The sequence below is a fragment of the Bradyrhizobium sp. USDA 4472 genome, from assembly GCF_054058595.1.
Map to the genome: position 1 here is coordinate 5,273,290 of NZ_JBSSAM010000001.1, position 894,751 is coordinate 6,168,040.

An 894,751-nucleotide genomic window follows, 5' to 3' on the forward strand; every position below is an offset into this window, starting at 1 on the left:
CGTTCTATTGGTCTGCATCATTTTCGTACCAGCGCTGTCAGTTGAGGCTTCGCGACGGTGCCCGTGTTGAATATGTGCCGCGATTTACCAAGGGGACGTCGGTCGGCAGCAGACGAAGTCGCACGAGAGAACTAAACGACCACTACCGACGCTTGTTGAGGCCGCTCTGCCGCCGTCGACCAAATGTGCTGGAAAGTTTGTAGAGACCGGCAGATTGGTGAAGAACGCATAGCCCATGGCACTCTACCACCCAGTCGCTCGTGTCGACTGAATCAGTACATTACAGCTCGCTGGATGGGAATTGGCGATAAATAGGTAACTCGGCCTCCTGCAGAGGAAGCGCGGGGCTCGGTGACAATTATCGTTGGCCGCCGCTCTGATTGGCCGCTTACGCGAGGCGAGAGCCTTGAAAAGCCAAGAGCAGCGTTTTGGTCCGGCCACGCGGCCTCCCGGTCAACGCGACATGACATGCAGGTTCGAGGATGGGCCGAGGCTCGGCGGTGACGGTCGAGATCGAGACCGGCGCACGCAGGATCATCAGCCACCGTCGCCCCCGCTGGGCAAGGTACAAAGCAGCAGGCGCTGCGGGCGCGATAAACAGCGGGCTCCGCAGCCCTGCGCCTGGGCCTCGTCAGCCCGAGGAGAGTGTCCGGCGATCACGCCTGCTACTCGCGCCGGGGTAGCAGGGCAGATCGTGCGAAGCACCCGGTGTCGAGATGTCCACGAACATGTCGCGGCGTTACTTTCGCGCGACGTCAGAGGTTTGAAGACCCCCTGGGCGTTTCAACAACCCTGCATCTACTTGCAGAGCCGTACGGCTGCGGCAGGCGATCGAACTCCGGCCTTGCGAAGTAGGCCGTCGATAGGCGGTACCGCGGCGTGACCAGCGTTGGGAACCAATGGAGCCGGCTCCTCGAGTTGCTTCATTTCGGAGATCACCTCGAGGGTCTTCGCGATTCCTCTGCCCGCATCCACGGCTGAGGGGATGCGACCGTCCATCGCTCGTATCCGCGAGCCATGGTTCATTCCCCAGATCGCCGCTTGTGTCCGGTTCTGGACCCGGATCTTCCGCAGGATCGCCTTGACGTGAACCTTCACGGTTGCCTCGGCGATGTTGATCTTCCTGGCAATGCACTTGTTGGAATCGCCTTCGATGAGGCAGGATAGGATTGCGTTTTCTCGAGGAGAGAGCTGCGGCAAGATCGCGTCCTCCGCAACGGCGAGGATGGCGTGTTCGCATTCGCCGGGCTCCGCCGTTTCGCGTTCGCGACTGGCATCAAGGGCGAATGACAGGAATGCAGGTGGAAAGACGGTCTCGCCCATTGTCACGAGCTCGACCGACTTGATGAAAGCGTCGCATGAATTGACGTTGACAAAGTAGCCGTTGGCGCCTGCTCGAAATGCCGAGGCGAGGTCGACTGGCCGATAATTGTCCGAAACGATCGCAATGCGAGCGTCCGGATAGCGATCTTTCACAAATCCGATTTGCGCTATCGTGAGATTGAACCCGTCGCCCGTATGGACGATAAGGAACATCAATTTCTCTGCTTGAAGTGAGTGCGGCAATTCCTCGGGGCTCGACACCGAGACCGGGATGTGAAAATTCGCCGCGTGCAAGATTTTAGCAATGCCTTCTCTAATCAAAACGTTCTTTCCAATAAGAACGGTCTCGCAAGAATGCCGCCTCCTCATTTTACCCTCCAGCCTACTACGCAATGACACAACAGCGATGGGCGGTTAAACTCAATCTGGTTTCTTTGGTTTCTCGATGGACGAATTAGCCCTTGTTGTTCGTTTGGTCGTTCTCCCTCCGGTTCTGGTCTTCAGAAATATGGAGTTACCTCGATCGCGATGCTCTTTTTTGTTTTGTCCGACCACGTCGGTGGAAATCGAATAATTAATGTTGAGTAAACTTTTTTGAATGTTAGATGCGAATTTCAGATCGCCCTATATATCGTTCGTTATAGGCGGTAGGCATCGTTAACCCGTGCAAGTACGGTGCAGAAAAGCACCTTATGGCGCAGCCTCTGGGTGAATTAGATGACGATGTTCATTTGAAGGTGAAAAACCTGACGATGTTTTTGTTCGTCGATGCGACGTTTGCGCGAACACATCCTGCGAGTGTGTCAAAGGGGGCGCATATCGATCTGGGATAGAGGAATATCGAAGGCCTGCACGGTGACGTTACCGCTGTTGCCCGGACTGGCTCGGCATAAAGGCTGGCGTGCCGCGGCCTGATTGCCGGGTTCTTACGGGCTTTCGAATCGCGAATTGATGGGGCGAGAGTCGGGAAGCGAGCAGAGCAGCGTGCCTGATGACTCTAAGTATTGCCCTGCCACATCGACAATTGTTGTATTAATGGAAATTTCGGGTGAGTCTCCTAAGAGTAGGTGAAATAGCGAAAGGGTGTGCAGAGTTTATGTTTTGGGAGGCGATAGGCTGAGGAGCGCCCAATGCGACGTATTAGTGTAGTCATTGCAGACCGGCATCCGGTCGTCTTGCGCGGAATGAGCAGTGTGCTCGGTGCCGCATCCGATTTCAGCATCGTCGCTTCTTGTAGCGACGCGGCGAGCTGCATCGAGGCGATCCGGGGCCTGGCGCCCGATATCGCGATTGTCGATCCCGCGATGCCTGAGCTTGCCGCCGCGAAAATTCTTTCGACCGTGAATTCAGAAAATCGTTCGACACATGTGGTGTTTTTCGCTGCGAGTGAGGATTGCGAGCTGGTGCTCGCGGCGACGCCGGTGACCTGCAGTATCATCCTCAGAGACTCCGATCCCGAGGCGCTGGTGCAGTCGCTCCGGCTGATCGCCAACGGTCACAACGTGCTGCCGTCCACCCCATCAGAATCGATCGTGTCGCACGAGCAGGGCGCAAATTTGGAGAATGGGCTGACGACGCTGACGGAACGCGAGCGTCAGATCATGCGTCTGGTCTCCGAAGGATTGTCGAACAAGGAAATCGGGCGGCGGCTGAACATTGCCGACGGCACCATCAAGGTGCACCTTCACAACATCTTTCAAAAGCTTGAAATCAGCAATCGGACGGTGCTCGCGGCCCTTGCCATCTCGCAGCATGATCGCGCCACGGCCGCGCGGGAGAAACCTCCGCACTCCGGATTGAGTCCGACGAATGGTGATCGCTGAGAAGGTCTGCATGCACCACCATTCTTCGCCGAAGCTGCGATGGGCGCTATTGGAAGCGCCGGCCCCGGCGGGAAGGGCCCAGGCTCGGCAGCGATGCGGGTGGGCGCGCCGACACGACCGATCCGGGCAATCTGCCGTTTTGGGACGTGATCCTGATACCTGCGCAGTGTCGTAGCCTTCAGATCAGCATCGGCGGGCCAGCGATGCAGCTGTATCCGTCGCCGGCGCCGCCCCCGGTCAGGCTGGACGAGCAGCTTCAGGGGGCCCTGAAGATCAAGCGCTGCTTGATTGGCTAGGCCAATGTCGGGAAAGCTAAATGGGTAGTCCGTCCGGACTGGCGGTTGATCCAGAATTGCAGCCAAGACGGCGGGAAGAAAGTGCAATTATTCGTCATCTGCAGCTCTGGGTTCATGGCGGTTCGTCCGTTGTCAGGTAGAACAAGTCGCGGGTAACCAACGGCATCCAGATGCAGACGTAAAGGTGTGCCGACTGCACTCGGCACATCTGGAGCGGCGGCCCTGGCCCTTTCCTGCCCTGCCCCCCAAGTGGCCAGGGCCGTCTCCGTAGTCGGCCCTGCCAACAGGACTGAGACTCTGTGGTTGAAAGCGAGTGTGCGGACCCATCTTGATGTCCCTTCAGTTTCACCGTGCCGTTGAGGACATGGAAATTTGGAGCGCGGCCCGCGACGGCTTTTCCTTTGTGATCACGTATGAGACCCCTGCTGGTGCCGGCTTTCATGGACGCGCCGGGTATGTGGCGTCGTGGCGGCCGCTCTATCGAGGGAACGGCGCGATCAGGATTGCCGGTTCGGCGTTTGCGACGTTCGCGGAAGCGGAGAAGGCCTGCGCTACGATGCTCGAGTATTTGAACGGGCTGTCGCTGAAATGATCTGCAGGGCCCGGAGTCGAGATCGAGTGGTTTTGAGCCGAGGGGAGGGTCTGCAAAATCGCAACCGGCACCGAGTGGCCGGACGACTCGCAGGATCTGCCAGTTAACGAGCTGTGCTGAATCATGCCCGCCGGCGACACAATGGCGCATCGGAAATCCTGCGATTCTTGGACTCCTGCCCGAGATACGGGCGCAGCGCGATGATGTCAGGCGGGGACATTCTCGTAGGCTCTGACAAACTCTCCGACGGTAGACGGGAAAGCTGCGTCCTCGGCGACTGTGAATGGATCGATACCGAGCTCGTCCTCGAGCCGCGCAACCAGGATGGCGAATGCCAGCGAATCGAACCCGGTTTCGTTCAGCGACAGATCGTCCTCAAGCGGCGGAAGCGTGACCTTCTGTTCGTCGGCGATCAGCGTCATCACGGAGAAGATCTTCGACTTGACTGACATGGTATACCTCACATCTCGGTTTTCCGAGCCGATGCTAGAGCCTGATTTCGCCCGCAATGATGCGCGCGTAGACCGCACGGTCGATCGAACGATAGTCGCCGCTTACCGGATCGCGCAGGAACAGCGGATCGTCCGTCACCGAAGGATCAAACCCCTCGCGGATAAGGCGCTGCTTGTTCTGCTTGAAAGTGTCGGTCGCTTCGAGCGCCCGGCACAACCTGACGAAGGTTGGGACTGCATAGCGCGGGAGCCGATACGAAAGATGTTCTCTGAAGATCCCGAAATCGAAACGGCGGTCCACCACCAGTGCCGCCATGCCGGCGCGGCCATCGACCCCCGACACGGCAACTCCATAGGTCGAGGCATCGAGAACGCCGGGGCAGTCCCTTATTGCGTCGTTCACTTCGCTGGTCGCGACGTTTTCGCCCTTCCAGCGGAAGGTGTCGCCGAGGCGGTCGACGAAGTGGAAATAGCCCTGCTCATCGCGCAGCATCAGATCACCAGTGCGGAACCATGCATCGCCTTCAGCAAAGACGTCGCGCAGAATCTTTTTCGCGGTTTCGGCCTGATCGGTGTAACCTTCGAAAGGTACGCCGTCGCGACCAGCACTGCCGATATGCCCGACAGCCTCGCCGGTCTCGCCAGGGGCGCAGGCGATGCAGAGCCCGGCGTCGCTGCGGAGCGGATTGCCGCTGTCGGCGTCCACCTTGACGATCGCGGCAGGAAAGCGATGCGCCAGCACCGGTGGTATCCGGCCGATCGCACCGGGTTTTCCTTCGACGTTGAACAGGGAAAAATTGCCTTCCGTCGCGGCATAGAATTCGAGGATCTGCGGAATCGCGAACCGGCTGGCGAACACCTCCCAGATGTCGCCGCGCAATCCGTTACCGACAGCCAGTCGCAGTCCGTGTCGCGGGTCTCGCTCGGACGCCGGCGCCTTCAGCAGATAGCGGCAGAGCTCGCCAATATATTGGAAGATGGTGCAGTCGAAACGCTCGATATCGTCCCAAAAGCTGCTTGCGGAAAATTTCTCCGCGATCACGACCGAACCACCAGCGCAGAGCATGCTGCAGGGAGCTGCGACGCCACCAACGGAGTGATGGAGCGGCAGGCTATCGTAGAGACGGTCGTCGGTGGATGCGTCCGTCAGCCCTGCGAACCATCCCCCCCAGGTCAGTATCCGGCGATGACTGACATTCGCCGCTTTCGGTAGTCCCGTGGTGCCAGATGTGTAGATGAGGAGCGCGCGTCCGTCGATCGTGACGTCGCCACGTTCGGCGGAGGTCAGCGGACGTGCCTCGAGGGCGACGAGCGCCTTGTCCAGATCGCTTTCGTCGCCCGTGCCGAGGGTCCAACGTTGCGGCACGCGGTCCAGGTGCGGACGTGCGCTCTCAAACGCATTCACGCAATCGGAAGCCAGAATGAGGTGATCGGCCTGCGCGACGTCGATGCAGTGAGCCAGGGACCGGCCGACCAGTCTCGTATTGATCAGCGCCACGGTTGCTCCGACGCTGCTGATGCCGAGCCAGCAGGCGAGGTAGTCCGGCCGGTTCGGCATCAGCAGACAGACGGTGCGGCCGGCGCGAAGGTCAAGATCCCGCGCCCAGCGAGCATACCGGTTGATCCGGGCGGCGAGTTCGCCATAGGTGAAGGATTGGCCATCCGAGAGCAAGGCAAGTCGGTCGGGCTGACGCTGTGCCCATTCTTCCACGACGTCGGCGAATAACCGATGCGGCTGGTCTTCGAGCCGCGCGGTTAGTGCGATGCCTTGCAGCCAGGTGTTGGCAGTAGAGCGCCTGCGCGGCGGAGCGGCGCCCCCGGTGGCCCGCGGGATCACGGCTGTCTTCACGATGTGATCATGCGGTTTGGTTGGATCGGCGTCCGTGCGCAGCCAAGCTGGTTGAGGATCATCCGCTCCATCGTCTTCACGGATTGAAAATTCTCGGGCGTGATTTCGAGTTGGGGAAGGATGAGATCGAACTCTGCTTCAACCTTGAGCATCAGCTCGACCATGCCCATCGAGCTCAGCCCGATATCCACCAAGCGCGACTCCGGATGGACATCGGCGGTGATTGCGTTCTGCTGGAGGACGCTTCTGACGACGGATAGAACGCGTTTCTGAACGTTGACGACAGAGTCGTGCATTTCACTTGGCCTCTCGCCGTGGTCGAGCGTGATCACAATCGGCAACGACGATACCCAACTGCTCCTCTGGTCAATAGCTCTGCTTCGGAGGTACCTCGCCCGGGAGTGATAGCTCCTTGACACCCACTTCTGCGCCAACGACGCAGCAAGGGAAGTGGGCTAGCAGTTTGGGCGGGATCTGTCCCGACCCGGTTCGCGTCGTCCATCGATGAAAAAGGGAGGCTTTGGCGCATGAGTGTGCAGGAGGTCAAGCGTCGCGATTTCGCAACGGAAGTCGGCCGAGCAGCTTTCTGTCCCGACAGTTCCTCGTTCGGAGAACGGCTCGCGAATGTCGCAGAGGTCGCTGCGACGGAGGCCGAGGCGGTCGATCGCGAGGCGCGCTTCCCGCGGAAGGCGATCGATGCGGCGCGCAGGGAGAGACTTCTCGGCGCTCAGATACCGATCGAGTTCGGTGGGGACGGTGCGTCTATCTCCGAGGTGGCCGATATGTGTTACGGGCTCGGCCGTGCGTGCGCCTCCGCCGGGATGATCTTCGCGATGCATCAGACCAAGATCGCGTGCCTGGTCCGCCACGGCGCGGGCAGCGGCTGGCATGAAAGCCTCATGCGCCGTGTGGCTGCCGAACAGCTGCTGCTGGCATCATCGACCACGGAAGGCCAGAACGGCGGAAACATACGCTTCAGCTCGGCCGCAGTTGAGCGCGCTGATACCGAGATTTCGCTGGTGCGCGACGCGACGGTGATTTCGTACGGGGCCGAGGCGGACGGCATCGTCACTGTTGCGCGCCGCTCCGACTCCTCAGCCGGATCCGATCAGGTGCTGCTCGCCATCACCCGCGACGACTATACGCTGGAGCCCACTCTCGCATGGGAGACGCTTGGCATGCGCGGAACCTGCAGCGCCGGGTTCAAGTTGAATTTCAGGGGCGCCGCCGACCGGATATTCCCCGTGCCATACGAAAGGATTCATGCGCAGACGATGACACCCGTCGCCCACCTGTGCTGGTCCTCGGTCTGGGCGGGCATCGCGGCTGCGGCGGTGGATCGAGCGCAGCTCTTCATCCGCAAGGCCGCCCGCGGGGCGGGCGGCAATATGCCTCCCGGGGCGGCGCATTTCACCGCCGCCAAAATGACACTGACGAAACTGCGCGCCGTCATCACTGCGAATCTCCAGTTCTATGAATCTCGCGAACGGGACGAGCGCGCGCTGTCGTCCGTCGACTTCCAGTCCTCGATCAATCTTCTCAAGGTGGAGGCGTCCGAGCTCGCCGTCGCCGCCGTTATGCACGCAATGCGCGCCTGCGGCCTGTCCGGTTACCGCAACGACACCGACGTAAGTATCGGCCGCCACCTGCGCGACGTGCTGTCCGCCCCGATCATGATCAACAACGATCGCATCCTCGCCAGCATCGGCACCGCCACGCTGATGAGCAGCGTCCCGGAGGCCCTGCGCGATTGAATTTCTCCCAAAGGAATGGACTGATGAACCTGAGCATTGTCGAAGCACCGGCGGACTCCACTCCGTCTCCCGCCGATCCGTTGGACCATCTCGCTGACACGCTGTTCCATGAGATGGGATCCCCCGGCGTCTATGGCCGCACCGCGCTCTATGAAGATGTCGTGGAGCGAATTGGGGCGGTGATCTCGCGGAATCGAGACCAGAACACTGAGGTGATGCGCTTCCCCCCCGTCATGAACCGTGCCCAGCTCGAAAGGTCGGGCTATCTGAAGAGCTTTCCCAACCTCCTCGGCTGCGTCTGCGGTTTGCACGGCACGGCAAGCGAGATCGACGCGGTGCTCAACCGCTTCGATGCCGGCGGCGACTGGACCGCGTCGCTGTCAGCGGCCGATCTCGTTCTGTCGCCGGCCGCATGCTACCCGGTCTATCCGATCGCGGCGAGCCGAGGTCCGGTGCCGGCTGGCGGCTGGAGTTTCGACGTGGCGGCCGATTGTTTCCGTCGCGAGCCCTCCCGCCATCTCGACCGGCTGCAGTCCTTCAGAATGCGCGAATTCGTCTGTATCGGCAGCCCCGATCATGTCTCGTCGTTCCGGGAGCGCTGGATGATACGCGCCCAGGAGATCGCCCGGGATCTCGGACTGACCTTCAAGGTCGACTATGCGAACGACCCCTTCTTCGGCCGTGTCGGTCAGATGATGGCGGTGAGCCAAAAGCAGCAGTCGCTGAAGTTCGAGTTGCTGGTGCCGCTACGCTCCGAGCAGCGACCGACCGCATGCATGAGCTTCAACTACCACCGAGATCATTTCGGCACCGCTTGGGGCATTGTCGATGCAGCCTCCGAGCCGGCCCACACCGCCTGCGTGGCCTTCGGAATGGACCGTCTCGCCGTCGCCATGTTCCATACGCACGGCAAAGACGTTGCCCAGTGGCCGATCGCGGTGCGGGACCTTCTGGGATTCGCGCAGACCCGCCGCGGGGGACCTTCGGTGTCCGGGGAGCTCTGATGCGCGACGGAAGTCGGGAGCTGGCCCGGCAGGGAAAGGCCGAAGGGCAAGCCTTCATGAGAAGAGAGACTCTCGCCGTCCACGGCGGCTTCGAAAATGATCCGGCAACGAAGGCCGTCGCCGTGCCGATCTACCAGACGGCCTCGTATGCATTCGACAGTGCCGACCATGGAGCCGCGCTCTTCAATCTCGAAGCGGACGGATTCCGCTACACCAGGATCGGCAATCCGACCAACGCCGTGCTGGAGAGGCGCGTTGCCGCCCTGGAAGGAGGCATCGAGGCCCTCAGCGTGGCCTGTGGTCAGGCCGCGGTGAACTATGCGGTGGTCAACATCGCGGAGATGGGCACCAATATCGTCTCGGTCCCGCAGCTGTACGGCACCACGCATACGTTGTTCGCGCACATCCTGCCGAGGCAGGGCATTGCGGTGAGGTTTTCGGAGGATGACCGGCCGGAGAGCGTAGAAAGACTGATCGACGACGATACGAGGGCGGTGTTCTGCGAAAGCGTCGGGAATCCGGCCGGAAACGTCTGCGACATTGAAGCGATGGCCGGAGTCGCGCACAAGTACGGCGTCCCGCTGATCGTCGACAACACGGTGCCGACACCGATTCTGCTCCGGCCAATCGAGTATGGCGCAGATATCGTCGTGGAGTCGCTGACGAAATTCATGGGCGGGCACGGCACCACGCTCGGTGGAATTATCATCGACAGCGGCAGGTTCCCATGGGCGGAGCACCGCCGGCGCTTCCCGATGATGAACGAGCCGGAGAAATCCTACCACGGGCTGGTTTTCACCGAGCGCTACGGGGCCGCCGCCTACATTGCGCGTTGCCGCGCCGTCTCCCAGCGGACCACCGGCGCCGTCCTGGCGCCGATGAACGCTTTCCTTCTGCTCCAGGGCATTGAGACAGTCGCGCTCCGCGTCGAGCGGCACGTCGAAAACGGCGAAAAGGTCGCGAGGTTCTTGCGAGACGACCGCCGAGTCGCGTGGGTGAACTATGCGGGCTTTCACGACAGCCCCTATCACGCACTGACGCAGAAGTATCTAGGTGGCCTGGCGTGCTCGTTGCTGACCTTTGGCGTGGCTGGAGGCTTCGAGGCGGGCAAGCGGTTTTACGACGCGCTGAAGCTCAGCAAGCGGCTGGTCAATATCGGCGACGCGAAAACACTCGCCTGTCATCCCGCGTCGACGACGCACCGGCAAATGTCGCCCGGAGAACAGGACAAAGCCGGCGTGCGGCCGGAGATGATCAGGCTCAGCGTCGGAATCGAGCACATCGACGACATCATCGCGGATCTCGATCAGGCCCTCTGTGCTGCGAATTGATGTGTCGTGAACCATGAAGGCATTCGCATGACTGTCTTGATCGACATCGATTCGCACGAACATCACCTCTTCTCGCGAGCGCCGAGTGCAGGCCCCTATGCGACGGCATTACCGGGAAACCGGGTGGAGTGCCTCGACATCGCGGTCATCAACAACATGTCGGATGCTGCCTTGATGTCGACCGAGCGCCAGCTGTTCGATCTCATCAATGCGGCGGCCGGACGGCTTTTCGTCAGGCTGCATTTCTATACGATGGCGGCGACCCCCCGTTCGGAATGGGGCCGCGATTACGTGCGGCGATACTATCGTGGCATCGACGATCTGCTGAACAGGCGCCTCGATGGCGTGATCGTCACCGGCGCGGAACCCAGGGCCGCCAGCCTGACGGAAGAGCCATATTGGGCGACGTTCGCAGCGATCGCCGACTGGGCCGCGGAGAATACCGTGTCGTCGGTGTTTTCCTGCCTGGCCGTGCATGCGGCCGTCCTGCACATGGACGGCGTTGCGCGTCACAAGCTGCCCAATAAATGTTTCGGTGTCTTCGCTCAAACAAAGACGAGACATCATCCGTTGCTGCAGGATGTGCCGAAGACATTCAGAATACCGCATGCCCGGTGGAACGAGGTGGAGGAGGGGGATCTCGCGAACAGCGGATATTCGGTTCTCACCTGGTCGGCCGAGGCCGGGGTCGACTGCTTCGTCAAGCAGCAGAGGAATAGCCTTTTCGTTCATTTCCAGGGTCACCCGGAATACGAAACCCAGAGCCTGTTGGGCGAATATAGGAGAGATATGGGGCGCTTCCTCCGGGAAGAGAATGACGTCTGTCCGACGATACCGAAGGGTTACTTCAGCGATGAAGCGGAAGAGATACAGATCGCCTTCCGACAGAAAGCCCTTTCCGACAGACACCCAGAGCTTTTCGCCGACTTTCCGGTCGATCCAGTGGCCAAGGACCTGATCAACGTCTGGCATCTGCCGGCCAAGCGCCTATACCGCAACTGGTTACTGTACCTGGTCTCGCACCGAGCGGGACGATCAAAGCCGTTGGGAGCGCGAGAAGCAGCTCTCTCAGCAACCGGGAGTCCGGCGCGTCGCCATGGACGCAAGTTGGCTGCCGCCCGATCTGCTCGCCTGGCGCGCTCGTCCAACCTGATGACCAGCAAACGGCTTGGACGTCATGAGTGAGGGGTCGAGCCATGATCCGTCGCTCCCGACGCCAACGGACGCATGAAGGCCCTGGTCGAGCTCTACAGGGAACGCCGTAAACACTTCAAGGGTCCGCATTGCCCCCGGCTTGCCGGATCTGTCGGATTCCGAGCCGGCGATCTGCGGACCATCCCAGGATGGAGGTTTTGTCATGGCTTCCAACACGACGTCCGTCAGCCATTCACGAACATGGACATTCTTTCAAGGCCAGTGGCACGAAGGCAACGTGCCGATCATGGGACCGCGCACCCACGGGCTCTGGCTCGGTTCGACCATCTTCGATGGCGGGCGCGCCTTTGAAGGCGTGACACCCGATCTCGATCGTCATTGCGCCCGCGTCAATCAGTCCGCAGTCTACTTCGGCCTCAAACCGGTCGTCGATCTCGCTACGTGGCTCGGACTGGCGCGTGAAGGCATCGCGCGCTTCCCGTCCGATGCCGAGCTCTACATCCGCCCGATGTACTGGCCGCAGAACGGCGTCGGCGGCGGCGTGCTGTTCGACCCGGAAACGACGGAGTGGTGCCTTTGCATCTACGAAGCGCCGATCCCCAAGCCGGTCGGCAGCGCGATCACGCTGTCGCCGTTCCGCAGACCAACCGCCGAATCCGCGCCTGTTGGTGCCAAGGCCTCCTGCCTCTACCCGAACTGCTCCCGCGCGCTCATCGAGGCCGCCTCGCGCGGCTTCCAAAATTGCCTGATGCTGGACATGCTGGGTAACGTCGCCGAGTTTGGCAATTCCAACGTGTTCATGGCCAAAGATGGCGTCGTCTATACGCCGGCGCCGAACGGCACGTTCCTGAACGGAATCACGCGGCAGCGCGTGATCGAACTCTTGCGTAGCGACGGCGTCACGGTGTTGGAGGCGACGCTGCGCTATTCCGATTTCGTCACTGCAGACGAGATCTTTTCCACCGGCAATTTCGCCAAGGTCGCGCCCGTGATCCGGATCGACGATCGCCAGCTCATGCCCGGGCGCTTTTATGCGCGCGCACGAAAGCTCTATTGGGATTTCGCGCACGGGATGAAGCTTGCGGCGTGAGAGCCGTTGCTGAACCGATCCACCGGGCCGCCGCTCCTCCATCGATGCTTCAGCGCTCGGCCGCTCTCCTCGGCCGGTCAGCGCAATAGTTAACGGTGCAGGGAGTTACCCCTTTTGATCCGCATCACCACTCTATCGAGCACGCGAAAGCGTCGGACCAGACATCTATAAATGCAATGCTGGTTGGCGGCAGGGGTTTGCTTCGCCAACGAACGTTCCGAAGTTTTTCACCTTAAAAGAAGGGGTTTTTCCCATGCTTCGTTTTTACATCAAGACCACGGAAGCCTTGAAGCGTCTTCGCACCGACCAGGACGGCGTGGTGTCGTTCGAGTACATCATCGTCGCGGCCTGCATCATCGGCGCAGTGTCTGCAGCGTTCGGTACCGGCGCTACCGGTGCGATCGGGACGGCGCTGACCGGCGGGATCGGCAAGATCACCGCGGCTTTCACCGCGGCCGTATAATTACGGGCTCCTGGAGGGGGGCATCGGAATATGCCTCCCGCTTGGGGTTAGTCATGGCCGTGCATCTTGCCAGAAGGACGTTTTCCTATGTTGAACCATTACATCAAGACCACCGAAGCCTTGAAGAACCTGCGCACGGATCAGGACGGGGTGGTGTCGTTCGAGTACATCATCGTCGCCGCTTGCATCATCGGCGCAGTGTCCGCGGCGTTCGGTACCGGAGCAGGTGGAGCTATCGCGACGGCGTTGTCGAATGGCATCACCACCATCACCACCGCCTTCACTGCAGCGGTGTAGTGCAGGCATCTGACGCCGGAGCGGGCATCGAAATGTGCCCCTCCGCTTCTCCTCACGCGTGACCATTTTAAATTTTTGATTTGCGCTCGCTTTTGTTGAGGCTGCATTTCGTGAGCTGGATCGTTCCCATAACCTCATCGTTCGAAATCCTGCTGTTGCTGTATGTCGCAACGATTGATGTCGCGACTCGCTTGATCAGAAATGACATCTGTCTGGTGCTGGCGCTCCTCGGGATCGCCGGTCAACTGGACAGTCCGATGCAAATCCTCGAATCCCTGATCGCTGCGGCGATCTTGTTCCTGCTGCTGTTCATGATCTACCAGCGGGGACTGATTGGTGGTGGCGATGTCAAGCTGCTGGTCGCTTTGGCGATCGGCCTCCCGCTTACAGGCGTGATTCAGTTGTTGACCATCACCGCGCTGACCGGTGGTGTTCTTGCCCTGGTGCATCTGGTGATGCGCCTCCTGCCATATCCCAGACTGGCGCCCGCCGGATCGTCGTTCGCACGCCGCGTCTACGCGATCGAACGTTGGCGCCATTTGCGACACGCGCCGCTGCCTTACGGGGTTGCCATAGCGTGCGGTGGTGTCTGGACCATCTTCAGCAAAGGACTTTGACATGTCATCCACTTTGCGCCTCTCGATCATCATGGTTTTTGTTTTCGCAACCGTTGCGCTCGGTCTCATCGCCTACAACATGAACCTGCCGAAACCGCAGGCCCCGACCGCACAGGTCGCCGAGAGCGTTCCGGCGCCTCCCCCCGGTCGGGTACTTTGTCGCGGCACACCCGCTTGCGAGAGGGACGCTGGCCCGCGACGAAGATTTCACGGTACGCACGGTGCCGTCGTCCGATGGTGTTCCTGCAGGCGCGATCCTTGATACGCCCGACTCCAGGATCGGACTTCGCGGATCCCTGGTTCGCAACTTCCTCGACACCGGCAATCCCGTCACGTCCAAGGACATATTGCGCCCGCGCGAACGGGGTTTTCTCGCCAGTGTGCTGGCGCCGGATAGCCGCGCCGTCAGCATCAACGTTGACGCCGCGTCTGGTGTCTCGGGCCTGATCTCGCCCGGTGACTATGTAGATGTGGTGTTGACCCAGCAGCCGACGACGCCGACAGGCGAGAAGCAGGATCTGGATCACCAGCATGGCGCGCTGAGCGAGATCGTCGCCCACAACGTTCGGATTGTCGCGACCGACCAGGAGATCGTGCAGGGTGGCTCGGCCAGCAACTCCACGGCCGGTAAGGTCGCGCGCACCGTCTCGTTGGAGCTCGCGCCCGAGCAGGTCAAGAAAGTCATCATCGCCGCGCAGCTCGGAAAGCTTTCCCTGGCCGTACGGTCCGCGGTCGATCGACAGGACACGGGGGAGACGGACGCGACGGTCGTGATTTACTCGCGCAATAACAGCACGAAATATTCCGTCAGGAAAGATGATGCGGGGATTACGCGCACGGCGCTGATTGGTGACGCGTCGTCCGCAAGTGCTACGTCAACGTCGGTCGCGTCGGCCGTATCGTCAGGTCGGTAAGGGGGAGGCAATGGTGATCGCTAATGTAGCAGTAGTCAGTCCGCCTGAAGAAAGCGCGTCCGTTGTCACGCGCAACCGCATCGTCTGCTTCGTCAATGACGAGCTCAGTGCAGCCGCTCTGCGCAAAGGCCTCGAAGGCAGCAACTTGTCGATCCGGCGTGGCAACATCCGCAATGCCATACGAATGCTCGAAACCGACACCGAACTGTTTGCGTTGGTGACTGATATCAGCGGGATCGACGATCCATTTACCGAGCTGGAAAGATTGGCCGGCGTCTGCCCACCCGACGTTCGGGTGGCTCTGATCGGGGAGAGCAGGGAGATCACCTTCTACCGCGAGCTGATGGAAATCGGCCTGACGGAGTATCTGCCGAGGCCGCTGACGCGCGATATGGTGCTGGACCAGCTCCGCCCGAAGCTGCTCGGCGACGTGGCGCCCGGTCCGACCGATCGTGGCGGGCACGTGATCTCGATCTGCGGTGCGCAAGGGGGCGCCGGAGCAACGAGTATCGCCATCAATCTAGCACTGCAATTGGCCGAAACCACCAAGGCCAAGGTCGCGCTGCTCGACCTGCATCTCCAGGGCGGCGAAACGGCAGTGATGCTGGGCGTTCAGCCCGGGCCAGGGCTGCGCATCGCGCTCGAAAACCCGATGCGGGCAGACACGCTGTTCCTCGAACGCGCGGCAATTGAGGTCAACGAGCGGGTTTGCCTGATTTCCGCCGATGAGGATCTGGATGCGCAGCTGAATATTACCGAAGCGGGGGTGAGGCATGTGCTCGGTTTGCTTCGTCAACGGTTCAATTACATCGTTGTCGATGTGCCGGTGCCGTTTCCGCCATCGATCCATCCGGTGATCACTCTCTCTCGTCACGTGCTGGTGTTGCTGGAGGCCGAAGTCACCGGACTTCGCAATGCCCATGCGCTACGCAACGCCGTCACCAACATCGCCGGCAAGGATCGGGTCTTTACCTTGCTCAACCGCGCCGGCCGCCCCGGCGGCCTTCCCAAAGCCACGGTGGTCAAGGCCTTGGGCGCTGAACCAGACATGGTGATTCCGGATCTCGGCAAGGGGATGACCCAGGCCGTGAATCTCGGAATTCCGGCTCTCAAGCATGTATCAGGACTGCGACGTCACCTCGCCCCGATCGTCCGGGAGATCACGGGTGTGGGCGCTGGGCAGCGGGGATGGCTGAGGAGGCTGCTTCGGCTATGAAAAAGTTTGGTAGGCGAGAAGACGATACGCCCGCTCGTTTGCCTGCATTAATGGCAGGTTTGCCTGCGGCAATGCCGAGCTTACCGGCATCTCCGCCAAGCTTGCCTGCATCTGCAAGGCACGAAGAGCCCGCTAGCCAGGGGCCCGTGATGCCAGCTTCGCTGCGTGAAAGGGTCATCGAGCAGATCGAGCCGTCGGTGGCCGCGACTGTCTCGCGCGATGTGCTTCGACGGCAGATCGAGGAAATCATTCACGGCATCGCCAACGAGGATCGGCTGGAACTGTCAGGCCGCGAACAGTTGCAATTGGCGGACGAGATTGCGGACGACATGACCGGTTACGGGCCTCTGCGTCCGCTTCTGCTGGATCAAACGATCAACGACATCATGGTCAACGGACCGAGTAATGTCTACGTCGAGCGAAACGGCAAGCTCGAACGGATCGCGGTGCGATTCCGCGACAATGATCACATCGCATCGGTGGCGCAGAAAATTGCGGGGCAAGTCGGGCGTCGAATTGACGAATCCAGTCCGATGGTAGACTGCCGTCTGCCGGACGGCAGCCGCGTCAACATCATCTTCCCGCCGCTGGCGATTCATAGTCCCTGCATTTCGATCCGAAAATTTCCGAGCCGCCGCTTGGATACGGCCGGGATGATCGCAAACGGGTCAATGACCGCGCCCATCGGACAATTGTTGGAGATCGCCGCCCGATCCCGGCTCAATGTTCTGGTCTCGGGTGGTACCGGCTCCGGCAAGACGACGCTGCTCAACGCGATGAGCCAGTTCATCGATCACAGTGAGCGCATTGTGACGGTCGAGGATGCAGCGGAGCTGCAGCTTCAACAGCCCCATGTGATCAGCCTCGAGACCCGGCCTCCGAGCCTTGAGGGTACCGGGCAGGTGACGCAACGCGATCTGGTGTGGAATGCGCTGCGCATGCGTCCTGACCGGATCGTCGTGGGCGAGGTCCGCGGCGCTGAAGCGTTCGACATGCTGCAAGCGATGAACACCGGCCATGACGGTTCGATCTCCACGGTGCACGCCAATAGCGCCCGTGACGCAATGACCCGTATCGAAAACATGGTGCAGATGGGACAGCCAAATCTGCCGCTGCGGGCGATCAGGTCTCAGATCGTCGCTGCGCTGGATATCATCGTGCAAGTCGAACGCATGCGGGATGGGCAGCGTCGCGTCATCCAGATTTGCGAGGTGATCGGGCTCGAGGGTGACGTGATCACCACCAACGACATCGCCGCGTTCGAGTACGAACACGAAGATGTTCACGGGCGGTTATCGGGCACCTACAGGTCCACCCCGGCAGTCCCGAAGTTCAAGAGCCGTCTGACCTACTATGGGCTTGATCGAGCCTGGGCCGAGGCTATGAGGCAGCTGTCATGATGGAGTTTTTGACGACCGGTGATCTGGCGCTCCTGGTATGCGCAGCAATCGTGACGCTGTGGCTCGACGCACGACAACGGCGCATCGATCGTCAGGTGGCGATCGCGCTGCCGGCTTCAGATCCGGCGAACCTGCCTTCCATCCGCCGGTCGGAGACCGGATCCCGCTGGGACTTTCTCTTCCGCACGGTCAGTTACAAGCCCGGCATAGCTTACGCATTCCACCCCGCTTATGTGCTATTTGCCGGTCTGATAGGCGCAGTGGCAATCCTTTACGTCAATAGCCTGCTGAAATTTTCATACGTCTACGCCTATCCGGTGGCGGCAATTGTAGCGATCTTGGTGGTGCGCGGTCTGTTCGGATGGCAGCGACACCGTCTCGCCAGCCAGCTTTTTCGGCAACTGCCCGATGCGATCCAGCTGGTGATCAGTACCGTTCGATCCGGGTTGCCCGTGACCGAAGCCTTTCGGACCATCGCGCGCGAGATGCCGCAACCGACGGCCGGCCAGTTTGCCATCGTGTGCAGCGAAGTGAGTGTGGGGAGACCTCCAGAGGAGGCTATCGAAGCCGTCTATCGGCGAACCCAAGTGACGGAGTACGGGATCTTTGCAGTCACGCTTGCAGTCCAGTTGAAGTCCGGTGGCAGCTTGACCGAAACACTGCAAACACTGGGAGATACCGTAAGGCAGCGCGTTGCGCTCGCTGCGCGCGCGAAGGCTCTGGCTGGAGAGGTGATCTTTTCTTCCCGCGCGCTGTCAGTGTCGCCCGTCATCGTCGGTGGGCTGCTCTACGCGATCAATCCGGAAACGGTCGATCTGCTGCTCTATGATCCCACCGGAAACAGGCTGCTGGCTTACGCCGCAGCCTCGGTGATCATCGGGTCCCTTGTGATCCGTTGGATGGTCAGACGGGAGACAGCGCTATGACTTTTGGTCTCGGCGTGGTGGCTCTCGCCATAGCATTTGCGACAGCGGCCTTCGTGTTGATCATCCACGAACTGCACATTCGTACGTTGAACGTACGGGTGTCGAATGCCGTGTTGGGCGTCCCCGGCCGGTCCGCGCCCCTGCAGGACATCACCGGCTGGCTTTCGTCCCTCGGTGCGCGGTATCGGCGCTTCTACTCTGCGGAAAATCTGGATCAGCTCCGAACCATCGTTCAATCGTCGGGCTTGAATCCTCATCGAAGCTTGTCGATCTGGATCGGAGCCAAAACCGTCAGCATGTTCTTGTTCCCGATCGTCGCCTTGCTCGGTGCGCAGCTTCTTGGGAAGCCATTGACCGATGTGTTGGTCTTCAGCCTCATTGGCGTGGTGCTCGGAATCATGGTGCCGCGGCTGGTCCTTTTGGTCCTGACGCGGCGTTTTAACGCCGGCATTCGGCGAGGCACGCCTGACATGATCGACCTGCTGGTCGTCTGTAGCGAAGCGGGTATGGGCCTGGAAAGCGCGCTGGAACGCGTCGCGGAGGAAATGAAGCAGACTGATCCTGCCATGGCCCGGGTCTTGTACGGCCTTCTTGATGATCTCCGGATATTGCCAAATCGCAGCGAGGCCTTCGAGAAATTGGGATCGACGTCGGAAGGGCTTCGCCGGTTCGGCACCATGGTCAGCCAAAGCCTGCAATACGGAACGCCGCTGGGCCAGGCTCTGCGCAGTATCGCAATCGATCTACGGCGGGAACGTATCACCAAGCTGGAAGAACGGGCGCACAAGCTCGGCGCCAAGCTGACCATTCCGATGGTGCTGTTCATGCTTCCGGCCATGTTCATCATCTTGGGTGGAAGTCCGTTTCTGCACCTCGTGCGTACATTCTCCAGCATAGGGGTGAAGTAAGCCATGAGCACGATGGTCCTGTCGAAAGGCCGGTCTTACGAGTGGATCATGCAGCTGCTCGGCAGCATGTGGTTCTTGTTGTTGGGAGTTTGCGTCGCCATCAGAATTGGGTCGTTCGCCGATCCCTGGCCATCGCTTCTGTCGAGTTTCTGCCTTGCCATTTTCTACATTCTCCTGGCGGTGTTGGTCATGAGCAGGTCGCCGGCAAAGGCGCATGCGCATGGACTGATGCCGAGAGTGGCCGCATTTCTCGGCTCCTATCTGCCGTGGACGATCTCCCTCTTCGGCAAGACCGATCAGGCGCTGCCGAACCTCCTGTCCACCGCTTGCGTGCTGATCGGCATGATGATGATGCTTGTCACCATCCGACACCTTGGCCGGTCGTTCAGCCTGGTGCCGCAGGCGCGTTCAGTCGTGCAAACCGGTCCTTATCGCTGGATCAAGCATCCGCTTTATTTTGCGGAAGAGATCGTGATCGTGGGCGCGGTGCTGCAATATCTGACACCGCTCACGGCGATCGTGCTGGTCCTGCATATCGGCGTCCAGGTCTGTCGAATTCTCTACGAGGAAGACCTGCTTCGGCGCACTTGCCCGGAGTATTCCAGTTACGAAGCGTCGCGTTGGAGACTGGTCCCTTATGTTTGGTGAGCGGCTATGCGTGGCCAGATTGTCATGGACATCGTTCAATTTGCTCGTGCCCGGAGTCGGCGTGCGGAAGCGGTAAGTGTCCGTGGGGACGGGCGCGGGAGCCCCCGAAAGTCTTTCATCGCGGATCAACGCGGCGCCGCCGCGCTCGAGATGATGTTCGTTTACATATTCCTGGTGTCGACATTGCTCATGCCGCTCGCCGACATTGCCGCCGCTGGATTTCGATTCGTAGCCGCCTGGGAGGCCATGCGCGCCTTCGGGCAGAAGATCCAGTACAACCCGCCGCCGGACGTGACCTCCTGGGCAAGCTGGAAGTCAGCGCTCCCCACTTCAGTGTCGGGGTATCCCATCAATAACCTCCAGGTCGTTTGCAGCGACACAATGGCTGCTTGCTCCGCTACCAACTCCGGCTCGCCCAAGACCTATACATATACGACGACCGTCACCGTGGCGCCCATCGTGCTGAGATCGGTGATTTGTCAGAGCGGCAACGCCGATCCTTGCTCGTTCACATTGCCTTACGCAGAACGTTTTCAATAGGAGTGGTCCATGCGTGGCTTGCTTCACTCTCGTCGTGGTGCCGCCGCCTTCGCAACCGTTATCGCTCTGATACCGCTGATAGGCGTGGTCGCACTCGGGGGCGAGGCGGGATCGTGGTACGTCACCAGGCAGCACGCGCAAAATGCCGCTGACGCGGCGGCCGTTTCGGGCGCCATGCAGCAATTGTGCTTAAACAACGCCCCCTGTGCGGTTACGCAAACAGTGGACTATCGCGCCAAGCAAGCCGCGGCACAGAATGCGTTTTGCAACGCGGGCGGCACCGCCTATCCCGGCTCCCAATGCGCCACGAGCCTTCCGTCAGGGATATCGCAGACCGTCCAGGTCGCATCGCTCGCTTCATGGAAGGGGACGCCCGGAACTTACGTTCAGGCCACTGCCAGCCAGCAGCAGCCGGCCTACCTGGCACAAGTGCTTGGTTTGACCACGGTCAACATCGGCGCGACAGCCGTGGCCTCGGTGAGGAGTGTGACGTTCCCGCCCTGCGTCCTGTCGTTGACAGGCTCCATCAGCTTCCAGGGTAGTCCGAACATCAATGCACCGAACTGCGGCATCGCCTCGAACGATACGGCGGCCAATGCGCTGAACTTCACCGGCGGCGGGATGACCATGAATGTCGGCTCGCTATCGACCGTCGGCGGCTGCACGGGTGCCGCATCGTTCTGTAACACGGCGCTGACCTATTTGCCGGCGCCCACAGTCAATCCCTTCTCCGCTCTCGATGGCGTGCTCACCACGCTTTGCGGAGCGAACCCGACGCTTCCTGCCACTTGCGGTCTTCAGACAACGGGGGCTTGCAACTCCAGTACGCTCGTCGCGTACACGGCCACCAATCCATGCACGAACAATAACACCCACATTACAAGTAATGGGTCCGAAAATCTGGGTCCCGGCGGGAACACAGGCTGCCCGGCGAGCGCATCAAGCTGCGTATACTTCATTTCGGGTACTCTGAAAATCACAGGAACTCCCACGATCTCGGGTACGGCGACCTTCATTCTTCTGCCAGGGGCAACAATCAACAACCAGGGGAATGCGGTAATCAACATTACTGGACCGACCACTACCTCTTCTCTAGCTCTTCCCGCGGCTCTTCAGTCTCAAGCCACCTTGTTCCAAGGTATGGCCATGTACGTTGCCCCAGTGACGCCGGCAACGTCAGCGCCGCCCATGACCTTCGGTGGCAACACGAACATCAACCTCATGGGAAACATCTACGCGCCCACCGCGGCAGTGACGTTTCAGGGCAATCCGACGATGAGCTTTAGCGGCCAGAACTGTGGTCAGTTGATCGCCGCCTCCGTTTCGTTCAACGGCAATGCCACCTTTGACACCACCGGGTGCCCATCGCAAACCAAGCTGCCTAAAAGCCAGTATGTCCAGTTGGTGCAGTGATGAAAAAGCTCGATCAGCGCGGCGTGGGGGCGATGGAGTTCTGCCTCGTCATCCTGCCGCTTTTCATATTGATGTTCACCATCTTCGATCTGGGGCGTTACGCAATCACCATGCAGTCATTGCGGGCGCTCGCGAATGCCGGTGCCCGGACCTGGATGATCAGCGACTGCTACGTCAGCAACTCGATGGCCAAGACGACACCAACCTGTAGCGGTGACCCCCTGCCGGCGGACGCGGACAAAAAAGCTGCCGCCCCCTTCTTGTACATCAACGGTAGTTCCGCCCCGACAGTCAGCACCGCTTCAGGAGCCTCTGTGCTGACGGTGACAGCCTCTCAGGCCGGCTTCACCATGGTGATGCCGATCTGGGGCACGGCATTGAACGCGCCGAGCGCCTCCACAACGATTCCGTTCTAGGAACGCTGTCCTAGCACCCGGCTTGCCCAAATTCCGGTCATCGGCAGACCCCGCCAAGGGCGGGGACCGCTGGGGTGCACTTTATGCTGCAAGATATTTCCCGTCAGGCCGAAGAGTGGTGCTCGCTGGCAACATTAAGAAACTTTCTCGGGCGCTGCGACAAGGTGGCGAGGGTCTCGCCTTGCAAGGGCGCTGCGCGCAGGAAATGATCTAGAACTTCATTCGCGCCGATTGAATCGGTGAACTGTATTGCGGGGTTAAGTTGTGCCCAACCAGAGAAATTCCGAAGTAACGGATTTGTAGTGGGACCGACGTAAGCTCTTCGGTGTGGTGCGCGGAAGGAGAGTTGTTGGGACGATGAGCACGTAGGTCTACGGGACAGGCCGTGGATTGCGGCGAGGGGGAATCGGAATGGCTGGCGGTCGCATTTCGAAAAGGGCAGGAGCGAGGCTCCTCGCCTTGAGCGCGATGGCTCTTGGCCCGGCGCTTATTCCACTTGATTCAATTGACCGCGCGGCGGCTGCAGAGCGGCGGACGTCGTCCTCCAGCGGCGTCTTCGTCAGCGACATGAACGACGTTCAGCGGGTCAAGGTCACCGTCAACAAGTCGCGTACCTTCAAGGTCGACACGCCTTTTGCAACGATTGTCGCGGGCTCGCCTGACATCGTCGACGTCAAGTCGCTGAGCGACCACATGATCTACGTCCAGGGCAAGCAGACCGGTACCACAAACGTCATATTATTTGACTCTTCGATGAAGCAGATCGGGATCCTCGACGTCGAGGTCGTGATCGATACCGGCAATCTCCAGCAGAACATCCGCTCCAGCACCGGCATGCAGGGCGTTCGCGTCTCGGCCTCCGAGGGGCAGGTGGTGCTCAGCGGAACTGCAACCGACGCGGTCTCGGCCGAGCGGGCGATGGCGATCGCCACCAGCACCGTTGCCAAAGGCGGAGTCGTCGTCAATGCGATGAGCGTCGCTGCGCCGCAGCAGGTGATGCTGGAGGTGCGCTTTCTCGAGGTGAACAGGGACGCCGGTCGCGACCTGGGCGTCAACCTTTATGCGGCGAATGCCAATGGCACCAATGTGGGGAATACCGGGCTGGGCGCGGCGACGGCGAGCCGACAGCCGATCGGTTCGCCTCCGGGGTCAGGCAGCCTTCCGGTGCTCGGAACGATCGGGACGCTCGTCGGCACCGCAGGTGGTCTGGCACCCACGCCATTCGGAAGCTTGTTGACCAGCATCGTTCGAACTTCCAACGGCGGCTCGGTGGATTTGCTGATCTCGGCGCTGGAAACCAAAGGATTGGCTCGCCGCCTGGCGGAGCCGAACTTGACCACGTTGTCCGGCGATTCCGCTCGCTTCCTGGCCGGCGGTGAATTCCCGGTGCCGGTGGCTTCTACCGCGGGGACCGCCGGATTGGTTCCCACGGTGACCATCGAATTCAAGAAATTCGGCGTCGAGCTGGCTTTCGTTCCTACCGTGTTGTCGCGCGGCGTGATCAACCTTCGGGTCGAGCCGTCGGTCAGCGAGCTCGATTTCTCCAATGCGGTGCAGATTGCCGGGACGGTCATTCCGGCGTTGACCCGCCGCGATGCGCGGACCACGGTCGAGCTGCGCGACGGGCAGAGCTTTGCGATCGCCGGCCTGCTCCAGACCCGCAACCGGCAGGACGTTTCGCAATTGCCCTGGATCGGCTCGGTCCCGGTGATCGGAAGCTTGTTCAGCAGCAAGTCGTACCAGCAGCAGGAAACCGATCTGGTCATCATCGTGACGCCGCGCCTGGTCGCGCCGGCGGCACCGGGGCAGCAACTGGCATCTCCGCTCGATTCCCGCCTGCCGGCCAACGACGTCGATTTCTTCCTCAATGGCCAGATGGAAGTCCGCAAGCGGTACAACGATTACGTCAATTCCGGTGGCGACGTGAAGGGTCCGTACGGCCATATCATCGCGCCTGAAGTCCGAGCGCCTGTTCCGGCGCCGGCCGCCGTTGTGACCGACCAGCCGGTCGTCAAGACTCTCAACTGACGGAGCGAGAGATGACCATGAGATATCTGGCTCTGTTCGCACCTCTCCTGCTCGGCGGATGTTACGGCCTTGCCGGCAATGATGAGATGGACCGCTATTTCCAGCGTTCAGATACCATCACCATGACCGCCGGCGATGCCAAGCAGGTGAATGCCGTTACCCACACCATCAATCCCTGGCCGCGATACGTGAGTGATCGCAGGATTGCATACGACGCCCGGCGGGTGGGCGCTGCCGTCACGCGCTATGGCAAAACGCAACAGCCGGTGGATCAGCTTCCTGACATCTCGCCTGCGACGAAACTGATGGGTCAGCAGCCTCCGATTACCCAGAATGTCAACATCGACGGATTGCCGCCTGGATCGAACGCCGGAGTATCGGTGCCGGTCGGCGGAGTCAGCGGAGTAGGAAGCAGGTAAAGAGGCCAAAGAGCCTTCGCTTTGGATAGTTCAACGATGATATTTCAATGCGTCCGCGGAGCCGGGCGGGGACAAGGGTTATGCGGCGCATCATCTTGATATTGAGCTGTTGCTTGTTGGGGACAGTCCTTGCGGGCTGCGAGCAAACATTGAGGGACGCTGCAATCGTGGCTCCCGTGGATCCGCCGGGCGGGGACCCGGTGCAGGAGCCGACCGATGTCAAATATTACCCATCGGACGAACCCGTCCGGCTGGGGCTGGAGCACTACAACCGCGGCAGCTACGGGCTTTCCCAGCGCTACTTCAAGGACGCCGTCGAGAAATCGCCGAAGGATTTGACGGGCTGGATTGGGCTCGCAGCGAGCTATGACAAGTTGCGCCGCTTCGATTTGGCTGATCAGGCCTATGCCCAGGCGATCCGGCTGGGAGGCGAAACTGTACAAATTCTGAACGATCAAGGATACTCGTACATGCTGCGCGGCAATCTAAGCGCGGCGCGGCGAAAGTTTGAGAAGGCTTATTCGCTGGATCCTGGCAATCCGGTCATTGCCAATAACCTCGAGTTGCTGAACGGCAGCCGCAGGTTCATCGAAAGGCCGCCGAATAACCAGCCTTGATCAGTCTTGATTGCGACCGTGCGCGATTGCCCATAGGGCGACGGGAGGCGATTGAGATCGAGTCCTAGTTCGCTCCAAGCACGGCGTCAGCCCGACGACTGTCCTTTTTGAGGATGATGATCGCGCCGTTTCTGATCGCAAACGTCGTGCCGATCAATTTGGGCAGTTTTTCCGTAATAGGAGACGGGAACGGGATCGTCGGCCCGGTGACGGGATCGCCGAGGCTGATGGCTGCCGCGGAAGAACCGGCAACGGGAGCCGGCTTGATGTAGTCGCGAATAAGCTGAATCTCTTCCCGAGAGAAGAGAAGGGGAACCTCTTCAGTGCGACGTTCTCGCGACGACTGAATGTTTTGGTCGCTCGCCTTGTCGGATGCTTCCTTGCTCTTTTCGATCTGGTCCAGCCTGGCTACGCGCTCCCTGAGCGGAGGCAGTTCGCGATGCAGGGCGGCTAGTTCGGATTTCACGGATTTGAGTTGCACGAGGGCGGCTGTCGCGCCGGCGCAACTCACGATTGCGAGCAGGCTCAGCAGCGCCAGCAATACGCGCTCGATATTCGCGCCCGAGCGCCCGGTCGCTTCCGGTGGTTGGCCCTGCTGGAGATGGCGGCGCCAGGTGCCGGTGGCCTGCCGCATCCGCTGCGCCAGCCTGCTCAGGATATTGGAGGCTTGAGATGCGTCCCGCAGCCCGGAGCCGAATTTGGGGTTCAAGAAATCAGAGGCATCCGAAATGACCCCATAGTCACCATCCTCATAGTCACCATGATGTGCGAATGCTTCGGTCCCTGCCACAGCCGGACGACTGTCATTGCTTCCAGCGGGCATACGGGGATCAGCAGGCGGGGAAGTCGTTGGTAGAACTCCCGGGCCTGTCTCATCGTGAGGGGCGATGAGATCTGTGTTCCGGTCAACTGACCGCGATTCAAATTTCTTCAGGAGCGTCTCGGTGCTGATCGATCCACCAATCGAGTTCACCGACAGAGTAAAGGCAAAGTCAGGATCAGGCAACTCTCGCCTCGGGTCAGAGTTCACACGGGAAGCTGCGGGACAGACCTCCGCGGCCGAAGCGCGCGATCGACATAACTGACCGATCGATAGGGCATCCATTTGGGTAAGCCTTTTGCGTCCTCACCTTCTTGCCTTACTCGCTACTAGTGTGAAATCGGTCGCCAGGCCCGACGGGCAAATCGCGGCGGTCAACAACCGAAACCTGCGGGTTATGAGGGTTCGCGTGATATCGGTCTTTTCTCAGCCTTGGTTCGTCGACATCGTGTACAGGAAGGGGCACCGTGCAGCTAAAGCATTTAACAAAGCGGGCAGGCTAGTATGTGTCTTTCCGTACCGCCAAAGAAAGATAATGGGTCTGTTTTCAAAGGTGACGAGTTTAAATGAATGGAGGCGCCTAAGCTCATTTGTGTTTCTCGATAAAGGCATAAGCGATGAAGAGAAACGAGATGCGGTAACCGACATTATAGAGCAGCTTCCTAGATCGATGGCTCATTGCCAATTCATCCTAGATGATGATTCAGGCATCATCCGCGATGCGCTCATCAAAGCTGGGTTTGAATGTATCAAGATGCCCAAGTACATCCGATCACCCAGCAGCGGACAAGTTTACGAGCGGGTTGCGTATGCGCAAGCCAAAGACAATGTGATGAAGACCATTTCAAGGGACGGAAGGGCTAGATACCGAGCCACGCTACAACAAGCGAGAATAGAAAACATCTCAGCATCGGACTTTTGTAAGTTCTACGAGAGCAACCTTGTTCGCAAAGGCGAGCGGAGCTATTCCCCACTGGGCATCGCGGAAACACTCATCGAGAATGGTCTCCGCCGTCAGCAAGCGCTCGCGCTTGCAGCAAAGGATGAAGAGGGCATAGAAGCTGCGGCTATTTTCCTGTTTGATTCGAAAGCTGTCTATGCATGGCTTGCGAGTAGAAAATATCATCCGCAAGTCAAGAGACTTGAGCGCGATCATAAATACAAGAAATTTTGTATCGATATATTGGTCATCGAAGCGATGATCTTCGCAGAGATGCATGGCCTGGTATATGATGCCGAAATCGTTCCTGTTGAACGGAATGGCGTCCCCCAAAGTCGGCACAAAGTTTTTGTCAACGAGAAGATACTTCATCTTACGAGAGAAGAATCCAGATTTCTCTTCGAAAGAAAGGGGTGGTGGTATGACAGGGCATTGCTGGTTTTCCGCGCGGTAAGGGAATTTGCAATGCAAGCGGTTGATACAATCGAACGAGGATCAGACGCGACCCTTCGTCGACTCTGGGCACGATCATTTGGCTCGTAAGCCGTATCTTGAGAACTGTTCCTGACGGTTGCGATCGGCGACTGTGGCGGCCTCTGAACTGGAGATCGTGTTGTCTCTACGATGGACCATCCGCTTATGGCGAGTGCGGCCGCCGACGCGCCGGCTTGAGGTTAAAGCGGGAGCGGGCCGAGGCGCTGACGTCGAGACTGTGATCGGTCTGATCGGTACCGGCCGGGGTGCCTGACCCGGCTTCCTCCACGACGGCTGCGTCGAGATCGACTCCAACGTCGTCGGGCGCGCGATCCGGCCAATCGCCTGAACCGTAAACGCGCTCTTGGCGGGCTCCGATGGCGGCGGCGAGCATTGGGCAGTCATCGCCTCGCTGATCGAGACCTGCACAACTCCTCGGCATCGAACCGCACGCCTACCTCGCCGAGGTCATCACAAGGACCGTCGCGGGATAGGCCTATGGCAGCAGATCGCCGATTTGCCCGTTCGGGTGACCAAAAGAACCTGGCCCGAGAACACCGGTGCTTTGGCTCCCGCCCAATCGGCGGAAGAAAGGGGGCAGAAGGCGATGTGACGCCACCGAAAGGTTTTGACTGTGGCTTGAACGTTACATCCGCGCGCGACGAACTTGCTTATGCTTTGGTGGGTGCCTCGGCGAGTGCCTTGTGTCATGCGGCGAGGTTTGGAGGCTTTTATGAAAAGACTTGCTTTGGCATTATCTGTCCTGGCGGCCAGCGCAATGGGCGCATCCGCTGCCGACATGGCTGTGAAAGCCCCTCAGTATAAAGTGCCCCAAGCAATCGTTTCGACTTGGACGGGCTTTTATGTTGGGGCCTCGCTCGGCGGCGAGCAGACCAACGCCAATTGGGCGACTACGTCGATTGGCGTTGTTGCACCGGGCTTTGTAATTCCTCCACCAACCGTAGACGGTAGTTCGCCTCGACGCTTTAGCCCCTCAGGTGGTCGCTATGGGGGCTTTGCCGGATATGACTATCAGTTCGCGCCTCAGTGGGTTGCAGGTATTATTCTCGATGCAGCCTATTTTGACAGTGCGGTCCAGACTGTTGGAGTGCCCGGCTGCACGTTCAGTTGCATTTTGGGTGTCCCCGGACCCGGAGCCGATGTATCGAGTGTAAAAGCTAGATGGGATGCGGATTTGCGGGGCCGGCTCGGATATCTGATAACTCCCAACGTTTTGCTCTATGGGACCGGCGGTATCGCGTTCCAGAACTTCTCCAACTCCGCAACCTGCCAAACTAGCCTAACTGATCCCGTTTGCGGACCGACTGCCATCCCAGTTTTCGCGACGGTCACGAACAGCACAACCCGATTGGGCTGGACGGCCGGCGTCGGCATCGACGCGAAAATCTTTGAAAACTGGATGCTGCGTGCTGAGTATCGTTACTCGGACTTCGGAACGTGGAGCAATTCGCTGCCGCTGGTGTCCCCCGGCGTTTCAATCGTAACGGTAGCGACGGATTTGAAACTCACTTCTCACATCGCAACGCTAGGAATAGCCTACAAGTTTGGTGGCCCCGTCGTTGCCAGATACTGACCCTCTGCATACTTAAGAGCCTTGTCGTGGCGCTCTAGCTGTGCAAGCGGGAGGGCAAAGGCTCGGCAGCGCCAGCAATACGCGCTCGATATTCGCGTCTGAGCGCCCCGCTCTTTGGGTGGCTGGTCCTGTCCCGCGACGCTTGAACGCGTCGAAAGTCCGGTGTGCCAGATCACTTGTTCACGACCACTAGATACGTGAAGTGAAGAGTAATCGGTGATTTCGACCCGTCCAAGAGGATCCGGAGACTTTCTGGATGATAGCCAATACCAATCACAGTCCCGGTCTTGCCGCTCAGGCGCGGCCCCGCTGAGGACTTTATCTCCACGCGACAACCAATCGCAAATTCGTCTTTGATCGAGGAGGACCTGTTCATCACTGTCTCGGTGAGAGGCGCCTCGCGCTTCCAGATTTGGGAACGGGCACTACAGCTCGTGCTTGTCGGGTAGTGCTCGCGCTGCCAAGCCAACTTCCAGTTCTCTGAGCCGCTCGATCAACAGCTCCACGATTTCCTCGTAGTCAGATGGCGTCAACGAATGCACGCCACGCAATGCGAGCTCGTTCTGGAGGATCGTCGCCATTACCGCTTTAACGCTCATGGGCCCTCCGTCCGAAATCGGTCGCCTCAATTAATCCCGCAGCAGATCTTCCAAGATAATGACCGTGCAATGGCCGCAGCGAACTACCGGGTGCGCGTACCGCGTAGACGTGGGGCGCCGCCGCGACAGCGACGGAAGAAGTAGCTGCGTGTGTAGGTCCGCTGTCAGCCTTGCCGACCCCGAGCTTTGGCTCGACCGGCAGAGAGAGCCTTCAGCGAGAGCTCCAATTCCGCTCGCGAGCTCCGAATGACCCGCCTCCCGTCTCGCAGGAGCCCGGCAGGGCCGCCGCGGCTCGCGAGCCAGAGCTATCCGATCAAAGCTTGGTTCGCACAAGCAGTTTACGCCTGCAATCGAGAAGGAATGACTGTTCAAAAGAGGCAGCTCACCGCCTGTTTTGACCTCCCAGGCCGAGGTACCTCGAAAGGCAGGGCGCTTGCGGGAAAATGGCTCTTCACGCGCTTGCCGGAAGCCTGATGATGCTGTTCCGGAAAGATCGGCAGCGACTGCCGCCGGGATGTTTTGAAGCCGTGATTGCAATCGGCCAGGTGCCGACATCCATTACCTCGGGGGTAATGGATGGGGCGAAATGTGCGTGGTAGGTTTTCGACCATGAACGCACATGCATCCGCGGCACGAGCCGAACCCAGCCAGCCGGCCCATATCGGCGACCATTTGCGCGAGTGGCGGCAGCGCCGCCGCATGAGCCAGCTCGATCTCGCGGGCGAGGCCGAGATATCGGCGCGCCATCTCAGCTTCGTCGAGACCGGCCGCGCCGCGCCCTCGCGCGAGATGGTGCTGCGGCTCGCCGAGCGTCTGGATGTGCCCTTGCGCGAACGCAATGTGCTGCTGGTTGCCGCCGGCTACGCGCCGGCCTTTCCGCAGCGCACGCTGGAGGATCCCGCCTTGAAGTCAGCCCGGCAAGCGATCGACCTCGTCCTCAAGGCCCATGAGCCCAATCCGGCGCTGGCCTATGACCGGCACTGGAACCTGGTCTCCGCCAACCGCATGGTGGCTCCGCTGCTCGCAGGCATTCCGGAACGGCTGCTCGGCCAGCCCGTCAACGTGCTGCGGCTCGCCTTTCACCCCGAAGCACTGGCACCGCGGACGGTCAATCTTGCGGAGTGGTGCGCGCATCTGCTCGAGCGTTTGCACCGGCAATGCGAGGCGACGGCCGATCCTGAATTGATCAAGCTCTACCACGACCTGAAGAGCTATCCGATTCCGGCGCGCGCGGGGCCGCTGTCGGGCGACAATGTCGCGATCCCCTTCAAGCTGCGCCAGGACGGGGAAATACTAAGCTTCTTCTCCACCACCATGGTGTTCGGCACGCCCGTCGACATCACCTTGTCGGAGCTGGCGCTGGAGACGTTCTTTCCGGCGGACGAGCGCACTGCCGAGCGCCTCAGGCAGATGGCCGCAGCCATGTGCTAGCGCACTTGTCTGGGCGGGGGAGCGGCTTATCTTGGGCAAAACCCGCACCGCCGAAGGAGGCGCTCATGAGCACCCTGAAACCGCTCCAGATCGATGTCGTCTCCGACGTGGTGTGTCCGTGGTGCTATATCGGCAAGCACCGGATCGAGAGCGCGCTCGCGCTCGTGCCCGACGTCCCGGTGAAGCTGAATTTCCGCCCTTTCTTCCTCAATCCCTGGGTGCCGCGCGAGGGCATCAGCCGCGAGGAGTATCTCACCACCAAGTTCGGCTCGGTCGAGGCCTATAAGGGCATTGCGGGCCGCGTGGTCGCGGCGGCAAGTGAAGAGGGCCTCGTCTACAGGCCCGAGCTGGTCGCGCGCCAACCCAACACGACCGACTGCCATCGCCTGATCCTCTGGGCCGAAGCAATCGGCAAGGCGCCCGAGATGAAGCAGCGCCTGATGGAGCTGTACTTCCGGGATGGCGGCGATCTCACCGACGTCGACGTGCTGGTGCAGGCGGCCACCGACATCGGTCTCGATGCCGAGGAGGTGCGCAAGCGCCTCGCCACCGACCAGGATGTCGCGCGCGTGTCGGCCGACGCACAGGAGGCTGCCGAGAAGGGTATCTCCGGCGTGCCCACCTATGTGTTCGCGCAGAAATATGCCGTCTCCGGCGCGCAGGATCCGCATATGCTTGCGCGCGCCATCCGCCAGGTCTCGGCGGAGATCAACGCACAGGCGGCGGAGTAGCGCCGGCTTAGTTGCTGAGCAGCTGGATCGCGCGGCGTGCCGTCTCGCGGGCATAGCCACGCGCGACCAGCGCTGCATGGATCAGCCCGACCACCGGATCGTTCCGACGTAGCGGGATCAGCACGTCACCGATCGCAAGGCGGCCGCGCCAGATCGGGTTGATCATGGGATGATCGGCGCTCGCGGTGGAGTCCGCGCTCGCAATGGACGGATCGGCGCAGAGATGGCGGGTCAGGTCGAGCGTAAGCTGTACGCCCGGCGAATATTTGGCGAAGCGCTCGTCGATGCCGAGCTTGAAGAAGAAGGCGCGATCCTGGTGGCGCAGCACGATGCCGGCGGCCACGGACGTCGTGCCGGCGCGCAAGGTGACGATCTCGCATTGAGCGGTCTCCGCGAGCGCGGGAACGGCGCGGCGGATGAAGGCTGCATCGCCGGCGTTCTGGATCAATGCCGTGCCTCGCAGGCCCTTCCAGCCGCTGGCTTCGAGTTGCAGGAAATTTTCGAGTGCCGGCCTGATCTCCTCCGCCTTGGTTGCGACGTCGAAGCTGATCGAGCCATGCTCCGCCAGGCGACGGCGTTGCCGGCGCAGCTCCTTGAGTTTCCTGGTACCGAGCGCGGCGTGCAGTAATCCGTCGCCGTCCTGCGTCGCATCCAGGCTGGCGCGGACATAGCAGTCGAGCACGCGCGGTTTCAGGCCGGCCCGGCCGAGTGCGTCCTTGAGCGAACCCATCGCGGCGCCGTCGAGCGCGACGTCGCGCAGAATCAGCGCATGTGCTCCGGCCTCGCGCGCCCTTTGCAGCAGCCGCGTCGCGGCCTCGATCGAGACGTCGCGGTCGATCAGCGGGCTGCACAGAGTGCCATAGGGATGCGCGCTCACCAGCGCGGGCAGCGGTATCTTCCAGGCCCGCCAAAGCGAGATCACAGGCATCAAGCCGATCAGACGCGTCGCGGAGCCGCCGCAAACCGACAGGGCCGAGGCACCGACACGGCCGCGCGCGCTGGCACTGACGGCCAGTTCCCACGCTGGCAGGTAGTAGCCATTCGGCTCGACGGCCCGCTGCGCCAGCGCGCGCCACTGGCCGGGCTCGACCGCCGTGAGCGGGACAAGCGCGCGCGCTGCATCCTTCACCGATGCCGGTTTCATCGCAGCCTGGTGCGCGATATCGACCACGTCCGTCGTCCCCGTTCACGCTGGGCGTGCGACCAGCGTTACGCGGTCATGCTTAGCGCAAAGATTGGAAAATAGAGTTGGGACGCCACCTCAATTCGAGTGGTATTGTTAACGTCTCATTGAGCATCAGGCAGGTTCCCCGTCCGATGCAGTAGGGGAAGCCCTCGAGCCGGAGGATCAAATGGTCGCCACGCCTTTCACGCCGATTGCCTCGCTGTGCGGGGGCGCGCTGATCGGGCTGTCCGCCGTGCTCCTGATGTGGGCGACGGGGCGGATCGCCGGCATCAGCGGGATCGCGTCGCGGTTGTTTCCACCTTACGAGGATCGCGGATTCGCCGGCCGGCTCGGCTTTGTCGCGGGCCTCATTGCGTCGCCCGTGCTGGTGCGGCTCGTCACGGGCAGCCTGCCGGAGCAGACGATCGCTGCGGGAACACTGGTGCTTGTTGTCGCGGGACTGCTCACAGGATTCGGTTCGGTATGGGGCAGCGGCTGTACCTCAGGCCATGGCGTCTGCGGTCTGTCGCGTTTGTCGCTGCGCTCACTGATCGCGACCGTCACCTTCATGGCGACGGGCGTCGCCACGGTCTACTTGATGCGGCACTGGAGCTGATTGCGATGACCGTTCTCGTCCAATTCGCTATCGGCTTGCTGTTCGGCCTCGGGCTCATCATCTCGGGCATGTCGAATCCGGCAAAGGTGCTGAACTTCCTCGATCTCGGCAGTATCCCGGCAGGGACATGGGACGCCAGCCTCGCCTTCGTGATGGCCGGCGCGGTGGCCGTGACCTTTGCCGGCTTCAGACATGTCCTGAAGCTTGCGCACCCGTTGTTCGCGGATCGCTTCCACGTGCCGACGCGCAGCGACATCGATCCGAAGATCATCGTCGGTCCTGCGATCTTCGGCATCGGCTGGGGACTAGCCGGCTTCTGTCCTGGACCGGCACTGACCGCGCTCGGCTTCGGATCGATCTCGGCCTTTGTCTTTGTCGTCGCGATGTTTGCCGGCATGGTGCTTGCTCGCTTCCTCGCGCAGCTGCCCTCGTCGCCGCGCCTCGCCGCGCCGGTCGATCCGCTTGAGACCTGAAACAGACGGGACCGGGCGAACTGCCTCGTCCGGTCCCGTCCACCGTGATTTGTTGCTTACCAGCGGTCGCCGTCAACTCCGACGCCCACGCTGACACCGGGCGCGCGAATGCCGACGCCGGCGTGCGGACCATCGTCCCAGTCGCGATAGGAACGGCGCTCGTAATAGCGCTCGCGCGGCATCCGCGCATAGGAGTCGCGTACGATCACGCGCGCGCCGCCGTGGGTGCGATAGCAATTGCCGGCGTCATCGCAGACGAGCCGAACTTCCTGAACGAGATCGGGACTGGTGTATTCGCTGGTCGTGTAGAAATCCGCGGCCCTCGCGCTGCTCGCCGCAGCGAGAGCCCCGACACCGGCCAGCAGTGCAATCGTGAACGTCCTCATCCTGTGCTCCTCCGAAACTGCCCTCGGCGGTAACAAGAATGGGAGGCAACGATCGTTCCGGCCGAGTTACAGCTTTTTCCCGGAACCGGATGATCGTTGGTGCGATCCGTCGCTAAATCGGCTCATAGGCTTCCGACCCGCAGATGTCGTCGGCTTCCGCGCGCCGCCGGTCGATGACCTTTCCGCCGTTGATTGTCACGATGTAAGTCTGGATGCCCAACGCAGAGCCGGTGGCGGAGGTGAGTTGCGCGCGGACGCAGGCGGTCCAGCCCGCTCCACGGACCTCGTGATGGGGCAGGGCGACTTGCACGTCGCGCGGATACGACGTGTTGAGGAAGACCACGTCAATCTGCTCGCGGACGACCCGCTTGACGTCGGGCGGCGGTTCGGGAGGCGGTTGCTCGGCTTCCTTGAGGCGCATGAACTCAGGCACCGGCGCACGACTGTCGGCAAAGCCGCACGCGCCGAGCGCGAGCGCGCCGGCAAGCAGCAACACATGAGCAACAATCCGCGACATCCGTGAAGGTCCCCCGCGGGGCAACAAATAGGCTTGAATTCGTCGAGACGAAGTCCCGCCAAATCAATATTTGCTGAAGAAGCGGAGGTCGCCACATTGGCTAACATGGGATTGCACGCTAGTTTGTACCTCAGATCAGGGGGATAGCACCAATGAGGATTTTGGTCATTGCGACCGCGGTGCTGGCGCTGACGGTAGCCGCCGCGCAGGCGCAGATGGGGGGCGGCGGTCGGCGTCATGCCAACGACAGCCGGAAGACGGACAACCAGCCTAAGGTCGACGATAGGGCTTACAAGGCCGCGCTCGAGCGTATTCCGGAGCCGAAGGAAAAGTATGACCCATGGGGCGGGGCGCGTCCGAGCGGGTCGGCGACGAAGCCGAAATAGAACGAGGCGGTGTGGCGGGACGGCTGCAGATCACGCCGGCTTGCGTCCTCGTCCTGCAAACGGCAGTTCGCGGAGGCCCGCAACGACGGCCCGTTCACGCCGCCATCGACGAACGCACGCTGGTGTTTCCGTTCACGCCGAGGCCACCGGATCCAATCCGCCGCCGGGCACAACGATCAGGCAATCATGATCGTGATGTAGATGCGATGCGAACAGTCGTTCACATCGCGTGCGCTACCGCAGGAAAGCGATGCCGATGCGCCTGTCGCACCGCCAAACGGTACGGCAATTCCGCACGAATTTGTCGCGTGCGATGGAGAGCGTGAACGAGTGTGGCAACGTGACAGACGTATCGAGGTCGATCGCCGCGCCGCCGTCCGACATGTTTCGTACGGTGCACGCGATACCGCTATTTTCAAAGCAGATCGTGCCACCTTTGAAGACCCGGTGACGCTGTGCTGCGCGTTTCTCAATCATCTGCGTTCATCCGTAGTGACGATCGTAAACTAGTGCATGGAAATTGCGTTGATCTAAACTCAACCGCGGCGCTACTTGCGCGGCGATTCAGAATTCGTTTACGACGTTGAGACGGCGAGTCATTTTCCGCCGAGTTTACCCGCAAGCCTTTCCTTAATGGCGTTTCGCCCCGGTGGAGATTCCGATCAAGATCACGCTTTCGCTTCTGTTCGCCGCAGCGCTTTCGCTGTCGTCCATGCCCGCCCACGCCACCAAGCTCGATCTCGCGACCATGAGCTGCAAGCAATTCCTCGAGAGCGGGGACGACACCATCAAGATGGTGCTGACCTTGATGGACGGCTGGTACAAGGGCGATGAGGATAACGCGATCATCGACACCGACATGTTTGTCGAAAACGCCAAGAAGTTCGGTGCCTCTTGCGGCACCAACCCGAACGTCAGCATCGTCGCCGCCGCCGACGAAGTCCGCGGCAAGTAATGATCGAAGCGTGCTGACGGAGACGCGATCACGTACCGGTCTATCGCTTCAGTAGGATCGTCATCGAGAGCCGCGGTTTGCTTTTGCGCTCACGCGGCTCTGTTACCTTCGGGCGATCGTCAGCCCGGAAGCATCGCGAATGCACTCGACACCATCGCGACCTGCTTGTTGTCGATGGCGGAGAGCAGGGTGACGCGGCCGAAGCTCATGGTGCGACCAAGGCGCACCACGCGCGCATCCGCCAGCACGTCCGACGAGGACACCGCGCGCATGAAATGCGTGGTCTGGTCCACCGTCGTCATCGGCCGATAGCCGCTGTTGGCGGCGAGGTTTGCGATCACCATTGCGGTGTCGGCCAGCGCCATCAAGGCCTGGCCGCAGACAACGCCGCCATTGCGGCATAGCCGCTCCGAGAATGGCATGCGGAGCAGGGCGCCCGGCTGCCAGTCCGGCGTGTTCGCGGGCGGCGCGTGCTCGATGCGCTCGACGGAGAGGTTGAGATCCTGCACCCAGGGCGCAAAGACCTCGCCGAGGATGCGTCTGGCCTCGATGATCCCGAATTCGGCTTCTGGCTGCGAAGGCATTGCTGTCGTTCTCTCCTGGGTTGCCGGATGTTTCGCCCATTTTGCCCGCTTGCGACCGGCCAAGTCACCGGCCGGCGGTCGGCTTGAAAATGCCCGACTTCGCCCGGTATGATGCCACGCTTGGGAGCGGGTGGACGATGTCGCGTCGATATATCCTGGTATTTTGCCTAGCCGTGCTTGGTCTGGCGCTGAGTGGCTGCACCAAATGCGGCCCGATCTGGGACGACTGGCTCCAGGGGCCGAAATCGTGCAGATCGGATCGGCTCTAGCAAATTGAGGCGCCGCCGGCGCCGAGACGATGAATCAGGAGTGAGTGATGAAGCTTATTCGTTTGGCGGCGGTGCTCGCGCTGGTGGCTGGACCGGCCTTCGCGCAGGATTCGCCCCACATTAATCTGATGGCGGACGGCCCGTCCAAAACTGACGACGAAAAGGCCGCGGATGCCGCACGCGATCAGGCTTACAAGGAAACGCTCAAGAAGATTCCGGACGCCAAGGCGGCCAACGATCCCTGGGGCGGAATGCGCGCCGATGCGCCGAAGCAACCCGCGCCGAAGAAGGCCACGGTCGTCACCAGCACGCCCAAGAAGACCACCAAGGCCGCCAATTGACCCGGCCCCGGGGCGAGTAAACCGACTTTCGGGACTCCCCTTGGCTCGGCCCTGATCCTACATTCTCTGGCAGTATTGCGTTGAGGAGGCTGGATATGGCGGATCGCCCGCGGGACCTCGCCGATCGGATGGCGCGCCGGCGCAAGCAGGCCGTCGCACCGGCTGACAAGGCCGGCGACGGCTATCTGCGCGAGAGTTTCACCCTGCCGCGCGATGCCGCACGGGCGAGAGCGCGGGCCTTCTTCGCGCGCTATCCCAAGGCGGGCTACATGAGCGAGGTCGAGAATTGGCGCGAATTGCCCGGCGGCGACATCGAATTCACCATGCGACGGCTGCCCAGCGCCGATTAGCCCCGGTTCGGCCGCTCTGCCTTGTGCCCGATGGCCTTCAACTCCCGATCGATGCGCAGCTGCACGCGACGGATTGCCAGAAGATCGATCTTCGTCTCGGTCCTGCCCGTCTTGGTCTCATCGCCGATCCGGAATTGCCATTGCCAGACGCCCGGGATCGCCGTCTTCGCAATCGTGAACTCAACGCCCCTGTGATTCATGGTCACCTACACGATTCACCTCTCCGTGTCGGCTAACATGTTGAGCGCGACAATATTCCACAAGAGAAATTTGCCGTTAAGTCGAGGAAAATTCACGAAAATCCCGAAAGCGCGCGCGCTTCGAAACAAGCGAAATCAGATTCCGAAAGGCGGAGCCGATGGACGCGCGCTTTCGGCCAGGAACTCTGTTCATGGCCGGAGAACCACGGGCAGGGATTCCGGGCCGAGCGGGTCCGGCGTTTCGAAGACTTGTCGCGTGATGGCGACCCGGACGAGTCGGACAGACGCCGATGACTCACGAACTCACGCACGCGCGCGCCGCGAGCCCTCACAAGAAAAAACCCCGCCAGGGGAGAGCCGGGCGGGGAGAAGGTTATTGGAGGCTGAGGTGCTGGGCTGCAACACCATAGCCCTGTGACCGTAGCCCGCTCAGCTTACGACAGCCTGACAAGGCAGGATCCGACCCGATGTCGACTTGCGCAGTCAAGCTTCACACCCACGCGCCGAAAACAGAAAACCCCGCTCGGGGCAGAGCGGGGTCGACTGGGTATGGAGACCCGATGTTGGTCGATCGGGTGAAGCAACGCTAGAGCATTCGGCTGACAAACGCCTTACGCAAGCTTGTGCGTGGCTTGCGAAAAGGCCGCGCGTCCCAATTCAGACATCCGGCCGCACAACTTAGGACACATCCGTTGGCGACACTTTGCGGGCACGGCGAAGCCATGGGGGATACGTGGCGCGTCGATAGCGGGGTGGCATCATGGATAAGGTTGAGCGGTCATTTGCCGCCGCGACGGCGGCCGGCTTCGTGGTGTTGGTGATCGGGGTCGTGCTACTGGTGCTGATGTAGCCGCACGGGCGCTTGCGGCGTGTTGCCGGAAGCGGCTTGCCGCAAAACGCGAAAACAACCCCATGCACAGTAGGCATCGACCGGTAAGAAGCGCGGCCTTACTTGCAGCAGTGTACCGGTGTGGACGGACGCGCACGGAACCGTGCCGTAAGAGCAAAACACGCATCAGTCAGCCCAGTCTGCGAATCAACTGGGGCCGCTGGAACGCTTGGCTCATTGCCGAGTTTTCCCGATGCCCTTCCCCAAGGGCGACCCCAAGTGAATGGCCCCGGCTCATGCCCCCCAACCCTGCGAGCCGGGGCTTTTTTGTTCGCCCGCGAGCCAGATTAGGACAGCATTGCGAACGGTAATTGTCCGGAATCCACTTGGCTTTTTGGTAACGCTACGGTGGTTGTTGCCGGGGCTGGATTTCATCCCGAACAAGATTGTAACCGGCAAGGGGTCGCTGAGAAGCGGCCCCTTTCGATTCAGGCACCCGCAGAGGTGAATGCCGGTCCATCCGACGCGCTTCTGCTTCTTGCCGATGGAGTCCCACGTCTCATCAAGCTCGATGCGACGGGACGCTTCTACACCACGCGCAGGGGTCCAGCAGATTCAGCCTGGTAGGACGCTTGGGGCCGAATACGACCGTACCGGTACGATGGCCGAGTTGCGCGAGAAGTTGACGATGTGTCTTGACGCATCAAAGACATGAAAGAGGCCGCCAACTGAAGGCGGCCTTGATCTCTCCCCTTGGAAATTTAAACGGCCCCGATGGGAGGGGCCGCCAACCCGCGTGACGCGGGTTTTCCTCCAGCAGTCGGGGGGCTGTCCTATCTGGCTGGGGGCTCCGAACAGACGCGCGGCGAAAGCCATCGTTCCTGAAAAAAAATGCCAAATTTCTCGGTGGGAGAACGACGGCGTTGGCTGGACGAACTCGCCCAACCGAGGCGGCCTTATTGCCGAGTTTGGTGCTCCAAGATGTAAGCGCGGTGGTCCATGGCAGTCGTTCCCAAAGCCGAGCTACATGGCTGCGGTGCGCCAGGAAGGTACGAGGCAGAGCCTTGTCGCGGCGTGCCAGGTGTATTCGAGTTGGTGCGCTCGCGGCCCCGGCGTCAGATCCTCTCTCCAGTCCCACAAGGTACCCGGAGCCGCTGCACCGCACACGTTGATTAGGATACTCCGAAATGAGTGCTCCTTTGTTTCAAGCACCATTATAGGCGGATGGGCGTACAGTCGGGTGGCCTTCGGGCTCGGATTCCAGCCCCGGAGCTCGTTGAGCAGGCGGCCCCGCCATGTGTATCAGCGTTGGTGGGGCCGCTGCATGTTTGCAGCCTCAGAATTCTGATAATCAGACCAATTGGGCCGTAGCGTAGCCGTAGCTCATGCCGACCTACATGCGTGTGTATCGCGTGATTTTTGCTATGCGCGCACCATGCATTGACGAGCATCTCCCATCGATCGCCTCAACGGGGCAAAGCCCATCGGGTATTCCTCGCCAAGCGGTCCCGCCGATAAGGGTGAAGCCCGGGGACGGAGCGTGCCCGCGACATTTTGCACGCGAATTCAAAAGAGCATCGCACAGCGCGCCTCTTTGATGCGGCCATGCAGCCCGAGCTTCTCCGCGGATTGCGAGATCGATGTGTGGGAATGACGGCGCCGCCGAACGACGGCGTTGCGGCGGTTGGAGACCTGATGCTCGGCAAGCCATCGCTAGTCGCCAGTCACCATGGGTGCGGCCAGGCCGGGGCTCAAATCAGGTTGAGTTCCTTGGATCCGGAGACTGCAAGCCTGTTACCGGAGGCAGGTCCTCCTTTGGGAAGGGCTCCTGGGTCTTGCGTCCGAGAAAGGTGTCTGGCTTTGGCAGTTTCAGCACCTCGCATGCTTGCGCGATCAGCTCCCGTATTCGGGCATTCTGTTCGGCAATCTCCGCAGCAAAATGGCGGACAAAATAGACGGGCTTATCCGTCATGGCGGTGCTCCCTGTTGTGCAGGCGGGAGCGCTCTCGGTCTCTCAGCCACCGACGCCTACGGGCAGAGCCTCGGCCGGTGATGAGGGGCAAACTATCTCACGTCACTTTGGTTCAAAAGTGAACTTAGGACGCTAGCCAGAACAAACTGGGACAATGAGGGTCAAATACGGACAGTACCGATTGCTTGGCGCTGGCCCCCAGTGGCCCAGTTTGGGGCCACCTCGAACGTCTATTCGTCCGGGGAACACGATAGGCTTCAAATCCATTATGGGGACGGAGACCCAATTGAGGGATTGGTGTCATGGGCATCGAGCGTATGCATTCACCCACGTACTTCCGAAATCGAGCGGAAGAGTTCCGCACCAAGGCTGACAATTGCGAGCATGAGGAAGTGAGACAGTCGCTCCGCAAGGTGGCCAAGAACTACGACCAGTTGGCCCAGCGCGCCGCACGCATCCGCACCGTCCAAGACGCCGCAGAGTAAGGCCGCCTCGGTGCGGCCTCTTTCAATTTGCAGGTACCTGCAACTTGGTTGGCGGCGCATCAGTGGCAACCAGAGATTCCGCTCGCGACGTTCGTCAGCGGCAAGACATACATCGTGGAGCGGCAACGGCTGGAGGTTGATCCGTCTGTCGACCGATACAAGCGCGGGATGGCAAACCTATCAGCCGCGCTCTAAATGAAAGAAGGCCCCAACCGAGGCGGCCTGAGTGCATCTTGCGCCGTAGCTTTTGGATGATCTTCCGCAACTCGGCGGCGTACTCCTCAACGCGGCGCCGCGCCTCCTCTAGCCGGGTTGGCTTAGGCGCAGGGCGTTTCTCTGGGGTGGACTCCTCCACAAACTGAGGCTTGAGCCCGGGGGACCATCGGCCATTGAGCCAAACAATGGCCTTACCGTTCCAGCTCCTTCAATATGCGGTCACGGTCGTCAATATGCAGCGACTGCGTTTCCCTCATGGTCGCCAGCACGGCCAGCGCGCCCTCGATATCGTGTTGGTGCCGGTCAAGTTCCGATATCAGCGCCTCCTGCTTGGCAAGAAGCTTCAGGCCATCGGCAATGTGGCGCTCGGCTATCACTAAATGCTCGTGCAGCATGGCGCGGTCCATCCCGCACCTTACAGCGAATTAGGACACTGCGCAGAACAAACTGGGACACTACCTTTTTCCCGGTACAGTCCCAATTCGGACACTGGCAATTTGGGATTAGGACACTCTCGGATTCACATACGTTATAGCCGGAACCCGATACCAGAAGAAAAACTGGCGCGCCGGGGCTGGTGAAGAATTTCAGCTCGGAATTATTGAAACCCGGTAGGGCCACTGTTCCAGAGCGGTGGCCCTTTCGTTTTGACACGCGCAGAGGGGGAATTAGGACGCCCCTGTGGATAGGTCGTAAGCTGGGGAAAGCTTTAGGTTGAGCGCCACGAAATGAGCCACAAGGGCGACCAGTACACGTTCATTGCGCTGGCCTCCTCGGCCAAGGCCATCGTCTCCTGCCGCACAGGCAAGCGCGACAGCGAGAGCGCGGACCTGTTCGTGAAGGACCTCCGCCAGCGCATCCTTGGCGTCCCCGAGATCATCCGGCCAAGAGGAGCCGGGCAGTACGATGACGCCAGCGGCGAAAAATAGGTTTGGTTGGATGAAGGGAGTGGCGGCGAAGAGCGCTGTGGCTGCTATTGGGCATCAGGAGAAGCCCGGCATGTTGCAGGAGGTGTTCAACCCCGACGAGGGGCCAGTTACGCTGACCCTCCCGTCCGACATCTCGGCAGCCAGTTACACCAACCTCAAAGACTATCTTGAACTGTTTCTGCGTAAGGCCAAGCGTCAGGCTGACCGCGCGGCCGCTGAGAGCTATGGGCGCAATCCAGATGAGGAATGAAGAGGCCGTCAAGATGAGGCGGCCTTACTTTGTTCTATGTTGAAATACCTTTGATTTAGGTCAAGGGCCGGGACAGAGGGCGAACGCCAATGAGACGGCATTACTGTCGCGTGTGATGCTTCAATCGGGCGACGTGCCGTTCTCGCCGCCAGATATCTAGGTCGTGCCCGTCGAGCAATTGGGCCGCCTTCTCTTTGGCTTCTTCGTCGTTGGCGCAATCCAGCTCATGCACGCCGGTGATGCGCCCTTCATCGTCTAAGATGTAAGCGCGATAGTCCATGGCACTCGTGCCCCGAATAGAACGATTATACCACCGGCCAAATGGCTGAAAACAACTTAGGACACCATCAAATTCAATTTAGGACACTGCAGGTCAAATACGGAGACTACCTTTTCCCCAAAAGAACATATTGCGAACCTGGAACAAACGGTGTACGTTGTTTTTATCGACGAGCCGCCCCGCCAACCGTTTGTCCCCCGCGCGAATCCTCGCCATAAGGAGCACGACCCAATGTCCACCACTGCCCTGCGTATCGTCGAAGGATCTTCCATGGACAAGAGTAAAGCTCTCGCTGCCGCGCTCTCCCAGATCGAGCGTCAGTTCGGCAAGGGCTCGGTGATGAAGCTCGGCAAGAACGACCGTTCGATGGATATCGAGGCGGTCTCGTCGGGCTCGCTGGGGCTGGATATCGCGCTCGGCATCGGCGGCCTGCCCAAAGGGCGTATCGTCGAGATCTACGGGCCGGAATCCTCGGGCAAGACCACGCTGGCGCTGCACACGGTGGCGGAAGCCCAGAAGAAAGGCGGTATCTGCGCCTTCATCGACGCCGAGCACGCGCTCGACCCGGTCTATGCCCGCAAGCTCGGCGTCAATATCGACGAGCTCCTGATCTCCCAGCCGGATACCGGCGAGCAGGCGCTGGAAATCTGCGACACGCTGGTGCGCTCGGGTGCGGTGGACGTGCTGGTGGTCGATTCGGTCGCGGCGCTGGTGCCGAAGGCCGAGCTCGAAGGCGAGATGGGCGATGCGCTGCCGGGCCTGCAGGCCCGTCTGATGAGCCAGGCGCTGCGCAAGCTCACGGCCTCCATCAACAAGTCCAACACCATGGTGATCTTCATCAACCAGATCCGCATGAAGATCGGGGTGATGTACGGATCGCCGGAGACCACGACCGGCGGCAACGCGCTGAAGTTCTACGCCTCGGTCCGCCTCGACATCCGCCGCATCGGCGCGATCAAGGAGCGCGACGAAGTGGTCGGCAACACGACGCGCGTGAAGGTGGTGAAGAACAAGCTGGCGCCGCCCTTCAAGCAGGTCGAGTTCGACATCATGTACGGCGAGGGCGTCTCCAAGATGGGCGAGATCCTCGATCTCGGCGTCAAGGCCGGCATCGTCGAAAAGTCCGGCGCCTGGTTCTCTTATGACAGCCAGCGCCTCGGTCAGGGTCGCGAGAACTCGAAAGCGTTCTTGAAGTCCAACCCCGACATCACCGCCAAGATCGAGACCGCGATCCGCCAGAACTCCGGCCTGATTTCCGAGCAGATCCTGGCCGGCACGCCCGAGAGCGACGCCGACGGCGAGGAGCCGGCGGACGAGTAGACCGGGTTGTTGTTTTGAGCATGATCTGATCGGAAAACCGCTACACACTTTTCCGGATCATGCTCCAAGAGTTTTCGCGAGGAGCGGGCGCTGAGGACGTTGAGTTGCCGACGTCGGCAGTGCCCGTTTCTTTTTGCGCGTTGTCGTGATCGGCTGGTGTGATGCGAGCAAAGACGAAGCTCATCGTGACGACTGACTCGTCCATCGCCGGCGCCATCCAACAGGCGGGCTGTGCCGACCTCGTGATCGCGATCGAGCGTCGGCTCGTGTGGGGACGATTGCCGTCCGCTGCGGAGCGCGATGCGTTCTTTGCGCCGCGCGCGACGCAGCCTCAAGGGCTTCACTGGCTCGACGATACGCCGTCCTGGCGTCTCGATGAATCGGGCCTGAAGGGTCACGGATTGATCGAGCTGTTGTCAGAATGTGGCTCGGCCGAATTGTGGATCGGGTGGGAGCCGAACGCCCAATTGCTTCTGCTCTGGCTGCTCGATCATTGCAGCAGCGAGGACGCGGCGGTCTCCAAGCTCATGATGCGTCAGCTGGACGGCGCTGCTGGTGCTGCCGATCCAGGGCAATTTGCGCAACTCAACCCGCCGATGGTCAGGCCTACACATGATCACCTCGAACTGGCCGGTCGTCTCTGGCGGGCTTATCGTGAGCCGACGCCGCAGGCTTGGTTCGATCTCCTCAAGGCGGATTTGAGTCTGTTTCCACAACTTGAGCAATCGATCATTGATCTGCTCGAAGAGCTTCCGGGCGTCACATCTGGTCTGGGAGCTACGGAGACGCGGATCCTGGAGCTGGTTGCGCCTGGCGAAGCGCGGCCCTTCGACGTCTTTCCGGGACATCAGAAGCGCAACGAGAGTCGCGTCTTCGACTATTGGGAAGTCGGAGCGCTGCTCGACGGGCTCGTCCGCTCTCCGGTGCCGGCCGTGTCCGGGCTGGAGGAAGGGCCATTTACATTCGACATGCACAACGATGCCCTCCGTCACGCGCGGTACAAGCAATCCCGGTTGTTGCTCACCGAGTTCGGCAAAGCGGTGCTTGGTGGCTACGAGAATTTTCTGCGGCACAACCGGATCGACCGGTGGTGGGGCGGTACCCACCTGACCAGCGAACGGCTGTGGCAGTGGGACCGGGAGGCCTTTTCACTCATCGCTCCTGATTAATGCGTACGCGTCGTCAGAGCGTTGCGTAGCAATTTTGACAGACAATCGTGTCCCATTTGATCTTAGCCACGAATGATCCTGCCGAAGACGTGCTCCGGGGGTCAGGCCTCGCGAACCTCACGCTCGGGTTCTATCTTCGTTTCGTTTGGAGGAAATTGCCTTCCGAAGAACAGCTTTTGATGGGGCTGGAGCGGCGATCAGCCAAGCACTGCAATCCCGGCGACCATTGGCTCGACGGCGTTTGTCGTGGCTCGCTGGAAGGCTTCGGCAGCCGCGATATCGGTTTCTTCGAGCTTTGTGCAAAGTTCGACTCGATTGAAATCTGGGTCGATCCTCTCGCTAACGATCAGCTCGTGCTCGTCTGGCTGCTCGACCTTCTTCGCCCTTACAAGGAGATCACGACGAAGCTGAGCTTCGTGCATACGGACGACATTGTTGCAAATTATGCACCGGAATCGGTCGCAAAATGGAAGCTGCCGGCCTTCAAGGTGACCGACAACCATTTGGCGACGGCGAGCCGCGCCTGGAGAGCCTACCGGGCTGAAACCCCAGAGCCCTGTTTCGATTTGCTGATGACGGATCTGACGATCCTGCCGAGACTTCGATCGGCGCTCATTGCGGTGCTTGAAGAGCTTCCGGACAGCGTGACGGGCCTGGGTGCCAGCGAAATGGACCTGCTGGATTTTGTGGACCAAGGGTACACCGACCCGGGGCGCATCTCCGAGGCGAGGTGGCTTCGCGATGTATTCGACGGATCCGACGCGCAAGATGCCCTGATCGAACTGGGGGGACATTCGGTCCCGCCGGTCCTGTTGGGCGATCCATCGTTCGACAATGAGGATCGCTACTTCGGCAGGAGCGAGTGGAGGTCACGCTGACTGAGCTTGGGCGTTCACTTGTAGCGCGCAAAGACGATATGTGGCGTCACAACCGGATCAAGCGCTGGTGGGGCGGGACCGAGTTGACCAGCGAGCGGCTCTGGCGATGGGATCGCAAAAGCCGATTGTTGGTTGCGCCTTAGAGGCGCGCTCGGCGCCACAGCTGGGCAAAGGCGCGCAAGCGCCGTGCCCACCATCTTTCACACCGGATGCAAAGGTTGTGGGCACGCTTCGCTTTGCCCGCCCTACGAAACCACCGTCGCGTCCTACTCCGCCGCTTCGGCGTAATCGCTCACCGGCGGGCAGGAGCATACCAGATTACGATCGCCGTAGACATTGTCGACGCGCCCCACCGGGCACCAATATTTGTCGGTGCGCGAGACGCCCGCGGGGAAGCAGCCTTCGCTGCGGGCGTAGGCACGCTTCCAATCGTCATCGGCGATGTCGTGCACGGTGTGCGGGGCGTGGCGCAGCGGCGATGCCTCGATCTTGAAGCGACCGGCCTCGACCTCGGCAATCTCCTTCCGGATCGCGATCATGGCATCGCAAAATCGATCCAGCTCGGCCTTGGATTCCGACTCCGTCGGTTCGATCATCAGCGTGCCCGGCACCGGGAAGCTCATGGTCGGCGCATGGAAGCCGTAATCGATCAGGCGCTTTGCGATGTCGTCGACGGTGACGCCTGACGTTGCCTTCAGAGGACGAGGATCGATGATGCACTCATGCGCGACGCGGCCCCTCGTGTTCCTGTAGAGCACCGGGAAGTGCGCATCGAGGCGCGCCGCGATGTAGTTGGCATTGAGGATCGCGATCTCGGTCGCGCGCTTCAGACCTTCGCCGCCCATCATCAGGATGTAGATGTAGGAGATGGTGAGGATCGAAGCCGAGCCGAACGGCGCGGCCGAGACCGGGCCGACTGGAGCATCCGCCTTCGTCGCGGGGTGACCGGGGAGGAACGGCGCAAGATGCGCCTTCACGCCGATCGGGCCCATGCCGGGGCCGCCGCCGCCATGCGGAATGCAGAAGGTCTTGTGCAGATTGAGATGGCTGACATCGGCGCCGTAATCGCCGGGCCTGCTAAGGCCGACCTGCGCATTCAGGTTGGCGCCGTCGAGATACACCTGGCCGCCATGGCCGTGGACGATGTCGCAGATCTCCTTGATATGCTCCTCGAACACGCCATGGGTCGAGGGATAAGTGATCATCACCGCGGCGAGATCGTTCGAATGCTTCTCGGCCTTCGCACGGAGATCGTTGACATCGACGTCGCCGTTCTTCTCGCAAGACACAACCACCACGTCCATGCCGACCATCGCGGCCGAGGCCGGGTTAGTGCCGTGAGCGGAGGAGGGGATCAGGCAGATCTTGCGGTGACTCTCTCCGCGCGCGGCATGATAACCCCGGATAGCCAGAAGTCCGGCATATTCGCCTTGCGCGCCCGAGTTCGGCTGCAGTGAGATGGCGTCATAGCCGGTGATGTCGCAGAGCCATTTTTCAAGCTGCGCGAACAGCGCGTGATAGCCGTTGGCCTGCTCGCGCGGGGCGAACGGGTGCAGGCTGCCGAATTCCGGCCAGGTCAGCGGCATCATTTCAGTCGTCGCGTTCAGCTTCATCGTGCAGGAGCCGAGCGGAATCATCGCGCGGTCGAGCGCGAGGTCGCGATCGCTGAGCTTGCGCATATAGCGCAGCATCTCGGTTTCCGAGCGATGCGCGTGGAACACCGGATGGGTGAGGAAAGAGGTCGTACGCTTCAGCGTGTCCGGCAGCGCCTCGTGCGTCGTGGCATCGATCTCCGCGTAGGACAATTGGCCGCCGAAGGCACGCCAGACCGCTTCCACGGTCGCAGCCGTGGTGGTCTCGTCGAGCGCGATGCGCAAGCCGGTCTCACCGACGCCGAGATTGATCTTCTCGGCCGCCGCGCGCGCGATGATCACGGCGCGCCCTGTGCCGGCATCGACGCTGAGCGTGTCGAAGAAGCTCTCGGACTGCGGTGCGAAGCCGAGCTTGCGCAGGCCGCTCGCGAGCACGGCGGTGCGGCGATGCACGTTGCGTGCGATCTGCGCGAGCCCCTCGGGACCGTGATAGACCGCGTACATTGCGGCGATCACGGCGAGCAGCACCTGCGCGGTGCAGATGTTGGAGGTCGCCTTCTCGCGGCGGATGTGCTGCTCGCGGGTCTGCAGAGCCAGGCGATAGGCAGGCATCCCGCGTGAATCGACGGAAAGGCCGACGATGCGGCCGGGCAGCGAGCGCTTCAGCGCATCGCGCACCGCCATATAGGCCGCGTGCGGGCCGCCATAACCCATCGGCACGCCAAAACGCTGCGCCGAACCGATGGCAATGTCGGCGCCGAGTTCGCCGGGCGAGGCGAGCAGCGTCAGGGCCAGGAGATCGGCGGCAACGATCGCAAGCGCGCCCTTCGCTTTCAGCGCTGCGACCGCAGGCCTGAGGTCGCGCACCGCGCCCGAACTTCCCGGATATTGCAGCAGCGCGCCGAGCACGTCTGCCTTGTCGAGATCGGTGAGCGGATCGCCGACCACCAGATTCCAGCCGAACGGTTCGGCGCGCGTGCGCATCACGGCCAGGGTCTGCGGATGCACGTCCTTGTCGACGAAGAAGGCCTTTGCTTCGACCTTCGAGTGCCGCTCCGCCAGTGCCATGGCTTCGGCCGCGGCGGTTGCCTCATCGAGCAGCGAGGCGTTGGCGACATCGAGCCCGGTGAGGTCGCAGATCATGGTCTGGAAGTTGAACAGCGCTTCGAGCCGGCCCTGGCTGATTTCGGGCTGGTAGGGCGTGTAGGCCGTGTACCAGGCCGGGTTCTCCAGAATGTTGCGCTGGATCACCGCGGGCAGGATCGTTCCTGAATAGCCCTGGCCGATCAGCGAGGTGAAGACCTGGTTCTGACGAGCGAGCTCAGCCATATGCGCGATCGCCTCCGTCTCGCCGAGGGGCTTGCCGAGATCGAGCGGAGTGGCCTGCCGGATCGAGGCCGGCAGCGTTTCCGCCATCAGCGCCTCGACGCTTTTCGTGCCGACAGTCTCGAGCATTGCGGTGACATCGCGCGCCGACGGGCCGATGTGGCGGCGAACGAAAGGGGTGGTCTCGCCGTTGGATTTGCGCTGCGCGGTCATCATGGGTCCTCGCTTCAGGAGTTGTTGTCATGCCCCGCGAAGGCGGGGCATCCAGTAAGCGCAGGCGCTTCGGCCAGAGCCGATGGGCCGCGGCGTACTGGATCGTCCGCCTTCGCGGACGATGACAGTGAGTATGTTGAGACGGTTCGACTCATATCCTCACGCCGTGTGGGCCTTGTAGGCGGCTTCATCCATGAGCCCGCCAAGCTCGCTCTTGTCGGCGATTTTAATCTTGAAGAACCAGGCCGCGGCTTGCGCGTCCGAGTTCACCAGCGCGGGCTCGGCGGCGAGCGCCTCGTTGGTCTCGAGCACCTCGCCGGAGATGGGCGCGTAAACGTCGGAGGCGGCTTTCACCGATTCCACCACGGCGGCGGCTTCGGCCTTCTTCAGGGTGCGGCCGACCTTGGGCAATTCGACGAACACGACGTCGCCGAGCTGGGACTGCGCGTAATCGGTGATCCCGACGGTTGCGACATCGCCGTCGATCGCGAGCCATTCATGGTCGGAAGTGTACAGCGTCGTGGTCATTGTCTTGTCCTCAGCGTTTGTAGGTGTTTTTCACGAAGGGCATGGCGGCGACGATGAGCGGCAGACGCTGCCCACGCACTTCCGCAAAGAGTTTCGTGTCGAGCGCGCTCAAAGCGGTGGGCGCGTAGCCCATCGCCACGGGCGCATTCAGGCTCGGGCCGAAGCCGCCCGAGGTGACCCTTCCAATGGCCTGGCCGCCTTCGTTCCCGGCAAACAGCAGCGCGCCTTCGCGCACCGGTGCGCGGCCTTCGGCACGCAGGCCGACACGGCGGCGGGATGCGCCGTGATTGAAATGCGCGAGAATCTTTTCAGCGCCGGGAAATCCGCCGGCGCGGGCGCCACCGGTGCGGCGGCTTTTCTGCACCGACCATTCCAGCGCGGCTTCGACCGGCGTGGTTTCGGTGTCGATATCGTGGCCGTAGAGGCAGAGCCCGGCTTCCAGCCGCAGGCTGTCGCGGGCACCCAAGCCGATCGGCATCACGTCGGGGTTTTCGAGCAGCGTCTTGGCGAGACGTTCGGCGTCGGCCGCGGGCACCGAAATCTCGAACCCGTCCTCGCCGGTATAGCCCGAGCGCGAGACGAAACAGCCGAGGCCGGCTACCTCATGCGGGCCGGCATCCATGAACTTCATGGTGGGCGCTGCTGCACATAATTTCGCCAGCGCTGACTCGGCTTTCGGGCCTTGCAACGCGATCAGCGCGCGGTCGGCAAGCGAATCGATGATGCAGGTCCCCGACAGGTTCGCGCGCAGATGCGCCTCGTCCTCGGCCTTGCAGGCAGCATTGACCACCAGGAACAGGTGATCGCCGAAATTCGCGACCATCAGATCGTCGAGAATGCCGCCGTCGTCATTGGTGAACTGGGCGTAGCGCTGCCGTCCCGGCGCGATCGCCACGATGTCCTGCGGCACCAGCCGCTCCAGCGCGCGAGCGGCGTCCTCGATCCTGCCGGATTTCGGCCGAAGCGCGATCTGGCCCATATGGGAGACGTCGAACAGGCCGGCGGACGAGCGGGTCTGAAGGTGCTCCTTCAGCACGCCGGCCGGGTACTGCACGGGCATGTCGTAGCCCGCGAACGGCACCATCTTGCCGCCGAGCGACACGTGCAGGTCGTAAAGGGGTGTACGTTTCAGGGAGTTCTTGTCGTCCGACGCAAGCATCACGGGGGCCCTCGGCGGTTCCCCGGGGACGATTCCCCTGGGACACCGGTCGAAGCCCCATCTGTCGCTGTGCCTGAGAGTATTATCCCGTCGGCGGACGCTATCCAGGTCTTAAGCCCGCCAGCGCCTCTTTCCAGATGTCGTCAAAGCCACGCGGTCCTTTTGCCTGAGAGTTTCCGGGGCGGTTGCTCCTTCGGCGCCGGCAGTGAAGCCGGTCTCTCCCGACGTGGCCGTACGATACAAATGGGTACAGACCACAGGCCGGCCAAGCCTGTCAACGCGCGCTTTGCGGCTTTCCAAAGGGGATTACGCGCCTGCGGCAACCCACTGATCTCTTTGCACAGTTTCTGGACAGGGAAGCTGGCCTTGTCTAAAAGCGCTTTGGCCCGCAGATATCCGCCCAAATCGCCAGGTTTGGATCAGGGATAAGCGGGTCCAAGCACACCCGATTGGATGAACATGAGCGGCGTCAACGAGATCAGGTCGACCTTTCTGAACTTCTTTGCCGAGAACGGGCACGAGATCGTGTCGTCCTCGCCATTGGTGCCGCGCAACGATCCGACGTTGATGTTCACCAATGCCGGCATGGTGCAGTTCAAGAACGTCTTCACCGGCGTCGAGAAGCGGCCCTATCAGCGCGCCACCACGTCGCAGAAATGCGTGCGCGCCGGGGGCAAGCACAACGACCTCGACAATGTCGGCTACACCGCGCGCCATCTCACCTTCTTCGAGATGCTCGGCAATTTCTCCTTCGGCGACTATTTCAAGGAGCGCGCGATCGAGCTGGCCTGGAAGCTGATCACGAAGGATTTCGGGCTCGACAAGGACAAGCTGCTCGTCACCGTCTACCACACCGACGACGAGGCGCACGGGCTCTGGAAGAAGATCGCCGGCTTTTCCGACGACCGCATCATCCGCATCCCGACCTCGGACAATTTCTGGGCGATGGGCGACACCGGCCCCTGCGGTCCGTGCTCGGAGATCTTCATCGACCGCGGCGACCACATCTGGGGCGGCCCTCCGGGTTCGCCTGAGGAGGACGGCGACCGCTTCCTCGAATTCTGGAATCTCGTGTTCATGCAATACGAACAGGTGACGAAGGAGGAGCGCGTGGATCTGCCGCGTCCCTCGATCGACACCGGTATGGGCCTTGAGCGTATGGCCTGCATCATGCAGGGCGTCGACAGCGTGTTCGAGACCGATCTGTTCCGTCATTTGATCGATGCGGCCGCGTCCGCGCTCGGCAGCGGGCCGAACGAGCAGACCGTCGCCTCGTTCCGCGTCATCGCCGACCATCTGCGCTCGTCGGCCTTCCTGGTCGCGGATGGCGTGCTGCCCTCGAACGAGGGCCGCGGCTATGTGCTGCGCCGGATCATGCGCCGCGCCATGCGCCATGCGCAGCTGCTGGGCGCCAAGGAGCCGCTGATGCATCGGCTGGTCTGGGCGCTGGTCCGCGAGATGGGCCAGGCCTATCCTGATCTGATGCGCGCGGAAAACCTGATCGAGGAAACGCTGCGGCTGGAAGAGACCCGCTTCCGCAAGACGCTGTCGCGGGGCCTTGCCATCCTCGACGAGAAGAGCGCGTCGTTGAAGAAGGGCGACATGTTCGACGGTGACGTCGCCTTCACGCTGTACGACACCTACGGCTTCCCGCTGGACCTGACGCAGGACGCGCTGAAGTCGCGCGGCATTGGCGTCGACCAGTCTGCGTTCACCGACGCGATGGAGCGGCAGAAGGCCAAGGCGCGCGAGTCCTGGAAGGGATCGGGCGAGGCGGCGAGCGAGGCGATCTGGTTTCCGCTGCGCGAGAAGCTCGGGGCGACGGAATTTTTGGGCTACGAGACCGAGAGCGCTGAAGGCGTGGTCTCGGCGCTGGTCAGGGACGGCAAGGAAGTCGCCCACCTCAAGGCCGGCGACACCGGCGCGATCGTGCTCAACCAGACGCCGTTCTATGCGGAGTCGGGCGGCCAGGTCGGCGACACCGGCGTGCTGACGGGCGAGAGCGGGATCAAATTCCGCGTCACCGACACGCAGAAGAAGCTCGGCGATTTCTTCGTGCATGTCGGCACGGTCGAGAGCGGCGAGCTGAAGGTCGGCACCGCGCTGCAGCTCGAGGTCGATCATTCCAGGCGCTCGTCGATCCGCGCGCATCACTCGGCGACGCATCTCATCCATGAGGCGCTGCGCCAGGTGCTCGGCGATCACATCGCCCAGCGCGGCTCGATGGTGGCGCCGGACCGGCTGCGTTTCGACTTCGTGCATCCGAAGCCGATCACGGCGGAGGAGCTTGCTCGCGTCGAGGACATCGCCAACGACGTGGTGCTGGAGAATGACGAGGTCACGACCCGCGTGATGGGCGTCGACGAGGCTCGCGAGGCCGGCGCGCGCGCGCTGTTCGGCGAGAAGTACGGCGACGAGGTTCGCGTCGTCTCGATGGGCAAGACCGCGCGCGAGCGCGGCGCCAATGCGCTCGGCTGGTCGGTCGAGCTCTGCGGCGGCACGCATGTGCGGCGCACCGGCGATATCGGCCTGATCACGCTGACCGGCGAGAGCGCGGTGGCGTCAGGCGTGCGCCGCATCGAGGCGCTGACCGGCAACTACGCCCGCAAGCATGCCAATGAGACCATGGCGCTGGCGAAGACCGCAGCAAGCGAGCTGCGCACCTCGGTCGACGACATTCCGGCGCGCATCACCGCGCTGATGGAGGAACGCAAGAAGCTCGAGCGCGAGCTGTCCGACGCCCGCAAGAAGCTCGCGATGGGGGGCGGCGCAGCAAGCGGCGGCGGCGGGGCTTCCGGCGTGCGCGAGGTCGGCGGCGTCAAGCTGATGGCGCGCGCGGTCGAGGGCATCGAGATGAAGGATCTCAAGAGCCTCGCCGACGAGGCCAAGAAGCAGATCGGCTCCGGCGTGGTCGCCATCGTGGGCGTCACCGAGGACGGCAAGGCCGGTGTCGTGGTCGGCGTCACCGTCGACCTCACCGCGCGCTTCAACGCCGTGAATTTGGTGCGCGTCGCCTCCGAAGCGCTCGGCGGCAAGGGCGGCGGCGGCCGGCCCGACATGGCCCAGGCCGGTGGCCCCGACGGCGCCAAGGCGACCGAGGCGCTGGCGGCGATCGAAAAAGCGATGGCGGGCGCTTAGGCGTCTGCGTCGCGTTGCTCTAGCCCTGCTTCAGGAACACATATTCGGCCGAGTAGGGCGCGCTTTTGAACTCGCCGGCCTTGTCGCAAGCGCCGTCGAGCTTGCCGCCATGGGTGTTGATGCGCTGAACCGTGGTGACCGGCGTCAGCACGCCACTACCGCGATGGGCGGTGACCTCCAGCTTCAGCCAGGGGATATCGGCCGGCGTGGCGCCCGGCGCGCTGCCTGCGACCTTGCCGGCGACGGCGCTGCCGTCGGCGTGCTGCCAGTTCGGCCCGGCATAGTGGCGGCCGATCGTCTTGCCCTCGGCGAGCAGCGTCGCGATCGGCTCGCGGAACGCCCAGGCGAGCTTGCCGTCGGCGCCGGCCTTGCACTCATAAATCTGCGCGCCCTCGGCGTGGACGCTGAGCACGACGTTCTGGCCCGGTGCGGCGATGGCGTCGGGAAGCGTCCCGGCCGCCCCCGCTGGCGCAGTCACGGCCGCGAGAAGCAGGCAGGGGACGGCAAGCTTGGTGGACATGGTCGGATCTCCGCAAAGGGGGGCTCAAAAAATACGGGCCGCGCTGAAAGACGCGGCCCGTGATGATGTCTAGCCCAGGCGGGTGAAATCCGGACGGCTTACGCCGCCAGCGCCTTCACAAGGTTGTCAGCGACCTTGTCGAGGAAGCCGGTGGTCGAGAGCCAGCGCTGATCGGCGCCGACCAGCAGTGCGAGGTCCTTGGTCATGTAGCCTTGCTCGACGGTGTCGACGCAGACCTTCTCCAGCGTGGTCGCGAACTTCGCGAGCTCGGGATTGTTGTCGAGCTTGGCGCGGTGCGACAGGCCGCGGGTCCAGGCGAAGATCGACGCGATCGAGTTGGTCGAGGTCTCCTTGCCCTTCTGGTGCTCGCGGTAGTGACGGGTCACCGTGCCGTGGGCAGCTTCCGCTTCGACGGTCTTGCCGTCAGGGGTGAGCAGCACCGAGGTCATCAGGCCGAGCGAGCCGTAGCCCTGCGCGACGGTGTCGGACTGCACGTCGCCGTCGTAGTTCTTGCAGGCCCAGACATAGCCGCCGGACCATTTCAGCGCCGAGGCGACCATGTCGTCGATCAGCCGGTGTTCGTAGGTCAGGCCCTTGGCGTCGAACTCCTTCTTGAACTCCTTGTCGAAGATCTCCTGGAAGATGTCCTTGAAGCGGCCGTCATAGACCTTCAGAATCGTGTTCTTGGTCGACAGGTAGACCGGATAGCCGCGCAAGAGGCCGTAGTTGAAGGAGGCGCGGGCGAAGTCGATGATGGAGTCGTCGAGATTGTACATCTCCATGGCGACGCCGGCGCCGGGAGCCTTGAACACTTCCTTCTCGATCACGGTGCCGTCCTCGCCGACGAACTTCAGCGAGAGGGTGCCCTTGCCCGGGAACTTGATGTCGGTGGCGCGGTACTGGTCGCCATAGGCATGGCGGCCGATGATGATCGGCTTGGTCCAGCCGGGAACCAGGCGCGGCACGTTCTTGCAGATGATCGGCTCGCGGAAGATCACGCCGCCGAGGATGTTGCGGATGGTGCCGTTCGGCGACTTCCACATCTGCTTGAGGTTGAACTCCTTCACCCGCGCCTCGTCGGGGGTGATGGTGGCGCACTTCACGCCGACGCCGACCTTCTTGATCGCCTCGGCGGCGTCGATGGTCACCTGATCGTTGGTGTGGTCGCGGTACTCCATGCCCAGGTCGAAATACAGCAGCTCGACATCCAGGAAGGGGTTGATCAGCTTGTCCTTGATGTACTGCCAGATGATCCGGGTCATCTCGTCGCCATCGAGCTCGACGACGGGATTGGATACCTTGATTTTTGCCATGATCGGAGAAGCCTTCTTGGGAACTGGTGGAAATCTCCCGCGCTATAGCACCGCGCGGGGGCGGGCGAAAGCGGAGCGGTTATGCAGTTTCAGCCCATCTTTTCGCCGGGATCAGCCCCTCTAGAAGGCAGCCTGGGTGGCCGTGCCGGCCACGATGTACCAGGTTACGAACAGGCCTGAGATCAGGGCGCCGGGCAGGCTCGATCCGGTCCGTCGCCAGGTGAAGGTGGCGATCACGGCGACGATGGCGAGCAGCGGCACGAACTGGATCGCGACGATGGTCGAGAGCGGCACGAAACCGGGGTCGGGCAGCGGGTTGAACAGCTTTCCGGTCAGCCACAGCGTGCCGTATTGCAGGACCAGCAGCACGACGAAGCCCAACGTCAGCGCCAGGATGTTGGTCAGATAGAGTGCGAGCCGCGGCGCCTCCATGGTCGAGAAATTCCGGTGCAGCACGTGCAGCGCCACCACGAAAAACGCCGTGAATGGAATCAAATAGATCAGGAAGATCAGAACCTGCTTCGGGTTCATCAACTTCAGCGCGACGATCCAGAAGCGGAAGTCGATCTTGAAGGCGAGGTCGGCAAGCCAGAGCGCGGCATAGCCCACTGCGACCGAGGCGACCGCAATCACGAGTGACTGGCCAAGCAGACCGGCCCGGCCCTTGCGCTTCGGGGCCAAGCCCATCAGCGCCAGCGTGATCAGCCCGTTGATGATGGCCCAAACCAGGATCTGGTTGGTGATGCCCTGCGGCAGGAACGCTGACGGCGTCACGAAGCTGCCGCCCAAAGCGAAGGCCGGGTAGTAGGTCAGTGCCGGGATGAACGCGGACAGGATGAACGCGGCGGTCCAGCGCCTGCCGGTGGCGGCGTGATGGGGCGGCATGGTGCCGTCGGGGACAGCGGGAAGGCGCAGACGGGAGAACATCGGCGCCTCGAGCAGGCCATCGAAAGTGCCGATCAACAGCACGACAAAGCCGACGAACGCAATGAGCGTGCCGAGTTCTTTCCGGAACCAGATCTGGTCGTCGGCCGGCCGGGGCGTACCGCCTTGCAACGTCCTAGCGAACCAGTCGAGGCTGTATCCGATCGCTTCATGCGAGATGTGCTCGGCCGGGTGCGTCATCGCGGGGGTGTAGAGCACGCGGGCGGTGCCGGCCGCCGGGTCGCCATAGACCTTGCCCGGCTCGACCGGCCCCTGCGTGCCGAACATCGCCCACAGCTTCGGGCTCTTGGTGACATCGCGGGCAACATCGACGCCCCACATCAGGGTGGAGAATTCCTCATACTGGGCAAACACCAGCGCCGCATTGCGCGGCCAGTTCGGTGTGCCGTCGGCCGCGAATGGCTTGCCGGTGGAGGAGCCCTCCAGCACCATCGACTTGTAGCCGTCGGGCATCGCGGTGGCTGCGGCCAGGACTGTCCAGCCGCCCATCGAGTGACCCTCGAGGCCGATATTGGCCTTGTCCACCATCTCGAGGCTGCGCAGATAGGCGAGGCCGTCAGGGCCGCCGAAGCCGTTGGCGAAGGCGGGCGGGTCGCTGTAGCCGTGGCCGGTCTGGTCCAGTGCCAGCACGACATAGCCGCGGCGGGCGAATTCGATGGCGAAGCCGTCCTGCGTCTCGCGCGAATTGATGTAGCCGTGGACGGCGAGGATGCCGGGTGCCGGGGTCTGCGCAGTGGCATTGGCGGGGATGTAGAGCAGGGCGCTCATGGTGTTGCCCTTGGCGCCCTTGAACCTGACATCCTGGATCCGGATGCCGCCCGAGGTCTGGGTCAGATGGGCGATGAAACCGCCCACTGCGATCAAGACCAACCCCAGAAGCGCCAATTTCCATCGGCTCAGCATCACCATCCCCCCACTCAATTGTTGCTTCAGCTCAGGCCCTTTCGGCTTCGCTTTGGTTGTGCTTGATAGCCTTATCCGAAAGCAAAGCGCGCGCAAGCCGGGCGGTGAAACCGTCCCCAATTGAGGTGCGATTGCAGTTTCGCAAACGCCGCTAACCCTGTTATCTCCGCTCAAGAAATTGCGCCGCACGGAAGGCGGGCGGGTGGCCGCGGATGAAGCTTTGGATCAGCGTCTTCAGACGGAGGTTCGGGGTCTTTCCGAAGCGGAACGAGACGAAAGCTGAAGCAGAAAGTGGAATGAGATGTCCGGCACCGACAAGACCAAGGTTGGGCTCGCCCTCGACGGTCCCATCGTGATCCTGGTCGAGCCGCAGCTCGGCGAAAACATCGGCATGGCCGCACGCGCCATGGGCAACTTTGCCCTGAGCGCCTTGCGCATCGTCAACCCGCGCGACGGCTGGCCCAACATCGCGGCACAGCGCGCCGCCGCCGGCGCCGACCACATTCTGGAAAAGGTCGAACTGTTCGACACGGTCGAGCAGGCGGTCGCCGATCTCGATTTGCTGTTCGCCACCACCGCACGCCCCCACGACCAGGCCAAGCCTGTGGTCGGGCCGGAGGCCGCGGCCGCCGAGATCTCCGGGCATGTTGCGACTGGCGGAAAGGCCGGCATCCTGTTCGGCCGCGAGCGCTGGGGCCTGACCAACGAGGAGGTCGGGCTTTCCAACCGCATCATCACCTTCCCGGTCAATCCGGGCTTTGCCTCGCTCAACCTGGCCCAGGCGGTGCTGCTGGTCGGCTATGAATGGTTCAAGCGGGCGACGGCGGGCGCGCTTCCCCATGCCATGCCGGAACGTTCCGAGCGCGCCTCGCAGCACCAGATGCAGGCCTTCTTCGACAATCTCATCCGCGAGCTCGACCGGGTCGAATTCTTGCGCCCGGCGGAGAAGCGCGACACCATGCTCGTCAACCTGCGCAATATCTTCAGCCGGATGGAGCCGACCAAGCAGGACATGCACACGCTCCACGGGGTGGTGATGGCGATCGCCGAGGGACGCAAGGGCCCGGCCAAAGGCGGCGTGCTCGACGGCGAACAGGCGACGCGCCTGCGCGCGCTCTTGGCCGAGCACGGGCAGGGCGGCGGCGTGCCCGACAGCGGCTCAACGGTGCGTGGGCTGGCCCGCCTGCTCCGCCGCAACCCGACCGATGCCGAGCGCCTGCTGTGGCAGGTACTCACGCGCGACCGCCGCTTCGCAGGTCAGTTCAAGCGCCAGACCCCGGTCGGCCGCCACATCCCTGATTTCGTCTCATTCCCGCACCGGATCGCGATCGAACTGGTCAATCCGGGCGAGGGCGACACCATCGCGGCCGACCGCGCCTCGCGGCGGGCCTGGCTGGAAGCGCGGGATTACCGGGTGATCGATATTCGCGCCGTGGATGTGGAGCGCGCTCTCGAGGCGGAGCTGGTGCGGCTGCAGGGGATGATGGAGCAGACGACCTAGCCCAAGCGCATCGCGGTTTTCGCAACCATGGGCTGTGCAGAGGCTTGATTGGTTGCTATGACAGTGCCCGGAATCCGGTTGGGGACTGCATGTTTGGAGTGACGGGCCGTGCACTCATTGGCGCGGCAGCAGGCGGAAGCGCGTTGGCGATGACGATCGTGTTCGGCATATCAGGCGCTCGCGCCGAAATGCCTTTGAACGCCAAGTGCTACACGCCCGTCAGCATTGCGCTCGATGACCGCATCGCGGGCTGTACCGCCTTGATTCAGGCGGCAACTGCTATGCAGCAAAGCGTTATCATGACGCATTTTCGCCGCGCCATGCTTTACCGGCAAAAAGGTGAGCCCGGCCTTGCGATCGCGGATTACGATCGGATCATCGAGCACGATCCAGGCAATTTGGACGCCCGTCTTCAGCGAGCCTTTGCGCATAGCGAGAGGCGCGAAACCGACGCTGCGCTTGCGGACTACGACAAAGTCGTCGAGCTCGATCCCAAGTCCGTATACGCCCGTCTCGGGCGTGCCCGAATCTATCAATCAAAAGGAGATCTTGAGCGCGCCATCGCTGATCTCGATCAAGCCCTTCTGGTCCATCCCGACAATGTCATCGTCCATGTCGACCGAGGCCTCGCCTATCTCCGCAAGGGCGATTTGGATCGGGCCATGGCCGACTGTGACCGAGCAGCCGAGATCAGCCCGGAAACCGGTGGCGGCCAATTGTGCCGCGGCCGGGTTTACTTCGCCAAGGGCGACAGAGGGCGCGCATTGGCTACGCTCGATCAAACGATGCCGATCAAGCCAAGAAAGGAGTATTTCTACTACTTCCGAGCTGCGTCGTTTTCTCAACTGGGCGAATTCGAACGCGCTATCGCCGACTATGACCGGATCATCGAGCTGAACCCCGGAAGCCGATTTGTCTACGGCTGCCGCGGCGTCGCCTATGCTCAAAAGGGCGACTACGATCACGCCATTGCCGATTACGACCAGGCGATCCAGCTGGCCCATCGGGAGCAGGAAAACCGAGGCGATCGGCAGGCTCAGGTTCAAGGTCAGGACAGTGAGCCCATTTCCCCGTCCGTCGGTGGTGACTCATTGGCACTTGCTTCGGGGGACGGCCCTCTGCTCCGCGCTCGGGGAGCGGCCTACCAGGCGAAAGGCGACCTCGACCGTGCGATCGCAGACTACGATGAAGTGATCCGCCTTAGTCCCAAGGACAAGGATGCACTCGGGCTCCGTGCCAACGCGTACAAGGCCAAAAAGGACTTCGATCGCTCGCTTGCGGACTACGATCAGCTGGTGCAAATCGATCCCAAGGATGCCCGCGCCTATTTCCACCGCGGAAGACTCTATTGGCAGATTGCGTCATTCACAAAATCGCTGGCCGACTTCGATCAGGCGACGCAGCTCGATCCAAAGTTTGCCTATGCCATCCTATGGCGCGAAATCGTTGCAAAGCGCAGTGACCAACCGAGCCAGCTGAGCGAGGCTGCCAGGCAGCTCGACGCGACGAAATGGCCCGCGCCGATCGTCAATCTCTTTCTCGGTACGATGACGCCGGAGCAAGTGCTCGACGCTGCCGACGACGCCGACCCCAGGAAGAAAAAAGGGCAGGTCTGCGAGGCCAATTTCTATAGTGCCGAATTAGCTCTGCAGCGCGGCTCCAGGGACGGGGCGTTGAAGCTGTTCGAACAGGCTGCAGCCGATTGTCCGAAGACCTTTATCGAGAAGCCGGCTGCCGACGTTGAGCTTGCCGCGCTGCGAGCGAGCCGGTGAGTGCAATCAGGCAAGGTCTCACAGGGTGAGCAAGGCGACTTGTTCGAGATGGGGGCCGGCGTGAAGCCCTCTAAGCCTCATTTATTGGCACGTTTCGTGCCTCCCAAGGCGGCAAGGCCCACAATGCCTGCCCAAGGGGAGACCTGACATGAAACGCGACGACCTCACCGAGAAGCTGCTCGACATCAAGCGTGAGAAGGGCTGGAGCTGGAAACATGTCTGCGAAAAGATCGGCGGCTATTCCGAGGTGCTGATCGTTGGCGCGATCATGGGCCAGATGAAACTCACAAAACCACAAGCCGCCAACGCTGCCGAGCTGTTCGGCCTCACCAAGGCCGAGACTGCGATGCTCAACGAGGTGCCGATGCGCGGCACCGGCACGCCGATGCCGCCGACCGATCCGCTGATCTACCGCTTCTACGAGATGGTGATGGTGAATGGTCCGGCCTGGAAGGCGCTGATCGAGGAGGAATTCGGCGACGGCATCATGTCGGCGATCGACTTCGACATGGGCATCGAGCGCGTCGCCAACCCGAAGGGCGACCGCGTCAAGATCACGATGTCCGGCAAATTCCTGCCCTACAAATATTACGGCGCCAGCGGCAATGTGCCGGAGTACGGCTTCAAAGAGGGCGAATAGCGAAGTGCGGGTAGCGAATGGAATCTGCTTTCCATTCGCTACTCCCCATTCGCCTCAAAGGATCGCGCCGGGCGTGTACTTGGCCGCCTCGGGCTTCGCCTTCGCCAGCGCATCGACCTGCTCGGCGAAGTAGTCGACCTGAGCGCCGGCATCACCTGAATTGGCACGGCCGTGCTCGAGCACTTGGCTGAGTTCGGCTTCGCTGAGGCCGAGACGCTGATCGGCGGCGAGGCGCTTGAGCAGGTCGTTCTGCACGATCTTGCCGGTGCGCAGGTCGCGGATGGCCGCGACCGCGTGCTCCTTGATCGCCTCATGCGCGCCTTCGCGGCCAGCGCCCTTCTTCACCGCCTCCATCATGACGGTGGTGGTGAGCAGGAAGGGCAGATACCGATTCAGCTCGGTCGCGACGACGGCATCGAAGATTTCCATCTGGTCGAGCACCGAGAGTAACGTCTCGAGCAGACCGTCCATGGCAAGGAAGGCATCGGGCAGCATGACGCGGCGAACGACCGAGCAGGAGACGTCGCCTTCGTTCCACTGGTCGCCGGCAAGGCCCGCGGCCATCGCGAGATAGCCTTTCAACACGACATGCAGGCCGTTGATGCGTTCGCATGAGCGGCTGTTCATCTTGTGCGGCATCGCGGACGAGCCGACCTGGCCCTTGGCGAAACCTTCGCTGGCGAGCTCATGGCCTGCCATCAGGCGCAACGTCTTGGCGAAATTGCCGGGCCCGCTGGCGAGCTCCGTGAGCACGCTGACGGCGCGGAAGTCGAGACTGCGCGGATAGACCTGGCCGACCGCATCGAAGCTTTGGGGCAGGCCGAGGTGCTTGAGGATCTGCTTTTCGAGCGCGCGCGCCTTGCCGGCGTCGCCGTTGAACAACGTGATCTGGTCCAGCCTTGTGCCGACCGCGCCCTTCAGGCCGCGGGCCGGGTAGGTGTCGAGCACGCCAACCAGGCTCTGATGCGACACCAGCATCTCCTCGCCGAACATGGCGATGCGCTTGCCGAGCGTCGTGACCTGCGCAGCGACGTTGTGCGTGCGCGCCGTGAACGGCATGTCGCGCAATTGCTTGGCGTGTTTGGCGAAGCGAATGAGCGCGGCGATGCTCTTGGTTTCGATCAGCTGCAGACCGCGGTAGACCTGGAGCTGCTCCACGTTCTCGGTGAGGTCGCGGCTGGTCATGCCCTTGTGCAGGTGCTCGTGACCGGCGAGATCGCAGAACTCCTCGATTCGAGCCTTGACGTCGTGCCGGGTGATGCGCTCGCGCCGCATGATGGAGTCGAGGTCGACCTGGTCCTTCACGCGCTCGTAAGCTTCGATCACGCCATTGGGCACCGGAATACCGAGATCGCGCTGGCCTTTCAGCACGGCGATCCAATAGTCGCGTTCGAGGCGAACCTTGCCCTCGCCACTCCAGATGGCGCGCATCGCGGGCGAGGCGTAGCGTTGGGCGAGGACGTTAGAGATGTGATCGTGTGACATGCCGCCCATTTGGCATTGCCAGGAGCCGGCTGCAAGCCCGAGAGGGCGGGCGGCGCGTGGCCATCCGCCGCCCGCTGTGAAGCTTACTTCCCGGCCTTCACCTCCGCAGCCGCGACCGCCATCAGCTCGCTCATCTTGCTCCGAATCGCCTGCTCGGTGAGGGCCACATTCCCAGCAGCGAAATCGGCCGCGAGCTTGCGCAGGACGCCGCCGCTGCCGGCCTCATCGAAATCGGCCGCGACCACCTCCCTGGCGTAGGCGGCGGCGGCATCGCCCGTGATTCCGAGCTTTTCGGCCGCCCACAGCCCCAGCAGCCGGTTGCGGCGAGCCTCCGCCCTGAATTTCTGCTCCTCATCGAGGGCAAATTTCTTCTCAAAGCCTTCTTCGCGCTTGTCGAATTCGCTCATGCGTCTTCCGAGTCCTTCGGTCTCTGGCCGTGGTGGCCCTCGTTGCAAGGGCCCCCACGCATGCCTAGATAGAGGGCAGGATCGGCGAAACAACGAGCCGTAAAGCCGCAGGCAAGGCGGTATAAGTCAGCGTCGGAAGGGCCGGATCGATTGTGCTGGGACAGCCAATCGGATAGGTTGCCTGAAGGCTCGGTTCCCGTTCTGTTTCCTTTGGTTTTCTTTGGAAATTTGATGGGTTCCAGGCCGTTCACGGCAGCTCCGCTGTGGGTCGTAACCTGGTAACCGGAGCACACCAAATACATGGATTTCAACAAAACACGGTACATCCCAATGAGCCGTCGGCGTCGCATTTATGAAGGCAAGGCAAAGGTTCTTTACGAAGGTCCGGAGCCCGGTACCCTGATCCAGCACTTCAAGGACGACGCCACCGCGTTCAATGCGAAGAAGCATCAGGTGATCGAGGGCAAGGGTGTCCTCAACAATCGCATCTCGGAGTACCTGTTTCAGCACCTCAACGACATCGGGGTGCCGACCCATTTCATCCGCCGTCTCAACATGCGCGAGCAGTTGATTCGCGAGGTCGAGATCGTGCCGCTCGAAGTGGTGGTGCGGAACGTTGCCGCCGGCTCGCTGTCGCAGCGCCTTGGCATCGAGGAGGGCACGCAGCTGCCCCGTTCGATCATCGAGTTCTATTACAAGAACGACCAGCTCAACGACCCCATGGTGTCGGAAGAGCACATCACCGCCTTCGGCTGGGCCACGCCCCAGGAGATCGACGACATCATGGCGCTGGCCATCCGCGTCAACGATTTCCTCACCGGCCTTTTCCTCGGCATCGGCATCCGCCTCGTCGACTTCAAGATGGAGTGCGGCCGCCTGTTCGAGAACGAGATGATGCGCATCATCGTCGCTGACGAGATCTCGCCGGACAGCTGCCGTCTGTGGGATATCAAGTCGAACGAGAAGCTCGACAAGGATCGTTTCCGCCGTGACCTTGGAGGCCTGCTCGAGGCTTACACGGAAGTCGCAAAGCGCCTCGGCATCCTCATGGAGAACGAGCGACCGCAGGGCACGGGTCCCGTGCTGGTGAAGAGCTGAAGAGGATTTCGACGTGAAGGCACGTGTTACCGTTACCCTGAAGACGGGCATCCTCGATCCGCAGGGCAAGGCCATCGAAGGCGCGCTGAAATCGCTCGGCGTCGATGGCGTCGCCAGCGTGCGGCAGGGCAAGGTGTTCGACATCGAGCTCGCCGGCGCCGATAGGGCCAAGGCCGAAGCCGCGCTGAAGGATGCCGCGGACAAGCTGCTCGCCAACACCGTGATCGAGAACTATCGGGTCGAGCTGCTCTGATGAAAGCCGCCATCCTCGTCTTTCCCGGAATCAATCGCGAGCGCGACATGGCGCGGGCGTTGAAGCTGATCTCGGGCCACGAGCCCGCGATGGTGTGGCACGCCGAGACGTCGCTGCCTGCGGGCACCGACCTCGTGGTGGTGCCGGGCGGCTTCTCCTATGGCGATTATCTGCGCTGTGGCGCGATCGCGGCGCGGGCGCCTGTGATGGACGCGGTGCGCGACTATGCGGCCAAGGGCGGCCTCGTGCTCGGCGTCTGCAACGGTTTCCAGATTCTCTGCGAATCCGGCCTGCTGCCGGGCGTCTTGATGCGCAATGCGCGGCTGAAATTCATCTGCAAGGACGTGCATCTGCGCGTCGAGCGTTCCGATACGCCGTTCACCCGCGGCTACAATGCCGGTCAGGTGATCCGCGTGCCGGTGGCCCATGGCGAAGGCAATTACGAGGCGGATGAAGAGACCATCAAGCGCATCGAGGGCGAGGGGCGGGTGCTCTATCGCTACTGCTCTGCGGACGGGCTGGTTGATGAAAGCCACAACATCAACGGCGCGGCGCATTCGATCGCCGGCCTCGTCAACGACAAGGGCAACGTGCTCGGCATGATGCCGCATCCCGAGAACCACGTCGAAGACATCATGGGCTGCACCGACGGCCGCGGCCTGTTCGCCGGCCTCACCGCGCATCTGGAAAAGGCGGCGTGATCTCGCGTTGAAGCTATGCGGCGGCCTCAGGCCTTCCGCTTCACCCGCTTGATCGTGCCCGAAAACGTGAACAATTGCCGCGTGCCTGACATCATCTTGCCGCGCAGGAAGATCAGCGAACCGCCGGCGCGGCTGACTTCGCCGGTGCATTCGATCAGCTCGCCCTCCCGGGCCGCATCGAGGAATTCGCAGGCAAAATTGGTCGTCACGGCCCTGCTATCCAGGACATGGGTGGCGATCGCGAACAGGGAGTAGTCCGCGAACGCCATATAGCAGCCGCCATGGACGTTGCCGGAGCCGTTGAGGTGCTTTTTCTCGACCCGGAAGGCGCAGCGGACGCTGCCGTCGGGCTCGATCCGATGCCAGAAGGGGCCGACATGGGATTCAAAACTGTCGCGAATCCAGGTCCGCCAGCCCTCAAATTCCCCCTCGGTGGCGATGTGGAGGTCGGGACGGCGGGGCGGCGGGGCTTTGGTCAGTTCGTGCAAGGAAATAGGCCTTCAATTGCGGGTCTTTGGCCCTTAAATCCGATCCGTCAGCGCCTTGCAATTCCGGATCGCCGCCGACCCCGCTTGCAAAACGTGGGACAGCGGGAAAATGCGCCATAAAGGGCTTTTCGAGAGCCCCCGATGTTCCTAAGAACGGCCAAACGCCGCCGAAAGCCCAAAATCCATGAAGAACGAACCCAAGATCACCCCCGAACTGGTTGCCGCCCACGGGCTCAAGCCCGACGAATATGAGCGCATCCTGAAGCTGATCGGGCGGGAGCCGACCTTTACCGAGCTCGGCATCTTCTCGGCGATGTGGAACGAGCACTGCTCGTACAAATCCTCGCGCATCCATCTCAAGGGCCTGCCGACCAAGGCGCCCTGGGTGATCCAGGGACCGGGCGAGAACGCCGGCGTCATCGACATCGGCGACGGCCAGGCCGTGGTCTTCAAGATGGAGAGCCACAACCACCCGAGCTACATCGAGCCCTATCAGGGTGCGACGACAGGCGTTGGCGGCATCCTGCGCGACGTGTTCACCATGGGCGCGCGCCCGATCGCCTGCCTGAACGCGCTGAGCTTCGGTGCGCCCGAGCATGCCAGGACGCGCCATCTGGTCTCCGGCGTCGTCGCAGGTGTCGGCGGCTACGGCAATTCCTTCGGCGTGCCGACGGTCGGCGGCCAGGTGCGCTTCCACACCCGCTATGACGGCAACATCCTGGTCAACGCCATGGCGGTGGGCCTCGCCGATGCCGACAAGATCTTCTATGCGGCGGCCTCCGGCGTGAACATGCCGATCGTGTATCTCGGCTCCAAGACGGGCCGCGACGGCATCCACGGCGCCTCGATGGCGTCGGCCGAGTTCGACGACAAATCCGAGGAGAAGCGCCCCACCGTGCAGGTCGGCGATCCCTTCGCCGAAAAGCTGCTGTTAGAGGCCTGCCTCGAGATCATGGAGAAGGGTTGCGTCATCGCGATCCAGGACATGGGCGCGGCGGGTCTGACCTGCTCTGCAGTGGAAATGGGCGCCAAGGGCGACCTCGGCGTCGATCTCGATCTCGACGCGGTGCCGACGCGCGAGCCCGGCATGAGCGCCTATGAGATGATGCTCTCGGAGAGCCAGGAGCGCATGCTCATGGTGCTCAAACCCGAGAAGGAAAAGGAAGCCGAGGCGATCTTCAAGAAGTGGGGCCTCGACTTCGCCGTGGTCGGCTACACCACGCCGAGCAAGCGTTTCGTGGTCAAGCATGGCGGCGACGTCATGGCCGATCTGCCGATCAAGGAGCTCGGCGACGAAGCGCCGCTTTATGACCGTCCGCATGTCCCGTCTGCTGCGTTGCCGATCGTGCATGCGCGCGAGGTGCCGGCGCCGATGGCGCTCGGCGCTGCCCTGGAGAAGCTGATCGGAACGCCCGACATGTGCAGCAAGCGCTGGGTCTGGGAGCAGTACGACCACGTCATTCTCGGCAACACCATGCAGCGCCCCGGCGGCGACGCCGCCGTCGTGCGCGTGCAGGACGGGCCGAAGGGCCTGGCGCTGACCGTCGACGTCACGCCGCGTTATTGCGAGGCCGATCCGTTTGAAGGTGGCAAGCAGGCGGTCGCGGAAGCCTGGCGCAACATCACCGCGGTTGGCGGCAAGCCGCTCGCGATCACCGACAATCTCAACTTCGGCAATCCTGAGCGCCCTGAGATCATGGGCCAGTTCGTGGGCTGCCTGAAGGGCATCTCGGAAGCCTGCCGCACACTCGATTTCCCGGTCGTCTCGGGCAACGTCTCGCTCTACAACGAGACCAATGGCCGCGCGATCCTGCCGACACCGTCGATCGGCGGCGTCGGTCTGCTCGACGACTTCACCAAATCGGCGTCGCTCGCCTTCAAGGCGGAGGGCGAAGCGATCCTCCTGGTCGGCGAGACCCATGGCTGGCTCGGTCAGTCCGTCTACTTGCGCGACATCTGCGGTCGCGAGGAGGGCGCGCCGCCGCCGGTCGATCTCGCCGCCGAGAAGCGCAACGGCGATTGCGTGCGCGGCATGATCCATGCGGGCACCGCGACCGCGGTGCACGACCTCTCCGACGGCGGTCTCCTGATCGCACTCGCCGAAATGGCGATCGCGAGCGGCATCGGCGCAAAGCTGCTTGCGGCGCCGACCTCGCTCGTCTCGCAGGCCTATTGGTTCGGCGAGGACCAGGCGCGCTATCTCGTCACCGTGCCGGAAATCGAAGCCGGCCGCGTGCTCGCCAAGATGCGCGGCTGCGAGGTGCCCTGCGTGCGGATCGGCACCACCGGCGGCGATGCCATCGCGATTGCGGGCGAAACGCCGGTTACGATCGAGCGCCTGCGGACATCGCACGAGCGCTTTCTGCCGGAATATATGGGTGGGAAGGCGGCCTGAGCCGCCTTCACACTCACAGGACCTTCTTTGCCCCGGGGATCTGGCGCAAGGCCCGCGTCAGCGCCCAGCTGAACGCGACCGTCAGCACGAATCCAATCGTCGCCTTGATAATCGCCGGCAGCTCATAGTCGAACAGCCAGTATTGCAGCCAAAGCGCGATCGGGTAGTGCACCAGAAACATGCCAAAGGCGTCCGCCTGCATCGGATCGAGGAGCTTGGCCGAGCCCGATTGTCTGAACCTCTGGAAAAAGGCCAGGATCAGAAACATGATGGCCACGCTGAAGACGGCGAAGCAGAGCGCATAGAGCCCCTCATACCAGTTCGGCAGCGGTGACGGATTGCCCAGTATTTCGCGCTTGATGTAGATCAGCACCCAGAGCAGGCAGTACGGAACGATCGCCAAGACCATCCAATCCCAGCTGACCTTCGCCATCCGGCCGTCGGGCGCGAGCAACCCGCGATCCATATTCGCGACGCCGACGCCGGCCCCGAAAAAGAAGTAGCTCGCATAGAGCAGCACGCGGCCGTGCTGAACCGAGAACGGTCCGAACTCGAACCAGCTGCTTGGCCCGAAATACATCAGCCCGGGAACATAGAAGGCTGCAGTGACGGCAAGCATGACCGCGAAGAACGCTGCGGGCCGGCGCCGACCGTGCAGCGAAAGGCGATTGATGGGATCGAGCAGGTTGGGCGATAGTCGATGCAGGATGCAGGCGACTACATCGAAGGCGAGCAGAACCCAGAGAAACCAGATCGGTCCGCTGGGCCACGGGCCCTTCGTGACCATGTTCCACCAGTATTCCGAGAAGCCGATCTCGGGGTTGTGCCGGAGCGAGATGGCGTAATAGGCGAGCGGAATGATCGTGAATGCGCAGATCACGAACGGCAGGCCAAGCCGCAGCAGGCGATCCGCCAAATAGGTTCGTGCTCCCTTGCGGGCGATGCCTGACCACGCAAACAAGCCCGACAGGAAAAAGAACATCGCCATGAAGAAGCTGTCGGTGGCGAGCACGATCATGTCGAAGCCGAAGAAGAACTTCGGGTCGGTATGGCCGAAATAGGTGTAGGGAATCACGACGTGATGCAACAGCACCACCAGCGTCAGGAAGGTGCGGGCGCGGTCGAGCGACAAATTGCGCGCCTTGGCCTTCGGTTCGGCTTGCGCCTCGGCGCCGAGTACCGCGGTCTGTGACATCGTCATCATGGTCGCCCCGATTGCGCTTCCGTACCGGCCGGACTGTGCCGCCGGGAACCCGATTCAGCAAGCGTAGTTTGTGCCGGGACAACCTTCTGTCGTGACCCTAGGAACCCGTTCCGAGCGACGCGGTTACCGTTCCGAAACGGGTAAGAGGCCGCCGATGGCGGTGGCCAATGCTGCGGAGCGGGCGATGACGATCTTGAAATGGGCGCTGATTTTCCTGCTGATCTCGATCGTGGCCGGTGTGCTCGGCTTCACGGGCATCTCGGCGGCTTCGGCCGATGTCGCCCGTTTCCTGTTCTATGTCTTCGTTGTGATCTTCCTGGTGTTACTGATCCTCGGGCTCACGATCTTCAGGGCGTAGGGCGCAAGCAGCCATGAAGGTGGTTGGCCGGGACGGCGCCCGGCCATGATTGTGGCGCTGCAGCGCGAGCCTACCCCACTTCCTCGATCTTCACCTTGTCCGGGTAGAAGGCGAGATGGCCTGATATCTCCGTCATCGCGGGGAAGGGTGTCTCGTAGGTCCAGATCGCGTTGTCGAGCGTCTTGCCGTCGACCTTGATGCTGTAATAGCTGGCGTCGCCCTTGTAGGGGCAATGGGTGGTGCGGTCGGTACGCTCCAGCAGCGCCATGTTGGCATCCTCCCGCGGCAGATATTGCACCGCCGGATATCTGGCCTCCTTCAGCGTCAGCGCCTTGGCGCTCTCGGCAATCACGAGATCGCCCGCCGTGACGCGCACGCGACGGGGGTTTCGGGTGATCGTGATCGGGTGGTCGGGGCCTGGAAGCTTCATGATGTCACGCCTTTTCGATCGATCCGCCGCGCGCGGCACTTTGTCGTGGCTTTATCCTGACGGGATCAGGGATATAGTGCCGCAAGGCGTGACGTAGAAGGCCGTTCACGCTAAGTTTGGCGCTGCCGGCGAGGGGACCCCGGCAAGCGATTCGACGCCGAGGCTGTGAGCCGACGACACAGGAGCAAGACCCGAATGCCCATGGACGCCCACGATATCGAGGCGATGATCAAGGCAGCGATCCCCGATGCCGAGGTGACCATCCGTGACCTAGCCGGCGACGGCGACCATTATGCCGCGACAGTGATTTCGGAATCCTTCCGCGGCAAGTCCCGCGTCCAGCAGCACCAGATCGTCTACCGGTCCCTGCAGGGCCAGATGGGCGGCGTGCTGCATGCGCTGGCGCTGCAAACCGGCGTGCCAAGCCCTTGAACGGATTGCACCTGACCTGATCGCGCGACGGGGACGCTGATGGCTGCGGACAATCCGCGCGGCGCGATGTTTCGCGTGATCGTGCCGAACCAGCCCAGCCGCGTCACCAATGCCGAGCTGTTCTTCGACCTCGTCTTCGTCTTCGCCGTTACGCAAGTTTCGCACACCCTGCTGCACCAGTTCACGCCGCTCGGCGCGGTCGAGGTCACGCTGCTGTTCCTGGCCGTGTGGTGGGTGTGGGTCTACACCGCCTGGGTCACCAACTGGCTCAATCCCGAGCTGACGCCGGTCCGCATCCTGATCTTCCTGATGATGCTCGGCGGCCTTGTGCTGTCGACGACCATCCCGAGCGCGTTTGACGGTCGTGGCCTGTGGTTTGCGATCGCCTATGCGGTCATGCAGGTCGGACGCACCGCGTTCTGGCTGTTCGCAACGCCGCGCCATCGCACCGCCGTGCGGCACAACGCGCTCCGCATCCTGGTCTGGCTCTGCGGCTCCGCGGTGCTTTGGATCCTCGGCGGCTTGGCGCATGGAGAGGAGAGGCTGTGGTTCTGGATCGCGGCGCTCGCGATTGAATATGTCTCGCCCGCCGTGCGCTTCTGGGTGCCGAAGCTCGGCTTCTCCTCGGTCGGGGCCTGGGCCGTCGAGGGCGGCCACATGGCCGAGCGCTGCGCCGGCTTCATCATCATCGCGCTCGGTGAGGCCGTCGTCGTCAACGGCGCGACCTTTGCTGAACTCGACTGGACCGCGGAGAACATTCTGGCCTTCGTCGCCGCGCTGGTCGGCAGCATCGCGATGTGGTGGGTCTATTTCGACAAGGGCGCAGAGGCCGGCTCGGAGCGGATCTCGAAATCAGCCGAATCCGGCCGGCTGGCGCGGCTCGCCTACACCTATCTGCACATGCCGATCGTCGCCGGCATCATCCTGACCGCGGTCTCGGACGAATTGGTGCTGAAGCACCCCTCGGGTCATTCCGACGTCCGAACCATCGTCAGCACGATCGGTGGTCCCCTGGTGTTCCTGGTCGGTACCATCCTGTTCAAGCACTCGATCCGCGGCTTTCTCCAGCTGTCCCACGGCATCGGCATCATCCTGCTGCTGGCGCTGTGGTGGTTCGCCGCCGATCTCTCGCCGCTGTGGCTGACGGTGGCGACCAGCGTGATCATGATCGTCGTCGCGGTGTGGGAATCCGTGTCGCTCGGGTCGCAGCCGGACGAGGCTGAGAGGCATTAAGGCGCCGGAGCCTTACTCCGCCGCCTCCAGCGCGTGCACCGAAAACATCTTCGCTGCATCCGTCCAGCTCTCGCGCACCCGCCAGCCGGCGCCTTGCGCCAGCGCGGCGAAGCGTTCGAGGCTGTATTTGTAGCTGTTTTCGGTGTGGATGCTCTCGCCGGGCCGGAACGAGAAGCTGGTGCCGAGCAGACGCACGGTCTGGCTCTTCCGGCTGATCAGGTGCATCTCGATGCGGTGCCGGTCGTGATTGTAGATCGCGCGATGGGTGAAGGCGGAGAGGTCGAAATTGCCGCCGAGCTCACGGTTGATCCGCACGAGAACATTGAGGTTGAAGCGTGCGGTGACACCGGCCGCATCGTTATAGGCAGCGTGGAGCAGGCGCTCCTCTTTCTCGAGGTCGGCGCCGATGATCATCTGCGCGCCCTTGCCCAGGATCTGGCGGGCGCTCTTCAGGAATGCCTGCGCTTCATGCGGCTCGAAATTGCCGATGGTCGAGCCCGGGAAGAAGCCGACCTTCGGCATCGACGCGACTGCCTTCGGCAGCTCGAACGGCGTGGTGAAGTCGGCGGCCACCGGATAGATGCCGAGCGAGGGGAAATCGCGCTTGAGCCCGTTGGCCTGCGCCTTCAGGAAGTCGCCGGAGATATCGACGGGGACATAGGCCGCGAATTTGGACTGGTTCAGCAGCAGGCGGACTTTCGTCGTTGCGCCGGCGCCGAACTCGACCAGTGCGGCATTCTCGGGAATGATCTTTGCGATCTCGCTGCCGCGCTCCCTCAGGATCGCAAGCTCGGTGCGCGTCGGATAATATTCCGGCAGGCGCGTGATCGCCTCGAACAGCTCCGATCCGGTCGCGTCATAGAAATATTTCGGCGACAGCTTTTTCGGCTGCTGGGAGAGGTCCTCGATGGCCTCACGGGCGAAGGCGGTGGTCTGCTCGTCGGGGAGATGGGCTTCGGCCAAAGCGCTGGCGTGCACATTCATGATACTCTCCTGAACGCGCTGTCCGGCGCGCATTTGTCGTCGGATGAGAACTAGTCGTAGTCAGCGAGCCGCAACCCCGTGAATTGCCAGCGGTGGTGCGGATAGAAGAAGTTGCGATAGGTGACGCGGCTGTGACCATCAGGCGTCGCCAGCGAGGAACCGCGCAGCACCAGCTGATTGACCATGAACTTGCCGTTGTACTCGCCGAGCGCGCCTTCGACGGCGCGATAGCCCGGGTAGGGTGAATACGAACTGCGGGTCCACTGCCAGACGATGCCGAAGGGGTCATTGAGCTGGCCGGCGCGTGCCGCGACCTCCCATTCCATCTCGGTCGGCAGATGCTTTCCCGCCCAGCGCGCGAACGCGTCGGCCTCGTAATAGCTGACGTGGCAGACGGGCGCGTCTGGATCGACCGGCTTGAGGCCGGCGAGCGTCATCACCTGCCATCCGCCGTCGGCCTCGCGCCAATGGCCCGGGGCTTGCCAGTCTTCCTTGGTTGCGGCGGCGAAACCGTCCATCAGCCACAGCGTCGCACGCTGGTAGCCGCCGTCGCGCATGAAGGCGAGCCATTCGCCGTTGGTGACGAGATTGCGCGCGATCTTGACGGGGCCGACGAGCGCGCGATGTGCGGGCTTCTCGTTGTCGAAATGGAAGCTGTCGTCGACATGGCCGACGGTGTGGATGCCTTCGTTGAGCGTCAGCCAGTCGTCCCCGGCGCGCGTTGCGGACGGAAAGCGCCACTCCTTGTCGTAGGCCGGATAGACCGGGTTCTGCGCGAAGGCGTGCAGGATGTCCGTGAACATCAATTCCTGATGCTGCTGCTCGTGGTTCAGCCCGACCTCGACCAGCGGCGCGACGGCGCGGAGCTTGTCCTCGCCGGCCTCCCGGAAGAATTTGACGACGGCGGCATCGACATAGCTGCGATAGGCGCCGACCTCGGTGGCGCTGGGCCGGGTGATGTCGCCGCGATGATTGCGGGCATGGCGCGGCCCCGCGCTGACGTAATAGGAATTGAACAGGAACGCGAAATCAGGGTGAAACGACCGGTAGCCCGGGGCATGCTCGCCGAGCAGAAACTGCTCCCAGAACCAGGTGGTGTGGGCCCGATGCCATTTGACGGGACTGGCATCCGGCATCGACTGGATCTGCTGGTCCTCCGGCGAGAGCGGTGCGGCCCGGCGTTCGGTCTCGTTGCGGACGGCGAGAAAAGCGCTCTCCAGCCTCCGGGCGAGGCCAACAGAAGCGGCCGATTGTGACGAAAGCGGCGGACTGGCCGGTGCGGAGGCTTGTTTCGTCACGTTTTTCTCCAGACAGGACAAGAGAACGTTGTTGGCGATACCAGGTTCCAAAACCCAGGTTCGTCCTAAATGGGGGCTCCGTTACGGTATGAAAGTCCTCCCAGGTGATGATATTCGTGTCATCATGTAATGGCGCCGGGGCTGCCCCAGCCGGATGTCGGGGGCTGCTCTTTGCCATTTTACTTTGGATGCACAACGGTTTGGGCTACATATATACGCAGGTATCGGGTCAGATCGGCTGAGCCGGCCCGAAGCAATTGGTGAGGGCTCTGCCCCAGAAGGACACGGATATGAGCATCGCGGAATTCATCGACAACGAAGTGAAGTCGAACGACGTGGTTCTGTTCATGAAGGGTACGCCGCAATTTCCGCAGTGCGGTTTCTCCGGCCAGGTCGTCCAGATCCTCGACCACATCGGCGTCGGCTATAAGGGCCTCAACGTCCTGGAATCCGCCGAACTGCGCAACGGCATCAAGGAATTCTCGAACTGGCCGACGATTCCCCAGCTTTACGTCAAGGGTGAGTTCATCGGCGGCTGCGACATCGTCCGCGAGATGTTCCAGGCCGGCGAGTTGCAGCAGCTCTTCTCCGAGAAGGGCGTCGTCGTCGCGGCTTGATCCGTGACGGTGCTGACGCGCCGGATCGGCGCTGTCCAGCTTGACGTCATTGTTGCCGACATCACCACGCTGAGCGTTGACGCCATTGTCAACGCGGCCAATTCGTCGCTCCTTGGCGGGGGCGGCGTCGATGGCGCGATCCACGACGCTGCGGGACCCGAACTGCTGGCCGAGTGCCGGACGCTCGGAGGATGCCCGACCGGTGATGCCAAAATCACGAAGGGCTATCGTCTGCCCGCGCGCCATGTGATTCATGCGGTCGGCCCTGTCTGGTATGGCGGGGAGCGCGGTGAGGCCGAGGCGCTCAGTTCCTGCTATCGTCGTGCGCTCGAGCTCTCGCACGCCAATGGGCTGACCTCGCTGGCATTCTCTGCAATCTCCACCGGCGTGTATCGATTTCCGGCCGAGCAGGCCGCGAAGATCGCGGTCCAAGCGACGATCGACGCGCTGCCGGCCGCGCCGACGGTCGGACACGTCATATTTTGTTGTTTCTCGGAGGCGAGTGCCGCGTTCCACAGGGACGCTTTGGCGCGGTACGGCAGCCCTTGTGCCTCATGAGGCGGCAAGTACACTCGGCTCGGCCATGTTCCGGGGAGGGGATATGATTTCAAATACTGGACTACGTGGGCTGGTCTGTGGCGCGCTCATATCATTTGGCACGATGTCGCTTGCGCGCGCGGAAGGCACCTACGAGATTCCGGCCGGAGCGCATTTCAATCAGGACAAGCTCGGCAAGATCAGCGAGTTCTTCAACAACGAGGTCGCGACCGGCAAGATCGCGGGCGCCACCGTGCTGATCAAGCAGCACGGCAAACCGGTCTACCACGAAGCCTTCGGCGTGCAGGACGTGGTCAGCAAAGCGCCAATCACCGACAAGACAATTTTCCGCCTGTTCTCGATGAGCAAGGCGATCACCTCCGTCGCCGCGATGCAGTTGATCGAGGAAGGTAAGATCAAGCTCGACGATCCCGTCTCGAAGTACATTCCGTCCTTTGCCAACGTGAAGGTCGGTGTCGAGAAGAAGGCCGAGGACGGCACCAGATCGCTCGAGCTGGTGCCCCCGAACCGGCCGATGAACGTGCACGATCTGATGACCCATACGTCGGGCATCACCTATGGCTTTTACGGCGACAGTCTCGTTCGCAAGGCTTATCGTGACGCCAACATCTATGCCGGCGATTTCGACCTCGCCGAGTTCGCCGAGCGCATCGCAAAACTGCCGCTGCACAATCAGCCGGGCGCACTCTGGCAATACGGCCATTCCACCGACATTCTGGCGCGTGTCATGGAAGTTGCGGCCGGCAAGCCGTTGCTCGATATCGAGCGGGAGAAGCTGCTCGGCCCGCTCGGCATGGTCGACACCGGCTTCCTCGTCACCGATCCCGAGAAACAAAAGCTTCTGGCGCAGCCGGTGCCGAACGACAGCGATTTCCGGGTCGGCCGGATCAACGATCCGACCGTCGTCAAGAAGATCCAGTTCGCCAGCGGCGGGATGGTGACGACCATGGCCGATTATGAACGCTTTGCGCAAATGCTGCTCAACGGCGGCTCTCTCGACGGCAAGACCATCCTCAAGCCGGAGACGTTCAAGTTGATGGTGACCGACCAGGTCGGGCCAGGCTCCGGCGTCGACCGCGACTACTTCTACTTCCCCGGTGACGGTTTCGGCTTCGGCCTGGGCCTCGCCGTCCGTACCGATCCCGGCAACGCCAAACCGCCGCCGCCCGGCGATCTCGGGGAATTGAAGTGGGACGGCGCCTCCGGCTGCTATTTCGTGATCGACCCCAAGCAGGACATGTTCTTCGTGCTGCTGGAGCAGACCCCGAGCGAGCGCCAGCGTATCCAGCGGACTTTGAAGCAACTGGTCTATGAATCCATGGAGAATTGACATGTTCGGGCGCCGCGCGCTCTTCGCGGCACTCGTTCTTTTGCTGGGTGTGGTCGGTGCGCAGGCGGGCTCCGAGGATCGCGCGCACAGCTTCACGCCCGAGGGTCTGGCCAAAGTCTCCGACTACATCAGGAACGAGATCGCGACCGGCAAGATTCCGGGCGCGATCCTGTTGCTGCAGCAGCACGGCAAGCCGGTCTATTACGAGAATTTCGGCGTCCGCGATGTCGCGACCGAGATCTCGATGAGCGCCGACACGATCTTCCGGCTCTATTCGATGTCGAAGCCGGTCACCTCCGTGCTGGCGATGATGCTGGTCGAGGAGGGCAAGCTCGCGATCAACGATCCCGTCTCCAAATACATTCCGGCCTTTGCCGACATGAAGGTCGGCGTCGAGAAGAAGGCCGAGGACAACAAGGTCTCGCTCGAGCTGGAGCCGCTCAATCGTCCTGTGACGATCGAGGATTTGATGCGCCACACAGCCGGTATCCCCTATGGCTATTATGGCGGAGACCTGGTGAACAAGCTCTATGCCGATGCCGGTCTGTTCGACAACAAGGACAGGACCAACGCCGAATTCGTCGCGAAGATCGCCGCGCTGCCACTCGCCGAACAGCCCGGCACGATCTGGGATTACGGCCATGGCACCGACGTGCTCGGCCGCATCATCGAGGTGATCTCAGGGGAATCGCTCTACCAATTCGCGAAGGAGCGGTTGCTAGATCCGCTCGGGATGAAGGACACCGCGTTCTATGTCGCCGATCCCGCCAAATGGCCGCGGATCGCCGAGCCGATGCCGCAGGACCGCGCGATCAGCCCGATGACTGAGGTTCGCGATATTAGGAAGCCACTGAAATGGGAGTCGGGTGGCGGCGGACTCGTCGGCAGCATCGGCGACTACGCGCGCTTCTCACAGATGCTGCTCAACCGCGGCACGCTTGATGGCCGACGCTACCTCAAGCCCGAGACTATCGCCGTGATGACGTCCGATCACGTCGGTCCTGAAACCCATGTCGAGCGCGACAGGAATTATTATCCCGGCGAGAGCTCGGGCTATGGCCTCGGCGTCGCCGTGCGCACGTCGGTACCACCAGGCACCTCTTGGCCGGTTGGCGAATATCGCTGGGATGGCGTCGGCGGCACCTTCTTCTTCATCGACCCCGAAGACGACCTGTTCGGGATCTTCATGGTGCAGACGCCGTCGCAGCGCGGCCGCATCCAGCTCGCGCTGAAGACGCTGATCTACCAGGCGATGGGGCGGTGATCATGCGCCGCGAACGATCTCTCTGACGTAGCCGATCGTTTCCTCGATCTGGCTCGCATTGACGTCGAGATGGGTGCAGGCGCGGATGCGGCCGTCCATCATCGCGAGGGTCACGCCGCGCTGGCGCAATGCCACGACCATCTTGTCGCCGGGTACGCCGGCGCCGTCGGGCTTGAAGAACACGAGATTGGTCTCCGGCTCCTGCACCTCGATGCCTGAGATCTGCGAGAGCCCGCGGGCCAGTGCGCGCGCATTGGCGTGGTCGTCGGCGAGCCGCTCGACGTGATGATCGAGCGCGTAGATGCAAGCCGCGGCACATACGCCAGCCTGCCGCATCGAACCGCCGAGGCGCTGCTTCCACTGCCAGACGGCGTCGATGAAGGCACGCGTGCCCGCGAGCACGCCGCCGATCGGCGCGCCCAGGCCCTTGGAGAAGTCGATCCATGCCGAATCCCAGCCCGCCGTCATCTCCCGAGGCGAGATGCCGCTCGCGACTGTGGCATTCAGCAGACGCGCGCCGTCCATATGCGTGACGAGGCCATGTTGCTTGGCGATCGCGACGATCTCGTCGAGCGCAGCCTTCTTCCAGATCGAGCCGCCGCCGATATTGGCGGTCTGCTCGACGCTGACGACGCTCTGCGTCGGCTGGTAGCGCGTGCGCGGGTGCAGAGCTTTGCGGAACGTCTCCGGCGTGAACTGGCCGTCGGCGCCTTTGAGCTGCGTCACCTGGAAGCCGCCGATCGCGGCATGCGCACCGCCTTCGCGGGCGATGATGTGCGCGGTTTCATGCGCGAGAATCTCGTCGCCGGGACGGCAATGCACCAGCGTCGCTGTCACGTTGCACATCGTGCCCGAGGGCATGTAGACCGCCGCCTCCTTGCCCATCAGATCAGCGACGCGCTCGCACAGCGCATTCACGGTCGGATCGTCACCCACCTGCTCGTCACCCACTTCAGCCCGCGCCATCGCCTCGCGCATCGCAGCCGTCGGCTTGGTCTGCGTGTCCGAGAGCAGATTGATGCGCACCGGCGGCGCCTTGGGATCGATCGGGGGAGGGGTGTAGAGCATGGACGGCTCCTATGGGCAGTGCGGCCACTGAAATGCGGCTCTTAAGCAAAAAGGCCCCGGCGAACCGGGGCCTTTCGATAGTGAGATCTTAGCGCGAATAGAATTCGACGACCAGATGGGGCTCCATCTGCACCGGGAACGGCACGTCGGAGAGGCCGGGGACGCGCACGTATTTGGCGGTCATCTTGCCGTGGTCGACTTCGAGATAGTCGGGGGTGTCGCGCTCGGGGAGCTGGCTCGCCTCGAGAACGTGGGCGAGCTGCTTGGAGGCTTCCTTGACCTCGATCACGTCGCCCACCTTGATCTGGTAGCTCGAGATGTTGACCTTGCGGCCGTTCACCTTGATGTGGCCGTGGTTGATGAACTGGCGGGCCGCGAAGATCGTCGAGACGAACTTGGCGCGGTACACGACGGCGTCGAGACGACGCTCGAGCAGGCCGATCAGGTTCTCGCCGGTGTCGCCCTTGAGACGGCTGGCCTCGACATAGATGCCGTGGAACTGGCGCTCGCTGATGTTGGCGTAGTAGCCCTTCAACTTCTGCTTGGCGCGCAGCTGCACGCCGAAGTCCGAGAGCTTGCCCTTGCGGCGCTGGCCGTGCTGGCCGGGGCCATATTCGCGGCGGTTCACGGGGCTCTTCGGGCGGCCCCAGATGTTCTGGCCCATACGGCGATCGAGTTTGTACTTCGCCTCACTGCGCTTAGTCATCGCGTCCTCTTGGGTTGCATGGTTTGAGGAAACGCGCCCTCCTGGGTGACGGGCTAGCCCGGCACTGACAGGTCCGATCCCCAAAGCTTAAGGGAAAGGACCACGGGTCGCGAAACGCTTCGCGGGCCGAAATCGGCCCGCGAGCAGGGGGCTTTTAGGGGAGTTTGGGGTTCGCTGTCAATGCGAATGGCCCGGATTCAGGTCCTGACCGCCCGGATCGGCGTGGGGCCGGCCGCACGCAATTCCGCAGCAATTTCAGTGTTCAGGACCTGTTCCAGCCGGGTCAGGACCCGGGCGATGGGAGCCGCATCCGTAACCCGGTGATCCCAGCGGATCACCACATGGATGGTCTGGTCGGATTTGACCAGCCCGTAGCTGACGATGAAGGGGCCTGGTGTGATGGGGTGGAGTTCGCCGCCGCCATAGGCCGAAACCGAGCTCACCGCGAAGCTGCCGAACCAATTGCCGCGCTGGCGGCCGAAATTCAGGCCCACCGTCCAGAATAGCCGCCGCAGCGGCAGGGGCAGCCGGGTGACCCGCATGATCTTGCGGAACATGGGGACGTCGTCGACCGGCGCCGTCTTGGCGCGGCGGATCTCGGCGTCGATCGCAGCCAGCGTGATGGCCTCCGGGGCTGCGATTCGCTGCGGCATCACGCATTCCTCGCCGTTCTCGACCCGGGCAATCGCAACCGACGCCACGCTATTGCGGAACTCGTAGAACGAAGGCCAGGGCCATTTGGCGTAAACGGTTCGCAGGACCGGCTCGTCCCTGGCCACCAGTGCGAAGGCCTTGACGAACATAGCGGCCCAGCCGGCGGGCGCGGCCGCACCAGCGCGCGCCTCCAGCAGGGGGCGGATATCGAGTGAACGCGAGAGCGAGACGAATGGCACGCCCATCGAGGCGCGCATGAGGTCGACAATCAGTCGGCGCGGAAGCGAAATCTTCTTGGGTTGACCGCGCATCGTTCTTCGGTTCCCGCGGGCTGACATCAGGGGCGGCGAGCGGCGGCGACCCTAGCAGCACTGCCGGTCCCGGCAAGCCATAATGGCCGAGTCCACCGTTCAGCGCTTGATCCCGTCGAACGCGGCCATGATGCCGCGCTGGAACAGCGACCAGTCGAAGCCGAGCGCGATCGCACGGTAGCCGCGGTCGATCAGCTGGTTGGCCTGGTCGGCGGTGCGCGCCACGCCGCCGATCGGCACGCCGCTGTTGAGAATGCCGGCTTCGGCACGCGCGATCAGCGCAAGCAATTCCGGATCGTCCATCTGACCGCGCTTGTTGATGGAGGTGGCGAGATCGCCGGGGCCGATGACCGCGACGTCGATGCCCGGCGTCGCCATGATCTCGTCGATGCGGTTGACGGCCTCAACATGCTCGATGGTGATCATGCAGATCATCTCCTCGTCGGCTGACGCCATGTAGTCGGGCATCGACTGGCCCCAGCGGAACGGCGCGTGGAAGGGGCCCCAGAGGCGGTCACCCCGCGGCGGATAGCGCACGCTCCGCACCGCCTTGTCGGCTTCGTCGCGATTGGTGATCATCGGGAAATTGATGCCGAACGCGCCGATGTCCATCGGCGCCTTCGCCAGCCAGGGCTCGTTCGCGGCTATCCGCACCAGCGGCGTGCACGGCGTGCCCGTCGTCGCCGCGATCATCGCATGGGCTTCGGTGAGGCCGATCGGTCCGTGCTCGAGATCGACGATGATCCAGTCGAGCGAGCGCGCCATGATCTGCACCATCTGCACGCTCGGGATCGTTGCGATCGCACCGAAGGCGGGGCGGCCTTCGTTCCACATCTGGCGGAGGCGGTTGAGCGGCTTTGCGGGGACCGGCATGAATGACCTTGCGCGCGATGACGACGGCGCAGCCTAGCAGCGCGCCCTGGCTGAGAAAAGTCAGGCCAGCGCGCGGCCGCCGAAGAACGGCATCAGCGTGGCGCTGAGGCCATGCACGCGGTTCGACGTGAAAATCATCTCGGCGCCCGATTGGGCCATGCCGCCATTGCTCGGGCCAAGCAGGTCGGAGACGCGGCGCGCAATGGCCGGTGCCGGATCGATCCACTCCACCGGCCAGGGCGCCAGCCGCTCCATCCGGTCCAGCAGCAGCGGATAATGAGTGCAGGCGAGCACGATCGTGTCGGTGCGCGCAGTCCTATCCTCGGGGTTTCCGACGAAGCAAGGTTTCAGCTCCGCGAAAATGTCGCCGTCGTCGACGGTGGTGCCGCTGAGCGCAGCCTCGGCGAGCGTGGCGAGTTCGGGCGAGCCGACCAGTGTCACCTCACAGCCTTGGCCGTGATCCCGGATCAGCGCCTGGGTGTACTCGCGTTTGACGGTCGCTTTCGTACCGAGCACCGAGACGCGGCGGGTCTTCGACTGCGCGCAGGCCGGCTTGATCGCCGGCACCGTGCCGACGAACGGCACGCGATAGGCCGCGCGTAAATGGCTCATGACCGAAACGGACATGGTGTTGCATGCGATCACCACCAGGTCGGGCCTATGCGCGGCAATCAGCTCTCCCATCAGCGGCACGACGCGGGCGACGATTTCGTCCTCGCTGTGATGGCCATAGGGGAAAAAGGCGTCGTCGGCGACGTAGGTATAATGCGCATCCGGGCGTGCGGCCACCACCTCACGCAGCACCGTGAGGCCACCAAGGCCGGAATCGAATACCAGGATCGTCGGGGAATGGGTCACGTCGTTACCTTAAGGCCTGATGGTTACCATTCGGTTTTTGGGCGGTTTTGCGGCGGGATCGGCCCGCCGCCCAGTTTGGAACGATTCAATTTCGCGTATCCCGCATGTTCCCGCTATCAGCAGCCGTGCCGCGCTGCGGTGGGATATCCGCAACTGTCCGGGAGCCGACATGATCAGAAATACTGGGAATAGCTGGGGCAGCGTTGCCCGGTGGTTTCACTGGGGCCTGGCACCGGCGATCATCGGCATGATCGGCTTCGGCTGGTGGATGAATCACATTCCGGCGCGCGCCGACAAATTCTTCTACCGCTCGATCCATGCCGACATCGGCTACGTGATCCTGCTGCTCACGGTGCTGCGCCTGGCCTGGCGCGCCATCAACCCGACGCCGGCGCTGCCGGCCGAGTCCTTGCACTGGCAGAGGATTGCGGCCCGCGTCAGCCAGGGCGCGCTCTATCTCGGGGTGATCCTGGTCGCGATGTTGGGCTGGGCGCATTCCGGCGCGCGTGCGACCAACTATTCGGACTTCTTCGGCCTGTTTCACGTGCCGCAATTCACCTCCCCGGACAAGGCGGCAGCGGACGCCTTCGAGGACCGGCACATTTTCTTTGCCTATGTGCTGCTGGCGCTGATCGCCGTCCACTTCGTCGCCGCCCTCTGGCACCACTTCATCCGCCGTGACCGTGTCGTGGCGCGGATGGTGACCAACGAGGTGGGATAGAGCGCGGTCTCTCCACGGGTTAGGATCTGGCGTCAGTTTGCTTCATCTCGTCAGGAGACGCTCATGCTCACCGTCCATCACCTCGGCAGATCGCAATCCGAACGCATCGTCTGGCTCTGCGAGGAACTCGGGATGCCCTACGAGCTGAAGCGCTACGCGCGGGATTCCGTCACCATGCTGGCGCCGCCGGATTACAAGGCGCTGCATCCGATCGGAACTGCGCCGGTCATCACGGACGGCGATCTCGTGCTCGCCGAATCCGGCGCTATCGTCGATTACATCATCGCCAAATACGGCAACGGTCGACTCGTTCTCCGCGCCGATGATCCCGACTTTGCGCAATTCCTGTTCTGGTTTCACTTCGCGAACGGCACCTTGCAGGCCGGCATGGGCCGGCTGATGCTGTTGAACCGGCTCAAGCTCACCGATGACAATCCCATGCTGGCCGCCACGAAGGCGCGGGTCGATCGCGCCTTCGATCTGGTCGATGCGCGCGTGCGCGAGGCCGAATATCTGGCCGGCAGCAGCTTCACGACGGCCGACATCATGATCGGCTTCTCGCTGACGACGATGCGTTATTTCCAGCCCTATGATCTCGCGCGCTGCCCGAATGTGGTCAGATATCTCGGCCGCGTCGGTTCGCGTCCCGCCTACCGGCGCGCGATGGAGAAGGGTGATCCCGGCATGGCGCTGCTGCTGAGCTGAGCGGCGATCAGGCGATCTTGTTCGTGGTCGCTGTCCGGGCTGCCGCCAGCTGCTTCTGCAAGCGATCGATGTTTTGCAGGAGCCGCTGGCTGGTCAGCACCAGGAAGTAATAGCCGAACTGCGGATCCTGAAAGTAGATCTCGAGCAGGCGGTCATAGGTGATCGTCAGCACCTGTCCGTCCTCGATGCATTCGATGGTTCCGGTGCGCCGGTTGTCGGGCGTCAGGAAGCCGAGCTCGCCCATGAGAGCGCCCGGGCCGATCTCGACGTTGATCTCCTTGACCAGGAATTTGCCGGTCACGGTGAGGAGCATCTCCTTGGCCGGGTCGCCCAGCCTGAACAGCGTGTCGCCATGGCGGTACTTGCGCTCGGTCATGAACGGCTTGAGCCACTCGATCGACATGTCTCCTTCGGCCGCATGCCGCGCCTTTTTCACCAGCTTGAGCATTTGCCGCAGGCGAAGAGCGTTGATCGGAAGCAGGAGCAGATACAGCAGGAACGTCGAGACGTTGGCCGAGAGCGCGCCGAAAATGGCGAAGAAAGCGCAACCGACCATGTTGGCGACGCGCAAGGGGACCATCGTCCGCATCAGGAGGGTGGCGACGAAGAAGACGGCGCCGACCGCGGCGAACATGTTGGCCAGCGTGATGTTGTGAACGAAGATCTCCAGCATCCGGTTGAAGATCGCGTCCCAGGTGACGTTGTTGGGGTCGAGGCCCATCTGGACCAGGATCTTCGCGATCCTGAGGTTGTCCGTCGCCGCATCCAGAATGCGGTCGAGGATCAAGGAAATGTCTGCGCTGCCGGACGGCATGGTACTATCCCTGCGTAAGGCCTCTAGTCCTGGTCGGTATCCGCGGCACGTATAGCCGAAATCGAATGACGACCGCTTGAAAGAAACTTTCGGTCGCCCTGCTGCAAGGGACGAATTTTAGCCCGATCGGCGGTTTCGGCAATTGCCCGTTGGTTGCGCGCATGATCCCGGCGCGGCCCGTGATTCGGGTTGGCGCCGCAGGCAGAGCTAGGCATCCGGGGCGGGCGGCGGCGCTAAGAAATGGCCCGGTGGGTGCTATGGCTTGGCGGCGGGCTGGATGACCTGCTGTTCGACGAGGGTCAGATGCCCGGGCAGGGCGCCGGCACGCAACAGCATGGCGACACTGTTGGCCTCTTCGAGAGTGAAATTGCCCGAGATCTGGCCCGAGCCGCCGGCGATCGGTTCGCGGATCACTGGCGCGGAGATCACCTTGTCGTCGAGCACGATGGCCAGGGGCCTGCCGACGTTCTCCGCGGTGACGTGGGCAAAGCGCCGCGTACCGCGCCCATTGAAGCGGAATTGGGCGATCGGATCCTTGGCGCCGTTGATGCCGGTCACAACGCCGGGCGCCGCATAATTGATGTCCTCGCCGTCGAGCGCGCTCTCCTTGGTCACCAGGTAGGGCCGCTTGTCCTTGAAGCCGAGCAGGATCTCGGAGCCTTCGGGCGGGCTGCCGGATTGCGCCTGCTCCGGCGTCATCGAAACATCGACCGGCCGGAAGCTGACCTTGACCTTCCGCGCGAAGATCGCGGTGATACGGTCGGGGTCGGTGACGCCAGGCAGGAAGATGCGGATCCGGTCGGTGCCCTCAGGGGCGACGCTGACAGGCTTTACGCCGGCGTCCTTGAGACGTTGCTCGATCATGGCGATGGAGTCTTCGACGAGGTCGTGCAGCCGCGCGGCGGATGCCGCATCGGTCGGCGTGAGCCTGACTGCTCCGTCGCCGCGATCGGTCACGGATATCAGGCGCGATGGCAGCCGCTCTGCGGCGGAGGCGAGCTTGCGCGCAAGTTGCTCGCGATCTTTGGCGTCGGCGATCTTCAGCTCGACGCCGCCATCGCGGATCGCAAGGTCGGAGAAGGCGATATGCCCGGCATGCAAGGTGCCGTAAACGTCGTCGCGCAAATCCGTGACGACGCTCTCGCGCAAGCCGTCGCCGTCCACGCCGTAGACGATGCGCGACCCGCCCAGCTTTTCCATCTTGTCGCCGACGAAGGCGACGATCTTGGCGCGCATCTTGTCGAACTGGCTGTCCTCTGCGAGCGTTGTACGCGGCAGGGCGATCGCCGATGCCATGGCGAGCGCGAGGGTCAGCCGCGTGGCGCGGTCCCGCAAGGGCGTAGTCATGGTCACCTCAAGTCTTGCGGCAGGACGCTGGCGGACGAGCTCAACTCCAGTTCTTTGGTACCTGGATCGGGCAGGGAGGTTCAAAGCCTCTCAGGCGAGGTTTATCGCCGCAGCCGGCAGGCAATGGACGAACGCCAAATCATCCATCATTGTGGTCCTGCTCGACCGGTCAATCGGTCGCGGCCCCGCCGAACCAAATGTCATAGAGAGGCGGCGAGGGACGACAGCTGGGGGGAGGACGGAATTCCATGGCGGGCATCCACGCGCTCGATCGGCTCATCGGCAACGAATATCCGGAGCTCTTGACGGACGAGGAGGTCCGGGTCTTCGAGCAGGTCCCTTACGCCGATCGCGTTGCGGCCGAGAGCACCTATGATGCCATCAAGCTCGGTGCTGCGCGCAATCCCGACGGCGCGGCGATCCAGTTTCTGCAAAATGCCGATCCGGCCGACGCGCCCGTTGTGGTCAGCTACCGCGACTTGATCGCGCGCGTGACGCAGGCCGCGAACATGTTTCACGCGCTCGGCGTCGAGAAGGGCGACGTCATCTCCTTCATGCTGCCGCTGCTGCCCGATGCCTTCGTGACGCTGTTCGGAGCGGAGGCCGCCGGCATCGCCAGCCCCGTCAACCCGCTGCTCGAGCCGCACCAGATCGCGGAAATCCTGGAAGCGGCGAAGACGAAGATCCTGGTGGCCCTCGGACCGATGCCGGGGACCGATATCTGGCAGAAGGTCGAGCAGATCCGCCCGCAACTCAAGCACCTCAAGGCGATTGTGCAGGTGGCAGGCCACGGTGATCCCGCGAACGGAATTTTCGCGTTCAACGATCTGATCAAGCAGCAACCGTCCGACCGGCTTGTCAGCGGGCGCAACATTCTCGGCAGCGACGTCGCCGCCTATTTCCACACCGGCGGCACCACCGGCACGCCGAAGCTGGTGCGGCACACCCATGCCAACCAGGTCTATCAGGCCTGGGCGCTGAACCTGCTGTTGAAGTCCAAGCCCGGTGGCAACATGCTGTTCGGCATGCCGCTGTTTCACGTTGGCGGATCGCTGACGCAGGTCCTGTTGACACTCTCTGCCGGCGGCTCGCTGGTGGTGCTGTCGCCGAGCGGCTGGCGCAATCCGAACGCGGTGAAGAACATCTGGGCCCTGGTCGAGCGCTTCAGGGTCGAGGCACTGTCGAGCGTGCCGACGGTTCTGGCCGCAGCGCTCGCGGTGCCTCCAGGCAATGCCGACATCTCCAGCCTGAAATATGCGGCCGGCGGAGGCTCGGCGATCCCGGTTGCCGTCGGGTCTGCGATCCAAGAGAAATTGAAGCTGCCGGTGGTCGAGGTCTACGGCATGACCGAGACATCGAGCGTGCACACGCTCGCCTATCCGTCACGACCGATACGGCTCGGCTCGGTCGGCCTTCCCATGCCTTATGCCCGCGTCCGCATCGTGCAGCTCGACGCCGAGGGCAACCTGATCCGCGACTGCAAGCCTGACGAGATCGGCGTCGTCATCATGGCCGGGCCTGGCGTGTTCGGCGGCTATCTCAACGACGCCCACAACAAGGGTGCCTTCGTCGACGACGTCTGGGTCAATTCCGGCGATCTCGGGCGGCTCGATGCCGACGGCTATCTCTGGATCACCGGCCGCGCCAAGGACCTCGTGATCCGCGGCGGCCACAACATCGATCCGGCGCCGATCGAGGAGATCATGTTTCGCCATCCTGCGGTCGGCTTTGCCGCCGTGGTCGGCCAGCCCGATGCCTATGCCGGCGAGCTGCCGGTCGGCTATGTGCAGTTGAAGCCGGGCGCGTCCGTCGAGCCGGGCGAGCTGGAGACCTGGGTGCGCGAGCGCACGCCGGAACGCGCCGCCGTTCCGGTGCAGGTCATTCCGATCGACCCGATGCCGGTCACCGGCGTCGGCAAGGTGTTCAAGCCGCAACTGCGCTGGGACGCGGCGCAGCGCGTGTTCACCAAGGTGCTGATGCCGCTGATCGAGCGCGGCATCGACTGCAAGGTGAAGGTCGGTGCGCATGGCAGCCATGGCTCGATCGCGACCGTGACGCTGACAGGCTTGCCTGCTGATCAGCGCGAGGTCGTCGCCGGCGAAGTGCACGCGCTGCTCGCACCTTTCGTGATGCGGCATGAGATCGTGCACGCGTAGGTGACGGCAGCGCCGGGCTCGCCAGCGCCTCAACTGCCGCGATAGGTCTCGCCGAGCGCCGCGACGAAATCCGCCCTGCTGGCCCGATTGAGGGTGTCGAGGCTGAGTTGTCCCGGCACGAAAATCTCCGTTCAGCGCATCTGCCGGGTCAGTCCGGCGAAGCGTTCGGCAAGCAGCATCAGGATCAGGGTGGCGATCACGATCGCGCCTGAGGCGGCTGCGGTGCGAACGTCGAGATTGGTCTCGATCTGTTGCCAGAGATGAATCGGCAGCATCTCGGTGCGCTCGTCGGCGAGGAACAGCGACACCGGAACGTTGTCGAAGGAGGCCATGAAGGCGAGAAAGGCGCCCGCGCCAATGCCGGGCCCGATCAGCGGCAGGGTGATGCGGCGAAACGTCGTCAGGCGATCGGCGCCGAGACTCTCGGAGGCCTCGAGCAAACTGGCATCGAGCTGCGACAGGGAGGCGAGGGTCGTTCTCAGTACGAAAGGCACGCAGACGATGCCATGGCCGAGCACAAGGAGGGGAATGCTCGGCGAGAGGCCGAGCCTGTTGATGAAGATCAGCGCGGCAAAGCCGAATGACAGCGCAGGCAGGAGCAGCGGTGACATGAACAGCAGGTCGGCTGCGCGCATCATCGGCGAGCGGCTGCGCGCGATCGCGAGCGCTGCGGCCGTGCCGCATATCGTCGACAGCAGCGTGGTCCAGAACGCCACGATCAGACTGTTCAGCCCTGCGCGCTGCATCTGGTCGGCGTCGAGCAGCGCGACATACCAGCGCAATGAGAATCCGGGCGGCGGAAATCGCAGGGATTGCGATGACGTGAGCGAGGTCAGCAGCACGACTGCGGTAGGCAACATCAGGAACAGCAAGGCGATGGCCGCAAGCAACCCGAAGACGAATTTGAGCGACAGGGCTTCCCAGCGGATTCGTCTAAGCCCGGCCATGAATCTCGCTCCTGCGGCCGATAGCGCCGAGCACGCCGACGACGATCATCACCGTGACCATGAAGATGATCGACAGCGCCGCGGCGAACGGCCAGTTATTGGCGCCGACCGCCTGCTGGTAGATATCAAGCGGCATGTAGATCAGCCGCGCCCCGCCGATCAGAGTCTGCGTGACGAAGGCCGTGATGCTCGCGGCGTAGGTCAGGATGCAGCCGGCGATGATGCCGGGCAGCGACAGCGGCAGCGTGATGCGGAAGAAGGTGCGCCATTCGCCGGCCCCGAGCACGCGCGAGGCATCGCCAAGATTCGGGTCGAGCTTCGACAGCACGGTGAGGATCGGCAGCACCATCAGCGGCATCTGCACCTGGGCAAGCACCATCACGACACCAACCTCGGTATAGAGCAGTCGCAGCGGCTCGTTGCTGAGGCCGAGCCCCATGACGATTTGGTTGAGCAGGCCCTGCCGGCCCAAAATCACGATCCAGGAAAAGGTGCGGACCACCACTGAGGTCAGGATCGGAAGGATGACCAGGAACACCAGCACGCTCTGCCAACGTGCGCCGGCGCGTGCGCAGAGCCAGGCGACGGGGTAACCGAACAACAGGCACACTAACGTTGCCTTGACGCCGAGCAGGAGCGTATCGATCAGGATCGAGTAGCTGAAGGGATCGCTGAAGAACTTCGCGTAGTTGCCGAGTGTCCAGCCCTGCATGGCGATGTCGCCATGTAGGGACAGCAGGAGGAGGACCACGAGCGGCGCGACAAAGAATGCCGTGAAGAGGGCGGCAAGCGGCAGGACGAGCCTTGAATCGGCCTCCATCGCCAGGTCTCCCCCTTAAAGCTTGATCTCGCGGTTGAAGCGATCGATCAGCGCGCCGCGCTGCGGGTTGATCTTTTCCCAGTTGATGGTGCGGATCTTGGCGACATCGTCGAGCGTCCTGGCCAGCGATTTGGTGATGGCGCCCCCGAGTTCGACCTTCGCATTGGTCGGAATGACGTCATAGGGCGGCTTCAGCAGCTTCTCCTGAGTCGCTGCGGCCAGATGCAGGTCGATATATCGGACTGCAAGCTCGGGCTCGGCGGCGCCTGCGACGATGTGCAGGCTGGTCGACCAGCCGACCGGGCCGGTCGTCGGGACCATGAATTCGACCGGCACGTCCTTGGCCTTGAGCGTCTGGACGAAGTTGAAATTGTAGGGAGCGATATCGATCTGCTCCTGCTGCCACAGCGTCGCGAACGCGCCGAGATTGGCGCCGATCGCACCGACATTCGGCAAGAGCTGCTTCAGGAACTTGAACGCCGGCTCGAAATCCTCGTCGGTGCCGCCCTTGAGGCGGTTGATCTCGGCAAGGAAGGCGATGCCGAGCTGGCTGTTGAGCGCGGTCAGGCCGACGCGGCCTTTGTATTTTGGATCGAGCAGATCGTCCCAGCTCGTCGGCGGAATCTTGATCTTGTCGGGATTGTAGCCGAGGCCGATCACCTGCATGGTGATCTTCGGGCCCCATTTGTCCTGGGCGGTCGGCAGCAAGTCCTTGTAGTTGGGCGACTGCGCGATGGGATATTCCACGATCAGGCCTTCGCGGACCGCATCGATCACCTGCGGTGCGTCGAAGAACGCAACGTCGAACGGCGGCTTATTGCCCTTGGCGGCAACGAGCCGCGATACCTGGTCGGTGCCGAGGATGATGGATTGCGTAACGGCGGCGCCGGTCAGCTGCTTGAACGCCGGTGCGATGACGTCGCGGTCCGCCTCGTTCCAGGTGCCGGGGAAGGTTGCCGCGATCAGCGTCTTGTTCTGTGCGTGCGCGACGGGCGGCAGGCTCGCCGCGAGCGCGAGGCCGCCGGCGCTGCGCAACAGGCGCCGGCGATCGATCGTAACGGTTCTGAATGATGTCATGGCGGCGTTCTCTCCGGACTCAGGATGCGGGGAATACATGGCAGGCCGCCGGTGAGGCCGGTGCCAGATAAACGGTCGCGCCGACCGGGCGCAGCGCGCCCTCGGCATCGCGGGTCTCCGCGACCTTGAGCGAGGGGCCCGCGGTCAGCGCGACGTCGTAGACGACCTGCGCGCCGAGCGGCAGCACCGTGGTGATGATCGCGGTGAAGGCGCCATCGGACGGAGCTGGTCGGAAGCGCAACTGCTCAGGACGGATCGACACGACGACCGCGTGCCCCTGCTGAAGTGTTTTGTTCGGGCTGATGGGGAGAACGTGGCCGTTCTCGAGCCGAACGGCAGAACCTTCGATGAATTCACCGCGCAGCACGTTGGTGGTTCCGACGAATTCGTTCACGAACAGCGTTTGCGGCGTGTCGTAGATGCCGGTCGGGGTCGAGATCTGCTCGATGCGCCCGCGCGACATCACCGCGATCCGGTCGGCCATCGACAGCGCCTCCTCTTGGTCGTGGGTGACCAGGATGGTGGTGATGCCGGATTGGCGCTGGAGGCGTTTGACCTCGATTTGCATGTCGAGGCGCAAATTCTTGTCGAGGGCTCCGAAGGGCTCGTCGAGCAGCAGGACTTTGGGATCGATGGCGAGGCAGCGGGCCAGCGCCACGCGCTGCTGCTGGCCACCGGACAGTTCTCGCGGCCTGCGGCTGGCGAATTCGCCCATATGGACGAGATCGAGCATCTCGGCGACGCGCTTGGCGATGCGCTCGCGCGGCCATTTGTGCGCCTGGAGGCCGTAAGCGACGTTCTCGCCGACGCTCATGTGCGGAAACAGCGCGTAGTTCTGGAAGACGATGCCGACGCCGCGCTCCGCGGGCGACAGGGCATCGGCTATGCTGTCGTCGAACAGGACGCGGCCTTCGCTCTGCCGGATGAAGCCGGAGATGATCCGCAGCAAGGTCGACTTGCCGCAGCCGGACGGGCCGAGCAGGGCGACGAGCTCGCCGCCGGAGATATCGAGGTTGATATCCCGCACGGCCGTGCTCGCGCCGAACCGGTGCGTGATGGCGTCCAGCCGGAGCCGATGCGAGCGAGACGCAGTCATGAACGTTTTGCCCCAAAACCTGCGACGGGCACCTTGCAGCGGTCGAAGGAAATCACCTCGGCGCACATGTTCGGCTCAATCACCCATTGCCGTCCAGCACAGAATAGGCAATTCTCCATACGCAAAATTAGAATGGGTGCGGGCAGGTGCAGGTCACGTGAGAGGGTCGCTCGTTCCGGCGGCATTGCGCTATGCCGACCAGGTGGCGCGGTCCGGATCGATCCAGAGCGCTGCCCGGGAAATGAATATCGCGGCGTCTGCCATCAACCGCCAGATCCTGCTTCTGGAGCGCGATCTCGGCGTCACCCTGTTCGAGCGCGTGACCGGCGGCATGCGGCTGACGCCGGCGGGCGATGCGCTGGTCGCGCTGACGCGCCGTTGGCGCTCGGACGAGCGGCGGGCCAATGCCGAGTTCAAGCAGCTGCAGGGCGTCAACCAGGGCCATGTGCGTCTCGTTGCGATGGACAGCCATGTCAACGGATTCCTGCCGCGGTTCGTGAGCGAGCTGAACGAGCGCCATCCCCGTATCTCGCTCGAGATTCAGGTCGCCGGCACGGATGATGCGCAGACCGCGCTGCTGTCCGGAGCCGCCGATCTGATTGCCGCCTTCAATCTCAATCCGCACCGTGAGATCCATGTGCTGTGGCGCCGCGAGCTGCCCTTCGGCTGCGTAGTCGCGCCGAACCATCCGCTGGCCCAGCGCAAGACCACCAGCATGCAGGAAGTGGCAGGCTATCCCGTCGTCCTGCAAAACAAGGCATTGGCGATCAGGCGCTACCTCGAGGCACGCCATGGCTGGCTGTTGTCGGAGGGGACGATCGAGACCAATTCGCTGCAACTGGTGAAGCGCCTCGCGGGGAGCGGCAACTACGTTGCTTTCACCTCCGAGCTCGATGCCGCCCCCGAGCTCGTCAGCGGCGCGCTGGTGTTCGTGCCCGTACGCGACAAGGGGGCCGATCCGCAGACCGTGAGTGTGGCCATCGATGCGCGCAAGCCGTTCCCGAAGATCGCGCGAATCGTCGCCGACGGGCTTGCCGCCGGCATGGATGCGGATCTGCAGGACGTGCGTCGCCGCACGTCCTGATGCTCCGCAAATCGGCGTATCTAGCCCGCCGGCATTGCCGTCTCGATCAGGCGCACCCAGAACGAGGCGCCGTGGCCGAGGATGTTGTCGTTGAAGACGTAGGCCGGGTGGTGGCACGCCGGGCTGTCGCCCATGCCGACCAGCACCATCGCGCCGGGGCGCTCCTCCAGCATGAACGAGAAGTCTTCCGCGCCCATCATCGGAATGATGCGGTCGTTGACGCGCTCGCTGCCCACGATGTCACGGGCCACGTCGGCGGCGACAACGGCTTCGCGCGGATGATTCATCGTCACTGGATACATCCGCGAGTATTTCGTCTCGGCAGTGCCGCCATAGGCGCGGGCGACGCTGTCGGCGACTTCGCCGATGCGGCGCTCGACCAGATCGCGCACCTCAGGGTCGAGCGTGCGCACGGTGCCGCTGAGCTCGGCGGTCTCCGGGATGATGTTGAAAGCGGTGCCGGCGTGGAATTGCGTCACCGAGATCACCGCCGATTTCAGCGGATCGACGTTGCGGGCGACGATCGATTGCAGCGCGTTCACGATCTGCGAGCCGATCAAGACGCTGTCGATCGCCTGGTGCGGCGTTGCGCCGGCATGACCGCCCTTGCCGCGGACGGTGATCTGGATGTTGTCGGAAGAGGCGAGCAGCGGCCCTGACGTGGTGGCGAAATGGCCTTCGGGCAGGCCCGGCATGTTGTGCATGCCGTAGACCTGCTCGATGTTCCAGCGCGTCATCAGGCCGTCCTCGACCATGGCCTTGCCGCCGCCACCGCCTTCCTCGGCGGGCTGGAAGATGAGGATTGCGGTGCCATCGAAATTGCGCGTCTCGGCGAGGTACTTTGCGGCGCCGAGCAGCATCGCGGTGTGGCCGTCATGGCCGCAGGCATGCATCTTGCCGGGGACCTTCGAGGCGTAGGGCACATCGGCGGCTTCCATGATCGGCAGCGCATCCATGTCGGCGCGCAGGCCGATCGCCTTCCCGGAGCCGGATTTGCGGCCGCGGATCACCCCGACGACGCCGGTGCGGCCGATGCCCGTCACCACCTCGTCGCAGCCGAACGCGCGCAACTTCTCGGCGACGATGCCGGCGGTCCGATGGACCTCGTAGAGCAACTCAGGGTTCTCGTGAAAGTCATGTCGCCAGGCGGCCATTTCGTCGGAGAGGGCGGCGATGCGGTTGACGATGGGCATGGGGGGTCCGCTTCTTGTGATGAGTTCTTGGGCGGGTGAGCGTAGCGTAAGCCACCGCTGTGTCACAGGCGCTTGTTGATCAGGCCCGCGGGTGGGCGGGAGCCCTCCTGATGGCAAAAGTTAACTTTCAATCACGCATCATTGACTGACAGATATTGAAATCTGTCAGCGAGACGTGTATATCCGTTCCCGGACGCTCCGATTGGGTGTCCCGTGGCCACCTCCGGGGGGAGCCCGACATCCGAAATCCACTCGGATCGAGGGTCGTCATTCAAGGGCGAGGGTCGCGGACGAATGGAGACAAAGACAATGACGATCGAAATCATCAATCTCACCGGCACGATTGGGCACTGGCTCAATCTGCTGGTCGCGCGCCAGATCGCGGCGCAGGCTGCAAAACTGCCTCATTGAGGCGAGAGCTTTCCGAAACGACCAGGTGGGGCGCTTCGGAAGCAGCTCCATCGTCCGGTCAACCCTGAACGGGAACAAGGTGCTGGCATGAACGAAGCCGTTATCCTGACGCCGGAACGGATCCTCGAAGTCACCGAGGACGTCTTGCGGCGCTACGGACTCGCCAAGGCCACCGTGGTCGATGTTGCCCGTGCGCTCGATGTGAGCCACGGCAGCGTCTACCGCCATTTCCCGAGCAAAGCCTCGCTGCGCGAAGCCGTCGCCAAACGTTGGCTCGACCGCATCGACGCGCCGCTTCTGGCAATCGCCAGGGAGCAGGGGCCCGCGGCCGATCGGCTCGACCGCTGGCTGCGCACGCTCTTTGCTGCAAAACGTTCGCGCGTGCTCGACGACCCTGAAATGTTCGAGACTTATCTGACCCTGGCGCGCGAGGCCTGTGCGGCCGTCAGGTGCCACAAGGATACCATGATTGACCAGATCGCGGCGATCCTGTCCGACGGCGTCAAGCAGGGCGTGTTCGCGGTTGACGACGTCAAGGTCACGGCACGCGCACTGTTCGATGCGACCTGTCGCTTCCATCATCCGGCGCATGCCGATGAGTGGAAGGATGCCGAGCTGCCGGCGCGTGTCGATGCGACGCTCGCGCTGGTGCTGCGCGGATTGAAGGCAGGCTAGGTCGCTACGCCCGACTCACCCTCTCGCCTTGTGAAGAGGTCCGTCCGCGCGAACCGCGGGCGAAGCTGCCGCATGCCTGCGCGCGTGGAGCCCGCCGTTGGATGCCGGCACGATCGGCGGACTCTCCGGATAGGCATTGATCGCGATTTCGACAGTGTCCTTCGACCGCTTTCGAAGGTGATAGAATGTCAGCTCCTGATTGAGCATGGGACACCGGAAGCGGACGACGGCGGTATCAGGCAGCCGACAGAGTTCGTCGATGAGCTCGCCTACCGTAATGATCGGAGGATGGGCGGTTTCCTTGTGATGACCCGTACTCATGAGGCCTACTCCTTCGCTCTGCCATTAACCGGAGCTGAACGGTCTTCGTTCCAATCACCTCGTCCCTGCAGCCATCCGAAATGCCGCCCAAGGACGAGCAATAGTCCCCATCGCCCCAGTGGGCGGCTGGTAAAGCGCCTCGCGCAGGCGCATCTTGTTGACTCCCTCGAATTGGCTCTATCAGCCCCCAGTAAGAGTTTGAGGGTGGAGGGTGGAGGGTGCGTGCTTCTCGCTGTCTTCTCGGATATCCATGGCAACCGGCAGGCATTCGAGGCGTGCCTGAAGGCGGCCCGCGCCAGGGGCGCGGAGCGGTTCGTCCTGCTCGGCGATTTCGTGGGCTATGGTGCCGACCCGGAATGGGTCGTGGATACCGTGATGGAGCTGGTCGCCCAGGGCGCCGTTGCCGTCCGCGGCAATCACGACCATGCGGTGAACTCCTCGTCCGAGACCATGAACAATGAAGCGCAGATCGCAATCGAATGGACGCGCGGACGGCTCGACCCCGCGCAGCGCCGGTTTCTCGCCGAACTGCCGATGCTCGTCGAGGACGGCGACCGTCTGTTCGTGCACTCGGAAGCCTCGCAGCCCCAGCGCTGGCACTACATCCGCTCGACGGCGGATGCCGCCAAGAGCCTGATATCGACGACGGCTCACGTGACCTTCTGCGGCCACATCCATCGTCCCGCGCTCTATTCGATGTCGGTGACGGCGAAGATGACGGGCCTCGTGCCCAAGACCGACGTTTCGGTGCCGCTGCTGCGCGGCCGGCAATGGCTCGCCGTGCTCGGTGCCGTGGGCCAGCCGCGCGACGGTGATCCGTCGGCGGCGTTCGCGCTGTTCGATACGGCATTATGCCAAATCACGTATTGTCGCGCGCCCTATGACATCGCGAGCGCGGCGAACCGGATCCGCGGGAACGGCCTGCCGCACTGGCTCGCCGACCGGCTGTCGGAGGGGCGGTAGAGACCGATGCCGATACCTCTCGTCAAGTCAGGCGCCGTCATCGACGGTTACACCATCGGCGAATGCGTGCATGCCGGCGGCATGGCGACGCTCTGGACCGTCACCCATGCCGATATCGACGTGCCGCTATTGATGAAGATCCCAAGGGCGTCCGAAGGCGAAGATCCCGCCGCGATCGTGTCCTTCGAGATGGAGATGATGATCCTGCCGCGGTTGACGGGACCCCATGTACCGCACTGCTACGGCACCGGTGATTTCGCGCATCAGGCCTATGCCGTGATCGAGCGCATTTCGGGAACGACCCTCTACAAGCGGCTGCCCGACCTGCCGCTGCCTTACGACGAAGTGCGGCTGCTCGTCGCAAAAATCGCGACCGCCCTTGCCGATTTGCACCGGCAGAACGTGATCCATCACGATATCAAGCCTAGCAGCATCATGTTCCGCGGGAGTGACGAGAAGGCGCGGGGCGAGGCCGTGCTGATCGACTTCGGCCTGTCTCATCACAATCATCTGCCCGATCTGTTGCAGGCGGAGTTCCGCCTGCCTTACGGCACTGCGCCCTATATGGCGCCGGAACGGCTTCGAGGGGTGCGCGACGATCCGCGCAGTGACCTGTTTTCCCTGGGCGTGCTGCTCTATTTCTTCACCACCGGCGAACGTCCCTTTGGCGAGGGCGAGACGCTGCGCGCGATGCGGCGTCGGCTGTGGCGCGATCCTTATCCGCCGCGCGCGCTGCGCAGCGACTATCCGCCCTGGCTCCAGGAGGTGGTGCTGCGGTGCCTGGAGATCGAGCCGGACTGGCGCTATCCGACGGCAGCTCAGCTGGCCTTCGATCTGACCCATCCGGACCAGGTCAAGCTCACCGCGCGCGCGGAACGCCTGAAGCGCGATCCTCTCAGTGTGGCCTGGCGGCGCCGCTTCAACCCCGACGTCAAGCCGCAGGGCGGGAGATCCGATGTTGCGACGCAAATTGCGATGAGCCCGATCGTCGCAGTCGCGCTGGATACGGCCGAGGGTGAGCCGGAACTGAACGAGTCGCTACGGGTCACCACGGAGCGCATCCTCGCGACCCTGCCGTCGGCACGGCTGGCCTGTGTCAACGTGCTGAAGCTCAACCGCATCGCCATCGACAAGACGCTGGATGAGCAGGGCTCCAACAAGCATATCGACCGCCTCGTCGCGCTCCGGCATTGGGCGACGCCGTTGAAGCTCGACGAAAGCCGGCTATCGGTTCATGTGCTGGAAGCCGTCGATCCTGCCGCCGCCGTGTTGGAATTTGCCGAGGTCAATCAGGTCGACCACGTCATCATCGGTGCCCGGCAAGGCTCGTTCAGGCGCACGTTGCTCGGAAGCGTCTCGGCCAAGGTGGCCGCGGAGGCGACCTGCACCGTCACCGTCGTGCGGCCGCCGCGAATGGCTCTGCCAGAACCGGATGCCGGCGTGGTGTGGGGCTAGGACAGATCAGGCGGCCTGGGCGGCGGGGACGGCACGTTTGCGGCGGATCGGCCAGGAGAACTGGGGAGCGGGTTCGCCGTGATCCACGCTGCCGCCAAAATACTGAATGATCTCGCGGCAGGGTTCGCAGCTGAAGAGGTTGCGCGAGGCGGCTGCCTTGTCCATTTCCTTGAAGCAATTCGGGCAGTGCGGTTTCATGGTTTCAATCCGGAAAAAGGGGCTCAGTGTCGACGCTGTGGGGCGAACGAATGATCGAGGTCGGTATTGTCGGGGCGGGAATCATCGTCGAGCGTACCTTCGGCGCGTTCGAGGCGGCCGAAGAAATAATCGAGGTTCGGATGCGGACGACGCGGGATTCGGCAACGGCGTTTCGGCTGAAGCTTGGTGAGGGCGATCTGCATGGGATCAGGCCCTGTCGCGGCGGATGACAGGCGTGGAACGCGCCGGGACTTTGTCCGGGCCGGCCGATGGGCCAAACACGACGAACGCGCTGAAACCGATCCACAACGCCACGCCAGTCCAAACCAGGGTCGTCGTCATGATGTGCTCCCGTCAAAAGCAGACGGGAGTTAGTAGCGGTGATTTGCGCGAATCAGTGAAGCCCGGATGAGTACGGATCATAGTTGCAATTTTAAGCGATGCCCGCTGTGGCCTCCGTACAAGCCGCAGGTTTTCGGCGCTTTCCGAGCCTCGCTACAGCTCAGATCGCTTCGCCGCGTGCGCCCGCGGCGGCGTTGCGGATCGCCGCGATGTTGGTCTTGTAGGCCTCCTGCGTGCCGCCTCTGAACACGGACGTGCCGGCGACGAAGGCATTGGCGCCGGCCGCTGCGAGCGCGCCCGCGACGTCGGGGCCGACGCCCCCGTCGACCTCGATGTCGACGGGCCGTCCCGCGGTCATCGCGCGGATGTCGCGGATCTTGCCGATCGCGGCGGGAATGAAAGCCTGGCCGCCGAAGCCTGGATTGACCGACATCACCAGCACGAGGTCGACGAGGTCGAGCACGTATTCCAGTACGCTGATCGGCGTGCCCGGATTGAGCGAGACGCCGGCCTTCTTGCCGAGCGCGCGGATCGCCTGCAGCGAGCGGTGCAAATGCGGACCTGCCTCGGCATGCACGGTGATGTGGTCGCAGCCGGCCTTGGCGAAGGCTTCCAGATAGGGGTCGCAGGGCGCGATCATCAGATGCGCATCGAAGATCTTCTTGGTGTGCGGGCGCATCGCCTTGATGACGTCGGGGCCGTAGGAGATGTTCGGCACGAAGTGGCCGTCCATCACGTCGAGATGGATCCAATCGGCGCCGGCCGCGTCCACCGCGCGAACCTCCTCGCCGAGCCTGGAGAAATCCGAAGCCAGGATCGAGGGGGCGATGGCCAGGGGGCGGGGGGCGAAGGCTTGGGTCATGGCGCGGTTTCCCGTGGCAGCGGAAGGACGAACGGCCTCGCCTAACATGGGCCTCCCGGCCCGGCAATGCGCGGAGGATCAGCTTCCTGTGGGCGGAAAATTCTGCCGGTGGCGGCATGAATTGCCGATGTTCCCGGTGCCCATAAAGCGCGGCCGGGCTGGATTACATTGAGCTTTTCGCGCTGGCACGACGCTTGCTGACCTCAACGGCGGAACATTGGCCGCGGCATGCCGCATCGGTTGGAGTTGTGCAATGTTGTTTGCTCTTGGTGCGGTCTCGAGTGCGCTCGATGCCATTCAATCGCTGACGAGCTCGAAATCGTCCGCGACGCCGCAGGCGGGCTCGTCGCAAAATGCGGCGAGCAATCCCTTTGCGATCGACGGCAGCAACAGCGGCACGTCCAGCAGTGCGGCTTCGTCGGTGAATGCGGGCTATTATCCGCAGATCTCGCCGGACACGATGAATGCGTTGTTCGCCGCGCAAAGCCGGTCGACGGACCCGGCCAGCTCGACCTCGACGGACCGCGACGCAGCGCTGAAAGACCTGTTCTCGCAACTCGACGCGAATGGCGATGGCCAGATCAGCAAGTCGGAGTTCGAGAATGCGCTGGGCGCGGGCGGCACCAATCTGGCGCAGGCCGACGACGTGTTCTCCAAGCTGGATACCGATTCCGACGGCAGCGTCAGCCTCGACGAGATGTCGAAGGCGCTGAAGGGCGCCGGCGGCCATCATGGCGGCCACCACCACGCGCAGGCGGCGAGCGGCTCGGGCGATGCGTCGGGCAGCGGCTCGGATTCCAAGTCGTCATCGTCGAGCGGCGGCTCGACCACGACCACCTCGACCAGCGCCGACGGCTCGACCACGACCACCGTCACCTACGCCGACGGTTTCAAGATGACGACGACCGTGCCGGGCGCCTCCAGCTCTTCGAATGGCTCCGGCGCCGGCAATACGCCCTATGACTGGTTTGCGCAGATGATGCAGAGCCAGGGACAGGGATCATCGGCGAACGCGGCCTCCTCCTCGATCTCGATAAGCGTCTGACGCGCTTTTTGAGACCTTAGCCGAACCGGTCCTTCCATGCCGGCTGCGCGCCCGGGAACGGCAGCGCGGTTGCGCTGTATACGCCGCGGGCGATCGCGCGGGCGACCACGTTGGCGGCGACCATGCCGAGCTCGGTCAGGCCGACGACCGGATCGATCGGCTTGACACATGTCGCGGCGGCAAACAAAACGTCACCATCCGTCGGGGCATGAACCGGGTAGATCGCGCGCGCAAAGCCGGTATGCGCGATCATCGCCAGCCGCTTGGCCTGCGGCTTGGTCAACACCGCATCGGTGACGACGACGCCGATCGTGGTGTTCTCGCGCTCGTTTGCGGCGGGGCCGCCCTTGACGCGCATCTTGAGCATGTCGTCCGTGAACGCCTCGGGCAGCCCGCGGCCGCCGAACTCGCCATCGACCTCGAACGGCGCCGCCCAGAACCACGGTCCGTCGCCGACGGTGGCGCTACCGACCGCATTGACGGCGATGAGCGCCGCGACCGTGACCCCATTGCTGGTCACCGCGGAGGCCGAGCCGAGCCCGCCCTTGAATGTCGCGGTGGTGGCGCCCAGGCCGGCGCCGACGCTTCCGATCGCAAAGCCCGTTCCGGCGGCGACCGCCGCGGCGTAGCCGAGATCGCGATAGGGCGCGAAGCGGCCCCAGGCCTTGTCGCCGCCGTTGAGCAGATCGAACAGGATCGCGCCCGGCACGATCGGAATGAGCGCCTCGCGGACGCGGAAGCCGCGGCCCTGCTCGGCGAGCCAGGCCTGCACGCCGCCGCCGGTCTCGATACCGAAGGCGGAGCCGCCCGACAATGCGATCGCGTCGACGCGCTCGACCGTGTTGGCGAGGTCAAGCAACGCATCCTCACGGGTGCCGGGGCCGCCGCCGCGGACGTCGATCGCCGCCACCGCCGGCTGGTCGAACACGACGGCCGTGGCACCAGAGGCGAGCTTCGCGTCATGGGCATGGCCGACGCGAACGCCGGCGACGTCAGTGAGGAGGTTTTTCAAGGGCGGCACTCCATGCGGCTAGCATGGCTTCAGCGATAGCCCACGCCAGCGACAGGCTCAACTCGCCAGCGCCGTCCTGAGCATCCTGGCGAGTTCCGACTTGCGGTAGGGCTTCGCCAGCAGCAGCACGCCGGAATCGAGCCGGCCGTGATGGACGATGGCGTTTTCCGTGTAGCCCGAGGTGAACAGCGTCTTCAGCTCCGGGCGCCGCCGTGCCGCCTCGTCGGCGAGCTGGCGGCCGTTCATGTTGCCGGGCATGATGACGTCGGTGAAGAGCAGGTCGATGTCCTCGTCCGCATCGATGATGTCGAGGGCTTCGGCCGCGTTGGCCGCTTCCAGCGCGGCATAGCCGAGGCTCTTGACCTGGGTCACGACATACTGCCGCACCAGCGCGTCGTCCTCGACGATCAGGATCTTCTCGTTGCCGCCGGCGATGGGCACATTCTGCAGCACCTCGTATTCGGTCTCCTGCACGCCGGTGGAACGCGGCAAATAGATCTTCACGCTCGTGCCGTGGCCTTCCTCGCTGTAGATCTTGATGTGACCGCCGGACTGCTTGACAAAGCCGAACACCATGCTGAGGCCGAGGCCGGTGCCCTTGCCGACCTCCTTGGTGGTGAAGAAAGGATCGAACACCCGATCGAGCAGGGCGGCCGGAATTCCCGATCCCGTGTCGCTGACCGCGATCATCACGTACTTGCCGGCGACGACGTCGACATTCATGCTGGCATAGCCGTCGTCGAGGAAGATGTTGCGGGTTTCAAGCACCAGGGTGCCGCCGTCCGGCATGGCATCGCGTGCGTTCAGCGCGAGATTGAGGATCGCGGTGGAAAGCTGGCCCGGATCGACCAAAGCGGGCCAGGCATCCTCGGTGAGCTGCGGCATGATGGTGATCTGCTCGCCGAGCGTGGGGTGCAGCAGCTTGGTGGCCTCGAGGATCAGCGCATTGACGTCGATCTCGCGCGGCTGCAGCGGCTGCTTGCGGGCGAAGGCGAGCAGATGCTTGGTCAGCTGCGCGCCGCGCTCGGCGGCATCGTCGATCAGCTTGGTGATGGCGGCAAGCTCCGGCCGGTCGGCGACTGCGTCCGCCAGGATACCGATCGTGCCGGTGATGACGGTGAGCACGTTGTTGAAGTCGTGGGCGACGCCGCCCGTCAGATGGCCGATCGAATCCATCTTTTGGACCTGCCGGAGCTGGGCCTCCGCCGCCTGTTTGTCGGTGAGGTCGCGGCCGATGAAGAAATGGCGCTTCACCGGCTCCGACCAGGTGCCCATCCAGTTCAGCGTGACCTCGTGTCCGTCGTAATGATAGTAGCGCGCCTCGAAGCTGCGCTTGATATGACCGCGGCGGGCCGCGCGCATCTCCTCGCGCGTCCTCTCGAGATCGTCGGGGTGGATGAACTCTGTCGCGCTGTGCCCGATCATGTCTTCCGGAGTGAAGCCGAGAATCTCCTTCACGCTCGGGCTGACCTGGATGAAATTGCCGAATCCGTCGGTGACCAGGATCAGGTCCTGCGAGGTCTCGAAGATGCGCTGGCGCTCCTCGATCTCGCGGCGCAGCTTTTCTCGTGATTGCTTCTCCTCGGTGATATCGTGGGCAATCTTGGAGACGCCGATGATCTCACCACTGACTGATTTCAAGGGAGAGATATTGAGCACGAGGTCGATCGGGCGCCCGTCCTTTCGCACACGGACGGTCTCCTGCTGGGCGATCGTTTCGTTGTTGCTGACGCGGTTGAGAATGCTTCTGACCTCTGCCTTGCGATCCTGCGGCACGATCATCTCGATGGACTGGCCGATGGCCTCCGCTGCGGAATAGCCGAGCAGGCGCTCGGCGGCCTTGTTCCAGCCCGTGATGATGCCGTCGAGGGATTGGGTGATGATGGCATCGTTGGAGGACTCGACGACCGCACCGTAGAGTGCGAGGCGCTTGTCGTAGTAGTCGCGCTCCGAAGCCGATTGCTCGCGCAACCGGCCGAGGAGGCCCATCGTGGTGGCCTGGAGACGAACGTTCTCGATCAGGAGCACGGCGAGCACGAAGCTCGCAGCGCCAAGGCCGTAGAGCCGGCCGGCATAGAAGCCGAGATCGTAGCGCGCAACGTTGGCGATCGCCGACAATGCGATGTCGAACAGCCAGGCGCACATGGTGACCATCAGCCAGACGTCGATCACCGTATGCGGCTTGCGGAGCCACAACGTGATCAGCGCCGCGAAGCTCAAGGACCAGACGAATGATACCACCCCGATCATGGTGGTGGTGTAGCGACCGTCCTTCAACAGGACGGGCAGCAGATCGTGCTGCGCCGTGACGACCCAGGCGATGACGATCATCGCGGCGATCACGCCGAGGACGGCGACCACGATCGAGCGCCCGGTCGGTCCCTCGACCTTGGGGCCACCGTCGGCATCCTTCAGCCAGCCATAGGCCAGCACCAGCAATGGGAAACCGCCGTGCCAGATCATGTAGAGCCAGACCGTGGTCTGGGACCCGGCGCCCAGCAGTCCGGTCGGCGCGAACAGCCCTGGGAAGGTCAGGGCGTGGGTTACCGCCGACGCTGCGGTGAACAGATAACCGGTGGACAGCAGCAGCAGTGCGCGGCTGCGCAGCACATAGAATTGCGACAGCAGCAGAACGGCCGTGATGATGTCGCTGACCGTGAGCGCCGATTGATAGCTCGCCACGAAGCCCGGTACCTGGGCCAGCGGCGTGCCCGCGAAGGGCACGGCGATTGCGAACAGGATCGCGGAAACCCCGACGATCGCCAATGCTCCAGCGCGATCGCGCTGCGTGGCCGGCAAGGTCGAAAGGAATGTGCTTCGGTCGTTCTTTGCGTGCACGTCAACCTCTCGCTAGGTCGATGGGTAGTCCACGTGGCTTCGTTGGCCGGCTGCCTTGGATTGTCGGCTCTCGCCTCCATGGTAGCCGGCTCCGGGCGCGTGTCCTGAGGGAACGTGCCCACGACTCAACCGAGGGTTACAGCTTACTTAACTCGGACAGGGAATCGGAATAGGAAGTCGGTAAGGTTGGCTTTACTGGACGGACCCCATACTGGCCGGGCGCCCCCCGCCGTTGAATTGAACCAGTTAATGATACGAATCCGGGAGTTGTTCCCATGCCCCGTGTCCTTGTTGTCGATGATCAAAAGGACGTCCGTGCCATGGTCTCGATTGTTCTTCGGGTCAACCAATACGACGTGGTCGAGGCGGAGAGTGGCGCGGTGGGCCTGAAGGCGTTCGGCGAGAACGTTTTCGATGCAGCGATCGTCGACATTTTCCTGAACGATGCCAGCGGGATCGAGGTCATGGCAGCTATTCGCGAACGGATTCCCGGATTTCCGATCGTGGCGATATCCGGGATGACGGCGCTGGATTTCATGGGCGAGGCACCCGGCCTCGACGGCGTGATATGCCTGCAAAAGCCGTTTCGGCCGAACGACCTGCTGCAGGCGCTCCGGAAGGCGCAGGAAGCGGCGGGCGACGAGCTTTTCGCAGCCGTCTGAGGGCGTGCCGAAACAAAACGCCCCGGCGAGCCGGGGCGTTGACGCTGGTGGAGTTAAAAGGTCAGCAGTCCTGTCTCAAGTGCCGTTGCCCTTGATCTGGGCGTAGCCGCCCTTGGCGTCCCACTTGTAGACGACGTAGTCGAGCTGCTTGATGTCGCCCTTGGCATCATACTCGATCGGGCCGATCACGGTGTCCCACTTGCCGGCCTTCATCGTTTCCATGACCTTCTTGGGATCGGTGGTGCCGGCCTTCTTGGCTGCCTGCGACCAGACCTGCATCGCCGCGTAGGTGTAGAGCGTATAGCCTTCGGGGTCGATATTCTTGGCCTTGAAGGCGTCGACGATCTTCTTCGCGGTCGGCTTCTCGCGCGGATCGGGACCGAAGGTGAACAGCGTGCCTTCGCCGGCGGGGCCGGTGATGGAGGCGTATTCCTTGTCGGCGAGCGCGTCGCCGGCCATCAGGATCGTCTTGAGGCCCTGGTCGCGCATCTGGCGCAGGATCAAGCCGCTTTCCTGGTGGTAACCGCCGACATAGACGAGATCGATGTTGTCCTTCTTCAGGCGCGAGACGATCGCGTTGAAGTCCTTGTCGCCCTTGTTGTAGGACTCGTACATCTTCTCGGTGATGCCGGCCTTGTTGAGCGCCTTCTTGGTCTCATCCGCCAGACCCTTGCCGTAGGTGGTCTTGTCGTTGAGGATCGCGATGTTCTTGCCCTTGAAGTTCTTGGCAATGTATTGCGCGGCGATCAGGCCCTGCTGATCGTCACGGCCGCAGACGCGCGCCACGTTCCAGAGCTTGCGCTCGGTGAACAGCGGGTTGGTCGAGGCAGGCGTGATCTCGAGCACGTTGCCGTCGGCATAGGCTTCGGACGCCGGGATGGACGACGACGAGCAATAGTGCCCGGCGACGAACGGAATCTTCGCGCTTGCAATCTTTTCCGCGACCGAGCGGGCCTGCTTGGGATCGCAGGCGTCGTCCTCGACATCGAGCGCGAGCTTCTTGCCGTTGACGCCGCCGGCGGCGTTGATGTCTGCCACGGCCATGTCGGCGCCGTTCTTCATCTGTCGGCCGAAGGCGGATTCAGTGCCGGTCATCGGACCTGCAACTGCGATGGTGACATCCTGCGCGAATGCCGCGCTCGACAGCGCGACCGACGCGCCGAATGCCAGACCGATGAGTTTCAGTGACTTCATGAGATACCTCGCGGGTGATCGCCTGTGGAAGTTGCCGGGTTGGCCCGGTTCAAACCGGCGCCATTCTTGAATGAATCCCGGGAGAAGTCACCGGCAAAATACGGGCATGAGCGCAGATATTTCGGCGCATTCGGCCGCGCCGAACCCGGCTCCACGAGGAGGCGGGCGGCCTCAGCCGTGGCGGCCACCTTCCAGATAGGCGGCGCGAATCTCGGGGCGCTGCAGCAACTCGGCACCGGTTCCGGCCAACGTGATCAGGCCATTGACCATGACGTAACCGCGGTGGGCGAGCTTGAGCGCATGATTGGCGTTCTGCTCGACGATCAGGACGGTCAGGCCGTCCTGCCGGTTCAGGACGCGGATGGCATCAAAGATCTGTCGGGCGATCAGCGGCGCCAGGCCCAGCGAGGGCTCGTCGAGCAGGAGCAGGCGCGGGCGGCTCATCAGGGCACGGCCGATCGCCAGCATCTGCTGCTCGCCGCCCGAGAGCGTGCCGCCGCGCTGCGCATAGCGCTCTTTCAGGCGCGGAAACAACGTGAACACGCGCTCCAGCGTCGCCTCGCGCTCCGCATCGGTGCACTCCGTGGCGTCCGCGCCCATCTGGAGGTTCTCCGCCACGCTCATGCGCGGGAAGATACGGCGGCCCTCGGGCGACTGCGCGATGCGTAAGTGCGCGATCTCGTGGGTAGGGACGTCGGTGATGTCGCGGCCTTCGTACAGGATCTGCCCGGCGCGGGCACGCGGCCTGCCGAAGATCGTCATCATCAACGTCGATTTGCCGGCGCCGTTGGCGCCGATCAGCGCGACGATCTCGCCGGGATTGATCGCGACATCGACTCCCTTGAGCGCCTCGATCTTACCATAGGCGGCGCGCAGGCTGCGGATCGCGAGCAGGGGGGTGGGAGCGGACGTCACGTGCCGCCCTCCATTACGGCCGCAGCCTCTTCCTCGTCCGTGCCGAGATAGGCCGCGATCACCTTGGCATCGTCGCGCACCTCCCGCGGCGTGCCTTGCGCGATCTTCACACCATGATCCATCACCACGATGTGGTCTGAGATCTCCATCACCACCGACATGTCGTGCTCGATCAGCAGGATCGAGGTACCGTCACTGCGGATCGAGAGCAGCAGCTCGCTGAGCGCGGCGCTCTCGCGTGCGTTGAGGCCGGCGGCGGGCTCGTCCAGGCACAGAAGCGCGGGCTCGGTGCACATCGCGCGCGCGATCTCGAGCCGGCGCTGGTCGCCATAGGCGAGATTGCCGGCGGCGTCGTCGGCGCGATCGAGCAGATTGATGCGCCTGAGCCAGTCGGTGGCGAGCGCGATCGCCCGTTTTTCGGCATCGCGGTAGGTGGGGACGCCGATCAGGCCGAGAAACGTAAAGCCCGACGCGCGCATCAATGCGTTATGCTGGGCCACCATCAGGTTCTCCAGCGCCGTCATGCCGGGAAACAGCCGGATGTTCTGGAAGGTGCGGGCGACCTTGGCGAGCTTGGCGATTCGGAAATCGTTGAGCCGCTCCAGCGCGATTTGCCGGCCATCATCATGGGAGAGGCGGATGGCGCCGCCGGTCGGCTTGTAGAAGCCGGTAATGCAGTTGAAGACGGTGGTCTTGCCGGCGCCGTTCGGTCCGATCAGCGCGGTGATCTTCTTGCGTTCGGCCGCAAACGACAGGTCCTGCACGGCGACGATGCCGCCGAAACGCATGGTGAGCCGGTCGACACTGAGAATTGTATCCTCGCTCATCCGTGCCCCTCCTTGACCAGGTCGGAGGAGATCGTTTGCGCCTTGGTCAGATACACGGTCGGCGCGCGATGGCCGATCAGGCCGCGCGGCCGCCAGATCATGATCAGCACCATGGCGATGCCGAACACCAGCATGCGGTAGGTCTCGAGGCTGCGGAACAGCTCGAAGCCGCCGATCATGGCGAGCGCCGCCAGCGCGACGCCGAGCTGCGAGCCCATGCCGCCGAGCACGACGATGGCGAGCACCAGCGCCGATTCCTGGAAGGTAAAGGATTCCGGGCTGATGAAGCCCTGGCGCGTCGCGAAGAACGCGCCCGCAAAGCCGCCGAACATGGCGCCGGTCGCGAACGCCGTGAGCTTCGTCGTCGTCGTGTTGATGCCGAGCGCGCGGCAGGCGACCTCATCCTCGCGCAACGCTTCCCAGGCGCGTCCGATCGGCAGGCGGCGCAGGCGGATCGTCACCCAGTTGGTCAAAAGCGCCAGCGCCAGGATCAGGTAGAACAGGAAGACGATGCGATGGGTCGGCGAATATTCGATGCCGAGTTTGGCAGCCAGCCCGTCGTCGCTGTTGTCGAGCGGAATGCCGAAGAAGGAGGGACGGGGAATGCCCGAGACGCCGTTGGGCCCGCCGGTGAGATCCTGCCAGTTGATGATGACGAGGCGGATGATCTCGCCGAAGGCGAGCGTCACGATTGCGAGATAGTCGCCGCGCAGGCGCAGCACGGGGAAACCGAGCAGCACGCCCCAGAACGCGGCAAGGATGCCGGCGAGCGGCAGGCAGACCCAGAACGACCAGCCGAAATTGGTGGCGAGCAGCCCGTAGGAATAGGCGCCGACTGCGTAGAAGGCGACGTAGCCGAGATCGAGCAGGCCGGCGAGCCCGACCACGACGTTGAGGCCCCAGCCCAGCATCACATAGGTGAGCACGAGGATCGCGAGGTCGAGGATGTAGCGCTGGTTATAAAAGATGACAGGCACCAGCAGCGTGAAGATCAGGAGCGCGGGCGCAAGGTAGCGGCCGATGAAGGAGACGCCGTTCTGCACCGAAGCGGGCACGAGCTTCTCGGCGCCGGTCGGGCCGATCCATTGCCGCAGCAGCTCGATCACGATCGAGCCGCCGAACACCGCGGCGACGAGCGAAGCGAGGTCGCCGAATCGCGTCCAATAGGTGAGCTGGCCGTCGGAGCCCGCCTCGGTGCGGATACCGACCATCAGCGAGAACAGCACCAGCGCAATCACCGCGTTGATGAATGCGGTCTTCAGCAGGAACGGGATGCCGGCGGTGCGACGTGTGTTGGTGGTCTCGTGCGAGCTGGCTGTCACGCGGGCGGTCCGTCAGACTTTTTCGACTTCGGGACGGCCGAGCAGGCCGGTCGGCATGAAGATCAGCACGACGATCAGGATCGAGAATGCGGCGACGTCCTTGTACTCGACCGAGAAATAGGCCGACCAGAACGTCTCGATCAGGCCGATCGCGAGACCGCCGAGCATGGCGCCGGGTAGCGAACCGATTCCGCCGAGCACGGCGGCGGTAAAGGCCTTGATGCCGGCGACGAAGCCCATGAAGAAATCGACCAGGCCGTAATAAAGCAGGTACATCAGGCCGGCGACCGCGGCGAGCGCGGCCCCGATCACGAAGGTCATGGAGATGGTGCGGTCGACGTCAACACCAAGCAGCGCCGCCATGGTCTGGTCCTGCTCGCAGGCACGCATGTCGCGCCCGAGCCTCGTGCGCGAAACAAGCCAGGTGAAGATGGCCAGCAGCACGATGGTGGTGAGGACCACCATGATCTGGATGTTCGAGAGCTGGATGACGAAGCCGTTGGCGCTCTCATGCAGTGTGTAGCCGCCTTTGATGAAGGGCGGGATCGGCTTGACCCGCGCCCCTTGCGCAACCTGCGAGTAGTTGGTCAGCACGAACGACATGCCGATCGCGGACAGCATCGGCGCAAGGCGGAAGGAGTGGCGTAGCGGCCGATACGCGATGCGCTCGATGGTCCAGCCATAGAGTGCGGTAATTGCCATCGAGACCAGCAGCACCACGAGAAGGATCACCGGGATCGCGGTCAACCCGAGCGAGATCAGGATCAGGAAGGTGATGAGTGCGATGAAGCCGCCGATCATGAAGATGTCGCCATGGGCGAAATTGATCATGCCGACTATGCCGTAGACCATCGTGTAGCCGATCGCGATCAGGCCGTAGATGGAACCAAGCACGAGGCCGTTGATGAGCTGCTGGGCGAAATAATCCATGCGCTGCCGTTACCAACCTGACGCGACTGAAAGGGAAGCCTTCGAGAGAGTGCTTACGCTTCTTCTCGGGCCCCGGCAGCCCCTCGAGCGTTCTTCCCGTTTTGTAACAGGAGGGAACTGGTGCCTGCAACTGCCCGGCCTCGGCATTGAGGGCTTGTACAGAGTCATTTCGGCGCCGGGTGCCAAAATCTGGTTCCCGCAACGAGGAACCGGCTCTGCAGGGCAACCAAATCAGCCCCAGGCCGTTATCCCGAGTGACGTCCAACAAGGGAGTTTCCCCCAATGACGAAGCAGCAGAACCAGAATCCGGGCCAGCAGAACCAGAGCCCTGGTCAGCAGCGCCCAAGTCAGCAACCAGGGCAGCAGCAGGGCGGAGGCCAGAAACCCGGACAGCAGCAGCAGGACCCGATGCGCCAGGGCGACAACAACAAGCCGGGCCGGCAGCAGGGTGGTCAGCAGGACAACAGATTGGATTGAAGGTCGAGGGAGTAGCAGGAAGGGGGCCCGCCGGAAGGCAGGGCCCCTTTTCTTTGGGGAAACGGGCCAGTTAAGGTAAACAAAGGGTTTAAATTGCCGCTACACTCCGATGCGCGTTAGCTCCCGGCAAAGCCTTCTGTCCGAGGGCAATGACGAAACGGGAAGCGGCATGTTCAGGAATTGGCGGATCGGCTCGATCAACGGCGCGCTGCTGGCGGCCTATTTCATTCCGGCCTGGACCATGGTCGCCTTCAACATTTTCGTGGCGCCGGTGCACGGCCTCTACGAGCGGCCGAGCGTTGCCGTGGCGCTGTTCCTCAGCGACGAGCTTCAGATGTCGGGCATGAGCACCGTGCGCGCCGCCTGGCTGCTGGCGCTCGGGCGACTGACCGTCGTGGCGTTCTTCGCGATCTATCTTGCGCTGCTCGCCATTCCCCGCACCCGCAGGAGCGGGAGCAGCGACGAGGCGCTCGGCATCGCGCTTGCGATCGGGAGCCTGATCTCGTTTGCGAGCATGGTGATGGCATCGAAGGTGGGCGAGATGGCCGCGCTCCGGCTGCATGCAACCGAGCTACTGCTGCTGCTGGGTGCCGCGGTCGTGCTGGTGATCGAGCGGCCCGCGCCGGCGCCGAAGACCGTCGACGTCGCGAAGGCCGCGCCGCTAGCTCTCGAGCAAGCCGAGCTCCTGCACAACAGCTGAGGCCTCCTTGACGGCGTGGTTCGCCGCCGGAACACCGCAATAGATCGCCTGCTGCAACAGAATTTCCTTGATGTCGTCGGGGCTGAAGCCACCTTCGGCGAGTGCCGCGCGCACATGCAGGCGGAATTCATCCCATTGTCCGAGCGCGACCATGGTGCCGATCACGAGCACCCGGCGCGTGCGCTCGTCGAAATGCGGTCGCGTCCAGATCTCTCCCCAGGCGTAGCGGGTGATCATGTCCTGGAAGTCGGTGTTGAAGGCATTGCGGTTGGCGATCGATTTGTCGACCCAGGCATCGCCCAGCACCTTGCGGCGTACGGTCATGCCGGCATCGCGGCGCTTCTGGTCGTCCATGATTGTTTCCTCCTTCGTCATTGCGAGCGGAGCGAAGCAATCCAGACTGTCTCTGCGGAAACATTCTGGTGCTTCGCTTCGCTCGCAATGATGGTCTTGGTCAGCGTTGCGTCAAAAATCCCACCACCGCGTCGGTGAACGCATGCGGCTGCTCGACATTGGAAATGTGGGCGGCGTCGATGATGGTCATGCTGGCGCCGGGAATGTTCGAGCGGATCAATTCGCCGGCCGAGATCGGCGTCGCCATGTCGTGGCGGCCGGCGATCACCAGCGTCGGGCTCTTGATCTCAGGCAGCATCGCGCGCTGGTCGAGCGTCGACAGTGCCTCGCAACAGGCGAGATAGCCTTCGACCGGCGTGGACAGCAGCATCGCCTTCATCCTGGCGGTGATGTCGGGCTCGCGCTCACGGAAATCCTGGGTGAGCCAGCCGGCGATCACGCCGTCGGCGACCGCCGCGAGGCCGCCCTTCTTCACGGCGTCGATGCGCTCCAGCCATTTGGTCGGCTCGGCATAGTAGCAGGAGGTGTTGGCGAGGATGAGCTTGCCGAACCGCTCGGGCGCGTTGGCGCCCAGCCATTGCCCGACCATGCCGCCCATCGACAGGCCGCACCAGTGCACCTTCTCGATGTTGAGATCGTCGAGGATTGCCAGCACGTCGCGGCCGAAGCGCTCCATCGTATAGGGCGGGGGCGGTACGCTGGACTTGCCATGGCCGCGCCGGTCATAGCGGATGACGCGGAACACCTGCGTCAGCGCCTTCATCTGCGGCTCCCACATCTGCAGCGTGCAGCCGAGCGAGTTGGAAAGCATCAGGGTCGGCCCGCCATCGCGGCCCTCGACGGAGACGTTGAGCAGGCAACCGTCGGCATCGATCATGGGCATCGTGGCGTCTCCGTTCTATTCGCGCTCAAGGCCGTCGAGCAGGCGATCAATCAGAGCCTGCGAGGCTCCTTGATAGGCCATTGGCTCGAACAATGCCGCAATTTTCTCAGGCGTCAGATGCGCGGTGACCTGCGAATCGGCCGAGAGCACCTCGCGCAGATGCCTCTTCTCGGCAACCGCTCGCTTGCTCGCGGCCTCGATCAGGTGATGCGCATCGCTCTTGCCGATCTTGTCGGCGAGCGCAAACGTGACGGCCTCCGCCATGATCAACCCATGCGTCGCATCGAGATTGCTGCGCATGCGCGCGGCATCGACGTCGAGTCCTTCGGCGATGTCGACGATGGCGGCAAGCGCGCCTGATGTGACCAGCATCAATTGCGGCAGCGTTGGCCATTCCGCGTGCCAGGGGCCGGCGCTGCGCTCGTGGTCCTGCACCTGGGCCGCAAAGATCGTCGCAGCGAGCTGTGGCGCCATGGTTGCGCAGCCGAGCGCGCTTGCGGCTGCGACAGGGTTACGCTTGTGCGGCATCGTCGAGGAGCCGCCGCGGCCTTCGCCGGCGGGCTCGAAGGCTTCGCCGACATCGGTCTGCATCATCAGCGAGACGTCGCGCGCGATCTTGCCGCAGCTGCCCGCGAGAATCGCAAACGCCGAAGCTGCCTCCGCGATGCGGTCGCGATGGGTGTGCCAGGGCGCTTCGGGCAGGGCCAGGTTCAGCTCCTGCGCCAGCCGTTCGGCCACCGCCAGCCCCTTGTCGCCGAGGGCGGCGAGCGTGCCGGCGGCACCGCCGAATTGCAGGGCGAGGCCCTCACGGCGCAGCCGCCGCAGGCGGCAGCGGGCGCGGGCGAGGCTTGCGGCATATCCAGCTGCCTTCAACCCGAACGGCATCGGCAGCGCATGCTGGAGCCAGGTCCGCGCCACCATCGCGCTGTTGCGATGGGTGCGAGCCAGCGCGGCAAACCCCTTGATGGCCCGGCTGAGGTCGGGGTCGAGCGCATCGATTGCTGCGCGCAAGGTCAGCATGGTCGCGGTGTCGATAACGTCCTGGCTCGTTGCGCCCCAATGCACGTAGCGCGCAGCCTCGGCGTCCGTCTTTGCAACATGGGCGGTCAGCATCTTGACCAGGGGGATGGCGAGATTGCCTGACCGGGTCGCGGCCTCGGCCAGGGCGCCGATGTCGAGGCTGTCGGCCCTGCAGGCGGTTTGGATCGGGCCCACCGCGGCTTCCGGAATCACACCCGCCGCAGCCTCGGCCCGGGCCAGGGCTGCCTCGAAATCGAGCATGTTTTGCAGGGTGGCGCGGTCGTCGCAGACGGCGCGCATGGCGGCGCTCGACAGCATCGGCGCAAGCAGGGGAGAGAGGGGTGTACTCATGTTGCGCGGGACCTAACCACCATGACCCGGCTGTGCCAATCCCTGAGTGAGCGTACAAGGCTTTTTGCAGGTGCGAATATGCATTGCAAGTGAGCGGGTGCCGCTCTTTCCTTTGCGGCCTCCCTGCGTTACTTGAGCAATCTTGTTCTGATGCGATCCCCGGGAGGCGCCCATGGCCATGACGATGAACGGCGAAGTCCAGCTTGCGGCGCCGCGCGAGGCTGTGTGGGAAAAGCTCAACGACCCCGCGGTGCTGAAGGCCTGCATCCCCGGCTGCGAGGAGCTGGAGAAGACCGACGACGGCGGCTTTCGCGCCACGGCGAAAATGAAGGTCGGCCCGGTCTCGGCGCGCTTCAGGGGCAAGGTGACGCTCTCCGATCTCGATCCGCCGAACGGCTACAAGATCTCGGGCGAGGGCGAGGGCGGCGTGGCCGGCTTCGCCAAGGGCGGCGCGGCCGTGAAGCTCGCCGAGAAGGATGGCGGCACGCTGCTCTCCTACGAGGTCGAGGCGCAGATCGGCGGCAAGCTTGCGCAGCTCGGCCAGCGCCTGATCAACGGCACTGCCAAGAAGCTGGCCGACGAGTTTTTCGCGAATTTCGCCAAGGCAGTACAGGGCTGAACGCCCCCACTTTCGTCATGGCACCGTGCGCCCGGGGCGATGTTGCCCCCGGCCATAATGGCCCATATGATGGGTTGGAATAATTATAAGAAAGAACCGCTTCGACGGGACCCGTCGGGGCGCTGATAGAGAGTGCTTATGGCAAAAATCTCCCTCATCGTGAACGGCAATCCTGTCAACGGCAATGTCGACCCGCGTACGCTTCTGGTGCAGTTCCTGCGCGAGAATCTGCGGCTGACCGGCACGCATGTCGGCTGCGACACCTCGCAGTGCGGCGCCTGCGTCGTGCATCTCGACGGCAAGGCCGTGAAATCCTGCACCACGCTGGCCGTGATGGCCGACGGCCACGAGGTCAAGACCATCGAGGGACTGGCGGCCGATGGCGCGCCGCTGCATCCGATGCAGGAGGCCTTCCGTGAGCACCATGGCCTGCAGTGCGGCTTCTGCACGCCCGGCATGATCATGACCGCGATCGATATCGTGCATCGCAAGGGCCACGAGCTCGACGACCATACGATCCGGGAAGAACTTGAAGGCAATCTCTGCCGCTGCACCGGCTACCAGAACATCGTCGCCTCGATCGCCGCCGGCGCGAAGGCAATGGCGAAATCCGATCTCGCGTAACCGCGCGCCCTCCGCGATCAGGACATCCAGATGTACGAATTCAAATACCACCGCCCCGGCACCGTCCGGCAGGCCGCCAATCTTCTGGTCAAGAACGAAGACGCAAAGGTCATCGCCGGCGGCCACACGCTGATTCCGGTCATGAAGCAGCGCCTCGCAAGCCCGCCGCATCTGGTCGACCTCTCGCATATCGAGGGTCTCGACACGATCGAGATGAAGGGCCGTTCGCTGGTGATCGGCGCGACCGCCAAGCATGCCGAGGTCGCGACATCAGCCATCGTCGGCGAGGCCATTCCGGCGCTGGCCAGTCTCGCCAGCCAGATCGGCGATCCCGCGGTGCGCCACAAGGGCACGATCGGCGGCTCGCTCGCCAACAACGACCCGACCGCGGATTATCCGGCCGCCGTGCTCGCGCTCGGCGCCACCATCGTCACCAACAAGCGCCGCCTCAAGGCCGAAGAGTTTTTCCAGGGCCTGTTCTCGACCGCGCTCGAAGCCGACGAGATCATCACCAAGGTAATGTTCCCGCTGCCGAAGAAGGCCGCCTACGTCAAGTTCCGCAACCAGGCTTCGCGTTACGCGCTGGTCGGCGTGTTCGTGGCGCGGCGTCCCTCGGACGTGCGCGTCGCCGTTACCGGGGCCGGCTCGGACGGCGTGTTCCGCGTCGAGGCGTTCGAGGAGGCGCTGAAGAAGCGGTTCGCCTCAAAGGCGATCGAAGGCATCGAGGTGCCGGCGGAAGGGCTCAACAGCGACATCCACGGCAGCGCCGAATATCGTGCGCATCTCATCGGCGTACTGACGCGGCGCGCCCTTGATGCGGCTAACGCCAAGGGGTGAGTGAACCTCACGCCTCGGCCAAACTTGTCCCGGGTAGGGGCCTAGCGAGACTGGCTTTTTCATGACTTCAGCGACCCTGCCGGCATCGGTCGATGCGATGCTCGAACTCTTGACGTCGCGCGGCTATCTCGCCGAGCGGTCGCTGGCGACGGTGACGTATCTCTCGCTGCGCATGGGCCGGCCGCTGTTTCTTGAAGGCGAGGCCGGCGTCGGCAAGACCGAGATCGCAAAGGTGCTGTCGGCGGCGCTGGGACGAAAGCTGATTCGCCTGCAGTGCTACGAGGGCCTCGACGTCTCGTCCGCCGTCTACGAGTGGAACAGCGCCGCGCAGATGATCGCGATCCGGATGGCGGAAGCGGCGGGTGACACAGATCGCGAGCAGCTGTCGAGCGACATCTTCGCCGACCGCTATATGATCAAGCGGCCGCTGCTCCAGGCGCTCGAGCCTGACGTGGCAGGTCCCCCGGTGCTGCTGATCGACGAGCTCGACCGCGCCGACGAGGCGTTCGAAGCCTATCTGTTGGAAATCCTCAGCGACTTCCAGGTGACGATCCCCGAATTCGGTACCGTGAAGGCGCCGCATCCGCCGATCGTCATCATCACTTCCAACCGCACCCGTGAGATCCACGACGCGCTGAAGCGGCGCTGCCTTTATCACTGGGTCGATTATCCCGCCGCCGATCGGGAGCTTGCGATCGTGAAGTCGCGCGTGCCCGGCATCTCGGCGAAGCTGTCGCAGCAGGTGGTTCGCTTCGTGCAGGCGCTGCGCAACCAGGACTTCTACAAGTCGCCGGGCGTTGCCGAGACCATCGACTGGGCGACAGCCTTGTCCGAGCTCGATGCCCGCTCCCTGACCCCCCAGGTGGTCGGCGATACGCTGGGCGCGCTGCTCAAATACCAGGACGACATCACGCGGATGCAGGGCGACACCCTGCAAAAGGTGCTGAAGGAAGCGACGAGCGAGAATTGATGTCGCGTCTCCACTGAGCCCGTCATTCGGCGTGCCGCGACGGAATGACGAGCGGGAGTACCCAACCATGGCCGTCAACCACCTTGCACCCGAGCAAACCGAGCAATTCGCCGACAACATCGTCGGCTTTGCCCGCGCGCTCCGCGCGACCGGCATGCCGGTCGGTCCCGGTGCGGTGATCGACGCCATGAATGCGCTTCAGGTGATCGACATCGGCAGCCGCGCCGACGTCTTCACCACGCTGGAATCGATCTTCGTCATGCGCCACGAGCATGCGCAGATCTTCAAGCAGGCCTTCAACCTGTTCTTCCGCGCCTCGGAAGAGTGGAAGCACATGCTGGATTCGGTGCCGCTGCCGGAGCAGGCCAAGAAGAAGCCGCAGGCCGGCGCCCGGCGCGTGCAGGAAGCGATGTCGCAACCGCGGATGACGGAGACGCCGCAGCACCAGGAGCAGGATCTGCGTCTCTCGGTCTCCGACCAGGAGATCCTTCAGAAGAAGGATTTTGCGCAGATGAGCGCAGCCGAGATCGCCGAGGCGCTCCGTGCCATCGAGATGATGCGGCTGCCGCAGGCGGAGCTGCTGACGCGCCGGCATCAGCCTGATGCGCGGGGCTTGCGGCTCGACATGCGCAGAACGCTGCGCGCATCCCTGCGCACCGGCGGCGATATCATCGACATCCATCGCCTCGGGCGGATCGAAAAGCCGGCCCCGATCGTCGCGCTGCTCGACATCTCGGGATCGATGAGCGAGTACACACGTCTGTTCCTTCATTTCCTGCATGCCATCGGCGATGCGCGCAAGCGGGTCTCGGTGTTCCTGTTCGGCACGCGTCTCACCAACGTCACCCGCGCGCTGCGGCAGCGCGATCCGGACGAGGCGCTGGCGAGCTGTTCGGCCGCGGTCGAGGATTGGGCGGGCGGCACGAGGATCTCGGCCTCGCTGCACAACTTCAACAAATTGTGGGCGCGGCGGGTGCTGAGCCAGGGCGCCATCGTGCTCTTGATCTCCGACGGGCTGGAGCGGGAGGCCGATTCCAGGCTCGCCTTCGAGATGGACCGGCTGCACCGCTCATGCCGGCGGCTGATCTGGCTCAACCCCTTGTTGCGGTTCGGCGGCTTCGAGGCCAAGGCCCAGGGCATCAAAATGATGCTCCCGCACGTTGACGAATTCCGGCCCGTGCATAATTTGAGTTCGATCCAGGAGTTGATCACCACGCTGTCCCGGCCGTTGCCGCCGCATCACCGCAGCCTTATCCGCCCCGCAGCCTGAGAGGCCAAGCCCATGCTCGATCGCGACGAGGATATCCTGAAGGCGGCGGAGGACTGGCAAAAGGCCGGCCGTGGCGTCGCGCTGGCCACCGTTGTTGAAACCTGGGGCTCGGCCCCGCGCCCGGCGGGCTCGAGCCTCGTCATCAACGACGAGGGCACGTTTCTTGGCTCCGTCTCGGGCGGCTGCGTCGAGGGGGCCGTGGTCACCGAGGCCATGGACGTGATCGAGAGCGGCAAGCCGAAGATGCTCGAGTTCGGCGTCGCCGACGAGACCGCCTGGAACGTCGGTCTGTCCTGCGGCGGCACCATCCGCGTGTTCGTCGAGAAGGTCGGCTAGCCGTGAAGCTCGCAATCCTGCACGAACTGAACACAGAGCGGGCCGCGCGCCGGCCCGTGATTTTGGTGACCGACACCGAGAGCGGCGAGCAGCGCCTGGTGAAAGCGGCTGACTTCGCCAGGGATCCGCTGCGCGCCGAGCTGGACAAGCAGCTTCGCATGGGCAAGAGCGCCAATGTCGAGTCCGGTGGCAAGAAGCTGTTCCTGAACGTCTACGCGCCGACCGCAAAGCTCGTCATCGTCGGCGCCGTCCATATCAGCCAAGCCCTGGCGCCGTTGGCGCGCTCGCTCGGCTATGACGTCACCGTGGTCGATCCGCGTACGGCGTTCGCGAGCCCCGAGCGCTTTCCCGATGTTCCGCTGGTCGCCGAATGGCCCGATACCGCGCTGCCGCCGCTCAATGTCGATGCCTACACCGCTTTCGTTGCGGTGACGCACGATCCCAAGATCGACGATCCCGCGCTGCTCCATGCCTTCGAGCGCAATTGCTTCTATATCGGTGCGCTCGGCTCGCGGAAGACCCATGCCAAGCGCGGCGACCGGTTGCGGGCGCAGGGCGCGAGGGATAGCGACATCGCGCGCATCCACGCGCCCATTGGGCTCCCGATCGGCGCAGTCTCGCCGTCCGAGATCGCCGTGGCGATCATGGCCGAGATCACGGCGGTGCTTCGGCTGCCACCCAAAGCAAAAGAAGAAGCGGCATGAAGTTTGGACCGGCGAGCCCCAGGGATGCGATCGGCGGGGTGACCGTCCACACCTTGCGCCAGGGTCCGCTGGTGCTGAAGAAGGGCACGACGATCGGGGCCGCCGAGGTCGAAACGCTGGAGCGTGCCGGCATCAAGGACATCGTCGTGGTGCGGATGGAGGAGGGGGACGTTTCCGAGGACGTCGCGGCCGCCAGCATCGCGCTTGCGATCGGCGGCGAGGGCATTCATGTCGAGCGCGCCTTCACCGGCCGCGCCAATTTGTTCGCCGCGCAGCCCGGCGTGCTGGTCATCGACCGCGCCGCCGTCGATCGTATCAACAATATCGACGAGGCCATCACTTTCGCGACCCTCTCGGCTTACAAGCCGGTGGTCGAGGGCGAAATGGTCGGCACCGTCAAGATCATCCCGTTCGGCGTTGAAGGCAGCTTGCGCGATGCCGCGGTGAAGGCGGCCGGCAAAAATGTGCTGAAGGTTGCGCCTTACGTCGTCAAGCGCGTCGGCGTGGTCTCGACGCTGCTGCCGGGCCTTTCTTCCAAGGTCGTCGACAAGACGCTGCGCGTCACCGCCGAGCGCCTCGCGCCGGCGGGCGCCGCGATCATCGCCGAGCGGCGCGTTCAGCATGACGAGCGCGCGTTGTCGGCTGCGATCAAGGAATTGCTCGCGCTTGGCGCCGAGCTCGTGATCGTGTTCGGGGCATCGGCGATCGCCGACCGCCGCGATGTGATTCCGGCTGCGGTTACCGGAATTGGCGGTGAGATCGAGCATTTCGGCATGCCTGTTGATCCCGGCAATCTGCTGCTGATCGCACGCGCCGGCAACGTGCCGGTGCTGGGTGCGCCGGGCTGCGCGCGTTCGCCGGTCGAAAACGGTTTTGACTGGGTGCTGATGCGGCTCCTGGCCGGCATCGAGGTGACGCGCTCCGAGCTGATGGGCATGGGCGTCGGTGGCCTCCTGATGGAAATCGTCACGCGCCCGCAGCCGCGCGCCAAACCCGAGACCGAGGGCAACAGCCAGGTCGCCGCCATCGTGCTCGCAGCGGGGCGCTCCACCCGCATGGGCGGGCCGAACAAGCTCCTCGCCGAGCTCGACGGCAAGAAGCTGGTGCGGATCGCGACCGAGCAGGCGCTGGCTTCGAAAGCATCCGAGGTGATCGTCGTTACCGGCCATCAAACCGAGCTGGTGGAGCAGGCGCTGCAAGGCCTGAAGGTGCGTTTCGTCAAGAACCCGGATTTCGCCGGCGGCATCGCGAGCTCGGTCAAAGCAGGCATCGCCGCGGTGTCCGACGCATGCGACGGCGCCGTGGTTTGCCTTGGCGACATGCCGCTGATCGATGCCGGCCTGATCGATCGCCTGATCGACGGCTTCGCGCCGGATCGTGGCAATCTCATCGTCGTGCCCGTGAGCGAAGGCCGCCGCGGCAATCCCGTGTTGTGGTCGCGCCGTTTCTTCAAGGAGTTGATGACGCTCGACGGCGATGTCGGCGCGCGGCATCTGATCGCCAGGCACACCGAAGCGGTCGCTGAAGTGCCGGTGGACGGTGAGGGCGCGTTCCTCGACATCGACACGCCGCAGGCGCTGGAAGCGGCACGACGCGGATAGGCAGCGCCGTGATGCGATAGGTTGCGCACCACCTTCGCCGCTCGCCTACTTCTTCGTGTTCGACAGCTTCTCGCTGGCGGCCTTCAGGTCGACCCCACTCTTCGTCAGCAGGGCCTTGTCGCCGCTGCTGAACGTGAAGGTATCGGCGCCCGCGCTGATGCCGTTCCATGCGACGGCCTCTCCGAGCGACAGATACCACAGTCCCTGGAATCCAGATGAGTTATTGAGCTGTCCGGTCCAGACGGTGGTCGAGCCGCAGCCGAGGAAATTCACCGAGAAGCTGATCGCGGTGCCGGTGTTGCCGTAGGCCAGCCAGCCCGTCACGCCCTGCGGCTTGCCCTCGTCGCAGCTGCTTGTTGCGTTGTTGGTGTAGGTCCCCCTGATCGCACCCGTGTTCTGGTCGAAGCCAGTGATGGCCAGGATCGAGCCATATTGGTTGGTCCAGGTCCAGTTCACCGCCTGTGCATGCGCGGGCGAAAGTCCGATCAGACAGACCGACGCGATCATTCCCGGCAGCATCGTTTTGATCGGACGCATGGTCGCCTCCTGCGGCTCTGTTTGCAACTTGGCGACCGTAAATAACGCGATTTGAAAATACAACCAGAAAGTGTGTTGCCGAGATCGCTAGTCCCGCATCGCTTTTCAACCACTCGTTCACCAAGTGGAAACGACCGGCGCTTAAAGTCGCCCCACCTGCCTTGGGGGGAGGGGTTTTCCATGGGTTCTGATGTCGTCGCGCGCCGTTGCGCGATGTTTTTCTTTGTGCTGTCGGTTTGTATCGCCGGCGCCCGTTATATTACGCAAGCACATGCGGCCGGTGCTTTTGCCGTCGGCAAGTGCGGAGCCTATGGCCAGGCTTACGATTACGGCGCCGAGCACGAGGCGCGCGCCGCTGCGCAGAAACAGTGCAAGGGCGACTGCACGACCGTGACGATGAAGCGCGCCTGCGCGGCGATGTCGGTCGATATGGCCAATCCCTGTGGCGCCTATGGCTATGCGGTGAAGCCGAAGATCTCGGCGACGCTCAATGCCGCCACCCGCGAATGCTACAAATATGGCGGCAAGGAATGCGTGATCCGCGCCTGGGCGTGCGACGCCAAGGGGTGATCAAGTGTTGGGCTGCGATTAGCGCAGCCATCCCGCGTTGGTTTGCACCAGCTTGATCGGCTGCTCCGGCGCGTCGGTCGACCAGGGCACCTTGGCAACGGTGAATTCCGACCAGGCTTTCAGCAAGCGTGCTTCAACGGCGACTATGGCGTGGGCCTGCCAGCCCGCGATCGCCGCCGCCGCCGTGCCGCTGTCGGTCGTTTTGGCGCCGACCTCGGCTAGCAACGACGACGTTGTCGCCATGTCATTGTAGATTCCAAGCTCCTGTTGAAGGACGGCCAGCCTGCGCGAGAACCGCTTTGCGGATTTGCCGTGCCCGCAGAGCGGGAGCAGGAAGTCGGCGACGTAGCGCAGCTTCTTCGCGGCGAGACGGACGCGGTGACGCTCCTCCGTCGGCAGCGATTTGAACTTGCGGCCGCGCTTCAGCACCTTCGCATGCTGCGCCGACAGGACATTGCGGGCGAAGTTGACCGCCGGCTCGGCCAGTTGCCCCAGGCCTTCGGAAGCGACGTCGCTCCGCCAGCCGCGCGCTTCGATCCAGGCGCCAAGCCCGATCACGAAATACTGGCAGCGCCGGTCGGCGAGCGCGAGATGGGCCTGCTCGTAACAGGCCACGCGGCGTTCGTCGGCGAGCACGCCGAGCGCGTCGAAGCCTGCGACCGACGGGCAGCCATCCGCAACGGTGCGCAACGTGTCCTGCCGGAACACATCCCAGTCACGCGCGCCCGAGAGGCGTCCCGTAAGCCACTTTGCTTCGGCGCGCATCAGGTCGAGCTTGGCCACCGAGACCACCGACCGCATCAGGTCGAGCGCGGAGCGCAGGCGGCGCAGCGCGACGCGAAGCTGGTGCATCCCCTCGGGGTCGCGACCGTCCTCGGCCGCAGGCAACGACTGGAGCAAATGCAGAAAGCAGGATCGCAGGATCTCGGAGAAGGCCTCGTCGAGGGATATCGAGGGGTCCAGCCGAAGCTTCGGCGGCTTCGGCGCCCGTGGCGGCGCGTCGGCCGCGAGGTCAAATCCGCGCGCTGATTTGGTCCGGATCGAAGCTTTCACCTGGTCATGCTCGGCGAGCCGCCGCGCGAGCTCCCAGACGGCGGACGGGCTGCCGCTCTTGAGCTCGAGTTCGATCTCGCTGACGGGCAATGACCGGTCGCCAGACGTCAGTTGGCCCCGGTCGAAGGCAACTTCGACGGTGCCGGACGGCAAATCGACCAGGCGCTGATGCCGGTGGATGTCGCTGCGGAAGACGGCTTCGACCGGGTGGCGCGCCAGCTCGGCGCGCAGCTTGTCCGAAACCAGCGGCATGGCCAGCGCGATATCAGGCGCGATCGAAGGCACTGTTGCCTCCCATTCGCCGCGGCGCAGCGGATCGGTGCTGGGTTCCGTTTTTACGGTCTGCGTGAATCGCGTGCCGCTCTGGCGGACCCTGAAGCTGAATCCGGCACGCCGAAGCGCGCGTTTGGGCGTGTCGTAGTAGACGGCCTTGAGATGCTTGCGGGTTCCATTGTTGCGCGCATTCGCGGCGATGATCGGCGCATCGTTGAAGTCAGCCAGACGATCGGAAGCCACGAGCAGCTTGAGTTCGATTTCGGTCACGTGAGGCGCAACAGCGCTGGGCGAAACGGCTTCAGCTGTCGCCACCCCGGCGGGAGCGACGTCGGCCGGCAGGCCGGCGGATGCGGATTTGCTGTGCGGGAGCTCGTCACCCGAGGTCTCGGAACCAGGTTTTTGTTCCGCGCCGGAAGCCGCAGTGTGCTTGGCCGCAATGTGTTGATTGTTTGACCCGGCGAGACGCCGCACCGGTTCAAGGGCTCGCTTGATGGCGTCGATTTCGGACATCAGCAGCTTTATGACAGTTCAGTGACAGAGCGCCGAGATATATCCGACTTGGCCTGCGGAGAGAAGCGCAGCCGATAGCAACTCTCATTGAATTTCCGCTCTGTGATCGATGGGGCAATCCGCGTTACATTCACGCCGACAGTCCAATGCTTGGAATTTTCTTTTCTTTCCAGGCGCTTGGACGAGTGTGGGAGAATTCATGAAATTCGATACCAAGATCGCCGTTGTCATTCGCAACGACCTCCAGGCTTGGCAGAAACTCAATGTCGCATCGTTCCTGACGAGCGGCGTCGCTGCCGCCTTTCCGGAGTGCATCGGTGATGCCTATGAGGACGCCTCCTCCACGAAATATCTTGCATTGATCGGCCAACCGATCCTGATCTATGGGGCCGACGGTCCGCAATTGTCGCGCGCACTCGATCGTGCGCTGACGCGCAGCGTCACGCCGGCGGTTTATACCGAGGACATGTTCAGGACCACGCATGACGCCGCCAATCGCGAGGCGGTGAGGGCGATTGCGCGTGCCGATCTCAATCTTGTCGGCATCGCGATGCGCGCCGAACGCAAGGTGATCGACAAGATCGTCGATGGATTGAAGTTTCATGGCTAGTGGGTGTGCCCGACGGCTCCCGCATCGTCATTGCGAGCGCAGCAATCCAGAATCTTTTTGCGGAGGCTTTCTGGATAGCTTCGTCGCTTCAGCGCAAAATTGCTTCGCAATTTTGTCGCGGGCTCCTCGCAAGGACCGACTGCCCAGCTACCCCGGCGGCATCCTCTCGAACTTCGTCAAACCAGGATCGAGCTGATCCCAGTCATACGCACGCATCGCGTAAGTGATCGCTTGCGGCTGGTAGCGGGCGGGCTCGTCGAGGCTCGCGGCGCGGATGGTGAAAATGCCGGGCATGGCCTTGAAGGTCATGTAAACACTCACGCCGCATTCGGCGCAGAAGGCGCGCGTCTTCAAATTGCCGCTGTCGCCAACCATGTCCCACGTCTTGGCTTCGCCCGTCACCGTCACGCCGGCGCGCGCGAAGGTGGCGTAGGAGCCATGTCCGGTGCCGCTTTCACGTTGGCAGTCCCGGCACTGGCAATGGTTGGCGAACAGGGGCTCGCCGGCAATCGAATAGCGGATTGCGCCGCAGGCGCAGCCGCCGGTGTAGGGCTTGTCCATCGTGATACGCCTTACTTGCTTTCGCCGCTGATCTCGTCGAGCTGCCGCACGACCTTCTTCCAGCCTCCGCTCATGCCGGTGAAGGCGGTCTCGTTCCTGGGCAGAACGAAGCCGGAATGAACCAGCCGGATTCGCGTGCCGGCTTCGACGGGGGTGAGGGACCACGTCACGATGGTGTCGAGCGGCGCGCCATAGCCGGTGTTGCGTTCGTCGCCGCCCTTCCAGGCGTAGACGAGGCGCCTGTTCGGCATCACCTCCAGCACGCTGCAATGGATGACGCCGTCCCAGTGGCCGCCCGGCGTGGTCTGGAACGTGAAGGCCTTGCCCTCGACAGCCTCGAAACCGGTCGGCTTCATCAGCCAGCGCGCGATCAGCTGCGCACTGGTCAGCACCTTCCAGACAGTCTCGGGCGCATGAGGAAGCACCTCGTCGATGACGATGTCTCTGACGTTTCCTCGGCTCTCGGCTTTCAGCTCGGCTGCACTCACGGGTCGATCTCCTTCAAGAGGTCACGCAGGTTCTGGAGGCGCTCGCGCCAGAAGACGCCGTAATGGTCCATCCAGGTGACCAGCGGCTCGAGTCCTTGGGGTGCAGCGCGGTAATAGACGTTGCGGCCCTCGGCACGCTCGGCGACAAGGCCCGCCTGCTTCAACGATTTCAGATGTTGCGAGATCGCGCCCTGCGTCACGCCGCTGCCGCGCGTCAGTTCGGCGACGCTGATCTCCTTGCCGTCGAAGACGCGCTCGAACACCGCGCGTCGGGTCGGGTCGGCGAGGGCACGCATCACGGCGGTGACGGGATTTGAGACGGCATCGATCATGCGAATAAATTAGTATACGCTAATGCATTAGTCAACACTAATTCGTCTTCATGTCGAGGCTGAGCCCTTGATTGACAATGACTGACTAGTCAGTCATTATGGAGAAATGACGAAGAAGCCCACCAGAGCGGCCGCCGCCAAGGCAGCAAGTCCGAAGCCCCAAGCCGGCGGAGAGATCACCCCGGCGTCGAACCGTGCGACGCGTGCTGCGGAGCGGCGCGATGCGATCGTCGAAGCAGCGATGGAGGAGTTCATCGCGCGCGGCTTTGCCGCGACGCGGCTCGACGACATTGCCAAGCGCGCCGGAGTCGCGAAGGGCACGATCTACCTGCACTTCAAGGACAAGGAATCGATGTTCGAGGAGCTGGTGCGCATCGTGATCGTGCCGGTGGTCGCGCGGCTCACTGCATTGCCGCCGCCGACGGGCTCAGTGCGCGATCTGATCGAGATGTTTGCCGGCAACTTCATCAAGGAGGTCATCGGCACCAAGCGTGGCGATCTCGTCCGCCTGATCGTGGCGGAAGGGCCGCGCTTTCCGGCCGTTGCCGACTTCTATTACCGCGAGGTCGTCTCGCGCGGGATGGCCGGCATGCGCGCGCTGATCGAGCTCGGCATTGCTCGTGGCGAGATCCGCGAGAAGGACCTCGCCCGTTATCCGCAGATCCTGGTCGCGCCCGCGATGATCGCAGTGATCTGGCAGAGCCTGTTTGCGCGCCACGCACCGCTCGACGCGCAGGACATGCTGCGCGTCCATCTCGATTTGATTTTTGGTGAACGGAGGACGACATGAGGTCGTCGCAAAGGATATTTGCAATCGCACTGGCCGTCGTGCTTGCCACCGGACTTGCCGGCTGCAAGGAGAAGCGCGATCCCGGTTTCCAGGGCTGGGTCGAGGCCGACATGATCTATGTCAGCCCGGACGAGGCCGGTCGCGTGACCAAGCTGGATGTCCGCGAGGGCGACGTCGTGAAGGTCGGCGATCCCCTCTATTCCGTCGACGACGATCTCCAGCTTGCCGATCTCAACCAGACCAAGGCGACGCTGGCCAACGCGCAGCAGGTATTTGATCGCGCGGATTCCCTGCGCAAGACCGGCTCGGGCACGCAAGCCGCGCTCGATTCCGCCGTCTCGGATCTGCGCGTCGCACAGGCGCGGGTGGTGACGTCACAGACGCGGTTGGCGCGGCGCAAGGGCTTTGCGCCTGTTGCCGGCACCATCCAGCAGATCTATTTCCGCGAGGGCGAGATGGTGGCGGCGCAGCGGCCGGTGCTCTCGATCATGCCGCCCGGCAACATGAAGCTGCGCTTCTTCGTGCCGGAGACGGAGTTGCCGAAACTGTCTGTTGGCGACGAGGTGCGGGTGGCCTGCGACAATTGCGCCGCCGACCTCACCGCAAAGATCTATTTCATCGCGACCTCTGCGGAATACACCCCGCCCGTGATCTACAGCCTCGATGAGCGCAACAAGCTCGTCTATCTGGTTCAGGCGCGGCCGTCGCGGCCCGATGCCTTGCGGGTGGGCCAACCGATCGACGTCTATCTCAACCCGAAGACCCCGGTGGCGGACAAGCGATGAACGCCGGCGACCACATTGCGATCGATGTCAAGGGCCTGACCAAATCGTTCGGCGGCCGCGAGGTCGTGCACGATCTGTCGATGCAGGTGAAGCGCGGCTCGATCTACGGCTTCCTCGGGCCGAACGGCTCGGGCAAGACCACCACCATCCGCATCCTCTGTGGCCTGCTGACGCCCGATAGCGGCGAGGGCACCTGTCTCGGCTACGACATTTTAACGGACGCCGACAAGATCAAGCGCCAGGTCGGCTATATGACCCAGCGCTTCAGCCTGTATCAGGACCTCTCCGTGCGGGAGAATCTCGAATTCGTCGCGCGGCTCTATGGCCTTGCCGATGCGCGCGGTGCGGCGCGCGACATGATCAAGCGGCTCGGCCTCTCCGGTCGCGAGGCGCAGCTCGCCGGCGAGCTCTCCGGTGGCTGGAAGCAACGGCTGGCGTTGGGCGCCTGCACGCTGCCCAGCCCAAAGCTGTTGTTGCTCGACGAGCCGACGGCCGGAGTCGATCCCAAGGCGCGGCGCGATTTCTGGAACGAGATCCATGCGCTCGCGGCGGAAGGGCTCACCGTGCTGGTTTCTACCCACTACATGGACGAAGCCGAGCGGTGCCACGAGATCGCTTACATCGCCTATGGCCATCTGTTGACCCACGGTACGGTGGAGGAGGTAATCGCGGGATCCAAGCTCACGACCTACACCGTAACGGGCGAGAACTTGAACGACCTCACGGCCGCGCTGTCAGGCAAGCCCGGAATCGACATGGTGGCACCGTTCGGCACCTCCCTGCATGTTTCGGGGCGCGACGTCGCCGCGTTAGAGACCAGCATCGCGCCGTGGCGCGACAACAGCGGTCTTCATTGGCAGAAGGCGGCGCCCTCGCTGGAGGACGTGTTCATCGAGCTGATGGGCCGCTCCAAGGACAATTTTCAGGGATGATTTCCAATGAGCGCCGTCGATCAGCTTGCGCCCGCACATGAGATCAGGGAGCGCTTCGGCTTCTGGAAGCGCTCGTATGCGATGCTGATCAAGGAGTTCATCCAGCTCAGGCGCGACCGCGTTTCGTTCGCGATGATCGTGATGCTGCCGGTGATGCAGCTCCTGCTGTTCGGTTATGCCATCAACACCACGCCGCACAATCTGCCGAGCGCGGTGCTGCTCCAGGAGGATAGCGATCTCGCCCGCTCGGTCCTGAAAGCACTCGAAAACACGGCCTATTTCCACTTCATCTATGAGGTGCATGATGTCGACCAGTTCGACAATCTCCTGAAGTCGGGCAAGGTGTTGTTCGGGGTGGAGATCCCGCGTGGCTTCGAGCGCGCGGTGCGGCGCGGCGACAAGCCGGCGCTGCTGGTTGCGGCCGATGCCACCGATCCGGTCGCCGCGAGCGCGGCGCTCGGCTCGCTCGGTATGATCGTGCAGACCGCACTCGCGCATGATCTTTACATCGGCAATCCCCCGGACCTGCCGTTCGAGATCCGCGCCCATGCCCGTTATAATCCGGCAGCGAATTCCAGCCTCAACATCGTGCCGGGGCTGGTCGGCACCATCCTCACCATGACGATGCTGATCTTCACCGCGTTGTCAGTGACGCGCGAGGTCGAGCGCGGCACCATGGAGGCGCTGTTGTCGATGCCGATCAAGCCGGTCGAGGTCATGTTCGGCAAGATCATCCCTTACGTGCTGGTCGGCTTCGTCCAGGCCTTCCTCATCATCGGCATCGGCGTGGTCCTGTTCGGCGTGCCCGTGCTCGGCAATCTGTTTCTGCTGGCGCTGCTCTCGACCCTGTTCATCACCACCAATCTGGCCATCGGCTACACGATCTCGACGGTCGTGCAGAACCAGCTCCAGGCCATGCAGATGTCGATGATGTTCTTCCTGCCGAGCATCCTGCTGTCAGGCTTCATGTTTCCGTTCGCGGGCATGCCGACCTGGGCGCAATATGTCGGCGAATGCCTGCCCCTGACCCATTATTTGCGCATCGTCCGCGCCATCATGCTGAAGGGCGCGACCATGCAGAATCTGCAGTTCGACGCGCTGGCGCTGACGGCCCTGATGGCGCTTGCCATGGTCATCGCCGTGACGCGCTTCCGCCGCACGCTGGATTGAGGCAGACTGCCCCGGAATCGAGGGGGTGGAATGGTCAGATTTTTGAAAGCCAGGCGGAAAGCCGTCCTGTCGGAGGCGTTCGAACGGGAGCTGACGCGCGAGGTGCTGCGCACCGAGCTGTTGCGGGTGAAGGCGTTGATCGCCACGGGCTGCGTCATCCTGGTCCTGCTCACGGCAACCCTCGTGGTCGATCCTGCCGTCGCAAGCCGGATCTGGCGCGGCACCGACGGCATGGTCCGCGAATATGCTCTCGTGACGGCCTTCATGCTGCTCGAGGTCTGGATCCACGGCCAGATCAGTCGAAATCTCGAGCTCGATCGCGATCTGCCCGTGATCAGGCGCTATGTCGGCGCCTTTATCGAGACGTCGCTGCCGACGCTCATCCTGATCCTCCAGATCCGCAGCATGGGCGCTGGGCCCGCGCTCGGTTTCGTGCTGCCGATGGTCTATTTCATCTTCGTCATTCTTTCGACGCTGCGGCTCGATTTCTGGCTGTCCGCTTTCACCGGATTTGTTGCCGCCGCCGAATTGCTGGCCGTTGCGCTGTATTACAATTCGACCAACGAGACCGGCGAACCTCTGATCTACTTCCACGCGGTACGCAGCATGGTGATCCTGGTCTGCGGCGTGCTGGCGGGCTCCGTCGGCGCGCAGTTGCGGCGGCAATTCGCGGCGAGCATCGCGGCGGCGACCGCGCGCGATCGGGTGACCAACCTGTTCGGCCAGCATGTTTCGCCGCAGGTGGTCGAACGGCTGATGACGCAGGGCACCAGTGCTGCCGGGGATCTCCGCCGCGTCGCCGTGATGTTCGTCGATTTCCGCGGCTTCACCGCCGGTGCGCGGTCGCGTACGCCGCAGGAGGTCGTCGACCGGCTCGACGGCGCGTTCGCGGTGCTGGTCGATATTCTCGATCGCAACGGCGGCATCGTGAACAAGTTTCTCGGCGACGGCTTTCTCGCGCTGTTCGGCGCGCCGCTGGAGGCGTCCGATGCCGCGCATCGATCTGTCGCGGCGGCCCGCGAGATGTTGAGTGCAATGGACCGCATCAATGCGCAGACGAACTGGCCGCTGCGAATCGGCATCGGCATCCATTTCGGCGAGGTCGTCGCCGGCAATATCGGCTCGCCCCGGCGCAAGGAATACACCGTGATCGGGGACACCGTGAACTTCGCCTCGCGGCTCGAGGCGCTCAACAAGGAGTTCGGCTCGCAACTGCTGATCTCCGCATCCGTGCGTGAGGCGCTCGGCGACGACGGCGAGGACGCCGTTGCGCTCGGCGAGGTCACCGTGCGCGGTTACGAGCAGCCGGTCCCGGTGTTTCAGTTGGGGTGAAGGGGTCTGCTCGGGTTCGTTTGAAGATGCGCGCGGACATAGCCCTGCCGCTCTTCGAGCGGTCTTTCGCGGTAACATGGTAGCGCTTGACTTCGTTTTCATCTAGTCATCTATATGACTATATGAATTCCGATCCGCGCGACAGCCGCCTGCCACGCTACCAGCTTCTGCGCGACGACCTCGCCGCGCGGATCAACCGCAATGAATGGCGGCCGGGCGAGCCGATCCCGTCGGAAGCCGAGCTCGGCGCTCATTACGGCGTCGCCATCGGCACCGTGCGCAAGGCGATCGACCAGCTCGTCGCTGATGCCGCGCTGGAGCGCCAGCAGGGGCGCGGCACCTTCGTCCGCCGTGCGCGCTTCAACTCCTCGCTATTCCGCTTTTTCCGCTTCCAGTCCGAAAGCGGCGAGCGGCGCGTGCCGCAGAGCCGCATCCTCAGGCGCAAAAGCGTCCCGGCGACTTCTGCTGTCGCGTCGGCGCTGCGCATTCCCGTTGGCGAGCCCGTGATCAGCCTGTCGCGCCTGCGGCTGATCGACGGCGTGCCGCTGCTCGCCGAGGAAATCTGGCTCCAGCAATCGCGTTTCGCCCAAATCCTCGAGATCGAGACCGCCGAGTTCGGTGACCTCCTGTATCCGCTCTATGAAGAGCGCTGCGGCGAAGTGGTGGTCTCCGCCGAGGAAATCCTGACGGTCGAGAGCGCCAACCAGATGCAGGCGCGGCTGCTGCGGCTCGAGGCGCACGCACCCCTGATCGTGATCGAGCGTCTCGCGCTGGATCTGGAGCGGCGGCCGATCGAATGGCGTCGCTCGCGCGGGCCGGCGGATCGCTTCCGCTACCACGCCGAGATCCGATGACGGCCGTTTTCAACGACATCAAGCAATAACGCGTACAGGGATAGGAAACATGTCGAACTGGTACAGTGAGAGCTCGCCGCTGGAACGGTGCACGTTCTGGGCAAGCTTCGGCGGCTGGGCACTGGATGCGCTCGATGTCCAGATGTTCGGCCTCGCCATTCCCGCGCTCATCGCGGCCTTCGGTATCGGCAAGGCCGACGCCGGTCTGCTCGGCTCCGTCACATTGTTCTTCGGCGCGTTCGGCGGCTGGCTCGGCGGCGCGCTCGGCGACCGCTTCGGTCGCGTCAAGGCGCTTCAGATCACGGTCGCGACCTTTGCGCTCGCGACATTCGCATCAGCGTTTGCGATGAGCTACACCCAGCTTCTGGTACTCAAGGCGATCCAGGGCCTCGGCTTCGGCGCCGAATGGGCCTGCGGCGCAGTGCTGATGGCTGAGATCATCCGACCCCAACATCGCGGCAGGGCGCTCGGCACGGTGCAGAGTGCCTGGGCCGTCGGCTGGGGCGCGGCGGTGCTGCTGTCCGCGCTGGTCTTCACCTACGCGCCGGCGGACATCGCCTGGCGCATCCTGTTTGCGATCGGATTGTTGCCGGCGCTGCTCATCCTCTTTATCAGGCGCGGGCTGAAGGAGCCGCCGCGCGCCGTTGCAAAGGATCGAGATGCGCCGTTCCTCGCCACGCTCTCAGGCATCTTCCACCGCGACGTGCTGCGCTCGACCCTGGTCGGCGGCCTGTTCGGCATCGGCGCCCACGGTGGTTATGCTGCGCTGACGACATTCCTGCCGACCTATTTGCGCCAGGAGCGGCACCTGTCGGTGCTCGGCTCCAGCGGATATCTCGCCGTCATCATCGTCGCCTTCTTCTGCGGCTGCGTCGCGAGCGGGATCATCAGCGACCGCATCGGCCGCCGGGCCAATGTCGCGTTCTTTGCCAGCGCATGCATCGCCACCGTGCTGGTCTACATCTTCGCGCCGCTGACCAACAGCCAGATGCTGGTGCTGGGCTTCCCGCTCGGCTTCTTCTCGGCGGGCATTCCCGCCAGCATGGCGGCGCTGTTCAGCGAGCTCTATCCCGCCGGCGTCCGCGGCACGGGTGTTGGCTTCTGCTACAATTTCGGCCGTGTCGTCTCCGCCGCGTTTCCCTTCCTGGTCGGCTTCCTCGGTGACCGCATCGGCCTCGGTCCCGCGATCGGTATCGATGCGGCCTTTGCCTATGCGCTGGTGCTGATCGCGGTTCTGCTCCTGCCGGAAACCCGCGGCAAGGTGTTCGAGCAAACCGCGGCCACCCACGCCTGACCGAAAATGAGGAGTAACGATCATGACATTGTTCCAGCGCGGCCTGACGCGCCGCAGGTTTGGCGCGGGCCTCGCGTCGCTTGCCACAGTGGTCGCGACCAGAGCCAGGAGTGAGGCGGCCTTGCCTGTGATCGACACCCACGCCCATGTCTTCCATCGCGGGCTGAAACTCGCACCGGGCCGCCGCTATGCGCCCGACTATGATGCGCCGCTCTCGCTCTATCTCGAGCAGCTCGATCAGAATGGCACGAGCAACGGCGTGCTGGTGCAGCCGAGCTTTCTCGGCACCGACAATTCCTACCTCGTCGATTGCCTGAAGCACACCGGCGGTCGCCTGCGTGGCATTGCGGTGGTCGATCCCGCCGTCTCCGCGGACGAGTTGCGTTCGCTCGATCGCGCCGGCGTGGTCGGCATTCGCCTCAATCTCGTCGGCCAGCCTTTGCCCGAGCTTGCTTCGGACGAATGGAAGAGATTGCTCGCAGACGTGAAGGCAATGGGCTGGCAGGTCGAGATCCAGCGCAACGCGGCCGATCTCGCCGTGCTCGTGCCGCACCTGCTCGATCATGGCGTCCCTGTCGTGCTCGATCATTACGCGCTGCCGGATCCCAAGCTCGGCGTCGCCGATCCCGGTTTTCAGTCGGTGCTGAAGCTGGGCGCGACCGGGAATGTGTGGGTCAAAGTCTCGGCGCCATATCGCAACGGGCCGGCCGGTGAGAGCTTTGCCAAGGAAGCGTATCCGCTGCTGCGCAGTGCTTACGGCCTCGATCGCCTGCTCTGGGGCAGCGACTGGCCGCACACGCAGTTCGAGGCAACGCAGACTTACGCCAAGAACCGGCAATTCCTCGACACGCTCCTCGTCGACGGGCGCGAGCGGGCGCAAGTGCTGGCCTCGCCGCGATCTCTCTTCCGTTTCTGACGCGCGTCGCGATTGCTCCGATTGCTCTCTATTTTGGGGCATGACGGGCGATGTTTGGGGCTTGTAGAGTGCTGCGCGAGGCGGTCGGCTTGCGGCCGCCATTTGCGTGAGGACTCGCCATGCAGCGCCGCTATGTCACCATCGATGTGTTCACCGATCGCGCTTTCGGCGGCAACCAGCTTGCCGTGGTGCTCGATGCAGGCGGGCTCTCCACACAGCAGATGCAGGCGATCGCGACCGAGTTCAATTATTCGGAGACGACGTTCGTGCTGCCGCCGCGCGACAAGGGCAACGACGCCGAGGTGCGCATCTTCACGCCGGTACTCGAGATTGCCTTTGCCGGCCACCCCAATGTCGGCACTGCGTTCGTACTTGCGTCAATGGCCAGACAGCCGAAGCCGCGTCTGCTGTTCGAAGAGAAGGCCGGGCTCGTGCCGGTGGAGATCGTTCGAGAGCATGGTCGGGTGATCAGGACGGAGCTTACCGCGCCGCAGCCGCTCCAGCGGTTTGCGCCGCTGTCACCTGCCGAGGCCGCGAGCTGCATTTCGCTGAGTGCGGACGACGTCAAGACCGACAACCATGCGCCGCATGTTGTCACCGTCGGAAACGCGTTTCTGGTGATGGAGCTGCATTCGCGCGAGGCGTTGAAGCGGGCCCGGCCCGATGCTGCGGCCTATGGTAAGCTCCTGCCGCGCGACGGCGCCCGCTCGGTGTGGTTCTATACGCGCGACGTGCCTCCGGAAGAGGCGCCGTGCGAGCGGCAGGCGCGCATGTTCATGCGCGGCGCCAGCGGCCTCACCGAGGATCCCGCCACCGGCAGCGCGACCGTCGCCGCCGCCGCGCTGTTCGCCGACCTCGATTCCGTCAGCGATGGCGAGTTGAGGCTCGCGGTTGGCCAGGGTTTTGATATGGGCCGCCCCAGCATGCTCCAGACGCGCGTCGTCAAGCGCGATGGCAAGATCGTATCGGCCCATGTCGGAGGCGCTTGCGTGCAGATGATGGAGGGGACGTTCAGGTTGGCGGGGGAGGGCTGACAGCTACGCCTGCCGCCCCGCCAAATTCTTCACCGCCACGCCATCGCGCTCCTCGATGAGTTCGGCGATGATCCGGCGGTGGCAATGGGTATGGTCGCGCTCGTAGCAGAGCAGGCAGACGGGCCCGGCTTTCATCACCAGCGCCGAGAGCTCGTCCATCTGCTCCCTGGCCTCCGGCGTCTTCAGATGCTCTAAGAAAATCTTCTCCAGCACGTCGTATTGCCCGCTGCGCGCGGCGAGCCGACCCTCCTTGGGCGTGCCGAGGCCTGCGAGATGAACATAGGCTATGCCGCGTTCGTCGAGACCTGCGGCGAGCTGCTTCTTGGAAAAGCCCGGCCGGCGCGACGACGTCACGGCGCGCACGTCGACCACCAGCTTGACGCCGGCCTGCTCCAGCTCGTCCAGCACGGCCTTGGGCGGCGTCTGCTCATAGCCGATGGTGAAGAGCTTTTTCGCCTTGGCCATCGCTCTCTTTCAGCTGACCCGCGCGATCAGTTCCATGGCGCCATGCGGTGCGCGCACCTTGCCTTCGTGGATCACATAGGCGAACACGTCGCGCGGCTCCTTCTTCGGCTTCGCCTTGTCAACCTTGGGCAGGTCGTCGGGTTCACGTCCCTCGGCCCAGGCGTGGAAGCGCTCAGCCCAGGCGTCGAGTTGCTTCGGCGGATAGCAGGTCTTGATCTCGTCATTACCCTTCTGCAGCCGGGCATAAACGAAGTCGCCGGCGACATCGGCGATGGCGGGGTATTTGCCGTGCTCGGCGAACACGACGGGCGTCCCGAATTCGCGGATCAGCGCGATGAATTCAGGCGCGCAGAAGCTGTCGTGACGCACTTCGACGACGTGACGCAGCGCGCGGCCATCGAGCCTGCGCGGCAATAGTTCCAGAAACTTGCCGAAATCGGCGCCGTCGAATTTCTTTGTCGGCGCGAACTGCCACAGCACCGGCCCGAGATGATCGCCGAGTTCCAGCACGCCGGAATCATAAAAGCGCTTGATGGAATCGCCGGCCTCGGCGAGCACGCGCCTGTTGGTGGCGAAGCGCGGTCCCTTCACCGAGAACACAAAGCCCTCGGGCACTTCGGCTGCCCATTTGCGAAAACTCTCCGGCTTCTGCGAGCCGTAATAGGTGCCGTTGATCTCGATCGAAGTCAGCTTCGAGGCGGCGTAGGAAAGCTCCTTCGCCTGCGTCAGCTTCTCCGGATAGAACACGCCGCGCCACGGCTCGAAGGTCCAGCCGCCGATACCGATGAAGATCTTGCCGGATTTTTTGGTCGCGGTTTTTGCTTTGGCCACGGAGGGATCTCGCATCGGCGGGAAGGGGAGGGCCGCATCCTATTCAAACCGGAAGTGATTGGCCAGTTCTCGCATCCTGTCTAGGCTCGCTGCGCCGTCTGCAAAAAAAGCGAGAAGATGCGGATGCAGTTGCCGGGAGCGGCGCTCGTGATGATGACATCTGCTGCCAGGACCTATTCGGCGATGGCGCAAGACGCCGACGCGAAGGGCGTACAGAAGCTCACCATGCACGGTAGCGACGATTGCTGGCATTGCCTCGCGCGGGAATATTCGCGCGACTCAAATCAGGCCGCCGGTGAAGTAAGAAGTGGCGAATGGCGAGTAGCGAATAGGGACGGCTACCGGCTTGCCGCCATTCGCCATTGACTATTCGCCTCGCGCCCCCTGGCCCTTCCGGCCGTGCGTTCATCCGTGGTATGATCGGACCTATCAGGAACAGGGGCGGGCTGGCATGTCGTCTGAGTCGGTGGGTGGCATTTTTGGCGCTGTTGTCGCGGCGGTGGCGCTGGCGGTTGCCGTCGTCTTTGGGCCGATCGGGCAGTACGGCAAGCCCCCCAAGCCGGCCAAGGTCGAGCCGGCCCCCGCCGTGGCGCCCGCAGCCCCGGCCGCGCCGGCGCCGCGGGGGCCGGTGATCCGGGAAGTCCCGAACCAGTAATGGCCTGAAAATGGGCGGTTTCGGCCTCTTGCGGAGCGGCTTCGCCGTCCCCATCTAGGCTCCAACGGCGACGTCGAGCGAATACTCCGTCGCTGGAACGACCTTGGAATAGCTTGGGCTGCGCCGGATGTACGCGCGGTTCGCCGTTCCGGGGTCGTTGGCATTTTAGGCCCTGCTTTGGGCCGTTCCCCCAAGACCCCGGCTTGGCATCGCAGGACGCGGCGGATATACGCTGCCGTCATGAATGAAGCGATCAGACCGGGCGTCGACTATCAGGCTCAAGAAGGGCCGGAATTGTCGGTTATCGTCCCGACCTTCAACGAACGTGACAACGTTACCGTGCTGTACCGGCGGCTGGAGGCGACGCTTGTCAACGTCGCCTGGGAAGTTGTGTTCGTCGACGACAATTCGCCTGACGGCACCTGGGACGTCGTGCGTGCGCTCGCTCTGAAGGACAGCCGCGTGCGCTGCATCCGCCGAATCGGCCGCCGCGGCCTGTCGGGCGCCTGTATCGAGGGCATCCTGGCTTCGAGCGCGCCTTACGCGGCCGTGATCGATGCCGACCTCCAGCATGACGAGACCCAGCTGCCGAAGATGCTGCTGCTGCTCGCAAGCGACAAGGCCGACCTCGTCGTCGGCAGCCGCTACATCGAGGGCTACAAGAGCGAAGGTTTCAACAAGCAGCGCGCCGGCGCCAGCGCGCTGGCGACCGAGGTCGCCCGGAAGATGCTGCGGGTCGAGATCGCCGATCCCATGAGCGGCTTCTTCATGGTGCGACGCGATCGCTTCGAGCAGCTTGCGCCAAAACTGTCGGTGCACGGCTTCAAGATCCTGCTCGACCTGGTCGCGACCGCGCATGGCGAATTGCGCGCGGTCGAGATTCCCTATACGTTCGGCGCCCGCCAGCATGGCGAGAGCAAGCTCGATTCCATGGTCGCGCTCGACTTCCTCGGCCTCGTGCTTGCGAAGCTGACCAACGACATCGTCTCGCTGCGCTTCATCCTGTTCGCGATGGTCGGCGGCATCGGCCTGGTGGTGCATCTCACCACGCTGTTCGTCGCGCTCGAGCTGATCAAGGTGCCGTTCGCGGAGGCACAGGCCGCCGGCGCCGTCGTCGCCATGACCACCAACTTCGTCATGAACAACTTCCTCACCTATCGCGATCAGCGGCTGAAGGGCTTTGCGATCCTGCGCGGCCTGATCATGTTCTACATCGTCTGCAGCGTCGGCCTGCTCGCCAATGTCGGCGTCGCCTTCTCGGTCTACGACCAGGAACCGATCTGGTGGCTGGCGGGCCTCGCCGGCGCGCTGATGGGCGTGGTGTGGAATTACGCGATGTCCGGACTGTTCGTCTGGCGCAAGAAATAGCGCGCCAAGGATTCAGGTATGGGCGGGGCTGACGCGCGGATCGTCCGCAATACGGCGCTGGCGCTCCTTGCGCTGGTCGCGTTGCGGCTCGTTGCAGCCGCCTTCACGCCGCTTACCTTCGACGAAGCCTATTACTGGATGTGGTCGAAGAGCCTCGCTGGAGGCTATTACGACCATCCGCCGATGGTGGCTTACGTCATCCGCGCCGGCACCATGATCGCGGGCGATACCGAGCTCGGCGTCCGTCTGGTCTCGATCCTGCTCGCGCTGCCGATGAGCTATGCGATCTATCGCACGGCTGCGATCCTGTTCGGCGGGGCGCGGGTGGCCGCGACCAGCGCCATCCTGCTCAACGTGACCATGATGGCTTCGGTCGGCACGCTGATCGTGACGCCGGATGCGCCGCTGCTGGTCGCTTCCAGCTTCGTGCTGTTCTTCCTCGCAAAAGTGCTGGAGACCGGCCGCGGCGCCTGGTGGCTCGCGGTCGGCGCCGCCGTCGGCGCGGCGCTGCTGTCGAAGTACACCGCGATGTTCTTTGGCGCTGCGATCCTGATCTGGCTCGCGGCGGTGCCAAAACTGCGGCGCTGGTTCCTCTCGCCCTGGCCCTATCTCGGCGGCCTCGTCGCGCTTGCGCTGTTCTCGCCGGTGATCCTCTGGAATGCGGATCATCACTGGGTTTCTTTCGTCAAGCAGCTCGGGCGTGCCAAGGTCGAGGATTTCCGCCCGGTCTTCGTCGCGGAGCTGATCCCGACCCAGATCGCATTTGCGACGCCACTGGTGTTCATCCTCGGCGCGATGGGCCTGCACGCACTGACCTGGCGCCGGGCCGGCGCGCTGGCCTCGCGCGTGCTGATCGAGACGATGTTCTGGACCATCGTCGCCTATTTCGTCTGGCATTCGCTGCACGCCCGCGTCGAGGCCAACTGGTTCGCGCCGGTTTATCCGCCCTTCGTCGTCGCCGCAGCAGCCGCGGCCAACCTTGCGCAGTGGAAGCCGCGGGCGCAGCGCCTGGTGGATTTCTGCCTGCGCTGGGCTGCGCCGACCGGAATCGTGATGTTTGCCGCGCTGATCCTGCAAGCCAATACCGGCTGGCTGTCAGGCTATCGCCGCGATGCGACGGTGCGCAGCGTCGGCGTCGGCTGGCGTGAGCTCGCCGCGGCCATCGAAGCGGCGCGCGTCGCCAATGGCGCGAGCTGCGTGCTCGCGCCTGACTACGGCACCACGGGCTGGCTCGCCTTCTATCTGCCGCGCGGCTCCTGCGTGGTGCAGCAGGACCAGCGTATCCGCTGGGTCAACATGCCCGAGCCCGATCCAAAACTGCTCGCAGGCAAGCTGATCTATGTCGACGAGATCAGGCCCGATGGTCATCCCTTCCTCAACCACCTCTTCACGCAGGTGAGGCGCATCGGCGAACTGCAGCGCAAGCGCGGCCCGCTGGTCGTGGAGACCTACGGCATCGATCTGCTCGAGGGCGCCAGGGGCGACGTGCTGGACCGTTCGCCGCCGCCCGAACTTCAGCCCTGAAGATCACGCCGCTCTCCGGCGCGGACTACGCCGTTCCGCGCCACGGAAGTTTGCGGCCTGCAGCTGCTTGACGATCAGCGCCTGGCCAGTGAGCGGCTCTCGGTTGTGAGATCCTGGGCGGGGCGGCGTTCCGTCCACAGTTGCACGCCGATGAACACCGCGACTGGCGGTACGGCAGCCGCAAGCGTGATCGCGGCATCGAGCCAGACGCCGTGCGTGAACGCGAACAGATTGAGCCCGGCCCAGGCCACCATCGCCGCCGCGGCCGCGACGTAGCCGAGCGCGCTGCGTCGCCAGGCGAGCAGGCCGACCAGCAGCATCGGGAGCAGGATCGCGACGAGGCCATCTGCGATGTGAACCCTGCGGTCGCGCAAGATGCCGTCGCCGGCGACCAGATGCGTGATCGCGGTCGAGACCACCTCGACGCCGGGCATCAGGGAATCGAACGGCGTCGGAGCGAAATCGCTGCCGCCGGCAACGGCGGCGCCGATCACGACGATCCGGTTCTCGATCGCCTTGCGGTCGAGCGTGCCGTCGAAAATGCTCTGCGCGCTGACGGTGCGAATGGTGCGGCGCGGGCCGTAATAGGTGATGGGCAGCGAAAAGCCGCTATCGGTCGGCACCGTGCGATCACCGAGCATGAGATGATCGGGCGCGATCGTCAGCGGCTTGTCGAGCGCGCGGCTGGCGACCCGCAGCGGCAACGACAGTTCGATCCTGTCGCCGGTCCGGAACAGCATCGGCTCCGAGAGCGGCGAGCCGGATTGTCCGGTCGCGACGTTGACGATTCCGACATCGGCGTGGTCGGCGAAAGCTGGCAACGGCAGCAGAAAGCGCTCGGCCTGGGGAAGGGTGGCGAGCGGCCCGTCGCCGCCGGATGCCACCGTCTCGCTCGCGGCCGGAAAGATCGCAGCGCCTGCGAGCACCATCGGGCCGGTCGCAAGCGTGTGGGCCAGCGTGGCATCGCCGATCGCGGCGCTGCGGTCGGCCAGCAACAGGTCGATTGCGACGATTTTCGGCTTGAACTGCACGATGGTGTCGACCACGCGGGCGAGGTCGGCGCGCGGCAGCGGATAGCTGCCGCCGCGTTTCACCACGGTGTCGTCGATCGCGACGATGGTGACGAGATCGGGCGGAGCCTGCACGCCACGAACCTGGGTTCGCCAATCGGTCAGCGTCGCCTCGAGCCGATCGAGAAAGAGCAGATGGCCGTTGGCGTGAGCGGCAAAAATGCCGCCGCCCCATAGGGCAGCGAGGACGAGGGCCAACACGATCTCGGTGCGTCTATTCATACCGTCGTACTGCGATCCGGTCTTGGTCCGCGTCGTTTGGCGCGAACCTCGTTTCAATGTCTGCGGACTTCGTGATCCAGCCTTCTTGGCCGGGCCGTGGTGACCCAACCCTGCCATCAGCACACCGACGCGCGGCAAAAGGCCGAGCACGTAGCTATTTTCTCGACCGGGCCATTTCCAGATCGGTGCGATCAATTTTCAGTCAGGGAAAACCGTCTTTCCTCTCCCTTGTCCTCCCTGGAGAGGGAGGAGCCGGGCTGCGCTAGCGTGGCGCAATGGCTTCCCCGCTTTCTTCCGGTAATGGATGACCACGAAAACGACTTGGTTGGTGCGTTTAGAGATGCGGCCGGAGGCCTCGGAATCGGCTGCGGAACCGGCCGAGAATTGTGGTTAACAGCGTGGCCTAAGTCAGTAGTTGTGCGGGCTTTTTTCTCGAAATGGCACAGCGTTAACGGGTTGCCCTGGATCTGCCAGAACTTAATCCGCATTTAACTAAAAGTCGCCTTAATGACGCTCCGACCTTCTGCGAGATGCCATTCCCGGATCGTGACCAGCGGCACTTCGGAGGGGGACTTAGTGACACCGTCCTGGACGCAAGGCGAATGAGTACGAGTATCGCTGCGCAAAGTTACGCGGCACGGAAGCCAAACAATTCTCGGAAGTCTTCCCGGAACATGACCAACCAAAACGTGCTTGGCGCCGCCGTGGCCGGCTGCGTCCTGCTTGCCGGCTGGACCGTCTACAACAACATCTTCGCAGCCAGCGTCTATCCGACCGTCGGCAGTTCCGGCTACGACGAGCCCGTGGTCAAGCGCGCGCCCAAGGTCGCGCTGCGCGAAGCGGGCGAGGCCATCAGGGAAACCTTTGCGCTGCTGCCCGACCGGCTGCAGGTGGCTGCACCGATCTCGCGCGAAATGTTCAATGAGCGCTTCGCCGCGGCAGCGACGCAAGGCGTGGACTCCAACGCCGCGAGCGCCGCGCCCGAGACCAAGGTCGCCGAAGTCAAGGATGCGCCGAAGCCGACCGTCGTCGCGAAGGTCGCGGACGTGCTGAAGAGCCCCGTCAAGGCCGTCGAGAAGATCGCGGATGCCGCCAAGACCAGGCGCTCGGAAGCGCCGGTGCAATTGGCTTCTGCTGATCCGGCCCAGATCGTGCCGGCGCCCGAGGCGAAGCCGAAGTCCTTTGCCGATCGTGCCAAGGCCGCGGTGATGTCGATCACCGGCCCGCGCCAGTCGATGGTGGAGAAGCTCTGGGGCAAGCGCGAGCCCTCCGGCGGCTTGCTCGCTTACGCCTCGGCCGACGCCAGCGTGACCTCGGCGATCGCGCCGAAGGAGCAGAACCCGATGTTCGGCGGTGCGCCGCCCTACGAACGCGACACCGCGGTCTACGACATCACCGCCAAGACGGTCTATCTGCCTGATGGCACCAAGCTCGAGGCGCATTCCGGCCTCGGCTCCAATCTCGACGATCCGCGCTCCTCGAAAGTCCGCATGCGCGGCGTGACCCCGCCGCACATCTACAATCTGAAGCCGCGCGAAGCGCTGTTCCACGGCGTGCCCGCGCTGCGTCTGACACCGATCGGCGGTGAGAACGCAATCTACGGCCGCGATGGCCTGCTCGCGCACACTTTCATGCTCGGGCCGAACGGCGATTCCAACGGCTGCGTGTCGTTCAAGGATTACTACGCGTTTCTCGACGCCTATCGCAACAAGGGCATCCGCAAGCTCGCGGTGCTGGCGCGCGTCGAGTGATCTCAGCCGCCTCCAGACAATAACAAGGGCCGCTTGCAGCGGCCCTTTTTCATTTCGCCGCTTCCGGCTGTGACCTTGTCAGGCCGCGCTGGTTGCCATGGTCTTGCGCAGCGCCATCTCGGTCGCGATCGCCTCCCGCACGGTGGGGCGCGCCTGCAGGCGTTCGAGATAGGCTGCGAGCGGTGGCCATTGCGCGATGTCCACGCCTGCGGGACGAAGCAGCAGCAAGGCCCAGGTGAGATGCGCATCCGCGACGGTGAAGCGGTCAGCCACCAGGAACTCGCGGTCCGCCAGATGTGCCGATGGCACCGACAATGTCTGTCCGATCCGCGCGCGCGGCTTGGCGAGAGAGGCATCATCCTTGTACCAGAAGGTCGGAAACAGAAAGGCCTTGTGGATCTCGGCCCCGACGAAGCTCAGCCATTCCTGCAAGCGGTAGCGATTGACGTCGCCAGGCGGTGGTGCAAGACCGCGCTCGGGCTTCATGTCGGCAATGTATTGCAGCACCGCCGCGTTTTCCGTCAGGCGCTCGCCGTTCTCCAGCACCAGCACCGGCACCGCGCCCTTCGGCGAGATGTCGCGAAAATCGCCGCCGTCGTCCGCAATTTTCTTGGTCTGGAGATGCACCTGATGATAGCGCGCATCCAGACCGGCTTCCATCAGCGCGATGCGGCTCGCAAGCGAGCAGGCCATCGGCGAGAAATACAGCTCCAGCATCGCGTTTCTCCGTTATCTCAGCGCATCGCCGCGCGCGATGATCGCGAAGCGGTCGGAAAGTTCGGCCAGCGCAACCTCGTGAATGGTGCGGGCGTCGAGCGTGCCGCCGCGTCCATCCGGCAGGTCGCGCGTGGCGCAGGCATCGGCATCGACAGTGGTGCGAAGGCCGAGATCGAGTGCGGCCCGCGCGGTGGAGCTGACGCACATATGCGTCATGAAGCCGGCCAGCACGATGTTCTTCCTGCCGGTCTCGTCGAGGCGCGCCTTGAGGCCGGTGCCGGCGAAGGCATTGGGCAGCTCCTTCTCGATCACCAGCTCGCCGGAGCGCGGCTGAAGCTCCGCGACGATGGCGCCGCGCTCGGTGCTGCGATCGAACAGGCCGCCTGCCTTGCCGCGATGGGCGATGTGGAGGATCACAGTTCCCGCTTCGCGCGCCCGCGCCAACAGCGCGGCTGCGCGCGCGATCGCCGGCCGGGCGTCGGGCAAGGCAAGGGGCCCCGCGAGGTATTCGTTCTGGATATCGATCAGCACCAGCGCGGCGTCGCCAAGACGCGGCGGATTGAGGTCGGCGCCGGCGAGCTGGAGCAGGGTCGTTGCAGCAGTCATGGTCGTGGTCATCTCCGAGGGATAGCCGAGGAAGGCCTGCCCAACCATAGCGCGGGGTGGGCCTGCCGATATGCAGGGATATCGCAGCCGCCGGCTGCGATATTGCAGGCGGACCCCGCGCGATGTAGCCTGACGCCATGAACTGGGACGATCTGCGCATCATCGCTGCCGTCAGGGACGAGGGCACCTATGCCGGCGCCAGTGCGCGACTGCGCATCGACGAGACCACGGTCGGGCGCAGATTGTCTCGCGTCGAACGCGCGCTCGGCCTGCGCCTGTTCGAGGCCGCCGACGGCGTCCGCAAGCCAACGCGGCAATGCGAGGCGGTCCTGGCGCATGTCGAAGCGATGGCGGCGCATGCCGCCGAGATCGGCCGCGTCGGCGAGAGCCTGGCAGGTCCGGTGGGACGCCTGCGCATCGCCTCCACCAACACGGTCGCCGAAGAGGTGCTATCGCCGCGCGCGAGCGACTTCCTGCGGGCCAATCCCGGCCTGACATTGCAATTCCTGACCTCGAGCGAGAACGTCAAGTTCTCGCGCTGGGAGGCCGATCTCGCCATCCGACTGCGCAAGCCCGACAAGGGCGACTTTGCGATCTCGAAGCTCGGCGACATCAAGCTTTATTTTTTCGAGCCTGTCGCGGGCGAAGGTGAGGCGATGCTGTGCGCCTATCCGGATGAGCTCGGTGCCATTCCCGAGATGCAATTCCTGCGCACCAGGAAAGTCCGTGCGCGCTGCGTCGCCGACAATGTCCGCGTCATCCGCAACATGATCCGCGCGCATCAGGCCGCCGGCGTGTTGCCGGAATATGTTTGCGCGGATCTGCTCGCCGATCGTCGCCTGCGTGCCGCGCTGTTGCCGAAGCGGCGCGATGCCTGGCTGCTCGTGCAAAATCATCTCAAGCGCGACGCCGCAACGCGCGTGACGATCGATTGGGTGAGGACGTGTTTTCAGGAGATGGCGCGCAGCTGAGGCGATGTCTCGATGTGACGATCCAAAATTGTTATTGCAGCTCTTGGTTGAATGGTTCTCCGTCTGATCCTGACATTCGGTTGTCATTCCGGGGCGGCGCGAAGCGCCGAGCGACGGTGCGCAATTGCGCACTTGCGTCCGGCTTGCGACGACGAGCGCGCGTCCAAACAAAAACCCCGGCATTGCTGCCGGGGTTTCGCATTTGTGGAGCGAGATCCCGGATCTGCGGTGCACCACTTCGCGCTGCACCGCGTCCGGGACGACTTCGTCGCCTTAGAAGTCCATGCCGCCCATGCCGCCGCCCGGGGGCATCGCGGGAGCCGCGCCGCCCTTCTTGGGCAGTTCGGCGACCATGGCTTCCGTGGTGATCAGCAGCGCCGCAACCGAAGCTGCGTTCTGGATCGCGGTACGGACCACCTTGGTCGGGTCGATGATGCCCTTCTTGACGAGGTCGCCATATTCGCCGGTCTGGGAGTCGAAGCCGTAAGCATAGGCCTTGTTCTCCAGGATCTTGCCGACGATCACCGAGCCGTCTTCGCCGGCGTTGATCGCGATCTGGCGAGCGGGCGCCGACAGCGCCTTGCGCACGATCTCGACGCCGGTCTTCTGGTCGTCGTTCTTGGTGCGCAGGCCCTTGAGCTGCTCGGAGGCACGGAGCAGGGCGACGCCGCCGCCCGGGACGATGCCTTCCTCGACAGCCGCGCGGGTCGCATGCATCGCGTCATCAACGCGATCCTTGCGCTCCTTCACCTCGACCTCGGTCGCGCCGCCGACGCGGATCACCGCGACGCCGCCGGCGAGCTTGGCGAGACGCTCCTGGAGCTTCTCACGGTCGTAGTCCGAGGTGGTCTCCTCGATCTGCGCCTTGATCTGGGCCACGCGCGCCTCGATGTCGGCCTTCTTGCCGGCGCCGTTGACGATCGTGGTGTTCTCCTTGTCGATCATCACCTTCTTGGCGCGACCGAGCATGTTGAGCGTGACGTTCTCGAGCTTGATGCCGAGATCTTCCGAGATCGCCTGGCCGCCGGTCAGGATCGCGATGTCCTGCAGCATGGCCTTGCGGCGATCGCCGAAGCCCGGAGCCTTGACGGCCGCGACCTTGAGGCCGCCGCGCAGACGGTTCACGACCAGGGTCGCGAGCGCCTCGCCTTCGACGTCCTCGGCGACGATGACCAGCGGCTTGCCGGTCTGCACCACGGCCTCGAGCAGCGGCAGCAGCTCGTTGAGCGAGGAGAGCTTCTTCTCGTTGATGAGGATGTAGGCGTCGTCCATCTCAACGCGCATCTTGTCGGCGTTGGTGACGAAGTAGGGCGAGATGTAGCCGCGGTCGAACTGCATGCCCTCGACGACGTCGAGCTCGGTCTCGAGCGACTTGGCTTCCTCGACGGTGATGACACCCTCGTTGCCGACCTTCTTCATAGCGTCGGACAGGAACTTGCCGATCTCCTGGTCGCCGTTCGCCGAGATGGTGCCGACCTGGGCGATCTCGTCGTTCGAGGTGACCTTCTTGGAGTTCTTCTGGAGGTCCGCAACGACGGCCTCGACCGCGAGGTCGATACCGCGCTTGAGGTCCATCGGGTTCATGCCGGCGGCAACCGACTTGGCGCCTTCCTTGACGATCGCCTGGGCAAGCACGGTGGCCGTGGTGGTGCCGTCGCCGGCCGCGTCAGCGGACTTCGAGGCGACTTCGCGCACCATCTGCGCGCCCATGTTCTCGAACTTGTCGTCGAGCTCGATCTCCTTGGCGACGGTGACGCCGTCCTTGGTGATGCGGGGAGCGCCGAACGACTTGTCGAGCACGACGTTGCGGCCCTTCGGACCGAGCGTGACCTTCACCGCGTTGGCGAGAACGTCGACGCCGCGCAGCATCTTGTCGCGCGCTTCAACCGAGAATTTGACTTCTTTGGCTGCCATCTGGAGTTTTCCTTGGATATGTTTGACTGGAGGGAGCGAGGGGCCGTTAGGCCGCCTTCTTCTTGGAAGCGGGGACGTCGAGGACGCCCATGATGTCGCTTTCCTTCATGATCAGGAGATCGACGTTGTCGATCTTGACTTCAGTGCCAGACCACTTGCCGAACAGCACGCGGTCGCCGACCTTCAGGTCGATCGGGATCAGCTTGCCGGCTTCGTCGCGGCCACCCGGGCCAACGGCGACGACTTCGCCCTGGGAGGGCTTTTCCTTGGCAGTGTCGGGAATGATGATGCCGCCAGCGGTCTTCTCTTCTGCGTCGATGCGCTTGACCACGACGCGGTCGTGAAGCGGACGGAAATTCATGCAGTCCTCCTAAACATTTGCACGAGTTGAGGTTTTTAGCTTGTTAGCAATCTGTGCCCGCGAGTGCTAGCACAGGCGGGATTGAAATAGGACAGGAATTTTGCGGGAGCAAGGGTTTGTAGCAAAAAAATCAGCAACCGGAAGCGCCGAGTGCCAACTTCGTGCGGCCATCGTTAACCGCGTCGCGAGGGCCTCTCCAGGCTTCCTTGGGGGCCGTATTAGCACGGAGCTGCATCTGCTGCTAACGCATTGAATTTCAACAGCTTGTTAAACTTTTAGGCTTGAGATGGATTGTCAGTTTGCGTCACATTTCTCTCATGTGAGCGCATCTCCACCGGGTGGCGCAACAGTCGCGTACCGGATCAAGCCACCCCCTGAATGCGCTCCTGCAAAGGAGGTTGGCATGGGATTGCGGGTTGGAACCGTTTCCGAGGATTTCCGGAAACAGTTGCTGGGCTACGGGCTGACGACGGCCCAAATTCTCTACAGGATGCCGGATCATCGCTCGCTGCTGCAGACCTATGTCTGGCAGAACTACGACATGTTTCCGAAATTCCCGGCGCTGACCGACTTCCTGGCGTTCTGGCAGGAGAAGCTCGACGGCCCGCTGCATTCGGTGACGGTGGCGCATTCCAAGCTGATCAAGCCGGCCGAGCTGCGCGCCGTGGATGGCGTGTTCCGGCTGCATTGACGGTGTGCAGGGTGGATTAGCCTGCGGCTGGGCGAAGCGCGTCGCTGGCGTAATCCACCTCTTTGCTTTCCACGCGCCGAGAGAGAATCGGTGGATGACGCCTTCGGCTGATCCACCCTACGAGAGCTGTTTTCATGCTAGCCTCCGTCCATGACAACGGGAGGCCGGCCCATGGCCAAGAAAACAAAATCGGAAACAAAATCGGAAACAAAATCGAAAACAAAATCGCGCAGCGCAGCCCAGAGCGCAGTGAAAAAGCGCAGCGGCGCCAAAGCCGCAACCCGCTCCTCGGCGCGCAAGGCGGTGAGGGCGAAGGCGCGCACGACGACGGCAAATGCATCCGTCAAGAAGCCGGCGCGCCCCAGGCAGCGCATCGCCATCAGCCATCACCGCGAGGAAGATTTCAAAGCCGATGGCCTGCGTGCTTACGCAAAATACCGCGACCTCGGCATCGCCGCGGCAAGCCACGGCCTCGCGCAAGCTCACGTCATCCGCCTGCAAGGCCCCTGCGATCCCACTGAGGTCTCGAAGCTGCACTTCCACGACGTCGAGTTCCAGATGGTCTACGTGCTCAAGGGCTGGGTGAAGACCTACATGGACGGGCAGGGCGAGACCATGATGAAAGAAGGCAGCGCCTGGACCCAGCCGCCGAAGATCAAGCACATGATCCTGGACTATTCCGATGACGTGGAATTGCTGGAAGTGATCCTGCCGGCGGAGTTCAGGACGGTGGAATTGAAGGCGTAGGCCGATCTCGTCACTTGTCATTGCGAGCGAAGCGAAGCAATCCAGACCACCTTCGCTGATACATTCCTGGATTGCTTCGCTCCGCTCGCAATGACGGCGGAGAGACCGCGCTACGTCAACACTCCCACGATCGCGCCCATCAGGCAGGTCGTCAGCGTCCCCGACACGATAGACTTCAATCCCAGTGCGTTGATCTCCTCGCGCCGGTCCGGCGCCATCACACCCAGGCCGCCGATCATGATGCCGAGGCTGGCGAAATTGGCGAAGCCGCACATCGCGTAGAGCATGATCAGGCGCGAGCGCGCATCGAGTGTATCGGGTGGCATTTTCGAGAAGTCGACATAGGCGACGAGTTCGTTGAGCACGGTCTTGGTGCCCATCAGGCTGCCGGCGGTGATCGCCTGGTCCCACGGCAGTCCCATCAGCCAGCACACCGGTGCCATGATCAAACCCAGCACGCGCTGCAGCGAGATCGCGGCACCGCCGACGTTTGGCAGCAGCCCAAGCACCGCATTGACGAGATAGACCAGCGCCACCAGCACCAGGAGCATGGCCACGATGTTGATCAGCAGTTCGATCCCCGCACTGGTACCTTTCACGATGGCGTCCATCGTGCCCGAAACCTGCATCTCCGGATCCTCCAGCGCGCCGCCGGTGCGCTTGTCTGACGTCTCGGGGATCATGATCAGGCTGACGAGGATGGCAGCCGGCGCGCCCAGCACGGAGGCGATGACGAAATGCGCGGCCGCGTCGGGGATGAGGGGAGCCAGCAGCGTCGCATAGAGCACCAGCACGGTGCCGGCGATGCCGGCCATGCCGCCGGTCATCACCAGAAACAATTCACTGCGGCTCATCTGCGCCAGATACGGCCGCACGAACAGCGGCGCCTCGACCATCCCGAGGAAGATGTTGGCGGCGGTCGAGAGCCCGACCGCGCCGCCGACCCCTAAGGTGCGCTCCAGCAGCCAGGCCATGCCGCGCACAACAGGCGGCAGCACGCGCCAGTAGAACAGCAGCGTCGTCAGCACGCTCATCACAAGCACGATCGGCAGCGCCTGAAATGCCAGGATGAAATCGGCACCCGGCGCCTTCAGGTCGAACGGCAGGGGGCCACCGCCGACATAGCCGAACACGAAGGAGGAGCCGGCGCGCGAGGCGGCCGAGATGGCCCCGACCGCGTCGTTGATGGCGCCGAAGGCGCGCGCGACAACAGGCACCTTCAGCAGCACGATCGCGGTGACGAAGGTCACGACGAGGCCGATCAGCGCCTGGCGCAACGAGACCGCGCGGCGATTCTCCGCCAGCGCGAAGGCGATCAGCAGCAATGCGAAAACCCCGAGTGTCGATTGCAGCCGCAGCATGATGTCCCCAAACCCCCCGATGATTATGGCTGTGCCTGCGTTGCAAACGCAATGCCGGGAATGTTGCTGGCAGGCCCGCTGTTGACAAGCTCGCCTGCGTCAGTCACGCGGGGAAGATTGACATCAGGGAGCGGCTCCGCATCAATCTCGCCTGCCAGATCCTGATGAGCGACGAGCAGGCCTCCATCGCCGACATCTGCTTCGAGGTCGGCTTCAATAATCTCTGCGACTTCAACCGCCAGTTTTTGGCGAGGAAGGGTATGCCGCCCTCGCGCTTCAGACGATTGCTGGCCAGTGCGCTGATCGCCGGACTGGATATGCGCTCGGACCTGGAGAGCTTGCTGGCTCTCTATCTCGCCGGCCTGTGCGGCCTCGGTTACGGCGCGCGGCAGATCGTGCGCGCCCAGCAGGACAAAGGCATCGCCATCGAGACGATCGTCGTCAGCGGCGGCGCCGCACAAAGCCGTCCCGTGCGGCAGGTGCTCGCAGATGACGATTGTTGAGACAGCGCCACCCCCGCACCAGGCGTCGTTCGACGCCTACCGTGCATGGGGATGTCTTCGCGTTTTGCTTCAGCCGCGTCCGACGAACGGCATCTTGGTGGCCATGACCGTCATCGTCAGCACATTGGCATCGAGCGGCAGGCCGGCCATGTAGGCGACGGCATCGCCGACCGCCTTCGCGTCCATGCGCGGCTCGTGCTTGGTGGTGCCGTCGGGCTGCAGTACGCCGGGGCCGTTGACCATGCGATCGGTCATCGGCGTCGCGGCATTGCCGATGTCGACCTGGCCGACCGCGATGTCGTACATGCGGCCGTCGAGGTTGGAGGCCTTGGTCAGGCCCGTGATGGCGTGCTTGGTCGAGGTGTAGGCCGCCGAGAACGGCCGGGGCGCGTGCGCCGAGATCGAGCCGTTGTTGATGATGCGTCCGCCGCGCGGGCTCTGGTCCTTCATGATGCGGAAGGCGTGCTGGGTGCACAGGAATGGGCCGGTGAGGTTGGTGTTCACCACCGCCTGCCACTGCTCGAGGCTGAGGTCCTCGAAATTCACGGCCGGCGCGCCCATGCCGGCATTGTTGAACAGCACGTCGAGCCGGCCATAGGTCGCCTTCACCTTGTCGAACAGCGCGGCGATGGATTCGGGCTTGGTCATGTCGGCGGTCACGCACAGGCTCTTGCCTGCGGGGCCGAGCTTCGCTGTCTCCTCGAGCATGTCGAGCCGGCGGCCGACCAGCACCACGGTGAAGCCGATGTTCATCAGCGCCAGCGATGCGGCGCGTCCGACCCCGGTGCCGGCGCCCGTCACCACTGCGATTTTTTTCGCTTCACTCATCGTTTCCTGCCTTTTCCTTGAGTTGTCAGATTTTGGGTTCTTTTTCGTTCTTGTAGGGCGGCCGCGGAATGTTCTGATGCGCCGCGCGCAAGGCGGCCGACCAGCGCGAGCGCAGATCGTGGAAATAGGGCTCGCCAGCCTCGATGCGGTGGTTGAGATCGGCCTCGCAGGCGTCGGCCCGCACCACGAGCACGTCGATCGGGAGGCCGACACCGAGGTTGGAGCGCATCGTCGAGTCCATCGAGATCAGGCCGGTCTTCAGCGCCTCGTAGAGCTCGACGTCGTAATGCATGGCGCGGTCGAGCACCGGCTTGCCGTATTTGTGCTCGCCGATCTGCAGGTAGGGCGTGTCGGTGGTGCACTCGATGAAATTGCCCGCGGTGTAGATCATGAACAGGCGCATGCGGGAGCCCTTGATCTGGCCACCGAACAGGAAGGAGACGTCGAAGGACACGTCCTCGGATCTCAGCGCCGGTCCCTCGGTCGCATGCACCGCCCGGATCGCCCGGCCGATGCGCTGGGCGGCCTGGAACATGGTCGGCGCGTTCATCAGCGTCTCGACCTCGCCCGTGTTGGGGTCTTCGAGGCCTTCGGTCAGCGTCGAGAGCACCGACTGGCTGATGGCGAGGTTGCCGGCGCTGGCGATCGCCATGATGCGGTCGCCGGGCTTGGAGAAGATGTGCAGCTTGCGGAAGGTCGAGACGTTGTCGAGACCGGCATTGGTGCGGGTATCGGCGATCATCACGAGCCCGTCCCGAACCAGGATTCCACAACAATAGGTCATTTCCAGTCCCCGAACGCGTTTGCGCGGAATTACTAGCCAATTTCGGAGGCCGCTCCAACCCCGATTCCCAGGGGTGACGCGGGACGACTAGCTCTGCCGCTGCGACTGCGATTGCGACTGGCCACCGCGGCCGGCCTGCTCGACCTTGACCGCAACCGTCAGCGTCTCCGTGCCGCCGCCATAGCGGGTGCCGCGCACGGGAGCCGCGCCGAGATAATCGAGACCGATCGCGACGCGGACATGGGCGTCGGTGGTGCAGATGCTGTTGGCGGGATCGAAACCGACCCAGCCGAGACCATCGACGTAGGCTTCCGCCCAGGCATGCCCGGCATCCTGATGCACCGTGCCGTCGGAGCGCAGGAAATGACCGGAGACGAAGCGCGCCGGCACGCCGCCGATCCGGGCGCAGGCGATGAAGATATGCGCATAGTCCTGGCAGACGCCCCGCTTGAGCGTGAAGGCTTCGGCGGCCGAGGTGCCGCTGTTGGTCGGGTCTTCGTCGAACGTCATGTGATCGCTGATTTGCGACATCAGCGTGTGCAGGAAGCCGAGCGTGTCGTTCTCGGCCTCGCTGCGCAGCTGGCGCGCAACTGCGGTCATCGCCGGATTGGCGGTCGTGAGGTCGGTTGTGCGCAGGAACATGTCGGCGGGAAACCGCTCGTCCGCGCCGCGCAGCACGCCGCCGGTATCATGGGTCTCGATCAGCCCTTCGGCGGTGATCTTGATGTCGCTCAGGGGCCCGCAGGACAGCACATGGGTGACATTGCCGAACGCGTCTTCGTGCATGTCGAGCTTGGTGTCTGTGGAGACGTCGATCTGCCATTCCGCCACATATTGCCCGTCATGGCTGCACGGCGTCATGCGCAGGATCTGGATCACGCTGGTTGCGGCCGGCTCGTAGCGATAGGTCGTGGTGTGCTGGATTCGCAGGCGCATGGTGGACCGTGCCGTTAATGGTTAAGCCCGACTGGCTGGCGTGAAGAAGGTCGTCATGCCCGGGCTTGTCCCGGGCATCCACGATCTTCGTCACCGCGCTGGAACAAGAACGTGTATGGCCGGGACAAGCCCGGCCATGACGAATGTCCCATATCGCCAGTGGGCGGGCATCAGATCAAATACTGCTTCGTGATGATTTCGCCCAGCCTGGAATTGTCAGCGATGAATTCCTGAATGAATTCATGCACGCCATGCTGGAAAATGTCGTTCATGTTGCTGTGTTCCAGCCGGTTGCGGATGCCGCGGGCGTGGCGCTGGGCCGGACCCTGACGGCCATAGGCGACGCCGATCTGGTCGAGGTTGCGCACGAGATTTTCGTAGCAGCTCGCCAGCGAGCGCGGCAGCGTCCCGTTGAGAATGAGCAGATCCGCAACCAGCCAGGGTTTCAGCGTCTCGCGGTAGACCCAATGATAGGCCGTCAGCGCCGATACCGAGCGCAGGATCGAGCTCCACTGATAGAAGTCCAGCGGACCGCCGACATGCTCCTCTTCGGGCAGCAGCACGTGATACTTCACGTCGAGAATGCGTGCCGTGTTGTCGGCGCGCTCCAGATGCAGGCCGAGCCGGGAGAACCAGTAGGCGTCGTTGCGCAGCATGGTCCGGTAGGCCGAGCCGTCGAATCGCAGCGACGTCTCCTGCACGAAGCGCAGGAATTTGGCGAGGTCCTCGCGGGTGGAGGTGCCCTTGCTCCAGACCGCCTGAAGTTCGATCCAGGCCGAATTGATCGTGTCCCACATCTCGCTCGTCAGCGCCGTGCGGACCGAGCGCGAGTTCAGCCGCGCGGCCTCGATGCAGTTCCTGATCGAGGACGGATTGTCGGCGGAGAACGAGAGGTAGTCGACGACATTGTGCTCGTTGGCTTCCTCATGGGTCTGATAGAAGCTTTCCGCGACGCCGGCGGTGAGCAGCGCCGAGGCCCATTCGTTGGTCTTGCCGATATAGGCGGCGGGAAGCGCGGTGACACGCAAGGTCGCATCGATGGTGCGTGCGAGATATTCGGCCCGTTCGACGTAGCGGGCGAGCCAGTAGAGATTTTCGGCGGTACGCGACAGCATCTGACTACTCGTCCAAAATCCAGGTGTCTTTGGTGCCGCCGCCCTGGCTCGAATTCACCACGAGCGAGCCTTCCTTCAGCGCGACGCGCGTCAGCCCGCCCGGCACGATCGTCGTGCTCTTGCTGCCGGTGAGCACGAAGGGCCGCAGGTCGACATGGCGCGGCGCGAGGCCCGAGGCCGTGCAGGTCGGGCAGGTCGAGAGCGCCAGCGTCGGCTGCGCGATGAAGCCTTCCGGCTCCCGCTTGAGCTTTTCGCGGAACGCCTCGATCGTGGCCTTGGTCGCGGCGGGGCCGATCAGCATGCCGTAACCGCCGGAGCCGTGCACCTCCTTGACCACGAGCTCGCCGATATGATCGAGCACATAGGCGAGATCTTTCGGCTCGCGGCAGCGCCAGGTCTGCACGTTCTTCAGGATAGGCTCCTCGCCGAGATAGAATTTCACGATGTCGGGCATGTAGGAGTAGATCGCCTTGTCGTCGGCGATGCCGGTGCCGACGGCGTTGGCGAGGGTGATGTTGCCGGCGGCATAGGCCGACATCAGCCCGGGCACGCCGAGCGCAGAATCGGGACGGAAGGTCAGGGGATCGAGGAAATCATCGTCGACACGGCGGTAGATCACGTCGACACGCTTCACGCCCTCGGTCGTTCGCATGAAGACTTCGTTGTTCTTGACGATGAGGTCGCGCCCCTCGACCAGTTCGATGCCGAGCTTGTCGGCAAGGAAAGAATGTTCGTAGTAGGCGGAATTGTAGACGCCCGGTGTCAACAGGGCGACCGTCGGCTCGCCCGAGGCGCTCTGCGGCGCGACCGAGCGGAGCGCGGCGAGCAACTCGTCCGGATAGCGCTCGACCGGCGCCACCCGGTGCCGGGCGAACAGATCGGGAAACAACCGCATCATGATCTCGCGGTTTTCCAGCATGTAGGACACGCCGGACGGCGTGCGCGCATTGTCCTCCAGCACGATGAAGTCGTTGGCATCGACCCTGATGATATCGATGCCGGCGATGTGCACGTAGACGTCGTGCGGTACCTGCTGGCCGTTCATCTCGGGACGAAAGACCGGGTTCTGGAAGATCAGATCGTCGGGTACGATCTCGGCGCGGAGGATGTCGCGGCCGTGATAGATGTCGCGCAGGAACATGTTCAGCGCCTTGACGCGCTGCTTCAGTCCCTTTTCCAGCACTGTCCATTCCCTGCCGGACATGATCCGCGGGATCACGTCGAACGGGATCAGGCGCTCGGTGGATTCCGAATCCCCATAGACCGCGAAGGTGATGCCGATGCGGCGGAACAGGAGCTCGGCCTCCTGGCGGCGATACTCGAGCGCCTCGGGAGGCGTCTCCTTGAGCCAGCGTGCCAGCTCCTGATAGGCGGGGCGAAGGTCCCCACCGGGAATATTCATTTCATCAAACGCGACTGCCATAGATGCCGACTGTTCTCCGTGGCCATGCGGCAAGAGTGCATGACTTTCATGTGGTAGCAAGGGGCGGGCCAGCGCGATAAGCATGGACCAGCAGCATTTGTCGGGGACGGCTGGCGGCCTGCCTGAAAAAATGGCTGAGGACTGCTTATTTCGGCAGCAAAACCGCGTGACTTCAACGCGTTACCTCGGCAAAGTCGGGACCACAGGTGAGGGACTTAAGGTATGAGCGAGATCGTCACGGCGGGCATTCTGGTCATCGGGGATGAAATCCTGTCCGGCCGGACCAAGGACAAGAATATCGGCTTCATCGCCGAATATTTGACCAATATCGGCATCGACCTGAAGGAGGTCCGGGTCGTCTCCGACGACGAGTCCGACATCATCGCCGCGTTGGATGCACTGCGGCATCGCTACACCTACGTGTTCACCACTGGCGGCATCGGGCCGACCCATGACGACATCACCGCCGACAGCGTGGCCAAGGCGTTCGGCGTCGGCATCGACCATCATCCCGAAGTGGTCGCCCGTTTCAGGGAGCGCTGGAGCGAGCAGGACCTCAACGAGGCCCGCCTGCGCATGGCCCGCATCCCCGATGGCGCCGAGCTGATCCAGAGCGCGACCATCCTCGCACCCGGCTTCAAGATCGGCAATGTCATCGTCATGGCGGGCGTGCCCTCGATCATGCAGGCGATGATGGACATCGTCTCGCCGAAGCTGAAATCGGGCGTGCGCATGCTCTCGGAATCGGTCCGCGCCAATGCGCGGGAGGGCGACATCGGCAGCCCCTTGCGCGCGATCGCCGCCGCCCATCCCGACACCATCATCGGCAGCTATCCTTTCATGGACGAGGAGCAGAAGCCAAACACCAATCTGGTGGTGCGCTCGCGCGACGCGGACAAGCTCGCAGCAGCGATGGCGGCGGTGAAGGACATGCTGGCGGGATTGAACATCACGCGCTAGCAACTAGCTGCCGACAGGCGAAGCAGGAGACGATAATGGCTGGTGAAACACCGCAATTGAGCGCAGAGGAACGGGCAGGCCGGCCCTTTCCTGTGTCGTGGGATCAGTTCCACCGGGATTGCCGGGCGCTGACCTGGCGGCTCAACGAGGTCGGTCCCTTCCATGCGGTGATCGCGATCACCCGCGGCGGCCTGGTGCCGGCCGCGATCGTGGCGCGCGAGCTCGGCGTGCGCGTGATCGATACCGTCTGCATCGCCAGCTACGACCATGACAAGCAGGGCGAGCTTCAGGTCCTCAAGGGCATTTCAGAACAGGCCATGAAGCTGGGCGGCGGCACCGGCAAGGGACTGTTGATCGTCGACGACCTCGTCGACACCGGCAAGACCGGCAAGCTGGTGCGCGAGATGCTGCCTGATGCGCATTTCGCCACCGTCTACGCCAAGCCGAAGGGGCGCCCGCTGGTCGACACGTTCATCACGGAAGTCTCGCAGGACACCTGGATCTTCTTCCCCTGGGACACCGCGCTGTCCTACCACCCGCCGCTGCGCGACGGCGCGGCGTGATCTTGCTTCACCTCGCCCCGCTCGCGGCGAGAGGCCGGAGTGCATCGAAGATGCAATCCGGGTGAGGGGGAGCCTCCGCGAGTCCTTCTCTCACCATATCTGCGGAGGCAGCCCCTCACCAAAACCCTCTCCCGGTAAGAATGGGGAGAGGGAGCAGAACCGCTCCCATGCCCCTGCAAAACCGCGTCACGCCGACTGGCGAGATCATCGCCACACCCTATCGCGGGATGTTCACCGGCAATCGCGGCATCATCCATGATCCCGCGACCAAGACGCTCCTGAAGAAGCGCTGGTCGTCGCCGGCCTGGCTCACCTGCACCTGCGAATTCCGCGGCCGCCGCCGCGAGGTGATGGCGCAGCGGAGCTGGACCGAACTGTTCTTCCTCGACGAGGCCACTGCGCTCGCTGCCGGCCATCGTCCCTGCTTCTATTGCCGCCGTGACGATGCCAATCGCTTCCGCGCCGCGTGGGAGAAGGGCAACCGCGTGCACGATGTCCGCATGCACGACATCGACGTCGTGCTGCATCACGAGCGGCTCGATCACGGCAAGAAGCGGCTGCACGTGATGCCGGTGCCGCTTGACCAGCTGCCCGATGGTGCGATGATTCAGCAGGGCGAGGACAGCTATCTGGTCACGCAGGGGAGAGCGCTAAAGTGGTCGCCGGCGGGATACGCCGCGGCGGAGGAAGTCCCCGGCGAGGCAACGCTGCTCACGCCGCCATCGACGCTCCGCACGCTGAACGCCGGCTATCGACCGGTGCTGCACCCCTCCGCGCCGCCCTAGCGCCGAATCCCCGCCGCTACCCCAGCTTCTCGCGCGCCAGCGCGGCGCCGGCGCCGAGGGCCATCAGCTTGGCCTCGGCGATCTCTCGCCGCATCGGCGCCATGCCGCAATTGGTGGTGGCGATGATGTTGCTTTTGGGTATGAATTTCGAGACAGCGTCGATCACCTGCACGACGTCCTCTGCCGTCTCGACCGTATCGCTGGCGACATCAATGACGCCGGCCTGCACGATTTTATTCTTGAGCAGCGCGAGCAGATCGAGGGGCACCTTCGAATTGCGGCACTCGATCGCGACCTGCTGGATCGGACTGGCGTCGATCGCCGGGAAGATCTGCTCGTATTGCCGCCATTGGGCGCCGAGCGTTTCCTTCCAGTCGGTGTTGGCCTTGATGCCGTAGCCGTAGCAGATGTGCACGGCGGTGGCGCAAGTGAGCCCCTGCGCGGCGCGCTCCAGCGCCTTGATGCCCCAGTCGTTGACCTCGTCCATGTAGACGTTGAAGGCCGGTTCGTCGAACTGCACGAGATCGACGCCGTCGGCCTGCAGCGCCCTGGCTTCCTCGTTCAACAGCTCGGCGAAGGCAAAGGCCATCTTGACGCGGTCGCCATAATGGCGGTCCGCAATCGTATCGATGATGGTCATCGGGCCGGGCAGGGTGAATTTCAGCTTCTTTTTGGTATGCGTGCGCGCCACTTGCGCCTCAAAGGCATGGACGCGGCCCTTCAGCCGGAGCGGAGCGACCACCTGCGGCACCATCGCCTTGTAGCGGTCCTTGCGGATGCCCATCTCGACCTTGTGCGCGAAGTCGATGCCCTCGATCTTCTCGAGAAAGCCGTGGACGAAATGCTGCCGGGCCTGTTCGCCCTCGGTGACGATGTCGAGGCCGGCGTCTTCCTGGATCTTCAGCCAGATCAGCGTCGCATCGCGCTTGGCACGCAGCAGCTCGTCGCCTTCCGACTTCCAGGGTGCCCAGAGCATGTTGGGCTCGGCAAGCCATTCCGGCTTGGGCAAGGAGCCGGCGATCGTCGTTGGAAACAGCATGGGTCCCTCCCGGCGGGTTGTGATTGCGCCTGTGTCTGCCATGTCTTAACGTCGAGGTACAGAACAACAAAAGTCGCCTTGAAACCGGCCATGCCGGAGCGGAAACGCCATGATCGAATTTTTCTTCGACTGCTCCAGTCCCTGGACCTATCTCGCCTTCCACAACATCCAGCCGCTGGCCAGGGAGCTCGGCTCCGAGATCGTCTGGAGGCCGATCCTCGTCGGCGGCATCTTCAACACGGTCAACCCGAGCGTCTACGCGCAGCGCGAGACGCCGGTGCCGCTGAAGGCGCGCTACATGAAGAAGGACCTCGCCGATTGGGCGCGCTCCGCCGGACTCGCCATCAAGATGCCGCCAACGGTGTTTCCGGTGAACAGCGTCAAGGCGATGCGCGGCTGCATCTGGCTCGGCAAGGACATGGTGCCGTTCGCGACATCAGTGTTCGAGGCCTATTGGGGCGGCGACGAGGACATCTCGCAGGATGCGGTGCTCGCGGCGATCTGCAGGAAGGCCGGTATCGACGAGCAGAAATTCTTTGCCGGAATCTCGCAGCAGGCCATCAAGGATCAGCTCAAGGCCAACACGGAGGAGGTTGTCGCGCGCGGCGGGTTCGGCTCACCGACGATTTTCGTCAACAAGACCGACATGTATTTTGGCAATGACCGTCTGCCGCTGATCCGCGAGGCGCTGCTGCGCAGCAAGGCGAGCGCGGCCTGATGGCTCGTGCTGTCGTCTGCCGCGCGCTCGGCGTACCCGAAACGTTGCGGCTGGAAGAGTTGCCGTCGCGTGCCCTGAATCCGGGCGAAGTTCGTGTCGCAATTCGTGCCGCCGGCCTTAATTTTCCTGACGTGCTGATGGCCGCAGGCGAATATCAGCTCAAGCCGGAGTTGCCGTTCACGCCCGGCATGGAAGCTGCCGGTGACGTGACCGAGGTCGGTGCGGAGGCGAGGGGCGTTTCCGTCGGCGACAAGGTCATCGTCAAGATGCGCCACGGCGCCTTCACGGACGAGGCGGTCGTCACGCCGGCGCAGCTGACGCCGTTGCCATCAAACTTCGATTACGCCGAGGGGGCGACCTATCTCGCCGGCCACGGCACCGCCTATCATGCGCTGATCGATCGCGGCCGGGTCGAGCCGGGCGAGGTGCTGCTGGTGCATGGCGCCGGCGGTGGGGTTGGCCTTGCTGCGGTGGAGATCGGCAAGATGCTCGGTGCGAACGTGATCGCGACCGCGTCCAGTGACGAGAAGCTGGCGGTCGCGAAATCACGCGGCGCCGATCATCTCGTGCGTTACGACCGCGAGCCGTTTCGCGATGCCGTCAAGCGCATCACCGACGGCCGCGGCGCCGACGTGGTGTTCGATCCCGTCGGCGGCGAGGTGTTCGAGAACTCGATGCGCTGCATCGCCTGGGGCGCAAGGCTGCTGGTGATCGGCTTCACCGGCGGCATCGGCTCGGCCAAGACCAATCTCTTGCTGATCAAGGGCGCCAGCGTGCTCGGCGTGCGCGCCGGCGAAGCCGTGCGCAAGAATCCCGCGCTTGGCGAGATCAGGCTGAAGGCGCTGCTCACATGGGCGGAAGAGGGCAGGCTGCGGCCGAACATCTCGCACCGGCTGCCGCTGCAAGATTGCGCCAAGGCGATGCGGCTGTTGCTCGACCGCAAGGCGATCGGCCGCGTGGCGTTGGTGATGGAGTGACCTCCATCACGCATCGCCTCACTCGTACTCCCGCTCCGTCCACCACGGAAAATAGTCCGGCATGTCGCTCGACACCTTGTTCTTGAACTGCGCCGGGCGCTTCTCCAGGAACGACACCACGCCTTCCTTCACGTCGTCCGAACGGCCGCGGGCGTAGATGCCGCGGCTGTCGACCTTGTGGGCTTCCATAGGGTCGTCGGCGCCCATCATGCGCCACATCATCTGGCGGATCAGCGCCACCGACACCGGCGCGGTCTTGGTCGCAAACTCCTTGGCGAGGGCGCGCGCGGTCGGCAAGAGATCATCGGGCGCGACGACCCTGCTGACGAGACGGCCGGCGAGCGCCTCCTGCGCCGGAAAGACGCGGCCCGAATAGCACCATTCCAGTGCCTGCGAGATGCCGACGATGCGCGGCAGGAACCAGCTCGAGGCGGCCTCCGGCACGATGCCGCGCTGGGAGAACACGAAGCCGAAGCGCGCGGCATCCGACGCGATGCGGATGTCCATCGCAAGCTGCATGGTGACGCCGATGCCGACGGCGGGGCCGTTCACCGCGGCGATGACGGGCTTGAGGCATTTGAAGATCCGCAAGGTGACCTGGCCGCCGCCGTCGCGCACCTGCGGATCGCTGTAATCGACCTTGCCGTCCGCGAAACGCTTGACGGGCCCGCGCCGCGCGTCGCGATCGAAGGTGTTCGCGCCCGACGACAGATCGGCACCTGCGCAAAACCCGCGCCCTGCACCTGTGACGATGACGGCGCGGACATAGTCGTCCTTGTCGGCGGCGTCGAACGCGTCGATCAATTCGGCCTGCATCTGCGCATTGAAGGCGTTGAGCTTGTCGGGCCGGTTCAGCGTGATGGTGAGGATCTGCTCGGCGACCTCGTATTTGATCGTCTCATACGCCATGGGTGGTTTCCTTCCCTGTCATTCTTGAATCAATTCTGTCATTGCCGGGCTTGACCCGGCAATCCATCTTTTTCTGAAGACGATGGATGCGCGGGTCGAGCCCGCGCATGACGAATTGTGCTGAGGCGCTAGATGCTCGCCTGATGCGCCGGCGGCTTCGGCCAAGGCCGCTGCGCGCCGCGCAGGCCTTCAAACGCCTTGGCGAGGCCGAGCACGCCGATATCATCGAAGCGGCGGCCGACGATCTGCACGCCGATCGGAAAACCTGTGGCATCGAAGCCGCCATTGAGGGAGATGGCCGGGTTCTCCGACATATTCCACGGGACGGTATAGCAGATGTGCTCGAACGGCCTCATCGGATCGTTGGTGGGCGACGCCCATTCCGCCGCAAAATTCACATTCGGGGCGGTCGGCGAGATCACGTAATCGAGCTCGCAGAACAGTTTTGACGCAGCCGCGCGGATCGCCATGGTCTGGTTGAAGCCGCGGATCACGTCGACCCCCGACAGCTTCGCGCCCGATACGCCCCACTTATGAATATAAGGCAGCACCTTGCCCTGTTCGGCCGGCGTCAGCTTCGTCAGATCGTCCCACATCCGCGCGCGCCAGAAATTGTCGAGGCCGTCGAGCATCTCGCGGGTGAGGATGCCGTCGACTTCGGTGACGACGCTGCCTGCGGATTCGAACGCCTTCGCGGCTTTCACCGCGACCTCGCGGACCGGCCTTTCCGCCGGGAGGCCGACGCCGGCATCCAGCATCAGGCCGATCCGCAATTTGCGTGGAGATTTCTCCAACCCCTTCCAATTGAGCGGTTCGGCGGGAAGGCTCATGCCATCGCGCCGGTCAGGCTTCGCGATCACGCTCATCATCAGCGCGCAATCATCGACCGTACGGGTCATGGGGCCGGCGACGCGGCCGACATAGGTGGGGTCGATCGGCACGCGGCCGAAGCTCGGCTTCAGGCCGACGAGGCCGCACCAAGCGGCGGGCAGGCGCACCGAGCCGCCAATGTCCGTGCCGAGATGTAAGGGACCATAGCCGGCCGCCGCAGCAGCGCCAGCACCGGCGCTGGAGCCGCCGGGATTCTTGGAGAGATCCCACGGATTGCGCGCGAGCGCATGGAACGAGGAGAGGCCCGAGGACAGCATGCCGTAATCGGGCATGGTGGTCTTGGCGAAGATGATCGCCCCTGCCTCACGCAGCCGGGCCGCGGGCGGTGCGTCCTTCTCGGCGGGCACGAGCCTGACGCTCGCAGCGCCAAGCGGCACCGGCACGCCCTTGGTCGCGATATTGTCCTTTATCGTGACGGGCACGCCGTCGAGCGGGCCGCAAGGCTCGCCGCCGGACCAGCGCGCGGTCGAGGCCTTGGCGACCTCGCGCGCGCTGTCAGGATCGAAGGCGTAGAGCGCCTTGAGATGCGGCTCCCACGCAGCGACATGCGTGAGCAAATCCTCCAGCACCTCGCTCGGCGAGAACTGTTTTGCCCGATAGCCCGCGATGAGATCGACCGCGGAGAGATCGTGCAGCGAGGTGACTGCATCTTCGACGCTCTGTTTCTGCATTGCTAACCCACCGGCATGCGCGTTTCGATGATCCGGGCGAACATGCTGGCGCCGATCGGCAGGATCTTGTCGTCGAGCACGAAGCCGGGATTGTGCACGGGCACCGAGCCGTCATGACCGACCCAGAAATAGGCGCCGGGAATGGTCTCCAGCATGTCGGCGAAATCCTCGCTGCCCATCTTCGGCTGGGTGCGGGTAATCACCTTGGCGGGATCGACGACGGTGCGCGCGACCTCCTCCACCACCCTGGACTGCTCGACCTGATTGACCAGCACGTTGAACGTGTCGCGGATGTCGACGTCGATCACGCATTGATAGGCGCTGGCGATGCCGGCGCAGATGGTGCGGATGCGCTCGCTGACCAGGGTGCGGACTTCCTTCGAGAAGGTGCGGATGGTGCCGCAAAGATGCGCGTCGCCGGGAATGACGTTGTAGGCGGAGCCCGCATGGATCTGGGTGATCGACACCACGGCTGCCTGCAGCGGCTCGACGTTGCGGCTGACGATGGTCTGGATCGCCTGCGCCAGCGTGGTTGCGATGATCACGGCGTCCTTGGAACGCTCGGGCATCGCGCCATGCGCGCCATAACCGGTGATGCGGAGGTCGAAGAAGTCGGCGCTGGCCATGGCCGGGCCCGGCAGGATGGCGATCTCGCCGTGATTCAAGTCAGGCGCGTTATGCAGGCCGTAAAGCTCGTCGCACGGAAACTTCTCGAACAGGCCGTCCTTGATCATGGCGCGAGCGCCGCCGAGGCCTTCCTCGGCCGGCTGGAAGATCAGGTGCACGGTACCGTCGAAGTTCCGGGTCTCGGCGAGGTAACGTGCAGTGCCGAGCAGCATGGTGGTGTGGCCGTCATGGCCGCAGCCGTGGAAGCGGCCGGGGATCTTCGAACTCCATTTCAGATTGGGTGTTCTCCTCCATCGGCAGCGCGTCCATGTCGGCGCGCAGACCGATGCGCTTGCTGCCGGAACCCTTTCCCTTGATGACGCCGATCACGCCGGTGCCGCCGAGACCGCGATGCACCTCGATGCCCCAGCTCGTCAGCTTGTCGGCGACGATGCCTGACGTGCGGACCTCCTCGAAGCCGATCTCGGGATGGGCGTGCAGGTCGCGCCTGATGGCGGTGAGTTCGTCGGCGTAACCGTCGATGCGGTCGATGGTGGGCATGTGTCCTGTCCTGTTAGCGTGAAGGGGGCGTGAAAACGGGGCCGTTCGGCTTGATGCGGATGCCGGGACGCAGGCGCGTCCAGGGCAGGGACGCGGTATCGGCCGGCATCGCGCCCGGCGCGGCGCAGATCATCAGCTTCTCCGCGATCGGCTCGAAATCGGCGCGGAAGTGCACCGAGCTCTTGTTGACCAGAATTTTTTCTTTCGTCGGCTCGATCCCGACATAGCGATACATCGCCTGGTCGGCGAGCTGGGCCTTGTGCGAACTCACGACCACGCGGACGTCGCCGATGCGCAGGCACGCCGAGGGCCCCATCTCCATCTCGCGTCCGCCAAAATAGGGGCCGGGCGCGATGAACCGGCCGTCCGAGAGTTGTTCGACGACGAAGCTCTCGGTGTAGGGCTCGTCACCGGGAATGCCTGACTTGCCGCCGAGTGAGAGCGTGATCGTCGCGCCGACACCCGCCGCATGCGCGGCCTTGGCCGAGACGGGATCGTAGATCGCGCCGGTCGCCGCGCTCGCCCTGTTGCGCACCAGCGCGCGCAGCATGCCCGTGGTGTCGGAATCGCCGCCTGCACCGGGATTGTCTTGCGTGTCGGCGATGATGATCGGCTTGCTCGCGCTCTTCGCAAGTTCCATGGCGTGGCGCACGCCGTCGTCGGGAGTCCAGATCTTGCCGTCGAAATCGTCCTCGTGGCTTTCGATCAGCTTGACGAGCGCATCAGCGGCGCGGTCGGCGTCGTCCTGCGTCTTGCCATAGGCGAACACGCTCGGTCCGCAGTCGCGGAAATCGGCGGCGGGGAAGCCGGGCGCGAAGGACAACGTCGGAACCGTTTCACTCTCCAGCGCTGCCAATTTTTCGTAGATGCCCTTGGCAGGGAAGTCATTGGTGCATTGCCAGCTGATCGCGATCAGAAATGGCAACTGGCGGAACGATTTTGCGAAGCGTTCCGTCGTCTTCAGGAGCAGCGCGAGGTGCCTTGCCGAGGCGCGGCCGGTCTCGGCCATGTCGACATGCGGATAGGTGCGGTAGGCGATCAAGGCGTCCGCATGGTCCATCATCGCCGGCGTGACGTTGGCGTGCAGGTCGAGGCTCGCGACCAGCGGAATATTCTTGCCGATGATGCGGCGTACCCGCGCCAAAATCTCGCCTTCGCCGTCGTCGAGATGCTCGGTCACCATGGCACCGTGCAGATCGAGATAAACAGCGTCGATCGGGCCGGCGGCTTTGATGCCGTCCACCATCACCTTCACGATGCGCTCGAAGGCGTCCTTGGTGACATGCGCGGACGGGCTCGCGCCGCAGGCGATGGTCGGGACGAGTTCCCAGCCATTGGCTTCGGCGCTGTCGACGAACCCGGCGAGCCCGACATTGATGCGCCGCATCACCTTCAGCACGTCGGGTCCCACGGTCATCGCCGGCCAGCCGCCGCCATGCTGGAAGTCGGCATACGTCGCCTTCGTCGGAGCGAAGGTGTTGGTCTCGTGCAGGAAGCCGCCGACGGCGATACGTGTCATCAATGCTGGTCCCATGAGCTGGCGAGCGCGACGTTACCCGCCTTTGCGACAAGAGCAAGCAAGGCAGACAATCGCGCCGCGCATGGCCTCAAGCCATTTTGGGAATGCTGCGGATAAGTGTTGTCTAGGAAGGCGCTTCAACATTCTCGGCGTCGTCCCGGCGAAGGCCGGGACCCATGACCCCGGGGAGGAGTTTTGCGAAGATCGGTCGTTCGGGACTCCCACTCGCAATCGAGAGATTCCGCGGTGATGGGTCGCGGCCTTCGCCGGGACGACAGCGGAGGATGTCGCTACACCGCGGCCCCCACGCCCTCCGCCACCGGCCGGAAATTCGCAAAGTCCCAGTTGCGCCCCGGTGCCGCATCCAGCAGCGCTTTGGTGTAGGCCTGCTGCGGATGCGTCAGCACTTCGGCGGCCGGTCCCTGTTCGACAACGCGGCCGTGCTGCATCACCACCACCTCGTCGCAGATTTGTGCGGCGACGCGCAGATCGTGGGTGATGAACAGGATGGCGATGCCGAGCCGCTTCTGGATCTCATCGAGCAGTTTCAGCACCTGCGCTTGCACGGAGACATCGAGCGCGGAGACCGCTTCGTCCGCGACCAGCACGTCCGGGTCGAGTGCGAGCGCGCGCGCAATGGCGATGCGCTGGCGCTGGCCGCCGGAGAACTGGTGCGGATAGCGCGACACGGCGTCGGCCGGCAGGCCGACGAGCTCGAGCAGCTCGCGCGCCCGCTTCATCGCAGCAGCGTGCGAGGTGCCGTAGTTGATCGGGCCTTCCGCAATGCTCTCGCCGACGCTGATGCGCGGGTTGAGCGAACGGTAGGGATCCTGGAACACGATCTGGATCTTCTGCCGGTGCGGCTGCAGCAGACGACGCGAGATGTCGGCGATCTCGCGGCCGGCGAGGCGGACACCGCCGGAGGTCGGATCGATCAGACGGACAATGCAGCGCGCGACGGTGGACTTGCCCGAGCCGCTCTCGCCGACGATGCCGAGCGTGCGGCCCTTGCGCAGCGTCAGCGTCACCCTGTCGGCGGCAATGACCTCGCGTCCCTGGCCGAAGAACGTGCGCTCCTTGTAGATCTTGCTGAGGTCGTTGGCCTCGAGCACGACAGGCTCCTTGCTCGCCTGACGCGGTGGCCGCGGCACCAGGCTCGGCACCGAGGCGAGCAGGTTGCGGGTGTATTCCATCGTGGGATTGCGCAACACGGTCTCGAGCGGACCGGTTTCGACCAGCCGGCCCTGTCGCATCACCGCGACCCGGTCGGCGATTTCCGCGACCACGCCCATGTCGTGGGTGATGAACAGCACGGCCGTGCCATGGTCGCGCTGGAGCTCGCGGATCAGCGACAGGATCTGCTTCTGCGTGGTGACGTCGAGCGCGGTGGTTGGCTCATCCGCGATCAAGAGCTTCGGCTCCAGCACCAGGGCCATCGCGATCATGATGCGCTGGCGCTGGCCGCCGGAGAGGCGGTGCGGGTAGGAGGCGAAGATGCGCTCGACCTGGGGCAGATGCACCTGCTCCATCATGTCGAGGATGCGCTTCCTCCGTGCCTTGCCGTCGAGCTTGGTGTGGGCGCGCAGGACCTCGTCGATCTGGCGGCCGACCGGCACCACCGGATTGAGCGCAGTCATCGGCTCCTGGAAGATCATCGCCATCCTGGTTGCGCGCAGCTGGCGTAGGCGGCGGTCGGTCGTGGTGAGGATCTCCTCGCCGACGAGCTTGACGCTGCCGCCTGATGGGACCAGCGTGCCCTTCGGCAAGAGACCCATGGTGGTCAGCGAGGTCACCGATTTGCCCGAGCCGCTTTCGCCGACGAGGCACAGTGTCTCGCCTTCGTGCGCCTGGATCGAGATGCCGTCGATGATCTTTGGCGCGCCCGGCTTGTTGCCGACGGAGACGACGAGGTTGTGGATGTCGAGAACGACGTCCTTGGTCATCACTTGATCGCTCATCACTTGCCCTCCCGCTGCTTCATGCGGGGATCGAGGGCATCGCGAGCGGCGTCGCCGATCAGGTTGATGCTGAGGATGGCGATCGAGAGCAGAAGGCCCGGCCAGAAGATCAGCGTCGGCTTGAGCTGAAAATACTGGCGGCCCTCGGCCATGATGTTGCCCCAGGTCGGCGTCTCCGGCGAGATGCCGGCGCCGAGGAAGGACAGGATCGCCTCGGTGAGGATCGCCGACGCGCAGACATAGGTGCCCTGGACGATCATCGGCGCGATCGTGTTTGGCATCAGGTGCCGCCACATGATTTTTGGCAGGCTGGAGCCGACGGAGATTGCGGCTTCGACGTAAGGCTCCTCGCGCGCGGACAGCACCACCGAGCGCACCAGGCGCGCCACGCGCGGGATTTCAGGAATGGTGATCGCGATCAGCACGGTCCAGATGCTGGCGCCCGACAGCGACACCACGGCGATCGCGAGCAAAATGCTCGGCATGGCCATCAGGCCGTCCATGACGCGCATCAGCACGGAATCGATCAGCTTGAAGAAGCCGGAGACGAGGCCGATCGCGAGGCCAATGACGACCGACAGAACCGCCGAGCCGATGCCGATCAGCAGGGAGATGCGGCCGCCATAGATGACGCGCGACAGCAGGTCACGGCCATAGGCGTCGGTGCCGAGCAGGAACTGCGCCGAGGCTGGCCTCAGCCGTTGCGACGGCGCAAGCTGGATCGGATCATGCGGCGCGATCAGCGGCGCCAGGATCGAGGTCAGCACGATCAGCGCGAGCAGGATCGTGGCCGCCGCGATGATCGGCGTCGAGGTGAGAAAGCCGAAGCGGGGCCGCAGCGGCGACGTGATCGGAATGGAGGATTGGGGGAGGCTGTCGACGGTCATTTTGTTGTTGTCCCTAGCCTCAGTACCTGATCCGGGGATCGAGCAGCGTGTAGGCGACGTCGATCAGCAGATTGACGACGACGTAAATCAGCGAGGTCAAGAGGATCATCGCCTGGATCACCGGATAGTCGCGCGCCAGCACCGCGTCCACGGTGAGACGGCCGATGCCGGGGATGTTGAACACGCTTTCGGTGACGACGACGCCGGAAATCAGCAGCGCAAAGCCGGTGCCGATGACGGTGATCACGGGCACTGCGGCATTGCGCAACGCGTGCCGCATCATCACTGCGACCTCGTTGATGCCTTTGGCGCGCGCCGTCCGGACGTAGTCTTCGCCGAGCACGTCGAGCATCGCCGCGCGGGTCATGCGCGCGATCAGCGCGATATAGATGAAGGAGAGCGCACAGGTCGGCAGGATGATGCGCTCGAGGAAGGGGCCGAAGCCGGCCGAGATGCTCTTGAAGCCCTGCACCGGCACCCAGCGCAGGTCGATCGCAAAGACTTCGATCAGGACATAACCGACCACGAACACCGGCACCGAGAAGCCGAGCACGGAAAGCCCCATGACGAAGCGGTCGATCCAGGTGCCGTGCTTCCAGGCCGCGACGACGCCCAAGGGCACGGCCACGATGACCGCGAGGATGATGGTCGAGAGCGCGATCGAGATCGACGGCTCGACGCGCTGGCCAATCATCTTCATGACCGGCAGGTTGGAGATCAGCGATGTTCCGAGATCGCCATGCAGCAGCTTGTTCACCCAGGTGATGAACTGCACGATCAGGGGCTCGTTGAGGCCGAGCGAGGTGCGGATGCGCTCGAGCCTTTCCGGCGTCGCGTTGTCGCCGGCGAGGATCGCGGCCGGATCGCCCGGCGTCAGCCGCAGCAGCAGGAACACAAACAGCGCGACGACGCCCATCACGGGCACCGCGGCGAAGATTCGGCGAATGAGATATCCGAGCAAGCGGGATCCGTTCAGATGAGAGTCAAATCGTCGACAGCGGTCGTTGTCCGTTCTGCCACCAACCTAACATTTCAGCAATTCCCGTGCCATCCAGCCGGAACTTCGTAAGCCCGTCATGCCCGGGCTTGACCCGGGCATGACGGCGGTGATCGCAGTAGCGTCACTCCAGCGTCGCGAGCAGCCCCGCCATCAGCCGGCCACGCTCAACGAGACTCTCGACCTCGATATACTCTTCCAGCGTGTGAGCATTGGCTCCACGCACGCCCAGGCCGTCGAGCGTCGGAATGCCCATCGCGCCGGTGAAATTGCCGTCTGAGCCGCCTCCGGAGCTCGCATGCGGTAATTCCGCGCCGAGAGATTTGGCGACGCCGCGCGCCTTTTCATACAGCGCCATCGTGCCGGCATCCGGTTCCCACACCGGCCGCGTCACCCCGCGCGTCACCCTGAACGTGATGTCATTGGCAGTGCCCGATAGTGCCAGCATGCGCTCCACGCCTCGGTCGAGATCGGCCTGGCGCTTCGCCATCGAAAGCGCTTCGCCGGTGGCAGTCGTGGCAACGCAGTTGACCCATTGGCCGCCATGCACGATTCCGACGGAGAAGGTGCAGTCCTCCGTCGTCATCGCGTCGATCGCGAGGATTTGCCGCGCCATTTCGCGGATCGCCGAGCGTCCTGCCGACAGCGTTGCGCCCGCGTGACTCGGCCGTCCCGTCGCTTCCAAATTGAATCGCGCGATGGCGTAACGTCCGGTCGTGACGCCGTTGTCCGCGCGGCCAGGCTCCGGCACCAGCACATATTTGTTGCGCGCCGCTTCCGCCTCGATGATGTCGCGTGTCGAGGGCGTGCCGACCTCCTCGTCCGGCGTGAACAGGATGGTGATCGGCAGGGGCGTGGTGAACGACGCCCGCGCAAGTTGCCGGATCGCTTCGAGCGCGAGATAGTTGCCGCCTTTCATGTCGAAGATGCCGGGGCCGTAGCATCTGTTGCCCTCGCGCCGCCATTTCAGCTTCTCGATCGTGCCGACCGGGTGCACGGTATCCATGTGGCCGGCGATCAGGACGCCCGGCTCGCCTTGCCTGGGATGCGGGAAACGCGCGCGGATGACGCCGCCAAAGCCCTGACGGCCGGCGATGCGCTCGATGGTCGCACCCATGATCGCCATATCCCGCGCTGCGATATCGAGCATGCGGTTGACGGCACCTGCGTCCCATGTCGGGCTCTCGCATTCCACCCACTTGCGCAGGCCTTCGAGCATGGCCTCGGAATCGAAGGGAAGATTGGCTGGATTCATCTGAATGTCTCTCAAGCTTGAAGATGGAATGCGCATTGCATGAGCGTCGGCAGGACAAGCGGGAGAAGTTGTAGAGCCAAACCGATCCTTGTGGAGCCCGTGCGTGCGATGCCGGGGCTTGCATTGAAACCGGATTGACGCGCTCAAGACTGTCTGCAAGTCTCGGAAAGACAAAGGCATTGCGTGAGGTTGGTTCGCCCAAAGAACGAACCTCATGCTCAACGAATAACCTGCCTTTGAACAGTTTCACGTCAGGAGAAACTTTCGATGTTGAGCTTGATGCGCCGGGGGCGTCGCGCGTTCGCCTCCACCCTTGCACTGTCGGTGGTCGCGCTCGCAACGGCGATGGCATCGCCGGTGTTCGCAGCGGGCAAAACCGTCACCGCGGTGATGCATTCGGATTTGCGCATCATCGATCCGATCTTCACCACCGCCTACATCACGCGTGATCATGGCTACATGGTGTATGACACGCTGATCGCGACGGATTCGAACTTCAAGATCCAGCCGCAGATGGCCGACTGGAAGATCTCCGACGACAAGCTCACCTATACGTTCACGCTGCGCGACGGCCTGAAGTGGCATGATGGCACGCCCGTGACGGCTGAGGATTGCGTCGCCTCGCTGAAGCGCTGGGCCGCGGTCGACGGCATGGGCCAGCAGATGATGCAGTTCACTGCGAGCATCGAGGCGACCGACGCCAAGACCATCACGCTGAAGCTGAAGGAGCCCTACGGCCTCGTGCTGGACTCCATCGGAAAACCCTCTTCGCGCGTGGCTTTCATGATGCCGAAGCGCCTCGCCGAGACGCCGCCGGACAAGCAGATCCCCGAACAGATCGGCTCGGGCCCGTTCAAGTTCGTGCAGGGCGAATTCCAGCCCGGCGTGAAGGCGGTCTATGAAAAGAACACCGACTACGTGCCGCGCAAGGAGCCGGCGAGCTGGACTGCCGGCGGCAAGGTCGTGAAGGTAGACCGGGTCGAGTGGATCACCATGCCGGACTCGCAGACTGCGGTGAACGCGCTGCAATCCGGCGACATCGACTTCATGGAAGTGCCGCCGTGGGATCTCTTGCCGGTGCTCGAGGGCAATCCCGACCTCAAGGTCGAGACGCTGAACAAGTTCGGTTACCAGACGCTCGGCCGCATGAACTTCCTGTATCCGCCCTTCGATAACCAGAAGATCCGCCGCGCCGCCCTTCTGGCCATGAACCAGAAGGACGTGCTCGATGCGCTCGTCGGCAATCCCAAGTACTACAAGATCTGCGGCGCCTTCTTCATCTGCGACACGCCGTTCGCGACCGACGTCGGCTCCGAATCGCTGGTCAAGGGCAACGGCATGGCGGAAGCCAAGAAGCTGCTCGCCGAGTCCGGCTATGACGGCACGCCCGTTGTCGTCATGGTGCCCGGCGACGTCGTGACGCTGAAGGCGCAGCCGACGGTCGCGGTGCAGCTGCTCCGCGAAGCCGGCTTCAAGGTCGACGCGCAAGCGACCGACTGGCAGACGGTGGTGAGCCGCAGAGCCAGCCAGAAGCCGCCGAAGGAGGGCGGCTGGAATATGTTCTTCACCAACTGGGTCAGCGCCGACGTGTCCAACCCGATCGCCAATCTCTCGATCGGCGGCCAGGGCAAGAAGGGCGGCTGGTTCGGCTGGGCGGAAGACGCCAAGATCGAGAAGCTCAAGGACGACTTCGTGCGCGCGGCCTCGCTCGACGATCAGAAGAAGATCGCGACCGAGATCCAGAAGGAAGCCTATGACCAGGTGATCTACATCCCGCTCGGGCAGTACCTGGCACCGAGCGCGTGGCGGAAGTCGCTCACCGGCGTGCTCGACGGCCCGGCGACCCCGATCTTCTGGAACATCGACAAATCGGAGTAAGGCAAATCGGAGTAAGGCAAGTCGGAGTAAGGAAAGTCGGAGTAAGGAAAGTCGGTCGACGGAACGGTGCGTCTGCACCTTTCGTCTCTGACATCCGCGGCGCCGCTGTCATCAGCGGCGCCGTTTCTCTTGCCGCTGTCTCGTCGGCGGGCAGCCAGGGTTCCAGTTTCCAATCATTGCCATTTGTTTCTGATCTGAAATAGATGGTATGTCCCCGGACATCACTTTCCTCCCGTCGATTTGAAGACGTTGCCACTCGATTTTGCATTCCAGGCGATGGCCGAACGGTCGGATCGCACGCCGGCGCGCTGGCGCCGTCCGCTGTTGCGCTGGCTCGATGGCGTGGAGGCGGGCTGGGCCGTGCCGCTTCTCATTGCGAGCTTCGTCGCGGTGTGGACTCTGTATCTCGCCGTGGCCTATGCCGGTGGCGGCCTGCACCCTGATACGCTCGAGGCCTGGACGCTGGGACGCAATTTCGCCTTCGGCTATCACAAGCACCCGCCGTTGATGGGCTGGGCCGCAGCAAGCTGGACCTTCCTGTTCCCGCTCAGCGATTTCTCGCTGCAACTCATGGCGATGGTGAATGCGGGGCTCGCGCTGTTCTTCGTCGATTGCGTGGCGCGGCAATTCGTCACCGGTCACAAGCGCGTCCTGGTGCTGCTGCTTCTGATGCTGACGCCGGTCTATCAGTTCCACGCCCAGCGATTTAATGCCAACACCGTGCTGCTCGCGGTCTGGCCGCTTGCCACGTGGTGCTTCCTGCGCGCCTTCGAGACTCGCCATGCGGGATGGGCGATTGCGGCCGGATGCACCGCGGCGCTCGCGATGGTCGGAAAATACTACTCGGTCTTCCTGGTCGCGAGCTTTGGATTTGCCGCGCTCGTGCATCCGGCGCGTCGCGCCTATTTCACCTCGGCCTCACCCTGGATTTCGGCCGTCACCGGGCTTGCGGTGCTGTCGCCGCACATCTATTGGCTCGCGACCACGGGCGCGTCGACCTTCAGCTACGCGCTGGCCCATGCCAACAGCGATACCGTGAGCTCGCTCGGCGACGCGAAGAATTTTCTGCTGGGCCTCATTGCGGCGATCAGCGTCCCCGCCGTCATCTGGGGGTTCATCGCGGGCACGCGGCTCAGACAGTTTCCGGCCGACTTCGCGGCTATGAGCCCGGGCCTCTGGCTTCTGTTCTATGTCGCCGTCGGCACCATCGTCCTGCCGATCCTGACATCGCTTGCGATGGGCACGGATCTGCCTTCGCTGTGGGCCTTGCAGGGATTGTTCCTGTTCGTCGTGCTGATCGTTTGCGGCGCGCGCTTTCCGGTGGAGCGCTTCTACACGGTCAACGTCACGGTCATTGCGGCAGGCGTTGCGCTCGTCGCCGTCCTGGTCGCAGCACCCATCCACGCCGTCTATCGCAATGTCCACGGTTACGAGGAGGGGCGGAATTTTTACGCGCAAGCCGCAAGCGAACTCACCCGGCAATGGCACGAACTGACCGGCGAGGCGCTCAGTGCGGTCAGCGGCGACGATTCACTTGCTTTCGCCACGGCCTTCTACAGTCCGGATCATCCGCCTTATGCACGGCCGTTCGCGCATCAACATAATTGGGGACTGCAGCGCAAGGCCGCGGCCGGTCGCGGTTGGGCCGCACTCTGTTTCGAGGGCCAGCACGACTGCAGCCGCTGGATGGAATCCGTGTCCTCACGCGCCGGCAATTGTGTCAGGCGCGAATTTACCGTACAGGCCTCGCTGTGGGGGCGGTCCGGGGTGAGGCGTCATGTAATTGCGCTGATGGTGCCGCCCGACGCATCACCCGAGAGTGCCGCGCAGGACCTCAGTGCCAGCAAGCGCAGCCTGGATTAGAGCCGGTGTCTCAGCAATGGCTGTCGCGGACCTGCTCGAGCCCTTCGCTCGCAAAGGGCGGCTTGACCGCGGCTTGTTCGTCGCGCCTCGCCACACGTTCCGTGCGCTGCGGGTTCGACTCGTAACGTTCGTCGCGCTGTTCCAATTCCATTTGAATCCGCCTCTCGAATTTGCTGCAGGACAACATCGATGGGCGCACGAGGTTCCTCACACGATGGGGCGGTGCCGAGGCTTGAACAGCCGCCCCTTCTCGACCACCAGCACGATCGCGAGCGCGGCAAGCGTCGACAGGAAGAAGCCGACCGAGAACGGCAGCAGCGTGCCGTCGAAGCTCTGGCCGATCGCTGTTCCGACCACGATGCCGATCAGCGTGGTGATCGAACCGTAGAGCGAGGAGGCGGTGCCGGCGATGTGACCCTGCGGCTCCATCGCGAGCGCGGTGAAATTGGCGACCATCATGCCGAACGAGAACATCATCAGGGCCGACAGCACCATGAACAGGGACAACGGCAAGATGCCGAGGATTTCGCTCAGCAGCATTGCGGCCGCGACCAGAGTGTAGAGCGTCAGCGCGCCATGCGAGATCACGCGCATTCCGAGCCGCCCGACCAGCTTTGCATTGATGAAGCCGGCAAGCGCGGTGCCAGCCGCGATCGCGGCAAAGGCGAGCGGGAAATAGTGGCCGAGATGATAGATGCCGGTGAACACCTGCTGCGCCGAGAAGACGAAGGCGAACAGCGCGCCGATGACGCAACCGGCGGCCGTTGCATAGCCGATGGTCTGGCGGTGGGTGACGGTCTGCCGGAAGGCCGAGAACACGTCGGCGGGCGCGAGCGACCGGCGTTCCTGTTCGGGAAGGGTTTCAGGCAGCCGCAGCACGCTCCATGCCAGTGCGAGCAAGCCGTACAGCATCAGCACGACGAAGATGCCGCGCCATTGCGTGACCAGCAGCACCGCCTGTCCGAACGACGGCGCGATCACAGGCACGGCGATGAACACCATCATCGCAAGCGACATCACGCTTGCCATGCGACGTCCGGCATAGCAGTCGCGCACGATCGAGGTCGCGATCACGCGCGTTGCCGAGGTGCCGAGGCCCTGAAGCGCACGGGCGAGCAGCAGGGTTTCGAACGAGGGCGCCGCGACCGCCAGCACGCTTGCGACCACGTAGACTGCCATGCCGCCGAGCAGCACCGGCCGTCGTCCGAACCGGTCCGACAGCGGGCCCATGACGAACTGCCCCGCGCCGAAGCCGATCAGGAAGGTCGACAGCACGAGCTGGAGATGGTTGGCATTGGGAATGTCGAAGGCCGCGCCGATGTTGGGCAGCGCCGGCAGCATCATGTCCATCGCAAGCGGATTCAGCGCCATGATGGACGCGATCACGATGACGAATTCGGGAAACCCCATGGGGCGGTGTCCGGCGGACACCCAATCGTCGGCATTGACGTCGGACAAGCAGCTCACCTCTGATTTCAGAGGGTATATCTAAAGCCCGTGCTGCATCGCACAACCCATGTTTCGGGATGGCTGTCCGGCGGGGCTCCGGACGGACAACAAATGGTGAAGACGCGGTCGATGGAGGCGTTGAGCTCAGCCCAGCTACGGCTTGACGTAAACGCTCACATACTGGCCCGCATAGTCTTCGCGCCAGCCCCGTCTTTCCACCAGGAACTGGCGCAGCTGCTTGTGATCCTTCACCCAGAGCACCGCATCGATCCGATATTTGTCGATGATGGTGTCCCAGGCCGTCTCGTCGATGTCTTCTCGAACCAGCTTGAAATAGTCATGCAGCAGATCGTCGGGATAGGCCGTCGCCGCCCGACCGTCGACGAACAGGGGCACCGCGCCGCGGGTGTAATAGATCAAGAGCCCGCCAGCGTTCCAGTGGTTCAGGAGCCGCGCATGAGGCAGGTGCGCCTTGAGATGGTCGGCATCCTGTTCCGACACCATTTGCGGAAGTTCGAGCTCCGGCGCCACATGCAGGAAGATCATCGGCAGCGCGAGCGCCCCGGTCAGGCCTGCAATCAGCAGTGATTTCTGAATCTCGCGCGCCGGCGGGCTTCCCGGCAGGAACTGATCGATGTGGAGGGCCAGCGGGAGTGCAGAAAACAGGAAGAAGAAGGACATGTACCTGAATTGATAGAAGCCCAGCAGGAGGAAGAGCCAGGCGAGCAGTCTCGACTGCAAGGGAATGGGAGACTGCCGTCCGCGACACACCTCGAGCGCTACAAAGGCCGCCATGTAGATCATGCCGGGGATGCTTCCGGGCATTTCAACATTGTGGGAGTAGGGCAGCCATTCGCCGATGTTGGCCTGCACGAAGTGGCCCATCGTCGCCGTCACGCCGTCATAGATGCGCCAGCCCAGCGGATTGACGAGCACTGCGGCCGCGCAGCCTAGTCCCGCAAGGCCATATCGTTTGCAGCGCGGCCAATCCTGCTGAAGCAGAGCGGTGCCGCAGAACACGCCGATGACGAGGAATCCGATCAGGAAGCCGCCGTGCAAATTCACCCAAAGCACCATCATCGCGGGCAGCAACAGCAACGATTTGGTTCCCGCGAGGCACGCCCTGTAGAAGACCACGCAGAACAGCATCGTCGCGACGTTGGGCGAAGCGGCGAGATAGATGTTGGGGGCCGCCTCATAAGCGGGATAGAGCAGGCCCGCAGCGAAGACGGCGATGCAAACGGAGATCGCCGAAGCTCCGCGGCTCAGACAGGCGGATGCAAGACATCCGACGATCATTCCGCCGCACGCCACCACGAGCAGAACGAGACCCGTCAGGCCGGTCGATTGCACCAGCCGACTGGCGATCACGTCCCAAAGCCAGGAGAGATTGAACCACTGCTTGTCGCCGAGGGTGAACGACCAGGGGTCCTGGAAGGGAATGGCCGCGTGCGCTCGGATCAAGTCGCCGGCGGCGAGGTGCCATCCCAGGTCATAATGACCAAGCAGGAGCGATGCATTGGATAGGTAAAAGGCACAGGCAAAGGTGATCAGGAACGCATAGGTTCCGAAGGTTGACCTGGACTGGACGGTGCCGGAGCTGCCGTCTTGCCTGCTGCTCCAGCTCGCGCGCGCATCCATCTCGGTCCCTTACGGTGGAAACGGACGGTCAAAGGTCCGCGATGCTTTTGGGCCTGCTCGTCCGGAAGCAGACTTGCTACGCTGTAGAGTGCAATAATCTAAGGTTGTGTAAATCGAAGCTGTGACAACGCGGTTCCACGACGGAAAGAAAGGTCGTTGGTTCATGATTTCCGCTGTGCCCCCCAGGTCGGCAACGGTCGATTCACCATAGGAGCAGGACCGCACCCCGGTGAGATGAATCCGCAATTGATCCCGGCCATTGTGCCGGAGGGGCGCCACCCGGAGCGTCGGCGGAAACAGGCCATCAAGGCAAGCATCAAAGTGTCCGATATCACCAGTCCCGCACGATGGATGCGGTCATCCGAGAAGACCGCATGGCGGAAGACCTGGCTTGCCTGTCTCGTCGGCCTGGTCGCGTTCCTGGTGTTCGCCAATCTCGCCGGCGACGCTGCGCTGGATGTCAAATACGGCTGGGATATTCGCGTCAATTGCGCCGCGGTCGATGCGCATGTCGACGGGCTGGATCCGTACTACGTCAAGAATCTGAAGGGCACCAAGCTGTCCTATCCCTACCTGCCGCTGACGCTGGACGTTTTCCGTCCGCTCTGCGCGGGCGGCTTCTTCGTCGGTCACTACAGGAGCCTGTTTCTTGCGCTTGCCGCGCTCTGCGCGTTGCTCTTGCCAGGTCTTGGCCGGACGCGTCTGAGTGCGCGCGAGGTTGCACTCAGGGGGCTCTGCGCGCTCGGCGCATTCATCGGTTACGAATGGGTGCAAGCGACGGGAAATTTCGCGATTCTGAGCGGCCTGCTTACGGCGATCGCGTTGCAGCTTTTGCTTCGTCCCTCTGCTCCTGGAGCGACGCAGGATCCGAGCTATCCCCTGCGGCTCGCCGGCGCTGCGTTGCTCGGTCTCGTGACGTCGTTCAAGCTGGTGTTCTTGCCCGTGTTGGCCGCGCTCTATTTCCTGCCGCTGCGGCGTGGTCCGAAGCTTGCGTTGATCGCGGTGGCCGCTTTCGGTTTCGCATTGCCGATCCTCATCTCGCGGCTGCTGTACCCCGACCTGTTCGCGAGCTGGCAGCTTGCAATGGCGGGACAGATTCCCGACCAGCACGTGGTCGATCTCTTCGAGATCAATCCATCGTTGTTGCTGCTTGCGCGGGACCTCATGGATCATGCCGGCCTTGGCGGCAGCAAGACAGCGGCATTCGCGGTCTACGCGCTGTTTGCATCCGCTCTCGTGCTCGTGCCCTTCGTCGTGTCCGTCCTGCGCCTGGTCGACGGCCAACCGGCGCGGGAAGGCGGATCGCTGCTGGCGCGACTGGATCGCGGGCTGATCGATCATCCCCGCACGGCCATGCGTATCACTGTGCTGGCGATGTTTGCGCTTTATCTCAGCTCGCCGCGCCTGAAGGAATATGCCTATTTCGAGCTCGCGCTTTACGCTGCGATACTCGTCGTCGATCTTCCGGCCCTGGCACTCGCCGCATTTGTCGTCGTCGGCCTCGCCTTTCCGGCAGTGATCTCGCTCTTGGGAATGGCATTCGAGGGCAGCTTCATCCTCCTCATCATTGCCCTCCTTGGCTACTGGATCCTGTTGCTGGATTTCCGCGCCGACCCGAAGCGCCTCGAGACGGAAGGCGCGCAATCGTGACGAATCGCTGGTGCGGGCAGCCGGGGTCGAACCGGCACAGCGCTTGCGCACCGAGGGATTTTAAGTCCCTTGCGTCTACCAATTCCGCCATGCCCGCTTGATCCAACGAGATCAAACACTTAAGTCCCGTCCGGCGATCTGGAATCGAGGCGTTGCGCCGGAGGCGTGTCTTCCTTAAGCGAGCCGGCGGCACAAGGCAAAGCCTCAATCCGGACATCTGGCCCTGCTTTAGGCATTCTCAATTCACGGGGACTATTTTTCTGCCCATGCTTGTTTCGCATTCCTTGTCCCTGCGCCTCGGTTGCGCGGCTGCCGCGCTGGTCGTGGCGGGCTTCGCACTGTCCGGCTGTGCCGGCGTGAGCGAGACGATCGCTCCGGCCTTTGCCGATCCCGCCAGATACGAATTGTACGACTGCAAGCAGCTCGAGGCGGAGCGAAAGTCGCTCGCCAACCGCACCGTGGAATTGCAGAAGCTGATGGACAAGGCCGAGACCGGCACCGGCGGCGCCGTCGTGTCCGAGCTCGCCTATCGCAACGACTACGTCGCGGTGCGCGGTTCGGCGCAAATGGCCGAGGACGCCTGGCGCCGCAACAGGTGCCGGGAGACGCCGCCTGACGCAACGCCTGCTGCCGCGACCCCGCAGCGGCCGGACATCAAGCCCGCTCCGAAACGCTAGGGCGCCAGCCGTAGATCCAGTCCTGCCGGGCCAGCATGCGGTCTGGGCCAAGCGCTCGGATCGCAAGATCGCGCGCGATCGCGAACGGGCCGCCCAGATGATAGATGCGGCCCTGCTGCCGCGCGGTGCGCTGCACCTTCCTGACACGCGCCTGACGCGCCTGACCAAACCGCTTCAGCGCCGCCGTGACGCCGGCCGCATCCTGCGCGTCCTCGAGGCTCAGATGCCGGGCCAGCACCGCGGCATCCTCGATCGCCATGCCCGCGCCTTGGGCGGCGAACGGCAGCATCGCATGCACGGCATCGCCCAGCAGCGCGACCGGGCCCTTGCTCCACGGGCAGCCCTCGGGCACGCCGAACAGCGCCCATTTGCGCCAGCTGTCGACGGCGGCCAGCATCATTCGCGCGGTCGGCGGCCAGCGCGGTGCGGCGAATGCCTCCATCACCTCCAAGGGATCGCCTGCCGCGCTCCAGCCCGGCCTGTTCCAGGTCCCCGGCAGCACCGCCACCACGTTGAGCTGGCGGCCGCCCGCGATCGGATAGGTGACGAGATGGGCGTTCGAGCCCATCCAGAGCTGCACCCGCCGCGCCGTAAACTCCTTCGGCAGCTGCGTGGCATCGAGCGTGCCGCGCCAGGCGATCAGCCCGGAGAAGCGCGGCTGCACCTCGGGAAAGAGATGCTGGCGGAGCGTGGACCAGATGCCATCGGCGCCGATCAGCGCGCTGGCGAGATCGCTGCGGCGGATGGTCCCGCTGCGATGGACCACCGTCAGTCCCTTGGCGTGGGGCGCGACATCTTCGAATGTGGCCCCCAATTTCAAATCGATATCGGGATGGTCTGCGACCGCGCCTGACAGCGCCGATTGCAGGTCGGCCCGATGCATCACCCAATAGGGAGCGCCGGCGCGCGCCGAGGCGGCCTCGCCGAGCGGCATCCGCAGCACTTCGCCGCCGGTGCGCGCACTCATGATCGAGACCGCTTCCGGGACGACCGCGCGCAGCTTCAGCCGCTCCGTCAGGCCGAGTTCGACCAGCACGCGGCTGGCATTGGGGGAGAGTTGCAGGCCGGCGCCGATGTCCTCGAGCCGCTCGGCCTTTTCCAGCACGACGATGCGGAAACCGCGCTGCGCCAGTGCGAGCGCAGCCGTCAGTCCTCCGATACCGGCACCGGCAATGACGATCGTTCGCGGGAGGGCCACCCCTGACCGAAGCGAACGGTCAGGCCACCTTGTCCTTCAAGACGCATTCGGGGGGGCGGGCTTCGCCCGCCTTCAGGTCGGCGGCGAAGCGGTACAGCGTCGAGCAGTACGGGCAGATGATCTCGTTGTCGTTGCCGAGGTCCAGGAACACATGCGGATGATCGAACGGAGGATTGGCGCCGACGCACATGAACTCTTGCGAGCCGATCTCGATGACGGGGACACCGGCATCGTTATGGAAGTGCGGGACGACATGGTCGGACATCGTAGTTCATCCTGGAGTGGCAATGGCGGCAGACACAATCAGCGGTGACGCGGCATATTATTGACGCCGCGGACCATACTGATGGGTGCAGGTGATTGCTAGCCCGGCGGAACCGAAAGGTTCGCAATTGCCCCATGCTCATTTGCTCATGCAAATTCGACACAATCTTGTCGCCTCAGAGAAGCCCTTCTTTCGTCGGGGACGTTGTGTCGCAATTTTGGCATACCATGTCTGTGGACACGCGAAATCGTGACGAAAGACCACCATCGGGCGCAAAGACCCGCGCAAGTGATCCAGCGAATGTCCAGGGCTTTCAGCATGAAGTGGCTGCGAATCAGCTCAGCATTGACGGGCATTGCTGCATGCAGCCTTGTACTCGCCCAAGTAGTGCCGCATGCCCGGCAGGCCGGCGCTGTTCTCGCCGTCCAGGATGATCCGGCGGCCCTGTCCGAACTCAAGCTCGATGCGGCCCTCGCAAACAACGACCGCCTGGTTCAGGACAATATCGAGGCGGCGCTTCACGCCGGTGACGCCGATCTCGCCGACAGCTTTGTCGCGCTCGCACGGGATCGCAACATCGCGCTGCCCGACGATCTTCTGAGCCGGGTCGCCGATGCCGTCAAAGTGGAAAATTCCTCGGCGCATTTCGCCAGGCGCTTTGCCACCGGGCTCGTCACCGGCAATGCCGACGACGTCGCGAGCCTGTCCGGGACGGTGGCCGGCGATCTCTTCGTGATCGGCGATATCAGGGACGTCGTGCGCGAGGGCAAGCATCTCGCCATGGGCGAGGACACCGACCGCCTGGTGCTTGGCCTCGCCACCGCAGGCCTCGCGGTGACAGCCGTGACCTACGTGTCGGCCGGCGGCGCGGCGCCTGTGCGCGCCGGGCTGACGCTGGTGAAGGATGCCCGCAAGGTCGGACGGCTCGGCGAAGGTCTCGCCGCATGGGCCGGCCGCTCCGCGCGCGAGGTGGTCGACGCGCCGATGCTGCAGAACGCCGTCGCCTCCGGTTCGGTGCTGCGGCCGGGAGAGACCATGAGCGCGATCAAGGCCGCGTTCCGCGTCGAGAAAGCCGGCGCGCTGGTCCGGCTCGGCAAGGATGTCACGCGTGTCGCCGAGAAATCAGGTGCGCGCGGCGCAATGGATACGCTGCGGATCGCCGAAGGGCCGAAGGATGTTTCGCGCGCGGCGCGGCTTGCGGAAGCGCAAGGCAGCAAGACGCGCGCGATCATGAAAGTGCTCGGCCGCGGTGCGCTGCTGCTCGTCGGCGGGGCGTTCGATCTCACGCTGTGGCTGTTCGGCGCTGCCCTGACGCTGTTCGGCCTGCTGTCCTCGATCAAGGCGACCGCCGAGCGCCTGACCCAGGCCTGGTGCGATCGCAGGCGGGCGCGGCGGCTCCGCCGGGCCCAGGCTGCGGCCGAGGCCGCTCTGGCCAGTGCGGCCGCAACAGCCTAAGATCAACTCTTCCTCCCAACAATCCGGAACTGCTGATGCCGAGCTTTCACAACGGCGCCGTTGAAATTGCCTATCTCGACGAAGGCGAGGGCGATCCGATCATCCTGGTGCACGGCTTTGCCTCGAGCAAGAACGTGAACTGGGTCTATCCGACCTGGGTCTCGGAGCTGCGCAAGAACGGCCGCCGCGTCATTGCACTGGATAATCGTGGCCATGGCGAGAGCGCAAAGCTTTACGATCCCGCGCAATACTCGATTCCCACCATGGCCGGCGACGTGCTGGCGTTGATGGATCATCTCGCCATCCCGCAGGCCGACATCATGGGCTATTCGATGGGCGGGCGGATGACGGCCTGGCTCGGCCTCAACGAGCCGCAGCGGCTGCGCTCGGCGATTCTCGGCGGCATCGGCATCGGCGGCCTGATCGAGGGCACGGGGCCCGGCGAGAACGTCGCGAAGGCGCTGGAGGCGCCCTCGCTCGGCGACGTCGGCGATCCGGTCGGCCGCACCTTTCGTGCGTTTGCAGACCAAACCCGTTCCGACCGGCGTGCGCTCGCCGCCTGCCTGCGCGGCACGCGCGAGCTCATGACCAGGCAAGAGGCCGCGCGGATCGACGTGCCGGTGCTGATCGCGGTCGGCTCGACCGACGATGTTGCGGGTTCGGCCAGCGCGCTTGGCGCGATCATCCCCGGGTCGGAAGTGCTCGATATACCGGGCCGCGATCACATGCGGGCCGTCGGCGACAAGGTCTACAAATCAGGCGTGCTCGACTTCCTCTCACGCCGCGGCTGATTCGTCGTCCGCTGGTTCACCGCCGATCGATCGAAACAGCGCCATCAGCACCACGAAGGTCGCCACCCACACCATCCGTGCGCCATAGCGGTCGTGCGGGCCCGAGATCACGCCGCAGATGAAGGCATTGCCCAGCAGCGCGAGCGTCACGGACGCCGCGAGCAGCGACAGGTCGTCGAGCCTGCGATGGGCGAGCGCATGTCCGAGCAGCGCGAGCAGTCCCAGCATCGAGACCAGCGCGACCGGGACGTGCAGCCAGTTGACGTAGTCGAAATTGAGGCCCCAATGCTGCTGGCGTGCCGCGCGCATCGGCGCGACCTGCCCCGGGATGTAGCGTTCGATGATGCCATAGGTGTGCGGGATCCAGACGCTGGCGCCTTCGCCGGTCGCCACGTGGAGCAATTGCTGGCCCATCGCCCGCAGCGCCGCGCCGGCCTGCCAGACCGGATAATCGGCGAGCGATCGCACGACGATGGTGCCCATCTCGTCATTGAGCCCGTCGAAGCGGCCGAGCGTGTTGAACATGCTGTTGCCCCACAGGAATTCGTCGGCCGTCGCCGGCAATTCGTTGCGATAGGGACAAAGCTTGAAGTCCTCGCGCGCGCAATGGTCATCGAGGAAACGCGCCACGATACCGTCCTGCATCATGCGGCCGAAGGCGACGCCGTAGCCGCCGGGTGTCCAGGCCCATTTCCCCGACAGAGCGTGGTTGGCCGACAGCAGCATCAGGCTGCCGGCTATGATGGTCATGCTCGCGTAGGCCAGCCCGGCGATCGGGACGCGACGTCCGAGCAACGGCCGCGCCATCCAGCCGGCCACGCAGAGCCCGAGCAGCACGCCGAGCGTGGCGCTGTGGGTTGCGGCGGCAAAGGCGGTGAAGACGAACAGCGAGATCTTTTCGAGCACCGATGTCCGCGGTCCCCCGATGACGAGCAGGAACAGCGACAGGATCGAAAGGCCCGCGAAGATGTCGGTGAGCAGCATGCTGGCGAGCCAGGGCAGGGCCGTCGACAGGATCAGTAACAAGCTGATCGCGACGAAGCGGAACGTCTGCATCATCGAGAGCACGCGCAGCGTCAGCTGCAGCAGCCACAGCGTCGCCAGCGACTGCACCGCGAGGTTGATCCAGAACCCGAAATTCTCGCCATAATGCAGATAAAGGCCGAAGACCGTGGAGCGGCTGGGAACGAGATAACCCTCGTACCAGCGCGCCAGATAGCCGCCGGTATCCCACTGCAGCAGCGGATAACCATTCCAGAACGCCGGTGCGATCATGAGGAGGGGCAGAGCCACCGCCGCCAACCGCAGCGAAAGGGTACCCGCGGCGCGCGCGCGCAATTGATCGGTGGTGATGCTCAAGATTGCTCCGTCCTCGTGCCGACCATGCCCGCAATAGTGGTTGAGGCGAAATTCACCAATAGTTTGACGCCGCCCGGCTTGAATTTGGCGAAACTCTGACCACTTTGAGCCGACCTCGCCGCTCGGGGGCGTTCTGGGAAACCTTTGTGTTTCAAGGCGTTGGCATGCTTCTGCGGGGCAAGGTGCTGTTCACTCTCAGGCAAGCCCGTCAGGACTTTGTCGTCTAGACTATGCTATAGAGCCAGCCAAACGAGCCAATTCGAAAGAGCAGATTCCATGGCAGTGCATCAGGTCAATCCGGGAGGAAAGCTCGCGACGCTCGATCCGATCTGGGATCGGATCCGCGGCGAGGCCGAGGACATCGTCCACCGCGAGCCCGAGCTTGCGACCTTCATCTACTCGACCGTGCTGCATCACAGCCGCCTGGAAGATTCGGTGGTCCATCGGGTCGCCGACCGGCTCGATCACTCCGCGCTGTCGGGCGATCTGGTGCGGCAGACCTTCGACGAAGCCTTGCGCGACGATCCCGATTTGGGCAACGCCTTCCGCGCCGATCTCGTCGCCGTTTACGACCGTGATCCCGCCACCTCGCGCTTCATCGATCCCTTGCTCTATTTCAAGGGCTTTCACGCGCTCCAGACCCATCGCCTGGCGCACTGGCTCTACCTGAAGGGCCGCAAGGATTTCGCGTATTACCTGCAGAGCCGCGCGTCGGCGGTGTTCCAGACCGACATCAATCCGGCCGCGCGCATCGGCCGCGGCGTCTTCCTCGACCACGCCACCGGCTTCGTCTGCGGCGAGACCGCTGTGATCGAGGACGACGTCTCGATCCTGCATGGCGTCACGCTCGGCGGCACCGGCAAGGAGAACGAGGATCGCCATCCCAAGATTCGTCATGGCGTCTTGATCGGCGCCGGCGCAAAGATCCTCGGCAACATCGAGATCGGCCATTGCGCGCGCATCGCGGCCGGCTCGGTCGTGGTGAAGCCGGTGCCGCACAACGTCACGGTCGCCGGCGTGCCGGCCAAGATCGTCGGCGAGGCCGGCTGTGCCGAGCCGTCGCGCACCATGGACCAGATGATCAACGCGATGGGTCTTTGAATTCGTGAGCTCAAGGGCCGGATTCTCCGGCCTTTTCGTCCCCAAATTCTTTGGCAATTCATGCTGGCGGTTCGTCGCGTCTCGTCCTAAAACCCGCCGACCAATTTTGATCGGAGACTTGCCGTGGACGTCAAAGAAGTCAGAAAGTTAGATGCGTATCTGAAGCGCGTATTCGGCAATCCCAAGATCCGCGTCGTGCCCCGGCCGAAGAAGGACGATTCCGCCGAGGTCTATATCGGCGAGGAGTTCATCGGCGTGTTGTTCGTCGACGACGAGGACGATGATCGCTCGTTCCAGTTTCAGATGGCGATCCTGGAAGACGATCTGGTCGATCAGGAGTAGGCCGGCCGGTGACGTGACGCGGAACTCCGCGGTCATCATTTGGTGATTGACGCGGCGGTGTAATCGGTCGCCGCCCGTCCCATATTCCCTTCATGAAATCTGTGCTGATCTCCGGGGCGGGGATCGCGGGGCCGACATTGGCCTATTGGCTGCAGCGTGCCGGCTACGTGCCGACGCTGGTCGAGCGTGCGCCCGCGCTTCGTCGCGGCGGCTACGTCATCGATTTCTGGGGACTGGGTTACGACATTGCAGAACGCATGGGGCTGCTGCCGGCGATCAATCGCGCCGGCTATCACGTGCGCGAGATGCGCATCGTCGACGATGACGGCGGGCGCGTTGCCGGCTTCGGCACACGCGTATTCGACGAACTCACGGGTGGACGTTACGTCACGCTGGCGCGAAGCGATCTGTCGCGCTTGCTGTACGAGGCATCTGCCGATTCCATCGAGGTCCTCTTCGGCGACGAGATCGTCGCGCTCGAGGAGCGGGCCGACGAGGTCAGGGTTCGCCTGCGGCGTGGTGGAGAGCGCCACTTCGATCTCGTGGTCGGCGCCGACGGTCTACATTCACAGGTACGGCGTCTTGCCTTCGGGCCGCAACAGGCTTTCGAACGGCATCTCGGCTACGGTGCCGCCGCATTCGAGACCGACGGTTACGACAGGCGCGACGAGAACACGTACCTCATGTACGCCAAGCCGGGCCGCATGATCGGGCGCTTTACCCTGCGTGATGACCGAACGCTGTTCGTTTGCATTTTCACCGGTGACACCGATCGATGGCCCGCCACGGTTGCCGAGCAGAAGGCGAAGCTGCGTGACGTCTATCGCGCCGCGCGATGGGAGTGGCCGGCGATCGCCGGCGAACTGGATCGTGCGGACGAGTTGTATTTCGATCGTGTCAGCCAGATCGAGATGGACCGCTGGTCGCGAGGGCGCGTTGCCCTGATTGGCGATGCGGCCTTCTGCGTGTCGCTGGTCGCGGGGCAGGGCTCGGCGCTCGCCATGATCTCCGCCTACGTGCTTGCCGGTGAGCTCGCACGCGCTGGCGGCAGCTACTGCGAAGCATTCAGCGCCTACGAGACGCGATTGCGGAGCTATATCTCCAGGAAGCAGCGCGGAGCGAAGCGCTTTGCCGCTGCCTTCGCGCCGAGGACGTCGCGCGGCCTGTGGTTTCGAAACCAGGTCGTCAGGGCGTTCTCGTTGCCCGGTGCGGCCAGACTTGTAGTCGGCCGCGACATCGCGGACAGGCTGGATCTGCCGGACTATCGCTGGGAGGAGCGCGACGAGGGAGCGACTGAACTGCGCGGGGGCCGGGGGATCGTGCGATGATGCCATCGTGCCCCTGTTTTGCCCGACGGGTCAAGTCATAATTCGGTAAATACGAACCGTCGCCGGCCCCGGCTACTGTGCATGGGGTTGTTTTCGACTTTTTGTTATCGAGGCCGCGCTTACGCCTTCGGCCCGCGCAACTGCGCGGTCAGCTTGTCCATGGCGTCCGCGACGTCACGCCATTGCGACAGCCAGCTGCGCGGAAAGCGGAAGGTGAGGTCGGCGCCGTCGACGCGGCGCTCCGACAGGCACATCCCGGGTGTGGCTGCATCGCGCGTGCAGCGCGCAGTCAGCGCGGGGCTGGTGGCGGAATAGAGATCCTCGCTGCCATAGGGCGTGTCGCTGCGGAACGGGCGCATCGTCAATCCATCGGCAGGTGTCGTCACGGACTGGTCGAGATAGTGCGGATAGATGGTCGCGGTGCGTTGCTCGGGCGAAAGCGCATCGTGATGTGCCGCGATCGAGAGGAAGATGCGGTCGATCGGCTGCATGGCCGTGTTGACGGTATCGGCGGTCACATGCGTCGGGCCGCTCGGTGCGTCGAGCGAGGGATAGAGGAAATCGAGATCGATGCGCTCCTGCGGTCCGGAGTGCCGCTGGATCTTCATCCGGATCGCGGAGATCGGCAGGTTGAACAGCGTCCCGCCGACGCTGACGGGCAGCTTGTCCGGAGCATCAACGCCGCCCGGGCTCCAGGTCGGCCACAGCAGATAGGCGACCAGCGCGACCGCACCCGCCGCGAACACGCCCGTGAGCGCGAGCGGGACGAAATGCGCCCGCGGGCGCGTTCTTGCGCTTGCCTTGGGCGAGCGAGGGGAGGTTGCCGAAAACACCGTCATGACGTCACGCAAATGGGCCGGGTCGGCCGCTGGCCGACGAATCACCGGCGAATATGGCACGTGACGGCGATTTCGCGGAACGTTCCGATCCTGCCGGGAACAAGGCGGCTCTGCGTCGGGCGGGGGCGCCGTTAACCTTCGCTTAAGGATAATGTAGCGTTAACCGGCACGATTTGTCACAGGAAGGCTCCTCGCGTTGCGTATGGGCGGACTGTTCCGATGACACCTGAAGCTCTCAACACCTTGTTCGCGATCTGCATCGGCTTCGCGCTCGCGGGCGCGCTCGCCAATGGATACCAGGCGATGTCGCAGCGGCCCGCGGGTTTCGGGCTGTTGCAGGAGGGCGTCGCCCCCCGGACATTTGCAGCGGTGCCGTTCCTGGTGTTTGCCGCGCCCTTCATCATCATGCGCAACACGCTGCGCGGCATGCGGCTGGAAAGCCGCCGCTTCGAATTCGTGATGATGGCGACCGTCATTGCCGGCTTCTGGAGCATGATGAGCGGCACTTTCTTCCTGATGACGCTGCGCGCCACCGGCGTCCTGGGCTGACGTTTGCAGGGGGGCCCGCTGCGGCGACCTTTGCCTCCGCGCCGTCGTTTCGCTATGGCTGGGTTTGACGCGACAGGAGACCTCCATGGCGATCTACGAGCTCGACGGGCAGGCGCCCGATCTTCCCTCTGACGGCGACTATTTCATCGCGGAAACTGCGACCGTGATCGGCCGCGTGCGCTTGAAGCCGGGTGCGAGCGTCTGGTTCGGTGCGGTGCTGCGTGGCGACAATGAGTGGATCGAGATCGGCGAGGGCGCCAATGTGCAGGACGGCTCGACCTGCCACACCGATCTCGGCTTTCCGCTGGTCGTCGGCAGGAACTGCACCGTCGGTCACAACGTCATCCTGCATGGCTGCACCATCGAGGAGGGCGCGCTGATCGGCATGGGCTCGATCGTGATGAACGGCGCGAAGATCGGCCGCAACAGCATCGTCGGCGCCGGCTCCGTGATCACCGAGGGCAAGGAATTTCCCGAACGTTCGCTGATCATCGGCTCGCCCGCGCGCGTGATCCGCACACTCGACGAGCCCCAGGTGCAGAAGATGGGAAGTGCGGCGAGGTTTTACGTCGCCAACGGCCCGCGCTTCAAAAAGGGCCTCAAGCGGATCGGCTGAGGCCATGCCCGGTGATCGGGCCGGGCCCGAGTTGGTGCGGCCAAGCAGTTCGCCGATGGTCCGGTGCGCCGTCACCGTGAACTCGCCGAGGCCGTGGACGAGAACCGCTCGCCGCGGGCTATCTGTTCATGCTTGAGCTCGTCGCGCCGGCTTGAACGTCGTCGTGATGCGGGCCTCGGTGTTGGCCCGCCTGTCCGACATTGTGCAACGAGCGCGACCAGTTCAACGACAAGTACCAGGCCAAGAAGTGGCAGCTCGCCGCCGCGATCAACAGCATGCCGCAGGGCCTGATCATGCTCGACGGCAAGGCCGCCGTGGTCGCAATGAAGGCCAACAAGAGCCGATTGTTCAGCGGCGACGTCGCGAATATGTCGCGGCGGTCCTCGACCGCATCGCCAAGCGCGAGATGTCACCGCGGCTGCTGACGCTCGCGCGGAAGTGAGCCGGCGCGCCTATCATCAATTCCAGAGTGACACTAGCTTGCACCTGTTTTGAAGTGTGGAGCGTGTCCACGCGGAGGGTGAGTTGATGTTACGCAAGATGATCATGGCCGCGCTGGCCGTCGCGGCAGTCGGCCTCGCAGCGCCCGAGGCGGCGCAGGCGCGGGCTGGTTTCGGTGGCGGCGGCCATTGGGGTGGTGGTGGCCATTGGACCGGCGGCTGGGGTCACGGCGGCTGGGGCCACGGCTGGCATGGCGGCGGTTTCTGGCCCGGTGTCGCCCTTGGTGCCGGTATCGCGGGCGCCGGCTATTTTGGTGCCTATGGCTATGGCTACCCGTACTACGGCGACCCCTATTATTACGGCGCGGGATATGACGATGGCGGCTATGGCTCGCAGTGCTACCTCGTGCGGCAGCGGGTCATGACGCAGTGGGGGCTGGCGCGTTCGCCGCGTTCAGGTCTGTGAATAAAGCCGGCCCAGCGAGGCACCAGAATACGGAGCCAAAAAACAAGGCCGTTGACGCAGTATACCGTCAACGACCTTGCCAGCCCCGGATATTGAAATCGGCTCACGCCATCCGGTATGGGTCAGCATCGCGCGGAATCATACGGGCGAATGTGATCCATTTCACATCTGACAAAAATAAAGCCCGTAGCGAGGGATCCAATCAGCCGCTTGCGCGTTTGCGGGCGCTGGCATGGACACGGTGGCGCGCCGGTTTCCTCGGGGTAACTGCGGGCGCGTCAGCCTCGTTGGCGCGAACACTGGCAAAGGATTGCCGCAACCCGTCGATGGCGTCGTTCAGATTGGCCACCTGTTCTGACAGGCGCTTAGTGTCGGCCTGTTGCGAGGCGAGCAGCCGCTTCATGGTCAAAAGCTGGTCCTGAACGACCTGGAGCTGGTCGATCGATTCCTGTTGGGTCGCCTCCAGCCCCTTGGTCTTCTCGACGAGTTGCTCGGAGGCTTGCGCCGCCCGCACCTGGAGCTGCCGCGACGCGACCGCCCGGTCGGTTTCGGGGGCAGCGCCGGTATAAGCCCGCCAGATCGCGATCGAGGTGACCCCGGCGATCAGCAGCAGCAGCGCGGCAGCCGTCAACGCGATCGGCTGGGCGCCGAGGCGGACGAATGGATTGGACGGTGTGTCCTCTGCGAGATCGATCATCGCTGACAAAACCCAAATTGAAACTTGGCGAGTGGCGAAGAGCGGCAGCACGAGAAACAGGGCGGCCGGGACGTCCCGAAAGGGTTACCGTTCAGCAACAAATGGGACGAAAAGGTGGCCGTCGGTGGAAAAAACGCGATTGACCAGAGGGACGGCTCCTGCGACCGAGGTCACTGGCCGAAGAAGAAAACGTGGACCTGTTGCTCTACCAGGTCGCGCGCTCCACGACGTCGGTGGCAAAGACGAGTAGGCCGACGAGGCCGGTGCCGGTCACCGGCGGTCTTCGCCTGACGGACCGTCGGCGGGGCCAGGCTAGGGCTGGAATGGCGCGAATGGACCGGCATAGGGCTTCGGCCTCGGCGCCGCGTACGGGCCGAGCCGCGAGGTCTTCAACCCGAGCCGCACCAGTCCCTCGGCCAGCGTCACCGCAGCCGCGACGCCGTCGACCACGGGCAGGCCGTGTGTGTCGGCGAGTTCGGCGGCAAGATCGGCCATGCCGGCACAGCCGAGCACGATTGCTTCAGCACGATCGTTTCGGATCGCGGCGGTGATCTCCGCGGAGATCTTTCCAAGGGCGTCTGAGTTGCGCTCTTCGAGCGCGAGCACAGGGACCTCGGCGGCGCGGACGCGGGCGCAACGCTCGGCGAGGCCGTACTTCCGCAGATTATGTTCGATCGGCACGATGGAGACACCGAGCGTCGTCACCACGGCAAAGCGTGTGGCGATCAGGCTTGCGATGTGGAAGCCCGCTTCGCCGATACCGATGACAGGCGCTTGTGCCGCCGCGCGCGCGGCATCGAGGCCGGTGTCGTCGAAGCAGGCGATGATGTGGGCATTCGCGCCGTCGCGGTCGGCCTCGCGGATGCAGCCGAGCATGCCCGGGACGGCGAAGGCCTCGTCGTAGAATCCCTCGATCGAGACCGGGCCCATCGCCGGCTGGCGCGCGTCGATCACGGTATCGGGCAGCGCGACCGCCCGTGCCGCTGCGGCGATCTTCGCCGTCATCGACGCGGTGGTGTTGGGATTGACGACGTGAAGCCGCATCGCGATCAGAGGAGTCCTTTGCCGGCGTCCGAGCCCTTGGCCGCCTGGCGCTTGTTGAGCATGTGGATCGTGCCGAGCGCGAGCGCGATCACAGCGAAGGAGACCGCGGAGATGATCGTGCCGAGCGCATAGATGTCCGGGTTCGTCACTGTCGTGGTGAGGCCCTGGAGATCGAGCGGCAATGTATTGACCGCACCGATCGCCTGGCTGGAGCGCGCGAGTTCGTCCCAGGACAGCGTGAAGCCGAACAGACCGATACCGATCACCGACGGCAGGATGATCGGCAGCACGACATGGCGGAACGTTTGCCACGGCGTCGCGCCGAGATCGCGTGCGGCCTCCTCGAGCCGGGGATCGAAGCGGTTGAAGATCGCGAACATGATCAGCAGGCCGAACGGCAGCGTCCAGGTCAGATGCGCACCGAGCCCGGAGGTCAGCAGGCCCATCGATGTCTCGAAATTCTCGTTCCAATGCGCCTTGATCAGATCGTCGATGATACGGAATTCAAGCGAGATCCCGAGCGAGGTGATGATCGAGGGCACGATCAGGCTCGCAATCGCCGAATAGAACAGAATGCTCTGCGCCCTGAACTTCCTGCGGAAGGCCATGCCGGCGGCAATCGACAGCACGACCGTGACAGCCATCACGATGACGCCAAGCAACAGCGAGCGGCGGAAGGACGCGCCGAGATCGATGATGCCGGTGCCCTGGAACAGCTTTGTCAGCCAATAGGTCGACACGCCGTTCATCGGGAAGGTGAGGCCACCTTGGGGCCCCTGGAACGACAACACGTAGATCGCAATCATCGGTCCATAAAGAAACAGCACGTAGGCTGCGAAGAAGATCGCGAGAATATAGAAGCTGCGGGGGCGCCCTTCCTTCATCGCCTAGAGCTCCTTCTTGATGTCGACGATGCGCGACATCATGGTGATGATCAGGAACGTGATGACGAGCAGGATCACGGCGTTGGCGGCTGCGGCCGGGAATTGCAGCGCGTTCACCCGCGTCTCGATGATCTTGCCGGCCGCCGCGATCTGCTGGCCGCCCATCACGCCGATGGTGATGAAGTCGCCCATCACGATGGTGATGACGAAGATCGAGCCGATCACGATTCCGGGCTTCGCCAGGGGAACGATGACGTTGACCAGCGTCTGGAAGCCGGTGGCGCCGGCGTCATAGGCCGCCTCGATCAGCGATTTGTCGATGCGGATCATCGAATTGAAGATCGGCACGACCATGAAGAAGGTGAAGAGGTGCACCAGCGCCAGCACCACCGAGAATTCGGAGAACAGCAGCCACTCCAGCGGCTGGTTGATCAGGCCCGTCTTCATCAGTCCGGAATTCACCAGCCCGTTGCGCCCAAGCAGCGGGATCCAGGCGATCATGCGGATCACGTTGGAGGTCCAGAACGGGATCGTACAGAGCAGCGAGAGTCCCATCTGCCAGGTCTTGGATTTGACGTGGAAGGCGAGGAAATAGGCGACCCAGAAGCCGATGAAGAGCGTGATGGCCCAGACCAGGAAGCACAGCTTCAGCGTCTTCACATAGGTTTTTGCGATGGTGCAGAGATCGGGGAGCTGCGCGATGCAGCCTTCGAACGTGTCGGTGTAGCCGCGGCCCGAGAGCGCCGGCAGCAATTGGTATTCGTTGTAGTCCCAGAAGGAGACAATGACGACGAAGACGAGCGGGATCAGGAAGAAGGCGACAAACACCAGCATCATCGGCCCGGCCTGTAGCCAGGAGACGAAGGAGGGCGACAGGCGCGCGGATTTGGCCGCGCGCCTCGTGTCGGTCCCCCGGACAATGTCCGGGGGCGCCTGTTGCAGGATGTCCTCCGACGTATCCATCACGCGGCGATGAACTCGTTCCACTTGCGGACCATGTAGTCGTTCTCGTCCATCACGGCGTTCCAGCACGCCACCCCGCCCATGCGGTCCTCGTAGGAGCCGCCGTCGCGCACGGAACCTGCCTTCTCCAGCAGCGAGCCGTCGGGCGCCTTGATGTCCTTCTCGGCGGGCTTGCCCTCCATCCAGTAGGCCCACTCGTACGGCTCCATGTTGGCCTTTGCGGTCGAGAGCACGGCCGAGTAGTAGCCTTGGCGATTGAGATAGGCGCCGGCATAGCCTGACAAGAACCAGTTGACGAACTCGTAGGCCCAATCGAGCTTCGGACCGGACACGCCCTTGGAGACGCAGAAGCCCGATGCCCAGGAGCGGTAGCCTTCCTTGAGCGGCTGGAAGGTGCAGGCGATGCCCATCGAACGCACCTTCGTCACCGCCGGCGACCACATCGACTGGATCACGGTCTCACCCGAAGCCATCAGGTTGACGCTTTCGTTGAAGTCCTTCCAGAACGCGCGGAACTGTCCGGCCTTCTTCGCCTCGGTCATCACCTTCATGGTGAGATCGATCTCTTCCTTGGTCATGTTGCCCTTGTCGGCATATTTGTACTTGCCGGTGGCTTCCACGACCATCGCGGCATCCATAATGCCGATCGAGGGGATGTTGAGGATCGAGGCCTTGCCCTTGAACTCGGGGTTGAGCAGCTCAGCCCAGGAGTTGATCGGGCGCTTGATGAGGTCGGGACGGATGCCAAGCGTGTCGGCGTTGTACACGGTCGGGATCAGCGTGACGTACTCGGTCGGCGACGTCGCGAATTTCTTGGAATCCTTGCCCTCGAGATAGAGCACTTTCCACGGCGCGGTGCCCTGGCCGCCGATCTTCTTGCCGCCGGGCGTCTCGCCCTTGGTGAAGACAGGCGTGATGTTGTCGAATTCCTTGATCTTCTTGGCGTCGAGGGCAAGGATGTTGCCCGACGGAACGATCTTCTTCAGCGAGAAATATTCGGTGTCCAGCACGTCGAAGGAGTTCGGCTGGGTCATCACGCGCTTGGTGACGTCGTCGGTGGTCGCGGTGATGTATTCGATCTTGATGCCGGTGTCCTTCAGGCACTGCTTGGAGATGTCGTCGCCCTCGTTCACGGCGGTGCCGAGATAGCGCAGCACCTTCGGCTCGGCCGACATTACGTAGGGGAAGCCGGTGATGGCGCCGGAGCCGGCGGCGAGGCCCGCGAGACCCGCGGTGCCCTTGAGCAGCGTGCGGCGGCTGACGCCCGATGTCTTGGTGGTCTTTGTCATTCCAGTCACTCCTCTGTGTTGCGCATTTTCTGTGATGACGGCGCTATTGCAGACGTTGCGCCTTGGCGGGATCCCAGGTGGCCAGCACGCGATCGCCCGGCCGGAACGGATGGACATCGAAGGTGGCTTCGGGAACGTGGGAGAACAGGGCGGTGCCGTCGTCGAGCGTGAGCGAGACGGCGACATAAGAGCCCTGGTACTCGGTCTGGGTCAGCAGCGCCGGCGCGCCGAACGCGCCGTCAGTGACCGGCTTGATGCCGAGCTGATCGGCGCGCACGGCGATGAGTTTTCCGGCGTCGCTGAGGACGTTGTGACCGCCGATGAAGCGCGCCACGAATTCGGTGCGGGGATGGTGGAAGATGTCGCGGGCCGTGCCCTGCTGCTCGATCTTGCCCTGATTCATCACCACGATGTGGTCGGCAAGCGCCATCGCCTCCTCCTGGCCGTGGGTGACCTGGATGAAGCTGATGCCGAGCTCGCGCTGCAGCCGTTTGAGCTCGCCGCGCATCTTGACGCGCAGGAATGGATCGAGCGCGGACAGCGGCTCGTCGAGGAGGAGGATCTGCGGCTCGGTGATCAGTGCACGCGCGAGTGCGACGCGCTGCTGCTGGCCGCCGGAGAGCTGGGCGGGCAGGCGACCCGCGTAGGGGCTCATCGCCACCAGTTCCAGAAGCTCGCCGGCGCGCTTGTGCCTGGTCGCGCGGTCGATGCCGCGCATTTTCAGGGCAAAAGCAACATTGTCGAGCACGCTCAGATGCGGAAACAGCGCGTAGGACTGAAACATCATCGCCGTGCCGCGGCTGGCGGGCGCCAAATCGGTCACGTTCTGCGGGCCCAGGATGATGTCGCCCTCGCTGACTGCCTCATGGCCGGCAATCATGCGCAGCGTCGAGGTTTTGCCGCAGCCGGACGGGCCGAGCAGGCAGCAATAGGTGCCGGCGGGGATCTTCAGATTGACATTGTCGACCGCCAGCGTGGTGTCATAGCGCTTGGTGACGGCAACCAGTTCGAGAGCGGCGGGAGTGGCCATGGCATGTCCGCGAGAGAGGCGATGTTCTGCCCCTCTCCGCAAGGTCCGTGCCAACAGCGCCAAAATTGCCAAATTGGAAAACTGTGCAGCGAAGTCAGGTCGTTAGATCGAACTTCGGCACATTTGTGCGGCGCAGAGGGCGGGCGGGGTGTGCACACGAAATGGGCGAAGATTGTATAAAGTTTCGCCTGTGATTGGATACAACTCATCGTTTACGATCCGGGACTGACCATCTCCGATCGAGTCCTCAAACCCAGACTTCGAACTAATGGCCGCCAAATCCCGCCCGAGATCCGACGCGCCCGACGTGGGCGATCGCGTTATCCGGATCAGGGAGGGTGTGACCGCGGCAATCCTCGAGCACCGTCTGTTGCCGGGCACCAAGCTCGGCGAGGACGAGATCGGCGAGATCTATGGCGCAAGCCGCACGCTGGTTCGCACCGCGCTCCAGCAGCTCGCGCACGAGGGCATCGTCAACATCGAGAAGAACCGCGGCGCCTTCGTCGCGCGCCCGACGCCGGCTGACGCGCGCGAGGTGTTCGAGGCGCGCCGCCTGATCGAGCCGACCATCGTCGACCACGCCGTCGACGCGGTGTCGCCGACGTGGATCGATCGCCTGCAGCAACACCTCACCGAGGAGCGCGAGGCCGAGGCGCGCGGCGATGCGCGCGCCTCGGTCCGGCTGTCCGGCGATTTTCATCGCCTTATCGCCGAGATGAGCGGCCACAGCATATATCTCGGTTTCCTGAAGGAGCTGATCGCGCGCTCGTCGCTGATCATCCTGCTCTATCGCCGCCACGACACGCCGGCTTGCGGCACCGATCATCATGCCGGGATCGTCACCGCGATCCGCAAGGGCGACGGAGAGACCGCGCGCGCCCAGATGCTGTCGCATCTGAACGAGATCGAGGCCGAGCTGTTCCTGAAAGATCCCGCTGCTGACGAACTGCGGCTCGCGGACGTGCTGGGTGCATAGCGAACCGCGCCGGCCCGCTATGGCAGCGACGATCCGTCGTTCCGCCTGATGACCTTCAGCACAAGCAAAACAGCGCCCGCCGCCAGGAAGAGAACGCCTACGAAAGTCGTTCCACTGGATTCAAAGGTCACGCCGACCGCGGTCAGCAGGCATCCGATGATGATTGCGATGAGTCCGCCGAGCTTCTTGACCAGCAGGATACGTCCGTCACTCGTTTGCGCCACCATGTTACGCCTCGTCGTTCAGGTCTCGCCCCTCGCTTTCAACCCTTGTGCCGCCCATCCCCACGAGATCATGGTGGCGATCGTACTCCCACATGGCGGCGTTGCAACATCTGCTCGATCACTCCTGTCGCGCGAATGCCGGTCATTTGAGTGAGTCGAGTTCGACGCGAGCGCGACAGTCGTGCTTACCTGTCGGAGAAGAACAAGCCCTCTCGCAGGAAATGGCTGAAGTGCGAAAAGTCCTGCGGTTGCAAATTGGCTGGCTGCGGGTTCTGCACGCAAAATGCTCGGAGCGTATCGAGCTCTGGAACGGAGCCGACGTTGAGTTCCCAAGTCATCTTCTGTTGAGATCCGTTCCGCGGAGTGGTGCGATGGCCTCGACCTGCAGTCGCACGGCACCGGCTGGCTCACTCTGGCGTGGCGGTCAAAGGCTGCAATCGCGTAGCGGCTCAAACAAGCTCGGAGTGGTTGGGGAGGCGCGCTCGCCGATCTCCTGCTGGTCGACGGCAATCCGCGCGACGCCATCAGGCTGGTCGAAGATCCCATCAAGGCTGGCAGAACCTACAGGAACAGTCTGGCACCGCTGACCCGACCGCCCCAAAATTGTTGCGGCCAGGCTTTGGGGGAAGCCTGGCCGCGCGCGATCCGGTCTGGGACGGGGAGGGGTGGGGATGTGACCGGTCGCGTAACTCGTTTCTCTCTCAACTACTGATCTCTTGCGCTGGCGGTGGAGACCGCCGGCCTGGTATCGCCGAGCGAGACCCAGACATTGGGATCGGCCTGCGACTGGCGCTTGACGAAGCGGTAGCCGGTCTCCGTCCAGGCGACGACGTTCTCGTTCTGATTGTCGAGAACGAACTCGCCCTTGTCGGTCTTCACCGTCAGCACCGCATGTCCTTCGCCCTTCCTGTCGCGCACGACGGTGATGAGCAGGGCCTCACGCGGCCAACCGGCATCCATCAGCATCTTGCGCTTCAACAACACGTAGTCTTCGCAGTCGCCGTAACCGTCAGTCGGCAGCGACCATTTCTCCACGACGCCCCAGTGGTCCTGGTCGGTCAAAGGCTTGATCGTCTCGTTGACCCAGCGATTGACCTTGGTCAGGTCGCGCCACGCGGTCTGCGACATCACGATGTCGCGCGGCTGCGTCGGCCCGCCCTGACATTCGGCGGCATTCTCGGCACAAAACTCGACCCAGCCGATCGGCGCACGCGTGGTGTCGCCGAGGCTGGCGTAGAGCAGACGGCCTTCGCCGGCCTGCGCTGTCGCGCTGATCCCGAACAGCATGGCAACAAGTGCCAGTGCCTTCCCCTGTCCCGTGAAGTCCAACATTGCGGCCCCCGTTTCTTGTTGGGACCACATCTCGCACGGAGCTTTTGAGTTGCCGCTAAGTCAGTCAAGTCAAGTCGAGACGAATACAAGTAAAAGTCGCGGCCAAATCGATCTATACTTGAAGTGAATTCGACTAAAATTTGAAACGACTGCAATTGATTCAAATTGTAGCAATTAACGCGCGCACGCTGGCGGAACTGGGGTTTCTGCCGGGAGCAGGTCGCACGTTAACCCGCGTGCGGTCGCGTCAAGATACGAAAAAAGGCGGCTTCCGCATCGCGGAGGCCGCCTTTGAGGCTGGAAAAGCCGGGGTTTTGCTGTGCTTTCGCTTTACCGCGCGGTAACGCTCTCTTCGAGAGTCTCGATCGGCTGCGAATGCAGGAACTCGAGTGCGAAGCCGTCTTCGAGGTTTCGGACCACGCGCCCCTGGACCCGGCCGAGCAATACGGTCGATCTCAGCGGTGGGCGGTTCTCCGCGGCAATGGCTGCGCCCGACAGCGACAGGTCGATGATGCGGCAGGTCATCTTGGTACCGTCCTCGAGCGTCAGAACCGCGATCGGGTTGCGCGGCACGATGCGGTCGTGGCGGCGGTCTTCCGGCAGATTGAGGATGTCGCGGTTGGCAAGCCAGGTCAGCTGGGCCGCGAGCTTGTCGCGCTTGCGCGGCGTCGCGCCCACCGTCATGGCGAAGCCGTTGTCGATGATCCTTGTGATCTTGCCCTCGACCCGGCCGATATGGTCGAGATAGGCGACCACGCGATCGCCGACATTGCCGATGCCGGGCGCCAGCAGCGCGAGCCCGCCGGGCGACATGTTGATCACCTGACAGGGGAATTCCCGGCGATCCGGCAGCATGTAACGGCCGAGCAGGTGCACCTTCACCCGCTGGAAACGCCGACGTTCCTCTGCGGCTGGAAGAAATTTTTTGTTCGCCAACGCCATTTTCACAACCCGACCCCCCGCCTGGCGGAGTCCAACACCACCCTAAGCTGCATAGGGTTAATGCCGCGTTATGATCTGGCGCGGCGAATACCGAGCGACACGACGCGTTGAAAAAGCCACATCAGGGGCGGACGGTATCGGGCTGCGCCCTAGGCTTTCCTGGTCGCCCGCCCGTAAAGCAGACACAGCAGCCCCAGCAGCGCGGCGGCCGAGAGTCCCAGCGACCAGTGAATGCCGATCGCCGCGCCAAACACGCCGACGGTGATGCCGCTGAAGGCCCGCATGCCGAGCCCGGCCATATTGTAGAGCCCGACGACGCGGCCGCGGATGTCAGAAGGCGCATTCAGCTGCACCAGCGCCTGCGCCATGGTGTTGAAGGACAGCTCGAAGAAGCCGGCGCCGAACAGCAGCGCGATCGCGACCGGATAGATCCGCACCGCCGCGAACCCGAGCAGGGCCAGGCTCCAGAAGGTCGCGAGCAGGATCGCGGTACGCGGCGTGCCCTTGAGGCGTCCCCAGGATTCCAGCGCAATGCCGGCGAGCAGTGCCCCGGCGGCGTCGGCTGCCAGCAGCACGCTGTAGGACACGCCGGGATCGCCATGGCCGAGATCGCCGGCAAAGCCCGGCATCTGGGCGTGATAGGCGTTGCCGATCATGAAGGAGGTGAGCCCGGCAAGCCATGTCATCGCGGTCAGCACCGGCTGGGTGCCGATGGCGCGGATGGTCAGCAGGATGTCGGCAAGGCCGCGCACCGCGAACCGCCTGACAGCGAGGCTGCTGTCGCGCACCGGCGCCCAGAACAGCCACAGCAGCATCGGCAGATAGAACAGCGTGTTGAAGATGATGCCGTGCGAGGCGCCGAGCGTCAGCATGATGATTCCGCCGACCGCAGGTCCGACCAGGATGCCGAGATAGCGCGCCATCGCGTTCAGCCGGACCGCGCTCGGAAGGTCTGCGGGGCCGACGAGGTCGTAGAGCAGCAGCTGGTTCGGTGTTTGCCAAAGGACACCCGCGCAGCCATGGATCACCAGCAGCAGCATCGCGTGCCACATCTGGATGGTGTCGGTGATGAAGAAGAAGCCCCATCCACTTGATGCCACGATGAACAGCAGCATGCCGCACTGGATGATGCGGCGCGGATCGAACCGGTCGGCCAGCCCGCCGACCGCGACCGAGAGCAGCAGGAAGGGCAGCCAGTGCGACAGCACCGCAAAGCCGCCCAGCGTCGGCGAGTGGAATTTCTGGAACACCACCCAATAGCTGATCACATGCTCGATATTGTCGGCCATCATCGCCAGCACATAGGCGATGAACTGCAGCCGATAAGGCACGGACTTCATCGCCGCGAACGATCCGGACGCGGCCATGGGGTTTTGCGGAAGGGGGTTCAAGCGGGCACCAGGAAAGGACTCTTGGGGCCTTACACGTTCGGTGTGGGCGGCTCAAGACAATTGGGTGTGCTCGAACAGCAGCCATGCACTGCCGCAACACACTCAACCGTCATCCCGCGCAACCGCGAAGCGGTTGTCGCTGGAGGTGCGAGCGAAGCGAGCCTCGAAGGATGACCCGCAAGCGCCCGCAGCCTATCCTTCGAGGCTCTCCTTGCGATGCTGACGCATCGCAAGGAGAGCACCTCAGGATGACGATGGAGCTTGTGGCAGGCGCCGTAGCCCGGATGGAGCGTAGCGCAATCCGGCACAGCGGTCTCCGCCTCGTTCATGCAAGCCCGTCAACTCTCATCGCCGGAGGAAGGTACGTTGCCTCCGCAGGCAATCACCCATAAGCGATCGTGCCCTTTGCCCACGACACCTCCCAGCACCGCCCCCATCGCCAGAGCGCCGCTGGGCTCTGCACGGATGCCATACATCTCTCGCAGAAGTCCCCTTGCCGCCCTCACAAGACCATCGTCGACGGCAGACACATGGACGTTTGATCTTTCAAGCACGTCGAATGCGAGGGCACCGATCTGACGCGATTGCAGCGCATCGCAGATGGTCTCTCCGGAGGGACTGATCGTGATCGGCTCCCCGGCTTCGCGGGCCTTGGCATAGCGCCGGTGCGTTTGCGGTTCGACGACGTAGATGGCTGCGTCGATCGATCGGGATCGCAAGGCAAGGGTGACACCTGCCGCCAGTCCGCCACCGCCACAAGCCACGACGATAGCATCCCTGCCTGCGCCTTTCTCTCGGATGGCGGCCGCGATCTCCGAGCCCAAAGTGTAACTCCCCATGACCATCTCTGTGCTTTCGAAAGCATGCAAGTTGCTCCAGCCCCGATGCTGGGCTTCCAATCGAGCGCGTGCCACGAGATCCGAGCGGTCCGTGAACGCTATCTCGGCTCCTGTTTCTATCACCTGCGCTCTCTTGAAGTCCGGCACGTCGTGGGGGACGACCAGGCATACAGGTTTGTCGAGCGCTCGAGCGGCCAAGCCGACAGCAATCGGAAAGTTGCCGGCTCCCGCTGCCACCACACCATGCGCTGCATTTTTGGCTCCGAGAATCGCCCCCCGAAACTTGAACGATCCTCCGTGTTGAACGGTTTCATCCTTGACGTAGATCGTTCGCCCGATCCGGGCGTCCAACGCAGGAGAAGACCGCATCGGTGTCGCGACCACTCGGCGGGTGGCGAATTCGAGATCGTCTGTAGACAGGTCGAGCACGCAACTGACTCTCTTTCCGGAATTGTGGCTCATGAGCCCAGCCACTATGAGGCGCGCGGAGATTAGCGTCCAATCAGCTCTTGTGACGGCTCGACCAATCCTGTGAACGTCGCCTCCGTCAGCCGCCGCAGCCCGGGCCGCTCCGGCAGATTGTGCGGCGTCCTGACATTCCAGACGAGCCCGACGGCTTCAAGCGCCGGATCAGCCACCAGCCGGGATCGACCTGTCCCGGCAACAGCCCCATCTTCGCCGAGCCCGGATAGGCATGATGGTTGTTGTGCCAGTTCTCGCCCATGCTGATCAGCGCGGCGAGGCGGACAATGTAGCCCCCTGGGCGGCGACGCCATCGATGATCCAGATTTGCTCGCCTCTGGTGTGGGAGAAGTGGCCGACCAGCCAGTGTCCGGTGACGCAGACGCTGACGCGCACGCAGATGCCCCAGACCAGCCAGTCCATGCCGCCGATCGCGAAGAAGAGGAGAGCCCACGGCAATTGCTGCAACATCCATGTGCGTTCGACGAAGGCATAGAACCGGTCACCGGCGAGCCTCGGCTCGAGCCGGAAGTCCGGCGGATGGCGCAACACCAGGCGGCAATGCAATTGCCACCATGCATCGCGCCAGAAGCCGGCGTGATGGCGGGAATAGTCGTGGCACGCGCCCTGGCGCTGCGCCCAGTCGCGAAAGTCGTGCAGGCGGATCATGCCGAACGGGCCGGCCATGCCGACAAGCGTGCCGAGATAGACGAAGAGATGTTCGAGCCAGAGCGGACAGTCGAAGCTCGCATGGATCAGCTTCCGATGCATGCCGACGGAATGCCGGCGCAGAGCGTGATGGCGCTGGCCGCGAGGAAGAGCGTAAATGCCGACCAGGAGAAGCAGACCGGCGCAAGCACGATGGCGGCCATGGTCATGCCCGCCCGCCAGCCACAGCGATTTCTCCGGTGCCCATTGCACATGTCCGTCCAGCGGATCGGTGTCAGGCGCGACAAAGATTCGTTCCGAGCCCGGTCGCGTCTCCATCTGATGATCCCGGCTGAGAGCGGCGCAGGACGCCGCGAAAACCCGAAGCAGGCTTTGCCCCGGTGCACGCAACCTGCGGACACAACCGCGGCGTGTCAACATCTGCGTTGCTGTTTCCAACGTCGCGCGGCTGTCATAGGCTGATCGCGAGCCCGCAACCAATTAACCACAACAAGCGGGCCGCGAGGAAACTGCCATGGACCAGATCCGCGTATGCACCCACGCCGGACCGGGCACCGAGCCCGTGATCAAGACGGTGCCGTGGCCGAAGGTCGGCCGCAAGGGTGCGCTGATCAAGATCGGTGCGTGCGGCGTCTGCGGCACCGATCTGCATATCCTCAAGGGGCATTGGCCGAAACCGCTGCCGTGGCCGTTCACGCTCGGCCACGAGCTCGGCGGTGTCATCGTCGAATGCGGCAACGAGTTCACCGAAGACTTCATGAGCAAGCCGCTCGAGGTCGGATCGAAGGTGATGATCCCGCCGCTGATGCCGTGCGGGCGCTGCCATTACTGCATCCACTATCCGCTGACCGCCAACAAATGCCTGACGCCGGTCTATTACGGCCGCTATCTCGGCTTCGACAAGCCGCCGCACATGTGGGGCGGCTGGGCCGAGTATGTCTATGTCGATCTCGACATGCTGCCGGGCACCAAGATCTACAAGCTGCCCGACGACATGTCGCTGCGGCTCGGCGCATTGTCCGAGCCGCTGACCTCCTGCATCCGTGCCTTCAATCGGGCGACCCGCGCCGGCGGCTTCAGCTGGGCCGACACGGTGGTGATCCAGGGCTCCGGCCCGATCGGCATTCTGGCGGTGGCGGCAGCAAAGGAGATGGGAGCAGGGCGCGTGATCTGCGTCGGTGCGCCGGAAGAGCCGCGGCTCGAGCTCGCCCGTGAGTTCGGCGCGGAAGCGACAGTGAACATCGAGGCGATCAAATCGCCCGAGGCGCGCATCGCACGTGTCCGCGAGATCGTCGGCGGCTTCGGCGCCGACCTCGTCATGGATTGCTCGGGCCATCCGAGCGCCGGCCCCGAAGGCATCGAGATGCTGCGCGACGGCGGCACCTACGTCGAGATGGGCCAGTTCACCGATGCCGGCTCGATCGAGACCTCATGGCACCGCATCTGCACCAAGGACCTCAACGTGCTGGGCTCGTGGGGTTTCACAGGCAATGATCTCCCGCTCGGCGTCGACATGCTCTACCGCACCCGCGACAAATATCCCTGGCTGAAGATGCAGACGATCTATCCGTTCACGGAAGCGGGCGTCTCGCAAGCCGTGAAGGACGCGATGGCGATGAAGACGGTGAAATCGACCATCGTGCCGTGGCCGGATCTGGTGGAGTAGGACTGTAGCCCGGATGCAGCGTGATCTGGGCGGCCGGTCCCGCGAACCGGCGATTGGAACAAAAGGCCACGATGACAAACGGACAACCATCCGGACCCAAGCGTCGCTCTGTCTTCAGCGCCATCCGCGCCATCGACTACACCGTCGTCTTCGTGCGCGATATGGCGGCGATGCGCCGCTTCTATGAAGACGTGCTCGCTCTGTCTGTGCGGCGCGAGCTGTCGCCGAACTGGATCGAGTACGGGCTCGGCAGCAACACGCTCGCGTTGGCGCGACCAAGCCGCACAGCGGCCGACGCGCCGATACCGGCGGGGAGTGCCTCACTGCAACTGGCCTTCAAGGTCTCTCCAGCCGAGGTCGATGCCTGCGCCGACGAGCTCGTGCGGCAGGGCGTGGCGCTGTTGTCGCCGCCGACGAACCAGTCGTTTGGGCATCGGACGCTGTTTTTCCGGGACCCCGACGGCAATCTTCTGGAAATCTATGCCGAGATCTGATCCGGCCGCGCCGAACGCCCCAAAAGTTCCGTCGAAAATCCCCGAGTTATTCACGCCGGGGTGAAACTTAGGCCCGAGTTCCGGCTTTCAGTTCACGGGAGAGGTACCGTGAAGCAAGTCCTGAAACCGGTCACTTACATCCTGGCGGCCATCTACTTCCTGGTGGATGCGGTGTTCATGGCCGTGGCAATGCCAATCTCCCGCTGGATTGCCCGGCATTTCGAATTCAAGCGGCTGCGCGCCTGGATCAGATCGCTGCCGCCATATCCGTCGCTCGCGCTGTTTTCCGTGCCGGTGATCATTCTGGAGCCGATCAAGCCGCTGGCGGCCTATCTCGTCGCAACGGGTCAGTTCCTGAGCGGCGTGGCGGCGTTCGTCGGCTGCGAGCTGCTCAAGCTGGTGCTGGTCGAGCGCCTGTTCCATCTCACCCGCGACAAGCTGATGCGAATTCCGGCGTTCGCATGGTGCTACGGCAAGTTCACCGAGATGAAGGCGTGGCTGGAGGCAACGGAAGCCTGGCGCGCCATCCGCGCCCTAAGCCGCGCCGCGAAGGACTCTCTCGTGCGGGTCAGGGCGCGGTTGGCCGGCAGCTTCAGCAGGCTCGTGACGTCAAGGGATTAGGGCTGCGCCCTCTATGCGAGCTTGCGCGCTGCGGCCGTGGCCTTGTCGCCTGTATTCGGCGTGCCCGTCGGCTCGATCAGCATGAGGTGAACCTCCTCGCGCGCCACCGGGCGATGCTCGACACCCTTCGGCACCACATAGAGCTCGCCCGGTCCGAGCGTGACAGTGCGGTCGCGCAGCTCGATATCCAACTGGCCCTTGAGAACGAGAAAGAAATCGTCCGTATCGTCGTGCTTGTGCCAGGTGAATTCGCCCTTCACCTTCACCACCATCACGTCGCAACCGTTGAAGGTCGTGATCGTGCGCGGCGACCAATAATCAGTGAAGGTAGCTAACTTGTCGGCGAGCGATATGCTGTCGGCCATGTTTGATCCGTATCCGTTTCCGTGAGGCAGAACCTGCGATCGGATGATCGGTGTGGCAAGACACCTATCCGTCAACTGGTCGATCTTGCTCCGCCGACCTCCGAAGTGGCATCAAGCTCACTCGCCCTCACCACCGTCGCGCCCACCACCTTGGTGCCCTCAAGCTCGCGCACGATGCGCTCATCCGGTCCCACGATGCCGAGATCGAATTCGTGCTCCGGCGTGACAAGGATCGTGCGCTGGCCGATGATCACGACAACCGTCATGTCGTTGCGCCCGCCTTCCGCGGCCCAGGCGCGGATCTCGGCTTTGTAGGGCTCCCTACGCCATGCATTGGGAAAGCCGGGGTCGCAGCGGATTTCGACGCCGTCCTCGGACGTGGTCAGGACCAGCTTGGAGCGGCTCGGCTTCCAGCGTTCGTCGAGGAGGCCATTAGCGAGCCAGAGGCAGGCGAACGCCTCGCATTCGGCGGGCCGATCGCCATAGATCGCGCAGCCGCGGCCGGGCTTGCAATGTGTGCACCAGCTGCCCACCGGCTTGGCGAGCGCCTCGATGGCCATCGCCTTGCAGCAAAGCGTGCAGTCGCCGCACCGACGTTCGCCTGATGAGGCCATACGTGCATTCCTGGTCCGTGTGATCGCGCCCAATTTAGGCGACATGGCCGCCAAAATCCGCCGTTCCGCGGCCAAAGCACCCCAAAATGGCCGGCCGAGCATCCCGGGCCTGTTCACCCTGTCGCCAATGCCATGCATCAAAGGCATGGTGATTTCGCCGCTGCTGGCGTAAAGAGCGTCCAAATCAAGATCATCATGGGTGTGACCGGGTCTTCTGCCGCGAGGGCAGCGCCAGGCCCACGGCTTTCCGTTCCGCGCCCGGACCAACCAAGGTTTTCATCCCGTGTCCTTTCCGGCCCTGACCCCGCCGCTCGCCCGTGCCCTGGCTGAGCGCAATTACGATTCTCCGACCCCCGTTCAGCTCGCCGTGCTCGGCGAAGATACTGTCGAACGCGATCTTCTGGTGTCGGCGCAAACAGGCTCCGGCAAAACCGTCGCTTACGGTTTGGCCATGGCCAGGGACCTGCTCGGCGATGCCGAGACGTTCGAACGGGCCGCAGCACCTTTGGCCCTGATCGTCGCGCCGACCCGCGAGCTCGCCTTGCAGGTTCAGCGCGAGCTCACCTGGCTCTATGCTCATGCCAGCGCGCGCGTCGTCTCCTGCGTCGGCGGCATGGACCCGCGCCGGGAGCAGCGCGAGCTGGCCGCTGGCGCCCACATCGTCGTCGGCACGCCCGGCCGCCTGTGCGATCACCTTCGGCGCAACCGCCTCGACATCTCGCAATTGAAGGTCGTCGTGCTCGACGAGGCCGACGAGATGCTCAATCTCGGTTTTCGCGAGGACATGGAGTTCATCCTCGAGACCACGCCGGAGACGCGCCGCACGCTGCTGTTCTCCGCGACCTTTCCACGCGGCATCGTGGCGCTGGCAAAACAATATCAGCAGGATGCGTTTCGCATCGAAGTCGCGGGCGACGAGGGCGGTCACGCCGATATCGAGTATCGTGCCATCCGGGTTGCTCCCGGTGATGTCGAGCATGCGGTCGTCAACGTGCTGCGCTTCTACGAGTCCCCGAGCGCGCTGGTGTTCTGCAACACGCGCGATGCCGTCAGGCACTTGCAGGCCGCGCTGCTGGAGCGTGGTTTCTCCGTGGTCGCATTGTCCGGCGAGCTGACCCAGAACGAGCGGACGCTGGCGCTCCAGTCGCTCCGGGACGGGCGCGCCCGCATTTGCGTCGCGACCGACGTTGCCGCCCGCGGCATCGACCTGCCGAGCCTCGACCTCGTCATTCACGCGGACCTGCCGAATGACCCCGAGGTGATGCAGCATCGCTCGGGCCGCACCGGGCGCGCGGGCCGGAAGGGTGTCAGCGTCCTGCTGGTGCCGCCGGTACGGCGGCGGCGTGCGGAGGTGCTGCTGAGCCTGTCCGGCATCGAGGCGAACTGGGGCATGGCGCCGCAGGCGGACGAGATCCGCAAGCTCGATCATCAGCGCATGAAGGACGTGCTGTTCACCGAGGAGACGACATCAGACGATCTGGAGCTGGCGAAGGCCTTGCTGGCCGAGCGGTCGGCCGAGGATATTGCAGCTGCGCTGGCGCGGCTTTATCGCGCGCGGCTGCCGTCGCCTGAAGACATCATCGATCCCGGCGAGCGCAGCAGCCGGCCACGTGACGATCGCACGCCGCGCGACGATCGCAAGCCGCGCGACGATCGCAAGCCGCGCGGTGATGACCGGTCTGAGCGGCGGCTTCCCGTCAAATCAGGGAAAAAGCACGTCATGGCGGAGCCCACCGTCTGGTTCCGGGCCGCCATCGGGCGTCGCAAGAATGCGGAAGCGCGCTGGCTGTTGCCGATGATCTGCCGCCGCGGCGGCATCGACAAGCGCGACATCGGGGCGATCAAGATTTCGGACACCACCACCGAGTTCGAGATCTCCGAGAGGGTCGCGGAGTCCTTTGCCCTCAGGGTCAAGCGTCCGGACAAGGAAGACAGCATCCGCATCGAGGCGATGACGGGCGCGCCGCTTGAGCAGACGTCGCCGGAGGGGCGCTCTCGTGCGCCACGGCGCGATGAAGGTGACGACGATCGCGTCGTTCGCCGCAGCGACGATCCCTGGAATGCGAACGAGCGAAAGCAGCACGACAGGCCGCGCGGAAAGCCTGAGGCGAGGGACCAGGGCAAGCCGCACGCCAAGTCTGACGTCAAGCCCTACGACGGCGGCAAATTCGGCAAGCCGGCCTTCGGGAAGAAGAACAAGAAGTTCGGCAACAAATCCGGCGACGCCAAACATGCGCCGTCGGTCACTGAATGGCCCGGCGCCTCCGGCAAGAAGGGCAAGAAGAAGCACCGCGGCTGAACAGCCGCGGCTGGCGGCACGCACTTTGGGCCCGTCGATCGGGTTTCCATTCGACGTTGAAGCCGGTAGCCTGCACACCTCACAAGGTTTGCAGGTGTCATGCATACGTCATCCGATCGTCCCGATGTTTCGCTCGCGTCCCTGATCCCCGACATCGACCGGCTCGCCGCGGAAGCGATGGCGGTCTGGAAAGTGCCGGGCGCCGCACTCGCCATCGTGCAGGACGGCGAGGTCGTGCTCACACGCGGCTATGGCCAGCGCGACATCGAAGCGGATCTGCCGGTCACGCCGCAGACGCATTTCGTGATCTGCTCGATCACAAAATCATTCACCGCGACCGCGATCGCGCTGCTCCATAACGAGGGCGTGCTGGACTGGACCAAGCCGGTCCGCGACTACTTGCCGGAGTTTAGCCTTTCCGATCCGGTGGCGGCCGAACGCGTCACCATTCGCGACCTGTTGAGCCATCAGTCGGGGCTGCCGCGGCACGATTGGCTTCACTTGCCGGGAGATCTCTCGCCGGCCGAGATGCTGCCGCTGATGCGCCATCTTGAACTCAGCCGCGATATTCGTGCGGCCTGGCAATACAACAATCTCTGCTACAACGCCGTTGGGCTCCTGATCGAGCGATTGAGCGGGCAGAGCTTTGACGCCTTCGTCCGCGGGCGGCTGACCAGCAGGCTCGGCATGAACGTCAGCTTCGCGCTGGACGAGCTCGAAGCGGGATCCGAGCCGGCGAAACCCTACATGATCAACGTCGACACGCGATTGCCGGCGCTGCGGTTGCCGATCCGCACCACAGCGGCCGGCGCCATCAACGCCTCGGTCGCTGATCTCGCCAACTGGATGCGGCTGCATCTCGGCAAGGGCGAATTTGCCGGCGAGCGCTTGCTGCCTGCGGCACTGGTCGAGCAGCTGCATGCGCCGCTGGCCCACATTCGCAAGTCGGAATTTTCCGAGTTCGGCGATGCGCATTATGGATTGGGTTTTCAGTCGAACACCTATCGCGGGGATCGCCACATCTCGCACGGTGGCGGATGGACCGGGTGGGGTTCGTTCATGACGCTGGTGCCCGATGCCGGCATCGGCGTTGCCGTGCTGACCAACCGCAGCCCGAGCGAAATCCCGCCGATCCTCACATGGTACATCATCGATCGGCTGCGCGGACGCGAGCCGGTCGACTGGCTCGCGCGCTTTCGCAAGATGCGCGACGACTTCATTGCCCACATCCCGGCCGACAAGGAGGCGCGCGAGAAATCGCGTCACAAGGACACCAGGCCGGCGCACGCCTTGTCGGCCTACGCGGGAGACTACGTCCATCCCGCCTACGGCGTGATATCGATCCGCGAGCAGGACGGCGTGCTGCACTGGTCGTGGCGCGGAATGGGGGCGCCGCTGTCGCACCGGCATTTCGAGACCTTCGTGACGCCGGAGATCATCGACAAGCTGCACCCGGACAATCTTCCGATCACGTTCCAGACCGACCGCGAAGGCAAGATCGTGCACCTTTCGGTTCCGCTGGAGCCGATGGTGAAGGACATCGTCTTCGAGCGTCGCGCCGCCGGCGACTGCCTCGATCCCGCATTCCGCGCCCGCTGTGTCGGGCACTTCAGGAGCGGCTCGATCAGCCATCGGATAACGCTGGACGATGAGGGGCGGCTGATCCTGAAGCCGGACTATCAGCCGGCCTATCGCCTGGAGCCTCAGCAGGGTCGTCGGTTTCGCATCATCGAGCTGGAAGGATTTGCCGTCGAGTTTCGCGGGGAGGGCGCGATTGTCGGCCAGATCATCTTCCATCAGCCGAACGGCACGTTCATCGCCGACCGCGTGGCGGAATAGCGCGCAGCATGTAGGTCGCGCCCGCACCATATGACGAGAGCTTGTCGCGAAGCGCCGCATCCGCTGCGGCGGGCCGGAAGCCGAAACGCTGCCACATGGCGCGCGTGCCGTAGACCGAGACCAGCGCAATGGTCGTGATCTCTGACGCACGTGCAACCCCCTCGATCTCTGCAACATACGCGCGCGCCACGCCACCGCGGAAGCCGGGCAGCACGGCGATGTCGTGCAAATAGAGACAGTCCGCCGCCTCCGGCAATCGGATGAGGAAGCCGTCGAGCGGCGGAACGTGTCGCTGCATCCAGGGATGTGCAAGGCCGTAGCCTGCGATCTCGTCGCCAGCGGCGAGCACACGACAACCGTCCGGACAAAGCCGCATCTTCTCCGAGAGCACTTCGGGACGCTCGGGGAGTTCAGGGTGAATCCGCGCTGCGATCGCGCTGATCGCGAGGAGGTCTCCGGCACGCGCGTGGCGCCAATGCGGCTCGGTCATCTCGGCTGCTCCGTATCATCAAGTGCATTTTATTCCGTCGCAATGCGGCGCCCCGCGATAATGCGCGCGCCGGGCATCGCCGCTGCAGGCGTCGCCCGGCGCGCGAACGCCGGTGCTGATCTCAAGTTGGCGCATACGATGGCAGCAACTTTAAAGAGGCGGAATGCGGTCATGCGCCGCCTCGTCGCATGATTCGAATAAAATCAAGCACAGAGTCTGAAAGCGAACCGAAGCGTCCACAGTCTTTGGCCATAGTTGGCTCAGGCAGGGATCGAGACCGGTGCATCCGCAGCGGCATCCCACAACGTGAAAGTAGGAGCACTGGCGTCCCGGTGCGGCAAGCATCCGGACGCCTCGGGGAGTCTTCAATCCATTATCTAGTTTCGCTTGAAAGGATGAAAGCCCGTGAGTGATGCCAATGTGAAAGCCGAAACGAACTCGGCTCCGCTGAATGGAATGCCCAACGGAAGCGCAAAGCTCCAATTCGACGTACCCTTTTTCAACATCCAGACGATCTTCGGCAATCTCACCGAGCCGGCCGCTGCGCGGGCCAAGGCAAATTTCGAGCAGATGAAGGCAACTTCCGAGGAAATCACCGGCGCTCTCTACGAAGCGTGTTCGACCAATGCCAAGCATGCCGCCGAATACGGCACCAAGGTCATCGCAATATCCAACGCCAGGACCACCTCCGCGCTGGATCTCCTCTCCCAGCTCGCTGATGCGAGATCATTTGCGGATCTCGTGAACCTTTCCACCGCCCATGGTCGCAAGACCTTTGAAGCGGCTTCCGCCCAGAACCGGGAGCTTTGGGACCTGGCCCAAAAGGCCGCGATCGAGACGACCGAGCCGATCAAGAAGAGCTTCGACCGGGTTCTGCACAGAACTGCTTGAAAGCTATCGGCCGCGTGAAGCGGCTGGACGAGCGTCTCCGCCAGAAGAGACGCCGTCCAGCCGATGGCGGCCACCCTCGCCGTGAGGTGATGTAAATCTGGAGGAACCAAGATGGGTATGGTGATGATCAAGTGCCCGGAAACGGGAAGGGTCATTTCGACGGGTATCGAGATGGATCGCGAACGATTTAGGTGCAGCGCAGTGTTTTTTTCGCGGACATATTGCCGGATGTGCGCGGCAACGCACGAGTGGTTCGCCAAGGAGGCTTGGGTCTACGACTCGGCCTTGGTGAACGGGAAGTCCGGGGGCATGGAATCGTTCGGCGGCGGCGCGGCGTGAAGGAGCTTCAAGGCATCCTGCGAAACGATCCGATCTATCCTGCGGTGCATCACCTTGTAGCACTCGCATGCAACGGCCTCGAGTCGCTGCCTGTCGATCTCGAGGTGACCGCGCCGACTGGATTTCAGGGCCCTTGACGTTCGAAGTGCGCCTACGACGTGCGTGACCGTCGTGCGGCGGACGCCGAGCAATTCCGATAACGTCTCTTGCGTCAAGGGCAGAACGTCGCCGCCATCCGTCCGATCGTGAATGTGAAGCAGCCAGCGGGCCAGGCGGGCTTCGACGGAGTGCAACGCATTGCAGGCCGCGACGTGCTGGACTTGTGTCATCATCGCCCTGGCGAGAAGCTGAACCAAACTTCTGATAGCGGGACTGCGCTGGAGCGCCGCCTGAAATCTCGCGGGCGGAATTAGCAACGCGGTGCCGGCGACGCGGACAACCGCGGTCATGGGTGAGCGGAGCGGGCCGAGCGCCGTCAAGAGTCCGATGGCGCCGTCGTTGCCGATCACGGAGGTTGCGGCCGTCTGTCCGTTCGGCAGATCCATGATGAGCGCGACCGCGCCGCTGCAGGGAAAGTAGAGTTGATCGATCCGATCGCCCGATCGAACCAGGACTGCGTCGTGCGGGAGCGGTACCGTCCGCAAATGCGGTGCAAGCAAAGCGAAGTCGGCCGGCGGTAACGCAGCTAACAGGCGATTACCAACTCTGGTCGCGTGCTCCATCACGGGTAACCATCCCTCGACGGAAGCGGCCGGGAAACGGCATCGTCTCCAGCCGAGCCGCGTTGCCGTGCAGATACGCGCGCGGCAAACTGGCAAACGTGTTGTAGCAGGTAAGGTTCCGTTAACGGATCGCAAGCCCCAGCCCGGCGTGTCTGATCGCCATCCGATTCAGAAGGCGATGGTCGAGGCCGTTTTCACACCTTGCGCGGACGGCTGCTCTACCTGAGCCCCTCATACACCATCAGCCCGCGTGCGATTTGCAGCTTGCGGATCGCGCGCGGCAGCAATTTCTCGGGCTGGTGCAGATAGCGCCAGGACGTCACGGTGAAGGGCCCGAGCGCGCCGCATTCGTCGTCGAACGGCGCGAGCACGCCTGTCACGCTCACCGGCGTGTGCGGGCGGGCATTGAAGGGCAGCAGCAGCAGCTCGAGATGGGCCTTGCTGCCGTCCTCGCGCTCCGCGATGAGGCCGGCGATGGCCCCCAACGTCTCGTCGGCGACGATGGTGGTGATCTCCTCGATCTCGCGACGGCTTGCTTCCGCGAACAGCGCGGCAAAACCTTGGTCCTTGAGATCGCTGCCGGCAAGCGCGCAGACGCGGGTGCCGGCGACGCGGAACGGAAAGCCTGTTTTCGGCTCGCAGGACAGGACGAAGATATCGCCCAGCAGTTCGCGCACGGCGGCCGGGTCGATATCGGCCCGGTCAGGGGCCCGAGCGCTGCCGCGCTTCTTGTCCCAATACGCAAAGAACGCGCGGCTCGACGGATGTTTCATTGTTGACGCTCACCCCTCGGCGCAACCTCGTGGGACAAACCTGTCCCGCATCAGTGCACCTGAGATCCCTTTGATGTTGTGCAGGAGGGGAATTGCAGCGTCCATGCCGCGAGCGCGTTTTCGGTGCCCCGTGCGCTATCTTTGCGTCGTTAACGTTAAATTAACTATGCACTTTGCATCGGCTGCGCGCCTGCTATGGTGATCGCGGTCGCAAGCCTCGCGGTTTTTCCAGGTTCTCGGCGAGGCCTGTACGCGGGCGTCAAACAGTTTGGTCGCTGATCGCGGGGAGGGGTAGGGATACACCTTGTTCATCCGTCGCGTCGGGAAGGCCGACACGGACAGGCAGGGCTTTCCCAGGGCCCTGCCTTTTCCTTTTGTGCACTTGCGCAAGGCCGGCAAAGGCGACTATCTCCAAGCTGTTGCCTCGATCGCGCCTGAAAGCGAAACCGCCTTGGATTCTCCGCCACAACTCCCGTCGAACCATCAGGTCGTCGTCGAAGAGGCCCCGCGCGAGCCGATCCTGACCTTGCCTTGGCCGCTGACGGTCTATGTCATCCTGCTGGCGTTGATCCATCTGCGGGTGCTGCTGCCGCCGGAGCTGGAGAACTGGACCATCGACGTGTTCGGGTTCATCCCGAAGCGCTACGATTCCTCGCTGGTGAATTTGCAGTTCGAGGGCGGCGCCGGTGCCAAGGTATGGACCTTCGTCACCTATTCGCTGTTGCACGCCAATCTCACCCATCTCGCCTTCAACGTGCTGTGGCTGCTGCCGTTCGGGAGCGCGCTGGCGCGCCGCTTCGGCGCGCTGCGCTTCTTCGTGTTCCTGGCGGTGACGGCGGCGGCCGGCGCGCTCGCCCATCTCGTCACCCACGAGCATGCCGTGGTGCCGATGATCGGTGCCTCGGCCTCGGTGTCGGGGGCGATGGCGGCCGCGATCCGGTTCGCCTTCGTGCGTGGCAGTTTCCTGTCGTTCAGCCGTTCGGATGCCGATACCGCCGCCAGGGTTCCGGCACTGCCACTGTTGCAGGCACTTCGCGACAAGCGGATCGTCGGCTTCCTGGGCGTTTGGTTCGTGCTCAACATCATCTTCGGTGTCGGCGCGATCGGCGTCGAGGGCGACAGCGCAGGCGTCGCATGGGAAGCGCATATCGGCGGCTTCTTCGCAGGCCTGGTGCTGTTCGCGCTGTTCGATCCCGTGCCGCGCGTGCGAAGCGATGATGCTGCGGATGCGTCATCACAGGACATTTCGAGCGGTATTTGAAGCGGCGCTTGCGGCGCGGCCCGAATTCATCCATCATTCCCGAGCAGAATGTTCCGAAGCGACAAGCCCGTACAGGCGATGCTTCGCAAAGCGCCTGAACGCAAAACCGGCGCCAAAACTGTTAGTTGAAGACTCGCGAACAAGTCCGGACCGCGCAAAGCGGACGGGATCCGATTCAGGGAGGCGACAATGACGGTACGTTCGATTCTCAATACCAAGGGCCACCAGATCATGAGCGTCGAGCCCGACGCCAAGCTCGCCGCCGCGGTCAAGCTGCTCGCCGAGAAGAAGATCGGCGCGGTGCTGGTGATGAACCAGAGCCGGCTCGAGGGTATCCTGTCCGAACGCGACATCGTGCGCGTGCTCGGCGAGCGCGGGGCCGGCGTGCTGGACGAGCCGGTCTCTCAGGTCATGACCCGCAAGGTCGTGAGTTGCAAGGAGACCGACACGGTCGCCGAACTGATGGAGATGATGACAACAGGCAAGTTCCGCCATCTGCCCGTCGTCGAGAACGGCAGAGTGGTCGGCCTCATTTCGATCGGCGACATCGTCAAATGGCGGGTGCGCGAATACGAGTCCGAGCAGGAAGCCCTGCGCGACTACATCAAGACGGCCTGAGCCAATCTTATTCGACTGCTTTCGGCACGGCGCCTTCGGGCGCCGGCGCCAGCACGTCGATGGTCTCCTGGATCTGTTCCAGCACGCGTTCGGCGGCGCGAGTGCCGTGCGCGATCAATTCGTCGGCGCGGTGGAAATCGAACCAGCCGAACTGGCCGACCCGAGGCGTGATCAGGAGGTCCGGCGGATCGCCGGCGAGCCGCGCGCGGGTGATGCGGTCCTGCATGATGTTGAACGCATCCACCATCACCGAGGAAATGCCGGGCCGGCCGGCGGTCCCGAAGAACTCGCGCTTGACGGTTTTCTCCGGCGAGAAGATGCGCGGAAAACGCCGCTTGGCCGGGGTTTCCTCGGCGACCGGGGCTGCGACCGGGGTGCGCATGGCGCCGTGTGAATAGATCGTCGTGGAATGCGTGAAGATGTCGGTGGATAGATTGACCGCGATGACGATTTCGGCGCCGAGCGCCCGCGCGGCCGAAACCGGCACCGGGTTCACCAGCGCGCCGTCGACCAGCCAGCGGTCACCGATCATCACAGGCGCGAAGATGCCGGGCAGGGCATAGGAGGCGCGCATCGCCTCGACCAGGCGGCCGTGCGTCAGCCAGATCTCATGGCCGGTCCGGATTTCGGTCGCGACCGAGGCATATTTCATCGGGAGATCCTCGATCATGGTCTGGCCGATCGATTCCTCCAGCCGGCTTGCGAGCTTCGCGCCGCCGATCAGGCCGGAGCCGTTGAGACGAATGTCGAGATAGCCGAGGATGTTGCGCACGCCCTGCAGGCTGCGGGCCCAGTCTTCCAGCGCATCAAGCCGTCCGGCCGCATAGGCGCCGCCGACCGCAGCCCCGATCGAGGTGCCGACCACGACGTCGGGCACGATGCCGTTGGCCAGCAGCGTTCTCATGATACCGATATGGGCAAAGCCGCGCGCCGCGCCGCCTCCGAGGGCGAGGCCCAGGACGGGCCGGCGGATACTGCCAAGACCGACCTTCTCGCTGTTTACGCTCTTCACGCCCCGACCTCTCAACATATCCAGCACCGAAACTCTCCTACTCCGGGCCGTCCTCACTCCAGAGTAGGCACCGCGCTTCCGCTTCACCAGAACGATGGCAAAGCTTGGTTTACAGCGTTCGGGACGCAGGGGGCAGGAGTGTGGCAAGGGCCGCTTGCCTCTAATGTAATCACGCAGGCGTCAACCCGGTTCCAGAGAACCGTATTCCCCGGGGATTTCAGAGGCTTGAATTTGCCGCGTTTTCGGTGAAAAGCAGGTGGCATGACTCGAGGGGGTGACGGCATCATTCGATGGCGGCGCGGCGGGAAGCTGCTGCCGGCGCTGGTCCTGTCCGCATGGGTCGTTCTCCTGGGCCAGACCACTGCGCAGGCGCAGCTTTTCTCCGATCGTCCGCCGCCGGTACCCCCGGCTTCGGTGCCCGATCCCGGTGGCGCGGTCAGCCTGGCGCCGCCCTCCGGTTCAGGCGCCGGCCCTGCCAGCCTGCCGCCGACCCTGACCCAGCCCAATACGCCCAGCATGCCGCCCGCGGTGACCGGCGTCCCGTCGGCCGCGCCGCTCAATGCGGCCGCGCCCGGGCAGGCCGTGCTGTCGTTGATGGCGAAATACGGCAAGGACACGCCTGCGATCACCAGCGGCCTGGTGTGGCGGGTGTTTGCCGACCGGCCCGACGAGAACGGCACCTTCAAGCTGATCCGCGAGGATCGCAGCGCCACGCCCAACATCGTGTTGCCGCCGGGCAATTACGTCGTGCACGTCGCCTTCGGCCTCGTCAGTGCGGTGCGCACCGTCAGCCTGAAGGCCGAGACCGACCGCGAATCCTTCGTGCTGCCGGCCGGCGGCCTGCGCATCGAGGGCCGCGTCGGCACCAGCCGCATTCCTCAGAACCAGATCTCGTTCGCGATCTACAAGGGCAGCCAGTTCGAATCCGGCGAGCGCGCGTCGCTGGTGCCGAACGTCGCCGCCGGCGACGTCGTGCTGCTGCCGGAGGGCACCTACTACATCATCTCCAACTACGGCGACGCCAACTCGGTGGTGCGCTCGGACATCCGCGTCCAGGCCGGCAAGCTCACCGACGTCACCATCACCCACCGCGCCGCCGTGATCACGCTCAAGCTCGTCAGTGACAAGGGCGGCGAGGCGCTCGCCAACACCGCCTGGTCGGTGCTGACGCCCGGCGGCGACGTCATCAAGGAATCGATCGGCGCTTTCCCGCGCGTCGTGCTCTCAGAAGGCGAATACCGCGCCATCGCCAAGAACGAGGGCAAGGTCTACGAGCGCGGCTTCAACGTCGTCAACGGTGTCGATGGCGAAGTCGAAGTCGTCGCGCACTGACGCCGCGCGAGAGCCAGCGCCACTGCGTCAACATCGTCGTTGCGAGTTCAGCACCGGCCGGGAAGAGAGCCTTCCCGTGAAGATCGTACTGCGCTTCTCATCCAGTGCACGAAAGCCAGGCGCCGGTGGAGTCCGGTGAGCGTTTGCTTACCCTCCATTCGTGTCTTGCGTTTCGGTTTCGGAGACCTTTGCGAGCGCTACTAGACTGCGCGCCGGCTACGGAAACACCGGTGCCAGCGGCTAGCGGCTTGTTCGGACCTCAATTGCCGGTGCAAGATACGTAATTCCGATAATCAATTTCATTCGCTTTCCATCCTGCTGGGTTATATGTCGGGCATCTGTCCAATGGGGGACGCCGGCGCAGCCTTGTTGGTCTGCGAGACCGGCAAGGAGCAGGGGACCTAGCGCGTCGGCATGTTCGAAGTGATCCTCACCAGGCGCAAACGGTTCGGTTGGCGGTGGCAGGTCTGCGACCAGTCCGGCAAGATCTTTGCCGGTGGATTCGAGCGCACGCGGCCCTCAGCCAAATATCACGGCGAGCGCGCGCTGTTTTTCCTGCTGTCGCAGGCATACCTGCGCAACCGCTTCACGGCGTCCAGCGAAGACTAATCGCGGCCAGCGATGCACCTACAATCCCTTGCGTTGCCCGGCCGGCAAAACACGCTGGCCGGGGCAATTCGCTTCGTCAAAAATATTCCACTTTGCCGAAATTCAACGGCGCATGTGTCGCAAAGCTCGGGCGAGATGCCGCGAGGATGCGAAGGCGTTTCTACGATAAAGATGCGAATTGAAGGGAGCGGAATCATTGCCGCATACTTCGTCATTGCGAGCGCAGCGAAGCAATCCAGAAATGTATCCGCGGAGGGATTCTGGATTGCTTCGCTGCGCTCGCAATGATGGTGTGGAAAAAGTTGTGCGCCGAAACTCCGCTCTCGTGCCTTGGACGCTGCGCAGCAACGCTCGCGCGCTGCAGCGCGTCCGGGACACGAGGGCAGCGCATTCAACCCACTGTCATAGTCTCTAAGACGCACTAACCATCGCCGGATTTAAAACTGTCATAATCACCGCACGGAACCCGCGCCTGCGTGCTTTTTACATGCCATTAAGCGGGCCGGTCTTTGGATGCAGCGGGATAGTGCGTTGGGGACTGCAATGAGTGCCGCGAAGAAGATGCCGGGCAAACCGGTCACCGAAATGTTTGACGACATCCGGGTGCTTCAGCGCAAATGGCATGCCGCGTTGAAGCCGGGCGACCGGCTGCCGCGCTATGAAGATGTCATGCTCGGGAGCCTGGGACGGCTCGCCGACCACATCGCGTTACTCAAGGACGACGGCACGCTCGAGCTGTCGCGGAGCGGACGCTACGTGCAAAAATGGCTCGGCGAGGAACGCTGGGACATTCCGCTGACGGAATTGCCGCCCGATTGCGCCACCGCGCTGTCGGAAGCAGCGGCGAGTGCGCTCGAGAATGGACGGCCGTACCAGGCCAGCGCCCATTGCGTGCGCGATGGCATGGTCCGGACCTACGATTTGCTGGCGCTGCCGACCGCCTCACGCTGGGGCGCCACGCTGGTCGGCGTCTACGTCAATGAGCGCGGCACCCAATACAATCTTCTCGATGCGATCTTCTCTGCGACCGAAGACGCGGTGGTCTCACTGGCGACGCTGCGCGATGCGAGTGGTCATCCGTCCGATTTCCAAGTCGTGCATCACAACAAGAGCGCCGAGCTGCTGCTGAATGTTGCAAGCGGTGGCCTGTTGTGGCGTCAGATCGGCCAGGGCACTACGTTGCTCGCCAGGACCGACGTCAGGGAGTTCCTGCTGAAAGCGGTGTCGGGCGGCCGCGGCGAGCAGCTCGAGATAGAGACCGATCGCCGCTATCTGCGCATGAGCGCGACGGCGTTCGCCGACGTCATTTCGCTGACCATCTCCGATGTCACCGCGATGAAGCGGCGCGACGCCTCGTTCCGCCTGCTGTTCGACAGCAACCCGATGCCGATGTGGGTGTTCGACGCCGAGACCAAAGAGTTTGTGAGCGTCAACGACGCCGCCGTCCAACATTACGGCTACAGCCGTGCCGCCTTCCTGCGCATGAAGCTTCACGAGATCTGGCCCGAGGACGAGTGGGACAGCCACGACGAGGCGCTCGATCGCGTCGGTGAAACCTACCACTCCTCGCGCAACTGGCGGCACCTGCGCGCCGACGGCAGCGAGATCGAGGTGCTCACCTTCGGCCGCCGCATCACCTTCAACGATCGCGACGGCTATCTGGTTGCGGTCGCCGACATCACCGAGCGGCGTAAGGCCGAGGCGCGGATCGCCTACATGGCGCATCACGACGGGCTCACCGACCTGCCGAACCGCGAACACTTCCAGGACCGCCTCAAGCAAGCGCTCGACCAGGCCGGCGGAAAACGCGTCGGTGTGCTCTATATCGACCTCGACCTGTTCAAGACCATCAACGACTCCTTCGGACATCCGGCGGGCGATCGCCTGCTCAAGGGAGTCGCCCAGCGTCTGACCACTGCGGTCCGGGGCGCCAATCTCGCTGCCCGCCTTGGCGGTGACGAGTTTGCGGTAATCCTCGCATCCGACGTCTCGCCGAACGAGGCGAGCGCCTGCGCGACGCTGCTGATCGACATGCTGAAGGCGCCTTACGAGATCGACGGCCAGGAGATGGTGATCGGCGCCAGCATCGGGATCGCGCTGTCGCCGGGCGACGGCATCACGTCAGAGGAGTTGATGCGCAACGCCGATATGGCACTGTACCGGGCAAAGTCCGACGGCGGCGGCATGCACCATTTCTTCGAGCGCGAGATGGATCTGCAGGCGCAAAAGCGCCGCGATATGGAGCTGGATCTCCGTCGCGCCTTTGCCAATGGCGAGTTCGAACTGCACTATCAGCCGCTGGTGGCGATCGCATCCGATCGCATCTCCGGCTTCGAGTCGCTGTTGCGCTGGCCTCATCCCGAGAAGGGAATGATCTCGCCCGCGGAATTCATTCCGGTCGCGGAAGACATCGGCCTGATCACCCAGCTCGGCGAATGGGTGCTGCGCGAAGCCTGTGCCGAGGCGGTGAAGTGGCCTGACGAAGTCAAAGTCGCGGTCAATCTGTCGCCGGCGCAATTCCGTAGCCGCAGTCTGGTTCAGGTCGTGGTCTCGGCGCTGGCGCAATCCGGCCTCTCGCCGAAGCGGCTCGAGCTCGAGATCACCGAGTCGGTCTTCCTCGCGGAGACGGATGCCAATCTCGCGATCCTGCATCGATTGCGCGACCTCGGCGTGTCCATCTCAATGGATGATTTCGGCACCGGCTATTCCAGTCTCAGCTATCTCCGCAGTTTCCCGTTCGACAAGATCAAGATCGACCGCTCCTTCGTGAAGGATCTGGCGCGGCGGCCCGATTGCGGCGCGATCGTGCGTGCGATTTCGGGCCTTGGCCGCAGCCTCAACATCACCACGACTGCAGAGGGGGTCGAGACCGAGGATCAGCTCGACTGGCTGCGCGCGGAAGGCTGCAACGAAGTGCAGGGCTTCCTGTTCAGCGCCGCGAGGCCCGCCGCCGAGATCGCAAGACTTCTCGCCGATTTCGGCGAGCGTTCCTCACGGGCGGCGTAGCTCTTCCGGGTAGCAGTCGTAGACCAGCGCCTTGAACGCCGGCGTGATGCGGCCGCGCTCGTTCTGGGTCTGCTGCATCAGGACGTAGACCATATCGAGCTTGGGATCGACGCCGAAATAGGTGCCGCTGCCCGAGTCCCACTTCAATTCGCCGAGCGAGCCCGGCGGCGGCGGTTTGGCGTTGCCGGGATCGGTGCGCACCGCAAGGCCATAGCCATAACCGAAACCGTCGCCAGGGAAATAGAAATAGTCGCGATCGACGCCGGAGTCTGGCCCGATCTGGTCCGTCGTCATGTCCTTGAAGGCGGCCGGCGAGAGATAGCGCTTGCCCTCGAGTTCTCCGCCGTTGAGCAGCATCTGCGAAAAGCGCTGATAGTCGATGATGGTCGAGAGCAGGCCGCCACCACCCGATTGCCATTCCGGATGTTCGAGACGCTCGCGCTCGGCATCGAGCAGGATCTGGTCGGTCGGCAGCGGCCGCGCCATCCGCTCGAATTCGTCAGGCGTCGACAGCACGAACTTGGTGCTGGTCATGCCGAGCGGATCGAAGATGCGTTGTTTCAACGCGTCGTACAGCGGCTGCCCCGTGATGATCTCGATGACGCTGCCGAGCACGTCGGTGGAATGGCCGTAGCGCCACAGCGTGCCCGGCTGCCGCGCCAGCGGCAGCCGGGCGATTCGCTCGGCGAACTCCCTGTTGTCGAAATGGCCCTGAAAAATGTTGGCCGCCTTGTAGGCGAGCTCGACCCATTTGCCGCCGATATAGTCGTAGCTGATGCCCGAGGTGTGCCGCATCAAATCCCTGATCGTCACCGGATGGAGCGGCGGCACCAGGTCGAGCGCCAGCGAGCCGTCGGGCTTGGTGATCTCCATTCCGACCTTCGTGCCGGCGAAGACGGGAATGTATTTCGAAACGGGATCGGTCAGCGCGAGCTTGCCCTCGTCGATCAGCATCATCGCAGCCAGGCTGGTGATCGGCTTGCTCATGGAATGGATCGCGAAGATCGTGTCAGGCGTCATCGACAGCCGCGTCCGGACATCGCGCACGCCGAACAGCTTGAAATAGACAGGCTTGCCATGCTGATGGATCAGGACGATGGCTCCCGGCAAGCGGCCGGTGGTGACCTCGTTCTCGAAGAACGAGGTGAGGCGCCTCAGCCCGTCGGCGGAAGGGGCGGGTATGTCGGACGCGCGGCTCCGCGTCATCGTGCCCGCCAGCATCGCGGCCCCGACCAGAAATTCACGACGCTTCATCCGGGCTTCCTCCCTGCACGGGAACAAAGCCGCAAGACATCAGAAGCGTCAACAAGACTTCGATTAAAAGCGCGTCACGATTTCGGAAAGGACCGGTCGCGGTCGATCCTCGCTCGGCCTGGTCGGCTTGCCGATATGAACGAAGCCCGCGAGCTTTTCGTCGGCCTTGAGGCCAAGGCCTTCAAGCACGTCGCGGTCGAAGGAGAACCAGCCGCTCAGCCAGCAGGCACCGTAGCCGAGAGCGGTTGCGGCCGTCACGATGTTCATGGCGCTGGCGGCGGCCGACATCTCCTGCTCCCAGGCCGGCACCTTCGGATGGGGCTTGGTGAAGGAGACGATCCCGATCACCAGCGGCGCATCGGATAGGCGCTTGCGCTCGGTCTCGATATCGGCCGCAGGCGCGCCGGGATTCTTGCGGGCAAAGACCTTCGCGATCACCTCGCCCGCGCGTTGGCGTGCGTCGCCCTCGAAAATGATGAACCGCCAGGGCGCGAGCTTGCCGTGGTCGGGCACGCGCGCGCCGATGGTGAGAATGGTTTCGAGCTCGGCCGGCGAGGGGCCGGGTCCGGTCATCTCGCGCGGCTTGACCGAGCGACGGGTTTTCAGGAGTTCGATGGCGTCGGGCATTGCGATGGCCTCTTCAGATGGGCGACGGGCGTGCCATGCCGAGATAAGCATGCACGCCCGCAACCGAAAGCGAGTTTAGAGCGATTTCAGCGATCAGACCGCGCCGCGCGCGCGCCGGACGTCAGGCGGGGTCGCCTCGTCGACCAGGGCGGCGATGGCCTCCTCGGTCGTCATCACCTTTTGCCCGTCGCTACCCAGCCGGCGAACGGAGACCGAATGCGTCTCGGCCTCCTTCCTGCCGACCACGAGCAGCGCAGGGATCTTGGCCAGCGAGTGCTCGCGGACCTTGTAGTTGATCTTTTCGTTGCGCAGGTCGATCTCGACCCGAAGCCCTGCGCGCCGCGCCTGCTCCAGCACCACCTTGGCGTATTCGTCGCCTTCCGAGGTGATGGTGGTGACCACCGCCTGCACCGGCGCGAGCCAGAGCGGGAAGTTGCCGGCATAGTGCTCGATCAGGATGCCGATATAGCGCTCCATCGAGCCGCAGATCGCGCGATGCACCATGACAGGCGGCTTCTTGCCGCCGTCATGGTCGATGTAGAACGCACCGAACCGCTCCGGCAGGTTGAAGTCGACCTGCGTGGTGCCGCATTGCCAGTCGCGGCCGATGGCGTCGCGCAGCACGTACTCGAACTTCGGCCCGTAGAAGGCGCCTTCGCCTGGATTGATCTCGGTCTTGATGTGATTGTTCTGCGCCTGGATCTCGCGCAGCACCGTGGCCATCACGCGCTCGGCGTGATCCCACATCGCATCGGTGCCGACGCGCTTCTCCGGCCGGGTCGAGAGCTTGACCGTGAGTTCGCCGGTGAAGCCGAAATCCGAATAGGTCGACAGGATCAGTTCGTTGATCTTCAGGCACTCGTCCGCGAGCTGGTCCTCGGTGCAGAAGATATGCGCGTCGTCCTGGGTGAAGCCGCGCACGCGCATCAGGCCGTGCATGGCACCGGACGGCTCGTAGCGATGCACAACGCCGAACTCGGCGAGACGCAAGGGCAGGTCGCGGTAGCTCTTCAGGCCGTGCTTGAAGATCTGCACGTGGCCGGGGCAGTTCATTGGCTTGAGCGCAAACCAGCGCTTGTCCTCGGCTTCGTCGCCGGCCGACTGCGCTGCGAACATGTTTTCGCGATACCAGCCCCAATGGCCCGAGGTCTCCCAGAGGGACTTGTCGAGGATCTGTGGCGCGTTGACCTCGCTGTAATCGCCGGTCAGGCGTCGCCGCATATAGGCGATCAGCTGCTGGAAGATGGTCCAGCCCTTCGGGTGCCAGAACACGACTCCAGGACCTTCCTCCTGGAAGTGGAAGAGGTCGAGCTCGCGTCCGAGCTTGCGATGGTCGCGCTTCTCGGCTTCCTCGATCTGCTTGAGGTAAGCGTCGAGGTCCTCCTGCTTGGCGAAGGCGGTGCCGTAGATGCGGGTCAGCATCGGGTTGTTGCTGTCTCCGCGCCAATAGGCACCGGCCACCTTCATCAGCTTGAAGGCGCCTCCGACCTTGCCGGTCGAGGTCATGTGCGGACCGCGGCACAGATCGAACCAGTCGCCCTGGTAGTAGATCTTGATCGGCTCGTTGCCGGGAATGGCGTCGACCAGCTCGACCTTGAAGGCCTCGCCCTTGTCGCGGAACACCTGTTTTGTCTTTTCCCGGTCCCAGACTTCCTTGGTGAACGGTTTGTCGCGCGCGATGATCTCGCGCATCTTTTTCTCGATGGCGGCGAAATCTTCCGGCGTGAACGGCTCGTTGCGGAAGAAGTCGTAATAGAAACCATTCTCGATCACGGGGCCGATGGTGACCTGCGTGCCCGGCCACAGCGTCTGCACGGCTTCCGCCAGCACGTGCGCGCAGTCGTGGCGGATCAGCTCCAGCGCCTCCGGCTCGTCGCGCGAGATCAGCCTGAGCTTGGCGTCGGCCTCGATGGGATCGTTGAGATCGGTGAGCACGCCGTCGAGCATCATCGCCACGGTGCGCTTGGCGAGCGAGGGCGAGATGCCCTTGGCGATCTCGAGACCGGTGATGTTCTGGTCATATTGGCGCTGGGCGCCGTCGGGGAAGGTGAGGGTGACTTTGGCGGCGGGGGTCACGGGCTTCAGATTGCTGAGGGAATATTGGAAGCCGGATTCGGATTTGGGCTGGTCGGACATTGCTTTTCTCCTGAGGCTCACTCCTGCGAACGAGCGCAGGTAAGCGGGAACGAGCGATATATCAGGCGATTCGGCCTGCGCAATCCGGCATTTCCAAGAAAGTGGCGCGCAAAGCGCGGCCAATCCTCCAACTATTTCGTGTCGCGCCCTTTAACTGGCGGCGGGCCTGCTCTACATGCAATTGCATGGAAAATCCGCGCGCCGGCCGCTTTACCGCAACCGCCCTGATGCTTGGCAATCTCGTCACAGGCTGCTCAGTGCTGGCGCCGGCGGGAATGCTGCCGGAGGTGTCGGCGGGGCTCGGGATCAGCATCAATGCAGCCGGGCTGCTCATCACCTTCGGCGCGATCACGCTGTGCATCGGCTCGCCGCTGACGGCGTGGCTGACCAGCCGCATCGAGCGGCGGATCCTGCTCACGGCCACGCTGGCAGTGCTTGCATCAGGCAATCTCGCGTCGGCCTTTGCGCCCGGCTATGCAAGCCTCCTCGTCATCCGGCTGGTGATGCTCGCTGTCGGCGCGCTGTACACGCCGCAGGCGGCGGGCACCGCCGCGCTGATCGTGCCGCCGGAGCGCCGCGGCAGCACGATCGCCTATATCTTCCTTGGCTGGTCGCTGGCGGCCGCGGTCGGCCTCCCGCTGATCACCTTCATCGCCAGTCGCTACGGTTGGCGCGCCGCCTATGGCGGGATCGGCGCGCTCGGTTGCATCAGCTTCCTGTTGCTGCTGGTGCGCCTGCCGGCCGGATTGAAGGGCACGCCGGTCGATCTGAGGACCTGGAGCGAGGTCGGCCGCAACAAGACGATCCTGCTGCTGCTCGCGATCACGATGCTGCAGATGTCCGGCCAGTTCGTGGTGTTCACCTTCATGGGCCCGCTGCTCAACAAGATGACCGACGCAAGCCCGGACGCGATCGGAATGGTGTTCGCGATCTATGGTGTTTGCGGCTTCCTCGGCGTTGCCGTCGCAACCCGTATCGTCGACACATGGGGCCCGTACCAGACCTCTTTGTTGTTCACGAGCCTGTTATTGGCGGGCATTACCGGTTGGGCGCTCAGCGCGGGCACACTCGTATTAATGGCGATTGCGGTGGCCATGTGGGGGCTGGGCTTTGCCTCGACCAATTCGATGCAGCAGGTGCGGCTGGTCGCGGCAGCACCGCCGCTCGCGCCGGCAACAGTCGCGCTCAATACCTCCGTCCTCTACATCGGCCAGGCCATTGGCTCCGCGGTCGGAGGGGCGCTGTTTGCCCGCGAACTGCTGCACAGTACGGGCTTTGTGGCCGTCGGCTTCGTCGTGCTGGCCGTGGTCCTGGTGGTTGCGAGCCGGCCCCGGCCGGCGGCTGTCGCCCCGGGCTGATGGCCGTGTTTCCCGAACGCAAGACGCTTGGCAAACCGCGCGAGAGAGCGCTAGAAGGCCAGAGATGGGGACCAAAGAGAGTTGACTGAAATGAGGATGATTCTGGCGGTTGCCGCGGTGCTCTATTCAGCCTCCGCATTTGCGCAAACCGACACGCCACCGATGGTGGGGGACAAGCCGCTGGTGCAGGTCAAGCCCAAAGGGACCAAGGCCGGCACCAAGGAAGCAGCAGCCAAACCGGCTGTCGCTGCGCCAAAAGGCAAGCCGCAGTCGATCGCGCTGCGCCTCCAGGCCTGCCTTGATACCGACGACGGCACCAAGGACCGTCTCAATTGCTATGACGCGGTGCTTCCGCCGACGCCGAAGCCCAAGCCGCCGAAGGCCAAAGGTGTCTCCGACTGCCGCTTCCTCAAGGAAGAGGACGAGCGGCTGGCCTGCTTCAACGGCTTTGCCGAGAGCATTCCGAAACTGCCCAAGAGCTGAAACGGCTCGACCGCCCAAGAGTTGGAAGTGAGAGCTGAGTGGCCGGTCGTTGGCGCTCAGCTAGCGGCTCGATGTCGGTGATGCGGTGGCTGCGACGCGCGTCAGTGCGAGTGCCGGCGTTGCCGACATCTTCACCAGCACGTCCTTGAGCGGATATTGCGTCCAGGCGCGATTGACGTAGTCACGGTGGGTGATGCCGTCGCCGGTCTCGACGAACACGACGCTGCCGGGGCGCAGCGGTGCATCCATGTCCTCGGAAACGCCGATGCCCTTCTGCCTGAGCGTGCTCATCAGCTCGTGGTCGCGCCGCGCGGTGTAGTGGGTATAGGAGCTGACGAAGAAGCCAGAGCGGTGGCTCTCGATCCAGGATGCGAACTTGTCCATTTCGCCGTAGACCGCATCGAGCAGCACGACGCCGCGGACGCGATCGCTGATGCCGCCGACCTCGAGGCTCCATGCGGTCGGCAGGAAGCCGCCGCTATAGCCCACGATCACGATCGGCATGGTGGCGAAGGCACGCGCGCTGTTGGGATCGCCGGTCAGCTGCGCGAGGTGATTGGCCGATTCATCTATGAAGCGCTTGAGGCCGCCAGGCTGCCAGAACTTTCCGGCGCTGGAATCGGCGGCATCGACGGCCATCTGCGGCGCGAGCAGCACGGCGTTGGCGCCTGATGCGGTGATCTGCTGCGGCACCAGCTGCCGGTCGCGCACGTCGCGCTCGAGCGTCGCGCCATTGCCGTGGAAGAACACCACGATCACGCCAGGCTTGCGCACGTCGAAATGTTCGGGGACGTGCACCAGCACGCGGCTGTCATTGTAGGTCTCGTCCTGCCAGAAGACGCGCCCGGAATAGCTGCGGTGCCCGCGGCGGTCCCCCCTGGAGATGTTGAGGAAGGGCGCGTCGGAGGCGGGGTTGTTGCCGAAATAAGGGAAGGCCGACGATTTCATGCTGACAAGCGTTGTGAGGTCCTGGCGCGACGGACGCTGGTAAGGGACCTGCGGCGCAAGCGAGGCGACCTTGTAGGGCGCCTGTTCCGGGGGCTGCTGCTGCACGGCGCGCTTGGGCGAGAAGTCCGACATCTGCCGTTGCAGGAAACTCTCGCTCGTCGAAGGGAAGCGCTCCCTGAACTGCGAGGCAGGAAAGCGATCGTCGAACGTGTCGTCGCTTGCGACGTGTTGGTTGGAGACTTGCGGACTTGTCTTCGCAACCACCTGGACATTGGCTTGCGAACTCGCCGCCAGCGCAGCTGGATTGGGCGACTGGCCACATTGAACCAGCGTGAGCGACAACGGCACCAAGCCTGAGATCAGGGCGATCCGAAGTGCACGACGGCGCACGCCGGACGTCCTGGTCCGGTCAGCACGCATGTCTGCTTTCACTTTCGGAACGGCCCCGACCATCCACCCATGACCCCAAGCATGACCCAAGCCACGAACCATCGGCAATTATTAAGACAATTGAACCGACCCGCGTTTAGGCAACGTTAAGTGTCCGGAGAAACTTCCCCACATCCGGAGCGATCAAAAAGACCACGCAATCGTGTCGCGATTGTGGGGAGGCCGGACGCATTTCCGCTGAAGACCACGGGTTTATCGTCTGCAAAGCGGCATCGAAGGTGACCAATTACCTATCTTGGATCGCCTCATTTAACCCTTGTTAACCCTGCTTGAATTGACTGGACCAATCTGCACGAGGCGCGACGCCTGAGGCTCGAGGACCCCGATGACGGCATCAGATGCGGGAACCGCGCCCTGGAGCGGGCGGCTGACCGGAGGCGGTTCCGGGGTTTCCGTTCTGGTCGCGACCGCGATCGTCGTTGCCGACATGATCGGTGTCGGCGTGTTCACGAGCCTTGGCTTCCAGGTCAAGGACATTCCCTCGGGCTTCCCGATCGTGGCGTTGTGGACCGTGGGCGGCATTGTCGCGCTGTGCGGCGTGTTCTCCTACAGCGAGTTGGGGGCGATGTTTCCCCGCTCGAGCGGGGAATACAACTTCCTCGGCCGCGCCTATCATCCCGCTTTCGGCTTTCTCGCCGGATGGGTCTCGGCGACGGTCGGCTTCGCGGCGCCGGTGGCGCTGGCCGCCATGGCCTTCGGCGAATACGCCAAGTCGGTCATTCCCGATCTGCCGCCGATCCCGCTCGCGATTGGCGTGGTGTGGCTGGTCTCGATCGTGCAGTTGACCGGCGTCAGGCAATCGTCGACCTTTCAGTTGATCTCGACCATCCTCAAGGTCGTGCTGATCGTCGCTTTCCTCGCAGCCGGCTTCGTCATCGGCACGCCGCAGCCGATCTCGTTTGCGCCGCAAGCGGGCGATCTCGCCCATGTCGTGAGTGCGCCGTTCGCGATCGGGCTCGTCTTCGTGATGTACTCGTTCTCGGGCTGGAATGCCGCGACCTACATCATCGGCGAAATGAACACGCCGCAGCAGAGCCTGCCGCGCGCGTTGCTCGCGGGCACGCTGATCGTGCTGGTGCTGTATGTCGCGCTCAACGCGGTGTTCCTCTATTCGACGCCGATCAGCGCGCTGGCCGGCCAGCTCGATGTCGCGAGCGTCGCCGGCAGCGCCATCTTCGGACCTCTCGGCGGCCGGATCGTCGGTGCGATGATCTGTGTCGGGCTGATTTCCTCGATCAGTGCGATGATGTGGATCGGCCCGCGCGTGATGATGACGATGGGGGAGGACATCCCGGCGCTGGGCGTGTTCTCGAAGCGGTCGGTGAGCGGCGCGCCGGCTTACGCCATCCTGTTTCAGCTTGCGGTCGCCAATCTCCTGCTGTTCACGCGCAGCTTCGAGGCGGTGCTCGACTTCATCCAGTTCGCGCTGCTGTTCTGCTCGTTCTTCACGGTGGCGGGTGTCATCAAGCTGCGCATCACCGATCCCGATTTGCCAAGGCCGTATCGCGCCTGGGGATACCCGTTCACACCGCTCATTTTCCTGCTCGTGACCGCTTCCATGATGTACTACCTGTTGACCGAGCGGCCCGTGCAGTCGCTGTCGGGGATGCTCGTCATGCTCGCGGGCCTGTTCATTTATGCTGTTTTCCGCAGGCGGCCGGTCGCCGCTGCCACGTCACACCATCGCGAATAGACATGCTTCGACCCATGAGAATTGCGGCCGTCGGTCTCGCCCTTATGGCTGCGGCCATCTCGTCCGTGCGCGCGGCCGAGGTTACTTTCGACGATACCGCGCGCATCCTCGCAGGCATGCAGCCTTCGGCGGACTCGCCGCTGGTGGCGCTCACCAGGGATCCGGCCTGGCAGCATCACGCAAAATTCTTCGACGGCGCCTTCGCCCAGCTCGAGCAGCGGCAGCTATCGAAGATCCGGAGCTGGTCGGACGTCAATCTGGCCGCGCCGCGGCCGACCATGTTCTATTTTTTCAGCGGCCCGGATTTCCTTTACGCCAATGCCTTCTATTCCAAGGCCAGTACCTACGTGCTCGGTGCGCTGGAGCCGGTTGGCGCGGTACCCGATCTGACGAAGCTGTCGCGCGGCTCGGTTGACGCCGCGCTCTACAATGTCGAGCGTTCGCTCGGCTCGATCCTGAGTTTCTCCTTCTTCATCACCAAGCAGATGAAGGTCGACCTGCACAGCAACCAGGTCAACGGCACCTTGCCGATCCTCTACGTCTTCCTGGCGCGCTCCGGCAAAACGATCCGCAATGTCGAGATGGTCGCGCTCGATGACAAGGGCGGGGTGCATACCGGCAACGACAATCCGGGGCCGAACGCCACGCGGGGCGTCCGCATCACCTTCGCAGGTCCCGACGGCGAGTCGCGAACGCTGTATTATTTCTCGACCGATCTTTCCAATTCCGGCGCGCGTGCCGCCGGCTTCCTGAAATTCTGCGACACGCTCGGGCCGGGCAACAGCCTGCTCAAGAGCGCGTCGTATCTCCTGCACGCGGGCAATTTCAGCGTTGCCCGCGACTGGCTGCTCGCCAACAGTGCGACCATCATCCAGGACGATTCCGGCATTCCGCTCGCCAATTACAATTCGCGGCAATGGCGTTTCTTCCCGTTCGGCCGCTATCTGGGACCGATCAACGAATTCCCTGGTCGCTATCAGGATCGTTATGCCGAACTGTTCACGCGCGCTCAGCCAATCGATTTCGGCGTCGGTTATCGCTGGCGAATGCACGAGTCGAATCTGCTGCTGTCGGTGAAAATTCCGGGGAGTGAAGCACCTCCTGCGGAGACGGCCTCGTCCACCGAACCGGCGCCCAGGCCCGCCCGGCCCAGGCGACTGCGTCCGCCCGAGCCGATCCCGCCGCCGCCCGGACGTTTCTTCTGGTTCCGCTAATTTAGCTACCAGTGCACGCTCTGGCTCGGCACGATGAACGCCGTCGTGCTTGGCGGTGTGGCAAGGCTTGAGGCCAGATACCATCCGGAGCCGACGACGAGAACCAGCAGCGCTATGATCGCGAGCATGTCGATCGTCCTGGGATCGTGATCTCTCGGATTAAAACCGAGATGTGCACCAGGCCTGAAGTGAAAATGAGGGCTGATTTTCCAGCGCATTGTTGTTTCCTCCCGCGGGAGCATCACAACAACGCGAGGAGCGGAGTTCCTGTTCCGCTCGGGGCAGCGATGCGCAAAGCACCGCAGCAACCCTAGTCGGCGTCGACGCCGCGCCAGCGCGCATAGCGCCACGGAAGGTACCAGCGCGCGCCCTGCGGTGCGGCAAGTGGCACGTTGTCGATGCCCGAGGTGCCGAACGGGTTGCAGCGCAACAGGCGCGCGAGCGTCATCCAGCCGCCGGCCCAAAGTCCGAACCGTTCGATCGCCTCATCGCCATACACAGAGCACGTTGGCAGATGGCGGCAATTGTAGCCGACCAGCGGTGACAGCGTGTGCCGGTAAAGCCAGATCAACGCGCGACCGAATCTGCGCGGCAGTCGCAGTGCGTCGGCCAGATGAGCGGAACATTGCTCGCAGGTTGAGTGCTTCATAGGCGCTGTGCCGAGATCCTGTGCGAGGTGCTGCACGGTTCCGGCGCAGGGAACAGCAAGCTGTTGTTTTCGCGCCATATTTTGCATGCTTTTTGGGAGCAGTGCAGCAAGTCTCTGTGGACGAGCTGTATTCCCCCGGATACCATTTTTAGGACAGTCATGAAAACATACGCCTGTATGATCGACTCATCGAGCGCGAAGCGGGGATAATCGCGCCAATGGGCTTGGGGAAGGGATCATTTTGAAACTTCTGAAGTCGCTCAATCTTCGCGGCTGGTTGCTGGTTGGAACCGCCGCCTGTGGTGTCGTGCTGGCAAGCGCCGCCGCGACGTTCGGTTCCTCGGCCAACGCCGGCGCCTCGCTCGAAGAGCGCAAGCTGCCGATGAAGTTCGGCTGGGTTGCCTGCGAGCCCAATTGCCGGGGCTGGGTTAGCGCGGTGGGCATCATCACCGCAGATACGCCGAAGGATTTCGACGACTTTGCCCGCGGGCGCCAGCTCGGCGGTGCGACGGTTGTCCTCGACTCCAGCGGCGGTTCCGTCAACGACGCGATCACGCTTGGGCGGCGCTTCCGCAATCTCGGCCTTCTCACCACCGTCGGCATCACGCAGCAGAAGAGTGGGCAGGGCGCCCGTCCCGCGGTCGGCTCGGAAGCCTATTGCGAATCCATGTGCGTGTTCCTGCTGCTGGCCGGCAAGAAGCGCTATGTGCCTGATGCGGCCCATGTCCGCGTCCATCAGATCTGGATGGGGGACCGCGCCGACGACGCCAAGGCAGCGAGCTACAGCGCGCAGGATTTGATGATCGTGGAACGCGATATCGGCCGGCTCGCCAAATACACCTTCGACATGGGCGGAGCGGGAGACCTGTTGTCGCTGGCGCTCAACGTGCCGCCGTGGGAAGATCTGCACGAGCTCGACACTGCTGAGTTGAAGCTGACCAATCTCGTGACGACGGACCTCGTGACTGACGTGTTGCCGCACGTGGATGTCACAGCGCCTGCGATTGCCGAGCTTGCGCCGAAGACGCAGGCGAGGTTCGGCGGAGAGCCGCAGCCGGCAAAGTCCACCCAAACGGCGGAAGCCATGGTCCCGACCGGCGGGGTGGCGGCACCACCTGCGGCGCCGCAGAAGTAAGAGCTTCAGCCTCGCTTTAGTCCTGCGCAGGGGCCGGCTGCTTCGGCTTGGCCTCGATCTGACCGATCGCATCCACCACGGCATCGAAGGTCAGGAGCGTCGAGGCGTGGCGCGCCTTGTAGTCGCGGACCGGCTCGAGGAACTTGATGTCTTCCCATTTGCCTTGAGGAGGCGCACCATTCTCCTTCAGCATCTTGCGAACGGTTTCGCGTAACTCACGGAGTTCGCTCGCAGTCGAGCCGACCACATGACTTGCCATGATGGATGAAGAGGCCTGGCCGAGCGCGCAGGCCTTTACGTCGTGTGCGAAATCGGTGACGGTGTCGCCCTCCATTTTGAGGTCGATCTTCACCGTCGAACCGCACAGCTTGGAGTGGGCGGTGGCGGTGGCATCGGCGTCGGCCAACCGTCCCAGGCGCGGAATATTGCCGGCCAGCTCAATGATCCGCTTGTTATAGATGTCGTTCAGCATGTGATCGCGCCCAGCACTTACCTGTCGGATCGGCCTTGGCGAGGGCCGTCCAGGGTCTTATATAGGTCGGAACTGGCGGAAAAACAGTCCGGCGGTGCGTCGGTGGGTGATCCAGATCTGCGCTGCCGGCGTGGGGATCCCTTTCGCCAAACACTGTTCTCTTCAGGCGCCCGGCGGTTGTCCGCCCCGTCTGCCGGTGACACTCCGGCCGTAAGGCCGTCGAACGGAGTAGACATGGACGCTGCAATCAAATCTATCCGCCCCGGCAAGCCCTCCGACCGGCAGCCCGAGAGCCGCCCGCCCGAGCTCGATCCGTCTGAGTTCCTCGCGGCCGCCGTCCGGGCCGACCAGCCGCGCCCCGCGCGTGCGGAGGCGGAAGCCGCCGTGAAGACGCTGCTCGCTTATATCGGCGAGAACACCGGGCGGGAGGGCCTGCTCGACACGCCGCGCCGCGTGGTCGAGGCTTTCGACGAGCTCTATCAGGGCTACCACCAGTGCCCGGCCGAGGTGCTCGATCGCACCTTCGGCGAGACTGCCGGCTATGATGACTTCGTGCTGGTCCGCGACATCGAATTCACGTCGCAATGCGAGCATCACATGATGCCGTTCTACGGCAAGGCGCACATCGCCTACACGCCGGTCGAACGTGTTGTCGGTCTGTCGAAGCTGGCGCGCCTGACCGACATCTTCGCCCGCCGGCTCCAGACCCAGGAGCATCTGACGGCGCAGATCGCAGCCGCGATCGACGAGATCCTGAAGCCGCGCGGCGTTGCCGTGCTGATCGAGGCCGAGCATACCTGCATGTCGGTACGCGGCGTCGCCAAGCACGGCGCCTCGACCTTCACCAGCCGCTACACCGGCATGTTCCGCGACAATCCCGCGGAGCAGGCCCGTTTCCTGTCCATGGTGCGAGGCATGCCGCGCTGACCTCGCGAACAACCGGCGAGATTTGTGGTGCCCGCCCACTCCCATGAGATCGAGGAAGGCCTCACCTTCCTTCCAAAGTTCGATTCCGGCGGCCTCGTGACCTGTGTGGCGACCGACGTCGTCACCGGGGACGTGCTCATGGTCGCCCACATGAACGACGAGGCGCTCCGCAAGACCATTGCAACCGGCGAAGCCTGGTACTTCAGCCGCTCACGCAACGCCTTGTGGCGAAAAGGTGAGACCTCGGGTCAGACCCAGCGCGTTGTCGAGATACGCACCGATTGCGACCAGGACGCGGTCTGGATTCGCGTCGAGCAGATCGGCGCGGCCTGCCACACCGGCCGCCGGTCCTGTTTCTATCGCAAGGTCGAGGCGGAGGGCGGCGGGTCGAAGCTCGTCTTCGTCGATGCGGACAGGCTGTTCGATCCGACCGCGGTCTACAAGAAATAGTTCGCATCTGCGGCGAGCCCCCGAAATGACGGCGGTCGTCGAGTTAACCCCGCATTAACCATAACTGTCCCACGGTGGGACCATCAGGCGTCCGAATTGCCGGCGCCGCTCATACGCCGCGCGGGCCGGTCACGCCATCATGTCGGTCGACAATTCCAGTGCCTCGCAGACGGCCGCAACCGAAGGTGCGCGGCGTGTTGCCGGCGCGATCAAGCAGGCCTCGAGCCAGACCGGCGTCAGCTTCGAATACATGCTGACCACCGCCAAGATGGAATCGGATTTCGATCCCTCGGCCAGCGCCACCACCTCGTCCGCCCACGGCCTTTATCAGTTCATCGACCAGACCTGGCTCGGCACGGTGAAAGAGGCAGGCACCCAGCTCGGTTATGGCAACTATTCCGACGCGATCACCAGGACGCCGTCAGGTGGTTACACCGTCGACGATCCCTTCATGAGGCGATCGATCATGAAGCTGCGTGATGATCCCGACGCCGCATCCAGCATGGCCGCGGCGCTGACGCAGTCCAACAGCTTCAAGCTCACCGGTCTGCTCGGCCGCAGGCCGTCCGACAGCGAACTCTACATGGCGCATTTCATGGGCGTCGCCGGTGCGGCGAAGCTGATCGCCAACGCGGAGGACAATCCGCAGGCTGTCGGTGCGCGGCTGTTTCCCAACGCCGCGTCCTCCAACCGGTCGATCTTCTACGCCAGGGATGGCCGCGCGCGCAGCGTCTCCGAAGTCTATTCGGTGCTGAATGCGCGCTACGTCAGCGCTGCCAATGGGAAGGCCACGCGCAGCGCCATGGCGATGTATGGCGATACGCCGTCGACAACGCAGGTCGCCGCCGCCAACGGCGTGCAGCCCACCGCGCCGGCGGTGGATAGCGCCGCCTATCTCCAGGCCTTGCCGGATGCACGTGGCGTGGCGGCTGTGAGCGCGACATCGTCCGCAACGGTCGCAGACAATACGCCGGCTGCGCCCGCATTCCGCTCGATCTATCAGCCCGGCGATGCGACCCAGCCGGTCTCGACGACGGTGCAAAAACTGTGGGGCAACAACGCCTCGCTCATGTCCGTTGCCTCGGCGACGCCCGAGGTGCGCCCGCCGCAACCGCTCGATCTCTTCAGCGATCGCAGCGGCACGTTCTCGAGCTAGCGCGTACCGCGCCGTTCGGCAGCTTCCAGCCCTTAACAAATCATCAATAAAACCAGCCAGTTATGGTGAACGCTTTGTTAAGCGTCGTGGTTTATTTTGTATTGCAGGTGACAAGCCGTCACCGCTTCGTTTTTCGTTGCGTAAGCCGGAAGCACCATGATTGTTCGGCAGTTCATTCATTGGATCAGGACCGCGCCAGCAGGTGAGCGGGCGGAGGCAACACGGGCATTGGCCCGGGCCTGGCTGATCTCTGACCTTTCCCACGACGATCGCGTCGCCGCCGAAGGGGCGCTGCTGATGCTGCTCGACGATCCCTCGCCGCTCGTGCGGCAGGCAATGGCCGAGGCTTTTGCGCGCAGCACCGATGCGCCGGCCTCGATCGTGCGGGCGTTGTCGGCGGACCAGCCGACCGTGGCGCTGCCCGTGCTCGAACATTCGCCGCTGCTGATCGATGCCGATCTCGTCGACATCGTCGCGACCGGTAACGACGACGTACAATGTGCGGTCGCCCGGCGCTTCGCGTTGCCGGTCTCGGTCTGCGCCGCCATCGCCGAAGTCGGCTGCGCGGCCGCCGCGCTGGAGCTGATCGAAAATCCCAACGCCGAGCTCGCACCGTTCTCCTGGAATCGCATCGTCGAGCGCCATGGCCATCTGGCGGCCATCCGCGAGGCGATGCTGGTGCTGGACGACATTCCGGCCGCCACGCGTGCCGCGCTGGTGGCAAAGCTCTCCGAGACGCTGGCGCAGTTCGTCGTGGCGCGGAACTGGCTGAGCGCCGACCGTGCCGAGCGCATGACATCAGAGGCGCGCGACCGCTCCACCATCAATATCGCGGCGCGCTCACGCGGCGACGATATGCAGGACCTCGTCAAACATCTGCGTATCACCGGCCAGCTCACCGCAGGCTTGATCCTGCGCGCGTTGCTGTCGAGCAATCTCGACCTGTTCGACGCCGCACTCGCCGAGCTCGCCCACCTGCCGCTCGCGCGTGTCTCCGCGCTGCTGCACGACCGCGGCGGCAACAGCCTGCACGCGCTGCTTCGCCGCGCCGGATTACCCGAGACGACGTTCGCAGCATTCCAGGTCGCGCTCGATGCCTGTCACGAGCAGGGCTTTGTCGACACCGACGATACGGCGGTCCGGCTGCGCCGGCGCATGGTCGAGCGCGTGCTCACCCATTGCGAGACCGATCGCGGCGCGACCGAGCCGCTGATGGTCCTGCTGCGCCGCTTCGCAACCGAGTCCGCGCGTGAAGAGGCGAGGCTGTTCTGCGACGAGCTGGTCGCGGATGACGCGATCGATCCCTTGTATGACGATCGGATTGCGGCGTAGCTCGAGCCGAACCTACAACCTCCGTCATTGCGAGCGCAGCGAAGCAATCCAGAATCTTTCCGCAGAAAGACTCTGGATTGCTTCGCGGCAATTGCTCCTCGCAATGACGGCAAGAGAGGGCAGTCGTTACTCCGTCGGCACGATGCTCGGCGCCATGATCACTTCGAGGTGCTCGGGGCGGTCGCGGTTGACGTCGGCGAGGTAATCGTCGGCGACCTTGCGCAGGCGACGGCTGAGCTCGGCGGAGACGCTGATGCTGTCGAGCTTGGTGTTTTCGTGCACGATGGCGAGGATCGCGGTGATGTGGTGCGTGAACAGCTCGGCAGGCACCTTCTCGATGTCAGGCGCGTGCTCGATGACGCGGCACAGGCTCTCGGCCACACCCGCCGCAGCCGGAAAGCCGAACGTGGCGGCGTCGCCCTTGATGTCGTGTGCGGCGTGAAACAGCTCGTCGCGCCGTGCCTTGGTGAAGCCGTCGTTGCGGATCGCGACATAGGCTGCCGAGAGCCGGTTGACCTCGGTCGCCATCCAGTCCTTGAACTGGCCGGCAAGGCCCGCCAGCGCCTGTTCGGCGCGGCCGACCGGATCGTCCATGTCTTTCGCTTCGACCCGGCGCAAAACTCGACGCAGCGGGTTGGGTTGCGTGATGACATGGTGCGTGGCGAAGGCCCTGACGTCGATGTCTTTCGCGCTGTTCTTCGCCATGATGCCTGCCTCGTCGTTGGAGACGTTGCGCTAGATGGAAGAGCGGGCCTTGTCGAGCAGAGAGGGCTGCTGCAGCACCTCGTGCTTTTCACCGACGCGGCGCTCCGGGCCCATATACGCGGAGTTGGTGTTGCGGCGCCGGTCCGGGCCGAAATAGGTCTTGGTCTTGATGAAGGGCCGGGGACTGGCGACGACGTTGAGGATACGTTGATAGAGGCCCTTGGCCGAGATCGGCTTGGCCAGGAATTCGGTGACACCGGCATCGCGCGCGACGGTGACGCGGCGCTTCTCGGAGTGACCCGTCAGCATGATGATCGGTGCGTAGGGGTTGCCCTTGGATTCCGGCTGCCGGATCATCTGGGCGAGTTCGAGCCCGTCGAAGATCGGCATCGCCCAGTCGGTGATGACGATGTCGGGCACGTAATGGCTGTACATTTCCAGCGCGGTGGCCCCGTCCTCGGCTTCGTAGACTTCGCGCGCGCCGAACGAATGCAGCAGCGTCCGCAGGATGCGGCGCATGTGCGGATTGTCGTCGCAGACGAGAAAGCGCAGCTTGTTGAAGTCGATGCGAAACATGACGCCCGGGCCAAAGCGGTCAACCTTCGTTAACCATATCGTGCCGAGGGTTAACGAAGCGTTGCACCGGGCCTTCGGCAAGGTGCCGGCCGACGGTTCAGGCGCCGAATTGCTCGCGCAGGATTCGCTCTTCCAGGCTGTGGCCTGGATCGAACAGCATCCGCATCGCAATCGTCCGGTCGGCAAGCACCTCGACGCGGCGGACATCGCGCACCTCGTCGTGGTCGGCGACCGCGGCCACCGGGCGCTTGTCGCCTTCCAGCACCTCGATCACGACGTAGGCCGTGTTGGGCAGCAGCGCGCCGCGCCAGCGCCGCGGGCGGAAAGCGCTGATCGGCGTCAGCGCCAGCAATGCGGCGTTGATCGGCAAGATCGGGCCCTGCGCAGACAGATTGTACGCTGTCGAGCCGGCCGGCGTCGCCACCATGATGCCGTCGGCGATCAGCTCGGCCATGCGTTCGCGCTCGTCGATCAGGATACGCAGGCGCGCCGCCTGGTAGGTCTGCCGGAACAGCGCGACCTCGTTGATGGCATGATGCAGATGAACGCGACCTTCGACGTCGGTCGCGCGCATCAGCAGCGGATTGATCTCGGATTCATGCGCAGCTTCGAGCCGGGCGCGCAGGTCGACCGTCGAGTATTCGTTCATGAGGAAGCCGACCGTGCCGCGGTGCATGCCGTAGATCGGCTTTCCCGTATGCATGTGCTGGTGCAGCGTCTGCAGCATCAATCCGTCCCCGCCGAGCGCCACCACGACGTCGGCTTCGTTCGGGGCGCAATTGCCATATTGCTTGGTGAGCTGGCCGAAGGCGGCCTGTGCTTCGCTGCCCGGGCTGGCGACGAAGGCGATCCGGTCGTATCGCGATGGCTTGGTCATGGCTTCCAGCAGGTGTCGCAGGCTCGAGAAAATTCCGCCGAGGTCGTCTATACGACCTTGGCCTGCATTGTCGAGGATCACGGCCCGACAAAGCAAACACTGATGTCGTGGAGGCGGCATGGTTCAGGACAAAAGCCGGGCCCAAGGACACGGGACGCCCGTCCAGGGCCTTCGATCCCCCAAACCGTCGTAATTGGCGGCTAAATCGGCGGCTGACGCGCCGCGAGCGGGGCAAGGGAGAACAGGCATGGCCATGAGGTTGTCTTTGCTGCGCCGGACGAGACTGGTGCTGGCGCTGTCGCTTTTCGCGCTCGCAGGCCCAGCGCGCGCCGACGATCCGCCGCAGTCGCACAGCGAGGCGGCGGCGAACGCGGGACAAAAGGGCGGGCGCGCCGGCAGCGGACAGAATGCGACGCAGGTTTCGGCTTCCGATCGTCGTCTCCCCGGGGATTCGACGACCAAGCAGACCCTCAATCTGCCCGGTCGAACGCTCAACTTCGCCGCGACCGCTGGCTCAATCCGGGTGTTCGACGACAAGGGCGATCCGCTGGCCGACATCGCCACCACGTCTTACGAACTCGAAGGCGCCGATCGCGGCACGCGCCCGGTGACGTTCCTGTTCAACGGCGGGCCCGGCGCCTCGTCGGCGTGGCTTCAGTTCGGCGCTGTCGGGCCGTGGCGGCTGCCGCTGGATGGCGAGGGGCTGGCGCCATCGGCGTCGCCTGAGGTGAAGCCGAACGCGGAGACCTGGCTCGACTTCACCGACCTCGTTTTCATCGATCCCGTCGGCACCGGTTACAGCCGCGTCCTGGCGAGCGGCGAGGATGCGCGAAAACGGTTCTATTCGGTCGATGGTGACGTCAATTCAATCGCGCTCGTGATCCGCCGCTGGCTTGAGAAGCACGACCGGCTGACCTCGCCGAAATACGTTGCCGGCGAGAGCTATGGCGGCATTCGCGGGCCAAAGGTCGTGCGCCAGCTGCAGCTTCAGCATGGCGTCGGCGTCAGGGGATTGATCCTGGTGTCGCCATTGCTTGACTTCCGCGAGTTCACGGGGACGAGCCTCCTGCAATATGTCGCGACACTGCCGAGCTATGTGGCGGTGGCGCGCGAAGCCAAGGAACCGGTCAAGCGCGCGGATCTCGCCGATGTGGAGGCTTATGCGCGCGGCGAATTTTTAGCCGATCTCGTCAAGGGCGAAGCGGACAGGGATGCGACCAATCGCCTGGCCGACAGGGTCGCCGAGCTCACCGGCATCGACAAGGCGGTGAGCCGCAGGCTCGCCGGCCGCTTCGACGTCGGCGAATTCCGCCGCGAACTCGACCGCAAGAACGGCATGGTAACCGGACGCTACGATGCTTCGGTGCGCGGTCTCGATCCCTATCCGGATTCGAGTAGCTCGCGCTTCGGCGATCCGTCGGGCGATGCGTTGCAGGCGCCCCTGACGAGCGCGGCGGTCGATGTTCTGACGCGAAAACTCAACTGGCGGCCCGATGGCTCCTATGAGGTTCTCAACGGCTCCGTCGAGCACAACTGGGATTTCGGCGGCGGCATCAACCCGCCGCAATCGCTGTCGGAGCTGCGCCAGATCCTGGCGACCGACACGAAGCTGAACGTGCTGGTCGCTCACGGGCTATTTGATCTCGCCACGCCCTATTTCGGCACCCAGCGAGCGCTCGACCAACTGCCGGCGTTCGCGACGTCGCGCGTGAAGTTCGTCGTCTATCCCGGCGGTCACATGTTCTATTCGCGCGACGGCTCGCGGCAGGCGTTTCGCAGCGAGGTCGAGGCGTTGATCAGGGAGTAGGGCGTTTCCTGCGTGATCGATAGCGGCGCGCCATCTCGCGCGCCACGACGCTGGCTGGCTTGATGTTGGCGCCGGCAAGCCAGACATCGCTGACCTTGCCGCGCTTGTCGCGGACGCGGCGCACCGGTTCGCCATGGCTGGAATAGCCGGCGGCCCAGGCGAGCTTGCCGGTGTCGCGGCCTGTGACTTCGATTTCGCCGGCATCCATGAAGGGATTGTTGAACTGCGGATTGGCGACCAGCACGCGGTTTCCCGCGGGCACGAGATCAGTCGCGCCCCAGATCGTCCACCAGCGACCGGTCCAGTTGCGGACGCGGCTGTCAGGTGCGCCGCGGGTCTTGAACACGCGCAGGATCTGCATCGCGCCGTCCATCCAGAACGGTGCCGCGCCGTCGATGGAATTGCTGAAAATGCTGATTGATAGCTCGCATTCGGGAATCGAGCAGGTCCGCGAGATGTAGCCCTGGAAGCCGCCGCCATGGCCGAACCAGTCCCAGCCGTCGGTCTTTCCGGCGTTGACGCCGAGACCGTAATAGGCCTCGAAGCTCTGCGGGATGCGCCAATGGTTGCGCGTCATCTCGCGGCGGCTCGCGACCGACAGCACGCTCTTTCTGGCATTAGGCGCGAGCTGTGCGAAGAACCGTGCAGTGTCCGCCGCCGTGGCAACGAAGCCCGCGGCCGACGCCATTGCGTGGGCAGGATTATCGCCTGGGATCACGCAGCGTTCGCCCATCGGCAGCTTGCGCGTATGCCCGCGTGCAAACAATGCCTCCTTGGGAAGCGGGGCGCTCGGCTCTGTCTCGCGCAGGCCTGCAGGTACGATGATCTCGCGCTTGATCCAGGCAGCGTAGGGCTCCGCCGTGATCGCTTCAATGACGAGGCCCATCAGGCCAAAGCCGTGGTTGGAATATTTGAAGCGCGTGCCCGGCTCGATCGCGGTCGGCAGCTTCAACTCGGCGAGCAGCTCTTCGGCGTTGAGATAGGGACGGCTGTCGACGAACTGGCCGGAATCGGCGCCGTCGCGGGTCAGCCCGGCACTATGCGAGAGCACTTGCGCAATCGTCGTCTCGGCGATGCGTGGATGCAGGCCGCCGACATATTGGCCGACGGAATCGTCGAGCCTTAGCTTGCGCTGCTCGCGCAGCTTCATGATGCCGGCTGACGTAAAACTCTTAGAATGCGAGGCGATGCGGAAGCGGTGGCGCGGGGTGAGCTTCTCGCCGGTGTCGAGGTTGGCAAGCCCGAAGGCATGTTCGGCGACGACCTCGCCGCGATGGACGAATGCGACCATGACGCCGGGTTGCTCGAACGTGGTTTGCTGGAATTCAATCCAGGAGCCGATGTAGTCGATCGCGGATCGCAGCCAATTGTCCATTGCGCTACCGGTTGGCGAGGGGGATCGGTGAGCAAGGCTAGCCGAGAAAGCAGAACGGGCACAACCGTTAAGGTTGTGCCCGTTGGCGCCATGCCAAGATCCGGTTGTCTCAGTAGACCAGCGTCGCGCCGGTCGGCTTGTCGAGCGCAGCGGCGAGCGAGCGATACTCGGAGCTGTCGGTGCCGGCGAGCGAGGCGATCTTGTTCAGGTGGTACTGCGCCTGCTCGCGGTTGCCCTGCTCGAGCTGCCAGAGGCCGTAATACTGCCAGGTGCGAACGTGGTTCGGATCGTCCTTCAGCGCGATCTCGTAATAGATCTTCGACGACTGGTAGTCGCCGAGCTTGCGATACGAGTAGCCGATCAGGTTGGCAACGTCAGCGACGTCGTCGCGGTTGAGCGACTTCAGCTGGCCGATCGCGCTGGCATAGTCGTTCTTGTCGTAGATCGTGGTGTAGGCGGTGCGATAAGCCGCCAGGAATTTGGGATCGTTGACGGAGGAGCTCTTCTTCTTGCCCTTCTTGGTCGAGGTGTCCGACTTCGGTGGCGAGGAGGGCTCGTCACTCCCCGCGGCATAGGCGCTGGTCAGGGCCGGCCCGGCCGCCAAGCTCATGGCGACAAGTCCCGGCACAAGAAGCGTTGAGAGTTTGCGCATAAAAGTTCTCCCGTATGGAACGTGGCGATCCTACACGATTGCCCAAAGACCGGAACACCCGGCCGGCAAAAACATTCCCGGCCGTCCCCCGGCCGAATTCCCGGCAAAGATAACAAACTTGTCATCCAGATGAACGGAAGCTGGCCGTGCGCTTCAGAGCGGGTTCAGCACGCGCCATCTAGGCTCTCCTCCATGATCGAAGAGTTGGCGAGAGGGCGCCGCCTCAAGATCCTTCAAGAGGAGACCACCATGTTGAAGACCATTTCCGCAGCCTTGCTCGCAGCTTCCGTCATCGCAGCCCCGGCCTTCGCCGCTGAAGCCGGCAAGACCACGACGACAGCGCCGGTGATCAAGGCGGACCAGACCCAGAGCAAGGTCTCGACCACAGCCGTCAAGCCCGACGCGAAGACCGCCGACATCAAGTCGGGTGCAAAGGCCGATGTGAAGGCTGATGCCAAGCTCGATACCAAGACCAAGGCGATGAACGCGAACGCCGCCGTTACGCCCGACGAGCACAAGATGGTGCGGACGCATCGCCATCACCACAAGCATCTGTCAGTCAAGAAGTCGCTGAAGACGCAGTCGGGTCTCACCAAGCCGGTGACCACCGAGAAGCGCAGCTAACCACTGGTCCTGGCGAGACGGCATCCCTGGCATTGCCCCGTCGTCTCGCCTGGAGTTCAGGCCCGGCCCGTTCGTCATGCCTGGCGCGAAAGCGCGAGGAGCTGGCGGCGGGCCGGTGCGCTGTCTGCAGGCTGGCGGAAGCGAATTCCCTTTGCGCAACCTCGAGGCTAGAACATATTCTGAAGCGGGTGGCCGGAGAGTTTGATTCTTGGGGCGATTGGCGAAACGCGCGGCGATCCTGGTGCTGCCTTTGGCGCTCACCGCCTGTTTCGGCAGTGATGGCGACCGACCGTCCCTGATGGAGGGGACCCAGGCTGGAGGGCCTCAGCCGTTTCCCGACAATTTTCGTGGCGATGCGCTGGCCCTGATGCGCAGCTATCTCAACAATCCCGTCGGTGTGCGCGACGCCAGCATGGCCGATCCGGTGCTGCGGGAAGTCGGTGGCCGGCAGTTCTATGTCAGCTGCCTGCACTTCACGCCCCGCGAGACCGACGGCAGCTACAAGACGATGCGCGAGCGCGCCATCATCTACGTCAATGGCCGGGCCGATCGTGTCATCGAGCGCGCAAGCGAGCTCTGCGCCGGTGCGGTTTACGCGCCCTTTCCGGAACTGGAAAAGATGACGCGATAGTGCAAAGCCCACCTTCATCGGGTGGTGCTAGAACAGCAGCCGCCGGAGCCGCTGCATCACATTTTGGCGAGCTTTGAACGGGCCGCTTTTGCCTCGCGACGAATTGTTACGGCAAGACCCGCGCGGACGAAAATATCTGTCTGCGGTGGGGGCGTGACGGAACAAAATCGCGATGTTGCCGCTCCGTCACAGTCACGAACGATCAACGTTCCGGCATCGCCGCGAAGCAACCCAATTCAAGCCACGTTGTTTCCCGAGTGTCGTAAATGAAAGAACGGGGATAGCCATGAAGACGATTTTGCTCGGTGCAGCAGCTCTGCTCGCGCTGGCCGGACCGGCGGCCGCAGCCGACATGCAGCCGCGCACCTACACCAAGGCTCCGGCCTACACGCCGCCGCAGGTGATCTACAACTGGACCGGCTTCTACATCGGCGGCCATGTCGGCGGCGCCTTCGCCGGCGACACCACCTTCCGATCCAGCGACGCCCGCTTCATGGGCGGCGTGCAGGGCGGCTTCGATTATCAGTTCGCGCCCAATTGGGTCCTGGGTATCGAGGCCCAGTATTCCTGGCTGCCGACCAACAACAACGGTGTCACGTTCCCGCTGGGCACGCAGGTGACCTCCAACACCGACCAGCTCGGCTCGGTGACCGGCCGCATCGGCTACACCTGGGGTCCGACGCTGCTCTACGCCAAGGGCGGCTACGCCTGGCGCAATGGCGGCCTCGGCGTCAATATCGCCGGCGTCCCGCAGACCTTCACCGCCACCGGCAACAGCAAGGACGGCTACACCGTCGGCGCCGGCCTCGAATACATGTTCGCGCCGAACTGGTCGGCCAAGGCCGAATACCAGTATTATAATTTCGGCAGCACCACCTTCACGTCGGGTCCGGCCGACATCGTCGGCGTCCGCGGTCGGGACGACGAGCATACCGTCAAGGTCGGTGTGAACTACCGTTTCGGCTGGGGTGGTCCGGCGGCCTCGCGCTACTGAGCCGACCGGACGAGCACGACAACGATTTGAGAAAGGCCGGCTTCCCGCCGGCCTTTCGTTTGGCCGGGTTGTTTGGATTATGTGAACCATCTGGCGCGTCATTTGCAAGCAAACAGTCCGGCACGCGCTTTCTCACTGGTGTCACGGGGATCGAGTAAAGCAAAAATAATTTTTGCGGCTTACGGAACTCGCGCTCTGGAAAGCGTTATTACTGAATTGCCGGCTGGTGGGACAACGAACATGCGTATGTTGGCGTCGGTGTTGGTGGTCTCATGCTTGATCGCCGTGCCGTGTTCTGCCCAAACAATCCTCAAATCCGAGCCGCTGATGTTGGCACCTTACGAGGTCGCCTTCGTGAAGGACGCCTCCTGTGCGCCCGGCAAGGTGCTGAAGGTGACCGGGGCGATCCGCGGGCTGCACCGCCGCAAGGCCTGTGTCGCGATCGCGGGTGAGCAGGCCTCTCTGGCGATCGCGCCTCTGCCAGACCTTACGAATTGAGCTGAAGCTCCATGCCGGATTCCCGGTCAGCGTCCGCCTTGTTCTGGGCGGGGTCCTCGCCTTGGGCGACCCGGCAGGATTTGATCTCGTAGTCGTTGTCGAGCACCCTTCGCGGACCCGGCCGCTCATCGTCGGTGCCGATGTCCACGACCAGGCCGCTGCGTTGCGCGAGCTTCCAGACGTCGCATTCATCCGGATAGGCTTTGCTGATCTGGCTGTCATTGCAGAACAGGGCGTAGGGCATGATCTCCGCTCCGGAAAGCGCGTTAACGGCTTCATGGGTCGAGCGGTTCCGGTTCGATCACGGGGCCGTGATGGGGCCGGTGATGCGGTTCAGTTTCAGCCGGGCCCTGAGTCCTTAACGAGTCCTGAATCCGGAGAAAAAGAAACTTTGGGACTCATTTGGCGGAATCAGCGGATGTTTCCGCCCATGACGACCGACCTGAAAACCTGCTGCGGGCACATGCTCCTGCCACTGACGCTGGGACTATTCAGCGCCTGCGCGGCCAATCTCTGGCTGGTTTGGTCTTGGCTGTAAGGTCTTGGCTGTAAGGTCTTGGCTGTAAGGTCTTGGCTCTAAGGTCTTGGCTCTAAGGTCTTGGCTCTAAGGTCTTGGCTCTAAGCTCTTTGGGCCGCGAGGCGGCAGCCTCACTTGTCGGCTTCCGGACGGAGAGAAGGGTCGTTGATCGCGGCGCGGACCCTGCTTAGGGTCGCCGCACAATATTCCTCCCGCTCGCGCTCGAAGCGCTCCTGATGCTGTCTGAAGCTGGCGATACGTGCCTGCATCTCGCTGCGGAAATCGCCACCGAGCCGGGGCGGAGGTACAGGATAGGGCTGCGGCGCTGCTTCGGCCTCTTGCGGCTGGACCGTGGCGGTGGCCGGCTCGACGGAGACGAACTTCGCCGCCAGGACCGGCGCAGCCGGAGCGTCATCCCGCTGACGGAGATCGTCCTTCTTGCCGGACACCGATTGGACGAAGGCCAGTGTTTGCGCGATCAGTGCGTCGCGCTCCCTGATCCACTTCATGATCCACCACCCTGTTGGCACTATTTCACCAAAGCCGGGGCCGCGAATCAAGCACGGTGCGCGCCAGGGGGGTTGCATATTTTTCCCGGACGTCTGACATTGCACCGATGGACACCACGGCCGACCCGTCAAACGAAGCGCAGGGCCTGCGGCTCGTGCGCGCCTTTCTGTCACTCCCGCCGGAGAAGCGGGCGCGGGTGATCGCCTTCGTCGAGGATCTGGTGCGCGCTCAAGCCCGGACCGATGACGGCCACGAGGTCTCCCGGGATCGCTAGCGCGGGCGCGAATTGCCGTTTGCGGATGCCGGAGCGCCTTGAAAGTAGGCTCAAGCTTACGCCAGGCTTACTGACGTGCCCCATTGGGTATTTTCCCCTAACGGCATTCACGACATTTTCTATCAAATGTTAATTTTCTTCGGTTCCAATCGCGCAATGGGAGTTCCAGTGCTGGAACCAAGTGTTTGAAGGCGGCTGCGATGAGCATTCTGAATAATTTGAAGATCGTAATGAAAGTTGCGCTGATTGTGACGGTGATGGGCGTTGCCCTGCTTGCGGTTGCCGCGTTTGCCATTCGCGAACTGTCGGCGACGGTCGACGGCTTCAGCGAAGTCACAGCGATGCAGTCTGCTTCCCTCAACCTCATACGCGCCCAGCGCCGCATCGAGACCTATCACGCCGCGCTCTATGCCGTGTTCACCGAGTCGACCGAGGCCGGCAACGCCAATCGCCTCAGAATCGCGGACCAGAACCGCAATGAAATCGGCCAATATCTGACCGCTGCGGAGCAGGACGAGCCGGCGCGCGCGGCCGAAACGAGGAGCGTCGGCGAGCAGTTGAAGGGCGTCTTTGCAGGCTGCGATCCGGTGCTGCGGGCCGGCGCGGCTGCAACCAGCCCGGAGGACAATGCCAAGGCGGCTGATCGTGCTCACAAGGAGTGTGACCCGCTGATCGATGCGGCCCTTGAACGCGTTGCCAAGTTCACGCACACGGCCAAGGCCGTGACCCAGCGCAAGGAAGCCATCGAGGGCGAGGCCAAATCCGCGATCTGGACCGTATTGAGCGTCAGCGCCGGCGGCCTGATCATCGGCATCGCGATCGCGCTCTTCATCGGTCTCGTGGCGATGTCCCGTCCGATTGCACGGCTCAAGCTCGCCATGGAGGGCCTGGCGCGCAATGACCTGAAGACCGAAGTGCCTGAGAAGGACCGCCGCGACGAGATCGGCGAGATGGCCAAGACGGTCGAGGTGTTCAAGACCAACGCGCTCGAGGTCGAGCGGCTCAAGGCGGCGCAGGTGGAAGCCGAGAAGCAGGCCGCCGAGCAGCGCCGCCGCGACATGGTCAACCTCGCCGATGGCTTCGAGCGCGCGGTCGGCGAGATCATCGATACTGTCGGATCTGCCTCCACCGAGCTCGAGGCGTCGTCCTCAACGCTTGCCAGCACCGCGCAGCGCGCCCAGGAGCTGACCTCCGTGGTCGTGGTCGCCTCGGGCGAGGCCACCAGCAACGTCCAGTCGGTTGCGACCGCCACGGAGGAATTGTCGTCCTCGGTCAACGAGATCAGCCGGCAGGTCCAGGAATCCGCGCGAATGGCGAGCGAGGCCGTCAACCAGGCCCGCGCCACCACCGACCGCGTCAGCGAGCTCTCGATTGCGGCGACGCGGATCGGCGACGTCGTTGAGCTGATCAACACCATTGCGGGCCAAACCAATCTGCTCGCCCTGAATGCCACCATCGAGGCGGCGCGCGCCGGTGAGGCCGGCCGCGGCTTTGCCGTCGTCGCCTCCGAGGTGAAGACGCTGGCCGAGCAGACCGCAAAGGCGACCGGCGAGATCAGCCAGCAGATCTCCGGCATCCAGAACGCCACCCAGGAATCGGTGACGGCGATCCGCGACATCTCCGCCACCATCGAGCGGCTGTCGGAGGTGTCCTCGACCATTGCCGCAGCCGTCGAGGAGCAGGGCGCCGCGACCCAGGAAATCTCGCGCAACGTGCAGCAGGCCGCGCACGGCACCCAGCAGGTCTCGACCAACATTACGGACGTCCAGCGCGGTGCGACCGAGACCGGATCGGCGTCCTCGCAGGTGCTGTCGACCGCGAAGATGCTGGCGACGGACAGCACCCGGCTGAAGGACGAAGTCGGCAAATTCCTGCGGACCGTGCGCGCGGCCTGAGCCCGCTCGATGTCCAAAGTCCGGCGGCCTCGCGCCGCCGGGACGCCGCAGATCCTGTTGCGGCAGCAGCGCATGCTACCTCATGTTGTACTCTGATCCAATCTGTGGTCAGTAGCCGTCCCGCGATGCGGGCGGCCAACTCCCGAGGGTAGTGCGATGAGCGAGGATGTCAGCGACGGCTGGAGCGCCTCTGCGTCCGCCTGGATCGTCGAGCAAGGCGAGAATGGTGACTATGGCCGCCGCTGCGTGCTTGATGCGCCGATGCGCGCGCGCGTCGAGGGGCGCGGCTTCCTCCGTGCGTTGGACGTCGGCTGCGGCGAGGGCCGCTTTTGCCGTATCATGCAGCGCGCAGGCATCCGCACCACCGGTATTGATCCGACCGATGCACTGCTCATGCGCGCCAAAGAGCTCGACCCGAATGGCGATTACCGGCTCGGCCGTGCCGAGACCATGGAGGTCGATGCGAATTTCGATCTCGTCGTCAGCTATCTCAGCCTGATCGACATGCCCGATCTCGCGGCCGCGATCGCAAAGATGGCGGCGGCGCTGCGGCCGGGCGGCACATTGCTGATCGCCAACCTGACGAGCTTCAATACCGCAGGCCAGCCCGACGGCTGGACGCGCGACGGTGAAGGCGTCGCACGCTTTTCGATCGATCACTACATGGACGAGCGGCCGATCTGGGTCAGCTGGAGCGGCATCCGTGTCCAGAACTGGCACCGTCCACTCAGCACCTATATGACCCTGCTGCTCGATCAGGGCCTCCAGTTGCGCCTGTTCGTCGAACCACAGCCCACGGCAGGCGATCCCGCGAGGATCGCAAGTCATCGTCGCGTGCCGTATTTTCACATCATGGAGTGGCAGAAGCCGGCTTGAGCCGATCGATTCAGGCAGCGAGTTTGGCTTGGAAGAACCGCGTGACCCGACCGATCGCATCCGCCGTCGCCGGGTCGGTGTCGGCGAAATCGAAGCCGTGGGCCTTGCCGGGATACGGCACGAATTCGGTCTCGGCGCCGGCTGACTTCCCGAGCGCGACGAGTTGCCGACCTTCCTCGATTGGGACGTTCTTGTCCGCTTCGCCGTGCAGCGCGATCAGCGGCGGCATATGGCTGATCTTGGTGGTCATGTCCTGGGGCATGCCGCCATAGAGCACCGCGAGGGCTGCGACCCGGGTGTCGCGCACGGCGGCCTCAGCGGCGATGTAGCTGCCCAGCGAAAAGCCGAGCAGGCCGATGCGTCCCGAACTGTCGGATCGGGCGAGCACCGCCGTCACGGTGGCGGCGACCGTGTCGGCCCAGCCGTCAAACCGCGTCCTCTCATAGGCCTCACGGCTCGCATGGGAGGTGGATATCAATGCAGCCATATCGGCCGGCGTCATGTAGCGCAGAAAGTAAGTGTCGATGCCTCGCGCCGCCAGCGCATCGGCATATCGCTCATAGGCGCGGGCCCTGAGCTCAATGCCGCGGGCGCCGTGCAATGCGATTACGGCGGGACGCTTTCCATCGGCGGTCGCTGCATAGCGCGACACCAGCAAGCTGTCCTGGCCGCTTGTGACCTCGAACTGCTCGCCCGGCGCGCCGCGTGCGGTGGCTGGAGACAAAAGTGCAGCGAAAGCGGCCAGAGCCGCGCGTCGGCTGATCATCTGGGGTTCGCAGGAGAAACGTTGTCCGATGTGATGCATCGCGTCTATATTGCCCTAGCGACGAAATCTTGACGAGAGCCTTCCCCCGATAGTTTCACCGTCGTGACGAGGGAGGCGGCAGGACCAGCACGCCTGTCACGCGTTGTCCGACGACACTCTCGACCTCCTCCTCACACACACGCCCGGACACCAAAGCGCCCGACGTAAGGAGCATGCTCGATGATCGATGCCAGATGCAGTTGTGGCGCCATTGCGCTGTCGCTACCGGGGCCGCCCAACGTGGTCGCGGCCTGTCATTGTCTCGCATGCCAGCGCCGGACCGGCGCGCCATTCGGCGTTGGTGCCTTCTATCCACTCGAAGCCGTCACGATCTCGGGGACGCCGAAGGAGTATGTTCGCTTCGGCGAGAGCGGCGGCAGGGTCCGCTGCTATTTTTGCCCTGATTGCGGCTCGACGGTTTGTTGGGCGCCCGACAAGCTCCCAGGGATGATCGGCGTTGCCGTCGGTGCGATCGCGGACCCGAATTTTCCGGCGCCGATCAAATCGGTGTTCGAGCGGTCGAAACACGCCTGGGTGGAGATTACGGGTCTTGATGTCGAGCATCTGCAACAGGGCAGCCTGCCGAAGGCATCAAGCTGAGCAATGCGCGATCGGGTGCTGGTGCCGGCTGAGGGGATTGAACCCCCGACCTTCGGTTTACAAAACCGCTGCTCTACCGCTGAGCTAAGCCGGCGACGCCTTGAGGAAGCGGGCAGGGGCCGGCCTGCGCCGGGCTGCCCGCCCGGGCGTCGCAATACCAGACTTCATCGGAAAGTGCCAGAACCCGCCCGCTTCCTGCGGGCATGAAACAGGCGGCCCTGGAGGCCGCCTGTTTGGCGTCGCTCGCTTCTGGATCGGCTTACTGGCAGATGTGGCGGCGGCCGTCATCGCCCTTGAACCAGGTCCCGGGCGTGCAGACGAAACCGTTGCGCTGGGCATAGGTGCGGTGATCCCAACCGCGATTGTCCCAGGAATTGTCGTAGGCGTAGCTGTTATCCATGGCGCGGAACGGGGCGGTTGCGATCGCGCCCGCGGTGCCGATTGCGGCGCCGGCCACATCGCCCGCGACGTCCGTCGGCCAGAATCCGGTGTGGGTCCTGTTCCAGTCGTTATTCCAGTCGCGATTAGTTTGTCGGTAGCTTACCCGGTGATGGCGATAGCTGGGGTCGGAGTAACCGAGATTCCTGCAGTTGGCGTTGGGAAATTGGGGATCGCAGCCGCCGGGACTCGCCACGACCGTTTGCGCCATCGCGGCGCCGGTCACCATGGTCGTCGCGATCGCGACTGCGCCGAGGAGCTTCATCTTCGTCATTGTTGTCTCCCTTTGAATTGACGGGGAGCTAAATGTCGGCGAGCGGCGGACGTTCCGAGAGCAGGCCTGAATTGCAGTCAAACCGATGTGAGCGGGTGGAACCAGGCCGCTCGCGGCAGCAGCGCCGTTAACGCTTCGCTAGGACGAGCCGCAGGATTTGAGCGACGCGCGACGCTTACGCGTTAGGCTTACCGGAATTTGGCCGGCTGTCCTTAACCCTCTCGATGTCGCAATCCGATAGCTTGCAATCCGGACAACCCGGATATTTCCATGCGCGCTTTGGCGCTTGCAGCCTTTCTGATCGGACTGCCCGCAACGGCTTTGGCCGGCGGCGGCTTCGACATCGTGGTGCCTGGCCGTCCCGGCGTGCCTATCATCATCAATAATATCGATGCGTCCTACACCGTTGTCGAAGGTGTCTGGGGCCTTGGCAAGAACGTCCAGGTGCAGCCCACGATCTATGGCGGGCGCTACGTGGCCGAGCGGCAGCCCTCAGATGTCGGTCACTACTATCCAAGCATGGGCTTGCAGCCCGGCTATGGCCGCCTCGAAATCGAGCCGCCCGCAAACCGCAAATTGCCGAAGCCGGCCGAGAGCTACCATGAGAGCTTGGGCGTGCAGTCCGCGCCGCTGCCGCCGCAAATGGATGTGCCGGTCAACCCGCCGCCGGTGATCCTCGCGCCAGAGATCAACGACCATCCGCGCCGTGCTCGCCCGCGGCCGCATGCAGGAATACCCGGCAAACCGCCGGGTTGAGAACGCCAGAATCAAACAACACGAAAATCAACAGGAGAGAGTAATGCGTCAGATGATTTCGGGACTGGTCGCGGCGGCTGCCGTGATGTTCGTGGGCAGCGCGCCGGCCATGGCCTGCGGCTTCAATCCGTGCCAGCCGGTTGCGCCGGTGTTCTCCGGCTGCAACACTGGTTGCGGTGGTTATGGCTACGGCGCCGGCTATGGCTATGGTTATGGCTATGAGCGCCTGGCCGAGCCGACGACGCAGTACTACTACGTCAACCAGGGCCCGACCTATACCGGTCCGGGCGCTTTCGCTCCGTATCCGACCTACCAGGAAGACGCGGTCGTCGCGCCCGCCAATTATGGCTACGGCTATGGCTATCGCGCTGCCGCCCATCCCTACTATCACCGCCCGTACTACCGTCCGTATCGCTACGGCTACGGCCCCCGTTACGGCTACCTGCCGCGTCCGCATTACGGCTACGGTCCGCGCTACGGCTACGTCCATCGCTATCAGCCGTATTACGGCGGCCATCGCGTGCTGCGCCGCTATTACTGATCTCTGATCGGTTGAACTGATGAAGCGCCGGTTCGCGTCATGCGGACGGGCGCTTTCTCTTTCTAGCGCTTCATCAGCCCGAGCCTGACAGCGCCGACATAGAGCGAGAGCGCGGCAGCGTTCGAAACATTGAGGCTCTTGATTGCGCCGGGCATGTCGAGCCGCGCCACGACGCTGCACGTCTCGCGCGTCAACTGCCGAAGGCCCTTGCCTTCGGCGCCCAGCACCAGCACGAGCGGCTCGCGCAGGGAGACGTCGGAGAGATCCTCGCTGCCTTCGCTATCGAGGCCGACGGTCTGGAAGCCGCGCTCGTTCAACGCCGTCAGCGCACGCGCGAGGTTTTGCACTGAGACCATCGGCACCAGCTCCAGCGCGCCCGAGGCGGCTTTGGCGAGCACGCCAGTCGCTTCCGGGCTATGGCGCGCAGTGGTGACGATCGCCTTGACCGCGAACGCCGCGGCGGAGCGCAGGATGGCGCCGACATTGTGCGGATCGGTGATCTGGTCGAGCACCAGCACCATGCCTTCCTGCTTCAGCGTCTCGATATCAGGCGAGGGAAGGGGATCGGCTTCGGCCAACAGGCCCTGATGCACGGCGTCGGGGGAGAGCAGGCGATCGATCTCCTGGGGCCGGACGATCTCGGGTGCGATGCGGGTTTCGATGTTTTCGTCGGCCAGGCGCCGAGCGGCGTTCTCGGTCAGCGTCAGCTTGCGGATCCGCCGCTCGGGGTTGGCCAGCGCCATGGTGACGGTGTGCCAGCCATAGAGGATGACGGGGCCGTCGGGGTGCGAATCGCGCTCGCGCCACGCCGGCCGGCCGGCCGATTTTCCTGGTCTGTTGAAAGGCTTAGACCCGCCGCGGGGCCCTTTGGGCACGAATTTTCGATCCTTCATGGCCTCGCTTGTGTCACGGGTCCCGGAATATGGCAATTTGGGTGGCTGCGATCGCGATTTTAGCTGTTCGCCTCGGTTGACTTTGCCCCACCGCTTCGCCCATAAACGCGCCCGGTCGCGCCCCCATCCGGGCTGTCGCGGCCTTCACGTTCCATGGCCGTTTTCGGTCCGCCGGCAAGGTCCGGCCCGATTGTGCTGCCGTCGAGCGGGGGAGTGTCCCGAGTGGCAAAGGGAGCTGACTGTAAATCAGCCGCCTCATGGCTTCGCAGGTTCGAGTCCTGCCTCCCCCACCATCTTGATTTTGCACGATATTAGTGTCCCCGGCCCCCTGCCTTTGATGGCAAAAGAGGCTTCTTATTTTGGCGTGGGTCCGATGGGTCACTACGCTCTTGGTGGTGCCGGAGATCTGTTGCTTGCGTGTGCGTTTTGCATATGTCGGCAGTTGCCGCGCTAACCGATGACGGCCTCCAGCGCGCAATGCGCCCGCGCGAAATCTCGCAGTTGCGCTGCTGCAATATTTTGGATTTCCACGGCACCGGCCGAACGGTCCCGCAAGCTAATCTTGGCCACTCGCCGCAGGATCGACAGGTGGTCTATGGATCAGAGGCTGCAAGCGGTTCTCGCAAAACGCGCTGAGCAGTATCAGTGGTCATAGGGTCTAGCTGATTGCGCAAAGGTTCGATCCCAGCAAGAATGTGAGCTGCTGAGTTCGTTGAGTGGGCAACTCTGTTGCTGCCGAGTGTTTCGGCGCGTGCTCGCTTAGCGTTAGAACCGATGGACTTCTGCGCGAAGGCCAGAGCTGCAGTTCCTTCGATCGACGGAGCGTTGGCCAGGGTTAGACGCTGTGAGCCGGTCACTCGGGCTTGATGGAAGCGACCATGTCGGCAAAGAGGTTGCCTCCGACGATGATGTGAGCGCGCATCGATTGCTGTGCGTCACTTTCGCTCCCTGTTTCAATCGCCCTGACTATCAGAGCGTGCTCGCCGAATGATGCCGCCAGGCGGGCCGGTCGCGACAAGCTCTGATGCCGGAAGAACCGCATCCGAAGGCGGGTTTCAGTCACGAGATCGGCCAACGGCGTGTTGCGCGCGCCAGCGTAGATGGCTTGGTGAAATGCGGTGTTGAGTTCGACGTAGCGCGCCGTGTTGCCGGTGTGCACGGCTTGTGCGCACTGCTCGTGTATCTCACGCAGGCCGGCTCGTTCGGCGACAGTCATTCGGCGCGCCGCCAGACCGGCAGCCTCCGCTTCGAGCGCAGTGAGAATTTCGACCATGCCGATCGCTCGCTGGGGTGTCATGCTCGCGACGGTTGCGCCTTGCCGCGACCTGAACTTGACGAGACCCTCATTGGCCAAGCGAAGCAGCGCTTCCCGCGCTGGCGTCCGCGAGACCGAAAAGCGTCTGGCGAGGCTCTGCTCGTCCAGCTTGTCGCCCGGGAGTAGCCGTCCCTCGGCGATATCGCTTTCGATCCGTCGACAAAGCTCATCGGAGACGCGAACCCGCATTGGCTGCCCTTATGTATACGCTTATGCCTTTATGTATACGTAGACGCCTTGAAAAAATACATATAATCCGGGCCCAGAACGAAGACAACAGGAAACGCCGATGACGACTTCCGTGGATTTGAGCGGCGCCCCTTTGCTGAAGACGGATGGGCCTATCGCGACGATCCAGCTCAATCGCCCGCGGCAGATGAACAAGATCACGGCAGCCGATCTCGCCGTGTTGTCGGGCCACTTCGCCAGCGTCGAGAAGGCAGGTGCGAAAGTTCTCATCCTGACCGGCGAAGGACGCGCGTTCAGCGCCGGATACGACCTCGGAGACATCGCTGCGCGAACCTCGTCTGAGGAAGATGTTCATGTTTCCGGCTTCGACAGCGTCGTCGATCAGCTCGAGGCTCTGGCGATACCGAGCATCTGCAGGCTGAACGGCGGAGTCTATGGCGGCGCGACTGATCTTGCGCTCGCCTGCGATTTCAGGATCGGCGTAGATAGTTGCGAGATGTTCATGCCGGCCGCGCGCCTCGGGCTTCACTATTACAGCAGCGGTCTCATGCGCTTTGCCTCGCGCCTCGGCGTAGCGGCGACAAAGAAGCTGTTCCTCACGGGCCTGAAACTGGACGCGGCCGAGATGCTGCGCATCGGCTATCTGGATGAAGCCGTACCTGCGGGCAGCCTCGATGCGCGCGTGATGGAGCTCGCCTCTGTTCTCGCTGCCAATGCGCCGGCCGCCATGCGTGGCATGAAACGCGCCATCAACGAGATCGCCAGAAACTCCTTCGATCGTGCTGCTGCCGATCAGCGTTACCGTGAGAGCCTCGTGGGCGCCGAGCTGCGCGAGGGCAGCGCGGCTTTCGCCGAAAAGCGACCCCCGCGCTTCGGCGCCGACCTGGAGGGCCGATGACTCGACCTCGCTCACAACCGGCGTCCGCGCTGAAGCCGCGGTCAAAGGGGCCACTCGCTGGACTGATCGTGATCGATCTCACGCGCGTGTTGGCCGGACCCTATTGCACCATGATGCTCGCGGATCTCGGCGCGCGGGTCATAAAGGTCGAGATGCCGGGCATCGGTGACGACGCGCGGCACATCGGCCCCTTCATCTCGAACGCCGATGGCTTGCCGAGTTCAGGCTATTTCTTCTCGATCAATCGAAGCAAGGAATCGATCGCGCTGAACCTCAAGGATGCTGCCGACCGCGCGATATTCGACCGGCTATTGCTGGACGCCGATGTCCTCGCGGAAAATTTTACGCCCGGTACCATGGACCGTTTCGGCTACGGCTGGGAGGCGCTCAGCTCGCGCTTTCCCCGGCTGGTTCTGGCGTCGATATCTGGCTTTGGTCAGACGGGGCCCTACCGCGAACTGCCGGCTTACGACATGGTCGTGCAGGCCATGGGCGGTGTCATGAGCTTGACCGGCGAGGAGGGAGGCCCGCCGACGCGCGTCGGAGTATCGATCGGCGACATCGCCGCGGGCACTCATGCGGTGATCGGCGTTCAGGCGGCGTTGATCGAGCGCGCCCGCACCGGTCGCGGTAAGCATGTCGATATTTCCATGCTAGATACGCAGATCTCTCTGCTCGAGAATGCCCTTGTCCGCTATCAAGTCGAGCAAGTCGTTCCTGGGCCCATCGGCTCCAGGCACCCCTCTATCACGCCATTTGGCGTCTTCAAGAGCAAGGTCGGGCATCTCATCATCGCCGCCGGCAACGACCGGAAGTTCAGAGATCTTTGCGATGTGCTGCAGATGCGGGACGTCAAAGCCGATCCGCGATTCGTCTCCAATTCGTCGCGATGCGAACATCATCGTGCCCTCGCCGAGCGGATCGAAGAGGCGCTGGCAGCCAGAACCGCCGAGGAATGGCTCCCAATCCTGACGCAAGCCGGGATTCCCTGCGGACCGATGAACGACATCGCCGGCGTACTGCGTGATCCGCAGCTCAACGCGCGCGACATGTTCGTCCGGTTGGAGGTTCCGGGGGGCGTGGTGTTGAAAACCGCGGCCTGTCCCATCCGGTTCGCCGGCGAGCAATTCGCAAACTATCGGCCTGCCCCAGAGCTCGATGCCGATCGCAACGCTCTCCTGCAAGAACTCGGACTCGTCTGATCGGCTCCGCGAAGAGGATTTGACAATGAGATACGCCTGCTCCTTGACGTTCGTCGCCTTGAGCGTCGCTTTCCTTTCTTCGGCCGCATCCGCGCAGAAGCAATATGATCCCGGCGCCAGCGATACCGAAATCAAGGTCGGCAACCTGATGCCCTATAGCGGGCCGGGATCGGCTTATTCCGTGATTGGGAAAGTCGAGGCGGCGTACTTCGAGATGATCAACAAGAACGGAGGCATCAACGGTCGAAAGATCAACTTCATCTCGTACGATCATGCCTACAGTCCGCCGAAAGCCGTCGAGCAAGTCCGCAAGCTGGTGGAGAGCGATGAGGTTCTGCTGACCTTCAACATCCTCGGCACGGCACACAATGCCGCTGTGCAGAAGTACCTCAACGGCAAAAAGGTGCCGCAATTGTTCGTGGCCAGTGGTGCGGAGCGATGGAATGACCCGGCGCGCTTTCCCTGGACGATGGGCTGGCAGCCAAGCTACCAAGCCGAAGGACAGATTTATGGCCGGTATGTCGCTCAAACGCTTTCCGATGCAAAGATAGGGATACTTTGGCAGAACGACGACTCCGGACGGGATTACGCCAAGGGTTTCGTCGCGGGGCTGAGCGGCAAATTCGAGCCTGTAACCAGATTGTCCTATGAGATCACGGACCCGACCATCGATCCCCAGATGTCGCAATTGAAGGCATCCGGCGCCAATGTGTTTTTCGACGTGACGTCGCCTAAATTTGCCGCGCAGGCCATTCGCAAGACGGGTGAGCTGCAATGGCGGCCGCTGCATATCCTGAACAACATCTCCACGTCGGTGGCCGCAGTCTTGAAGCCTGCGGGGCTCGACAACGCCAAGGGCGTGATCTCGACCGCATATTTGAAGGATGCGCTCGACCCGGCCTGGAGCGGCGACGAGGGCTACCGGCACTGGCTTACGTTCATGAACGAATACATGCCCGGAGCTGACAAAGCCGATTCCAACACGGTCTATGGATATTCGGTCGCGCAGACCTTGGCGGAGGTGCTCAAGATGTGCGGCGACGATCTCACGCGAGAGAACGTGATGAAGCAAGCTGCCAGCCTCAAGGATCTGAAGCTCGACATGCTTCTTCCGGGAATAACGATCAACACGTCACCGACGGACTTCGCGCCGATCAAACAGGAGCAACTCATTCGGTTCGACGGGGAAAAGTGGGAGCGATTTGGGCCGGCTGCGGAGAATGTGAGGTGATCAAAAAAAAGCGATCTGGGCGACGTCCAGGAAGAACGAAATGACGGATGGCGTTCATGCTCGCCTAATGGTGACAAGAGGCCGCAAAAAGACACCCACCAGCATCCTCGCTTCGCGCTAGGGAAGCCTACAATCGTGATTGTCGCCGAATACGAGGGCGCGACGTTGACCCCGGACCTTGAACTGCGGATCAAGAACAGCCTCCGCGTCATTTGCAGCCCGCGTCAACCTACATTCTGCTGCCAACGCCCAGCCACGGGTGCGATCAAGCTCATCAACGTCTGCAGCAAGCGAGGAGTAGACCGGACAACAACGAATTCCCTACCGTCCTCACGGCGTCAGGCCGGGTGCGCGGTCGACACGAGGGAGGTCTCGCGGTCTTTCGGGGTATCCCGTTCGCAGCGGCGCCCACCGGGGGGAATCGATTCATGGCACCGCGGGCCGCCGAGTGGAGCGTGGATCCTCGGTGAGCGGCTAGGACGCATCCGGGGAAGGCGTCAGATTTGCCAAGCGCACGTCTCTTGATAAGGTGATGGAATTGTCGGGGACGAGGCCGCTCTGCGAATGGTTAAAGGGGTAGACAAGGTCGGGCTCGAGAGCTCGATTCGCGCTGTCGAACGAGAGACTCTCAACGATCGCGTGTACCGCGAACTCCGGACGATGATCATGTCCGGAGGCTTCGCGCCCGGCTCGGAAATGAAGCTCCGAGCTCTGGCGCAAAGCCTACATGTTAGCCCGATGCCGGTTCGAGACGCCATTGGGCGCCTAGTCGTCGAACGTGCACTGAAAATGCTCGCCAACCATCGCGTCATCGTACCTGAAACGACGATCGATGAGTTCTTGGAGATTCGCAGAGTTCGGATTCTTCTGGAGGGCGAGGCCGCCGCCCTGGCATGTCAGCACGTCAGCCCTGACGTCATTGCTTCCCTCAAGCGCATCCATGAGAAGATTAAATCCTTGAGTGGAAATAAGCAGCGTCAATTTTGGGCGCTGAACCAGGAGTTCCATTTTACGGTGTATGAAGCGGCCAAGAGCCCGTTATTACTTTCCATGATCGAGTCGCTGTGGCTCCAGATTGGGCCTGTTTTCAACCATATTCCGATCAACTTGACCTCGGAAGGCGCCCGCGGCCATCATCGAATTATAGCTGCGCTTAGTGCAGGCGATGCCAAGGCAGCAAGGGCAGCGCTAACCGAAGATCTCATGAAGGGTGGCGATCGCATCATCGCGGCCTTAATTCAGGACAAGCAGCCGGCCCACTAGCCGTCTCGTCCTGCACCAAACCCTCGAAATTCAAACACGAAGCTGGGAGTGCTGCGCTGCTGCTGGTTGCGCGTGCGTGCTCGGGCGCGCTCAAGGCTCTTGACTCTCATATTTGATTTGTTATCACAAATCACAATTAACGGGGCGCCCGCGGAGGATCGCTCGCTCGGGAGGAGATTTGCGATGAGGTGGCTAGGCGCGGTTTTCGCAGGTGCGTTGATGTGGGCGAGTTCGGCGCGCGCTGACGACGCACCCATCAAGATCGGCGTCATGAACGACATGTCGTCGGTTTATGCCGTGGCCGGCGGTCGCGAGACCGTTGAAGCCGTTCGCATGGCAATCGACGACGCGGGGCCGGTGCTGGGCAAGAAGGTCGAACTTATCTTTGCCGACCATCAGAACAAGCCGGACGTCGGCTCGGCCATCGCGCGCCGCTGGTATGACGTTGAGGGTGTCGATGCGGTCGTCGACGTACCGAATTCGGCGGTTGCTTTCGCGGTCCAAAGTCTTGCCAAGGAAAAGAAGAAGATTTCGCTATTTGTTGGCGCCCTGAGTTCCGACGTGACCGGCCCCAAATGCGATAATTACACGACGCAATGGGCCGTCGACACGTATTCGCTGGCGCACGTAATGGGAGCCGCTGTTCTCAAGCGGGGCGGCAACCGCTGGTTCTTCCTCGGCGCCGATTATGTATTCGGACGTGCCCTTGTGCGCGATACCAGTGCCGTAATCGAGGCCAACGGGGGCAAGGTCCTCGGCGCCGTCTACGCGCCGCTGAACACTCCCGACTTCTCCTCCTTCCTCTTGCAGGCGCAGCCGACCAATCCGAACGTGATCGGCCTTGCAAATTCCTCGGACGATACGGTCAACTCCATCAAACAGGCCGTCGAATTCGGTCTCACCTCAAACGGTGCGATCTTCGCGGCTTACGTGCTCTTTCTCGAGCATGTCCAAAGCATCACGCTCAAGACCGCCCACGGCTTGCTTCTGGCCAATCCCTTCTATTGGGACCTGAATGACGAGACGCGTGCCTGGTCGAAGCGCTTCGAAGAAAAGATAGGTCATCCGCCGGATTGGGATCCTGCGATGGCGTACAGCGCGGTGTTCCATTATCTCAAGGCAGTCAACGCCGCCGGATCGCGCGATGCGGACGCCGTCGCCGCAAAGATGCGCGAGCTACCGGTCAATGACTTCACAACCAAAAACGGGAAGGTGCGGATCGATGGCCGTGTGTTGCGCAATCTCTATCTTCTCCAAGTCAAGAAGCCCGAGGAGTCCAAAGGAAAGTGGGACCTCTACAACGTAGTGGCTACAGTACCTGGAGATGAAGCGTTCCGTCCGCTCCAAGATGGCGGATGCCCGTTGGTGAAAGCCGGTTCGGCCCAACCCTAATCGACACAGCAAATCTCGCGCGAAGCGGGGCTGCGGTCGTCAATGATCAAAACTGGATCGAGTCAATGGTGATGAAGAGTGGCGGCCAAGCCGTCGTCGACGTTCTCAAGGCGGAAGGCGTGAAGTTCATCTTCGGCATGCCTGGCGGCCATACAATCGGAATTTACGACGCTCTCTACGGACAACAGCAGATCTCCCACATTCTCGTGCGGCACGAGCAGCATGCTGCAAGCATGGCTGCCGGCTATGCGCAGCTTACCGGCGAGCCTGGCGTGTGCTGTGTGACTGCGGGGCCCGGCGCCACAAATCTGGTCACGAGCGTAGCGGAAGCTTATGTCGGTGCGTTGCCGATGATCATCATCGCGGGCCGTGGCGCCACTCGCAACGCACATCGTGGCGCAAGCCAAGAAATCGACCAAGTCAAGATTTTTGGCGCCATCACGAAATGGGGCGTCCGGGTCGATCGACCGGACCTCATTGTCGAATGCCTGCGTCAAGCGTTTACCATTGCCCGCTCGGGCAAGCCGGGTCCCGTGCTTATCGATATCCCCGCGGATATTCTTAGAATGCAGTTTGATGTCGGCGACTATCTTCCAGTCGGCAAACCCGCTGCGGTCCGCGGTGATAGCGATCGTATCAAGACCGCGGCGGCGGCTCTTCTCGCGGCTAGAAAGCCGCTAATTGTCGCCGGTGGCGGCGCCGTAGCCGCAAACGCGACGTCTGAAGTGCGTCAGCTCGCGGAGATGCTGGGTAGCCCCGTCGTCACGACGCTCGCAGGGCGCGGCATTTTGCCTGACGATCATGAACTCACGGCTGGCGGCATCGGTCATCATCGGCAGGAAGTCACAAAGTATCTTCTGCCAAATGCTGACGTTGTCATCGGCATCGGTGCTCGCTTTGAGGAGCAGGAAAACAACTGGAAGCCAGAATATATTCCGGCGCCGGCGGCCACCTATATCCAGATCGATATCGATCCGAACGAACTCGGCCGCTCGGTCGTTGCGACCATCGGCATCACGGGAGATGCGCGCCTGGTCCTCCAGGATCTTCTCACGGAGTTGAAAACAAAGGGTACTGGTCAGCGCACGGCCTCCAAGGAGTGGCTCGCCGAGTTGTCGAACCGGCGCGCTGCGCTCGAAACAGAGCGCGAAAGCATGGCGAGCTCTAATGCCACGCCAATTCATCCGATTCGGATATTCGATCGCATCCAGCGCGTGTTCCCACGCAACGCGACCGTCGCCATCGACGTCGGCGTGCTCGCGCAGGGTATGGGTGGCGCATTCCCGTATTTTAAGATCTTTGAGCCACGCGCGACGATCGTGCCCTCGAGCTTCTATGGAATGGGCTTCGCGGCATCGGCTTTTCCCGTCGCACGCCTCGTCTATCCTGACCGGCCTGCCGTCTGCTTCGTCGGTGATGGATCCTTCCAGATGGTGATGAATATCCTTCCCGTTGCCGCCGAACTCAAGCTCGGTGTCACGTGGTGCATATTCAACGATCACGCCTTGGGCTCGATCCGCGACATCCAAGTGGAAGCGTTCAATGAGCGGTTCATTGGGACCGAATTCGTACTTGATCTCGACTACGCGGGCCTTGCAGTCGCCTCCGGCTGCTACGGCGAGCGTGTCACTGATCCCCACCAGGTCGAGGCCGCCCTAGAACGGGCGTTCGTGGCCAACGAAAGCGGTGAGCCCGCAGTTCTCGACTTCGTGGTCGCCAAGGAGCGCTTGGCGGGTAGTAGGGAGTTTTTTGCACGATGAAGCCACTCTCGTTCGGACAGCCGGTCGGCGGATTGGTGCAGGCAGCCTATACGGTCGAAAACATCGATCACACGATGATGCATCATGTGAAGGCGCTGAATATCGGGCCTTGGTTTGTGAGCGGTCCTTTCGTGCCTGCGAAGGGAGTGTATCGAGGCCAGCCGACCGACATCAGCCTGACTCTCGCCGTCGCCTTTACCGGCCACATGATGATCGAGCTCATTGAGCAGCACGACACCAAGCCGTCGGTCTATCAAGAGACGGTCAAGGTCAAAGGTCACGGTTTCCATCACTGGGCCGTCTGTTCCAAGGACTTCGATGCGGACGTCGCTCGCTACGAGGCTGCCGGCTACCCAGTCGTGTTCTCCGACCTCTCGCCGCGCGGCGTGCGGATCGTCTATGTCGATACCCGCCGCGACTTGCCGGGCATGCTTGAGGTGATCGAGACGACGGAGGCGCTCGAAGGCATCTATCACAGCTACTTCGCAGCGGCGCAGAACTGGGACGGCAAGGATCCCATCCGGCGTTGGTCACTCAAACAAGGTGCCTCGACGTGAAAACCCAGGATCTGTTCGACGTCACCGGCCTTTCTGTCGTTATTACCGGCGGTGCCAAAGGCCTGGGTCGGGCCTTCGCCGAGGCAATGCTCGACAATGATGCACGCGTCGTCTTGCTGGACAAAGACGAGTCTAGCCTCGACCAGGCCGTGTCCGAGCTCAAGGTGCGCGGCGATGTAGCCGGCGTTGCCGTCGATGTTACGGATCGCGATGCAGTCAAGGCCGCTGTCAACAAAGCGGTCGAACGAAACGGCCGTCTCGATGTCGTGTTCGCCAATGCGGGCATCGATGCCGGACCGGGATTTCTGTCGATGGCCGGCGAACGGGATCCGGAGGGGGCGATCGAGGCCGTCCCGGACAGGCTGTGGGACAAGGTCATCGATACGAATTTGACCTCGATCTTTTCGACCATTCGAGCCGCTGTTCCGCACATGAAGCGACAGAACGGCGGACGCATCATCCTGACCTCGTCGATTGCGAGCGTCAGGCCAGGTGCTATCGTCGGTATGCCCTATCAGATATCGAAGGCGGGTGTGTCGCACCTCGCCAAGCAGGCCGCACTTGAGCTCGCCCGCTACAACATTCTGGTCAACGCAATCTTGCCGGGTCCGTTTCTGACCCAGCTCACGACGCCCGACCTCAAGAAGCGCTTCGAAGCTGGCAGCCCTATTCACCGCGTCGGTCGACCCGAGGAGATACAGGGGCTGGCGCTTTTCCTGGCTTCACCAGCGTCGAGCTACGTCACCGGGACCCACATCGTCATCGATGGCGGCGCCTTGCTTGGTCGCGCTGACTAGGGCGTGTACTCATAAATGCGCGGACGTCGGTATCGTGTGGACAAGGAGAATTATGTGATCGACCAGAGGACCGCCGTTGATCAGCCAATGAGGACGTTCGATGAGCGTGCGGTTCGGAATTGCGCCTGGATTGTGTCGGTTGCCTCGAACGCGATGAAGATGCTGCGGGCGCGGGTGTATCATATCGCCTGTGAGTGGTTCGAAACCAGGAATGAGACCTTCTGGATCGTTGTCCCCGCCGTCGCGGTCACGTTGTTAATGGCCACGATAGCATTACTGATTGGAAGCTAAAGGCCGCCTTTGTCGGTAGTTTCGCTGATCTTGTGGCGCTGCTCTGATCTGTGAAAAAATTATGAGTACACGGTCTAAACTGACCGAATGTTAAACGACGAGAGACACGATGAAGGCCGCTGAACTGTTTGACCTGTCCGGACATGTCGCCGTCGTTACAGGCGCTGCGTCTGGCCTTGGTCTCGCGATTGCGCAAGTGATCGCAGCCAATGGAGGGCGGGTCGCAATGCTTGACATCGACGAGGGCAAATTGAAGCAGGCGGCGGCTGCCATCGACGAAGCCGGTGGAGCCGTTGAGACCTTCAGCGTCGACATAGCCGAGGCCGGCAAAGTCGAAGCTGTCGTTGATGCTTACGTCGAAAGATATGGCCGGCTCGATTGTGTGTTTGCGAACGCGGGCGTAAGCGGTGGCCCGGGATACGGCAAGCCCGAAGGCGAGCTCAATGTGGCGTCCATGGAGCTTTGGGACGCCTGCCTTCGGGTCAATCTTGATGGCGCTTTTCGGACAATTCGCGTGGCGGCAAAACACATGAAGCCACGGCGGCAGGGATCGATCGTCGTGACGTCTTCCGTCGCGGCGCTGCGCGCGTCGGCGCTACCGAGTTACGGCTACCACGCGGCAAAGGCCGGCATTGCACAGGTGGTTCGCGTCGCGGCTCTCGAGCTCGGTCCTCACAATGTGCGTGTCAATGCCATCGCGCCGGGCCCTTTTCGCACGAATATCGGCAATGGCCGGATGCATACGCCCGAAGGTGCCGCGGCGTTTGCAGATACCGTGCCCTTAGGGCGACTTGCCGAACTGCATGAGATCAAGGGGCTCGCGCTGCTGTTGGCGTCGCCGGCTTCCACATACATGACGGGCGCGATCATTCCGATCGACGGCGGAACGCAGGCCTGAGGGCCGCGCAATTAGAAGCAGATTGGGAGGAGTTTGTAATGAAAACGACGACGACGCTCGCGCACATGGCGGCATTTGCTGCTCTGGCGGCGAGTTCGGTGCGGGCCGACGAGCTTCCGCCTCGCAGTCACTGACCCTCTTTCCGGGCCCAGCGCGACGACAGGCGAGTGGGACTGAAGAGCTGGCAGTTCCTGGCGGGTGAGATCAGCGAAGCGGGCGGCCTCAAGGTCAGAGAAATAAATGTTTTGAAAATCGGGAGAGTATCGATGGATATCGGATTGATCGTTGACGGTGGTGCGGTTGCGGCCGAGGGAGGCGGCACGTTCGAGCGCAAGGATCCCATGACCGGTAAGGTCGCGACACGCGCGCCGGCTGCGACGCTCGCAGACGTCGAGAAGGTCGTCGCTGCTGCGGCCAAGGCGTTCGAGACCTGGTCAGAGACAGGGCCCTCGCTGCGTCGCGGCCTCCTTCTGAAGGCGGCTGATCTTATGGAGAGCCGTACCAATGACTTTATCAAGTTGATGCTCGAGGAGACCGGGGCGACGGCGCCTTGGGCTGGCTTCAATGTCCATCTCGCCGCCGGCATCTTGCGCGAAGCTGCAGCTCTCACGACCCAAATCACAGGCGAAGTCATTCCATCCGATAAGCCCGGTATCTGGTCGATGGCGGTGCGCCAGCCGGCCGGCGTCGTCCTCGGCATGGCGCCGTGGAACGCCCCGGTCATCCTCGGCACGCGGGCAATCGCGGCGGCGCTCGCCTGCGGCAACACGGTCATCTTGCGTTCGTCAGAAACCTGTCCCGGAACACATCATCTTATCGGCCAAGTTCTGAATGAGGCTGGCTTCCCCAAGGGAGTCGTCAACGTCCTGTCGAATGCACCTCCGGACGCGCCGAAGATCGTCGAGGCGTTGATTTCCAATCCTGCCGTACGCCGGGTCAATTTCACAGGCTCAACCAAAGTCGGTCGCATCATCGCTAAGCTCGCGGCGGAGCATCTCAAGCCTGCCCTGCTGGAACTTGGCGGCAAGGCGCCTTTGGTCGTTCTGGATGACGCCGATCTGGACCAAGCAGTCGATGCTGCGGCCTTCGGCGCTTTCATGAATCAGGGGCAGATCTGCATGTCCACGGAGCGCATTATTGTGGATCACAAGATCGCCGATGCGTTCGTCGCCAAACTCGCGGCCAAGGCCTCGACATTGCCGGCTGGCGATCCGCGTGAGCATGTCGTCCTGGGATCATTGGTCGATCTGGCGCCCGCCGAGCGTATGGATGCGCTCATCAAGGACGCCACCGCAAAGGGAGCGAAGATCGTCGCGGGCGGCAAGCGCAACGGAACGGTCGTCGAAGCCACCTTGCTCGACCACGTGACGTCGGACATGAAAATCTACAACGAGGAATCGTTCGGACCCGTGAAATCGATCATTCGTGTCGCCGGCGTCGACGAGGCCGTGCGCGTCGCCAACGACACTGAATATGGACTGTCCGCCGCGATCTTCGGCCGCGATGTCTCCCGTGCCCTGACGATTGCGAAACGTATCCAGAGCGGTATCTGCCACATCAATGGGCCGACCGTCGCCGATGAGGCTCAGATGCCATTCGGCGGCACAAAGGCCAGCGGGTACGGCCGCTTCGGCGGAAAAGCCGTCATCAACGAATTCACCGAGCTTCGTTGGATAACGATAGAAGGTCCGCAGCACTACCCGTTCTAAGGAAAGACCAGGACGTCCAGCATGTTCATCGGCAAAGCTCTCGACAACATCCGGGTGCTGGACCCGCTTGCACAAGACGATCAACCGTAGAGCGCGCTCCTTGGAGCCCCTCAGTACAAAGATGAGGCAGAGAATGTAGGCGCCTCATGCGGGTAATCGCAGTGCGACGCTGAAGCAGGAAGTGGGTGCACGAGACGGCCGCTCGGACAAAAGACTGAGGATGATTGACGGGGGGTGCTATTGTCGGATCCGGCGCAATCGGGCTGCTGTATGGTGGCTGGTTGCAGTCAGCGGGATTGGATATCGTATTCGTCACCCGGCCGGGTTGGCAAGCCGCTATCACAGGCCGGAACTCCTCGAACTCGCCAAGCAGTCGATCCGCGAAGTTGCAAGCGTGGGCCGAGCCGAAGGCATTGCGATCACCGGCGATGCCGAAGAGGCGACCCTGAGAATCCTTCAGAGCTTGCCGCCGGCGAAGGCGCTGGCGTGCTTGCAGCATCGTGGTTATAATGAATCATTCTTGATCAACACGCGCGCATATTGCGTGGCAGTGGGCCCCGTCAGACGCACGCGGAGCACGAGATGGAAGCCAAGCGCGAGTTTAGAGGCTCCGATACTCACGGTGTTCTGCAACGATTCGGGGCCGACATCCGTGCAACGAGCGAGGGGCATGGGTGGTCGTCGATTTACGCGTCGATCCAAAGGGAGAATCCCTTCGAGGGGCGGTTCGAAGCTATCGCTGACGACCTCATTGTGTTGCACCGTAGCGGCCCCGTGCAGACGACCTTCGCATCCGGCGGGCACGTCACTTCACGTTGCATTCCGAAAGGAAGCATCTTTTTCTTGCCGGCAGGTCATGCGTGCGAGGTGGGATTGCATGGGGCGCTGGATACTCTGCATATTTATCTTCGTGCAAACTTGGTTTCTGTTCAGAACGTCACACCGCTGCTGGTGGAACGGGACGTGGTTATACAGCAACTGGCGCAGGCGGTTGAGCGGGCGGTTTGCGAGAATGTCTCGAATTCAGATCTCTTCATCGATCCGATAGCGCGGGCGCTCGCGGACAGGGTCTCCGCGATTAGCAGGAGTAGGGAACCGTGGCAGGTTCAGACCGCCGGGCTGCCGGACTACGAACTTCGGCGCCTTAACGATTTCATAGAAGCCAATCTTGAGGGTGAGATTACCCTTGCTGCGATGGCCAGCGTGTGCGGCATTGGCACAAAGTCTTTCGTTCGGGCTTTTGCGGCAACGACGGGCAAATCACCATACCAATATGTGATCGCGGCCCGTGTGGAACGGGCCAAGCGATTGATCGAGCAAGACCAGGAAGGCCTCGCTGAGATAGCACTACGGTGTGGCTTCTCCCATCAGGAACACTTGACGCGTGCCTTCCGCAGGCTGACGGGTCAAACGCCCGGTCGGTACCGTCGCAGCGTCAACTGACAAGCAGCTAGGGCCAATGCAGAAACGCTCCGATCCACCATCGCCAGCCGCAGCACGAAATGAGCATACCGTGCAGCCTTTCGACGGAGGCGAGGTCCATTCCGTGCTGCGACAGTTCGCGGTGAAACGCGAGGCGTCCAGTGCGGGGCTCGGCTGGTCGACTATGTTCGCATCGGTTCAGCGGGAAGAGCCGTTCAGCGGCCGCTTCGAAGCCAATGCCAACGCCCTGCTGGTGACTGGAGCTACCGGACCAGTCGATGTTACCTATCGGATCGATGGGCGCGTTGTATCCAGGCACTTGCAGGAGAAGGGAATCTTTTTCCTGCCGCCGCGCCGCGACTGTGAGGTGACGCTGAATACGCCGTTGGATTCGATCCATGTGTACCTGCGTCCTGAACTGTTTTCCGGCTCTGAAGATAAAGCGCAGAACTCCGATTTTGGCCTCTTGCCTTTGTTGGGCGAGCCGGAGCCCCTAACCAGCAATCTGCTTGCAGTGGTGGAAGAAATGGTGCGTGAGGGCGATACCTCGTGCTCCCTCCTGGCCGATTCGATTGCGCAGGCAATAGCCAATCGCCTTGTGGTGCTCAACGCACGGGAGCGGAAAGCGGTGTGTGCTGTGGAACGCCAGCTGAGTACACGTAGCGTCCGCTCGATTCGTGACTTTGTCGAAGCCAATATCGCGGATTGCATCAAGCTGGACGATTTGGCTGCGATCTGCGGCGTGAGTCCCGAGTATTTCATACGGGTGTTCAAGTCTTCGCTGGGCGTGTCTCCTCACCGATACGTTGTCGGGGTACGAATTCATCATGCGAAACTGCTCCTGACGGTTCCAAACATTAGCCTCGCGGAAGTTGCGAGGCGATGCGGGTTTGCGCACCAGCAGCATTTCACGAACACGTTCCGTCGGATGACCGGCTTGTCGCCGGGCGCTTATCGACGGGCGATGAATTAAGAACTCCACGATCAGCCTTTCCGATCTGAACGCTGGCTCGTTTCCCGTAAACGAAGCGGACAGTTTGTGTCGGTTTCCTGCAAACCGGTCCGGTTTGTGCAGGCTTAGCCACCCGGCATGTCCTACTTTCACCTCACGTAGAGGCGCCAGACGCAATCATGGCGCCGACGATAGGGAGAGACGCGCATGGCATTGTTCGATGCCGGGCGAGGGTGCTCGCATATCCGAATTGGCCAGCATTCGCTTGAGGAGCCTTGGACCTCGGGTGATCGTGCTGCGCGGGGAAGTGGGCCGCTGCGATGAAAGACTGGTCACCCCTCGTGGTCGGGCTCGGCGGAACGTTGCGTGACGGATCAACCTCGGAGAGGGCGCTCCGCCTGGCTTTGACGGAAGCCGCACGGCTTGGAGCGAAAACGCAGATCTTCGCCGGGCAATCGTTGAATCTCCCGCACTACGACAGCATTGAACGTACGGAGCGTGCGACGGCGTTGGTCGAAGCACTACGCGCAGCAGACGGGGTCATCATTGCCACCCCGAGCTATCATGGCTCGATCTCCGGCCTGGTCAAGAACGCAATAGACTACACCGAGGACCTCAGCGCCGATGCTCGCAGCTATCTTGCCGGACGCGCGGTCGGCGCCATCGTATGCGCGGGCGGAGCCCAAGCCATGGGCGCGACGCTGGGGACTCTGCGGACCATTGTTCACGCGCTGCGCGGTTGGCCGACTCCATTTTCAGCGGTGATTAACACCGCGCAGCGGCCATTTTCCGGAGATGGCGCGTGCAGCGATCCGATCATAGCGCAACAGCTTGCATTCGTGGCCGAGCAGGTCGTCGAGTTCGCGAGAATGCGGCGGCTATATGAGAGCCGGCGCAATGGACTGGCGCCTCAGGAAATATCAGAAGCCGCGCCGGCGCAATGCGCATAGAACGCGGCCACAAACAACCGTAACGGGAAACACTAGGGAGAAATCATGAACAAGAATCGCATCTTTAGTTATGAAAATCTCGTTGTCGTCTTGATGGGAGCCGCGTTTGGCTTCGTATTCTTCGACCGTCTGGCGCTGAACTTTCTATCTCCATTTCTCGTGCCTGAGCTGCAGCTGAACAACACTCAGCTCGGTGCCCTCGCGGGTGGACTGGCGCTGACCTGGGCAATCGCCGGCTACGCCGTCGGCACTCTTTCGGACTATTTTCAAAATCGTAAAACACTCCTTGTCTGCGCGATACTGATTTTCTCGATCTGCTCGGTAGGATCCGGTCTCGCCAATTCGTTTCTGACGTTGCTTGCCGCTCGCCTCGTTATGGGATTTGCGGAAGGACCTGTACTTCCGATCGCGCAATCGATCATGGCTGCGGAATCGTCGGAGCACCGTCGCGGCTTCAACATGGGCGTTTTGCAGAATTTCTTCAGCGCGCTCCTAAGTAATTTTGCTGCTCCTCTGGTGCTCGTGGCGATTGGGCAGATCTACGGCTGGAGAAGTGCTTTCTACATTGCGGCGGTGCCTGGCTTTGTGGTGGCGGCCCTGATTGTCGCTTTTATCCGTGAACCTTCGTCGGGTGCCGCTCCGATATCGGCTGCGTCAGCGCGCAACACGATTCCGCTTTTGACGATGCTGAAACATCGCAACATCTGGGTTTGCGCGATCGTGAGCTGCCTGATGGTGTCTTGGCTCCTGATTCAGATAACCTTCCTTCCGATCTACCTGGTGCAGGTTCGCGGTCTGTCGCCCAGCGCAATGAGCGTTGCCGTGGCGGCGACCGGTATCGCAACGGCCGCGTCCTCAATCATCGTACCGGCGCTGTCGGATCGCTTTGGCCGCCGTCCGATTCTCATCCTGTCAGGCTTCGTTGCCGTGATTGCTCCGGTGACAACCGTAATGTTCGACGGACCGTTGCCTTTGATGGTGTTGCTCATGGGTGTCGGCAATCTCGCCATTGGCAGCTTCTCGTTGTTCATGGCCACTGTGCCGTCCGAGACAATCCCGCCGACCCATGTTGCTACTGCGCTTGGCTTCATCATGGGGGTTGGCGAGCTCGCGGGCGGCTTCGCGGGCCCGGCCCTCGCCGGGATCGCTTCCGACGTGTTCGGTCCGTCCAGCTCGATGTGGATCGCCGCTACGCTTTGTGTTTGTGCAGGCTTGCTTTGCCTGATGCTGGACGAAACTGCGCCGCGGGTGCTCGAGCGCCACAAAAGAATGATTGTGAGCTCGCCGGCATAAATGCCTATCGCCGGTTAGCTGCGACACGCTCAACGGAATTATCAGGAGATTGAAAATGAACGTTCAGGCCATGCGCAGGAGCCTGCCGGTACCGGAACCTCACCTCACTCCGCAGGATCTGGTGGACCGCGCGGCTTCGATGAGAACGCTGCTGCGGGAATCGCAGGACGAAACCGATGAGCGGGGACATTATTCGGACGAAATCCAGCAGAAGTTCATCGATGCCGGATTCTATCGGATCTTGCAGCCCAAAATGTTTGGTGGCTACGAGTTCGATTACGAAACATTTTTTCGCATCATGGTGGAGATTTCGCGCGGTCATCCGTCCGCGGGGTGGTGCTTGACGTTGGCCGCTTCTCATGCGCCTGTCATAGCCTCGCACTGGTCGGAAGCTGCACAGATCGAAATCTTCGGTTCATCCGGTCATTTCGCGTCACCGCACCGGGCTGCCCCCGGGGGCACGTGCCTGCCGGTCGAGGGCGGCTATATCATCAATGGTGTGTGGCCGTATGCGTCGGGAATACCGCACAGCACGCACTTCCTCGGCGCAACGTTGCTTCAAACTTCGTTCCCGCCGCGAATCCTGAACTTCGTCGTGCCGCGGGGGCAATACACAATTCTGGGCGATTGGGGTGGAGACCGCACCTTGGGCATGCGCGGGTCCGGCTCGAACAGCGTCAAGCTGGACAATGTCTTCGTGCCCGAGCACATGACCGCGTTCTTCGACGCGCTGGGTGCAAAGCAGGATCTCTCCGAGGGCACACCGGGAACGCGGTTGCATGGTAACCCCATGTATCTCGGGGTTCTCATGGGTCCTTATCACGCGTCTCTGACATCGCCTATCATCGGCGCCGCGCGCGCGGCGATCGATGAATATCGCGATATCCTGCTCTCGCAAAACACATTTGTTCCACCTTTCATCAAGCGCGCTTTCGAGACTGATTTCCAGGTCAACTATGGCCGCGCGATAGCGCTGACTGACGCGGCCGAAGGCGTGCTGCTCCAGGGTTTGCGTAAGCACATGGACTACTGCCAGCGGTGGGCGAAGACGGGTTTGCAAGCCTCCGTGGAAGAAAACTTGCGACTGTGGGGAATGCTGCAGACCGGCGCACGTCTTGCCTGTGACGCCATCGAGCTCCTGTTTCAGACCGCCGGGTCGACCGCGGCGCGGAAGGGCTCAAGGATGCTTCGATACTTTGGCGACGCCCAGATGTATCGAGGACACATCTCCTCTCAATACATGACATTCGCGAAGTACATTGGTCGCAGCAATCTTGGGCTGCCGACCGGTTTTCTGGATCTCTGAAGAAAGTCGGAGGGGGACGTGACCCAAACTAAAGCAAAACCTGCTCCGTTGGTGCTGGCAGACCAGGGATCTTTTTGGACCGGTTTGGTCCGCCAGCAGACACCGAATGGCACCATCGCAGCGGGTCAGATGTTCGTGCAGTATCAGATCCCGGAACACATCCGGCATCCATATCCCATCGTGATGGTGCATGGAGGTGGGGGGCAGGGAACGGATTTTCTCGGTACTCCCGATGGACGGCCGGGATGGGCCACTTACTTTCTGAAACAGGGTTACCCGGTCTATGTCGTCGACCGCCCAGGGCATGGTCGCTCACCCCTGCATCCGGAGGCTCTGGGTCCCATGACACCTCCGCTGACATACGAATTTGCCATGACGTTGTTTACGGCGCCCGGCAAGCAGCCGAACAGCTGGCCGAACGCGCAAAAGCACAATCAGTGGCCTGGTTCGGGCGTCGTCGGCGATCCAGTTCTGGACCAATTCATCGCGACCCAAGGTCCATTCCTTGTCTCTTTGGCACAGACGCAGCAGCTTATGCAGCGAGCCGGAGCCGAATTGCTGGATCGCATTGGTCCGGCGATCCTGCTCACCCATTCCATGGGAGCGCCCTTCGGTTGGCTCGTGGCAGATAGTCGACCGCACCTGGTGAAAGGCATCGTCGCGGTTGAGCCAATGGGGCCGCCTTTCGCCCAATTGCCGATGGGGCTGGGCGACCTCTCTTACGGACTCACTGCGATCCCGATGACGTTCGATCCGCCCCTCAAAGGCCCAACTGAACTGCGGCGCGAAATCCGCAAGGCTTCGAAACCTGGGCTGGCGGACTGCTTCGTTCAGAAAGAGCCGGCGAGGCGCCTTCCCAACCTCGCATCGATGCCCGTTGCTGTCGTGACATCGGAGGCGTCGGCCTGGTCCATGCACGACCACGGCACCGTCGACTATCTCGTTCAGGCGGGCGTGCGAGCCGTCCATCTGCGGCTCGAGGACCATGGCCTGCGCGGCAACGGCCACCTGATGATGCAGGAAAGGAACAGCGATGACATCGCTGCTTTCCTGGAAAGATGGATCTCGGAATATGTGGGGTCACGGCCAACATAAATTCGATTCTTCCCGCCGCCGCATCTTGTGGTGAAGCAGCGGCTGGTAGGTGCCAGTGAGTGGTCCGGTTTGTCAGCAGACCGTTAGCGCAGAAGGAGTGCGAGATGGCGAAGAAGGGATATTGGGTTGGTCACATCAACGTCACGAGCCCGGAGCGCTACAAGGACTACATCGCGGCCAACGCCGTGCCATTGAAGAAGTACGGGGCGCGGTTCCTTGTCCGAAACGGCGCATGCGAAGTGCACGGCGACGCACTTCAAGGGCGTCGCCACGTCGTCATCGAGTTTGAAAGCTACGCAATGGCCAAGGCCTGCTACGACTCACCCGAGTATCAGGCGGCGGCCAAGATTCGCGACGAAGCCAGCACCTCCGATTTCGTCATGATCGAGGGCCACGAGGACTAACAGCGATCCGCGGCGGGGTCTGGCAACTTACGATTAAGAGCCTAGCCGGAGGTGGAGACGCTAATTCGTTCCACAGTATGCCGGTCGGTATCCGTGGCCGTAGTGGCGGGGATTGCACTCCACCTTCTCGCTCATGCTCGAGAAGGCGCGATGACGTCGAGGGGCGTGCGCAAGGATTCAGGAGCACCATCAAATGAAAGATATCGAAAATAAGGTCGCGTTCATCACGGGAGGCGCGAGTGGGATCGGGTTCGGAATGGCCCGCGCGTTCCTGCAACATGGGGTGAAGGTCGTTGTCGCGGACGTCCGTCAATCGCATCTCGATGCGGCGGCTTCCGCCCTCGATCGCTCCAACAAGAACTACCATCTGATCCGTCTGGACGTTGCCGACCGCGAGTCAATGGCACGAGCGGCGACGGAGACCGAGAAGGTATTCGGCAGGGTCCACATACTCTGCAACAATGCAGGCGTATCGAGCATGGTGCCCATGGAAGACGCGAGCTTCGCGGATTGGGATTTTGTGATGAACATCAACGTCGGGGGCGTCGTCAACGGCGTCGCGACGTTCGTTCCCCGGATTCGGGCGCATGGAGAAGGTGGTCACATCGTCAACACCTCCTCGATGGCCGGCATCCTCGCTCTTCCCAATCCCGGCGGCATTTACTCGACATCCAAATTCGCGGTGCGCGGCCTGACGGAGTCGTTGCGAATGGCACTCGGACCGCACAACATTGGCGTTTCGCTCCTTTGCCCCGGCCTGGTTCGCAGCAATCTCGTCGACACGACGCTTCACCTCAACACGTTCGGTTCTGCTCAATCGGCGGGCGGCCCGTTCGCGGCCGGCGGTTCGCCGTTGGAAGCCGGAATGGACCCTCTCGCCGTAGGCGAACGGGTGGTCGAAGGAATCGTCGGGAACGAGCCATACATTCTTCCGCACGGCGAATTCAAAGACGAAGTCGCAGAGTCGTTCGGAGAGATACTTCGGTCGTTCCCCACCGATCGAGACGTCGATCCGAAACGGCAACAGTTCGAAGCGATGCGCCGGCAAGCGACGACGGAGGCCAAGCGCTTGGCTGCAAGCATTGGTTAGAACTTCGATCTGGCGCGCGAGGACCGCGCCGATCTCCATTGGACGCCGTCCCGCCCTGCAACGAATCTCAGAGAGCTTCGAACTGTGTTGCCGGTGTTGACATTGCGCTGCAGCAACGATGGAAGCGATTGGATTGAAAATTGAGGGCCATTGGGTTTTACTCCGCGGCACCGAAGCCGCGAGCCCTTGGTCTGTCGGATGCAGGCGACGTCGAATTTTGGGGTGCAGGAGACGCACGGGATCCTGAACCGCTTCCAGGCCGAATTCCGCGGCTCGAGCGAAGGGCTCGGCTGGTCATCGGCGTTTGCCTCGGTCCAGCGCGAACGGCCGTTTGATGGGCACTTCCACGCACTTTCAGACAATCTGATGGTGCTACATCGGGGCGGCCCGGTCGACATCACGTATGTGATGGACGGCAAGTCGGTTGCTCGGCACATCCCGCGCGGTGGCGTTTTCTTCCTGCCGGCGGGCCATGCATGCAACGTGCTCCTGCGCGAGCCGCTGGAATCGACCCACATCTATCTGCGCTCCGACCTTTTCGCCGGCCCTGACGGGGCACCCGGCGTGATCGGCGGTCTCGCGCCGATGCTCGGCGATCAGGACGCTGTGCTCGAGCATCTCGCCGCGGCGATCGGCGATACCATCACCGGCGGCCTGCCGGCCTCGTCGCTGTTCGTCGATCCGATCGCGCAGGCGATTGCCAACCGCTTTGTCGCGATTAATTTCCACAAGCCGAGCGTGGAGGCCGGCAAGCATCCAAACCTGCTCAGCGTCAAGCAGATGGCGCGGATCCGCGAATTCGTTGATGCCAACATCGACAGCGATATCCGGCTCGACCAGCTGGCGCAGCTGTGTGGCCGCAGCACCGAGTATTTCGTGCGGCTTTTCAAGGCGACCAGCGGCGTCTCGCCTTATCAATACGTGCTCAATTTGCGCATAGAGCGCGCCAGGGCGCTGCTTGCCGACGAGACCCTGAGTCTTGCCGAGATCGCGCTGGCTTGCGGCTTCTCCCATCAAGAGCATTTCACGCGGATGTTCCGCCGCTTTACTGGCATAACACCCGGACGATACCGACACAGCCACTAGCTTCCGCTGATCGCGGCCCCGGCCGGTCGAAGGCCCGATTCAGCCCTGCATTATTTTTCCGGTTTTGTGCAGATTTTCTTCGGTTTCGTGCAGGCCCGCCGCGCCAGCCCGCCCCTAGCTTCCTCCCAACGACATGAGATCGCCGGTTCGGCGGCTTGGGAGGATTGCCATGAGCATCGCGCTGGCCGATGCCGGAGCCACGTCCGTTGTGATGGCCGGTGGTGCGGGGAAGGGCGCGTTTGCTTATTGCTCGCAGCAATATCGCGTCCTGTTCGGTACCGGCACCTCGGCGCGACTCGGCGAGGAGGCAGAGCGCCTCGGCATCAAGCGGGCGTTGGTGCTCACCACAAGCGAGCAGCACGACCTCGGGCGACGGCTCGGCACAGGCCTCGGCGACAGGCTCGCCGGACTGTTTACCGGCGCTCGCATGCATACGCCGGTTGAAGTCACCAACGAAGCGCTTCGGATTGTGGAGTCCCGCGACATCGACGGGCTGGTCGCGATCGGCGGCGGCTCGACGGTCGGGACTCGGCAAGGCGCTCTCGCTGCGCACGGGGTTGCCGCATATCGCGATGCCGACCACCTATGCCGGCTCCGAGATGACGCCGATTCTTGGCGAGACCAGCAACGGCATCAAGACCACGCAGCATTCCCAGGATCTGGTGCCTGATACCGTCATCTACGACGTCGATCTCACCGTCAGCCTGCCGCCGCACATCTCCGCTGCCAGCGGCCTGAACGCGATCGCCCACGCCGTCGAGGCGCTTTATGCGCCCGACGCCAATCCCCTGACCTCGCTGATGGCGGAGGATGGCATCGCCGCGCTCGCCCGCGCGCTGCCGCGCATCATGGTGGCGCCCGCCGATCCCGGCGCCCGTCGCGATGCGCTCTATGGTGCCTGGCTGTGCGGCGTCTGCCTCGGCGCGGTCGGCATGTCGCTGCACCACAAGCTCTGCCACGTGCTGGGCGGCATGTTCAACCTGCCGCATGCCGAAACTCACGCGATCGTGCTGCCACACGCCGCCGCCTACAACGCCGCCGCCGCGCCCGAGGCCATGACTCGAGCCGCGCGGGCGCTGCACAGCGCCAATGCTCCGCAGGGCCTGTTTGACCTTGCTCGGAAGCTCGCGCTGCCACGCGCGCTCGCCGACATCGGAATGCCCGAGGACGGCATCGCACGCGCTGCGGAGATGGCGGTGCGCAAGCCATATGCCAATCCAAGACCGATTGATCGCGCCCCGATCGAGCAATTGATCGCGGCAGCTTGGCGCGGCGAAGCGCCCGCGCAGGACTGAACCTCAGGGATCAAGGACAACACGATGGCCAATTTCAACGAGCATGACCTCACTGACGAGGTGGTTCGCAGCTTCGCCAACACGCCGAACAAGCGGCTGAAGTTCCTCATCGAGGAGACGGTGAAATCGCTCCACGATCTGGTGCGCCGCACCGAACTCACCTTCGAGGAATGGAATCAGGCGATCGAGTTCCTGACCCGCACCGGTCGGACCTGCACGCCGCTGCGCCAGGAGTTCATCCTGCTCTCCGACGTGCTCGGCGTCTCGATGCTGGTCGACGCCGTCAATCACCGTGAGCGCGAGGGCGCAACCGAGACCACGGTGCTCGGCCCGTTCTATGTCGGCGAGCACCGCGTGACGCCGCACGGTGGTAATATCTCCGAGGGCATCGACGGTGAGGTGATGTTCGTGCAGAGCCGCGTCACCGACCTCGCCGGCAAGCCGCTTGCCGGTGCCGAGATCGACGTCTGGCATGCCGACGATGACGGCTTCTACGATTCGCAGAAGGCCGATTATGCGGCCCACGGGCCGTCGCTGCGCGCGCGCTTCGTCACCGATGCTGACGGCCGCTTCTCGTTCCGCACAATCTTGCCGTGCAGCTATCCGATCCCGACCGACGGCCCGGTCGGCGATCTCATCACCGCCACGCAGCGTCACCCGATGCGCCCCGCGCATGTGCACTTCCTGGTCAAAGCCGAAGGCTACGAGCCGCTGATCACCCACGTCTTCCTCGATGGCGACCAATATCTGCGCAGCGACGTGGTGTTCGGCGTCAAGGACGAACTCATCGCGCGCGTCGAGCCGCGCAACGAAGCAGCGCTGCCGAACGGCGAGCGGGTCTCCGGCCCGTGGCACCTGATGACCTACGACTTCCAGATGAAGCCCGGCGCAGGTTTGGTGCCCCGGCCGATGATGGCCGCGGAATGACGATCGCAACCAACAACACGACCAAGGAGAGCATGATGACCAGCAAACCTGTTCAGACCGATGTGCTTGTCGTCGGCAGCGGCCCGGCCGGCGCGACGGCGGCGGCCCTGCTCGGCATGTACGGCGTCAAGCACATCTTGGTGACGAAATATGGCTGGCTGGCCGACACGCCGCGCGCCCACATCACCAACCAGCGTGCGATGGAGGTTCTGCGCGATCTCGGCCTCGAGGACAAGGCGGTGGCGCAGGCGGTGCCGCAGCATCTGATGGCCAACAACGTGTTCTGTGAAAGTCTCGCCGGCGAGGAGTTCGGCCGGCTCTATTCCTGGGGCAATCATCCCTCGCGCAAGGCGGATTACGATCTCGCCAGCCCGACCCGGATCTGCGACCTGCCGCAGAATTTGCTCGAGCCGATCCTGATCGAGGCCGCCGGCCAGCGCGGCACTTCGCTCTGCTTCAACACCGAGTTCGTCGACCTGGTGCAGGATGCCGACGGCGTCACGGCAACGGTGAAGGATCGGCTATCCGGGGAGACCTACCAGATCCGCGCGAAGTATCTGATCGGCGCCGATGGCGGCCGCAGCCGGGTTGCCGAGGTGATCGGGCTGCCGATGGAGGGGCAGATGGGTCGCGCCGGCAGCATGAACATCATCGTGCAGGCCGACTTGAGCAAATACGTCGCACACCGGCCGAGCGTGCTGTACTGGGTGCTGCAGCCTGGCGCTGAGATTGGCGGCATCGGTGCCGGCCTGATCCGCATGGTGCGGCCGTGGAACGAATGGCTGATCATCTGGGGCTACGACATCGAGCAGGGCGAGCGCAAGCTCAGCAATGACGAGGCGATCTCGATCGTGCGCAATCTCGTCGGCGACGAGGCGCTGGAGGTCAAGGTCCGCTCCACCTCGACCTGGACCGTGAACGAGATGTATGCCGGCCACTATTCGTCCGGTCGCGTCTTCTGCGTCGGCGATGCCGTGCACCGCCATCCGCCGACCAACGGCCTCGGCTCCAACACCTCGATCCAGGATTCCTTTAATCTGTGCTGGAAGCTGAAGCTGGTGCTCGAGGGCCATGCGGCACCGTCGCTGCTCGAGACCTATTCGGCGGAGCGCCAGCCGGTCGGCAAGCAGATCGTGACCCGCGCCAACAAGAGTATCGGCGATTTCCCGCCGATCTTCGAGGCGGTGGGGCTGGTCGCCTCGACCGATCCAGCCGAGGCCCGCAAGGCGATCGCGGCACGTAAGGCGCCGACCACCGAGGGCAAGGCGCGGCGCAAGAAGCTCTATGAGGCCATCGCCAGGAAAAGCTACGAGTTCAACTGCCACGGCGTCGAGCTGAACCAGCGCTACGGCTCGACCGCCGTAGTGTCCGACGGCACGCCGATGCCGGCCTTCACCAGGGATCACGAACTGTATTATCAGGCAACGACCTGGCCCGGTGCGCATCTGCCGCATGTCTGGATCGAGCATCAGGGCCAGCGCAAGTCGACGCTCGATCTCACCGGAAAGGGCCGCTTCACGCTACTCACTGGGATCGGCGGCGATGGCTGGAAAGCCGCCGCCGCCGCGGTCGAGAAGGCCTACGGCCTGCCGGTCGATGTGGTGACGATCGGTCCACAGGGCTGCGACGCGCTCGACATCTATGCCGACTGGTATCGCCAGAGCGAAGTCGACGAGGACGGCTGCGTGCTGGTGCGTCCCGACATGTATGTCGCCTGGCGCGCCAGAGAGGCGGCAGTTAATGCCCCCGACGTGCTGCTCGACGTGTTCGGCCAGATCCTCGGCCGTAGCGCGAAGGCTCAGGCGAAGTCCGTCGCCGCCGCGTGATGCGACGCTGCGCGGATAATTGTTCAGAACGGAATGGACGGCAGCCGGCTTGAAAACCGGCTTGCCTCAAGGGAGGGGAAATGACCAAAAATCTATTGAACATGAAGTCTTTCGATCGTCGCCGCGTGCTGCAGGGCATCGCCGGTGGTCTCGCCGCCGCAGGCACGACGACATTGTTCGCGCCTTCCGTGCGCGCGGCCAACAAGCCGATCAAGATCGGCTATGTCTCGCCGAAGAGCGGTCCGTTGGCGGCCTTTGCCGAAGCTGACGATTTCGTGCTCGGCGAGTTCAGAAAGTTCATCAAGGATGGCGTCAAGGTCGGATCACAGACCTATCAGGTCGAGGTGGTGACAAAAGACAGCCAGTCGAACCCGAACCGCGCCGCCGAGGTCGCCAAGGAGCTGATCACCCGCGACAATGTCGGCCTGATCGTGGTCGGCGCCACGCCCGAAACCAACAATCCGGTGGCGACACAGTGCGAGCTCGAGCAGGTGCCGTGCATCTCTTCCGTCGCGCCGTGGCAGACCAACTTCATCGGCCGGCAGGCCAATCCGGGCGATCCCAAGAGCTGGAAGCCGTTCGACTATACCTTCCATTACTTCTGGGGGCTGGAAGACGTGATCGGCGTCTTCACCAGCATGTGGAGCCAGGTCGCGACGAACAAGTCGGTCGGCGCGCTGTTCCCCAACGATGCCGACGGCAACGCCTGGGGCGACACCACCATCGGCTTCCCGCCCGTGTTGGCCAAGCAGGGTTTCAAGCTCACCGATCCCGGCCGCTTCCAGAACCTCACCGACGATTTCAGCTCGCAGATCGCGGCGTTTCGTGGTGCCGATGCCGAGATCGTCACCGGCGTGATCATCCCGCCCGACTTCACTACGTTCTGGAACCAGGCGCGGCAGAAGGGGCTGAAACCGAAAGTCGTATCGGTCGCCAAGGCGCTGCTATTCCCGGCGTCGGTGCAGGCGCTCGGCAAGGGCGGCAACAACATCTCGACCGAGGTGTGGTGGACGCCGACGCATCCCTACAAATCGAGCCTCAGCGGCCTCAGCGCCGCCGATCTCGCCAAGGGATATGAGCAGACCTCCGGCAAGCAATGGACCCAGCCGATCGGCTTCGTGCATTCGCTGTTCGAGGTCGCGATCGACGCGATCAAGCGCTCCAGCGATCCGGGCGACGGCGCGGCGCTCGCGAAGGCGATCGGCGCCACCAAGCTCGAAACGATCGTCGGCCAGATCGAGTTCGGCTCCAGCGCCGTGCCGCCGTTCGCCGCGAAGAACATCGCCAAGACGCCGCTGGTCGGCGGCCAGTGGCGCCTCAGCGGCGACAAGTACAACATGGTCATCACGGACAACAAGCTGGCGCCTCAGATTCCGCTCGGCGGCGACATGCAGGCGTTGAGTTAGCGCAAGCCAGCTGCTTCATCGAAGGCAGAAGATGCGTGGCGTTGCTGCGCATCTCCTCTACGCCGAAACCGGATGTAGGCAACCATGCTCGCACTCCATGCCATCTCGAAGCGGTTCGGCGCCATCGTGGTTGCAGACGCGATCGACCTGACGCTGTCCTCCGGCGAGGCGCTGGGCGTGATCGGGCCGAACGGCGCCGGTAAATCGACCCTGTTCAACCTGATCACCGGGCTGCTGCGGCCCGACGCCGGCCGCATCGTTCTCGATGGCGCCGACATCACGGGTCTCTCGGCCGAGGCACGCTGTCGCGCCGGAATCGGGCGCTCGTTCCAGATCCCGCAACCGTTCGACCATCTTTCGGTGTTCGAGAACCTTGCGGTCGCCGCGCTGTTCGGCGGCGGCCTGTCGGAGGCGGATGCGATCCAGCATTGCGGCCGCATGCTCGATCTGACCGGCCTCGAAGCCAAGGCCAATCGGCTCGCTGGCAGCCTGCCGCTGCTCGATCGCAAGCGACTCGAGCTGGCGCGGGCGCTCGCCACCCGGCCGCGCACACTGTTGCTCGACGAGATCGCGGGCGGCCTCACCGATGCCGAATGCCACGAACTGGTCGAGACCATCCGCACCATCCATGCCGAAGGCGTCGGCATCATCTGGATCGAGCACGTGGTGCATGCGCTGCTCGCGGTGGTGCAGCGACTGGTCGTCTTGAACTTTGGCAAGGTCGTCGCCGAGGGCGCACCAGTCGAGGTGATGCGCTCGCGCGAGATCGAGACCATCTATATGGGCGTGCCGGCATGACCGTGCTGCTCAATGTCACGGCGCTCGATGCGTTCTACGGCGACTTCCAGGCGCTGTTCGGCATCGACTTCGAGCTGAACGAGGGCGAGGCGGTCGCTGTGATCGGCGCCAACGGCGCCGGCAAGTCGACCATGCTGAAATCGCTGGCCGGGCTGGTGAAGAACCGTCCCGATGCGATCCGCCTCGGGGGACGGGCGATCGGCGATGCGTCCGCCGCCAGCATCGTCCGGCTCGGCCTCGCGCTGGTGCCGGAGGGCCGCCAGCTGTTTCCCTCGCTCAGCGTCGAGGAGAACCTCTTGATCGGCGCATATGGCGGCGAACGCAGCGCGCCGTGGGATCTCGCTGCGGTCTACCGCATGTTCCCGGTGCTCAAGGAGCGGCGGCGCGGCGCCGTCACGGCGCTGTCGGGCGGGCAGCAGCAGATGGTGGCGATCGGCCGCGCTCTGATGTCCAACCCAACGGTCCTGCTGTGCGACGAGATCAGCCTCGGCCTCGCGCCGATCGTGGTGGAGGACATCTACCGCATGCTGCCGCAGATCCGCTCCGGCGGCACCGCCGTCGTGCTCGTCGAGCAGGACATCGCCCGCGCATTGCGGGCTTCGGATCGCTTCTACTGTTTGCAGGAGGGACGGGTGACACTGAGCGGACGGCCTGGGGATGTCGATCAAGACACGATCCGCGCGGCCTATTTCGGAGCATGAGGGAGCGATGAGCGGGTTCGACACCATCATCGAAGGCGTGCTGCTCGGCGGCGTCTATGCGCTGTTCGCGCTCGGCCTGTCGCTGATCTTCGGCATCATGCGCCTGGTCAATCTGGCGCATGGCGATCTGATCCTGCTTGCCGCCTATCTGGTGCTCAGCGCCACCACCGCGCTCGGTCTGCCGCTTGCGGCCGCATCCCTGCTGGTCGTCATCACGATGTTCGTGCTCGGCTTCGTGCTGCAGCGGCTGGTGCTGGAGCGGGTGCTCGGCGACGACATCCTGCCGCCGCTGCTCGTCACCTTCGGCCTGTCGATCGTGATCCAGAACGGACTGCTGCTCGGCTACGGCGCCGACAGCCGCAGGCTGCAGGCAGGCGCCTTCGAATCCTCGTCGGTGGCGCTCGCTCCTGGCCTGAGCATCGGGCTGGCGCCGCTGACCGCGCTGCTGACGGCGGTCGCGGCCGTCGCGCTGCTCCAGCTCATCTTCTATCGCACCTCGCTCGGCCGCGCCTTCCGCGCCACTGCGGATAATCCCGCGATCGCGCAGTTGATGGGCATCAACGAGCGCAATGTCTACGCCATCGCGGTCGGACTGTCGCTCGCAGTGTCGGTGATCGCCGCTATTGTGCTCGGTATCCGAGCCAGCTTCGATCCGTCGATCGGACCGGCGCGGCTGCTCTACGCATTCGAGGCGGTGATCATCGGCGGGCTCGGCAGCCTGTGGGGGACGCTGGCGGGCGGCATCGTGCTCGGGCTGGCGCAGGCGATCGGAGGGCGGATCAATCCGGTATGGCAGATCCTGGCCGGCCATCTCGCCTTCCTTGCCGTGCTGATGGTGCGGCCGCGCGGCCTGTTCCCGGCGAGGCGGACATGAGCGTCGAAAGCATCCATATCCCGGCAAGCCGCGAGCAGCGCCCGGCGGAGGCGCCGGTGTGGCAGGTTCGGGTCGGCACACGGCTGTCGCGCGTCGCGGCGCTGGCCGGCATCGCGCTGATCGTGGCGCTGGCCGCCTTGCCCGCGATCGCCTCGCGCAACCTGATCCAGGATATGATCTTCGTCTTCACCATGCTGACCTTGGCACAGCTCTGGAACGTGCTGGCCGGGTGGGGCGGGCTGGTATCGGTCGGGCAGCAGGCGTTTGTCGGGCTCGGCGCCTATGCGCTGTTTGCCGGCATCGTGATGGCCGGGCTCGATCCCGTTGCGGCGATCCCGCTGGCCGGACTGTTCGCGGCGCTGGTCGCGGCGGTGCTCGGGCCGCTGCTATTCCGGCTGGAAGGGCCATATTTCGCGATCGGCAGCTGGGTCGCAGCCGAAGCGTTGCGGCTGATCTGCGCCCAGTTCAAGTCGCTCGGCGGCGGCACCGGGATGTCGATCTCGCCCGGCGAACTGTCGCAGATGATCGGGCTGAAGGCGGTGCAGGCGCTGCTTGGCCTGCGCCCGGCGGCCGCGCGTGACGTACTGGTTTACTGGCTGGCGCTGCTGCTCGCCGTGCTGGTCACGCTTGGCATCTACGCCTTCATGCGCTCGCACCACGGCCTTGCGCTGGCCGCAAGCCGTGACAACGCAGCGGCGGCGCGCAGCGTCGGCGTCCGCACCACGCGGACGCGCCACGTGCTGTGGATCGCGGTCGCGTTCGCCACCGGTATGGTCGGCGCCGTGGTGTATTTGCAGAAGGCGCGTATTTCGCCTGATGCGGCCTTCAGCGTCACCGACTGGACCGCCTATGTCATCTTCATCGTCGTGATCGGCGGGGTGCGCACCATCGAAGGTCCGATGGTCGGCGTGCTCCTGCTGTGGGGGCTCGTCTCCTATCTCGCCCAATTTGGCAGTCTCTATCTGGTCGTGCTCGGCACGCTCGCCATCCTGATCATGCTGTTCATGCCCACCGGCGTGTGGGGTGCGACCGCTCGACGCTGGCAATTGCAGCTGTTCCCGACCCAGCGCTGGCTCGGCCGCAGCGGGTAGTCTGGCCTGATGCCGTTATGACTGACCTCGTGCCGGGCACCCTCCTCAGATTGCCATTGCAGGAGTCGTCGGCTGGCACGGCAAACGTATTTCACGGGCGCGGCCACGCGTTCGACATCGTCCTGTGAGGATGCGTACCGGCCGTCCCGCAATGCTGATCTGTCCTGTAGCCGCATCTTTGGCAACAAGAACTGCTGTCGGTCGAAGACTAGTCTTACCGGCCGTTCGCCGGCCTGGCGGGCTGTCTCAGCCCACTACCCCATCATCTCCCGCACCATCGGCACCACCTTGCGCCCATAGAGCTCGATGCTCTTCATCAGCTTCTCATGCGGCAACGGTCCCGCCGAGTATTTCAGCTGAAACCGGGCAACGCCGAGCGCCTTTGCCGTCTTGGTGATCTTGCGTGCGACGGTTTCGGGTGCACCGACATAGAGCGAGCCGTGCTCGGCTTCGCTGATGAACTCGTCGCGGCCCATCGGCGGCCAGCCGCGCTCACGGCCGATGCGGTCGCGCATCGCCTTGTAGTCGGGCCACAGCTCTTCGCGCGCCTGCTCATCGGTTTCGGCGACATAACCGGGGGAGTGCACGCCGATCGGCTGCGCGGGACGGCCGAACTCCTTGTAGGCGCGGTGATAGAGGTCGACGTAAGGCGCAAAGCGCTCGGGATCGCCGCCGATGATGGCGAGCATCAGCGGCAGGTCGTAATGCGCGGCGCGCACCACCGATTTCGGACTGCCGCCGACGCCGATCCAGGCTTTGAGCTGACCATTCTCGACCGGCGGATAGACCAGCTGATCCTTCAATGGCGGGCGCAGCTTGCCCTGCCACGTCACCGGCTTCTGCGACAGCAATGCGGCGAACAGGTCGAGCTTCTCCTCGAACAGTTCCTCGTATTTGCCCAAATCGAAGCCGAACAGCGGAAAGGATTCAGTGAACGAGCCGCGGCCGAGGATCACTTCGGCGCGGCCGTTCGAGAGCGCATCCAGCGTGCCAAAGCGCTGGAAGACGCGGATCGGATCGTCCGAGCTCAGCACCGTCACGGCGGAGCCGAGATGGATGCGCTTGGTGCGCGACGCGATGGCCGCGAGCACGGTCTCGGGCGAGGAGATCGCAAAATCGGAACGGTGATGCTCGCCGAGCCCGATGAAGTCGAGGCCGAGCTCGTCCGCCAGCACCGCTTCGTCGACGACGTTGCGGATCACCTGGGCATGCGCAAGCATGTTGCCGGTGGCGTCCTTGGTGACGTCGCCAAAGGTATCCAGTCCGAATTCGAGCGGTGCAGTCATCGATCAGGTCTCTGTGGGGAGGATCGGCCAGATTTAATGGACCGACGCCGCGCGACAAGGCGGCTTTCGGAAATGCTCGGTTTCCGTTTGTGAGGCCTATCCCGGCATACGCACCACCATCTTGCCGAGTGCTGCGCGCGTCTGCATCGTCTTGAAAGCCTCGCGAAACTCCTCGAGCGCGAACACGCGACCGACTGCGGGCTTCAGCTTGCCTTCGGCAAGCCAGCCGGTCAGCTGCGACATCAGTTGCCTCTGCACATCGGGCTCGCGCGTGGGGATCTGTGCGAGATCGACGCCAAGCAGCGCGCCGCCTTTCAGCAGCGGGAGATTGAACGGCAGGGCGGGGATCGCACCGCCGGCGAAGCCGACGACCAGATGGCGCCCGCGCCAGGCGATCGAGCGAAAGGCCTGCACCGAGATCTCGCCGCCGACGGGATCGAAGATCACGTCGGCGCCGTGTCCTCCGGTCAATTCCTTCAGCGTGTCGCGCCAGCCGGCCTGGGTGTAGTCGATCACGGCGTCGGCGCCGTGCGCCTGCGCGAATTCACGTTTCTCCGCTGTCGATGCCGCTGCGATCACGCGAGCGCCGAGCAGCTTGCCGATCTGCACGGCCGCGGTGCCGGTGCCGCCGGCAGCGCCCAGCACCAGCAACTGCTCGCCCGCAACGATCGTGGCACGCCCGCTCAGCGCATAGAGCGCGGTCAGGTAATTGGCGCGAAACGATGCGGCGACTTCGGCGGTGACGCCGTCCGGCAAGGGATGGAGCGCATCGGGCTTGACCACGATCTCCTCGGCGAGTGCGCCCGACCGCGTCATGCCCATTACGCGCATGCCGGGTTGATAGCCGCCCGGTGCGCCGGGCGCCTCCTGGACAACACCCGCGAATTCCGTCCCCGGAATGAAGGGCAGGGGATCCTTGGTTTGGTAGAGCCCTTGAACTTTCAAGCCATCGACAAAGCCGATACCGGCAGCTTCCACCCGGATACGCAACTGTCCGGACTCCACTGGCGGGTGCGGGATGTCCTTCAGTTCGATCTGATCGATAGGGGCGTACTGCTCGACGACGACGGCTTTCATGTCAGGACCTCTGTTGTTCCTGATATCCTGACAGGCCCTGAGACTGATCTCTTGCGTCTACCGCCACATCCCCCGCATCCGCGCCCCGATGTCGATCTTCGGTCCCTGCGATGCAGCGCGCGTGCCAGCCGCGGAGACCTTCGGCCAAGCGGTGCGCTCGAACAGATAGACCAGCTGCTCCGGGATGAAGCGGGTGCGCGAGGCGTAGACGTGGCGGTCGCCCTTGGCGGCCTGGCCGTGGACGAAGAAGCGCTGCGGCACCACGAGGTGCAGATCGTCCTTGGCGCGCGTCATCGCGACATAGAGCAGCCGGCGCTCCTCCTCGAGCTCGGCGCTGGTGCCGGCGCCGAGGTCGGAGGGCATGCAGCCGTCGACAACGTTGAGCACGAACACCGATTTCCATTCCTGGCCTTTGGCTGAATGGATGGTCGAGAGGATCAAATAATCCTCGTCACGCAAGGGCGGCCCTGATTTGTCGCTGGTCGCGTCAGGCGGATCGAGCGTGAGCTCGGTCAAAAATTTTTCGCGCGAGGAATAGCCGCTCGCGATCTGCTCGAGCTGCATCAGGTCGGCGCGGCGCGTCTCGGAGTCCTCGTGGAGGCGGTCGAGATGCGGCTCGTACCAGAGCCGCACGCGCTCGAGATCCGCAGGCCATTCCGAATAGCGCAGGTTTTCGACAGTACGGACGAAGTCGGTCCAATCAGCGCCGGTGCGCGGCGGCGCGGCAAGCTGGCCGAGCGCGTGCAGCGGGTCCATGCTCTCCGCCATCTGGTCGAGCACGCGCTGCGCGGTGGCGGGACCGATGCCCGGCAAGAGGTGCAGGATGCGAAAGCCTGCGACGCGGTCGCGCGGGTTCTCGGCGAAGCGCAGCAGCGCCAGCACGTCCTTGACGTGGGCGGCGTCGAGGAATTTCAGCCCGCCGAATTTCACGAACGGAATGTTGCGGCGGGCGAGCTCGATCTCGAGCGGACCCGAATGCGAGGACGTCCGGAACAGCACTGCCTGGTGCTTGAGCAGCGCGCCTTGCTCGCGATTGGCGAGCACCTGCTCGACGATGTAGCGGGCCTGGTCGGCCTCGTCGTGGACGGTGACGAGCTGCGGCTTCTGTGACGAGGTCCGGTCGGTCCAGAGGTTTTTTGTGAAGCGTTCGCGTGCCAGCCCAATGACGCCGTTGGCCGCCGCCAGCACTGACTGCGTCGAGCGATAGTTGCGGTCGAGCGTGATCATTTCCGCGCGCGGCGAGAAGCTTTGCGGAAAATCCAGGATGTTGCGCACGGTGGCGGCGCGGAATGAATAGATCGACTGCGCGTCGTCGCCGACCACGGTGAGCCCGCGTCCGTCCGGCTTCAGCGCAAGCAGGATCGAGGATTGCAGGCGGTTGGTGTCCTGATATTCGTCGACCAGCACGTGATCGAAGCGTCCGCCGATCTCGTCAGCGATCAGTGCATCGCTCATCATCTGCGACCAGTAGAGCAGCAAATCGTCGTAATCGAGCACGTGTTGGGCCTGCTTTGCCTCGACGTAAGCGGCGAACAGCCCCTTCAGCTCGGCGGCCCAGCCAGCGCACCAGGGATAGTGCGTCCCCAACACCTTCTCGATTTCCATCTCGGCATTGACGCAGCGCGAGTAGATCGACAGGCAGGTGCCCTTGGCCGGGAAGCGGCTCTCCGTCTTGGACAGCCCGCGCTCGTGCCGGACCAGGTTCATCAGGTCGGCGGAATCCTCGCGGTCGTGGATGGTGAAGGCGGGATCGACGCCGATCCGCTCAGCATATTCGCGCAACAGCCGCGCGCCGATGCCATGGAAGGTGCCGGCCCAGGTCAGCGCATCGCGCATGATCGCGGCGTTGTTCTCGCCGAGCACTTTGCGGGAGATGCGTTCGACGCGTCCGGCCATCTCGGCGGCGGCGCGGCGGGAGAACGTCATCAGCAGGATGCGCCGTGGATCGGCGCCCGCGACGATCAGGTGGGCGACGCGGTGGGCAAGCGTGTTGGTCTTGCCGGAGCCCGCGCCCGCAATGACCAGCAGGGGAGTGCCTACGGTCACGCCGTCGGCCACGCCATGCTCCACGGCGCGGCGCTGCTCCGCATTGAGCGTGTCCAGATATGACGTCACGAATCGCCCCAGTGTGATGCCGCCAGAATCAACGATCCCCGGGCGAATCGCAATGCGGCTGGACGCAAGCCGCCTGAGGATTTAGGGGAGAGGGCAGCTCAAGTTCCAGCCCGGACGGATTTGCAGAGATGGCCGATCCCACGCCCGACCTTTTCGAGATGCGCCGGCTGGAATCGTTGAGCAACACCGTCTTTGGTGTCGCGATGACGCTGCTCGCCAATGATCTGCCCAAGGCGGGCGAGTTCAAGGCGATGCCGACATGGAGCGATCTCGGCCAACTCTACTCCGGGCGCCTGACCGGCCTGATCCTGAGCTTCATCATCGCCGGTGTGTTCTGGATCAGCCATCACCGCCGGCTCGCCCGCCAACCGGAAGCGGGCCGCCACGTCGTGCTGTTAAACTTGGTGTTCCTGCTGTCGATCGTCCTGCTGCCGGTGACCAACGGACTCTATGGCAATTACGACAGGAGCAGCGCCGTGGCCGTGCTGTATGGCCTGCATCTCTCCGTCATCGCCGGGCTGAATGCATGGTTGTGGTGGCTCGTGATGCGAGGCTTCCGTTCCCAGCTGATCGCGGCCCTGTTTCCGCTGGCTGCATTGGTTCCGGGGACCGTAGTGGCCGCGTTCGCCCCGCAATATGCGTCCTATTTCTGGTTTCTGGCCTTTGGCGCGCTGCTGATCCGCCGCCGCCTGGATACGGCGGCGGCGGGCGAGACCTGAAGCGCCGCGCGATCCATCATCCTTTTGTCGCTGGCGCGCCGAACCCATCGGCCGGGACGTAAAGCTTGATCGGTCGGATTTCGTAAACCGCACTCGGATTGACCTCACGCAGCTTGCGCGCGGCCGCGATCGCCTCCTCATCCGTGTCGTAGTCGACGAGATGAAAGCCCAGAAGCTGCTCCTTGGTCTCGGCAAACGGCCCATCCAGGACGACTCCCGCGCCGGGGCCACGCAAGGTGTGGGCTTTCCTTGTGTCATCCAGACGGGCGGCCGGCCCAAGATTTCCGCTGGCCCTCAAGGGTTCCTGAACCTCGATGATTTTGGCGACGACGGCGGCGTCCTCCTGCGGCGTCCACGACAAAATCTCGCCTTCCACGTGGTAAGCCAGGATCGCGTAAAGCATCTCCACCTCTTCTGTTGGGCACGTAGCTCGAGGACGGTATCATCGTAGCCGCAGCCGACAATGGGGAGACTGAAAATATTGCGCCGGGTGAAACCGTCCCTGGAACCCGATTGCCGCCCTCGGGGTGAACGCTCGCCAATGTCGAGGCGACTGATGGCCACAACAGCAGTTGATCGCTCATCGGAGGCGCCCTGTGATGCACGGCGAGCAGGGACGTCGGAGCTTGCCGATCTGCACGACCGGGCGGGCCATCATCGCAATTTAGGCAGTTCGGTCGAGAGTGGTAGCGAGCGCATCGTCGAAAGCCGCCGCGGCAAGCGCGCGTCTGTGCTCGCCGTCTTCGGCTTCTCAGCCGCGCGGATTGCGGCGTCGGCGTTGCGCGCGCGGTTTCGCGGTCTCGAGGCCGCCATCGTCAGGGGGCGCTCAGCACCTGCTTGACGAGAGACTCGCGCAGCGCCGCCAGCTCGCCGCTTGCCTCCATCTGGGCGATCACCTGTCCAACCTTCGGCACGAGGTCGCGGTGGCTCTCGTGCAGGTAATGGAAGATGCGGATACGCTCGAGCGGCGGCGAGAGCGGATAGATTCTGCCCTGGAGATTAAGCTTGCGGACGGCGACCAGCCCGCTGAAGAGGTCGCTGACGATCACGTCGAAACGATCGGCATCGAGCATCCTGATCAAATTCTCGATGCCAATCGTCGCCGTGACCCTGTCCATGCCGCGCGTCCCGGCTTCCGACGAGCCGACGCCGCGGACGATTCCGATGCGGAACGCCCTGATCGAATTCCAGCCATCCACGTCGAAATGGAGCTTGGTCGTGAACACGGCGGGCTCGATGTAGTTGATCGCTGGCGTCACCTGCAGCAGCGTCGGGTATTCGGCCGACAACGTTCCGATCCGCTGGATTTCGCCGTCGACCGCACCGGCGCTCGACAGCGCGAGCGCCCGCTTGCCGGGGACGTCCACGAATTCGAGCTTGATGTTCAGCTTGGCGTAGACGGCGCGCAGAAGCTCGCCGCCGACATATTGATCCGGAATGTCGGCGATCCGAGCCAGCCGGATGACCGACTGCGCGTGGGATGAACCGGCTACAAACAGCGAAAGGCAGATGATGATGATCTGCCACATGAGCGCTTCTCGGCCGTCCCTTGCTACCATTGAGTTCTGATGCGAGCGCCATCTACCGGAGATGGCCGTTCCGCGGAGCCACAAGCTCACCGCTCGGCTGCCATTATCCTTGATATCACCAATGTCATTGTAGCACGCGAGGTGATAGTTTGCGCCAAGATCCTGCCGCTGGGCGCAAGATATGACCCCGCCGACCCCAGATCGCCCAAGGGCCGGCAGGATTGCTGCGCGCGACGCGTGCTGAAAGAGAATCAAAACCGTTGAATTGTGTGCGGCTGCGACCGGCAGGCCGAAGAGGAATGTCGCCATTTTCCGGGACGGGGTGCATGGGCAAGGCAAGTGACGAGAATCCCGATCGCAGCCGCGCTGTTGCGCCGGCGGCTGCGGAGCAGGATTTGAGCACTATCGGGGTTGCGTTTACGCCCCCGGTGCTCGCGACGTTTTTGTCGCGAATATCCAAGGGGGCGCGCAGCGGTGTCGGGCCACGCCTGCTTGCGGCCGTGCTGCTGTTCTCCTCGGTCGTGACGCTGACCCTGACTGCGCTGCAGCTGTATCTGGACTACGATCGCGAAGTCGGCGTGATCGAGACAAGGCTCGACGAGGTCGGTCGCAGCACCACGGGCAGCCTCGGCGAGAGCCTGTGGAGTCTCGACGAGAACCAGCTCAAGCTCCAGCTCGAAGGAATCCTGCGGCTGCCCGGTCTCCGCGCCGCCGAGGTTCGCGAGATCGCCGATCGGCCGCATCCCATCCGTGTTGCCGTCGGCGAACCCGTTAGCCGCTCGGTCGTGACGCGCGACTATCCGCTGACCTACACCGTTCAAGGGACCGCGCGTCCAATCGGCGTGCTCCATGTCGAGGCGACGCTCAGCGACATCTATCAGCAACTGCTGAACCGGGCCCTCGTCATCCTGGCAAGTCAGGCGGCAAAGACGTTCCTCGTCTCGCTGTTCATCATCTACATGTTCCACATTCTGGTGACCCGGCACCTGGTCGCCATCGCCGAGTTCGTCAGCAAGTACACTCTGGCGCGGCCGCCTCCGCCATTAAGTCTGGAGCGCCGGCCTCCTGACGATCCCGACGAACTGGATAAGGTGATCGACGCGTTCAACGCCATGTGTGCCAACCTGGAGCGTGCCTATGGCGAACTCCGCGAGGCCAACGCGAATCTCGATCGTGATCTGAAGATCCGCCGGCGCGCGGAAGACGACGCGCGCGCGAGCGAGCAGCGCTTTCGCGACTATGCCGAGACCGCCTCCGACTGGTTCTGGGAAACCGGTCCGGATCACGTGTTCACCTACATATCGGATCGGGCCGGCGCATTCGGCATGGACAGTAAGGCCGTGATCGGGAAACGACGTCCGGATGCCGCCTTCGATCAAAACTCCGAAGCGCAGAAATGGCGCGACCACATGGCGACGCTGGATCGCCACGAGCCGTTCCGCAAGTTCGAGTATCGCGGCCGCGATGCGGCCGGGCGTTTGCACTATTTCAGCGTCAACGGGCAGCCGGTGTTTGGCGACGACGGGCGTTTCATGGGCTATCGCGGCTCCGCTACCGATCTCACCGCGCAGCACGAGGCCGAGGAGCGGCTTCGCCAGTCACAGAAGATGGATGCGATCGGTCAGCTCACCGGCGGCGTCGCGCACGACTTCAACAACGTGCTGACCGTCATCATCGGAACCATCGAGATCATCCAGGAGGGGCTCGCGGACAAGCCCGAGCTCGCCTCGATCGCCGCGCTGATCGACGATGCGGCCTCCCGCGGCGCCGAGATCACGTCGCAGCTCCTGACCTTCGCCCGCCGCCAGCCGCTGGAGCCACGCGAGATCGATGTCAACGCGCTCGTCCTCGAGGCGGTGAAGCTGTTGCGGCCGATCCTTGGCGAGCATGTCGAGATCGTGACGCGATTTGCTGATGATGCATGGCCGGCCATGGCTGATCCGTCGCAACTTTCCTCTGCGATCGTCAATCTCGCCGTCAACGCGCGCGATGCGATGCCTGACGGCGGCAGGCTCACGCTCGAGACCGCCAACCGGGAGCTCGATGGCGCGGACAATGGCGACGGCGAAGCCGGCTCCTATGTCATGGTCGCGGTAGCCGACACCGGGCACGGCATTCCTGCCGAGATTCGCGACCGCGTGTTCGAGCCGTTCTTCACCACCAAGGGGGTCGGTCGCGGCACCGGCCTTGGACTGAGCATGGTTTACGGCTTCGCAAAGCAGACTGGCGGCACCGTGGCGATCGAGAGCGAAGAGGGACGCGGTACGGTGGTGAGGCTGTTGCTGCCGCGATCGGCGGGCGATGCGACCGCGGGAACCGGGCCGGCGCCGGCGCCCGCGCTGACGCATGGACACGAGACCATCCTCGTGGTCGAGGATGATCCGCTGGTGCAGGGCTACGTCATCGCACAGCTCGGCAGCCTCGGCTATCGCACGTTGATCGCCAGCGATGGCGCAACCGCGCTGGCGTTGGTCGACCGGGGAGCGAGCTTCGATCTTCTGTTTACCGACATCATCATGCCAGGCGGCATGAACGGGCGGGAATTGGCAGACGCTGTCCGGCTCCGTCGGCCGGGCGTGCGGGTGCTCTACACCTCAGGCTATGCCGACAACACCATCGTTCACGAGGGGCACCTCGATCCCGGCGTGGCGTTGCTCCGCAAGCCGTACCGGAAGGCTGACCTGTCGCGGAAGATCCGGGAAATGCTCGGGGGCGAGGCGGCGCTCTGAGGGATGCGCGCCATGTCGGCGAAATGGTCAGGCCAATGAAAAGGCGCGGCGGGAAGATCCCGTCGCGCCCGATTTCTTGCTCGCTGGTCCAGGGCTGAGAGCGCCCCGATGCCAAGCCTCTTTCAAAGCCTAGCGGGCGATCCCAGCGAGGTGACAGCGCTTGGTAAAAGACACTGGATCACCTCCTTTCGTTGATTGCGGGAGCTCTCAATATAGGCTGGATGGCCGTGCCTGTTAAGGGGAGGCGCCGCTGGGGGGAACCGGACCTGTGCGCAAGGCCGGAAAGCCGGCGAAAGCCGTGCCTCGGGTAGTTGAGGCTGCCGCCCGGCCGTGTTAGGGAGCCCCTGTCGCGGGTGTAGCTCAATGGTAGAGCAGCAGCCTTCCAAGCTGAATACGAGGGTTCGATTCCCTTCACCCGCTCCAATGATTTCAAGAACTTACGCGACCTTATTCGGACCGTGAATCCAGCGGGGCTGCCGTTCCATTCGGACCGAGATCACGCACTGTTCTCCTCCTTGTCGCGATAGGTGCGCGTTTCTTAGCGCCACTGATGATTTGATTGGTGGTTCGCTTTCGATAATGCTCGACCATGAACGTCGCAAAGTTATCTCTCTCACGCTGCAACCACTCCCAGCCGACGGCGCGATATTCCGCAAACACCCAATCCAATGTGCCAGTAACGGCGACCGCTGGCTGCAGCTTCGGCGCAACCTTCGTATCGCCCGATCGAACGCAGGCAGCAGGATCGCTTCCGCGCGCCGGACCGCCGCGTCATCGTCGAGACCGAGCGGCTCGTGGCGCAGCGAGCAGCCTGGCTTCTTGACCGGGCAGACGTTCCGCACTGATGATGGGGACAGGTCCAATGGCAACTTGAGGATCAATTGGGGATCGGGATCGAATTAGTCGCTGAAGCCCGATAAGGGCATTACTGCCGACGCATGACGTAGGTGTCGAATGTCTCGCGCCATCGGACGATGTCCCGGACCTGACGAACTGCGACTTGATCGGCAGAGAGCGAAGAGCCCAGTAGATTCGGGGCATCCAATCCGAGCGGAGCGACCGCTTCGTAGTCGTATAGATCGGACGCTATGCTCGCGGCGTCCATGCACCCCGCGAGGAATTGCTCGTCCTGGCTGGCACTGAGAAGCATAATCTCTTCTCCTATCCGATAGTCCAACCCGGTAATCGTGCGCCATACTTCTGTCTGAACCTGGCGCATCGCAGCCCCCTTGATTGGGCGCGTTTGCCGCTCCGCTGCCAGGGTGATCAGCATGCCTAGGAGCCCGATCATATACGGCTCAAGCCAGATCGAACTCGGAATGTCGTCGAGACGGCATCTGCTTGCCTCAACCAATGGCTGGATCGTCGCGACTGCGGCATTGCGCACACGGGCCACGTCGATCATTGTAAAAAGCCACCTCAGCATCGAGCTTCCACCATTGCTAGCGGGCCGTCGGCGCGAACGAGCGTAGCGCGGTAGCGTCAAAGTAAGCTAGAATGCCAATGTTCGTCGGCTTGGCAAGGGATTGCTGGTCGTCGGGACGTCCACGCGGGGGTCAAGCCAATGACTGTGAGCAGACTACCTCCCAAACCGGATTTCAGCGCGCTTGAGGCGACCGCGCCGGAGTCTGCCGGCCATAGAACGAACGTTCTCGCGCTCATTGGCAATCTCATCTTCAATTGGTCGAACAATGAGAGCCTGTTCATTTACGTTCTGATGCTTTTGCTTAGTACGGACGAAGCCTCGGCTGCGTTGGTGTTTGCCACGTTGAACACGACGCGAGCCCGTCTCGATTTGATTCAACGGCTGGCCAAGATCAAGATTAGAGATCAAGCTCTTAATAGAGACTTGAACAAGCTCATCGACCGATTCAACGACACGACGCAGGTTCGTAACGAGCTCACGCATTGCATGTATGCGGTCGACGAGAGCGGCGAGATAGTCCAGACCCAATCCATGCGCGTCGTTCAGACCCGCGCAAGCCTCGCGTTTGGAGAAACGCGACCGGTCGATGAGGCTCGTCTGAAGTCGCTTTCCGAGACGGTCCGCGCGATGATCCGCATCAATCGGGATATTTGGGAGTTTCTGCCCAAGCTCGAGGCTCACCTGCAGCAATGAAGCATCCGGGATACCTCTATGGTAGTAGACGGATCACGCCGACTACTTCGGAAAGCCATTTGAACGCCTCTCAGGACTTGGACGATGCTAGCTGCGCGGACATCAGGCGATGTCTGCAGTCGGGAGAACCCGGCTCAACGCAGAGCAGTATCGAAAGACGTGAGAGGCCGCAGACGCAGAAGATCAGCGACCGCGAACGTTGACGATGCTCCAAACCCAAACAGGAGTATCTCATGTCCAAGAAACAGGGCCAACTACAGGGCCAAGCTCAGGGCCAGCTGAACTTGCAGGGACAGGGCCAGGGCCAGTTGAATCTGCAGGGACAAGGCCAAGGCCAGGGCCAGGGTCAGGGTCAGGGCCAAGGTCAGGATCAGACGCAGACTGCTTCGCAGGCGCTCTACAACTCAAGCGACAACTCGAGCGACAACAGCAACGACAACTGGAACGGCAACGGCAACCTGAATGCCAACGGCAATCTGAACGCCAACGGCAACTTCGACCACAACGACAACGACGTTCACAACAAAGTCGACAACGCTGTCGACAATAATGTCGAGAACACCGTCGAAAGCAAGGTCAACGTGGACGTCAAGGTCGACCTCGATCTGCATGCAACCGGCCTGAGCTCGCCGGTGATCGATATGCACGACATGAGCCACTTCAGCGATTCGTTGATCATGCCGCAGGTCGTGAACCAAACGCTGAACGGCGACGGCAACCAGTTCAACATCGATCAGGTGAATAACCTGGTGAACAATGGACATGTTGAGAACGCGAACGTCACCTTCACCGGTGGCGAGACCGAGCATGGCGGCGGGTTCAGCATGGAGGCCAAGGCCCTTGGCGGTGACTCCAGTGCCGACCACAGCCATGTCGGCGACGTCACCGGTACGTCCGCCAGCGGCATCGCCGCTCACGCCGACGCCGCCCTGACGCAGTCTGCCTTCACGCAGACGATCACGCTGGGTGCCAACATCCAGTTCAACAGCCTGACGATGCAGGTGGCAGGGAACGACCTGCACGACGCGCACGACATCACACATTAGTCGTCTCCATGGCCCGCGCGGCTTCGAGCCGCGCGGGCCTCGTCGTTTTGGCAGCAAGCGGTATTGCAACGTGCGCTTAAGCTCGCGGAGACGCAATCTGTCAGCGGAGATCGACAATGATTCCGGGCGGCTTGACGGAAGCAATCTCTTATTTTTCCGGTTACCTCCATCTCTTCGATGACATAGCACGCGATCGTGTGCAACTTGACGGAGGCCCCGGCGCGCGTGCCGCCGACGGGGACGATACGCCACGCCCGCTACAGAATAGCGCCCCACTGAGCTTCGACGATCTTCAGACCACCGCCGTAGAACCTCCAGGAAACCTGCCGGACGACACCCATCAATTCGTTCGGGTGCCACAGTCACATCTGCCAAAAATAATATGGCCTGAGGCAGACGTCCCCGACGCGCCAGATCGATTGCTGCCGCCGCCGGCGCCGCCGCCGTTCTTCAGCGGTGGCGGTGGCGGAGGCGGTGCCGGCGCCAGCTTCGACGTAAAGGTTGTGTATCACCCCGGTGGCGAGCAAAGCGAGATTGAGACTCATCAAGTCAACGCGCTTTTCAATGACGGCAATGACCTGATCGGGACCACCTATCCCCCGATCATGAACCACCTCATCCAGATTTCGGATCAACTGCTTGGTACGATGATCCACCAGGTCAGTGATGCCATTCCGGAATCCTGGAAGCTTCCGCACGACACGTCCGCGATCGTTTCCGCACTGGGCGCGGCGGACAAGGACTGGAACAACAGCCATGGTGGTTCAGGCAATCCCCCGTCCGTCAAGGAGGGCTACCAATTGAACGGGCAGCCCGACGCGACGGAGCCGGATGCTCTTCATCAAAATCTGACATCGCCGCTCGACCATAAGCCCGGGGACACTGGTCACCAGCTTGGACAATGGGCCGATGTCGGAGACAATCACCTGACTAACGCCGCGCAGATCGTTGATCTCGGAAGCGCCTGCAAGACAATGATCGTGCTGGGAAACGATTACACCACGAACGCGATCTTCCAGGTCAACGCCAGTGCGAATAGAGATCATGTCGAAACGAGCGGCAGCGGCGAAACCTCCGGCGGCGTCCATTTTACGCCCGACGAGTCGACCAACGCTGCCGGGTTTGTCCAGCACGCGTCGGTTTATGCCGGATCTCCGGGAGCGCCTGGCGCAACGTGGGATATCGATGTCGTCAATGGAAATTACCACCAGGTCCACACGCTGACGCAGGTCAACTACCTCTCCAACAACGATGTCGTCGAGCAGAAGAGCTCGGACACGCACTACGAGGTTGTGGCTGGCGAGAATCAGCTGATGAACGTGGCTCAGCTCACGAACGGTGACTTCAAGTACGATATGATCATCGTGGGCGGATCGTACCACTCCGCCAATATGATCTATCAGTACAATATCCTGGTGAATAACGACATCATTCACTCCGCGAATAGCGCGGGCGGCGCCGACGGACTTGGTGAGCCGTCAATCAGTCTCGGCGGAAACCACCTCATCAATGCGGCGACGATCGATACATACGGAGGCCAGAGCGTCAAACCGCTCAATGGCGGCCTTCAGCAGATCGTCAACCAGATCGAAAATGGCCAGACCAGCATGGATCCATCGCTGGCATCTCAGATTCACGGCTACGGCGGAACGCTTCATGTCTTGTACGTGACTGGCGATTACTACGATGTCAACGCAATCTGGCAAACCAATCTGCTACAGGACAGCAACTACGTGCTGCAGGAGGAGACGTCGCCTGCGCCCGGTAATCCACTCATAGGGAATGGTGCGGCGGAGCAGTCAGTCATTGCCGGTCATGATATGGACCTCAACCTGGCGTCGATCGTCTCCGTGAAGCCCGATCAGGCCTTTGTCGATGGGCAGGTTTACTCCGATTCCGTGCTAATTCAGGCGAACATGCTCCCTCAGGGCGGATGCTCTGGTGGAAGCGGCGGGCACTGGAACGATCCTCACGCGCTTGCTCCGGAGATCGTCGCATTCCTCAACGACACGAAAATCGTGGATCCGACACCGCATCCCGTCGTTCACGTGACGACCATGGTGCATCACGATGATCCGATGTCACACATGATGCATTAGCAGATCAGCACAAACGGAAGAGCCGGGTGATGGACAGATGGGGCATCGGAAATTCATCGGACGCTGCGCGGGCCGGCGGGAATCCGCGCGCGCCGAGTGTCGTAAGGTTCGATGCGCACCATGGCCCCGTCGCCGCTCCTGAGGAACAGGGTCAGGTCCGGGCGTCACCCCGGGCAGACATGGGGGCGTCCAACCCGGTGTTCAGCCAACGGGCCGAGGCAAGGCATCCGCAGGTGCACTCGAAGGACCCGCAAGCGAGCCCTCCACTGGCGATGCGGGACGGATCGCGGGCGGCGGTCAATGCGACGGCCGAGGACCGAAAAGTATCGAACTCAGGCGGATCGAACGGCGGTGGAACCGGGAGCGGCGGAGGCGGTGGTGGCCGCGGATCGTCGCCATTGCAGAAAGCCACCGGGGGCGACGAATACCGGGAAACTCTTTCCAAAGGTCTAGCGTCGATCAAACGAAATTTTCTGACGATTGGGCTCTTCTCATTCGTGGTCAACTTGCTGGCGTTGTCGATTCCAATCTACCTCTTCAACATGTCCGATCGCGTGCTGACCAGCCGGAGCGTCGATACCCTGATCATGCTCACGACAATTGTCATATTTGCGATTGCAGCACATGTGCTCATGGACATGATGCGTCGGTTCATTCTCATGCGAGTTGCCGTTGACACCGAGGCGCGGCTGGGCGGTCCTGTGCTCAGTGCGGCGGCGAAGGCGGCACAAAGCGGCTCGAGCCGGGAATTCCAGACACTTGCCGATCTGCAGCAGCTTCGGTCCTTCATAACCGGGCCGGTTTTGTTGACGATGTTCGATGCGCCAATTGCGCCCGTTTATTTGATCGTGGTGTTCCTCATTCACCCGCAGCTTGGAGTGATCGTCACCACCGCCGGTCTTGGCCTGACCGCGCTGGCCTTGCTGAACCAGCGTGTCACGGCCGATCCGTTTACCCGGGCGAGCGCCTTCGTAACTCGCGCCAACCTTCAGGCCGAAGCCATGGCACGCAACGCGCAAGTGATAAACGCCATGGGCATGATTCCTGAGGGCGTTCGAGTGTGGGGCCAGGAGACCGTTGAATCGCTCAAGGCGCAGGTGATCGCTCAGGACCGCAACATCTTCATGACCGGCCTCTCCAAATTCCTGAGGTTGGGGACGCAGATCGCAATCCTCGGTTGGGGCGCGGTCCTTGCGCTGGAGGCGCACCTTACAGGTGGCATGATCATTGCCGCCTCCATTGTGTCCAGCCGCGCGCTCGCCCCGCTTGAAGGCACGATCGAGGGCTGGCGGAGCTACGTTCACGCGCGGTCCGCCTATCAACGCATCAGGACGCTTCTGCAAAACACCCCGCTCAATCTGCGTCGGCTGCGACTGCCGAGACCGGAAGGACGTCTCAGCGTAGAGCGTATTCTCTACGTGCCGTCGGCCACGAAAAAGGTGATCCTGAACGGCGTGAGTTTTCAGCTCGAGCCCGGCGAATCCCTCGCGATTGTCGGCCCGTCCGGCACGGGCAAGACCATGCTCGCGAGAATGCTCGTCGGGTCCATCATGCCCACCGCCGGCAACGTAAGGCTCGACCTGATGGACCTTCGCAACTGGGATCCGCGCCAGTTCGGCGAGTGCGTCGGCTATCTACCGCAGGACGTTCAGCTCTTTCCAGCGTCCATCAAGGCCAATATTGCGCGTATGCGGGACGATGCACGCGACGCCGATATTTTCGATGCAGCGGAAACCGCTGATGTGCACGAGATGATTGCCGAGTTTCCTCAGGGTTACGAAACCGTCATCGGCATGGATGGCAGCCCCTTGTCAGGAGGCCAGCGGCAACGGATCGGACTAGCTCGCGCGTTCTACGGTAGCCCGCGTCTCGTGGTGCTCGACGAACCGAACGCCAATCTCGATACGAGTGGAGAGATCGCGCTGGCCAAGGCGCTGTCCCGAGCCAAGCAGAAGGGCACGACCATCGTTGCGGTCACGCAGCGCCCCGCGCTGCTGCAGAGCGTCGACAAGATCTTGATCCTGCAGAATGGGTCGGTGCAGGCATTCGGAGCGCGAGAAGAAATGATCCATCTCCTTTCTGGCCGCAAGCCGCCGAATGGGAGCGGACCGTCTGCTGGCGGGCCGCCGATCCTCAATGCGTGACGTACGGTTTATCCTAGGGGCTTATTCATGAAGTTCCTTATTGACGCAGTCAGGCGAAAACGGGTCCAGGAAAGGCCATCCTGGGATGCGGATCTCCCGCGTTCGACGAAGGCAGCCACGCTCGGAGGGGTCCTGATCATCGCGTCGACCGTCATGGGCTTCGGCGTGTGGGGCAGCACGGCCCCTATCGCCGGTGCGGTGGTTGCCTCAGGCGTGTTCGTCGCCACGGGTGAAAACAAGACGATCCAGCATCTCGAGGGAGGCGTGATCCGAAAGATCGCCGTGCGGGAAGGCAATGTTGTGCAGGCCGGCCAGACGTTGATGGAGCTCGATCCCACGACGCCGAAGGCTGAACTGCGACGGCTACAGATCCGACAGAGTCGCCTGGTTGCAGAGGACACGCGCCTGCAGGCCGAAATTCACGAACAGGATGCGGTCAGCTTTCCGGACGAGTTGACCGAAAGGGCCAGCGATCCGGAAATCCTCGAGATTCTGAATACTCAGCGAATGACGCTTGTTGCCCGCCGCAATAATTTGAAGAGCGATATCGCCGCGGTCGAGGCGAGCATCAAGGCGATTGAGGAGCGCATCGAGGGTTCGAAAGTGCAGCTCGACAGTGTCAAGCGTCAGATGGAACTCCTCGATGAGGATATCGACACGAAGCAGCGTCTTCTCCAATCTGGTCTGGTGAAGAAGCCGGATGTCTTGCTTTTACAGCGAACCAAGGCGAACCTGGAGGGCGAAGTCGGACGGATCATGGCAGACATTGGTGACGCAAAGGAACGCATCGCCCGTTCGCTGGAGCAAATCACGGGGTTACGAAGGGACGCGGTGAAGAAGGCGGTCGACCAGTTGCGCGATGTCCGTGGCGAGCTTGCAGACGTCAACGAGCGGGTTCTCAGTGCAAAGGCGGTGCTCGATCGAATCAACATAGTCGCTCCGGTCGAAGGTATCGTGGTCAAGATGCGGTATCACACCGAAGGAGGCGTCGTCGAACCCGGCAAGCCAATCATGGAGATACTGCCGCTCAACGCTGAACTCATCATCGAGGCGCGCGTGAGGCCGCAAGATATCGATAGCGTGAGGCGAGGTCAGCACGCGATGGTGCGGCTTACCGCTCTCAGCCAACGCGTCACACCGATGATCAGTGGCGATGTTATCTATCTTTCGGCGGATTCCCTGCCGGATGAGCACAAGTCGATGCAAGTGGGTCCTACAGACGTCTACGTCGCGAGGGTCCGCCTGAACGCAGCAGAAGCTGCGAACCTGCCGAATTTCAGCCCGACGCCCGGAATGCCGGCCGAAGTCTTCATTAAGACCTCGGAGCGGACCTTCCTTCAGTACATCGCCAAGCCGCTTGAGGACAGCATGACACGGGCGTTTCGGGAACGGTAAGCCGAACGGATAGCGTCAATGAGTGGAAGCTCGAATCAAATGTCGGCGTGACCATGGCCATGCCGGCGGCTGCGGTTTGCTTGTGGGGGCGCCGTATGGCTGCTGGGCAAGCCGGGCCCGGGCCGCTCATCACTAGCGCAGTGACCATGGCCCATGCCGATGGTTGCGGTTTTCCCCCAGCCGCGGCAACCCCGCTTTCATCCCGCATGCCGATCTTCCGAAAGATCGCGACTGATGTTAACGCTAGACGTCAAACGACTTCCACAACCCAGCTTTGGTCACGGGGCGGCGCGGTTTCGGTGAAGTTGATGCTCAGCCATCAGTTCTGGAGCAGCTTGACGGTTGAAATCGGCCATTCACCTTCATGCCCGGCGATTGAAATCCGAAGTCCGTGCACTTCGTCGAGATGGACATGATCAATCGTTCCAGCTTTGCCGTCAGTCATGATAACCGTCTTACCGATCAACTCGTCTTCCGCAGCTTGCAATTCCCGGAGGATGCTAATGGCTCTTTCCTCACAAGTGCTCAACGTCGTCATGCGCTCGTCACGAAGCCAACGTGCCCCGAAACGGACGTGTGAGCTTGTATCGTATGACAATGAGCCAAGCCCACAGCTTCGCGAACCAGTGAAGCTTCAGTAGCTTCGGCTTCACCACCGCGAACAGTCGTTCCACAATGAGTAGACTGGCGGCATACGCTGCGATGATCATGGTTGTGCCGGTGATCCAGTGGCCTTCACCCGCCAACGCCACAGCAACGAGCTTCAAAGGCTCAACCAGACAGACCGGCACGGCTAAGAGCGTGAGTGATTGGTAGGGACCAAGTTTGTCGATGGCTTGCCGCAAGCGAGTCAAGGTTTCGGCCTCCTTCCGGCCTAAGCGAATAGAACTCTCAGTTGCGCAGATGAGTTCCAGTGGCGGTTCGGATTGGTAAGAAGTGGCTGGGCCGATGCTCCGCGTCCGTGCTCCCAGAACATTTCTCCCGTCGTAGCGTTAGCCGTCAGGAGCAAATCATGAATGATCAGGACTGGCGCTTTTACGGATTTGTGGGCGGATGCTTACTGGCCGCAGGCATCTTCCTCGCAGCGGTTGTCGGCGGCCAGGTTGGTGGAACACGTGTGGCTGAGTTGCCTCAAAACCAGCACGGTGAGACAGGTCAGAAGCCGCGAATGTAAGTGATGGACTGCGGCCAATTAAGGCGCGGAGCGTGGCGGTAAGGCAGCCGTGCCCTTGTAGACTTGGCTGACTATGCGGTCCTGCTCTGCCGCTCGCATTTCCCGCGCAGTCTTTAGTGCCCGCCGAATGAAAGGGTCTTCTGTCTCTTTGGACAAAGTCATGAGCCTATTGCAGTTGTGGCGGTTCACTTGCAGACCAGCACGGACGCGATTGGCTTTCTCTTGGAACACGCGTGTGCAGTTGAGGGGTACAGCATGCGGCATCGATCGGGCCAAACGACCCGATTGGACCCTGAGCGGATATTGGACCCTACCTCCGAACGGACTGCCATGCTTTGATGGGCGGTCTTCGGCCCGGGAGCCGTTTTGGCGGGCGATATGGTGGAGCGGCGGCTGGTTGGGCTTATTGATAATGCGCGTCGGCGACAAATTGCGAAGGGCGTGTCGTCGTTATGTCCGACCAACGCTCGTCACTTTGCCACTCGGGTCGTAAGTTATGGTGCATCCCAACATCGTAAATGAGCCGCCACGGGCATCAATGACTTCTGGGTTTCTGTAGTTTTGGTCCCATTTCATACCGCCGCAAATTGCTTCGAGTTCTTCGGCAGTGAATTCGTGAACGATCTCCGCAAACTTGGTCATATATTCTGTCCCGTTATGAGATAACCACACTACGAAACTCACTCGGGAATATAGGCCGCATCGTTCGGTTCCACTGTGCGAAGGATCACGGTGGACTTGGGTGGCACAGGCCGTCCGGTCTTGGCCGGGACTAGACCGTTCCGCGATACGTGTACTGCACGACCTGCAAGGTCAGCTGGAAGCGCGGGTCGTTAGCGTTCGTAATCGGGCATCGTTTGCCAGAGACGGCGGGGCGGCCAGTTCGTCATCGCGCAGCGGTGCAAAGTCAGTTTTAAGTTTTCGTCGAGATCGTGAGCCTCCTGTGAGACGTGCGGCATCTCTATCGCGACCTCATTGTCTCTGCTGTGAGTAACCCCACTCGGCTTTGGTGATCCTACGAAATCAGGCGCAAGGCCGCCGACGGTGCGGTCGCATCTCTCACACGTATCGCCGCCACCCAGGCGGGCGCAAACTCAGATCAACATGCGTGTCCGACGGGACGATCTTCTACGTTTCGAGCATCTAGCTCACAAGCGCGCGGTGGCCCGGAAGTGCTCACGGCGATGTGGGCAACGGCGCAAGAGAGTGAGGATTTCCATGAGTGATATCATTAGCTATGCGCGGGTCTCGACCGACGGCCAGAGCGTCTCCGATCAGATCGTGCAGCTGAAGGCTGCGGGCGCGACCAAACTACTGTCCGAGAAGCTGAGCGGCGCGCTCGCAAAAATGGGTGGGCCCGCGTCTCTGCGGCTCGCATTCAAACATCGCCGTCCCCCGTTTTAACGGAGGACGGCAATTGGCATTCGTGCTATGCTGCGCGGCAGACCGATACCACCCACTGACAGTGCGACGGCATCGGCTGACGGAGGAGCGCGTATGACGAAGCACCGTCCAGGAGTCTTGCTGGCCTTCGCCGCATCTGTGCTGCTGCTGGGGGCCGTCAGCGCCGCCCACGCCGGCGGTCTCTGCGGTCCCGGCTGTCACTCAACCATGATGGGGGCCTGTGTGGTCGACGGCTGGGGCACCGGCGCGCGCGTCTGGAACGAATGCCCGGCGACGACGCGTCCACGCCCGCCTTGCGGCGGATCGGATTACGTCTGGAGCCAGCGCAAGCGGGCCTGCTTCCCGAAGGTGGCCGATTGGATCTAGCCTACCAGCCGCCGGAGTCACCGACGCGTCCAGCGGCAGCATGTCGCGATGAGGTTCGCAGAACCGCGAGAGCTTGTTGCTTCTGCGCTCCAGCGCCTTCTTGTCGACGACCGGCTTGTCGCTGCGACCGGCCTAACAGCCACTCAGCCAGATGTTCACGGTACGGCTGTGGGTGATGTACGGTGGTGATCTTGGACACATCGAGCATCACCTGGCCCTCGGCCCGCGGATGAAATAGGCGACGTCGACGCTCGTCAGCACGACGCCGGCGAAGCTGCCGTCGGGATGATTGAAGCGGCAGGACGCGGGGATTACCCACTGTCCGCCGGACCGGCTCTTGACCATCTTGCGGCCCCTGCAATGAGCATGGAAAGAAGTGCTCTGCGACCAAAGTACTTTCCGAGAAGCTGAGCGGCGCGTTTTGACCGACCGTAATTGCGAAAGGCAATCACTGCGCTTGGAAAAGGTGACGTGCTGCAGCCGCTGGATTGGCACTGCTGAGCCCATTCGCCGCCGACGCGGCCGATCTCGCGGTCAAGGCGCCGCCGAAGCGGGCAGGCGCACCTTGCGAGAGGTTTGGGCTATTCTCAAGGAGGCGGCAGGATGCCGCGAACTCTCATCACCTCAATGTCCTGCGCTGGAGGGATCATCGATGGTCCGCTGCGTCCTGCTAGGCGGCGCATCTTCAGCCTCGCGCCAACACCTCAACCGGTTTGGCCGAAGCCGGGGCGCGCCCGGATGGCGTGCTCTGCGGGCACCTTACCTTCTAGCAGCCTCGGCAGATCGTGAGATTGGACTTCAGCTTCTCAATTTCTGCTTGATCGCTCAGCGACTGTTTCGCCGATGGTCTCTCGGCAACGTCGGCCTTTTGCCTGACCTTGGACTGTTTTGGGCGAGTTGTAATGAGCGCCGGCTCGCCTGTCTGCTCGTCATCGTCGATACCTACTGTAAAGCCATCGGGACCGGTCTCCCGCGACGGAGACAGCTTGCCCGTGCGCGACTTGGGCAAAATGTCTATAGCCGGCGTTGCCAAAATGTTGCCGGTTGCCGGTGCCGGCGCGTCTTTGTCATTGGCAGGCGGTGGCGAGTGCTTGGTGGCTGCGGATCGTGCCGAACTTTTGGCGGCCGCTCTTGGCGCTGGAACGTCATCGATCGCCATTGGTCGAGAAGCGTTTTTGGTAGCCGGTGGCGACGCACCTTGGGTGGTCGCCGATGGCGGCGAGGCGAAGATAACGGGCGGCGGATTCATCGGGACTTCTGGCGCCACTGTCGGCGGAGACGACGAACCTTTGGCTGTCGCCGGGTTGCGGCACAGACTGAGACCGCCCCACTGGCAGGTAGCCGGTGTTGGCGAACCTTGTTGGGTCACCAAAGGTGGCGGGGCCAGCGAGGTTTGACATCGCGCGCCGCCGTGCAGCCAAAAACCTCCAAACAACAAACCGACGGCAAATAATGCAGCGCTTTTCAATCGCATTGTGCAATCCGCTGTGCTGTTGAAATCACTGACACCTTGGCTGCGCAATCTGGACTACTCACATCGCGATCAAAAGGTGACCAAAATACGGAGGATCACGAAGTACGCCTGATCATGCGCTATAACTAGACAGACTCCTATCCGAACCGCGTTTCGAATGCGGTGACTTTGGGCCCGATTTATTCCGCACAGCTTGCAACATAGGTCTGAAAGCGCCGTGACCGTCCTTATCAGGCAGGTCGGCAGAAGCACTGGAACAAGGTCAAGAACCGGCAACATCCTGCGATGGAACCGGGAGCCACAGCAGAAAGCCGAACCCCTTTCCGGCCAGTAAGCTGGCTAGAAGCGAAAAAGCGTCGGTGAGAAATGGCCATTTCCGGGGCCCCCCAACCGAGAGCGCCGCTCCAACCGAGACCAGAAACGGGACGAGAGAGACGGCTATGACCCCAATCGCTTCGCGCGTGTCCATGAGGTTACCACCCGGATAGGGAGAGTATACACGTCAGTACAACGAGGCGCGAATCCTGCGCCCGTGTTAGCGAGTCCTTGTTTGATGAGTGGCTCGAGGTCGGCGTTCGAATCCGTGTGAGCACCGGCGGATTTCGACGCGCAATGCTCGCAAGACGAGGGCGCAGCCCTTCGCCTGTTATCACGCCGATGTTTGGCGTTCAGATGCTCTTCATCAGCGCACGCTTGGGGCGACCCACCCATGAATCCGCGGAATCGAGTACCCGCGGATGCTGGGCTTCGCGCCCTCGATCTCTGCGGTGTGAAGCGCGAACTTGCCATTTGCCCGGAATTTGACCGCACATTGCGCGGGCGATATCCTATGCCGACCGGGACCCTTGCAATTCTATGGGGTGCTCATGGAATGGTCGACCAGGCCGCGACGCGCGGATCAACCCTTTGGAAGCTGGGCGGACGACCTTGCCGCGGCATTTGTTCGCCTTGAGCCGCGCAGGATTGCGGACGAGCCGTTTGAAGGTGCCATTTCCAGAGCTGACGCTGCGCCAATCCAGGTCTCGCTGGTGACCGCGACGCGGCATACGGTACGTCGTCTTGCCTCACATATTTCCGGGAGCACCGACGATCTTTGTTTCTTCAATCTCCAGATCGAAGGGCTGGGGCGAACCACGCAACGGAACCACGAGCAGACCTGTGCGCCCGGCGATCTCGCCATCGCCGATACGACGGAGCCGTTCGAGATCGCCAACTGCCACAACTTCAAGCTCTTTTGCTTTGCCGTCCCGCGAAGGCTGCTGCCGAGTGGGCTGCTCGATCGTCCACGGCTCAACCTGTCTCGGACGGAGATGGGCCGTGCGCTGTCGAAGACCCTTGCCGGCTATGCCGAAATCTGTCTGGCGGACCATCGGCGCTCAATGACCTCGGCCACGGTCGGTGCGCATGTGGTCGATCTGATCGCACACGCGCCCGACGTGCTGCACGATGTGTCCGCCGAGCGCGTGCACATCCCCGTCCTGCTGTCGATGATGATCGAACATATCGAACGTCACAGTGAGGATTCTGAACTGGGCGCGGTGGCGCTTGCCGCGAAGTTCCATTGCTCCGAACGTTACGTGCATCGTCTCTTCGCCATGACGGATCGCTCTGTCAACGAACACGTCAACGACCGGCGGATTGCTGCCTGCACGCGCGTGCTGGTTGACCCCAAGTCCGCTCACAAGACCATAGCCGAAATCGCTTTCGCCGCGGGCTTTCGCGATATCTCGCATTTCAACCGTCTGTTCAAGCGCAGCCACGGTTTGGCTCCGCGCGAGTTTCGGCGCGCGAGCAGTGCACCCTGACTGATCCGGTTCACCCCACGCCAAGAAATCGGGCGCTGCCGGCCAAGATTTCTTCCCGAGCCAGGGATAGCCATGCCTGACGGCTGGCATCCGGGATCAGAGGACATCGCTATGGCGATCGATTTCACGCTCACGACGCAACAGCGGGATCTTCAGCGCGCTTCGCGCAAGTTCGCCAAGGAGGTGCTCAGCGAGGCTTGGCGGGCCGAACTGCTGGCAACTCCGGAAGAACGCTTTCTCGCGACCCGGCCCACCTATGAGGCGATGGTCGCGGCCGGCTATTTGCGCAAATGCATTCCGTCGCCGGCGGGGGGCGAAAATTCAGGCTTGATCGACATGGCGATCCTGGCCGAGGAATTCTACAGCGTGAACGCCAGCGTGACGCTGACGATGCTCGGCACCGTGCTCGGCTTGCTCCCGATTCTGCTCGGCGGCTCGCCGGACCAGTGCCGGCGCCTGCTTGTGCCGTTCCTGAGGACGAATGGCGCGCCGCTCGCCGGTTTCTGCTCCAGCGAGCCCGGCGGTAGCGCCAATTCCGGCTCGCCTCCGCCGGGCGAAGGGGTTCGCACCACCGCGAGACGCGAGGGCGACGATTGGGTGATCAACGGCCGCAAGAAATGGGTGTCCTCAGCCACCGGCTGGAATCGCGAGGGCGCCGACGTCCTGTGTGTCGTGTGCCGAACAGATTCCGCAGCGCCCCCCGGTGAAGCGATCTCGATCATTGCTGTCGAAGGACCGGTGAAAGGCCTTGTCTTCGAATGCGCCATCGACACGATCGGCCATCGCGCGCATCTCGTCCCGCAGTTCGGATTGCAGAATGTTGCAACACCGCATCGTAATCTGTTGGGTAAGGAGGGGGCGGGTCTCGCGCTGACGGCGGCCGCCTTCACGGGGACCGCGGCGCTCGTCGGCATCTTCGGCGTGGCACTGATGCGCGCGGCGTTTGAGTTCGCGCTGCATTTTGCCCGGACCGAAAAGCGCGGCGGCGTTCACCCGATCATCGAGCATCAGGCGGTCGGATATGCGCTGGCCGATGCCAAGACCACGATCGAGGCCGCGCGTTATCTCAGCTGGCGGGCGTGTCACGCGGTCGATACGCAGTCGCCGGGTGCGGATGAACTCGCCATCGAGGCGAAAATCTTCGGCTCGGAAGCGGCGGTGCGCGTGATTACCGATCTTATGCGGGTGGTTGGCGTCGACAGCTACGATCACGATGCGCCGTTCGCTCGTCTGCTCCAGGATGCGCTGGCACTACCAATCTTTGACGGCGGCAATATGGGGGTGAGGCGACGGCAACTCCACATGATGCTTCGGCAAGACAGCTACGATCCACTTGCGGCAAGCGGCGCAGCATGAGGGAGACGGTCATGGGCACAGAACGGAAAGTCGCGATCGTCACCGGGGCATCCCAGGGGATCGGCGCCGGAATTGCAAAGGCCTTTCGGCAGCGAAACTACGCGGTCGTCGCGACCTCCCGATCAATCAAATCAGGCGTTGATGCCGACATGCTGGTCGTGCCGGGCGACGTCGGCGATGCCCAAACGGCGCAGCGGGTCTTCAGCGCGGCGCTCGAGCGTTTCGGCCGGGTCGATACGCTGGTCAACAACGCCGGCATGTTCATGGCAAAGCCGTTCACCGCTTACACGCGGGCCGACTATGCAGCCTACGTCTCGACGAACGTTGAGGGGTTCTTTCACATGACCCAACGTGCGCTAGACATCATGGGTAAGCAGGGGGGCGGCCATGTCGTCACGATCACGACGAGTCTCGTTGATCAGCCGATGAACAGCGTCCCGGCCGCCCTGGCGTCGCTTACCAAAGGCGCCTTGAATGCCGCCACCAGGGCGCTCGCGATCGAGTATGCGAGCACTGGTGTCCGCGTCAACGCCGTCTCGCCCGGCATCATCAAAACGCCGATGCATCCGCCGGAGGCGCATCATGCCTTGGCTGCACTCCACCCCATGGGCCGGATGGGAGACATCTCCGACGTGGTCGATGCGGTGCTGTACCTCGATGGCGCGGGGTTCGTGACAGGCGAGATTCTCCATGTCGATGGAGGGCAGGCCGCTGGCCACCACCGCACAGTGGCGGCCTGAGCGTCGTTATCGTGTTCAGCTCGGATGATCCAGCGATATGGGCGGCGATCGCATCTCCGTTTGGCAGGCACCGTTCTGGCCGGCGAGGAACGGCCTGTTCGAGATGGACGCGCACGCGGTTGAAGGCGGCGCTAACGTGGGCGTTCTCCAGCGTCGGTGTTCCGGTTGTCGGTAGGGGACGGACGCCGGCGAGTGCTAACGACTCGAATTGCCCTCGATTGCTGGTCGTGGCGATCGGAGCGTCACGTCAACGGCATCCCTACGTAGTTTTCGGCGAGAGTTGTCGCGGCCGCTTTGGATGAGGCCACGAGCTCAAGCTCAGCGAGTTGGCGCTTCAGGTCGAATTCGGTCCCCTCATGGAATCGATGGAGCATCGACGTCATCCACCAGGAAAAGTGCTGGGCGCGCCACACGCGCCGAAGCGCGGTGCCCGAATAGCAGTCCAAGAGCGTAGTCGATCGTTGGGCGTAATACGAAGACAGGGCCCGGGCGAGGACGTGCACGTCCGCCGCCGCCAGATTCAAGCCCTTGGCGCCGGTCGGGGGGACGGAGTGCGCCGCGTCGCCCGCAAGGAACAGTCGCCCATGCTGCATCGGTTCACAGACGAAGGAGCGGAGGGGGATGATCCCCTTCTGAAAGATCGGACCTGTCTTGAGCTCGAACCCGTCGCCGCCTACCCGGGCCTGCAGCTCATTCCAGATCCGATCATCGGACCAGTTATCGACGCTGTCGGTGGGGTCGCATTGGAAGTACATGCGCTGCACGTCCGGAGATCTCGTCGAGATCAGCGCGAAGCCTCGTTCGTGGTGAGTGTAGATCAACTCTTCAGACGATGGAGGTGCCTTGGCGAGGATCCCGAACCAGCCGAACGGGTAGACACGGAAATAGTCGCGGCGAACCGAGTGTTCCGGTATTGCGGCGCGACTTGCACCATAACCGCCATCGCATCCGGCGACGAAGTCGCAGGACAGTTCGCGCGTCTCGCCCTGCTTGGTGGTGAATCGGATGACGGGCTGGTCGGAGGTGAGGCCGTCGATGCTGGATGCCTTGGCCTCAAAATGAATCTGGCCGCCGGTACGCAAGCGAAGCGCGATCAGGTCCTTCAGAACTTCGTGCTGCGGGTAGACCGTGATCCTGCGGCCGTTTGCCAGGCTCTGGAGATCGATGCGATGCCCGCGGCCGCCGAAACGCAATTCGAAGCCGCCATGCACGAAGCCTTCGCGTTTCATGCGATCTCCGGCACCGATCTCGGTCATCAGATCTACGGTCGATTGCTCGAGCACGCCGGCCCGGATCGTCTGCTCGATCGCAGCCTGCGAGCGGCTTTCAATGATGATCGATTCGATGCCGCTCAGATGCAGCATATGAGAGAGCATTAGCCCCGCCGGACCAGCTCCAACGATACCTACTTGTGTTCGCATTGAGGGTTCCTCCCGGAATGTTCCTGATGTGTCGGGCGGCTGCAACGACCTCTCGTCATGTTTTGCGCGCGGGGATATGACGACCGACGACAGCGAGCGAGAGGGTGAGGCCGATCATGGCGACGCCCAGCATCAGGAGATACCCGTCCTTTCCGCCGACCGTGATCACCGTTGCGCCGGCAAAGGCACTGAGGATGGCTCCAAGCCGGCCAAAGGCGAGGGCGGAGGCCGTGCCCGTGGCCCGGACTGAGGTCGGGTAGACATACGCGCACACGGCATACATGGTCGACTGCACCGCGTTGGCGAAGAAGCCCTGCACACCGAATCCTGCTATCAGAATGCTTGCCTCCAGCGCGATGTTCACGCGGGTCAGGTAAAGCGCGGTGGCGGCGCCGAGGAGGCCGCACAGCAGGAGCGGCCAGCGGGAGCCGTACCGGGTGATGGCCATGGCGCACGTCAATGCGCCGAGCACGCCTCCGAAGTTGTAGGCCGTCAAACCGGACCCCGCAATCGCGACGTCCAGCCCTTCGGACGTCAGCATCGTCGGCAGCCACGTGAAGGCGCTATAGACGGCAAGCAGGTTGAGAAAGAAGGCGCACCAGAGCGCGATCGTGTCGCGAGCCCGACCCTTTTCGAACAATGCGGGAAAACCCTCGCGTTTTTCGATTCTTTGCTCGCTTAGATCTGTGAACACGATGTCGGCTGTAACCGGTCGCGACATGCGCCCAACGAGCCGGCGCAGCTCGGCCCAACGCGCCGGCCGGCGCGCCAGAAAGCGCGGCGTCTCCGGGAGAATGAAGAGCAGAACGAAGCCCAGGAGCACGGCCAGAGTTCCGCCGAGAAAGAATAGGGCCCTCCAACCGAGGTTCGGCAGGACCACGCCGGCGAAAAGGCCGGCGAGCATGCCTCCAAGCGGGACGCAGACGATGGTCGCCGTAATGGCGAGCGTCCGCCGTCGTGCGGGTGTGAATTCCGCCGCAACGGTGGTGGAGCTCGGCAAGGCTCCGCCAATGCCGAGTCCCGCAACAAAGCGCAACGCGCCGATGTGCCAGAGGTTGGCGGCGAAGCCGATGCAGAAGGTAGCCAGCCCGAATACCATCACGCTGACGATCACGGCGCCGCGTCGTCCGAACCGGTCGGCGAGGAGGCCGGCGAAGGCGCTTCCTATTCCCATTCCGACCAGCCCGGCTGCAAGGGCGGGAGCAAAGTCGCCGCGGGTAACACCCCACTCCTTGATCAGAACTGGCACAGCGAAGCCGATCAGCTGTCCATCGAACCCGTCCATGATGATCGACAGGGCAGCGATGAAGACGACGATTTTCTGCAGGACGGTCCAGGGGCCATCATCGAGGAGCTGCCCGATGTCCAGTGAGGAATGTGCGCTGTCGCCGCTGCTTCTAACCTCACCAGGAATGCGAGTTGGTCCGGAGCCGGTTGCCGCGATGTGCGGAGCAGACAAGGGACCCATGGGGTACGACTCTGTCATGACTTCATTTCCTCCTGTTGTTTTGCGCCGTGTGGTTGAACTGCCAACACGATCTTTCCTGTGCCCGCATCACTGCACAGGACTTTGCTGTTCAGGCATTGCGGGCGATCTTTGCGTCGATGTGCCGGATCAAGGCTAAAACAGTTTCTGTCATCGGCGTTGAGAGGCCGCGTTCCTTTGCGTGTCTCACGACGCCACCGCAGATCGCCTCGATCTCGGTGGGTTTTCCGGCGAGCACGTCTTGCAGCATCGAAGGCTTGTGGTGCGTGTGGTGTTGCATGGCGGACGCCAGGGTCTGTTCGACGTGCGAACGATTGACGGCAAAGCCGCATGCAATAGCGGTGTTGCAGACTTCCGCAGCGATCGCGAACGCCAGGCCCCGCGTGGCGGCGTCAGTGCCGATCTGGCCAACCGTCGAGCGCGTGAGCGCGCAAAGCGTATTGAGAGCGGCGTTGAACGCGACCTTTTCCCAGATGGCGGTTTCGACCTGAGGATCGACGGTGGCGTCCAATCCTCCGCGTGCAAGGAGGTCGGGCAGCAGCTTCAGAATCGGCGTCGCAGGCTCGGCAGTCGTCGCCAGGCGGGCGATCCCCGCACCGTGCGACTCCACGTGACCCGGCGCGACGAGGTCTGCAGGATAGGTCGTGATGCCGATCAGGACGTTCTGGGGGCGAGCGAAGGCGGCCAACGCAAGCTTGTTATCGAGTCCGTTCTGAAGGCTCAGCAAGACCGTCTCCGGGCCGATGCAGGAGCGGACCGCCGCGAGGGCCGCCGTTGTGTGCATCGACTTGGTGAAGACGATGACGAGATCGAACACCGTCGCCACTTCGTGGGGAAATAGAACCGGCACGCGGATGGACCGCTCGCCCGCGTCTGTTTTCAGGACGAGACCGTGCTTTCGGATCGCCTCCACATGCGGGACATTCAGGTCGATCAGGGTGACGTCCGATCCGCCTTCGACAAGACAGCCGCCGAAAAAGGATCCCATCGCGCCGGAGCCGAGAATGGCAATCCCAGGGCGTTGTTGCTGCCGAACTGACATTCTGTGCTCCATCTGGACGAGCTTCCTCGCGCCTCCCCGAGGGAGGCGGCATCATTTCATTGGAGATCGAGATCGGGCTCGGGCTCGCGCCTGATCAGAACGGGTAATGTCGTTCGCTTGTCTGAATGGTCATCCAGCGGGTATCCGTGAACTCGGCGATACCAGACTTGCCGCCAAATCGTCCGTACCCGCTGTCCTTGACCCCTCCGAACGGCATCTGAGCCTCGTCATGCACGGTGGGGCCATTGATGTGGCAGATCCCGGATTGAATGCGCGAGGCGACGCGCATGCCTCTCGCCGCATCCCTGGTGAACACGGCGGACGACAAGCCGTAGGCATTGTCGTTTGCGCAGGCGATCGCCGCGTCTTCGCCCCTGACCCGAACGATCGGCTTGATCGGTCCGAAGGACTCCTCGCTGTAGATTTTCATGTCCGATGTGACGCCATCAATCAGCGTTGCAGGCATCAGCGTGGTTTCAGCTTTCCCGCCGCAAAGCAGTTTCGCACCTTTCGCGAGTGCGTCATCGATGAGGTCGTTGCAGCGCTTGACAGTGGTCATGTCGACGACCGAGCCGAGAACGACGGGGCCCTTTCGCGGATCGCCAAGCGGCAGCTTGGACGCCTTGTCGGCGAGGCGACGAACAAACTCGTCGGCGATAGCCTCGTCAACAATGATCCGTTCGGTCGACATGCAGATCTGTCCCGAATTGGCAAAAGCACCAAATGCCGCCGCGTTCACGGCAGCGTCGATGTCGGCGTCATCAAGAACGACGAGTGGCGCCTTGCCCCCGAGTTCGAGGACCGCCGGCTTGAGATACTTCGCGCAGGCCGCGGCGATGATCTTTCCGACGCGTGTCGATCCCGTGAAATTGACCCGGCGCACGGCGGGATGCGCGATCATCGCTTCGACGACAGGTCCTGCGTCTGACGGAGCGTTGGTGACGTAGTTGACGACGCCCTTGGGAAAACCGGCTTCCTTGAATGCCTCGACGATCAGACCGTGCGTCGCGGGGCACAGCTCGGACCCTTTCAGAACGACGGTATTGCCGCAAGCCAGCGGCAGCGCGATGGCTCGCACGCCGAGGATCACAGGCGCATTCCAGGGCGCCATGCCCAGGACCACCCCGGCGGGCTGCCGCACCGCCATCGCGAAGCTGCCGGGCACATCAGAGGGAATGATCTCGCCGTTGATCTGCGTTGTCATCGCCGCGGCTTCGAGCAACATGCCGGCCGCGAGATGGACGTTGAACCCAGCCCAGATCCCGGAGCCGCCCGTCTCTGCAGCGATGGACGCGGCAAATGCAGGGGCCTTGGCTTCCAGCGCGTGCGCGGCTTTGGTCAGAAGGGCACGGCGCTCCGAGGGACCTGTGGCAGACCACCTCGGGAAGGCTGCTGCGGCCGCTTCGACAGCTGCAACTGCATCGTGCGCTGTGGCTGCCGGTGCTCGCGTTGCAATCTGGCCATCGAGCGGATTGAGGCGCTCGAACGTGGCGTTTCCGGTGGCCGCTCGTTGCTCGCCGCCGATCAACATCGAAATCGTGTTCATGTCTGCTCCCTCGGTTTTGTTCTATGTGTGCAGGTCTCTGTCCTCGACCTCGACTTCGATCAGGGTCGGTCGCTCGGACGAAAATGCCTTGGTCAAAGCGTCGTGGAGGCCCTTGGCGCTCCCGGCATGGACTGCAGAGCAGCCGAGGCCCTTTGCGATCGAGACGAAATCGAGGCCGGGAAGATCGGTGCCCTGGACGTGCTCTTGCGAACTGAAGCCGAACACGGGCGCGAAGTCCTGCAGCGCGGCGTAGCGCCCGTTCTTGAGAATGACGAAGGTGACGGGCAGACGAAGTTGTGCTGCGCTCCAAATGGCCTGGATCGAGTAGAGGCTCGAGCCGTCGCCCATCAGGGCAACCACACGGCGTCCGGGCTTTCCGAGGGCCACGCCGACGGCCGCCGGCATGCCGTAACCGAGGCCGCCGCTGTCCATCGTGTAGAAGGCTTCGCTCTGCGTGATGGGCAAGTGCGCCTGCATCACAGGCCTGGCGCCAGGCGCTTCCTCGACGATGATGCCGTCGGCGGGCTTTGTATCGGCGATGGTCTGCATCACGAATGCGGTTGACAGCGGTGCCGTCGGCTCCACGCGCCGCGCGATGATGCGAGCAGGAGGAGTGGCGCGCGTCGGTGGCCTGGCACGTGCCAGAAGATCCAGGAGGCCGAGCCGCACGCTGCCGATCGCAGCCATTCCCTCCGGCGTCCATGCGGCGGTCTGGGGATCGTCGGTCAACTGGACGAGCTCGGCTCCATCAGGCAGATGCGGACCGAACCCCTCGACATGATACGAGAATGCCGGCGCGCCGATCGCGAAGACGAGATCGTGTCCCTGCAGCAGCTGAACGATCTTCTCGCGGATTGCTGGCAGGAACCCGGCAAACAATCGATGGTTCTCGGGGAAGCCGCAGCGGCCGCACATCGGCGCCGTGAAGACTCGCGCATTGTGCGCTTCGGCGAGCTGCCGGACTTCGTCGAAGGCTCCGTCGCGATCAACGGCCGCTCCGACGACGAAGGCCGGCCGCTTCGAACGATCGAGCGCGCTTCCGATCTGGTCGAGAATGGCTGGATCGGGGCGGACCTGCTGGCTGACCGTGCGTGTCGGCAGATACTCGGCGGGCCGATCCCAATCGTCCACGGGCACCGAGACAAGAACGGGCCCGCACGGCTGCGTCATCGCGATGTAGTAGGCACGCGCGATGGCATGGGGCACGTCCTCGGCGCGTGCCGGTTCGATGCTCCACTTCACATAGGGCTTCGGAAGCTCGGTAGCTTCTCTGGACGCGAGAAACGGATCGAAAGGGAGGATGGAACGTGCCTGCTGGCCGGCCGTGATGACGAGGGGCGTCCGGTTCTTGAACGCGGTGAAGATGTTTCCCATCGCGTTGCCGACGCCGGCCGCCGAATGCAGGTTGACGAAGGCGGCGTTGCGCGTTGCCTGCGCAAAGCCGTCGGCCATGCCGACGACCACGGCCTCCTGAAGTCCGAGCACGTAGCGAAAATCGTCGGGGAAGTGCCGGAATAACGGCAATTCCGTCGATCCCGGGTTGGCGAAGACAGACGTCATGTTGAGACGACGCAGCAGGTCGACGACGGCATCGCGCACCGTCGGCGCAGTCACGCGTCGTTGCTCGAACGTATCCGTCCCAGTGGCCATGTCCGTTCCCATCCCGTTTTTGTCTTCGGCCGGAGACTAGGGGAGGGAGGTCGTTGCAGAGAATTGAATAAATCAGGAAAAGCCATTACACTTGGTTATGGCCTTGAGCATCGAACAGCTGACGACCTTCACCACGATCGTCAAGGCGGGGAGCCTTGGCCGGGCGGCTGCCTTGTTGAACATGACGCAGCCCGCGCTGAGCCGGGCAATCAAACGGCTGGAGCAGCAAATCGGCGCGGAGCTCTTCGAGCGCCACTCCAAGGGCATGCAACTGACCGACATCGGAAAAGCCTTCTTGCCGCACGCGACTTCGCTGCATGTCGAGGCCACGCAGGCCTTGGAGGAAATTCAGGCGCTGCGCGGCGCAGCGAAGGGGACCGTCCGGGTCGGGGCGGTGGCGAGCATCGCGAGTTCGATCCTGCCGCCCGCGATCGAGCGTACCTTGACCAAATGGCCCGGTCTTCATTTCGAAGTCTTTGAAGGCGTCTGGGACTTATTGGCAGCGAGTTTGTCGAAGCACGAGATCGATCTCGCCTTGGGCGCGGAAGCGCCCGACACGGACGAAATCGTTGCGATCCGAGATTGCTGCTGGGAGGACACGAGCCACGTGATCGTTTCGTCCGGGCACCCTCTGAGGCGTCGTCGAAAGTTGACGCTCGCCGATACGCTTCACGAGAAATGGACGATCCCGCCGCCCGGCACCGGTCCGCATCAGCACGTCGAGCGTGTGTTCGCCGAACAAGGCCTCGGCATGCCCGACGTGATCGTCAGAACCCGCTCGATCACGGTGCTGAAGAGTCTCGTTGTCGATTCCGGCTTTCTGAGTTGGATGGCTGAGCCGATGTTCGAGCCGGAGCGGCGTGCCGGTCTCATTGCTCCCCTTTCGATCACCGGGGTCGATGGCAGGCGAAGGCTGGTGGCGTTTCGCCGCCGGCGAGGTCTCCTGGCCGTTCCGGCGGTGAAACTGCTGGACGAGTTGAGGCGGCTGACGTCGGCGGGAAGCCGCAAACGCTGATCGGAAGTCCCGCCATGATGGCCGGACCGTGTACTCTAGGAATGCATTGCCTTCCCATTTCGATAATCGCGCGGCGCCACGCCGAACTTGATCCGGAAGGCCTTGCTGAAATGGCTGAGATCGTTGAACCCGTTGTCCATTGCGATCTGTGACACGCCGCGCGCGCGCAAAGCAGGATCCTTCAGCTGTTCGGCGCAACGATCCAGCCGCCTCGACCATATGTAGCGCGACAACGAGGTCCCCTCGGCTTCGAGCAACTGGTTGATGTAGCGAGGCGACAGCTTGAGGTGGGCTGCGATCGTCGCCGGTGTCAGGTCGGGATCGTGAACGTTGCGCTCGACCGTATCCTTGACCCTCATCAGCGCCAGGCTCCGGTACTCCGTCAATGATGGGGGGAGCGCTTCGGCCAATTCCGCCAGCATGGCAAGGAGAAGATCCTTGAAGTTCTGCGATATCTTGAGACCTGCAGCGGGGCTGGTCAGATTTGGCGCGCGGTCGACGAGATGGGAGAGATAGCCGAAGACCATCGGCGCCAGTTCTCCGCGTTCGCTGAAGTTGCACGCGGCAAGGCGATGCAAGTGCGGAATTCGTCCAAGGCACTGCTCGCGTGGCAGGCGAACGGAGGCGACCTCGAAAGCTTCGTTTGATTGAAGCTTATAGGGTCTCGTAGCGTCACACAGTGCCCCATCACCGACCTTGAGGTGCGCCAAGCGCCCATCCTGCTCCGCGACCAACGAGCCCGACAGGACGAAGTTGAAGACCAGCATCGAGTGGTCTGCGCGGGAGATGCCTTCAGTGCTTCGCTGAGCCACATGGGGAGAAGCCTTGATGCGGCACAGGTCGAGACCATTGATGGGTGTGGAGTGGAAGCTCGCATCGAACTGAGCTTCGCCGATCAGCCGGTAGTCCAGGTCGACGAGATTGCGGCTCACAACGTCGTGCCAATAGTCGAAGCGCTCTCGCGGCGGAAGGCTCGCCGTCGAGGCGAAGCACGGCTGCATCGAAGCAGCTTTTGCGGCTTCCAGAAGCATCTCTTGATTCCCCTCGATCCGTTAAGATGGGGTTCTTGGGTGCCCCTTCGGCGGTCCATCACAGACAGGATCATCCGCCGGTGTGAAGTTTATTGCTCAATTTCGGGGCCGATCAAGCATGAAATATGCCAATTTCCCGGGTTGGCCCGGATTGCTTTCCGTTGGCACGGGCACCTCGTCCAGCCGTCTCAGACAAGTTTCTGTTCCGTCCGAACCAAGCCGCCTTCGACAGATCTGACCAATGTGGACCGTCAATTCGGTCAGCATCTTTGCATCGGAGAGCATTCATGGTTTCGAAGAATAACCCCAGTCTTGTCCCCGAGACCGGTATTGCCGACCCCGCGCGACGCGACTTTCTCAAGGCCGCCGCGGCGTTGACGGCGGGGGCGACGCTCGGCTCGACCGGTCGCGCGTGGGCTGCCGCGGACAAGAAAATTCGCGTCGGTTACATCAGTCCGAAGACCGGGCCGTTCGCGCCGTTTGCCGAGGCGGACGATTTCATTCTCGATCAGGTCAGAAAATCGCTCGCCGGCGGATTGACGGTGGGAGGGTCGAAATATGAGGTCGAGATCATCGCGCGCGACGATCAGAGTAGTCCGGATCGTCAGTCCAACCTCGCCGCCGAGCTGATCAACAAGGAGAATATCGACCTGATGCTTGCGCAGGTCTCGATCGGCCCGGCCGTATCGCAACAATGTGAGCTCAACGGCGTCCCCTGCATTTCGACCATGGGCCCGTGGCAGGCGTGGATGTTCCCGATGAAGGGCGATCCGGCCAAGGGCTTCAAGAACGTGTTTCATTTCTTCTGGGGGATCGAGGACATCGCCGCCGTCTATCTCGACATCTGGAAGGATGCGGGCACGAACAAGGTGGTCGGCTCCGTCTTTTCGAACGACGTTCCCGGCAATGCCATGGGCGATGCGAAGCTAGGCATGCCGGGCGCCTTCGCCAAGGCCGGCTACAAGATCATCGACGTCGGGCGCTTCCCGGTCGGAGCGGACGACTTCTCGACCCACATCCAGGCCTTCAAGAAGGAAGGCGTCGAGATCGTCACCGGCCTTTTCAATCCGCCCGAATGGGCGACCTTCCTGAATCAATCCGCTCAGATGGGATTCAAGCCGAAGGTTTGCACCATCGCCAAGGCCTTGCTCTTCCCAGGCGGTGTGGCGGCTCTCGGGCCGCGCGCGGAGGGCATGTCCACCGAGATCTGGTGGTTGCCGAGCTACCCGTTCCGCTCCAGCCTGACCGGGCAAACTGCCGCCGAGCTTGCCGCCTCCTACCGGGAAACCACGAAGCGGGAGTGGACGCAACCGATCGGCGTCGCGCACGCCTTGTTCGAGGCCGGCGTTCAAGCCTTGAAGGCAAGCGGCGATCCGAAATCCCCGGGCAAGGTCGTCGAGAGCCTGCGCAAGCTCAAGACCGATACGGTCATCGGAAATCTCGACTTCGGCGCGAGCGGAATCGCCAACGTCTCGAAGATCCGGGTCGTCGGCGGGCAATGGCATGTCGAGGAAGGCGGAAAGCCGCACCTGTTCATCACGAGCAACAGCACGGCGCCCGAAATCAAGATTGAGCGCAAGCTCGAGCTGCTGAAGAGCTGACGGCCATGACAGCATTGCTCGAACTGCGGGACGTCAGCAAGCGCTATCGCGATATGGTCGTGATTCCCGGCCTGACGCTTCAGGTCGGGGCAGGCGAATTCGTCGGAGTCATCGGGCCAAACGGAGCGGGTAAGACCACTCTGTTCGGCCTGATCTCCGGTAACCTCCGCTGCGATTCCGGAGCGGTTTACCTGGATGGGGAAGACGTCACCGCGCTCGGCGCCGATGCGCGTTGCCGCGCCGGCGTCGGCAGGACATTCCAGATCCCCCAACCATTCCAGGGCATGACCGTGTTCGAGAACGCGCTCGTGGCGGCCACCTTCGGGGCTGCTCTGCACGGCAAACGAGCCGAGCAGAAAGCACGCGAAGCACTCGTTCGTTGCGGCCTCGAGCGTCTCGGCGACACGGCAGCCGGTCGCCTGACCTTGCTCCAGCGCAAGCGGCTTGAACTGTCGCGGGCACTTGCCACCGAACCGCGGTTGCTGCTGCTCGACGAAGTCGCGGGTGGGTTGACGGACGCCGAAGTCGGCGAGCTTCTCGAACTCGTCACCGCGATCCATAGAGCCGGCGTGACCGTGATCTGGATCGAACATCTCGTCCATGCGCTGGTCTCGTCCGCCGATCGCCTGCTCGTGCTCTCGGAGGGAAGATTGCTCGGCGACGGGGCGCCCACCGCGGTCATGAGCAGTCGCGAAGTTCGCGACGTGTATCTCGGATCCGATCTCGACGAGCAGGCGTCCCATGCTGTGCACTGAGCATCTCGATGCCAACTACGGCATGTTCCAGGCCTTGTTCGGCATCAACTTCTCGATCGCACGCGGCGAGGTCGTTTCGCTGATCGGCGCGAACGGCGCCGGAAAATCGACGCTGCTTCGCGCCATCGTCGGTTCTGTCCCGGTTGCCGCTCCGAGCGTGCTGCTCGACGGAAAGCCGGTCGGCGGCTCCGCCGAGATCAATCAGCTGACGCGTGGAATTGCGCTGGTGCCGGAAGGTCGTCGGCTGTTTCCGAGCCTCACGGTCGAGGAGAATCTGCTTCTCGCCGCGAAAAACGGCCGTCGAGGTCCGTGGACGCCAGACCGTCTCTATAGGGAACTGCCGGCTCTTCAGAAGTTGCGCGCGCGCCCCGCTACGGCGCTGTCCGGCGGTCAGCAGCAACTCGTGGCGGTCGGCCGGGCGCTCGTCACGAATCCCGACTTCCTACTCTGCGACGAGATATCGCTCGGCCTTTCGCCTGTGGCGGTCGAGACGGTCTACGAGCTGCTCGGCACCGTCATCGGGGAGGGCATGGCGGTCGTCCTTGTCGAACAGAACGTGCGTCGCGCGCTCTCCAAATCGTCCAGGTACTACTGCATGCTGAAGGGAAACATCGTGCTCGAGGGCATCTCGAAGACGGCCGATTACGCGCGCGTATCGGCTGCGTATTTCGGAGATTGATGATGCAGATCGCCGCGGAAACGTTGTTGAACGGATTGATGCTGGGGGCGCTTTACGCGCTGTTCGGGCTTGGCCTGAGCTTGAGCGTCGGGGTCATGCGCATGATCAACATCGCCCATGGCGATCTGATCGTCGTCGGGGCCTATCTGACCAGTGTGGTCATGAGCGCAGCGGGCGTCGGTGCCTTGACCGCGCTGCTCGTGGTCATACCAGTGATGTTCGCGCTCGGTTGGATCCTTCAAATCATCCTGCTCAACCGTGTTGTCGGAAAGGATGCTCTGGCTCCGCTGCTGCTGACATTCGGGCCTCTCCATCGTCTTGCAGAACGTCCTTCAGGAGATTTTCACCGCGGATACGCGAAGCCTGCAGGCCGGGGATCTCGCAGGTCTCGGGTTCAACGTTCTTGGCGTCTCCATTGGAGTCCTTCCCCTCGTCTCTGCGCTCGCGAGCATCGCACTGCTCGGTGCGACGCATTGGCTGGTCGGTCACAGCCATTTCGGGCGTCAGGTGCGGGCCGTATCGGATGATCCCGGCACCGCACGGCTGGTGGGCGTGAATGATCGCCGACTCTTCGGCATGGTGACCGGGGTCATCTTTTCAATGATCGGCGTGGCAGCCGTGCTCTACGCGCTCAGGACACCCTTCTCACCAACGGCGGGGCCCGAGCGGCTGCTCTATTCGTTCGAGGCAGTTGTGCTTGGCGGGCTCGGCAATATCTGGGGCACCTTGTTTGGTGGACTCGTGATCGGCGTCGCGCAGCTTTTCGGGGCGAAGATCGCCTCGGGTCTCGGTCCCTTCTTCGGTCACCTCGCGTTCCTCGTGGCTCTGCTCGCTCGCCCTCAGGGCTTGTTTGGAAAGGCGTCGTCATGACCACCGTCACCGTGTCGCGAGCGAATTCCAGGACGGCGTTGGCGCGGATGTCCGTCAGCGCGGGGCTCTTCATCGTCGCTGCGCTCGCAGTTTCGATGCCTTGGCTGTCGACGTTCGCCGTCCAGAGGTTGCTCGTCGAAGTCTTCACGCTGTTCGCGGTCGCGCTCGCCTGGAATCTGCTGGCAGGCTATGGCGGCCTGGTCGCTATCGGTTTGCACGTCTTCGTCGGCGTAGGGTCGTATTCACTCTTCGCGCTCTCGAACCAGTTGCATTTGAATCCGTTTCTGCTGCTGCCTGCCGCCGCGGTCTTCGCTGCCGTTTTCGCCCTCATCTCGGCCTGGCCGATGTTCCGTCTGAGCGGCGCTTACTTCGCGGTTGGTACGTGGGTTCTTGCCGAGATGATACGGATATTGATCTTGAATTCGCCATGGCTGGGCGCCGGAGGCGGCATGCCGCTGGAAGCGATGAGCGATATCGATCGGTGGACGCGCAATGCGGGAGTCTACTGGGCGGCGTTATTTGTCGGCGTCGGATCGCTGGTCGCAAGCAGACAAGTGCTGCGCGGCTCGCTGGGCCTTGCATTGATGAGCGTGCGTGACTCCGAACCCGCCGCGCTGGCGAGCGGTGTCCCAGTCGCTCGCGCGAAGATCGCGCTTTGGGTGCTGTGCGCCGTCATCTCAGGGCTTGCCGGCGCGGTCTCGTACATGAATACGCTTCAGGTCACGCCGGATGCCTCTTTCTCGTTGAACTGGACCGCTGCGGCGATCTTCATTGCCGTTCTCGGGGGTATCGGAACGCTGGAGGGCCCGATCGTCGGCACGATCGTCTATTTCCTTCTCCGTGAGACCTTCGCAGGCTATGGCGCCTGGTACTTCATCGGGGTCGGGCTGCTCGCGATCTTGACCATGGTGGCCGCCCCGGGCGGCGCGGTTTCCCTCATTCCGGAAAAATGGCGGCTCGATCCGTTCCGGATACGCCGGCGCATGGCCGGGTCCGATCTCACCGATCCGCTTCATTCCCCAAAACCTGAAAACTTGGCTCGGAGATCTCGCATGCAGGACACGAAATTCAAGGTCGCAGTCGTTCAGGCCGCGCCGGTATTCATGGATGCTTCAGCTTCCGTGGCCAAGGCGATTGGCTTCATCAAGGACGCGGGTGCAGCAGGGGCGAAGTTGCTGGCATTCCCCGAGGTCTGGATTCCAGGCTATCCTTGGTGGCTTTGGCTCGGGACGCCGGCTTGGGGAATGCAGTTTGTACCCCGCTATCACGCCAATTCGCTGCGCGCGGATGGACCCGAAATACTCGATCTCTGCGCGGCCGCCGCCGAAGCGAAAATCAATGTTGTGATGGGCTTCTCCGAAATCGACGGCGGGACGCTCTACCTGAGTCAGGTTTTGATCAGCGATGCGGGAAAGATCATCTTCAAGCGCCGAAAGCTCAAGCCGACCCACGTCGAACGTACGCTATTTGGTGAAGGAGATGGGTCTGATTTCCGCGTCGTCGAAAGCAGCGTCGGACGCCTCGGAGCCCTGTGCTGTGCCGAGCACATTCAGCCGTTGTCGAAATACGCCATGTACGCGATGAACGAGCAAGTTCACGTGGCGTCGTGGCCATCGTTCACGCTGTATCGCGGCAAAGCCTACGCGTTGGGCCATGAGGTGAATCTCGCCGCCAGCCAGATCTACGCGCTGGAGGGAGGTTGCTTCGTCCTGCATGCGTCGGCCATTACCGGTCAGGATATGTTCGACATGCTTTGCGATACGCCGGAAAGGGCAGATTTGCTGAACGCGGAGGGAGCAAAGCCAGGTGGCGGCTATTCGATGATTTTCGGTCCCGATGGTCAGCCGATGTGCGAGCATCTGCCTCAGGACGAGGAAGGCATCCTCTACGCTGACGTAGACCTTTCAATGATTGCAATCGCCAAAGCGGCCTATGACCCCACGGGGCACTACGCCCGCGGTGACGTCGTCCGTCTCATGGTCAACCGCAGCCCGCGTCGCACGAGCGTCGGCTTCAGCGAAGACGAGAACGCGGCGGTCACTTTCACCGAGACTTGAACGGTCCACACGAAAATGCTTGAACGCAGGCACGACTAGCCGCGATGCGTCTCGCCAAGAACCGTGCGGGGTTGCCTCCATGATAAGAACGGCGTGGCTCGAGGGCTTACGGTGACCCCGATCAACGTAGATGACTATCGAAGCCTGGCTAAGCGTCGCCTTCCACGGATGGTGTTCGACTATCTTGATGGGGGAGCCGAAAGCGAACGTGGTTTGCACCGAAATCTCAAAGCTTTTGCTGCGATCAATTTTGCGCCTCGACGGCTTGTCGATGTCAGCCAGCGCAGCTCGTCCATATCTCTGTTCGGACGGACGCTTCCAACGCCCTTCGTGGTCGCACCGACAGGCCTGAATGGTGCTCTGTGGCCTGACGGTGATGTAGCGTTAGCCCGGGCTGCCCGCAGTGCAGGGATCCCGTTTGTACTTTCGACCGCATCAAACGCGACAATTGAGGACGTCGCGGAACGGGCGGGTGGCGACCTTTGGTTCCAGCTCTACGTCGTGCAGCGAGATCTGGCGCACCAGCTTGTCCGCAGGGCCAAGGACGCGGGTTACGGTGTGCTGGTTCTCACCGTTGATGTTGCGGTGAATGGCAAGAGGGAGCGCGATCTGCGAAACGGGTTTGCGATTCCATTCCGTCAAACCCCCCGATCTGTTCTCGACGCCTTAACTCATCCAAGGTGGGCGCTCAGCCAAATCCGCCATGGGCTGCCCCAGCTCGCAAATTTTGCCAGCCCCAACGCAACCGACGTGAACGCGCAAGCCGCCCTGATGCGTCGGCAGATGGATGCCAGCTTCGGCTGGCAGGATCTTCAGGCGCTCCGCGACGCCTGGCCGGGAATTCTCATGGTCAAGGGCATCATGACTCCGACCGACGCAAGTCGATGCCAGGAACTGGGCGTCGATGCCGTGGTTCTGTCCAATCATGGCGGAAGGCAGATCGAGGACGTTTCGGCACCGATAGATTTGTTGGCGGAAATCTCGAACCAGAAGGTGATGCCGCCGCTTCTCGTCGATGGCGGCATCCGCCGCGGAGCCGATGCGGTAAAGGCGTTGGCGCTCGGTGCCAAAGCGGTGTTGTTGGGACGTGCCATCCTTTACGGTCTCGCTGCTGCGGGCGAAGAAGGGGCCAGTCACGTGCTTGAAATCCTCAGTGCCGAGGTCGATACGACGCTGGCACTTGTCGGCTGTCCAGAGGCCGCCCGTCTTGATCGCCAGTTCATTCAATTGTGAGGAATCACACACCCGGCGCCGCGGGCAGCGCGCGAAGCATTTCTCCACCGCCGAACGGTCACGGGCGCAACAGTCAAAAGCGTAGCGAGCGACTATTCCGGCAGATTTGCTCAATGCACCGCATAAAATTGTCGATGCGGCCTGGGCTGTGGTCCGCCGGCTATTTACATCCGCCTTCACCGCCGAAAAACGCTCGCGCAAGCGTCCTCTAGCAGAGCCCGCCAGTATTCCGGCGGCAGATCGGCGTCAGGAGCCAATCCAGGGGCACAGCGGCCATCTTTTCCATCTGCTTCGGGTCCGGCATGCGCCAGCTCGCGGGTCGATCAGACATACACCAATCAGAACGTAACGGGAACGAAAGAGTCGATACCCCTTCCCTTAGAAATCATGCGGCAGGGCTTTCTGGGTTGTCGGAACCCGGTGCCCCCATTCGTCTTGAGTCAAGTACCCCAAGACCGGAGTTCTGCGTACATGGCACCGCGCGCCAATTGGAAAGGCTTTCTGCGATTGTCTCTGGTGACCTGCCCGGTCGCGCTCTATCCCGCCACCTCGGAGAGCGAGAAGATTTCCTTCAATCAGCTCAACCGGCAGACCGGCCATCGCATCAAGTACCTGAAGGTCGATGCGGACACCGGCGACGAGGTGCCGAACGAGGACATCGTCAAGGGCTATCAGCTCGAGAAAGATCAGTTCATCGAGGTCACGAAAGAGGAGCTAGAAGAGATCGCGCTGGAATCCACACGCACCATTGAGATTGATGAGTTCGTCGACAAGCGCGACATCGATCCGCGCTACCTGATCCGACCCTACTACATCCGCCCTGACGGCAAGGTCGGGCACGACGCCTTCGCCGTGATCCGAGAGACCATCCGCGAGATGAACAAGGTGGCCATCGGCCGGGTGGTGCTGACCAACCGCGAGCACGTCATTGCGCTCGAGCCGATGGACAAGGGTCTGGTCGGCACGCTGCTGCGCTATCCGTACGAGGTGCGTAGCGAGGCCGAGTATTTCGACGAGATCCAGGACGTGAAGGTCACCAAGGACATGCTCGATCTCGCCAAGCACATCGTGAACCAGAAGGCCGGGCGGTTCGAGCCTGAGAAATTCGAGGATCACTACGAGACCGCGCTGATCGATCTCATCAACCAGAAGCGCGCCGGCAAGCCCATCACGCCGAAGTCCAAGCCCGCGGCGACGAACGTCGTCGATCTCATGGAAGCCCTCCGTCGATCCGTTGGCAAGGAGGCCGCGCCGGCGAAGGGGCCCAAGCCGGCCAAGAAGCCGAAGAGGGCCTCCGCCGGGCAGAAGGAAATGCTGATGCCAATCGAAGGCAAGAAGCCGAAGGAGGCAGCGTCGAAGAAGCCGGCGGCTCGGCCGCAGCGAAAGTCGGCCTAATGGCCATCGTGTTCATCACCGGCAGCGCCGACGGACTAGGTCGCGCAGCGGCCGAGTCGCTTCTCCACGGCGGCCATCGCGTGGTGCTGCAACGATCGTAAGGCGGGCATCCGCGAACTAGCGTCAAGCGCAGCCGGAGTTGCGATCAGCGATCTCAGTCTCGCCGGCGTTGCGGCGCTCCAGCTTAAGCAATGACGCCATCACGGCGCTTGGTGCCGAACGAGCCGTAGCCGTCGGCAGCGGTCAGCCTAGTCGGTTCCGTGAGGTGCATAGGTCAGAATTTTAGTTGCGCACCTCAAAACTTGCAGGCAGGATCGCCTCCAACAATAAGAGCCTGTTGGGAGGATGTGATGAGGCTGCTCGCCAAGCTGGGACTCACCGCTGCCGCATGCCTGCTTTTGGCGAATTCCGCGTTGGCCGACACGACCGTTAAATGGCTGCACATCGAGGTCAATCCGGCCCAGGTGAAGATCTGGGAGGAGGTCGCGCGCGCCTATGAGGCGTCGCATCCCGGCGTGAAGGTCGAGATGCAGTTCCTGGAGAACGAGGCCTACAAGGCCAAGCTGCCGACCATCCTGCAATCCAAGGACAGGCCGAACATCATCTACAGCTGGGCTGGCGGCGTCTTGAAGACCCAGATCGAGGCAGGCGTGCTGGAAGATATCACTGATTCTGTGAAGAGCGACGGCTATAGCGACACGATCGCACCGGCGGCGCTTGCCGCCTTCACCCAGAACGGCCGCGTCTTCGGACTTCCGATCTCGCTCTCGCAGGTCGGCTTCCTCTACAACAAGGATTTGATGGCCAAGGCGAAGGTCGATTCCGCGGCGATCAAAACGTGGGATGATCTGCTTGCTGCAGTGAAGACGCTCAAGGCAGCCGGCGTTACGCCGATTGTGGTTGGCGGCGCCGATAAGTGGCCGCTGCATTTCTACTGGACCCACCTCGCCGTGCGCATTGGCGGCAAGCCGGCCTTCGATGCAGCGCTGAAGGGTGAAAACGGCGGCTTCGCAGGCGACACCTTCCAGAAATCCGGTGAGCTGTTCAAGCAGCTCGTCGATCTCCAGCCGTTCCAGAACGGCTTCCTCGGCTTCAAGAACCCGCAGGCCGTCGGCTATTTCGGTGACGGCAAGGCCGCGATGATCCTGGCGATCTCCTCCTTCTATCACACCCAGCGCGCGCTCGCCGCCGACAAGGTCGGTCTTTCCGACGACAAGCTTGGCTGGTTCGATTTTCCGGTCGTACCCGGCGGCAAGGGTGAGCCGTCAGACACCCTCGGCGGCATCACCGGCTGGCTGGTCACCAAGGACTCGCCCAAGGAGGCCGTCGACTTCCTGAAGTACTTCATCTCCAAGGACGTGCAGGCGAGGCTCGCCGCCGGCAACTTCATCGTTCCCGTCGTCAAGGGCGGCGAGGCGGGCCTCAAGAGCGACTTCATGAAGCTGATCGCGTCCAATCTCGCAAAGTCGAAGTACCACCAGAACTTCTATGACCAGAGCCTCGGCCCCTCCGTCGGCCGCGTCGTCAACGACGTCTCGGCGGAGATCGCCGGCGGCAGCATGAGCCCGCAGGACGCGGCGAAAGCGATCGAGGCGGCGTACAAGCAAGGTAACTGACCGTGGCGCGACGGATCGCGATGCCATCGCCGGTCGGCGTTGCTGGCGAGGCGGCCCCCCAGGCCGCCGTGCGCGGCCCGAGCTGGGACAATCGCTTCACTGTGCTGATCCTGTTCCTGCCGCCGGCACTGCTGCTGTTCACGCTGTTCGTGGTGCTGCCGATCGGCGAGGCGGCCTGGTACTCCGGCTTCAACTGGAACGGTTTCGGCAGGCCGACCCACTGGATCGGCTTCGACAATTATCGCTTCGTGCTGGAAACGCGCGCGTTCTGGCTCGCGCTGCGCAATAACGGGCTGATCATCGCAGTCTCGCTCGCGATCCAGCTGCCGCTCGCGCTGACCCTCGCCTTGATGCTGGCCGAGAAGTTTCGCGGCGCGGTGGCGCTGCGCATGCTGTTCTTCATGCCCTATATTTTGGCGGAGATCGCGACCGGGTTGATCTTCTCCTTCGTCTATGACGGCGATTACGGTCTCGTCGCATCGATCTGGCGCACCTTCGGCGCCGAGCCGCCGCATCTCCTGGCCTCGACCGATACGGCGATGCTGGCGGTGCTGATCGTGATCGTGTGGAAGTACTTTGGCTTCCACATGATGCTGTTCATCGCAGCGCTCCAGAGCCTCGACAAGAGCCTCGTCGAGGCGGCACGGATCGACGGTGCGACACGCTCGCAGGCGTTGCGCCATGTCGTGATCCCCTTGCTCTACCCGACGATCCGGCTCTCGGTGTTCTTCGCCATCGTCGGCTCGCTGCAGCTGTTCGATCTCGTCATGCCGCTGACGCGCGGGGGACCTGCGGATTCCTCCAACACCATGGTGAGCTTCCTCTACAACAACGGCATCTCGCGCATGCGGGTCGGCTATGGCAGCGCCATCGGCGTCATCCTGTTCGCGATCTGCGTAACCTTTGCCTTCACCTACAAGCGATGGTTCATGCGCGATGAGTAATGCCGAAACCAATCGCGCGCCGTTGGATCCCGCCGTACCGTTCAAGGCGGCGTTCCTCGCAGTCGTTGCCATCTTCGTGCTGGTGCCGCTGCTCGCGACCCTGCTCGGCGGCTTCAAATCGCTCGGCGAATTGCGCGTCAATCCCTTCGGCCTGCCGCAGCATTGGGAGTGGCAGAATTATGCGGACATCCTGTTCTCGGGACGTTACTGGCAGCTCCTGCGCAACTCGCTGATCATCTCGACCCTCACGGTGACGTTGACCCTGATCGTGGCCTCGATGGCGGCGTTCACCTTCGCCCATATCAGGTTCTTCGGCAGCTCGATGCTGCTGAGCTATTTGACCCTCGGCCTGTTGTTTCCGGCCGCGACTGCCGTGCTGCCATTGTTCATCAAGGTGCGCGATCTCGGGCTGCTTGACACTTATTTCGGCGTCGCGCTGCCGCAGGTGGCCTTCAGCCTTGCCATGAGCGTCCTGCTGTTGCGGCGCTTCTTCAAGGACATTCCCCATGAGCTGCTGGAAGCGGCGCTGGTCGACGGCTGCAGCTACATCAAGTTCTTTCGCTACGTAACGCTGCCACTGTCGCGGCCGATTCTCGCGACGGTGGGCACCATCACCTTCGTCAACAGCTGGAACGCCTATCTGCTGCCGCTGGTGATGCTCAACACCGATGCGCTCTATCCCTGGCCGCTCGGCATCATGGTTTATCAGGGCGAATATTCGTCCGAATGGCACCTGATCCTGGCCTTCATCACGCTGACCATCCTGCCGACGATCATTCTGTTCCTGCTGGCGCAGAAGCACATCGTCGCCGGCCTCACCGCAGGCGCGGTCAAGGGATAGCCAAGAGACAGCCAAGAGACAGCCAAGAGACAGCCAGGACTTCACGGAGATCATCATGAGAAAAGTCGGGGTCGGAATCATCGGCTGCGGTGTGATCAGCACCGCCTACATCAAGGCGGCGCAGCGCTTCCCGGTGATGGAGGTGAGGGCGCTCGCCGACATGCGCAGCGATGTCGCCGAGCGCCAGGGCGCCGCTTTCGGGCTGCCGGCGATGCGGGTCGACCAGCTGCTTAAACGTGACGACGTCGAGATCGTCATCAATCTCACCGTCCCGCTCGCCCACACCGACGTCAGCCTCGCGGTGTTGAACGCCGGCAAGCATGTCCATTCCGAAAAGCCGCTCGGCATCAACGTCGCGGAAGCGCGCAAGGTGATGGATCTCGCCGCGCAGAAGGGACTTCGCGTCGGCTGTGCGCCCGACACGTTCCTCGGCGGCGGGCACCAGACCGCGCGCAAGCTGATCGATGACGGCGCGATCGGCACCCCCGTCGCAGGCAGCGCCTTCTTCGGCTGCCCCGGCCACGAGCGCTGGCATCCGGCGCCGGGATTCTACTACCTGCGCGGCGGCGGGCCGATGCTGGACATGGGCCCGTACTACATCACCGATCTCGTGCAGTTGCTCGGTCCAGTCGCAAGCGTGATGGGCTCGACCGCGCGCCCAAGATCCGAGCGTCTGGTCACCAGCCAGCCGATGAACGGCACGTTGATCCCGGTCGAGGTTTCGACCCACGTCGCAGGGACGCTCGAATTCGAGAGCGGGGCGGTGGTTTCGATCGCGATGAGCTTCGATGTGCCGAAGCACCGGCACGCGCCGATCGAGATCTACGGCGACAAGGGCAGCATGCTGGTGCCCGACCCGAACCGCTTCGGCGGCGAGGTGCAGGTCGCCAAGACCGGCGGCGAATGGGAAACCGTGCCGTTGACACACGGTCATGTCGAAGGCGAGTTCCGCTCCATCGGCGTCGCCGACATGGCGTCCGCGATCCTGCACGACCGGCCGCACCGCGCCAGCGGCGCGCTCGCTTTCCACGTGCTGGAGGTGATGGAGGCGTTCCAGACCTCCGCCGACGAAGGACGGCGCGTCAAGATCGAGAACCGCGTCGAGCGGCCGGCGATGCTGCCGGCCGGGCGTGAAACCGGGCAGATCGACTGAGGGAATGACCATGCGCAAGGCATTGATAGTCTGGGGCGGCTGGCCGGGACACGATCCCGATCTCTGTGCCTCGATGATCCGCGGCTGGCTGAAGGCGGAGGGCTTTGAGGTCCGGATCGAAACGACGACAGAGGCGTTCGGCGATCCCGCGATACACGATCTCTCGTTGATCATCCCGATCTACACCATGTCGAAGATCGAGAAGGCGGACGCGCTCAATCTCTGCGCGGCGGTGCGTGGCGGCGTCGGGCTCGCCGGTCACCATGGCGGCATGTGCGATGCGTTTCGCGATTCCGTGGACTACCAGTTCCTGTGCGGCGGGCAATGGGTTGCCCATCCCGGCAACATCATCGACTACAAGGTCGATGTGACGAAGCCTGACGACCCCATCATGAAGGGCCTGCAGAGTTTCGAGCACCGTTCCGAGCAATATTACATGCATGTCGACCCCGCCATCGAGGTGTTGGCGACGACGACCTTTACCGGCGAGCACGCGTCCTGGATCGATGGCGTGGTGATGCCCGTGGTCTGGAAAAAACGATACGGCGCGGGCAGGGTGTTCTATTCCTCGCTCGGCCACCGCGCCTATGAGCTCGACGTCCCGGAGATCCGGACGTTGATGACCCGCGGCATGCTGTGGGCGGCGCGCGAATGAGTTCTGGTGCGGCGCAACCGGCGGTTCGCGCCACCCTTGAGGACGTCGCGCGTGCGGCGGGCGTTTCGCTCGCCACCGTTGATCGCGTCGTCAACCGGCGCCAGGGCGTGCGTGCCAAGACGGTCGCGCGTGTCGAGGCTGCAGTGGCCAAACTCGGCTACCATGCGGATGTTGCGGCCGCGCGGCTCGCACGCGGGCAGAGCTTTCGCTTCGCATTCGTGCTGCCGTCCGGCAGCAACAGCTTCATGACCAATCTGACCGAGCAGGTCCAGCGCACCGCAGACTGGCTCGCCGGTCAGCGCGGCTTCATCGATATCGTCCATGTCGACGTGTTCGATCCTGACGTGCTGGCCGGCGTGCTGGAGGATCTGTCGCCGGCCTATCAGGGCGTCGCGGTCATTGCGCTCGACCATCCCAGGGTGCGGGCCGCGATCGACGAACTCAGCGGGCGTGGCGTTGCCGTGGTGACCCTTGTATCGGATGCGCCGAGCTCGCGCCGCCTGCACTATGTCGGTATCGACAATCCGGCCGCGGGGCGCACTGCATCGACGCTGATGGGGCGCTTCCTTGCCGGGCGTGAGGGGACGGTCGCCGTGATCGCCGGATCGCTGTCGCTGCGCGATCATACCGAGCGCCAGTTCGGCTTCCATCAGATCCTGTCGAGCGAGTATCCGAACCTGCGCGCGCTCCCTGTCATCGAGGGCCGCGACGACAGCGCGCGCACGCGAGAGCTCACCCTCGGGTTGCTCGCGCGCCATGCCGATCTCCGCGGCATTTATTGTTGCGGCGCCGGAAACCGCGGCATCGCCGATGCGCTCGAGGCGTCCGGCCGCGCCCGCGAGGTGGTGTGGATCACCCACGAGTTGACGCAGCACACGCGACGTTTCCTGGTCCGCGGCACGTGCGACGCCATCATCAATCAGGATCCCGGCCACGAGGCGCGCTCCGCCGCGCGGGTGCTGCTGGCGCATTGCATGGAAGAGCCGATCAGCCACGATCAGGAGCGAATCCGAATCGACATTTTCTTGCGGGACAATCTTCCGTAAGTTGAAGAAATCGATATTCGTCTCGCTGGGCTGGATTACATCGGGAGCGGCCTGAAGGCCACCGCGGCTCGTGTCCAATTCGGGAAGCAGTTCAGTCATGTATCTCGGCATCGATCTCGGGACCTCGGCGGTCAAGACCGTTCTGGTCGACCATACCCAGCGCGTGATTGCGAGCGAGAGCCGGGCGTTGACGATCGCCTCGCCGCATCAAGGCTATTTCGAGCAGGATCCCGCACAGTGGATCGAGGCGACCTTCGCCACGCTGGACGCGTTGAAGGCGTCGCATGGAAAAGAGCTGGCGGCGATCCAAGGCATCGGGTTATCAGGCCAGATGCACGGCGCGACGCTGCTCGACGCGCGCGACAGGCCGCTGCGGCCATGCATCCTCTGGAACGACGGACGTTCCGCCGCGGAGTGTCGGATCCTCGAACGGCGCTGGCCAGCTTTGCGTGCTACGACCGGCAACAAGGCGATGCCCGGATTCACGGCGCCAAAACTGCTCTGGATCGCCGCGCATGAGCCCGAGATTTTTGCGGCGACGGCAATTGTCCTGCAACCGAAGGCCTATCTGCGCCTGGTGCTGTCAGGCGAGGCGATCGAGGACGTCTCGGATGCATCGGGATCCCTATGGCTCGACGCGGCGCGCCGGGACTGGTCGGATGCGGCATTGGCTGCGACGGACCTGTCGCGCGCGCACATGCCGCGTCTGGTCGAGGGATGTGCGCCGGCGGCAACGCTGCGACCTGACCTGGCGCAGCGCTGGGGCATGGCGAGGTGCCCCATGATCGCGGGCGGGGCGGGCGACAATCCGGCGGGCGCCATCGGCATCGGCGCGATCAGGCCGGGAACTGGATTCATCTCGCTGGGCACCTCGGGGGCCTTGCTGGTGCCGACCGACCATATCGCTGCCAATCCGGACCGCGTGGTCCACACCTTTTGCCATGCGATTCCCGGCATGTGGATCCAGGCCGGCGCGATCCTGTCGGCGGCGTCCTGTCTGGCCTGGGCCGCGCGCCTGTTCGGCGTCGCCGAGGCCGAACTGCTGGCGCCGCTGGGGGCGCAGCCGCGGACGCCGTCTCCGGTGAGCTTCCTGCCTTATCTCGCGGGTGAGCGGACGCCGCATGATGACCCCCTCGTGCGCGGCATGCTCGACGGCTTGAGCCACGGCACCGACCGCACGGCGATCGTGCAGGCCGTGCTCGAGGGCGTCGCCTTCGCACTCGCGGATTGCCGGGACGCACTTGGCGATGCCGGCATCGTGGTCACGGAAGCCGACGTGATCGGCGGCGGTTCGCGGTCCCGGTTCTGGTTGTCGGTGCTGGCCAATGTGCTTGACGTGCCGATCCATCGCTTTGCCGACGGCGAAACCGGGGCTGCGTTCGGTGCGGCGAGATTAGGGCGGCTTGCTGTCACCGGCGAGGCAATCCCCGCCATCTGCACGCCCCCGCACCGCGTCGAGACGTTCGAGCCTGACCGCGTGCTGGTGGACGCGTATGCCGAGCGGCTTTCCGCCTGGCGCCAATTGTATCGGCCGCGCCATTAGCATCGCCTCGCGTCCCCAATTCTGTCTGTTCGCTGTTGCCCTGTGCAGCGGCGTTTTGTTTAATACGCCAACCGTGCTTGAAAAACCAAACGCGGACAGGGGAAACGTGCGCCGGGAGGCACGATGAACGATCCGATCCTCGAGATGCGGGGAGTGTCGAAATCCTTCTTCGGCATCAAGGCACTGCGCGCGGTTGACCTGACGGTCTATGCCGGCGAGATTCACGCCTTGATGGGTGAGAACGGCGCGGGCAAATCGACCCTGATGAAAATCCTGTCGGGGGCTTACCGGCCCGATCCGGGGGGTGAAATCCGGATCGAGGGCAAGCCGGCGCGGATCGAGGGGCCGCTCGGCGGGCGTGCGGCGGGCATCTCGATCATCTATCAGGAACTGTCTTTGGCTCCCAATCTGAGCGTGGCGGAGAATATTTATCTCGGTCGCGAGGTCTCGCGTTCAGGTTTGCTGGCGCGTGGCACCATGCGTGAGGGCGTTGGTCCAATTCTGCAGCGCCTGGGCGCCGACTTCCTGCCATCGACACTGGTGGCACATCTTTCCATGGGCCAGCGCCAGCTCGTCGAGATTGCGCGTGCGCTGCACACGCGCTCGAAAATCCTGATCATGGACGAGCCCACCACCGCGCTGTCGGCCGGCGAGAGCGAGCGACTGTTCGCGCTGATCCGGCAACTGCGCGCCGAAGGGCTCGCCATCATCTACATCTCGCACCGCATGGACGAGGTCTATGCGCTCGGTGACCGCGTCACCGTGCTGCGTGACGGCCGCCTGGTCGGCTCGCTCGACAAGCAGGATATCCGCGCCGATGCCATCGTCCGCATGATGGTCGGGCGCGACGTCTCCTCCTTCTACAAGAAGGATCACGATCCCGAGGCCGGGAAGGGGCACCCCGTGCTGACCGCCACCGACATGGCGGACGGGCACCGCGTCAAGGGCTGCTCGCTCACCGTGCATGCGGGCGAGGTGGTGGGCCTTGCCGGCCTGATCGGCGCCGGCCGCACCGAGCTTGCGCATCTCATCGTCGGTGCAGCACCGAAGATTTCGGGTCGTCTCGAACTTGAAGGCCAGCCGATCGACATCCGCACGCCCGGCGAGGCGCTCGCGGCCGGCATCGCCTATCTGACCGAGGACCGCAAGGCGCTGGGCCTGTTCCTCGACATGTCGTGCCTGGACAACATCAATCTCGCCGTGCTCGGTCGCGATGCCAGGCTCGGCTGGTTCCTGGATCGCGACAAGGCACGCGAGCGCGCCGACCGGGCTTTCGCAGGCCTCAGCATCCGCGCCGCCAATGTCGGTGTCCCCGCCGGTGGCCTCTCCGGCGGCAACCAGCAGAAGGTGCTGTTGTCGCGGCTGCTCGCCATTGCGCCGAAGGTGCTGATCCTCGACGAGCCGACGCGCGGCGTCGATGTCGGCGCCAAGTCCGAAATCTATTCGATCATCGACAATCTCGCGAAGGCGGGCACCGCGATCCTGGTCATTTCGTCGGATCTGCCCGAGATCATCGGTATCTGCGACCGTGTCATCGTGATGCGGTCCGGGCATATCGCGGGCGAAGTCAGACGAACAGAGACTGCGCCGTTAACTCAAGAGGATATCATGGCGCTTGCCACGGGGACGGAGCATCTCGATGCCTGACAACGGATCGACGCCGGCGAAGGCCGCCACGGCGGACGGACTTGCCGCCGCGCAAGCAACGAAGCGCCAGCGCGTCAGGCTGCTGATCCGCGCGGCCGGAATGCTGCCGGTGCTGCTGCTGCTCTGCGGCGGCTTTCATTATTTATCGGACGGCCGGTTCTTCACCGGGCAGAATCTCGGCATCGTGCTGCAGCAGGCCGCCGTGAACACCGTGCTCGCTGCGGGCATGACCTTCGTCATCCTCACCGGCGGCATCGACCTCTCGGTCGGCTCGATCCTGGCGGCGTCCGCAATGGCCGGCCTGACCATTTCCAAGCTGCCCGAGCTCGGTGCCCTGTGGCTGCCGGTCGCGGTGCTCACCGGTCTTGGCTTCGGCGTCATCAACGGCGCGCTGATCGCGCTGTTGCGCCTGCCGCCCTTCATCGTCACGCTGGGCTCGCTCACCGCCGTGCGCGGCCTGGCGCGGCTGCTCGGCGCCGACACCACCGTGTTCAATCCGTCGATCCCCTATGCCTTCATCGGCAATGGCTCGCTGACGCTCGTGCCCGGCGTGGCGTCGATCCCGTGGCTCTCGGTGATCGCGCTGCTCGTCATCCTCGTGTCATGGCTGGTGCTGCGCCGGACCGTGCTCGGCGTGCACATCTATGCGGTCGGGGGCAATGAGAGCGCGGCGCGGCTGGCCGGCATCAAGGTATGGGCCGTTCTGATCTTCGTTTATGGCGTGTCGGGCATGCTGGCCGGCCTCGGCGGCGGCATGCAGGCGGCGCGGCTCTATGCGGCCAACGGCTTGCAGCTTGGACAGAGCTACGAGCTCGACGCCATTACCGCGGTGATCCTCGGCGGCACGTCTTTCGTCGGCGGCATCGGCTCGATCTGGGGAACGCTGGTTGGTGCGCTGATCATCGCCGTTCTCTCGAACGGCCTGATCCTGACAGGCGTCTCTGATATCTGGCAATATGTGATCAAGGGACTGGTGATCATCGGCGCCGTGGCGCTGGATCGCTACCGGCTGCAAGGCTCGGCCAGAACCTAGAGATATGAGATTCGGTTGCGGCAACTGGTCTGCCGTGCCCGGGATGAAGACAGACCAGGGAGGAAGACAATGTTGAAGAAGACAATGCTCGCTGGCGCCGCGGTGGCGCTTGCACTGACCACCACGCCGTCCTTTGCCAAGGAGCTCAAATCGATCGGCGTCTCGCTGGGGTCCATGGGCAATCCGTTCTTCGTCGCCCTGTCGAAGGGCGCCGAGTTCGAGGCCAAGAAGACCAACCCCAATGTGAAGATCACCACCGTCGGCTTCGAATACGACCTCGGCAAGCAGGTCACCCAGATCGACAATTTCATCGCCGCCGGCGTCGACCTGATCCTGTTGAACCCCGGTGATCCCAAGGCGATCGGCCCCGCGATCAAGAAAGCCCAGGCGGCGGGCATCGTCGTCGTCGCGGTCGACACCGCAGCCGAAGGCGCCGATGCCACCGTGACCACCAACAACGTCCAGGCTGGCGAGATTGCCTGCCAATACATCGTCGACAAGCTGGGAGGCAAGGGCGACGTCATCATCGAGAATGGGCCGCAGGTCTCCGCCGTGATCGACCGTGTCACCGGTTGCAAAAACGTGTTCGGGAAGAACGCGGGGATCAAGGTTCTGTCCAGCGACCAGGACGGCAAGGGCTCGCGCGAAGGCGGCCTCACCGTCGCGCAGGGCTATCTGACGCGCTTCCCCAAGATCGATGCGATCTTCGCCATCAATGATCCGCAGGCGATCGGGACCGATCTCGCGGCGAAACAGCAAAACCGCAGCGGCATCATCATCACTTCCGTGGACGGTGCTCCCGATATCGAGGCTGCGCTGAAGGATCCGGCGTCGCCGCAGATCCAGGCATCCGCATCGCAGGATCCGTTCTTCATGGCGCGGCGCGCCGTGCAGATCGGCGTCGGCATTCTCAATGGGCAGAAGCCGGCCTCGACCGTCGAACTGCTGCCGTCGAAGCTCGTGACCCGAGATAACATCAAGGATTACAAGGGCTGGACCTCGGATCGCTCGCAGTAGGATCTCGCAATTATCGCTGCCAGTGGCCGCATTCGAGCAGGACGCCCCGGGAAACCCGCCCGGGGCGAGCCTGCGAGGTTGACCCCGGCGACCGATATGTCAAAGAAGGGGAGTTTTTGACGTGGCGCTGACCGCGCCTGCCGTGGTGCCTTTGGGAGCAAGTCCATATTATGAGCGAACGGGTTGCTCTGATCACCGGCGTGACCGGGCAAGACGGCGCGTATCTCGCCGAGCATCTGCTGTCGCTCGGCTATATCGTCCATGGCATCAAGCGGCGCTCCTCGTCTTTCAACACCGGGCGCGTCGACCACCTCTACCAGGACCCGCATGTCGGCAACGTACCGTTCCTGATGCATTACGGTGACATGACGGATTCGACCAATCTGATCCGTCTCGTGCAGCAGGTCCGCCCGACCGAGATCTACAATCTCGCCGCGCAAAGCCACGTCGCCGTCAGCTTCGAGAGCCCGGAATATACCGCCAATGCGGACGCCATCGGCGTGCTCCGCCTCTTGGAAGCGATCCGCATCCTCGGCATGGAGAAGGAGACGCGGTTCTACCAGGCCTCGACCTCCGAGCTCTACGGTCTCGTGCAGGAGATCCCGCAAAGGGAGACCACGCCGTTCTACCCGCGCTCGCCTTACGGCGTGGCAAAACTCTACGGCTATTGGATCACGGTGAACTACCGCGAGGCCTATGGCATGTTTGCCTCGAACGGCATCCTGTTCAACCATGAGAGCCCGATCCGCGGCGAGACCTTCGTCACGCGCAAGATCACCCGCGCGGTCGCGCGCATCGAAGTCGGATTGGAGGAGACACTCTACCTCGGCAATCTCGAGGCCAAGCGCGACTGGGGCCATGCCAGGGATTACGTCGAGGGCATGCATATGATCCTCCAGGCCGACAAGCCCGACGATTTCGTGCTCGCCACCGGTGAGATGCACTCGGTGCGCGAGATGGTCGAGCTGTCCTTTGCGCAAGTCGGCCGCCGCGTCGAATGGCGCGGCGCAGGTGTCGACGAGACCGGGGTCGATGCCATCAGCGGCAAGGTCGTGGTGAAGATCGATCCGACCTATTTCCGCCCCACCGAGGTCGACCTCCTCATTGGCGATTCCAGCAAGGCGCGGCAGGTGCTTGGCTGGAAGCCGAAGCGGACCTTCACGCAGCTGGTCGAAGAGATGATGGCGAGCGATCTGGCTGATGCCAAGCGGGATGTCGCAAATGGCAAGCGCAGCGTTTGAGCTGACCGGCAAGAGCGTCTACGTCGCCGGCCATCGCGGCATGGTCGGCAGCGCGATCGTGCGCCGGCTGGCGCGGGAGAATGTGAACGTCGTGACCGTCGACCGGCGCGAGGTCGATCTCTGCAATCAGGCCGCCGTGTTCGACTGGTTCGCGAAGGCGCGGCCGCAGGTGATCTTCCTCGCCGCGGCCAAAGTCGGCGGCATCGTTGCCAACAACACGCTGCGCGCCGAGTTCATCTACGACAACATCGCGATCGCCGCGAACGTGATTCAGGCCGCGCATCAAAATGGCGCCGAGAAGCTGATGTTCCTCGGCTCGTCCTGCATCTATCCGAAGCTCGCACCGCAGCCGTTGCGCGAGGACAGCGTGCTGACGGGCCCGTTGGAGCCGACCAACGAGCCTTATGCGATTGCGAAAATCGCCGGCATCAAGATGGCGGAGGCCTATCGCAGCCAGTATGGCAGCGACTTCATCAGCGTGATGCCGACCAATCTCTATGGTCCCGGGGACAATTATCATCCTGAATTGAGCCACGTCGTGGCTGCACTGATCCGCCGCTTTCACGAAGCGAAGCTGTCGGGCGCGAAGAGCGTCGCGGTCTGGGGCACCGGCACGCCGCGGCGCGAGTTCCTCTATGTCGACGACATGGCGGATGCCTGCGTGCACCTGATGAAGACCTATTCCGGCGCGGAGTTGATCAACGTCGGCACCGGAGAGGACATCGCCATCGCCGAGTTCGCCCGCGTCGTCGCCGGGATCGTCGGCTATCGCGGCGATATCTCCTTCGATACTTCGCGCCCTGACGGCACACCGCGCAAGCTGCTTGATATCAGCCGCCTCGATAAGCTCGGCTGGCGCGCGACGACGTCGCTTCAGGATGGCCTGAAGCGCGCCTATGAAGCTTATCTTGCGGTCGGGCCGCTCCCTGCCTGATGAGCTTCGCGCCCTTCGGGAAGCGGCTATCCGCCCGATCTATTCTCGGTGATCGTCGATTTCGGCCGCGACCTGCCCGTAATTCAGCAGGGCGACCAGCGTCGTTCCGCCCAGGATGTTGCCCAGCAAGGTCGGCAGGAAGAAATCCGAGGCATATTGCGCCAGCGACGCACGACCGCTTTGCACCAGGAAGGCGCACTCGACCGAGCCCGCGACGATGTGCGCGAACTCGCCGAGCGCGACCACATAGGTCATCACGACAATGATGTGCGCGCCCGATCCCTTGGTGGCTGGAAGCAGCCAGGCCATCAAGGCGATCAGCCAGCCGGCAAAGATCCCGCGGACCAGCGTCGTCGCGAACGTCCCCTCGATGGTGTGGCGGCTGAGATCGACGAAAGCGTCCAAGATCCGCGGTTCGAAGATGCTGGTATGCGCGAGCACGGATCCGACCGCCCAGGTTCCGACGATGTTGGAAACGAGAACCAGGGCCCACAGCTTGAGCACGCTTGCCAGGGTGCCGAGATCCCGGTTGTGCAGCAGCGGCAGGATCGGCGTCAGCGTGTTCTCGGTGAAGAGTTGCTGCCGCCCCAGCACCACGATCAGGAAGCCGACGGTGTAGCCGAGCGGGGCGATCAGCCGGCGGCCGGCGTCGTCGGAGATCAGCGCGTGAAACTCACCCTGGACGATCAGGGACAATCCCATCGAAAGGCCGGCGGCGAGTCCGGACAGCAGGATGGCCCACCATCGCCGCTCCAGTTCCTGCTCGCCCTCGGCGCGGATCGTCTCGTGGATCAGTGCGGCGTTCGGCCGGCTCTGGGATTCGATCTGCTCGGTTTGGCGCCGCGAGACGCCGTCGAGCTTGGAGGCTGGGCTGAACGACGGGCCCTCGTCTCGCTGGTCCATGTGGCGGTCTCCGGATGCTGATCGAACTCAAGGCTGCCAATAGCGGTGAGTTCCTCGCGGTCGCTCCGGTCGTCGTGTCAAGATCGCGCGCAAACGAGCCCAGGAACCATCACCGCGAGCACGAGTTGGCCGTTCGGGCGGGGCGACATGCCACACGAGGTCCTCGGTGCAAGATATCGTGCGCGCGCGCTCGACGGCGCAAATCGCAGGCCATCCGATTCATCCGATGCTGGTGCCGATCCCCATCGCGTGCTTCGTTGGCGCGCTGCTGACTGACATCACCTATCTCGTCTCAGCTGAAATGATGTGGGCGGATTTCTCCGCCTGGCTTCTGCTCGTCGGCGTCATCTTCGGCGTGCTGGCGGCGATTGCCGGCCTGACCGATTTCCTCGGCAACCGCCTGGTGCGCGCGCAGGCGCAGGCCTGGCCGCATCTGATCGGCAACGTCGTCGCCATGATCCTTGCCGTCATCAATCTGCTGATACACACGCGTGATGCCTGGACCTCGGTGTGGCCGTGGGGGCTCGTTCTTTCGGTGCTCACCGTGCTGATCCTGCCTGTGACCGGCTGGCTCGGATGGGCCATGGTGTATCGCCACGGCGTGGGAGTTGCGCGATGATGTCTTTCCCCACACGCGCGCTGCTGTGCGCCTCGCTCCTCGCTCTTCTCGCCGGCTGCAAGGACGGCAGCGGCGACCCCAAGGCGCAGATCGGCGCCAATCCTGTCCTCCCTGACATCCAGCAATATCTGCTGCCGCCGATGCACATTGCCCGCATCGTCGGCTGGAAGAAGGACGAGACGCCTGATGTCGCGCAAGGCTTGCAGGCCAAGGCATTCGCGACCGGCTTGCAGCACCCGCGCTCGCTCTACGTGCTGCCCAATGGCGACGTGCTGGTAGTGGAATCCAAGGCGCCGAAGGCTGCCGCGATCAAGCGGCCCAAGGAGATCGTGATGGGTTACGTCGAGTCCTGGGCGACCTCCGGGGGCGATACCGGACCCAGCAATCGCATCACGCTGTTGCGCGATACCAATGGCGACGGCGTGCCGGATACGCAGAGCGTCTTCCTCGACCATCTCAATTCTCCGTTCGGCGTCGCGCTCGTCGGCAACGATCTCTACGTCGCCAATACCGACGCGATCATGAAATATCCTTACGCCGAAGGCGACACCAAGATCACCAAGCCGGGCACGGTGCTGACGCCGCTGCCCGGCGGTCCGATCGACCACCACTGGACCAAAAGTCTCGTCGCGAGCCCTGACGGTTCAAAGCTCTATGTCGGCGTCGGATCCAACAGCAACATCACCGAGAACGGCATGGAGGCCGAGCACAATCGCGCCGACATCCTCGAGGTCGATCGCGCCAGCGGCCGCTGGCGGATTTTTGCCAGCGGCTTGCGCAATCCGAACGGTCTCAGCTTCGAGCCGCAGACCGGCGCGTTGTGGGCGGTGGTGAACGAGCGCGACGAACTCGGGCCCGATCTCGTGCCTGACTACATGACGTCGGTGAAGGAGGGGGCCTTCTACGGCTGGCCCTACAGCTATTACGGCCAGCACATCGATCCCCGCGTCAAGCCGCAACGGCCGGACCTCGTGGAAAAAGCCATCGTGCCCGACTATGCGTTGAGCTCGCATGTCGCGCCGCTCGGACTTGCTTTCTCCAGCGGCAGCAAGCTGCCGGACGCCTATCGCAGCGGCGCCTTCGTCGGGGAGCACGGCAGCTGGAACCGGCAGGTGCTGAATGGCTACAAGGTCGTCTACGTGCCGTTCACAGACGGCAAGCCGAGCGGGCCGGCGCAGGACGTCGTCACCGGTTTCCTCAACACCGACAATCAGGCGCGCGGCCGGCCCGTCGGCGTTGCGATCGATAAATCAGGCGCGCTGCTCGTCGCCGACGACAGCGGCAATACGGTGTGGCGGGTGACGGCGGCGCATCCGCAAGTGACGCAGCGATAGGCAAGCCGCGGCAGCGATAGGAGAGGGATAATGGGTCTTGCCCAATACGCGATCGTACCGGTCCAGGACGAATGGGGCGTGCTGCACGACGGCACCGTTAGGAGCAGATACGCCACGAAGGAAGCCGCGTTCGAGTCGGCGGTCGCCGCAGCGTCCCTGGCGCTCCGTGAGGGCCACGAAGTCCATGTCAGCGTGCCCGGTCGCGAAGCAGGCGAGAACGCGCTGGGAATCTAGCCCGGTCAAACGATCAGCCGGCCGCGCCGCCTGGCAATTCCGATCGTGACCTCGGCGCCGGCGTTCAAATCGAGGCGGTCGGCTTCGACGCCGTCGCTGAAGATGACGCCATTCTCCGCCATCAGCGAGCGGATGCGCAGCTGCTCCTCGGACGCGAGGCGGCCGCAGACGAGATTGGTCTGGGAGTTGCGGCTCGGAAAGGGCTCGCGCACGGCGAAGCGCAGTTCGGGCGCGTCCCAAGGCAAGGCATCGTAGCCGCCCAGCGGCGGCGGCCGGCCAAAACTGCCGGCGATCGCAAGCGAGCCGGTGACGATGCTCTTGAACCATGCGGTCGATCCGAGCCCGGTCGAGACGATCAGCCCGCTCGAGGATTGCCGCTCCGTCGTCCCGCCGGCGGTAATCTCGTAGGTCGCCGAGACATGCGTGCGGGGGCCGATGAAGAGGTCGTTCACGGCGTGCAGCACCTGGCCGTCGCTGAGCCGCGCTTCCGCCATCGTCACGGCCTGGCTGCTGCGCTTGTCAGCGGCGACCTCCGGCAGCAGCTTTGCGAGGTCGCGCGGTGCGAAAGGAAGCAGGATGCCGTCGTAGCGCGCGGGGTCCGGATTGAGGCCGACAAGCGGATGGTCGTCGAGATATTTCATCGTGTTGGCGACCACGCCATCCTGGCCCAGCGCGACGACGATGTCATCGGGCGCGAAGATGAAGCTGGCCAGGAAGCCGCGCTCGATCACCTGATACCGCCCCCATTGCTCCAGCGCCTGCAGCGTCGCATGCTTCTGCGCCTGATAGACCTCGTGCTCGTGCTCATAGTCGGAGAAGTCGGCGCCGAGATGCTCGACATGGAAGCGGGCCTGGGCCGCCGTCAGGTAACGCGCGACCAGGTCTTCCAGCCTGGTCTTGCGCGTCACCAGCACGATCTTGCGATCATTGGCGGCGGGCATTGGCGGCCTCCGTCGGCTTCGGCTTCTCCAGCAGCTGGCTGAGCAGATCGGGCGAGACGTTGAGCTGGCCGATCTTCTCGGCCTTTTCGGCGATGCCGGAGAATGCCTGCGCGATCAGCTGGCCCGGCTGCATGCCCGCGGCTGCGAGCGCCTGGATCACGCGGGTGTCGACGCCCTCGAAGATTTTCATCAGCGCGCCGACCCGATAGGCCTCGGCATCGGCCAGCGTGCGGGTGTTCTCGGCGTTGAGGCCGACGAAGTCCTTGCGCTTGCCTTCCAGCACAATGTCCGCGGCCATGCCGGCCTGACGCAGCTCGTTGCGCTTGGCGGCGACGCTCGCCTCGGCATCCATCTGAGTTTCGCGGATCGAGCGCTTCTTCTGCTCGACGGCGATCTCGGTGTCGAGCTCGCTCTCGCGAATGGCGCGCTCCTGCTCGACGGCGAAATTGCGCCGCGCGAAGATCGCCTCGTCCGCATTCTTCAAAATCGCTTCGCGCGCCTGTGCTTCCAGCGCCTTGGCGGTATCGGGCGTCGGCTTGACGGCGCGGATCGACACGCCGAGGATTTCGATGCCGAGGGCTTCGATGTCGGCGCGCGCCCGCAAGCCACCTGCGACGATGTCGGCGATGCGGTCGGAGGCCTGCAGCGCATCCTTCAGCGTCAGCTCCTTGATCGCCTGCTGCGCGAGCACCTCGACCGTGCCGAGAATGCGCTCCGGCAGCTTCTCGGGATCGTCGGTCTCGTAAGTCTTGCCGTCGGACTTCAGGGTGAAATTGAGCATCGAGGCCGCCTTCTTCGGCTCGCGGACGCGATAGGTGACGTGGCCTTGGACGGTGAGCGTCTGAAAGTCGCGCGCGATCTGCTGCAAGATGAAGGAGGCGTCGCGGCTGCCGACCGGCACAGCGACGAGCGTGGTCACCGGCGCGTAGTAGAGCGCCGAGAGCCCGGTACCCTCGGCCACGACCGCGCCGGCGCGGTACTTCATCAAATAGGTGGTGGGCTGGGCCTTGATGAATCGGATGCCGAACATGGCTGTCTCCAGGAACCAGATAAGTTGGTCTGAGCAACTAACTAAGTTGGACTGTACAACTAAGTATGCTACTGTCAAGGCCGAACAGGGAGGTTACCAATGCGGGGCAAGGATCGGACCCAGGGGTCTGGACAAGGGCTTGGAAAGCCGGGACATCTGGACTTCCCGAGGCCGCTGACCACGGTCGACGTCGTGATTTTTGCGATTCTCGACGACAGGCTGCAGGTGTTGCTGGTGCAGCGCCCGGCCGGAGAGGATGAACCGTTTCCGCTGAGCCTGGCGCTGCCGGGCGGCTTCGTCGATGTCGCGAAGGACCGCGATCTTGCGGAATGTGCGGCGCGCAAGCTGAAGGAGAAGAGCGGCGTCAGCAGCCCTTACCTTGAGCAGCTCGGCAGCTGGGGAAGTGCGACGCGCGATCCGCGCGGCTGGTCGGCGACGCACGCTTATTTCGCGCTGATCCCGGCATACGCGAGCGTGCTCACGTCGGATGCGCGATGGTGTCCGATCGGCGGCGGGTTCAAGGAGAAGCTCGCTTTCGACCATGGCGACATCCTGGCCAGCGCAATCCAGCGGCTGCGCAACAAGGTGGAGTATACCTCGCTGCCCGCTTACCTTATGCCGGCGGAATTCACGCTGCCGGATTTGCAGCGTGTCTACGAGATCGTACTCGATCGTCCGCTGGAGAAGAGCGCCTTCCGGACCCGGATCCTGTCGGCCGACATGATCGAGCCGGCGGCCAACATGCGGCGTGGCCCGAACCGCCCGGCGCAGCTCTATCGTCTCAGGAAGGGCCGGGATCCCGTGTATTTCGTCCGGACGTTCAATCCGCCGGAATGAATTCCGCGGCGTCGGTCAGCAGCATGCGCGGTGGAGCTTGCCCCATAACATCATGTTAGGTTTATCGCATAACTGGGTAATTGTGTTAGGCCGGCGAATGCCTATTGTAGTACTCACTCAAGACACCGACCGGCAATGCCAGCGTTCGCGGACACCGCAGGAGCGCCCGGGGATTGCTGCCCAATTGTCCAACGAAGCCCGCTGACGGGACGACAACAAACGAACAGATCGGGAGGAACTTTGCTATGGCTACGACGCGCGCGATCCAACACATGAGCCAGTCCGGGAAGGCTGCTGCAAGCGGCTGGATCGGGTCGGCTCTCGAATATTATGACTTCTTCATCTACGCGACTGCGGCATCGCTGGTCTTCCCGCAGATCTTCTTCCCGTCCGACAATCCAACGGTTGCGATCGTCGCATCGCTTGCGACCTATGGCGTCGGCTATGTTGCGCGGCCGATCGGGGCCTTCGTGCTCGGTCATTGGGGCGACACCCACGGCCGCAAGACGGTTCTGCTCGTCTGCATGTTCTTGATGGGCATCTCGACCATGGCGGTCGGCATCCTGCCAACCTATCAGCAGGTCGGCATCCTGGCGCCGATTCTGCTGGTCCTTCTGCGCCTGGTGCAGGGCTTTGCCGTGGCCGGCGAAATCTCCGGCGCAAGCTCGATGATCCTGGAGCACGCACCGTTCGGTCGGCGCGGCTTCTACGCAAGCTTCGCCCTTCAGGGCGTGCAGGCCGGACAGATTCTGGCAGCTGCGGTCTTCCTGCCGCTGGCGGCCTATATGCCGACGGAGGCCTTCAACAGCTGGGGGTGGCGGATTCCGTTCCTGCTCAGCTTCTTCGTCATCGTCGCAGGCTACATCATTCGCCGCGAAGTCGACGAAACCCCCGCTTTTGACCGCGAGGGCGAACGGGGAGAAAAGCCGCAGGCGCCGATTGTCCAGGCAATCAAGCTGAGCTGGCCCGACATGCTCCGCGTCATCTGCATGGCGCTGATGAACGTCATTCCTGTCGTTGCGACCATCTTTGGCGCGGCCTACGCGGTCCAGCCGGCCTACGGCGTCGGCTTTGCCAAGGACGTCTATCTGTGGATCCCCGTGCTCGGCAACATGGTCGCCGTGTTCGTCATTCCCTTCGTCGGCAATCTCTCCGACAAGGTCGGTCGCAAGCCTCCGATCATCGTGGGTGCGCTGCTTTCGGGCGTGCTCGCCTTCTTCTATCTCTACGCCATCAGCATCAAGAACGTGCCTCTCGCGATCGTGATCTCGCTGTTGATGTGGGGCGTCGTCTATCAGGGCTACAACGCGATCTTTCCGAGCTTCTATCCGGAGCTGTTTCCGACGCGCACCCGCGTGTCGGCGATGGCGATCTCGCAGAACATCGGAACGACCATTACTGCGTTGCTTCCGGCGCTGTTTGCGAGCGTGGCCCCTCCCGGCTCGGCCAACATTCCCTTGACGGTGGGGGCGATCGCTTTCGGCATCACCGTCATCGCGGCGCTGGCGGCCCTCACGGCCCGGGAGACCTATCGCATTAGCATCGACGATCTCGGTAATCCCAAAGCCGTCCCGATGGCGCGGGCCGACTACGATCGTCGGCGCGAAGACACGCAGGACAGTGCTGCCGCCGTTCGGACCTGACGGTTGAAGTCAACGCCGCTGCGACGGATGATGTTCGCAGCGGCGAGGCTTCGTGGTATGGACTCACCGTCGATTGAAGCTTTGTGCGCGCGAGCGCGATGATGATGAGGTTAGCAGGATGAATCCCGCTGTTGTTGCGGTCGCAATCACCGGCTCCGTTCCGCGCAAGAAGGACAATCCCGCGGTGCCGATCTTGCCGGCAGAGCAGATCGAGTCGACGCACCAGGCCTTCGAGGCCGGTGCCACGCTTGCGCACATCCACGTTCGCAACGACGACGAAACGCCGTCCTCAGACCCCGAGCGCTTTGCCCTGGTGCAGGAGGACGTCAGGAAGCATTGTCCCGGGATGATCGTGCAGTTCTCGACCGGAGGGCGCGGCCGCGATCCTTCGGCGCGCGGATCCTCGCTCTATCTCAAGCCCGACATGGCCTCGCTCTCCACGGGCTCGGTGAACTTCCCGACCATCGTCTATGAGAACAGCGCCGCCCTGGTCGAGACTCTCGCCACCGGCATGAAGGCGAATGGCGTCCGTCCTGAGATCGAGATCTTCGATCTGTCGCATCTTCACGGCGCCCGTCGGCTGATCGAAGCGGGGTTGATGGACGCGCGCCCGCACGTACAATTCGTCATGGGCGTCAAGAACGCGATGCCGGCCGACGAGCATGTGCTCGACATCCTGCTGGGAGAGCTGAGACGCCTGATCCCGCAAGCGACCTGGACGGCGGCCGGGATCGGACGCCATCAGGCCGAGGTGATGGACTGGGCCCTGGCGCGCGGCGCCGACGCGGTTCGCACCGGGCTCGAGGACAACATCAGGGTCGACAAGACGCGCCTGGCCCGCAGCAATGCGGAACTCGTGAGCATCGCCTGTGAAGCTGTCAGGCGCCACGGCCGGCGCGTCGCGACTGCGGCCGAAGCGCGATCCCTGCTCGGGATCGCGGGGTAGGGACGATCATCCCGGGCCTGACGTCTGCCTGACATGCTCCCGGCTGCCTTCTGCCATTCGGCGGCCGGCGTTCCCGTGAGCGGACTCTCCGGGTAAGACAGGGCTCACAGGCGTAATCGACGCCTGCCGGGCAGGCGACGACTGGAATGCGGTTCTTGAAATCCGACAGCAGGCTGATCGGGGTCCTGCTGGTGCTTGCAATCACCCAGCTCATCGGATGGGGAACGATCGGCCTTCCGGCCGTGATCGGTCGCGATCTCGGAGCCGATCTCGGCATGAGCCTGTCGGCCGTGTTTGCGGGCAGCTCGGTCCTTTATGTCACGATGGGTCTGTGCGCCCCCTGGCTCGCCAAGGCTTTTGCGCAGCACGGTGCACGCGAGGTGATGATGGTGGGCACCGTCGTCTCCGTGCCGGGCTACGTCGTTCTGTCTTTCGCGCGTGAGCCGCTGCTCTATTTCGCCGGCTGGGTCATTCTCGGTATGGGCGGCAGCGCCACGCTGTCGACCGGCGCCTACATCATGCTGAACGAGGTCGCCGGACGCGGCGCCAAGAATGCCATCGGCGGCCTGATGTTGGTGACGGGTCTCTCCAGCAGCATCTTCTGGCCGACCACGTCGTTTCTCAGCGATTGGCTCGGCTGGCGCGGCACTTGTCTGGTCTATGCCGCGATGATGCTCGCCATCAACCTTCCGCTTTATGCGTTTGTCGCGCCGCGCCGGAAAATTGTGACTGACGATCGTGGCGACGCCGCCGAGGCTGCGCCGCCGCCTGTGATTCCGAAAAGTACCTTCGGTCTCGTTGTCGGCGTGATCACGATGAACGCCTTCGTCAATTTCGGCATCGGTGCCATTTTGCTCGAGTTGCTGAGGGCGGAGGGCCTTGCGCCGGCGCAGGCGCTCGCATTCGGATCGATGCTGGGCGTGATCCAGGTCAGCGCGCGCGGCCTCGACTTCCTCGGCGGCGGGCGATGGGACGGCATCACCACTGGCCTGGTCGCTGGCACCGCGCTTCCCGTTGCGATGGTGATCTTGATGCTGAGCGAGGGCGCGACCTGGGCGGTTGCGACCTTCATCTTGCTCTATGGCGCCGGCAGCGGCGCGATGGCCGTGGCGCGGGCGACGATTCCGCTCGTCTTCTACGACCAGGCCGAATTCGCCAAGGCGATGTCGATGATCGCATTGCCGCTCAATCTGGCCTCCGCAATCTCGCCCCCGCTTCTGGCAGGCTTGCTTACTCAGTTCGGCAGCCGCGGCGCGCTTGGCCTGACGCTGGTCATATCCTGCGCGACGGTGCTGATCCTGGTTTTGCTTGGACGGAGGCGTCCGCAATTGGCTGTGGCCGCCGCGACGTGAGGTCATCTGGTAATATTCGCAACGCGGAATTGGCATCGTGGGCGACCTCCGCTGCGAGGCGGGGGATGGCCGTATGTCCGGCACGCAGGGCTCGGCGCCGCAAAATGGTGTATCCGCAGGGAGCGCGGCCCGCGATCTCGCCGCCGTGCCAATATCCAGTTCCCCGGAGGAAAGACATGTCGGCCCTGCCGCTCTCAGGCATCAAGATCCTTGATCTCACGCGTGTGCTCGCCGGGCCCTTGTCGGCCCAGATGCTGGGCGATCTCGGCGCGGACGTGATCAAGATCGAGCGGCCCGGCACCGGCGACGATGCGCGCGCCTTCGGCCCGCCATACCTGACCGACCCCGAGGGCAAGGCAAACAACAACAATTCGTTCTATCTCTGCGCCAACCGCAACAAGAAGTCGGTCACCGTCAACATCGCCAAGCCAGAGGGGCAGGCGATCATCCGCGAACTGGCCAAGGACGCCGACGTCTTCATGGAGAACTACAAGGTCGGCGATCTCAAGCGCTACGGCCTCGACTACGAGACGATCAAGGCGATCAATCCCAAGATCATCTATTGCTCGGTGACGGGCTTCGGCCAGACCGGCCCCTACGCGCCGCGTGCCGGCTACGACGCGATCCTCCAGGCGATGGGCGGCCTGATGAGCGTCACGGGTCATATCGACGGCGAACCCGGCGAAGGGCCGATGAAGGTCGGCCCGTCGATCGTCGACTACATGACCGGCATGAACACCTCGATCGGGCTGCTCGCGGCGTTGTACCATCGCGACGTCAATGGCGGGCAGGGACAGCACATCGACGTGTGCCTGTTCGACACCGTCATTGCCTCGCTGTCGCACTGGCTGCAGATATTCCTCGTCAACGGTAAGACGCCGCCCCGTCGCGGCACCTGGGGCAATGGCGGCATGCCCGCGGGCGTGTTCCGCTGCACCGACGGCGAGCTGATGCTGGTGGTCGGCAATGACGGCCAGTTCCAGCGCACCTGCGCCGTGCTCGGCCGGCCGGAGCTTGCCAACGACAAGCGCTTCATCAAGAACAACGACCGCGTCGTGCACGGCAAGGAGATCATGGCGATCTTCGCCGGCCTGTTCCTGACCAAGCCGGTGGCCTACTGGCTGGACAAGCTCGAGGAGGCCGGCGTCCCGTCCGGCCCGATCAACAATTTCGAGCAGGTGTTCGCCGATCCGCACGTGCAGTCGCGCGGCATGCGGGTGAAGGTCGACCATCCCTTCGCGCCCGACCTGTCGCTGATCCGCAACGCGCTGACGTTCTCGGAGACCCCGATCAGGACCTACCGCGCGCCGCCGCTGCTCGGCGAGCACACCCAGGAAGTTCTTGGCGGTCAGCTCGGCTATGACGCGGGGAAGATCGAGGAGTTGAAGAAGCAGGGGATCATCTAGCGAGAGCGGCGGCAGTGTGACGCTTATGCGGCCTTACCTGGGCTTGCGCGCAATCCCCAGATAACTCCGGTCCGTACTCACACAGGCTTTCGCTTTGCTCGCGACTCTGATTCGATCCCTCGAGGTGGGTACGGGAGGGAGTGCATCATGTCCTACACCATCGGGTTCCAAGCGAAAGACCAGAAGGCCATTCTGGCGACCGAGGCGGCGACGGCCAATCAGGCTGTGGCGATCATTGCCGCGCTGCGGCAAAGTGCCGAAGAGATCAAGTTCATCCGCTCGCCGCAGGAAGGCGACATGGGCATCGAGATGCTGCTGCTGCTCGCCAAGGAAGAGGCCGAGGAGATGCCGCAGCGCAGCTAGCTCTCCTCACGGCGATCACACTTCGATCAGAAGCGAAGCATGTCGGCTGCATGATGATGTAGTCAGGCGACAGTCTCGCTCGTACCGAAGGTGGCCGCCCATGAAACGCGAAGCGCTCCGCGTCGAACCGATCTCGTCTTATCTGGATCGCTGGAAGGCGCCGACCTCACCCGTCACGCGCGCCGGCAACATGATCTTCGTCGCCGGCCTGCCGCCATTCGATCCGGCAACGGGCGAGCTTGCGGAAATGCCGATCGAGCGGCAGAGCGAGATCGTCATGGAGCAGATGAAGCTGTGCCTTCAGACGGCTGGCGCCTCGCTCGACAACGTCATGAAGTGCAACGTCTACTGCACCTCGACGAAACATTTCGCCGCCTTCAACACGGTCTATGCCCGCTACTTCCCGGTCGATCCGCCGGCGCGGATTTTCATCTGCACGCCGGAATGGTTCGGCCCGTTCGACGTCGAGATCGACTGCATCGCGATGATGTGAGCGCTACCGCGCAGCCACCTTCGACGGCGCCTTGGACTCCGTCCGTCCCGCCGTCAGCGCCATCGTCGCCACGCTGACGACGCGCGCGACCACGTCCTCGACGTCGTCGAGATCGCATTGGCCGTCCGACAGCTTGGTCAGGCGCTCGCTCTCGCGAATGGTGTGGTGCGCCATGGCAAGTGCGAAATTCAGGCCCCAATAGATATCGACATCGTTGCGATCGGGCAGGGCCCGTCGCATGGCGCCAGCGAATTTGCGCAGGTGATCAATCTCGCGGTTTTTGATGCGGCGGATCGGCGGCACGGATTCGATGGATGCGCGGATCATGAAGCGCGCCGCGGTGGAGCGCTGGTTCTCGGGGCCCAGGCAACCGCGCAGCGTCGGCCCCACCAGCGCGCGCAAGATCACCTCGATCGGCGCGTGTCCGCCGCCTGCTTCTTCGGCCGCCTTCAATTCGCGCAGGCGCTCGCGGTTGGTCGCGATCGAGCGCGTGACGAACAATTCCGCGATCAGTTCGTCCTTCGAGCCGAAATGATAATTCACCGCAGCCAGATTGACGTTTGCCTCCGCGACGATGTCGCGCAGCGTGACGTCGCCGAAGCCGCGATCGGCGTAGAGCCGTTCGGCGGCGGCGAGAATGGCAGACCTCGTATGATCGCTGGCCATGGATTGCCCTCAGGGAGGGAGTTGCAATTCAAACAGTTGTATGAAACTATCGTTTGAAGGCCGGAGAAAGTCAATCCGCAATCGCAACCGTTCGCATCGAGACCGAACCGGTTCCGGAAGCTCGCGAACGCGCATTCGCGCTTGCGGGCCGCACATTGCGGCAGGACAGTCCGCCACAAACGAGATCGCAAAGAGAGAACGAGGAGCGTCCCATGGACTTCGATATGTCGCCCAGGCAAAAGGAATGGCTCGAGCGCGTGCAATCCTTCATGGCCAAGCACGTGCGTCCGGCGGTGCCGATCTATGATCAGCAGGACAAGAGCGGCGACCGCTGGAAGGTCATCCCTGTTCTCGAAGACCTCAAGAAGAAGGCGAAGGCCGAAGGCCTCTGGAACATGTTCATGCCGCCGAGCGAGCATGAGGATGACGAATTCCGCGGTGCGGGATTGACCAATCTCGAATACGCGCTGCTGTCGGAAGAGATGGGGCGTATCACCTGGGCCTCCGAAGTGTTCAACTGCTCCGCGCCCGACACCGGCAACATGGAAGTGTTCATCCGCTACGGCTCCAGGGAGCAGAAGCGCAAATGGCTGCGCCCGTTGATGGACGGCGAGATCCGCTCCGCCTTCCTGATGACGGAACCGGCGGTCGCGTCCTCCGACGCCACCAACATCGAGACCCGCATCGAGAAGGACGGCGATCACTACGTCATCAACGGCCGCAAATGGTGGTCGTCGGGCGTCGGCGACCCCCGCTGCAAGATCGCGATCCTGATGGGCAAGACCGATTTCAACGCCGCCAAGCATCAGCAGCAGTCGCAGATCCTGGTGCCGCTCGACACGCCAGGCATCAAGGTCGAAAAGATGCTGCCTGTGTTCGGCTTTGACGACGCGCCGCACGGCCACGCCCAGGTGCTGCTCGAGAACGTGCGCGTGCCCAAGGAGAACATCCTGCTCGGCGAGGGCCGCGGCTTCGAGATCGCGCAGGGCCGCCTCGGGCCGGGCCGCATTCACCATTGCATGCGCACCATCGGCAAGGCCGAGGAAGCGCTGGAGAAGATGGTGAAGCGGCTTTCCTCGCGCACCGCCTTCGGCAAGAGGATCGTCGAGCATTCGGTGTGGGAGCAGCGCATCGGCGAAGCCCGCACCAATATCGAGATGACGCGTCTGCTCTGCCTCAAGGCCGCCGACATGATGGACAAGGTCGGCAACAAGACCGCGCAGGCCGAGATCGCGATGATCAAGGTCGCAGCACCGAACATGGCGCTGAAGATCATCGACGAGGCGATCCAGGCGTTCGGTGGCGCGGGCGTCTCTGACGATGCTGGCCTCGCCAAGGACTACGCCCACATCCGTACGCTGCGGCTCGCCGACGGCCCGGACGAGGTGCACAATCGCGCCATTGCAAGGTTGGAGGTTCGGAAGTATGCCAATTTTCCCAAGCATTAAGCGAGAGAGCGGGACGAAGCGCCCGCTCTGAAGAAACGGCAAGAGCATGACCCGCATTCGGTGACCGCTTGACGCAAGTGCGTCAGCGGTTACCGATTAGGATCATATCCGGACTGAAGAGGGAGCGTCACCGTGGCTGATGGCGTCAGGAAAGACGAAGAGTTCTCGGGCACCAAGCCGGTCGAGGAGCGTCATCGCTTCGACGAGCTCAGGCTCGAGGCCTGGATGCGCGACAACGTCGAAGGTTTTGCAGGCCCGCTGGTCGTGCTCCAGTTCAAGGGCGGCCAGTCCAATCCGACCTATCGCCTGAACACGCCGACGCGCTCCTACGTGATGCGCCGCAAGCCGTTCGGCAAATTGCTGCCCTCGGCGCATGCGGTCGATCGCGAATATCGCGTCATCGCAGCCCTTGGAAAGCAGGGCTTTCCGGTCGCGCACGCCTACGCGCTGTGCCAGGACGACAGCATCATCGGCGCGGCCTTCTACATCATGTCGATGGAGGACGGCCGCGTGTTCTGGGATCCGACGCTGCCGAGCCAGGACAACGACGCGCGGCGAAAAATCTTCACCAGCAAGATCGAGACGCTGGCACAGCTCCACATGTACGATCCTGGCGCGATCGGCCTAGGCGATTTCGGCAAGCCGGGCAACTATTTCGCGCGCCAGATCGACCGCTGGACCAAGCAGTATCGCGCATCCGAAACCCAGCACATTCCGGAGTTCGAGAAGGTCGCCGAATGGCTGCCCAAGACCGTGCCGGAACAGGCGCGCGTCTCGATCGTCCACGGCGACTATCGCCTCGACAACATGATTTTCCATGCAACGGAACCGCGCGTGCAGGCGGTGCTCGACTGGGAGCTGTCGACGCTCGGTGATCCCATGGCCGATTTCACCTACCTGTTGATGCAGTGGATCATGCCGGGGCTCGACGGCGCCGACCTCAAGGCGCTCAACATCCCGAGCGTGGAGGAAGCCGCGCGGATCTATTGCAACGTCACCAAGATGACGGTGCCCGATCTCAACTGGTACTTCGCCTACAATCTGTTCCGCCTCGCCGGCATCACGCAGGGAATCGCCGGTCGTGTCCGCGACGGCACCGCCGCCAATGCCAAGGCACTGGAATCCGCCAAGCGCACCGTGCCGCTGTCAAAGGCGTCGTGGGAGTATGCGCAGAAGGCGGGCGCGGTGTAGGAATAACGAAGGCGCGGCTGATTGATCGCCGCGCTTTTTTTGTTTTGCTGCCTCGCCATGCCCGCGCGCTCCGACATTGCGAGCGCAGCGAAGCAATCCAGAATCTTTGCGCGGAGGCAGTCTGGATTGCTTCGTTGCATCTGCGCAAAATTGCTGCGCAATTTTGTCGCGAGCTCCTCGCGATGACGAGGAGGCGGCGCCTTTCGCAACCGAGCGGATCATTGTATTCTTGTGCACCCAAGCCACGCGAGATGACGGATGATCGATCACACGACTCTCATCACCTATATCCTCATCGTGCTCGGGTTCGTCTTCATTCCCGGTCCAGCGACATTGCTGACCATGGCGCGCGCGGCCAGTTCCGGAACGAGGGCCGGCATCGCGACAGGGGCGGGGATTGCCGCAGGCGATTTGATCCACACCGCGATGGCCATCGTGGGCCTGTCGGCGATCGTCGCAACCTCGGCACTGCTGTTCAGCATCGTCAAATATGCGGGCGCAGCGTTCCTGATCTATCTCGGCATTCGCGCCATGCTCGAGAAGGCGCCGATCGAGTTGCACAGTGCGCCTCCGATCAGCGCGGGCCGCGCCTTCCGCCAGGCTGTGCTGACCGAGGTGCTCAATCCGAAAACAGCGCTGTTCTTCCTCGCCTTCCTGCCGCAGTTTGTCCGACCGGAGCACGGCTCGATGGCACTTCAGCTCGCCACGCTCGGGGCTGTCTTCGTGCTGATCGGCCTCGTCAGTACGATCGTGTTCGCAGTCGGTGCCGGCCGACTTGGCAATCTGCTGCGCCGCCATCCCGCCGTGGTGAAGTGGCAGGGCAAGGTGGTCGGGACAATCTACTGCGCCGTCGGCGTGCGGTTGGCCTTGCAGGAGCGATGAGGCGCCGGCCCCTACGACGTCGCCTTCGCGCAATGCGCGATCAGCTTCTCCACGAACTCGGCGCACTTCTCAAGCTCGGCCATCTCCACGAACTCGTCAGGCGTATGCGCTTGCGCGATCGAGCCGGGACCGATCACCACCGAGGGGATGTCGGCCATGCTGGCGAACAGGCAGGCTTCGGTGCCGAACGCGACCTTGGCGTGGTCGTTGCGGCCGGCTAGCTGCTTTGCCAGCGTGACGATGGCGGCGTCGGCCTTGGTGTCGAGGGCGGGGTAGTCGAGGATCTCCTCGAACGCGATGCCGCATTCAGGGCTCTTCGCCTTCATCGCAGGCTCGAGTTCGGCCTTGGCCCAGGCGATGATCGCGTCCGTCACTTCCCTGGACTCGGTGATCCCGATGCCGCGGCATTCGAAGTCCACGGTGCAGGTATCCGGCACGATGTTCAGCGCCGCGCCGCCATGCACGATGCTGGTCAGCAGCGTCGAATGCGGCACGTCGTAGAGGCTGTTGCGCTCGGCCTCGCTTGCGAGCTTCACCGCACGGCGGCGGATCTCGGTGATCAGCTCGGCGGCATATTCGATGGCATTGACGCCATCGGGTGCGATCGAGGAGTGGCGGGCGAGGCCGTGGAAGGTCGCTCGCACGCCGTGCTTGCCTTTGTGGCCAATGATGACCTTCATCTCGGTCGGCTCGCCGATGAAGGCGCCGAGCGGTCTCACTTTCTTCTTCGCGACCACGGCCAGCATCGGCCGCACGCCGACGCAGCCGATCTCCTCGTCATAGGAGATCGCCAGATGGATCGGCGTCGTCAGCTTCGCGTCCAGCATCTCCGGCACCATGGCGAGGCACACCGCGACAAAACCCTTCATGTCGGTGGTGCCGCGGCCGTAGAGCCTGCCGTCGCGTTCGGCGAGCTTGAACGGATCATGGCTCCAGTCCTGGCCGACGACAGGCACGACGTCGGTATGGCCCGACAGCACGAGGCCGGGCTTGTCCTCCGGCCCGATCGTGACCCAGAGCGAAGCCTTCTGGCCGGTCTCGTCGGTGATGCGCTCGCCCTTGACGCCGAGGAAGGCGAGATAGCTCTCGATATGCGCGATCAGGGGCAGATTGGTGCGATCGCTGACCGTGTCGAAGGCAACAAGCTCGGCGAGCATGTTGCGGATGCGGTCGGCGCGCGAACTCGGGAAGATCGGATTGGGCATGGTCATTTCTTGTCGGAGCTGAACGGGCTGAGATTACTGCATGAACCATACCAATGTGACGGCCAGTCGGGCAAATCAACACAGGCTAGAAGGGCCTCGGAGCCCACAACAACAGCTTGCGTTGCCTGTCGGGCAAAACACCCCAGCCGTGGGACAAGCTGTGCATCCGAAAATATTCCACTTTACCGAAATTCGGAAATGGCGTATGTGTCGCGGCAACCCGGCCCATGGAAGAGGGGCGTATCGCGATCGTCACGACGCGGGCCGGACGGCGGTGGGCGTGGGCCGCATCGGCGCGAAGGGTTCTGCAGGGCGGGCAACCGTGAGCAAAGCGTCGCGCAAACGACCGGTGTGATCCGCGTACGGCAAAATCGTGTGGTCCTGGCGCCCGGAGTCTGTGCGTCAAGGCTCGTGGTGACGCGTGTGGCCCAACCGGGCCCTCGTGTCAGTCATCCGCGAGCCGACGGGGGCAATAGTGCATCGCTCCCCGGGGAGATCACGACATAAGCCGTCAAACCACTGCGCAGGGAAGGCCGGATGTTTGGGCTTCACCTGTATGCCGCTGTGCAGCCTCTTGTAGCGCAACCCATCGCACAGTGGACCGCGGGTGCGAGGTCGGCACCCGGTCTTCCCTGCGCCCTCTTTCATCTGAGGGTAGGCGACAAAGCAAAGCTCGGGCGACGTGCCGCGAGGATGCGAAGCTGTGTCTGCAATGAAGATGCGAATCGAAGGAGCGAAGTCGTTGCCGCATACTCCGTCGTTGCGAGCGCGATGTGGAGAAAGTTGTGCGCCGAAACTTCGCTCTCGCGCCTCGGACGCAGCGCAGCAACGCTCGCGCGTTGCAGCGCGTCCGGGACACGAGACCGACGCTAAACCGGCTTCCCCGTATACGGCATCGAGGCCGTCAGCCCGCCATCCACCGGGAAGGCCTGGCCGTTCACATAGGACGCTTCGTCGCTCGCCAGGAACAATCCCATCGCGGCAAGTTCGTGCGGCTGGCCGGGGCGCTTGAGCGGATTGAGCTGGCCGATCTTGTCCTGGGTGCCGCGCTCCTTGGCGCGGTCGAAGATCGGCTTGGTCATGCCCGTCTCGATCAAGCCGGGGCACACTGCATTGATGCGCACGCCTGTGCCGGTGAGCGAATAAGCGGTGGTCTGCACCAGGCTGATTACGCCGGCTTTGCTCGCGGCATAGGGATGCCCGCTGGCGCCGGCCTTGAGTCCCGCAACCGATGCGGTCAGCACGATCGCGCCGGATTGCTGCTTCACCATGTGCGGCATCGCATGCTTCACCGCAAGGAACGGTCCGATCAGATTGACGCGCAGCACCTCCTGCCAATGTTCCACGGTCTGCTCGCCGAGTGGAACGAGTCCGCCGGAAATACCGGCATTGGCCCAGATCACGTCGAGCCGGCCGTGCGTGTTCACGGCCTTGTCGATCACGGCGATGACGTCCTTCTCGGAGCCGGCATCGGCGATCATGGCCTCGGCAACACCGCCGGCCTTCTTCACCTCGTCGACGGTCTCCTTCACTGCGTCGGTGCGATCGACCGCGATCAGCTTGGCGCCTTCCCTGGTGAACAGCAGCGCAGCTGCGCGACCGATGCCGCTGCCGGCGCCGGTGATGATGACGGATTTGCCTTGCAGACGGCCCATGCGTTCCTCCTTTGGTACTTGCGCGACGCTTGCCGCGCGACGGAATTTCAAACAGAATTTCAAACGGTAAAGTGTCTTGAGACACGTTCGCTACTCACGTACAGCGACATCACACGGGATGGAAGAGCTTCAATGGCAACCGCGGACAAGCCTGATGTAGTCACGACACGGTGGTGGTGGGTTCGCCACGCACCGGTGCGCAATGACGGCGGCAACATCTACGGGCAGAGCGATCTCCCCTGCGACACCAGCGACACCTATGTGTTCAATGCCGTTGCCAAGGTGCTGCCGCGCCAGGCGGTCTGGTATTCGAGCAATCTGATGCGCACGCATCAAACAGCCGAAGCGATCTGGGCGGCGGGCTACCCGAAGCCTGAATCGATGAAGTGGGAGGCTGACCTGGCCGAACAGAATCTCGGAAGATGGCAGGGCATGAACCGTGCCGCGTTCATCGCCAGCCGTCCCGTCGGCTCGAACTGGTTCGCCGACATCAACGAGCCCGCGCCCGGCGGCGAAAGTTTCATGGATCTTTATGTCAGGACGCGCCGAACGGTCGAACGGATCAACAATGAGGCGGCCGGGCAGGATGTGATCGCGGTCGCGCATGGCGGCACCATCAAGGCCGCGATCGGCCTCGCACTCGACGGCCAGGTCGAACGGGCGCTGTCGTTCGACATCGACAACGTCTCGATCACGCGGCTCGATTATTTCGCAAGCCCCGAGCGCAGCGTCTGGCGGCTGCCCATGGTGAACCAGCAGCCGTGGATCGCCGACGATGCACATGCCGAGATGCATCAGCCGGCGGGACCGGAAGTCAAGAAGCTCGCGTGACGTCGCTGTCCGTGCGCGGACGCGGCGTAGAATTTTAAGCCAAATCGAAATCGTACTCTGGGAGAGAAACATGACCTTGTTCGACATGAAGGGCAAAGTTGCCGTCATCACCGGCTCGACGCGCGGCATCGGGCTTGCGATCGCCGAGCGCATGGCCGAGCACGGAGCCAAGGTCGTGATCTCCTCGCGCAAGGCTGACGTCTGCGAAGAAGTCGCCGAGGGCATCAACGAGAAGTTCGGCAAGGGCACCGCGGTCGCGATCGCCGCCAACATCTCCTCCAAGGAAAATCTGCAGAACCTCGTCGACGAGAGCAACCGCGCCTTCGGCAAGATCGACGTGCTGGTCTGCAACGCCGCGTCGAACCCCTATTACGGTCCGCTCGCCGGCATTTCCGACGATCAGTTCAGGAAGATTCTGGACAACAATATCGTCGCCAACAATTGGCTGATCTCGATGGTGGTGCCGCAGATGATCGAGCGCAAGGACGGCTCTGTGATCATCGTCTCCTCGATCGGAGGCCTGAAAGGCTCGACCATCCTCGGCGCCTACGCGATCTCGAAAGCCGCCGACATGCAGCTCGCGCGCAACCTTGCCTGCGAATACGGCAAGCACAATATCCGCGTGAACTGCATAGCCCCCGGCCTGATCAAGACCGATTTCGCGAAAGCGCTGTGGGACAATCCGGAGAATTTGAAGGCCTCGACCTCGCGCTCGCCGCTGCTGCGCATCGGCATCCCCGACGAGATCGCTGGCGCCGCCGTCTTCCTGGGCTCAAAGGCCGGCGACTTCATGACCGGCCAGACCATGGTGATCGACGGCGGCGCGACGATCAGCTAGGGCCCTCTCGCGTCCGGGGCACGAGAGCGTCGCCTCAATCCACCGCCGCGTAAACCAGATCCCTGACCAGGGTCCGCGTAAAATCGCGCTGGCCCGGACCCTGACTCATGAACACCGTGAACAGGTCCTCCTTGGGATCGATCCAGAAGAACGTGCCGGCGATGCCGCTCCAGAAAAACGTGCCGACGCTGCCCGGAAAGGGCGCGATGCCTGCGTCGCGGCGGACGGCGAAACCGAGGCCGAAACCATGGCCGGGCGAGAGCAGCGTGCCGTTGGCGACGACATCGGGTCCGAGGTGATCGGACGCCATCAGCTCGAGCGTCTTGCGCCCGATGATCCTCGCGCCGTCGAGCGTGCCGCCGTTGCGCAGCATCAGAGCGAAGCGGGCGTAGTCCATCGTGGTCGAGACCAGGCCGCCGCCGCCTGATTCCATGACCGGCCGTTCGAGCATGTTGAACAGCGCGACCTTGTCGCCGGTCCAGGGATCGGTTTCGAACGGCTGGGCGAGCCTGTGTGCATTGGCCGCGCAGGTGGAGAAGCCGGTCTCGGTCATCTGCAAGGGCGCGAGGATGCGTTCAGTCAGGAAGGTGCCGAGCGATTTGCCGCTGACGATTTCGATGATGCGGCCGAGGATGTCGGTGGAGCGGCTGTAGTTGAATTCATCGCCGGGGTGGCAGACGAGGGGGAAGCTCGCCACCAGCGCGGCGTGCTCGGCATTGCTGATCTTGCGGCTGCGGACGCGGGACTCCTGATAGAGCTTGTGCACGGGGCCGTCGCCCTGGTGCTCGTAGGTGAGGCCGGAGGTGTGGCGGAGCAGGTCTTGCACCGTCATCGGCCGCTTTGGCGGAACCAGTTCCAGCTTGTCGGCGCTGACGATGCCAACTTTCTGGTCGGCGAACTCCGGAATGAATTTGGCGACGGGATCGCCGAGGAGGAGGTGGCCGTCCTCGACCAGCGCCATGATGCCGACCGAAACGATCGGCTTGGTCATCGAGAAGAGCCGAAAGATCGAATCAAGCGCCATCGCCGGGCCCGCCGGGCTCTGCTTGCCGAGCGCCTCGAACCAGCCGACCTGGCCATGGCGGGCCACCAGCACAGTCACGCCGGGGACGGTTCCCTTGTCGATCTCGCGCTTGAACGCGCCCGACATCGCCAGCAGGCGGGAGCGGGACAGGCCCAGCGTCTCGGGCTTAGCTTCGGGAATCGGTGGGGTTTTCGGGGCGGTCGCGGCTTGGGTGGCTGTGGCAGTCATGGGCACTCCCTGTTGTTCTTGATTATCGGGATTGGAGAGTGGCCCAGAAGCTGCCGTACAAACAAGCGAAGCCAGCGCGCTTCACCCTTGCAATCCGTCCTTGCAATTTAGCCGTCCCCTGTGCTTGAAAGCGCCCCTGATCCGGCGGCGACGCAAGGGTCCGTAGGAGTGTAGCTCAATTGGTAGAGCACCGGTCTCCAAAACCGGGGGTCGCAGGTTCGAGCCCTGCCACTCCTGCCAGCTGATCCCAACGATCGACAGGCAGGACATTGACGGGCCGAAAGCTCGGAGCATGGTTCATCGGCACCCGGTAAAGCCTTGATCCGCATCAATTCCCAGAGCCGGGCTTGTGTGCATTCGGCCCCGCCCACATCTTGACGTTTGGCCCCAACCGCAGTAGATACCCCGCACTCGCAGCCGGCCCGTTAAACGCGGATTTCCGGCGCGGCTTAGAAATTCCCCGAACATCAGAGCCCGGTTTCCGGCTCATCCTTCGAGACAGAGGGCTGGGCCACATCAGGCTGTTCGGATCCCTGAAATCTTAATGGCGTCTCAAACGATGGCAGTCAGCCCGTTCAAGTTCTTGCAGGAAGTGCGCTCGGAGACCGCCAAGGTCACCTGGCCGACCCGTCGTGAGACCACGATCACCACCATCATGGTGTTCGTGATGGTCGCCGTGGCCTCGATCTTCTTCTTCGCCGCCGACCAGATCATCCGTTATCTCATCACCTTTCTTTTGGGCATTCACTGATGGCTACAGCAACGGCTCAACTGTCCGACAAGCGCTGGTACATCGTCCACGCCTATTCGAACTTCGAGAAAAAGGTCGCCGAATCGATCCGCGAGCAGGCCAAGCAGCGCGGGCTCGAGGAGCTGTTCGAGCTGGTGCTGGTTCCGACCGAGAAGGTCACGGAAGTGCGCCGCGGCCGCAAGATCGACGCCGAGCGCAAGTTTTTCCCCGGCTACGTGCTCGTGAAGATGAAGCTGACCGACGAGGCGTTTCATCTGATCAAGAACACGCCGAAGGTCACCGGCTTCCTCGGCGCCGAGAACAAGCCGATGCCGATCTCGGAGAACGAGGCCATGCGCATCCTGCACCAGGTGCAGGAGGGCGTGGAGCGGCCGAAGGCGTCGGTGTCGTTCGAGATCGGCGAGAACGTGCGCGTGGCCGACGGTCCGTTCGCCTCGTTCTCGGGTGTCGTCGAGGAAATCGACGAGGCGCGCTCGCGCGTGAAGGTCGCGGTGTCGATCTTCGGTCGCGCAACGCCGGTCGAATTGGAATTCGGTCAGGTCGAGAAGGTCTGATCGGACGAGGCGTGAGGCTATAGGCCTCGCGCGACAAGAGGCCGTGGGAGGGAGAGGGCGGTTGCCAGCCGCATCCGACCCAGACCACGAACCTGAAACCGCCGGCTTAAGGCCGGCACAACAGGAGTGATACATGGCAAAGAAAGTGACCGGATACCTGAAGCTTCAGGTCCCGGCCGGTGCGGCGAATCCTTCGCCCCCGATCGGTCCCGCGCTCGGTCAGCGCGGTCTCAACATCATGGAGTTCTGCAAGGCGTTCAACGCCCAGACCCAGAAGGAAGAGAAGAACACCCCGATTCCCGTCGTGATCACGATCTACGCCGATCGTTCGTTCACGTTCGAGATGAAGACCCCTCCGATGTCCTTCTTCCTCAAGCAGGCCGCAAAAATCCAGTCCGGCTCGAAGGCGCCGGGCCGTGACAAGGCCGGCAAGGTGACCAAGGCGCAAGTGCGCGAGATCGCCGAGAAGAAGATGAAGGATCTCAATTGCGACACCATCGAATCGGCCATGAAGATGGTCGAGGGCTCTGCCCGCTCGATGGGTCTGGAAGTGGCGGGGTAAGCGGTCATGGCAATCGGAAAGCGTTTGAACAAAGCCCGCGAAGGTGTTGACCGCGAAAAGCTTTACCCGCTCGCGGACGCCATCAAGATGGTCAAGGAACGCGCCAAGGCGAAGTTCGACGAGACCATCGAGGTCGCGATCAATCTCGGCGTCGATCCGCGTCACGCCGACCAGATGGTCCGCGGCGTCGTGACCCTGCCGAACGGCACCGGCCGTACGCTCCGCGTCGGCGTGTTCGCCCGCGGCGCCAAGGCTGACGAAGCCAGGGCCGCCGGTGCCGACGTCGTCGGCGCCGAAGACCTGGTCGAGAAGGTGCAGAACGGCGCGATCGATTTCGACCGCTGCATCGCCACCCCCGACATGATGCCGCTGGTCGGCCGTCTCGGTAAGGTGCTCGGCCCGCGCGGCCTGATGCCGAACCCGAAGATCGGCACCGTGACCATGGACGTGACGGGTGCGGTGAAGGGTGCCAAGGGTGGCTCGGTCGAGTTCCGCGTCGAGAAGGCCGGCATCCTGCAGGCCGGCGTCGGCAAGGCCTCGTTCTCCGAGGAGAAGCTGGTCGAGAACATCAAGGCGCTCGCCGATGCTGTCTCGAAGGCGAAGCCGGCTGGCTCCAAGGGGACCTACATCCAGCGCGTTGCGGTGTCCTCGACGATGGGCCCGGGCGTGAAGGTCGAGCCGGGCACCATTCTCGGCTAAGCCTGGGAATTGCATGAGGCGAGGGGCGGAATTGGGCAACCGATTCCGCCCCTCGTCGCTTGTGCGCGTCACTCACCGGAAACCAGAGCAATGGCCGACAAGGTCCTGATCTACTCGCGCTTTCCCAAGACGATGATGGCGCGGTTCGCCGAGCGCTTCGAGTTGCTCGACACCGCCGGCAAGCCCGCGCGGGAGGTGTTTTCGGCGGACGAGCTGGCAGGCATCCGCGCGCTGCTGACCGCGGGCGGCACGCCGCTCGGCGCCGAGGCGATGGACCTGTTTCCAAAACTTGGCGCGATCGTCTGCTATGGCACCGGCTATGACGGCGTCGACCTGAAGGCGGCAGCTGCCCGCAACATCGCCGTCGGCCACAGCCCCGGCGCCAATGCGGCCTCAGTGGCCGACCTCGCGATGATCCTGATGCTGGCGGCGACGCGGCGGATATTGGTCGCGGACCAATATGTTCGCAGCGGCGATTGGGCGGCGTCGAAACAGTCTCCGATGATGCGCCCGCAGGCCGGCATGGCCGGCCGTCGCATCGGTATCTACGGCATGGGCGAGATCGGCCGCAAGATCGCGGCGCGCTGTGCCGCCTTCGAGGCCGAAATCGGCTATTGCAGCCGCAGCAAGTACAACTTGCCCTATCAATATTTTCCGGCCTTGGAGGCGCTGGCCGATTGGTGCAGCGTGCTGATGGTCGCGGTCCGCGCCGGGGCCGAGACCCAGCACGTCGTTAATGCCGACATTCTCAAGCGCCTCGGCGCGGACGGCTATGTCGTCAACATCTCCCGCGGCTCGGTCGTCGACGAGAAGGCGCTGGTTGCTGCACTCACCGACAAGACCATCGCGGGCGCCGGCCTCGACGTCTTCGATAAGGAACCGCACGCGCCCGACGCGTTGACGGTGCTGCCCAATGTGGTGCTCGCCCCTCATATCGGCGGCCATACCCTCGAATCGCACGTCGCCATGCAGGACTGCGTGCTGGCGAACTTGAGCGCGTTCTTCGAGGGCAAGCCGCTGCCTTTTGGGGTCAAACCGGCTTGAATCGGCCCGTTTCAGGCCCTATGGCAACGGATTGGAACTGGTGTGAATTTTGCTCTTGGCAATCCGGCAAAGAGCGGTTAAAGAACCGCTTCCGGACGTGCCGGCCCTGGCTGGCGCGTTCGTGCACGCATTCCGAAAACCCGACACGCAGGAGATCATTCCTTTTCAGGACGTCCGCAAGGATTTGCCCGGAAAGGAAGGAAAATCCATCGGCCGGTGGGATGCGGGCAGAGGTCAGGCGGTTCGCCGGCTGGCCTTGTCCTGTCCAAGACTGCAGGCGCCCGCGGGATATTTCGAGTTCTCAACGGCTTAATCGCATGGCCTGCATAGACGGGTGAAGACCGGATTTCACTTCGCGTCCCACCTCGGGGTGGTCGCGGAAGAAGTTTGGTTCGGACCTCGACACGCCGTGGGCCCATGGGCTCCCGGAGGGCAGGCTTTGAATTGTCGTCTCGCCCGGCGCGTGTCCGATGGGTTTTGGCCCTGAGGTTCAGGTTCTGGGTGGGGCGATGGGTGCAACCCGGCGGTCCCGCTTTTCGCGATGACCGCCAACCGGAAAGAGCTTGCTGTGGAACGAGCGGCAAAAAAGGAAGCGGTCGAACAGCTCAACGGGGTCTTCAAGACCACGAGCGTCGCGATCGTTGCCCAATATTCCGGCCTGACCGTTGCCCAGATGCAGAAGCTGCGCATGCAGATGAAGCAGGCTGGTGCCTCGGTGAAGGTCTCGAAGAACCGTCTCGCCAAAATTGCTCTTGAAGGCACTGACGTCGTTGCCATCGGCCCCATGCTGAAGGGGCCGACCGTGATCGCCACTTCGAACGATCCGGTAGCGGCGCCGAAGGTCGCCGTCGAATTCGCCAAGGCGAACGAAAAGTTCGTCATCATTGGCGGCTCGATGGGAAAGACCGTCCTGAATGTCGACAGCGTGAAGGCGCTTGCCTCGCTGCCGTCGCTTGATGAACTGCGCGGCAAGATCGTCGGCCTGCTTGTGGCCCCGGCGACCAAGCTCGCTCAGCTCGCCAACGCGCCCGCGGGCAAGCTCGCGCGCGTCATCCAGGCTCATGCCTCTAAGGGCGAAGCGGCCTGACGCCCTTCGCAAAACTCAAACCCGAACCAGACTTACACTCAAGGAAACTGAACAATGGCTGACTTGCAGAAGATCGTTGACGACCTCTCGAGCCTCACCGTGCTCGAAGCTGCCGAACTCGCGAAGCTCCTCGAAGAGAAGTGGGGCGTTTCGGCTGCCGCGGCTGTCGCCGTGGCCGGCCCGGCTGGCGGCGGCGCTGCTGCCGCTCCGGCGGAAGAGAAGACCGAGTTCACGGTCGTTCTCGCCTCTGCCGGCGACAAGAAGATCGAGGTCATCAAGGAAGTCCGCGCCATCACCGGCCTGGGCCTGAAGGAAGCAAAGGACCTCGTCGAGGGCGCGCCGAAGCCTGTCAAGGAAGGCGTGAACAAGGACGAGGCCGAGAAGATCAAGGTCCAGCTCGAGAAGGCTGGCGCCAAGGTCGAGCTCAAGTAAGCAACGCTTGCTGGCGAGATCCCGGGCTGCGGTCCGGGATCTTGGTCCTGCCCCCTAAAGGGCTGCGCCAGATGCAAAAGGCGTGCGACGGATGGTCCCGACGCAGGCTGAACACGAAAATGTGTGGGGATTTGAGGGTTAACCTCTCGAATCTTCATTATTGTCGCCCCATATCGGTTCGACAGCACGAAAGCGCGGTGGGCAGGGATACCGGATTTCCCTGTAGGCCGTTGGGAGAGCAGGCTATTTCGGGCTTTTTCAGTCCGTGAAGACGATCGTTGTGACGGGCGGGCGCGCGCTAGCGCCCCGCGCGTCGTTTTGCGTTTTGAAGGTCTGAAGAACAGATTCAGGACATTCCCGCCTGAAACCTGAGTCTCCGGCCCCAAAGCGGGTTCGAAAAATTCAACCCGGGGAGCGGTGGCAGCCGCGTTCCGGACGGTTCGCCCGGAGCGGGCGACGAAAATGAGAGGCCACGATGGCGCAGCAGACATTCACCGGTCGCAAACGCGTTCGCAAGTTCTTCGGACACATCAAGGAAGTCGCCGAGATGCCGAACCTCATCGAGGTTCAGAAGGCGTCCTATGACCAGTTCCTGATGGTCGACGAACCCGCCGGCGGGCGCCTCGACGAGGGCCTGCAGGCCGTGTTCCGTTCCGTGTTCCCGATCTCCGACTTCTCGGGCACCTCGATGCTGGAATTCGTCCGCTACGAGTTCGAGCAGCCGAAGTATGACGTCGACGAGTGCCGCCAGCGCGGCATGACCTTCGCGGCACCCCTCAAGGTGACGCTGCGCCTCATCGTGTTCGATATCGACGAAGAAACCGGGGCGAAGTCGGTCAAGGACATCAAGGAGCAGGACGTCTACATGGGCGATATTCCGCTCATGACGATGAACGGCACCTTCATCGTGAACGGTACCGAGCGCGTCATCGTCTCGCAGATGCACCGTTCGCCTGGCGTGTTCTTCGATCACGACAAGGGCAAGACCCATTCGTCGGGCAAGCTGCTGTTCGCTGCCCGCGTGATCCCGTATCGCGGCTCCTGGCTCGATATCGAGTTCGACGCCAAGGATATCGTCTATGCGCGTATCGACCGTCGCCGCAAAATTCCGGTGACGTCGCTGATGTTCGCCCTCGGCCTCGACGGCGAGGCGATCCTGTCCACGTTCTACAAGAAGATCCTCTACAAGCGGACCAAGGAAGGCTGGCGCGTTCCGTTCGACGCCAACCGTTTCCGCGGCTACTCGACCATCAACGACCTGATCGACGCCGATACCGGCAAGGTCGTGCTCGAGGCCGGCAAGAAGCTCACCGTCCGCGCCGCCCGCCAGCTCCAGGAGAAGGGGCTCAAGGCGCTGCGTCTGTCGGATGAGGAACTCGTCGGCAACTACCTCGCCGAGGACCTCGTCAACCCGAAGACCGGTGAGATCCATGCTGAAGCCGGTGAGGAAATCACCGACAAGTCGATGAAGGCTCTCAACGAGCACGGCTACAAGGAACTGCCGCTGCTCGACATCGACCACGTCAATGTCGGCGCCTACATCCGCAACACGCTCGCGGCCGACAAGAACATGACGCGTGAGGACGCGCTGTTCGACATCTACCGCGTGATGCGTCCGGGCGAGCCGCCGACGCTGGATTCGGCGCAGGCGATGTTCCAGTCGCTGTTCTTCGACGCCGAGCGTTACGACCTCTCCGCGGTCGGCCGCGTCAAGATGAACATGCGCCTCGACCTCGATGCGCCCGACACCCAGCGCACGCTGCGCAAGGAAGACATCCTTTGCGTCATCAAGACGCTGGTGGACCTGCGCGACGGCAAGGGCGAGATCGACGACATCGACCATCTCGGCAACCGCCGTGTGCGCTCGGTCGGCGAGCTCATGGAGAACCAGTACCGTATCGGCCTCCTGCGCATGGAGCGCGCGATCAAGGAGCGCATGTCCTCGGTCGACATCGACACGGTCATGCCGCAGGACCTGATCAACGCGAAGCCGGCGGCCGCCGCCGTCCGCGAGTTCTTCGGCTCCTCGCAGCTCTCGCAGTTCATGGACCAGACCAACCCGCTCAGCGAGATCACCCACAAGCGCCGTCTCTCGGCGCTCGGACCGGGCGGCCTGACCCGCGAGCGCGCCGGCTTCGAGGTGCGCGACGTGCATCCGACGCATTACGGCCGTATCTGCCCGATCGAGACGCCGGAAGGTCCGAACATCGGCCTGATCAACTCGCTCGCCACCTTTGCGCGCGTCAACAAGTACGGCTTCGTCGAGACGCCGTATCGCAAGGTCAAGGACGGCCGCGTCACCGACGAGGTCGTGTACCTGTCGGCGATGGAGGAGGGCCGCTATTCGGTCGCTCAGGCCAACGTGCCTGTCGACGCCAAGGGCCGCTTCACCGAAGACCTGGTGGTCTGCCGCGCGAGCGGCACCCGCGACGTCGTGCCGCTGACGCCCGACAAGGTCGACTACATGGACGTGTCGCCGAAGCAGCTCGTTTCGGTCGCCGCAGCCTTGATTCCGTTCCTCGAGAACGACGACGCCAATCGCGCGCTGATGGGCTCGAACATGCAACGCCAGGCGGTGCCGCTGGTTCGCGCCGAGGCGCCGTTCGTCGGCACCGGCATGGAGGGCGTGGTTGCGCGTGACTCGGGCGCCGCGATCGCGGCGCGCCGCTCGGGCGTGATCGACCAGATCGACGCGACCCGCGTCGTCATCCGTGCGACGGAAGATCTCGATCCGACCAAGTCGGGCGTCGATATCTACCGTCTGATGAAGTACCAGCGCTCCAACCAGTCGACCTGCATCAACCAGCGTCCGCTGGTGAAGGTCGGCGACATCGTCAAGAAGGGCGACATCATCGCTGACGGTCCGTCGACCGATCTCGGCGAGCTCGCGCTCGGCCGCAACGTGCTGGTCGCGTTCATGCCGTGGAACGGCTACAACTTCGAAGACTCGATCCTGCTCTCCGAGCGGATCGTGAAGGAAGACGTCTTCACCTCGATCCATATCGAAGAATTCGAGGTGATGGCCCGCGACACCAAGCTCGGACCCGAGGAAATCACCCGCGACATTCCGAACGTTTCGGAAGAAGCGCTGAAGAACCTCGACGAAGCCGGTATCGTCTACATCGGCGCTGAAGTGCGCGCCGGCGACATCCTGGTCGGCAAGATCACGCCGAAGGGCGAGAGCCCGATGACGCCGGAAGAAAAGCTCCTGCGCGCCATCTTCGGCGAAAAGGCCTCCGACGTGCGCGACACCTCGCTGCGCGTTCCCCCGGGCGTGCAGGGCACGATCGTGGAAGTCCGCGTGTTCAACCGCCACGGCGTCGACAAGGACGAGCGTGCGCTGGCGATCGAGCGGGAAGAGATCGAGCGTCTGGCCAAGGACCGCGACGACGAGCAGGCGATCCTGGACCGCAACGTCTACAATCGTCTGGCCGAGCTGCTCGAGGGGCGGCAGGGCATTGCCGGTCCGAAGGGCTTCAAGAAGGACACCAAGATCACCCGTGCGGTGCTCGAGGAATACCCGAAGTCGCAGTGGTGGCTGTTCGCGTCTCCGAACGACAAGCTGATGGCCGAGATCGAGGCCATGCGGAAGCAGTACGACGAGTCGAAGAAGGGGCTTGAACAACGCTTCCTCGACAAGGTCGAGAAGCTTCAGCGCGGCGACGAATTGCCGCCCGGCGTGATGAAGATGGTCAAGGTCTTCGTTGCGGTGAAGCGCAAGATCCAGCCCGGCGACAAGATGGCCGGCCGCCACGGCAACAAGGGCGTGGTGTCGAAGATCGTGCCGATCGAGGACATGCCGTTCCTCGAAGACGGTACGCATGCCGACATCGTGCTCAACCCGCTCGGCGTGCCCTCGCGCATGAACGTCGGACAGATCCTCGAGACGCATCTCGGCTGGGCTTGCGCCGGTCTGGGCAAGCGCATCGGCCAGACCGTCGATGCCTATCTGTCGAAGCAGGACATCAAGCCGCTGAAGGAAACCTTGAAGAAGGTCTATGGCGAGGACGAGACGATCAAGACGCTCAACGACAACGAGCTGCTTGAACTCGGTCACAATCTGAGCCGCGGCGTACCGATCGCGACGCCGGTGTTCGACGGTGCCAAGGAAAGCGACATCGAGGAGATGCTGAAGCTTGCCGGTCTGGATGCTTCGGGTCAGTCGACCGTCTATGACGGCCGCACCGGCGACGCCTTCGATCGCAAGGTGACGGTCGGCTACATCTACATGCTCAAGCTGCACCATCTCGTGGACGACAAGATCCACGCGCGTTCGATCGGTCCGTACTCGCTCGTGACCCAGCAACCGCTGGGTGGCAAGGCGCAGTTCGGCGGCCAGCGCTTCGGCGAAATGGAGGTGTGGGCGCTCGAAGCTTACGGCGCGGCCTACACGCTGCAGGAAATGCTGACCGTGAAGTCGGACGACGTGGCCGGCCGTACCAAGGTGTACGAGGCGATCGTGCGTGGCGACGACACCTTCGAGGCCGGTATTCCGGAATCGTTCAACGTGCTGGTCAAGGAAATGCGCTCGCTCGGCCTCAACGTCGACCTGCACAATTCCAAGATGGGACCGGCGCCGACGTCGGAAGCAGCCGAGTAATACGACGTTTCATGCCCGGCCTGCACGGCCGGGCATTGGCGCCCCTCCCGATGCCTTGAGGGCTGGGCGCCCCGCTCGAGTGATTTTCGAATTTGCGGCCGGAGGCGACCGGTACGCGAGGAGAAGACGATGAACCAAGAAATTATGAATCTCTTTAACCCGACGACGCCGGCGCAGGTCTTCGACCAGATCCGGATCTCGATCGCGTCTCCAGAGAAGATTCTGTCCTGGTCCTACGGCGAGATCAAGAAGCCGGAGACCATCAACTACCGTACCTTCAAGCCCGAGCGCGACGGCCTGTTCTGCGCCCGCATCTTCGGGCCGATCAAGGACTACGAGTGCTTGTGCGGCAAGTACAAGCGCATGAAGTACAAGGGCATCATCTGCGAGAAGTGCTCGGTCGAGGTCACGCTGTCGCGCGTCCGGCGCGAGCGCATGGGCCATATCGAGCTCGCGGCCCCGGTCGCCCACATCTGGTTCTTGAAGTCGCTGCCTTCGCGCATCGGCTTGCTGCTGGACATGACGCTGAAGGATCTCGAACGGATCCTCTACTTCGAATATTACGTCGTTCTCGAGCCGGGCCTGACCGCGCTGAAGGACCGTCAGCTGCTGTCGGAAGACGAATATCTGAAGGCGCAGGACGAGTACGGCCAGGATTCCTTCACCGCGATGATCGGCGCCGAGGCGATCCGCGAGCTGCTCAAGGGCATGGACCTCGAGAAGCTCGAGCTGACCTTGCGTGCGGAAATGCAGGAGACCGACTCCGACATCAAGCACAAGAAGCTCGCCAAGCGCCTGAAGATCGTGGAAGCGTTCCGCCACTCCGGCAACAAGCCGGAATGGATGATCCTGACCGTCGTTCCCGTGATCCCGCCGGACCTGCGTCCGCTGGTGCCGCTGGACGGCGGCCGCTTCGCGACCTCGGACCTCAACGACCTCTATCGCCGCGTCATCAACCGCAACAACCGCTTGAAGCGGCTGATGGAGCTGCGTGCGCCTGACATCATCATCCGCAACGAGAAGCGCATGCTTCAGGAAGCGGTCGATGCGCTGTTCGACAACGGCCGTCGCGGCCGCGTCATCACGGGTGCCAACAAGCGCCCGCTGAAGTCGCTCGCCGACATGTTGAAGGGCAAGCAGGGCCGTTTCCGCCAGAACCTGCTCGGCAAGCGCGTCGACTATTCGGGCCGTTCGGTGATCGTGGTCGGTCCCGAGCTGCGCCTGCATCAGTGCGGTCTGCCGAAGAAGATGGCGCTCGAGCTGTTCAAGCCGTTCATCTATTCGCGGCTTGACGCCAAGGGCCTGTCCACCACCGTCAAGCAGGCCAAGAAGCTGGTCGAGAAGGAGCGGCCCGAGGTCTGGGACATCCTTGACGAGGTGATCCGCGAGCATCCCGTGCTGCTCAACCGCGCGCCGACGCTGCATCGTCTGGGCATCCAGGCGTTCGAGCCGGTGCTGATCGAGGGCAAGGCGATCCAGCTTCACCCGCTGGTCTGCTCGGCGTTCAACGCCGACTTCGATGGTGACCAGATGGCCGTGCACGTCCCGCTGTCGCTCGAAGCGCAGCTGGAAGCGCGCGTGCTGATGATGTCGACCAACAACATCCTGCATCCCGCGAACGGTCAGCCGATCATCGTGCCGTCGCAGGACATCGTCCTGGGTCTCTACTACGTCTCGATCATGCGCGAAGGCCTGCCCGGCGAGGGCAAGCTGTTCGGCGAGATGGCCGAGCTCGAGCACGCCCTGCATGCGAAGGTCATCCACCTCCACACCAAGATCAAGTATCGCTGGGAAGGCATGGACGAGACCGGCAAGGTCTCCAAGCGCTGGATCGAGACCACCGCCGGCCGCGTCATGCTCGGCAATCTGCTGCCGCGCAACCCGCGCATCTCGTACGAGATCATCAACAAGCTGATGACCAAGCGCGAGATCTCGGGCGTCATCGATCAGGTCTACCGCCACTGCGGCCAGAAGGAGACCGTGATCTTCTGCGACCGCATCATGGCGCTCGGCTTCTACAACGCGTTCAAGGCCGGCATCTCGTTCGGCAAGGACGACATGGTCGTGCCGAACTCCAAGTGGAAGATCGTCGACACCACGCGTACGCTGGCGAAGGATTTCGAGCAGCAGTACAACGACGGCCTGATCACGCATGGCGAGAAGTACAACAAGGTCGTCGACGCCTGGTCGAAGGCCACGGAAGAAATCGCCAAGGCGATGATGAAGGAGATCTCCTCCACCAAGAAGACGGCGGCCGGCGCCGATGCCGACATCAATTCGATCTACATGATGGCTCATTCCGGCGCCCGCGGTTCGCCGGCCCAGATGCGCCAGCTCGCCGGCATGCGCGGCCTGATGGCCAAGCCGTCGGGTGAGATCATCGAGACGCCGATCATCTCGAACTTCAAGGAGGGCCTCTCGGTTCTCGAGTACTTCAACTCGACCCACGGCGCCCGTAAGGGCCTCGCGGACACCGCGTTGAAGACCGCGAACTCCGGCTACCTGACCCGTCGTCTGGTCGACGTCGCGCAGGATTGCATCATCACGCAGTCCGACTGCGGCACCAAGCTCGGCATCAAGATGCGCGCCATCGTCGATGCCGGCACCGTGGTCGCTTCGCTCGGTTCGCGCATCCTCGGACGCACGGCCTGCGAAGACGTGCGCGACAGCTCGGGCAAGGTGATCATCAAGCGCGACACGCTGATGGAAGAGAGCCATCTGGACGCCATTCAGCAGGGTGGTGTGCAGGAGGTGAAGATCCGCTCGGCGCTGACCTGCGAACTCGTCAACGGCATCTGCGGCAAGTGCTACGGCCGCGACCTCGCCCGCGGCACGCCGGTCAACCACGGCGAAGCGGTCGGCGTCATCGCGGCGCAGTCGATCGGCGAGCCGGGCACGCAGCTCACCATGCGTACCTTCCACATCGGCGGCGCGGCGCAGCTCAACGAGCAGTCTTTCGTCGAAGCCAATTTCGACGGCAAGATCGTGATCCGGAACAAGGCCATCGCCCGCAACAGCGAAGGTCATTTGGTCGCGATGGTGCGCAACATGGTGGTGGCGGTGGTCGATGCCGACGGCACCGAGCGTGCGACGCACCGTATTCAGTACGGCTCGCGCCTGCATGTCGATGAAGGCGACATGGTCAAGCGCGGCCAGCGCATCGTCGAGTGGGACCCGTACACCCGTCCGCTCCTCACCGAAGTGGAAGGCACCATCGGGTTCGAGGATCTGGTCGAGGGCCAGTCGATCTCGGAAACGCTGGACGAGGCGACCGGTATCGCCAAGCGCGTCGTCATCGATTGGCGCTCGACCCGCGGCGGCTCGGACCTGCGTCCGGCCATCGTGGTGAAGGGCAAGGACGGCAAGGTGCTCAAGCTCGCCCGTGGCGGCGATGCCCGCTACATGCTGTCGGTCGACGCCATTCTCTCGGTCGACGTCGGAGCCAAGGTCAACCCGGGCGACATCCTCGCCCGTGTCTCGACCGAGAGCGCCAAGACGCGTGACATCACCGGCGGTCTGCCGCGGGTGGCGGAACTGTTCGAGGCACGGCGTCCGAAGGATGCGGCGATCATCGCCGAGATCGCGGGCACCATCCGGTTCGGGCGCGACTACAAGAACAAGCGTCGCATCTCGATCGAGCCGCTGGACAAGACCGACGAGGCGCGCGAGTACCTGATCCCGAAGGGCAAGCACATCCACCTTCAGGACGGAGACGTCGTCGAAAAGGGCGACTTCATCGTGGAAGGCAACCCGGCGCCGCACGACATCCTTGCGGTCAAGGGCATCGAGGAGCTCGCGGCCTATCTGGTCAATGAAATCCAGGAGGTCTACCGGCTCCAGGGCGTGCTCATCAACGACAAGCACATCGAGGTGATTGTCCGTCAGATGCTCCAGAAGGTGGAAGTCACCGATCAGGGCGACACGGACATGATCTCCGGCGAGCAGGTCGACAAGATCGAGTTCGACGCGCTGAACATGAAGGCCAAGGAAGAGGGCAAGAAGCCCGCCACGGGAACGCCGGTTCTGCTCGGCATCACCAAGGCGAGCCTGCAGACCCGCTCGTTCTTCTCGGCGGCCTCGTTCCAGGAGACCACCCGCGTCCTCACGGAAGCGGCGGTCAACGGCAAGGTCGATCCGCTCGAAGGCCTCAAGGAGAACGTCATCGTCGGCCGGCTGATCCCGGCGGGCACCGGCGCCTCCATGGCCAAGATCCGCGAAGTCGCCATGAAGCGCGACAAGCTGATTCTCGACGAGCGCGAGAAGCAGGCGGCCGTCGTGTCGCCCGCTCCGGAAGCCGAGCTTCCTGCGCTGCCGCCCGCGGAATAGTGCTTCATCCGTAAGAATACGAGGATAACGAAAAGGCCGGCGAAAGCCGGCCTTTTTGCTGCTTTGTTTGCCTGTTGCGATGCGGGATCAACCTTTGTTCATCTTTCCTTCAGGCGCAAAAGTGCTTCTGCTAAGGGAGCTTAGACCGGTGGTCCCGTGACGGGGGCAGGGCCGGAGACCACGGAACTCACATGCTTGATCTCGCAATCGTAGGCGGCGGCCCCGGCGGGCTGATGAGCGCCTGGTACTTGAAGCGTAAGCTCGGCGACCTCTGTCGCATCACCATCTTCGAGGCCTCCGATCGCCTCGGCGGCAAGATCGTCACGCGCAAATTCGATTCCGCGCCGGCGATGTACGAGGCCGGCGTCGCGGAGATCTACGACTATTCGATGACGGGTCCTGATCCGCTGCGCGAGCTGATCCAGCATTTCGGCCTGCAGACGATTCCGATGGACGCCGAGCAGGTGCAGTTCGGCGGCGAGTTGCTCGACGACGTCGCCGGCATGCGCCGCAAATACGGCGCCAAGACCGCGGATGCGATCGAGCAGTTCCGCAAGCGTTGCGCCGAGCAGATGTCGCCGATCGAATATTACGAAGGCGTCGGCGCGCACGACAACGAGAACCCCTGGGCCTACAAGACCGCCGAGCAGGTGCTCGACGAAGAGGTCGAGGACGAGACCGCAAAGCGCTTCTTCAAGGTGATGGCGCGCTCCGACATCGCGACCGAAAGCCACAACACCAATGGCCTCAACGCGCTCAAGAACTACCTGATGGATGTCGATGGCTATATCGGCCTCTATTCCATCCAGAACGGCAACGAGCAGCTGGTCGAATGCCTGCAGTCGGAGGTCAGCGCCGACATCCAGCTCAATCACCGCGTGCTCACCGTCGGCAAGGCGCCGACCGGCCGCTATCAGCTGAAGATGATGAACGGCAAGGGGCCGGAGACGCGCGACTTCGATCTCGTGCTGATGTGCCTGCCGCACTCCTGGCTCTCGACGATGGGGTGGGAAGGCGAGCAGCTGCGCAAGTCCATGGTCAAGCACGTCTCGTATTTCGATCGCCCCGCGCATTATCTGCGCGTCTCGATCCTGTTCGACGCTCCGTTCTGGGGCGACAAGATTCCAGGCGCCTGGTTCATGTCGGAAGCTTTCGGCGGCTGCTGCGTCTACAATGAGGGCGCGCGTCACGACGTCGGCAGGTACGGCGTCCTGAACTGGCTGATTCCCGGCTCCGATGCGCTGGCGTTCGCAAATCTGTCGGACCAGGAGCTGATCGACGCCGCGCTGAAGTCGCTGCCGGCCTCGCTTGGGGATGCGCGTGCGCATTTCATGGAAGGCAAAATCCACCGTTGGCTGTCGTCAGTGAATGCGATTCCTGGCGGCCTGCCCGTTCGCGATGTCATGTCCAATCATCGACCCGAGCCGAAGGAGCATCCCGGTATCGTGGTGGTAGGCGACTATCTGTTCGATTCCACGCTGAACGGTCTCCTCGACTCCTCGGATGCGGCGACCGACATCATTCTGACCGAGATGATGCGGCTGCGCCGCGCGCGTGCGCAGGAGGATGGCGAGCCGGTTTCCGACAAGATCGACCGCGACTATTTCGAGAATTATCGCGGCCTCGGACCTTACGGCGAGGTGTGGAGGCAGTTCACAGATCCGGATTATCTGTCCAAGCTGATCACCATCGTCTGGGGCAAGGCCAAGGGCGCCAAGCTCCTGGTCGCGGGCTCCGCCAGCGGCGAGCTGGTAGGCGCATTGCGCGAGCGCGGCGTCGACGCCTGGGGCATCGAGAACAACCGTGCCATCCATGCCAAGACGCCGAAGGCGCTGAAGAAGTTCAACAAGCTCGGTTCGATCACCGACCTGCCGTTCAAGGACGGCACGTTCGACTACGTCTTCGAGACCAGCCTATGCCACGTTGCGCCCAGGCAGGTGGTTCGCGCGATCCGCGAGTTGAACCGTGTGGTCAAGACCGGCCTCGTGTTCGGCTCGATCACCTCGGACATGGCTTCGGCCGTGATCGACCGCTACGACCTGCTGCGCGGGGTCAAGAAGCTCGGCACCTGGTGGGAATGGTCGGAGCTGTTCTTCGGCAACGGCTTCGATCTGTCGATGCACCGCAAGGACTGCACCGACGCGCTATGGACTGCGACGCTCGCCGCCAACAAAGGGCCGGGCCAATGGTATGCCGACGCCGACAGCTTGCGTTACTCCTTCTTCGACAAGATCGAGGACGAAGACGAGGACTAACATCACCAGGCGCGGATGAATTCGCCAATTGCTTTGCCGAACTCGTCCTGATCGCATAGAATCGGCGGAGTAGCGGTGGTCCGCTATTTCCTGCTCTCTCTGCGGTCATGCCGGCCGTCAGCATCGGTTGGTTTCATGGCGTCCAGGCCCCTCTCTCCCGACAAACAGAAGCTCGCTGCGCAAGAGGCGGCCGAGCTCGAGGACAAGCTTGCGCCCGGCGCCGCGCCCGAGCTGCAAGACGACGAAGACGAGGATGACGACGAGCTTGAGCTCGATGACGATGATGATGAGGACCTCGTCGTCTTTACCGCCCGCGAAGCTGCCGGCGCGCTCGCGACGATCTTGGGATTCGTCAAGCCCTTCCTGTCCAACTACAAGCGCATCCTGGGTTATGTGGCGTTCGGCGTCCTGGTTGAGACACTGTTCAACGTCATCATGCCGCTCAGCCTGAAATACCTGATCGACGACGCGCTCGGCGAAGAGGATTTCCAGGCGCTGTACAAGATCCTCGGCGTGCTGGCGGCTGCCGGCATCTCAACCTCGATCGTCGCGGTCTGGTACGAGCGCTGGGATGCGCGGTTGGCGGCTTGCGTCATCACCGACGTCCGCAAGCGCCTGTTCGAGCATGTCCAGGACCTGCCGGCGGCTTATTTCGGCCGCACGAAGCGTGGCGAGATCCTGTCGCGCTTCTCGGTCGATCTCTCGGCCTTCGAAGGTTCGGTCAAGTCCTTCGTCAACAGCGCCGCGCTGCCGTTCTTTGAGTTGATCGCCGGCATCATCCTGATGCTATTCCTGAACTGGCAGCTCGCGGTGGTCGCGCTGCTGGTATTCCCGATCACGTTGATCGGCCCGCGCATCCTGACGCCGAAGGCGGTGCAGGCCAACTACGAGCAGAAGCTGAACGAGAGCGCGCTGCTCGGAATGGTGCAGGAGAACGTGGCGGCGCAGGCCGTGATCAAGGCGTTCAGCCTGCAACGCAAGATGTTCGGCTTCTTCACCTTCCGCAACGATGCGACCCGCGACAGGATTGCGGCAGCGGGGTTCCTGTCCACGATGGTGGAGCGGACGGTCACCATCTCCGTGCTGCTGTTGCACCTCGTCGTGCTCGCGATCGGCGCCTATCTCGCGACCAAGGGCCAGATCACCATCGGCACCTTCGTCACCTTCGAGAGCGCGTTCTGGGAGGTCTCCTACAACATCGCCCACGTGATGCATTTCATCCCGGTGTCGATCTCCTCGGCCGCCGCGATCCGTCACATCCAGGAGCTGCTCGACGAGCCGACGCGCGGGGCGGATCGTCCCGGCGCGCCCGATCTGCCGCGCATCACCCACGACATCACCTTCGAGCATGTTAGTTTCCAGTATGAAGGCGGCCAGACGCCGGTGCTGGACAATCTCAGCCTCAAGCTCGACGCCGGCAAGCGCATCGCCATCGTTGGTCCGTCAGGCTCCGGCAAGAGCACGCTGCTCAATCTGATCCTTCGCCTCTACGTGCCCGATGAGGGGCGCGTCACCATCGACGGTGTCGACGTCCGCAAGGTGACGCTGGATTCGCTGCGCCGGAGCATGGCGGTGGTGTTCCAGGAGAACATGCTGTTCAACATGTCGATCCGCGAGAACATCCGGCTCGGCAAGGAAGGCGCCACCGACGAGGAGGTGGAGGAGGCGGCCAAGAAGGCCGAGATTCACCGCTACATCATGGGCCTGCGGCAGCGCTACGACACCCCGGTCGGCGAACGCGGCGACACGCTGTCGGGCGGCCAGCGCCAGCGCATCGCGATCGCACGCGCGATCATCCGCAATCCCTCCGTGCTGCTGCTCGACGAAGCGACCTCGGCTCTGGACCAGACCACGGAGGCCGCGATCAACCGCACCTTGCTCAAGGTCGCCAAGGGTCGCACCATGATTTGGTCGACACATCGTCTGACCTCGGTGGTCGAGATGGACGAGATCATCGTGATCTCAGGGGGCAGGGCAATCGAGCGCGGCTCGCATGCCGAGCTGCTTGCCAGGAACGGTATCTATCGCAAGCTGTGGAACGACCAGATCCATCAGCCGCACGGCGCGACCGCTCAGGCCGACGATGACAGCGATGATGACGAAGACGCGGATGAGGACGACCTCGACGAGGATGATGAGGACGAGGACGAGGAGTGACCGAGGAAGTTCGGCTCCAGGTGGAACGCGCCTCCAAGCCTGCGCAGTAATCCCTGGGTCGACCACGCCATGAAGCGTGCCCAGCGCTGCGCGGTCCAGTAGGGGCTCGTCGCAATCGAGACCGAGCGGAAGTCGAAGGCTTTCGCGGCCGACCATTCATCACAGGCCCGCTTGACCGGGTCGGCATAGAAGGTGGCAATCTTGTCCGCATTCATCCCGTCGCTGGCGAGCCATTGCGGGATGTGGACGTTGCAGAGCCGCTCGATGTCGGTGAACACCTTGTCGCAGCCGGTGCCGGCGACCGGGCAGGAGGTGGCGAAAGCGTCGCCCGCCAGCACCACGCCCGGCTGACGGCCGGCGTCGTTCACGTAGAGATCGACCGGACGAACCTTCAACTCGCCGGGAATGTCGAAGGCGCCGGTGATGCGCTTCAGCCGCGGCAGCGCGGCGTTCAATGTCTCGGCCGGAGCGCGGCGCAGCTCGCGCAGCCAGGGATCGTCGAAGCCGCGATACACGAACAGATTGGCGCGCATCCGCGTGCCGATCGGAAACAGCGAGATGTAGGGGATGCGGTCGCTCGGCCGCTCCGAGAAATAGGTGAGCGCCGGGAAGTCGAACGCATTCCGCCCGGCCGGCACCACGTCGAAGCCGATCGAGATCGAATGGCAGGGGCTGATGACGTTCCTGATGATGCCGAGCTGGTGGCGCAGGCCGACATTCAGGCCGTTGGCGAGCAACACCAGGCGGGCCGAGATGGTCTCATCATTGGCGAGGGCTACCGTTTGCCGCTCGGCACTGGTCGCGACCGACACCGCCTTGGTCCAGATACGTCCGACCGTGTCGGGAATCTCGTCGCGGATCGCGTTAACAAGCGAATCGTAGAGGATGTTGAACTGTCGGCTCGGCGCCCTGTCGAGCATGTGGCCGAATCGCGCGATCCAGTTCTCGCCCGAGAAGGTCGCGCGACGCAGGACCGAGTCGGCGATTCCCGTTTGGTGGAATCGCTCGACCTGACCGTGACCGCTCAGCTTTTCGACGCGAAAATCGGCCGGATAGGTCTCATGCGGGTCGATCAGAATCGCTGAAATGCCGGCACGCCCGAGCATTGCGGCGGCGGTCGAGCCTGCTAGTCCTCCGCCAATGATGGCAATGTCGGTGTACCGCATGGCGCCTGTCTCTGCCGAAGGCGGCAGATTGACGCATCAAGAGGAAAAAAAGCCTTAGCGGCCGACATAAAAGTATATTTTATACGGGTGTTAATCGATGGAAGCTTGGCGGAGCCGGGATATCGTTCCCATATCGGGGAGGCGCGTCAGGGGACGACCGGGCAATTTCCGAAGCTGCCAGAAGCGCTTTGCGACTGTCGTTTCGCCTTGACTTGATCGATTCTCACTTATAGAAAGCGCCTCACTTAACGACAGGCGGTGAGCATTGCCAACGTCGGAACGGGCCACCCGTTGATCCCCAGGGGTCGCTAAGCGGGCACCAACCTCGACGAATGCCGCTCAAACGCTGTCGATAATAGCTAGGCAATGCCAGTGCGATTTTAGGCCTCTGGGGCGCGTTCTCCTGTGGTCGAATTCGGATGCATGACCTCAGTGCGCGGGCCGCGGCTTATGCTGATCGGCCTTAATACTGCGGTCCTCTGTGGCGTCGAAGCGCTTTCCACTCAGCAATGAGCGGTTGGCGCGATTTCGCTTTGTGTGGATTGTTCCGCGCGGGCGGGCCCGATCGAGCGGGTGGCTCGAGAGAATTTGCGGTCCCGGCAACGGGCCGCGGCAAGACAGCGGGCCTGCAAGGGGCCGCGATAACAAAGGGTAAGGCCAGGATGCCGACGATCAACCAGCTGATCGCTCAACCGCGTGAAGTGCAGAAGTCGCGCAAGAAGGTGCCGGCGCTGCAGCAGTCGCCGCAGAAGCGTGGTGTTTGCACGCGCGTCTACACCACGACCCCGAAGAAGCCGAACTCGGCGCTTCGTAAGGTCGCCAAGGTGCGTCTGACCAACGGTTTCGAGGTGATCGGCTACATCCCGGGTGAGGGCCATAACCTCCAGGAGCACTCGGTGGTCATGATCCGCGGCGGCCGCGTCAAGGATTTGCCCGGCGTGCGCTACCACATCCTCCGCGGCGTTCTGGATACTCAGGGCGTCAAGAACCGTAAGCAGCGTCGTTCGAAGTACGGCGCGAAGCGTCCGAAGTAAGCGGGAACCAGCTCCATGTCTCGTCGCCACTCAGCGGAAAAGCGCGAAGTTCTTCCCGATCCGAAGTTCGGGAACATCATCGTCACGAAATTCATGAACTCGGTGATGTACGCCGGCAAGAAGTCGGTCGCCGAAGGCATCGTCTACGGTGCATTCAGCCTCATCGAAGGCAAGACCAAGCAGAACCCGCTCGGCGTGTTCGAGCAGGCGCTCGAGAATGTCATGCCGACGATCGAAGTGCGCTCCCGCCGCGTCGGTGGCGCGACCTACCAGGTGCCGGTCGAAGTTCGCTCGACCCGCCGCCAGGCGCTGGGTATCCGCTGGCTAATCTCGGCCGCGCGCGAGCGTAACGAAAAGACGATGACGGAGCGTCTCTCGGCGGAGCTCCTGGATGCATCGAACAACCGTGGGAACGCCGTCAAGAAGCGCGAAGACGTGCACCGGATGGCGGAAGCCAACCGCGCCTTCTCGCACTATCGCTGGTAACGGCGAAACAAACGGACTCGCAAGGAACACCCCATGCCCCGCCAACATGCCATCGAGGACTACCGTAACTTCGGTATCATGGCGCATATCGACGCCGGTAAGACGACGACGACCGAGCGCATCCTCTACTACACCGGCAAGAGCCACAAGATCGGCGAAGTGCACGAAGGTGCCGCGACGATGGATTGGATGGAGCAGGAGCAGGAGCGCGGCATCACGATCACCTCGGCCGCGACCACTGCGTTCTGGGCCGGCAAGCGCCTGAACATCATCGACACCCCCGGCCACGTCGACTTCACCATCGAAGTCGAGCGTTCGCTGCGCGTGCTCGACGGTGCCGTCTGCGTGCTCGATTCGAACCAGGGTGTTGAGCCCCAGACCGAGACCGTCTGGCGCCAGGGCGACAAGTACAAGGTTCCCCGCATCGTTTTCGCCAACAAGATGGACAAGATCGGCGCCGACTTCTTCAAGTGTCTGGCCGACATCGTTGACCGTCTGGGTGCCAAGCCCGTCGCGATCCAGCTTCCGATCGGTGCCGAGAACAACTTCAAGGGTCTCGTCGACCTCGTGAAGATGAAGGGCGTTGTCTGGAACGACGAGTCGCTCGGCGCGAAGTTCGACTATGTCGACATTCCCGAAGACCTCGTCGACCAGGCCAAGGAATACCGCGAGAAGATGGTGGAAGCCGCCGTCGAGCTCGACGACGACGCCATGGCCGCTTACCTCGACGGCAAGGAGCCGGACGAGGCGACCCTGAAGCGCCTGATCCGCAAGGCGGTGCTGACCGGCGCGTTCTATCCCGTGCTGTGCGGCTCGGCCTTCAAGAACAAGGGCGTGCAGCCGCTGCTCGACGCCGTCGTCGACTACCTGCCGTCGCCGCTCGACGTGCCTGCGATCAAGGGCACCGACGACAAGGGCAACGAAGTCGTGCGCAAGGCGGACGACAAGGAGCCGCTGGCGCTGCTCGCGTTCAAGATCATGGACGACCCGTTCGTCGGCACCATCACCTTCTGCCGCATCTACTCCGGCGTTCTCCAGAGCGGCACCGGCGTCGTGAACTCGACCCGTGAGAAGAAGGAGCGCATCGGGCGCATGCTCTTGATGCATGCGAACAACCGCGAAGACATCAAGGAAGCCTATGCCGGCGACATCGTCGCTCTGGCTGGCCTGAAGGAAGCGCGCACCGGCGACACGCTGTGCGATCCCGACAAGCAGGTGATCCTGGAAAAGATGGAATTCCCCGAGCCGGTCATCGAGATCGCGATCGAGCCGAAGTCCAAGGCCGACCAGGAGAAGCTGGGCGTGGCGCTGGCCAAGCTCGCCGCGGAGGATCCGTCCTTCCGCGTGTCGACCGACCACGAGTCCGGCCAGACCATCCTGAAGGGCATGGGCGAACTCCACCTCGACATCAAGGTCGACATCCTCAAGCGCACCTACAAGGTCGACGCCAACATCGGCGCACCGCAGGTGGCGTTCCGGGAGCGTGTCACCAAGCGCGTCGAGCATAGCTACACCCACAAGAAGCAGACCGGCGGTACCGGCCAGTTCGCTGCGGTGTCGTTCATCGTCGAGCCGAACGAGCCCGGCAAGGGCTACGAGTTCGAATCGAAGATCGTCGGCGGCGCCGTGCCGAAGGAATACATCCCCGGCGTCGAAAAGGGCCTCGAGAGCGTGCTGTCGTCCGGCGTGGTCGCGGGCTTCCCCGTGGTCGACGTCAAGGTGCAGCTCGTCGACGGCAAGTATCACGACGTCGACTCGTCGGCACTCGCCTTCGAAATCGCCTCGCGCGCCTGCTTCCGCGAAGCGCTCCAGATGGGCAAGTCCGTCCTGCTCGAGCCGATCATGAAGGTCGAAGTGGTGACCCCGGAAGACTACACCGGTTCGGTCATCGGCGACCTGAATTCCCGGCGCGGTCAGATCCAGGGGCAGGACATGCGCGGCAACGCCAACGTCATCAACGCGATGGTGCCGCTCATGAACATGTTCGGGTACGTGAATAATCTGCGCTCGATGAGCCAGGGTCGCGCCACCTTCACCATGCAGTTCGACCACTACGCAGAAGCGCCGGCCAACGTGTCGGCAGAAGTCCAGAAGAAGTTTGCCTGATTGTCGTCGGTCACGAACTGACGATTGAACGGAGAGTCAAATGGCCAAAGCTAAGTTTGAACGTACCAAGCCGCACTGCAACATCGGTACCATCGGTCACGTCGACCATGGCAAGACGTCGCTGACCGCGGCGATCACCAAGGTTCTCGCCGAAGCCGGCGGTGCGACGTTCACCGCGTACGACCAGATCGACAAGGCGCCGGAAGAGAAGGCGCGCGGCATCACCATCTCGACCGCGCACGTCGAGTACGAGACGCCGAACCGCCACTACGCGCACGTCGACTGCCCCGGCCACGCCGACTACGTGAAGAACATGATCACCGGCGCTGCCCAGATGGACGGTGCGATCCTGGTCGTGTCGGCTGCTGACGGCCCGATGCCGCAGACCCGCGAGCACATCCTGCTCGCCCGCCAGGTCGGCGTGCCCGCGCTCGTCGTGTTCCTCAACAAGTGCGACATGGTCGACGATCCGGAGCTCCTCGAGCTCGTCGAGCTCGAAGTCCGCGAGCTGCTCTCGAAGTATGAATTCCCGGGCGACAAGATTCCGATCATCAAGGGTTCGGCTCTCGCCGCTCTCGAAGATTCGGACAAGAAGCTCGGCCACGACGCCATCATCGAGCTGATGAAGAACGTCGACAGCTATATCCCGCAGCCGGAGCGTCCGATCGACCAGCCGTTCCTGATGCCGGTTGAAGACGTGTTCTCGATCTCGGGCCGCGGCACCGTCGTGACCGGCCGTGTTGAGCGCGGTATCGTCAAGGTCGGCGAGGAAATCGAGATCGTCGGTCTCCGCGCCACCCAGAAGACCACCGTCACCGGCGTCGAAATGTTCCGCAAGCTGCTCGATCAGGGCCAGGCCGGCGACAACATCGGTGCGCTGCTCCGCGGTACCAAGCGCGAGGACGTCGAGCGCGGCCAGGTTCTGGCCAAGCCGGGTTCGGTCAAGCCGCACACCAAGTTCAAGGCCGAGGCTTACATCCTCACCAAGGAAGAGGGCGGTCGCCACACCCCGTTCTTCACCAACTACCGTCCGCAGTTCTACTTCCGCACCACCGACGTGACCGGTGTCGTGCACCTGCCGGAAGGCACCGAGATGGTGATGCCGGGCGACAACATCGCGATGGAAGTGCACCTGATCGTGCCGATCGCGATGGAAGAGAAGCTCCGCTTCGCGATCCGCGAAGGTGGCCGCACCGTCGGTGCCGGCGTCGTCGCTTCGATCATCGAGTAATCACGCGAATAGGGAATGGCGGGTGGCGAGTGGATGAAATCCATTCGCTGTTCGCTACTCGCCACTCACTAAGAAAGACACGGCAATGAACGGCCAGAATATTCGCATCCGTCTCAAGGCGTTCGACCATCGTATCCTCGATACGTCGACCCGGGAGATCGTGAACACGGCGAAGCGCACCGGTGCGCAGGTCCGCGGACCCATTCCGCTGCCCACCCGCATCGAGAAGTTCACCGTCAACCGTTCGCCCCACGTCGACAAGAAGAGCCGCGAACAGTTCGAGATGCGCACTCACAAGCGTCTGCTCGACATCGTCGATCCGACCCCGCAGACCGTCGATGCTTTGATGAAGCTCGACCTGGCCGCCGGTGTCGACGTCGAGATCAAGCTCTAAGATTTTTGGATCACGTTCGCCACTAGCGGACAGAAAGAACAGGAAGCACGCCGATGCGCTCCGGAGTGATCGCACAAAAGGTCGGGATGACGCGGGTCTTTACAGAGGCCGGCGAGCACATCCCCGTGACCGTGCTGAAGCTCGGCAATTGCCAGGTCGTAGGCCACCGCACTGAAGAGAAGAACGGTTATGTTGCGCTCCAGCTTGGTTCTGGCAGCCGCAAGACCGTGTACATGCCCAAGGCAGAGCGCGGCCAGTTCGCGGTCGCCAAGGTCGAGCCGAAGCGGCAGGTCGAGGAATTCCGCGTCTCCGCGGATGCCATGATCCCCGTGGGCGCCGAGATTCTCGCCGACCACTTCGTCGTGGGCCAGTTCGTCGACGTCACCGGCACCTCGGTCGGTAAGGGCTTCGCCGGCGGTATGAAGCGCTGGAACTTCGGTGGTCTGCGCGCGACGCACGGCGTGTCGATCTCGCATCGTTCGATCGGCTCGACCGGTGGTCGTCAGGACCCCGGCAAGACCTGGAAGAACAAGAAGATGCCCGGCCACATGGGTGTCGACCGCATCACCACGCTCAACCTCCGCGTTGTTCAGCTCGACGTCGAGCGTGGCCTGATCCTCGTCGAAGGCGCCGTTCCCGGCTCCAAGGGCGGCTGGATCCGCGTGCGCGACGCCGTCAAGAAGCCGCTGCCGAAGGAAGCTCCGAAGCCCGGCAAGTTCAAGGTTGCGGGCGGCGAAGCCGAAGCCGCGGCCCAGCAAGAGGGTGCGTGAGATGGAATTGAAGGTCACCACCCTCGAGGGCAAGGAAGCGGGCTCGGTCCAGCTGTCCGACGCCATTTTCGGCCTTGAGCCGCGCCAGGACATCATTGCGCGTTGCGTGCAGTGGCAGCTGAACAAGCGTCAGGCCGGCACGCACAAGGCCAAGGGCCGCGCCGAGATCTGGCGCACCGGCAAGAAGATGTACAAGCAGAAGGGCACCGGCGGTGCTCGTCACGGCTCGGCCCGCGTGCCGCAGTTCCGCGGCGGCGGTCGTGCCTTCGGTCCGGTCGTGCGTTCGCACGCCACCGACCTGCCGAAGAAGGTCCGCGCGCTTGCTCTCAAGCATGCGCTGTCGGCCAAGGCCAAGGACGGCGATCTGCTCGTGATCGACAAGGCCGCGCTGGAAGCCGCCAAGACCAAGGCGTTGCTCGGTCATTTCTCGGGCCTCGGGCTGACCAACGCGCTGATCATCGACGGGGCCGAGCTCAACAACGGATTTGCCGCCGCGGCCCGCAACATCCCCAACATGGATGTGCTGCCGATCCAGGGCATCAACGTCTATGACATCCTGCGCCGTCAGAAGCTGGTTCTGACCAAGGCCGCCATCGATGCGCTGGAGGCGCGCTTCAAATGACGAAGAACATCGAGGCTCGCCATTACGACGTGATCGTCGCCCCTGTTGTCACCGAAAAGGCGACGCTGGCGTCCGAGCACAACAAGGTCCTGTTCAAGGTGGCCGCCAAGGCGACCAAGCCGCAGATCAAGGAAGCGATCGAGAAGCTGTTTGACGTCAAGGTCAAGAGCGTCAACACGCTGGTCCGCAAGGGCAAGACCAAGGTCTTCCGCGGCAATCTCGGCTCGCAGTCGAACACCAAGCGCGCGATCGTGACCCTCGAAGAGGGCCACCGGATCGACGTCACCACCGGTCTGTAAGGTCGTACGACGATGGCACTGAAGACATTCAATCCCGCGACGCCGGGCCAGCGCCAGCTGGTCATGGTCGATCGTTCGGCGCTCTACAAGGGCAAGCCGGTCAAGGCGCTCACCGAAGGCAAGAAGTCCTCGGGCGGCCGCAACAACACCGGTCGCATCACCGTGCGCTTCCGCGGCGGTGGCCACAAGCAGACGCTGCGTACCGTCGACTTCAAGCGCGAGAAGATCGACGTTCCCGCTGTTGTCGAGCGGCTGGAATACGATCCGAACCGCACCGGCTTCATCGCGCTGATCAAGTATCAGGACGGCGAGCAGGCCTACATCCTGGCGCCGCAGCGCCTGGCGGTGGGTGACACCATCGTCGCCGGCAACTATGTCGACGTGAAGCCGGGCAACGTCATGCCGCTCGGCAACATGCCGGTCGGCACGATCATCCACAACATCGAGGTCAAGATCGGGAAGGGCGGTCAGCTCGCTCGCTCGGCTGGTACCTACGCCCAGCTCGTCGGCCGCGATCAGGACTACGTCATCATCCGCCTGAACTCGGGCGAGCAGCGCCTGGTGCACGGCCGTTGCCGCGGCACGATCGGTGCGGTGTCGAACCCGGATCACATGAACACCTCGATCGGCAAGGCCGGTCGCAAGCGTTGGATGGGCCGTCGCCCGCACAACCGCGGTGTTGCCATGAACCCGATCGACCATCCGCACGGCGGTGGTGAAGGTCGTACCTCGGGCGGTCGTCACCCGGTCACTCCGTGGGGCAAGCCGACCAAGGGCAAGAAGACCCGTACCAACAAGTCGACCAACAAATTCATTCTCCTAAGCCGCCACAAGCGGAAGAAGTAAGGAACGACGGACATGGTTCGTTCAGTCTGGAAAGGCCCGTTCGTCGAGGGTTCTCTGCTCAAGAAGGCAGATGCCGCGCGCGCGTCCGGCCGTCACGACGTCATCAAGATCTGGAGCCGTCGCTCGACGATCCTGCCGCAGTTCGTGGGCCTGACCTTCGGCGTCTACAATGGTCAGAAGCACGTGCCGGTGGCCGTCAACGAGGAAATGGTCGGTCACAAGTTCGGCGAGTTCTCGCCGACCCGGACCTTCCATGGCCACTCCGGCGACAAGAAAGCCAAGAAGGCTTGAGGATTAAACGATGAGCAAACCTAAGCGCGAACGGAGCCTCGCCGAGAACGAGGCCAAGGCGGTCGCCCGGATGCTGCGGGTGAGCCCGCAGAAGCTCAACCTGGTCGCCCAGCTCATTCGCGGCCGGAAGGCTTCCGCCGCGCTCGCCGACCTGCAGTTTTCGCGCAAGCGGATCGCGGTCGACGTGAAGAAGTGCCTGGAATCGGCTATCGCCAATGCCGAGAACAACCACGACCTCGACGTCGATGATCTCGTCGTGTCGCAGGCCTTCGTCGGCAATGGTCTCGTGATGAAGCGCTTTGCTGCTCGCGGCCGTGGTCGGTCGGGCCGTGTCTACAAACCATTTTCGCAGCTGACGATCATCGTTCGTCAGGTCGAAGCCGAAGCAGCGGCCTAAGGGACGCAGGAGAACACGATGGGTCAAAAGATCAATCCGATCGGTCTGCGCCTCGGCATCAACCGGACCTGGGATTCGCGCTGGTTCGCCGGCAAGCAGGAATACGGCAAGCTGCTGCATGAGGACGTCAAGATCCGTGAGATCCTGCACAAGGAGCTCAAGCAGGCGGCCGTCGCCCGCATCGTGATCGAGCGTCCGCACAAGAAGTGCCGCGTCACCATCCACTCGGCTCGCCCGGGCGTGGTGATCGGCAAGAAGGGCGCCGATATCGACAAGCTGCGCAAGAAGGTCGCGGACATCACCTCGTCGGACGTCGTCATCAACATCGTCGAAATCCGCAAGCCGGAGCTCGATGCGACGCTGGTGGCCGAATCGATCGCGCAGCAGCTCGAGCGGCGCGTCGCGTTCCGCCGCGCCATGAAGCGCGCCGTTCAGTCGGCGATGCGTCTCGGCGCGGAAGGCATCCGCATCAACTGCTCGGGTCGCCTGGGCGGTGCGGAAATCGCGCGCATGGAGTGGTACCGCGAAGGTCGCGTGCCGCTGCACACGCTGCGCGCGGACATCGACTACGGCGTTGCGACCGCGTTCACGACCTTCGGCACTTGCGGTGTCAAGGTCTGGATCTTCAAGGGCGAGATCCTCGAGCACGATCCGATGGCCCAGGACAAGAGAATGGCCGAAGGCGAGACGGGCGGTAGCAGCGATCGTGGTGGCCGTCAGCGCCGCGATACGGCTGCGGCCTGATCCAGCACAGGAATTTGAGGGCTTAAAGCCATGATGCAACCTAAGAAAACGAAGTTCCGGAAGGCGCATAAGGGCCGCATTCACGGCGTTGCGACTTCGGGCGCGACGTTGGCGTTCGGCCAGTTCGGCCTGAAGGCGACCGAGCCGGAGCGCGTCACCGCGCGCCAGATCGAAGCCGCCCGCCGCGCGCTGACCCGCCACATGAAGCGCGCCGGCCGCGTCTGGATCCGCGTATTCCCGGACGTTCCGGTGTCGAAGAAGCCGGCCGAAGTCCGCATGGGCTCCGGCAAGGGTTCGCCGGAACTGTGGGTCGCCCGCGTCAAGCCGGGCCGGGTGCTGTTCGAGATCGACGGCGTCAACACCCAGACGGCGCGTGAAGCGCTGACCCTGGCGGCCGCCAAGCTGCCGATCAAGACGCGCTTCGTCGAGCGCATTGCGGAGTAACGGCCATGGCCCAGATGAAGATCGAAGACATCCGCGCGATGAGCCCCGACCAGCAGGACGACGCCGTCCTGAACCTCAAGAAGGAGCGCTTCAACCTGCGCTTCCAGCGTGCCACCGGGCAGCTCGAGAACACCTCGCGCCTGCGCGAGGCTCGCCGTGACATTGCCCGGATCAAGACCGTCGCCGCGCAGACGCGCGCCAAGAAGAAGTAAGGGGCTAACGGATATGCCGAAACGTACTTTGCAAGGCGTGGTCGTCAGCGACAAGACTGCCAAGACCGTCGTGGTGCGCGTTGACCGCCGCTTCACGCATCCGATCTACAAGAAGACGATCCGCCGTTCGAAGAACTACCACGCGCACGACGAGAACAACGAGTTCAAGCCGGGCGACATGGTGTGGATCGAGGAATCGAAGCCGATTTCGAAGTTGAAGTCCTGGATCGTGATCCGGGGTGAGCACAAGAAAACCGCCTGATCTGTCGGCCTTGGCCGACCGACTTCAGGGAAATGTTGAGCGCCGGCTAGGCTGGCGCAAAGAGAAAGAGGACGAGGTGCATCAATGATTCAGATGCAGACCAACCTCGACGTGGCCGACAATTCTGGCGCACGCCGTGTCATGTGTATCAAGGTGCTCGGGGGCTCCAAGCGCCGCTACGCCACCATCGGCGACATCATCGTCGTCTCGATCAAGGAAGCCATTCCGCGTGGCAAGGTGAAGAAGGGCGACGTGATGAAGGCCGTCGTGGTGCGTGTCCGCAAGGACATCCGCCGCGCTGACGGTTCGGTCATCCGCTTCGACCGCAACGCCGCCGTTCTGATCAACAACCAGTCCGAGCCGGTCGGCACCCGTATCTTCGGGCCCGTGCCGCGCGAGCTGCGCGCCAAGAACCACATGAAGATCATTTCGCTCGCGCCGGAGGTGCTGTGATGGCTGCGAAGATCCGCAAGGGCGACAAGGTCGTCGTGCTGACAGGCCGCGACAAGGGCCGCAGCGGCGAGGTGTTCGAGGTTCGCCCGGACGCCGGCACCGCACTCGTGCGCGGCATCAACATGGTCAAGCGTCACCAGAAGCAGACGCAGGCCCAGGAGGGCGGCATCATCTCGAAAGAGGCGCCGATCCAACTGTCCAACATCGCGTATGTCGGCAAGGATGGAAAGCCGACCCGCGTCGGATTCAAGATTCTGGCGGACGGCAAGAAGGTCCGCATCGCCAAGCGCTCGGGAGCTGAGATCGATGGCTGAGGCCGCTTACACCCCGCGCCTGCGCGCGGAATACGACGCGAAGATCCGCACGGCCATGACCGAGAAGTTCGGGTATGAGAACGTGATGCAGGTTCCGCGCCTGGACAAGGTCGTGCTGAACATGGGCGTTGGCGATTCCGTCAACGATCGCAAGAAGGCCGAGACCGCCGCTGCCGAGTTGACCCAGATTGCCGGCCAGAAGGCGATCGTGACCTATTCGCGTATCGCGATCGCGACCTTCAAGCTGCGTGAGAACCAGCCGATCGGCTGCAAGGTCACGCTGCGCAAGGCCCGCATGTACGAGTTCATCGATCGCCTGGTGACGGTCGCGCTGCCGCGCGTCCGCGACTTCCGCGGCTTGAACCCGAAGAGCTTTGACGGCCGCGGCAACTACTCGCTCGGCATCAAGGAACACATCATTTTCCCCGAGATCGACTTCGACAAGGTCACGGAAGCCCGCGGTATGGACATCACCGTCTGCACCACGGCCAGGACCGACGAAGAGGCGAGGGCCTTGTTGACCGCTTTCAATTTCCCGTTCCGGCAGTGAGACGCTGACCTAAAGCCTCTCAAACGCGGATACCCAGGAGCCAAGCATGGCAAAGAAGAGTTCAGTCGAGAAGAACAACCGGCGCAAGCGGATGGTGAAGAACGCCGCCCCGAAGCGCGAGCGGTTGAAGGCGATCATCGCCGACAAGACGCTGCCGATGGAAGAGCGGTTCGCCGCCACCCTGAAGCTTGCGGAAATGCCGCGCAATTCGTCGGCCACCCGCATCCGTCTGCGTTGCGAGCTGTCGGGTCGCCCGCGCTCCAACTATCGCAAGAACAAGCTGTCCCGTATCGCGCTGCGCGACCTTGGCTCCAAGGGCATGGTCCCGGGCCTCGTCAAGTCGAGCTGGTAAGGAGGGTCGTTTAGATGTCTACGCACGATCCAATCAGCGATCTGATCACCCGTATCCGCAACGCGCAGATGCGTTCCAAGAACAAGGTCTCCACCCCTGGTTCGAAGATGCGCGAGAACGTCCTCGAAGTGCTGAAGAGCGAGGGCTACATCCGCGGTTACGCGACCCTCGAGCACTCCTCGGGCCGCAGCGAGATCGAGATCGAGCTGAAGTATTTCGACGGCGAGCCCGTCATCCGCGAGATCGAACGTGTTTCCAAGCCCGGGCGTCGCGTTTACGCCTCGGTGAAGAACCTGCCGCGGGTCAATAACGGACTCGGTATTTCGGTGTTGTCGACGCCGAAGGGGATCATGGCCGACCACAGTGCGCGTGAAGCGAACGTGGGCGGTGAAGTCCTCTTCACGGTGTTCTGAGAAGGATTTTTGATCCATGTCACGTGTTGGCAAAAAGCCTGTGGCGGTGCCGTCCGGTGTGACCGCGACCGTCGATGGGCAGACCGTCAAGATGAAGGGGCCGAAGGGCCAGCTTCAGTTCGTCGTTCACGACGACGTCGAGGTGAAGCTCGAGAGCGGCCAGATCAAGGTCAAGCCGCGGGCTGAGACCAACCGCGCGCGGGCGCTGTACGGTACCGCTCGCGCCCAGGTCGCGAATCTGGTCGAAGGCGTCACCAAGGGGTTCGAGAAGAAGCTCGAAATCACCGGCGTCGGTTACCGCGCCGCGATGCAGGGCAAGAACCTGCAGCTGGCGCTCGGTTACAGCCACGACGTGATCTACACGATCCCGGAAGGGATCACGATCACCGTGCCGAAGCCGACCGAGATCACGGTGGCGGGCAGCGACATCCAGCGCGTCGGCCAGGTCGCCGCTGAGATCCGCTCCTATCGCCCGCCGGAGCCCTACAAGGGCAAGGGCGTGAAGTATGTTGGCGAATTCATCTTCCGCAAGGAAGGCAAGAAGAAGTAACGGAGCCGGTCATGTCCAAAGCCAAGGTTACGAATGCCCGGCGCAAGCGGAGTGTGCGGCTGAAGCTGCGCCGCTCCGGTGGTGGCCGTCCGCGTCTGTCGGTGTTCCGCTCGTCCAAGCACATCTACGCCCAGGTCATCGACGACTTGAAGGGCGAGACGTTGGCCTCTGCCTCCTCGCTCGAGAAGTCGATGCGGGACGGCGGCAAGACCGGCGCCGACATCGATGCGGCGAAGGCGGTCGGCAAGCTGCTGGCCGAGCGCGCTGCCGAGAAGGGTGTCAAGGAAGTCGTGTTCGATCGCGGCAGCTATCTCTACCACGGGCGCGTCAAGGCTCTTGCCGACGCTGCGCGCGAGAGCGGGCTGAGCTTCTAACAGAATTTGAGGATTGAGGCGCAAGCCTCTGAAGGATTGGAAAAATGGCAGAACGCGAACAACGTGGTGGACGCGATCAACGCGGCGGCGGCGGACGTGAACGCAGGGAGCGCGAGGAGCGCGACAGCGAGTTCGTCGACAAGCTCGTGCACATCAACCGCGTCGCCAAGGTCGTGAAGGGCGGCAAGCGCTTCGGTTTCGCCGCGCTGGTCGTGATCGGCGATCAGAAGGGCCGCGCCGGCTTCGGTCACGGCAAGGCGCGCGAAGTTCCCGAGGCGATCCGCAAGGCCACCGAGTCCGCCAAGCGCAACCTGACCCGCGTCTCGCTGCGTGAGGGCCGTACGCTGCATCACGACATTGCCGGCCGTCATGGCGCGGGCCGCGTCTACCTGCGTGCAGCCCCTGCCGGTACCGGCATCATCGCCGGCGGCCCGATGCGCGCCGTGTTCGAGACGCTCGGCGTCCAGGACGTGGTGGCCAAGTCGATCGGCTCGTCGAACCCGTACAACATGGTTCGCGCGACCTTTGACGCGCTGAAGCATCAGGATAGCCCGCGTTCGGTCGCGGCGCGCCGCAACATCAAGGTGTCCACCCTCCAGGGTCGTCGCGTCGGCGGCGATGCCGAGGCGGCTGCGGACTAACCAACGCTTTTCGGAGTAGACCACGATGGCCAAGGACGCCGCTAAGTCCGCAAAGACGATCAAGCTCGAGCAGACCGGCAGCGCGATCCGCCGCCATCACTCGCAGCGTTCGACGCTGATCGGACTCAAGCTCAACAAGATCGGCCGCACCAGCGAACTGCCGGATACCCCGGCGGTCCGCGGCATGATCGAGAAGGTTCACCATCTCGTCCGCATCGTCGGCGAGAAGTAAAACAGGGCGCATGATCCCGAAAAGTGGATACCGGTTTTCGGGCCAGATCATGCGCAAGACACAAGGAGCAGGGCGATGAAGCTCAGCGATATCGCCGACAACGCCGGCTCGCGCAAGAAGCGCATGCGCGTTGGCCGTGGCATTGGTTCGGGCAAGGGCAAGCAGTCCGGCCGCGGCGGCAAGGGCCAGACCGCACGTTCGGGCGTGCGCATCAAGGGCTTCGAAGGCGGTCAGATGCCGTTGCATCGCCGTCTGCCCAAGCGCGGCTTCAACAACATCTTCCGCGTTGAGTACGCCGAGATCAATCTCGACCGTCTGCAGGACGCGATCGATGCCAAGAAGCTCGAGGCCGGCAGCGTCGTCAACGTCGAGGCCCTGGTAAAGGCGGGCGTGCTGCGCCGCGCCAAGGCCGGCCTGCGGCTGCTCGGCCGCGGTGAGCTCAAGGCGAAGCTGAACATCGAGGTCCACGGCGCCACGAAGTCCGCGATCGAAGCGGTCGAGAAGGCCGGCGGTTCGGTGAAGATCCTCGCCCCTGCCAAGGAAGAAGGCGAGGCGGCGTAACAACTGCGTCATTGGCCCGCGCCTCGCGGGCCTTTACGCATGCGGGACGATGGACTTATCGAAGCCGAAGCCCCAGATAATGTCCGGCGTCCGCTAAATAGCCCGGCCGCGGGTATGACGGCGCAAAAGGCGGCGGGAGAAAGTCCAATATGGCCTCTGCAGCGGAACAACTGGCAGCCAACCTCAATTTCGGCGCGTTCGCCAAGGCCGACGAACTGAAGAAGCGCATCTGGTTCACCCTGGGTGCGCTACTCGTTTATCGGCTGGGAACCTACATCCCGCTGCCCGGCATCGATCCGAACATCTGGGAGCAGGTGTTCAAGTCGCAGGCAGGCGGCATCCTCGGCATGTTCAACATGTTCGCCGGTGGCGGCATCCACCGCATGGCGATCTTCGCGCTGAACATCATGCCGTACATCTCGGCATCGATCATCATCCAGCTCCTCACGACCGTCTCGCCGCAGCTCGAGGCGCTGAAGAAGGAAGGTGAGGCGGGCCGCAAGACACTGAATCAGTACACCCGCTATCTCACGGTGATCCTGGCCGCGTTCCAGTCGTACGGCATCGCGGTCGGCCTCGAAGGTGCCGGCAACGTCGTGAGCGACCCCGGCATGTTCTTCCGTCTCTCCACCGCGATCACGCTGACCGGCGGCACCATGTTCCTGATGTGGCTGGGTGAGCAGATCACCTCGCGCGGCATCGGCAACGGTATCTCGCTGATCATTCTCTCCGGCATCGTCGCCGAGCTGCCGGCGGCGCTCGCCAACATGCTCGAGCTCGGCCGTCAGGGCGCGATGTCGACCGGCCTGATCCTGGTCGTGATCGTGATGGCCGTGGCCGTCATCGCCTTCATCGTGTTCATGGAGCGCGCCCAGCGCCGGCTCCTGATCCAGTATCCGAAGCGCCAGGTCGGCAACAAGATGTTCGAGGGCCAGTCCTCGCATCTGCCGCTCAAGCTCAACACCTCGGGCGTGATCCCGCCGATCTTCGCGTCCTCGCTGCTGCTGCTGCCGACCACGGTTGCGAACTTCAACGCGGGCAAGGGGCCGGAATGGTTCCAGTGGATCACCACCCAGCTCGGCCACGGCCGTCCGCTGTTCCTGGTGCTCTATCTCGCGCTGATCGTGTTCTTCGCGTTCTTCTACACCGCGATCGTGTTCAACCCGACCGAGACCGCGGACAATCTGAAGAAGCACGGTGGCTTCATCCCGGGCATCCGTCCGGGCGAGCGCACGGCGGAATATATCGACTACGTGCTGTCGCGCATCACCGTGCTCGGTGCGATTTACCTGGCGATCGTCTGCTTGATCCCGGAAATCCTGATCTCCTATGCCTCGGTGCCGTTCTATTTCGGCGGCACTTCGCTGCTGATCGTCGTCAGCGTCACCATGGATACCGTGGCGCAGGTGCAGGGCTATCTGCTGGCTCATCAGTATGAAGGCCTGATCCGCAAGTCGAAGCTGCGGGGCCGGCGCCGCTAAGGCGCGGCGTCCTCTCCAGGCGGCGCATCTGCGCCGCCGATTCGCTGCGCAAGCAACGCGCGGCCCGCCAGGGCGATCAGCCAGCCGTTCGGCGAAGGCAGGGCTGCTCTCGCGGCAGCGCAATCCCTGGTTTCAAAGGCCTTCTTGGCGTCCGGGCATTTGCTCCCCTATGATATGGGTAGCGGTGCGGCGCTGATTATGATTTGCACTGTTGCAGAGTTTCAAACAGGGGTGCGCGACATATCGCTCACCCAATGGGGGGCGTACGCCAATGAGAATTATACTTCTGGGACCGCCAGGATCGGGCAAGGGCACCCAGGCGCAGCTGCTGGTGCAGCGCTATGGCATCGTCCAGCTCTCGACCGGTGAGATGTTGCGTGCAGCCGTTGCGGCGGGGACGCCGGTCGGACTGAAGGCCAAGGAAATCATGGCCAGCGGCGGGCTCGTGCCTGACGAGGTTGTGGTGGGAATTATCTCCGACCGTATCGACCAGCCGGACGCCAAGCATGGCTTCATCCTCGACGGCTTCCCGCGCACCGTGCCGCAGGCCGAGGCTCTGGATGATCTGCTCCGGCACAAGCACCTCAAGCTGGACGCCGTGATCGAGCTTCGCGTCAACGAGAGCGCGCTGCTGAGCCGGGTCGAGACCCGCGTCGCCCAGATGCGGGAGCGCGGGGAGGAGGTCCGCCTTGACGACACCCCGGAAGTCCTGACCAAGCGGTTGGCCAGCTACCGCAGCCAGACGGAACCGCTGATTCACTACTATTCCGAGCGCCGGAAGCTGTCGACCATCGACGGCATGATGGCCATCGACGAGGTGACCCGTGCCATCCATCGCCAGCTGCTGGCGCTGGGCGCGGTCGAGCCCAAGACGCATGGGAAGTCGCATGGGAAGCCGCATGGGAAGTCGCGTGCGCGCAGTGCAGCCAGGGCGGCCGAAAAGACCAAGTCCGCCAAGAAAGCAGCCAAAAAGCCGGCGAAAGCGGCTCGAAAGACAGCCAAATCCGCCAAAAAGGTCGTAAAAGGCACCAAAAAGGCAGGAAAGAAGACAGCCAAGAAAACGGCTAAAAAGGCCGCCAAGAAGACCGTCAAAAAGGGTGCCAGAAAGGTCGCAAAAAAGGTCACGAAAAAGCGAGCCAGGCGCTAGCGGCGGTTGACGAAAGCCCCCTGAATCCCTTAATAAGCCCCGCATCCAAGTCGGATAGTTTCAAACGATGCCGGGCCCCAGGAAGACCAGGGGTGGGCGTCGTGTTCGCGTTTGTGAACACCTGCCCGAGAAACATAAGCACTTAAAGCCCGATTCCTGACGAGGGATCGGCAACAGGAGAGAAGGCCGTGGCCCGTATTGCCGGCGTGAACATTCCGACCAACAAGCGCGTGCTGATCGCGCTCCAGTACATCCATGGCATCGGCCAGAAGATCGCTGGTGAGATCCTCGAAAAGGTGAAGATCCCCGAGGATCGTCGGGTCAATCAGCTCAGCGACGCTGAAGTGCTCCAGATCCGCGAAGTCATTGACCGCGACTATCTCGTCGAGGGCGATCTGCGTCGCGAAGTCGGCATCAACATCAAGCGTCTGATGGACCTCGGCTGCTATCGCGGCCTGCGTCATCGTCGCGGTCTGCCGGTGCGCGGCCAGCGCACCCACACCAATGCGCGTACGCGCAAGGGTCCGGCCAAGGCCATCGCCGGCAAGAAGAAGTAATTCGACGCGAATGGCGAATGGGGAGCAGCGAATGGATTCGTTCGCCGCTCGCCATTCGCCACTCGCATTTTCACAGGTGTAGCCGCTGGCATTACGGCGGCGTTTGAGATCTCCAGGAAAGGTAGTCTATGGGCAAGGAAGCCACCCGCGTTCGTCGTCGTGAGCGCAAGAACATCGCCTCCGGCGTCGCGCACGTGAACTCGTCGTTCAACAACACGACCATCACCATCACCGACGCGCAGGGCAACACGATTGCCTGGTCTTCCGCCGGCACGATGGGCTTCAAGGGCTCGCGCAAGTCGACCCCGTACGCCGCGCAGGTGGCTGCCGAGGACGTGTCGAAGAAGGCGCAGGAGCACGGCATGCGCACGCTGGAAGTCGAAGTCGCCGGTCCGGGTTCGGGCCGTGAGTCGGCGCTCCGTGCATTGCAGGCCGCGGGTTTCACCGTCACCTCCATCCGCGATGTGACCACGATCCCGCACAACGGTTGCCGTCCGCGCAAGCGTCGGCGCGTCTGATACGACGTTGCGGGCGCTTGTCGCCCGCGATGGTTTTTTAAGGAGCCGCGGGACTGATCCGCGGCCTTTCTCCAACGCCAGTATTTGAACCTTCAAATCGACTGGCCTGTATGGGTGAAACAGTGACGATCCAGAAAAATTGGCAAGAACTGATTCGGCCGAACAAGCTCCAGATTCAGCCCGGTAGCGATTCGACCCGCTTTGCGACCATCGTCGCCGAGCCGCTCGAGCGTGGCTTCGGCCAGACGCTCGGCAACGCGCTACGCCGCATCCTGCTCTCCTCGCTGCAGGGCGCCGCGGTGCAGTCGGTGCACATCGACGGCGTGCTGCACGAGTTCTCCTCGATCGCCGGCGTCCGCGAGGACGTCACCGACATCGTGCTGAACATCAAGGACATCGCGATCAAGATGCAGGGCGAGGGCCCCAAGCGCATGGTCGTGAAGAAGCAGGGCCCTGGTGCCGTCACCGCGGGTGACATCCAGACGGTCGGCGACGTCGTGGTGCTCAATCCGGAGCTGCAGATCTGCACGCTGGACGAGGGCGCCGAGATCCGCATGGAGTTCACGGTCTCCACCGGCAAGGGCTACGTGCCCGCCGAGCGCAACCGTCCCGAGGACGCGCCGATCGGCCTGATCCCGGTCGACAGCCTGTACTCGCCGGTTCGCAAGGTCTCCTACAAGGTCGAGAATACCCGCGAGGGCCAGATCCTCGACTACGACAAGCTGACCATGACGATCGAGACCAACGGCGCGCTGACGCCGGATGATTCCGTGGCCTACGCCGCGCGCATCCTGCAGGATCAGCTCAACGTGTTCGTCAACTTCGAAGAGCCGCGCAAGGAAGTCGCCCAGGAGATCATCCCGGACCTCGCCTTCAACCCGGCCTTCCTCAAGAAGGTGGACGAGCTCGAGCTCTCGGTGCGTTCGGCCAACTGCTTGAAGAACGACAACATCGTCTATATCGGCGACCTCGTGCAGAAGTCGGAAGCGGAAATGCTCCGCACCCCGAACTTCGGCCGCAAGTCGCTGAACGAGATCAAGGAAGTGCTGGCCCAGATGGGGCTGCATCTCGGCATGGAAGTGCCGGGCTGGCCGCCGGAGAACATCGACGAGCTCGCCAAGCGCTTCGAAGATCACTACTGAGTTTGGCGAATTGGGAGTGGCGAATAGCGAACGACAATTCGCTCCTCGCCGTTCACCACTCGCTATCTGGGCGAACGCAGGCAGCCCACCTGAGCAACATGTCCGACGAACCGTCGCGGCAGTTTCAAGTAAGGACACTACACATGCGTCACGGCAAGGTTCATCGGAAGCTCAACCGCACGGCCGAGCATCGCCGCGCGATGTTCGCCAACATGGCGGCCGCGCTGATCAAGCACGAGCAGATCGTCACCACTCTGCCCAAGGCCAAGGAGCTTCGCCCCATCGTCGAGAAGCTCGTCACCCTCGGCAAGAAAGGCGGCCTGTCCATGCGCCGCCAGGCGATCTCCGAGATGCGCGACAAGGACCAGGTCAAGAAGCTGTTCGACGTGCTGGCGCCGCGCTACAAGGACCGCCAGGGCGGCTACACCCGCATCATCAAGGCGGGCTTCCGTTACGGCGACAACGCCGCGATGGCGGTGATCGAGTTCGTCGACCGCGACGTCGATGCCAAGGGCCAGGACTCCGGTCCGGTGCAGGCGAAGGAAGCCGAGGCGGCGTAAGCCAGCCGGTATCGGGATTTCAGAAAGCGGCGCCCCTGGGCGCCGCTTTTTTGTATGGCGCGGCGACGTCTCATGAGGACACCGGCATGACGCCGCAGGACCTCGATGCCATCGTCGTCTTTGTCCGGACACTGCCCATCGCGCAGGTAAATCTCACGCATCGGTGAGCGGCGATTGCAGCCGCCCATGCGGGGTACGATATCCTCGTCACCACCGATGGAGATTGCGTATGAAGATCGACCTGTCCGGAAAGACTGCCCTCGTCACCGGCTCGACCGCCGGGATCGGCCACGCCATCGCCAAGGGCCTCGCCGGCTCGGGCGCGAGCGTCGTCATCAACGGACGCGGCCAGGACAAGGTCGATGCGGCCGTGCGCAAGCTGGAGGGGGCGGGCGCCAAGGTGCGCGGCATCGCCGCCGACGTCTCGACCGCGGCGGGATGCAAGGCGCTCGTGGCTGATCTGCCCGAGGTCGACATCCTCATCAACAACGCCGGCATCTTCGAGCCGAAAGACTTCTTCGAGATCCCGGACGAAGACTGGAGCCGATTCTTCGAAGTCAACGTGATGAGCGGCGTGCGGCTGTCGCGCGCCTATATGAAGGGCATGCTTGGGCGCAACTGGGGCCGCATCGTTTTCATCTCCTCGGAATCCGGGCTCAACATTCCCGTCGAGATGATGCACTACGGAATGAGCAAGACGGCCCAGCTCGCGGTCGCGCGTGGCCTCGCGCAGCTCACCCGGGGGACCGGCGTCACCGTGAACTCGGTGCTGCCTGGTCCGACCATGTCCGAGGGCGTCGAGACCTTCGTGAAGGATCTCGCCAAGAAGAACGGGCAATCGGTCGACGAGGCCGCTGCCAATTTCGTCAGGCAGCATCGCCCGAGCTCTTTGATTCAACGCTTCGCCAGCGTCGATGAGATCGCGAACATGGTGGTCTACGTCGCCTCGAAGCAGGCGTCAGCGACCAATGGCGCGGCGCTGCGCGCCGAAGGCGGCATCGTCAACACGATCGCCTAGGCCGGGCGCAAGGGTGGGTTAGCCGCAGGCGTAACCCACCCCAACGACATGTTCTACCACCCCTCCAGCACGATCTTGCCGCGCGACTTGCCGCTCTCCAGCAGCGCATGCGCGCGCTTGAGATTGGCTGCGTTGATCGTGCCGAAGGTCTGGTCGAGCGTGGTGCGCAGAACGCCCTTGTCGATGAGATCGGCGACGTCGTTCAGCAGATGATGCTGCGCGATCATGTCGGGTGTCTGGAATGAGGAGCGCGTGAACATCGATTCCCAGTGCACCGAGATCGCCTTGCCCTTGAACGTGCTCATGGTGAATTCCGGCGGATCGTCGATCAGGCCGAACCGGCCCTGCGGCGCCATGAACTCGGCGATCGACTTGTAGTGCTGGTCGGTGAAGGTGAGGCTCGCCACCAGCGCGACCGGCGGCACCTTGAGCTCTTCGATCTGCTCCTTCATCGGCTTGCCGTGATCGATCACCGCATGCGCGCCGAGATCGAGGCACCATTTCTGCGACTCCGGCCGCGTTGCAGTCGCAACCACGGTAAGGCCGGTGAGACGGCGTGCCAGCTGGATCAGGATCGAGCCGACACCGCCGGCGCCGCCGGTGATCAAGAGCGTTCGCGGATCGACGCTCTTGCCGGGCACCGCGCCGAGACGATCGAACAGCAATTCCCAGGCGGTGATGGAGGTGAGGGGAAGCGCGGCGGCCTGCGCGAACGACAGCGACTTCGGCTTGTTGCCGACGATGCGCTCGTCGACCAGATGGAATTCGGAATTGGTGCCCTGGCGCAGGATCGAGCCGGCGTAAAACACCTCGTCGCCCGGCTTGAACAGCCTGACCTCGGGGCCGACGGCGTCGACCACGCCGGCCGCATCATAGCCGAGAATTTTGGTCTCGCCCTCCGGCGGGGCGGCGCGCTTGCGCACCTTGTAATCCACAGGATTGGCCGAGATCGCCTTCACGGCGACGCGGATGTCGCGTCCCCTGGGCTCCGGCTTTGCGGTTTCGAAATCGATCAGCGCATCCTGATCCTCGATCGGTAGCGACTTCCTGTAGCCGACGGCCTTCATGGCTTGTCTCCATCAGATGGCGTATTCGCCTGCCGCTCTAACTGTCGCCCCGGCTTCAATTTGGCAAGTACTGTAAATTCGGGGATATAGTGCCCGTTTGGATACTATCGGGGAAATAAGCATGAAACGGCGCGATTTTGCCCGTCGTCCCGGCTGCTCGGTCGAGGCGACGCTGGACCTGATCGATGGCAAATGGAAGGGCGTGATCCTCTATCACCTCCAGAGCGGCACAAGGCGCTTCGGCGAATTGCGACGCATGATGCCCAGCGTCACCCAGCGCATGCTGACCAAGCAGCTTCGCGCGCTGGAGGAGGACCAGCTCGTCATCCGCAAGGTCTATGCCGAAGTCCCGCCGCGGGTGGAGTATTGCCTTTCCGAGCTCGGCGAGAGCCTGCGGCCGGTGATCGACATCCTGAAAGCCTGGGGCGAGAGCCACCAGCAGCGGCTCGCCTGCGCGCCGCCGCCGGTCGCGGCGAACAAGCCGAAGCGGGCGGCGTGATCGTCCGGGAGCAGCTCGCGCCGCTTTCGGACGAGATCGTCTCAGAATGCGAACTGCGTACGCATCGCCACGGCGTCGAAGCCCGAGCCCGTATTCGCGAACGCGCTCGGCGGCAGCGTCTGCTTGGAGACGGTGCCGTGCAGGTAGTCGAGCATGAACCGGACGTTGCCGTTGACGTACCAGTTCAGCGCCAGCGTGTAGACGTTCTGGCGTCCGCCCGCGACGCCGTTGGCGCTCGCAAGCTGATCGTTGAGATCGATCGTCGAGAAGCGTCCCGCGATTTCCCATGCGCCCCAGCCGCCGCCATCGAGCGAGAACGGGTGCGCCGGCTTGACGCCGTTATAGGCCGCGTTTGCCGCATTGTAAGTCCGACCCTCTCCGGTCAGCACGTAGCCGGCTTGCGCATAGCCGCCCTGGAATTTCAGGCTCGGCGCGCCGACCAGCGGCACGCCGGTATTGGCGGTGCGGTCGACGTTGTACCAGAAGTACTCACCCTGGACGATGAACGAACCGTAGGTCGCAGCCGCTTCGACGCTGTAGACTTGGGCGCCCGAGACATTTGCGATCGCCCCCGTCGACACCAGCGTCGTCGGGTCGAGCCGCAATTCCGGACGATCGCTCAGCGTGACGGTCTGCGTATTGGCGATGAGGTTGCGCGGCGGCTGGATCAGCCATTGTGCGTCAGCACCGATATGCACCGAGTAGTCCTTGCCGCTGATGGGATTGCCGGCAACGCGCGCCACCGCGCCGTATTGCTCGCTCGTGCCCGCCGGCGCCGCGCTCGAAGCGGAGTGGATGGCGCCCGTCGAAGGTCCGGTGACATAGCCGCCGATCCAGAGCTGATCGTCGAACCAGCGCGTGCCGGCTGCCGAGCGGAAATCTCCGGCGGCGATGTTGGTGGCGATCACGCCGGCCGAGGCGCGCTCCATGAACATGATGTCGTTGGAACTCGTGGCCTCGTCCATGGTGTAGGGCAGGTCCATGATGCCGGCTTCGACGGCCATGCGGCCGCCGAACGGTTTTAGTCCGGTGTAGCTGAGATAGGCGTTCTCGACGCCGGAGACCCCGCCACCGGGCAGCGATCCCGGCGCTGCGCCGCCGAACCCGTCCGACGAGCCGCCGAAATCATAGACAAGCGCGAAGTTCCAGTCGTCGAAGAATTTGCCGGCGAGGCCGATGCGCGCGCGGCGGACGTTCTCGCCGCTGTCCAGCCTCTGCGGCACGGTGGCCGCCGTGTTGGGACGATAGTCGTAACCGCCGACGTCCCAATGCACGCGGCCGGTGATCGCGACGCAGTTCGCTTGATCGGCGGTGCAAATGGTCGGCCGGTTGTTCGGCATGGTCACGATCACGCCGGCCGTTGGGGGGGCGCCTTTGACCGGGAATGCCGCATTGGCGTTGGCGACGACGGCCTTCGCCTCCGAGCGCGCTTCGGCTTTGGCCTCGGCCTTCGCTTCGGCCCTGGTCTTTGCTGCTGCCGCCGTGTTCGCCGCGGTCTGGTTCTGCAGCTTGTCGAGCTTCCGCTCCAGCAACTTCAGTTGCTGCTTCAGGAGCGCGATCTCCTGTTCGCTGTTGCTTGCCGATTGGGCCTGGGCCTGCGAGGCCGCCAGCGCGCCGGCGAGACCAATCGCCGTGGCCGCTATTCTTGTCCTGCTCATGTCGTGACTCCATCCTTTGACGAACTTCCCCAAGTCGAGAACGCGAGAGCCTAAGACTGATCGATGACTGCCCCGCGACGGTGAACGCCGGTTGCCCAGTTCCCATTGACGCCGATTCGCCGCAGCCGAATCTGCCCAGCACGAGCATGCAAGCTGACGCACATCATGCCAATCCACCAAGCCAAGCAAATTGCGATTTCGCACGCGAGGCTTGTATGCCCGTGACGCCGGGCGAGGACTGAATATTGCCGTCGGGCGCCCTTCTATTGGGAGACGAACGCGCCTATATTCCGGCGTCTTTTCCGAGAGGTAGGAATGTTTCGAGCGAACTGGACCGCCGTCGTCACGGCTCTGTGCATAGCCTTTTCGGCCCACTTCAATCCGGCTGCCGCGCAGGACCGTCGCGTTCCGTCCTCGCCAGCCGAACTGCGGCTGTCCTATGCGCCGATCGTGCAGCGGGTGCAGCCTGCGGTCGTCAACGTCTATGCCGCCAAGGTGGTGCAGAACCGCAATCCGCTGCTGGACGACCCGATTTTCCGCCGTTTCTTCGGCGGCGGCGAGCAGCAGGAGCAGGTGCAGCGCTCGCTGGGTTCGGGCGTGATCGTCGATTCCTCCGGACTCATCGTCACCAACGTCCACGTCATCGAAGGCGCCGACCAGGTGAAGGTGTCGCTGGCGGACAAGCGCGAGTTCGAGGCGGAGATCGTGCTGAAGGATTCCCGCAGCGATCTTGCGGTGTTGCGCCTGAAGGACACCAAGGAAAAATTTCCGGCGCTCGAATTCACCAATTCGGACGAGCTGATGGTCGGCGACGTCGTGCTCGCGATCGGCAATCCCTTCGGCGTCGGTCAGACCGTGACCCACGGCATCATCTCGGCGCTGGCGCGCACGCAGGTCGGCATCACCGACTACCAGTTCTTCATCCAGACCGACGCTGCGATCAATCCCGGCAATTCCGGCGGTGCGCTGGTCGACATGAACGGCCGGCTTGCCGGCATCAACACCGCGATCTACTCGCGCTCGGGCGGCTCGCAGGGCATCGGCTTTGCGATTCCCGCCAACATGGTGCGCGTCGTCGTCGCCTCCGCCAAGAGCGGCGGCACGGCCGTGAAGCGGCCTTGGCTCGGCGCGAAGCTGCAGGCGGTGACGGCAGAGATCGCCGAGAGCCTCGGCCTGCGCTCGCCGACCGGTGCGCTGGTCGCGAGCGTCGTCCCCAACGGCCCCGCGGCGCGGGCCGGGTTGAAATCCTCCGACCTCATCACCGGAATCGATGGCCAGGCCGTAGACGACCCCAACGCGTTCGACTACCGCTTCGCCACCCGTCCGCTCGGCGGCACCGCGCAGATCGACGTGCAGCGCGGCAGCAAGCCGCTCAAGCTGACGATCGCGCTCGAGACGGCGCCGGACAGCGGCCGTAATGAACTCGTCATCACCACGCGTTCGCCGTTCCAGGGTGCAAGGATCTCCACCATCACGCCGGCGGTGGCCGACGAGCTGCATCTCGATGCCGACACCGAGGGCGTCGTCGTCACCGACATCGGCGATGGCACGGCTGCGCAAAATGTCGGCTTCCAGAAGGGCGACATCATCCTGTCCGTGAACAGCCAGAAGATCGCCAGGACCAGCGACCTCGAGAAGGCCGCGAAGGAGCAGCCGCGACTCTGGCGCATTGCGCTGGTGCGCGGCGGCCAGCAGATCAACGTCACGCTGGGCGGATGAGTCCGAAGCGACCACGGCAGACCCCAACTCTCTTCGCCGCGGCGGGGCTCGATCAAGAAGCGCCGCATCCGCTGCCTGACAGGCTGCGGCCGCGTGCACTGTCGGAGGTCGTCGGCCAGGATCACATCCTCGGCCCCGACGGCGCGCTGACGCGCATGCTGGAGACGCGCACGCTGGGATCGTTGGTGTTCTGGGGCCCGCCCGGCACCGGCAAGACCACGGTGGCCCGGCTGCTCGCGGACGCGACGGACCTGCATTTCGAGCAGATCTCGGCGGTGTTCTCCGGCGTTGCCGATCTGAAGAAGGCCTTCGACGCCGCGCGGGCTCGCCGCGAGATGGGCAAGGGTACGCTGCTGTTCGTCGACGAGGTGCATCGCTTCAACCGCGCGCAGCAGGATTCGTTTCTGCCGGTCATGGAAGACGGCACGGTGGTGATGGTCGGCGCCACCACCGAGAACCCGTCATTCGAACTCAACGCGGCGTTGCTCTCTCGCGCGCGCGTCCTGGTATTTCGCTCGCTCGATGCCGATGCGATCGAAAAGTTGTTCGCGCATGCCGAAGAGGTCGAGGGCCGCAAGCTGCCGCTCGATGCCGAGGCGAGGTCCGTGCTGGTGCGTATGGCCGATGGTGACGGCCGCGCCTCGCTGACGCTGGCCGAAGAGGTCTGGCGCGCGGCACGGGCCGACGAGATTTTCAATGCCGCGCAATTGCAGGACATCCTGCAGCGCCGCGCGCCGATCTACGACAAATCGGCCGATGGCCACTACAATCTGATCTCGGCGCTGCATAAATCGGTGCGCGGCTCTGATCCTGACGCCGCGCTCTACTATCTCGCGCGCATGCTCGATGCCGGCGAAGACCCGCTGTTCCTGGCCCGCCGCGTCGTGCGCATGGCGGTGGAGGACATCGGGCTCGCCGATCCGCAGGCGCTCGTCATCGCAAATGCGGCGAAAGACGCTTTCGACTTCCTCGGTCACCCCGAAGGAGAGCTCGCGATCGCGCAGGCCGTGGTCTATCTCGCCACCGCGCCGAAATCGAACGCGGTCTATACGGCCTTCGGGGCGGCGATGCAGGTGGCAAAACAGGCCGGCTCGCTGCTGCCGCCCAAGCACATCCTCAATTCCCCGACCAAGCTGATGAAGTCTGAGGGCTACGGCGCCGCCTACGAATACGACCACGACGCCCCCGACGCCTTCTCCGGCCAGGACTACTTTCCGGAAGCCCTGGGCCGCCAGACCTTCTACGACCCGCCCGAGCGCGGTTTCGAGCGGGAGATCCGGAAGCGGCTGGATTACTGGGCCAAGCTGCGCAAGGAGCGGGGTGGGAAGGGCTGAAAACGGGCCATTTCGCCGTGACGGGGGCCGGCTTTTAGGGTACGCAGACGACCATGAGCCGCCGTATCAAGAGAATGAACCCAAAGCCCCGCGAACGCGACGAGCGCAAGGAATCGCGCCCGTTGAAGGCACGAAGCGCGAAGGCCGGACCGCGTCCGGGCGGCAAGCCCGGCAGCAAGCCGCCGCGTTTCGCCGGCGAGCGCGCCGAGCGGCGTCCGCCGAAGGCTGAAGCGGAGCGAGCCGCGCCGGAAAAACCCGTCGAGGCGCTGCTGCCGACCAAGGTGCAGACCGTCACTGTCACGGCGGACGAGAACAACATGCGCGTCGATCGCTTTCTCGAGGCGCGCTTTCCCGGCCTGTCGTTTTCCCATATCCAGCGCGTCGTGCGCAAAGGCGAGCTGCGCGTTGACGGCAAGCGCGTCGACAGCAAGGACCGCCTGGAGGAAGGGCAGAGCGTCCGCATTCCGCCGCTGAAGCTCGACACGCTGAAGGCCGCAGGTGAACTCTCGGAGGGCGCGCAAAAGACGCTGGCCGCGCTAAAGGAGATGACGATCTACGAGGACGACGACGTTCTCGTCCTGAACAAGCCCGCCGGCCTTGCCGTGCAGGGCGGCTCGGGCATGACGCGGCACATCGACCAGATGCTGGAGGTGATGCGCGATTCCAAGGGCCAGAAGCCACGCCTCGTGCACCGCATCGACAGGGAAACGTCGGGCTGTCTTTTGATCGCCAAGACGCGGTTTGCCGCCTCGCATCTGACCGGCGCCTTCCGCTCGCGGTCGGCTCGCAAGACCTATTGGGCGCTGGTGCCGGGACTTCCGAAGCCGAAGCAGGGCCGCATCTCGACCTTCCTTGCGAAGGAGGAGAGCGAGGACGACACCATCATGCGCATCGCCCAGCATGGCGACGAGGGCGCCAGCCACGCGGTGACGTACTATGCCGTGGTCGAGACCGCCGGCAACAAGCTGACCTGGGTGTCGCTGAAGCCGGTGACGGGGCGCACCCACCAGCTGCGCGCCCACATGGAGCACATCGGCCATCCCATCGTCGGCGATCCCAAATATTTCAACATCGAGAATTGGCAGCTGCCGGGCGGCCTGCAAAACCGGCTGCACCTGCTCGCAAGGCGTATCGTCATTCCGCATCCGCGCGGCGGCTTTATCGACGCCACCGCGCCGCTGCCGCAGCATATGCAGCAGTCGTGGAATTTGCTCGGGTTGGACGCCAGCCGGTTCGACCCGATCGAGAACGCGCCGGAGGAGTAGTTGAGCCTGCGCTGTTAGCCCCGTCGTTGCGGGGAGGCCGCGACAAAATGCCGAAGCCTTCGCAGCTACCAAGAGCAGCGCGATCCAATCAGCAACATCGACAGCAATGACGGTGTGGAGACAGCGCAAGTTCCCTCATCCCCGCCGCTCGCTTTATCGGCCATAGGTCTTATCTTAAAAGCCCAGCATTCAGCGACCGGGACCGAATACTCACATGCGCGAATTGTTCGAAGAAGCAGCCAGCCAGCCCCCGCCGGACCCGCGGGAATCGGCGCGTGCCTCCGCGCGCACGCCGCTGCGCAAACGCTTCTACAAGGAGGTGGGCGTCCTCGAGGCCGAGGGCGGCTTTGCCATCACGCTCGACGGCAGGCCGATCCGAACCCCTTCCACGCGCCAAGTGGTGATCCCGGCGCGGGCGCTCGCCGACGCCGTGGCCGCGGAATGGGCCGCCCAAACCGAGACGATCGATCCGGTGACGATGCCGCTGACGCGGATCGCCAACAGTGTGGTCGAGGGCGTCGTCGACCGCGTCGAGCTCGTCGCGGATGACCTCGCAAAATACTTCGAGACCGACCTGCTGTTCTATCGCGCCGGCCACCCCGAGGGGCTGGTCGCCCGCGAGGCCGCGCATTGGGATCCCGTGCTGTTCTGGGCCGCGGAGGCGCTGGGCGCGCATTTCATCCTGTCCGAGGGCATCATGCATGTGAAGCAGCCGGACGAGGCGCTCCGGGTCGCCCGCGCGGCGCTGCCTGATGATCCCTGGTCGGTGGCTGCCCTCCACATCGTGACGACCCTGACCGGCTCGGCGCTGCTGGCGCTGGCGCTGGCGCATGGCGTGCGCGACGCCGATCAGGTCTGGGCCGCCGCCCATGTCGATGAGGACTGGAACATCGACCAATGGGGCGTGGACGAGGAGGCCGCCGCCCGGCGGGCCAGCCGCTTGAGGGATTTCGAAGCCGCCGTAGCGGTTTTGACGGCCGTGAATCCGCCCGGGGTCAAAGGTCCTTAACGAGAGGTTTACGCCGCGGCCTTAGGGTGGGAGCACGTTCTCTCGGGCCCCCTAGATGGCGACGCCGATAAGCTCGATCATTCCCGTCAGTGCCGCCAGCCTCGTGGCTGATGCGGCCACGCCGGATCTTGTGCTTCAGGCCGGCAGCGTCGTCGACGCCAAGGTCGTCAGCGTGCTCGCGGACAATCTGGTGCGGATCGCGATCGCCAACCTCTCGATGGACGTGATGTCCGAGGTGTCGCTGACCCCGGGTCAACATCTCCAGCTCGCGGTATCGCGGAACGACGGCACCATCAGGCTGGCTGTCGTCAATGGGGCGGGCGAGGCGAGCGCCGATCAGGTCACGCTGACGGCGACGGCCGCCTCGCTGGTCGACAGCCCGTCGCTTGCGCCGTCAATGACCTCAGTCCGCAATTCCTTGACCCCGACCGAGCAGGTCGCCGTCACAGTCGCATCGGCCGAGGCCGCGACGAAACAGGGCAGCCAGGCGCCATTGTTTGCCAATCTGGCGTCGGTCGTCAGCGGCAGCGATCTGCCTGCTGGCCTGAAGCAGGCGGTGCTGGAGGTTCTGGCGCAACAGACGCCGCTCGACACTGCGCTGGATGGCGGCGATATCGAATCCGCCTTCCAGAAATCCGGCCTGTTTCTCGAAGCCTCGCTGGCCGCGGGGGGGACGCCATCGTCAGGTGCGGTACCGGATTTGAAGGCCGCGCTGCTGGTGCTGCGCCAGACGCTGGCCGTGACCTCAGCCACGCTCGAGCCCGCCGCGCCGCCGACGCAGGCCCTTGCGATTGCGACGAATGCCGTCACGCCGCAGCAGAATGCAGCTCCGGCGCTGCAGGTGGCCGGCGAAGCTGTGCAGACGGCGTTGCCAGGGCCCGAGGCGGGGGGCGCTCAACTCACGCAAATGCCGCGCGACGCCGCGCTTGCGGTTGCCGTGCTGGAAGACATGGCCGGCGAAACGTCGCAGGCAGCACTGCCGCGGGCCATCTCCGCAGGCCTTGCCGCAAGCTTGCTGCAGGAGGTCACGCAAAACCTGCCGCGCATGACCGGCAATGTGCCTGGCACGAACAAGGTGCTGCCTGACGGGCATGTCTTCGAAGCGGCCGCGCGTACGCCGCCGCCGCCGCCGTTCCGCGGCGCGCTTCCGTCGCCGCAGGCAATCGCCTCACCATCACTGACGCTGAATGCGCCGCTCGCTGCGACCGTGCATCGCCTGCTCGACGATACCGATGCCGCGCTCGCGCGGCAGACCCTCCTGCAAGTCGCTTCACTGCCCGACCGCGTCGATGCCGGCGGCCATCGCATCGATCCGAGCGTACCGCAGTGGAATTTCGAGATTCCGTTTGCGACGCCGCAGGGCACCGCGATGGCCCAGTTCGAGATATCGCGCGACGGCGGCAACGAAACGCCAGACACCGCCAAGCGCGCCTGGCGCGCGCGCTTCACGCTCAATGTCGAGCCGGCGGGCCCCGTGCATGCGCTGGTCACGCTCAACGGCGACAAGACCTTTGTGCGGATGTGGGCCGAGCGGCCGGCGACGGCGCAGCAACTCCGCGCCGGCATCGGTGAGCTCAATCAGGCGCTGACCAAGGCCGAGCTCAAGCCCGGCGACATCGTCGTGCGCGACGGCACCCCGCCGCAACCCGCGCCGGCCCGCGCCGGGCATTTCCTGGATCGCGCCACATGAGCGAGGAGTCCAAGCTCGCTATCGCGCTGCATTACGAGAAGGGCAGCGGCGCGCCCGTGGTCGTCGCCAAGGGCAAAGGTACGATCGGCGCCAAGATCGTCGAGATCGCCAGGGCCAACGACATCCCGATCGAGGAGAACGAGATCCTGGCCGGCGCGCTTTCGAAGGTCGAGCTCGGCGAAGAGATTCCGCCGGACCTCTACAAGGCCGTCGCCGAAGTGCTGGTGTTCGTGCTGCGGCTGTCGGGCCGCGCGCGCTAGCGCATCAGGTTGATCGGGCTCGTCATTGCGAGGAGCTCTTGCGACGAAGCAATCCAGGCTGTCACCCCGGAAAGACTCTGGATTGCTTCGCTACGCTCGCAATGACGGAGAATTTGGCGCCGACGCGGGCCTATCCCAGCTTGAACAACGTCTGCAAAAATTCCACCAACGCTTTTCGCGAGGCCTCGGCCGTGGCGGGATTGCCGCCGACATGTGGATTGAGCTCGACGCAGGGGTCCTTGTAGGTGAAGGGCGCGTTGGTATCGCCGTTCATCAGCACGCCGCCGTCGCCCTCCCTGATGTGGCAATTGCGCACGGTCTGGGCATTGGCCACACGGTGACCGAGGCGACGCCGAGCAGGCCGCCGTCAAAACCGTGCGCGCTGCGGCGAACTGCACGCCCGACTTGTTCCAGAGCTTGTGGAAGCGGTCGAGGCTCGCATAGAGCGTCGCCTGGCCGCCGCGCGATCCGTCGTCTTCTTCGCCGTCAGCGCCTGATCGGATCTGGAGCAAGCCTGGATCGGCTGGTCCGGTCAACTGATCAGCGCGGGCAAATCGCGCTCATCCCGCCGCGCGTGCACGGGGATCAGGCGCTTTTCTGGCGGCCGATCCGCCCCAGATGGGTGAAGCCGAAGCCGGCGTCATATTTCAGGCCGTAGCCCAGGGCCCGGTCGATGCCGATATGGGCGAGCCAGATCAAGGCGATGGACAGGGTCAACGGCGAGGAGAACCCTAAGCCCAGCGTCATCAGCGCCACCGGCGCCATGTAGCTGTGGGCGGCGTTGTAGACCAGCGCGCCGAGTCTGGCGTCCGACAGGTACGCCAGGAAGCTCAGATCCGGCACCAGGAAGAGCAGGGCGTAGAGCCACCAGGAGCCGCCCCAGGTCGCATAGAGCGCGGTCATGGCCGCGAACAGCGCGAGCCCCTCGAGCCGCAGCAGGATCCTGACGCCTCCGGTCACGGCACCCGTGCCAACTGCGCTCTCGTCCATGGTTCACCTCTCAGCAAAACTCTGGAATTCCTTGCGCCTTCAGGCTACCTCAAGGCAGCCCTGCGGCGCCGAAAGCCGCTTTCCGGCGCGCAAAATGCCGTGTTAGAACCCGCTTCACTTAAGGCTTAAGAACTGGCGGGAGCAAATGAAACATATCCTGGACGCCCTCGAAGACCGTCGCGCCGGCGCAAAGCTCGGCGGCGGGGAGAAGCGCATCGAGGCGCAGCACGCCCGCGGCAAGCTGACCGCCCGCGAGCGCATCGAGCTCTTGCTCGACAAGGGATCGTTCGAGGAGTTCGACATGTTCGTCGAGCACCGCTCCACCGAGTTCGGCATGGAGAAGAACAAGATCCCCGGCGACGGCGTCGTCACGGGGTGGGGCACCGTCAACGGCCGAAAGACCTTCGTCTTCGCCAAGGATTTTACGGTGTTCGGCGGCTCGTTGTCGGAAACGCATGCGCTGAAAATCACAAAACTCCAGGACATGGCGATGAAGGCGAGGGCGCCCATCATCGGCCTCTATGATGCGGGCGGCGCCCGCATCCAGGAAGGCGTCGCAGCGCTCGCCGGCTATTCCTACGTGTTCCGCCGCAACGTGCTTGCCTCGGGCGTGATCCCGCAGATCTCGGTCATCATGGGCCCATGCGCCGGCGGCGACGTCTATTCGCCTGCGATGACGGACTTCATCTTCATGGTGAAGAACACCAGCTACATGTTCGTCACCGGCCCCGACGTGGTGAAGACCGTCACCAACGAGGTCGTCACCGCGGAAGAGCTCGGCGGCGCCTCGGTGCACGCCACGCGCTCTTCGATCGCGGATGGCGCCTTCGAGAACGACGTCGAGACGCTGCTGCAGATGCGGCGCCTGATCGACTTCCTGCCGGCTAACAACACCGACGGCGTGCCGGAATGGCCGAGCTTCGACGACACCGCCCGTATCGACATGTCGCTCGATACGCTGATCCCCGACAATCCGAACAAGCCCTACGACATGAAGGAGCTGATCCTGAAGGTCGTGGACGAGGGCGACTTCTTCGAGATCGCGGAGAGCTTCGCCAAGAACATCGTCACCGGCTTCGGCCGTATCGCCGGCCGCACCGTCGGCTTCGTCGCCAACCAGCCGATGGTGCTGGCAGGCGTGCTCGACAGTGACGCCTCGCGCAAGGCCGCGCGCTTCGTTCGTTTTTGTGATGCCTTCAACATCCCGATCGTGACCTTCGTCGACGTTCCGGGCTTCCTGCCGGGCACCGCGCAGGAGTATGGCGGCCTGATCAAGCACGGCGCAAAGCTCTTGTTCGCGTACTCGCAATGCACCGTGCCGCTGGTGACGGTCATCACCCGCAAGGCCTATGGCGGCGCCTTCGACGTCATGGCCTCCAAGGAAATCGGCGCCGACATGAATTACGCCTGGCCGACCGCCCAGATCGCGGTCATGGGCGCCAAGGGTGCGGTCGAGATCATCTTCCGCTCCGACATCGGCGATGCCGACAAGATCGCCGCCCGCACCAAGGAATACGAGGACCGCTTCCTGTCGCCGTTCATTGCCGCCGAGCGCGGCTACATCGACGACGTCATCATGCCGCATTCGACCCGGAAGCGGATCGCGAGGGCACTGGCGATGCTGAAGGACAAGAAGGTCGAAGCGCCGGCGAAGAAGCACGACAATCTGCCGTTGTAGAATCCGCTTTGCAATCGGGATCTGGTAACCGCAATCCCATGACCGACGACGATCTGATCGACGAAATCTCCGACATCGAGGATCGGATCGAGCGGCTCGCCGGGATCGCCGAGCGTTGCCGGAAGTACATCCTGGCGTCCAAGATCGCGATCGGGGGCGGCGCGGTATTACTCCTGGTCACCATCCTCGGGTTGTCTGGATTGGGTCAGACCGCCACGCTCGGCTCGATCGCGCTGGTGCTCGGCGGCATCGTCTCGCTCGGCTCGAACGTCAGCACGCTGCGGCAGTCGGAGGATGCGATCGGTGCTGCCGAGGCGCGCCGCGCGGCACTCATCGGCGGGATCGATTTGCGCGTGGTGGCCGATACGCCGATGAAGCTGGTGTGACGCGCCGCCTTATGCAGCAGTCCTGACGGTCAAGAGCTCCAGCTCCGCGCGACATTCGGCGGCGAAGGCTCGCAGCCGTTCCGCGGTTTGCGGATCGAGGATCGCCTTCGCCAGGCGCTCGGCGCGGGCTACCTGCTCTCTGAGATAGTCGATGCGGGTCATGGGTCACCTTCCACCTCGACAATTTGAAGCAAATTGCTTCGTTCCAGCGGCCGTGAGCCTATGGCTAACATCGGGTTAACGATGTGCGGCAGGTCACATCCCGCGCGCCTTATCCGCTGCGGCGAAGTGCGCCATCTGATCGGCGTGGGCCTTTGCGAACGCCGGACGGCCTATCGCGCGCGCGACGTAGGCGCGGCAGGCGGGGCTGTCGGCCAGCCCGTCGAATTGATCGACGACGCGCAGGACGTCCGACATCAGGATGTCGGCGGCGGAGAACGATCCGGCCAGCCATTCGCGGCCGGCCAGCACCGGCTCGAGATGCTTGAGGCGGAGCTTCAGGAAGTCGTCGACGAATTTCCATGCCGCCGTATCGGTTGGGTGGCGCATGAACTTCGACATCGTCCACGGCAGGCTTGCCATCTCGACCGAGTTGAGCGCGGCGAACAGCCATTCAGTGGCTTCGCTGCGGCCGCGCCGATCTGATGGCATCAGTTTCGGGCTGAGCCCGCCGAGATGCAGCAGGATCGCGCCGCTCTCGAAGATCGAAAGGTCGCCGTCGGTCAGCCATGGCACCTGGCCGAACGGCTGGTGCACAAGATGTTCTGCGCCGCGGTCGTTGAATGGCGTGCTGGCAACGCGATAGGGCAGTCCAGCCTCTTCGAGCGCCCAGCGGACCCTGAGATCGCGCACATAGCCGCGCGGTGGCGGGGGAACCCAGTCGTAGGTGATCAAGGTGAGGTCGACCATGCAGTGTCTCCATGCTGTCTCGAGCCTAGGACGGATGGAGCCGGCACGTTCCGACAGGCCTGCGATGTTTTTTCGCCAAGCGCAGACCCGTCGAATCTGAACGGTTGATTCAGCCGCAGTTCATGTCGCCGCCGCGACAATTCCTCTGCATCACTTGATCGATGAATCGGAGGATTGAGTCATGGAGCGCCGGAACTTTTTGAAACTTGCATTCGGTGTCGCGGCGGCAACTGCCGCGTTCACCGCCGCCGCACAGGCCGCGCCGCTGGCGCCGCGGGCGCTGGGGAACGGCAGCATGCCATCAGCCAATCCGGACGCTCATCCCGCCGTCACCACCAGTGAGGAAGTAGCAGAGCTCAAGCCCGAGCAGGTGCGCTGGGGGCACGGCCACTGGCATCACCGTCACTGGGGCTGGCATCACCGTCACTGGGGCTGGCGTCACCGGCACTGGGGTTGGCATCACCGGCACTGGGGTTGGCGCCGTCGCTGGCACCGTCGCCATTGGCGCCACTGGTAAGGGCAGCGCCTGGACTGAAAAAGGGGATCGCGATTGCGATCCCCTTTTGGTTTGGGCCATTCACCGATATTGACCGCGCGAAAGATCAGAACGGACGGCAGCGGCCGGCGTACCAGCGGAAGCCGTAGGGGCAAACGCGCGGACGCACCACGACAACAGGCGGGGCGACCACGACAGGCGCGGGGGCGACGACGACGGGACCGCGCATGGGACGGCAGCCGCCATAGGGGCCGCGGTACCAGCCCGGGCCGCAACCACCGGCGGCGCCGGCCGCCTCGCTGAAGCCGACGACCGCACTGGCGAGCATCACGGCGGCAAAGAGATATTTCATCCGATCTTCCTTCTGGTCCTCGGGAGCAAGTTCTCGGGCAGGGTTTTGCGCTTGCGGCGCACAAGGACGCGATTTGACACATTGATTTGGACACGTGCCGTCACGTTGCGATCCAAGCCTGCCAATCATGACGTGAATGCGGCATGAACATTCCTCGCGTGCTGCCTGAAGCGACAATTCGGCGTCGCTAGCGACCGAGAAAGCCCAGCACCAATTCCTTGTACTTCCCGGGCGCTTCCAGGAAGACGAGGTGACCGGTATCCGGAATAATCTCGGCGCGCGCATTCGGCATCTTCGCAGCAAACGCCGTTGCGAGCTCGGCATTCTGCCCCATCTTTGCGCGCAAGGCTTCCGGCGCATTCGGCCGGCCCGGCGCGTTGTGGTCGTCGGCGCCCATGATGAACAGCGTCGGCTCGGTGATCTCAGCAATCTCGTGCGCAACCGGCTCGCGATAGATCATCTGCCCGGAAGAGACGAAGGCGCGCAGCCAGCGCGGGTAATCGGGGCTGCCCTTGATGTTGAAGCGGGCATCGATGAACGGCGTGATCGCCTCTGATGGCAGCTTGATCGCGTAGTTGGTCTGCAGCTGCTTGCGATAGCCATCGGCGGTGAGCTTGTCCTCGCTCTCGATGATCTTCTCGGTCGGCGTTGGCGGCACGTAGAGGCGGTAATCTTCGAGCCCGATCGGCGCGGTCAGCACGAGATGGGAGACGCGGTCGGGATAGGCGCGGGCGATGCGCACCCCCAGCATGCCGCCGAGTGAATGCGCGATGATGTCGGCCTTGTCGATTTTGAGGTGATCGAGCAGCGCGATGGAGTTGCGCGCCAGATTATCGAAATGCAGTTCGCCTACAGGCTTGGACGATTTGCCGAAGCCGATCTGGTCGGGCACCACGACGCGGTAGCCGGCCTCGTTCAGCATCTTGATGACATCGGCCCAATAACTCGACGGAAAATTGCGACCGTGCAGCAGCACCACGGTGCGCCCGTTCGGCTGCTCCGGCGCGATGTCCATGTAGGCCATGCTGAGCTGCTCGCCGTCGTTGACGACAGGCAGCAGATGCACGGGGTAGGGATAGGCAAAGCCCTCGAGCGAGATGCCATAGGGTTCGCGTTGCGGCGTGTCGGCGGCGCGGGCGGTGAGGGGAAAAGCGAGCAGGGCGGCGATGAGCGCGGCCGGCAGGATGGGGAACATGGGGGTCTCCGTTCACACGCGGTCGTGTGCTGCCACGCCAGGCCGTGATCAGTCCTTGCCGTTGCCGAACAGCACCGCAAACTGCTTCTCGCCGGTGCGGGTGAAATTCACCACGCGGCTGCCGGGCGTGGCGTCGCGCGCGGCCCATTTCAGCTCGGCAAACCGCTGCATCATCGCGGCACCCAGGGTTCCGGCGAGATGGTGGCGCCGCTCGCTCCAGTCGAGACAGGCTTTGCAGACCGGGCGGCGCGGATGGCTGAGCATCTCCGATGAAATCTGCAAATTCTTGGCGAGGAAGCGCTCGCCTTCCGCCGTCAGCTCGATCTCCTGCTTCTTCTGCTTCACCAGGTTTCGTGCACGCAGGCTGTCGAGCATCTGCACGCCGAGATCGCCGGCGAGGTGGTCGTAGCAGATCCGCGCGCGCCGCAGCGCCGGATCCTTCGGCCCGGTGCGCACGCGCATATGGCCGGTGCGCGCAGCAAGCCCTGCAAGCCCTTCGAGCACGCCGGCGACATCGTCGTCGGTGAGGCGGTAGTAGCGGTGGCGGCCCTGCTTCTCCGGCTCGACCAGCCCGCCGGCCTCCAGCTTCGAGAGATGCGAGCTCGCCGTCTGTGGGGTGATGCCGGCCTCCTGCGCGAGCTCGCTCGCGGTGAGCGCGCGTCCGTTCATCAGCGCCGTGAGCATGTTGGCGCGGGCGGGATCGCCGACCAGCGCGGCGACCATGGCAATGTCGGGTCCTGATTTCATGCTTCGATCGTAGCCGAAGCATTGTAGCCGGGCAAGCGCGTAGTTTCTCGCCATCTCGCCATTTGCGAGGAACCCGTGACGAATTGCGAAGCAATTTGCACTGGTGCCGATGCAATCCAAACTCTCCCCGCGGAGGGATTCCCGGATTGCTTCGCTGCGCTCGCAATGACGGAGGAAACAGGAGAGCCCATGTCCGTCACAGTTTTCATCCGCTATCAGCTTGATCCCTTCAAGCGTGCGCAGTTCGAGGATTATTCGAAGCGCTGGCTCGCGATCATCCCGAAATGCGGCGGCGACCTGATCGGCTATTTCATGCCGCATGAGGGTACCAACAACATCGCGTTCGCGCTGGTCACCTTTGAAAGCCTCGCCGCCTACGAAGCTTATCGCGCGCGGCTGCGGCACGATGCCGAGGCGATGGCGAACTTCCATTTTGCCGAGGACAACAAATTCATCCTCGCGGAGGAGCGCACCTTCCTGCGCAAGGTGGTAATGTAGGTTACCAACATCAAGGAGACTGCCATGATCGCCGTGATCTTCGAAGTCTGGCCCAAGCCCGAGCACTGCCAGACTTATTTCGACCTCGCCGCCGATCTGAAGCCGATCCTGCAGGCCATCGACGGCTTCATCTCGGTTGAGCGGTTCGAAAGCCTGACTGAGAAGGGCAAGTTCCTGTCGTTATCGTTCTGGCGCGATGAGGCCGCAGTGCAGGCCTGGCGCAACACAATGGAGCACAGGCGCACCCAGGCCAAAGGCAGGGCGACGATCTTCGCCGACTATCATCTGCGCATCGCCAGCGTCGTCAGGGACTACGGCATGAATGATCGCGAGCAGGCGCCGAAGGACAGCCGCGCGGTGCACGACGCGCACTAGCGCCGTCGAGCGCGCAACCCCATCTCTGCGCAGCCAACACGGGAGAGAAACATGCATGTGACAACTGCAGACAAGCGCGCAACATTCAGGAAGATGCACGAGAGCGGATGCTTCATTCTGCCCAATCCCGTCGATGTCGGGAGCGCCAAGGCGTTGCAGCATCTCGGTTTCAAGGCCATTGCGTCGTCGAGCGCGGGCTTTGCCTGGACCATCGGCAAGGCCGACAACCGCGTCACCGTCGAGGACGTGTGTCAGCATCTGGCAGCATTGAGCTCGTCTGTCGACATTCCCGTGAACGCGGATTTCGAGGGCGGCTTCGCGGTCGAGCCGGACAAGGTCGCGGAAAATGTCGCGCGCGGCGTGCGCACCGGCGTCGCGGGCCTGTCGATCGAGGATTCCAGCGGCGACAAGGACAAGCCGATCTATGAGCGCGCGCTCGCGGTCGAGCGCATCAAGGCCTCGCGCAAGGCGATCGGCGACAGCGGTACGCTGCTGGTCGGCCGCTGCGAGGCGTATCTCTGGGGCGTGACCGATCTCAAGCTCGTCATCGACCGGCTGACCGCTTACGCGGATGCCGGCGCCGACTGTCTCTATGCGCCGGGCCTGAAGACGCGCGAGGACATCGCCGCCGTGGTGAAGGCCGTCGCACCCAAGCCGTTCAACCTGCTGATCGGCGCGGCTGGCCTGTCGTTGAAGGAAGCCGAGGATCTCGGCGTGCGCCGCATCAGTGTCGGCGGCTCGCTCGCCCGCGCCGCCTGGGGCGGCTTCATGCGCGCGGCGAAGGAGATGGCGGAGAAGGGCACCTTCACCGAGCTCGGCACCGGCTATTCCGGCGGCGAGCTCAACAAGATGTTCGGATAGATCCATACGGAAGCGGCGGGACCTTTCGATCCCGCCGCTGTCGCTTCGTGTTGCAAATTGTTACTTCGCGCCGTCGGACGGGGTCTGCGTATCCGGTGCCGCCTTTGCCGCAGGCGTATCCGGGGCCGGTGCGGCCGGCTTGCTGGAGGCGGCGCCCGTGGTCACGCCCGGTGCGGTGTTGTTACGCGGGGTCACGTCCCGCATGCCGGGAGGCGCGGCCGGGTTGGCCGGAGCCGTCTGCTGCGCGGTCTGCGTCGCAGGCGTATTGCTCGCCTGGTTGCCTGTGCTGGAGTTGTTCAAGCCATAGAACACGGCACCCAGCACCAGGGCGATCGCCACCGCGAACAGCGCAACCTTGCCGCTGGAGGCGGGGCCTTCGCCGAGCTCAGGATCGACCTGAAGGTCGGCATCCCGGCGCGCCGCGCGAAGATACTCATCGTCGGCGAGGTTCGGGCGGTACGGATCGTTGGGAAAACGGTCGTCTGCCATCGATTGGGTCTCCTCGTTGTTACGCCGTGACAACCCTCGGCTGCGAGATTCTGTTCCGCCCCTCTTATGCTTTCGTCGGATGTTGCCCTCTCATGAGGAATCGGGAACCTGTTCCTCAAGAGCCGATGGACCGGGTTCCATGGCCGCAACGAGGGAACTGACCGATGTGGAGCTTGCCGCCAACCGACAGCGTGCTGCATCTTCTCGCGTATATCGCCATTTCGGCCGAGGGCATGACGGCAGCATTGGCGGCCGGCAGACGCAGCATGGATTATGTGGGTGTCTGCCTTCTCGCCTGTGTCACAGCGCTTGGCGGGGGCACGCTGCGCGACTTGTTTCTCGGTCACTACCCGCTGGTCTGGGTTGCAAATCCGGTCTACCTGGCGCTACCGGGCGGTTCGGCGCTCGTGACGATCCTGATGGCGCGACTGGTGCATCGGCTGCACGTCGCCTTCATCGTGCTGGATGCCATCGGCCTCGTCGTCTTCACCATGATCGGCTGCAACGTCGCCTGGCAGATGGATGCCTCGCTGCCGATCGTCATCGTTTCAGGCATGGTGACCGGCTGCGCCGGCGGTGTGTTGCGCGACGTGCTCTGCAACGATGTCCCGCTGCTGTTTCGCTCCGAGCTCTATGCCAGCGTTTCAGTCGTGACGGGACTATTCTACGCGACTGCATTCGGCCTCGAGCTCAACGCCGAGCTCTGGACCATCCTGACCTTCGTGCTCGGCCTCGGCTTCCGTCTGCTTGCGGTGCGCTACAAATGGGAGATGCCGAAATTCGTGTTCACGGGAGATGAGGAGCGGTGAGCGCTGTCGCGCGCGAATGGCGAATTGCGAATGGATCCGCCGTTCGCCGTTCACTTTTCCCATTCGTTCCTCAATTGCGCGCCTTCGCGACCTGCTCCGGCGTCACCAGCGGGCCGGCATTGCCCCAGGAGTTGCGGATGTAGTTCACCACAGCCGCGATCTCCTCATCCGACAATTGCCTGGCATAGGCCGGCATCTCGCCGGTGTTCGGCGCCCGCGGCGTCGTCACGGTGTGCGCGCCGTCGAGAATGACGCGCAAGGTGGAGGATGGATTGATCGATTGCAGCAGCGCGTTGCCCGGCAGCGGCGGATAGATGCGCGGCGCTCCGGTGCCGTCGGCTTCGTGGCAGGCGATGCAGAACTTTGCATAGACCGCCTGGCCGGCTTTCATCTCGCTCTCGTCAGGCGGCGTCACGATGGTCTCGCGGCGCGCCGGCGGCAGGCCCTTCAGGTAAACCGCGATGGCACGCACATCGGCATCGCTCATCTTCGAGGTCGAATTGACGATCACCTCGGCCATCGGGCCGCCGGCATGGCTCCGGGCATTGCGGCCGCTCTGTAGATATTCGGTGATGTCCTCGGCGCTCCACGATTGCAGCCCGCTGCGCGCGGCGCCATCGAGACGCGGCGCGTACCAGCCGTCGAGCTCGCTGCCGGTCAGCGCCTGCGCGCTCTTGTCCGCACCGAAGTAGTTCTTCGGCGTGTGGCAGGCGCCGCAATGTCCGGGTCCGGTGACGAGATAGCCGCCCCTGTTCCACGTCGCGCTCTTGCTCTGGTCCGGCTCGAACAGGCCGGGCGTGAAGAACAGCAAGTTCCAGCCGCGCATCAGGACGCGATAATTGAGGGGCCAACGCAGCTCCGGCGGCTTGTTGCGGCTGACGACAGGTGCGAGCGTGCCGAGATAGGCGCGGATTGCCAGCGTGTCGTCCTTGGTCATCTTCGTGAAGTAGGGGTAGGGAAAGGCCGGGTAGTAAAGCGAGCCGTCCGGCGCGGTGCCGGTGCGCAGGGCGCGGGTGAAATTATCGTCGCTCCAGGCGCCGATCCCGGTCTCGCGATCAGGTGTCAGGTTCGGCGCATAGATCGCGCCGAACGGCGTGTCGATGCGTTTACCCCCGGCGAACGGCTTTGCCGGATCGGCTGTGTGGCAGCCCGCGCAGTCGCCGGCCTCGACCAGCGTCTTGCCGGCGGCGATCAGCTCGGGCGACGGCTCGGCGGCAACTGCCGCGCGCGCAATCGCACTGCACAAGATCAGGCCCGCCAGAATCCCCCGCATCCTCGACCCTTCTTGCTGCGACTCATCGCCCATTCGCATCATACGGGCGTCACGTCATTTCGCGACGGCGGGCTATGGTGACACAAATTGAAAATCGCCAATGCCTTTCCGGCCACGAAATTGCGTTTTTTTCCCGTCGCCGCGGCAGGCCCAGATTTGTGATGCTTTGCGTTGAATATCCGACATAGAGTGGCGGCGATGGTCGGCGCGCCCTAGCTAAAAACAACGGGCAGGCAACGGCTTAAGCAGCCAACGCTCAAAAGGGCGGAAGAGGACAACGATGGGCATCAACCAGGGTCCGATCAGTCTCGATCAGAAATACACCCAGGACACCGGCCATATTTTCACGACGGGCATCCAGGCGCTGGTCCGTTTGCCGATGGCCCAGATTCGCCGCGACCGCGCCGCCGGCCTGAACACCGCGGGCTTCATCTCCGGCTATCGCGGCTCGCCGCTCGGCGGCTATGATCAGCAGCTCTTCGCCGCTCGCAAGCACCTCGAGCAGTACAACATCAAATTCCAGCCCGGCGTGAACGAGGATCTGGCGGCAACCGCGGTCTGGGGCTCGCAGCAGCTCAACCTCTCGCCCGGTGCGAAGTATGATGGTGTCGTGGGCATCTGGTACGGCAAGGGTCCGGGCGTCGACCGCTGCGGCGACGTCTTCCGCCACGGCAACGCGGCGGGCTCCGCCAAGAACGGCGGCGTGCTGTGCCTCGCCGGCGACGACCACGGCGCCAAATCCTCGACCGTCCCGCACCAGTCCGACCATGCCTTCATCTCGGCGCTGATGCCGTATCTCTATCCCTCGAGCATTCACGAGATGATCGAGATGGGCCTGCTCGGCATCGCGATGTCGCGCTATTCGGGCTGCTGGGTCGGCATGAAGGTGATCACGGAGACGGTGGAGACCACCGCCGAGATCGATCTCACCGACGAAATGAAGCCTTTCATCATCCCCCCGGATTTCGAGCTGCCGCCCGGCGGCCTCAATCTGCGCTGGCCCGACGATCGCTTCGAGCAGGACCGCCGCCTGCAGGACTACAAGGGCTTTGCAGCGATCGCCTTTGCGCGCGCCAACAAGGTCAACCGCATCACCATGGATTCGCCGAACGCCCGATTCGGCATCATGGCCTCGGGCAAGAGCTACGAGGACGTCCGCCAGGCGCTGCGCGAGCTTGGGATTACCGAGCAGGTCGCCGCCAAGATAGGCCTTCGCCTCTACAAGATCGGCATGCCCTGGCCGCTGGAGCCGGAAGGCGTGCGCCAGTTCGCTGTCGGGCTGGAAGAGATCTTCATTGTCGAAGAGCGCCGCGAGATCGTCGAGAACCAGGTGAAGCAGGAGCTGTTCAACTGGCGGGACGACGTGCGCCCGCGCATCGTCGGCAAGATGGACGAGCACGACAAGCGCTTCCTGACCTTCGCCGCCGAGCTCAGCGTTGCCTCGCTTGCGACCTCGCTGACCGAGCGACTGCTTCGACTTGATCTCAACCCCGAGATCGCGGAGATGCTCCGCGCCAAGGCCGACTGGTTCAACGGCCGCCAGGCGTCCCAGATGATCCCCACGGCGCCTGTCTCCCGCACGCCGTATTTCTGCTCCGGCTGTCCTCACAACACATCGACAATAGTCCCCGAAGGCAGCCGCGCCATGGCCGGCATCGGCTGTCACTTCATGGCGCTGTGGATGGACCGCTCGACCGAGACGTTCACCCATATGGGCGGCGAGGGCGTGCCGTGGGTCGGGATCGCGCCTTTCACCAACGAGAACCACATTTTCGCGAACCTCGGCGACGGGACCTATTTCCATTCGGGCATTCTGGCGATCCGGCAGGCGATCGCCTCCAAGGCCAACATCACCTACAAGATCCTCTACAACGATGCGGTGGCCATGACCGGCGGCCAGCGCCACGACGGCGATCTGTCGCCGCAGAAGATCATGGCCCAGCTGCACGCCGAGGGCATCAGCGAGATCTATCTCGTCTCGGAGAACCCCGATGCCTATCCGGCCGACACGATCGCGCCCGGCGTCAAGAAATATCACCGTGACGAACTGCAGAACGTCATGAAGATGTGCCGCGAGTACAAGGGCACTTCGGCGATCGTCTTCGTGCAGACCTGCGCCGCCGAAAAGCGCCGCCGCCGCAAGCGCGGCCTGATGGAAGATCCGGCGCGCCGGATCATGATCAACCCGGCCGTTTGCGAGGGCTGCGGCGATTGCTCGGTGCAATCGAATTGCATCTCGGTCGAGCCGCTGGAGACCGAGTTCGGCCGCAAGCGCGCCATCAACCAGTCGTCCTGCAACAAGGATTATTCCTGCCTGAAGGGTTTTTGCCCGTCCTTCGTCACCATCGACGGCGGCGCGCCACGGCACCGAGCGCCGGCCGATCTCGGCGATATCCGCGCGATTCCCGAGCCGGCGTCGCGGCCGGCGCTCGACAAGCCCTACAACATCGCGGTCGGCGGCGTCGGCGGCACCGGTGTGCTCACCATCGGTGCTCTGCTCGGAATGGCCGCGCACATCGAAGGCAAGGCCTCGATGATCCTCGACATGTCCGGCCTTGCGCAGAAGGGCGGCGCGGTGCTGAGCCACGTGCGCCTCTCCGATCACCCGGCCGAGGTGACCTGCTCGCGCATCGTCACCGGTACGGCCGATGTCGTGCTCGCCGCCGACGAGGTGGTCGCAGTCGCCAAGGACACGATCTCGCTCTGCGATAGCACCCGCACCCGCGGCATCATCAACAGCCACCTGATCCCGACCGCCGACTTCGTCCTCAACCGCGACTTCGATTTCCAGACCCGCAAGCTGAACGGACTGTTAGAGACGGCGCTGCACAAGGATTCCGTGTTCTTCGACTTCACCAAGCCCGCGGAGCGGCTGCTCGGCGACAGCATCGCCACCAACATGATGATGATGGGCTATGCCTATCAGAAGGGACTGTTCCCGCTGTCGGCGGAAGCGATCGAGCAGGCAATCGAGGTCAACGGCGTCGCGATCAAGATGAACAAGGAAGCCTTCCGCCTCGGCCGCCTCGCGGTCGCGGATCCGGCACGCCTCGCCGAGATGCTGAAGGGCACGGACGAGGTCGCAGCGCCCAAGACACTGGATGCCATGACGCTCGACGAAGTCATCGAGCATCGCGTCAAGCATCTCACCGCCTACCAGAACGGCCGCCTGGCCAAGCGCTATCGCAAGTTGGTTGACCAGGTCCGTGATGCCGCGGTGAAGGGCGGCTACGGCGATGCGCTGCCGCGCGCAGTCGCGATCAACTATGCAAAGCTGCTCGCTTACAAGGACGAGTACGAAGTCGCGCGCCTCTTCACCGACGGCGCTTTCGCAAAACAGCTCAGCGACCAGTTCGAGGGCGACTACAAGTTCAGCTTCAACCTGGCCCCACCGATCTTGGCGAGCGGCGTCGATGCGCTGGGTCGTCCGAAGAAGCGCGCCTTCGGCCCGTGGATGCTGAAGGTGTTCGGTGTGCTGGCGAAGCTCAAATTCCTCCGCGGCACGCCGCTCGACTTCTTCGGCCGCAGCGCCGACCGCAAGCTCGAGCGCGATCTGATCGTCGGCTACGAGAAGGACGTCGCCACCGTGCTCGGCCTGTTGTCGCCGGTCACGATCGATACCTCGGTCGAACTGCTCTCGCTGCCCGACCGCATCCGCGGCTACGGCCCGGTGAAGGAGAAGGCCGTCGCCGACGCCAAGGCCCGTTACGCCCAGCTCGCCGCCGATTTGGCGAGCCCGCCGCCAGCGCCAAGGCAGATTGCCGCGGAGTAGGGCGGTCTGGTGGGGCGGATTAGCCAAGCGTGATCCGCCACGCCTGTTGCCGCGGAGGCCAAATCGGCGAATTACGCCTCCGGCTAATCCGCGCTGCGATTTATCCTTTTAAATCAACCACTGCTCTACTGTGCATGGGGTTGTTTTTCGAACGCGGGCCCATTTTTCGATCAAACGAAAATTGCTTGTGCCGTCGGGCTGAACACCGTTGGGATTTCCGCTGCCTCTTCCGTCATTGCGGGCGCAGCGAAGCAATCCGGAAATACACCCGCGGAGAAAGTCCTGGATTGCTTCGCTGCGCTCGCAGGACGGCGCGGGAGCAGAGCGGCCCTCCATGACCGACCTCGCTTGCGCCCACCCGCTGTCCTCTCGCCCGACGGAATATTTCCGCGCTTGCCAATCCGCCCGGTGCGGTTCAGAAAAAAGAGCCAAGAAGAAACGCGAGCGGAGACCTCTGTTTTGACCATCAAGGGCAAGGCCTACATTGCCGGGATCTACGAGCACCCGACCCGGCATGCGCCGGACAAATCCACCGCCCAGCTCCACGCCGAGGTCGCCAAGGGGGCGATCGAGGATGCCGGGATCAGCAAGGACGATGTCGACGGCTATTTCTGCGCGGGCGATGCGCCCGGGGGCGCCTGGCCGATGGTCGATTATCTCGGTCTCAACACGAAAAAACTTCGTCACGTCGATTCCACGGAGACCGGTGGTTGTTCCTACATCATCCACCTTGGCCATGCGGCTGAAGCAATCGCGGCGGGCAAGTGCTCGATCGCGCTGATCACGCTCGCCGGCAAGCCGCGCTCTGGCGTGATGCCGCCGCGGGCCGCCGGGGCCGAGCTCGATTTCGAATCCGCTTACGGCGCGACCACGCACAATGCCTATGGCATGTGTGCCATGCGCCACATGCACGACTATGGCACGACGAGCGAACAGCTCGCCTGGATCAAGGTCGCGGCCTCGCACCACGCGCAATACAATCCGCATGCGATGCTCAAGGACGTTGTGACCGTCGAGGATGTCCTGAACTCGCCGATGATCTCCGATCCCCTGCATCGCATGGACTGCTGCGTCGTCTCCGATGGCGGCGGCGCGCTGATCGTGACGACGCCCGAGATCGCCAGGACCCTGAAGAAGCCGCTGGTCAAGCTGATCGGCCATGGCGAGGCGATGAAGGGCCCGCGCGGCGGCAAGGACCTCGATCTCACATACTCGGCCGGCATCTGGTCCGGCCCGCGCGCGTTCGAGGAAGCCGGTATCACGCCGAAGGACATCAAATACGCCTCGATCTACGACAGCTTCACCATCACGGTGCTGATGCAGCTCGAGGACCTCGGTTTCTGCAAGAAGGGCGAGGGCGGCAAGTTCGTCGCCGACGGCAATCTGATTTCCGGGGTCGGCAAGCTGCCATTCAACACCGACGGTGGCGGCCTTTGCAGCAACCATCCCGTCAATCGCGGCGGCATGACCAAGATCATCGAGGCCGTCAGGCAGCTGCGCGGCGAGGCGCATCCGAAGGTGCAGGTCAGGAACTGCGATCTCGCCATCGCCCACGGCACCGGCGGTCTCTTGGGTGTCCGCCACGCCGCCTCGACGGCCATTCTGGAGCGCGTGTGATGAGCGAAGCAAGGAAGTATCCGGCCCCGGTGACCAATCCGGAAACCGCGGCGTTCTGGGACGCGGCCAGGCAGGGCAAGTTCATGATCAAGCGCTGCACCGCCTGCGGCGAAGCGCACTACTTCCCGCGCTCGATCTGTCCGTTCTGCTACTCCGACAAGACGGTATGGGAAGAGGCGTCGGGCGAGGGCACGATCTACACCTGGAGCCTGATGCGGAAGTCGCCGAGCGGTCCTTATGCCATCGGCTACGTCACGCTGAAGGAGGGCCCGTCGGTGCAAACCAATTTCGTCGACTGCGATATCGAGAAGCTGAAGATCGGTCAGAAGGTGAAGGTGGTGTTCAAGCCGACCGATGGGGCACCGCTGCCGTTCTTCACGCCGGTGTAGTTCTTACTTCCCTTCTCCCCTTGCGGGAGAAGGTGGCGCGAAGCACCGGATGAAGGGTTCTCTCCACAGAGACTTTTGCCGAGGAAGCAACCCCTCACCCAAACGAGTTTGCCGCACGGCTCTCGTCGCCCTCTCTCACAAGGGGAGAGGGCACATTAACGAGCGCCGCTGCTCGCTGAGACAGACGCCGGGAGGAACACAAACAAATGTCCGCCAGATACGAAGAGCTCAAAGCCCTCAAAAACCTCGGCCAGAAATATGCCTATGGCGATCGCGAGGTGATGCTCTACGCCTGCGGCATCGGCCTCGGTGCCGATCCCTTGGACGAGAACGAACTCGCCTTCGTCAATGAAGGTACCTTCACGCCGCGGCCGCTGAAGGTGGTGCCGACCTTTGCCTCCGTCGCGGCCTGGGGCTCGGGCCCGGGCGAGATGAACCTCAACCGCGTCATGGTGGTCGATGGCGAGCGCGACATCACCTTTCACCAGCCGCTGCCCGTGGCCGCGAACATCACCGCCGATTCTTCCGTCGTCGAGGTCTACGACAAGGGCAAGGACAAGGGCGTCGTCATCTCGCACCAGACCGTGCTGAAGAACGAGAAGGGCGAGAAGCTCGCCACGCTGGTCGCCTCCCGCTTTGCCCGCGGTGATGGCGGCTTCGGCGGGCCGAACCTGGCTCAGCCCGATCCGCACAAGATGCCTTCGCGCGCACCCGACAAGACCATCGACATCGTCACGCGCCCTGACCAGGCGCTCGTCTATCGCCTCTGCGGCGATCGCAACCCGCTCCACAGCGATCCCGAATTCGCCAGGAAGGCCGGCTTCCCGCGCCCCATCCTGCACGGCATGTGCACCTACGGCATCACCTGCCGTGGTGTGCTGCAGACCTATGCCGACTACGACGCATCAGCCTTCCGCCAGCACGTCGCGCGGTTCTCCTCGCCTGTTTATCCCGGTGAGACCGTGACCATGGACCTCTGGAAGGACGGCAATGTGATCTCGTTCGAAGCCAAGGTGAATTCGCGCGGCGTTACGGTGATCAAGAACGGCAAGACGGTGCTCGGCTAGGGAGATCTCGTGTCCCGGACGCAGCGTTTCACGCTGCATCGCGTTTCGGACAGGGAACAGCAAAACAGGGAGAAACCATCATGGGATTACTCGACGGCAAGGTCGCGCTGATCACCGGCGCGGGCGGGGGGCTCGGTGAGGCCTACGCAAAGCTGTTCGCGCGGGAAGGGGCCTCGGTCGTCGTCAACGATCTCGGCGGGCCCCGCGACGGCTCCGGCGCCGACACCTCGATGGCGCAGCTCGTGGTGGACGCGATCAAGGCCGAGGGCGGCAAGGCGGTCGCGAACGGCGCTGACATCTCGACCATGGAAGGCGGCCAGTCGGTGTTCGACGACGCCATCAAGCATTTTGGCCGAGCCGACATCCTGGTCAACAATGCCGGCATTTTGCGCGACCAGACCTTTCACAAAGCCTCCGAGGCCGACTGGGACAGGGTCATCAAGGTGCATCTGAAAGGCACCTTCTGTTGCACGATGCCGGTGTTTCGCTGGATGCGGGAGAACGGCGGCGGCGTCATCGTCAACACCTCATCGACCTCAGGGCTGATCGGCAATTTCGGCCAGACCAATTACGGGGCCGCCAAGGGCGGCATCTGGGGCCTCTCCAACGTGCTGGCGATCGAGGGCCGGAAGTACAACATCCGGATCTGGACGCTCGCCCCGGGCGCACTGACCCGCATGACCGCAGACCTGCCCCGCTACAAGGAGAACCCCTCGGCGGCGCTTGGGCCGGACGGCATTGCGCCGGCCGTGCTATACATGGTCAGCGATTTGTCCGGCGATCAGACCGGCAAGGTGCTGGGCGTGTCCGGGCCCCGTGGTGTGCGCGAAATGCGGATGATGGAGATGGAAGGCTGGAAGCCGCCGCACACGGGCTGGAACGCCCAGGACATCGTTGAGCATGCCCGGGAGATCTTCTTCTCCGAAGAGCAGATCAAGATGGGCGCGCGGCGGTTTTAGGCTGATTGTGTCATTCCGGCTTCGCGCTTCCGCGCGTCCGGGAATGACGGAGAAAGAGAGAGAGACTGATGAGACTCACCGCCGACGCTAAGGGCACCTTCGCAATCGCGCCGACGCCGTTCCACGACGACGGCCGCATCGACGAGCGCTCGATCGATCGCCTGACCGATTTCTACGAGGAGGTCGGCTGCGACGGCGTCACGGTGCTCGGGATTCTCGGCGAGGCTCCGAAGTTGGACGCCGCCGAAGCCGAGCAGGTGGCGGTGCGCTACGTCAAGCGCGCCAAGAAGATGCAGGTGATCGTCGGGGTCTCGGCGCCCGGCTTTGCCACCATGCGCTCGCTGGCCAGGGCCTCGATGGACGCGGGCGCCGCCGGCGTCATGATCGCGCCGCCGCCCTCGCTTCGCACCGACGACCAGATCGTCGGGTATTTCAAGCAGGCGGCCGAGGCGATCGGCCCCGACGTGCCATGGGTGCTCCAAGATTATCCACTGACGCTCACGGTGGTGTTCACTCCCGCCGTGATCCGCAAGATCGTCATGGACAATCCGAACTGCGTGATGCTCAAGCACGAGGACTGGCCGGGCCTGGAGAAGATCACGACGTTGCGCGGCTTCCAGAAGGATGGCTCGCTCCGTCCGCTCTCGATCCTCTGCGGCAATGGCGGCACGTTCCTGGACTTCGAGATGGAGCGCGGCGCCGACGGTGCCATGACCGGCTACGCCTTCCCCGAGCTTCTGATCGACGTCGTCAACCTTTCCAAGGCCGGCAAGCGCGATGCCGCGCATGACATCTTCGACGCGCATCTGCCGCTGATCCGCTACGAGCAGCAGCCCGGCGTCGGCCTCACCGTGCGCAAATACGTGCTGCAGAAGCGCGGCATCATCGCCTCCAGCGCACAGCGCAAGCCGGGGGCAACGATAACGGCAACGGCAAAGGCGGAAGTCGATTATCTCTTGTCGCGCGTCGCTCGTTTCGACAAGCGCGCCAATCTCGGCCCGCAATCCAGCGCCGCAGGTTAGTTGAATGCCCGAGACATCAGCATCACGCCCGGCCTCGACGATCCTTCTGCTTCGTGACGGAGCGAAGGAAGTCGAGATCTTCATGATGGTGCGCCATCATCAGATCGAGTTCAACTCGGGCGCGCTGGTGTTTCCCGGGGGAAGCGTGGATGCCGGCGATCAGGAGATCGTCAAGCGTTCCGATCTCTACTCGGGCGGTGAAGCCTTGAGCGAAGCGGACCGCGGTTTTCGGATCGCCGCGATCCGCGAAACGTTCGAAGAGAGCGGCATCCTGCTGGCGCGTTCGAAGGGTTCGAACACGCCTATCGGCGCGAAGCGCGCCGGCGAGATCGCCGACGCGCATCGCGTCGCGCTCAACGAGCACAAGATCAGCTTTCTGAGCATTCTCGCCGATAACGATCTCCAGCTCGCGCTCGACACGCTCGTGCCCTATGCGCACTGGATCACGCCGGAGGGGATGCCCAAGCGCTTCGACACCTGGTTCTTCCTCGCCGCAGCACCGCCCGACCAGCTCGGCGCGCATGATGGACGCGAGTCCACCGATTCGATCTGGTTGTCGGCGCGCGAGGCAGTGGAGGGCGGTGAGAGCGGTCGCTTCAAGTTGCCGTTCCCGACCACGCGCAATCTGATCCGGCTCGCCAAGCAGCCGAACGTGAAGGCGGCACTCGAGCATGCCAAAGGCATGTCCATTGTCACGGTGATGCCGGTCATGACCAAGACCGAAACCGGCCGCCAGCTCCGCATCCCCCGCGAAGCAGGCTATGACGGTGAGGTGTTCGAGGTCGGCGCGGTCGGCTAGAATACTTCGATATCAAACGAAGTATTGGGGAGCGCCGAGGCCCTGAAGTTCGTCCATGGCAGCGTGGACCGATCGCCATGGACCTCAGGTTTCCGGCCCGGCGGCCCAGCCGTCGCTAAACCATCATGAAAAACAACCCGTTCCGCCTCGCGGAGGCATGTTCCCCCGGAGGGGCGATACGGCGTATATAGGGCGGGTATGGAGTCCGGTTCAGCCCCAATGTCCGTCGAAACGCCACCGAATCCGCCGCAGAAGCGATCGTTTTCGCTGTCGATCGGCCAGATGACGTTCGGCAGCTTCATCCTGGTGCTGGCGGTGATCATCGTCACCTCGACTGCTAGCGTGATCGCGATCCGGCATATCGACGCCACCTTCGCCGAACTCCAGCGGCTGCAAAGCGTCGGCGACCTCGCAGAGGACATCGACCGCCGCATGAACGATTTGCGGCTCGCCGCGCGTGACTTCGTCACCGATCCCGGCGCCGGCATCCAGTTCAAACAGGTCGGCGAGGCGGCCTCGACGCTGAGCGACATCCTCAAGAAGACCCGAATCGAGCTGGCGCCCGAACAGCAGGACATGATCGACGGCGTCTCCGAGCGGCTTGCGACCTACCGGAGCGGGCTGGACCGGATATCGACCTTGATCGATCGCCGTGCGCAACTGCTAGCCGGGCTGCCCCCGCTGCGCGACCAATTCGACGCCGCGGTCTCCGAAAGCGGCGACCGTGATCTCGCCGCGCGCCTGTCGGAGGCCCAGAGCCGGATCGCGCTTGGATTGCTCGCGCGCAATCCCTCCGCAGCCGAACAGGCCGCGCTGGGCATGCGGACAATGGACATTGCCGATGGCAAGCTGAAGACCGCGGTGAACAATTACGCCGATGCCATCATCGCAGTCGCGGTGCGCGAACGGCAGATCGCCGATATCGATCGTGAGGTGCTGGGAACCGAGGGCCGGTTGATCGGCCGCGTCACCGAATTGCTCCGTGACGTCAGCGACCGCCGCGGCCATGTGCTGTCGCGCGACTTCGCCCGGACGCTTGCGGAAGCGCGCTGGCAGAGCATCGTGCTCGGCAGCATGGGCGTGTTGATCGGCATCCTCGCCGCCGTTTTCGTCGTGGGGCGGACGGTGCGTCCGTTGGCCCAGATCGCGCGCTCCATTCGTGCCCTCGCGGCGGGCGAGAAAAGGACCTCGATCCCGTCGGCCGATCTCAACAACGAGATCGGCGATATTGCCCGCGCGGCGGAGGTGTTCCGCCGCGCGCTGGAGGAGGCCGACACGGCACGCGAAGCGGCGGTGCGGGCGCTCACCGAGCAGCGGCTGGCGGAAGAGAGCTATCGCAAGCTATTCGAGGGGTCGGTCGACGGCATCTACGTGACGACGCCGGCAGGCGATCTCCTCAACGCCAATCCGGCGCTGGCACGGATGATGGGCTATGACAGCCCGCAGCACCTGATCGACAGCATCAACGATATCGCCCACACCATCTATGTCGATCCCGAGGCCCGCGTGGAGTACCAGCGGCTGATGCATCGCGACGGCATTGTGCGCGAGTTCGAGTACCAGGTACGCCAACGCAGCGGCAACATCCTCTGGCTCTCCGACAGTGCGACGGGGGTACGGGACGAGCAGGGCACGATCGTCCGCTACGAGGGTACGTTACGCGACATCACCGACCAGAAGCGGGCGGAAGATGCCATCGCCGAAGGCCGGCGCCTGCTCCAGCAGGTCATCGACACCGTGCCCGCCGTCATCAACGTCAAGGACCGCGACCTCCGTTACGTGCTGATGAACCGCTATATGGCAGGCATCTTCGGTATCGAACCCGGCGATGCGCTCGGCCGCACCACCGCCGATCTGATGTCGCGCTACGGCGCCGCCAAGACCGACGAGAACGACAAGCGCGTGCTGGCCTTGCGAAAGGGGCTCGGATTCTACGAGGAGGAGTACAAGGACGCCTCCGGCAACATGCGGCAATGGCTGGTCAACAAGCTGCCGCTGCTCGATGCCGAGGGTGAGATCGAGCGGATCGTCACCGTGGCGCTCGACATCGGCGAGCGCAAGCGCGGTGAACAGGAAATGCGGAAGGCCAAGGACTCCGCTGAGACCGCGCTGCGCAATCTGCGCGAGACCCAGGCCTCGCTGATCGAGGCCGAAAAGCTCGCGGCCCTCGGACGCCTGGTCGCCGGCGTGGCGCACGAGGTCAACAACCCCGTCGGCATCAGCCTGACTGTCGCCTCGGCGCTGGAGCGCAAGACCGCGATGTTCAGTGCCGAGGTCGAGCGCGGCGAGCTTCGCCGCTCGACCCTCAACGATTACCTCAACACCAGCCGCGACGCCTCCTCGCAGTTGGTCTCCAATCTCAACCGCGCCGCCGAGCTGATCCAGTCCTTCAAACAGGTCGCGGCCGACCGCAACTACTCTGACCAGCGCAGCTTCGACCTCGCCGACCTCACCGAGCAGGTGGTGATGAGCCTGCGCCCGGGGCTGCGCAAGCAGAATCTCACGCTCAACGTCGAGTGCCAGCCTAACCTGACCATGAACAGCTATCCCGGCCCGTACGGCCAGGTGCTGACCAATCTGTTCCTGAATTCGGTCGCGCATGCTTTTCCGAACGGACGTCCTGGCATCATCGACATCCAGGTGCGCGAATCCGGCAAGGACAATGTCGAGATTATCGTCTCAGACAATGGCTGCGGCATGTCGCTCGACGTGCGCCGCCGCGCCTTCGATCCGTTTTTCACGACGCGGCGCGACCAAGGCGGCACCGGTTTGGGGCTGCACATCGTCTACAGCATCGTCACCAACCGGCTCGGCGGGCGACTCGATCTCGTTTCCGAGCCGGGCAGCGGTACGCGGATCCAGATCATCCTGCCGCGCACGGCGCCGCTGGAGCAGGCTGCCGAATAGATCTGTGGCTAGTCGGCGTCTACAAGCTTGTGCAGGGTGGCGCCGAAAATCAGGCTGGCCTTGCCAACCAGCGCTGTGCCGGTCATCTCCGCGCGGGTTTCCGTGTAGGTGCCGCTGACGCCGATGCCAACGGGGGCAGGGCCGCCGAACAGCGGATTGTCGTCGCCGCGCGGCGAGGTGTGCCGTTGCACCAGCACCTCGCCCTTGAACGTGTGGTCGTCCTTCACCACGTAGCTGCCGGTGTAGTAGAGGTAGGCATCGCCGCCAAGGATTTTGCCGTCGCGAAAAAGAATCACGCCGCTACCCTTGCCGGCTCGGCCATCGAGCAGGCTCACATGGATCGAATAGAGGCCGTTCTTCATTGCGCCCGTCGGCCGGACGCCATCGCCCAATGGCTAAACCGGTGAGGCTTTTATGCCAAAGCGCAACCCCTCGCGCAACGCGGCAGTTTCGCTTGGCTGCCCGCCCGTTGTATCTGTGACACTGAAATGACGGGCAACGCCCTTAGGCCCTGAGGAATCACGTGTATTTCTTGTCGCGCTCGAGCAGCTCGATGGAGATGCCTTCGGGACCGCGGATGAAGCAGACGCGGACGCCGGGCCGGATCGTGGTCGGCTCGCGTGTGAAGGTCACACCCTTGGCCTTGATCTCGGCGGCGACGAGATCGATGTCCTTCACCGTGAGCCCGAAATGGTCGAGGCCCTGATGAGGGTGAGGAGGCGGCGGGCTGACGGCGCTGTCGCCTTCCAGCGGCGCGATGAAGATCCTTGCGCCGCCGAGGTTCACATCGATGCGCCCTGGCGCGCGCACGATCTCGCCGCCGAGGATATCCTGCAGCCACGTCGCGGTCGCTTCCGGATCGGGGCTGCGCAGATGGACGTGATCCCAGGTGACGATGATTGGCATTTCAATTCCTCTCGGCAGGGCGTTCGCGATGTCGCAGCGCATGTTAGGCGATGGACACTATGGCTCCTATCCGAAATTCGCATGGATGCGGGAACCTGAACTCGTCTCACCGGTTGAAAGAGGAGGCGAGTGACGCACCCATGAGCGAAGGGTTTGCTCCGATCGGACCGGGAACCTTCGTCAGGAATGGCGAGGGTACGAAGTCCGCAAACGTCCGGGTCGAGCGCGGCCTCTTAATGGCTGCACTCGTGGTTGGCGGTGCCCTCGGGCTGACGACGCATCCTTCCCAAGGCAATGTCGCTGAAACCGAACCGGTGAAATCGACCTTGGTGAGCTTCGCCTTGGCGGGCGACAATCCGGCTCCCCCGGCGGCGGCCTCCGATACCCCCGCTGCGGGGGACGCCGAGCTCGACCGAATGAGGATCTCCTCGCAGACCTGGAGGCGCGGCGGCCTTGGCTCGAAGGCGCTGGTGACCTTCACCGTGCGGAATGACAATGATTATGCTGTAAAGGATGTCGAGATCGTCTGCGCTTTTGCGCGGCGCGACGGCAGCCATCTGACGGACCGCAGCCGCGTGCTGGCCGATACCGTTGGCATGAAGAGCCGCAAGACCTTTGCCCACGTCCCGGTCGGATTCGTCAACGTGAACGCCGACCAGGCGAAGTGCTCGCTCGTGACGGCGCGGCGCGCCTAAGGGCTGCACATTCCGCTAGCGGAAAAGTTACCTTGCACGCCCCTTGGCCGAAAATCTTGGCGTTGCCATTTGAACCAAAGGCTGGGCCCAGGAACCAATTAAAGGATCGCCGGTTAAGGCGAAAAGCCCACGCGCGGATGCGGGGGGCGGAGCGCGGTCAATGCCCATCTTTCGGTACTTCCTGTTCGTCGGTGGAGCGTTGCTCGCACTGTTATTCGCAACTGATTTCGTTTGGCCGACGTTGCCGGCCGTGCAGACCGTTGCAGCTGCAAGCTACGACCAGCCGCTGATCCGAATCCGGTCCGACCGTCATCTGCCTGAACGTGTCGTGCTCGACACCAGCCAGCCGACCATCGCCGCGCCGGTGATGAAGACCGCGGCCGCCGTACCTCAGCCGACCGCGCAGGCAGACCCATTGGCTGACGCCTCCGCGAAGGCGCGGGTGCGCGAGACATTTGCCCAATTCACGCCGAAGGCCGAGGGGAAGCCGCAGGCGCAGGTTCAGGCCCCAGTTCAGCCCAAGCGCAAGGTGGCTCGGGCGCATTCGGCGCCGCGGCGCGGCCAGCCGATGATGCAGGTGGCACAGCAGCCGCATTTCGGTCTTTTCGACACGACCTGGTAAGAATGGTCTGATCCCACCTGGATGAAGGCGGGAAGGGCTTTTTATTGTCCGACCTCTCTGCTAATTCGAACCGATCCGAACGCCGTCGGTGCGCCGGCCCACCAGCGTACGACCGAGGCAGTCGGTTTGTGGCCCCTCACCCGGGTCAGGGCGCTCGTAGCTCAGCTGGATAGAGCATCGGATTTCGATTCCGAGGGTCGGGAGTTCGAATCTCTCCGAGCGCGCCATTCACCCTGATGACTATCAAGCGCTTTTGGCTGTCTCAGGATTGTCATTCTGAACGCCATCAGATGCCGCATTCTGAATGGATGTCGCCGTTGCGTTCGCCAGACGATGGGTCAATTGCCAACCTCTGCGCGCGCTGCGCGAAGTGACTGTGAGTCGCTGGCAGTGACGCTAGTTTCGTCTCCTCTGCAACGAATGTTCGAGAAAGAAACGCAGCATCTCCCTCGTCGCATCCGGTCCGTCCGGATCGGTGTAGGAGCCGGCAGGGCTGCCTCCCGACCATGCGTGTCCGGCTCCGTGGATTTCCCAGTGTTCGAGGATTCCCCGCCCGCCGACGTCGGTGTGGACCGTGCGGGTGTAGGCATGCCCTCCAGGTACCCGCCCGCGGTGCACCTTCGCCTTCGTGCGGGATGCGCCGATCGACTGTCGGACGATCCGAGTGCCGTTTTTGGAATGCACCGTGGTGTCGCGATCGCCGTGGAAGACGATTGTCGGCACGGGCGGGCCGTCGCCCGGCATTGCCTCAGGTCCGCCGCCTTGCTTCATGGCCATCAGCGCGGAGGGAAGGTCGCTGGCTGCTCCGCAGGCCAGTCCGGAATGAATGCCGATCGCCGCGTACAGATCGCCGTACGTCGATCCCATGACGGCCGCGGCTGCGGCCCCGGCGGACAGTCCGGCGACGTAGACGCGTTCCCGATCGACCAAATAGTCGCGCATGATCTGGCGGGAGATGCCGGCGATGAGCGAAGGCTCGCCCCCACCGCGCTGCTGGTCGGCTGGACGAAACCAGTTCCAGCATTTCGCCTGGTTCGCTTCGGCTCGTTGCGCGGGATAGGCCACGAAGCAGGTCTGTTCTTCGGCGATGAAGTTCATCCGCGTGCCGGCGGCGAAATCCTCCGGCGACTGCGTGCAACCGTGCAGCATGATCACGAGCGGAATGGCCTGTCCATGATAGCCGCTGGGGATGAAGAGCCGGTAGGAGCGGCTTCCCGCAGCGTTGCAGTAGCTACCTTCGACGAACCGGGTGCCGTCCGGCACGATGTCCGCCATGGACGGCGGGGCGCGCCGCAGCGGTCCTCCGAGGCCAAGCCCAGGGAGATTCTTGGCGAGATCCACCGGCGCACGGGCTGTGCGACGCGGACTCCTCGTCGCGGCCACGTGTGGCTTGGCGTCGATGATCGGCGGCTTTCTTTCTGTCGCGGGAGAGCGGCGTGTGCCGGGAGCGGTGACGTCCGGCGCGCTCTCACCCCTAAGCATGCGTTGGATCAGCGCGGTGGCCTCAACGAGCTGGCCCGACCGCGTCAGGCGTGTGGCTTCGCGAACCATATCCAGTTTCAGCATGGCCTTACCTCGTTCTGTCAGCGAGGGCGGATTTGACGGCCGGACTCGCGTGCAGAGCTCCTAATACGGAGATCGAGGCGATCGTCGCGCGGGCAAGCTCGGGCGTGACGTCCTGGGCGATAGTCGCGAGGCCCAGAACATTGATATGCAGCATCTCGCCCGCCCGCCGCGCCGCCTCGAGATCCTCGCGGCTGTAGTTTCGCAAGCCCAGGTCCAGGCTCTTTCGCGCCGTGGACTGCTTGACCACGTCGGCATGGCGTTCGAGCTGGTTGCGGATCGCGGTCCGGATGAAATCCGTGCGGTTCGAGTAGAACCCTTCCTGCACCATCAAGTCGACCTGACCGAGATCGACAAAACCAAGATTGATCGTGATTTTTTCCGTGTCGGACGGCTTTGGTCGGATTTCGTGAACGTTACTCGGCATCACATAGCATCCCCTTGGCATCCATATGGATGGTATATGGATGGAAAGACTCGGGCGTCAAGGGGGCGTCCCCACACGCATTCGCGATAACGGGGGCGGCGGGATATCCGGAGCCGCCATTGCGGACCTGCGCTTGAGGCGTGCGGCACCGGCGTGGCGCTCAAGCGTCCGGCCGGATCGCTTCGCCGAGCATTCAGACCTACCCAACAATCTGGTCGATGAGCACGCAGGAGAGAGACGCAACTCCGCGGCAAGGCGACGAAACATCCACTCTAACTGCTTGCGGACTGAGCGGATTTCGATTCCGAGGGTCGGAGGCTTGGAATCCTTCCGAGCGCGCCATTCGTAAGCTGCCCAGGGTCTTCCCTCCGTCCAGGCCGGCTTGTTGCCCATCCACCTCTTAGTACGGTGAAGATGTCAGTTCGCCGGAAAACCGGTTTGCCGGGCTCGCGCCAGCGTGTCCGAGGGCGCTTCGTGGAAGGTCGCGCGGTAAGCTGCGGCAAACTCGCCGAGATGGTGGAAGCCTTGGGCGCGCGCGCACGAGGCCACCGAGGCGGCACCGCTTCTGAGGAGCTGTGAGCGGGTTGCCCAGAGCCGCTTCAGCCGGATGTATTGATGCAGGCTCATCCCGCGCACCTTGGCCACCGCACCGCCCAGGGTGCGGATCGAGACGCCAAATTCATCGGCGAGATCGGCTGTGTAGATCGGAGCGGTTGGATAGGCTGTGACGTAGTCGTCGATCTGCTGCACGAGCCTGGCTGAGCGTGCGCCCGCACGTGGAGCGCCGCGATCGCGCGACGGGTTGATCCGGAACAACTCGTCGAAGGCGAGCAAAAGGCCCTCCTGAAGGTGCGCGGCGACCTCCGGCGTTCCGAACATATCCGGCTGTATGGACGCGGTCTGCAAGATATCTTGCACAAGCTGCCGCGCGTACAGATGCGCAGCGGGGTCCGCGATACGAACCCACAAAGTGTCGGGGCGATCGAACCAGCCGCGATCCCCGAGTGCGGGGGAGAACATGATCAGCGCATGGTGATTGATCCGCGGTTCGACAAAATGGCAATGGTGGTTGCCGCGCAAGGCGATGAAGAAGCGCGAGTCGATATCCACCCCGCTCGAACTGGCCCGCAGATCGTCGGTCATCGGCAGAATCACCATGCCGCCTGGCGCGCGGTAAACGCTATCGAGAATGCGTGCGAATGACCTCGCCACAATGATCCGACACCCCGGCAGGTTCACGATGGCGCGCGCCGCTGCGAAATTGGCGACATCAAGCGGAATGCTCCGGGCGTCCTCCAGGGACTCGGCCGGTCGAAACGCGTCGACATCGGTAAACCGGGTCAGCTGGAGCGCGGAGGAGGGGGCAAGAGCGTCGAAGAACATGCGTCTGGCCGAATGCTGCAATGTGACAACGAAATGAACGTCGATGCGCCGATCAATGGCGAAACGCGACGATTCAGTAAACAGGATTCCCCGCGCTGATATTGCGGACACGGGGACCGGATGCGTGGCTACGTCAAACCTCTCCGGTTCATCCGCTGCGCGGGCAGCAGGGTCATGAAATGGAGGCGCCTGCAGGCGAAGGATGCAAAGCTTCGTCCTTCCCGGCTTGGCTGCTTTTCAAGATGTGCTTGCAGATTCTGCCCGCCCGCGGGCACCGGAATACTATCAAATCGGTCATCCGCGCAGCATGACGGCACGGCAAACTTCATCTTTGATCTAGATCAGTCTTGGAGTTGCTTCAGCTGCAGCGGACTCCAGCGCCATCTCGCAAAAGCGAAGGGGCCCAGAGGGCCCCTTCAAAACTCACCAGCGGCGGCCATAATATCCATAATAGCGCGGCCGATAGTAGCGCGGGCCGTAATAGCGTGGTGGCGCATAATATCCGGGGCCGTAACCGTAGCCGTAATAGACGTTCGGCTGCCACCAGCAGCGTCCCCAGGCATTGCAGACCGTGCGGGCCTGCTCGACGTCTGAGAGCTGCGGGGGCGCAGGTGCTGGCGCAACCGGCATGGCCGATGCGACCGACGACGATGCCGCGAGTGCACCGAGCAGGAACACGGCGACAAGGCCGATTTTAAGCTTCATATGTCTTCCTCCGCTTACGCGACACAGGGTATCGAAGGTGTTCTGATCAAATTGTGGCAGAACCGAAATGGAGTGCTGAGAGCAGATCCTCAGCTAGCCGCCCGCTTGGCTGTGGCCACGCCCCTCAGAAGCAGGGGTGGCGCCGCCTGTCCTGGCCGACATAGGCGGCAGCGCTCTGATAGCAGTGGTTGGTCGATGGGCCGTCGTAGAAGGCGAAGGTACCGGGCGTGATGCCCGGGCCGTAATTGTGCAGATAGCTGATCGGGTAGGGCAGCGGACTGGCGTAATAGCGGTGATGGCCCCTGGCCTCCGCGAGGCTGGGGACTAGAATTGCGGCCGACAAGGCAGCAACCGCGGCTACAAGCTTGAATTGGCTCATGTCGATTCTCCGGACCCACGCAAATCGGTCACCCATCTATAGCCATTTCGGACCGCCAGGGCACCCATCCGGGGCCCGGAAAGCGGGGTTAATCCCGCAGATTCCCGGGTGGGTGTGACAGAATTGCCGGAAGCGCGGTCGGGCCTGCCCATTTTTGGCCTTTTCGGGATGCTTAACGAATTCCCCACACAAGTATGGCCAAAGAGAATCCGGTCAAAGATTCCGCCCCCGGCTCCTTTGGGGATTTTCATTGAGGTCCTCTTCGAGGGGCCGGTACGTTCCTGCAAGGTTTTCATCGCAACCTGCCATGCGCATCACGCTCCTCAGCCTGCTGTTGCTCTTCGTCGCCGCCGCGCCCGCACGGGCTGAACTGCACATCACCCGCGACCACGGAGGCTACGTCGAAGAGTACAAAGCTAAGTACAAGCGCGTCCGCGACACCGGCGAGCGCGTGATCATCGACGGGATCTGCAACTCGGCCTGCACGCTCGTGCTCGGCATCGTGCCGCTGAACAAGATCTGCGTGACACCAAAGGCGAGTCTCGGCTTCCACCAGGCCTATTACGACAAGGCATTCACCTTTGGAATCAAGGTCACCAGCGCAGCGGGGACCTCCGACCTGATGTCCTACTACCCTGACACGGTGAAGGACTGGATTCGCCGCAATGGCGGGCTGACCACCGACATGAAGAAGATCAAGAACGGGGTCGAGCTCTGGAAGATCATCGATCCCTGTCCGGAAGAGTGGTGATGGGCTGAGCTGAGCGGCTGTGCACCGTCGCAGCGCAGCATCAGAAATTCACATTGCCGCACCGTCGCCGCTCGGGCAATGAGGCGGCAAATGAATCATCATCACGATCATCTGGCCGCGCGCGCAGCGCCTGTCCTGTTCGTCCTGCTCTGGAGCACCGGCTTCATCGGCACCAAATACGTCATCAACAACGCCGATCCCTTGACCTATCTCGCCATCCGTATGGCGGTGGTGGTCGGGTTGATGGCGATCATCGCCGGCATTACCCGCCCGAAATGGCCTGATCGAGTCGGTATCGCGCACAGCGCGGTCGCCGGCATACTCGTCCACGGCTTCTATCTCGGCGGCACCGCGATCGCGATCGCGCATTCGATTCCGGCAGGCCTCTCCGCGCTCATTCCGGGCCTGCAGCCGATTCTGACCTCGACCATCGCCAATCGCTGGCTCGGCGAGAAGGTGAGGCCGGTGCAGTGGGCAGGTCTCGTGCTCGGGCTCGGCGGCGTGGCCCTGATTCTGCACGAGCGCCCGATGACTGGCGAAGCCGGACCGGGCTGGCTCGCCTCAGTGGTGTCGCTGGTCAGCATCACGCTCGGCACGCTGTATCAGCGCCGCTTCTGCAGTCACATCGACTGGCGGGCCGGCAATCTCGTGCAATATGTGGCGGTCACCATCTTCTTCACAGCCGGCGCCCTTTTGTTCGAGGACCGGGTCGTGCACTGGACGCGCGAGTTCGTGCTCGCGCTCAGTTGGCTCGCGATCGCACTTTCGATCGGATCGATCAGCCTTTTGTACTGGCTCATCCGTCACGCTGCGGCGACATCGGTTGCGAGCCTGTTTTATCTGGTGCCCGCCGTGACCGCGCTGATGGCTTATGTGCTGTTCGGCGAGAAGCTCGATGCTCTGGCGATCGCCGGGATGACGATGTGCGCGGCCGCGGTGTTCGTGGTCAACCGACGCTTCGGCTCCTAAGCCACGCCGCCGGAATACATCCCTGGCGTGCCGAGGGCATCGTGATAGGCTGATCGCAATTCAGCTGAACTCTCACGCGGTGATTTCCATGAAGAAGAAGGCGAAGCGAGCACTGCTCGGCCGTTCCCTGAAGCCGGTCCGGATTGCCTGCATCAACCACGCTGACGAGACGATCGACAGCGGCATGATGGGCAAACTCACCGCGGCGCTGCAAAAATGCTATGATGAGCACTTCCTGCCGGTCTGGGGCTATCCCGTCGATCTCTACGTGACGCGCAAACCGAAACACACCGACTGGCAGCTCGTCTATTTCGACGACGCCTCCGACAAGAACATGCTCGGGCGGCACGAGCTGACGTATCAGGGCCAGCCGATCTCGAAGATCTTCGTCAAGGCGCTCGGCGACGAGCCGGTCAGCATGGCGGCGTCACACGAGCTGTTCGAGATGGTGCTCGATCCCCTGGCCAATCTCTGGGCCGACAAGGACCGGAACACCCAATACGCCTACGAGGTCTGCGACGCCGTGGAGGAGGATGGCTTCCTCGTCAGCGGTTTCCCGATGTCGAACTTCGTCTATCCGTCCTGGTTCGAACCCATCAAGCATCCCCGCGGTACCAGGTTCGACCACAACGGTACGCTGAAGGCGCCGTTCTCGATGACCGAAGGCGGCTACGTCATCAAGAAGGTCAAGGGCAGGAAGGTGATCAAGGCGTTCGGCTCACCTGCGAAGCGGCGGCGTTTCAACGCTGAAGACCGGCGCGGCCATCGCAGCGAGTTTCGCGATCCGAAAGGGAAGCATCATCCGGGCAGGCGCGCAGCCAAAAAGCAGGGATAGAGGTTCGCAGGAGCGGTCTCCGGGCGGGCCCGCACCCGGAGACATCATCCAAGCGCTGTGATCAGCGCTTGGCCTTCTTGGCCTTCTTTTTCGACTTGGCCGCGGCCTTCTTCGCGGATTTCTTCACCGCCTTCTTGGTCGCTTTCTTCGAGGACTTCTTTGCAGCCTTGTTCGAAGACTTCTTGGCGGCCTTCTTCTTGGACGCCTTCTTCGGCGCGACTTTCTTTGCGACCTTCTTGGTTGCCTTCTTCACCTTCTTCACGGCGGCGACGGCGGCGTCCTTGGTCGCTTCCACTGCGGTGGTGATCGTCTCCATGGCCTGCTCGGAGATCGGCTTGTCGTCGTCCATATCGTGTCCCCCACGGTTTGCATGGAGCGATGACGATAGCGGGTTTCATGATTGTGTCAAAGCAAGGCTCAACCTTTGCGGATCGTTGCGTAAGCGGCGAGCGCTCGCTCGCGTCCCTTGGCGTGGTCGATGATCGGGTGCGGATAGGTCTTGCCGAGCGTCACGCCAGCGCTCGCAAGCTCGATGGGCGTCGCCTGCCAAGGCCGATGGATCAACTTCGCCGGCAGGTCTTTCAGCTCCGGCACCCAGCGCCGGACATAGGTTCCGTCAGGGTCGAACTTCTCGCCTTGAAGCACCGGATTGAACACGCGGAAATAGGGGGCGGCGTCGGCACCGCAGCCGGCGACCCATTGCCAGTTGGCAGGGTTGCTGCCGGCATCCGCATCGACCAGCGTGTCCCAGAACCACGCCTCGCCGTCGCGCCAGTCGATCAGCAGATGCTTGACCAGGAACGAGGCGACCACCATCCGCACGCGGTTGTGCATGACGCCGGTGTGCCAGAGCTCGCGCATGCCGGCATCGACGAGGGGATAACCGGTGCGGCCGCGCTGCCAGGCGGCGAGCGCCTTGTTATCGGGCTTCCAGGGAAAGTTGTCGAAGTTGGTTTGCAGGCTCTCGGTGGCGAGGTTCGGGTGATCGTGGAGGAGGTGGCGGCAGAACTCGCGCCAGCCGAGCTCGCTCAGAAACTTGTCGATACCCAAGCTGAGCGCCGGATTCTCGGCCGCGGCGAAGCGCGCCGCGTGGAAGACCTGGCGCGGGCTGAGCTCGCCGAATCGCAAATGCGGCGACAGGCCTGAGGTGCCCTGGCGATCTGGGCGGTCGCGGTCGCCCCTATAGGTGCGCGCGGTGTGCTTGAGGAAGTCGCGCAGGCGGGCGCGGGCCGACGCCTCACCCGGCGTCCTGCTCTCACGCAGGCCGCCGGCCCAGTCCGGCTTGCTCGGCTCGAGCATCCAGCTCTCCAGCCTGTCGCTCGCGATTTTCGCTCCGGGGCGAAGCTGCTTCGGTGCGGGCAAGGGCTTGGGCGGATCGCCGAGCGACAGCACCCGCTGCCAGAACGGCGTGAACACACGCAAGCCCCGGCCTTCCTTGTTGCGGATGGCCGATGGCGGGACGAGCAGGTCGCCGGGGAAACTTTGCGAGCCCACGCCGAGCTTTGCCAGCGCCGCCTCGAGCTGTTTCTCGACCGCCTGATGCGGGGACTGAGCGATGATATTCCAATGGACCGAACCGGCGCCGCTGTCGCGAGCCACTTTCGGGATCACCCTGGCCGCCGGTCCCTTGCGCAGGACAAGCGATCCGCCACGGGCCGCGATGTCCGTGCCGAGCGCCCGGAGTGACTGCGCCAGCCACCATCGCGCCGCGCCGCCGGGCGCACGGCCGGCCGCATCGTCCAGCACATAGAGGCAGATTACCGGCGCGCCGGATTTGGCGGCGGCGTGGAGGGCGGGGTGATCCGACAGGCGAAGGTCGTCGCGAAACCAGACGATGACAGGCGGGGGGCTTGGCGGGATCAGAGCGTGTCCTTGTTTACGTCTTGGAAATCGTCGAGCGTACGGGCTGTGAACCACCGCTAAAGGGGCGCCAGCGGGCGGCGTAAGGTCTAACTCGTCGTTCCGGGGCCGATGCTGACGCATCGCCCCGGAATGACAGGTAGTTATTTCGGCTGCGGCACGATGCGGATGTAGGGCTTCGGCTCCTTCCAGCCCTGCGGGTAGATCGTCTTGGCCTCGTCGTTGGAGACCGAGCCCGCGATGATGACGTCCTCACCTTGCTTCCAGTCCGAAGGCGTCGCGACGCGATGCTTGGCGGTGAGCTGGAGCGAGTCGATCACGCGCAGGATCTCCTGGAAGTTTCGGCCTGTGGTCATCGGATAGACCAGCACCAGCTTGATCTTCTTGTCCGGCCCGATGATGAAGACGTTGCGGACGGTCTGGTTGTCGGCGGCGGTGCGGGTGAGGGGATCGCCCGAGATCGCGGCCGGCAGCATGCCGTACAGCTTCGAGACGTTGTAATCGGTATCGCCGATCATCGGGTAGTTCGGGGCAGCGCCTTGCGTCTCCTTGATGTCTTCAGACCATTTCGAGTGGCGATCGACCGGGTCGACCGAGAGGCCCATCAATTTGACGCCGCGCTTGTCGAACTCCGGCTTCAATTTGGCGAGGGCGCCGAGCTCGGTGGTGCAAACCGGCGTGAAGTCCTTCGGGTGCGAGAACAGCAGCGCCCAGCTGTTGCCGATCCAGTCATGGAACTTGATCTTCCCTTCGGTGGTCTCAGCTTCGAAGTCGGGGGCGGTGGCGCCGATCGGAAGTGTCATGGTTCTACCTCATCGCTTTGAATTTACTCAAAAATTCTGGCTTGCCGTAATTCCCCATTATATGGACTTGACGATCCCAAGTGAACGCCAACTGAACTGCTTCAAGTAAAATGTGAATTCCTGCTCTGAACGCCTGATTTCTCAGCACAATTTTGTTACGGCGCTCCCTGCGGCGAAACATCTCCACCGGGGCTTCACGGTCTCGATTGCCCCGATAAAGCCGTTTATGACCCGCATCACGCCCGCCCGACGCTCTTCGGAACCGAAATGGTCCTCGCAGCGACCAATCGGCAACCATTGAGAAATGTCGCGATCCGCATATCGAATCATTAACCACCCCTTTACGCCCGCATGAAAATGCTGGTCGATCAGAAGAAATCTGGAAGTGAACTATGTCTGCCGCACTGCTGAAGTCCGTTGAGTCGCCCTCCCTCGAACCGTCCTGCCGCGATACCGCGGCCCATGCGCTTTCCGTCGTGCGCGATGGCGTGATCACGGGCGAAGGTCCGACCACCAAGGGAAGGGTGCACTTTTCCCGGTCGCTCGATTCCGATGATGCCGCCTGGTGCGCCCGCATCCTGACCGCCACCGCCGTCAACGACCAGCCGATCAGCCGCGCCGAAGCCGAGGCGCTGTTCGAGATCAACGAAGCCGCGACCGAACGTGCCGATGGCGGCCGGTTCGACGATTTGCTCACCAAGGCCGTTGCCCATTACGCAGCGAGCGCCTCAGGGCTGAAGGTGCCCCCGCGCAGCGTCGCGCTGGCTCAGGACACCGACATCGAGAGCTGGGCGCCATCCTATGCCTCCAAGGTCAACAGCGAGATGCTGGAATGGATCGCCGGCCAGATGCGCGGCAAGCGCCACAACAATCGTCGCCTGATGGCGATGGTGGCGACCTTCCTGGGCGCCACCGCGCTGCCTCTGGCGGGCCAATTGCCTAACGTCTTCGACATTGGCATGTGATTGAAGCTTTCGCGCCCTCATTGAGGGCGCGAATGAAGCGGCGGGCTATTGCCCCGCCGTTTTTTGTTTGCCGGCTTCAGGCTCGAGGCCCAGCGTGCGGCCCGGGAATCCGGCGGCGTCGAAATAGCGCTGGCTTCCGACGCGCTGGACGTTGAGCACGGTCTCCAGACCATTCTCGGACTTCTTCTTCGACTTCTCGACCGCCTTGTACGCCTTCGGCACGAGGCCGTTGGGCAGTGCTTCCGACATTACCCGGCCGACCAGGCCGCCATTCTGCGAGCCGCGCAGGCCGAGAAGCTGGGCCGCGGTCATGCCGACGTCGGCATTGCTGACCGGCAGCTCGTCGACGAACCCGGCTTTGAAGTCCGGACCGATCGCAGCCATGAAGTTGTAGGTGTCGCCGCGGCTGAAGCTGCCGTGCATGCCCTGGCCCTGGCGCAGCACGGTATCGGCCACCTGCACGGAGCAATTGGTCGGCGCCTCGCCGCATTCGCTGGCATAGGAGCGGAAGTTGACCACGATCGCAGGCGTCGGCGTCGCCGCCTTGCCGCGCAGATTGATGCTCGACAGCGGCAGGGTGCCGGGGATGCGGCCGAGCTGGTCGTCGACGAACAGGCCCGAGACGTAGTCCTGCTCCAGCAGCGCCTTCACCGTCCTGGCCGCCAGCTTCTTGTCCTTGTTCGGCAGGTAGATCAGGTCCGAGCCGCCATTGGTGGCGACGACGAGATCGGGCCTGGTCGGATCCTTGCCGAGCACGCCGTTGCCGGCCTTCGGATGGGCGTTGCCGGTGACGGCCGCGTTCTTGTCGTTGGGGTCGAACAGCGGCAGGTCGAGCGCTTTCGCAAGATCGATCGCCAGGAAGCCCATCGGCAAGAAGTCCTTCGGCGTGTCGTCATAGCTGATCCTGACCGAGGGGCTGGTGTTGCTCTCTTTCGAGATGGTCGAGAAGCCGTGGTCGGCCTGGATCATGATGTTGGTGTTGGCGGCGAGCCCAAGCTCGTCCAGCGCCTTGCGGATCTGGGCGAGGTTGTTGTCGGCGTTCTTGATGCTCGCCATCGTGCTCGGGCCGTTGATGCCGGGCAGGATCTGATTGAGGCTGTCGCCCTGGTTGTGCTGGGTGCCGTCAGGGTCGCGGGACCAGAACACCAGCACGAACGGCTTGTTGCGCGCCTTGAACATCGGCAGCACCACCTTGGTGGCGACGTCGGCGAAATAGGCCTGCTGCACCAAATTGGCCGTGGTGGTGCCGGGCGTCCTGGCATCGCCCGCCTTGCCGTTGTCGCCGCGGCCGGGAGCGGTGAGGGCGAGACCTGCCTTGGTCAGCGCGTCCTTCATCTCGTCCGACAGCGCGACGCCGGCCTTGCCTCCGGTGGAATCGTCGATGATGATCGAGTGCTTGCCCGTCTTCTCCGGATGATCGGTGTGGTCCCACTGATAGGTGGGGCCGACCTTGCCGATTGCCGCGGTGCTGAGGCCCTTGTCGCGGGCCATCTTCAAAACGGTCTCTTCGTTGAGATAGTTGCCCTTGAAATGCTCGTCGATGTCGCCGAGGACGGCGTCGTTCTCGATGAAGGGGACCACGGTGTCGCCGGCCGGACCTGAGATGTAGTTGGCCCAGATCGTATTGGAGTACACGCCGGTGTCGCCGAGATAATGGCCGGTCGACATCGCCGAGCCGTTGGCCATGGTGAAGGTGGGGACAGCGAGTGCGAGTTCTTGAAGTTCACGCCCTTGTCGCGCACCTCGGCCATGGCGGGTGCGGTTTCGGGGGTGATCTTCAGCGCGCGCAGCCCGTCGGGAATGAACAGGATCAGGTTGCGGGGCGTGTTGTTCTCGGCGAAGGCAAATCCGGTGGACAGCACTGTCAGTCCGGCTGACAGCAACACCAGTGAACGGCGCATCAAAATCTCCTAGCGACGAAGCGGCTCGGCCGCCGAACCGCGGCCCCCGAGCAATCGTTTAGTTTTGCAGTACGACAGTTTTGTTACAGGAGCGGATCGGCACGCCAGAAGTGGTGGAGGAGGTGGGGAGAGGTCAGCGGACTTGTCATTGCGGGGTAGGGAGGCTCTCGTGTCCCGGACGCGCTGCAATGCGTAGCATTGCTGCGCAGAGCCGGGACCCAGGAAAGCCATCGAGTTCGCTGCCGCACGGGCCCCGGCTGTGCAGTGCATCACTTCGTGCTGCGCAGCGTCCGGGGGCACGAGAGCGCAGTTTCCGCGCACATCTGCTTCCACATCGCGAGCGCAGCGAAGCAATCCAGAATCCCTCCGCGGATACATTTCTGGATTGCTTCGCTGCGCTTGCAACGACGGAGTATGCGGCAACGACTTCGCTCCTTCGATTCGCATCTTCATTGCAGACACAGCTTCGCATCCTCGCGGCACGTCGCCCGAGCTTTGCTTTGTCGCCTACCCTCAGATGAAAGAGGGCGCAGGGAAGACCGGGTGCTGACCTCGCACCCGCGGTCCACTGTGCGATCTAGTTGCGCTACAAGAGGCTGCACAGCGGCATACAGGTGAAGCCCAAACATCCGGCCTTCCCTGCGCAGTGGTTTGACGGCTTATGTCGTGATCTCCCCGGGGAGCGATGCACTATTGCCCCCGTCGGCTCGCAGATGACTGACACGAGGGCCCGGTTGGGCCACACGCGTCACCACGAGCCTTGACGCACAGACTCCGGGCGCCAGGACCACACGATTTTGCCGTACGCGGATCACACCGGTCGTTTGCGCGACGCTTTGCTCACGGTTGCCCGCCCTGCAGAACCCTTCGCGCCGATGCGGCCCACGCCCACCGCCGTCCGGCCCGCGTCGTGACGATCGCGATACGCCCCTCTTCCATGGGCCGGGTTGCCGCGACACATACGCCGTTTCCGAATTTCGGTAAAGTGGAATATTTTCGGATGCGCGGATTGCCCCACGGCTGGGGTGTTTTGCCCGACAGGCAACACCGGATCTTGAGCCATGGTCGCCGAATATCCCTGGCGTTCCGCCGCACCCGGTTCCCCGTTAATCCCGTGCCTTAACCAATAATTAATTATAGGTTTGCGGGCGGATGACGGACCGGCCTAGCGTGCAATGGGGAGCGCGAAGCCAAACGAGTGTGGTGCGTATCATGATGTCGAGATCACACGGGGCCTTGCTCGCCTCGTTCAGCACAGCCGCGCTGCTCCTTGGCGCCGGCGACAGTTTTGCACGACCGGGCGGTGTCGCCCCCCACGGGTTCGCCGCAGTGCGGTCCGGCGCGATGGCGCATCCGCCGATCGGGCCGGGCGCGCGGTTCCGCGGCCGCAACTTCAACAATCCCTGGGTCTACTGGCCGGGCGGCGGCGGCTTCTTCAACGACGGTGCGGCGTACAGCGAACCGTTCGCCGGTGCCGGGCCCGTCGCCAACGACGTTCGCTACACCTACACCTACGACGTTCCCTGGGACTGGGCGCATCGTTTCCCGCCGAACGTCGTGCCCTCCGACCGGCCCTATGTATCGAGTTGTCCGACGGAGCAGGTGACGGTACCCGGCCGTGGTGGTGCCGAGCACACCGTCAACATCACGCGCTGCTACTAGGCAACGCACGGTTTTTCACGGCTCGCTACGGAATGCCTGCCGCTGCCGCCTGGTCGCGGTCGGACTGCTTTCGCCTGACATTCGCGAGCTCGCGGCTGCAAGCCGCAAATGCGCTCGTCTCCGACCGCAGCCCGAATTGCCCGCAGACATCCCGATCCTCATCGGCAATGACACGTGCGAGCTCCGCCCTGGCGGCCTCCCGCATCGCAGGCGCCGAGACGAGCGTATGAAGCCCGAGGGCGGTCACGACGGCAAGCACCAACGCGGCCGCGATTCCGAGGCGCTGTGTGTCATCGGCCGTGGGCTGAGAAAAACGAGCCTTGGTTCTGGATTCGGGCATGAATGCTCCCGCATAAAATATCGACGATAAAATGATGATCGAGCCGTCCGACAAAATCGGCGGATGCAACACGATACACGGCACGTCGCCGCGGGGACGTGAAGCAGATTACAAATTTCAAGCCGGAACGGACTAACTCAAAATGGGTACTACCCCAGTTCAAAACTGGTTACTCCGAACACGCGGTCGAGCCGCAGTGACGCGATCGGTCCAGTGTACATTCGTGCCGTTTCGAATGTCGGCTTCAGCTTGAGCGATTCCGCAAGCGCTATAGCATCGCGGTTCACAGCGGGTGTGTCGAGCACAATCTCGTTGCTTCCGGGGCTCGCCAGCAACGCCTGCAACACAGCCTCCGCAGCGGCGCGGTCATCGGCTACCAGCGGGCCGATCTTGCGGCCGGTCCGGCAGGGCCGGATCACGCCCCACGCGGTAAGCTTGCCGTCCCGCATGAGTGCGCGGCCAACGTGTCCAGGTGAGTTGATCCAGGCGCGCAGGAAGGCCGGGCGCGGGGCAGGGAAGACGGTGGCGTCGACGGCTTGCACAAGCCCGAATGGGATCGTGTCGAGCGCAACAACCCCGGCGGGCGGCTTCGCCGGCGCGGCAACGGTGCCGCTGTAGCGGATATTGGCGTAAGCCAGCTGGAAGCCGGACTTCCTGTAATTGTCCTGCTGTGCCACGACTCCGTCCAGACCCATCACGCGTGAGCCCGCGTGCGCAATCGCGGCATTCCAGATTCGAAGGCCGTGACCCCTGCCGCGAAAGCCTGGCCGCACGATGTAGAAGCCGAGGAAGGCGAAGCTGTCGTCGTAGGTGACGCAGGAGACGGTTGCGACTGGCGCGCCGTCGATCTCGCCGACGAAGAAACCTCGCGCATCAGGGATTGCGAAACAGGCCGCATCGGCAAAGCCGGGATTCCAGCCCTCGGCCGCAGCCCAGTCGATCGCGACGGAGATCTCGTCGGGCCGCAAATTGCGGATCTGCAAATCGCTCATGTCGCGTGGCCTCGCGGCAATGGACCTTTGGACAAGTCCGGCTGTAGAAGGTCTGATGATTGGCTGAGCCATAGCGACTGAACCTTGGGCTCGCCTCAACGCTATCACAGGGATATCAGGTCATGGCAGCAGAGAAAGTCGCACTCGTCACCGCAGGCGGCAGCGGCATGGGAGCTGGGGCCGCGCGGCGGCTCGCAGCCGACGGCTTCCGCATCGCGATCCTGTCGTCCTCCGGCAAGGGCGAGGCGCTCGCGGCCGAACTCGGCGGGTTCGGTGTGACCGGCTCGAACAAGTCCAAAGACGATCTGAAACGCCTCGTCGACGGGGCGCTGGGAAAATGGGGGCGAATCGACGTGCTGGTCAACAGCGCCGGTCATGGGCCGCGCGCCGCCATCACCGAAATTACCGACGAGCAGTGGCATCTCGGCCTCGACACCTATCTGCTTAACGTCATCCGTCCGGTCAGGCTGGTGCTGCCGGTGATGCAGGCGCAGAAGGGCGGCGCCATCATCAATATCTCGTCCGCCTGGGCGTTCGAACCCAGTTCGATGTTTCCGACCTCCGCGGTGTTCCGTGCAGGCCTTGCTGCCTTCACGAAGATCTTCACCGACACCCATGCGGCCGACAACATCCGCATGAACAACGTGCTGCCGGGCTGGATCGACAGCCTGCCGCAGACCGACGCGCGCCGCGACAGCGTGCCGCTGAAACGCTACGGCAAGGTGGAGGAGATCGCGGCGACGATCTCGTTCCTGGCTTCCGACGGCGCGGCCTACATCACAGGGCAGAACATCCGCGTCGACGGCGGACTGACGCGCTCGGTGTAACGCGGGTGATTCACTGCGCTGCCACCAGCCGGGCGAGCGCGGGCAGGATCTTGTAGCGGGCGATCTCGTGCGGATAATCGCCACGATTGGCGAGCAGCACGATGCCGATCCGGTGTGCGGGTACGAGGCCCATATAGCCCGACGCATTGTTGAGGCCGCCGGGCTTGTCGACGACGGTGACACCGGGCAGATGTACGGTCTCCCACGCCATGGCTTGCCCGAACGTAGCCTGCTCAAATGTCTGGTCGACGCGGAAACTTTCGCGCTGTGTCAACCGCAGCGCCTCGCGCAAGTGTGGATCGATCGAGCGGCCGTCGACGCTCGCCGCGACGAAGGTGGAGAGGTCCCGCGCGGACGAGAACATCTGGCCGGTGCCGGGGAAATCGAAATAGCTCTGCTGGTTGCCGATCGGGCCGATGGCGGTGCCCTGGTGGGAGTAGCCCTGCGCTATCAGCCGCATCGCAGCCTCGTCCATGATCGCGCGATTGTCCGCTCCGCGCTCGGGTAGGAACGTCGCGTGCATGCCGAGCGGCGTGAGGACGCGGCTCTCGATCAGCTTCGCGATCGGCGTGCGGTAGCAGCGCTCGAGCACCAGCTGAAGCAGCACATAGCCGGCATGGCTGTAGATGCGCTGCTTGCCGGGCCTGATGCCCGGGGGCGGCACGAAGGCGTTGAGCATCTCGATGAATTGCGCCTGCGAGTAGGAATCATCAGGCCAGGGCGGGTGATCGGTCGGCAGCAACAGTCCTGACGTATGCGTGGCGAGCTCGCCGACAGTGATGTGTCGGACGTAGTCGCCCGTGAGCTCCGGCAGGTATTTCGGCAGGGGATCGTCGCGCCGCAGCTCGCCGCAGAGGATGCCTGATGCCGCCAGCGCCGCCTCGAACGGTTTTCGCAAGGAGGCGAGGTTGAACAGCGTGTCCGGCGTCACCGGCCGCTTGGTGGCATCGTCGGCAAAGCCGTAGGTGAAGAATTCGACGTGCCCGCCGGCGTACAGCGCGGCGGCGAGGCCGCCCGGATGGTCCGGGGTCGCTGTGGGCGCGAGCTCGGCGGCGACGATATCGCGCATCTGCGCGATCATGTCCGAATCCGCCGAGGCGCGAGGCGGCCCGGCAAAAGTCGCCGCAAAGGGCAGAAGAGCGGCGCGGGCGAGGGATCGCCTGGTGATTTGCGGTGAGATGACAACGGACGTCACGTTCTCTCTGATGATGCGATGGGGCCCCGGTGACGATCTTAGCGGGGCGGGCTTGGCGTCCAATTCACGATTGCGCGTTGTCGGTTCCACTTGGTGCAACCCATAAAACTTAGCCTGTCGGCTAACAATTCTTGACGCCGGATCGCGATGGTCCTATAGTTAGCTGCATGGCTAACCAAACATCCCAGCTCGATCAGGTTTTCGCAGCACTTGCCGACCCCACGCGGCGGGCCATCGTGATGCGGCTCTGTGCCGGCGAGGCCTCGGTCGGTGAGCTCGCCGGACCCTTCGACATGGCGCTTCCGAGCCTCATGAAGCACATCCACGTGCTGGAGACGTGCGGTCTCGTGTTGTCGGAGAAGGAGGGTCGCGTGCGCACCTGCCGCGTCAGCCCGGACGCGCTCCTCAGTGCGGAAGACTGGTTCCAGCACCAGCGCGCGATCTGGGAGGCAAGGCTCGATCGGTTCGAGGCCTATGTGATGAAGCTCAGGAAGGAGAGGGCGGCTGCCAAGCGGCCGTCGAAGACGACCGAGAAGACCAACAACAAGCCAAGCAAACGGAAAGGTACCTGACAATGACGAATGCTGCCAATGCCGCCCTGTCGCAATGGTCGATGGACCGCGAGATCGTGATGTCGCGCGTGATCGACGCGCCGCGCGACTTGGTGTTCGAGGCATGGTCCGATCCCAAGCACCTGCCGCAATGGTTCGGACCGAAGGGATTCAAGATCGAGACCTTCGAGATCGACGTGCGGGTCGGCGGCGTCTGGCGCTTCAACATGATCGGCCCCGACGGCACCGTGTATCCGAACCGCATGCGCTTTCGTCGGATCGAGCGGCCATCCTTCATGGAGATGGACCACGGCGGCGACCAGGACGACGACCCCGGCATGTTCCGCTTCACCATCACCTTTGCCGAGCAGGCCAACGGCAAGACCGTGCTGATGATGCGGCAGCTGGCGGCGAGCACCGAGCAGCGCGACGGCATGATCGGCTTTGGCGCCGTCGAATATGGCTACCAGACGCTGGACAAGCTCGCGGCCTATGTCGGCGGGCTGAGGAGATAGGAACGCGTGAGTCCCGGGGGCCCGCGACGGAGCGCCCCCGGCATCTTCTCGGAAACGCCGAAACGTCGTCGCGTTCGCGATTATGACAACGCGCGGGCGAATTATGACAGTGGCGTCACGCAGATTTTTGTCGCGTGGAACAATGGATATATGACAGAATTGCTACCGTTGGATGTCATCTCGACGACAGCGGAGCTCATCATGTTGCGGTGGCAGGCGCGGTCAAATCCCCTCGCATGGTGGTGGGGGTCCCTGACGCTTGTCAGTGCGGCGAATATCCTCGTCTGGTTCATGCTGTACCGCGAGTTCTATCCGAGCGTGGCCGGCAGTGTCGTCGGCGGTTCGGATATCGGGCTGATGTTCCTGCTGTGCGCGGGCTATGTGTTCGGCTGCGCCTTCCGTTCGGTGCTGCCGCGCGCCGACGTGCAGCGCATTTGCCTGTTCGACACCTGGTTGTCGAGCGTGTTCATCGGCCGCACCGTCGCGACCGTGGCCGAGGTCTGCTTCGCCGCGCAATGGGCGATCATCCTGCATCAGCTCGGCCGCATGGCGGGCGCGGAGACCGCGGTGAACATCGCGCTCGTGATCGTGCCTGTCATCATCATCGCGGAGTGTTTCTCCTGGTACGCGGTGGTGACCACCAACTTCCTGTTCAACGCGATCGAGAACTCCCTGTGGGCGGTGACCTTCTTCCTCGCCGGCATCGCGCTGTGCCGGCTGATGCCGGAATTCCAGGGGCCTGTGCGCTGGGCGCTGATCGCGGGAATCGTCGGCATCGCCTGCTTCCTCGCCTTCCTCGTCACCGTCGACGTGCCGATGTATCTCAGCCGCTGGCGGGCAGGGCATCAAGAGGGCGGCAGGTTCCTCGGCTTGCTCGAGGGCCTGCATGACGTCTCGACGCGCTGGGTGGTGACCCACGACATCGCGCATTGGAAGGGCGAGCTGACCTGGATGTTCCTGTACTTCAGCGCCGCCGTGTGGTCGAGCCTCGCGCTCTGCGCGCTCTATGCGATGGAAGGCTATCTCACGCGCTATCTCGCCTGACGCTCACGCGTCGGCGAGATCGAGCTGCGTCAAATTCCCTGGCTCAGCGCCCGGCGGACCAGTTCGATGTCGGAGCCGGGAGCGCGTCGAGATCTTCGTCTCCCGCGAGGTCATGACGGCTTTCGCCCCGCTGTGAGGCCGGCCGACCTCAGAACGTCAGCTGCACCTTCATCGATTGCGAGCGATCGCTGGCCAGTTCAAAGGCTGCGACTGCGTTCTCGAACGGCATGGTCGCCGTGATCAGCGGCTTGACGTCGATCAGGCCTTCGCCCATCAGCCGCACCGCCAGCTCGAACTCGGGATCGAAGCGGAAGGTGCCGCGAAGCTGCAATTCCTTGGCGACGATCGCGTTGATCGGCAGCGTCATCTCGCCGCCGAGCCCAAGCTGCACCAGCGTCGCACCGGGCCGGAGCACGTCGAGCGCGGTGCGCAGCGCGGCCTGGTTGCCGGAGGCCTCGAACAGCGTGTCGAACACGCCCTTGCCGGCGCGCCAGGGATCGAGCGCGGTGGCATCGGTCGCGACATTGATGGCGTGCGTGGCGCCGAGCTTCCTGGCGACCGCGAGCGGCGCGTCGGCCACATCGGTCACGGCGATTTCAGAGGCGCCGCCGAAGCGCGCGACCAGAATCATCAGAGCGCCGATCGGGCCGCAGCCGGTGATCAGCACGCGCTTGCCGAGCAGGGGGCCGGCCTGCTTGCCGGCATGCAGGCACACCGCGAGCGGCTCGGCGACCGCGGCTTCCGCCAGCGAGAGCTTGTCTGCGATCGGCACGGCCTGCGTGGCATCGATCGTGATGAACTCGCGAAAGCCGCCCTGCACATGCGGGAAGCGCATCGCGCTGCCGAGGAAGCGCATGTCGAGGCACTGGTTGCGCATGCCTTCCCGGCAGTGCAGGCACTGGCCACACGGCTTGCTCGGATTGACCGCGACGCGCGTGCCGGCCTTGACCGCGGTCACGCCGTCGCCGACCGCCGCGACCACACCGGCGATCTCGTGCCCCAGCGCCATCGGCTGCCGGATGCGGACGACGCCGAAGCCGCCGTGATGGTAGTAGTGCAGGTCGGAGCCGCAGATCCCGCCATTGGCAATCTTGACGCGGACCTCACCCGGGCCGGGGGCCGTGTCGGGATAGGTGTCGATCCGCAGATCCTTGGGGGCGTGAATGACGACTGCGCGCATGGTCCCGTTCCTCTTTTCGCGATTACATCGCGGCGATCATGCCGCCATCGACGTAGATGATCTGGCCGTTGACATAGGTGGAAGCGTTTGAAGCCAGGAAGATCGCCGCGCCCACCAGCTCGTCGGGCTTGCCCCAGCGCCTGGAGGGGATGCGGCCCATGAGCCAGGTGTTGAAATCGGTGTTGTTGACCAGCGCCTCGTTCATGTCAGTCAGCATGTAGCCGGGGCCGATCGCATTGGCCTGGATGCCGTGCTGGGCCCATTCCACCGCCATCGAGCGGGTCAGGTTCTTGATGCCGCCCTTGGCCGCGGTGTAGGGCGCGATGGTGGGACGCGCCAGCTCGCTGGCGAGCGAGCCGATGTTGATGATCTTGCCGTGCTTGCGCGCAATCATGCGCTTGGCCGCCTCGCGGCCGATCACGAAGGCGCTGGTGAGGTTGGTCTCGATCACCTTGCGCCATTCGTCCGTTGTGAACTCGACCAGCGGCTTGCGATGCTGGATGCCGGCATTGTTGACCACGATGTCGACGGCAATGCCCTTGTTGTCGAAGTCGTTGAAGGCCGCGACGATCGCGGGCTCGTCGGTGACGTTGAACGCCGCGCCTTCGGCCGGATGGCCGGCGGCGCGAAATTCGGCCACCGCCTGCTCCACGCGCTCGGCATCGACGCCGTTGACGATGATTTTGGCGCCGGCCTTGGCCATGCCCTCGGCAATGGCGCGCCCGAGCCCGCGCGAGGAGCCGGTCACGAGCGCGGTGCGGCCGGAAAGGTCGAAGAGGGCGGTGCTCATCCTGGAATCCTCAGACGTTGGAGCGGCGCACGGTCAGATCGGAGCGGTCGAAAACGGCAGGCAGAAGGTCGACACCGAGGCCGGGGCCTTCCATCGGGAAGACATAGCCGTCCTTGATGGTGGGCATCGTGGTGACGAGCTCATTGTACCAGCCCCTGTAGAAAGCGCGCACGGATTCCTGAATCAGCGTGTTGGGCTGGCTGAACGACATGTGGATGGCGGCGATGAAGCCGATCGGGCCGATGCAATCATGCGGCGCAAAGGGACGGTGATAAGTCTCGGCCATCGCTGCGATCTTGCGACCTTCGGTGAGGCCGCCGGTCCAGCACAGGTCCGCCATCACCACATGCATGGCGTCGCGGTCGAGCATGTCCTTGTAGGGGAAGCGCGAGCCCAGCGTCTCGCTGGCGCAGACCCAGACGTCGGTCGAGCGGGCGTATTCGGCCAGCGCCTGCGGCGAGTTCATGCGGATCGGGTCTTCGTACCAGGTCGGCTTGTAGGGCTCGAGCGCGCGGGCGATCTGTTTGGCGGTCGGCAGATTCCACAGCGAGTGGAGCTCGACCATGATCTCCATCTTGTCGCCGACGGCTTTGCGGATTTTCTCGAACGGCTCGGTCGCCTGCTTCATCTGCGCAGCGGTGATGTAGAGACCCTTGTTCTCCTGCGCCGCCGGATCGAACGGCCAGATCTTCATTGCCGAAATGCCGCTCTCCAGCAGGTTTTCGGCCAGCGCATCGGCGCGGTTCATGAAGCCTTCGAGATCCTCATAGGGACCTTTGTTCGCACCGAGATTCCAGTTTGCGACCGGGCTGATATTGGTGGAGCGGACATATTGCGTGCCGGCGCAGGTGTTGTAGATGCGCTGCTTGTCGCGGCAGAGCCCGCCGAGCATCTGATGCACCGGTTGATCGCAGACCTTGCCGAACAAATCCCACAGCGCGATGTCGATCGCGGATGCCGCGCGATATTCGACGCCGGTCGACGACTGCGCCATCGGCAGGTTCAGCATGTCGCGGTGGATCGCTTCGATGTGCAGGGGATCGCGGCCGAGCAGGCGGCCGGCAAAGGTGTCGTGGATCTGCGCTTCGACTGCACCTGCGCCGTAGAAGGTTTCGCCGAGACCGATCACGCCCGCGTCGGTGTGGACGCGGACCCAGATGACGTTGGAGAATTCCTCGGTGCGCAGCGTCTCGATCGACGTGATCTTCACGGCAACTCTCCTCCCCTAACAGGCGCCTCTCGCCGGGTATTTTCATTCCGCATTGCAGCATGCGGCGAATTGATCGAAGTCTTACGCCTGCTTGTAATATATCACAACATGTTTTAAGGGTGCCACAAACAAGGCGCCGACCTGCAAGCGAACGCGCAGGCCGACGGGAGGCAAACATGGCACGGCGCAAACGCGCGCTCGAGGTGGTGAGATCGGAGGGCGACCGCGAGGGCAGGCCCTCGCGGCGCAACCGTCTCAATTTCTTCGAGCTGGCCTACCAGAAGATCGAGGAGCTCCTCGTTCATTGCGAGCTCAAGCCCGGCCAGTTCATGACCATGCTGGAATTGCAGCACATCACCGGCTTCGGCCGTACGCCGGTGCATCACGCCGTCAACCGGCTCTCCGCCGACACGCTCATCATCATCCGTCCGCGCCACGGCCTGCACATCGCCCCGATCGATCTCGCGCGTGAGCGCATGCTGTTGGCCTTGCGCCGCGACATGGAGCGCTTCGTGATCCGGCTTGCGGCCGATCGCGCCAGCCTCTCGCATCGCAATCAGGCGCTGCATATCGAGCGCGTGCTGCGCGAGCGCCGCGCCACGCTGACCCTCGATGAATTCAACAGCATCGACCGGCGCATCGACGCGCTGGTCTTGGACGCGGCGGGTGAGCCCTTCCTGGTGCATACGCTGCGGCCGCTGCACACGCTGTATCGCCGCATCGGCTACATCCATCACCGCTTCATGCCGGGACAGGCCGATCTGTCAGGAACGATCGACCATCACCTTGGTATTCTCAATGCGATTGCGAACCGCCGTGTCGAGGAGGCGGTCAAGGCGAGCGATGCCTTGATCGACTACATGGGCCAGATGTTCACGGGCATGGAGACGGGGATCGACCCGCGCCTGCTCGATTGCAGCATCGAGCCGCTGCTCGGCGCCTGAAAGAGTTTTGAAAAGAGGATCAAACATGTCAACGATGGCCGTGCCACAACCGACCACGAGCGAAGCCGCGGTCCGCTACCTCATTACCAATTACAGTCCCAAGGGCAACAAGGTCGGCTGGCTGATGATGGCCTCGATCCTGGTCGAGGCCTGGGATCTCTATTCGATCGCCTTCGTCCTGATCTTCATCAAGGAGCAGTACAATCCCGATCCGCTGATGCTCGGTCTCGCCGCAGCCGGCACGCAAGGCGGCGCGCTGATCGGTGCGCTGCTCGGCGGCTGGCTGTCCGACATGATCGGCCGCCGCGTCATGTTCCTGGTCACGATGGTGATGTTCATCGTGCTGGCGCTGGCGCAGGCCTTCGTGCCCAGCGTCTTCTGGCTCGTCGTCGTCCGCTTCTTTCTCGGCATTCCGCTCGGCTCCGACATCTCGACCGGCTACACCTACATCATGGAATCCATGGCCAAGGGTGAGCGCGAGGTCATGGGTAATCGCTGGCAGTTCATGTTCGCCGTCGGCGAAGTGCTGACCATCGGCGTCATCGTGATCTTCCTGCTGCTGGATATCCAGCACGAGATGCTGTGGCGCGTGACGCTCGGTCTCGGCGCGGTGCCGGCGCTGATCATCCTGCTGTTGCGCCACGACGTGCCGGAGACGGCGGTGTGGCTGGTGCAGAAGGGACGTTATCGCGAAGCCAAGCAGGTCGCGCGCGAGATGTTCAACGACGATCTCGCCATGCTGCCGGACAGGGATGTGGTGGTGCCGAAGGTCTCGACCCGCGCCTTCCTCGCCGACCTCAGGAAGGATCCGATCCGCTGGCGCGCGACGATCTACGGCTGGATCGCCTGCTTCGCGCAAGGCAGCGAGTTCTCGACCTTCGCGTTCTATTTGCCGGTGCTGTTCGTGATGGTCGGCGTGTCGAGCGTGCTCGGTATCAACCTGGTGACCATGGCGCTGTTCTGCTTCGCGGCTCTGTCCGGCTGGGTCGGCCCGCTGCTGACGCCGAAGATCGGCCACCGCGGCATCGCGATCGCCGGCTTTGCGATCGTGCTGGCTTCGCTGCTGGTCGCCGCTTTCGCGCTCTACACCGACAACAAGATCCTGCTGCCGTTTGCGGCGGCTGCCATGTTGTGGGGCCATTATTGGGATGCGTCGAACTGCATGACGATCCCGACCATGGTCGCCAAGCCGAAGTACCGCGGCACGGCGAGCGGCTTCGCCTACATGTTCGTGAAGCTGCCGTCGTTCCTGGCCATCTTCCTGTTCCCGACGGTGTTCGCTGCGGTCGGGCAGGCGAATGCCACGCTGATGGTCGCGATCTTCCCGCTGATCGGATTGCTCGCCGCGCTCTTCATCCTGCCGGAGGTCTACGGTTACGAGAACGACTGAGGATACGAACTACCTGATCGCGGCGGCCAGTGCCGCGATCAGGGCCGGCGGCGTCACCAGCAGGCCGAGCTTGAGGAAGGGCCAGGCGCCGACCTCGATCTTCTCTCGCCGCAGCGCGACGAGCCAGAGGATGGTGGCCAGCGAGCCCGTGACTGACAGGTTGGGCCCGAGATCGACGCCGATCAGGATAGCGCTGAGAACCGGCGCGGGCAGATGATCGCTCGCGGCGACCGACCCGGCGACAAGGCCGACCGGCAGATTGTTGGCGACGTTGGTCGCGACCCCGGTCGCGATGCCGACGCTCCAGGCGGCCTGTGTCACGGATTGCGCGACGGCTTCATGCAAGAGCGCGCTGAGCTGGCCGATCACACCCGTCTTGATCAGCGTCTCCACCATGACGAAGAGCCCGCCGACGAGCGGCAGCACGCTCCAGGAGACGCCCTTCAGCACGGGGAGAGGCGATTGCCGGCTGATCAGCAGCACGATCGCGGCGGTCACGACGCCGCAGATGAAGGTCGGCAATCCGAGCTGCTTGTCGAGCGCCGACGCCGTGACCAGCACGACGCCGATGGCGACGATGCCGACCGCCGTGAGCTTGCCGCCGCGGCCGAGCTTTGGATGCGGTACGCTGGGTGCGATCTTGTCCTCCTTCAGCGCGCGACGCTGGGCGAGGCGCAGCACGACATAGGTCAGCACGATCGAGGCTATCGAGGGCAGGGCCAAGAGGCGCAGCCATTCCGTCAGCTGCGGCATGCGCGCGCCGAACACGACGAGGTTGGCGGGGTTTGAGATCGGCAGCACGAAGCTCGCGGCATTGGCGATGAAGGCGCAGACGAACAGATAAGGCAGCGGTTTGGCGCCGGCTGCGCGCGTTGCGGCGTAGACTGCGGGCGTCAGCACGATGGCGGTGGCGTCGTTCGAGAGCAGCACGGTGACGACCGTGCCGACGATGTAGATCAACAGGAACAGCCGCCGCGGCGAGCCGGCGGCATATTCCACCGCAAGCGCTGCAAGATAGTCGAACAGGCCTTCGAGCCGGGCGAGCTCGGCGATCAGCATCATGCCGATCAGGAAGAGGTAGACGTCGACGCCTTTCTCGATGCCGAGAAGCGCGTCCTGCCACGGCAGGAAGCCGAGCAGCACCAGAGCGCCGGCGCCGAGCACGGCCCAGATCGCCTCGGGCAGGCGGAAAGGGCGGATGATGACGCAAGCGGTCGCGGCGACGATGATGCTCCAGGCCCAGATGGCGTGAGACGGCACGTTCAATCCTTGTGCAATGGATTCATTTCGCAGCGATAGCGGAAGCTCGCGCCGCTGTCTTCCCCCGCGGGCGCGGACCGACATCGACGATTTGCCGCGTCTCGGGCAGGGCGAGGAGGCAGATGACGACGCCGATCGCGGCGATCGCGCCGAGGGTCATGAAGGCTGCGCTGTAGCCAGCTTCGACCACGACGAAACCGGCGAGCGTCGTCGACAGCGCAGCTCCGATGCTCTGGGCTGTGATGACAACGCCCTGCGCGACGTTGAAGCGGCCGCTGTTACGCATCAGATCGGCAACGATGACGGGGAAGATCGCGCCAAAGATGCCGGCACCGACGCCGTCCAGCAGCTGCACGCCGACCAGCCAGGATGGATTGTCGGAGAAGGTGTAGAGCGCGCCTCGAATTGGGAGGATCAGGAGCGCGGCAAGGAAGAAGCGCTTGTTGCCCCAGCGGTCGGCCCGGGCGCCGACCAGGATGGCGAAGGGCACCATCACGATCTGCGCCGCCACGATGCAGGCGGACATCAGGCTGGTGCCCAGCTTCTTGTCTTGAAGCGCGAGCTTTTGCCCGACCAACGGCAGCATCGCGGCGTTGGAGAGGTGAAAGAGCAGGACGCAGATCGCGAAGGCGAGCAGGGGCCGACACGTGAGCAGCACGCCGAGCCCGGACGGCGGTTCGTGCTGCCCATCCCGAGCGGTTTCGTGCAGGCCGCGGGCAAGCTCGTGGTCGATGGCGCGTTCCGGGATCGCAAGGATGCTGACGAGGCTCGCTAGGGCCATGGCGCCGAGAAGGCAGAACACGACTGTCGGGCCGAACCAGTAAGCGGACACGCCTGCGAGCCCGGCCGCGACCGCGTTGCCGGCGTGATTAAAGGTCTCGTTGCGGCCGATCCGCCGCGTGAAGGCGGCACGGCCGAAGATGCCGAGCGAGACGGCCGCGATTGCCGGCGGGAAGACCACGGCGGCGGCTTGGGCGATACCTTGAGAGATCGCGACCGGCAAGAAGCTTGGAAACAGCGGCACGGACAGCGAGGCGATGGTCACCATGATGGCGGCGGCCGCCATCGCGGTCCGCTTCGCGCGCGTCGCATCGACCAGAGCGCCGGCCGGCGTCTGCGCCACGATGCCGGCGATGGTTGCCATCGACATCACGAGGCCGATGCGCGCTTCGTCCCAGTGCTGCTCGGCGAGGAGGTAGACGGCAAGATAGGGGCCGAGCCCGTCACGGACGTCGGCGAGGAAGAAATTCGCTGCATCCAGCGCGTGGCCGGCCTGCCTTGCCTGACTGCGGTGTTCGCTCGACATCGGTGTCTCGATCGAGGCAGGGAAGCGCCCCGGCAGAAACCGAACTCCCGCCAACTTTGTTCCCGACCTAGAACTTCACGGCCAGGAGAACCGCGCCGGCGCCAATCATCGTGATCCCGACCCAGCCTTGCGCCGTCGGACGCTCACCGAGAAAGGCGAAAGCGAAAACGGCAACCAGCACGACGCTGAGCTTGTCAATCGGTGCGACCAGCGTGGCGGGTCCGAGCTTCAGCGCTCGGAAGTAACACAGCCAAGACGCGCCGGTGGCGAGGCCCGACAGCACCAGGAACAGCCACGTCCGCGACGAGACCGCCGAGGGCACCGCGAACTGCCCGGTGAAGAACAACAGCACCGAGAAAGCCAGCAGCACCACGATCGTGCGGATGAATGTCGCGAGATCAGGATTGATGTTCTCGACGCCGATCTTGGCGAAGATCGCAGTCAATGCGGCAAAGCAGGCGGACAGCAGCGCCCAGGTCTGCCAGGCGGAGAAGAAGGCGGGTTTCATGTCATCGATATCCGTTGGACGGCGCGCCAGCGTCGTTTGTGGTGGCTTCCTGCGCTCATGTCTACCTTGCCACCGACAGCTTCTCGGTAATGGCCTTGCGCAGGATGCGCGACAGCGACTCCACCGAATACGGCTTCTGAATCAATTCGAACCCGCGGTGGGCGTTTTCGGCGAGCACGTTGCTGTAGCCAGAGGTGAGCACCACCGGCAGGCCCGGATAGCGCTCGCGGATGATGCCGGCGAGCTCGACGCCGTTCATGCCGGGCATGATGACGTCCGAGAACACGAGGTCGACGGCGAATTCGTTCTCCGCGAGAATGGCGAGTGCTGCACTGGCGTTGGCGACGCGGCGGGTGACGTAGCCGAGATCCTCCAGGAGCTCAGTCGAGAACTGGCCGACATCGTCATTGTCCTCGACCACGAGGACGCGGTAACCGCGCCCGGTGGTCGCGCTTTCGCTGGTCAGCGATGTGGCTTCCTTTTCGGTCGCGGGGCTCTGCGCCTGCGGCAAATAGATCGTGAAGGTCGCGCCCTGTCCGTGCGTGCTCGTCACCGCGATGTCACCCTCGGACTGCTTGGCGAAGCCGAACGCCTGACTGAGGCCGAGCCCGGTACCTTTGCCGACCTCCTTGGTGGTGAAGAACGGCTCGAAGATGGCGTCGATGTTCTCGGGTGCGATGCCGCTGCCGGTGTCCGCCACGGAGATTGCGACATAGTCGCCGCCGCGCGCCGATTGCGCACGCAGGTTCGGAATGCCCTGAACCTTGCGCACGGCGATGGTGAGGCGGCCTTCGCCGTCCATGGCGTCGCGGGCGTTGATGGCGAGGTTGATCAGCGCGGTCTCGAACTGGGCGACGTCGGCCACGGTAAAGCAATCGGAATCGTCGATCTGGACGGCGATTTCGATGCGACCGCCGACCAGCGGTCGGACCAGCTGCGCCACGCCTTCGACCTGGCTGCCGACATTGAAGATCTGCGGCTTCAGCGGCTGCCGCCGCGCAAAGGCGAGGAGCTGCGCGGTCAGCTTGGAGGCGCGCTCGACGGTGTCGGAGATGGCATCGACATAGCGGCGGCGGCGCTCCTCCGGCAGCTCGCGCCGGCGCAGGAAGTCGGTCGCCGAGCGGATGATCGTGAGCAGATTATTGAAGTCATGTGCGACGCCGCCGGTGAGCTGGCCGATCGCCTCCATCTTCTGCGACTGCCGCAGCGCTTCCTCGCCGCGACGTCGCTCGGTGATGTCGACCGCCTCCGGCACTGCGCCGGTGATGTTGCCATGGCGGTCGAGCACGGGCCGCATGCCGAAATCGAAGTCGCGCTCGCCGACCGGGAGGCGCAGCCGCATCTCCATCCGTACCGCCTGGCCTTTCAACACGCTCTCGAAGGCCTCGCGCACGGCGGCACTCATACCGTGTGTGCCGGTGAACCACGGCGTTTCCCAGAACGGCCTGCCGATCACATCCTCACTGCGGGCCTTGATGCCGTCGAGCGCAGTGTTGTTGGCGTAGAGCAGTTCGCCCTTGAGGTCGACCAGGCCCTGATATTGGTTGCTGGTCGCCAGGATGGCGCGCAGCCGGGATTCGTTGGATTCAAGCTCGGCAGTGCGCTCGGCGATGCGCTCTTCCAGCGTCTCGTTGAGTCTGCGCAGCTCAATCTCGGCCTGCTTGGCGGCGGTGATGTCGTGGGCGACGCCGATGAAGCCGATATGCTTGCCGGTCGGATCCCAGCGCGGCTGCGATTCCGAGCGCAGCCAGCGCCATTCGCCAGAAGCATCCCTGTAGCGGGCCTCCAGCACGAACGGTTTGAGCGAGGCCTCGCCCTGGACGGATTGCTGCAGCACGCGGGGCAGGTCGTCGGGATGCAGCACCTTGCGCCAGTCGAAGGCGATGGCCTGCTCGTAGGGCAGCCCGACGAAGTCGACATAGGCCTGATTGGCGAAGGAGCGCGTGCGGTCGAGCTTCGTCACCCAGATCGGCACCGGCGCGCTGTCGGCGATCAGCCGAAACCGCTCCTCGCTCTCCCGCAGCGTCTCGCGCGCCAGCGCCTGGTCGGTGATGTCGATATGGGCGCCGACGAGGCGGACGGCGCGGCCGTCGCTGTCGCGCTCGATCTTGGCGACGACCCGGATCCAGCGCGTCTCGCGGTCGCTCGGGCGGATGATGCGGTACTCGGCGGTGTAGTCCTCGCCGGTTGCGGCCAACGCATCGAAGAAGTGTTTGACCGTGGCGTGGCGGTCGTCAGGATGGATACGGCTGACCCAGTCCTCATGCGTCTCGTCGACGGCCTCGGGCGGCAGCCCATGGATCATCAGATATTCCGGCGAACGGCGGTTCTTGAAACCTTCGCGGAAGTCGACCTCGAGGCCGCCGACCTTGCCGATGCGCTGGATGCGTGCGAGCTCCGCCTCGCGCTCCTGGAGCGCATGATAGGCATTGTCGCGCTCGCGCGCGATCTCTTCGAGGTGCTGGCGCAGCCGCTCGGCGGGGGTGGTTTCGGGCGCTGGATCGTTCAAGGCGTCGGCCGTTGTGATGCGGGAGCAGACGTCCCGGTTCGATATTCACACAGACAAAGCGTGATATCCATTGCTCAAAGGGAATACGCAGGGGTGGCGGGCATGAACGAACGTCGGGTCTGGCAATTTGTTCCAAACTTTGGAACGACGAGCCGTCGGCGCGCGTATCTGCTAAGCGCCATATCCGATAGTGATAAGAATTCCCCCCGAGAGGCTAAATCTTGAAGCTCTTCGTCTGCCAGGACTGCGGCAACATTCTCTATTTCGAGAACCGCGCTTGCGAGCGCTGCGGTCACAGGGTCGCCTTCCTGCCGGAGAAGGAGACAATGTCGGCGATCGAGCCGGATGGGGAGGGCTGGGCCACGCTGGCCGACAAGGGCAAGGGGCGGATGCTGTGCCGCAATGCCGAGTATGATGCTTGCAACTGGCTGACGGATGCCGGCGATACCACCGGCTATTGCCGTGCCTGCCGCCACAACGGCATCGTGCCCGATCTCTCCGACCCCGCGCAGCTCGCCGGTTGGCGCGAGCTGGAGGTGGCGAAGCACCGGCTGTTCTATTCCCTGATCCGCTGGAAGCTGCCGGTCCAGACCCGGCAGGACGACCCGGAGCACGGCCTGCTCTTCAATTTCCTCGCCGACGATCCGAACAGTGGCGAGAGGATCATGACCGGCCATGACAACGGCCTGATCACGATCGCGCTGACCGAGACCGATGCCATCGAGCGCGAGCGGCGCAGGCTCGAAATGGGCGAGCCGTATCGCACGCTGCTCGGGCATTTCCGCCACGAGGTCGGACATTATTTTTGGGACGTGCTGGTGCGCGACGGCGGCAGACTGGGCGAATGCCGCGCCGTGTTCGGCGACGATTCCACCGACTACGGCGAGGCCCTGCGACGCCATTATGCCGATGGCGCGCCGCTGGACTGGCAGCAGAATTACGTCTCGGCCTATGCGACAACGCATCCTTGGGAGGACTTCGCCGAGACCTGGGCGCACTATCTCCACATCGTCGATACTCTGGAGATGGCAGGCGAGTTCGGCATGGAGGTTCGTCCCAAGGTCGATCGCGACGGGGAGTTGTCGACACGGATTCGGTTCAACCCCTACGAGGCAAGGGACGTCGAGGCGATCGTCAACGCATGGCTGCCCTTCACCTTCGCGATGAACAGCGTCAACCGCGCCATGGGTCTGCGCGACCTCTACCCCTTCATCCTGTCGCCGGCCGTGGTCATCAAGTTGGGCTTCATTCATGGCCTCGTCCGGGACGTGGCCAAGGATACCACCACGGACACGATCAAGGCCCCGAAGCCATAGGCCCTCCAGCGGCTCACCTGGCCCGATCAGGTCTTGCGCTGGTACGCCAGAGGCATGGCGGATTTAGACCGTTGCCTCCGGCCGATTTTGCTGTACCACGACAGGGTACGGCCCCGTCCGCTCGGCCTGCCGCCGGCCTGGGAGGGGTCCCGCCCAAGGGACGAAGCTCAAGAAAAACATGTTCAAACGCATCCTGATCGCCAACCGCGGCGAAATCGCCTGCCGGGTCATCAAGTCCGCCCGCAAGATGGGAATTCAGACGGTTGCCGTGTATTCCGAGGCCGACCGCGACGCTCTCCATGTCGAGATGGCCGACGAGGCCGTCCTGATCGGCCCGCCTGCTGCGGCCGAGAGCTATCTGGTGATCGAGAAGATCGTCGAAGCATGTAGAAAAACCGGCGCCGAGGCGGTCCATCCCGGCTACGGCTTCCTGTCCGAGCGCGAGGCGTTTCCGCGGGCGCTGGAAGCAGCCGGCATCGTCTTCATCGGTCCCAACCCCGGCGCGATCGCCGCGATGGGCGACAAGATCGAATCCAAGAAGGCGGCGGCCAAAGCCAAGGTCTCGACCGTGCCGGGCTATCTCGGCGTCATCGAGGACGACAAGCACGCGGTCAGGATCGCCGACGAGATCGGCTATCCCGTGATGATCAAGGCCTCGGCCGGCGGTGGCGGCAAGGGCATGCGCATTGCGCATTCCAAAGCCGAGGTCGCCGAAGGCTTCAATCTCGCCAAGGCCGAAGCCAAGGCCTCGTTCGGCGACGACCGCGTCTTCGTCGAAAAATTCATCGTCGATCCCCGCCATATCGAGATCCAGGTGCTCGGCGACAAGCATGGCAACGTGATCTATCTCGGCGAGCGCGAATGCTCGATCCAGCGCCGCAATCAGAAGGTCATCGAAGAGGCGCCATCGCCGCTGCTCGATGAAGCCACCCGCCGCAAGATGGGTGAGCAGGCCGTCGCGCTGGCCAAGGCCGTGAACTACGATTCCGCCGGCACCGTCGAGTTCGTCGCTGGCCAGGACAAGAGCTTCTACTTCCTGGAGATGAACACGCGCCTCCAGGTCGAGCATCCCGTCACCGAGCTCGTCACCGGCGTCGACCTCGTCGAGCAGATGATCCGGGTGGCTGCGGGCGAGAAGCTGGCGCTGACTCAGAAGGATGTCACGCTGACCGGCTGGGCGGTGGAATCGCGTCTCTATGCGGAGGACCCGTTCCGCAACTTCCTGCCATCGATCGGTCGCCTCGTGAAGTATCGCCCGCCCGCGGAAGTGAGCCAGGATGGCATCACCGTGCGCAACGACACCGGCGTGCAGGAGGGCGGCGAGATCTCGATCCATTACGATCCGATGATCGCCAAGCTCGTCACACACGCGCCGTCGCGCGCCGCGGCGATCGAGGCGCAGGCGACCGCGCTCGACTCGTTCTATGTCGACGGGATCAGGCACAACATCCCGTTCCTGTCGGCACTGATGCATCATCCGCGCTGGCGCGAGGGCAATCTGTCGACCGGTTTCATCGCCGAGGAATTCCCCAAGGGATTTGCCGCGCGCGTGCCCGAGGGCGAGGTCGCGCGGCGGATCGCAGCGGTCGGTGCGGCAGTTGATCATGTGCTCGGCGAACGCAAGCGGCAGATCTCGGGCCAGCTGGGCGGCCGCGTGGTGCAGCGCGAGCGCCGCCGCGCGGTGTGGCTCGATCGCCAGGAGATTTTGCTGGAGGTCAGTCGCGAGGGTGAGGCGATCGCGATCCGGTTCATCGATGCCGAGGGCAAGGCCGGAAACGCGCATCTGTTGCAGTCCGCATGGAAGCCGGGCGATCCGGTCTGGCAGGGCACGATCGACGGTCACTTCATCGCGGTGCAGGCGCGCCCGATCGCCAACGGCATCCGTCTGGCGCATCAAGGCGTCGAGGTGCCGGTCTATGTCTGGACGGAAGCGGAAGCGGCCTCCGCGCGCCTGATGCCGGTGACGACCGCTTCCGACAGCGGCAAGAAATTGCTGTGCCCGATGCCCGGCCTCATCGTCTCGATCGCCGTGACCGAAGGGCAGGAGGTCAAGGCCGGCGAGACGCTGGCCGTGGTCGAAGCCATGAAGATGCAGAACGTGCTGCGTGCCGAACAGGACGGCACCGTGAAGAAGGTCCACGCCAGCGCCGGCGCGACGCTGGCGGTGGACGCGCTGATCCTGGAGTTTGCGTAAAGCGTGCACTTGGGGCCCTTAGCCGGGCCCCACGACAACATCATTGCGAGCGCAGCGAAGCAATCCAGACTGCCTCCGCGGAAAGATTCTGGATTGCTTCGCTACGCTCGCAATGACGGAGTATGTTGCGGCTGCGTCGCAACAGTTGAGAGGGCACCATGGCCTTTCGTTCCCGCCGCGAAAAACTCCGATCGATTTTGTCGGGCCAGGCTTGCGTCCATCCCGGCTCGGTCTATGACGCGATCTCGATCCGCATTGCCGAGGATCTCGGCTTTCCACTCGGCATGTTCGGCGGCTCTGTGGCCTCACTCGCCGTGCTCGGCGATCCTGACGTCACCCTGATCACGCTCACCGAGCTCGCCGAGCAGATGCGGCGGATGTCGCGCGCGGCAAGCCTGCCGGTGCTGGTCGACGCTGATCACGGCTATGGCAATGCGCTCAACGTGCGCCGCACGGTGCAGGAGCTGGAGACAGCGGGTGCTGCCGGCCTGACCATCGAGGACACGCTGCTGCCGGCCGCTTTTGGCGAGGCAAGAACGCAGCTGATCTCGCTGGACGAGGGCGTCGGCAAGATGAAAGCCGCGCTCGACGCCCGCGGCGATCCCGCGCTGGTCATCATGGGCCGCACCGGCGCGGCCTCGATCACTGCGATCGGGGACGCGATCAGGCGTGCCAAGGCTTATGAGGCCGCCGGAGTCGATGCGCTGTTCTTCACCGGCGTCAGGTCGCGGGCAGAGCTCGAGGCGATCGTGAGCGCAACCCATCTGCCGATCGTGCTTGGTGGTGCGCCGGACGAATTGAATGCGACCGATTACCTGGCGAACCAGCGCGTCCGCATCGCGCTTCAGGGCCATGCGCCGATCGCGGCGGCCACGCGGGCGGTGTACGAGGTGCAGAAGGCGTTGCGAGAGGGGGCGTCGCCGACAGCGCTGAAGGGATTGCCGCCGGCGGAGTTGACCAGCCGCGTCATGCGCGATGCCGAGGTAAAAGAGCGCAGCGCTGACTTTCTCGGACTGAAAAAATGAGCCGGGCAATCCTTCAGCTGATGATCCGCGGCCGCGTCCAGGGCGTCGGTTACCGGGCCTGGGTCGAGCATCAGGCGACCGCGAGCGGCCTCGAAGGCTGGGTGCGCAACCGCCGCGACGGCAGCGTCGAAGCGCTGTTCGCAGGTCCGCCGAAACTCGTTGCGGACATGGTCGCGCTGTGCCGCCACGGCCCGCCGTCCTCGCATGTCGACAACGTGACCAGCGAAACGGCGAGCGTGGATGAGCTGAACCTGCGCCGGCCAGGGGAGGCGTTCTCGGTGTTGCCGACGGTTTAGGGGCACGATCGGCGATCGCAGTGTCACTCTCCCTTCGGGAGAGGTGAAGAAACCATCACCGCGGCAGCTTCGAAATCGCCTCGCTCAGCTCGTGGATCTCATACGGCTTGCGCAGGATCGGAAAATCGCCGCGGACACCGGCGGCGGCTTCGCTATAGCCGGTGGCGAGCAGCACCGGCAGGTTGGGGCGGATCTGGCGCAGGCGGTGAGCGAGGCCGAGCCCGTCCATTTTGCCGGGCATCACGATGTCGGAGAACACGAAGTCGACACCGTTGGTCTCGATCTCCCGCAACGCGGATTCGGCATCTGCAACCCGATGCACGCGGTAGCCGAGCTGCTCCAGCAGGCCGATGCTGACGAGGGCTACGTCGGGATTGTCCTCGACCAGCAGCACCGTGCCGCTGCCGCGCACCGGCCCCGGTTCGAGCGCTTCGACCGGTGCTGTCGCGGTTTCGCGCGGCAGCAGGATCGTGAAGGTCGTGCCCTTGCCGAGCTCGCTTGCGACCTTGACCGTGCCGCCGGCCTGATGCGCAAAGCCGTGCACCTGCGACAGACCGAGCCCGGTGCCTTTGCCGACCGGCTTCGTCGTGAAGAACGGTTCGAAAATCTTGTCGACGACGTCGGAGGGAATGCCGAGCCCGGTGTCGGCGACGGTGATCGCGACGTATTCGCCGCTATGAAGGGGATCATTCAGGACGATGTTGTGCGCGCCGATCGTCACCGTGCCGCCGTCGGGCATGGCGTCACGCGCATTGATGACCAGGTTGAGCAGCCCCGTCTCGAGCTCGGAGACGTCAGCCCTGACCGGCCAGAGGTCACGCTCGATCTCGAAGGCGAGACGAACGGCGCTGCCGACGCCCGCGTGAAGCACCTCGCGGATCGCCTCCACGCGGTCGCCGAACCGGATCGGCTGCGGATTGACGCTCTGCCGCCGCGCGAAGCTCAAGAGCTGTCCCGTCAGCGCAGCGCCGCGTCTCGTGGCCGTGTCGATCGCCAGGATGGCGCGCTGAAACTTCGAATCGTCGGGGGCGCCCTTCCTGAGGATATGGAGGCTGCCGCTGATGATCATCAGGAGGTTGTTGAAGTCGTGCGCTACTCCGCCGGTGAGCTGGCCGAGCGCATCGAACTTCTGCGACTCCGCAAGCTGCGTCTGCATCGCCTCGAGCTTCAGCTGCGTCTCGCGGCGCTCGGTGATGTCGCGGGTGATCTTGGCGAAGCCGACGAGGTTACCGTCCTCGTAGATCGGGTCGATGACGACGCTCGCCCAGAAGAAGGTGCCGTCCTTGCGGACGCGCCAGCCTTCCTCCTCGTAGCGGCCCTGCTCCCTGGCGATGCCGAGCGCGCGCGCAGGCTTGCCGTTGGTGCGATCGGTCTCGGTGTAGAAGCGCGAAAAATGCTGGCCGAGGATCTCCTGGGGCGAATAGCCCTTGATCCGCTCGCCGCCGATATTCCAGCTGGTGATGATCCCATTGGGATCGAGCATATAGAGCGCGTAGTCCGCAACTCCCTCAACCAACAGCCGAAAGCTTCGTTCACTTTCGAATAAGTCTCTCTGTTGACTGGACTTTTTGACCATTCCTAACCCCGCCTCGACCGGGACAAACGTCTCAGGGGGGCGTTTGGTTCCCGTTCTCTGGGATATTTTAAGGCAAATCGAGGGGCCGGTGTGCAAGCACGCGACCCCGCCAAACGTCCCTTGACAGGCAGTCGAATCTGTCAGATATTTCTGTCATGACAGAAATAACAGGAAAGAAGAAACTCCCTGCGGCCGTCGAGCGCTTCATCCTGCATTGGGGCGACATGGGGGACCAGTGGGGCGTCAACCGCTCGGTCAGCCAGATCCACGGGCTCTTGTATCTGGCCGAGGCACCGATGACGGCCGAGGACATCGCCGACACGCTCGGCATGGCCCGCTCCAACGTCTCCAACTCGCTGAAGGAGCTGCTGGCCTGGAATTTGATCCGGCGAGTGCCGATCCTCGGCGACCGCCGCGATCATTACGAGGCCGAGACCGATATCTGGGAGGTCGCAGCGCGGATCGCAGCAAGGCGCAAGGAGCGCGAGCTCGATCCTGCGATCACCGCGCTCAGGGCCTGCGTGACCGACGCCGCCGACGATCCGACGATCAATCCGGTCGCGAGCAAACGTCTCAAGGAGATGCTCGCCTTCACCGAGCTCGCCGACCACTGGTTCATGCAGATGCTGAAAGTGCCGCGGCCGCGCCTCGTCGCCTTGATGCGGCTTGGCGAGAAGATCGGCAACCTGTTGCCGCTCGGCAAGGCCAATTAGTTCTGAGGAGGTTGTGATGACGTCGGCGAGATTATCAGGCTCCAACGCACCAACCACCGCTCACATCAAGCTGCTCGACGACCGCCGCTTTCGCGCATTGCTGTCGGATGAGGATTGGGGCCGCCTGCCGCTCGCAACGTGGCGGCGCTTCTCCAAGCGTGTCGCCGACGGCGACAGCGTGGTCTATGTCGGAATCGTCGACGAGGTCTCGTTCAGCGATATCGGCTGGTGGTTTGCGCAAGCCGCGCGCCTGATTGGGGGCCCGCTGCCCACGGGGCGCGACACAGGCGTGCCCATGATCGTCACCGTCACCGAGGACGGTGCGACCGGCGGCCAGACCTGGACCCGCATCTGCGCGCGCAAGCGCGGCTTTCCGCAGGTGATCCACTCGGCAAAACGCTTTGCTGGCCCGACCGGGCTCGAGGAATATGTCGGCTTCGGCGTCTCGATGGCGCTCCGTATCGCGGTCGAAGGCGAGACGTTGACCTTCCGCAGTGCCGCCTATGGCCTGCAGTTCGGGCGCCTCTGGATCCCGCTGCCGCAATGGCTCACGCCGGGCGATCTCACGGTGACGCACAGCGATCTCGGCGAGGGCGCATTCCGTTTCACTCTCGACGTCATCCATCCGCGTTACGGCGCGCTGATCCACCAGTCCGCCGTGTTCAGGGAGGCCGTGTCATGACCCCGCTCTTGTGGACGCTCATCGCCATCCAGATCGTGATGGGCGTGTTCGACACCTTCTATCATCACGAATTCACCGAGCGCCTGGCCTGGCGACCGTCGCAGCGCTTCGAGCTGAAGCTGCATGGCATCCGCAACATGCTCTATGCCCTGCTGTTCCTGCTGCTCGGCTGGTTGGAGGTCCATGGCCTGCCGGCGTTGCTGATCGTCGCGGTTCTCGTCGCCGAGATCGTCATCACGCTGATGGATTTCGTCGAGGAGGATCTGAGCCGGAAGCTGCCGCCGAGCGAGCGGATCAACCACACGCTGCTGGCGATCAACTACGGCGCCATTCTGGTGCTGCTGCTGCCCGTGCTGATCGATTGGGCGATGCAGCCGTTCGGCATGAGGGTCGTCCATCAGGGCCTGCTCAGCATCGCCGCGAGCGCCTGCGCGGTCGGCGCGGCACTCTGCGGCATCAGGGATTTTGCGGCGATGCGCCGGCTCGGCCGCATGAAGACTGTTCCCGCGGAAGGACTTGTCGAGAAGATCTCCGGCCGCAAGACCGTGCTGATCACAGGCGCGACCGGCTTCATCGGCAGCCGCCTTGCGGCGAGCCTCAGCGGAGCAGGGCACCACGTCATCGCGCTGATCCGCAACCCCGCGAAGGCGGAGATGCTGCCGCCGCCGGTGACGCTGATCACCAGTCTTGATCAGCTCGCCGCGGACACACCTATCGACGCCATCGTCAATCTCGCCGGCGAGCCGATCGGCAATGGGCTGTGGACCGAGACCAAACGCGCGAAGATCATTGGCTCGCGCATCGAGATGACAGGCGAGGTCGTCAAGCTGATCGCGCGGCTCGCACGCAAGCCCGAGGTGCTGGTCAGCGGCTCCGCGATCGGCTGGTATGGGTTGTGGGCCGACCAGGTGCTGACCGAATCTGCCAAGTCGCACGCCTGCTTCAGCCACGAACTGTGCGCGGCCTGGGAGAAGGCGGCACGGCCGGCGGAAGAGCTTGGCGTCCGCGTGGTCTTCTTGCGTATCGGGCTCGTGTTGGGCACCGAGGGCGGCTTCATCACGCGCATGCTGACGCCGTTCGAGTTCGGGCTCGGTGGTCCCATCGGCACCGGGCGGCAGTGGATGTCCTGGATCGAGCGCGACGATTTGATCCGGCTGATCGCCTATGTGATGGCGACGCCCGATCTCACAGGGCCGGTCAATGCGACTGCGCCGATCCCCGTGACCAACGCAAAATTCACCGAGGAGCTCGGCCGCCGGCTGCACCGGCCCGCGGTGTTCCGCATCCCCGGAGGCATCTTGCGCCGGATCGGCGGCGGCTTTGCCGACGAGCTGCTGCTCGGCGGTCAGCGCGTGCTGCCGAACAAGGCGTTGAGCCGCGGTTTTGTCTTCCGGCACGAGACGCTGCGCAGCGCGTTCGAGGCGATTCTGTGAGGTGTCAGGTGGAGGCTGCACTCCGGAACGTCGCTGCCACCGCACGCAGGGCGGCGAGCTTGGCGGGGGCGCTGACCTTCGAATGCAGCATCACCTTCGAGCTGCCGAGCTTGGGCAGCTTGTGCGCAGGTCCGACGTCGATCAGCCCGGGAGCTGCGATCCGCCGCGCCAGCGGTGCGACCGCGAGGCCAGCAAGCGCAGCGGCAACGACCGCCGTCACCCCGCCGCCGACGAAGCGCTCACGCCAGGTGACGCCGGCCTTGTCGAGCGCACGTACGGCAATCGCGCGAACGCCGCAGGGTGGGGCGAGTGTTGCCAGCGGCAGTGGCTCGCCCTTCGGCAGCGTGAAGCGGCGCGACGCGAACCAGCCGAACTCATCCTCGGTTAGTTTTTCGCCACCGCGACGGCTGCCTTCCTGGCGCACGATCACCGCATCCAGCTCGCCCGCATCATAGGCATCCTGCATCTGGCGCGAGAAGCCGATGGTGACGGCAAGCGTCAGGTCTGACGACATCGTGTGCAGCCGTTCCAGCAGCGGCACCAGTTCAGGGCCTGCCGCATGGTCGGAGATGCCGAGCGAGAGCGACTGCGCGGCCGCCGCCTCGCCCGAGAGCGCGCGATCATGCGCCGCCATCAAAGCGCGGGCGCGCTCGATGAAGCCCGCGCCGTCGGCGGTGAGGCGGACGGCCCGGGGCGAGCGCTCGACGAGACGTTTGCCCAGCAGCGCTTCCAGTCTCTGTAGCTTGAGGCTGACGGCTGCCTGCGTCGTGCCGAGCGCCTCCGCGGCGCGGGTGAAGCTCTGGAGGTCGGCGACCAGCAGAAAGGCCTGGACCGTCGCAATATCGAGTGTGGCTTTCATTATGATGTTTTATCACTGCTATCTATAGAGATAAGATACCAAAATGATGCGGGAAGGTCTAGCTTCTCATCAACGCCGCGCAAAAAGCGCGACATCCTGAGGAGAACGACAATGCCGCTGATCACCGTGTCCTACAGCTCGTCCCGCCAGTCGCCCTCGCTGAAGTCCGACATCGCGAGCGCCGTGTCGGAGCTCACCGCAAAAATCCTGCACAAGGACCCCAAGGTCACCGCCGTCATCGTGAAGTCGGTCGATGCAGATGACTGGTTCGCCGGCGGGAAGTCACTCGCCGAGCAGAGGCTCGCCAGCTACTGGATCGACATCCACGTCACGGAAGGTACCAACACCAAGGACGAGAAGGCAGCCTACCTCGCCGCGATGTTCAAGCGCATGGCCGAGATTTTGGGCCCGCTGCATCCCGAGACGTATCTGCATGTCGACGAGGTCAAGGGCGACGCCTACGGCTTCGGCGGCCTGACCCAGGAGCGGCGCTACATCGCCGGCAAGCTCGAGGCGTCGCTGAAGGCGGCGTGATGATGCAAGCCGCGGGTGAGCGATCCCGCCCGCGGCCCGTTCGTCAGCTTGCTGCTCGGAACTGAACGACCGACTTGTTCAGGAAGCAGGTCTTGTCGAACAGTTTCAGGTCGAGCGGGTTCGGAAGCCTGACGTCACCGAGATCAGGGCAGGGCTTGATCGCGGGATCATAGGAGCGGTCGATCTGCGAGATGAAGACGACGATCAGCCCCTTGTCGCGCGCGAAGGATTTTAGCGCGCGCACCTGGACCGTGAGGTCAGGGTTCGCCCTCCGCTGGTCGAGCAGCTGCAGATAGTCGATCACGAGGACGGTGCCGCGTGGCGCCGCGGCCATCTGCTTGACCATGTAATCGGCGCTGATCGCGTCAGAGCAGTCGATCTCGAATAGCTTGTCGAACTGCGCGGGGGGCGCGCCGATCGCATGCAAGCGATCGATCACGTCCTTCTCGCTGTATTCGAGCGAGAAGAATGTGGCGCGATGGCCTGATTTCATGGCCTCCACGGCAAGCTCGAGACTCATCAGCGTCTTGCCCTGACCGGGCCGGGCGCCGACCAGCACGAGGTCGCCGGGCGCAAAATGCGGAAACAGCTTGCTCGCCGGCGTCAGCGCTGCGGCCTTTGCTGCCAGCATGCTCCAGGCGGAAAAGCCTTGCGTCGTCGCGACGCGGTCGAGCGCATCGTGCAGCGGAATGCCTTTCTCGCGGGACAGGCGCTTGGCTTTTCGCTTGAGATGATAGATCGGCGCAGACAATTTCATCGTCAAACCTCCTGATGCGAGCAGAAAGCGCAATCCCTCCTTATGCGTGGCGCTCGAACAGTCGGCCGATGGTTTAGTCGCCCGGTATGATCTGTACTTTCCCGGCGGAGGGGGGAGGCGTAGGCGGCACCTCATACAAGCGTACCCGATTCCCCGCCGGCGGAGAACGCGCGTAGCGCGCCTCCGACAGGAATGTCAGGCGGCGGCTTCCGGCAGCAGCGCGCGGGTCGGCCCGAACAGCTCTTCAAACGCCTGCCGAAGCGCGACATCGACGTCTTCCATGGTCACGAGCTGGCCGAGATCGACCAGCGATGTGACGCCGTAGCGGGGATCAGCGACGCCGCAGGGCACGATCCCGGCAAAGTGCTCCAGCTCCGGCTCGACATTGATGGCGATGCCATGGAACGAGACCCAGCGCTTCAGCCGCACGCCGATTGCCGCGATCTTGTCCTCGTGCTCGGCTCCCTTGTCCGGCCGCTTCACCCAGACGCCGACCCGGTCCTCGCGCCGCTCGCCGCGCACGTTGAAGGCGGCGAGCGTTTTCAGAATCAGTTCCTCAAGGCTCGCGACATAGGCCCGGACGTCAGGCCGGCGGCGCTTGAGGTCGAGCATGATGTAGGCCACCCGCTGGCCGGGGCCGTGATAGGTGAGCTGGCCGCCGCGTCCGGTCGAGAAAGTCGGGAAACGGGGATCGATCAGGTCGCTTTCCTTGCCTGAGGTGCCGGAGGTGTAGAGCGAGGGGTGCTCGAGCAGCCAGACCAGTTCCGCCGCTTCGCCGGCCGCGATCGCGGCGACTCGCGCCTCCATGGCCGCCACGGCTTGCGGATAAGGCACCGGCGCGTCCGAGATGAGCCATTCGACAGGCTCGCCGCCGGCGGCGGAAAACGACGTCAAATCGAGCTCTTGACGCTGGTTCTGGCGAGGGTTTTGCGGCGAATTAACCATTGGCTAACCATAACGGGGTGATGATCACAGGCGCAAATGCCAAGTCTCTTGATCCCAAGTCTCTTAGTCTCGGTTTCTTCTTAGTCCCAAGTTGCGGCGGTCCTGACAGTGCCCACACTCGATAAAGTCACCGTGGATCTCACGGTTGTCCTCGGGACGACCACCATGCCGATCCATCAAGTATTACGTCTTTCCCGCGGCGCCATCATCGAACTGGACGCAACCGAGGCCGACGAGGTCAAGGTTCTCGCCAACAATCTGCCCGTGGCCTCCGGAGTCGTCCTGGTCGATCGCAACCGGATCGCCGTCGAGGTCAAGCAGATGCTGCCCCGGACGCCGGGCACGCGGTAGCGGCCAGGGCACGCGGTAGCGGCCAGGGCACCCGGCAGGCCCGGGGACCCGGCAGCACGTTGGCCAGGGCCAAAAATTTCCTGCCAAGCTTGTGGAATTCAGGGCCTCGGCAGGCTTGTACCCCACTGATGGATTTGTTAGATCGGCGCCGTTGATGCGGCAGGCCTCAAGCCTTCAGCCGGCATTCCCAGCGCTCGTGGCGGAACTGGTAGACGCGCTGCCTTGAGGTGGCAGTGAGTAAAATCGTGGGGGTTCGAGTCCCTCCGAGCGCACCAAGTAATAAGTCTTTGTTAGAGCAGAGATTTCGCGGCTTTCTGTTCCCGCATTGTTACTGAATGGGCATGTATTGCCTTTCCGGCGCAATCCTTCGGTTCTCGATCTTGCGGGTCTCGTTCCAGCGCTAACTCCCTTGGTTGGTCGTGTCTTCATTGTGCCAGCTCCTCGCTGAGGAAGAACATGACTTGCTCGTGAGAGGGCAGTTGCGTAGGCGAGCGTCGTAATCGGCGGGCTCTCATTCACCTGCAGCTCGCTGAGGCCGAGCCCGCAGGCGCGCGCAACTACGGCTTTGCGAGCTGGCGCGCATAGGCCCATGTCGACGAGGTTACCCGCAAACGAGTCTTCGCCGGCACGGCCGGCGGCAGCGAGGCGATCGTCTCCTGCTTGCGATTTCCTGCCGAGCCGCGATCGTCCGATCGCGGCGGAACGGGCGGTCAAGGCCATCCGGACACCGTGGCGAAGGACCGTGCCGATGAGCTCGGCCGATTGGTCGATGCACATCCCGACTTGAGCGACGCCCGCGGCGACAGGTCCTGGCGGCGAACGGCACCACACGTGGCTTGGCGCAATCGCCGGACTGCGTGCGGCTGCTGCTTGATCGCGGCGGGACGTTTGCATCCGCGACTGCACCGACAACGCACATCCCCTGCGTTCGCCGGAATGGGGTGGCTCAGCACGTCCGGCTTCGCGCGTCTCCAAGCGGAGAAGATCGCTGCCAATGTCGCGCCGACGTCAAGCCGGAATAGGTTCACATCCCGATTTTTGGTCGGGGCCGTAATCTTCCGGTTTTGACACACGTTAACCTAATGTGGTGAAACCTAAATACACTTCTCTTGGTTGCAAAGCGAGTCTGCGATTGCGACGAACCCGATTTCGTCTGGGCAGCAACGTTGCCGGATCTGCTCAGCGCCTCAGATGCAGACTTCATGACAATGCCAGGCGGGCCGCGGCGATTGATTGCCTTCGCTGAGGCGAGTGCAGCGACCAAAGCCCATTGGAGATCCAGCCGTGGTACGATTGCATGTCGAACGCTTCATTCGTAGCCGAATTGTCCGACGATCCCTCGCGCTCGGCATCATCGCTCTGAGCGGATGGGCCCTGTTGCCGTATGTGACCTACAGAATCGCTCCCTCCGCCTTTGTCAACGCCGAGCTCATGCGAGTGACTGCACCGATCGCAGGTCAGCTCGCCTCTGATCTTCCACGCAAAGGTGAATATTTTCAGCGCAGCCGGGTCGTGTCGCTGGTCGAGGCACGTTCGCCGGATCGCCGGCACCTCATTGACCTCGATCAGCAGCTCGCCATGTCCACCAAACGCGCCGAGCTCGTACGTCGGCAACTTGGAGAAATCGCCGAGCTCGATCGCAAGCTCCGCGAGCGCAGCGAGGATTATCGTTTGGGGGCGATAGCGCGCCTGAGCCACGAGATCGGGGAAACGGAGGCTGAAAGAGGCGGCTGTCTCGCCGAGGCGCGGCAGCGGAACGAAGTCGCGGGCCGGATGGAGAAGCTCGTTAAGCTCGGCATCAGTTCACAGATGCGTTCTGCCGAGGCGCAAGCTTCTGAGGAGGCAACCGTAACGCGGTGCCAGATGGCCGATGAACGCCTGCAGCGCTTCAAGACCGAGTTGGCGGCGGCCGAGAAGGGCATTTATCTTCGTGGCGATGCCAATGACGTGCCCTATTCTCAACAGCAGCGCGAGCGGCTTGTTCTCCGTCGCCAGGAGCTTGAGACGGACCTGTTGCAAAACAGCTCACGTTCCGCGCAGCTGGCCGCAGAAATCGCAGCGGAGCGCGCTCGCCTTGATCGCCTTGATCACTACGATCTGTCGCTGCCTGCAGCTCACGTGGTCTGGTCGGTCGCGGCCAGCCCGGGCTCGATGGTCACGGAAGGGCAATCGGTCTTTGATTTTGCAGATTGCGAACGCCGCTTCATCGTCGTTGAACTGCCCGAGCGCGATTTCGAGAAGATCAAGCCCGGAGATGCGGCGACTGTCCGCCTGATCGGGAGTCGAGAGTGGAAGACCGGCCAGATCCGGCAAGTTCGCGGCTCGGCGGCGTACGCGGATGATCGGCTGCTCGCGGCTCGGGTGCCGCGGCCTGATCCGGGCAATATTACTGTTGAGATCTCGTTGCCACCAAACGAGACGGCGGCTGACCACAACGGCTCCTGCGACATCGGACGGTTGGCCGAAGTACGCTTCGAGCGCAGAGCCGACGGGCTGCTTCGATTGGTCAGCTCGAAGCTGATATGGCTGACCGCGCGGCTGGACCTCGACCAGTCATCCCTGTGAGCGAGAGATTCCGTGCAGCTCGTGACTCTGTCTCTCGCCCAGCTGTTCGCGCCGATGCTGGGCGTCTTCGCGGCGATGTACCTGTTGGCGCCGACGTTTGCAGTCGCGCGCCTTTGGGCGCGTGTCGCCGTTTTTGCCGCGGTTTGGCTCGTCGTTGCCCGCTATCTCGAATGGCGGATCTTCACCACCGTGCTGCCGGCAAGCGGGACCTGGTATCAGGTCGGCTGGATCTGGTTCTGTCTCTTCGTTGAGCTCCTGACCTTCACGGATCAGTTCATTCTCTATCTGACCTTTCTTCGCAGGACCGATCGCCGCAGCGAGGCAGATCAGCACGAACGTCGGCTTCGCGGCCTGCGGGATGATGGGTTGCCCTCGGTCGACGTCTTCATTCCAACCTATGACGAGCCGTTCGAGGTGCTGGAAAAGACGATCACCGGCGCACTCTGCCTGGACTATCCGAATTTCCAGGTCTGGGTCCTGGATGATGGTCGCAGGCCCTGGCTCAAGCAACTCTGCGAGCACAAGGGTGCCGGGTATCTCACCCGTTCCGACAATTTGAATGCGAAAGCCGGCAACATCAATCATGCGTTGACGATGACCGGTGGCGAGTTCTTCGCGATCTTCGACGCGGACTTCGTGCCGCAGCGCAATTTCCTGATGCGCACAATGGGCTTCTTCGCCGATCCGAAGATCGGAATCGTTCAGATCCCGCACGCCTTCTATAATGAGGACCCGATGCAGGCGAATCTAGGCCTGCACAGGGGACTGCCGGACGAACAACGCTTCTTCTTCGATTCCATCATGCCCGCGCGGGACGGCTGGGATGGTGCCTTTTGTTGCGGGTCCAACTCGGTCACGCGTCGTGCCGCACTCCGCGCGGTGGGCGATTCCTTGCCGACCCAGTCCATTACTGAAGACATCCTGCTGACGCTGGTCCTGCTGCGCCAAGGCTACGTCACCCGTTATCTCTGCGAACCGCTGGCAATTGGATTGGCGCCGGAAAGCCTTGGCGCCTTTTTTGTGCAACGGCAACGCTGGGCGCGTGGCGCGATCCAGACTCTCTATCTCGCCGCCGGCCCGCTCGGCCCCGGACTGAGCTTGATGCATCGGCTCCTCTTCTTTCCGACGCATTGGCTCTCATTGGGCTTGAGGGCGCTGATGGTCGTGCTGGTTCCGATCGTATTCATGTGGACCGGCCTCGCGCCTGTCGTCGACGTCACCCCCGAATCGGTCTTCTATTATTTGTTTCCTGCGATCCTGGCGCTCAACGGGGGTATCTCGTGGTTCGCGCCGCACGCGCATTTTCCACTCGCTGCTCAGGTGTCGGCGACCATCCAGAGCTTCAAGATTCTACCCACGGTGCTCGGGACTCTCGTCAAGCCGAAGGGACATGCGTTCAGGGTGACGCCCAAGGGAGCCGCCGCGCGGTGCGCAAGCTATGCTGCCGAGATATTCTGGCCTTCGGCGGCCCTGATGGGGCTGACAGTCGTCGGCCTCGTTCTGAACACCATCCCGGAATGGCGCATCATCGACCATCCGGCCGCCTTGCCGATGGTTGCCTTCTGGTCGGTTGTGAACATCGTCGTGCTGTTCTTCGTCTGCATGACCTCGCTACAGGCGCGGATGGGACGCTCCGAGGAACGCTTCGATGTCGACGAATCGGTCTTGATCCAGACTGAGACCGGTGAGCTGCTTTCCGGGCGCATGAGCAACATCTCCCTTTCCGGCGCTGGCGTCCTGCTCCATTCCAGCGTCGACTGTCCTCGCAGCAAGGAACTGCGCGTACACATCATGCAAGTGGGCTGGATCGACGCGATGATCGTGCAACAAAGAGGCCAGCTCGCCGGGCTGCAGTTCAAATTGCCTCAGTCGCTTGAACGAGACCTGTTGATCCGCAAGCTCTTTACCGTCGGCCGCCTGAAGGAGAAAGGTCTCATCGCGTGGTCGGTGAACAGAACGATGCTCAAGAGCATCTGGTCAATGACTGCGCCGTTGCCTCGGGTTGAGGCAAGTGGCGCGAAACCCGCTGCGCCTCGGCCGGCTGAGCGTCTGCCGGCCGAGAGCCTGGTCATACGGCCTCAACCGCGGATCGGCGATTTGGAACATCTCGCCGGAATTAGAAGCCTGCACCCGACATGTTTCACCAGAACCCGGCTTAGCCCGGGCATCGGTTCGGTGCCCGAGGTCGTCGACTGAGCTGATGGCGTTGATCCCTATGCTCATCGTCCGGTCTGCTCGAACCGCGGGCGATATTGCCGTCGGAACCGGGGTAGCCAGGGGCGAGTGCGGGCAGGAAGCGCTTCTTGCGATTGTCGCGCAAAGCACGCCGGTGCCTAGCCATATTCCTCGCCGATACCGTATTCCCGGTAGATTTCGAGCGGGTCGAGATCGGGGAACAGGCGGCATTTGGCCTGCGCGAGGTGCAGGCTCACGGCCGCCGGCTCCTTGCCGTTCGACAGCAGCTTGCGGATGTCGTCCATATGCGCGCTCGGCTGGTGCTTCTCCTCCAGCTGCTCCAGCGCGACCAGTGCCGTCGCGAGCGCCTCGGTCAGGACCCAGTCGTCGTGGCCCGTGATTCCCTTTTTCGGCATCGGCAGATCCCAGTCCGCACACCTCTGGCGGTGGCAGCCAGTCTACCGTAGCTTCACTCAAATCTCCACGCGGCGTGGTGGCTCGCACAACGCCGGGCAGTTTCGCGCTCTCGCTTGCATTATGACGGAGTGCGGCTAAAAGGCGGCGGCGCGCGGGCGACGATATCGCTGTTGAAACAAAGTTGGCGTAGACGGGACTTGCGCGACCTCTCGCGGCTGGAGCCAGCATGGTCTTTCTAAGCTTCGTCTACCGCTTCCTGACCAATTTCCTGTTTCTGGCGATGGTCTATTTCAGCCTGAACTACGTGGAGAAATACGAGCACCGGGCGGGCCTGGCGATCCTCGTGCTTGTTTACACCGGCATGCGCGCGGCCTCGACGCTGCGTGCCTTCTACTTCTTCCAGAAGATCGAGAAACTTGAAGCCGAGGCGCGTCGCCTGCAAGCGCCGATCAACGACGGCGCCGGCGGAACCGCCGGGCGCAAGCAGCTCGTCGTCGATGTCGCGCGGCTACGCCGCGACGGCGAGCTCAAGTCTTATATGGACCTGTTCTTCCTGGCGCTGATCGTGCTGCTCTGCGTCGCCGCCATCATGCGGCAGTAACGGCTTTACTCAGGCGCGTTTTTTCACACTGGTGGCGACGCGGGTCGGGCGGGGCGCCGCGGTCTTGGCTTGAGCAGCGTGCTTCGGTGCGGCATGCGCAGTATGGGCGCTTTGCCCAGTCCTCACCTTTCCAGCCTTGCCCTTGCGGGCAGGCGGCGCCTCGGCCGCCATCGCGAGTCTCGTCGCGGCGCGCCGCGACAAGGTCGTCGACAGCAGCACCTCGACCGAGCCCTCCGGGATCGCGAACAGATCGCGACCGGGTGCGGGCAGGGTGGCCGCGACATCCGACTGCGCCATGGTCTTGCGCGGCAGCAGCAGCGGCTGGTGCGCCGTCTGCGCGTTGAGGTCGGCAAGACCGGGGCGCCGGCAGCGTCGCGGTCTGCGTGAACACGAAATTCGGCACGGCAGGCCAGCGCGCGATCGGCGTCGTCTCTGTCGGCGGATGCAGTAGCCACTCCACCGGCGTGGTCGGCGTCGCCGGCCGGTCGGCGGTCGCGGGCACGACATGCACGATACGATAGCCGCGTGCCTTGAGGTCGCGGATGATCTTCGGCAGCGCTGCCACCGTGCGCGCCTGGATGTCATGCAGCAGCAGGATGCCCTTGCCCTTGGCCTCCAGCCGCTGGATCGCGAGCTGGTAGACGCGATCCGGCGAGATGTGGCGCCAGTCGTCGGCCGGGAAGTCGGCGCTCCACACCTGAATGCCGCGGGAGATCAGCAGATTTTCAACGCCGTCGGCGCGCATCAGGCCGGGGATGCGGAAGAACGGCGCCAGCTTGGATGGATCCGTCATCGCCGCTGTGGTCCACTCGATGCCGCCGTTGATCTCGGCCTCGGCCTTCTCGATCGGCATCCGGTTCATCGTCAGCGGATGGGTCATGCTGTGCGTGCCGACGGTGTGGCCCGCCGCGACCAGCTTGCGCACGCCTTCCGGGTTCGCCTTGGCCTGCTGGCCAATGATGAAGAAGGTCGCCTTGATGCACTCGTCGGCGAGAATCTGCAGCACCTGGTTGGAATATTTCGGCAGCGGACCGTCGTCGAAGGTGAGGACGACCTCGTGGTCCTTCAGCGGCAAGGTCTCGCGGTACTGCATGGTTCCGACGCGCGGATGCTCGCGCGGATCGACGACGAGGGTGCGGGAAGTGCCGAGGGCATCAGGATGTCCCGGGCAGTCGGCCGCGAAGGCTGCCGTGGTCACAAACCCAGGGAGCAGGACGGTCAGCAGGACGGCCCACGATCGCGTCCGAAAAACAACGCTACTTCCGATCATGAACTCCGTGTGCCTCATCTGCGTCGGCTGCAATATCCGTAGCTCGGAATTGCCCGGAAACGGTTCAGGCGCAAAGACCTTTCCCGCTCCTCGATCATTGCATGGCGTAGCATGAACAGAGTGTTAATAGGGCTCAAATCACCCCATTTTGCGCCCGCGTGACATTCCGGCATCAACGCGCCTGGGCGTCCTTTTGTGATGTGTCCGCCGGCACGATATGGACGATGTGGAAGCCGTTCTCCCGCAAAAACCGCAGGAAAGCCGGCATCATGGCCGCTGTGCGCGCTTGGGCGTCGTGGAACAGTATGATGCCCTTGCCGGCGGCGGTGATCCGCTCGGTGATGAGCTTCAATTCCTGTTCCGGCGTCATGTCGTTCCAGTCGCTCGCCCAGAGATCGGCGCCGAACACGACGATGCCGCGCTCCTGGAGCAGGTCGAGCTGGGCCGGCGTGGATTCGAAATAGGGGAAGCGGAAGAACGGCGTCGACGGCGTCGAGGTCGAGACCCCGTGCAGCGCCATCTCGTCGGACGCGATGCCGTGGTCGATCTCGTACCTCGCCGCATCGGCCGGGATCCGCGCCATGTACGGATGCGACCAGGTGTGATGGCCGATGGTGTGGCCCTCTCGGGCGATGCGCCTGACCATCTCAGGATGTTCGGCGGCGCTCCGGCCCACCAGGAAGAAGGTTGCGCGCACGCATTCCTGCGCCAGCGCCTCCAGCACCTTCGAGGTCGTCTTCGGACGGGGGCCGTCGTCGAATGTCAGCACCACCTCATGATCGGCGAGCGGCAGTGTCTGCGGAAAGCTCTTCAGGCCGACGCGCGGCGTGGTCTTGGCATCGACGCTCAGGATCCGCGAGGTGCCGAGCGCATCCTCCCGCGGGCAGTCCGCAGCCTTCACCGAGCCGATCGCGCTGAGGGCGGCGAGAGCCAGGCCCCATGTGATCGAGGTCCATTTTGGCCGCTTTATCTTTGCCATTGCGCTCCAGATTGCCTTGCGGGTATTGCCTGACTGTCAGCCCAAACCATCAACCTGTCAAACGGCGAGGCGCACCATGGATGAACGGATGGATGACGCCGCTTCCGCCGACACATCGGTACTCGACCACGTCCCGATGCGCAATGAAGACGGCGAAATCAGGCAGGAATTCGTCGAGGAAATCGCCCATGCGATCGAGGCCGCAGACAGCGCCGCCTTGCGCGCCTGCGTTGCCGATCTGCACGAGGCCGATCTCGGCGATCTCATTGCGGCGCTCGCGCCCGACGATCGTGTCCGCCTGGTCGAGTTGACCGGAACCGACTTCGACTTTTCCGCACTGAACGAGGTCGACGAGACCGTCCGCGATGAGATCCTCGACGAGCTGCCGCCCGAGACGGTGGCCGAGGGCGTCCGCGAGCTGGAATCCGACGACGCGGTCGAGCTGCTCGAAACCCTCGATGAGGAGGAGCAGGAGGAGATTCTCGAGAAGCTGCCGCTCCAGGAGCGCGTCGCGCTCGAGCGCAGCCTGCTCTATCCGGAAAACTCCGCGGGCCGGCGCATGCAGACCGAGTTCATCGCGGTGCCGCAGGACTTCACCGTCGGGCAGGCGATCGACTACATGCGCGATACGCCCGATCTGCCCGAGCGCTTCTACGAGATCTACGTCGTCGACAAGGACCAGCACTGGCAGGGCGCGGTTCCGCTCGACGTGCTGTTGCGCGCGCGACGTCCGGTGCCGCTGACCGAGCTGACCGACGAGGATCGCCGCCGCGTCTCCGTCCTGGAGGACCAGGAGGAGGTGGCGCGCATGTTCGGCAAGTACAACCTCGTCGCGGCACCCGTGCTCGATACCCAGGACCGCCTCGTCGGCGTCATCACCGTCGACGACGTCGTCGACGTTATCGAGGAAGAGGCGGACGAGGACCTCAAGGCGCTCGGCGGTGTCACCAGCGACGAAGAATTGTCGGACACGTTTCTCACCATTGCGCGTGGCCGTTTCAACTGGCTGCTGATCAATCTCGCCACCGCCTTCCTGGCGTCATCCGTGCTCGGCCTGTTCGAGGGCCAGCTCGAACAGATGGTGGCGCTCGCGGTGCTGGCGCCGATCGTCGCGAGCCAGGGCGGCAATGCCGCGACCCAGACCATGACGGTTGCGGTGAGGGCGCTTGCGACCCGCGAGCTCGGCTCCTCCAACGCCTGGCGCGTGGTGATCCGCGAGACGATGGTCGGTCTCGTCAACGGCGTCGGCTTTGCCGTGATTACCGGCATCGCCGCGGTGGCCTGGTTCAAGATCCCGGGTCTCGGCATCGTCATCGGGCTCGCGATGATCTGCAACCTCATCGCCGGCGCGCTCGGCGGCATCCTGATTCCGATGGCGCTCGAACGTGTCAGGGCCGATCCGGCGGTGGCGTCGGGCACGTTCGTCACGACCGTGACCGACGTGGTCGGCTTCTTCTCCTTCCTCGGCATCGCGACGCTGTGGTTCGGGTTGAAGTAGGTAGAGCTCTTGGGGGCAGCTCTCCTCGTCATTGCGAGGAACTCTTGCGATGAAGCAATCCAGACTGCCGCCGTGGAGGGACTCTGGATTGCTTCGCTGCGTTCGCAATGACGGGCCGGGGGGCGGGGGCACGAACCATTTTTAATCCGACCTTAAGCGTGCTGCCGCATGATCGACCGCGCTTGGGGGAATGAGCATGCGGTTGCGGCTGAAGGCGGATGGACGGGTCGTTGAGTTGCGGGACGGCCAGGAGTTTCCGGTCCGGCCGTCTCCGGCCGAGGCGGCGGCCGGGACCGCCCGAGCGGAGGTCGGCTCGCCCGGGGTGCGCGACTTGCGCCGGCGTGCCTGTCTGACCCAGATGGAATTCGCCGCCAAGCTTGGCGTGCCGGTCGAGACCATCCGCAATTGGGAGCAGGGCAAGCGGGCCCCGCGCGGTCCCGCCCGTGCGTTGCTCGCCGTGATCGCGCATGCGCCCGATACGGTGTTCCAGGCGCTCGCCAAGGTCTGATCCAACCTGCCGTTGCATCGCGCCGACGATCAGACGCGGCGTCCGTTGCACTCCGGCGGGCCGGGCCCATAATGACGTCAGGGACTGCCGCAACAGAGAGGATTCCTCATGCTGTTCGTCGAGGCCAATGGCGCAAGAATTCCGGCGATCGGGCTTGGGACCTGGGAGTTGAGCGGACGGACCTGCGCCCGTGTGGTGGAGCAGGCGCTCCGGCTCGGCTACCGCCACATCGACACCGCCCAGGTCTATGACAATGAGCGCGCGGTCGGCGACGGGCTGCGGGCCTCCGGCGTGCGCCGCGACGACGTCTTCGTCACCACCAAGGTCTGGACCAATCATTTTGCGCCCCACGACCTCGAGCGCTCGATCAAGGAGAGCCTGGTGCGCTTGAGGCTTCCCGCCGTCGACCTCGTGCTGCTGCACTGGCCCAATCCGCATGTGCCGCTGGCGGAGACAATGGGTGCGCTGGCGCATGCCAAGCGGATGGGCCTCGCGCGCCACATCGGCGTATCCAATTTCACGGTGGCGCTGATCGAGCAGGCGGTCTCCCTCTCGAACGAGCCGCTCGTCTGCAACCAGGTCGAATATCACCCCTACCTCGATCAGGCGAAGGTGAGAGCGGCCTGCGACCGGCACGGGATGGCGCTCGTTGCCTACAGCCCGATCGCCAAGGGCCGCATCAAGGCCGACCAGACGCTCGCCGCCATCGGTCGCGCCCATCGCAAGACGCCGGCGCAGATCTGCCTGCGCTGGCTGGTGCAACAGAATGTGTCCGCAATTCCCAGAACGTCGCGCGTCGACCGCCTGTCGGAAAACATCGAGATCTTCGATTTCGAGCTCTCGGATGACGAGATGGCCCGGATCGCCGCGCTGGCGAGTCCGGACGGCCGCCTGACCGATTTCGCCTTCGCCCCGAAATGGGATTGAGGGGGGACTTGGGTGTGCTAGGAGCAAAGCGGCAACCCAAGATTGGCCGATGGAACCGCGGAAGATCATACGGACGGACATTGCGGCGTCGGCGATTGCGCATTTGACGCTGGTCGCGCTGATCATCGTGATCAGCGAAGTCCATCCGTTTCATTCTGCGCCGCCCGAGACGGTTGCGATCGACATCGTCACGCCGGAGCAGGTGAAGCAGGAGGAAGCCAAGGCGGAAGAGAAGGCAAAGGAGCAGGCAGCGAAGCCGCCGGACCCGCTCCCCGAATTCAAACTGCCGAAGCTGGATTTCACCGACAAGGACAAGAAGGACGCCGCGCCCAAGCCGGCGCCCGCCCAAGAGAAGGCAACGGAGAACGAAACGGAGAAGGCGGCACCGCCACAGAAGCAGCAGCCTCAGCCGCCGGAGGCGAAGCAGCAAGAGGCCAACGCGCAGCCACAACCTCAGCAATCCCAAGCGCAACAGAAGCCGCCGGCCGCGACGCCGCAACCCCAGGCGGCATCTCCGGCCTACAAGCCCCCGGAACCGGATGTCACGGTCAAATACCACGTGGTGCTGGGCCTGCCGCCTGCATTGCCGCCCACGCCCATAGACGTCCCCAAGGATGATGGCGGCGGTGCCAAGGATTCGATCGCAGCCAGGCTGCCGCCAGAGGTCGTCGCCGAGCTTCGCCGCCACCTGCGGAGCTGTTCGAAACTGCCCGCGGAGGTCGCGCCGACCGATGCCGTGCGCATCAGGCTGCGCGTAGTGTTGGCCACCGACGGCACGCTTGCGCGCGAGCCGATCCTGATCGAGGCGCCGCCGTCCGCGAAGGGCGTTGCCATCGTGAAATCAGCGATGAGCGCGGTGCAGGCCTGTCAGCCTTACCAGATGCTGCCGCCCGACAAGTACGAGGAATGGAAGATCATGGACCTTTCATTCACGCCGCAGGATTTCAGGTCGTAGCCGGGCCGCGGGGGTCGACGGGCAAGATGCAGCGCGGGTCGGCCTGCCTTCGCAGCTGCGCTGCAGGCGGCAGCGCGTCCGGGACACGAGATTTCTCAACGACCGCGCTTCAGCCCCTCATCATCCACCGCCCCGTCCGGCGCCATCGCCGCCCATGCATGCGAGGCGAATTGCCGGCGCCATGTCACGATCACAACGGCGGCGGTGGTCGCGAACAGCACCCAGGGGCTCACGAACCAGCCGAGATAGCCGAGCGCGAAGAAGAAGGCGCGCTGGCCGCGGTTGAAGTGGCGGCCGGCGGATTCGAACACACGCGAGGTGCGGATGACATGGGCCTCGGCCTCGGGGGTGTCGCGCATGGAAGCCGGCGGCATGCCGCCGAACAGGATCGCGACATAGTTGAAGAGCCGATAGGCCCAGGCGAATTTGAAGAAAGCGTAGACGCAGATCAGCACCAGGCCGACGCATTTCAGCTCCCAGAGGGCGGGCGAGTAGCTGAGGTCGATCGGCAGCTTGGCGAGAATGGCGATGGCGTCGTTGGTCGCATGCAGCAACGCCAGCGCGCCGCCGAGCGCGAACAGGCTGGTGGAGGCGAAGAAGGCGGTGCCGTTCTGCAGCGAAGCCATGATCTGCATGTCGACCATGCGCGCCTCGCGGTCGAGCAGGCGGCGAACCCAGACCTCGCGGTAGCGGTTCATCCGTGCCGACAGGCTGTCGCGGCCGTAGGCGGAATGCTCGAGCGTGGCGGCATAGACCAGCCATTCGACGATGAAGAAGCCGACGGCGGTGATGTCGACCCAATGCCTGCTCATGTCTGTCTCCTCGCGGCCGACACGATTGCCATGCATGCACGCGTGCGGCAACGATTGATTGGCGGCAGGCGATGGCGTTAAAAGCAGCCGCATCGACAAGACCTACGGAAGGACCAGCGGCATGGCAGCGCTCGAGCTCGCGATCGGCAACAAGAACTACTCGTCATGGTCGATGCGGCCCTGGCTCGCATTGCGCGCCAACGACATCCCGTTCGTGGAGACCGTGATCCCGCTCTATACCGACAATCCCGCCGACAAGGAGCGGATCCTGTCGTTCAGCCGCGCCGGCAAGGTGCCGGTGCTTGTCGACGGCGACATCACGGTGTGGGATTCGCTTGCCATCATCGAATACATCGCCGAGCGCTACCCCGAGAAGAAGCTGTGGCCCGACGACGCCGCGGCCCGCGCATTTGCCCGCTCGGTGTGCGCCGAGATGCATTCCGGCTTCATGGCTCTGCGCAACGAATGCGGCATGAACCTGCACCGTCCCGTGCGCGCCGTGACGCTGTCGGCGGACGCCAAGGCCAACGTCGCACGCGTGCAGCAGATCTGGCGCGAATGCCGGACCCGCTACGGCGCCGGCGGGCCGTTCCTGTTTGGCCGCTTCGGCGCGGCTGATGCGATGTACGCCCCGGTCGTGCATCGCTTCCGGACCTACGCCATCGAGGTCACGCAGGAGACCAGCGCCTATATGGACACGATGATGGGGATGCCGGCATTTCAGGAATGGACCCGTGATGGCCTCGCCGAAACGCTTGTCATCGAAAAGTTCGAGACTGCCTGAATCAGGAGCATGATCCGGACAAGCGGGCACCCGGTTTTCCGACAAGATCATGCTCGCCTAAAATGTGATTTGGCGCCGCTTGACGGCATGCTGGCTTGCGGCGCTCAATCGCAGCGACCAACGAAGAGGGCACGGCCATGGGAATTCTGGATTCGCTGGAGAACAACCCGGCACTGCGTAGCGCGCTCGGTCAACTCGGGGCGACCGTCCTTCCGGCCGTGCTGAGCGAGGTGCTCGGGAGCAACAACCAGGGCGGCTTGGGTGCGATCGTCGCAAAGCTCCAGCAGGCGGGCTTCGGCGACCAGGTAAAGTCCTGGCTGGGAAATGGCCAGAATCTGCCGATCTCGGCGGACCAGCTCCGCTCCGTGCTCGGCAACGATACGGTCCGCCAGCTCGCTGCCCGTTACAACATTCCTGTCGACCAGCTTAGCGAGATCCTGGCCCAGGAGCTACCCAAGGCTGTGGATCAGGCGAGTCCCGACGGCCATCTTCCCCATGGCGCCTGAGGCCTGGTTCCAGCGGTAGTCCGGGCCGGCAAGTGTTCCCTTTATCGTCCTGAAAAGACTTCAAAATTTGTGCAGTTCCCAGCCTCGCATGAGACTGGTCAAAAACGCCGCATGCGTGCTATACAGCGCTGGGTTTCCAGCCGGCCTCGCAGTGGGACCACGGGCGAGGCAGGCGTTGTTTGAGTGATGGAGAGGGTGTTGAAGCACAAATTCCCGATTGGAACGCGCGTATTGTTCACGGCCAGCAACGTCGCGCGCCCGGCTGCCAGCGGCTCCTACGAGATCATCCGCCTGCTCCCGACGGAAGGCGACGACTGCCAATACCGGATCAAGAGCTCAACCGAAGCCTTCGAACGGGTCGCCAAGGAAAGCCAGCTCGCGCTGTCGTAACGCGCTGACGGCACCTCGCACTGACATCACAGCCGAATTTGCTCCGCCGCCGTCAAAAGGCCCGCTTCACCTCGACAAGGTGGCGGGGGCAGTAGTCGGTTCGCGGTGCTCGATTGACCATCAGCTCTTTGCTCGCGTGAGGGGACATCGCGCATGGACTGGGTAGGGGCCTCGTCGCTCGACCAAATCTGGCGCTCGCCGGACGCTCCCATGTGGATGACGCTGGCGGCAACCGGCTTCTTCGGACTGGTCCTGCTGATCACGCTGCTGCGTGCCGAGAGATCGGTCGCCAACGGCGCGCTGAGCATCATCACGCTGCTCTCGATCGGCATCATTGCGGTGGCCGCCACCATGCGAATCTATGGGCCATTGGCGCACGAAAGCGCGACGGCGGAAGCCCGCACGCAAGCCACGGTGACCGCAGCCCTTCCGGCGCTCGCCTGCCTCGACGACCTCGCCGGCGATGCCGTGGCGATCGGTTGCGAGAAGGCGTTGTTCGGTGCGCCGGATGCGGCGGCTGCGGCTGTCGCCTATACTGCCGCTCGGATCGACCGGCTGACTGCGCTCGGCGATGCTGCGACCGCAGACAAGAGCCCGACGCTCGAGGTCAAGGTTCTCAGGAGATCGTTGGAGCACGATCGCTACGGTCTCGTTGCGCAGGTGCTGGTGGCGCGCGATGGCTGCACGCGGTTCGATTGCCCGGCGTTCCGGTCGCTGACGGATCAGCAGCAGGTCGCCGCCAACATGGATTCCCATCTCTACGACACCCTGGTTGCGCGCTACGCGCCGACCTGGACGTCGCCGGCGGCGGTGCCGCCGACGACGGGTGCGATTGCCGGGCTCGCGCCGTCGATGCCCACGGGCAAGCCGACCAATGCGGAGTTCCCGAGCGCGTCGTCGATTCCGCCGGTGAGTATCATGAATCCGGAGCCGGCCGCGCGCCAGGCGCCGCCCGCCAACCCGGCCGCAACTCCGGTAGCTGCGCCACGCGCGGCACAGGCGACAGCGCCTGCGCCACCGGCTGCGAAGAGGCCGCCCGCGCCAAAGGCCGCGCGCGCGCCGGCCGCGGCACCGGTTCCGCTGGCGCCGCCGCCGAGCCCGGCTCCCGCAGCTGCGGATAACAACTAGTTCGGCTTTGAAAACCCATCGCCGGCCCGCTAATGCTGGCTCATGCCACTCCATCTGATCAAGCTTGCCGTCGGCTGCGACTCCGTCAAAGAATTGAAGGGGTGGGTCGCCGAACGAATGCAGACGGCCAGGAAAAAAGGCCTGCCGCAACACCACATCCACATCACCCGCATGGTGCCCAAGCGGGACGCCGAGATTCTGGCGGGCGGATCGCTCTATTGGGTCATCAAGGGCGAGATCGCCGCACGCGAAAAGATCATCGGCATCGAGCCGTTCCGCGACAAGGACGGCATTGGGCGCTGCCGGATCGTGATGCAGCCGAAGATCGTCTCGGTGGCGCCGCGGCCGATGCGGCCGTTCCAGGGCTGGCGCTATCTCACCGACGATTCCGTGCCGCCGGATCTCGGCAAGTCCGCCGCCGGCACCATCGCGGCCATGCCGGAGCCGATGCGGCGCGAGCTACGCGATCTCGGATTGCTCTGAGCATGATCCGGAAAACTGTGCGGTTTTCCGGAGCGATCATGCTCGAACAACCTACTGAAGCGCGATGGGACTTCATCGCGCTTCAGACCGCGATATTGTCGATCAGCCGCGTTTTGCCGAGCTTGGCTGCGACCAGGATCCGCAGCGGCCCGTCGCAGCGCGAGGTGACCGGCGCCAGCGTTTCGGCATGGCGGAGCTCGAAATAGTCGAGCGCGAAGCCTGCCGCGTTGATCGTCCCGGCGCCGCGCGTCATCGTTCTCGTGATGGTTTCGCCGGCCTGGATCCGGCGAGCGCTGTCCTTCATCACGCGGTAGAGAGTGGTGGCCGTCTGCCGCTCCTGGGGTGAGAGGTAGACGTTGCGCGAGGACATCGCCAGCCCGTCCCGCTCGCGTATGGTGCGGGAGCCGATCACCTTGACGCCGAGGTCGAGATCCCGCGCCATCTGCGTCACCACGCGCAATTGCTGAAAGTCCTTCTCGCCGAAGATCGCGACATCAGGCCGGCATTGCGTGAACAGCTTGCCGACAACGGTTGCGACGCCGCCGAAGAAGTGCGGCCGGAAGCGGTCCTCCAGGCCGGCCAGCGCCGGTCCCTCCGGGACGATGCGCGTCGCAAAGCCGTCCGGATACATCGCTTCGACGCCGGGATGCCAGACGATGTCGACATTCTCCGCCGCGAGCTTGGCGATGTCGGCCTTCCAGGTCCGCGGATAGGCACCGAAATCCTCTGATGGAGCGAACTGCGTCGGGTTGACGAAGATCGACACCACGACGCGATCAGCGCGCCGTTTGGCCAGGCGCACCAGCGACACATGCCCGTCATGGAGTGCCCCCATGGTCGGCACCAGCGCAATGGTGACCTTTCGCTCGCGAAGATGATCGACAGCGCGTCGCAGGGCGGGCACCGTGCGGGTGATCAAGGGGCTTCGTGACATCAGAACTCGGGAAGGGTTGGGGGTGGGCGCCGCTGACCGCGCAGCGGGCTAACCTTAACAAGCGCGGGGCCTGGACGCCATGCATCGGCATCAGGCACAGCATCGTCTGCTGCGCCGATGTCGCGTCATCGCGGGATGGATCGCAAACGCGACACCGCACGCGATTCACGATGACCATTCGGCGCACCGTGATTTCGTCATCCTGTCACGCATTTCACTTGACCGCGGACGCGGCCAACTCGAAGATATTGTTCAGGGGTGTTGAGGATCGCCATGCTTGTGCAGGCTAGCCAAAGCCAAACCGGCTCGGCGCATGTCGTCGTGCTCGGCAATGAAAAGGGCGGCTCCGGCAAATCGACCACCGCCCTGCACATCGCAGTTGCTCTCCTGAAGGCCGGCCAGAGAGTCGCCACCATTGACCTCGACTGCCGCCAGCAAAGCTTCACCCGCTACATCAACAACCGCGCCGGCTGGGCGCGCCGCACCAAGCTCGAGCTCGAGCTGCCGGTGCATCGCTGTATCAGGCTCGGCGAGACCATGCAGATCGCCGAGAACGAGAATTCCGAGTTCCAGCAGTTTATGGAGGCGGTCTCGACGGTCGAGAGCAGCTTCGATTTCATCGTCATCGATACGCCCGGCACCGACAGCTATCTGATGCGGCTGGCCCATTCGATGGCCGACACGCTGGTCACGCCGATCAACGACAGCTTCCTCGACTTCGACGTCCTCGGCACCGTCGATCCCACCACTTACGCGGTAACAGGAGAAAGCCACTACGCGGAGATGGTGCGCGACGTCAGGCGCAAGCGCCGCCAGCTCGATGGCTCGACCACGGACTGGATCGTGGTGCGCAACCGACTGTCGATGCTCGGCTCGCGTAACAAGCAGCTCGTCGCCGACGGGCTGAAGGATTTGTCGCTGCGGCTCGGCTTCCGCTACGTCGACGGTTTCGCCGAGCGCGTCGTCTATCGCGAGTTCTTCCCGCGCGGGCTGACCGCTCTGGACGAGATCGACGAGGCGACGCTTGGGATGCGGCCCAATCTCGGCCATCTCACGGCTCGTGAGGAGGTCACGAGCCTGCTCCGCCAGCTCAAGCTGCCGCTTGATGAGCGCGGCCGCCGGCGTGCGGCAAATCGCGCCGAGTGGTTCAGCCAGATCGACAAACCGCTCGAGGTTCACGACATCCTCGAGGCCTAGGCGGTACGCTGCTACTTCCAGTGGACCACGACGGCGAGTTCCCGCGGGAACCCGCCACGGCCCAAGGCGTTTTCACTGCGCATTCACCGTGAAATTGAACCCTATCGTGAGGGGTCGCGTCGGATGGTCATCTGCACCCCTTTGTAGCGGTTGCAGAGCAGGGTGCCTACCAAACGTGTGCGTCGCACAATGAAAGGGCTGCCGGACCACAATATTTAGCCTTTCTGTCACGCGCCTGTGACATATATTAGGGAATAGGCGCGAAGGGAGCCGAAGAGTTCCTCGAACAACACGATTTCAACAGGGATCAGGCCGCAAGAGCCTGAGGCTGAGGACGAAAATGAAGCGTGGAATTGCCGTTCTGGTTTCTGTCGGAGCCCTCTTCGGCGTTGCCTATTTCACGGCGAGCAAGTGGGCCATCAAGCACGAGACCATCACCTTCTACGACGCTTCGCGCGATAACCGTCCCGTGCCTGTCGACATCGCGATCCGTCGCGATAAGGAAATGCAGGCCAACGCCGGCATGATCACCTTGCCGGTTGCGGTCATCAATCACGGCAACACCGTCAAGAATACCGAATACGGATTCCTCGCCAACATCTTTGCGGCGCGCGGCTATCTCGTCGTCAGCCCGCAGCACGATTTGCCGACCGATCCGCCGATGGTGACCAAGCCCGGCGAGCTTTACGTCGGCCGCCTGCCGCAGATCCTGCGCGGCGTCGCCAATATCCATCTGGCGATGCAGGAAATGAAGAAGGTTCAGCCCAATGCCGACTACGCCAAAGTGACGATGGTCGGTCATTCCATGGGCGGCGACATCACGATGTATTTCGCCAAGCAGTATCCGGACGAGGTCAAGAAGGTCGTGACGCTGGACAATCTCCGCGTGCCTTTCGTGACCGGGGGCAAATTCAAGATCCTGTCGTTCCGTTCTCATGATCCGCAGTTCAAGACCGATCCGGGCGTGATCCCGACCGAAGAGGAATGTGAGAAGGACGGAATTCAGGTCGTGAAGACCGACTTCCAGCATAACGACATGCGCGACACCGGTCCGGATGACGCCAAGAACTCGATCCAGGGCATGCTCGATAAGTTCCTCAGCGACACCGACAGCGTGATCGCGCCGGTCGACACCCGTTCGGCTCCGCCCAAGGTCCTGGAGCCCGGTCCGGTCGCTCTGATGGCACCGGCCAAGAGCTGATCGGAAAGGGTTGATCGTTCGAAACGAGTCCCGAAAGCCTCCGCCGGCTCCCGCCCGCGGAGGCTTTGCTCATTGACCGGGCCGGGCACGCTATCCACATTGGTCGTGTGAGACGAAGTGCGGCCTCAGATGTCCGGCGACTCCATCAAACCGCGCAGTAGCGACGCCTTGTCGGCCAAAGCCGAAAGCAACGGCGCATTGCCGCAGGCAAAAACCTCGACGTCGGAGGACGTCGCCGCCTTCGTCGCCAAGGCGCGCGCGCTGTCGCCGCATGCGCCCCGCGCGAAGGGCCGGCTGATCTTCGCACTGGATGCGACGATGAGCCGGCAGCCGACCTGGGACATGGCCTGCGCACTTCAGGCGGACATGTTTCGCGAGGCTGCAGCGCTCGGCAGCCTCGACATCCGGCTTGTCTACTATCGCGGTTTCAACGAATGTCGCGCCACCGGGTGGATTTCCGAGAGCAGCAAGCTTGCGACGCTGATGAGCAAGATCGATTGCCGCGGCGGCGACACCCAGATCGGCAGGGTGCTGACCGATGCGCGGCGCGAGGCTGTTGCATCAGGCGTGCGCGCCGTGGTCTTCGTCGGCGATGCCATGGAGGAGAAAGTCGATGCGTTGTGCGCCAAGGCCGGCGAGCTCGGTATGTTGAAAGTGCCGGTCTTCCTGTTTCAGGAAGGCCATGATGCGGGCGCCGAGCAGGCGTTTCGCGAGATCGCGCGGCTGACGGGTGGAGCCTGGTGCCGGTTCGATCCTGGCGCGGCGGCGCAGCTGCGCGAACTGCTGCGGGCTGCTGCGGCCTATGCGGCCGGCGGCCGCGAGGCGCTGCTGAAGTTGGCGAAGACAGCAAGCGGTGCGGCGCAGCTGATCGGGCAAATGAAATAGCAGGTCAAGCCCGGCCGCGCTTCACTCAATTCGCGTGCCAATCGCGGGCGCGAAGGACGCCATGCTTTTTGACCAGAGGGCGACTATAGTCCCGCCATGACTCTCATCGCCGGCCTTGTCGCCGTTATCACGCTCTATCTGTTGCTCCAGATGTTCCGATCGGCCAATCCGGCGGTGCTGGCGCGGGCCATCAAGTTCGGCGGAGGCGTGGTCGCGCTCGCCGCGGCGGCCTTCATAGGCTTGAGGGGCGAACTGGCGGTGGCGATCCCGCTTGGAATATTCGGCGCTGGATTGCTCGGCTGGACACCGCTTGCGAATGCCGGCTTTGGCAATATCGGTGGACTGTTCGGCGGTGGTGCGGCGCGCTCGTCCGGCCAGGGTTCACGCGTGCGCTCGCAATTCCTGGATATGCGGCTCGATCACGATTCCGGCCAGCTTGCGGGACAGATCGTCGCCGGGCCTCACGCCGGGCGTAATCTCGACGAGTTCGATCTGGCAAGCCTGCTGGCGATGGTCCCGGCGTTCGACGCCGAGAGCGTGGCCTTACTTGAAAGCTATCTGGACCGCAGGTTTCCCGCTTGGCGTCAGAACGCGCAAGGCGACGCGGCAGGGGGGCAGCGCCGCACGGCGGCGAGCGGCAAAATGACGGCGGAGGAGGCCTATCAGATCCTTGGCCTGCAGCCGGGGGCGGGGCGCGACGACATCAGCCGAGCGCACAAGTCCCTCATGAAGAAACTGCATCCCGACCAGGGGGGCTCGACGTACCTCGCTGCCCGGGTAAACGAGGCCAAGGATACTCTGCTTCGTACGCATAACGGCTAACTCCGGCACCACGCCACAAACGCCCGTACCGCGTGAGCTCTGCTTGCTCTGTTTGCCGTCGCCCCGATGCCCGCCATTGCCGGCGTGGTCGATCTCTTGAGCAAAGTTTTAACCGTAAATTCTTGACGAGAGGTTGTCGCGGAACAGCTTCCAGCGCCAACGCGTCCCAAAAATAAAAATGCCCGCGCAAGGCGCGGGCATTTTGCTTGAAAGGGTAAGTGAGCTCAGTTGCGAACGGTCATGCAGGAGATGTCGGCGTGCTTCAGCGCCCGGCACACCGCTTCGGCCTGGTCGCGCTCGAGCCCTGCGAAGCGGGCGCGATAGAGCTTGCGGTTGTCCCTGGCGACGACTGGCTCGGTGAACGGATCAGCCTTGCTGAGCAGGCCGCGGGCCGAGTTGCGAGCCGCTTCAATCCGCTGCTGGGCTTCGCTCTCGCTCTCGAGCGCACCGACCTGAACGATCCAACCGGTGTGGGAAACGGCCGGCTTGGTCGTTGCGCCCATCTGGATCGGCTGCGGTGCCGGATCGGCGGAGGCAAGCTTGGCGACGGGGGCGGCCGCCGGGGCAGCGGTGCTAGCCGCTGGCAGCACGCCGAGGATACCGTTACCGGTGCCGAAGCCCGCCGGCTGCTGCGGCAGCTCGGCATGGTTGGGCTCCGGCTTGTTGATGGTGTCGGCCCTGGCGACCACGGCGCCGGATGTCTCCGCGACGTCGCTGCGGGGCGAAATCGTGTTGGTGACCTGTGGCGCGACCTGCGTCGGCGCGGCGGACGCAACCTTCACAGCGCCGGCCTTGACCTGAACCGTCTTGACCCGCACCGGCTTCATCGGCTCGGAGGAACCCGGGATCAGCGAGAGCGGCTGGCTCGCGATCACACCATTGGTGAGCGGCGCGGGCTCGATCTTGGACTCCATGGGCCTGGCTTCAGGCTTGGGCTGAGCCGGCGGCATTGCCGCGGTCGCAGCTGCAAGCGTCGACAGGCGCGAGGCGGGCCGTGGCGCGGGCGCCTCGGGGGCAGGAGCGGCAGCGACCTGAACTTGTTGGGCGGGGCGGGGCGGGGAATCAGATGCATCCGCGACGTCGATGCTGGGCTCTGCGCCATTGCGCTCGGTCACCGCGGCAACGGTGTGGGTGGTCGCGGCCTTATCGAGGTTCTCCGCGAGCAAGTTGCGCATGATGGCGTCGCGCGAGCCGCCGCTACGTCCGCCAAGCACCACGCCGATCAGATGACGGTTGCCGCGGCGAATCGAGGTGACGAGGTTGAAGCCCGAGGCGCGCGTGTAACCGGTCTTGATACCGTCGACGCCTTCGACGCTGCCGAGCAGGTGATTGTGGTTGCGGATCTGCTCGCCGCGCCAGGTGAACGAAGTGGTCGAGAAATAGCGATAGTAGCGCGGGAAGCGTTCCTGGATGGCGCGGCCGAGGGTGGCCTGGTCGCGCGCGGTGGTAACCTGCTCGTCGTTGGGAAGGCCGTTGGCGTTGCGGTAGATCGTCTTCGACATGCCGAGCGCATGCGCCTTGCGCGTCATCATCGCGGCGAAATCGTCCTCGTCACCGGCGATGGCCTCAGCGATCACAACGGCAGCGTCATTGGCCGAGCGGGTGACGAGACCCTTGATCGCGTCCTCGACGCGGATGGTCTGGCCGGCCCGCAGGTTGAGCTTGGTCGGATCCTGGTCGGCGGCGTGCTGCGATACCGGCATCTCGGTATCGAGCTTCATCTTGCCGGACTCGAGACGCTCGAACAGCAGATACAGCGTCATGATCTTGGTGAGCGAGGCGGGATGGCGAAGTCCGTCGGGGCTGGTCGACTGGAGCACTGCCCCGGAATTGCCGTCGACGATGATCGACGCGAATTGCGGGCTGTAGCTCTCAGAGGCCTCGCGATGCACGCGGTGATGCGCGGAGCGATGCCGGTAGTGCCGTGCGTCGGCGGCGTCGGTCGTGAAGATGACGGCCGTGGTGACCGTGAGAAGTCCGAAAACGCCAACCCGCGCCAAGCGCGAAGAAGACCAGTTGTTACGAAGCATGGAACCCCGTCCCCGTTTGTGACTTGATCACCGGCTCGTGAGGCGAAATTGTGCCCTGCGGACCCGGGATCACTACCTGCTTAGGCTGCCCCTCCGCTGGTGCTCACTGCGGGGGACGTTTGGGCCTGAGCCGCTGTTCTGGCTAAGGTGATGTTCTCAAACGGCTTCTGACCGTCTGCGGATGGTGAACACGTCCAGGGAATCAGGGTAGGGGCCTGCGGTTTCCAAAAGCTTAAAGAACCCTTGCGGGAAACCCGGGGAATTTCTGCAAATTGGATCGATTTTTGTGCGTCGCACAAGATTATTGACTTTTTTGTGCGTTGCACTATTTGTGGGCAGAGTCAGGGAGCCGGGCTTCCGGACGCGACCCAGGGAAAAGGATTCCAAGATGTTCAAGGTTGAAGACTTTCAGAACTACGGGAAAGAGCATTTCGAGACGTGCGTTGCCTCCGCCACCTCGGTGCAGCACGGCCTTCAGGCGATCGCCAGCGCCTATGGCGACTACACCAAGAAGTCGTTCGAAGACACGAAGTCCTTCGTCGAGAAACTGTCCGGCGTGAAGTCGCTGGACAAGGCGATGGAAGCGCAGACCGATTTCGCCCGTTCCGCTTACGAGACCTTCGTCGCGGAATCGCAGAAGATCGCCGGCCTCTACGGCGACCTCGCCAAGCAGGCGTTCAAGCCGGTCGAGACGGTCGTGTCGAAGTTCACCCCGGCCGCTCAGTAATTTTCTGAACTCCTGGAATCAAAAAGCCCGGCTGAACAGCCGGGCTTTTTTTGTTTTGCTGAGACCATTTCGTCAGTGCTCGAAAGCCGTCGGTGGCCAAGGTCCGCGATCGACATGCAAGCTTTGCTGGTACAAAGGCGTCTCCTGGGACTGGGTCGACAAAGCTCATAGGACCGTAGAAACCCGGAGATGTCCGCCGCAACCGCCGACGGCAGGTTCCTGATCGGTTGTTTCTAAACGGCCCAGCCGGAAATTTTTGTCAAACCGGTTCGGATTGACTAACCTTCGATAGGATTGTTGGACCGGGAATCGGGTTGCCTTGGCCATATCGGCAGGATGGTTGCACGCTTGCAGGGAGCCGGGGGCAGGCCCATATTCCCCACAATTGATCCGGGCCTGACCGGACCGGTTGGAAGCGGCGATCCAACAAGGTGGCGCGCCTGTCCCAAGCTCCGAAAGGGCGAGGCCTACCTTCTACGCTTCCGTGGGGAATTGAACGCCTGAGCCATGCCGCAACTGACTTCCAGATTTGACCTGTCCGCGGCGACTGCCGCCCACGCTCTCCGGATGAGCAACGACGAGAACCGTTCGGGTGGCCCGGCGGGTCCGAACACGTCCGTCATCACCAAGGTCAAACCCAAAACCAAGCGGCCGAACCTCTATCGTGTGCTGATCCTCAACGACGACTACACGCCGATGGAATTCGTCGTCCACGTGCTGGAGAAGTTTTTCCAGAAGGACGCCGAGGCTGCGACCAAGATCATGCTGCATGTCCACCATCACGGCATCGGCGAGTGCGGCGTATTCACCTACGAGATTGCCGAGACGAAGGTGACGCAGGTGATGGATTTCGCCCGCAAGCACCAGCACCCGCTGCAATGCGTGATGGAAAAGAAGTAACTCCGCGTCCGACTTAGCAGTTCGTGAGATTGGTGCTGTTCGCGCGCTGTGTGATGTCAGCGCATACCGCCGCATGATCCGCAGACGTCGGCCGCCGCCGCCAATCCTGCCCAAATGGGTAGTTTTGCCCAAACCGGAACGGGTTTTGCATCGAGAATGCGGTGAGGCGCGCAATGCTCATCGAGTCGCGGAACCGGTCTTTTGCCGCGGTCTTGTATAACTATATGTGACAAAGGTTGTTGTTGCCTGACCCGGCGATGGCGATCATGATGGTGGGGGCCATAGAGGACGCTAATGCCGACTTTTTCCCAAAGCCTTGAACAATCCCTGCATCGTGCACTGGCGATCGCCAATGAGCGTCATCACCAATATGCGACGCTTGAGCATCTCCTGCTTTCGCTGATTGACGACTCCGATGCGGCTGCCGTCATGCGGGCCTGCAGCGTCGATCTCGACAAGCTGCGAACGAGCCTCGTCAACTATCTTGAAACCGAATTCGAAAATCTGGTGACGGATGGCGCCGACGACGCCAAGCCGACCGCCGGTTTCCAGCGCGTGATCCAGCGTGCGGTGATCCATGTGCAGTCTTCCGGTCGCGAAGAGGTGACCGGTGCGAACGTGCTGATCGCAATCTTCGCCGAGCGCGAGAGCCATGCCGCCTATTTCCTGCAGGAGCAGGACATGACGCGGTATGACGCCGTCAACTACATCAGCCACGGCATTGCCAAGCGGCCGGGCGTCTCCGAAGCGCGGCCCGTTCGCGGCGTCGACGAGGAGACCGAGACCAAGGGCAGCGATGACGGCAAGAAGAAGGGCGAGGCGCTCGAGACTTATTGCGTCAATCTCAACAAGAAGGCGCGTGACGGCAAGATCGATCCGGTGATCGGACGCAATTCCGAAATCAACCGCGCGATCCAGGTGCTGTGTCGCCGCCAAAAGAACAACCCGCTGTTCGTGGGCGAGGCCGGCGTTGGCAAGACCGCGATCGCGGAGGGCCTGGCCAAGCGCATCGTCGACAGCGAGGTGCCGGAGGTTCTGGCGGCTGCGACCGTGTTCTCGCTCGACATGGGCACGCTGCTCGCGGGTACGCGCTATCGCGGCGACTTCGAGGAGCGTCTCAAGCAGGTGCTGAAGGAACTCGAGGCCCATCCCAACGCCATCCTGTTCATCGACGAGATCCACACCGTGATCGGTGCGGGCGCAACGTCGGGTGGTGCGATGGATGCGTCGAACCTGCTCAAGCCCGCGCTCGCTTCGGGCACGATCCGCTGCATGGGCTCGACGACCTACAAGGAATATCGCCAGCACTTCGAGAAGGACCGCGCGCTGGTGCGGCGCTTCCAGAAGATCGACATCAACGAGCCGACCGTCGAGGACGCGATCGCGATCCTCAAGGGCCTCAAGCCTTATTTCGAGGACTACCACCGGCTGAAGTACACCAATGAGGCGATCGAGGCGGCGGTGCAGCTGTCTTCGCGCTACATCCACGACCGCAAGCTGCCCGACAAGGCGATCGACGTGATCGACGAGTCCGGTGCGGCGCAGATGCTGGTCGCCGAGAACAAGCGCAAGAAGACGATCGGCATCAAGGAGATCGAGACCACGATTGCTTCGATGGCGCGGATCCCGCCGAAGAGCGTGTCGAAGGACGATGCCGAGGTGCTCAAGCATCTCGAGCAGACCCTGAAGCGCACCGTGTTCGGCCAGGACAAGGCGATCGAGTCGCTCGCCGCTTCGATCAAGCTCGCCCGTGCGGGCCTGCGCGAACCGGAGAAGCCGATCGGCTGCTACCTGTTCTCGGGTCCGACCGGCGTCGGCAAGACTGAGGTTGCGAAGCAGCTGGCGGCGACGCTGGGCGTCGAACTCCTGCGCTTCGACATGTCCGAGTACATGGAGCGCCACACCGTGTCGCGCCTGATCGGCGCGCCTCCCGGCTATGTCGGCTTCGACCAGGGCGGCCTGTTGACCGACGGCGTCGACCAGCATCCGCATTGCGTGGTCCTGCTCGACGAAATCGAGAAAGCGCATCCCGATCTCTACAACGTGCTGCTCCAGATCATGGACCACGGCCGGCTCACCGACCACAACGGCAAGCAGGTCAACTTCCGTAACGTGATCCTGATCATGACCACGAACGCCGGCGCTTCGGATCTCGCCAAGCAGGCGTTCGGCTTCACGCGCTCGAAGCGGGAAGGCGACGACCACGAGGCGATCAACCGGCAGTTCGCGCCGGAATTCCGCAACCGCCTCGATGCCATCGTCTCGTTCGGCCATCTGAGCGTCGAGGTGATCGGCACCGTGGTTGAGAAGTTCGTGCTTCAGCTCGAGGCGCAACTCGGCGACCGTGACGTCACCATCGAACTCTCCGAGCCGGCCAAGACCTGGCTGATCCAGCATGGCTATGACGAGCAGATGGGCGCGCGGCCGATGGCTCGGGTGATCCAGGAGCACATCAAGAAGCCGCTGGCTGACGAGGTGCTGTTCGGCAAGCTCAAGGGCGGTGGTCATGTCCGCGTCGTTCTGGTCAAGGACGAGGCCGACGAGACCAAGGAGAAGATCGGCTTCGAGTTCGTCGAGGGCCCGGTTACGCCGAAGCAGGAGAAGCTGCCCGGCGCCCGCAAGCGCCCACCGGGTAAGCCCAACAAGCCGGGCGGCCCCGGCGGCTCCAAGGGGCCGACCTCGAAGGGGCCGCTGGTCAAGGTTTGATCGGCGCATCATGAAACAAGAAGGCCGGCTGAAGAGCCGGCCGTTTTTGTTTGCCCGTATCATAATCGTGGGGCGCTACTCGCCCCTCAAGCGCTGGTCGTCCTGAACGCGAACCTGTTCGGCCCCGCGCGCCCCCGCTGGCGAGAGCCGCAGCATGCTCAGCATCGCGCCGCAGAGGGCAAATCCCACACCGGTCAGAAGAGCAATCCGGGTTCCCTCGACCGGATAGCGCCCGAGGAACAAGGCCACCAGCGCAGCTCCCGTGGTCTGGCCAAGCAGACGGGCTGTGCCCAGCATGCCGCTGGCGCCGCCGGAGCGCTCGCGCGGCGCGGCGGCGATCATGGTGCGGTTGTTTGGCGTCTGGAACAGGCCGAAGCCGAAGCCCGCCAGCGCCATCCGCCAGACTACGTCAAGCGGCGTCGGGTTCACAGGCAGGATAGCGAGCGCGGCGAGGCCACCGCCAAACAGCGTCAGCCCGATGCCGCCGAGCAGGCCTGCCGGATAATGCTCGACCAGGCGGCCGGCCAGAGGGGCTGCGAATGCCACCGCGATCGGCCATGGCGTGATCAGCAAGCCCATATGCACCGCCGAATAACCGAAGCGGCTCTGGAGGTAGAAGGGGATCGCGACGAAGGCCAGCATTTGCCCGCAAAACGAGGCGATCGAGGTCGCAATCGAGAGCCCGAACACCGGGATGCGCAACAGGTCGACCGGCAGCAGCGGCGACTTCATGTGCGTTTCGCGATAGATCAGCAACGCGCCGGCCGTGATCGCGATGGCGAATTGGACGAGGCAGGTCATCGTCGCCTCGCCGTGACCGACGCTGTCGATCGCGGCGATGCCGACGCCGAAGGTGATCGCCGAAAGTCCCGCGCTCTGCCAGTCGAAGGAATGGCTTGCCGGCCTCGTATGCGGCAGGCTGCGCAGGCCGACCAGGAGCGTGACCGCGCCGAGCGGGACATTGATGGCGAACAGCCAGGGCCAGCTTCCGACCGCGAGGATGCCGGCGGCGAGTGTCGGGCCGACGGCCGCGGAGAAGGCGACGACCAGAGCGTTGAGCCCGATGCCGCGTCCAAGCAGGCTGCGCGGATAGGTGAAACGGACCAGCGCCGAGTTGACGCTCATGATTCCGGCCGCGCCGAACCCCTGGATGATGCGCGCGATCGTCAGCAGCGGCAGCGTATGCGCCAGCGCGCAGAGGGCCGATGCCAGCGTGAACAACACGAGCCCGACCAGGTAGACGCGGCGATAGCCGACGATCTCGCCGAGTGAAGCCAGTGGCAACAGTGAGATCGTGATCGCAAGCTGATAGCCGTTGACGATCCAGATCGAGAAGGCCGGGCTCGCATTCAGGTCGATTGCGATGGTCGGCAGGGCGACATTGGCGATGGCGCTGTCGACCACGGCCATGAGGATGCCGAGCGCAATGGTCAGGATCGCCTGATTGCGCTGTGGTTGCGGCAGGCCGTCGGCATGCTCGATCGGGATAGACGACATCGTGTAGGCGTGCTTGAGTCGAGCCGTGAGCGTCCCCTCGATTAGGAAATTGCGCTGCTGATCGCAACCCGGCAGGACGCGGGCGGTTCCTGTGCCGGAAGCAGGCCTCCCGGCGCTCCGGGCATGGATCAGCACGCTCTTCGCAGCTCACCAGCGCGAGCTTACACCGGCGGCGGATTGCGGTCGGAGAAGGTCCCGCGCTGGTGCCAATACGGATAGGGCAGCGTCACCTTGCTCGCCGCATCGAGCCTGTCGATCTGGTCCTTCGTCAGCGACCAACCGATCGCACCGAGATTTTCGCGCAGCTGCGCTTCGTTGCGCGCGCCGATGATCAGCGTCGAAACGGTCGGACGCTGCAGCAGCCAGTTCAATGCAATTTGCGCCACGGTCTTGCCGGTCTCCTTGGCGACCTCGTCGATTGCATCGACGACGCGATAGACCTGTTCGTCGGGCACGGGCGGCCCGAAATCGGCAGTCTGCGGCAGGCGGCTCACGTCAGGCCTTGGCTGGCCGCGGCGGATCTTTCCCGTCAGGCGGCCCCATCCGAGCGGCGACCAGACCACGGCGCCGAGCCCCTGGTCGAGACCAAGCGGCATCAGCTCCCACTCATAGTCGCGCCCGACCAGCGAATAATAAGTCTGGTTGGCGACGTAACGCGGAAAGCCGTGCCTGTCGGCAACGCCGAGCGACTTCATCAAGTGCCAGCCCGAAAAATTCGAGACGCCGACGTAGCGGATCTTCCCGGCACGCACGAGCACATCGAGCGTACTGAGCACCTCTTCCGGCGGGGTGAAGGCATCGAAGCCATGGAGCTGGAACAGGTCGATATGGTCGGTGCCGAGCCGGCTGAGCGAGCTGTCGATGGCGGCAAGCAGATGCTGCCGCGACGAGCCGACGTCGTTGGGGCCGTCGCCGAAACGGAAGGTGGCCTTGGTCGAGACCAGCACCTTGTCGCGGCGGCCTTTGATGGCTTCGCCGAGGACGCGTTCGGATTCACCGAGCGAATAGACGTCGGCTGTGTCGAACATCGACACGCCGGCTTCGAGGCAAATGTCCAGCAGGCGCCGCGCTTCCGTGGCGTCGGTCGTCCCCCATGCCGCGAGACGGCCGACGCCGCCGAACGTGCCCGTGCCAAGGCTCAAAGCGGGTACCATGAGGCCGGACCGGCCCAAGCGTCGGTATTCCATCGAACTGCTCTCCCTCACGGCTGCTGATTGATTGGCGCCGCCTTGGAGGCGAATGGTAATGCAAGCAGGCGCGCCGTCCTATCGCGCGCTGACATACCCGCCTTGCTTCGGAATCGCCTAGTCGTGCAATCGCATGTCATCGAAGGCCGCATCTGCGACCCGCGAACCGACCGTCACCGCAGCAGCTTGCGTTTCGATCCTTGCGGCAGACGAAGGGATGCAGACGGGTTCGTTGGCGTGCCGCGGCAGGAGCGTCAGGCTCCAGCCCACCAGGACCAGCGCGGCGAGCCGGATCGCGATCACAGTGAGCAGCAGCTCTGAGCCACCTATCGTCCCACGAGTCCTCATACCTCTCAGCCTGATCCAGGTCGCAGCACCTGACAATCTGGAATTGGCGAGCCGTGCCTTCGCCTAGGACGAAGGCTCGTGATGATGGCTGAGTGGAATGGCGGTCAGTGCCGCAACCGGCTCTGCCTGAAGTCGCGCGGCGACATCCCGAAATGCTCGCGGAAGACGCGGCCGAAATGCGAGAGGTCGTTAAAGCCCCAGGCAAACGCGATCTCGCTGATGTGGCGATGGGCGAGCATGGGCGAGGCGAGGTCGCGTTTGCATTGGGCGAGACGCTCGGCAAGCACATGGCGCTGGAACGAGGTGCCCTCGTCGGCGAGGAGATCGTTGACGTAGCGTGAGGAGATTCCGAGCGCGGCGGCGGCTTCTGTAAGCGAGAGATCGGGATCGGCGAGGTGACTGCGGATGTGGGCTTTTAGCCGGTACAGCAGGGCGGAGCGATGGGTCGAGGTCGGCAGCGACGTCCCGCCGAGTCGTTCGCTCAACGCCATCGCCAGCAAGTCGACGGCCTGCTCCGACAGGGCCGCGGCGCTGTTGGGCGCCAGCCGGTCCGCGCTCTGGCAAAGCCTGACGATGAAGTCATAGGCGAGCCGCTCCAGCGGCGCGTCGGTCCCGAAGGTGATCGCTGTGAGCGTCTCGGTGCCGCCCAGCCTCCGGTGCAACATCTCGCGGGGCACCTTGAAGATGGTCTGCGAGAATGTGTCCCTGAACTTCAGCTCATAGGGGCGCGTGGTGTCGTAGAGCGCGAACTCGCCGGGATGGATCACGGTCTCGCGGCCGTCCTGCACCACGCCGCCGTCGCCGCGATTGCCGAGCGCGACCAGGATATAGTCCTGATCGGAGCGCGCGATCCGCGAGGGGGTGCGGAAGACGTGCTGGCGTTCGGAGCAGACCTCGGAGCAAACGGCTTTCCCCAGCGAAGCCTGCGTGACCGAGCCCTGAAAGGCACTGCCGAGGTCGGATTTGCAGTCGAGCCCGACGAAGACGTCGCAGACGATGTCCTGCCAGAGGGCAAGGCGTCGGTAGCCGGGGCTGCCATCTGTCGTGAACTGGATTGTCATCGGCCGGCCTCCCTTTCGCATCGAGCAGAACCACGTGGCGCAGATCCAGCCTGACCGCAGGCAAGTTCCGTACCGGGGCGCTATCCATTCCAGTCGAGTTTTTGTTCCGCCGTGGTCGAGCGCGCGGCTGCCCGGCTTGGTCCAATAGACTGCATCGGACGTGGTCTCGGATCAACCGGCAATGGAGGCGGCAATGAGCATCGAACATCCGAAATATAAGGTCGCGGTGGTGCAGGCGGCGCCCGCCTGGCTCGACCTCGACGCCTCGATCGACAAGTCCATCGCTTTGATCAGGGAGGCCGCCGAGAAGGGTGCCAAGCTGATCGCATTTCCGGAGGCCTTCATCCCCGGTTACCCCTGGCATATCTGGATGGACTCACCGGCCTGGGCGATCGGACGCGGTTTCGTGCAGCGCTATTTCGACAACTCGCTGTCCTATGACAGCCCCCAGGCCGAACGGCTGCGTGACGCCGTCCGCATGGCCAAGCTCACCGCCGTGATCGGCCTCTCCGAACGCGACGGCGGCAGCCTCTATCTGGCGCAATGGCTGATCGGGCCCGACGGCGAGACCATTGCGAAGCGCCGCAAATTGCGACCGACCCATGCCGAGCGCACCGTCTATGGCGAGGGCGACGGGAGCGATCTTGCAGTCCATGGGCGACCCGACATCGGCCGCATCGGCGCGCTGTGTTGCTGGGAGCATCTGCAGCCGCTGTCGAAATACGCGATGTACGCCCAGAACGAGCAGGTGCATGTCGCGGCCTGGCCGAGCTTCTCGCTGTACGATCCCTTCGCGCCAGCCCTCGGTGCCGAGGTGAACAATGCCGCCTCCCGCGTCTATGCGGTAGAAGGCTCCTGCTTCGTGCTGGCGCCTTGCGCGACGGTGTCGCAAGCGATGATCGACGAGCTTTGCGACCGGCCGGACAAGAACGCGCTGCTGCATGTGGGCGGCGGTTTTGCCGCCATCTACGGGCCGGATGGCAGCCAGATCGGCGACAAGCTCGCGCCGGATCAGGAGGGTCTCTTGATCGCCGAGATCGATCTCGGCGCGATCGGTGTGGCCAAGAACGCCGCGGATCCCGCCGGACATTATTCGCGGCCCGACGTGACGCGGTTGCTGCTCAACAAGAAGCCCTACAAGCGGGTCGAGCAGTTCGCGCTGCCGGTCGACACTGTCGAGCCGGCGGATATTGGCGCGGCAGCGAGCTGATCGCTGCGGTCGAAGGGAGGGTACGATCATGGAATCCGCAATTCCCGCGCATCTCGAAACCCCGCGCACGCGACACAAGCGCGTGCCGGATGATTACCAGCCGCCTTATCCTTCGTTCGTGGCACGCTACAAGCCCGGTGTGGGCCGCGTCGTGATGGCCTATTTCGGCGTCCAGTATCGTGGGGCGGCGCCGGCGGCTGCGACGGAAGCGCTCGCTGAAATCGACAGGCTGTTCGCCGGCGAGAGCAGTCCCTCGCATTGGGACCGCGCGCACTATGTGGATCAGGCCGGCCACGCCAACACCGTCTCGGTGGCCTATTGGGACGACATCGCGCGCTTCGACGCCTGGTTTGCACCGGCGCGCGAGGTGTGGACCGGAAAGCCTCGCGAGGGCATCGGCACCTTCATCGAGGTGCTGCGTCCCGCTGTGGCGCGGCACGAGACGCTGTTTTCCTCGCTAGGCAGGCCCGAAGGTGTCGCGGTGATTGCCGAGGGCATGAGCGGCGAGGTGCAGGAGCACGCCTATTGGGGCGGCATGCGCGATCGCATTCCGCTGTCGCAAACCGATCCGATGTCGCCGGGCGGCAATCCTGAACTGGTCCATGATGGCGCGCGGTTGCGTGTGAAGGCGCACGACAATCTCTGTCTGATCCGCTCGGGTCAGGACTGGAGCGATACCGAGGCGTCCGAGCGGAAGCTCTATCTCGAGGACGTCGAGCCGGTGCTGCGCGAGGGCATGGACTTCTTGCGCGACGATGGCGCTTCCATCGGCTGCTATGCCAATCGCTACATGCAGGTGCTCTCGGCCGACGGCAAGGCGAGCGAAAAATCCTACGGCCAGAGCTGGTGGAGGAGCCTGGCTGCGCTGGAGCGCTGGGCGGAATCGCATCCGACCCACGTCAAGATCTTCGGTGCTGCGATGAAATATCTGTCGACGCTGGGGCCGGCAGCGAAACTGCGGCTGTATCACGAGGTCACGGTGGCCGCGGCAGACGAGCAGTTCTTCGAATATCTGAACTGCCACGCCAAGACCGGAATGCTGGCGGCGGTGGAGACCGTCAGCGCCTAGCCCACACAGTGGCCGAGCAGTTCCGGATGCGCGGCGCAGACATGATGCGCGCCGGCGTCCCGCAGCTCGGCCTCGTTGCCATAGCCGTAGAGCACGCCGATCGCCGTCATGCCGTTGGTCCGGGCGCCGACCACGTCGTGGCTGCGGTCGCCGATCATGATCGCTTGTCGCGGATCGACTTCGGTCTCGGCGAGCGCGTAACGCAGCAGGTCGCGCTTGTCGACGCGGGTGCCGTCGAGTTCGGAGCCGAACACGCGCTCGAAATACGGCTTCAGCCCGAAATGTTCGACGATGCGGGTGGCGTAGACCGCAGGCTTGCTGGTCGCCACGAAGATGCGCGCGCCGGTTGCGGCGAGCGCCGAGAGCGTGTCGTGGATGCCCGGATAGAGTGCGTTCTCGTACAGCCCAACATCGGAAAACCGTTCGCGGTAGAGCAGGAGCGCCTGATCAGCCAGTGCGTCGGTTCCGGTCAGCGCCTTCAGGCTCGCATGCAGCGGCGGCCCGATGCACCAGGTCAACTCGTCCTGGCTCGGGACCGCCTTGCCAAGTTTTTTGAGGGCATACTGGATCGAACCGGTGATCCCGGGCTTTGGATCGGTCAACGTGCCGTCGAGATCAAAATAGATTGTCCGCATTCTGGCCGGGCTCAGCATTGCCAATTCCGGCCGTTGCTAGTTGCCTTGGGCCCCGAGATCAAGGGCCGATATTAGGAGCGACATGGCGTTGGTCGGGGCTCAGAAGCTGATCTGGTGGGTGCTCGCAGCGGCGGTCGTCGTCACGCCCGTGCACGCCGAGGATGCTCAGGTCCCTCCGACGCAGCTTGGCCCCGAGGCACCGGCGAAACCGGCAGCAGGCGAGCCTGTGCGCGAGAGCGACACACGGGAGTCGATCTGCCTGATCGTGGAGGCCGCCGCGCGTGATGCCAACCTGCCGCTGGAATTCTTCGCCCGGGTGATCTGGCAGGAGAGCCGATTCCAGGCCGATGCCGTGGGCCCGGTGACGCGCAGCGGCGAGCATGCGCAGGGGATCGCGCAGTTCATGCCGGGCACTGCGAGCGAGCGGGGGCTGCTCAATCCCTTTAATCCGGTCCAGGCGCTGCCGAAGTCGGCCGAGTTTCTCAACGAGCTGCGCAATCAGTTCGGTAATCTCGGTCTCGCTGCGGCCGCCTACAACGCCGGCCCCCGGCGCGTGCAGGAATGGCTCGCCGGCACCGGTGGCATGCCGGAGCAGACCCGCAACTACGTCTACGCCATCACTGGCGCGACCGTCGACGCCTGGGCCAAGGCCGGCAGCACCGGCAAGGGGCCACCGAGCTCGCCGCCGACGAGCTGCCGCGACCTGATGGCGCTCTTGAAGCGCGCGCCGAACCCGTTCGTCGCCGAGCTCGAGCAGCATGTCGAGCTTGCCGCTGCCAAGATCTGGGGCGTGCAGCTCGCCGCCGGCTTCGACCGCAACAAGGCGCTGGCGATGTACTCCCGCGCCGTCACGCGCCTCGGCGCGGTGATCGGCGAGCGCGATCCGAGCCTGTTGAGCTCGGTGGTTCGCAGCCGCGGCTCGCACGCCTTCTACCAGGTGCGTATCGGCGCTGATACGCGCCCCGAGGCGGATGATCTCTGCAACCGCATCCGGAAAGCAGGCGGCGCTTGCTTTGTGCTGAAGAACCGGGGCGCGCGCGGATAGAAACGCAACCATGCCAACCGGCGCCAGCTCCCGCCGCTCGCGGTGCAGTCTTCACGCTGGCCGGCAAGTGCTGGTTAGGCTAAAACGCCTCCGAACAGCCAAGGAACTTAAGAGTATGGTTCGCGAAAACGAACTCCGCGAGGGCGAGATCGCCATCGAGCTGCCATCGACGGAAGATGCCGGCCTCGTCTTTATTGGTCGCATTCGCACGCCATGGACCTCGCGGCTCGAGACGCCGCGACAGGGCCGTACGGATGGCCCGATCTGCCGGCTCGAGATCTTCGAGCCGTTCGTGCCGGCGATCAAGGGAGTCGACTTCTATAGCAATCTCGAAGTGCTCTATTGGCTCGACAAGTCGCGCCGCGACATCGTGTTGCAAAGCCCGAAGAACAACGAGAAAACCCGCGGCACGTTTTCGCTGCGCTCGCCGGTCCGGCCCAATCCGATCGGCACCTCGATCGTGAAGCTCGTCGGCATCGAGGGCAATGCCATCCTCGTGCGCGGTCTTGACTGTCTCGACAACACGCCGCTGATCGACATCAAGCCAGACCGTTGCGAGTTCACGCCGCTCGCCGCGCCGCAGCCGGGCGATTTTCAGACGGGGTGAGGATCAGCTCTTCAGCGCAGCGATCAACTTGGTCGCGTTCTCTTCCAGCACCTTGACGTCTTCCTTCCGGCTCGCGGGCGGCAGCATCGCGACGCCGTCGTGGCGAGGCATCACGTGCATGTGGAGATGAAACACCACCTGTCCGCCGGCGGCCTCGTTGAATTGTTGCACGGTGATGCCGTCGGCCTTGAAGGCCTTCATCGCAGCCGCCGCGATCAGGTGCGCGCCGCGCGCAACATGCGCGTAGTCGTCGGGCTTGATGTCGAGGATGTTGCGGGCAGGGGCCTTCGGAATCACCAGCGTGTGCCCTGATACGCGCGGCATGATGTCGAGGAAGGCGAAGACGTGCTCGTCCTCATAGACCTTGTGGCAGGGAAACTCGCCGCGCAGGATCTTGGCGAAGATGTTGTTCGGATCGTAGGCGGTCATGGCGGCGGCTCCCAAGAACTTTGCGCTGCGAATTTTGCGCTTACTGTCACCAGCCCCGCGCACGCGTCAAGACGGCTCGTCGATGCCTTTCCGGAAGGGACCAAGCTCGGCAAGCTCCCGTCCGGCTTCCGCAACATAGGCCCGCTCACGCTCGAGATAATCATCGATGGCGCGGCGCAGGCCGGGATCGGCGATGAAATGGGCCGAGTGTGTCGTCCGCGGCAGGTAGCCGCGTGCAATCTTGTGCTCGCCTTGCGCCCCGGCTTCGACATTCGTGAGACCGTGTTTAATGGCGAAATCAATCGCCTGATAATAGCAGACTTCGAAATGCAGGAAGGGATGATGCTCGACCGCGCCCCAGTTGCGGCCGAACAGCGTATCCGAGCCGATGAAGTTGATGGCGCCTGCGATCCAGCGGTCGTTGCGGCGCGCCATCACCAGCAGCACGTCCCGGCTCATGGTCTCGCCGATCAGCGAGAAGAATCCTCGGGTGAGATAGGGGCGGCCCCATTTGCGCGAGCCGGTCTCCATGTAGAACGCGAAGAAGGCGTCCCAGGCGTCCTCGGTGATGTCTTTTCCGGTGAGCCAGTGGATCGTGATCCCTGCCGCGAGCGCGTCGCGCCGCTCGCGCTTGATCGATTTGCGATGTCGTGAGTTCAGCGTCGCGAGGAAATCGTCGAAGCTGGCAAAGCCCTCGTTGCGCCAGTGGAACTGCTGGTCGGTGCGCTGGAGGAAACCGTGCCGGGCAAGCAGCTTCCACTCCGCCTCGCGCGCGAAGGTAACGTGAACGGAGGAGGCCTTGCTGACGCCGCACAGCGCCACCAGCCCGCTCGCGAGCGCGTCCGCGATGCGCTCGTGGTCAACGCCGTCGCGGATCAGCAGCCTCGGTCCTGTGGCGGGCGTGAACGGAACCGAGACCTGCAGCTTTGGATAGTAACGCCCGCCGGCGCGCTCATAGGCGTCCGCCCAGCCGCGGTCGAAAACGTATTCGCCCTGGCTGTGCGATTTCAGATAGCAGGGCACGACGCCGGCGATCCGGCCATCGATCTTGGCCACGAGGTGCCGCGGTCCCCAGCCGGTGCGGATTGTGGCTGAACCCGATTTCTCGGCGGCCGAGAGAAAGGCGTGCGAGACGAACGGGTTGTAGGCAGGCTTTAAGAGGCCACGGGAATCGCCTGGAAACCCGGATGAGGTTGCCAAGCCATGCCCGTTGCAGGCCCTGCCAGGATTGGCGCAGGCGTCCCAATCCTCCGGCGAGATTTCGCCAATGGACGGTACCGCCTCCAGGGTGATTTCGGATGATGCCATTGCGCCCAAGATCGTGCATTGCAGCAGCGACTTCAAGGGTCGGGAACATCAAGCTTACGGCACGAAACCTTCAAAGATCATCTGATCGGCAGATTGTCCGACCCGCACCCGCTGCTCGGGTGTGCGCACGGTCCAGCCGAGCAGGGCGCAACCGAAGACGTTACGGGCGATCCAGGGGGCCGGTGCCGGGAGATGATCGACCTTGAAAGCCACGAAATGGGGCTGGGTCTGGAAACCGTGGCGCAGGTACAGCATGCTGTCGCGCTGCTTCGGGGTCAGGGAGGCCCAGTACTCGTCCTCGTAACTGCGCTGCGCGACGATGCCGCGCGGGCGGGTGGGCAGGAGTTCACGGAGCGCCAGCACCTGGTCGGGATCAAAAGACATCCCGACGGCGCGCCCCCGATAGGTTGCCAGCACCTCGGCCATCCGCGTCACCAGCTTGCGGTCGCCGTCGAAGTGGCTCTTCACCTCGATCACCAGCGGCACGCGGCCGGCGACCATGGCGCAGAGGTCGCTGAGCGACATCATCCGCTCTGACGTATCCTTGAACGTGATCGCCTTCAGCTCGGCCGCGGTCTTCGCGGCCACCGGGCCGCTTGCCTCGGTGAGACGGCCGAGCGCATGGTCGTGGTGCACCATGGCCTCGCCGTCAGCCGAGAGCTGGATGTCGACCTCGATCGAAAAATTGCCCGCGATCGCCGCCTGCACCGCGCCCGGCATGTTCTCGACGATGCCGCGGGAAATGTCATGCAGGCCGCGATGGGCGACCGGCCGCGCTGTCAGCCAATCCGGGGCTCGCACGATGCCGGCCTCAGGCGACCTCGAAGATGCCGTCGACCTCGACCGCCGCATCCGCCGGCAGCGAGGCGACGCCGACAGTGGTGCGGGCGTGACGGCCCTTGTCACCGAAGGCGGCGACCATCAGGTCGGAGGCGCCATTGAGCACCTTCGGCCCGTCCAGGAAGTCGGGCGCCGAGTTGATGAAGCCGCCGAGGCGCACCACGCGCGTGACCTTGTCGAGATCACCGAGCGCCGCCTTCACCTGTGCCAGCAGGTTGATCGCGCAACCGCGCGCGGCCGCGGCGCCGTCCTCGACCGAAACGCCGGCGCCCAGCTTGCCCTTGGCGATCAGCTTGCCGGCGGGATCGAAGCAAACCTGGCCGGACACGAACAGCAGATTGCCGGTGCGCACGAACGGGACGTAATTGGCCACGGGGGTGGGAGCCTCGTGCAGCTTGATGCCTTGTTCCGCCAGCTTCTGCTCGACCGTGCCCGCCATGTCTCGACCTCAATGTCTGGAAAACTCATCCTCTCCGGCGCCTTCGTGACGGCCGGGCGCGGCATGTTTCGCCGATCGAGCCGACACATGCAAGCCGGCTCAGGAGGTTCTGTGAGGCGCAACTTTACGTGAAACCGCCGCAGTTGCGACGCAATGGAACGGTCATTAAAGTGTCGAATCTGCGCGTCCTCAGGGAACAGACATGGTGCACCTTTTCCGGACTTCCCTCGGTGTCATGGCGCTCGCGGTGGCCGCTCTCGGCGCCGGTACCGGCGCGCATGCCTCGAGCGCTCCATTTCTCGCGCACCAGGCGCTCTACGATCTGAACCTCGTCAAATCGCGTTCCAATTCCATCAGCAGCGCGCGCGGCCGCATCCTCTACAATTTCGCCGGCAACAGCTGCGAAGGCTACACGTCCGAATTCCGCCAGGTCTCCGAGCTCGACAGCGGCGAGGGCAAGATCACGCTCAGCGATCTCCGCTCCAATTCCTGGGAGGACGCCGCCGGAAAGAGCTACCGCTTCAAGATCGAAACGCGGATGAACGAGACCGAGGCGGGCCTGGTCGACGGCTCTGCGGTGCGCAACGGCGACCACATCGACGTCAAGCTGAAATTGCCGGCGCCGAAGAACTTCACGCTCGACGGCAAGATCGTGTTTCCGACCGAACAGATCCAGCGCATCATTGCCGCCGCCAAGGACGGCAAATCGCTTCTCGAGCTCTCAGTCTATGACGGCTCCGACGATGGCCAGAAGGTCTACAACACGCTGACCGTGATCGGTCAGCCGATCCCCGCCGACCGTACCGCTTCGCCCGATCCGGCGACGGCGGACGAGCACATGAAGTCGCTGACGCGCTGGCCGGTGACGGTCAGCTATTTCGATCGCGACGTCCCGCAGAAGGAAGGCGAGCAGACGCCTGTTTATGCGATGTCGTTCGAGCTCTACGAGAACGGCGTCTCCCGTCAGCTCGTGCTCGACTACAACGACTTCGTGATCTCCGGCGCGATGGGCAAGTTCGACGTCAAGGACAGCAAGCCCTGCAATTGAGGGGCGAGGCTAGCCCCAAGCACAGTCTCCGGCTACGCTCCCTCCCGACCACAAACTCCGGGAGCCAGCCCATGCCCAAGCTCGATCATCTCCGCCCCAGCGGCCTGCATCACAATCCCGCCTATTCCCACGTCGTCACCGCCTCCGGCGCACGCACGATCTACATCTCCGGCCAGGTGTCGGTGGACGAGGAGGGGCGGATCGTCGGCGAGGGCGACATCGCCGCGCAGACCACGCAGGTGATGCAGAATCTCGGTCACGCCTTGAAGGCGGCCGGTGCCACCTACGCCAACATCGTGAAGATCACGACCTTCGTCGTCGGCTACAAGCCGGAGCTGCGCCCCATCATCGGCAAGGCCCGCTCGGTGTTCTTCGAAGGCATGGAGCCGCCGGCCTCGACGCTGGTCGGCGTCACCGCACTCGCCGCGCCGGAATGGCTGATCGAGATCGAGGCGATCGCGGTCGCGGATTGACTACGCTGAACGCGACGCCGGCGACGCGCCGCCCTTGCTGGGCCGCGTCCGCCCGTGCTTTTGGCAAAACGCGAAAACAACCCCATGCACAGTAGAAACGCAATCCCGGAACGCTGCGTCATTTCGTATTTTTAGAATTTACTTTGACGCGTCGGGCAAAACAGTGGTACTATGCCATCGTAGCCATCCGAACACGGCAACGGCCAATCGAGGCAGGCACGCGATCCACCGCTGCGCGATATCCTGTCTCCGGGAAATCAGCGCTACGGTCGCGAGGCGCTTTCGCACGAAAGGAAGGGCCATGTCGCGAGGACTTCGCATCGGAGAGGTTGCCGGCCGAACCGGCCGCAGCTTTATCAGTGGTCAGGCACGATGCCGGTTTTTGTATTCCCCAAATCCTGAACAGCTTTGTTCATTGTACTGTCGTTGACAAAACCACCAGCCGCCGGTGACGAGCCAGATTTTGTCTGCTCGTTCGGGGAGGTGCCGAGCCGACTTCCTGTCGTTCCATGACTGAGGGCGTTGCTCGTGTTTGGTCCTGGCGACCCCCCGGTCCCATTGACTGATCCGGGAGCAGACATCGACCCGGCAGCCGTGCTGATCGAGCCAGCCCCCGTTGCCGAACCACCCCCAGCCCCGGCGCCACCACTGCTTTGTGCATAGGCGAGGGTACTAAATGCGGCGACGAAAAGTGCGACCAGTCCAACCCGAACTCTCATGGTGAGACCCTCGTTGTACCACGCCGACAAATGCCCGGGTTCGCAGCGGTTCCAAAGAGCAGGCCGATGTGCGTCCAATCGTCGGCTCTTTGGGATTAGCTATGCGGCGAGTGCTACCGGGTGTCCTAATGCTCCGTCTGGTTCGCACTGACGCGCCACACCGCGTTGCCTGTATCGTCGGCGACCAGTAGCGCACCCGTGCGGTCAATTGCGACGCCCACGGGCCGGCCCCGCACCGTCGCGTTGTCGTTGCCGAGAAATCCGGTTACGACCGGGACAGGCTTGCCCTCGGGCCGACCGTTCACCAGCGGCACGAAAATAACCTGATAGCCATTGACAGGGCTGCGGTCCCAACTGCCGTGCTCGCCGACAAAGATGCCGTCACTGAATTTGGGTGACAGTTTCTCGCCTTTGCTGAACGCGAGACCAAGCGCGGCCACGTGCGAGCTTAGGCTGTAGTCGGGCTTGATCGCCTTGGCCACGAGGTCCGGCCTTTGCGGATGGACACGTATGTCAACGTGCTGGCCCCAATAGCTGTAAGGCCAGCCATAGAAAGCGCCCTCCTGCACCATGGTGAGATAGTCGGGGACCAGGTCCGGGCCGATCTCGTCCCGCTCGTTCACGACCGCGAACAGCCGTCCGGTGTCGGGATCAACGGCGAGATTGGTCGGATTTCGCGTGCCCGACGCGAAAATGCGCTTGGCACCCGACGAGCGATCCACCTCGTAAATCGCTGCTCGCCCCTCTTCGGCGTCAAGCCCGTTTTCGGTGATGTTGCTGTTGGACCCGACGCCAACATAAAGCTTGGATCCATCCGGACTTGCTACCATCGATTTGGTCCAGTGATGGTCGATCGGTCCGGCTGGAAGGTCCGCAAGCTTCCTCCCTGGCTCAGTGATCTCGGTCTGCCCGAGCGTGTACTTGAACGCCATGATCGCGTCCGTGTTGGCCACGTAGAGTGTGCCGTCCACATAAGCCACCCCGTAGGGTGAGTGGAGGTGGTCGACGAGAACAGTTTGCTGCTCCGAGATTCCATCTCCGTTGGCATCGCGAAGCAGGGTGATGCGGTTGCCACCTTTGCCGGCCGTGCCGGCCCGCGCTTTTACTTTGCCTTGGATGAAGTCCTTGGGCCGGAAAGGTGTAGTGCCGGGACTGTTACCCTCCACGACCAAGATATCGCCGTTCGGCAGAGCATAGACGATACGAGGATGCATCAGCCCCGTCGCCATCGACTGGACTTTCAACCCATCAGTGGTCGTCGGCGTCTCCCCTGGTTTCCAGCCAATCTCCTTCGGGACGCTCATGGGGGGCAGCAGATAGTTCTGAGGCTCCGGGAGGTAAGGATCTGCTCCGTATTGCCGCATGGGATCGCCGCCTTGGTCGCTGCAGGCGGTCAGCGCGAACAGAGTGCAGATGGCTGGCAAGCCACGAAGCGCATGAATCACGGTCTCTCTCCGATCGCGGGAGCGCGAACCGTGGTCACCTTCCAACCGGTGGCGGCGGCCATCAGCAGCAGAATTGTCACGATTGCGGAAAGCGAAATTCCCTGAGGCACGACCGAGGTCCAGGCGTCACGGCTGTGAATGAAAACGTTCAAGAACGAGAGAAGCGCGGCCGCTGCGACGAGCAGGAAGGCGATCCAATCGATCCGTCCCGCTCGGCCTGCGACAAAATCGACAATCAGGGCAATCGTGGCGACTAAAGCCAGAACCAGGCCAGCCGTAATCAGCCAAGCCGACGAGTTGGCCCACTGCCAGTTTGACGTTTCCCAATACATCAGGTCGGTGACCAACGCGGCAATCAACAGGGTTCCTCCGGCGGAGATGAAGCCGGGGTGCAGCAGTGATTTGGGACTGATCCCGGGCGGCGATCTCGCCATGTGCTCTCCTCAACATCCAATGTCGCGCCCAAGCGGCTGCCAACCGCTCAGAACATTGCGAACGGAACGCATCCATCACGTCGATTGGCCCACCAACGGAGCCCGTAGAGGTGTGTTCCTAATGGAATTCAGTCAGCTGACCACCAGCAGGTGCCAGAAGGCGAAAACAGTCACAGCCGACAACCAAAGCGGCGCCGCATCGAGTTCATCCGGGAACAGGAGCACATTCTCGCACTGGCCTTTAGAGCCAAGCTTTGCGTAAGCTCGACCTGGTCGATCGAAACGATCTGTGCTCCGGTCCTCAAAAAGATGATCTAAATCCATAGGCGCGGCGTCACCAGCGCCTTTGGGTTAGCGGAGCCGACGACCCGAAAATCGGCCTGCCAATTGAGTGACTGTGACCGAGTGTGAGCGGCGCAACGACTGCGCCCGGTCAATGCTGCCCCAAAAGAATGGCCCCCATTGTCGGGGGCCTAGTTTTAGGAGGGGACACACAGGTCATGGAGCCAACCCCTCCTATTTTGCCTCGTTCCTAGCGATGTTCGCGAAGCTGCCGCTCCAACGCGATTGCTTGATCTGCGTTAGAGGCTCGCTTCAGAAAGGCGTTCCGCTCATCCCCCGGGGCTTTCGCTCCGCCTCGCCCGTCCGCCTGAGCCCCGGCGAACCGCCGCCGTGGCTGCTCGAGGGCCTTTCAGGATCCGAACGGGGAGGCTCTCGAACCGTTTGCTGCCCGCGCATTCGGCGGAACGGCAAATCATTTTTTCCAGGTTTGATCCAAAGCCGACGCGATCAACCAGACTATCGGAAGGGGCACATTCCCGCTTGCCAAACTTTGCAGCACGATACAACCTATGGTGACAAAGTATGTTACGAGTTGCAAACTGCGCTTCGCGCGGAACTCGTTGCCAAGCCTCTGCTGTCTCGCGCGAGCCATTTCAGCGACTCCTTGCGAAGGATTACTTTTAATGAACATTCCAGCGATATTGAGCGCCGGTGCCATCGGCCTAGGTTTTCTCTTAGCGTTTTTGACCTATCTCCTGCTACGAGCTAATGCGAGAGGTACGCCTATTTACGTTTTCATGTGTTTCTGCTTTGCCCTCGTGTTGGTCGGCGCCATATTGCAGTACATGGCATTCGATGCGCGATCTCTGCAGAGCCAGGTGAACACTCTGCAAGTTGAATTGCAGCACGCAAATGAAGGTAAGCCCGCCACCGAGCAAGAGCTGCAGAAGGCGAGGAGTTATGCTGATGCATGTCAACAGAAATCGCTTGCCCTGGAGAAAGATTTGGCGCGCGCAAATCAAGTTATGTCTGGAATTGCAGCCGTCATTCCGGAGTCGATCAAGAACCTGCAAGACGTAAATACTATACTCACCGGGAACTACTGTGCGGGCGGCTCATCTGGGGTTCCTATCTGGGGTGGCAGAGGAACGACGGCTGCAGCGCAAAGTACAAAGGTGATCAGTAACCTCAGTGCCGCAAAGAGTGCGATTGAAAGCGTCGTGCCTCAAAAATGATTGCAATTCGGTCAATCTGCCCCCCTTGCAGCCCTCATCGTGCGCCGGGTACCACTTCAACTTGGCAGATAGTCCTCTGATGGCCCTTCAGCGACCTTGGCAGACGTCCATTTCCCGCCGCTGTCAGGGGTCGACCAGACATCAGGCAGCCAGCTGCTTACGAGGTCACAGCTTCGATTGAGCTCGGCCCGCTCATGTTTTGCAGTAGAGCCATTGCTTCATCGGCCCTGTCGCAAGGCACGAAGAGGTGGTCGTGATGAAAGGCCGACACAGCGTTGACGCTGATGCCGGCTGCGGCGAGGCGCGCGGTGATGGCTGCCAGGAATCCGACGGCGTCGAGTGTGGAGTGGACTGTCAACGTAATCAGGCGCGAGGGGAAAGCGTAACGCAATCCGGTCGCTTCGGCTTGCTCACGTGGGATGACAAGCGTCGTTCCTTCGCGTTCGCGGAACGTCAGCATCGGGCTGATGATCGCGGGAATGCTCGCGCTCGGCGCAATCGGGCAAAACACGAAGATGCCGTCCAGCATCTCCGGCTTCATGCTCTTCAGCAGTGCACCGAGATCGCGCTCGCCTGTCACCATATGCCAGCCCTCTCGCCGCGCGAGCGGCTGTTGAATCCACGACCAACATACCTTGGTATAAGCCCTCTAATCCTTCTCATGCGCCGACCTTACGGTGGTACAATTGAGCGACGGCGGGAGATTCTTACAATTTGAGTCCACTCGGGTCATCACGCGGAGCTCAAATGAACGTCGTCATCCAAAAGCTCAACGGCTTGTGGCACCTCATCGTCGGGTCTAGTCAGATACGGACTCCCTTCCCGGAGACGCAGGATCGGCAGCTGGTCGTTCGGTACGCCAGGCGCGTCTATCCTGGTGCGCAAATCTTTGAGTGCGACTGATTTGCGCAGGACGCCATCACTCCTGCGCCTTCTCCGGTCCCTCATAGGCGATGCCGCGGATGACGGCGGCGCTGCCGAACTTCTTGCGCAGGCTGTCCACCGCGCGCTCGGCGTGGGCGGCGCGGCGGTCGAGCATGTCGGTGTCGTCGGCAGGGGAGCCGTCGCGCAGCGCGCTGACCCCGGCGCCCATGAGGCGGAACGCGGTGCCGTCGATCTCCTTCGCCAGCATCTCGCGGCAGATCGAAAAGATCTTTGCGGCGAGCTGCGTCGGTGCTGCGATCGACTGCGAGCGGGTGCGCTGGCGGAAATCGGCGGTTTTCAGTTTCAGCCTGACGGTCGAGCCGGCCAACTCGCTGCTCTTGAGCCGCGACGACGTCTTCTCGCAGAGCCGCCACAGGATCTTTTCCAGCGACGCGAAATCGCGGATGTCGGTCTCGAACGTCGTCTCGCTCGAAATGGTCTTGGCGCCGCGGTCAGGCTCGACGCGCCGATCATCAATACCGCGCGCGAGCCGCCAAAGCCTGCGGCCGTCACTCGGAAACTGCCGCATCAGCTCGATCTCGTCGGCCTTCTGAAGATCGGCGATGATGCGGAAGCCTCGCTGCAGAAGGCGTTCCTGCGTCGCCGGCCCGACGCCAAAGATGAAGCCAACAGGCTTTTCCGCCAGCATGATGCGTGCTTCGTCCTGATCGAGCGCGGCAAAGCCGCGCGGCTTGTCGAGGTCGGAGGCGATCTTGGCCAAAAACTTGTTGCAGGACAGGCCGACCGAGACGCTGATGCCGACGTCGCGCTCGACCTTGCGGGCGAACCGCGCCAGCACCTTTGCCGGGATCATGCCGTGCACCCGCTCGGTGCCGGAGAGATCGAGAAAGGCCTCGTCGATCGAGAGTGGCTCGACCAGCGGCGTCAGCGCCTGCATCGCCTGCCGCACCTCGCGGCCGACGCGGACATACTTGGCCATGTCAGGCGGGATCACGGTCGCATGCGGACAGGCTTCCAACGCCTTGAACATCGGCATGGCCGAGCGCACGCCATAGGTGCGCGCGATATAGCAGGCGGCCGAGACGACGCCGCGTTTTCCGCCGCCGATGATGACGGGCTTGTCGGCGAGGTCAGGATTGTCGCGCTTCTCCACCGTCGCATAGAAGGCGTCGCAATCGATATGGGCGATCGTCAGGCTCGCGAGCGTACGGTGCCGGACGAGGCGAGGGGAGCCGCAGGCGGAACAGCGCCGCCCGCCCATATCCAGATCGGCCAGGCAATCCCGGCAGAAGCACCGAGGCCCGGCCGGGTCGGGGAGGGTCACGGCACGTCGCGCTCCCAATTGGCATCACCGAGCGCATCGCCCAGCACCTGGCGTGCTGCGGCAACGTTGGTCGGATGCAGTTCCGAAGCCTTGGCAAAGGCCTTCACGGTGTCGTCATCGCGCAGCACGAAATCGAGCACGCTGAGCAGGAAATTCGGGTCCGAGGCGGCGTTCCGGAGCGTCTCCGGGCCGACCCCCGTCTCGGCCAGGAACAGGCCCAGCCGCTCAGGGTCGCCCGCAACAAAGGACAGCGCCTGAATCGCAACGATTTCAGCTACTTCGCGGGGGTTGTGAACAGGCTTTTTCACGGGCCCGGTTTGCCTTTCCGTTAACTTTCGGTGTCTACTTTGGACTATGCCCGAGTCTCTAGGCTGAGTCTCGGGACTGAGTCTCGGCGCTTGAGTCTTGCTGGGCCAGACAAGCAACTGGAAACCACATCGCAGAAAGTGGCCCCTCGGGTTTAACGAAACTCAAGCGAATTCGAGGCTAGTTTGAATCCAGTTTTCGAAGCGCCGGAAAGCGGCGCCTGAGGCGTCACATGCATCGGTCTTTGGGACCAAACAGGAGGGCGGGATGGCTAAGACCGTCCTGATCGTGGAAGACAACGAGCTCAACATGAAGCTCTTCCGCGACCTGCTGGAGGCCCACGGCTACCAGACATCGGGCACCAGCAACGGCTACGAGGCGCTCGACCTCGTGCGCAAGATGCGGCCCGATCTGGTGCTGATGGATATCCAATTGCCGCAGGTATCGGGGCTCGAGGTGACGCGCTGGATCAAGGACGATCCGGAGCTGCGCGCCATTCCCGTCGTCGCGGTCACGGCGTTCGCGATGAAAGGCGACGAAGAACGCATCCGCGAGGGCGGCTGCGAAGCCTATTTGTCCAAGCCGATCTCGGTCGGCAAATTCATCGAGACGGTCCGGCGTTTTATCGGATAGGAAGTGAGTTCACAGTGTCCGCGCGTATCCTTGTCGTCGATGACGTTCCAGCCAACGTCAAACTGCTCGAGGCCCGTCTCTCCGCCGAATATTTCGACGTGATGACCGCCTCGAACGGCACCGAGGCACTGGCGCTGGCCCGCCGCGCCGAATGCGACATCATCCTGCTCGACGTGATGATGCCTGACATGGACGGCTTCGAAGTCTGCCGTCGCCTCAAGACCGACCCGGCCACCCACCACATTCCCGTCGTGATGGTCACCGCTCTCGACAGCCCGTCCGACCGCAATCGCGGCCTGGAAGCCGGCGCCGACGACTTTCTGACCAAGCCCGTCTCCGACGTCGTGCTGATCGCGCGCGTGCGCTCGCTGACGCGGTTGAAGATGATGACCGATGAGCTGCGCATGCGCGCCATCACCTCGCTCGAGATCGGCATGCAGGCGCCCGAGCGCAGCGCCATCGCCGATGCAGGCAAGGGTGGCCGCATCCTGCTGGTGGACGACCGCCCGTCGTCCTACGAGCGGCTGGGGACGATCCTCGCCGCCGAGCACACCATCGACGTCGAGCCGAATCCGACAGAAGCCCTGTTCCATGCCGCCGAGGGCAATTACGATCTGCTGATCGTTTCGCTCGACCTGAACAATTTCGACGGCCTGCGGCTCTGCAGCCAGGCCCGCTCGCTGGAGCGCACGCGCCACGTGCCGATCCTGGCGGTTGCGGAGGCGGAAAACTCCACGCGGCTGCTGCGCGGACTCGAGATCGGGGTCAACGATTACCTGCTGCGCCCGATCGACAAGACCGAGCTGCTGGCGCGCGCCCGCACCCAGATCCGCCGCCGCCGCTACACCGATCATTTGCGCGACAACGTGCAGAACTCGATCGAGATGGCGATCACCGACGCGCTCACCGGCCTGCACAATCGGCGCTACATGGAGAGCCATCTGGCGACGCTGGCCGAGCAGGCATCCGCCCGCGGCAAGCCGCTCGCGCTGATGATCCTGGACATCGACTATTTCAAGTCGATCAACGACAATTTCGGCCATGACGGCGGCGATGACGTGCTGCGCGAGTTCGCGGTGCGCGTGCGCAAGTCGATCCGCGGCATCGATCTGGCCTGCCGTTATGGCGGCGAGGAGTTCGTCATCGTGATGCCGGAGACCGATCTCCACGTCGCCGGCATGGTCGCCGAGCGGCTGCGGCGTTCGATCGCGGGTGAGCCCTTTGCCGTCAACAAGGGCACCAAGCGCGTCGAGGTCACGATCTCGATCGGGCTGACCACGCTGGAGCAGAAGGGCGAAGCGGTCGCCGACGTCCTCAAGCGCGCCGATACCGCGCTCTACCGCGCCAAGCATGACGGACGCAATCGCGTGGTGGCGCAGGCGGCGTGACCGTTCGCGCGCTGGACCCAACGTGTAACCTTGGGGCCATAACCGTCCCCCGAACTCCGCTGTCATTCCCCGCGAAAGCGGGGAATCCAGTACGCCGCGGCGTCTCGGCCGGAGCCTCACCGTCTCTGGAATACTGGATCACCCGCTTTCGCGGGTGATGACACCGAGCAATACGACGACGGTGATTATTGCGGCGAACGCTTGCCCTTGACCGGTTTCGCTGCCTCATCGCTCACATCCACGCCCGCGTTCCGCAGCAGCACCTTCGCCGCTTCTTTCGCCGCGCGCGCCATGGCGGGATCGTCACGCACCAGATCCTGCGCGATCGAGCCGTCGACCAGCAGCACGAGTTGCGTGGCGAGTGCGTCCGCATCCGAAACACCGAGCTCGGTCAGCCGCTCGCGAAACCACACGCGGCGGCTTTCCTTGAAGGCGATGGCGATCTTTTTCACGGCGCGGTCTGTCGGACCTAGCTCGGCGACCGCATTGACGAACGGGCAGCCGCGAAAATCCTTCGCCGCGAAACGCCGCTCGAGCGAATCGAAGGTACCGAGGATCTGCTCGGCCGGCGGCTTGTCGGAGGGGCGGGCGCTTACGAAGCGGCGCTCCAGATAGGCCGCGATCAGCGCGTCCTTGGAGGGGAAGTGGTTGTAGAGCGTGCGCTTGGAGATGCCGATCTCGGCCGCGATGGTGTCGACGCCGATCGCGCGAATGCCCTGCAGATAGAACAGCCTGTCGGCGGTCTGAAGGATCCGCTCTTTCATCGACTGTGGTGCGGGCGGGGGAGCCATGCGTCGACAAATATCCTCTTCGCTTGACAGCGCCCGCCACCTATAGACTAATTACACAGGTCTGTGTAACCGAAGTCAACCGATATTGCAGACGTCGGCGCGCGTCCTGCGCCCTCGAGGGAGACAAAAATGCCCCTGTTGCAGGTCCTGCGTCCGGCCTTGCCGATCCTGATCGGCGCCTCCATCATGCTGACGCTGAGCATGGGGCTGCGCCAGTCGCTCGGCATCTTCATGCAGCCGCTGACGCACGACATCCACCTTTCGGTGTCGGACTTCACGCTGGCGCTGGCCGTGCAAAACCTCGCCTGGGGCTTTCTCCAGCCGCCGGCCGGCGCGATGACGGTGCGCTTCGGCTTCCGCCCGATCATGATCGTGGGCGCGCTGATGTATATCGCCGGCCTCATCCTGATGGCGACCGCGGGCGGTCTCGTCAGCATCATGATCGGCGCAGGCGTGCTGATCGGCACCTCGCTTGCCTGCACCGCGGCCGCAATCGCGATGTCGGTGGCGGCGCGCGCGGTGCCCGCGGCGGTGCGCTCGACGGTGCTCGGCATCGTCTCCGGCGCGGGCTCGCTCGGTGCGCTGTTGTCGGCGCCGATCGGGCAGATGCTCAACGAGGGCTTTGGCTGGCGCATTGGGCTCGCCGGCTTCGTCGTCATGTCGGTGCTGATGATCCCCGCCGCCTGGTACGCCGGCCGCGTCGACGCCATCCCGCTGCCCAAGCCCGCCGCCGACGACATCGGCGACGCCACGGCCGCGTCCGTCGCGAGGGCCGCCTTCGGCAATGTTTCTTTCGTGGTGATGACCTGCGCCTATCTCGTCTGCGGCATGCAGCTCGTGTTCCTGACCACGCATCTGCCGTCATATCTGGCGATCTGCGGGCTCGATCCGATGCTCAGCGCGCAGACGCTCGGCATGATCGGCGGCTTCAACGTGCTGGGCTCGCTGTTCTTCGGCTGGGCCGGCCAGCGCTGGAACAAGCTGGCCCTGCTCGGGGGCATCTACATCCTGCGCTCGCTCGCGCTCGCCTGGTATTTCATGCTGCCGGCGTCATCGTTCTCGACGCTGCTGTTCGGCGCCATCATGGGCTTTCTCTGGATGGGCGTCGGCCCGCTGGTCGCCGGCGCCGTCGCCGAGATGTTCGGGCTGCGCTGGCAAGCCATGATCCAGGGCCTTGCCTTCATGAGCCACCAGATCGGCAGCTTCCTCGGCGCGTACGGAGGAGGGCTGATCTACGACGCCCTCGGCTCGTACAGCATGGCCTGGCGCATCGGCGTGGCGCTGGGTTTGGCCGGCGGCATCATGCAGGTCGCGTTCGCACTGATCCGGCCCGCACAGCCACCGGCGCCGGTGCTGCGAACGGCGTAGCTGCGAGTCGACAGCAGCCGCTCCAATCGCACCTATCGCGGACGCGGACCGCGGTCCGGACGAGGCGGCCGTTGCGCATAGGGGTTCAGCAGGCACATGGCGGGAAGACCCACAGTCTCCGCTTTGCACTGTTCCCACGAACTATATCGGCACGAAATCCAGCTGACGCCGCCCCTTTTCCACTGCTGAAGGCAAACCGGATCATTGCCACCGAAGCGTTGAGCTCCAGCTGGCGTGGGCGCGGACATTATGACCCATATGACGAGCAGAAAGGGACGGGCGCGCATGATGTGACTCCGACGATTTGCAGATCCTGCCTTGGAACTGCGGACACAGAGAGTCCTCCCACCACGGCAATCATACTTCGGCGCGCTCGCGGAACAAAGGACGTGCAATGAGGTGCACTCCGCGGCGCAACCATCGTTGCGCGCATTTCGCCCGCCAGCGTTGCCAACAAGCGATCCGAACCATATCGTTGGCGGCCGATGAATTCGTTTACGGCCAAGCTTCGGGAGCCAGCAACATGAATGCGGTCTCAGCGCCCAGTGGGGTCAATCGTCCTCCAGGACGGGTTGAGGTCGCGTCCGCATGGCTCGGCGCCGAGATGAAGGCCAATCCCGATCGATGGTTGATCTCGCTTGATGCTGGCGATATCGCGGAGCTCGAGACCGCGGCTGAATCATATCTTGGTCGGAGCAAGAAGATCGCCGACATCACGAAGGACAGTTTTCCGCTCCCTCGTTTCGGCGCGCATCTGGACGATCTCAAGAAGACGCTGCTGGTTGGCCTGGGCTTTGAAGTCATACGCGGCCTTCCGGTCGCAAAATACAGCCAGGAGTTTGCCGCGACGATCTTTTGCGGGGTGGGCGCCCATCTCGGATCGGCACGGTCCCAGAATGCGGCAGGGCACATTCTCGGTCACGTGCGCGACACAGGTGCGGATGCGAGGGATCCGAACACGCGGATCTATCAGACGTCGGAAAGGCAAACGTTCCACACGGATTCGTCCGACGTCGTCGGATTGTTATGCATTCGCGAGGCGATGGAGGGCGGCGATTCCCTTCTCGTCAGTACATCCACAATCTACAACGAGATGTTCGACAGGCGTCCCGACCTTGCCGCCCTGTTGTTTGATCCAATCGCGACGGACCGGCGCGGCGAGGTGCCGGAGAACGAAAAGCCATATCTGCAAATCCCGGTGCTGAATTGGCATGCGGGGTTCCTGACCGGGTTCTATCAGCGTCAGTATATCGATAGTGCGCAGCGCTTCCCCGATGCGCCGAGACTGACGCCGGCTCACGTCGAGGCGCTCGATCTCTTTGACGCGCTGGCAAATGATCCCGATCTGCATTTTGGCATGCGGCTTCAGCCGGGGGATATGCAGTTCGTCTACAATCATGCCTTGCTGCATGATCGGACGGGTTTCCGCGATTGGCCCGATGCAAGCCGGAAGCGTCATCTGTTGCGCCTTTGGCTCAGCATGGAAGGCGACCGGCCGCTGCCCGATTGCTTCAGGGAGCGCTACGGTTCGATCGAGATCGGCAATCGCGGCGGCATCATCACCAAAGGCACCAGCCTGAACGTTCCGCTGGATTGACGTTCGGAACCGGGGCCGGCTCAGCGGACGATGCTGCGCATCGCCCAGGGGGCACCGCGCGCGGCACACCAGGGCGGAAACGAAAACGGGGCCCCGAGGACCCCGCAAAACTCTTCGACGTTTTCGCCGATCCTACTTGATCTTGGCTTCCTTGAATTCGACGTGCTTGCGCGCGACCGGGTCGTACTTCTTCTTGACCAGCTTGTCGGTCATGGTGCGCGAATTCTTCTTGGCGACGTAGTAGAAGCCGGTGTCGGCCGAGGACACGAGCTTGACCTTGATGGTGACCGCTTTGGCCATGTTCTGAACCTCAGAAATGAAGGGAATCTGGAGCCGGCCAAACGGCCCGCGTTGGCCGGCAACCTAGCCAGAAACCGCCTGATGTCAAGGTTTTACACCCCGAAAACCACCCAAATCGGGCCTTTCACCCCTCGAAGAATCGGTTTTTCGGCCGGGGAAGGCCCAGATTCTCCCGCAGAGTGGCCCCTTCATACTCTGTCCGGAAAATCCCGCGGCGCTGCAGCTCCGGGACCACCTTGTCGACGAAATCGTCGAGGCCCGCGGGCAGGAACGGGAACATGATGTTGAATCCGTCGGAGCCGCGCCCGACCAGCCATTCCTCCATCTGGTCGGCGATGGTTTTCGCCGTGCCGACGAAGGAGAGCCCGCCATAGCCGCCGACGCGCTGGGCGAGCTGGCGCACGGTGAGCTTGTCGCGCCTGGCGAGGTCGACCATGCGCTGCCGGCCGCTCTTGCTGGCGTTGGTCTCGGGGATGTCAGGCAGCTGTCCATCCGGGTCGAAGCCGGAGGCGTCGGTGCCGAGTATCACCGAGAGCGAGGCGATGGCGCTGTCGTAATGCACGCGGCTGTCGAGCAGGGCACGCTTCTCCCTGGCCTCGTCGACGCTATCGCCGACCACGACGAAGGCGCCGGGCAGGATCTTCAGATGCTCGGGATCGCGGCCGATCTTTTCCATGCGCCCCTTGATGTCGCCATAGAGCTTTTGTCCGTCGGCGAGGCTGCCGCCGCCGGTGAACACGGCTTCCGCCGTTTCGGCGGCAAGCTGCCTGCCATCCTCGGAGGCGCCGGCCTGCACGATCACGGGCCAGCCCTGCACGGGGCGGGCGATGTTGAGCGGGCCGCGGACCTTCAGATATTTGCCGTGATGGTCGAGCACATGCATCTTCGCGGGATCGAAGAACAGGCCCGATTCCACGTCGCGCACGAAGGCATCGTCGGCGAAGGAGTCCCAGAGGCCGGTGACGACGTCATAGAACTCGCGGGCGCGCTTGTAGCGCTCGGCGTGCTCCATGTGATCGTCTAGGCCGAAATTCAGCGCTGCGTCCGGGTTCGATGTGGTGACGATATTCCAGCCCGCACGTCCACCGCTGAGATGGTCGAGGGAAGCGAAGCGGCGGGCGACGTGATAGGGCTCGTCGAACGTGGTCGAGCCCGTCGCGATCAGGCCGATGCGCTCGGTGACGGCCGACAGCGCCGAGAGCAGCGTGAATGGCTCGAACGAGGTGACGGTGTGGCTGCGCTTGAGCGCGTTGATCGGCATGTTCAGCACGGCGAGGTGATCGGCCATGAAGAAGGCGTCGAACTTGCCGGCCTCGAGCTTCTGGATCAGCGTCTTGATGTGGCCGAAATTGAAATTGGCGTCCGGCCAGGCCCCGGGGTAGCGCCATGCGCCGGTGTGGATGCTGATCGGGCGCATGAACGCGCCGAGCTTGAGTTGCCGTTGTGCCATCGCGCCCAAAATCCCGTTCCGGTGTCGTTGGGGAAAGACATAGGCATGCGCGGGAACTCCGCCATCGGCGGCGGCGGGAAGAATTTTTCGTTTTTCGCTGGCCCCTCAGCACAATTGCGTCATTCCGAAGGGGCGCGCTGACAGCGAGGCGGACGACGACTAACTAGCTCAAAATATCCTTCTGCATCTTGCCGCCGTAGAAATGGAAGAACGGCACCGGTGCGTCGTGGCGCAAGGGGCCGGTGGCAAGGCGCGTGTGGAGCTCGTTGAGCACATTCCGTGTCATGGGATGCAGATCCGCGAGTGGCTTTGAGCCGAGCTCGACCCAGACCAGCTCGACCAGTTCCGCATCCGCGTGGATCACGCCCTCGACGTGATGGGTGATCGCGGAGGCATCCGCGGTGAAGAAGCGCGTATCGAAGCGCTTGACGCGGCCGGGCGGGGTGATCGCGCGGGCGATCAGGAACAGGCTGGATGGATCGGGCAGCAGGCCCGCATCCGCGAACGGTTTCCAGGGGCCTTCGAGTTTTGCTTTCCCCTCGCTCTTGCGTCCAAGACAGAGACCGGTCTCCTCGCAGGCTTCGCGGATGGCGGCAACTGCCAGCGATTTTGCGCGCGAGGCCGGCGTCCTGGGGCTGCCCTTGGCGAGATTGGCTTCCAGCTCGGCGGTGATGGGGGCCGCACAGGGCACGCGATAATCGTCCTTGTCGACGCGGCCGCCCGGGAAGACGAATTTTCCGGGCATGAACACCACCTTGTCGTGGCGCTTGCCGACCAGCACCTTCGGAACAGTGCCGCTGCGGTCGACCAGGATCAGCGTCGCCGCATCCTTCGGGCGGAAATAGGGATGGTGATCGGCTTCCTTTTCCTCGTGGACCTTTGCCTTTTCGGCGGTCTGCGCCGTATCGCTCATATCCTCACCCAAACTGTTCTTGCTTTTTGTGCTTACACGGGCGGAATACCATCCGGCGGGTTCTCGTCAAACCCGTGCATGCGCAGAGCCCATTGCAAGCCGACCACGGCTCCTTTCACCGGCTGCAACAGCCCAAGCGACGCAAACAAGGTGAATGGCAGATAGGCGACGTATGTCAGCCAGGCCGGCGTCGTGTAATTGGTCTCGATCCAGAGGATCGTCGGCACGGTGATGTGGCCGACGATGACGATCACGAGATAGGCGGGCAAATCGTCGGCGCGGTGCGGCGTGAAGTCGAGTCCGCAGCACGAGCAATTGTCCGCCGTCTTCAGGAAGGCGCGGAACAGCTTGCCTTGGCCGCAACGCGGGCAGCGGCCGCGAAAACCGCGTTTCATGGCCGTCCAGACGTCGCGCTTCTCGACGAGGCCGGTCTCGCGTGTCCAGATCTTCGGGGCCGTGCTCATGGTCACCATGCCTTGCCCTTCTTGCCTTTGCCCTTGTTCTTGTTCCTGCCCTTGTTCTTGTCCTTGCCCCTCTTCGCATTGCCGGGCTTTGGCGGCTTGCGTTTTCTATCCGGGCTGCGGCCGGGATGCGCCTTGAGCGAGGGGCGGCGTTGCGGGCCTGCTTGCCTGCGATCGCGCGGGCTCGTCTCGCTGGACGAGGACAGCAGCTCGAAGCGCAGCGCGCCTGCGATCGGTGCCGCTTCGATCAGTCGGACCTCGACGACATCGCCGAGCTGGTACATGGTCCGGCTGCGCGTGCCGACCAGCGCGTGGCGGCCCTCGTCATAGTTGAAATATTCCGTGCCGAGGGACCGGATCGGGATCAATCCGTCGGCGCCGGTTTCAGCGAGTTTGACGAAGAGCCCGGCGCGGGTGACGCCGGAGACGCGGCCCTCGAAGCTCGCGCCGATGCGGTCGGCGAGGTGATGCGCGATCAGGCGATCGACGGTCTCGCGCTCCGCCTTCATCGCGCGCCGCTCGGTCAGCGAGATGTGCGCGGCGACTTCGGCGAGGGTTTCCGCCGTCTCGCTGTCGGGCAGGGCGCCTTCGCCAAGCCCGAGCGCGCGGACCAGCGCGCGGTGCACGACGAGGTCGGCATAGCGGCGGATCGGCGAGGTGAAATGCGCGTAGCGGCGCAAATTCAGGCCGAAATGCCCGTAATTCTCCGACGAGTATTCCGCCTGCGCCTGGGCGCGCAGCACCACCTCGCTTACCAGCGGGAAGTGGTCGTGGCCCTCGAGCTGCGCCAGCACGCGATTGAACAGAGCCGGGCGCAGCGCGCCGCCCTTTGCGAAGGGGACGTCCAGCGTTTGCAGGAATTCCGCGAGCGCGTGGACTTTTTCCAGCGTCGGCTCGTCATGCACGCGGTAGATCAGCGGGAGCGATTTCTTCTCCAGCATCTCGGCGGCCGCGACGTTGGCGAGGATCATGAACTCCTCGATCAGCCTGTGCGCATCGAGCCTGTCGGGCACGACGACGCGGTCGACGGTGCCGTCGCTCCTCAGCAGGATCTTGCGCTCGGGCAGATCGAGATTGAGCGGATCGCGCTCGTCGCGCGCGCGCTTGACGCAGGCGTAAGCCGCATAAAGCGGCTTGAGGATCGGATCGACAAGGGGACCCGTGGTGTCGTCGGGCCGTCCATCGATCGCGGCCTGTGCCTGTGCGTAGCTCAGCTTGGCGGCCGAGCGCATCAGGATGCGGTGAAAGCTGTGCGAGCGCTTGCGTCCGTCGGGCGCAATGATCATCCGCACGGCGAGCGCGCCGCGCGGCTCGCCCGGCACCAGCGAGCAGAGATTGTTGGAGATGCGCTCCGGCAGCATCGGCACGACGCGGTCGGGGAAATAAACCGAGTTGCCGCGGTCGAGCGCTGCGCGGTCGAGCGCCGTGCCGGGCCGGACGTAAAAGCTGACATCCGCGATGGCGACGTCGACGATGAACCCGCCCTTGTTGCTCGGATCGGGATCCGCTTGCGCATGCACCGCGTCGTCGTGATCCTTGGCGTCAGGCGGATCGATGGTGACGAGCGGAACGTCGCGCCAGTCCTCGCGGCCCTTCAGGCTCGCGGGCTCCGCGGCCTCCGCCTCGCGCTCGGCGGCAGAGGAGAATTGCAGGGGGATATCGTGGGCGTAGATCGCGATCAGGCTGATCGCTTTCTCGGACTTGACCGAACCGAGCCTCTCCTTGACGCGGCCGGACGCCAGCCCAAAGCTGCGGGTGCGGACGATGTCGACGCTGACGAGATCGCCGTTCTGCGCGCCCTTGGTATCGGCTGCGGCGATGTTCAGCTCGCGGTCGGCAGACTTCTTGTCGACCGGGACCAGTCGGCCGCCGCCTTCGGGCAGGCTGCGGAATACGCCGAGGATACGGCTCCTGGTCTTGTCGAAGACCTTGATGATGTGGCCGCGATAGGCCGGGCCTCCGCTCTCGCTGGTCGGTTCGACCCGCAGCAGCGCACGGTCGCCAACGCCGGCCGTCGTGCCGGGTTTCGGCCGGCGCGGCATGACGATGAGGATTTTTGGTGGTTCGCCGCCCTCGACCTCGTCCCATTCGGTGGGGGAGGCGATCAGCTCGCCGTCAGCGTCGCGGCCGATGATGTCGGCGACCAGCGTCGACGGCAGTGCGTCCGGCTCCGAGACCGTATGGCGCTTTCTCTTGATGGTGCCGTCGTCGGCGAGCTCGCGCAGCAGGCGCTTGAGCTCGATGCGATCGGCGTTCTTCAGGCCGAACTCGCGCGCGATGTCGCGGGTTCCGACCTTTCCTGGATGTGCCTTGATGAAGGCGACGATGGCTTGCCGGTCGGGAAAGCCACGGTCATTCTTGCGTTTCACTTAACCTCTAATTGGTGCCGGCACTCTTCTTGGCCGGAGCTCTGGTAGCGCCTGCCTTGGTCGGCGACGTCTTGACTGCTGAAGTCTTGGCCGTCGACGCCACGCCTGCGCGCGCCTTGCTGGTGGATTCAGTTTTTTTGGTCTTGGCCGCTTTCTTCGCGGCCGGTTTTGTCTTCGGTGCGGGGTCGTCGGCAGTCTTTGCGACAGCCTTCTTGGCCTTGGCCGGCTTCGGCGCCTTCTTCGCTTTCGCGTTGCCGCCGCCCTTGGCCGCGCGCTCGTCGATCAGTGCGATCGCCTGCGCCAGCGTCACCGTGTCCTTTTCGAACTCGGCGGGGATGGTCGCGTTGACGCCGCCCGCCGTGACATAGGCGCCGTAACGGCCGCTCTTCACGGTGACGGTGCCGAGCGAGGGGTGATCGCCGAGCGCCTTGCCGGGATCAGACCCAAAGCGGCGGCTCGGGCCCTTGGCGACCTTTTCCGCGATCAGCGTGACGGCGCGGTTGAGGCCGATGTCGAAGACTTCGTCGCCGGCCTCAAGGCTGGCATAGGTCTTCTCATGCTTCACGAACGGCCCGAAGCGGCCGAGGCCTGCCGTGATGGGCTGGCCTGTCTCGGGATGCTTGCCGATCTCGCGCGGCAGCGACAACAGCTTGAGCGCAAGCTCGAGATCGACATCGCCGGGCGAGGTGCCCTTCGGGATACCTGCGCGCTTCGGCTTCTCGCCCTCCTCATAATCCTTCTGCTCACCGAGCTGGATGTAGGGGCCGAAGCGGCCGGCCTTGACCCAGACATCGCGGCCGGTCTCGGGATCCTGGCCGAGCGAACGGTCGGCGGTGGTCTCGCCGTCGGCGGCGAGCTGACGCGTGTAGCGGCATTCCGGATAGTTCGAGCAGCCGACGAAGGCGCCGAACTTGCCGGCCTTCAGGTTGAGCCGGCCGGTACCGCAGTTCGGGCACTGCCTGATGTCGCCGCCATCCGCACGCGGCGGATAGATGTGCTGCCCCAGCATGTCGTCGAGCACGTCGAGCACCTGCGCGACGCGCAGATCCTTGATCTCGTCGACGGCCCCGATGAAGCCGGTCCAGAAATCCTTCAGAACCTGCTGCCAGGAGATCTCGTTGTTGGAGATGCGGTCGAGCTGCTCTTCCAGATTGGCCGTAAAATCGTACTCGACGTAGCGGTTGAAGAAGCTTTCCAGGAACGCGACCACGACGCGGCCCTTGTCCTCGCCATGCAGACGCTTCTTCTCCAGCTTGACGTAGCCGCGGTCCTTCAGCACCTGGAGGATCGAGGCATAGGTCGAGGGCCGGCCGATGCCGAGCTCTTCCATGCGCTTGACCAACGAGGCCTCGGAGAAGCGCGGCGGCGGTTCGGTGAAATGCTGGGTGACGGCGAGCGACTGCCGCTTGATCGCCTCGCCCTGGCTCATCGCGGGCAGGCGGCGGGAGTCCTCGTCCTCCTCGTCGTCGCGACCTTCCTGATAGAGCGTCAGGAAACCGTCGAACTTGATGACCTGGCCGGTGGCGCGCAGCTCCAGCGTGCGCCCGCCTGCCTTCGCCGTGATGTCGACGGTGGTGCGCTCGAGCTCGGCCGATTCCATCTGGCTCGCGATGGTGCGCTTCCAGATCAATTCATACAGCTTGGCCTGGTCGGCATCGAGCTTGCGGCTCATTCTGTCCGGACGTCGGGAGAGGTCGGTCGGGCGGATCGCTTCGTGCGCTTCCTGGGCGTTCTTGGCCTTGGCCTGGTATTGGCGCGGCGCATCCGGCACGTAGGCATTGCCGTAATCCTCGCCGATCACCTTGCGTGCCTGCGTGATCGCCTCCGGGGCAATCTGCACGCCGTCCGTACGCATATAAGTAATCAGTCCGGTGGTCTCGCCGCCGATGTCGATGCCTTCATAAAGGCGTTGGGCGATGCGCATCGTGTGCGCCGGCGCAAAGCCGTATTTGCGGCTGGCCTCCTGCTGCAAGGTCGAGGTGGTGAAGGGCGCCTGCGGATTGCGGCGCGCCGGCTTGGCGTCGACCGCCGTCACCGCGTAGGTCGCGAGCTCCAGCGCTTTCTTGAAGTCTTCCGCTTCGGCACCGGTTCCGATGTCGAGCCGCTGGATCTTCTTGCCGTCGGCACCGACCAGGCGCGCCTCGAAGGCATCGCCGCGCGGCGTCAGCAGGGTCGCGATCAGCGACCAATATTCGCGCGGCACGAACTTCTCGATCTCGAGTTCGCGGTCGCAGACGAGGCGCAGCGCCACCGACTGCACGCGGCCGGCCGACCGGGCGCCCGGCAGCTTGCGCCACAGCACGGGGGAGAGGGTGAAGCCGACCAGATAGTCCAGCGCGCGGCGCGCCATGTAAGCGTCGACCAGCGCACCGTCGATCTGGCGCGGATGCTTCATCGCGTCAGTGACCGCCTGCTTGGTGATGGCGTTGAACACCACGCGCTCGATCTTCTGATCCTTCAGCGCGCGCTTCTCTTTCATCACCTCCAGCACGTGCCAGGAGATGGCCTCGCCCTCGCGATCGGGGTCGGTCGCCAGAATCAGGCGGTCGGCGCTCTTCAGGGATTTGGCGATATCGTTGAGCCGGCCGGCCGCCTTGGGGTCGACCTCCCAGATCATCTTGAAATTGGCGTCGGGATCGACGGAACCGTTCTTTGCGGGGAGGTCGCGGACATGGCCGAAAGAGGCCAGTACCTCGTAGGACGAGCCCAAATATTTGTTGATCGTCTTGGCTTTCGCCGGCGACTCCACAATGACGATATTCATGTAGTTCCAGTAACTTACGGGGAAGCATGGGGCCGAAATCGACAAGATTCGGGTCGGCCGTTTCGACCCGAACATGGGTGGTGAGGCGGGTCCTGTCAAATCGAGGGGTCTTGAACGCCCCCGCAATGGAAAAAGTTTCATATCGGGAAAGTTGTGAAATACCACCTTGGAGTTGTGGTGGGTGTGGGCGTAGTGTTCGTTCCGGGCATGGATTCAGGTGGCGCAGGTGGCAAAGCCAGGGAAGAGACGGGCGCGCCCCGCATCAGGTGCGCAAAAAGGCTGGCGCAACGAGGAACCGGGGGAGGGCGGCGTCGATGAGGCCGTCACCTTCATTTCCGAGCAGGTCGGTGCCTTGCGCAAGCTCACCGAGCGCCACGAACTCGATATGTTGCATTACCTTCTCGGGATGACCAAGCTCGAGGCCGACGAGCATTTACGCCTGCGAAGCAAGCGCAAGCTGTCGTGAGGGGGCGCGGGCCGCCGCCCTTCGAGGCTCGCCGAAGAGGCGAGCACCTCACAGGGTGACGAGGAGAGAGAGGAGCGCGCCGCTCCAACCTCCGTCAATGCGAGCGCAGCAAAGCAATCCAGACTCTGTCGGCGGGTCGCAATCTGGATTGCTTCGCTGCGCTCGCATTGACGATATGGCGGCATGCGTTCATCCCGCCGACCGTCGTCGCGGTGCGGGCCGCGGCTTGAGCAGGGTGTCGTCGGGGCTGAGCAATCGGCCGTCCTCGGCGCGCAGTTCGAGCTTCTTCACCGGGCGGCCTTTTGCGCGATCAATCAGGATCGTCGCGATCTGCTCGGGATGATCGTCGAACTCCTCGCTCCATTGCCGGAGCGCGACCAGGATCGGGAAGGTGCCGCGGCCCTTCCGCGTCAGCAGATATTCAGAATAGGCGCTGCCGTCGGAGGCGGGGGCCGTTTCCAGGATGCCGTGATCGACCATGGAGCGCAGCCGCGCCGACAGGATGTTCTTGGCCATGCCGAGCTTGCTCTGAAACTCGCCGAAGCGGCGCAGGCCGAACAGCGCCTCGCGGATGATCAGCAGCGACCACCAATCGCCGATCGCCTCAAGCGATCGTGCGATCGGGCAGGCATCGCCCTCAAAGCTCGTCCGTTTCACCATCGTCTTGGTCCCGTCGCGTTTGCCCGATCTCGGCACCGGTCACGCGGATGTGTAGTTGCATCATAAAACCATGTGGCCTAGATGGCAATCTAGTTTCATTATGCAACCAGAGAGGCGAGCATGAGACTTCAAGGCAAGACGGCACTGATCACCGGCGGCAACAGCGGCATTGGACTGGCAACCGCCAAGCTGTTCGTGGCCGAGGGCGCGAAGGTGATCATCACCGGACGCAACAAGGAGACGCTGCAGGCGGCCGCGAAGGAACTCGGGCCGAATGCAATCGCGCTCGCCGCTGACGCCACCGACATCGCCGCCACCGAGGCTGCGATCAAGCAGGGCACTGAAAAGTTCGGCAAGCTCGACGTCCTGTTCGCCAATGCCGGGATCCCCGGCGGCACGCCGCTCGGCTCGGCGACGCTCGAAATGTTCGAGAAAGTGATCAGCACCAATCTCACCGGCGTGTTCTTCACGGTGCAATCGGCGCTGCCTTACATCAATGACAACGCCGCGATCATTCTCAACGGCTCGGTGATCTCGGTGCTCGGCAATCCCGGCTACTCGGCCTATGGTGCAGCGAAGGCCGGTGTGCGGGCGATGGCGCGAATCATGGCCTCGGAACTGTCGCCGCGCGGCATCCGCGTGAATGTCGTGGCTCCGGGTGCGATCCGCACGCCGATTTGGGGCGCCGCGGTTGCAACGCCCGAAGCGGAGAGGGCATTCGAGAAGCGGATCTCGCTGACGACGCCGCTCGGTCGTATCGGTGAACCCGATCACATTTCGAAGACGGTGCTGTTCCTCGCGTCTGACGATGCCGCGCATATTCAGGGACAGGAGATCTTCGTCGATGGCGGCGCGGTGGCCTCGCCCAGCGGCGCGCCGATCTATCGCGGTTGATCAAACGATATGAAAATTGAATCGGCCGGCGCGCTAAGTAGGGTTGCGCTGGTCGGTTCCCACGCCTGCGAGCTGTATTTCCTGAACCTTGCACGTCGCGTTGAACCTTCGGGCGCGTTGCAAAGACCTTTCTACGGCAGGGGGGCAAAAGACTCGTTTTAAAAGGAATCCATTATGCCGAAAGCAGCCGCACCCATTCTTTCTCCGATTTCAGCACCGCGTATTTTCACTGAGCGTTCTGCAGTTTCCGCCAAGCATTCCGATCTGTCCGAGTTCATCGGGGTTGCCATCTTCTGCGGCATCGGCCTGCTCATGTCACTTGTCGCCGTGATCCTGGGCGTGCAGGGCGCCTGGTATTAGCTTCGCGGATCATCCGCAGGTCCATCAGCCGCCGCAGGGTCTTTGGCGGCTGATGATGTCGTGGCCTCAGGCCGCACGCAGGCTCGTTGCCGCCTGAAGCGCGCCGGCGAGCGCCTTCTCGCGATGCTCCGGACCGATCTGAATGCCATCGGCGGAGATGAATTCGAGACCGGTGATACCCATGAAGCCGAACACCCAGCGCAAATAGGTTTCGAGATGCTCGCCGGCAGCGTACGGCGTCTCGGCGCCGTAATGGCCGCCGCGCGAGACCGCAACGATCACGCGCTTGCCGCCGGCGAGTCCCTCGGGCCCGGCAGCGCCGTATTTGAAGGTTTTCCCGGCCACCAGAACGCGATCGATCCAGGCCTTGAGCTGGCTCGGAATCGTGAAATTGTACATGGGCGCGCCGATCACGACGATGTCGGCGTCGAGGAACTCGTTCAGCACCGCTGCGCTCGCCGCAAGGTCGGGGCCGAGTTCAGCCGGCGCGGGCGCACCCTGGGCGGCTGCAAGATGCGATCCGGAGAGATGGGCGAGCGGAGTTTGCGTCAGGTCGCGATAGATCAGGTCCAGCAATGGCGTTGCCTGCCGCAGCCGGTCAACGATGGCCGCGGAAACCTGCCTGGACACGGAGTGGGGGCCGAGCACGCTGGAGTCGATATGGAGGAGTTTCATTAGAGTTCACCCATGGTATAGGTTTGTAACCCGCACTACATGAGTGACTGCCAAATTCTCCGCAAGAACGCACTTTTTTGAGCCATGGGCACATCCTTGAGACCGACACACAGCCGTTTGCCTGCCTTGCCGCCACGTCCCGAGCTGCCTGATCAGGATCATGCCGATTGCCGCAGCGTCGCTTCGATCCTCGCGCGCGTCGGCGACAAATGGAGCGTGTTGGTCATCATGATGCTCAGCGACGGCCCCAAGCGCTTCAATGAGCTGAAGCGCATGATCAACGGCATCTCGCAGCGGATGCTGACCCTGACCTTGCGCGGGCTGGAGCGCGACGGTCTCGTCACGCGCACGATCTTTCCGACCATTCCGCCACGCGTCGATTACGAGCTGACCGATCTCGGCCGCGGGCTGCAGCAGCCGGTGATGGCACTCGGCGAGTGGGCGAAGACCCATCAGGAGCAGATCGCGGCGGCGCGCGCGCGCTTCGACGAGCGCAGCAGCCCCTAAAGCAGCGACAGCAATCCGCCGCCGTGGCGTTCGAGCCGGCCGGCAAGCTCGAGCTCCAGCAGCACCGTGCGCACGATCGCAGGCGAAGCGCCGGACATTCGCACGAGATCGTCGATCGAGATCGGAGTCGGGCCGAGCAGCCCGGTGATCTGGTCCCGATCATGGCTTTGCGGATCGCTCTCGAACGGCTCGCCGTCGGGCTCGCCTACCGGATGCATCAGCGGCCGCTCCATGATCGGCGCAACCGCGTTGACGATGTCGGACGCTTCGGTGACCAGCGTTGCGCCCTGCTTGATCAGATCGTTGGTGCCGGCTGCGCGCGGATCGAGCGGCGAGCCGGGGACGGCGAACACCTCACGGCCCTGTTCGGCGGCCATGCGCGCGGTGATCAGCGAGCCCGAGCGGTGCGCGGCCTCCACCACGACCACGCCAAGCGCAGCGCCGGAGATCAGCCGGTTGCGCCGAGGGAAATCACGGGCGCGCGGCTCGTGGCCGAGCGGCATCTCGGAGATTGCCGCCCCCTGATGATCGAGGATCGCAGTGACCAGATCGCCATGCTCGGGCGGATAGATGCAATCATGTCCGCCGGCGAGCACCGCGATCGTGCCGCGATCGACGCTCGTGCGATGCGCGGCCTGGTCGACGCCGCGGGCGAGTCCCGAGATGATGACGAAGCCGGCTTCGCCGAGTTCTCGGGCGAGCTGGCCGGCGAACTTCAAGCCCGCGCCCGACGCATTGCGAGAGCCGACGATCGCGATCATGGGCCGCATCGAGGTCGCGACGTCGCCGCGCACCGCGAGCAGCGGTGGCGCATCGTCGAGCGTCGCCAGCCGATCCGGATAACCGTCCTCGCCGGGCGCGAGCCAGGCGATGCCGAATGCGCGGCTCGCCGCGAGCTCGGCCTCCGCCTCGTCCACGGTACAGATGCGTCCCGAACGCGACGCACCGCCACGCCGTGCCAGATCGGGCAGCCGCTCCAACGCAGCGCGCGCGCTGCCAAAGTGATCGACCAGCGAACGGAACGTGCGTGGTCCCACATTGTCGGAGCGGATCAGCCGCAGGCGGTCGATCCTGTCAGCCTCGGTTAGTTCCACACGGGGATTGATGGCGTCCACGGCGTCTCCTTGTGGGCGCAGCATGGAACAACCTGAGGGCGTGGGCAACAGCGGCGTGCGCTTGCGTGGCCTTGTCGCAATGCTAAAAGCGATGCCAATAAGAAGGATTTTGCCATGATCTCACTCGCCGATCTCCAGCGCCGCATTGAAGCGGAGGAGCTTTCGCCCGATGACGCCATTGCGCAATCGCACGCGGCGATCGAGGCCAAAGACGGGGATGTTCGTGCCTTTGTCCGGCACGACAAGTCGGCGAAAGCGCAAGCGTCCGGTCCGCTGCGCGGGATCGCGGTCGGCATCAAGGACATCGTCGACACCGCCAATATGCCGACCGAGATGGGCTCGGAGATCTATCGCGGCTGGCAGCCGCGTAGCGACGCGCCAGTGGTGATGATGCTGAAGCGGGCAGGCGCCACCATCATCGGCAAGACCACGACGACGGCCTTCGCCTCGCGCGATCCGACGCCGACGCTGAACCCGCACAATTTGGGCCATACGCCCGGGGGCTCGTCGTCGGGGTCGGCCGCAGCTGTCGGCGCCGGCATGATCCCGCTGGCGCTCGGCACCCAGACCGGCGGCTCGGTGATCCGGCCCGCCGCCTATTGCGGCGCTGCCGCGATCAAGCCGTCGTTCCGCATGCTGCCGACGGTCGGTGTGAAGTGTTATTCGTGGGCGCTCGATACGGTCGGCCTGTTCGGATCGCGCGCGGAAGATCTCGCGCGCGGACTGCTCGGAATGACCGGCCGCACCGAATTCGCGGGCATCGCTCCGGCGAAGGCCCCGCGCATCGGCGTTGTCAGGCAGGAATTTGCCGAGCCCGTCGAGCCGGCGGCGGAAGAGGGCTTGCTGGTCGCGATCAAGGCCGCCGAGAAGGCCGGCGCCAGCGTGCGGTCGATCGATCTGCCTCCGGCGGTTAAGGAGGCCTGGCGCATCCACCCGATCATCCAGGATTTCGAGGCGCATCGCGCGCTCGCCTGGGAGTTTGACCAGCATCACGACGAGATCGCACCGATGCTGCGCGCCAGCCTCGACGAGACCGTTGGACTGACGCCTAGGGAATATGACGATGCACGCCGCATCGCTCGCCGCGGCCGTCGCGAGCTTGGCGAGCTGTTCGAAGGTTTCGACGTGCTGCTCACTTATTCCGCGCCCGGTACGGCGCCGGCCAAGGAGCTCGCCTCGACCGGTTCGCCCCGCTACAACAGGTTGTGGACGCTGATGGGCAATCCTTGCGTCAACGTCCCGGTGATGAAGGTCGGTGGCCTGCCTGTCGGCGTGCAGGTGATCGCGCGCTTCGGCAACGATCCCGGCGCGTTGGCAGGGGCGTGGTTTCTGGAGAATGCGCTGGCGAAATCAGGCTAGCGCGAGCTCGGCTGCGGACAGCGCGGCTTCGGCCCCGGCGCCAGTTGTGCCGAGCCAGCGCTGGGCAGCTTCGCGGCCGCTTCGGTGCAGCGCGCGGATGAAGCCGCGGCCGAGATCGGTGGATGATCGCTGCGCGAGGCCTTCGACCGAGTCTTCTGCTGCAATCTTCGTGAGCCGCAGCGTTGGCGCTGCGTGTGATCGCGCCCATGTGATCGCCGCCATCTCGGCGTTGAGCGCGGCGTTCGCCGCGATCTGGTCCAGACGACGATCGATCGCGGCGAGCGTGATCGGCACGTAGCTGTCGCGCGTGGGCGTGACCTGGACGAGCAGCAGGTCGGGGGTCGTCGATTCCTGCGCGAGCTTGATCAGCGGCGGATTGCCGCCATAGCCGCCGTCCCAATAGGCCTCACCGTCGATCTCGACGGCGCAGTGAACCAGCGGCGGGCAGGTCGAGGCGAGAGCGACGTCGGCGGTCACGGTGTCATTGCCGAAAATCTGCAGCTCGCCGTCGCGGATCCGCGTCGCTGCTATCAGGAGCTTTGGACATTTCGCATCGCGGAGCGCCGCAAAATTGATGTCGCGCGACAACGCCTGGCGCAGTGGATCGAGATCGAACGGATCGAAATGGCCCGAGCGCAGCGTCGGCCCGAAGGCGACCGAGCTTCCCGCCGGCGAGAAGCCGCCGATCAGCATCAGCGAGCGGAACGAGGCCTCGTGCATCAACCGGATCCAGAACCGGTTCAGCCGGTTGCGCGCCGCTTCGCGGCCGCCCTCAGCGAGGCCGCAGGCGAGCAGCAGCGCGTTGATCGCGCCGGCGCTGGCGCCGCTGATGGTGTCGAGTTCGATGGAGGGCTCTTCCAGCAGCCGCTCGAGGACACCCCAGGTGAAGGCGGCAAACGTGCCGCCGCCCTGGAGCGCCAGCGACAGCTTTCGCGGCGGCCATTTCCCGGCGCGCGCCGGCGCAGCAACAACAACGGGCGTGTCAGGTGCCTGCGCGATGGGCTCAGGCCGCGGCGGAACGGGAATAGGCTTGGGCGCGGGAGGCGGCGAGGGCGCATCCGACCAGATGTTGGTCATCAAGAGCAAGCGGCTTGCCGCAGTGCCCTGCGAGCCACCGTCGTCATGCGTGCCGTCCATCTTCTCGCTCATTCTGAGCAACCGCGTAACGCCATTTGCTCTGTCAGGATGACAGGCATGGAACCGGTTCGCCACTCCCGCCCGGGAGTCGGACGGAAGTTGCGAACAGAATTTGGCATATAATGCGGAGACCCCGCGGCGGTATCCGTACTTTTTCCGGCTTCAGGCCTTCTCGCCGATGCGGCCTTCTTTTCCTGATTGCAGGCGCTTGATGTTCTCGCGATGCATGTAGAACAGCAGCAGGGTCAGCACCGCAAACAGCGAGGCGAGGGCGAGGTGGCCGAACCACCACAGGAAGAGCGGCGTGATGAAAGCCGCCACCAGCGCCGAAAGCGAGGAGTAGCGGGTGGTGAAGGCGGTCGCCAGCCAGAGCAGGCAGAACACGAGGGCGCCGGGCCAGAACAGGCCCAGCAGGATGCCGATATAGACCGCGACGCCCTTGCCCCCTTTGAACTTGAGCCAGACCGGGAAGAGATGGCCGAGGAACGCGCCGAGGCCGGCCAGCATCGCGGCGTTGGGCCCGGCGAGATAGCCCGAGATCACCACGGCCGCGGTGCCCTTGAGCGCGTCGAGCAAGAGGGTCGCCGCCGCCAGGCCCTTGCGGCCCGTGCGCAGCACGTTGGTGGCGCCGATATTGCCGGAGCCGATCGAACGCAGGTCCTGCGTGCCGGCGAGCCGGGTCAGCACCAGCCCGAACGGAATCGAGCCCAGCAGATACCCGATGACCAAGGCCACCGGCAGGAATGCATCAAGCGCCATGTCTGTATCTCCGCACCTCAGACATGCTCGAACACGGTTCGTCCGCCGACGATGGTCCTGATAGCGCGCCCTGTAAAGCGCGCTTCGTCGAACGGGGTGTTCTTGCAAGGCGATTTCAGGTCGGCGGGATCGACCACCCAGGGAACATCAAGGTCGATCACGACGACGTCGGCCGGGCTGCCGACGCGCAGGGTTCCGCCGGGCAAGCCGAGCAGTTCTGCCGGCCGGGTCGACATCGCCCGGATCAGCGTCTTGAGGTCGAGCTCGTCATTATGAACCAGCCGCAGGCCCGCCGGCAGCATGGTCTCCAGGCCGATGGCGCCCGGCGCGGCTTCCGCGAACGGCAGGCGCTTGACCTCGACGTCCTGCGGATTGTGGTCGGACATGATGACGTCGACGAGGCCGGAGGCCGTCGCCTCCACCAGCGCGCGGCGGTCGTCTTCGGTGCGCAGGGGCGGCGAGAGCTTCAGGAACGACCGATAGGGGCCGATGTCGTTCTCGTTCAGCGCGAGATGGTTGATCGAGACCGAGGCGCTGACGGCGAGGCCGTCTTCGCGGGCGCGCTTCAGGATCTCGAGTGACTCGATGCATGACAGCGCGGCTGCGTGATAGCGGCCGCCGGTGAGCGCGACGAGGCGCATGTCGCGCTCGAGCATCACGGCCTCGGCGGCCTTCGGGATGCCCATCAGGCCGAGCCGCGAGGCGAACTCGCCTTCGTTCATCACGCCCTCGCCGACGAGGTCGGGGTCCTCGGTGTGGTGCACGATCAGCGCGTCGAAATCGCGGGCGTAGGTCAGTGCGCGGCGCATCACCTGCGAATTGGTGACGCTGCGGTCGCCGTCGCTGAAGGCCACTGCGCCGGCGGCCTTGAGCAGGCCGAACTCGGTCATCTCCTCGCCGCGCATGCCCTTGGTCAGCGCCGCCATCGGCTGGATGTTGACGATCGCGGTGTCGCGGGCGCGGCGCATCACGAAGTCGACGGTCGCGGAATTATCGATCACCGGCAACGTGTCGGGCTGGCAGATGATGGTGGTGATGCCGCCGGTCGCAGCCGCCTGGCTCGCGGAGGCAAAGGTCTCGCGGTGGCTGAAGCCGGGCTCGCCGACGAAGGCGCGCATGTCGATCAGGCCGGGAGCCACGATCTTGCCGGAGCAGTTGACGACGTCGGTGCCCTCGGGGACGCCGGCCGCACCGATGCCGCGGCGGGTCTCGCGGATGATGCCGTCGGCAATCAGGACGTCGCCGGGACCGTCGAAATCCCGGGAGGGATCGACGACGCGGGCGTTGGCGAGCAGGATCGGGCGGCGGTCGGTCAGCATGGGCATCACGCGTTCGGCAGGTTGCGGGCGAGCGCTTCGAGCACGGCCATGCGCACGGCCACGCCCATCTCGACCTGTTCGCGGATCAGGGACTGCGCGCCGTCGGCCACCGCGGTGTCGATCTCGACGCCGCGGTTCATCGGGCCGGGATGCATCACGAGCGCGTCGGGCTTGGCGTAGCCGAGCTTCTTCTGATCGAGCCCGAAATAGTGGAAATATTCGGAGGTCGAGGGCACGAAGGAGCCGTTCATGCGCTCGCGCTGGAGCCGCAGCATCATGACGATGTCGGCGCCGTTGAGGCCCTCGCGCATGTCGCGCGCGACCTCGACGCCCATCCGCTCGATGCCGGGCGGCAACAGCGTGGAGGGGCCGACGACACGAACGCGGGCCCCCATGGTGTTGAGCAGGATGATGTTGGAGCGGGCGACGCGAGAATGCAGTACGTCGCCGCAGATCGCGACCACGAGACCCTCGATCCGGCCCTTGTTGCGGCGGATGGTGAGCGCGTCGAGCAGCGCCTGGGTCGGATGCTCATGCGCGCCGTCGCCGGCATTGATCACGGAACCGTCGACCTTGCGGGCCAGCAGTTCCACCGCGCCCGAGGCGTGATGGCGCACCACGAGGATGTCGGGGTGCATGGCATTGAGCGTCATCGCGGTGTCGACCAGTGTCTCGCCCTTCTTGATGGACGAGGAGGACACCGACATGTTCATGACGTCGGCGCCGAGGCGCTTGCCCGCAAGCTCGAACGAGGACTGTGTCCGGGTCGAGGCCTCGAAGAAGAGGTTCACCTGCGTCCGTCCACGCAGGACGGTGCGCTTCTTGTCAACCTGGCGGTTGAGCTCGACATATTCTTCCGACAGGTCGAGGAGGCCGGTAATGTCGGCCGCGGAAAGGCCCTCGATGCCCAGCAAATGCCGGTGGCCGAGGACAAAGGTCGATTTCGATGTCATTAAAGCGAGAGCTATAGGCGCGGATGGCGGGGGGAGCAAGGGCCAAAGCCGAGGCCGGGAGTTATCCCCTGATCTGTCGGTTTGGGCGCTGTGGTGTGGCCTCCGCGTCATGCCCGGGCAGAAGCGCGAAGCGCGTCTTCGCGCTTGATGTCCCGGGCATCCACGGTCTTCTATCGCATTTGACGCAAAAAGAGCGTGGATGGCCGGGATAAACCGGCCATGACGATCGGGAGATATCACGTGAAAGCACTAGCCGCTGCGGTCGTGGCAATCAGCGCTGTCTCAGCCGCCCACGCCCAAACGCTCCCCGGCGGCTTCGTCTATCTGCGCGATGTCGATCCCAGCATCATCCAGGACATCCGCTACGCCACCGCGAACAACTTCGTCGGCCGTCCGCTCGCAGGCTACGGCGCCGGCGAATGCGTGGTGAAGCGAGAGGTCGGATTACGGCTGAAGGCGGCGCAGCAGGAACTGGCGGCGCAAAATCTCTCACTCAAGATGTTCGATTGTTACCGGCCGGCGCGCGCCTCGCTCGACATGGTGAGATGGTCGCAGAACGGCCGCGAGACCGCGGCCGATCGGCGCTACAATCCGCGCATCGCCAAGACGGAGCTGTTTCGCCTCGGCTATATCGCGAGCCGCTCGCAGCACTCGACCGGCGCTGCGCTCGACCTCACTTTGGTCGATTTGAACGCCGACAATTCCGCCAGGATCGATCCCGCAAAATCCTACGCCGATTGTACGGCGCCGGTGGCGGCGCGGCTGCCGGAGGGCAGCGTCGACATGGGCACCGGCTATGACTGCACTGACATGAAAGGGCATACCGCAGCACCGTCGATCACACCGGATCAGCGGGCCTGGCGCAAGCGGCTGGTGGCTGCCATGGCGAAGCAAGGCTTTGTGAACTATTCAAAGGAGTGGTGGCATTTTTCCCTGCCTGCTGCGGGCGGGGCAGCCTATGATTTCCCGATCCAGCCGCGGCGGAACTGAATCCGCCAAGGAAACCAGATGACCCAGCCCAGCTTCGCGACCCACGAGGTTTTCAACCAGTCGCCACCTTTCGAGGATGTGAATTTATTTGCTGTGGACCAGTCATTGGTCGACGCCGTGAAGGCGAACGGCGGAGCGGGGGCGGAGCGGGAGCTGTCCGAGTTCGGCAAGCACTGGGGCTCGGCTGCGATGGCCGATCGCGGGCGCGCGGCGAACGAGAACACGCCGAAGCTGCGCAGCTTCGACGCCAAGGGCAATCGCCGCGACCAGGTCGAGTTTCACCCAGCCTATCACGAGCTGATGGCGCACAGCGCGCATGCCGGCGTGCATAATTCGACATGGACTGCGGATGGCAAGCCTGCCGGCGGTGCGGCCGAAGTCGTCCGCGCGGCCAAGTTCTACATGGCCTCGCAAGTCGAAACCGGCCATCTCTGCCCGATCACGATGACGCGCGCCTCCGTCGCTGCGCTTGCGGTGCAGCCGGATCTGCTCGCGCGCGTGATGCCGGTGCTGTCGACCAGGAGCTACGACCCGAGCTTTTCGCCGTGGTGGGAGAAGCGCGGCATGACGCTCGGCATGGGTATGACCGAGAAGCAGGGCGGCACCGACGTGCGCGCCAACATGACGCGCGCTGTGCGCGACGGCACCGCTTATCGCATCACCGGCCACAAATGGTTCATGTCGGCGCCGATGTGCGATGCGTTCCTGGTGCTGGCGCAGGCAGACAGCGGGCTGACCTGTTTCTTCATGCCGCGCTTTGCGCCTGACGGATCGGTCAACGCGATCCAGTTTCAGCGGCTCAAGGACAAGCTCGGCAATCGCTCCAACGCGTCGTCCGAGGTCGAGTTCGTCGGCGCCCATGCGGAACGCGTCGGCGAGGAAGGCAAGGGCATCCGTACCATCATCCAGATGGTGCAGCTGACGCGGCAGGATTGCGCGATTGCCTCTAGCGGCCTGATGCGCTCGGGGCTTGCGCATGCGCTGCATCACGCCCGTCACCGCAGCGTGTTCCAGAAGCATCTGGCCGATCAGCCCTTGATGCAGGCCGTGCTGTCGGACATGGCACTGCATGTCGAGGCGAGCACGGCGCTGGTGATGCGGCTCTGCCGCGCCTTCGACCGCACGGCGCACGATGCGGCGGAGGCTGCCTATATGCGGTTGCTGACGCCCGCGATCAAATATTGGACCTGCAAGAGCGCGCCGTCATTCCTCTATGAAGCGATGGAGTGCCTCGGCGGCAACGGCTATGTCGAGGACGGCATTCTGGCGCGCCACTATCGGGAGGCGCCGGTCAACGCGATCTGGGAAGGCTCGGGCAACGTGATGTGCCTCGACGTGCTGCGCGCGCTCGCGCGCGAGCCGGAGGCTGCAATGGCGGTGCTGCAATCGCTGGCAGCCGAGACGAAAGGGCTGCGCGGGGCAGGCGATGCTGTTACATTCATCGCCAATACCTTCCGCCGCGCCGACGGCGAGAGCGTTGCGCGGCTCGCGGTCGAGAAGCTGGCTCTGCTGGCCGCGGCCGCCGCGCTCAAAGATGTGTCGCCGAGCAACGCTGAACTGTTCGCAGCAACGCGTCTCGCCGCCAATCACGCCAGCATGTACGGCGCGGTCGATCTCGGGAGCGGCGACGTGCGTGCGCTGCTCGAGCGGGCGCTGCCGTGAGCCTGCCAACAGAAAGCCTCCCGATGGATTCCCTCAATCCCGATCATCCGCCGCTGACAGAGGCGGCCGCACCGCTGCGGGTCTGGCAGTTCTGGGGCACGGCGCTGTGGGGCTTGCTCATCTTCGTGGCCATGTTCGTCGGCCAGCTCGCGGCGATCCTGCTGTTGATAATGATGCGCGGGCTGCCGCTCGACATGGCCTCGGTCCAGTCGGTCGGCCGCGAGCCGCAGGCGCTGGCGCTGTCGGTCACGATGGGCCTGCCTGCGACACTCGCAGCGGTGTGGCTTGCCATCCGGATCAAGCGGGCATCTTTCGTTGACTACCTCGCGCTGCGCTGGCCGTCCTGGCGGCAGCTGTTGCTTGGCACAGCCGGGCTCATCCTGGTCGTGATGGGATGGGAGGTGGTGTCGCGATCCCTGGGCCGGGAGGCCACGCCGGGCTTCATGACCGATCTCCTCAAATCGGGCCGCGACAACGGCGCGGCGCTGTTGCTCCTGTTCGCCTTCAGCGTGGCGGCGCCGATGTCGGAGGAGGTGCTCGCGCGCGGCTTCCTGTTCCGCGGCTGGTCGGCAAGCTTCCTGCGCGTGCCCGGTGCGATCATCCTGTCGTCGCTGGTGTGGACGGCGGTGCATCTGCAATACGATCTGTACTTCCTCGCCGAAGTCTTCTCGATCGGCCTCTGGTTCGGCTACATGCGCCACCGCGCCAACTCGCTCTGGCTCACCATCGTGCTGCATGCGCTGAACAACATGACCGCGGTGGTGCTGACGATGTGGCTGGGGCAATAGCTGTCTCGGACTCCGTCGTTGCGAGCGCAGCGAAGCAATCCAGAGTCCTTCCGTCGCGGCAGTCTGGATTGCTTCGTCGCAGGAGCTCCTCGCAATGACAGGTGAGAGGAGCGGTGGCGCTCTCAACTTGGAGTTCTACGCCACCAGCGCGATCGCGATCGGCATCGTGATCGCCGCCAGGATGGTCTGCAGCGTGATGATCTGCGCCAGCAGCGGCGCGTCGCCGCCCATCTGGCGGGCCAGCACATAGGCACTCGGGGACGTCGGCACCGCCCCGCAGATCGCGATGATCGCGAGGTTGGTGCCCGTGAGCCCAAAGCAGTTGGCGAGCGTTAGTGCGAGCAGCGGCATCACGACTAGCTTGAGCGCCACGCCGAGCGTTGCGCCGAGGCTGGGGCGCAGCAGGCCCTTGAGCTGGAGACCGGCGCCGGTGACGAGCAGGCCGATGGCGAGCGAGGAGCGGCCGAGCGCGTCGGCGACCTCGTGCCAGATCTTTGGTAGCGGCAAATGCACGACGTTGATGACCAGGCCGATGGCGCAGGCCCAGATCAGGGGATTGCGGATCACGGTCATCACGATCGCCCGCGCGGATTGCTTCTTGGGCGAAGCGTAATGCGCCAGTACGGCGACGCTGAACACGTTGACCAGCGGGATGATCGCGATCATCGCGACCGAGGCCAGCGCCAGCCCGACGTCGCCGTATAAGTTAGCGGAGACGGATAGCGCCACGTAGGTCTGCCAGCGCGTCGCGCCCTGGAAGATCGAGGTGAAGGCAGGGCCGTCAATGTCGAGGCGGGCCAGGGCAGGGCGGAGCGCGAGGCAGAGCAGCGACATCGCCAGCGCCGACAGCAGCAGCGCACCGCCGACGCCGGCGACCGGCACTCTTGAGAGATCAGCCTTCACCAGCGTCTGGATCAGCAGCATGGGAAACAAGACAAAATAGGTCAGCCGCTCCAGCCCGTGCCATTGCGTATCGAGCCGCATCAGGCTGTGCCGGAGCACGACGCCGAGCACGATGAGGATGAAGACCGGCAGCAGCGCCGCGATCACGGCGGCCATGGATCAGCCCGTCCCCCGGCTGGCGCGCAGATGGGCGAGCCGGTCCAGCGCGCCTTGCAGGATGAAGATGGCGGCGTGCTCGTCGATCACCTCGGCGCGCTTGGCGCGGCTGACATCCATGCCGATCAGCTCGCGCTCGACGGCGGCGGTCGAGAGGCGCTCATCCCAGAGGCCGATCGGGAGCGTGGTCAGATTGGCCAGATTGCGGGCGAAGGCCCGGGTCGATTGCGCGCGCGGGCCCTCGCTGCCGTCCATGTTGATGGGCAGGCCGAGCACGAAGCCGACCACCTTGCGTTCGGTGGCGATGGCGAGCAGGCGGGCCGCATCCTGCTTGAACTGCTTGCGCTGGATGGTCTCGACGCCGGTCGCGAGCCGCCGGTCCGGATTGGATACGGCAACGCCGATGGTCTTGGTACCGAGGTCGAGCCCGATCAACCCGCCGTGTTCGGGCCAGTGGGTTGCAGCATCGACGAGGGGCAGGATAAGAGCGGGCATGGCACTAGCGCATATCATGCGTCACGCCGTGGAGTGAACCCACAACGATGGATGCACTGACACTATTCGGGCTGTTTGCCGTGATGGCGATGCTGATCACTTATGCCTTCGAAGACCGCAGCCATTGGTTCGTGCTGCTATTCGCAATGTCCTGTGCGCTGGGATCGGCCTACGGATTCCTGCAAGGGGCTTGGCCGTTCGGCCTGGTCGAGGCGATCTGGGCCGTTGTCGCGCTGCGGCGGTGGCGGATCAGGCCGCGATGATGTCGTCGTCCTTGGCCAGGCAGGACAGGAAGCCTTGAAGCGCACTGGTTTGATGACCGGCGCGGCGCTGGACGAACAGCGTCTCGACGCGCCCATGTGACGGGCTCAGCGTATGCATCGTTACGCTGCCGTTCATCGCGCTGCGCTCGATGACCGCACGGGGCAGCAGCGTGACGCCCATGTCGGCGGCGACGCAGCCAATCATGCCGTCGAGCGTGCCGAGCTCGAAGCGCGCTGCTGACGGCCAGCCGAACTCGACGAAGATCTGCTCGAGGCGCTGACGGTAGGTGCAGCCGGTGCGGAACACCAGCGCCGTCGGGCCTGACTCAGGCGTGCCGGCGCGCAGCTCGGCGAGCGAGCCCCAGCGCCGCGCGCTGACCAGCACCAGCTCCTCGCGGAACGCGCTGGTGGCGGTAAGATCATCGTGCGCGATAGGCCCAGCGACGAACGCACCGTCGAGCGTGCCTTCGAGCACACTCGCGACAAGAGCGGCGGTCGGCGACGTGCGAAGGCTGAGGCGCACGGCCGGAAAGCGACGGTGGAAATCGGCAAGCAGCGGCGGCAGCCGCACGGCGGCCGTCGTCTCCATCGAGCCGATCGAAAGTGGCCCCTTCGGCTCGCCGTCGTCGCGGGCGGCGAGGACGGCTTCTCGCGACAAGGCGGCCATTCGTTGCGCATAAGGGAGGAGGCGCTTGCCGGCGCCTGTCAGCGCCATGCCGCGGCTATGGCGTTCGAACAGCGGCGTGCCGATCTCGGCCTCCAGGGCCTTGATGCGCTGGGTGACATTGGATTGCACCGTGTTGAGCTCTTCGGCGGCGCGGGTGATGCCGCCGGTGCGGGCGACAGCGGCGAAGGTCTGGATGTCGCTCAGTTCCATGGCATCGTTTCGCTTTTGCGATGACAGCGTTCGCTACAATTCATTTTTCGAGAATGCTAGTTGGGCTTAATCTTCCTGTCCAGTGCGGGAGACCTCATGTCGATCACTACGCCGCTGACGGAGCTTCTCGGGATAAGGCATCCGATCCTTTCGGCGCCCATGGACACGGTTGCCGGCAGCCGGCTAACCCGCGCCGTCAGCGAGGCGGGAGGGTTCGGCATTCTGGGCGGTGGCTACGGCGATCGGGGGCGGCTACAGGCCGAGACGGCGGAGCTTAGGGGATTTGCACCGTTCGGGATCGGATTCATTACCTGGAGCCTGGCCAAGCAGCCGGACCTTCTCGACATCGCGCTCGATGCGCGCCCGCAGGCAGTCATGCTGTCGTTCGGCGATCCTGCGCCGTTCGCGCCGCGCATCAAGGCGAGCGGCGCGCGATTGATCTGCCAGGTGCAAACCGAGGCGATGGCAAAGCAGGCGCTCGATGCCGGCGCAGAGATTTTGATCGCACAGGGGACGGAGGCGGGTGGCCATGGCGCATCGCGCACCACGGTCGGTATCGTGCCTGATATCGTCGACCTCGCGGCCGGACGTGTGCCGGTCGTGGCGGCTGGCGGGATCGCCGACGGCCGTGGTCTTGCGGCGATGATGATGCTGGGTGCGTCCGGCGTGCTGATCGGCACGCGCTTCTATGCGAGCGTCGAGGCCAATGGCGCAGAGGGCGCGAAGCAGCGCATTCGCACGGCTGACGGCAATGGGACCGTGCGCGGGGTCGTCCCCGACTGGTCGCGAAAACTGTTCTGGCCGGCGCCGTTTACCGCGCGCGCGCTGGTCAACAGCCATATCAAGACCTGGACCGGCCGTGAGATCGAGCTGCTGCAACGCGCGGACGAGATTGCCAAGGACTATGCCGCGGCAAAAATGGCGGGCGATTTCGAAATCGCGGCCGTCTTTGCCGGAGAAGCGGTCGGCCTGATCCACGATATTCCCCCAGCGGCCGAGATCGTCGGACGGATTGCTGCTGAGGCCGAGCAGTTGCTGGCCGGCCAACGCAATTCGATCGCAGCGGCACAGGACTCTTCACCCTCCCTGGAGGGAGAGGGTAAGAACAGACAACCAAGAGAGACACACCATGTGGCCTGACCGTCGACTGATCGACCTCTTCAAGACCGAATTTCCGATCGTGCTGGCGCCGATGGCCGGTGTGATGGATGCCGAACTGGTGATCGCCGTGGCTCAGGGCGGCGGACTTGGCTCGTTGCCGAGCGCGATGCTGTCGCCGGAGAAGGCGCGCGAGCAGGTCAACATCATCCGCCAGCGTGTGAAGGCGCCGGTGAACATGAACTTCTTCTGTCACACGCCGGTCGATCTGACGGCCGGGGCCGAAGCGCGCTGGAAGCAACGGCTCGCTGGTTATTACGCCGAGCATGGCCTCGATCCGGCGGCGCCGATCAACGCCGCGAACCGCGCGCCGTTCGATGCCGCGTTCTGCGAGGTGGTCGAGGAGCTGAAGCCTGAAATCGTCAGCTTTCATTTCGGCCTGCCAGAGCCGACGCTGCTCAAGCGCGTCAAGGCGGCGGGCTGTCTCGTCATCTCATCCGCCACGACGGTGAAGGAAGCGGTCTGGCTCGAACAGCGCGGCGTCGATGCGGTCATTGCGCAGGGCGCCGAAGCCGGAGGCCATCGCGGCATGTTCCTGACCGACAAGATCTCCGAACAGCCCGGGACCTTCGCGCTGGTGCCGCAGGTCGTCGATGCCGTGAAGGTGCCGGTGATCGCTTGCGGAGGCATCGCCGATGGGCGCGGCATTGCCGCGGCCTTCGCACTTGGTGCCTCTGGCGTGCAGATCGGCAGTGCGTATCTGCGCTGTCCGGAGTCCAAGGTGAGCGCAGGCGGCCGCAAGGCGCTCGCTGAGGCGGGCGACGATTCCACCGTCATCACCAATGTCATGACCGGACGTCCGGCGCGCGGTGTCCAGAATCGCCTGATGCGCGAGCTCGGGCCGATCTCGCCGGATGCGCCGCCGTTTCCCCATGCGGCGACCGCGCTGGGACCGCTGAAGGCGGCTGCCGAAAAGCAGGGCAGGGTGGATTTCACCAATCTCTGGGCCGGCCAGGCTGTGGCCCTTGGCCGTGAGGTCCCCGCGGCCGAATTGACCCGGGATTTCGCCAGATCGGCGCTGGCTCGCCTGAAAGCGCTGGCTGGGTAGGTTCCAGCCCCGGTTGCGGCGGAAAACCGGCCTCTGCTATACGGCACATAGGTTTTGCCGTGAGAGGCCTTATATAATGTCCGTCGACGCCGCTACCGTCCGCCGCATCGCGCATCTGGCGCGCATTGCGGTTTCCGAGGACGAGGTTCCGCATCTGCAAGGCGAGCTCAACGCCATGCTCGCTTTCGTCGAGCAGCTTTCGGAGGTCAATGTCGAGGGCGTGGAGCCCATGACCTCGGTCACCCCGATGCAGATGAAGAAGCGGCAAGACGTGGTGAACGACGGCGAGATCGCCGACGATATCGTTGCCAACGCGCCTGAGACCGAAGGTCACTTCTTCCTGGTGCCGAAGGTCGTCGAGTAGCATAGCGTTTTCGAGCGAAGTGGAATCCGGTTCGCGTCAAGAAAACGCGTCAACTAAAGACTCTTAGGACGCCGTGCGATGTGCATGCTTTGCGACGATGAGAAGGCCTATCAGGCCTACATGAACTACCTCGACAAGATGGAACGGCAGGGTAAGGCTGCCGATCCCAACGTCGCCGTCAATGCCGTGCTCGACGAAATGCAGGCCGCCGCGGATGCGGCCGCCAAAAAAGACGACCCGGCCAACGACAAGACCCTGTCTCCTTTCTTCTGTAGCCCGATCAATAAATGACCGATTTGACATCGCTGACGCTCGCCGAGGCCCGTAAGGGTCTCGCCGACAAGACTTTCACGTCGCTGGAGCTGACCGACGCGCATCTGAGCGCGATCGAGAAAGCGCGCGTGCTCAATGCCTTCGTGATGGAGACGCCGGACCAGGCGCGGGCCATGGCGCGCGAGGCGGACGGCAGGATCGTCAAGGGCGACGCCGGTCCGCTCGCCGGCATCCCGCTCGGCATCAAGGATCTGTTCGCGACCAAGGGGGTGCGCACCACGGCGTGCTCGAAGATCCTCGGCAATTTCGTGCCGACCTATGAGTCGACCGTCACCTCGCAGCTCTGGCGCGACGGCGCCGTCATGCTCGGCAAGCTCAACAATGACGAGTTCGCGATGGGCTCGGCGAACGAGACCTCGTGCTTCGGTCCCGTCGGCAATCCCTGGCGGCGCGAGGGCTCCAACACCACCCTGGTGCCGGGTGGCTCGTCCGGCGGCTCGGCCTCGGCGGTGGCTGCGCTGCTGTGCATGGGCGCGACCGCGACCGACACCGGCGGCTCGATCCGCCAGCCGGCGGCGTTCACCGCAACCGTGGGCATCAAGCCGACTTATGGCCGCTGCTCGCGCTGGGGCATCGTCGCGTTTGCCTCTTCGCTCGACCAGGCCGGTCCAATTGCGCGCAGCGTGCGCGACAGCGCGATGCTGCTGCGCTCGATGGCCGGCCACGATCCGAAGGACACGACTTCGGTCGATATTGCCGTGCCTGATTATGAAGCCGCGATCGGCAAATCCGTGAAGGGCATGAAGATCGGCATTCCCAAGGAGTATCGTCTCGACGGCATGCCGGGCGAGATCGAGAAGCTCTGGAGTGAGGGCGCGGCGTGGCTGAAGGCGGCCGGCGCCGAGCTGGTCGAGGTATCGCTGCCGCACACCAAATACGCGCTGCCGGCCTATTACATCGTGGCGCCGGCGGAGGCCTCCTCCAACCTCGCGCGTTACGACGGCGTCCGCTATGGCCTGCGCGAGCACGGCAAGACCATCACCGAGCTCTACGAGAACACCCGCGCCAAAGGTTTTGGCGCCGAGGTGCGCCGCCGCGTCATGATCGGCACCTATGTGCTCTCGGCCGGCTACTACGACGCCTATTATCTGCGCGCCCAGAAGGTGCGCACGCTGATCAAGAGGGATTTTGAGGATTGCTTCGAGAGGGGTGTGGACGCGATCCTCACCCCGGCGACGCCGTCGGCGGCCTTCGGCATCGGTGAGAAAGGCGGGGCCGATCCCGTCGAGATGTATCTCAACGACATCTTCACGGTCACCGTGAATATGGCGGGCCTGCCGGGCATTGCCGTGCCATCAGGCAAGGACAGTCAGGGCCTGCCTCTCGGCCTGCAACTGATCGGCCGTCCATTCGAGGAGGAGACGTTGTTCTCGCTCGGCGAAGTGATCGAGCAGGCGGCCGGCCGCTTCACGCCCGCGAGGTGGTGGTGAATGTCGCCGGCTTCATCGCAAGCCTCGATGGTGCGGCACCCGCGCCGGAGTTGAGCGCGCCGCTCGCGGGTCTCTGGTGGGCTGCGAAGGGCGACTGGGACCAGGCGCACAGGATCGTTCAGGACGAGAGCAGCCGCGAGGCGGCCTGGGTGCACGCGTATCTGCACCGCATCGAAGGCGATCTCCGCAATGCCGGGTACTGGTATCGCCAGGCCGGCCAGGTCGCGGCAAAGGATTCATTGGAAGCGGAGTGGGAGCGGATCGCTGCCACGCTGCTCGGGAGCAGGACATGAGCACGGCTACGCACAAGCTTCTCAAGGGCGCCACCGGCGACTGGGAGACGGTCATCGGCATGGAGATCCACGCCCAGGTGACATCCAAATCAAAATTGTTCTCGGGCGCCTCGACTGCGTTCGGTGGTGATCCAAACACCCAAGTGTCGCTGGTCGATGCGGCCATGCCGGGCATGCTGCCTGTGATCAACGAGGAATGCGTCAGGCAGGCTGTCCGGACCGGGCTCGGTCTCAACGCAAAGATCAATCTGCGTTCGGTGTTCGACAGGAAGAACTATTTCTATCCGGACCTGCCGCAGGGCTACCAGATCAGCCAGTACAAGTCGCCGATCGTGGGCGAGGGCGACGTGCTGGTCGAGCTCGACGGTGGCCGCAGCGTCTCCATCGGCATCGAGCGGCTGCATCTGGAGCAGGATCCGGCAAAGATGCAGCACGACAAGCTGCCGTCGCAATCCCTGATCGATCTCAACCGCTGTGGCGTGGCGCTGATGGAGATCGTTTCCAAGCCCGATATCCGCGACGCCGAGCAGGCCAAGGCCTATGTGACCAAGCTGCGCTCGATCATGCGCTATCTCGGCACCTGCGACGGCGACATGGAGAAGGGATCCTTGCGCGCCGACGTCAACGTCTCCGTGCGCAAGCCGGGCGCGCCGCTCGGCACCCGCTGCGAGATCAAGAACCTGAACTCGATCACCTTCATCGGCCAGGCCATCGACTACGAGGCGCGCCGCCAGATCGAGATTTTGGAGGACGGCGGCAAGATCGATCAGGAAACACGGCTCTACGACCCCAACAAGGGCGAGACGCGCTCACTGCGGTCGAAGGAAGAGGCGCATGACTACCGCTACTTCCCCGATCCGGATCTGCTGCCGCTGGAGTTCTCGCAGAGCTTCGTGGACGAGCTGAAGGCAGCGCTTCCCGAGCTGCCGGACCAGAAGAAGGCGCGTTTTGTCGCCGACTTCGGCCTCTCGGGTTATGATGCGGGCGTGCTGGTGGCCGAGCGCGAGAGCGCTGTGTTCTACGAGACGGTGCTCGACAGGCTCGCCAACCGCGCCCGCGACGGCAAGATGGCGGCGAATTGGGTGATCAACGAACTGTTCGGCCGTCTCAACAAGGAGGGCCGTGATATTACCGACTCTCCTGTGACGTCCGAGCAGCTGGCGGCGATCATCGACCTGATCGGCGAGGGCACGATCTCGGGCAAGATCGCCAAGGATCTGTTCGAGATCGTCTGGCAGGAGGGCGGCGACCCGCGCGCGCTGGTCGAAAGCCGCGGCATGAAGCAGGTCACGGATCTTTCGGCGATCGAAAAGGTTGTCGACGACATCATCGCGGCCAATCCCGACAAGGCTGCGCAGGTGAAGGACAAGCCGCAGTCGCTTGGCTGGTTCGTGGGCCAGGTGATGAAGTCGTCAGGCGGCAAGGCCAACCCGCAGAGCGTCAACGACCTGCTCAAGTCCAAGCTCGGCATCTGACGTCACGCGTTCGGACGAGGTGACGGACGCGCATCGTCACCTCGCTTGACCCCGTGATGCGACGCTCGCGCGCCTCATCTGCGGCAATCATCAGCTGCTCAAAGGCGCGCAGCGCCGCCGAATCGCCACCGCGCGATTCGCGCAAAACGGCGACTTGCACACGCTCCGACGAGCGCTCCCGCCGTTAAGCATGAAAATAATTTCGTTGCCAAAATTCGCGACTCAGAGTCCGCGACTCGCCTCCGCTGCGCGATCGCGTGCTTCGCAGCGTTCATCGTCGCGCTGATCGCGCGAGATGTGCGTGAGCAGAATAATGCTTGCTGCATAGGATATTCCGGCAGTCGCGGCGCTTGCCGACGTCGATGTCGAGAGAAGCATTTGCAATCGTGGACGCGAGTGGCTGCCGACTGGCAAATCAAGCGCGGCTGGCGCACGCGCGCTGCGTCGTCAACACTTCCTTAAGTGAGAAGATGTTTTTTTCGTCGTGTTGGTGTATTTGGGGTGAGCGCACATTCGATCCCCGAATGCGCGCAGCGATTAAAGCCATCTCACACATCGGAGGGCAACATGGCCAAGAAAGCGAAGAAAGCGAAGAAGGCGAAGAAGGCGAAGAGCGCAGTGAAGAAGACTGCGAAGAAGACCCGCAAGGTCGCGAAGAAGAAGTAACTTCGACTTCTGAAGTTGCCGGCTCCTAGCAGCCGGCACGTCATCAGCGCCTCCCAGAGGTTCTGGTCGACGACAGAGGGTGTCGGCGAGACATCAGGTCAACGGTCGGATCGTCAGCTTCGCGGGCCTGCCCGCCAAAGTCCGGTCCGGCAGAAGAAACGAGTTTTCTTCGTTCGGTGCGGTCTCCCTGAACAAGGGCTCCGCAATTCCACACGCGGCCTTCGGGCTCATTTGGAATCTGGTCCTGACGTGTTCGCCGACGCCCTCGTTCCCTGAGGCCGGGGTATTGCCGGCAATCCCTTTCCCGACATTGTTGATCTGACTGCGCCGCCGCTGTGCGTGGCCGGGCCGTCGAGGCTGGGCGCGCCGGCATGATTGCCGCGAGCGCGACAGGCCGCAGCGCGAGCGGCCATGCGGCCTGTCGCGCGCGCCACCTCCGACATGTGACCGCACGAGGCGTGGCACTGTGCGCGATGGTTATCGATGTCCGAAAATCACAGGGTAAACGCATCCTGAGGAAACGCAGAAGTACCTGCAAATCAGGGACTTCTTGAAATTCTCACGCGCGCGGCGCGGCTTCCCGTTTACGTCTGCTTCATCGCGATACTTAAACTGCCATTCAAATTTGCCCGCCATCATCGCCTCCAACAAGCCGGCAAACGGCAACGGGCAAGAAGCCCTTGGGGATGAGTTGAACAGCGCACGATCCCAGAAGGGATTTTGCACATCAGAGTTGGACGGGAGCCGCGCTCCGGGGATTAGAGGCGGCATAAGAAAAGGGGATGCGTTATGTTTCAGGGTACTTTCGATCTCGATACGGCGACGCCGATCGATGCGACCGCGCTGTCAGACGTTCTGTTCGAGCGCGGACTCTATTGGGCGAGCGGCCGCTCGGGTCTGATCGACCTCGTCGCCGCGCACAAATGGTTCAATCTTGCTGCCCTGAAGGGCCGCCGGGACGCCGTTGCGCTGCGCCAGGAAGTGGCGGGGCAGATGTCGGAGGCCGAGATCGCGACCGCGCAGCGAGAGGCGAGGGCGTGGGCGTCCGCGCACTGAGCGGTTCAGCGCCCCGACCCCCGGGAAACTCGACTTCGACTTGCGGGCTTGGGCTGCGAGCGCCTCTCCTGCGGTTCAAGCCAGCTACGGTCCTAAATCCTCGTGCAGCATCGCCTCGCAGGCGGCCCGCAGCTGGGTGGCGGAGAGGGAGGGATTCGAACCCTCGATACAGCTTGAGACCGTATGACGCTTTAGCAAAGCGTTGCCTTCAGCCACTCGGCCACCTCTCCGGTGCGAGCCTTATGCATCTAATTGCTTGGGCCGGTCAATTTGGAAGCGTGTGTTTTCGCTCGAATATTCCCAACGATTTCCGCCGCTGCGGGATTCCCTGACCTTCGGCGGGTTCCCAGACATATAGAGTGTCCGTGACACACGCACGCGGTGGCGCGGGGGGCGGCTGTTTCCCGGCTCGCCGAGCCTTACGGGATTACACATCCCGCTCCAGTCCCCGCATTCCCCGATTCGGGTGCTCAGACCTGGAGCTGTGCGTAAGCTGGCCCGGGCACGACCAAACGCGAACTTCGACCGCAAACGAACTTGTCAAAAAAGACAAGTAAAAACAATTGATTAGCGATGCCGCGCGATCACATCTGCGTGTTAATTGTGCAACACCCGTCGAAAAACACGCTTGATAGGCCCGTTCCGGAGCGATCTTTTGTTGTGTGTGCAACGACGTTCAGTTGTTGTGATCAGGCGACGGAGGGGGGCATCCCGAGGTCGTCCCGTTTAGGTCTTTCGCTTAAGTAGACCTGAACTAGGCGGATGCGTTGATTTTCAACGAGTTTTCGCGGGCAGTTCAAACGGCTTTGTACGAGGGATTGTACGAAGCTTCAATCTGGAGGTTTAACAATGAACTTGAAGGGCCTTTTGCTTGGCTCAGTGGCGGGTCTGCTCGCTGTTGGCGGAGCGCAGGCGGCCGATCTTCCCTTGAAGGCGAAGGCCGTCGAATACGTGAGGATCTGCTCCCTGTACGGTGCGGGTTTCTACTACATCCCCGGCACCGACACTTGCATCAAGCTGGGTGGCTATGTGCGCGCTGACTACATTCTTGGCGGCGCCAACAGCTACGGTTTCCAGTGGAGCACTGGCAACTTCAACGGCGGTTCGAACAACCGTCTGACGAACTACTACTACATGCGCGCTCGTATGGACCTCACGGTCGATACTCGCACGGCGACCGAGTACGGCGTGGTCCGCACCTTCGCTGACCTGGTCTTCACCCAAGACTCCAACACCATCGGTGGCAGCAACCCGTCCATTCCGACGAGCAGTGCCGCTGGTCTCGGCCTCTACCACGCCTTCATCCAGTTCGCTGGCTTCACCTTCGGTCGCACCGTCTCGATCTTCGATGCGCCGTGGACGGGCTATCCGGCTGGCGGTCCCGATACCATTCCGGGCGGCTCGAACTTCGTCACCGGTGTGAACCAGGCCACCTACACGGCTGACTTCGGCCAGGGCATCACCGCCGCAGTGTCGATCCAGGATCAGACGACGGGCAATGGCTCCGGTCAGTCGAACCTGTGGAATGCGACCGGCTTTGCGACTACGGCTGCTGCGGGCGCTGCCCTGATCCAGGGTACATACGGCGTCTACGATTGGGGCGCTCAGCGTTCTCCCGACATCGTCGGTCAGGTTCGTGTTGACCAGGCTTGGGGTCTGGCCCAGATCGCGGTTGTCGCGCATGACATTCACAGTGCGTACTACGGCGCGTTTGAGACCAGCGATCACCCCGCCGACAAGTGGGGCTGGGCTGTGCAGGGCGCCTTGTCGATCAAGAACATCCCGACTGGTGCGGGTGACTCGATCAACATGCAGGCCGTCTACGCCGATGGTGCGGCTCACTACGTCTTCGGCAACATCGCGTGGCCGATGAACTGGTCGATGTACAGCGGCAGCGGCATTGCTTACCAGAGCGTTGGTTTCGCTGGTATTTCCGACGGCGTCTTCGGCACCGGCACCGGCATCCAGACGACCAAGGCTTGGGGCTTCCGCGGTGGTTACACCCACAACTGGAGCCCGAACTGGGCCAGCGCCGTTTACGGTGGCTATGCTCAGTTGAAGTACGGTGACGCGAGCAAGGCGCTGATCTGCGGCAACTTCGTCGCAGCAGGTTTTGGCGCCACTGCGACCTGTAACCCGGACTTCAACATCGGCGTCGTCGGTGTCAACACCGTCTGGACTCCGGTCAAGAACCTGGCGTTCACGGCCGACCTGAGCTGGACCCATCTGGACCAGAAGTACTCGGGCACCATCGCGGCCCCGGCCGTTGCGGGCTTCGCGAAGCCGGCTGCTACGTACGAGCTGAAGGATCAGAACTCGCTGACCATGATGCTCCGCGCTCAGCGCAACTTCTGATCTAGTCTCACAGATCAAACTAAGGGCCCTCGGCAGGAAACTGCCGGGGGTCTTTGCTTTTGGGCATCCAGGTGTTCGATAAGGGTATACGCGTGTGAGACAGCGCGGTGAGACAGGAAAAACGTCTCAATAAGATTGACTTCATATTTTCGAGACATCATGATCTCAGGGTCTAGACCTCATTGAGACATGGAGCCTTGAATGACAACTATCGGCTACGCTCGCGTTAGCACCACCGACCAGAACCTTGCTGTACAGGAAGCCGCCTTGCGTGCCGCTGGTTGCGACCTGATCCGCTCTGAGAAGCGGACGGGTACCACCACCACCGGCCGCGAGGCCCTGCTTACCGTGTTGGACTTTCTCCGCTCCGGTGACGTGCTGATGGTAACGCGCATCGACCGGTTGGCGCGCAGCATCGGTGACCTTCAGGACATCGTGCGGAGCGTGAAGGCTCGCGGTGCATCCCTGCGTGCCACAGAGCAACCCATCGATACGAGCACAGCAGCGGGAAAATGCTTCCTCGACATGCTGGGCGTGTTCGCTGAGTTCGAGACCAACTTACGCCGTGAACGTCAACTGGAAGGCATTGCGGGCGCTAAGGCCCGTGGGGTCTACAAAGGACGCAAGCCCTCGGTGGATGTCGCCAAAGTGAAGGCACTGCACGCGGAAGGGAGAGGCGCATCAGCCATTGCTAAAGCTCTCGGGATTGGCCGTGCGTCGGTCTATCGGGCTCTAGAGGAGAGCTGAGGACCCGGCTAAAGCGCCGCCTGCTTTAGCTGCGACATAGCTTAGCTAAGGGACTCCGGGGCAGCCGGGGGCCCCTCCCGGAAACTTTGGGCCCCTATGGCTTCAAAATTGTCGGGCTAAAGGCTTTGGCCTTTGCTCAGTTCAACAGGGCGGTGTGCTTCCTGGGAGTACCGTAGGGGCCCACACCTACCGGGCCCACGCGGAGCGGGAGTCCTGTATGACTCTAGGGAGTCCACTGGTGGCCGGTCTGGCTACCCGCTGGGGAGGACCGGGCCTAGCGTCAAACGCCCCACGGGCTTTCTAGAGTCCTACAGGGGCATTGTGGTTGAAGCCCTGTTCGACCCCAAAGTCAGACCACCAGCCGTTGGTACAGATACGGCCGCCGATTTCAGCCCCAACCTGCTGTTCGGCCCTTGTGGACGGATGATCGTCAAATTCGTTCTCCGTTATAGGCGATGTGCGCTGGGGGGTTGGCTGTTGCTATTAGCTATATCCCCAATCCCTAATAGGTCTAAGGGGGGTAAGGGGGCCATTATGGCACAAACAGGTGTTCTCCCTGCCTGCTGTTGACTTTGAGGCTCGGCCTGACGGGGATATGGCCCACGCGGAAATGGCCCCCGAAAGCCCCCATCAACGCCATTGCGCCTCGGCGCTCATGCTGTTCAGGCACAATCAGGCTGTCATGCACCGCTAAGCTCGGGATGCCATCCCGCATCAACCCTTGCATCGCTGCGACGACAACGCGGCTCTCATCAAACATAAGATCAGCCCAAGTGCGCACCCGGCCATCCTTGAGCGGTTGGCCCCACTGGCCGAGAAGCGGGTGGTGCTTGGTTATCAGCTCACCTAGCTCGACCGCAGGGTACCGATTGGTGTCCAGAGGATGGTGGTGCTCTTCCTCGTAATCCTTCAGGATGACCGCAGGCCAATTGCGCAGCGGGCCAGTGCTCCCGAACGTCGCGGCCACCCAAAGCTTCACGACGGCGCGCGCCTCGTCGCCTAGTCCGGGGATAACGTAAGGGTCCTGTCGCCTGTCGAGTTGCAAGCCATGCCAAGCGTAGAAGATGGTCAGGTAGCTCGCTCGCAGATCAATTTCGACTACGGGCGAGCCATTGATTGTCATCTCAAGGCGCTTCTTGCCGCTCTGCTGTTGGTAGTTCTTGTCTGCCGGTTGGCTGTACAGACGCCCGCCCTGATCCCAATTAAAGTCTGCGGCGTCGCCATTCTGGAAGATGCGGACATAGCCACGGTGTATGCAGCCACCGCCGAAGGTCTGCTTTGCAAGAAATTCATTCAGCTCCCGCACGTCCGCTTCCAGCTTCAGAGACAGGTCCGTGTGCTCGAACTTCAGTCGGCGTCCTTGCACCTTGCGGCCACCATCCCATGTGCTGGCGGCGCGTTTCTGAAGCGGCTGCTTCGGCAAGCCGTAGTCAAAATGGTCTAGCGCATTGTCAAAGCCTATTCCGTGCTCGCCCGCCAGCGCTAAGAGCGCATCGGCAGGACGATAACGCGCGGCCCTACGCCGCGAGGCCAATGGCGGCCCGTGTTCGTCAAAACGGACCCAGCGTTCAGTAACTCCTGGACGGTGCTCCACAAGGCCAAGCTCTCGCATTGCATCTTGGAGCGAAATAAACACGCGGGCACCGACTGGAGCTCCCGTGAAGCCGTCTGTCTTGAGTGACCGATAAACCCAATTGCCCTCAGCGCTCAGCAGATCAGCTAAGAAAGCCGCGATAGCTGGCTTGAGCTTGTTGCGGTTCGCCTTGGACTTTCCGAAAAACTCTCTGTGGGCTAACAGACGCAGCACCTGCTCGTTAACAGCCTCGGTGAGAGCCTGCGCCGCTTCGGTGCTCGCGTGTCCCTCAAGGGAAGCGAAGGTGGCATCTCGCAGCTCAGTTCCATTGGATGCCTCCGTCTCCGGGACAGCGGAGTGTTTCAACAATGTGGTCTTCCTCTCGTTGCCCCATGAGCATCGTGTTCCGACAAGTTGTCTCAGCACTGCGTATAGGGCTGATGTGACCGCACGCAGGTGTACCTCAGCCCATGTGCGGTTATTGCTCTATGGTATTATACCCGAGCCAACTGCAGCCCCGTTCTCATTCAGCTTCGCTAGTTGTGCGGCCTTCTCGGCGGCGATTTCCTCCCGAGTTACGCCTGCGGCGAGCAGCACACGAGAAGATCAGCAACGATATTGAGTTGGCCGGGAGGCGACATCAGTCCACCTTGTACATCGGAAATTTCTTCACAGCTTCGGCGAGGTCCTGCGGAAGAGGCTTCGTGTATGCTCGTCCGATTGTCGCGGGCGAATGCCCTGTGATTGCGTCGCTATAACGTTCGTCGATGCCTACCCGGGCTGCCATAGCCTTAAACGTGTGGCGCCATGCGTGATTGGGGCTTAACTCTGGATCGGTGATACCGAGTGAGCGGACCCAAGTGCCAACCTGGGACCTCATGCGCTCAGCGGGGCTCTGCCGAGGTCCATCTTCGACCTTTGTGACCCGCCGCCGCTTTGTAGAGTAAAACAGTGGCCCGCCTTGGGCTCGTTCGACGAAATTGAGAAACCCCTGTGCAATAAGGTGCTGATGAAGCGGTACTGTCCGGGCCTTGCGTGTTTTTATCTTACCAGCGGATGGTGTCAGCTTAGCGAAGTGAGCCCCATTGCGCTCCTGAATGTCGGTCGCGCGAAGTTGAGTAATCTCGCCAGCGCGAGCGCCGGTGTAGGCACAAATCCAAGGCACCCATCTAAACGCTCGTTCTCGATGTGACTTCGTGTCATCACATCGCAGTGCTGCTGCCAAGATGATCTTGATCTCAGCATCATCAAAGGCTTTGGTTTCACGTTCGATGTTCTTTCGAGGCACGCTGATCCGCACCTGTGGAAACGGATTGTTGTCGATAATCTTTTCTGCAACGCCCCAGCCAAAGACCGTCTTTAGGGCTGTGCGCCATGCGACTGCAACAGTTCCGGCTGACCGCCTTTCATTGACCAGCCCGTTCATCCACGTCTTGGCCTTTTCAAAGCTGATGTTTCGGACATCGGGAAAATGTCGATCAGCTTCCTTGAACACGGTGACCCATCGGTAGACCGTTCCTTCCGCCGGCTGCACAGCTTTCTTCCAAGCCTCGAACAATTCCATCGCTCTGACAGGAGTACTCCCCTCGGCCTCTGCAAATCGGGAGAAGCCCTGCTGATGGACATCCGGCGAGTAGTCGCCACGTGAAAGTGCTTCCAATCGCTGGAATGCCGGCAGTAGGTTGTCGCTAACGGCGTCCAAGAAAAGATTGGTGGCATCTGGAGACAAGCTGAGGCCCTGTTCCAAAAGGAAGGCAGCAGTCTGGGCTTCAGCGGCGATGGCGGGGCGGATTGCTTCTCTGACCTGCGGATCGAATTGCCAATCCCAATGTGGATCGTCCCTCGGGCGCTCTTCGTAGTCATCCGGTGCATGTGGACGTATCACGTTCCAGACCAAGGTGTCAGCCAAGTCTCGCCAATGGGCCGGCGTACGAAGGTCCCGTTCGTGTCGCGTGAGGAACCAATCATACCACCTGCCTGCCAGCGCGTAGGCATTTTGACGGGTCAGGGGTTGAGGGCCGTTTCTTTTGGCGGCTCTAAGGCTGCCGATGCGCGTCTCGATGTCGGCCAACCACTCCCCGAAACGCGCTCGCGCTTCATGATCTGAGGCGCCTTTTTCGAGGCGGAACTTCTCTTCCCAAGCGTTGCCAAACCTCGCCGCGTACTCAACTCGAATGTCTTTGGGGATCACCTTGCGGGCCACGTACGCGCCCGTAGAAGTTCGTGTCAGTCCAGCCATCAGCAGTGCCATTTGTACGGTACCTTGTACTTACAGGCATCCCGATAGTCATGGCAATCCAGTAACTTACTGAATTTTCTGAACTCAGCTCTCCGAGTTTTCGGATCGCTTAAGTCCCTCGTGTTCCTGCGGGTGTGTCCGAAGACGCGAAGGTGGCCAGGGCGGTGATTTAGAGGGGGGTGGGGAATTGGCCGTCCGGGTCAGTGACCTTCCCTGAAGAGCAACTTGGAGGTTTAACATGAACTTTAAGAGCCTTTTGCTCGGCTCAGTGGCGGGTCTGCTCGCCGTTGGCGGAGCCCAGGCAGCCGACCTTCCGTTGAAGGCAAAGGCCGTCGAATACGTGAAGATCTGCTCGCTGTACGGTGCGGGTTTCTACTACATCCCCGGCACCGACACCTGCATCAAGCTGGGTGGTTACGTCCGCGCGGACATGATCCTCGGCGGCGCTAACGACTACGGCTTCCGGTTTAGCCAGGGCACCTTCAACGGCGGCTCGAACAACCGTCTGACGAACTACTATTACAGCCGCGCTCGTATGGACCTCACGGTCGATACCCGCACCGCAACCGAGTACGGCGTGGTCCGCACCTTCGCCGACATGGTGTTCAGCGTTGACTCCGGAACGGTCTCCGCCAGCAACCCGTCAGCCGCTGCAGGTGGTGCCGCTGGTCTCGGCCTCTACCACGCCTTCATCCAGTTCGCTGGCTTCACCTTCGGTCGCACCGTCTCGATCTTCGATGCGCCGTGGACGGGCTATCCGGCTGGCGGTCCCGATACCATTCCGGGCGGCTCGAACTTCGTCACCGGTGTGAACCAGGCCACCTACACGGCTGACTTCGGCCAGGGCATCACCGCCGCAGTGTCGATCCAGGATCAGACGACGGGCAATGGCGGCGGTCAATCGAACCTGTGGAATGCGACCGGCTTTGCGGCCAGCAGTGCTGTGAACGGCGCAGGCGCCATTGTTACGACTTCGGCTGCTGCGAATGCTGCCGCTGCCCTCATCCAGGGCAACTACGGCACGTACGATTGGGGTGCGAACCGTTCTCCCGACATCGTCGGTCAGGTTCGTGTTGACCAGGCTTGGGGTCTGTTCCAGATCGCGGCTGTCGCGCATGATATCCACAGTGCGTACTACGGTGCGACCGAGGCCACCGACCACCCAGCCGACAAGTGGGGCTGGGCTGTGCAGGGCGCCTTGTCGATCAAGAACATCCCGACCGGTGCGGGTGACTCGATCAACATGCAGGCCGTCTACGCCGACGGTGCGGCTCACTACGTCTTCGGCAACATCTCGTGGCCGCAGAACTTCTCGATGTACAGCGGCACTGGCCTAGCTGGTGCTTACCAGAGCGTTGGTTTCGCTGGTATCACTGACGGCGTCTTCGGCGCCGGCACCGGCATCGAGACGACCAAGGCTTGGGGCTTCCGCGGTGGTTACACCCACAACTGGACCCCGAACTGGGCCAGCGCCATCTACGGTGGCTATGCTCATATGGGCTACGGCAACACGAGCAAGGGCCTGATCTGCGCGAACTTCGCCACGATCGCCGTCGCTGGCTCGACCTGCAACCCGGACTTCAACATCGGCGTGATCGGTGTCAACACCGTCTGGACCCCGGTCAAGAACCTGGCGTTCACGGCTGACCTGAGCTACACGATGCTCGACCAGAAGTACTCGGGCGCCATCAATGCCCCTGCTGTTGCCGCCTTCGCGAAGCCGGCTGCGACCTACGAGCTGAAGGATCAGAACTCGCTGACCATGATGCTCCGCGCTCAGCGCAACTTCTAAGATCAATCATCCGATTGATTGGAGAGCCCCGGCAGGAAACTGCCGGGGTTTTTCTTTGTTGGTGATCCGACGTATGCTGTCCTGGAAGAATTGGCTGCGCTTCTCGGAGGAAGCGGTGCGGGAGTATTCAATCGTGAACAGTCGGATATTTCGGAGGCGGGCGACGATGGACGCGATTCGTGCAAGCCTCGTCGCTGGCGCCACAATCCTCGCTATCGGGCCAGCATCGGCCCAACGGTACGATCCCAACTACCCTGTATGCCTGCAAAGATGGGAGTGGGGCGGCAGCAGCACGATCTACTGCAGCTATGCTTCTTGGGAAGCGTGTAAAGAGGCTGCGCTCGGCTTGCCCGCAATGTGCATGGTCAACCCATATTGGTCCCAGCCGGGTTCAGCCGGCCCCGTCCGCGCACCTCGTGGCCGGGCCGCTCCGGGCAGGACGTGGTGAAAATCGGGACCGGCGTTGCGGCTTTCGCGTAAGCTGATACGCCCTCGGACGGGAGCGACGCTGTCGTGGAGCGCCGCTATTCCACGCTGCCGGCGCCACGGTGCAAATCGGCCTCGATCTGCAACCGCGTGCCGCCGCCGAAGCGGGCGCGGTAGACCTGGAGATTCTCCATGATCCGCTGCACGTAGTTGCGGGTTTCAGAGAAGGGAATCAGCTCGACCCAGTCGACCGCGTCGACCTTGGCGTCACGCGGATCACCGTAGCGGTCGATCCACTTCTTCACGCTGCCGCGCCCGGCGTTATAGGCGGCAAACGTCATGATGTAAGAGCCGCGATAGTCCTCAAGCAGGCCGCCGAGTTCGGCCGCACCGAGCGTGGCATTGTACGAGGAATCGTTCTTCAGCCGCGACAGGTCGTAAGTCGCGCCGTGCCGCTTGCAGACATAGCGCGCCGCGTCCGGCGTCACCTGCATCAAACCGTAGGCCTGGGCAGGTGAGACCACGGCGGGGTTGAACGCGCTCTCCTGCCGCGCGATCGCGTAGACGATGCTGCGTTCGACCTCGGGGCCGATCTGTGAAAACTGCGGAATGCCGTTGACGGGGTAGGCATAGAAATCGAACGGCAGGCCGCGATTGAGTGCGGCTTTCCCGACCAGCAGCATGCCGCGCGCGTCGCCATAGCGCTGGGCCAGCTCGCCGAGGCCGGCCAAAGCCTCGGGATCGCCGTTCTCGCCCATGTCGGCGAGCAGCGGCACTGTCAGCTCGCGTTCATCGAGTTCGTAGAGCAATTGCGCGGCCCGCACGATCTCGAGCCGCCCGGCGCCGCGGCTGCGGGGCTGGCTGTTGAGCTCGATCTGCGGCAGGCCGAGCTTGGCGCGTGCCAGCTGGCCGTAATAGCTGGTCGATTGCTCGGCGGCGCGGGCATAGGCGTTGCGCGCTTCCTGCTGACGTCCGGCGGCCTCCGCCGCGCGCCCCTGCCAGTAACCGGCACGCGCCAGCGTGGTCGGATTGACGCTGCCGACGCCGATGCGGGCAAAGTGCTGGCTGGCCGCTGCGGGATCGTTGAGGAAGCGAAGTGCGATCCAGCCCGCCGTGAATTCCTGCTCGGTCTTGTAGATATCGCGCGAGGGCAGGGCCCCGTCGCGCGCAATCAGGTAGGCGCTGCGGAAGTCCTCGGAGTCGATCATCTTGCGAGCCAGGAGCCGCCGCTCGATCCACCATTCATCGAGATTGTAGAGCCGGTTCGGATCCTTCGGCGCCGACAGCATCAGTTGAGCCGCTTCGGCAAACTTCTCCTCCCGGCGCAGCAGCTGGATTTTGCTGAAGATGAAGCCGGGATCGCTGTGCAGCTCGCGCGGCACCTCTTCGAGCAGCGCGCGCGTGTTCGGCGCCTTCTTGAAGGAGGCGATACGGGCCTTGGCGAGGGCGACATAGCCGGCGCCAAGCCGTTTTGCCGCGCGCAGCGCCGCCTCGTGCTCACTTCCGTAGAGCAGCGTGTCCATCCGCGCCTTCTGGTCGCCCGGCGTCAGCAGGGCGCCGAACTGATCGAGCGCGTTGTTCTCGGTCTCCTCCGACATCGGATCGCTGCGCCAGGCCTCGCGCACCAGCCGTTCGGCATTGGCTCGGTCACCGCGCGCCAGCATGGCCTTGGCAAGCACGAAGCGGCCTTTGGCCGAAACGGGGGATTCGTTCTCAAACCACGACCAGCCGACGGAATCGTCGCGCTTGTCATCCCACATCGCGGCTTCGAGCCGACGGCGCAGGAAGGTCTGCGACGGCCAGCTCGGATTGGCGGAGAGGAAGGCGCGGTAGCGCTCAACGCTGGCACCATTGTCCTCGCTGCGCAGGATGATCCATTCCGCTAGCTTTCGCGCGACCGGATCGGAAATCGAATCTGCGTAACTGCTGGCTTCGCCCGGCTTGCGCTTGCGCACCAGCTCGATGACGTTCTCCAGCGTCTCCTTGTCGGCTTGCGACGTCGATGAGGTCGCAGCGACCGCGGCTGGCGTAACCGGCTTGCGGGGCGCGGCGTGTTGGCGGGTCGCAGGCGCCAGCACGGGCGTCGCGACAGGTCTGGCGGAGGCTGGGCCCGGCGCGGAAGGTCTGACGGTGGCTGTCACCGCCGGCGCGTTCGCGGCCGGTCGTGATTTTGGCGCCGCAGCGGTGGGGGCGGGTTTCGGCTTGTCCTTCGCGTCCTTGCTGGCAGGCTTCTTCGCGGCAGCGGAAGCTGCTGGCGTGCTTGCGCCCTTGGCTGTCTCTTTGGCCGATCCCTTGGTCGTATCCTTCGCGGCCTGCTTGGCGGCCGGTTTCGCGGTTCCTTTGGCCGCCGGCTTCGCGGGTTGCTTAGCCGGTTGCTTGGCCGGTTGCTTGGCCGGTTCCTTGGCCGGTTGCTTCGCGGCGTCCTCGATCGCCTGACTGGACTTCGCCAGGGCGACGCACCCGATCGACAGGCCGGCCATCAGGCACATGGCCAGACCGGCAGCTCGCCATGCAGCACGAGGAAAGGAGGTCACGGCGGTTCGTCGCCCCGAATCAGTCAATTGGCTCAAGCCCCATCTGTACATCTGGGCTGTACAAGATCTGGCTGCATTTGATTGAATATGCGGACAAAATACCAACAGCCGCTTACCGTCGCCCGGTTTGTACCACCACCGCGGCAAAATCGCGGCTTAAACGGTGCGTCACGCGGATGCGGCCTTTTACCGGCGGGGGAGACCCGATATGAAAGAGGCTTGCTCTAAATCTCGCCGCGTACGGAGGAAGTCCATGGCAGCCAAGACGAAATTCCGGGGGTCGTTCACTGCCTTGGTCACGCCGTTCAAAAATGGCTCGCTGGACGAGGCTGCGTTCCGCTCCCTGGTCAACTGGCAGATCTCCGAAGGCACCAACGGCCTGGTCCCGGTCGGCACCACCGGCGAGAGCCCGACGCTCTCCCACGATGAGCACAAGAAGGTCGTCGAATGGTGCATCGAGGAGGCCAAGGGCCGCGTGCCCGTCATCGCCGGCGCCGGCTCCAATTCGACCAAGGAAGCGGTTGAGCTTGCCCAGCATGCCGAAAAGGCGGGCGCCAATGCCGTCCTCGTGGTGACGCCCTACTACAACAAGCCGACCCAGGAAGGCATGTACCAGCACTTCAAGGCGATCAACGATGCGATCGGGATTCCGATCATCATCTACAACATCCCGCCGCGCTCGGTGATCGACATGTCGGTCGACACCATGAAGCGGCTATGGGAGCTGAAGAACATTGCCGGCGTCAAGGACGCCACCGCCAGCATGGTGCGCGTATCGCAGCAGCGCGCGGCGCTCGGCGAGGACTTCAACCAGCTCTCCGGCGAGGATGCCACCATCATCGGCTACATGGCGCATGGTGGCCATGGCTGCATCTCGGTGACCTCGAACGTTGCGCCGCGCCTGTGCGCCGAGTTCCATGCCGCCTGGGCCAAGGGTGACGCCAAGGCTGCGCTCGCGATCCACGACAAGCTGATGCCGCTGCATAACAACCTCTTCATCGAGAGCAATCCGGCGCCCGTCAAGTACGCGATGTCGCTGCTCGGCAAGTTCGACGAGACGCTCCGGTTGCCGATGGTTCCGGTCTCCGAGCCGACCCGCGCTGCGGTGCGCAGCGCCATGGTGCACGCCGGCCTGATCAACTGATTCCAGCCAACCGGGGGAGTCGTTCATGAGCGTCGACGAGAAGGGCAGGAAGATGCTCACGGAGTTCCGTGAGTTTGCGATGAAAGGCAACGTCGTCGACCTCGCAGTCGGCGTGATCATCGGCGCGGCCTTCGGCGCGATCGTCACCTCGCTGGTCGGTGACATCATCATGCCGGTCATCGGCGCCGCGACCGGCGGCCTCGACTTTTCGAACTACTACGTCCCCTTGTCGAAGGCGGTCACCGCCACCAACTTAGCGGATGCGAAAAAGCAAGGCGCCGTGCTCGCTTACGGCAACTTCCTGACGCTGACGATCAACTTCATCATCATCGCCTTCGTGCTTTTCCTGGTCATTCGCGCCATGAATACGTTGAAGCGCAAGGAAGAGACCAAGCCCGCCGAGCCGCCGAAGCCGTCGGAGGAGGTCGTTCTGCTCACCGAGATCCGCGATCTCCTCAAGAAGTGACGCGCGCGCTTCATCCAATTCGTTAGCGTCGCGGCGTATCTTTCTCAGGTTTGTTGTCCATGGCTGATAAGAACGAACGTCCTATCAAGGTCATGGCGGAAAATCGCAAGGCCCGCTTCAACTACGCGATCGAGGATACGGTCGAGGCGGGCATTGCGCTGACCGGCACCGAGGTGAAGTCGATCCGCAACGGCAAGAGCACGATTGCGGAGTCCTATGCGGATTCGAAGGATGGCGAGATCTGGCTGATCAACGCCACCATTCCCGAATATCTCCAGGGCAACCGCTTCAACCACGAGCCCAAGCGCCCGCGAAAGCTGCTGCTGCACCGCCGCCAGATCAACAAGCTGATGGGCGCGGTCGACCGCGAGGGCATGACGCTGATCCCGCTCAAGCTCTATTTCAACGAGCGGGGGCGGGCCAAGCTGCAGCTCGCGGTTGCAAAGGGCAAGAAGCTGCACGACAAGCGCGAGAGCGAGAAGAAGCGCGACTGGAGCCGGGAGAAGGGCCGTCTGATGCGGGCGAGGGGATAGCGAGATGAACCAGAAGAACCTGCTCGAGGTGGACTGGAGCCAGATTCCAACCCCCACCGACGATGGCGGTGCGGCGCATCTGAAGGGGTTGATGGTGCCCGCGATCAGCCTGCTCGCAACCGATGACACCTCGGTCGATCTGTCGGTGCTCCCGGGTCGTACCGTGGTGTTCGCTTATCCCCGCACCGGCGAGCCCGGCAAGATCTCTCTGGTCGACGATTGGGACATGATCCCGGGTGCGCGCGGTTGCACGCCGCAGACCTGCGCGTTTCGCGACCTGTTCGCCGAGCTGAAGGCCGCCGGTGCGTCGCAGGTGTTTGGTCTCTCGACCCAGAGCAACGAATACCAGACCGAGATGGCGTCGCGGCTGCATCTGCCGTTCCCGGTGCTCTCGGACGAGAAGCTGGCCTTCACGCGCGCGCTCAATCTGCCGACCATGGAGGTTGCGGGCCTGACACTGATCAAGCGCCTCGCCCTGATCGTGGACGACGCAAAGATCACTCACGTGTTCTATCCGGTGTTCCCGCCCGACCGGAACGCCGGCGACGTGCTGGATTGGCTGAAAGCCAATCCCGCCAAAGCCTAGTCGAGGTCGGCCTTCACCCTAGCGAACACGCTGCGGAACATGTCCGGCGTCAGCACGCCCGTGTTGGTGTTGTAGCGGGAGCAGTGATAGCTGTCGTAGAGCTTGAACGGGCCCGCCTGGTGCACCGCGCCGTGGCCGAAGGGAGCCTGCGAGGCCTTCAGCTTCAGCGGCTTGAGCACGCTGTCGTGCGCAATCCGCCCGAGCGCGATGATCGCGCGCAGCTTCGGCATCGTGTCGAGATTGGCGACGAGAAACTGCCGGCAGGTGTTGATCTCCACCGGCAGCGGCTTGTTCTGCGGCGGAACGCAATGCACGGCATTGGCGATCCGGCAGTCGACCAGTTTGAGGCCGTCGTCGGGCCGGGCCTGATAGTTGCCCTTGGCGAAGCCGTATTCGAGCAGCGTGGCGTAGAGCAGGTCGCCGGCATAATCGCCAGTGAACGGCCGGCCCGTGCGGTTGGCGCCCTGCATCCCCGGCGCGAGGCCGACGATCAGCAGGCGCGCCCTGATCTCGCCGAAAGGTGGGACCGGGGCATTGTGCCACAACGGCTCGCGCGCGCGGTTCGCCTCGCGAAAGGCGACCAGGCGCGGGCAGAGCGGACAATCACGGTCGGGGACGAGGCTAGGGGCCTGGAGGCTTGACCGGGCCGCCTCACTCCTCGAAGTCGTCATCGCCCCTCGGCGCCATCGTGGTCGCGCGCTGGAGGAACTGGGGGGCGTGATGGCGCGCCTCGCGCTCGCCGCGGTCGCGCGGGGCGGGACGCTCGGACGGATCGCGGCCAAGCTTGGACTGCAACTCCACGAGGTCGGTAAAGACGTCGGCCTGGCGGCGCAGCTCGTCGGCGATCATGGGCGGCTGGCTGGCGATGGTGGAGATCACCGTGACCCGCACGCCGCGGCGCTGCACGGCCTCGACCAGGGAGCGGAAGTCGCCGTCGCCCGAGAACAGCACCATCTGATCAATGTGCTCGGCGAGCTCCATCGCGTCGACGGCGAGCTCGATGTCCATGTTGCCCTTGACCTTGCGGCGGCCGGACGCGTCGATGAACTCCTTGGTCGCCTTGGTGACGACGGTGTAGCCGTTGTAGTCGAGCCAGTCGATCAGGGGACGGATCGAGGAATATTCCTGATCCTCGATGATGGCTGTGTAGTAGAACGCCCGCAGCAGCGTTCCGCGGCTCTGAAATTCCTTCAGAAGGCGCTTGTAATCGATGTCGAAGCCGAGAGTCTTCGCTGTCGCGTACAGATTGGCCCCGTCGATGAAGAGCGCGATCTTGTCGGTAGAGGAAGGTGACATTCAGTTTGCTCGCGTAGTGTTCGTGATCATGTCGTTATTGTTGGCGCAGCGGCAGCAAGCCGCGCAGTTCAAAGCCCTGCCGAAACCCGTCGAAGCCGCAAATCCGGAGAAGTCAGGGCAATCAAGGTATAGTTATGGCGGACTCTTGTACACCGGCGCCGCCCTCGACAGCGGCCCGGGAAGCCACCAGTCCTAGCCCTAATGTGGGGGTAGCAGAGCCGTTTGGCGAGGCCAAATCACAATTTGGCCTTGCGAAACCTGCCCGGCCCCTATAACTAGCGCCAATCATCCACATATTTCGTCCCACCCACAACGGAGCGACAGTCTATGGCTCGCGTCACCGTAGAAGATTGTATCGACAAGGTCGACAACCGCTTTGACCTGGTCCTGCTGGCCGCCCACCGCGCCCGCATGATTTCGTCCGGTTCACAGCTAACGGTTGACCGCGATAACGACAAGAACCCTGTTGTATCGTTGCGTGAAATTGCCGACCAGACCATCTCGCCGGAGGATCTCCGGGAGGAACTGGTGCACTCCCTCCAGAAGTTCGTCGAGGTCGACGAGCCCGAGCCGGATACGGTTCCGCTGATCGGCTCCGCCGGCGCCAGCGTCGATGCGGACGATACCGAAGTTGCCGTGGAGCGCATGACCGAAGAGGAGCTCCTGAAGGGCCTCGAGGGCCTCGCGCCGCCGGAAGAGCAGCCCGAGGAGGACGAGTAATCGTCTTACTCGCGATCGTCGACTTCTTGTGATCTTATCAAAGGCCCGAACCCCGTTCGGGCCTTTGCTTTTGTTGACGTTTTCGTGGTTACCATAACGTTGCCGGTTCGCGCCGCGCGCCTGTCACCGAATTGATCGGCCGTGCCTGCGATCGCAGCTTAGGATGTATGCAACGGGCTGTTTCGTGGTCCGTTTGAAGGTAGGACGGCATGGTGTATCGACGCCGCAGATCCACGCAGATGCAGGCCGCGACCGAATCGGTTGCCGTGGCCCCGACTGCGCCGGTGGCACGGCCAGCGAAGCCGCGCGCGCGGATGATGCGTCAGTACGACCTCGTCGAGCGCGTCCGGTCCTACAATCCGAACACCAACGAAGACCTGCTGAACCGCGCCTATGTCTACGCCATGAAGGCGCACGGTTCGCAGACCCGCGCCTCCGGCGATCCGTATTTCTCGCACCCGCTGGAAGTGGCGGCGATTCTCACCGACCTGAAGCTCGACGATGCGACGATCGTCGCCGCGCTGCTGCACGACACCATCGAGGACACCGAGGCGACGCGTGCCGAGATCGACCAGCTCTTTGGTCCCGAGATCGGCGCGCTGGTGGAAGGCCTGACCAAGTTGAAACGGTTAGAGCTGGTGTCGCGCGAAGCCAAGCAGGCCGAGAACCTGCGCAAATTGCTGCTGGCGATTGCCGACGACGTCCGCGTGCTCCTGGTCAAGCTCGCCGACCGCCTGCACAACATGCGCACGCTCGATTTCGTGCCCACCGAATCGCGGCGGCGCATCGCCGAGGAGACGCTCGACATCTATGCGCCGCTGGCCGGTCGCATGGGCATGCAGGAAATGCGCGAGGAGCTGGAGGATTTGTCCTTCCGCACCCTTGATCCGGACGCCTATTCGGTGGTGATGCAGCGGCTCGATGCGCTCGCCGAGCGCAACCGCAACCTGATCGGCGAGATCGAGGACCAGCTCTCCAACAATCTGCGCCACCGGGGTCTCGGCGCACGGGTCTATGGCCGCCGCAAGAAGCCGTTCTCCATCTGGACCAAGATGGAGCGCAAGTCGGTGGGCTTCGAGCAATTGTCCGACATTTTCGGCTTCCGCGTCGTCGTCAACGACATCGAGGCCTGCTATCGCGCGCTCGGCATCGTCCACACCACCTGGCCGGTCGTGCCCGGACGCTTCAAGGATTATATTTCGACGCCGAAGCAGAACGATTATCGATCGATCCACACCACGGTGATCGGTCCCGGCAACCAGCGCGTCGAGCTCCAGATCCGCACCGAGGCGATGGACCAGATCGCCGAACGCGGCATCGCAGCGCACGTCTTCTACAAGGAAGGTGTGGGCTCCCCGACCGAATTCCTCAAGCGCGAATCGAACGCATTCGCCTGGCTGCGCCACACTATCGGCATTCTCTCGGAGAGCGCCAACCCCGAGGAATTCCTCGAGCACACCAAGCTCGAGCTGTTCCACGACCAGGTGTTCTGCTTCACCCCGAAGGGCAAGCTCATCGCGCTGCCGCGCCATGCCAATGTGATCGACTTCGCCTATGCCGTGCATACCGACGTCGGCAACAGCGCGGTGGGCTGCAAGATCAACGGCCAGTTCGCCCCGCTGTCCTCGGAGCTTCAGAATGGAGACGAGGTCGAGGTGCTGACCTCGGAAGCGCAGTCGGCGCCGCCCTCGGCCTGGGAAACGCTGGCGGTCACCGGCAAGGCGCGCGCCGCAATCCGGCGCGCAACGCGCACCGCGGTGCGCGATCAATATGCCGGCCTTGGCCGACGTATCGTCGAGCGCCTGTTCGAGCGCGCCAAGATCGAATACGCCGACGACAAGCTCAAGGGCGCGCTTCCGCGGCTTGCGCGCACATCGATCGAGGACGTCATGGCGGCCGTCGGCCGCGGCGAGATCAAGGCCTCCCACGTCGCGCGCGCGATGTATCCCGACTACAAGGAGGAGCGCGTCGCGCGTTATGGCATCAAGAAGGGGTTCGCCGCCAAGCTCAAGGAGAAGGTGCTCGAGCGGTCGCGTAGCCCGGTTGCGATCCCGATCGGCGGCAACAACTCCGATCTGCCGGTGAAGTTCGCGCCGAACGGCGGCGCCGTGCCAGGCGACCGCATCGTCGGCATCGTCACGCCGGGTGAGGGGATTACGATCTATCCGATCCAGTCGCCGGCCTTGAAGGATTTCGAGGAGGAGCCGGAGCGTTGGCTCGACGTCCGCTGGGATATCGAGGACTCCGCGCCGCAGCGTTTCCCGGCGCGCATCAAGGTCGAGAACGTCAACGAGCCCGGCGCGCTGGCGCAGATCGCGACCGTGATCGCCGAGCATGACGGCAACATCGACAACATCAGCATGCAGCGCCGCTCACCCGACTTCACGGAGACGACGATTGATCTCGAAGTCTACGATCTCAAGCATCTGAGCGCGATCCTGGCGCAGCTTCGCGCAAAAGCGGTCGTCGCCAAGGTCGAACGTGTTAATGGATAGGCGCCCGTTGCGTTTGCCTGTTTCTCCGATCTCGTGAGTCCTGAAATGCCTGCATCCCCGCTCCGCCTCGGCGTCAATATCGACCATGTCGCGACCGTCCGTAATGCACGCGGCGGCGGCCACCCCGATCCTGTCCGTGCTGCGCTGCTTGCGATCGAGGCCGGCGCCGACGGCATCACCGCGCATTTGCGCGAGGACCGCCGGCACATTCGTGACGAGGACATGGCGCGGCTGAAGGCCGAGATTTCCAAGCCGCTGAATTTCGAGATGGCGGCGACGGATGACATGATGCGCATCTCGCTCGCGACCAAACCGCATGCGGTGTGCCTGGTGCCTGAACGGCGCCAGGAGGTGACGACCGAGGGCGGGCTCGACGTGGTCGGTCAGCACAATGCGCTCGCGCCCTATATCGCGCGGCTCACCGATGCCGGCATCCGCGTCTCGCTGTTCATCGCGGCGGACCCCGCGCAGATCGCGATGGCGGCGCAGTTGCGCGCGCCCGTCATCGAGATCCATACCGGCGCCTGGTGTGACGCCGTGGTCGACGGCCGTGCCGACAAGGCCGAAGCCGAGTGGCAGCGGATCGTGGCGGGCGCGAAGGCCGCGAAGGATGCGGGATTGGAGGTCCACGCCGGTCACGGGCTCGACTACGCGACGGCGGAGAAGATCGCCTCGCTGCCCGAGATCAAGGAGCTCAACATCGGCTACTACATGATCGGCGAAGCCCTGTTCGTCGGGCTTGCCGAGACGGTGCGCAAAATGCGCGCAGCGATGGATCGCGGCCGGAGCCGGGCATGATCATCGGCATCGGCTCCGACCTCATCGATATCACGCGGGTGGCCAAGGTGATCGAGCGTCATGGCGAGCGTTTCCTCGACCGCATCTTCACGGCGGCCGAGCGGGCCAAGGCGGAGCGGCGGGCCAAGAACGAGAAGATGGTGGTGGCGACCTATGCCAAGCGCTTTGCCGCCAAGGAGGCCTGCTCCAAGGCGCTCGGCACCGGCATCCGGCAGGGCGTCTGGTGGCGCGACATGGGGGTGGTCAATCTGCCGGGGGGACGACCTTCCATGCGGCTGACCGGGGGGGCGCTGGCCAGGCTCCAGGCCCTGACGCCTGATGGCTTCGAGGCTCAGATCGATCTGTCGATCACCGATGATTGGCCGTTGGCACAGGCCTTCGTGATCATTTCCGCCGTCCCGCTGGCCAAGTCCTGAGGGGTTGTCGGTCGATTTATAATTCGTGTTGAATTTCAATGTGTTATTTGTTTTTGATGCGATCCTTGATTGCGTGGCCCGCGACAACCGTCTAAAAGTCCGCCAATGCAAATCACGCTGGGCGAATTCGGCTTTACGCCAGAATTGGCCCTCATTATCAGAATCAGGACAATCTCCCTGGGCCGCGAACCGGTGGGCGTTCGCGGGAGGGGGGCGTTCTGTGATCGCCGGCCGGAATCGAGAGAGCAATGAGCGTGACGTCAGGAACGAAAACTGAGAGCGGCGTCGGCGAAACGATCCGGGTCGTGATCCATGCGCTCCTGATCGCGCTGGTGATCCGCACCTTCCTGTTCCAGCCGTTCAACATCCCGTCCGGGTCGATGAAGGCGACGCTGCTGGTCGGCGACTATCTGTTCGTGTCGAAATATTCCTACGGCTACAGCCACTACTCGATCCCGTTCTCGCCGCCGCTGTTCTCGGGACGAATCTGGGGCTCGGATCCGAAGCGCGGTGACATCGTCGTGTTCCGCCTGCCGAAGGACGACACCACGGACTACATCAAGCGCGTGATCGGCCTTCCCGGCGACCGCATCCAGATGAAGGACGGTCTGCTCTACATCAACGACACCCCGGTCGAACGCCAGCGCATGAGCGAATTCGTCGGCGAGGATCCGTGCGGCTCCGAAGGCGGCGGCATCTCGCGCGTGAAGCGCTGGAAGGAAACACTGCCGAACGGCGTCTCCTACGAGACGCTCGACTGCGCCGACAACGGCTACATGGACAACACCAACGTCTACACCGTGCCATCAGGCCATTTCTTCATGATGGGCGACAACCGCGACAATTCCACCGACAGCCGCTTCCTCGGTCAGGTCGGCTACGTGCCGGCGGAAAACCTGATCGGCCGCGCGCAGATGATCTTCTTCTCCATCGGCGAGGGCGAGCAGGCCTGGATGTTCTGGCGCTGGCCATGGTCGGTGCGCTGGAACCGGTTCTTCAAAATCGTCCGATGAAAGACGAAGCCAAGGACATCGCGACCCCATCGATCGACGCGCAAGCCGCTCCCGAGGGCGAAGCTGCAACCAAGACGCTTGCGAGCAGGGCTTCCGAAACCAGGGCTCCCGGAGTCAAAGCTGCAGAAACGAAGGCTCCTGCGAAGAAAAAGCGGACACGCAGCAGCAAGGCGAAAGCGGCGGCCGACGCCAACGCGGCACTCGAGGCGCGCATCGGCCACAGCTTCGCTGACCCGAACCTGCTGATGCAGGCGATCACGCACGTCTCGGCGCTGAAGTCGGGTCGCAAGCGCGGCGACAGCTATCAGCGGCTGGAATTCCTCGGCGACCACGTGCTCGGGCTCGTCGTCTCCGACATGCTCTACCATGCCTTCCCGAACGCCGATGAGGGCGAGTTGTCCAAGCGGCTTGCCGAGCTCGTGCGCAAGGAAAGCTGCGCCGACGTCGCCAAGTCGCTTGGTCTGCTCGACGACATCAAGCTCGGCTCGGTCGGCTCCAGCGCTGATGCCCGCCTGCGCAGATCCATTCTGGGCGACATCTGCGAAGCCGTGATCGGTGCGATCTTCCTCGACGGCGGTCATGCTGCGGCGGACGAGTTCGTCAAGCGCAACTGGACCGAGCGCATGCACAAGCCGCGGCGGCCCTTACGCGATCCCAAGACCGTGCTCCAGGAATGGGCGCAGGGGAAGGGATTGCCGACGCCCGTCTATCGCGAGGTCGAGCGCACCGGCCCGCATCACGATCCGCAATTCCGTGTCGCGGTGGAACTGCCGGGGCTCGCGCCGGCCGAAGGGATTGGCGGCAGCAAGCGGGCGGCGGAGAAGGTGGCGGCATCAGTGATGATTGAACGTGAAGGTGTTGGCGGCGGCAATGACGGCTGAAACAAGTGGCGAGGTGCCCCCTGCCACACGCTGCGGATTTGTCGCGCTGATCGGCGCGCCGAATGTCGGCAAGTCCACGCTGGTCAATGCGCTGGTCGGGGCCAAGGTCACGATCGTCTCGCGCAAGGTGCAGACCACGCGCGCGCTGATCCGCGGCATCGTGATCGAGAACAACGCCCAGATCATTCTGGTCGACACCCCCGGCATCTTCCTGCCCAAGCGCCGGCTCGACCGCGCAATGGTCTCGACCGCCTGGAGCGGGGCGCATGACGCCGATCTCGTCTGCGTGTTGCTGGACGCCAAGACCGGGATTGACGAAGAGGCCGAGGCGATCCTGACCAAGGCCGCGAGCGTCAATCACGACAAGATCCTGGTCATCAACAAGGTCGATCTGGTCCAGCGCGAGAAGCTGCTGGCGCTGGCACAGGCCGCCAACGAGCGTATGAAGTTCGCGCGAACCTTCATGATCGCCGCGATTTCGGGCGACGGTGTCGACGATATCCGCACGACGCTCGCCGAGATGGTGCCGGCGGGGCCATACCTCTATCCCGAGGACCAGATGTCGGATGCGCCGATGCGGCAGCTGGCGGCCGAAATCACGCGCGAAAAGATCTATCAGAAGCTGCACCAGGAATTGCCCTACCAGTCCACGGTCGAGACCGACAAGTGGGAGGAGCGCAAGGACAAGTCGGTGCGCATCGAGCAGACGATTTTCGTGGAGCGGGAAAGTCAGCGCAAGATCGTGCTCGGCAAGGGCGGCGCCACCATCAAGTCGATCGGTGCGGACTCGCGGAAGGAGCTGATGCAGATCCTGGACGTGCCGGTGCATCTGTTCCTGTTCGTGAAGGTGCGCGAGAACTGGGGCGACGATCCCGATCGCTACCGCGAGATGGGCCTGGAATTTCCCAGGGAATAGCCAAGAAAAGATCAGTCGCCAATGATGGTGCCCCGCAACGTCCAGCGTTTCGAAGCGCTGCTCTATGCCTCGCTGATGCTGGATGCGCTCTCGGTGGCGGTGCAGGACCGCACGCCCAGCGTCGAGATGACCGAGCAGATGATCATGACGGCGACGCTGCTCGCCGGCGGGATGATCCTGCTGCTGGTCTATTTCGTCTGGCTGGCCGCGCATTGGCGCAAGAATTGGCCGCGCTGGGTGCTGGCGGCAGCACTTGTGCTGTCCGTGATCTCGCTCGCGCAGATCCTGGGCGAGCGGGGCCTCGAGCTCGACAGCGCCATCGAGGTCGTCTCCTGTGTGCTGACGACGTTCGGGCTGTATTTCTCCTTCACCGGCGATGCACAGGGTTGGTTCAACGCGTGACGTCGCAGGGCGGAATCCGCTACAATCCGCCCCATGGAATGGACCGACGAAGGCATCGTGCTGGGCGTGCGGCGGCATGGCGAGAGCAGCGCCATTGTCGAGCTCTTGACGCGCCAGCATGGCCGGCATCTCGGTCTGGTGCGCGGCGGTGCCAGCTCGCGGCTGCGGCCCCTGCTGCAGCCGGGCAATAGCGTCAGCGCAGTGTGGCGGGCGCGGCTCGACGAGCATCTCGGCACCTACGCGATCGAGGGATTGAAGCTGCGCGCAGCGACGCTGCTGGGATCGTCCCACGGCGTTTATGGCATCACCCATCTGGCTTCGATTGCGCGGCTGCTTCCCGAGCGCGATCCGCACCAGGACATCTTTGCGCTGCTGGAGCATTCGCTCGACGATTTCGACGATATTGGCAGCGCGGCCGTTCACCTGATCCATTTCGAGCTGGCCATGCTCTCCGAGCTCGGCTTCGGGCTCGCACTGGAGAATTGCGCAGTCACCGGGGAGACCACCGATTTGATCTATGTCTCGCCAAAATCCGGCGGCGCGGTGTCGCGCGGCGCGGGCGAGCCGTGGCGCGACCGGCTGCTGCGGCTACCTCCGTTCCTGCGCCACGGCGAGGTGCACAACGAGCTCACCGACGAGGATCTCCAGGATGGGTTTCGCCTGACCGGCCTGTTTCTGCTACGCCATGTGCTGGAGCCGCGCGGGCAGGCCCATTCCGATGCGCGCGCCGGGTTCATTAACGCCTTGACGCGGCAGCAGGCCAAGGCAGCGTTTCCCGTGCCATGAGCTCTTCTGCTGCACCGCTCAAAAATGTCGGGTTCCCAAGGGAACGAAATGGCCCTGACTGCGTTTGCCGGGCTGGTTCCACAATGGGGACAGCCCAAATGTTGATCAGGGGTTTCGCGCTGACAGCGGCGCTGCTTGCTTTTGCGCCTGATGCAATGGCCGGAGAGCCGCAATCCGGCGTGTTTCGCCGGGCATCCTGCGCCGTTGTCCGGTACTATGTGGCGAAATATTCGGCTGCTGCGGCAGAGACATGGGCGAGGTCCAAGGGCGCCACGGAGGCCGAAATCGAGGCGGCCCGCCATTGCCTGACCAACACGCCGGTGACGGCGCAAGCCAAGGTCCAGCCGACCGTGGCCGCCGGTTGGGCCGGGCAGTAGAAGCTCACAAGGAACCAATCGATCCTTGCCCGATTCGCTTCCACGGTTTAACCGGGCGGCATGGGAAAACGAATCGTTCCGCCGGAAGAACCGGCCGAAATTCACGAGGTGCCGCTGCGTGACGCGCTGGAAGAGCGCTATCTCGCTTATGCGCTCTCCACCATCATGCACCGCGCACTGCCCGACGCGCGCGACGGCCTCAAGCCGGTCCACCGGCGCATCCTCTATGGCATGCGCCTGCTCAGGCTTGACCCAGGCACGGCTTTCAAAAAATCCGCCAAGATCGTCGGCGACGTGATGGGCTCGTTCCATCCGCATGGCGACCAGGCGATCTACGACGCCATGGTGCGCCTCGCACAGGATTTTTCCTCGCGCTATCCGCTGGTCGACGGCCAGGGCAATTTCGGCAATATCGACGGCGATAATCCCGCCGCCTACCGCTACACCGAAGCGCGCATGACCGACGTCGCGCGGCTTCTGCTCGAGGGCATCGACGAGGACGGCGTCGAGTTTCGCGCCAATTACGACGGCCAGTCGAAAGAGCCGGTCGTGCTGCCCGGCGGCTTCCCGAACCTGCTCGCCAACGGCGCGCAAGGCATCGCGGTCGGCATGGCCACCTCGATTCCGCCGCACAACGCCGCCGAACTCTGCGACGCCGCGCTGCATCTGATCGAGAAACCCGACGCCAAGTCCAAGGCGCTGATGAAATGGGTCAAGGGCCCGGACTTCCCCACCGGCGGCATCTGCGTCGATTCCAAGCAGGCCATTGCTGAGGCCTACACGACCGGCCGCGGCTCGTTCCGCGTTCGCGCGAGGTGGCAGCAGGAGGAGGGTGCCCGTGGCACCTGGGTGGTCGTGGTCACCGAGATCCCTTTCCTGGTGCAGAAGTCGCGGCTGATCGAGAAGATCGCTGAGCTGCTCGACCAGAAGAAGCTGCCGTTGGTCGGCGACATCAGGGACGAGTCGGCCGAAGACGTCCGCATCGTGATCGAGCCGAAGTCGAAGAACGTCGATCCAGCGCTGATGATGGAATCGCTGTTCCGGCTGACCGAGCTCGAGAACAAGATTCCGCTTAACCTCAACGTGCTGATCAAGGGCCGCATCCCCAAGGTCGTCGGGCTGGCGGAATGCCTGCGCGAATGGCTCGACCATTTGCGCGACGTGCTCCTGCGCCGCTCCAACTTCCGCAAAGGCCAGATCGAGCATCGCCTCGAGGTCCTTGGCGGCCATCTGGTCGCCTATCTGAACCTCGACAAGGTGATCAAGATCATCCGCACCGAGGACGAGCCGAAGCCGGCCCTTATCAAGGCGTTCAAGCTGACCGAGATCCAGGCGGAAGCCATCCTCAACATGCGCTTGCGCAATCTGCGCAGGCTCGAGGAAATGGAGATCCGCAACGAGGACAGGGATCTCCGCAAGGAGCTGAAAGGCATCGAAGGCCTGCTCGCGTCCGAAGCCGAGCAGTGGAAGAAGGTCGGCGAGCAGGTCGGCAAGGTCCGCGACATGTTCGGACCGAAGACGCCGCTCGGCAAGCGCCGCACCACCTTTGCCGATGCGCCCGAGCACGATCTCGCCGCTATGGAGGAAGCCCTCGTCGAACGCGAGCCGGTGACGGTCGTCGTCTCCGACAAGGGCTGGATCCGCACCATGAAGGGCCATGTCGAGGACCTCTCGGGCCTCGCCTTCAAGCAGGACGACAAGCTCGGCATCGCGTTCTTCGCGGAGACCACCTCGAAGCTGCTGCTGTTCGCGACCAACGGCAAGTTCTACTCGCTCGATGTCGCCAAGCTGCCCGGTGGCCGCGGCCACGGCGAGCCGATCCGCTTGTTCATCGACCTCGAGCAGGAGGCGGCTCCCGTTGCGCTGTTCGTCAACAAGGGCGGCCGCAAATTCCTCGTTGCGAGCCATGAGGGCCAGGGCTTCGTCGTCAACGAGGACGACTGCGTCGGCACCACCAAGAAGGGCAAGCAGGTTCTGAACGTCGACATGCCGAACGAGGCGCGCGCCGTCACCGAGGTGATCGGCGACACCGTCGCGGTCATCGGCGAGAACCGCAAAATGCTGATCTTCCCGCTCGACCAGGTGCCGGAGATGGCGCGTGGCCGCGGCGTTCGCCTGCAGAAGTACAAGGACGGCGGACTGTCCGACATCGCTGTCTTCGACGCCAAGGCAGGCCTGACCTGGAAGGACTCGGCGGGGCGCGAATTCTCCGCGACCATGAAGGAGCTTGCAGAGTGGCAGGGCACCCGTGCCGACGCCGGCCGGCTGCCGCCAAAGGGCTTCCCGAAGTCGAACAAGTTCGGCAAGGTGATCGGGTAGTCGTTCTGTGCCGCTGCCATAACACAGGTGTCATGCCTCGGCTCGACGGGGGCATCCAGTACGCCGCGGCTTCTCCATTCGATCATGCCGTCTCTGAAACGCTGGATCGCCCGGTCGAGCCGGGCGATGGCAGTGAGAGTGTGCTGCACATCTGTCGCCACATGGTCATTGCGAGGCAGCGAAGCAATCCAGAATCTTTCCGCGCCCACAGTCTGGATTGCTTCGCTGCGGGTCGGCCTTCGGCCGGTGCTAACTCGCCAATGACGAGCTGCGGCGGTGCCGCTCGCCGATTCACGTTCCACGGCTCCGCTCGGTCTGATACCGTCCGCCCTGCCGGTGTTCCGGATTGTTGAGAACTCACGCGATGTACGATGTCATTGTTGTCGGCGGCGGCTCTGCCGGTGCCGCGGTTGCGGCACGGCTGTCCGAGGATCCTGCACGGCGCATCCTGCTGCTTGAAGCCGGGCTCGACTGGCGCGCCGATGAAGCGCCCTGGGAAGTCAGGACGCCGAACCCGATCCCGATCATCCATCAGCGCGAGTACCAGGAGAAATGGCAGTGGCCTGATCTCTTGACGCGCCGCGTCGCAGGGCAGGAGCCACGCTTCTACTGGCGCGGCAAGGGACTTGGCGGCTCGTCGATGATGAACGGCCAGATCGCGATCCGCGGCGTCGCCGATGCCTTCGACGAATGGGCGGCCCATGGCTGCACCGGCTGGTCGGCTCGGGAGGTGATGCCGCTGTTCTCGGTGATCGAGGATGATCTGGAATTCGGCGACGTCGCAGGTCACGGACGCGGTGGACCTTTGCCGGTCTATCGCGCGCCGCCGGAAAAATGGGGCCCGATCGATCGCGCCCTGCGGGATGCGGCACTCGCGAGCGGCTATGCCTGGTGCGCCGACCTCAACGGACCCGACGGTGAGGGCGTCGCCTGCTATCCCATCAACAGCCGCGACAGCCGCCGCATCACCACGAACGAGGGCTACCTCGAGCCCGCGCGCGGCCGCGCCAATCTGGAGATCCGGGGCCGGACGCTGGTCGACCGCGTGCTGATCAGCGAGGGAAGGGCGACCGGCGTCCGCGTTCACAGCGAGGGGCAGGGCACTCACGAGATCAGCGCACGCCAGATCGTACTCTGCGCCGGCGCGATCCACAGTCCGGCGATTCTGCTGCGCTCGGGCATTGGGCCTGCGGATGAGCTGCAGGCGATGGGGATTGCGGTCGAGCGGGATTTGCCGGTCGGCCGCCATTTCTTCGACCACCCGCTGTTTCGCGCCACGATCCAGCTCCACGAAAATCTGCGGCCGACCGATCCGGACACGCGCCACACCAATTGCTGCGTGACCTATTCTTCCGGCCTCGCCAATGGCGGCAAGCGCGACATGATCCTGATCGCGTTCAATCATCGCGGCATCGGCATGCCCGGGGCGATCGGCGCCGGCCTGTTCAACGCCTATTCGCGTGGCACGCTCACGCTGGCTTCGACCGATCCGTCGATCGATCCCATCGTCGAGGAGAACATGCTCGCCGATCCCCGCGACATGCTGCGGATGATGGATGCGGTGAAGCGGCTCGCGGTGATTGCCTCGCAGCCGGCGCTTGCGGGCATCGCGGACTGGATCAGACTTACCGACACCAACCTCACATTGCCGCAGGCAGCTGACCTGCCGGATCACGAGCTCGATGCGCTGCTTCGGCGCGAAACGGGCGATATCCAGCATGCCGCCGGCAGCTGCCGCATGAGCGGCCTCAACGATCCCGACGGCGTGGTCAATCCTGACGGCACGGTGAAGGGCATCTCGGGCCTGCGCGTCGCCGACGCTTCGATCATGCCCTCCGATTGCCGCGCCAACACCCACTTCACGACCGTGGTGATCGGGGAAGCGATTGCGCGGATGATGATGCGATAGAACTCGCTCCGACGCAGCGATGATGAAATCTATGTTTCGACGGCCAGGCCGAACAGCGGTCGAAGGTATGTTCCCAGAATGTTGCCGACGAAGGCCGCGACGAGCCAGCACCAGCCGTGCAGACTGCCCGAAGCGATCCCGCTGAAATAGGCGCCGATGTTGCAGCCATAGGCGAGGCGCGCGCCATAGCCGAGCAGCAGGCCGCCGATAACGGCAGCGACCAGCGATTGTGCGGAAATGCGCAAGGTCGGATTGAACTTGCCGGCGAGACCCGCCGCCAGCAAGGCTCCCAGGATGATGCCGAAATCCATGACCGAGGTGACGTCAGCGAAAATGCTTTGATGGAGCGAGGCCGCGCGGGCACCTTGCCAATAGGACCATGATGCGACGTCGACGCCCAGGGCCATCAGGATTTTCGATCCCCAGAGCGCGAAAGCGGAGGTGATGCCCCACGGCCGCCCCGCCAGATAGAGCGTGGCGAAATTGCCGATCGCGAGCAGGATCGCGCCCGCGAGAAGCGGCCAAGGCCCCTGCATGAACCGTCGCGCGCTGCGCAGCTTGGTCCGCGCTCCGGGCTCGAGTTCGCCGTGCCGCCGGATTTCGGCCCTGATCGTCGCGACGTAAATGGCGGCCATCACCAGCCAGCAGAGCAGGAGTGCCGGAACCCATCCGAGCCGTTCAATCAACGAAACTGCCCCGATATTCGGCAGTGCGCTCCACCACGGCAGATGCAATGCGCCGAGTGTCGATCCCGCGATGAAGGCCGCGAGCGTCACCAGCATCCGGGTATTGCCGCCGCCGGCGGTGTATAGCGTTCCCGAGGCGCAGCCGCCGCCGAGCTGCATGCCAAGTCCGAACAGGAAGGCTCCGGTCAACATACCAATTCCGACGGCGCCGAGTTCGCCGTGAACGGCTTGGCCGAACAGCCTGCCTTGCGCCAATACCGGAAAAAACAGCGTCGTCGCCAGCGCCAGCATGACCATTTGCGCGCGCAGCCCGGCGCCTCTGCGCGCGACGATGAACACACGCCAGGCCGAGGTGAATCCAAACAGCGCATGATAGAGCGTCAGCCCCAGGGCGCCACCAAGCAGGAGCAACAATCCCTGCCGCCAGGACACCGCGGCCGACAAGGCCGCGGCTCCGGCCACGAGAATCACCGCTGCGATGGCAACGATCGTGAAATTGGCGCTGTGCCGATCATTGTCAGGCGCAAGCAGTCGCGCATCGATGGACAGATCAGTCATGCTCTCATCCCGCAGAAGCCGGTCCCGGTGTCGTCAGGGCAACCGGGGCAAACAAGCGCCGTTCCAATCGTCGCGCCGTTCGACGAGCAAGAAGCCATTGGGAACCCCGGCTCCTGCTGGGGCGCTGCGGATATCCATCACGCCTTTGCCTTGTTGGTCGGCCAGTTGTGGGTCTCGCCCGTGGCATCGCGGCACCAGCGGTAGAAGGCATCGTAGAGCAGCATGCCGGCCTCGAGCTGTTCGAGGTCGTCATCGTACATCCGCGACAGCCCAAGCGAAGACGCGAGCAGGCCGGCCGCCTCCGGGGCGAGATCAGGCCGCGCGGTGTCGGCGCCGCGGACCAGCGTTGCGAGCCGGAGCAGCGCCGGCGTGGCGATGCCGAACTCCTCGATCATGACGTCGAAGGTGCAGAGCTCGCCGCGGTGGCTCCAGAACACGTTCTCGATATCGAAGGGAGCGGCGCGGAAACGCTCGCCGACGGCGACCACCTCGGAGGGCGCGACAAACAGGAACACCGCAGCGGGATCGACGAAGCGGCGGATCAGCCAGGGGCACGCGATGCGGTCGACCTTCGGCCGCGCCCGCGTCACCCAAACCGTGCGCCCCTTGGCATCCCGCGGCGGCAGCTTGCTCGCGTCGACCAGGGGCAGCTTGGCCGCCTTCCAGGCTTCGAAGCCGCCTTCCAGTGTTTCGGCCTCGGCGCCGAGCTGGCGGAGCCAGGCCGCGGTGCCCTGCGCGAGTTTCTCGCCACGGAAGCACGCGATGACGGCGCGGCGACCGGCGAAGTCGCCGCCCCATTCCGCCACGGTCTCGTGGCTGAGCTTGATGGAGCCCGGGATGAGCCGCCGGTCGACGGCAAAATCCTCCGCTGTTCGGACGTCGATCAGGGCAGGAGCATTGGCTGTGCCGATCAGGCGCGCCAGTTTGTCGGATGATATGGTTGTGAACGTAGGCATGATGCGTCCTCGCATAGACGTAACGGGACGCGATACTTGGGCATGTCGCCTCGTGGGGAGATCGCTCAAATCCCCATGGCGCCGATTACAGCGAAACGAGACCGGCCTGTCAATCGCCTGATACGTCGGCATCGCAGGTGAGAGAGATCTGCGGCCGCGGCCCATAGTGCCTGAAAGTGGAATTCTTCGGCGGGATCGGGGTTGATCCTCGGTCACCGCAGAAGGCGCCGCCAGGAGGGACTAAGGATGATACGCAAGATCACGCTCGGTCTCGCCATCGCGGCATTCGCGCTGTCCGCCGGGTCTGCATCCGCGCAGAAGCCCGGTGTCGAACGACTTTACATCATGAATTGTGGAGAGGGCGTCGCCGGCGATATCGGGCGCTGGTCGCCCGGGGTGAACGAAGGCAAGTCCATGGACTTCGTCGACACCTGCTACCTCATCAGGCATAGCCAAGGCTGGTTCCTGTGGGACACCGGCATTCCCGACGCCGTGGCCGCAATGCCCAATGGGCTTGTGCCGGCCGATCCCAAAGCCGTGACCTGGAAGCGGCCCAAGACTCTCGCCGCGCAGCTCGAGCAGATCGGCGTGAAGCCTGCCGACATCAAGGCGATGGGTGTCTCGCACACGCATCCCGATCACATCGGCAATGTCGAGATGTTTCCGCAGGCGATGCTCTACGTGCAGAAGGCCGAATATGACTGGCCCGGTGCCAACAACGAGCCGCGGTTCAAGCCGTCGCATCCGGTCGAGCTGCTCACCGGCGACAAGGACGTGTTCGGCGACGGCAGCATCACCATCCTCTCGACGCCCGGCCACACGCCGGGACACCAGTCGATGATGGTGCGGCTGCCGAAGACCGGCGTGGTGGTGCTGTCGGGCGATGCGGCCCACTTCAGGGACAATTACGACAATCGCCGCGTGCCCGTGAACAACGTCAACAAGGAGCAGTCGATCGCCTCGATGCAGAAGATCGCCGACACCGTTTCGAAGGAAGAGGCGCAGCTCTGGATCAACCACGACAAGGCGCAGCGCGATACCCAGAAAATGTCGCCGGAGTTTTACGACTGAGGCTTAGCTCTTCGGCGCGCCGACTCCCGGCGGGCTCGCGCCAGGCGTCGTCTTCGGCTTCAGCGTGCCGGCATAGAACGAGAGCAGCCACACCAGCAGCACTGCGAGGAGATAGACGCCCCAGGCCTGCGGCGGCGTCATGGCCCAACGCAGCAATCCTTTGAACGTGCGGGGCGGGCGGTTGTCGTCGATCATGACGCGCTTGTGCGCGAAAGCCGCAAGCCCGTCAATCCGGCCGCGGCTTGACGCGGATCAGGAACAGCGCGGCCAGCGCCGACAGGCTCAGCGCTGACGAGACCAGCAGCACCCTGGCGCCCATCACGTCGATCAGCACGCCGAAGGCCAGCGGAGCCACGGCCTGTGCCATCCGCGCCGGCGCTCCGATGATGCCGAGACGATAGCCGAAATCCTTCGGGCCAAAGATCGCGAGCGGCAGCGTTCCGCGGGCAATGGTCAGGATGCCATTGCCCGAGCCGTGCAGCAGCGCAAAGGCACTCGCCGCGGGGGCGCCGAAGATGGCGACGACAGCGGCGCCGATCGGGTGGGTGAGGCAGGCAAGCCGCGTCGACCACAGCGGATGGAAGCGGCTGAGAACGCTGGCTTCGAGGATGCGTGCGATCACCTGCGCCGGGCCGATCAACGCGCCGGCCGCGATCGCCTCGACATGGCTCGCGCCCGTGGCTTCGAGAATGCGCGGGAAATGCACGGCCATGGCTCCGGTCACGGTCCAGACCGCAGCGAATACGAAGGCGAGCAGCACCATGGTGCGGTCGAGCGGGATGTGCGGCTGCTCGGCTGTGGCCGCAGCCTGCTTGGCACCTTTGATCGCCGGCAGCATGACGAAATTGAGGGGCAGACCGATCAGGATATTGGCGGCGGCCCAGGCGAAACACGTGTCGCGCCAGCCGAAATGAGCAAGCCCCCAGGCGGTGAGGGGCCAGCCGACGGTCGAGGCAAAGCCGGCCATCAACGTGATGCCGGTGATGGGTCCGCGGGCGTCGGTGCCGTAGATGCGGCCGAGTGCCGCGAAGGCGGCATCGTAGAGTCCCATCGCCATGCCCATCCCGAGCACGAGCCAGGCGAACGCCATCACCGGAACCGATTGCGAGAAGCCGAGCAGCACGAGGCCGGCGGCAATGGTGAGGTTGGAGGCCGACAACACCTGACGGCCGCCGACGAGATCGATCTGCCGGCCGATGCGCGGCCCCAGCATCGCAGAGATCACGAGCGAGGCCGAGAACGCCCCGAAGATCCAGTTCGAGGAGACGCCGAGGTCGTGCGCCATGGGATCAGCGAGCAGGGCCGGCAAATAATAGCTGGAGGCCCAGGCCAGCGTCTGCGTCGTGCCGAGCGCGAGGATAATCGGAAGCTGGCGCTGGCTCATGTGCCCGAATTTCCGGCGATCTGTGTCATCATTTGCATTTGCAGCCCGCGGCGAGAGCGCGTCAACAGCGTCCGCGACATATGAGCCTTGGTTTTATGCACGGAGCGCGCGTGGCCTTTCGCTCGTCACGAATGCACGCCATAATGGCGTATGCAACTCACTTCCCGCCTCGCGTTGATGAACTGGCTGGCCGGCCAGGGGCTCACCGGCCTTCCCGAACCTGAACTGCTGCGCGGATTCTGCGAGCGCTGCCGGGCCGAAGGGCTGGAACTCTCGCGCGGGCTCGTTGTCATCGATACGCTGCACCCGATCTACGAGGGCCGCGCCTTCCGCTGGAGCGATACGCCGACAAACGAAAGCGACGTCGTCGAATACGGCTCGACGGCGGAGGGCGATGCGGCCACGAATTGGCGCCGCTCGGTGTTCTATCATCTGCTCGAGCATGGCCACGACGAGATGGTGCTCGACCTCGCCGACGCGCCCTCGCTCGATTTCTCGCAGATCGGCGACCTCGCACAAACCGGGCATCGTCATTTCCTGGCTTTCGTGCACCGCTTCGGCGAGACCGGAGCGCTCGGGCAGATGGATTGCCTCTACTCCTATTGGACGACGCGGCGCGAGGATGGATTCACCGAAGCCGAGCTCGCCGCGCTGCGCGATCTCGTGCCGGTGCTGGGACTGGCGATCAAGTCGGCGCAGCAGGTCGACATTGTCAGGACGCTCGGGCGGGTCTATCTCGGACGCGATGCCTCCGAGCAGGTCCTGCGCGGGCGTATCTCGCGCGGCGTCACGGAGCGCATCAATGCCGTGCTCTGGTATTCGGATTTGCGTGGCTCGACCGGGATCAGCGAGAGTATCGGGCCGGACGAGATCATCCCGTTCCTCAACGACTACGCGCAGGCCGTGATCGATGCGATCCACGAGGCCGGCGGCGATGTGCTGAAGCTGATCGGCGACGGCGTGCTTGCGATGTTCTGGGGCGAGGATATGGCCGATGCGCGGCGGGCTGCGCTGCGGGCCGAGCACCTGTTCCGCCGGAACGTCGCGACGCTGAATGCACGCCGCACAGCGGAGGGCCGCCCGACCACGTCGGCCTATATCGGCCTGCATGTTGGCGAGGTCTTCTACGGCAATATCGGCAGCGAGGACCGGCTCGATTTCACCGTGGTCGGACCGACCGTGAATGAGGTCAGCCGCATCGCTTCGATGAGCCGTTCGGTCGATCGCGAGTTGCTGGCGTCAGCCGAGTTCTACAAGGGACTGGATGCCGCCGGACGCCGCTACCTCGTTTCCACCGGTCGCTACGCGCTGCGCGGCATCGGCCGCGCGCAGGATCTCTACACGCTCGACCCTGATGTCGACGTGAGCGAGCCGGTGGCCGGGAGCTACGAGCGGTATCTGGCGAATTAGGCCCGGGCCGCAGCGCCATCCTCGACCATGGCCGGCTGCCGGTCCAGCGCCACCGCCGGTGACAGCCAGATCACCAGGGCCTGCAAGCCGAACACGGCGGCGGCGAGATAGAGGCACGCTTCCGCGCTCCAGAGGCCGCCGACGATCGCGCCCAGCGCCGAGCCGAGCGGGCGGGCGCCGTAGCTCATGATGTTGATGGCGGAGACGCGGCCGAGCAGACGCGGCGGCGTCACGGACTGCCGCAGGGTTGTGGTCGAGATCACCCACAGGATCGGCCCGACGCCGAGCAGGAAGAAGCTGAGGCCAGCGAGCCACGGCGAGGGCACCAGCACAGTCAGTGCCATCACGACAGCCGCGACGAAACCGGTCACCGGGCCGAGGCCGATCACGGTGCCGAACGCGATGCGCTTCATGACGCGCGTGGCGAACAGTGCGCCGATCACCATGCCGATTCCGTACATCGTCAGCACGATGCCGACACCGGCGGCGGTCAGGCCGAGATGGCGCACCGCGTAAGGCACGAACACCGCGATCTGCAGGAACCAGCCGGTGTTGAAGATGAACTGGGTGATGAACACCGGCCGCAGCAGCTGGTGGTGGAAGACGAAGGCCGCGCCCTCGCGGATCTCCAGCATTGGATGGCGACGCGGCACCGGCGTGCGCGCCGGCTCGTAGAGGCCGGAGAGCAGGGCCACGGCGATCGCGGAGAGCGCCGCCGCGAAAGCGAAAGCCGGGCTCGCGCCCCACCAGCCGACCAGTGCGCCGCCGAGCGCAGGCCCGCTGGCGAAGGCGATGGTGCGCGCAAGTTCGATCCGGGCATTCGCAGCCGGCAACAGCTCCGCGCGGACCAGCGAGGGCACCAGCGCCGGCGCAGCGACGCTGTAGACCACGGTGCCGCAGACTGCGGCGAAGCCGAGCAGCGCCAGCAGCGCTAGATTGAGCGCGCCGAGCGCGAGCAGCAGCACGATCGTCCCAAGCGCGACGGCCCGCAGCGCCTCGGCGCTCGCCATCAACGAGCGGCGGGAGATGCGGTCGGCGAGCAGGCCGGCCGGAATCGCAAACAGCACGAAGGGCAAGGTGAGGGCGGTCTGGAGCAGGCCGGTTTGCCCTTCGGCCACTCCCAGCGTCAGCACCGCGACGATCGGCGCCGCGGCCAGCGCGATCTGCTCTGCCGACTGCGCCGCGAGGTTGGACCAGGCGAGGCGGTTGAAGGTCTGGGGGAGGCGCTGTGGATTTGACATGGCTCGTTCCTGCAAAGTCGTGATGAGGCCAGTATCGGCGTCCGGGGACCGCCAAACCCACCCGCTTCCCGACAGGGCGGGGCAAAACGAGTACCCGCGGGAACCGATCCGGCTAGATGCAGTTGCAAATGAGTTGCAATAAGGCTCGACATCGGTATTGTTGCCATCATGGATGCCCGATCGCCCGATCTCACCCAGGCTACAGCCTCCGGCTGGCGCATTGACGCGCCAGCCACCAAGAGCCTGGCCGAGGTCAACGCCACGGTGACCATCCCCACGGCGGCGTGGTGGCGGCGGCTGCTCGCCTTCATCGGGCCGGGCTACATGGTCTCGGTCGGCTATATGGACCCCGGCAACTGGGCGACCGACCTCGCCGGCGGGTCGAAGTTTGGCTACACGCTGCTCTCGGTCATCTTGCTCTCGAATTTGATGGCGATCCTGCTGCAATCCCTGGCGGCACGGCTCGGCATCGTCACGGATCGCGACCTCGCGCAGGCCTGCCGCGCCACCTATTCGCCCGCGGTCAACCTCCTGCTCTGGCTGGCCTGTGAAGCGGCGATCATCGCCTGCGACCTTGCCGAGGTGATCGGAACCGCCATCGCGCTGAAACTTCTGTTCGGCATTCCCCTGATCGTCGGCGCGCTGATTGCAGTGCTCGACGCATTCCTGCTGCTCGTCCTGATGAACCGCGGCTTCCGTTTCCTCGAGGCGTTCGTCATGGCGCTGCTGGCGGTGATCGCGGTCTGCTTCGCGGTGCAGATCGTGGCCGCCGCGCCGCCGTTTGCCGAGGTGCTGCGCGGCTTTGCGCCGAAGACCGAGATATTCACCAATTCCGAGATGCTCTACATCGCGATCGGCATCATCGGCGCGACCGTGATGCCGCATAATCTCTATCTGCATTCGTCGATCGTGCAGACGCGCGCCTACGCGCGCAACGACGAGGGCCGGCGCGAAGCGATCAAATGGGCGACGACGGATTCCACCATCGCGCTGATGCTGGCGTTGTTCGTCAACGCCGCGATCCTCGTTGTCGCAGCCGCCACCTTCCACAAGAGCGGCCACTCGGAGGTTGCCGAGATCGGCCAGGCCTTCGAGCTGCTCTCGCCGCTGCTTGGCCTCGGCATTGCCTCGACATTGTTCGCGGTGGCGCTGCTCGCCTCGGGTCTGAACTCGACCGTCACCGCAACGCTCGCCGGCCAGATCGTCATGGAGGGCTTTCTCGATCTGCGGCTGCCCACCTGGGCGCGGCGTCTCGTCACGCGCGGCATTGCCATCATCCCGGTGATCGTCGTCACCGCGATCTACGGCGAGCGCGGCACCGCGGATCTGCTGGTGCTCAGCCAGGTCGTGCTGTCGATGCAGCTGCCCTTCGCGGTAATCCCGCTGGTGCGTTTCGTGTCCGATCGCCGCAAGATGGGGCAGTTCGCGATACCCATGTCCGTCGCCGCGATCGCGTGGATCGTGGCGGGCGTGATCGTGGTTTTGAATTTGAAGCTGCTGGTGGATACGTTGGTGGGGTGAGTAGCGAGTGGCGAACGGGGAGTGGATGCTTCGCTATTCGCGCCTCCCCATTCCCCATTCACATGATCAATCCTGCGGCTCGGACGCCACATCGCCCTGCGCGTCGATGCGCAGCCAGCCTGAGGGGGCCAAGCGCTGCTGCGGCAGGAAGCGGGCCTTGTAGTCCATCTTCTTGGAACCCTCGATCCAGTATCCGAGATAGACGTAGGGTAGGCCCTGCCTGCGTGCGCGGGCGATATGGTCGAGGATCATGAAGGTGCCCATCGAGCGGCTGACCTGGCTGGGCTCGAAGAACGAATAGACCATTGACAGGCCGTCGCTGAGCACGTCGGTCAATGCGACCGCGATCAGCTCCTCGCCACGGCCGGTGATGCCGCTGTCGGGACCGCGCTTGCGGTACTCGATGATGCGGGTCTCGACATGGCTGTCCTCGACCATCATGGCGTAGTCGAGCACGGTCATGTCGGCCATGCCGCCGTGGCGGTGACGGGCGTCGAGATAGGCGCGGAATACCGAATATTGCTCTGATGTCGGCACCGCGCTGCGCTGCTCGCCGACGATGTCGGCGTTGCGGGCCATCACCTTGCGGAAATTGCGGGACAGGCGGAACTCGTTGGCGACCACCCGGACCGAGACGCAGGCCCGGCACTGGTCGCAAGCCGGCCGGTAAGCGATCGACTGGCTGCGGCGGAACCCGCCATGGGTCAGGAGGTCGTTGAGGTCGCCGGCGCGCTCACCCACGAGGTGTGTAAACACCTTGCGCTCATGCCGGCCCGGCAGATACGGGCAGGGGGACGGCGCCGTCAGGTAAAATTGAGGGGTATCGCGCGAGTGCTGGGTCAAGGGACGTCGTAGGCCTCCGAAGTGAGTATCAGCATCGCGCTACGAAAGCCTCCGGTCAATTGGTCCGCTCGGTAGGTCGGCAGGCCAGTCAGCTTAGCTGATCCTGGTTAGTAGGTCATTGATCGCTCGGTTCTCAATACGTCCTGGCCGTCTGGGGGACTGGGGCCCGAACGGAATTGTTGATCACGACCGTTCCCAGCACGAAATCCTGCAGCAGGCGCCGGCGGCCGTTGAACAGGCCGACCAGCACCACGAAGGGCGACAGGAACGAGACCGTCACCCAGAACAGCACGGCATGGGTGGCGCCGAGGACAAAGTAGCCCGGCGCGCCGTACCAGGTGCGCAACTCCAGATCCATGACCCGCATCCCGATCGTCGCCGACGACGGACCGCCGATGCAGGCGCCATAATAGACGATGGCCCAGATCACGGAGGCCGGCCAGGCCAGCCAGAACAGGGCCCAACCGATGCCGAGCGTCACGACGCCGAACACCGCGATGAAGAGGTAGCCCAGGATGACAGGCACGGAAATCACGACCATGTCGATCAGGAACGCAAACACCCGCCGCGTCGCGACACCGCGGAACAGTTCCGGATGCAGATAGGGATCATAGGCGTGCGCCGCGCCATCACTACGCCAGGTGCCGCTGTCGTTTGGCGAACCGGAATAAGACATGAGCTTCCCTTCCACTTTCGGACGTCTCACCCGCAGCACATGGGAGCCATCCGGTCGCGCGCCAAGGCTGCTGGCGCATCAGCACCGCAAAATATTCCGGCGATTCGGCGGCCGAGTGCGCTTGCGCTGTTCGTGATTTGCACCATGCTCGGCGCAGCCGAAGTCCCTAATTCCGCGCCCGGAAAGGAATATTCATGCGTGGTGACATCGAATTGCGTTGTCGCTGTGGCGGGGTCCGCGGCGTGGTCACGGGCGTGTCGCCGCACACCGTCAACCGCGTGGTCTGTTACTGCGACGACTGCCAGGCCTTCGCACATCAGCTCGGCCGTGCCGATCTGCTGAATGCGAAAGGTGGCACCGACATTGTCCAGGTCGCGCCATCGACGTTCTCGTTTGCAGAGGGCCAGAACCGGGTCGCCGGGGTCCGACTAACCCCGAAAGGCCTCTACAGATGGTATGCAAGTTGCTGCAACACGCCGATCGGCAACACCCTCACGCCGAGCGTTCCCTTTGTCGGCATTGTTGCGCAGGCGTTCGAGGGCGGCACGCCCGCAGTTGACGATGTCGCCGGGCCGCCGATCGGGGCCATTCTCGGCAAGCACGCGGTGGGCGAGCCGCCGGCGGGCTCAACAGGACTTGATCTGTCTCTCCTCCTGCGCGCTATCGCCAAGGTGCTTGCATGGAAGCTGCGGGGGAAGACATGGCCGCATCCGTTCTTCAAGCGGGAGACGCGCGAGGCAATCTATCCAATCACCGTGCTGTCGCGCGAGCAGCGCGAGGCGCTACGTCCGTTATGTGGGCCGCAGCCGAGGGCGTAAGCGGCGGATTGAGCCGCCTCAGGATTGCGACTTCAGTTTTTCTGCTGCCTGCGCCGCAAAATAAGTCAAAACGCCATCCGCGCCGGCGCGCTTGAAGGCGAGCAGGCTCTCCATCATGGCGCGGTCGCCGTCGAGCCAGCCGTTGTTGGCGGCGGCCGCGATCATCGCGTATTCGCCGGACACCTGATAGGCGAAGGTCGGCATCCCGAAGGTGTCCTTCACGCGACGGACCACGTCGAGATACGGCATGCCGGGCTTGACCATCACCATGTCGGCGCCCTCGGAGATGTCGAGCTCGACCTCGCGCAGCGCTTCGTCGGTGTTGGCGCTGTCCATCTGGTAGGTGCGCTTGTCGCCGGTGAGCGTCTTGGCCGAGCCGATGGCATCGCGGAACGGACCGTAGAAAGCCGAGGCGTATTTCGCGGCATAGGCCATGATCTGCACGTCAAGGAAGCCGGTGCGATCCAGCGCCTGGCGGATCGCGGCGACGCGGCCGTCCATCATGTCGGAGGGCGCGATGATGTCGCAGCCGGCTTCGGCCTGCACCAGCGCCTGGCGCACCAGTACGGCAACCGTCTCGTCATTCAAGATCTTGCCGTCGGAAATCAAGCCGTCATGGCCGTGGCTGGTGAAGGGATCGAGCGCGACGTCGCAGAGCACGCCGATGTCAGGGAATTCCTTCTTGATCGCGCGAACCGCCTGGCAGACCAGATTGTCCGGGTTGGTGGCTTCCGAGCCTTCTTCGTCCCGCAAGGAAGGATCGGTGTAGGGAAACAGCGCGAGGCAGGGAATGGTCAGCTTCATGGCGCGCTCGGCCTCGCGCACGGCCTGGTCGACGCTGAGGCGTTCGACGCCGGGCATCGAAGTGATGGCCTCGCGCTTGTTGTTGCCCTCGATCAGGAACAGCGGCCAGATCAGATCGTCGGTGGTGAGCACGTTCTCGCGCACCATGCGCCGGGCCCATTCTGCCTTGCGGTTGCGGCGCGGACGGACGGTCAGATCGAGCGCATGGGGCACTGCGGCACCGGTCCCGCGCGCGACCTCGCGCAGTTCGATCGGACGTCCGTATTTGATCGCCATTACTCTTCTCCCGGCTGGAATTATTCTTATACCAGCTCGCATAGTTCCCGTCACCGCGGCTTGACCTCCCGCAAGGCGATGGCAGCCGATTGATTTTGCGTGGCGAAACAGCCAGAAGGGGCGATGCCCGAGATTTCCACCCGTGATGCGGCCCGCGACAATGCCAGGGATGCCGTCAGGGACGGCGCCCGCGACAGTGCATTGTCTGTGGCGGCGATCTCTTCGGAGCGGCCCGACTCCGACGACAATGTCTGGACCCGCCGCCTGGTGCTATTCCTGCGGGTCATGGCGCTGCTGTCGATCCTCAAGGGCCTGTATCACTGGGCACAGGTGACCGGGTTTGTCGGCGGCGAGGAGGAGGCCTTCGAAAACCAGTCGATGGCCTGGCAGGCCTCGACCATCTATTTCGCCGTCATCGAGCTCGTCGCCGCCGTCGGCCTGTGGCTCGCCACGCCCTGGGGAGCCGTGGTGTGGCTCACGACCGTGGTCTCGATGGCAGTGATCGAGCTGATGTTCCCGGGGATCTATGGAGGCAGCCTGGTCGTGGTCGGCGTCGAAGCCTTCATGCTCGCCGCTTATCTCGCACTCGCCTGGATGGCAGCGCGCGAACGGCCGCCGTAGCGCAGACGTTTCCAACACGCACATTCTGTGCCCCGGACAGGCGCAGCACCAACAGTGTGTTTAAGCGTGTCTCCGACGCACCATGGTGATGCGCTGCTCGTTTGCGGCGTTCTGGCTCCCGGCCCTGCGCGCCGCTTCGCGGCGCTGGTCCGGGAGATGAGAGTGCTGCGCTTGGTTGACCGCTGGTTTCGTAAAATTCGAGGTAAGTTTTCGTTGACCTAGCGCTATCCGCCACAGCCGTTACGCGTGCGTTTCGAAACGTGGCGGGGCTGTTCTGGAATGTGACAGATGGTGCGGACGGACGGTGAACAGGACCTTGCCACGGTCAACAGACGGTTGCGAAAAGTGCTTGTGGGACAGGCTTAATCCGCAATTCACTGTCTTAAATTCATGATCTCTTTATTCTCTTATTTAAGCCGATCTTCAAACGCCCCCCTTAAGTTGCACCTATCAGACGGGACACAAGTTTCGTCGAATGAGTGTCGATAAAAACGACAACAGGGGAAGTGTCATGATGAAAGCCGTCGCAACTGCGGCAGATACCGCAGAGCGCGTTTCGGGCCCGCAGGGTTCGGTGCAGTCGCTCTATCTGGAAGCATTGACTCTGGTGGAGCGGCTGCATCGCCGGCTCCTCGATGTGATCAAGGACGAGTTCGATCGTCGCGGCCGCGCCGACATCAATTCCGTGCAGGCGCTCCTGCTCTATAACATCGGCGACAAGGAGCTGACCGCGGGCGAGCTGCGCACGCGCGGCTACTATCTCGGCTCCAACGTCTCCTACAATCTGAAGAAGCTCGTCGAGCTCGGTTTCCTCGATCATCAGCGCTCGCGCGTTGACCGCCGCTCGGTGCGCATCCGCCTGACGCCGCAGGGCCAGGAAGTCCGCCGCATCGTCGACAGCCTGTACCAGAAGCACGTCAAGACCGTGGAACAGGTCGGCGGCATCTCCGGCGAGGAGTTCTCGACCCTCAACAAGTCGCTGCACCGCCTCGAGCGGTTCTGGACCGACCAGATCCTGTATCGGCTCTGAGTTTCAAAACGGGATCAAGGCCAAGCCGGCCCTCGACAAGACCGGCAGGGCCTCCCCAACGTGCCTGGCTTCCCCAGCGTTCCGGCCCGGCTTGTTCCGGACCGGTGCGCGTTGTGCTTTTCGCACTCGCGAAAAAAGTGCCTGATCAGCGGAACCGGTTCTACGCGTCGCGGTTGTCCCTGCGGATCGGAGGACGCGATGCTCGTCGAGCGCGGGTTGCAGGCAATGAACGTCGAACTCGTGAGCGATGCCTACGCGATCGCCGCGAATTACCTCCGCCGCTCCGGTGCGATCGCCGACACGCTCGCCACCAACGAACGCCTGCTCGAGATCATCGTCACGCTGCTCCAGCACGGCGAATCCAACAAGATCAGGCTCGCCAACAAGGCGATCGTGAGGTTTGAGGCGCAGGCCGAGGCAAGAGCGGTTGCCTGATCAAGATTCCCAAAACATCGATGAACCAGAGGGTGCCATGGAAGCTGCCATCGACCGCATCATGAAGACCTATGACCTGCTCGCCAATCGCACGGCGGCGGCGAGCGACGAGGCGCGGGAAAAGGTGACGAACTACCTCACCACCCTGATGGAAGCTGGCGAGAAGGACACCCACAGGTTGACGGTCTGCGGCCTGACCTATCTGCGCCAACTCGACGGCAGCGTGGACCCGGTGAAGGCGGGGTATACCGGGCTGTAGACGGCGCACCGCGACCACTGGATTGTTGAGGTCCAAATCGGACCTTTCCGGGTGACCGGCGAGCCGGTGGTTCTGCGGCGTCCGATCGCCCCAATCCATAAATCCCCACCATATCTTGCATAAATGTCACGCCCGACCCGCAACTACTTGGCCTGTTGCGGGCGATGTGGTAGATCGCGCTCGCCGCTTCCGATCGCCACACCAAGACCCCCGTAGCCTGCCAAAAGGCTGCGGCGGTGGAGATATTCGCAAGATGACCTCAGCCAAGACCGCCTCCGCGCCCGATTCGTTTTTCACCGCCTCGCTCGATCAGGCCGACCCGGAAATCGCCGCTGCCATCAAGGGCGAACTCGGCCGGCAGCGCCATGAAGTCGAGCTGATCGCCTCCGAGAACATCGTCAGCCGAGCCGTGCTGGAGGCGCAGGGTTCGGTGATGACCAACAAATATGCGGAAGGTTATCCGGGCGCGCGCTACTACGGCGGTTGTGAGTGGGTCGACGTCGCCGAGAACCTCGCGATCGATCGCGCCAAGAAGCTGTTCGGCGCCAAGTTCGCCAACGTGCAGCCGAACTCCGGCAGCCAGATGAACCAGGCGGTGTTCCTGGCGCTGCTCCAGCCGGGCGACACCTTCATGGGCCTCGACCTCGCGGCCGGCGGCCATCTCACTCACGGCTCACCCGTCAACATGAGCGGCAAGTGGTTCAAGGCCGCGCACTACACCGTGCGCCGCGAGGACCAGATCATCGACATGGACGCAGTCGCCAAGCAGGCCGAAGAGGTCAAGCCGAAGCTGATCGTGGCCGGCGGCTCGGCTTATTCGCGCGCCTGGGATTTCAAGCGCTTCCGTGAGATCGCGGACTCGGTCGGCGCCTATCTGCTGGTCGACATGGCGCACTTCGCGGGCCTCGTCGCCGGCGGCGTGCATGCCTCGCCTGTGCCGCATGCCCACGTCACCACCACCACGACGCACAAATCGCTGCGCGGTCCGCGCGGCGGCCTCATGCTGTGGAACGACGAGGCGCTGACCAAGAAATTCAATTCGGCGATCTTCCCGGGCCTGCAGGGCGGCCCGCTGATGCATGTGATCGCGGCAAAGGCCGTGGCCTTCGGTGAGGCGCTGCGTCCGGACTTCAAGGTCTATGCGAAGAACGTCGTCGAGAACGCCAAGGCGCTCGCCGAGGGGATGAAGAGCCATGGCTTCGATATTGTCTCCGGCGGCACCGATAACCATCTGATGCTGGTCGACCTCAGGCCGAAGGGCCTGAAGGGCAACGCCTCGGAGAAGGCGCTGGTTCGCGCCGCCATCACCTGCAACAAGAACGGCATTCCGTTCGACCCGGAGTCGCCGTTCGTGACCTCCGGTATCCGTCTGGGCACCCCGGCGGCGACGACCCGCGGCTTCGGCGTCGCTGAATTCCAGCAGGTCGGCGGCATGATCGCCGAGGTCCTCAACGCGATCGCGCAATCCGACGACGGCAAGGCGCCGCTGGTGGAAGCTGCGATCAAGGAACGGGTCAAGGCGCTCACCGACCGCTTCCCGATCTATCAGTAAGAGGCCAAGATAAAGGCTGAAGTCAAAGGATCAAGGCAAACGGATGCGCTGCCCGAACTGCAACAGTCTCGACACGCAGGTAAAGGACTCGCGTCCGACCGAGGATTCTTCCGTCATCCGCAGGCGGCGCGTCTGCGTCGCCTGCAATTTCCGCTTCACCACCTTCGAGCGCGTGCAGCTGCGCGAGCTCACGGTGATCAAGCGCAACGGCCGCCGCGTACCGTTCGACCGCGACAAGCTGATGCGCTCGGTCTCGATCTCGTTGCGCAAGCGGCCGGTCGAGCCTGAAAGGGTGGAGAAGATGGTCTCCACCATCGTGCGCGAGCTCGAGACCGGCGGTGAGGCCGAGATTTCCTCCGAGGTGATCGGCGAGACCGTGATGGAGCATCTGCGCACGCTCGACGACGTCGCCTATGTGCGCTTCGCCTCGGTCTACCGCAATTTCCGCGAGGCCAAGGATTTCGCCGAGGTGCTCGGCGAGCTCTCCGGTGAGGAGGAAGCGCGGCTCGCCGCGATGCGCAAATGATCTTCCGCATCCTGGAAGATCAGTTCGCCCGGAAGATCCGCGAGTCCAAGGACGCCGACCGCCGTTACATGCAGCTGGCGCTGGCGCTCGGTCGGCGCGGGCAGGGGCGCACCTGGCCCAATCCGGCCGTCGGCGCCGTCATCGTCAGGGACGGAGTGATCGTCGGCCGCGGCTGGACGCAGCCCGCTGGACGGCCGCATGCCGAGGTTGAAGCGCTACGGCGGGCAGGCGAGGCCGCGCGCGGTGCGACGCTTTACGTCACCCTCGAGCCATGCTCGCATTTCGGCAAGTCGCCGCCCTGCGCCGATGCGGTGATCGCCGCCGGCATCAAGCGCGTCGTCGCGGCGATCGAGGATCCAAATCCTGAGGTCGCGGGGCAGGGGCACGCGCGCCTGCGCGCCGCAGGCATGACTGTGGATGTGGGCCTGTGCGCGGCGGAGGCCGCGTTCGACCACGCCGGCCATTTCCGCCGCATCCGTGACAAGCGTCCGCACGTGATCCTGAAGCTTGCCGTCTCGCCCGACGGCAAGATCGGCGCTGAAGGCGGCAAGCGGCTCGCGATCACCGGCGATGCCGTCCGCGACCGGGTGCATCTCCTGCGCGCCTCGAGCGACGCGATCCTGGTCGGCATCGGCACGGTGCTGGCCGATGATCCGCAGCTCAATTGCCGCCTGCCCGGCATGGAAGCGCGTTCTCCGTTGCGTGTTGTCCTCGACCGGAATTTGCGGATTCCGGCTTCCAGCCAACTCGTGCGCTCCGCGCGCGAGGCGCCGCTTTGGGTCGTGGGTTCAGAGCTTGCGGAAGCAGCCGCAGCAACCCGCCTCGGCGCCGCCGGTGCGCAAATCATGCGCATGCCGCCGAACGGTGCAGCCGGCCTCGACCTTCCGGCCGTGCTGCACGCGCTCTCCGAGAAGGGCGTCACGCGGCTGATGGTCGAGGGCGGCAGCCGCGTTGCGGCATCCTTCGTGTCTGCCGACCTCGTCGACGAGATCTGGCTGTTCCGCGGGGCGGAAGAGGTGGGGGCTGGTGGGGTCGATGCGCTCGATGCATTGCCCCTGTCGAAAATCACGCAGTCGCAGGCCTACAAGGTTCATGCTAGCGAGACATTCGGCCCCGATACTCTCACCATCTACGAGCGCGCTTAATGTTCACTGGCATTGTCACCGATATCGGCGAGATCGTCAGCGTCAAGCCGGTGGCGCAGGGGCAATTGCACCGCCTGCGCATTGCCTGCAGCTACGATCAGACCACCATCGCCGACGGCGCTTCGATCGCCAACAACGGCGTCTGCCTCACCGTGGTCGCCTCCGGCGTCGCTGACGGCAAAACCTGGTTCGACGTCGATGCCGCCGCGGAGACGCTGGCGCTGACGACGGCCAAGCGCTGGAAGGTGGGCACGAGGCTCAATCTCGAGCGTGCGCTCAAGATCGGCGACGAGCTCGGCGGTCACATCGTCGCCGGCCACGTCGACGGCGTCGCCAGCATCGTCAGCCGCGAGGACCTGCCCGACATGGCGCGGTTCGAGCTCTCGACGACGCGGGAGCTGGCGCGCTTCATCGCCACCAAGGGCTCGATTACGCTCGATGGCGTCTCGCTGACCGTCAATACGGTTGATGACGCGACCTTTTCGGTGCTGATCATTCCGCATACACTCGACGTCACGACGATCGGCGGCTGGAAGGCGGGCAGTGAGGTCAATATCGAGGTCGATCTGATGGCCCGCTATGCGGCGCGGCTGACGGAAATGAAGTGACCGGTAAAGCCGGCCCTGCTTTAAAACTTGGCTTACACGCCTGCGGCGACTACATAACGCGCCGACCCAAGAGACGACTAGACGAAACGGATTGAGACGATGGCAGACGCGCGGCGCGCACCCCTGAAGGACCAGACCGATATTTCCGGCGCGCGTGCGCTGGTGGTCGAGGCACGGTTCTATGACGATCTCCAGGACGCGCTTCTGGGTGGCGCGGTGACCGAGTTGAAGGCGGCCGGCCTGACCCATGACGTCATCACGGTTCCCGGCGCGTTGGAGATCCCGGCGGCGGTGGCGATCGCAGTCGACGCGGCTGCGGCGAACGGCAAGCCTTATGATGCGGTGATTGCGCTCGGTTGCGTGATCCGCGGCGACACCATCCATTTCGAGATCGTCTCGCAGGAATCCTCGCGTGCGCTGATGGACCTCGCTGTGGCGCGCAAGTTGCCGCTCGGCAACGGCATCCTCACCGTCAACAACGAGGACCAGGCCTGGGCGCGGGCGCGCGCCAGCGAACTCAACAAGGGCGGCGATGCCGCGCGTGCGGCGCTGGCGATGCTTCGCATCAAGCGCCGCCTGGCGCGGGCCTGAGCCATGGCTGACATCAGGAAACCGGCGGGGCTTGCGGAGAAGAAAGCGAACCGGCGCGGTGCGGCGCGGCTCGCAGCCGTCCAGGCGCTCTATCAAATGGATATCGCCGGCGCCGGCATCAACGACATCTTTGCGGAGTTCGAAAGCCACTGGCTCGGCAACGAGGTCGAGGGCGACACTTACCTGCCTGCGGAAGCCGCATTTTTCCGCGACGTCGTCTCCGGCGTCGTGCGCGACCAGAAGAAGCTCGATCCGCTGATCGACGAGGCGCTGTCCAAGGGCTGGCCCTTGAAGCGGATCGAAGCCATCCTGCGCGCGGTGTTGCGGGCAGGGGCCTACGAACTGGAGCACCGCAAGGATGTGCCGGGCCGCGTCGTGATCTCCGAATATGTCGACGTCGCGAATGCTTTCGTCGACCGCGAGGAGACCGGAATGGTCAACGCCGTGCTCGACCAGATCGGCCGCCAGTTTCGCGGTGACGAGTTCGGGCGGGGGTAGGGCGACGCCGGCGGTTGGAGTTGACACCGATGACCACTCCGAACGATCCCTCCGGCGAAGATTCCCTGATCGCTCGCTATTTCAAGCCGTTGGCGACTGATCCCGGTGCGTTCGCACTGGTGGACGACGCCGCGGTGCTGTCCTCGTCAGGCGACGACATTGTCGTCACCACCGATGCCGTGGTCGAGGGCGTGCATTATCTTGCCACCGATCCCCCCGACACCATCGCGCGCAAGGCACTGCGGGTGAACCTGTCCGATCTCGCCGCCAAGGGCGCGAGCCCGGCCGGCTTCGTGCTGACGCTGGCGCTGCGTAGCAAGGAGGACGCCTGGCTGAGGCCGTTTGCGGATGCGCTCGGCGAGGACGTGAAAACTTTCGCCTGCCCGCTGCTCGGCGGCGACACGGTGTCGACACCGGGGCCGCAGATGATCTCGATCACCGCCTTCGGCCGCGTGCCGACGGGGGCGGATGGTTGGCCGCACCGGAGCGCGACCGGGCGATATCATCCTGGTGACGGGCACGATCGGCGATGCCGCGCTCGGGCTGGACGTGCTCACCGGAGGCCCGGCCGCCACCGCGCTCGCGTCCGATCCCGCAGCAAGAGAAGCTCTCGTTTCGCGCTATCGGATCCCCCAGCCCCGCAATGTGTTGGCGCAGGCTGTGCGTGACCATGCGACAGCGGCGATGGACGTCTCCGACGGGCTTGCCGGCGACCTGACCAAACTCTGTGCAGCATCCGGCGTTTCGGCCACCGTCGGTCTGGCGAGCGTGCCCCTCTCGGCCGCCGCGGCCGGCCTGCTCGACCGCAATGCCATTTGTGTTGAGACGCTGCTTGCCGGGGGCGACGATTACGAAGTGTTGTGCACGGTCTCGCCGGCACGGAGCGATGCGCTGATCGCCGCCGGGCGGGTGGCCGGCCTTGCCGTCACGGCGATCGGCACGATCGTCGCCGGCTACGAGCGGCCACGCTTTCTGGATGGGCAGGGCCAGGAACTGGCCTTGAAGCGATTGTCTTTTAGCCACTTCTAGGCACTGCGCCACGCCAGCGGTCGCGCGCTCGGCATTAGGTCTAATTACCTGCCGAGATCGGCTTTTTCACTCTCTTCCGGCGTTGCACCATCAATTTGATTTTGGCAAGCTTGTGACCGACTAGGGCTACCTCTTCGCGCAAGGGGCAGCCCTGTTCAGCATAAGGGCGCCGCACCGCATCCGCATGACGGAAAACAAGAGGCGGCGGGGGTACGTTCATCAAGGATCTGAGGCAGAAATCAAATGACAGCATTATGGTTGATAGTGCTCTGCGGAGTGCTTTCCGTCGTCTACGCGATTTGGGCGACGTCTTCGGTGTTGAGTGCGGATGCGGGGTCACCGCGCATGCAGGAGATCGCGGGAGCGGTGCGTGAAGGCGCACAGGCCTATCTCCGGCGCCAGTACACCACGATCGGCATCGTCGGCATCGTCATCTTCGTGCTGCTTGCCTTTTTCCTTGGGCTCTATGTCGCGATCGGCTTCCTGATCGGCGCCGTCCTGTCGGGGGCGGCCGGCTTCATCGGCATGAACGTCTCAGTGCGCGCCAATGTGCGCACCGCCCAGGCTGCGACGACGTCGCTCGCCGGCGGCCTCGAACTCGCCTTCAAGGCGGGCGCGATTACCGGCCTTCTGGTGGCGGGTCTCGCGCTGTTGGGCGTGACGCTCTATTTCGGCTTCCTGGTGCACTCGCTGAAGCTCGCACCTGACAGCCGCACCGTCATCGACGCCATGGTGGCGCTCGGCTTCGGCGCCTCGCTGATCTCGATCTTCGCCCGTCTCGGCGGCGGCATCTTCACCAAGGGGGCGGACGTCGGCGGCGATCTCGTCGGCAAGGTCGAGGCCGGCATCCCCGAGGATGATCCGCGCAATCCGGCCACCATCGCCGACAACGTCGGTGACAACGTCGGCGACTGCGCCGGCATGGCCGCCGACCTGTTCGAGACCTATGCGGTGACCGCGGTCGCCACCATGGTTCTCGCTGCCATCTTCTTCGCCAAGACGCCGATCCTCGCCAACATGATGACGCTGCCGCTCGCCATCGGCGGCATCTGCATCATCACCTCGATCATCGGCACGTTCTTCGTGAAGCTCGGGCCCAGCCAGTCGATCATGGGCGCGCTCTACAAGGGCCTGATCGCAACCGGCATCCTGTCGCTGATCGGCATCGCCGGCGTGATCTACTATTTGATCGGCTTCGGCAAGCTCGACGGCGTCGACTATACCGGCATGTCGCTGTTTGAATGCGGCGTCATCGGCCTCGTCGTCACCGCGCTGATCATCTGGATCACCGAGTACTACACCGGCACCGACTACCGTCCGGTGAAGTCGATCGCCCAGGCTTCGGTCACGGGTCACGGCACCAACGTGATCCAGGGCCTCGCCGTCTCGATGGAAGCGACGGCGTTGCCCGCGATCGTCATCATCGCCGGCATCCTGGTCACCTACAGCCTGGCCGGCCTGTTCGGCATCGCCATCGCGACCGCCACCATGCTGGCCTTGGCCGGCATGGTCGTCGCGCTCGACGCCTTCGGTCCGGTGACTGACAACGCCGGCGGCATCGCCGAAATGGCGGGGCTACCCAAGGAAGTGCGCAAGTCGACCGACGCGCTCGACGCGGTCGGCAACACGACAAAGGCGGTCACCAAAGGTTACGCGATCGGCTCCGCCGGTCTCGGTGCCCTTGTGCTGTTCGCAGCCTACAACCAGGACCTCAAGTTCTTCGTTGCGGGCTCGGCCGACCATCCCTACTTCGCCGGCGTCAACCCGGATTTCTCGCTCAACAACCCGTATGTGGTTGTCGGCCTGTTGTTCGGCGGTTTGCTGCCGTATCTGTTCGGCGCGATGGGCATGACGGCGGTCGGGCGTGCGGCCGGCGCAATCGTCGAGGAAGTGCGCCGTCAGTTCCGCGAGAAGCCGGGCATCATGCAGGGCACGGACAAGCCCGACTACGGCAAGGCGGTCGACCTGCTCACCCGCGCGGCGATCAAGGAAATGATCATCCCCTCGCTGCTCCCGGTGCTGTCGCCGATCGTCGTCTACTTCCTGATCTACGCGATCGCGGGCGGCGGCGCCGCCGGCAAGTCGGCTGCGTTCTCGGCCGTCGGCGCGATGCTGCTCGGCGTGATCGTGACGGGCCTGTTCGTCGCGATCTCCATGACCTCGGGCGGCGGCGCCTGGGACAACGCCAAGAAGTACATCGAGGACGGTCATTTCGGCGGCAAGGGTTCTGATGCCCACAAGTCGGCGGTGACCGGCGACACCGTCGGCGATCCCTACAAGGACACGGCCGGCCCTGCGGTGAACCCGATGATCAAGATCACCAACATCGTGGCCTTGCTGCTGCTGGCGATCCTGGCGCACTGAGCGGCATCAACGACAAAAGACAAAATCCCGCGGCGAAAGCCGCGGGGTTTTGGTTTGGTGGGGCGCAATCTCTCTCCACGTCATTGCGAGGAGCCCGCGACAAGACTGCGAAGCAATGTTGCGCCGGTGCGACGAAGCAATCCAGGGTCTTTCCGCGGACAGATACTGGATTGCTCGCAATGACCGTGGAGCGAGCTACTGCACGTCCATCTGCAATCCTTCCTTCCGGATGATGTCGGCGAACTTCTTCGTCTCGGCGTCCACGAAGGCGGCGAACTGCTCGGGCGTGCCGTAGTCGGCGCGCGCCCCCATGGCAGCGATGTTCTTCCTGATGTCGTCGCGCTCCAGCATCGCCTTGACCTGGAGGTTGAGCGCTTCGAGAGCTGCCGGCGGCACACCCTTCGGCAGGAAGACCGAGAACCAGGACGATACGTCGAAATTCGCAAGCTCCGGCGCGCTCTCGCGCATCGTCGGCAGATCGGGTGCGAGGTCGCTGCGCGCGGTCGTGGTGACGCAGAGGCCGGTGAGCGTGCCGTTCTGAACCTGCGGCAGGCTCGGATAGAGATTGTCAAACAGGATCTGGATATCGCCGGCGAGGGCGGCCTGGAGCGCGGGGCCAGCGCCGCGGAACGGGATGTGAGTCATCTTCAGTCCGGTGAGCTGAAGAAACCAGGCGCCGGTGAGGTGAGGACTTTGACCGACGCCCGATGAAGCGTAGCTGAGCTTGTCGGGATTGGCCTTGAGAAACGCAATCAGCTCGGCGACCGATTTGATGCCGGTCTTCGGATGCGCCGACACGATATTCGGAATCCGGATCATGTTGCTGACAGGCTGGAGCTGGTCGGGCTTGTAGCTGAGGTTCTTGAAGATGCTGTAGGCGATCGTGTTCGGACCGGGGTTGCCGATCAGGATGGTGTGGCCGTCGGCCTTGGAGCGAACCACCTCGGCGGTCCCGATCGTGCCACCGCCGCCGGAGCGATTTTCGACAACCGCTGTCTGCCCCCAGGCGGATTGGAGATGGGCGGCGAGCAGCCGACCCATCACGTCGGTTGAGCCGCCCGCCGCAGCCGGCACGATGACGCGGATGTTCTCTGTCGGCCTCCAGTCCGCAAGGCTCGATCGCGGCAGGATGGCGGCGGCGGAGAGGCCCGCGGCTCCCGCAAGCACACGGCGACGGGTCAAAAATCCGTTCGGACGGTTCTTGGGCACAATTCCACTCCCAGCTTCTTGTTTGCGGGGAGCGTAGGGAACGGGGTGCACAACGACAAGTCGCCTGCGACCGACAGCGTCGTTCCGAGAGCGTCACGACGCCGCAGGCAGATAGCCTCAGTTCACGATCTCAGTTGAAGCTGAGCAGCTTGAACAGCGGCGCGAGGTAGCTCATCTCCTGACCCGACGTCGGAGTGGTCCGGCTGATGGAGTCGAAGATCTTGCCATCCTGGAGGCCGTAATTCGCAAGCCGGCGTACGCGCCGGTTCTTGTCGAAATAGATCGCGATCACACGCTGGTCGACGACCTTCTGGTTCATGAAGGCGACCATGCGTTCCGAGCGCTGCGAGATGTAGTAGAACACTTCACCGTCAAGGGTCGCGACCGTCGAGGGCGTGCCCATCACGATCAGCACCTGATCCTGGCTCGCGCCGATCGGAATCTGTTCGAGTGCGCCCGGCGGCAGGATGTAGCCCTTCTGGAACTGTTCACCGGTGCAGCCTGCGAGTGCGGCGCCGACGAGCGTCACGGCCGCGAGCATGCGCAGGCCACGCCAGCACGCATGAAGGCCGCGCCGCTTGTCCCGGCGCAGGCTGGTCTGGTTCGTTATCGTCATAGCGGAACTGATTCCGTCCCCTTGCGTCGCGCGAGGCGCTGAAGTACCGGGCAGGGCGTCTGAATGCAACTCGCGCGCGCCCGCTTGCGGAAACCACAATGCTTTGGCCGTTCAATCACTTCAGGAAACCCCGGCTAGCCCCGGCCGGCACCATTGAGACCATCTATGGCATGATCGTGACGCAGGCGCGAGAACCCATATTTTACCGGGACTTGGGCGTGCCGGACACGGTTAATGGCCGTTTCGACCTGTTGCTCTTGCACCTCTGGCTGGTGCTGCGGCGGCTGCGAAACGTCGCCCAGGGCGGGGTAGAACTGTCGCAGGCCCTGTTCGACCGCTTCTGCGAAGACATGGATGACAATCTGCGCGAGATGGGCGTTGGCGACCAGACCGTCCCGAAGCGGATGCGGGCTTTCGGGGAGGCTTTTTACGGCCGCATTCAGGCGTATGACCAGGCGATCGAAACAGGCGCCGAGGCGCTTGGGCAGGCGATCTGCAAGAATATCTTGAACGGTAGCGGGATGGACCAGGCGCGACGGCTCGCCGCTTACGCGGTGGCGGCGAATGCGGAGCTCGGCCAGACCGGCGATCCCGCAGTGCTGCTCGGATCTATCAGGTTTCCCGCATCGCTTGGCGAGGATGAAACATCATGAACCGATCGTCGACCGGATTCGAAGCCGATCCCTGGCGCTCGCCTGTGATCGTGGCGCAGATTCCCGATACGGGACTTCACCGTGAGCTCGAAGCCTCGGCGGCAGCACGCCAGGCCATGGCCAGTGTCGCCGGAGTCCGGGAGATCCTGTCGGCTCACGCCGACTTCGTCGTCGCGCCGAAGAGCGGCGGCCGGGTCCAGGTTACGGGCCGTGTGCGGGCTAAGGTCGGCCAGACCTGCGTGGTCACGCTCGATCCGATCGAGAATGAGATCGATGAGGAGGTCGATCTGACTTTTGCGCCCGAGGCCGAAGCGCGGCGGCTGGAGGATTTGATCGAGGAAGGGCAGGACGACGATAATCCCCCGGAGGTCGTCGATCCGCCGGAAGCCATCGTCAACGGGATCATTGACCTCGGCCGCATTGCGACCGACGCGCTGTTCCTGGCGATCGACCCTTATCCCCGCAAGCCGGGGGCCGTGTTCGAGGCCGAGACCACCGCGCCCGACCCCGAGGACCATCCGTTCGCGGCGCTGAAGGCGCTCCAGGACAACAAGCAGGGCAAGAAGAAAGGCAAATAGAAGGGCGTTCCCGTAAGACCACCTTGCTTTGAGGGGTGAGGTGTTTGCGGCAGGGGTTTCAAAGGCTGGTTTATCTACTTGATTCCCAAGTGTTTCCTGCGAATTTCCGGGCCCGCCAGCTGATCGCTCTCGATCCAAAAGACTGGGGGCAAGAGGTTGTTTCGGGATAACAAAACGCTATTGTCCGCCCCGGTCCGGGTGCGGCGTGGCGCTTGGCCGGTCGCCATGTCCATGGCGAGCCCATTCCGCGGCCCCGCTCGTTGACGACCGCGCCAGACCAGGTTTCCGGGATTTCGATGCCAAGCAAGGTTCGTATCGCGCTTGACGCCATGGGGGGCGACGTCGGCGCCCCTGTCGTCATTCCAGGCGCCGCCATCTCGCTCGACAGGCGCCCGGCGACCGAATTCCTGCTGGTCGGCGATCGCGCCAGGATCGAGCCCGAGCTCGGGCGCCATCCGAAGCTCAAGGCCGCCTCGAAGATCATCCATACCGACGTCGCCGTCAGCGGCGAGGACAAGCCGAGCCAGGCGCTGCGCCGCGGCCGCAAGACCTCCTCGATGTGGCTTGCCATTGATGCGGTGAAGAAGGGGGAGGCGGATGTGGCCGTATCCGCCGGCAATACCGGCGCACTGATGGCGATGGCGCGCTTCCATTTGCGTACGCTGCCCGGCATCGATCGCCCGGCGATCACTGCCGTATGGCCGACCGCGCGTGGCTCGTCCGTCGTGCTCGATCTCGGCGCCACAATCGGCGGCGATGCGCGTCATCTGGTGGCGCTCGCAGTCATGGGGGCGGCCATGGCGAGCGTGGTGTTCGACAAGAAGCGTCCGACCGTCGGCCTGCTCAACATCGGGACCGAAGAGATCAAAGGGCACGAGGAGATTCGCGAGGCGGGAGAGATCCTGCGCACGATGAACCTGCCGGAGCTCGACTATGTCGGCTTCGTCGAGGGCGATGGCATCGGCAAGGGAATGGCCGATGTGATCGTGACCGAGGGGTACAGCGGCAACATTGCGCTCAAGGCTGCCGAGGGAACCGCACGCCAGATGGCGGACTTGCTCCGCAACGAGATCCAGCGCAGCTGGCTGTCCAGGCTCGGTTATCTTTTTGCACGCAATGCCTTCCAGGCGCTGCGTGACAAAATGGATCCGAACAAGTCAAATGGCGGCGTGCTGCTCGGGCTCAACGGGCTCGTGGTCAAGAGCCATGGCGGAATCAACGCCGAAGGCTTTGCCTATGCGATCGATGTTGGTTATGAGATGGCCAAATTCGATCTTCTGAACAAGATCAATCAGATGCTCAACCGCGATGGGGGTGCGCTCGGTTCCGTGCCAACCGCGCCGGAGGATGTTTCGTGACCAAGATTCGTTCGGTCGTGCTGGGCTGCGGCTCCTATTTGCCGGAGCAGGTGCTGACCAATGCCCAACTGGCGGCGCGCATCGACACATCCGACGAGTGGATCGTCCAGCGCACCGGTATTCGCGAGCGGCACATCGCGGCCGACGGCGAGTTCACCTCGCATCTTGCGCTCGAGGCGGCGCAGGCGGCGCTCAGCGATGCCGGCGTGGATACGCAATCGATCGAGCTGATCGTGCTCGCGACCTCGACGCCCGACAACACGTTTCCCGCGACCGCGGTCGCCGTGCAGCACGGGCTCGGCATCAATCACGGCGCAGCCTTCGACCTCCAGGCGGTGTGCTCGGGCTTCGTGTTTGCGCTTGCGACCGCCGACAATTTCCTGCGCACCGGCGCGTTCAAGCGCGCCCTGGTGATCGGTGCCGAGACCTTCTCACGGATTCTCGACTGGAACGACCGCGGCACCTGCGTGCTGTTCGGCGACGGCGCCGGTGCGGTCGTGCTCGAGGCCCAGGAGCAGCCGGGCAACGCGGCCACCGATCGAGGCCTGGTGACGGCGCATTTGCGCTCCGATGGTCGCCACAAGGGCAAGCTGTTCGTCGACGGCGGGCCGTCCTCGACCCAGACCGTCGGCCATCTGCGCATGGAGGGCCGCGAGGTCTTCAAGCACGCGGTCGGCATGATCACCGACGTCATCGTCGATGCGTTCCAGGCGACCGGGCTCAATGCCGACAGCATCGACTGGTTCGTGCCGCATCAGGCCAACAAGCGAATCATCGACGCCTCCGCCCACAAGCTCCATATCGCGCCGGAGAAAGTGGTGCTGACCGTGGACCGTCACGGCAACACCTCGGCTGCCTCGATCCCGCTGGCGCTGTCGGTGGCGCGGAAGGACGGCCGCATCAAGCGCGGCGACCTGGTTTTGCTGGAGGCGATGGGCGGCGGCTTCACCTGGGGCTCGGCCCTGGTGCGCTGGTAAAGCCACATCGATAAAATTTTGCCCGAATCGGCGCCTGATATCAATGCGTCTGCATTGATGAGCGGTGTTGACCGCCGTAACGTAAGCTCCTAATTTCAGACAACAATTGTTCGCCGTGATGTGGGGCAGGGCGATGACCGATACAAGCAAAACCGTAACGCGTGTTGATCTCTGTGAGGCCGTCTACCAGAAGGTGGGTCTGTCACGCACGGAATCGTCCGCCTTCGTGGAGCTCGTGCTGAAGGAGATCACCGACTGCCTTGAAAAGGGCGAGACGGTGAAACTGTCCTCGTTCGGCTCCTTCATGGTTCGCAAGAAGGGCCAGCGTATCGGCCGTAATCCGAAGACCGGCACCGAGGTACCGATCTCGCCGCGCCGCGTGATGGTGTTCAAGCCGTCGGCGATCCTGAAGCAACGGATCAACGCCCAGCACCGCACCAATGGCGATGCCAGCAAGGCTCAACCCGAGGCGTAATCGCGCCTACGTGAAGGATTTGGCATTTGGACAAGGCGCCGGATGCGTTCCGAACCATCAGCGAAGTAGCGCAGGAACTCGACATTCCGCAGCACGTGCTGCGGTTCTGGGAGACCCGCTTTTCCCAGATCAAGCCGATGAAGCGCAGCGGCGGCCGCCGCTATTACCGCCCCGACGACGTCGATCTGCTCAAGGGCATCCGTCGTCTGCTCTATGGGGAGGGCTACACCATCCGCGGCGTGCAGCGGATCCTCAAGGAGCACGGCGTCAAATCGGTTCAGGGACTGGCCGATGGCTCGGCCGCGGTCTCGTTCGGAGCCATCGAAGACGCCATTGGGGCGAGCCTGATGGAGCCCGACGACGAGGCGCCCATCAAGGGCGTCAATGGCGCAGATTCCGACGACGACGACTACCAGGGCGATGAGGAGGAAGGCATCGACTTCCGCTTCACGGAGGTCGACGACGAGGACATCCTCACCACCTTCCGCAAGGGCGGCGCCGCGGCCGCGCCGGCAGGGCCCAGTGCGCTGGACCGGGAACGGCTGGAACGCGTGCTCGGCGATCTCGTCGCCTGCAGGGAGATGCTGGACCAGGCGCTCAAGGACGCCTGAGGGCGCTTTTCTCTCTCTTGGCGGCCTGTTCCCGTTGGCTTTGGGCGAAGGCACCAAAATGGTGTGCCTCGCCTTGCGCAAAGCAGCGATCCTAGCTAATGGAACGACGTTCGGAGCGTGGCGCAGCCCGGTTAGCGCACTAGTCTGGGAGACTAGGGGTCGGAGGTTCAAATCCTCTCGCTCCGACCATTTTCTTCAGAGATTGACCAAAATCTTGCGGGATCGCGGGTCGGCAAGCGAGGTCCTGCTTTCGGAACGGCTGCCCCATCGTGTCGACGAAGGAGGCTTCTGCACTCTGCAGGCGTTTGATCAGTGCGCCGGCGCTCAGGTCCATGAGGGCATCGGCTGCCAAAAGGGACACTGACAGCAACGCAATCGCTGACCCAACGACAATTCCCTTCCATTCTTGTGACTGCATCAATTTACTTTATCAGGTATTTCGCCGCCCGCATAGATGGGGCTTCTGTACGCGGTTCAACCCCAGGAGCGACCAACGCACGTATTCTTGAAGAGCGACGATTCTGTAACGGGGCGCGCCCGATCCTCGCACATGTCGGCCGTAACCCTGTCGAAGGACAGCCCGGAGTCATTCTGTGCCGGACGTCGCTACGCGGACCGCCGCAGATACCCCACCACCATTTGCGTCGTTTCATCCACCAGCGTCCGCACAATCTTCTCCGGCAGGATCTCGACCCGGTTCAGCACCACGTTATGCGCGACCGCCTCGATCGCGCTGACGCAGATGAAGGTTGCGACATCGAGGTCGACCTTGCGCATCTCCTTGCGGCTGTCGAGATAGGCGCGGACGAGAGCGTGGATCTCGCGGTTGTAGGCTTCGACGTCGAGCTTGCCCGCACGCGGGATCTGCTCGGCGAGGACGCGATGCAGTTCGGGCTTGATGCGATGCGCCTCGATCGCGACGGTGACGAGGCGGCGCACGGCTTTTTCGATCGGCATCTCGGCGACTTCGACGAGCGCTGCGCGGACCAGCGCCATGATCTCCTCGTTGTGACGATCGATCACGGCGGCCACCAGCGCCTCTTTGCCCGGAAAATACTGGTAGAGCGAGCCGACGCTGACGCCGGCGACTTCGGCGATCCGGTTGGTGCTCGTCTTCTCAAAGCCTTCGCGAACCAGAATGCGAGCAGTTGCCTCGACCAGCGCATCGACCGTGGCGCGGGATCGCTCCTGCGAGGCTTTTTTCCGGGGTTTTGTCGCTGCCTTGCGCGCCATGGCCTGCGGTTTCGAATGCGAGTAGGAAAAGCGAGCGATTGCTCGCATTATAGCGGAGGTCGGCGATGCAAGGATAGAAGCAGAATGGTGCCGGCCGGACCCGGCAAATGAGGGCAGGAGCATGAGCGTTGCGAAGATGCTGTCGATCGGGCGGCTTTGCGAATGCAATTTCTCGTGGGCGACACGTTCAAACGATCCTCCGCCGAGCTTGCAGAGCCGCGTCTTCAATTGGCTCCTCGGGCTGCTTCCCTACAAGAAGCAGCTTGCCTCGGCCGAGGCCGTGCAGGCACATGTTCAGAGGCTCGCGCTGGAGCCGGCCTCGCACGAGCCTAGGGGGCTTGGCCGCGGGGTCGAGGTGACCCTGACGAAGATGGGCGGATGGCCGGTCTATTACACGGCACCGTCCTCGGGCCACGAGGGCTGCAACCACGTCATGTTCCTGCACGGCGGCGGCTATATCAACGAGATCGCGCCGGCGCATTGGCGCTTCGTCGGCCAGATGACGCGCAAGGCGGGCGTCGTCTGCGTCGTGCCGATCTATCCGCTGGCGCCGCGCGCGACAGCCAAGGACGTCGTGCCGGCGACGGCTGAGCTGTTGCGGATGCTGCTGGAGGATGCCGGGGCTGCAAAGGTCACTGTGGTCGGCAATTCAGCTGGCGCGGGCCTCGCGCTTGCCGCGTGCCAGTGGCTGCGCGATCGCGGACATCGGCAACCGGGCCGGCTGGTGCTGATCTCGCCGGGCGTCGACGCGACGGTCAGCCGCCCAGAGCAGACGGAGATCGCGGCGCGCGATCCGATCCAGGACATTCCGGGCATCATCGAGGCGGGACGGCTCTATGCCGGTGAGCTCGATGTCGGCCATCCCTTCGTCAGCCCGCTCAACGGTGCCTTCCGTTCGCTCGCGACCATGACGATCTTTTCGGGGACGCGCGATCTGCTCTATCCGGACAGCGTCGCACTCTCGGAGCGGGCAAGGGCGGCGGGGGTGTTGGTGGAGTTGCATCTGCTGCGCGACCAGCCGCATAATTACGCACTGATGCCGACCCCGGAGGGGCGACGCGCGCGAGCGATGATCTTGCGTGCGGTGGCTTAGAGCGAAGGTGTGATCGTGTTCACGCTACGCGCTGCCCGCAAGACAAGACGGCTCTCCTCGCTATGAGTAGTTTTGCAGGCCGTTAGGCCTGGCCCTTGATCTCGTAGCGACCCGGCACGCATTTGAAGCGCTCGAGGCGCCAATTGGCGTGGTAGATCGGATGCTCGCCCATCCATTTCGCGAGCGGGGCTTGTGCGCCGACTGCACACGCCATCATCGACATATCGGGCGTCATGTTGCTGTCGGTCACCATTTCCTCGACACAGCTGCCTGAAGCAGCGGCGCCAAGCCGGCAGAGCACGGCAACGACGGTCATGAACATACCAGTCACCTCATCGGTAGCTTCGAGCACGAGGGGATGCAAGCCGAGTGCCACAGCCTGTGCGCCAAGTGACGCCGCCCGGGCCGGCTCAGCCGGCGTCTGGTTTGACGATTCGGATTGCAAAAAATGATCCTAAACCGAAGCCGGGCAACTACGGGGAACCCACAGGACTCAAGGCAGCGATGATGGATTGTGGGGGCAGCGCCGCGCCATCAGCGCTTCACAAGACCGGCCCAGCCGATACGCTTCGCGACGTTGCGGAGTACTCGCCATGAGAGCGGGACCGCCAGGACAAAGGAAATGCGAGGGTAGACCATGAAGGTACGACCGACCGGCGTGATTCCGCCGATGACGACGCCGTTCCGGAAAGACGGCGAGATCGACCATAAACTCGTGGCACGCCAGGTCGACTGGATGATCGGTGCCGGCGCGCATGGCGTGGCGGCGGGCGGCTCGACCGGCGAAGGCCAGACGCTCGACCACGAGGAATATCGTGATCTGATGGCGGCGACAGTCGAAGCGGTGAAGGGACGTATTCCCGTCATCGCCGGTATTATCGTCGACTCCACGCGAGATGCGATTCGCCGCGGCAAGCTGGTGCGCGACATGGATGTCGCCGCCCTCCAGGTCACGCCCGTGCACTATCTGTTCAAGCCGGACGAGGAGGCGATGGTGGCGCATTTCCGCGCCATGGCCGACGAGACCGGCATGCCCATCATCATCTACAACGTGGTGCCGTGGTCGTATCTGTCGCCGGCGCTGCTGACGCGAATCATGACCGAGGTGCCGCTGGTGATCGGCGTCAAGCAGAGTGCGGGCGATCTCAAACTGTTCGCGGATCTCATGATGATGGCGCCGGACAAGCTGATCTACAGCGCGGTCGATGCCTTGATGTATCCGTCCTACACGCTGGGAGCCCATGGCTCGATCGCCGCGATCCTGACCGCTGCGCCGCATGCCTCCGTGGCGCTGTGGGATGCGGTGAAGGCGGGCGATCATCCACGCGCGCTCGATCTGCACAAGAAGCTGCTGACGCTGTGGAACGCTGTCATCGCCGACAACCTGCCGGCCTGTACGCGTTACGCGCAGACGCTCCAGGGGCTGCCGAAGACATACCCGCGTGCGCCGATGCCGGAGGCTTCGCCCGCGCAGCAGGCCGCGATCCGCAAGGCGCTGGAGGCGCTCGGCGCGCTGGACGGGAGGCAGATCGAGGCGGCCGAATAGTCCCCGCGCCGAAATGATCGATGTGCAGACGCAGCGCCGATCCGCTTTTACCTGCGGGTGCGGCGCTGCTACATTTTGCAGGCATCGCGGCCGCGGCGCGCCAACGAAGAAACATGCCGAGAAGGGGAGGGGCTGAAGTCCCATGAAGGAGTTCGCTGGAAAGATCGCCGTCATCACCGGTGGGGGCACAGGCATGGGGCGGGAGCTCGCCCGGCAGCTCGTTGCCGAGGGATGCAATGTCGCGATGTGCGACGTCTCAGAAGCCGCGATGGCCGAGACCAAGCGGCTCTGCGAGGCCGACAAGCTGCCGCAGGGCCTGCGCGTCACGACTCACTTCGCCGACGTCTCGATCGAGGATCATCTCAAGCGTTTTCGCGATGAGCTCACCGAGCAGCAGGATACCGACAAGATCCATCTGCTGTTCAACAACGCCGGCATCGGCGGCGGCGGCAGCCTGTTCACCAACACGCGGGAGCAGTGGGAGCGCACCTTCAACATCTGTTGGGGGGGCGTCTATCTCGGCGTCCGCACCTTCCTGCCGATGCTGGTCAAGGCGGACGAAGCCCACATCGTCAACACCGCCAGCGTCAACGGCTTCTGGGCCTCGGTCGGTATGAACCAGGCGCACACCGCCTACAGCGCGGCGAAGTTCGCGGTGAAGGGCTTTACCGAGGCGCTGATCAACGACCTTCGCCTGCACGCGCCGCATGTCAAATGCTCGGTGGTGATGCCGGGCCATATCGGCACCTCGATCGTCTCCAATTCGCGCAAGCTGCAAAGCTCTGACGGCTCGGCGCGTCTCAATGCCGACGAGGTCGTCTTGACCCGCAAGCGCATGGTTGCGGCAGGCGTGCCAGATGCTGACAAAATGTCGGACGAGGACATCCAGGCGGTATTCGCGGAGCGCGCCCGCAGCTTCCTCGAGGACGCGCCGACGACGGCCGCGGAGGCGGCCAAGATCATTCTGGATGGCGTGAAGGCGGAGCGATGGCGTATTCTCGTTGGCGAGGACGCAAATCGCCTCGACGAGCGCGTACGCGCGACGCCCGAGCAGGCCTATGACAGGGCATTCTTCGACGCCTTTACCCGGGACGTCGGCTGGCGGCTTGGCTGAACTGTCAACGAGCGCGCGCGGATATAGGTATGACGCTTATCATCGCAAGAGGTCCGGCGGTCATTTTGCTCGGATAAATTTGCGCGGCGAATTTTACCTGCCTCGCGCGCGTCGTCCTCATGGTCGGACGGGATGTCACGCGTGCCATGTGTGATTTGTTCAAGCGATGGTGATCTCGAACGGGTCTCATTCGGCGCAACCCAGCTTGGTTGGTGAACTAAAATAGTTTATTCAATCAGGCTAACGCCATCATTAAGCGTAGCCCCGATGATACCCGCATGCCTCTCCGACGATTTTGTCCTCTGCCCGGAGAGGGAGGATATCTCCGCTGAGTTCACACGGCTGCTCACTGCGGCCCAGGAGGGCGGCGCCACCATCGCCGAATGCCTGATGATCGCGCGGCAGCTGAACCGCGGCGACGAACAGTCCTGGCATCGCGAGTGGAAGAAGCTGGCGCGGGCCAACAGGCATCGTGCCGAAGCGGCGTTTGCCGAAGGCCATATGGTGACCGCGCAGCGCAACTGGCTGCGCGCAATGAACTACTACAGCGCGGCTGCGATGCCGCTCGATCCCGCCGACGAGCGCCGCTGGGTCGCGGTGCTTGCGATGCAGGAATGCGCCCGCCGTTTCCTCACGGCACGCGGGCCGGCCGGCGAGGTCGCGACGATCCCATGGGTCGAAGGCCATTCCCTGCAGGGCTATTTCCTGCCTGCGCCTGCGACGAACGGTCGCGCTCCGACCGTGATCTGCATCGGCGAGCCCGGACATCGCAAGGAGGAATTTCTGGTCAAGCTCGCGCCGCATGCGCGCGATCGCGGATTCGCGATGCTGGCGCTCGATCTGCTCGGCGAGGAGCGCGACGACTATGTCGACGTGTTGCTGCAGCGTCGGGACCTCGAGAGCTCGATCGCCAGCGCGATGGATTACCTGGAGCTGCGAAGCGACGTCGATTTCGATCGCGTTGCGATCGTGGCCGACGGGTGGGGCTCCTCGTTCGTTGCACGCGCCGTGTTGCAGGAGCCGCGGTTTGCAGCGGCCGTGTGTGATGGAGGTCTCTGGGATCTGCACGAGCGATCGTTCTTTGCCAGTCGCTTTGCAATGAGGGACCTCAGCATCGTCCCGGTGCCGCATGCGCCCCTGATGGCTTCGGGCGCCGAATGTCCCGTGCTGATCACGTTGGGCGAGGATGGTTGGCTCGAGCCGGACCGGGCGCGTCAGATCGTGCAGAAATCGCGGCTCGGCAGTTCGGACGTCGTACTCAAGGTGTTCACGGCGGCGGAGACCGGCGCGGCGCAGGCCCATGCCGACAACCCGACCCTTGCCAACGAATACATTTTTGACTGGCTCGAATCGCAGCTCGGCGCCACCGGCAGGCAGACCTGAGCGCAGCGCCGGCATCGAAAAGGGATTTGCGCCTCAGAAGTCGAGGGAGATCCTGACGCAGGCCTTCTCGAGGCGGGTCTTCAGTGTCGCGAGCTTGGCGGTGAATTCCGTCAACTCGTTCTCATCGAACTCCTGGAAGACGAATTCGCGAATTGTCTTGTACTGCTCGTTGAGGCTCGCGATGTGCTTCTGCGTCTTTTCGAGCAGCGACAGCCGCACCACGCGGGCGTCGGTCGGCGAGGGGCGGCGGCGCAGCAGGCCCTTCTTCTCGAGCAGCTTGGACTGGGTGGTGACGAAGGACGGGTCGACGTGAAGCAGCTTGGAGACCACGTTGACGGGCACGCCGTCGTCCTTGTCGAGGTCGGAAATCGCCATCAGGATCAGCCATTGCGGTCCGCTGATGCCGAGCGTCCTCGCCCAGAACTGGCGCAGCTCCTCCAGATACATGTTGATCGACGATATCTCCCAGGTGAATCGCCTGATGATATCGAGATTGCCTGCGGGGCGGAGGCGCGCCCCTTCTTTCCTCGTCGCTGACACAGCGTCACTCCCGCAAGCTGATTCTTTCTCGCCAGTCTTCGCATTGGGCATAGTCCACGCAAGCCTGCCCCGACGCAAGTGTCAGAGCAGGGTAATTCTGTCACGGAAATTACAAATATGAGCCGATCAGCATTTTGGTCCAGGTCCGGTGTTGCGCCGCAGACACAGGGTTAGTGAAACCACAAAGCTGATCTAATAAACTATTTTGATTAATGGAACGACGCAGGCATATTGATCCCTGACGGTGGGGGTTCTCGATCGTCCCGTTGCAGGTGGTCCGCTCACGTCCCTCGCGTCTCGATCGGGGGTGTCCGAAAGCGCGAAGCCTCCGAGCGGATTTGATGAAGAGACGGGGATCTGGGGGGCCTTACGGTCCGATCTCCGTGAAATGAGCAACTTGGAGGTTTTAAATGAAAGTGGCGAAGAGCCTTTTGCTCGGCACTGCGGCGGGTCTGATCGCCGTCGGTGGAGCGCATGCGGCTGATCTTCCGTTGAAGGCCAAGGCCGTCGAATACGTGAAGATCTGCTCGCTGTACGGTGCGGGTTTCTACTACATCCCGGGCACCGACACCTGCATAAAGCTGGGTGGTTACGTTCGCGCCGACGCAATTCTCGGCGGCGCAGGCGACTATGGTTTCAACAACAGCACGAGCAGTGCGAACGGCGGGTCGAACAACCGTCTGACCAACTATTATTACAGCCGCGCTCGTTTTGACCTCAACGTCGACACCCGCACGGCGACCGAATACGGCGTCGTCCGCACCTACGCCGATATGGTCTTCAGCTACGACTCGGCCAACGTCACCGGCAGCAATCCGTCGGCGATCTCGTCCAACTCGGCCTCGCTCGGCCTCTACCATGCGTTCATCCAGTTCGCCGGCTTCACCTTCGGCCGCACGGTCTCGATCTTCGATGCCCCGTGGCAGAGCTATCCGGCTGGCGGTCCCGATAGCATTCCGGGCGGCTCCAACCACGTCAACGGCGTGAACCAGGTTGCGTACACGGCTGAGTTCGGCCAGGGCATCACCGCTTCGCTCGCGTTGCAAGATGAGACCTCGGCGAACAACGGCCAGTCGAACCTCTGGAACGCCAATGGTTTCGCTGCCTCCAGCTCAGTCAATGGCTCCGGTGTCGTCGTGACGAATTCTGCGGCTGCCAACGCTGCTGCCGCCCTCATCCAGGGCAATTACGGCACCAACGATTGGGGTGGAACGCGCTCCCCCGACATCATCGGTGCCGTCCGTGTCGACCAGGCCTGGGGTCTGGCCCAGATCTCGGTCGCTGCGCATGATCTCCATACGGCCTACTACGGCTCGACGGAATCCACCGGTCACCCGGAGGACAAGTGGGGTTGGGCTGTGCAGGGTTCGTTGTCGATCAAGAACATCCCGACCGGTGCGGGCGACAACATCAACCTGCAGGCCGTCTACACGGACGGTGCGACTCGTTACAACTTCCAGAGCCTGTTCCCGCAGAGCTTCTTCATGTTCGGCGGCAGCGGCTCCGCGTATCAGAGCATCGGTTTCGCCGGCCTTGCTGACGGCGTCTTCGGAACGGGTACCGGCATCGATACGGTCAAGACCTGGGGCCTCCGTGGTGGCTATACCCACAACTGGAGTCCGAACTGGACGAGCGCCGTCTATGGCGGCTATGCCCAGCTGAAGTATGGCTCGACGAGCAAGAGCCTGATCTGCGCCAACTTCGCTACCATCGCCGTTGCCGGTTCGACCTGTAACCCTGACTTCAACTTCGGCGTCGTCGGTGTCAACACCGTCTGGACTCCGGTGAAGAACCTGGCGTTCACCGCGGACCTGAGCTGGTCGCGCCTGGACCAGAAGTACTCCGGCGCCATCACTGCTCCGGCGATTGCGACCGCCGCCAAGCCGGGCGCGGTGTATGAGCTGAAGGATCAGAACTCGGTCACCATGATGCTGCGCGCTCAGCGCAACTTCTGATCATCGATCGCGATATCTCCATCAGAGAACCCCGGCGGGCCACCGCCGGGGCTTTTTCTTGGAGAAACCCCGATTCTCAAAGTCGGAAGTCTCCTGCGCGGGCAGCGAAGACGAGCTATGCGATTTGACCGGAACTAATTTATTTACTTACCTGAGTTGATCAGCTATATGGTGCTTAGCCGGTTTCGATAAGTCACGGCTCTTAGCTCACGCTAAGCCTCCAGAAACCTCCGGTAGTGCCCTGCCGGAGGTTTTTCGTCGTGAGGAGAGGGCGTGGCTCCCTTCAGCCGCGCATCACACGCGCCCGGGAATTCGGCCGGTAGGCGAGGCGGCTGTGGCCGGCGCAATAAGGCTGCCCGTCGTGCGCGGCATTGCCGCAGAAGCAGAAATCCTCCGCACCCGGCGTCGAGATCGGCCATCGGCAGCTGGACTTTCCGAGTTCCATCAGCGAGCAGCGATTGGCTTCGTCGATCGGTCCGGTCACCACAGGCGCGTCCGGCTCGCCGTAGATCGTGGCGAGCATTTCGAATTGCAGCCGCGGCACCGCTTTGGGCGCGCGGTGGGCGTTGCTCCTGTCCCGATTTCCGTCTTGGAGCCTGCGCTCGTCGACCGTGCGGCCGCGCGTGAGATTGAGCCGGGACAGCTTGCCGATCACGGCGTTGCGGCTGACGCCGATGTCGGCGGCGATCTCGCGGCAGGACAGGCCAGCCTCGAAATGCTGCTTCAGAAGTTCAATTCGTTCAACGGTCCAGGTTGGTGAGAGAACAGGCATTTGTGACGGTCCCAGGTTGCGACATCCGGCCAGAAGTCGCTGAGATCGTCCGCTTCACGTCCGGCGCGCGTTCACGTCCTGCCATTGTCGCGAATCGACAAAAGCCCGTCCTTGATGGCGAGACGGATGCCTTCTTCGATCAAGGTACGTGCGACGCCGGGAACGCTGGTGCCGTGGGTGCCCTGTCTCACCAACTTCTCCAGGTAGGTGATGGTCGAGAGCGCCAGGGTTACGGGAATGCGGTCAGTCTCGGCTTTTTCGGTGGCCATGGCCCGAACGCTAGCCTCTTACTCGGGTACATAAAAGTAACGATTAAGACTCTATTTAGGTTCGGGGGTGGAAGTCAAATCCGGGTTGTGACGGTGGTTCAGCACATTGGAATCGCTAGGAAAAAAGGACGCAATCGCGCGCTCCGCGCGATTGGCCGCGCGGCGGTGTGGCGTCGGCAGATCAGGAGGTGCGAGCCGGCTCAGCCGTGCACGATCGTCTTTTCGATCATGCAATGGATGCCTTTGGAGCCGTTGACGGTCTGGGTCACCCGCAAATCGGCCGCGAGACTGCACAGCGTATAAGCGTCCTCGCGCGACAGGCCCCTGATCTCGCCGAGCAGCACAATCATGTCGCGCAGCGCCCGCACCGCGCATTGGTCGAGGTCGGGGTCCATCGCCATGGTCATGTAATGGGTCGAGGTTTCCGCGCGCGGATAATCGAACCTCAAATCCTTGCGCAGCGTCAGCCGGAAGCGGCCTTGCAGCGCGGTCTCGATCGCGGTGACGCAGACCTCGCCGTCGCCCTGCACGCCGTGGCCGTCGCCGCAGGAGAACATCGCGCCCGGAACGAACACCGGCAGATACAGTTTGCCGCCGGCGCCGAGTTCCTTGTTGTCGAGATTACCGCCCATCGCGCGCGGGATCAGCGAGGAGATGCGGCCCCAGGCGGGCGGCGGGGACACGCCCATCACGCCGAAAAACGGCTTCAGCGGCAGCTCGAGACCCCAGGGCATGCGGCCGACCATCCGCGACCGGTCCAGCGGGATGTTGAGGATGCGCGTCTCGTGGAATTCGTCGGGCAGGGTGCCGGACAACGGCTTGATGAGATTCCAGCCCCAATCCTGCCGCAGCTGGACGTCGAGGATGTCGATTTCCAGCACGTCGCCGGGTTCGGCGCCGTCGACCGCGACGGGACCGGTGAGGATGTGGCCGGGGAGCATGCGCTCGTTTCTGGCGTGAACCTCGAACATTTCAGGCGGGATGTGAAACTTGCTGCGGTCGGGCAGAACGTCGGGACCGCCGCTGACGGTATCGATGGTCACCTCATCACCGCTGGCGACTGTGAGAACGGGCTTGAGCGCGGCTTCGAAGAAGCCCCAATGGCAGGTTTCGGGGCTCGAATGCAGGTGGTGATGGGTCATTTGCCGCGTCCATCCGGTTTCATCAGAACTCGTCATGAGAACCTGACATGCCCGGGCTTGACCCGGCAATCGATCCTCTTCCAAGAAGATTTCTGAAGACAGGCGGGCGGGTCAAGCCTGCGTGTCGCCGGCACGATCATTTCAGCGAGGCTCCCCTGTTTTTCGTTCTGTCCAAGACGCTTGGCGCTGCGGTGCTGCCGATCAATCTTCTGGTCGAGCTCGGGATCATCTCGGTGGTGCTGATGGCAACGCGCTTTGCCGGGCTCGGGCGGAAACTCGCTGCGACGACGCTCGTTCTGCTCGCGCTCGCCGCATTTTCGCCGCTCGGCAATCTCTTGCTCTATCCGCTGGAATCGCGCTTTCCGCCGTGGGATCCGGCGCGCGGTGCGCCCGACGGCATCATCGTGCTGGGCGGCTCCGTCGATACCGAACTCTCCGCGGCGCATCACACGCCGGTGGTCTCACACGGAGCCGATCGCCTGTTCGCGCCGGCCGATCTAGCGCGCCGCTATCCCAATGCGCGGATCGTCTTCACCGGAGGCTCTGCGAACCTGGTCTCGACCGACGCCAGGGAAGCCGATTATTCCGTGCCGATCCTGGAAAGCATCGGCATCCCGAAAGAGCGCCTGATCGTGGAACGAGACTCGCGCAACACCTACGAGAACGCGATCTTCACGAAACGTTCGGTGGCACCGAAGCCGGGCGAACACTGGCTGCTGGTGACGTCGGCCTACCACATGCCACGTTCGATCGGCATTTTCCGCAAAGCGGGCTTCGACGTCCAAGCCTATCCCGTCGACTGGCGGATGGGCGGTCGTGACGATCTGTTCTCTTTCACCAATATCGGCGCGGACGGCCTTGGTCGAACCGATGTGGCCGTGCGCGAGTGGATCGGCCTTCTGGCCTACCGCCTGATGGGCAGGACCGGCGAGTTGCTTCCCGGGCCGGCCAAGGACTAGAACAGACCGCAGAAGTGCAACGATCCGCGTCGGGAGGAATCCATGCAGCAGCAAGCCACCGGTCCGATCGATCTTGCCGCCCTCGTGGCCGATCTCAACAGCCTGTTGCGGCTGAAGACGACGGTCACAGGCATGAAGCTGTTTTCGCGCGCCGCCGACATGGAGGCGATCCCGAAGATACGGCGGCCGAATGCAATCCACACCACCGACCAGATCGTCAGCATGGCCTCGCGGCTCGGCTGGACGGTCGGCATCACCGGCGACGATCTCGTCGGCGCGCAGTGCCGCGCGGTGATCGGTCTTGCGCCACAGGACGACAAATGGCTCGCCGGCGAAAACTATGTCGGTGTCTGGCACGGCACGGCGGAGGATGCGCGCAAGCGCCAGGAAGCGCTGGATGTGGTTCCGTTCGGGCACTATCAGGCACTCGCCGTCAGTCCGCTCGCCAGTGGCCGGCTCGATCCGCCCGATATCTGCCTCGTCTATGCCACGCCCGGGCAGATGATCATCCTGATCAACGGGCTGCAATATACCGGCTACAAGAAGTTCGAATGGGGCGTGGTCGGCGAGACCGCTTGCGCGGATTCCTGGGGCAGGGCGCTCAAGACCGGCGAGCCCAGCCTGTCCTTGCCATGCTATGCCGAACGGCGCTATGGCGGCGTGCCGGACGAGGAGATGCTGATGGCCTTGAAGCCTCATCATCTCGCCAAGGCGATCGAGGGCATGAAGGCGCTGGCCAAGAACGGCCTGCGCTATCCGATCCCGCCCTATGGAATTCAAAGCGACGTCCGCGCCGGCATGGGCGTGAGTTACGCAAAGAAATAAAGGCCAGTCATGAGCTCCGCGAAGTACGACATCGTTGTCTATGGCGCGACCGGTTTCACCGGTCGGCTCGTCGCCGAATATCTGGCGGCGCATTACAAGGGCGACGTCTCCCTGAAATGGGCGATGGCGGGCCGCAGCCTCGACAAGCTCAAATCCGTGCGCGACGCCATCGGCGCGCCCGCCGATACGCCGCTGATCGTGGCCGATGCGTCGGATGCCGCCTCGCTGAGGGCGATGGCTGAGCGGACGATGTCCGTCATCACGACGGTCGGTCCGTATCAGCTCTACGGCGAGGAACTGTTGGCTGCCTGCGTCGCCACAGGCACCGACTATTTCGATCTCTGCGGCGAGCCGATCTGGATGCGGCAGATGATCGACAAATACGAGGCGGCTGCGAAGGACAGCGGCGCGCGCATCGTGTTCTCCTGCGGCTTTGACTCCGTGCCGTTCGAACTCGGTACGTTTTTCGTGCAGGAAGAGGCCAAACGCGCGTTCGGGGCTCCGGCGGCGCGCGTGAAGGGCCGCGTGCGCGATATGCGCGGCACGCTCTCGGGCGGCACCGCGGCAAGCGCCAAGGCGACCTTCGATGCGGTCGCCAAGGACATCAGCCTCGTCGCAATCCTGAACGATCCGTTCGCGCTGACGCCCGGCTTCACCGGACCGAAGCAGCCGAGGGGTAACAAGCCGCTGCTCGAGGACGACCTGCAATCCTGGGCCGCGCCGTTCATGATGGCGCTGATCAACACCCGCAACGTCCATCGCTCCAACATGCTGATGGGCTTTCCCTACGGCCAGGACTTCGTCTACGACGAGATGGTTCTGACCGGACCCGGCGAGAAAGGCGAGGCCAACGCCAAGCGCGTGATGGCGGCGAACGCCGAGAAGACCGGCCCGAGCGCGCCGAAGCCGGGCGAGGGGCCGACGAAGGAAGAGCGCGAGAACGGGCTGTTCAATCTGCTCTATGTCGCGATCGCGCCCGACGGCCGCATGGTCCGCGCCGGCGTCACAGGCGACCGTGATCCCGGCTACGGTTCGACCTCGAAGATGATCTCCGAATGCGCGATCTGCATGCTGCGCGACACGACAGACGTTGCCGCCGGTTTCTGGACGCCCGGCGCAGCGATGCAGCACAAGCTGATCAAGCGGCTGCGGGACAATGCCGGGTTGACGTTCGAGGTGGAAGCATAAGTGCTTTCTTCGCCTCGCCCCGCTTGCGGGGAGAGGCCGACACGCGAAGCGTGGCGGGTGAGGGGGCTCTCCGCGAGTCCAATTCTTATTGTCAGCGCTGAGGCAACCCACCCCAACCCTCTTCCCGTAAGAACGGGAAGAGGGTGAATAACAAGCTACGCCGCCCGCGCATCATATGCGTACATGAAATCCATGGTCTTCGATCCCAGCGGCAACAGCAACTTGATCATCTGATTGCGGATGAACGCGCCGGCGGCGCTCAACTCGCGCTTGTTGTTGCCGTTGCGGCGGGCGATGGCCACGATCTTTTCCGCGCGCGGGCGCCGCTCCGCCTCAAAGGCCTGGAACGTAGCGCTCAGTTCCTGGCCCTCCTGCATCAGACGGGCGAGCCGCATCGCATCTTCGAGCGCCAGCGAGGCGCCCTGGCCGGCATGCGGGCTGGTTGCATGCGCGGCGTCGCCGATCAGCAGCGAGCGCTTGCGCGACCAGGTCGGCAGGGTCGCGACGTCGAGCGTATCGGTGACCACGATGTTCTCGGCGGCGTCGATGATATCAGGGATCGGATCGTGCCAGCCGCGATGGAAACCACGCAGATGCTGCTTCAAGGTCTGCGCGTCCAATGCGCGGAACATCGCGGCATCCATGCCGTGCGCCGGTTGCGTGCTCCACCACATCGCGCCGTCCTTCGGGTCCGGGCTGCAATATCCGTAGCCGAAGAAGCCGCTCTGGCCGAAAGTGGTCTCGACACGGCGGCCGATCTCCCGGCCGCGGAGGACCGCATGCGGCACGAAGCCGCCAAAGCCGATCAGGCCGGTGTTGAACGGTGTGGGACCATCAGGCACCACCTGACGCCGCGTGATCGAGTGCACGCCGTCGGCACCGATCAGGAAGTCGCCCTCGGCCGTCGTGCCGTCGGCGAAATAGGCGATGACAGGCTGATCGCCGCGATCCGCGATCTTGATCAGGCGCTTGTCGAAATAGAGCGAGACACAGGCACACCAGGCCTTGTCGATCAGCATCTCGTTCAGCGCGGCGCGGGAGATGTTGACGGCGGGCTGACCGAAACGCCGCGCCATGTCGCGGTTCATCGAGCCGAGCAGCCGGCCTTCTTGCGAGTAGAAGTCGAAGGACTCCGCGATGGAGCCGCGGCTGATCAGCTCGTCCGCGAGCCCGATCTCGTCCATCACATGCATGCCGTTCGGCGCGATCTGCAGGCCGCCGCCGATGCCCTTGGAATAAGGCCAGGCTTCGTAGATCGCCGATTCGATGCCGGCACGGCGCAGCAGGATCGCGGCAACGGGTCCGGCGATGCCGGCACCGATGATCAGGGCTTTGCGGGGACGATATGACATAGGCTTGCTCCCGACGTTTCCGTGGTGTTAGGAGAAATTACGGTCGCTAATTCTCTTAGTGGCTAAGATATATATCGACTAAGATATGGGGCCGACCTTGTCAAGGACGAAAGCGCGCGCGGCGTTGTTGGCTGAACTGGAGGAGGCAATGCGCAGGTCCTCTGCGCAGGGCGTGCTCTACGGACAAGCCGTGGCAAACGTGGCCGGGATTGCCAATTCCGATCTCGAATGCATGGACATCCTCTATCTCGAGGGACGCGTGACCGCGGGCCGGCTCGCCGAAGTCACGGGGCTGACGACCGGGGCCATCACCGGTGTCGTCGATCGGCTCGAGAAGGCGGGGCTGGTGCGCCGCGAGCGGGACGAGACTGACCGCCGCAAGGTCTATATCGCCGTCGTGCCGGAGACCGCGATGAAGATCGGCCAACTCTACGTGCCGATGCAGCAGGCGATGGAGAAGATGTTCAATGCCTATTCGGACGAGGAACTGCGGCTGCTGCTGCGCTTCGCCAACGAGGGCTACAAAAGCATCATTGCTGCGACAGCGACGCTGAAGGGGCTGATCGACACAGCGCCCGAGAAGAGGCCAGCGCTGAAACTCAAGCGGACGAAGCGTCCTCGTCAGACCTGATCTTGTAAGCTTGCGCGGCCGCGATCATGCCCCACATCGCGCCCAGCATCATCCAGAAATGGCGCCAGTGGTCAGTGTCGATCACGAAGCTTTCGCCGACGGTGCCGACGAAGGCGGCGAAGATCGCAAGATAAGCGCGCTGCCAGGGCACGCGGACGAAGATGTGGCGGAATCCCGTGATGACGGTGGTGAAGACCAGCGCGGGATAGCATACGCCGGAGAGCCAGCCGCCGGACATGAAGGCGTTCAGATAGGAATTGTGGGTGTCTTCAGGAAAGAAGCGGTGGAATTGCAGCGGGCCGATGCCGAATGGCAGGTCGAGCGCCATCTGCGCGCCCAGGATGTGCCGGCCGAACCGGCCGAAACGGCCTTCGTCATAGCTCTGGTCGAAGCTCGCGCGCTGCTTGAACATCTCGGCGACGGAGTCGAACGACAGCAGCACTGCGATCAGCGCCAGGCCCAGCACCACTGCGACAATGGCCATGATGATGATGCGCGAACGCTGCGCATTGGTGCGGCTGGTCAGCACCATCAGCGCCAGCATGAAGGCCGAAGTCAGGATCAGTCCGCCCCAGGCGGCGCGCGAGAAGGCCAGCAGGATCGCCAGCGACATGATGCCGAAGGCGATGACATTGCGGAAGGCCTTGACGAGCTTGTCCGAAACCACGCTCTGGAGGGCAAACAGCGCCGGCAGGATCAGAAAAGCGCCGAGCACGTTCGGGTCCTTGAACGTGCCGCGTGCACGCTCGTAGAGTGTCAGCAGATCGTGGCCGCCGGGAACGAGGTTGAAATAGCCCGCGATCGCCGACAGCGAGGCGACCATCGCACCGGCCACGAGGCCACGGCGCAGCATGTCGAGCCGCGCCGCCGTGTCCTCGGAGGTGACCATGGCGAAGAACACCACCGTTACTGCCATGTACCAGGAGGTCGCGATCCAGCTTGCGACCTCGGACTGATCGAGCAGCGGGATCGCGCTCATGGTGTAGCCGACATTGAGCAGGACCAGCGCCAGCACCAGCGGCATCAGCACCAGCCGCAGGCGCAGGCCGGTGGCGAAGAAGGCGACGGTGGCGAGCAGCGTCGCCATCTCGTAGGGGCTCGGCTCGATGAAGACGATCGCGCCGGAGGCACCGACCAGCCACACCAGCGCGCGCTGAAGGGCCAGAACGCCGGGCGCGGCCGGTGCGGCTAGTTTCATTCCACCGGCTGTTGCCGCATACGCCATCACGCGCTCACGCTATTGGTACGCCACAAAACTCGCAGTCATTGCCCCGGCGCCCGAGCCGGCGCGATGCAAACTCAGTACGCGTTCTCGTTCTTGGTCAGCAGCGAGATCGGCGTCTTCAGGAGAATGACGAGGTCGAACAGCACCGACCAGTTCTCGATGTAATAGAGGTCGAACTCGACCCGCTTCTGGATCTTCTCTTCGTTGTCGATTTCGCCGCGCCAGCCGTTGATCTGGGCCCAGCCAGTGATGCCCGGCTTGACGCGGTGGCGCGCGAAATAGCCATCGACGGCCTCGTCGAACAGGCGGCTCTGGAGCTTGCCCTGTACCGCGTGTGGACGCGGGCCGACCAGCGAGAGATTGCCTGAAAACACCACGTTGAAGAGCTGCGGCAGCTCGTCGAGGCTGGTCTTGCGGATGAAGCGGCCGACGCGGGTGACGCGTGGATCGTTCTTGGTCACGACCTTCGAGGCGGTCGGGTCGGCCTGGTGATGATACATCGAGCGGAATTTGTAGACGTCAATACGCTCGTTGTTGAAGCCGAACCGCTTCTGGCGGAATAGTACCGGACCGGGGCTGTCCAGCTTCACCGCCAGCGCCACCAGCGCCATCACGGGGAGGGCTGCGAGCAGCGCGAGACCGCCGACGATACGGTCAAACAGCCATTTCATCACCAGGTCCCAATCGGTGATGGGCGCCTCGAACACGTCGAGCGTGGGCACCTCGCCGAGATAGGAATAGGAGCGGGGGCGGAAGCGCAGCTTGTTGGTGTGTGCGGAGAGACGAATATCGACCGGCAGCACCCAGAGCTTCTTCAGCATCTCCAGGATGCGCGTCTCCGCCGAGATCGGCAGTGCAAACAGCACCAGATCGACGCGGGTGCGGCGGGCGAACTCGACGATGTCGTCGACCTTGCCCAGCTTGCGCGCGCCGGCGCAGGTATCGAGCGCGCGGCTGTCGTTGCGGTCGTCGAATACGCCGAGCACGTGAATGTCGGAATCCTCTTGCGCGTTCAGCGCCTCGACCAGCTGCTCGCCGTTGCTGTCGGAGCCGACGATGATGGTGCGGCGGTCGAGCCGGCCCTGCCGGGCCCAGCTCCGCACCAGGGAGCGGAGGATCAGTCGTTCGGCGACCAGCGCGGCGAGGCCGAGGAAGTAGAACGCAGCGAGCCACAGCCGCGAGATTTCGCTGCCGAACTTGGCGAAGAAGGAGATTCCGATGAACATCAGGAAGACGAACGACCAGGACGAGATCATCCGTGTCATCTGCCGGAGCTGCCCGCGGAACAGCTGTACCTGATAGATGTCCGCAGCCTGGAAGCAGACCACGGCGGCTATCGCAACGGCGGCGATCTCCGTGGGATACACCCAGCTGAAGCCGACGACCGGCACGACGTAACCGATATACAAGGCGATGCCGACGAGGCTCAGCAGTACGAAATCGATCACGCGCGCAAACCCGGCGATCACGATCGGCGAATAGGCGCGGGCGACCTTCTGGTTGACGACATCGAGCGCCGCCGGAGTGAGCCGACGACGGCGTTCGACGAAGGCTGACTCAGCCGGCTTCGCCACGGCACTGGTTGCGGCGTCGAGCATCGAGCGTGCGTTGAGCGGTTCCACGCGTGTCCATGTCCATTCCGAAAACCCGTGGCGCCGCTTTGCGCCCCGGGCGTGCATCCCCTGGCGCTCGATTATCGGACAAATCGGAAGATTCTCTAAAACCGGCTTAAGGATGGTTAATGATTTGCAAATGCATCCCGGTAGCCCGCGAGCACGCCGTCGACCATGGCCTGCTGGGAGAAATGCGCCGAGATGCGCTCGCGCAAGGCGGATGCGCGTTGCGCTGTAGCCTGAGGATCCCCCAGTGCGGCCGCGATCGCCTCGGCCATGGCTTCGGCGTTGCTGGCGGCGAACAGGGACGGGCTATCGCTACCGAAAATCTCGGGGATGCCGCCGACACGCGCCGCGATCATGGGGATGCCGGCCGCACCCGCCTCGATCACGACGTAAGGCATGGAATCGCCGCGCGAGGGAACCACCAGCAGCCGCCCCTTGGAAAAGCCGTAGCGCGCCTTGACGTGGCCGATGAAGCGGATTGCCTCCGTCAGGTGGAGGCGCTCGACTTGCGCCTTCAACGCCGCCGTCTCCTCGCCGTCACCGCCGAGCGTCAACGTGACCTTCTTGCCGCGCTCGTGCAGGAGCGCCACCGCATCAACCAGCAGATCAGCGCCCTTGATGTGCCTGAATTCGCCGACATAGGCGAGGTCGGTGGCGTCGTCGGCCGTGACGACGGGCTCGAACTCCTCCGGCGTCACGCCGTTGAAGACGCAGTGAACCACCCCTTCGGGCGTGCCGACGATGCGCTGGTAGGTGTCACGAGCAAAAGCGCTCTCGAACAGGAACAGGTCCGTCGCGTGGAGCAGCGTGCGTTCGAGGCGCGCGTAAAACTCGCCCTTCAGGGTGTTGAGCGGGTAGTGCAGCGAGCCGCCATGTGGCGTGTAGATGCGGATGGTGTCGTTCGCGCGGCGTCGCATCCGCACGAAGGCGCCGGCCTTGGCGCCGTGGCCGTGCATGACGTCGGGCTTGAGCGTGGCGATCAGACGCTGCATGCGCAGCCACACCAGGAAATCCTCCGGCGAGGGTTCGCGGCGGATCGCAAGCCGGTGCACGCCGAGCTTCAGCCGCGGCGCAAGCTCGGCCAGCGCCTTGTCCGCACGTTCGCCCCCGGTGAGACTGTCGGCGAGGATCCCGACATGGTGGCCGCGAGCGACCTGACCGTTGGCGAGGTCGAGGATGTGCCGAAAAATGCCGCCAACCGGCGCGCGCACGGCATGCAGGATTCGGAGCGACCGGTCGGGAGAAGGGGGCATGATCACAACCAGCGCTCGACGGCGACTGCCGAACAATTTCTCGAAATATCGAAATGGATTAAGGGGGCTCGTGGTTAACAAAGGGTGACGAGCGCGTATGCGCTGTCCGCGAGACGGGTGATTAACCCAGCGGCAACCTTAATGGAGTGTAATCGGTCCCGTTGAGGTGGATGAGTGGCGTTGCCCTTCGGGAGTGTTCGATGCGTTTAGCGTTCTGGCGTGCCGGCAAGGACAAGGCCGTCATCGAGCGGGCGGTTTCGAAGGCCAAGGTCGAGGCCAAGCCCGAAACGAAGCCCAAGGTTGAAGCCAGGCCCGCGCCGATCGCCGCAAGAGAGGCGCCGGCCGAATCCGGTGACATCGATCTGCACGCGCTCGGCGGCGCACTTGCGCGCAAGCGCGGCTGGATCATCGCGCCGACGGTGCTGGCGCTGGTCGCATCCGTCGCCATCGTTAATCTCATCACGGCGCGCTACAAATCGGAAGCTCGCATCCTGATCGACGGTCGCGAGAATGTCTTCCTGCGCCCAAGCAGCGATCGCAGCACTGAGGAGCGGCAAGCGCTCGACCCCGAGGCTGTCACCAGCCAGGTGCAGCTCGTCCTGTCGCGCGATCTCGCGCGCGAGATCATCAAGAAGAACAAGCTTGCCGAGCGGCCGGAGTTCGATCCGGTTCTGCAAGGCGTCTCGCCGCTGAAATCGCTCGCCGCGCTGCTCGGCTTCGTCCGCGACCCGTTCTCGATGACGCCGGAAGAGCGCGTGTTGGACGCCTACTACGATCGCCTTCAGGCTTACGCCGTCGACAAGTCGCGCGTGATCGTGGTCGAATTCCAGTCGGCTGACCCGGATCTCGCTGCCCGCGTCGCCAACTCGATCGCGGACGGCTATCTCGTGCTCCAGCAGAACGCACGCCAGGACCAGGCCAAGAACGCCAGCCAGTGGCTCGCCGGCGAGATCGAGAATTTGCGCAAGAAGGTCTCCGATGCCGAGGCCAAGGTCGAGGATTTCCGTTCGAAATCGTCGCTGTTCGTCGGCACCAACAACACGACGCTGTCCAACCAGCAGATGGGCGAGGTCAACACCCAGCTCAACAATGCGCGTGCGCTGAAGGCGGATGCGGAGGCCAAAGCGCGGCTGATCAAGGAAATGCTCCAAAGCGGCAAGCCGATCGAGGCCTCCGAGGTGCTGAATTCGGAGGCGTTGCGCACGCCATCGCAGCAGCGCGTGGCGTTGCGAGCCCAATTGGCGGAACAATCGTCGACATTGCTCGGCAACCATCCGCGCATCAAGGAATTGAAGGCGCAGCTCGCTGACCTCGACAACCAGATTCGCGACGAGGCTGCCAAGATAGCCCGTTCGCTCGAAAACGACGCGCGGGTCGCTGGCGGGCGCGTTCAGGAATTGTCGGCGAGCCTGGAACAGCTGAAGAAGCAGGCGACCTCGACCAACGGCCAGGATGTCCAGCTCCGCGCGCTCGAACGCGAGGCCAAGGCGCAGCGCGACCTGCTCGAATCGTATCTGGCCAAATACCGCGAGGCCAACACCCGCGAGACCATTGACACGGCGCCTAGCGATGGTCGCATCATCTCGCGTGCCGTCGTCTCGAACACGCCGGCCTATCCGAAGAAGCTGCCGATCGTGCTGATCGCGACGCTGGCGACCCTTCTGCTTTCGTCGGGTCTCGTCGTCACCGGTGAACTCCTGCGCCAGACGGCGCCGCGCGCCGTCGTCACCCTGGCGTCCGCCGTGGGCCGTCGCGAGCCGGTGGTGGATCAAGTGGAGCTGGATCCGGCGCCGCTCCAGCCGGACATGACCGCCGATGCCGATCTCAACGAATTTGCCGAGATCGCGCAGCTGGCCGAGGGCCTGAGGGCTGCCGGCGTGAACGCGAAGAAGGTCACCGTGCTTGGTACCGCACCGGGCGACGCCATCACGCTGTCGGCGTTGACGCTCGCCCGGCATCTGGCTCGCGACGCGCGCGTCGTCGTGGTTGATCTTGCCGCGTCTTCGCCGATGATCGCGGCGATCTCCGTCGACGCCGCGGCCCCGGGGCTTGCCGAACTGATGCAGGGGCAGGCTTCGTTTGCCCAGATCATCACCCGCGACAAGCTCTCGCGGCTCCATCTGGTCATGGCCGGACGCCCCGGCTTCGATCATAGCCTGCTCCAGTCGCCCCGGGTCACGCTCGCAGTCGACGCATTGCTGCGCGCCTATGACTACGTATTGCTCGATGCCGGCGCCGCCTCCGAATTGCCGGCAGAACTCCTGACGACGAACGCCCGCGCCGTCGTGGTACCTGACGTCTCGATGGAGGCGGATGCACGTGCGCTGATGTGCGAGCAGCTCAAGGCCGTCGGGTTCAGCGACGTGAAGATGCTGGAGCGGCCGGTGCAGCCGTCGGATGCCGGTGAGACGCCGCGCGTGGTCGCGGCATAGGCCCGGGAGAAGGCTTGCAAGACAGGTATCCGCCGACGCGAATTTGCTACCCGAACGCTTGGCGCAGCCGGCGGGCCAGGTCGAACAGCACCTGGTTCTGTTTGACCAGGCGCTTGCCGTGGTTGAGTGAGGACATCGCCATCGCCGCGAGCTTGCCGCGCGAGGTCAAGGGCAAGAAGCTGTCGAAGATGTCCTCGTCGTCCTTGCAGAACATGCGCTTGTAGTCATCCGACCCGATGCCGAGGTCGAGCGAGTGGTAGCCGCGCTCGCCGTAACGGTCGATGATGTACCGCATCAGGATCAGCCCCGGGCTGTAGCGGCCGTGTTCCGACATCGTGTAGGTGTTGAACATCAGCGAGAAACGCTGGCCGTCGGCGACGCCGGCAAAGATCGCGATCACCTCGTCGTCGCATTCGAGAGCATGGATGTCGATGACGCGGCCTTCGCCGCGCGGCGCAAGGCAGGCGCTGCGGATGAATTGCTCGACGCCAGGCTCGGCGAACACGTTGGGCAGCTTCTGCTCCGCCATCCGCGCCGGCTTGACGCGGAAGAACCAGTCGAGCAGGCGAGTGACGTCGGCGTCCGCCGTAGCAAGATGATACCGATAACCGGCGAGCACCTGGAGTTTCTTCTCCTTGCTCTTGAGCCGGCGGCGGAAGGAGTTGCTGATCCGCGACGCGGGCAGGCCGCCCGGTTCCATCACCAGCACCGGGCAGCCGTTGATGGCGCTCTGTTGGCTCAGGAGGACGAAAGGATTCTGTTGATCGTGCCAGCGTCTGGGCTGCTGCGTCAGGGCGAGAACGTCGACCCGGTCACGCAAGGCGGCGATCAGCGCGTTGAGATCGGCGGCGACCGCCTGTGCTGCGAACTCGGCGTTCCACAGACCCATGTTGAAGGTCGTGTGCTTGCCGCCCATGAAGCAGGCCGTGCGCACACCGTAGCCCCGGCGCAGCACGAGCGGAAGCAATGCGAGCGGCTTGTGCTCGGCGTCACGGGCGATCACGATGAAGGGACGGGCGCCCTCGCGTTCTCCGACCGATCGCTGCCATGAGCCCAGCAGATCGAAGCGCTGATAGGGCGTGAAGAGATGACCGGGCTCTTCGAACGCGCGCCAGACCAATTCAGCCTGGGCGAGATCTTGGACGATGTCGACATGCGCGATTCGGCTCGCTTTCGACCGCGCTGGCGATTCCGCCGTCCGGCTTTGCATCGCCGCAGCCATGGTCATTCGCGAAACCTGTCGAGAAAACGAAAAATACGTATTTCGGCCTGTGGCCGACCTTTGCAAATAAATGTCAACAAAGGGTAATGACAATAGCTCAGGGAACTGGCCGCCGGCGAACGCGAAGGTGGGGTTTTGGCATCAGACGACAGATGGCTGGAGCGGTTGCGGCTCGAACTGGCCTGGTTCAGCGGCCAGCCCTTGCTGCACAGCCGCGGCGCAGGCGCAATCCTGCGCTTCGAGCACGTGCGGCCGCGGCGGAGCGGCGCATTCCAGCCACGGCGCGAAAGCGAGATCACGCCGCAATTCCTCGATCGCGCCATTCGCGCGCTGAAGCGATGGAATTGCGATTTTCTCGGCATGGACGAGGTCTGCCGGCGCGCAGTGACGCTGCCGGAGAAACGGCGCTTCGTGGCGCTCACCTTCGACGGCGCGCCCAAGGACCTCATCAGCTTTGCCTATCCGGTGCTGACGCGCCACGCAGTGCCGTTCACGGTCTATGTTCCCACCGCCTTTCCTGACGGTGTCGGAGAAGCGTGGTGGCTCGGGCTCGAGCGGGTGATCGCGCGCGAGAGCCGCATCAGCCTGATGATGGGCGACCAGGAGCAGCGCTTCACGGCCACCAGCAATGCCGAAAAGCAGGTGCTGTTTTCGCATCTCGAGAGCTGGCTGCGCTCGCTGCCGCCGGCCAATTTGTCGGACGCGATCGCAGATCTCTGCGCGCGCTACAGCATCGATCTCGCCGCGCTCTCGCGCGAGGCGTCGATGGATTGGGAGGATCTGGCCAGGTTAGCTGCCGATCCGTCGGTCACGATCGGCAGTGCGACCGTAAACTATCCCGTGCTGGCCAATATGAAAGACGCGGCTGCGCTGCGCGAGATGACGATGGGCAAGGCGGTGGCGGAAGCATCCTTCGGCCGCGAGATCCGGCATCTGGCGTTTCCGTACGGCGATCGCTCCTCGTTCCGGCGCAACCACGTCGTGATGGCGGAGGAGGCGGGCTTTGCCAGCGCGGTCTCGACCATCCCTGGCATCGTCGACGCGGAAGGGCGCACCAATCTGCGCGCGCTGCCGCGGATTTCCTGGGACGGACGGGTGCGCTCGCTGCGGGTCATGCGCGTTCTGGTCTCCGGCGTCGCCTTTGCGCCTGTGAAACCGACGGGCAGCGCTACGAGCCAGACTTGACGCGATCGGGCCGCTGCATCCAGCTCACGATCGGCATTGCCGGCAGCACCCAGCCCATCCCGACGACCACGTAATAGATCGCCTGACGCCAGCCGGACTCGGCAATCCACGGCATTTGTGCTGCCGCCATGCCGAGCAGGGCCCAGACCGTGGCCAGCACCAGGAGCAGGATGGCGCCGAGGAACTTGCGGGTGCGGATCGTCATGGCGGAAAAATGCGGCTTTCGCGTAACTTGCGCTGCGGGCGCGGGGGACTATAAGGGGCACGCAGTCCGGTTCAAGTCTCTTCGGTTCAAGGCTTGGTTTCACCCCTGAAATGACAATGGTTTCCGCCCCGACCCATCCGCATCGCGCCGTGCGCTGGTGGCTGATCTCGGTGGCCGCCTTGATCGCGCTGATGGTGCTGGTCGGCGGCGCGACGCGGCTGACGGAATCCGGCCTGTCGATCGTCGAGTGGAAGCCGGTCACCGGCAGTGTTCCACCACTGTCCGAGGCGCAGTGGACCGACGCCTTCGAGGCCTACAAGAAGATTCCCCAATATCGCGAACTCAATGCCGGCATGAGCCTGTCCGAGTTCAAGCAGATATTCTGGTGGGAATGGAGCCACCGATTGCTCGGCCGCTTCATCGGCGTCGCTTTTCTGCTGCCGTTCCTGTTCTTCCTGTGGGGCGGCGGTCTCTCCGGTGAGTTGAAGCGGCGGCTGTGGCTGCTGTTCGCGCTCGGCGGTCTCCAGGGGGCGGTCGGCTGGTGGATGGTGGCGTCTGGCCTCTCCGAGCGGGTCGAGGTGTCGCAATATCGCCTGGCGACCCATCTGGTGCTGGCGCTGCTGATCTTTGCCGGCATCGTCTGGACCGTGCGGCGGCTTGCCGATCGGCCGCAGATTTCGGTCCCGGCGCGGTTGCGGTTCACGGGCGCGGTGCTGGTGATCGTGACCTTCATCCAGATCTATTTCGGCGCGCTGGTCGCGGGCTTGCGCGCAGGGCGCGCCTACAACACCTGGCCGCTGATCGACGGCGCGTTCATTCCATCGACGGAACGGCTGTGGTTCGAGACGCCGTGGTGGCGCAACATGTTCGACAATGTGCTGACGGTGCAGTTCGAGCACCGCATGACGGCCTACCTGCTGTTCACACTGGCGGCGCTGCACGCATTCGACGCGGTGCGTTCACGTGCGGGTTCAGCGGCAAGCGGCGCGCTCTGGTTGTTCGCAGCCGTCAGCGTGCAGGCGGTGCTCGGTATCCTCACGCTGCTCAATCAGGTGCCGATCGACATCGCGCTGTCGCACCAGGCCGTTGCGATCGTCGTGTTGACGTTGGCGGTGATGCAGGCGGAGCGGCTGGCGTCGCGGCAGAGCGCGCAAGAGCAGCCGCGTGCGGTTCCGCTCGGTCAGCCCGGCTGATCACCATCAGCCCGGCTGATCACCATCAGCCCGGCTGATCACTATCAGCCCGGCTCATCAGCAATAGCCGTAGATGCCGCACGCGTAGGGCAGGCGCCAGAAATAATCGACCTGCTTCCCGCCGTAATACGAACCCTGATAGTCGTAGTCCCACGGGCGGCCGTAATAGCCCGGCAGCGTATGGGAGCCCGGCAACAGCGGCGTGCCTGGCAGATTGCGGATGTAGCTGCCGATGCCATAGGCCGGCGAGATCAGCGCATCCGGATCGGTCTCGACGTAGACCTTCGGCGGTTCCTGCGGCGCGGCGACGCGCCGCTTCGGATGGGCCGACAAGTCGGCGGCATCTGCAACTGAAACCGTCAGCATCACTGCCAGGGCAGGCACCGTCCAGCGCAGCATCGTCGGCTCCGAATCAAGGGGGCGATCCAAGGACGATGTATGGGGCAGGTGTGGTTAATGACTGTTAACGAGGCCGTCGTTCCGGGGCGGTTTTGAGCACCGCCCCGGAACGGGGCAGTCAAGCTCCGAGCGCCTGCTCCAGATCGGCGATCAGGTCTTCCTTGTCCTCGATGCCGATCGAGAGCCGGACCACGTCGGGGCCCGCTCCGGACTTGGTCTTGGCGGCGTCGTCGAGCTGGCTATGGGTGGTCGAGGCCGGGTGGATCACCAGGGAGCGGGTGTCGCCGACATTGGCCAGGTGCGAGAACAGCTGCAGTTTCGACACCAGGCTGACGCCGGCGTCGTAGCCGCCCTTCAGGCTGAAGGTGAACACGGCGCCCGCACCCTTCGGCGCGTATTTGCGCGCGAGCTGGTTGTACTTGTCGCTTGCCAAGCCCGCATAGTTCACCGAGGCCACCGCCGGATGGCCGGCGAGGAATTCGGCAACCGCCTTGGCGTTGTCGCAGTGCTTCTGCATCCGCAGCGGCAGCGTCTCGATGCCGGTGAGGATCATGAACGCGTTGAATGGCGACAGCGCGGGTCCGAGGTCGCGCAGGCCCAGCACGCGGCAGGCGATGGCGAACGCGAAATTGCCAAATGTCTCCTGCAGGCGGATGCCATGATATTCCGGTCGCGGCTCCGACAGCATCGGATATTTACCGCCGCTCGACCAATCGAACGTGCCGGCATCGACGATGATGCCGCCGAGCGAATTGCCGTGGCCGCCCAAGAACTTGGTCAGCGAGTGCACGACAATGTCGGCGCCGTGGTCGATCGGCCGGATCAGATACGGCGAGGCCAGCGTGTTGTCGACGATCAGCGGCACGCCCGCTTTGCGTGCGACCGTCGAGATCGCCTCGATATCGGTGATGCTGCCGGCGGGATTGGCGATGGACTCGATGAAGATCGCTTTCGTGCGCGGCGTCACCGCGCGCTCGAAGCTTGCGATATCATCGGGATCGGCCCACACGACGTTCCAGCCAAAGCTCTTGAAGGCATGCGTGAACTGGTTGATCGAACCGCCATAAAGTTTTCGCGCGGCGATGAATTCGTCGCCGGGCTGGAGCAATTGCTGCAACACCACGACCTGCGCGGCATGGCCCGAGGCCACGGCAAGCGCGGCGGTACCGCCCTCGAGCGCAGCAACGCGCTCTTCCAGCACGGCATTCGTCGGGTTGCCGATGCGGGTATAGATGTTGCCGAACGCCTGCAGGCCGAACAGCGAGGCGGCGTGGTCGGCGTCGTTGAAGACGAACGACGTCGTTTGATAGATCGGAGTCGCGCGCGCACCGGTGGTCGGATCGGGCTGTGCACCGGCATGCACGGCGAGGGTCGAAAATCCCGGAAGGCGATCGCTCATTGAGGGCGTCCTGTTCTTGTGATCTGAAATCGCCCGGCATGCTGATCGGCGCCGCGCCCGGCGTCAAGCCGCGGCTTCACATTGCAACGATCGTGCTACGCATTGACGCGTTCGCAAAACGAATCCTTCGCGATTGCGTCAGCTTTGCTCGCTCTTGTTTTTGGCCGCGCGATCCGAAGCCGCAGTGTCGCCGCCGCCGACGCTCATTCGATTGAGGGACAGGCGCATGCCTTGCGTCGGCGCTGGTGCGCGCTTGGAGCTCAGCGTGCGCGAATTGACGCCCATCCAGGAAATCTCCGACGACAGCCGGCCATATTCGATCTTTGGGCAGCGATTCATCACGACCTTGATGCCCGCGGCCTCGGCCTTTTCCGCCGCCGCATCGTCACGTGCGCCAAGCTGCATCCAGATCACCTTGGGCAGCGGATCGAGCGTGAGGGCCTCTTCGACAACCGGCATGATGTGGCTGGAATTGCGGAAGATATCGATCATGTCGAAGGGACGGCCGATGTCGCGCAGCGTGGCGACGAACGGCTTGCCGAGCAGATCCTTGCCGACATGGCCGGGGTTGACGGGAATCATGTCGTAGCCGCGCTGCGCCAGATACTTGAATGCGAAATAGCTCGGTCGCACGTTGACCGGTGAGGCGCCGACCATCGCGATCGACTTCACGCTGTTGAGGATGCTGCGGATGTAGTTGTCGGGATAGGAGTCGTGGTTCATCACTCGTCTTTTCTTCTCGTCACTCATCCCGCCATGTCGGCGTGCGCTTCTCGATGAAAGCGCCGATGCCTTCTTCGGCGTCGCGGGCCATCATGTTCTCGGTCATCACCGCTGCCGCATAGCGATAGGCATCCGCAAGGCTCATCTCGGCCTGGCGGTAGAACGCTTCCTTGCCAAGCTTGATGGTGTAGGCGGATTTCAGCGCGACCTGCTGCGCCAGCGCAATCGCCGCGTCGCGCTCGGTGCCCGCAGCGACGACGCGATTGACGAGGCCGATCTCGCGCGCGCGCGCGGCCGGGACCGCCTCGCCCGTCAGCAGCATCTCCATCGCCTGCTTGCGCGGCACGTTGCGCGACAATGCCACCATCGGCGTCGAGCAGAACAGGCCGATGTCGACGCCGGGCGTGGCAAAGCTTGCGGTTTCGGAGGCGATCGCGAGATCGCAGCTGGCCACGAGCTGGCAGCCGGCCGCGGTCGCGATGCCCTGGACGGAGGCGACCACCGGCTTGGACAGATGCACGATAGCCTGCATCATCGCGCTGCAGGCGTTCATGGTTTCCGCGAAAAAGGCGCGGCCGCGATCGGGATCGGCTCGGCGCGCGGTCAGCTCCTTGATGTCGTGACCGGCTGAGAAGGCGGGGCCGTTGGCCGCAAGCACGACGCCGCGGACGGCCCTGTCGTCGCGGATCGCATCGAGCTCGGCATGCAGGCTGGCGATCATCGCGGTCGACAGGCTGTTGCGCGCGGCCGGCCGGTTGAGGGTCAGCACCGCGATGGAGCCGACCATGTCGCGCAGCAGAATTGGCTGATGCGGCGAGGGGGCGCGGGCGGCCTGGGCTGACATTGCGGCGTTTCCGGTTGGATTATTACAGTGAGATGATGCAGATAACCTAATGCAGCAGGCGACGCGAAGCGAGGGTGGGGAACAGCATGGCGGCAGCGAAAATGAGCGTGGCGGAGGTCGAGCGGTTTCTCCGTGACGAGTTTCCCCAGGCCTTCGGCGGCGACGACATCACGATCGAGAGCGCCGACGGCCAGACCTGTCTTTTGCGCCAGCGCTTCAGCGAACGGATGCTGCGGCCGGGTGGAACCGTCTCCGGCCCGACGCTGATGGCGTTGGCCGATTTCGCCATGTACGTGGTTCTCCTGTCAGCCATCGGCCCGATCGGGCTCGCGGTGACCACCAATCTCAACATCAATTTCCTGCGCAAGGGTCAGCCCGGGCAGGACGTGCTGGCGGAGGCGCGGCTGCTCAAGCTCGGCAAGCGTCTCGCGGTCGGGGAGGTCAACCTGCTGTCCGGCACGTCGCCCGATCCGATCGCCCACGTCACCTCGACCTATTCCATTCCAAATGTTTGATCTTTTTGAAGGTAATATCACACCATATTTTTAAGTTATTGAAATCGTTAAGGTAATTCCGGCTGCTGGGCGTTGACCGTCGCGCGTCTCTGCTCTAGAAACCAGCCCAGTCCGGTGCGGTGTTCGCGCCGATGCTCACCGTCCACGGAAACTCTGACATGAAAACCTTTTCGGCAAAGCCGGCTGAGGTGACGAAGAAGTGGGTGCTGATCGACGCCAAGGGTCTGGTCGTCGGCCGCCTCGCCACCATCGTTGCCATGCGCCTGCGCGGCAAACACCTCCCGACCTACACCCCTCACGTTGATTGTGGTGACAACGTCATCATCATCAATGCGCAGCATGCGGTCCTCACCGGTCGCAAGCGCGAGCAGAAGACCTACTACAAGCACACCGGCTATGTCGGCCACGTCAAGGAGCGCACCGCGCGCCAGATCCTTGAAGGGAAGCATCCCGAGCGCGTGCTCGAGAAGGCCGTCGAGCGCATGATCCCGCGTGGTCCGCTCGGCCGCGTCCAGATGGGCAACCTTCGTGTTTACGGCGGTGCCGATCATCCGCACGAGGCCCAGACGCCCGAGAAGATCGATATCGCCAAGTTGAACCGCAAGAACACGAGGGCCGCATAATCATGGCCGAATCCATTCAGTCGCTCGATCAGCTCTCGCAGCTCAAGACCGCCGCGGCGCCCGACGCGCCCAAGCACGAGAAGAAGGTCGACAAGTTCAACCGCGCCTACGCCACCGGCAAGCGCAAGGACGCGGTCGCCCGCGTTTGGATCAAGCCCGGCGCCGGCAAGGTCACCGTCAATTCGCGCGAGGTCGAGGTCTATTTTGCTCGTCCCGTGCTGCGCATGATGATCGAGCAGCCGTTCTCCGTGGCCGCGCGTTCCGGCCAGTATGATGTGATCTGCACCGTCGCGGGCGGCGGTCTGTCCGGTCAGGCGGGTGCCGTGCGCCATGGCATCTCCAAGGCTCTCACCTATTTCGAGCCCGAGCTGCGCAGCGTGCTCAAGAAGGGCGGCTTCCTCACCCGCGACTCCCGCGTGGTCGAGCGCAAGAAGTACGGCAAGGCCAAGGCCCGCCGGTCCTTCCAGTTCTCGAAGCGTTAATCGCTTCGGTCACATTCGCCGCGAAAGCGGCTTCAATGAGATGCAAAAAGGCGCTGATTTCAGCGCCTTTTTTGTTGTTCGTTTGTACGCAAATTGATGACGTGTTTCCCGAAAACTTGGCCTCGCGTGAAAACCTGAATGGAACTCGCGGGACATAGCGTCGCATCTGGAAGGGCGCGCAAATCGGATTTGCCGATCGCGTAACTGCTATGTTCAACAGGGGGCCGACATGATGTCGCTCGATAGCATCACGCTGTATTTGGTCGCCACGATGATCGCCGCGTTGCTCGGCGCCATGATGGTGTTTTTCGGCAGACAAGAGAACAGCCCCGCGCTGAAATGGTGGGGCACCGCCTATCTGCTCGGCGCGGCCTCGGTGGCGCTGTGGACGGCGGCCGGCGACAAGCTCGGCCCGCATCTCTATCTCGCGCTGAACGCCGTCGGCTTCGTCGCCTGCGGCATGGTTTGGAATGCGGCGCGCGTCTTCCACGGCCGCAAGCCGAACTGGCCGGGTCTCGTGCTCGGCGCGCTTGCCTGGGTCGCGGCCGTGACGTTGCTCGATCCCGCCGCATCGATGCTGCGCATGTCGATCGGTGCCGGCATCGTCTCGGTCTATGCGGCGCTGACCGCGAGCGAGCTCTGGGTCGAACGGCGCAAGAGCCTGCAACGGCGCTGGCCGGCTTTCGTCGTGCCGGTGATGCATGGCTGCGTGCTGATGCTGCCGATCCTGCTCGGCGGCTTGCTGCGCCCGAACGACGCGGGTTTCTCCGGCAGCATCTGGGTCACCGTGTTCGCGGTCGAGCTCGTGCTCTATGCCGTCGGCACCGTGTTCGTGATCTTCATGCTGGTGTCCGAGCGCACCGTCACCGCGCACCGCACCGCCGCGTCGACCGATCCGCTGACCGGCATGCTCAACCGTCGCGGCTTCTCGGAAGCCTGTGGGCGCATGATCGAGCGCGAGGCCAAGGGCGGCCGCCCGGTGACGGTGATGATCTTCGACATCGACCATTTCAAGTCGATCAATGACCGCTTCGGCCATCCCGCCGGCGACGAGATGCTGAAACTGTTCTCCGCCGTGGTCGTCAACAATCTGCGCATCTCGGACCTGTCGGGCCGCATCGGCGGCGAGGAATTCGCCGCGCTGCTGCCTTGCGCGCTGGAGGAGGGTGTCCTGGTCGCCGAGCGTGTGCGCGAGGCGTTCGAGACGTCGGGCATCGTGGTCGACGAGCGCGCGGTCGATACGACCGTCAGCATTGGTGTCGCGGGCGGTCCCGCCGGGACCGAGCTCGAGGTGCTGTTGGCTTCGGCCGACACCGCGCTCTACCAGGCCAAGCGCGGCGGCCGTAACCGCGTCGAGGCGGCTGAGGAGCTGCCGCTGTCGCTGGAAAACTGGCGCCGCCAGAGCGCGGCGCGGACCAGTGTCCCAAAGATGCAGCCGGCGACGGCCTGACGTGGTTAAGGCGTGCGGGTAATCCTCCGTTTACCATTCGGTTCCTACCATTGCGGTCATGGAATCGATCCGTCGACAGAACCCGCAAGCTGCCCTGATGTCGCTCGAAGCCGCCGCAAGCTCGGCACGCGGCGGCTTTGCCTGTCTGTTCTCGACCGCGGACGAATACGAGAGCGCCTTGATCGCCGAACGGCGCGCCCAAGGACGCTACGCGCAGACCCGCGGCTATTGGCCGATCGGGCTGTTTCTTGGTTGTGTGCTCGTCGTTGCCGGAACCGTGCTGCTGTTTGCCTGAGGAGCGGCGTATTTTCGGTGGGGCAGGGCGCCATTTCGGCGCCTTTTTCTTTGGTCGCGGGTGCGTTAGACACCAGTCACCAAACAACGGGGTGGAAACCAATGATCACCGAGATCGCGCAAATCGACGTCAAGCCGGGCAGCGAGAAGGATTTTGAGGCCGCTGTCGCCAAGGCCAAGGCCGCCTTTGGCCGCTCCAAGGGTTTTCACGGTTTCGAACTGCACAAATCGATCGAGAAGCCGCAGCGCTACCGGCTGATGGTGAAGTGGGCGACGCTGGAGAACCACACCGTCGACTTCCGCGGCTCCGAGAATTTCACCGAATGGCGCGGCCTCGTCGGCCAGTATTTCGCTTCACCTCCGGAGGTCGAGCACACCGAGACCGTGCTGACGACCTGAGGCGCTTCATTTTGGCAGCATTATCTTTTCCGACAACCGCTGCACACTTTTCCGGATCGTGCTCTACGCCGCCTCCGCAAGGGGCGGCGCCTCATACGTCTTGAAATGGTCGATCACGACCTTGGCGATGGCGACCAGTGGCAGCGCCAGCGCGAGGCCCCAGATTCCAAAGACGACGCCGAGCAGGATCTGGAACGCGAACAGCGTGGCCGGCGGGATGTCCAGCGCCTGGCGCTGGAGGATCGGCGTCAGCACGTAGCTCTCCATCGCGTGCACGCCGAGGAACAGGATCGACGCCGATAACGCGGGGATCCAACCCGAGGCGAGGCTCGCCAGCACCACCACGACGCCCGCGATGATGGCGCCGACGGTCGGGACGAAGGCGAGCAGGCCGGCCTGAATTCCCAGGATGAACGAGCCGGGGATGCCGATGAGGGCAAGCCCGATCCAGGTCACCGCGCCGACTGCGAGCATCACGATGATCTGCGCGATCAGCCAGCGCTCCAGCGTCTCGCCGATGTGGTCGATGATCAGGGTCGCGCGCATGCGGTGCCTGGCCGGGGCGAGAAACAGCAGGCCATCGTGATAGACGCCGGGCTGCGCGGCGAAGGCCAGGCCCAGAAACAGCACGATGAAGATGTTTCCAACACCGTGGATGGTGCCGAGCAGCAGCTTGAAAGTCTGGCTCACGATCGCTCCTCCGCTGGAGGCCAGCGCGCCGGCGCCGGATAACGGGCCGCGCGAGGGCGCTGCCGGCGAAGGGGTGGAGTCCGGCGTACTGGCCGCGGTGTCGGATGCACCGTTGCCGAACTCGAAGAAGCTGGTGTCGATTCCGTGATTGTCCAGGAAGGACTTCGCATTGCCGATCTGCGACTTGATGGTGTTGCTCAGCAGGGATGACTGCTCGGCGATGGTTGCACCGCCGAGATAGGCCACACCGGACAGCATGGCGGCCAGCGCGACGCAGACGATCGCGAGCCGCACGGCATGCGGCAGCCGGACACGGCGGCCGAGCGCGTTGGTGAGTGCGTTGAGCCCGACGCCGAGCAGCATGCCGGCGAAAATCAGCAGCAGGGTGGCGGCAAAGTACCAAGTGAAGAGCAGCGCCGCCGTGAACAGCACCACGGCGATGCCGCCGACGGCAATGGCCCAGGCGAGATCAGAGCGGGTTCTGGCCTGTTCATCTCTGGAGGCGGTCACGTCGTGTCCTCTGCGAAGCGCGCGGGAAGCACTCTTTCGCGAAATCTGAGCCGTGATCAAGCCTGGCCGTGCACCCCGGCTTGGACAGTCCGCGAGGGCCAAAACTCAACGCCGCGGGCCGTGGGGGGCCGGGAGAGGGGCATTTGCGCGAAAATAGCATTGCCGTCCCGCGATCCGCTCTGTTGAATTTGTTCCATGCGGGGGGCATGTTTGGAGAATCTTCTTCGGCGGGGAGGTCGGAACGGGAGATGAGAAAGCCGGTCGTCGGCGTGATCGGGAACGCCCATCGCGTCGAAAATCGATTTCAGGTGCAAATGGTCGGCGAACGCAATTTGCGCGCCGTGGCCGAGGTCTCCGGCGGCTTGCCGGTGATGTTCGCGGGCTCCCCTGACATCACCGATATCGGCGCACTGCTCGATACCGTCGACGGCATCGTTCTGACCGGCGCCCGCGCCAACGTCCATCCGACCCGCTTCAACATGGACCCCTGCGAGAAGCACGAGCCCTACGACATTCACCGCGATGAGGTCGCGCTGGCGCTCTCGGTCGCCTGCGTCTCGCGTGGTATCCCGCTGTTCGGCATCTGCCGGGGCCTGCAGGAGATGAACGTCGCCTTCGGCGGCTCGCTGCATCCCGAGATCCGCGAGATTCCCGGCCGCATGAACCACCGCATGCCCCGACTCGAGAATGGCGAGATCCATCCCGATCCGACCGTGGTGTTCGCCGACCGTCACGATGTCGACCTGACGCCGGGCGGCGCCTTCGCAAAGCTGCTCGGTTGCGAGAAGATCCGGGTCAATTCGCTGCACGGGCAGGGCATCCTCGATCCCGGCAAGCGCGTGTTGATCGAAGGCGTCGCCGAGGACGGCACCATCGAAGCCATCCGCATCGCGGAAGCCTCGAGCTTCGCGCTCGGCGTGCAATGGCACGCCGAATACGATCCCCAGCGCAATCCAATCAATCGCAAGCTGTTCGAGGCCTTCGGCGAAGCGATGGTGGCGAAGCAGAGGGCTGCGGCGTAGGCCGAGCGTTCGGCGAGAACCCTCTGGCCGCGCTCTCGCCGCATCGTCATTGCTTCGCTGCGCTCGCAATATCTCGGGCGGCATAAACCAATCGGCAAGAATTGGTGCGCGCGACTTTTGCGATTCCGATTCGTTCTCTGAGAACGAAGTGGAGTCAGACGCAGAACGAAAATCGACGGTCGCGGTGCGACGGCATTGCTGATGGCGCGCGACCGATACGCTTCGATTCCATCCATTGCGTTGCACAATCGCAATGGTGGCCGCGCTGCATTGAGCTTCCTGAACCGACCACCATATGTGTGGCAAGGGAGCCCTTGCCGTGTGGATCATGAAGGCGGCCCTCATCGCGGCGATCGACATCGTCGCTCTTGCTCTCTGCCTCCTGCCCGGTGCGGCGGAGGAGAACCGGCCGTCTTGCACTCACCGTCACGATCGACGGAGCCATCGGACCGGCGTCGGCGAGCTACGTGAAGGAGGCCTTGGCCATTGCAGCCGTGCGGCACGCCGAGGTCGTGATTCTGGAAATGAACACGCCCGGCGGTCTCAACTCGAGCATGCGCGAGATCATCGCAGACGTGCTTGGCTCGTCCGTTCCTGTCATCGGGTACGTCGCGCCCTCGGGCGCTCATGCGGCGAGCGCGGGGACCTATATTCTTTACGCAACCCATATCGCGGCGATGTCCCCCGGTACCAACATCGGGGCCGCGACGCCGGTGCAGATTGGCGGTTCGCTGCCGGGCCTGCCGAGCGGCACACCCGACAAGGACGGCAAGGACAAGACGGCTGAGCCGAAAGACGCGATGACGGCAAAGGTGACGAACGATGCCGTCGCCTTCATCCGCAGCCTGGCCGAGTTGCGCAATCGCAACGCCGACTGGGCCGAGCAGGCCGTCCGCGAAGCCGCCACGCTCTCGGCCAATGGCGCCTTGCAGGAAAAGGTCATCGATCTCGTCGCGCGCGATCCGGCCGAATTGCTCAGGCAGATCGATGGTCGCGTGGTCGAGGTCGCCGGCGGCAAGACGCTGCGGCTTGCGACGAACGACGTCGCCATCCAAGCCGTCGATCCGGGATGGATCTCCCGATTACTGGCGGTCATCACCGATCCCAATGTCGCCTTCATTCTCCTGATGGTCGGCATCTACGGCCTGATCTTCGAGTTCGTGTCGCCCGGTGCAGTTGCACCCGGCGTGATCGGGACGATCTGCCTGTTGCTCGGCCTCTATGCCCTCAACCTCCTGCCGATCAATTACGCCGGCCTCGGCTTGATGCTGGTCGGGATCGCGTTGCTGGCTGTCGAGGCGTTCAATCCGACCGTGGTGATCGGACTTGGCGGTGTCGTCGCCTTCGTGCTGGGAGCGCTCATGCTGGTCCGGGTCGAGGCGCCTGGCTACCAGCTGTCATGGTCGGTCATTGCCGTCGTCGCGGCGATGTTCACCGGCTTTGTTCTGGTCGTGCTCGGCGCGCTTCGGCGCGCCCGCAACGCCCCGGCACGGGTCGGAGCGCAGGCCATGCGCGGCCTGACCGCCGAGGTCCTCGACTGGAATGAGACCGAGGGCCACGTCTTTACGCATGGCGAACGCTGGCAGGCGCGTGGCGCCGGCGCCTTCAGGCCCGGCGAGCGGGTCGAGGTCGCCAACATCGTCGATTTGACGCTGGTGGTCCGGCGTCCCGGCCCAGCCAGCGGCAAGGGAGGTGAACTCCGATGATTGAGTATTCGATCTATGCGGTGCTTGCGTTGCTCGTCGTCATGTTTCTCACCCAGGCCATTCGCATCCTCAGGGAATACGAGCGCGGCGTCATCTTCACGCTCGGCCGCTTCACCGGGGTGAAGGGGCCTGGCCTCGTCATCCTCATTCCGATCGCGCAGCAACTCGTCAAGGTCGATCTCAGGGTGATGGTGCAGGTTGTGCCGCCCCAGGACGTGATTTCGCGCGACAACGTCTCGGTCAAGGTCAATGCCGTTCTCTACTTCCGCATCGTCGATCCGGAACGCGCCATCATCAAGGTCGGCGACTACATGGCCGCGACCAGCCAGCTCGCCCAGACCACGCTGCGCTCGGTGCTCGGCAAGCACGATCTCGACGAGATGCTGGCCGAACGCGACAAGCTGAACGCCGACATCCAGGAGATTCTCGACAAGCAGACCGACGTCTGGGGGATCAAGGTCACGGGCATCGAGATCAAGGATGTCGACATCAACGAAACCATGGTGCGCGCGATCGCGAAGCAGGCGGAGGCGGAGCGGTTGCGGCGTGCCAAGGTCATCAACGCCATGGGCGAGCAGCAGGCAGCCGAAAAGCTGGTCGAGGCGGGCCGGATCCTCGCGCAGGAGCCGCAGGCGATGCAGCTGCGTTACTTCGCGGCTCTGCACGACATCGCGGGCGAGCGGTCCTCGACCGTGGTATTTTCCGCTCCCGACGGGCTTGCTCGATCATTTGATTTCGCGGCGGGAGCAACAATAGTCGGAGGGTCTTGCCGGCTAAAACGAAAAGGCGCCCCTCCCGGAGCGCCTTTTGCCTGTTGCGAAAGTTCGAGCCCCTCAGCCCGAATAGTACATGTCGAACTCGACCGGGTGCGGGGTCATTTCGAAGCGGGCGACTTCGGTCATCTTCAGCTCGATGTAAGCATCGATGAAGTCATCGTCGAACACGCCGCCGGCCTTGAGGAAGCCGCGGTCCTTGTCGAGATTTTCGAGCGCCTCGCGCAAGCTACCGCAGACCGTCGGGATCTGCTTCAGCTCTTCCTTCGGCAGATCGTAGAGGTCTTTGTCCATCGCCGGACCCGGATCGATCTTGTTCTTGATGCCGTCGAGGCCCGCCATCAGCATCGCGGCGAAGCCGAGATAGGGATTGGCGAGCGGATCGGGGAAGCGCACCTCGACGCGCTTGGCCTTCGGCGAAGCGGTGTAGGGGATGCGGCAGGAGGCCGAGCGGTTGCGCGCGGAGTAGGCGAGCAGCACGGGGGCCTCATAGCCCGGGACCAGACGCTTGTAGGAGTTGGTCGAGGGGTTGGTGAAGGCGTTGATCGCCTTGGCGTGCTTGATGATGCCGCCGATGTAATGGAGGCAGGTCTCCGAAAGGTCGGCGTACTTGTTGCCGGCGAACACCGGCTTGCCGTCCTTCCAGATCGACTGGTGCACATGCATGCCCGAGCCGTTGTCCCCGTAGACGGGCTTCGGCATGAAGGTGGCGGTCTTGCCGTAGATGTGCGCGACCTGATGGATGCAGTATTTGTAGATCTGCATGTGGTCGGCCATCAGCGTCAGCGTGTCGAACTTCATGCCGAGCTCGTGCTGGGCGGAAGCAACCTCGTGGTGATGCTTCTCGACCTTGACGCCCATCTTGGCCATGGCGCCGAGCATCTCGGAGCGCATGTCCTGCACCGAGTCCTGCGGCGGGACGGGGAAGTAGCCGCCCTTGGTGCGGATACGGTGGCCGAGATTGCCGCCTTCATATTCGGTGTCGGAGTTGGTCGGCAGCTCGGAGGAATCGACGCGGAATCCGGTGTTGTAGGGGCCGGAGGAGAAACGGACGTCGTCGAACACGAAGAACTCGGCTTCGGGGCCGACGAACACGCTGTCGCCTACGCCCATCGACTTCACCATGGCCTCGGCCTTTTTGGCGATGCCGCGAGGGTCGCGGTTGTAAGGTTCGCCGGTGGTCGGCTCGAGCACGTCGCAGGTGATGACCATGGTGGTTTCGGCAAAGAACGGATCGATCGTCGCGGTCACCGGATCGGGCATCAGGCACATGTCGGACTCGTTGATCGCCTTCCAGCCGGCGATCGAGGAGCCGTCGAACATGGTTCCTTCGGCGAAAATGTCCTCGTCGATCATGCTGACGTCGAACGTCACGTGTTGCCACTTGCCGCGCGGATCGGTGAAGCGCAGGTCGACGTACTTAACGTCGTTGTCCTTGATCGATTTCAGGACGTCTTTGGCGGTCTTCATGCATACCCCTTTTGGCTCTGCGGGTCGGTTTCCAGATGAGCAGATTCGTTCTCGCTTTCGGCGAGTTGGCGCAACCGCACAAACGAAATCAGGCCGCCGAAGCAGCCTTTTTTCTTTCAGAGTGTCGCAAAATTCGGGATAGCACCCGGCTCAGATAGCGTCCAGCCCGGATTCGCCGGTTCGGATGCGGATCGCCTCTTCGATGTTGGAGACGAAAATCTTGCCGTCGCCGATGCGCCCCGTTTGCGCGGCGCGGCGGATCGCGTCGATCGCACGCTCGACCAAATCGTCGCCGATCACGATCTCGATCTTCACCTTGGGCAGGAAGTCGACGATGTATTCTGCGCCGCGGTACAGCTCGGCGTGGCCCTTCTGACGGCCAAATCCCTTGGCCTCGGTCACGGTGATGCCCTGAAGGCCGACTTCCTGAAGCGCTTCCTTCACCTCGTCGAGCTTGAACGGCTTGATGATGGCTTCGATTTTCTTCACTGCGCGCCTCCCGGCCTTTCGATCAAATAGCAACGTCTTCGTCAGGATGCGCTTTTCTTAACGCACGACCTTGTCTTCGCTATGCCGGGGCCTGACCAGCCCGGCAACACCGGCCGGCCACACCCAGGAGATGTCAGTGAGCACGACGAACCGAAGCGACTTCCTCGAAAGCAGGGTCTATGCCAAGTTGCAAATGCCCTGATTATTGGAGCGTTATCAGCCTTTTAACGAGCATCTCTGATAGGTGGAGCCGGTCGACTCAAAATACCTGAGACTACGAAATAGGCAAACGGTTCAATATCTGTGCAAGCAGGTGTTCCGGAGGCCAGAATCGGCACGGAGCGTGCCTGTTGAAAAGGCGTTTGGACCAGGGAAGTGGCATGGAAGTTCTAACCAACGCCGAGATGCAGCGGGCTGACCAACTCAGCATCGCCGCCGGCACGCCCGGCTTCAAGCTGATGCTCAGCGCCGGCCAGGCGGTCGCAGAAGCTGCCAACGCGCTGGTCGAGGAGGGGCCGATCCTGATCGTCGCCGGCCCCGGCAACAATGGCGGGGACGGTTTTGTCGCAGCCGCCGAGCTCGCCGCGCAAGGCCGTGAGGTCTCGGTCATCCTGATGTGCGAGCGCGACCAGCTCCAGGGCGATGCGGCCTCGGCCGCGCGTGGCTGGAAGCATCCGGTGCTGCCGTTCAATCCGCAGGCGATCGGACGACCGGCGCTGATCATCGATGCGCTGTTCGGCGCGGGCCTCAGCCGTTCGGTCCACGACGAGGCGCGCGCGATGATCGAGGCGATCAATGCCAATGGCGCGCCGGTGTTGGCCGTCGATCTGCCGAGCGGCATCAACGGCACGAGCGCGGCCGTGCTGGGCGCTGCCGTGAACGCCACCGAGACGGTCACCTTCTTCCGCAAGAAGCCCGCGCATCTCTTGCTGCCGGGCCGCATGCATTGCGGCCGCGTGCGCGTCGCCGACATCGGCATCGACGCGCAGGTGCTGGACGAGATTGCGCCGAAGACATTTGAGAACGATCCGGACTTCTGGGGCGCCGCCTTTCCGGTGCCGCGCATCGACGGCCACAAATACGCCCGCGGCCATGTGCTGGCCCTCTCGGGCGATGCAGCCGCAACCGGCGCTGCGCGATTGGCCGCCCGGGGCGCCTTGCGCGCCGGTGCGGGTCTCGTGACACTTGCGAGCCCGCGCGATGCGCTGGCCATCAATGCGGGCGCGCTCACGGCCGTAATGGTGCGTCCCGTCGACACCGTGGTCGAGTTCGGCGAGCTACTCGACGACGTTCGCTACAACACCTGCGTGATCGGCCCCGGTACCGGGGTCGGTGAGCGCACGTCCGATATGGTTCACACCGCAATCACGGCGCAGCGTAACGTCGTGCTCGATGCCGATGCGCTGACGAGCTTTGCGGCCAATCCCGAGCGGCTGTTTGAATCGATCAAGTCGTCGTCAGGGGGCCAGGTGGTGCTGACGCCGCATGAGGGCGAGTTTCCGCGTCTGTTCTCCGATCTCAGCAACAAGACTCCGGGCCGCTCGAAGCTCGAGCGCGTGCGGGCCGCCGCCGAGCGCTCCGGTGCAATCGTGCTTTTGAAGGGCCCTGACACGACCATCGCCGCGCCCGACGGGCGCGCCACCATCGCTGCCAATGCGCCGCCCTGGCTCGCCACCGCCGGTGCCGGCGACGTGCTCGCCGGCATCATCGCAGGCCTCCTGGCGCAGGGCGTGCCGGCGTTCGAGGCCGCCAGCATCGGCGTCTGGATGCATGGCGAGGCGGCAAGCGAAGCAGGGCCGGGCCTGATCGCCGAAGATCTGACCGAGACGCTGCCGGCCGTGCACCGGCGGATCTATGGCGGCCTCGGCATCGAGTACTGATGCTGCGGCCGCTCGCGCTCACCGAGATGGGCGCGGCGGCGCAAGTCCATCGGCTCGCGTTCGACCAGGCGATGCCCTGGCTCGTCGGGCTGCACACGCCCGACGAGGATCGCTGGTTCTACCGCGAGCGCGTCTTTCCGACCTGCCGCGTCTGGGGACGTTTCGACGGCGATGAGCTCTGCGGGATCATGGCTTTTCGCGACGGATGGATCGAACAGCTCTACGTGCTTCCGGCTGCACACGGCCGCGGTATCGGCACCGAGCTCCTCGAGGTAGCCAAAAGTGCCAGCGAGCGGCTCGAGCTCTGGAGCTTCCAGCGCAACGAGCCTGCGCGGCGCTTCTACGAGGCGCGCGGGTTCACGCTGGCCGAGCAGACAGACGGATCGCGGAACGAGGAGAAGGAGCCCGACGCGCGGTACGTTTGGGTGAGAACGAGCCTTTAGCCTCACTCCACTTCGTACCACCGCACCAGCCGCGGCGCGGCCCAGTCAGTCAGGACGGATTCGATCAGCCATCGTCCCGGTGAAGTCGCGGCGAAGGCGAGGCGCTGGGTCTGGCCGGGCTCGATGGCGAGCGTGTCAAGCCAATAGGGCTTCCAGCCATCGTCGAGCCGGTCGAGCAGTCGGAAATGATGGCCGTGCAGGTGGAAGACGCCGGTGACGGGAGCGGGGCTTTTCACAGCCAGCACGACGCTCCGGCCGGTCTTGGCGCGGAAGGCGGGCGCGGAGGCGGTGGAAAAATCGGCCGTCCGGGTCCAGCCTGCGTCAGCCGCGCCGAGCACGACGTCGAACCGCAGGGCTCCCTTGAGGTCGAGCTTCTCCGGAAGGTCGTTGGAGGGGAGCGGTTGCGGTGGCGGCAGTGGAGCGCGCTGCCCCGGCTTGCCGGATACTGCGAGGCGGCCGATCGGGCGCGCCTCTTTGCCGTCATGCAACAGAAACGCGGCCGATGTGGCGGCATCCACAAAGGCATCGGTGCGGGCACCGGGAGCTAGCACCAGAGCGCCGTTGCGGGCCGGAAAGGGCTCGGCCGGCTGGCCGTCCAGGGCCATGACCTGGACCTCGTGGCCTTCCAATTTGATCGCCAGAACAGACCGTTGCGAGCCATTGATAAAGCGTAGCCGCAACCGCTCGCCGACCGAGGCTGAGACTTCGAATGAAGTCTGCCCATTCAGCGTGTAAACGGCGGTGGTGTCTTTGGGATCGCGGCCCGGTGGAATTGCGATGCCGTCCGGCCCAACGCGCCACTCTTCGATCAGCAGGACCTCGTCACGATCGAGGGTGATGCGGCTGGTTTCGTCCGCGATGATCGGAAGCGGGCGCGCGGGCTGCTTCAGGCGGTCCTCAAACAGCCGGAAGTCAGCTACCAGGGTTCCTGCGTTGGGTATTGAAATAATTGATATTTCCGTCGCGTCCGGCGCGGTCGGCGCGCGGCCCCGCAAGGGATCGGCTATCGCTGCGCCATTGAGCCCGTACCAGGCGGGCGCAAGCGGCACGGGCAGGGCGTTCCTGAAAGTCAGCTCGCAGCGGCCGCCGCGCCTGAGATGGACGTTGCCGAGATGGCTTACGGCGGCCAGTTCCCAGATCGGTGCAGGGGGCTGATCCGGCCTCAAAGAAAGTGTCGCAGGACGGGCCTGGAGGGCGAGCTGGGTGGTCGTAACCGGCGTTGCGCCCCCGCCCAGCAGGCCTGCGGCCGAGCCGGCGAGGCCGGCCAATAGCTCGCGCCTGTTCAGGTCAAAAATCCGCGGTTTCATGGAGCGATCCGGACCACGCGGCGCTGGATAAGTCCAGCCATCGTGCCTACTTGGAGACTGTCTCTATCAGGCCATTTTTTTGCTGCGAACAGTCAGGCACATGTTATAAGCCCGGCCGCCCGCGGCATCGCGGCCGGTCTAGATGCAACTTCACGCGGGCGTGGCGGAACTGGTAGACGCGCTGGATTTAGGTTCCAGTGACGAAAGTTGTGGGGGTTCGAGTCCCTCCGCCCGCACCAAGCGCTTTCAGCGTTTGCACGGATTACTGAGGAGCCTTGCTCCGCGCGGAAGTTTTTCCGTCCGGGACCGGGCTCGATGAACCACCGGCGTTGAGGCGTTTTGCCTCGCGCTGGATCGATTAATGACAGCGTCCCGACGCGGGTAGCGGGCCGGGACCGAACGGGAAGAAGATTGGACGCCATGCAGGTCACAGAAACCCTCTCGGAAGGTTTGAAGCGCGAGTTCAAGATCAGCGTTCCCGCGTCTGATCTCGACGCCAAGGCTGGCGCCAAGCTCGTCGACCTCAAGGACAAGGTTCGCCTCAACGGCTTTCGCCCCGGCAAGGTGCCGGTCACTCACCTCAAGAAGGTCTATGGCCGGTCGGTAATGGCCGAGACCATCGACCAGACCATCCGCGACACCAACACCCAGCTGTTCTCCGAGCGCGGCTATAAGCTCGCGACCGAGCCGAAGATCACGATGCCGACCGAGCAGGCCGAGGTCGAGGAGTTGCTGAACGGCAAGACCGACCTGACCTACACGGTTGCGATTGAAGTGGTGCCGGCCATCGCGCTCGCCGACTTCAAGACCTTCCAGGTCGAGAAGCCCGTTGCCGACGTGTCCGATTCGGATGTCGACGAGGCGATCAAGCGCATTGCCGACAGCAACCGCGGCTATGCCGCCAAGGCCGATGGCGAAAAGGCCGCTTCCGGCGATCGCGTCACCATCAACTTCAAGGGCACCATCAACGGTGAAGCTTTTGAGGGCGGCACCGGTGACGGCATCCAGGTCGTGATCGGCTCCAATACCTTCATCCCCGGCTTCGAGGAGCAGCTGATCGGCATCGGCGCGAACGAGACGCGCACGCTGAAAGTGACGTTCCCCAAGAACTACATGAGCGAGAAGCTCGCCGGCCAGCCCGCCGAGTTCGAAACCACTGCGACCCTGATCGAGGCGCCGCAGGATCTCGTCATCGACGACGAGTTCGCCAAGACGCTTGGCCTGGAATCGCTCGACAAGCTCAAGCAAGCGGCGCGCGAGCGGCTCACGGCCGAGTACGCCGGTGCGACACGCCAGCGCGTCAAGCGCGCGCTGCTCGATCGTCTCGACGAGGCCCATCGCTTCGAGGCACCGCCCTCGCTGGTCGACGAGGAGTTCAATCTGATGTGGAACTCGGTCAAGGCCGAGATGGAATCGGCCGGCAAGACCTTCGCCGACGAGGACACCACCGAGGACAAGGCGAAGGAAGAATATCGCAAGATCGCCGACCGCCGCGTGCGCCTCGGTCTCGTGCTCTCCGAGATCGGCGAGAAGAACAAGATCACCGTGACCGACGACGAAGTCGGCCGCGCCGTGATCGAGCGTGCACGCCAGATGCCGGGCCGCGAGAAGGAAGTCTGGGACTTTTACCGCAACAATGCCCAGGCGCTGGCCCAGCTTCGTGCACCGATCTACGAAGACAAGGTCGTCGACTTCATCCTCGAACTCGCCAACGTGACCGAGAAGAAGGTCTCGCGCGAGGACCTGTACAAGGACGACGAGGAAAAGACTGCAGCCTGAGGGCTTTGAGCAGGTCTCTTTGAGAAAGTGCTCTGTTAAGGATGATCAGCGAACAGGCTCAGCTAGCCAGATGGCCGGCTGGGCCTTTTGCGAGAATCAGCTTCAAGTGCCCAAAGGGCCAGGTGGATTCAGCCTTAATTCGCCCCGCACTTGTCTGGCGCGAATTGCGCTATATCTCTCGGTACCTACGCGTTCTACCTCTACCAACTTCCTGCATCACGGGACGTCCATCGGCCTACCGGCACATCCAGTCCGACTTGCAGGCAAGAACTGCAGCCAAGACTGGCGATGTCCGCCTCAAAAACCCTAGGTGACTCATGCGCGATCCGGTTGAAACCTACATGAACCTCGTGCCCATGGTGGTCGAACAGACCAACCGTGGCGAGCGCGCCTACGACATTTTCTCGCGCCTGTTGAAAGAGCGCATCATCTTCGTGACCGGACCGGTCGAGGACGGCATGTCGACGCTGATCGTCGCGCAGCTGTTGTTCCTCGAGGCGGAAAATCCGAAGAAGGAAATCTCGATGTACATCAATTCGCCGGGTGGCGTGGTGACGTCGGGTCTTGCGATCTACGACACCATGCAGTTCATCCGTCCGCCGGTCTCGACGCTGTGCACCGGTCAGGCGGCCTCGATGGGCTCGCTGCTGCTTGCCGCCGGCGAGAAGGACATGCGCTTCTCGCTGCCGAACGCGCGCATCATGGTGCACCAGCCCTCCGGCGGCTTCCAGGGCCAGGCCACCGACATCATGCTGCACGCGCAGGAAATCCTGAACCTGAAGAAGCGGCTCAACGAGATCTACGTGAAGCACACCGGCCAGACCTACAAGTCGATCGAGGACGCGCTGGAACGCGACAAGTTCCTGACCGCCAACGACGCCAAGGAATTCGGCCTGGTCGACAAGGTCATTGACAAGCGCGCCGAAGAGGCTGCGCCAGCGAAGCCCCAGTAGTTTTGCCGGGACTGCAGCCTCGATCCCAGCGAGTGCGTGGGATCGTCAGCATGGCGTCTTCTTGTCAGGGACGCGTTCGCGAGGGCGCAAAAAGCCCATTTTGCGCCCTGCGGCAGGCAGAAAGTTCCGCTTTCGTGCTGGTTCTTTCGTGGTAATCCAGCAACGCTGGGGTGATTTCGGTCACTTCGCCCGTGCCAAGACGTGAAATCACGGTATTGTCACGGGTAGCCAGCGAGCCCCCGATTAGCGAATTCTTGATAGTCGGGTGACAGCATGGTTGGCTACGAATGATGGGCTATGATCGCGGAGTATCGAGTGACCGTGATTCGCACGGGATGTAACGCGTAGGGTCTTTTTTGGTACGGAATTTGCTCTATTTGAATCCCTTACCCGCCAACGTTTCGGGATGGGACGATCGAGCGGACGGGATCGAACCGCGGACGGAGACATGAATGAGTAAGGTCGGCACGAGCGACTCCAAGAACACGCTATATTGCTCGTTCTGCGGCAAGAGCCAGCACGAAGTCCGCAAACTGATCGCGGGTCCCACGGTCTTCATCTGCGACGAGTGCGTCGAGCTCTGCATGGACATCATCCGCGAGGAGAACAAGTCCTCGCTGGTCAAGTCGCGCGACGGAATTCCGACGCCGAAGGAAATCTGCAAGGTGCTGGACGATTACGTCATCGGCCAGAGCCATGCGAAGAAGGTCCTGTCGGTGGCGGTGCACAACCACTACAAGCGCCTCAACCACCAGACCAAGCACAACGACGTCGAGCTCGCGAAGTCGAACATCCTGCTGATCGGTCCGACCGGTTCGGGCAAGACGCTGCTTGCGCAGACGCTCGCCCGTATCCTGGACGTTCCGTTCACGATGGCGGATGCGACCACGCTGACCGAAGCCGGCTATGTCGGTGAGGACGTGGAGAACATCATCCTGAAGCTGCTCCAGGCCGCCGACTACAACGTCGAGCGCGCTCAGCGCGGCATCGTCTATATCGACGAAATCGACAAGATCAGCCGCAAGTCCGACAATCCCTCGATCACGCGCGACGTGTCGGGCGAGGGCGTGCAGCAGGCGCTGCTGAAGATCATGGAAGGCACGGTGGCTTCGGTCCCGCCGCAGGGCGGCCGCAAGCATCCGCAGCAGGAATTCCTGCAGGTGGACACCACCAATATCCTGTTCATCTGCGGCGGTGCCTTCGCCGGTCTCGAGAAGATCATCTCGGCGCGCGGCCGCTCCACCTCGATCGGTTTCGCCGCCCAGGTGATGGCGCCGGAAGACCGCCGCACCGGCGAGATCTTCCGTCACGTCGAGCCTGAGGATCTCCTGAAGTACGGCCTCATCCCCGAATTCGTGGGCCGTCTCCCGGTCGTCGCGACGCTCGAGGATCTGGACGAGACCTCGCTGAAGAAGATTCTCACCGAGCCGAAGAACGCGCTGGTGAAGCAGTACCAGCGGCTGTTCGAGATGGAGAACATCGAACTGACCTTCGCCGACGAAGCGCTTGGCGCGGTTGCCCGCAAGGCGATCGAGCGCAAGACCGGCGCGCGTGGTCTGCGTTCGATTCTCGAAGCAATCCTGCTCGAGACCATGTTCGACCTGCCGGGACTTGAGGGTGTGGAAGAGGTCGTGATTTCCCGCGAAGTCGTGGAAGGCACGGCGCGTCCGCTCTACATCTATGCCGATCGCTCCGATCGTGCCGTCGAGAATGCCAGCGCCTGATTTGCGGCGCTGGAACGCTCCAGTCGTCTGTCATAGTAGCGGCTGCGGATGTGTATTCCGCAGCCGGATTTGCTTCGCTGACCCCAGTGCGTAAGCGCCTGATGGTGCGTGTTTTTCAATCACTTGACACCCCCCGGGTCGATAGCCACCTAATGTCGGCGGCGAGCAAGAATTCTCTTCAAGATTCGCCTCAGTTCGATCCGGCAAGCCCGGTCTACCTCCGAATGGTCGGCCGAATGTTTGGATCAAGTCGGCACCTTGTGGCGGTTGCGCATGAGAGAAGCGGACTGCGTGCGAGGGGGCAAAGCAAAAGGAAAAGGCCATGACTAGTCCAAAACCCAGGCCAACCATCGTTCATGGCGAGGCGCACGCCTATCCCGTGTTGCCACTGCGCGATATCGTCGTCTTCCCGCACATGATCGTTCCGCTCTTCGTCGGTCGCGAGAAGTCGATCCGCGCCCTCGAAGAGGTGATGAAGAACGACGCGCTGATCATGCTCGCGACGCAGAAGAATGCGTCGGATGATGATCCGGCACCCGGTGCCATTTACGAGACCGGTACGCTTGCCAGCGTCCTGCAGCTCTTGAAGCTCCCCGACGGCACCGTGAAGGTGCTGGTCGAAGGGCTCGAGCGTGCGCGCGTGGAGAAGTACACCGATCGCGCCGACTATTATGAAGCGACCGCAGTTGCGCTCGCCGACACCGATGCGAAATCGGTCGAGGCCGAGGCGCTGTCGCGCTCGGTCGTGTCCGACTTCGAGAGCTATGTGAAGCTCAACAAGAAGATCTCGGCCGAAGTGGTCGGCGTCGTGCAGGCGATCACCGATTTCGCCAAGCTCGCCGATACCGTTGCCTCGCATCTCGCCGTCAAGATCGCGGATCGGCAGGGAATCCTGGAGACGCTGTCCGTCACCGGCCGCCTGGAGAAGGTGCTGGGCCTGATGGAGAGCGAGATCTCGGTGCTGCAAGTCGAGAAGCGCATCCGCTCGCGCGTCAAGCGCCAGATGGAGAAGACCCAGCGCGAGTATTATCTCAACGAGCAGATGAAGGCGATCCAGAAGGAGCTCGGCGACGACGACGGTCGCGACGAACTCGCCGATCTGGAAGAGAAGATCTCCAAGACCAAGCTCTCCAAGGAAGCGCGCGACAAGGCGCAGCATGAATTGAAGAAGCTGCGCCAGATGTCGCCGATGTCCGCGGAAGCAACCGTCGTGCGCAACTATCTGGACTGGCTGCTGTCGATCCCGTGGAACAAGAAGTCCAAGGTGAAGAAGGATCTGGAGCAGGCGCAAGCCATCCTGGACTCCGATCACTACGGACTGGAAAAGGTCAAGGAACGTATCGTCGAGTATCTCGCGGTGCAGTCGCGCGCCAACAAGCTGACGGGTCCGATTCTGTGTCTCGTCGGTCCTCCCGGCGTCGGCAAGACCTCGCTCGGCAAGTCGATCGCGAAGGCGACCGGCCGCGAATTCGTCCGCGTGTCGCTCGGTGGCGTGCGCGACGAGGCCGAGATCCGCGGTCATCGCCGCACCTATATCGGCTCGATGCCCGGCAAGATCATCCAGTCGATGCGGAAGGCGAAGTCGTCCAATCCGCTGTTCCTGCTGGACGAGATCGACAAGATGGGCGCCGATTTCCGCGGCGACCCGTCCTCCGCCTTGCTCGAGGTCCTCGACCCCGAGCAGAACGGGACGTTTGCCGACCACTATCTGGAGGTCGACTACGATCTGTCGAACGTCATGTTCATCACGACCGCGAATACGCTCAATATTCCGGGGCCGCTGATGGACCGCATGGAGATCATCCGGATCGCGGGCTACACCGAGAACGAGAAGGTCGAGATCGCGCGCAAGCATCTGATCCCGAACGCCGTATCCAAGCACGGCCTCGACTCCAAGGAGTTCTCGATCGATGATGACGCGCTGCTGCTGTTGATCCGCCGCTACACCCGCGAAGCGGGCGTGCGTAATCTGGAGCGTGAACTCTCCACACTCGCCCGCAAGGCGGTGAAGGAGCTGATGATCTCGAAGAGGAAGTCGGTCAAGGTCACAGAGAAGACTCTGGAAGAGTTGCTCGGCGTGCCGAAGTACCGCTTCGGCGAGATCGAGAGCGAGCCGCAGGTCGGCATCGTCACCGGCCTGGCCTGGACAGATGTCGGCGGCGAGCTCTTGACCATCGAAGGCGTCATGATGCCCGGCAAGGGCAAGATGACGGTCACCGGCAACTTGCGCGACGTCATGAAGGAATCGATCTCGGCGGCGGCGTCCTACGTCCGCTCGCGCGCGATCACCTACGGCATCGAGCCGCCGCTGTTCGACCGCCGCGACATCCACGTGCACGTGCCTGAGGGCGCGACGCCGAAGGACGGACCGTCGGCCGGCGTGGCGATGGCCACCGCGATCATCTCGGTCATGACCGGCATTCCGGTCCGCCACGACGTCGCGATGACCGGTGAGATCACGCTGCGCGGCCGTGTGCTGCCGATCGGCGGTCTGAAGGAGAAGCTGCTGGCCGCGGCCCGCGGCGGCATCAAGACGGTGCTGATCCCCGAGGACAACGCCAAGGATCTCACGGAGATTTCCGATGCGATCAAGGGCGGTATGGAGATCATCCCGGTCTCCCGTCTGGACGACGTCGTCGCCAAGGCGCTGGTGAAGACGCCGGTGCCGATCGTCTGGGAAGAGGACACCAAGGTGACGGTGAAGCCGGACGGCGACGAAGCCGCCGGCGGCCTGACCGCTCACTGAGATCGCAACTCGGAAAGATGATAAAACGGCGCCTTCGGGCGCCGTTTTTGTTTGGGAGGAACGAGATGCAAGTCGACGGGCAATGCCATTGCGGACAGATCACCTTCAAGGCCGACATCGAGCCCGAGGCGGTCTCGGTCTGTCATTGCCGCGACTGTCAGGCCCTGACGGGCTCGCCGTTCCGTGTGACGGCGCTCTGCACCGCGGGTGATGTCAAGCTCACCGGCGGGACGCCCAAGCTCTACGGCAAGCGCGGCGACAACGGCCGGATGCGTTTCCAGCATTTTTGCGGCGACTGTGGCTCCCCGCTGTTCACCAGCGGCGAGGGCGACCAGGCCGACGATTGGGGCATTCGCTGGGGTTCGATCCGCCAGCGCGACAAATTGCGCCCGGTCAGCCAGATCTGGTGCCAGTCGGCCGCGGTCTGGATCGACGCAGTGCCGCTGCTGCCTGGCCGGCCGGGCGATTGAGAGCCTGAGGACCCCCGCTCCGGACTTGCCCGCACCGGGCGGGTAGGGATAAAGAAGCGCCGTGGGGCGGTTAGCTCAGCTGGTTAGAGCATCTCGTTTACACCGAGAGGGTCCGCGGTTCGAATCCGTGACCGCCCACCAGCCTTCGCTCGCTTGGCGAGCTTCGGCTTGGCAGGCCGGCCTCAGCCGTCGTGGCGCGAAGCGAGCGAAGGCGGGCGAGATCGAGAGAAAGAGGCCTGCATGCAACAGCCCAGCGGACACGAGCAGAACGCCGACCAGATCGCCTATTGGAACGGCCCGAGCGGGCAGCGCTGGGCCGACCGCCACAGCGCGCAGGAAAGCCTGCTTGGGCCCATTGCCGACGTGCTGATCGACCGCGCCAGGCCGAAGCCGGGCGAGCGCGTGCTCGACGTCGGCTGCGGCTCGGGAGCGACGACTTTCGCATTCGCGAAAGCAGTGGCCCCTGCTGGCTTTGCGCTCGGCCTCGATGTCTCCGATCCGATGCTGTCGCAGGCGCGTGCATTCGCGCCCAAGGGCCTGCCGCTCGATTTCGTGCTGGCGGACGCGACGGTGCATCCGTTCGAGCCGGCCAGCTTTGATCTGCTGGCCTCGCGCTTTGGCGTGATGTTCTTCGCCGATCCCATCGCGTCCTTCAGCAACCTTCGTCGCGCGCTGACGCCATCCGGGCGGCTCGCGTTCGTCTGCTGGCGCGAGCCGAAGCAAAATCCGTGGATGATGGCGCCGCTGATGGCGGTCTACAAACACGTGCCGAAAATGCCGCCGGTCGGACCGGAGGAGCCGGGACCTTTCGCGTTTGCGTCCCAGGAACGCGTGATGCGGATCCTCGAGGGGGCAGGCTTCGCGGACATAGCGATGGAGCCGCATGACTTGCCGATGGACATCGCCATCGGCGGGGGCCTCGATGCGGCCGTCGACGGCTCGCTTCAGATCGGCCCCGCCAGCCGCGCACTGCAGGGCCATCCGCCGGAGACGGTCACGGCTGCCAAGGCCTCGATCCGCGAAACGCTCGCGCCGTTTCTGCAGGGGCAGAGCGTGGCGCTGCAGGGCGCGATCTGGATCGTGACGGCGAAGGCGGCGTAAGCGCGGCTGCGAGATTGCCGTTGCCGACGAGGCGGTACAAATCGTCATGAACCACGGAGAAGTAGCAGCGCCCTGAACAACGCGCTGGACGCCGCAGGGAACTCCGGCGACACTGTTGTCTTATCTGGTATTGTTCCGCGATTTTGATTGCGCGTTCGATGCTGCATTTGCCTGAGGTTGATCCTTCAGAGAGTTTTTGCCCCCCGGCGCCGCGTCCGCCGGACCAGCGGCTTGGGCTGTTCAAGCTGCTTGCCACCCTGAAACGCAATCCGCTGGAGTGCTGGAGCGCCGAATTCTTTCGCGAACCGATCGCCAGGGTCAGGCTGCCATTCACCGACGCGATCCTCGTCCACGACCCGGCGGCCATCAAGCATGTGCTGGTCGACAATGCCGCCAACTACCGCAAGGACCCGATCCAGCGCCGCATTCTCGCCAGCGGTCTCGCCGATGGGCTGTTGAGCGTCGAGGGCGAGCGCTGGGAGGTGCAGCGGCGGACCCTGGCCCCGCTGTTTGCGAAGCGTACGGTGACGTCCTTCACCTCCGCGATGCTGCAAGCGGCCGATCAAAATGGCGCAGAGATGGTGCAGCCTGGGACCGCGGGCAAGCATCGACGTCGCGGCGGAGATGACCCTGATCACGCTGAATGTGCTCGCCCTGACCATTTTTTCGGACGGCATCGGCGGCGACTACGATGAATTTCGCGCTGCCATGAGCGCCTACTTCGCGGGGATCGGCCGTATCGGTGCGTTCGACCTGCTCGGCCTGCCTCAGTCCGCGCCGCGGCTGGGGCGTGGCCGCTTGCGCCGGACGATGGCTTATTTCGAAGGGGTCATCGACCAGATCATCGCAACGCGGCAACGGCGGTTGGCCGGCGTGGCGGCGGACGAGAGATCTTCCGATCTGCTGACACTGCTGTTGCGCGCGCTCGATCCGGCGACCGGACGAGCAATGTCGCTTGCAGACGTCAGGTCGAACGTCCTGACCTTCCTGTCGGCCGGCCATGAAACCACGGCCAACACCCTCGCCTGGTCGATGTTCCTGCTGACGCGAGCGCGGGAATGGCGCGCGCGGGTGCGGGAGGAGGCGAGGCGCGAGCTTGCGGGGCCGGTCGAGGGTCTTGCCGACCGGCTGGTCGTGACCCGTGCCGTGGTCGAGGAGGCGTTGCGCCTCTATCCGCCGATCGCGGCGCTGAGCCGGGCGGCGCAGGGGCCCGATACGCTCGCAGGCGTCGCGATCAAGTCGCGCGCGCTGATCGTGATTGCCCCTTACGTGCTGCACCGCCACCGCCTGCTGTGGCAGCGGCCAGACATGTTCGATCCGACGCGGTTTCTTCCTGATGTCCGCGGCGCGATTCCGCGTTTTGCGTACCTTCCGTTTGGCAGCGGGCCGCGCACCTGCATCGGTGCCGCTTTCGCATTGCAGGAAGCGACGATCGTGCTCGCCGCGCTGGTACATCGCTTCGACATGGAGCTGCTGCCGGATGCCCGGGTCTGGCCGTCGCAGAAAATCACCTTACGTCCGGCGTACGGACTGCCGATGCGCGTCACTGCGTACGATGGCTAGGGGGACGCCGTTCACGACATTCGCTGCGCTCGCAACGGGGATGGACGTGTAAGTCCTAAACGACGTCATCCGGCGCCAGCGCGCAGCCGTTGTCCGGATGCGTTTCGACCTGGAGTGTGGTGTGCCCGATGCGAAACGACGCCTTGAGCATCTCCGCGGTTTCCATCAGGAACGCGTCGACGGTGCCTGCGGGCATCACCAGATGACATGTCAGCGCCGTCTCGGTCGTCGAGATCGGCCAGACGTGGAGATCGTGGATCGCTGACACCCCCGGGCGCGCGAGCAGGAATGCCCTGATCGCAACGAGGTCCGTACCCTTGGGCGCTGCCGCCATCGACATGTCGATGGAGCCGCGGAGCAGGCTCGTCGTGCCCCACAAGATGCTGGCGCAGATGACGAGGCTGGTGAGGGGATCGGGCCAGAGCCAGCCGGTCCAGATGATCAGCGCCGCCGAGACCACGACTCCGAGCGAGACCGCGGCATCGGCCGCCATGTGCAGGTAGGCGCCCTCGATGTTGATATCGTCCTTGCGGCCGCTCGCAAACAGCATCGCGGTGGAGCCGTTGATGAGGATACCGACGCCGGCAACCACCATGACGGTGACGCCCGCGACCGGCTCCGGCTCGCGCAGTCGCAGGATCGCCTCCCAGCCGATCGCGCCGGTTGCCACCAGCAGGAACACCGCATTGGCGAGCGCGGCCAGTATCGTGGAGGCACGGAAGCCGTAGGTGAAGCGGCCGCTCGGCGCCCGCTTCGCCGCGATCGAAGCGCCCCAGGCCACGACCAGGCCGAGCACGTCCGATAGATTGTGCCCGGCATCGGCGAGCAGGGCGGTGGAGTTGCCGAGATAGCCGTAGATCGCCTCGGCAACGACCAGCGCGGTATTGAGCGTAATGCCGATCGCGAACGCCTTGCCGAAATTGGCGGGCGCGTGGACATGTGCGTGACCGAGGCCGTGCGAATGGTCGTGATCATGATCATGCGCGTGGTTGTGGTCATGGTGCTGATGACCGTGGTGGTCGTGGCCGCCCAAACCTAGCGCTCCTCAGCTTCAGCCAGATCAGGCCTCATTGTAGGCGTTTCGCCCGTTGCGTCACGCCGGAACAACACATAGAGCGCCGGCAGGACCAGCAACGTCAGTACGGTCGAGGAGACGACGCCGCCGATGACGACGGTCGCAAGCGGCCGCTGCACCTCGGCCCCGGCGCCGGTCGCGAGCGCCATCGGCACGAAGCCGAGGGAGGCGACCAGGGCCGTCATCAGCACCGGGCGCAGCCGCGTCAGCGCGCCCTCATGCACGGCGTCGGCAACGGATCGCCCCTCGCTGCGCAGCCGCTCGATGAAGGCGATGATGACGAGGCCGTTGAGCACGGCGACGCCCGACAGCGCGATGAAGCCAACCCCCGCGCTGATCGACAGCGGAATGCCGCGCAAGAGCAGCGCGGCGACCCCGCCGGTCAGGGCCAGCGGCACGCCGGAGAACACCAGCGCCGCATCCGCCGCCGATCCCATGCCCATGAACAGCAGCAGGAACACCAGCGCGAGCGCCATCGGCACGACGATCGTCAGGCGCTTGGTCGCGGAGACCAACTGCTCGAACTGGCCACCCCAGCCGACATGGTCGTTCCGCTTCTCCGGCTTCCCGTCCGCGGCATGTTCGATCGGCGCGACCTTGGTCGGCGCGAGCATGGAATAACCGTAAGCGCCGAGCGCGGCGGTGATGATGGCAAAGACGATGGTGGAGGATGCCTTCATCGCGCGCTCTTAGCTCGAATGCTTGGCTGATCTGGAGGGTGGTCTCGGCTGATTTCGTGCCGCGATAGATGCCCGAGCCGAACGAATTGTCCTGCTCGTAGGACAGTTCCGGATTCAGGAGGGCGCCGGCCTGGATGCGCTGGCCCGTGGCGATCCCGACGTCGCGTTCCGCCGCCGTCAAACGCGGGCTCGCGGCCAGCGCGCGCGAGAGCGCCGCGCGCATCGTCAGCGCCTGGGCGTGGACCGGGGATGGGCTGATGAGAATAACCATCGCGCAGGCCAGGCGCGCGGCAGTCCGTCTGCAAGACATGGAGGTGACCTGTGAACGAGAGCATCGTGGGCGCACGCGGCGCCCCGGCGGATCAGTTCAGGTCAGGGATTTGGGGGGCCGGGAGTCGGTCTCGGGCGCGATGGCTGCGAGCGCAGACGCGCGCTGCGCGACCGGTGCAGCCAGCATATCGGCCGCGATTTCGGATTGCACTGGCTGCACGACGGCAACGGAGAAGCAGCCGTGGCAGTGATGGCCGGCCAGCGCCATGTGATCGCCGTGGCCGGCAGCGCCGTCGTCGAGGATCGAGGCGATCTCCGAGCCGCCTGAAGGGCTGGCGACGTCGATGTCGTGCGCACCATGGAGCACGCCCGAGAGCAGGTACATGATAGCCACCAGCACAGCCACGAGCCCGCGCCAGTTGCGCAGGGACGAACAGCGATGAGGGTGGCGGATCGCGGTCACGAGGTCACTCAGGTCCTGATCCGCCTCCGGTAGCATGGCGGCGGGAACAGTGTCGATCCGCAACAATATTACGTGCGGGGAACTCGATGTCGCAGGACAAAGAAAAGGCAAAGACGAAAAGGCCCCAGCCCGGGGCTTACCGGCTGAGGCCTTTTGTGCTCACAATCTTCATCCGTTGGGACTTGCCCCGATAATTCGCGTCTCTTCGATTCGTTCCCGCGGTTCGCCAAAAATAAGCGGCGCGGCGGGACGAGGTGTGGCGGCTCAGGCCTTCTCCTCCCAGATCATCGCGAGATGCACGATGGTCTGCACAGCCTTCTCCATGTCCTGTCGGCTGACCCATTCCAGACGCGAATGAAACGCGTGCTCGCCGGCAAAGATGTTGGGGCAGGGCAGGCCCATGAAGGAGAGGCGCGAGCCGTCGGTGCCGCCGCGGATCGCGGTACGCATCGGACGCAGGCCTGCACGACGGATCGCCTCGATGGCGTATTCGAGGACGTGCGGGTGCCGGTCGATCACCTGCTTCATGTTGCGGTACTGCTCCCGCACCTCGAACTTGTAGGTCGAGCGCGGATAGTCCTTCATCACGTCCTTGACGATGGTCTCGAGCAGGACCTCCTTCTCCTTCAGCCCTTCCTCGGTGAAGTCGCGCACGATGAAGGAGAGGGTCGCCTGCTCCAGCGCGCCCTCGATGCCGACCGGGTGCAGGAAGCCCTGCTTGCCCGACGTGGTCTCGGGCGAGCAGCCTTCTTTCGGCAGACGCTCGACGATGGCGGCCGCGATCTTGATCGCGTGCTCCATCTTGCCCTTGGCATAACCAGGGTGGGCGCTGACGCCGTTGATGATGATGCTGACACCGTCGGCCGAGAACGTCTCGTCCTCGACGCTGCCGGCGCTCTCGCCATCCATGGTGTAACCGAAATCGGCGCCGAGCTTCTGGATGTCGACATTGTCGACGCCGCGGCCGATCTCCTCGTCGGGCGTGAACAGGATCTTGATGGTGCCGTGCTTCACATCGGGATTGTTGATGAAGAAGTGTGCGGCATCCATGATCTCGGCGACGCCGGCCTTGTTGTCGGCACCCAGCAGCGTCTTTCCGTCAGAGGTGATGATGTCGTTGCCGATCTGGTTCTTCAGCGCGGGGTGCTCTGCGAAGCGGATCACCTGGGTCTTGTCGCCCGGCAGGGTGATATCGACACCGCGATAGTTTTCCCAGACCTGCGGCTTCACGTCCTTGCCGGTGACGTCGGGCGAGGTATCCATGTGCGAGCAGAAGCAGATCACCGGCACCTTCTTGCTCGTAGTGGCCGGGATGGTCGCATAGACATAGCCGTAATCGTCGAGATGGGCGTCGGCGACGCCCATGGCCTTCAACTCGGCCACGAGAACGCGGCCGAGATCCTTCTGCTTCTCGGTCGATGGCGAGGCCGGGGAATTCGGATCGGACTGAGTATCGATGGTGACGTAGCGCAGGAAGCGCTCGGTCACGGTATGCGCGAAGGTCAGGGACATGTCTGTTCAAACCGCCGGGTCTCTTGGGGGAAGCGGGGACTATATATCAGAAAAGCGGGCCACGTTGCGGCCGGACCGACCGCCGATCAGGCCTAACGAAAAATGACCGGCTAGATTGCCTCTTTGAGTTCCTTGACCGGTCGGAACGCAACCTTCTTGCTGGCCTTGATGTGGATGGCCTCGCCGGTCGCTGGATTGCGGCCGGTGCGAGCAGCGCGCTTGCGGACCTGGAGGATGCCAAGCCCGACGATGCGGACGCGGTCGCCTTTCTTGAGGTGCTTGGTGATCAGGTCGACCATGTCGGTCAGGACCGCCTCGGCGCGCTTCTTCGAGAGGTCCTGGCTTTCGGCGATGTCAGCGGCGAGGTGCTTGAGCGTGATCGTGGCCGGAGCAGCTGCCTTCTTAGCCGATTCCTTCTTTGCCATGTCTGGCCTCCTCGATTCCCGCCGGACCGCGGGAGAGAACCCGCGGAACCTCAAGTTGCAGAAGGCGTAGACGATTCGGGACCGGACTGACTACGTCGCGGGACGGGGAGGAGCCGCTCCCTGCGAGCCGGCGGCGCGATACGGGACTATTCCGGCTTTGGACGCCAACGTCCTTGACTTCACCATGTCCCCCCTTTAAGTCCCCCCTCGTTCCGCGCGGACAGGTACGCGTCACGCGGGAGTAGCTCAGTTGGTTAGAGCGCCGGCCTGTCACGCCGGAGGTCGCGGGTTCGAGCCCCGTCTCTCGCGCCATTTTTGGCAACACCCCCTTCCTTGGCAACATCCCCTTCAGAATCGACACCACGCTCCGCCGTGGTCATGGCCGGTCGGGCGATGAATTTACTTCGTTCTGTCAAAGTCTTGGGCGTTGATCCTCAGTCGATGCCAAAAGCCAAAGGCCACCCGAAGGCGGCCATTGTGTCTCAAACCGGACCCTTTTTCGCGCTTAGCGAATCGCAGAGGTGCCGGAGCTGGTGATCGCCACCGGCTTTCCGGCCTTGATCACGTGGGTGGACTGGGCGGTCTGGCTGTAATCGGCGTTGGTGCGGGCTGCGATTCCGAAGGCGGCCACTGCGATGCCGGCCACCAGCGCCACCACCACGATCTTCAGGTGGGTACCCCGATCTGCAGAGTGAATTGAGTGGTTCATCGAAGCCTCCCGACGGGCTTTGGCGCCGTCTGTAGGCTGACGTCTTAAGGAGCATCTGTTTCCGGATCGTTTCGCGGGTTCCGCAAAATGGTTTCATTGTCGCGATTTCGCCGCTTCACCTTGCGCAGTCTTACCTGCCGCGTAATCGCGCAGGCCCAATCCCGACGTCCATGATCGCTTCCATCGGCCGCGAACAACGCGGCAAGGGAGAAGCACCATGAATCGTCCAACCATCCAAGCCTCGTTGCTCGAAACCGCCCAGCCGGCTGCGCGATCGCCCTATGTGACCGCCAGGGATGGCACGAAGCTGTTCGTACAGGACTGGGGCAAGGGAAAGCCGGTGCTGCTGCTGGCAGCCTGGACGTTCGACTCCAGCACCTGGGGCAGCCACATTGCAGCGCTCAACGACAAAGGCTTCCGCTGTATCGCGCCCGACCGGCGCGGCCACGGCCGCTCCGAGATGCCGTCATCGGGCTACGACCTGGAGACGCTGACCGATGACGTCGCTGATATCATCGAGGCGCGCGATCTGCGCGAGGTCACCCTGGTCGGTTTCTCCATGGGGACAGTGGAGGCGGTCAACTATCTCGGACGATACGGCTCGGACCGGATCGCAAGGCTGGTGCTGGTCGCGCCGACGACGCCGTTCCTGGTCCAGACCGAGGACAATCCGGATGCGGTTCCGAAGGCGATGATCGAAGCCGACAACGCGGCCGTCGCCCGCGATTTCGCCAAATGGATCGCGGCGAATGAAGCGCCGTTCTTCCTGCCCGAGACGCCGGAGATCACGCGGACCTGGATCCGCGAGATGATGCTGCGCGTGCCGCTGCCAGTGGCGCTGGCCTGCCGCAAGTCCAACTCCTTCGCGGATGTGCGCGCGGCTGCCGCAGGCATCGATTGCCCGACATTGATCCTGCACGGCGACAAGGACGCCAGCGCGCCGTTGCCCCTGACCGGGGCCAAGACCGCGAAGCTGATCAAGGGCAGCAAGCTCGTTGTCTACGAAGGCGGGCCGCATCCGCTGCCGCTGACCCATGGCGAGCGGCTGATTGCGGACATGCTGGCCTTCATGAGCCCTTAGCTGGCGCGTTTTATGCCGGCGCCGCGGATGTCCGCGCCGCCGACGCCCTGGCCTGAGCAGGTCGCGGTGAGCGCGACAAGACGGGCCGGCGATGCCTGAGGTGATCGCCGGCGGTCGTGGGGGCGGCCGATGTTGGTCCAGCCCGGATCGGAGCTGGGCATATCAGCCTTCGCGGATGTAGTTCCCTGCTTCGAATTCCACCGGCGGCGCGCTTGCGTCGAACGAAACGCCGATTGGATCGCGACCTGCTTCCATCGCTTCCAGCTGCTCCGTCAGCATGCGCCGGATCAACAAGATGCCGCGGTCGCTCTGGCCGAAATGCTCCTCGGAATGCACCGTGACCTCGCCTTGCCCGACCTGGGCCTCGTAATCTCCAGGGAATTTCTGGTGTTCTTGCTCCGTCATGTCCCACCAGAACTTGCCGTTGAACGTCGAGCGCATGCGGCCGATGTCGCCGGAATTCTTGACGCGGCCGGCGACGTAGATGCGGAACGAGGTGTCGTCGATCGGTAGCGTCCAGCCGATCGATTCGACCCGGGCGAACTGCGCCACGCGCGGGTTCGGCACGACGCGCAAGGTGGGCAGCGCCGCTTCGGTGACTCGGTAAAACGCACGGCCGCCGTCCTGCTTGCGGATCGAGCGCACGGCAACCCCGCGCGGCGTCTTGTCGAACTTCACCTCCGGCATCGAGGCCATCATGTCAGTGAATTGCGGACCCGAGAACGAGCCATGCAGCACGGGCACGTGATAGGGATCGACCACGTTCTCGAAATGCTGCAGCCAGTTGCAGGGGATGACGGCCGGGCCGCCGCCGCCGATCGAGGAATCGTCGGCCTCGACGAATTCGCCGTGGTCCATGTTTTCAAGGCACTCGTAGCGCGGCAGCACCGGGCGTTTCTCGGCCGGCCCCATATAGGCGAAGATCAGGCCGTAGCGTTCCTCGACCGGATACCAGGGCTGGCGCACCTTGTCCTTGAACTGGCCGCCGTCGGGCTCGCACGGCTGCTCGAGGCAATGACCTTCGGTGTCGAACTTCCAGCCGTGATAGCAGCAGCGGATGCCGTCCTCCTCGACCTTGCCATAATAAAGCGTGGTGCCGCGGTGGCAGCAGCGGGCGTGCAGCAGGCCGGCTCGGCCATGCCTGTCGCGGAATAGCACCAGATCCTCAGCCAGTGCGCGCACTTTCTTCGGCGTCTCGGTGGCGTCATCGGTGAGGCCGACCGGATGCCAGTAGCGGCGGAGGAGTTCGCCCATCGGCGTGCCGCGCACGACGGAGGTGAGCTCGGTGCGCGTGTTCGCCGGCTTCATCGCATAAGCCGTGCCGAGATCGCGATCCAGCTGGGTGATCGTCATCCTTGTTCCTCCCGTCCCAGGCGTTTGGATGGCCGGGCCGTTCTTGTGCGTTGACGGAATGAAAGATAATGTCGATGACACTGTCAACGATATTTCGTGGTGCCTGCTGGTCGCATTCGGATCACGTTGCGAAGGTTGCGCTACCAACACTTGGCACGTGTTGGCTTTCTTGGCAGAGGTGAACCATGAGCCAGACATCGAGCAGGGACGTGCGCGAGTCGTCCGAAATGGACGACGATCATTCGCCGGCGCCGATCACAGTGATGCTGTCGTCGCGGCTGATGGTGCTGGCCAATTTGCTCAAGCGCGGTGCGATCCTTCGCTACAAGCGTCTTGCCGGATTGTCCTCGGTCGAGTTCGGCTTGGTCGCTTCCCTCGGCCGGCGAGCGCCGATGAGCGTGGCTCGGCTCGCCGAGGCTGTCGGCCAGGATAAAGGCCAGATCAGCCGCGCGCTGGCCGAACTCGTCTCGCGCAAGCTGATCGCGAAGTCGGAAAATCCAAAGGACAGCCGTGAGGTGCTGGTGTCGCTGACGCCTGCCGGGCTGGCGGCGCATGACGCGATCGTCGAAGGCGCGCAGGAACGCAACCGGATGCTGCTCGCGCAATTAAGCAAGGACGAAGTGGAGATGTTGCTCGCACAGATTGATCGTCTCACCGCGACCGCGGAAGCCATGCTCGAAGCCGAGAAGATCTCGCGCTGATGGCCAGGACGTCTTCCGAAAGCATCTTCGGAAATCATCTTACGTGCCAAGGCCGACGCATTCGCCAGACGAGCCCCGGTCCTGCCATGATGCATGGCTCCTCCTTTGAGCGCGCCTGTGGATAGCTGTCTTTGCTGCGCCTCGTCTGCTCGCCGCCGCGACCGTCATGGGCCTGCTGGCCGCGCTGCTCTGGGTAGGAGCGGGCAGGATGTCGCTTGGGTGACGGTCGGGGGCCCGATTGCGGTCGCTGGCCGGGTCTGGGTGAGCCGCCGCAGCGAAAAAAACTGGGCCCTTTTCACCGACGATCCCGGCAAATAGCTGACACGGCCGGTGCGCGGCGATCTCGGGGCCGCTGGCCTGCGAAACGGTGGCCGCCCTTGTCGCGTCAGGCGATCTGCTCCATATCAGCCGCGGGGTGATTCCGGGATTTCCACCGGTCTGGGAGCAGCAAAGGGCCTGAAAAGAGCGTGTCTTGCGCCCATTGGTGCACTGCGCTAAGGCTCAGAATAATTCCAAATCGGACGAATCCGTGGCTGTCCCGAGGCTGCGGGAAAAAGGGCTCGTCAATGAGCGGCATTCTACAGAACTATCTTCCACTCGTCGTCTTTATAGGGGTAGCGGGCCTCATCGGCCTGGTGCTGCTGATCGCTCCGTTCATCGTCGCGTTCCAGCAGCCGGACCCGGAAAAGCTGTCGGCGTATGAGTGCGGTTTCAACGCCTTCGACGACGCCCGCATGAAGTTCGACGTCCGCTTCTATCTGGTCGCCATCCTCTTCATCATCTTCGATCTGGAGGTGGCGTTCCTGTTTCCGTGGGCAGTGGCGTTCGGCAAGCTTGGCGCGACGGGCTTCTGGTCCATGCTGGTGTTCCTCGCCGTGCTGACGGTGGGCTTCGCCTATGAATGGAAGAAAGGCGCACTCGAATGGGATTGAACCCTGCACCCTCAGCCGGTCCGGTGGTCGCGCCGGCCCCCAAGGGCATCCTGGATCCGTCGACCGGCCGTCCGGTCGGGGCCAATGATCCGTTCTTCCTCGAGGTCAATCACGAACTGTCCGACAAGGGCTTCTTCGTGGCCGCGACCGACGACCTCATCACGTGGGCCCGTACCGGCTCGCTGATGTGGATGACCTTCGGCCTCGCCTGCTGCGCGGTCGAGATGATGCAGGTGTCGATGCCGCGCTACGACGTCGAGCGCTTCGGCTTCGCGCCGCGTGCCTCGCCGCGCCAGTCCGACGTGATGATCGTCGCCGGCACGCTCACCAACAAGATGGCGCCCGCGCTGCGCAAGGTCTACGACCAGATGCCCGAGCCGCGCTACGTCATCTCGATGGGTTCATGCGCCAATGGCGGCGGCTACTACCACTATTCCTACTCGGTCGTGCGCGGCTGCGACCGCATCGTGCCGATCGACATCTACGTGCCGGGCTGCCCGCCCACGGCGGAAGCGCTGCTCTACGGCGTGCTGCTGCTGCAAAAGAAGATCCGCCGCACCGGCACCATCGAACGCTAAGGTTTTACGTCATGGACGACGCCAAGCTCGACGCCCTGGGGCAGACGATCGTGAGCGCGCTTCCGGGCGCCGCCACGGGTTATCAGGTGGCCTTCAACCAGCTCACGGTTGATGTCGAGGTCAGCAAGATCGTCGAGGTGGTCAAGTACCTCCGCGACGATCCGAGCTGCCGTTTCGTCAACTTCACCGACATCACGGCCGCCGACTATCCGTCGCGCGAGAAGCGCTTCGACGTGATCTATCACTTCCTGTCACCCACCTTGAACACGCGCATCCGCCTCAAGGCCCAGGCCGACGAGACCACCCAGGTGCCGTCGCTGATCGAGGTGTTCCCCGGCGCCGACTGGTTCGAGCGCGAGGCCTACGATCTCTACGGCGTGTTCTTCGTCGGTCATCCCGACATGCGTCGCATCCTCACCGATTACGGTTTCGAGGGGCATCCGCTGCGCAAGGACTTCCCGCTGACCGGCTTCCTCGAGGTCCGCTACGACGACCAGGAGAAGCGCGTGGTGTACGAGCCGGTCCGGCTCAACCAGGAATTCCGCAAGTTCGATTTCCTCTCGCCATGGGAAGGGGCGGACTATCCGCTTCCCGGTGACGAGAAGGCCAAGCAGTGAGTAGCGAATAGCGAGTGGCGAATAGGGATGTTAGTAGAGCGACCAGTCGATCAATTCGTATCGGGACCTGAGAGCATGGCAGGATGCCATGTCTCTGGCGGAATCCTGCCATCGACTGACCGCTCAATTCCCTCGCGCCGAACTGTTCGGGCTGACTTCGCAAATCAGACCTGCGGCAGCGTCCATTCCGGCAAACGTTGCGGAAGGACATGGGCGCGAAAACACCGGCAGTTTCGTGCAATCGCTGCGAATTTCGCAGGGATCGCTCAAGGAGCCGGAAACTCATCTGCTCTTGGCGGAGCGTGTCAGGATTTTGACCGCTTCCGATCTGGAGCCCGTCTTAGGTCGATGCGAGAGCTTAGGCAAAATGCTTCGCGCGTTGATACGTTCTCTGCAGGACAAGTCCACGAAATGACCATTCGCCACTCGCTATTCGCCATTCGCCTCGCAGCAGGAGCTGCGTCATGAACGAGCAACCCGAGAACCTGCGCAATTTCACCATCAACTTCGGGCCGCAGCATCCGGCCGCGCACGGCGTGCTGCGCCTCGTGCTGGAGCTTGACGGCGAAGTCGTCGCCCGCGTCGACCCCCATATCGGCCTGCTTCACCGCGGCACCGAGAAGCTGATCGAGCAGAAGACCTATCTCCAGGCGATCCCTTATTTCGACCGGCTCGACTACGTCGCGCCGATGAACCAGGAGCACGCCTTCTGCCTCGCCGCCGAGAAGCTGCTCGGAATCGAGGTGCCGCGCCGCGGCCAGCTGATCCGCGTGCTCTATTGCGAGATCGGCCGCATCCTGTCGCATCTTCTCAACGTCACCACGCAGGCGATGGACGTCGGCGCGCTGACCCCGCCGCTGTGGGGCTTTGAGGAGCGCGAGAAGCTGATGGTGTTCTACGAGCGCGCCTCGGGCAGCCGCATGCACGCAGCCTTCTTCCGCGTCGGCGGCGTGCATCAGGACCTTCCGCAGAAGCTGGTCGATGACATCGACGCCTGGTGCGACCCATTCCTGAAGGTCGTCGACGACCTCGATCGCCTGCTCACCGCCAACCGCATCTTCAAGCAGCGCAACGTCGATATCGGCGTGGTGTCGCTGAAGGAGGCCTGGGAGTGGGGTTTCTCCGGCGTGATGGTGCGCGGTTCGGGCGCGGCCTGGGACCTGCGCAAGTCGCAGCCCTATGAGTGCTACGCCGAGATGGATTTCGACATTCCGATCGGCAAGAACGGCGACTGCTACGATCGCTATCTGATCCGCATGGAAGAGATGCGCCAGTCCGTGCGCATCATGAAGCAGTGCATCCAGAAGCTGAACGCGCCTGACGGGAAGGGCCCCGTCGTCGTCGAAGACAACAAGGTGGCGCCGCCGCGCCGTGGCGAGATGAAGCGCTCGATGGAAGCCCTCATCCACCACTTCAAGCTCTACACCGAAGGCGTTCACGTGCCGGAAGGCGAAATCTACGCCGCGGTCGAGGCGCCCAAGGGCGAGTTCGGCGTCTATCTGATCTCCGACGGCACCAACAAGCCCTACAAATGCAAGATCCGCGCGCCGGGCTTTGCCCATCTCCAGGCGATGGACCACATCTGCCGCGGCCATCTGCTCGCCGACGTCTCGGCCATTCTCGGCTCGCTCGACATCGTGTTCGGAGAGGTCGACCGGTGACGGCGCAGGCGCCAATCCAGTTTGACCGTGCCTCGGGGGCCCTTGAAGGGGCCAACCTGTGGGAGCGGACGGCTGCCTTGGCGCTGGTGACGGGATCGAAGATCTCCTCGCACTTCTCGCATATGGGCTACATCGCCTGCGCCAATCTGCTGCGGAAAACGCTGCCCGAGCGCAATATCGCGATCAAGCTCAATCCGGACGCGGTGTTCGAATTTCCTTATGGCGACGGTTACTGGAGCAAGCTGCTCAACCGGTCCTATTGCTACGAGGACGAGCTGGAGCTGCTGTTCACCGACTCCATCGACGTCGACTACACGCTGCTCGATTGCGGCGCCAATTATGGCTACTGGTCGGTGCTGGTGTCGAGCGAGCCGTTCGGCGCGCACAAGGCGATCGCGATCGAGCCGTCGGGCCAGAACTATCCGAAGCTCGCCAACAATGCCCGCGTCAACGGCAATCGCTTCGAGACCATGAAGTGTGCGATCGGTGCCTCGCGCGGCACCGCGCGTCTCTCGGGCACCAAGCACGAGGCCTTCAGCATCGCCGGTGCTCCGTCGGACGGCGGTGAGGAAGTGACCGTCCTCGCGCTCGACAATCTGATCGACGACGGCAAGGTCGCAAGCACCGGCAAGTACCTGATCAAGCTCGACGTCGAGGGCGTCGAGATCGAGGCGATCAAGGGCGGCGCCCGGCTCCTGCAGACCGACAGCGTCATCATGTGCGAGGAGCACGGCAGCGACCGCTCTCATGCGGTGTCGCGCTACATTCTCGAGCAGACGCCGCTGAAGCTGATCGTGCTCGATCCGCGCACCAACCGGCTGGAGACCGTCACCGAGCTGTCGATCCTCGACCGCATCAAGGTCTCGACCCACGTCGGCTACAACGTTTTCGGTACCGCAAGCGCATTCTGGCAGGACAGGATCAATGCCCTGAATGCGAAAAACGCGCGCCGCATGCAGTGAGAGATAAGACATGTCCGTTCGCCGATTAGCACCGAAGGAAGTCCAGCCCGCGAGCTTTACGTTCACGGACGAGAACCTTGCCTTCGCCAGGCAGCAGATCGCGAAATACCCGGCCGGACGCCAGGCCTCGGCCGTCATCGCCATCCTCTGGCGCGTCCAGGAGCAGCACGCGGGCTGGGTGTCGGAAGCCGCGATCCGCGCCGTCGCCGATTTGCTCGACATGCCCTATATCCGCGTGCTCGAGGTCGCGACCTTCTACACGATGTTCCAGCTCGCCCCCGTCGGCAAGAAGGCCCACGTCCAGGTCTGCGGCACAACGCCGTGCCGCCTGCGCGGTGCCGAAGACCTCATCCACGTCTGCGAGAGCCGGATCCATCACGATCCTTTCCATCTCTCCAAGGACGGCAATTTCAGCTGGGAAGAGGTGGAGTGCCTGGGCGCCTGCGTGAACGCGCCGATGGTGCTGATCGGCAAGGACACCTATGAGGACCTGACCAAGGAGACCTTCGGCAAGGTGCTCGACGGCTTCGCCTCGGGCAATCCGCCGAAGCCCGGTCCGCAGAACGGCCGCCAGTTCTCCGCACCGATGGGCGGGCCGACCACGCTGAAGGAGACCTCCTGATGGGTCTTCCGTCTCACGCGAACCTGGGGAGCGAAGCCGTGCAGAAATGGGGCTTCGTCGCCATGCATGCCGCGCTTGCGGCCGCCTTCATGTTCCTGCTGCAGCGCTTCGTGATGAACGCGACGCAGGAAACCAGTCTGCTCTGGGCGCTGACCTTCGCCGTCTGCGCCGCCGGGCTTGCCTACAAGCAAGCCAACCGTTGATCGGAAAGCGCTGATATGCTCGAGGACAAGGATCGCATCTTCAAGAACCTCTACGGCCTCCATGATTGGGGGCTCGAGGGCGCGCGGCGCCGTGGCGCCTGGGATGGTACCAAGAACATCATCGACAAGGGCCGCGACTGGATCATCAACGAGATGAAGGCGTCGGGCCTGCGCGGCCGCGGCGGCGCCGGCTTCCCGACCGGCCTGAAATGGTCCTTCATGCCGAAGGAATCGACCGACGGAAGACCGAGCTATCTCGTCGTCAACGCCGACGAATCCGAGCCCGGCACCTGCAAGGATCGCGAGATCATGCGGCACGATCCGCACCTGCTGATCGAGGGCTGCCTGATCGCGAGCTGCGCGATGAACGCGCACACCTGCTACATCTATGTCCGCGGCGAGTTCATCCGCGAGCGCGAGCACCTTCAGGCCGCGATCGACCAGGCGTATGACGCCAAGCTGGTCGGCAAGGACAATGTCAACGGCTGGCCGTTCGACATCTACGTCGCGCACGGCGCCGGCGCTTACATCTGCGGTGAAGAGACCGCGCTGCTCGAAAGCCTCGAAGGCAAGAAGGGCCAGCCGCGCCTGAAGCCGCCGTTCCCGGCGAACGTCGGTCTGTTCGGCTGCCCGACCACCGTCAACAACGTCGAGTCGATCGCCGTTGCACCCGACATCCTGCGCCGTGGCGCCGCCTGGTTCGCCGGCATCGGCCGTCCGAACAATGTCGGCACCAAGCTGTTCTGCGTCTCCGGCCATGTCGAGCGGCCCTGCAACGTCGAGGAAGCCATGGGCATTCCGTTCCGTGAGCTGATCGACAAGCATTGCGGCGGCATCCGCGGCGGCTGGGACAACCTGAAGGCCGTGATTCCCGGCGGCTCCTCCGTGCGCATGGTGCCGGCCGAGCAGATCATCGACACGCCGATGGATTTCGACTCCTTAAGCAAGCTGCGCTCGGGCCTCGGCACTGCGGCCGTGATCGTGATGGACAAGTCGACCGATTTGATCCGCGCCATCGCCCGCATCTCCTATTTCTACAAGCACGAGAGCTGCGGCCAGTGCACGCCCTGCCGCGAGGGCACGGGGTGGATGTGGCGCGTGCTCACCCGCATGGCCGAGGGCCGCGCGCACAAGCGCGAAATCGACATGCTGCTCGAGGTGACGAAGCAGGTCGAAGGCCACACCATCTGCGCGCTCGGCGACGCGGCGGCCTGGCCGATCCAGGGCCTGATCGCGCATTTCCGTCATGAGATCGAAGCGCGCATCGACGAATATTCGCACAAGGCCGACATCGACGATGCCGGCGTCCGCGATCCCGTGAACATGGTCGCGGCGGAGTAGAGAGAATGACCAAGCTCATCATCGACGGCAAAGAGATCGATGTTCCCGCCGAGTACACGCTGCTTCAGGCGTGCGAGGCGGCCGGCGCCGAGATTCCGCGCTTCTGCTATCACGAACGGCTGTCGATCGCCGGCAATTGCCGGATGTGCCTCGTCGAGGTGAAGGGTGGCCCGAAGCCGGTCGCATCTTGCGCCTGGGGCGTGCGCGACTGCCGTCCGGGCCCCAAGGGGGAGCCGCCGGAAATCTCCACGCGTTCACCGATGGTGAAGAAGGCACGCGAAGGCGTGATGGAATTCCTCCTGATCAACCATCCGCTGGACTGCCCGATCTGCGACCAGGGCGGCGAGTGCGACCTGCAGGACCAGGCGATGGGCTATGGTGTCGACACCAGCCGCTTCGCCGAGAACAAGCGCGCGGTCGAGGACAAGTACCTCGGCGCGCTGGTCAAGACCTCGATGAATCGCTGCATCCAGTGCACGCGCTGCGTCCGCTTCTCGGCGGAAGTCGCCGGCGCGCCCGAAATGGGCGCGACGGGGCGCGGCGAGGACATGGAGATCACAACCTATCTCGAGCACGCGCTGACCTCCGAGCTGCAGGGCAATCTCGTCGACATCTGCCCGGTCGGTGCGCTGACCTCAAAACCCTATGCTTTCGCGGCGCGTCCGTGGGAGCTCGGCAAGACCCAGTCGATCGACGTCATGGACGGCGTCGGATCGGCGATCCGCGTCGACACCCGCGGCCGTGAGGTGATGCGCGTGCTGCCGCGGATCAACGAGGCCGTGAACGAGGAGTGGATCTCCGACAAGACCCGCCATATCGTCGATGGCCTGCGCACCCAGCGCCTGGACCGGCCCTATATCCGGGAAGCCGGCAAGCTGCGCGCGGCGAGCTGGCCCGAAGCCTTCGCTGCGATCGCGGCCAAGGCGGCGCGCACCGATGGCAAGCGCATCGGCGCGATCGCGGGCGATCTCGCCGGCGTCGAAGAGATGTTCGCGTTGAAGGATCTGCTCGCCAAGTTCGGCTCGGCCAATCTGGCGGTGCAGGGCGGCGACGCCTTCGATCCCGCGCTCGGCCGCGGCTCCTACATCTTCAATCCGACGCTTGCAGGCGTCGAGCAGGCCGATGCGCTGCTCATCGTCGGCGCCAATCCGCGGAAAGAGGCGGCGGTGTTCAATGCCCGGATCCGCAAGCGCTGGCGCACCGGCGGCTTCAAGGTCGGCGTGATCGGCGCCAAGGCCGATCTGACCTACGATTATGACCATCTCGGCGCGGGCACCGAGACGCTCGGTGAGCTCGCGTCCGGCAAGCACTCCTTCATGGACGTGCTGAAGAACGCCAAGAATCCGATCATCCTGGTCGGCGCAGGCGCGGCCTCGCGTCACGATGGCGCTGCCATTCTGGCCGCCGCCGCCAAGCTCGCGCTCGATGTCGGCGCGGTGAAGGACGGCTGGAACGGCTTCGGCGTGCTGCACGAGACCGCCTCGCGCGTGGGGGCGCTCGATATCGGCTTCGCCGCAGGTCAGGGCGGTCTGAACGCCGCGCAGATGACGACCTTCGGCACGCTCGACCTCTTGTTTCTGCTCGGCGCCGACGAGATCAAGGCGCCTGATGGCACCTTCGTCGTGTACATCGGCACCCATGGTGACCGCGGCGCGCATCGTGCCGACGTGATCCTGCCGGCGGCCGCCTACACCGAGAAGTCCGCGATCTACGTCAACACCGAGGGCCGCGTGCAGATGACGGGCCGCGCCGCGTTCCCGCCGGGCGAGGCCCGCGAGGACTGGGCGATCGTTCGCGCGCTGTCGGAAGCACTCGGCAAGAAGCTCGGCTACGACTCGCTTGCCGCGCTGCGCCAGGTGATCTTCAAGACCGTGCCGCATCTGATCCGTCTCGACCAGATCGAGGCAGGCACAGCCGACCAGATCCAGAAGCTGGCAGGGAGGGGCGGCGCGCCGGAGAAGGCGCCGTTCAAGGCCCTCATCGAGGACTTCTATTTGACCAACCCAATCGCGCGTGCGTCGGCGGTGATGGCGGAATGCTCGCGGCTTGCCTCCGGGCAGATGCTGAGCGCAGCGGAGTAAGCCGATGGAATTCTTCGAAAGCGCAGTCTGGACCGGCTTCCTCTGGCCGCTGATCCTCATGGTCCTTGAGAGCCTGCTGGTGCTCGTCGTCCTGCTGGTCGCGATCGCCTACATCCTGCTCGCTGACCGCAAGATCTGGGCGGCGGTGCAGATACGCCGCGGCCCGAACGTGGTCGGCCCCTGGGGCCTGTTCCAGTCCTTCGCCGATCTGCTCAAATTCGTGCTGAAGGAGCCGATCATTCCGGCCGGCGCCAACAAGGGCGTCTTCCTGCTTGCTCCCTTGGTCTCCTGCGTGCTCGCGCTCGCGGCCTGGGCGGTGATCCCGACCAACCTCGGCTGGGTGATCTCCGACATCAATGTCGGCATCCTCTTCATCTTCGCGATCTCGTCGCTGTCGATCTACGGCATCATCATGGCCGGCTGGTCGTCGAACTCGAAATACCCGTTCCTGGCCGCGCTGCGTTCGGCGGCGCAGATGGTGTCCTATGAAGTCTCGATCGGCTTCGTCATCATCACGGTGCTGCTCTGCGCCGGCTCGCTGAACCTCTCCGCCGTGGTCGAGGCCCAGCACGTGCGCGGTCTCGCCGGCCTGATCGGGCTGCCGCAGCTGACGATCCTGAACTGGTACGTCTGGCCGCTGTTGCCGATGTTCGTGGTGTTCTACGTCTCGGCGCTCGCTGAAACCAACCGTCCGCCCTTCGACCTCGTCGAAGCGGAATCCGAGCTCGTCGCCGGCTTCATGGTCGAATACGGCTCGACGCCGTATCTGCTGTTCATGCTCGGCGAATACGTCGCGATCGTCACGATGTGCGCCATGGCGACCATCCTGTTCCTCGGAGGCTGGCTGCCGCCGGTGGACCTGCCGCCCTTCAACTGGGTGCCCGGGATCATCTGGTTCTCGCTCAAAGTCTTCTTCATGTTCTTCCTGTTCGCGATGGCAAAGGCGATCGTGCCGCGCTACCGCTACGACCAACTGATGCGCCTCGGCTGGAAGGTGTTCCTGCCGCTGTCGCTGGTGATGGTGGTCGTGGTGGCAGGCGTGCTGCAATTCGCCGGCATCGCGCCGAAGTGAGGGCCGTCATGGGTATCAACATCAACGCCACTGCACGCTCGCTTCTGCTGTCGGAATTCGTCTCGGCGTTCTTCCTCGCCATGCGCTATTTCTTCCAGCCGAAGCCGACGCTGAACTATCCGTTCGAGAAGGGCCCGATCTCGCCGCGCTTCCGCGGCGAGCATGCGCTGCGCCGCTATCCGAACGGCGAAGAGCGCTGCATCGCCTGCAAGCTGTGCGAAGCGGTCTGCCCCGCGCAGGCCATCACCATCGAAGCCGGCCCCCGCCGCAACGACGGTACCCGTCGCACCGTGCGCTACGACATCGACATGGTGAAATGCATCTATTGCGGCCTGTGCCAGGAGGCCTGTCCCGTCGACGCCATCGTCGAAGGTCCGAACTTCGAGTTCGCGACCGAGACCCGCGAGGAACTGTTCTATGACAAGGCCAAGCTGCTCGCCAACGGCGACCGCTGGGAACGCGAGATCGCGAAGGCGATCGAGCTCGACGCGCCTTACCGGTGAGATGAGAACATGATCCTTCCCGCGCTGTTCTTCTATCTCTTCGCCGGCGTCTGCGTCGCCTCGGCGGTGATGGTGATTGTCTCGCGCAATCCCGTGCACTCCGTGCTGTTCCTGATCCTGGCCTTCGTCAACGCCTCCGGCCTGTTCGTGCTGATGGGAGCCGAATTCCTCGCGATGATCCTGATCGTCGTCTATGTCGGCGCGGTCGCGGTGCTGTTCCTGTTCGTCATCATGATGCTGGATGTCGACTTCATCGAGCTGCGCGAAGGCTTCATCCAGTACCTGCCGGTGGGTGTCGTGATCGGCGGCATCTTCCTGTTCGAGCTGCTTCTGACCGTCGGTGCCTGGGTCATTAACCCGACCGTGAGCAAGACCATCACGGCGCCGATCCCGGCCAACGTCTCGAATACCGAGGCGCTGGGCCTCGTGCTCTATACGAGGTACGTCCACTACTTCCAGCTTTCGGGCATGGTCCTGCTGGTCGCCATGATCGGCGCCATCGTTCTGACGCTGCGTCATAAGGCCAGCGTGAAGCGGCAGGACATCAACGTTCAGAACGCACGCACGCCCGAGATGGCGATGGCGATGCGCAAGGTGGCGCCGGGGCAGGGGCTCTCGGATGCCGACGCTGCGGAGTGGGTGAAATGACGATCGGGCTCGGGCATTATCTGGCGGTCGGCGCGATCCTGTTCACGCTCGGGATCCTCGGCATCTTCCTCAACCGCAAGAACATCATCGTCATCCTGATGTCGATCGAGCTGATCCTGCTCTCGGTCAACGTCAACCTGGTGGCATTCTCGACCTTCCTCGGCGACATCGTCGGTCAGGTCTTCGCGCTGCTTGTCTTGACCGTGGCGGCCGCCGAAGCCGCGATCGGTCTTGCCATCCTGGTGGTCTATTTCCGCAACCGTGGCTCGATCGCGGTTGAGGACGTCAATCTGATGAAGGGCTGAGCTCTCAAATGGTTCAGGCAATCGTTTTCCTGCCGCTGCTGGGCGCCATTCTGGCCGGCCTGATCTCGCTCGTCGGCGCACATGGCCGCAACCCCTCGGGCGACGAGGTCGAGCATCATGGCGATCACGGTCATGATCACGCCCTTGGCGCCGACGCCCACGCGTCCCACAAGATTAACGAGGATGCGTCCGTCATCCACGAGACCCACCATGAGCCCGGCGACGGGCATGACGACCACGGCCACGGCCCGGTCGAGCCCCCGGCTGCGGGCTCGCGTGGCGCCGAGCTGATCACCACGGCGCTGCTGTTCGTCTCGGCCGCGCTGTCCTGGATGACGCTGGTCGATGTCGGCTTCAACGGCCATGACCTCAGGATCCAGCTCCTGCCCTGGATCTTTTCCGGCGATCTCGAGGTCTGGTGGACGCTGCGCGTCGACACGCTGACCGCCGTGATGCTGGTCGTGGTGACGACCGTGTCCTCGCTCGTGCACCTCTATTCCATCGGTTACATGGACGAGGATCCGAACCGGCCGCGCTTCTTCGGCTATCTGAGCCTGTTCACCTTCGCCATGCTGATGCTGGTGACGGCGGACAATCTCGTGCAGCTGTTCTTCGGTTGGGAAGGCGTGGGTCTGGCGAGCTATCTCCTGATCGGCTTCTGGTACCAGAAGCCGTCGGCGAACGCCGCCGCCATCAAGGCCTTCGTGGTCAACCGCGTCGGCGATTTCGGTTTCGCGCTCGGCATCTTTTCGATCTTCATGCTGACGAACTCGACCGATTTCGAGACGATCTTCCATGCCGCGCCCGGCCTGACCGGCAAGACCATCGATTTCCTCGGCTGGCATGCCGATGCGCTGACCCTGACCTGCCTCCTGCTGTTCATGGGCGCGATGGGCAAGTCGGCGCAGTTCCTGCTGCACACCTGGCTGCCGGACGCGATGGAAGGCCCGACCCCGGTGTCGGCGCTGATCCACGCGGCGACCATGGTCACCGCGGGCGTGTTCATGGTGGCGCGGCTGTCGCCGCTGTTCGAGCTCGCCCCGAATGCCCAGGCCGTCGTGATGTTCTTCGGTGCGACCACCGCGTTCTTCGCGGCGACCATCGGTCTGGTCCAGAACGACATCAAGCGCATCGTGGCGTATTCGACCTGTTCGCAGCTCGGCTACATGTTCGTGGCGATGGGCGCAGGGGCCTATTCAGTCGGCATGTTCCACCTGTTCACGCACGCCTTCTTCAAGGCGCTGCTGTTCTTGGGTTCCGGCTCGGTGATCTACGCGATGCACCACGAGCAGGACATCCGCAACATGGGTGGTCTCTGGAAGAAGATCCCGTACACCTTCGCGGTGATGACCGTCGGCACGCTGGCGCTGACCGGCTTCCCGCTGTTCGCCGGCTACTTCTCCAAGGACGCCATCATCGAGGCGGCCTACGCCTCGCACAATCCGTTCTCGACCTACGCCTATCTGCTGACGGTCGTGGCGGCCGGCCTGACCTCGTTCTATTCCTGGCGTCTGGTGTTCAAGACCTTCTTCGGCGAGCCCCACGACCAGGAGCACTACGAGGCCGCGCATGAGAGCCCGATCTGGATGCTGATCCCGATCGGCGTGCTGGCCGTCGGCTCGGTCCTTGCCGGCTTCCCGTTCAAGGAGATCTTCGTCAGTCCTCACGGCGTGGAGGAATTCTTCCGCGAGTCCGTGAAGATGAACCCGCACATCCTCGAGGATATGGAGAACATGCCGCATCTGCTGGGCTGGCTGCCCTTCCTGATGATGGTCGGCGGCTTCCTGGTCTCCTACACCTTCTATATCCGCAAGCCCTACCTCCCGGTTGAGCTCGCGAACACGCAGCCGATGCTCTACAAGTTCCTGCTCAACAAATGGTACTTCGACGAGCTCTACGATTATATCTTCGTCCGTCCGGCGAAGTGGATCGGCTACCAGCTCTGGAAGAAGGGCGACGGCTTCATCATCGACGGCTTCGGGCCCGACGGCATTTCGGCCCGCGTGCTGGATGTCACCCGCAACGTCGTCAAGATCCAGACCGGGTATCTCTATCACTACGCATTCGCCATGCTGATCGGCGCCGCCGGCCTGATCACCTGGTTCATGTTCGGCTTTGGAGGCCAGTAAATGACAACCTGGCCCATCCTTTCGGTCACCACGTTCCTGCCGCTGGTCGGCGCGCTGATCGTTTACCTGAGCCGCGGCGATGACGAGGCGGCCAAGCGCAATTCGCGCTGGATCGCGCTGTGGACCACGCTGATCACCTTCGCGGTGTCGGTGCTCCTGGTCATGCGCTTCGACCCTTCGAATGCCGACTTCCAGTTCGTCGAGAAGGCGAGCTGGCTCGCCACCGGCATCACTTACCACATGGGCGTCGACGGCATCTCGCTGCCGCTGGTGATCCTGACCACCGCGATCATGCCGTTCTGCATCATCGCGAGCTGGAAGGCGATTTCGAACCGCGTCCGCGAATACATGATGGCGTTCCTGATCCTGGAAACGCTGATGATCGGCACCTTCTCGGCGCTCGATCTCGTGCTGTTCTACTTGTTCTTCGAGGGCGGCCTGATCCCGATGTTCCTGATCATCGGTGTCTGGGGCGGCCCGCGCCGGGTCTACGCATCGTTCAAGTTCTTCCTCTACACGCTGCTCGGCTCGGTCCTGATGCTGCTCGCCATCATGGCGCTGTACTGGAACGGCGGCACCACGGACATCCCGACCCTGATGCACACCGCCGTGCCGCGGTCGCTGCAGACCTGGGCCTGGCTGGCCTTCTTCGCCTCGTTCGCGGTGAAGATGCCGATGTGGCCGGTGCACACCTGGCTTCCCGACGCACACGTCGAGGCGCCGACGGCAGGCTCCGTGGTCCTCGCCGCAATCCTCTTGAAGATGGGCGGCTACGGCTTCCTGCGCTTCTCGTTGCCGATGTTCCCGCTGGCCTCGCACGACTTCGCGCCGCTGATCTTCACCATGTCCGCGATTGCCATCATCTACACCTCGCTGGTGGCGCTGATGCAGGAGGACATGAAGAAGCTGATCGCATACTCGTCGGTTGCTCACATGGGATTTGTCACCATGGGCATCTTCGCCGGCACCATGCAGGGCGTCGCCGGCGGGGTGTTCCAGATGATCTCGCACGGCATCGTCTCGGGCGCGCTGTTCCTCTGCGTCGGCGTCGTCTACGACCGCCTGCACACCCGCGAGATCGCGGCCTATGGCGGCCTCGTCAACCGCATGCCGCTCTACGCGCTGACCTTCATGGTCTTCACCATGGCCAATGTCGGTCTGCCCGGCACGTCAGGCTTCGTCGGCGAATTCATGACGTTGCTCGGTACCTTCAAGGTCTCGATCCCGACCGCGTTCTTCGCGACCTTTGGCGTCATCCTCTCGGCCGGCTACGCGCTCTGGCTCTACCGCAAGGTCGTGTTCGGAGCGCTGGTCAAGCCGACGCTGATGAGCATGAAGGATCTCACGCTGCGTGAGTGCGTGACGCTGTTTCCGCTGATCGCGCTGACGATCCTGTTCGGCGTCTATCCGAAGCCGGTGCTCGACATGTCGGCCGCCTCGGTCCAGCAACTCGTCACCAACTACAACACCGCTGTGACGGCCGTGAAGGCCGCCGCACTGCTCCAGTGATCGGGCAGGTCAGGATATCGCCATGAGCTTTACGACTGCAGGTTATCAACTGGCGCCGGTGCTGCCCGAGCTCGTGCTCGCGGTCGGCGCCATGGCGCTTCTGATGCTCGGCGCTTATCGCGGGCAGGGCACCACCAGCGGGGTCACCGCGCTCGCGGTGCTGCTGCTCATCGTGGTCGGCGCGCTCGAATACATGCTGCCGTCAGGCAAGCAGGTCACCTTCGGCGGCAGCTTCATCGTCGATGATTTTGCCCGCTTCATGAAGATCCTGGCGCTGATCGGTTCGGCGGTGACGCTGATCCTGTCGACCGAATTCCTGGCCGATCCGTCGCGGCGCATCTTCGAGTACGCGATCCTGGTGCTGCTCTCGACGCTCGGCATGATGGTGCTGATCTCGGCCGGCGATTTGATCTCGCTCTATCTCGGCCTCGAATTGATGTCGCTCGCGCTCTACGTCGTGGCGGCCTCGAACCGCGACAACGCGAAATCGACCGAGGCCGGCTTGAAATATTTCGTGCTGGGCGCGCTGTCTTCGGGCATGCTGCTCTACGGCTCGTCGCTGGTGTATGGCTTCACCGGCACGGTCAGCTTCGCCGGCATCGCGGCGGCCGCGACCATCTCGAATACCGGCCTCGTGTTCGGCCTGGTGTTCCTGCTCGCCGGCCTCTGCTTCAAGGTCTCGGCCGTGCCGTTCCACATGTGGACGCCTGACGTGTACGAGGGCGCGCCGACACCGGTCACCGCCTTCTTCGCCTCGGCGCCGAAGGTCGCCGCGCTGGCAGTGTTCACCCGCGTCACGCTGACCGCATTCCCCGGCATCGTCTCGCAATGGCAGCAGATCCTGGTGTTCGTGGCGATCGCCTCGATGGCGCTGGGCTCGTTCGCCGCGATCGGCCAGAGCAACATCAAGCGCCTGATGGCGTATTCCTCGATCGGCCATATGGGCTTTGCCCTGGTCGGCCTTGCCTCCGGCACGGTCGAGGGTGCGCAGGGCGTGCTGATGTACATCGTGATCTATGTCGCGATGACGCTCGGCTCGTTCTCGATCATCCTCGCGATGAAGCGCAACGGCCAGGCTGTCGAACAGATCAGCGACTTCGCAGGTCTGTCGCGCACCAATCCGCTGCTGGCCTTCATGTTCGCGATGCTGCTGTTCTCGCTCGCCGGCATTCCGCCGCTCGCCGGCTTCTTCGCCAAATGGTACGTGTTCGTTGCCGCCATCAAGGCGAACCTGTTCACCCTCGCGGTGATCGGCGTGCTCTCCAGCGTCGTGGGCGCCTACTACTATCTCGCCATCGTCAAGACGATGTATTTCGACGAGCCGGCCGGCCAGGTCGATCCCGTCAGGGTCGAGGTCAAGACGGTGCTGGCGGTCGCGGGCCTGTTCAACATCCTGTTCGCATTGTTCGCGGGGCCGGTGGTGAGCGTCGCCTCCGCCGCCGCCAAGTCGCTGTTCTAGGATGGGGTTCGCGCTCGGTCCTCGCGCGGTCGCGGCGGGCTACAAGCTCGCTGCGATGGAGCGGACCGGCTCGACCAATGCCGACGCCATCGAAGCGGCCCGGGCCGGCGAGCCCGGCCCGATGTGGTTCGTCACATCAGAGCAGACGGCCGGCCGCGGCCGCCGTCAGCGCCCCTGGATCGCGCCGAAGGGCAATCTGGCGTCCAGCGTTCTCGAAGTCCTCGACGTCGCGCCTGCACTGGCCGCCACGATCGGTTTCGCCGCTGGGCTGGCCGAAGAGGCGGCGCTGGAGAAAGTCAGCCTCGAGGCCGTGCTCCGGCTCGGCCCTGATAGACCGCGCTACGCCCTGAAATGGCCGAATGACGTCCTGGCCAACGGCAAGAAGCTGGTCGGCATCGGCCTGGAAGCCGAGGCGGTCGGCGATCGCCTGGCCATCGTTACAGGCATCGGCACCAACATCGTGGCGGCGCCCGAGGGCACGCCCACGCCGGCGGTGTCGCTCGCAGCCCTCGGGGTCCAGATCAGTGCGGAGGAGTTGTTCTCGGCGCTGTCGGACGCCTGGGTCGAATTCCGCGGCATCTGGGACAACGGCCGTGGCTTTGCCGAGATCCGCAAGCTCTGGCTGGAGCGCGCCGCCGGCCTAGGTGAGCCGGTCGCGATCCACACGGGAACGATGGTGCTGGAAGGCATTTTTGACACGATCGACGACACCGGCTGCCTGATTGTCCGCACAGTGGAAGGGCGGCTTGTGCCTGTGACCGCCGGCGAGGTGTTCTTCGGCCCGGTCCGTTCGGTAGGAGCTGCGTGATGGCGAGGCCCGACGAACTGGTATTTGCGCCGCTCGGCGGTGTCGGCGAGATCGGCATGAATTTGTCGATCTATGGCCTCGGCAATCGCCAGCAGCGTTCGTGGTTGGCGGTCGATCTCGGCGTCTCCTTCGGCGACGAGGAGCATCTGCCCGGCATCGACCTGATCATGCCCGACATCAGCTTCCTGGAGAAGGAACGCAAGAACCTGATGGGGCTGGTGTTGACCCACGCCCATGAGGATCATTTCGGCGCCATCATCGACCTCTGGCCACGGTTGAAATGTCCGATCTACGCGACGCCATTCAGCGCGGCGCTGTTCGAGGCCAAATGCGCCGCCGAGCGCAATGCCCCCAACATCCCCGTCACCGTCGTCCCCTCTGGCGGCCGCATCGATGTCGGCCCGTTCAATGTCGAGTTCATCCCGGTCGCGCATTCGATTCCGGAAGCGCATGCACTGGCGATCCACACCGAGGCCGGAGTGGTGCTGCACACCGGCGACTGGAAGATCGATCCGACGCCGACGCTCGGCCGTCCGACCGACGAGAAGCGGCTGCGCGAGCTCGGCAAGGAGGGGGTGCTCGCCTTGATCGGCGATTCCACCAACGCCGTGCGCGACGGCCGCTCGCCCTCCGAAGCCGAGGTCGCCCGCACCATCATCGATCTGGTGAAGGCTGCAAAAGGCCGCGTCGCGGTCACGACCTTCGCCTCCAACGTCGCGCGCATCAAGGCCGTCGCCGACGCAGCGAAGGCGGCCGACCGCGAGGTCGTCGTGGTCGGCCGCGCCATGGAGCGCGTGGTGCAGGTCGCGCGCGAGACCGGCTACCTCGACGGCGTCCAGAACTTCCGCTCGCCCGAGGTCTACGGCCATCTGCCGCAGGACAAGGTGCTGGCGCTGTGCACCGGCAGCCAGGGCGAGTCCCGCGCGGCGCTGGCGCGCATCGCCAATGACGACCATCCCGAAATCACGCTCAACCGCGGCGACAGCGTGATCTTCTCCTCGCGGACGATTCCCGGCAACGAGAAGGCGGTCGGCTCGATCATCAACAATCTCGTGCTGCAGGGCGTCGAGGTCCTCACCGACCGCGATCATCTGGTGCACGTGTCAGGCCATCCGCGCCGCGACGAGCTGCGCGACATGATCTCCTGGGTGAAGCCGCAGCTGCTGATCCCCGTTCACGGCGAAGCCCTGCACCTGAGCGAGCACGCCAAGCTCGCGCGCGCCGCCGGCGTGCCGCGTGTCCTGGTCATTCGCAACGGCGACCTGGTCAAGCTCGGCCCCGGCGATCCCGGCGTGGTCGGCGAGGTGCCGTCGGGCCGGCTCTACAAGGACGGCAACATCCTCGAGGACGCCAAATCCCGCGCGGTGGTCGAGCGCCGCCGCATGGCATTCTCCGGCTGTGCCTTCGTCGCCGTGGCCATGACCGCGCAGGGCGAGCTGGCCGACGAGCCCGAGGTCGATCTGGTCGGCATTCCCGAGAAGAACCGGGCGGGCGAGGCGTTTGACGACATCGTCTTCGACGCCGTGATGTCCACCATCGAAGGCCTGCCGAGGGCGCGGCGCAGGGATCCGGATGCGCTGGCTGAATCGGTGCGACGCGCCGTCCGGGCCGTCATCAACGAACATTGGGGCAAAAAGCCCCCCTGTCTGGTCCACGTCCTGACGGTGTAACGGGGAGAGAAACATGCTGGGTCGCCTCAACCACGTCGCGATCGCGACCAGGGATGCCGTCAAGTCCGCCAGGATCTACGGCGCGGCGTTCGGGGCGCAGATTTCGGAAGCCGTGCCGCTGCCCGAGCACGGCGTCACCACCGTGTTCGCGACGCTCCCCAACACCAAGATCGAGTTCATCGAGCCGCTCGGCGAGGCCTCGCCGATCGCAAAATTTCTCGAGCGCAATGCCGACGGCGGGATCCATCACATCTGCTACGAGGTCGTCGACATCATCGCTTCGCGCGACACGCTGGTGAAGGAGGGAGCGCGGGTGCTCGGCGACGGCGTGCCGAAGATCGGCGCGCACGGCAAGCCGGTGCTGTTCCTGCACCCGAAGGACTTTTCCGGCGCGCTGGTCGAAATCGAGCAGGCGTAGGAGCGGACCATGGCTGCGCAGATCTCAACCGCGCTCGCGATCTACTTTGTCATCTGGTGGCTCGCGTTGTTCCTGACGCTGCCGTTCGGCGTCCGCAGCCAGCACGAGGACGGCGGCGGCGCCCCGGGCACGGACCCCGGCGCCCCTGTTCTGACAGGCATGAAGGGCAAGCTGATCTGGACCACGATCATCTCGGCGATCATCTATGGCCTTGGAGTCAGCGCCTATCACGCCGGCTATCTCTCGCTGGATCGGCTGACGAAATTGATGGGAATGCCGTTTTAGTTCACCTCTCCCCGGGGACGAGAGGTCGGATTGATCCTGGCGATGCGAAGTATCGTCCAGGCAAAGTGAGGGGCCGCAGCCCAGAGTGAGAACGCCTCCCGAACGGGCCTTGCCTGGTCTCACCACTCGCCTAGAATTTTGTACCTGTTTCATTGCTTCGGGGGGATAAATGACTTTTCAACGGATCGTCGTTGCGCTGCTGGTGCTTGTGATCGCCGGGCTTGGCGGCATCGGTTATGTCCAGTGGAAGATGGCTGTGCAGGTGCGAACGCTGAAAGCGTTCGTCGAGGGCTCCGTTTTCAACGACGCGGTGATGGCCTGCGAGCAGGCCAAGAGCTCGACGCCGTTCAAATGGAACGGCGGCAAGAGCACCTCGGTGATTGGCCTGAACTCGGTCAAGCTTGATAAATACACCGTCAGCGCCAGCTACACGCTGGTGGCGGACAACGTCTATTGTGATTACGATCCCATCAAAAGAAAGGCCGAGATCGGCTCGAGCTTCCTGGAGCGGGAGTAACGATCCGGCCCAAACCTATGGGATGGGATCATGACCGGAAGCCAGGCGGGGGATTATCGGATTCTTCAGGAGGCCGCCTTGCGGGACTACCTCGCGGGCCTGCCTGACATCGCGGCGCTGCTCGGCGGCACGCCGGCCTCCTGGGGCGTCACGGAGGTCGGCGACGGCAATCTGAACCTCGTCTTCATCGTGAAGGGCGCGCACGGCGGCATCGCCGTGAAACAGGCGCTGCCCTATGTCCGCCTCGTCGGCGAGAGCTGGCCGTTGCCGCTGTCGCGGGCCCATTACGAATATCTTTCGCTGTGCCGGCAGGCCCAGCTCGCGCCCGGCCTCGTGCCGGCCTTGCTGCATCACAACGAGAGGCTGGCGCTCACCGTGATGGAGCTGCTCGAGCCTCACATCATCATGCGCAAGGGGCTGGTCGCCGGGACGTGCTATCCGCGCTTCGTCGACGACATCACCACCTTCATGGCGCGGACGCTGTTCTTCACCTCCGACCTCGCACTCCCAGCTGCCGAAAAGAAGCAAGCCATAGCGGCCTTCGCCGGCAATCACGCCTTGTGCAAGATCACCGAGGATCTGATCTTCACCGATCCCTACCGGATTGCCGAGCAGAACCGCTGGACCGCGCCCTATCTCGACTCGCTCGCCGCGGCCTTGCGCGAGGACATGGAGCTGCATGTCGCGATTAGCAGGCTGAAGTTGAAATTCATGGCGAGCCCGGAGGCGTTGCTGCATGGCGATCTTCACACCGGCTCGATCATGGTGACGGCGTCGGAGACGCGGGTGATCGACCCCGAATTCGCCTTCTACGGCCCGATGGGTTTCGACGTCGGCGCTGTGCTGGCCAATCTGCTGATGGCCTATTTCGCCTCCGCCGGCCATGAGCGTACGCCCGGCGAGCGGCAGGCCTTCGAGAGCTGGGTGCTGGAGACCGTCGAGAAAGTCTGGAACGAGTTTTCGCGAAAATTTCTCGATCTCTGGCGCGCCAACACGACGGGCGATGCCTATCCGGTCTCACTCTTTGCGGGCGAGAAGGGCGCCATGCGCCTCGAGGCCGAGCGGCGAGCCTACATGCAGCGCCTCTTCACCGACACGGTCGGCTTCGCCGCCGCAAAAACCATCCGGCGTATCTTCGGTCTCGCCCACAACATCGATTTCGAGCTGATCGAAGACCCGCAGACGCGCGCGGTGAGCGAGGCGCGTGCCATCAGGCTCGCGCGCGCGATGATGGTCGAGGCGGCTGCGTTCCGGACCATCGCCGACGTCACTGGCGCCGCTCGGAAATTGCGGGACTGGCAGCCGGAGCTGTCAGGCTGACGCCAGGCAGCGGGCAGGTCGACGACGCGGCGGATTTCGGAACCGTCAGCCGCAAAACGAAGCTTGCATTCAATGGGCTGTGAATGATCAAATCCCTGATGGGAGTGCCTGCATTGTTGGGGGACCACATGATGTTCAGGATGATTGCGATCGTCGCGGGGCTGGCGCTGGCGCTTGGCGGATCAGCGGAGGCCCAGACGCCGCGCAAGGGCGGAACCATCCGCATGACCGCGCCTTACGGCTCGAGTTTCACCAGCCTCGACATTCACACCACGCAGCGTTCCCAGGACGAGATCTACGCCAAGGCCCTGCATCGCTCGCTTTACATCTGGGATTCCGGGCTGGGAAAGCCGGTGCTGGAACTCGCCAAGGAGGACGTCGTCTCGGGCGGAGGCCTCGTTCACACCTTCAAGCTGCGCGACGACGCCTATTTCCACAACGGCCGCAAGATGTCGGCCGACGACATCATCTGGTCCTATAACCGCATCATGGACGGCACCAAGGCCTATCCCGGCGCACGCTACGTCCGCATCATCGAGGGCGCCGCGGCAGTCGAGAAGGGCCAGGCCAAGGAGATCTCGGGCCTGAAGAAGATCGACGATTTCACCCTCGAGATGAAGCTGACCGAGAAGGTGGATCCCGGCTTCTACTTCTTCACCGCGCTGACCTCGATCTATCCCGCCGACGAGGCCGTCAAGGACAGCTTCATCCAGCATCCGATCGGGCTCGGGCCGTTCAAGTTCGTCGAGCACGTGCCGGGCTCGCGCATCGTGCTGGAGCGCTGGGACAAGTTCTACAAGCCTGGCAAGCCCTATGCCGACAAGGTCATCGTGTCGGTCATGGGCGAGGCAGCGGCGCGCGACGTCGCATTCCGCAACAAGGAGATCGACACCTCCGTGCTCGGCCCGGCGCAATATGTCGCCTATCAGGCCGACCCCAACCTCAAGGGCACCCTCGCCGAAGTCGCCGAGGTCTTCACGCGTTACATGGGGATGAATCCCGCGTTCAAGCCATTCGCCGACAAGCGCGTCCGGCAGGCGATCAACTATGCGATCGACTCTGATTTGATCATCAACAAGCTGGTCAAGGGCAAGGCCTATCGCGCCACGAGCTGGCTGCCGCTGACCTCGTCCGCCTACGACAAGACCATGAAGCCGTACCCGTATGATCCCGCCAAGGCGAAGCAGCTGCTCGCCGAGGCCGGTTATCCCTCCGGCTTCGAATTCGAATGGACCACGAGCCAGAATGAAAGCTGGGGCCTGCCGATCGTCTCGGCCGTCATCCCGATGCTGGACAAGGTCGGCATCAGGGCCAAGGTCAAGCAGGTCGAGGTCGCGGTGCTGGCTGAGGTGGTTCGTACCGGTGACTACCAGGCCTTCATCTATTCCCAGCAGACCGGCCCGGACCCCCAGGCTGCGCTGAAATGCTTCCACTCGTCGACGCCGCCCTCGGCCTGCAACTACATGAATTTCAAGAACGCCGAGTTCGACAAGATTATGGATGAGGCAGGGCAGGCCGACGACGACGCCAGGCGAACCGAGCTGCTGAAGCAGGCCAACGCTCTGCTGTATGACGAGGCGCCGGTCTGGTTCTTCAACTACAACAAGGCCGTCATGGCCGTACAGCCCTGGCTCCACGGTGTTCAGCTCAATGCGACGGAGATGACCCATCAGAACGTCGAGGACCTCTGGGTCGACGAGACCTCGCCGGCGAAGTGATACGCGTTCTCGTGCTTCCTCGATCGCCGTGAGCGATGGGGAGAGGGAAGAAAGTGCCGATGCTCTCCTTCCTGGTCCGTCGTCTCCTGCAAACCATTCCGACCGTGCTCGCCGTCGTGCTGCTGGTCTTCGTGCTGTTCAGCGTGGTGCCCGGCAGCATCGCCTCCAGCATGAGCGACGACGTCGATCCCCAGGTCGAGCTGCGCCTGAAGCAGCAGCTCGGCCTGAACGATCCTGTTTACACGCGCTTCGGCAATTACATCGCCAAACTCGCGGTGGGTGACTTCGGGACGTCGTTCCGGACCCGGGAGCCCGTGACGAGCATGCTCGCCAAACGAGCCTGGCCGACGCTGGAGCTGATCGTCACGGCGATGGCGTTTTCCGTCCTGCTCGGCGTGCCACTCGGCTTCATCGCCGCATTACGGCCCGGCGGAATTGTCGACACGCTTGCGATGGTCGTCGCGGTCTCGGGCCTGTCCATTGCGAAATTCTGGCTCGGGCTGGTGCTGATGTATGCGTTCGCGTTGAAGCTCGGCTGGCTGCCGAGTTTCGGCTACGGTGATGGCGGCCTCCAATACTTGCTGCTGCCGGCCGTGACGCTCGGCGTTTCGCCAATGGCGCTGTTTGCCCGGACGACGCGCGCGGCCGTGCTCGAGATCATGACCGCCGATTTCGTCCGCACCGCGCGCTCCAAGGGCATGAGCGAGACCCGCGTGGTGAAGTGGCACGTCATGCGCAACGCGCTCGTCATCATTCTCACCACGGTCGGCCTCCAGTTCGGCGGGTTGATGGGGCAGGCCGTCGTGGTTGAGAAACTGTTCTCCTGGCCGGGCATCGGCTCGCTGCTTGTGGACAGCGTCCTGCAGCGCGACATTCCGGCCGTCCAGGGCTCCATTCTCGTGGTGGTCCTGGCCTTTCTCGCGATCAATCTGCTGATCGATCTGCTCTACGGGGTGATCGATCCCAGGATCAGATACGCATGAAGCTCCGCGCCAATCTCATCATCGGCGGCACGTTGTTCGCGCTCGCGATTCTCGTCGGTGTGCTCGCGCCATGGCTGGCGCACACCGATCCCGTCCTCGACGCCAATCTCATGAACGCGGAGGAGCCGCCGGGCTGGACCTGGTGGTTCGGCACCGACGACCAGGGTCGCGACATCTACTCGCGCGTCGTCTACGGCGCGCGCGTCTCGCTGACGGTGGGCATCGTCTCGCAGCTCATCAACAGCGTCATCGGCGTCGCCTTGGGACTGAGCGCCGGCTATTGGGGCGGCTGGTGGGACGATGTCGTCAACGCCCTGACCAACGTCATGCTCGCGATCCCCTCGCTGATCTTCGCGCTCGCGATCATGGCGGTGCTCGGCCCGGGACTCACCAGCCTCCTGATCGCGCTCGGGCTCACCAACTGGTCCTTCACCTGCCGCATCGCGCGTGCCTCGGCGCTGTCGCTGCGGAGTCAGGGCTACGTGCAGGCCGCCACCGTGCTCGGCTATGGTGATCTGCGCATCATGGTCACGCAGTTGTTGCCGAACATGCTCGGCCCGATCGTCGTCATCGGCACGCTCGGCATGGGCAGCGCGGTCCTCTCCGAGGCCGCCTTGTCGTTCCTCGGCCTCGGCGTCCGTCCGCCGTTTCCGAGCTGGGGCAGCATGCTGTCGGATGCGCGCGACCAGATCACCACGGCGCCATGGCTCTCGGTATTTCCGGGCCTTGCCATCTTCCTGACGGTGCTCGGCCTCAACCTGCTCGGAGACGGCCTGCGCGACATTCTCGATCCGCAATCGCGGAGCCGGCGGACATGACCAGCACGCCGCTCATCGAAGTCGAGGACCTCCGCATCGATCTCGACGACGGATCGCGGCGCGTTGCGGCGGCCGAGGGCATTTCCTTCCGCATCGATCGCGGCGAGACGTTCGGCCTGGTCGGCGAATCCGGCTGCGGCAAGAGCATCACCGCGCTTGCGTTGATTGGCTTGTTGCGACAGCCGCTGTCGATCGGCGGCGGCGTCATCCGCTTTGACGGACGCGAGATCCAGCATCTGTCCGCAGCCGCCCAGCGCGATCTGCGCGGCAACCGCATCGCCATGATCTTCCAGGAGCCGATGACGGCGCTCAATCCGGTCTCGCCGGTCGGACGGCAGATCGCGGAAATGTTCGTGCTGCACAAGGGCAAGAGCTGGCGCGAGGCCAACCAGCTCGCGGTCGAGGCACTCGCGAGCGTCCGCGTTCCCGCGCCGGAGCGGCGCGTGAACGACTACCCGCACCAGCTCTCCGGCGGCATGCGTCAGCGCGTGATGATCGCCATCGCGCTGGCCTGCGGCCCGGATCTCCTGATCGCCGACGAACCGACGACGGCGCTCGACGTCACCGTGCAAGCCGAGATCATCGAGTTGATGCGCAATCTCTGCGCCGAGCGCGGCACCGCGATCCTGATGATCAGCCACGATCTCGGCCTGGTCGCCAATGTCTGCCGCCGCGTCGCCGTGATGTATGCCGGCCGCATCGTCGAGGAGCGCGGCTCGGGCGATATTTTTCGCACACCGTCACATCCCTATACGCAAGGTCTGGTCGACTCGCTGCCGCGGCTCGGCAGCCGCGCGGCCCTCGGCCGCAGCAGGCTCAAGGAGATCGCGGGCGTGGTCCCCGCGATCGCCAGTTTCCCTGATGGTTGCAGGTTCAACCCGCGCTGCGCCCGTGCGACGGACATTTGCAGGACCGTCGCGCCGACGGCGGATTTTCTGGACGCTGGCGGCTTGGTGAGGTGTCATCACCATGCATGAGCCACAAAACAGTTTGGGTGGAGCGAGGTTGGCCGACGATCTCCTTCTCAGCGTCGAGGATCTCGCGGTTCATTTTCCTGTTGGAGGAGGCATTCTGGGCCGCAAGCGGCGGCTGCTCCGTGCCGTGGATGGTGTCGATCTCACGCTGAAACGCGGCGAGTGCCTCGGCCTCGTCGGCGAGTCCGGTTCCGGCAAGTCGACGGTGGCGTTGTCGATCCTCGGCCTGCTGGCGCCGACGCGCGGTCGCATCGTGCTGGACGGGCAGGTGGTGACATCAAGACCTTCACGCGATCGCAAGTCGCTGGCTCGCGCTGTCCAGATCGTGTTCCAGGATCCCTACGCCTCGCTCAACCCGCGTCAGACCGTTCGTCGCACGCTGGAGGATCCCCTGCGCGTGCATGGCGTGACCGCCAGAAGCGAGATCGAGGACCGCGTCGCGACCATGCTGAAGCATGTCGGCCTTCGGCCCGAGCAGGCCGACCGCTATCCCCATGAATTCTCCGGCGGCCAGCGCCAGCGCATCGGCATCGCGCGCGCGTTGATCCTCAATCCCAAGATCATCATCTGCGACGAGCCTGTGTCGGCGCTCGACGTGTCGATCCGTGCCCAGATCATCAATCTCCTGCTGGAATTGAAGGACACGCTCGGTCTCTCCTACATCATGATCAGCCACGACCTCGGCGTCGTCGAGCACATGAGTGACCGCGTCGCCGTGATGTATCTCGGCCGTATCGTCGAGAACGGCGACTGGCGCGAGATTTTCGAGCGGCCCGCGCACCCCTATACGCAAGCGCTGATCGCAGCGATCCCCGATCCGCTGCGTCATGCGCCGCTCGCGACCACGGGCGGCGATCTGCCCAACCCGCTCAATCCGCCGAACGGTTGCGCCTTCAGCCCGCGCTGCCGCTACGTGCAGGAGGTGTGCCGCCACGAGCCGGGGCCGGTGCTGGAGACGCGGCCTGATGGGCATGCGGTGAGGTGCTGGCGGAGTGAGGAGGTGACGAGGGAGCCGGCTTTGACCTCGACCCAAGGCGCCGGTCCCTAGACCAAGCGGCAAGCGACGAGAAGGCATGCCCTTGACGCAAGGCGCGCTTGAGCAAAGTTATGGTCGGGACCGCGAATTTTAGGTCATGCTTCCGGGCATGAAGCAGCGTACGATTGGATGGCCGTCAAGGTAAAACGGCCACACCATGGTGCGCCCGGCGCGGTTCGGCTCGGTGATGACGGCCTCGTCGGGTACATCGACCCATTCGCCGCTGATGCGGACGCGATAGTGGCCGCCCGTGGTGTCCCAATCCACGTCAGAGATTGCAATGCCGTCCACGTCGGCACAGCATTGCTCGCCGCGCTTGCTGTGCAGGCTGTCGAACCACGATTTCAGCAGCGAGTTCGCATACCGGCCGTCGTCGCGGGCTTCGGCAAGCCCCACGGCAAGCGCGGTGCAGCCCGCGAACGTGCTGGCGATCAGAGTGCGACCAAACAACTTTTCATTTACCCCATCGATCTCTCTCAAATGGACGGGCGGTCCGACAAGGCGATACGGGGCGAAGCTCCTCCGCGGTCCCTTTCGCTATCCATTCATGCCCGACGGAGGCGGGTCCCAAGGTCAAGCTATTGCAAAATGGTATCAGCGCGTGAGTCTGATTCCAGACGGCGAAAGGGTTACTCCGCATGTCCGCGGCTGTTTCGCTGAGAAGCCAACGGTGCTTACTCGTGGGTGCGCCCCCTGGGCCACCTTTGGGCGCGGAGTCAAAACGGTCACCGAGGCAGACCGGCCTCTCAGACGATAAAGTCGTGATGCGGCGCCAGGAGAGGCAGGCCGCCGTGGACGGCGCCGTCGAATTGTCCGGCGAGATGCCAGACGTCCGACCCGGGTTCGGTCGGATGCGGCGCGGGCGGCTCCGCCTGGACGGCCGGCGGGACCGGGTCCGGCGCCGCCGCGGCGGCTGCGCTGGCTGGAGCGAGCGGGGCTGCGTCCTCCTTGAAATGAAAGGACTGGTCGTGCGGATCGTCGGCGCCCTGGATCGCCACCGTCACGACCTTGGGCGTGCCGTCGATGGTCGTCACTGTGAAGCAGTCGATCAACGTGTCGCAGGATCGCAGGGCCTCGACCGCCGGATTGGCCGGATCGAGCGTATAGGTCCAGACGCCTCCGGCGGTCATGGTGAAACTGCCGTAGCCGTGCTCGCTGGCCTGCGGGCACGCCGTCGCCGTGAAGGTGTCGTTCGGATTGTCCACGTCTTTGTCGGTCAGGGTGCCGGAGGCGCTCGGCGGCGGGGCACAGGGGTTGCTCGGCTCGATCACGTGTCCGCACGCCTGGCCGCAGATCGTCGCGGCGTCATTGCTGCCCTCGATCGTGACCGTCACCAATTGCGCGGTCCCGTCCGCGGTCTTCACCGTGAAGCTGTCGGTAAGACTGTCGCCGACGTTGAGCGCCTGGACCGCGCAATTGCCATTGTCGAGCGCGTAGGTCCAGTGGCCGTCGTCCGTCATCGTGAAACTGCCGTAGCCGTGATCGCTCCTTTCGGGACACGGTACTGCTTTGAAGTCATCCGGAGGTCCATCGACGTCAACGGCCGTCAGCACGCCGACCGCGACCGGGACGCCGTGTTCCGAATTGTCGACTCCGCCGGCCTCGACCACGCAACCATGCGTGTCTCCGGATACGACGGACGGGTCGTCGGCGCCCTGGATCGTCACCGTGATCGTCTGCGGCGTTCCGCCGATCGTGGTCACGGTGAAGGTATCAGTCGCCGTATCGCAAGCCCTCAGCGCCAGCACCGCCGGATTCGCGTCGTCCAGCGTGTAGGTCCAGTGTCCGTCGGTCGTCATGGTGAAGGTGCCGTAGCCGTGGTCGCTGGCGTGCGGCGTGCTCACCGCCGTGAACGTGTTGGCGGGATCGTCGACGTCGGTGTCGGTCAGCGTGCCGCTCGCGGTCGGCGCGGCAGGGGCATCGTGACCGGCGAAGGCCGCGGCGAAAGTCGTCGGGACCGCAGCGACCGATCCGGCTGTGGCGCCGGCGATCACGGACGCGTCGTCCGCGCCGTTGATGTGGATGCTGAAGGTCTGGTCCGCGGATGCGAAGCCGTCGGAGGCCGTGATGGTGAAGTTGTCGGTGGTCGGTGCCTTCAGCGCGTTGATGGCGCCGTCGTTCGGAACGTAGGTGTAAGCGCCGGTATGGCTGTTCACGTAGAGCACGCCGAAGGAGCCGGGTTTCTCGACGTCGAAGCTCGCGCCGGCAATCGTGAAAGGACCGGTGATCCCGCCGGCGATGCCGAAGGTCGGCGCGGAACCGGAGCTGAAGCTCGTGGCCGAGAAGCTGCCGCTGCTCGCGGAGAACTCGTCGAATCTGAAGGTGTCCACCTCCACCACCCCCGCGCCGAGCGTCAGCGTCGGCGGCGAATGGATGAGCGGTGCGTCCGGAACGAAGCTCGCCGGGATCACGAGCGGGGGCAGCGCGTGCTGCAACGTCGGGCCGTCCGGCCCGATCAGATTGATCGGCTGCGGCGACTGATCGCCCGTCTCGCCCGGCGGCGTGCTGGATCCGGGCGGCCCATGCTCCTTCGAATAGTTCGCGAGCACATCCTGCTGCTGGCTCTGCAGATCCTCCATCCGCGAGGCGGTGTTGGCAACCTGGGTGAGGCCGACCGACGACCCGTGTCTTTCGAGCACAACCGTCTGCCCGGGGTCGTCGACGATGATGTGGCGTGGCACGGCCTCCTTCGTGACGAGCTCGAAGGAGCCGTGCGCGAAGTCCTTGTAGGTGATGTCGCCGCGGTCGAACAGCGCGAGATCGGGGTCGGCGCCCCAGACCTCCCTCAGCCCCGACAGGATCAGCGCGACGAACGACACGCCGCCGGTCAGCACGGCGACGCCAGATCGGCCAGCGGGCGGAGCCGTGTGCCGGTCGGGCCGGCGGCGGAGATCGTCAAAGATCCGAGCGGGCGACATTCCGAGGCCTCGCATGTTGTCGTCTTGATCGTTTCGACGCCGCGGCATCCGCCCCCGATACCGCGCCCGGGAATACCCCATTTAGGCAACGTCAATCGCACCGAAGGCCAAGCCCATCGTGACTATTAAGGGGTACTCCGAGGGACTGCGCTGGTCCGCCGTCCGGCGCTCTGCCATCATTCGATGGGGCTCTCTCGCAAGGGGAGCGGATGCATGAACGGACGGCGGACGATGGCGGGACTCGCGGGCCTGTGGATCGCCCTCGCGGGGTCTCAATCGGTGCTGGCGCAGAACAGATCCACCGACCTCAAGCCGATCGGCAAGATCGTGACCGCAACCGGCAAGGTGACGGTCGAACATGTCTCCGCGACGGTCGCGCAGGTCGTCCTCTCCGACGACAAGGCTGGCGCGAAGGTCGGCGATCCCGTCTACCGGGGCGACGTGGTCAAGACCGGGGCCGACGGCAAGCTCGGCATTAATTTCGCCGACGGCAGCTCGTTCAACCTGTCCAGCAACGCCAGCATGGAGCTGAACGAATTCGTCTACGACCCTGATGCGAAATCGAACGCGAGCCTCTTCAACCTGACCAGGGGGACCGCCACCTTCGTCGCCGGCGCCGTGGCCAAGAACGGCGACATGAAGGTCGATACCCCCGTGGCGACCATGGGAATCCGAGGCACCACGCCGCATATCGAGATCGCTGACGACGGCAGCGTCAGGTTCTCCACGCTCATCGAGGAGGGCAAGGAGCGCGTGCTCGACAAGAGCGGCGTTCCGAAGCGGCGTGCGGCGGTCCCGCCGGCCCTGGGCTGGGAGCGCAGGGCCGACCGCGGCACAGGCGTCTGCCGGGGATGCTGAGCGCGCGCCTTGCGACCGCGTCCTTCCTGATCCTGGCGCTGACGCCGGCCGCGGCGCAGAAGCCGAACGAGTCGCAGTTCCGGAACGTTGAGCTGTGCAACAGCGCCGCTGCGCCGCAGACCAGGATCGAGGCCTGCTCGGCCTTCATTGAGGCCGGCCGCGGCGGATCGGCCTCGCTGGCCACGGCCTACGACAACCGCGGCAGCGCCTATGTCGAGAAGGCCGACTACGACCGCGCCATCGCCGACTTCGAGAGCGCCGTCGCCATCGACCCGCGCTCCGCCAGGTCCCTCAACAACCGCGGCGCGGCCAGACTTAGAAGGGGCGACTACGACGCCGCGATCGAGGACCTCGACCGGGCCATCGGCCTGCGGCCGGACTACGCCAGGGCGCTCGCCAACCGCGCTGAGGCCTGGCTGAAGAAGGACGATCCGGGGCGCGCGGAGCGCGACTACGCCGAGGCGGTGCGTCTGAACGCCGACCTGGAGGGAGCCTGGAGCGGATTGTGCTGGATCCGGGCGAGCACGGGTGATCCTCAAGCCGCGGTGACCGCCTGCGATAAGGCCCTCGCAGGCGGCGCCCACACGGCGGCGACCTACGATTCTCGCGCGCTGGCCTATCTGAGGTCAGGGCGCCTGGAGGCCGCGATCGCCGACTACGACGCGGCCCTGCGCATCGATCCGAAGCTCGCCCTCGCGCTGTACGGCCGCGGGCTCGCGAAGATCAGGCGCGGCAAGTCCGCATCCGGTGACGCCGACGTCGCAGCCGCGAAGCTCGCAAGGCCGGACGTCGTCGAGCAGTTCGCACGCTACGGCGTGCGCTAGATTTCAGCGCAAGATCTCCATGAAATGAAATTGTGCGAAGCTGGCCGGCCAACGCCGGCTTCGACATTCGTTGCGGACATCGCGCCGGTTGCGTCGCTGCGGGAATGCGTTAACTGGAATCCGAAGAAGATATTTCATCAAGCGTTGTGTAGCTCCGTTGATGAGTATTGTGGCAGCGATCAGGTCAAGCTCGCAGCGGGTGGGAATCCAATGCATATTCGCCAGATTGTTTTCGCCGTCGTGATGCTCGGCGCTTTGGTTCGGTTCGGGCCTGCCACGGCTGAAGATGGCTTCCCGGCAGCGGAGTGGGAGCACGTCACTCCTGCAGAATTGGGCTGGTCGGAATCCGTATTGGCGCAAGCGCGATCCTTTTCGGATCAGATTCGCTCGAGCGCGGTTGTGATCGTTCAGCACGGAAAGGTGGTGGCCGAGTGGGGCAACACGACGAAGCCAATGGAAGTCGCTTCAGTTCGCAAGAGCCTGCTCAGCGCCCTGATCGGCATCGCCGTGTCGGATCACCTGATCAACCTCGACAGCACGCTTGGCGAACTCGGCATCGACGATAACCCGCCTGGCCTGACCGAGAGCGAGAAGGGCGCGACGGTGCGCGAACTCCTCGAAGCGCGTTCCGGGGTCTACCACGCGGCGCTCTATGAGACGCCGGACATGGCGAAGATGCGACCGCCGCGCGGCAGCCACCCGCACGGCACCTTCTGGTATTACAACAATTGGGATTTCAACGCGCTCGGCACGATCTACGAGCACGCAACCGGCACCGGCATCTTCCAGGCGCTCGACCGGAAGATCGCAAAGCCAATCGGCATGCAGGACTACCGGCCACAGGACGGCAGCTACGTCCGCGGCGAAGCGTCGATCCACCCCGCCTATGAGATCCGCATGAGCGCACGGGACCTGGCGCGTTTTGCACTTCTCTATCTGCACAGGGGCAATTGGGCCGGACACCAGATCGTGCCGCAGGAGTGGGTGGAAGAGAGCACGCGTGCCTATTCGAGAGCGGCGTTCGGGCCGGGCTATGGCTATCTCTGGTGGACCGGTTTTTTGGGCGGTGCCGTTGCGCCGACGGTGACTTTGCCCGAGGGCAGCTTTTGGGCCCAAGGCCAAGGCGGCCAATACGCCTTGGTCGTGCCCGCACTCGACCTCGTCGTGGTGCATCGTGTCGACCACGATACGCCCTACACCGAACCTTCCATGCGCAGTTTTGCCAGGCTCTTCTGGCTGATCCTGAAGGCCGAGGGCTATGATCCGGGGCCCGATGCCTCGCTCACGGCAGCGATCGGCGAACGACCGACAGGAGAGACCCTGGCTGCAAGCTTGCAGGGCAAGACGATCAGCTTCGGTCCCAAACTCAGGGATGGTCCGTTCACAATGCGATTCGAGCCCGACGGCCGGATGACCTATCCGCACTGGAAAGAGTTTCTTGGACCTGCAGCCGGGACATGGACGGTCGCGGAGGATAAGCTCTGTATCCTGAACTCGGGCGCCAGTCGTCGCTGCTACATTCCGGTGCTGAATGGTCAACGGATCGAGTTGTTTGACCAGCTTGGTGTCATGCAAATCGACGGGGTGGCCCTGCCTCAGTGAGCATGCAGATCGGCAGGCTGGCCAAGGATGGCGTCTGGCGAAGGCCGCGCCTTGCTGCTAAGCGGATTGGATTTGCTCGCTCTGAGTTCTTCGCATGTTGCCCCAAAGCCGACAGCACAGTGGCTTGATTCCCGAAGTGAATAGGAACCAAGTGCAGCAACGCACTCTTGTGGGCAGATGGATGACGATCCGCTCTTCCGGCGAGCCGACCAACTCGGGATGCGACATCGCGAATGGCGAGGTGAATGCCGGCGCTAAAGGAGAGGACCAGAGGAGCAACCATATTGCGGCGAGCTGGAAAACATAGGCTGCTCCAGTCCTGGATGATGCTGGCCCTTGAGGCCAACGAGGTCATTGGGCTTCGAATGTTGAAGCTGATGGCTGGCGGAAAACGCGCACGCCGGGAAGCCAGGCTAATGGTCCGTGAAAAGGTAGCGGAAGCAATCGGGTCCGCCGCGGACCTCATGGCTGGCGCTTCGAGCGAAGACATAGTTCGACGATATAGGCGGCGCGTGGCAGCGAATGCGAATAGATTGAGTAAGCTGAGCTCACGTCCAGCCATTAAGCGGAACCGGCGTCGACGAAAGTAGCTACAAAAAGATGAGCTTCGACGTCGGAGCCCTTGGCTCCAGCGCTATGAACCATCAATCGCGGCAGGGGAGGTCGCTTTCGAAGGTGCGCTCCGAGTACTGCAGGCTTGTTTGATCTCGGTTCATACGGACTCCTGCCGTCCGTGGATTGGAACGCCGCCTCACAAAGCCGGTTGTCTCGTCCGAAATGACCATCGTGGTCGCCTCACCCGTGTTTTGGAGCGTCAGATGAGCAAACGCAAGAAGACGACGGCGTCCAAGCACGTGCCCAATCCGAAAACCGCCGCGCGGGCTCAACGGAACAAGCAGGCCAGTGTTAAAAGCCCGAAAGAGAATGTTCTCCGCTCTGCGAAAGAACCGCCTCGCAGGCTTCATGACGATCCGAAAGGCGAAGCTCCCATCATCGAGGCATCGGTGGATGCCTTACCAGATGACATCAGTCAGAAGATGAGGGATCGCGCTCCAACGAAAGCCGCCGCTTCAGCGATTTCAAACCTGCCGGCGTATCAAGCCAAGCTTCTTGAGATAAGCCAGGCCAACGTGCGATTTGCTTTCGAATTCGGTCTGAGGCTTCTGGCGATCAGGTCGTCAACTGAATTTTCCGCGCTCGTTACGGAATTTACGAGCAGACGGATCGAGATGTCGGGGCAGCATTGGAAAGAATTGGCGGCGTATCCGTTCTGACGCATCGAACCATCCAGGTCGCTGGCTCGACTGCCGAGCAGCTCTGGCGCTCTCGTGAAAGACTGACGGCGCGATGGCCGCGGCGTCCGACCATCGCCGTTTGGAACAGCTCGCGCCGGCGGGCGCAGATCAAGGCGGCGTGGACGCACGTTTTCTGTTGAGTGAGATCGTGCGGAAGTGGTCCCTGATCGCGCAGCCGGGGCGCACCAACGTCGTCAAGGTCGAGCGTGTCAGCCGCCGTGATCCGACCGATGTTGTCAGCGTTCTGTTTGGCAATCCGGAGGTCACGGGCAAGAAGGTCTTTGACGACGGTGATCCGGGACCATCGGCCGCTTAGGAAAGGAGAAGGTCATGAGCAAGACTAATCGCAAAGGCAAACCTGAAATCGTGTTGCCGCCCATCACGGTGATGGAGGACGAGGCCCGGCGTCTCAACGCTCTGGCCGTTTCGAGCGCGGCGCTGTTCCCGCGCGTGGCCCATTTCCTTGCACAGGAGATAGAGCGTGCAAGGACGTGGGGAGCCTCATGGTGAAGTCGCAAATGTCCCGGCGCGCCGCCGTAACAGAGCGTTGCGGAACAGCCGTTGTGCCGGCTCCCCGAAATACCGGTAACTAAAATACGAGGCCAGCAGCATCGTGCCGACAAATAGCTAGAAGAGGGCGTTGACATAGATGGGAACTGGCGCCCGCCTAAACGAAAAGCGTAACAGCTCCAATTCCGTAAGCTTGTTTGGTCCAATTGCGGCAGCCGCTGGTTTCATTTCGAGTCGCATGAGACCGATGCTCCCTTCACAACGGCCTTATTCCAAAGCTGATACCCGGCGGCGTTCAGGTGTACTCCGTCAATCGTGTGCGGCGTCGGCAGCGGGGGCAAGGCAGCAAAGGTCGCGCCGCGGCGGACGGCGAGTGCCGGCAGAGCGGCATTGTAGCTATCGATGAGCGGCGCCGCTTTCGTTTGCGTCTCGGCGGAGAGACGAGGTGAGGCATCGAGTGGCGTAATTCCCAGCGTGATCACATGGGCCGTAGCCTTCGAAAGCGTGGCTACGAGCGAGCTGTAGTTGGCCTCGAACTGCTGCAGGTCCCGTGCCGCCCCCAACGCGTCGTTGATCCCCAGCGCGATCACGATAGCGGCCGCGGGCTTGCCGTCGAGCACATCCATCAGCCAGCCGCCCAAATCGCTTGTCGTCGAGGCGCCCTCCAGGCCGGCGTTGATGATCGCATGTCCGCAGAGCTCGCGCGGCAGGGTCGACGCTTCGACAATGCTGTCACCGAGAACGATGATGGGATTATCGGTCCGGCTCAGCGTGTAATAAAGGATGTTTTGCCGGCTTCGACGGTGCGACTCCGCAAAGGCCTGCTTTTTGACGATGGAGGTCACGATCGAAAGAGCGCCGATCGCGAGGACTGCAAAGCCGAGAATCATTCGGTTCATGGGCGCACTCGAACACACCGATGGTTCAAACCGCGAATGATAGGCCGGTGACGGTTAAGACAATCCGCCAACGATCAGCAAAATGATCGTGAGGTATGCATCGCGCGTGTTCGCGTCCAAAGGGGGTAGCAAACAGCTCGTCTGCTAGACCTGATTTTCTTTCATTGCTTTGGCTTCTGGCGGCGACGCATGCGCCTTGGCTTGGCCGGCATTGCGGTTGGAACGCAAAGGGTTCCTTATTGCTCCCACGAGCCCCCGCATGGTGCTAGTCTGGCCAGCCATTAGCGTGGTCCTCAAAGGTGGATACATGCGGCGGCGGGAGTTCGTTAGGCTATTGGTATCGAGCGGCGCCACATTGTGGCAGATGGACGCACGGACACAGCAGTCGCCCCCCGTTATCGGCATCCTCGGAAGCTCAACAGCTCGAGACTATGGTCCGATGATAGCGGCCTTTCGAAAAGGGTTGAGCGAAACGGGCTATTTCGAAGGACAGAATGTCGGCTTCGAGTACGCGTGGGCAGACGACCACTATGATCGGCTGCCTGCGCTTGCGGCCAAGTTAACTGAGCGACGAGTTAACCTGATTTTGGCGGCTGCGACGCCGTCGGCGCTGGCCGCAAAGTCGGCGACCGCAACCATTCCCGTCGTATTTGCGATCGGCGGCGACCCCGTCAGGACCGGATTGGTGACCAGCCTCAACAGCCCGGGCGGTAATGTCACGGGCGCGGCCCACATCAACGTCGATACGGCGCCGAAACGTTTGGAACTGTTGCATGAACTTTTGCCGGACAGGCATTCGCTTGGGCTGCTAACGAATCCGGCTAATCCCCTGACACCGGCGGTTGAGAGCGGAGTAAAAACGGCGGCCGGAGCTTTGGGCATTGGGCTGATGATGTTTCACGCGAGCACCGATGAGGAGATCAACGAGACCTTCAGAAACGTTGCCGGTGCTGTCGCTGGAATGGTCATCGGCACCGACCCGCTGTTTACGAGCCGCGCCGCTGCACTCGGTGCGAGGTCTCTCGAATACAAGCTTCCGGCTATCTATCAGTATCGCGACTTTGTGTTGGCTGGCGGCGCAATGAGCTATGGCGGCGACATCAGCGATTCCTATTATCATGCGGGCATCTACGCCGGGCGAATACTCAAGGGCGAGATACCGGCCAATCTCGCCGTGCAACTCTCGACACGGGTGGAGTTCATCCTAAACCTGAAGACTGCCAAAGCTCTGGGGTTGGAGCCGCCGTTCACATTGGTTGCGCGCGCCGATGAGATTATCGACTAGCCATGCGGATGAGTCCGATTGTGTGCCCTTGGCCGAACCACGCTGATCCCATCGTCCTGTCGGCTTTCGACGGCGGACACGGGAGCCTGCTCGCTCCGACGGCCGCTCTTGATCCCCGCAGACATGACCGCCCGGCTTGGATCCCGGGCCTTTGACGGCGCAATCACCGAACATGTTGCGAACGCGAGCGTTCCGCTACTGGAACAGGTAGTCTTCCGGATCGGCTAGGGTCGGAAAACGAACGGAACGGCGCCCGCATATCAGTGACACTGCCGCTGTTTTGATACCGTAATCGTAATGGCTGGCGCTCAGGCCCGGTGGTCGTAGGGGTGTTGCGACTGCCGGGTCTGATTTGCCTTCCGACTCGCTCCCCGGTCCGGCGCTCGTATGATCCCGATCCGCGCGAACATGACCCGCCACAGCCGCGATCGAAGAAGGGCTTACGCAATTGCGTGGTTCTGCCATATAGCGCCACTCTAGCACTGCTGCCGCATGCTCATGTGTCCGCTTGGCGCTCAGGTTCGGTGATCGTAGGTTTTGCGACTGCTGAGCCTGATTTTGCTATCCCTGTGATGATGCAGATCGGTTGGGTACGTGGACGGCAGCGATGCCAAGCGGCGCCAGCAGAACCACGAAGCTCGCCGATGGAATAGCCGCTTGTCCGTAGACCGGCCCCAACCTCAAACCAGCGCCATCGCCGTTCCCGCAGCCGCGCTGAACGCAACCACCACCAGCGGAGGCGCGCGCCATGCGATCAGCAGGACGAAGCCGACAAGCGCGATGCCGAAATCCTGCGGCGAGTGCACGGTGGTGGTCCAGACCGGATTGTAAAGCGCAGCACCGAGCACGCCGACCACCGCGGCGTTGACGCCGCGCATCATGGCCTGGGCGCCGGCACGCTTCCGAAACGAGTCCCAGAAAGGCAGCGCGCCGAGCAGGATCAGGATTCCCGGCAGGAAGATGCCGACAAGCCCGAGCGCTGCCCCGGCCACGCCATGCGGCTGCGGAGCGACGACCGTGCCGAGGTAGGCCGCAAAAGTGAAGAGTGGGCCGGGCACCGCCTGCGCCGCGCCGTAACCGGCGAGGAAGGCATCGTCGGTCAGCCAGCCCGGGGCGACGAAGGCTTCGCGGAGCAGCGGGAGCACAACGTGGCCGCCGCCGAACACGAGGGCGCCGGACCTGTAGAAGGCCTCGAACAGGGCAACACCCGTTGAGCCGGTCAGCACGTGCAGCAAGGGGAGGCCTGCCAGCAGGACAAAGAAGGCCCCGAGGGTGATCAGCCCCGCCGTGCGTGAGACCGGCATCTCGACATGCCCTGACGGCACCGGCGCATCGCTGCGGCACAGCCAGAGGCCGGCGAGCCCACCGAGGATGATCGCGCCGATCTGGGCGATCGATGCCGTGCTGAACAGGATGATGAGCGCTGCCACGACGGCGATCGACGCGCGCTCGCGATCGGGGCAGAGGTTGCGCGCCATGCCCCAGACGGCCTGCGCCACGATGGCGACCGCCGTGAGCTTCAATCCGTGCAGCAGGCCGGCGCCGACAGGTCCGCCCAGCGCGCCCGCGCCGTAGGCGAACAGCACGAGAATGGCGGCCGACGGCAAGGTAAACCCGGCCCACGCGGCAAGCGCGCCGGGATAGCCGGCGCGCATCAGGCCGATCGAGAAGCCGACCTGACTGCTGGCGGGACCCGGCAGGAACTGGCACAGCCCGACCAGATCGGCATAGGCGTGCTCGTCGATCCATTTCCGCCGCACGACGAACTCGTCACGAAAATAACCGATATGCGCGATCGGGCCGCCGAAACAGGTGAGCCCGAGTTTCAGGAAGATGCGCAGAACCTCCAGCGGCGAGCCGGCGGGCGACCGTTGGCTGAGGGAGATGTCGGTTGGCGGATGGAGGTTGCTCACGGACGTTCGACCCGATTCCGGAACGCGTTTATCGGGCTTCGGTCAACGATATTCAACCCGGTCGGCAAATCCCTGAACTTCATGCGGTCTCGTCGAAGTGATTGGAACGACGTCTCCACCCATCCGTTGATGCGCCGTCGCGACAGACCTTATTCCAAGTCTGGCGGAGCCAACTTGGCGGCATAGGAGACTGGCCATGGCAAGTGCGGTAGACCGCGATCCCCGACACCATACCCACAAGATGCAGAAGGCGCTGCAGGATATCAGGAATCATCTGCGCGAGGACATCCAGAAGGTCGACGAACCGCAGCTGAAGGCGATGTTCGAGACCTCAGCCGAGGTTTTGGGTGGCCTCGAGAAGGCTTTCAGGGATTACGAGCAGAAGAACGAAAAGGCCTGGCGCTGATCGATTCGGCGACGCGGTCCGCATGGTTGAGCGCATCCAGGGAGAGCTACGATGAACGTCGTTGTGCCAGGCAAGCGCCGTCTGCTCTTGCACCTGGGAGCGCTGGCCGCGGTCGCGGCTCCGGCCGTTCTCACGAGGCCCGCTTTTGCCGGGCGGAAGGGTGGCGGCAAGCAGAAGGCTGCGGAGAAGCAGGAGGAGGAGGTCACCCCGCCCGAAGACCTGATGCGGGAGCATGGCGTGCTCGATCGCGTGCTATTGCTCTACGAAGCCGGCATCCGAAAGTTTTCGTCGAACGAGGACTTCGACCCCGGCCTGATCACGCAATCCGCCGGCATCATCCGAGATTTCATCAACAACTATCACGAAAAATCGGAGGAGGAGCACGTCTTTCCGCGTTTCAGGAAAGCCGGCCAGATGACCGATCTGGTGAACACCCTGCTGCGCCAGCACGACGCGGGCCGGAAGGTCACGGAAACTATCCTGAAGCTCGCGCCATCAGGCCGGAGCAATGCCGACGACCGCAAGCAGCTGGTCAGTGCGATGCAATCCTTCATCACGATGTACCGGCCACATGCGGCCCGCGAGGACACCGATCTTTTTCCGAAGCTCAAAGACGTGGTCTCGCCGAACGAGTACGACGCGATGGCCGAGGATTTCGAAAAGAAAGAGCATCAACTGTTCGGAGATGACGGCTTCGAGAAGATGGCGGCCCGCGTCGCCCAGCTGGAGCAGCAGATGGGCATTCACGACCTCAGCCAGTTCACGCCGAGCTGATGCAGGGATCGGTATGCTAACCCGTCCACCCCCGACGCAACGGCATCGTCGTTGCAAATACCGGCGCCGGGCGAGCACCGAGCGAGTTGCTGGGCGCGAGCTGGCGATGTTAGTATCACACCCATGCCGGTTGCGATTACCCTCTGCTTTGATCCCGACAGTTCTGTCCCGATCGAAGCGATGTGGCGCAAGCTTGCGGCCGACGGGATCGACTCCGATCGCGACCAGCTTGGCTACGCTCCGCATATCACCCTGGCGATCTACCCCGACGAAACGCCCCTCAACGGACTACGCGCGGCGGTTGAAAACACCTGCCGCGATTGGGAGAGCCTTCCTGTTCGCCTGAGCGGACTCGGCGCTTTTCCAGGAGGCGGCGCTGCTTTATGGGCGGTGCCTGTTGTGACGGCCGAGTTGCTTGCCCGGCATCAGGCCATACAAGCTGCTCTTCCTGATCTGAAGGTTGATGCGCATTATAGACCGGGATTCTGGGTACCTCACGTGACGTTGTCCGGCGTCTTGCCGGACCCGGGTCCGGCTCTCAAAGTTCTCCTGTCATTGTGGGAGCCGATTACGGGCGTTCTCGACCGCGTCGAATTGGTGAGCTTCCGTCCTGTCAAAGTGGTGCAAAGCTTGGGCTGCGGTCGCAGCGCTTCGTAGGTCAGGCGCCATGTTGCGCCTGGTTCTATGCCGGGAGGCTTTGCGCCGCCCGCGATCTCCGGCTGCGGCACGATGGCATGATGGCATGATGACATGATGGCATGATGACATGATGGCATGATGGCATGATGACATCATGCTCCTGTTTTGCCCGACGTGTCAAACTTGATTTCGGAAACGGCGCAAGCCCCCCCGCGTCAAACTCCGCAATGAATTGTACTGTGCATGGGGTTGTTTTCGCGGCTTTGGATTTGCGGCTTTCTACTCCGCTGCTTGTTCCCTCAGCCGCTGGGCGTAGACGTTGATGATCAGCGCCGCCAGCAGGATCACGCCGCGGATCAGGATCTTCAGGAAGCTGTCGATGTTGACGTGGTCGAGGCCGTTATTGAGGACACCGAGGACGAAAAGCCCGACGATGGTGTTGCCGATGCCGCCGCGGCCGCCGAACAGGCTGGTGCCGCCGACGACGACGGCGGCGATGGAGTCGAGCAGGTAGGTGTCGAACTCGTTCTGCTGCGCGCTGCCGAAATGGGCAACGCCCAGCATGCCGCCGATGCCGGAGCACACCGCCGAGATCACCATGACCGCACCGAGGATGAGCTTGACGTTGAGGCCGGAATATTCGGCAGCCTCGCGGTTTCCCCCGACCATGTAGACGTAGCGGCCGAAGCGCGTGTAGGTCAGCACCAGGTGGCCGGCGAGCAGCATGATGGCCGCGACGATGACGATCCAGGGGATGCCGCCGATCGAGCCGGAGCCGAGCGTCGAGATCAGGCTCGGCACCTTGTAGGCGATCTGCCCGCGCACCAGGAGCGCCGAGATGCCCGCCGCGATCTGCATCATCGCCAGCGTCATGATGAAGGAGGGGATGCCGATCACGGTCAGCCCCAGCGCGTTGACGAGGCCGAGAGCCGCGCAGAGCAAGACGGCGAGCAGGATCGCGGCGGCGCCCGGCAGCGGGACGTTGGGAATGTTGACGTAGGATTCCTGCAGCGTGAAATAGGCGACCGCGATCCCGGTGACGTTGGCGATGCTGGCGATCGAGAGGTCGATCTCGGCGCAGAGGATCACGAAGGTGAGGCCGACGGCGATGACGCCTGTCACCGACACCTGCGTCAGGATGTTGCCGAGATTGTCGATCGTCGCAAAGGAGGGGCTGGCGAAGGCGAAGAAGGCGGAGAGGAAGATCAGGGTTAGGAACGGCGCGATGTTGCGCATCTGCGAGCGCAGGAAGGGCGCGACGCCCTTGGCGCGCTGACCTGTCGCTGCTGCCGTCTCACTGCTCGCCATTGTGCTTCTCCGTCACGCCGCTTCCAGCAGGCGGTCCTTGCTGACCGGCTCGTTCTTGAATTCCCGCACCACCGCTCCGCGTTTGAGCACGAGGATGCGGTCGGCCAGCGACAGCACCGTTTCCGGCTCGGTCGACAGCACGATGATGGCGAGCCCCCTGGCGCGGAGGTCGCGGACGATGTTGATGACGTCGTTCTTGGCGCCGACATCCATGCCCCGGGTCGGCTCGCACAGCACCAGCAGCTTGGGCGGGTAGGTCAGCCATTTCGCCAGCGCAACCTTCTGCTGGTTGCCGCCCGAGAGCATGCCGAGATCGAGGCCGACCACGGGGGGGCGGATCTGCAACTGCTCGACCTGACGCTTCGCGATCTCGCGCTCCTGCGCCGGCTTGAGCAGCAGCGAGGAGATCCGATCGAGAATGCTGATCGAGATGTTCTTGAAGACCGGCTCCTGGTGAAACAGCATGGCGCGCCGGCTTTCCGGCACCAGCGCCACGCCGGCGCGCCGCGCCGCCGCCGTGCTGGCGAAGGTCTTCGGCTTGCCCTCGACGATCAGCGTGCCCGCGTCGGGCTTCAGCTTGCCGAACAGGATGCGCGACAGCTCCTGCTGGCCGCACCCCATGAAGCCGTAGATGCCGAGCACTTCGCCCGCGCGGGCCTCGAAGGAGACGTCCTGGAGGCTGCGCGTCAGCGACAGCTGCTCCACCTTCAGCACGACCAGGCTGTCGCTAGGGCGCGGCAGCATCAGATCGTCGCTATAGCTGTGCTCGAGCGCCTCGCCGCCGCGACCGATCATGGCCTCGATCAGGGCGCCCTTGGTGGTGGCGGCGCTCGCGGTCTCCGTGACCTTCCGTCCGTTGCGGAAAACCGTGACGGTGTCGGAGACACGCAGGATGTCCTCGATGAAATGCGAGATGAAGACGATGGCCGTGCCTTGCTCGCGCAGGCGTCGCAGCGTCGCAAACAGGCGCTCGACCTCGGGCGGGGAGAGTGCGGAGGTGGGCTCGTCCAGGATGACGATTCGTGCGCCGGAGAACAGCACGCGTGCGATCTCGATCAGCTGCTGCAGTCCGATCGGCAGATCGCCGAGCCGCGACATCGGATCGACGTCGATGCCAAAGCGAGAGAGCTGCTCGCCCGCCTCACGCGCCATCCGTCGCCATTGCACGAGGCCAAGGGCGTTGGTCGGCTGATTGCCGAGGAACACGTTCTCCGCGACCGTCAGGTCAGGCGCGACCGAGAGCTCCTGATGCACCATGGCGATGCCGGCCGCATGCGCATCGCGCGCCGAGCGGAAATGGGTCTCGGCCCCGTCGATCAGGAAGCGGCCGGAGAACTCGGTGTGCACGCCGGCGATGATCTTCATCAGCGTGCTTTTTCCCGCGCCGTTCTCTCCCACGAGACCATGGATCTCGCCAGGGAGAAGCGCGAAGTCGACACCACGAAGCGCTTCGACGCCGCCGAAGCTCTTCGTGATGCCCTGGAGTTCCAGGATGGGCTGACGACCGTCAGGCATGGAGGATTTCAGATCAGGAAGTGATCTTCCATCCACTGCATGCCGGCGGCATTGGCCTTGGTCACGACAGGGCCGTCGGTGACGACGTTCTTGGGGATGCCCTGGCCGCTCTTCTCGCCGCCGACCACGGCCGCGACGCCTGCGATGATCGCGCCGCCATGGATGCGGCAGGACGGATTGCGCACGGTTGCGAACATCCGGCCTTCGCTCACCGCCTGGATCGCCGGCGGCATCGCATCGACACCGCCAATGAGGATGTTGGTGCGGTTGTGCGCCTTCATGATGTTGGCGGCGGCAAGCGCCATGTCGTCATTGTGGAAGAACGCCGCGTCGATCTGCGGGTACTTGGTCAAATAGGTTTCCCAGAGGCGTGCGGTCTTGGAGACGTCCCAGTCGGCCGGCTGCGTGTCGAGCACCTCGATCCCTGGGAATTGCTTGACGACCGACTCGAAGCCCTTGGCACGTCCCTGCGCGCCGGTGTGACCGAGGGCGCCTTGGGTCATGATGATCTTGCCCTTGCCGCCCATTGCATTGCAAAGCGCCTGGGTCACCGAAGCCCCCATGAACTCGTTGTCGGGGGCGAGGAAGGAGTGGACGTTGATCTGGTCGAGCGGCGCAATCAGCGTGTCCATGTCGATGACCGGCGTACCGGCGTCGATCATCTTCTGCACGGGCTGGGTAAGGGTGCCGATGCCGAAGGCCTGGATCGCGACGAAATCCCATTTCTGCGAGGCCATGTTGTCGATCGCTGCGCGCTGCTTCACGGCGTCGAGTTGTCCGTCGAACCAAGTGACCTCGACATTGAACAGCTTGCCCCAGAATTCCGCGGCCTGCTTGCCTTGCGCACACCAGGTCGCCTGCAGGCCCGCGTTGGAGAATGCCGCCTTCAGCGGCTTGTCTGATCGACCGACTTCAGCTGCAAGTGCTGGGTTTATGCCCATGCTGCCGAGGATGGCAGTTGCGGCGCCGGCGGTCGCAGCCGCCTGAAGAAGATCGCGCCTCGTCTTCGAGAAATCTTTCGTGCCGGACATCGCTCGCTCCCATAAATTTTGTCGTCGGCGCGTCATTGATTGCGCGACCGATGCGCGAAGTGTCTCACAAGAGTTGATGCCACTCAACGTGCAATCAAGGACGAGATCGTGATCGCGTTGGTGCAGCGCAAAGCGCTACGCTGCGATGCCAGCACGCAGGATCTGGAGGAGCAGCGCGTACGTGCCTGCGCGATCGACCATTCATCGCCGAGCAGATCGCGTAGCGTATCGCCCGAGCTTCGGGACGCTCGTTGAAGAGCTGTCGGTAGACGAGAGTGCGGGTCCGCGCAGGCTACGCCGCCAGTTCGATCTGTTTTCGATCGGACTGGAGAAAGCGTTCATGCGCGCATGAGCCACGCAGATAAAAAAAGAGCGGGGCCCTAGCCCCGCTCAAAAATTGTGTCGACCCTATTATCCCCGATTCTAAGATTTGATCTTGATTGGCGGGGCGACGCTGCATTTTGCGCGCCAGGGGCTCCTCCCGAGACTTGGACCACCAGACGTCGACCTCACGGTCAAGCCTGAGCGAAAGGGATGCTAGATCAACTTTTCTCACTTGTCATCATTTTCGGCAACGAATGTTCAAAATTCGAGCAATTGGCGAAACGATCGCGCTGCCGTCCTCTTAAGTGTATGACAAATATATGAATTTTTTGATCTTCCGGGTGGCGGGCTTGCTCAGATATTGAGGGCCGATCCCAGTCGGAGGCGGCCGAACTCATTTTTCGAGAAGTTTGCGCCAGCCCAACACGGCCGATGAAGTCATCTCGACTCGGAGCTGGTGCGGTGATTAGTTAGTAGACGAATGACTGGTTCGGTGGATGCGCGCGCGGCTGCAGAAATTCCTACCCCTCGTCCTGCTCGCGCTCGCGATGCAGGTCCTGGCGCCGATTGCCGCCTGCTGGGCGGCCGGTCGGACCGTTGCCGATCAGCTGCCTGCCGGTGTCATTTGCCACAGTATTAGTGAGCAGGGCGCTCCGAATGATCAAGGCGGTTCGCCGGCCTCGCATTCCGGGATCTGCGCGATCTGTTGTCTTGCGCAGGCCACCGCGTCCTTCGATTCGCCACCGCATGCTGCGCTTCCCGCTCCCTTCCGCCACGCCGAGCGCGTAGTGTGGCGTGAAGCGGACGCCTCTGCTCCCGCCACCCACAAGAATTCAAGCGCCCAGGCGCGGGGACCTCCCCATTTCTCCTGACGACCTCTCGTGATCGCCTCGGTTGATCCGCTGGCGATTGATGCTGTCGAATGGCCGGAAATAAAGCCGGCGTCAGGAATGCTCCATGTTACCTCGCCATGCCCGCTGCGGCGTGAGCGTCGTTGCCGTTCAGGCCGCGCTGCTTGCCTCGTCGAGCGGCGCTTTCGCCCAGAGCAGCTCAAAAGAGCTGCCCGCGGTGACCGTCGATGCGCCAGCGACGGTGAAGCCCAAGCCGCGCAAGCACGCGGTGCATGCGGCAGCCGCCAGGACAAATCAGGCAAAGCCGGCGGTTGAGCGGCCAGCGTCGGTTGTCGCAGCCGAGGCGCAGGTCACGCGCGGCGGGCGCGCCTCGCTTGATCAGCCGGCGGCCGTGGCGCGCTACCGGCTGCCGCAACGATCCTTCAGCATCACGGCGAAGGAGGCCGACGAAACCATCAACCTCAAGGACCCCGAGGACGCCGTCAAATACATGCCGAGCCTGTTCGTGCGGAAGCGCAACGACGGCGACAATCAGGCCGTGCTCGCGACACGAAGCTGGGGCTTGAATTCGAGTGCGCGCTCGTTGATCTACTATGACGATCTGTTGATCTCGGCCCTGATCGGCAACAACAATTCCGGCGCCTCGCCAAAATGGAATTTGATCTCGCCCGAGGCGATCGGGCGGGTGGATTTCCTCAACGGTCCCTTTGCGGCCGCCTATCCCGGCAATTCGATCGGCGGCGTCCTGCTGATCACATCCAGGATGCCGGACAAACCGTTTGCGGTCGCAAAGGAAACCGTCTCGGTGATGCCGTGGAATCAATACGGCACAAAGGATACCTACATAACCAGCCAGACCAGCGCCGCCGCGGGCAATCGCGAGGGTAAGCTTTCCTGGCTCGTCAGCGCCAACTATCTCGAGAGCTATCAGCAGCCGCTGACCTATACCACCACCCCCTCGTTCCCGGTCGGTACGAGCGGTGGCTTTGCCGCCCTCAACAAGAACGGGGGCGTCGCCAACGTGGTGGGCACCGGCGTGCTGGCGCATTCGCAACAGACTTCCGGCAATCTGCGACTTGCTTACGACATCACGCCGCTGGTGCAGGCAACCTATTCGCTGGGCATCTGGAACAATCATCAGACCTCTGACCCGCAGACCTATCTCAAGTCAATTGCAACCGGCCTGCCGACGTTAGGCGGCATCAGCAGCTTTGCGAGCAGCAAGTACAATTGGGATCAGCTCCATGTGAGCAATGCCGTCTCGCTCAAGAGCGACACCAAGGGCGTGTTCGACTTCGACCTTGCGGCCTCAAGCTACAACTATCTCCAGGACGATCTGAGCAACCCATTTACGGTCGTGCCATCGCCCGGCCTTGGCTATTCGTTGAACGGCAAGGTGACGCGAATGGACGGCACCAATTGGCAAAATACGGACGCTAAGGGCATCTGGCGCCCAGATGGCATGGATGGTCCGCATGAGATCAGCTTCGGCATACATGGCGACCGCTACCGGCTTGAAAACCCGGTCTATGCTTCGACGCTCTGGTTCAATGCACCCTTAACCGGCAATGGCCAGCTCTATTCGACCGGTGTCGGCGAGACTCGGACCGAAGCTCTCTGGGGGCAGGACGCCTGGAAGATCACGCCGATCGTCAAGTTGACGCTAGGCGGGCGGCTGGAGAGTTGGCAGGCAGTCGAGGGCTTCAATCTCAACACCACGACGACCAGCGCCGGCGTCATCACATCGGCCGTGCCGACGGGGCAGCCAGAGTTGTCCTCGACCAATTTCTCGCCAAAGGCATCGCTGTCGATCGATCCCAACAAAGACTGGAACATCACCGCCAATTTCGGCGAGGCGTACCGCTATCCGACGGTGACTGAGCTCTACCAGAACATCAGCGTGGGCGGCATCACCTATCTCGCCAATCCGCTGCTGTCACCGGAGCAGGACTTCACCAGCGAACTCAATCTTGAACGGCGCTGGGCCGATGGCCGCGTGCGGCTCACGATGTTCGGCGAGCGGACCAACAATGCATTGATCTCACAATCGACTACCGTGACGGATGCAACCGGAACGCAATCGGTGCAGACCGCCGTCAGCAACGTTGCTGCGATCCGCATGCAGGGCGTGGAATTGTCGGCCGACAAGGACAATTTGCTGGTGAGCGGCCTGCAGATCTTCGGCAGCCTCACTTACGTCGATTCCAGGATCATCTCCGATCCGAACTGGAAAGGCCCGACCAGCGTCGTTGGCAAGCGCGTGCCCTTCGTGCCAGACTGGCGCGCCAAGTTCGGCGTCACCTACCGGCCGAATGATGGCTGGGCCTATACCGTCGCCGCGCGCTACAGCGGCAAGCAATATTCGACGTTGGACAACTCGGATATCATCCCGCACGTCTACGGCGCTTTCGATAATTTTTTCGTCGTGGACTTGAAGATCCACTACAACGCGACGAAGAATTTCGCGTTCGACTTCGGCATCGATAATCTCTTCAACGAGCAGTATTTCCTGTTCCATCCATTCCCGGGACGAACTTTTGTTCTTGCCGGCAAGTACACGTTCTGACTGGAGTCGGGCTCTCGGCTGCGACAAGAAAGGCAATCGACATGAAGAAGCTCTCAACTCTCTTCGCGCTCGCGGCGTTCTCGGCCGTTGTGATCGCAGCCCCCGTCCGAGCCGACGAGGTCAAGGCGGGCGATCTCGTCATCTCCCAGGCCTGGAGTCGGGCGACGCCTGCCGGCGCCAAGGTCGCCGGCGGGTTCCTCACCATCGAGAACAAGGGCACCGCGCCCGACAAGCTCGTCGCCGTGTCGGCAGAGATCGCCGGCAAGGCCGAGGTCCACGAGATGACAATGGACAATGGCGTGATGAAGATGCGTCCGCTGGACAAGGGCCTCGTTATCGAGCCGGGCAAGACCGTGAAGCTCGCGCCCGGCGGCAACCATCTGATGCTTCAGGATCTGAAGGGGCCGTTCAAAGAGGGCGAGAAAGTGCCTGTAACGCTCGAGTTCGAGAAGGCTGGCAAGGTCGCGGTGTCGCTCGACGTCAAGGGCGTCGGCGCCCAGGCGCCCAGCGGCGGGGGCACGATGATGAAGAAAATGCCGGACCATTCGGGAATGAAAATGTGACTGATGTGATCTAACCTCCGGGAGATCGAGCATGTCGAAGACACCCTTGCTAATCCTGGTCGGTGCACTCGTCGCATCGCCTGCGGCGGCCCACGTTTATCTGGAAGGCAAGCAGGCCACGGTCGGCGCGTCCTACAAGGCCGTCTTCGCCGTGCCGCACGGCTGTTCCGGCTCGCCGACGATCAAGATCCGTGTGCAAATCCCGGAAGGTGTGATCGCGGTGAAGCCGATGCCGAAGGCCGGTTGGAACGTCGATATCGTCGAGGGGCAGTATGCCAGTGCCTACGACTATCACGGCAACAAGCTGACTTCGGGCGTTAAGGAAGTGGTTTGGTCCGGCGGCAATCTGCCGGACCGCAATTATGATGAATTTGTCGTCAGTAGCTTTCTCACTGACAGCCTGAAGCCGAACACCACGCTGTACTTCCCTGTGGTGCAGGAATGCGAGAAGGGTGTCAGCCGCTGGATCGAAATCCCGGTGGAAGGGGCAGCGCATTCGCGCGAGGACAAGTCGCCGGCGCCTGGCATAAAATTGCTGCCCAAGCCGTAATGCGCTTTCTCGCTGCAGTTGCGACGCTGCTGTTTCTTGTTGGCACCTCGACCGGCGCATTGGCCCATGCGGCGCTGATTTCGGTCGAGCCGGCGAGCGGCAGCATGCTGGCGAGCGCGCCGAAGGCGGTGGAATTGCGCTTTAACGAAGCGGTGACGCCGGGCGCGATCCAGTTGATCGACGGCGCGGGCAGGGTGCGCGATGCTGCGCGCGTCACGACGTCAGGCGAGAGCATTTCGGTTGCGATGCCGCCGGACTTGCCGAAGGGCACCGCGGTGGTGAGCTATCGGGTCATCTCGCAGGACGGTCATCCCGTCGCCGGATCGGTGATCTTCTCGATCGGCATGCCGACGGGGACGCAGCCTTCGGCAAATGTGGATGGTGGATTGAACGCGCTGATCTGGTTGTCGCGGGTCGGCCTCTATCTCGGGCTGTTCGTCGGCGTAGGCGGCGTGTTCTTTGGGCGCTGGATTGCGTCGTCGACGATGGGTATGGGCGTGCCACGAGTGGGGCTCGTTGTTGGTCTCTCGAGTGCCATTGTCTCACTTGGTCTGGTGGGTCTTGATCTCCTTGGTCTGCCGCTGGCGGCGCTTGTGACTGTGGCCCCCTGGAAAATTGCATTTGCGACCAGTGCCGGTCCCGCTTTGCTCGTCGCGATCGCGGCGATGCTGCTTGCGCTAATGGCGCTGGGCCGGGCTTGGTACGCGCGTACGCTCGCGGTCATCGCCTTCGTCGGTGTGGGCATGTCGCTCGCCATGACCGGGCACGCCGCAACGGCGTCGCCCGAGGTGCTGACGCGGCCGGCGGTCTTCGTCCATGGCCTCGCCGTAGCCTTCTGGATTGGCGCGCTGGCGCCGGTTGCAGCGCTGCTGTCGAAGCCGACGGCGGCAGTGCTGCCGCTCCTCAACCGGTTCTCGCGCATCGCCATGCCGGTGGTCGCGAGTCTGGCGCTGAGTGGCCTCATGCTTGCGATCATCCAGCTCGAGAAGCCGGCTGCGCTGGTCGACACGAGCTATGGCCTTATTCTCTCGGTGAAGCTGGCGCTGGTCCTATTCCTTCTGGCCCTTGCAGCCATCAATCGCTTTCGGTTGACTCCCGCGTTAGCAAAGGATCAGGTGGCCGCGCCGGCGCTGAAGCGATCGATCCTGCTTGAGTGCGGGACCGCGCTCGGCATTTTCGCGGTCGTCGCCGGCTGGCGCTTCACGCCGCCGCCACGGACCATCGTGCCTGAGACACCGCTGGCGATCCACATCCACACCGACAACGCGATGTTCCAGGTGCTGGTGTCGCCGGGCAAGGCCGGCGTGGACGATTTCGTGCTCCAGCTCATGACCAGCGAGGCGACGCCGCTGAACGCCAAGGAGGCGACGCTGACGCTGAGCCTGCCCGAGCGCGGCATCGAGCCGATGGAACGCGACGCCGAACTCGGGCCTGACGGCTATTGGCATGTGCACAAGGTCGAGCTGCCGTTCGCCGGGCGCTGGCATGTGCGGATCGACGCGCTCATTACCGATTTCGAGAAGGTCACGCTCGAGGACGAACTCGAGATCGCAACGCCCTAGCTTCGACACGGACCAGGTCCAACCTGAAGTCGAGGGAAAAATGACAGGAATTCCGCCGCGTTAGCGGCTTTTCCTCATTCCCGGCCTTGTCTTTTCGCTCCCAATCCGGTTTCACTGCAGGCCACCACTGATTCCCAGAGTATTACCATGCGGTTGTCGCGGTTCTTTCTGCCCATTTTGAAGGAAAATCCGAAAGAGGCGGAGATCGTCTCGCATCGGCTGATGCTGCGTGCCGGCATGATCCGGCAGGAGGCGGCCGGCATCTACGCCTGGCTGCCGCTCGGGTTCCGCGTGCTGAAGAAGATCGAGCAGATCGTGCGCGAAGAGCAGGATCGGTCCGGTGCGCTGGAACTGTTGATGCCGACGCTCCAGCTCGCCGACCTCTGGCGCGAGAGCGGCCGCTATGACGCGTACGGCCCGGAGATGCTACGCATCGCCGACCGCCACAAGCGCGAGCTCCTGTACGGGCCGACCAACGAGGAAATGATCACCGAGATCTTCCGCGCCTACGTGAAGTCCTACAAGAACCTGCCGCTGAATCTCTATCATATCCAATGGAAATTCCGCGACGAGCAGCGTCCGCGTTTCGGCGTGATGCGCGGCCGCGAGTTCCTGATGAAGGATGCCTATTCCTTCGACCTCAACGAGGCCGCCGCGCGCGTCGCCTACAACAAGATGTTCGTCGCATACCTGCGCACCTTTGCGCGGATGGGCCTGAAGGCGATCCCGATGCGCGCCGAGACCGGCCCGATCGGCGGCGATCTCAGCCACGAGTTCATCGTGCTGGCTGAGACCGGCGAATCCGGCGTTTTCATCAATCGCGACGTGCTGGACCTGCCGGTGCCGGGCGAGGACGTCGACTATGACAGCGACCTGACGCCGATCATCAAGCAATGGACCTCGCTCTATGCCGCGACCGAAGATGTTCATGACGCCGCCCGGTTCGAGCAGGAAGTGCCGGCAGAGAAGCGCGTGAATACCCGCGGCATCGAGGTCGGCCAGATCTTCTATTTCGGCACGAAGTATTCCGACGCGATGAAGGCCCTGGTGACCGGCCCTGATGGCGTCGACGTGCCGATCCATGGCGGTTCCTACGGCGTCGGCGTCTCGCGCCTGCTCGGCGCCATCATCGAGGCCTGCCATGACGATGCCGGCATCAAATGGCCGGAGGCGGTGGCGCCGTTCCGCGTCTCGATCCTCAACCTCAAGCAGGGCGATGCTGCCGTCGATGGCGCCTGCGAGAAGCTCTACGCCGAGCTCACCGCCAAGGGCGTCGACGTGCTCTATGACGACACCGACCAACGTGCAGGGGCGAAATTCGCCGCCGCCGACCTGATCGGCATCCCCTGGCAGATCATGATCGGGCCGAAGGGGCTCGCCGAGGGCAAGGTCGAGATCAAGAAGCGCAGCGACGGCTCCCGCGAGACCATGTCGCCAGCGGACGCGGTCGCAAGACTTCTGGGCTGATAAGTCTGGTCGGCTGAATATTGTTCATCGCCCGAGATCGCGGCCGCCAATCCGGCCACAATTGACCCCGAATCATGGGATTATCGAGCGATGGATGAAACCATGACAGAAGCCGTCCAAACTGCGCCTTTCGCACCGTTCGAGTGGATGTTGTCGGCCCGCTACCTGCGGGCTCGGCGGAAGGAGGGATTCATCTCGGTCATCGCCGGGTTCTCCTTCCTGGGCATCATGCTCGGCGTCGCCACGCTGATCATCGTGATGGCCGTGATGAACGGCTTCCGCAAGGAGTTGCTCGACAAGATCCTGGGGCTGAACGGCCATATCCTGGTCCAGCCGCTGGAATCGCCGCTGACCGACTGGAAGGACGTCGCCGAGCGCATCAGCCAGGTGCAGGGCATCCGGCTCGCTGCGCCCGTGGTCGATGGCCAGGCGCTGGCGTCATCGCCCTGGAACGCCTCGGGTGTGCTGGTGCGCGGCATCCGTTCTGACGACCTCAACAATCTCACCTCGATTGCCAAGAACATCAAGCAGGGCTCGCTCGAGGGCTTTGACGACGGGCAGGGCGTCGCGATCGGCCGGCGGCTCGCCGACCAATTGTCGCTGCATGCCGGCGACAGCATCACGCTGGTGGCGCCGAAGGGCGCGGTGACGCCGATGGGCACGACGCCGCGCATAAAGCCCTACAAGATCGTCGCCGTGTTCGAGATCGGCATGTCCGAGTATGATCTCGGCTTCGTGTTCATGCCGCTCGCCGAGGCCCAGGCCTATTTCAATCGCAGCAACGACGTCACCTCGATCGAGGTGTTCACCACCAATCCGGACAAGATCGACTCCTTCCGTAAGGCCGTGACGGAGGCGGCGGGCCGGCCGGTGTTCCTGGTCGACTGGCGTCAGCGCAACTCGACCTTCTTCAACGCGCTCCAGGTCGAGCGCAATGTCATGTTTCTGATCCTGACCATGATCGTACTGGTCGCGGCGCTCAACATCGTCTCCGGCCTGATCATGCTGGTGAAGGACAAGGGCAGCGACATCGCGATCCTCAGGACGATGGGCGCCTCGCAAGGATCGATCATGCGGATCTTCCTGATCACGGGCGCCTCGATCGGCGTGGTCGGCACGCTGGTCGGTTTCTTCGTCGGCCTCGTGATCTGCCTCAACATCGAATCGATCAGGCAATTCCTGTCCTGGCTGACCAGCACGGAGTTGTTCTCGCCCGAGCTCTACTTCCTGTCGAAGCTGCCCGCCGAGATCGACGTGGGCGAGACCACGGCCGTTGTCATCATGGCGCTGACGCTGTCGTTCCTGGCGACGCTGTACCCGTCCTGGCGCGCCGCGCGCCTCGATCCTGTCGAAGCGCTGCGGTACGAGTGAGGGGCTGATGGAGCAGCAGCAGGGGGCTGAGGATGTACCGGTCATTTATCTCCACGAGATAAAACGGCAGTACTTGCAGGGCGAGGCGGCGCTGACGATCCTGGACAACGCCAAGCTCGCGCTGTGGGCGGGACAGTCCGTGGCGCTGGTTGCGCCGTCGGGGTCGGGCAAGTCGACGCTGCTGCACATCGCGGGCCTGCTCGAGGCCCCCGATTCCGGCGAGGTCTATGTCAACGGCGCGCCGACCTCGCAACTGCCCGACATCGAGCGCACCCAGCTTCGCCGCAGCGATATCGGCTTCGTCTACCAGTCGCACCGGCTGCTGCCGGAATTCTCGGCGCTCGAGAACGTCATGTTGCCGCAGATGATCCGCGGCCTGAAGAAGTCCGAGAGCGTCAAGCGCGCCAAGGAGATCCTGGGCTATCTCGGCCTCGGCGACCGCATCACCCATCGTCCCGCAGAGCTGTCGGGGGGCGAGCAGCAGCGCGTCGCGATCGCGCGTGCGGTGGCCAATGCGCCCCGCGTGCTGCTCGCGGACGAGCCGACCGGCAATCTCGATCCGCACACCGCCGACCACGTGTTCCAGGCCCTGATGCAGCTGGTCAAGGCGACCAAGGTCTCGATGCTCATCGCGACCCACAACATGGAACTCGCCGGCCGCATGGATCGGCGGGTGTCGCTTTCCAACGGCCAGGTGGTCGAGCTCGAATAACAAACCGCGAAAACAACCCCATGCACAGTAGACGGCCGCGGCCGGCTGCATCGGGGGTGACGTCTCCCAGCCATCTGACACCGCAGGCATATCAGCTGCGGCGACGCATCGCCGCAGCTGCTGCGACAATTACGGCCGGATCACCGTCATGTTGAACGCGCCCGCATTGGCGGCCGCATGGTCCACGGCCTCGTTGGCATGGTCGAGGTCGAATGCCGTCGTCTCGAAGTGATCGAGGCGCAAGAGGCCGGCGCGGACCAGCGCGATCAGGCGAACCGCGGCTTCAGGCGGATACATCCAGACGCCGTGAATCGTGATGCACTCGCGCATGATCCAGTTGTAGGGCAGCTCCAGGCCGGGGCCGCCCTGCATGTTGACGCCGCCCATCAGCACGACACGGCCATTGGGCCGCACCGTCATGATCGCGGCGCGGACCACCGTCGTCGAGACGGAGGGCGGCATGATGTCGAACGCGCAATCGATCGGGCCGGGTGCGGCGCGCTTCATCAGCTCGCGGTCGTCGTTCTCGTTGCCCGTCAGCTTCACCGGCCTGACACGCGCGCCATGGCGACGCACGAGCTCGCCGAGCATCTTCTCGTTGCGGCCCGGCGCAACGACGCAAGCCGCCCCCATCGCGAGCGCCACCGCCACGGCAGCGCTGCCGAAATTGCCGGTCGCACCGCTCACCAGCACAGTCTCGCCGGGCTGCAGCCTGGCGGCAAGGAAACCACCATAGGGCACCAGCAAGGTTCCAAGCGCACACCATTGCGCGGCCGTTTCCTCGCTGACCTCGCCGAGCCGCGTCACGTTCTCGGTCGGCACCCTCATCCGCTCGGCGAAGGAACCGTCGTGAAAATATTTCTGCAACCGCATGCCGCCTTCGCCGCGCGCGCTGACGCCCTGCAGATGAATGTCGGGAGCGATCGCGTCGTCGCGCGAGCGGACCGTCGGATCGCAGACGACCCAGTCGCCGACGGACAATTTGGTTGCGTCCGGGCCGATCGCGCGCACGCGTCCGACCCCGCCGGCTCCTGGAATGGCGGGCAGATCCAGCGCGTATTTGCGCTCGCCGCTGAACACTTCCTTGGAGTAGGACAGCACACGGGTCGCGACGATTTCGACGATCACCTCGCCGGTACCGAGCACGGGGTCGGGGACGTCCTCGATATCAAGCGGGGATCCGAAAGATTTGAGTACGGCAGCCTTCATGATGTTGACCTTCGTTCGTACCTCATTGTGAGGTGCAGGGATTATGCGAGGGCTGTTGCGCGGCAGGAAGGCCTGGTATTATCCTAGTATTGTCCGACCCTCCTTCACGCGAGTCCGTCCATGGCCGACCCACGCCGCGTCGAATTCGGCGATTTCCTGCGCTCCCGTCGTGAAAAGCTGTCGCCGAAGTCAGTGGGCCTACCCGCGGGCCAGCGGCGGCGTACCGCAGGGCTCCGCCGCGAGGAGGTCGCGCAGCTCGCGGGCATCGGGGTCGACTGGTACATCCGTCTCGAGCAGGGCCGCACCGTCAGCCCGTCGGTCACGACAGTCGATGCGCTGGCGCGCGCGCTGCGGCTCAGCAAGACCGAGCACGCGCATCTCAGGGATCTCGCGCGGGACGGCGCGAGGGGCCCCTTCACCCGCGAGGTGGTGCCGCCGGCCATTCGGCGCCTGGTCGAAAGCCTGCCGCACCCGGCCTACATCACCGGCCGGCGCTGGGACGTGCTGGCGTGGAACGCAGCCGCCGAAGAGATCTTCGCGTTCGGGCGGCTGCCGGAAGAGGATCGCAACACCCTGCTCTTGATGATGACCAACAAGAAGACCCGGAAATCCTATGGCGCGGGCTGGGCTGAGGTGGCCAAGCGCATGGTCGCGATGTTTCGCGCCACCCACGACGTCTGGGCCGGCGATCCCGCCTTTGCTGAATTGCTGACGCGCCTGCGCGAAGGTAGCCCCGAATTTGTCAAATGGTGGGGTGCGCACGAGGTGCACGGCACCTTGTCGGGCCGCAAGACCATGACGCATCCCACCAAGGGCGTACTGCATTTCGAGCACACCAGCTTTCAGGCCAACGACGATCCCGCGCTGAAGCTCGTGATCTACACGCCGGTGTAGGCGTGCCGTCCCTGAAGAGATTTGGGTTCGCTACGAGGGCAGGCGGGCAAATCCGTCCGCGCTCCAGCCTTCGCTGCCGACACCATGATGCACAAAGAACAGTCCATCCGGATCGTAGCGTCGTTTGACGTCGAGGAGCCGTCGATAGTTCGGGCCCCACAACGCATTCTGCCAGTCCGACTGAAAATAATCGCACTCGTTGACATACGCGCCGCTGTTCGGCGCCGCCGCGCGCAGCGCCTCCATCGCGGCGTTCACGCGGTCTCGATGCGCTTTGGCGAGAACAGGATCGGGCGTAGCAAGACCACCGAAGATGGTGGGGCCGGAGGCTGCGATGATCGCAAGAGCGAAGGCCTCGAATGCGTCCGGATGCGTCGCCGTGTTTCCTGCTTTTGCGATCACATCAGGCGATGCGCCGAACAAGCCCTTGTTGAAATGCAGCCCGACCGCCCAGTGGCGGCTTGCGGCGAATAACGCATCGACGAGGAGGTTGCGGTTCTGCTGATCAAGGAGCGAGCTCGGCAACCAGGCCGATGTGTACGCGTGCCAGAAGGCGCCGACCTGCTCGCCATCGCCCTTCCACCAATAATCGGTCCATGGCGCTCCAGAACGTTCATCGAAATTGGCCGCGGAGCGGGCGAACAGGCGATAAAGCCAACCGTTCCAGAAATAGCGGGCAGGCACGCCCACGACTTCAAGCGATTCCTTGCCGGCGTAATCGTCAGGATTGGCTGCAACAAAATCGAGCAGGGGCTTGAAATTTGCCCGCGCTTCGTCCGTTGTCAGGCCTTGGAAGACCATGCGAATGTCGAGGCGGTTGTCGGGATACGCCCGGACCTGTTCGCCCCAGTGGGGATTGCACAGGCTCGTCGCGCAAAACGCGACGAAGCGGGCCAGCAGCTTGCGGTAGGCTTCGTCGGAGCGGGCGCGCAGCGTGGCGTTGACCGCACCGACGGATGTGGGGAGCGGATGCGTTGCGAGCGTCAGCCGTGTGGTGACCCCGAAAGTGCCGCCGCCTCCGCCCTTGAGCGCCCAAAACAGCTCCGGCTCGCGCGTTTCATTGACCACACGAATTTCGCCGTCGGCTGTCACGATCTCGGCCTCGAGCAGGCTCGCCGCCGCCGTTCCAAATCCCTTGGAAAAGTTCCCGAACCCGCCGCCCTGCACCAGCCCAGCGACACCCACGGTGGTGCAGCCGCCACCTTGAACGTAGCGCCCCGGCGCCGGCGGCCGCCTGGTAGGCGTGGAGCCACATGCAGCCCGCGCCCGTCGTGATAGCCGGAACCGGCTTGGAGCTTGAGCCTTGCGGAACGAAACCGTCGTGAACGGTGATGGCGTCCATTTTGCGGGTCCATAACAAAAGCGAATCCGGCGCAGAGGAGCCGCCGAGATAGCTGTGGCCGCGGCCCTTCACGACCAGGCGCAAATTGTGCGCTTTGGCGAAGCGCACGGCCGCGACGACGTCTGCCGCGCTCTCGGCCGCGACCATGTAGGCGCTGGGCTCGGAGCGCCAGGCCTCGAACCAGCCGGAACTTTCCGTCAGACCGGGTTGATCACCGATGTAGAACGGATTGGCTAGGAGCTGTTTTGCTTCAGCCGGGGCGAGGTTCGGAGGGGTCACACGGGTGAGGCGTCCCGCGGTGGCTTGATTCAGCGCCGACCAGTCCGCATCGGAAGGCCAGCCAGCCTGTCCCGGCCGCGGGCGGCTGGCAGCGGCTATGCCCGTTGGCTGATTGCCGAGTGCCGGGGCTGCGGCAAGTGCGAGGGCCGTGGCTAGAAAGTCGCGACGGTTCATTCCGGTTCTCCAGGCGGTGCTCGACGGATGTCTCCGCGAATCTGCGCCGGAAAGCGAGCCGGGAGGGATGAACGGAGGGGGCGATGGGACGAAGATGAGAGGGCCGTGACGAATGACGACGCAGGAGGGACGAAACGGCGTGACGGGTCATCGCGCTCCCAACCAAGCTTATTTCGATCTCGGAGTTCCCCGTGGAAGGTTGGCGACAGCGAGAGCCGCCCTGTGCAGCGCTCGATGGCGGGTCAGCCCATTGCAGTTGAGGCAGATTGATGGCACAACCTGCCGCATAAGTGCTCCCTCTCAGGGAATGACGCGCCGACACGGCCATCAAAGACAAGGTCAAGAGGACGGGATGAAGCGTCGGCGATTCATGTCGCTGCTCGGCGGGGCAGCCCTGACGCCGATCGCGGCGGTGCCGGTCTTTGCCGAGGCCAATTGTCCGGCTCCCGCCAAGCGTGACGACGGCTGGTCTGTTCCCTCTGCCAGTGAAGACGACGATGTCGATCAGGCCGCGCTGTGCAGGATCGCCGGTCGGCTCGAACGCTCGGGCGCCAACATCCATGCCGTGCTGGTCGCTCGGCGTGGCAGATTGCTGTTCGAGCGGTACTTCAGGGGGGCCGATGAGGTCCCCAGTCGCTTCTTCGGCGTCCGCGTCACTGATGTCAGCTTTGATGCCGATACGCTGCATAATCTGAAATCGTGCTCAAAGAGCGTGGCGTCGCTGGTCGTCGGGATCGCGCTCGACCAGGGGCTCATTCGCAGCATCGAGGAGCCGGTCTTCAGCTTCTTCCCCGAATTGTCCGACCTGCGGTCCCCGGACAGGGATCGCATCCTGCTCTCACATTTGCTCACGATGTCGATGGGTCTGAAATGGGTGGAGGCAACTCCGGCGACGGGCGACGACAACGACGAGGTGCGCATGCACATGGCGCCGGATGCCTGTCGCTACGTCCTCGGCCTTCCCGTGACCGCACTGGCCGGCCAGGAGTTCTTCTACAACACCGGCGCACTTGCGCTGGTCTCGGCGATCGTCCGCAAAGCCACCGGCCGTCCGCTCGATGAATTCGCGCGTCGCGTGCTGTTCGATCCCCTAGGCATCACCGAATTCGAGTGGAGCAGGTTCAAAGGAGACAGCGATGCCGGAGGCGGATTGCGCCTGCGGCCGCGCGACATGGCGAAGATCGGCCAGCTCGTCCTTCAGGGCGGTCGCTGGAACGATCGGCAAATCGTGTCCAGGGCATGGATCGAGGCGTCGACCACAATGAAGCTGAGGGCGACCGACGGTCAGTCCTACGGATATTTGTGGTGGCTGCGGAGCTCCCGGCTCAATGGGCGGGTCGTCCAATCGATTGCCGCGCAGGGCAGAGGTGGCCAGTCGATCCGCATCGTCCCGGAGCTCGACCTCGTCGTCGCGGTGACCGCGGGATATTATCAGGATTATAGCCCTGAAGCTGCCAAAGTGCAGTTCGGCGTGTTCAGGGATGTCTTGCAGGCGATCTCGCCCCCGGCCTGAACGCGAAGCGCAGGCTTGCAGGCCGTAACCTCTTTGCGAAACGACCAGCTTTCGGAGTAGGTTGAAAATCGTCGGCGAATAACTGGCGTCCGCAGCGGCGCTGCGTTGCCGCTGCGGACGCCCACTGACCGTTTGATCTATACTCGCGAACCGGCAGCGCAGCCGCTGCCAGATTCGCCATTTGGAGCTCGCCTGTGACCATCGCTCTCAAGGGCATCATTCCCGTGATGCTGACGCCATTCACCGAAGCGAACACGATCGACTATTCCGGCCTCGAACGGCTGATCGAATGGTACATCGCTAACGGTGCCGACGCGCTGTTCGCGGTCGCGCAGTCGAGCGAGATGCAGTTCTTGACACTGGAGGAGCGCGTCGCGCTGGCGCGGTTCGTGGCCAAGACCGCGGCCGGCCGGCTTCCGGTCATCGCCTCTGGCCATATCAGCGAGTCCAGGGAAGACCAGCTCACGGAGCTCTCGTCGATCGCGAAGACCGATGTCGACGGCTTGGTGCTGGTGACGAACCGTCTGGCCTCGCACGATCCGGCAAAGACGGACTTCACCGACAATCTGAGCTGGCTGCTCGACCGGCTGCCCAAGGACATCACGCTCGGCCTTTATGAATGCCCGGCTCCGTTCCGCCGGCTTCTCTCCGACGACGAGCTGGCCTTTTGCGCCGACAGCGGCCGCTTTGCCATTCTCAAGGACGTCTCGTGCGACCTGCCGACCGTGCAGCGCCGGGTCAAGCTGGCGAACGGCTCCCCGCTCACGATCGTCAACGCCAATGCCGCGATCGCCTTTGACGCGATGAAGTCGGGGGCTCCCGGGTTCACCGGCGTGTTCACGAACTTCCACCCTGATCTCTACAAATGGCTGCTGACGCAACACCACAAGCATCCGGTGCTCGCGAACGAGCTTTCGGTTTACCTGGCGCTTGCTGCGATGGCGGAGCCCATGGGTTATCCGAAACTTGCAAAACTCTATCACCAGCGTCTCGGCACCTTTGCCCGCATCGAGACCCGGGCGGTCGATTTCGATATCAGAGAACGCTTCTGGGCGCTCGATGCACTGATCGACAAGATCGTGGAGGGACAGGAGGCTTTCCGCGCGAAGATCGCGGCGGCGGACTAAGCGAGAACCGAACAGCTGACCCTGGCTGGACAGGTCCTGAATGACTGAAACGTCTCCCGACTATTACACCGGCCACAGCGCGCTGACTGATCCGGGCGCTCATGCGACTGTGATCAGCGGCCTGCCGCCGGATATCCCGGCGTTGTGTCGCATGTTGCACGGCCTGCTCGTCCACGAGGCGTGGATCGAGAGGCAGGGCTTCAACCCCGCTGCGTTCATCGGTCAAAGCCGTACCACGCTGCCTGTGTCCGATCGCCTGGATCAGTTGCTGGCGATCGACCCGCGACCGTTGACGATCGCGCGGCCAGGCGAGTTGAGAGCTTTGGCAACGTGCCGGGACTTTTCATTGATGCTATGCGCGGTTTTGCGGCATCACCGTGTGCCAGCCCGCGTCCGCTGCGGTTTCGGCAGGTACTTCACCGGGCATTCCTATCATGATCATTGGGTGTGCGAGTACTGGGCGAAAGCCGAGCAACGCTGGGTCCTGGTCGATGCCGAACTCGACGAGCCCCATCGCACCTTTCTGAAATTCGATTTTGAGCCGACCGACGTGCCACGCTCGGCGTTCATCACCGGTATCGAAGCGTGGCAACGATGCCGAACCGGCGCGATCGATCCGGAGCAGCTGGGTCACGGAACGACGGCAGGCTTGTTTTTTGTGCGCGTCAACCTGGTGCGTGATCTGCTCGCGCTCGCCAAGCGCGAGACCTCGGCTTGGGATAGCTGGCGCTCGGCATGCGAACCGCACCTGACGCTGAGCGAAACGGAGCTGCTGCTCTGCGATGGTCTGGCGCAGCGCGGCGAGGAGGGCGCCGTCGAGATCGCGTCATCGTTGCGCACTCCGCCCTGGCAATAAGAGGGGCGGCACGCCATGCGCTTTGCTCCTCGACGCGCAGCGAGCGGCGAGAGTGCAATCGTGCAGAAAGCTGCGCGCGTCGCGTGGTCACGTTCGAGGTGAACGCGAATGTGGCGAAGAAGAGCGAAAATGTGGCGACAATGGGGAGTGGAAACCAAGACTACCCCATCACAGAATCGTGCGCGCGCCGCTGTTAGGCGTGCACGCAGTGCACGTCGCGCGGATGAGGTTGGAACTGCTGAAGAGGCTTGTTTCACAGGGTTCCGCGGCTGCGCCGCTAAACCTTCGTTAATGAAGCCCGGCCCTTTGGAGCGAACTGTTGCGGTGAGGTTACAGCAATTCCGTCGATCGCTGTTATGACGTCGCCACGGCCCGGGGGCCTAACGACGAAACTTGGAACGGGAATCAAATGAACAAGAATTTGTTGCTCGCAGCTGTGAGCCTTGTCGCGATCACCGCGACTGCACCGGCGCTGGCTGCTGACCTCGCTGCGCGGCCTTACACCAAGGCGCCCGCGATGATCGCCACGGTCTATGACTGGAGCGGCTTCTACATCGGTATCAACGGCGGCGGCGCTTCGGCTCACACGACCTGGGATCAGCGCGCTCCGCTGGTTGGCGGCGAAGGTTCCCACAACGCCACGGGCGGCACCGTCGGTGGCCAGATTGGCTACCGCGTGCAGTCGGCGCAGTGGGTGTTCGGTGTGGAAGGCCAGGGCAACTGGGCCGACTTCTCCGGCGACAATGTCAGCGGGCTCACCGGCTTCACCGATCGCTCCAAGATCGATTCGTTCGGCCTGATCACCGGTCAGATCGGCTACGCCTGGAACAACGTCCTGCTCTACGCCAAGGGTGGTGCGGCTGTTGTTGGCACCAAGAATGAACTCCGCTTCGGCGGCGTGACCGCTGCTTCCGTCAGCGACACCCGTTGGGGCGGCACAGTCGGTGCAGGCCTCGAGGTCGGCTTCGCTCCGAACTGGTCGGTTGGTGTCGAGTACAATCACATCTTCCTGTCGGACAAGGACGTCACCTTCGCCGGCATTCAGACCGATCACATCCGTCAGGACGTCGACATGGGCCTCGTCCGCCTGAACTACAAGTTCGGCGGCCCGGCGATCGCCAGGTACTGAGCAACCGACTGAGACTGATCGCTTCGCAAGAAGCTGATGTCGAAAGCCCCGGCCTTGCGCCGGGGCTTTTTTATTGCGTAAATTCAGCGAGTTAACCATTTCATCGGGGTGTGATCGAGACGGCTTGACTCCGAAGAACAAAATGAGAACAATGTTCTTCATACGTTCTGGTGATGGAGCAAGCCATGTTCAGGATTTTCGTGGAAGAAGCCGCTGCACTGACGTCGATCGCGCTGTTTGTCGGAATGATCGCGATCTGGGCCCAGGTCATACCGCAGCTCTGATGCCGCCACGCTGGAGCAGCGGTTTTGCAAACCGGTGATCGGGGAACTCCCTCACATGGCCCTTGGGGAAAAGCGGGACGAGACGGCCGATCGGCGGCTCTGGCGTGGACTCTGGCGGGGCAAGCCCCCACGATTGGGAGGCGAGTCGGCCGGCGGGTACATCACGCTCCTGATGCTGGCGACCGTTCCCAGATCTCACAAGAGGCCATCACGCGACCATGCCGAGCGCCGGATTTGTCCACCTTCACGTTCACTCGGCCTATTCGCTGCTCAAGGGCTCGATCAAGATCGCCAAGCTCGGTGAGCTCGCCAAGAAGGATCACCAGCCAGCGCTGGCGCTGACCGACACGGATAATCTGTTCGGGGCGCTCGAATTCTCCGACAAGATGGCGGGGTACGGCATCCAGCCGATCGTCGGCCTGGAGCTCGCGATCGATTTCGGTGACCAGGAACCGAACGCGCGCAACGCACTGCCGCCCTCGCGCGTGGTGCTGCTGGCCGCGCAAGAGCGCGGCTATCGCAGCCTGATGCGGCTGAATTCGCGCGCCTTCCTCGAATCGCCTGACAGCCACGCCCCGTTCATCAAGTTTGATTGGTTCGACGGCGAGACCGAAGGCCTGATCGCGCTGACCGGCGGCCCCGAGGGGCCGATCTCGCTCGCGCTGGCTGCGGGGCAGGCCGAAATCGCGGCGGCGCGTTGTGAACGTCTCGCCGGCCTGTTCGGCGATCGCCTGTATGTCGAACTGCAACGGCACAACATCGACAAGGAACGGCGGGTCGAGAGCGGGCTGATCGATATCGCCTATTCGAAAGGTCTGCCGCTGGTCGCGACCAACGAGCCGTATTTCGCGACGACCGACGATTACGAGGCGCATGATGCGCTGCTCTGCATCGCGGGCGGCCGGCTGATCGCGGAGACCGAGCGCGAGCAGCTCACGCCCGATCACCGCTTCAAGACGCGCGCCGAGATGGCGGTGCTGTTTGCCGACATTCCGGAGGCTCTGGCCTCCACCGTGGAGATCGCCGAGCGCTGCTCATTCCGCCCGATGACGCGCAAGCCGATCCTGCCGTTCTTCACGGTTGGTGCCGCTGCGAGCACGGACGCCGCCGCGGTCGAGGCGGCCGAATTGAAGCGGCAGGCGGAGGAGGGGCTCGCCAATCGTCTGCGCGTGCACGGCCTGTCGCAGGGCACGACGGAGGAGGACTACAGCAAGCGCCTGGCGTTCGAACTCGACGTCATCATGCGCATGAAGTACGCGGGCTACTTCCTGATCGTGTCCGACTTCATCAAATGGGCGAAGTCGCAGGGCATCCCGGTCGGGCCGGGCCGCGGTTCCGGCGCAGGCTCGCTGGTGGCTTGGGCGCTGACCATCACCGACCTCGATCCGATCAAGTTCGGCCTGCTGTTCGAGCGCTTTCTCAATCCGGAACGCGTCTCGATGCCGGACTTCGACATCGACTTCTGCCAGGACCGCCGTGGCGAGGTGATCAAGTACGTCCAGGAGCGCTATGGCCGCGACCAGGTTGCGCAGATCATCACCTTCGGTACGCTGCAGGCGCGCGGCGTGCTGCGCGACGTCGGCCGCGTGCTGCAAATGCCTTATGGGCAGGTCGACAAGCTGACGAAGCTCGTGCCGCAGAATCCGGCGGCTCCCGTGACGTTGGCGGCCGCAATCGAGAGCGAACCGAAACTTCAGGCGTTCCGCGACGAAGATCCCGTGGTGGCGCGCGCCTTCGACATCGCGCAGCGCCTCGAAGGCCTGACGCGTCACGCCTCGACCCACGCAGCCGGTATCGTGATCGGCGATCGCCCCTTGAGCGAACTCGTGCCGATGTACCGCGATCCGAAGTCGGACATGCCGGTGACCCAGTTCAACATGAAATGGGTCGAGCCGGCCGGTCTCGTGAAGTTCGACTTCCTCGGCCTGAAGACGCTGACCGTGCTCGACGTCGCGGTGAAGCTGCTCAAGCCGCGCAACATCCATGTCGATCTCGCGACGCTGCCGATCGACGATGCCGAGAGCTACCAGATGCTGGCGCGCGGCGAGGTGGTCGGCGTGTTCCAGGTTGAAAGCCAGGGCATGCGGCGCGCGCTGGTCGACATGCGTCCCGACCGTTTCGAGGACATCATCGCGCTGGTGGCGCTGTATCGCCCGGGCCCGATGGCGAACATTCCGACCTATTGCGCGCGCAAGCATGGCGATGAGGAGCCGGAATATCTCCACCCGGTGCTCGAGCCGATCCTCAAGGAGACCTTCGGCGTCATCATCTACCAGGAACAGGTGATGCAGATCGCGCAGGTGATGTCGGGCTATTCGCTCGGCGACGCCGACCTGCTGCGCCGCGCCATGGGCAAGAAGATCCGCGCCGAGATGGACAAGCAGCGCGACATCTTCGTTGCGGGTGCGGTGAAGAACGGCGTGCCGAAAGGGCAGGCCGAGACCATCTTCGAACTGCTCGCCAAGTTCGCCGACTACGGCTTCAACAAGAGCCACGCGGCGGCTTACGCGCTGGTGTCCTACCACACCGCCTACATGAAGGCGCATTATCCGGTGGAGTTCATCGCAGCGTCGATGACGCTCGACCTCAACAACACGGACAAGCTTTCGGAATTCCGCTCCGAGGCGCAGCGCCTCGGCATCAAGGTCGAGCCGCCGAACATCAATCGTTCCGGCGCGACCTTCGAGGTCGGCGACAAGGTCATCTATTACGCGCTGGCCGCACTGAAGGGCGTCGGCATCCAGGCGATCGAGCAGATCATCGAGGAGCGGACCAAGCGGGGGCTGTTCACCTCGCTCGCCGACTTCGCCGCGCGCGTCAATCCGCGTGCAATCAACAAGCGCATCATCGAAAGTCTTGCGGCCGCCGGGGCGTTCGACACGCTGGAGCCGAACCGCGCCCGCGTATTCGCCGGCGCGGACTCGATTCTGGCTGCCTGCCAGCGCGCGCATCAGGCCGAGACCATCGGCCAGAACGACATGTTCGGCATGTCGGCGGATGCGCCGACCATCATGCTGCCGCAGATCGAGCCGTGGCTGCCGGCCGAAAAGCTTCGTCGCGAATACGACGCCGTCGGCTTCTTCCTGTCGGGCCATCCGCTCGATGATTACGCCACCGTGCTGAAACGGCTGCGCGTGCAGAGCTGGGCCGAGTTTTCGCGCGCGGTGAAGACCGGCGCCACCGCCGGCAAGGTCGCGGCCACAGTGGTGTCGCGCATGGAGCGCCGCACCAAGACCGGCAACAAGATGGGTATCATGGGGCTGTCTGATCCCACGGGCCACTTTGAGGCCGTGCTGTTCTCCGAGGGCCTGGCGCAATATCGCGACGTGCTCGAGCCGGGCGCCGCCGTGCTGCTCCAGCTCGGCGCCGAATTGCAGGGTGAAGACGTCCGCGCCCGCGTGCTGCATGCCGAGCCGCTGGATGATGCTGCAGCCAAGACGCAAAAGGGCCTGCGCATCTTCCTGCGCGATACCAAGCCGCTCGACTCGATCGCCAAGCGTTTGGCCGGACCGGAAGCTGCGGGCGCGAATGGCGCGGCGCCGAAGATCGGCAGTCCCGCCATCGCGCCGCGCTCCAACGGCGACGGCGAGGTCACGCTGGTGATGATGCTCGACCTCGAGACCGAGGTCGAGATGAGGCTGCCCGGCCGCTTCAAGGTCTCGCCGCAGATCGCCGGCGCCATCAAGGCGGTGGCCGGCGTGGTGGACGTGCAGCAGATCTAGGCGTTTCGTCGCGAACGCGGCGCGGTCGGTGCGATCGTGCCGTTGCAACCGGACGATGTTTCCGGCTAGCATGGCTCCGGGCAATGATGTTCGGATGTAAAACAACGGGTCTGCGCTGATGTCTCTGCAACGGCGGAGGAGCCGACAATGTGCGACCGATGCTCTCAAGATCGCTTCAACCAGGTGGGCCCGTCACGTCGGTCCGCGATGCTGTTGGCCGCCTCGGCGCTGAGTATGGCCTTCGCCGGCCGCGCCTTCGCCAAGGACAACAAGGCGCCGCCGAAACCGCAGAACGTGCTGTCGCCCGACGCGGCGTTGAAGCGACTGATGGAGGGCAACGCGCGCTATGTCGAGGGCGTAACGAGGCGCCATGATTTCAGGCATGAGCGCGAGGCGCTGGCGGGCGGGCAGAATCCGTTCGCGGCGGTGCTGAGCTGCGCCGACTCGCGCATCGCGCCGGAATATGCCTTCGACACCGGCCGCGGCGATCTCTTCGTTTGCCGCGTCGCGGGCAATTTTGCCGGCGCCGAGACGATCGCCAGCATGGAATACGCCGTCGCCGTGCTCAGCACGCCGCTGATCCTCGTGCTGGGCCATGATGCTTGCGGCGCGGTCGATGCGACGCTGAAGGCGATTAAGGACGACAAGCCGCCGCCGGGACACATTCCCTCGCTGGTCGATGCAATCGCGCCGGCCGCCAAAGCCGCGATGCAGCAGGGCGGGCAGGTGCTCGACAAGGCGATCCGGCAGAACGTGATCGACAATGTCGCAAGGCTGAAATCGGCTGCGCCGATCCTCAACGCGGCGGTCGAGCAGGGCAAGCTGAAGATATCAGGCGGCGTCTACCGGCTGAGGACGGGAACAGTGGAGCCGGTTGCGCAGGCTTGAAGCTCGAGCCGACGTCGATGCTTACCAGGAGCTGACGCGAGCCGCCGCACGTGGAGCTGCGCCATGCCGCCGCCTCAATCCGAGCCTTTCGTTCAAGCGCCGTTCAGCCGGTCGCGCGTCTCATGCGTGGTGATATCTCGACAACAATAACGGGCAAGCGAGCCATGCGCGGGACATACAACAAGGTCTTCATCTGCTTCCTTCTGCCGATCCTCCTCGTTGCCGGCGCGCTTGGTCCGGCGCGCGCGCAACAGCAGGAAAAGCGGATCGCGCTGGTCGTCGGCAACGGCGCCTATTCGAAGTCGCCGCTGGCGACCACCGCCAACGATGCAGGGCTGATCGCGCAGACGCTGCAAGCGGCCGGCTTCGACGTGGTGGGCGCCCGCGATCTCGACGGCGACACGCTGCGCAAGAGTCTTCACGACTTCATCCAGAAGGCACAGGCCTCGGGGCCCGGCACCGTCGCGATGGTCTATCTGTCCGGCTATGGCGTGCAGCTGGCCGGTGAGAACTATTTCATCCCTGTTGATTCCAACATCACGCGCGACACCGACATTCCGACCGAGGCGCTGCGCATCAGCGACTATGCCCGCCAGCTGGCCGCGATTCCGCTCAAGGCCAACATCATCGTGCTCGATGCCGCGCGCGCGCAGCCCTTCGTGGAAGGCGGCCAGCAGCCGATCGCAAGCGGGCTGGCGCTGGTCGAGCCCGATCCGAACATGCTGATCGCCTTCAATGCGGCGCCGGGCACGGTGGCACCCGAGGAGCCGGGACCATACGGCATCTATGCGCAGTCGCTGGCGGAGATGATCCGCACCGGCGGGCTGTCGCTGCCGGAGGTGTTCGACCGCGTCCGCCTGCGCGTCAATGAGAACTCCAAGGGCGCGCAAGTACCTTGGGACGACCAGAAGATCTCCGCGCCGTTCAGCTTCTTCGATCGCGCGCCCGACGCCCCGCCGCCGCAGGCCGCGCCCGACCAGGTCGCTGCGATCCGCAACAAGCCGATCCGCGATCTCGGCGCCCAGGACGCCTATGCGGCCGCGCTCGAGCGCGACACGCTGCCGGCCTATGAGGATTTTCTCGCAGCCTATCCCGGCGACCCCATGGCGAAGCGCGTCATGGCGATCGTGGCGGCGCGCCGCGAGGCGATCACCTGGCGGCGAAGCTATCGCGCCGATACACCGGACGCCTACTGGTCCTATCTGCGCCGCTATCCGCGCGGGCCGCATGCGGGTGATGCACGGCGCCGGCTCGCGATCCTGACCGCGCCGCTCGAGCCGCCGCCGAGTTTCGCGATGATGGACTATGACGTGCCGCCGCCGCCGCCGGCCGAGGTGGTCTATGTGGACCGTCCCGTGTTGTATTTCAGCGATCCCGATTTCGGTTTTGCACCGCCTCCACCGCCCGCCGGTCTATTTCTGCCCGCCGCCGCCGGAGGATTTCGTCGTGCTGCCGCCCCCGCTGCCAGTGGTCGGCCTGTTCGTGCTGCCGCAGCCGGTGTTCGTGCCGATCCCGGCGTTCTACAACCCGCCGGCCTATGTCGCGCCGCCGCCGAACAACATCATCGTCAACAACATTCATAACACCACGGTCATCAACACCGTGATCAACCAGCCCGCGGCACCGGCAGCGGCAACGGCAGCAGGCGATCCAGCCATCACCACGACGGTGGCGGCATCGGGAAAGCCTCTCGGGGCAATGACGGCTGTGCCGCCGACCGTGGTTCAAAAGGCAACCTTGATTCAGGAAAATAAGGCTCCGCTCCCCAAGACTGTTGCGGTCGATCCGACCACGAAGGCGGGCGGGGCAGCCTTCAAGACAAGGAGCCAAGTCACGACGCAGACCGGCAACGCTGCTGCGGGAAGTCCGGCGGGCGCGCCCGGCACCGGCAATGCCACGACGAAGGCGGGTGCCCCCGGCGCTCCGGCGACCGGCAACGCAACCGCTCCCACGGCCGGAGGCAAGGCCAATCCGCTGACGGCGACCGCGCCGAGCACGGCGGATACCAAGGCCGGTCAGCCGGCCGGCCACTCCTTGCCCGTGCCCGGCCAGACCGCGCCCGCCATCAAGGGCGCGCCGCAGACGGGAACGGCGGCCACGGGCACGTCTTCATCGACGACGAACCCCATCGGCGGCTCTGGCGCAACCGCCAAACCGGGTAGCAACTCGCAGCCCGCCAACGCCAAGCTCACGCCGCAGACGCCGCCTTCAAATGCGCCGCCTAGCGGAGGAGCGCGGCCGAACGTCCAGGAGCATGCCAATACGGTCAATCCCGGCAATACGGCCAATGCGCCGGTGAAGCCCGGCGAGACCAAGCTGACCCCGGCAGGCAAGCCGGGCGTGACCACGACCAATGTGACCAACGGGAAGCCGACGCAGCCTTCGCCGCCGGTCACCGCGCGCGAGCAGATCAAGCCGCAGGGGCAGCGGCCTGCAACACCATCGCCCGCGCAGGTCACAAGGCCGCCGCCGCCAGCGCCGCACCCGCAGGCGCTCGCAAGGCCGACTCCTCCGCCTCCGCCGCGGGTGGCAGCCCCGCCGCCGCGGGTGGCCGCACCGCCTCCGCCGCCGCGCCCGCCGGTTGCAGCCGCTCGGCCCGCGCCGCCGCCCCCCGTAGCCCGGCCGGCACCTCCGCCGCCGCCGCGGATGGCTGTAGCTCCGCCGCCGCATCCGGCCCCGCCGCCGCCGCGCCCCGCGGCTCCGGCCCCGAAAAAGTGCGCTCCGAACCAGCCCAAATGCTAGCGGGTAGGACGGAAATCCGGGAATGGGCCTTTCGCGGGCAGTAAACGCCCCGAAAGGCCCTTATTTCCTTGCTTCTGGCCGAAATGGCGCTATATAGCGCGCCATCTCACACGGAAGCATGGCTCACAAGGCCGTCCGGTGGCAGCCGGGGCGACAACGCTCCGTTTTGCTCACACGCTTCCGGAGGAACCAACCGGAGAATTAGAACGATGGCACTACCCGATTTCACCATGCGTCAGCTCCTCGAAGCTGGCGTGCATTTTGGTCACCAGTCTCACCGCTGGAATCCGAAAATGGCTCCGTTCATTTTCGGCGCTCGCAACAACATCCACATCGTCGACCTCGCCCAGACCGTGCCGATGCTGCACGCGGCGCTCCAGGCCGTCAGCGACACGGTGGCCAAGGGCGGCCGCATCCTGTTCGTCGGCACCAAGCGCCAGGCGCAGGACGGCGTCGCCGACGCGGCCAAGCGCTGCGCGCAATATTTCGTCAATTCGCGCTGGCTCGGCGGCACGCTGACCAACTGGAAGACGATCTCGGCCTCGATCAAGCGCCTGCGTCACCTCGACGAGGTGCTGGCCGGTGGCGAAGCCAATTCCTACACCAAGAAGGAGCGTCTGACGCTCCAGCGCGAGCGCGACAAGCTCGATCGCTCGCTGGGCGGCATCAAGGATATGGGCGGTCTTCCCGACCTGATCTTCGTGATCGACACCAACAAGGAAGACATCGCGATCCAGGAAGCCCAGCGGCTCAACATCCCGGTGGCTGCGATCGTCGACACCAATTCCGATCCGAAGGGCATCACCTATGTGGTGCCGGGCAATGACGACGCCGGTCGCGCGATCTCGCTCTATTGCGATCTGGTCGCGCGTGCGGCGATCGACGGCATCTCGCGCGCCCAGGGCGATTCGGGCATCGACATCGGTGCGTCGGCTCGTCCGATGGCCGAAGATCTGCCCTCGACCGCCGGTTTCCAGGGCCTTGCGGGTCCGCGCGGCACCGCCGACGACCTCAAGAAGCTCCCGGGCGTGTCGGGCGCGATCGAGAAGAAGTTCAACGACCTCGGCATCTTCCACTACTGGCAGCTCGCCGAGCTCGATCACGACACCGCACACAAGATCGGCGAAGAAGTCGGTCTGCCGAGCCGTGCGGACGCCTGGGTGGCCAAGGCCAAGGCGCTGACCGCGGAAGCGGAATAGTCAAAACGGGCGATGGGTTGGCCGGGCAAGTCCGGCCACCATTTCATTCAGTTGACGCGAATTCCTGAGATGGACCGCGGCGGGGCAATTGGAGCCACGCCGCGGCGAACCGGCAGGCAAGAAGGATTTTCCAGAATGGCAACGATCACAGCTGCGATGGTCAAGGATCTGCGCGAGTCCACCGGCGCAGGCATGATGGACTGCAAGGCCGCGCTGACCGAAAACGACGGCAACATGGAAGCGGCTCAGGACTGGCTGCGCAAGAAGGGCCTGTCGAAGGCCGCCAAGAAGTCGGGCCGCGTCGCGGCCGAGGGCCTCATCGGCGCGCTCACCAGGGGCAACAAGGGTGTCGTGGTCGAGGTCAACTCCGAGACCGACTTCGTGGCGCGCAACGGCCAGTTCCAGGGTCTGGTCAAGATGGTCGCCCAGGTCGCTTTCGACGCCGGCGCCGACGTCGAGAAGATCAAGGCCGCCAAGGTCGGCGACGTCACGGTGGAAGCTGCGATCAACGACGCGATCGCCACCATCGGCGAGAACATGACGCTGCGCCGCGCAGCTTCCCTCGAAGTGAGCCAGGGCGTGGTGTCGAGCTACGTCCACGGTGCGGTCGTCGACGGCGCCGGCAAGATGGGCGTGATCGTCGCTCTGGAATCGCCCGGCAAGGCCGACGAGCTCGCAGCGCTCGGCCGCCAGATCGCCATGCATGTCGCCGCCGCCAACCCGCTCGCGCTCGATCCCTCCGGTCTCGATCCGGCCGTCGTGAAGCGCGAGAAGGACGTGCTGGCCGACAAATATCGCCAGCAGGGCAAGCCGGAGAACGTGATCGAGAAGATCGTCGAGTCCGGCCTGAAGACCTACTACAAGGAAGTCTGCCTGCTCGAGCAGGCCTTCATCCACGATACCGGCAAGTCGGTGGCGCAGGCGGTGAAGGAAGCCGAAGGCAAGGTCGGCGGCGCCGTGAAGATCGCGGGCTTCGTGCGCTATGCTCTCGGCGAGGGCATCGAGAAGCAGGAATCGGACTTCGCGGCCGAGGTCGCAGCGGCCAGCGGCAAGAAGTAAGCGCTGGAACACCTCCTTCCGGCGGGTCGCCGGAAGCGGCGCCCGGACGAGGAAAGTGCTCATGACTGATCCGGTCTATCGTCGCGTCGTGATCAAGCTGTCCGGCGAGTATCTCGCGGGACAGCAGGGCTTCGGCATCGATCAGCCGACCATGGACCGGGTTGCTGACGATCTGATCGCGGCCCGCCAGCTGGGATGCGAGGTTGCGGTCGTGATCGGCGGCGGCAACATCTTTCGCGGCGTCGAGGTCTCCTCGCGCGGCGTGTCGCGCCCGACTGGCGACACCATGGGCATGCTTGCCACCATGATGAACTGCCTCGCGCTCGAAGCCACGATCGAGCGCAAGGGAACACCGGCGAGGGCGCTGTCGGCCTTCGTCATGCCCGAGATTTCCGAGCTGTTCACCCCGCGCCGCGGCGCACAAATACCTGGCCGACGGCCGGATCCTGCTGCTCGGCGGTGGAACCGGCAATCCGTTCTTCACCACCGATACGACCGCCGTGCTGCGCGCGGCCGAGATCGGCGCCGAGGCGGTGCTGAAGGCAACCAATGTCGACGGCGTCTACTCCGCCGATCCGAAGAAGGATCCGTCCGCGACGCGGTTCGACCGGCTGACCCATTCGCAGGCGATCGAGGGCGGCTATAAGGTGATGGATGCGACCGCCTTCGCCCTTGCCCGCGAGACGTCACTGCCTATCATCGTGTTTTCGATCGCGGAGCCCGGGTCGATCGGCGCGATTCTGCGCGGCGCCGGCAACGGGACTGTCGTCGCCGGCTGACCGCTCATCTGGCGCGCCCCGAGCAAGGGGTGCGGTGAGGTCGCCGGGTTATTAAAGGAGAGACGTGATGGCCACGGGTAGTTTCGACCTCAACGAAGTGAAGCGCCGCATGCAGGGCGCTGTCGCCGCGCTCAAGCACGAGCTTGGCGGTTTGCGGACGGGCCGAGCGTCGGCCTCGATGCTCGATCCGGTGCAGGTCGAGGCTTATGGCAGTCACATGCCGCTCAATCAGCTCGCGACCGTCAGCGTGCCCGAGCCGCGCCTGATCTCGGTGCAGGTCTGGGACAAGACGATGGTGAAGCCGGTGGAGAAGGCAATCGTCGATTCCAATCTCGGCCTGTCGCCTGCGACCGAAGGCCAGGTGCTGCGCCTGCGCATTCCCGAGCTCAACGAGGAGCGCCGCAAGGAGCTGGTCAAGGTCGCGCATAAATACGCGGAGGCCGCCAAGGTTGCTGCGCGTCACGTCCGCCGCGACGGTCTCGACGTGCTGAAGAAGCTCGAGAAGAATCACGAGATGTCGGAGGACGATCAGAAGCGTCACGCCGACGAGGTGCAGAAGGCGACCGACGGCACCATCACCGAGATCGACCAGCTGCTGGCCGCCAAGGAAAAAGAAATCCTCACCGTCTAAGGCCGCTTTTCGATGCCCAACGCCGCCGCGCCCGCAACTGAAGGACCCGATCGGTCCGACGCGCCTGCGCATGTCGCCATCATCATGGATGGCAACGGGCGTTGGGCGGCCGCGCGCGGTCTGCCGCGGGCGGAGGGGCATCGCCGTGGTGTCGAGGCGCTGCGCCGCGTCGTGCGTGCCTCGCACGAGCTCGGCATCCGCTATCTCACCATCTTCTCCTTCAGCTCGGAAAACTGGTCGCGCCCGGCCAGCGAGATCGGCGATCTCTTCGGTCTGCTCCGCCGCTTCATCCGCAATGATCTCGCAAGCCTGCACCGCGATGGTGTCAAGGTCCGAATCATTGGCGAACGCGACGGGCTCGATGGCGACATCTGCGCGCTGCTGAACGAAGCGGAGGAGCTGACGCGCGACAACACGCGTCTCACGCTCGTCGTCGCGTTCAATTACGGCTCGCGGCAGGAGATCGCGAAAGCGGCGCAGAAGCTCGCGCGCGAGGTCGCCGACGGCAAGCGGGATGCCGATACGATCGACGCCGAGACCGTCGGGGCCCATCTCGACGCGCCCGACATTCCCGACCCCGACCTCATCATCCGCACCAGCGGCGAGCAGCGCCTGTCCAATTTCCTGATGTGGCAGGCCGCCTATAGCGAGCTCGTGTTCGTGCCGGTCCACTGGCCTGATTTCGACAAGGCGGCGCTCGAAAGCGCGATCGCCGAATTTGCCAGGCGCGAACGTCGTTTCGGCGGCCTGGTCGCGAAATCAGCCTCGTGAGCGAATCCGACGCCGCACCTGCGGGCACGAAGCCCGCTCCGAGCAATCTGGTGATGCGAGTCCTCGCCGGACTGGTGCTGGCGCCGGTGACGATCGCGCTGGCTTATGCCGGCGGCTGGCTGTGGGCGCTGCTCGTCACGCTGATATCGATCGGCCTGTTCGCGGAATGGCTGATGGTGGTGGGCGCAGGTTCGACCGCGCTGACCGGGGCAGGGACGCTCGTCATCGCGATGATGGGTTTGTGCGTTGCCGCCGGCGCGCTCAAGACCGCTGTCGTCGTTGGTTGCGTCGGCGGCGCGATCATCACGCTGATCGCGCGTGGCAAGTTCATGTGGGCTGCGACGGGCTTTGCCTATGCGGCGGCGGCGCTGCTGGCCTCGATCCTTTTGCGCAAGGATCTTGTCAACGGTTTCGCCGCGCTGATGTTCGTGCTGCTGGTGGTGTGGGCGACCGATATCGGCGGCTATTTCGCTGGCCGCGGCATCGGCGGGCCGAAGCTGTGGCCGCGCGTCAGCCCGAAGAAGACCTGGGCCGGTGCGTTCGGCGGCTTTGTGGCGAGCCTCGCGGTCGCATCTGGATTTGCCGGATTCGGCATCGGCAAGGCGATTCCCCTGCTGCTGGTGAGCGCCGTCCTGTCGGTGGTGTCGCAGGCCGGCGATCTGTTCGAATCCGCGGTGAAAAGGCGGTTCGGCGTCAAGGATTCCAGTCACTTAATACCCGGTCATGGCGGGCTTCTGGATCGCCTGGACGGCTTTGTCGCCGCCATCCTGGTGGCATGGATTATCGGCTTTCTCCGCCACGGTGTGCATAGCGCCGGAAGCGGTCTTATGGTTTGGTGAGGATATGAGCGCAGTCCCTTTGCGTAATAACAAGCTTGCTGCGACCGATATTCGCAGCGTCACGGTCCTCGGTGCCACCGGCTCGATCGGCGACAGCACGATGGATCTGCTGCGCGCTTCGCCCGAGCGCTATCGCGTCGAGGCCTTGACGGCGAACAGCAATGTCGAGGCGCTGGCCAAGCTCGCGAAAGAGTTTTCCGCACGCTTCGTCGCGATCGCAGATGGCTCCAGGCTTGCCGACCTCAAGGCCGCACTTGCGGGCACAGCCACCGAATGCGGCGCGGGCGAAAGCGCTGTCATCGAGGCCGGCGCGCGTCCTGCCGATTGGGTGATGGCCGCGGTCAGCGGTGCTGCCGGACTGAAGCCGGCCTTGGCCGCCGTCGATCGCGGCGCGCATGTCGCGCTCGCCAACAAGGAATGTCTGGTCTGTGCCGGCGATTTCTTCATGCAGCGCGCGGCGAAAGCTGGCGCCTGCATCCTCCCGGCGGATTCCGAGCACAACGCGCTGTTTCAGGCGCTGGCATCGGGCAATCGTGACGAGCTGGTCCGCGTCATCATCACGGCGTCGGGCGGTCCGTTCCGCACCTGGAAGCCTGCAGACATCGAGCAGGCCACGCTCGAGCAGGCCCTGAAGCATCCCAACTGGAGCATGGGCCAGAAGATCACGATCGATTCCGCCTCGATGATGAACAAGGGCCTCGAGGTGATCGAGGCGTCCTATCTGTTCGCGCTGGCGCCCGATGAAATCGACGTTCTGGTGCATCCGCAGTCGATCATCCACGGCATGGTCGAGTTCTCCGACCGCTCGGTGATGGCCCAGCTGGGCTCGCCCGACATGCGCACGCCGATCGCCCATTGCCTGGGCTGGCCCGACCGGATCAAGGGACCAGCGGCCAAGCTCGATCTGGCCAAGATCGGCCAGCTGACCTTCGAGGCGCCTGACTTCGAGCGGTTCCCCGGGCTTCGGCTGGCCTTTGATTCGCTGCGGACCGGGAAGGGGGCGACCACCGTCTACAACGCCGCCAACGAGGTCGCGGTGGCGGCCTTCATCGCCGGCAAGATCCGGTTTGGCGCCATTGCCAGGCTGGTCGAGGCGACGCTGGAGGACTGGGTCCGCGGCGGGAACCAAGGGCCCATGACCTCAGCGGATGATGCAATATCCGTTGACCATGTTGCGCGAAATAAAGCTGCCGCCCTATTGCCTCAAATTGCCTTAAAGGCATCCTAGACAGTTGGGGCCAGGGCCTTGCGGCGCTGGACGAGGGAATTCGATGATCGACTTTTTTGTCCATAGTTTCAACACGTTGAGCCATGGGCTCCTCGGCTACGTCGTTCCCTTCCTCTTCGTCCTGACCATCGTCGTGTTCTTCCACGAGCTCGGCCATTTTCTGGTCGCGCGCTGGGCCGGCGTTCGCGTTTTGACGTTCTCGCTCGGCTTCGGGCCCGAACTGTTCGGCTTCAACGACCGCCACGGCACCCGCTGGAAGATCTCGGCGATCCCGCTAGGCGGCTACGTGAAGTTCTTCGGTGACGAGAGCGAGGCGTCCACACCGTCGGCCGCGACGCTTGAGGCCATGTCGGCGGAGGAGCGCGCCGGCAGCTTCCACCACAAGAAGGTCGGCCCACGCGCAGCTATCGTTGCCGCCGGCCCGGTCGCCAATTTCATTCTGGGCGCCCTGATTTTCGCAGGCATGGCCCTGTATTACGGCAAGCCGAGCACCATCGCGCGCGTGGACGGCGTCGTCGCTGACGGTGCGGCAGCCGCCGCGGGCTTCAAGGTCGGCGACGTCGTCGTCCAGATTGACGGCAAGCCGATCGAGAGTTTTGCGGACATGCAGCGGATCGTCGCGACGAGCGCGGGTTCGCCGCTGGTCTTCCAGGTGAAGCGCGACGGCGGGGTCGTGTCGCTGACCGCCACGCCGGCGCTGCTCGAGCGCAAGGATCCGTTCGGCAATCGTCACCAGGTCGGAGTGCTTGGGGTCGAGCACAAGTCCCAGCCAGGTGAGGTTTCGACGACGCCGGTCGGCATCGGCGAGGCGCTCAAGATCGGGGTTGAGCAGGTCTGGTTCATCATCACCAGCACCTTCAAGTTCCTGGGCTCGCTGTTCACGGGCGCCGGCAATCCCAGCGAGGTCAGCGGTGTCATCGGCATCGCAAAAATGTCTGGGCAGGCGGCCAATGCCGGGTTGCAGTTCCTCATCAACCTCTGCGCCGTCCTGTCGGTCTCGATCGGCCTGTTGAACCTGTTCCCGATTCCACTGCTCGATGGCGGGCACCTTATGTTCTACTCGGCGGAAGTGGTCCGCGGTCGTCCGCTGTCCGAGCGGACGCAGGAGATCGGGTTCCGAATCGGACTCGCGCTGGTGCTGATGCTGATGGTGTTCTCAGCCTACAACGACATCCTGCGATTGCCGGGTTCCTGATAAGGGCTTTTTTGTGGCGTTGCTGTTGGGCAACGTCTTGGTATGAAATTGAAATTGCGGCGCGTTCTGCCGTTTGCGGCGTCGGTGAAATTGGCTACAAGCGGCTTGAACTTGGGGAATCTCCCAGACCGGCGTTGGGGTTGGGTCTGGTACTGATAAGGGCGCGTTGCGCAATGAAGTTTGGACTGCGACTCCGGGGGGGCTTGCTCGCAACCCTGATCATGTTCGGCGCGCCGGTGGTTGCCCCGGTTGGGGCTGTTTTGGTGTCTTCGCCTGCGCTCGCCCAGACCGTGCAGTCGATTTCCGTCGAGGGAAATCGCCGCGTCGAACTGGAGACGATCCGCTCCTATTTCAAGCCTGGCCCGGGCGGCCGCCTCGATCAAGGCGCCATCGATGACGGCCTCAAGGCGCTGATCGAGACCGGCCTGTTCCAGGACGTGAGGATCAACCGCGGCGCAGGCGGCCAGATCATCGTCTCCGTCGTGGAAAACCCGGTGATCGGGCGCGTCGCTTTCGAGGGCAACAAGAAGATCAAGGACGAGCAGCTCACCGCCGAAGTGCAATCCAAGGCCCGCGGCACGTTCTCCCGCGCCATGGTGCAGTCGGACACGCTGCGAATCGCTGAAATCTATCGTCACTCCGGCCGCTACGACGTCACCGTCACGCCGGAGATCATCGAACAGCCGAATAACCGCGTTGATCTCGTCTTCACGATCAACGAAGGCGCCAAGACCTCGGTCAAATCGATCGAGTTTATCGGCAACAATTCGTTCTCGTCCTACCGCTTGCGGGACATCATCAAGACCCACGAAACCAATCTGCTGAGCTTCCTGGGCAGCGGCGACGTCTACGACCCTGACCGCGTCGAGGCCGACCGCGACCTGATTCGCCGCTTCTACCTGAAGAACGGCTTCGCCGACGTTCAGGTCGTGGCCGCGCTGACCGAATACGATCCGGAGAAGAAGGGCTTCAACGTCACCTTCAAGATCGAGGAAGGGCAGCAGTACCGCGTCGGCAACGTCGATTTCCGCACCAGCATCCCGAACTTCGACCCAAGCTCGCTGCGCTACTTCTCGCGCGTCAGCGTCGGCTCGGTCTACAACGTCGAATCGGTCGAGAAGTCGGTCGAGGATATGCAGATCGAGGCTTCGCGCCGCGGCTACGCCTTTGCGGTGGTGCGTCCGGGCGGCGACCGCAATTTCGATGCGCACACCGTCTCCGTCGTGTTCAACGTCGACGAGGGTCCGCGCACCTATATCGAGCGCATCAATATCCGCGGCAACACCCGTACCCGGGACTACGTGATCCGCCGCGAGTTCGACATCTCCGAGGGCGATGCCTACAACCGTGCGCTGGTCGACCGCGCCGAGCGCCGCCTGAAGAACCTCGACTACTTCAAGAGCGTGAAGATCACGACGGAGCCGGGCTCTTCCAGCGATCGCGTGGTCCTGATCGTCGATCTCGAAGAAAAATCGACCGGCGACTTCTCGATCTCGGGCGGTTACTCCACGACCGACGGTGCGCTGGCCGAAGTCTCGGTATCCGAGCGCAACCTGCTCGGACGCGGCCTGTTCGCCAAGGCGTCGGTCACCTACGGCCAATACGCGCGCGGCTATTCGCTGTCGTTCGTCGAGCCGTATCTGCTCGACTATCGCGTCGCGCTGGGCCTCGACGTCTATCAGCGCCAGCAGCTGGCCAACAGCTACATTTCCTACGGCACCAAGACGCTCGGCTTCTCGCCGCGCCTCGGCTTCTCCTTGCGTGAGGATCTGTCGCTCCAGTTGCGCTATTCGATCTACCGGCAGGAAATCACGCTGCCGTCCAACCTGGCGGATTGTAACAACGTCGTTGGGCCGGGATTCAACCCGAGCCCGGCCTTTATCAACGCGACGACCGGGGTCGATCCGGCATTGTCAAACAATCTCGGTTGCTACGCCAACGGCGAGGCCTCTCTGCCGGTCCGCAAGGAGCTTGCGAACGGCAAGACGCTGACCTCGGCGCTGGGCTACACGCTGACCTACAACACGCTCGACAACAACAAGAACCCCAGCGACGGTCTGCTCATCGACTTCCGGCAGGACTTCGCCGGCGTCGGCGGCGACGTCTCCTACCTGAAGACCGCGGCCGATGCGAAGTACTACCAGTCGCTGGTGTCCGACCTCGTCGGCGTCGTCCATCTCCAGGGCGGTATCCTGAACAAGATCGGCAACAACGATCTGCGCATGCTGGATCACTTCCAGATGGGTCCGAACCTCGTCCGCGGCTTCGCGCCGAACGGCATCGGCCCGCGCGACCTCAACCCCTACGGCACCCAGGATGCGCTTGGCGGCACGAAGTACTGGGGCGCCTCGCTCGAAGTGCAGATGCCGTTCTGGTTCCTGCCGAAGGAAGTGGGTCTGAAGGGTGCGGTCTACGCCGACGCCGGCGGTCTATACGACTACCAGGGGCCGACGACGTGGTCGCTGACCGGCGAAAACACGACGACCAAGAACTCGAATTGCGTGGGATCGACCATCAATCCGAACAGCACGGGGACCTGTACCGGTCTGGTCTACGACGACAGCAAGGTCGTCCGATCATCGGTTGGTGTCGGCCTGATCTGGGCCTCGCCGTTCGGTCCGCTGCGCTTCGACTACGCAGTGCCGCTCACCAAGGGCAAATATGACCACACGCAGGAATTCCGGTTCGGCGGCGGCACCTCGTTCTAGTTCGATCAGCAGGGCATGAGCCGGCCATTTGGGAATTCCGTCCTCGAATTCCCTGGGGCCGGCGGCCAGAAAGATCGTGCTCAATCCGTGAGATGAGGCATGATGCGGCCTGACCGCTTCATGCCGGAGCCGGACCGCGGCGGGGTGGAATGGCGCAGCCGACCTTCTTCAAAAAGCCGCCGGCTTCAACGCTGGCTGACATCGCCGCGCTGACCAAGGCGCAACTGGTCGATCCCTCCAGGGGTGGCCATGTGATCACGGGCCTTGCTTCGCTCGACGGGGCAGGCCCGATGCATCTGGCATTCTTCGACAACCTCAAATATGCCGACGAGCTCAAGGCGACCAAGGCAGGCGCCTGCCTGGTCAGCCCCCGCTTCGAGGGCCAGGTGCCGGCGCATGTCGCGGTGCTGCGGGCGGCGCAGCCGTTTCGCGCCTTTGTCGGGATCGCCCGGCAATGGCACGGCGATGCGTTGAGGCCGCAATCCTGGTCCGGCATTGACGGCATCGCGCCATCGGCGATCATCGATCCGTCGGCGCGGCTGGAGGACGATGTCATCGTCGAGCCATTGACGGTCATCGGTCCTGATGTCGAGATCGGCAGCGGCACCGTGATCGGCGCGGGCGTGGTCCTTGGTCCGGGCGTCAAGATCGGCCGGGACTGCAACGTCGGTGCCCGCACCGCGATCCAGTGTGCGCTCATCGGCAACAACGTGCTGATCCACCCCGGCTGCTCGATCGGTCAGGACGGCTACGGCTTCATCTTCTTCGGTCCGGAGGGGCATCTGAAAGTGCCCCAGACCGGCCGTGTACTGATCCAGAACAATGTCGAAGTCGGCGCCGGGACCACCATCGACCGTGGCTCCCTGCGTGACACCGTGATCGGGGAGGGCACCAAAATCGACAATCAGGTCCAGATCGGACACAATGTGACGATCGGCCGGAATTGCCTGCTGGCAGCCCAGATCGGGCTCGCGGGCAGTCTGACGATCGGCGACAACGTGGCGTTGGGGGCCAAGGTCGGCATCAACAATCACCTCAGGATCGGCGACGGGGCCCAGGTCACCGCCATGAGCGGCGTCAAGGACGACATCCCGCCGAACGGACGTTGGGGCGGCTTTTTTGCCAAGCCGACCAAACAATGGTTCAAGGAAATTATCGCGGTGGAGCGCCTGGTACGCGACAGCAAGGCCGATCCGAAGGACGAGGGGCGGGAATGACGGCGGAATCACCTGTAAAATTCGAGCTGGTGGACATCAATGCGATCCTCCAGACCCTGCCGCATCGCTTTCCGATGCTGCTGATCGACCGGGTGATCAACATCCGCGCCGATTACAGCGGCATCGGCATCAAGAACGTCACGTTCAACGAGCCGGCCTTCCAAGGGCATTTCCCCGAGCGTCCGGTCTATCCGGGCGTGATGATGATCGAGGCGATGGCGCAGACCGCCGGCGTGATCGGCATCAAATCGGTCGAGGGCACGGAGAAGCCGCGGGCGGTGTATTTCCTCACCATCGACAAGTGCAAGTTCCGCAAGCCGGTGCTGCCGGGCGACACCATCGAGTATCACATGCGCTCGCTCGGCCGCCGCAAGACGATGTGGTGGTTTCACGGTGACGCCAAGGTCAACGGCCAGGTCGTCGCCGAGGCCGATGTCGGGGCGATGCTGACCGACTGAGGGGGAGTGGTGCGCAGCCAATAGTGAGTAGCGACGACGAGACTATGTCTTTCCTCCCTGCGCGGCTCGCCATTCGCCACTCACCCATTCGCTTCCACTGGACAGATCGGGCGCAGTCGCGCTAACCACCGGAAAGCCGAGTAACTTCAACACATAGCCAGACCTTCTTGATGAGTAAGATCGACCCCACCGCGCGGGTGGAAGATGGCGCCGTGATCGGCGAAGGCACCGAGATCGGGCCCTTCTGCATCATCGGCCGCAACGTCCGGATCGGGGCCAATTGCAAGCTGATCGGACAGGTCACAATCATCGGCCATACCACGGTTGGCGATGCCTGCGTGATCTCGCCGTTCGCCGTGCTCGGCGGCGCGCCGCAGGATCTCAGCTACAGGGGCGAACCGACCACACTCGAGATCGGTTCCGGCAACATCATCCGTGAAGGCGCGACGATGAATGTCGGCACCGTCAAGGGCGGCGGCAAGACGCGCGTCGGCAATGACGGCTACTTCATGAACAACAGCCATGTCGGCCATGACTGCATCGTCGGCGACAACGCCATCTTCGCGACATCGGCAACGCTCGGCGGCCATTGCGAGATCGGCGACAGCGTTTATATCGGCGGGCTGTCGGCGGTACACCAGTTCACGCGAATCGGCTCCTATGTGATGGTCGGCGGCCTCTCGGGCGTGCGCGATGACATCATCCCGTACGGGCTCGCCAATGGACAATACGCGGTGCTGGAGAGCCTCAATCTGATCGGCATGAAGCGGCGCAAGTTCACCAGGCAGCGGCTTGCGACGGTGCGCGCATTCTATCAAAAGCTCTTCCATGGCTCCGGCACGTTCGCCGAGCGCCTGGAGGCGGTGCTGCCCCTTGGGAGCGATGATCCCGCGATCGCCGAGATCCTCGGCTTCATCGGCAAGGGCAAGCGCCCGCTCTGCCTTCCGGCCATCGCGAAGTGATGCCGGCATGGCCGCGGACATGACATCGGCGGCTTCACAGACTTCTTCACCGGTCGGCGTGGTCGCGGGCGGTGGCGCCATGCCATTCGCAGTCGCCGAGTCGCTCGCCGCGCGTGGCATCACGCCGGTCCTGTTTCCCCTGCGTGGCGCCTGTGACCCGAGGCAGGTCGAGAAATTTCGTCACCGCTGGATTTCGGTCGGCCAGCTCGGCCGCGCCATGCGGTTGTTCCGCGAGGAGGGCTGCCGCGACCTGATCTTCATCGGTACGCTGGTGCGCCCCTCGCTCTCCGAGATCCGCTTCGACATCAAGACGCTGCGATTGCTCGGCAACGTCATCCGCGCCTTCCGCGGCGGCGACGATCACCTGCTGTCCGGTGTCGGGCGGATCCTCGAGCAGGACGGTTTTCGCATGGTCGGCATCAAGGACGTTGCGCCCGACCTCTTGATGCCCGAGGGCTGCATCACGCGCGCCTGGCCGGCCGATAACGTCAAGGCCGACATCGAACGCGGGCGCGCGGTGCTGACCGCCCTTGGGCCGTTCGACATCGGCCAGGCCGCCGTCGTGATCGATGGCCATGTGGTGGCGGTCGAGGACATCGAGGGCACCGATGCGCTGCTGGTGCGCGTGGCGCGGCTCCGCGAGGAGGGCCGCATCCGCGCGGCTGCGGGGCGCGGCGTGCTGGTGAAGGCGCCGAAGAGCGGGCAGGATCTGCGCTTCGATCTGCCGACGATCGGTCCGCGCACGATCGAGGGGGTCGCCAAGGCCGGCCTTGCCGGTGTCGCCGTCATTGCCGGCAACACCATCGCCGCCGAGCCGCAGGCGATGATCGGGCTTGCCGACGCCAAATATCTCTTCGTCGTCGGGCTGCCCGCGTGATGCAGACGCGTGATCCCATCAGGAAGATCTTTCTCATCGCGACGGAGGAATCCGGCGACCGGCTCGGCTCGGCGCTGATGAAAGTGCTGCGTCAGCGCCTCGGCGACGGAATCCAGTTCGAAGGCGTCGGCGGCCACACCATGGCGCGCGAAGGGCTCCAGACGCTGTTTCCCATCGAGGAGCTCTCGATCGTCGGCCTCGCCGCGGTCGTGCAGCAGCTGCCGAAAATCCTGCGGCTGATCCGCGAGACCGCGGATGCCGTGACGGACGCCGCACCCGACGCCCTCGTCATCATCGACAGTCCCGACTTCACCCATCGTGTTGCCCGTCGCGTGCGCGCAAAGAACCCGTCGATCCCTGTGATCGATTACGTCTCGCCCTCAGTCTGGGCCTGGCGGCCGGGTCGGGCGCGCACCATGCTCGGCTATGTCGATCACGTGCTCGGTCTGCTGCCGTTCGAGCCGGAGGAGTACCGCAAGCTGAAGGGGCCGCCGTGCAGCTATGTCGGCCATCCCCTGATCGAGCAATTGCCGTCGCTGCGGCCCGACGCCGAGGAGCGGCGCCGCCGTGACAGCGAGCCGCCGGTTCTTTTGGTGCTGCCCGGCAGCCGTCGCAGCGAGATCCGGCATCATCTCGACGTGTTCGGCGGGGCACTCGGCCGGCTGCAGGCCGCGGGCGTCGCATTCGAATTGATGTTGCCGACCATGCCGCATCTCGAAGCCGCGATCCGCGAGGGTGTGGCGAACTGGCCGGTCAAGCCGCAGATCGCGGTCGGCGAAACCGAGAAGCGTGCTGCATTCCGGATCGCGCGCGCCGCGCTGGCGAAGTCAGGCACCGTGACGCTGGAGCTCGCGCTGTCAGGCATTCCAATGGTGACGGCCTATCGCGTCGGCGCCATGGAGGCCTTCATCCTGCGCCGCGCAATCCAGGTCTCGTCGGTGATCCTCGCCAACCTCGTGATCGGCAAGGACGTGATCCCCGAATATTTGCAGGAAGACTGCACGCCGGAGAAGCTCGCAGCCGCGTTGTCCGAGGTGCTGACGGATACGCCGTTGCGCAGGCAGCAGGTCGAGGCGTTCGCGCAACTCGACACCATCATGTCGACGGGCAACAAATCGCCGAGCGTGCTCGCCGCCGACATCGTGCTCGCGACGATGCGGAAAGGGCGCTAGGCGAGGCCGCCGTCGACCCGGAAACATTGACACGTGATGCGTCGGCTCGCGTCGGAGGCGAGGTACAGCGCCATGTCTGCGATGTCCTCTGGCGTCACCGCATCGGGAATGGCCTGGCGTGCGCGCATCTCGACGATCTGCCGCTCGTCCGGATACCACAGCTTCCGCTGCCGCTCGGTGATCACCATCCCCGGCGCGATCGCGTTGACGCGGATGCGGTCGGCGCCGAAGCGGCGTCCGAGCGAATTGGTGAAGCCGACGATTGCCGCCTTGGCGGCCGCGTAGACCGGCAGCGCCGGTGCACCGCGCATCCACGCGATCGACGACATGTTGATGATCGAACCGCCGCCGCGCGCCTGCATCTGCGGCACCACGGCCTGTGCTGCAAAGAACACGTGCTTGAGGTTGACGCCGATCATCCAGTCGAAGTCCGCCGGTGTCACGTCCGCCAACACCTGGCGCTGGTCATTGGCGGCGTTGTTGACGAGGATCGCGGCATCGCCGAGCGATGCGTGGACTTTCGTCAACGCCTCGCGCAAGGCTTCGATGTCCATGAGGTCGCACGGCACGAACAGCGGTGCCGTACCGGAATCCTTTGCCACCTCCTGCGCCAATGCTTCGCCTGCCTGCGCGTCGATGTCGAGGAAGGCGACGCGGGAACCCTGGCCGGCGAAAGCGCGCACGAAGGCAGCGCCGATGCCGCTGGCGCCTCCGGTGATCACCACCACGCGCTCCGCGAGGTCGGCATAGTTCGTCTTGGTCATGCGATCAGTCGCTCCGTCTCTGGGTCGAACAGGCAAATGCGGCGGGTGTCCAGCGCAAAGGAAGCCGTAGCGCCCGGCGTCGGGCGGATGTCCGGCGAGATGCGCGCCTGCGCGGGCTCGCCGCCGAGCCGCAGCAGGACGATGGTCTCGGCACCAGTAGGTTCGATCATCTCGACCGGCGCGGTGAGGACGACGGGCGCGCCGGCGGCGCCGGAGAACACCCGGTCGCCTTCGGCGATGCATTCCGGCCTGATCCCGAGCACCACCTCGCGGCCGACATAGGACAGCGCCGCGTCGTAGCCTTGCAGGCGGAGACGGACCTCGTCCGGCCGACCGGCGCCGATCACCACCACTGGCCCGCCGCTATCTGCCTCGAGCCGGGCCGGCATCGTGTTCATCGGCGGGGAGCCCATGAAACGCGCGACGAACAGATTGGCCGGATAGCGGTACACGGTATCGGGATCGGCGAATTGCTGCACCACGCCGCGATGCATCACGGCGATGCGTGTCGCCATCGTCATTGCCTCGATCTGGTCGTGGGTGACATAGATGATGGTGGCGCCGATGCGCTGGTGCAGCCGCTTGATCTCCATGCGCATCTCGACGCGCAACTTGGCATCCAGGTTGGAGAGCGGCTCGTCGAACAGGAAGAGCAGGGGATCTCGCACCAGCGCGCGACCCATCGCGACGCGCTGGCGCTGGCCGCCGGACAGTTGCGACGGCTTGCGGCCAAGTAGCGGTTCGATCTGGAGCAGCTTCGCCACGTTCGCCAGCGCCTTTTCCTGCTCCGCCTTGGCGACCCCTCGGCATTCCATGCCGAAAGTGATGTTCTGGCGCACCGTCATTGACGGATAGAGCGCATAGGACTGGAACACCATGGCGATATCGCGGTCCTTGGGCGGGACATCATTGACCACGCGCCCGCCAATCTCGATCGTGCCGTCGCTCGCGTTATCGAGCCCGGCGACGATGTTGAGCAGCGTGGATTTTCCGCAGCCGGACGGTCCGACCAGCACGGTGAATTCGCCGCTCTCGATGTCGAGGTCGATGCCTTTGAGCACCTCGAGATTGGCGTAGCGCTTGGACAGGGCGCGAATGCTCAGTGCTGCCATGACACATCCATCATTTCACGGCCCCGGCAGTGAGGCCGCGTACGAAATACCTGCCGCCGAAGAGATAGATCAGCAAAGTCGGCAGGGCTGCGATGATCACCGCGGCGCTCTGCACACCTTGCTTGGGGATATCTGCGACTGGGGTAGACAGTGCGATGAGCGCGGCCGTCACAGGTTGCTGTTGGCCGGTCGTGAAGGTCACGCCATAGAGGAATTCGTTCCAGATATGGGTGAACTGCCAGATCACGGTGACGATCAGGATGGGTGCCGAGAGCGGCAGGATGATACGCCAGAAGATGCGGAAGAAGCCGGCGCCATCGATGCGTGCGGCCCTGATCAACTCGTGCGGGATCGCCACATAATAGTTTCGACAGAACAGCACCGTGAAGGAGAGCCCCTGGATCGTGTGGATCAGCACGAGACCCGACAGTGTGTTGATGAGCCCGATGTCCCGTAACACGATGGTCCAGGGCAACAGGCGCATCTGCTGGGGCAGGAAGAGGCCGAGGGTGACGATGCCGTAGATCCAGACATCGCCGCGAAAACGCCAGAGCGACACCGCGTAGCCGGCGACAGCACCGAGCAGGGTCGAGAAGATCGTCGCCGGGATCGTTATGAGCGCCGAGTTCAACATGTACGGCCGGATGCCGGCGCAGGTCTCTGCGACGCAAAAGCCGCTCCAGGCCATGGCATAATTGCCAAAGGCCCAGTGTTGCGGCCAGCCAATCATCGAGCTCTGCGCAATCTCCTCGTTGGTCCGCAGCGAGTTCAGGACGACGACGACCAGCGGCGCGAGATAGGCGGCCGCGAACAAGGTCACGACGAGATAGATCAGAGCCCGGCTTGGGGCGAAGCTTCGGTCACGCATGGGCAGCCCGCCGTTGCCGGAGGTAGCGCCACGCCGCATAGGGCAGCAGCACTGCAAGAAGGATGAGCAACATCAGCACCGCCGCGGCCGCACCGCGGCCGAGCTGGCTGCGTTGGAACATCAAATCGTAGACGACGAGGGCCGGCAGCTGGGTCGCGATTCCCGGTCCGCCATTGGTGAGTGCGCGCACGAGGTCGAAGGCCGAGATCGCAAACTGCAGCTGGACCACAATGACCGTGACGGTGATCGGCCAAAGCGTCGGCAGAATGACGCGCCAATAGGTTCTGACAGGCCCGGCACCGTCGATCTGTGCCGCCTTGATGATATCGGAATCGACGGAGCGGAGGCCGGCCAGGAAGAGGGCCATGGCAAAGCCCGAGGATTGCCAGACCGCCGCGATGACAATGGTCCAGATCGCCATGTCGCGGTTGACCAGCCAGTCAAAGTGGAAGGAGCTCCAGCCGAGATCATGGGCAAGCTTCTCGATGCCGATGCCGGGATTGAGCAGCCAGCTCCATACCGTGCCTGTCACGACGAAGGACACGGCCAGCGGATACAGGAAGATGGTCCGCAGCACGTTCTCGCCGCGAATGCGCTGATCGAGCAGGATCGCGAGCAGGAGGCCGGTCGTCAAACTGAGCAGCACGAAAGCGATGCCGAACAGCAGCAGATTGTCGAAGGCGATCTGCCAGTTTCGCGACGCCAGGACCGAATTGTAGTTGCGCAGACCGACCCAGCCCGTAACGGGAACAAGGGTGGAGGGCGTGAACGAAATCCAGATGGTCCAGATCGAAAACGAGATGAGGTGCGCTGCCGATAACAGCAGCGGCACCCAGATCATCAGAAATTCGGGCAGCCGGCGCACCATCTCGGAGGTCGCCGGCCGGCCCGGCCGTGTTGCTGTCGAGACGGCGTCGCTCAACGTGCGCCCTCGACGGCGTCGGCGAGGCGGCTGACGGCCTCGTCCGGCTTGATCGTCTTGTTCTTCACATATTCGGTGATGACGTCGATCATCGCGGCGGTCAGGCCGTTTTCCTGGGCCATGTTGTGCGCGAGACTCAGGACGGCCTGGTTGTTGCCCATGGCATTCTTCAGTGCGGCCGCGGTTGTCCGTTGACCATCCGACCAGCCTTCGCCGGACAGGTCGACATCGGTGCGCACGGGGATCGATCCCGTGATCTGCGAATACATGGTCTGGATGGCCGGATCCATCACGAGCTGTGCCATCAACATCTGCCCGGCCTGGAGATCGGCCTCCTTGCGTTGCCAGAAGATGAAGGCATCGGCATTCAAGAGGAAGACGGGCTTGCCGTTGTCGCTGGGGCCGGGGGTGATGACGTAGTCGTCGAACTTGAAGCCGGCGTTTTTCAACACGCCCTGCGCCCAGCCGCCCATGATCAGCATGCCCATGTCGCCGTCGACGAAGCGCTTCAAATTGTTGGCATAGGGTTGGACCCCGACGTTGGGGTCACACCAGTCGGAGATCTTGCGCGTCTGCGCGAACGCCGCCTTCATCTCAGGGCCCTCCAGCGCCTTCTTGTCGAGATTCATGCAGGCGGCGCGGTATGCGGTCGGGCTGATGCCGGCCAGTGACGCCTCGAATTTCTGCCCATCGTCGGCGCGGGTACCGCCGTTGGCGATGGGGTAGGTCATTCCGGCCGATTTCATTTTCTCGGCGAGGTCGTTGAAGTCAGCCCAGGTGACGGGGACCTTGTCGGCCTTGGCCTTGTCCATCCCGCGCTTGGAGAGAAACAGCATGTTGGTGCTGTAGATCTGCAACGGCAGCGCGATCCATTTGCCTGCCGGCTTGTGCAGTTTGGCAAGATCCGGCGCGACGACCTTCTCGTAGCCGGCAGCCGCGACCACGGCGTCAAGATCGACGGTCGGAGCAATCTTCGACCAGGCGGCGATCTCGGGGCCCTTGAGCTGCGAGCAGGCCGGTGGATCGCCGGCGATGATCTGCGCACGCAGCTTGTTCATCATGTCCGTGGTGAAACCGGGGACCGGCGAGTGCTGCCAAATGCCGCCTTTTTCCTCGAATTTCTTGCCGAGCGCCGTGATCGCAGCACCGTCGCTGCCTGCGGACCATTGCGAGATTGCGGTGAGGCGAGGCTTGACCGCGCCTTGTGCGCGGGCAAAGGCCGGCAGCGCGAGGGCGGCAGCGGATCCAGCGAGCAGACGACGCCTTGTTGTTGTGATCGGCATGGCAGTTTCTCCCGGGTGTGAAGTTTTTGCGCCTTTTTGCGCTGGTCTTGGCGTGCGCGAGCCGCACGCGGCTCAGGTCATGTCAGGCAGCCTCCGTCGATGCGCTCGGCATGCCGCCAGATCTCGCGAGGCAGAAGGCGGCGAAGGCGAGCGCTGCCTGCGGATCGTTGCCGTTCGAGGGCGGGACGAAGGCGGGCGAAACCTGCGCCAGTTTCCGGCCGCCGAGCAGGCAGGCATCGATCCCGTCGACCACGGCCTTGCGATCGTCCTCGTCGAGCAGAGAGGGCCATCCGCTGATCGCGACGCCGCGACAGGGTTTGACGTTGAGCGTGTTGCCGATCGCAAGCCCCAGCCGGAACAGCCTTCGGCGCAGCTCCTGGCGCACGCGCGGCGAAAGTGGAATCTCGGTCATCCAGTCGTTGCCGAGCGCGAGCAGTTCGGCTTCAGTCAGGCCGAGCAGCTCGGCCAGCGCCGGCAGCGACGTGTAGGCTTCGACGCAGCCGTGATGTCCGCAGCGGCAAAGCGGTCCATCGGTTCCGAAGACCATGTGGCCGAGCTCGATCGGATCGAGCGCGTCGTCCTCGATCGGATCATCCACCCAGGCGCCCGCGACGCCCTGGCCGACGAAGACGAACAGATGCGCATCGCCGAACGGATAATTTTCCGTGCGATAACGATGAAAGGTGGCGTGCGCCACCACCGAATTGGTGAAGGTGACAGGTACGCCTGCGAACAATTCGTCGAACATGCCGCCGATCTGTTCGATGTCGCAGGGAATGATGGGGTTGCCGAACTCACTCAGCCGGCCAAGCCCGGGAACGGTGACGCCGATCTGTGCGAGTTCGATGCGGTGCCGTCGCGTCCAGCCGCGCAGCAAGGTCAACGCCTCGCGATAGACCCGGCCGACGGATTCGGCGGTGGGCTTGTTCGGCAGCGGCACACGCTCGCTGTACTGCAGCCTGCCTGACAGGTCGCCAACCCCGACGCTGAGCCAGCGTTCGGTGAGCTCGAGGGCCGCGAGCGCCACCGTGCGATCGAGCGACACCAGACCCGTCGGGCCGCCGACATAGGGGGCAGGGCGACGCACTTCCTCGATCAGGCCTTCGGCCTTCAGGTCAAACAGGATGCGCGACAGGCTCGCTTCGGACAGGCGTGCGGCCTTCGCCAGCGGCGGCCGGAACGAACCGCCGGACTGAAGCAAATGCGTTAAAATGGCAGCGCGCGTCTGCCGCCGACTTCTCGGCTGCTCCGGCATTTCCATCCCTGTCGTCATTCTTACTTAGTGTAAGAATTTGCGCGCGGAGCGCTTCCACTGTCAAGTGCGTGCCCAAACAAAAACGGCGCCATCTTGCGATGGCGCCGCTGCATCGGGACTTGAGTCCAAACTTACTTGCGATCCTTCATCGCAACGTAGTCGCGCTTGGTGACGCCGGTGTAGAGCTGGCGCGGACGGCCGATCTTCTGCTGCGGGTCCTCGATCATCTCGCTCCACTGGCTGATCCAGCCGACGGTGCGGGCGACCGCGAACAGGACGGTGAACATCGAGACCGGGAAGCCCATCGCCTTCAGCGTGATGCCCGAATAGAAGTCGACGTTCGGGTAGAGCTTGCGGTCGATGAAGTACTGATCGCTGAGCGCGATCTTCTCGAGCTCGAGCGCCACCTTAAGCATCGGATCGTCGCCATGGCCGGTCTCCTTGAGCACGGCGTGACACATCTTCTGCATGATCTTGGCGCGCGGGTCGTAGTTCTTGTAGACGCGGTGACCGAAGCCCATCAGGCGGACTTCGGAGTTCTTGTCCTTCACCTTGGCGATGAACTCGGGGATCTTGTCCACGGTGCCGATCTCGGCGAGCATCGCCAGCGCAGCTTCGTTGGCGCCGCCATGCGCCGGGCCCCAGAGGCAGGCGATGCCGGCGGCGATGCAGGCGAACGGGTTGGCGCCGGAGGAGCCGGCGATACGCACCGTCGAGGTCGAGGCGTTCTGCTCGTGGTCGGCATGCAGGATGAAGATCTTGTCCAGCGCATCGGCGAGCACCGGGTTGATCTTGTACTCCTCGCACGGCACGGCGAAGCACATGTTGAGGAAGTTCTCGGCAAAACTGAGCGAGTTCTTCGGATACACGAAGGGCTGGCCGACCGTGTATTTGTAGGCCATCGCGGCCAGCGTGGGGATCTTCGCGATCATGCGCATGGAAGCGATCATGCGCTGGTTGGGATCATTGATGTCGGTGCTGTCGTGGTAGAAGGCGGCGAGCGCGCCGACGGAGGCCACCATCACGGCCATCGGATGAGCATCGCGCCGGAAGCCCTGGAAGAAGCGGGCCATCTGCTCGTGCACCATCGTGTGATGGATGACGCGATAGTCGAAGTCCTTCTTCTGCTCGGCGGTCGGCAGCTCGCCGAACAGCAGGAGATAGCAGGTCTCGAGGAAGTCGCCGTTTTCGGCGAGTTGTTCGATCGGGTAGCCGCGATATTCCAGAACGCCCGCGTCACCGTCGATATAGGTGATCTTGGACTGGCAGCTCGCGGTCGAGGTGAAGCCCGGATCGTAGGTGAACAGGCCGGACTGGCCGTACAGCTTGCCGATATCGACGACATCAGGTCCGACGCTGCCGCTATAGATCGGAAGATCGTAATTCTTGTTTCCGACCGTCAGCGTGGCGGTCTTGTTGCTTGGTTTTGCGTCCATCAGAGGTCCCCGATGTGTGGTGAAACGGGCCAGTCCCGGAGGCCCCAGGCGAAGATGGGGCAGGCCGGATGTTCCAGAATGTACGGGAAGATGGGTATATTATTGCTGTGTGCGCTGCAAGATCATGGCAGCCATGGCCTACTTACGTCGTAGTCGGGGCTTTGGACTGATCCTCGAGCCGGCCCAGGCTTTCCTGGCGTCCCAGCACGTCCAAAACCTCAAATATGCCAGGCGACGTGGTGCGGCCGGTCAGTGCCGCCCGCAAGGGCTGGGCGACTGCGCCGAGCTTGAGACTATTTTCCTCGGCAAAAGCGCGCAGCGCAGCTTCCGTGCTGGTGCCGCTCCACGTCTCCACATTCTCCAGCGCGGAATGAAGCTGGCCGATCAGTTTGCGGTTCTCGGGCGTCAGCAGGGCCGCCGCTTTGGGATCGAGCTGCAGCGGCCGGTCGGCGAAGATGAAATAGGCGGCATCGATCAGCTCGATCAGCGTCTTGGCGCGCTCCTTCAGGGCCGGCATGGCCTTCAGCAGCTGGGCGCGCGTGGTGTCGTTCAACTTGGCCTTGATCTCGGTGCGGGCGGGCACGACGTGATCGAGCACGTCCTCGAACATCTTCACGAGTGATTGATCGTCGGAGTGGCGGATATAATGGCCGTTGAGGTTTTCCAGCTTGGCGAAGTCGAAGCGGGCGGCGGCGCGGCCGACGCTGGCGAGATCGAAGGCCGCGATCATCTCCTGCGTCGAGAAGATCTCCTGGTCGCCATGGCTCCAGCCGAGCCGAACGAGATAGTTGCGCAGCGCGGCCGGAAGGTAACCCATGGCGCGGTAGGCATCGACGCCGAGCGCGCCGTGGCGCTTGGACAGCTTCGAACCGTCAGGACCGTGGATGAGCGGGATATGCGACATGTTCGGCAGTGCCCAGCCCATTGCGTCATAGATCTGCTTCTGGCGGGCGGCGTTGATCAGATGGTCGTCGCCGCGGATGACGTGGGTGACGCCCATGTCGTGGTCGTCCACGACCACCGCGAGCATGTAGGTCGGGTTGCCATCGCCGCGCAGCAGGACGAGGTCATCGAGGTTCTCGTTCTGCCAGACCACGCGGCCCTGGACCTGATCCTCGATCACGGTCTCGCCGGTCTGCGGCGCCCGGAGGCGGATGGTCGGCTTGACGTCAACAGGGGCGGTTGCCGGATCGCGGTCGCGCCACATGCCGTCATAGAGGCGAGTGCGGCCCTCGCTGCGCGCCTTCTCGCGCATGGCGGTGAGCTCCTCGGCAGTGGCGTAGCAGCGGTAGGCCTTGCCGTCGGCGAGCAGCTGCTCGGCCACCTCGCGGTGACGGGCGGCGCGGCTGAACTGATAGATGACGTCGCCATCCCAGCCGAGCTCCAGCCATTTCAGCCCGTCCAGGATCGCGCCGATCGCGGCCTCGGTAGAGCGCTCCCGGTCGGTATCCTCGATCCGGAGCAGCATCTTGCCGCCGTGCTTCTTCGCATAGAGCCAGTTGAACAGCGCCGTGCGGGCGCCTCCGATATGGAGGAAGCCGGTTGGAGAGGGCGCAAAGCGCGTGACGACGGAATCGGTCATTCTTGGCAGGGCCTCTGCATTGAAGCGGTGGTATATATCAGGACCGGAGCATAACTAAAGCCCAACGGCGGATCCCCTGAGGCCTTGGCTCAGCCACGCGAATTTGGCAGAAGGGCCGCTGACTTCCCGACAGGATTGCAGGATGAGCACAGAACCGGTGACGACTGAGATTGGGCGCGATTTCATTCGTGACATCATCCAGGCCGACCTCGATCAGGCCAAGTACAGGGAGATCGTGACCCGGTTCCCGCCGGAGCCGAATGGCTACCTGCATATCGGCCACGCCAAGTCGATCGCCCTCAATTTCGGCATCGCCCAGGAATTTCCAGGCCGCTGTCATCTGCGCTTCGACGACACCAATCCGGTCAAGGAAGAGCAGGAATATATCGATTCCATCCAGGCCGACGTGCACTGGCTGGGCTACGACTGGGGCAAGAACCTGTTCTATGCCTCTGATTATTTCGACCGCCTGTACGAATGGGCGGAGCAGCTGATCCGCGACGGGCTCGCCTATGTCGACGATCAGTCCCAGGAAGAGATCCGGCTGTCGCGCGGCACGCTGACCGAACCCGGCAAGAACTCGCCGTTTCGCGACCGCAGCGTGGAGGAGAACCTCGACCTGTTCCGTCGCATGAAGGCGGGCGAATTCCCGAACGGCGCGCGCGTGCTCCGGGCCAAGATCGACATGTCCGCCGGCAACATCAACCTGCGCGACCCCGTGCTCTACCGCATCCTGCATGCGCACCATCCGCGCACCGGCACCAAATGGCACATCTATCCGAGCTACGACTACGCGCACGGCCAGTCGGATGCGATCGAGGGCATCACGCACTCGATCTGCACCCTGGAGTTCGAGGACCACCGGCCGCTCTATGACTGGTTCATTGAGAGATTGCCGGTGCCGTCGAGGCCGCATCAGTACGAAATGGCGCGGCTCAATCTGACCTACACGCTGCTGTCGAAGCGGGTGCTGACCCAGCTTGTCCGCGACGGCCACGTCGCGGGCTGGGACGATCCGCGGATGCCGACCATCGCGGGCATGCGCCGCCGCGGCGTGCCGCCGGCGGCGTTGCGTGAATTCGTCAAGCGCATCGGTGTGGCCAAGGCCAACAGCGTGGTCGACGTCGGCATGCTGGAATTCTGCATCCGCGAGGAGCTGAACCGCACCGCGCAGCGCCGCATGGGCGTGCTGCGGCCGCTGAAGGTCGTCATCGAGAACTATCCGGAAGGGCAGAGCGAGGAACTCGAGGCGATCAACCACCCGGACGATCCCAGCGCCGGCACGCGCAAGATCACGTTCGGCCGCGAGCTCTATATCGAGCAGGACGATTTCATGGAGAACCCGCCGAAGAAGTTCTTCCGCTTGTCGCCGGGCAACGAGGTGCGGCTGCGCTATGCCTATTTCGTCAAGTGCACCGGCGTGATCAAGAACGACAGGGGCGAGGTGGTGGAGCTGCGCTGCACCTACGATCCCGCGACCAAGGGCGGCAACGCGCCTGACGGCCGCAAGGTCAAGGCGACCATGCACTGGCTGCCGGCCGCAACGTCTGTCCCTGCGGAGATCCGCATCTACAACCAGCTCTTCGCCAACCCGAGCCCGGATGCCTCGAACTTCGCTGCTGACCTCAACCCGCAATCGCTGGAGATCCTCTCCGACGCCCGGATCGAGGCATCGGTCGCGGAAAGCAATTCGATCGAACCGATGCAGTTCGAGCGCCAGGGCTATTTCGTGCGCGACAAGGACTCCACGCCCGGCAAGCCGGTGTTCTCACGCACCATTGGCTTGCGCGATACGTTCGCCAAGGAAGTCGCCAAGGGCTGAGGCAAATGGCTGAGGCAAAGGGCTGAGGGACGCAAGATGTGCAGTGCAGCCGACGCCGCCGTTTCCGCCATCATCGCGAAATGGTGCGCCGGCTTCGCGACCCTCGATGCGGTTGCGCTGTCGTCGCTTTATTCAAAGAACGCATTCTTCTTCGGCTCCAACCCGAAGCTCTATCGGGGCAGGAATGGCGTGGCCGATTACTTCAACGGCCTGCCGCGCTGGCGCAGGCCGAGCGCGGCGTTCTCCGAGGTGCAGGCGGCGCAGGCAGGGCCCGATACGATCAACATGGGCGCGACCATCACGTTCGACCTGGCGGGCGAACGGCCTGACCTCGTCGTCAAGATCAGCTGGGTCATCATTCGCGAAGACGGCGACTGGAAGATCGTCAATCACCACGCCTCGGCGAAGGCGCCGTTGATCTGACAGGCGCGCCGCGCACGGCATCGTCATTCCGGCGCTGGAAACGAATGCGCGGGCGCCGGGTTGAGGTGGATCCACAGGAGCATCCCACCATGCAGAACATCGCTGAGCATATGGAAGTCATCGGCGCCGACGGTGTCCATATCGGCACGGTCGACAAGGTCGAAGGCAATCGCATCAAGCTGACCAAAAAGGACAGCGGCGAGGGCAGCCACAAGGGCCACCACCATTTCATCGACAAGGGCCTGGTTGCCGATGTCGAGGGCAACAAGGTTCGGCTGTCCGCCAAGGCCGATGTCGCCGTGACGATGGAAGAGGAAAAGTAGGGCGGAAGCCTCTTCGTTCCCGATTTGTGCCGCTATCCGTGCCGCCGCACGTTCCGGTAGCTTCCGTGCAGTAGCGTAGCGCAGGGTTGCTGAGGGATGGCGGAGCCGGGCCGGCCACAACGTGCCTCGCAAGGTATGGCCGGGACCTGGCCCGGCAGCGGCCGAACAGCGTCGGCCGGCGGCTTTGTGCCGGCAGGCTTCGGCGTCTGGTCGTCGATCGCCGGAAAGCTGGGTGATTGGGCGAAGGCCGAGGCCGGCGCTGGACGACTGTTCCCATGGGTCCCCATCGCCTTCGGCTGCGGCATCGCGCTGTACTTCGCCGCCGACCATGAGCCGGTGCTCTGGGTGACGGTCGCGACGGCGGGCGCGTCGACGCTTGGCGCGGTTCTGTTGCGGCGGAGCCGGTGGTTTGCACCCGCGATCATGATCGCGGCGGTTGCGGCCGGTCTTGCTGCGGCGACGTGGAGGACAGCAAGCATCGCCCACGCCGTGCTCGCAAAGCCGCTTTATTCCGTGTCGCTGTCGGGCTTCGTCGAGACCCGCGACATTCGCGAACGCACCGACCGGTTCGTGCTGCGCGTCACCGCGATGGAGGCGCAGCGCGGCGACGTCAAGCTCGAGCGCGTCCGCCTCTCCGTGCGCAAGGGGACGGCGCCCGATGTCGGCAGCTTCGTGCAGTTGAACGCCCGGTTGATGCCGCCGCTGTCGCCGTTGCGGCCGGGCAGCTACGATTTCTCGCGCGACATGTTCTTCCAGGGCATCGGCGCGTCCGGTTTCGCGATGGGGGCGATCACGACGGTGACGCCGCCGGTGTCAGGCGGATTGCAGTTGCGCTATGCTGCGCTCATGCAGGGCCTGCGCGATGCGATCGACGCGCGGATCCGCGCCGTGCTCGACGGCGACAACCGCGCAATCGCGACCGCGCTTTTGACCGGCCGCCGCGATGCGATCACCACGCCCGTCAACGATGCGATGTTCGTCTCGGGGCTTGGCCACGTGCTGTCGATCTCCGGCTATCACATGGCGGTCGTCGCTGGAGTCGTCTTCTTCGCGGTCCGCGCGCTGTTGGCGCTGATCCCCGGGCTGGCGGCCGGATTCGCAATCAAGAAATGGTCGGCGGCCGCGGCGCTGGTGGCCTCCGCATTCTATCTGCTGCTCTCGGGCGCGGAGGTCGCAACCCAGCGATCGTTCTTCATGACCGCGGTGGTGCTGATTGCCGTGATCGTCGACCGTCGCGCGATCACGTTCCGCACGCTGGCGGTGGCGGCGCTGATCGTGCTCGCGGTTGCGCCGGAAGCGCTGGTGCATCCGAGCTTCCAAATGTCGTTTGCGGCGACGCTCGGGCTGGTGGCAATGGTGCAGATCGGGATGCCGAACCTGCTTGCCTCGCCCGATCATTCGACGACGGCGCGGATTGCGCTGTGGGGCGGCCGCGAGATCGCGATGCTGTTCATGGCTTCCATGATCGCGGGGCTTGCGACCACGCCCTATGCCGCCTTCCATTTTCACCGCGTCACGCCCTACGGCGTGCTCGCCAATCTCGGTGCGATGCCCGTCGTCTCGGCGCTGGTGATGCCGGCCGGGCTGTTGGGACTGCTCGCGGCTCCATTCGGGCTGGACGGCGTGTTCTGGTGGCTGATGGGGATCGGCATCGACTGGATGATTGTGGTCACCCGCTGGGTGGCGGCATTGCCAGGGGCTATCGGCCATGTCGGCGCCTTCGGCACCGCGCCGCTGGTGACGGCGAGCCTGGGGCTTGTCCTGATGGGGCTGTTGCGCACGCCGCTGCGCTGGTCGGGTGCGATCGTGCTTGCGGTCGCAACGATCTGGGCCTTGTCGGTGCGGCAACCCGACATTCTCATTGCCGCCGACGGCCAGAACGTCGCGGTGCGCGGCAAGGATGGGCAGCTGCATCTGATCAGGACGAAGAAGGACAATTTCCTTCTCAAGGAGTGGCTCGCGGCGGACGCCGACCCGCGCGATGCCGCCAGCGCTTCGCTCGGCGACGGCGTGTCGTGCGACGATGCCGGCTGCGTGACGCCGCTTGCCGACGGCCGCATGATTGCGCTGGCGCTGCGCATCGACGCGCTGGCCGACGATTGCAGCCGCGCAGCGCTGGTGGTGACGGCGAGGCCTGCGCCGCCCGATTGCGCTGCAATGGTGATCGATCGGCCGCGTCTGGCGAGCCAGGGCGCGCTTGCGCTGACACAGCGCGGTGACGGTTTTGCGGTTCAGCCGGTGAGAGCGAGGGGCGCAAACCGCTCCTGGTCGCCGGTGGCGCCCGGCGATGCAGATTTCGGCCAAACCCTCAAGCCACGGTCGGCAGCTCCGCGGACCAAAGACGCAACGCCGTCGGAGGCCGACCTTCAGGCCGAGGACTAGAATCGACGCTTCAGCCGATCGGCAGGCGTGGCGGCGTCGTGCGACTGTCGGCGGCCACTTGCGGCTTGTGCTCGCGCTCGCCGAGCGGCTGGGTCACGGGCAGTTGCAGCACGGTTGCGCGCTGGCCTTCGACGAGCTGCGTCACCAGCACGTATTTGCCATCGGGGAATTCGATCGCGTCGTGATGGCGATCGGGAATGTGCGGATCAACCTTGCCGAACTTGCCTACGCGGGAATTGATGGTGCGGGTCCAGATCCACCTGTTGTCGTAGCGGACGTTGTCGGCGAAGGCGAGCTCCGTTCCCGGAAGCAGGCAGACCGCGACCGACATGTCGGCTTCAGAGGCGAAGCCGCGCGTCGAGGTGCCGCGGAACGTTGTCGTGACGATCGTCTCGCCGACTTCTGCGGGACGCGTCGCGACGGCATGCAAGCTATAGTCACACATCGGGTGCTCCTCATCGGGGATAGCAACCCGCGCCTCTGTCCTGGAGGCGCCGGCCTCTATCAGAGTTGAAGCCTGCAAGGCTCTGCTTGGTTGTAGGCAAATCTGCGGCTCCGATCCGCGAGCCGCAATCACATTATCTTTCCCGAACGGCTGGGAACAAAGCTTGCCTCCGTGCATTTGGGAGGCTTCGCGCTCAGCGTCCGGCCGGCGCGGACCAGCCGGAATATTGCCAGCCGGGCTGCGCCTGTTGCTCGATGGCGTTGCGGGCATCGCGGATCTGCGCGCTCGTCGCCTGCGGCACCTTGCCGAGGCGATGCTGCGCATGCGCAGCAAAGGCGTGCGATCCGGACGCTGCGATCAGCGTCATCGTGACGGTGCTCAGGATGATCTTGCTCATCATTCTCTCCTCAGTCTCCCTGGAGGCCCATCGAAGCGAGTGTGCTTCGTTGCGGCATGCCGGGGATGTAGGGCTGGAGAGGTGGCGGGATAATCTGTGCAGAACCAGAAAGTCTATCCAGCCGGAGCGGACAATCGTCCGCTCCAATCGTTGATCGCAGTCACCGATCGCGCGAGAACGTGGCGCTCAGTACTTGCGATAGAGACCGATCAGCTTGCCCTGGATCTTGACCCGGTTGGGGGGCAGGATGCGGACCTCATAGGCGGCATTCGCTGGCTCGAGCGCGATCGAGGCGCCGCGGCGACGGAAGCGCTTCAAGGTGGCTTCCTCGTCGTCGATCAGGGCGACGACGATGTCGCCAGTGTCGCAGCTCTCGTTGCGCTGGATGAGGGCCATGTCGCCGTCGAGGATGCCGGCGTCCACCATGGAATCGCCGCGCACTTCGAGCGCATAGTGCTCGCCCGCGCCGAGCATGTCGGGCGGAACGCTGATAGTGTGGCTGCGGGTCTGCAAGGCTTCGATCGGCGTACCGGCCGCGATCCGGCCCATGACGGGCACCGCGACGGGACGCTCGCCCTCATCCGCCGGCGGGCTCGACGTCATGCGCACCTTGCCGAGGTTGCCCTCGATGACGCTCGGGGTGAAGCCGCGGCGATTGCCGGCGGCGGCCTGGAGCTCGGGCAGCTTGATCACCTCGATCGCGCGGGCGCGGTTGGGCAGACGGCGGATGAAGCCGCGCTCCTCGAGCGCAGTGATCAGGCGGTGGATGCCCGATTTCGAGCGCAGATCGAGCGCGTCCTTCATCTCGTCGAAGGAGGGTGGTACGCCGCTTTCCTTCAGCCGCTCGCTGATGAACCGCAGGAGCTCGTATTGTTTGCGCGTTAACATCTCGACCAAAATCCCCCTGGTGATGTCGTTCAATTCCGAGACGCTGAATTCAGCCATAAGCCGCTACATGCTCGAAACAAATCATGAACGGACACTATATGTTCGATACATGTTCCGCAACTGCTTAATTTGCCGTGAACGCGACGAAGTTCGCGGAACGCACGCGAACGAAGCGGTCAGACGGGCAGCCGCAGCACCTCGCAAGCGGTGCCTGCTTCGGCCTTCGGCGCGAACGGTGCGCGCACGAGAAGTGCCTGTGCCGCAGCCAGATTCGAAAGCAACGAGGAGTCCTGATGATCGACGGGAACGGCGACCAGCGTGCCGTCGTCACGCTCTGCCAGCCGCGCGCGCAGATAATCTTCGCGCTGATCGTTGGCGCCGACATCGCGGCCGAGCACGGCGCGCTCGCGGCGATGATGAACCACCGAACGCCCCGACAGCGCGCGAATCAGCGGGACCAGAAACAGGAAAGCGCAAACGTAGGATGATACGGGATTGCCGGGCAGGCCGATCACGCGCATCGATCCGAGTTGCCCGTTCATCATGGGCTTGCCCGGTCGCATCGCGATCTTCCAGAACGCCATCGAGATACCTTCGTCCCTCAGTGCCTGTTGCACCAGATCGTGGTCGCCCACCGAGGCACCGCCGGTCGTGATCAGGATGTCGGCGCCGCTCTCGCGCGCGCGACGGATGCCCGATGTGGTGGCGGCAAACGTATCGGCCGCGACCCCGAGATCGATCGTGTCGGCACCTTCGCTGCGAGCCAGAGCATGAAGGGCATAGCCATTGGAATAGACGATCTGGCCGTGGCCGGGCGTCGAGCCCGGCATCACCAGCTCATCGCCGGTGGCGAGAATTGCGACCGTCGGCCGGCGGCGGACCGCGAGTTGCGGATGGTTCATCCCGGCGGCGAGTGCGAGGTCGCGCTCCGTGAGCCGCGTGCCGCTGCGCAGGAGCACGTCGCCCTCGCGGAAGTCGATGCCGGCCGGGCGGATGTGTCGTCCGGTGATGGCGGCTTCCTTGATCGTGATGCACTCGCCGTCGGCGACGGTGTCCTCCTGGATCACCACGGCATCCGCGTTATCGGGAACGACGCCACCGGTGAAGATCCGCACGGCTTCGCCGGCGCCGACCCTTCCAGCAAACGGCCGGCCGGCTGCGACTTCGCCGATCACCGTGAGCCGTGTGTCGACCTCGGCCGCATCGGCCGCACGCACGGCATAGCCATCCATCGCCGACATCGCCTCAGGCGGCTGCGTCCGCCGCGCCGCGACATCGCGCGCAAGCACGCGATGAAAGGCCCGATCGAGCGCGACTGTTTCCTCAGCCAGCGGCTCCGCTCCCGCGAGCACGGCAGCAAGCGCATCGGATACCGGCATGAGGGCCACGGTGAAAACTCCAGCTACGCCCATTCGGGCAAATCAGCGGCGAGAGTTCTAGCCGAGCGGGAGCGTCCAGGCAAAGCAGCCGCACAAGATGATTTATCCCACCCCTGGAGCCGTGGGACGAAGCTGGAGGTTCAGCCGGGGCATGATCTGGAGAGCGACGCATACCGGCACAACGACGGCCAAGGCAAAGACAAGAGCCGTGGCCAGCATCGGTCAGGTCCCCGGCGGCTCGCTCGGACTGACATCAGGCGCTTTGGGATTCTTGTCGGGCATTGGATCGGCCTGGGCCTTCAGGTCGGCGGCCTTGCTGATCAGTTTTGCGGAGAGCTCAGAATTCGAGGTGGTCCTGGCGTATTTCATCAGCAGGGAGGCCTGCTTGGTGAGGTAGGTTTTGCCCAACACGATGATAAGTCCAATGTAGAATTCCCAACGGACTATAGAGTCCGGAGCCGGGGATTCCGTTCCCGGAACTCTGTACAAAAATGCACAAAGGGTTTTGGTTCCCGAGTTCCAGTGAAATTGCCTCCGGAATCAGAGCCGGGTTGCCAAGTCAGATCCCCAGCGCCTTCAGGGCATTTCCGACGTCGGTCGGCGAGGTCACATGCACCGCGGTCAGGCCGCGCGCCCGTGCACCTTCCACGTTCTCGGCGAGATCATCGAAGAACACGATGCGGTTCGCGGGCACCCCCATCGCGGCGACGACATGGTCGAAGGCCTCCGCATCGGGTTTGCGCAGCCCGATGCTCGAGGACAGGTAGAGCTCGCGGAAATGCCCGAGCAGGTCGGCATATTCCTTCGAAAAAAAGTCCACATGGGGGCGGTTGGTGTTGGAGAAGGCATAGACCGGCATCTGCTTCGCCGCACGCGGCAGCAGCTCCGCAATATCAGGCATCTCGCCGGCGAAGATCGCGTTCCATCCTTCGAGGAACTGCGCATCCGAGATGCCGATGCCGAGCGATGCGCGCAGCGAGGCAAAATAGTCCTCGTCGCTGATCTTGCCGACCTCGTGCAGCCGGTAGGCCTCGCTGTCGCGCATATAGCGCGCGACGATGGCTTCCGGCTCGCAGTCGGCATGTCGCGCCCAGCAGGTGATCGCCTTGGAGAAATCGATGTCGAGCACGACGCGTCCGAGATCGAACAGAAGCGCATCGGCGCTACCAGGCGAGAGCGAGGTCACTTGCGTCCTTTCCATCAGTATCGGTAGGGTTCGTGGTCGAACAGCGGGAATGCGCTGAACACGCTCGGCGCGTTGGTTGCGGTGGCCGGGTGCAGACAGGATTTGTCGACCTCGGCGAAGGAGGTGGCGCCCAGGAGACCGAGGCAGCGCAGCACCTCGTCCTCGAGCAGCTCGAGCATCCGCGCCACGCCGGTCTCGCCCGCCGCAGCCAGTGCCCAGCATTGCAGCCGGCCGATGCCGACGAGGTCTGCGCCCGCCGCGATCGCCTTGACGATGTCGGTGCCGCGGCAGATGCCGCCATCGACCATGATCTTGGCGCGGCCCTTCACCGCTTCGACGATCTCGGGCAGCACATGCATGGCACCGCGGCCGTGATCGAGCTGACGGCCGCCATGGTTGGAGACGTAGATCCACTCGACGCCGTGATCGACCGCGATCTGCGCGTCCTCGGCAGTGGCGATGCCCTTGAGGATCAACGGTATCCGGAACTTGTCCTTGACCATTTTCACGGTCCGCCATTCCAGGCCCTTCTGGTAGTCGCCTCCGGTGGCGCGCAGACGGCTCTCGCGAACGTAGCGCTTGGCGATGTCACGCTCGCGACGGCTGTAATGGGCGGTGTCGACGGTCAGGCAGAAGGCGGCATATCTGGCCTTCTCGGCGCGGCTGACGACATCGGCCACGAACGCGTCATCGCCGCGAACATAGAGCTGGTACATGCGCAACGCATCGGGGGCGGCTTCGGCGGTCTTTTCGAGGCCAGGTTCGGAAACCGAGCTCAGCATATGGGCGGCGCCGAATCTGCCGGCGGCGCGGGCAACGCTGGCGGCTCCAAGCGGATCGAAGATTTCCAGCGCGCCGACAGGCGCAAGCACGACAGGCAGGCGCATGTTGCGGCCGAACTGCTCGACGGAGCCATCGACCTTGCGCACGTCACGCAGCACTCGGGGGCGAAAAGCGATCTCGTCCAGCGCCATGCGGTTGCGACGCATGGTGGTCTCGGTCTCGGCCGCACCGACGATGTAGTCCCAGGCGTTCTGGTTGAGGTTGGAGCGCGCCTTCCGGATGAATTCGTGCAGGTTCTGGAATGGCTCGTTACTGGCGCCGAGTTCGACATTCCGTTCCGGCCGGGGCGCGTCGTTCATTGTTGTCCTCCCGAGAATTTGAAGTCTTACGCCATCGCCTATCCCGTTCGGCCTTCCAAAACCATCCTAAACTCGCATAGCTGCGAAGCGTCGTCGGCCGACCGATTCCCGCTGTCCGGGAGGGCTGGTGTCCGAACGTTGCCAAATGTTTAGGTCCAGGCGAAGGGATTTTCATCGCGTGCCCGCCGGCGTGGCAGGCCGGCCTTGAAGAAACCAGAATGATATTGTGAGAACCGGGCTGGATCGCCATTTGGATGGCGGCTGCCAAGCCTCAAAAGAACCGCTAAGCGAAAAGGCCACCCATTCCATGCGGAAAACCCTGCTGTTCCCCCTGGGCGCGCTCACCGGCGCATGCCTGACCCTCCTCGTATCCGGTCCGCAGGGCGGACTGTGGGCGGCACGGGCGGCGGTCGGCGCGGGCACGGATGACGCCTATTCCCAGCTCAACCTGTTCGGGGAGGTCTTTGAGCGGGTGAAGGCGAGCTATGTCGAGAAGCCCGACAATGCCAAGCTGATCGAAGGTGCGATCACGGGCATGGTGACCTCGCTCGATCCGCATTCGCGCTACATGAACGCCAAGGCCTGGACCGAGATGCAGGAGACCACCTCCGGTGAGTTCGGTGGCCTCGGCATCGAGGTGACCATGGAGGAGGGCCTCGTCAAGGTCGTCTCGCCGATCGACGACACGCCGGCGTCCAAGGCCGGCATCATGTCCGGCGACCTCATCAGCAAGATCGACGGCGAAAACGTGCAGGGCATGACGCTCGAGCAGGCCGTCAACCGGATGAAGGGTCCCGTCGACACCCAGACCAAGCTCACCATCGTGCGCAAGGGCGCCGACGCGCCGCTCGACGTCGCAATCAAGCGCGAGATCATCCACGTGCGCCCGGTGCGCTTCCACGTCGAGAACGGCGACGTCGGCTACATCCGCGTCACCTCGTTCAACGAGCAGACCACCGACGGCCTGAAGAAAGCGATTGCGTCGATTTCCAGGGACGTGCCGCAGGACAAGCTTGTCGGCTATGTGATGGACCTGCGCAACAACCCGGGCGGCCTGCTCGACCAGGCGGTATCGGTGTCGAGCGCGTTCTTGCAGCGCGGCGAGGTCGTTTCGACCCGCGGCCGCAATCCGGAAGAGACCCAGCGTTTCACGGCGCAAGGCGGCGACCTCACCAAAGGCAAGCCGCTGGTGGTCCTGATCAACGGCGGCTCTGCTTCGGCCTCGGAGATCGTGTCCGGCGCGCTGCATGACCACAAGCGCGCGACGCTGATCGGCACGCGCTCGTTCGGCAAGGGCTCGGTGCAGACCATCATTCCGCTCGGTGCCGGTAACGGTGCGCTGGCACTGACCACGGCGCGCTATTACACGCCGTCCGGCCGCTCGATCCAGGCCCAGGGCATCGCGCCCGACATCGAGATCCTCCAGGACGTGCCGCCGGAGCTGAAGGGCCGCGTCGACACCATCGCGGAGTCCCAGATGCGCGGCCATCTGCAGGCCGCCGACGGCAAGGAGCAGACCGGATCGCAGTCCTATGTCCCACCGGAAGAGAAGGACGACAAGGCACTGCACGCGGCCTTCGACTTCCTGCACGGCGTCACCGTGAATGCGGCAGCCGCAAAGCCCGCGCCGAAGACGACGGTGCCGAACTAGTTTCCAGCGGTCATCTTGACCTTCGATATCGCCCGGGAGTGGATCACCGCTTCCGGGCAAATTCGTTTGGCGAGCGCGGTCGTCTCTTGCGAAGCCCTAGCTGGCTTCGCGGCGGCGCGCTCCATTGCCGTGGCGCTGGGCGAGACGGCTGCGATGCAGCGCAAACAGCTCCACGATCTTGTCGGCCGGTTTGGCGGCGCTGAACAAATAGCCCTGCATCTCGGTGCAGCCGAGCGTGCGCAACAGCCGCCGCTGCTCCTCGGTCTCGACGCCTTCGGCCGTGGTCGCCATGCGGCGGGCGCTGGCGAGATTGACCACGGCCTGCACGATGCTGGCGGAGCCGTCAGGACCTGCGATGTCGCTGACGAAGCAGCGATCGATCTTGATCTTGTCGAACGGGAAGCGGTGGAGATAGCTCAGTGACGAATAGCCGGTACCGAAATCGTCGAGCGCGATGCGGATGCCGATGGCGCGGAGCTGATGCAGGATCGCAAGCGCGGTGTCGTCGTCGCGGATCAGCACGGCCTCGGTGATCTCGAGCTCGAGCCGGCTGGCCGCCAGATTGGACGCGGCCAGCGCCGCCATGATCTTCAGCGCCAGCGTGTCGCTCTTGAACTGCACCGGCGAGACGTTGACGGCGAGGCGGATGTCGTCGGGCCAGGTGGCGGCGTCGCGGCAGGCGGTCGCCAGCACCCATTCGCCGATCTCGTTGATCAGTCCGGTGTCTTCCGCGATCGGGATGAACTCGGCAGGCGAAACCATGCCGCGCTCGGGATGGCGCCAGCGCACCAGGGCTTCGCAGCCGGCGATACTGTCGTCCTTGAGGCTGAGGCAGGGCTGGTAGTAGACCTCCAGGCCGCCTTCGAGCCCCCTTTGGGCGATGGCGTGGCGCAGGTCGATCTCGAGCTGGCGGCGCTCCCGCACCTTGGCATCCATCTCAGGTTCGAAGAAGCGGTAGGTGCGGCGCCCGGCGGTTTTGGCTGCATACATCGCCATATCCGCGTTCTTCAGGATCTGGTCCAGCGCCGTGCCGTGGTCCGGCGCCAACGCAATGCCGATGCTGGCATCGGTGGTGAGGTGATGGCCCATGCAGTCGAACGGCGTGCGGATCGCGGCGAAGACCCGTGCGACGAGCTCGCTGACCTGGTCCTGCGAGGTGACGGCGATTTGCACAATCGCAAATTCGTCGCCGCCGAGCCGCGCCACGAAATCGCTCGGGCCGGCGCAGGCGCGCAGGCTCTGAGCCACGGACTTCAACAGCTCGTCGCCGACGAGATGGCCGAGCGCGTCGTTGACGCCCTTGAATTCGTCGATGTCGATGTAGTGCACGGCGAGTTGTTCACCGTGAACGATGGTCGCCAGTTCGCCGCGCAGATGTTCGTGGAACATGGCGCGGTTCGGCAAGTCGGTCAGCGCGTCGTAGTGGGCGAGGTGGGTAATGCGCTCCTCGGTACGGCGCCGCTCCGTGATGTCCTCATGGGTCGCGACCCAGCCGCCATCGTCGAGAGGCTCGTTGAGGACCTGGATCGATCGACCATCGCTGGTCTCGACCACCATGGAATTGCGCACGTGGACGTCGCGCAGCACGCGTGCGACATACTGGTCCACATCGCCGGTCAACGAGCCGGTAGCCTTCCGATGCATGATGACGTCGAGAAAGCTGCAGCCGGGTTTCACGATTGCGGGCGACAACCCGTACATCTCGATATAGCGCTGGTTGCAGACCACGAGCCGCCGCGAAGCGTCGAACAGCAGCAGGCCCTGGGTCATGTTGTTGACGGCGCGGTCGAGGCGCTGCTTCTCCAGCGTCAGCCGCTCCCGGGACAGGCGATGCTGCCACAGCAACTTGCGCACGATCGCGACCAGCACGCCGGCAATTGCGAGCACAGAGGCGGCGGCGACCGAGATCAGGACGCCGATCTGCTCGCGCCAGTCGGCGAGCGCCGCGGCGCGCGTGGTCGTCGCCATCACCAGGATCGGGAAATGGGGCAGCGCGCGCGACGAAACCAGCCGGTCTTCGCCGTCGACAGGACTCGCGACGCGGCCGGCAAAATGGTCGAGCGCGAAGATCCTCTGCTGCTCGAACGAGCCGTTCCTGAAATTACGTCCCAGCATTTCGCTCGAATGCGGGTAGCGGGCCAGCAAGGTGCCGTCCCGATGCAGCATCGAGATCGTCGCGCCCTCGCCGAGCACGACGGTCTCGAAGAACTTCTCGAAATTGGCCGGTTCGATGCCGCGCGCGATGAGGCCCATGAATTCGCCATCGGGTCCAACGATCTTGCGCACGATCAGGATCGTCCATTGGCCGGAGACCCGGCTGTAAAGCGGCGCGATCAGGACGTCGGGCGAGGAGGGAGCGTATTTGAAGATCCGAAAATAGGCGCGATCGGCAACGTTCACGCTCGGGACCGGCCACGCCATCGACGAATTGATCAAGTTGCCGTCGGCATCGATGACGTTGACGGCGCCCATGTAGGGCAAGGCCTCGATTTTTGAACGCAGCATCCGGTGAACGTCCTCGCCGGAGAGGCGCTTTCGATAGTCCTCTGCCCCGGCGATACCGGTGGCGCGGACGTGATCGACGAAATCCCGCTGGATGACTGCGAAATCCTGGAATTGCTGATCGAAATGGTGAGCGAGCAGCAGCGCGGTGTTTTCGAGCTCGCGGCCGGAGTTGCGCAGCGCGCGTTCGCGGAAATTCTGTGCCATCAGGATCGCGCCGAGGGCGATCGCCGCGATCAGCAGTGTGCCGCCCACCACGAGCCAGCGGATGGGTCCACCGCGCACGAAACTCTGGTCGAGAAGGCGGCTGCCGTATTTGGTCATCACATCGATCGTTGCCGTGCACACGCCAGGATCAGCTCATGATCCACGTAACATCCGTCGGTTTACGGGATCGATGTGGAGGCGACGTTAGCAAGCGCGGTTAATGCGACATGAACCGCGACTCACAAATCCGATCGATGGGCGGGCCAAGATGCGTGGCAGAGTATTGCCGGAGACCGTCGCCATCACGGTCAGTTCTTGCCGGTGACTGCGACCTCAACCAGCGCTTAACCATCTAACGTGTTGGCCCCGCTCGATGCCGCGCGTTTTGCAAGCGAGGTTCGCAACGGCGCAGGACAGGATCCGCACGTCGCCGAATGATCACGAGATCAGGCGCGGTAGTGGCCCGACTTGCCGCCCAGCTTCTCGACGAGATGGATGCCCTCGATGCGCACGCCGCGCTCGACCGCCTTGATCATGTCGTAGATGGTGAGGCAGGCGACCGAAACCGCCGTCAGGGCTTCCATCTCGACACCGGTCTGGCCAGTCACCTTGACGCTGGCGCGCACCACGCAGCCCGGCAGCTTTGCGTCGGGTTCAATCTCGACCGTGACCTTCGACAGTGCCAGCGGATGACAGAGCGGAATCAGCTCCGATGTCCGCTTCGCCGCCATGATGCCGGCGATGCGCGCGGTGCCGAGCACATCGCCCTTCTTGGCGTTGCCTGATCTGATCAGGTCGAGGGTCGCTTTCGCCATGACGACGCGGCCTTCGGCGACGGCGAGCCGCTCGGTTGCAGCCTTGTCCGAGACGTCGACCATCCGGGCCTCGCCGGAGGCGCCGATATGGGTCAGGGCAGGGCCCGCCGTTTTCGATGGGTTGGTCTTCGCAGCTTTGCGCGCCATGTCCTTGCGCGCCATGTCCTTGCGCGCGATGTCCTTGCGCGCGATGTCCTTGCGCGCGATGTCCTTGCGCGCCATGTCAGCGCGTGCCCGTGGCGCGGGCCTTGGTCTCGCGCGCAAGCAGGGTGCGTGTTGCCGCCGTGACATCGGCCTGCCGCATCAGGCTCTCGCCGACCAGGAAGGTCGACATGCCGACGCGCTCGAGCCGGGCAAGGTCCGCCGGCGTGAAGATGCCGCTCTCGCCCACCATCAAGCGGTCCTTCGGGATCAGCGGCGCCAGCGTCTCGCTGGTCGCCAGCGTGGTCTCGAAGGTGCGCAGATTGCGGTTGTTGACCCCGATCATCGGCGAGCGCAGCTTGAGCGCGCGCTCTAGCTCGGCGCGATCGTGAATCTCGATCAGCACGTCCATGCCATGGGCAATCGCGGCGTCTTCGAGGTCCTTGGCGGTGGCGTCATCGAGCGCGGCCATGATGATGAGAATGCAATCGGCGCCGTGCGCGCGCGCCTCGGCGACCTGATAGGTGTCGAACAGGAAGTCTTTGCGCAGCACCGGCAGCGAGGTCGCTGCGCGCGCCGCGACCATGAAGTCGAGATGGCCCTGGAACGAGGGCGTGTCGGTCAGCACCGACAGGCAAGCCGCTCCGCCTGCCTCATAGGCCCTGGCCAGATCGGGCGGATCGAAATCTTCGCGGATCAGCCCCTTGGACGGCGAGGCCTTCTTCACCTCGGCAATCAGCGCGTAGTGGCCGTTGGCATGCTTGGTCCTGATGGCACGCGCGAAGCCACGCGCGGCTCCCTGCGCCTTGGCCTGCGCTTCGACGGCCGAGAGCGGCTGGGCACGCTTGGCCGCCGCGATCTCCTCGCGCTTGTAGGCTTCGATCTTGGTCAGGATATCGGACATGACAGGCTCAGCTGTTCGAGACCGCGATCAGATGCTTCAGCCGCGCGCTCGCCGCGCCGCTGTCGAGCGATTTCGCGCCGAGCGCGACACCCTCCTTGAGGTCCCTCGCGCGGCCGGCGACGATGAGCGCGGCGCCGGCGTTGAGGAGCGCGACGTCGCGATAAGGGCTTGGCTTGCCGTCGAGGACGCTTTGCAGTGCGATCGCGTTGGCATCCGCGTCACCGCCCCTGAGAGCGCCGGGCTCGCAGCGCGGCAGGTCGGCGTCTTCGGGCGAAACCTCGAAACTGGTGATCTCGCCATTGTGGAGCGCGGAGACGAAGGTCGGGCCGGTGAGGGTGATCTCGTCCAGCCCGTCGGAGCCGTGCACGACCCAGGCGGATTCTGAGCCCAGATTCTTCAGCACCTGCGCCAGCGGCTGCACCCATTGCCTGGAGAACACGCCGACCATCTGCCGCTTCACGCCGGCCGGGTTGGAGAGCGGTCCGAGCAGGTTGAAGATCGTGCGGGTGGCGAGCTCGACCCGGGTCGGGCCGACGTTCTTCATGGCGGGATGATGAGCGGGGGCGAACATGAAGCCGATGCCGCACTCGCTTACGCAGCGTCCGACCTGCTCGGGCTTGAGGTCGATCTTCACGCCGAGCGAAGTCAGCACGTCCGCGGCGCCCGAGCGCGACGACAGTGCGCGGTTGCCGTGCTTGGCGACGGGCAGCCCGGTTCCAGAAACGATGAAGGCGGCACAGGTCGAGACATTGACCGAACCGGAGCCGTCGCCGCCGGTGCCGACGATGTCGACAGCCTCCGCGGGCGCGTCGACCGTGAGCATCTTCGAGCGCATCGCCGTGACCGCGCCGGTGATCTCGTCCACGGTCTCGCCGCGGACCCTGAGCGCCATCAGCAGGCCGCCCATCTGCGAGGGCGTGGCCTCGCCGGACATCACGGCGTCGAAAGCGGAAGCGGCCTCGTCGCGCGACAGGCTGGCGCCGGTCGCCACTTTTCCAATAATCGATTTCAGGTCGTCCATCGCGTGCTTCAACTCACTGCTGGTTCGCGCCGGTCACTTGCGCGAAGGCGGCCTGATTAATGCTAATCCCGATGTCTGCTTCAAGCTTGTTGACGTAGGAGGCAACCTGCTCGTCGGTCAGCGACTTGTCGATGCTCTCCTTCAGCTTCTTGACGTCGTCGGAGGCGATATCGATCGGGGGATCGACGATGTCGGTGACGCGATAGACGATGACCTCGGTGCCGCCGGTCACGGGCGCCTGTCCGACGCCGTCCTTGGCGGTGCGGAAGGCGGCGGCCACGATGCTCGCGGGCACGCCGGCGGGCTGATCGTTGCGCTTGAAGCCGCTGGCGGTCTCGACCTTGGCGTTGATCGCAGCCGCCTCGTCGGCGAGCTTGCCGCCCTGTTCGAGCTTCTGCACCATTTCGGTCGCCTTGATCTTGAGCTTGGCCGCGATCTGGTCCTGGCGCCATCGCGCCTCGACCTGATCGCGAACCTCGTCGAGACTGCGGTCGCGCGACGGCGTGATGGCGAGCACGTCGTACCAGACATAGCCGCCCTTGTAGGAGATCGGGTCGTTGTCGACCCCGACGTCGCTGTTGAAGGCTTGCGAGACCACGTCGAGGCCCTGCGGGATCTCGGCGACCGGCTGCCCGTTCGGTGCGCGGCCGGAGCGGTCGACGGCATCGATGGTCACGGCGGTGAGCCCGAGCTTCTTTGCGGCATCGGCGACGCTGGTGCCGGCACCGCGTTCGTCCTCCATCTTGTCGCGGAGCTCGCCGACCTTGGTGCGCGCGCGCTCGGTGGCGATCTGGCGCTTCAGCTCGCCGGCAAATTTGGCGTAGTCGGCCTCGACGCCCGGTTCGATCTTGTTGACCTTGACGATCGAGACCCCGATGGGCCCCTGGATCGGTTGGCTGATTTCGCCAACAGGAAGCGCGAAGGCGACATTGCCGACAGCGGGTTCGAGTGAGGACTTGGTCACGAGCCCGAGGTCGACATCGGAGGGACTGAGCCCGCGCTCCTTGCCGAGATCTTCGAAAGACAGCCCGCCGACGAGGCGCTCGCGCGCGGCCTGTGCCTCCGCCGCGTTCGGGAACACGATCTGCTGGATCTGCCGCTTCTCCGGAGTGGAGAGCTGCTCCTTGCGCTGATCGAACAGCTTCTTCGCGTCGTCATCGGAGACGTCGCTCCACTTGGCGATCTCCTCCGGCGAGATCACGGCGAACACGATCTTGCGGTATTCGGGCGCCCGGAACTGGACCTTGTGATCCGCGAAATAGGCGGCGAGCGCCTCGGGCGAGGGCGCCTCGATGGTGCCGGCCTGCGCCGTGTCGAGCCTGACGAACTCGATCGAGCGCTGCTCGTTCTGGAAGCGGGTTGCCACGTCAAGCATGGTTTTCGGCGCCTCGAGACCGGCGCCGATCGTGCCGGTAATCTGCCGGCGCAGCGCCACCTTGCGCTGCTCGGCGACGTAACGCTGCTCGGTGTAGCCGAAATTGCGGATCAAGCCCTGGAAGCGGTTCGCATCGAACTTGCCGTCGACGCCCTTGAAGTTCGGATCATTCATGATGAGCTGGCGGATCTGCTCGTCGGACTCGCCGAGCCCGAGCCGGCGGGCGTTTTCGTCGAGAGCGGCTTCCGCAATCGTTTGCTGCAGCACCTGGCGGTCAAGGCCGAACGCGCGCGCCTGGTCGGGCGTCAGCGGGCGGCCGAACTGGCGGCCGATCTGCTGGAGGCGGTCGGTGTAGATCTGGCGGAACTCGTTGAGCGAAATCTCGGTGTGCCCGACCTTGGCCACCGTGGACTGTCCGAAGCCCCGGAAAATGTCCGCAATGCCCCAAATGCCGAAGCTGATAATCAACACGCCCATCACGACGGCCATAATGGTCTTGCCGACCCAGTTTGATGAGGCCTTGCGCATTCCTCGAAGCATTTGGTCCAACTTGTTTGGCAGGAGGGGAACGGGAGCGCGTCTTAATGCAGATTCCGCAAAAGCGCGTCACCAAATTGATATGCCATCATAAAGTGGCGGCTTTCGCCCCGCAACCTCGCCTCAGGCCGCTCCAAGCTGCGGTTAAAAGGCCCGAAAGCGTTTTCAAGCGAAGTGGGGACCGGTTCGCGTCAGGAAAACGCGTCAAAACAAGAATCTGGAACTGCCGCGATAGCTCTGCTAGCGCATGCACAAACCTCATTCTGCTGGAAAATGACATGACCAATGCCATCCGACCGCTGATCGCCGGCAACTGGAAAATGAACGGCCTGAAGGCCCAGGCCGCCGAATTCGATGCCATGCTCAATGGGGCGGCAGAGGTGGCTGGCAAGGCCGATCTGCTGGTCTGCCCGCCGGCAACCCTGATCGCGGCCTTTGCCGACAAGGCGCGCGGCAGGGCCGTCGCCGTCGGGGCCCAGGATTGCCATGCCAAGGCCTCCGGCGCCCATACTGGCGATATCGCGGCTGAAATGCTTGTTGACGCGGGCGCAACCGCCATCATCGTCGGCCATTCCGAGCGCCGCGCCGACCATGGCGAGGGCGATGGACTGATCCGGCAGAAGGCCGAGGCCGCCTGGCGGGCCGGCGCGGCCGCGATCGTCTGCATCGGCGAGACGCAGGCCCAGCGCGATGCCGGCCAGACCCTCGAAATCGTGCGCAGCCAACTCGCTGGCTCGCTGCCGGATGGCTCCACGGCCGCTAACCTGGTCGTGGCCTATGAACCGGTCTGGGCCATCGGGACGGGGCTGACCCCCACTTCCGCCGATGTCGAGCAGATTCATGGCTTTATCCGGGAACTCCTGACCTCCAGGTTCAAGGCAGATGGGGCCAGGATGCGGATCCTTTACGGCGGCTCGGTCAAGCCTTCGAACGCGGCCGAGCTGATGGCGGTGAACAACGTCAATGGCGCGCTGGTCGGCGGCGCCAGCCTGAAAGCGGCCGATTTCCTTGCGATCGCGCAAGGCTGTCCTAAGTAGAGACTGCCCCGTGTAAAGCGGGGGCCATGGCCGATCGGGGGTGGCAATGCCTCTTCCGATCGTGTAACACCGCGCAACTTCAGGAAAACCCGCGAAGCGCGATCGGCTGCCGGCACCGGCGCCGTCGGCTTGTGACGGAAGGATACCATGCAGACTGTTGTCGTCGTCATCCATCTCATGATCGTTGCCGTCATGATCGGCGCCGTGCTGCTCCAGAAGTCGGAAGGCGGCGGCCTCGGCATGGGCGGCGGCGCCGGCTTCATGTCGAGCCGCGGCACGGCGAATCTGCTGTCGCGCACCACGGCGGTCCTCGCAGCCGGCTTTTTCCTGACCAGCCTCTTCCTGTCCTGGTATGCCGGTTACAACCGCGCGCCGACCTCGATCATTGGCCAGCCGGCGTCGCAGACCCAGCCGGCCGGCGGCAACCCGATCACCGCGCCGACCTCGGGCGGTATTCTCGATACGCTGAAGAAGGCGGATGAGCAGCAGGCCCCGGCAGCGCCGAGCGGCCCGCAGGTGCCTCGCTCGCAATAAAGCAGGGGGGCCATGCAGGACGATGGCTACCGTCGTGCATCAACAACCCCCATCAAGGCTCTGTTACCACACTTAGTTTTGGCTCACCCACAGGCCCGCAGATTCTTTGGGGCGGAATGCGAATCGCTTTGGCGAATCGGATTCGAGGGATTAGAGGTTAGGTCCCATGGCGCGGTACATCTTCATCACCGGCGGCGTGGTTTCTTCGCTCGGCAAGGGTCTGGCTTCAGCGGCGCTCGGTGCCCTGCTGCAGGCCCGGGGCTACAAGGTCCGCCTCCGCAAGCTCGACCCCTATCTCAACCTCGATCCCGGAACGATGTCGCCGTATCAGCACGGCGAAGTGTTCGTGACCGATGACGGCGCGGAGACCGATCTCGATCTCGGTCACTACGAACGTTTCACCGGACGTCCCGCGACCAAGCAGGACAACATCACGACGGGACGCATCTACCAGGACATCATCTCGAAGGAGCGCCGCGGCGATTATCTTGGCGCGACCATCCAGGTGGTGCCGCACGTCACGAACGCCATCAAGGACTTCGTGCTGTCAGGCAATGATGACTACGACTTCGTCCTGGTCGAGATCGGCGGCACGGTCGGCGACATCGAGGGCCTGCCGTTCTTCGAGGCGATCCGCCAGCTCAAGAACGAGCTGCCGCGCGATCACGCCATCTACATTCACCTCACGCTGCTGCCCTACATTCCCAGCGCCGGAGAGTTGAAGACCAAGCCGACGCAGCATTCGGTGAAGGAGTTGCGCTCGATCGGTATCCAGCCGGACATCCTGCTTTGCCGGACCGATCGCGAGATTCCGAAGGAAGAGCGGCGCAAGCTCGGCCTGTTCTGCAACGTGCGCGAAAGCGCCGTGATCGAGGCGCGCGACGCCGACAGCATCTACGCGGTGCCCGAAGCCTATCATGCGGCCGGGCTGGACGACGAAGTGCTCGCGGCCTTCGGCATCGGTTCGCGGATTCCGCCGGTGCTCCAGAGCTGGCAAGAGATCAACGAGCGCATCCGTAATCCCGAAGGCGATGTCACCATCGCCATCGTCGGCAAGTACACGGGCATGAAGGATGCCTACAAGTCGCTGATCGAGGCGCTCTCGCATGGCGGTATCGCCAACAAGGTGAAGGTCAATCTCGACTGGATCGAGAGCGAGATCTTCGAGAAGGAAGATCCGGCGCCGTTCCTCGAGCACGTCAACGGCATCCTGGTGCCCGGCGGCTTCGGCCAGCGGGGTGCGGAGGGCAAGATCAAGGCGGCTCAGTTCGCGCGCGAGCGCGACGTGCCGTATTTCGGCATCTGCTTCGGCATGCAGATGGCGGTGATCGAGGCGGCGCGAAACCTCGTCGGCATCGAGGATGCCAACTCCACCGAGTTCGGCCCGACCAAGGAGCCGCTCGTCGGCCTGATGACGGAATGGCTGCGCGGCAACGAGCTCGAGAAGCGCTCGCAGGCCGGCGATCTCGGCGGCACGATGCGCCTTGGCGCCTATCCCGCCGCGCTCAACCGCGGCAGCCGCGTCTCGCAGGTCTATGGCGGCGCCACCGAGATTTCGGAGCGCCACCGTCACCGCTACGAGGTCAACACCGCCTACAAGGATCGCCTCGAGCAGCACGGCCTGAAATTCTCCGGCCTCTCGCCCGACGGCGTGCTGCCCGAGATCGTCGAGTACGAGGATCACCCCTGGTTCATCGGCGTCCAGTTCCACCCCGAGCTGAAGTCGCGGCCGTTCGAGCCGCACCCGCTGTTCGCCTCGTTCATCCAGGCGGCGATGGTGCAGAGCCGGCTGGTGTAGGGCGTGATCCCGGCTTGCGCGGCCTACGCCGCGGCGATGTCCATCCTGCGACAGAAGCAGGACGCCTTGATCGGGACCTCCGCCCTCGCCTGAGCGAGATCAAGCCGCTGCTTGATCAGCGGCGTCTCGGCCCTGTCGCCCCGCCGCACAAGGCATTCGTGCAATCCGTGAAGCGACCACAGATTGTCGGGATGTTGACAGGCCCGGCTTAACTTTCCGTCGAGGCCGAGATCGGAACGGTACACGGCTTCGGCTTCCCCGATGCGTCCCTGCTCCAGAAGCAGCGCACCGAGCGCGTGACGCGGTGGCTGCATCCATCCCCAGGGCTCGTCATAGGGCAGGGCGTCGCTCAGCGCGACCGATCTGCGCAGCTCGGCAAACGCCGTGTCGTAGTTGCCTTTGCGATATTCGAGCTCGCCATTCAGCATGGCTTCGGCCACGCCGAGCAGGTTGACGACCTTGTTGTTGTGAACGAGCCGGCTCTCCGGGACGCGCGCCTTCGCCTGTCCGAACAGCGCCTTTTCAGTTTCGGCCTCAGTGAGATGGCCAAGCGCCGAGTGAGCCACCGCCTTGGCATAGTGGATCATGGCGCTCACCGAGCAGTACAGCCCGCGATCCTCGGGCAGCGCTTGGGCAATGATGTCGTTCCATTTGCCGAAGCGCACGAGAACGTGCTGCTTCATCGTCAGGTAGCCTTCCAGGAAGTCCGCCATGGGCGGCGATTGAATGCGCAGCACCTGATCGGGCACGGTCGCAATGAGTTCCTCGGCCGCGGCGATGGCGGGAGCGTATTGGCCCAGGAACATCGCGCCGTAGATTGCGAAGTGAAAGTTGTGAATGACGTAGATCAGGTAGACACCTGGATCGTCCGAATAAGCGAGGAACCTTCGGTCGGTCGCGAGCGCTTTTTGGTTGTAGAGCAGAACGTCATTGTACTGCCCGCACAGCACATCGAGATGTGTCGGCATGTGGATCAGATGTCCGCTGTCGGGCATGATCGCGCGAAGCCGGTCGCCGGCTCGCATCGCCCGTTGCGGGAAAGGCGACATCTCCATGAGATGAACGTAGAGATGCAGCAGCCCCGGGTGATCCCAGGCGGCCGGCATCCTGTCGAAAGCCTGTTCCAGAACCGCCCTGCATTCTTCGGTGCCGGCTCCGGTGGTGGGTTTTCCGGACGCCAGGTCCCACATCAGCCATGGCGTCTCGTTCATGATCGCTTCGGCAAGAATGGCTCGGACGTCGAGGTCATCGGAGTATGTGGCGAAGACCTTGCGCATCTCCTGCGTGAAGGCCTTATCCCATGGCGCCATGTCCTCGATTGCCTCACGCTGCGGATAGCGCGCAGACAAGGCCCGGATCAGCGCATGCTCGACCGGACTTGCGTTGCCCGCATGCGCGAGGGCGTCCTGCGTCGCATCGTAAGATGCCGCGAGCGCCAGTTGGCGGCCCTGCGCGTCATAGCGAACCCAGGGCAGGTTGTAGTTGGGGCCCGCGGCGTAGCCGATGCCCCAATGCGCCATCGCACAGCTTGCGTCGTGGGCGAGCGCTTTGCGAAAACACTTGATCGCTTCAGCGTGGTTGAATCCGAATACCCAGTTGAGCCCTCGGTCGAACCAGAGCTGCGCATCCGGCGACGACGTGGTGATTGTGCGGCTGTACGGTCCGAGATCAAAATAGGTCATTGTTTCTGCCTCCCTTGATCGCTGCGGCCGCGTCGCCGCTCGTGGGCGTCAGCGGCGGCTGACACGAAAGATGGAGCCCGCAACAGTATCAAGAACAGCGGCCGGGATCCGTGCTTTGCATATTGGCCTTATTTTTGGCAGGATGGAAATCAGCCATTTTTCGTATATACGATTTGAGCGTCACCGGGGCAGTTGCGATTCAATCGCGGCGCTACTTGGCTGCAGCCCACTGCCGCTCTACCTTGTGGCGTAAGGGCGTAGTCGGGCTCGATGTGCAACGGCTCTAAAGGCGCTCGCGTCGAGTGCTCCGGCGCAACCGATCCCGCGATCAGCGTCATTTGCGGCCGGCGCGTCAGCTTGTACACGGCGGCCGGCGGCACGTTCAGGAAGGCCCGGTCGACCAGCGTTGCGCGCAGGCCGAGACGGTCGAGCACCGGCCGCGGAATCGGGCAGCTCACGCCGTAGGTGAATTGGTAGAACGCGCCGCCGGGGCGGACATAGCTGAATGCGCCACCCAGGATCGAGACGACCTTGCGCGTCGACATGTTGAGCAGCGGCAGTCCGCTCACGACCGCGCCGACTGGCGCACCGACATAGAGCCGCTCCGTCGCCAGCCGTGCCGCATCCATCCACAGCACCCGCGCGCCGGGAAACCTTATTTGCAGGAGCTTCATGAAGTCCGAGCCGTATTCGATCAGCGTGAGATCCTGTGGCCTGACGCCGCGTTTCAACAGCATGTAAGTAAATGCGCCGGTGCCGGGACCGAGCTCGAGGATCGGGCCGGTCTTTTCGGTGATCTCGCGGGTGATGAGATCGGCGAGCGCCGCCCCCGATGGTGCGATGGCGCCGACCTGGCGCGGTGAAGACATCCAGGACAGGAAGAAGGAGAGAAAATCGTTGGGCATGCGCACTCCGGCATTTCGATTGCACCTCGGGGATCAGAGGTGACGCGGAGGCACTGTCGCGGCGGTGGATTGCGACAGCATTGCGCTGCGCGCAGAGATTGCAGATTCGAATCAACTGTTCGGGGTTGGCCGCAGCGTCATTCTGAAGCAGGTGCCACCGTCCGCGCCGTCGGTGACCGAGACCTGTCCGCCGTGCAGGAGCACGATTTCGCGCACCATGTTGAGACCAAGGCCGGCGCCGCGATCGAGCGGCGACAGCCGATAGAACGGCTCGAAAATCTGCTCGCGTTGATCGGGCGGAATGGCGTCGCCTTCGTCGATGACTTCGATGCAGGCAGGATTGCTGACGCGAATCCCGATTGTGCCGCGGCGGGGGCCGTGCTGGATCGCGTTCTGCACGAGATTGGTCAGCGCGCGCTCCAGCGCGGCGGCGTCGCCCATCGTCTCGACCGGCATCGCGGGTGCATCGAGCGCCAGGTCGTAACCTGCGGCAATGGCCAGGGGTGCGAGGTCGGCGGCCGCGCTTTGCGCGATCGCGACGAGATCGACACGCGTGAAGGGGTTGCCGGAACGATCGAGCCGCTGGATGTCGAGCAGTTGCTCGGCGAGCGTCGCCAGCCGGGCGGCGTCCTCCAAGAGCCGGGTCTTGTCCGGACCGGAGGGCAAGGATTCCAGCCGCGTGTTGAGAATCGCGATCGGCGTGCGCAATTCGTGCGCGGCATCGGCGACAAAGCGCTCGTGCCTGATATAGCCCTGATCGAGCCGCGCCAGCGCATCGTTGATTGCGGTGACCAGCGGCACGACCTCCAGCGGAATGCGCTCCACCGGCAACCGCGCGCCGCGCTGATGGATGTCGATGCGCCGCGCCTGTTCGGCGGTCGTGTCGAGCCCCCTGAAGGCGCGTTGCACGATCATCGGCGTCGCGACGAAGGTCGCGGTGCCCATCACCAGAAGGCCGGGCAGGGCGATGCCGAGAAACGCCAGGGAAGTCATCAAGAGCGCCTTGGCGCCGGTCATCCGGCCCTGCGTCGCGGTGATGATCTGCACATTCCCGGCGTCGGTGTCGACGCGCTTCAGCCGCGCGGCAGGCTTGCGCGGATCATCCTCCAACATTTGCCAGCCGAGCCGCGCCTGGCTGATCTGGTCGAGGCCGCCGCCGATCGCCGCGAATTCGGCCGGCACGGCGCCTTCGGTGAGCGAAGGTCCGTGCCGGTCGCGCACCAGGAACCAGAGATCGGGTGTCTCGGCGCGCAACTCTTTCAGTTCGGACGTCGACCGCAGGGTCAGATCGCCTTCGGCGTCCCGTGTGAGCGCGCGCTGTACGACATCGATCACGCGGTCCTCGTCGCGCTCGGCGAGCACGAAGCCCGAGGCGCAGAGCGCACCGACGACCACGCCAACCAGCGCCAGAAGCAAGGCGGCCTGAAGCGCGAGGAGGCGCCAGCTCAGTCGCGAGCGCAGGCAATAGGGATCGTCATGCCGGCTCATGAAAGCTTCTTCAGGAGATAGCCGACGCCGCGAATGCCGTGAATCTCCACGCCGGCATCGGCCTCAGCGAGCTTGCGCCGCAGGCGCGAGACATGGGTGTCCAACGCGTTCGACTGGATTTCGTCATCGAAATTGTAGACGGCCTCTTCCAGCGCCGAGCGCAGCACCGTGCGGCCCATCCGGCGGATCAGAGCTTCGAGCACCAGCAGCTCGCGGCGCGGCAGCTCGAACGGCTGGCCGTCGATGCTGGCCTCGCGATGACTGAGGTCGAATGCGATGCGGCCGGCGCGGATGATGTCCGGGGACAGGCCCGCAGGCCGCCGCAGCACGGCACGAAGCCGCGCCAATAACTCCTCGACCGCGAACGGCTTGGCGAGATAGTCGTCGGCGCCGCTGTCGAGCCCGGCGACGCGGTCGGCCAGCTCGCCGCGCGCGGTCAGGACGATGATCGGCACGCCGCCGGCACGCGCCCGCAGCTTCGGGATCAGCTTCAGGCCGTCGCCGTCCGGAAGCTGACGGTCGAGCAGGACGGCGGCATGGACGTCGGCGGAAATCGCTTCCTCGGCGTCCGCGAGCGTGGGGACGTGATCCACCACCATGTCGTAGCGCCTCAACGCGGACGAAAGCGCTGCGGCCATCTCCATCTCATCCTCGACGAGCAATATCCGCATGTAACAGGCACCTGAACCGCAACTGAGCCATTCTAGCGCCCCATCATTGCGGCAGCATTGCGGGAACAAAACCAGCCATGCGCGGAACGCCGCCGGGGCGGTCGAGCGGGCCTCAAGACAACCTCGGGGCCGCACGTTATAACCGCCGCACCCGTTCGGGAGGAAAACAACAATGATCTACGAAATGCGCGTCTATCGCTGCGTGCCCGGCCGACTGCCGGCACTGCTGAGGCGGTTCGAGACGGCGACACTGAAAATCTGGGAGAGGCTTGGCATCAAGCAGGCCGGGTTCTTCACCACGCTGGTCGGCGAATCCAACCAGGAGCTGACCTACTTTCTGGCCTGGGAGTCGCTGGCCGAGCGCGAGCAGAAGTGGGGCGCGTTCATGACTGATCCGGAATGGCTCGAGGCACGCGCCAAGTCCGAAGCGGACGGCCAGATCGTTGCCAACATCCTCAGCCAGATCCTGGCGCCGACTGCTTTCTCGTCCGTCAAGTAGCGGCTGGCAGGTCGGGGGTTGCCGCGGGAGCCGCCGCGCAACCCTGATATTCTGATAGCCTGTGACGAATGGGGTTGATCGGCCTCTCATCACCGCTATGGTCGCCGCGAAACGAGGGACTTGGCCTTGAGCTCTTCATCTTCCGCGGCACCGGTGGTCAGCGTCGGCACGGTCAAATTCGGCAATGATCTGCCGATCTCGATCATTGCAGGACCCTGCCAGCTCGAAAGTCGTCAGCATGCGCTGGAGGTCGCCTCCGCGCTGAAGGAGATCGCAACGCGTCTGAAGATCGGCCTCGTCTACAAGACCTCGTTCGACAAGGCCAACCGCACCAGCGCGTCGGCTGCGCGCGGGCTGGGCCTTGCGCAGTCGCTGCCGATCTTCGCCGAGATCCGCTCCTCCTTGGGCCTGCCGGTGCTGACCGATGTGCACGATGCCGCGCAATGCGCCGGTGCGGCGGAAGCCGTCGACGTCCTGCAGATCCCGGCCTTCCTGTGCCGGCAGACCGATCTGCTGCTCGCCGCGGCCGCGACCGGCAAGGTCATCAACGTCAAGAAGGGGCAGTTCCTCGCGCCCTGGGACATGACGAACGTCGTGAGCAAGATCACCGGCGCCAACAATCCCAACGTCCTCGTCACCGAGCGCGGCGCCTCCTTCGGCTACAACACGCTGGTCTCCGACATGCGCGCGTTGCCAATCATGGCGCGCACGACCGGCGCGCCCGTGATCTTCGACGCCACCCATTCGGTGCAGCAACCGGGCGGGAAGGGCGCCTCCTCCGGCGGCGAGCGCGAATTCGTGCCGGTGCTGGCGCGCGCGGCCGTCGCGGTCGGTGTCGCCGGCGTGTTCGTCGAGACCCATCCCGATCCCGATCGCGCGCCTTCGGACGGTCCCAACATGGTGCCGCTGCGCGAGTTCGAAGGGCTGATCCGCACGTTGATGGCGTTCGACGCGGTGACGAAAAGCGCAACGCACTGATGTCCCAGCCTGCGACTGGGCTGTCGTCCGGCCAGAAATTTCCGCCCGCGATCAACATCATCGCACTGGCAAGCTTCTCGGCGGCCTTGTCCACGCGCGCGCTCGATCCCATCCTGCCGCACGTCGCCGAGGATTTTTCGATCAGCATCACGACGGCTGCGAGCATCGCGGCCGGCTATGCCTTGATCTACGCGCTGGTCCAGCCCGTGATCGGCGCGGCCGCCGACATGTTCGGCAAGGCGCGGTTGATGACACTGTGCCTGGCCCTGCTCGGTGTCGCCTCCATTCTCGGCGCCGTCGCGACCACGTTCTCGGGCCTGTTCGCAAGCCGCATCCTGGCCGGCATCGCCTCGGGTGGCGTGTTCCCGGTTGCTCTTGGTCTAACCGCCGACCTCGTTGCTCCCGCCAAGCGGCAGGTCGCCATCGGCCGTACGCTGGCGGGCTCGATGACCGGCAATCTGTTAGGCGCGACCGCTTCCGGAATCATCGGCGAACTGATCGGCTGGCGCGGAGTGCTGATGATGCTTGGTGCGCTCGGCCTGATCGCGGCGATTGCAGTGGCGGCGGGCTTTCGCGGTGCCGCGCTGGCCGCGGCGCCGAAGACCGATCTGAGGGCCTTGCGGCAGGGCTATCGCACCATCTTCGCCAATCCCAATACGCGCTATTGTTACTCGGCAGTGTTCGTCGAAGGCTGCTGCGTGTTCGGCCTGTTTCCGTTCATCGCGGCGCTGCTGTTCGATCTCGGCGAAAAGTCGCCGTCGATCGCCGGCATCGTCATCGCCGGATTTGCGGTCGGCGGACTGTTCTACACGTTCACCGTCTCGCGCTTCCTGCCCTGGCTCGGCGTCAAGGGCATGATGATCGCAGGCGCGGGGCTCGTCGCCTTGCAGCTTGGCGTGCTCGCCTTCGGTCCGCAGTGGAAGCTGCAATTCGCCAGCATGCTGGCGATGGGGTGGGGCTTCTACATGATCCATGGCTGCTTGCTGGTGTTTGCCAGCGAGCTGTCGATCGGGGCGCGGGCGACCGCGATGTCGCTGCACTCTTTCTTTTTCTTCATGGGGCAGACGGTCGGCCCGATTGCCTATGGGCTCGGGCTCCAGCACGGCGGCAAGGTGCCGACGTTGTTTGCAAGCGCCGGGATCATGATGGTGCTGGGGCTGGTTTGCGCCCGGATGCTCAGGCCGCGGGCACCGTCGGACGCACTGGCCTGATGGAAACTACCGATCTCCGTATTTTCCCGTAGGGGGACGGTAGCCAAATCCTTTCGATCTTAAATCAAATCTCACGGTTGGCTCCGTAGATTGCCGACAAGCCGTCGGTTGCGGCGTCATTCCATCGGATCGCCAGATGCAAAAGCAACGCTCGGTCGCCCGTATTCTCGGGGCAGTGGTCGGCTCTCTCGGTATCGTCCTCGTTCTCATTTGCGCCTACAGCGTGATGCACGCGGTCAGCCGCTATGCCGACAGCAACCGCATCGTGTCGCTCGCGATGGCGAGCCGCGACATGACCAATGCGCTGGTGGTCTTCCGGCTCGAGCGCGGAGATACGTTGAGCAATCTGGCGGCCGCGGCGCCGACCCCCGAGAACACGCTCACTTCCATCGCCGACATGCGCGCGGCCGCCATCAAGAACTATGCGCAGGCGCTCCAGACCCTAGAGCAGCTCGATCTGCCCGGCCTCGCCGAGCGCGTGCAGAGGCTGCGTGGCACCTGGCAGGAGGTGGATGGACTGCGGTCACGCTCCACGGCAGCGCTACGCCAGGAGAAGGCGGCGCGCGACGCGGCCCTGGCGCCCGCTTGGGCCAAGGCGTCCGACGCTTATATGGATGCGATCGGCGAGGTGACCGCGCATCTGGACAACAGCATGACCTTGATCGACCCGGTGGTCGACCGCCTGCTGCTGGTCAAGCAGTCGGCCTGGCTGACGCGTGCGACCGCCGGCCAGATCATTCTCTCGCAGTTCAGCACGATTCTGGCCAACAAACCCTGGACCGCGACCGATGGCATCGATTTCGCCGACCTGCGCGGACGCTCGCAGGCGACCTGGAGCATCGTGCGAGCTCTGAGCGTGAATGCCGCCTCGCCCGCGCTGTTGCAGGCGATCCGCGACGCCGAGCCTGAGATGTCCGGCGAGCTCTACGACGTGCGTAACTCGGTTGCGGCTCATCTGCTGAAGGGCGAGCCGGCCGGCATCACCGGTCTCGACTACCGCAATCGTCAGCTCGAAGGCGCTGACAAGCTCGTCGGTGTGACGCAGTCCGCGTTGGCCGACATGATTTCGCGCGCGGAGGAGGGCGTTGCCCAGGCCCGCTCCAGCCTGATCCTGTTCGGCCTCTTGGTGCCGGCCTCGCTGGCGCTGATGATCGGCGGCCTGGTCCTGATGCGCAACCGCGTCACCCGGCCGCTGACCGCGATCACCGGCGTCATGACCCGCTTTGCCGATCATGATTTCGTCAGCGACGTGCCGGGCCTCGACCGCAACGACGAGATCGGCCGCATGGCCGTGGCCTTGCAGGTGTTCAAGGACGCCATGATCAAGGCCGAACGTCTCTCCGGCGATCAGGCGGCCGAACGCGCCGACAAGGAGAAGCGCGCCAGCGCGCTCTCAGGGCTGGTGCGGCAGTTCGAAAGCCGGATCGGCCAGATGGTGCAGACGCTGTCGAGCGCGTCAGGCGAGCTGGAGACGACGGCGCGCTCGATGTCGGGGACGGCGGCGGAAGCCCAGGCCCAGGCCGGTTCGGCCTCGACACTGGCCGATCAGGTCGGCGGCGGCGTGCAGACGGTGGCCGCCGCGGCCGAGGAGCTCAATGCCTCGATCCGCGAGATCAACCGCCAGGTCGAGCAGGCAAGCCGCGCCACCGAGCATGCCGTTGTCACGGTGAAGGAGACCGACAGCACCATGCGCGCGCTCGCCGACGGCGCTGACCGCATCGGTGAGGTCATAGGCCTCATCACCTCGATCGCGGGCCAGACCAATCTGCTGGCATTGAACGCGACGATCGAGGCCGCGCGCGCCGGCGAATCCGGGCGCGGCTTTGCGGTCGTGGCGAGCGAGGTGAAGAACCTGGCGTCGCAGACGGCGAAGGCAACCGAAGAGATCAGCGCCCAGATCACGGAGATCCAGGCCGCGACGCAGAAGGCGGTCTCCGCCATCGACGGCATCGTCAAGACCATCGAGGAGGTATCGAGCATTAACCGCGTCATCGCCGCCGCCATCGAGGAACAGAACAAGGCAACGGCCGAGATCGCCGACACGGTGCAGCACACGGCGGAAGCGACCTCGACCGTGACGCGCAATATCGCGACCGTCTCGTCGGCGGCCAACGAAACCGGCCGCGCGGCCTCCGGCGTGCTGAAAGCGGCCGCCGATCTGTCGAGCCAGTCGGCCTCGCTGACCGGCGAGGTGGACAGCTTCATCACCAGGGTGCGCGAGGTGGCTTAGGATGATATCGAGATTGAAATAAAAGCGAATAGACCGGGGGCGAGGATCGGATCATAGTCGTTGGGGTCACTTGCGGGGGGCATGCGGGGGCAAGCGAAGGGGCCACCGAATGTACGGCAACATTCTCATGAGCACCGATGGTTCGGAGGTCGCCAGGAAAGGCGTCGAGCATGGAATTGCCCTGGCAAAAGCCTTGAATGCCAAAGCGACCATCGTCACCGTGACTGAAGCGCTGCCGATCGATTATGGCGGCGGATTTGACTCTGGATGGGTTCCTTCACGGGACGAGATTGATCGTTTTGACGCCGCTTGCCGGGAGCGGGCAGGCAAGGTGCTCGAGCAGGCACGTGCCATGGCCGAGCAGATCGGGATCTCGGTCGAACTCTTGCATGTTCCGAATTCGCACCCGGCCACGGCGATTGTCGAAACGGCCAAGTCCAGACGCTGCGACTTGATCGTCATGGCCTCTCATGGGCGTCGGGGCCTCAGGAAGCTGTTTTTGGGAAGCCAGACATCCGAGGTTCTCGTGAACGGTAGCGTGCCGGTGTTGGTGGTGCCCTAGCCGCCGTCAAACCCGATTATTTCGCGCCGTCAGCCACGATCGGCTCCATTCCACTGGCGATGATCGCGTCGCGCGCCGCGGGTGAGGCCAGGAACTTGATCAGAGCGCGACCGGCCTCTTGCTCTTTGGCGACGGTCGCGATCCCGGCCGAGAAGATCGTGATCTGCTGCAACTCCTTCGGCAGCGGACCGACGATGTCGATCCCCTTCACGGGCTTCAATTCGCTGATCTGCTGGAAGCCGAGCTCGGCTTCGCCGCGCGCGACGATTTCGCCGACCGGCGTTGCCGGGATCTTGCGCGCCTTGTCTTTCATGGCTTCGGCGATGCCGAGCTTGCCAAACATCTCGGTCGAGATGTAGACGCCGCTGGCGCTGTCGGAATAGGCGATCGTCTTTGCCGCCAGCAACGCGGTCTTGACGGCATCCACCGAACTGATGTCCGGCTTCGGCGCTCCCGATTTCACGGCGACGCCGATGGGCGAGCGCGTCAGGTCGACCTGACTGCCGGCAACGACCTTGCCCTTGCTCGCGAGATCGGCCAGCGCATAGCCCACCATGATCAGAACGTCGGCGGGTTCGCCGCGCTCGAGCCGGACCGGGATCGCATTGGTGGTGGTGCCCATCGATGGTCCGTAGGCGGTCAGGACCTTGTTGCCCGTGGCTTTTTCGAATTCCGGCACGAGCGCCTGATAGGCGGCCGTGAATCCGCCCGAGATCATCACGCGGATTTCGGCCGCGTTGGACGGGCCGGCAAGCCACAGAAGTCCGAGAACGCCGAGCGCGAGTCCACGGACTTTCCCAGATGTCGTTGTCATCGTCATGGATCTCCAGCTAGCCCCGGCCACGGTAGGGCGCAACGCCTTGCTCCGGCACCCAGAGGCCCTTGGGCACGCTTCCGGTCTGCCAGAACACGTCGATCGGAATGCCGCCGCGCGGATACCAATAGCCGCCGATCCGCAAGAATTTCGGCTTGATCTCGCTCGCGATGCGCTTGCCGATCATGACGGTGCAATCCTCGTGGAAGGCGCCGTGATTACGGAAGCTCGCAATGTAGAGCTTCAGCGATTTCGACTCCAGCAGCCACTGGCCGGGCGCATAGTCGATCATCAGATGGGCGAAATCGGGTTGTCCCGTGACCGGGCAGAGCGAGGTGAATTCCGGCACGGTGAAGCGGACGAGATAGTCGGTCCCGGCTTGCGGATTCGGCACGCGGTCGAGCTTGGCCTTCTCAGGCGCATCAGGCCATTCCACGGCACGGCCGAGTTGCAGGTTGGGTGAGGTGTTCGACTTGCTGGGCTTTTTCGACATGCGGCCCTCTTAGCCAATCATGGCGCGGCCGTCACCCGGCCTTTTCCGCTTCAATGCATTGCGGTAGAAGCAGCCGCGAACTGCCCCCTTTGTTCCCCGAAAAGAGGCCCTCATGACCGCCATCATCGATATCATCGGACGCGAAATCCTCGATAGCCGCGGCAATCCCACCGTCGAGGTCGACGTCGTGTTGGAAGATGGCGCGCTCGGCCGCGCTGCCGTGCCGTCAGGCGCCTCGACCGGTGCCCATGAGGCGGTCGAGCTGCGCGACGGCGACAAGGCCCGCTATCTCGGCAAGGGCGTCACCAAGGCGGTCGGCGCCGTCAATGGCGAGATATCAGAGGCGCTGAGCGGTCTCGACGTCGAGCAGCAGGCCCAGATCGACCAGGTCATGATCGACCTCGACGGCACGCCGAACAAGAGCCGGCTGGGCGCCAACGCCATCCTCGGTGTCTCGCTCGCCTGCGCCAAGGCGGCCGCGAACTCGCTCGACATGCCGCTCTACCGTTACGTCGGCGGCACCTCGGCGCGGCTGCTGCCGGTGCCGATGATGAACATCATCAATGGCGGCGTGCATGCCGACAACCCGATCGACTTCCAGGAGTTCATGATCCTGCCGGTGGGCGCCTCGTCCTTCGCCGAGGGCCTGCGCTATGGCGCGGAGGTCTTCCACACGCTGAAGTCCGAGCTGAAGAAGGCCGGCCACAACACCAATGTCGGCGACGAAGGCGGCTTCGCGCCGAACCTGCCCTCGGCGGACGCCGCGCTGGAGTTCGTCATGAACGCGATCGGCAAGGCCGGCTTCAAGGCGGGCAGCGACATCGTGCTCGGTCTCGATTGCGCCTCGACCGAGTTCTTCAAGGGCGGCAAGTACGTCTATGAAGGCGAGGGCAAGACCCGCTCGATCTCCGAGCAGGCCAAATATCTCGCCGATCTCGTCGGCCGCTATCCGATCGCGACCATCGAAGACGGCATGTCGGAAGACGACATGGACGGCTGGAAGGAACTCACCGACCTCATCGGCAACAAGTGTCAGCTGGTCGGCGACGATCTCTTCGTCACCAACGTCAAGCGCCTCGCCGAGGGCATCAAGGCCGGCCGCGCCAATTCGATCCTGATCAAAGTCAACCAGATCGGCACGCTGACCGAGACGCTCGCCGCCGTCGAAATGGCGCACAAGGCCGGCTACACCTCGGTCATGTCACATCGCTCGGGCGAGACCGAGGATTCCACCATCGCCGACCTCGCGGTCGCCACGAACTGCGGTCAGATCAAGACCGGCTCCCTTGCGCGCTCGGATCGCACCGCCAAATACAACCAGCTCCTCCGCATCGAGCAGCAGCTCGGCAAGCAGGCGCTCTATGGGGGCAAGGCGGCACTGAAGGCGCTGGCATAAGCCAGCGCTTCAACCAGGACAGGGGAGGGTCGACATGAGCGACGGCAAGACCGGACTGCAACTGCGTTCGCTGATCAAGACGAGCGGAGAGCTCGAGATCTCGCTGGTCGACGTGCCGACCCCCGAGCCTGCCGACGACGAGGTCGTCGTCCGCATCGAGGCGGCCCCGATCAACCCGTCCGACCTCGGCCTGCTCGTCGGCGCGGCCGACATGAGCACGGCCAAGGCCTCGGGCACCAAGGAGGCGCCGATCATCACCGCGAAGGTGCCTGACGGTGCGATGCGCGCCATGGGGGCGCGGATCGATCAGTCCTTGCCCGTCGGCAATGAGGGCGCGGGCGTCGTCATCAAGACCGGCGCGTCGGATGCCGCGAAGGCCCTCATGGGCAAGACGGTCGCGATGATCGGCGGCGCCATGTACGCGCAGTACCGCACCCTGAAGGCGCGGGACTGCCAGCCGCTGCCCGAGGGCACGACGGCGGCGGAGGGCGCGTCCTGGTTCGTCAACCCGCTCACCGCGCTCGGCATGACCGAGACGATGCGGCGCGAAGGCCACAAGGCGCTCGTGCACACCGCGGCCGCGTCCAATCTCGGCCAGATGCTGAACAAGATCTGCATCAAGGACGGCATCGGGCTCGTGAACATCGTGCGCAGCCAGGAGCAGGCGGAGATCCTGAAGAGGATCGGCGCGAAGCATGTCGTCGATTCCAGCAAGCCTGATTTCCTCGACGATCTCACCAATGCCTTGGTCGAGACCGGCGCCACCATCGCCTTCGATGCCATCGGCGGCGGCAAGCTCGCCGGCGACATCCTCAACTGCATGGAAGTCGCGATCAACAAGACCGCGAAGGAATACAGCCGTTACGGCTCCAGCGTGCACAAGCAGGTCTATGTCTATGGCGCGCTCGATACGCGCCCCATCGAACTGCCGCGCGGCTTCGGCATGGCCTGGGGTGTCGGCGGCTGGCTGCTCACTCCGTTCCTGCAGAAGATCGGACCCGCCGACATCGGGCGGCTGCGCCAGCGCGTCGTGAGCGAACTGAAGACGACATTTGCCAGCCACTACACCAAGGTGGTGTCGCTTCAGGAGGCGCTCGATCCCGCCAACATCGCAGTGTACGCCAAACGTGCCACCGGCGAAAAATTTCTCATCAATCCAAATAAATCGTCGTGATCTGCAGCCGCAGGTGGACGCCCGGCCATACGGCCGGCCACACATCGTTCGCGGTCGCTTCGGGCTGACAAGAAAGCCCTCACCCGTTTGCAGTGAGAGGGCCGCCGCGTGGCGGCCCATTGTGTGGGCCGACGATCTGCTTTCGCGAAACGCAGCGTTTCCAAATCGGAGCGGTTCATGCACTTGCATCCAATGGTGCGGATCGCTTAAGTGCCGCGCGGCACTTCCCCCTCGAGGGTTCAAGGAAAACCAAGGATAATCTGATGGCCTACAACATCGTCGTGATCGCCGGCAGCCTGCGCAAGGACAGCTTCTCGCTGAAGATCGCCAACGCGCTCGCAAAGCTTGCGCCTGATTCACTCAAGCTCGAGGTCGTCACTCCCGCCGGCATCTCGTTCTTCAACCAGGACCTCGAGGGCGCGCCGCCCGCCGACTGGCTGGCCTTCCGCGAAAAGCTCCAGAAGTCCGACGGCGTCATCTTCGTCACGCCGGAATACAACCGCGCCATCCCGGGCGTGCTGAAGAATGCCATCGATGTCGCCTCGCGCCCCTATGGCAAGAGCTCATTCAACGGCAAGCCGGTCGGCATCGTCTCCAACTCGCCGGGCCCGCTCGGTGGCGTCAGCGCCGCCAAGACGCTCCAGAACATCCTGCCTGGGATCGCCGGCCCGATCATGCAGCAGCCCGAGACCTACCTGAACGCGGTCGGCGACGCCTTTGACGCCGAAGGCAACCTGACCAAGGATTCGCTGAAGGGCGTGCTCCAGGCGTACGTCGACGCTTTTGCGGCGCACGTGGCCAAACACCACGGCTGAGGCCGCTCGAGCCTGCGTCATGCCCGACAAGCCCCCGGCATGACGATTGGCGGTGCGGGCAGGGGCAAATTAACACTGCCTTAACCAAGCTGGCCCATCTTGCCAAAATGGTCTCCCGCGCGCGCCTCAAATCGATCCTGACCGGTCTCGCCCTCTACGCGATGGCGGCCGCGATCGTCGGCTATTTCGGCGTCAACGCCTATACCGGCAAATACGGCCTCAATGCCCGCCAGGAACTCGACCAGGAGATCATCGCGTTGACCAGCGAGCTTGCCCAGCTCAAGCGCGAGCGCGCCCGCAACGAGCAGCGCGTCTCGCTGTTGCGCACGGAAAAGATCGACCCCGACATGCTGGACGAGCGGGCCCGGTTCCAACTCGACTACGTCAATCCGCATGATCTCGTTCGGATGATCCCGCAGAACTGAGCGCTGCGACACCAACGTCACGACGGCGCGACGAAGGTCGGCGCATTCGCTTTGTGCATTGCTTGTGTCGAATGGGCCGCCGTCATCCGTCTGTTAGAGAAATGCGACAAGACGACAGCCCCGATCGCGACGACGCGATGCCAGGCACAGACGGAGACGCGGCCATGACGAACAATCCCTTGCAGCGGAAGATCCATGTCGGAGCGCGCCTCGGCGCTGTGGCGCTGGCCCTGCTTTTGCCGTCGATGGCCTTGGCGCAGGCGGCGCCTTCAGGTGCAAAACCCTTCCTGACCGTCGATGGCAAGGCACCGCTGATCCTCGGTCATCGTGGCGTGCCCGGCCTGGTGCCGGAAGAAACCGAGCCGTCGTATGACCTCGCAGCCGCGCTCGGGACCGACGCGCTCGAAGAGGATTTGCACCTCACCAAGGATTGCGTCCTGGTTGCGCGCCACAATCCATGGCTGAGCGATAACACCAACATTGCCGAAGTTGCGAAGACCAATCCGGTGGTCGCGGCGCGCAAGCGCACGGTCCCCGGTGTGCGTGTCAAGGCGCCTGCGGCTACAGGCACACCGGCCGACTACCTCGTCGATCTCACCGATCCCGCTGATCCCAAATCGGTGCTGAAGTCATTGATCGTCGATGGCGAAGATCACACCGACGACTGGTCGATCACCGACTTCACCATGGCCGAGCTGAAGCAATGGATCGGCGGTACCACTTATGATGCCGCCAACGAGCGGCCCAAGGTCTTCAACGGCAAATTCCCCGTGATCAGCTTCCAGGACATTCTGGACATCGCGAAGGCCAGGAGCAAGGAGACCGGGCGCTCCATCCTGGTCTATCCGGAAACCAAGAACCCGACCTGGAATAATGCCCAGGCCATCGCAAACGGCTGCGGCGCACCGGGCAGCCATCCGCTCGAGGATGCGCTGATCAAGATCATTGGGGATAACGGCCTCAACAGCAAGGATGCTCCGATCCTGGTCCAGAGCTTCGAGCCCGGCAGCCTGAAGTATATGCGCAGCCATGGTCTTCAGACCCGGCAGGTCCAGCTCATCGACGGTAACGGCATCGATTTCAAAACCGGCAAGGTGCTGCTCGACAACATCACCAATTCGCGTCCGTTCGACTGGACGGTTTCAGGCGACGCGCGCCTTTACGATGCGATGCTGACGCCCGAGGGGCTTGCCGAGATCAAGACCTATGCCGACGGCATCGGCCCGTGGAAGGCCTATATCGTTCCGCTCAAGGTTGCGCCGTGGAAGGATACCAATGCCGACGGCACGCCCTACAAGGGATCGACGCCGGACGCTTCGACGCAGGAGGCAACCAGCCTGATCGCCGACGCGCACAAGCTCGGCCTGTTCGTGCATGTCTTCACGTTCCGGAACGAGAAGAAATATCTGGCGGCCGATTATCACGCCGATCCGGCCCTGGAATATCTCAGATTCTTCCGTCTCGGTGTCGACGGCGTCTTCACTGATTTCACGCCCACTGGCGTTGCCGCCCGCGCGGCGTATCAGCGCGAGTTGGGCTGGTAAATCCGGCAATACGAATCGGACATCGCGCGGGGCACGGCGCCCCGAGACATGCGTGTCCGATCTCGTTGCCTCATCTGCATGCAGAGCTTCCTTCGGCCCTGAGCAAATGTTGCCTGATCGGCACCAATTGTCTTGCAAAATTTCGGCCACATTGCAGTGCGGCATAATGAAAGTCGCGCCATGCCGCTGCGGTGCTTTCACACGCGATTGAGTTGGGTTAGAGAGGACCTAGATTTCTCTGACCCGGAATTCCCATGGCCGCACCCAAGAAAGCCGCCGCAAGCGCTGAGCACGACAAGACCAACGGCGGTTCGCCTCCGGAATTCACCAGGGAGCAGGAGTTGAAGGCGCTCCGCGACATGCTCCTCATCAGGCGCTTCGAGGAGAAGGCCGGCCAGCTTTACGGCATGGGTGCGATCGGCGGCTTCTGCCATCTCTATATTGGCCAGGAGGCCGTGGTAGTTGGTATGCAGATGGCCCTGAAAGAGGGCGATCAGGTCATCACCGGCTATCGCGATCACGGTCACATGCTCGCCACCGGCATGGAAGCCAATGGTGTGATGGCCGAGCTCACGGGACGACGCGGCGGCTATTCCAGGGGCAAGGGCGGCTCCATGCACATGTTCAGCAAGGAGAAGCACTTCTACGGCGGCCATGGCATCGTCGGTGCGCAGGTCTCACTCGGCACCGGTCTCGCTTTCGCCAACAATTATCGCAGCAACGGCAATGTCAGCGTCACCTATTTCGGCGACGGCGCGGCCAACCAGGGCCAGGTCTATGAGAGCTTCAACATGGCAGAGCTCTGGAAGCTGCCGGTGATCTACGTCATCGAGAACAACCGCTACGCCATGGGCACCTCGGTGTCGCGCGCCTCGGCGCAGCAGGATTTCTCCAAGCGCGGTGTGTCCTTCAACATTCCGGGCAAGCAGGTGGACGGCATGGACGTCCGTGCGGTCAAGGCTGCGGGCGATGAGGCGGCGGCCTGGTGTCGCGCCGGCAAAGGCCCCTTCATCCTGGAGATGCAGACCTATCGCTACCGCGGCCACTCGATGTCCGACCCGGCCAAATACCGTACGCGCGAGGAGGTCGAGAAAGTCCGTCACGACCAGGATCCGATCGAGCAGGTGCGCAACCGCCTGCTCGCCGCCAAGGTCAGCGAGGCCGATCTCAAGGCGATCGACGCCGAGGTGCGTGACATCGTCAATGCCTCCGCTGACTTTGCCCAGCATGATCCCGAGCCGGATGCCGCCGAGCTCTGGACCGACGTTTACCGCTAAACGCGCGCAAGCTTTCCTTGGAGTCGATATGCCAATTCAAGTGCTGATGCCCGCGTTGTCGCCCACGATGGAAAAGGGCAACCTCGCCAAATGGCTTAAAAAAGAGGGTGAGACGATCAAATCCGGCGACGTCATCGCCGAGATCGAGACCGACAAGGCCACCATGGAGGTCGAGGCGACCGACGAGGGCACGCTCGGCAAGATCCTGATCCCCGAGGGCACCGCCGACGTTGCCGTGAACACGCCGATCGCGACGATTCTGGCCGACGGCGAAAGCGCGGCCGATCTTGCCAAGGCGCCCGCACCGGCTGCGAAGGCTGCCGAGTCGGCGCCGCCCGCAGCCGCCAAGGCTGAAGCGCCTGCGCCCAAGGCCGCACCCGCACCGCAGGCCGTCGCCGAGCCCGATCCGGAAGTGCCCGCCGGCACCGAGATGATCACGCAGACCATCCGCGAAGCGCTCCGCGACGCCATGGCCGAAGAGATGCGCCGCGACCCTGATGTCTTCGTGATGGGCGAAGAGGTGGCCGAATATCAGGGCGCCTACAAGGTGACGCAAGGGTTGCTCCAGGAGTTCGGTGCGAGGCGCGTCATCGACACCCCGATCACCGAGCACGGCTTTGCCGGCGTCGGCGTCGGCGCGGCGATGACCGGCCTCAAGCCGGTGGTCGAGTTCATGACCTTCAACTTCGCCATGCAGGCGATCGACCAGATCATCAACTCCGCGGCCAAGACGCTCTACATGTCCGGCGGCCAGATGGGCTGCTCGATCGTGTTCCGCGGCCCCAACGGCGCGGCCGCGCGCGTCGCCGCCCAGCACAGCCAGGACTACTCGGCCTGGTATTCGAACGTCCCGGGGCTCAAGGTCATCGCGCCGTACTCGGCTGCCGACTACAAGGGCCTGCTCAAGGCCGCGATCCGCGATCCCAATCCGGTGATCTTCCTCGAGAACGAGATGCTCTACGGCCACACCGGCGAGGTCCCGAAGCTCGACGATTTCGTGATCCCGATCGGCAAGGCGCGCATCGTGCGCTCCGGCAGCCATGTCTCCATCATCTCGTGGTCGAACGGCATGAGCTACGCGCTGAAGGCTGCCGACGAACTCGCCAAGGATGGCATCGAGGCCGAGGTGATCGATCTGCGCACGCTGCGTCCGATGGACACGGAGACCATTGTCAACTCGGTCAAGAAAACGGGGCGTGCCGTCACGGTGGAAGAGGGCTGGGCCCAGAGCGGCGTCGGCGCCGAGATCGCCGCGCGCATCATGGAGAACGCTTTCGACTATCTGGATGCGCCGGTCGCACGCGTCTCCGGCAAGGACGTGCCGATGCCTTATGCCGCGAACCTGGAGAAGCTCGCGCTGCCTTCGGCAGCGGAAGTGGTCGAGGCCGCCAAAGCCGTCTGCTACAGGTAGGCCATGGCGGGCCCGAAGGAGCAGCCATTGCCGCCCGACGTCATCGCCCGCGACGATGCGGTCGAGATCCTGCGCGTGTTCGTGCTGGACGGCGGGCTGTCGATGGCGTTTCAGCGCGCCTTCGAGGAGCCCGACATGTGGGGCCTCCTGCTCGTCGATCTCGCCCGCCACGCCGCACGCGCCTATGCGCGCGAGAGCGATTACACAGAACAGGATGCGCTCGGCCGAATCCTCGACATGTTCCAGGCGGAGATCGAGCGTCCCACTGACACCGGCACCACGACGCCGCGGGGCAAGGGACACTGACCGTGGCAGTCGCAGCCCACCATTACGATTTGATGCTGGAAGCGATCCGCGAAGCGGAGGCCTCGATCGCGCAGGGCGGCCTGCCGATCGGCGCCGTGTTGACGCGCGACAACAAGGTCATCGCGCGCGGTCACAACAATCGCGTGCAGGAAAACAATCCGATCCTTCATGGCGAGATGAGCTGCCTGCGCGAAGCCGGCGCGATCTCGTTCCATGACACCGTCATGTACACCACGCTGTCGCCATGCTCGATGTGTGCCGGCGCGCTCGCTTTGTTCAAGGTCAAGCTCGTGGTGATCGGGGAATCCGTCACCTTCGAGGGATCCAAGGACATCCTCGACAAGTTCGGGATTCCCTGGATCGATCTTGCCGACGATCGCTCCATCACCATGATGAAGAATTGGCGTTCCATCCCTGCCAATGAGCGCCTGTGGCAAGGCGACATCGGCAACTAAACCTGGTCTGTTCGTCCTCGCTTCCGGGGACGACGTTTTGAGAAGTTCTTCGTGAGGTCAGCATGCCTATCAACATCCTGATGCCCGCTCTTTCGCCGACGATGGAGAAGGGCAACCTCGCCAAGTGGCTGAAGAAGGAAGGCGACAAGGTCAAGTCAGGCGATGTCATCGCCGAGATCGAGACCGACAAGGCTACCATGGAGGTCGAGGCGATCGACGAAGGCACGCTTGCCAAGATTTTGGTGCCCGAAGGCACGCAGGACGTGCCGGTCAACGACATCATCGCGGTGCTCGCCGCCGAGGGTGAGGATGTCAAGGCCGCTGGCGCCGCCAAGCCCAGCGCTGCCGCCGCGGCTCCGAAGGCCGCTGAAGCTCCCGCAGCTGCGCCTGCGCCTGCCGCCGCGCCCAAAGCTGCACCGGCACCTGCTGCCCCTGCGCCGCAGGCTGCTGCACCTGCCGCACAGGGCAACGGTCACGCCGGCCGTGTGTTCTCATCGCCGCTGGCGCGCCGTCTCGCCAAGGAAGCCGGCATCGATGTCTCGATGGTCACAGGCACCGGCCCGCACGGCCGCGTCGTTGCGCGCGACGTCGAGCAGGCCAAGTCGGGCAAGGGGCTCAAGGCGCCCGCCGCGGCACCGTCCGCTGGCGCCCCCTCGATCGCGCCGACCATGTCGGACAAGCAGATCCTGTCGCTGTTCGAGCCCGGCTCTTACGACGTCGTGCCGCATGACGGCATGCGCCGCACGATTGCCCAACGTTTGACCGCGTCGATCCAGAATGTCCCGCACTTCTATCTCACCATCGACTGCGACATCGGCAAGCTGCTCGCCGCCCGCGAGGAGATCAATGCGGCTGCTCCCAAGGACAAGGAGAAGAAGCCGCTCTACAAGATCTCGGTCAACGACTTCGTCATCAAGGCGATGGCGGTGGCGCTGCAGAAGATCCCGAACTGCAACGTCAGCTGGACCGAGTCAGGCATGGTCAAGCACCATCACTCCGACGTCGGCGTTGCCGTGGCGATGCCGGGCGGCCTGATCACACCGATCATCCGCAAGGCCGAGACCAAGACGCTCTCGACCATCTCCAACGAGATGAAGGATTTTGCCGCACGCGCGCGCTCCCGCAAATTGAAGCCCGAGGAATACCAGGGCGGCACCACCGCGGTCTCCAATCTCGGCATGTTCGGCATCAAGGACTTCACGGCGGTGATCAACCCGCCGCATGCCACGATCCTTGCGGTCGGCACCAGCGAGGAGCGGCCGGTGGTGCGGAGCGGCAAGATCGAGATCGCAACAATGATGAGCGTGACGCTGTCCTGCGATCACCGCGCCATCGACGGTGCGCTCGGCGCCGAGCTGATCGGCGCCTTCAAGCAGTTGATCGAAAACCCCGTCATGATGATGGTGTGACGAGAAATTCGCGTCGTCATTGCGAGCGAAGCGAGGCAATCCAGGACGTGACCGGCAGGCTGGATTGCTTCGTCGCAAGAGCTCCTCGCCAAGAGCTGCTCATGATGACGGTCTCGAACGTTAAGGCCGGATGGAGCGAGAACGAGCGTACATGGCCGACACATCCTTCGACGTCATCATCATCGGTTCGGGCCCCGGCGGCTACGTCACCGCGATCCGCGCCGCGCAGCTCGGGTTCAAGGTCGCGATCGTCGAGAAATCCTATCTCGGCGGCATCTGCCTGAATTGGGGTTGCATCCCGACCAAGGCGCTGCTGCGCTCGGCCGAGATCTACCACTACATGCAGCACGCCAAAGATTATGGCCTCTCGGCCGAGAAGATTTCGTTCGACCCGAAGGCCGTGGTGCAGCGTTCGCGCGGCGTTTCCAAGCGGCTGAACGACGGCGTCGGATTCCTGATGAAGAAGAACAAGGTGAGCGTGATTTGGGGCGCCGCCTCGATCGACGCGCCCGGCAAGGTCACGGTGAAGAAGTCCGACGTCGAGGGGCCGAAGGGTTCGCTGGGCGAGGGGAGCTATCAGGCCAAGCACATCATCGTCGCCACCGGCGCGCGGCCGCGCGTGCTGCCGGGCCTCGAGCCCGACAAGAAGCTGATCTGGACCTATTTTGAAGCGATGGTGCCGGAACGGATGCCGAAATCGCTGCTGGTGGTCGGCTCCGGCGCGATCGGCATCGAGTTCGCCTCGTTCTTTCACACCATGGGATCCGACGTCACCGTGGTCGAGGTGCTGCCGCAGATCCTGCCCGTCGAGGATGCCGAGATCGCCGGTCTTGCGCGCAAGCGGCTCGAGAAGCAGGGCATCAAGATCATGTCCTCGACCAAGGTGACGAAGCTGGAGAAGAAGGCCGACAGCGTCGTCGCCACCATCGACGACGGCAAGGGCAAGCCTGTTACCTCGGAGTTCGAGCGGGTGATCTCGGCCGTCGGCGTCGTCGGCAACATCGAAAATCTCGGCCTGGAAAAGCTCGGCGTCAAAACCGACCGCGGCTGCATCGTGATCGACGGCTATGGCAAGACCAACGTTCCCGGCATCTACGCCATCGGTGACGTCGCCGGCCCCCCGATGCTCGCCCACAAGGCCGAGCATGAAGGCGTGATTTGCGTCGAGGCGATCAAGGGCCTGCATCCGCATGCCATGGACAAGAACCTGATCCCGGGCTGCACCTATTGCCAGCCGCAGGTCGCCTCGGTGGGCCTGACGGAAGCCAAGGCCAAGGAGAGTGGCCGCGAAATCCGCGTCGGCCGCTTCCCCTTCGTTGGCAACGGCAAGGCGATCGCGCTCGGCGAGGACCAGGGCCTGGTCAAGGTGATCTTCGACAAGAAGACCGGCCAGCTGCTCGGCGCCCACATGGTCGGCGCCGAAGTGACCGAGCTGATCCAGGGCTATGTCGTCGCGATGAATCTGGAGACGACGGAAGAAGAGCTGATGCATACGGTGTTCCCGCATCCGACGCTGTCGGAGATGATGAAGGAAGCCGTGCTGGATGCGTATGGACGCGTGTTGAATATCTGACAGCGCCAATGACGAGCGATGAAGCGTGTAGGATGGGTAGAGCGCAGCGAAACCCATCGCATACTTGCTCCGGAGCGAGCTTGACGGGTTTCGCTGCGCTCTACCCATCCCGAGCGCCCCGTTATCGCGGGACGGGAGCTTCTTGCAAAATAAGAAGGAAATCATCCCATGCACGACAATGACAACCTGACCATCGAGCGCCCGACCTTCGTCACGCATCTCGAATGCGCGATGGAAGGCGATCATTACGCGGCGGACCAGGTCCACAACCTCTCCAGGGCCGGCAAGCCGCTGCTCGTGCGCTATGACCTCCCGGGCGTGAAGAAGGCGCTGACCAAGGAGGCATTGAAGGAACGTCCCGCCGACATGTGGCGCTATCGCGAGCTGCTGCCGGTGCGCAAATGCAAGGACATCGTCTCGCTGGGCGAAGTCACCACGCCCCTGATCCGGCTGCCCAAGCTCGGCAAGAAGCTCGGTGGTGGCGAGATCATCGTCAAGGACGAGGGGCGCCTGCCGACAGGCTCGTTCAAGGCGCGCGGCCTGGTGATGGCGGTGTCGATGGGCAAGGCGCTCGGTATCAAGCATATGGCGATGCCGACCAACGGCAATGCCGGCGCGGCGCTCGCGGCTTACGCGACGTCCTGCGGCATCAAGACCACGATCTTCTGTCCGGCCGATACGCCTGAAGTGAACGTCAGCGAGATCGAGCTCCAGGGTGCGACCGTCTACCGTGTCAACGGTTATATCGACGATTGCGGCAAGATCGTCGGCGAAGGCAAGGCGAAGGTCGGCTGGTTCGACACCTCGACGCTGAAAGAGCCGTACCGCATCGAAGGCAAGAAGACGATGGGCCTGGAGCTTGCCGAGCAGCTCGGCTGGGACGTGCCCGACGTGATCTTCTATCCGACCGGCGGCGGCACCGGCCTGATCGGCATGTGGAAGGCGTTCGATGAACTGGAGAAGATCGGCTTCATCGGATCAAAGCGCCCGCGCATGGTTGCGGTGCAGGCCTCGGGCTGTGCGCCGATGGTACGCGCCTATGACGCCGGCAGAGAGCATGCCGCGCGTTGGGAGGATGCCCACACCATCGCCTCTGGCATCCGCGTGCCGCAGGCGATCGGCGACTTCCTGATCCTGCGCGCCGTGCGTGAGAGCAAGGGATTTGCCATTGCCGTCGACGACGACAAGATCTCGTCGGCGCTGAACGAGGTCGCGCGCGAGGAGGGGCTCTTGCTGTGCCCCGAAGGTGCCGCGACCTACGCCGCCTACAAGGACAGCCTTGCCGATGGCCGCGTCTCGAAGGGTGACCGCGTCATGTTGTTCAATTGCGCCACCGGCCTGAAATACCCGCTGCCGCCGGTCACCCGCACGCTCGATCGCCACAAGCCGATCGACTACACGCAGTTCTGAGTTATCTCCCTCGTCCCGCTTGCGGTGATGGGCAAGGAAAACGAGAAAAGTCGCCGGGAGAAGACAAATGAAGAAGGCCGTCCGGGCCGCGCTGATCGGGCTTCTCGCTCTGGCCGGCGTCGCGCGCGCCGACGATTATCCGTCTCGTCCCATCACCATCATCGTTCCCTTCGCGGCCGGCGGCCCGTCGGATGCGATGGCACGCGTGCTTGCCGAGCGGATGCGCCGGTCGCTCGGCCAGGCCCTGGTGATCGAGAACGTCACCGGTGCGGGCGGCTCGATCGGCGTCGGCCGCGCCGTGCATTCGCCGCCTGACGGCTACACCATCTCGTTCGGCCATCTCGGTACCCACGTCGCCAACGGCGCCGTCTACAAGCTCAATTACGACCTCGTCGCTGATCTCGAACCTGTGGTGCTCCTGCCGAGCAATCCGATGATCGTGGTCAGCAAGAACGCGGTGCCCGCGACATCGCTCAAAGAGCTGCTGGCATGGCTGAAGTCGCGCCCGACGCCGCCAACGGCCGGCACGGCGGGCGCCGGCTCCGGCAGCCACATCGCCGGCGTCTATCTTGAAAGCGTCGCGGGCATCAAGCTGCAATACGTGCCCTATCGTGGCACCGCGCCAGCGCTGAACGACCTCATCGCGGGCCAGATCGACATCATCGTCGACCAGACCTCCAACTCCATCAACCAGGTCCGCGCCGGCACCATCCGCGCCTATGCCATCACCAACGACAAGCGTCTCGCCTCGGCGCCCGACATCCCGACCGCGGACGAGGCGGGTCTGAAGGGCTTCAACATGACGCTGTGGTCGGGCCTGTGGGTGCCGAAGGGCACGCCCAAGGAGATCGTCAGCAAGCTCAACGCGGCCGCCGTGGAGGCGCTGAACGATCCCGGCGTGAAGAAGCAGCTCGAAAGCCAGGGCCTGGAGATGACGCCGCAGGATCAGCTCACGCCGGAAGCGCTCGGTGTCCGGCAGAAGGCGGAGATCGCCAAATGGTGGCCGATGATCAAGGCGGCGAACATCAACGTTGAGTGAGCGGCCGAACGTCACTCCGTGCTATCCTCACCCGCCGCCAGCGCCTGCTCCAGGCATTGCATCAGATCCGCAGCGACGAACGGCTTACCGAGGAAACAGGTTGCCCCGGCTTTGAGCGCACGCATGCGAACCCCCTCATCGGGGAAAGCTGTGATCAAGATGAACGGCGTAGCCGAGCCCTGCGCGCGCATCTCCGTCAACAGTTCGATTCCAGTCTTGGACGGCATCTGCACGTCGGCGACGACGCAGGAAGTGCGGCTGGAATGGGCGGAGCTCAGAAATTCTTGGGCGGAGGCGAATGTGTGGACGACATAGCCGCGCGATTCCAGGAGATTATTGATCGCCGCCCGCACGTAGGGGTCGTCGTCTAGCACCGAAATGATCGAAGCCGCTGGCAAGACGTGCGCTCCTCGCCCGGGATTAGCTTGCCGTCCCTACGGCCGCGCCTCGCCGCGCAAGGTGGACCTGTCACTCATGCTTGCAAACTCATACTTAGGTTTGTACGTTCGACCCGCCGGGTCCGATCCCGAGCGCCTCGCTCATTCTCACGAGGTCGGCCAGGGACTTCGCTCCCATTTTGCGCATGATCTGGCCCCGATAGATCTTGACCGTGATCTCAGCCAATCCGAGCTGGGCGGCCACTTGCTTGTTCATCAGGCCCGAGGTCACCAGCGCCAATACGTCCCGCTCCCGCGAGCTGAGTGTCTCGAAACGCGATTTGACGTTCGAAACCGTCTTGTTGAGATCGCGGCGCTTGCGGTCTCGCTCGATCGCGGCCTGGACTGCGTCCAGGATGTCCTGGTCGCGGACCGGCTTGGTCAGGAAATCGATCGCGCCGCCTTTCATGGCCCGAACGGTCATGGGAATATCGGCATGACCGGTAATGAAGATAATGGGCGTGTGGATATTTGCCTTGGCAAGATCGGACTGCAGCTCAAGGCCGCTGGCCCCGGGCAGGCGAATGTCGAGCACCAGGCAACTGGGCACCTGTGGCGGCTTGGCCTGAAGGAGCTGCGGCGCCGAGCCGAATGCTTCGACCTTGAGGCCGACGGACTCGAAGAGGTTGGTGAGCGCACGGCGCATCGACACGTCGTCGTCGACGATGAAGACGATTGGCTGATCGCCGTCCTGCGGCGGCGGCGAAGGCTCCGCGCGCTCGGTCACGATGTTTCCTCTCGATGACGGGGCAGGGTGATCCGAAAAGTCGCGCCGCGCTCCTGGTTCGGCGCTGCGGAAAGACGTCCGCCATGAGCCTCGATGATGGAGCGGCAAATCGACAAGCCCATGCCCATGCCGGAGGACTTTGTCGTAAAGAAGGGCGTGAACAGGCGGTCCATCGTCTGTTCAGAAATGCCGGCGCCGCAGTCGGCGACGCTCAACAAGACCGCCTCGTCGTCGTCAGCCGCCGAGCGGATGGCCAGTTCGCGCGGGCGATCATCGACGCCTTCCATGGCCTCGATGCCGTTCATGATGAGGTTGATCAGGACCTGCTGCAGTTGGATCCGATCGCCGAAGATCTTGGGCAGGACCGATGACAGCTCCATTCGCACCGACACGGCGTGGCTGGCCATCTCGCGCTGAACGAGCGCGACGGCCTCGCGCACCACCGTGTTGGCGTCGAGTGGAACCATCTCGATGTCGGTCCGTTTGGCGAGAGCCCGAACGTGACGGATCACGTCGCTGGCCCGCGTGCCGTCCTCGATGATCCATTCCACGGAGCGGCGGGCCGCTTTGAAATCGGGCGGACTCCGCTGCAGCCAGGTGAGGCAGGCATCGGCATTTGCGATCACCGCGGCGAGCGGCTGGTTGATCTCATGGGCGATCGAAGCGGTCAGCTCGCCCAGCGTCGTGACCCGCGTTACGTGGGCGAGCTCGGCTTGGGCCTTGCGTAAGGCCTCTTCGGCCTGATCGGCTCGGATCGCCGCGGTGATGTCGGTGCAGACGCCACGGTAGCCCAGAAAAGCTCCGTCGGCGTCGAAGAACGGCTTGCCGCTGGTCCGGACATAGATCGGCTGTCCGTTGCGGTCCCTGCTGCGATACACCAGGTCGCGGAACGGGAGGTGGGCGTCGAGCGCGGCCCGATGTTGCCGCCATTTTTCGGGTTCGAGATCCGCGTCCGGCGCGATGTCCCAACGCGTAAGCCCGATCAGGCCCGCGGGCATCGCGACGGAATCGGTGTGTTCCGATATCACGGTGACGCGGTGGTCCGGCCCCGTCTCCCAGAACCAGTCGGATGCGGTTTCGGCATAATCGCGAAAGCGCTGCTCGCTCTCGCGCAGCCTGCGCTCTGCCTCTTTGGTCGCCGTGATGTCGCTCACCGAGCCCACAAACTCCACGTGACCGGCGGAATCCCGCGTGGCGCGGGCCACCGCTCGGACGTACTTGATGGAACCATCGGGCATCAGGAGCCGGTATTCGTGGTCGTAGTCCTTTCCCTCGCGCGCCGCCCGGCCCGTGATCCGTTGCACGGCGAGCCGGTCCTCCGGATGGATCCGCTGGAGCATGACCGGGATCTTCGGCTTGGAGCTCTCATCGCATTGGAAGATGCGATACGTCTCCTTGGACCACGTGATCTCGCCGGTTGCTGCCCTCCAGCCGAAACTGCCGGTGTGACTCAATTCCTGCGCCTGGGCGAGATCGGCTTCGCTCTGTCGCAAAGCATTCTCCGCTTCCTTGCGCGCCGTGATGTTCTCGCAGGCGACCAGTACGATGGGTCCGCCGTCGGCCCGCAGCATGGTCTTGGCGTTCTCGCGCACCCAGAGCATCGAGCCGTCCTTGCGAACCTTCCGGATTTCCCAGGTGTGGGATTGATCGACGGTCTCAAGGCACAGTGCGACACGCGCGCGGACAAAGTCGCGATCTTCGGCGAAGAAGACATCCAGCACCGATCGGCCGATCAGCTCTGAGGCCGTATAGCCCAGTTGCGCCGCGCCGAGCGTGTTTACGTTGACGACAGTTCCCGCCGGATCGACCATGAAGTACATGACCGGATTGTGCTCGAAGACTTGCTGCCACTGCTTGACCGCCTCGAGCAAGCCGCGATCGGGTTCGGTGGGCGGCTTGACGGCGACGGTTTGCCGGACGCAGCCCGCAAGGAATTGCGCGGCTGACTTCCCGAACGTTGCTGCCCGCCCATATTTCATCGCAGACGGTCCCGGCGCTCTCTGCGTGCATACGAGTAGAGCACGTTGACGCGAGAGGGGCAATTCCGGCCGAAGCCGGATCGCAGTTGCGACGCTCGCCCCGAATTGCCCGATTGCCGCCTCGCCACCGCTGCACATCAGCTAAACCGCCTCAGCAGGAATTTCACGGTGACCGTGCAGCCCGAGCATCGTGCGCCGTCTCGTTGAACATGAACGAGCGCGGAAGCCCCGGGCGACTACGGACAAACCTACGTATAGCTCCTCCAACCCTAGTCATGCCGGTCATTTACCTCCGTACAATTGAGCGCTTCGTGGCCACCGGACTAACCTCACGACCAATCCGGGAATGTCGATCAGCCAGTCGCAAGCGAGCGCAATGGCAAGCAACGAAGGGAGACAACAATGTGTGATGCATCCGTACTTCCTGAGGTTGGCCAATCCGAGTCCAGAGCGTGCTCTTCAGCAAAAGGCTGTGCGGTGTGCGGCGGCAAATTTGGTTTGATCCGCTACTACTCGTGGCGCACTGCGCTCTGTTCCAGGAAGTGCGTCGACCGCTTCCGCACACGCCGGGAACGCGACCGCCGGTGGTTGTTTCGAGCTCAGTGCGCGTGAGACTGAACTAGAGAGCTGACATCGTTTCGCCAGGCCTGATCCGGGAGCCCATGTCTTGAACCGCTCATGCAAGCTCCTGTGCTCGATCTTTCTCTTCTGCTCCACCGCGACAATCCAGGCGCAGGAGACGGGAAACGGTGCCGTTCATCGCCAGCATCCACCCCAGGACCAGGCGCTGCACGAGAAATTCTATTCGACCTGGCGCATGCCTGACAACCCGAGCCTCAGTTGCTGCAACAGCGCTGACTGCTATCCGACCGACATCAAATACGTCGACGGCCAGATCTATGCGCGGCGCAGGGAGGACGGAAGATATATCCCGGTTCCGCCGCAAAAAGTCGAACGCAACAGGGATAATCCGGACGGCCGAAACCATCTTTGCGCCCCACCGCCGGCACTGTCTCCGTTGGACAGCGTCTACTGCTTCGCCTTGGGAGGTGCGACATGAAATTCGCCTTCGTGCTGGTGAATGGCCGGACCCCGTCCCGGCAGACCTGGTGCATGCAGTGCTGCGAGGCGATCGGCGGCAGCTATCTCCGCGATATGGCGACCCGTCTGCCGTATTGCGATTATCAGTGCTACGCGTTGTTCTGCGAGACCTTCGCGGAAGATCGCGTGAGGGCGGCGTCATGAAATTCGTGCTGGTCAATCACGAGCCCCCGTCAAGCGCGGCGACGTGCAGCACATGCTCGCGGTTGATCCAGTCGGGCTACGTCCGTCACGCGCGGACGCAGCTGCGTTACTGTGACTATGATTGCTATCGGCGAGGCGAACTCGCGACGCTGTTGACGCCGTGGTGGATGCCTGGGCGCAAGGGACCGGCTGCCTGGAACATGATCGAGATGTTGGCGGTCCTGAGTGCCGTCTCATGCTGGAGCTGCACGATGCTGGGCTGGACCTTCGCGAGAGCCTTGGCCGGCGCATATCTGGACGGTCGCGAGCTGATCACGACGGAGGGAGGTGACACCTAGCTGCGCGACCGCACTCGCGTGGAAGCCGCAGCAACGCAATCCCGCATGGCGCCGGCGTCCAGCCCCGGCGGCGCCGGCTAGGGAGCGGGTGCTGCGGCAGCCACGGGGGCTGTTGCGCTGATTTCGTGTGTCACCACGCGCTGGTCGCTCTTGCCGGCGACCATGCCGCTGCCCTCGAACCGCGCGCGGTAGACCAGCACGTTCTCCATCACGCGCTGGACGTAGTTGCGCGTCTCCGAAAGCGGGATGCGCTCGACCCAGTCGACCGGATCGACCCTGGGGTCGCGCGGGTCGCCGTGCGCCTGCACCCATTCGCGCACGCGGCCGCGGCCGGCATTGTAGCCGGCGAAGGTCATGATCTGGTTGCCGCGATATTCCGATAGAAGCGCGCTGAGCTCTGCTGCGCCCATCTGCGTGTTGTAGACGGGATCGGAAACCATCCTGTCCCAATCAAAGGTCACGCCGAAGCGCCTTGCGGTGTCGCGGCCGGCCTCCGGCGTAACCTGCATCAGGCCGACGGCATTGGCGGCGGATTTGTCGTGCTGGTCGAACGAGCTCTCGGTGCGCGCCACCGAATAGATCACGCTGGTCTCGATCGCGGGCGCGACCTGCTTGTGCTCGGGGATGCCGATGGTTGGGAAGGCGTAATGGTCGAGCGCGAGCCCATGTGCCAGCGCCGACTTGCCGACCTCCAGCATGACGCGCGCATCGTTATGTTGTCTGGCGAGTTCGCCGAGCGCTTCGAGCGCCGAGACGTCGGTGCTCTCCTTGGCGAAATCCTCGGCGTAGTAGACCACCACGTCGCGCTCGCCGATGCCGTACAGCATGTCGGCGGCGCGCACGCGCTCGTCCGCGTGAGGGGTGTCGGCAGCGGCCAGCACGGGTGAGGGCGCGCGCAGCTCGATTCCATCGAGGCCGAGCCTGGCGCGGGCGAGCTGGCCGTAATAGGCCGTCGAATAGCGCGCGGCGGCCTTGTAGCTCATGCGCGCATCGGCCGTGGCTCCCATGGCTTCGGCCGCACGGCCGCGCCAGTAATGGGCGCGCGACAACGCAATCGGATTGGCGGAGCCTTCGTCGATCGCCGCGAAATGCGCCATCGCGGTTTTGGGATCGTCGAGATAGCGCAGCGCAATCCAGCCGCACATGAAGTGATAGTCGACGCGATAGACCTCCATCTCCGGCACCGCGGCCGTTCGTACCACGTCGTAGGCGGTTCTGAATTTGCCCTGGTCGAGCAGCTTTCGCGCCAGCAGGCGCCTTTCGCGCCACCACGCGTTGGTGTCCTGGTCCGCCATCGTCTCAGGCGCGGCTGCAAGGATCACTTCGGCCGCATCGTCGATGTGGTCCTTCTGGAGATGCCATTGCGCCCGGCACAGGACATAGCCGAGGTCGCGGCGTGCGTCGGCGGGCACGTCCTCGAGATAATCCTTGGCCTTGTCGGCCTTGCCGTTGACGGCAGCGCAGGCCTTGACGATCGCGAGCGCGCCGTCGCCGAGACGTTTTGCGGCACGCCGTGCGCCGGCGTAATCCCTGGCCCCGAGGCGCATGTCCATGCGGGCGCGATGATCCTCAGGGGTCAGGAGATCGTGGAAGGCTTCGTAAGAATCTTCCTCGCTGCGTTCGGACAATTCCTCCGAGCGCCAGGTCTCGCGCACCAGACGCGCGGCCCTGCCGCTGTCGCCCTCAGTGATCAGCACGCGCGCGAGCGCGAAATTGCCCTTGGCGCTGATCGGCCGGTCCATCGTGAAGGCGTGCACGGTGGCGGCATCGCTCTTCTCCTGCCACAGCCGCGCCTCGGCGCGTTTGCGCAGCAGCGCAGCACTCGGCCAGTCCGGATTGGCGGCGAGGAAGGCGGCGTAACGCTTGAAAGGCGCAGTGCTCTCGGAATGGCGCAGCATGAACCAGTCGGCGAGCTTTTGTCCGGCGGGATCGGCGATGCGGTCGCGCGCCGCGCTTGCGTCATCGGTCTTGCCCTTGCGTGCGAGGTCGATGGCGTCTTTCAGCGCTGCGAGGTCGCCCGTCAGCGCCGGCGGCGCTGGCTTGTCGGCGGGCTCGACCTCCGGCTTCTTCGACTTGCGCTTGGCCTCGGCGTGTTTGCCGTGCCGGCTGCCGGCGGCATGGCGCGGCTTGCCGGCCTTCGCCTCATGCGTCTTCTTCGACGCGGATGATTTGTGGCCGCTCTTTGCCGCCAGCTCGGCGGGAAGGAGCGCCAAAGCGGCCACGGCAACGACACACGCGAGCGAGCGTAGGCACTGGTTCATTCGATGGTCCCCCTGCGAAACCACTACAAACCAAGGTCCGCGACGACATGCGGCTTGCGAATCAAGAACGACACCAAAAAACATCGTTTCGCACTGCTCACGCTCCCGCAACAATGCGGCAAAATACGGATTGGAACTTGGGAACCGCCACGGCGGAGGGCGCAGCGGCTTCAGCCTTTGTTAACGATCCGGCCTCGCGCGACGGGTGCGGGTGGCTCCCAGCGCCGCGAGCGTCTCGATTGCGCGTGTTCCCCCGGGGGAATCCGGTGTATTGAGTTCCCGGACCAGTTTTCACCCCTTTGCCCGCACCTCATGCCGCTTTTCAACCAGTCGATCCGGCGCAAGATCGTCGGCATCGCCCTCGGGCTGATCGTCCTGATGCTCGTCACCTCGATCCTGTCGATGGTGATGTCGAGCCAGGTCGGCGTCCTCCTGGACGAACTGACCAACCGCTACATCCCGGCCTATAGCGATCTGGCACGCGCCAATATCCGCTCGCTGGAGCGCGCGCTGGCGTTGCGGCGGATGGTCATGGTGAAGATGCAGGACGCCACGGACGAGCAGGCCTACGCCGCGCGGCTGCACGAGTTCGAGGAAGCCGATCGGAAGATCGAGGAAGAGACCTCGGCCGCGCAAAAGCTGATCAACGCGATCATCGACGATACCAGGACGCCGTCCGACAATGCCGCGCTGGCGCGGATCGACACCCGCATCGAGACTGCCGTCACCGAACTGCGGCTCGGCATGAACGAGGATCACGCCAAGCTCCTCAAGCAGATTGATGCCAGGCAGATGCCGGAGGCGCGCGGTACGCTCGAGCACCTCGACGTCATCAGGGACCAGTTCAACCAGAGGATCGATGCGATCCGCGCCGACATGCTCAAGCAGGTCTTCGCGAGTACGTCGACGGTGATCGGCCATCAGCGGCAGGCGCTGATTATCTCCGGCATCGTCACCATCCTGGCGGCCGTGGTTGGATTTGTGTTCGCGCTGCTCGTCAGCAGCGGCATCACGCGTCCGGTGCGGCTGTTGCTTGCCGGGGCGCGCGAGGTCGAGGCGGGTCGCTTCGACAAGAGCATCACCGTCTCGACGCAAGACGAGATCGGCCAGCTCGCCGCCGCCTTCAATCGCATGATCGAGCAGCTGCGCCACAACGAGCGCATTCGCGAGACCTTTGGCCGCTACATCGATCCCAAGGTGGTGCAGGGCCTGATCGACAAGCCCGACGTCGCCATCGACGGTCAGCGCAGGGTGATGACCATCATGTTCTGCGACATGAGCGGCTTCACCTCGATGAGCGAAGGCATGACTCCGCGCGGCCTCGTCAAGGTGATGAACCACTATTTCACCGTGATGTCCGGCCCTATCAGGCACAACCGCGGTGTGATCGACAAATATATCGGCGACGCCATCATGTCCTATTGGGGCCCGCCCTTCATCGAGGAGGACGAGCAGGCGCTGCTCGCGGGCCTCTCCGCGATCGACATGGCCGACCAGGTGCCGGCGCTGCAGAAGCAACTCCCGGATCTGCTCGGCATCCGCACCATGCCGGTACCCTGCGACCTGCGCATCGGCATTGCCACCGGCGAGGTCCTGACCGGCAGCATCGGCTCCGAGCTGATGATGAGCTTTACGGTGATGGGCGACGCTGTGAATCTCGCCTCGCGTCTGGAGGCCGCCAACAAGGTCTACGGTACCCGAATCCTGATCTCGCAGGCCACGGCCGAGGCGATCGGATCGCGGCTCGAATTGCGCGAGATCGATCGCCTTGCCGTGGTGGGGCAGAACACGCCGCAGCCGGTGTTCGAAGTGATGGGCCGGGCGGCTGCACTTGATCAGGCACAGGAGGGCCTGCGCGCGCGCTACGCCGAGGGCCTTGCCGCCTATCGCGCGCGCCGCTTCGACGACGCACGCACCGCGTTCAACGCAGCGCTGGAGAGCATCCCCGGCGATGGCCCGTCGCGCACGATGCTCGCCCGCACCGCGCAGTTCGAGGCCAGTCCGCCTGCGGCCGATTGGGACGGCGCCTGGCGGATGGACGGCAAATAGCCGTCGCGCGTGAATAATTGATTCTATCCTATAACGATGTTCGCCGTGACGTAATTTCCGGGCTTAGGTTTGCCGTCCCTAAGGCGTCTGATGGGGATACGCCGATGACAGAACATGAGGACAGGCTGGAGCGGTTCGAGACGCTCACCGCCGAATGCGAACTGATCGCCAAGCTCGCCACCGACAGCAAAAAGCGCGAATTCTACCTGAGGCTCGGCGAGCAGTACCGCCAGCTCGCGGTAGACATGCGCCAGGCGATCGCGGCCAAGGCTGCCGCTTGAAAAGGCTGCCGCTTGAAAAGGCTGCCGCTCGAGGTGGCCCGGGGTTCCCGGCTGAGCGAGGCGCGATGCGGGGCTTCCGTCTGATCGCAAGAAGTCGCCCGGTCGCAATCCGTTCTTAATAATTGAGCTGCATCCTCGAGGGGAAGCAGGGAGCAGCGCAGTGCGGTTCCCGGCGGTGGGAATGCCTGGGGCAAGGTTGCCGCTGCAACGTTGCCGCGAACGTAGCTCGTTTGATGGTTTGCTCCCATGCGTCTGTTGGCGGTGATCTTGTTTGCGTTCCTGACGGCAGCCTGTAACCAGGAGCAGGACGTCACGGGCTCGACTGCGATTTGTCCGATGCGCAGCTACGGCTCCTACAATCCCCGCGACATGAACCAGTGCGTTGCCGCCTGCAAATCGTGCGACCACGGCAATACGGTCACGTGCACCACGGCCTGCACGCTGAGGGGCGCGCACTGAGGATGAAGGGCGGCGCGCCCAATCAACTGCGTGCCGGCTCGCGCCGCAATTCCGGGAAAATGGCCTCGTCCTGAAGAATGACATCGGCCGTTCGCTGGTAGTGCGCCGTGAGCAACTTCACCGCCTTGTCGGGATCGCCATTCAGCACCGCATCCGTGATCGCCGCATGCTCGTCAGCGACGTGGCGCGAGGGAAAGGCCTTTCGGATCGACAGCCGACGGTAGCGATAGAGCTGGTCGGCAAGCCGGCCGCAGAACGTGATCAGGGATTGCGATCCACACTGGCCGATCAAGGTGTGGTGGTAGATGCGGTGCAGCTTGGGACTCGCGCAGCCCCAGCGCCTCGACCCAGCAGCGCGTCTTGGTCAGCTCGGCAAGCTCCGCGCGGCTGACATCCTTGACGTGGAAGCCGCGCTGCTCGCGGACCTCGACCAATCCGTCGGCGGTCAGGTGTTGAGCGCCTCGCGCAGCGGCGTTTGACCGGTCTGATAGGCCTCTGTCAGAAATCGCATCTGCAGCTTGCGCGACGGGGCGAGGCGTCCGGACAGCAGGTCCTCGCGCAACCGCTCATAGACATGGCTCGCCTGCGTTGATGGCGCGGGCAAGGAGGGCGCCGCAGTCAAGTCCACCGCTCAAGTCTCCGTTGTTCGCTCAGCTTACGGCTCGGTATCACATACATCTGATCAGCATTCCAAAAATGTGTAAATTGCAAAGGATGTTTTGTGCAATTAAACGGTGAATGATCGCGTGAGGAAACCGCGATCGAGAAAGCCAGGCCCGGTCTGCCCGGGCAGTGGCCTGACGGAGGAGTTTGGAAAGGCCGCATCGATCATGCGCCCGGAGCCGCGCACCACCGCCTCCAGGTTCGTCGGCGCGGTTGCCGCCTTCGCACTCATATTCCCGGAGCGGACCATCGCGCGTTTTGCGAAGACCTCTTCGCCGGCGTCTTCAGCTACTATTCTTCCTGCCACGTCGGCCTGAACGGCCGATCCCAACGTCAAGGACACCACATGAAATTCGTAAGCTTTGAAATCGACAACGCCGCCTCGTGGGGCCTGGTGGACGGCGACAGCGTGGCCGATCTCGGCGCCGTCCTTGGGGGACGCTACCCCGACCTGAAATCGGCGATTGCGGCAGGTGGCCTGGCCGAGGCGGCCAAGTCTGCCGCAGGCGCCAAGCGCCATCCGCTGGCGAGGATTGCCTTCCTGCCTGTGATCCCGAACCCCGACAAGATCCTCTGCATCGGCTTGAACTACGAGAACCATCGCAAGGAGACCGGGCGCACGGAGGTCGAGAACCCCACCGTGTTCGGCCGCTTCGCCAACAGCCAGACCGGTCATCTCACCGACATCATCCGGCCGAAGGTCTCGGCCCAGCTCGACTTCGAAGGCGAGCTTGCGGTCGTGATCGGCAAGCCCGGCCGCTACATTTCGCGCGCAGAGGCGTGGGGCCATGTCGCCGGCTATGCCTGCTACAACGAGGGTAGCGTGCGCGACTATCAGCGCCACACCCACCAGTTCACGCCGGGCAAGAATTTTCCAGCGACCGGCGGCTTCGGCCCGTATCTCGTGACGCCCGACGAGGTCGGCGATATCGGTCCCTTGCGGCTTCAGACCCGGCTCAACGGCGAGGTGGTGCAGGACGCCACGATCGACCAGATGATCTTCGACATTCCGCGCCAGATCGAATATTGCTCGCAATTCACCCGGCTCGAGCCCGGCGACGTCATCGCAACAGGCACGCCCGGCGGCGTCGGCTCCCGGCGCACTCCGCCGATCTGGATGAAGGCCGGCGATGTCGTCGAGGTCGAGATCGACAAGGTCGGCCTGCTTCGTAACCGAATTGCCGACGAAGCCTGATGTCCCTGGAAATGACAACGGCCTACGCGCCGCTGCTGCGCAGGATTCACTGGGCAACGGCGGTGCTCTTCATCGCAGCCATGCTGATCGGCCTCTATTGCGGGCTTCAGCCGCCAGGCACGTCACCACGCCGCGAGCTGCTGGAGTTGCACAAATCGCTCGGCATGACGCTGCTGTTCCTGTCGGTGCTGCGGCTGATGGTGCGCGCGGCGACCAAGGCGCCGCCCGAGCCATCGTCGTTCGGCGCGCTGGTGCGTTTCGGAGCAAGGTTCAATCATGTCGCGCTCTATCTCATCCTGTTCGCGATGCCGCTCACAGGCTACACATTCTCTGCGGCCGGCGGCTATTCGTTGAAATACTTCTGGACGTTCAGTTGGCCGCGCCTGGTGGCTGAACGCCCTGAGATCGCCCATGCCGGGGAGGTCGCGCACGACACGCTGGCGCTGCTCGTCTATGCCGTCGTGGCCTTGCACATCGCGGCAACCGTCTGGCACGCGGTGGTGATGCGGGATGGAACGCTGGCGCGGATGTGGCCGCGACCGGGGAACAGCGAGCGCTGAGTGCGCGCGGCGGTGCCAAGACACCGGAACGATTGGCATGGGTTAGTCATTAGAAGGGGGGGTGGACACGGAGTCCTATGGAATGGGTATGCTCGATCCCGGTCGGTTTCTGGTGTCTTGCTCGCAATGCGAGGCATGGCCGATGGCGGCCAATGTGAAACGGATGAGCTGGTCGGCCCAGCCGCATGAGGTGCTTTTCGTGTGCCCACGCTGCCGACGCGAAGAGACCGCCATCATCTCCGCCTCCGGGGAGCTCACCCCAATCAAGCGCCTCGACGTTCCGCCGCGAGACGTCACCGCGGCCTGGAGCCAGGCCCAGCGACCAAGAGGGCGGGCGTAGCCCGCCGGTGTCGGGTCTAGCGCGCCCGTCTCGGCTCAAGAGGGCGAGCATGGGTTGGAACGCGACCACCCCTCGCAGCGTTTCTGCCCCGACAGCAAACGCACCGAGACTGGGCGCATGATCAGCGAACATTTCGACACCCGCACACGGATCAACATGAAGCTGGCGCTGGACCGGGTTTGCCGCCATCGCCCCGCTGGCGAGGATCGTGGCTTTCGCAGGTTGGTGGCCGAAAACATTATCCGCTGTGCGCTGACGGGCCGCACCGGCATTGGTCAACTCGTGGATGCTGGCGAGCGTGCCAAGATCAAGGCGCGCGCGGAGCGGGGGCGGCCCTGATTGCGCCCTCTGGCGGAATTCGTCGATGCTTGTGATAGGGTTGTCGCCAGGAGATGATCCGTGGTGCGATCATCCGTGGTGCTCACGTGGCGCGCGTGAGCTTGAGTAGCGAGGTGCATTGGCGCGACGACATCGCGTCGCTGGTCTTTCCCATCACCGGTCATGGCGCGATCTGCGCCGTCGCCGGCCGTGATCCTGCTGATCCTGCCGCACCTGATCGGCGCGCCTGATCTCGCCGATATTGAAACCAACGTGCCGTCATCGCTGTCGCATCAGTTCGTCACCGCGGTGACGATGACGAGCCTGGTGTTCTGGACGCTGCTCGGCGGTCTGACCAGCGCGGTGTTCGCCCTCTCGAGAAATAGCTATCGACCGGCCCCCACCAGCCGCTCGCGCACGGTTCGCGCGATGGCCGCCGGCGCCTCGTCGGGGATCGCGAAACACGAGCTCGCGTTGATCTCGCAGAGGACATAGGTGTCGGCGCCGTCGGCATCGCGCGGCCCGTAGAGGAAGTCGGCGTCCCAGATCACCGGCAGGGAGGCCTCGTCGATGGCCAGCAGCTTCATCATCTGCGGCGTCCATTCGTCCTCCATCAGCCGCCGCAGCGTCTGGAATGGCTGTGCGTCCGGGCCGTGCATGATGCGTGGGCCCGGCTGGGCCTCGGGCGAGTCAGGCCCTTCCGTCGGCGGCGGGATCAGCGCCTTGATCAACTGGTGGCCGAAGCCTGCGACGCCGGCTGCACTCATGTAGCAGCGGATCATGCCGTCGGGGAGGCGAGCTTGAAACGGCTGATCGATGATGCAGCCGCCCCAGCCGAAATACGGTTCGCATCGCGCGAGGAAAGCATCGAGCGGCATGTCCTGGGGCAAGCTGCCGCGCTGCGCCTGCAATACGCGAACCGTCGGAAGCGCGTTCGGCAGCGCCTCGACCTTCCAGACGCCCTGGCCGCCATTGCCGCGGTTCTGCTTGAGCACGCGCGGCCCGCCGGCCCGCAGGCGCCGTGGAAATTCGGTTTTGAAAGCCGCCACGCTCTCGTAGCAGTGGGTGTCGGCGCCCCAGCCGAGATGGCGGGTGCGGTACAGCACCTCCTTGACGCCCATCTTCAGGATGACGTCGGGATGCGCGCTCACCCACGGACCGCGCGCCGCGACGTCGCGCAGCAGGGCATCCAGATCGGCGCGCGTCTTGCCTTGATGGATCGGATCGACCCAGACCAGCACGCCGTCGACACCGAGCAGTTGATCGCGGACTGCATCGGCAAAGCTTTCGTCGTAGATCGCCGGTTGCGCCGCGATGCCGGCGGCGGCGAGAGCTTCGAAAACGCGAACGAAGCGGCTGTTCTGAACGGTGGTGTCGCGGCGCGCGTCGGCGTCGCCCCGCGAAACAATGGCTACCGAATACCGGTGAGAGGATTTTGGGTCCATGCGCAAGCTCCACGAATTGCGTGCTGCGCAGACTTGGACCGAAGTCTCACGGGGAGTCTGCCTTGTCCCCTCGGCCGCATTCTATGCGGGATCCCGAGGAAACCGCAAGACGCCAGGTCGCTCAAGCCATCAGCTCGTGCAATCCGGTCCAGCCGGTGTAGAGGCCGACGAAGACGATCAGGGCCGCCGAGACGTAGGGGGCGCGATGCGCATAGCGGCTGAAGCCGCTCCAATGGCGTTCGACATGCCGGAGGCTGAGGGCGGCCAGAACGCCTGCTGACACCATCGTGATCGCGAGCCCGATGCCGAAGGACAGCACCAGGACAAAGCCGAGGCTGAACTGTTTCAGCTGGATGCAGAGCAGCAGCACGGTGATCGCGGCGGGACAGGGGATCAGCCCGCCCGTGAGACCGAACAGGACGATCTGTGTCGTCGTGACGTTGCGCCCTGCAAAGCGCTTGCGGATGTCCGCGGCATGGGCGCGGGCATGCGCGTCATCCTCGTCGCCGAGATTCATGTGATCGTGATCGTGCTCTTCGAACAGGCGCTCGGTGACGTCGCCTGCAAGTGTAATGCGCGCCTTGAACGCATGCGGCTCGGGGATCTCTTCGACGCTTTGGAGGTATCCGTCGTGTGCAGCGAACGCGAAGATCTGCTCCGCGCCATCCTCGCGGATGGTGGTCACCGTGATCTCATCGGCGGAGGGAAGCGTGCCGTTCCCGCTCCTGATACGCCAGCGCGGCGGCACACCGTCTTCGAACACCTCCAGCAGGAGCGAGGCTCCCGCGAGCGAGATGGACTGCGGTTCGTCGTGATGGTGATGATGATCGTGGTCCTGGTTCTGCTCGCGCCAGGTGCGCCAGACCATCCAGCCGGCGATGCCGATGATGATGGCGGCGGACACCAGTTGCAGCCAGGCTTCGCTGCGTTCGCCCGATAGTTCGTGGCCGAAATACAACCCGGCGAGCGCGACCGCCCAGACGATCGCCGTATGCGAGATGGTCGCCGACAGGCCGAGCAGCACGGCCTGGAACACCGTGCCCCTCACGGCGATGATGAACGCGGCCATCATCGTCTTGGAATGGCCGGGCTCGAGACCGTGCAGCGCGCCAAGCAGGATGGCGCTGGGCACGAACAGCCAGGCATGTGCGCTGCTCTGCTGGAGCAGAGAGGACAGGTCGGTCATGGCGTTCACTTCAAATAGGTTCGAACGACGTCGATGAGGTCTGCAGCGCCCTTGGCCTTCTCCGGATCCTTCTCGTTCGCGGGATCCACGACATGATGGCGAATGTGATCTTCCAGCAGTTCGGTGGTCAGGCCACTGATCGCGCCTTTCACCGATGCCACCAGCATCAGGACGTCGGCGCAGCCGATCTCCGACTCGAGCGCGCGCTCGACGGCTTCGAGCTGGCCCTTGATGCGCCTGACGCGGCCGATGAGCTTCGACTTGTGTTTGATCGTGTGAGACATGCGGATAAGATAGGGGGGTACCCTATAGCTGTCAAACGATGGATGGGTCGTGCCGACGGAATCACGATCCGAGCGTCGTCGCCGCAACATTGCGCGCGCCACTCGTGTCATGAAATCCAAGATGGTGCGTTGTCACCCCTGCGAGGTATCTCGGTAGGACCTCCCGTGTCTTCCCGGTAACGATTGTGCTTCCCTTGCAACATTCCTGTGGGATTTAACCGACGTTACCGGTGGTTCGCATCAGCGCCGCTTTTTGGCCACACCCGAACATGAATAAAATCACTCGAATGTTTCGGGGGCTGTGCTGGTCCCTTGCAGGCGGCGAAAAAAATCCCAAGGTCGATTCAAATCGCGGTTCTGATTTTTCGGGTCTGAAAGGGTTGGGCAAGGAAACTCGTGTGATGGACGCCAAGACCAACATCAAGCAGAGGCTGCCGAGCCGTCACGTGACGGAAGGTCCTGCGCGCGCGCCCCACCGGTCCTACTTCTACGCCATGGGTCTGACCACTGAGCAGATCCACCAGCCTTTCGTCGGCGTCGCCTCGTGCTGGAATGAGGCCGCGCCCTGCAACATCTCCCTGATGCGCCAGGCGCAGGCGGTGAAGAAGGGCGTTGCCTCGGCCGGCGGCACGCCGCGGGAATTCTGCACCATCACCGTCACCGACGGCATCGCCATGGGCCATGACGGGATGCGCTCCTCGCTGCCCTCGCGCGAATGCATCGCCGACTCCGTTGAACTGACGGTTCGCGGCCACGCCTATGACGCCCTGGTTGGGCTCGCCGGCTGCGACAAGTCGCTGCCGGGCATGATGATGGCGATGGTCCGTCTCAACGTGCCTTCGATCTTCATCTACGGCGGTTCGATCCTCCCCGGCAATTTCCGCGGGCAGCAGGTCACCGTGCAGGACATGTTCGAGGCCGTCGGCAAGCACTCGGTCGGCGCCATGTCGGACGAGGATCTCGACGAGATCGAGCGCGTGGCGTGCCCCTCGGCGGGCGCCTGCGGCGCGCAGTTCACGGCCAATACGATGGCGACCGTCTCGGAGGCCATCGGCCTTGCGTTGCCTTACTCCGCTGGTGCCCCGGCACCGTATGAAATCCGCGACGCATTCTGCATGACCGCGGGCGAGAAGGTGATGGAGCTGATCGCGTCCAACCTCCGGCCGCGCGACATCGTCACGCGCAAGGCGCTGGAGAATGCGGCTGCCGTGGTTGCGGCCTCAGGCGGCTCGACCAATGCTGCGCTGCACCTGCCGGCGATCGCCCACGAAGCCGGCATTAAGTTTGACTTATTCGACGTCGCCGAAATCTTCAAAAAGACACCATATGTCGCGGATTTGAAGCCCGGCGGCCGTTATGTCGCCAAAGACATGTTTGAAGTAGGTGGCATCCCGCTTCTGATGAAGACGCTGCTCGACAACGGATTTCTCCACGGCGACTGCATTACGGTCACCGGTCGAACGATCGCCGAAAACCTCAAAAGCGTGAAGTGGAATCCGCACCAGGACGTGGTGCACCCGGCAGATAAGCCCATCACCGTCACGGGCGGTGTGGTCGGTCTGAAGGGCAATTTGGCGCCAGAAGGTGCGATCGTGAAAGTCGCGGGCATGTCCAACCTCAAGTTTACCGGTCCGGCCAGGTGCTTCGACCGGGAAGAGGACGCGTTCGAGGCAGTCCAGAACCGCACCTACCGGGAAGGCGAAGTCATCGTGATCCGCTACGAGGGCCCCAAGGGCGGCCCCGGCATGCGGGAGATGCTCCAGACCACCGCGGCGCTGACCGGGCAGGGCATGGGCGGCAAGATCGCGCTCATCACCGACGGCCGCTTCTCCGGCGCCACGCGCGGCTTCTGTATCGGCCATGTCGGGCCCGAGGCGGCGATCGGCGGCCCGATCGCATTGTTGCAGGATGGCGACATCATCGAGATCGACGCCGTTGCCGGTATCCTTAACGTAAATTTGAGCGACGCTGAGCTGGCTCAGCGCAAAACCAAATGGAGCCCCCGCGCGACTAACCATACGTCGGGCGCGCTCTGGAAATATGCCCAGCAGGTTGGACCAGCGGTCGATGGGGCAGTAACCCATCCAGGCGGCGCGCACGAGAAACAGTGCTATGCGGACATCTAGGCGTGCCATAGTTGCGTTTGTGTTGGGGGCTGTCGCGCTGGCCGCGCCGGCGCTCGCCTTTGACGGCGCGCCGGTCAATCCGAAAGATGCGACCATTCCCGTCGTGACCAGTTTGCCGGGGTCCGCAGGAACTGTGCGCAAGTCCGTGCCGCCGGTCGCGACCCCGGAGAGCTCGCTCAGCGCCCTGCAATATGCCGCCGAGGGCGGTCACCCCATTGCGCAGTGGAAGCTCGGCCGCATGTACGCCAGCGGCGACGGCGTGGCCCAGGACGATGTGCGTGCTTTCGACTATTTCACCCGGATCGCAAATGCGCATGCCGAGGACAGCCCGTCGGCGCCGCAGGCGCAGGTGGTGGCCAATGCCTTCGTCGCGCTCGGCCGCTACTATCTGAGCGGCATCCCGAACTCGAAGGTCAAGGCCGACCCGGACAGGGCGCGGGAGATGTTCTCCTATGCCGCCTCCTATTTCGGCAACGCGGATGCCCAATACGATCTCGCCCGGCTGTATCTGAAGACGCCGGACGCCTCGCGCGAGGATTTCCGCTACGGCGCGCGCTGGCTCGGCCTTGCCGCCCAGAAGGGCCAGCACGAGGCTCAGGCGCTGCTTGGACAGATGCTGTTCAACGGCGACCGCCTGCCGCGGCAGGCCGCGCGCGGCCTGATGTGGCTGACGCTCGCGCGTGACAGCGCCGGCGCCGACGAGATCTGGATCAAGGAAAACTACAACCGCGCCTTCGCCAAGGCGTCGAACGACGACCGTGCCATGTGCCTGCAAATGCTGGAGCAATGGGTGCAGGGCCGCCGCGAGTAATCCGGTGAGGCGGCCTTACGCCGCCTCCAGATCCAGATCCGCCCACACCGGCACGTGGTCCGACGGCTTCTCCCAGGCCCGCACATAGCTATCGATGCCGACATTGGCGAGCCGATCGCTGGCCTGTGGTGACAGCAAGAGATGGTCGATCCGCAGGCCATGGTTCTTCTGCCAGGCGCCGGCCTGGTAATCCCAGAAGGTGTAGAGCCCGCCCTCGTCGGTGACGGCTCTTAAGGCATCGGTCAGGCCGAGGCCGAGCAGCGACTGAAAGCTCTCCCGCGTCTCGGCCTTGAACAGGGCGTCCTCGGTCCAGGCGGCGGGATTGTGGACGTCGCGGGCGTGCGGAATGACGTTGAAGTCGCCTGCGAGGATCAGCGGCTCCTCGGTCTGAAGACGCTCCTTCGAATACTCAAGAAGCCGCGACATCCATTTGAGCTTGTAGGGATATTTCTCTGTGCCGACCGGGTTGCCGTTGGGCAGATAGAGACAGGCGATGCGCAGCACGCCGGACTTCAGCGTCACCACGCCCTCGAGGAAGCGGGCATGCGCATCCTCGTCGTCGCCCGCGAGGCCCGATGTGGTCTCGTCGAATTTGAGCTTGGAGAGCAGGGCGACGCCGTTGAACGTCTTCTGCCCATGCGTCACCACGTTGTAGCCAAGCGCCTCGATCTCGAGCCGCGGGAAGGCCTCGTCCACGCATTTGATCTCCTGCAGGCAGACGATGTCGGGCTGACACTCCCTCAGCCAGGTCAGGAGGAGATCAATCCTCTGCCGGACCGAATTCACGTTCCAGGTGGCAACTCTGATGGGCATGTCGGCGGGCTCCGGACCAAGGGGCATGGTTAGAACAAACCGCCAACGCCCCCGTCAAGGACGCCGCAAAAACTCCCACAAAATTAACCCGGCTTAAGCCGGCCGCAGGTCATTGATACCGAAAAGGTTCCTTGGAATGGGATGGCGGGACAAATCCACAGCATTGACCGGGCCGCGCGACGGCCTGATCGGCGCGTTCCTGTACTGGCTCGGCGGCTTCGAGATCGAGGACGGGCTGACCGCCGATCTCAGCGAGCGGGAGCTGCGCCGCATCCGCGCCAAGCAGATCGACGCGGTGACGCGGGCCGTCCCGGTGACGATGGCCGTCACCATGCTCAACGTCGCCATCGTGCTGATCCTGTTCTGGGGCCGCGGCTGGAACGGCTTCCTCGCGATCTGGGGCACGACGCTTGCCGTCACCGCCTCACTCGCAGTGCAGGCGTGGCGGCGCTCGCATCGGAGCCCGCCGCAGGAGGCCTCGGCGCACGCCGCGCGGCAGACAATGCGACAGGCGTTCTTCCTTGCCGCGATCTGGGGCGCGCTGCCGCTGGCGCTGTTCAGCCTGATAGAGCCGACCAGCCAGCTCATCCTGGCCTGCCTGATGGTCGGCATGATGTCCGGCGGCGCCTTCACGCTATCGACCTTCCCCCGCGCCGGCCTCGTCTATCTCGCCACCATGACGATCGCCTGCGCCGGTTCGCTGCTGCTCTGCGGCACCGGGCCGTATCTGCTGACGGCGGTGTTCCTGCTGATGTTCGCGTTTTTCATGGCGCGCAACATCGTCTCGCACGGCAATCTGTTCCTCGGTAATCTCAAGGCCCAGCTCGAGCTCGAGCGGCAGACCGAGATCATCTCGCTGCTGCTGAAGGATTTTCAGGAGAACGCCAGCGATTGGCTGTGGCAGACCGATGCCGAAGGGCATCTGACCGACGTGCCGCAACGGTTCGCCGACGTCGCGCAACTGCCGCTTCCGCTGCTGAAGGGATCCCACTTCGCCGACGTGCTCGACATGCTCTGCCCCGAGGACAAGGCGGCCGCCTCTAACGTTGTCGGCCTGATGGAGCACGCCGAGCCGCTGCACGAGATGAACCTCAAGGTCGTCGCCGGCGGCGAAGCGCGGCTGTGGTCGCTGACCGCGAAGCCCGCCCATGACCGCGACGGGCAGTTTTTGGGCTATCGCGGCTTCGGCCGCGACGTCACCGAGCGCTGGCGCGCGGAAAAGGCCGAGGCCGAGAGCCGGGCGAAATCAGATTTCCTCGCCGTGATGAGCCACGAGATCCGAACGCCCATGAACGGCGTGCTTGGTCTCGCCAGCATGCTGCTGGAAACCAACCTCGATCCCGAGCAGCGCGAGGCCGTGACCACGATCCGCGAATCCGGCGACAACCTCCAGCGCATCCTCAACGACATCCTCGATCTCTCCAAGCTCGAGGCCGGCCGTTTCCAGTTCGAGGCGATCGACTTCGCGCCGCAGACGCTTGTGGAGACGATCGCGAATGTCGCGCGCGCCAGCGCAAAGAGCAAAGGTCTCAGCGTCAAGGTCGAGCTCGATCCAAACCTGCCGCCGACATTGCGTGGCGACGTCGCGCGCATCCGCCAGGTGCTGCTCAATCTCGCTTCCAATGCGGTGAAATTCACCGACGCGGGCGAGGTGACGATCAAGGCGACGTGCCAGGCGCGGCGCGACCTCCTCGCGACAGTCGAATGGATCGTGACCGACAGCGGCATCGGCATCGCGCCCGGCAAGCTGGGGCAGCTGTTCAGCGACTTCGCCCAGGCCGATGCCTCGATCAGCCGCCGCTTCGGCGGCACCGGTCTCGGCCTTGCGATCTCAAGGCGCATCATCGAGCAGATGGGTGGCACCATCGGCGTCACCTCGACGCCGGGTGAGGGTTCGGCCTTCCGCTTCACGCTCGTGCTGCCGTGGAGCCAGGCGCAGATATCGGATCAGGATCCTGGTCGCGAGGAAGCCGACGATCTCAAGGCGCGCATCGCAAGCCTCGACCGGCCGCTGAAGGTGCTGGTCGCCGAGGACGATGCCGTCAACCGCATGGTCGTGAGCAAGATGCTGGGCGCCTTCGACGTCGAGTTGCGTGTCGTGACCGACGGCGTCGAAGCCGTGGTGGCCGTGTCCGAAGGCGATTACGACATCGTGCTGATGGACGTGCGCATGCCCGAGATGGACGGCCTTGCCGCAACGCGCGCGATCCGCGCCGAGGGCGGACGTTTCGGAGCTCTGCCGATCATCGCGCTGACCGCCAACGCCTTCCCTGAAGACGTCAGGATCTGCCGCGAGGCCGGCATGTCGGATTTTCTGGCAAAACCGCTTCGGAAGCCGGCGCTGGCCGCGGCACTGCTGCGCGCGTTGGACGGTCACGTGATGACGAAAGACGCGCCGCTCCAGCCGGAGCTGATGCCTGATGAGGTCGAGTGGACGGATGAGGAAAGACAGATGACGGGGGTCTAAGCCGGCGCCGTCACAGTTTTCCATAAACTCGCCCGGCGACCGCCTGCAGGTGCTCGACCAAGCCGGACTCCGGGTGCGGCTTGACCGGCGCGAACAGGATCGACGCCTGCCTGCCGTTCTTCCAGACGAAGATGTTGACGGCGTTGCCGTTGCCCTTGGTGCAGGAATGCTCGCCGAACGCTTCGCGGCCGAGCTCGGGGATCGTCACGTGCTGGCACGGGCCTGCGCGTTTCATCATGCTCACGGCGGTGTCGTGCGACATCGTGATCACCGCAACGGCCATGGTGTTGGCCTCGCGATCGAACATCATGCAGCTGCCGGCGCCGGTGCGCTGGACCTGCAGCGGGCTCTGGTCGAGAAAGCCGTCGGCATGGCGCCACTGTCGATCACGGAAGGCCGGCACTGTTGCTTCGCCGTGAAGCTACGACAGCTTATGCCGAAAGCACGATAGATTTGCCATCGCAGGGCGGCGCGAAGGTGCGCCCTCCGGCGCTTGATTGCCCGGTCCGACACGGGGACGCGACAACCGGTCGATCGTGGGCATGAGACCCCTGGCCGTCGCTCGACTTTACCCGCGCCGCTCCGGCGCATAGTCGAGCGGCAGCACCGTCGTCGCCTTGATCTCCTGCATGACGAATGACGACGACACGTCCGCGAGCGTGATCCTCCCGATCAGGCGCTGGTAAAGGCGGTCATAGGCGGCAACATCGGGGATGACGGCCTGCAGCAGATAGTCGACATCGCCGGTCATGCGGTAGACGCCGATGATCTCGGGAATGTCGCGCACGGCGTTCGAAAACTGCGCGAGCCAGCTCGCGCTGTGCTCGGTGGTGCGCAGCGCGATGAACGCGGTCAGGCCGACATTGATGCGGCTCGCATCGAGCAGCGTCACGCGCCCCTTGATGATGCCGTCATCCTCCAGCCGCTTGATGCGGCGCCAGCAGGCGTTGCGGGAAAGTCCCGCGCGCTCGCTGAGCTCGTCCAGCGACAAGGCAGCGTCATGCTGGATCAGGTTGAGGAGTTTGCGATCTGTTTCATCCATTATCCCAAGAATAAACGAAATTGTCGTCCAAATTCAACAGGTATGGCGCTAATCGTGTGATGTTTGGGACATTTTCTTGGTTCGAATCCACTAGGTCTTGCAGGCGAACCGCGCACCCTGGAGCCCCGCATGCAAACCACCCTGCACCGGCTGTTTCTGTCCCATCCTGAGAGCGTCGACGAATCCTATGGCGAACACTTCCTGTTCGCGCTCGGTTTCGCGGCGCGCCTGTTCGGGGCTGCGTTGGCGGCACTGGTGCATGCCGTGATTCCCTGCCTGTTCGAGACCACGGCCAGCCGCATGATCCGGCAGATGCACGAGCGCATCACCCGTCGCGGCCACGCGCTGCAGCCCGCCGAGTAGCCAGCGCCGCGATCGAGGGGCAGGGGAGCCATATGTGTCGATGGTTGGCCTATCTGGGCGCGCCTGTCTTCCTCGAGGACTTCATCGCAAAACCCTGCCAGAGCCTGATCGCGCAAAGCCGGCATTGCCGCGAAGCCAAGTCGGAGGTCAACGCTGACGGTTTCGGGGTCGGCTGGTACGGCGAACGCGAGCGGCCCGGCCTGTTTCGCGACGTGCGGCCCGCCTGGAGCGACGAGAACCTGCTGTCGATCGCGCACCAGATTCGCTCCTCGCTGTTTCTCGCGCATGTGCGTGCTGCGACCGGCACTGCGACCATCCGCAACAATTGTCATCCTTTCGCGGTGGATCGTTATCTCTTCATGCACAATGGCCAGATCGGCGGCTGGCAACGCCTACGCCGCGCCCTGGAGGCGCATATCCCTGACGACCACTACGCCAGTCGCCACGGCACGACCGACAGCGAAGTGATCTTCCTTCTCCTGCTGGCGTTCGGGTTTGCATCCGATGTCGAGGGCGCGTTCGCTGCGGTTATCGACCTGATCGAGCAGCAGATGGCCTCGAGCGCGGTCAATGAACCGCTGCGGCTCACCGCGGCGATGTCCGACGGCGAGAAGCTCTACGCGATCCGCTACGCCAGCGATTTGCGCCCGCCGACGCTCTACGTCAACACGCGTGGGTCCGGACGCGATGCGCTCATCGTGTCCGAGCCGATCGACGACGCGAATACCGGCTGGGACTCTGTTCCGCCGCAGAGCTTCCTGCGCATCGATTCCGCCGGCATAGCCGTGAGCCCGTTTCGCCGGTCGTGAGGAGGTCGCTACCTTTGCGCCCGCGATTTTGTTCGGAAATCTGATTGGTTCGATCGAAGAACCGGTTCGCGAAAGCGGGAGGAACCCGCAAACAGGCGATGCGTTACACCGACGGCGCCGGTGGGAACTGTATCTGGAAGGTGAGCTCCAGCTTTCACTGCCGGGATTGTCGAGGCCGTTACGTCCGCATCATTGACCGGAATTGGCGCACCTCGATGAAGGAGGCCCCATGTCGAATGCCGTCGGTTCGAGACAAGGCATTCAGGAAGCAGCGACTGGCCGATTGGACGGCGTGCGCGCCGGATGGAGCTGGTGGTACCTGCTCTTGCTCATCCAGTTCATCGCCGTTCTCTGGCCACCGTTTTACAACGTGGCCGAACCTGAACTCATCGGCATCCCATTTTTCTACTGGTACCAGCTGCTCTGGGTCATCATTGGAGCCATCCTGACCGCAATCGTATATTTCGCGACGGACGATTAGAGCGCGGGCGCGACCGCACAACAGGGGAGACGGCAACGAGGAGGGCCAATCGGGAGGACTGTTGTGCAGGACGTAAACTGGACTGCCTTGATCATCTTCCTGGTGCTGTTTGGCCTGATCACGTGGCTGGGCTTTGCCGCGGCACGGTGGCGCAAGGGCGACCTCGATCAGCTGCACGAATGGGGACTTGGCGGACGTCGCTTCGGCACAATCGTCACCTGGTTCCTGATCGGGGGCGACCTCTACACAGCCTATACCTTCATAGCCGTTCCGGCGCTGGCGTTCGGAGCGGGCGCGGTCGCCTTCTTTGCTGTCCCATATACCATCATTGCCTATCCCATTCTCTTCCTGGCTTTCCCGCGGCTTTGGTACGTCTGCCATCGGCACAACTACATCACGGCCGCCGACTTCGTTCGCGGGCGCTTCGGCAATCGCTGGCTCGCACTGGCGATCGCGGTCACCGGCATCGTCGCAACCTTGCCCTATATTGCGCTTCAGCTCGTCGGGCTTCAGGTCGTGATCGGAGCAATGGGCGTTTCCGGCGAAGGCTACACCGGCGATCTGCCGTTGCTGCTCGCGTTCATCATCCTCGCTGCCTTCACCTATTCGAGCGGACTGCGGGCCCCCGCATCGATTGCCATCGTCAAGGACATCCTGATCTACATCACGGCTTTCGCGGCCGTCATCGCCGTTCCCATACAGCTTGGCGGCTTTGAGAAGATATTCGCAGCCGTACCTGCCTCGAAACTGCTGTTGGCCACGCCCGGCGCCAACACGACCGGCGCGTACGGCGCCTACGCGACGCTGGCGCTCGGATCGGCGCTTGCGCTTTTCCTCTACCCGCATTCGATCACGGGTATCCTGAGCGCCAGCAGCGGACATGCCGTCAGGCGCAACGCGGCCCTTCTGCCGGCCTACTCATTGATGCTTGGCTTGCTTGCGCTCGTCGGCTTCTTCGCGATTGCCGCGGGCGTCAGCACGCTCCCCGAATATGCGACCGGCTTCAAACAGTTCGGCAACAACTTCGCCGTGCCGGCCCTGTTCCTGCACAGCTTCCCGTCATGGTTTGTCGGCATTGCCTTTGCCGCGATCGGCATCGGCGCGCTCGTGCCGGCGGCGATCATGTCGATCGCAGCCGCCAATCTCTACACGCGCAACGTTCACCGCGAATTCATCAACGCGGCCCCTAGCGACAAGCAGGAAGCGCAGATGGCAAAGTGGGTGTCGCTCATCGTCAAGTTCGGCGCGCTGGCCTTCATCGTGTTCGTGCCATCGAAATTCGCGATCTACCTGCAGCTCCTCGGTGGAATCTGGATCATCCAGACGCTCCCTGCCGTGATGCTTGGCGTCTACACGCGATGGTTCAACGATTGGGCGCTCCTCATCGGATGGGCCGCGGGAATCGCCGCAGGCAGCGCAATGTTCATCGCCGCAAGCTTCACTCCGACCTATGCTCTTGCGGCAGGCGGCTTCACCTTTCCCGGTTATTCGGCGCTGTACGCCGTGGTCCTCAACCTCGTTCTGACGCTCGTCCTCACGCCGCTGTTCAATCTCGCGAGCCGCACTTCGGTCGACGAGACGCTCGCGGCCGAATACCGGGCGCCGCTGCGGACTTGAAGAGGCATCGTCCGGCTGGGCGCGCTTCGCCTGTTGCGGGCCATGCGACGATGACACCTTACCCGTGTTTTGCCCGACGCGTCAACGGATTTTCGCAAAAGCCGAAATTGCCCGTTCGGGCGCGCCGGCTACTGTGCATGGGGTTGTTTTGCAGATGTCGAGTCTGACTAGATCGAGAAGCTGGTGCCGCAGCCGCAGGATGCCGTCGCGTTGGGATTGTTGACGCGGAACGAGGCGCCGATCAGGTCGTCGACGAAATCGACCTGCGATCCCGCCAGGAACGGCTGCGAGGCGGAATCGACCAGCACCACCGCGTTGTCCTGCTCGATGACGAGATCGTCGTCGGTGCGGTCGCGGTCGATGTCGAACTTGTACTGGAAGCCGGAGCAGCCGCCGCCTTCGACCGAGATACGCAGCATCGCGCCTGTGCCTTCGCCCTTGAGGATTTCCCCAATCCGGCGTGCGGCGCGGTCACTGATGGTCACGGCAGTCGTCATGTCTCATCTCCGGTCGTCCGCGTCATAGCCAATTCATTTGGTATCCCGCGTCGGGCATAGTTAAGTGCAAGGATACGCAGAATCAAATGGATAGGGACTAAATTCGTCGTGTCCGTCGGAATGGCAGCCCCCCGCGCGCCCTATGCCTGCGACCCCGATCGCAGCCGCGGCCGGCTGGTCGCGGAGCCGCCGAGCCGGACCCGGAGCCCGTTCCGGCGGGATTGCGACCGGGTGATCCATTCCACCGCGTTCCGTCGCCTGAAGTACAAGACCCAGGTGTTCGTGTTCCACGAGGGGGACCATTACCGGACACGGCTGACCCATTCGCTGGAGGTGGCGCAGATCGCCAGGGCGCTGGCCCGGCAGCTTGGGCTGGACGAGGACCTCACCGAAACCCTGGCGCTGGCCCATGATCTCGGTCATCCCCCGTTCGGCCATGCCGGTGAACGGGCGCTGGACGCCTGCCTGAGGGATTTCGGCGGCTTCGACCACAACGCCCAGGCGCTCCGCGTCGTCGGGGCGCTGGAGCATCGCTATCCTGAATTCGACGGGCTGAACCTGACCTGGGAATCGCTCGAAGGCATCGTCAAGCACAATGGCCCCCTGACCGATCGCAGCGGCGCGCCAACTGGCCGTTATCGCGAGCACGGCGTTCCCGTCGGCATCGCCGACTACATCAAGACATACGACCTCGAGCTCTGGAGCTTCGCCTCGCTGGAAGCGCAGGTCGCGGCGATCGCCGACGACATCGCCTATGACGCCCACGATATCGACGATGGCCTGCGTGCAGGCCTGTTCCACCTCGATGACCTCAAGGTGATGCCGCTGACGGCGGAGATCATCGCCGAGACCTCAGCACATTACCCTGATCTCGAAGACGTCAGGCGCGGGGCCGAGCTGGTCCGTGAGCTGATCTCGCATCTGATCGGCGCGGTGTTCACAGAGGCGCAGAAGAACATTGCCGCCGTCAGGCCGCAATCGGCCCAGGACGTGCGCCAGCAGAATAGGGCGCTGATCGCGTTTCCGCCTGAAGTCGCCGAGGAGGAGGCCGCCATCAAGGGCTTCCTCTATGGACACATGTACCGGCACACCAGGGTCATGCGGGTGATGGCCGAGGCGGAGCAGATCGTGTTCGACCTGTTCGCGAAATACCTGACATCGCCGGCCGAGCTGCCGCCGGAATGGCTGGTCGGGGCGGAGGCCGACAATGAGGGCGAGCGGGCCCGCCGGATCGGCAATTTCATTGCCGGAATGACCGACCGTTTCGCCCTGACCGAGCATCAGCGGCTCTTTGACTCGACCCCGGATTTGCGTTAGGCGGCGGCCATGCCCGAGACATCCTCAAGCCCGCATTTGTTCGCCGACGTGCTCGCCCGCGTGCACGCCGCCTGCCGCGCACTCGCGATGGAAGCCAACTGGCCCGAGGGCATCGATTTCTCCCGCGTGGTGGTCGAGCCGCCGCGCGATGCCTCCCATGGCGACATGGCGACGAACGCCGCCATGGTGCTTGCGAAAGAGGCCAAGGCAAAGCCCCGCGACCTCGCCGAGCAGATTGCCGAGCGGCTCCGCTCTGATGCGCTGATCGCCAAGGTCGATGTCGCCGGTCCCGGCTTCATCAATCTGACGCTGCAGCCCACCGCCTGGGCCGAGGCGCTGCGGACGGTGCTGCGCGAGGGCGCCGATTACGGCCGTGTCCGCGGCGGCTCGAAGGTCAACGTCGAATACGTCTCGGCCAACCCGACCGGACCGATGCATGTCGGCCATTGCCGCGGCGCCGTGTTCGGCGATGCGCTGGCGAGCCTGCTCCAGTTCGGCGGCCACGACGTCACCCGCGAATATTACATCAACGATGCCGGCGCCCAGGTCGACGTTCTCGCACGCTCCGCCTTCCTCAGGTACCGCGAGGCGCTCGGCGAGGCCATCGGCGCGATCCCGGAAGGCCTCTATCCCGGCGACTATCTGAAGCCGGTCGGGCAGGCGCTCGCCAAGGAGCACGGTGATAGGCTCATCACCATGAGTGAGGCGCAGTGGCTGCCGACGGTGCGCGCCAAGGCGATCGCGATGATGATGGACGAGATCAAGGACGATCTCGCCGCCCTCAACATCCGGCACGATGTGTTCTTCTCGGAGCGCTCGCTGATCGAGACCGGCAACAACAAGGTCGCCGAGACCATCGAGTTCCTGAAAGCCAAGGGCGATATCTATGAAGGCCGCCTGCCGCCCCCGAAGGGTGCGCCAGTCGAGGACTGGGAAGACCGCGAGCAATTGCTGTTCAAGGCGACCGCTTACGGCGACGACGTTGATCGTCCGCTGATCAAGTCCGACAATTCCTACACCTACTTCGCCTCCGACATCGCCTACCACAAGAACAAGTTCGACCGTGGTTTTGCGGAGATGATCGACGTCTGGGGTGCTGACCACGGCGGCTACATCAAACGCATGCAGGCGGCGGTGAAGGCGATGACCTCGGGCAAAGGCTCGCTCGACGTCAAGATCGTCCAGCTCGTGAAGCTGCTGCGCAACGGCGAGCCGGTGAAAATGTCGAAGCGGAGCGGGGACTTCGTCACCTTGCGTGAGGTGGTGGATGAAGTCGGCCAGGACGCCGTCCGCTTCATGATGCTCTACCGGAAAAACGACGCGGTGCTTGATTTCGACCTCGCCAAGGTCATGGAACAGTCGCGCGACAATCCAGTGTTCTACGTCCAGTACGGCCACGCCCGTGGCCACTCGATCTTCCGCAACGCGCGGGCTGAGGTGTTCCCGGACCTGCCCGAGGATCCCGAGACGCGGATCGCGTGGCTCGGTGAGTCGGCCCTGGAACGGCTGTCGGACCCCATCGAACTTGATCTTCTCAAGCGCCTCGCAATTTATCCGAGGATGCTGGAAGCTGCAGCCGGCGCCCACGAGCCGCACCGTATCGCCTTTTATCTCTATGACTTAGCGAGTGAATTTCACGCACTTTGGACGAAGGGGCGCGATTTGCCCTATTTACGCTTCATTATCAATAATGATGCAGTTCTAACAAAGGCGCGACTGGCCATGGTCCAGGGCGTCGTCTCTGTCCTGGCATCGGGCCTCGCCATCCTCGGCGTCCATGCTCCGGACGAGATGCGGTAGTTTGGGGCGAACTACTTAACGGGAATTTCGGGGGGTTCCGGCAGAAGCCGGATCGCTTGGACTTGTTTGAAAGCCTTGTGGGTCGAAAGCCGCGCCTTGGTCGAGGGGTGCGCGGCTTTCCCGAAGGGACGCATCATCACGATGGCCGATCGATATCACGACAGACCGCTTCCTTCCGATGACTATGGTCGCGGAGCCGACCAGCATGGGAGGGCGGATAATGATCCCTTGGCCGAGCTTGCCCGCCTGATCGGACAGACCGATCCGTTCGCAGCCCAGGGCCGCCCGGCTGCAGCGGCAGCACCGGCGCAGGCCTATCAGCACGACGATTATTCGCACGACGATGATCAGCCCGACTACGCTGAGCAGGCCGCGCCGCCTCAGCCGGGGCCGCCCTCATGGATGCGGCGTGCCAACGTGCAGCCGCAGCCCGCGCCCGAGCCTGACCATCCCGTCGCGGTGAATCCGGTTCATCCGCTGCATCGCTATGCGGCTCAGCCGGCTTCGCCCGAGCCGCAATATCGCCAGCCGCAGGCGTATCAGGACCACGCTTATCAGGATCAAGGCTATCGTCAGGAGCCGGCCCAGGCTTACGAGGCCCCGGAGCAGCCGGATCCGGCGCGTTACGATGATGCGCTTTATGGCCGGCTTGAGTCAGGCGAGCAGGATTTCCAGCGTGAGCCGGCCTATCCGGACGATCCTTACGCGTTCCAGAGCGACTATGCCGAAGCCGATGTCGACGAGCCCAGGAAATCGCGCGGCGGCATGATGACCGTTGCTGCGATCCTTGCTCTCGCTGTGGTCGGAACCGGTGCGGCCTTCGCCTACAAGACCTATATCGGCTCGCCCCGTAGCGGCGAGCCGCCCATCATCAAGGCCGACAATACGCCGACCAAGATCATACCGGCGCCGTCGGACTCCTCCGCGAAGGTGCCGGATCGCATGGTGACAGGTGACGGTGGCGAGAAGATCGTGCCGCGCGAGGAGGCGCCGGTCGATGTCAACGCCAAGGCTGCCGGTCCCCGCGTGGTATTTCCGGCGCTGAACCAGAATGCAAACCCGCCGCCGGTGGCGAGCGTGTCGCCATCCAATGTTCCGGCGCCGGGCGCCGGTCCGGTTCCGAGTAACGGCACGATGCCGAACAATGCGCCGCGCACAATCAAGACGGTGGCGGTGAGGGGCGACCAGACCGACAGCGCCGCGCCGCAAGCCGCAGCTCCGCCCGCGGCCAAGCCGGCGGCGGCGCCGAAACCGGCCGCTGCGCCGCGTATGCCGCCGACCTCTGCCAACGCCAGCGTCAACCAGCCGCTCTCGCTGGCACCACAAGCTACGCCGTCCGAGCCGCCGCAGCGCATGGCTGCGACCGCCCCGACGCAGATTGCGCCTGCGGCCAGTGGCGGCGGCTATGTCGTGCAGGTGTCCTCGCAGCAGAGTGAGGATAGTGCGGCTGCGTCCTACCGGGTGCTCCAGAGCAAATATGGCAGCGTGCTCGGCGGCCGTTCGCCGGTCATCAAGCGGGTCGACCTGACTGACAAGGGCAAGGGCATCGTCTACCGCGCCTTCGCCGGGCCGTACGGGTCGGCCGAGGAGGCGGTGCAGGCCTGCAACAATCTGAAGTCTGCTGGCCTGCCGTCCTGCTTCGTCCAGAGGAATTAGCGGCCGTTTCCTTGACCCCCTCTTGGGGCAGGGTTAATCGGCCCTATGAGCACGCGGGCCTTCATTACCGGCGTATCCGGAACGGAACTGACCGCCGCCGAGCGGGCGTTTGTCCGTGCCGAAAGTGCACCGGGTGCGATTCCCTTCAAGCTGAGCTTCGAGATTTCGCCCCAAGTTGCAGCTTCTCTTTGGGAATTGACCGCCCGAGGGCCGACTGATCCCGCTGGCCTCAGCATTCCCGTGGATGGCGCCGCCGAGCGGGTCCATCCGTCGACGACTTCTGCGACAATGATTGCTCAGGTGATTCGCAGCGCAATCGGGTTCCGGGGTTTGTTGACGAGTAATGACGGGCCGATGAAGGCGTTAGTGGGAAGCATTGGCGAGCGAAGTCGCGCCAAGTCCAGAGCCGGCACGCCGCTTCACAGCAACGACAATGCGGAACTGGACGCATTGACCACATACACGGCATCCGCATGACCGCAGAAATTCTATCGTTTGAGACCGGCCGGCCCGCAGAGCTCGCCGAGGGCGAGCCGGCGTTGGTCGTGGACGTCGAGGGCTATGAAGGCCCGCTCGACCTGCTGCTCGCGCTGGCCCGGCAGCAGAAGGTCGACCTCGCCAAGATCTCGATCCTGGCACTGGCCGATCAGTATCTCCATTTCATCGAAGCTGCGCGAAAGATCCGGCTCGAGCTTGCGGCCGATTATCTGGTGATGGCAGCCTGGCTCGCCTTTCTGAAGTCGCGCCTCTTGCTTCCTGAGCCGCCGAGCGCCGAGGGGCCGAGCGCCGAACAGATGGCGACGGCGCTCGCCAACCGTCTGCGCCGCCTGGAGGCGATTCGCGAAGCGGCCAACCGGCTGATGAACCGGCAGCAATTGCTGCGCGACATTTTTCCGCGCGGCGAGCCCGAGCAGATCGCCGAGATCCGGCATCCGAAATACACCGCGACGCTGTACGACCTGCTCACGGCCTATGCCTCGCAGCGCCAGTCCCGCGTGCTGGCGAGCGTGCATCTGGCCAAGCGCACGGTGTGGTCGCTGGCCGAGGCGCGCGCCACGCTGGAGCGGCTGGTCGGCAGCATCACCGAGCAGGACGACTGGAGCGTTCTCGATGATTTCCTGATCCGCCACGTCGCGGATCCGACGCAGCGCGCGACGGTGTTCGCCTCGAGCTTCGCCGCCGCGCTCGAGCTCGTGCGTGAAGGTCAGCTCGAGCTGAACCAGAAAGAGGCGTTTGCGCCCATCTATTTCCGGAAGGGGCGCCCGAAACCGGTCATGGACGCAGCTCCTGCGCCCGATGCGCCGGTCGGCTAAGTGCAAGAAGGAGAAGCTGCCATGGCAAGCCTGGCTGAAGTGCGGGTAGAAGAGGCCGAGCCGATGGAGAATGAATCCCAGGCGCGTCCCGAAGAATTGCGGCTGCTGGAAGCGTTGCTGTTCGCCTCGAGTGAACCGCTGGATACCGCGACGCTCGCCAAGCGCATGCCCGAGGGCGTCGACGTGAAGGCGGCGCTCGAGCAGCTCCAGGCCGACTATGCCTTGCGCGGCGTCAACCTGGTGCGGGTCGCCAACAAATGGACGTTCCGCACCGCCGGCGACCTCTCCTGGCTGATGACGCGCGAGAGCACCGAGACCCGGCGCCTGTCGCGCGCGGCCATCGAGGTGCTGGCGATCATCGCCTATCACCAGCCGGTGACGCGCGCCGAGATCGAAGAAATCCGCGGCGTGGTGACCTCGAAGGGCACGCTCGACGTGCTGCTGGAGACCGGCTGGATCAAGCCGCGTGGCCGTCGCAAGACGCCGGGCCGTCCGCTGACCTTCGGAACCACCGAGGATTTCCTGTCGCAGTTCACCCTGGAACAGCTCGGCGATCTGCCGGGGCTAGAGGAGCTGAAGGGCACTGGCCTCCTGGATTCGCGTCTGCCGACCGGATTCAGCGTGCCGACGCCGTCGGATGACCCGCAACTGCGCGAGGACGAGGATCCGCTGGAACCCGGCGAGGAGCTCGATCTGGCCTTGGCGCCTGCGGTCGAGCCCGAGACGCCGCCGGAAGGCGGCAATGAGGGCGGCGAGGGGAGCGAGGAGTAATCCTCCGGCCTTCGACAGGTCCCCTGCGACCAGTTAACAACTAGCAAGATTACGTAGCGCCAACAGCGAATTGGCGGTGCCTTGGTCCTTGTTTTTGGCGCCTGCGAAGCCTACGTTCCGGTCAAGATCGGCCGGTCCCCGGCCATGCGCGTTTGGAGGGTTGCAGGATGGGTTCACTTAGCATTTGGCACTGGATCCTGGTGATCGCAGTGGTCCTGCTGCTGTTCGGCCGCGGCAAGATTTCGGATCTGATGGGCGACGTGGCTCAGGGCATCAAGGCCTTCAAGAAGGGCATGCAGGACGACGACAAGCCCGCCGAGAAGCAGGAGCCCTCGAAGTCCATCGAGCACAATGCCGCGCCGACTGCGGCACGGTCCGACGTCGGCAGCAAGGCCGTCTGAGCCAGGAGCACGCGAGACGCGGGAAAACGGCCCCGATCCTGCGCGTGAGGGATTGGGCCGATCGTGGCTTCGCGTGAACGGAAGACGTCATGTTCGACATCGGCTGGAGTGAGCTGGTTCTGATCGGGGTCGTGGCCCTGGTCGCCATTGGCCCGAAAGAGCTGCCGGGCGTGCTGCGCATGGTCGGTCAGTGGATGGGCAAGGCCCGCAAGATGGCCGCCGAATTCCAGGGCCAGTTCCAGGAAGCGATGCGCGAGGCCGAGATGGCCGACCTCAAGAAGAGCTTTGACGAGGTCAAGGAAGCCGCTGCCGGTTTCACGAGCGGTGGCCTGATGACCTCGCTCCAGAAGGACGTCAGCGACGCACTCCGCGTCGATGCGCTCGACAAGCCGGCCGAGACGTCGACGACGACTTCCGTCGAACCACCGGCGGCTTCAGGCGAAGCGCCGGCGACTTCAAGTGAAGCGCCGGCCACGCCCACGACGCCGGAAGCCCCGACGCCAGAGACTTTCGTGGAAGCCGAGGGACACGCGGCGGTGAATGAGCCGCTCGCCATTGTCACCGAGGTAGAGCAGACATCGGTTGCGCAGGACACTGCACCCGAACCGATCAAGGACGCCAAAGCGTCATGAGCGACGCCGATATCGAGGCCAGCAAAGCTCCGCTGATGGACCATCTGATCGAGCTGCGTTCGCGGCTGATCAAGGCGTTGCTCGGCTTCGGCGTGGCCTTCATCTTCTGCTTCTTCTTCGCCAAGCAGATCTACAACGTTCTGGTCTGGCCGTTCGTGTGGGTCGCAGGCGCGGAGAACTCGAAATTCATCTACACTGCGCTGCTGGAATATTTCATCACCCAGCTCAAGCTCGCGCTGTTCGGTGCCGGCTTCATCTCGTTCCCGATCGTCGCCACCCAGATCTACAAGTTCGTGGCGCCCGGCCTCTACAAGCACGAGAAGCAGGCCTTCCTGCCGTATCTGATCGCGACCCCGTTCTTCTTCGTGCTCGGCGCGGCGTTGGTGTATTTCGTCGTGCTGCCGATGTTGGTGCGCTTCTCGCTCGGCATGCAGCAGATGGGCGGTGACGAGACCGCGCAGATCCAGCTCCTGCCCAAGGTCGGCGAATATCTCTCGCTGATGATGTCGCTGATCTTCGCCTTCGGCATCGCCTTCCAGCTGCCGGTGATCCTGACGCTGCTCGGGAGGGTCGGCATCATCACGTCGAAGATGCTGCGCGACAAGCGCCGCTATTTCATCGTTCTGGCTTTCATCATCGCCGCAGTCCTGACGCCGCCTGATATCCTCAGCCAGTGCTCGCTCGCGATTCCCCTGCTGGCGCTCTATGAGGGCTCAATCATCGCGGTGTCGATGGTGGAGAAGAAGGCGGCCGCGTCGAAGGCGGCCACCGGCACCGATGTGTCGACGCCGGCCAATCCGGCGGAGTAGGGCGGCCAGTTCCGGTGTCATTCCCCGCGAAAGCTGGGAATCCAGAGGGCCGCAGCCCAGCGGGGAATTACTGCCGTCTCTGGAATACTGGATCGCCCGCTTTCGCGGGCGATGACAGCTGTGCTAGGGGGGAGCGCGCCAACGCAAACTGACAACGTTTTCCGCTGTATGTTTACGCGCTGACCCCAGGACCGCTGCCATGCACGACATCAAATCGATCCGCGACAATCCGCAAGCGTTCGACGCCGGTCTCGCCCGGCGCGGCCTCAAGCCGTTGTCGGCGTCGCTGCTCGCGATCGATGAGCGTCGGCGTGCGGCGATCCTGGCGGCGGAGCAGGCGCAGGCGCGCCGCAACGCGGCCTCGAAGGAAATCGGCGACGCCAAGAAGGCCAAGGACGAGGCGCGCGCGGCGAAGCTGATGACTGAGGTCGCCGAGCTCAAGATCACCATGCCGGAGCTCGAGGCTGCCGCGAAAGCGGCTGATGAGGAGCTGGCCAAAGAGCTGTCCGCGATCCCGAACATTCCATTCGATGAAGTGCCCGATGGTGTCGACGAGCATGACAACGTCCAGCATCACGTGTTCGGCGCCAGGCGCAACTACGGTTTCGCTCCGAAGCTGCATGACGACCTCGGCATTGCGCTTGGCTGCATGGATTTCGAGGCTGCGGCAAAGCTCTCCGGCGCGCGCTTTGTTGTGCTCAAGAAGGGGCTGGCGCGCCTTGAGCGCGCGATCGGCCAGTTCATGCTCGACCTGCACACGACCGAGCACGGTTACACCGAGATCAACCCGCCGCTGCTGGTGCGCAATGAAGTCATGTTCGGCACCGGGCAGTTGCCGAAATTCGAGGACGACCAATTCTGGGCGATCAAGGGCGACTTGCTGGATTCGCCCGATCATGAGCGGCTGAAGACCGAGCGCCTCGGCCTGATCCCGACTGCCGAAGTCCCGCTCACCAACCTCGCGCGTGAGTCCATCCTCGACGAGAAGCAGCTGCCGATGCGGCTCACTGCGCTGACGCCGTGCTTCCGCGCCGAAGCAGGCGCTGCCGGGCGCGATACCCGTGGCATGATCCGCCAGCATCAGTTCACCAAGGTCGAGCTGGTCTCGATCACGACGCCCGAGACCAGCAAGGACGAGCTGGAGCGGATGCTGTCCTGTGCCGAGCAGGTGTTGCAGAAACTCGACCTCCATTATCGCGTGATGACGCTCTGTGCAGGAGATATGGGATTTTCGTCGCAAAAAACCTACGACATCGAGGTGTGGATGCCCGGGCAGGGCGAGGGCGGCATGTTCCGGGAGATCTCGAGCTGCTCGGTGTGCGGCGACTTCCAGGCGCGGCGCATGGATGCGCGCTCGCGCGGGCCGGACGGCAAGCCGCGCTTCGTGCACACGCTGAACGGCTCGGGCACGGCGGTCGGCCGCGCGCTGATCGCTGTGATGGAGACCTATCAGCAGGAGGACGGCTCGATCGCGGTCCCCAGCGTGCTCCAGCCCTATATGGGCGGCGTGAAGGCGGTCGCGCGCGAGTAAAAATTCGTGTTGCCCATCTGAAACGCAGAAACGTTTGGTTGCGAAGATCGGGCGGCCGGCTATCCTGACGGCTGCCCGCGAACGCGACACCAACCGTCCATGGCCTTGCACCACGATATCTTCTGGATCGGCCGACAATGGGCGGTAACAGGTGCCGGCGTCCAGGCCGTCGACCAGCGTTTGCGTGGCGTGCTTGATATCGACATTGCGCGTCTTTGGGACGAGGGCCTGGTGCAGAGCCGGCGGGCGAAGCCCGGGGTCAATGCCGAGGACTTCGACAAGGCGCTGACGATGGCGCGCCAGCGTTTCCCCGCAACGCCGGTATCTGCGCCGCTCCTTGCGCAGCTGAAGACGCCCGGCGTGATTGAGACCCCGGTCGTGCGCCCGGTCGCGCCTGCGATGCAGCTGCGCGTTGAGGGCAGGCTCGCTCGCTTCCTGCCGCAATGGCGAGTCCGCCGCTGAAGGGAATGGCTCGATTGCTGCGCTGCGGTAATGAACGTCGGCGCGGGTGAGGTCTGCGCCGAAGCCGGTTTGCCTGATCGGTCCCAGCCGGATAAGACGGCCTCACTCCAGATCAGGAATCGACCTCCGGCATGCGCATTCTCTGCACCAATGACGACGGTATCCACGCTCCCGGCCTCAAGGTCGTGGAGGAGATCGCACGCGCGCTGTCGGACGACGTTTGGGTGGTGGCGCCCGAGCTCGATCAGTCCGGGGTGTCGCATTCGCTGTCGCTGAACGACCCGTTGCGCCTGCGTGAAGTTGGGCCGCGGCACTTCGCTGTGCGCGGCACCCCGACCGACTGCGTCATCATGGGCGCGCGCCATATTCTCGGTGCGCAGCTCCCCGACGTCGTGCTCTCCGGGGTCAACAAGGGCCGCAACGTTGCCGAGGATGTGGTCTATTCGGGCACCATCGCCGGCGCGCTCGAAGGCACCATTCTGGGCATCCCGTCATTTGCGCTGTCGCAGGAATTCAGCGTCGAGACGCGCGATCGGCCGCAATGGGACACCGCGCGCAAATTCGGTCCCGATATCTTGCGCAAAGTGATCAAGGCCGGCATCCCGAAGGACACCGTCATCAACGTCAACTTCCCGTCCTGTGCGCCGGAGGATGTGCTCGGCATTCGTGTCACGCGACAGGGCAAGCGTAATCTCGGTTTCCTCAGGATCGACGAGCGCAGGGACGGCCGCAACAACCCCTATTTCTGGATCGGCTTTGAGCGCACGGTGATGATGGACACGGCGGCCGAAGGCACTGACCTGGCAGCGCTGCGCGAGCATTATGTCTCGGTCACGCCGCTCCGGCTCGATCGTACCAACGAAGCGTTTTCCGAAGAGCTGAGCGCGACACTGAAGTAAAGGCGCTTGCTACTAGCGGCTAGCCGCCGCGAAGCGCGGCTTCGATGGTCTTGCCGAGCGCGTCAAGCTGAAACGGTTTCTGAAGCGCCGGACGGTCCCGATATTGCTCGGGCAGGCCCGACGAGCCGTAGCCGGTCGCGAAGATGAAGGGGCAGCCCTTGGCCTGGATGACGTCGGCGACCGGCGAGATGACCTTGCCGTTGACGTTGACGTCGAGGATGGCGATGTCGAACTCGGTCGCCTGCGCCAGCCGCATTGCCTCCGTGATATCTCCGGCTTCGGCGGCGACCTTGTAGCCGAGCTCTTCGAGCATATCCGCCACCATCATTCGGATCATCACCTCGTCCTCGACGAGGAATACAGAGCGGCCGGAAAGCCCTGTCGCGGTCATTGTCGTTGCGTCCTTGCCCATTCCCGAAAACGTTCGCAGATAACGCTTATCGACGCAATGCGCGTTTCGGCCAAACCATACTTGAAAATGGCCGCGCGGCTTGTCCGCTGCAAGCCGATTTGTGGTCAAATGCCGGGATAGAACACTATATGGGTTCCTGAGCCGGAACAAGATTCCAGCCCGGATACTGGCGCCGAGCCGTCATCCGGGTCCCTGACGAAGATGGTACAGCCCGCGATGACCTCCAATCAGCGCCCGCCGGAAAAGATGATGTTTCAGCTCACGCTGAGGCGTCGCGGCATCAGCGATCAAACCGTGCTGCGGACGATGGAGGAGGTGCCGCGCGAGATGTTCGTCGAGGCCTCTGATCGGGACGGCGCCTATCGCGATAGCGCGCTGCCGATCGCCTGCGGGCAAACCATCAGCCAGCCCTTCGTCGTCGCCTACATGACCGAGCAGCTTCAGCTCCAGAAGAACCACCGCGTGCTCGAGATCGGCGCGGGCTCCGGCTATCAGGCTGCCGTGCTCTCGAAGCTTGCGCGCGAGGTGCTGACGGTCGAGCGCTACCGCAAGCTCGCGGATGCCGCGCGCGCCCGGCTTGAAAAGCTGGACTGTCACAATGTCGAGGTGATGCTCGGCGACGGCCTCAATCTGCCTGCAAATATCGGCCCCTTCGACCGCATCATCGTCACCGCCGCGGTGGAGCAAATTCCAGAGAACCTCATCGAGCGGCTCGAAGTCGGCGGCATCCTGATCGCACCGGTGGGGCCGCATCAGGGCGTGCAGACGTTGACACGTCTCAAGCGCAGCGAGGCCGGGATCGAGCGCAGGCAACTCGTCGAGGTCCGTTTCGTGCCGGCACTGCCTGGCGTGGCGCGGGAGCTGTAGAATTCCGGATCGGCAACGCATCCAACATCTTATTGGGAGGGTTAAGCCGTTATTTACTCGGCGCGTGTTTACTTAAAACACCAGTTCTGTTGCGTACGAGTGAGTAACCATGTCAGTTGTCGCCGAGTTGCTTTACTCGCGCCGCGTACCGCAGGTCGCGGTGCTGGCGCTGATCTCCTTTGGTTTCGCAGGGTGCAGCGCCGACATGTCGTCGCGCCTGTCCCAGTCGAACTTCTCCAACCCCTTTGAATCGACCGGTTCGGTGCAGCAGGCCGCGCCGCCGCAGCGCGAGCTGCCGCAATATGCCCGGCCGCAGACCCAGCAGGGCTACTATCAGTCACAGCCTTTGGCGCCGGCGGTTGCCGCACCGCAGTCCTATCCGGTTGCAGCGGGGGGCGGCGTCTCCGGAGGCGGCCGCGGGCTCGGCTCCTACACGCCGCCCGCGCAGCCGCGTCTCGAAGCCACGGGCACGGTGCCGCAGCGCTCTGTGGTGGCTGCGCAGCCACCCGGAGGGACCAGGATCATCGTCGGCACCAGCGACACGCTCGACGTGCTCGCCAAGCGCTATCACGTAACTCCGCAGGCGATCCTCGCCGCCAACGGCTACAAGGGTCCGCGCGCGCTCTCGCCTGGTCAGCAGCTCGTCATCCCGCATCCCGGTGCTGTTGCAGCCGCACCGGCGCCCGCGATGACCCCGGTTGCCGCGGCTCCCGCGATGGCGCCGAGGCCGGTCGCAGCCGTGGCCGCGCCGTCGAGCTTCCACTTCGTCAATCACGGCGACACGCTCGCGAGCATCGCACGCAAGAACCACATCTCCGCCGCCGAACTCGCTCGCGCCAACGGTCTCGATCCCTCGACCAAGCTCAAGCTCGGCACCAAGCTGACCGTGCCGGGCGCCAGGACCGCGGCTGTTGCTGCGCCGCTGGCTCCCGCGCCGGTCGCCGCGGCACCGGTTGCGGCTGCGTTGCAGCCGGTCGCTGCCGCTCCCGTGCCTGCTACCAAGATGGCCGCTGTTGCCCAACCCGCGCAGAGCGCGCGCCTCGCCCAGGCCACCGCCAATATCGACGAGAAGCCCGCTGCCGAGGCGCCGGCGAAAGCGGCGGAGACCACGAGCTCCCTGCCGACCTTCCGCTGGCCGGTGCGTGGCAAGGTGATCACGAGTTACGGCGCCAAGACCAACGGCAAGTCCAATGACGGCATCAACGTTGCGGTGCCCGAGGGTACGCCGGTCAAGGCGGCTGAAGACGGCGTCGTTGCCTATTCCGGCAACGAGCTGAAAGGTTACGGCAATCTGGTCCTGGTTCGGCACGCCAACGGCTACGTCACCGCATATGCCCATGCGAGTGAGCTGTTGGTGAAGCGCGGCGATACCATCAAGCGCGGTCAGGTCATTGCCAAGTCGGGTCAATCCGGAGAGGTGGCATCACCGCAGCTCCACTTCGAGATCCGTAAGGGATCGAGCCCGGTCGACCCGCTTCAGTTCTTGAATGGGGCGTGAGGCTTACCTCACTCCGTCGCTCTCTCCGCAAGAACGCTGTTGTCGCCCGCCTTGTGCGGGCGATTTCATTTCTGGGAGCGCGAGGGCCGGCGTGGCCTACTTCGCCGTGAGCTTCACGCCGAGTCGTCCGGCCAGCTCCTGCACGAACTGCCAGGCGACCCGGCCCGAGCGCGAGCCGCGCGTGGTCGACCATTCCAGCGCTTCGCGCTCTAGCGCCTCGCCGTCGACCTTGATGCCGAAATGGCTGCAATAGCCCCCCACCATGGCGAGATATTCGTCCTGGCTGCAGCGGTGGAAGCCGAGCCAGAGACCGAACCGATCCGACAGCGAGACCTTTTCCTCGACCGCCTCGCCCGGATTGATCGCGGTCGAGCGCTCGTTCTCGATCATGTCGCGCGCCAGCAGATGGCGGCGGTTGGAGGTGGCGTAGAGGATGACGTTCTCGGGCCGCCCCTCGATGCCACCTTCGAGTACAGCCTTGAGCGATTTGTAGGAGGCGTCATTACCATCGAAGGAGAGGTCGTCGATGAACACGATGAAGCGGAAGTCGGCGTCGCGGAGTTTCTCCATCAGCATCGGCAGCGTTTCGATATCCTCGCGGTGGATCTCGATGAGCTTCAGCCTGTCGGCGGGCTTCCGGTCGGCGTTGATGCTGGCATGCGCCGCCTTCACCAGCGAGGACTTGCCCATGCCGCGCGCGCCCCAGAGCAGGGCGTTGTTGGCGGGCAGACCGCCTGCAAAGCGCTCGGTGTTCTCCATCAGGATATCGCGCATCCGGTCGACCCCCTTGAGCAGAAACAGCTCGACGCGGCTGACCCGGGGCACCGCCGCGAGGCGGCCGTCCGGATGCCAGACATAGGCGTCCGCCTGCTTGAACGACTCGCGTTCGGCGGCCGGCTTACCCTGGGCGGCGAGGTGGGTCGCAATCGTCTCCAGCGCGCGGACGATGCGCTCCTGGGTGAGGTCCGGGGTTGCCTGGAGGGAGGTTTTTTGGACCACCTTGGGGCGTTTTGCCGCGACCTGGGCGGCCTTCGTGGCAGGGGTACGGGGGCCTTTGCCGGCCGGGCTTTTGCTTGGTTTTTTGGGCATGTCCGAAGTTCCTGAGAATGCAGCCTTATCGAGCCCGGGGGCGCGCCGCAAGGTGGCGAAAAGGGCGGTCTGGCAGCGTTGCAATTGGGGCGGTGGTCGCTATAGTCCGCGCGAATTTGACCGAACCGGTCGCCGCAAGGCCTGACCGGCTTCCCCCGTTTCCACGAGGATCGTCCGAATGCTGATTTCCCCTGCGTATGCCCAGGCCGCGGGCGCCGGTGACACCAACAGCATGTTGATGTCGCTGCTGCCGTTCGCCCTGATCTTCGTGATCATGTACTTCCTGATTCTGCGTCCGCAGCAGAAGAAGGTGAAGGACCACGCCGAACTCGTGAAGAACATCCGCCGCGGCGACACCGTCGTGACGTCAGGCGGCCTGGTCGGCAAAGTCACCAAGGTGGTCGATGACGACCAGATCGAGTTCGAAATTTCCGACGGCGTCCGCGTGCGCCAGATGCGCTCGATGATCTCGGGCGTGCGCGCCAAGGGCGAGCCGGCCAAGGACAGCGCGAAGGAAAGCGCCAAGGACGACGCCGCGGCGAAGTGAGCGCTTTGCCGCGAGCACCTCAAATCTCCTGATCTGACAGGTCCAGTCGATGTTGTATTTCACGCGGTGGAAGGCGCTCGGGATTATCCTGACAGCGCTGATCGTGTGCCTCTGCGCGGTCCCGAACTTCTTCCCCGAGGCGCAGGTCAAGACCTGGCCCACCTGGGCGCAGCGGCGCCTGGTTTTGGGTCTCGACTTGCAGGGCGGCTCCTCTCTGCAGCTCGAGGTCGACTCCAACTATGTGAAAAAGGAAAAGCTCGACCAGATCCGCGACGACGTCCGTCGCGTGCTGCGCGAAGCCAAGATCGTCTACACCGGTCTCGTCACGAAGAGCGATGCCGTCGAGGTGCGCGTCAAGGACGCGGACACCCAGACGGTGCTCGCCACGTTGCGTGAGCTTGCGCAGCCGATCGGTGGCCTTATGGGGTCCGGCGGCCAGCGCGACATCGACGTCTCAGATGCCGGTGGCGGATTGATCCGCCTCAGTATTCCGGAGTCGGCGATGATCGAGCGTTTGCGCAAGACCATCGAACAGTCGATCCAGATCGTCGAGAAGCGTGTCAACGAGCTCGGCACCGTCGAGCCGATCATCCAGCGTCAGGGTAACGACCGCATCCTGGTGCAGGTGCCGGGATTGCAGGATCCCACCCATTTGAAGGAACTGCTGGGCAAGACCGCCAAGATGGAATTCCGCATGGTCGATCCCTCGGTGCCGCCGGACCAGGCGCAGCAGGGTGGGTTGCCGCCGGACACCGAGTTCCTGCCGGCAGCCACGCCGCCGCCGTCCGGCTACGTTGTCAAGAAGCAGGTACTGGTTGCGGGCGGCGATCTGACCGACGCCCAGGCGACCTTCGACCAGCGGACCAATGAGCCGGTCGTCAGCTTCAAGTTCAATACCTCCGGCGCGCGCAAGTTCGCGCAGGCCACGCAGGAGAACGTCGGGGTGCCCTTTGCGATCATCCTCGACAACAAGGTGATCTCGGCGCCGGTCATCCGCGAGCCGATCACCGGCGGCCAGGGCCAGATCTCCGGCAATTTCACCGTGCAGTCGGCCAACGACCTCGCGATCCTGCTGCGCGCCGGCGCGCTGCCTGCGCCGCTTACGGTCGTGGAGGAACGCACGGTCGGTCCGGGCCTCGGCCAGGACTCGATCGACAAGGGTGAGCTCGCGGCCTATGTCGGCTCGATCATGGTCGTCGTCTTCATGCTGTTGACGTACCGGCTGTTCGGCGTGTTCGCCAACATCGCGGTGACGATCAACGTTGCCATGATCTTCGGCCTGCTGTCGCTGCTCAGCGCCACGCTGACGCTCCCCGGCATCGCCGGCATCGTGCTCACCGTCGGCATCGCGGTCGACTCCAACGTGCTCATCTACGAGCGCATCCGCGAGGAGCTGCGCGGCGGGCGAAGCCCGATCTCGGCAATCGACGCAGGCTTCAAGCGGGCGCTTGCCACCATTCTCGACTCCAACATTACCACCTTCATCGCCGCTGCAGTGCTGTTCATGATCGGCACCGGTCCGGTCCGCGGCTTCGCAGTGACGCTCGGCATCGGCATCATCACCACTGTGTTCACCGCATTCACCATGACCCGTCTGATCGTGGCCTGGTGGGTGCAGTGGAAGCGGCCGAAGACTGTGCCGATCTGATGATTCGAGGCCGACTGTGACCACCACTCAAATCGTTCTCATTTCTCTCGGCGTCCTGATTGCCGTGCTGACCGTGGTCAGCGTGCTCGGCCTCCTGCCGTCGCTGCGCATCGTCCCGGACAACACGCATTTCGACTTCACGCGCTTTCGCCGCATCAGCTTCCCGATCTCGGCCGCGCTGTCGATCGTCGCCATCACGCTGTTCTTCACGCATGGCCTGAACTTCGGCATCGACTTCAAGGGGGGCACCTTGATGGAGGTGAGGGCCAAGTCGGGGTCCGCCGATCTCGCGCAGATGCGCGCGACCCTTGGCAGCCTCGGCCTCGGCGAAGTCCAGCTGCAGCAATTCGGCAGCGCCGCCGACGTGCTGCTTCGCGTGGCCGAGCAGCCGGGCGGCGACAAGGCCCAGCAGGAAGCGGTGGACAAGGTTCGCGGCGCCCTCGGCGAGTCCGTCGAATATCGCCGCGTCGAGGTGGTGGGCCCGCGTGTCTCCGGCGAGCTGCTGGGGTGGGGCATGGCCGGCCTGATGCTCGCAATCGGCGCGATCCTGGTCTATCTCTGGTTCCGCTTCGAATGGCAGTTCGCGCTCGGCGCCATGATCGCCAACGTGCACGACATCGTGCTGACCATCGGCTTCATGTCGATCAGCCAGGTCGATTTCGACCTGACCAGCATCGCGGCGCTCCTGACCATTCTGGGCTATTCGCTCAACGACACCGTCGTCATCTATGACCGCATCCGTGAAATGCTGCGGCGCTACAAGAAGATGCCGATGCCGCAGCTGCTGAACGAATCCATCAACTCGACGCTGTCGCGCTCGATCATCACCCACTTCACGGTGACGCTGGCGCTGCTGGCGCTGCTGCTGTTCGGCGGCCATGCCATCCACAGCTTCACGGCCGTCATGATGTTCGGCGTGGTGCTGGTCGGTACCTACACCTCGATCTTCATCGCGGCGCCGATTCTGATCTATCTCGGCGTTGGCGAGCATCGCGAGGATGCGAAGGAAGCGGCTCCGCCGGCGAAGAAAATCAAGGCATGATCCGAACCGCTTGCCTTCGCATGAGTTTGCGAGGGTAGTCAGCTCATTCGGACGAGGCTCATGGCCGGCGATCCCAACGCTCCTCATTTCCCGCGCTCCGCGCCGATCGAGGCCTATGGCAAGGGCGGCTTTGCCTTCGCCGGCATGTCGCATCGCGGATCGCTGCTCTGCCTGCCCGACGCGATCTGGGCCTGGGACGTGACCGATCCCACCAAGATCGACCGCTATTCGCTGGATCGGGTTTTCGCCGCCGCCAACAGCATCGATACGCTGCTGGTCGGGACCGGAACCGGCGTCTGGCTGCCGCCACCGCAGCTGCGCCAGGCGCTGAAGGCGGTGAGGGTGGTGCTGGATACGATGCAGACCGGCCCCGCCGTTCGCACCTACAACATCATGATCGGCGAACGGCGCCGCGTCGCGGCTGCGCTGATTGCCGTGCCATGAGCAGCGCTGCGACGCCGGCCGACAGCGTGACCTTCTGCGCCGATCTCGTGCGCAGCCACGATTTTCCACGCTATGCGGCGACGCTGTTTGCACCCGCTGCCGAGCGTCGCGCGCTGCTGGCGCTCTACGCCTTCAATGTCGAGATCGTCCGCGTCCGAGACCAGGTGAGCCAACCCTTGCCAGGCGAGATCCGCTTTCAATGGTGGACCGATCTGCTCTCGGGCCTTGTCCATGGCAGCGCCGAGGGCAATCCGGTGGCAGCGGAGCTGTTGCGCGCGATCCGCGATTTTGACCTGCCGGTCGAGCCGTTGTCGCTGCTCGTCGACGAGCATCAGTTCGATCTCTACAACGACCCGATGCCGACCATGACGGCGCTCGAGGGCTATCTGGCCGCGACCTCTTCGGCGTTGTTTGTGCTGGCCGCCCGGATCATGGGCGAGGTTTCGGAAGCGGCCGAGCACCTCGCGCGCCACGCGGGGCTGGCGCAGGGCATCGCGCAGGTGATCGCAAACCTGCCGCGGGACTCGTCCCATCGTCAATTGTTTCTGCCGCAGCAATTCCTGGCCAGCCATGGCTGCGCCATGGAAGACGTGTTCGCCGGCAAGCAGACGCCCAACCTCCATGCCGTGCTGGACCAGCTCATCGGCGAAGCCCGGCAGCATCTGGCGATGGCCTCGTCGCTGCTGGCGCAACTGCCGCCCTCGGTGCGGCCGGCGTTCCTCCCGTTGAGTCAGGCGCGGTCTGATCTCGATCGCCTGTCGCGGCCCGGGCGCAATCCTTTCGCGCCGCAGCCGGTATCGCGGCTACGCGCGCTATGGACGCTGTGGCGGGCGTCACGATCGCGGGAATTTACCAAATAGCATTTGGCGTATCGCCGGGACCGGCCAAATGCTCTATGCTGTCCCATGGCTGAGATGTCCCAAACCGCAATCCCCGATCTGGGCGGCTTTCCGGTTACACCGGCCGACGTTCACGCCGCCGCTGCGACCATTCACGACGCCGTCGTCGATACGCCCTGTAGCTACAGCCGCACGTTGAGCAGCATCTGCGGCTGCGAGCTCTGGCTCAAATTCGAAAACCTTCAATTCACCTCCTCGTTCAAGGAGCGCGGCGCTCTCAATCGCCTCACTGCGCTGACCGCGGAAGAACGTGCGCACGGCGTCGTCGCAATGTCGGCAGGCAACCACGCGCAGGGCGTCGCCTATCACGCCAAGCGGCTCGGCATTCCCGCCACGATCGTGATGCCGGTGGGCACGCCGATGGTGAAGGTCGAGAACACCAGGCACCACGGCGCCGAAGTGGTCGTCACGGGGGCGACCCTGGAAGAGGCGGCTGCGTTCGCGCGGAGCCACGGCGAAGCACGCGGCATGATCTTCGTCCATCCTTACGACGATCCGCTTGTCATCGCAGGCCAGGGTACGGTCGGTCTGGAGATGCTCAAGGCCGTGCCGGAGCTCGATACGCTGGTCGTTCCGATTGGCGGAGGCGGCCTGATCAGCGGCATCGCCATCGCCGCCAAATCGATCAAGCCGTCGCTGCGCATTCTCGGCGTCGAGGCCTGGCTCTATCCTTCCATGTACAACGCCATCCATGGCGGCAATCTGCCGGCGCGCGGCGATACGCTTGCCGAAGGCATCGCTGTCAAATCGCCGGGCAAGATCACCAGTGAAATCGTCCGCAGTCTCGTCGACGACATCGCGCTGGTGAACGAAGCCGAGCTCGAGCGCGCGGTTGCGACCCCTGATCTCGATCGAGAAGACGGTCGTCGAGGGCGCCGGTGCTGCGGGCCTTGCGGCGATCATGTCCGATCCCTTGCGCTTTGCCGGCGAGAAGGTCGGTCTTGTGCTGAGCGGCGGCAATATCGACACCCGGCTGATCGCCTCGGTGCTGACGCGAGAACTCGCGCGCGAGGGACGGCTGACGCAGCTCTCGCTCGATATTCCCGACAGGCCCGGCCAGCTCGCGGCAGTGGCTTCGCTGCTGGCCGAGGCTGGCGCCAACATCATCGAGGTCTCGCACCAGCGGACCTTCTCCGACCTGCCGGCCAAGGCGACGCTGTTGCAGCTCGTCATCGAGACGCGCGACAGTGCCCATCTCGATGACGTCATGGCCAAGCTGAGTGCCTCTGGACTGAGCGCACGGTGCACCTGAACAGCGCTATCGCGCTGCGAGCTCCGCGAGGTGGTCGATTAAGCGATCGATCTCGGCTTCAGTGTTGTAGTAATGCGGGGAGGCGCGAACGACCACCGGCAGCGCCCGGACTTCCGCGTCGATGCGGGTGCTCGACGGATGCGTGGCGCCGATGGTGATGTCGGCCGCAGCGGCGCTGCTGACGATAGTGTCGGCCTCGCGGCCCTCCATCGTGAAGCTGACGATCGCGCCCGGCGCATGACCGAGGTCGCGAATGGTGATGCCACTGATCGCGGCGAGACCGCGGCGGAGACGGTTCGCAAGCAAGCGGCAGCGCCGCTCGATCGGGTCGAGGCCGATCGCAAGAGCATAGTCGACGGCAACGCCGAGCCCAAGGCGGGCCGCGTAGTTGTTCTCCCAGGTCTCGAACCGGCGGGCGTCGTCGCGGAGCTGATATTGGTCGCGCGAGACCCATGGCGCCGCAAAATGGTCGATCATCGGTGGCTCAAGTCGCTGCAGCAGCTCACGGCGGACATAGAGAAAGCCGGTGCCGCGCGGTCCGCGCAGGAATTTGCGACCCGTGGCGGACAGCATGTCACAGCCGATGGCTTCGACATCGACCTGCATCTGACCGACTGCCTGGCAGGCATCGAGCAGATAGGGAACGCCGTGCGCCCGCGCGATTTTGCCGATGGCTGCGGCTGGATTGACGAGCCCGCCATTGGTCGGAACCCAGGTGATCGCAATCAGCTTCACGCGATGATCGATCATGCGTTCGAGCACATCGACATCGAGCTCGCCGCTTGCGTCGCTCGGCACGATCTCGATGACGGCGCCGGTTCGCTTGGCGACCTGGAGCAACGCCACATAGTTGGCGGCGTACTCGGCCTCGGCGGTCAGGATCCGATCGCCGGCGCAGAACTGCAGCGCATAGAATGCCATCTGCCAGGCTACCGTTGCGTTCTCCATGAGCGCAATCTCGTCCGGCGCGGCGTTCAGCAAACGCGCGACCGAGCCGTAGATCGCATCGAGCCGATCAGATTCGCGGTCGGCGGCCGCATAACCTCCGATCTCGCTCTCCAGATCGATATGCTGCTTCATCGCCGAGACGACGGCCGCCGGCATGAGCGCCGCGCCTGCGTTGTGCAGATAGGCAAGCCGGGAGACCGCCGGGGTGTCGGCACGAAGTCGGTGGATGTCGATCAAGTGGGCTTCCCTCTCGCAATCCTGCTGAATGGATTAGACGCGCTGGGGAGGGCGAGCAAGACGGGGGCGCGAGGAACGGGCTTGGCTTGGCTTCGCCTCAGATGCAGAGGCCGAGCAGCTTGATGTGGCAGTTGCTGGATTTGGGCTTGCTTGCGGGCGCGGTCTCGCGTCTCAGGGCGACCAGCGGTTCGGTATCCTTCTTGCCTTTTCCCGGCTTCGGCTCGTAATCGCCGGCAATCACCATGGCCCAATAGGTGCGCTTGCCGCTGGCATTCTTCGCGCTCGCGATTCCGACGCGGGAGGCGTTGTGGAGCAGCAGGTTCTTGCGGTGCCCGGACGAGTCGATCCACTGTCCCAGCGTCTTCTCGAAATTGTCGTAGCCATAGGCGATGTTCTCGGCGGCGCGGCCCGCACCCGACGGTGCGACGCGCTTGTTGAACGGGCCGAGGGCGTCGTGGCTGAGATCATCCTTGGCCGCCATCGCGCGCGCCTGGTCCATGGCAATGCGGTCGAGCGTTGCGTCGCGTATGACGCGGCCCTCGCCATGCTTCAGCCGGAAGCTGGAGATCTGTTCGGCGGCCGACTCGGCCGCCATCACAGGCGCCGCAGTCAGCAGCACCAGACCTGCGATTAGCAGGGCCGCGCCGCGCCTCATGGTCCCCCAACGATTCATTGTTCCCCAAGTCAGCGTAATCCCCCGGCTTCTCCACCGGCATTGTGGACGCTTCAAGGCGCAACGCGCCCGTGATCTAACTGGTCGGCAGGTCCGCCTCGAAGTTGAAACGATCGCGCAGGTTTTTGCGCTGCTCCAGGATGTCCTTCAGGAACGCGCGGTCTTGGTCGTTCCTCATCATAGGCTCGATCAGGTCGAGCTGATTCATCGCGACCAGTTGCAGGATCTCCGTGCGCGGCCTGCCGCTGGTGTCGCGCGGCAACGCGTGCACCACCTGGATGTGTTCCGGCGGCTTTGGCCCCTTGGCGGCCGCGAGTTCGTTCCGCAACTGGCCCTCGAGCGTAGCCTGATCAGCTTCCACAAAGGCATAGAGCCCGACGCCTGAACGGCGGTCGGCAAAGGCGACGATGGCGGTGTCTCGCACCGCGGGGTTCTTGCGGATCAGCTCGGCAAGCACCGGCGCATCGTTGACGAGCCGACGACCGCCGCCCTCCCGGTCGGTGAAATTGAACAGGCCGCGCGTGATCGCGCGATAAACCTTCTTGCCTGTCGCAAGCCACAGGCTGGCGGCAAAGGACTTCTTCGTCAGGACCTTTCGCTCGCGGGGCGTCAGCGCCTCGGGCGCGTAGGTGCGCTTGTGCTTGAGCAGGTGCCGGAGATCTTCATAGGCGAGGATGCGGTAAAGCCGGCCACGCCGCTTGAAGCACGCCGCCAGCTGGAAATCGGTCACATAGGCGCGCCCATCGCGGCCCATCAGCCAGTTCTGTTCCTTGGCAAGATCGTTGTGGCAGATCCCGGCGCGGCGCAGGCGGCGCAGTACGTCCTTCGCCGAGCGGAAATAGGCGAGGTCACCATGCGGCTTTGCCAGATGCAGCGCGACGCCGTCGACGAACCCACGCACCAGCGCGCGGCGGCCGGCCCAGAGCAATTCAGGACCGACGTCGAGGCCCTTGGCGAGCGACAGCGCGTGCTTCTCGCGCGCAAACAGATGACGTGCCAGCAGGAACGACCACCACGGCACTTCATCGAGCCGACGCAGCACCGCGTCGACCTCGCCGCCATCGACGCGGAAGCGGCCGCGCTCGACGGTCGAGAACACGTCGCGCTTGAGCAACACGCCCTCGGTCCAGCGCGCCGAGAGCACCGCGGCGTCGTTTTTCGGGAGACTCATCGAAAACTCACGCGGCTGCGGCGATACGCAAATGATCGGCGATCCAGCGATCGAGATCGGCGAGCGCCAAAGCGCTCATGGCTTGCTTCTTGGCCACCGTCTTCTCGTTGCCGCGCAGGCGCGAGCCGTCGGGCTTCTTCGTGGGGGCGCTCGCGAGCGGCGGGAATAAGCCGAAATTGATGTTCATCGGCTGGAACGAGCGCGTGCCCGGCTCGATGGCCTCGATGTGGCCGCCGGTGATGTGGCCGAGCAGCGATCCAAGCGCGGTCGTGCCCGGTGGGCTCGCAAGCGTCTCGCCGCGCGCGTCGGCAGCCGCATAGAGGCCGGCGATCAGGCCGACGCTGGCAGATTCCACATAGCCTTCGCAGCCCGTCATCTGGCCGGCAAAGCGCAGTCGCGGCTGTGCGCGCAAGCGCAACTGGCCGTCGAGCAGCTTTGGCGAGTTGAGAAAGGTGTTGCGGTGCAGCCCGCCGAGGCGGGCGAATTCGGCCTTCTCCAGCCCGGGAATGGTGCGGAAGATGCGCTGTTGCTCGCCGTATTTCAGCTTCGTCTGGAAGCCGACCATGTTGTAGAGCGTGCCGAGCTTGTTGTCCTGGCGCAGCTGCACGATCGCATACGACTTTGTTGTGGAATCGTGCGGATTGGTGAGGCCGACCGGCTTCATCGGGCCGTGGCGCAGCGTCTCGGGCCCACGTTCCGCCATCACCTCGATCGGCAGGCAGCCATCGAAATAGGGCGTGTTGGTCTCCCATTCCTTGAACTCGGTCTTCTCGCCGCCAATGAGTGCGGCGACGAAGCCGTCATACTGCTCCTTGGTCATGGGGCAGTTGATGTAATCGGCACCGGTGCCGCCGGGGCCGACCTTATCGTAGCGCGACTGGAACCATGCCACCGACATGTCGATGGAGTCGCGGTGCACGATCGGCGCGATGGCATCGAAGAACGCGAGCGCATTCTCGTCGGTCAGCTCGCGGATGGCGTCGGCCAGCGGGGCGGAGGTGAGGGGGCCGGTCGCAATAACGACGTTGCTCCAACCGGTCGGCGGCAGGCCTTTGATCTCGCCGCGGGCGATCTCGATGAGAGGGTGATCGTTCAGCGCCTTGGTGACCGCTGCGGAGAAGCCGTCGCGGTCGACCGCGAGCGCTCCCCCGGCGGGCACCTGGTTGGCATCGGCCGCGCGCATGATTAGCGAGCCGAGGCGGCGCATTTCGGCGTGCAGCAAGCCGACAGCGTTGTTGGCGGCATCGTCCGAGCGGAACGAATTGGAGCAGACGAGCTCGGCAAACCCGTCGGTTCGGTGCGCCTCGGTCATGCGGTCTGGCCGCATCTCATGCAGCACGACGGGCACGCCCGATCTGGCCACCTGCCAGGCCGCCTCGGAACCGGCAAGGCCCGCGCCGATGACGTGCACAATATTGGATAGAGATCCTGTCATGGAGCGGACAGGTAGCGCTTTTCAGCGGTCAGTGGAATCGCCGAGATCGAGTTTTCTGCCACCAGATGCGACAACGCCCGCACGAGGCGGGCGCTATCGGTTCGACCGGCGAAGGGCTGAAACGAGATCAGCCCTGGAACTGACCGGCAGCAACGCGCGGGATGTCCGAGCGATCAAGGCCGATGTCGGCCAGTTCGCGATCGCTGAGCTGGGACAGCTCGGCAACGTTACGCTGATAGTCCCGGAAGGCCTGGATCATGCGGATGAGCGAAAGCAGCATTTGGTAGTCTCCTGTAGTTCGATTCAGCCTTTGCCAAGGCGTCATCGTTGAAATGAATATAAGTGAGAGTGGTGCGTCGCGAAAGTTCATATGTTGCGATGCAGCTAAGCGAACGGCGCATAGCAAGAGTAAGGAACGATTAACCTGTCGGCGGGCCCGTCAAACAGCCGGGCAGGACCTGCTGACGAATACAGTAAGTCTACGCAAGATCATATACTTAGGCGGATTTATATCATTCCGAACGGTGCCGAAACAGATTACATTTCTGTGATGTGGAGCGCTGCTCAATCAGCGTGTAAACCCAAGTTGGGCATGCACAATTCACATGAATCACACTTTTTAAGCTGTGAATTTATATTCATTTTGCTTGTTGGCGATTACAGCGGCGCCTGATTCTGTGAAGGAGCCGATCGCAAGCTTGGATTCGGCAGTGCTTCACCCTGGTGCCGGACGAATCCTCCGGTCGAAATCTTGAAGCCGGCACGTCATTGTGCATCGCACGCACGCGGAGCGTGCAGGCTTGATTACGAAGTTGTAATGAAAATCAGAAATTTCGCATGCACCTCTGCGCGGCACGCAACATCACGCGATTCTCGCGGGGAATTTATTGCGGCAAGTTGCCACGTCGGCAGCAAAGTCGTGTTGCGGATTCCCGCGATGTCGCTGGATCTGTCCCAAAAGCAAGAGAAGGAAAGTAACGTCATGACGAAGTTACTCGGGGTTATCGCCATTGCTGCCGTCGCCTTCGCCGTCGCGCCGGCTCAGGCAGCCAAGCACAGCATGGGTGGCTGCAGCTCGGGCAATCTTGAGAAGACGGAGACTGCGGTCGAAGGGATGCCCGACGGCGACGGCAAGATCGTCGCTCAGAAGGAAGTCGCCTCCGCGCAGGATTCGATGCTCAACGGCAAAATGGGCGCGTGCGGCATGCACCTGAACAAGGCGATGCACGCCACCATGGGCAAATAAGCGGGTAGGTCAACGCAATCAAGGGAGGGCCGGTCGCAAGGCGATCGGCCCCATTTGTTTCCGTGTGTGCCTTAAGGGGCGTGTGCGAGTTGAGTGGCGAAATAGGCCACGGTCTTGGAATAGACCTCGCTCTTGTTCCACTGCTGGAGCACCGCGAAATTTGGGCTGCCCGGCTGCCAGTCCTTGCCCTTCTGCCAGCCATAGCCGGCGAGATAGTTGGCCGTCGAAGCCAGCACGTCAGGTGCGTTATGCAACAGGTCCCGCTTGCCGTTGCCGTCGAAATCGACGGCGTACTTCATCCAGGACGAGGGCATGAACTGGGTTTGGCCGAGCTCGCCGGCCCAGGCGCCCTTCATCTCGGAGGGCGCGAGATCGCCGCGCTCGACGATACGCAGCGCATCCATCAGCTCGCCGCGAAACTGCTCGGACCGCCGGCAATCATAGGCCAGCGTCGCCAGCGAGCGGATCGTCGCGAACTTGCCGGTGTTGACGCCGAAATCGGTCTCCAGACCCCAGATCGCGACCAGGATCTCGCCCGGGACACCGTAGGTCTGCTCAATGCGCGACAGCACCGAGCCGTATTGTTTCATCATGTTGGAGCCGCGTGTCATCCGCGGCGGCACCATGCGGCCGGAAAATTCCTCAAAAGTCTGGGTGAAGACCTTTTGCGACTTGTCGCGGTTGAGGACGCTCTGGTCCAGCGTGACGCCGGCTAGTCCGGCGGTGATGGCCTGTTGCGAAATGCCCTTGGCCGCGGCGTCGGTTTTGAAGTCTGCAAGCCAGGCGTCGAAATTGCCCGAACCACAGGCGACCGCGGCCAGAGCGGGCTCGACGAATACGATTGGGGCTGAGAGGACGAGGGCTGCAAGAGCGAGACGAGAATTCGTCGGGGTCATCAGAGGTAATTGATTCCGTGAAGTGACACGACCGGCGAAGCAATGTCAGATGTAACCGCGGCCAAAGCAAGGCGTATGGCAGTCAGTCGCGCCCGCCCGGGGGGCCGGACAGGAGCGGCTGTAGCAATATCGTCGAACGCTTCTTCGTCCTGAGGCGTCCGTTCTATTCCCTGTTCCGCCACGGGAATAGGTTAGCAGGGAAATCGGCCGCCGGCTTGCGCGGGCGCTGCGGCGGCGGCGGCACCGGCCGTGCACCGGGCTCGGAGACAATGACCTTGCGGTAGAGATGCCAGGTGGCGTGACCGAGGAGGGGGATGACGACGGCAAGGCCGAGGAACGCGGGGATCGTGCCGAGCGCCAGCAGCACCGCGACGATCAGGCCCCAGGCCGCCATCGGCACCGGGTTCCTGGCGACGACGCGGAGCGACGTGACCATCGCCTCCAGCGCGCCGGCATGGCGGTCGAGCATCAGCGGGAATGATACCGCGCTGATGCAGAGCGCGGCGAGCGCAAACAGGAAGCCGGTGCCGCAGCCGATCAC

General features: G+C 63.7%; 877 protein-coding genes, 12 tRNA genes, 23 pseudogenes and 1 riboswitch (2 of these 913 running past the window's edge). Of the genes and pseudogenes, 579 read left to right on the forward strand and 333 right to left on the reverse strand.

Features of this window, described 5'->3' with window-relative positions:
- Positions 1-21, reverse strand: the 5' portion of a protein-coding gene (locus ACVWZ4_RS24460; RefSeq protein WP_456704461.1) for a Wzz/FepE/Etk N-terminal domain-containing protein. The gene continues 1,047 nt to the left of window position 1, outside the view; only the first 21 of its 1,068 coding nucleotides appear in the window; it begins with the start codon at positions 19-21; its stop codon lies off the left edge, out of view.
- Between the two features lie 777 nt (positions 22-798).
- Positions 799-1,692 (reverse strand): LuxR C-terminal-related transcriptional regulator, encoded by an 894-nt coding sequence (locus ACVWZ4_RS24465; protein WP_456704460.1) that lies wholly within the window; start codon positions 1,690-1,692, stop codon positions 799-801.
- Positions 1,693-2,507: 815 nt separating this feature from the next.
- Between ACVWZ4_RS24465 and ACVWZ4_RS24470 the strand changes: the two genes are divergently transcribed.
- Positions 2,508-3,146 (forward strand): LuxR C-terminal-related transcriptional regulator, encoded by a 639-nt coding sequence (locus tag ACVWZ4_RS24470; RefSeq protein WP_456704459.1) that lies wholly within the window; start codon positions 2,508-2,510, stop codon positions 3,144-3,146.
- Positions 3,147-3,773: 627 nt separating this feature from the next.
- On the forward strand, positions 3,774-4,034 hold the full coding sequence (locus ACVWZ4_RS24475) for a hypothetical protein (RefSeq protein ID WP_456704458.1): 261 nt from the start codon (positions 3,774-3,776) through the stop codon (positions 4,032-4,034).
- 206 nt (positions 4,035-4,240) lie between these two features.
- Here the strand turns inward: ACVWZ4_RS24475 and ACVWZ4_RS24480 are convergent, their stop codons facing one another.
- Genes ACVWZ4_RS24480 through ACVWZ4_RS24490 form a run of 3 tightly spaced genes read right to left on the reverse strand, consistent with a single transcriptional unit; the run spans position 4,241 to position 6,631 of the window.
- A complete protein-coding gene (locus ACVWZ4_RS24480) occupies positions 4,241-4,486 on the reverse strand; it encodes an acyl carrier protein (RefSeq protein ID WP_456704457.1) in 246 nt (81 codons plus the stop codon).
- A gap of 34 nt (positions 4,487-4,520) precedes the next feature.
- Positions 4,521-6,335 carry a long-chain-acyl-CoA synthetase gene (locus tag ACVWZ4_RS24485; protein ID WP_456741389.1) on the reverse strand — a complete coding sequence of 605 codons (1,815 nt, stop codon included), beginning with the start codon at positions 6,333-6,335 and terminating at the stop codon, positions 4,521-4,523.
- Positions 6,332-6,631, reverse strand: a complete 300-nt coding sequence (locus ACVWZ4_RS24490; RefSeq protein WP_456705328.1) for a phosphopantetheine-binding protein — start codon at positions 6,629-6,631, stop codon at positions 6,332-6,334. Before ACVWZ4_RS24490 ends, ACVWZ4_RS24485 begins: the two co-directional genes overlap by 4 nt.
- A gap of 231 nt (positions 6,632-6,862) precedes the next feature.
- Here ACVWZ4_RS24490 and ACVWZ4_RS24495 point away from each other — a divergent pair, with 231 nt between their 5' ends.
- The 20 genes from ACVWZ4_RS24495 to ACVWZ4_RS24590 all read left to right on the forward strand — a co-directional run bounded on the left by ACVWZ4_RS24495 (position 6,863) and on the right by ACVWZ4_RS24590 (position 25,491).
- Positions 6,863-8,089: an acyl-CoA dehydrogenase family protein gene (locus ACVWZ4_RS24495; protein ID WP_456735634.1), complete on the forward strand. Its 1,227-nt coding sequence runs from the start codon at positions 6,863-6,865 to the stop codon at positions 8,087-8,089.
- A 23-nt stretch (positions 8,090-8,112) separates the two neighbouring features.
- Positions 8,113-9,093 carry an amino acid--[acyl-carrier-protein] ligase gene (locus ACVWZ4_RS24500; RefSeq protein WP_456704454.1) on the forward strand — a complete coding sequence of 327 codons (981 nt, stop codon included), beginning with the start codon at positions 8,113-8,115 and terminating at the stop codon, positions 9,091-9,093.
- A 56-nt stretch (positions 9,094-9,149) separates the two neighbouring features.
- Positions 9,150-10,424, forward strand: a complete 1,275-nt coding sequence (locus ACVWZ4_RS24505) for an O-acetylhomoserine aminocarboxypropyltransferase/cysteine synthase family protein (protein ID WP_456738193.1) — start codon at positions 9,150-9,152, stop codon at positions 10,422-10,424.
- Positions 10,425-10,451: 27 nt separating this feature from the next.
- Positions 10,452-11,609: a homoserine O-succinyltransferase MetA gene (metA, locus tag ACVWZ4_RS24510; protein WP_456704453.1), complete on the forward strand. Its 1,158-nt coding sequence runs from the start codon at positions 10,452-10,454 to the stop codon at positions 11,607-11,609.
- Positions 11,610-11,781: 172 nt separating this feature from the next.
- The gene (locus ACVWZ4_RS24515) at positions 11,782-12,669 is read left to right on the forward strand and encodes a branched-chain amino acid aminotransferase (RefSeq protein WP_456735633.1); all 888 of its coding nucleotides are present in this window, start codon (positions 11,782-11,784) and stop codon (positions 12,667-12,669) included.
- Between the two features lie 253 nt (positions 12,670-12,922).
- Positions 12,923-13,132 carry a Flp family type IVb pilin gene (locus ACVWZ4_RS24520; protein WP_456735632.1) on the forward strand — a complete coding sequence of 70 codons (210 nt, stop codon included), beginning with the start codon at positions 12,923-12,925 and terminating at the stop codon, positions 13,130-13,132.
- An 87-nt stretch (positions 13,133-13,219) separates the two neighbouring features.
- Positions 13,220-13,429, forward strand: coding sequence for a hypothetical protein (locus ACVWZ4_RS24525; RefSeq protein ID WP_456735631.1), 210 nt, complete (start codon positions 13,220-13,222; stop codon positions 13,427-13,429).
- A gap of 101 nt (positions 13,430-13,530) precedes the next feature.
- Positions 13,531-14,046, forward strand: coding sequence for an A24 family peptidase (locus ACVWZ4_RS24530; protein WP_456738192.1), 516 nt, complete (start codon positions 13,531-13,533; stop codon positions 14,044-14,046).
- A gap of 188 nt (positions 14,047-14,234) precedes the next feature.
- Complete coding sequence (gene cpaB / locus ACVWZ4_RS24535) at positions 14,235-14,960, forward strand: Flp pilus assembly protein CpaB (protein ID WP_456790510.1); 726 nt, start codon at positions 14,235-14,237, stop codon at positions 14,958-14,960.
- A 10-nt stretch (positions 14,961-14,970) separates the two neighbouring features.
- Positions 14,971-16,176, forward strand: a complete 1,206-nt coding sequence (locus ACVWZ4_RS24540) for an AAA family ATPase (protein ID WP_456735629.1) — start codon at positions 14,971-14,973, stop codon at positions 16,174-16,176.
- The gene (locus ACVWZ4_RS24545) at positions 16,173-17,576 is read left to right on the forward strand and encodes a CpaF family protein (protein WP_456741390.1); all 1,404 of its coding nucleotides are present in this window, start codon (positions 16,173-16,175) and stop codon (positions 17,574-17,576) included. The genes ACVWZ4_RS24540 and ACVWZ4_RS24545 overlap by 4 nt, the downstream gene beginning before the upstream one ends.
- Complete coding sequence (locus tag ACVWZ4_RS24550; RefSeq protein ID WP_456735627.1) at positions 17,573-18,502, forward strand: type II secretion system F family protein; 930 nt, start codon at positions 17,573-17,575, stop codon at positions 18,500-18,502. Before ACVWZ4_RS24545 ends, ACVWZ4_RS24550 begins: the two co-directional genes overlap by 4 nt.
- Positions 18,499-19,410, forward strand: coding sequence for a type II secretion system F family protein (locus ACVWZ4_RS24555; protein WP_456735626.1), 912 nt, complete (start codon positions 18,499-18,501; stop codon positions 19,408-19,410). Before ACVWZ4_RS24550 ends, ACVWZ4_RS24555 begins: the two co-directional genes overlap by 4 nt.
- 48 nt (positions 19,411-19,458) lie before the next feature.
- Positions 19,459-20,058 carry a methyltransferase family protein gene (locus ACVWZ4_RS24560; RefSeq protein ID WP_456704445.1) on the forward strand — a complete coding sequence of 200 codons (600 nt, stop codon included), beginning with the start codon at positions 19,459-19,461 and terminating at the stop codon, positions 20,056-20,058.
- Between the two features lie 6 nt (positions 20,059-20,064).
- Positions 20,065-20,598 carry a hypothetical protein gene (locus ACVWZ4_RS24565; RefSeq protein WP_456735625.1) on the forward strand — a complete coding sequence of 178 codons (534 nt, stop codon included), beginning with the start codon at positions 20,065-20,067 and terminating at the stop codon, positions 20,596-20,598.
- Between the two features lie 9 nt (positions 20,599-20,607).
- Positions 20,608-22,011 carry a pilus assembly protein TadG-related protein gene (locus tag ACVWZ4_RS24570; RefSeq protein WP_456735624.1) on the forward strand — a complete coding sequence of 468 codons (1,404 nt, stop codon included), beginning with the start codon at positions 20,608-20,610 and terminating at the stop codon, positions 22,009-22,011.
- Positions 22,011-22,427, forward strand: coding sequence for a TadE family protein (locus ACVWZ4_RS24575; RefSeq protein WP_456735623.1), 417 nt, complete (start codon positions 22,011-22,013; stop codon positions 22,425-22,427). Before ACVWZ4_RS24570 ends, ACVWZ4_RS24575 begins: the two co-directional genes overlap by 1 nt.
- Positions 22,428-22,838: 411 nt before the next feature.
- Positions 22,839-24,455, forward strand: coding sequence for a type II and III secretion system protein family protein (locus ACVWZ4_RS24580; RefSeq protein WP_456735622.1), 1,617 nt, complete (start codon positions 22,839-22,841; stop codon positions 24,453-24,455).
- 11 nt (positions 24,456-24,466) lie between these two features.
- Entirely contained in the window at positions 24,467-24,874 is a 408-nt protein-coding gene (locus ACVWZ4_RS24585; protein WP_456704440.1) for a hypothetical protein, read from the forward strand.
- A gap of 80 nt (positions 24,875-24,954) precedes the next feature.
- On the forward strand, positions 24,955-25,491 hold the full coding sequence (locus ACVWZ4_RS24590) for a tetratricopeptide repeat protein (protein ID WP_456704439.1): 537 nt from the start codon (positions 24,955-24,957) through the stop codon (positions 25,489-25,491).
- A 64-nt stretch (positions 25,492-25,555) separates the two neighbouring features.
- On the opposite strand, the gene ACVWZ4_RS24595 is transcribed toward ACVWZ4_RS24590, so the two are convergent.
- On the reverse strand, positions 25,556-26,497 hold the full coding sequence (locus ACVWZ4_RS24595; RefSeq protein WP_456704438.1) for a hypothetical protein: 942 nt from the start codon (positions 26,495-26,497) through the stop codon (positions 25,556-25,558).
- 349 nt (positions 26,498-26,846) lie between these two features.
- On the opposite strand from ACVWZ4_RS24595, the gene ACVWZ4_RS24600 reads away from it, so the two are divergent.
- The 3 genes and pseudogenes from ACVWZ4_RS24600 to ACVWZ4_RS24610 all read left to right on the forward strand — a co-directional run bounded on the left by ACVWZ4_RS24600 (position 26,847) and on the right by ACVWZ4_RS24610 (position 29,319).
- On the forward strand, positions 26,847-27,794 hold the full coding sequence (locus ACVWZ4_RS24600; RefSeq protein WP_456741391.1) for a hypothetical protein: 948 nt from the start codon (positions 26,847-26,849) through the stop codon (positions 27,792-27,794).
- Positions 27,795-28,005: 211 nt separating this feature from the next.
- Positions 28,006-28,219: pseudogene (locus ACVWZ4_RS24605) on the forward strand (transposase domain-containing protein); the annotation flags it as partial.
- 239 nt (positions 28,220-28,458) lie between these two features.
- Positions 28,459-29,319 (forward strand): outer membrane protein, encoded by an 861-nt coding sequence (locus ACVWZ4_RS24610; RefSeq protein WP_456741392.1) that lies wholly within the window; start codon positions 28,459-28,461, stop codon positions 29,317-29,319.
- A 425-nt stretch (positions 29,320-29,744) separates the two neighbouring features.
- On the opposite strand, the gene ACVWZ4_RS24615 is transcribed toward ACVWZ4_RS24610, so the two are convergent.
- Positions 29,745-29,918 carry a hypothetical protein gene (locus tag ACVWZ4_RS24615; RefSeq protein WP_456741393.1) on the reverse strand — a complete coding sequence of 58 codons (174 nt, stop codon included), beginning with the start codon at positions 29,916-29,918 and terminating at the stop codon, positions 29,745-29,747.
- Between the two features lie 609 nt (positions 29,919-30,527).
- Here ACVWZ4_RS24615 and ACVWZ4_RS24620 point away from each other — a divergent pair.
- Both ACVWZ4_RS24620 and ACVWZ4_RS24625 read left to right on the forward strand, forming a co-directional pair.
- The gene (locus tag ACVWZ4_RS24620; RefSeq protein ID WP_456704434.1) at positions 30,528-31,349 is read left to right on the forward strand and encodes a helix-turn-helix domain-containing protein; all 822 of its coding nucleotides are present in this window, start codon (positions 30,528-30,530) and stop codon (positions 31,347-31,349) included.
- A gap of 65 nt (positions 31,350-31,414) precedes the next feature.
- Complete coding sequence (locus ACVWZ4_RS24625) at positions 31,415-32,080, forward strand: DsbA family oxidoreductase (RefSeq protein ID WP_456704433.1); 666 nt, start codon at positions 31,415-31,417, stop codon at positions 32,078-32,080.
- A 7-nt stretch (positions 32,081-32,087) separates the two neighbouring features.
- On the opposite strand, the gene ACVWZ4_RS24630 is transcribed toward ACVWZ4_RS24625, so the two are convergent.
- Positions 32,088-33,251 carry a GNAT family N-acetyltransferase gene (locus tag ACVWZ4_RS24630; RefSeq protein ID WP_456738635.1) on the reverse strand — a complete coding sequence of 388 codons (1,164 nt, stop codon included), beginning with the start codon at positions 33,249-33,251 and terminating at the stop codon, positions 32,088-32,090.
- 181 nt (positions 33,252-33,432) lie between these two features.
- Here ACVWZ4_RS24630 and ACVWZ4_RS24635 point away from each other — a divergent pair, with 181 nt between their 5' ends.
- Both ACVWZ4_RS24635 and ACVWZ4_RS24640 read left to right on the forward strand, forming a co-directional pair.
- Positions 33,433-33,861 carry a YeeE/YedE family protein gene (locus ACVWZ4_RS24635; protein ID WP_456741394.1) on the forward strand — a complete coding sequence of 143 codons (429 nt, stop codon included), beginning with the start codon at positions 33,433-33,435 and terminating at the stop codon, positions 33,859-33,861.
- Positions 33,862-33,866: 5 nt separating this feature from the next.
- Positions 33,867-34,334, forward strand: a complete 468-nt coding sequence (locus tag ACVWZ4_RS24640) for a DUF6691 family protein (RefSeq protein WP_456741395.1) — start codon at positions 33,867-33,869, stop codon at positions 34,332-34,334.
- Between the two features lie 56 nt (positions 34,335-34,390).
- Here ACVWZ4_RS24640 and ACVWZ4_RS24645 read toward each other — a convergent pair whose 3' ends face one another.
- Entirely contained in the window at positions 34,391-34,720 is a 330-nt protein-coding gene (locus tag ACVWZ4_RS24645; protein WP_456704429.1) for a hypothetical protein, read from the reverse strand.
- 112 nt (positions 34,721-34,832) lie between these two features.
- Complete coding sequence (locus tag ACVWZ4_RS24650) at positions 34,833-35,237, reverse strand: hypothetical protein (protein WP_456741396.1); 405 nt, start codon at positions 35,235-35,237, stop codon at positions 34,833-34,835.
- Positions 35,238-35,389: 152 nt separating this feature from the next.
- Here ACVWZ4_RS24650 and ACVWZ4_RS24655 point away from each other — a divergent pair, with 152 nt between their 5' ends.
- Entirely contained in the window at positions 35,390-35,623 is a 234-nt protein-coding gene (locus ACVWZ4_RS24655) for a hypothetical protein (protein ID WP_456704427.1), read from the forward strand.
- A gap of 234 nt (positions 35,624-35,857) precedes the next feature.
- Here ACVWZ4_RS24655 and ACVWZ4_RS24660 read toward each other — a convergent pair whose 3' ends face one another.
- Complete coding sequence (locus ACVWZ4_RS24660; RefSeq protein ID WP_456741397.1) at positions 35,858-36,100, reverse strand: PilZ domain-containing protein; 243 nt, start codon at positions 36,098-36,100, stop codon at positions 35,858-35,860.
- Positions 36,101-36,284: 184 nt separating this feature from the next.
- Here ACVWZ4_RS24660 and ACVWZ4_RS24665 point away from each other — a divergent pair, with 184 nt between their 5' ends.
- Entirely contained in the window at positions 36,285-36,578 is a 294-nt protein-coding gene (locus ACVWZ4_RS24665; protein ID WP_456742262.1) for an HdeA/HdeB family chaperone, read from the forward strand.
- A 119-nt stretch (positions 36,579-36,697) separates the two neighbouring features.
- Here the strand turns inward: ACVWZ4_RS24665 and ACVWZ4_RS24670 are convergent, their stop codons facing one another.
- Positions 36,698-37,162, reverse strand: coding sequence for a PaaI family thioesterase (locus tag ACVWZ4_RS24670; protein ID WP_456704424.1), 465 nt, complete (start codon positions 37,160-37,162; stop codon positions 36,698-36,700).
- Positions 37,163-37,478: 316 nt separating this feature from the next.
- Between ACVWZ4_RS24670 and ACVWZ4_RS24675 the strand changes: the two genes are divergently transcribed.
- Together ACVWZ4_RS24675 and ACVWZ4_RS24680 are read left to right on the forward strand one after the other, a co-directional pair.
- Positions 37,479-37,772 (forward strand): hypothetical protein, encoded by a 294-nt coding sequence (locus ACVWZ4_RS24675; RefSeq protein WP_456741398.1) that lies wholly within the window; start codon positions 37,479-37,481, stop codon positions 37,770-37,772.
- Positions 37,773-37,867: 95 nt separating this feature from the next.
- The gene (locus ACVWZ4_RS24680; RefSeq protein WP_456704422.1) at positions 37,868-38,122 is read left to right on the forward strand and encodes a hypothetical protein; all 255 of its coding nucleotides are present in this window, start codon (positions 37,868-37,870) and stop codon (positions 38,120-38,122) included.
- On the opposite strand, the gene ACVWZ4_RS24685 is transcribed toward ACVWZ4_RS24680, so the two are convergent.
- The gene (locus ACVWZ4_RS24685; RefSeq protein ID WP_092228052.1) at positions 38,119-38,322 is read right to left on the reverse strand and encodes a hypothetical protein; all 204 of its coding nucleotides are present in this window, start codon (positions 38,320-38,322) and stop codon (positions 38,119-38,121) included. The two genes, ACVWZ4_RS24680 and ACVWZ4_RS24685, sit on opposite strands and share 4 nt — an antisense overlap.
- Before the next feature lie 2,585 nt (positions 38,323-40,907).
- On the reverse strand, positions 40,908-41,123 hold the full coding sequence (locus ACVWZ4_RS24690) for a hypothetical protein (protein ID WP_456704421.1): 216 nt from the start codon (positions 41,121-41,123) through the stop codon (positions 40,908-40,910).
- Between the two features lie 302 nt (positions 41,124-41,425).
- On the opposite strand from ACVWZ4_RS24690, the gene ACVWZ4_RS24695 reads away from it, so the two are divergent.
- Entirely contained in the window at positions 41,426-41,608 is a 183-nt protein-coding gene (locus ACVWZ4_RS24695; RefSeq protein ID WP_456704420.1) for a hypothetical protein, read from the forward strand.
- A gap of 407 nt (positions 41,609-42,015) precedes the next feature.
- Here ACVWZ4_RS24695 and ACVWZ4_RS24700 read toward each other — a convergent pair whose 3' ends face one another.
- Positions 42,016-42,231, reverse strand: a complete 216-nt coding sequence (locus ACVWZ4_RS24700) for a hypothetical protein (protein WP_456741399.1) — start codon at positions 42,229-42,231, stop codon at positions 42,016-42,018.
- Positions 42,232-42,552: 321 nt separating this feature from the next.
- On the opposite strand from ACVWZ4_RS24700, the gene ACVWZ4_RS24705 reads away from it, so the two are divergent.
- Positions 42,553-42,753 (forward strand): hypothetical protein, encoded by a 201-nt coding sequence (locus ACVWZ4_RS24705; protein ID WP_456741400.1) that lies wholly within the window; start codon positions 42,553-42,555, stop codon positions 42,751-42,753.
- The gene (locus tag ACVWZ4_RS24710) at positions 42,731-43,003 is read left to right on the forward strand and encodes a hypothetical protein (RefSeq protein WP_456741401.1); all 273 of its coding nucleotides are present in this window, start codon (positions 42,731-42,733) and stop codon (positions 43,001-43,003) included. The genes ACVWZ4_RS24705 and ACVWZ4_RS24710 overlap by 23 nt, the downstream gene beginning before the upstream one ends.
- Before the next feature lie 100 nt (positions 43,004-43,103).
- On the opposite strand, the gene ACVWZ4_RS24715 is transcribed toward ACVWZ4_RS24710, so the two are convergent.
- Entirely contained in the window at positions 43,104-43,283 is a 180-nt protein-coding gene (locus ACVWZ4_RS24715; protein ID WP_456763704.1) for a hypothetical protein, read from the reverse strand.
- A 231-nt stretch (positions 43,284-43,514) separates the two neighbouring features.
- Between ACVWZ4_RS24715 and recA the strand changes: the two genes are divergently transcribed.
- The 3 genes from recA (at position 43,515) to ACVWZ4_RS24730 (ending at position 46,650) form a co-directional block, all read left to right on the forward strand.
- The gene (gene recA / locus ACVWZ4_RS24720) at positions 43,515-44,603 is read left to right on the forward strand and encodes a recombinase RecA (protein ID WP_057747344.1); all 1,089 of its coding nucleotides are present in this window, start codon (positions 43,515-43,517) and stop codon (positions 44,601-44,603) included.
- 242 nt (positions 44,604-44,845) lie between these two features.
- A complete protein-coding gene (locus ACVWZ4_RS24725; RefSeq protein ID WP_456763703.1) occupies positions 44,846-45,772 on the forward strand; it encodes a hypothetical protein in 927 nt (308 codons plus the stop codon).
- Between the two features lie 47 nt (positions 45,773-45,819).
- Positions 45,820-46,650 (forward strand): hypothetical protein, encoded by an 831-nt coding sequence (locus ACVWZ4_RS24730; protein WP_456704418.1) that lies wholly within the window; start codon positions 45,820-45,822, stop codon positions 46,648-46,650.
- 266 nt (positions 46,651-46,916) lie between these two features.
- Here the strand turns inward: ACVWZ4_RS24730 and gcvP are convergent, their stop codons facing one another.
- From gcvP to gcvT, 3 genes are all read right to left on the reverse strand, one after another.
- On the reverse strand, positions 46,917-49,781 hold the full coding sequence (gcvP, locus tag ACVWZ4_RS24735; RefSeq protein ID WP_456742264.1) for an aminomethyl-transferring glycine dehydrogenase: 2,865 nt from the start codon (positions 49,779-49,781) through the stop codon (positions 46,917-46,919).
- Between the two features lie 159 nt (positions 49,782-49,940).
- Positions 49,941-50,309 carry a glycine cleavage system protein GcvH gene (gene gcvH / locus ACVWZ4_RS24740; protein WP_092228048.1) on the reverse strand — a complete coding sequence of 123 codons (369 nt, stop codon included), beginning with the start codon at positions 50,307-50,309 and terminating at the stop codon, positions 49,941-49,943.
- Between the two features lie 10 nt (positions 50,310-50,319).
- The gene (gene gcvT, locus ACVWZ4_RS24745; protein WP_456742265.1) at positions 50,320-51,468 is read right to left on the reverse strand and encodes a glycine cleavage system aminomethyltransferase GcvT; all 1,149 of its coding nucleotides are present in this window, start codon (positions 51,466-51,468) and stop codon (positions 50,320-50,322) included.
- 145 nt (positions 51,469-51,613) lie between these two features.
- Positions 51,614-51,702: riboswitch (glycine riboswitch) on the reverse strand.
- Between the two features lie 225 nt (positions 51,703-51,927).
- Between gcvT and alaS the strand changes: the two genes are divergently transcribed.
- Entirely contained in the window at positions 51,928-54,606 is a 2,679-nt protein-coding gene (gene alaS / locus ACVWZ4_RS24750; RefSeq protein WP_456741403.1) for an alanine--tRNA ligase, read from the forward strand.
- Between the two features lie 19 nt (positions 54,607-54,625).
- Here alaS and ACVWZ4_RS24755 read toward each other — a convergent pair whose 3' ends face one another.
- The 3 genes from ACVWZ4_RS24755 to ACVWZ4_RS24765 form a co-directional block, all read right to left on the reverse strand.
- Positions 54,626-55,126: a DUF3455 domain-containing protein gene (locus ACVWZ4_RS24755; RefSeq protein WP_456741404.1), complete on the reverse strand. Its 501-nt coding sequence runs from the start codon at positions 55,124-55,126 to the stop codon at positions 54,626-54,628.
- A gap of 98 nt (positions 55,127-55,224) precedes the next feature.
- Positions 55,225-56,439, reverse strand: coding sequence for an NADP-dependent isocitrate dehydrogenase (locus tag ACVWZ4_RS24760; RefSeq protein ID WP_456704414.1), 1,215 nt, complete (start codon positions 56,437-56,439; stop codon positions 55,225-55,227).
- A gap of 120 nt (positions 56,440-56,559) precedes the next feature.
- Positions 56,560-58,239 (reverse strand): alpha/beta fold hydrolase, encoded by a 1,680-nt coding sequence (locus ACVWZ4_RS24765; RefSeq protein ID WP_456739068.1) that lies wholly within the window; start codon positions 58,237-58,239, stop codon positions 56,560-56,562.
- Between the two features lie 349 nt (positions 58,240-58,588).
- Here ACVWZ4_RS24765 and ACVWZ4_RS24770 point away from each other — a divergent pair, with 349 nt between their 5' ends.
- The 3 genes from ACVWZ4_RS24770 (at position 58,589) to cynS (ending at position 62,200) form a co-directional block, all read left to right on the forward strand.
- Positions 58,589-59,788, forward strand: a complete 1,200-nt coding sequence (locus ACVWZ4_RS24770; RefSeq protein ID WP_456735612.1) for a TrmJ/YjtD family RNA methyltransferase — start codon at positions 58,589-58,591, stop codon at positions 59,786-59,788.
- A 149-nt stretch (positions 59,789-59,937) separates the two neighbouring features.
- Positions 59,938-61,560, forward strand: coding sequence for a tetratricopeptide repeat protein (locus tag ACVWZ4_RS24775; protein WP_456741405.1), 1,623 nt, complete (start codon positions 59,938-59,940; stop codon positions 61,558-61,560).
- 148 nt (positions 61,561-61,708) lie between these two features.
- Positions 61,709-62,200 (forward strand): cyanase, encoded by a 492-nt coding sequence (gene cynS, locus ACVWZ4_RS24780; RefSeq protein WP_456735610.1) that lies wholly within the window; start codon positions 61,709-61,711, stop codon positions 62,198-62,200.
- Positions 62,201-62,254: 54 nt separating this feature from the next.
- Here the strand turns inward: cynS and purB are convergent, their stop codons facing one another.
- Positions 62,255-63,685, reverse strand: coding sequence for an adenylosuccinate lyase (purB, locus tag ACVWZ4_RS24785; RefSeq protein ID WP_456735609.1), 1,431 nt, complete (start codon positions 63,683-63,685; stop codon positions 62,255-62,257).
- A gap of 83 nt (positions 63,686-63,768) precedes the next feature.
- Complete coding sequence (locus ACVWZ4_RS24790; protein ID WP_456735608.1) at positions 63,769-64,092, reverse strand: DUF1476 domain-containing protein; 324 nt, start codon at positions 64,090-64,092, stop codon at positions 63,769-63,771.
- A 330-nt stretch (positions 64,093-64,422) separates the two neighbouring features.
- Here ACVWZ4_RS24790 and purC point away from each other — a divergent pair, with 330 nt between their 5' ends.
- From purC to purQ, 3 genes are read left to right on the forward strand one after another with little or no spacing between them, the layout of a single operon-like run.
- Positions 64,423-65,190 (forward strand): phosphoribosylaminoimidazolesuccinocarboxamide synthase, encoded by a 768-nt coding sequence (gene purC / locus ACVWZ4_RS24795; protein ID WP_172782948.1) that lies wholly within the window; start codon positions 64,423-64,425, stop codon positions 65,188-65,190.
- A 13-nt stretch (positions 65,191-65,203) separates the two neighbouring features.
- The gene (purS, locus tag ACVWZ4_RS24800) at positions 65,204-65,443 is read left to right on the forward strand and encodes a phosphoribosylformylglycinamidine synthase subunit PurS (protein ID WP_456704407.1); all 240 of its coding nucleotides are present in this window, start codon (positions 65,204-65,206) and stop codon (positions 65,441-65,443) included.
- Positions 65,443-66,144 carry a phosphoribosylformylglycinamidine synthase subunit PurQ gene (purQ, locus tag ACVWZ4_RS24805; RefSeq protein ID WP_092228040.1) on the forward strand — a complete coding sequence of 234 codons (702 nt, stop codon included), beginning with the start codon at positions 65,443-65,445 and terminating at the stop codon, positions 66,142-66,144. The genes purS and purQ overlap by 1 nt, the downstream gene beginning before the upstream one ends.
- 26 nt (positions 66,145-66,170) lie before the next feature.
- Here purQ and ACVWZ4_RS24810 read toward each other — a convergent pair whose 3' ends face one another.
- Positions 66,171-66,632, reverse strand: coding sequence for a PaaI family thioesterase (locus ACVWZ4_RS24810; protein WP_456735607.1), 462 nt, complete (start codon positions 66,630-66,632; stop codon positions 66,171-66,173).
- 184 nt (positions 66,633-66,816) lie between these two features.
- Here ACVWZ4_RS24810 and purL point away from each other — a divergent pair, with 184 nt between their 5' ends.
- Positions 66,817-69,027 (forward strand): phosphoribosylformylglycinamidine synthase subunit PurL, encoded by a 2,211-nt coding sequence (purL, locus tag ACVWZ4_RS24815; protein WP_456735606.1) that lies wholly within the window; start codon positions 66,817-66,819, stop codon positions 69,025-69,027.
- Positions 69,028-69,040: 13 nt separating this feature from the next.
- Here purL and ACVWZ4_RS24820 read toward each other — a convergent pair whose 3' ends face one another.
- Positions 69,041-70,231 (reverse strand): acyltransferase family protein, encoded by a 1,191-nt coding sequence (locus tag ACVWZ4_RS24820; RefSeq protein WP_456763702.1) that lies wholly within the window; start codon positions 70,229-70,231, stop codon positions 69,041-69,043.
- Positions 70,232-70,415: 184 nt separating this feature from the next.
- Here ACVWZ4_RS24820 and ACVWZ4_RS24825 point away from each other — a divergent pair, with 184 nt between their 5' ends.
- A complete protein-coding gene (locus tag ACVWZ4_RS24825; RefSeq protein ID WP_092228199.1) occupies positions 70,416-70,589 on the forward strand; it encodes a DUF1328 domain-containing protein in 174 nt (57 codons plus the stop codon).
- A gap of 70 nt (positions 70,590-70,659) precedes the next feature.
- Here the strand turns inward: ACVWZ4_RS24825 and ACVWZ4_RS24830 are convergent, their stop codons facing one another.
- Positions 70,660-71,019, reverse strand: a complete 360-nt coding sequence (locus ACVWZ4_RS24830) for a DUF427 domain-containing protein (RefSeq protein ID WP_456735604.1) — start codon at positions 71,017-71,019, stop codon at positions 70,660-70,662.
- Positions 71,020-71,214: 195 nt separating this feature from the next.
- Between ACVWZ4_RS24830 and ACVWZ4_RS24835 the strand changes: the two genes are divergently transcribed.
- Together ACVWZ4_RS24835 and ACVWZ4_RS24840 are read left to right on the forward strand one after the other, a co-directional pair.
- Entirely contained in the window at positions 71,215-71,451 is a 237-nt protein-coding gene (locus ACVWZ4_RS24835; protein ID WP_092228036.1) for a BolA family protein, read from the forward strand.
- Between the two features lie 39 nt (positions 71,452-71,490).
- On the forward strand, positions 71,491-72,684 hold the full coding sequence (locus ACVWZ4_RS24840) for a low temperature requirement protein A (RefSeq protein ID WP_456741407.1): 1,194 nt from the start codon (positions 71,491-71,493) through the stop codon (positions 72,682-72,684).
- A 12-nt stretch (positions 72,685-72,696) separates the two neighbouring features.
- On the opposite strand, the gene egtD is transcribed toward ACVWZ4_RS24840, so the two are convergent.
- A complete protein-coding gene (gene egtD, locus ACVWZ4_RS24845) occupies positions 72,697-73,668 on the reverse strand; it encodes an L-histidine N(alpha)-methyltransferase (protein ID WP_456704401.1) in 972 nt (323 codons plus the stop codon).
- A 50-nt stretch (positions 73,669-73,718) separates the two neighbouring features.
- Positions 73,719-75,017 carry an ergothioneine biosynthesis protein EgtB gene (egtB, locus tag ACVWZ4_RS24850; protein ID WP_456741408.1) on the reverse strand — a complete coding sequence of 433 codons (1,299 nt, stop codon included), beginning with the start codon at positions 75,015-75,017 and terminating at the stop codon, positions 73,719-73,721.
- 239 nt (positions 75,018-75,256) lie between these two features.
- Between egtB and grxD the strand changes: the two genes are divergently transcribed.
- Genes grxD through ACVWZ4_RS24870 form a run of 4 tightly spaced genes read left to right on the forward strand, consistent with a single transcriptional unit; the run spans position 75,257 to position 78,735 of the window.
- Positions 75,257-75,583, forward strand: a complete 327-nt coding sequence (gene grxD / locus ACVWZ4_RS24855; RefSeq protein ID WP_063682471.1) for a Grx4 family monothiol glutaredoxin — start codon at positions 75,257-75,259, stop codon at positions 75,581-75,583.
- Positions 75,584-75,586: 3 nt separating this feature from the next.
- The gene (locus ACVWZ4_RS24860; protein WP_456741409.1) at positions 75,587-76,141 is read left to right on the forward strand and encodes an O-acetyl-ADP-ribose deacetylase; all 555 of its coding nucleotides are present in this window, start codon (positions 75,587-75,589) and stop codon (positions 76,139-76,141) included.
- 43 nt (positions 76,142-76,184) lie between these two features.
- Positions 76,185-77,471 (forward strand): serine hydrolase domain-containing protein, encoded by a 1,287-nt coding sequence (locus ACVWZ4_RS24865; protein ID WP_456741410.1) that lies wholly within the window; start codon positions 76,185-76,187, stop codon positions 77,469-77,471.
- 1 nt (position 77,472) lies between these two features.
- Positions 77,473-78,735, forward strand: a complete 1,263-nt coding sequence (locus ACVWZ4_RS24870) for a serine hydrolase domain-containing protein (protein WP_456741411.1) — start codon at positions 77,473-77,475, stop codon at positions 78,733-78,735.
- On the opposite strand, the gene ACVWZ4_RS24875 is transcribed toward ACVWZ4_RS24870, so the two are convergent.
- The 5 genes from ACVWZ4_RS24875 to murI all read right to left on the reverse strand — a co-directional run bounded on the left by ACVWZ4_RS24875 (position 78,736) and on the right by murI (position 83,205).
- A complete protein-coding gene (locus ACVWZ4_RS24875; protein ID WP_456741412.1) occupies positions 78,736-79,803 on the reverse strand; it encodes a threonine aldolase family protein in 1,068 nt (355 codons plus the stop codon).
- A gap of 88 nt (positions 79,804-79,891) precedes the next feature.
- Positions 79,892-80,509 (reverse strand): 30S ribosomal protein S4, encoded by a 618-nt coding sequence (gene rpsD / locus ACVWZ4_RS24880; RefSeq protein ID WP_456704395.1) that lies wholly within the window; start codon positions 80,507-80,509, stop codon positions 79,892-79,894.
- Between the two features lie 197 nt (positions 80,510-80,706).
- Positions 80,707-81,474 (reverse strand): acyltransferase, encoded by a 768-nt coding sequence (locus ACVWZ4_RS24885; protein ID WP_456738630.1) that lies wholly within the window; start codon positions 81,472-81,474, stop codon positions 80,707-80,709.
- A gap of 99 nt (positions 81,475-81,573) precedes the next feature.
- A complete protein-coding gene (locus tag ACVWZ4_RS24890; RefSeq protein WP_456735597.1) occupies positions 81,574-82,347 on the reverse strand; it encodes an HpcH/HpaI aldolase family protein in 774 nt (257 codons plus the stop codon).
- A 60-nt stretch (positions 82,348-82,407) separates the two neighbouring features.
- On the reverse strand, positions 82,408-83,205 hold the full coding sequence (gene murI, locus ACVWZ4_RS24895; RefSeq protein ID WP_456741413.1) for a glutamate racemase: 798 nt from the start codon (positions 83,203-83,205) through the stop codon (positions 82,408-82,410).
- Positions 83,206-83,374: 169 nt separating this feature from the next.
- Here murI and ACVWZ4_RS24900 point away from each other — a divergent pair, with 169 nt between their 5' ends.
- Together ACVWZ4_RS24900 and ACVWZ4_RS24905 are read left to right on the forward strand one after the other, a co-directional pair.
- Positions 83,375-83,926, forward strand: a complete 552-nt coding sequence (locus tag ACVWZ4_RS24900; RefSeq protein ID WP_456790375.1) for a cytochrome b — start codon at positions 83,375-83,377, stop codon at positions 83,924-83,926.
- A gap of 63 nt (positions 83,927-83,989) precedes the next feature.
- Positions 83,990-84,631, forward strand: a complete 642-nt coding sequence (locus ACVWZ4_RS24905; RefSeq protein ID WP_456741414.1) for a glutathione S-transferase family protein — start codon at positions 83,990-83,992, stop codon at positions 84,629-84,631.
- Positions 84,632-84,638: 7 nt separating this feature from the next.
- On the opposite strand, the gene ACVWZ4_RS24910 is transcribed toward ACVWZ4_RS24905, so the two are convergent.
- On the reverse strand, positions 84,639-85,445 hold the full coding sequence (locus ACVWZ4_RS24910) for a Crp/Fnr family transcriptional regulator (protein ID WP_456790376.1): 807 nt from the start codon (positions 85,443-85,445) through the stop codon (positions 84,639-84,641).
- Positions 85,446-85,700: 255 nt separating this feature from the next.
- Positions 85,701-86,792 carry a SecDF P1 head subdomain-containing protein gene (locus ACVWZ4_RS24915; protein ID WP_456763701.1) on the reverse strand — a complete coding sequence of 364 codons (1,092 nt, stop codon included), beginning with the start codon at positions 86,790-86,792 and terminating at the stop codon, positions 85,701-85,703.
- A gap of 248 nt (positions 86,793-87,040) precedes the next feature.
- Here ACVWZ4_RS24915 and ACVWZ4_RS24920 point away from each other — a divergent pair, with 248 nt between their 5' ends.
- Positions 87,041-88,948 carry an acyl-CoA synthetase gene (locus ACVWZ4_RS24920; RefSeq protein ID WP_456741416.1) on the forward strand — a complete coding sequence of 636 codons (1,908 nt, stop codon included), beginning with the start codon at positions 87,041-87,043 and terminating at the stop codon, positions 88,946-88,948.
- A 131-nt stretch (positions 88,949-89,079) separates the two neighbouring features.
- On the opposite strand, the gene ACVWZ4_RS24925 is transcribed toward ACVWZ4_RS24920, so the two are convergent.
- Genes ACVWZ4_RS24925 through ACVWZ4_RS24940 form a run of 4 tightly spaced genes read right to left on the reverse strand, consistent with a single transcriptional unit; the run spans position 89,080 to position 92,888 of the window.
- A complete protein-coding gene (locus tag ACVWZ4_RS24925) occupies positions 89,080-89,895 on the reverse strand; it encodes an ABC transporter permease (RefSeq protein WP_456704387.1) in 816 nt (271 codons plus the stop codon).
- Entirely contained in the window at positions 89,882-90,715 is an 834-nt protein-coding gene (locus tag ACVWZ4_RS24930; RefSeq protein WP_456735591.1) for an ABC transporter permease, read from the reverse strand. The genes ACVWZ4_RS24925 and ACVWZ4_RS24930 overlap by 14 nt, the downstream gene beginning before the upstream one ends.
- 15 nt (positions 90,716-90,730) lie before the next feature.
- Positions 90,731-91,792, reverse strand: a complete 1,062-nt coding sequence (locus ACVWZ4_RS24935) for an extracellular solute-binding protein (protein ID WP_456741417.1) — start codon at positions 91,790-91,792, stop codon at positions 90,731-90,733.
- Positions 91,793-91,811: 19 nt separating this feature from the next.
- Positions 91,812-92,888 carry an ABC transporter ATP-binding protein gene (locus ACVWZ4_RS24940; RefSeq protein ID WP_456763700.1) on the reverse strand — a complete coding sequence of 359 codons (1,077 nt, stop codon included), beginning with the start codon at positions 92,886-92,888 and terminating at the stop codon, positions 91,812-91,814.
- A gap of 157 nt (positions 92,889-93,045) precedes the next feature.
- Here ACVWZ4_RS24940 and ACVWZ4_RS24945 point away from each other — a divergent pair, with 157 nt between their 5' ends.
- A complete protein-coding gene (locus ACVWZ4_RS24945) occupies positions 93,046-93,972 on the forward strand; it encodes a LysR family transcriptional regulator (RefSeq protein ID WP_456741418.1) in 927 nt (308 codons plus the stop codon).
- 20 nt (positions 93,973-93,992) lie between these two features.
- On the opposite strand, the gene ACVWZ4_RS24950 is transcribed toward ACVWZ4_RS24945, so the two are convergent.
- Entirely contained in the window at positions 93,993-95,165 is a 1,173-nt protein-coding gene (locus ACVWZ4_RS24950; protein ID WP_456704382.1) for a M20 aminoacylase family protein, read from the reverse strand.
- Positions 95,166-95,663: 498 nt separating this feature from the next.
- Here ACVWZ4_RS24950 and ACVWZ4_RS24955 point away from each other — a divergent pair, with 498 nt between their 5' ends.
- Positions 95,664-96,251 (forward strand): TetR family transcriptional regulator, encoded by a 588-nt coding sequence (locus ACVWZ4_RS24955; protein ID WP_456735587.1) that lies wholly within the window; start codon positions 95,664-95,666, stop codon positions 96,249-96,251.
- 15 nt (positions 96,252-96,266) lie between these two features.
- Here the strand turns inward: ACVWZ4_RS24955 and ACVWZ4_RS24960 are convergent, their stop codons facing one another.
- Positions 96,267-96,572 carry a hypothetical protein gene (locus tag ACVWZ4_RS24960; RefSeq protein ID WP_456704380.1) on the reverse strand — a complete coding sequence of 102 codons (306 nt, stop codon included), beginning with the start codon at positions 96,570-96,572 and terminating at the stop codon, positions 96,267-96,269.
- A gap of 222 nt (positions 96,573-96,794) precedes the next feature.
- On the opposite strand from ACVWZ4_RS24960, the gene ACVWZ4_RS24965 reads away from it, so the two are divergent.
- Both ACVWZ4_RS24965 and ACVWZ4_RS24970 read left to right on the forward strand, forming a co-directional pair.
- Entirely contained in the window at positions 96,795-97,535 is a 741-nt protein-coding gene (locus tag ACVWZ4_RS24965; RefSeq protein ID WP_456704379.1) for a metallophosphoesterase family protein, read from the forward strand.
- A gap of 6 nt (positions 97,536-97,541) precedes the next feature.
- Positions 97,542-98,990, forward strand: a complete 1,449-nt coding sequence (locus tag ACVWZ4_RS24970) for a serine/threonine protein kinase (RefSeq protein ID WP_456741419.1) — start codon at positions 97,542-97,544, stop codon at positions 98,988-98,990.
- A 6-nt stretch (positions 98,991-98,996) separates the two neighbouring features.
- On the opposite strand, the gene ACVWZ4_RS24975 is transcribed toward ACVWZ4_RS24970, so the two are convergent.
- The 4 genes from ACVWZ4_RS24975 to rpe all read right to left on the reverse strand — a co-directional run bounded on the left by ACVWZ4_RS24975 (position 98,997) and on the right by rpe (position 100,392).
- Complete coding sequence (locus tag ACVWZ4_RS24975) at positions 98,997-99,188, reverse strand: hypothetical protein (protein WP_456741420.1); 192 nt, start codon at positions 99,186-99,188, stop codon at positions 98,997-98,999.
- 23 nt (positions 99,189-99,211) lie between these two features.
- Positions 99,212-99,391 carry a hypothetical protein gene (locus ACVWZ4_RS24980; protein WP_456741421.1) on the reverse strand — a complete coding sequence of 60 codons (180 nt, stop codon included), beginning with the start codon at positions 99,389-99,391 and terminating at the stop codon, positions 99,212-99,214.
- Between the two features lie 4 nt (positions 99,392-99,395).
- Positions 99,396-99,530, reverse strand: a complete 135-nt coding sequence (locus tag ACVWZ4_RS24985; protein ID WP_456704375.1) for a hypothetical protein — start codon at positions 99,528-99,530, stop codon at positions 99,396-99,398.
- A 160-nt stretch (positions 99,531-99,690) separates the two neighbouring features.
- Positions 99,691-100,392, reverse strand: coding sequence for a ribulose-phosphate 3-epimerase (gene rpe, locus ACVWZ4_RS24990; RefSeq protein ID WP_456704374.1), 702 nt, complete (start codon positions 100,390-100,392; stop codon positions 99,691-99,693).
- Positions 100,393-100,645: 253 nt separating this feature from the next.
- On the opposite strand from rpe, the gene ACVWZ4_RS24995 reads away from it, so the two are divergent.
- Positions 100,646-101,437, forward strand: coding sequence for an EF-hand domain-containing protein (locus ACVWZ4_RS24995; protein WP_456741422.1), 792 nt, complete (start codon positions 100,646-100,648; stop codon positions 101,435-101,437).
- 16 nt (positions 101,438-101,453) lie between these two features.
- Here ACVWZ4_RS24995 and ACVWZ4_RS25000 read toward each other — a convergent pair whose 3' ends face one another.
- Both ACVWZ4_RS25000 and ACVWZ4_RS25005 read right to left on the reverse strand, forming a co-directional pair.
- Positions 101,454-102,449 (reverse strand): P1 family peptidase, encoded by a 996-nt coding sequence (locus ACVWZ4_RS25000; protein ID WP_456741423.1) that lies wholly within the window; start codon positions 102,447-102,449, stop codon positions 101,454-101,456.
- Between the two features lie 57 nt (positions 102,450-102,506).
- The gene (locus ACVWZ4_RS25005; RefSeq protein WP_456741424.1) at positions 102,507-105,287 is read right to left on the reverse strand and encodes a PAS domain S-box protein; all 2,781 of its coding nucleotides are present in this window, start codon (positions 105,285-105,287) and stop codon (positions 102,507-102,509) included.
- A gap of 275 nt (positions 105,288-105,562) precedes the next feature.
- On the opposite strand from ACVWZ4_RS25005, the gene ACVWZ4_RS25010 reads away from it, so the two are divergent.
- A complete protein-coding gene (locus ACVWZ4_RS25010) occupies positions 105,563-105,949 on the forward strand; it encodes a response regulator (RefSeq protein ID WP_456741425.1) in 387 nt (128 codons plus the stop codon).
- A 75-nt stretch (positions 105,950-106,024) separates the two neighbouring features.
- Here the strand turns inward: ACVWZ4_RS25010 and ACVWZ4_RS25015 are convergent, their stop codons facing one another.
- The 5 genes from ACVWZ4_RS25015 to ACVWZ4_RS25035 all read right to left on the reverse strand — a co-directional run bounded on the left by ACVWZ4_RS25015 (position 106,025) and on the right by ACVWZ4_RS25035 (position 111,137).
- Positions 106,025-107,143 carry a branched-chain amino acid ABC transporter substrate-binding protein gene (locus ACVWZ4_RS25015; protein ID WP_092228003.1) on the reverse strand — a complete coding sequence of 373 codons (1,119 nt, stop codon included), beginning with the start codon at positions 107,141-107,143 and terminating at the stop codon, positions 106,025-106,027.
- Positions 107,144-107,314: 171 nt separating this feature from the next.
- Entirely contained in the window at positions 107,315-108,058 is a 744-nt protein-coding gene (locus tag ACVWZ4_RS25020) for an ABC transporter ATP-binding protein (RefSeq protein WP_456704369.1), read from the reverse strand.
- The gene (locus tag ACVWZ4_RS25025) at positions 108,055-108,885 is read right to left on the reverse strand and encodes an ABC transporter ATP-binding protein (protein ID WP_456704368.1); all 831 of its coding nucleotides are present in this window, start codon (positions 108,883-108,885) and stop codon (positions 108,055-108,057) included. Before ACVWZ4_RS25025 ends, ACVWZ4_RS25020 begins: the two co-directional genes overlap by 4 nt.
- Positions 108,882-110,207 carry a high-affinity branched-chain amino acid ABC transporter permease LivM gene (gene livM / locus ACVWZ4_RS25030; protein ID WP_456735579.1) on the reverse strand — a complete coding sequence of 442 codons (1,326 nt, stop codon included), beginning with the start codon at positions 110,205-110,207 and terminating at the stop codon, positions 108,882-108,884. Before livM ends, ACVWZ4_RS25025 begins: the two co-directional genes overlap by 4 nt.
- A 12-nt stretch (positions 110,208-110,219) precedes the next feature.
- The gene (locus ACVWZ4_RS25035) at positions 110,220-111,137 is read right to left on the reverse strand and encodes an ABC transporter permease subunit (protein ID WP_456704366.1); all 918 of its coding nucleotides are present in this window, start codon (positions 111,135-111,137) and stop codon (positions 110,220-110,222) included.
- Positions 111,138-111,419: 282 nt separating this feature from the next.
- Here ACVWZ4_RS25035 and ACVWZ4_RS25040 point away from each other — a divergent pair, with 282 nt between their 5' ends.
- Together ACVWZ4_RS25040 and ACVWZ4_RS25045 are read left to right on the forward strand one after the other, a co-directional pair.
- Positions 111,420-111,614: a hypothetical protein gene (locus tag ACVWZ4_RS25040; RefSeq protein ID WP_456704365.1), complete on the forward strand. Its 195-nt coding sequence runs from the start codon at positions 111,420-111,422 to the stop codon at positions 111,612-111,614.
- 169 nt (positions 111,615-111,783) lie between these two features.
- Complete coding sequence (locus tag ACVWZ4_RS25045) at positions 111,784-112,314, forward strand: hypothetical protein (RefSeq protein WP_456704364.1); 531 nt, start codon at positions 111,784-111,786, stop codon at positions 112,312-112,314.
- Here the strand turns inward: ACVWZ4_RS25045 and pcaC are convergent.
- The 3 genes from pcaC to ACVWZ4_RS25060 form a co-directional block, all read right to left on the reverse strand.
- Positions 112,276-112,668: a 4-carboxymuconolactone decarboxylase gene (gene pcaC, locus ACVWZ4_RS25050; protein WP_456704363.1), complete on the reverse strand. Its 393-nt coding sequence runs from the start codon at positions 112,666-112,668 to the stop codon at positions 112,276-112,278. The genes ACVWZ4_RS25045 and pcaC overlap by 39 nt on opposite strands.
- A 100-nt stretch (positions 112,669-112,768) precedes the next feature.
- Positions 112,769-113,551 carry a 3-oxoadipate enol-lactonase gene (gene pcaD, locus ACVWZ4_RS25055; RefSeq protein ID WP_456704362.1) on the reverse strand — a complete coding sequence of 261 codons (783 nt, stop codon included), beginning with the start codon at positions 113,549-113,551 and terminating at the stop codon, positions 112,769-112,771.
- A gap of 15 nt (positions 113,552-113,566) precedes the next feature.
- Positions 113,567-114,922: a 3-carboxy-cis,cis-muconate cycloisomerase gene (locus tag ACVWZ4_RS25060; RefSeq protein ID WP_456735576.1), complete on the reverse strand. Its 1,356-nt coding sequence runs from the start codon at positions 114,920-114,922 to the stop codon at positions 113,567-113,569.
- 172 nt (positions 114,923-115,094) lie between these two features.
- On the opposite strand from ACVWZ4_RS25060, the gene ACVWZ4_RS25065 reads away from it, so the two are divergent.
- From ACVWZ4_RS25065 to ACVWZ4_RS25100, 8 genes are all read left to right on the forward strand, one after another.
- On the forward strand, positions 115,095-115,541 hold the full coding sequence (locus tag ACVWZ4_RS25065; protein WP_456704361.1) for an SRPBCC family protein: 447 nt from the start codon (positions 115,095-115,097) through the stop codon (positions 115,539-115,541).
- Between the two features lie 138 nt (positions 115,542-115,679).
- Entirely contained in the window at positions 115,680-116,165 is a 486-nt protein-coding gene (locus ACVWZ4_RS25070; RefSeq protein ID WP_092227994.1) for a (2Fe-2S)-binding protein, read from the forward strand.
- Positions 116,166-116,195: 30 nt separating this feature from the next.
- Positions 116,196-117,002, forward strand: coding sequence for an FAD binding domain-containing protein (locus tag ACVWZ4_RS25075; RefSeq protein WP_456704360.1), 807 nt, complete (start codon positions 116,196-116,198; stop codon positions 117,000-117,002).
- A 61-nt stretch (positions 117,003-117,063) separates the two neighbouring features.
- Entirely contained in the window at positions 117,064-117,972 is a 909-nt protein-coding gene (locus tag ACVWZ4_RS25080; protein ID WP_426419143.1) for an AAA family ATPase, read from the forward strand.
- 67 nt (positions 117,973-118,039) lie between these two features.
- On the forward strand, positions 118,040-119,242 hold the full coding sequence (locus tag ACVWZ4_RS25085) for a vWA domain-containing protein (protein ID WP_456704359.1): 1,203 nt from the start codon (positions 118,040-118,042) through the stop codon (positions 119,240-119,242).
- Between the two features lie 12 nt (positions 119,243-119,254).
- Positions 119,255-119,578 carry an XdhC family protein gene (locus ACVWZ4_RS25090; protein WP_008564652.1) on the forward strand — a complete coding sequence of 108 codons (324 nt, stop codon included), beginning with the start codon at positions 119,255-119,257 and terminating at the stop codon, positions 119,576-119,578.
- Positions 119,579-119,580: 2 nt separating this feature from the next.
- Positions 119,581-120,282, forward strand: a complete 702-nt coding sequence (locus ACVWZ4_RS25095) for an XdhC family protein (protein WP_456704358.1) — start codon at positions 119,581-119,583, stop codon at positions 120,280-120,282.
- Positions 120,279-121,883, forward strand: a complete 1,605-nt coding sequence (locus ACVWZ4_RS25100) for an NTP transferase domain-containing protein (RefSeq protein WP_456704357.1) — start codon at positions 120,279-120,281, stop codon at positions 121,881-121,883. Before ACVWZ4_RS25095 ends, ACVWZ4_RS25100 begins: the two co-directional genes overlap by 4 nt.
- Before the next feature lie 45 nt (positions 121,884-121,928).
- Here the strand turns inward: ACVWZ4_RS25100 and ACVWZ4_RS25105 are convergent, their stop codons facing one another.
- Positions 121,929-122,420 carry an avidin/streptavidin family protein gene (locus tag ACVWZ4_RS25105; RefSeq protein WP_456704356.1) on the reverse strand — a complete coding sequence of 164 codons (492 nt, stop codon included), beginning with the start codon at positions 122,418-122,420 and terminating at the stop codon, positions 121,929-121,931.
- Positions 122,421-122,600: 180 nt separating this feature from the next.
- Between ACVWZ4_RS25105 and ACVWZ4_RS25110 the strand changes: the two genes are divergently transcribed.
- Positions 122,601-122,990 (forward strand): DUF4189 domain-containing protein, encoded by a 390-nt coding sequence (locus ACVWZ4_RS25110; RefSeq protein ID WP_456704355.1) that lies wholly within the window; start codon positions 122,601-122,603, stop codon positions 122,988-122,990.
- Positions 122,991-123,008: 18 nt separating this feature from the next.
- On the opposite strand, the gene ACVWZ4_RS25115 is transcribed toward ACVWZ4_RS25110, so the two are convergent.
- Positions 123,009-124,829 (reverse strand): CYTH and CHAD domain-containing protein, encoded by a 1,821-nt coding sequence (locus ACVWZ4_RS25115; RefSeq protein ID WP_456741427.1) that lies wholly within the window; start codon positions 124,827-124,829, stop codon positions 123,009-123,011.
- 199 nt (positions 124,830-125,028) lie between these two features.
- On the opposite strand from ACVWZ4_RS25115, the gene ACVWZ4_RS25120 reads away from it, so the two are divergent.
- Positions 125,029-125,439 (forward strand): DUF2000 family protein, encoded by a 411-nt coding sequence (locus tag ACVWZ4_RS25120; protein ID WP_456704353.1) that lies wholly within the window; start codon positions 125,029-125,031, stop codon positions 125,437-125,439.
- Between the two features lie 147 nt (positions 125,440-125,586).
- Here ACVWZ4_RS25120 and ACVWZ4_RS25125 read toward each other — a convergent pair whose 3' ends face one another.
- The 3 genes from ACVWZ4_RS25125 to ACVWZ4_RS25135 are packed head-to-tail and all read right to left on the reverse strand — an operon-like array spanning position 125,587 to position 126,820.
- A complete protein-coding gene (locus ACVWZ4_RS25125; RefSeq protein ID WP_456704352.1) occupies positions 125,587-126,000 on the reverse strand; it encodes a GFA family protein in 414 nt (137 codons plus the stop codon).
- An 11-nt stretch (positions 126,001-126,011) separates the two neighbouring features.
- On the reverse strand, positions 126,012-126,488 hold the full coding sequence (locus tag ACVWZ4_RS25130; RefSeq protein WP_456704351.1) for an SRPBCC family protein: 477 nt from the start codon (positions 126,486-126,488) through the stop codon (positions 126,012-126,014).
- Positions 126,485-126,820 (reverse strand): ArsR/SmtB family transcription factor, encoded by a 336-nt coding sequence (locus tag ACVWZ4_RS25135; protein ID WP_456735573.1) that lies wholly within the window; start codon positions 126,818-126,820, stop codon positions 126,485-126,487. The genes ACVWZ4_RS25130 and ACVWZ4_RS25135 overlap by 4 nt, the downstream gene beginning before the upstream one ends.
- A gap of 106 nt (positions 126,821-126,926) precedes the next feature.
- Here ACVWZ4_RS25135 and ACVWZ4_RS25140 point away from each other — a divergent pair, with 106 nt between their 5' ends.
- From ACVWZ4_RS25140 to ACVWZ4_RS25180, 9 genes are all read left to right on the forward strand, one after another.
- On the forward strand, positions 126,927-127,610 hold the full coding sequence (locus ACVWZ4_RS25140) for a TetR/AcrR family transcriptional regulator (RefSeq protein ID WP_456704349.1): 684 nt from the start codon (positions 126,927-126,929) through the stop codon (positions 127,608-127,610).
- Complete coding sequence (locus ACVWZ4_RS25145) at positions 127,607-128,395, forward strand: HlyD family secretion protein (RefSeq protein ID WP_456704348.1); 789 nt, start codon at positions 127,607-127,609, stop codon at positions 128,393-128,395. The genes ACVWZ4_RS25140 and ACVWZ4_RS25145 overlap by 4 nt, the downstream gene beginning before the upstream one ends.
- Positions 128,392-129,327 (forward strand): ABC transporter ATP-binding protein, encoded by a 936-nt coding sequence (locus tag ACVWZ4_RS25150; RefSeq protein ID WP_456704347.1) that lies wholly within the window; start codon positions 128,392-128,394, stop codon positions 129,325-129,327. The genes ACVWZ4_RS25145 and ACVWZ4_RS25150 overlap by 4 nt, the downstream gene beginning before the upstream one ends.
- A gap of 6 nt (positions 129,328-129,333) precedes the next feature.
- The gene (locus tag ACVWZ4_RS25155; protein WP_456735572.1) at positions 129,334-130,497 is read left to right on the forward strand and encodes an ABC transporter permease; all 1,164 of its coding nucleotides are present in this window, start codon (positions 129,334-129,336) and stop codon (positions 130,495-130,497) included.
- Between the two features lie 30 nt (positions 130,498-130,527).
- Positions 130,528-131,829: an adenylate/guanylate cyclase domain-containing protein gene (locus ACVWZ4_RS25160; RefSeq protein ID WP_456735571.1), complete on the forward strand. Its 1,302-nt coding sequence runs from the start codon at positions 130,528-130,530 to the stop codon at positions 131,827-131,829.
- A 122-nt stretch (positions 131,830-131,951) separates the two neighbouring features.
- Positions 131,952-132,683, forward strand: a complete 732-nt coding sequence (locus tag ACVWZ4_RS25165) for a GntR family transcriptional regulator (RefSeq protein ID WP_456741428.1) — start codon at positions 131,952-131,954, stop codon at positions 132,681-132,683.
- 49 nt (positions 132,684-132,732) lie between these two features.
- Positions 132,733-133,977: an MFS transporter gene (locus ACVWZ4_RS25170; RefSeq protein WP_456741429.1), complete on the forward strand. Its 1,245-nt coding sequence runs from the start codon at positions 132,733-132,735 to the stop codon at positions 133,975-133,977.
- Between the two features lie 22 nt (positions 133,978-133,999).
- A complete protein-coding gene (locus ACVWZ4_RS25175; RefSeq protein WP_456741430.1) occupies positions 134,000-134,893 on the forward strand; it encodes an amidohydrolase family protein in 894 nt (297 codons plus the stop codon).
- Between the two features lie 119 nt (positions 134,894-135,012).
- Positions 135,013-135,927, forward strand: coding sequence for a PhzF family phenazine biosynthesis protein (locus ACVWZ4_RS25180; RefSeq protein ID WP_456741431.1), 915 nt, complete (start codon positions 135,013-135,015; stop codon positions 135,925-135,927).
- A gap of 3 nt (positions 135,928-135,930) precedes the next feature.
- On the opposite strand, the gene ACVWZ4_RS25185 is transcribed toward ACVWZ4_RS25180, so the two are convergent.
- Positions 135,931-136,392, reverse strand: coding sequence for a DUF488 domain-containing protein (locus tag ACVWZ4_RS25185; protein WP_456704340.1), 462 nt, complete (start codon positions 136,390-136,392; stop codon positions 135,931-135,933).
- Positions 136,393-136,401: 9 nt separating this feature from the next.
- Entirely contained in the window at positions 136,402-137,238 is an 837-nt protein-coding gene (locus ACVWZ4_RS25190) for a DUF72 domain-containing protein (protein ID WP_456704339.1), read from the reverse strand.
- A 108-nt stretch (positions 137,239-137,346) separates the two neighbouring features.
- On the opposite strand from ACVWZ4_RS25190, the gene ACVWZ4_RS25195 reads away from it, so the two are divergent.
- From ACVWZ4_RS25195 to ACVWZ4_RS25210, 4 genes are all read left to right on the forward strand, one after another.
- Complete coding sequence (locus ACVWZ4_RS25195) at positions 137,347-137,589, forward strand: hypothetical protein (RefSeq protein ID WP_456704338.1); 243 nt, start codon at positions 137,347-137,349, stop codon at positions 137,587-137,589.
- 85 nt (positions 137,590-137,674) lie between these two features.
- On the forward strand, positions 137,675-137,878 hold the full coding sequence (locus ACVWZ4_RS25200) for a hypothetical protein (RefSeq protein WP_456704337.1): 204 nt from the start codon (positions 137,675-137,677) through the stop codon (positions 137,876-137,878).
- Between the two features lie 240 nt (positions 137,879-138,118).
- Positions 138,119-139,246 (forward strand): glycosyltransferase, encoded by a 1,128-nt coding sequence (locus tag ACVWZ4_RS25205; RefSeq protein WP_456741432.1) that lies wholly within the window; start codon positions 138,119-138,121, stop codon positions 139,244-139,246.
- Positions 139,247-139,264: 18 nt separating this feature from the next.
- Positions 139,265-140,770 carry a glycosyltransferase family 39 protein gene (locus ACVWZ4_RS25210; RefSeq protein WP_456741433.1) on the forward strand — a complete coding sequence of 502 codons (1,506 nt, stop codon included), beginning with the start codon at positions 139,265-139,267 and terminating at the stop codon, positions 140,768-140,770.
- Positions 140,771-140,850: 80 nt separating this feature from the next.
- Here the strand turns inward: ACVWZ4_RS25210 and ACVWZ4_RS25215 are convergent.
- Positions 140,851-142,062 (reverse strand): annotated as a pseudogene (locus ACVWZ4_RS25215) (CHASE2 domain-containing protein); the annotation flags it as partial.
- Between the two features lie 674 nt (positions 142,063-142,736).
- On the opposite strand from ACVWZ4_RS25215, the gene ACVWZ4_RS25220 reads away from it, so the two are divergent.
- On the forward strand, positions 142,737-143,813 hold the full coding sequence (locus tag ACVWZ4_RS25220; RefSeq protein WP_456741434.1) for a DUF2778 domain-containing protein: 1,077 nt from the start codon (positions 142,737-142,739) through the stop codon (positions 143,811-143,813).
- A gap of 78 nt (positions 143,814-143,891) precedes the next feature.
- Here the strand turns inward: ACVWZ4_RS25220 and ACVWZ4_RS25225 are convergent, their stop codons facing one another.
- Together ACVWZ4_RS25225 and ACVWZ4_RS25230 are read right to left on the reverse strand one after the other, a co-directional pair.
- Complete coding sequence (locus ACVWZ4_RS25225) at positions 143,892-144,530, reverse strand: glutathione binding-like protein (protein WP_456735566.1); 639 nt, start codon at positions 144,528-144,530, stop codon at positions 143,892-143,894.
- 12 nt (positions 144,531-144,542) lie between these two features.
- The gene (locus ACVWZ4_RS25230; protein WP_456704332.1) at positions 144,543-145,136 is read right to left on the reverse strand and encodes a cysteine hydrolase family protein; all 594 of its coding nucleotides are present in this window, start codon (positions 145,134-145,136) and stop codon (positions 144,543-144,545) included.
- 137 nt (positions 145,137-145,273) lie between these two features.
- Between ACVWZ4_RS25230 and ACVWZ4_RS25235 the strand changes: the two genes are divergently transcribed.
- Entirely contained in the window at positions 145,274-146,107 is an 834-nt protein-coding gene (locus ACVWZ4_RS25235) for a LysR family transcriptional regulator (protein ID WP_456741435.1), read from the forward strand.
- Positions 146,108-146,380: 273 nt separating this feature from the next.
- Here ACVWZ4_RS25235 and groL read toward each other — a convergent pair whose 3' ends face one another.
- Both groL and ACVWZ4_RS25245 read right to left on the reverse strand, forming a co-directional pair.
- Positions 146,381-148,021: a chaperonin GroEL gene (gene groL, locus ACVWZ4_RS25240; protein WP_456704330.1), complete on the reverse strand. Its 1,641-nt coding sequence runs from the start codon at positions 148,019-148,021 to the stop codon at positions 146,381-146,383.
- 46 nt (positions 148,022-148,067) lie between these two features.
- Complete coding sequence (locus ACVWZ4_RS25245) at positions 148,068-148,382, reverse strand: co-chaperone GroES (protein ID WP_092239996.1); 315 nt, start codon at positions 148,380-148,382, stop codon at positions 148,068-148,070.
- A gap of 403 nt (positions 148,383-148,785) precedes the next feature.
- Between ACVWZ4_RS25245 and ACVWZ4_RS25250 the strand changes: the two genes are divergently transcribed.
- Complete coding sequence (locus ACVWZ4_RS25250; protein ID WP_092239997.1) at positions 148,786-149,073, forward strand: usg protein; 288 nt, start codon at positions 148,786-148,788, stop codon at positions 149,071-149,073.
- 171 nt (positions 149,074-149,244) lie between these two features.
- Entirely contained in the window at positions 149,245-149,820 is a 576-nt protein-coding gene (locus ACVWZ4_RS25255) for a cupin domain-containing protein (protein ID WP_456704329.1), read from the forward strand.
- Positions 149,821-149,930: 110 nt separating this feature from the next.
- On the opposite strand, the gene ACVWZ4_RS25260 is transcribed toward ACVWZ4_RS25255, so the two are convergent.
- Positions 149,931-151,181, reverse strand: coding sequence for a NupC/NupG family nucleoside CNT transporter (locus tag ACVWZ4_RS25260; protein WP_456741436.1), 1,251 nt, complete (start codon positions 151,179-151,181; stop codon positions 149,931-149,933).
- Between the two features lie 122 nt (positions 151,182-151,303).
- Here ACVWZ4_RS25260 and ACVWZ4_RS25265 point away from each other — a divergent pair.
- Positions 151,304-151,453, forward strand: a pseudogene (locus tag ACVWZ4_RS25265) (helix-turn-helix domain-containing protein); the annotation flags it as partial.
- An 18-nt stretch (positions 151,454-151,471) separates the two neighbouring features.
- Positions 151,472-151,672 (forward strand): annotated as a pseudogene (locus ACVWZ4_RS25270) (FGGY-family carbohydrate kinase); the annotation flags it as partial.
- Between the two features lie 81 nt (positions 151,673-151,753).
- Here the strand turns inward: ACVWZ4_RS25270 and ACVWZ4_RS25275 are convergent.
- The 5 genes from ACVWZ4_RS25275 to ACVWZ4_RS25295 all read right to left on the reverse strand — a co-directional run bounded on the left by ACVWZ4_RS25275 (position 151,754) and on the right by ACVWZ4_RS25295 (position 156,770).
- Positions 151,754-152,512 (reverse strand): SDR family oxidoreductase, encoded by a 759-nt coding sequence (locus ACVWZ4_RS25275; protein WP_456704327.1) that lies wholly within the window; start codon positions 152,510-152,512, stop codon positions 151,754-151,756.
- 25 nt (positions 152,513-152,537) lie between these two features.
- Positions 152,538-153,296, reverse strand: coding sequence for a peptidase (locus ACVWZ4_RS25280; protein ID WP_456704326.1), 759 nt, complete (start codon positions 153,294-153,296; stop codon positions 152,538-152,540).
- An 87-nt stretch (positions 153,297-153,383) separates the two neighbouring features.
- Complete coding sequence (locus ACVWZ4_RS25285; protein WP_456704325.1) at positions 153,384-154,232, reverse strand: transglutaminase family protein; 849 nt, start codon at positions 154,230-154,232, stop codon at positions 153,384-153,386.
- Positions 154,233-154,402: 170 nt separating this feature from the next.
- Positions 154,403-155,347, reverse strand: coding sequence for an alpha-E domain-containing protein (locus ACVWZ4_RS25290; protein WP_456704324.1), 945 nt, complete (start codon positions 155,345-155,347; stop codon positions 154,403-154,405).
- 4 nt (positions 155,348-155,351) lie between these two features.
- The gene (locus ACVWZ4_RS25295; protein WP_456704323.1) at positions 155,352-156,770 is read right to left on the reverse strand and encodes a circularly permuted type 2 ATP-grasp protein; all 1,419 of its coding nucleotides are present in this window, start codon (positions 156,768-156,770) and stop codon (positions 155,352-155,354) included.
- Between the two features lie 222 nt (positions 156,771-156,992).
- Here ACVWZ4_RS25295 and ACVWZ4_RS25300 point away from each other — a divergent pair, with 222 nt between their 5' ends.
- The 3 genes from ACVWZ4_RS25300 to ACVWZ4_RS25310 all read left to right on the forward strand — a co-directional run bounded on the left by ACVWZ4_RS25300 (position 156,993) and on the right by ACVWZ4_RS25310 (position 159,078).
- On the forward strand, positions 156,993-157,730 hold the full coding sequence (locus tag ACVWZ4_RS25300; protein WP_456704322.1) for a competence/damage-inducible protein A: 738 nt from the start codon (positions 156,993-156,995) through the stop codon (positions 157,728-157,730).
- Between the two features lie 35 nt (positions 157,731-157,765).
- Positions 157,766-158,293: a xanthine phosphoribosyltransferase gene (gpt, locus tag ACVWZ4_RS25305; protein ID WP_456704321.1), complete on the forward strand. Its 528-nt coding sequence runs from the start codon at positions 157,766-157,768 to the stop codon at positions 158,291-158,293.
- 167 nt (positions 158,294-158,460) lie between these two features.
- Entirely contained in the window at positions 158,461-159,078 is a 618-nt protein-coding gene (locus ACVWZ4_RS25310) for a hypothetical protein (RefSeq protein WP_456704320.1), read from the forward strand.
- A gap of 16 nt (positions 159,079-159,094) precedes the next feature.
- On the opposite strand, the gene ACVWZ4_RS25315 is transcribed toward ACVWZ4_RS25310, so the two are convergent.
- Positions 159,095-160,117 (reverse strand): methionine synthase, encoded by a 1,023-nt coding sequence (locus tag ACVWZ4_RS25315; protein ID WP_456741437.1) that lies wholly within the window; start codon positions 160,115-160,117, stop codon positions 159,095-159,097.
- A 109-nt stretch (positions 160,118-160,226) separates the two neighbouring features.
- Between ACVWZ4_RS25315 and ACVWZ4_RS25320 the strand changes: the two genes are divergently transcribed.
- The gene (locus tag ACVWZ4_RS25320; protein WP_456704318.1) at positions 160,227-160,835 is read left to right on the forward strand and encodes a DsbA family protein; all 609 of its coding nucleotides are present in this window, start codon (positions 160,227-160,229) and stop codon (positions 160,833-160,835) included.
- Positions 160,835-161,812 carry an NADPH:quinone oxidoreductase family protein gene (locus ACVWZ4_RS25325; protein WP_456741438.1) on the forward strand — a complete coding sequence of 326 codons (978 nt, stop codon included), beginning with the start codon at positions 160,835-160,837 and terminating at the stop codon, positions 161,810-161,812. The genes ACVWZ4_RS25320 and ACVWZ4_RS25325 overlap by 1 nt, the downstream gene beginning before the upstream one ends.
- 18 nt (positions 161,813-161,830) lie before the next feature.
- Here the strand turns inward: ACVWZ4_RS25325 and ACVWZ4_RS25330 are convergent, their stop codons facing one another.
- From ACVWZ4_RS25330 to ACVWZ4_RS25365, 8 genes and pseudogenes are all read right to left on the reverse strand, one after another.
- Complete coding sequence (locus ACVWZ4_RS25330) at positions 161,831-162,721, reverse strand: crotonase/enoyl-CoA hydratase family protein (RefSeq protein WP_456741439.1); 891 nt, start codon at positions 162,719-162,721, stop codon at positions 161,831-161,833.
- Between the two features lie 128 nt (positions 162,722-162,849).
- Positions 162,850-164,283, reverse strand: a complete 1,434-nt coding sequence (locus tag ACVWZ4_RS25335) for an amidase (RefSeq protein WP_456735560.1) — start codon at positions 164,281-164,283, stop codon at positions 162,850-162,852.
- Between the two features lie 2 nt (positions 164,284-164,285).
- A pseudogene (locus tag ACVWZ4_RS25340) lies at positions 164,286-165,450 on the reverse strand (M20 aminoacylase family protein).
- A gap of 13 nt (positions 165,451-165,463) precedes the next feature.
- A complete protein-coding gene (locus tag ACVWZ4_RS25345) occupies positions 165,464-166,969 on the reverse strand; it encodes a M81 family metallopeptidase (protein ID WP_456735559.1) in 1,506 nt (501 codons plus the stop codon).
- 290 nt (positions 166,970-167,259) lie between these two features.
- Complete coding sequence (locus ACVWZ4_RS25350; protein ID WP_456741440.1) at positions 167,260-168,927, reverse strand: ABC transporter ATP-binding protein; 1,668 nt, start codon at positions 168,925-168,927, stop codon at positions 167,260-167,262.
- Positions 168,927-169,814, reverse strand: a complete 888-nt coding sequence (locus ACVWZ4_RS25355) for an ABC transporter permease (RefSeq protein ID WP_456704311.1) — start codon at positions 169,812-169,814, stop codon at positions 168,927-168,929. Before ACVWZ4_RS25355 ends, ACVWZ4_RS25350 begins: the two co-directional genes overlap by 1 nt.
- Before the next feature lie 19 nt (positions 169,815-169,833).
- Positions 169,834-170,775, reverse strand: coding sequence for an ABC transporter permease (locus ACVWZ4_RS25360; RefSeq protein WP_456704310.1), 942 nt, complete (start codon positions 170,773-170,775; stop codon positions 169,834-169,836).
- A gap of 160 nt (positions 170,776-170,935) precedes the next feature.
- Positions 170,936-172,066, reverse strand: a complete 1,131-nt coding sequence (locus ACVWZ4_RS25365; RefSeq protein WP_456735557.1) for a M20/M25/M40 family metallo-hydrolase — start codon at positions 172,064-172,066, stop codon at positions 170,936-170,938.
- 267 nt (positions 172,067-172,333) lie between these two features.
- Here ACVWZ4_RS25365 and ACVWZ4_RS25370 point away from each other — a divergent pair, with 267 nt between their 5' ends.
- Complete coding sequence (locus ACVWZ4_RS25370; RefSeq protein WP_456704308.1) at positions 172,334-173,944, forward strand: ABC transporter substrate-binding protein; 1,611 nt, start codon at positions 172,334-172,336, stop codon at positions 173,942-173,944.
- A gap of 276 nt (positions 173,945-174,220) precedes the next feature.
- Entirely contained in the window at positions 174,221-175,807 is a 1,587-nt protein-coding gene (locus tag ACVWZ4_RS25375; protein ID WP_456790377.1) for a glycosyltransferase family 39 protein, read from the forward strand.
- Between the two features lie 10 nt (positions 175,808-175,817).
- Here the strand turns inward: ACVWZ4_RS25375 and ACVWZ4_RS25380 are convergent, their stop codons facing one another.
- The 3 genes from ACVWZ4_RS25380 to ACVWZ4_RS25390 all read right to left on the reverse strand — a co-directional run bounded on the left by ACVWZ4_RS25380 (position 175,818) and on the right by ACVWZ4_RS25390 (position 178,897).
- Positions 175,818-175,958 carry a hypothetical protein gene (locus tag ACVWZ4_RS25380; protein ID WP_456704307.1) on the reverse strand — a complete coding sequence of 47 codons (141 nt, stop codon included), beginning with the start codon at positions 175,956-175,958 and terminating at the stop codon, positions 175,818-175,820.
- A gap of 56 nt (positions 175,959-176,014) precedes the next feature.
- Positions 176,015-177,265, reverse strand: coding sequence for a multidrug effflux MFS transporter (locus ACVWZ4_RS25385; RefSeq protein WP_456704306.1), 1,251 nt, complete (start codon positions 177,263-177,265; stop codon positions 176,015-176,017).
- Positions 177,266-177,409: 144 nt separating this feature from the next.
- Positions 177,410-178,897 carry a hypothetical protein gene (locus ACVWZ4_RS25390; RefSeq protein WP_456735553.1) on the reverse strand — a complete coding sequence of 496 codons (1,488 nt, stop codon included), beginning with the start codon at positions 178,895-178,897 and terminating at the stop codon, positions 177,410-177,412.
- Between the two features lie 321 nt (positions 178,898-179,218).
- On the opposite strand from ACVWZ4_RS25390, the gene ACVWZ4_RS25395 reads away from it, so the two are divergent.
- On the forward strand, positions 179,219-180,547 hold the full coding sequence (locus ACVWZ4_RS25395; protein ID WP_456763696.1) for a hypothetical protein: 1,329 nt from the start codon (positions 179,219-179,221) through the stop codon (positions 180,545-180,547).
- An 8-nt stretch (positions 180,548-180,555) separates the two neighbouring features.
- Here the strand turns inward: ACVWZ4_RS25395 and ACVWZ4_RS25400 are convergent.
- Positions 180,556-180,644 (reverse strand) — tRNA-Leu (locus tag ACVWZ4_RS25400).
- Positions 180,645-180,813: 169 nt separating this feature from the next.
- Between ACVWZ4_RS25400 and ACVWZ4_RS25405 the strand changes: the two genes are divergently transcribed.
- Positions 180,814-181,224, forward strand: a complete 411-nt coding sequence (locus ACVWZ4_RS25405; RefSeq protein ID WP_456735551.1) for a twin-arginine translocation pathway signal — start codon at positions 180,814-180,816, stop codon at positions 181,222-181,224.
- Here the strand turns inward: ACVWZ4_RS25405 and ACVWZ4_RS25410 are convergent.
- The gene (locus tag ACVWZ4_RS25410) at positions 181,202-182,422 is read right to left on the reverse strand and encodes an FAD-dependent monooxygenase (RefSeq protein ID WP_456735550.1); all 1,221 of its coding nucleotides are present in this window, start codon (positions 182,420-182,422) and stop codon (positions 181,202-181,204) included. The genes ACVWZ4_RS25405 and ACVWZ4_RS25410 overlap by 23 nt on opposite strands.
- 19 nt (positions 182,423-182,441) lie before the next feature.
- Positions 182,442-182,687 carry a zinc-finger domain-containing protein gene (locus ACVWZ4_RS25415; RefSeq protein ID WP_007602543.1) on the reverse strand — a complete coding sequence of 82 codons (246 nt, stop codon included), beginning with the start codon at positions 182,685-182,687 and terminating at the stop codon, positions 182,442-182,444.
- A gap of 318 nt (positions 182,688-183,005) precedes the next feature.
- Here ACVWZ4_RS25415 and ACVWZ4_RS25420 point away from each other — a divergent pair, with 318 nt between their 5' ends.
- Together ACVWZ4_RS25420 and ACVWZ4_RS25425 are read left to right on the forward strand one after the other, a co-directional pair.
- Positions 183,006-184,142 (forward strand): hypothetical protein, encoded by a 1,137-nt coding sequence (locus ACVWZ4_RS25420; RefSeq protein WP_456735549.1) that lies wholly within the window; start codon positions 183,006-183,008, stop codon positions 184,140-184,142.
- Positions 184,143-184,177: 35 nt separating this feature from the next.
- A complete protein-coding gene (locus tag ACVWZ4_RS25425; RefSeq protein ID WP_456704300.1) occupies positions 184,178-184,933 on the forward strand; it encodes an alpha/beta fold hydrolase in 756 nt (251 codons plus the stop codon).
- On the opposite strand, the gene ACVWZ4_RS25430 is transcribed toward ACVWZ4_RS25425, so the two are convergent.
- Positions 184,919-186,292: a hypothetical protein gene (locus tag ACVWZ4_RS25430; protein ID WP_456741443.1), complete on the reverse strand. Its 1,374-nt coding sequence runs from the start codon at positions 186,290-186,292 to the stop codon at positions 184,919-184,921. The genes ACVWZ4_RS25425 and ACVWZ4_RS25430 overlap by 15 nt on opposite strands.
- A gap of 276 nt (positions 186,293-186,568) precedes the next feature.
- Here ACVWZ4_RS25430 and cysE point away from each other — a divergent pair, with 276 nt between their 5' ends.
- The 3 genes from cysE (at position 186,569) to ACVWZ4_RS25445 (ending at position 189,063) form a co-directional block, all read left to right on the forward strand.
- On the forward strand, positions 186,569-187,393 hold the full coding sequence (cysE, locus tag ACVWZ4_RS25435) for a serine O-acetyltransferase (protein ID WP_456704298.1): 825 nt from the start codon (positions 186,569-186,571) through the stop codon (positions 187,391-187,393).
- 123 nt (positions 187,394-187,516) lie between these two features.
- Positions 187,517-187,735 (forward strand): DUF3126 family protein, encoded by a 219-nt coding sequence (locus tag ACVWZ4_RS25440; protein WP_007602550.1) that lies wholly within the window; start codon positions 187,517-187,519, stop codon positions 187,733-187,735.
- Between the two features lie 92 nt (positions 187,736-187,827).
- A complete protein-coding gene (locus tag ACVWZ4_RS25445) occupies positions 187,828-189,063 on the forward strand; it encodes an FAD-binding domain (protein WP_456741444.1) in 1,236 nt (411 codons plus the stop codon).
- Between the two features lie 119 nt (positions 189,064-189,182).
- Here ACVWZ4_RS25445 and ACVWZ4_RS25450 read toward each other — a convergent pair whose 3' ends face one another.
- A complete protein-coding gene (locus ACVWZ4_RS25450) occupies positions 189,183-189,902 on the reverse strand; it encodes a hypothetical protein (RefSeq protein WP_456704296.1) in 720 nt (239 codons plus the stop codon).
- A 219-nt stretch (positions 189,903-190,121) separates the two neighbouring features.
- On the opposite strand from ACVWZ4_RS25450, the gene ACVWZ4_RS25455 reads away from it, so the two are divergent.
- The 4 genes and pseudogenes from ACVWZ4_RS25455 (at position 190,122) to ACVWZ4_RS25470 (ending at position 191,977) form a co-directional block, all read left to right on the forward strand.
- Positions 190,122-190,451 (forward strand): DUF6949 family protein, encoded by a 330-nt coding sequence (locus tag ACVWZ4_RS25455; protein ID WP_092228601.1) that lies wholly within the window; start codon positions 190,122-190,124, stop codon positions 190,449-190,451.
- 85 nt (positions 190,452-190,536) lie between these two features.
- Positions 190,537-191,067: a gamma carbonic anhydrase family protein gene (locus ACVWZ4_RS25460; RefSeq protein ID WP_456704295.1), complete on the forward strand. Its 531-nt coding sequence runs from the start codon at positions 190,537-190,539 to the stop codon at positions 191,065-191,067.
- A gap of 200 nt (positions 191,068-191,267) precedes the next feature.
- A complete protein-coding gene (locus ACVWZ4_RS25465) occupies positions 191,268-191,492 on the forward strand; it encodes a hypothetical protein (RefSeq protein ID WP_456741445.1) in 225 nt (74 codons plus the stop codon).
- A 103-nt stretch (positions 191,493-191,595) separates the two neighbouring features.
- A pseudogene (locus ACVWZ4_RS25470) lies at positions 191,596-191,977 on the forward strand (hypothetical protein).
- Positions 191,978-192,175: 198 nt separating this feature from the next.
- Here the strand turns inward: ACVWZ4_RS25470 and ACVWZ4_RS25475 are convergent.
- From ACVWZ4_RS25475 to ACVWZ4_RS25500, 6 genes are all read right to left on the reverse strand, one after another.
- Positions 192,176-192,670: a hypothetical protein gene (locus tag ACVWZ4_RS25475; RefSeq protein WP_456705321.1), complete on the reverse strand. Its 495-nt coding sequence runs from the start codon at positions 192,668-192,670 to the stop codon at positions 192,176-192,178.
- Positions 192,671-192,982: 312 nt separating this feature from the next.
- Complete coding sequence (locus ACVWZ4_RS25480) at positions 192,983-193,714, reverse strand: aspartate/glutamate racemase family protein (protein WP_456741446.1); 732 nt, start codon at positions 193,712-193,714, stop codon at positions 192,983-192,985.
- A 5-nt stretch (positions 193,715-193,719) separates the two neighbouring features.
- Positions 193,720-194,598, reverse strand: a complete 879-nt coding sequence (locus tag ACVWZ4_RS25485) for an ABC transporter permease (RefSeq protein ID WP_456704291.1) — start codon at positions 194,596-194,598, stop codon at positions 193,720-193,722.
- 3 nt (positions 194,599-194,601) lie between these two features.
- Positions 194,602-195,561, reverse strand: coding sequence for an ABC transporter permease (locus ACVWZ4_RS25490; protein WP_456705320.1), 960 nt, complete (start codon positions 195,559-195,561; stop codon positions 194,602-194,604).
- Positions 195,561-196,850: an ABC transporter substrate-binding protein gene (locus ACVWZ4_RS25495; RefSeq protein ID WP_456763695.1), complete on the reverse strand. Its 1,290-nt coding sequence runs from the start codon at positions 196,848-196,850 to the stop codon at positions 195,561-195,563. Before ACVWZ4_RS25495 ends, ACVWZ4_RS25490 begins: the two co-directional genes overlap by 1 nt.
- Positions 196,851-196,893: 43 nt before the next feature.
- Positions 196,894-197,880 (reverse strand): ABC transporter ATP-binding protein, encoded by a 987-nt coding sequence (locus ACVWZ4_RS25500; protein ID WP_456704289.1) that lies wholly within the window; start codon positions 197,878-197,880, stop codon positions 196,894-196,896.
- A gap of 268 nt (positions 197,881-198,148) precedes the next feature.
- Between ACVWZ4_RS25500 and ACVWZ4_RS25505 the strand changes: the two genes are divergently transcribed.
- Positions 198,149-198,856, forward strand: coding sequence for a GntR family transcriptional regulator (locus ACVWZ4_RS25505; protein ID WP_456704288.1), 708 nt, complete (start codon positions 198,149-198,151; stop codon positions 198,854-198,856).
- A 17-nt stretch (positions 198,857-198,873) separates the two neighbouring features.
- Here the strand turns inward: ACVWZ4_RS25505 and ACVWZ4_RS25510 are convergent, their stop codons facing one another.
- Positions 198,874-199,083, reverse strand: a complete 210-nt coding sequence (locus ACVWZ4_RS25510; RefSeq protein WP_456741447.1) for a hypothetical protein — start codon at positions 199,081-199,083, stop codon at positions 198,874-198,876.
- Between the two features lie 702 nt (positions 199,084-199,785).
- A complete protein-coding gene (locus ACVWZ4_RS25515) occupies positions 199,786-200,412 on the reverse strand; it encodes a transglutaminase-like cysteine peptidase (RefSeq protein WP_456704286.1) in 627 nt (208 codons plus the stop codon).
- A gap of 140 nt (positions 200,413-200,552) precedes the next feature.
- Here ACVWZ4_RS25515 and ACVWZ4_RS25520 point away from each other — a divergent pair, with 140 nt between their 5' ends.
- On the forward strand, positions 200,553-200,756 hold the full coding sequence (locus tag ACVWZ4_RS25520; protein WP_456735544.1) for a hypothetical protein: 204 nt from the start codon (positions 200,553-200,555) through the stop codon (positions 200,754-200,756).
- Here ACVWZ4_RS25520 and ACVWZ4_RS25525 read toward each other — a convergent pair.
- The 5 genes from ACVWZ4_RS25525 to ACVWZ4_RS25545 form a co-directional block, all read right to left on the reverse strand.
- Complete coding sequence (locus ACVWZ4_RS25525; RefSeq protein ID WP_456704285.1) at positions 200,743-201,354, reverse strand: PilZ domain-containing protein; 612 nt, start codon at positions 201,352-201,354, stop codon at positions 200,743-200,745. The two genes, ACVWZ4_RS25520 and ACVWZ4_RS25525, sit on opposite strands and share 14 nt — an antisense overlap.
- 149 nt (positions 201,355-201,503) lie before the next feature.
- Positions 201,504-202,721 carry an MFS transporter gene (locus ACVWZ4_RS25530; RefSeq protein WP_456763694.1) on the reverse strand — a complete coding sequence of 406 codons (1,218 nt, stop codon included), beginning with the start codon at positions 202,719-202,721 and terminating at the stop codon, positions 201,504-201,506.
- Between the two features lie 362 nt (positions 202,722-203,083).
- Positions 203,084-204,046: a pyridoxal-phosphate dependent enzyme gene (locus ACVWZ4_RS25535; protein ID WP_456741449.1), complete on the reverse strand. Its 963-nt coding sequence runs from the start codon at positions 204,044-204,046 to the stop codon at positions 203,084-203,086.
- Between the two features lie 29 nt (positions 204,047-204,075).
- Complete coding sequence (locus ACVWZ4_RS25540) at positions 204,076-204,222, reverse strand: hypothetical protein (RefSeq protein WP_456741450.1); 147 nt, start codon at positions 204,220-204,222, stop codon at positions 204,076-204,078.
- A 91-nt stretch (positions 204,223-204,313) separates the two neighbouring features.
- Entirely contained in the window at positions 204,314-205,033 is a 720-nt protein-coding gene (locus ACVWZ4_RS25545) for an acyl-CoA desaturase (RefSeq protein ID WP_456741451.1), read from the reverse strand.
- Between the two features lie 196 nt (positions 205,034-205,229).
- On the opposite strand from ACVWZ4_RS25545, the gene ACVWZ4_RS25550 reads away from it, so the two are divergent.
- The 3 genes from ACVWZ4_RS25550 (at position 205,230) to ACVWZ4_RS25560 (ending at position 207,496) form a co-directional block, all read left to right on the forward strand.
- Positions 205,230-206,381 carry a zinc-binding dehydrogenase gene (locus ACVWZ4_RS25550; protein WP_456741452.1) on the forward strand — a complete coding sequence of 384 codons (1,152 nt, stop codon included), beginning with the start codon at positions 205,230-205,232 and terminating at the stop codon, positions 206,379-206,381.
- Positions 206,382-206,452: 71 nt separating this feature from the next.
- Positions 206,453-206,875, forward strand: coding sequence for a VOC family protein (locus tag ACVWZ4_RS25555; protein WP_456742266.1), 423 nt, complete (start codon positions 206,453-206,455; stop codon positions 206,873-206,875).
- A gap of 108 nt (positions 206,876-206,983) precedes the next feature.
- Positions 206,984-207,496, forward strand: a complete 513-nt coding sequence (locus ACVWZ4_RS25560; RefSeq protein WP_456704280.1) for a hypothetical protein — start codon at positions 206,984-206,986, stop codon at positions 207,494-207,496.
- 11 nt (positions 207,497-207,507) lie between these two features.
- Here the strand turns inward: ACVWZ4_RS25560 and ACVWZ4_RS25565 are convergent, their stop codons facing one another.
- Complete coding sequence (locus ACVWZ4_RS25565) at positions 207,508-207,861, reverse strand: cupin domain-containing protein (RefSeq protein ID WP_456741453.1); 354 nt, start codon at positions 207,859-207,861, stop codon at positions 207,508-207,510.
- Positions 207,862-207,932: 71 nt separating this feature from the next.
- A complete protein-coding gene (locus ACVWZ4_RS25570) occupies positions 207,933-208,421 on the reverse strand; it encodes a hypothetical protein (protein WP_456704278.1) in 489 nt (162 codons plus the stop codon).
- Between ACVWZ4_RS25570 and ACVWZ4_RS25575 the strand changes: the two genes are divergently transcribed.
- The 3 genes from ACVWZ4_RS25575 to ACVWZ4_RS25585 all read left to right on the forward strand — a co-directional run bounded on the left by ACVWZ4_RS25575 (position 208,414) and on the right by ACVWZ4_RS25585 (position 212,613).
- Complete coding sequence (locus ACVWZ4_RS25575) at positions 208,414-208,647, forward strand: hypothetical protein (protein WP_456741454.1); 234 nt, start codon at positions 208,414-208,416, stop codon at positions 208,645-208,647. The genes ACVWZ4_RS25570 and ACVWZ4_RS25575 overlap by 8 nt on opposite strands.
- 111 nt (positions 208,648-208,758) lie before the next feature.
- Positions 208,759-210,774 carry a DEAD/DEAH box helicase gene (locus ACVWZ4_RS25580; protein ID WP_456735536.1) on the forward strand — a complete coding sequence of 672 codons (2,016 nt, stop codon included), beginning with the start codon at positions 208,759-208,761 and terminating at the stop codon, positions 210,772-210,774.
- A 99-nt stretch (positions 210,775-210,873) separates the two neighbouring features.
- On the forward strand, positions 210,874-212,613 hold the full coding sequence (locus ACVWZ4_RS25585; protein ID WP_456790379.1) for a serine hydrolase: 1,740 nt from the start codon (positions 210,874-210,876) through the stop codon (positions 212,611-212,613).
- Here ACVWZ4_RS25585 and ACVWZ4_RS25590 read toward each other — a convergent pair.
- Together ACVWZ4_RS25590 and ACVWZ4_RS25595 are read right to left on the reverse strand one after the other, a co-directional pair.
- Complete coding sequence (locus tag ACVWZ4_RS25590) at positions 212,588-213,103, reverse strand: GNAT family N-acetyltransferase (protein ID WP_456735534.1); 516 nt, start codon at positions 213,101-213,103, stop codon at positions 212,588-212,590. The two genes, ACVWZ4_RS25585 and ACVWZ4_RS25590, sit on opposite strands and share 26 nt — an antisense overlap.
- Positions 213,104-213,132: 29 nt before the next feature.
- The gene (locus ACVWZ4_RS25595; protein WP_456704273.1) at positions 213,133-213,276 is read right to left on the reverse strand and encodes a hypothetical protein; all 144 of its coding nucleotides are present in this window, start codon (positions 213,274-213,276) and stop codon (positions 213,133-213,135) included.
- A 232-nt stretch (positions 213,277-213,508) separates the two neighbouring features.
- Here ACVWZ4_RS25595 and ACVWZ4_RS25600 point away from each other — a divergent pair, with 232 nt between their 5' ends.
- A complete protein-coding gene (locus ACVWZ4_RS25600) occupies positions 213,509-213,994 on the forward strand; it encodes a phasin (protein ID WP_456735533.1) in 486 nt (161 codons plus the stop codon).
- A gap of 272 nt (positions 213,995-214,266) precedes the next feature.
- On the opposite strand, the gene ACVWZ4_RS25605 is transcribed toward ACVWZ4_RS25600, so the two are convergent.
- Both ACVWZ4_RS25605 and ACVWZ4_RS25610 read right to left on the reverse strand, forming a co-directional pair.
- Complete coding sequence (locus tag ACVWZ4_RS25605) at positions 214,267-215,055, reverse strand: Crp/Fnr family transcriptional regulator (protein WP_456705319.1); 789 nt, start codon at positions 215,053-215,055, stop codon at positions 214,267-214,269.
- A 218-nt stretch (positions 215,056-215,273) separates the two neighbouring features.
- Entirely contained in the window at positions 215,274-215,828 is a 555-nt protein-coding gene (locus tag ACVWZ4_RS25610; RefSeq protein WP_456735531.1) for a PAS domain-containing protein, read from the reverse strand.
- A 451-nt stretch (positions 215,829-216,279) separates the two neighbouring features.
- On the opposite strand from ACVWZ4_RS25610, the gene ACVWZ4_RS25615 reads away from it, so the two are divergent.
- The gene (locus ACVWZ4_RS25615; protein ID WP_456705318.1) at positions 216,280-217,089 is read left to right on the forward strand and encodes a rhomboid family intramembrane serine protease; all 810 of its coding nucleotides are present in this window, start codon (positions 216,280-216,282) and stop codon (positions 217,087-217,089) included.
- Positions 217,090-217,278: 189 nt separating this feature from the next.
- A complete protein-coding gene (locus ACVWZ4_RS25620; RefSeq protein WP_456704270.1) occupies positions 217,279-217,707 on the forward strand; it encodes a CBS domain-containing protein in 429 nt (142 codons plus the stop codon).
- 7 nt (positions 217,708-217,714) lie between these two features.
- On the opposite strand, the gene ACVWZ4_RS25625 is transcribed toward ACVWZ4_RS25620, so the two are convergent.
- A complete protein-coding gene (locus ACVWZ4_RS25625) occupies positions 217,715-218,746 on the reverse strand; it encodes a patatin-like phospholipase family protein (protein ID WP_456735530.1) in 1,032 nt (343 codons plus the stop codon).
- A gap of 234 nt (positions 218,747-218,980) precedes the next feature.
- Here ACVWZ4_RS25625 and ACVWZ4_RS25630 point away from each other — a divergent pair, with 234 nt between their 5' ends.
- The 3 genes from ACVWZ4_RS25630 to ACVWZ4_RS25640 all read left to right on the forward strand — a co-directional run bounded on the left by ACVWZ4_RS25630 (position 218,981) and on the right by ACVWZ4_RS25640 (position 223,666).
- The gene (locus tag ACVWZ4_RS25630; protein ID WP_456741455.1) at positions 218,981-220,051 is read left to right on the forward strand and encodes a hypothetical protein; all 1,071 of its coding nucleotides are present in this window, start codon (positions 218,981-218,983) and stop codon (positions 220,049-220,051) included.
- 414 nt (positions 220,052-220,465) lie between these two features.
- A complete protein-coding gene (locus tag ACVWZ4_RS25635) occupies positions 220,466-220,660 on the forward strand; it encodes a hypothetical protein (RefSeq protein WP_456704268.1) in 195 nt (64 codons plus the stop codon).
- Between the two features lie 543 nt (positions 220,661-221,203).
- On the forward strand, positions 221,204-223,666 hold the full coding sequence (locus ACVWZ4_RS25640) for a putative bifunctional diguanylate cyclase/phosphodiesterase (protein ID WP_456741456.1): 2,463 nt from the start codon (positions 221,204-221,206) through the stop codon (positions 223,664-223,666).
- Here ACVWZ4_RS25640 and ACVWZ4_RS25645 read toward each other — a convergent pair.
- The 3 genes from ACVWZ4_RS25645 to thrS form a co-directional block, all read right to left on the reverse strand.
- Positions 223,652-224,920: a serine hydrolase domain-containing protein gene (locus ACVWZ4_RS25645; protein ID WP_456741457.1), complete on the reverse strand. Its 1,269-nt coding sequence runs from the start codon at positions 224,918-224,920 to the stop codon at positions 223,652-223,654. The genes ACVWZ4_RS25640 and ACVWZ4_RS25645 overlap by 15 nt on opposite strands.
- A gap of 63 nt (positions 224,921-224,983) precedes the next feature.
- A complete protein-coding gene (locus ACVWZ4_RS25650) occupies positions 224,984-225,547 on the reverse strand; it encodes a nitroreductase family protein (RefSeq protein ID WP_456741458.1) in 564 nt (187 codons plus the stop codon).
- 93 nt (positions 225,548-225,640) lie between these two features.
- Positions 225,641-227,683, reverse strand: a complete 2,043-nt coding sequence (gene thrS, locus ACVWZ4_RS25655; protein WP_456735526.1) for a threonine--tRNA ligase — start codon at positions 227,681-227,683, stop codon at positions 225,641-225,643.
- A gap of 185 nt (positions 227,684-227,868) precedes the next feature.
- Between thrS and ACVWZ4_RS25660 the strand changes: the two genes are divergently transcribed.
- Both ACVWZ4_RS25660 and ACVWZ4_RS25665 read left to right on the forward strand, forming a co-directional pair.
- Positions 227,869-229,041, forward strand: a complete 1,173-nt coding sequence (locus ACVWZ4_RS25660; RefSeq protein ID WP_456741459.1) for an MFS transporter — start codon at positions 227,869-227,871, stop codon at positions 229,039-229,041.
- A 90-nt stretch (positions 229,042-229,131) separates the two neighbouring features.
- Positions 229,132-229,524, forward strand: coding sequence for a hypothetical protein (locus ACVWZ4_RS25665; protein WP_456704262.1), 393 nt, complete (start codon positions 229,132-229,134; stop codon positions 229,522-229,524).
- Between the two features lie 60 nt (positions 229,525-229,584).
- Here the strand turns inward: ACVWZ4_RS25665 and ACVWZ4_RS25670 are convergent, their stop codons facing one another.
- Complete coding sequence (locus tag ACVWZ4_RS25670) at positions 229,585-230,892, reverse strand: alpha/beta hydrolase (protein WP_456741460.1); 1,308 nt, start codon at positions 230,890-230,892, stop codon at positions 229,585-229,587.
- 355 nt (positions 230,893-231,247) lie between these two features.
- Here ACVWZ4_RS25670 and ACVWZ4_RS25675 point away from each other — a divergent pair, with 355 nt between their 5' ends.
- Entirely contained in the window at positions 231,248-232,615 is a 1,368-nt protein-coding gene (locus ACVWZ4_RS25675; RefSeq protein WP_456704260.1) for an APC family permease, read from the forward strand.
- A gap of 2 nt (positions 232,616-232,617) precedes the next feature.
- Positions 232,618-233,829: a hypothetical protein gene (locus ACVWZ4_RS25680; RefSeq protein ID WP_456738624.1), complete on the forward strand. Its 1,212-nt coding sequence runs from the start codon at positions 232,618-232,620 to the stop codon at positions 233,827-233,829.
- 5 nt (positions 233,830-233,834) lie between these two features.
- Here ACVWZ4_RS25680 and ACVWZ4_RS25685 read toward each other — a convergent pair whose 3' ends face one another.
- Both ACVWZ4_RS25685 and yidD read right to left on the reverse strand, forming a co-directional pair.
- A complete protein-coding gene (locus tag ACVWZ4_RS25685; protein ID WP_456704258.1) occupies positions 233,835-234,047 on the reverse strand; it encodes a hypothetical protein in 213 nt (70 codons plus the stop codon).
- A gap of 92 nt (positions 234,048-234,139) precedes the next feature.
- Positions 234,140-234,478, reverse strand: coding sequence for a membrane protein insertion efficiency factor YidD (gene yidD, locus ACVWZ4_RS25690; RefSeq protein WP_456735520.1), 339 nt, complete (start codon positions 234,476-234,478; stop codon positions 234,140-234,142).
- A 241-nt stretch (positions 234,479-234,719) separates the two neighbouring features.
- On the opposite strand from yidD, the gene ACVWZ4_RS25695 reads away from it, so the two are divergent.
- The gene (locus ACVWZ4_RS25695) at positions 234,720-235,613 is read left to right on the forward strand and encodes a hypothetical protein (protein ID WP_456741461.1); all 894 of its coding nucleotides are present in this window, start codon (positions 234,720-234,722) and stop codon (positions 235,611-235,613) included.
- 16 nt (positions 235,614-235,629) lie between these two features.
- Here ACVWZ4_RS25695 and ACVWZ4_RS25700 read toward each other — a convergent pair whose 3' ends face one another.
- The gene (locus ACVWZ4_RS25700) at positions 235,630-236,085 is read right to left on the reverse strand and encodes an iron-sulfur cluster assembly scaffold protein (protein WP_456704255.1); all 456 of its coding nucleotides are present in this window, start codon (positions 236,083-236,085) and stop codon (positions 235,630-235,632) included.
- A 234-nt stretch (positions 236,086-236,319) separates the two neighbouring features.
- Between ACVWZ4_RS25700 and folE the strand changes: the two genes are divergently transcribed.
- From folE to ACVWZ4_RS25720, 4 genes are all read left to right on the forward strand, one after another.
- Positions 236,320-237,012, forward strand: a complete 693-nt coding sequence (gene folE, locus ACVWZ4_RS25705) for a GTP cyclohydrolase I FolE (protein ID WP_456704254.1) — start codon at positions 236,320-236,322, stop codon at positions 237,010-237,012.
- Between the two features lie 27 nt (positions 237,013-237,039).
- On the forward strand, positions 237,040-237,462 hold the full coding sequence (gene hisI, locus ACVWZ4_RS25710; RefSeq protein WP_456704253.1) for a phosphoribosyl-AMP cyclohydrolase: 423 nt from the start codon (positions 237,040-237,042) through the stop codon (positions 237,460-237,462).
- Between the two features lie 139 nt (positions 237,463-237,601).
- On the forward strand, positions 237,602-238,618 hold the full coding sequence (locus tag ACVWZ4_RS25715) for a lytic transglycosylase domain-containing protein (RefSeq protein ID WP_456704252.1): 1,017 nt from the start codon (positions 237,602-237,604) through the stop codon (positions 238,616-238,618).
- Positions 238,619-238,774: 156 nt separating this feature from the next.
- On the forward strand, positions 238,775-239,950 hold the full coding sequence (locus ACVWZ4_RS25720; protein WP_456704251.1) for a DUF2336 domain-containing protein: 1,176 nt from the start codon (positions 238,775-238,777) through the stop codon (positions 239,948-239,950).
- A gap of 126 nt (positions 239,951-240,076) precedes the next feature.
- On the opposite strand, the gene ACVWZ4_RS25725 is transcribed toward ACVWZ4_RS25720, so the two are convergent.
- From ACVWZ4_RS25725 to ACVWZ4_RS25735, 3 genes are all read right to left on the reverse strand, one after another.
- Positions 240,077-240,655 carry an Hpt domain-containing protein gene (locus tag ACVWZ4_RS25725; protein ID WP_456704250.1) on the reverse strand — a complete coding sequence of 193 codons (579 nt, stop codon included), beginning with the start codon at positions 240,653-240,655 and terminating at the stop codon, positions 240,077-240,079.
- 30 nt (positions 240,656-240,685) lie between these two features.
- The gene (locus ACVWZ4_RS25730; protein WP_008133731.1) at positions 240,686-241,231 is read right to left on the reverse strand and encodes a response regulator; all 546 of its coding nucleotides are present in this window, start codon (positions 241,229-241,231) and stop codon (positions 240,686-240,688) included.
- Between the two features lie 97 nt (positions 241,232-241,328).
- Positions 241,329-242,108, reverse strand: a complete 780-nt coding sequence (locus ACVWZ4_RS25735; RefSeq protein WP_456704249.1) for an NAD kinase — start codon at positions 242,106-242,108, stop codon at positions 241,329-241,331.
- A 247-nt stretch (positions 242,109-242,355) separates the two neighbouring features.
- On the opposite strand from ACVWZ4_RS25735, the gene ACVWZ4_RS25740 reads away from it, so the two are divergent.
- A complete protein-coding gene (locus ACVWZ4_RS25740; protein ID WP_456741462.1) occupies positions 242,356-243,915 on the forward strand; it encodes a S10 family peptidase in 1,560 nt (519 codons plus the stop codon).
- Here ACVWZ4_RS25740 and ACVWZ4_RS25745 read toward each other — a convergent pair.
- On the reverse strand, positions 243,905-245,290 hold the full coding sequence (locus tag ACVWZ4_RS25745; RefSeq protein ID WP_456704247.1) for a serine hydrolase domain-containing protein: 1,386 nt from the start codon (positions 245,288-245,290) through the stop codon (positions 243,905-243,907). The two genes, ACVWZ4_RS25740 and ACVWZ4_RS25745, sit on opposite strands and share 11 nt — an antisense overlap.
- A gap of 109 nt (positions 245,291-245,399) precedes the next feature.
- Positions 245,400-245,942, reverse strand: a complete 543-nt coding sequence (locus ACVWZ4_RS25750; RefSeq protein ID WP_456704246.1) for a tetratricopeptide repeat protein — start codon at positions 245,940-245,942, stop codon at positions 245,400-245,402.
- A 249-nt stretch (positions 245,943-246,191) separates the two neighbouring features.
- On the opposite strand from ACVWZ4_RS25750, the gene ACVWZ4_RS25755 reads away from it, so the two are divergent.
- The 4 genes from ACVWZ4_RS25755 (at position 246,192) to ACVWZ4_RS25770 (ending at position 248,689) form a co-directional block, all read left to right on the forward strand.
- Positions 246,192-246,566, forward strand: coding sequence for a His-rich protein BRANT (locus tag ACVWZ4_RS25755; RefSeq protein WP_456704245.1), 375 nt, complete (start codon positions 246,192-246,194; stop codon positions 246,564-246,566).
- Between the two features lie 208 nt (positions 246,567-246,774).
- Entirely contained in the window at positions 246,775-247,197 is a 423-nt protein-coding gene (locus tag ACVWZ4_RS25760) for a hypothetical protein (RefSeq protein ID WP_456704244.1), read from the forward strand.
- Positions 247,198-247,483: 286 nt separating this feature from the next.
- Positions 247,484-248,191: an outer membrane protein gene (locus ACVWZ4_RS25765; RefSeq protein ID WP_456704243.1), complete on the forward strand. Its 708-nt coding sequence runs from the start codon at positions 247,484-247,486 to the stop codon at positions 248,189-248,191.
- Between the two features lie 240 nt (positions 248,192-248,431).
- Positions 248,432-248,689 carry a hypothetical protein gene (locus tag ACVWZ4_RS25770; RefSeq protein ID WP_456742267.1) on the forward strand — a complete coding sequence of 86 codons (258 nt, stop codon included), beginning with the start codon at positions 248,432-248,434 and terminating at the stop codon, positions 248,687-248,689.
- Here the strand turns inward: ACVWZ4_RS25770 and ACVWZ4_RS25775 are convergent.
- Both ACVWZ4_RS25775 and ACVWZ4_RS25780 read right to left on the reverse strand, forming a co-directional pair.
- Positions 248,679-248,933 (reverse strand): hypothetical protein, encoded by a 255-nt coding sequence (locus ACVWZ4_RS25775; RefSeq protein ID WP_456741463.1) that lies wholly within the window; start codon positions 248,931-248,933, stop codon positions 248,679-248,681. The two genes, ACVWZ4_RS25770 and ACVWZ4_RS25775, sit on opposite strands and share 11 nt — an antisense overlap.
- Before the next feature lie 404 nt (positions 248,934-249,337).
- Positions 249,338-249,715 (reverse strand): hypothetical protein, encoded by a 378-nt coding sequence (locus tag ACVWZ4_RS25780; RefSeq protein WP_456741464.1) that lies wholly within the window; start codon positions 249,713-249,715, stop codon positions 249,338-249,340.
- A gap of 107 nt (positions 249,716-249,822) precedes the next feature.
- Here ACVWZ4_RS25780 and ACVWZ4_RS25785 point away from each other — a divergent pair, with 107 nt between their 5' ends.
- The 3 genes from ACVWZ4_RS25785 (at position 249,823) to ACVWZ4_RS25795 (ending at position 252,761) form a co-directional block, all read left to right on the forward strand.
- Positions 249,823-249,990: a hypothetical protein gene (locus ACVWZ4_RS25785; RefSeq protein ID WP_456704239.1), complete on the forward strand. Its 168-nt coding sequence runs from the start codon at positions 249,823-249,825 to the stop codon at positions 249,988-249,990.
- 200 nt (positions 249,991-250,190) lie between these two features.
- Positions 250,191-251,885 (forward strand): methyl-accepting chemotaxis protein, encoded by a 1,695-nt coding sequence (locus ACVWZ4_RS25790; protein WP_456704238.1) that lies wholly within the window; start codon positions 250,191-250,193, stop codon positions 251,883-251,885.
- Positions 251,886-252,041: 156 nt separating this feature from the next.
- On the forward strand, positions 252,042-252,761 hold the full coding sequence (locus tag ACVWZ4_RS25795; RefSeq protein ID WP_456741465.1) for a class I SAM-dependent methyltransferase: 720 nt from the start codon (positions 252,042-252,044) through the stop codon (positions 252,759-252,761).
- 10 nt (positions 252,762-252,771) lie between these two features.
- On the opposite strand, the gene ACVWZ4_RS25800 is transcribed toward ACVWZ4_RS25795, so the two are convergent.
- Entirely contained in the window at positions 252,772-253,527 is a 756-nt protein-coding gene (locus tag ACVWZ4_RS25800; RefSeq protein ID WP_456763691.1) for a dienelactone hydrolase family protein, read from the reverse strand.
- Between the two features lie 219 nt (positions 253,528-253,746).
- Here ACVWZ4_RS25800 and ACVWZ4_RS25805 point away from each other — a divergent pair, with 219 nt between their 5' ends.
- The gene (locus ACVWZ4_RS25805) at positions 253,747-254,166 is read left to right on the forward strand and encodes a GFA family protein (RefSeq protein ID WP_456704235.1); all 420 of its coding nucleotides are present in this window, start codon (positions 253,747-253,749) and stop codon (positions 254,164-254,166) included.
- A gap of 19 nt (positions 254,167-254,185) precedes the next feature.
- Here ACVWZ4_RS25805 and ACVWZ4_RS25810 read toward each other — a convergent pair.
- Together ACVWZ4_RS25810 and ACVWZ4_RS25815 are read right to left on the reverse strand one after the other, a co-directional pair.
- A tRNA-Thr gene (locus ACVWZ4_RS25810) sits at positions 254,186-254,260 on the reverse strand.
- Positions 254,261-254,425: 165 nt separating this feature from the next.
- Entirely contained in the window at positions 254,426-254,878 is a 453-nt protein-coding gene (locus ACVWZ4_RS25815; RefSeq protein WP_456741467.1) for a hypothetical protein, read from the reverse strand.
- Positions 254,879-255,148: 270 nt separating this feature from the next.
- Between ACVWZ4_RS25815 and ACVWZ4_RS25820 the strand changes: the two genes are divergently transcribed.
- Both ACVWZ4_RS25820 and ACVWZ4_RS25825 read left to right on the forward strand, forming a co-directional pair.
- On the forward strand, positions 255,149-255,634 hold the full coding sequence (locus tag ACVWZ4_RS25820; RefSeq protein WP_456704233.1) for a hypothetical protein: 486 nt from the start codon (positions 255,149-255,151) through the stop codon (positions 255,632-255,634).
- Between the two features lie 43 nt (positions 255,635-255,677).
- Positions 255,678-256,175 carry a hypothetical protein gene (locus ACVWZ4_RS25825; RefSeq protein ID WP_456741468.1) on the forward strand — a complete coding sequence of 166 codons (498 nt, stop codon included), beginning with the start codon at positions 255,678-255,680 and terminating at the stop codon, positions 256,173-256,175.
- A 62-nt stretch (positions 256,176-256,237) separates the two neighbouring features.
- Here ACVWZ4_RS25825 and rlmB read toward each other — a convergent pair whose 3' ends face one another.
- Positions 256,238-257,068: a 23S rRNA (guanosine(2251)-2'-O)-methyltransferase RlmB gene (rlmB, locus tag ACVWZ4_RS25830; protein WP_456704231.1), complete on the reverse strand. Its 831-nt coding sequence runs from the start codon at positions 257,066-257,068 to the stop codon at positions 256,238-256,240.
- 207 nt (positions 257,069-257,275) lie between these two features.
- On the opposite strand from rlmB, the gene ACVWZ4_RS25835 reads away from it, so the two are divergent.
- Positions 257,276-257,361, forward strand: a tRNA-Tyr gene (locus ACVWZ4_RS25835).
- A 560-nt stretch (positions 257,362-257,921) separates the two neighbouring features.
- On the opposite strand, the gene ACVWZ4_RS25840 is transcribed toward ACVWZ4_RS25835, so the two are convergent.
- Together ACVWZ4_RS25840 and ACVWZ4_RS25845 are read right to left on the reverse strand one after the other, a co-directional pair.
- Complete coding sequence (locus tag ACVWZ4_RS25840; RefSeq protein ID WP_456738186.1) at positions 257,922-258,341, reverse strand: GntR family transcriptional regulator; 420 nt, start codon at positions 258,339-258,341, stop codon at positions 257,922-257,924.
- Positions 258,342-258,383: 42 nt separating this feature from the next.
- Positions 258,384-258,572 (reverse strand): annotated as a pseudogene (locus tag ACVWZ4_RS25845) (GntR family transcriptional regulator); the annotation flags it as partial.
- Between the two features lie 100 nt (positions 258,573-258,672).
- Here ACVWZ4_RS25845 and ACVWZ4_RS25850 point away from each other — a divergent pair.
- From ACVWZ4_RS25850 to ACVWZ4_RS25995, 30 genes and pseudogenes are all read left to right on the forward strand, one after another.
- Positions 258,673-259,470, forward strand: a complete 798-nt coding sequence (locus ACVWZ4_RS25850; protein WP_456741469.1) for an enoyl-CoA hydratase/isomerase family protein — start codon at positions 258,673-258,675, stop codon at positions 259,468-259,470.
- Positions 259,467-260,672 (forward strand): CaiB/BaiF CoA transferase family protein, encoded by a 1,206-nt coding sequence (locus ACVWZ4_RS25855; protein ID WP_456741470.1) that lies wholly within the window; start codon positions 259,467-259,469, stop codon positions 260,670-260,672. Before ACVWZ4_RS25850 ends, ACVWZ4_RS25855 begins: the two co-directional genes overlap by 4 nt.
- Positions 260,673-260,697: 25 nt before the next feature.
- Positions 260,698-261,903, forward strand: coding sequence for an ABC transporter substrate-binding protein (locus ACVWZ4_RS25860; protein WP_456741471.1), 1,206 nt, complete (start codon positions 260,698-260,700; stop codon positions 261,901-261,903).
- 212 nt (positions 261,904-262,115) lie between these two features.
- A complete protein-coding gene (locus tag ACVWZ4_RS25865; RefSeq protein ID WP_456741472.1) occupies positions 262,116-262,373 on the forward strand; it encodes a carboxylesterase family protein in 258 nt (85 codons plus the stop codon).
- Positions 262,374-262,467: 94 nt separating this feature from the next.
- Positions 262,468-263,166: a GntR family transcriptional regulator gene (locus tag ACVWZ4_RS25870; protein WP_456735506.1), complete on the forward strand. Its 699-nt coding sequence runs from the start codon at positions 262,468-262,470 to the stop codon at positions 263,164-263,166.
- A 183-nt stretch (positions 263,167-263,349) separates the two neighbouring features.
- Positions 263,350-264,558 (forward strand): ABC transporter substrate-binding protein, encoded by a 1,209-nt coding sequence (locus tag ACVWZ4_RS25875; RefSeq protein ID WP_456704225.1) that lies wholly within the window; start codon positions 263,350-263,352, stop codon positions 264,556-264,558.
- The gene (locus tag ACVWZ4_RS25880; RefSeq protein WP_456704224.1) at positions 264,522-266,318 is read left to right on the forward strand and encodes a thiamine pyrophosphate-binding protein; all 1,797 of its coding nucleotides are present in this window, start codon (positions 264,522-264,524) and stop codon (positions 266,316-266,318) included. The genes ACVWZ4_RS25875 and ACVWZ4_RS25880 overlap by 37 nt, the downstream gene beginning before the upstream one ends.
- Before the next feature lie 35 nt (positions 266,319-266,353).
- Complete coding sequence (locus tag ACVWZ4_RS25885) at positions 266,354-266,875, forward strand: VOC family protein (protein ID WP_456704223.1); 522 nt, start codon at positions 266,354-266,356, stop codon at positions 266,873-266,875.
- Complete coding sequence (locus tag ACVWZ4_RS25890; RefSeq protein ID WP_456741473.1) at positions 266,872-267,672, forward strand: SDR family NAD(P)-dependent oxidoreductase; 801 nt, start codon at positions 266,872-266,874, stop codon at positions 267,670-267,672. Before ACVWZ4_RS25885 ends, ACVWZ4_RS25890 begins: the two co-directional genes overlap by 4 nt.
- 54 nt (positions 267,673-267,726) lie before the next feature.
- Positions 267,727-267,963, forward strand: a complete 237-nt coding sequence (locus tag ACVWZ4_RS25895; protein ID WP_456741474.1) for a hypothetical protein — start codon at positions 267,727-267,729, stop codon at positions 267,961-267,963.
- A 109-nt stretch (positions 267,964-268,072) separates the two neighbouring features.
- Positions 268,073-268,861, forward strand: a complete 789-nt coding sequence (locus ACVWZ4_RS25900) for an SDR family NAD(P)-dependent oxidoreductase (RefSeq protein ID WP_456704220.1) — start codon at positions 268,073-268,075, stop codon at positions 268,859-268,861.
- 266 nt (positions 268,862-269,127) lie between these two features.
- Complete coding sequence (locus ACVWZ4_RS25905) at positions 269,128-270,570, forward strand: aldehyde dehydrogenase (protein WP_456742268.1); 1,443 nt, start codon at positions 269,128-269,130, stop codon at positions 270,568-270,570.
- 224 nt (positions 270,571-270,794) lie between these two features.
- Positions 270,795-271,019 carry a 2-dehydropantoate 2-reductase N-terminal domain-containing protein gene (locus tag ACVWZ4_RS25910; RefSeq protein ID WP_456741475.1) on the forward strand — a complete coding sequence of 75 codons (225 nt, stop codon included), beginning with the start codon at positions 270,795-270,797 and terminating at the stop codon, positions 271,017-271,019.
- Positions 271,020-271,152: 133 nt separating this feature from the next.
- Positions 271,153-272,013: a helix-turn-helix domain-containing protein gene (locus tag ACVWZ4_RS25915; protein WP_456704219.1), complete on the forward strand. Its 861-nt coding sequence runs from the start codon at positions 271,153-271,155 to the stop codon at positions 272,011-272,013.
- Between the two features lie 70 nt (positions 272,014-272,083).
- Positions 272,084-272,965, forward strand: a complete 882-nt coding sequence (locus ACVWZ4_RS25920; RefSeq protein WP_456741476.1) for a helix-turn-helix domain-containing protein — start codon at positions 272,084-272,086, stop codon at positions 272,963-272,965.
- Positions 272,966-273,264: 299 nt separating this feature from the next.
- Positions 273,265-273,894 carry an NADPH-dependent FMN reductase gene (locus ACVWZ4_RS25925; RefSeq protein ID WP_456704217.1) on the forward strand — a complete coding sequence of 210 codons (630 nt, stop codon included), beginning with the start codon at positions 273,265-273,267 and terminating at the stop codon, positions 273,892-273,894.
- Positions 273,895-273,939: 45 nt separating this feature from the next.
- Positions 273,940-275,187, forward strand: coding sequence for an MFS transporter (locus tag ACVWZ4_RS25930; RefSeq protein WP_456704216.1), 1,248 nt, complete (start codon positions 273,940-273,942; stop codon positions 275,185-275,187).
- Between the two features lie 55 nt (positions 275,188-275,242).
- Complete coding sequence (locus ACVWZ4_RS25935) at positions 275,243-276,493, forward strand: acyl-CoA dehydrogenase family protein (protein ID WP_456741477.1); 1,251 nt, start codon at positions 275,243-275,245, stop codon at positions 276,491-276,493.
- A gap of 18 nt (positions 276,494-276,511) precedes the next feature.
- Complete coding sequence (locus ACVWZ4_RS25940; protein ID WP_456741478.1) at positions 276,512-277,588, forward strand: alpha/beta hydrolase; 1,077 nt, start codon at positions 276,512-276,514, stop codon at positions 277,586-277,588.
- Positions 277,589-277,692: 104 nt separating this feature from the next.
- Positions 277,693-277,992 carry a DUF1330 domain-containing protein gene (locus ACVWZ4_RS25945; RefSeq protein WP_456704213.1) on the forward strand — a complete coding sequence of 100 codons (300 nt, stop codon included), beginning with the start codon at positions 277,693-277,695 and terminating at the stop codon, positions 277,990-277,992.
- Between the two features lie 193 nt (positions 277,993-278,185).
- Positions 278,186-279,082, forward strand: a complete 897-nt coding sequence (locus ACVWZ4_RS25950) for an SDR family oxidoreductase (protein WP_456704212.1) — start codon at positions 278,186-278,188, stop codon at positions 279,080-279,082.
- 198 nt (positions 279,083-279,280) lie between these two features.
- A complete protein-coding gene (locus ACVWZ4_RS25955; protein ID WP_456735495.1) occupies positions 279,281-280,168 on the forward strand; it encodes a helix-turn-helix transcriptional regulator in 888 nt (295 codons plus the stop codon).
- A 211-nt stretch (positions 280,169-280,379) separates the two neighbouring features.
- A pseudogene (locus tag ACVWZ4_RS25960) lies at positions 280,380-281,463 on the forward strand (maleylacetate reductase).
- A 24-nt stretch (positions 281,464-281,487) separates the two neighbouring features.
- Complete coding sequence (locus ACVWZ4_RS25965) at positions 281,488-282,390, forward strand: intradiol ring-cleavage dioxygenase (RefSeq protein ID WP_456704210.1); 903 nt, start codon at positions 281,488-281,490, stop codon at positions 282,388-282,390.
- Positions 282,387-284,216 (forward strand): FAD-dependent oxidoreductase, encoded by a 1,830-nt coding sequence (locus tag ACVWZ4_RS25970; protein WP_456741480.1) that lies wholly within the window; start codon positions 282,387-282,389, stop codon positions 284,214-284,216. Before ACVWZ4_RS25965 ends, ACVWZ4_RS25970 begins: the two co-directional genes overlap by 4 nt.
- Before the next feature lie 80 nt (positions 284,217-284,296).
- Positions 284,297-285,622 carry an ABC transporter substrate-binding protein gene (locus ACVWZ4_RS25975; protein ID WP_456704208.1) on the forward strand — a complete coding sequence of 442 codons (1,326 nt, stop codon included), beginning with the start codon at positions 284,297-284,299 and terminating at the stop codon, positions 285,620-285,622.
- A gap of 84 nt (positions 285,623-285,706) precedes the next feature.
- Positions 285,707-286,420 (forward strand): ABC transporter ATP-binding protein, encoded by a 714-nt coding sequence (locus ACVWZ4_RS25980; protein ID WP_456790381.1) that lies wholly within the window; start codon positions 285,707-285,709, stop codon positions 286,418-286,420.
- Positions 286,417-287,121, forward strand: coding sequence for an ABC transporter ATP-binding protein (locus ACVWZ4_RS25985; protein WP_456704206.1), 705 nt, complete (start codon positions 286,417-286,419; stop codon positions 287,119-287,121). Before ACVWZ4_RS25980 ends, ACVWZ4_RS25985 begins: the two co-directional genes overlap by 4 nt.
- Positions 287,122-287,128: 7 nt before the next feature.
- Positions 287,129-287,995 carry a branched-chain amino acid ABC transporter permease gene (locus ACVWZ4_RS25990; protein WP_456741481.1) on the forward strand — a complete coding sequence of 289 codons (867 nt, stop codon included), beginning with the start codon at positions 287,129-287,131 and terminating at the stop codon, positions 287,993-287,995.
- Complete coding sequence (locus tag ACVWZ4_RS25995) at positions 287,992-289,086, forward strand: branched-chain amino acid ABC transporter permease (RefSeq protein WP_456704204.1); 1,095 nt, start codon at positions 287,992-287,994, stop codon at positions 289,084-289,086. Before ACVWZ4_RS25990 ends, ACVWZ4_RS25995 begins: the two co-directional genes overlap by 4 nt.
- A 254-nt stretch (positions 289,087-289,340) precedes the next feature.
- Here ACVWZ4_RS25995 and ACVWZ4_RS26000 read toward each other — a convergent pair whose 3' ends face one another.
- From ACVWZ4_RS26000 to ACVWZ4_RS26010, 3 genes are all read right to left on the reverse strand, one after another.
- Positions 289,341-290,372: an LLM class flavin-dependent oxidoreductase gene (locus ACVWZ4_RS26000; RefSeq protein WP_456735491.1), complete on the reverse strand. Its 1,032-nt coding sequence runs from the start codon at positions 290,370-290,372 to the stop codon at positions 289,341-289,343.
- A gap of 96 nt (positions 290,373-290,468) precedes the next feature.
- The gene (locus ACVWZ4_RS26005; RefSeq protein WP_456741482.1) at positions 290,469-291,449 is read right to left on the reverse strand and encodes an NADPH:quinone oxidoreductase family protein; all 981 of its coding nucleotides are present in this window, start codon (positions 291,447-291,449) and stop codon (positions 290,469-290,471) included.
- A 57-nt stretch (positions 291,450-291,506) separates the two neighbouring features.
- Positions 291,507-293,564 carry an ATP-dependent helicase gene (locus tag ACVWZ4_RS26010; protein WP_456741483.1) on the reverse strand — a complete coding sequence of 686 codons (2,058 nt, stop codon included), beginning with the start codon at positions 293,562-293,564 and terminating at the stop codon, positions 291,507-291,509.
- Between the two features lie 128 nt (positions 293,565-293,692).
- Here ACVWZ4_RS26010 and ACVWZ4_RS26015 point away from each other — a divergent pair, with 128 nt between their 5' ends.
- Entirely contained in the window at positions 293,693-294,283 is a 591-nt protein-coding gene (locus ACVWZ4_RS26015; protein ID WP_456735488.1) for a TMEM175 family protein, read from the forward strand.
- A gap of 16 nt (positions 294,284-294,299) precedes the next feature.
- On the opposite strand, the gene ACVWZ4_RS26020 is transcribed toward ACVWZ4_RS26015, so the two are convergent.
- Positions 294,300-294,686: a YciI family protein gene (locus ACVWZ4_RS26020; RefSeq protein ID WP_456735487.1), complete on the reverse strand. Its 387-nt coding sequence runs from the start codon at positions 294,684-294,686 to the stop codon at positions 294,300-294,302.
- Between the two features lie 412 nt (positions 294,687-295,098).
- Entirely contained in the window at positions 295,099-295,812 is a 714-nt protein-coding gene (locus tag ACVWZ4_RS26025; protein WP_456741484.1) for a substrate-binding periplasmic protein, read from the reverse strand.
- Positions 295,813-296,138: 326 nt separating this feature from the next.
- On the opposite strand from ACVWZ4_RS26025, the gene ACVWZ4_RS26030 reads away from it, so the two are divergent.
- Positions 296,139-298,541, forward strand: coding sequence for an ATP-binding protein (locus ACVWZ4_RS26030; RefSeq protein ID WP_456741485.1), 2,403 nt, complete (start codon positions 296,139-296,141; stop codon positions 298,539-298,541).
- A 349-nt stretch (positions 298,542-298,890) separates the two neighbouring features.
- Positions 298,891-298,964: transfer RNA gene (locus tag ACVWZ4_RS26035), tRNA-Gly, on the forward strand.
- Between the two features lie 502 nt (positions 298,965-299,466).
- On the opposite strand, the gene ACVWZ4_RS26040 is transcribed toward ACVWZ4_RS26035, so the two are convergent.
- Positions 299,467-299,946: a hypothetical protein gene (locus ACVWZ4_RS26040; RefSeq protein ID WP_456741486.1), complete on the reverse strand. Its 480-nt coding sequence runs from the start codon at positions 299,944-299,946 to the stop codon at positions 299,467-299,469.
- A gap of 159 nt (positions 299,947-300,105) precedes the next feature.
- Between ACVWZ4_RS26040 and ACVWZ4_RS26045 the strand changes: the two genes are divergently transcribed.
- The 5 genes from ACVWZ4_RS26045 to ACVWZ4_RS26065 all read left to right on the forward strand — a co-directional run bounded on the left by ACVWZ4_RS26045 (position 300,106) and on the right by ACVWZ4_RS26065 (position 307,344).
- Positions 300,106-300,660: a hypothetical protein gene (locus ACVWZ4_RS26045; RefSeq protein WP_456704194.1), complete on the forward strand. Its 555-nt coding sequence runs from the start codon at positions 300,106-300,108 to the stop codon at positions 300,658-300,660.
- A gap of 233 nt (positions 300,661-300,893) precedes the next feature.
- On the forward strand, positions 300,894-301,706 hold the full coding sequence (locus ACVWZ4_RS26050) for a hypothetical protein (protein WP_456741487.1): 813 nt from the start codon (positions 300,894-300,896) through the stop codon (positions 301,704-301,706).
- Positions 301,707-301,822: 116 nt separating this feature from the next.
- Entirely contained in the window at positions 301,823-303,805 is a 1,983-nt protein-coding gene (locus ACVWZ4_RS26055) for a hypothetical protein (RefSeq protein ID WP_456741488.1), read from the forward strand.
- Between the two features lie 29 nt (positions 303,806-303,834).
- Positions 303,835-305,949: a type I secretion system permease/ATPase gene (locus tag ACVWZ4_RS26060; protein WP_456735482.1), complete on the forward strand. Its 2,115-nt coding sequence runs from the start codon at positions 303,835-303,837 to the stop codon at positions 305,947-305,949.
- 27 nt (positions 305,950-305,976) lie between these two features.
- Positions 305,977-307,344 carry an HlyD family type I secretion periplasmic adaptor subunit gene (locus ACVWZ4_RS26065; RefSeq protein ID WP_456704190.1) on the forward strand — a complete coding sequence of 456 codons (1,368 nt, stop codon included), beginning with the start codon at positions 305,977-305,979 and terminating at the stop codon, positions 307,342-307,344.
- Positions 307,345-307,663: 319 nt separating this feature from the next.
- On the opposite strand, the gene ACVWZ4_RS26070 is transcribed toward ACVWZ4_RS26065, so the two are convergent.
- Together ACVWZ4_RS26070 and ACVWZ4_RS26075 are read right to left on the reverse strand one after the other, a co-directional pair.
- Positions 307,664-307,882, reverse strand: coding sequence for a PRC-barrel domain containing protein (locus tag ACVWZ4_RS26070; RefSeq protein WP_456735481.1), 219 nt, complete (start codon positions 307,880-307,882; stop codon positions 307,664-307,666).
- Between the two features lie 7 nt (positions 307,883-307,889).
- Positions 307,890-308,198: a hypothetical protein gene (locus ACVWZ4_RS26075; RefSeq protein WP_456735480.1), complete on the reverse strand. Its 309-nt coding sequence runs from the start codon at positions 308,196-308,198 to the stop codon at positions 307,890-307,892.
- A gap of 158 nt (positions 308,199-308,356) precedes the next feature.
- On the opposite strand from ACVWZ4_RS26075, the gene ACVWZ4_RS26080 reads away from it, so the two are divergent.
- Positions 308,357-308,518, forward strand: coding sequence for a hypothetical protein (locus tag ACVWZ4_RS26080; RefSeq protein WP_456738619.1), 162 nt, complete (start codon positions 308,357-308,359; stop codon positions 308,516-308,518).
- 450 nt (positions 308,519-308,968) lie between these two features.
- Here ACVWZ4_RS26080 and ACVWZ4_RS26085 read toward each other — a convergent pair whose 3' ends face one another.
- On the reverse strand, positions 308,969-309,160 hold the full coding sequence (locus tag ACVWZ4_RS26085) for a hypothetical protein (protein WP_456704186.1): 192 nt from the start codon (positions 309,158-309,160) through the stop codon (positions 308,969-308,971).
- 576 nt (positions 309,161-309,736) lie between these two features.
- Here ACVWZ4_RS26085 and ACVWZ4_RS26090 point away from each other — a divergent pair.
- A complete protein-coding gene (locus tag ACVWZ4_RS26090; RefSeq protein WP_456735478.1) occupies positions 309,737-309,922 on the forward strand; it encodes a recombinase family protein in 186 nt (61 codons plus the stop codon).
- A 93-nt stretch (positions 309,923-310,015) separates the two neighbouring features.
- Positions 310,016-310,288 (forward strand): hypothetical protein, encoded by a 273-nt coding sequence (locus ACVWZ4_RS26095; protein ID WP_456735477.1) that lies wholly within the window; start codon positions 310,016-310,018, stop codon positions 310,286-310,288.
- A 207-nt stretch (positions 310,289-310,495) separates the two neighbouring features.
- On the opposite strand, the gene ACVWZ4_RS26100 is transcribed toward ACVWZ4_RS26095, so the two are convergent.
- Positions 310,496-310,633 carry a hypothetical protein gene (locus tag ACVWZ4_RS26100; RefSeq protein ID WP_456705369.1) on the reverse strand — a complete coding sequence of 46 codons (138 nt, stop codon included), beginning with the start codon at positions 310,631-310,633 and terminating at the stop codon, positions 310,496-310,498.
- Between the two features lie 421 nt (positions 310,634-311,054).
- Positions 311,055-311,762, reverse strand: a complete 708-nt coding sequence (locus tag ACVWZ4_RS26105) for a hypothetical protein (protein WP_456735476.1) — start codon at positions 311,760-311,762, stop codon at positions 311,055-311,057.
- A gap of 866 nt (positions 311,763-312,628) precedes the next feature.
- On the opposite strand from ACVWZ4_RS26105, the gene ACVWZ4_RS26110 reads away from it, so the two are divergent.
- From ACVWZ4_RS26110 to ACVWZ4_RS26120, 3 genes are all read left to right on the forward strand, one after another.
- A complete protein-coding gene (locus tag ACVWZ4_RS26110) occupies positions 312,629-313,567 on the forward strand; it encodes a helix-turn-helix domain-containing protein (RefSeq protein WP_456741489.1) in 939 nt (312 codons plus the stop codon).
- Between the two features lie 111 nt (positions 313,568-313,678).
- Entirely contained in the window at positions 313,679-314,923 is a 1,245-nt protein-coding gene (locus tag ACVWZ4_RS26115) for an acyl-CoA dehydrogenase family protein (RefSeq protein ID WP_456741490.1), read from the forward strand.
- 11 nt (positions 314,924-314,934) lie between these two features.
- A complete protein-coding gene (locus tag ACVWZ4_RS26120) occupies positions 314,935-315,663 on the forward strand; it encodes an SDR family NAD(P)-dependent oxidoreductase (RefSeq protein ID WP_456763671.1) in 729 nt (242 codons plus the stop codon).
- Between the two features lie 242 nt (positions 315,664-315,905).
- On the opposite strand, the gene ACVWZ4_RS26125 is transcribed toward ACVWZ4_RS26120, so the two are convergent.
- The 5 genes from ACVWZ4_RS26125 to mdlC form a co-directional block, all read right to left on the reverse strand.
- Positions 315,906-317,084: a 4-hydroxybenzoate 3-monooxygenase gene (locus tag ACVWZ4_RS26125; protein ID WP_456742270.1), complete on the reverse strand. Its 1,179-nt coding sequence runs from the start codon at positions 317,082-317,084 to the stop codon at positions 315,906-315,908.
- A gap of 55 nt (positions 317,085-317,139) precedes the next feature.
- Entirely contained in the window at positions 317,140-318,570 is a 1,431-nt protein-coding gene (locus tag ACVWZ4_RS26130) for an MFS transporter (protein WP_456741491.1), read from the reverse strand.
- A 91-nt stretch (positions 318,571-318,661) separates the two neighbouring features.
- Positions 318,662-319,612 (reverse strand): ketopantoate reductase family protein, encoded by a 951-nt coding sequence (locus ACVWZ4_RS26135; protein WP_456741492.1) that lies wholly within the window; start codon positions 319,610-319,612, stop codon positions 318,662-318,664.
- Positions 319,613-319,706: 94 nt separating this feature from the next.
- A complete protein-coding gene (locus ACVWZ4_RS26140; RefSeq protein ID WP_456741493.1) occupies positions 319,707-321,158 on the reverse strand; it encodes an aldehyde dehydrogenase in 1,452 nt (483 codons plus the stop codon).
- A gap of 21 nt (positions 321,159-321,179) precedes the next feature.
- Entirely contained in the window at positions 321,180-322,808 is a 1,629-nt protein-coding gene (mdlC, locus tag ACVWZ4_RS26145) for a benzoylformate decarboxylase (protein ID WP_456741494.1), read from the reverse strand.
- 97 nt (positions 322,809-322,905) lie between these two features.
- Here mdlC and ACVWZ4_RS26150 point away from each other — a divergent pair, with 97 nt between their 5' ends.
- Positions 322,906-323,823, forward strand: coding sequence for a LysR family transcriptional regulator (locus ACVWZ4_RS26150; protein ID WP_456705313.1), 918 nt, complete (start codon positions 322,906-322,908; stop codon positions 323,821-323,823).
- A gap of 35 nt (positions 323,824-323,858) precedes the next feature.
- Here the strand turns inward: ACVWZ4_RS26150 and ACVWZ4_RS26155 are convergent, their stop codons facing one another.
- Entirely contained in the window at positions 323,859-324,854 is a 996-nt protein-coding gene (locus ACVWZ4_RS26155) for an AraC-like ligand-binding domain-containing protein (protein WP_456763670.1), read from the reverse strand.
- 287 nt (positions 324,855-325,141) lie between these two features.
- Between ACVWZ4_RS26155 and ACVWZ4_RS26160 the strand changes: the two genes are divergently transcribed.
- The 22 genes and pseudogenes from ACVWZ4_RS26160 to fcl all read left to right on the forward strand — a co-directional run bounded on the left by ACVWZ4_RS26160 (position 325,142) and on the right by fcl (position 347,114).
- Positions 325,142-326,455 carry an ABC transporter substrate-binding protein gene (locus tag ACVWZ4_RS26160; protein WP_456704175.1) on the forward strand — a complete coding sequence of 438 codons (1,314 nt, stop codon included), beginning with the start codon at positions 325,142-325,144 and terminating at the stop codon, positions 326,453-326,455.
- Between the two features lie 5 nt (positions 326,456-326,460).
- Positions 326,461-327,210 (forward strand): ABC transporter ATP-binding protein, encoded by a 750-nt coding sequence (locus tag ACVWZ4_RS26165; RefSeq protein ID WP_456704174.1) that lies wholly within the window; start codon positions 326,461-326,463, stop codon positions 327,208-327,210.
- Entirely contained in the window at positions 327,197-327,889 is a 693-nt protein-coding gene (locus ACVWZ4_RS26170) for a branched-chain amino acid ABC transporter ATP-binding protein (RefSeq protein WP_456735466.1), read from the forward strand. Before ACVWZ4_RS26165 ends, ACVWZ4_RS26170 begins: the two co-directional genes overlap by 14 nt.
- 38 nt (positions 327,890-327,927) lie before the next feature.
- Positions 327,928-328,068: pseudogene (locus ACVWZ4_RS26175) on the forward strand (ABC transporter permease subunit); the annotation flags it as partial.
- A gap of 139 nt (positions 328,069-328,207) precedes the next feature.
- The gene (locus ACVWZ4_RS26180) at positions 328,208-328,759 is read left to right on the forward strand and encodes a branched-chain amino acid ABC transporter permease (protein ID WP_456790382.1); all 552 of its coding nucleotides are present in this window, start codon (positions 328,208-328,210) and stop codon (positions 328,757-328,759) included.
- A 95-nt stretch (positions 328,760-328,854) separates the two neighbouring features.
- Positions 328,855-329,568: pseudogene (locus ACVWZ4_RS26185) on the forward strand (branched-chain amino acid ABC transporter permease); the annotation flags it as partial.
- A 243-nt stretch (positions 329,569-329,811) separates the two neighbouring features.
- The gene (locus tag ACVWZ4_RS26190; protein WP_456704170.1) at positions 329,812-330,816 is read left to right on the forward strand and encodes a nitrilase; all 1,005 of its coding nucleotides are present in this window, start codon (positions 329,812-329,814) and stop codon (positions 330,814-330,816) included.
- 111 nt (positions 330,817-330,927) lie between these two features.
- Entirely contained in the window at positions 330,928-332,049 is a 1,122-nt protein-coding gene (locus ACVWZ4_RS26195; protein ID WP_456704169.1) for an alpha-hydroxy-acid oxidizing protein, read from the forward strand.
- A 471-nt stretch (positions 332,050-332,520) separates the two neighbouring features.
- Positions 332,521-333,444 carry a non-homologous end joining protein Ku gene (gene ku, locus ACVWZ4_RS26200; RefSeq protein ID WP_456704168.1) on the forward strand — a complete coding sequence of 308 codons (924 nt, stop codon included), beginning with the start codon at positions 332,521-332,523 and terminating at the stop codon, positions 333,442-333,444.
- Positions 333,444-333,609: pseudogene (locus ACVWZ4_RS26205) on the forward strand (SDR family NAD(P)-dependent oxidoreductase); the annotation flags it as partial. The gene ku and the pseudogene ACVWZ4_RS26205, both read left to right, overlap by 1 nt.
- Before the next feature lie 185 nt (positions 333,610-333,794).
- On the forward strand, positions 333,795-335,060 hold the full coding sequence (locus tag ACVWZ4_RS26210) for an extracellular solute-binding protein (RefSeq protein ID WP_456704167.1): 1,266 nt from the start codon (positions 333,795-333,797) through the stop codon (positions 335,058-335,060).
- 2 nt (positions 335,061-335,062) lie between these two features.
- On the forward strand, positions 335,063-336,004 hold the full coding sequence (locus ACVWZ4_RS26215) for a carbohydrate ABC transporter permease (protein ID WP_456704166.1): 942 nt from the start codon (positions 335,063-335,065) through the stop codon (positions 336,002-336,004).
- Positions 335,997-336,845, forward strand: a complete 849-nt coding sequence (locus ACVWZ4_RS26220; protein WP_456741497.1) for a carbohydrate ABC transporter permease — start codon at positions 335,997-335,999, stop codon at positions 336,843-336,845. The genes ACVWZ4_RS26215 and ACVWZ4_RS26220 overlap by 8 nt, the downstream gene beginning before the upstream one ends.
- A gap of 55 nt (positions 336,846-336,900) precedes the next feature.
- The gene (locus ACVWZ4_RS26225; RefSeq protein ID WP_456704164.1) at positions 336,901-337,998 is read left to right on the forward strand and encodes a Gfo/Idh/MocA family protein; all 1,098 of its coding nucleotides are present in this window, start codon (positions 336,901-336,903) and stop codon (positions 337,996-337,998) included.
- A gap of 10 nt (positions 337,999-338,008) precedes the next feature.
- Positions 338,009-338,653 carry a ThuA domain-containing protein gene (locus tag ACVWZ4_RS26230; RefSeq protein ID WP_456741498.1) on the forward strand — a complete coding sequence of 215 codons (645 nt, stop codon included), beginning with the start codon at positions 338,009-338,011 and terminating at the stop codon, positions 338,651-338,653.
- Entirely contained in the window at positions 338,650-339,699 is a 1,050-nt protein-coding gene (locus ACVWZ4_RS26235; RefSeq protein ID WP_456704162.1) for a LacI family DNA-binding transcriptional regulator, read from the forward strand. The genes ACVWZ4_RS26230 and ACVWZ4_RS26235 overlap by 4 nt, the downstream gene beginning before the upstream one ends.
- Before the next feature lie 97 nt (positions 339,700-339,796).
- Positions 339,797-341,242, forward strand: a complete 1,446-nt coding sequence (gene xylB, locus ACVWZ4_RS26240) for a xylulokinase (RefSeq protein WP_456741499.1) — start codon at positions 339,797-339,799, stop codon at positions 341,240-341,242.
- A 123-nt stretch (positions 341,243-341,365) separates the two neighbouring features.
- The gene (locus ACVWZ4_RS26245; protein ID WP_456704160.1) at positions 341,366-342,889 is read left to right on the forward strand and encodes a sugar ABC transporter ATP-binding protein; all 1,524 of its coding nucleotides are present in this window, start codon (positions 341,366-341,368) and stop codon (positions 342,887-342,889) included.
- Positions 342,882-343,922: an ABC transporter permease subunit gene (locus ACVWZ4_RS26250; RefSeq protein ID WP_092228497.1), complete on the forward strand. Its 1,041-nt coding sequence runs from the start codon at positions 342,882-342,884 to the stop codon at positions 343,920-343,922. Before ACVWZ4_RS26245 ends, ACVWZ4_RS26250 begins: the two co-directional genes overlap by 8 nt.
- A 69-nt stretch (positions 343,923-343,991) precedes the next feature.
- Positions 343,992-344,939, forward strand: a complete 948-nt coding sequence (locus tag ACVWZ4_RS26255; protein ID WP_092228496.1) for an ABC transporter substrate-binding protein — start codon at positions 343,992-343,994, stop codon at positions 344,937-344,939.
- Between the two features lie 170 nt (positions 344,940-345,109).
- Positions 345,110-346,180, forward strand: coding sequence for a GDP-mannose 4,6-dehydratase (gene gmd / locus ACVWZ4_RS26260; protein WP_456741500.1), 1,071 nt, complete (start codon positions 345,110-345,112; stop codon positions 346,178-346,180).
- Complete coding sequence (fcl, locus tag ACVWZ4_RS26265; RefSeq protein ID WP_456704158.1) at positions 346,161-347,114, forward strand: GDP-L-fucose synthase; 954 nt, start codon at positions 346,161-346,163, stop codon at positions 347,112-347,114. The genes gmd and fcl overlap by 20 nt, the downstream gene beginning before the upstream one ends.
- Before the next feature lie 39 nt (positions 347,115-347,153).
- Here the strand turns inward: fcl and ACVWZ4_RS26270 are convergent, their stop codons facing one another.
- The gene (locus ACVWZ4_RS26270) at positions 347,154-348,017 is read right to left on the reverse strand and encodes a formate/nitrite transporter family protein (protein ID WP_456704157.1); all 864 of its coding nucleotides are present in this window, start codon (positions 348,015-348,017) and stop codon (positions 347,154-347,156) included.
- A gap of 166 nt (positions 348,018-348,183) precedes the next feature.
- On the opposite strand from ACVWZ4_RS26270, the gene ACVWZ4_RS26275 reads away from it, so the two are divergent.
- From ACVWZ4_RS26275 to ACVWZ4_RS26285, 3 genes are read left to right on the forward strand one after another with little or no spacing between them, the layout of a single operon-like run.
- Positions 348,184-348,636, forward strand: a complete 453-nt coding sequence (locus ACVWZ4_RS26275; RefSeq protein ID WP_456741501.1) for a DUF2231 domain-containing protein — start codon at positions 348,184-348,186, stop codon at positions 348,634-348,636.
- A complete protein-coding gene (locus ACVWZ4_RS26280; protein WP_456704155.1) occupies positions 348,633-349,970 on the forward strand; it encodes a PQQ-dependent sugar dehydrogenase in 1,338 nt (445 codons plus the stop codon). The genes ACVWZ4_RS26275 and ACVWZ4_RS26280 overlap by 4 nt, the downstream gene beginning before the upstream one ends.
- Before the next feature lie 30 nt (positions 349,971-350,000).
- On the forward strand, positions 350,001-350,204 hold the full coding sequence (locus ACVWZ4_RS26285) for a hypothetical protein (RefSeq protein WP_456704154.1): 204 nt from the start codon (positions 350,001-350,003) through the stop codon (positions 350,202-350,204).
- Positions 350,205-350,209: 5 nt separating this feature from the next.
- On the opposite strand, the gene ACVWZ4_RS26290 is transcribed toward ACVWZ4_RS26285, so the two are convergent.
- On the reverse strand, positions 350,210-351,145 hold the full coding sequence (locus tag ACVWZ4_RS26290) for a sugar kinase (RefSeq protein ID WP_456741502.1): 936 nt from the start codon (positions 351,143-351,145) through the stop codon (positions 350,210-350,212).
- Positions 351,129-352,175 carry an SPFH domain-containing protein gene (locus tag ACVWZ4_RS26295; RefSeq protein WP_456741503.1) on the reverse strand — a complete coding sequence of 349 codons (1,047 nt, stop codon included), beginning with the start codon at positions 352,173-352,175 and terminating at the stop codon, positions 351,129-351,131. The genes ACVWZ4_RS26290 and ACVWZ4_RS26295 overlap by 17 nt, the downstream gene beginning before the upstream one ends.
- A gap of 99 nt (positions 352,176-352,274) precedes the next feature.
- On the opposite strand from ACVWZ4_RS26295, the gene ACVWZ4_RS26300 reads away from it, so the two are divergent.
- The 7 genes from ACVWZ4_RS26300 (at position 352,275) to ACVWZ4_RS26330 (ending at position 359,215) form a co-directional block, all read left to right on the forward strand.
- On the forward strand, positions 352,275-353,012 hold the full coding sequence (locus ACVWZ4_RS26300; RefSeq protein ID WP_456741504.1) for an NUDIX hydrolase: 738 nt from the start codon (positions 352,275-352,277) through the stop codon (positions 353,010-353,012).
- A 245-nt stretch (positions 353,013-353,257) separates the two neighbouring features.
- Positions 353,258-354,655 (forward strand): MFS transporter, encoded by a 1,398-nt coding sequence (locus tag ACVWZ4_RS26305; RefSeq protein ID WP_456704150.1) that lies wholly within the window; start codon positions 353,258-353,260, stop codon positions 354,653-354,655.
- A 118-nt stretch (positions 354,656-354,773) separates the two neighbouring features.
- Positions 354,774-355,601 (forward strand): 3-keto-5-aminohexanoate cleavage protein, encoded by an 828-nt coding sequence (locus ACVWZ4_RS26310; RefSeq protein WP_456741505.1) that lies wholly within the window; start codon positions 354,774-354,776, stop codon positions 355,599-355,601.
- Positions 355,602-355,747: 146 nt separating this feature from the next.
- A complete protein-coding gene (locus tag ACVWZ4_RS26315) occupies positions 355,748-356,953 on the forward strand; it encodes an MFS transporter (RefSeq protein ID WP_456741506.1) in 1,206 nt (401 codons plus the stop codon).
- A 176-nt stretch (positions 356,954-357,129) separates the two neighbouring features.
- The gene (locus ACVWZ4_RS26320) at positions 357,130-358,359 is read left to right on the forward strand and encodes a CaiB/BaiF CoA transferase family protein (protein WP_456735452.1); all 1,230 of its coding nucleotides are present in this window, start codon (positions 357,130-357,132) and stop codon (positions 358,357-358,359) included.
- A 147-nt stretch (positions 358,360-358,506) separates the two neighbouring features.
- The gene (locus ACVWZ4_RS26325) at positions 358,507-358,722 is read left to right on the forward strand and encodes a hypothetical protein (RefSeq protein ID WP_456704146.1); all 216 of its coding nucleotides are present in this window, start codon (positions 358,507-358,509) and stop codon (positions 358,720-358,722) included.
- Between the two features lie 100 nt (positions 358,723-358,822).
- Positions 358,823-359,215, forward strand: coding sequence for a RidA family protein (locus ACVWZ4_RS26330; RefSeq protein WP_456704145.1), 393 nt, complete (start codon positions 358,823-358,825; stop codon positions 359,213-359,215).
- A gap of 3 nt (positions 359,216-359,218) precedes the next feature.
- Here ACVWZ4_RS26330 and ACVWZ4_RS26335 read toward each other — a convergent pair whose 3' ends face one another.
- Positions 359,219-359,881: a TetR/AcrR family transcriptional regulator gene (locus tag ACVWZ4_RS26335; protein ID WP_456704144.1), complete on the reverse strand. Its 663-nt coding sequence runs from the start codon at positions 359,879-359,881 to the stop codon at positions 359,219-359,221.
- A 212-nt stretch (positions 359,882-360,093) separates the two neighbouring features.
- On the opposite strand from ACVWZ4_RS26335, the gene ACVWZ4_RS26340 reads away from it, so the two are divergent.
- The 3 genes from ACVWZ4_RS26340 (at position 360,094) to ACVWZ4_RS26350 (ending at position 363,402) form a co-directional block, all read left to right on the forward strand.
- The gene (locus ACVWZ4_RS26340; protein ID WP_456790383.1) at positions 360,094-361,329 is read left to right on the forward strand and encodes an acyl-CoA dehydrogenase family protein; all 1,236 of its coding nucleotides are present in this window, start codon (positions 360,094-360,096) and stop codon (positions 361,327-361,329) included.
- Between the two features lie 132 nt (positions 361,330-361,461).
- Positions 361,462-362,520, forward strand: coding sequence for a phosphotransferase family protein (locus tag ACVWZ4_RS26345; protein WP_456735449.1), 1,059 nt, complete (start codon positions 361,462-361,464; stop codon positions 362,518-362,520).
- 258 nt (positions 362,521-362,778) lie between these two features.
- Positions 362,779-363,402, forward strand: a complete 624-nt coding sequence (locus ACVWZ4_RS26350) for a LysE family translocator (protein WP_456741507.1) — start codon at positions 362,779-362,781, stop codon at positions 363,400-363,402.
- An 11-nt stretch (positions 363,403-363,413) separates the two neighbouring features.
- Here the strand turns inward: ACVWZ4_RS26350 and argE are convergent, their stop codons facing one another.
- Positions 363,414-364,607 (reverse strand): acetylornithine deacetylase, encoded by a 1,194-nt coding sequence (argE, locus tag ACVWZ4_RS26355; protein WP_456704140.1) that lies wholly within the window; start codon positions 364,605-364,607, stop codon positions 363,414-363,416.
- 869 nt (positions 364,608-365,476) lie between these two features.
- The gene (locus ACVWZ4_RS26360) at positions 365,477-366,262 is read right to left on the reverse strand and encodes an SDR family NAD(P)-dependent oxidoreductase (protein WP_456735447.1); all 786 of its coding nucleotides are present in this window, start codon (positions 366,260-366,262) and stop codon (positions 365,477-365,479) included.
- Between the two features lie 132 nt (positions 366,263-366,394).
- On the opposite strand from ACVWZ4_RS26360, the gene ACVWZ4_RS26365 reads away from it, so the two are divergent.
- Positions 366,395-367,093, forward strand: coding sequence for a histidine phosphatase family protein (locus ACVWZ4_RS26365; protein ID WP_456704138.1), 699 nt, complete (start codon positions 366,395-366,397; stop codon positions 367,091-367,093).
- A gap of 70 nt (positions 367,094-367,163) precedes the next feature.
- Positions 367,164-367,931: an SDR family NAD(P)-dependent oxidoreductase gene (locus tag ACVWZ4_RS26370; RefSeq protein WP_456735446.1), complete on the forward strand. Its 768-nt coding sequence runs from the start codon at positions 367,164-367,166 to the stop codon at positions 367,929-367,931.
- 34 nt (positions 367,932-367,965) lie between these two features.
- Here the strand turns inward: ACVWZ4_RS26370 and ACVWZ4_RS26375 are convergent, their stop codons facing one another.
- Entirely contained in the window at positions 367,966-369,183 is a 1,218-nt protein-coding gene (locus tag ACVWZ4_RS26375) for a serine hydrolase domain-containing protein (protein ID WP_456741508.1), read from the reverse strand.
- Positions 369,184-369,347: 164 nt separating this feature from the next.
- Here ACVWZ4_RS26375 and ACVWZ4_RS26380 point away from each other — a divergent pair.
- The 12 genes from ACVWZ4_RS26380 to ACVWZ4_RS26435 all read left to right on the forward strand — a co-directional run bounded on the left by ACVWZ4_RS26380 (position 369,348) and on the right by ACVWZ4_RS26435 (position 387,650).
- A tRNA-Trp gene (locus tag ACVWZ4_RS26380) sits at positions 369,348-369,423 on the forward strand.
- 319 nt (positions 369,424-369,742) lie between these two features.
- Positions 369,743-369,934: a preprotein translocase subunit SecE gene (gene secE, locus ACVWZ4_RS26385; RefSeq protein ID WP_007611620.1), complete on the forward strand. Its 192-nt coding sequence runs from the start codon at positions 369,743-369,745 to the stop codon at positions 369,932-369,934.
- Positions 369,934-370,488, forward strand: a complete 555-nt coding sequence (gene nusG, locus ACVWZ4_RS26390; protein ID WP_092228471.1) for a transcription termination/antitermination protein NusG — start codon at positions 369,934-369,936, stop codon at positions 370,486-370,488. The genes secE and nusG overlap by 1 nt, the downstream gene beginning before the upstream one ends.
- A gap of 133 nt (positions 370,489-370,621) precedes the next feature.
- Positions 370,622-371,050 (forward strand): 50S ribosomal protein L11, encoded by a 429-nt coding sequence (gene rplK, locus ACVWZ4_RS26395; RefSeq protein ID WP_008136439.1) that lies wholly within the window; start codon positions 370,622-370,624, stop codon positions 371,048-371,050.
- A 6-nt stretch (positions 371,051-371,056) separates the two neighbouring features.
- Complete coding sequence (rplA, locus tag ACVWZ4_RS26400) at positions 371,057-371,749, forward strand: 50S ribosomal protein L1 (RefSeq protein WP_456704089.1); 693 nt, start codon at positions 371,057-371,059, stop codon at positions 371,747-371,749.
- Between the two features lie 90 nt (positions 371,750-371,839).
- Positions 371,840-372,793, forward strand: a complete 954-nt coding sequence (locus ACVWZ4_RS26405) for a 2-hydroxyacid dehydrogenase (RefSeq protein WP_456735445.1) — start codon at positions 371,840-371,842, stop codon at positions 372,791-372,793.
- 568 nt (positions 372,794-373,361) lie between these two features.
- Positions 373,362-373,880 (forward strand): 50S ribosomal protein L10, encoded by a 519-nt coding sequence (rplJ, locus tag ACVWZ4_RS26410; protein ID WP_456704087.1) that lies wholly within the window; start codon positions 373,362-373,364, stop codon positions 373,878-373,880.
- Between the two features lie 54 nt (positions 373,881-373,934).
- On the forward strand, positions 373,935-374,312 hold the full coding sequence (gene rplL, locus ACVWZ4_RS26415; RefSeq protein ID WP_008136432.1) for a 50S ribosomal protein L7/L12: 378 nt from the start codon (positions 373,935-373,937) through the stop codon (positions 374,310-374,312).
- A gap of 475 nt (positions 374,313-374,787) precedes the next feature.
- Positions 374,788-378,912, forward strand: coding sequence for a DNA-directed RNA polymerase subunit beta (rpoB, locus tag ACVWZ4_RS26420; RefSeq protein ID WP_456704086.1), 4,125 nt, complete (start codon positions 374,788-374,790; stop codon positions 378,910-378,912).
- A 129-nt stretch (positions 378,913-379,041) separates the two neighbouring features.
- A complete protein-coding gene (gene rpoC / locus ACVWZ4_RS26425) occupies positions 379,042-383,238 on the forward strand; it encodes a DNA-directed RNA polymerase subunit beta' (protein ID WP_456741509.1) in 4,197 nt (1,398 codons plus the stop codon).
- Positions 383,239-383,429: 191 nt separating this feature from the next.
- Positions 383,430-385,493 (forward strand): FAD-dependent oxidoreductase, encoded by a 2,064-nt coding sequence (locus ACVWZ4_RS26430; RefSeq protein ID WP_456704084.1) that lies wholly within the window; start codon positions 383,430-383,432, stop codon positions 385,491-385,493.
- A gap of 135 nt (positions 385,494-385,628) precedes the next feature.
- Positions 385,629-387,650, forward strand: coding sequence for an ABC transporter ATP-binding protein (locus ACVWZ4_RS26435; protein ID WP_456741510.1), 2,022 nt, complete (start codon positions 385,629-385,631; stop codon positions 387,648-387,650).
- On the opposite strand, the gene ACVWZ4_RS26440 is transcribed toward ACVWZ4_RS26435, so the two are convergent.
- Entirely contained in the window at positions 387,566-388,816 is a 1,251-nt protein-coding gene (locus ACVWZ4_RS26440) for an FAD-dependent oxidoreductase (protein ID WP_456741511.1), read from the reverse strand. The genes ACVWZ4_RS26435 and ACVWZ4_RS26440 overlap by 85 nt on opposite strands.
- A 662-nt stretch (positions 388,817-389,478) precedes the next feature.
- On the opposite strand from ACVWZ4_RS26440, the gene rpsL reads away from it, so the two are divergent.
- The 32 genes from rpsL to ACVWZ4_RS26600 all read left to right on the forward strand — a co-directional run bounded on the left by rpsL (position 389,479) and on the right by ACVWZ4_RS26600 (position 409,817).
- On the forward strand, positions 389,479-389,850 hold the full coding sequence (gene rpsL, locus ACVWZ4_RS26445; protein ID WP_007603006.1) for a 30S ribosomal protein S12: 372 nt from the start codon (positions 389,479-389,481) through the stop codon (positions 389,848-389,850).
- Between the two features lie 15 nt (positions 389,851-389,865).
- A complete protein-coding gene (gene rpsG, locus ACVWZ4_RS26450; protein WP_092228463.1) occupies positions 389,866-390,336 on the forward strand; it encodes a 30S ribosomal protein S7 in 471 nt (156 codons plus the stop codon).
- Positions 390,337-390,369: 33 nt separating this feature from the next.
- Positions 390,370-392,442 (forward strand): elongation factor G, encoded by a 2,073-nt coding sequence (gene fusA, locus ACVWZ4_RS26455; RefSeq protein ID WP_128966832.1) that lies wholly within the window; start codon positions 390,370-390,372, stop codon positions 392,440-392,442.
- A gap of 40 nt (positions 392,443-392,482) precedes the next feature.
- A complete protein-coding gene (gene tuf, locus ACVWZ4_RS26460) occupies positions 392,483-393,673 on the forward strand; it encodes an elongation factor Tu (RefSeq protein ID WP_092228461.1) in 1,191 nt (396 codons plus the stop codon).
- 85 nt (positions 393,674-393,758) lie between these two features.
- On the forward strand, positions 393,759-394,067 hold the full coding sequence (rpsJ, locus tag ACVWZ4_RS26465; protein WP_002712302.1) for a 30S ribosomal protein S10: 309 nt from the start codon (positions 393,759-393,761) through the stop codon (positions 394,065-394,067).
- A 53-nt stretch (positions 394,068-394,120) separates the two neighbouring features.
- The gene (gene rplC, locus ACVWZ4_RS26470) at positions 394,121-394,837 is read left to right on the forward strand and encodes a 50S ribosomal protein L3 (RefSeq protein ID WP_092228460.1); all 717 of its coding nucleotides are present in this window, start codon (positions 394,121-394,123) and stop codon (positions 394,835-394,837) included.
- A gap of 1 nt (position 394,838) precedes the next feature.
- Positions 394,839-395,459, forward strand: a complete 621-nt coding sequence (rplD, locus tag ACVWZ4_RS26475; protein ID WP_011088150.1) for a 50S ribosomal protein L4 — start codon at positions 394,839-394,841, stop codon at positions 395,457-395,459.
- Positions 395,456-395,758 carry a 50S ribosomal protein L23 gene (locus ACVWZ4_RS26480; RefSeq protein WP_027535292.1) on the forward strand — a complete coding sequence of 101 codons (303 nt, stop codon included), beginning with the start codon at positions 395,456-395,458 and terminating at the stop codon, positions 395,756-395,758. Before rplD ends, ACVWZ4_RS26480 begins: the two co-directional genes overlap by 4 nt.
- Before the next feature lie 12 nt (positions 395,759-395,770).
- A complete protein-coding gene (rplB, locus tag ACVWZ4_RS26485) occupies positions 395,771-396,604 on the forward strand; it encodes a 50S ribosomal protein L2 (RefSeq protein ID WP_456790385.1) in 834 nt (277 codons plus the stop codon).
- Positions 396,605-396,616: 12 nt separating this feature from the next.
- Positions 396,617-396,895 carry a 30S ribosomal protein S19 gene (gene rpsS, locus ACVWZ4_RS26490; protein ID WP_008136357.1) on the forward strand — a complete coding sequence of 93 codons (279 nt, stop codon included), beginning with the start codon at positions 396,617-396,619 and terminating at the stop codon, positions 396,893-396,895.
- A gap of 10 nt (positions 396,896-396,905) precedes the next feature.
- Complete coding sequence (gene rplV / locus ACVWZ4_RS26495; RefSeq protein ID WP_092228458.1) at positions 396,906-397,292, forward strand: 50S ribosomal protein L22; 387 nt, start codon at positions 396,906-396,908, stop codon at positions 397,290-397,292.
- Between the two features lie 18 nt (positions 397,293-397,310).
- Positions 397,311-398,036, forward strand: a complete 726-nt coding sequence (gene rpsC, locus ACVWZ4_RS26500) for a 30S ribosomal protein S3 (RefSeq protein ID WP_092294149.1) — start codon at positions 397,311-397,313, stop codon at positions 398,034-398,036.
- A 30-nt stretch (positions 398,037-398,066) separates the two neighbouring features.
- Positions 398,067-398,480, forward strand: a complete 414-nt coding sequence (gene rplP / locus ACVWZ4_RS26505) for a 50S ribosomal protein L16 (RefSeq protein ID WP_027535296.1) — start codon at positions 398,067-398,069, stop codon at positions 398,478-398,480.
- Positions 398,481-398,485: 5 nt separating this feature from the next.
- Positions 398,486-398,692, forward strand: coding sequence for a 50S ribosomal protein L29 (gene rpmC, locus ACVWZ4_RS26510; protein WP_026202715.1), 207 nt, complete (start codon positions 398,486-398,488; stop codon positions 398,690-398,692).
- 13 nt (positions 398,693-398,705) lie between these two features.
- Positions 398,706-398,954: a 30S ribosomal protein S17 gene (gene rpsQ, locus ACVWZ4_RS26515; protein ID WP_212301601.1), complete on the forward strand. Its 249-nt coding sequence runs from the start codon at positions 398,706-398,708 to the stop codon at positions 398,952-398,954.
- An 84-nt stretch (positions 398,955-399,038) separates the two neighbouring features.
- Positions 399,039-399,407, forward strand: coding sequence for a 50S ribosomal protein L14 (gene rplN, locus ACVWZ4_RS26520; protein WP_007603030.1), 369 nt, complete (start codon positions 399,039-399,041; stop codon positions 399,405-399,407).
- Positions 399,407-399,721 carry a 50S ribosomal protein L24 gene (gene rplX, locus ACVWZ4_RS26525; RefSeq protein WP_456704081.1) on the forward strand — a complete coding sequence of 105 codons (315 nt, stop codon included), beginning with the start codon at positions 399,407-399,409 and terminating at the stop codon, positions 399,719-399,721. The genes rplN and rplX overlap by 1 nt, the downstream gene beginning before the upstream one ends.
- Positions 399,714-400,271, forward strand: coding sequence for a 50S ribosomal protein L5 (gene rplE, locus ACVWZ4_RS26530; RefSeq protein ID WP_456704080.1), 558 nt, complete (start codon positions 399,714-399,716; stop codon positions 400,269-400,271). The genes rplX and rplE overlap by 8 nt, the downstream gene beginning before the upstream one ends.
- 46 nt (positions 400,272-400,317) lie before the next feature.
- A complete protein-coding gene (gene rpsN / locus ACVWZ4_RS26535) occupies positions 400,318-400,623 on the forward strand; it encodes a 30S ribosomal protein S14 (protein WP_057745473.1) in 306 nt (101 codons plus the stop codon).
- Positions 400,624-400,637: 14 nt separating this feature from the next.
- Positions 400,638-401,036: a 30S ribosomal protein S8 gene (gene rpsH / locus ACVWZ4_RS26540; protein ID WP_007603034.1), complete on the forward strand. Its 399-nt coding sequence runs from the start codon at positions 400,638-400,640 to the stop codon at positions 401,034-401,036.
- Positions 401,037-401,052: 16 nt separating this feature from the next.
- Positions 401,053-401,586, forward strand: coding sequence for a 50S ribosomal protein L6 (gene rplF / locus ACVWZ4_RS26545; RefSeq protein ID WP_456704079.1), 534 nt, complete (start codon positions 401,053-401,055; stop codon positions 401,584-401,586).
- Between the two features lie 11 nt (positions 401,587-401,597).
- On the forward strand, positions 401,598-401,960 hold the full coding sequence (gene rplR / locus ACVWZ4_RS26550; protein ID WP_007603036.1) for a 50S ribosomal protein L18: 363 nt from the start codon (positions 401,598-401,600) through the stop codon (positions 401,958-401,960).
- A 44-nt stretch (positions 401,961-402,004) separates the two neighbouring features.
- Positions 402,005-402,601 carry a 30S ribosomal protein S5 gene (gene rpsE / locus ACVWZ4_RS26555; protein WP_092228454.1) on the forward strand — a complete coding sequence of 199 codons (597 nt, stop codon included), beginning with the start codon at positions 402,005-402,007 and terminating at the stop codon, positions 402,599-402,601.
- A gap of 25 nt (positions 402,602-402,626) precedes the next feature.
- Positions 402,627-402,833 (forward strand): 50S ribosomal protein L30, encoded by a 207-nt coding sequence (gene rpmD, locus ACVWZ4_RS26560; protein ID WP_092228453.1) that lies wholly within the window; start codon positions 402,627-402,629, stop codon positions 402,831-402,833.
- 75 nt (positions 402,834-402,908) lie between these two features.
- Complete coding sequence (gene rplO, locus ACVWZ4_RS26565) at positions 402,909-403,394, forward strand: 50S ribosomal protein L15 (protein WP_456704078.1); 486 nt, start codon at positions 402,909-402,911, stop codon at positions 403,392-403,394.
- A gap of 149 nt (positions 403,395-403,543) precedes the next feature.
- Positions 403,544-404,875 (forward strand): preprotein translocase subunit SecY, encoded by a 1,332-nt coding sequence (secY, locus tag ACVWZ4_RS26570; RefSeq protein ID WP_092228451.1) that lies wholly within the window; start codon positions 403,544-403,546, stop codon positions 404,873-404,875.
- Between the two features lie 271 nt (positions 404,876-405,146).
- On the forward strand, positions 405,147-406,022 hold the full coding sequence (locus tag ACVWZ4_RS26575) for an adenylate kinase (protein ID WP_456741512.1): 876 nt from the start codon (positions 405,147-405,149) through the stop codon (positions 406,020-406,022).
- A gap of 188 nt (positions 406,023-406,210) precedes the next feature.
- On the forward strand, positions 406,211-406,579 hold the full coding sequence (gene rpsM, locus ACVWZ4_RS26580) for a 30S ribosomal protein S13 (RefSeq protein WP_014494511.1): 369 nt from the start codon (positions 406,211-406,213) through the stop codon (positions 406,577-406,579).
- Between the two features lie 128 nt (positions 406,580-406,707).
- Positions 406,708-407,097: a 30S ribosomal protein S11 gene (gene rpsK, locus ACVWZ4_RS26585; RefSeq protein ID WP_007603045.1), complete on the forward strand. Its 390-nt coding sequence runs from the start codon at positions 406,708-406,710 to the stop codon at positions 407,095-407,097.
- Between the two features lie 110 nt (positions 407,098-407,207).
- Positions 407,208-408,239: a DNA-directed RNA polymerase subunit alpha gene (locus ACVWZ4_RS26590; RefSeq protein WP_092228449.1), complete on the forward strand. Its 1,032-nt coding sequence runs from the start codon at positions 407,208-407,210 to the stop codon at positions 408,237-408,239.
- A 143-nt stretch (positions 408,240-408,382) separates the two neighbouring features.
- The gene (gene rplQ, locus ACVWZ4_RS26595) at positions 408,383-408,799 is read left to right on the forward strand and encodes a 50S ribosomal protein L17 (protein ID WP_057745449.1); all 417 of its coding nucleotides are present in this window, start codon (positions 408,383-408,385) and stop codon (positions 408,797-408,799) included.
- Positions 408,800-409,028: 229 nt separating this feature from the next.
- On the forward strand, positions 409,029-409,817 hold the full coding sequence (locus ACVWZ4_RS26600) for an SDR family NAD(P)-dependent oxidoreductase (RefSeq protein ID WP_456735440.1): 789 nt from the start codon (positions 409,029-409,031) through the stop codon (positions 409,815-409,817).
- Positions 409,818-409,870: 53 nt separating this feature from the next.
- Here the strand turns inward: ACVWZ4_RS26600 and ACVWZ4_RS26605 are convergent, their stop codons facing one another.
- Positions 409,871-410,884 carry a zinc-binding alcohol dehydrogenase family protein gene (locus ACVWZ4_RS26605; protein WP_456704074.1) on the reverse strand — a complete coding sequence of 338 codons (1,014 nt, stop codon included), beginning with the start codon at positions 410,882-410,884 and terminating at the stop codon, positions 409,871-409,873.
- A 121-nt stretch (positions 410,885-411,005) separates the two neighbouring features.
- Here ACVWZ4_RS26605 and ACVWZ4_RS26610 point away from each other — a divergent pair, with 121 nt between their 5' ends.
- Entirely contained in the window at positions 411,006-411,383 is a 378-nt protein-coding gene (locus ACVWZ4_RS26610) for a winged helix-turn-helix transcriptional regulator (protein WP_456704073.1), read from the forward strand.
- A gap of 41 nt (positions 411,384-411,424) precedes the next feature.
- On the opposite strand, the gene ACVWZ4_RS26615 is transcribed toward ACVWZ4_RS26610, so the two are convergent.
- The gene (locus ACVWZ4_RS26615) at positions 411,425-413,041 is read right to left on the reverse strand and encodes an OprO/OprP family phosphate-selective porin (protein WP_456704072.1); all 1,617 of its coding nucleotides are present in this window, start codon (positions 413,039-413,041) and stop codon (positions 411,425-411,427) included.
- Between the two features lie 315 nt (positions 413,042-413,356).
- Between ACVWZ4_RS26615 and ACVWZ4_RS26620 the strand changes: the two genes are divergently transcribed.
- The 6 genes from ACVWZ4_RS26620 (at position 413,357) to ACVWZ4_RS26645 (ending at position 420,318) form a co-directional block, all read left to right on the forward strand.
- Complete coding sequence (locus ACVWZ4_RS26620) at positions 413,357-414,760, forward strand: DegQ family serine endoprotease (RefSeq protein ID WP_456735439.1); 1,404 nt, start codon at positions 413,357-413,359, stop codon at positions 414,758-414,760.
- A complete protein-coding gene (locus tag ACVWZ4_RS26625; RefSeq protein ID WP_456790386.1) occupies positions 414,757-416,094 on the forward strand; it encodes a replication-associated recombination protein A in 1,338 nt (445 codons plus the stop codon). Before ACVWZ4_RS26620 ends, ACVWZ4_RS26625 begins: the two co-directional genes overlap by 4 nt.
- Before the next feature lie 53 nt (positions 416,095-416,147).
- Entirely contained in the window at positions 416,148-417,359 is a 1,212-nt protein-coding gene (locus ACVWZ4_RS26630; RefSeq protein WP_456790387.1) for an RluA family pseudouridine synthase, read from the forward strand.
- 214 nt (positions 417,360-417,573) lie between these two features.
- Positions 417,574-418,368, forward strand: coding sequence for an ATP12 family chaperone protein (locus ACVWZ4_RS26635; RefSeq protein ID WP_456790388.1), 795 nt, complete (start codon positions 417,574-417,576; stop codon positions 418,366-418,368).
- Positions 418,369-418,423: 55 nt separating this feature from the next.
- The gene (locus ACVWZ4_RS26640) at positions 418,424-420,058 is read left to right on the forward strand and encodes a flagellar hook-length control protein FliK (RefSeq protein ID WP_456741514.1); all 1,635 of its coding nucleotides are present in this window, start codon (positions 418,424-418,426) and stop codon (positions 420,056-420,058) included.
- Positions 420,055-420,318: an EscU/YscU/HrcU family type III secretion system export apparatus switch protein gene (locus tag ACVWZ4_RS26645; protein WP_456704066.1), complete on the forward strand. Its 264-nt coding sequence runs from the start codon at positions 420,055-420,057 to the stop codon at positions 420,316-420,318. Before ACVWZ4_RS26640 ends, ACVWZ4_RS26645 begins: the two co-directional genes overlap by 4 nt.
- 130 nt (positions 420,319-420,448) lie before the next feature.
- On the opposite strand, the pseudogene ACVWZ4_RS26650 reads toward ACVWZ4_RS26645, so the two are convergent.
- Both ACVWZ4_RS26650 and ACVWZ4_RS26655 read right to left on the reverse strand, forming a co-directional pair.
- Positions 420,449-420,785, reverse strand: a pseudogene (locus tag ACVWZ4_RS26650) (hypothetical protein); the annotation flags it as partial.
- Between the two features lie 118 nt (positions 420,786-420,903).
- A complete protein-coding gene (locus ACVWZ4_RS26655; RefSeq protein ID WP_456704065.1) occupies positions 420,904-421,308 on the reverse strand; it encodes a DUF4260 domain-containing protein in 405 nt (134 codons plus the stop codon).
- 145 nt (positions 421,309-421,453) lie between these two features.
- Here ACVWZ4_RS26655 and ACVWZ4_RS26660 point away from each other — a divergent pair, with 145 nt between their 5' ends.
- A complete protein-coding gene (locus tag ACVWZ4_RS26660; protein WP_456704064.1) occupies positions 421,454-422,986 on the forward strand; it encodes an acyl-CoA carboxylase subunit beta in 1,533 nt (510 codons plus the stop codon).
- Positions 422,987-423,024: 38 nt separating this feature from the next.
- Positions 423,025-423,372 (forward strand): hypothetical protein, encoded by a 348-nt coding sequence (locus ACVWZ4_RS26665; RefSeq protein WP_456735433.1) that lies wholly within the window; start codon positions 423,025-423,027, stop codon positions 423,370-423,372.
- Positions 423,373-423,381: 9 nt separating this feature from the next.
- On the opposite strand, the gene ACVWZ4_RS26670 is transcribed toward ACVWZ4_RS26665, so the two are convergent.
- Positions 423,382-423,534 (reverse strand): hypothetical protein, encoded by a 153-nt coding sequence (locus tag ACVWZ4_RS26670; protein WP_456704062.1) that lies wholly within the window; start codon positions 423,532-423,534, stop codon positions 423,382-423,384.
- Positions 423,535-423,627: 93 nt separating this feature from the next.
- Positions 423,628-424,281 (reverse strand): glutathione S-transferase family protein, encoded by a 654-nt coding sequence (locus ACVWZ4_RS26675; protein WP_456704061.1) that lies wholly within the window; start codon positions 424,279-424,281, stop codon positions 423,628-423,630.
- A 181-nt stretch (positions 424,282-424,462) separates the two neighbouring features.
- Here ACVWZ4_RS26675 and ACVWZ4_RS26680 point away from each other — a divergent pair, with 181 nt between their 5' ends.
- Positions 424,463-424,798 carry a twin-arginine translocation signal domain-containing protein gene (locus tag ACVWZ4_RS26680; RefSeq protein ID WP_456735432.1) on the forward strand — a complete coding sequence of 112 codons (336 nt, stop codon included), beginning with the start codon at positions 424,463-424,465 and terminating at the stop codon, positions 424,796-424,798.
- Between the two features lie 85 nt (positions 424,799-424,883).
- Here ACVWZ4_RS26680 and ACVWZ4_RS26685 read toward each other — a convergent pair whose 3' ends face one another.
- The 3 genes from ACVWZ4_RS26685 to ACVWZ4_RS26695 form a co-directional block, all read right to left on the reverse strand.
- Positions 424,884-425,129, reverse strand: coding sequence for a GCG_CRPN prefix-to-repeats domain-containing protein (locus tag ACVWZ4_RS26685; protein ID WP_456735431.1), 246 nt, complete (start codon positions 425,127-425,129; stop codon positions 424,884-424,886).
- A gap of 187 nt (positions 425,130-425,316) precedes the next feature.
- On the reverse strand, positions 425,317-426,324 hold the full coding sequence (locus tag ACVWZ4_RS26690; protein WP_456735430.1) for an alpha/beta fold hydrolase: 1,008 nt from the start codon (positions 426,322-426,324) through the stop codon (positions 425,317-425,319).
- A gap of 48 nt (positions 426,325-426,372) precedes the next feature.
- On the reverse strand, positions 426,373-427,071 hold the full coding sequence (locus ACVWZ4_RS26695) for an ArsR family transcriptional regulator (protein ID WP_177243638.1): 699 nt from the start codon (positions 427,069-427,071) through the stop codon (positions 426,373-426,375).
- A gap of 189 nt (positions 427,072-427,260) precedes the next feature.
- On the opposite strand from ACVWZ4_RS26695, the gene ACVWZ4_RS26700 reads away from it, so the two are divergent.
- From ACVWZ4_RS26700 to ACVWZ4_RS26710, 3 genes are read left to right on the forward strand one after another with little or no spacing between them, the layout of a single operon-like run.
- Positions 427,261-427,569, forward strand: coding sequence for an NIPSNAP family protein (locus ACVWZ4_RS26700; RefSeq protein ID WP_456735429.1), 309 nt, complete (start codon positions 427,261-427,263; stop codon positions 427,567-427,569).
- A 24-nt stretch (positions 427,570-427,593) separates the two neighbouring features.
- On the forward strand, positions 427,594-427,944 hold the full coding sequence (locus ACVWZ4_RS26705) for an antibiotic biosynthesis monooxygenase family protein (protein ID WP_456735428.1): 351 nt from the start codon (positions 427,594-427,596) through the stop codon (positions 427,942-427,944).
- A 51-nt stretch (positions 427,945-427,995) separates the two neighbouring features.
- A complete protein-coding gene (locus tag ACVWZ4_RS26710) occupies positions 427,996-428,805 on the forward strand; it encodes an isocitrate lyase/PEP mutase family protein (protein ID WP_456741515.1) in 810 nt (269 codons plus the stop codon).
- Positions 428,806-428,865: 60 nt separating this feature from the next.
- Here the strand turns inward: ACVWZ4_RS26710 and ACVWZ4_RS26715 are convergent, their stop codons facing one another.
- Entirely contained in the window at positions 428,866-429,294 is a 429-nt protein-coding gene (locus tag ACVWZ4_RS26715) for a hypothetical protein (RefSeq protein WP_456704054.1), read from the reverse strand.
- Between the two features lie 164 nt (positions 429,295-429,458).
- On the opposite strand from ACVWZ4_RS26715, the gene ACVWZ4_RS26720 reads away from it, so the two are divergent.
- Positions 429,459-430,103 (forward strand): trimeric intracellular cation channel family protein, encoded by a 645-nt coding sequence (locus ACVWZ4_RS26720; RefSeq protein WP_456704053.1) that lies wholly within the window; start codon positions 429,459-429,461, stop codon positions 430,101-430,103.
- A gap of 70 nt (positions 430,104-430,173) precedes the next feature.
- Here ACVWZ4_RS26720 and ACVWZ4_RS26725 read toward each other — a convergent pair whose 3' ends face one another.
- Complete coding sequence (locus ACVWZ4_RS26725) at positions 430,174-431,376, reverse strand: c-type cytochrome (RefSeq protein WP_456704052.1); 1,203 nt, start codon at positions 431,374-431,376, stop codon at positions 430,174-430,176.
- Between the two features lie 280 nt (positions 431,377-431,656).
- Here ACVWZ4_RS26725 and ACVWZ4_RS26730 point away from each other — a divergent pair, with 280 nt between their 5' ends.
- The 8 genes from ACVWZ4_RS26730 to ACVWZ4_RS26765 all read left to right on the forward strand — a co-directional run bounded on the left by ACVWZ4_RS26730 (position 431,657) and on the right by ACVWZ4_RS26765 (position 443,908).
- Positions 431,657-435,148: an indolepyruvate ferredoxin oxidoreductase family protein gene (locus ACVWZ4_RS26730; RefSeq protein ID WP_456741516.1), complete on the forward strand. Its 3,492-nt coding sequence runs from the start codon at positions 431,657-431,659 to the stop codon at positions 435,146-435,148.
- Positions 435,149-435,607: 459 nt separating this feature from the next.
- Positions 435,608-436,765, forward strand: coding sequence for a thiolase domain-containing protein (locus ACVWZ4_RS26735; RefSeq protein WP_456741517.1), 1,158 nt, complete (start codon positions 435,608-435,610; stop codon positions 436,763-436,765).
- Entirely contained in the window at positions 436,765-437,154 is a 390-nt protein-coding gene (locus tag ACVWZ4_RS26740) for a Zn-ribbon domain-containing OB-fold protein (protein WP_456735425.1), read from the forward strand. The genes ACVWZ4_RS26735 and ACVWZ4_RS26740 overlap by 1 nt, the downstream gene beginning before the upstream one ends.
- A gap of 206 nt (positions 437,155-437,360) precedes the next feature.
- On the forward strand, positions 437,361-438,221 hold the full coding sequence (locus tag ACVWZ4_RS26745) for a MaoC/PaaZ C-terminal domain-containing protein (RefSeq protein ID WP_456704048.1): 861 nt from the start codon (positions 437,361-437,363) through the stop codon (positions 438,219-438,221).
- Between the two features lie 80 nt (positions 438,222-438,301).
- Positions 438,302-439,180, forward strand: coding sequence for an SDR family oxidoreductase (locus tag ACVWZ4_RS26750; protein ID WP_456704047.1), 879 nt, complete (start codon positions 438,302-438,304; stop codon positions 439,178-439,180).
- 68 nt (positions 439,181-439,248) lie between these two features.
- Positions 439,249-440,202, forward strand: a complete 954-nt coding sequence (locus ACVWZ4_RS26755) for a dihydrodipicolinate synthase family protein (RefSeq protein ID WP_456735423.1) — start codon at positions 439,249-439,251, stop codon at positions 440,200-440,202.
- Positions 440,203-440,206: 4 nt separating this feature from the next.
- A complete protein-coding gene (locus ACVWZ4_RS26760) occupies positions 440,207-441,001 on the forward strand; it encodes an NUDIX hydrolase (RefSeq protein WP_456741518.1) in 795 nt (264 codons plus the stop codon).
- Between the two features lie 219 nt (positions 441,002-441,220).
- Complete coding sequence (locus tag ACVWZ4_RS26765) at positions 441,221-443,908, forward strand: PAS domain S-box protein (RefSeq protein WP_456741519.1); 2,688 nt, start codon at positions 441,221-441,223, stop codon at positions 443,906-443,908.
- A gap of 8 nt (positions 443,909-443,916) precedes the next feature.
- Here ACVWZ4_RS26765 and ACVWZ4_RS26770 read toward each other — a convergent pair whose 3' ends face one another.
- Together ACVWZ4_RS26770 and ACVWZ4_RS26775 are read right to left on the reverse strand one after the other, a co-directional pair.
- Positions 443,917-444,270, reverse strand: coding sequence for a GrlR family regulatory protein (locus ACVWZ4_RS26770; RefSeq protein ID WP_456704043.1), 354 nt, complete (start codon positions 444,268-444,270; stop codon positions 443,917-443,919).
- A gap of 157 nt (positions 444,271-444,427) precedes the next feature.
- Positions 444,428-444,814, reverse strand: coding sequence for a VOC family protein (locus ACVWZ4_RS26775; protein ID WP_456704042.1), 387 nt, complete (start codon positions 444,812-444,814; stop codon positions 444,428-444,430).
- 140 nt (positions 444,815-444,954) lie between these two features.
- Between ACVWZ4_RS26775 and ACVWZ4_RS26780 the strand changes: the two genes are divergently transcribed.
- The 3 genes from ACVWZ4_RS26780 to ACVWZ4_RS26790 all read left to right on the forward strand — a co-directional run bounded on the left by ACVWZ4_RS26780 (position 444,955) and on the right by ACVWZ4_RS26790 (position 446,358).
- Positions 444,955-445,509 (forward strand): hypothetical protein, encoded by a 555-nt coding sequence (locus tag ACVWZ4_RS26780; RefSeq protein ID WP_456735420.1) that lies wholly within the window; start codon positions 444,955-444,957, stop codon positions 445,507-445,509.
- Positions 445,510-445,669: 160 nt separating this feature from the next.
- Positions 445,670-446,131 carry a hypothetical protein gene (locus ACVWZ4_RS26785; protein ID WP_456741520.1) on the forward strand — a complete coding sequence of 154 codons (462 nt, stop codon included), beginning with the start codon at positions 445,670-445,672 and terminating at the stop codon, positions 446,129-446,131.
- Positions 446,132-446,281: 150 nt separating this feature from the next.
- Positions 446,282-446,358: transfer RNA gene (locus tag ACVWZ4_RS26790), tRNA-Arg, on the forward strand.
- A 169-nt stretch (positions 446,359-446,527) separates the two neighbouring features.
- Here the strand turns inward: ACVWZ4_RS26790 and ACVWZ4_RS26795 are convergent.
- The 5 genes from ACVWZ4_RS26795 to ACVWZ4_RS26815 form a co-directional block, all read right to left on the reverse strand.
- Complete coding sequence (locus ACVWZ4_RS26795) at positions 446,528-447,697, reverse strand: extracellular catalytic domain type 1 short-chain-length polyhydroxyalkanoate depolymerase (protein WP_456741521.1); 1,170 nt, start codon at positions 447,695-447,697, stop codon at positions 446,528-446,530.
- A 4-nt stretch (positions 447,698-447,701) separates the two neighbouring features.
- Positions 447,702-448,121, reverse strand: coding sequence for a CopG family transcriptional regulator (locus ACVWZ4_RS26800; RefSeq protein ID WP_407179934.1), 420 nt, complete (start codon positions 448,119-448,121; stop codon positions 447,702-447,704).
- Positions 448,122-448,538: 417 nt separating this feature from the next.
- On the reverse strand, positions 448,539-449,504 hold the full coding sequence (locus ACVWZ4_RS26805) for a helix-turn-helix domain-containing protein (RefSeq protein ID WP_456741522.1): 966 nt from the start codon (positions 449,502-449,504) through the stop codon (positions 448,539-448,541).
- Between the two features lie 423 nt (positions 449,505-449,927).
- Entirely contained in the window at positions 449,928-450,209 is a 282-nt protein-coding gene (locus ACVWZ4_RS26810; RefSeq protein ID WP_456704037.1) for a hypothetical protein, read from the reverse strand.
- A 124-nt stretch (positions 450,210-450,333) separates the two neighbouring features.
- Positions 450,334-450,588 carry a hypothetical protein gene (locus ACVWZ4_RS26815; RefSeq protein ID WP_456704036.1) on the reverse strand — a complete coding sequence of 85 codons (255 nt, stop codon included), beginning with the start codon at positions 450,586-450,588 and terminating at the stop codon, positions 450,334-450,336.
- 307 nt (positions 450,589-450,895) lie between these two features.
- On the opposite strand from ACVWZ4_RS26815, the gene ACVWZ4_RS26820 reads away from it, so the two are divergent.
- The 3 genes from ACVWZ4_RS26820 to ACVWZ4_RS26830 all read left to right on the forward strand — a co-directional run bounded on the left by ACVWZ4_RS26820 (position 450,896) and on the right by ACVWZ4_RS26830 (position 453,143).
- Complete coding sequence (locus tag ACVWZ4_RS26820) at positions 450,896-451,339, forward strand: hypothetical protein (RefSeq protein WP_456735415.1); 444 nt, start codon at positions 450,896-450,898, stop codon at positions 451,337-451,339.
- A gap of 90 nt (positions 451,340-451,429) precedes the next feature.
- A complete protein-coding gene (locus ACVWZ4_RS26825) occupies positions 451,430-452,308 on the forward strand; it encodes a DMT family transporter (RefSeq protein ID WP_456741523.1) in 879 nt (292 codons plus the stop codon).
- An 88-nt stretch (positions 452,309-452,396) separates the two neighbouring features.
- Entirely contained in the window at positions 452,397-453,143 is a 747-nt protein-coding gene (locus ACVWZ4_RS26830) for a hypothetical protein (RefSeq protein ID WP_456704033.1), read from the forward strand.
- 61 nt (positions 453,144-453,204) lie between these two features.
- Here ACVWZ4_RS26830 and ACVWZ4_RS26835 read toward each other — a convergent pair whose 3' ends face one another.
- The 3 genes from ACVWZ4_RS26835 to ACVWZ4_RS26845 form a co-directional block, all read right to left on the reverse strand.
- Positions 453,205-453,492, reverse strand: a complete 288-nt coding sequence (locus tag ACVWZ4_RS26835) for a histone (protein WP_456735413.1) — start codon at positions 453,490-453,492, stop codon at positions 453,205-453,207.
- A 68-nt stretch (positions 453,493-453,560) separates the two neighbouring features.
- Entirely contained in the window at positions 453,561-455,003 is a 1,443-nt protein-coding gene (locus ACVWZ4_RS26840) for a cryptochrome/photolyase family protein (protein WP_456742271.1), read from the reverse strand.
- A gap of 143 nt (positions 455,004-455,146) precedes the next feature.
- Positions 455,147-455,806 carry a peroxiredoxin gene (locus tag ACVWZ4_RS26845; protein WP_092238821.1) on the reverse strand — a complete coding sequence of 220 codons (660 nt, stop codon included), beginning with the start codon at positions 455,804-455,806 and terminating at the stop codon, positions 455,147-455,149.
- Between the two features lie 392 nt (positions 455,807-456,198).
- Between ACVWZ4_RS26845 and ACVWZ4_RS26850 the strand changes: the two genes are divergently transcribed.
- A complete protein-coding gene (locus ACVWZ4_RS26850; RefSeq protein ID WP_456704031.1) occupies positions 456,199-456,771 on the forward strand; it encodes a hypothetical protein in 573 nt (190 codons plus the stop codon).
- Positions 456,772-456,816: 45 nt separating this feature from the next.
- Here the strand turns inward: ACVWZ4_RS26850 and ACVWZ4_RS26855 are convergent.
- Positions 456,817-458,582, reverse strand: a pseudogene (locus ACVWZ4_RS26855) (alkaline phosphatase family protein).
- On the opposite strand from ACVWZ4_RS26855, the gene ACVWZ4_RS26860 reads away from it, so the two are divergent.
- Both ACVWZ4_RS26860 and ACVWZ4_RS26865 read left to right on the forward strand, forming a co-directional pair.
- Positions 458,488-458,685, forward strand: a complete 198-nt coding sequence (locus ACVWZ4_RS26860; RefSeq protein ID WP_456790519.1) for a hypothetical protein — start codon at positions 458,488-458,490, stop codon at positions 458,683-458,685. The pseudogene ACVWZ4_RS26855 and the gene ACVWZ4_RS26860 overlap by 95 nt on opposite strands.
- A gap of 1,199 nt (positions 458,686-459,884) precedes the next feature.
- Positions 459,885-460,334 (forward strand): hypothetical protein, encoded by a 450-nt coding sequence (locus ACVWZ4_RS26865; protein WP_456704029.1) that lies wholly within the window; start codon positions 459,885-459,887, stop codon positions 460,332-460,334.
- 25 nt (positions 460,335-460,359) lie between these two features.
- Here the strand turns inward: ACVWZ4_RS26865 and ACVWZ4_RS26870 are convergent, their stop codons facing one another.
- On the reverse strand, positions 460,360-460,746 hold the full coding sequence (locus ACVWZ4_RS26870) for a hypothetical protein (RefSeq protein ID WP_456704028.1): 387 nt from the start codon (positions 460,744-460,746) through the stop codon (positions 460,360-460,362).
- Between the two features lie 77 nt (positions 460,747-460,823).
- Positions 460,824-461,666: a GNAT family N-acetyltransferase gene (locus ACVWZ4_RS26875; protein ID WP_456741525.1), complete on the reverse strand. Its 843-nt coding sequence runs from the start codon at positions 461,664-461,666 to the stop codon at positions 460,824-460,826.
- Between the two features lie 122 nt (positions 461,667-461,788).
- On the opposite strand from ACVWZ4_RS26875, the gene ACVWZ4_RS26880 reads away from it, so the two are divergent.
- A complete protein-coding gene (locus tag ACVWZ4_RS26880) occupies positions 461,789-462,493 on the forward strand; it encodes an SDR family oxidoreductase (protein WP_456741526.1) in 705 nt (234 codons plus the stop codon).
- A gap of 10 nt (positions 462,494-462,503) precedes the next feature.
- Here ACVWZ4_RS26880 and ACVWZ4_RS26885 read toward each other — a convergent pair whose 3' ends face one another.
- Complete coding sequence (locus ACVWZ4_RS26885; protein ID WP_456741527.1) at positions 462,504-463,574, reverse strand: serine hydrolase; 1,071 nt, start codon at positions 463,572-463,574, stop codon at positions 462,504-462,506.
- Between the two features lie 281 nt (positions 463,575-463,855).
- On the opposite strand from ACVWZ4_RS26885, the gene ACVWZ4_RS26890 reads away from it, so the two are divergent.
- The 3 genes from ACVWZ4_RS26890 to ACVWZ4_RS26900 all read left to right on the forward strand — a co-directional run bounded on the left by ACVWZ4_RS26890 (position 463,856) and on the right by ACVWZ4_RS26900 (position 465,798).
- A complete protein-coding gene (locus tag ACVWZ4_RS26890; RefSeq protein ID WP_456741528.1) occupies positions 463,856-464,260 on the forward strand; it encodes an ArsR/SmtB family transcription factor in 405 nt (134 codons plus the stop codon).
- A 2-nt stretch (positions 464,261-464,262) separates the two neighbouring features.
- Positions 464,263-464,754 (forward strand): SRPBCC family protein, encoded by a 492-nt coding sequence (locus tag ACVWZ4_RS26895; protein ID WP_456704023.1) that lies wholly within the window; start codon positions 464,263-464,265, stop codon positions 464,752-464,754.
- Positions 464,755-464,955: 201 nt separating this feature from the next.
- A complete protein-coding gene (locus ACVWZ4_RS26900) occupies positions 464,956-465,798 on the forward strand; it encodes a hypothetical protein (RefSeq protein WP_456741529.1) in 843 nt (280 codons plus the stop codon).
- Between the two features lie 148 nt (positions 465,799-465,946).
- Here the strand turns inward: ACVWZ4_RS26900 and ACVWZ4_RS26905 are convergent, their stop codons facing one another.
- Genes ACVWZ4_RS26905 through ACVWZ4_RS26915 form a run of 3 tightly spaced genes read right to left on the reverse strand, consistent with a single transcriptional unit; the run spans position 465,947 to position 468,978 of the window.
- Positions 465,947-466,978, reverse strand: a complete 1,032-nt coding sequence (locus tag ACVWZ4_RS26905; RefSeq protein WP_456704022.1) for an L-idonate 5-dehydrogenase — start codon at positions 466,976-466,978, stop codon at positions 465,947-465,949.
- A gap of 22 nt (positions 466,979-467,000) precedes the next feature.
- The gene (locus tag ACVWZ4_RS26910) at positions 467,001-467,768 is read right to left on the reverse strand and encodes an SDR family oxidoreductase (RefSeq protein ID WP_456704021.1); all 768 of its coding nucleotides are present in this window, start codon (positions 467,766-467,768) and stop codon (positions 467,001-467,003) included.
- A gap of 10 nt (positions 467,769-467,778) precedes the next feature.
- A complete protein-coding gene (locus ACVWZ4_RS26915) occupies positions 467,779-468,978 on the reverse strand; it encodes a mandelate racemase/muconate lactonizing enzyme family protein (protein ID WP_456741530.1) in 1,200 nt (399 codons plus the stop codon).
- 176 nt (positions 468,979-469,154) lie between these two features.
- On the opposite strand from ACVWZ4_RS26915, the gene ACVWZ4_RS26920 reads away from it, so the two are divergent.
- Together ACVWZ4_RS26920 and ACVWZ4_RS26925 are read left to right on the forward strand one after the other, a co-directional pair.
- The gene (locus tag ACVWZ4_RS26920) at positions 469,155-469,922 is read left to right on the forward strand and encodes a GntR family transcriptional regulator (RefSeq protein ID WP_456704019.1); all 768 of its coding nucleotides are present in this window, start codon (positions 469,155-469,157) and stop codon (positions 469,920-469,922) included.
- Positions 469,923-469,947: 25 nt separating this feature from the next.
- Positions 469,948-471,312 (forward strand): MFS transporter, encoded by a 1,365-nt coding sequence (locus tag ACVWZ4_RS26925; RefSeq protein ID WP_456704018.1) that lies wholly within the window; start codon positions 469,948-469,950, stop codon positions 471,310-471,312.
- A gap of 9 nt (positions 471,313-471,321) precedes the next feature.
- Here ACVWZ4_RS26925 and ACVWZ4_RS26930 read toward each other — a convergent pair whose 3' ends face one another.
- The 4 genes from ACVWZ4_RS26930 to ACVWZ4_RS26945 all read right to left on the reverse strand — a co-directional run bounded on the left by ACVWZ4_RS26930 (position 471,322) and on the right by ACVWZ4_RS26945 (position 476,913).
- Entirely contained in the window at positions 471,322-472,572 is a 1,251-nt protein-coding gene (locus tag ACVWZ4_RS26930; protein ID WP_456741531.1) for an arsenic transporter, read from the reverse strand.
- Positions 472,573-472,594: 22 nt separating this feature from the next.
- On the reverse strand, positions 472,595-473,878 hold the full coding sequence (locus ACVWZ4_RS26935) for an MFS transporter (protein WP_456741532.1): 1,284 nt from the start codon (positions 473,876-473,878) through the stop codon (positions 472,595-472,597).
- Positions 473,879-473,945: 67 nt separating this feature from the next.
- Positions 473,946-474,386 carry an EamA family transporter gene (locus ACVWZ4_RS26940; protein WP_456735404.1) on the reverse strand — a complete coding sequence of 147 codons (441 nt, stop codon included), beginning with the start codon at positions 474,384-474,386 and terminating at the stop codon, positions 473,946-473,948.
- Positions 474,387-474,447: 61 nt separating this feature from the next.
- The gene (locus tag ACVWZ4_RS26945) at positions 474,448-476,913 is read right to left on the reverse strand and encodes a PAS domain-containing protein (RefSeq protein WP_456738181.1); all 2,466 of its coding nucleotides are present in this window, start codon (positions 476,911-476,913) and stop codon (positions 474,448-474,450) included.
- A gap of 203 nt (positions 476,914-477,116) precedes the next feature.
- On the opposite strand from ACVWZ4_RS26945, the gene ACVWZ4_RS26950 reads away from it, so the two are divergent.
- The 4 genes from ACVWZ4_RS26950 (at position 477,117) to ACVWZ4_RS26965 (ending at position 481,726) form a co-directional block, all read left to right on the forward strand.
- A complete protein-coding gene (locus tag ACVWZ4_RS26950) occupies positions 477,117-478,211 on the forward strand; it encodes a zinc-binding metallopeptidase family protein (protein WP_456741533.1) in 1,095 nt (364 codons plus the stop codon).
- Positions 478,212-478,389: 178 nt separating this feature from the next.
- Complete coding sequence (locus tag ACVWZ4_RS26955) at positions 478,390-480,405, forward strand: acetyl-CoA carboxylase biotin carboxylase subunit (RefSeq protein ID WP_456704013.1); 2,016 nt, start codon at positions 478,390-478,392, stop codon at positions 480,403-480,405.
- Positions 480,406-480,563: 158 nt separating this feature from the next.
- Positions 480,564-481,430 carry an isocitrate lyase/PEP mutase family protein gene (locus ACVWZ4_RS26960; protein ID WP_456741534.1) on the forward strand — a complete coding sequence of 289 codons (867 nt, stop codon included), beginning with the start codon at positions 480,564-480,566 and terminating at the stop codon, positions 481,428-481,430.
- Positions 481,427-481,726: an acylphosphatase gene (locus ACVWZ4_RS26965; protein ID WP_456704011.1), complete on the forward strand. Its 300-nt coding sequence runs from the start codon at positions 481,427-481,429 to the stop codon at positions 481,724-481,726. The genes ACVWZ4_RS26960 and ACVWZ4_RS26965 overlap by 4 nt, the downstream gene beginning before the upstream one ends.
- A gap of 55 nt (positions 481,727-481,781) precedes the next feature.
- Here ACVWZ4_RS26965 and ACVWZ4_RS26970 read toward each other — a convergent pair whose 3' ends face one another.
- On the reverse strand, positions 481,782-483,302 hold the full coding sequence (locus ACVWZ4_RS26970; protein ID WP_456704010.1) for an ATP-binding protein: 1,521 nt from the start codon (positions 483,300-483,302) through the stop codon (positions 481,782-481,784).
- 155 nt (positions 483,303-483,457) lie between these two features.
- Between ACVWZ4_RS26970 and ACVWZ4_RS26975 the strand changes: the two genes are divergently transcribed.
- Genes ACVWZ4_RS26975 through ACVWZ4_RS26985 form a run of 3 tightly spaced genes read left to right on the forward strand, consistent with a single transcriptional unit; the run spans position 483,458 to position 486,130 of the window.
- A complete protein-coding gene (locus ACVWZ4_RS26975; RefSeq protein ID WP_456741535.1) occupies positions 483,458-484,015 on the forward strand; it encodes a GbsR/MarR family transcriptional regulator in 558 nt (185 codons plus the stop codon).
- 16 nt (positions 484,016-484,031) lie between these two features.
- The gene (locus ACVWZ4_RS26980; RefSeq protein WP_456741536.1) at positions 484,032-484,697 is read left to right on the forward strand and encodes a DUF4166 domain-containing protein; all 666 of its coding nucleotides are present in this window, start codon (positions 484,032-484,034) and stop codon (positions 484,695-484,697) included.
- Positions 484,694-486,130 (forward strand): TIGR01777 family oxidoreductase, encoded by a 1,437-nt coding sequence (locus ACVWZ4_RS26985; protein ID WP_456741537.1) that lies wholly within the window; start codon positions 484,694-484,696, stop codon positions 486,128-486,130. The genes ACVWZ4_RS26980 and ACVWZ4_RS26985 overlap by 4 nt, the downstream gene beginning before the upstream one ends.
- A gap of 4 nt (positions 486,131-486,134) precedes the next feature.
- On the opposite strand, the gene ACVWZ4_RS26990 is transcribed toward ACVWZ4_RS26985, so the two are convergent.
- On the reverse strand, positions 486,135-486,989 hold the full coding sequence (locus tag ACVWZ4_RS26990) for a LysR family transcriptional regulator (protein WP_456741538.1): 855 nt from the start codon (positions 486,987-486,989) through the stop codon (positions 486,135-486,137).
- 111 nt (positions 486,990-487,100) lie between these two features.
- On the opposite strand from ACVWZ4_RS26990, the gene ACVWZ4_RS26995 reads away from it, so the two are divergent.
- Positions 487,101-487,523: a tautomerase family protein gene (locus ACVWZ4_RS26995; protein WP_456741539.1), complete on the forward strand. Its 423-nt coding sequence runs from the start codon at positions 487,101-487,103 to the stop codon at positions 487,521-487,523.
- Between the two features lie 43 nt (positions 487,524-487,566).
- On the opposite strand, the gene ACVWZ4_RS27000 is transcribed toward ACVWZ4_RS26995, so the two are convergent.
- Together ACVWZ4_RS27000 and lipB are read right to left on the reverse strand one after the other, a co-directional pair.
- Positions 487,567-488,280 carry a DNA helicase gene (locus tag ACVWZ4_RS27000; RefSeq protein ID WP_456741540.1) on the reverse strand — a complete coding sequence of 238 codons (714 nt, stop codon included), beginning with the start codon at positions 488,278-488,280 and terminating at the stop codon, positions 487,567-487,569.
- A gap of 195 nt (positions 488,281-488,475) precedes the next feature.
- Positions 488,476-489,225 (reverse strand): lipoyl(octanoyl) transferase LipB, encoded by a 750-nt coding sequence (gene lipB / locus ACVWZ4_RS27005; protein ID WP_456704003.1) that lies wholly within the window; start codon positions 489,223-489,225, stop codon positions 488,476-488,478.
- Between the two features lie 108 nt (positions 489,226-489,333).
- Between lipB and ACVWZ4_RS27010 the strand changes: the two genes are divergently transcribed.
- The 4 genes from ACVWZ4_RS27010 to ACVWZ4_RS27025 all read left to right on the forward strand — a co-directional run bounded on the left by ACVWZ4_RS27010 (position 489,334) and on the right by ACVWZ4_RS27025 (position 494,337).
- Positions 489,334-489,576 (forward strand): FliM/FliN family flagellar motor switch protein, encoded by a 243-nt coding sequence (locus tag ACVWZ4_RS27010; RefSeq protein WP_456704002.1) that lies wholly within the window; start codon positions 489,334-489,336, stop codon positions 489,574-489,576.
- A gap of 190 nt (positions 489,577-489,766) precedes the next feature.
- Positions 489,767-489,851: transfer RNA gene (locus ACVWZ4_RS27015), tRNA-Leu, on the forward strand.
- A 1,009-nt stretch (positions 489,852-490,860) separates the two neighbouring features.
- Entirely contained in the window at positions 490,861-492,141 is a 1,281-nt protein-coding gene (locus tag ACVWZ4_RS27020; RefSeq protein ID WP_456704001.1) for an HlyD family efflux transporter periplasmic adaptor subunit, read from the forward strand.
- 54 nt (positions 492,142-492,195) lie between these two features.
- Positions 492,196-494,337 (forward strand): glycosyltransferase, encoded by a 2,142-nt coding sequence (locus ACVWZ4_RS27025; protein WP_456742272.1) that lies wholly within the window; start codon positions 492,196-492,198, stop codon positions 494,335-494,337.
- Between the two features lie 137 nt (positions 494,338-494,474).
- Here the strand turns inward: ACVWZ4_RS27025 and ACVWZ4_RS27030 are convergent, their stop codons facing one another.
- The gene (locus ACVWZ4_RS27030; RefSeq protein WP_177243547.1) at positions 494,475-494,732 is read right to left on the reverse strand and encodes a hypothetical protein; all 258 of its coding nucleotides are present in this window, start codon (positions 494,730-494,732) and stop codon (positions 494,475-494,477) included.
- A gap of 227 nt (positions 494,733-494,959) precedes the next feature.
- Here ACVWZ4_RS27030 and ACVWZ4_RS27035 point away from each other — a divergent pair, with 227 nt between their 5' ends.
- Complete coding sequence (locus ACVWZ4_RS27035) at positions 494,960-495,334, forward strand: hypothetical protein (RefSeq protein ID WP_456703998.1); 375 nt, start codon at positions 494,960-494,962, stop codon at positions 495,332-495,334.
- A 9-nt stretch (positions 495,335-495,343) separates the two neighbouring features.
- On the opposite strand, the pseudogene ACVWZ4_RS27040 reads toward ACVWZ4_RS27035, so the two are convergent.
- Both ACVWZ4_RS27040 and ACVWZ4_RS27045 read right to left on the reverse strand, forming a co-directional pair.
- Positions 495,344-496,604 (reverse strand): annotated as a pseudogene (locus ACVWZ4_RS27040) (polysaccharide deacetylase family protein).
- Positions 496,605-496,776: 172 nt separating this feature from the next.
- Entirely contained in the window at positions 496,777-497,583 is an 807-nt protein-coding gene (locus ACVWZ4_RS27045) for a polysaccharide deacetylase family protein (protein ID WP_456735392.1), read from the reverse strand.
- Between the two features lie 76 nt (positions 497,584-497,659).
- Between ACVWZ4_RS27045 and mgtE the strand changes: the two genes are divergently transcribed.
- The 4 genes from mgtE (at position 497,660) to ACVWZ4_RS27065 (ending at position 501,471) form a co-directional block, all read left to right on the forward strand.
- Positions 497,660-499,081, forward strand: coding sequence for a magnesium transporter (mgtE, locus tag ACVWZ4_RS27050; protein ID WP_456741542.1), 1,422 nt, complete (start codon positions 497,660-497,662; stop codon positions 499,079-499,081).
- A gap of 190 nt (positions 499,082-499,271) precedes the next feature.
- Positions 499,272-499,589 (forward strand): helix-turn-helix domain-containing protein, encoded by a 318-nt coding sequence (locus ACVWZ4_RS27055; RefSeq protein ID WP_456703994.1) that lies wholly within the window; start codon positions 499,272-499,274, stop codon positions 499,587-499,589.
- 108 nt (positions 499,590-499,697) lie between these two features.
- Complete coding sequence (locus tag ACVWZ4_RS27060; RefSeq protein ID WP_456703993.1) at positions 499,698-500,516, forward strand: aldo/keto reductase; 819 nt, start codon at positions 499,698-499,700, stop codon at positions 500,514-500,516.
- 49 nt (positions 500,517-500,565) lie between these two features.
- Positions 500,566-501,471 (forward strand): hypothetical protein, encoded by a 906-nt coding sequence (locus tag ACVWZ4_RS27065; RefSeq protein ID WP_456703992.1) that lies wholly within the window; start codon positions 500,566-500,568, stop codon positions 501,469-501,471.
- A gap of 95 nt (positions 501,472-501,566) precedes the next feature.
- Here ACVWZ4_RS27065 and ACVWZ4_RS27070 read toward each other — a convergent pair whose 3' ends face one another.
- Positions 501,567-502,283, reverse strand: a complete 717-nt coding sequence (locus ACVWZ4_RS27070) for a DUF599 domain-containing protein (protein ID WP_456703991.1) — start codon at positions 502,281-502,283, stop codon at positions 501,567-501,569.
- A gap of 121 nt (positions 502,284-502,404) precedes the next feature.
- On the opposite strand from ACVWZ4_RS27070, the gene ACVWZ4_RS27075 reads away from it, so the two are divergent.
- The 5 genes from ACVWZ4_RS27075 (at position 502,405) to ACVWZ4_RS27095 (ending at position 505,574) form a co-directional block, all read left to right on the forward strand.
- Complete coding sequence (locus ACVWZ4_RS27075) at positions 502,405-503,067, forward strand: glutathione S-transferase family protein (RefSeq protein WP_456703990.1); 663 nt, start codon at positions 502,405-502,407, stop codon at positions 503,065-503,067.
- Positions 503,068-503,174: 107 nt separating this feature from the next.
- The gene (locus tag ACVWZ4_RS27080) at positions 503,175-503,573 is read left to right on the forward strand and encodes a YidB family protein (protein WP_456738180.1); all 399 of its coding nucleotides are present in this window, start codon (positions 503,175-503,177) and stop codon (positions 503,571-503,573) included.
- 186 nt (positions 503,574-503,759) lie between these two features.
- Positions 503,760-503,963 carry a hypothetical protein gene (locus ACVWZ4_RS27085; RefSeq protein ID WP_195804664.1) on the forward strand — a complete coding sequence of 68 codons (204 nt, stop codon included), beginning with the start codon at positions 503,760-503,762 and terminating at the stop codon, positions 503,961-503,963.
- A 153-nt stretch (positions 503,964-504,116) separates the two neighbouring features.
- Positions 504,117-505,091: a hypothetical protein gene (locus ACVWZ4_RS27090; protein ID WP_456741543.1), complete on the forward strand. Its 975-nt coding sequence runs from the start codon at positions 504,117-504,119 to the stop codon at positions 505,089-505,091.
- 42 nt (positions 505,092-505,133) lie between these two features.
- Positions 505,134-505,574, forward strand: coding sequence for a DUF1489 family protein (locus ACVWZ4_RS27095; protein ID WP_456741544.1), 441 nt, complete (start codon positions 505,134-505,136; stop codon positions 505,572-505,574).
- Between the two features lie 82 nt (positions 505,575-505,656).
- Here the strand turns inward: ACVWZ4_RS27095 and panC are convergent, their stop codons facing one another.
- A complete protein-coding gene (gene panC, locus ACVWZ4_RS27100; RefSeq protein WP_456790391.1) occupies positions 505,657-506,508 on the reverse strand; it encodes a pantoate--beta-alanine ligase in 852 nt (283 codons plus the stop codon).
- A gap of 273 nt (positions 506,509-506,781) precedes the next feature.
- On the opposite strand from panC, the gene ACVWZ4_RS27105 reads away from it, so the two are divergent.
- From ACVWZ4_RS27105 to ACVWZ4_RS27120, 4 genes are all read left to right on the forward strand, one after another.
- Positions 506,782-507,705 carry a division plane positioning ATPase MipZ gene (locus tag ACVWZ4_RS27105; protein WP_456703986.1) on the forward strand — a complete coding sequence of 308 codons (924 nt, stop codon included), beginning with the start codon at positions 506,782-506,784 and terminating at the stop codon, positions 507,703-507,705.
- A gap of 340 nt (positions 507,706-508,045) precedes the next feature.
- Positions 508,046-508,906 (forward strand): alpha/beta fold hydrolase, encoded by an 861-nt coding sequence (locus ACVWZ4_RS27110; protein ID WP_456703985.1) that lies wholly within the window; start codon positions 508,046-508,048, stop codon positions 508,904-508,906.
- Positions 508,907-509,035: 129 nt separating this feature from the next.
- On the forward strand, positions 509,036-509,791 hold the full coding sequence (locus ACVWZ4_RS27115; RefSeq protein WP_456790392.1) for a VWA domain-containing protein: 756 nt from the start codon (positions 509,036-509,038) through the stop codon (positions 509,789-509,791).
- Between the two features lie 96 nt (positions 509,792-509,887).
- On the forward strand, positions 509,888-510,613 hold the full coding sequence (locus tag ACVWZ4_RS27120) for a DnaJ domain-containing protein (RefSeq protein ID WP_456703983.1): 726 nt from the start codon (positions 509,888-509,890) through the stop codon (positions 510,611-510,613).
- 224 nt (positions 510,614-510,837) lie between these two features.
- Here ACVWZ4_RS27120 and ACVWZ4_RS27125 read toward each other — a convergent pair whose 3' ends face one another.
- Positions 510,838-512,643 (reverse strand): serine hydrolase, encoded by a 1,806-nt coding sequence (locus ACVWZ4_RS27125; protein ID WP_456741545.1) that lies wholly within the window; start codon positions 512,641-512,643, stop codon positions 510,838-510,840.
- Positions 512,644-513,031: 388 nt separating this feature from the next.
- Here ACVWZ4_RS27125 and ACVWZ4_RS27130 point away from each other — a divergent pair, with 388 nt between their 5' ends.
- The 3 genes from ACVWZ4_RS27130 (at position 513,032) to clpA (ending at position 516,976) form a co-directional block, all read left to right on the forward strand.
- A complete protein-coding gene (locus tag ACVWZ4_RS27130) occupies positions 513,032-513,370 on the forward strand; it encodes a phasin family protein (protein WP_456703981.1) in 339 nt (112 codons plus the stop codon).
- A 567-nt stretch (positions 513,371-513,937) separates the two neighbouring features.
- Positions 513,938-514,270 (forward strand): ATP-dependent Clp protease adapter ClpS, encoded by a 333-nt coding sequence (clpS, locus tag ACVWZ4_RS27135; RefSeq protein ID WP_177243545.1) that lies wholly within the window; start codon positions 513,938-513,940, stop codon positions 514,268-514,270.
- 294 nt (positions 514,271-514,564) lie between these two features.
- A complete protein-coding gene (clpA, locus tag ACVWZ4_RS27140; RefSeq protein WP_456703980.1) occupies positions 514,565-516,976 on the forward strand; it encodes an ATP-dependent Clp protease ATP-binding subunit ClpA in 2,412 nt (803 codons plus the stop codon).
- A gap of 75 nt (positions 516,977-517,051) precedes the next feature.
- On the opposite strand, the gene ACVWZ4_RS27145 is transcribed toward clpA, so the two are convergent.
- From ACVWZ4_RS27145 to ACVWZ4_RS27160, 4 genes are all read right to left on the reverse strand, one after another.
- Complete coding sequence (locus tag ACVWZ4_RS27145; RefSeq protein ID WP_456703979.1) at positions 517,052-518,473, reverse strand: MFS transporter; 1,422 nt, start codon at positions 518,471-518,473, stop codon at positions 517,052-517,054.
- Between the two features lie 161 nt (positions 518,474-518,634).
- Positions 518,635-519,660, reverse strand: a complete 1,026-nt coding sequence (locus ACVWZ4_RS27150) for an aldo/keto reductase (protein ID WP_456703978.1) — start codon at positions 519,658-519,660, stop codon at positions 518,635-518,637.
- A gap of 117 nt (positions 519,661-519,777) precedes the next feature.
- Positions 519,778-520,008: a hypothetical protein gene (locus ACVWZ4_RS27155; protein WP_456741546.1), complete on the reverse strand. Its 231-nt coding sequence runs from the start codon at positions 520,006-520,008 to the stop codon at positions 519,778-519,780.
- 104 nt (positions 520,009-520,112) lie between these two features.
- Positions 520,113-521,069 (reverse strand): AraC-like ligand-binding domain-containing protein, encoded by a 957-nt coding sequence (locus tag ACVWZ4_RS27160; protein WP_456703976.1) that lies wholly within the window; start codon positions 521,067-521,069, stop codon positions 520,113-520,115.
- A gap of 193 nt (positions 521,070-521,262) precedes the next feature.
- On the opposite strand from ACVWZ4_RS27160, the gene ACVWZ4_RS27165 reads away from it, so the two are divergent.
- Positions 521,263-522,279, forward strand: a complete 1,017-nt coding sequence (locus ACVWZ4_RS27165) for a carbon-nitrogen hydrolase family protein (protein ID WP_456790393.1) — start codon at positions 521,263-521,265, stop codon at positions 522,277-522,279.
- A 28-nt stretch (positions 522,280-522,307) separates the two neighbouring features.
- Positions 522,308-523,348: a phenylacetaldoxime dehydratase family protein gene (locus ACVWZ4_RS27170; protein ID WP_456741548.1), complete on the forward strand. Its 1,041-nt coding sequence runs from the start codon at positions 522,308-522,310 to the stop codon at positions 523,346-523,348.
- On the opposite strand, the gene ACVWZ4_RS27175 is transcribed toward ACVWZ4_RS27170, so the two are convergent.
- Positions 523,345-523,983: an HAD family hydrolase gene (locus ACVWZ4_RS27175; protein ID WP_456703973.1), complete on the reverse strand. Its 639-nt coding sequence runs from the start codon at positions 523,981-523,983 to the stop codon at positions 523,345-523,347. The genes ACVWZ4_RS27170 and ACVWZ4_RS27175 overlap by 4 nt on opposite strands.
- Positions 523,984-524,065: 82 nt before the next feature.
- Between ACVWZ4_RS27175 and ACVWZ4_RS27180 the strand changes: the two genes are divergently transcribed.
- Together ACVWZ4_RS27180 and tsaA are read left to right on the forward strand one after the other, a co-directional pair.
- Positions 524,066-525,028 (forward strand): transglycosylase SLT domain-containing protein, encoded by a 963-nt coding sequence (locus tag ACVWZ4_RS27180; protein ID WP_456703972.1) that lies wholly within the window; start codon positions 524,066-524,068, stop codon positions 525,026-525,028.
- 115 nt (positions 525,029-525,143) lie between these two features.
- Positions 525,144-525,635, forward strand: coding sequence for a tRNA (N6-threonylcarbamoyladenosine(37)-N6)-methyltransferase TrmO (gene tsaA / locus ACVWZ4_RS27185; protein WP_456741549.1), 492 nt, complete (start codon positions 525,144-525,146; stop codon positions 525,633-525,635).
- 3 nt (positions 525,636-525,638) lie between these two features.
- Here the strand turns inward: tsaA and ACVWZ4_RS27190 are convergent, their stop codons facing one another.
- The 4 genes from ACVWZ4_RS27190 to ACVWZ4_RS27205 form a co-directional block, all read right to left on the reverse strand.
- Complete coding sequence (locus ACVWZ4_RS27190; RefSeq protein WP_456703970.1) at positions 525,639-526,064, reverse strand: HIT domain-containing protein; 426 nt, start codon at positions 526,062-526,064, stop codon at positions 525,639-525,641.
- 66 nt (positions 526,065-526,130) lie between these two features.
- Entirely contained in the window at positions 526,131-527,372 is a 1,242-nt protein-coding gene (locus tag ACVWZ4_RS27195) for a GNAT family N-acetyltransferase (RefSeq protein ID WP_456741550.1), read from the reverse strand.
- A gap of 54 nt (positions 527,373-527,426) precedes the next feature.
- Positions 527,427-528,173 (reverse strand): glycerophosphodiester phosphodiesterase, encoded by a 747-nt coding sequence (locus ACVWZ4_RS27200; RefSeq protein ID WP_456735377.1) that lies wholly within the window; start codon positions 528,171-528,173, stop codon positions 527,427-527,429.
- Between the two features lie 10 nt (positions 528,174-528,183).
- Positions 528,184-528,651, reverse strand: a complete 468-nt coding sequence (locus tag ACVWZ4_RS27205; RefSeq protein WP_092236013.1) for a RidA family protein — start codon at positions 528,649-528,651, stop codon at positions 528,184-528,186.
- Between the two features lie 202 nt (positions 528,652-528,853).
- Between ACVWZ4_RS27205 and ACVWZ4_RS27210 the strand changes: the two genes are divergently transcribed.
- A complete protein-coding gene (locus ACVWZ4_RS27210; protein WP_456703967.1) occupies positions 528,854-529,699 on the forward strand; it encodes a cell envelope integrity EipB family protein in 846 nt (281 codons plus the stop codon).
- Positions 529,700-529,770: 71 nt separating this feature from the next.
- Positions 529,771-530,172 (forward strand): RidA family protein, encoded by a 402-nt coding sequence (locus ACVWZ4_RS27215; RefSeq protein WP_456703966.1) that lies wholly within the window; start codon positions 529,771-529,773, stop codon positions 530,170-530,172.
- 844 nt (positions 530,173-531,016) lie between these two features.
- Here ACVWZ4_RS27215 and ACVWZ4_RS27220 read toward each other — a convergent pair.
- Positions 531,017-532,336 carry a PQQ-dependent sugar dehydrogenase gene (locus ACVWZ4_RS27220; protein WP_456703965.1) on the reverse strand — a complete coding sequence of 440 codons (1,320 nt, stop codon included), beginning with the start codon at positions 532,334-532,336 and terminating at the stop codon, positions 531,017-531,019.
- On the reverse strand, positions 532,333-532,770 hold the full coding sequence (locus ACVWZ4_RS27225; RefSeq protein WP_456735376.1) for a DUF2231 domain-containing protein: 438 nt from the start codon (positions 532,768-532,770) through the stop codon (positions 532,333-532,335). Before ACVWZ4_RS27225 ends, ACVWZ4_RS27220 begins: the two co-directional genes overlap by 4 nt.
- 965 nt (positions 532,771-533,735) lie before the next feature.
- Here ACVWZ4_RS27225 and ACVWZ4_RS27230 point away from each other — a divergent pair.
- Positions 533,736-534,287: a hypothetical protein gene (locus tag ACVWZ4_RS27230; RefSeq protein WP_456735375.1), complete on the forward strand. Its 552-nt coding sequence runs from the start codon at positions 533,736-533,738 to the stop codon at positions 534,285-534,287.
- Positions 534,288-534,444: 157 nt separating this feature from the next.
- Here the strand turns inward: ACVWZ4_RS27230 and ACVWZ4_RS27235 are convergent, their stop codons facing one another.
- The 3 genes from ACVWZ4_RS27235 to ACVWZ4_RS27245 all read right to left on the reverse strand — a co-directional run bounded on the left by ACVWZ4_RS27235 (position 534,445) and on the right by ACVWZ4_RS27245 (position 536,804).
- Positions 534,445-534,867 carry an ACT domain-containing protein gene (locus ACVWZ4_RS27235; protein ID WP_456738179.1) on the reverse strand — a complete coding sequence of 141 codons (423 nt, stop codon included), beginning with the start codon at positions 534,865-534,867 and terminating at the stop codon, positions 534,445-534,447.
- Positions 534,868-535,206: 339 nt separating this feature from the next.
- A complete protein-coding gene (locus tag ACVWZ4_RS27240) occupies positions 535,207-536,496 on the reverse strand; it encodes a DNA polymerase IV (RefSeq protein ID WP_456741551.1) in 1,290 nt (429 codons plus the stop codon).
- Positions 536,493-536,804 carry a DUF3572 domain-containing protein gene (locus ACVWZ4_RS27245; protein WP_456790394.1) on the reverse strand — a complete coding sequence of 104 codons (312 nt, stop codon included), beginning with the start codon at positions 536,802-536,804 and terminating at the stop codon, positions 536,493-536,495. Before ACVWZ4_RS27245 ends, ACVWZ4_RS27240 begins: the two co-directional genes overlap by 4 nt.
- A gap of 265 nt (positions 536,805-537,069) precedes the next feature.
- On the opposite strand from ACVWZ4_RS27245, the gene ACVWZ4_RS27250 reads away from it, so the two are divergent.
- A complete protein-coding gene (locus ACVWZ4_RS27250) occupies positions 537,070-537,435 on the forward strand; it encodes a response regulator (RefSeq protein WP_008566616.1) in 366 nt (121 codons plus the stop codon).
- A gap of 14 nt (positions 537,436-537,449) precedes the next feature.
- A complete protein-coding gene (locus ACVWZ4_RS27255; protein WP_456703960.1) occupies positions 537,450-538,823 on the forward strand; it encodes a PleD family two-component system response regulator in 1,374 nt (457 codons plus the stop codon).
- Between the two features lie 185 nt (positions 538,824-539,008).
- Here the strand turns inward: ACVWZ4_RS27255 and ACVWZ4_RS27260 are convergent, their stop codons facing one another.
- Positions 539,009-539,614 carry a TetR/AcrR family transcriptional regulator gene (locus tag ACVWZ4_RS27260; RefSeq protein ID WP_456703959.1) on the reverse strand — a complete coding sequence of 202 codons (606 nt, stop codon included), beginning with the start codon at positions 539,612-539,614 and terminating at the stop codon, positions 539,009-539,011.
- 129 nt (positions 539,615-539,743) lie between these two features.
- On the opposite strand from ACVWZ4_RS27260, the gene ACVWZ4_RS27265 reads away from it, so the two are divergent.
- Positions 539,744-540,982, forward strand: a complete 1,239-nt coding sequence (locus ACVWZ4_RS27265) for an MFS transporter (protein ID WP_456703958.1) — start codon at positions 539,744-539,746, stop codon at positions 540,980-540,982.
- Positions 540,983-541,014: 32 nt separating this feature from the next.
- On the opposite strand, the gene ACVWZ4_RS27270 is transcribed toward ACVWZ4_RS27265, so the two are convergent.
- Positions 541,015-541,269 carry a DUF3551 domain-containing protein gene (locus ACVWZ4_RS27270; RefSeq protein WP_456703957.1) on the reverse strand — a complete coding sequence of 85 codons (255 nt, stop codon included), beginning with the start codon at positions 541,267-541,269 and terminating at the stop codon, positions 541,015-541,017.
- A gap of 17 nt (positions 541,270-541,286) precedes the next feature.
- Here ACVWZ4_RS27270 and ACVWZ4_RS27275 point away from each other — a divergent pair, with 17 nt between their 5' ends.
- The gene (locus tag ACVWZ4_RS27275) at positions 541,287-542,579 is read left to right on the forward strand and encodes a TauD/TfdA family dioxygenase (RefSeq protein WP_456790395.1); all 1,293 of its coding nucleotides are present in this window, start codon (positions 541,287-541,289) and stop codon (positions 542,577-542,579) included.
- 132 nt (positions 542,580-542,711) lie between these two features.
- Here the strand turns inward: ACVWZ4_RS27275 and rpmG are convergent, their stop codons facing one another.
- From rpmG to topA, 6 genes are all read right to left on the reverse strand, one after another.
- Positions 542,712-542,879: a 50S ribosomal protein L33 gene (gene rpmG / locus ACVWZ4_RS27280; RefSeq protein ID WP_057756569.1), complete on the reverse strand. Its 168-nt coding sequence runs from the start codon at positions 542,877-542,879 to the stop codon at positions 542,712-542,714.
- 124 nt (positions 542,880-543,003) lie between these two features.
- Positions 543,004-544,329, reverse strand: a complete 1,326-nt coding sequence (locus ACVWZ4_RS27285; protein ID WP_456741553.1) for an LLM class flavin-dependent oxidoreductase — start codon at positions 544,327-544,329, stop codon at positions 543,004-543,006.
- A 163-nt stretch (positions 544,330-544,492) separates the two neighbouring features.
- Positions 544,493-545,242, reverse strand: coding sequence for an NUDIX hydrolase (locus ACVWZ4_RS27290; RefSeq protein ID WP_456703954.1), 750 nt, complete (start codon positions 545,240-545,242; stop codon positions 544,493-544,495).
- Between the two features lie 32 nt (positions 545,243-545,274).
- The gene (locus tag ACVWZ4_RS27295) at positions 545,275-545,715 is read right to left on the reverse strand and encodes a DUF983 domain-containing protein (protein ID WP_456703953.1); all 441 of its coding nucleotides are present in this window, start codon (positions 545,713-545,715) and stop codon (positions 545,275-545,277) included.
- Positions 545,709-548,072, reverse strand: coding sequence for a ribonuclease R (gene rnr / locus ACVWZ4_RS27300; protein WP_456741554.1), 2,364 nt, complete (start codon positions 548,070-548,072; stop codon positions 545,709-545,711). The genes ACVWZ4_RS27295 and rnr overlap by 7 nt, the downstream gene beginning before the upstream one ends.
- A 7-nt stretch (positions 548,073-548,079) precedes the next feature.
- Positions 548,080-550,836 carry a type I DNA topoisomerase gene (gene topA, locus ACVWZ4_RS27305; RefSeq protein ID WP_456735369.1) on the reverse strand — a complete coding sequence of 919 codons (2,757 nt, stop codon included), beginning with the start codon at positions 550,834-550,836 and terminating at the stop codon, positions 548,080-548,082.
- Positions 550,837-551,053: 217 nt separating this feature from the next.
- On the opposite strand from topA, the gene ACVWZ4_RS27310 reads away from it, so the two are divergent.
- Positions 551,054-551,302, forward strand: coding sequence for a hypothetical protein (locus ACVWZ4_RS27310; RefSeq protein ID WP_456735368.1), 249 nt, complete (start codon positions 551,054-551,056; stop codon positions 551,300-551,302).
- A gap of 189 nt (positions 551,303-551,491) precedes the next feature.
- Here the strand turns inward: ACVWZ4_RS27310 and ACVWZ4_RS27315 are convergent, their stop codons facing one another.
- Positions 551,492-551,962 (reverse strand): winged helix-turn-helix transcriptional regulator, encoded by a 471-nt coding sequence (locus ACVWZ4_RS27315; RefSeq protein WP_456741555.1) that lies wholly within the window; start codon positions 551,960-551,962, stop codon positions 551,492-551,494.
- Between the two features lie 120 nt (positions 551,963-552,082).
- On the opposite strand from ACVWZ4_RS27315, the gene ACVWZ4_RS27320 reads away from it, so the two are divergent.
- Both ACVWZ4_RS27320 and ACVWZ4_RS27325 read left to right on the forward strand, forming a co-directional pair.
- Positions 552,083-552,856, forward strand: a complete 774-nt coding sequence (locus tag ACVWZ4_RS27320) for a glucose 1-dehydrogenase (protein ID WP_456741556.1) — start codon at positions 552,083-552,085, stop codon at positions 552,854-552,856.
- Positions 552,857-553,030: 174 nt separating this feature from the next.
- Positions 553,031-553,216: a hypothetical protein gene (locus tag ACVWZ4_RS27325; protein ID WP_456741557.1), complete on the forward strand. Its 186-nt coding sequence runs from the start codon at positions 553,031-553,033 to the stop codon at positions 553,214-553,216.
- Positions 553,217-553,282: 66 nt separating this feature from the next.
- On the opposite strand, the gene ACVWZ4_RS27330 is transcribed toward ACVWZ4_RS27325, so the two are convergent.
- Positions 553,283-553,891 (reverse strand): FMN-dependent NADH-azoreductase, encoded by a 609-nt coding sequence (locus ACVWZ4_RS27330; RefSeq protein WP_456741558.1) that lies wholly within the window; start codon positions 553,889-553,891, stop codon positions 553,283-553,285.
- 84 nt (positions 553,892-553,975) lie between these two features.
- Here ACVWZ4_RS27330 and ACVWZ4_RS27335 point away from each other — a divergent pair, with 84 nt between their 5' ends.
- Positions 553,976-554,398: a winged helix-turn-helix transcriptional regulator gene (locus ACVWZ4_RS27335; protein WP_456703945.1), complete on the forward strand. Its 423-nt coding sequence runs from the start codon at positions 553,976-553,978 to the stop codon at positions 554,396-554,398.
- On the opposite strand, the gene dprA is transcribed toward ACVWZ4_RS27335, so the two are convergent.
- A complete protein-coding gene (dprA, locus tag ACVWZ4_RS27340; protein ID WP_456703944.1) occupies positions 554,395-555,537 on the reverse strand; it encodes a DNA-processing protein DprA in 1,143 nt (380 codons plus the stop codon). The two genes, ACVWZ4_RS27335 and dprA, sit on opposite strands and share 4 nt — an antisense overlap.
- Before the next feature lie 90 nt (positions 555,538-555,627).
- Here dprA and ACVWZ4_RS27345 point away from each other — a divergent pair, with 90 nt between their 5' ends.
- Entirely contained in the window at positions 555,628-556,872 is a 1,245-nt protein-coding gene (locus ACVWZ4_RS27345; RefSeq protein ID WP_456741559.1) for an amidase, read from the forward strand.
- Here ACVWZ4_RS27345 and ACVWZ4_RS27350 read toward each other — a convergent pair.
- From ACVWZ4_RS27350 to ACVWZ4_RS27365, 4 genes are all read right to left on the reverse strand, one after another.
- The gene (locus tag ACVWZ4_RS27350; protein WP_456741560.1) at positions 556,864-558,021 is read right to left on the reverse strand and encodes a patatin-like phospholipase family protein; all 1,158 of its coding nucleotides are present in this window, start codon (positions 558,019-558,021) and stop codon (positions 556,864-556,866) included. The two genes, ACVWZ4_RS27345 and ACVWZ4_RS27350, sit on opposite strands and share 9 nt — an antisense overlap.
- Before the next feature lie 150 nt (positions 558,022-558,171).
- A complete protein-coding gene (gene plsY / locus ACVWZ4_RS27355; RefSeq protein ID WP_456735365.1) occupies positions 558,172-558,768 on the reverse strand; it encodes a glycerol-3-phosphate 1-O-acyltransferase PlsY in 597 nt (198 codons plus the stop codon).
- 17 nt (positions 558,769-558,785) lie between these two features.
- Entirely contained in the window at positions 558,786-560,087 is a 1,302-nt protein-coding gene (locus ACVWZ4_RS27360; protein ID WP_456742273.1) for a dihydroorotase, read from the reverse strand.
- A gap of 5 nt (positions 560,088-560,092) precedes the next feature.
- A complete protein-coding gene (locus tag ACVWZ4_RS27365) occupies positions 560,093-561,040 on the reverse strand; it encodes an aspartate carbamoyltransferase catalytic subunit (protein ID WP_092291136.1) in 948 nt (315 codons plus the stop codon).
- A 219-nt stretch (positions 561,041-561,259) separates the two neighbouring features.
- Here ACVWZ4_RS27365 and ACVWZ4_RS27370 point away from each other — a divergent pair, with 219 nt between their 5' ends.
- Genes ACVWZ4_RS27370 through ACVWZ4_RS27380 form a run of 3 tightly spaced genes read left to right on the forward strand, consistent with a single transcriptional unit; the run spans position 561,260 to position 564,480 of the window.
- Complete coding sequence (locus ACVWZ4_RS27370; RefSeq protein WP_456703940.1) at positions 561,260-562,030, forward strand: M15 family metallopeptidase; 771 nt, start codon at positions 561,260-561,262, stop codon at positions 562,028-562,030.
- A gap of 18 nt (positions 562,031-562,048) precedes the next feature.
- Positions 562,049-563,692, forward strand: coding sequence for an acyl-CoA dehydrogenase family protein (locus ACVWZ4_RS27375; protein WP_456703939.1), 1,644 nt, complete (start codon positions 562,049-562,051; stop codon positions 563,690-563,692).
- A 23-nt stretch (positions 563,693-563,715) separates the two neighbouring features.
- Complete coding sequence (locus ACVWZ4_RS27380) at positions 563,716-564,480, forward strand: CPBP family intramembrane glutamic endopeptidase (RefSeq protein ID WP_456790396.1); 765 nt, start codon at positions 563,716-563,718, stop codon at positions 564,478-564,480.
- 135 nt (positions 564,481-564,615) lie between these two features.
- Here ACVWZ4_RS27380 and ACVWZ4_RS27385 read toward each other — a convergent pair whose 3' ends face one another.
- Together ACVWZ4_RS27385 and ruvX are read right to left on the reverse strand one after the other, a co-directional pair.
- A complete protein-coding gene (locus ACVWZ4_RS27385; RefSeq protein ID WP_456703937.1) occupies positions 564,616-565,539 on the reverse strand; it encodes an AEC family transporter in 924 nt (307 codons plus the stop codon).
- 3 nt (positions 565,540-565,542) lie between these two features.
- Positions 565,543-566,034: a Holliday junction resolvase RuvX gene (ruvX, locus tag ACVWZ4_RS27390; RefSeq protein ID WP_456703936.1), complete on the reverse strand. Its 492-nt coding sequence runs from the start codon at positions 566,032-566,034 to the stop codon at positions 565,543-565,545.
- A gap of 47 nt (positions 566,035-566,081) precedes the next feature.
- On the opposite strand from ruvX, the gene ACVWZ4_RS27395 reads away from it, so the two are divergent.
- Positions 566,082-566,297 carry a hypothetical protein gene (locus ACVWZ4_RS27395; RefSeq protein WP_456703935.1) on the forward strand — a complete coding sequence of 72 codons (216 nt, stop codon included), beginning with the start codon at positions 566,082-566,084 and terminating at the stop codon, positions 566,295-566,297.
- On the opposite strand, the gene ACVWZ4_RS27400 is transcribed toward ACVWZ4_RS27395, so the two are convergent.
- Positions 566,284-567,174 (reverse strand): LysR substrate-binding domain-containing protein, encoded by an 891-nt coding sequence (locus ACVWZ4_RS27400; protein ID WP_456703934.1) that lies wholly within the window; start codon positions 567,172-567,174, stop codon positions 566,284-566,286. The two genes, ACVWZ4_RS27395 and ACVWZ4_RS27400, sit on opposite strands and share 14 nt — an antisense overlap.
- A gap of 96 nt (positions 567,175-567,270) precedes the next feature.
- On the opposite strand from ACVWZ4_RS27400, the gene ACVWZ4_RS27405 reads away from it, so the two are divergent.
- The 8 genes from ACVWZ4_RS27405 to ACVWZ4_RS27440 all read left to right on the forward strand — a co-directional run bounded on the left by ACVWZ4_RS27405 (position 567,271) and on the right by ACVWZ4_RS27440 (position 574,997).
- A complete protein-coding gene (locus tag ACVWZ4_RS27405; RefSeq protein ID WP_456735363.1) occupies positions 567,271-568,314 on the forward strand; it encodes an NAD(P)H-dependent flavin oxidoreductase in 1,044 nt (347 codons plus the stop codon).
- Positions 568,304-569,380, forward strand: coding sequence for an NAD(P)H-dependent flavin oxidoreductase (locus tag ACVWZ4_RS27410; protein ID WP_456703932.1), 1,077 nt, complete (start codon positions 568,304-568,306; stop codon positions 569,378-569,380). Before ACVWZ4_RS27405 ends, ACVWZ4_RS27410 begins: the two co-directional genes overlap by 11 nt.
- 76 nt (positions 569,381-569,456) lie before the next feature.
- Positions 569,457-569,744, forward strand: coding sequence for an Asp-tRNA(Asn)/Glu-tRNA(Gln) amidotransferase subunit GatC (gene gatC / locus ACVWZ4_RS27415; RefSeq protein WP_456703931.1), 288 nt, complete (start codon positions 569,457-569,459; stop codon positions 569,742-569,744).
- Positions 569,745-569,822: 78 nt separating this feature from the next.
- Positions 569,823-570,035: a hypothetical protein gene (locus tag ACVWZ4_RS27420; protein ID WP_456735362.1), complete on the forward strand. Its 213-nt coding sequence runs from the start codon at positions 569,823-569,825 to the stop codon at positions 570,033-570,035.
- Positions 570,032-571,507 (forward strand): Asp-tRNA(Asn)/Glu-tRNA(Gln) amidotransferase subunit GatA, encoded by a 1,476-nt coding sequence (gene gatA, locus ACVWZ4_RS27425; protein ID WP_456741561.1) that lies wholly within the window; start codon positions 570,032-570,034, stop codon positions 571,505-571,507. Before ACVWZ4_RS27420 ends, gatA begins: the two co-directional genes overlap by 4 nt.
- Positions 571,498-571,800 (forward strand): hypothetical protein, encoded by a 303-nt coding sequence (locus ACVWZ4_RS27430; protein WP_456741562.1) that lies wholly within the window; start codon positions 571,498-571,500, stop codon positions 571,798-571,800. The genes gatA and ACVWZ4_RS27430 overlap by 10 nt, the downstream gene beginning before the upstream one ends.
- Complete coding sequence (gatB, locus tag ACVWZ4_RS27435; RefSeq protein WP_456741563.1) at positions 571,797-573,275, forward strand: Asp-tRNA(Asn)/Glu-tRNA(Gln) amidotransferase subunit GatB; 1,479 nt, start codon at positions 571,797-571,799, stop codon at positions 573,273-573,275. The genes ACVWZ4_RS27430 and gatB overlap by 4 nt, the downstream gene beginning before the upstream one ends.
- A 1,455-nt stretch (positions 573,276-574,730) precedes the next feature.
- Complete coding sequence (locus ACVWZ4_RS27440; protein ID WP_456741564.1) at positions 574,731-574,997, forward strand: hypothetical protein; 267 nt, start codon at positions 574,731-574,733, stop codon at positions 574,995-574,997.
- A gap of 137 nt (positions 574,998-575,134) precedes the next feature.
- Here ACVWZ4_RS27440 and ACVWZ4_RS27445 read toward each other — a convergent pair.
- Positions 575,135-575,227: transfer RNA gene (locus ACVWZ4_RS27445), tRNA-Ser, on the reverse strand.
- 619 nt (positions 575,228-575,846) lie between these two features.
- On the opposite strand from ACVWZ4_RS27445, the gene ACVWZ4_RS27450 reads away from it, so the two are divergent.
- Together ACVWZ4_RS27450 and ACVWZ4_RS27455 are read left to right on the forward strand one after the other, a co-directional pair.
- Positions 575,847-577,352, forward strand: a complete 1,506-nt coding sequence (locus tag ACVWZ4_RS27450) for a porin (RefSeq protein WP_456790331.1) — start codon at positions 575,847-575,849, stop codon at positions 577,350-577,352.
- A 201-nt stretch (positions 577,353-577,553) separates the two neighbouring features.
- Entirely contained in the window at positions 577,554-578,099 is a 546-nt protein-coding gene (locus tag ACVWZ4_RS27455; protein ID WP_456741565.1) for a recombinase family protein, read from the forward strand.
- A gap of 532 nt (positions 578,100-578,631) precedes the next feature.
- Here ACVWZ4_RS27455 and ACVWZ4_RS27460 read toward each other — a convergent pair.
- Both ACVWZ4_RS27460 and ACVWZ4_RS27465 read right to left on the reverse strand, forming a co-directional pair.
- A complete protein-coding gene (locus tag ACVWZ4_RS27460) occupies positions 578,632-580,041 on the reverse strand; it encodes a hypothetical protein (RefSeq protein WP_456790332.1) in 1,410 nt (469 codons plus the stop codon).
- A gap of 271 nt (positions 580,042-580,312) precedes the next feature.
- Complete coding sequence (locus tag ACVWZ4_RS27465; protein WP_456790333.1) at positions 580,313-581,923, reverse strand: tyrosine-type recombinase/integrase; 1,611 nt, start codon at positions 581,921-581,923, stop codon at positions 580,313-580,315.
- Positions 581,924-582,149: 226 nt separating this feature from the next.
- Between ACVWZ4_RS27465 and ACVWZ4_RS27470 the strand changes: the two genes are divergently transcribed.
- Positions 582,150-583,703 (forward strand): porin, encoded by a 1,554-nt coding sequence (locus ACVWZ4_RS27470; RefSeq protein WP_456703925.1) that lies wholly within the window; start codon positions 582,150-582,152, stop codon positions 583,701-583,703.
- A 166-nt stretch (positions 583,704-583,869) separates the two neighbouring features.
- Positions 583,870-584,151, forward strand: a complete 282-nt coding sequence (locus ACVWZ4_RS27475) for a DUF3551 domain-containing protein (RefSeq protein ID WP_456742274.1) — start codon at positions 583,870-583,872, stop codon at positions 584,149-584,151.
- Positions 584,152-584,227: 76 nt separating this feature from the next.
- Here the strand turns inward: ACVWZ4_RS27475 and ACVWZ4_RS27480 are convergent, their stop codons facing one another.
- The gene (locus ACVWZ4_RS27480; RefSeq protein ID WP_456790511.1) at positions 584,228-586,609 is read right to left on the reverse strand and encodes a transglycosylase SLT domain-containing protein; all 2,382 of its coding nucleotides are present in this window, start codon (positions 586,607-586,609) and stop codon (positions 584,228-584,230) included.
- A 307-nt stretch (positions 586,610-586,916) separates the two neighbouring features.
- Between ACVWZ4_RS27480 and dapA the strand changes: the two genes are divergently transcribed.
- From dapA to ACVWZ4_RS27500, 4 genes are read left to right on the forward strand one after another with little or no spacing between them, the layout of a single operon-like run.
- Positions 586,917-587,807, forward strand: coding sequence for a 4-hydroxy-tetrahydrodipicolinate synthase (dapA, locus tag ACVWZ4_RS27485; protein ID WP_092228658.1), 891 nt, complete (start codon positions 586,917-586,919; stop codon positions 587,805-587,807).
- Between the two features lie 52 nt (positions 587,808-587,859).
- Positions 587,860-588,273: a large conductance mechanosensitive channel protein MscL gene (gene mscL / locus ACVWZ4_RS27490; protein WP_456705305.1), complete on the forward strand. Its 414-nt coding sequence runs from the start codon at positions 587,860-587,862 to the stop codon at positions 588,271-588,273.
- Positions 588,274-588,332: 59 nt separating this feature from the next.
- Positions 588,333-588,806 carry an SsrA-binding protein SmpB gene (gene smpB / locus ACVWZ4_RS27495; RefSeq protein WP_254194047.1) on the forward strand — a complete coding sequence of 158 codons (474 nt, stop codon included), beginning with the start codon at positions 588,333-588,335 and terminating at the stop codon, positions 588,804-588,806.
- Between the two features lie 4 nt (positions 588,807-588,810).
- A complete protein-coding gene (locus ACVWZ4_RS27500) occupies positions 588,811-589,392 on the forward strand; it encodes a peroxiredoxin (protein ID WP_456741569.1) in 582 nt (193 codons plus the stop codon).
- Here ACVWZ4_RS27500 and ACVWZ4_RS27505 read toward each other — a convergent pair.
- Both ACVWZ4_RS27505 and ACVWZ4_RS27510 read right to left on the reverse strand, forming a co-directional pair.
- Entirely contained in the window at positions 589,389-590,063 is a 675-nt protein-coding gene (locus ACVWZ4_RS27505; RefSeq protein ID WP_456741570.1) for a uracil-DNA glycosylase, read from the reverse strand. The genes ACVWZ4_RS27500 and ACVWZ4_RS27505 overlap by 4 nt on opposite strands.
- Positions 590,044-590,688, reverse strand: coding sequence for a LabA-like NYN domain-containing protein (locus ACVWZ4_RS27510; RefSeq protein ID WP_045008001.1), 645 nt, complete (start codon positions 590,686-590,688; stop codon positions 590,044-590,046). The genes ACVWZ4_RS27505 and ACVWZ4_RS27510 overlap by 20 nt, the downstream gene beginning before the upstream one ends.
- Before the next feature lie 327 nt (positions 590,689-591,015).
- Between ACVWZ4_RS27510 and rpoZ the strand changes: the two genes are divergently transcribed.
- The 12 genes from rpoZ (at position 591,016) to ACVWZ4_RS27570 (ending at position 603,720) form a co-directional block, all read left to right on the forward strand.
- A complete protein-coding gene (gene rpoZ, locus ACVWZ4_RS27515) occupies positions 591,016-591,408 on the forward strand; it encodes a DNA-directed RNA polymerase subunit omega (protein WP_027522935.1) in 393 nt (130 codons plus the stop codon).
- Between the two features lie 209 nt (positions 591,409-591,617).
- Positions 591,618-593,903 (forward strand): RelA/SpoT family protein, encoded by a 2,286-nt coding sequence (locus tag ACVWZ4_RS27520; protein WP_092228662.1) that lies wholly within the window; start codon positions 591,618-591,620, stop codon positions 593,901-593,903.
- A gap of 45 nt (positions 593,904-593,948) precedes the next feature.
- Positions 593,949-594,701, forward strand: coding sequence for a pyridoxine 5'-phosphate synthase (locus tag ACVWZ4_RS27525; RefSeq protein ID WP_456703921.1), 753 nt, complete (start codon positions 593,949-593,951; stop codon positions 594,699-594,701).
- Positions 594,698-595,117 carry a holo-ACP synthase gene (gene acpS / locus ACVWZ4_RS27530; protein WP_456703920.1) on the forward strand — a complete coding sequence of 140 codons (420 nt, stop codon included), beginning with the start codon at positions 594,698-594,700 and terminating at the stop codon, positions 595,115-595,117. The genes ACVWZ4_RS27525 and acpS overlap by 4 nt, the downstream gene beginning before the upstream one ends.
- Before the next feature lie 248 nt (positions 595,118-595,365).
- Positions 595,366-596,130 carry a signal peptidase I gene (lepB, locus tag ACVWZ4_RS27535; protein WP_456735356.1) on the forward strand — a complete coding sequence of 255 codons (765 nt, stop codon included), beginning with the start codon at positions 595,366-595,368 and terminating at the stop codon, positions 596,128-596,130.
- On the forward strand, positions 596,127-597,011 hold the full coding sequence (rnc, locus tag ACVWZ4_RS27540; RefSeq protein WP_456735355.1) for a ribonuclease III: 885 nt from the start codon (positions 596,127-596,129) through the stop codon (positions 597,009-597,011). Before lepB ends, rnc begins: the two co-directional genes overlap by 4 nt.
- Positions 597,001-597,927, forward strand: coding sequence for a GTPase Era (gene era, locus ACVWZ4_RS27545; RefSeq protein WP_456741571.1), 927 nt, complete (start codon positions 597,001-597,003; stop codon positions 597,925-597,927). Before rnc ends, era begins: the two co-directional genes overlap by 11 nt.
- A 21-nt stretch (positions 597,928-597,948) precedes the next feature.
- Positions 597,949-598,329: a hypothetical protein gene (locus ACVWZ4_RS27550; RefSeq protein WP_456703916.1), complete on the forward strand. Its 381-nt coding sequence runs from the start codon at positions 597,949-597,951 to the stop codon at positions 598,327-598,329.
- A 33-nt stretch (positions 598,330-598,362) separates the two neighbouring features.
- A complete protein-coding gene (gene recO, locus ACVWZ4_RS27555; protein ID WP_456741572.1) occupies positions 598,363-599,115 on the forward strand; it encodes a DNA repair protein RecO in 753 nt (250 codons plus the stop codon).
- Between the two features lie 98 nt (positions 599,116-599,213).
- A complete protein-coding gene (locus ACVWZ4_RS27560; protein ID WP_456741573.1) occupies positions 599,214-599,492 on the forward strand; it encodes a hypothetical protein in 279 nt (92 codons plus the stop codon).
- Positions 599,493-599,552: 60 nt separating this feature from the next.
- Complete coding sequence (parC, locus tag ACVWZ4_RS27565) at positions 599,553-601,811, forward strand: DNA topoisomerase IV subunit A (RefSeq protein WP_456703913.1); 2,259 nt, start codon at positions 599,553-599,555, stop codon at positions 601,809-601,811.
- Positions 601,812-602,175: 364 nt separating this feature from the next.
- Positions 602,176-603,720, forward strand: coding sequence for a GMC family oxidoreductase (locus ACVWZ4_RS27570; protein ID WP_456741574.1), 1,545 nt, complete (start codon positions 602,176-602,178; stop codon positions 603,718-603,720).
- A gap of 29 nt (positions 603,721-603,749) precedes the next feature.
- On the opposite strand, the gene ACVWZ4_RS27575 is transcribed toward ACVWZ4_RS27570, so the two are convergent.
- Positions 603,750-604,964 (reverse strand): YeeE/YedE family protein, encoded by a 1,215-nt coding sequence (locus ACVWZ4_RS27575; protein WP_456741575.1) that lies wholly within the window; start codon positions 604,962-604,964, stop codon positions 603,750-603,752.
- A gap of 137 nt (positions 604,965-605,101) precedes the next feature.
- Positions 605,102-605,920 (reverse strand): chromate resistance protein ChrB domain-containing protein, encoded by an 819-nt coding sequence (locus tag ACVWZ4_RS27580; protein ID WP_456703910.1) that lies wholly within the window; start codon positions 605,918-605,920, stop codon positions 605,102-605,104.
- Between the two features lie 246 nt (positions 605,921-606,166).
- Between ACVWZ4_RS27580 and ACVWZ4_RS27585 the strand changes: the two genes are divergently transcribed.
- Positions 606,167-606,991 carry an N-acyl homoserine lactonase family protein gene (locus ACVWZ4_RS27585; protein WP_456741576.1) on the forward strand — a complete coding sequence of 275 codons (825 nt, stop codon included), beginning with the start codon at positions 606,167-606,169 and terminating at the stop codon, positions 606,989-606,991.
- Between the two features lie 3 nt (positions 606,992-606,994).
- Here ACVWZ4_RS27585 and ACVWZ4_RS27590 read toward each other — a convergent pair whose 3' ends face one another.
- Positions 606,995-607,186, reverse strand: coding sequence for a hypothetical protein (locus tag ACVWZ4_RS27590; protein ID WP_456703908.1), 192 nt, complete (start codon positions 607,184-607,186; stop codon positions 606,995-606,997).
- A gap of 31 nt (positions 607,187-607,217) precedes the next feature.
- Complete coding sequence (locus tag ACVWZ4_RS27595) at positions 607,218-608,375, reverse strand: MFS transporter (protein WP_456741577.1); 1,158 nt, start codon at positions 608,373-608,375, stop codon at positions 607,218-607,220.
- Between the two features lie 150 nt (positions 608,376-608,525).
- On the opposite strand from ACVWZ4_RS27595, the gene ACVWZ4_RS27600 reads away from it, so the two are divergent.
- Entirely contained in the window at positions 608,526-609,785 is a 1,260-nt protein-coding gene (locus tag ACVWZ4_RS27600) for an adenylate/guanylate cyclase domain-containing protein (protein ID WP_456703906.1), read from the forward strand.
- Here ACVWZ4_RS27600 and ACVWZ4_RS27605 read toward each other — a convergent pair.
- Positions 609,782-611,026, reverse strand: coding sequence for an MFS transporter (locus ACVWZ4_RS27605; protein ID WP_456741578.1), 1,245 nt, complete (start codon positions 611,024-611,026; stop codon positions 609,782-609,784). The two genes, ACVWZ4_RS27600 and ACVWZ4_RS27605, sit on opposite strands and share 4 nt — an antisense overlap.
- Before the next feature lie 168 nt (positions 611,027-611,194).
- On the opposite strand from ACVWZ4_RS27605, the gene ACVWZ4_RS27610 reads away from it, so the two are divergent.
- On the forward strand, positions 611,195-612,547 hold the full coding sequence (locus tag ACVWZ4_RS27610) for an Nramp family divalent metal transporter (RefSeq protein ID WP_456741579.1): 1,353 nt from the start codon (positions 611,195-611,197) through the stop codon (positions 612,545-612,547).
- A 66-nt stretch (positions 612,548-612,613) separates the two neighbouring features.
- Here the strand turns inward: ACVWZ4_RS27610 and ACVWZ4_RS27615 are convergent, their stop codons facing one another.
- Both ACVWZ4_RS27615 and ACVWZ4_RS27620 read right to left on the reverse strand, forming a co-directional pair.
- On the reverse strand, positions 612,614-613,390 hold the full coding sequence (locus ACVWZ4_RS27615; protein WP_456735345.1) for an arginyltransferase: 777 nt from the start codon (positions 613,388-613,390) through the stop codon (positions 612,614-612,616).
- A gap of 133 nt (positions 613,391-613,523) precedes the next feature.
- Entirely contained in the window at positions 613,524-614,066 is a 543-nt protein-coding gene (locus ACVWZ4_RS27620) for an RDD family protein (RefSeq protein WP_456703902.1), read from the reverse strand.
- A gap of 194 nt (positions 614,067-614,260) precedes the next feature.
- Here ACVWZ4_RS27620 and ACVWZ4_RS27625 point away from each other — a divergent pair, with 194 nt between their 5' ends.
- On the forward strand, positions 614,261-614,884 hold the full coding sequence (locus tag ACVWZ4_RS27625) for a DUF6151 family protein (RefSeq protein WP_456741580.1): 624 nt from the start codon (positions 614,261-614,263) through the stop codon (positions 614,882-614,884).
- A gap of 18 nt (positions 614,885-614,902) precedes the next feature.
- Here the strand turns inward: ACVWZ4_RS27625 and hemB are convergent, their stop codons facing one another.
- Positions 614,903-615,964 carry a porphobilinogen synthase gene (gene hemB / locus ACVWZ4_RS27630; protein ID WP_456741581.1) on the reverse strand — a complete coding sequence of 354 codons (1,062 nt, stop codon included), beginning with the start codon at positions 615,962-615,964 and terminating at the stop codon, positions 614,903-614,905.
- Between the two features lie 123 nt (positions 615,965-616,087).
- On the opposite strand from hemB, the gene ACVWZ4_RS27635 reads away from it, so the two are divergent.
- The 12 genes and pseudogenes from ACVWZ4_RS27635 (at position 616,088) to ACVWZ4_RS27690 (ending at position 626,622) form a co-directional block, all read left to right on the forward strand.
- A complete protein-coding gene (locus tag ACVWZ4_RS27635) occupies positions 616,088-616,585 on the forward strand; it encodes a DUF6163 family protein (RefSeq protein WP_456703899.1) in 498 nt (165 codons plus the stop codon).
- Positions 616,586-617,096: 511 nt separating this feature from the next.
- Positions 617,097-617,615, forward strand: coding sequence for a transcriptional regulator LdtR (gene ldtR, locus ACVWZ4_RS27640; RefSeq protein ID WP_027529973.1), 519 nt, complete (start codon positions 617,097-617,099; stop codon positions 617,613-617,615).
- A 198-nt stretch (positions 617,616-617,813) separates the two neighbouring features.
- Complete coding sequence (locus tag ACVWZ4_RS27645; RefSeq protein ID WP_456703898.1) at positions 617,814-618,050, forward strand: hypothetical protein; 237 nt, start codon at positions 617,814-617,816, stop codon at positions 618,048-618,050.
- A gap of 37 nt (positions 618,051-618,087) precedes the next feature.
- On the forward strand, positions 618,088-618,309 hold the full coding sequence (locus ACVWZ4_RS27650; RefSeq protein ID WP_456703897.1) for a hypothetical protein: 222 nt from the start codon (positions 618,088-618,090) through the stop codon (positions 618,307-618,309).
- 253 nt (positions 618,310-618,562) lie between these two features.
- On the forward strand, positions 618,563-619,861 hold the full coding sequence (glyA, locus tag ACVWZ4_RS27655) for a serine hydroxymethyltransferase (RefSeq protein WP_456741582.1): 1,299 nt from the start codon (positions 618,563-618,565) through the stop codon (positions 619,859-619,861).
- Between the two features lie 43 nt (positions 619,862-619,904).
- Entirely contained in the window at positions 619,905-620,387 is a 483-nt protein-coding gene (nrdR, locus tag ACVWZ4_RS27660; protein WP_456735341.1) for a transcriptional regulator NrdR, read from the forward strand.
- On the forward strand, positions 620,384-621,532 hold the full coding sequence (gene ribD, locus ACVWZ4_RS27665; RefSeq protein ID WP_456741583.1) for a bifunctional diaminohydroxyphosphoribosylaminopyrimidine deaminase/5-amino-6-(5-phosphoribosylamino)uracil reductase RibD: 1,149 nt from the start codon (positions 620,384-620,386) through the stop codon (positions 621,530-621,532). The genes nrdR and ribD overlap by 4 nt, the downstream gene beginning before the upstream one ends.
- On the forward strand, positions 621,532-622,140 hold the full coding sequence (locus tag ACVWZ4_RS27670) for a riboflavin synthase (protein ID WP_456703893.1): 609 nt from the start codon (positions 621,532-621,534) through the stop codon (positions 622,138-622,140). The genes ribD and ACVWZ4_RS27670 overlap by 1 nt, the downstream gene beginning before the upstream one ends.
- 99 nt (positions 622,141-622,239) lie before the next feature.
- Complete coding sequence (gene ribH, locus ACVWZ4_RS27675; RefSeq protein WP_456741584.1) at positions 622,240-622,731, forward strand: 6,7-dimethyl-8-ribityllumazine synthase; 492 nt, start codon at positions 622,240-622,242, stop codon at positions 622,729-622,731.
- Between the two features lie 3 nt (positions 622,732-622,734).
- The gene (gene nusB, locus ACVWZ4_RS27680) at positions 622,735-623,229 is read left to right on the forward strand and encodes a transcription antitermination factor NusB (RefSeq protein WP_092228693.1); all 495 of its coding nucleotides are present in this window, start codon (positions 622,735-622,737) and stop codon (positions 623,227-623,229) included.
- Positions 623,230-623,258: 29 nt separating this feature from the next.
- Positions 623,259-624,258 (forward strand): annotated as a pseudogene (gene thiL, locus ACVWZ4_RS27685) (thiamine-phosphate kinase).
- Between the two features lie 243 nt (positions 624,259-624,501).
- A complete protein-coding gene (locus tag ACVWZ4_RS27690) occupies positions 624,502-626,622 on the forward strand; it encodes a sodium-translocating pyrophosphatase (RefSeq protein ID WP_456703891.1) in 2,121 nt (706 codons plus the stop codon).
- Between the two features lie 195 nt (positions 626,623-626,817).
- Here ACVWZ4_RS27690 and ACVWZ4_RS27695 read toward each other — a convergent pair whose 3' ends face one another.
- Both ACVWZ4_RS27695 and ACVWZ4_RS27700 read right to left on the reverse strand, forming a co-directional pair.
- Positions 626,818-627,831 (reverse strand): Bug family tripartite tricarboxylate transporter substrate binding protein, encoded by a 1,014-nt coding sequence (locus tag ACVWZ4_RS27695; protein WP_456741586.1) that lies wholly within the window; start codon positions 627,829-627,831, stop codon positions 626,818-626,820.
- 130 nt (positions 627,832-627,961) lie between these two features.
- Complete coding sequence (locus ACVWZ4_RS27700; RefSeq protein WP_456703889.1) at positions 627,962-628,447, reverse strand: outer membrane protein assembly factor BamE; 486 nt, start codon at positions 628,445-628,447, stop codon at positions 627,962-627,964.
- Positions 628,448-628,545: 98 nt separating this feature from the next.
- On the opposite strand from ACVWZ4_RS27700, the gene ACVWZ4_RS27705 reads away from it, so the two are divergent.
- The 7 genes from ACVWZ4_RS27705 to ACVWZ4_RS27735 all read left to right on the forward strand — a co-directional run bounded on the left by ACVWZ4_RS27705 (position 628,546) and on the right by ACVWZ4_RS27735 (position 633,288).
- The gene (locus ACVWZ4_RS27705; protein ID WP_456741587.1) at positions 628,546-629,100 is read left to right on the forward strand and encodes a ubiquinol-cytochrome C chaperone family protein; all 555 of its coding nucleotides are present in this window, start codon (positions 628,546-628,548) and stop codon (positions 629,098-629,100) included.
- The gene (locus ACVWZ4_RS27710) at positions 629,097-629,678 is read left to right on the forward strand and encodes a YceD family protein (RefSeq protein WP_456741588.1); all 582 of its coding nucleotides are present in this window, start codon (positions 629,097-629,099) and stop codon (positions 629,676-629,678) included. The genes ACVWZ4_RS27705 and ACVWZ4_RS27710 overlap by 4 nt, the downstream gene beginning before the upstream one ends.
- Before the next feature lie 296 nt (positions 629,679-629,974).
- Positions 629,975-631,036 carry a phosphate acyltransferase PlsX gene (gene plsX / locus ACVWZ4_RS27715; RefSeq protein WP_456703886.1) on the forward strand — a complete coding sequence of 354 codons (1,062 nt, stop codon included), beginning with the start codon at positions 629,975-629,977 and terminating at the stop codon, positions 631,034-631,036.
- Positions 631,033-632,013: a beta-ketoacyl-ACP synthase III gene (locus ACVWZ4_RS27720; protein WP_456741589.1), complete on the forward strand. Its 981-nt coding sequence runs from the start codon at positions 631,033-631,035 to the stop codon at positions 632,011-632,013. The genes plsX and ACVWZ4_RS27720 overlap by 4 nt, the downstream gene beginning before the upstream one ends.
- A gap of 133 nt (positions 632,014-632,146) precedes the next feature.
- Positions 632,147-632,488: an integration host factor subunit alpha gene (locus ACVWZ4_RS27725; protein WP_177243187.1), complete on the forward strand. Its 342-nt coding sequence runs from the start codon at positions 632,147-632,149 to the stop codon at positions 632,486-632,488.
- A 26-nt stretch (positions 632,489-632,514) separates the two neighbouring features.
- Positions 632,515-633,099, forward strand: a complete 585-nt coding sequence (locus ACVWZ4_RS27730; RefSeq protein WP_092228702.1) for a MerR family transcriptional regulator — start codon at positions 632,515-632,517, stop codon at positions 633,097-633,099.
- A gap of 111 nt (positions 633,100-633,210) precedes the next feature.
- A tRNA-Pro gene (locus ACVWZ4_RS27735) sits at positions 633,211-633,288 on the forward strand.
- Between the two features lie 417 nt (positions 633,289-633,705).
- On the opposite strand, the gene ACVWZ4_RS27740 is transcribed toward ACVWZ4_RS27735, so the two are convergent.
- Complete coding sequence (locus ACVWZ4_RS27740; RefSeq protein WP_456703883.1) at positions 633,706-634,332, reverse strand: TetR/AcrR family transcriptional regulator; 627 nt, start codon at positions 634,330-634,332, stop codon at positions 633,706-633,708.
- Between the two features lie 121 nt (positions 634,333-634,453).
- Here ACVWZ4_RS27740 and ACVWZ4_RS27745 point away from each other — a divergent pair, with 121 nt between their 5' ends.
- A complete protein-coding gene (locus ACVWZ4_RS27745; protein WP_456703882.1) occupies positions 634,454-635,425 on the forward strand; it encodes an alpha/beta fold hydrolase in 972 nt (323 codons plus the stop codon).
- 82 nt (positions 635,426-635,507) lie between these two features.
- On the opposite strand, the gene ACVWZ4_RS27750 is transcribed toward ACVWZ4_RS27745, so the two are convergent.
- The gene (locus tag ACVWZ4_RS27750) at positions 635,508-635,747 is read right to left on the reverse strand and encodes a hypothetical protein (protein ID WP_456703881.1); all 240 of its coding nucleotides are present in this window, start codon (positions 635,745-635,747) and stop codon (positions 635,508-635,510) included.
- A gap of 315 nt (positions 635,748-636,062) precedes the next feature.
- Between ACVWZ4_RS27750 and ACVWZ4_RS27755 the strand changes: the two genes are divergently transcribed.
- The 3 genes from ACVWZ4_RS27755 (at position 636,063) to ACVWZ4_RS27765 (ending at position 639,468) form a co-directional block, all read left to right on the forward strand.
- The gene (locus ACVWZ4_RS27755) at positions 636,063-636,971 is read left to right on the forward strand and encodes a dihydrodipicolinate synthase family protein (protein ID WP_456703880.1); all 909 of its coding nucleotides are present in this window, start codon (positions 636,063-636,065) and stop codon (positions 636,969-636,971) included.
- 142 nt (positions 636,972-637,113) lie between these two features.
- Positions 637,114-638,085 carry an SDR family NAD(P)-dependent oxidoreductase gene (locus tag ACVWZ4_RS27760; protein ID WP_456703879.1) on the forward strand — a complete coding sequence of 324 codons (972 nt, stop codon included), beginning with the start codon at positions 637,114-637,116 and terminating at the stop codon, positions 638,083-638,085.
- Between the two features lie 267 nt (positions 638,086-638,352).
- Complete coding sequence (locus ACVWZ4_RS27765) at positions 638,353-639,468, forward strand: alpha/beta hydrolase family protein (RefSeq protein ID WP_456790397.1); 1,116 nt, start codon at positions 638,353-638,355, stop codon at positions 639,466-639,468.
- Between the two features lie 33 nt (positions 639,469-639,501).
- On the opposite strand, the gene ACVWZ4_RS27770 is transcribed toward ACVWZ4_RS27765, so the two are convergent.
- Positions 639,502-640,008 (reverse strand): MarR family winged helix-turn-helix transcriptional regulator, encoded by a 507-nt coding sequence (locus tag ACVWZ4_RS27770; protein WP_456703877.1) that lies wholly within the window; start codon positions 640,006-640,008, stop codon positions 639,502-639,504.
- 410 nt (positions 640,009-640,418) lie between these two features.
- Here ACVWZ4_RS27770 and ACVWZ4_RS27775 point away from each other — a divergent pair, with 410 nt between their 5' ends.
- Positions 640,419-641,963 carry a porin gene (locus tag ACVWZ4_RS27775; RefSeq protein WP_456741590.1) on the forward strand — a complete coding sequence of 515 codons (1,545 nt, stop codon included), beginning with the start codon at positions 640,419-640,421 and terminating at the stop codon, positions 641,961-641,963.
- A gap of 283 nt (positions 641,964-642,246) precedes the next feature.
- Here ACVWZ4_RS27775 and ACVWZ4_RS27780 read toward each other — a convergent pair whose 3' ends face one another.
- The 3 genes from ACVWZ4_RS27780 to ACVWZ4_RS27790 form a co-directional block, all read right to left on the reverse strand.
- Positions 642,247-642,735: a GcrA family cell cycle regulator gene (locus ACVWZ4_RS27780; RefSeq protein WP_456741591.1), complete on the reverse strand. Its 489-nt coding sequence runs from the start codon at positions 642,733-642,735 to the stop codon at positions 642,247-642,249.
- A 71-nt stretch (positions 642,736-642,806) separates the two neighbouring features.
- Entirely contained in the window at positions 642,807-643,004 is a 198-nt protein-coding gene (locus tag ACVWZ4_RS27785) for a hypothetical protein (RefSeq protein WP_007603456.1), read from the reverse strand.
- Positions 643,005-643,204: 200 nt separating this feature from the next.
- Positions 643,205-644,146 carry an acetamidase/formamidase family protein gene (locus ACVWZ4_RS27790; RefSeq protein ID WP_456703874.1) on the reverse strand — a complete coding sequence of 314 codons (942 nt, stop codon included), beginning with the start codon at positions 644,144-644,146 and terminating at the stop codon, positions 643,205-643,207.
- Positions 644,147-644,301: 155 nt separating this feature from the next.
- Between ACVWZ4_RS27790 and ACVWZ4_RS27795 the strand changes: the two genes are divergently transcribed.
- Genes ACVWZ4_RS27795 through ACVWZ4_RS27805 form a run of 3 tightly spaced genes read left to right on the forward strand, consistent with a single transcriptional unit; the run spans position 644,302 to position 647,118 of the window.
- Entirely contained in the window at positions 644,302-645,105 is an 804-nt protein-coding gene (locus tag ACVWZ4_RS27795) for a YdcF family protein (RefSeq protein WP_456742276.1), read from the forward strand.
- A gap of 42 nt (positions 645,106-645,147) precedes the next feature.
- Positions 645,148-645,930 (forward strand): DUF169 domain-containing protein, encoded by a 783-nt coding sequence (locus ACVWZ4_RS27800; protein ID WP_456741592.1) that lies wholly within the window; start codon positions 645,148-645,150, stop codon positions 645,928-645,930.
- 9 nt (positions 645,931-645,939) lie between these two features.
- The gene (locus tag ACVWZ4_RS27805; protein WP_456763664.1) at positions 645,940-647,118 is read left to right on the forward strand and encodes a saccharopine dehydrogenase family protein; all 1,179 of its coding nucleotides are present in this window, start codon (positions 645,940-645,942) and stop codon (positions 647,116-647,118) included.
- A gap of 155 nt (positions 647,119-647,273) precedes the next feature.
- Here the strand turns inward: ACVWZ4_RS27805 and ACVWZ4_RS27810 are convergent, their stop codons facing one another.
- Positions 647,274-648,470, reverse strand: a complete 1,197-nt coding sequence (locus ACVWZ4_RS27810) for an FAD-dependent monooxygenase (protein ID WP_456735327.1) — start codon at positions 648,468-648,470, stop codon at positions 647,274-647,276.
- A gap of 148 nt (positions 648,471-648,618) precedes the next feature.
- Here ACVWZ4_RS27810 and ACVWZ4_RS27815 point away from each other — a divergent pair, with 148 nt between their 5' ends.
- A complete protein-coding gene (locus ACVWZ4_RS27815; protein ID WP_456703870.1) occupies positions 648,619-649,101 on the forward strand; it encodes a MarR family transcriptional regulator in 483 nt (160 codons plus the stop codon).
- Here the strand turns inward: ACVWZ4_RS27815 and ACVWZ4_RS27820 are convergent.
- From ACVWZ4_RS27820 to ACVWZ4_RS27830, 3 genes are all read right to left on the reverse strand, one after another.
- Positions 649,070-650,326, reverse strand: coding sequence for an O-antigen ligase family protein (locus ACVWZ4_RS27820; RefSeq protein ID WP_456735326.1), 1,257 nt, complete (start codon positions 650,324-650,326; stop codon positions 649,070-649,072). The genes ACVWZ4_RS27815 and ACVWZ4_RS27820 overlap by 32 nt on opposite strands.
- Positions 650,327-650,400: 74 nt before the next feature.
- A complete protein-coding gene (locus ACVWZ4_RS27825; RefSeq protein ID WP_456741594.1) occupies positions 650,401-651,948 on the reverse strand; it encodes an undecaprenyl-phosphate glucose phosphotransferase in 1,548 nt (515 codons plus the stop codon).
- A 116-nt stretch (positions 651,949-652,064) separates the two neighbouring features.
- Positions 652,065-653,198 carry a glycosyltransferase family 4 protein gene (locus ACVWZ4_RS27830; RefSeq protein ID WP_456741595.1) on the reverse strand — a complete coding sequence of 378 codons (1,134 nt, stop codon included), beginning with the start codon at positions 653,196-653,198 and terminating at the stop codon, positions 652,065-652,067.
- A gap of 200 nt (positions 653,199-653,398) precedes the next feature.
- Between ACVWZ4_RS27830 and ACVWZ4_RS27835 the strand changes: the two genes are divergently transcribed.
- A complete protein-coding gene (locus ACVWZ4_RS27835; RefSeq protein ID WP_456741596.1) occupies positions 653,399-655,630 on the forward strand; it encodes a GumC family protein in 2,232 nt (743 codons plus the stop codon).
- A gap of 46 nt (positions 655,631-655,676) precedes the next feature.
- Here the strand turns inward: ACVWZ4_RS27835 and ACVWZ4_RS27840 are convergent, their stop codons facing one another.
- Positions 655,677-656,858: a GNAT family N-acetyltransferase gene (locus tag ACVWZ4_RS27840; RefSeq protein WP_456741597.1), complete on the reverse strand. Its 1,182-nt coding sequence runs from the start codon at positions 656,856-656,858 to the stop codon at positions 655,677-655,679.
- 129 nt (positions 656,859-656,987) lie between these two features.
- Here ACVWZ4_RS27840 and ACVWZ4_RS27845 point away from each other — a divergent pair, with 129 nt between their 5' ends.
- The gene (locus ACVWZ4_RS27845) at positions 656,988-658,037 is read left to right on the forward strand and encodes a polysaccharide deacetylase family protein (RefSeq protein ID WP_456741598.1); all 1,050 of its coding nucleotides are present in this window, start codon (positions 656,988-656,990) and stop codon (positions 658,035-658,037) included.
- On the opposite strand, the gene ACVWZ4_RS27850 is transcribed toward ACVWZ4_RS27845, so the two are convergent.
- On the reverse strand, positions 658,021-658,242 hold the full coding sequence (locus tag ACVWZ4_RS27850) for a DUF2842 domain-containing protein (RefSeq protein ID WP_018320088.1): 222 nt from the start codon (positions 658,240-658,242) through the stop codon (positions 658,021-658,023). The two genes, ACVWZ4_RS27845 and ACVWZ4_RS27850, sit on opposite strands and share 17 nt — an antisense overlap.
- Before the next feature lie 110 nt (positions 658,243-658,352).
- Between ACVWZ4_RS27850 and ACVWZ4_RS27855 the strand changes: the two genes are divergently transcribed.
- On the forward strand, positions 658,353-659,435 hold the full coding sequence (locus ACVWZ4_RS27855) for a COX15/CtaA family protein (RefSeq protein ID WP_456741599.1): 1,083 nt from the start codon (positions 658,353-658,355) through the stop codon (positions 659,433-659,435).
- Positions 659,436-659,492: 57 nt separating this feature from the next.
- On the opposite strand, the gene ACVWZ4_RS27860 is transcribed toward ACVWZ4_RS27855, so the two are convergent.
- From ACVWZ4_RS27860 to ACVWZ4_RS27875, 4 genes are all read right to left on the reverse strand, one after another.
- A complete protein-coding gene (locus ACVWZ4_RS27860) occupies positions 659,493-659,834 on the reverse strand; it encodes a hypothetical protein (protein WP_456703862.1) in 342 nt (113 codons plus the stop codon).
- 118 nt (positions 659,835-659,952) lie between these two features.
- Complete coding sequence (locus ACVWZ4_RS27865) at positions 659,953-661,233, reverse strand: O-acetylhomoserine aminocarboxypropyltransferase (protein ID WP_456703861.1); 1,281 nt, start codon at positions 661,231-661,233, stop codon at positions 659,953-659,955.
- A 138-nt stretch (positions 661,234-661,371) separates the two neighbouring features.
- Complete coding sequence (locus ACVWZ4_RS27870; RefSeq protein ID WP_456741600.1) at positions 661,372-661,956, reverse strand: CoA-binding protein; 585 nt, start codon at positions 661,954-661,956, stop codon at positions 661,372-661,374.
- Between the two features lie 19 nt (positions 661,957-661,975).
- Positions 661,976-662,800 (reverse strand): enoyl-CoA hydratase, encoded by an 825-nt coding sequence (locus ACVWZ4_RS27875; protein WP_456741601.1) that lies wholly within the window; start codon positions 662,798-662,800, stop codon positions 661,976-661,978.
- An 86-nt stretch (positions 662,801-662,886) separates the two neighbouring features.
- Here ACVWZ4_RS27875 and ACVWZ4_RS27880 point away from each other — a divergent pair, with 86 nt between their 5' ends.
- From ACVWZ4_RS27880 to ACVWZ4_RS27905, 6 genes are all read left to right on the forward strand, one after another.
- On the forward strand, positions 662,887-663,315 hold the full coding sequence (locus ACVWZ4_RS27880; protein WP_456703858.1) for a PaaI family thioesterase: 429 nt from the start codon (positions 662,887-662,889) through the stop codon (positions 663,313-663,315).
- Positions 663,316-663,473: 158 nt separating this feature from the next.
- A complete protein-coding gene (gene rplM / locus ACVWZ4_RS27885) occupies positions 663,474-663,938 on the forward strand; it encodes a 50S ribosomal protein L13 (RefSeq protein WP_008137961.1) in 465 nt (154 codons plus the stop codon).
- A 2-nt stretch (positions 663,939-663,940) separates the two neighbouring features.
- The gene (rpsI, locus tag ACVWZ4_RS27890; protein WP_008547917.1) at positions 663,941-664,420 is read left to right on the forward strand and encodes a 30S ribosomal protein S9; all 480 of its coding nucleotides are present in this window, start codon (positions 663,941-663,943) and stop codon (positions 664,418-664,420) included.
- A gap of 229 nt (positions 664,421-664,649) precedes the next feature.
- Positions 664,650-665,870 (forward strand): diguanylate cyclase, encoded by a 1,221-nt coding sequence (locus ACVWZ4_RS27895; RefSeq protein WP_456703857.1) that lies wholly within the window; start codon positions 664,650-664,652, stop codon positions 665,868-665,870.
- 58 nt (positions 665,871-665,928) lie between these two features.
- Entirely contained in the window at positions 665,929-666,165 is a 237-nt protein-coding gene (locus tag ACVWZ4_RS27900; RefSeq protein ID WP_456703856.1) for a hypothetical protein, read from the forward strand.
- Positions 666,166-666,266: 101 nt separating this feature from the next.
- Positions 666,267-666,563 (forward strand): antibiotic biosynthesis monooxygenase family protein, encoded by a 297-nt coding sequence (locus ACVWZ4_RS27905; RefSeq protein WP_035673823.1) that lies wholly within the window; start codon positions 666,267-666,269, stop codon positions 666,561-666,563.
- Between the two features lie 63 nt (positions 666,564-666,626).
- On the opposite strand, the gene ACVWZ4_RS27910 is transcribed toward ACVWZ4_RS27905, so the two are convergent.
- Positions 666,627-667,763: an AI-2E family transporter gene (locus tag ACVWZ4_RS27910; RefSeq protein ID WP_456703855.1), complete on the reverse strand. Its 1,137-nt coding sequence runs from the start codon at positions 667,761-667,763 to the stop codon at positions 666,627-666,629.
- Between the two features lie 248 nt (positions 667,764-668,011).
- On the opposite strand from ACVWZ4_RS27910, the gene ACVWZ4_RS27915 reads away from it, so the two are divergent.
- From ACVWZ4_RS27915 to ACVWZ4_RS27925, 3 genes and pseudogenes are all read left to right on the forward strand, one after another.
- On the forward strand, positions 668,012-668,785 hold the full coding sequence (locus ACVWZ4_RS27915; RefSeq protein ID WP_456703854.1) for a gamma-glutamyl-gamma-aminobutyrate hydrolase family protein: 774 nt from the start codon (positions 668,012-668,014) through the stop codon (positions 668,783-668,785).
- 328 nt (positions 668,786-669,113) lie between these two features.
- Positions 669,114-670,491, forward strand: a pseudogene (locus ACVWZ4_RS27920) (NfeD family protein).
- Positions 670,488-671,247 (forward strand): annotated as a pseudogene (locus ACVWZ4_RS27925) (slipin family protein). Before ACVWZ4_RS27920 ends, ACVWZ4_RS27925 begins: the two co-directional pseudogenes overlap by 4 nt.
- Positions 671,248-671,324: 77 nt before the next feature.
- Here the strand turns inward: ACVWZ4_RS27925 and glnA are convergent.
- Complete coding sequence (gene glnA, locus ACVWZ4_RS27930) at positions 671,325-672,734, reverse strand: type I glutamate--ammonia ligase (RefSeq protein WP_092228756.1); 1,410 nt, start codon at positions 672,732-672,734, stop codon at positions 671,325-671,327.
- A 150-nt stretch (positions 672,735-672,884) separates the two neighbouring features.
- Positions 672,885-673,223, reverse strand: coding sequence for a P-II family nitrogen regulator (locus tag ACVWZ4_RS27935; protein ID WP_007603495.1), 339 nt, complete (start codon positions 673,221-673,223; stop codon positions 672,885-672,887).
- Positions 673,224-673,603: 380 nt separating this feature from the next.
- Here ACVWZ4_RS27935 and ACVWZ4_RS27940 point away from each other — a divergent pair, with 380 nt between their 5' ends.
- Both ACVWZ4_RS27940 and ACVWZ4_RS27945 read left to right on the forward strand, forming a co-directional pair.
- Entirely contained in the window at positions 673,604-675,103 is a 1,500-nt protein-coding gene (locus ACVWZ4_RS27940) for an NAD(P)H-hydrate dehydratase (RefSeq protein ID WP_456741602.1), read from the forward strand.
- The gene (locus tag ACVWZ4_RS27945; protein WP_456741603.1) at positions 675,103-675,546 is read left to right on the forward strand and encodes a GNAT family N-acetyltransferase; all 444 of its coding nucleotides are present in this window, start codon (positions 675,103-675,105) and stop codon (positions 675,544-675,546) included. Before ACVWZ4_RS27940 ends, ACVWZ4_RS27945 begins: the two co-directional genes overlap by 1 nt.
- A 2-nt stretch (positions 675,547-675,548) precedes the next feature.
- Here ACVWZ4_RS27945 and ACVWZ4_RS27950 read toward each other — a convergent pair whose 3' ends face one another.
- Positions 675,549-676,853, reverse strand: coding sequence for a multicopper oxidase domain-containing protein (locus ACVWZ4_RS27950; RefSeq protein WP_456741604.1), 1,305 nt, complete (start codon positions 676,851-676,853; stop codon positions 675,549-675,551).
- A gap of 154 nt (positions 676,854-677,007) precedes the next feature.
- Here ACVWZ4_RS27950 and ACVWZ4_RS27955 point away from each other — a divergent pair.
- The 10 genes from ACVWZ4_RS27955 to ACVWZ4_RS28000 all read left to right on the forward strand — a co-directional run bounded on the left by ACVWZ4_RS27955 (position 677,008) and on the right by ACVWZ4_RS28000 (position 687,189).
- Positions 677,008-677,092, forward strand: a tRNA-Leu gene (locus ACVWZ4_RS27955).
- Positions 677,093-677,273: 181 nt separating this feature from the next.
- Positions 677,274-678,632 (forward strand): trigger factor, encoded by a 1,359-nt coding sequence (gene tig / locus ACVWZ4_RS27960; RefSeq protein ID WP_456703849.1) that lies wholly within the window; start codon positions 677,274-677,276, stop codon positions 678,630-678,632.
- Positions 678,633-678,949: 317 nt separating this feature from the next.
- Complete coding sequence (locus tag ACVWZ4_RS27965) at positions 678,950-679,585, forward strand: ATP-dependent Clp protease proteolytic subunit (protein WP_456703848.1); 636 nt, start codon at positions 678,950-678,952, stop codon at positions 679,583-679,585.
- A 452-nt stretch (positions 679,586-680,037) separates the two neighbouring features.
- Complete coding sequence (clpX, locus tag ACVWZ4_RS27970) at positions 680,038-681,309, forward strand: ATP-dependent Clp protease ATP-binding subunit ClpX (protein WP_018320118.1); 1,272 nt, start codon at positions 680,038-680,040, stop codon at positions 681,307-681,309.
- 322 nt (positions 681,310-681,631) lie between these two features.
- Positions 681,632-684,055 carry an endopeptidase La gene (lon, locus tag ACVWZ4_RS27975; RefSeq protein ID WP_456703847.1) on the forward strand — a complete coding sequence of 808 codons (2,424 nt, stop codon included), beginning with the start codon at positions 681,632-681,634 and terminating at the stop codon, positions 684,053-684,055.
- A gap of 65 nt (positions 684,056-684,120) precedes the next feature.
- Positions 684,121-684,525 carry a GFA family protein gene (locus tag ACVWZ4_RS27980; protein WP_456735318.1) on the forward strand — a complete coding sequence of 135 codons (405 nt, stop codon included), beginning with the start codon at positions 684,121-684,123 and terminating at the stop codon, positions 684,523-684,525.
- A gap of 64 nt (positions 684,526-684,589) precedes the next feature.
- Positions 684,590-684,666 (forward strand) — tRNA-Val (locus tag ACVWZ4_RS27985).
- A 99-nt stretch (positions 684,667-684,765) separates the two neighbouring features.
- Entirely contained in the window at positions 684,766-685,626 is an 861-nt protein-coding gene (locus tag ACVWZ4_RS27990) for a methyltransferase domain-containing protein (RefSeq protein WP_456741605.1), read from the forward strand.
- Positions 685,627-685,784: 158 nt separating this feature from the next.
- Positions 685,785-686,321 carry a cytochrome P450 gene (locus tag ACVWZ4_RS27995; RefSeq protein WP_456790398.1) on the forward strand — a complete coding sequence of 179 codons (537 nt, stop codon included), beginning with the start codon at positions 685,785-685,787 and terminating at the stop codon, positions 686,319-686,321.
- Entirely contained in the window at positions 686,251-687,189 is a 939-nt protein-coding gene (locus ACVWZ4_RS28000; protein ID WP_456790399.1) for a cytochrome P450, read from the forward strand. Before ACVWZ4_RS27995 ends, ACVWZ4_RS28000 begins: the two co-directional genes overlap by 71 nt.
- 55 nt (positions 687,190-687,244) lie before the next feature.
- On the opposite strand, the gene ACVWZ4_RS28005 is transcribed toward ACVWZ4_RS28000, so the two are convergent.
- The 6 genes and pseudogenes from ACVWZ4_RS28005 to ACVWZ4_RS28030 form a co-directional block, all read right to left on the reverse strand.
- Positions 687,245-688,222 (reverse strand): cation diffusion facilitator family transporter, encoded by a 978-nt coding sequence (locus ACVWZ4_RS28005; protein ID WP_456741607.1) that lies wholly within the window; start codon positions 688,220-688,222, stop codon positions 687,245-687,247.
- Between the two features lie 2 nt (positions 688,223-688,224).
- Positions 688,225-688,806, reverse strand: a pseudogene (locus tag ACVWZ4_RS28010) (efflux RND transporter permease subunit); the annotation flags it as partial.
- Between the two features lie 148 nt (positions 688,807-688,954).
- Positions 688,955-689,254, reverse strand: a pseudogene (locus tag ACVWZ4_RS28015) (TolC family protein); the annotation flags it as partial.
- A gap of 57 nt (positions 689,255-689,311) precedes the next feature.
- Positions 689,312-689,740, reverse strand: a complete 429-nt coding sequence (locus ACVWZ4_RS28020) for a hypothetical protein (RefSeq protein WP_456741608.1) — start codon at positions 689,738-689,740, stop codon at positions 689,312-689,314.
- A gap of 201 nt (positions 689,741-689,941) precedes the next feature.
- Positions 689,942-691,189 (reverse strand): peptidase T, encoded by a 1,248-nt coding sequence (pepT, locus tag ACVWZ4_RS28025; RefSeq protein WP_456703841.1) that lies wholly within the window; start codon positions 691,187-691,189, stop codon positions 689,942-689,944.
- A gap of 110 nt (positions 691,190-691,299) precedes the next feature.
- Positions 691,300-691,614: an HU family DNA-binding protein gene (locus ACVWZ4_RS28030; RefSeq protein WP_456703840.1), complete on the reverse strand. Its 315-nt coding sequence runs from the start codon at positions 691,612-691,614 to the stop codon at positions 691,300-691,302.
- 235 nt (positions 691,615-691,849) lie between these two features.
- Between ACVWZ4_RS28030 and ACVWZ4_RS28035 the strand changes: the two genes are divergently transcribed.
- Positions 691,850-691,926, forward strand: a tRNA-Asp gene (locus ACVWZ4_RS28035).
- A gap of 193 nt (positions 691,927-692,119) precedes the next feature.
- On the opposite strand, the gene ACVWZ4_RS28040 is transcribed toward ACVWZ4_RS28035, so the two are convergent.
- Positions 692,120-692,323, reverse strand: a complete 204-nt coding sequence (locus tag ACVWZ4_RS28040) for a hypothetical protein (protein ID WP_456703838.1) — start codon at positions 692,321-692,323, stop codon at positions 692,120-692,122.
- 217 nt (positions 692,324-692,540) lie between these two features.
- Here ACVWZ4_RS28040 and ACVWZ4_RS28045 point away from each other — a divergent pair, with 217 nt between their 5' ends.
- Positions 692,541-693,404 (forward strand): alpha/beta fold hydrolase, encoded by an 864-nt coding sequence (locus ACVWZ4_RS28045; protein ID WP_456741609.1) that lies wholly within the window; start codon positions 692,541-692,543, stop codon positions 693,402-693,404.
- Here ACVWZ4_RS28045 and ACVWZ4_RS28050 read toward each other — a convergent pair.
- Together ACVWZ4_RS28050 and ACVWZ4_RS28055 are read right to left on the reverse strand one after the other, a co-directional pair.
- Positions 693,401-693,565 (reverse strand): hypothetical protein, encoded by a 165-nt coding sequence (locus ACVWZ4_RS28050; protein WP_456703836.1) that lies wholly within the window; start codon positions 693,563-693,565, stop codon positions 693,401-693,403. The two genes, ACVWZ4_RS28045 and ACVWZ4_RS28050, sit on opposite strands and share 4 nt — an antisense overlap.
- Before the next feature lies 1 nt (position 693,566).
- On the reverse strand, positions 693,567-694,757 hold the full coding sequence (locus ACVWZ4_RS28055) for a Rieske 2Fe-2S domain-containing protein (protein ID WP_456735312.1): 1,191 nt from the start codon (positions 694,755-694,757) through the stop codon (positions 693,567-693,569).
- Between the two features lie 185 nt (positions 694,758-694,942).
- On the opposite strand from ACVWZ4_RS28055, the gene ACVWZ4_RS28060 reads away from it, so the two are divergent.
- The 29 genes from ACVWZ4_RS28060 (at position 694,943) to ACVWZ4_RS28200 (ending at position 722,639) form a co-directional block, all read left to right on the forward strand.
- Positions 694,943-695,458 (forward strand): MarR family winged helix-turn-helix transcriptional regulator, encoded by a 516-nt coding sequence (locus ACVWZ4_RS28060; RefSeq protein ID WP_456741610.1) that lies wholly within the window; start codon positions 694,943-694,945, stop codon positions 695,456-695,458.
- Between the two features lie 566 nt (positions 695,459-696,024).
- Complete coding sequence (locus ACVWZ4_RS28065) at positions 696,025-696,390, forward strand: NADH-quinone oxidoreductase subunit A (protein ID WP_027550614.1); 366 nt, start codon at positions 696,025-696,027, stop codon at positions 696,388-696,390.
- Complete coding sequence (locus ACVWZ4_RS28070; protein WP_456705302.1) at positions 696,387-696,968, forward strand: NuoB/complex I 20 kDa subunit family protein; 582 nt, start codon at positions 696,387-696,389, stop codon at positions 696,966-696,968. The genes ACVWZ4_RS28065 and ACVWZ4_RS28070 overlap by 4 nt, the downstream gene beginning before the upstream one ends.
- 11 nt (positions 696,969-696,979) lie before the next feature.
- Positions 696,980-697,585 carry an NADH-quinone oxidoreductase subunit C gene (locus ACVWZ4_RS28075; RefSeq protein WP_456703833.1) on the forward strand — a complete coding sequence of 202 codons (606 nt, stop codon included), beginning with the start codon at positions 696,980-696,982 and terminating at the stop codon, positions 697,583-697,585.
- Positions 697,586-697,634: 49 nt separating this feature from the next.
- Positions 697,635-698,000 (forward strand): four helix bundle protein, encoded by a 366-nt coding sequence (locus tag ACVWZ4_RS28080; RefSeq protein WP_456742277.1) that lies wholly within the window; start codon positions 697,635-697,637, stop codon positions 697,998-698,000.
- Between the two features lie 49 nt (positions 698,001-698,049).
- Entirely contained in the window at positions 698,050-699,246 is a 1,197-nt protein-coding gene (locus ACVWZ4_RS28085; protein WP_456703832.1) for an NADH-quinone oxidoreductase subunit D, read from the forward strand.
- Positions 699,243-700,208 carry an FkbM family methyltransferase gene (locus tag ACVWZ4_RS28090; RefSeq protein ID WP_456703831.1) on the forward strand — a complete coding sequence of 322 codons (966 nt, stop codon included), beginning with the start codon at positions 699,243-699,245 and terminating at the stop codon, positions 700,206-700,208. Before ACVWZ4_RS28085 ends, ACVWZ4_RS28090 begins: the two co-directional genes overlap by 4 nt.
- Positions 700,209-700,218: 10 nt before the next feature.
- The gene (gene nuoE, locus ACVWZ4_RS28095) at positions 700,219-700,830 is read left to right on the forward strand and encodes an NADH-quinone oxidoreductase subunit NuoE (RefSeq protein ID WP_456703830.1); all 612 of its coding nucleotides are present in this window, start codon (positions 700,219-700,221) and stop codon (positions 700,828-700,830) included.
- The gene (locus tag ACVWZ4_RS28100; protein ID WP_456703829.1) at positions 700,830-701,033 is read left to right on the forward strand and encodes a hypothetical protein; all 204 of its coding nucleotides are present in this window, start codon (positions 700,830-700,832) and stop codon (positions 701,031-701,033) included. Before nuoE ends, ACVWZ4_RS28100 begins: the two co-directional genes overlap by 1 nt.
- A 15-nt stretch (positions 701,034-701,048) precedes the next feature.
- The gene (nuoF, locus tag ACVWZ4_RS28105; protein WP_456735309.1) at positions 701,049-702,374 is read left to right on the forward strand and encodes an NADH-quinone oxidoreductase subunit NuoF; all 1,326 of its coding nucleotides are present in this window, start codon (positions 701,049-701,051) and stop codon (positions 702,372-702,374) included.
- Positions 702,375-702,379: 5 nt separating this feature from the next.
- Entirely contained in the window at positions 702,380-704,455 is a 2,076-nt protein-coding gene (nuoG, locus tag ACVWZ4_RS28110; protein ID WP_456703827.1) for an NADH-quinone oxidoreductase subunit NuoG, read from the forward strand.
- A 4-nt stretch (positions 704,456-704,459) separates the two neighbouring features.
- Positions 704,460-705,527, forward strand: coding sequence for an NADH-quinone oxidoreductase subunit NuoH (nuoH, locus tag ACVWZ4_RS28115; RefSeq protein ID WP_456703826.1), 1,068 nt, complete (start codon positions 704,460-704,462; stop codon positions 705,525-705,527).
- Between the two features lie 14 nt (positions 705,528-705,541).
- Positions 705,542-706,030 (forward strand): NADH-quinone oxidoreductase subunit NuoI, encoded by a 489-nt coding sequence (nuoI, locus tag ACVWZ4_RS28120; RefSeq protein ID WP_026232873.1) that lies wholly within the window; start codon positions 705,542-705,544, stop codon positions 706,028-706,030.
- Between the two features lie 9 nt (positions 706,031-706,039).
- A complete protein-coding gene (locus ACVWZ4_RS28125) occupies positions 706,040-706,678 on the forward strand; it encodes an NADH-quinone oxidoreductase subunit J (RefSeq protein ID WP_456703825.1) in 639 nt (212 codons plus the stop codon).
- Positions 706,675-706,983, forward strand: coding sequence for an NADH-quinone oxidoreductase subunit NuoK (nuoK, locus tag ACVWZ4_RS28130; protein WP_008136131.1), 309 nt, complete (start codon positions 706,675-706,677; stop codon positions 706,981-706,983). The genes ACVWZ4_RS28125 and nuoK overlap by 4 nt, the downstream gene beginning before the upstream one ends.
- Positions 706,984-706,991: 8 nt before the next feature.
- Positions 706,992-709,112, forward strand: coding sequence for an NADH-quinone oxidoreductase subunit L (nuoL, locus tag ACVWZ4_RS28135; RefSeq protein ID WP_456735307.1), 2,121 nt, complete (start codon positions 706,992-706,994; stop codon positions 709,110-709,112).
- Positions 709,113-710,621, forward strand: coding sequence for an NADH-quinone oxidoreductase subunit M (locus tag ACVWZ4_RS28140; protein ID WP_456703823.1), 1,509 nt, complete (start codon positions 709,113-709,115; stop codon positions 710,619-710,621).
- A 22-nt stretch (positions 710,622-710,643) separates the two neighbouring features.
- Positions 710,644-712,080, forward strand: a complete 1,437-nt coding sequence (gene nuoN, locus ACVWZ4_RS28145) for an NADH-quinone oxidoreductase subunit NuoN (RefSeq protein WP_456703822.1) — start codon at positions 710,644-710,646, stop codon at positions 712,078-712,080.
- Position 712,081: 1 nt separating this feature from the next.
- The gene (locus ACVWZ4_RS28150; RefSeq protein WP_456741611.1) at positions 712,082-712,888 is read left to right on the forward strand and encodes a biotin--[acetyl-CoA-carboxylase] ligase; all 807 of its coding nucleotides are present in this window, start codon (positions 712,082-712,084) and stop codon (positions 712,886-712,888) included.
- Positions 712,888-714,558 carry a ribonuclease J gene (locus tag ACVWZ4_RS28155; RefSeq protein WP_456763660.1) on the forward strand — a complete coding sequence of 557 codons (1,671 nt, stop codon included), beginning with the start codon at positions 712,888-712,890 and terminating at the stop codon, positions 714,556-714,558. The genes ACVWZ4_RS28150 and ACVWZ4_RS28155 overlap by 1 nt, the downstream gene beginning before the upstream one ends.
- A gap of 13 nt (positions 714,559-714,571) precedes the next feature.
- Entirely contained in the window at positions 714,572-714,976 is a 405-nt protein-coding gene (mce, locus tag ACVWZ4_RS28160) for a methylmalonyl-CoA epimerase (RefSeq protein ID WP_456703819.1), read from the forward strand.
- A 9-nt stretch (positions 714,977-714,985) separates the two neighbouring features.
- A complete protein-coding gene (locus ACVWZ4_RS28165; RefSeq protein WP_456703818.1) occupies positions 714,986-715,261 on the forward strand; it encodes a DUF1467 family protein in 276 nt (91 codons plus the stop codon).
- Between the two features lie 169 nt (positions 715,262-715,430).
- Positions 715,431-715,778 carry a hypothetical protein gene (locus tag ACVWZ4_RS28170; protein ID WP_456703817.1) on the forward strand — a complete coding sequence of 116 codons (348 nt, stop codon included), beginning with the start codon at positions 715,431-715,433 and terminating at the stop codon, positions 715,776-715,778.
- A 30-nt stretch (positions 715,779-715,808) separates the two neighbouring features.
- Positions 715,809-717,098 carry an S-methyl-5-thioribose kinase gene (mtnK, locus tag ACVWZ4_RS28175; protein WP_456741612.1) on the forward strand — a complete coding sequence of 430 codons (1,290 nt, stop codon included), beginning with the start codon at positions 715,809-715,811 and terminating at the stop codon, positions 717,096-717,098.
- A gap of 128 nt (positions 717,099-717,226) precedes the next feature.
- Complete coding sequence (locus ACVWZ4_RS28180) at positions 717,227-718,816, forward strand: ABC transporter substrate-binding protein (RefSeq protein ID WP_456703815.1); 1,590 nt, start codon at positions 717,227-717,229, stop codon at positions 718,814-718,816.
- Positions 718,817-718,875: 59 nt separating this feature from the next.
- Positions 718,876-719,799, forward strand: coding sequence for an ABC transporter permease (locus tag ACVWZ4_RS28185; RefSeq protein WP_456742278.1), 924 nt, complete (start codon positions 718,876-718,878; stop codon positions 719,797-719,799).
- Positions 719,796-720,617, forward strand: coding sequence for an ABC transporter permease (locus tag ACVWZ4_RS28190; protein WP_456703814.1), 822 nt, complete (start codon positions 719,796-719,798; stop codon positions 720,615-720,617). Before ACVWZ4_RS28185 ends, ACVWZ4_RS28190 begins: the two co-directional genes overlap by 4 nt.
- Complete coding sequence (locus ACVWZ4_RS28195) at positions 720,614-721,594, forward strand: ABC transporter ATP-binding protein (RefSeq protein ID WP_456741613.1); 981 nt, start codon at positions 720,614-720,616, stop codon at positions 721,592-721,594. Before ACVWZ4_RS28190 ends, ACVWZ4_RS28195 begins: the two co-directional genes overlap by 4 nt.
- Positions 721,587-722,639 (forward strand): ABC transporter ATP-binding protein, encoded by a 1,053-nt coding sequence (locus ACVWZ4_RS28200; protein ID WP_456741614.1) that lies wholly within the window; start codon positions 721,587-721,589, stop codon positions 722,637-722,639. The genes ACVWZ4_RS28195 and ACVWZ4_RS28200 overlap by 8 nt, the downstream gene beginning before the upstream one ends.
- Before the next feature lie 78 nt (positions 722,640-722,717).
- Here the strand turns inward: ACVWZ4_RS28200 and ACVWZ4_RS28205 are convergent, their stop codons facing one another.
- Together ACVWZ4_RS28205 and ACVWZ4_RS28210 are read right to left on the reverse strand one after the other, a co-directional pair.
- On the reverse strand, positions 722,718-723,062 hold the full coding sequence (locus ACVWZ4_RS28205) for a hypothetical protein (RefSeq protein ID WP_456742279.1): 345 nt from the start codon (positions 723,060-723,062) through the stop codon (positions 722,718-722,720).
- Between the two features lie 311 nt (positions 723,063-723,373).
- Positions 723,374-725,545 (reverse strand): VCBS domain-containing protein, encoded by a 2,172-nt coding sequence (locus tag ACVWZ4_RS28210; protein ID WP_456741615.1) that lies wholly within the window; start codon positions 725,543-725,545, stop codon positions 723,374-723,376.
- A 213-nt stretch (positions 725,546-725,758) separates the two neighbouring features.
- Between ACVWZ4_RS28210 and ACVWZ4_RS28215 the strand changes: the two genes are divergently transcribed.
- The 6 genes from ACVWZ4_RS28215 (at position 725,759) to ACVWZ4_RS28240 (ending at position 730,634) form a co-directional block, all read left to right on the forward strand.
- On the forward strand, positions 725,759-726,403 hold the full coding sequence (locus ACVWZ4_RS28215; protein WP_456703810.1) for a FecR family protein: 645 nt from the start codon (positions 725,759-725,761) through the stop codon (positions 726,401-726,403).
- Complete coding sequence (locus ACVWZ4_RS28220; RefSeq protein ID WP_456741616.1) at positions 726,397-727,227, forward strand: tetratricopeptide repeat protein; 831 nt, start codon at positions 726,397-726,399, stop codon at positions 727,225-727,227. The genes ACVWZ4_RS28215 and ACVWZ4_RS28220 overlap by 7 nt, the downstream gene beginning before the upstream one ends.
- A 24-nt stretch (positions 727,228-727,251) precedes the next feature.
- On the forward strand, positions 727,252-728,829 hold the full coding sequence (locus ACVWZ4_RS28225; protein ID WP_456741617.1) for a serine hydrolase domain-containing protein: 1,578 nt from the start codon (positions 727,252-727,254) through the stop codon (positions 728,827-728,829).
- 818 nt (positions 728,830-729,647) lie between these two features.
- On the forward strand, positions 729,648-730,103 hold the full coding sequence (locus ACVWZ4_RS28230) for a Phasin protein (protein WP_456741618.1): 456 nt from the start codon (positions 729,648-729,650) through the stop codon (positions 730,101-730,103).
- Positions 730,104-730,176: 73 nt separating this feature from the next.
- The gene (locus tag ACVWZ4_RS28235) at positions 730,177-730,440 is read left to right on the forward strand and encodes a hypothetical protein (RefSeq protein ID WP_456741619.1); all 264 of its coding nucleotides are present in this window, start codon (positions 730,177-730,179) and stop codon (positions 730,438-730,440) included.
- 14 nt (positions 730,441-730,454) lie between these two features.
- The gene (locus tag ACVWZ4_RS28240; RefSeq protein WP_456741620.1) at positions 730,455-730,634 is read left to right on the forward strand and encodes a hypothetical protein; all 180 of its coding nucleotides are present in this window, start codon (positions 730,455-730,457) and stop codon (positions 730,632-730,634) included.
- A 224-nt stretch (positions 730,635-730,858) separates the two neighbouring features.
- Here the strand turns inward: ACVWZ4_RS28240 and ACVWZ4_RS28245 are convergent, their stop codons facing one another.
- Entirely contained in the window at positions 730,859-731,524 is a 666-nt protein-coding gene (locus ACVWZ4_RS28245) for an SGNH/GDSL hydrolase family protein (protein WP_456741621.1), read from the reverse strand.
- A gap of 448 nt (positions 731,525-731,972) precedes the next feature.
- Between ACVWZ4_RS28245 and ACVWZ4_RS28250 the strand changes: the two genes are divergently transcribed.
- On the forward strand, positions 731,973-732,818 hold the full coding sequence (locus ACVWZ4_RS28250) for an ABC transporter substrate-binding protein (RefSeq protein ID WP_456790400.1): 846 nt from the start codon (positions 731,973-731,975) through the stop codon (positions 732,816-732,818).
- Positions 732,819-733,498: 680 nt separating this feature from the next.
- On the opposite strand, the gene chrA is transcribed toward ACVWZ4_RS28250, so the two are convergent.
- Entirely contained in the window at positions 733,499-734,731 is a 1,233-nt protein-coding gene (chrA, locus tag ACVWZ4_RS28255; protein ID WP_456735292.1) for a chromate efflux transporter, read from the reverse strand.
- Positions 734,732-734,927: 196 nt separating this feature from the next.
- Between chrA and ACVWZ4_RS28260 the strand changes: the two genes are divergently transcribed.
- The 3 genes from ACVWZ4_RS28260 to ACVWZ4_RS28270 all read left to right on the forward strand — a co-directional run bounded on the left by ACVWZ4_RS28260 (position 734,928) and on the right by ACVWZ4_RS28270 (position 736,568).
- Positions 734,928-735,137: a hypothetical protein gene (locus tag ACVWZ4_RS28260; protein ID WP_456735291.1), complete on the forward strand. Its 210-nt coding sequence runs from the start codon at positions 734,928-734,930 to the stop codon at positions 735,135-735,137.
- Positions 735,138-735,188: 51 nt separating this feature from the next.
- On the forward strand, positions 735,189-735,911 hold the full coding sequence (locus ACVWZ4_RS28265) for a hemerythrin domain-containing protein (protein WP_456735290.1): 723 nt from the start codon (positions 735,189-735,191) through the stop codon (positions 735,909-735,911).
- Positions 735,912-736,034: 123 nt separating this feature from the next.
- On the forward strand, positions 736,035-736,568 hold the full coding sequence (locus tag ACVWZ4_RS28270; protein WP_456735289.1) for a 2'-5' RNA ligase family protein: 534 nt from the start codon (positions 736,035-736,037) through the stop codon (positions 736,566-736,568).
- Positions 736,569-736,829: 261 nt separating this feature from the next.
- Here ACVWZ4_RS28270 and ACVWZ4_RS28275 read toward each other — a convergent pair whose 3' ends face one another.
- The 3 genes from ACVWZ4_RS28275 to ACVWZ4_RS28285 are packed head-to-tail and all read right to left on the reverse strand — an operon-like array spanning position 736,830 to position 740,404.
- On the reverse strand, positions 736,830-737,858 hold the full coding sequence (locus ACVWZ4_RS28275; RefSeq protein ID WP_456735288.1) for an ABC transporter permease: 1,029 nt from the start codon (positions 737,856-737,858) through the stop codon (positions 736,830-736,832).
- 12 nt (positions 737,859-737,870) lie between these two features.
- On the reverse strand, positions 737,871-739,373 hold the full coding sequence (locus ACVWZ4_RS28280) for a sugar ABC transporter ATP-binding protein (protein ID WP_456703800.1): 1,503 nt from the start codon (positions 739,371-739,373) through the stop codon (positions 737,871-737,873).
- A gap of 8 nt (positions 739,374-739,381) precedes the next feature.
- Positions 739,382-740,404, reverse strand: a complete 1,023-nt coding sequence (locus tag ACVWZ4_RS28285) for a sugar ABC transporter substrate-binding protein (protein WP_456703799.1) — start codon at positions 740,402-740,404, stop codon at positions 739,382-739,384.
- An 821-nt stretch (positions 740,405-741,225) separates the two neighbouring features.
- Between ACVWZ4_RS28285 and ACVWZ4_RS28290 the strand changes: the two genes are divergently transcribed.
- From ACVWZ4_RS28290 to ACVWZ4_RS28325, 8 genes are all read left to right on the forward strand, one after another.
- On the forward strand, positions 741,226-741,600 hold the full coding sequence (locus tag ACVWZ4_RS28290; protein ID WP_456703798.1) for a DUF2946 family protein: 375 nt from the start codon (positions 741,226-741,228) through the stop codon (positions 741,598-741,600).
- A gap of 85 nt (positions 741,601-741,685) precedes the next feature.
- Positions 741,686-744,145 (forward strand): TonB-dependent receptor, encoded by a 2,460-nt coding sequence (locus ACVWZ4_RS28295; protein ID WP_456741624.1) that lies wholly within the window; start codon positions 741,686-741,688, stop codon positions 744,143-744,145.
- Positions 744,146-744,186: 41 nt separating this feature from the next.
- Complete coding sequence (locus ACVWZ4_RS28300; RefSeq protein ID WP_456741625.1) at positions 744,187-744,708, forward strand: copper chaperone PCu(A)C; 522 nt, start codon at positions 744,187-744,189, stop codon at positions 744,706-744,708.
- Between the two features lie 31 nt (positions 744,709-744,739).
- Entirely contained in the window at positions 744,740-745,258 is a 519-nt protein-coding gene (locus ACVWZ4_RS28305) for a YcnI family copper-binding membrane protein (RefSeq protein ID WP_456703795.1), read from the forward strand.
- The gene (locus tag ACVWZ4_RS28310; RefSeq protein WP_456741626.1) at positions 745,258-746,820 is read left to right on the forward strand and encodes a copper resistance CopC/CopD family protein; all 1,563 of its coding nucleotides are present in this window, start codon (positions 745,258-745,260) and stop codon (positions 746,818-746,820) included. The genes ACVWZ4_RS28305 and ACVWZ4_RS28310 overlap by 1 nt, the downstream gene beginning before the upstream one ends.
- A 147-nt stretch (positions 746,821-746,967) precedes the next feature.
- Entirely contained in the window at positions 746,968-748,287 is a 1,320-nt protein-coding gene (proS, locus tag ACVWZ4_RS28315; RefSeq protein ID WP_456741627.1) for a proline--tRNA ligase, read from the forward strand.
- Positions 748,288-748,377: 90 nt separating this feature from the next.
- Positions 748,378-749,658 (forward strand): lipoprotein-releasing ABC transporter permease subunit, encoded by a 1,281-nt coding sequence (locus ACVWZ4_RS28320; RefSeq protein ID WP_456703792.1) that lies wholly within the window; start codon positions 748,378-748,380, stop codon positions 749,656-749,658.
- Positions 749,659-749,665: 7 nt separating this feature from the next.
- Positions 749,666-750,370 carry an ABC transporter ATP-binding protein gene (locus ACVWZ4_RS28325; RefSeq protein ID WP_092229566.1) on the forward strand — a complete coding sequence of 235 codons (705 nt, stop codon included), beginning with the start codon at positions 749,666-749,668 and terminating at the stop codon, positions 750,368-750,370.
- Between the two features lie 129 nt (positions 750,371-750,499).
- Here ACVWZ4_RS28325 and ACVWZ4_RS28330 read toward each other — a convergent pair whose 3' ends face one another.
- Positions 750,500-751,579 carry an alcohol dehydrogenase catalytic domain-containing protein gene (locus tag ACVWZ4_RS28330; RefSeq protein WP_456741628.1) on the reverse strand — a complete coding sequence of 360 codons (1,080 nt, stop codon included), beginning with the start codon at positions 751,577-751,579 and terminating at the stop codon, positions 750,500-750,502.
- 120 nt (positions 751,580-751,699) lie between these two features.
- On the opposite strand from ACVWZ4_RS28330, the gene ACVWZ4_RS28335 reads away from it, so the two are divergent.
- The gene (locus ACVWZ4_RS28335) at positions 751,700-752,473 is read left to right on the forward strand and encodes a helix-turn-helix transcriptional regulator (protein WP_456703791.1); all 774 of its coding nucleotides are present in this window, start codon (positions 751,700-751,702) and stop codon (positions 752,471-752,473) included.
- A 30-nt stretch (positions 752,474-752,503) separates the two neighbouring features.
- Here ACVWZ4_RS28335 and ACVWZ4_RS28340 read toward each other — a convergent pair whose 3' ends face one another.
- Positions 752,504-753,565: a BBE domain-containing protein gene (locus tag ACVWZ4_RS28340; RefSeq protein ID WP_456790401.1), complete on the reverse strand. Its 1,062-nt coding sequence runs from the start codon at positions 753,563-753,565 to the stop codon at positions 752,504-752,506.
- On the reverse strand, positions 753,531-754,268 hold the full coding sequence (locus ACVWZ4_RS28345; RefSeq protein WP_456790402.1) for an FAD-binding protein: 738 nt from the start codon (positions 754,266-754,268) through the stop codon (positions 753,531-753,533). The genes ACVWZ4_RS28340 and ACVWZ4_RS28345 overlap by 35 nt, the downstream gene beginning before the upstream one ends.
- Before the next feature lie 352 nt (positions 754,269-754,620).
- Between ACVWZ4_RS28345 and ACVWZ4_RS28350 the strand changes: the two genes are divergently transcribed.
- From ACVWZ4_RS28350 to lpxB, 21 genes and pseudogenes are all read left to right on the forward strand, one after another.
- The gene (locus ACVWZ4_RS28350; RefSeq protein ID WP_456735280.1) at positions 754,621-755,781 is read left to right on the forward strand and encodes a serine hydrolase domain-containing protein; all 1,161 of its coding nucleotides are present in this window, start codon (positions 754,621-754,623) and stop codon (positions 755,779-755,781) included.
- Between the two features lie 194 nt (positions 755,782-755,975).
- Entirely contained in the window at positions 755,976-756,908 is a 933-nt protein-coding gene (locus ACVWZ4_RS28355) for a dihydrodipicolinate synthase family protein (RefSeq protein WP_456703789.1), read from the forward strand.
- A 40-nt stretch (positions 756,909-756,948) separates the two neighbouring features.
- On the forward strand, positions 756,949-757,764 hold the full coding sequence (locus ACVWZ4_RS28360; protein WP_456741630.1) for a transglutaminase domain-containing protein: 816 nt from the start codon (positions 756,949-756,951) through the stop codon (positions 757,762-757,764).
- A gap of 409 nt (positions 757,765-758,173) precedes the next feature.
- Positions 758,174-758,893, forward strand: a complete 720-nt coding sequence (locus ACVWZ4_RS28365) for an outer membrane protein (protein ID WP_456763657.1) — start codon at positions 758,174-758,176, stop codon at positions 758,891-758,893.
- A 502-nt stretch (positions 758,894-759,395) separates the two neighbouring features.
- Complete coding sequence (gene dnaE, locus ACVWZ4_RS28370) at positions 759,396-762,899, forward strand: DNA polymerase III subunit alpha (RefSeq protein ID WP_456735278.1); 3,504 nt, start codon at positions 759,396-759,398, stop codon at positions 762,897-762,899.
- 147 nt (positions 762,900-763,046) lie between these two features.
- Positions 763,047-763,787: a carbonic anhydrase gene (locus ACVWZ4_RS28375; RefSeq protein ID WP_456741632.1), complete on the forward strand. Its 741-nt coding sequence runs from the start codon at positions 763,047-763,049 to the stop codon at positions 763,785-763,787.
- A gap of 164 nt (positions 763,788-763,951) precedes the next feature.
- Positions 763,952-766,529, forward strand: a pseudogene (locus ACVWZ4_RS28380) (caspase family protein).
- A 209-nt stretch (positions 766,530-766,738) separates the two neighbouring features.
- Positions 766,739-767,728, forward strand: coding sequence for a 30S ribosomal protein S2 (locus tag ACVWZ4_RS28385; RefSeq protein ID WP_456703783.1), 990 nt, complete (start codon positions 766,739-766,741; stop codon positions 767,726-767,728).
- Positions 767,729-767,863: 135 nt separating this feature from the next.
- A complete protein-coding gene (gene tsf, locus ACVWZ4_RS28390) occupies positions 767,864-768,787 on the forward strand; it encodes a translation elongation factor Ts (protein WP_456703782.1) in 924 nt (307 codons plus the stop codon).
- A gap of 61 nt (positions 768,788-768,848) precedes the next feature.
- Positions 768,849-769,566, forward strand: a pseudogene (gene pyrH, locus ACVWZ4_RS28395) (UMP kinase).
- Between the two features lie 67 nt (positions 769,567-769,633).
- Positions 769,634-770,197 (forward strand): ribosome recycling factor, encoded by a 564-nt coding sequence (frr, locus tag ACVWZ4_RS28400; RefSeq protein ID WP_456703781.1) that lies wholly within the window; start codon positions 769,634-769,636, stop codon positions 770,195-770,197.
- Positions 770,198-770,209: 12 nt separating this feature from the next.
- Positions 770,210-770,968 carry an isoprenyl transferase gene (locus ACVWZ4_RS28405; RefSeq protein ID WP_456703780.1) on the forward strand — a complete coding sequence of 253 codons (759 nt, stop codon included), beginning with the start codon at positions 770,210-770,212 and terminating at the stop codon, positions 770,966-770,968.
- Positions 770,965-771,807, forward strand: a complete 843-nt coding sequence (locus tag ACVWZ4_RS28410; protein WP_456703779.1) for a phosphatidate cytidylyltransferase — start codon at positions 770,965-770,967, stop codon at positions 771,805-771,807. The genes ACVWZ4_RS28405 and ACVWZ4_RS28410 overlap by 4 nt, the downstream gene beginning before the upstream one ends.
- A gap of 4 nt (positions 771,808-771,811) precedes the next feature.
- Complete coding sequence (dxr, locus tag ACVWZ4_RS28415; RefSeq protein WP_456735275.1) at positions 771,812-773,035, forward strand: 1-deoxy-D-xylulose-5-phosphate reductoisomerase; 1,224 nt, start codon at positions 771,812-771,814, stop codon at positions 773,033-773,035.
- A 43-nt stretch (positions 773,036-773,078) separates the two neighbouring features.
- Complete coding sequence (gene rseP, locus ACVWZ4_RS28420) at positions 773,079-774,230, forward strand: RIP metalloprotease RseP (RefSeq protein ID WP_456703777.1); 1,152 nt, start codon at positions 773,079-773,081, stop codon at positions 774,228-774,230.
- A 173-nt stretch (positions 774,231-774,403) separates the two neighbouring features.
- On the forward strand, positions 774,404-776,938 hold the full coding sequence (bamA, locus tag ACVWZ4_RS28425; RefSeq protein ID WP_456703776.1) for an outer membrane protein assembly factor BamA: 2,535 nt from the start codon (positions 774,404-774,406) through the stop codon (positions 776,936-776,938).
- Between the two features lie 149 nt (positions 776,939-777,087).
- Entirely contained in the window at positions 777,088-778,155 is a 1,068-nt protein-coding gene (lpxD, locus tag ACVWZ4_RS28430) for a UDP-3-O-(3-hydroxymyristoyl)glucosamine N-acyltransferase (protein WP_456741633.1), read from the forward strand.
- Positions 778,152-778,613: a 3-hydroxyacyl-ACP dehydratase FabZ gene (fabZ, locus tag ACVWZ4_RS28435; RefSeq protein ID WP_036010015.1), complete on the forward strand. Its 462-nt coding sequence runs from the start codon at positions 778,152-778,154 to the stop codon at positions 778,611-778,613. The genes lpxD and fabZ overlap by 4 nt, the downstream gene beginning before the upstream one ends.
- A 170-nt stretch (positions 778,614-778,783) precedes the next feature.
- Entirely contained in the window at positions 778,784-779,575 is a 792-nt protein-coding gene (lpxA, locus tag ACVWZ4_RS28440) for an acyl-ACP--UDP-N-acetylglucosamine O-acyltransferase (RefSeq protein ID WP_456741634.1), read from the forward strand.
- A 19-nt stretch (positions 779,576-779,594) separates the two neighbouring features.
- Entirely contained in the window at positions 779,595-780,452 is an 858-nt protein-coding gene (locus ACVWZ4_RS28445; protein WP_456705297.1) for an LpxI family protein, read from the forward strand.
- Complete coding sequence (gene lpxB / locus ACVWZ4_RS28450) at positions 780,449-781,624, forward strand: lipid-A-disaccharide synthase (RefSeq protein WP_456741635.1); 1,176 nt, start codon at positions 780,449-780,451, stop codon at positions 781,622-781,624. Before ACVWZ4_RS28445 ends, lpxB begins: the two co-directional genes overlap by 4 nt.
- On the opposite strand, the gene ACVWZ4_RS28455 is transcribed toward lpxB, so the two are convergent.
- The 8 genes from ACVWZ4_RS28455 to gltX all read right to left on the reverse strand — a co-directional run bounded on the left by ACVWZ4_RS28455 (position 781,621) and on the right by gltX (position 790,846).
- Positions 781,621-782,388 carry an SDR family NAD(P)-dependent oxidoreductase gene (locus ACVWZ4_RS28455; protein ID WP_456735271.1) on the reverse strand — a complete coding sequence of 256 codons (768 nt, stop codon included), beginning with the start codon at positions 782,386-782,388 and terminating at the stop codon, positions 781,621-781,623. The genes lpxB and ACVWZ4_RS28455 overlap by 4 nt on opposite strands.
- Positions 782,385-783,500: an ABC transporter ATP-binding protein gene (locus tag ACVWZ4_RS28460; protein WP_456703771.1), complete on the reverse strand. Its 1,116-nt coding sequence runs from the start codon at positions 783,498-783,500 to the stop codon at positions 782,385-782,387. The genes ACVWZ4_RS28455 and ACVWZ4_RS28460 overlap by 4 nt, the downstream gene beginning before the upstream one ends.
- A 10-nt stretch (positions 783,501-783,510) precedes the next feature.
- Positions 783,511-784,368 (reverse strand): carbohydrate ABC transporter permease, encoded by an 858-nt coding sequence (locus tag ACVWZ4_RS28465; RefSeq protein WP_456703770.1) that lies wholly within the window; start codon positions 784,366-784,368, stop codon positions 783,511-783,513.
- Positions 784,361-785,236: a carbohydrate ABC transporter permease gene (locus ACVWZ4_RS28470; protein ID WP_456763750.1), complete on the reverse strand. Its 876-nt coding sequence runs from the start codon at positions 785,234-785,236 to the stop codon at positions 784,361-784,363. The genes ACVWZ4_RS28465 and ACVWZ4_RS28470 overlap by 8 nt, the downstream gene beginning before the upstream one ends.
- Positions 785,237-785,286: 50 nt before the next feature.
- Positions 785,287-786,573: an ABC transporter substrate-binding protein gene (locus ACVWZ4_RS28475; RefSeq protein WP_456703768.1), complete on the reverse strand. Its 1,287-nt coding sequence runs from the start codon at positions 786,571-786,573 to the stop codon at positions 785,287-785,289.
- Positions 786,574-786,655: 82 nt separating this feature from the next.
- Entirely contained in the window at positions 786,656-787,834 is a 1,179-nt protein-coding gene (locus ACVWZ4_RS28480; RefSeq protein WP_456790403.1) for an ROK family transcriptional regulator, read from the reverse strand.
- A gap of 125 nt (positions 787,835-787,959) precedes the next feature.
- On the reverse strand, positions 787,960-789,264 hold the full coding sequence (gltA, locus tag ACVWZ4_RS28485; protein WP_456703766.1) for a citrate synthase: 1,305 nt from the start codon (positions 789,262-789,264) through the stop codon (positions 787,960-787,962).
- A gap of 142 nt (positions 789,265-789,406) precedes the next feature.
- Positions 789,407-790,846, reverse strand: coding sequence for a glutamate--tRNA ligase (gene gltX, locus ACVWZ4_RS28490; RefSeq protein ID WP_456790404.1), 1,440 nt, complete (start codon positions 790,844-790,846; stop codon positions 789,407-789,409).
- 142 nt (positions 790,847-790,988) lie between these two features.
- Here gltX and ACVWZ4_RS28495 point away from each other — a divergent pair, with 142 nt between their 5' ends.
- The 4 genes from ACVWZ4_RS28495 to ACVWZ4_RS28510 all read left to right on the forward strand — a co-directional run bounded on the left by ACVWZ4_RS28495 (position 790,989) and on the right by ACVWZ4_RS28510 (position 795,796).
- Entirely contained in the window at positions 790,989-792,668 is a 1,680-nt protein-coding gene (locus ACVWZ4_RS28495; RefSeq protein ID WP_456741638.1) for a glutamine--tRNA ligase/YqeY domain fusion protein, read from the forward strand.
- A gap of 36 nt (positions 792,669-792,704) precedes the next feature.
- On the forward strand, positions 792,705-793,091 hold the full coding sequence (locus tag ACVWZ4_RS28500) for a nuclear transport factor 2 family protein (protein ID WP_456741639.1): 387 nt from the start codon (positions 792,705-792,707) through the stop codon (positions 793,089-793,091).
- 89 nt (positions 793,092-793,180) lie between these two features.
- Complete coding sequence (locus ACVWZ4_RS28505; RefSeq protein WP_092229500.1) at positions 793,181-793,414, forward strand: DUF2171 domain-containing protein; 234 nt, start codon at positions 793,181-793,183, stop codon at positions 793,412-793,414.
- 96 nt (positions 793,415-793,510) lie between these two features.
- Positions 793,511-795,796, forward strand: coding sequence for a ComEC/Rec2 family competence protein (locus ACVWZ4_RS28510; protein WP_456741640.1), 2,286 nt, complete (start codon positions 793,511-793,513; stop codon positions 795,794-795,796).
- A 10-nt stretch (positions 795,797-795,806) separates the two neighbouring features.
- On the opposite strand, the gene ACVWZ4_RS28515 is transcribed toward ACVWZ4_RS28510, so the two are convergent.
- The 7 genes from ACVWZ4_RS28515 to ACVWZ4_RS28545 all read right to left on the reverse strand — a co-directional run bounded on the left by ACVWZ4_RS28515 (position 795,807) and on the right by ACVWZ4_RS28545 (position 801,233).
- Entirely contained in the window at positions 795,807-796,241 is a 435-nt protein-coding gene (locus ACVWZ4_RS28515; RefSeq protein ID WP_456703761.1) for a hypothetical protein, read from the reverse strand.
- Between the two features lie 193 nt (positions 796,242-796,434).
- Complete coding sequence (locus ACVWZ4_RS28520) at positions 796,435-796,638, reverse strand: hypothetical protein (RefSeq protein ID WP_456741641.1); 204 nt, start codon at positions 796,636-796,638, stop codon at positions 796,435-796,437.
- 186 nt (positions 796,639-796,824) lie between these two features.
- A complete protein-coding gene (gene lexA / locus ACVWZ4_RS28525) occupies positions 796,825-797,526 on the reverse strand; it encodes a transcriptional repressor LexA (RefSeq protein WP_092229493.1) in 702 nt (233 codons plus the stop codon).
- 176 nt (positions 797,527-797,702) lie between these two features.
- Positions 797,703-798,914 carry a molybdopterin molybdotransferase MoeA gene (locus ACVWZ4_RS28530; RefSeq protein ID WP_456741642.1) on the reverse strand — a complete coding sequence of 404 codons (1,212 nt, stop codon included), beginning with the start codon at positions 798,912-798,914 and terminating at the stop codon, positions 797,703-797,705.
- A gap of 213 nt (positions 798,915-799,127) precedes the next feature.
- Complete coding sequence (locus tag ACVWZ4_RS28535) at positions 799,128-799,316, reverse strand: hypothetical protein (protein ID WP_456703758.1); 189 nt, start codon at positions 799,314-799,316, stop codon at positions 799,128-799,130.
- 148 nt (positions 799,317-799,464) lie between these two features.
- Positions 799,465-800,106, reverse strand: coding sequence for an HAD family hydrolase (locus ACVWZ4_RS28540; protein WP_456735261.1), 642 nt, complete (start codon positions 800,104-800,106; stop codon positions 799,465-799,467).
- Complete coding sequence (locus ACVWZ4_RS28545; RefSeq protein WP_456735260.1) at positions 800,106-801,233, reverse strand: alpha-hydroxy acid oxidase; 1,128 nt, start codon at positions 801,231-801,233, stop codon at positions 800,106-800,108. Before ACVWZ4_RS28545 ends, ACVWZ4_RS28540 begins: the two co-directional genes overlap by 1 nt.
- 307 nt (positions 801,234-801,540) lie before the next feature.
- Here ACVWZ4_RS28545 and ACVWZ4_RS28550 point away from each other — a divergent pair, with 307 nt between their 5' ends.
- A complete protein-coding gene (locus tag ACVWZ4_RS28550) occupies positions 801,541-802,884 on the forward strand; it encodes a S41 family peptidase (protein ID WP_456741643.1) in 1,344 nt (447 codons plus the stop codon).
- Positions 802,885-802,980: 96 nt separating this feature from the next.
- Here ACVWZ4_RS28550 and ACVWZ4_RS28555 read toward each other — a convergent pair whose 3' ends face one another.
- The 5 genes from ACVWZ4_RS28555 to ACVWZ4_RS28575 form a co-directional block, all read right to left on the reverse strand.
- Positions 802,981-805,710 carry a bifunctional diguanylate cyclase/phosphodiesterase gene (locus tag ACVWZ4_RS28555; RefSeq protein WP_456790405.1) on the reverse strand — a complete coding sequence of 910 codons (2,730 nt, stop codon included), beginning with the start codon at positions 805,708-805,710 and terminating at the stop codon, positions 802,981-802,983.
- Positions 805,711-806,039: 329 nt separating this feature from the next.
- Positions 806,040-806,555, reverse strand: a complete 516-nt coding sequence (moaC, locus tag ACVWZ4_RS28560) for a cyclic pyranopterin monophosphate synthase MoaC (protein ID WP_456705295.1) — start codon at positions 806,553-806,555, stop codon at positions 806,040-806,042.
- 76 nt (positions 806,556-806,631) lie between these two features.
- Complete coding sequence (gene trpC / locus ACVWZ4_RS28565) at positions 806,632-807,453, reverse strand: indole-3-glycerol phosphate synthase TrpC (protein WP_456741645.1); 822 nt, start codon at positions 807,451-807,453, stop codon at positions 806,632-806,634.
- Between the two features lie 7 nt (positions 807,454-807,460).
- Positions 807,461-808,474, reverse strand: a complete 1,014-nt coding sequence (gene trpD, locus ACVWZ4_RS28570; RefSeq protein ID WP_456741646.1) for an anthranilate phosphoribosyltransferase — start codon at positions 808,472-808,474, stop codon at positions 807,461-807,463.
- A 13-nt stretch (positions 808,475-808,487) separates the two neighbouring features.
- Complete coding sequence (locus tag ACVWZ4_RS28575) at positions 808,488-810,389, reverse strand: SurA N-terminal domain-containing protein (protein WP_456741647.1); 1,902 nt, start codon at positions 810,387-810,389, stop codon at positions 808,488-808,490.
- A gap of 275 nt (positions 810,390-810,664) precedes the next feature.
- Between ACVWZ4_RS28575 and tpiA the strand changes: the two genes are divergently transcribed.
- From tpiA to ACVWZ4_RS28590, 3 genes are all read left to right on the forward strand, one after another.
- On the forward strand, positions 810,665-811,423 hold the full coding sequence (gene tpiA / locus ACVWZ4_RS28580; RefSeq protein WP_456703751.1) for a triose-phosphate isomerase: 759 nt from the start codon (positions 810,665-810,667) through the stop codon (positions 811,421-811,423).
- 147 nt (positions 811,424-811,570) lie between these two features.
- A complete protein-coding gene (gene secG, locus ACVWZ4_RS28585) occupies positions 811,571-811,957 on the forward strand; it encodes a preprotein translocase subunit SecG (protein WP_456703750.1) in 387 nt (128 codons plus the stop codon).
- A 166-nt stretch (positions 811,958-812,123) separates the two neighbouring features.
- A complete protein-coding gene (locus ACVWZ4_RS28590) occupies positions 812,124-813,755 on the forward strand; it encodes a CTP synthase (RefSeq protein WP_456703749.1) in 1,632 nt (543 codons plus the stop codon).
- Positions 813,756-813,778: 23 nt separating this feature from the next.
- Here ACVWZ4_RS28590 and ACVWZ4_RS28595 read toward each other — a convergent pair whose 3' ends face one another.
- From ACVWZ4_RS28595 to ACVWZ4_RS28610, 4 genes are all read right to left on the reverse strand, one after another.
- Positions 813,779-815,437 carry a hypothetical protein gene (locus ACVWZ4_RS28595; protein ID WP_456735254.1) on the reverse strand — a complete coding sequence of 553 codons (1,659 nt, stop codon included), beginning with the start codon at positions 815,435-815,437 and terminating at the stop codon, positions 813,779-813,781.
- A gap of 149 nt (positions 815,438-815,586) precedes the next feature.
- On the reverse strand, positions 815,587-816,342 hold the full coding sequence (locus tag ACVWZ4_RS28600) for a class I SAM-dependent methyltransferase (RefSeq protein ID WP_456735253.1): 756 nt from the start codon (positions 816,340-816,342) through the stop codon (positions 815,587-815,589).
- A 111-nt stretch (positions 816,343-816,453) separates the two neighbouring features.
- Entirely contained in the window at positions 816,454-817,830 is a 1,377-nt protein-coding gene (locus tag ACVWZ4_RS28605; protein ID WP_456741649.1) for a sensor histidine kinase, read from the reverse strand.
- Positions 817,827-818,501 (reverse strand): response regulator, encoded by a 675-nt coding sequence (locus tag ACVWZ4_RS28610; RefSeq protein ID WP_456703745.1) that lies wholly within the window; start codon positions 818,499-818,501, stop codon positions 817,827-817,829. The genes ACVWZ4_RS28605 and ACVWZ4_RS28610 overlap by 4 nt, the downstream gene beginning before the upstream one ends.
- Before the next feature lie 172 nt (positions 818,502-818,673).
- On the opposite strand from ACVWZ4_RS28610, the gene ACVWZ4_RS28615 reads away from it, so the two are divergent.
- The 5 genes from ACVWZ4_RS28615 (at position 818,674) to ACVWZ4_RS28635 (ending at position 823,981) form a co-directional block, all read left to right on the forward strand.
- A complete protein-coding gene (locus ACVWZ4_RS28615; RefSeq protein ID WP_456703744.1) occupies positions 818,674-819,000 on the forward strand; it encodes an NIPSNAP family protein in 327 nt (108 codons plus the stop codon).
- 126 nt (positions 819,001-819,126) lie between these two features.
- On the forward strand, positions 819,127-819,978 hold the full coding sequence (kdsA, locus tag ACVWZ4_RS28620; RefSeq protein WP_456735252.1) for a 3-deoxy-8-phosphooctulonate synthase: 852 nt from the start codon (positions 819,127-819,129) through the stop codon (positions 819,976-819,978).
- Complete coding sequence (locus tag ACVWZ4_RS28625) at positions 819,978-821,189, forward strand: MFS transporter (RefSeq protein WP_456790406.1); 1,212 nt, start codon at positions 819,978-819,980, stop codon at positions 821,187-821,189. Before kdsA ends, ACVWZ4_RS28625 begins: the two co-directional genes overlap by 1 nt.
- Before the next feature lie 136 nt (positions 821,190-821,325).
- Positions 821,326-823,419, forward strand: coding sequence for a methyl-accepting chemotaxis protein (locus tag ACVWZ4_RS28630; RefSeq protein ID WP_456735250.1), 2,094 nt, complete (start codon positions 821,326-821,328; stop codon positions 823,417-823,419).
- A gap of 109 nt (positions 823,420-823,528) precedes the next feature.
- Entirely contained in the window at positions 823,529-823,981 is a 453-nt protein-coding gene (locus ACVWZ4_RS28635; protein WP_456703740.1) for a universal stress protein, read from the forward strand.
- Positions 823,982-823,997: 16 nt separating this feature from the next.
- Here the strand turns inward: ACVWZ4_RS28635 and ACVWZ4_RS28640 are convergent, their stop codons facing one another.
- A complete protein-coding gene (locus tag ACVWZ4_RS28640) occupies positions 823,998-824,795 on the reverse strand; it encodes a substrate-binding domain-containing protein (RefSeq protein ID WP_456741650.1) in 798 nt (265 codons plus the stop codon).
- 16 nt (positions 824,796-824,811) lie between these two features.
- Complete coding sequence (gene queF, locus ACVWZ4_RS28645; protein ID WP_456703738.1) at positions 824,812-825,288, reverse strand: preQ(1) synthase; 477 nt, start codon at positions 825,286-825,288, stop codon at positions 824,812-824,814.
- A gap of 112 nt (positions 825,289-825,400) precedes the next feature.
- Between queF and eno the strand changes: the two genes are divergently transcribed.
- The 13 genes from eno (at position 825,401) to ACVWZ4_RS28710 (ending at position 839,522) form a co-directional block, all read left to right on the forward strand.
- Positions 825,401-826,684, forward strand: a complete 1,284-nt coding sequence (gene eno / locus ACVWZ4_RS28650) for a phosphopyruvate hydratase (RefSeq protein ID WP_456703737.1) — start codon at positions 825,401-825,403, stop codon at positions 826,682-826,684.
- 34 nt (positions 826,685-826,718) lie between these two features.
- Complete coding sequence (locus ACVWZ4_RS28655; RefSeq protein WP_456703736.1) at positions 826,719-827,858, forward strand: zinc-binding dehydrogenase; 1,140 nt, start codon at positions 826,719-826,721, stop codon at positions 827,856-827,858.
- 263 nt (positions 827,859-828,121) lie between these two features.
- The gene (locus ACVWZ4_RS28660; RefSeq protein WP_456703735.1) at positions 828,122-828,673 is read left to right on the forward strand and encodes an NADPH-dependent FMN reductase; all 552 of its coding nucleotides are present in this window, start codon (positions 828,122-828,124) and stop codon (positions 828,671-828,673) included.
- Positions 828,674-828,780: 107 nt separating this feature from the next.
- On the forward strand, positions 828,781-829,098 hold the full coding sequence (locus tag ACVWZ4_RS28665) for an FtsB family cell division protein (protein WP_456703734.1): 318 nt from the start codon (positions 828,781-828,783) through the stop codon (positions 829,096-829,098).
- 164 nt (positions 829,099-829,262) lie between these two features.
- On the forward strand, positions 829,263-830,642 hold the full coding sequence (locus tag ACVWZ4_RS28670; protein ID WP_456741651.1) for a glycerophosphodiester phosphodiesterase family protein: 1,380 nt from the start codon (positions 829,263-829,265) through the stop codon (positions 830,640-830,642).
- A gap of 254 nt (positions 830,643-830,896) precedes the next feature.
- Positions 830,897-831,919 (forward strand): pyruvate dehydrogenase (acetyl-transferring) E1 component subunit alpha, encoded by a 1,023-nt coding sequence (pdhA, locus tag ACVWZ4_RS28675; protein WP_456703732.1) that lies wholly within the window; start codon positions 830,897-830,899, stop codon positions 831,917-831,919.
- Between the two features lie 28 nt (positions 831,920-831,947).
- Positions 831,948-833,330, forward strand: a complete 1,383-nt coding sequence (locus tag ACVWZ4_RS28680; RefSeq protein WP_456703731.1) for a pyruvate dehydrogenase complex E1 component subunit beta — start codon at positions 831,948-831,950, stop codon at positions 833,328-833,330.
- Positions 833,331-833,333: 3 nt separating this feature from the next.
- Positions 833,334-833,636: a DUF5076 domain-containing protein gene (locus ACVWZ4_RS28685; RefSeq protein ID WP_456703730.1), complete on the forward strand. Its 303-nt coding sequence runs from the start codon at positions 833,334-833,336 to the stop codon at positions 833,634-833,636.
- Positions 833,637-833,668: 32 nt separating this feature from the next.
- On the forward strand, positions 833,669-834,091 hold the full coding sequence (locus ACVWZ4_RS28690; RefSeq protein WP_456705294.1) for a nucleoside deaminase: 423 nt from the start codon (positions 833,669-833,671) through the stop codon (positions 834,089-834,091).
- Between the two features lie 62 nt (positions 834,092-834,153).
- Positions 834,154-835,500 carry a pyruvate dehydrogenase complex dihydrolipoamide acetyltransferase gene (locus tag ACVWZ4_RS28695; RefSeq protein ID WP_456703729.1) on the forward strand — a complete coding sequence of 449 codons (1,347 nt, stop codon included), beginning with the start codon at positions 834,154-834,156 and terminating at the stop codon, positions 835,498-835,500.
- Positions 835,501-835,651: 151 nt separating this feature from the next.
- Positions 835,652-837,073 (forward strand): dihydrolipoyl dehydrogenase, encoded by a 1,422-nt coding sequence (lpdA, locus tag ACVWZ4_RS28700; RefSeq protein WP_456741652.1) that lies wholly within the window; start codon positions 835,652-835,654, stop codon positions 837,071-837,073.
- Positions 837,074-837,241: 168 nt separating this feature from the next.
- A complete protein-coding gene (locus ACVWZ4_RS28705) occupies positions 837,242-838,483 on the forward strand; it encodes a threonine synthase (protein ID WP_456703727.1) in 1,242 nt (413 codons plus the stop codon).
- A 67-nt stretch (positions 838,484-838,550) separates the two neighbouring features.
- A complete protein-coding gene (locus tag ACVWZ4_RS28710; RefSeq protein WP_456741653.1) occupies positions 838,551-839,522 on the forward strand; it encodes a tripartite tricarboxylate transporter substrate binding protein BugD in 972 nt (323 codons plus the stop codon).
- Positions 839,523-839,533: 11 nt separating this feature from the next.
- Here ACVWZ4_RS28710 and ACVWZ4_RS28715 read toward each other — a convergent pair whose 3' ends face one another.
- The 3 genes from ACVWZ4_RS28715 to ACVWZ4_RS28725 all read right to left on the reverse strand — a co-directional run bounded on the left by ACVWZ4_RS28715 (position 839,534) and on the right by ACVWZ4_RS28725 (position 842,665).
- On the reverse strand, positions 839,534-839,920 hold the full coding sequence (locus ACVWZ4_RS28715; RefSeq protein ID WP_456741654.1) for a response regulator transcription factor: 387 nt from the start codon (positions 839,918-839,920) through the stop codon (positions 839,534-839,536).
- Between the two features lie 94 nt (positions 839,921-840,014).
- Positions 840,015-840,686 (reverse strand): response regulator transcription factor, encoded by a 672-nt coding sequence (locus ACVWZ4_RS28720; protein WP_456703724.1) that lies wholly within the window; start codon positions 840,684-840,686, stop codon positions 840,015-840,017.
- Positions 840,683-842,665, reverse strand: coding sequence for a PAS domain-containing sensor histidine kinase (locus tag ACVWZ4_RS28725; protein ID WP_456790407.1), 1,983 nt, complete (start codon positions 842,663-842,665; stop codon positions 840,683-840,685). The genes ACVWZ4_RS28720 and ACVWZ4_RS28725 overlap by 4 nt, the downstream gene beginning before the upstream one ends.
- Positions 842,666-843,332: 667 nt before the next feature.
- Here ACVWZ4_RS28725 and ACVWZ4_RS28730 point away from each other — a divergent pair.
- The 3 genes from ACVWZ4_RS28730 to ACVWZ4_RS28740 are packed head-to-tail and all read left to right on the forward strand — an operon-like array spanning position 843,333 to position 844,248.
- Positions 843,333-843,725 carry a hypothetical protein gene (locus tag ACVWZ4_RS28730; protein ID WP_456703722.1) on the forward strand — a complete coding sequence of 131 codons (393 nt, stop codon included), beginning with the start codon at positions 843,333-843,335 and terminating at the stop codon, positions 843,723-843,725.
- Positions 843,722-843,910: a hypothetical protein gene (locus ACVWZ4_RS28735; RefSeq protein WP_456703721.1), complete on the forward strand. Its 189-nt coding sequence runs from the start codon at positions 843,722-843,724 to the stop codon at positions 843,908-843,910. The genes ACVWZ4_RS28730 and ACVWZ4_RS28735 overlap by 4 nt, the downstream gene beginning before the upstream one ends.
- The gene (locus tag ACVWZ4_RS28740; protein WP_456741656.1) at positions 843,907-844,248 is read left to right on the forward strand and encodes a hypothetical protein; all 342 of its coding nucleotides are present in this window, start codon (positions 843,907-843,909) and stop codon (positions 844,246-844,248) included. Before ACVWZ4_RS28735 ends, ACVWZ4_RS28740 begins: the two co-directional genes overlap by 4 nt.
- Positions 844,249-844,325: 77 nt before the next feature.
- On the opposite strand, the gene ACVWZ4_RS28745 is transcribed toward ACVWZ4_RS28740, so the two are convergent.
- Complete coding sequence (locus tag ACVWZ4_RS28745) at positions 844,326-846,509, reverse strand: lytic transglycosylase domain-containing protein (RefSeq protein ID WP_456703719.1); 2,184 nt, start codon at positions 846,507-846,509, stop codon at positions 844,326-844,328.
- 312 nt (positions 846,510-846,821) lie between these two features.
- Between ACVWZ4_RS28745 and ACVWZ4_RS28750 the strand changes: the two genes are divergently transcribed.
- From ACVWZ4_RS28750 to ACVWZ4_RS28760, 3 genes are all read left to right on the forward strand, one after another.
- Complete coding sequence (locus ACVWZ4_RS28750; protein ID WP_456703718.1) at positions 846,822-848,558, forward strand: adenylate/guanylate cyclase domain-containing protein; 1,737 nt, start codon at positions 846,822-846,824, stop codon at positions 848,556-848,558.
- Between the two features lie 104 nt (positions 848,559-848,662).
- Positions 848,663-848,839 carry a hypothetical protein gene (locus ACVWZ4_RS28755; protein ID WP_456703717.1) on the forward strand — a complete coding sequence of 59 codons (177 nt, stop codon included), beginning with the start codon at positions 848,663-848,665 and terminating at the stop codon, positions 848,837-848,839.
- A gap of 246 nt (positions 848,840-849,085) precedes the next feature.
- Positions 849,086-849,298, forward strand: a complete 213-nt coding sequence (locus tag ACVWZ4_RS28760; protein ID WP_456703716.1) for a hypothetical protein — start codon at positions 849,086-849,088, stop codon at positions 849,296-849,298.
- A 22-nt stretch (positions 849,299-849,320) separates the two neighbouring features.
- Here the strand turns inward: ACVWZ4_RS28760 and ACVWZ4_RS28765 are convergent.
- Both ACVWZ4_RS28765 and ACVWZ4_RS28770 read right to left on the reverse strand, forming a co-directional pair.
- Positions 849,321-849,926 (reverse strand): annotated as a pseudogene (locus ACVWZ4_RS28765) (GntR family transcriptional regulator).
- Between the two features lie 99 nt (positions 849,927-850,025).
- Positions 850,026-850,304, reverse strand: coding sequence for a hypothetical protein (locus tag ACVWZ4_RS28770; protein WP_456703715.1), 279 nt, complete (start codon positions 850,302-850,304; stop codon positions 850,026-850,028).
- Positions 850,305-850,307: 3 nt separating this feature from the next.
- Here ACVWZ4_RS28770 and ACVWZ4_RS28775 point away from each other — a divergent pair, with 3 nt between their 5' ends.
- From ACVWZ4_RS28775 to ACVWZ4_RS28795, 5 genes are all read left to right on the forward strand, one after another.
- The gene (locus ACVWZ4_RS28775) at positions 850,308-851,156 is read left to right on the forward strand and encodes a fumarylacetoacetate hydrolase family protein (protein ID WP_456703714.1); all 849 of its coding nucleotides are present in this window, start codon (positions 850,308-850,310) and stop codon (positions 851,154-851,156) included.
- On the forward strand, positions 851,156-851,716 hold the full coding sequence (locus tag ACVWZ4_RS28780) for a cytochrome b (protein ID WP_456703713.1): 561 nt from the start codon (positions 851,156-851,158) through the stop codon (positions 851,714-851,716). The genes ACVWZ4_RS28775 and ACVWZ4_RS28780 overlap by 1 nt, the downstream gene beginning before the upstream one ends.
- 394 nt (positions 851,717-852,110) lie before the next feature.
- A complete protein-coding gene (locus ACVWZ4_RS28785) occupies positions 852,111-852,395 on the forward strand; it encodes a hypothetical protein (protein ID WP_456741657.1) in 285 nt (94 codons plus the stop codon).
- A 95-nt stretch (positions 852,396-852,490) separates the two neighbouring features.
- The gene (locus ACVWZ4_RS28790; protein WP_456705367.1) at positions 852,491-852,625 is read left to right on the forward strand and encodes a hypothetical protein; all 135 of its coding nucleotides are present in this window, start codon (positions 852,491-852,493) and stop codon (positions 852,623-852,625) included.
- Positions 852,585-852,869: a CbtA family protein gene (locus ACVWZ4_RS28795; RefSeq protein WP_456741658.1), complete on the forward strand. Its 285-nt coding sequence runs from the start codon at positions 852,585-852,587 to the stop codon at positions 852,867-852,869. The genes ACVWZ4_RS28790 and ACVWZ4_RS28795 overlap by 41 nt, the downstream gene beginning before the upstream one ends.
- On the opposite strand, the gene ACVWZ4_RS28800 is transcribed toward ACVWZ4_RS28795, so the two are convergent.
- The 3 genes from ACVWZ4_RS28800 to ACVWZ4_RS28810 all read right to left on the reverse strand — a co-directional run bounded on the left by ACVWZ4_RS28800 (position 852,761) and on the right by ACVWZ4_RS28810 (position 855,289).
- Positions 852,761-853,819, reverse strand: coding sequence for a Cj0069 family protein (locus tag ACVWZ4_RS28800; protein WP_456741659.1), 1,059 nt, complete (start codon positions 853,817-853,819; stop codon positions 852,761-852,763). The genes ACVWZ4_RS28795 and ACVWZ4_RS28800 overlap by 109 nt on opposite strands.
- Before the next feature lie 121 nt (positions 853,820-853,940).
- Positions 853,941-855,005: a nickel/cobalt efflux transporter gene (locus ACVWZ4_RS28805; RefSeq protein ID WP_456741660.1), complete on the reverse strand. Its 1,065-nt coding sequence runs from the start codon at positions 855,003-855,005 to the stop codon at positions 853,941-853,943.
- Positions 855,006-855,010: 5 nt separating this feature from the next.
- A complete protein-coding gene (locus ACVWZ4_RS28810) occupies positions 855,011-855,289 on the reverse strand; it encodes a metal/formaldehyde-sensitive transcriptional repressor (protein ID WP_456703709.1) in 279 nt (92 codons plus the stop codon).
- Between the two features lie 401 nt (positions 855,290-855,690).
- Here ACVWZ4_RS28810 and ilvD point away from each other — a divergent pair, with 401 nt between their 5' ends.
- Both ilvD and ACVWZ4_RS28820 read left to right on the forward strand, forming a co-directional pair.
- Positions 855,691-857,415: a dihydroxy-acid dehydratase gene (gene ilvD / locus ACVWZ4_RS28815; RefSeq protein ID WP_456703708.1), complete on the forward strand. Its 1,725-nt coding sequence runs from the start codon at positions 855,691-855,693 to the stop codon at positions 857,413-857,415.
- Entirely contained in the window at positions 857,402-858,226 is an 825-nt protein-coding gene (locus ACVWZ4_RS28820) for a tetratricopeptide repeat protein (RefSeq protein WP_456703707.1), read from the forward strand. The genes ilvD and ACVWZ4_RS28820 overlap by 14 nt, the downstream gene beginning before the upstream one ends.
- Positions 858,227-858,241: 15 nt before the next feature.
- Here ACVWZ4_RS28820 and xth read toward each other — a convergent pair whose 3' ends face one another.
- A complete protein-coding gene (gene xth / locus ACVWZ4_RS28825) occupies positions 858,242-859,039 on the reverse strand; it encodes an exodeoxyribonuclease III (RefSeq protein ID WP_456703706.1) in 798 nt (265 codons plus the stop codon).
- A gap of 136 nt (positions 859,040-859,175) precedes the next feature.
- Between xth and ACVWZ4_RS28830 the strand changes: the two genes are divergently transcribed.
- Positions 859,176-861,506, forward strand: a complete 2,331-nt coding sequence (locus ACVWZ4_RS28830; protein WP_456741661.1) for an ATP-binding protein — start codon at positions 859,176-859,178, stop codon at positions 861,504-861,506.
- A 10-nt stretch (positions 861,507-861,516) separates the two neighbouring features.
- Here ACVWZ4_RS28830 and ACVWZ4_RS28835 read toward each other — a convergent pair whose 3' ends face one another.
- Positions 861,517-861,909, reverse strand: coding sequence for a hypothetical protein (locus tag ACVWZ4_RS28835; RefSeq protein ID WP_456741662.1), 393 nt, complete (start codon positions 861,907-861,909; stop codon positions 861,517-861,519).
- A 165-nt stretch (positions 861,910-862,074) separates the two neighbouring features.
- A complete protein-coding gene (locus tag ACVWZ4_RS28840; RefSeq protein ID WP_456735232.1) occupies positions 862,075-862,548 on the reverse strand; it encodes an Lrp/AsnC family transcriptional regulator in 474 nt (157 codons plus the stop codon).
- Between the two features lie 129 nt (positions 862,549-862,677).
- On the opposite strand from ACVWZ4_RS28840, the gene ACVWZ4_RS28845 reads away from it, so the two are divergent.
- The 4 genes from ACVWZ4_RS28845 to mctP all read left to right on the forward strand — a co-directional run bounded on the left by ACVWZ4_RS28845 (position 862,678) and on the right by mctP (position 865,818).
- Positions 862,678-862,911, forward strand: a complete 234-nt coding sequence (locus ACVWZ4_RS28845; RefSeq protein WP_456703702.1) for a DUF6356 family protein — start codon at positions 862,678-862,680, stop codon at positions 862,909-862,911.
- Positions 862,912-862,943: 32 nt separating this feature from the next.
- Entirely contained in the window at positions 862,944-863,720 is a 777-nt protein-coding gene (locus tag ACVWZ4_RS28850; RefSeq protein ID WP_456741664.1) for a class II glutamine amidotransferase, read from the forward strand.
- A gap of 292 nt (positions 863,721-864,012) precedes the next feature.
- On the forward strand, positions 864,013-864,201 hold the full coding sequence (locus tag ACVWZ4_RS28855; protein ID WP_456742281.1) for a DUF3311 domain-containing protein: 189 nt from the start codon (positions 864,013-864,015) through the stop codon (positions 864,199-864,201).
- A 63-nt stretch (positions 864,202-864,264) separates the two neighbouring features.
- Positions 864,265-865,818 (forward strand): monocarboxylate uptake permease MctP, encoded by a 1,554-nt coding sequence (mctP, locus tag ACVWZ4_RS28860; protein ID WP_456741665.1) that lies wholly within the window; start codon positions 864,265-864,267, stop codon positions 865,816-865,818.
- Between the two features lie 167 nt (positions 865,819-865,985).
- Here mctP and erpA read toward each other — a convergent pair whose 3' ends face one another.
- Positions 865,986-866,315: an iron-sulfur cluster insertion protein ErpA gene (gene erpA, locus ACVWZ4_RS28865; protein WP_027559340.1), complete on the reverse strand. Its 330-nt coding sequence runs from the start codon at positions 866,313-866,315 to the stop codon at positions 865,986-865,988.
- Positions 866,316-866,435: 120 nt separating this feature from the next.
- Here erpA and ACVWZ4_RS28870 point away from each other — a divergent pair, with 120 nt between their 5' ends.
- From ACVWZ4_RS28870 to surE, 12 genes are all read left to right on the forward strand, one after another.
- Positions 866,436-867,632, forward strand: coding sequence for a deoxyguanosinetriphosphate triphosphohydrolase (locus tag ACVWZ4_RS28870; RefSeq protein ID WP_456703699.1), 1,197 nt, complete (start codon positions 866,436-866,438; stop codon positions 867,630-867,632).
- Between the two features lie 9 nt (positions 867,633-867,641).
- Positions 867,642-869,432 carry an arginine--tRNA ligase gene (gene argS, locus ACVWZ4_RS28875; RefSeq protein ID WP_456741666.1) on the forward strand — a complete coding sequence of 597 codons (1,791 nt, stop codon included), beginning with the start codon at positions 867,642-867,644 and terminating at the stop codon, positions 869,430-869,432.
- 141 nt (positions 869,433-869,573) lie between these two features.
- On the forward strand, positions 869,574-871,088 hold the full coding sequence (locus ACVWZ4_RS28880; protein WP_456703697.1) for an SPOR domain-containing protein: 1,515 nt from the start codon (positions 869,574-869,576) through the stop codon (positions 871,086-871,088).
- 45 nt (positions 871,089-871,133) lie between these two features.
- A complete protein-coding gene (locus ACVWZ4_RS28885) occupies positions 871,134-871,565 on the forward strand; it encodes a hypothetical protein (protein WP_456763652.1) in 432 nt (143 codons plus the stop codon).
- Complete coding sequence (locus ACVWZ4_RS28890) at positions 871,562-872,401, forward strand: segregation and condensation protein A (protein WP_456703695.1); 840 nt, start codon at positions 871,562-871,564, stop codon at positions 872,399-872,401. The genes ACVWZ4_RS28885 and ACVWZ4_RS28890 overlap by 4 nt, the downstream gene beginning before the upstream one ends.
- 21 nt (positions 872,402-872,422) lie before the next feature.
- A complete protein-coding gene (scpB, locus tag ACVWZ4_RS28895) occupies positions 872,423-873,172 on the forward strand; it encodes an SMC-Scp complex subunit ScpB (protein ID WP_456741668.1) in 750 nt (249 codons plus the stop codon).
- Positions 873,173-873,339: 167 nt separating this feature from the next.
- A complete protein-coding gene (locus tag ACVWZ4_RS28900) occupies positions 873,340-873,573 on the forward strand; it encodes a twin-arginine translocase TatA/TatE family subunit (protein WP_027529733.1) in 234 nt (77 codons plus the stop codon).
- 89 nt (positions 873,574-873,662) lie between these two features.
- Positions 873,663-874,205, forward strand: coding sequence for a Sec-independent protein translocase protein TatB (tatB, locus tag ACVWZ4_RS28905; RefSeq protein ID WP_456741669.1), 543 nt, complete (start codon positions 873,663-873,665; stop codon positions 874,203-874,205).
- Positions 874,202-875,014, forward strand: coding sequence for a twin-arginine translocase subunit TatC (gene tatC, locus ACVWZ4_RS28910; protein ID WP_092229352.1), 813 nt, complete (start codon positions 874,202-874,204; stop codon positions 875,012-875,014). The genes tatB and tatC overlap by 4 nt, the downstream gene beginning before the upstream one ends.
- Before the next feature lie 199 nt (positions 875,015-875,213).
- Positions 875,214-876,545, forward strand: coding sequence for a serine--tRNA ligase (gene serS, locus ACVWZ4_RS28915; RefSeq protein ID WP_456703692.1), 1,332 nt, complete (start codon positions 875,214-875,216; stop codon positions 876,543-876,545).
- A gap of 99 nt (positions 876,546-876,644) precedes the next feature.
- Positions 876,645-877,007, forward strand: a complete 363-nt coding sequence (locus ACVWZ4_RS28920; protein WP_456741670.1) for a hypothetical protein — start codon at positions 876,645-876,647, stop codon at positions 877,005-877,007.
- A gap of 131 nt (positions 877,008-877,138) precedes the next feature.
- A complete protein-coding gene (surE, locus tag ACVWZ4_RS28925) occupies positions 877,139-877,906 on the forward strand; it encodes a 5'/3'-nucleotidase SurE (RefSeq protein WP_456703690.1) in 768 nt (255 codons plus the stop codon).
- Between the two features lie 19 nt (positions 877,907-877,925).
- Here surE and ACVWZ4_RS28930 read toward each other — a convergent pair whose 3' ends face one another.
- The gene (locus ACVWZ4_RS28930; protein ID WP_456703689.1) at positions 877,926-878,297 is read right to left on the reverse strand and encodes a response regulator; all 372 of its coding nucleotides are present in this window, start codon (positions 878,295-878,297) and stop codon (positions 877,926-877,928) included.
- Between the two features lie 237 nt (positions 878,298-878,534).
- Here ACVWZ4_RS28930 and ACVWZ4_RS28935 point away from each other — a divergent pair, with 237 nt between their 5' ends.
- Both ACVWZ4_RS28935 and ACVWZ4_RS28940 read left to right on the forward strand, forming a co-directional pair.
- A complete protein-coding gene (locus ACVWZ4_RS28935; RefSeq protein WP_456735221.1) occupies positions 878,535-879,185 on the forward strand; it encodes a protein-L-isoaspartate(D-aspartate) O-methyltransferase in 651 nt (216 codons plus the stop codon).
- 109 nt (positions 879,186-879,294) lie between these two features.
- Positions 879,295-880,683: a peptidoglycan DD-metalloendopeptidase family protein gene (locus ACVWZ4_RS28940; protein ID WP_456735220.1), complete on the forward strand. Its 1,389-nt coding sequence runs from the start codon at positions 879,295-879,297 to the stop codon at positions 880,681-880,683.
- A 96-nt stretch (positions 880,684-880,779) separates the two neighbouring features.
- On the opposite strand, the gene ACVWZ4_RS28945 is transcribed toward ACVWZ4_RS28940, so the two are convergent.
- The gene (locus tag ACVWZ4_RS28945; RefSeq protein WP_456735219.1) at positions 880,780-881,772 is read right to left on the reverse strand and encodes an ATP-binding protein; all 993 of its coding nucleotides are present in this window, start codon (positions 881,770-881,772) and stop codon (positions 880,780-880,782) included.
- Between the two features lie 178 nt (positions 881,773-881,950).
- Here ACVWZ4_RS28945 and yajC point away from each other — a divergent pair, with 178 nt between their 5' ends.
- From yajC to ACVWZ4_RS28975, 6 genes and pseudogenes are all read left to right on the forward strand, one after another.
- The gene (yajC, locus tag ACVWZ4_RS28950) at positions 881,951-882,319 is read left to right on the forward strand and encodes a preprotein translocase subunit YajC (RefSeq protein WP_456703685.1); all 369 of its coding nucleotides are present in this window, start codon (positions 881,951-881,953) and stop codon (positions 882,317-882,319) included.
- A gap of 49 nt (positions 882,320-882,368) precedes the next feature.
- Positions 882,369-883,967 (forward strand): protein translocase subunit SecD, encoded by a 1,599-nt coding sequence (secD, locus tag ACVWZ4_RS28955; protein WP_456790409.1) that lies wholly within the window; start codon positions 882,369-882,371, stop codon positions 883,965-883,967.
- 16 nt (positions 883,968-883,983) lie between these two features.
- Positions 883,984-885,009, forward strand: a complete 1,026-nt coding sequence (gene secF / locus ACVWZ4_RS28960) for a protein translocase subunit SecF (RefSeq protein ID WP_456703683.1) — start codon at positions 883,984-883,986, stop codon at positions 885,007-885,009.
- Between the two features lie 60 nt (positions 885,010-885,069).
- Positions 885,070-885,453, forward strand: a complete 384-nt coding sequence (locus ACVWZ4_RS28965) for an Mth938-like domain-containing protein (protein WP_092229326.1) — start codon at positions 885,070-885,072, stop codon at positions 885,451-885,453.
- On the forward strand, positions 885,450-886,313 hold the full coding sequence (locus ACVWZ4_RS28970) for a phytoene/squalene synthase family protein (protein ID WP_456741671.1): 864 nt from the start codon (positions 885,450-885,452) through the stop codon (positions 886,311-886,313). Before ACVWZ4_RS28965 ends, ACVWZ4_RS28970 begins: the two co-directional genes overlap by 4 nt.
- A gap of 45 nt (positions 886,314-886,358) precedes the next feature.
- Positions 886,359-887,604, forward strand: a pseudogene (locus tag ACVWZ4_RS28975) (threonine ammonia-lyase).
- A gap of 6 nt (positions 887,605-887,610) precedes the next feature.
- Here ACVWZ4_RS28975 and ACVWZ4_RS28980 read toward each other — a convergent pair.
- The 5 genes from ACVWZ4_RS28980 to ACVWZ4_RS29000 form a co-directional block, all read right to left on the reverse strand.
- Positions 887,611-888,789 carry an aminotransferase class V-fold PLP-dependent enzyme gene (locus ACVWZ4_RS28980; RefSeq protein ID WP_456741673.1) on the reverse strand — a complete coding sequence of 393 codons (1,179 nt, stop codon included), beginning with the start codon at positions 888,787-888,789 and terminating at the stop codon, positions 887,611-887,613.
- 97 nt (positions 888,790-888,886) lie between these two features.
- Positions 888,887-889,462, reverse strand: a complete 576-nt coding sequence (locus ACVWZ4_RS28985; protein ID WP_456741674.1) for a CAP domain-containing protein — start codon at positions 889,460-889,462, stop codon at positions 888,887-888,889.
- Between the two features lie 76 nt (positions 889,463-889,538).
- The gene (locus ACVWZ4_RS28990; protein ID WP_456741675.1) at positions 889,539-890,633 is read right to left on the reverse strand and encodes a serine/threonine protein kinase; all 1,095 of its coding nucleotides are present in this window, start codon (positions 890,631-890,633) and stop codon (positions 889,539-889,541) included.
- A gap of 7 nt (positions 890,634-890,640) precedes the next feature.
- On the reverse strand, positions 890,641-892,068 hold the full coding sequence (trmFO, locus tag ACVWZ4_RS28995; RefSeq protein WP_456735214.1) for a methylenetetrahydrofolate--tRNA-(uracil(54)-C(5))-methyltransferase (FADH(2)-oxidizing) TrmFO: 1,428 nt from the start codon (positions 892,066-892,068) through the stop codon (positions 890,641-890,643).
- A 127-nt stretch (positions 892,069-892,195) separates the two neighbouring features.
- Positions 892,196-892,348: a DUF1127 domain-containing protein gene (locus tag ACVWZ4_RS29000; protein ID WP_092229311.1), complete on the reverse strand. Its 153-nt coding sequence runs from the start codon at positions 892,346-892,348 to the stop codon at positions 892,196-892,198.
- 639 nt (positions 892,349-892,987) lie between these two features.
- Between ACVWZ4_RS29000 and ACVWZ4_RS29005 the strand changes: the two genes are divergently transcribed.
- Complete coding sequence (locus ACVWZ4_RS29005; RefSeq protein ID WP_456742282.1) at positions 892,988-893,314, forward strand: hypothetical protein; 327 nt, start codon at positions 892,988-892,990, stop codon at positions 893,312-893,314.
- Positions 893,315-893,385: 71 nt separating this feature from the next.
- On the opposite strand, the gene ACVWZ4_RS29010 is transcribed toward ACVWZ4_RS29005, so the two are convergent.
- Both ACVWZ4_RS29010 and ACVWZ4_RS29015 read right to left on the reverse strand, forming a co-directional pair.
- Positions 893,386-894,210 carry a lytic murein transglycosylase gene (locus tag ACVWZ4_RS29010; RefSeq protein WP_456741676.1) on the reverse strand — a complete coding sequence of 275 codons (825 nt, stop codon included), beginning with the start codon at positions 894,208-894,210 and terminating at the stop codon, positions 893,386-893,388.
- A gap of 163 nt (positions 894,211-894,373) precedes the next feature.
- On the reverse strand, positions 894,374-894,751 hold the 3' end of the coding sequence (locus ACVWZ4_RS29015; RefSeq protein ID WP_456738592.1) for a DUF2189 domain-containing protein. The gene runs 525 nt beyond the window's last position; only the last 378 of its 903 coding nucleotides appear in the window; its start codon lies beyond the right edge, outside the window — the gene reads right to left on this strand; it ends in the stop codon at positions 894,374-894,376.

Bases quoted from the DNA above. Each gene is read 5' to 3' on its own strand.
- ACVWZ4_RS26015 (WP_456735488.1), top strand. From the start codon at position 293,693: ATGGCCGATCCCACGCCCGACCTTTTCGAGATGCGCCGGCTGGAATCG.
- ACVWZ4_RS27420 (WP_456735362.1), top strand. From the start codon at position 569,823: ATGTGCATGCTTTGCGACGATGAGAAGGCCTATCAGGCCTACATGAAC.
- ACVWZ4_RS25455 (WP_092228601.1), top strand. From the start codon at position 190,122: ATGACACCTGAAGCTCTCAACACCTTGTTCGCGATCTGCATCGGCTTC.
- ACVWZ4_RS25205 (WP_456741432.1), top strand. From the start codon at position 138,119: ATGAATGAAGCGATCAGACCGGGCGTCGACTATCAGGCTCAAGAAGGG.
- ACVWZ4_RS28235 (WP_456741619.1), top strand. From the start codon at position 730,177: ATGGCCGCGGCGTCCGACCATCGCCGTTTGGAACAGCTCGCGCCGGCG.
- ACVWZ4_RS28240 (WP_456741620.1), top strand. From the start codon at position 730,455: ATGAGCAAGACTAATCGCAAAGGCAAACCTGAAATCGTGTTGCCGCCC.
- ACVWZ4_RS28215 (WP_456703810.1), top strand. From the start codon at position 725,759: ATGAACGGACGGCGGACGATGGCGGGACTCGCGGGCCTGTGGATCGCC.
- ACVWZ4_RS24690 (WP_456704421.1), bottom strand. From the start codon at position 41,123: ATGACGGATAAGCCCGTCTATTTTGTCCGCCATTTTGCTGCGGAGATT.
- ACVWZ4_RS28685 (WP_456703730.1), top strand. From the start codon at position 833,334: ATGGCGGGCCCGAAGGAGCAGCCATTGCCGCCCGACGTCATCGCCCGC.
- ACVWZ4_RS24900 (WP_456790375.1), top strand. From the start codon at position 83,375: ATGATCAGAAATACTGGGAATAGCTGGGGCAGCGTTGCCCGGTGGTTT.
- ACVWZ4_RS25120 (WP_456704353.1), top strand. From the start codon at position 125,029: ATGAAATTCGATACCAAGATCGCCGTTGTCATTCGCAACGACCTCCAG.
- ACVWZ4_RS26970 (WP_456704010.1), bottom strand. From the start codon at position 483,302: ATGGTCAAAAAGTCCAGTCAACAGAGAGACTTATTCGAAAGTGAACGA.
- ACVWZ4_RS25815 (WP_456741467.1), bottom strand. From the start codon at position 254,878: ATGACGAAGATGAAGCTCCTCGGCGCAGTCGCGATCGCGACGACCATG.
- ACVWZ4_RS26110 (WP_456741489.1), top strand. From the start codon at position 312,629: ATGGAATGGTCGACCAGGCCGCGACGCGCGGATCAACCCTTTGGAAGC.
- rpsL (WP_007603006.1), top strand. From the start codon at position 389,479: ATGCCGACGATCAACCAGCTGATCGCTCAACCGCGTGAAGTGCAGAAG.
- ACVWZ4_RS24555 (WP_456735626.1), top strand. From the start codon at position 18,499: ATGACTTTTGGTCTCGGCGTGGTGGCTCTCGCCATAGCATTTGCGACA.
- ACVWZ4_RS26290 (WP_456741502.1), bottom strand. From the start codon at position 351,145: ATGCCCGCCGCCAATGATCGCAAGATCGTGCTGGTGACGCGCAAGACC.
- ACVWZ4_RS26685 (WP_456735431.1), bottom strand. From the start codon at position 425,129: ATGAAATATCTCTTTGCCGCCGTGATGCTCGCCAGTGCGGTCGTCGGC.
- topA (WP_456735369.1), bottom strand. From the start codon at position 550,836: ATGAATATCGTCATTGTGGAGTCGCCGGCGAAAGCCAAGACGATCAAC.
- ACVWZ4_RS25420 (WP_456735549.1), top strand. From the start codon at position 183,006: ATGAAGTGGCTGCGAATCAGCTCAGCATTGACGGGCATTGCTGCATGC.
- ACVWZ4_RS24920 (WP_456741416.1), top strand. From the start codon at position 87,041: ATGGCGGGCATCCACGCGCTCGATCGGCTCATCGGCAACGAATATCCG.
- argS (WP_456741666.1), top strand. From the start codon at position 867,642: ATGCCCGAGACATCCTCAAGCCCGCATTTGTTCGCCGACGTGCTCGCC.
- ACVWZ4_RS26825 (WP_456741523.1), top strand. From the start codon at position 451,430: ATGAATCATCATCACGATCATCTGGCCGCGCGCGCAGCGCCTGTCCTG.
- ACVWZ4_RS25685 (WP_456704258.1), bottom strand. From the start codon at position 234,047: ATGCGCTGGAAAATCAGCCCTCATTTTCACTTCAGGCCTGGTGCACAT.
- ACVWZ4_RS28195 (WP_456741613.1), top strand. From the start codon at position 720,614: ATGACCAGCACGCCGCTCATCGAAGTCGAGGACCTCCGCATCGATCTC.
- ACVWZ4_RS25210 (WP_456741433.1), top strand. From the start codon at position 139,265: ATGGGCGGGGCTGACGCGCGGATCGTCCGCAATACGGCGCTGGCGCTC.
- ACVWZ4_RS26245 (WP_456704160.1), top strand. From the start codon at position 341,366: ATGAACGATCCGATCCTCGAGATGCGGGGAGTGTCGAAATCCTTCTTC.
- ACVWZ4_RS25590 (WP_456735534.1), bottom strand. From the start codon at position 213,103: ATGACCGAGCCGCATTGGCGCCACGCGCGTGCCGGAGACCTCCTCGCG.
- ACVWZ4_RS28225 (WP_456741617.1), top strand. From the start codon at position 727,252: ATGAAATTGTGCGAAGCTGGCCGGCCAACGCCGGCTTCGACATTCGTT.
- ACVWZ4_RS26250 (WP_092228497.1), top strand. From the start codon at position 342,882: ATGCCTGACAACGGATCGACGCCGGCGAAGGCCGCCACGGCGGACGGA.
- rplL (WP_008136432.1), top strand. From the start codon at position 373,935: ATGGCTGACTTGCAGAAGATCGTTGACGACCTCTCGAGCCTCACCGTG.
- ACVWZ4_RS25775 (WP_456741463.1), bottom strand. From the start codon at position 248,933: ATGCCCTACGCCCTGTTCTGCAATGACAGCCAGATCAGCAAAGCCTAT.
- ACVWZ4_RS25290 (WP_456704324.1), bottom strand. From the start codon at position 155,347: ATGCTGTCGCGTACCGCCGAAAATCTCTACTGGCTCGCCCGCTACGTC.
- ACVWZ4_RS26105 (WP_456735476.1), bottom strand. From the start codon at position 311,762: ATGCGATTGAAAAGCGCTGCATTATTTGCCGTCGGTTTGTTGTTTGGA.
- queF (WP_456703738.1), bottom strand. From the start codon at position 825,288: ATGTCGAAAAAGCCCAGCAAGTCGAACACCTCACCCAACCTGCAACTC.
- ACVWZ4_RS25115 (WP_456741427.1), bottom strand. From the start codon at position 124,829: ATGTCCGAAATCGACGCCATCAAGCGAGCCCTTGAACCGGTGCGGCGT.
- ACVWZ4_RS28250 (WP_456790400.1), top strand. From the start codon at position 731,973: ATGATAGCGGCCTTTCGAAAAGGGTTGAGCGAAACGGGCTATTTCGAA.
- ACVWZ4_RS27210 (WP_456703967.1), top strand. From the start codon at position 528,854: ATGGTGCACCTTTTCCGGACTTCCCTCGGTGTCATGGCGCTCGCGGTG.
- ACVWZ4_RS26210 (WP_456704167.1), top strand. From the start codon at position 333,795: ATGAGGCTGCTCGCCAAGCTGGGACTCACCGCTGCCGCATGCCTGCTT.
- ACVWZ4_RS24490 (WP_456705328.1), bottom strand. From the start codon at position 6,631: ATGCACGACTCTGTCGTCAACGTTCAGAAACGCGTTCTATCCGTCGTC.
- rnc (WP_456735355.1), top strand. From the start codon at position 596,127: ATGAAAGACGAAGCCAAGGACATCGCGACCCCATCGATCGACGCGCAA.
- ACVWZ4_RS25955 (WP_456735495.1), top strand. From the start codon at position 279,281: ATGCAGGCGACGTCGAATTTTGGGGTGCAGGAGACGCACGGGATCCTG.
- cynS (WP_456735610.1), top strand. From the start codon at position 61,709: ATGAAACGCGACGACCTCACCGAGAAGCTGCTCGACATCAAGCGTGAG.
- rpsN (WP_057745473.1), top strand. From the start codon at position 400,318: ATGGCAAAGAAGAGTTCAGTCGAGAAGAACAACCGGCGCAAGCGGATG.
- ACVWZ4_RS27710 (WP_456741588.1), top strand. From the start codon at position 629,097: ATGAACCGATCGTCGACCGGATTCGAAGCCGATCCCTGGCGCTCGCCT.
- ACVWZ4_RS25370 (WP_456704308.1), top strand. From the start codon at position 172,334: ATGTTGAGCTTGATGCGCCGGGGGCGTCGCGCGTTCGCCTCCACCCTT.
- ACVWZ4_RS24830 (WP_456735604.1), bottom strand. From the start codon at position 71,019: ATGAAGCTTCCAGGCCCCGACCACCCGATCACGATCACCCGAAACCCC.
- ACVWZ4_RS27765 (WP_456790397.1), top strand. From the start codon at position 638,353: ATGATACCCGCATGCCTCTCCGACGATTTTGTCCTCTGCCCGGAGAGG.
- ACVWZ4_RS24680 (WP_456704422.1), top strand. From the start codon at position 37,868: ATGGCGGATCGCCCGCGGGACCTCGCCGATCGGATGGCGCGCCGGCGC.
- nuoL (WP_456735307.1), top strand. From the start codon at position 706,992: ATGGTTCAGGCAATCGTTTTCCTGCCGCTGCTGGGCGCCATTCTGGCC.
- ACVWZ4_RS26690 (WP_456735430.1), bottom strand. From the start codon at position 426,324: ATGTTCCCCATCCTGCCGGCCGCGCTCATCGCCGCCCTGCTCGCTTTT.
- ACVWZ4_RS24970 (WP_456741419.1), top strand. From the start codon at position 97,542: ATGCCGATACCTCTCGTCAAGTCAGGCGCCGTCATCGACGGTTACACC.
- ACVWZ4_RS25085 (WP_456704359.1), top strand. From the start codon at position 118,040: ATGGCCGTCAACCACCTTGCACCCGAGCAAACCGAGCAATTCGCCGAC.
- ACVWZ4_RS27230 (WP_456735375.1), top strand. From the start codon at position 533,736: ATGAACATTCCAGCGATATTGAGCGCCGGTGCCATCGGCCTAGGTTTT.
- ACVWZ4_RS26350 (WP_456741507.1), top strand. From the start codon at position 362,779: ATGATCGATCACACGACTCTCATCACCTATATCCTCATCGTGCTCGGG.
- ACVWZ4_RS24995 (WP_456741422.1), top strand. From the start codon at position 100,646: ATGTTGTTTGCTCTTGGTGCGGTCTCGAGTGCGCTCGATGCCATTCAA.
- ACVWZ4_RS25090 (WP_008564652.1), top strand. From the start codon at position 119,255: ATGCTCGATCGCGACGAGGATATCCTGAAGGCGGCGGAGGACTGGCAA.
- ACVWZ4_RS25620 (WP_456704270.1), top strand. From the start codon at position 217,279: ATGACGGTACGTTCGATTCTCAATACCAAGGGCCACCAGATCATGAGC.
- ACVWZ4_RS27550 (WP_456703916.1), top strand. From the start codon at position 597,949: ATGATGGTGCCCCGCAACGTCCAGCGTTTCGAAGCGCTGCTCTATGCC.
- ACVWZ4_RS26720 (WP_456704053.1), top strand. From the start codon at position 429,459: ATGTGGAGCTTGCCGCCAACCGACAGCGTGCTGCATCTTCTCGCGTAT.
- ACVWZ4_RS26150 (WP_456705313.1), top strand. From the start codon at position 322,906: ATGGCCTTGAGCATCGAACAGCTGACGACCTTCACCACGATCGTCAAG.
- ACVWZ4_RS26630 (WP_456790387.1), top strand. From the start codon at position 416,148: ATGAGCCGCCGTATCAAGAGAATGAACCCAAAGCCCCGCGAACGCGAC.
- ACVWZ4_RS26875 (WP_456741525.1), bottom strand. From the start codon at position 461,666: ATGAGCGATTTGCAGATCCGCAATTTGCGGCCCGACGAGATCTCCGTC.
- acpS (WP_456703920.1), top strand. From the start codon at position 594,698: ATGATCATCGGCATCGGCTCCGACCTCATCGATATCACGCGGGTGGCC.
- pepT (WP_456703841.1), bottom strand. From the start codon at position 691,189: ATGTCCCTGACCTTCGCGCATACCGTGACCGAGCGCTTCCTGCGCTAC.
- ACVWZ4_RS27635 (WP_456703899.1), top strand. From the start codon at position 616,088: ATGCCCGAGATTTCCACCCGTGATGCGGCCCGCGACAATGCCAGGGAT.
- ACVWZ4_RS26020 (WP_456735487.1), bottom strand. From the start codon at position 294,686: ATGCTTTACGCGATCCTGGCTTACCACGTGGAAGGCGAGATTTTGTCG.
- ACVWZ4_RS28300 (WP_456741625.1), top strand. From the start codon at position 744,187: ATGAAGAAGCTCTCAACTCTCTTCGCGCTCGCGGCGTTCTCGGCCGTT.
- ACVWZ4_RS26610 (WP_456704073.1), top strand. From the start codon at position 411,006: ATGAAACGGCGCGATTTTGCCCGTCGTCCCGGCTGCTCGGTCGAGGCG.
- ACVWZ4_RS27745 (WP_456703882.1), top strand. From the start codon at position 634,454: ATGAGCGTTGCGAAGATGCTGTCGATCGGGCGGCTTTGCGAATGCAAT.
- ACVWZ4_RS27115 (WP_456790392.1), top strand. From the start codon at position 509,036: ATGTCCGGCGACTCCATCAAACCGCGCAGTAGCGACGCCTTGTCGGCC.
- ACVWZ4_RS25330 (WP_456741439.1), bottom strand. From the start codon at position 162,721: ATGGCGTATGAGACGATCAAATACGAGGTCGCCGAGCAGATCCTCACC.
- ACVWZ4_RS27705 (WP_456741587.1), top strand. From the start codon at position 628,546: ATGCTTTGGCCGTTCAATCACTTCAGGAAACCCCGGCTAGCCCCGGCC.
- ACVWZ4_RS27440 (WP_456741564.1), top strand. From the start codon at position 574,731: ATGTTTCAGGGTACTTTCGATCTCGATACGGCGACGCCGATCGATGCG.
- ACVWZ4_RS26670 (WP_456704062.1), bottom strand. From the start codon at position 423,534: ATGACCCGCATCGACTATCTCAGAGAGCAGGTAGCCCGCGCCGAGCGC.
- ACVWZ4_RS25535 (WP_456741449.1), bottom strand. From the start codon at position 204,046: ATGAGCCACAATTCCGGAAAGAGAGTCAGTTGCGTGCTCGACCTGTCT.
- ACVWZ4_RS28880 (WP_456703697.1), top strand. From the start codon at position 869,574: ATGGCCGATCGATATCACGACAGACCGCTTCCTTCCGATGACTATGGT.
- ACVWZ4_RS26370 (WP_456735446.1), top strand. From the start codon at position 367,164: ATGACCTTGTTCGACATGAAGGGCAAAGTTGCCGTCATCACCGGCTCG.
- ACVWZ4_RS25380 (WP_456704307.1), bottom strand. From the start codon at position 175,958: ATGGAATTGGAACAGCGCGACGAACGTTACGAGTCGAACCCGCAGCGC.
- ACVWZ4_RS24770 (WP_456735612.1), top strand. From the start codon at position 58,589: ATGTCCGGCACCGACAAGACCAAGGTTGGGCTCGCCCTCGACGGTCCC.
- ACVWZ4_RS25730 (WP_008133731.1), bottom strand. From the start codon at position 241,231: ATGTTTCGCATCGACTTCAACAAGCTGCGCTTTCTCGTCTGCGACGAC.
- ACVWZ4_RS24600 (WP_456741391.1), top strand. From the start codon at position 26,847: ATGGGTCTGTTTTCAAAGGTGACGAGTTTAAATGAATGGAGGCGCCTA.
- gltX (WP_456790404.1), bottom strand. From the start codon at position 790,846: ATGACCGATTCCGTCGTCACGCGCTTTGCGCCCTCTCCAACCGGCTTC.
- ACVWZ4_RS25235 (WP_456741435.1), top strand. From the start codon at position 145,274: ATGAACTGGGACGATCTGCGCATCATCGCTGCCGTCAGGGACGAGGGC.
- erpA (WP_027559340.1), bottom strand. From the start codon at position 866,315: ATGACGACTGCCGTGACCATCAGTGACCGCGCCGCACGCCGGATTGGG.
- ACVWZ4_RS28245 (WP_456741621.1), bottom strand. From the start codon at position 731,524: ATGATTCTCGGCTTTGCAGTCCTCGCGATCGGCGCTCTTTCGATCGTG.
- ACVWZ4_RS27785 (WP_007603456.1), bottom strand. From the start codon at position 643,004: ATGGCCACCGAAAAAGCCGAGACTGACCGCATTCCCGTAACCCTGGCG.
- ACVWZ4_RS26340 (WP_456790383.1), top strand. From the start codon at position 360,094: ATGGACTTCGATATGTCGCCCAGGCAAAAGGAATGGCTCGAGCGCGTG.
- ACVWZ4_RS27600 (WP_456703906.1), top strand. From the start codon at position 608,526: ATGCAACTCACTTCCCGCCTCGCGTTGATGAACTGGCTGGCCGGCCAG.
- ACVWZ4_RS27520 (WP_092228662.1), top strand. From the start codon at position 591,618: ATGGTGTATCGACGCCGCAGATCCACGCAGATGCAGGCCGCGACCGAA.
- ACVWZ4_RS27170 (WP_456741548.1), top strand. From the start codon at position 522,308: ATGGAATCCGCAATTCCCGCGCATCTCGAAACCCCGCGCACGCGACAC.
- ACVWZ4_RS27055 (WP_456703994.1), top strand. From the start codon at position 499,272: ATGAGCATGCGGTTGCGGCTGAAGGCGGATGGACGGGTCGTTGAGTTG.
- ACVWZ4_RS28265 (WP_456735290.1), top strand. From the start codon at position 735,189: ATGAACGTCGTTGTGCCAGGCAAGCGCCGTCTGCTCTTGCACCTGGGA.
- rpsQ (WP_212301601.1), top strand. From the start codon at position 398,706: ATGCCGAAACGTACTTTGCAAGGCGTGGTCGTCAGCGACAAGACTGCC.
- ACVWZ4_RS27510 (WP_045008001.1), bottom strand. From the start codon at position 590,688: ATGTCACCTTCCTCTACCGACAAGATCGCGCTCTTCATCGACGGGGCC.
- ACVWZ4_RS28760 (WP_456703716.1), top strand. From the start codon at position 849,086: ATGCGTCTGTTGGCGGTGATCTTGTTTGCGTTCCTGACGGCAGCCTGT.
- ACVWZ4_RS27125 (WP_456741545.1), bottom strand. From the start codon at position 512,643: ATGCTTCGTAACAACTGGTCTTCTTCGCGCTTGGCGCGGGTTGGCGTT.
- ku (WP_456704168.1), top strand. From the start codon at position 332,521: ATGGCACCGCGCGCCAATTGGAAAGGCTTTCTGCGATTGTCTCTGGTG.
- ACVWZ4_RS26880 (WP_456741526.1), top strand. From the start codon at position 461,789: ATGGCAGCAGAGAAAGTCGCACTCGTCACCGCAGGCGGCAGCGGCATG.
- ACVWZ4_RS25320 (WP_456704318.1), top strand. From the start codon at position 160,227: ATGATCGAATTTTTCTTCGACTGCTCCAGTCCCTGGACCTATCTCGCC.
- ACVWZ4_RS28810 (WP_456703709.1), bottom strand. From the start codon at position 855,289: ATGTCTCACACGATCAAACACAAGTCGAAGCTCATCGGCCGCGTCAGG.
- ACVWZ4_RS26680 (WP_456735432.1), top strand. From the start codon at position 424,463: ATGGAGCGCCGGAACTTTTTGAAACTTGCATTCGGTGTCGCGGCGGCA.
- ACVWZ4_RS27570 (WP_456741574.1), top strand. From the start codon at position 602,176: ATGTACGATGTCATTGTTGTCGGCGGCGGCTCTGCCGGTGCCGCGGTT.
- ACVWZ4_RS28185 (WP_456742278.1), top strand. From the start codon at position 718,876: ATGCTCTCCTTCCTGGTCCGTCGTCTCCTGCAAACCATTCCGACCGTG.
- ACVWZ4_RS27830 (WP_456741595.1), bottom strand. From the start codon at position 653,198: ATGCCCCCTTCTCCCGACCGGTCGCTCCGAATCCTGCATGCCGTGCGC.
- ACVWZ4_RS26130 (WP_456741491.1), bottom strand. From the start codon at position 318,570: ATGACAGAGTCGTACCCCATGGGTCCCTTGTCTGCTCCGCACATCGCG.
- ACVWZ4_RS28990 (WP_456741675.1), bottom strand. From the start codon at position 890,633: ATGAGTCTCCCGAAAAACGACGCCGCGGTGCTCTCGGCGCGCTGGACC.
- ACVWZ4_RS27595 (WP_456741577.1), bottom strand. From the start codon at position 608,375: ATGAGCCAGCGCCAGCTTCCGATTATCCTCGCGCTCGGCACGACGCAG.
- ACVWZ4_RS26655 (WP_456704065.1), bottom strand. From the start codon at position 421,308: ATGGACGAGAGCGCAGTTGGCACGGGTGCCGTGACCGGAGGCGTCAGG.
- ACVWZ4_RS27645 (WP_456703898.1), top strand. From the start codon at position 617,814: ATGCTCGTCGAGCGCGGGTTGCAGGCAATGAACGTCGAACTCGTGAGC.
- rpoB (WP_456704086.1), top strand. From the start codon at position 374,788: ATGGCGCAGCAGACATTCACCGGTCGCAAACGCGTTCGCAAGTTCTTC.
- ACVWZ4_RS25660 (WP_456741459.1), top strand. From the start codon at position 227,869: ATGGAAAATCCGCGCGCCGGCCGCTTTACCGCAACCGCCCTGATGCTT.
- ACVWZ4_RS25425 (WP_456704300.1), top strand. From the start codon at position 184,178: ATGCCGAGCTTTCACAACGGCGCCGTTGAAATTGCCTATCTCGACGAA.
- ACVWZ4_RS28830 (WP_456741661.1), top strand. From the start codon at position 859,176: ATGGGATGGCGGGACAAATCCACAGCATTGACCGGGCCGCGCGACGGC.
- rpsS (WP_008136357.1), top strand. From the start codon at position 396,617: ATGGTTCGTTCAGTCTGGAAAGGCCCGTTCGTCGAGGGTTCTCTGCTC.
- ACVWZ4_RS27820 (WP_456735326.1), bottom strand. From the start codon at position 650,326: ATGGCGTATGCGGCAACAGCCGGTGGAATGAAACTAGCCGCACCGGCC.
- frr (WP_456703781.1), top strand. From the start codon at position 769,634: ATGGCCACGGGTAGTTTCGACCTCAACGAAGTGAAGCGCCGCATGCAG.
- nrdR (WP_456735341.1), top strand. From the start codon at position 619,905: ATGCGCTGCCCGAACTGCAACAGTCTCGACACGCAGGTAAAGGACTCG.
- ACVWZ4_RS24930 (WP_456735591.1), bottom strand. From the start codon at position 90,715: ATGGAGGCCGATTCAAGGCTCGTCCTGCCGCTTGCCGCCCTCTTCACG.
- ACVWZ4_RS25640 (WP_456741456.1), top strand. From the start codon at position 221,204: ATGAGTGCCGCGAAGAAGATGCCGGGCAAACCGGTCACCGAAATGTTT.
- ACVWZ4_RS25315 (WP_456741437.1), bottom strand. From the start codon at position 160,117: ATGCTGTTTCCAACGACGATCGCCGGCTCCTTGCCCAAGCCGGAATGG.
- ACVWZ4_RS26135 (WP_456741492.1), bottom strand. From the start codon at position 319,612: ATGTCAGTTCGGCAGCAACAACGCCCTGGGATTGCCATTCTCGGCTCC.
- tsf (WP_456703782.1), top strand. From the start codon at position 767,864: ATGGCAACGATCACAGCTGCGATGGTCAAGGATCTGCGCGAGTCCACC.
- ACVWZ4_RS25490 (WP_456705320.1), bottom strand. From the start codon at position 195,561: ATGGATACGTCGGAGGACATCCTGCAACAGGCGCCCCCGGACATTGTC.
- ACVWZ4_RS25850 (WP_456741469.1), top strand. From the start codon at position 258,673: ATGACGACTTCCGTGGATTTGAGCGGCGCCCCTTTGCTGAAGACGGAT.
- ACVWZ4_RS28385 (WP_456703783.1), top strand. From the start codon at position 766,739: ATGGCACTACCCGATTTCACCATGCGTCAGCTCCTCGAAGCTGGCGTG.
- ACVWZ4_RS25575 (WP_456741454.1), top strand. From the start codon at position 208,414: ATGGCCATCGCCTTGCAGCAAAGCGTGCAGTCGCCGCACCGACGTTCG.
- ACVWZ4_RS26780 (WP_456735420.1), top strand. From the start codon at position 444,955: ATGAGCGAAGGGTTTGCTCCGATCGGACCGGGAACCTTCGTCAGGAAT.
- ACVWZ4_RS27155 (WP_456741546.1), bottom strand. From the start codon at position 520,008: ATGAGGACTCGTGGGACGATAGGTGGCTCAGAGCTGCTGCTCACTGTG.
- ACVWZ4_RS24935 (WP_456741417.1), bottom strand. From the start codon at position 91,792: ATGACATCATTCAGAACCGTTACGATCGATCGCCGGCGCCTGTTGCGC.
- dapA (WP_092228658.1), top strand. From the start codon at position 586,917: ATGGCAGCCAAGACGAAATTCCGGGGGTCGTTCACTGCCTTGGTCACG.
- ACVWZ4_RS27915 (WP_456703854.1), top strand. From the start codon at position 668,012: ATGAGAAAGCCGGTCGTCGGCGTGATCGGGAACGCCCATCGCGTCGAA.
- argE (WP_456704140.1), bottom strand. From the start codon at position 364,607: ATGCCCAATCCGATCTTCCCGAGTTCGCGCGCCGACCGCATCCGCAAC.
- rplC (WP_092228460.1), top strand. From the start codon at position 394,121: ATGCGCTCCGGAGTGATCGCACAAAAGGTCGGGATGACGCGGGTCTTT.
- hemB (WP_456741581.1), bottom strand. From the start codon at position 615,964: ATGGCGATCAAATACGGACGTCCGATCGAACTGCGCGAGGTCGCGCGC.
- ACVWZ4_RS28655 (WP_456703736.1), top strand. From the start codon at position 826,719: ATGAGCGACGGCAAGACCGGACTGCAACTGCGTTCGCTGATCAAGACG.
- gatA (WP_456741561.1), top strand. From the start codon at position 570,032: ATGACCGATTTGACATCGCTGACGCTCGCCGAGGCCCGTAAGGGTCTC.
- ACVWZ4_RS26590 (WP_092228449.1), top strand. From the start codon at position 407,208: ATGGGTGAAACAGTGACGATCCAGAAAAATTGGCAAGAACTGATTCGG.
- ACVWZ4_RS28055 (WP_456735312.1), bottom strand. From the start codon at position 694,757: ATGACGATCACCCAGCTGGATCGCGATCTCGGCACGGCTTATGCGATG.
- ACVWZ4_RS27840 (WP_456741597.1), bottom strand. From the start codon at position 656,858: ATGACCATGGCTGCGGCGATGCAAAGCCGGACGGCGGAATCGCCAGCG.
- ACVWZ4_RS25970 (WP_456741480.1), top strand. From the start codon at position 282,387: ATGACGATCGCAACCAACAACACGACCAAGGAGAGCATGATGACCAGC.
- ACVWZ4_RS24695 (WP_456704420.1), top strand. From the start codon at position 41,426: ATGGGCATCGAGCGTATGCATTCACCCACGTACTTCCGAAATCGAGCG.
- ACVWZ4_RS28505 (WP_092229500.1), top strand. From the start codon at position 793,181: ATGCAGAACATCGCTGAGCATATGGAAGTCATCGGCGCCGACGGTGTC.
- ACVWZ4_RS25260 (WP_456741436.1), bottom strand. From the start codon at position 151,181: ATGCTGCGGCTGCAATCGACACTCGGGGTTTTCGCATTGCTGCTGATC.
- ACVWZ4_RS27320 (WP_456741556.1), top strand. From the start codon at position 552,083: ATGAGACTTCAAGGCAAGACGGCACTGATCACCGGCGGCAACAGCGGC.
- ACVWZ4_RS28630 (WP_456735250.1), top strand. From the start codon at position 821,326: ATGCAAAAGCAACGCTCGGTCGCCCGTATTCTCGGGGCAGTGGTCGGC.
- ACVWZ4_RS28170 (WP_456703817.1), top strand. From the start codon at position 715,431: ATGACTTTTCAACGGATCGTCGTTGCGCTGCTGGTGCTTGTGATCGCC.
- ACVWZ4_RS28805 (WP_456741660.1), bottom strand. From the start codon at position 855,005: ATGACCGACCTGTCCTCTCTGCTCCAGCAGAGCAGCGCACATGCCTGG.
- ACVWZ4_RS24670 (WP_456704424.1), bottom strand. From the start codon at position 37,162: ATGCCTTCGCAGCCAGAAGCCGAATTCGGGATCATCGAGGCCAGACGC.
- ACVWZ4_RS28155 (WP_456763660.1), top strand. From the start codon at position 712,888: ATGGCGAGGCCCGACGAACTGGTATTTGCGCCGCTCGGCGGTGTCGGC.
- ACVWZ4_RS24640 (WP_456741395.1), top strand. From the start codon at position 33,867: ATGACCGTTCTCGTCCAATTCGCTATCGGCTTGCTGTTCGGCCTCGGG.
- ACVWZ4_RS28640 (WP_456741650.1), bottom strand. From the start codon at position 824,795: ATGACAACGACATCTGGGAAAGTCCGTGGACTCGCGCTCGGCGTTCTC.
- ACVWZ4_RS27725 (WP_177243187.1), top strand. From the start codon at position 632,147: ATGACCGATACAAGCAAAACCGTAACGCGTGTTGATCTCTGTGAGGCC.
- ACVWZ4_RS27755 (WP_456703880.1), top strand. From the start codon at position 636,063: ATGAAGGTACGACCGACCGGCGTGATTCCGCCGATGACGACGCCGTTC.
- ACVWZ4_RS27045 (WP_456735392.1), bottom strand. From the start codon at position 497,583: ATGGCAAAGATAAAGCGGCCAAAATGGACCTCGATCACATGGGGCCTG.
- ACVWZ4_RS27405 (WP_456735363.1), top strand. From the start codon at position 567,271: ATGTCGATCACTACGCCGCTGACGGAGCTTCTCGGGATAAGGCATCCG.
- ACVWZ4_RS26000 (WP_456735491.1), bottom strand. From the start codon at position 290,372: ATGACTGCACCGCTCGAATTCGGACTGGATACCTTTGGCGACGTCACC.
- ACVWZ4_RS24660 (WP_456741397.1), bottom strand. From the start codon at position 36,100: ATGATTGAGAAACGCGCAGCACAGCGTCACCGGGTCTTCAAAGGTGGC.
- ACVWZ4_RS25365 (WP_456735557.1), bottom strand. From the start codon at position 172,066: ATGAATCCAGCCAATCTTCCCTTCGATTCCGAGGCCATGCTCGAAGGC.
- rplM (WP_008137961.1), top strand. From the start codon at position 663,474: ATGAAAACCTTTTCGGCAAAGCCGGCTGAGGTGACGAAGAAGTGGGTG.
- yidD (WP_456735520.1), bottom strand. From the start codon at position 234,478: ATGAAGCACTCAACCTGCGAGCAATGTTCCGCTCATCTGGCCGACGCA.
- ACVWZ4_RS26920 (WP_456704019.1), top strand. From the start codon at position 469,155: ATGGCACGGCGCAAACGCGCGCTCGAGGTGGTGAGATCGGAGGGCGAC.
- rpsC (WP_092294149.1), top strand. From the start codon at position 397,311: ATGGGTCAAAAGATCAATCCGATCGGTCTGCGCCTCGGCATCAACCGG.
- trpC (WP_456741645.1), bottom strand. From the start codon at position 807,453: ATGTCCGATATCCTGACCAAGATCGAAGCCTACAAGCGCGAGGAGATC.
- alaS (WP_456741403.1), top strand. From the start codon at position 51,928: ATGAGCGGCGTCAACGAGATCAGGTCGACCTTTCTGAACTTCTTTGCC.
- ACVWZ4_RS27090 (WP_456741543.1), top strand. From the start codon at position 504,117: ATGGACTGGGTAGGGGCCTCGTCGCTCGACCAAATCTGGCGCTCGCCG.
- ACVWZ4_RS25230 (WP_456704332.1), bottom strand. From the start codon at position 145,136: ATGACTGCTGCAACGACCCTGCTCCAGCTCGCCGGCGCCGACCTCAAT.
- ACVWZ4_RS26100 (WP_456705369.1), bottom strand. From the start codon at position 310,633: ATGGTCAAGAGCCGGTCCGGCGGACAGTGGGTAATCCCCGCGTCCTGC.
- ACVWZ4_RS26695 (WP_177243638.1), bottom strand. From the start codon at position 427,071: ATGAAATCAGGACCCGACATTGCCATGGTCGCCGCGCTGGTCGGCGAT.
- ACVWZ4_RS25790 (WP_456704238.1), top strand. From the start codon at position 250,191: ATGAGCATTCTGAATAATTTGAAGATCGTAATGAAAGTTGCGCTGATT.
- ACVWZ4_RS27365 (WP_092291136.1), bottom strand. From the start codon at position 561,040: ATGACATCGAAATCGACCTTTGTCCTCGGCCACCGGCATTTGCTGGGC.
- dnaE (WP_456735278.1), top strand. From the start codon at position 759,396: ATGCCGAGCGCCGGATTTGTCCACCTTCACGTTCACTCGGCCTATTCG.
- ACVWZ4_RS27700 (WP_456703889.1), bottom strand. From the start codon at position 628,447: ATGACGATAACGAACCAGACCAGCCTGCGCCGGGACAAGCGGCGCGGC.
- ACVWZ4_RS25570 (WP_456704278.1), bottom strand. From the start codon at position 208,421: ATGGCCATCGAGGCGCTCGCCAAGCCGGTGGGCAGCTGGTGCACACAT.
- ACVWZ4_RS25135 (WP_456735573.1), bottom strand. From the start codon at position 126,820: ATGATCGATGCCGTCTCAAATCCCGTCACCGCCGTGATGCGTGCCCTC.
- ACVWZ4_RS27290 (WP_456703954.1), bottom strand. From the start codon at position 545,242: ATGAGCGATACGGCGCAGACCGCCGAAAAGGCAAAGGTCCACGAGGAA.
- nuoF (WP_456735309.1), top strand. From the start codon at position 701,049: ATGCTCGAGGACAAGGATCGCATCTTCAAGAACCTCTACGGCCTCCAT.
- ACVWZ4_RS27875 (WP_456741601.1), bottom strand. From the start codon at position 662,800: ATGTCAGCCCAGGCCGCCCGCGCCCCCTCGCCGCATCAGCCAATTCTG.
- ACVWZ4_RS27260 (WP_456703959.1), bottom strand. From the start codon at position 539,614: ATGGCTCCCCCGCCCGCACCACAGTCGATGAAAGAGCGGATCCTTCAG.
- ACVWZ4_RS28290 (WP_456703798.1), top strand. From the start codon at position 741,226: ATGCGCGCGCGGCTGCAGAAATTCCTACCCCTCGTCCTGCTCGCGCTC.
- ACVWZ4_RS25350 (WP_456741440.1), bottom strand. From the start codon at position 168,927: ATGAGCGATCAAGTGATGACCAAGGACGTCGTTCTCGACATCCACAAC.
- proS (WP_456741627.1), top strand. From the start codon at position 746,968: ATGCGGTTGTCGCGGTTCTTTCTGCCCATTTTGAAGGAAAATCCGAAA.
- ACVWZ4_RS26080 (WP_456738619.1), top strand. From the start codon at position 308,357: ATGAATGATCAGGACTGGCGCTTTTACGGATTTGTGGGCGGATGCTTA.
- ACVWZ4_RS28750 (WP_456703718.1), top strand. From the start codon at position 846,822: ATGCCGCTTTTCAACCAGTCGATCCGGCGCAAGATCGTCGGCATCGCC.
- ACVWZ4_RS24480 (WP_456704457.1), bottom strand. From the start codon at position 4,486: ATGTCAGTCAAGTCGAAGATCTTCTCCGTGATGACGCTGATCGCCGAC.
- surE (WP_456703690.1), top strand. From the start codon at position 877,139: ATGCGCATTCTCTGCACCAATGACGACGGTATCCACGCTCCCGGCCTC.
- ACVWZ4_RS27105 (WP_456703986.1), top strand. From the start codon at position 506,782: ATGCTTGTGCAGGCTAGCCAAAGCCAAACCGGCTCGGCGCATGTCGTC.
- ACVWZ4_RS27470 (WP_456703925.1), top strand. From the start codon at position 582,150: ATGAACTTTAAGAGCCTTTTGCTCGGCTCAGTGGCGGGTCTGCTCGCC.
- ACVWZ4_RS25585 (WP_456790379.1), top strand. From the start codon at position 210,874: ATGCATACGTCATCCGATCGTCCCGATGTTTCGCTCGCGTCCCTGATC.
- ACVWZ4_RS27350 (WP_456741560.1), bottom strand. From the start codon at position 558,021: ATGAGCGAGAAGATGGACGGCACGCATGACGACGGTGGCTCGCAGGGC.
- ACVWZ4_RS28075 (WP_456703833.1), top strand. From the start codon at position 696,980: ATGGACGACGCCAAGCTCGACGCCCTGGGGCAGACGATCGTGAGCGCG.
- ACVWZ4_RS27750 (WP_456703881.1), bottom strand. From the start codon at position 635,747: ATGTTCATGACCGTCGTTGCCGTGCTCTGCCGGCTTGGCGCCGCTGCT.
- ACVWZ4_RS24960 (WP_456704380.1), bottom strand. From the start codon at position 96,572: ATGAGTACGGGTCATCACAAGGAAACCGCCCATCCTCCGATCATTACG.
- ACVWZ4_RS25220 (WP_456741434.1), top strand. From the start codon at position 142,737: ATGACCAACCAAAACGTGCTTGGCGCCGCCGTGGCCGGCTGCGTCCTG.
- ribH (WP_456741584.1), top strand. From the start codon at position 622,240: ATGGCAGACGCGCGGCGCGCACCCCTGAAGGACCAGACCGATATTTCC.
- ACVWZ4_RS25345 (WP_456735559.1), bottom strand. From the start codon at position 166,969: ATGACACGTATCGCCGTCGGCGGCTTCCTGCACGAGACCAACACCTTC.
- ACVWZ4_RS27085 (WP_195804664.1), top strand. From the start codon at position 503,760: ATGGAGAGGGTGTTGAAGCACAAATTCCCGATTGGAACGCGCGTATTG.
- ACVWZ4_RS28100 (WP_456703829.1), top strand. From the start codon at position 700,830: ATGGGTCTTCCGTCTCACGCGAACCTGGGGAGCGAAGCCGTGCAGAAA.
- ACVWZ4_RS25765 (WP_456704243.1), top strand. From the start codon at position 247,484: ATGAAGACGATTTTGCTCGGTGCAGCAGCTCTGCTCGCGCTGGCCGGA.
- ACVWZ4_RS25180 (WP_456741431.1), top strand. From the start codon at position 135,013: ATGCAGCGCCGCTATGTCACCATCGATGTGTTCACCGATCGCGCTTTC.
- plsY (WP_456735365.1), bottom strand. From the start codon at position 558,768: ATGGCGCTTGATGCATTCCTGCCGGTGGCCTTGGTCATCGGGTATCTG.
- ACVWZ4_RS25035 (WP_456704366.1), bottom strand. From the start codon at position 111,137: ATGGATTATTTCGCCCAGCAGCTCATCAACGGCCTCGTGCTTGGTTCC.
- ACVWZ4_RS26620 (WP_456735439.1), top strand. From the start codon at position 413,357: ATGTTTCGAGCGAACTGGACCGCCGTCGTCACGGCTCTGTGCATAGCC.
- ACVWZ4_RS24865 (WP_456741410.1), top strand. From the start codon at position 76,185: ATGATTTCAAATACTGGACTACGTGGGCTGGTCTGTGGCGCGCTCATA.
- ACVWZ4_RS25140 (WP_456704349.1), top strand. From the start codon at position 126,927: ATGACGAAGAAGCCCACCAGAGCGGCCGCCGCCAAGGCAGCAAGTCCG.
- ACVWZ4_RS25505 (WP_456704288.1), top strand. From the start codon at position 198,149: ATGGCCGCCAAATCCCGCCCGAGATCCGACGCGCCCGACGTGGGCGAT.
- ACVWZ4_RS26305 (WP_456704150.1), top strand. From the start codon at position 353,258: ATGGCTACGACGCGCGCGATCCAACACATGAGCCAGTCCGGGAAGGCT.
- ACVWZ4_RS28545 (WP_456735260.1), bottom strand. From the start codon at position 801,233: ATGAACGACGCGCCCCGGCCGGAACGGAATGTCGAACTCGGCGCCAGT.
- lpxA (WP_456741634.1), top strand. From the start codon at position 778,784: ATGAGTAAGATCGACCCCACCGCGCGGGTGGAAGATGGCGCCGTGATC.
- lexA (WP_092229493.1), bottom strand. From the start codon at position 797,526: ATGTTAACGCGCAAACAATACGAGCTCCTGCGGTTCATCAGCGAGCGG.
- ACVWZ4_RS28480 (WP_456790403.1), bottom strand. From the start codon at position 787,834: ATGGAAATGCCGGAGCAGCCGAGAAGTCGGCGGCAGACGCGCGCTGCC.
- ACVWZ4_RS25110 (WP_456704355.1), top strand. From the start codon at position 122,601: ATGGGTTCTGATGTCGTCGCGCGCCGTTGCGCGATGTTTTTCTTTGTG.
- ACVWZ4_RS25595 (WP_456704273.1), bottom strand. From the start codon at position 213,276: ATGACCGCATTCCGCCTCTTTAAAGTTGCTGCCATCGTATGCGCCAAC.
- ACVWZ4_RS25355 (WP_456704311.1), bottom strand. From the start codon at position 169,814: ATGACCGTCGACAGCCTCCCCCAATCCTCCATTCCGATCACGTCGCCG.
- ACVWZ4_RS27410 (WP_456703932.1), top strand. From the start codon at position 568,304: ATGTGGCCTGACCGTCGACTGATCGACCTCTTCAAGACCGAATTTCCG.
- ACVWZ4_RS25190 (WP_456704339.1), bottom strand. From the start codon at position 137,238: ATGCGAGATCCCTCCGTGGCCAAAGCAAAAACCGCGACCAAAAAATCC.
- ACVWZ4_RS28935 (WP_456735221.1), top strand. From the start codon at position 878,535: ATGACCTCCAATCAGCGCCCGCCGGAAAAGATGATGTTTCAGCTCACG.
- ACVWZ4_RS27580 (WP_456703910.1), bottom strand. From the start codon at position 605,920: ATGCCTACGTTCACAACCATATCATCCGACAAACTGGCGCGCCTGATC.
- ACVWZ4_RS26255 (WP_092228496.1), top strand. From the start codon at position 343,992: ATGTTGAAGAAGACAATGCTCGCTGGCGCCGCGGTGGCGCTTGCACTG.
- ACVWZ4_RS25745 (WP_456704247.1), bottom strand. From the start codon at position 245,290: ATGGACAATTGGCTGCGATCCGCGATCGACTACATCGGCTCCTGGATT.
- ACVWZ4_RS25070 (WP_092227994.1), top strand. From the start codon at position 115,680: ATGGCAAAAATCTCCCTCATCGTGAACGGCAATCCTGTCAACGGCAAT.
- ACVWZ4_RS28085 (WP_456703832.1), top strand. From the start codon at position 698,050: ATGAACGAGCAACCCGAGAACCTGCGCAATTTCACCATCAACTTCGGG.
- ACVWZ4_RS24645 (WP_456704429.1), bottom strand. From the start codon at position 34,720: ATGAGGACGTTCACGATTGCACTGCTGGCCGGTGTCGGGGCTCTCGCT.
- ACVWZ4_RS27800 (WP_456741592.1), top strand. From the start codon at position 645,148: ATGCAGCAGCAAGCCACCGGTCCGATCGATCTTGCCGCCCTCGTGGCC.
- ACVWZ4_RS26965 (WP_456704011.1), top strand. From the start codon at position 481,427: ATGAGCCGGGCAATCCTTCAGCTGATGATCCGCGGCCGCGTCCAGGGC.
- ACVWZ4_RS24760 (WP_456704414.1), bottom strand. From the start codon at position 56,439: ATGGCAAAAATCAAGGTATCCAATCCCGTCGTCGAGCTCGATGGCGAC.
- ACVWZ4_RS27370 (WP_456703940.1), top strand. From the start codon at position 561,260: ATGACGATCGGGAGATATCACGTGAAAGCACTAGCCGCTGCGGTCGTG.
- ACVWZ4_RS28475 (WP_456703768.1), bottom strand. From the start codon at position 786,573: ATGCCGATCACAACAACAAGGCGTCGTCTGCTCGCTGGATCCGCTGCC.
- ACVWZ4_RS28375 (WP_456741632.1), top strand. From the start codon at position 763,047: ATGTGCGACCGATGCTCTCAAGATCGCTTCAACCAGGTGGGCCCGTCA.
- glnA (WP_092228756.1), bottom strand. From the start codon at position 672,734: ATGAAGACCGCCAAAGACGTCCTGAAATCGATCAAGGACAACGACGTT.
- nuoH (WP_456703826.1), top strand. From the start codon at position 704,460: ATGGAATTCTTCGAAAGCGCAGTCTGGACCGGCTTCCTCTGGCCGCTG.
- gcvH (WP_092228048.1), bottom strand. From the start codon at position 50,309: ATGACCACGACGCTGTACACTTCCGACCATGAATGGCTCGCGATCGAC.
- rplP (WP_027535296.1), top strand. From the start codon at position 398,067: ATGATGCAACCTAAGAAAACGAAGTTCCGGAAGGCGCATAAGGGCCGC.
- ACVWZ4_RS25740 (WP_456741462.1), top strand. From the start codon at position 242,356: ATGGCCATGAGGTTGTCTTTGCTGCGCCGGACGAGACTGGTGCTGGCG.
- ACVWZ4_RS27835 (WP_456741596.1), top strand. From the start codon at position 653,399: ATGCGTTTAGCGTTCTGGCGTGCCGGCAAGGACAAGGCCGTCATCGAG.
- ACVWZ4_RS28310 (WP_456741626.1), top strand. From the start codon at position 745,258: ATGCGCTTTCTCGCTGCAGTTGCGACGCTGCTGTTTCTTGTTGGCACC.
- ACVWZ4_RS28050 (WP_456703836.1), bottom strand. From the start codon at position 693,565: ATGCCCAGCTCCGATCCGGGCTGGACCAACATCGGCCGCCCCCACGAC.
- ACVWZ4_RS28745 (WP_456703719.1), bottom strand. From the start codon at position 846,509: ATGAACCAGTGCCTACGCTCGCTCGCGTGTGTCGTTGCCGTGGCCGCT.
- ACVWZ4_RS27945 (WP_456741603.1), top strand. From the start codon at position 675,103: ATGCTGCGGCCGCTCGCGCTCACCGAGATGGGCGCGGCGGCGCAAGTC.
- ACVWZ4_RS24975 (WP_456741420.1), bottom strand. From the start codon at position 99,188: ATGAAACCGCACTGCCCGAATTGCTTCAAGGAAATGGACAAGGCAGCC.
- ACVWZ4_RS26295 (WP_456741503.1), bottom strand. From the start codon at position 352,175: ATGTTCGGCATCCGATTCATCAAGGCCCAGCCCACCACCTATTTGATG.
- tig (WP_456703849.1), top strand. From the start codon at position 677,274: ATGCAGGTCACAGAAACCCTCTCGGAAGGTTTGAAGCGCGAGTTCAAG.
- ACVWZ4_RS27315 (WP_456741555.1), bottom strand. From the start codon at position 551,962: ATGGTGAAACGGACGAGCTTTGAGGGCGATGCCTGCCCGATCGCACGA.
- ACVWZ4_RS27025 (WP_456742272.1), top strand. From the start codon at position 492,196: ATGCTGGGCGTCTTCGCGGCGATGTACCTGTTGGCGCCGACGTTTGCA.
- ACVWZ4_RS28665 (WP_456703734.1), top strand. From the start codon at position 828,781: ATGGTCTCCCGCGCGCGCCTCAAATCGATCCTGACCGGTCTCGCCCTC.
- ACVWZ4_RS28870 (WP_456703699.1), top strand. From the start codon at position 866,436: ATGGCAGCCCCCCGCGCGCCCTATGCCTGCGACCCCGATCGCAGCCGC.
- ACVWZ4_RS25945 (WP_456704213.1), top strand. From the start codon at position 277,693: ATGGCGAAGAAGGGATATTGGGTTGGTCACATCAACGTCACGAGCCCG.
- ACVWZ4_RS28540 (WP_456735261.1), bottom strand. From the start codon at position 800,106: ATGGAAAGGACGCAAGTGACCTCGCTCTCGCCTGGTAGCGCCGATGCG.
- ACVWZ4_RS25200 (WP_456704337.1), top strand. From the start codon at position 137,675: ATGTCGTCTGAGTCGGTGGGTGGCATTTTTGGCGCTGTTGTCGCGGCG.
- ACVWZ4_RS24470 (WP_456704459.1), top strand. From the start codon at position 2,508: ATGAGCAGTGTGCTCGGTGCCGCATCCGATTTCAGCATCGTCGCTTCT.
- ACVWZ4_RS27270 (WP_456703957.1), bottom strand. From the start codon at position 541,269: ATGCGCGCCCGTCCCTTTCTGCTCGTCATATGGGTCATAATGTCCGCG.
- ACVWZ4_RS26960 (WP_456741534.1), top strand. From the start codon at position 480,564: ATGGCCTTTCGTTCCCGCCGCGAAAAACTCCGATCGATTTTGTCGGGC.
- ACVWZ4_RS26315 (WP_456741506.1), top strand. From the start codon at position 355,748: ATGCGGTTCTTGAAATCCGACAGCAGGCTGATCGGGGTCCTGCTGGTG.
- ACVWZ4_RS25875 (WP_456704225.1), top strand. From the start codon at position 263,350: ATGAGGTGGCTAGGCGCGGTTTTCGCAGGTGCGTTGATGTGGGCGAGT.
- ACVWZ4_RS25935 (WP_456741477.1), top strand. From the start codon at position 275,243: ATGAACGTTCAGGCCATGCGCAGGAGCCTGCCGGTACCGGAACCTCAC.
- ACVWZ4_RS26125 (WP_456742270.1), bottom strand. From the start codon at position 317,084: ATGCGAACACAAGTAGGTATCGTTGGAGCTGGTCCGGCGGGGCTAATG.
- ACVWZ4_RS27380 (WP_456790396.1), top strand. From the start codon at position 563,716: ATGGATTCCCTCAATCCCGATCATCCGCCGCTGACAGAGGCGGCCGCA.
- ACVWZ4_RS26990 (WP_456741538.1), bottom strand. From the start codon at position 486,989: ATGAAAGCCACACTCGATATTGCGACGGTCCAGGCCTTTCTGCTGGTC.
- ACVWZ4_RS25780 (WP_456741464.1), bottom strand. From the start codon at position 249,715: ATGAAGTGGATCAGGGAGCGCGACGCACTGATCGCGCAAACACTGGCC.
- cysE (WP_456704298.1), top strand. From the start codon at position 186,569: ATGGCAGTGCATCAGGTCAATCCGGGAGGAAAGCTCGCGACGCTCGAT.
- ACVWZ4_RS24775 (WP_456741405.1), top strand. From the start codon at position 59,938: ATGACGATCGTGTTCGGCATATCAGGCGCTCGCGCCGAAATGCCTTTG.
- ACVWZ4_RS25965 (WP_456704210.1), top strand. From the start codon at position 281,488: ATGGCCAATTTCAACGAGCATGACCTCACTGACGAGGTGGTTCGCAGC.
- ACVWZ4_RS25080 (WP_426419143.1), top strand. From the start codon at position 117,064: ATGACTTCAGCGACCCTGCCGGCATCGGTCGATGCGATGCTCGAACTC.
- gcvP (WP_456742264.1), bottom strand. From the start codon at position 49,781: ATGACCGCGCAGCGCAAATCCAACGGCGAGACCACCCCTTTCGTTCGC.
- ACVWZ4_RS28220 (WP_456741616.1), top strand. From the start codon at position 726,397: ATGCTGAGCGCGCGCCTTGCGACCGCGTCCTTCCTGATCCTGGCGCTG.
- ACVWZ4_RS27810 (WP_456735327.1), bottom strand. From the start codon at position 648,470: ATGTCATATCGTCCCCGCAAAGCCCTGATCATCGGTGCCGGCATCGCC.
- dprA (WP_456703944.1), bottom strand. From the start codon at position 555,537: ATGCTGCGCCCACAAGGAGACGCCGTGGACGCCATCAATCCCCGTGTG.
- mscL (WP_456705305.1), top strand. From the start codon at position 587,860: ATGCTCACGGAGTTCCGTGAGTTTGCGATGAAAGGCAACGTCGTCGAC.
- ACVWZ4_RS25160 (WP_456735571.1), top strand. From the start codon at position 130,528: ATGGTCAGATTTTTGAAAGCCAGGCGGAAAGCCGTCCTGTCGGAGGCG.
- ACVWZ4_RS27625 (WP_456741580.1), top strand. From the start codon at position 614,261: ATGCGTGGTGACATCGAATTGCGTTGTCGCTGTGGCGGGGTCCGCGGC.
- ACVWZ4_RS27610 (WP_456741579.1), top strand. From the start codon at position 611,195: ATGGATGCCCGATCGCCCGATCTCACCCAGGCTACAGCCTCCGGCTGG.
- ACVWZ4_RS26160 (WP_456704175.1), top strand. From the start codon at position 325,142: ATGGTTTCGAAGAATAACCCCAGTCTTGTCCCCGAGACCGGTATTGCC.
- ACVWZ4_RS25770 (WP_456742267.1), top strand. From the start codon at position 248,432: ATGCGTATGTTGGCGTCGGTGTTGGTGGTCTCATGCTTGATCGCCGTG.
- ACVWZ4_RS25720 (WP_456704251.1), top strand. From the start codon at position 238,775: ATGATTGTTCGGCAGTTCATTCATTGGATCAGGACCGCGCCAGCAGGT.
- ACVWZ4_RS26725 (WP_456704052.1), bottom strand. From the start codon at position 431,376: ATGCGGGGGATTCTGGCGGGCCTGATCTTGTGCAGTGCGATTGCGCGC.
- ACVWZ4_RS26440 (WP_456741511.1), bottom strand. From the start codon at position 388,816: ATGCGGTACACCGACATTGCCATCATTGGCGGAGGACTAGCAGGCTCG.
- rplQ (WP_057745449.1), top strand. From the start codon at position 408,383: ATGCGTCACGGCAAGGTTCATCGGAAGCTCAACCGCACGGCCGAGCAT.
- rplF (WP_456704079.1), top strand. From the start codon at position 401,053: ATGTCACGTGTTGGCAAAAAGCCTGTGGCGGTGCCGTCCGGTGTGACC.
- ACVWZ4_RS26155 (WP_456763670.1), bottom strand. From the start codon at position 324,854: ATGCTTCTGGAAGCCGCAAAAGCTGCTTCGATGCAGCCGTGCTTCGCC.
- ACVWZ4_RS26600 (WP_456735440.1), top strand. From the start codon at position 409,029: ATGAAGATCGACCTGTCCGGAAAGACTGCCCTCGTCACCGGCTCGACC.
- gatC (WP_456703931.1), top strand. From the start codon at position 569,457: ATGTCCGTCGACGCCGCTACCGTCCGCCGCATCGCGCATCTGGCGCGC.
- ACVWZ4_RS25015 (WP_092228003.1), bottom strand. From the start codon at position 107,143: ATGAAGTCACTGAAACTCATCGGTCTGGCATTCGGCGCGTCGGTCGCG.
- ACVWZ4_RS25985 (WP_456704206.1), top strand. From the start codon at position 286,417: ATGACCGTGCTGCTCAATGTCACGGCGCTCGATGCGTTCTACGGCGAC.
- ACVWZ4_RS28940 (WP_456735220.1), top strand. From the start codon at position 879,295: ATGTCAGTTGTCGCCGAGTTGCTTTACTCGCGCCGCGTACCGCAGGTC.
- ACVWZ4_RS24885 (WP_456738630.1), bottom strand. From the start codon at position 81,474: ATGCGCGGTCAACCCAAGAAGATTTCGCTTCCGCGCCGACTGATTGTC.
- fusA (WP_128966832.1), top strand. From the start codon at position 390,370: ATGCCCCGCCAACATGCCATCGAGGACTACCGTAACTTCGGTATCATG.
- rplR (WP_007603036.1), top strand. From the start codon at position 401,598: ATGTCCAAAGCCAAGGTTACGAATGCCCGGCGCAAGCGGAGTGTGCGG.
- ACVWZ4_RS26975 (WP_456741535.1), top strand. From the start codon at position 483,458: ATGACAGAAATAACAGGAAAGAAGAAACTCCCTGCGGCCGTCGAGCGC.
- ACVWZ4_RS28330 (WP_456741628.1), bottom strand. From the start codon at position 751,579: ATGAAGGCTGCCGTACTCAAATCTTTCGGATCCCCGCTTGATATCGAG.
- ACVWZ4_RS24955 (WP_456735587.1), top strand. From the start codon at position 95,664: ATGAACGAAGCCGTTATCCTGACGCCGGAACGGATCCTCGAAGTCACC.
- clpS (WP_177243545.1), top strand. From the start codon at position 513,938: ATGAGCAACGACGAGAACCGTTCGGGTGGCCCGGCGGGTCCGAACACG.
- ACVWZ4_RS28635 (WP_456703740.1), top strand. From the start codon at position 823,529: ATGTACGGCAACATTCTCATGAGCACCGATGGTTCGGAGGTCGCCAGG.
- ACVWZ4_RS25840 (WP_456738186.1), bottom strand. From the start codon at position 258,341: ATGGTCGAAATTCTCACTGCGCTCGAAGCGGAGGCTGCCGGTCTGGCG.
- ACVWZ4_RS28590 (WP_456703749.1), top strand. From the start codon at position 812,124: ATGGCGCGGTACATCTTCATCACCGGCGGCGTGGTTTCTTCGCTCGGC.
- ACVWZ4_RS27790 (WP_456703874.1), bottom strand. From the start codon at position 644,146: ATGACCCATCACCACCTGCATTCGAGCCCCGAAACCTGCCATTGGGGC.
- ACVWZ4_RS28595 (WP_456735254.1), bottom strand. From the start codon at position 815,437: ATGACCTATTTTGATCTCGGACCGTACAGCCGCACAATCACCACGTCG.
- ACVWZ4_RS28165 (WP_456703818.1), top strand. From the start codon at position 714,986: ATGGCTGCGCAGATCTCAACCGCGCTCGCGATCTACTTTGTCATCTGG.
- ACVWZ4_RS25100 (WP_456704357.1), top strand. From the start codon at position 120,279: ATGAAGTTTGGACCGGCGAGCCCCAGGGATGCGATCGGCGGGGTGACC.
- ACVWZ4_RS25390 (WP_456735553.1), bottom strand. From the start codon at position 178,897: ATGGATGCGCGCGCGAGCTGGAGCAGCAGGCAAGACGGCAGCTCCGGC.
- rpsE (WP_092228454.1), top strand. From the start codon at position 402,005: ATGGCAGAACGCGAACAACGTGGTGGACGCGATCAACGCGGCGGCGGC.
- ACVWZ4_RS26435 (WP_456741510.1), top strand. From the start codon at position 385,629: ATGGCGTCCAGGCCCCTCTCTCCCGACAAACAGAAGCTCGCTGCGCAA.
- moaC (WP_456705295.1), bottom strand. From the start codon at position 806,555: ATGGCGCGCAAAGCTGCGAAGACCAACCCATCGAAAACGGCGGGCCCT.
- ACVWZ4_RS24540 (WP_456735629.1), top strand. From the start codon at position 14,971: ATGGTGATCGCTAATGTAGCAGTAGTCAGTCCGCCTGAAGAAAGCGCG.
- ACVWZ4_RS27190 (WP_456703970.1), bottom strand. From the start codon at position 526,064: ATGACCGCCTACGATCCGAACAACATCTTCGCCAAGATCCTGCGCGGC.
- ACVWZ4_RS25040 (WP_456704365.1), top strand. From the start codon at position 111,420: ATGACGAAGCAGCAGAACCAGAATCCGGGCCAGCAGAACCAGAGCCCT.
- ACVWZ4_RS28800 (WP_456741659.1), bottom strand. From the start codon at position 853,819: ATGGACCCAAAATCCTCTCACCGGTATTCGGTAGCCATTGTTTCGCGG.
- ACVWZ4_RS25145 (WP_456704348.1), top strand. From the start codon at position 127,607: ATGAGGTCGTCGCAAAGGATATTTGCAATCGCACTGGCCGTCGTGCTT.
- ACVWZ4_RS25975 (WP_456704208.1), top strand. From the start codon at position 284,297: ATGACCAAAAATCTATTGAACATGAAGTCTTTCGATCGTCGCCGCGTG.
- glyA (WP_456741582.1), top strand. From the start codon at position 618,563: ATGACCTCAGCCAAGACCGCCTCCGCGCCCGATTCGTTTTTCACCGCC.
- ACVWZ4_RS25155 (WP_456735572.1), top strand. From the start codon at position 129,334: ATGAGCGCCGTCGATCAGCTTGCGCCCGCACATGAGATCAGGGAGCGC.
- ACVWZ4_RS25820 (WP_456704233.1), top strand. From the start codon at position 255,149: ATGCGCGCTTTGGCGCTTGCAGCCTTTCTGATCGGACTGCCCGCAACG.
- ACVWZ4_RS26190 (WP_456704170.1), top strand. From the start codon at position 329,812: ATGCAGGACACGAAATTCAAGGTCGCAGTCGTTCAGGCCGCGCCGGTA.
- ACVWZ4_RS28845 (WP_456703702.1), top strand. From the start codon at position 862,678: ATGCAAACCACCCTGCACCGGCTGTTTCTGTCCCATCCTGAGAGCGTC.
- thrS (WP_456735526.1), bottom strand. From the start codon at position 227,683: ATGTCCGACCAGCCCAAATCCGAATCCGGCTTCCAATATTCCCTCAGC.
- ACVWZ4_RS28335 (WP_456703791.1), top strand. From the start codon at position 751,700: ATGGCCGACCCACGCCGCGTCGAATTCGGCGATTTCCTGCGCTCCCGT.
- folE (WP_456704254.1), top strand. From the start codon at position 236,320: ATGGACGCTGCAATCAAATCTATCCGCCCCGGCAAGCCCTCCGACCGG.
- ACVWZ4_RS28345 (WP_456790402.1), bottom strand. From the start codon at position 754,268: ATGAACCGTCGCGACTTTCTAGCCACGGCCCTCGCACTTGCCGCAGCC.
- ACVWZ4_RS25675 (WP_456704260.1), top strand. From the start codon at position 231,248: ATGACGGCATCAGATGCGGGAACCGCGCCCTGGAGCGGGCGGCTGACC.
- ACVWZ4_RS27480 (WP_456790511.1), bottom strand. From the start codon at position 586,609: ATGGCCGGCCTGTCGATCGGGTGCGTCGCCCTGGCGAAGTCCAGTCAG.
- ACVWZ4_RS24515 (WP_456735633.1), top strand. From the start codon at position 11,782: ATGGCTTCCAACACGACGTCCGTCAGCCATTCACGAACATGGACATTC.
- pdhA (WP_456703732.1), top strand. From the start codon at position 830,897: ATGGCCGCACCCAAGAAAGCCGCCGCAAGCGCTGAGCACGACAAGACC.
- ACVWZ4_RS26085 (WP_456704186.1), bottom strand. From the start codon at position 309,160: ATGACCAAGTTTGCGGAGATCGTTCACGAATTCACTGCCGAAGAACTC.
- ACVWZ4_RS24940 (WP_456763700.1), bottom strand. From the start codon at position 92,888: ATGACTGCGTCTCGCTCGCATCGGCTCCGGCTGGACGCCATCACGCAC.
- ACVWZ4_RS25915 (WP_456704219.1), top strand. From the start codon at position 271,153: ATGGAAGCCAAGCGCGAGTTTAGAGGCTCCGATACTCACGGTGTTCTG.
- parC (WP_456703913.1), top strand. From the start codon at position 599,553: ATGGGAAAACGAATCGTTCCGCCGGAAGAACCGGCCGAAATTCACGAG.
- ACVWZ4_RS28295 (WP_456741624.1), top strand. From the start codon at position 741,686: ATGTTACCTCGCCATGCCCGCTGCGGCGTGAGCGTCGTTGCCGTTCAG.
- ACVWZ4_RS26300 (WP_456741504.1), top strand. From the start codon at position 352,275: ATGCGGGGCAAGGATCGGACCCAGGGGTCTGGACAAGGGCTTGGAAAG.
- ACVWZ4_RS25325 (WP_456741438.1), top strand. From the start codon at position 160,835: ATGGCTCGTGCTGTCGTCTGCCGCGCGCTCGGCGTACCCGAAACGTTG.
- ACVWZ4_RS26665 (WP_456735433.1), top strand. From the start codon at position 423,025: ATGACCGACGACGATCTGATCGACGAAATCTCCGACATCGAGGATCGG.
- ACVWZ4_RS26405 (WP_456735445.1), top strand. From the start codon at position 371,840: ATGGCCGACAAGGTCCTGATCTACTCGCGCTTTCCCAAGACGATGATG.
- ACVWZ4_RS25715 (WP_456704252.1), top strand. From the start codon at position 237,602: ATGTCGGTCGACAATTCCAGTGCCTCGCAGACGGCCGCAACCGAAGGT.
- ACVWZ4_RS26785 (WP_456741520.1), top strand. From the start codon at position 445,670: ATGCCCATCTTTCGGTACTTCCTGTTCGTCGGTGGAGCGTTGCTCGCA.
- ACVWZ4_RS28305 (WP_456703795.1), top strand. From the start codon at position 744,740: ATGTCGAAGACACCCTTGCTAATCCTGGTCGGTGCACTCGTCGCATCG.
- rpmD (WP_092228453.1), top strand. From the start codon at position 402,627: ATGGCCAAGGACGCCGCTAAGTCCGCAAAGACGATCAAGCTCGAGCAG.
- ACVWZ4_RS24820 (WP_456763702.1), bottom strand. From the start codon at position 70,231: ATGATGACGATGTCACAGACCGCGGTACTCGGCGCCGAGGCGCAAGCC.
- ACVWZ4_RS24685 (WP_092228052.1), bottom strand. From the start codon at position 38,322: ATGAATCACAGGGGCGTTGAGTTCACGATTGCGAAGACGGCGATCCCG.
- ACVWZ4_RS28045 (WP_456741609.1), top strand. From the start codon at position 692,541: ATGAATCGTCCAACCATCCAAGCCTCGTTGCTCGAAACCGCCCAGCCG.
- ACVWZ4_RS24675 (WP_456741398.1), top strand. From the start codon at position 37,479: ATGAAGCTTATTCGTTTGGCGGCGGTGCTCGCGCTGGTGGCTGGACCG.
- ACVWZ4_RS25905 (WP_456742268.1), top strand. From the start codon at position 269,128: ATGGATATCGGATTGATCGTTGACGGTGGTGCGGTTGCGGCCGAGGGA.
- ACVWZ4_RS27385 (WP_456703937.1), bottom strand. From the start codon at position 565,539: ATGGCCGCCGTGATCGCGGCGCTGCTGCCGGTCTTCATCCTCATCGTG.
- ACVWZ4_RS26845 (WP_092238821.1), bottom strand. From the start codon at position 455,806: ATGACACTTCCGATCGGCGCCACCGCCCCCGACTTCGAAGCTGAGACC.
- ACVWZ4_RS25785 (WP_456704239.1), top strand. From the start codon at position 249,823: ATGGACACCACGGCCGACCCGTCAAACGAAGCGCAGGGCCTGCGGCTC.
- ACVWZ4_RS27180 (WP_456703972.1), top strand. From the start codon at position 524,066: ATGGCGTTGGTCGGGGCTCAGAAGCTGATCTGGTGGGTGCTCGCAGCG.
- ACVWZ4_RS26030 (WP_456741485.1), top strand. From the start codon at position 296,139: ATGGGCAAGGCAAGTGACGAGAATCCCGATCGCAGCCGCGCTGTTGCG.
- ACVWZ4_RS28850 (WP_456741664.1), top strand. From the start codon at position 862,944: ATGTGTCGATGGTTGGCCTATCTGGGCGCGCCTGTCTTCCTCGAGGAC.
- ACVWZ4_RS28610 (WP_456703745.1), bottom strand. From the start codon at position 818,501: ATGCGGATATTGCTCGTCGAGGATGAGATGGAGATGGCCGCAGCGCTT.
- ACVWZ4_RS25610 (WP_456735531.1), bottom strand. From the start codon at position 215,828: ATGAAACATCCGTCGAGCCGCGCGTTCTTTGCGTATTGGGACAAGAAG.
- ACVWZ4_RS26900 (WP_456741529.1), top strand. From the start codon at position 464,956: ATGTTGCGGTGGCAGGCGCGGTCAAATCCCCTCGCATGGTGGTGGGGG.
- ACVWZ4_RS27065 (WP_456703992.1), top strand. From the start codon at position 500,566: ATGGAACCGCGGAAGATCATACGGACGGACATTGCGGCGTCGGCGATT.
- ruvX (WP_456703936.1), bottom strand. From the start codon at position 566,034: ATGCCCGCTCTTATCCTGCCCCTCGTCGATGCTGCAACCCACTGGCCC.
- ACVWZ4_RS26750 (WP_456704047.1), top strand. From the start codon at position 438,302: ATGGGATTACTCGACGGCAAGGTCGCGCTGATCACCGGCGCGGGCGGG.
- ACVWZ4_RS26645 (WP_456704066.1), top strand. From the start codon at position 420,055: ATGAGCGAGGAGTCCAAGCTCGCTATCGCGCTGCATTACGAGAAGGGC.
- ACVWZ4_RS24925 (WP_456704387.1), bottom strand. From the start codon at position 89,895: ATGGCCGGGCTTAGACGAATCCGCTGGGAAGCCCTGTCGCTCAAATTC.
- ACVWZ4_RS26745 (WP_456704048.1), top strand. From the start codon at position 437,361: ATGTCCGCCAGATACGAAGAGCTCAAAGCCCTCAAAAACCTCGGCCAG.
- lipB (WP_456704003.1), bottom strand. From the start codon at position 489,225: ATGGTTAATTCGCCGCAAAACCCTCGCCAGAACCAGCGTCAAGAGCTC.
- ACVWZ4_RS27265 (WP_456703958.1), top strand. From the start codon at position 539,744: ATGCCCCTGTTGCAGGTCCTGCGTCCGGCCTTGCCGATCCTGATCGGC.
- ACVWZ4_RS27160 (WP_456703976.1), bottom strand. From the start codon at position 521,069: ATGACAATCCAGTTCACGACAGATGGCAGCCCCGGCTACCGACGCCTT.
- ACVWZ4_RS24910 (WP_456790376.1), bottom strand. From the start codon at position 85,445: ATGCCGTCCGGCAGCGCAGACATTTCCTTGATCCTCGACCGCATTCTG.
- ACVWZ4_RS25485 (WP_456704291.1), bottom strand. From the start codon at position 194,598: ATGAAGGAAGGGCGCCCCCGCAGCTTCTATATTCTCGCGATCTTCTTC.
- ACVWZ4_RS26230 (WP_456741498.1), top strand. From the start codon at position 338,009: ATGCGCAAGGCATTGATAGTCTGGGGCGGCTGGCCGGGACACGATCCC.
- ACVWZ4_RS25795 (WP_456741465.1), top strand. From the start codon at position 252,042: ATGAGCGAGGATGTCAGCGACGGCTGGAGCGCCTCTGCGTCCGCCTGG.
- ACVWZ4_RS28965 (WP_092229326.1), top strand. From the start codon at position 885,070: ATGGCCGGCGATCCCAACGCTCCTCATTTCCCGCGCTCCGCGCCGATC.
- ACVWZ4_RS27215 (WP_456703966.1), top strand. From the start codon at position 529,771: ATGCCCAAGCTCGATCATCTCCGCCCCAGCGGCCTGCATCACAATCCC.
- rpoZ (WP_027522935.1), top strand. From the start codon at position 591,016: ATGGCTCGCGTCACCGTAGAAGATTGTATCGACAAGGTCGACAACCGC.
- ACVWZ4_RS26375 (WP_456741508.1), bottom strand. From the start codon at position 369,183: ATGACTGCCACAGCCACCCAAGCCGCGACCGCCCCGAAAACCCCACCG.
- ACVWZ4_RS24755 (WP_456741404.1), bottom strand. From the start codon at position 55,126: ATGTCCACCAAGCTTGCCGTCCCCTGCCTGCTTCTCGCGGCCGTGACT.
- ACVWZ4_RS26270 (WP_456704157.1), bottom strand. From the start codon at position 348,017: ATGGACCAGCGAGACGAGGGCCCGTCGTTCAGCCCAGCCTCCAAGCTC.
- era (WP_456741571.1), top strand. From the start codon at position 597,001: ATGACGGCTGAAACAAGTGGCGAGGTGCCCCCTGCCACACGCTGCGGA.
- ACVWZ4_RS24980 (WP_456741421.1), bottom strand. From the start codon at position 99,391: ATGCAGATCGCCCTCACCAAGCTTCAGCCGAAACGCCGTTGCCGAATC.
- ACVWZ4_RS25545 (WP_456741451.1), bottom strand. From the start codon at position 205,033: ATGGAGACGCGACCGGGCTCGGAACGAATCTTTGTCGCGCCTGACACC.
- ACVWZ4_RS25565 (WP_456741453.1), bottom strand. From the start codon at position 207,861: ATGGCCGACAGCATATCGCTCGCCGACAAGTTAGCTACCTTCACTGAT.
- ribD (WP_456741583.1), top strand. From the start codon at position 620,384: ATGATCTTCCGCATCCTGGAAGATCAGTTCGCCCGGAAGATCCGCGAG.
- ACVWZ4_RS28275 (WP_456735288.1), bottom strand. From the start codon at position 737,858: ATGGCGAGCAGTGAGACGGCAGCAGCGACAGGTCAGCGCGCCAAGGGC.
- ACVWZ4_RS26830 (WP_456704033.1), top strand. From the start codon at position 452,397: ATGAAGAAGAAGGCGAAGCGAGCACTGCTCGGCCGTTCCCTGAAGCCG.
- ACVWZ4_RS25525 (WP_456704285.1), bottom strand. From the start codon at position 201,354: ATGGCGTTGGCGAACAAAAAATTTCTTCCAGCCGCAGAGGAACGTCGG.
- ACVWZ4_RS25295 (WP_456704323.1), bottom strand. From the start codon at position 156,770: ATGGCAGTCGCGTTTGATGAAATGAATATTCCCGGTGGGGACCTTCGC.
- ACVWZ4_RS27295 (WP_456703953.1), bottom strand. From the start codon at position 545,715: ATGGTGACCATGAGCACGGCCCCGAAGATCTGGACACGCGAGACCGGC.
- ACVWZ4_RS27205 (WP_092236013.1), bottom strand. From the start codon at position 528,651: ATGGCGGGCACGGTCGAGCAGAAGCTGGCGGAACAAGGCATCAAGCTG.
- gpt (WP_456704321.1), top strand. From the start codon at position 157,766: ATGGCTGGTGAAACACCGCAATTGAGCGCAGAGGAACGGGCAGGCCGG.
- ACVWZ4_RS25175 (WP_456741430.1), top strand. From the start codon at position 134,000: ATGACATTGTTCCAGCGCGGCCTGACGCGCCGCAGGTTTGGCGCGGGC.
- ACVWZ4_RS28460 (WP_456703771.1), bottom strand. From the start codon at position 783,500: ATGGCAGCACTGAGCATTCGCGCCCTGTCCAAGCGCTACGCCAATCTC.
- ACVWZ4_RS25725 (WP_456704250.1), bottom strand. From the start codon at position 240,655: ATGGCGAAGAACAGCGCGAAAGACATCGACGTCAGGGCCTTCGCCACG.
- ACVWZ4_RS25530 (WP_456763694.1), bottom strand. From the start codon at position 202,721: ATGGCCGCGTCCGGATCGTTCGCGGCGATGAAGTCCGTGCCTTATCGG.
- ACVWZ4_RS25555 (WP_456742266.1), top strand. From the start codon at position 206,453: ATGACAAACGGACAACCATCCGGACCCAAGCGTCGCTCTGTCTTCAGC.
- rplO (WP_456704078.1), top strand. From the start codon at position 402,909: ATGAAGCTCAGCGATATCGCCGACAACGCCGGCTCGCGCAAGAAGCGC.
- ACVWZ4_RS25495 (WP_456763695.1), bottom strand. From the start codon at position 196,850: ATGACAAAGACCACCAAGACATCGGGCGTCAGCCGCCGCACGCTGCTC.
- nusG (WP_092228471.1), top strand. From the start codon at position 369,934: ATGGCTACAGCAACGGCTCAACTGTCCGACAAGCGCTGGTACATCGTC.
- lepB (WP_456735356.1), top strand. From the start codon at position 595,366: ATGAGCGTGACGTCAGGAACGAAAACTGAGAGCGGCGTCGGCGAAACG.
- ACVWZ4_RS24575 (WP_456735623.1), top strand. From the start codon at position 22,011: ATGAAAAAGCTCGATCAGCGCGGCGTGGGGGCGATGGAGTTCTGCCTC.
- ACVWZ4_RS26025 (WP_456741484.1), bottom strand. From the start codon at position 295,812: ATGTGGCAGATCATCATCATCTGCCTTTCGCTGTTTGTAGCCGGTTCA.
- ACVWZ4_RS27330 (WP_456741558.1), bottom strand. From the start codon at position 553,891: ATGAAACTCCTCCATATCGACTCCAGCGTGCTCGGCCCCCACTCCGTG.
- ACVWZ4_RS28210 (WP_456741615.1), bottom strand. From the start codon at position 725,545: ATGTCGCCCGCTCGGATCTTTGACGATCTCCGCCGCCGGCCCGACCGG.
- ACVWZ4_RS26615 (WP_456704072.1), bottom strand. From the start codon at position 413,041: ATGAGCAGGACAAGAATAGCGGCCACGGCGATTGGTCTCGCCGGCGCG.
- ACVWZ4_RS24825 (WP_092228199.1), top strand. From the start codon at position 70,416: ATGACGATCTTGAAATGGGCGCTGATTTTCCTGCTGATCTCGATCGTG.
- ACVWZ4_RS27525 (WP_456703921.1), top strand. From the start codon at position 593,949: ATGCCTGCATCCCCGCTCCGCCTCGGCGTCAATATCGACCATGTCGCG.
- ACVWZ4_RS27575 (WP_456741575.1), bottom strand. From the start codon at position 604,964: ATGACTGATCTGTCCATCGATGCGCGACTGCTTGCGCCTGACAATGAT.
- ACVWZ4_RS27150 (WP_456703978.1), bottom strand. From the start codon at position 519,660: ATGGAATACCGACGCTTGGGCCGGTCCGGCCTCATGGTACCCGCTTTG.
- ACVWZ4_RS26575 (WP_456741512.1), top strand. From the start codon at position 405,147: ATGAGAATTATACTTCTGGGACCGCCAGGATCGGGCAAGGGCACCCAG.
- ACVWZ4_RS28615 (WP_456703744.1), top strand. From the start codon at position 818,674: ATGATCTACGAAATGCGCGTCTATCGCTGCGTGCCCGGCCGACTGCCG.
- ACVWZ4_RS28470 (WP_456763750.1), bottom strand. From the start codon at position 785,236: ATGGTGCGCCGGCTGCCCGAATTTCTGATGATCTGGGTGCCGCTGCTG.
- ACVWZ4_RS28325 (WP_092229566.1), top strand. From the start codon at position 749,666: ATGGAGCAGCAGCAGGGGGCTGAGGATGTACCGGTCATTTATCTCCAC.
- ACVWZ4_RS25075 (WP_456704360.1), top strand. From the start codon at position 116,196: ATGTACGAATTCAAATACCACCGCCCCGGCACCGTCCGGCAGGCCGCC.
- ACVWZ4_RS27950 (WP_456741604.1), bottom strand. From the start codon at position 676,853: ATGAAACCGCGGATTTTTGACCTGAACAGGCGCGAGCTATTGGCCGGC.
- ACVWZ4_RS28365 (WP_456763657.1), top strand. From the start codon at position 758,174: ATGAACAAGAATTTGTTGCTCGCAGCTGTGAGCCTTGTCGCGATCACC.
- ACVWZ4_RS26095 (WP_456735477.1), top strand. From the start codon at position 310,016: ATGACGAAGCACCGTCCAGGAGTCTTGCTGGCCTTCGCCGCATCTGTG.
- ACVWZ4_RS24700 (WP_456741399.1), bottom strand. From the start codon at position 42,231: ATGGACCGCGCCATGCTGCACGAGCATTTAGTGATAGCCGAGCGCCAC.
- ACVWZ4_RS24465 (WP_456704460.1), bottom strand. From the start codon at position 1,692: ATGAGGAGGCGGCATTCTTGCGAGACCGTTCTTATTGGAAAGAACGTT.
- ACVWZ4_RS27335 (WP_456703945.1), top strand. From the start codon at position 553,976: ATGGGCACATCCTTGAGACCGACACACAGCCGTTTGCCTGCCTTGCCG.
- ACVWZ4_RS27070 (WP_456703991.1), bottom strand. From the start codon at position 502,283: ATGAGCAGGCATTGGGTCGACATCACCGCCGTCGGCTTCTTCATCGTC.
- ACVWZ4_RS28515 (WP_456703761.1), bottom strand. From the start codon at position 796,241: ATGTGTGACTATAGCTTGCATGCCGTCGCGACGCGTCCCGCAGAAGTC.
- ACVWZ4_RS24615 (WP_456741393.1), bottom strand. From the start codon at position 29,918: ATGAGCGTTAAAGCGGTAATGGCGACGATCCTCCAGAACGAGCTCGCA.
- ACVWZ4_RS26165 (WP_456704174.1), top strand. From the start codon at position 326,461: ATGACAGCATTGCTCGAACTGCGGGACGTCAGCAAGCGCTATCGCGAT.
- tsaA (WP_456741549.1), top strand. From the start codon at position 525,144: ATGGTTCGCGAAAACGAACTCCGCGAGGGCGAGATCGCCATCGAGCTG.
- ACVWZ4_RS28260 (WP_456735291.1), top strand. From the start codon at position 734,928: ATGGCAAGTGCGGTAGACCGCGATCCCCGACACCATACCCACAAGATG.
- ACVWZ4_RS28680 (WP_456703731.1), top strand. From the start codon at position 831,948: ATGCCAATTCAAGTGCTGATGCCCGCGTTGTCGCCCACGATGGAAAAG.
- ACVWZ4_RS25195 (WP_456704338.1), top strand. From the start codon at position 137,347: ATGCAGTTGCCGGGAGCGGCGCTCGTGATGATGACATCTGCTGCCAGG.
- ACVWZ4_RS28555 (WP_456790405.1), bottom strand. From the start codon at position 805,710: ATGACCAAATACGGCAGCCGCCTTCTCGACCAGAGTTTCGTGCGCGGT.
- xth (WP_456703706.1), bottom strand. From the start codon at position 859,039: ATGCCCATCAGAGTTGCCACCTGGAACGTGAATTCGGTCCGGCAGAGG.
- ACVWZ4_RS25225 (WP_456735566.1), bottom strand. From the start codon at position 144,530: ATGCTGGAGCTGTATTTCTCGCCGATGGCCTGCTCGCTTGCGAGCCGC.
- ACVWZ4_RS25255 (WP_456704329.1), top strand. From the start codon at position 149,245: ATGGCCAAGAAAACAAAATCGGAAACAAAATCGGAAACAAAATCGAAA.
- ACVWZ4_RS24790 (WP_456735608.1), bottom strand. From the start codon at position 64,092: ATGAGCGAATTCGACAAGCGCGAAGAAGGCTTTGAGAAGAAATTTGCC.
- ACVWZ4_RS25245 (WP_092239996.1), bottom strand. From the start codon at position 148,382: ATGAATTTCCGTCCGCTTCACGACCGCGTCGTGGTCAAGCGCATCGAC.
- ACVWZ4_RS27905 (WP_035673823.1), top strand. From the start codon at position 666,267: ATGATCACCGAGATCGCGCAAATCGACGTCAAGCCGGGCAGCGAGAAG.
- ACVWZ4_RS26700 (WP_456735429.1), top strand. From the start codon at position 427,261: ATGTCCGTCACAGTTTTCATCCGCTATCAGCTTGATCCCTTCAAGCGT.
- ACVWZ4_RS26895 (WP_456704023.1), top strand. From the start codon at position 464,263: ATGACGAATGCTGCCAATGCCGCCCTGTCGCAATGGTCGATGGACCGC.
- ACVWZ4_RS24655 (WP_456704427.1), top strand. From the start codon at position 35,390: ATGAGGATTTTGGTCATTGCGACCGCGGTGCTGGCGCTGACGGTAGCC.
- pcaD (WP_456704362.1), bottom strand. From the start codon at position 113,551: ATGCCCATGATCGATGCCGACGGTTGCCTGCTCAACGTCTCCGTCGAG.
- eno (WP_456703737.1), top strand. From the start codon at position 825,401: ATGACCGCCATCATCGATATCATCGGACGCGAAATCCTCGATAGCCGC.
- ACVWZ4_RS26800 (WP_407179934.1), bottom strand. From the start codon at position 448,121: ATGCCGAGTAACGTTCACGAAATCCGACCAAAGCCGTCCGACACGGAA.
- ACVWZ4_RS27000 (WP_456741540.1), bottom strand. From the start codon at position 488,280: ATGAAATTGTCTGCGCCGATCTATCATCTCAAGCGAAAAGCCAAGCGC.
- ACVWZ4_RS26005 (WP_456741482.1), bottom strand. From the start codon at position 291,449: ATGAAAGCCGTCGTCGTCGAGCAGTACGCCCCTATCGATCAGATCGAA.
- ACVWZ4_RS28970 (WP_456741671.1), top strand. From the start codon at position 885,450: ATGAGCAGCGCTGCGACGCCGGCCGACAGCGTGACCTTCTGCGCCGAT.
- ACVWZ4_RS28000 (WP_456790399.1), top strand. From the start codon at position 686,251: ATGACCCTGATCACGCTGAATGTGCTCGCCCTGACCATTTTTTCGGAC.
- ACVWZ4_RS28775 (WP_456703714.1), top strand. From the start codon at position 850,308: ATGAAATTCGTAAGCTTTGAAATCGACAACGCCGCCTCGTGGGGCCTG.
- ACVWZ4_RS27805 (WP_456763664.1), top strand. From the start codon at position 645,940: ATGAGCTCCGCGAAGTACGACATCGTTGTCTATGGCGCGACCGGTTTC.
- ACVWZ4_RS28625 (WP_456790406.1), top strand. From the start codon at position 819,978: ATGTCCCAGCCTGCGACTGGGCTGTCGTCCGGCCAGAAATTTCCGCCC.
- ACVWZ4_RS27780 (WP_456741591.1), bottom strand. From the start codon at position 642,735: ATGCCTGTTCTCTCACCAACCTGGACCGTTGAACGAATTGAACTTCTG.
- ACVWZ4_RS24475 (WP_456704458.1), top strand. From the start codon at position 3,774: ATGTCCCTTCAGTTTCACCGTGCCGTTGAGGACATGGAAATTTGGAGC.
- ACVWZ4_RS26795 (WP_456741521.1), bottom strand. From the start codon at position 447,697: ATGCTGAAACTGGATATGGTTCGCGAAGCCACACGCCTGACGCGGTCG.
- ACVWZ4_RS27465 (WP_456790333.1), bottom strand. From the start codon at position 581,923: ATGGCACTGCTGATGGCTGGACTGACACGAACTTCTACGGGCGCGTAC.
- ACVWZ4_RS28360 (WP_456741630.1), top strand. From the start codon at position 756,949: ATGACTGAAACGTCTCCCGACTATTACACCGGCCACAGCGCGCTGACT.
- ACVWZ4_RS25335 (WP_456735560.1), bottom strand. From the start codon at position 164,283: ATGCAGAAACAGAGCGTCGAAGATGCAGTCACCTCGCTGCACGATCTC.
- ACVWZ4_RS27870 (WP_456741600.1), bottom strand. From the start codon at position 661,956: ATGAACCACGACTCCTATCCCGACAACTACATCCGCAGCATCCTCAAC.
- ACVWZ4_RS27760 (WP_456703879.1), top strand. From the start codon at position 637,114: ATGAAGGAGTTCGCTGGAAAGATCGCCGTCATCACCGGTGGGGGCACA.
- mgtE (WP_456741542.1), top strand. From the start codon at position 497,660: ATGGATGAACGGATGGATGACGCCGCTTCCGCCGACACATCGGTACTC.
- ACVWZ4_RS26325 (WP_456704146.1), top strand. From the start codon at position 358,507: ATGTCCTACACCATCGGGTTCCAAGCGAAAGACCAGAAGGCCATTCTG.
- ACVWZ4_RS27585 (WP_456741576.1), top strand. From the start codon at position 606,167: ATGATACGCAAGATCACGCTCGGTCTCGCCATCGCGGCATTCGCGCTG.
- ACVWZ4_RS28445 (WP_456705297.1), top strand. From the start codon at position 779,595: ATGACATCGGCGGCTTCACAGACTTCTTCACCGGTCGGCGTGGTCGCG.
- ACVWZ4_RS26810 (WP_456704037.1), bottom strand. From the start codon at position 450,209: ATGAAGCTTAAAATCGGCCTTGTCGCCGTGTTCCTGCTCGGTGCACTC.
- ACVWZ4_RS25755 (WP_456704245.1), top strand. From the start codon at position 246,192: ATGTTGAAGACCATTTCCGCAGCCTTGCTCGCAGCTTCCGTCATCGCA.
- egtD (WP_456704401.1), bottom strand. From the start codon at position 73,668: ATGAATGTGCACGCCAGCGCTTTGGCCGAAGCCCATCTCCCCGACGAG.
- ACVWZ4_RS25750 (WP_456704246.1), bottom strand. From the start codon at position 245,942: ATGCGCAAACTCTCAACGCTTCTTGTGCCGGGACTTGTCGCCATGAGC.
- ACVWZ4_RS26660 (WP_456704064.1), top strand. From the start codon at position 421,454: ATGAAACATATCCTGGACGCCCTCGAAGACCGTCGCGCCGGCGCAAAG.
- recO (WP_456741572.1), top strand. From the start codon at position 598,363: ATGGAATGGACCGACGAAGGCATCGTGCTGGGCGTGCGGCGGCATGGC.
- scpB (WP_456741668.1), top strand. From the start codon at position 872,423: ATGGCAAGCCTGGCTGAAGTGCGGGTAGAAGAGGCCGAGCCGATGGAG.
- ACVWZ4_RS26140 (WP_456741493.1), bottom strand. From the start codon at position 321,158: ATGAACACGATTTCGATGTTGATCGGCGGCGAGCAACGAGCGGCCACC.
- rpsI (WP_008547917.1), top strand. From the start codon at position 663,941: ATGGCCGAATCCATTCAGTCGCTCGATCAGCTCTCGCAGCTCAAGACC.
- ACVWZ4_RS26170 (WP_456735466.1), top strand. From the start codon at position 327,197: ATGCTGTGCACTGAGCATCTCGATGCCAACTACGGCATGTTCCAGGCC.
- ACVWZ4_RS25950 (WP_456704212.1), top strand. From the start codon at position 278,186: ATGAAAGATATCGAAAATAAGGTCGCGTTCATCACGGGAGGCGCGAGT.
- nuoE (WP_456703830.1), top strand. From the start codon at position 700,219: ATGTCCGTTCGCCGATTAGCACCGAAGGAAGTCCAGCCCGCGAGCTTT.
- ACVWZ4_RS26320 (WP_456735452.1), top strand. From the start codon at position 357,130: ATGTCGGCCCTGCCGCTCTCAGGCATCAAGATCCTTGATCTCACGCGT.
- ACVWZ4_RS25645 (WP_456741457.1), bottom strand. From the start codon at position 224,920: ATGAAGCGTCGTGAATTTCTGGTCGGGGCCGCGATGCTGGCGGGCACG.
- recA (WP_057747344.1), top strand. From the start codon at position 43,515: ATGTCCACCACTGCCCTGCGTATCGTCGAAGGATCTTCCATGGACAAG.
- grxD (WP_063682471.1), top strand. From the start codon at position 75,257: ATGAGCATCGCGGAATTCATCGACAACGAAGTGAAGTCGAACGACGTG.
- ACVWZ4_RS26885 (WP_456741527.1), bottom strand. From the start codon at position 463,574: ATGATCGCGCAGATGCGCGATATCGTCGCCGCCGAGCTCGCGCCCACA.
- ACVWZ4_RS25415 (WP_007602543.1), bottom strand. From the start codon at position 182,687: ATGTCCGACCATGTCGTCCCGCACTTCCATAACGATGCCGGTGTCCCC.
- ACVWZ4_RS26120 (WP_456763671.1), top strand. From the start codon at position 314,935: ATGGGCACAGAACGGAAAGTCGCGATCGTCACCGGGGCATCCCAGGGG.
- ACVWZ4_RS26640 (WP_456741514.1), top strand. From the start codon at position 418,424: ATGGCGACGCCGATAAGCTCGATCATTCCCGTCAGTGCCGCCAGCCTC.
- ACVWZ4_RS28735 (WP_456703721.1), top strand. From the start codon at position 843,722: ATGAAATTCGCCTTCGTGCTGGTGAATGGCCGGACCCCGTCCCGGCAG.
- ACVWZ4_RS25880 (WP_456704224.1), top strand. From the start codon at position 264,522: ATGCCCGTTGGTGAAAGCCGGTTCGGCCCAACCCTAATCGACACAGCA.
- ACVWZ4_RS24915 (WP_456763701.1), bottom strand. From the start codon at position 86,792: ATGACTACGCCCTTGCGGGACCGCGCCACGCGGCTGACCCTCGCGCTC.
- ACVWZ4_RS27145 (WP_456703979.1), bottom strand. From the start codon at position 518,473: ATGTCGTCTATCCCGATCGAGCATGCCGACGGCCTGCCGCAACCACAG.
- ACVWZ4_RS24560 (WP_456704445.1), top strand. From the start codon at position 19,459: ATGCAGCTGCTCGGCAGCATGTGGTTCTTGTTGTTGGGAGTTTGCGTC.
- ACVWZ4_RS28600 (WP_456735253.1), bottom strand. From the start codon at position 816,342: ATGCCCAACGATTTTCTCTCCTTCTTCCTGTCCTGGATGTCTTCACCG.
- ACVWZ4_RS25665 (WP_456704262.1), top strand. From the start codon at position 229,132: ATGAGGATGATTCTGGCGGTTGCCGCGGTGCTCTATTCAGCCTCCGCA.
- ACVWZ4_RS24580 (WP_456735622.1), top strand. From the start codon at position 22,839: ATGGCTGGCGGTCGCATTTCGAAAAGGGCAGGAGCGAGGCTCCTCGCC.
- ACVWZ4_RS24610 (WP_456741392.1), top strand. From the start codon at position 28,459: ATGAAAAGACTTGCTTTGGCATTATCTGTCCTGGCGGCCAGCGCAATG.
- lon (WP_456703847.1), top strand. From the start codon at position 681,632: ATGACTAGTCCAAAACCCAGGCCAACCATCGTTCATGGCGAGGCGCAC.
- rplE (WP_456704080.1), top strand. From the start codon at position 399,714: ATGGCTGAGGCCGCTTACACCCCGCGCCTGCGCGCGGAATACGACGCG.
- ACVWZ4_RS28725 (WP_456790407.1), bottom strand. From the start codon at position 842,665: ATGAAATATGGGCGGGCAGCAACGTTCGGGAAGTCAGCCGCGCAATTC.
- ACVWZ4_RS27815 (WP_456703870.1), top strand. From the start codon at position 648,619: ATGCGCAGGTCCTCTGCGCAGGGCGTGCTCTACGGACAAGCCGTGGCA.
- ACVWZ4_RS26730 (WP_456741516.1), top strand. From the start codon at position 431,657: ATGGGCATCAACCAGGGTCCGATCAGTCTCGATCAGAAATACACCCAG.
- purQ (WP_092228040.1), top strand. From the start codon at position 65,443: ATGAAAGCCGCCATCCTCGTCTTTCCCGGAATCAATCGCGAGCGCGAC.
- ACVWZ4_RS27620 (WP_456703902.1), bottom strand. From the start codon at position 614,066: ATGTCTTATTCCGGTTCGCCAAACGACAGCGGCACCTGGCGTAGTGAT.
- xylB (WP_456741499.1), top strand. From the start codon at position 339,797: ATGTATCTCGGCATCGATCTCGGGACCTCGGCGGTCAAGACCGTTCTG.
- ACVWZ4_RS26090 (WP_456735478.1), top strand. From the start codon at position 309,737: ATGAGTGATATCATTAGCTATGCGCGGGTCTCGACCGACGGCCAGAGC.
- nusB (WP_092228693.1), top strand. From the start codon at position 622,735: ATGGCTGACATCAGGAAACCGGCGGGGCTTGCGGAGAAGAAAGCGAAC.
- ACVWZ4_RS25300 (WP_456704322.1), top strand. From the start codon at position 156,993: ATGAGCGAGATCGTCACGGCGGGCATTCTGGTCATCGGGGATGAAATC.
- secE (WP_007611620.1), top strand. From the start codon at position 369,743: ATGGCAGTCAGCCCGTTCAAGTTCTTGCAGGAAGTGCGCTCGGAGACC.
- ACVWZ4_RS27325 (WP_456741557.1), top strand. From the start codon at position 553,031: ATGCCGAAAGCAGCCGCACCCATTCTTTCTCCGATTTCAGCACCGCGT.
- gatB (WP_456741563.1), top strand. From the start codon at position 571,797: ATGAGCACGGCTACGCACAAGCTTCTCAAGGGCGCCACCGGCGACTGG.
- fcl (WP_456704158.1), top strand. From the start codon at position 346,161: ATGGCAAGCGCAGCGTTTGAGCTGACCGGCAAGAGCGTCTACGTCGCC.
- purB (WP_456735609.1), bottom strand. From the start codon at position 63,685: ATGTCACACGATCACATCTCTAACGTCCTCGCCCAACGCTACGCCTCG.
- ACVWZ4_RS27940 (WP_456741602.1), top strand. From the start codon at position 673,604: ATGGAAGTTCTAACCAACGCCGAGATGCAGCGGGCTGACCAACTCAGC.
- secY (WP_092228451.1), top strand. From the start codon at position 403,544: ATGGCCTCTGCAGCGGAACAACTGGCAGCCAACCTCAATTTCGGCGCG.
- trmFO (WP_456735214.1), bottom strand. From the start codon at position 892,068: ATGACAGGATCTCTATCCAATATTGTGCACGTCATCGGCGCGGGCCTT.
- ACVWZ4_RS24835 (WP_092228036.1), top strand. From the start codon at position 71,215: ATGCCCATGGACGCCCACGATATCGAGGCGATGATCAAGGCAGCGATC.
- clpX (WP_018320118.1), top strand. From the start codon at position 680,038: ATGAGTAAGGTCGGCACGAGCGACTCCAAGAACACGCTATATTGCTCG.
- tpiA (WP_456703751.1), top strand. From the start codon at position 810,665: ATGACCAATGCCATCCGACCGCTGATCGCCGGCAACTGGAAAATGAAC.
- ACVWZ4_RS27995 (WP_456790398.1), top strand. From the start codon at position 685,785: ATGCTGCATTTGCCTGAGGTTGATCCTTCAGAGAGTTTTTGCCCCCCG.
- ACVWZ4_RS26940 (WP_456735404.1), bottom strand. From the start codon at position 474,386: ATGAAACCCGCCTTCTTCTCCGCCTGGCAGACCTGGGCGCTGCTGTCC.
- ACVWZ4_RS28040 (WP_456703838.1), bottom strand. From the start codon at position 692,323: ATGAACCACTCAATTCACTCTGCAGATCGGGGTACCCACCTGAAGATC.
- ACVWZ4_RS28495 (WP_456741638.1), top strand. From the start codon at position 790,989: ATGAGCACAGAACCGGTGACGACTGAGATTGGGCGCGATTTCATTCGT.
- rpsK (WP_007603045.1), top strand. From the start codon at position 406,708: ATGGGCAAGGAAGCCACCCGCGTTCGTCGTCGTGAGCGCAAGAACATC.
- ACVWZ4_RS25650 (WP_456741458.1), bottom strand. From the start codon at position 225,547: ATGCCCGACGCCATCGAACTCCTGAAAACCCGTCGCTCGGTCAAGCCG.
- ACVWZ4_RS27360 (WP_456742273.1), bottom strand. From the start codon at position 560,087: ATGCTGACCGACCGCCGCCCGATCCTGCTCGCCAACGCCCGCGTCGTC.
- ACVWZ4_RS25170 (WP_456741429.1), top strand. From the start codon at position 132,733: ATGTCGAACTGGTACAGTGAGAGCTCGCCGCTGGAACGGTGCACGTTC.
- ACVWZ4_RS28510 (WP_456741640.1), top strand. From the start codon at position 793,511: ATGGCGGAGCCGGGCCGGCCACAACGTGCCTCGCAAGGTATGGCCGGG.
- ACVWZ4_RS27590 (WP_456703908.1), bottom strand. From the start codon at position 607,186: ATGATCGACGACAACCGCCCGCCCCGCACGTTCAAAGGATTGCTGCGT.
- ACVWZ4_RS27965 (WP_456703848.1), top strand. From the start codon at position 678,950: ATGCGCGATCCGGTTGAAACCTACATGAACCTCGTGCCCATGGTGGTC.
- ACVWZ4_RS27980 (WP_456735318.1), top strand. From the start codon at position 684,121: ATGCAAGTCGACGGGCAATGCCATTGCGGACAGATCACCTTCAAGGCC.
- ACVWZ4_RS26705 (WP_456735428.1), top strand. From the start codon at position 427,594: ATGATCGCCGTGATCTTCGAAGTCTGGCCCAAGCCCGAGCACTGCCAG.
- ACVWZ4_RS26430 (WP_456704084.1), top strand. From the start codon at position 383,430: ATGCTTGATCTCGCAATCGTAGGCGGCGGCCCCGGCGGGCTGATGAGC.
- ACVWZ4_RS25930 (WP_456704216.1), top strand. From the start codon at position 273,940: ATGAACAAGAATCGCATCTTTAGTTATGAAAATCTCGTTGTCGTCTTG.
- ACVWZ4_RS25060 (WP_456735576.1), bottom strand. From the start codon at position 114,922: ATGAGTACACCCCTCTCTCCCCTGCTTGCGCCGATGCTGTCGAGCGCC.
- ACVWZ4_RS24570 (WP_456735624.1), top strand. From the start codon at position 20,608: ATGCGTGGCTTGCTTCACTCTCGTCGTGGTGCCGCCGCCTTCGCAACC.
- ACVWZ4_RS24950 (WP_456704382.1), bottom strand. From the start codon at position 95,165: ATGCCCATCGTCAACCGCATCGCCGCCCTCTCCGACGAAATGGCCGCC.
- rseP (WP_456703777.1), top strand. From the start codon at position 773,079: ATGATCGACTTTTTTGTCCATAGTTTCAACACGTTGAGCCATGGGCTC.
- ACVWZ4_RS24590 (WP_456704439.1), top strand. From the start codon at position 24,955: ATGCGGCGCATCATCTTGATATTGAGCTGTTGCTTGTTGGGGACAGTC.
- rpsG (WP_092228463.1), top strand. From the start codon at position 389,866: ATGTCTCGTCGCCACTCAGCGGAAAAGCGCGAAGTTCTTCCCGATCCG.
- ACVWZ4_RS25105 (WP_456704356.1), bottom strand. From the start codon at position 122,420: ATGCGTCCGATCAAAACGATGCTGCCGGGAATGATCGCGTCGGTCTGT.
- ACVWZ4_RS28885 (WP_456763652.1), top strand. From the start codon at position 871,134: ATGAGCACGCGGGCCTTCATTACCGGCGTATCCGGAACGGAACTGACC.
- ACVWZ4_RS25475 (WP_456705321.1), bottom strand. From the start codon at position 192,670: ATGATCGATCTCGCAGAGGACACACCGTCCAATCCATTCGTCCGCCTC.
- ACVWZ4_RS28930 (WP_456703689.1), bottom strand. From the start codon at position 878,297: ATGACCGCGACAGGGCTTTCCGGCCGCTCTGTATTCCTCGTCGAGGAC.
- ACVWZ4_RS27375 (WP_456703939.1), top strand. From the start codon at position 562,049: ATGACCCAGCCCAGCTTCGCGACCCACGAGGTTTTCAACCAGTCGCCA.
- ACVWZ4_RS27400 (WP_456703934.1), bottom strand. From the start codon at position 567,174: ATGGAACTGAGCGACATCCAGACCTTCGCCGCTGTCGCCCGCACCGGC.
- ACVWZ4_RS24500 (WP_456704454.1), top strand. From the start codon at position 8,113: ATGAACCTGAGCATTGTCGAAGCACCGGCGGACTCCACTCCGTCTCCC.
- ACVWZ4_RS25635 (WP_456704268.1), top strand. From the start codon at position 220,466: ATGTTCGAAGTGATCCTCACCAGGCGCAAACGGTTCGGTTGGCGGTGG.
- ACVWZ4_RS28465 (WP_456703770.1), bottom strand. From the start codon at position 784,368: ATGCGTGACCGAAGCTTCGCCCCAAGCCGGGCTCTGATCTATCTCGTC.
- ACVWZ4_RS28920 (WP_456741670.1), top strand. From the start codon at position 876,645: ATGGCCTTGCACCACGATATCTTCTGGATCGGCCGACAATGGGCGGTA.
- ACVWZ4_RS25900 (WP_456704220.1), top strand. From the start codon at position 268,073: ATGAAGGCCGCTGAACTGTTTGACCTGTCCGGACATGTCGCCGTCGTT.
- ACVWZ4_RS26225 (WP_456704164.1), top strand. From the start codon at position 336,901: ATGAGAAAAGTCGGGGTCGGAATCATCGGCTGCGGTGTGATCAGCACC.
- ACVWZ4_RS24625 (WP_456704433.1), top strand. From the start codon at position 31,415: ATGAGCACCCTGAAACCGCTCCAGATCGATGTCGTCTCCGACGTGGTG.
- gmd (WP_456741500.1), top strand. From the start codon at position 345,110: ATGAGCGAACGGGTTGCTCTGATCACCGGCGTGACCGGGCAAGACGGC.
- ACVWZ4_RS27175 (WP_456703973.1), bottom strand. From the start codon at position 523,983: ATGCGGACAATCTATTTTGATCTCGACGGCACGTTGACCGATCCAAAG.
- ACVWZ4_RS26480 (WP_027535292.1), top strand. From the start codon at position 395,456: ATGACGAAGAACATCGAGGCTCGCCATTACGACGTGATCGTCGCCCCT.
- ACVWZ4_RS26235 (WP_456704162.1), top strand. From the start codon at position 338,650: ATGAGTTCTGGTGCGGCGCAACCGGCGGTTCGCGCCACCCTTGAGGAC.
- ACVWZ4_RS25925 (WP_456704217.1), top strand. From the start codon at position 273,265: ATGAAAGACTGGTCACCCCTCGTGGTCGGGCTCGGCGGAACGTTGCGT.
- mdlC (WP_456741494.1), bottom strand. From the start codon at position 322,808: ATGGCCACTGGGACGGATACGTTCGAGCAACGACGCGTGACTGCGCCG.
- lpxD (WP_456741633.1), top strand. From the start codon at position 777,088: ATGGCGCAGCCGACCTTCTTCAAAAAGCCGCCGGCTTCAACGCTGGCT.
- ACVWZ4_RS26060 (WP_456735482.1), top strand. From the start codon at position 303,835: ATGGACAGATGGGGCATCGGAAATTCATCGGACGCTGCGCGGGCCGGC.
- rplB (WP_456790385.1), top strand. From the start codon at position 395,771: ATGGCACTGAAGACATTCAATCCCGCGACGCCGGGCCAGCGCCAGCTG.
- ACVWZ4_RS26055 (WP_456741488.1), top strand. From the start codon at position 301,823: ATGATTCCGGGCGGCTTGACGGAAGCAATCTCTTATTTTTCCGGTTAC.
- ACVWZ4_RS27740 (WP_456703883.1), bottom strand. From the start codon at position 634,332: ATGGCGCGCAAGGCAGCGACAAAACCCCGGAAAAAAGCCTCGCAGGAG.
- smpB (WP_254194047.1), top strand. From the start codon at position 588,333: ATGGCTGATAAGAACGAACGTCCTATCAAGGTCATGGCGGAAAATCGC.
- rplX (WP_456704081.1), top strand. From the start codon at position 399,407: ATGGCTGCGAAGATCCGCAAGGGCGACAAGGTCGTCGTGCTGACAGGC.
- ACVWZ4_RS27450 (WP_456790331.1), top strand. From the start codon at position 575,847: ATGAACTTGAAGGGCCTTTTGCTTGGCTCAGTGGCGGGTCTGCTCGCT.
- rpsD (WP_456704395.1), bottom strand. From the start codon at position 80,509: ATGACTAAGCGCAGTGAGGCGAAGTACAAACTCGATCGCCGTATGGGC.
- rplK (WP_008136439.1), top strand. From the start codon at position 370,622: ATGGCAAAGAAAGTGACCGGATACCTGAAGCTTCAGGTCCCGGCCGGT.
- ACVWZ4_RS24890 (WP_456735597.1), bottom strand. From the start codon at position 82,347: ATGCCGGTCCCCGCAAAGCCGCTCAACCGCCTCCGCCAGATGTGGAAC.
- ACVWZ4_RS27650 (WP_456703897.1), top strand. From the start codon at position 618,088: ATGGAAGCTGCCATCGACCGCATCATGAAGACCTATGACCTGCTCGCC.
- rpmC (WP_026202715.1), top strand. From the start codon at position 398,486: ATGGCCCAGATGAAGATCGAAGACATCCGCGCGATGAGCCCCGACCAG.
- ACVWZ4_RS28190 (WP_456703814.1), top strand. From the start codon at position 719,796: ATGAAGCTCCGCGCCAATCTCATCATCGGCGGCACGTTGTTCGCGCTC.
- ACVWZ4_RS26925 (WP_456704018.1), top strand. From the start codon at position 469,948: ATGTCAACGATGGCCGTGCCACAACCGACCACGAGCGAAGCCGCGGTC.
- ACVWZ4_RS26070 (WP_456735481.1), bottom strand. From the start codon at position 307,882: ATGACGACGTTGAGCACTTGTGAGGAAAGAGCCATTAGCATCCTCCGG.
- ACVWZ4_RS26740 (WP_456735425.1), top strand. From the start codon at position 436,765: ATGAGCGAAGCAAGGAAGTATCCGGCCCCGGTGACCAATCCGGAAACC.
- gcvT (WP_456742265.1), bottom strand. From the start codon at position 51,468: ATGCTTGCGTCGGACGACAAGAACTCCCTGAAACGTACACCCCTTTAC.
- ACVWZ4_RS24840 (WP_456741407.1), top strand. From the start codon at position 71,491: ATGGCTGCGGACAATCCGCGCGGCGCGATGTTTCGCGTGATCGTGCCG.
- ACVWZ4_RS25630 (WP_456741455.1), top strand. From the start codon at position 218,981: ATGACTCGAGGGGGTGACGGCATCATTCGATGGCGGCGCGGCGGGAAG.
- ACVWZ4_RS26815 (WP_456704036.1), bottom strand. From the start codon at position 450,588: ATGAGCCAATTCAAGCTTGTAGCCGCGGTTGCTGCCTTGTCGGCCGCA.
- ACVWZ4_RS27605 (WP_456741578.1), bottom strand. From the start codon at position 611,026: ATGTCAAATCCACAGCGCCTCCCCCAGACCTTCAACCGCCTCGCCTGG.
- ACVWZ4_RS26280 (WP_456704155.1), top strand. From the start codon at position 348,633: ATGATGTCTTTCCCCACACGCGCGCTGCTGTGCGCCTCGCTCCTCGCT.
- ACVWZ4_RS25285 (WP_456704325.1), bottom strand. From the start codon at position 154,232: ATGCGCCTGCGAATCCAGCACACCACGACCTATCGCTACGAGCCGGCC.
- ACVWZ4_RS26850 (WP_456704031.1), top strand. From the start codon at position 456,199: ATGTCTGCCGCACTGCTGAAGTCCGTTGAGTCGCCCTCCCTCGAACCG.
- ACVWZ4_RS28705 (WP_456703727.1), top strand. From the start codon at position 837,242: ATGCACGACAATGACAACCTGACCATCGAGCGCCCGACCTTCGTCACG.
- fabZ (WP_036010015.1), top strand. From the start codon at position 778,152: ATGACGGCGGAATCACCTGTAAAATTCGAGCTGGTGGACATCAATGCG.
- ACVWZ4_RS27095 (WP_456741544.1), top strand. From the start codon at position 505,134: ATGCCACTCCATCTGATCAAGCTTGCCGTCGGCTGCGACTCCGTCAAA.
- ACVWZ4_RS26605 (WP_456704074.1), bottom strand. From the start codon at position 410,884: ATGAAGGCCGTCGGCTACAGGAAGTCGCTACCGATCGAGGATCAGGAT.
- ACVWZ4_RS26220 (WP_456741497.1), top strand. From the start codon at position 335,997: ATGAGTAATGCCGAAACCAATCGCGCGCCGTTGGATCCCGCCGTACCG.
- ACVWZ4_RS27130 (WP_456703981.1), top strand. From the start codon at position 513,032: ATGTTCAAGGTTGAAGACTTTCAGAACTACGGGAAAGAGCATTTCGAG.
- ACVWZ4_RS27285 (WP_456741553.1), bottom strand. From the start codon at position 544,329: ATGGCACAACGGCAACTCAAGCTCGGCGCGTTCATGCGCCCGATCAGC.
- ACVWZ4_RS26980 (WP_456741536.1), top strand. From the start codon at position 484,032: ATGACGTCGGCGAGATTATCAGGCTCCAACGCACCAACCACCGCTCAC.
- ACVWZ4_RS26115 (WP_456741490.1), top strand. From the start codon at position 313,679: ATGGCGATCGATTTCACGCTCACGACGCAACAGCGGGATCTTCAGCGC.
- ACVWZ4_RS28900 (WP_027529733.1), top strand. From the start codon at position 873,340: ATGGGTTCACTTAGCATTTGGCACTGGATCCTGGTGATCGCAGTGGTC.
- ACVWZ4_RS29010 (WP_456741676.1), bottom strand. From the start codon at position 894,210: ATGACCCCGACGAATTCTCGTCTCGCTCTTGCAGCCCTCGTCCTCTCA.
- ACVWZ4_RS25480 (WP_456741446.1), bottom strand. From the start codon at position 193,714: ATGCGGCTTCACGTCGTCAATCCCAACACCACCGCGTCGATGACGGCG.
- ACVWZ4_RS25510 (WP_456741447.1), bottom strand. From the start codon at position 199,083: ATGGTGGCGCAAACGAGTGACGGACGTATCCTGCTGGTCAAGAAGCTC.
- mce (WP_456703819.1), top strand. From the start codon at position 714,572: ATGCTGGGTCGCCTCAACCACGTCGCGATCGCGACCAGGGATGCCGTC.
- ACVWZ4_RS24565 (WP_456735625.1), top strand. From the start codon at position 20,065: ATGCGTGGCCAGATTGTCATGGACATCGTTCAATTTGCTCGTGCCCGG.
- ACVWZ4_RS25010 (WP_456741425.1), top strand. From the start codon at position 105,563: ATGCCCCGTGTCCTTGTTGTCGATGATCAAAAGGACGTCCGTGCCATG.
- ACVWZ4_RS25445 (WP_456741444.1), top strand. From the start codon at position 187,828: ATGAAATCTGTGCTGATCTCCGGGGCGGGGATCGCGGGGCCGACATTG.
- ACVWZ4_RS26050 (WP_456741487.1), top strand. From the start codon at position 300,894: ATGTCCAAGAAACAGGGCCAACTACAGGGCCAAGCTCAGGGCCAGCTG.
- ACVWZ4_RS25800 (WP_456763691.1), bottom strand. From the start codon at position 253,527: ATGATCAGCCGACGCGCGGCTCTGGCCGCTTTCGCTGCACTTTTGTCT.
- ACVWZ4_RS28280 (WP_456703800.1), bottom strand. From the start codon at position 739,373: ATGCCTGACGGTCGTCAGCCCATCCTGGAACTCCAGGGCATCACGAAG.
- lpdA (WP_456741652.1), top strand. From the start codon at position 835,652: ATGGCCGACACATCCTTCGACGTCATCATCATCGGTTCGGGCCCCGGC.
- ACVWZ4_RS25125 (WP_456704352.1), bottom strand. From the start codon at position 126,000: ATGGACAAGCCCTACACCGGCGGCTGCGCCTGCGGCGCAATCCGCTAT.
- tatB (WP_456741669.1), top strand. From the start codon at position 873,663: ATGTTCGACATCGGCTGGAGTGAGCTGGTTCTGATCGGGGTCGTGGCC.
- ACVWZ4_RS27250 (WP_008566616.1), top strand. From the start codon at position 537,070: ATGGCTAAGACCGTCCTGATCGTGGAAGACAACGAGCTCAACATGAAG.
- tuf (WP_092228461.1), top strand. From the start codon at position 392,483: ATGGCCAAAGCTAAGTTTGAACGTACCAAGCCGCACTGCAACATCGGT.
- ACVWZ4_RS26765 (WP_456741519.1), top strand. From the start codon at position 441,221: ATGTCCGTCGAAACGCCACCGAATCCGCCGCAGAAGCGATCGTTTTCG.
- ACVWZ4_RS28520 (WP_456741641.1), bottom strand. From the start codon at position 796,638: ATGAGCAAGATCATCCTGAGCACCGTCACGATGACGCTGATCGCAGCG.
- ACVWZ4_RS24550 (WP_456735627.1), top strand. From the start codon at position 17,573: ATGATGGAGTTTTTGACGACCGGTGATCTGGCGCTCCTGGTATGCGCA.
- ACVWZ4_RS26045 (WP_456704194.1), top strand. From the start codon at position 300,106: ATGACTGTGAGCAGACTACCTCCCAAACCGGATTTCAGCGCGCTTGAG.
- ACVWZ4_RS26310 (WP_456741505.1), top strand. From the start codon at position 354,774: ATGAATCCCGCTGTTGTTGCGGTCGCAATCACCGGCTCCGTTCCGCGC.
- serS (WP_456703692.1), top strand. From the start codon at position 875,214: ATGCACGACATCAAATCGATCCGCGACAATCCGCAAGCGTTCGACGCC.
- ACVWZ4_RS26955 (WP_456704013.1), top strand. From the start codon at position 478,390: ATGTTCAAACGCATCCTGATCGCCAACCGCGGCGAAATCGCCTGCCGG.
- ACVWZ4_RS27075 (WP_456703990.1), top strand. From the start codon at position 502,405: ATGGCAGCGCTCGAGCTCGCGATCGGCAACAAGAACTACTCGTCATGG.
- ACVWZ4_RS27990 (WP_456741605.1), top strand. From the start codon at position 684,766: ATGCAACAGCCCAGCGGACACGAGCAGAACGCCGACCAGATCGCCTAT.
- ACVWZ4_RS25500 (WP_456704289.1), bottom strand. From the start codon at position 197,880: ATGGCCACTCCCGCCGCTCTCGAACTGGTTGCCGTCACCAAGCGCTAT.
- plsX (WP_456703886.1), top strand. From the start codon at position 629,975: ATGCCAAGCAAGGTTCGTATCGCGCTTGACGCCATGGGGGGCGACGTC.
- ACVWZ4_RS28840 (WP_456735232.1), bottom strand. From the start codon at position 862,548: ATGGATGAAACAGATCGCAAACTCCTCAACCTGATCCAGCATGACGCT.
- ACVWZ4_RS29000 (WP_092229311.1), bottom strand. From the start codon at position 892,348: ATGCTGCTTTCGCTCATCCGCATGATCCAGGCCTTCCGGGACTATCAG.
- rplV (WP_092228458.1), top strand. From the start codon at position 396,906: ATGAGCAAACCTAAGCGCGAACGGAGCCTCGCCGAGAACGAGGCCAAG.
- ACVWZ4_RS26335 (WP_456704144.1), bottom strand. From the start codon at position 359,881: ATGGCCAGCGATCATACGAGGTCTGCCATTCTCGCCGCCGCCGAACGG.
- ACVWZ4_RS27690 (WP_456703891.1), top strand. From the start codon at position 624,502: ATGACAGCATTATGGTTGATAGTGCTCTGCGGAGTGCTTTCCGTCGTC.
- mtnK (WP_456741612.1), top strand. From the start codon at position 715,809: ATGACCGGAAGCCAGGCGGGGGATTATCGGATTCTTCAGGAGGCCGCC.
- gltA (WP_456703766.1), bottom strand. From the start codon at position 789,264: ATGGACGCAAAACCAAGCAACAAGACCGCCACGCTGACGGTCGGAAAC.
- clpA (WP_456703980.1), top strand. From the start codon at position 514,565: ATGCCGACTTTTTCCCAAAGCCTTGAACAATCCCTGCATCGTGCACTG.
- ACVWZ4_RS24705 (WP_456741400.1), top strand. From the start codon at position 42,553: ATGAGCCACAAGGGCGACCAGTACACGTTCATTGCGCTGGCCTCCTCG.
- ACVWZ4_RS26715 (WP_456704054.1), bottom strand. From the start codon at position 429,294: ATGGCAGACGACCGTTTTCCCAACGATCCGTACCGCCCGAACCTCGCC.
- ACVWZ4_RS25995 (WP_456704204.1), top strand. From the start codon at position 287,992: ATGAGCGTCGAAAGCATCCATATCCCGGCAAGCCGCGAGCAGCGCCCG.
- rplD (WP_011088150.1), top strand. From the start codon at position 394,839: ATGGAATTGAAGGTCACCACCCTCGAGGGCAAGGAAGCGGGCTCGGTC.
- ACVWZ4_RS25405 (WP_456735551.1), top strand. From the start codon at position 180,814: ATGCTTGTTTCGCATTCCTTGTCCCTGCGCCTCGGTTGCGCGGCTGCC.
- panC (WP_456790391.1), bottom strand. From the start codon at position 506,508: ATGTCACGAAGCCCCTTGATCACCCGCACGGTGCCCGCCCTGCGACGC.
- ACVWZ4_RS25375 (WP_456790377.1), top strand. From the start codon at position 174,221: ATGGCCGAACGGTCGGATCGCACGCCGGCGCGCTGGCGCCGTCCGCTG.
- ACVWZ4_RS26910 (WP_456704021.1), bottom strand. From the start codon at position 467,768: ATGAGCACCGCCCTCTTCGACCTTTCCGGCCGCACCGCGCTCGTGACC.
- ACVWZ4_RS26995 (WP_456741539.1), top strand. From the start codon at position 487,101: ATGCCGCTGATCACCGTGTCCTACAGCTCGTCCCGCCAGTCGCCCTCG.
- ACVWZ4_RS26365 (WP_456704138.1), top strand. From the start codon at position 366,395: ATGGCAACCGCGGACAAGCCTGATGTAGTCACGACACGGTGGTGGTGG.
- ACVWZ4_RS25460 (WP_456704295.1), top strand. From the start codon at position 190,537: ATGGCGATCTACGAGCTCGACGGGCAGGCGCCCGATCTTCCCTCTGAC.
- ACVWZ4_RS28985 (WP_456741674.1), bottom strand. From the start codon at position 889,462: ATGAATCGTTGGGGGACCATGAGGCGCGGCGCGGCCCTGCTAATCGCA.
- ACVWZ4_RS28320 (WP_456703792.1), top strand. From the start codon at position 748,378: ATGGATGAAACCATGACAGAAGCCGTCCAAACTGCGCCTTTCGCACCG.
- ACVWZ4_RS24875 (WP_456741412.1), bottom strand. From the start codon at position 79,803: ATGCTCTACACCCCTCCCCCGATCGATCCCAAGGCGCCGCCGGTGCGC.
- nuoK (WP_008136131.1), top strand. From the start codon at position 706,675: ATGACGATCGGGCTCGGGCATTATCTGGCGGTCGGCGCGATCCTGTTC.
- ACVWZ4_RS28890 (WP_456703695.1), top strand. From the start codon at position 871,562: ATGACCGCAGAAATTCTATCGTTTGAGACCGGCCGGCCCGCAGAGCTC.
- ACVWZ4_RS25870 (WP_456735506.1), top strand. From the start codon at position 262,468: ATGGTTAAAGGGGTAGACAAGGTCGGGCTCGAGAGCTCGATTCGCGCT.
- groL (WP_456704330.1), bottom strand. From the start codon at position 148,021: ATGGCAGCCAAAGAAGTCAAATTCTCGGTTGAAGCGCGCGACAAGATG.
- ACVWZ4_RS25310 (WP_456704320.1), top strand. From the start codon at position 158,461: ATGCCCCTGCAAAACCGCGTCACGCCGACTGGCGAGATCATCGCCACA.
- rpmG (WP_057756569.1), bottom strand. From the start codon at position 542,879: ATGGCCAAAGCGGTCACCATCAAGGTCAAGCTCGTGTCCTCGGCCGAC.
- ACVWZ4_RS25990 (WP_456741481.1), top strand. From the start codon at position 287,129: ATGAGCGGGTTCGACACCATCATCGAAGGCGTGCTGCTCGGCGGCGTC.
- ACVWZ4_RS28065 (WP_027550614.1), top strand. From the start codon at position 696,025: ATGAGCGGCATTCTACAGAACTATCTTCCACTCGTCGTCTTTATAGGG.
- ACVWZ4_RS27060 (WP_456703993.1), top strand. From the start codon at position 499,698: ATGCTGTTCGTCGAGGCCAATGGCGCAAGAATTCCGGCGATCGGGCTT.
- ACVWZ4_RS28060 (WP_456741610.1), top strand. From the start codon at position 694,943: ATGAGCCAGACATCGAGCAGGGACGTGCGCGAGTCGTCCGAAATGGAC.
- ACVWZ4_RS27035 (WP_456703998.1), top strand. From the start codon at position 494,960: ATGGTCTTTCTAAGCTTCGTCTACCGCTTCCTGACCAATTTCCTGTTT.
- ACVWZ4_RS25515 (WP_456704286.1), bottom strand. From the start codon at position 200,412: ATGTTGGACTTCACGGGACAGGGGAAGGCACTGGCACTTGTTGCCATG.
- ACVWZ4_RS26360 (WP_456735447.1), bottom strand. From the start codon at position 366,262: ATGGGCCGTCTGCAAGGCAAATCCGTCATCATCACCGGCGCCGGCAGC.
- ACVWZ4_RS25980 (WP_456790381.1), top strand. From the start codon at position 285,707: ATGCTCGCACTCCATGCCATCTCGAAGCGGTTCGGCGCCATCGTGGTT.
- ACVWZ4_RS24870 (WP_456741411.1), top strand. From the start codon at position 77,473: ATGTTCGGGCGCCGCGCGCTCTTCGCGGCACTCGTTCTTTTGCTGGGT.
- secD (WP_456790409.1), top strand. From the start codon at position 882,369: ATGTTGTATTTCACGCGGTGGAAGGCGCTCGGGATTATCCTGACAGCG.
- bamA (WP_456703776.1), top strand. From the start codon at position 774,404: ATGAAGTTTGGACTGCGACTCCGGGGGGGCTTGCTCGCAACCCTGATC.
- ACVWZ4_RS27775 (WP_456741590.1), top strand. From the start codon at position 640,419: ATGAAAGTGGCGAAGAGCCTTTTGCTCGGCACTGCGGCGGGTCTGATC.
- rpsJ (WP_002712302.1), top strand. From the start codon at position 393,759: ATGAACGGCCAGAATATTCGCATCCGTCTCAAGGCGTTCGACCATCGT.
- ACVWZ4_RS27500 (WP_456741569.1), top strand. From the start codon at position 588,811: ATGAACCAGAAGAACCTGCTCGAGGTGGACTGGAGCCAGATTCCAACC.
- ACVWZ4_RS28455 (WP_456735271.1), bottom strand. From the start codon at position 782,388: ATGACCAAGACGAACTATGCCGACCTCGCGGAGCGCGTGGTGGTGATC.
- ACVWZ4_RS27865 (WP_456703861.1), bottom strand. From the start codon at position 661,233: ATGAGCGATCGCCTTCCGGGATTTTCGACCCTCGCCGTGCATGCCGGT.
- ACVWZ4_RS28820 (WP_456703707.1), top strand. From the start codon at position 857,402: ATGCGGACATCTAGGCGTGCCATAGTTGCGTTTGTGTTGGGGGCTGTC.
- ACVWZ4_RS25855 (WP_456741470.1), top strand. From the start codon at position 259,467: ATGACTCGACCTCGCTCACAACCGGCGTCCGCGCTGAAGCCGCGGTCA.
- ACVWZ4_RS27455 (WP_456741565.1), top strand. From the start codon at position 577,554: ATGACAACTATCGGCTACGCTCGCGTTAGCACCACCGACCAGAACCTT.
- ACVWZ4_RS27395 (WP_456703935.1), top strand. From the start codon at position 566,082: ATGGATGCACTGACACTATTCGGGCTGTTTGCCGTGATGGCGATGCTG.
- ACVWZ4_RS24520 (WP_456735632.1), top strand. From the start codon at position 12,923: ATGCTTCGTTTTTACATCAAGACCACGGAAGCCTTGAAGCGTCTTCGC.
- rpoC (WP_456741509.1), top strand. From the start codon at position 379,042: ATGAACCAAGAAATTATGAATCTCTTTAACCCGACGACGCCGGCGCAG.
- ACVWZ4_RS28710 (WP_456741653.1), top strand. From the start codon at position 838,551: ATGAAGAAGGCCGTCCGGGCCGCGCTGATCGGGCTTCTCGCTCTGGCC.
- ACVWZ4_RS26755 (WP_456735423.1), top strand. From the start codon at position 439,249: ATGAGACTCACCGCCGACGCTAAGGGCACCTTCGCAATCGCGCCGACG.
- ACVWZ4_RS24650 (WP_456741396.1), bottom strand. From the start codon at position 35,237: ATGTCGCGGATTGTTGCTCATGTGTTGCTGCTTGCCGGCGCGCTCGCG.
- ACVWZ4_RS28270 (WP_456735289.1), top strand. From the start codon at position 736,035: ATGCCGGTTGCGATTACCCTCTGCTTTGATCCCGACAGTTCTGTCCCG.
- ACVWZ4_RS25280 (WP_456704326.1), bottom strand. From the start codon at position 153,296: ATGACCTATTGTTGTGGAATCCTGGTTCGGGACGGGCTCGTGATGATC.
- ACVWZ4_RS26330 (WP_456704145.1), top strand. From the start codon at position 358,823: ATGAAACGCGAAGCGCTCCGCGTCGAACCGATCTCGTCTTATCTGGAT.
- ilvD (WP_456703708.1), top strand. From the start codon at position 855,691: ATGGACGCCAAGACCAACATCAAGCAGAGGCTGCCGAGCCGTCACGTG.
- ACVWZ4_RS25025 (WP_456704368.1), bottom strand. From the start codon at position 108,885: ATGAGCGAGGATACAATTCTCAGTGTCGACCGGCTCACCATGCGTTTC.
- ACVWZ4_RS25450 (WP_456704296.1), bottom strand. From the start codon at position 189,902: ATGACGGTGTTTTCGGCAACCTCCCCTCGCTCGCCCAAGGCAAGCGCA.
- ACVWZ4_RS24545 (WP_456741390.1), top strand. From the start codon at position 16,173: ATGAAAAAGTTTGGTAGGCGAGAAGACGATACGCCCGCTCGTTTGCCT.
- dxr (WP_456735275.1), top strand. From the start codon at position 771,812: ATGAGCGCAGTCCCTTTGCGTAATAACAAGCTTGCTGCGACCGATATT.
- pcaC (WP_456704363.1), bottom strand. From the start codon at position 112,668: ATGGACGACCAGAAGCGCCGCGATGCCGGCATGACCGTACGCCGCAAG.
- ACVWZ4_RS27030 (WP_177243547.1), bottom strand. From the start codon at position 494,732: ATGCCGAAAAAGGGAATCACGGGCCACGACGACTGGGTCCTGACCGAG.
- ACVWZ4_RS28575 (WP_456741647.1), bottom strand. From the start codon at position 810,389: ATGCTTCGAGGAATGCGCAAGGCCTCATCAAACTGGGTCGGCAAGACC.
- ACVWZ4_RS28140 (WP_456703823.1), top strand. From the start codon at position 709,113: ATGACAACCTGGCCCATCCTTTCGGTCACCACGTTCCTGCCGCTGGTC.
- rpsH (WP_007603034.1), top strand. From the start codon at position 400,638: ATGTCTACGCACGATCCAATCAGCGATCTGATCACCCGTATCCGCAAC.
- ACVWZ4_RS28180 (WP_456703815.1), top strand. From the start codon at position 717,227: ATGATGTTCAGGATGATTGCGATCGTCGCGGGGCTGGCGCTGGCGCTT.
- ACVWZ4_RS27900 (WP_456703856.1), top strand. From the start codon at position 665,929: ATGGAATCGATCCGTCGACAGAACCCGCAAGCTGCCCTGATGTCGCTC.
- metA (WP_456704453.1), top strand. From the start codon at position 10,452: ATGACTGTCTTGATCGACATCGATTCGCACGAACATCACCTCTTCTCG.
- ACVWZ4_RS27880 (WP_456703858.1), top strand. From the start codon at position 662,887: ATGGCGGCAGCGAAAATGAGCGTGGCGGAGGTCGAGCGGTTTCTCCGT.
- ACVWZ4_RS26770 (WP_456704043.1), bottom strand. From the start codon at position 444,270: ATGAAGAACGGCCTCTATTCGATCCATGTGAGCCTGCTCGATGGCCGA.
- ACVWZ4_RS26935 (WP_456741532.1), bottom strand. From the start codon at position 473,878: ATGTCGAGCGAACACCGCAGTCAGGCAAGGCAGGCCGGCCACGCGCTG.
- ACVWZ4_RS28660 (WP_456703735.1), top strand. From the start codon at position 828,122: ATGGCCTACAACATCGTCGTGATCGCCGGCAGCCTGCGCAAGGACAGC.
- ACVWZ4_RS24585 (WP_456704440.1), top strand. From the start codon at position 24,467: ATGACCATGAGATATCTGGCTCTGTTCGCACCTCTCCTGCTCGGCGGA.
- ACVWZ4_RS28755 (WP_456703717.1), top strand. From the start codon at position 848,663: ATGACAGAACATGAGGACAGGCTGGAGCGGTTCGAGACGCTCACCGCC.
- ACVWZ4_RS28740 (WP_456741656.1), top strand. From the start codon at position 843,907: ATGAAATTCGTGCTGGTCAATCACGAGCCCCCGTCAAGCGCGGCGACG.
- ACVWZ4_RS25860 (WP_456741471.1), top strand. From the start codon at position 260,698: ATGAGATACGCCTGCTCCTTGACGTTCGTCGCCTTGAGCGTCGCTTTC.
- ACVWZ4_RS25700 (WP_456704255.1), bottom strand. From the start codon at position 236,085: ATGCTGAACGACATCTATAACAAGCGGATCATTGAGCTGGCCGGCAAT.
- ACVWZ4_RS28695 (WP_456703729.1), top strand. From the start codon at position 834,154: ATGCCTATCAACATCCTGATGCCCGCTCTTTCGCCGACGATGGAGAAG.
- ACVWZ4_RS26635 (WP_456790388.1), top strand. From the start codon at position 417,574: ATGCGCGAATTGTTCGAAGAAGCAGCCAGCCAGCCCCCGCCGGACCCG.
- ACVWZ4_RS28500 (WP_456741639.1), top strand. From the start codon at position 792,705: ATGTGCAGTGCAGCCGACGCCGCCGTTTCCGCCATCATCGCGAAATGG.
- ACVWZ4_RS25670 (WP_456741460.1), bottom strand. From the start codon at position 230,892: ATGCGTGCTGACCGGACCAGGACGTCCGGCGTGCGCCGTCGTGCACTT.
- ACVWZ4_RS24635 (WP_456741394.1), top strand. From the start codon at position 33,433: ATGGTCGCCACGCCTTTCACGCCGATTGCCTCGCTGTGCGGGGGCGCG.
- ACVWZ4_RS28200 (WP_456741614.1), top strand. From the start codon at position 721,587: ATGCATGAGCCACAAAACAGTTTGGGTGGAGCGAGGTTGGCCGACGAT.
- rpe (WP_456704374.1), bottom strand. From the start codon at position 100,392: ATGACCCAAGCCTTCGCCCCCCGCCCCCTGGCCATCGCCCCCTCGATC.
- ACVWZ4_RS27860 (WP_456703862.1), bottom strand. From the start codon at position 659,834: ATGCTGCGCTGGACGGTGCCTGCCCTGGCAGTGATGCTGACGGTTTCA.
- ACVWZ4_RS26675 (WP_456704061.1), bottom strand. From the start codon at position 424,281: ATGGTCGACCTCACCTTGATCACCTACGACTGGGTTCCCCCGCCACCG.
- ACVWZ4_RS25680 (WP_456738624.1), top strand. From the start codon at position 232,618: ATGCTTCGACCCATGAGAATTGCGGCCGTCGGTCTCGCCCTTATGGCT.
- ACVWZ4_RS27560 (WP_456741573.1), top strand. From the start codon at position 599,214: ATGTTGATCAGGGGTTTCGCGCTGACAGCGGCGCTGCTTGCTTTTGCG.
- ACVWZ4_RS24525 (WP_456735631.1), top strand. From the start codon at position 13,220: ATGTTGAACCATTACATCAAGACCACCGAAGCCTTGAAGAACCTGCGC.
- ACVWZ4_RS26820 (WP_456735415.1), top strand. From the start codon at position 450,896: ATGCGCATCACGCTCCTCAGCCTGCTGTTGCTCTTCGTCGCCGCCGCG.
- ACVWZ4_RS25185 (WP_456704340.1), bottom strand. From the start codon at position 136,392: ATGGCCAAGGCGAAAAAGCTCTTCACCATCGGCTATGAGCAGACGCCG.
- ACVWZ4_RS26985 (WP_456741537.1), top strand. From the start codon at position 484,694: ATGACCCCGCTCTTGTGGACGCTCATCGCCATCCAGATCGTGATGGGC.
- ACVWZ4_RS28125 (WP_456703825.1), top strand. From the start codon at position 706,040: ATGATCCTTCCCGCGCTGTTCTTCTATCTCTTCGCCGGCGTCTGCGTC.
- ACVWZ4_RS27670 (WP_456703893.1), top strand. From the start codon at position 621,532: ATGTTCACTGGCATTGTCACCGATATCGGCGAGATCGTCAGCGTCAAG.
- yajC (WP_456703685.1), top strand. From the start codon at position 881,951: ATGCTGATTTCCCCTGCGTATGCCCAGGCCGCGGGCGCCGGTGACACC.
- ACVWZ4_RS27895 (WP_456703857.1), top strand. From the start codon at position 664,650: ATGATGTCGCTCGATAGCATCACGCTGTATTTGGTCGCCACGATGATC.
- purL (WP_456735606.1), top strand. From the start codon at position 66,817: ATGAAGAACGAACCCAAGATCACCCCCGAACTGGTTGCCGCCCACGGG.
- ACVWZ4_RS25165 (WP_456741428.1), top strand. From the start codon at position 131,952: ATGAATTCCGATCCGCGCGACAGCCGCCTGCCACGCTACCAGCTTCTG.
- ACVWZ4_RS24715 (WP_456763704.1), bottom strand. From the start codon at position 43,283: ATGGACTATCGCGCTTACATCTTAGACGATGAAGGGCGCATCACCGGC.
- rplA (WP_456704089.1), top strand. From the start codon at position 371,057: ATGGCAATCGGAAAGCGTTTGAACAAAGCCCGCGAAGGTGTTGACCGC.
- ACVWZ4_RS25150 (WP_456704347.1), top strand. From the start codon at position 128,392: ATGAACGCCGGCGACCACATTGCGATCGATGTCAAGGGCCTGACCAAA.
- tatC (WP_092229352.1), top strand. From the start codon at position 874,202: ATGAGCGACGCCGATATCGAGGCCAGCAAAGCTCCGCTGATGGACCAT.
- ACVWZ4_RS25275 (WP_456704327.1), bottom strand. From the start codon at position 152,512: ATGAGTGAAGCGAAAAAAATCGCAGTGGTGACGGGCGCCGGCACCGGG.
- ACVWZ4_RS24905 (WP_456741414.1), top strand. From the start codon at position 83,990: ATGCTCACCGTCCATCACCTCGGCAGATCGCAATCCGAACGCATCGTC.
- ACVWZ4_RS26065 (WP_456704190.1), top strand. From the start codon at position 305,977: ATGAAGTTCCTTATTGACGCAGTCAGGCGAAAACGGGTCCAGGAAAGG.
- ACVWZ4_RS25045 (WP_456704364.1), top strand. From the start codon at position 111,784: ATGTTCAGGAATTGGCGGATCGGCTCGATCAACGGCGCGCTGCTGGCG.
- ACVWZ4_RS27505 (WP_456741570.1), bottom strand. From the start codon at position 590,063: ATGACGACTTCGAGGAGTGAGGCGGCCCGGTCAAGCCTCCAGGCCCCT.
- ACVWZ4_RS27225 (WP_456735376.1), bottom strand. From the start codon at position 532,770: ATGGCGAGATCGCCGCCCGGGATCAGTCCCAAATCACTGCTGCACCCC.
- ACVWZ4_RS28030 (WP_456703840.1), bottom strand. From the start codon at position 691,614: ATGGCAAAGAAGGAATCGGCTAAGAAGGCAGCTGCTCCGGCCACGATC.
- ACVWZ4_RS27120 (WP_456703983.1), top strand. From the start codon at position 509,888: ATGACTCTCATCGCCGGCCTTGTCGCCGTTATCACGCTCTATCTGTTG.
- ACVWZ4_RS25550 (WP_456741452.1), top strand. From the start codon at position 205,230: ATGGACCAGATCCGCGTATGCACCCACGCCGGACCGGGCACCGAGCCC.
- ACVWZ4_RS28550 (WP_456741643.1), top strand. From the start codon at position 801,541: ATGCGGAAAACCCTGCTGTTCCCCCTGGGCGCGCTCACCGGCGCATGC.
- ACVWZ4_RS26710 (WP_456741515.1), top strand. From the start codon at position 427,996: ATGCATGTGACAACTGCAGACAAGCGCGCAACATTCAGGAAGATGCAC.
- ACVWZ4_RS24620 (WP_456704434.1), top strand. From the start codon at position 30,528: ATGAACGCACATGCATCCGCGGCACGAGCCGAACCCAGCCAGCCGGCC.
- ACVWZ4_RS27855 (WP_456741599.1), top strand. From the start codon at position 658,353: ATGACAATGGTTTCCGCCCCGACCCATCCGCATCGCGCCGTGCGCTGG.
- ACVWZ4_RS25735 (WP_456704249.1), bottom strand. From the start codon at position 242,108: ATGACCAAGCCATCGCGATACGACCGGATCGCCTTCGTCGCCAGCCCG.
- ACVWZ4_RS26760 (WP_456741518.1), top strand. From the start codon at position 440,207: ATGCCCGAGACATCAGCATCACGCCCGGCCTCGACGATCCTTCTGCTT.
- ldtR (WP_027529973.1), top strand. From the start codon at position 617,097: ATGATGAAAGCCGTCGCAACTGCGGCAGATACCGCAGAGCGCGTTTCG.
- ACVWZ4_RS26625 (WP_456790386.1), top strand. From the start codon at position 414,757: ATGAGTCCGAAGCGACCACGGCAGACCCCAACTCTCTTCGCCGCGGCG.
- ACVWZ4_RS26040 (WP_456741486.1), bottom strand. From the start codon at position 299,946: ATGATCGACGTGGCCCGTGTGCGCAATGCCGCAGTCGCGACGATCCAG.
- ACVWZ4_RS27110 (WP_456703985.1), top strand. From the start codon at position 508,046: ATGAAGCGTGGAATTGCCGTTCTGGTTTCTGTCGGAGCCCTCTTCGGC.
- ACVWZ4_RS26775 (WP_456704042.1), bottom strand. From the start codon at position 444,814: ATGCCAATCATCGTCACCTGGGATCACGTCCATCTGCGCAGCCCCGAT.
- ACVWZ4_RS28605 (WP_456741649.1), bottom strand. From the start codon at position 817,830: ATGAGCCGGCATGACGATCCCTATTGCCTGCGCTCGCGACTGAGCTGG.
- ACVWZ4_RS28690 (WP_456705294.1), top strand. From the start codon at position 833,669: ATGCTGGAAGCGATCCGCGAAGCGGAGGCCTCGATCGCGCAGGGCGGC.
- ACVWZ4_RS24495 (WP_456735634.1), top strand. From the start codon at position 6,863: ATGAGTGTGCAGGAGGTCAAGCGTCGCGATTTCGCAACGGAAGTCGGC.
- secG (WP_456703750.1), top strand. From the start codon at position 811,571: ATGCAGACTGTTGTCGTCGTCATCCATCTCATGATCGTTGCCGTCATG.
- ACVWZ4_RS25065 (WP_456704361.1), top strand. From the start codon at position 115,095: ATGGCCATGACGATGAACGGCGAAGTCCAGCTTGCGGCGCCGCGCGAG.
- ACVWZ4_RS26285 (WP_456704154.1), top strand. From the start codon at position 350,001: ATGGGTCTTGCCCAATACGCGATCGTACCGGTCCAGGACGAATGGGGC.
- ACVWZ4_RS28405 (WP_456703780.1), top strand. From the start codon at position 770,210: ATGCCCAACGCCGCCGCGCCCGCAACTGAAGGACCCGATCGGTCCGAC.
- ACVWZ4_RS28780 (WP_456703713.1), top strand. From the start codon at position 851,156: ATGTCCCTGGAAATGACAACGGCCTACGCGCCGCTGCTGCGCAGGATT.
- rlmB (WP_456704231.1), bottom strand. From the start codon at position 257,068: ATGAAGGATCGAAAATTCGTGCCCAAAGGGCCCCGCGGCGGGTCTAAG.
- ACVWZ4_RS28945 (WP_456735219.1), bottom strand. From the start codon at position 881,772: ATGCCCAAAAAACCAAGCAAAAGCCCGGCCGGCAAAGGCCCCCGTACC.
- rplN (WP_007603030.1), top strand. From the start codon at position 399,039: ATGATTCAGATGCAGACCAACCTCGACGTGGCCGACAATTCTGGCGCA.
- ACVWZ4_RS28285 (WP_456703799.1), bottom strand. From the start codon at position 740,404: ATGTCCGGCACGAAAGATTTCTCGAAGACGAGGCGCGATCTTCTTCAG.
- purC (WP_172782948.1), top strand. From the start codon at position 64,423: ATGAGCCGTCGGCGTCGCATTTATGAAGGCAAGGCAAAGGTTCTTTAC.
- ACVWZ4_RS27475 (WP_456742274.1), top strand. From the start codon at position 583,870: ATGGACGCGATTCGTGCAAGCCTCGTCGCTGGCGCCACAATCCTCGCT.
- ACVWZ4_RS28230 (WP_456741618.1), top strand. From the start codon at position 729,648: ATGAGCAAACGCAAGAAGACGACGGCGTCCAAGCACGTGCCCAATCCG.
- ACVWZ4_RS24505 (WP_456738193.1), top strand. From the start codon at position 9,150: ATGAGAAGAGAGACTCTCGCCGTCCACGGCGGCTTCGAAAATGATCCG.
- ACVWZ4_RS27195 (WP_456741550.1), bottom strand. From the start codon at position 527,372: ATGGCATCATCCGAAATCACCCTGGAGGCGGTACCGTCCATTGGCGAA.
- ACVWZ4_RS25825 (WP_456741468.1), top strand. From the start codon at position 255,678: ATGCGTCAGATGATTTCGGGACTGGTCGCGGCGGCTGCCGTGATGTTC.
- ACVWZ4_RS26905 (WP_456704022.1), bottom strand. From the start codon at position 466,978: ATGCGCGCAGTCGTCATTCACGCCCCCAAGGATCTGCGGATCGACACC.
- ACVWZ4_RS27345 (WP_456741559.1), top strand. From the start codon at position 555,628: ATGATCTCACTCGCCGATCTCCAGCGCCGCATTGAAGCGGAGGAGCTT.
- ACVWZ4_RS26835 (WP_456735413.1), bottom strand. From the start codon at position 453,492: ATGGACGACGACAAGCCGATCTCCGAGCAGGCCATGGAGACGATCACC.
- ACVWZ4_RS24710 (WP_456741401.1), top strand. From the start codon at position 42,731: ATGACGCCAGCGGCGAAAAATAGGTTTGGTTGGATGAAGGGAGTGGCG.
- ACVWZ4_RS26890 (WP_456741528.1), top strand. From the start codon at position 463,856: ATGGCTAACCAAACATCCCAGCTCGATCAGGTTTTCGCAGCACTTGCC.
- ACVWZ4_RS28670 (WP_456741651.1), top strand. From the start codon at position 829,263: ATGACGAACAATCCCTTGCAGCGGAAGATCCATGTCGGAGCGCGCCTC.
- ACVWZ4_RS25605 (WP_456705319.1), bottom strand. From the start codon at position 215,055: ATGGAGCACGCGACCAGAGTTGGTAATCGCCTGTTAGCTGCGTTACCG.
- ACVWZ4_RS27165 (WP_456790393.1), top strand. From the start codon at position 521,263: ATGAGCATCGAACATCCGAAATATAAGGTCGCGGTGGTGCAGGCGGCG.
- ACVWZ4_RS26865 (WP_456704029.1), top strand. From the start codon at position 459,885: ATGATGTCGAGATCACACGGGGCCTTGCTCGCCTCGTTCAGCACAGCC.
- trpD (WP_456741646.1), bottom strand. From the start codon at position 808,474: ATGGACGACCTGAAATCGATTATTGGAAAAGTGGCGACCGGCGCCAGC.
- nuoN (WP_456703822.1), top strand. From the start codon at position 710,644: ATGAGCTTTACGACTGCAGGTTATCAACTGGCGCCGGTGCTGCCCGAG.
- ACVWZ4_RS28350 (WP_456735280.1), top strand. From the start codon at position 754,621: ATGAAGCGTCGGCGATTCATGTCGCTGCTCGGCGGGGCAGCCCTGACG.
- ACVWZ4_RS25250 (WP_092239997.1), top strand. From the start codon at position 148,786: ATGGGATTGCGGGTTGGAACCGTTTCCGAGGATTTCCGGAAACAGTTG.
- ACVWZ4_RS26805 (WP_456741522.1), bottom strand. From the start codon at position 449,504: ATGTTCTTCGACGCTCTTGCCCCCTCCTCCGCGCTCCAGCTGACCCGG.
- ACVWZ4_RS28150 (WP_456741611.1), top strand. From the start codon at position 712,082: ATGGGGTTCGCGCTCGGTCCTCGCGCGGTCGCGGCGGGCTACAAGCTC.
- nuoG (WP_456703827.1), top strand. From the start codon at position 702,380: ATGACCAAGCTCATCATCGACGGCAAAGAGATCGATGTTCCCGCCGAG.
- ACVWZ4_RS27850 (WP_018320088.1), bottom strand. From the start codon at position 658,242: ATGACGATCCGCACCCGCAAGTTCCTCGGCGCCATCCTGCTCCTGGTG.
- ACVWZ4_RS25805 (WP_456704235.1), top strand. From the start codon at position 253,747: ATGATCGATGCCAGATGCAGTTGTGGCGCCATTGCGCTGTCGCTACCG.
- ACVWZ4_RS24985 (WP_456704375.1), bottom strand. From the start codon at position 99,530: ATGACGACGACCCTGGTTTGGACTGGCGTGGCGTTGTGGATCGGTTTC.